This window comes from Paenibacillus sp. FSL M8-0142, from assembly GCF_038597315.1.
Lineage (GTDB): Bacteria > Bacillota > Bacilli > Paenibacillales > Paenibacillaceae > Paenibacillus_AQ > Paenibacillus_AQ lactis.
In genome coordinates this window covers 978,012-1,900,757 of sequence record NZ_CP152008.1, presented here as the reverse complement: position 1 = coordinate 1,900,757, position 922,746 = coordinate 978,012, and the positions used below count along the sequence as shown (strand labels likewise).

Below are 922,746 nucleotides of genomic sequence, written 5' to 3'. Positions count from 1 at the left end.
AAGGGAGAAAATCATATCCTTCACATTCCCCCGCTGTACCTCTTCCCCGTTCTTGATCACCGTAAAGTCCGTATCCGCAAGCGACTCCGTGCCGGGAAAGGCGATGGATGCTGTCAGCGGAGCGGACGATTTGAAGGCTTTCGCCGCGGTCCAAGGGTGTCCCTTTTCTTTAATAACGGACTGCACGTCCCTTAGCGTAAAATCAATGCCGAGCGCCATCGTATCGACCAGCTCGTCAACGCTCATCCCCGGCTCGTAATCCCGGGCTGCCTGGATGACCAACTCCCCTTCGAAATGAAGACTGCCCCGGTCCAGCGGCAGCTGCAGCACGCTGCCGTCCAAAGGAACGACAGCATGGGAAGGCTTGAGGAATATCATCGGCTCCTCCGGAACGGCATTGCCGAGCTCTGCCGCATGCAGCTGATAATTGCGTCCGACACAATATACGTTACTCACTAATGCACACATGGTATTAGAACCTCCATTTTCGTCGCCAGAACGGAACTTTGGGCGCAATTTTCTGAATAAAAATCTGCCCCCACGTATCGGGGCGGTTCGTACAGATCATAATGTCCGGGCTCATCTTGGCCAGTGTCCGCATGCTCTTGGCATCATCCACGGTCCAGGCCATCGGCGTGATCCCGTTCCGCACCAGCTCGGCTGCAAAGGCCGCATCCAGATGGGAGTACCCGATTGATAAAAACGAACATTTCATTTGCTTAAGCCGGGATATCAAATTCCGGGGATGCGCATCGATAATAAGTCCGGTTCGAACTTCAGGCTCCAATTCCTTCGCTTTGATGAGCGCCTTCGGCTCAAAGGAGGTAAGCACCACATCCGGCAGCATATGGTATGCGCGAATCCGCTCCAGAACGGCCTCCTCCAAGCCCGGGTACATATCGCCGCTTGTCTTGAGTTCAATGTTCAGCTTCAGCCGTCCCTTGACCATCTGCAGCACTTCGTCCAGCGAAGGAACCTGCTCTCCCTTGAACTGGCGTCCTTTCCACTGGCCTGCATCCATTCTCCGAATTTCCTGCCAGGTCAGGTCCTTTACCTTCCCGCGCCCGGTTGTGGTCCGATCCACGCTGAAATCGTGGATGACGACGGGAACGCCGTCCCGGGTCAGCTGCACGTCGATTTCCATCCAATGCACGAATGGCTCATCCATCGCCATCTGAATGGCTGCGCGCGTATTTTCGGGAGCTTTGCCGGAGAAGCCGCGATGGGCCACGCATAAATTGTTCATGATGGCACCTCCTTGGTGTAACTGGTAGCTTAGATTTCCTTGGCCGTTCCCGGGATTACCTCCCCTCGAGGCGTAACGGTAACGCCGCCGATCGATCGGGACTGGACTTCCTTCAGCACGGCCTCTGCCTCCTTGCCTTCGAGCGGAATGACCTGTCCGATTTCCGTCCGGTATGGCGTCAGCTTGATGTCACATGCACCCTGCTTATTGCAGGAAGCTTGAAAGACCGCGGTCTTCCACGTATCGGCATTGGAGGATTTGGTAAAAATAAAATTGCCCGTGCTGTACGCAATCCATTTTCCTTTATATTGCTCCAGTCCCTGCAGCACATGCGGGTGTCCGCCGATGATCAGGTCTGCGCCGGCTTCGATGAAGGCGCGGGACAGATTGATCTGGTTCGCATCCGGCGTCTTATGCAGCTCCTGACCCCAATGCGGAATCACGATGACGAGATCGGCCTTCTGCCTTGCCGCGGCGATAGCTTCAACCGCTTTCGGCAAAACATGATCATAAGCACCGGCGACCCCGGGCCGGTTCTCCAGCGCATACCAAGTCGTTTCGGGCAGCACGCGGCTGAAGCCGAGAAGTGCCACCGTCATTCCTTTAAGCTCGAAATACTGTGCCGCAAAGGCCTCTTTTTCATTCCTGCCGGCCCCTACGTAGCGTATCTCGTGGTCGTCCAGGTGCTTGAGCGTATCGAGCAGCCCATCCTGACCCTGGTCCAGGATGTGGTTATTGGCCAGATTTACGGCCTCGACCCCGGCAGCCCGCAGCGCAGGCAGCACATCCGGCGATGACTTGAACACGAATTGTTTATTCGCGGCGGCTACGCCTCGCGTTGTCACCGGAGTCTCCAGGTTTAAGACGGTCAGATCATCGTCCAGAAACGCCGTGCCGAGATGCCGGTACGGATAATCATAGCCATGCTGCTTAAGGGCGTTCTCCACTTTGCCCGAGAATAAACTATCCCCGGCAAAATGCAGAACGACCCGCTCCTCCTCGCCGGAATCCCGCACTTCCTCTATTTCAGCAACCGGAATCTCCGGATCGGGATCTTCCAATTCGCCGGTATCGAACGAGCCGGAGCCAGCGCCCTTCCCGGATCCCGGGTCCGCTTCCCTGCCGCCTTCCATGCCGATGCCCGCCTGATCCGGGTAGGCCGTTCCCGCGGCCGGGTCGTGCTGCTTAAACTTAAAATAATAGATCAGCAGAGCAGCGATCATCATAATCAGGCAAAGGTTAAGGATTAACCATACCTGTCCGCTCCGCTGCTTACGGGCCTTCTTCTTGGCCTTGCTTTTCTCCGATCGTGACAGATGCATAGGGCACTCCTTCATTCACTGATGAGATCTTCGCATTAGGTCGCTTCTCCCATTATACCAGCATCCCTATAAAGAATAGAACCCCCCGGTTAACGGGGGGTTCTGCCTTGACATGATCCGGTTCGTATAAACGCTAGGCGTGTGCGTTTACAGGTTCAGAAGGGTAATGATGGAATCGCTGAGCGCTTCCATATACAGCGGATCACTGTTCAACGAGTCGATCCGCTCAAGCCGCATATCCATTTCTTTGGCGATGCTCTTCGCCTCAATATCCAGGTCATAAAGCACCTCGAGATGGTCCGAGACGAAGCCGACAGGAGCGACAAGCACATCCTCGACCTGCTCCTCTTTATTCAGCGTCTGGAGCGTATCCAGAATGTCCGGGCCTAGCCACGGCTCCGCCGTCCGTCCCGCGCTTTGCCAAGTGAACTGCCAATGCTTCACGCCGGCCTTCTCCGCTACAGCCTTCGATGTCTCCAGCAATTGATCCTGGTAAGGATCGCCCATGGAGAGAATCCGTTCCGGAAGGCTGTGAGCGCTGAACAGCACGCGCACGCTATCCCGGTTCGCTCCAGCTTCCTCGAACTGGTTCAGCTTCGCCGATACCCGGTCCGCAAATGCCTCGATCAGCTTCGGATGCAGATGATAGCTTTCCACGAACGAAATGTCGAGTCCAAGCTCGTCGGCTTTCGCCTTCGCCCGCTTCACGTAAGAGCCGATGCTCATCGTAGAATAATGGGGCGCAAGGACGATTCCGACCGCTTTCGTAATCCCGTCCTGCACCATCTTCTCCACGCCGTCTTCAATATACGGAGCTGCATGCTTCAGTCCCTGATAGCAAACGAATTCGACATCCGTCGCGCGGGGGTCCACGTTCAGCGTGTCCTGCAGCGTACGGACCTGCCGGTCGGTATTCTCGCGGAGCGGGAACACGCCTCCCACGATGGCCTCATAGCGTTCCGTCAGCTCGCGCAGCTGCTCCTCGGAAGGCTTATTTCCCCGGCGGATATGGGTATAATAGCTTTCGATTCCTTCCATGCTTTCCGGCGTTCCGTAGGACATGACCAACACGCCAATTTTATTCTTCATAACCTTCTCACCTCTAGCTATTAAGTATTCGTTCTCTAAGCTCGCTGTGCGGCGGTCTTTAATGCCTGCGCCGAGTATTCATGGATGTAGGAGGTTAGCTCGCGCAGCTTCTCCAGCGAAGCTTCCGGAAACAGTCCATGCCCCAGGTTAAACACAAAGCCGGGCTCTTGAATCCCTTGATCGATAATTTCTTTCGCATACTGCTGAATCAGCGGCATCGGACCGGTGAGCACGGTCGGATCGAGGTTGCCTTGAACGGCATATTTACCGCCCAAGCGGCGGCGCCCTTCGCTAATGGACACTCTCCAGTCGAGGCCGATGACGTCGGCCCGGAGTTCCGTCAGGGTCGGCAGCAGCTCTCCGGAGCTGACGCCCGGAAAATAAATTTTAGGCACGTTCAAATCCGCCAGCTCCGCAAAAATCCGTTCGATCGTCGGCAGGACGAAGGTGCGGAAATCCTGAGGAGACAGCGCGCCGACCCAGCTGTCGAACAGCTGGAACGCCTTGCCGCCATTGCTCACATGCGCTCTCAGATAAGCGATGACCATATCGCCGAGCTTGTCCATCAAGGAGAACCATACCTTCGGCTCGCTGTACATGAGCTCTTTCGTCCGCAGATAATTTTTCGAAGGTCTTCCTTCGATCAAATAGCTGGCGATCGTAAACGGCGCGCCCGCAAACGTAATGAGCGGCACCTCCAGCTCTCTGTCCAAGATTCGGATCGTTTCCAGCACATGTCCAAGATCGCCCTCCACATCAATCGGGCGGAGCTTTTCGACATCGGCTGCTGTACGTATCGGTTGATCGATAACGGGCCCGATATTTTTCACAATATCGAAGTCGACCCCGATCGAAGCAACCGGATTCATGATGTCGGAATATAGAATCGCCGCATCGACACCGAGCTTCCGTACCGGCATCAGCGTCACTTCAGCCGCAAGCTCGGGCTGGCTGCAAATTTCCAGAAGGGAGTATTTCTCTTTAATCTTTCGGTACTCCGGGTCATAGCGCCCGGCCTGCCGCATGTACCATACAGGAACATGGCTGATATCCTGCTTGCGGCATGCGCGGATAAATTGATCGTTGTAGGTCATGATTAGGCCCCCATCAATAGTTCATCATAGTTCATCATAGTTCATCAATGTGTATAAAGTTTCCTAATGTTCATTATGCCCTTTTTAAAAGTAAGTAACAACCGTCTTACATGGACATCCTATGAAAATCAGATGACAATCTTATGACATTGTCAACATTTGGCGCTTTTCAGATGTGTTATACTGAAAGAACGGCATTTTTTAGGGTATGCATAATTTGAGGGCCCGGATCACTTCGGGCTGGACAGCTTAGAAAGGAAGTGAGTGAGCACATTGAACCGTTGGAAAATCAATCTCATTGTGCTTTGGTTCGGGCAGTTTTTGGTCAACTCCGGGATGACGATGATCACCCCGTTCCTGACACTGTATTTGGCGCAGGACCTCCATGTCACGGGGGAACGGGAAATTGGAGTATGGGCAGGACTCATATTCGCAGCCAACTTCCTGACCTCATTTATTTTTCAACCGATCTGGGGGAAGGTGGCCGACAAGTACGGCCGCAAGCTGATGCTGCTTCGTTCGGGGTTCGGCATGGCGATCGTTATCGGCTGTATGGGATTTGCCACCCATCCATGGCATCTGCTTGCCTTGCGTCTGCTGAACGGGACGATTTCCGGCTTCAACCCGGCGGCGATATCGCTTGTATCGGGCACCACGCCGAAGAACCGGATGGGCTTTGCCATGGGCATCATGCAATCCGGACAAGTTGCCGGAACGATCCTTGGCCCCTTGATCGGCGGCGTCATGGCCAACTGGGTCGGATACCGTCCGATCTTCTTCATTACAGGCGGTCTGATATTTGCCGCTTCGCTGCTTGCCTTGTTTCTGGTTAAGGAAAAATTCGACCGGGAGGAAGCCGCTCACACGCCTCAGGTCTCGGTTATCGGCGGCCTGAAGGAGCTCAGCCATATTCCGCAGCTTCCGTCACTGTTCGCCGTTACGTTTCTGCTGCAGTTCGCAATGATCAGTCCGATGTCGCTCTTGCCGCTGTACGTCCAGAAGCTTCACGGCACGGCCGAGGATATCGCGATATGGGCCGGCTTCGTCGTTGCGGTAACCGGCCTCTCCAACATGATCGCCTCACCGATCCTCGGAAGGCTAAGCGACAAGGTCGGTGCACATCGGATATTGACGTATGCCTTGATCGGCACCGGGCTCACCTTGATCCCGCAGGCATTCGTACAGTCCGTGTGGCAGCTGATCCTGGTGCGGTTCATGATGGGCGTCTTTATGGGCGGACTCCTGCCGAGCGTCAATGCGCTGATCCGCTCGTACACGCCGGACGGTATGGAGAGCCGTTCATTCGGCTTCAACACAAGCTCGCTCGCGCTCGGCAATATGCTGGGCGCCGTCATCGGCGGTTTTTTAGCCGGGTTTATCGGGATCGAGGGATTGTTCATCACCTCCGGCTGCCTGCTGATCATCAATATGCTGTGGGTAAGAAGGAAGCTGTTTGCGAGCAAGCCTGCTCCGAAATTCCGGTAGCGGCACACATAAGAACCCATACACAAAAAGGGAGATCCCGGCGGCCTACGTCCGGGATCTCCCTTTTTGTGGGTACATTCACTTTACTCGTGCCAGAATCAGCCCGTCGTAAGCAGGGAGCAGCGTGCTCACAAGCCGGTCATCCGTCGCGATTCGTTCATTAAACCGGCGTACGGCCTGCACCGATGGACCGTTCTTATCCGAATTCAGCGTTCTTCCGCGCAGGAAGCAGTTATCTCCTGCGATCAGCGCTCCCGGATTCGCCAGCTCGATGGCATAATCCAGGTACAGCGGGTAATTCTCTTTATCGGCATCGATGAAGAAAAAATCAAACGTCTTCCCTTCCCGCTTCAGCTCGGCCAGACTGTCCGCCGCAGGACCGATCCGGTATTCCACCCGATCCTTAAAGCCCGCCTTCTCCAGATGGCGGCCGGCCAGCTGCGCATACTCCTCCTTCAATTCGAGCGAGGTGAGCTTGCCATCAGCCGGAAGACCCCGGCAGAGGCAGATTCCGCTGTAGCCGCCGAGGGCGCCGATCTCCAGTATGCTGCGCGCGTCTGAAGTCTGCACGAGCAGTGTCAGCAGCCTGCCGTAAGCGGGTGCTACGGATACCTCGGGCATCCCATTTTCCCTAATGGCTTGCAGTACCTGCTTGAGCTCGTCATCTTCGGGATATAATTGATTAACATAATCGTCAGGGGTCGTCAGCAAGTGATGCCGCCTCCTTTGTTTCAGGCTTTAAGCCTTAAAATGATCCGTTAAACCTAACGAGGTCTATCATAAGACAATTGTCTTGGCGAATGCAATCGCCTATACTATAAAGATTGAACCGGCGGCGTGAAGCGCCGTACACATGTTAAATGGAGTTGACACCGTTAATGCCTCGATTACAATTGATCGCAACCGCCCCTATGGGCCTTGAAGCTATTGTCGCCCGGGAATTGAAGGAGCTCGGATATACCGATATGGAAGTAGAGAACGGAAGAGTGACCTTCTCCGGCGACCTGATCGATATTTGCCGCTGCAATCTGTGGCTCCGGACATCCGACCGCATTTTGGTGAAAATGGGCGAATTCAAAGCGATGACCTTTGACGAGCTCTTTGAGGGGACCAAAGCGCTCCCTTGGGAGCAGTGGATTCCCGCGCGCGGGGAATTTCCGGTCGAAGGACGCTCCCATAAATCCCAGCTGAGCAGCGTTCCGGCCTGCCAAGGGATCGTCAAGAAGGCGATCGTGGAGAAGCTAAAGCTGTCGCATCGTACCGAGTGGTTTCCCGAAGACGGTCCCCGGTACGTCATCGAAGTGTCGCTGCTGAAAGACCGCGCTTTATTAACGCTCGATACGACGGGACCGGCTCTGCATAAACGCGGATACCGCAAGCTCGTGACCGAGGCGCCCCTGAAGGAAACGATGGCGTCCGCCCTCCTGCAGATCAGCCGCTGGGGTCCCCACCGTCCGCTGTATGATCCGTGCTGCGGCTCCGGTACCATATTGATTGAAGCCGCTATGCAGGCTTGGAATATCGCGCCGGGTCTGCGCCGCTCATTCCCTTCCGAGCACTGGGATATCATCGGGGATAAGCTGTGGGAGGAGGCGCGAGAAGAAGCGTTCGATGCCGTAACCGACGACATCCCGCTTCACATCGCGGGAAGCGATATCGATCCGAAGGCGATCGAAGTGGCCAAGGCGGCAGCCAAAAGCGCCGGACTTGCCGGTGAGATCGACTTTAAGATTCTCCCTGCCGCCAAAGCGCTGCCTGAAGGAGAATTCGGCTGCATCATCACGAACCCTCCGTATGGCGAGCGCTTGAGCGATAAGCCGGAGGTAGAGCGGCTGATCCGCCAATTGGGCACGATGACCGGGGCGCTGCCGACATGGTCCTTCTTCGCGCTCAGCCCGACCAAGCAGTTCGAGCATTATTTCGGCCGCAAGGCGGACAAGCGTCGCAAGCTGTATAACGGCCGGATCGAATGCCAGTACTATCAGTACTTAGGCCCGTTACCTCCGCGTAAGCCTGCGCCTGAACAATCGTAAAGCTGGAGCAAGGCTTTATATCACGCCTATCACGCCAGAGCCGCCTGCAGGGCGGCTTTTTGCTCTTTCGAGAGCTTGCATCCTCTTGGGGGACATATGAGTTTGCGCCTCATTTATGTTATAAATGTAATCATCGATAACACCGGCTCGAATCGGGGAACTCCCGATGCTAGAAGGAGGGAATCTAACATTGCTATCATTTCACGCCAGGCGTGGCCTGCGAAGTCGGGTCGCCCGTATTTTACACTACAGATTCACGGCATTTTGGATCTTTCTCATACTCATGATGTACAAGCTGGTTCTGTTCGACGACAGGCTCCGGCTGACCTTGATCAAGCTCGATCAGGCGGACTATGTCATTGCGGTCGGCTCGCTGCTTCTCGTCTCGTTCTGGACCCTGTGGCTTCCCCCTAAGGCAAGGCTCGTCTCCTTGACGCTGTTAAACATGCTGTGGACCGGCATCCTCTATGCAGACCTCGTATACTACCGCTATTTCGACGATTTCATAACGGTGCCGGTGCTGCTTCAAGCCGGCCAGGTCAGCTCGCTGGGCGACAGCATCCGGTCCCTGACAGACGCGGGAGATCTGCTCTTTATAATCGATTGGCTGGTCATGATCCCGTTCACTGTCATCATGCTGCTGCGTAAAAATGGATCCGGTGCGGCACGCGGACTATCGTTTGCAGGGGAGCTTCGGCAGGAGCGAAGAAGAAGGCTTATCCTTCGTCTCGTATCCGGGTCGCTCGCTCTTATCCTGGGTCTTGGCATGACCTTGCTTCCCATTAAACGGGCGTCGGATACGTGGGCGGTCGGCCTCTTCGAAGGCAACTGGTGGAATATTACGCTGTATAACGTTACCGGATTGATCGGCTTTCATGGCTATGATCTGTATCGCTACAGCCGGGATCATGTCATCAGCCAGCCGAAGCTCGCCGGGACGGAGATCGAGCGGATTCGGGAATGGTTTGTGGCCAGTAGGTCCACCCAGCCGAATGCAGGCGGGTTGTTCGGGAAGTATAAAGACAGCAATGTCATCATGGTTCAAACGGAGGCCTTGATGAACTTCGTGATCGGACAATCCGTGAACGGTCAGGAAATTACGCCGAATCTCAATAAACTGATGAAGGAGAGTTTATATTTCAGCAATTTTTATCATCAGACCGGACAGGGACGGACCTCCGACGCCGACTTCGTCACGCACAGCTCGCTGCTGCCGCTGCCGACGGGCTCCGTATTTACCCGCTACGCGGACCGGGATTTCGATACCCTTCCGGAAATATTGAAGGACCAGGGCTATTCCGCCAACGTCTTTCACTCCTATGACGCAAGCTTCTGGAACCGGACGACGATGTACCGCGAGATGAAATACGACCATTTTTACAGCAAGAAAGATTTCGTGATGAACGATGTGCTGGGCTGGTCCCTGAGCGATAAAGCCTTATTCGACCAGTCGCTCGATTATATGAAGAATATCAAGCAGCCGTTCTATTCGTTTCTTATCACCCTGTCAAGCCATCATCCGTATCATCTCCCCGAAGCGGAACGCAAGCTGGACATCGGCGGACTCGAGGGATCGATTCTGGGGGATTATCTTCAGTCGATTCATTACGTTGACGCTGCGTTCGGCGAGCTCGTCGAGCAGATGAAGGAGCAGGGGCTGTGGGATGACACCATCCTGTTAATCTATGGGGACCATGACAACTCCATTAAGGAAAAAGAGGACTACGAGAAATTTTTGGGACGCGAGCTAAGTCCGCTCGATATGGAGCAGATCATGAATCAAGTACCGCTCCTCATTCATTTGCCGGACGGCGGCAGTGCGGGCGTGTATCCGGAACCCTCCGGCATGATGAATGTGGCGCCTTCGATTCTCCACCTGCTTGGGATAGCGGCAGATCCTTATTGGATCGGCGGGCATCTATTCGGAGACGAAGAGCGGCTGATTCCGCTGCGCACCGGGGCATTTTCCGACGGGAAGGTGTTCTATCTGCCATCCGAGGCCGCCGGACTTCAGGGCGGCACCTGCTATGATCTGGCTAGCCGTCAGCCGACCGATATTCAGGCCTGCAGCCAGGGATATGAGGAAACGCAGGAAATGCTGCAGGTGTCGGATCAGGTGATCATGTATGATTTGCTCCGTCAATTTAAAGCTTCGAGTTCTTCTGCAATCTCAAAACCTTGATCAATAGCTCCTGTTCGTCCATTTGGGCAGCCAAGTGGATACAGGGGCTTTATTTTGTGGAAAATGACCTGGATGTCGGCCGATCGGGTACGCATCGCTAAACGGGCCGGATGATTGGGCCGCACAATACAAAAAAGCCCGCTATAGAGCTTTAATGCTCGAATAGCGGGCTTGCACAGGATTCATACCTATTTCTTGCTTGAACGAAGCTTGGACAGACGTTCCTTCTCCTCGCCTAACAGCTCTTCCGCCAATTCTACGGCGTTCGGACTTCCCTGCTCCATCACCTGAGAAACCGCCCGCTCCGTGTGGGAGAGGGAATTCTCAGCCTGTCGGATCAGCTGCTCCGTAGGATGCGACATTGCCGAGGATACGGCACGGTGCAGCTTTTCTACGGAATCCAGAGCGCTATTGCTGGGATTGTTGGAATGAAGACTGGAATCGTGGCTGTTCATGTTGGTTGCTCCCTTCTGAAGTTCAGGTTCCTGTTGCCTTCTTAGCATGGATGGACAAGGCAGGAACTATACCCTTCATAAGGGAATTGTCAGGGTAAAGCCGTTAAATTATGCTCGCCTTGAATCTACTTGACGAACGGCTGCGCCTTGGCGAGCACTTCATCCTCCGTCGGCGCGCTGACATATCGGCCGTTGATATAAATGAATGCACGTTTGCCGCACGGTCCGCAGTAAGATTTGCATCCAATTTTGATCTCGGCGTCAGGCGCCATTTTCTTGATTTTCGGGATAAGGGTCTTCAGTCTCGTATGCTTGCATTTCTCGCAGACTCTTATATCATTTGCCATGTTTCATACCTTCTTTACTGCAGCAACCTAGTGGTCGCCGTGATTGCCTTTGGACGGATTCGTGATTTCGAAGCCTTCCTGTGGAAAGTAGAGATAATCAATCTTGACGCCGTCAAGGAACGGCTGCCCCTTTTCCAGAATCACATCAATCTCTTTATCGGTCGCAACCACTTCGTCGTTCTCCTTCGGCGTATCGAAATCAAGCCCGTAGTGGGCATGATCGCCGTGCGCATGGGTCACGATAACCCGAAGCAGCTTTCCTGCATTCTCTTCCTTCGCCATTTCACGCTTTATAACCTTGGCCGCATTGCGGGTGATTTTACATTTCACTATTCGTTCATCTCCTCTAAGATGATGCATTCAATAGTTTATTGTAGACCATAGTGAGGAATATGCGCAAGAGCAGGGTAATGAGGCAATTCCCTCCCGTACGGTAGGACCAGGCCATTTCCTCTGGATATGCAAAGCTTAAGCAGCCTTATTTCACCGTTCGCCGCTGCTTGTCCTGCAGCAATTGGGGATACTTTCGTTCGACGCGTGAAACGAACCAGTTCATCAGCAGCATCGTAAAGCCGATATCGTCGATCGGCAGCAGAGGCATCAGATCCGGGAGCACCCAGTAGAGTATGACCGGAACCAGAAACAAGAGCTTGTCCGGCAGTGAAACCTCGGAGGAGGCGATATAACCGAAAATACGCTGAAATACATGCGACCAGCGCCGCAGCGACCATAATCTTCTCCATTTCATGATGCTATCCCTCCATTCGAGCCGCAGTTATGATTATCATTACCCAATCTTCAAATTACAGCCTTCCGGTTTATGAGACGGTTTATTCTATACCATGTTCTTCAGCCTTCCGTTTGGCCGGGTCTTAAGCCATAAGCCGTGGCGAAAAATAACAAGACCGCTGCAGGAGATTCCATGCAGCGGCTGCTCCTAAAGGATATACGAGCTCGGCATCGCTTCCGTTTCAAATCCCAACGTTATTTCAGTGACATGAACGCGGCGGCAATGGAGCCTGCCTCAACGCATAAATCTTCAAAATCCTCCAGCGGGAGCGGATTTACGCCAAGCCCGATCTCAACGGTAAAGCCGGGTCTCCGATAATGCTGAATGAACCAATCTTTATACCCGGCATCGCTGCCCTGCAGCTTGACCGGGCGGTAGCCCGCTGCCTTGCCCAAAATCCTTGCCCAGTCTTCGGTCTCAGGCGGCTCATAATCCCTGTAATTCCAATAGATCTCCTTCCCCTGGCTGTGCAGGGAAACCGCCCTTACAGGGGATATGTCCAGGGTATGCTCGTATAAGGCTCTAGCCTCCGGCTCACACAGCGGAGCGGTCCCGGCATAATCCTGCGGGCATGGCCCCGTTTTCCCTCTGCGCTCCACCTCTTCTTCCCAGTGCGCGGGAAACTGATCGCCGAGGTCGACTCCGCGGATGTTGGCCTTCCAGCGGCGAAAATCCTCACGCCCATAATTCCAATCAAGCAGCCGGTCGTAATAAGGATGGTCCGGGGTTACCCCCTCCTGCACCAGCTCCACGCCGTCCGGATTCGCCATGGGCACGATCCATAGCGTATATTCCGTATACCATGCTTCCGGGTCCCCTCCATAAATGCGCGTGCTTCCGGACAGCGCCTTGGCGTAATCCTCTGCAAACCGCAACAGACACGGGGCGGTAATCCATTCATTGGCATGCAGGGCCGCATTCATATGAAGCGCCTTCGGGCCGACGCCGATGGAAGCGGCATGGATCGGTTTGCCGAGAACGCTTGTGCCGATCACCGTCCACTTTAGGGCCGGATACCTTATGCGCATTTCTTGAATATCGCGCTCAAGCTCATTCGGGCCGTACTCGCCCGCCAGCCTGATCAGATGCGCGGATGACGGAGCCGGCAGAACCATTGTCTTGCCAGGAGGCAGGCTGTGATCCGTTAACCCGGGATTCAGGTCGATCAAAGCGCCTACGGATAACCGGAAGGCAGCGCCGATGCGCTCCAGCGTGTCCCCCTCTTGAATGATGTACCTCCGGCGCAATGAGGAAGGGAGATACAACAATTGCCCCTTTTTCAAATAAGGCTGCTGGGCCGCCCATGGATTCGCCGTTAACAGCTGTTCCAGCGCCAGGCCGTTGCGTGCCGCGACGCGTCTTAAAGTATCGCCTTTCTGAACGACATACTGCTGCATAGTGGATTCCTTTCCGCGGCCAGAGCCGCTTCGATTATCGTCCACTCCATATATATGATTTGCGGTTTGTCCATCATGTGCCTTTGAACCGGCGGATGATACGGACGCTTGATCCGCCGGACTCGTTAACCATACGCGATCCCTATCCCATACACCGTTAGGGGCAGGTCACAAAACGGGCCGGCAGGGATTTCTTCCCTGCCGGCCCGCTCCTTTCGTCCTTTTCGCTCGATGATGATTCGTGAATTATAGCTTCGTAATCTGCCATACCACCGGCGTCCGCTTAATATGATCCCCCAGCCATTCCTTAGCGATGCTCTGGAAGATCACCGGATCTCCGGTGCAAAAAAACTGATGGACCGGACTCTCGTCATTGCTGGCGAGCTGTCCCTTGTCGTACAGAATCGTGCTGACCTCGCGCGCCGTCTCGTCAGCCGAACTGATTAGCTTCACATCCTGCCCCATAACGGTCTGGATGGGATCCATCAGGAATGGATAATGCGTACAGCCAAGGATCAGACAATCAATGGATGAGTCTTTCATTCCATTCAGTGATTCTTCGACAACCTGCAGCGAATCTTTGGATCGGAATAATCCGTGTTCCACCAGCGGAACGAGATCCGGGCAAGCCCGGCTCTCAACCTCCACATAGGGGGACAGCTGCTTCAGAGCCGCCGTATATGCTCCGCTTCCGATCGTCCCGACGGTGCCGATCACACCGACACGGCCGGTTTTCGTTGCACTGATCGCGGCTCGCGCGCCCGGATGAATGACACCGATGACAGGCACCGGCACCTTGGAGGAAATATAATCGAGCGCCGCCGCCGTAGCCGTATTGCAGGCGATGACAATCATTTTGGGATCATATTGGATTAGATAATCTACAATCTGTTCCGTAAATAAACGGACTTCTTCCGGTGTACGGGGTCCGTAGGGTGCGCGGGCAGTATCTCCGAAATAAATAATCTTCTCTCTCGGGAGCTGTCTCATCACTTCCTTAGCGACGGTCAGCCCACCCACACCTGAGTCTAGTATTGCGATTGCTTGCTGCACGAACCCACCGCTTCCTTCTCATCATATTCATGGTTTACGTGATACCATATGTCATTTCGGTTCGAAATGTACCTAAATCTTACCCCAATTCCCCCCTATCTTCAACAAGGTGCGCCAGGATTAGACAAGCGCTGGAAGACCACAGATGAACTATGGATGACACTCACGGAAAGCCTCCTAAATCCCCTTGACGCCAATTCGCCGATCTGAAAGCTACGCTTACTAGCTTGCTCGGATTTTCAACGTTAACACTGACCAAATTCCTTCTTCCTGCTGCGAAATGCAATAGTAAAAGCCGGGCCCGCATCTATAGCAGTCCCGGCTTTCGCCTATGTTCGATATGGTGGCCGCGAACCTCGCAGCGATTATGCTTGCGGATCTTTGGACTCCGGAATGAAGCTGATAAACTGCTCTTCCTCCTCAGCCTCATCATCGCTGAAAGACGACACTTGAACGATGTCTTCCTCCTCCAGCCAGGATTCTTTCCGGCCGCGCCATGCCTGAATGTCAGAGATCACGTTTTCAGCGCGATCGGTCATAATGCCGACCAGATTCAAGCCCTGCTCCCCAACCTTCTCGGCTGCCTCCTGCACCTTGCTCCCGATGCCGCGGGCGCCTTCGGCAATATCGCCCCGAAGCTCTTTTCCGGATTTCGGTGCGAGAAGAAGCGCCGTCACGGAGCCTGCAACGCTGCCGATCAATACGCCCCACAGGAGTCCTTTGCTCTTATCGTTCATACAATCCCATCCCTTCTATTTGGCCTGCCCCTCGCCGGATTTGGCGGAAGAGTATCTGCTCCATGAGTGCCATAAGGTCATGCCGGCATCAATCCATCGAAACATCTCCCCGATATGCCTTTCATTATCGAGGCGCGCCCGTTCCAGATGCTCAATCGCCGTTATCGAAGCCTTCTTCCCTACGGCATGAACGGCATCCGCCGTCTTGGCAATGGCCGAAGCTGCATCGTTCAGCGAAGCAGTTAAGGCTTCGCCCGCTGCCAGCTGCCGCTGTACCATCTCCATCGATACGGAGGCCTGCTTCAACACTTGCGAGGCTTCCTGCGCCAGCTGCGAGCTATCCTGCTCCAGCTTGGCAAGAACGGCTTCCGTATGCTGCAGCAGCTTGCGAAGGGACAGCATCATCACGATCGCTGCGCCGGCAACGATCATAATTCCAACAGCAGCCGCAAGCGCGCTCCACTCCGTCATAGGGAACTCCTCCTTTCATCCGACCGGGCGAATGCCTAGTCGCTTGATGCATTATAAGCAGGATGGGCTTGTATTGACACAGCTTTTTACATTTTTCTCGGGAGGTTCTGTAGAGGGCCTGTCTAACACGAAAAAGGCCCGGGATATCCCGGGCCGGATGTTTTACAAATGCGTCGCCAAGCCGCGCTGCACGGTTAGAATCCTTCTCCTCGCTTAAAGCTCATTCTTCAAATACTCGCGAACATGCGCCGCGAACCGCTCCAAAGTATCCGGCAGCTTCGCCGTTAACGGATGCAGCGAATGCCTGTCCCAATCGTAATATTCCTGAACCAGCGGCTTGCGGAGCCTAACCAGCTCCAGCAGCACGGCGTGCACGTCTTGAGGAAAGACCTTCTCCTCGTGGACGATATCCATAATATCCTCGTAGCTGCTTGCATCCCGCATAATAAAGCCGTCGATCAGATAGCTTCCGACATCGGTCACGACCTCGATCGCCAGATGAAGGGCCCGTTCCTGCATCATTCCCAGCACAAGTCCGCCGTCCCATGACTGCGCTGCTTTCCTGAGTCCCTCCGCAATCTCGGGAATAGCCTCAAGCCGCCGTTCAATTTGTTCCTGATTTACATAATACACGGTCAATCTCCTCCAGAGCTGTTAAATGATTATCAAACAACGGGCTACACTTCAAAGTCAACGCTGAGCGTATGATCCTTGACGGTATTAATGTAACGGATCACTTCCTGATGGACCGGATGAACCGCGTAAGCCTGCAGATCCTCAAGCGAATCGACTTCAACGATGAGAGCCAGATCGTACGAGCGCTCCGAACGGATGACATCGGCACCGGCCTCGATCGATCTCAGCATCGGTATTTTCCCTTCCATATCACGCAGCACTTGTACCGTCCGTTCAATATTTTCGGCTGTTGGCTCCTTTAATTTAAAAAACACAATATGTTTAATCACGATTGGTTCCTCCATCTCTTCGCTATGTAAAATTCCCACTTCTATCATACCCCGTTCGTGCGGAAAAGGAAATCGCTCTCATGCAGTGGTTCGAAGCCGCAGCCTGGCCTCACCGGCCGACATTGGGCAATCCATACGCCTGCCGCCCCCGCCCGAGCCAGTCCCCGCCAAAGCCACTGTCGGCTATATGCCCTCGTTGTAGGCATAGTCAACCCACCGTTTTGACGCTGTTGAACCACATATGAATGATCCTAATATAAATGGACCTCTCCGGCCGTAACAGGTTAATAAAATCCACGATGAGATGAGTATTATCCATTCTTTCCTTTCTACGATAGCGCTATCATAAGAGAACATGAACCGAAAAGGAGGATTGTACTTCATGGATAGAAATGAATATTTGCAAGTGATCGACGGGACGATTGCGAGAGGGCGATTCAAAGACGATTGGGGGTCTCTTGGAGCATTTCGTGTTCCCGAATGGTACAGAGATGCCAAATTCGGTATCTTCATCCACTGGGGTGTATACTCCGTACCCGCTTTTAAAAACGAGTGGTATCCACGCAATATGTACATTCAAAATTCAGAGGAATATGAGCATCATATTGCTACTTACGGAGAACACAAACAGTTCGGGTACAAGGATTTCATTCCGATGTTCAAGGCTGAGAGGTTTGACGCGGAAGAATGGGCCGATTTATTCAGACGCAGCGGGGCCAGATATGTAATGCCCGTTGCCGAACATCATGATGGTTTCCAAATGTACAAAAGCGGACTCTCCCGGTTTAACGCCTATGAGATGGGGCCAGGCCGGGATCTTCTCGCTGAAATGAAAACCGCTTTCGAACGCCAGGGACTGGAGCTGTGCGTCTCTTCTCACCGTGCGGAGCATTGGTTCTTCTTGTCTCACGGCAAGGATTTCGATTCGGATATCCGGGAACCGCTTGCACGCGGCGACTTCTATTGGCCGTCAATGCCGGAGCCGGATCATCAAGATCTGGCAGGCTCGCCTCCGAGTCATGAATTTTTGGAGGACTGGCTGCTCCGGTGCTGCGAGCTGGTCGACCGTTTCCGCCCTAAAGTTTTTTATTTCGACTGGTGGATTCAGACCAGCGCTTTTAAACCGTACCTGAAGAAATTCGCAGCCTATTATTATAATAAGGGCGACGAATGGGGATACCCGGTTGCCATCAATTACAAGCACGACGCTTATATGTTTGGCACGGCCGTCCCTGATGTAGAGAGAGGCCAATTTGCGGAACTGAAGCCGTACTTTTGGCAAACCGATACAGCCGTTGCGAGGAACTCCTGGTGCTATACGCCCGATAATGAATACAAATCGCCAGTCGAAATCATTCAGAATCTGGTTGATATCGTGAGCAAAAACGGCAGTTTGCTGCTCAATATTGGGCCCAAAGCAGATGGAACGATCCCCGCCGAGGACCGAGATATTCTCATTGCCATCGGAGATTGGCTGCAGGTCAATGGAGAAGCGATATACGGGACAACGTTTTGGAAAACATTCGGTGAAGGGCCTACGGAAATTAAAGAAGGTCAATTCACGGACGGAACGGCCACAGACTTCACAAGCGAAGATATCCGTTTCACAATGAAAGGATGTTATCTGTATGCAACGGTTTTGGCTTATCCTGAGGATGGCATCGTCCGCATCCGCTCGTTGAAAGAGCGTTCCCCCCACTATCATGGCATCATCCGGGATATTCGTGTGCTCGGGTTCGATGAGAAGCCGACATGGGATCGAAACGATGAAGCCTTGTCGATACAAACCGTAACCGTCAAAAGTTCGGTACCGGTCGTTTTTCAAATCGAAATCGAATGATATGGGCGAACGGACAAACCTTCCCCGCCTTCTTGTCAAAACTGCCTAGACAAGAGGCGAGGAACTCTTTTTTTCTTCCATCAATTTGAAAAGCCATGCCATACTAGGGGGGCATATCAGTATCGGCTTAAATCGTCGTGCTGTTCGTCTCTTTGTATACAAAGTAATCAAAATCAGCGTGCTTCCGGGTCCCGCCAAGATCCTGCACGCAAAGACCGATGTAGGTTCCCGTAAACCGGATATATTTGGGAGATTCATCGGACAGATGCGTGATATCGAACCATCCGCCTGCGGGATACCAGGACGGATCGTCCTGTAACGCATAGTAGAAGCAGGCACGGTCATGATCGACCACAACCTTTAACCGGATTCCGTTCACCGATTTCAGCGGAATATCCTCCAGCAGCTCATCGTAACCCCCGTATCTGGACTGAATGATTCCCAGGCACTGTCCTTTTTCTTCATGATAAGTTACCCGTAAATAAAGATAGTCTTTCGTGTCGTAATACAGAATCAGCCCTGCCATTTGCTGCGGATGGTCCGGTGCAAACTCCAGACAAGTTTCGGCTTCACACGCAAAAGCCTGCAGTCTTCGGGCGACCATGCTCTGCCTGTGCGTCGAGCTCATCGACTCCATGCCGCGCAGGCGCAAGTAACCGGGACGTTCCGTAAGGCTCAGCCACGTCGGATCCGGCGGAATACGAAGCGTATTCCAATCGCTCCGGAGCATGGCTTGATCAAAGTGGTCCATCTCCGGTGCCGGTTCAAAAGGATGCGGCTTGATTTTTGGTGCAGGCACCTGAACCTCGGGATATCGGTCACCGCTCGCAAGCCGCAGCCAGCCGTCCTCGCTCCAAACACATTGCTGCAGAGCCGTCTCACGGCCAAGTGTGCAAAACTGTCCATTGACAGGCCGGCCGACCAGGTGGGCCATGTACCATTCACCGCTGTGCGTCTCGACGAGGCTGCCGTGACCGGCCTTCTGCAGCTTTAAATCCGGCCTGCCGTATGAAGTAAGGATCGGATTGGCAGGATCGACCTCATAGGGACCTTGTAACGTACGGGATCGCGCTACCGTCACCGCATGTTCATAACCGGTTCCCCCTTCAGCCGTGAGCAGATAATAATACCCCTTATATTTGTACAGATGCGGCGCTTCCGTCAGCCCTAATTCCGTGCCCTTGAATATGTTAACGGCGGGCCCGGTCAGTTTGTGTTCCTGAACGGAAAATTCCTGGAGCACGATGCCCGAGAACCGGTTCTTTCCTTTACGGTGATCCCAAATCATATTGACCAGCCACTTGCGTCCGTCCTCATCGTGAAATAAGGAAGGATCGAACCCGCTGCTGTTCAAATACACCGGCTCAGACCACGGGCCTTCGATATCCGTCGCCGTCACAAGGTAATTATGGGTATCTTTAAAAGCGCCGACCCGGCTTTTGACATCCGTGTAGATCAGGTAAAACACGCCGTTGTCATAGCTGAGGCAGGGAGCCCATACGCCTCCGGAATCGATGTTGCCTTCCATATGCAGCTGCGATGTCCGGGTCAGCGGAGATTGTATCGGCTTCCAATGAACCAGGTCCCGGGAATGGTGAATCCGTACGCCCGGGAACCATTCGAAGGTGGATGTGGCGATATAATAATCTTCCCCTGCCCGGCATATGGACGGATCGGGATGAAAACCGCGAAGAATGGGGTTCGTGATCATATTCATTTAAGCAACCTCCGGCATGAAAATGATGATTGTACAAAAAGTGATTGTTTCAGTGCCAGCCCAGTACTTTTTTGCCGGCTTCCAGAGCGGTTATGATCCGTTCCACGTCGTACACATTTCCTCTCCATGTCCCTCCGCTGACGGACTGCAGCGCAGCCCACAGCCTGGTGTCATCCGGCAAAGCTTCATCCGGCCGCATATCGGGATGGAAAGGCCTCTGTGCCAGGATGAGAGCGCCTTCCTCCGGCGAAACCTCGACTTCCCCTTCACCGACAAAATTTATGCTGCCTTCCAGCGTGTTGCGATCCACGACGATATCAATCAAGTCACCGTTCCGAAGCTTGCCGATCGGCCCGCCTGCCAGCGCTTCGGGGCCAACATGGCCAATGCACGCCCCGGTGGAAACACCGGAAAACCGGGCATCGGTAATGAGCGACACGTATTTGCCGAAAGACAGATGCTTCAGCGCAGACGTAAGCTGGTAAGTCTCCTCCATCCCGGTCCCTGACGGACCCCGCCCGAGAAGTATGACGACGTCGCCTGCCAGAACTCCGCCGGTCTTAATCGCACGGATCGCTTCGCGTTCGGTTGTAAATACTTTGGCTCTGCCTCTGTGACGATACACGCCATGGTCATCCAGTACCGAAGGGTCGATCGATGTGGATTTGATCACAGAGCCTTCCGGAGCGATATTCCCGGTCGGAAACGTTACGGTAGAGGTAATGCCAAGACGCCGCGAATACTCCGCGCTCATAATGACACTATCCGGATCAACCCCGTCCTTCTCTTTCAGCTGCTTCCGCAGCAGATGACGGCGTTCCGACGATTCCCACCAGTCGAGCACCTCGCCCAGCGTCGTACCTGTTACGGTAAGCACGGACTCATCCAGTATGCCAAGCTGCCTGAGGTGAAGCATCACTTCAGGCACTCCTCCGGCCTGAAACACCCGAATGGTCGGGTGGAAGATCGGGCCGTTCGGCAGGGCGCTGACCAGTCTCGGCACATGCTTGTTGACCTGGATCCAGTCCTGCACCGCAGGCACGGTTAAACCGGCTGCATGGGCAATGGCGGGAATGTGGAGCAGCAGATTGGTAGAGCCGCCGAATGCGGCATGAACGGCCATCGCATTGCGAATCGCCGCATCGGTGACAATGTCCGCCATTCTAAGCCCTTCGGACTCCATGACCATGAGTGCGCGTGAGGATTGCCGAGCCATTTCGATCCAGATCGGCTGCCCGGATGGTGCAAGCGCGGCATGCGGCACCGTCATGCCCATCGCCTCGGCGACGACCTGGGCTGTTGCCGCCGTGCCTAGAAACTGGCAGCCTCCTCCCGGTGTAGCGCATGCCCGGCAGCCGAGCTCCGCCGCCGCTTCCAGGGAGAGCTCGCCGCTGACGTACCGTGCGCCGATCGTCTGAATTTTGCCGGCGTCCTCTCCATCGACAGGCGGAAGGGTGACGCCCCCGGGAACGATCACACCCGGCAGCTGTGGCATGCCCGCAAGCGCAAGCATCATCGCCGGCAAACCTTTGTCGCAAGTGGCGACGCCGATCACCCCTTTGCGCGTCGGCAAGGAGCGAATCAGTCTGCGGAACACCATGGCAGCATCGTTCCGGTATGGAAGGGAATCAAACATGCCTGTCGTTCCCTGGGATCGGCCGTCACAAGGGTCGCTGACATAGCCTGCAAACGGAATTCCACCGCGGCCCGATATCTCTTCCGCCGCAGCCTTCATGAGCAGGCCGACCTCCCAGTGGCCCGTATGGTAACCGAGGGCGGCAGGACTGCCGTCCTCGTTGCGAATTCCGCCCTGCGTGCTCAGGATCAGAAACTGTTTTCCGTTCAACTCCCCGGGCTTCCAGCCCATCCCGACATTCTGGGACATGCCGAACAAGTCGCCGCTCGGAGCGTTCCGCAGCAAGTCATCCGTTAAAGGCAGCCGTCCCGCCGCCCCGGGAGCATACGCCATAATATCGAAACAGCTTGAGTCTTTCTCCCCCATTATCGACATAATCTGTTCGTGCATGGCACCCTCCCGCCGCCTAAGACTTAACGAAAACCGTTTTGATGGAAGTGAAAAACTCGATGGCCGCTTGCCCCTGTTCCCTGGAATGCGAGCTCGACATTTTCATTCCGCCGAACGGAGCCTGCAGCTCTACGCCGGCCGTTTCCGCATTGATCCTGACCAATCCGGCATCCATATCCCGGATGAAAGACAGCATTGCGTCGACATTTTGCGTATAGATGGAGGCACTCAAGCCAAAGTCGCTGTCATTGGCCGTCTCTATGGCTTCCTCCAGGGAATCCACCGCGATCAATGCAAGCACAGGGCCGAAGATTTCTTCCCGGGCTATGGACATATGCGGTTCGACCCCCTCAAATACGGTTGGCTGGACATAAAACCCTTCTTCAAGCCCTGGACCGTCCGCTCTTTTTCCGCCGGTCAGCAGCACGGCGCCTTCATCCTGCCCTTTCTGAATATAGTTCAGCACCGTTTCGAGCTGTCCTTCGTTCGCGCACGGTCCCATCCAGCTTTCGGAAGACATGCCGTCCCCCAACCGGATCTCCCGGATTTGCGACAGGAGCTTTTCTTTAAAGGCTTCATATACTTTCCGCTCCACAATGACCCGGCTGGTGGCGGTGCATTTTTGGCCGGTGGATTTCAAGCCGCCGCTGATGGTGGCCTCGACTGCCAAGTCCAGGTCCGCATCTGCCGCGATAATGATCGGATTTTTGCCGCCCATTTCAAGCTGATACTTGGCTCCCCGCCCCAAAGCGGCGGCGCCGACTCGTTTTCCGACTTCGTTGGAACCTGTGAACGTTATCCCGTTGACATCCGGATGCTCGGCAAGCGCAGATCCGATCACCGAACCTCTGCCGCATACAAGATTGAGAACGCCTGCCGGAATTCCCGCCTCCTCAAAGCATTCCATGATTTTGGCTGCCGTGACCGCCGTTTCCTGCGCCGGCTTTAACACAACGGTATTGCCGTATATCAAAGCCGGGGCCGTCTTCCAAATCGGAATCGCTACGGGAAAATTCCATGGGGCAATGACGCCCACGACGCCAAGCGGTACACGGGTCGTAAACATCAGCGCTTCGCTGTCCGTCGAAGGAATGACATCTCCGATTTTTCGCATCCCTTCGCCGGCGTAATACCTTAGGATCGCGACGCCGCGCATCGTCTCTCCCTTAGCTTCTGCAAGCGTTTTGCCCATTTCCCTCGTCATCGCCTCGGCGACCTCGTCGGCCCGGCGTTCCAGCACATTCGCCGCCTTGTAGAGAACATTGCCGCGTTCCGCGCCGGTTAATCGCCGCCAGGCTCGGCCTGCTGCTTTGGCCGCTGCGACAGCACGGTTCAGATCCTCTATACCGGAAACCGGTACATAACCGACTACCTCATTCCGGTTTGCCGGATTGATGCTGGGTTCGGTTTCTCCGGACGCAGCCTTCACCCATTCTCCGTTGATATAGTTCCTGTATACTTGCTCTCTTTGAAATGCCGTCATGGGAATACGCCCTCCTTATTAAAAACTAATTTGATAAAACAGGGTTCACCAGCGTACCGATACTGCTGATCGAAATTTCAATCCGGTCTCCGGGCTCAAGCGTAAAATCATTAGGCGGCACAATGCTTGTGCCTGTCAAAAGCACCGTACCATCGAATAAATCGTTGTCCTTTGCCAAGAACGAGACCAGTTCATCCAGCTTTCGGTTTAATTCACTTGTACTTGCCTGGCTCTTCACGACCATGCGCCCCTCGCGGTAAATCTCGCAGACGATGCTGAATGCATATGGATTCTGCACCGTTTCCGCAAGCCGGATGGCCGGTCCGATGGAGCAGGAATTGCGCCATATTTTTGCTTGCGGCAAATACAGCGGGTTCTCCCCTTCGATATCGCGGCAGCTCATGTCATTACCCACGATGTATCCCACTATACTTCCATCAGCGGCAAGGACTAGTCCCAACTCAGGCTCTGGAATCTGCCATGTGGAATCGCTGCGCAGCGTGACGGCCTCGTTCGGTCCGATGGTGCGGGCGGCCGTGGATTTGAAAAAGATTTCCGGCCGCTCAGCGTCATAGACTTTATCGTAAAATGTCTCCGCATCCAGTCTTCCATTCGTAGCTTCATAATTTCGTGCTTCGCGGCTTCGTTGATACGTAACACCCGCCGCCCATACTTCCGGCGCGTCCAGTGGCGTGACAAGATGCAGAGAAGTCCAATCACCAGCCAGCTCACTTGTTGGACTAAAAGCGCTTTCAACCAATTGAACAGGAGAGATCCCGCGCTCCCTGGCTTGATGGATCAAAGTCATAAAATCCCGCTGCGGCAGACGATAGGCTGTTTCATCATCCGTAACGGCTGCCAGCCGCTTCCGTTGTCCGTCCAGAAATCGAATAATTCTCATTCAGGCTTGCCCCCATTTCTTCCCCATCGGGTTGATATTACTACCATAGCACCACCGATCGCCCATGACGATGCGCTAATCTCTACGACGATTTACCCTTTTCACGCATAATTTTTCTGTTAAGATGAGTCTAACCGTTACGGGAATACAGGACATACCGAGGAGGTTTGCTGTGACCAAGCTTTCCGAAGCCGCGTATTTAGGTCGTCTGCCCGATGTTCGCATGTCTTTTCAATTATTGGGGCTGCATGCAAGAAAAGTGGATTCCCGCTGGACTTATCCGTCCCACGAGCATTCCATGTACGAAATTCATTGGATGATGGACGGCGAGATGAATATGGTGGTCAATGGACAGCTGTACAAGCAGTCCGTTGGAGACTTGTTGTTCATTCGCCCCGGCATGACACATTCCTGCACGTGTGCCGGTCCGCAGGGTTTCACTTACTTCTCCGTTCATTTCAGCGTTCACGATACATCCTTTTGCAGAGAACTCAACCGCTGCAAGGACATTTATTATCCGGCAGATTCGGCTTTAGCCCAGGGACTGTCTTCTTCTCTGTCTACGCTGTACAATCTGGCCACAGAGCACTTATCCAGCCCGCTGCCGGCCTCCAAACAGATGAGGGTCCATGCCGCCGTATTCGAACTGCTCGGCTCCCTGGTCGGACAGCTGTCTCAGACCACATCCGTCACCTTATCCAGAAAAGAATCCATCGCGCGTCAGATCGCCGAGCAAATCGAGGACTCCGTAAGATATATTCATCTTCACGGTGAAATTCAGGAGACCGAGCGAACCTGGATCCAAGACATCGCCAAGTCGCTGAACCTTAGTCCGTCGCAGGTTAATCGGATTTTTCGGCAGGTATACGGCAGAGCACCGCGCAAGTTTCTATCCGAAACCCTCCTGAATGAGGCCCAGCGGCTGTTGAAGCAAACAGACCTAAGCATTGACCATATTGCGATGATGCTGGGGTATAAGACCAATGCGCATTTCAGCCGCCAATTCAAGCGGTGGACCGGCATCGCACCAAGCGAGTTCCGCATCCATTCCCAGCAGCCATCGGCAGCCGGCCCGGATCATCCGGATTATTGAACCAAATTGCGAATAGAACCGGCCGGCGGCAGTTTTTTTTGTTAGGCATAGACAAGTCTAATGAAACATTTAAGCTTTGTTGCCAACTGTACACCCTACGAGATACAGATCATTTGATATTCGTTGAGTCGACGAGACATCATCACTTTAACGTTGCCGGATTCATACTCCAGCGGCGTGTTTCTGGGTACGGCAAGCACTTCTTTCACAGGTCTGTCGCAGTACGCGTTGATTATGCAACAACGAAATGGAAACAAATGTTTAGACGTTGGCTATTGAAAAGTTAGTGTCGAATATTGTAGTATTGTGTTAAAAAAAATCGGAGGAATTATGCCTACACCATTGCAGCAAGAAAAACACTCCATTGAGGCGTGGTCCCTGATCAATAGGAAATATTTGGGGAAAGGCGTGCGAGTCAAGCGCTTTCGGAGGCCGACCCGCTGCCAAATTCGCAACCGCGTCCTCCTTGCCATTCTAATGGCCAATGACATCAAACTGTCTCAGCTTGCCGAAGAATTGGGAGTTTCCTCGCGCAGCGTCAGTGCTTGGGTATATGAGGGACGCGTACCCGGAAAGCAAAATCTGGAGAAAGCCTGCAGTTACCTCGGGTATCCCCGTCATATTCTGTTCCGGGAGGAGCTGCTGGAGCAGTCCCCGCTGATCTGCCAGCCTGCACCGTCGCGCTTTATGAAGCGGACGTTGACACGCTCGCCGGTCAGTAACCGGATCCTGACAGGCCTATGCATGGTGCACGATTTGTCGGTAAGCGATGTGAGCCGCTGGATCGGCGTGCATCCCGGCACATTCCGCAAATGGCTGCATCAAGGAACGGTTCCATCGGCAGCATTTCAGGAGAAAGCGGAACAATTTTTCCGCATTCCAAAATCGGTCCTGTTTGCAGACTGCATCCTGAACAAACATTCGTAAAGCAAGAACGAAATGAACTCATAACCTCTTCATCAACTGCTCTGCGCGACCTTACCCGGATTAAGGCTCGCCGGGCTTTTTTTCTTCTCGCCGGCATGTTCTTGGCGTTAACTGGGAATATTGTTCGTTGAGGTGATGGTCTGGCATGAGCTTAAATCAGAAGAACGGTGCTGCGCTGGGTCTGCTGGCAGGAACGACATTCGGCAGCGGCATCGGTTTTTTGCTGGGGTGGCACTCCTATGATCTGGTCATCAGCGTAGCCGCCGGCGGTATTCTCGGCATTGCAGGAGGCATATGGCTCAGCTGCCGAATTCTGTTCAAGGAACTGCCCTGAGCGAAGCCCCGGTTGAAACAACCGCAGGAGCAAAAATATAAAGCAAACAAGCAGGCCGGATAAGAGAGCTACCTCTTGCCCGTGCCTGCTTGTTTTACGTTGGTGTGGATTTCTTCCATTCCGCCTGATCTTCTTCTATGTTACAGCCATTCGCCATGACCGTGAAGATCCTGCTGGTGATTCTGAAGCCGCCAGCCAATTAACGGCTCCCGCAAATCTTCCGGTTTCCGGGTCGTATCCGGACCCTCGGATTCTCCCCAGGTTTTCCCCCCGTCTTCCGTTCTCGCCGATCCGCTGAACCCCGTGTCCGGCGATACGAAATGAAGAAATCCCCCATTCGGCGTCCTGCCGATCTTGTTCCAGACCTGTCCCCCGTCCGTCGACTGATATAAATCATTGTTCTCCATGACGGCCCATACGTGGTTTGCGTTCAAGGCAAAGATTTGGCGAACCGTCTCCTCGGGATAAGCCTGCACCTCCCAATCAGTTCCACCGTCATCACTGAAGGCAATCCATCCGTCTCCCCCAATCCATCCGGCTTGGTGATTGATAAGCCACATGGCCGTAACATCCGTGAGATCCACTTCGTCTTTGCTCTTTCCATCCGCTTCGCCACTTGAACCCTGGCCGGCAGGTTCTGATGGGTTCCCCTCGGACTGATCCGTCTTCGAGGATTTCCCGCCGGATGCCGATCCGTCCGAATCGCTCCGCTTCCCGTCATGGTTCTGCGTAAGCGATACGGGAGCAGGAGCGACAACGCTGCTCCCGGAATCGGGCGCCTCACAACCGGCTGTCACGGACAGCAAGACGACCAGCAGCAACCATGTGCCGAACCGGTTTCGTACGTTTGCCATTTCGACCACTCCCCCTTCCCGGTCAAATTCCCCCTGCTGTCAATCTATCCATGATGGAACGGCGATAACATAACGCCAGCTCCAAGACCATTCAATTACTATAAGTATAATGGCAACACCCCATAAAACGGAACAGGAAAAAACGCTTATCCGGGAGGTTCTAAGAGCAGCATAATTATCGATTCACCTGCTTGCCATTTGAATCATCTGACTCTAATATAGGGACAGGATGGTTTGAGTAACGACAGACCCATCGCTTTAGGACCATAAAGGGGGAATGCAAATGCTCGATTTTCCGACTCTTATGACGTACATCATCGTTGTTCTTGGTCTATTTTTGATTCCAGGACCCGCCGTTCTCCTCACCATTACCCGTACCGTTCAGAACGGGCGAAGAGGAGGCATTATGGCTGGGCTCGGTATCGCTACCGGGGATTTCCTTCATACCTTATTTGCAACGGTAGGTCTATCCGCAATATTGATGACTTCGGCACTTGCCTTCAATGTTGTTAAATTTGCAGGCGCAGCCTACTTGCTATACCTAGGGATTCGCGCAATCCTAAGCAAGCCCTCCGAACCGCAAATGCCCCAGGTTGAATCGGCAGGCTCCCTGAAATCCTACGTCTCGGCAACTGTTGCTGAGCTTCTTAATCCGAAGACGGCCCTCTTCTTTCTGGCATTCCTGCCTCAATTTATTCATCACGAACGCGGTGAAGCGGTCGGGCAGTTCTTAGTCCTGGGATTGATTTTTGTGATTCTAAGCATATTGTATACAACCACGATTGTATTAAGTGTCTCCACGCTTGGAAGAGTGGTTAAACGGACGCCATGGATCAGGCGCCTAAGCCAGTGGAGCGGCAAATTCGTTGGAGCAATCTACATTGGACTGGGCCTAAAGGTAGCATTCCAAAGACAGTAATGGATGAAACGTATCCCTATCAAGGTGCTTAAGTGCACGGTGCCGGCAGACAAACTTAATGCAGATGCAACCCCCACTTATTGAATTGTGGGATACTCAGCGCATGAGAACAGCTCCGAAGGGAGCTGTTTCTTATTTTCGTACAACCCTCATCACGCTTTCAACCGATGATACGAGCTGCGGAAAACTCAGATATACAAAAAAAGCTCTTGAATTGCCGCAAGGACAAATTCAAGAGCTTATTCGCTGTTACATTGATGCGGTCGAGAGGACTCGAACCTCCACGGGGGTTAGCCCACACGGACCTGAACCGTGCGCGTCTGCCAATTCCGCCACGACCGCATGTGTTTGGGTTATCAACTCGTTGTGATCACCGTAATTAAGAGTATATAACGACTAAAGTTAAAAAGCAAGCATTTTTTAAAAAAAATGTCGAAAGCATGGTATGCATCATGATGGCGTACCGCATGACCCGCTCTCCCGCTTCGGTATTTTTAACCTCCCTCCCCTCCATACTATAACAGGACGGGGTTATAAAAGGCGCCAATCCGATTAACCCCCTAAGACGAAAGGCAAGGTGAATTGCATGCTCCTGAAAAAATATTCGATCATGTTATTAACCGCGGTATTATGCTTGACCATAACGATCCTTACGGACATCCTCTTCGGCTTTCCGTGGTACAACTTTATCATTAACTGGCGTTTCACGCTCTTCTCTCCCGTTGAGAGAATCACCGTGATCCTCTTGCTAGCTCTGCTGGTTATTCCGGATCTTTATCGCAGCTTCCGCAAGAGGAAGCATGAAACGAGCCCCCCTAGAGCGTCTGGGGAATCGGATTCAGGAACCGGAAGCGGGTCCCGAACCCGGGCCGGGTGCAGAACCGGAACGCCTTCCGAGGATGGCTTTGCGGATCAGACATATGATCACGAGCAGGAGCGGTAAACCGATGGAATAGAACGGGAACACCGTATACAGGTAGGCTCCCCCTTTCATTAGATGCTCGCTGTAAGAGCGGGCAAGGATAATGGAGAGGCCGAGTATGACCAGTGCATAGGGATAAATTAATTTACGATACGGGATTTTGAACAATATGGAGGAACTGATCAATGCTGCATAATAATATAGGCTGATTTTAAAGAACACGCCGATGATCAGAACCATCACGATCAGAATTTGCGTCCGCTCGATAAATTCCGAAATCTCTACCTTCCCCATCATGGTCAAAAGCGGAAATACCGCCCGTTCGGTAATATCCGCTCCCAGTACTGAAATCGTGATCAACGACACGTGAGCCAGGATGACGCCGGTAACCAATATCGCCAGCAGTCCTGCTTTCACCCCATTTTTGGTATGGTTAACCGCCGGAAAGATGGCCGTCGCACAGATAAGCTCGCCAAACGGAAAATGAATGTTTTTCTTTAGCACCGATTCTAGAATCGGCTGGAATCCTTCACCCATGACAGGTAGCAGGAGCTGTAGGTCAATGATCCCGGAAAATAGAATCACGATCCCGCTGAACACCCCGATCATAAACATAATCGCCAAAAAGATGGTAGCCGTCCGTGCCAGCACCTCCAAGCCTTGATGCAGCACATAGGCCACCGCCATGATCATGAGCAGATTCACGATCAGAAGCGGCGTTTCCCTCAACGCGGCGGACGCCATGACCAGCAGTCCCCCGTCTACGAGATCTCGAGCCGCTGTGAACATATAAAGGACGGCATAGACTAGTCCTACAAGGCTGCCGACATATTTCCCGAGCAATAATCGATAATACTCCACTGGCAGTTTGTCGGGAAATGCCGTGTACAAATACGCATTCAAGGAGAAGATCAGCATGCCGATCACCGTTCCGATGAGCACGGCTATCCATGCATCCCGGCCTGCCTCAAGTCCCAAATTTACGACGAGCGTCGTGCCGAACTGAAACAGAACCAATATCGAGAAGAATTGAAATGGGCTGATTTTCACCTTTTCCATTTGATTCTCCTCCTTCATTGGTTGTGGATCTTGTATAGAACGGAACGATCCCTCATTTGAGAATTTCGTATCACCGGTTTCACATGGTATTTCACTTGCACCCGTGGAAAGAGCTGATCCCAGCGATTCTTCATCTTTCGCCAAGCGGACGGATCGGACCGTTCCACAGCCTGACCAAATCCCAGAATATCGCTATTCACTTCCTTGCTCTTACGAACGGCTAGCTCCATAATACGAATAACCTCTTTCGAGGCTGCGTCCTCCAGGAGCTTCATCGTTGCCGGATTTCGCAGGTCAATCGCGCTGTTCACTTCACGGATCGAGAAATTAGGCTCCACGTGAATGTGAATAATCGGATTCGCAGGATCTTCTAAGTCAGCGAACAGCCTTGTTTTGGACCGCATAACTTCAAGCGATATTTCTCCACCTTGATCAAGTAACTTCAAATGGATCGGCGTGATTTTCATTTTATTCCGGATCCAAACGGTGCCGCGGGATTCATCCGCGTTTAACCAGCTCACAAGACGATCCCCTTTAAATACAGCCATTTGGGAGATGACCGCCAATCCTTCTACCTTCGCGTTTTTTAAGGTTTCCATCTTCGATGCCTTTTCGGCGCTGCCTTCGATCGTCACTCCGTTCACCAAAGGCCCGCCTCCCGGGGTAAGCAATCCACGGATGACATCATCCACCTCGATCCGAAAGTTCTCTCCAAGCTGTCCCGACGTTAAATCGATCTTCTGCTCGAGTGCAAAAGCCGTGATTTTTCCAATCGGTGTCATTGCAGACACGACATCCTCTGCGGTTTGTCCCTGGGTTGCAATCAATACTTCGGCATTCAGCCGGATATCGGAGTCTCTGTCCAAATAATCGAAGAGATCGATAATGCCCTCTCTCGCCACGCGATCCGAGATGACGATCAGACCGGTATGGGCGAGCGAAATGATACGGGGCACTTTGCGGGAAGCATTGCGCATCGCTTCGACTATGCTCTTCCCTGATGCCTTATATACGGAGGTAGGCGTTGCTCCTCTGCCGGCCTTCCCCGAAATTTCATCGGCGATGACCGTCTGGAAGGAAACGAGATATTCCTTCTCCTCTTCCTTCCAATCCACGCCGATACCGGAGACAATTGCACGCTTATTCAGCTCTACCACATCCCAGCAGCCGCTCAGCAGACCGAGACAGCAGCACATGATCAGAATGGTCAGCCCTTGATGTTTGCGCATATCTCAGTTCGCCTCCCATCATGAGTTACGATTTCCTCCTGCTCCGTTCGCAGCCGTATGCTGCCCCCTTCCCGAAGCGCTTCCGCCATCGGCACCTTGTTGCCCCGACCCGCTCATCCTCCCATCCGAGTCTCCAGCCAAGGAAGTGTCTTGATTCGATGACGCTCCAAATCCGGTTGAAGACTCCGCAGCTTGAGTTTGCAGCGGCTGAAAGGGTAAACGGATGATCGCATCCTTCTGATTCCTGAGCCGGAATGGACTGATTGGCGACATAAAGGGTACACCGAAGGACCGGAGACTGTTCATATGCGCGATCAGCACGATGACGCCCAAGGTCAGCCCATAGAAGCCGAACATGCCGGAGAGAACCATGAAGCCAAAGCGAATCAGCCGTCCAGCGATGGACAGGTTGTAGGCCGGAAGCGTGAAGCTTGCAATACCGGTCAATGCCACTACGATAACCATCGCTGGCGTAATCAGACCTGCTTCAACGACAGCTTGTCCGAGGATGAGCGCACCGACAACCGAAACCGTCTGCCCAATCGCCCGCGGCATCCTGACACCGGCTTCCCGCAATATCTCGAACACAACCTCCATGAGCATCGCTTCGATAAAAGCCGGAAAGGGGACGCCTTCACGTTGGGCAACCAGACTGATCAGCAGCTGCGTCGGTACCATTTCATAGTGAAACGTTGTTAATGCGATATAAACAGACGGACCCAGAATCAAAATAATAAAGCTGATATAGCGTACGAGCCGCATGACGATGGCGATATCGAAACGCTGCGCATAATCCTCAGGCGACTGAAAGAAATGGGCAAATACCGTTGGAAGCACCAGCACAAAAGGGGTTCCGTCCACCAAGACAACGATCCGGCCCTCCAGCAGCTTGCTCGTCGCATCGTCAGGACGCTCCGTGTTATATATCGTTGGAAACGGAGTAATGGTCTTATCTTGAATGAATTCTTCAATATAGGCAGACTCCAATATCCCTTCAATCTCAATCCGGTTCAGCCTGTCCTTGATCTCCCTGACAATCCCCGGATCCGCCTTGCCCTTGACGTACATGATGGCTACGTGGGTATGGGTGACCGATCCGATCTTCATCGTTTCGAGCCATAGCCGAGAAGATTTTAATCTTCGCCGGATGAGTGAAATATTGGTTGCAATGGACTCCACGAAGCTGTCCTTCGGGCCGCGGACGACCAGCTGCGAGGTTGGCTCGGTTACGGATCTCCATTGCCCGCCCTGAGTGCCTGCGATAATGATGTGATCCGCCCCCTCAAACAGGATGACCGTGTCTCCAGACAATATCGCCAGCATCGCTTCGTTCCAATCTGCACTCATTCTGGATTCGCCCATCGCAAGTCCGTCTTTCATGACCATATCCAGAAAATCGGCCGGGCTGCGCTCCTTCTGCAGGAATTCCTTGCTTAATTGCAGCAGCGATTCCATCACATCGTGATTGATCATTTCCGGATCGCTGAGCCCGTTTAAATAAACGATGGCGCAATTGGCCTCGGACGCTCCTCCAAGCTTCAATTGCCGGAAAATGATATCCGGGCTGTTTCCAAGTTCTGTGCGGATGCGGTCCAGATGCTCCTGTAAATGGTCGACCGGCTCGATTCCCGCAATTTTCCGGGAAGCTTCCTGCCCCGGCGCATCCTTCCTTGGGGCGAAGCGGCGGCCGCGAGGCCGGTAGCGTAGCATTTCGTTTCCTCCCAGCATGCAAAGCTCGAGTTACCTCCATTATTTGCTTTACATGCCTTTTTCATGCGAAGCAGCAAGGAAATGAATTCCTTCTCCGGCCGTGAAGTAGAAGCGGATCCATCCATCTATATATCTGTCTTCTAAAAGGAAACCTTGGTGATGGTCATTCTTTATGGGGTGCAACCTTAATGGAGAAGTGTTGGGGTCTGATAATCAGAACCACCCGTCAAACGGGTGGTTTGCTCTTGGGGTATAACCCCTTGTTGCCAAACTGCGCCTAAAGACGCTAGCCTGACAATAAAATTGTTCAGGCTCAGTGTAATTTGTCACTTTCACTTACCAGTTAAACTGGTTTACTTCTTCTTGCTACTGTTTTTGCTGAATGGGTCTTCATACTCTTTCACACTCAGTTTATCAATTGCCTGGTCGTGTGCTTCTTGCTCACGGATATATTTTGCCACGGTGGCTTCATTCAAGCCCACTGTGCTGACGTAGTATCCCTCCGCCCAAAATTTTCGATTACCATATTTATACTTCAAGGTAGCATGCTTCTCGAATATCATGAGTGAGCTTTTCCCCTTCAGGTATCCCATAAATGATGATACTGAGATTTTTGGGGGAATTGCTACCAACATATGTACATGATCGGGCATCATGTGGCCTTCGATTATCTCCACTCCCTTGTATTTGCATAATCGTTTGAAAATTTCGATTAAGTCTTTCCTCACTTGATTATAAATCTCTTTCCGTCTATACTTCGGGGTGAACACAATGTGGTACTTGCACATCCACTTCGTGTGAGCTAAACTATAGCTCTTGTTTGCCATCTAAGACCATTCCTTTCATTATTGAGCCTGAACATCTCAATTTTATCGGAATGGTCTTGTTGGTCAAACCCTCGATCCCTCCACCCGCATAGCGGGTGGTTTTTTGTTTCGCACGCTTCGCGAGCTCAACTGGCTAAAGCCATAAATGAAATGGAGCCGTACAAATGTACGGCTCCATGGCTAAACCTTATCTGCGATGCTATTTCCGATCAAATACGTACCTAATCCCGCCAATTCATCCGCACCTGCTTGATCCCCTCGACCTGCCACAGCTGCTCGAATAAGGCATCGATGCCTTTGCTGTTAAATGAATACACCCGGAATTCCATCGTTACTTTCGTTGAATCATCATCGGCAGAGTCATTATTGACGATCATGCCCTGGACGGTCATGTTCGCCTTTTGGAGAAGATCGGTAATGATGCTGACCTGCACGGGCCGATCACCCGCTTCAATCATGATTTTCAGGCTCCCCGACTTCTTAATGAACAAAAACCGGGATTCCAGCTTGTTCAGCACAAGCGTACTGATCAGCACGATGGCAGTCGTAACGACCGCCGGCCAGTAAAACCCGGACCCCACGCTGAGCCCGATGGCAGCAGCTACCCATAACGTTGCTGCTGTGGTGAGGCCTGAAATAATATGATTGGAACGCCGCAGGATAGCGCCCGCGCCAAGGAAGCCGATACCGCTTACCACCTGCGCCGCAAGCCGCGCAGGGTCAAATCTGGCATTGGGATGATTGATAAGCAAGGAGTCAAATCCGTAAATGGAGGTCAACATGATGAGGGTTGATCCCACGGCAACCAACAGATGGGTCTTCAGTCCAGCCTGCTTATTTCTGCGCTCCCGTTCCCAACCGATCAGCCCGCCGAGCAGAGCTGCAAGCAGCAGCCGCATCAGCATCGTTTGCATATCCAGTGAAATATCGTACATTTTCGTTCACTCCTCATCAGCAACCGTTCTATTATCCCCCTCGCTGGCCGGTCTTATTGCATATGCTCATCCTGCCAGCGCCATAGTTCCTTACTGGAGGTCGAAATCCCGATGACGCCGCTCTTTAGAGCCGTATCGAAATCCTCCAAATCAATCATTAATCCACCCGCAATGACGGGCACATCGACTTCCGCCCGGATCCGGTCCATAATCCGCTCGCATACCATGCCTGGCAGCACTTCAATGGCATCCGGATTCGAAGCCTTAATCATCTTGATCCCGTTATCCAGCGAAACGGAGTCAAATACGAACAGTCGTTGAACGGTCAGCAGGCCAAGCTTCTTGGCCTCGACGATGATCGTATTCTTCGTGGTGACAATGCCGTCGATGCCTACCTTTTCAGCCAAATAAGTTACTCCCGCCCGATCCTTCCCGATCCCTTCGATCAGGTCGAAATGAACGAAGGACAGCTTTCCGGCCTCCTGGATTTGTTCTACGATCGACTCGATATTAAATATATCGGTCCTCAGAATAAACACGATGTTCGATTCGGTTGCAAGCACGGAGGGGAGCTCGTCAGCATTCATCAAAGATGTAATGATCGGTTTGCGCTTCAAGCAGTACGTGATTCGCTGCGCGCCTTCTACACTTGTTCTCATGTCTTCACCTCGTTGCCAAGAGCAGCATCTCCGGTTCTCCAGCTGCCCGGGCTTATTTTTTGTACCTTAAGAACCCGCTTCATTTGCCTCTTTCACGGTACGGCTGCGATAAATATCGTGGACCGAATCCAGAATATAGGTTGGCTTCACATCGCTGTCTTTCAAATCCTCCGAAGTCGAGACGCCGGTAAGCACCAACGCTGTGCTCATCCCGGCCTGATTGCCCATTCGAATATCGGTTTCCAGACGATCTCCCGTCATGAGGCACTCTTCAGCCTTAACTCCCAAAATATCAAGTGCCGTCAACGCCGTCAAGACGGAGGGCTTACCCATGACGGTTGTAATTTTCATGCCGGTCGTGCCTTCAATAGCCCCGATCATGCCGCCGCAATCAGGAATATCGCCTCCCGGCATCGGGCATGTTCGATCCGGATGCGTAGCGATAACGGCCGCGCCTCTCTTAATCGATTGGTATGCAAAGTCCAGATGCTTATAATGAAAGTCCCGATCCCAGGACACGACAACGACGTCCGTCTCTTCCGGCGCGGAAGCAAATGTAATCCCGTTATCCAGCAGCTCCTGCTTTAATATCGGCTCGCCGATGACATAAACCTTCGCCCCCGGATGATGCTTGTGCAAATAATGAATCGTTACGAGTGCGGGATTCAAAATGTTATCCAGCTCCACCCGGATTCCGAGCTTCCCTAGCTTTTTCAAATAATTTTCTCGGGAATCGATCGTTTTGTTCGTCAGAAACAACAAGCGTTTATTCAAGCCCTGCAAATAACGGACGGTCTCTACGGCCCCCTCGATCGCTTCCGGCCCTAAATAAATCGTGCCATCCAAGTCAAAGATATACCCTGAAAAATGATCCATACTCGATCTCCTCTGCATGTTCCATCTTGGAATTTTGATAGATTCACAATCTGACTCGTGGGACTACGAAAACGGAGCCGCACGTGGTCTAGTATTCATATGTTCCGGCACAGCCGGTTAGTCCTTGCCGAAACCACTTGCTAAAGGAGCCGGATTTCTAAAATCGCCCATAAAAAATGAGAAGCTCCTCTGCATAGCAAGATGCTCATTCATGCAAAATGAATGATTCCGTTATGCAAAGGGCTTCTCATCATCTCCGCCCAGCTCTATAATCGATAATTTAATACTACATCCAGTTATTCCATTTGACAAGTGAATCATGGGGATCATTCGGTTCGAATGCCGAAAATGGGGACCATTAGGTTTGCGTTAGCTGTTTCGCTGCCTCATCCGTTACAATCAGCTCGGCGGGATCTTGGTCAGGCTCCAAGGGGAACCGCTCAAGTAGGTTGCCTCCTCCAAGTCCCCATGCCATCTGAAGCTGATCCTCAAGCAAACGCCACTGCCTGGCCTGCTCTTCTTCATCCCAATCCAGCAGCTCGCCCATGATCTCCATGACGGGAGCGATCATCCGCTCGGCCGTCTCCCGCTCAAACCATACCCAGCCGGTTCGCCGCAGCAGGAAATCTTCGACGGCAACGGTCATTTCATGCTCGATTGAATAGATCAGCTCTGCCCGCAGCAGCTTATATTCATCCTTTTCCTCAGCTGACGAAGCCCGATAAATGTCCAGCAGCTTCTTGGCGTTCGACCCGTATCTTGCTATAAGTCTTCGCATGGGGTCAGCTCCGATTCCTTGAAGGGCACCCTGTTCGACCATCATTTCCTTGAACCGTTTATAAGTAAGACCGTTCAGGTCCCCTCCGCTGATTGGCGTCCGGTCGGTCATGCAAGGAGGATAGATCGTTCCATCCGCATCCTGGATGTGCTTAGCCACGAGGTCCACAACGGACATCGCCCTCTTGCGAAATCCGGTTAGATTTCCTGGCCTCGCTGTGATCAACCCTGATTCGGATATGAGAATGCCATCCTTCCCGGTCATGTCGGGAGACTGTCTGTTCTCCGGCTTGAACATCGCGCTTAATCCGCACCAGCCTGATTCGATATCCCCATGCTCCAGGCGGATTCCGGGGAACAAGCCGTTGACGGCGCCCATCAAATACCGCTTATCCTCGTCCGTTATATCTGGTGTCCCGACACCTCCTTCAAACGGAGTCCCGGTCATACCGATGCAAGTCTTAGAATCCTTAGGGATGACGAGGACTCTCCTTCCTCCGGGACCTTCAAAACAAACAGCCTGACGAACAGGGAGTTTGTTATAATCGACAACAAGATGCACCCCCTTGGTCAATTGCAGCTGCTCGCTGGCCAGCGAGTTGTCCATTTGCCTTACCTGATCCGCCCATGGGCCGGCGGCATTCACAATTTGGCGGGCGAGGATCGGATATCGGATTCCGCTTAAGCGGTCCTCGACACGGACGCCTGCAATCCTCCCGCCCCGATAGATAAAACCCAACACTTTTGCGTAATTGACCATCAGCGCGCCCTTCATCCGGGCAGCCTTCAGCACCTCAATCGTCAATCTCGCATCGTCAGCCCGGTACTCACGGCAGTAGGCCGCCCCTTTTAACGCGTCTGAATTCAGCAGGTTTTCCAAAGACAGGGTTTGTTCCCGCCGGTACATCCTTCCCCGACGGCTAGCCTTCGCACCGGCAAGCCGATCATACGCATACAGCCTGATGGAACTCGCCAAATAACCGCTGGGCTGATGTTTATAAATCGGCAGCAGCACTGGAAGCGGTTTCACCAAATGGGGGGCGCAGCGACGCAGCAATGCCCGCTCGGTACAAGACTCGCGTACCAAACGAAGCTTCCCTTTCCTGAGATATATCAATCCGCCATGGATCACCTTGGCGGATTTGCCGCTTGTTCCGGAGGCGAAATCATTCATCTCCACCAAGCCGACCGTCATTCCACGGCAGCTGGCGTCCCAGGCAATCCCGGCGCCCGTAATGCCACCGCCGATCACCAGAACATCCAGCTTGCCCCTCTCCATGTCCTGTAAATATTGAGCCCGCAGCTTTGCGGATAACCCTTCGTTCACCGTCAATCACCTCTTTCCCCAACGCCTTGATATAAGAAAAACGTCTATCGACGTGCTTTCAAGGAAGACAAACCTCGTTTAGCAGTAGTTTTTTGCGAGATCTGGCAGCAGCTTCCTCCGGAGTTTATAGCTTCAGATAGCTAAAAAAGAACCGCATCTGCCGAAAATGCGCACGTCATACGCATCCATAGCAAAAGGGTCCTCCATGATCTCCGCCCGCTTATGCATTTAAGATAATGATATTCATTATAGGATGCATTGATCTATATGTCTACAGTCTTATCCTATGATACAGCGGCACGGCGTATGAACTGCCTGCACATGGATCAGCTTATGACAGATCAATGAGAAACAGCACTGTTTTTTCTTAAAAAAGAAGGAGCAAGCCGTTTATATTTCTTGAAGATGCGGCTGAAATAATAAATATCCTTGAACCCCGTCGCTACCGCGATCTCGGAGACGGTAAGCGGGCTGCTTCGCAGCAGATAATCCGCTTTATTAATCCGGGTCTCGTTAACATATTCCGTTACGGTTCTTCCGCTCAGCTCTTTAAACAACCGGCTGAAATGATATCGGCTGAGACCGGCCATCCCGGATAGCAGCTCGACCGACAGCTCCTCCTTGTAATGCTCCTCAATGTATTTGAATATCGGGGCAAAACGCTCTACGTTCTTCATCCGCTCCACATATTCATCCTGTGTGAGAACGGTTGCAACATAGCCTCTCAAGAGCAGCGTAAGCAAGCGGTACAGCTCGGATTTAATGGCGAGCTCATAACCGAATTCCCGCTTTTCCAGCTCTTGGATGATCGCCAGCATAGATGAAAGAACATCATCTCCGTTAACCCGGTTGGCGAACACCAGACGATTTTGGGTAATCGGCGTAATGAATTTCATCTCCGGCGCATCCAAGGAATGGCTCTGGAGCAGCGAGAAGTCCACGATTAACGCATAATAGAACAAATGATCAGACTGACTGATTCCATAATGAAGCTCATTGCGATTAATGACAATCAAATCGCCTTCGCGGGCATGCAAGGTGGAGGAACCACACTCCAGCATTGCTTCTCCGGAGACAAAATACAAAATTTCCAAATGCTCGTGATAGTGGCGATTAAACATGACCTGTCCCCTGCCCTCGAACTGGCAGAGATGAACCTTGATCGGAAATTGGGGGTCCGGCATCGTCATCGGTTCCCGCAGTGTATGGTCCAATGCTCTGGTCTCCTTTGAACTTGATCAAGACAGCACGATCGTACAAACAAAAAGCACGGTTTATCATGGTGTCTTTCCTTAGAAGCATTATAATACAGAAGTGTAATGCAGTAAATTCAGAGGAGTGAAATCATGAAATCAATTAATGTTGGGGTCATTGGAACTGGTTCGATCTCTGCTATGCATTTGCAATCCTACCAAAAACACGCGAACGCGAATCTGCTCGCGGTATGTGATTTAAATGAAGAACGCGCACGGCTTGCGGCTGAAAAGTACGGCGCTACCAAAGTATTTACAGATTATCGCGAGCTGCTGGCCGATCCTGAGATCGATGCGGTAAGCATCTGTACCTGGAACAATACCCATGCCGAGATCAGCATTGCCGCTCTTAACGCCGGCAAGCATGTCCTCGTCGAGAAGCCGCTGTGCCGTACGGTCGAGGAAGCGCTGCGCGTTCAGGAAGCGGTGAAATCCTCCGGCAAGCTGCTTCAAGTCGGCTTTGTCAGACGTTATGATCCGAATGCTCAAATGCTGCGCGAGTTCGCGGACAAAGGCGAGTTCGGGGAAATTTATTTTGCGAAGGCCTCTTCGATCCGCAGACTCGGAAATCCGGGCGGCTGGTTCTCCGACATTGAACGTTCAGGCGGCGGACCATTGATCGATATCGGCGTTCACGTCATTGATCTGTGCTGGTACATGATGGGACGTCCGAAGCCGGTAGCGGTCAGCGCCAATACATACCGCAAGCTGGGCAACCGTTCCAATGTCCGGAATCTGTCGTTCTATAAAGCTGCAGATTATGATGCAGAGAAGAATACGGTTGAGGATATGGCCAATGCGATGATCCGATTTGAAAACGGTGCTTCCTTGCTGGTTGATGTCAGCTTTACGCTGCATGCGAAGGATAATCAGCAGTCCGTCAAATTGTACGGCGACAAGGGCGGATTCGAGATCGATCCTGAAGTTGTCATCGTCACCGAGAAGCATGATACGATCATCAACATCCAGCCTCAAACGGACCACAAGGGATTTGACTTCAATTCCGCTTTCCAGAGTGAGGTCAACCACTTTATCGCAAGCATTGAGAACGGAACCCAGCCGCTCAGCCCGGTGGAAGACGGTGTGGAGATTATGAAAATTCTGTGCGGTATCTATGAATCCGCCGAAAAAGGAGCTGAAGTTCTGCTATGAAACTTGGCGTAAGCTCGTACAGCCTGTACCAGGCCATGAACAAAGGTGAAATGACCATAACCGACGTGATCGACTACATTGCCGAAATCGGCGGTGAGCATATTGAGATCGTGCCCCTCGGATTCAATTTAAAGGAAAATCCGGAGCTCATCGATACGATTAAGTCCCATGCCGCCGCCAAAGGGCTCGAGCTCTCCAACTATGCCATCGGCGCGAACTTCGCCGAACTCGACGATGCCGCTTATGAGGCAGAGATCGAGCGCGTAAAAAGCGAGGTCGATATTGCAGCAGCCCTGGGCGTAAAGCGGATGCGCCATGACGTGGCAACGTCCAAGGACTTGTCGCTCGTTCATTTTATCGAGGAGCTCCCTCGCCTTGCAAATGCCTGCCGCATCATCGCGGATTATGCAGCCGAGCGCGGCATTATCACCAGCGTGGAGAATCACGGATATTTCATTCAGCACAGCGACCGGGTGAAAGCGCTTGTCCAAACCGTTAACCATCCAAACTTCAAGACGACGCTGGACGTCGGCAACTTCATGTGTGCGGATGAGGAATCCACCGTAGCCGTGAAGAACAATATCGGTCTCGCCTCCATGGTGCATTTCAAGGACTTCTATTACCGTCCGGCTAGCCGTCCTCCAGGCGGAGGCTGGTTTAACACGTCTAGCGGTAACTGGCTTCGCGGTGCCATTGTCGGCCAAGGCGACATTAAGATTCCAGAAGTGATTCGCATCGTGAAGGAATCCGGTTATGACGGCTACATTTCCATTGAATTCGAAGGCATGGAGGATTGCCGCACCGGAACCAAGCTGGGCCTGGAGTATGTGCGCAAAGTGTGGAACGAAAGCTGAGCTTTTCATTTTTGATATTCAATCAATAGAAGCAAACGATCGACGACAAAGATTGAGGGAGGAGTTTAAGCGATGTCGAAGCCTATCATGCCGAACAAAATCGGCGTTATTGTTGACAGCTTTCGGGTTGGCGTAAGAGAAGGTTTGGTTAAGGCAAAAAATGTTGGTGCCGACGGTGTTCAGATCTACGCTGTTCATGGAGAGATGGATCCGGCCAATCTGTCCGCGTCCGCACGGAAGGAACTGAAGGATTATATTGAATCCTTGGGCCTTGAAATCTCGGCGCTGGTGGGAGACCTGGGGGGCCACGGTTTCCAGGATCCGTCCGAAAATGGGGCCAAAATCGAGAAGTCGAAACGCATCATGGAGCTGGGTCTTGAGCTTGGCACCAATATCGTGACCACCCACATTGGCATCGTGCCGCAGGACCGCAACAGCCGCATATACGAGACGATGCACAACGCCTGCCTCGAGCTTAGCACGTTCGCCAAATCCATGAACGCGTTCTTTGCCATCGAGACGGGGCCGGAGCCTTCCGCCCATCTCAAGTCCTTCCTGGACGGTCTTGGCTCGAACGGCGTGTCCGTGAACTTTGACCCGGCCAATATGGTGATGGTGACCGGCGATGATCCTGTCCAAGGCGTATATAATCTGAAGGATTACATCGTCCACACGCACGCGAAGGACGGTATCAAGCTGGCCGAGTTTGTGGATCCGCGTGACGTGTACGGAGATTTCGGTTATGAAGCACCGGCACTTGATCATGACAAGATTGCCGACATGGCGGAGTCCGGCGAGAAGTTCCGTGAAGTTCCGCTCGGCGAAGGCAGCGTAGATTGGCCTGCATATCTTCAAGCCTTGAAGGATATCGGCTACACCGGATATTTGACGATCGAACGTGAAGTGAAAGCCAATCCGGAGGCCGATATTAAGCTCGCGGTTGACTTCCTGAAAACGTTCCGTGCGTAGCGCCTAACGAATACTTCACAATTGTGAGACGAAAGAAACGGGGCTGTCCCGCAGATGAACTTCCCCCTACAGTAGCAGGCTTTAGGATTTCGCCTGTCTACCATATGGGGAGCATCTGGGACAGCCCCGTTTTATTAGGGATACAATATTTATACGCTTACGATACGCTCTGCTTCCCGGACAGCGCTTCCAGCGCTCCCTGAGCCTTGGCCGAGCGGATCTCCGCTTCGATGATTTCCAGTGAGCCTACGGCACTCTCCGGCGTGCATACCGTTACAGCCTTCCCTTGTGCCACGCTGTCAATGAAATAGCGGAGCTCGCGGTAATATCCGGAATCACCTGACAGCTCAGCCGTAAAGCCCGGCGCATCCTCTGGATACACCTTCACTTCATTGTTTTCAAATACAATCGTAGCCTTCTCCAGGTTCACTCGGTACCCCATATAGAAGCCGTGGTCGCCATGCAGGGTCCAATCCGCTCTGGCCGTAATGACCTTGCCGTCCGGATAGCTGTAATGCGTCGACACGATATCGTACGAGCTTCCTTCGATGATATTCTTGGCGAAAGTAGATACATGCTGCGGTCTGCCTAACAGCCAATGGATCATATCGACGTCATGGACATGCATATCCGTGATGCAGCCGCCGCTCTTGTCTCCCTCGAGGAACCAGCCTTTAGGCGGCTCGGAGCCGCGGAAGAATTCGCCGGCTACGATTTGTCCGTAACGCCCGTCCTCCAGGCAAGCCTTCAAATATTCGTACGCCGGCCAGAAGCGAAGACATTGCCCGATCATTAGGGTTGCGCCCGTACGCTCAGCCGTCTTCACCATCCGCCAGGCTTCTTCCGAGCTGCCTGCGATCGGCTTCTCGCATAAGACATGAATTCCGCGTTCGAGCAGCATGCAGGTCATATCCGCGTGCAGATTCGTCGGCAAGCATACATCGACGATGTCGAGCTCCTCATTCTCCAGCATGCGATCGATATGGTCATACAGCCGGTAAGGCGTAAGATCATACACTTCCCGCTCGGTCGCCATATTGCCGTTAGCCTTGCTCTCTTTCAGTTCATCAATTCGGATATCGCAAATCGCGGCAAGCTGGATATCCGCTCCTTCATCCATTAGCCGCATGTAATTGTCAAAGTGCATACGTCCCATAAAACCAAAGCCCAACAGTCCGATTTTCAGCAAGCTGATCCCCTCCTCTTCTTCCCTTAAGATTGTCCCAATTGCTCACGCACGGCCGTTTGACGCAGCGTTGGCGTCCGGCCAAGAATCGCATCCATGGCGTTCGAGGTGTTGAAAATGATCTGATCCGAATAGTGCTTGTAAGCAGGGATCATCTCCGCGGTGACATAATTGTCATAGCCGATTCCCTTCAATGCCTCGACCACGGCAGGGTAATCGACGTCTCCAGCCAGCAGGTCCACGAAGCCGTGCAAGCCTCCCGCCTGTCTGCGGTAGTCCTTGAAATGAACCTTCTTGATTCTTGATCCCAGAATGCGAATCCAGTGCTCCGGATAACCGCTGTGCACAACGTTACCTACATCAAAATAGGAGCCGACATAATCGGAGCCGATCTCATCAATAAAGGTGCGCAGCTCGAGTGGAGAGAGCAAAAATTTGTTCCAAACGTTCTCGATGGCAATCGCCACCCCCGCGCTTTCGGCATACGGAACCAGCTTGCGGATGCCTTCCTGCGCCCGTTCGTAAGCTACCTCGTAATCGATAACCGCGGAGCCGGGGACGAAGTCCACGCCAACCGCGCCAGGAATAACCAGGATCGCATCCACTCCAAAAGCTGCAGCCAGCTCCAGCTGTTTTTTGCAAATATCGAATGCTTTTTCGCGCACTGCCGTGTCATCGCTTGTCATCGGATAATCCCAGTACAGGCCAGTAGCAAGCCCGGCGATTTCCAGATTCGCGTCCTCCAGCTGAGCCTTGATGTTCTTAACCTCCTGATCGCCGGCCTGAAGGCCAAGCTCTCCATCCTTATTCAGCGACAGCTCAATCCCTTCGAAGCCGGCCTCCTTCGCCAGTTGGATGCATTCCGCAATAGACGCATCTCCCCGAAACGACCAAATGTTGATCCCTTTCTTCATAACGAATACCTCCCCATTTGTTTTGGTTTGCTGCTAGCCTGCCACGGATGCCGGGTTAGCCATGAAAATGAAAGAAAGCTCCTAGAAACGCATCATTTGACTTTTTCCGTCAAGTTGAAAGGCAGGGAATGTCATGTAATAATACTTATATAATAAACAAAGACTCGTCTGATTGATTTAGATAGAAAAGCGATTTTTTGGACAATTTCGTTATGTTGCCAGGAAGGGTTATGTAGGTTAAAAAGGAGGAACAGCTTATGGCCGTCGAGGCATCGGAATACCCTCTGCAGCGGCTCGCCCCGGTTCAGCAGTGGTCTCCCAGCATTCATTACGCCCAGCTTCAACGAATGGGGACCGGAGCTCTTCCGCAGCGCAGATTGTACGATTTCGAGCTGCTGTATGTCAGCCAAGGAGAGGCCGTCACGACGATGTACGGAAAGCGCCATGTTATTGAGGCAGGCCAGCTCATCTTTCTGCCCTCCGGCGTTTACCATCAGAATGAAGTGACCTCGATCCCGGAAGCGCATTTTCTCGGCATTCACTTTGATTTTTTCGGAGAGCTTGAAATCCAGACCGAAGCGGACATGATTGTGAACGAAGCCGCCGTAGCGGCGGATAAATTTGCCAGGGAGGCCATCTCGGAGGTCTTCCCTCCGCTGTCTTCCCGGACGATTTACACGCCTCCGCTCTCCTGCGTTCAATTAATGGAGCGGGTCGTGGAGGAGTTTACGCTCCGTCCCGCGGGATATGAGCTTGTCTGTAAAGGGTTGATGCTGGATATTCTCGTTCAGTTATTCCGCACCCACTCCTCCCAGGCTCTGACGGAAACGTCGCCCCATGACGGCAAGCTGATGGATCTGATGGCCCGCATTGAAAAAGCTCCAGCCGAAGACTGGAGCAATAAACGGATCGCGGCGCATCTGATGCTGAGCCCTGATCATACCGCCAAGCTGTTTAAGCGCCTGGCGGGGATGCCGCCAAGCGAGTTTGTTCAATCGGTTCGCCACCGCGAAGCACGGCGGCTGCTGCGGGAAACCGATCTTTCGATTGAAGCGATCGGAGACCGGATCGGCTACCCGGATATCCATTATTTCAGCCGGATCTTCCGCAAGCTTGAAGGGATTACAGCGACAGACTACCGCAAGCTTTCGAGAATTCTGTAGGGAAAGCCGCATGAACGGAAGGCAGAAGCTCCGCCGACTTCAGCCAACGGCCGATCCGCTCAACCGCCTCCTGGAGCTGCGCGGAGGAAGCTGCATAGGAGCAGCGGATGAATCCTTCCCCGCCAAGACCGAATACGTGGCCGGGCACGGCTGCCACCTTCGCCTCGCGCAGCATCCGTTCGGCGAACTGCTGTGAGCTAAGCCCCGTTCCGGCAATGCTCGGAAAGGCATAGAAGGCTCCCTTCGGCTCGCGGCAGGAAAGGCCGATCTCGTTCAGCCCTTGAACGAACATCTTCCGGCGTTCATCGAACGCCGCCTTCATGGATTCCTTGTCCTCCTGCCCGTTTCTCATACATTCAATCGCTGCGATCTGTCCCATAATTGGAGCGCAGAGGGCCGTATACTGGTGAATTTTTATCATCCCCTTAAGCAGCTCCCGTTCTCCGCATAAATACCCGACCCGCCAGCCCGTCATGGCGAAGGCTTTCGAGAAACCGCCGATGACGAGTGTGCGGTCCCGCATCCCCGGCAGGGAGGCGATGCTGGTATGCTCCCCGACGTACGTAAGCTCCGCATACATTTCATCCGAGATGACAACCAGATTGTGCTGAATCGCGAGTCTGGCAATCGGGAGCCAATCGGCAGCCGTCATCACAGCCCCCGTCGGATTGCTCGGAAAGTTCACGACGAGCGCTTTGGTTCGTGGTGTAATCGCCTGCTGCAGCGCGTCGGCGGTCAATTTGAAATCCTGCTCGGCAGTCAGCTCCAGTTCCACGGCACATCCGCCATTCAGACTGACGAGCGGAGCATAAGCAACATACCCCGGCACAGGAATGATCACCTCGTCGCCCGGGGATACAAGGGCGCGCAGCGCCAAGTCGATCGCCTCGCTGCCGCCCACCGTGACCAGCACCTCCCGCGACGGCTCGTAGCTCAGCTGAAAGCGGCTGTACAAATACTCCGCAATAGCTTCCCGCAGCTCCATTAGCCCCTCATTCGGCGTATACATGGTCCGTCCGCTCTCCAGCGCCCGGGCGCTCGCCTCAATGGCACGCTTCGGGGTAACAAAATCCGGCTCGCCGACGCCCAGGGAGATCACCTCCGGATCCGCTTCGGCCGCATTAAAGAACTGCCGGATCCCTGAGGGCGGCATGGTTTGCACAATCGGCGTCAGGAAGCTATTCGTTGTATTCATATTCGCTCTACTCCTTGTATGTGGTATTTTCTCTTAACCGTTCCGATAAAGATGACGTAATGATGGCATCCAGCAGCATGCTGAATGAGAGGCCTGCCGCCGCCGCGCTTTTGGGCAGCAGGCTCGTTCTCGTTAATCCCGGCAGCGTGTTGACTTCCAATATAAACGGAACGCCGTCCTTCAGGATGATATCGACCCGCGCATAAACGCTGCACTTCAGCGCCTTATAGCATTGAAGCGCTGCCGCGCATACCTTCCTCTGAAGTTCCTCCGGCAGCTCGATCACCTGCTCTTCGGCTTCGCCTTCCGCGTATTTGGATGTGTAATCAAAGAATTCGGCATTCGGCTTGATCGACACGATCGGCAGCAACTTTCCGTCCAAAAAGGAGCAAGTGATTTCCTGGCCTTCTATCCACTGCTCGATCATGACCGATCGATCCCATTGGAGGGCATCCGCCACTGCCGCTTTCAGCGCATCCCGGGACCGCACGATACGAGTCCCGATGCTGGACCCTCCCGTATTCGGCTTAACCACGACGGGGAATCCCAGCGACTCCACATCCGCCGCAGCCAGCTCCTCCAGACTGCCGACGATGATCCAATCGGCTGTATGCAATCCTTCATACCGAAGCAACTTCTTGCTGACATCTTTGTCCATACAGATACTGCTGGACAATACGCTGCTGCCCGTATATGGAATGCCCATGGACTCCAGGGTGGCCTGTACTGTACCGTCCTCCCCGTACTGGCCGTGCAGTGCAAGCAGGGCAATGTCGATCCCTTCGGTCTTGTTGATCAGGTCGCGCTTGTCATTGATTTCAATCGGGATGGCCTCGTACTTGGACGGATCCAGATGAGCCATCATTTCCTGACCCGTGAGCAGCGAAATGTCCCGCTCGGATGAAACGCCTCCCATGATGACGCCGACTTTCATGTTGTGTGACCTCCTTCATGTAATGTGAGCTGGCCCTCAAGTGGAAAGCTTGCCGTGGGCCTGCTTCGCAATCCGCATGCGGATTGTGCCTCGGATCCCTTCTGTGGGGCTATTCAGCACTACGCATGCGGCGGATTGCAGTTCCCGTTCCTTCTGCGGGTCTATGCAGCACTACGCATGCGGATTGCTGTTTCCGATCCATCTGTGGAGCTATTCAGCACTACGCATGCGGATTGCTGTTTCCGATCCATCTGTGGGGCTATTCAGCACTCCGCATGCGGATTGTACCTCCGATCCCTCTTATCCCCAGATTCCCTGTCATCCCATTTCCGTTGTTGGAATCCGGGGATAAAGGGGCACGCTTCGCTTCTACGGTCCAATTCCGCCTGCTCCGTTGATGCGGTTGTTGTGCTGCTCTTGCTTGGCACAAGTCCCTTTTGGGGACTTGCTCCGCCACGGCAGGCTCCTTTTCGACCGCACAAGTCCCTTTTGGGGACTTGCTCCGCCATCGCAGCTCCTTTTCGACCGCACAAGTCCCTTTTGGGGACTTGCTCCGCCATCGCAGCTCATTTTCGACCGCACAAGTCCCTTTTCGGGACTTGCTCCGCCATCGCAGCTCATTTTCGACCGCACAAGTCCCTTTTGGGGACTTGCTCCGCTACCGCAGCTCCTTTTCGACCGCACAAGTCCCTTTTCGGGACTTGCTCCGCCATCGCAGCTCCTTTTCGCCTGCACAAGTCCCTTTTGGGGACTTGCTCCGCTACCGCAGCCCCTTTTCGACCGCACAAGTCCCTTTTGGGGACTTGCTCCGCTACCGCAGCTCATTTTTGACCGCACAAGTCCCTTTTGGGGACTTGCTCCGCCATCGCAGCTCCTTTTCGCCTGCACAAGTCCCTTTTTGGGACTTGCTCCGCCATCGCAGCTCCTTTTCGCCTGCACAAGTCCCTTTTTGGGACTTGCTCCGCCATCGCAGCTCCTTTTCGCCTGCACAAGTCCCTTTTGGGGACTTGCTCCGCCATCGCAGCTCCTTTTCGCCTGCACAAGTCCCTTTTGGGGACTTGCTCCGCCATCGCAGCTCCTTTTTGCCCGCACAAGTCCCTTTTCGGGACTTGCTCCGCCATCGCAGCTCCTTTTCGACCGCACAAGTCCCTTTTTGGGACTTGCTCCGCCATCGCAGCTCCTTTTCGCCTGCACAAGTCCCTTTTGGGGACTTGCTCTGCCATCGCAGCTCCATTTCGCCTGCACAAGTCCCTTTTGGGGACTTGCTCCGCTACGGCAGGCTCCATTTCGACCGCACAAGTCCCTTTTGGGCATGAGCGTTGCATAAAACCTATCACAACTTTTGCTGAAGTTACTATTTCTGTAACTACCTGTATCTTTTTCATGGACAAAACAAAAAAAGGCTCCTAATTTAGAAGACGTAGCACGTTGTCCACGACCTCTAAAAAGGAGTCCAAACCATGGATAACGTAACCCAAAACACTGTCGTTCGTCAACTGCTTTCTTTACTGCCTTTGGATGTACACGATCGACTCCTTCATGCCGATCGCTACGCCAAGAAGCTCACCATCAACAAAAGCATTCTCATTTTCATTCTGGCTCAGCTCAACCATTGGCAAAGCTATATCGAGATGGAAGAACAAATTTATGCACACTCTGAAATTCGGTCCATCCTCGATCTGCCCAGCATCAGCGCAGCCCAATTGTCACGGAAACTCAGCGAAATCCCGACGGAAATCTTGCACATGCTTTTTCTCCATAGCGTTGCCCGTGTCCAGAAGCTGACGGCTCACCAGCAGGGCATTTCTTCAACCATTGGACCTCTGGCACTCATTGATTCGTCGAAAATCACACTCCCCTTGGTACTTGGGGATTGGGCCAGAGTTTCGCATACCTCCAGCGGGGTAAAGCTGCATGTGCGGCTCGTAGCCGCTTCACCCGAAGTGGTATATCCGGACGCTGTCATCCCATCGACTTTAAACGTAGGCGACCGAGCCGGGGCGGTCGAACTGGTCACCGAGCAGGCGGCAACTTATGTCATGGACCGTGGTTATGATAGCTACAAAAACATGGATAACTGGATGGAGCGCGGCATTCAATTTGTCATGCGAATGAGAGATCGCACCTCAATCCATGTTGTGGAGGAACGAGAAATCCCTCCAGGAAGTCCGATCACACGAGATGCTCTTGTGAACGTAGGTAGCGGTTGGCGCAAGATGAAGGAACGAGTCCGGCTCGTAGAGTTTTATGATGAGCAGGGGCGCTATTATCGCCTACTTACCTCTCGACAGGACATAACGGCCGAAGAAGTAGCTCATATCTACAAATGCCGATGGCTTATTGAACTTTTCTTTAAATGGATAAAGCAGCATCTGCGCCTAAAAAAACTGCACAGCTATAAGCCGCAAGCGATATGGAACCAGATTTACCTTGCGCTGATCGCTTACGTGCTGGCACAGTATATGCAGCTACGTCTAGAAACCAAGAAAAGCGTTTGGCGTGTCCTTGAATTGTTTCGAATTCACATGTATCATCCGTGGTCCCAGTTCTTGAACGCTCTGTTTCGAGCACCTACGCGAACAACTTCTGGAAAGCCACGCGGTGCACCAAGGAAGGTACCTGAATTACGAACGAGCGTTGGCATTTTTAAAACAAGCAAAGTGACTTAGGAAACGAAAATCTTGCACAAAATACATTTTATGGGAAAACGTAGCTACATTTAAGAAGTGTTGGATCTTTTAGTGTAATTCTCGAAAAAACAACTGTAAATTAATTGTTCTTATTCAGATTTCATCCAAGTGCTTGCAGATGTAAAGATTTATGCAACGCTCATGCCTTTTGGGGACTTGCTCCGCCACCAGACATGCAGCCGCTCCGCTCCATAGTCCGAGCTCCACCTGCTCGTTGAAGCAGCCCCAACGCTCCCACAGCTCCGGCTACCGCCTACTTAGACATGGTAGACAGCCAAGGCTCAGTCCCATTCCTTCTGGACTTCGCTGCAGTGTTTAGTTCCTTCAAGCATGATATTCGTCTACTTTCGAGTTCATCTACTTTCAAGTTCTTCTACTTTCGAGTTCTTCTACTTTCGAGTTCTTCTACTTTCGAATTCTTCTACTTTCGAAGCCTTACTTCGAGAACACCTAATATAGCCCATCTGCAATCAAGTTCTTCTACTTTCCAAGCCTTCCACTTTCGGAAACCCCTAAACTAGACATCTAAACCCACACAATCTCTAGACCATCCTCCTGGCGGTTTCGCCGATGATGCGGATTCCCTTCCGGATGTTGTCATCGGAAACGCGAGAGAATCCAAGCCGCATCGTATGCTGCCCGCCGCCGTCGGTGTAGAAAATATCCCCGGGCGTAAACACCACGCCTTGCGCGGAGCAGGCTTCCAATAGCTCGCGCGTCCGCAAGCCTTGCTCGAATTGAACGAATACGTGGAGCCCGCCGTCTCCGGACAGCCGGTGCTGCGGCAGCCATTCTTCGCAGCAACTTTTGGCCAGCTCATATTTTCGCTTATATTCCGCCTTGGCCCGCTTCAGGTATTTCTCGAAATTGCCGTTATAGAGATACTGGTAAAGCAGGGACTGGTCCAGCGTAGAGGTGTGGATGCTGCGCGCACGCTTCACGCTTTCGAGGTAATCGATCAGGGTTTTATCCGCGAGGACCCAGCCGACGCGCAGTCCTGGAAACAGAATTTTGGAAAAGCTGCCCAAATAAATCACGCTGTTGTTTCCCCCGCCGGCACAGGCGACGAGCGGCGCGATATGCGAGCCGGAATACCGGAGCTCCTCATTGAAGCCGTCCTCTATCACCGGCGTCTCATAATCGCTGAGCAGCCGCAAAGTCTCGAGCCTCTTCTGCGGCGACATCACGATCCCCGTTGGATTATGGTAGGAAGGCACGAGGTACGCCAAATCATAAGGGCGAGCCGCGAGCTCGCGGGCAAGGTCCGTTAAGCTGATGCCATCTTGCTCCATCGGAACGCCGGTGATGGCGTAACCGTGCATTTTGAAATTTTTAATGGCGGTATGGTGGGTCGGATTCTCGCATAGGATGCGGCCATGGCCTTTATTCAAGGCTGCAAGCACCAAGCTCAGTCCCTCTGTAAAGCCGCTGGTCACCAACAGATCCTTGCCCGTTACATCAACGCCTTTATTCTCCATATAGTGAAGCAAATAATCGATCAGCGGCTTGTAGCCCTTGGCATAGCCGTAATTGAGGAGGACTTCTCCCTCCAGCGACATTCGGTCAAGGAAGGCGCGCTTTACATTTTGCAGATCGAACAGCTTCTCATCGGGTGCGATGCTCGTAAACGATATCGCCCCTTTGCCGGCACGGATGCCGTGCTTCATCAAGTCATTCGCTTCCGCCAGCCTCGCGTAGTCGTTCAAGCGCGAAGTCCAGTCCAGCTGTACATTTGCCGGCTGCGCTTCCGTTTCATTCGTGTTGATCGAGGGGATCACGAAATGCCCCTGGCCTTTGACGGCGTAAATATAGCCTTCGTCCTCAAGGTCCGAGTAGGCATTCAGCACGGTGTTGCGGCTGACGTGAAGCAGCGAACCGAGCTCCCGCGTAGACGGCAGCTTTTGATCCGCCTGCAGCGCTCCGGTCGTCATCAGCCGTTTCATATAATCTTTGACCTGTATATAAGCCGGACGGTCATCCGCTAGCGTAAAATCGGAATACATCCCATAACCCCCTTGCCACAATCATGGCATATTTTTGAATGGTCTACTAGAACCACGACCTGTCGCTTTCATGACCGGTGTGGTTGCCTTGCCACGTGACGCCCCATGTCCAATGATGGCTCAAAGAAAACAGTTTGTTCCATGCCGACGAAATTCGGCGTTGGAATCGAAGCAGAACTCGCAATTTCCTATACGGTAATCGTGATAAAAGTTTAACAACCACCCGGTGCTTTTTTGAATCGAATTACTCTATATCTGTGATTGACAGCCCCTAAGATCAGATGATCGCTGGTACTGCACTGCTTAATTCTACCCTAGTTTTCACCTGTTCGGGCAACTACCCGTCCAATCATTAGGTTAGGTTGTTGCAAGTTATTAAAGGTTTAGATCTAAAAAACTCCTCTCGGCAAAACAAGTTACTTCCTCCTTTATCACCTGTCTACCTATAGGGAGCCGGGGAGCCTATCGGTCTGGGCAAAACGAAAAGCCGCTCCGATACATTGTATCGAAGCGGCAAGCATTTGAAAGGGACCAATTTCGTGAGAGTGGCCGGGAATAGAGATTATGCAATCATAGCAGCTACGCATATCACCAGTACGAACCCTGTAATTATGTCGTTGTCTTGGCTTTGTATATAGGAATGATCTCGGGAATATAGCGGTACGCGCGGTGACCATCCACCTCTGCTCCCTTTTCCCTTATTTAACCGCCATCGACTCCTTAATCTTGTCATTAATCCATTGCCGCTTGGACAGAAGCCACTTCTCATCACGCGGATACGTCTTGAATGTGATCGGCTCTTCCAGCCCTTCCTCCAGCGCCTCCAGCACGGCCTCACGGCCGATCTGCTGCTCCAGCAGCTGCAGCGCCCGGAGATCCTGAAGCGCTTCATGGAACACCTTCAGCCGGATCGACTCCACCGGTCCGTCCTCGCCTGGATAAACCAGGAACGCATCGCCGGACGGAAAGCCGCTGTCCGCGTCGGTTACCCGATAAGGATCGATCGCCCGCCGCGAGTACTGGGAGTACCAGAAATTGTAGCCCCAATGCAGGAAGCCTTCGATGTTGTATTTATAGAGCTGCATGCCAAGAATGCGGTTTCGAGCGGAAGGCAGGTTGAAGAACCGGTTGGACACCTCTTTATACTGCGAGCAGCAGTAGTAGGTCCACAGCCCCTCGACTCCGGCTTCGAGGAACGGCTCGATATGGTTGCTTGCCGGAATCGGGCGCTTTACAAGCCCTTCCTCATAGAACGAAAAATCGGAAAGCGCGTCGATAATCGGGTAATCGGGCAGCAGCTCGTTCATTAAACGGCTCGCTTGGCCGTATGCCTCAATATGGGAGGCATGGGGCTCATCGGACACATGGAAATAACATCTGTCGTCACGCCCATGATCCTCGATCCAGTCCACTAAAGCCGGAATGAACTGTCTAAGGAAGGCTTGATATTCCTCACCCGATGCATCGGTCTCCCAGCCGAACAGCTTCTGGCTCTCCCCGTTTACGTTCGCCACAATTTTCGGCGCGTGCTTCGCCCCCCACTGCGTGAAGAAATGGGAGAACTCTAGGTATTGAATGCCGCAGCGGTCGCACAGATCGGTCCAGCGGTCCAGCTTGTCAAATCCGAATCGGTAGGAGCCATCGCCGAGAACCTCAACATCCACGAGCTGCACCGTCGGGCGCTCGCCGCCCACTTCGGTATCCAGCGGGGGAGTAAACAGCGGGGTCAACATCATGTTCATCCCGTGCTCTGCCGCCGTCCGGATATACTGCTCGATCAGCTGCCAATGACGTTCGCTGAACACATCGACACCATAGTAGGTTGCCAGGCAATCCGTATGGAACCACTCGGTATGAATCAGCGTCTGCGCCGGCAGCACAACTGGGATCAGCTCCAGCCGGAAAGTCTCTTCGGCAAGCTTCTCTCCCGAATCCGTCTCAAACCGGAGCCCGATATCGTATATACCGCCCGCTCTGCCGGAATCCGGCTCAACTGTAACCCATAAGCTTCTCCACTGGCTCGGACGCCCTGTTACAGCTGCGTCTGCAGCGAGAGGAAATAACGGATCCGGGTATAACCCCGGGGTGCTTCTTAATATGAACTCGTCATGGTCATGGTACGTCGGCAGGTCCGAAGGGACAAGACCTACAGAGCGAATGGAAATGTACTCGCTCAGCTCGGACTCGACAACGACGCGGATATTTTTCATCAGTTGACTTGAGCGGTAAGCCACTTGAAAAGAAAACGTCTCATTCAGGAAAGCCGCCCCTGCATCATACGGTGCGGCTGCCAGCTCTTCATCGGCAAACACTTTGGACAAGGAGCTGAGAAGCCGGGTCTCGAACGTTGGAATATTGCTCATTCGGCGATGCATCCTCTCTATCGTGATTTGGATCAATCTTTCGTATATCATACTAGCGAACTCGCGGAACTTGCACGAGAAAAAAATGATTTCGATAAAAAAGGGGACCATCCTCCTAGAAGATGGCCTCTCTGTTGCAAGTACGAACGTGTTTGGGCCCAACATGGAATCGTGATACGCTCCCTGGGACGCGCCAAGAGCGCTTCATCGTTGCCCGGTCTTGCCCATGGCCAATGGTAGCACCCGGGTATTGCCCCCATGACCAATGGTAGCGCCGATCCAGCCCCAAGATTGCATCCAACCCCATGTTTAGTTCATTAATTCATCAATGAACGCTCTCGGTCAGCTCCAACCGCAGGGGTTCAACCCAGCTTCAGTCAACGCCCCGATACACCTCGATCGCGGAAATGTTCGGACACCATCGCGATTCCAAAATGGTAAACCGGATGTACCTGGACCGTACCGCTGGAAACTTGCAGATCCGCTTGCGGCCAATGACCGTTCCGCGGCAGATTGGCTTCCAGGCACCGTCCTCCCTGTACTCCAGCTCGTACCGTTCGACCCGCTGCCCATATCGGTGTTCAGCCAGCACGATATGATCAAACTCCTGCTCGCTCCCGAGATCGACCTCGATCACGGCGTATTCGGTGCCCTCCTCCGGGCACCAATACGTGTCCTTGTCCCCGTCCAGCATGTTCGCGGCATCGGACCCCGGCATCGTCTCCGATGCCGCAATATGCGCCTGTGCAGCGAGGTTCGTCTTGAACGTAGCGCGCAGCACCTCGCCCAGCTCCCGCAGCCGCTGCCTGTCGTTCTCGTGAATCAGCCCGCGGGGATCCGGCGGAATATTCAGAAGGAAGGTGGCGTTGCCCCCGACCGAGCCGTAATAAATATGCAGCAGCTCTGCAAGCGGCCGAACCTTATCGTCCTCCGAGGCATGGTAGAACCAGCCCGGGCGGATCGACGTATTCACTTCGGCCGGATACCACACCAGCTCGCGCTCACTCAGGATGACGCTGCGGCTGCCAAGGTCCTCCTCGCTCGAGCTGTAATGGCGGGCAAACTCGCGGTCGTCCGTCTTCTGGGATTTTTCCTGAATCGCTTCGTTTTCGCGCAGGGACGCAGGGACGACGCTCCATTCGGACTCCCGGCAATGCCCCGCCTCATTCCCGCACCAGCGTATGTCGGGACCGCATACGGAAATGGCGGCTCCCGGCTGCAGCTCCCGGATCAGGGCGTAATACGCCTCCCAGTCATATTTCTGGCGCTTGCCGTTCGGCCCTTCGCCGCAGGCGCCGTCGAACCATACGCAGAACAACTCGCCATACCCCGTAAGCAGCTCCCTTAATTGGTTCAGAAAAAACTGATTATACCGCGGTGAATCTCCATACGTCGGCTCATGCCGGTCCCAAGGGGAGACATAGATGCCGAACTTGATCCCGCCCCTCCGGCAGGCCTCCGCGACTTCCCGTACCACATCGCCCTCGCCGCCGCGCCATGGGCTGCTCTTTACGGAATGTTCGGTATACCGGCTCGGCCACAGGCAGAACCCGTCATGATGCTTGCATGTAAGGATCAAGCCCCGCATGCCGGCGCTGACGCAGGCCTCTACCCACTGATCCGCATCCAGCTCCGTGGGATTGAACAGCGCAGGGTCCTCCTTCCCCGTTCCCCACTCCATATCGGTAAACGTATTTACCGTAAAGTGGATAAATGCGTAAAACTCCATGTCTTGAACGGCCAATTGCCGCTGTGTCGGCTGGATGCGAGCCGCGTATTCGATCCTATTTTGCAAGCGATAAACCTCCCGTCTGTTACGAACCTTGGTTATCCAGCGCTTTCTGGTGAATTTCAAGATATTTATCCAGCTGCAGCCCTTTAAACCCGCTTACGTAAGCGTCCCAATCCTTCTCGATATCCTTGCTGCCGGTTACGAACTGGGCCAGGTTCGATTTCACGTAATCCTGAATCGTTTTTTGAATCTGCGCAATGAACGTGGCGTCGGCCGGATCGATGAACACGTCAGTCGGGTACACGAGCTCAGGCTTGGCAAACGGCTCATATTTCTTGGCAGCCAGCCACAGCCGGTATTCATAGGCTCCGTTGCCCAGCGGATCCTCAGGCGCGACGAACGATTCGCGGATCGAGTTGACCATCAGCATCGTCCCGAGCTGCCACCAAGTAACATCCGGCGTCCCTTCGGGCACATCCCGCTTCAGGGCCTCGTATTTGGCCGGCTTGCCATTGTAATCAAGCGCACCGGCTTCCGCCTTCCTCCAGCCGTCCCCTTCAAACCCCCAAGAGGTCATGACCGTCCCTTCCTCCGAGAACAGATAGTCGGCCAGCTTAATGGCGGCGATCCGCTCCTCCTCCGTCGCTTTATTCGTGATGACAAAAGATCCATCCCCCGCGCCTACGCTGTAGCCTGCCAGCTGTACACCGTTCGGCCCTTTCAGCGGCGGAACGACGTCGTACTCCTTATGGCGCGGCTTCGCGTCCGTTGTATCCAGCATGCTGCTGATCAGGGCGTAGCCGACCGCACCGACCACATTCTCGGATTTATTCCCCAGCTGCTTGACGGCATCGCCGTTTTGCGTAAACGCGCCCTTGTCGATCAAGCCCTCGCTGTACAGCTTCCGTAAGTACTTCAGCCCCTCCTTCCATTCAGGCTCCGTCGCGGACAGAATAACCTTCCCGTCCTTCACGCTCAAATACGAGGTGCCATTGTTATATATAAAGGCATTCATCAAAAAGGCGTCAACTCCTCCTCCCCACACATCAAGCGAGGTGGTCAGCGGAATTTCATCGGCTTTGCCGTTTCCGTTCGGGTCCTTCTCCTTGAAGGCTTTCAGCACTTCATAGAATTCATCCGTGGTTTGGGGCATTTCAAGCCCCAGCTTCTCCAGCCATGTCGTATTGATCCACATCCGCTGGCCATATGTGCAGTGCAAGCACTCATTCACCTTCGGCAAGGCATAAATGTTGCCGTCCGGCGCCGTCATGGCCGGGGCCAGGTACGGAATCTCCTCCATCGCCTTCTTAATGTTCGGCGCATGCTGCTCGATCAGATCGTTCAACGGAATGAATGCGCCCTGCATACCGTATTTGATCTGATCCGCCTTTGAGATGCCGGCGTTCATAATGAGGGCCGGATAATCTCCGCTGGCCAGCATAAGCAGCTTCTTGTCGTTGAATACGGCATCCGGGGTCGTATTCCATTTAAATTTGATGCCCAGCTTTTCTTCAATATGCTTGGAGAACGGATTGACGTCCAGGCTTTCGATCCCTGCGGACTGGGGCGCGAATACCGTCAATTCGACCGGAGATCCCGGATCCCCCGTCTTAGCGGTGCTTCCCCCTTCTCCTTTGGGTTCTGCCGGCTTCGAGCAGCCCGATAGCGCCAAGACAATGACCATAATCAAACTTAAGTGCCATACGATGGTTCTCTTCAAACGAACTCCTCCTCATGAATGGAATTAGAACGCAAGTCTTACCATCTTCCAATCAAATGCTTCTACATTTACCCCCATAGCTGATGAATCGCTTGCATGACAGTCTGTGCCTCACCTCCTTCCCTTCGGCTTCACTCCAGTGAGCTATCCCTTGAGTGAACCGATCATGACTCCCTTGACAAAATACTTCTGCACGAACGGGTAAATCATCAGCACCGGCGCGCTCGCTACCACGATCAGTGAATATTTCAGCAGGTCCTTCATCCCTTCGCGGACAAGCAGCTCGTTCACGTTGGTGACCATCTCCGCGCTGACGGAATTCAAAATCAGAATGTCCCTTAGAAAAATTTGCAGCGGGAACAAGCTGCTGTCCTTCAAATAAATCAAGGCGTTGAAGTAGGAATTCCAATGTCCGACGGCATACATCAAAGCCAGCACGGCAATGATCGGCTTGGATAACGGCAGGGCAATTCTTAGAAAAAAGGTAATGTCGCTGCTCCCGTCCATCTCTGCCGCTTCGGCCAGCTCTTCCGGAATGGTGGTCTGAAAGAACGTTCTGGCAATGATCACCTGAAATACGGCCAGAGCTCCCGGAATAATCATCGCCCATCGTGTATCGAGCATCCCCAGCGATTTGACGAGCAGGTAGTTCGGGATCAAGCCCCCGTCGAAGAACATCGTGAACACCAGCAGCATCATAATGATATTGCGGACATAGAACGTTTTTCTGGCCAGCGGGTAAGCCAGCATGACGGTAAACGCCACGTTCACGAGGGTGCCGACCACCGCATAAAATAGCGAGTTGCCGAATCCGATCAGCACATTGGAATTTTGGAATACGGCCTTATACCCGATCAGCGTCACATCGACCGGCCACAGCCACACTTTACCGGAGGATACAGCCCCCGGCGAGCTAAAGGATGCGCTTACAATGTGCAGCAGCGGAAACAGAATGACGATTAGAATAACCGACAGAAACAAATACACCAAGCCGAGAAACAACCGGTCCTGGACAGACTCCCGAATAGCGGTTCTGCTCATGCGAATCCTCCTCTCTTACCACAGGCTCGTGGATGATACCTTGCGGGACACAAAATTGACGATAACCAGCAAAATAAAGTTAATGACGGAGTTGAACAGCCCGATCGCTGCCGAGAAGCTGAAGTTCGCTCCAAGCAGCCCGACCTTGTACACATACGTTGAGATGACCTCCGACGTATTCTGGTTGAGTGGGTTCTGCATAAGATAGATTTTCTCGAAGCCAAGGCTCATTACATTCCCTAGATTCAGGATCAGGAGGATGACGATAACCGGGAACAGACTCGGAATATCGATGTTGATGATCTTCTGAAGCCGGGTCGCTCCATCCACCCTGGCCGCCTCGTACAGATCCGGATTCACGCCGGCGAGGGCCGCGATGTAGATAATGGCGCCATAACCGGTGAACTGCCATGCATCGGACCAGACGTAGATGGACTTGAACAGCCCCGGGATGCCTAGAAAATCGACGGGCTCAAGCCCTAGCGCCCGATACAGATTGGACATGAGTCCGGTATTCGGCGATAAATTCACGATGAGGATCGAAACGATGACCACGGTCGAAATAAAATAAGGCGCATACGTGACCATTTGAACCGTCTTCTTGAACCTTCCGTTTCGAATTTCATTCAGGGCCAGTGCAAGCAGGATTGGCGCCGGGAAACCGACGAGCAGTCCGTACAAGGAGATTTCTAGCGTATTTCTGACATACTGCCAGAAGAACGGAGCCTCGAACAGCTGCTTGAAATAATCGAATCCCACCCAGGGGCTTCCGAATATTCCCTGAACGACGTTGTATTCTTTAAATGCAATCAGAACGCCGAACATCGGAACGTATTTAAAGATGACGATATACAGCAGAGGGAAGAACACGAGCAGGTAAAATTGCCAATGCTTCATCAGCTTCTTCCTTGTTCTGCTTCCGGGCTTGTGCAATGGGACATTCATTCCGGCCGTTGCTTCCATTGTTTTGCTCATGCGAGCCACCGGGCTACCCCTCCTTATCGATTTGATGACCCTTAGTCTAGGGGAAGCCGCCCCGGCTGTTCAATAAACAAGATTCGCCGGCCCAACGTATTTCCGCGAAGCAGACTGGATGCCATAGATCAGGCAAGCATCAGACGGATAAACCTTTTTCCGCCGCTAAACCAAACTCCCCGCATGAAAAAAATCCCGCAGAATAGCGCATTCCGCGGGATTTTGAAGCCTCGTCCAGAATCTGGGGCGCGTCTCGGTTCTAGCCTTCGGCGATCCGATTTGCGTCCCCGGAAGCCGCCTGGTCCCGATACTCGCCAGGGGACAGGCCCACTGTTTTTTTGAACATTCGGCCAAATGAGATGGCATTCGAGTATCCGACCTTGGTCGCGATTTCCTGAACGGGCAGGGCCGTCTCGACAAGCAGCCTTCGGGCATGCGTGATCCGCAGCTCAATCAAATAATCAACGAACTTCTGGCCCGTCTCCTCCCGGAACAGCTTGCTGAGCGTCTTCCAATTCATATGGAACTGTTCGCTCAAGTAGTTCAGCGACAGATCGGGATTCGCCGAATTCTCCTCCATATACTGCCGAATTCGCCGGATCGTATCAGCGTGATTGCGTCCGTTGAGGACTGCTGCCATGCCCTCGTACAAGGACGAGAGCGCCTCGCCGCAGTTTTGCTGCAGCTGCTCCAGCGTGTCCGATCGCTGCAGCGCATGCCGCAGTTGAGGCTGGCCCTCGTTTAGCCAAACGTCCTGAAACTCCTTAGCCATACAGGATAACTCCCGGCCGAGCGCATAGATCAAGTAATCCGCTAAACTGTGAACCCCGTCCCGGTCCAGCATATTCTTCTCAATATGCTCGATCAAGGCTTTATATTTCTCCCGCCAATCCGGATTCACCATCCGAAAGGACTGGGCGATGGAACGGATCTGATTCAGAAAATCAAACGCATGTCCGCGCTCCTCGCCGGCGATTTGTCCGTAAGGAATGATCCTGTTCTCGCCGAGAATCATTTTATATTTCAATGCCTTGAGCGCTTGGCTGTACGACTCCGGAATTTCCGTATACTGCTCTGCCTGCTTTCCCATGCCAATCGTTACGGTCAGCTTCAGATGCTCCTCCACCCACCGGCGGGCATCTTCGAAGATTACAGCAGCCTCCTGCATCTTATCCTGAGCCGGATCGACCTGGATGATAACGCCCAGCTTCGATGCGGATGTCCATTCCGCCCAAAGGACGGCTCCCCGTGCAGCTGCCGTTTCCTGAACAACGCTCTTCAAAGCAAATTTCAATAAATATTGATCCTGCTCCCGGTACTGTTCGCAGAAGTGAGCGTACTTATCGATCTCCATCACGCTGACGATCTGAGGAGAGGCCAGATCCGGCAGCTCAATGACATCCCTCTGTTCATTCCACTGCTCCAATTGCAGCGGATACTGCCCCTCGATCAGCTGCTGAAACAAATAAGCCTTCCGAAGCAGCAAATCCTCGCGATGCTGCTGCTGAAAGCTGTTGGACTGCTCCAATATGCTCTCAAGCGCCGATTCAATGAAAGCAAACTCATCCTGCTTGCGGCCGTGAAGCAGCGCATTCGTCTTGGTCTGTGTATACTTCTGAACCTGAGACACGATGGCCTCTACCGGCTTGTAGTTTCTGCGTGTAACATAAACGATCCATACAATGCCGGCCACACACATCAATATGCCTACCATGAACCACACGTTGTACAGCTGGCTTACGATGCCGACTACTCTGCCCTGCGTCAGGCCGCCCTCATATACCCAGCCCGTGTACGGGGAAACTGCGCTGGACACCGGCTCTCTCTCCTCCGCCGCCATCGTGCCCGGCGTCATGGAATGGCCGTCCGCATCCTTCATTCGGATAAAGCTGACATCCGAGTTATACATCCCCTGAACCATTTGGAAAATGGCATCCACTTTGATATTGACTGCAATAAGCCCCCGGCCGCGGGATACGAACGGTGCGTCCCGAACCAGCGTGACCGTTTGCCGTGCACTGTTAAAGCTGAATTCCCGAAAATCCCGGACGCCGCTCCAATGGGCCTCGCTGTTTTTCCGGCTCAAGTAGGGTTTAAGGAAAGCATAATCCGCATAGTCCTGAAGCTTGAAGGCGGAGGATGTGGTTAGAACATATTCGTCCTGCGTGCGTACCAGCGCCATGGAATCCACAAGGGGACTGGACACCTTGAACTGCTTCATCGCCTGTACGGCCTGCATGTTCAAGTAAACGTCATCCTGGTCCTCGGAGCTGAAAAAATCGGACAAATCCGGATTAAACAGCAGCTCCTGCACCAGCATCTGATCGATGGATTTCAGCGAGTTATCCACCGACCGCATCGCCTGCTGGATCATCGTCTCATTGGCCTGCACCGCTCCCTGCCGCGACTGTTCGCCAAGCATTTGGAAAAATACGAAAAACACAAAGGAAATGACAATAAAAAAGACGGGCATATACGATAGCAGCTGACGGTAAAACCAAGCTTTGTTCCCCATAGACATCCCCCTACCCAAAAGGTTGTTCATCCATCCCGATACGTCAGCCATGCCGATAGACACGCTGACCGTGTTTGGCCCGGAACCGCCGGAGCCGCTGGAAGCGCTTTCTAATCAAAAGCCAACGGCTTCCTTCGGAACTCGTTTGCTTCCGATCCCTGCATTTGAAGTATTAGCTTCATATTAGAAGAAAACGCGGGGTTTACCAACACTTTTATGGGCAGGGACTGAAAAACATGTCTCTGGTATTAGGCGGATAGGAGCGTTGAATCAGGCATGCCGGCAGGTCGGATGCGATCAAAAATGAAGCGGGGGGACAACGAAGGTGTCTAGGAAAAAAACATAAAAAAGCAAGTACAGGATGCTCGATCCTGTACTTGCTGTGGATACCATGAGGTTGGATACGCCCCGGCACTTGAGGCTTTCCCGCTCTCAGGCCGCTTATCCGCGTGCCGCGGCATCCGCATAGAAAATAATCGTATAAAATTTCGTAATCTCGTTCCCCGGGTTCCGGTAACGGTGGGGACGATTGGCCGCGAAATGCACGGAGCTTCCCGCAGGCACCGTATAGCATTCGTCCTCCCGCCAGAGCTCGAGCTCTCCCTGGTGGACAAATATATATTCCTCAACGCCGTCGTTATGCGCTTCCGATCCATGATCGCAGCCGGGATCCATGATGACCATATACGACTCGAATTTGGTGCGAAGGTTGTAGGAGAACAATGGATGCACCCGGTATGCGCCTTCTGCCTCATGGAAAGGCTCCACATCCTCAGGCGATACGACCGTCACCTCGGTCTCCGCTTCCTCAATCAGCGTCGTGAATGATATCCCCAGACCGCTTACGATGCGCCATAACACCGATATCGTCGGGTTTGAATCCCCCCGCTCGATCTGGCCGAGCATTGCTTTGCTTACGCCGGTCAGCTCCGATACATTGTCCAGGCTGAGGCCCCTCGATTTTCGAATGGCTTGTAAATTTCTCCCTACCTTTTTATGAATGGGTTCCAATCGTACAATATCCTCCTTCGGTACCTAACGGCTAGCTGATTTTGCTCTGATCCGCCCGCAGCTTTTCCGTAAGCTTTGATACCATATCATCCGTCATTCGGTTCAAATCATATTGTACATCAAATCCCCATTCTTCGCGTGCGCAAGTTGCATCAATCGCGTCCGGCCATTCGTTCGCAATGGACTGGCGGACCGGATCGACCTGATAATCCAGCTTAAAGTCCGGGATATGCCGGCGGATGCTGGCAGCGATCGATTCAGGCTCAACGCTCATCGCCGTCACATTAAAGGCGTTCCGGTGCTTCAGCCGTGAACCGTCTGCCTCCATCAGTGTGATGATCGCGGATATGGCATCCGGCATATACATCATGTCGAGGTACGTTCCTTTCTCGATATAGGAGGTGTATGAGCCGCTGCGAACCGCTTCCCAATACATGTCGACCGCGTAATCGGTCGTTCCTCCTCCAGGTGGCGCGGAGTGGGAGATTAGCCCTGGAAAACGGAGTCCCCTCGTGTCCACGCCGTATTTATGATGGTAATAATCGCACAGCAGCTCGCCAGACACTTTGCTGACTCCGTACATCGTCAGTGGACGCTGCAGCGTATCCTGCGGGGTCGCACGCTTCGGGGTATCCGCCCCGAAGGCTGCGATCGAGCTCGGTGTAAAGAACTGGCATGACAACGCCCGTGCCGTCTCCAGCGCGCTCAGCAGGCCTCCCATATTCAGATTCCAGGCAAGCGCCGGGTTCGATTCCGCCCGCGCTGACAACAGAGCCGCCAGATGGATTATCGTATCCGCTCGAAACTCTTTAGCCGCGTCATAGAACGCCTTGCTGTCCGTGACATCCAATAGCCTGAACGGTCCGCTCTGCACCGCCTCGCTTTGCGATTGGCGAATATCCGTTGCCAGCACGGCTTCGTCGCCGTATATTTGCCGCAGCTTTACGATCAGGTCCGAACCGATCTGACCGAGTGCACCCGTGACCAAGATTCGTTTCATGAATCATGCCTCCTTCTTAGATCAGACCAAGCTCGCGTCCGATGGATTCGTATGCCGCAAGCGCGCGGTCCAGCATTTCCTTCGTATGGATCGCGGTAGGCATGTTGCGCACTCTTCCCGTCCCTTTCGGCACCGTCGGGAATACGATCGCTTTGGCGTACACTCCCTCTTCATATAGACGGGTGCTGAATTTCTGAGTCGTCGATTCGTCCCCGATGATGCAAGGCGTAATCGGGGTTTCCGTAGCGCCGGTCGAGTAGCCGAGCTGCCGGAGCCCTTCCTGCAAATAGCGGGTGTTCTCCCACAGCTTCGATTGAAGCTCCTTGCTGTTCTGAAGGATATCTATCGCCGTAATGCACGCTGCAACTGCACCAGGAGGCAGTGCGGTCGAGAAGAGGAACGGCCGGCTGCGGACCTTGAGCCAGTCGATCAAGTCGCGGGAGCCCGCTACGTAACCGCCGACCACACCCACAGCCTTGGACAGCGTTCCGATCTGCAGATCGACCCGGTCCGACAAACCGAAATGCTTCACAGTACCCGCTCCGTTCCCGAGCACGCCGGAGCCATGGGCATCGTCAACATAAGTAATGAGATCATAGGCCTCCGCGATTTCCACGATTTCCGGCAGCTTGGCGATATCGCCGTCCATGGAAAATACGCCGTCGGTAATAACCATAATTTTATTGTATTGCCCGGATTCTCTCGCCTCGCGGGCTTTCGTCCGCAAATCATCCATATCCGAGTGGTTGTAGCGAATCACCTTCGCTTTCGTCAGACGGCAGCCGTCAATGATCGAAGCATGGTTCAGCTCATCCGAGAGAATGGCATCCCCGGCTCCCATCACAGCCGAAATGGCCGCCATATTGCAGTTGAACCCGGATTGGTACGACAGCACGGCTTCCGTTCCTTTGAACTGGGCCAGCTTCTCTTCAAGCTCCACGTGAAGCGACAGCGTTCCGTTAATGCTGCGCACGGCGCCGCTTCCTGTCCCAAAATCCCGGGTTGCCCGGATTGCCGCTTCCTTCAGCCGCTCGTCATTGGCAAGGCCCAAATAATTGTTGGAGGACAAATTTACGAATTCGCGTCCTTGAATCTTGATGACCGGACCGTTCGGACTTTCGAGCGGCTGGATCGTATTATAGAGCCCCTGCTCCTTGAGTTCGGTTAAATTCTGCTGCAAGAAAGCGCTTAACGAGTGACTTGGCATATCATTTCCCTCCTAAATGGATGATGAATCTGAAAGAGGTTGTTCAAAAAGTCATTTTTTGATCACGAAGGGAGTCAAGAAGTATCTCGGCATCGAATCTTGAATTCAGCCGGGCCTAAGCAGATGCTTCCGAAGTATGTTTCCTGCGGAAACATTGTAGGTGCTCACGTACCCAATACAGCAGATGCTTTCGAAGGCGTTTTCTGCGAAAACGTGTAGCTCCGCTCCTCACTCCCTAGCTTCGTCTAACTAAAGCGTTTTGGAAAAACGCACTTCGGAAGCATGGGCTTCGGTGCTGAAAAACCGACTTTTTAAACTCGCACTGAACATCCTATCAATTACAACTCCATTGTATGCAAAACCTCACATATATGCAATATCTCGCACAAATATATGTTATATTAGACTACGAAATAAAAAATCCCCCGTGCCATGATCAAAAAAGACAAAGCGTCTTTCCTATCATTACCCCGGAGGATGCTTTCAGATATATTATGGATTCGAGATCAGCTATGACAGCCCTGTGCGAAAGCCCGGTCAATCGGCAATCGCCGCATGCAGAGCCTCCACATAGGCCGTGGCCAGCTTGGAGAGCGCGATATTTTTATGATGAATCCAGCCGACGTTGATCGTCTCATCGCACGCCAGAGGAACGGGAATGATCTCGTTGCCGTTCAAATCCGCGCTGAGCACGCCCGTGGAAATCGTATAGCCGTTCAGGCCGATCAGCAGATTGAACAAAGTTGCACGGTCGTTGACCCGGATGCTTTTTTTATGCGACAACGTGCTCAGAATCTCCTCGGAGAAATGGAAGGAGTTGTATTCCCCCTGCTCGAAGGACAGGTACGGATAATGCTGCAGCTCTTCGATCGTGACGATGGACTGCTTGGCAAGCGGGTTATGGACGCTGATAAAAATATGCGGCTTCGCTGTGAACAGGCTGTTAAACTCTAAACCGGCGTCCTTCAGCAGCTTGTTGATGACCTTGGCATTAAATTCATTAAGGTACAGGATTCCGATCTCGCTGCGGAAGGTCTTCACATCCTGAATGATTTCATAAGTCTTCGTCTCACGGAGCGCAAGCTCGTACTCCTCCTGTCCGTACTCCTGAACCAAATGGACGAAGGCATTCACGGCAAAAGCATAATGCTGCGTCGACACCGAGAAATGCTGCGGTGACGGCTTGGCGTTCAGGTACCTTCCCTCCAGCAGCTCCGCCTGCTCGACGACCTGCCGGGCATATCCTAGGAACTCGGCCCCTTCCTTGGACAGGATGATTCCTTTGTTCGTCCGTTCGAAAATGGTTATCCCAAGCTCCTCCTCCAGGTCCTTGATCGCATTGGACAGACTGGGCTGAGAGATAAACAAACGCTTGGCCGCCTCATTCATCGAGCCCCGGCCCGCAACCTCTATCACATACTTCAATTGCTGCAATGTCACCCTAGATCTCCCCCTTCTAACACCGGACTTTAACGCTGATCTTTTACATGTTCACGAAGGACCAATGGCATAAAATTTTATTTTTTGAGCCATGCGGCCGATAACATAATTACAAGAAATCTTTAAAATTTAAGCTGTATATTTTAAGTCCAGAATTCTTGATCTGAAGAAAAGCACTTCCTCTGCGCCATTGTACTTATCCCAAGCACAGGTATACGCAGAACCTACTATTGCACCCTGCCAAATGAAAAGGAGTCCGATCCCTGCCCATGATGAACCGTAAGAACAAACTTATGAATGCCGTATCGCTAGCTATTATCGGAATTACCGCTATTGTACATCTTCTAGCCCGCAGGTTCCATGTGTTCGACCAAAACATGCACGCCCAGGAGATGCTCTCCTCTGCCCAAATGGAAGGCCAATTCGGAGCCATCCTGAACGTGCTGCTTGTTTTGCCTGCACTGCTGCTGGCGGTTACGCTCGTCATTTACAGCCGCAAGCCGGACCACCCGTGTATTCCCTATATGCATACCTTAGTCCTAACCCTTGGCAGCATCTCGATCATTGCCGGCGCAGGGGGGCATGTCGAATTTCACTTTTCCATCTTCATGGTGATCGCGGCCCTCTCTTACTATAAAAATATAAAGCTCATCTTCTGCATGACCGGCATATTTGCCGCGCAGCATATTCTCGGGTTTCTTCTTATTCCGGAGCTTGTGTTTGGAACGACGAGCTATTCCTTGACGATGCTGATCATTCATGCGGTATTTCTCATTCTTACCTCGGCTGCAACCAGCTGGCAAATTCACAGCACTCTGCGGATCGAAGCATCCTTGAGAGAGGCGCAGCATCAGCAGCGTGCTGCGATGATGAATGACATCACGTCTAAGCTGGCCGACTCCACCCGCCAATTGAAGGAGACCGCTGAGCGGCTGGCCGGGCAATCCAGGCAAAGCACCGGACTAAGTCAACATCTGGGGAAGATCATCGAGGACATTGCTCATGGAACGAGGGAACAGATGGCTGCGATGGAGCAAAACCGTGCCATCATTCTCGAAATTGGCGGAAGCATCCGCCATGCGGCAGCATCGGCGTCGGAAGCCGCCGGGGCCTCCGAGGAATCCGCGCGACAGGCGGAATTCGGCAGTCATATCATCGGCAATATTTTATCCGAAATCAAGAATACCGGTCACTCGGTCGACCAAAGCCGGAATACGTTGATGGTGCTGAACCGGCACGTCTCCCGAATCGGTGATATTCTCGAGGTAGTCCGAGGCATTGCAAGCCAAACCCATCTCCTGGCATTAAACGCGTCGATTGAGTCGGCAAGAGCCGGGGAAGCGGGCAGGGGATTTGCCGTCGTTGCCGGCGAAGTACGTAAGCTCGCCGAGCAATCCTCGGCCTCTGTCGGCGAAATCACCGAACTGATTGACAGCATACATAGGGAAACCGCCGATCTGCTCGGCAGCATCGGCCAAGTCCACGACAATATGAGCTCGGGAGTACGGGTCGTCGATCAGGCGAGGGCCTCGTTTGATGTCATCCACCATGCCGTGAAACAGTCTTCCGACCAGATGAAGGAAATATCCGCCGCGACGCAGCAGTTGTCCGCCGGCTCCGACCGGATGAATCATTCGATTCAAGAAATGACCCGTTTTACGAACGATACGGCCGCCCACGCTCACGACATCGTCGAAGCTTTCCAAGAGCACGCCGCATCCATCCGGCAGGTGTCGGATGCCGCGGATCTTATGGCAGCGCTGGTCACGGACTTGAACGGCATCATGGACCAGTTGGCGAAAGAGGCGACCGATTAAATGCCTCATTCGCCTGCCAAGGCTTTGAACGCTTTCAGTACATAAAAGAAGAGACCGCTTCGTGGTCTGCAGCCCATCTATTCCCGTGTTGTAGGTGGGCTGTTTTTTTCATCCTAATGGAAGTTTTACCGTAAACTCGGAGCCGACCCCCACTTCGCTCCGTACCTGGATGCTTCCCCCATGGACTGAAACGATCTGATGTGCAATCGACAGTCCGAGCCCTGAGCCACCGGCGATTCTTCCTCTTCCGGCATCGGCGCGATAGAACCGGTCGAACAAATGCGGAATCGCTCCCTCCGGAATTCCGGATCCGGTATCGGTGATCGAAATCGAGACGCAATCATGAATGATCTGCATGCAGACCGTAATCTTCCCGCCTTCCCGCGTATGTCTTAGCGCATTCGTCAATAAATTCAGAAACACCTGCTTTATCCGTCTAGGATCCAGACATACCGTCGGCATATCTTCGTTACAAGATACGGCCAGACTAACCCCATATTCATCCGCTTCCGGCTGCACCAGCTCAATCAGCTCCTCCATAAGCATAGGCAAGTTCGTTGGTTCTTTGTTTAATATAAGCTCTCCGGCTTCCGCCGTATTCAGCAACTGCAGTTCATCCACTAGCCTGATCAGCCGCAGCACTTCATCATGCACGGAGAGCAGCGCTTCCGGCTTAACGGTCCCTTGAGACTGCTGAATCAGCTCGAGCTTGGATTGAATGATCGCCAGCGGCGTCCTAAGCTCATGCGCTACATCCTCAACAAGGCGCTTTCGATTATCCATCAAGTCGCGGAGCTGGGTCGTCATCGAATTAAATGCCTCGCCGACCTGACCGTATTCATCGGCCCGTTCAATCGGGACTTCGGTGGCAAGCTCACCGCCCGCTACCCGGCGCATGACGCGTATCAGCTTGTTCAAGGGATTCATGATTAGCCCAGAAAGCCAGTAGCCGAGGATCAATGCCGCTCCCGCAATAAACAAAGTCATGTTGAAGGCCTTGATCTTCATCTCTGCGAGGATATACTGGCTTACCCCCTCCAAAGAGATCATTCCTTCATTGCTTCCACCGCCATCCGTGTAATATCGGGCGAATAGGCTACCCAGGTAACCTTGCGTCGTCCCGATATAGGCCGCACTGACAAGGACTACCAGGACGCCCATCGCCAAAAAGATTTTGCCCCGCACACTCATCCTTCTTCACCGAACCTGTATCCGAATCCGTACACCGTCTGAATATATTTCATCCGCTCCGGATCATTCTCCAGCTTTTTCCGAAGCTTGCTGATATGGGAGTCCAGCGTGCGTTCATAATTCATGAAATCATCGTCCATGGCGGCTTTTATTAACTGCAGCCGGCTGAAAACGACGCCTGGTCTTGAAGCCAGTGTCAGCAAAATTTTAAACTCGGTCGGGGTCAGGGGAATGAGTGCGCCGTTTCTTGTAACCTGGCATTTGGTCAAGGAAATACGAAGATCTCCCCGCTCAAGGTCGGCCGGTTCGTCGTTTCTCGGATCGATTCTCCGAAGCAATGAACGGATCCGGGAGGCAAGCTCCCGCAAACTAAAGGGCTTGGTCATATAATCATCCGCCCCCAGCTCCAGGCCGATAATTTTATCCGTTTCCTCCGTTTTGGCCGTTACCATAATAATGCCGCAAGAGCTGACCTGTCGTAACTCCCTGCAAACGTCAATGCCGCTCTTACCCGGAAGCATCCAGTCAAGGACTACGATCGCGGGCCGTTCCCTGCGTGCGGCTTCCACCGCGTCAAGACCATTGGTAACTGCGTATACGAGGAATCCTTCGGCCTCTAAATATTGCTTCATCGACTCGAGCATCGCCTTTTCATCCTCTACTATCATAAGTTTCGTTTCCATAAGCATAATTTCTCCTCATTCGTTTGTAGCCATTATAACCCGGATATGGCCATAAAAAGTGCTCTTACACATAATCAATAGATCGTTTCCACAAGTTCTACACAATCGGACGGTAAACTGGTTACATCAATGAAAAGGCGAAGGAGAATTGAACTTATGAGAACTTGGATTATGATTGAATACGGAATCACAATCGCTCTTGTGCCGCTCTGGTGGCTGGTCTATTCCCGAGCTCGGCATGTGCTTGACCATAACACTTCGGAATCGTTCCATACCCATCTGCGCAGCCTGCGATTCCGGTTATGGCCGGCCGTCTGCTTGACCACGGTCAAGCTAGCCGCAACGATTCGGATGTGGATGACCGACTGGTCCTTCGTCGAAGACAAGGTGCTGATCCAGTGGCCGCTGTACCTATGCGGCATGTTCGCCATTTTCATGTTCTCGCTTCCGGAACTCTATCGGCGCGAACAGTCCGCCTTCTCTTCCACGAAGGGGAGAGCGGGAGGGCTATCTAACCCCATCATATTCCTGCCGTTTTCGGCAGCATTTACCGCATCCGCAGCTTCCGCGATCCAAATGCTGTTCTTCGCGCAATCCCCGCTACGATTCGAGACGTTATATGGGGTTTGGGCAGGGTTTGGTCTTGGGGTTGCTTTCCAAGCCTTCACTTATCGAAGGCACCTGAATCGTCAAGCCGCAGGCGGAAAGTTAGCCAGGCAAGAAAACTCAGGGAAACGCTTCCTCCGCATGGTCCAAAAGGGCTTGGTGCTTCTTGTTGTCGTCTCGACGATCGTTGCATCCGGACTGCTATCATCCAGACTTCCGGATCGGATGAGCATGATGGATCACGGTACCCAAAGCTCCCATGGAGGCCACGCCAATGCAAGCCACAATCTTGCAGGTCTCGATCATGCAGACTCGCCTGTGTCTGCGGCTGTAATGAGCCCGGAAGCCGTCAGCGTCGAGGACCTGAGAGGTCCGCAAGATGCGCCGCCGGACCGCTCTTTTACAATATCAGCGTCAAAGCTGATAACAACGCTTCCCACCGGAGAACATTCGGAACTCTGGACCTTCAATCAAACCGTCCCGGGACCAGAGCTTCGAGTAAAGGAAGGCGACCTGGTCGAAGTCGTATTGCACAACGTTGATATCGAGGATGGCGTCACCATCCACTGGCATGGCCTGAATGTCCCGAACGGCGAAGACGGCGTAGCGGGGCTGACGCAAGATGCTGTGATGCCGGGAGAACGGTTCGTTTACCGTTTCATTACCAATCAGACGGGAACTTACTGGTATCATTCGCATCAACAATCCTCGGTTCAAGTTGCCAAAGGACTCTACGGCACGCTAATCATCGAACCGAAGGAAGGTATCGCGGAGGATGTCGATATGACCGTCATGTCCCACTCTCACGGGACGAGCAACGGCAGCACGATTACGCTGGGTCCCACTGGCGTGCTGTCGCGCCGGATCATTGAACCGGGTACGGCCGTCCGTATCCGGCTCATTAACGCCCATAACATGCCGCGTATTTTTTACGTATCGGGAGCGCGGTATCGAGTAGCCGCCATAGACGGGGTCAATCTGAACGGACCGGAATGGATGGAAGACCGGCCGCTTCTGCTTGCCGCCGGCGGAAGGTATGATCTCGCCTTGGTCATGCCGGAGCATGCCGTTTCGGTGTCGCACAGCCTGGGTACGATCAACGAAACCAGCGAGGCCGTTGTCCTCTCGGCCACGGATCACGACATGCCGGCTCCCGGGGTTGAGGGAACGATCTTTGACCCTGCATACTATGGCGCTCCGGCGCCGGTTCCCTTTGATTCCGACACGAAATATGACAAGGCGTTTACGCTGGTACTGGACAATCGGGTTGGATTTTATAACGGAACCATGACCAATTTACAGACGATCAATGGGTATGTCTTTCCGGATACGCCCTCGCTGATGGTAAGTGAAGGCGATGTCGTCAAAATGAAATTCGTCAATCGCGGATTCATGGATCACCCGATGCATCTGCACGGCCATCACCTATTGGTGCTGAGCCGGAACGGCATACCGGTTCAGGGCAGTCCGTGGTGGACCGATTCCTTGAACGTAGCCCCAGGCGAAGTGTATGAAGCCGCTTTTGTTGCGGATAATCCCGGACTGTGGATGGATCATTGCCACAACCTGGAACACGCCGCGGCAGGGATGTCCATGCACCCCGAGGGAGTCTACACTCCATTTGAAATCGGCCGGTCTACGGTCAATATCCCTGAATGATGTGTGGAAAAGTACGCGGAGGCAGTGAAAAACCCTTCCGGGAGCAGTGCCTAAAGGCTTGCTCTTGGAAGGGTCATTTCAGCGTTCTCTATTGTTCTCCCGTCTGAAACTGCTTCTTGGCCCATTCCGCATACGACGGATGGCTGTCAAGCAGCTCCTCGTGGGTTCCGCTGCCGGTAACCCTGCCGTGCTCCAGCACGATGATCTGATCAGCCGCGACTACGGTGGACAGCCGGTGGGCGATCACAACCGTTGTCCGCTCGATCATCAGGTTGCCAAGCGCCTTCTGCACCTCATGCTCAGAGTCGCTGTCCAGACTTGCGGTCGCCTCGTCGAGCAGCAAAATATCCGGTTGCCGGAGCAGCGCTCTCGCGATCGCCACGCGCTGCCGCTGCCCGCCGGACAGCTGAATCCCCCGCTCGCCGACCTCCGTCTCGTATCCCCGCGGAAGCGACTCGATGAAACCTTGGGCATAAGCAAGCCTTGCCGCTTCCGCTACCTCTTCATCCGTCACCGGCTCCTCGCGCCCGTACACGATGTTATCCCGGATGGACCCGGTCATGAGCGGGCTGTCTTGGGATACGTAACCGATCTTGCGCCGCCAGGAGTCCAGTGAGTAGTCCCGGATCGATTCCGAGCCGAAGACGATATCTCCGCCGCTTGGCGCATAGAAGCGCTCGATCAGCGAGAATATCGTCGTCTTCCCGCTTCCGCTCGGCCCGACAAGGGCCGTAACCTTTTTGGCAGGAATGGAAAAGGTCACCTCGGACAGGATCGTCTCGCCTTCATGGTAGGCAAACGTCACATCCTCAAAGCGCAAGTCGCGGTGCCCCTCGGGTGCCGGGCGAACGGCACGGTCGTCCCCTTCCGACCGGTATTCCAGAATCAGCCGCAGCCGTTCCGTAGCGGCCATCACCTTTTGCAGTTGAGAATAGAAGGTCGCAAACTGGCTGAAAGGAAACATGATCTGGAACAGCAGCAGGATGAACGACACCAGCTCTCCGGCGCTAAGCGCGCCGGAAGAGACGCGAACGCCGCCGTAGCCGATAATGACCACGAGCAGCACAACCATCACCATGGACATCAGGGGAACAAGCACCGCGTTGATTTTGGCTTCCTTCATGCCGAAGCGGTACAGGCTGTCCATATCGCCGAAGCCGCTTTTCTCTTCCTTCCGTTCCGCATTGGACGCCTTGACGAGGCGGATCTCGCTGATGACCTGGGTCAGCATGGCGGAAAGCTGGGCAAGCTGCCCGTACATGCTGATGGAGATTTTGTACATTTTTCCGCCGATGGGCATCAGGATGCCGAAACCTACGGGCACGGCCACCAGGATGATCAGCGTCATCTGCCAATCCAGATAGAAGAGAATGGCCACCGCGCCGATCACCGTCAGCAGATTGGAGCAGAAGGCGATAAGGTGATCGGTGATCAACGTCTTGATCTCGTTCGTATCATTCGTTACCCGGCTCATGGTTTCGGCCGAGCGGTGACGGTCAAAGAACGGAACCGGCAGCGACAGTACCTTGGTCCAGAGCCGTTTGCGGATTTTATTGACCATCTGGTTGCCGACGTATGCCAGCATGTAGTAGGATAGTCCGCTGGCTACAGCTTCAAGCAGGAAGAGCGCAGCCAGCGACGCGACCATGCGCAAATTGAACGAATCCGTCGAGAAGCTGTCAATGAATTGGCCGGTGATGAGCGGGACGACCAGTCCCGTCACCGCCCCGACCAGGCTCAGCAGGATCGCTGCCGCAAGCACCAGCTTCGGCATGCCTGCAGCCTGCAGCAGTCCGGTAAAATACCGGACGGTGGTCCTCGTTACTTTGCCTTTCTCTTCCGCAGCGTTTTGTTCTGTTCCGATTCCCATGTCAGATTCCCCCTCCCAAGGTTAAGACAGATACGTTTCCTTGATAAACCGGCCGGTATGCGAGGCTTCGACTGCCGCAACCTCCTCCGGCGTGCCGCTGGCTACCACGTCTCCGCCGGCTGCCCCGCCGCCCGGCCCGATATCGAGAATCCAGTCGGAGTTCCAAATCAGATCGAGATTATGCTCCACGAGTATCACGGTATTTCCCGCATCGACCAGGCGGTTCAGCAGGACCAGCAGCTGCTTCACATCCCCCGGATGAAGACCGGTAGACGGCTCGTCGAGCAGGTACAGCGTATGATTTTTCGTTTTCTTGCTGAGCTCCTTCGCCAGCTTGATCCGCTGTCCTTCTCCGCCCGAGAGGGTGCGAACCGACTGCCCCCACTTCAGGTAACCAAGGCCCACGTCACAGAGCAGCCTGGTCAAATCCATGATTTTCGGCTGGTCTTCCAGAACGGACAAACTTTCCTCCACCGTCATATCCAGCAGATCGGAGATGGAGAAGCCGTTGTATGTCACGCGGAGCACCTCTTCCTTGAAGCGTTTCCCCTTGCAATCCGGGCAGCGAACCTCGATCTCCGGCAGAAAATGCATGTGCAGCGGGACGACGCCCAAGCCCTGGCATGTCTCGCATCGGCCGCCCTGGGTGTTGAAGGAGAAGTGCTTGGCCGTCAACTTGTTCCGTTTGGCTTCCGGCAGCCCGGCGAACCAGTTCCGAATATGGGTGTACACATCGGTATATGTGGCCACGTTCGAGCGCTGCATGCGGGATACCGGAGATTGATCGACGGTGATCAGCTGGCCAACCGCCTCCCACCCTGTTATTTCTTTACATCCCGGCGGCGTCTTCCGCTCGCTTCCCGATTCGGCCAAAAGATCGAACAGCAGCGTGGATTTGCCCGAGCCCGATACGCCCGTTACGGAGATCAGCGTGCCGAGCGGGAAGGAGGCCGTAATATGCTTCAGGTTTCTCAGATGCGCGTCATGGATCGTCAGCATGCTTCCGTTGCCGCGTCTGCGCCGCGGCGGCTTCTGTGCATCGTTCTCGCGGAAATACGCTCCGGTCACGGAGGCCGGCTGTTCCATCAACTGCGCCAGCGTTCCCTGTCCGACAACGGTTCCGCCCATCGCTCCCGCACCAGGTCCAATATCGATAATATGGTCGGCAGCCCGCATCACGTCCTCGTCATGCTCGATCACGAGCACCGTATTGCCCAGATCCCGCAGCTGCTTCAGCACCTGAATCAAGCCGCGGGTATCCTTCGGATGCAGTCCGGTGGTCGGCTCATCCAGAATATACAGCACGCCCGTGAGACCCGAGCCGAGAATGGATGCGAGCCGAAGCCTCTGCGCCTCGCCCCCCGACATCGTGATGACCTGCCGGTCCATCGTCATATAGCCGAGACCGACATCGATGATGCGCTTCAAGCGGACAATCGAATCATGAATGAGCGGCTCAACAATGAACAGCTGGTCGCTGCTCAGCTTCTTCATGAGCGCTTCCATCCAATGGAGGGCCTCGCCGATGGACCAGGCGTTCACTTCCGTGATCGGCGTTCCGTCGACCAGTACGCGTCTGCTGTCCGCCTTCAGCTTTGTGCCTAGGCAATCCGGACAGACGGATTCATGGAATAATGCGGCCTCGCCGGATTCGCTTCCTTTCTCCCGGTACCTTCGCCATATGCCGGTCACGACGCCTTCGAACTTCCCCTGTCCGACCGACTTCGGCGGCTTGACGTCCGGGAAATGGCGGCTGAACGCCTCGCTCTCCACGCCGTAATAGAGGAGGTCCCGCTGGGCTTCGCTGTAATCCCGGAGCGGCAAATGCTCGTCAAACGTGAAGCCGTAGTGCTTCGCCGCGGCCTTCAGAATGTTCGTGTTGTAATCGATAAGCACGCTGTACCAGATGGTGACCGCGCCATCGCGCAGGCCGAGCTCCGGTCGGAACACCGCTTCCAGGTTTAAATCCACGGTGTGACCGAGCCCGCTGCAGGTTCCGCATGCACCTTCCGGCTTGTTAAAGGAAAAATGGGACATCGTCAGCTTCTCCATGGCATGTCCGCATCGCCTGCAGTGAACCGTCTCATAGGAGTCTGTGGCCTCGTCGTCCTCCGAAGCGCCGTGGTACGACTCGCCTTCGACATTCGGCACGACGGTATCGCCGCAGGACGGGCATTTCCGCTCACCCAGCTTGGCATACAGAATCCGCAGCAGCCTGTAGATGTCTGTCACCGTTCCGATCGTGGAACGCGGGTTCCGGTTCGTGATGTGCTGGCCTACGCTGATGGAAGGCGAGAGCCCTTCGATCGCGTCCACCTTCGGCTTGCTTACCGAATCCGACACCATGCCCATGGATTCCATGTACTGCCGCTGACATTCACGTTGAAGCGTGTCCATCGCCAGCGTCGACTTGCCTGAGCCGGATGGGCCGGTTACGACGACCAGCTGGTATTTCGGAATTTCCAGGGAGATGTTTTTCAGATTGTTTTCTCTTGCGCCGCGAATTTTGATGGATCCGTTCATGATAACCTCCTAAAAGTTTTGTGGAGCATATGCTTCGAAGGAATTTCTTCGCAACAAAACTCGCTTCGGAAGCGTCCGCTCAGTTTTGTGGAGCATATGCTTCGAAGGAGTTACATCGCAACAAAACTCGCTTCGAAAGCATTTGCTCAGTTTTGTGGAGCATATGCTTCGAAGGAGTTACATCGCAACAAAACTCGCTTCGGAAGCGTCCGCTCAGTTTTGTGGAGCATATGCTTCGAAGGAGTTACTTCGCAACAAAACTCGCTTCGAAAGCACCAGCGCCGATTACATCCCCATATTACAACATTGATGCAAGTACAAAATTTCAGGATTCGGATCTTTGGCGCATCGCGATTTTTTGAGCTCAATCCCGTCACGATGCTTTAAGGTTTAGTGATAATGTTGAGCGACTGCGTTTCTGCAAAAATATCCCGCTAGCCTTTTAACTTGCTGTTCATCATCCGGTGATCGAAATGGTATACAAGGATCCGCTTCATTCCCGTGGTCCGTCATGGTACAATCCACCCAGAAACGTAAATGTACGAGCCCATCCGGAGGAGGTAGAAAACCATGGGAATCCGGCCGATCGAGATCGCCAGAAAGCTGGGCATCAGCACAAGCGCGCTTCGGCACTATGAGAGCTGGGGCATCGTTCCGCCGACTGAACGCACTGCAAGCGGCTACCGGATCTACACCGAGGAGCATGCGGCATACTTTGAATGCATCCGGGCCATGTTTCCGGGCTTCGGCGTCGATGTTACGAAGAAAGTGATGAAAAAGCTGCAGGAGAAGGAGCTTGATGAAGCGCTATGGATCATCAATGAAGTGCAGGCCCGGCTCCATCGCGACAAAACCCTTGCCGAACGAACGATCCGCATTCTGGAGACGGAGCAATTGGATGATGCCGATTCCCATGGCCGCAAGGATAAGATGACCATCGGCGAGGTCGCCGCCGAAACCGGCGTTGAAGCCACGGCAATCCGGCATTGGGAGAAGGAAGGGGTCATAACGCTGCCGCGCGATGAAGAGAATGGCTATCGGACGTTCAACCGGGCGCTGGTCCGACAAATCCTGATCATCCGCATTCTCCGTTCGGCCAATTATCCGCTTGAGGTCATTAAGGATGTGCTGCAAGAGCTCCAGCACCACCAGGTCCATAATGCAAGAAGGCTGTTTAAAGAGACGCTTGTCTATTTAAATCACCTGAATCACCATCAAATCCGCGGCGTCCATTATGTGTACCGCCTGTGTGAGGTGCTGAAGCTGATATAATCAAGGCCGCAGGCCATCCAACGTAATAAAGGAGATGTCCGCAAGATCAAATGATCTTATGGAACATCTCCTTTTGTTCGAATCCAAGGCAGCTCCCGCCAAGCGTCAGCCTGCTAACAGGCTCTTAAGGCGGCTAGTCGATGACCAGTACGGTCTTGCCGCGGGCATGTCCCGTTTCCACCAGCCGGTGCGCCTTCGCAGCTTCGCTGAGCGGGAACGCATGCGAAATGTGAATCTGAAGCATTCCCTGCTCATATAAACGAACCAGCCCATTTAACCGGGATTGGGATCTTTGACTGCGAATCGCCAGAACGCCAAGCTCAGGCACCGCTTCAAACGAGGCGATCGTGCCGACCCGGCTCCTGTCGTTTACCAGCTCTACCGATGCCCGCAAAGCCTCCTCGCCCGCCGCATCCAAAGCTGCATCCACCCCCTCGGGAGCGATCTCCCTCACTCGATCAACCAGACCCGGACCATAGAGGACCGGAACCGCGCCAAGCGAGCGCAGATAATCATGGTTCCGCTCGCTTGCCGTTCCGATGACCTGCTTGGCTCCAAGGGCCAAGGCGATCTGGACGGCAAAGGTCCCTACCCCGCCGGCAGCCGCATGAATCAATACGGTGTCGCCGGCCCCTACCCGCAGCTGCTCCAGGGCCGTATGGGCTGTTTGCCCGGAGGCGCTCAGGACGCCGGCTTCCTCCCAGCTCATGGATTCAGGCTTTCGCACGATCTGATCCGTACTGACGACGACATACTCCGCATAACAGGCTAGGAGCGACCATCCGAGCACGGCGTCCCCCGGCGAGAAGCCGGCTACCCCCTCCCCGACCTGATCGATCGTGCCGGCAAACTCATTTCCTACGATTTGAGGCTGTTTCAAGGTTAACGGCGGAGGCGTCCATCCGGTGCCCCGCACCGCGCAGTCGGCAGGCTGCACGCCCGCACTCCTGACTTTTACCCGCACCTCGCCCGGTCCTGCCTGCGGATCCTCGAAGTTCATGATGCGAAGGACCTCCGGCGGCCCGATCGAAGAAAAAGCTGCTGCTTTCATGGATCTCATCCCCTTTTATCGATTGATCTTCCTCTCGACTTCATTCTATAATCACCAATAGATAATAAAAAATATAAAATAATCCATGTATATATATACTGAAGTATATAAGGAAGGCAGGAGATACGATGGAGCTGCTGCAGCTGAAGTATTTTGTCACGGTCGCCAGGCTTGAGCATATGACCAAAGCCGCCCAGGAGCTTCGCATTGCGCAGCCTGCCCTGAGCAAGACGATTTCCCGGTTGGAGGAGGATCTCGGCACCCCCTTGTTCGAACGGCAGGGACGGCATATCCGGTTGAATGCCTACGGCAAAGCGTTTTTGGCCAGAGCCAGGGCGGCGCTTCAATTGCTGGAGGAAGGACGAAGGGAGGTTGCCGATCTGGCGGGGCTGGAGCGCGGCCGCATTCATTTGGCTTTATCGAACATGGAGCAGCTTCGCGAGCCGCTGCGACTGTTCCTGGAAGAGCATCCCGAGATCAATTTCCACATCGTTCAATCCTCTATGGAAGACATGGAGCAGACAATCGAGTACAGCGAGGTCGATTTCTTCCTCACATCCATGCCGATCAAGCATCCGGATATCGACCACCTTCCCCTGCTCGACGAAGAAGTATTTCTGGCGGTCCCTCCGGCCCACCGGCTGGCTTCAAGAGCCTCCGTCCATTTAAGCGAGGCCGCGCAGGAGCCCTTTGTCGGTTATAAGGAAGGGCATCCCTATCAAAAAATGAACAACGAGTTTTGCAGCCAGGCCGGTTTCATCCCGAACGTCGTATGCGAGGTCGAGGATCCCCGCACGATTGCCGAACTCGTGCGCAGCGGATTCGGCGTAGCGCTCATCGGCGAATGCAAGAGCGGCGAGGAATTGAAGCTGGTCAAGCTGCGCATCGAGCAGCCCGAAGCCCGCCGCACCTTCCGCATCGCCTGGCTGCGGTCCCGATATTTATCCCAAGCCGCACGATCTTTTCGCGATTTTTTGGAGAAGTATTATCGGCTGCAGGGAATCGAATTGACCCCGTCATGAAGCCGCGCTTATCGCGCGGTTTTCCTATTATGTAAAGATGTATCCACCAGAACCGTACTCGAAGAATCCGATCGACCCTACGCGGTCCTTTCCAAGCCCTATTGACAACGAGTGAGTGAAAAAATAATATTGAGTAAACACTCAATTTCCGCTTTCAGGTCGATATTCGCCTGACGCTTGGGCCCGTATACCGATATCATAATGATGAATGTCCCGCTCTTTTTCGAATCGGCAGCCCTTCAAAACGAAGTTCATATCAGGACCGAAATTCCAACCACAAAGGCGGTATTTACTTATGCCAACCAGCAAAGCGAATGCAAAAAAAGAACGGATTCTTCAATCAGCTTTAAGCCTGTTCTCCAGACAGGGATACCATGCCACAACGACCAAGGAAATCGCTGCCGAGAGCGGGGTAGCCGAAGGCTTGATATTTTATCATTTCGGTGATAAACGGAAGCTGCTGCTTGATATCGTTCGCAACTTTTCCTTTATTCCGCAAGTAGAAGCAGATGCGGATGCGCTGGCTGAGCTGTCGACGGAAGAGGCGTTGGTCCGCTATGGCTTGAAGTATCTCGAGTTTCTGAAATTGAATCAGGAATATATCATGCTCATCTGGTCCCCGGAGTTAGTTAACGATGCCGAGGTATCGGCTGAAGTTGCCAGCCTGATCGACGGATTCGGTACGGCGGGCAGGAATATGTTGAAACGCCAGGGAGCATCCGGGCCTCCTCAGGAATTTACCGTCCAAGTCGCCATGATGACGGTCACCTCTTCCATTCTCGTTTACTTCATGCTCCATTCCCGTTTCGGCGAGGAGTTTATGCCGCTTGGTGGCGAGGCGTATGTCCGGGAGCTTGTCCGTTTGCTGATGCACGGATGGAGTTAGGAAACATCCGACGGGATCGGTAATGCATACCAATATGTTTATATTGTCATAATGGTTAATCCTTGTAAGGCCCTTTTTTAAGCAGGCTGCTGTCCTGGCGTATTGCATAAGATGATTTCCTGCTGATTGCTTAAGCAATTTTCGCTAAAGCATCAGCTAATTTTATACTCATAATTTGAGTGTCTACTCAACTTTTTGTTCTGTTGAAGGACCTTTGAAGGGAGAGAATTGTGATGATGGTGGATTGGAACTCGGAAATGCTGTTATGGCTGCTGCCAGTCGTATTCTTCCTGCACGATGGCGAGGAAATCGCAAGCATGGAGCACTGGATTAGGAGGAACAAAGACAGCCCATGGCTCTCCAAAGTATCGTCCATCCCGATAAGGTGGGATAAAAATCTGACGCTTTCTTTTACATTTGCCGTACTGGTGCTCGGCTTCGTGCTCACCTCCGTAACCTGGCATGCCGCTGTTCGTTATGACACGGTCGGCAGCATGCCGTTTCTATACGCCGGATTCGTTGCGGTGTTCCTCCTGGACGGAATAAAGCATGTAGGGGCTACCGTCCTGCTGCGGAAATACACTCCCGGTGTGATTACCGCTGCTCTTCTTGAAATTCCCTTTGGAGCTTACGCTCTATACAATCTGATCCACCAGAAAATGATCGATCTCGGAGCCCTTGCCCTTGGCTTGGCCATCGCAATGCCGGTCACGCTGTTTCTCGTATGGTTGGGTCTGACCATCGGCATGCGACTCGCCCCGGTCCGTAACGTGCCTTTTGAATAATTCGCTTCCTTTCAGCTTGATTCTCTAATTATTACATCGTCTCCACGAATGTTTTGATTGGTGTCCGTGCGAGATCTCGGAGGGAGCCTCCTCGCATCCGAAAAGGCGTATCCCGGTAGTCCCGGGCTTCATATAAGCCAAGCGATCGATCATATCGTAAAAGGATGGCTTCAAGCGGATTTTAAGCGCCGCAAGAAAAGCCGGCTTGGTGGACATGCGAATAAATCTCCCCGCCCCCTCATGGCCATTCCCCGGTCATCAGCCTCAATAAGCAAGCTGTTTGACTTTTGCCCCCAGCTGCCATATAGTTCAATAATGAAACTATTTCACACACGAACTATATGGCTCGGGAAAGGAGGGCTATCGGTTGAATGACAAAGCGAAGCAGTGGATCGACCGGTATTTGGATGTTTACCAGTTGGTTACCCGGCGCATTAGTGCCGAAATGCGGGAACATCTTGGCGAGGATCTGACGAACGACCAATTCCAGGTCGTGCGCTTGATCAACAGCATGCCCCAGTGCACCTCTTCGCAGTTGGCCGACACGCTGGCCGTAGGCAAAAGCTCGATCACTGCCATCGTCAACCGACTCGTTGACGCCGGGATCCTATACCGGACCCGCGACGAAGCGGACCGGCGGCAGGTCTACCTGGCGTTAACCGACTATGGTACATCCATTTTCGAATCGGCCCAGGAGCAAGTACGGAATATCATTTCCCCGTACCTAAAGCATTTCGAAGAAAAAGATATCGAAATGTTTATCTCGATGTTCGAGAAGCTGGGTCAATTGATGCAGGAATCAGGAGGGAGAAAAAATTGAAAGCCATACTAAAAGCAAGATGGCTCATTATTGTCCTGTGGCTTGCTGCTGCCGTCTCACTATTCTTGACGGCACCGTCGATGGCGGATCTCGTCCGCGAGAAGGGTCAGCTGTCCGTTCCTGACGGCTACACGTCGTCGAGAGCTGCCGAAATTCTTAAGGAAGCATCGGGAGGCGAGGGCGGAGAAACCTTACATCAGGTTGCCCTAGTCTTTCATAATCCCGATGGCTTGAGCGAAGCCGATAAGGAGAGCATTAAGCAGGGGATTCAGAGCCTGAACGACCGAAAGGAAAGCCTGAATATCGACTCCATCAATGAGCCGTTCACCCAGAAGGAGCTTGAAGATACGCTGATTGCCAAGGACGGCAAAACGATCATGACGGCGTTGCAGGTCAGCGGAGGCCAAGAGGCCGTCAAGGCGCTGCCTGAGCAAGTCGATCAGATCCTTGAAGGCGTTAGCGCGGAGCATTATCTGACGAGTGAAGGACTCATTAATGAAGATACGATCGTCAGCTCGGAAGAAGGGCTCAAGAAAACGGAATATATTACGGTCATCTTTATTCTTCTTATCCTCTTCATCGTATTCCGTTCTTTTGTCGCCCCATTCGTTCCGCTGCTCACCGTCGGTCTCAGCTACATCGTGTCCCAATCGGTGGTCTCGTTCCTCGTCGACCGGTTCGACTTCCCGATCTCAACATTTACGCAGATCTTCATGGTTGCCGTCATGTTCGGCATCGGGACCGACTACTGCATCCTGCTGATCAGCCGCTTCAAGGAGGAGCTGACAGCCTCGGATGATACGAAGTCGGCAATCATCGAAACGTACCGGAAAGCGGGCGGCACCGTCTTTTATTCCGGTTTGGCCGTATTCGTCGGCTTTATAGCGATCGGCCTGTCGAAATTCATCTTGTACAAATCCGCGGTTGCTGTCGCCGTCGGCATCGCCGTCATGCTGCTTGCTCTCATAACCGTCGTCCCGTTCTTTATGGCGGTGCTCGGCAAGAAGCTGTTCTGGCCTTCCCGCGGGAAGCTGGAGCACAGCGAGAACAAGCTGTGGGGAGCGGCCGGATCCTTCTCGCTTAAAAGGCCTTGGGCCGCGCTGCTTGTCGTGGCTGTTATCGTGGCTCCGTTTCTCGTGACATACAGCGGCAAGCTGTCCTTCAACAGTTTGGAGGAGATCGGTCCGAGCTATGAGTCCGTCAAAGGCTTCAACATTATTTCCGACAGCTTTGGTCCCGGACAATCGCTGCCTTCCACCATTGTCATTAAGAATGATGACGAGATGGATACGGCCGAATATATGGGACTCGCGGAGAAGATCAGCCGGGAAGTGGAAAAGGTCGAAGGCGTATCCAGCATTCGCAGCCTCTCCCGCCCGACCGGCGAGCAAATACATGACTTCCTCATTCCGACTCAAGTGAAAACGCTGAATGAGGGCCTTACGGAAACGAATGACGGGCTGGCACAAATTCAGAGCGGTTTATCCGAGGCAGGCAAGCAGCTGAGCGAAAATGCGCCCAAGCTGAATGAAGCCGCTGCCGGCGCAAAGGAATTAACGAAAGGAACGGCCGAGCTGAAGGCCGGCATGACTGAGCTTGCAACAGGCCTCAAAGCCATTGAGCAAGGGATCAAAAGCGGATCCGCCGGAGCCGGCGAAATCGAGTCCGGGCTTACGCAAGCGGCGCAAAGCGCGAAAGAGCTTGCGAACGCGCATGCCAAGCTGCTTGAGGGCTACAAGCAGCTGGATACCGGACTTGCGGCGCTAAACGGCGGCGTAAGCGGAATTCAGGAGCAGCTTGGAAGCGTAGCGGCTGCACTGAAGGGGCTTGAAGCCTCCTTCTCGGGTCTTGAGAACAGTCATCCTGAAATCCTCCAGGACATGAACTACCAGACGATTAAGGGGACCGTGACCCAGACAGCTGCCGGCACTGCCGAGCTGGCGGCAGGACTCGGACAGATTTCCGAGCAGATGAAGGGTGCGGCCGCCGGTCTATCGGAAGCCAACAAGGGCTACACCAAAGCGGCCGCCGGGCAGACCGCCCTCGCAGACGGGCTTCAAAAGCTGGCGGCAGGCATCGGTGAGCTCAAGTCCGGACTTTCGCAGGCCGCGGACGGCCAGGGACGCATCGTGAGCCAGATCCCATCCATTACAGGCGGGCTCGAGCAGCTGCAGGGCGGCCAGCAACAGCTGGCGGACGGCTTCGGTGATCTCACCGGACAGCTTGGCGAGCTGACGGAAGGCCTGAACTCCAGCGCGGACGGGTTGAAGCAGATTACCGACGGTTTAAGTTCGGCCCAAGACTACCTGCAGCAGATCCAGGATCTCCAGGACGATGAGCTCAGCGGGTTCTTCATTCCGCAGGAAGCGCTGGAGAACGACGAGATGCAGACGGTGTTCGATACGTACTTATCCGATAACCGCAAGGTCATGACCCTCGATGTCGTGCTGTCGACAAACCCGTACAGCGAGGAAGCGCTGGGAAGCGTCGAGCAGATTGAGGCGGCCGTTGCCCGCGCGGTGAAGGATACGAAGCTGGAAAACGCCGAGGTCGCCATCAGCGGCATTACGAGCACGAACCATGACCTGCAGAGCATCTCGGACGAGGACTATACCCGTACGGTTATTCTGATGCTCAGCGGAATCTTTATTATTCTCGTCGTGCTGCTGCGTTCCATCGTGATGCCGATTTATCTCATTATCTCCCTCGTTATTACGTACTTTACTTCGGTTGGAGTAACCGAGATGATCTTCGTGCACGGACTGGGTTACTCCGGCATTACCTGGGCGACGCCATTCTTCAGCTTTGTTATGCTGATCGCGCTTGGCGTCGATTACAGCATCTTCCTGATGGCGCGCTTTAACGAGAACAAGAGCTGGGATGTCAAGGATGCCATCCTTCACGCCATGCGGAATATGGGCACGGTCATCTTGTCCGCAGTCGTCATTCTCGGCGGAACGTTCGCCGCGATGTATCCGTCGGGCGTCCTGTCCATGATGCAGATCGCCACCGTCGTGCTGGTCGGACTCGTGCTGTACGCCCTCGTATTTCTTCCGTTCTTCGTGCCGGTCATGGTACGCATCTTCGGCCGGGCCAACTGGTGGCCTTTCACGCCGAAAGAACGGAGCTCAGAGAGCAGCCAGCCCGGTCAACACGTAGGCATGTAAGCTGCCCCCGGATTTGCTTGCGCCTGAGCGCAAGGTCCACCTTTTGAATCATACCGGCGCTTTTCGAAAGCTTTGTGCTTTTACGAAAAGCCGCCGGTTTTTTTATGAACAGATGCCCCACAAGCTTGCCCTCTTCTCGATTCATCGCATTTCCAAATCCGTTTTCCATTGGCTTGGGCCGCTTGCTCAAATAGGAAATGTCTGTACGGCTGATGTAATTTTGCGTATATTTGAAAGTAAGACTTCTTAAAAAGGAACGTGAACGGTGACAACCCTACGCGCAAAGAACCATGAACGTTTTCGTTTTACCAAATTTATCCACCGTGTTGCGGCATTCGTTGTTTTTCTGAGCATGCTCCTCGGAATCCGCTGGCTTTGGCTTGAAGCCTACGCCCCTCCTGCAGATCAACCGAAAGCCTCTGATGGGGTGCTCGATCTGAGAGGCTGGGATCTCTTGGGCTCCAAGCCCATCAATTTGGACGGAGAATGGGCGTTCTACCCGGACACCTTGGCAAATGAACAGGAGCTGAAGACGTCTGAGACGTCATCCTTCGTGCATGTACCTGGAGACTGGAATAAAGGCCGGGCGCATGAAGTGAAATCATCATTCGGAAACGGGACGTACCGGCTTCGCATCTTGCTGGATCGTCCGCTTGCGGCCCCACTCTCGTTCTGGGTTCAGGAGATTCAATCCGCGACCACCGTGGACATCAACGGCGAAACGGTAGCTTCTATGGGAAGGACAGGAGAGACTGGCCAAGCTTCCTATCAGCCGAACCGCACCTCTTTCGTTGTCGATTATGTTCCCGACCGGGAGGCTCGGGAGCTTGATCTGGTTATCCGGGTCGCAAACTATGAGCATCCTTACATGGGCGGAATCTCAAAGCCGATCAAGCTGGGATCGCACCAGGCGATCCAGGATGAGTACGGCGTCTCCGTCGATCTCCAGCAAATTACGTTTGTCGTCCTGATGCTGCACGGATTGTACGCCTGCATTTTATACTTATTCAATCCGCGGGAACGGTCTCTGCTCGACTTTTTCCTGCTGCTTGTATCGGCAGCTTTGAGTGTCGTCACATCGCACGACAGCCTCTTGATGAAGTGGGTCCCTTTAAATTATGAATGGGAGCTTAAAGTAACCTTCCTCTCCTATTCGTGGCTCTCCTATTTCATTTGGAAGCTGAGCCGCAGCTTTACCGCCCGAAAACGGAACTTGTGGTTTAACGCCTTCAGCGGGCTTTTGATCCTCTATACGATCGTGGTCTTTGCCGCTCCGGGGCCTTGGGTTCACGGGATGGTGGAATACCGGGTATTTGCCTTCTTTTACTTGTTGCCGGTCCTGCTCTCGGTCTACGTATTTACGCGAATGGTCCTTGACAGCCGGGATGATGCGATATTCCTCCTGCTATCAGCCAGCGGCGTGGCATCGGTCTCTATAATACGAATCGGCGGCTGCTGCAAACCTTCGGCTCCGGTCTCGTGATCAAGAGCACCCGGAATCAAGGCACGACGGTTTCATTTACAATTCCGTCGGATTCGCAGCCGAGCGAGGATTTTTCCGATTTTTAGGAACGAGGAGTCAGCCAGCGGACTCTTGCTTGGTTGCCATAAAGCAAAAGTCTGGTAGACGGTACGGCTTGGTTGTTGTTCGAGCGGAGCCTGAAGAGGATACGGGCTTGATTCACGAAGCAGAGTATGGCAGACGGTGCGGGTTAGTCCTTTCAAAGAGGAGCCCGGTAGACTATACTGCCTAGTCTTCTCCGGGCGGAGTTCCGCTATCGCAACAGGAGCATCGCCCCGCGATGCTCCTGTTGTTTTTTTGCGTCAAAATCAATCTACAATTTTATCATGCCTCCTATCTGTCTCTCATTATTAAGCAATGGCCGAACCGCAGCGTAAATCAACGGCCAACGTGGCATAAATTTATTGTTTACAAGGGAATACTGTTCCTAAAGGGGGTCCATCATGGAAAAGATCAACAGCTGGCTTAGTCAAATGGCTCACAATTATTTGCTGATTGTTATTGCAGCCATCCTCTTTTTCGGCATAAAATCCGTTATTGGTGTCATAACTTACAGGCACTACAATAAAGAATTGCAGCATTTGCACAAAAAACTGGACTCTCTATTAAAAAAGACCTCCGAAGATTGAGGTATAGCTGTTCGGTTTCTTATTTCTAAATGAGTCCGTGCACCGGCAGCTTCTCCTGATCCCTACAAGCGCAGCTGATCCCCTCCCTCCTATACCCATGCTCATCATCCAACACGAACCTTCACATTCTGTCACGACGCTTCCAATATTAAAAATCCGCATTTTATAAAAGATCATTGGGAGAGCAAACGATGGCCTGTCGTCCGAGCGACGTTACTGAGCCCTTGCTGGAGTCACCGTTGCAACGCTTGACCCTGTCAATCATGGCGCAACCGTCACGTTCCCCTTGTACATATTGCCGGCCGGGCTTCTCGTATTCTGGGAGGCTGTGGCCGATGTATTGCCATAGGCTGCGATGACATATACGTCCGGATCGGACAGAAACACCGTGTTATTGGAGAATTCGTTGCTGATTCCCCATCCCGGTACAATTTCATGAAGCTGAAAGGCATCCACAATGAGGCTGTTTCCATTCTGGTAGGCGGTATTATTCCGGATTATGGCCCCATTCCCTTTCACATCCACGAAGCTGTCGGCATAATTCGCTCCACTGATTCCCTCGCCATAAAAGGTGCAATTCTCGACCAGCGTCCCGATCGATCTTTCCTTAATGTCAATATGCTCAGCTGTAATGTTTGGGCCGAAAATGACGCCCCGGATCGTATTGTAATGCGTATTCTGGTCATATGATGCACCTTCCGCCGAACCGACGTAAACCCCCTCGCCAAAGCCCGGGCCGGTTTTGCCGGTATTGTATATCCGCGAGTTTTCAATGGTGCTGTATGAAGTGCCGTCCCGGAAATGCACGGCTTCGTAGCCGATGTTAAAAACCTCTACGCCGGAAACCAGCGTGTGGTTCGAATGATCAAGCAATATGCCCTTTTGGGCGTTCGTCAGCTTCAGATTACGGATGATCCAATGGTCTCCCCGGACCCGAAGTGCGTAGCCGGAGCCGGCGGAATATCCGGAAATGACCGCCGGGTTCGCGGCATCCCGGCTTTCGATGACGATTGGCTGCTCCGAGGTCCCGCCTGCATCCGAGGAGAAGCTTCCCGTGTAGGTGCCAGGCTCCAGCACGATTCGGCCGCCTGGAACGGCATTTTTCAACGCACTGTGCAGACAGGAAGACGATGCGCAAGAAGTATCGTTAGATGCGGAATGGGGTTCAGGTTCGAACCTACCGCCTTCATCACGTCCTCCCCCGTTCCCGCAAGTCTCTCGGGCATCCCATACTCCCCAAGAAGCGCTCGTTCCCGGCTCCTCGCCCGTTGTCCACCATCTTGCTGTCCAGAGCTTGCCTTGATGCGACAACTCGCTGTCTCCGCTGTAGATAGCCGTCGCTTCCCACGGAGCTGCGGAACATGTTGCCGGCCTGGCCGCTTCTGCGCTAAACGCATCGGCCTGCTTTAGCGTTGTGAATTCAGACAGGCCAAGGCTGCTGATCGAGACCATCAGCAATCCGATCAAGGCCAGCTGTCGCAGCCCTCTTTTCACCATACATAATTGGATCATCGGGATATCCTCCTCATGGTTAGTTTTCCATCTTTCTTTCGATTAAGATTGCCTTTACCATTGTAATGAGGAGAGCTTGGTCTCTATTCGATCTGTCATATCATCTAAAAAGGTTCTTCGGACCAAGATAAGCACCCACCCGAACAAGATAGACCCAACAGAAACCAGCCGATGCAGTAACCCCGGGGCAGCATCATGACTCTAAAACTGACGTGAATCATCGTGAGATACAGCAATCGGAAAGAAATCGGTCTTTAAATGAATTGGTATAATGGTTTCCGAGATTGAGTCGGCCTCAGGAAAGCCCTGTGATTACACCTCGCCAATAAGGAGCAATCAAATCATGGAAACCATGTTCAATCAAGCCCATGTTAAAGAACTCATGAACCGTATCGACAATCTAAATCCGGGCTTACAACCGCAGTGGGGCAAAATGAACGTCGCCCAGATGCTAGCCCATTGTTCGGCTTTCCAGGATATCGCCATGGGGAATTCTTTCCCTCCTAGAGGCTGGCTGGGGATATTGATCGGCCGCTTTGTGAAACCGATGTTTTATAATGCGAAGCCCCCGGCTCGCAATATGTCCACGATCCCCAGCATAATCATTGCAGATGATCGCGATTTTGAGGTGGAAAAAGAAACTCTGAAGGGAAAAATCGTCCAGCTTCAGAAAGACGGGCCGGCGAAAATCACGCCGCACCCGCATCCCTTTTTCGGCAAGCTGACCGCCGAACAATGGGGAAATGGGTTATACAAGCACCTGGACCACCACTTAAAACAGTTCGGCGTTTAGGCGCCGTTTCACGACAGCAAGTCCCTTTTGAGGACTTGTGAGGTCCATGCGGCGCCGTTTCACGACAGCAAGTCCCTTTTCGGGACTTGTGAGGTCCATGCGGCGCTTTTTCACGACAGCAAGTCCCTTTTCGGGACTTGTGAAGCCCCTGCCGGCGCCTTGTCACTCCCCCGCGCCGCCTCTGGCAGCACGCACAAAAGCGTGCCGACCAGCCCCTGCGCTGCCCGGCACGCCTCTTCCACCGTTACCCTTTGATCGAACCGATCATGACGCCTTTTTCGAAATATTTCTGCATAAACGGATAAATGACCAAAATCGGAAGCGTCGAAACGATAATGACCCCGTACTTGATCTGATCCGCATACCGCTGAGCATATCCCCCCGCATCGCCGCCGGTGCCTGCCCCGTTGGCAAATACCTGATTGGACAACAGGATGTCCCGCAGGATGATCTGCAGCGGCTGCAGCTTCGTATCCCGAATATAGATCAGCGCTGTGAAGAAATCGTTCCAGTGCCCCACCAGATAATAGAGGGCGATGACCGACACCATCGCTTTGGACAGCGGCAGCGCCACTTTGAAAAAAAACGTGAAATGCGAGCAGCCGTCCATCACGGCCGCCTCGTGCAGCTCCTTCGGCAGAGACGTTTCGAAGAACGTCCTGGCGATGATGAGGTAAAACACATTCACCGAAAAAGGCAGGATGAACACCCAGACCGTATTGGTCAGCTGCAAATCCTTCATCAGCAGGTAAGTCGGAATCAGACCGCCATTGAAAAACATCGTCACCACGAAGAAGAACATGATGATCCGTCTCGCCCGGAATTCCCTCCGCGAAAGCACATACGCCGCCGGCAGCGTGAACAGCATGTTCACGAGCGTCCCGAATAACGTGTAAAACACCGTGTTCCGGTAGCCGGTCCAAATCCGCATATCCTTGAAAATTTCCTGATATCCGAAGAAGCTGATGTTTTTCGGAAAGAACAGCACTTTGCCTGTCGATACCAGCGTCGAATCACTGAAGGAAGCGATAACGATAAAATACAACGGGTATGCGATCAAAAGAAAAATAACGGCACACAACAGGGCCAGGACGACCCTGAAGGCGAATTCTTTACCGGTGACCCGGGCACTTATGTGATCCATGGCCGTTCCTCCTCCCCTCTCTCATTAGAATAGGCTCGTATTGGACACGCGTTTCGAAATGGCGTTCATGGCAAACAGAAACACGAAATTGATCAAGGTATTGAACAGCCCGATGGCTGAAGCCAAGCTGAATTGGTTGGAGATAATGCCGATCTTGTACACATACGTCGCAATGACCTCGGATACCGGCAGGTTGAGAGCGTTTTGCATCAGGAATATTTTCTCGAAGCCGGTGCTGAGAATGCTGCCCATGCTGAGAATGAACAAAATGATGATCGTCGGCACGAGCGCGGGAATATCCACGTACCGGATCGTCTGCCAGCGGCTGGCGCCGTCCATTTTGGCCGCATCATAGAGCTGGGGGTCTACTGCGGACAACGCTGCCAGATAGATAATGCTGTTCCAGCCGCAATGCTGCCAAATATCCGAGAGCACGTAGACCGGGATAAAGGTCGAGGTTGAGGCCAGCAGATTGATATGTTCGAGCCCGATTGATTTCATGAAATGACCGACCACGCCGGTTTCCGAGGACAGCAGCACGTTGAGCATGCCCACGAGAACGATGACGGAAATAAAATGAGGCAAATATACCGTCGTCTGCATGAGCTTTTTCATTCGCTTTTTTCGAATCTGGTTCAGAATCAGCGCCAGAATAATCGGAGCCGGAAAGCCCAGAACAATCGAAGCCAGGCTGATAAGAAACGTATTGCGCATCAAATCCGTGAACAGATAACTGTCGATGAACTGCTCGAAATAAGCAAGCCCTCTCCATTCCCCGCCGGTGAGGCCTTTGGTGAAATCAAAATCCCGAAAGGCCAGCTGAATTCCGTACATGGGGATGTAGTTGAACACCAGAATGACGAGGATCGCCGGCAAAATCATAATCCATAATTGATAATCGCGTATAAAGCTCTGAATGCCTTTGGGTGACCGCATGATATCCCTCCTTCGCAGCTAGGGGGAGGAGGCCATCTTCACGCCCGGACACACTGCAGCCCACAATGCCCCGCTTCCTGCTCGGCCCTGCCTGCATACGGAGAATACGCCATTTACTTACCGCTGAGTCATCCAGGGTATGCGATGGAGTAAGGGAGAAGCCGAGGCTTAATGGCTAGCGGTGATTCTCACTGCGCACGACAATCGCTACAGCATGCTGCGTGAAGATCTCCTGTTTCCCCGATTAGTTCTTGCTCATGTATTCGTCGTAATATTTCTGCATGATCTCCAGGTTTTGATTAAGGCCGGCCTTCTCGCTTTCCTTCACGTAAGCATCCCATTCCGCTTCAATGCCGCCCTTGGTCACCCATTTGGCAAAGCTGGACTCGGCCAGATTCATGACGTTGGTGTTGTTAAGGCTCATCGTGTTGTTGTCCATCGTCGAATATTTAATGAACATGCCCGGAAAAACATCCTTCTCCGGATCGACCTCCAGCGCTTCGGCAAGCGGCTCCGATTGGCCGAGCACCTCCTGCATATCGGTACCGAGCGTCAGCTCCAGCGAATCCGGAATATAAAAAGCCCCGTTATCCGCCATCGTCGACGTCCATTTCCACGTGCCCGGGTCCATTTTGTCATCCGCCGGAGGCAGAACGCTGTATGTACCGTCCCCATTGTCTTTAATATTCGGCCCGATCGATCCGAACAGCACCTGCATCCCGACTTCCGGCGCGTACAGCTCGTTGATGAACCGCATCGCCGCTTCCTTCTGCTTGCTCTTTGCCGACATGACGATATGGTTCGTTCCGTAGTTGAGCGAGTAGTAGTCATAGCTCCAGGACAGCTCTCCGGCATAATCGGCCGTCGCCTTGAGCGGCGGCATGGAAGCGTATTGCGACGCAAGCTGCTGTCCGAACCGATCGGAAGCCACCCAGCCCCAAGTAAAGCCGACCTTCGCCGTATCCCCTTCGCCCCGTGCAACGGACTGATACTTGGTATAGTCGTGCGTAAACACTTCCGGATTGATCAATCCCGCCTGATACAGCTTATGAAGGAACGCGACCATCATCTTGTAGCGCTCGTCCGTAAGATAATTCTTCACCTTGCCGTCTTCTACAAAATAGCCCTGCGGGCTCCCGTCCGTCAGTGTGATCCCCATGCTGCCAAGCATCACCGCCGGGTTGAAATATCCACCGATGCCTCCCGGCCAATCCATCGGTATTTCGTCATTCGGGTCGCCGTTGCCATTGGCATCCTTCTCTTTGAACGCGACGAGCACCTCGTACAATTCGTCCCATGTCGTCGGCATTGTAAGCCCGAGCTCATCAAGCCACTTCTGGTTAATGAACTGACGGCTAGCCGATGCGGGCCAGAAGCGTTGATATTTCGGAAGCCCGTAAATTTTCCCGTCGGGCTGGGTAGCGATGAGCTTCGTATCCGGCTTTTCGTTGAACATCTTCTGCACGTTCGGTGCCTGGTCAAGCATGCCGGACAAGTCCTGGAACAGTCCTTGGAACTGGGCGAAATCCGCGTCCGTGATCACATTCGGTCCGATGAACAAATCCGGAATGTCGCCGCTGGCCAGCATCGTTCCCTTCTTCTGTCCCCAATCGGCCGTAATTTCCTGCCATTCGATCTCCACCCCGGCGGCTTCTTCCACTTTCTGCAGCCACTCCATCTCAGCCAGCGGCTTTGTCAAAGCATGCTTGGTCATGATGGCCGTCAGCTTTACTTTTTTGTCTGAAGTGTTACCCGGTGGTTCGGCTGAATCGTCCGTTCCGCTTCCGGAACCGCTGCATCCGGCCAGCAGCATCGCCATGACCAAGAAGAGTGAGATGTAAACGTTTACTCTTTTCCGCATTGTTCTACCTCCAGCTATTTATTTGCAGCATCCAATCCCTCTCGGGTTCTGCCGCAGCTTTGCTTGCCCTGATCGGACACCTATGACTCTAAATGGAGGCGGGAAGCCGCGTAAACGGGCAGTATTTTACCGATACGCATTTTTTGAAAGCGCTTATATCGCCAAAGAAGAGGCAAATCAGGGATCTGCCTCTCTATGCGGACATTCAAAATTTGTAGATATTCAAAAATTGTCAGCTGCATGCCGCGTCGTCCGAGCGAATATGAACGTGCAGCAGCCATTATTTCAGCGCGCGCCGGGAGAGAATCGCGTGCCTAGCGTCCTTAGGGCGGACACGCTCACGCCATCGGTCCTCATGCATCTTTGTGAGTATTCCGGTATTGCCCCGGCGTGGTGCCCATGATTTTCTTAAAGGCCCGGATAAAGCTCGAGGTATTGGTGTATCCCGACTTCTGAGCGATGGACTCCAGCGTTTCGTCGGTCTCCCGCAGCAGCTGAATCGATGTTTGAATGCGAAGCCGCTCGATGTATTCCTTGAAATTTTGTCCCATCGTTTTCTTGAAATGGTGGCTGAAATTCGATACGGACATGCCGAAGTGGTCAGCCATCAGCTGCAGGGAGCAGCTCGGATCCAACCCTTTTTCATCGATGACCGCCAGGATCTCTTCCCGTGTCGCCGTACGTGCGGCAGGGACCGTGTCCCGGATGAATTCGCACAGCTTCAAGCTGCTCTCGCGAATAATTCCGATCATTTGCTCCATGGTATAACGCGGCTTGAAGGCTGCGTCTGTCAGCCGCAGCAGGGTTTGATCTTCGCGGCGGAAGCGCTGCAGGCCGTTGATGATGACGGTCACCGTGTTTAAATACACGCTTCGGATCATATGCGGCGGCATGCCGTCACTGCGGATATACCCGATCAGCCGTTCGGTCAAGCCGGCCACCATCTCGGGCTCGTTCTTCAGGATGGAGAGCTCCAGCGACTGCAGCATCTCGGCTACGTAAGAGACGGCGCCGGAATGCGTTGCTCCGATCTCGTCAAAGGTCAGCACCGGCGCTGTTTCGCGAACCCGCACATGCTCCACCGTCCGGAGCGCCTGCAAATATGACGTTTGCGCCGCCCTCGGGCAGCGGTAATCTCCCGGCCTGCCAATACCGATCATCACCCGGGTCCCCTCTGCGCCGACGAGCTCCTCCTGAAGCTGCGTCAAAAAAGCTTGAAGCGGAAAGCTCGGTGGATGAGCGCAAATCAGGACGATTTCATGATGATACACGCTTCTGCAAAAATATCCGTTCACGCCGTCAGGCCAGCGATCCTCGGATTGCCTGCAGAAATCCGCCGCAGTATTGAACTCTTCTTCGGATTCGCACGCCAGCACGGCCACCGTAAGAACGGTACCGCCAGGCAGAGCCGGATCGCCCCCCTGCATCGTCTCAAGAACCGAAGCAGCAGGCGATGATGCTTCTTGGGCTGGGTCGACCGGCACAGCAGCAGGTGGTGCTTCTTGGGCCGGGTCGATCGGAGATGGAGGATCGTGAAATGGGGAGCCCTGAGGCTTGGTTTCGCTGCCTGGCTGGGAACCGTCAAACGCGACTCCGACCTTGTCCGCCTCCTGAGCGAACGCCTCCCATGTCCCGTATTGCCCGACGACGAGCCCGAACAGAATATTGTCCCGCATAATCGGCAACGTTCCCTTCACCCTCTCGTCAAGTCTGCTGTTGGCGGCGGACAGCTCGTTTAGCGTATAGCGGATCGTATCGATCTCGTTCATGGGCCTTCGCTGCTGCGGCTCGAACAAGCTGACCGCCACATCGACAAGGCGCTTGATCGGATGATAATTTTTGCGGATGGATATGTAGACCACGATAACCTCAAGCAGCAAAACAAGCCCGACGAGAAGGGCCGTGTTCCATTGGATGGTCCGAAGGCCCTGCAGCGATTCCGACACCGGAATCAGGCTCACATATTTCCACCCGTTCTTATCCGATACCGACGTCGAGACGAGATACGAAATCCCGTTGATCCGCTCAATTCCGGATGTGGCCCCCGGGTCTGCTCCCATGCCCTTTACGAGCGCCGACATATCATCGGACGCCTCGTAGATCTTCTTGTTTGAAGCGACAAGAGGACGTCCTTCATTGTCAAAAATAAAAAAATCCCCGGTATAAATTTCGGACACCGACCGCATCATCCGAAGGATCGTGTCCTCCCGGACCATAATAAGGACGGCGCCCGGGGAATTGGAGCCGCCGACCGGGAGCGGCTGAAGAAAGGTTAGCAGCCTCAGCCGGTTATGGCCGGGAATAATGACGTTCTCCACCGGGCGCACGATGGGCTGGTTTAATGTGTTCAGCGTGTCCACCATCTCCTCATGCGGCCAGTCCTCATAATAGAATCCCACGCCAGGTATCGCCAAATCCTGCACGCTGTATGCGCTTCCAGTCTTGGAAAACAAATAACCGATGTTCTTCACATACAGCAGCGTGTTGTAGATAAAGGCATCGGTTGCGTTGTATTTTTTCATTTCATTAGCAATGAGCACGCGCTGATAGTCGCTCTCCTCCGCCTTGTACATCCTGAATTCGCGGTTCTGGACAAGCTCGTACGGCAGGTTATACACATACCGCGTGAACGTATCCATTGAGGTCATGAACTGCTCGGTAATATGCGCATTCCAGTCCAGCTCCTTCTCCTTTACGACATCGGCGGAATATGGGTAGTAATAGAACAAAATCATGGCAATCGGAAACAACAGCACAAGAAAATAGGAAATCAGCAGTTTGGTCAGCAGGTTGGCTTTCGGCTTTCCCAATCCGTCATTTCACCTCCAGTGTTCTCACATACTTGAAAAAGTTATATATAAGAATACGAAATTTTCATAAAAAAGAAAACTCAATTCCTGGGGTGACATCCCGTGAATTGAGCTTGTTTCCGGCTGCCTGCCGGTTAGGTTTGGGTCTGCCGAAGCGGCTCGGCTCCCCATTTCTTGGCCCAGCGCTCCATTGCCGTCAATGAATCCAAGAAATCCATGCCTTTTGCCGTCAGGGCGTACTCCACCGACACCGGCACGGTCGGAATTACCGTCCGGGAGACGATCCCGGAAAGCTCCAGATGCCGCAGCACGTTGGTGAGGGACTGCGTCTTCACGACCGCGACGTCCCGATGAAGCTGGTTGAACCGTTTAGGTCCCTGCGCCAGCTGCGCGATGACGAGAAAGGCCCATTTTGCGCCGAGTATTTGTAGAACCGTGCAGATGTGCTTGAAATCGTACAGGTCCGAGTTTTCACCAGCCCCATGGTTATTTTGAGGCTGATGAATTTGCTCTTGCTCAGCATGGCTTTCTGTTCCCTGAACCTCATTCCTTAACATGCTCACTGCTTCATTCCTCCTCTCAAACTTACTAATCGTTAGTTAATCAAACAAGTTGGATAATATCTATTTTATTTGCCTTCTTACATAATATATGGGGCTTACTTATAATACAAACACAAAGAGATCTCGCGTATGTTAAACATCCGAATCGGCATGTGCTAGCCATGATCCGGTAAACTCGGATATTCCACAAAGCTGAAGGGATGGATTCGAATGAACCGACTCACAATGTATTTGGTTACGCTCGGGGTGTTTTTAACCGCTACCTCCGAGCTGGTTGTCTCCGGCATCTTATACCACATATCGGAGGATCTGCATATTTCGCTTGCGCTCGCCGGCCAATTGATTACGGCCTATTCGCTTTCTTTTGCCATCGGAACACCGATCCTGGTGTCCCTTACCGCACGCATGGACCGAAAAAAGGTGCTGCTTGGCTCGCTCCTGGTATATATCGCCGGAAGCCTCGTTTCCTTTGCCAGCCATGACATATGGCTGCTAATGGGATCCCGGGTCCTGCTGGGCGTGAGCTCGGGCGTATATCTGGTGTCGGCCATGGGAGCGGCCGCTAAGCTGACGCCTCCTGAGCATCTCGGCCGTGCCATCGGAACGATCGTTCTCGGCTTCAGCAGCGCCATGGTGCTTGGGGTTCCGATCGGCATAATGATCGCAAATGCGTTAAGCTGGCAGGCCATCTTCCTGCTGCTGGCCCTGCTCAGCCTGCTGATTGTTTTCCTTCTCGCGCGTCTCCTGCCTAATGTGGAAGGAGATGAGCCGGTACCGTTTCATCAGCAGTTCAAGGTCCTCGGCAGCTTCGTCATTGTCAGCGCCCTGCTCCTTACGCTATTCCGGGAATCCGGCAATTCGGTGTTATTTACCTTCATTGCGGCATTTCTGCAGGATATCTTCCGGATTCCTCCAGCAGGAATCAGCATCGTCATGCTCGTGTTTGGCGTTTTGGGCGCCGTCGGCGCAAAGCTTGGAGGATATGGCGTGGACCGGTTCGGCGCTTCCAAAGTCATCATCGCCAGCATGATGATCCACATCGGGGTATTCGCCATTCTCCCGCTCTTGCACTCCCCTCTGATCGGCCTTCCCTTCATCGGCATGATGGTCATCTCGATGTTTGCTGCGGGTCCGGCCGTACAGAGCTATTTCATCCAGCAGGCCCCGGGCTCTCCGAACCTGATCTTGAGCTTGAACACGTCTATCATTCACCTTGGTCTTGCGGCTGGCGCAGGCGCCGGCGGCTTCATGGTCAACGCATCCTCCACGCTCCAATACCACCCATGGCTCGGGGCGCTTGTGCTTGCGCTTGGCCTGGCAGCAGGGCTGGTCAGCTTTTCCGCCGGGAGAAGAAAGCCGCTGTCCGAATCGCCAGCCGCCTGATTAACAGGCGCGTTAGGAGACGGCTCGCAGTGATTTATGAAAGCGAAAGCTGTGGTTCATGAAAGCGAGAGCCGTCTTTCGGTTTGAAAAAGACACGAGCCGCTCCGTCATATTTATGGCTTTATCTCAAAGCAATCCGCCATTTAGCCTGCAGCCTCGTAAAAAATGGGCTCACGCCCTTCTGTCCACCGTCATACCGTATTTTATAGGTTCATGCCTACTCCGAAAAAAGAAGGGCGGAAGCAGCTATGGCAGTGTCTTATATGGATTTCACTTCGCCGTCTGTACGGTTTACTTACGACGTCAACCAAAACCGATTTTTCACGAAGGATAGCCAGAACTTTATCAATTCCCTATCCATCAATCAATTGAATACGCTTGGCAATGCCTCGCTGCTGGATATCTATCTCAGCAGGGGCAATGTCGTGGAGCCGCACATCCACCAGAACGCATCCGAATTAGTGTATGCCGTCACGGGCGCGGCAACGGTCTCCATAATCAACCCGTTTACGAAGGAGCTGTTGAATTTTCCGATTACGCCGGGTCAGGTCGCCCTCGTGCCTCAAGGCTGGTGGCATTACGAAATCGCTACGGCTGACGATACGCATTTATTGGCCATCTTTGACGCTCCGGTTCCGGAGTTCATCGGCGGGTCCGATCTTCTGCGGCTGACACCGGCCAGCGTCTTCGCGCACACGTACTGCCTGAATGAGGCGAAAGTGAAAGAAACCCTTGCGCCAATTAAGGATACGGTCGTGATCGGCCCGCCGAAAGACTGCCCGAACCAAGGGCAGGTTCAGGGCGAAATGATTCAGCAGCATTTTAAACGCGATTATTACGATATGTTTCAACAGCAGCAGGAGCAGCTGCTCGAGCAGCAAGAGCGCCATTTCCAGCATCAGTTTCAACACTCCTCCGGGCGGCAGCCGCAGGAGCAGCTCCCCCGTCGTCAGGTCATCGGAAACGGCTGGGATATTTTTGCCGAGGAATTCTAATCAGGGCTTCACAAGACGGGATACGCCGCGGAAATGCGGGCGTATCCTTTGCTTCTGTCCCAGCCAATGGCATCCTTCTTCCGCCTCATATTTCGCATTCGCCGAAAAACGGTTAGAATAAGAAGATACGGCATCTTTCGAATGCCAATGTAAATCGAAGGAGGAACCATCATGAGCGTTGATTATAAAGCGTATTTCGCTGAACACCGGGAGACTCATCTTAACGAACTGAAAGAATGGCTGTCGATCCCGAGCATCTCGGCCCTGTCCGAGCATAAAGGCGATGTTGCTAAAGCTGCGGAATGGCTTGCAGGCAAGCTGACCGAGGCGGGACTCGAGCATGTTGAAATTCACCAGACGGACGGACACCCGATCATTACCGCCGATTATCTCCACGCGGAAGGAAAGCCGACCCTGCTGATTTACGGCCATTACGACGTCCAGCCCGTTGATCCGCTTCACCTGTGGGAGACGCCGCCGTTTGAGCCTGCGATACGGAACGGCAAGCTGTACGCACGCGGAGCTACCGACGACAAGGGCCAGTTGTTTCTGCATGTTAAGGCGGTCGAAGCCATTTTAAAGCAGGAGAAGGAGCTGCCTGTCAATATTAAGTTCTGTATCGAAGGGGAGGAGGAGGTATCCAGCCCGAACCTGCCGCTGTATCTCGATAACAACAAGGACAAGCTGGCTGCCGATGCGATTCTGATCTCGGACACTTCCCTGCTTGCTCCGGGCAAGCCTGCGATCTCGACCGGCCTTCGCGGATTATGCTCCCTCGAGCTGTCTCTTGAAACAGCCAACACCGATCTTCATTCCGGTACATACGGCGGCGGCGTGCCGAACGCCCTGCATGCGATGGTGTCCTTGCTGGCATCGCTTCATGACGAGCAAGGCCGCGTCGCGGTTGACGGCTTTTACGACGGCGTGCTTGAGCTTTCCCCTGAAATGCGCGAGGAATTCGCCAAGCAGGAGTTTGACGAAGAGAAGCTCAAGAAGGATCTCGGGCTGGATTCCCTCTACGGCGAAGAAGGCTTCTCCTTCGTGGAACGCGTCGGCGCGCGCCCAACGCTTGAGCTGAACGGGGTATACGGCGGATTCCAGGGCGAAGGCAGCAAGACGGTCATTCCGAGGGAAGCTCATGCGAAAATCACCTGCCGTCTGGTGGCCAACCAGGATCCGCAGGCTGTTCTCGACGTGATCGAGAAGCATCTGTATGCCCACACCCCGGTCGGCACCAAGATTACCTTCAAGCCGAAGGAAAAGGCATTCGCCTTCAACATCGATCCCACCCATCCGATGCTGCAGAAAGCCGCAGACGCCTTCGAGAACGTGTACGGCACACGCGCGCTGTTCACGAAAGACGGAGGATCGATTCCGATCGTCGAGAAGCTGTCCAGCACGCTGAACGCCCCTGCCGTGATGATGGGCTTTGGCTTGCCGGATGAGAATCTGCATGCGCCGAACGAACATTTTAATTTGGAAAATTTCGATAAAGGCTTGCTGACGATCGTGGAGTATATGAAGCTGGTTTAATTATGCGCAATGCTTGCCAGCCTTTGCCAGCATCCTATACACAGTCACACATCTGAACGAACGCATAAAGAGCACGGATTGTCCCACCGGGGCATCCGTGTTTTTGTTTTTTCCCGCTTTTTTACAAACCGATGAGGTGCCCATGCCGATCGTATCGTATACGAAAGCAGTACGTTTTAGCCAAAACGTGCAGGCCGCCCCATGATATGCACGTATGGAACAATCATGCAGGGGCATGATATGTACATATCGGGTATTAGATTTCCGAGTGCATCTTGATTAAGGAGGGATTCTTGATGAGAGCAGTTACGTTTCAGGGAGCCAAGGACATTCAAGTGAAGCAGGTGGAGGCTCCATCCATCCAAACCGAGGACGATATCATCGTTCGAATTACATCGACGGCGATTTGCGGCTCGGATCTTCATATTTATCTAGGGGGTATGCCGGCGGCGAAGGATTATGTCATCGGGCATGAGCCCATGGGGATCGTGGAGGAAGTCGGCTCCAACGTAACCCGCGTCAAAAAAGGGGACCGGGTCGTGATTCCGTTCAACGTATCATGCGGACACTGCTATTACTGCAATCACGATATGGAGAGTCAATGCGACAGCTCCAACGGCAATCCGGATGTCCATTCCGGCGGATACCTCGGCTTCACCGCGCGCTACGGGAATTATCCCGGCGGCCAAGCCGAATATTTACGGGTGCCTTACGGGAATTTCATGCCTCTGGTCATTCCGGAATCGTGCGAGCTTGAGGATGAAGCGCTGCTCCTCCTCTCCGATGTGCTGCCCACCGCTTACTGGAGCGTTGAAAATGCCGGCGTCAAACCGGGTGATACGGTAACGGTGCTGGGCTGCGGGCCAGTCGGACTGATGGTCCAGAAGTTCGCCTGGATGAAGGGAGCGAAGCGGGTCATTGCCATCGACCGAGTGCCCTACCGTCTGGATAAGGCCAAGCGAATGAACCAGGCTGAAGTCTATAATTTCGAGGACTACGATGATATGGGCTTGTATATTCGCGAAATCACGAAAGGCGGTACCGATATCGTCATTGATTGCGTCGGTATGGACGGCAAAAAAACGGCGATGGAGGCCATCGGCCAAAAGCTGAAGCTCCAGGGCGGCACGCTGAGCGCCATCGACATCGCCATCGAAGCGGTCCGGAAATTCGGGACCATACAGCTTACCGGCGTGTACGGATCTTTGTACAATATGTTCCCGCTGGGTCATATTTTCGAACGAAACGTCACGCTCACGATGGGGCAAGCGCCCGTCATACACTATATGCCGGAGCTGTTCAAGAAAATCACGGCCGGGGAGATCGATCCGACCGAGATTATCTCCCACCGCTTTCCGCTTGAGAAAGCCAGCGAAGCCTACCGGATTTTCTATGAGCATGAGGACGACTGCACCAAAGTGGTCCTGAAGCCTTGACCATAAGCCTGCTATCCAATGTCAAATGTTACAGCCAAGTTTCCCCGGCCTTTTCGGAAGGTCGCGGAACCGCTTGGCTTTTTATTGTTTTTTTCGGAATCCCCCGCTCTCTACGCTACGATCCTATGGCTTCGGATTAACCCGAAGGATCGTCCCGCACGGATCCGAGATCCAGAACCCCTTCGAATTTTCGTAAATTTCCACTTCGTCCCGCCGATCAACGCCCTGCTCCCGCAAGTAGTCCTTCGCAAGTTCCGGATCATTCGCTTGCACTTCCAGCCACACATCGTTCTGAGGATAGGAGTCCTTGCAATCGAGCCAGAGCGTGTTCGGCCCCAGGCTAAACGCGTGGGATTCGTCCTTGAACCCCAAATACGGAAGCTTCAAAACGTCCCGGTAAAACCTTACGGTTTCCTCGTATTTGAATTTCGGAATTTTCAGTGCAATATTGTTGCCTCCGGTAAATTGAATATCTGCTGATGACATAATTTCGAGTCCCTCCCGCTTTTTTACAGTTATTATAGCACGCATCCTCCCGGTGAAATTCTTCCAGTTTGCCGAATTGCCTGTGCAAACAAAGAATCACTGACCGTAACTGTCAGGGATTCGGGAATATACTTGCCCTATGGATAACCCACTAAAAAAGCGAGGTTGGTTGAATGTTGAATATCGAGGATTTTTGCGAACTATGGACCAAAGAGGTTCAAATCACCGAGCGGGTAATGAACGCTTTGACCGATGAATCGCTGAAGCAGTCCATCACGGAACAGCACCGTTCCGTAGGGCAGCTCGCCTGGCATCTGGTCATGTCGATTCAGTATATGAGCATGCTCGGTTTGAGTTTTGAAGGCCCGTCGCGGGAGCAGCAAATTCCCGATTCCGCGAGCGTCATTCTGGAAAGCTACCGCGGGGTAAGCCGTGCCTTTTTGGATGCCGTGAAGTCTCAGTGGACGGAGCAGGATCTATACGTGTCGCATGATATCGCTGGAGAGGCATGGAGAAACGGAGAGTCGTTGCAATTCCTCATCGTCCATCAAGCCCATCACCGCGGACAGATGACCGTGCTTATGCGGCAGGCAGGCATCCGGATACCTGAGCTTTACGGTCCGACCTATGATACCTGGATCGACAAGGGCATGGACCCGCTCGTCTAAAGACGATACAATCGATACAAGCGGGAGCGCCGTTCAGGATGTTGTACCCGATGAAAAGGCCACTAAGGGCATGAATTCGGAGCTGTGCTGCTTGAACGGCATTCCCCTTAATGGATCGGAAACCAAAAAGAGCCTCTACTGGCTTCCGGCATGATTCGCGAAAGGGGCTGTTCACCGATGGCTAAAGCCGATAATATGCTGTCCATCCTGTGGATGCTTCGATCGGGCAGAAAAATAACGGCTCAACAAATCGCTGATGAGCTGGAAATTCATATCCGCACGGTCTATCGCTGCATCGATTCCCTATGCGCCAGCGGGGCGCCGATCATTGCGGATTCGGGGCCGAACGGGGGCTACCGGCTGCTCGGAGCCTTTGCTGAATCCCCGCTCATGTTCGATGCGGACGAGCAGAAAGCGCTCGTGCATGCCTCCATTTTCGCAAGAGAAGCGGGTTATCCGTTTACGGAAGCCCTGGAGCGGGCCATCCATAAGCTGAAGCGCTATACGAACGAGGAGCAGCTTCATCAGATCGAGCTGCACGGCGGGGGCATCACTGTCCTTCAGCCCCCTGTCAGCCAAGAGATCCGGTCGCTGCTCCGAACGCTGGAGAATGCGTCGGCACATGGCATCACGCTGAAGATGACGTACTCCAAGGGAAGGGGGCAAGACGCATCTGTCCGGGAATTCGACCCGTACAGCATCGTCCATTGGAAGGGCCATTGGTATGCCGCCGGTTTTTGCCGATTACGCCAGGAGGTACGAAGCTTCCGCGTCGATCGCATGTCCGGGCTGGAGCTGACCGATCATCGTTTTGAGCGGCCGGATAACTTCTCGGCCAAGGATGTACTGCTCGGCGGTTTGATTCCGGATACCGGCAATGCGGAGAACTTGGAATACGTCATCATCCGGGGCCATGAGTTTACGCTGAACGAATTGTGCCAGCACTGGCTGTTCGGGCACACCCTGGTCAAGCGCCTGCCTGAAGAAGCTCATTTCCGGCTGGCCGCCGATTCCCTGATGTCGTATGTCCCCTACTTCCTGCTCCCTTATGGCAAAGCCCTGACCGTTCTCGAGCCGAGATCTCTGATCATGCGGCTGTGGGAGGTTGCGGGCGGCATGGCCCGGCATTACGAGGCATTGTTGACTGAAATGAAGACATACGAGGAGTGATACCCATGGAAAAATTCGCCATGTACGGAAAATTAATTGCCCATCCGGGCAAGCGCGACGAGCTGGCAGGCATTTTGCTTGAGGCTGCGGACATGCTGAGCGATAATGCGGACTGCGAGCTGTACATCGTCAATGTTTCGGACAGCGATCCGAATGCGGTATGGGTCACGGAATTATGGAGCAGCGCCGAGGCACATGCCGCTTCCCTTCAGGGAGCGGACACATCGGAGCTGCTGCAACGCGGCCGCAAGCTGATCGCCGGCGCGGAGCCCCTGAAGCTAAAACCGCTGGGCGGCAAAGGGCTGTAGGCATCCCCTGATCAGATGAACGTGACGCAAAAAAACAAGGTCAATCGGAGTACGTTCCGATTGGCCTAGTTTGTATTGCCTGCCCGGCAGCCGTTCGTCGCCGCTGCCATGGACGCTCAGATATTGTTTCGATATTCCGAAGGGCTGTAGCCCACCTCTTTACGGAATGTTTTCGAGAAATAATTCGCCGACTCGAAGCCGGTCGCATCGGCGATTTCCTTGATGCTGAGGCTTGTTGTCCGCAGCAGCAGCTTAGCGCGCTCCATCCGTTTGACGCTTAGATATTTTTGAGGCGTGATCCCGAAATGGCGCTTGAAGTATTTAATAAAGTAATTCGGATGCAAGTGCAAGGTTCCCGCCATCTGTTCCAGCGTGATCTCCTCGTGCAGATGATCTTTAACATACTGCTGCACCTTATTAAGACGTTCCATGTCCCCGGTCCGGTGCGAATGAATCTGCGGCTCCTGATCGGAGAACACCCTGGAGAGGATGTCCAGCATAACCGATTTCTCCTTCAAGCGGGCGGCAACGGTTTCGGTATGATGGGCATCCACCAGCTCTTGAAACAAATGCGACATCTCCAGCGGCTGTTCCAGATCGTAGCACCTAGGAACATCCAGCCATGAGAACACATCCGCATCGCCTACGGCGGCCGAGAAATGGCACCAGTATTTCAGAAACGGCCGGTCGCTGATGGTGGAATAGGATTGCTTCGTCCGGGCCGGCATCAGAATCAATTGGCCGGGCTTCGGATACAGCTCCTCCTCTCCGATTTTCACCCAGCCCTCCCCTTCCAGGATGAAATAGAGCTTATTATAGGACACGGTGTAATCCAGCTCTCTCCACTCCGGCCAGCATTGCGTCTTCTTCGCTTCCAAAATTTGAACCTGCATGTTTAAGAGCATCTGCTGAATCGCTTCTTGCTCGCTTCGTTCACTCTTCATCTTCCATGTTCCTTCAAAGTTATTATAATACCCGTCAGAGTTAAGTAATTATCTATTCATACTAACATATTCTTGTTAAAATCAAACCCGACAAATCCTAGTACCGAAAGGTTGATCCTATGACGACAACTACCGCTTCGCAAAATCAAGTCATCCTCGAACGAAATGAACGCGTACGTTGGTTCCAGAACGACCGCTTCGGCATGTTTATCCATTGGGGACTCTATTCGATCCCGGCTAGAGGCGAATGGCTCCGGAGCACGGAACAGATGAGCATCGAGCAGTATCAGACCTATTTTGATGAATTCGACCCCGTCGATTATAATCCTCGCGAATGGGCCAAGGCGGCCAAAAAAGCCGGCATGAAGTATGCGGTGCTGACCGCCAAGCACCATGACGGCTTCTGCTTGTTCGACAGCAAGCTGACCGAATATAAAGCAACCAATACCAAAGCCGGCCGGGATCTCGTGAGAGAGTTCCTGGAAGCTTTCCGGGAAGAAGGGCTTAAGGTCGGGCTCTATTATTCGCTGATCGATTGGTATCATGAGGACTATCCCGCCTTCGGAGACCGGATTCATCCGATGAGAGGAAACGAAGCCTTTAAGCGGGATCCGAACAACTTTGACCGCTATTTGGACTACATGCACGGGCAGATCCGCGAGCTGCTGACCGATTACGGCAAACTGGATATTATGTGGTTCGACTTCTCATATGACAATATGCGCGGCGAAGTATGGCGTGCTACCGAGCTCATGAAGATGATCCGCGGGCTTCAGCCGCATATCCTGATCGATAATCGGCTGGAGGGCAGCGGCGAGAGCGGCGGAAGCATCTATACGACCGAGCCGTCCATATACAGCGGGGACTTCGCTTCCCCCGAGCAGATCATCCCTCCGCATGGCGTTGTCGATGTAACGGGCGCACCCATTCCTTGGGAGGCATGCATTACGCTGAACAATAACTGGGGATATGCGGCCGCTGACCGCAACTACAAATCGGCGACCACGATCATCCGCAAGCTGGTGGAATGCGTCAGCAAAAACGGCAACATGCTGCTTAATGTCGGGCCGGACGCCAAAGGCGTCATTCCGAAGGAAAGCCTTGATGTGCTCGCGGAAATCGGCGATTGGATGAGCCGCAACAGCGACAGCATTTACGGATGCGCAGCCGCCGAATTTCCGAAGCCGGAATGGGGACGGTATACCCAAAAAGGCAACAAGCTGTATGCCCACGTCTTCGAGGAGCCGATCGGGCCCATCAATCTCGTCGGCTTGGCGGGCAAGGTCAAGAAAGCCCGGCTTCTGGCTGACGGCTACGAGCTGCTGCTCGGCCGCCCGTGGAGTGCAGCCGAATTCACCGAGGATGCATTCGTCAGCTTTGCCCGTCCGGAGCACTTCACCTTCCCGCTCCCGGACAAACGCAATACCGTCATCGAGCTTGAGCTTGAGGACGGGGCAGACCCGTCATAACAACATACTGCAGGCAAGCATGATTGAGCCTCCGCTGGATGTGTACATTGCATCCTTGCGGAGGCTTCTTGCCTTTATCAGCTCCTCTCCCCTTTAATCGCCCTTGCAACAAAGCTGGTTATTTTCTTGATACAGGGCCTTCAATTCGAACGAACAGAATAATAACCTCCGTCCAAAATGAAACTCAGGATTACCGGCATGATCTCATCAAGAGGCTTCATCGCCCCCTCCTTTATACCTGTCTCTATAGGACCTCTCGCCAACGAAAAAAATCATATTGAAATAAAACTGTTTATATAATATACTGATTAAGAAATAAACTGTTTATTATATACACAATTAATAAAGGAGCGTCGATCATGCGGAAATATGCCGTGGAAATTCAAGGACTGTACAAACGGTTCGGCAGCCAGCAGGTGCTGGACGGAATCGATCTGAAAGTGCCGGAGGGCAGTGTGTTGGCCCTGCTCGGTCCCAATGGGGCCGGTAAAACCACCTTGGTCAACATCATGTCAACCTTGGTCACTCCTGATGCGGGGACCTTGCTAATTAACGGGTACGATGTGAGCCGGGAGCGCCAGAAGGTACAGCAATCGATCAGTCTTACCGGTCAATTCGCCGCCGTGGACGAAGTGTTGACCGCCGAAGAAAATCTTCGGATGATATGCAGGCTGTCCGGACTCACGGGAGCAGAGGCCCGCATTCGAAGCACGGAGCTGCTGGCTTACTTTGATCTGGCATCGGCACGATCCAAGCGCGCAGGCACCTTTTCCGGCGGCATGAAAAGGCGCCTGGATCTGGCGATCAGTCTCGTCGTGCCAAAACCCGTTCTGTTCCTGGATGAACCGACGACCGGGCTTGATACCCGAAGCCGACGCGCGCTGTGGGATATGATTTTGCAGCTGAAAAGCCAAGGCATCACGATTGTCCTCACTACGCAATATCTGGAGGAAGCGGATCAGCTTGCCGACCGGATTGCGGTGCTTGATGGGGGGCATATCGTGGCGGAAGGAAGTCCGGAGGAGCTAAAATCCCGGGTCGGGGGCGAGGTACTGGAGCTGCGGAACGCGGAGGCTGAGGTCATTCATCGCATTCCCACGAGCGGATCTATAGGGGATGTTGCAAACACGCTTCAGGAGCTTATGCGCCAGCTTCCGACGGAAACGCGGGTCGGCATCCACAGGCCGAACATGGATGAAGTATTCATCGCGCTGACTGAAAAGAAAATGGAGGAGATCGTATGATTGTCAAACCTGTTCACACCGCAAAGAAAACATCGCTTGCCGTTACCCAAAGCGTCTTTATCGGACGCAGCCTCCGCCACAGCCTCCGCAATGCGGATGCGATGCTGATGGCGATTCTGCTGCCGGTGCTCTTGATGCTGCTGTTCACGTACGTATTCGGCGGAGCGATCGATTCCAGCGGCGATTACGTAAACTACGTCGTGCCCGGAATTATTCTGTTATGCGCGGGCTTCGGCTCCTCCTCGGTGGCCGTCGACGTCGCGCAAGATATGACGAACGGCATTATCGACCGGTTCCGGACGATGCCGATTCGCAGCGTTAGTGTCATTACCGGACACGTCGTCGCTAGTCTGGCCCGCAATCTGCTGGCAACCGGCGTTGTGCTCGCGGTTGCCTTGCTCGTCGGCTTCAAGCCTACTGCCGGCATACTCGATTGGGTATTCGCGGTAGCCCTTATCGCCTTGTTCATCCTCGCCTTCACCTGGCTGTTTGCGGCGATCGGCATGGTCGCCGGCAGCCCTGCCGCAGCGGGGAGCTACGGGTTCGCCCTGCTCTTTCTGCCTTACCTTTCCAGCGCCTTCGTCAAGACGGATACGATGCCGGAATGGCTGCAGTGGATTGCAAGCAACCAGCCCATTACGCCGGTGATCGAGTCCCTTCGCGGATTGCTGATGGGAGCTTCGATACGCGAGTTTATCGGATGGGCAATCGGGTGGTGCTTGCTCATTTTGCTCGTCTCATTGCTATGGGGCATGTGGTCATTCCGCAGAAGAGCGGGCCGACGTTAATTGGGGCCATAGCTCGTAAACAAGTCCGGGGGGGTATCGGCTGCTGTTCTGCCAAGTCAGCCATATATACCTTACAAGCTTCTCCCGCGCCTGTCATAAAGCTATAAGCTTCCCGTTTTACCACCCAGAGCTTCGGCGGCTCCCCATTAAACACAAATAAGCGATCCGAACGGATCGCTTTTGCTTTTTTTCAGGTTTATATATTTGCTCATCGAGCGGCACTCCGGCACTCGCTAACTGTTCCTTTTGGCACGTTCCCTGAAACGTATAACTTCGCGAGCTACGCTACCCGTCAGCCTTCTCGTTCTCCTTCTCCTGACCCGTCTTCATCTCCAGGTAGCGCTCAATTCCGTCAAGAATGCGCTCCAGCCCGAAATCAATGTCGTTCCCGATCGGATTCTCTCCCGGGTTCTCTTCCGTATAAACGCCGGACATGATGACGGGGTACAGGTACGGGAACTGCTCTGGCTTCACGAGCGCTTTCAGCGCCAGGGTATAGTCCGTCCCGCTGAACCGCTCGGCGGTGGACCCTGATTTGAGCGCAAGATCCATATCCCGTTGGATGAGTCCGCTGGATCTCGCGTAGTTGCTCAGCAGCAGAATGAAGGAGATCTTTTCATAGTCATTCAGCGGAAAATCCCTCATGAAGCGCAATCCCCAATCGATGACCCGGAGATTATTCGGGGTAATCGGCACGCCGGAGATTGGAATGTCGCCGAACCAGGGATGGTCCCGGAATACCTGCATGCTTAATTTGACGAATAGGCGCATGTTGTCCCGCCAGTCCGGCGCATCCTCGTCCGGAAGCGGAACCTCGCAAACCGCATCCTGCATGAGCAGCAGAAGGTCATCCTTGCTCGGAATGTAGCGGTACAGCGACATGGCGGTGTACCCTAAAGACGATGCCACGCGGTTCATCGAAACGGCAGACAGGCCGTCCCGATCCGCAATTTCGATTGCGGCATCAACGATCTGCCGGATGCTGAGCTCCCTCTTCGGTCCGCGCTGCGGGGGCTTGACCAATCCCCAGCTAAGCGCAGCGCCGCCGGGCAGCATGGCCCCGATATCATGCTCTGTCGTATTATCTTTTGACATAACGTATGCGTCCTTTCCCGAAGGCTGTACATCCCGATAAGCCATTAAATTGTTTATTATATAAACAGTATATCACAGACTCCCCTCTTCTGACAGACCGATCGGGCAGGCGACGCTGTTTGAATCGAAACGTAGCTCTTTCTGGGCACCGTCGTGGTCCGGAGCACGACGGGATGATTGCCAATTTCATGTGCGGTTCAATGCATCAGAATATTGACAAGCCTGCCGAACGGGTCACGTACGAAAAATCGGCGAACGCCCCAAGGCTCATCCACTGGGCCGTATTCGACAGGGAAGCCGGCATTTTTCATATCAGCCAACACCGCCTCGACATCGTCGACTTCGATTGAGAGGTCGGGTACGGGCGTGCCGGATCCTCCCTCTTCGGCAAAGCTGATCTGTACCTGCATCGTCTCCGGCGACCCGTAGGTGGCGATCCAGCCGTGATCCATCAGCAGATCAAGACCAAGCACGTCCTGATAGAAGCGTTTAGCTTCCGCAATGCGTCGCGTTTCAATATTAGTGACAATTCGTTTGACTGCCATAGCACATGATTCCTCCTTTGTTGCCTGCACTCTTCTGCTCTCTGCCCTGCGCTCCGTAGATCCCTTTTTTTCGAACTTCCCCAAATAAACGAATCCAGTGTCCAAGCGGCAGAACACGCTAATCGCTTGCTCTGAAGTATAACAAATCCTTCCAGAAAGGAAAACACCTACAACACTTCATGCTCGAGAGACCGTCATCACCGATTGGCGGTTCCATCGAACTCGTTCATGTTGAACGGGAAGAAATTCGGTAAATTAAATTATTGTATTCCATTACACACTCGATAGGAGGCATCCATCGTGTACAAGGATCTGGAGGGAAGCACAGCCGTCATTACCGGCGCCTCTTGCATCGGGCGCGCAATCGCACTGAGGTTCGGACAAGAAAAGATGAACGTAGTCATTAATTACGTCAGCAACGAGGATGAAGTGAACGCCATGTACGGAAGATTGAATCCTTCGGTGGAAAAGCTATCGGCGTGTATGGCGACGTCACCAAGGAAGAGGATGTCAAGAGGCTTGTAGCCGCCGCTGATCATTATGCTCCTGAGGTCATGGTAAATAACGTTGGCATCGAAAACGAAGTGCCTTTCGAGGATTTGGTGTTGGATAACTGGAGAAAAGTGCTCGACGTGAATTTAACCGGGGCCTTTCCAGGCTGCCGCGAGGCAATCGATTAACATGCTCGAGCACCGGATCAAGGAACGGATTATCCACGTTTCAAGCGTGCAACAGAGGATTCCGTGGCCTCATTTTCTGCATTATGCGGCTAGCTGGGGCCTAAAAGGGAGTCGACGGCTTTCCCTTTGATGCCATCGCTCATATCGTGAAAGCCAAGGCTTGCCTAATGCCGACAATCCCCAGCATCTGCCGGTCGTGAGGGCCTATCAGCTTTTTTGAGGCTTATTTCTTAAACGCTATAGCATCGATCCGAACTTTAAGTCCAGTCCCCTCCTTATGTGCAAATTCTGTAACAATTGTTTTCCTTGCTGGATAGTTTCCTTTGAAACGGCGTTTAAAAACCTCTTCCATAACTGGAATATCACTAGGATCTATAAGCAGAACATCCACCTTGACCACCGATTTCAAAGTTAGATTAATTGATGCCAACCGCGCACTCATGTTGTCAAGAGCATCCTCAACTTGTTCCTCCACTGATTTGCCCGCATATCCAACGCAGTAACTCAGAAAGACAAAATCGCCTGCTTGGACGACTCCGGAATGAGCCCAATCTTCATTTACTTTATCTCTAATTATTTCACCCATAACCAATATCCTCCATTTCCTGAATAGATATTATGTAGAAATAGTTCCGTATTTCGTCCTACTAAATCGGTTTGGTGTGCTGCCCTTACCTTTCACTCGCAACACCGGCGACAAATGACAGCTCATCCTCGTCTATGCTTGATATTATGCATAAGTTTCGGTTCAGTTCAGAATGTATAAACGGTGAAATTTTGGGGCGCAACAAAAGTGTGCTTGCCTCTGGTGCAAGCTTTGGAAACGATCGAATAGTGATCTACTCGCTGCAGGAAGGCAGCAGCGTACAATTACGTTATTATGAAAGTTCAGAAAGCTTCAAATCCATTGCGAGATCCCTGGGAGTCGACCATTCTGTCTTCTTAAGCTGGATTAGGCAATAAAAGCATCACGGTGAAAAGACCTTTAGACAGGGCTATACATCTACACAGCACAAGATAAACTAGACGTACTTCAATTTATGAACGAATGTACCATTTTAAGCTGACAAAGAAGCTTAGAATCACATGGCATAGACGCCCTACAGCCACCGAAAAAGGGGCGATCATCCATGAAAAAAGTCTCTAAGGATCAGAAGAGTCAAACACTTCCTTCCCCCCGTGTACCCGTTTTCCTGCCTATAGTATAATGAACCAAAAAACGTAAAATAATGGGGCATTCTTCGCATTCGAATAGGGGATATCGGATCATTTCTAAAGGGAGGATTTCCTTTGAGAAAAAGCTCGTCTGTGATCATGCAGATCGATTCGTTGCTGAACCCGAATGAAAGCATATTCGTGAACCGGATCGCGGAATCATTCGAAACGCCGCAGCACTGCCATGACTTCTTCGAAATCAATTACGTCGCCGAAGGGCGGGGATTCCATTATATCGGCGAAGATCGGATCGCCGCGGAAAAAGGAGACGCTTTTGTCCTGCCCGTTGGAACGACGCATGTGTTTCGGCCAACCGCGGTGTCGTCGAAGGAGCCGATCGTCATCTATAATTGCGTTTTTCATCCGCGGACGATCGAGAAATGTCCGAATCAGTCCCGATCCCTCAGCGACTTCTCGAATACCTTTCGCTGCCTGACGATAATTCGTCGCCCTACTGACTGAAAACGACGGACATTAGCGGCGACTTCGCCCTGCTTTTTACCGGCCTGTACTCCGAATATATCCGCAAAGCGGCCGGCTATCGGGCCATCCTATGCGGAAAGTTGCTCAAATTGCTGGGACTTCTCGACCGCCAATTGTTCAGCACCGGGGAGGCATGCAATCAAGACCCCTTGTTCGAAGGGATGCTGGACATCGTTCAAAAACGCTGCGGCGAATCCCAGTTTACGATCGGAAAATTGGCCGGACAGCTGAACGTTTCTACCGGATACGTCCAGCGCATGTTCAGGCGATACCTGCGGCGTAACGTTTCTAGCGTATTTGCAAAATGTCAGGGTGGACCGTCCACCTCGATGCCTACTTGCTTCGAACGGTTGAGGCACTTCAAACAGAATGCCGGAGCATGAATTCATCAAAGCGGCCCGCGTAATCGGAGAAGCCATCGGCATGAGGGATGAATGTATCCGGGATGTCTTTTTCGAGTACCGGCTCAGGCATCTCATTTATGAGGGGCGGCTGGAAATCAAAGGCGTGCCGCGGGCGATGCGATATTACGGGCTAAGGCTTAAAAAGCGGACCGATCAGGACCGCATGAGCCCCGGGAGTTCAACGAACGTGCCGTGTCATGGATCACCGATCTCGCCTTTAATCATAATCCTAACGCGACATACGAAAAGCTGCCCGAAGGGCAGCCTTTCCGACGACTATTTATATTTCTTCCAGTCCATATTGCTGTTTTCAAGCAAATATTCAATGTCGTTATCGCGGCGTTTTTGCTCTACTTTGCGTGCTTCCTCCGCTTCCTTTTACTTCTGCTGCTCGGCTTTTAATTCCTCCGACTGCTGCTTCAGCTTGCTCAGCACCTCGCTGCTCAAAAGATCTTTCAGGGTTACCGGCTTGTCTGCCGCCTGCGGCTTCACGGCCGCATCCTGTTTTCGTTTTTTTGGCCATCGTTCCACCCCACATTATAATGTAGCGTAATACTTTATGCCAAATAGTTATCATCAATTAAGAATATATCTTAGAGGTCGCGGGTCTTAAGATCTACAGAACGCTATGCCAAGAATTATTTTTTTCCCACGTATACCTCAATAAATTAGATTCATCCAGCATGTGACTCTTCACGCATATTAAAACTTGATGGTAGGAGTCCATACTTACTAAATTTATATTGTAAGTAACGGGATACATCTTCTTCATGCGTCGAAATGATAATTTGTTTATGCGAAAAATCGTTTCTTAATAATTCAGTGAAAGATGCCATATTAATTTCGTCCATCGATTGTACAGGATCATCGATTAATAATATTCCTAAGTCTTTATGACCATATATTTTATTTAGTGCTAAAGTGAATGATATTACCACGGCGGATAATTGACCAGAGCTTAAATAATTGAGTGCATCATGATCAGATTTTACATCTGACACAAATATAATACTTTCTGTGTCTGCTTTTTCCTTAATAAATAACCCCAAACCTCTTTGGTAATTTTGCATTATTTTACCGCTGTAGATATGGAAAGGTATTTCTATGTCGACCATAATTTTCTTCCAATGTTTCTTAATAGCTAGTTCATACTGGTTGATTATTTGATTCAGATCTTCAACCTTATCTGATATCTTTTTAAAATTTTCTTGATATTTGGTTATTTTATCAAGCTCATTTTTGCGATTTGAGTTTATTTGATTATAAAAAACCCAATCAATAAATTGTTTTTTTGAATTGAGTTTATCTTGATTGATCAATGCTAAGCGCTCTGTTGATTCATCAAAGTACTCCTTAAAAATTCTGGAGAAAATTCTATATTTATGATCAAAATCAGAGTAACCTTCTTTTATAGTTTTCAAATAACCCAGCAAATAAGACGATAATTTCTCTATTTGATAGCTACTGTCTTCATCATTTAGGTATAAGTTGTATTCATAATTACAAAAATCGGTTATTTCAATATTATTTTGTTGGCAAAATGCTAAAAACTTATTTACATCATCTTCTCTATGCTTGGCACGTTCAACAATACGGTAAAATGTCTCACTGATCTGATTCTCAGTTAAAGTTAAAAAATGTGTTAATTCATTTAAAGGAGCTTTAAGGTGACGTTCGTACAATTCATCAATTTCATTGTTCTGTTTTATTGCAGACTCGTTATGCAGTGAAGAAAAGTAGTCGCTTTTAGTTTGAATTTCATTCAATAATGTATCATAATTACCCCAATCAAAACCACAAAGTGGACATTCGCCTCGATTTGACTGATGATGTTGATGTAGAGATTTCATTTGAGTAGTTAATGTTTTCCGTGTATTGTTTAACTCATTTACAATTTTAGATAACTGAGAAATGTCTCCATCACGACTCTTTAATATCTGTACCTTTTGGTTAATCTCTTCTGTATCGAGTTCTAGCCCGAGCTCTTCGTTTAATGATTTGTAGTCAATTCTTGAAAAATTTTTTTGAAAATCTTGCATTTGTGTAACAAAGCTCTCTATTTTTCGTCTTTTATCTCTCATTTTAACTATTTCGGGGAATCTTGAGATAAATGCTTTTCCTTGAATCGTATGCCCAAGCAACTCAGTATCTTGAGCAAATTGTCGCAACTGTTTGTTGAACTTAGCTTTTGTGAATTCTTCGAAGTTATTAACAAAATCCTCAATAACAATTATTTCTTCAATTATTTGATCTCTATGCTGTTTATTTGAAACAACAATATCCTCACGATCCCACTGCTTATCTACAGGTTCATAGAAAAGCTTTTCATATTTTACCTTTTCTTTAACATCTAATTGTTCATAGTTCTTATACTGTTCAATTTGATTTTCGCTATCTTTGATTTTTTTGTGTAGTGTTCTTTTTTCCTGTTCAAGGAACTTACAAACACTTTGTAGGTACTTCATTTCTTCTTCTTCTTCTTTTGTATCAAAAAGTCGGCTAATTTCAGCCAACCTTTCCTTACCTGGACGTTTTAAAAATGAGGTGTTCTCTTGTTGTTGTATATAATAAAACAGACTATATATCCGTTCTAATTGGTCTATCTCAAATAATGCGTTTAATTCATCTTGAGTAATTTGTTTTCCCTCCTCTAAGGGCGAATCGAATGTTTCTAAAAGATAAGTGTCAAATATATCCCATCTTCCTGGCTGTTTTTGCACACCAGTTAAACTTTTCGTAGCAGGCAATGCTTTTGCAAGAGTAATGGTTTCACCCTCATATTCAAATTGGACTTTGATGATGAGATCTCTTGTTGGGTCGTTACTGAACAACACATCGCTAAACCTTACTCGTGCATCTTCAGGCTTTTTAATCCTATCAATTTTACCTGATAGCACAAGTTCAATTGCATCAAAAATCGTAGTTTTACCGAAACCATTGGGCCCGTCTAAGACCACAAGTTGGTTTTGTGTCCAATCCAATTCCAGACGCTCAATTGCTTTAAAGTTTTCAATATAAATACATTTTAACGAGAAATTTCTATTCATATTCTTCCACCTTTATATAATCTAAAATTAATTTTCGCCAGGCAGCTTCATCAGGCTCCCTCTCTGGCTGAAAGCGTAATAAACCATCACGAAGACTTAGAAGCGATGGAGTTAACGCATTAATAATTTCTTGCTTTAAACTTGTCAGTTCCCTATCCATCTTCCTTAAATTTAAAAATGGCAACTTTATAAACAACTTGCTGACTAAGTTATATTCAGTATTTTGAAAAGGATCATTTTTGTGCTCTTGAAATGAATTATCATCATTTAGAACTCGATAAAGATATTCCATGATAGAACCCCTTTGATTTTTCAATAGCATCTCAACTTGTAGGTCGGTATATGTAAGTACGTACTTCTTAAAAAAGTATGGGTCCTCTTCAATATCGAATATAATTTTATTTAATATTGGGTCTTGAAAATTACCACTTCTTTTTACACAGACGATAAGTGATATATTTTTATCCATATCTGGTCGGTAGCCTTCTTCCAGCCCCTTTACTTCATCAAAATATGAGTTGAATAATTCAACAGATGTATGGTCGAGCATTTTTTCCTCAACAAAAATGGCTAGATAATAACTACCTCTATCAAAATCTAAAGCAAATATATTTGTTGGCATCGAAATAAAATGCTGAACACCAAACCCATTTTCTGTAAATATTTTCTGGAGTATTCTGATCATTTAGTTTAATTCCTCCATTGCAGTGTCGATATCAATCAGTCTAATATTTTTGATTTTTGTGATGTTGTTATTTCTTTCACCTTTTGATTCAATATCAGTAAATTTATTAGCTGCACTCTCTAAAGAACTAGCCCGGACATTGTCAGTAATAATGGCCTCTATCTCGTAAAGCTCATCTCTTATAGCCGCATTCCCCAATATACCAACTGCTATTTTTGACAATTCTCTAGATTCATTTCTTATCCTACTAGTACTTAATCTTATAGTGCTTGGTAAATAGCATAAATTTTTTTGTTGGTCTTGTAGTATATACTTATATCCATTTAGGGCTTGTTTGATCTCATAAAGAGCTAAACAAAACACGTCCATCCCGTTTTGGGGGATTAGATTTCTAAATGCGAGAGAGTCTGCCTTTTGAAATTCAATATGAGGGGTCACCATTTGGCAAAAAGTAAAAAATGAATCGTTACTCATGCCAGCAATTGCCCTGACATAGTTTTCAGCCCTTTGTAAATCTTCTAAACGATGTTCGTTACCTTCATTAACAATTGTTTCATGCAATTCATGAAATAAAAATTCACACGTTGAATGAAATATATTTTTTAGTCTATGTATTATGTATTCTTCTGATGGCTCTTCCCATTCGTTGTCCAAAACTGAAATGAAGTTGGAAAAACAAATACGGTCGGGGATTAACTCATCCTCACCCTCCTCACTTTCTTGTTCAGCCACGTGTCGAATCGTAATATGCTTGTCCAATTCCCCTAACAAGTAATTGTATGTAGTTTCAACATGTGCTTGAGTAGGAGTCCCCCCCTTCTTTCTTTCACAATACTGAATAATACGCTTTTTAATTTCCTCTTCCAACTCATTCATTGGACAGTATTGTTTAGTCTCTTCATAGGAGTATATTGATAGATTTTCAAATGCTGAATTATACGCGTCAGCGTCAACCACCATTTTATAATAATGCCAAGGAGTATACCCCTTGATTCTTGGCCCCTTACTCGGATCCTTTTGGGGCTTAGGCTCTGACGGTGGATCAAGCTGAATAAGCCTTGACTTCATTTCATTAATGGCAACTAATTCAGTAGCTGCATGTAAATAGCTCTCGACCCCATTCTTTAAAACACTCTTACCCAAAAGATTCCATAAGGCATCCTTATACTCGCTCAAAGTCCTTTTTTTATAAGATTTAACTTGATGAATGGAAACATACTTATCATCTTTAATTATAGAAAAATCTTCATACCACTCTAATTCCAAAAAAAATCGGTTAACCTCGGCAGGATCAATTTTGAGGATATAATCGAGTACAACATTAATGGCAACTTTACCTTGATACTGGAAGCCGCTCCAACTAGGAATAGCACTATGATAGGGAGTTAGTTGAACAGTATCCAATAGATAACACCCCTTCTAAATTAGTCTTGGTAAACCCAATTCGACATTTTACTTCATATTCCTCCCGTGTGAAATACATCCTTCGTAAGACACTGGACCGATTTTTGATCAATTGAATTTTTGCTTGCTTAGCTGTCCCAGTACGCCCCGTTTAAGGTCAGGTAGCTTTGCGGCAAATTTTCTTGTCCGCCCGGCGGATATGCGATACAACTTGGTCACTTGACTTGGGGCTGATTGAAAGCGCCCGGGGTTTATGCATGAAAGGAATGACTTCATTGAACCGCTCTCGTCTGCCAATCTCAGCCTGCTCATCGTCGCCGTGATGTGAGATGCACGTTCTTATCGTTCAGCATGCCGTGAGGGTGCTGCCTCCGCTGGCCTTCAACAGTATCCGCTTCGTCGGGGCGGCGGCTTTGCTTGCTTTGATCATCACGGTGTTTTACCGCGGCCAGTGGCGTGCCGTCAGCATCCGCATGCTGCTTCATACCTGCCTGCCGGGTCTTTTTTTGTTTTTGGGTTATGCTTTTCAAACTGTCGGCCTGCTGTACACCACGACCTCCAATGCCGGCTTTATCACGGGGTTATCGGTCGTTTTGGTGCCCTTCCTGGCCCTGATCCTGCTCAACATCCGATTTCGCGTTTTACGTGGTTGAGCGCCCTTCTGGCGGCCTGTGGACTGTACCTGCTGACCTTTGCCGGTTCCGCATTTGCATTAAACAAAGGGGATGTGCTCGTTTTCCTGTGCGCGATCGGGTTTTGCCCTTCATATCGCCTATACCCAGCATTTTTGCGCCCCGATATCACTTGCGAGCATCTTGGCCGATTCGACGCGGAACTACTGATCATTGCCGAATCGGGATACCGGTCTGGGCTGGTCGTAATTGCCCAAGTAGTTTGCATTCCAGCCCTGGTTATGAAGGGTGGTTTGCCAGCGGCTCATAACTTTTTTAAGTTCAAGCAGGGTCCAGGACCGGGCTTCCCATCTCCCGGTTCCCGTCGAGACGGAATTGAGGGTCATATGTTCAAATTGAAACACCATATCCAGCTCGTGTCGTTGATCCCGACGTATTGCACCGCCTGTTCCGGGCCAAGACCCAAGCTATGAAGGCCGACGACGGCCGTTTGCAGCGCTGCCAGCGGCAGCACTTTCATGCTTACCTTGGAAGGGACCCCTTATATTTACCAGGGCGAGGAAATCGGGATGACCAATGCAGCCTTTGAGACCATCAGCGATTATCGGGACGTCGAAACCCTGAATTATTACGGGCAATCCCAGCTTCAAGGCAAGCCGAATGACCGGATCATGGCGGCCATTCGCGCAAAGAGCCGGGATAATGCCCGTACTCCCATGCAATGGAATGGCGGCCCTCAGGCTGGATTTACGACCGGAGAACCATGGATCAAGGTGAACCCGAATTATACGGAAGTGAATGTGGAATTAGCAATGAAAGATCCGAAATCCATCTACCATTACTACCGGCAGCTGATCGCCCTTCGTAAACAGCATAAAGCGCTAGTGTACGGAGAATATAAGCTGCTCCTTCCCCTGGATCCCGATTTGTATGTGTACACCCGTACATGGGAGCAGGATACCATTCTCGTGATCCTTAATTTTTTTGACGACATGCCTAGGATGGAGTGGCCGAAGGACCTTCGCGGCTTATCGCAGGAGCTGCTGATTTCCAATTACGAGCCCGTGCCGGACGAACGGCAAGACCAGATCGAGCTTCGCCCCTATGAAGCCAGAGTTTACCGGCTGTACTGACACGCACTTTCAAAATATGAATGGAAAGGCACCCCGCTTGCAGCCGAACGGCTGCAAGGAGGTGCCTTTTTGAGTGTCGCTTACCCCTTCGTTCCGCCTTGGAGCCCGAAGCCCTTCGACATAAACTGCTGCGACAAAATGTACAGGATGATCGCCGGTATGGCATACAGCACCGAAAATGCAGCAAGACTGCCGTATTCGACCATGCCGTATTGTCCGAAGAACTGGTACAGCTTGAGGGATGCCGGAAATTTTTCCGGAGACTGGAGCAGGATATACGGCACGAAAAAATTGCCCCAGCTGCCGGAGAAGGTAAAGATCGCGACCGTGCAGATGCCCGGGACCATCAGCGGCGCAACGACCTTGCGGATGCCGGTAAACACCGAAGCCCCGTCCACCCAGGCAGCTTCTTCGAGATCATTCGGCACGGAATCCATGAAATTTTTCATCATCCAGATGCCGTAAGGCATGGACGACGCCACATAGAACAGGATGACGCCGAAGATATTGTCATACAGCTTCAGCCCCAGGAACAGCTGGTAAACCGGCACCATAACGGCTGTTATCGGAAGCGAGGTCATGAACAGAATCGTCAGCATGAAAGGCTTCTTATATTTCATCTGATACCTGGATAAAGGATAAGCGGCGAGCAGCGCAAGCAGAACAACCAGTACGGCTTGGCCAAGCGACATGATAAGGCCGATCAGGAACGCCCGCTGATTCTCGCTGCTTGTGATGACCTCCGCGTAGTTCGCCCCGGTGATGCGGCTCGGCATCTTCAGCGATTGCATCGCATTCGGATCGACGGATGCTACGAGTACCCACAGCAGCGGCAGCAGGAAGCATATCCCGATTCCGGCAAGAATGGCATACGGCAGGATACGATACACGAGCTTGCGTTGTTTGGCATTCATATCGTTTCACCCCCGCTTTACTCTTTCATCGATCGAATATACAGAAGGCTGAGCACGATGCCGATCAGAAGCAGCAGCAGCGAGATCGCGGTTCCATAGCCCAGCTGGTAATTGACAAAAGCCTGGTTGTACATGAAGATCGGCAGCGTGGTCGTCGAATTGCCAGGCCCTCCGCCGGTCATGGCATAGATCAGCCCGAACACGCCGAGCGTCTGCAGCGTGACGAGCATCATATTTGTCGTGATCGTCCCTTTAATATACGGAATGATAATGCTCGTGAAGATTTTCCATTTGGACGCCCCGTCGACGACTGCCGCTTCTTCGATCTCATTCGGGACGTCGTCGAGCGCGGCTTGGAACACCAGCATGGAAAAGGCGGTGCCGTGCCAGATATTCGCCAAAATGATCGTCAGCATCGGAACCGTGAACAGCCACGTCACTTCGGAGAACCCGAAGAAGCCAATGATGGCGTTCAAAGTGCCCTCATCGCCGAAGAAGCTGTACAGGCACAGGGCGCATACGATTTCCGGGGTCACCCATCCGGCGAGGACAATCGTGCCGATGACCCGCCGAAATGTTCGGTTTCGCTGCTTCATCAGCAGCGCGATCAGGAAGCCGAGCACCTGCTGTCCAATGACGGCCGAGCCGATCAGGAATACGAGCGTATTCCATATGCTGATGCGAACGGTAGGGTCTTGAAACATTCTTGCATAGTTCTCAAATCCGATGAATTTCAGCTCTCTCGCGGCTTCGCCCGTTAACGCCAGGTTCGTGAACGAATAATAGAAGGTCAGCAGAATCGGATAAATAAAAAACACAAGCATGATCGCAATCGAGGGAAGCAGATAAAAGAGCCAAGGGTACGATGGTTTGCGCTTATTCAAAGCGTCGTTCGCCGTTAGACTGCTCATGCGTGAGCTCTCCCCTTTTCTCCTGATGATCGTGAAAAGCCGCCTGCCCAAGGCCTCCCTTAACGATCGGGACCTTGAGCAAGCGTTGGCATCCATTTAAACGATTGTGGATGGGCCTGGTTATTTCTCTACAACCTTCTCCGCGCCGACGATCCGGGTAACGTCCTGAGCGTATTTATTCATCGCATCAGCCGGCGAGGTGCCCGTGGCGACCGATTCAACCATCGTTTGGATCTGCGTCGACACCTCCGGATACTTCTCCTGTGCCGGACGGAATTCCGCATTCTGCAAATATTCCGTCGCGATTTCGTTAAACGGCATCTTCGTATACTCCGGATCCTTCGCCACGTCGGCGCGGACCGTAATGTTGCCCGAGGACATGACCAGCTTCTGCGTATTTTCTTTGTTCAAGGCAAACTTGATGAATTCCCAAGCCTTCTCCTTGTTCTTGGAGTTGCTTGGGATCGACAGCGCCCACCCGCCGGCCAATGTGATCGAGCCCGGAGCCTGGCCTTGGCTGGTCGGCATCGGCGCGAACCCCAGCACATCCTTATACTCCGGCCAAGGCGCGGCCCCGGTTTCGAGATAGTTGCCCGTAATCCAGGAGCCGTCAAGCGATATCGCCAGCTTGCCTTGCGGCAAATACTCCCGGGATGCGGTATTCCCGGCCTGACCGTTCAATACCTTCGACAGCGGCGGCCCGAGCTTTTCCTTGTTGACCGTCTCTACAAATGTCAGGGCATCCAGGATACCCTGGCTTTTGATGATCCATTTGCCGCTTGTATCATCGTATAACCGCTCGCCCGTTCCGTAGAGCAGCATCTCATAGGTCTGCATGGAAGTCGCTTCGCCGGTCGCCTTGCCCATGTTCATCCAGATCGGCACGATATCCGGCGCCTTCTCCTTAATCGTACGGGCGGCATTCAGTACATCCTCCCAAGTTTTCGGCTGCCAGTCCTCCGGAAGCCCGACCTGCTTGAAAATGTCCTTGTTATACCACAATCCCCGCGAATCCGTATTGTATGGAACGCCGTACACCTTGCCGTCGCTGGCGGTCACGCCCTTCTTCATCGCCTCGATGAACGAGCCGTTGCCCCAGTCCTCCCACTGCGTCAATCGTTCGTCAAGCGGCTCCAGGTAGCCGGCGCTGGCATCGGAGTTCAAAATAAAGGTATCCTCCGTGACGATATCCGGCGCGGTATCCTTGGATTTCAGCGCCAGTGCAACCTTGGCGAAATAGTCGCCTTCGGAGGCCTGGATCGGTGCCGGCCGGATCTCGACGCTTTTGTCCGGAAAGGCTGCGGACATTTCCTTAAGCCATTTATAAAACGAACCGTTCTCGCCGATCCCGTCATCCCGGAACGTAACGTTAATGACGGTCTTTCCTCCGCTATCGTTCCCCCCGCTTCCCGCATCATCGGGCGTATCCTTGCCCCCCGCGCAACCGAACAGCATGGAAACGCTCAGCAAGGTCGTAGTTACGAACCCCAGTCCTCTCTTGAATGATTTCAATTGTTCTCCCTCCCTTTGGCTGCCCCAGCATCTAGTAAATATCCAGATTTTGTATACGCTTACGAGAGCGTATATTCATCTCTATTTACATGACAGCCCGGATATTCTGAACTTTTTTTCGGGGCGAACAACCAAATAATTCTAGTTAATTATCTATTGAATAGATCTAGTGCGGGTTGCTAATATGCACTAAGCTGCATGCCAAATGACCTCCATTTTTTTGGAGTGTTAATGAATATGGCTTGCCGCAATTAACATTTGACCCGTCCCAACTGCCTGAAATCAGGTTTTTATTCAAAATGGATTGAAAAGACGTCCTTGATGACAAATAATGAAGCTGATTACCGCACATATACGGCCAATCAAACTCCATATCTAAGAAAGGTGATCCCATGCCGAAATTGCAGCCGTACTTGCTTCGAAAATTCCACAGATCGAGTTTTCGCAGCAAGCTTGTCTTAACTTACGTGCTCATTATCGTGATCCCGGTCATAACGGCCATGTTCCTGTCGGGTATACAGCTGTACAAGCAGACAAATTCCGATTACGAGGAAATCCTGCAGCAGCTGGATAGCCGGACCCATGTAAGCATCAACGATTTTTTTGCGAATCATGCCCGCTATTCCTTTTTTTATTTAACGAATTTTAAGCTGAGCTCTATTCTGGAAAAGTCCAAGCGTTCTTCAGACAAAGAATATTTTGCGGATGCCAACTACATGTATACCTCCATGGAACAGCTTGTGCTGATTAACGGAAGCATCGCCATGATATCGGTGCTTGCCCCGAATGGAAGCATTTATGGCAGCCAGCCGGAAAAGGCGGGAAAAATCAGAAACACATTGAAAGAAATCGGAGAAAGCCGTCTTAAAAACAATGATTATGTTGTCCATATTTCGAAGGAAGCCAATACGAAAAGCACCAGTCATCGAATATCCATCGTGCGTTATTTATCCGACCTCAACATACACAGCGGTCAAGAAGGCTATGCAAAAGTCGATATTTACGATAAAGCCATTGAGAATATGCTCGGTGGCATTTCCAATGATGGACTAAAGCTTGGAACGATGATTTTGTCGGGCGAAACGGTCGTGTATTCCTCAAACGGATCGCTTAATGAGCTAGATGCGGAGCAAGTCCAGTCTTTTACATCCCTCATCTCCAGTCCTGCACCAGGAGACAACCCGACTATGCGCATCAACTGGAACAACAAGCCCTATCTGGTTAGCAGCACGGTCAATCCGGTAACCGGTTGGACAGTCATCCACTATATCCCTGTCGCACAAATTACCGATACATTTATAAGCAATACATTGAACTATGTGCTCATAAGTATTTTGGCACTTATCGCCGCTTTGGGGCTGGCGTTCTTTTTTCACCGCTATTTTATCCATCCGATCTTAAAGCTTAGCGGCACGATGAAAATCGTGGATTCAGAGCATCTGACCCCCACCGTTATTCACAGCCATCGGGAGGATGAGATCGGAAGGCTGATCAACAGCTACAATGCTATGATCGAGCGGATTAGAACAAGCCGAGATTCCGAAATTACGGCAAGCAGCCTGCAGAAAAAAGCGGAGATTAAAATGCTTCAGTCGCAGATCAATCCGCACTTTTTGTACAACACCTTAAATGCCATTCATTCCATTGCCGAGCTCCACCGAATGGAGCATATCTCCTCTATGACCAAAAGCTTGTCCAGCATTTACCGCTATAACGTCAAATATGGAGATGTCGTAACGATCGGAAAAGAGCTTGAGAACATCGAGCACTACATTCAAATTCAGCAGATCCGATTCTTCAACAAGTTCCAGGTTGAGTACGAGATCGATCAAGATGTTATTTCTTGCAAAATACTAAAGTTTTTAATCCAGCCGATTATCGAAAACTCCTTCTACCATGGTTTGGAGCCAAAAGGCGGTACAGGCAAGCTTCGATTAACAATCCGGAAACGCCACCGGTTTCTATATATTTGCGTTTATGATGATGGTGTCGGCATCTCGAAGGAGAAGCTGAGTGAGCTGAAAATGATGCTGATGCAAGACCCGCAGGAGATGGTGGAGAACCTTGACCAGAACTTCGGCATGAGAAACGTTTATGCCCGGATTAAGCATTTTTACGGTGAAAGCTCCTGGATGAATATCAAGAGCGAAGAGAAAGCCGGGACCACCATTATGATACATATTCCGTACAACAGGGAGATGGACACCGATGAGAATATTAGTGGCAGATGATGAGTTCTTCGCCAGGAAAGCGATTCTACAGATGATACATGATTGGGACGGAAGTGTGCGAGTAATCGAAGCTGAGGATGGCACTGCTGCTCAGAATGTGATCGATGAAGCGTTGCCTGACCTTGTGATCACAGACATTCGCATGCCGGGGATGGATGGCATTCAGCTGGCAGCCTATATCCGAAAGAATCACCCTTCCATGCCTGTCACGATTATTAGCGGATACGAAGATTTTACTTACGCACGCGAAGCGATTCAATATAAGGTGGAGAACTATTTGCTCAAGCCCGTAGATCGGCAGGAGCTAAACTCGTTGCTGAATAAGTTGAAGATGCATCATGCCGAGCGCCGCGAAATCCATATTGAGCAGGCAATGCTCGCCTGCTTCTATGAAACGTCCGATCATCGAAGCTTGCTGACTCTTGAGTCTGCCTTCGAGCTCAACAGCAGCTCTGCATTTCATACGATCGTGTTTGTGCATCCCCCTTCCCAGAGCAGGGAACTAAGGGAAATTTCCAAAGAGGTGTTCGGGAGTCACCACCTTCGTTCCATACTGATCACGGATCAATTTCAGCCTCAGCTTCTGATCGCATGGATCCAACCACAGTCCGCAGCCAATCAAGAAGGACAGGTCAGCCTCCACTTCCTGTGCGACAGAATCGCCCGTACGCTGAGCGAACGGACGGGATTGACCTGCACTGGCATTGGAATCAGCTCTGCGCTAAGCGATCTGCGCCAGCTGGACACATCCTTAAGGGAAGCCAAGCTTGCGGCATTGCAAAGCTTCGTGAACGGCATCGGTCAACCTGTACGGATCGAGCATATTGGCCAGATTTATCATTATGATGCGGCGTACATTCAGGAATGGACGAGCATATTCAGCCAGCAGGCAGGAAGCTATCAAATGGCCAAAATGGAGAATATGATCCATTCCTGGCTTGCCGATTGCATCAAGAAGCAGTTCTCCGTACATATGGTGCAAGACTGGCTTGCTGCGACTGTCAATATAATCAATACCATTATTGGACGTTCCTGCAGCGAAGCTTGCTCCTACCTGGAACAACGGAGTCTCTTCGAATTCGCATCGATCCATGAAGCCTGTGATGAGCTGATTGCGAAGCTGCGTGCGGTTGTTGAGCAATTGAGCCAAAACGAACCAAATCGGGATATCGTTCAGGACATTAAAGAATTTGTCGAAATGAATTACAAGAACAAAATCGTCCTGGATGATCTTGCGAAGCAGCGGTATTTTGTCGATCCCAGCTACCTCAGCCGGTTATTCAAACGAAAATGCGGAGTGGGATTCGCCCAGTATCTGTTGTCTGTACGAATGGAAAAGGCCAAAAAGCTGCTGGAAAGCGAAACCTATCAACTGCCGATTGCAACGATTGCCAGCGAGGTCGGCTTTAATGACTATTCTTATTTCATCCAGATGTATAGAAAGGTTTACGGTGCTACGCCGGGAAAAGACCGAAGCAATAAAAAAACATAGGCTGGAATGTGATGCAAAACTACAGATTTATCCTATTCAGACAGTCAGTTTATTCCTATTTTCAGCATGCGACTCCTTGCTACAATGAAAGCGTTCTCGATACAGACATCACTCAAAAGGAGCTGAAATGATGAAAAAGGGGTTTATGAAAAGCGGATTGGCAGCACTGATCTCGCTAGCCATGATGACAGCGGCCGGCTGTGCTGGCGGAGGCTCAAAAAATGCGGAGAACGAAGCAGGCAGCAACAACGCGAACTCCGATGGTGCACCCGTCAAAATTGAATACTTTCAAATGAAATCAGAGGCCGTCAATGTTGTCAACGAGCTAATCACAAAATTTGAACAGGCTAACCCGGGCATAAAGGTGGAACAGAACAATGTGCCGAATCCTGAAAATGTATGGACGATGAGGGTTTCGACCAATGACGCCCCTGCGGTTTTCACCCATTATCCTCACAATCCCATTTTCCAAAAAATGGCCAAGGAGGGCCGCGTCGTTGACCTGACCAATGATCCGCTCATGAATAACGTCCAGCCTGCCATTGCTGACTTGAGTAAAATCGACGGCAAAAATTATATGGTCCCGATCGGGTTGGCTACACTGGGGATGTATTATAACAAAGATATTTTTGAAAGCCAGAATCTTCAGATTCCAACAACTTACGCCGAACTGATCGAGACGGCCGAGAAGCTTCAGGCGGCAGGCATCACACCGTTTTACTTCCACGATAAGGATTTTAACGGCATCCGTCAGGAGGTCGTCTACAAAATGGGACAAACGATTCCAAACGTCGAGTCATTCCTTGTTGATGTCATGAACGGCAAGGCACACATCACGGATAATCCGGCATTCAAGCCTTTTGCAGAAAATCTGCTAACGCTTCGTCAATACGGACAAAAAGACAATATGGGAACCGGCTATGATGACGCGCTTCGTGATTTCGCCAACGGTAAAACTGCGATGTGGTTCACAGGCATTTGGGCAATCAAAGAAATTAAAGAGTCCAATCCTGATCTGAATTTCGCCATGTTTCCGCTCCCGACCGAAAACCCTGCAGATTTAAAGACACAGGTATCCGTTGATACGGCCATTGGTATTCCAGCAGAAGGTAAAAATCAAGAAGAAGCCCGAAAGTTCATTGAATTTATGTCCACGAAGGAAAACGTAGAAACCTATTTAGGCACCGCCGGCTATCCTTCCGGTATCAAGGATGTGGAATCAGGGCTTCCTGAGATCAGCTCACTGACACAGCTGATATCGGACGGCAAGGTATATCCGACAATCGAAAGGCTGTGGCCTCCAGGGATCAATGCCGATGTAGGCAAAGCAACACAGGAAATGTTCCTTAATAAAGATGTTGACCAATACCTGAAAACCCTCGATACGATATTCTACAACAAGTTTAATCAATAAAACATGCCAATGAGGCGAAAAACCTTGGTTATGGGCACCACTCCAGGATTCTTCGCCTCTCTGCCTGATGGGAGGGCTAACGTATGAACATTCGCGGGTTAAAGCCGGGTACCGTCTTTTTCATGATGACCTTTCCTGCGGTACTGCTGTATTGCTTATTTTTCCTAACCCCGGTCTTTATCGGATTCTATTACAGTCTGACGAACTGGGACGGGTTCTCCCTATCGTATGACATGGTCGGCTTTCAAAATTACATTGATATATTACAAGATAAACGTTTCTTGAACGGCCTAAGCTTCACCTTGCTGTATACCGTTATTGTCGTTTTTGGAAAGCTCAGCGTTGCACTTGTACTCGCTCTCCTGCTGAGCCGTCCCCTGAAGCTTCGCGGTCTGTTCCGGTCCATCTACTTCTTCCCGGCCGTGCTGAGCATGATTACCGTCGGCCTGATGTTTAACCAGTTCTTCTACTCCTTGTTTCCGCCTATAGGAGAAAAGCTTGGAATCGAGTGGCTGTCGCTTAATTTGCTTGGCAATCCCGACACAGCCATCCTGGGCATTGCGTTAACAAACATCTGGCAGGGCTTTGCGATCCCGATGGTAATCTTTATCGCCGGCTTGTCCAACGTGCCGAAGGATATTATCGAAGCAGCTGTTATAGACGGCGCATCGCCTGTACAACGTTTTTTCTCGATCACGATTCCATACCTGATTCCGATGCTGACCGTCAATGTAGTGCTTGCCGTTAAAGGCGGCCTCACCGTGTTTGATTACATCGTAGCCATGACAAATGGCGGACCTTCCAAGTCGACAGAATCGATGGGCTTCCTTATTTACCAGCATGGCATGAGCGAGATGAAATTCGGGTACGGAACGGCAGAAGCCATCTATGTATTTATCCTGATTGGCGTCCTCTCGTTCATACAGATTAAGCTTTTGGCCCGGAAGGAGGTCGGACAGCAATGAAGACACGATTGCCGTTTAGAATCATCAGTTATGCTGCGCTTGCGATCGGTGCATTGTTCATACTGGGTCCGCTCTATCTGGCGCTTTCCATTGCCTTGAGGACCCGGGACGAGACAACATCGAATTTTTTCGCTCCGCCGACCCGCCTGTACCTGGATAATTTTTCGACCGTCATCAACAAGGCCAACTTCTGGGGAATGCTTCAGAACTCCGCATTTATAACCATCATATCTCTTCTGTTCATGCTGATTGCCATTCCGATGGTCTCTTATGCCATCTCGCGAAACATGAACAAGCTGTATTTCAAGTGGGTATATACGATCATCCTGATGGGGATTTTCGTCCCCTTCCAGGCGATCATGCTGCCGATTTACAGGCATATGGGCAATTTGGAGCTTCTGAATCAGACCGGATTGATTATGATGTACGTTACCCTGTCCTTTTCACAAGGCTTGTTTCTAGGAGTCGGCTTTCTTAAAAATATTCCGCTTGAGCTCGATCAGGCCTCAAAAATTGACGGCTGCGGCGTCTGGTACACCTTCAGCCGGATTATATATCCATTGATGCTTCCCATCATCGCTACGATCCTCATATTGAACAGTCTTTGGATTTGGAATGATTTCCAACTCCCGCTGATCATGCTGAACCGACATCCGGATTTTTGGACACTGCCGCTGTTTATTTACAATTTTAAGACGGAGACCAGCTTTGATTATAATCTGGCTTTTGCAGCCTTCTCGCTGTCTATGGCCCCGATTGCAATTCTGTACGTTTTTACGCAGAAGTATATTATCGGCGGCTTGACGGAAGGCTCCATCAAATAAAGATGAGCGGATGGCTGCGCATGGTCCGCATGTCATTGATGAAGACCATCAAAGCGGATATAGTAGTATTATTCCGGCCTCTTGTTGGCTAGATCATAGTAGATGGGAATGACATGACATGAATGTGATAACAATGACCTTCAATTTACGTGTGAATGTGGACAGCGACGGCAGCAACGCTTGGCCTCACCGGAAGCATCGAGCTGCAGCCGTCATTACAGACGCATCCCCCGATCTGTTCGGAACTCAGGAGGGCTCCGGGGCGATGCTGCGGGATCTGGACGAAGCTCTGCCCGAGTACGGCAGAATCGGAACGGGACGGATGGGACAAGGCGACCGCGACGGAGAACACTGCGCGATCTATTACAAGCAAGCCGATTTCTCTATCCTGCAGGAAGGGCAGTTCTGGCTGTCCGAAACGCCGGAGAAGCCGGGAAGCCTCGGCTGGGACGGCAGCTATCCCCGAATTTGCACATGGGGGCTGTTCCAAAGCACGAAGGACACTGGCGTACGTTTTTACGTCGTGAACACGCATTTTGACCATATGGGCGCAGTTGCGCGGCAGGAAAGCGCCAAGCTCATTCTCGATCATATTCAGCGTCTTAGAAAGGAAGAAGCGCTTCCGGTTATTCTTATGGGCGATCTGAATGCAGGTCCCGGTGAAGCGGAAATCGCGATACTGCGGGACGCGCTTCAAGACGCCTACGAGCTTCTGGACGAACCGGCAGGCCGCACATTCCATGATTTCAAGGGTGGACTCGAAGGCGAGCCGATCGACTATATTTTTACGACACATGATGTCGAGATGGTGGAGACGATCATTTACCGGGATACTTACGACGGGGCCTATCCGTCCGACCACTACCCGGTGTCGATGAAGTGGAGAGCAGCATCCGTTTAGAAAGAGTCGGCAACCTTTCGTCCTTCCTGTCTCTTTCTCGGTGAGCGACAAAATTAATACAGGGGCAGCCCCAAAGCCATCATGATTCGATGACTTATGGGTCAGCCCCTTTTTGATCCGAAAAATCCATTCCGTAAGCCCGCCTGCTCTAAACCTTTCTAGCAGAAAACCCATACCACCGCGGCCTCAGCATCATTAGATATATTATCAATCTATTAAAGGCGGTGGATCTATGGGAACCGTTGCTAGAATGAGCACACATCACATCTGCCGCTTTGAATCCGCGGCCAAGCCGCAGCGAAACATCGGGTGGATTTCGAATAATTGGTCCGGCTACAGCATCAAGGGGGCAAAAGGTGCGTTTAGGCGAATATCCGGGGAGTGGAATGTTCCATTTCTTCGCCCAAGTGGAGGCTCTTCCTATTCATCCGCTTGGATCGGGATCGATGGCTTCGGCAACCAAAGCTTGATTCAGACGGGCACTGGCCATGATCTGATAAACGGCAAGCCTTATTATTATGCGTGGTGGGAGATCCTTCCCGCCGCAGCAACCTTAATTCCGCTGCCTGTCCGTCCGGGGGACCGCATGTCGGCCGTCATTGCCAAAAAGCGCGGGAGCACCTGGATTATCTGCCTCCGGAATGTGACAAAAGGCTGGACGTTCCGTATAAGCCGCCGATACCGCGGTCCGCAAACCTCTGCGGAATGGATCGTGGAGGCGCCGCTGGTAGGTGGCATACTCTCCAGAATGGCTCGTCTATCCGACGTCGCTTTCTCCCGGTGCCGCGTAAATGGCAGCAATCCTAAGCTGAAAGCACGCCACGGAGGGCTTATGCTTCAAAATTTGACGATTACTGCAATTCCATCGGACCCTTCTCCTTGCGGAGACGCTTTCGTCGTGAAGAGCACCCTTCGGTAATGACAGTTCGAAAGCTATAGGTTCGGCCATGAGTCGCAAATCGCTGCGCGAATACTGGCAGAAACCGAGTTTCATGAAAGGAAGCCGCGAAACCCCTTGGTAAAATCAAGGGTTTCGCGGCTTCATATTTTCGAGAAAATATTATTTACAAATCAATTCAGCTATCCTACACTGCGCTCAGCCACAAGAACACCATATGCCTTCAGGTTCCAAGCTGCATTCAATCCATCATCGCTTGTAACCGGCTGCCACGCTGGACCCAGCGCCGGCATAACGACCTCTTTGCCCGAAAAATTATGAACGAACAGATACTCCTTCTCCTCGTTGGAACGCACCGTTGTGTATACGCCTTCAGGCATAACCGCTGTTACCGGCTTATATAACGATGCAGCTGCGGCTATATCCCGGTAGAAGTCATCGTAAAAGCCATCCTCAAAATGGCTGGACACATAGTAGCATACGCCCTCACCATATGTATGTCTGGTAAGTGCAGGACGGCCCGCATAGAAATCATCCTGGTACACCATCAATGCTTCGGCGCCCTTTAGATGAACCAGGTCACAGAGCTTGCTGCAGGAATAAGTGCCTGCAAGCGATGTCTGCTCAAGACCGGCTATATGCTGCACAACTTCTCCGGCATTTTGTTCATGATCATATAAGCCGTCAATCTCCTCGCTGACGACACCCGCTACATCGCTCAGTTGATGGGGCGCTTCCCCTTGGAACACCAGATCATTCTCATTCACGATCCCGCTCCAGTAAGTCAACACCAAGGTTCCTCCCTGCTCAACGAAGGCGCGAAGCTTGCGCTCGAATCCGCAGCGCAGCATATAGAGCATGGGAGCGATAACCACTTTGTAGCTGTCTATATCGCATTCCATATCCACGAAGTCCACCGTAATCCCCTGCTTCAGCAGCGCCCGGTAATGGGACTGAACTTCTTCGATATACCCCATCCCTTTGTTGCGCGGCCCTTGTGAATCTTCAATCGCCCATTTATTTTCCCAATCATAGACGATGGCTACTTCTGCGCGGCTTTCGGTCGCCGCAACGGGAGACAGCTTCTGAAGCATATTTCCGAGCTCAGTGACCTCTTTAAATACACGTGTATCCGGGCTGCCGTCATGGGAGACGACCGCTCCATGGAATTTCTCGCTGGAACCGCGGCTTTTGCGCCACTGGAAATACTGCACAGAATTGGATCCGTGAGCGACGGCCTGCAAGGAAGACAGGATGTGCATCCCCGGCTTCTTCAGCTTCGAGACGCTCTGCCAATTCGTCATGCTCGGCGAGCTTTCCATAAGCAGAAACGGCTGGCGCTTGATGGATCGCATCAAATCATGATTCATGGCGGTGTCTACGGCAATCTCGAAATCGGACTTCTTGTGCCAGGTTGGATAGCTGTCCCAGGATACGATATCAATCGCATCCTTGAACTTAAAGTAGTTCAGGCCATTATAGTAGTACATGAAATTGGTCGTAGCCGGCAGCTCCGGATTCACGGATTTAACAACCGCGATTTCATGCTTCATGAAATCCAGGGTTTGATCCGACACGAATCTTCGCCAGTCCAGATTCATCCCGTGCGTCGCGTTTTCTCCGTGGGGTGCAGGGGATTCAATCTGGGACCAATCGCTATACGTATGGCTCCAGAAGGTGGTCCACCACTCTGCATTCAGCTTGTCTAACGTACCGTATTTCTTCTTGAGCCAACCTCTGAACGCTTCCTGGCACAAATCGCAGTGGCATTCTCCGCCGAACTCGTTGGAAATATGCCAGAGCTTCACGGCTGGATGATTCCCATAACGGGCAGCGAGTCTTTCATTCACCTGCTTGATCTTCTCGCGGTAGATCGGAGATGTATAGCAGTGATTATGCCGTGCCCCATAAAGATTGCGATGCCGATCACTTGAAACGCGAAGCACCTCGGGATATTTCTGTGCCATCCATACGGGACGGGCTCCAGAAGGCGTCGCCAGAAATACGGAGATTCCGTTCTCATGCAGCGAATCCAGGATTCGGTCCAGCCACTCCCAATTATATTTCCCTTCCTCGGGCTCCAGCACGGCCCATGAGAATATACCTACCGACATGACATTGCAGCCGGCCTTCTTCATCAATTCAATATCCGATTGCAGCACCTGCGGATCATGCAGCCATTGTTCCGGATTGTAGTCCGCCCCGTGCAGTAAGCCATTTTTGAATTGCGTAAGCATGTTTGTCGATCACCTCCGGTTGTTATATTACTTCACGGATCCAAGCATCCCTTGCACGAACTGCTTTTGCAGCAAGAAGAAGATCAGGACTGTCGGGAGCGTCGTGATCACGATGGCAACCATGATCATCCCGTAATCCGGATTATAAGAGGAAGCGAGTGACGAGACAATAAGCGGCAGCGTCTTCTTATCCGGCGTTTGCAAGGCAATGAGAGGCCACAGGAAGCTGTTCCAGTAGTTCATAAAGGTTATGATCGCGGCAGCCGCGTACGTCGGCTTCATCGTCGGCATATAGACATGTGTAAACAACCGCCATTCGCCGAGTCCATCTACCCGTCCCGCCTGCAAGAGCTCGCGCGGGAATGATTTTGTGTTTTGCATAAAGAAGAAAATCATGAACGCCGTCGTTATGGTTGGCAGAATCACGGCCGTTGGCGTATTGAGCATCCCCATCGAGCTGAACATACGGAACAGCGGAACCATTACAGCCGCGAACGGCATCATCATGGACAGCATCAGGATGCCGAACAACCGGTCCTTGCCCTTCGTCCGATAAATCTCAAATCCGAATCCGGCCATGGAGCTTAGAATCAAGGTACAGACCGTGCCGATCACCGCAATCACTGCGGAGTTCCAAAAGGCCCCGCCGAGATCCGTCATATCGAGAAGCTTGTTCATATTGGTAGACAGCTCCGATCCGAAGCTGAATTTGCCCTTTACAATGTCGGAGGAGCTGTTCGTCATGCCGATCAGCATCCAGACAAAAGGAAACAAAGAAACCACCGATGCAATGATTAGAAACAGATGGATAGCTGCTGCCGAAACCTTCCTCATTTCTTCTCACCTCCGACCTTCAGCTGGAGAAAGGCCAGCACCGCAACCATAATGACGATGGCGTAGGATACCGTTGCCGCATAACCGAAGTTAGGCGTATACATGAACGACAAGTTATAGATGTATTGGGAGATCGTCATGGTGGAATTGCCGGGTCCGCCGTTCGTAATGTTCACAACCTCATCGAACAGCTGCAGGGTTCCGTTCGTCGAAATGATCGCCGTGAACAAGATGATCGGCTTCAGCATAGGAACCGTAATGCTGAAGAATTGCCGCGTTTTGGAGGCTCCGTCTATTGAAGCCGCTTCATAGACGCTTGGGTCGATATTTTGCATCGCTGCTAGATAGAAGATCATATTGTAGCCTGTCCAGCGCCATGTAATCGCTGCAATTATAGCAACTTTCGCCCACACCGGGTCCATGAGCCAGGCGATCGGCTCATGGATGATGTGAATCGACATCAGCATCCGGTTCAGAATTCCATCCACTGCAAATATGCTTTTGAACAGCACAGCGTACGAAACGAGCGAGGTTACGCACGGAAGAAAGATGGCGGTGCGGTAAAAGCCTTTGAATTTAAGACCCGGCATGTTCAAGAAGTATGCAATGACCAGACCCAGCATGAGCATGATCGGAACTTGAACGACCAAGTATAACAGCGTATTGAGTACAGCCTGCTTGAACATCGGATCGGAGAACAGCCGTGCATAATTGCTCAGCCCGACATAATGGTACACATTCCCTTTTCCCGACTGAAACGATAACAACAAGGATTGAATCATGGGATAGAAGCTGAACAATAAGATGAGCGCCGAAGGCAGCAGCACGAACTGCCATCCCATGAGATTCGATTTATTCCATTTACTGCCCATTTCTTACCACCTGCTGACTTTTAAAATTATTGCACTTGCTGTTCGAACAATTTCTGAATGTTAGCCAAGCTTTGGGTCAGGTCGGATCCATTCAAAATGTTAGGCAGTTCATTTTTCAGTGCATCTTTTGCTTCTTGCGTGTACATGCCCAGAGAAATGCCCGGTACTTCGGTAGACCATTTGGTGAAATCGGTATAGATGGCTTGTCCGCCGAAAAATTCCGGTGTCTGGCTGTAAGCTTCGCTGGAGAAGGAAGGAATGTAGGAGCCGACGCCGCCGTTTTCTTTCAGGAAGCGCTCGTAGAATTCACTGCTGCCGCCAATCGTCTTCGCCAAGAAATCGATCGCCAGATCCTTGTTCGCGGAGCCTTCCAGGACGAACCAGCTGGAGCCGCCTTCGTTCGAAGCGTTCACGGCGCCCTCCACATTCAATCTCGGAATCGGAGCCACTCTCCATTTGCCGCTTTGATCCTTGGCGTCCATGATCGAGGAAATCTGCCATACGCCGGATACGACCGTCGCTACATCGCCGGCGTTGAAGCTGCCTACAAACTCGCTCCAGCCCGTTACCGGCTTGGCAATTCCGGAGTCGGCAATCGCTTTGTACACACGGAGCGTCTCCGTCATGACCGGATTGTCAACAAAATTGCCTTTGTTATCCGGCGTGATGTACCAGGACCCGCCGGATTGAAGCAGGATCGAGGTCAGCGCTTCGTCGTTCGGGTTAATGGTCGACATATATTTCCCTGTCTTTTCCTTTACGACTTTGCCGATTTCAATGTACTCATCCCAGGTGATGTTCTCTAGGTCCTCCGCCTTGAATCCGGCTTGCTCCAAATAATCGGAACGGTAGAACATGCCGGTGACCCCGATATCGAACGGAACGCCGTATACTTTTCCATCGATCGTAAGCGCATCCACTTTGTACGGGGAAAACTGGGAATAATCAACCTTATCCGTAAAGTCTGCAAATGTGCCTGGATAAGCGGTTACATATTTCTGAATATTCGGATCATTCACCAGAATGATGTCCGGAAGGCCTTCCTTAACGCCGGAAGCCAGGTTGGTGTTCAGTTTTTGCTCCAAATCCGTTTTTGCCATATCTACGACTTCCAGTTCGAAGCCCGGATTTTCTTTGGCGTACAATTCTTCGGCGATTTTCAGGGCAGCTCCGTTAAAGGACGGATCCCATGCCCATGCCACAACCTTCTTGCTTGCGGAGCCTCCTTCACTTCCTGTTCCCGATTGGCCTGAATCCGATGACTTTGAAGAGCCGCAGGCCGCCAATAACGAAGCTGTCATGGAGACGAGCAGCAATACGGATAGCAATTTTTTCAATCTGTACAACCCCTTTTGTTCATATATTTTGTAAGCGCTTCATGATCCGATCTCTATTCTATGTCATTCAAAATAGGGAAGTATAATTCATATTCAAGCTAATATCGTATTAATTATGGCCCTCTTGTCAAACGCCTGTTTATTATAGTAAAAATTATGGGTCGTAGAAATAATTATTGCATGTTGGATTCATTCAAAGCTCCATCATACCTTTATCTTTCACATTGGTATATGATGAGGAAATAAGAAATTGCAACGAGGTGTAATCATGGATAACCCTATCGCAACCTATCGGGTCATGATTGTGGATGATGAAGCCATTTTACGTGCCGGCATATTACATCTATGTAATTGGAGCGAATATGGAATCGAGATCGTCGCCCAAGCTGCGAATGGTCAAGAAGCGCTTCAGCTGATCGAAGCGGCCGACCCCCATGTCGTAATTACCGATATTGTCATGCCCGTGATGGACGGCGTGGAGCTGACCAAGACGATGCGTGCACGGTATCCCGACATCAAGATCGTCGTGTTAAGCAGCTATAGCGAGTACAATTATGTGCGCGAAGTGTTTAAATACGGGGTTACGGACTACTTGCTCAAACCCAAAGTATCGGCAACCGAACTCGTCTCGCTCATTCAGTCCTTATGCAGCAGCATGAATTTGAACAGCCCTGGCAGCCAGCCGGCGAAAAAAGATCCCGAGCTTATGCTTGGCCGATGGCTGGATCACGAAACGGATCAGGAAGTCAGGGACGATATCAGCCTGGAGCTTCTTCACATTTTCAATCGAAAGCATTTCATCATAGCCAAAGCAAGCACAGCCCCGCTCTTATCCCGGACGAAATGGACGCAGAGCCAAATCGAGGATCGGATCATTGGCCTGGCCTCAGAGCAGTTAGCGGGTCTGGCACATTGCTGCGTGTTCCTGAAAAATGAAGCGCTTCTGCTCGTTAATTATGATTCTTCGCAATCCGTAGAAGTCATCGCCGCCTTGCGGCGATTCGCGGAGCGTGTCAAGGATTCGTTGAAATATATATGCTATGTCCTCTCGCATCCATTTGATCATTTCCGCTCCCTTAAAGGGGAGCACGAGAGATTATCGTCACATCTCGGAAGGCTGTTGTATTTTAGCGGGCAAGCCATGGTGGCTGAAGACGAGATTACGATTAGCGGCGAGAAAACCAGCTTCGATGAACGGCAATATATCAGCACGCTGCGCACGTTTTCGACGGACGAATCGATCGCGATGATAAGAGCGCTTTTCTCTGGGACGAAGGCTCATCTCTCGTATGACGAATACAGCTTGAAGCGGCTATGCCAGAATCTGGTTTACTCTACCCTTTTTACACTGGAGCAGCTCAAACAGCCGATAGCCGAGCTTGGCTCCTCCAAGCTGAAGCTCTTCAAAATGATTGATCTTGCCTTTGATATCGAGGAGTTGGAGCATATCATGGTTCAATTTCTGGAGAAGGTTAGACATGTCGTTCAAGGCAAGGATTATCGGCAATCGATCATACTGCACCAGATCTATGAATACGTAAATGAACATTATGCCAATGAAATTTCATTATCGGAAATGGCAAACGCGCTGCATTTGAACTACACCTATTTGTCGTCGTATTTTAAACAGCGCACCCAAGAGAACCTTACGTCCTATATTAATCGGGTTCGCACGGATAAGGCCAAGGACCTTCTGCTGGATCCATCGCTTTCCGTGTCGGAGATCAGCCGCCTGACCGGCTTCTCGGATCATAACTATTTCTCCAAAGTGTTCAAGAAGATGACGGGAATGACCCCCGTCGAATACCGCCATCAAATCTCTCATTAAAGAAAAAGTCAGGTGCTTGCCATGCTTCGAAAAAACAGCATCTTCATTAAGATGCTCATTCTGATGCTGTCGGGGATCACGATTATTTCCTTTGTGCTCATCGTCGCGTCGTCCAATATTGCAGAACGCATTCTGCTCAACCAGGTCGTCCGGAACGCTTCGGCCAACATGAATATCGCCAAGGATGAATTGCTCAGGTATAACGACCAGGTGGTTAATGCCATGCTTCAAATCAACAGCAGCCACGAATTCAAGGATTATATTACCAAGCCTGCCAATACAACATTGGAGCAAATCAATCTGGCCATCACCCTGGGCAGGTACATCGATGTGTACAAGGAATATTTGAGTCCTGAAAAGTCGCATATTATTGTATCCGGCCTTCCCGGCGAAGGAGGGAGACATTATTCCAGCAACGCGCTCAAATGGGACAAGATTCCACAGGATATCGTCTCTACGTACATGACCACTGACGGGAACATCCCCAATCGGATCAGCTACCACAGCAGCCCGGATTTATTCGCGGAAACCGTTCCTTATGACAACTATATTTTTGCGACAAAGCCATTGGTGGACAGCAGTACGGGTTTGATGTACGGGTATGCGGCCGTCGTGATGGATGAACAAAACATCAAACAAAAATACAATGCCTATATCGCCAAAGGCATTCATATTTCGCTTATATCATCCGATGGTACGATCCTGTCCAGCAGTGACAAGGATTCGATCAGCAAGCGGGACACTGAACAGCTGTCCCTGGCAACCCAGGCTGCGTCCCAGCAGGACGGCGTATGGACCGAATCGGAGGATAAGGAGACCTATATTTCCTACCATCTTCCCGAGTTCAATGCCTATTTGCTGGAGGAAATCAACCAACGAGCCGCTTTTGCGCCTCTTTACAGCCTGTCTGCCGAAATCTTCAAGGTTGTAAGCGTTGTGCTGGTCGTTAGCTTGGTTTTTGTCTACTTCCTAAGCCGGCGGATCACCCATCCGTTAAACAAGCTGGTCAAGACGATGAAAACCTCGAAGGGGGATAATCTGATATTCCATCCTTTGGAGGAGAACGGCAGCTATGAAACCAATATATTGGCCAAAACTTACAACCGGCTGATTAAGGAAATTGACCAGTATACCGAGCGGCTTGTCCATGAGGAGCAGGAGCGCCGAAAAGCGGATCTGAACGCATTGCAGATGCAGATCAACCCGCATTTTCTTTACAACACATTAAGTTCTATCAAATACTTATCGAAAATGCACCACACGGATCAGGTGGACCAAACGATCGACAGTCTGATCTCCTTGCTCCAGAGCACGCTGGGCTCGACTGAAGATATGGTCACTGTAGAAACGGAGATCGAGTCCCTGAAGCATTATGTGTTCATTAACCGGATCAGATATGGCGAACAGATCGGCGTGCATTATGAAATCGCGGAGGACTGCAGACAGCTGCTTGTTCCCAAGCTGATCATCCAGCCCTTTGTGGAGAACGCATTCTTTCATGCCTACCCTGGAAATGTCAGCGGTAACATTCATATTTTCATTCATCAGTTTGAGGAAAATCTGATCATAGAGATTATGGATGATGGCGTGGGGATGAAAAATTCGGAGGATCAGGTTAACGAGAAGAGGCGTCATCATTTATCCGGTATCGGCATCAGCAACGTTCACGGCCGCATCCAGCTATTGTTCGGCCCTCCATATGGGGTGCATATCCAAAGCGAGGAAGGCTACGGCACCGCGGTGAAAATAACCCTCCCTGTTCATCCAAAATAAAAGAACCGAACAAGCCGCCTTCATCACCCGGCCATGAGCTGGGCATGAAGGCGGCTTAAGATTGATCCCTCATAAAGAATAATGTATCTTTATGGATATCCTATTACCTGATATTGAAAGAACCGGTATCTATCACTGGCTACAACGAAACTCCGCGATATGCTCATATGGAGGTATAGATCTTTAATCTTTTTTTCAACCTTTAACGCAAAGGGGCGCTGCTCAATGAAAATTAGCGAGTTGTCCAAACGAACGGGAGCCAGCATTCGCTCCATTCGGTACTACGAACAGAAGAACCTGATTACGGTCTTCCGATTACAAAACGGGTATCGAGTGTACGATGAAACCGCCATTGATCGGATTAAGCAAATCAAGGCTTACTTGAGCCTGGGACTGACAACCGAACAAATCGAACGCACTTTGAATTGTACCGACTCCCAGACGCTTATCGATGCCACTCGGCATTGCGAGAACATGCTGCTCGAGTATGAGTCGTATCTGCAGGAAATCGATGATACGATCAAGAAGCTGACCGGGATCCGCACGGAATTGAATGGACAAATCCAATCTATGAAGGAAAGTCTTAAGCAGGACTCACATTCAGTTACGCCCCTTTGACTCTGCTTCCTTGCCGGATGATCTCTGCCAACCGGGAGAAGTCCTGTGCACCATAACCAAGTTCAACTGCCTTATCCACTAAAGCTTTGACCTCACTCATGATGCTAACATCGATTCCGCTCTCCCTGGAAGCGGTGATAATATTCTGCATGACTGCTGCGGTGGAATGAAGATTCGATTCTTGTCCAGGGTAGTGGCCGCTATCAAATTGATTGGCAAATTCGGACATAATGTCAGGGATCATTCCAACAATATCACGAGCATAAGGTACGAGGCTCGTTACCGGAATCTGCTCGGCATCAGCAAGTGCCAAGGCATGAATATAACCGCTCATGGCAGTCCAGAAAATGTCAAGCAGCGCGATGTCAAACGCGGATGCGCGTCCTGGATCGGTACTAAGAAACGTGGACGTTCCTACCAGTTTCATCAATGTGCTGTGATAAGACTTATATGCACTTTCCGACCCGCTGTACAATATGACGCCAGAAGGCTCGCCGATTGCCGGAACGATAATCGATCCGTCCAAATAGTCGATGCCCGCCTGAGATGCCCATTTTGCCATCTCCCTTGCTGCCGATGGAGTGCCGCCGGTGAGATTCACTAACGTTTTTCCCCGAAGCGTATCACCGGATTGCTCCACAATCGATCGAACCGCATCATAATTCAACACACAGATCACGATTAGCGAACTTGCTGAAGCGGCCTGAGCAACGGTAGGAGCCAATACTCCGCCTAAGCTAATTAATTCATCCGATTTCCCCGGAGAGCGGTTCCATAATGTCACCGAATGACCTTTTTTAAGCAAAGCTCCTGCCAGTGATCTTCCCATGGGGCCAAGCCCCATTACCGTCACCTGAGTAAATACCATAAACAATCACCCTTCCTCATGTATTTACGCCAAGTGTAAACAATAACACCAATGTCATAGCAAGAATTTCAAATCGTACGGCTATAGTTCCAAAATATTTTCTGCAACTACAGCGAAAGCAGCATATAAAAATAAAAGAGGGTGTCCCAAAAGTAGACTTTGGGACACCCTCAGCAATAAAAGTATTAGACTGACGATGCATATCATAAAGCTACTGGCTGTTTAGTTGAAGATTCATCACGGAGAACCACACCATAAGTGACTGCGAAGACTAGGGAGTTGCATAGAATTCAATTGCCCTTAAAACTCCTCTTCTGAATCATGCAGATCAAGCGTACGCAAGTTCGACATGAGGAAGGGTAGTACTTGCTCGATGAATTGTTCCGCTGGCTCTTCCTGACATTGACACCACTTCACAACCACCCCATAGATCGACCAGCTGATCATCGTTGCGACCCATTCCATTCTCCGGCGTTCTTCCGCCGAGAGGTCTTTGACATGCTCCATGCATGAGATGATGCCATTATACAGTTGTTGCTTGGCATTGTCCTCCAACGCCTGCGACAGGGTCCGCCGTGCATTCAGCTGCTTCGTCATTTCAATCTGCCATTCACAGACCGCCAGCATTAGATTACGCAACAGCTCTGCACCCTGCATTCGCGTACCAGGAGGAATCCATTTAGATAGAATCTCTGTAAATGCGCCGCTCATGGTCAACTCAAGCAATTCATATTTATCTTGATAATGGTTATAAAAGGTTGCTCGGTTCAGTTCAGCCCGATCCATAATATCTTGAATCGAGAGGTCTTCGAAGTCCATTTCTGCGAGCAAATCTGTAAATGCTTTCTGAATATATTTCCTCGTTCGCTTCGCGCGAGGGTCATTCGGGTTCACTAAACCCATCCCACATCACCTCCTTGTCCCGCGATCACCTGCCGGGAAAAATACGATTTCGATCGATTGTTGACTACACAACAACAGATCGACTTTTTTGCTTATTGATTAGAATTGGATATTGCTTCTAACATGTTAATTGACAACTGTTGCCTAGTCAACGTATATAGCTTAATTTATGGGAGAGTGTTAAGGATGAAGGACTTATTTATAGCAGGAGGCACTTCCGGAATGGGCAAAGGGCTGGCCATCCACTATTTACGCCAGGGCACCAGGGTGACTGTGACCGGCAGCAACCGTCTTCGGGGCAAGGAATTTCTGGATGAGGCTGCACGTCTCGGCGCCGCGGACCGGGCATCCTTTATTCAAGCTGATCTCTTATCATTGTCTGAGAATCGCCGGATCATTAAAGAGGTTCAACAACGCCACGCGTCGCTTGACGGGCTGGTACTTACTGCGATGCAGCTATTTCCTAAACGGAAGTTGACCCCGGATGGTATTGAAAGCACATTTGCGCTCTATTATGTCAGCAGATTTATTCTGAGTTATGGTTTGACGGAATTGTTAGAGAGGGGGTCCAACCCGGTCATTGTAAGCATCGGAGGCACCGGAATGACGAAGGGAGTCGTACATTACGATGATCTTACCCTTCAACAGGGGTATAGTCTGCTGAAGGCGACTCTGCAGGGAGGACGGGCAAATGATCTGCTCGGGGTTGCGTATGCCGAGAACCACAAGACAGGGAAGACGCGTTTCATCCTTAACCATCCCGGATATACTCATAGTGGCACGAATCATTTGGCCCAGCCTTTCAAGGGAATACAGCGCGTAATGGGAAAACTCTTCGGACAGCCGGTGGAGAAGAGTATTCAACCGATCATTAAGCTAATGGACAACCCGCCGCCGCAGTCTCTAATCGCTTGGGACCGGACGAGGGCGGTTGATCTCAATCTTCCTACACTTAGCAAGAAGGACGCGCTGAAGTTATATCAGCTGACCAAGCATATTCTTTAACATCCGGCCGGAATCGATGTTGGATGTGCCGCTATCGATTCCGTTTGTTTGACGAAATGAAAAGAGGGTCGTCCCTCAGTTATGATGACTTTTGGGACACCCTCTTTATTAGTTAAGCGGACCGGCGGTAGCTCGAACTTTTACTCCATTGCAGGAAGCTGATGTTGATACGGGCATGTCTACCACCCACCACACCCAAGATAAAATCTCCATGTCTCCCCAATGCTTGGGTCAAGCTTCGTAAACCCACTTGCCCCGATGAAGCACAGCTTTACGCTCCGGCCTTCTCGCAACGGCTTCAGCAGAGCAGCTGGCTTCTACGATCACGGCATTTGCCGCATCGCCAACCTTTGGCCACGCCCATTGTCCATTTCCGTCCAGCGGCGTGATTCCTCCTGTAATGAAGCCGAGGGTCTGTCCCAGCGAACGCTCATCGCTCAGTCCGAAGCGTTCGGCCAGCGTGCCCGCCTTCGCCAGATTGTCGCCCGTTCCGAACGGCGACCAGTGATCCATAATGCTGTCCTGACCCAGCGATACGCTGACCCCGTGGCGTTTAAGCAGCGGGATCGGAATCGTACGGCCCAAGGATACGGACGAGGCTATGGAAATCCCCAGCTCTGAAAGTCGTGATGCCATCTCGGCCGCCTCAGCCGATGAGACATCAGCCAGAGCCAGCGCATGGCTGAGCGTAACCCTTCCCTGCCATCCGGCCTGTTCCGTCAGATCGGCCAGATGCCGGAACGTCTTCATCCCGACATCGCCCGGCTCGTGGAGATGAAGATCGATATCGGCATTCGCGTAGGCCGCCAGCTCCATCACGGTTTCGAGGGATTTTTCCATATTCTCGTCCAGCGTCGCCGGGTCGACCCCGCCCACAATCGATGCGCCGCTCCGTAGCGCTTCCCTTACAAGGGCCGTGGATTGGCTCCGCAGCAAGCCATGCTGCGGAAATGCAACGATCTCGACGGACGCCCTATCCTCGTAATGCTCCACCGCTTGCATCGTTGCTTCCAGATTGCGTAAGCCGATGACCGGATCCACATTGCAGTGGGAGCGGATCTGTGTGGACCCGAAGCGGATCAACAGGTCCAAGAGTCCCTCAGCTCTTTCTCTGGCCACAGGCAGCAGCTCGGGAAGAAGACGTTCCTCTTCCTCCAGCCGGCTGACAATGCCTTTCGTCGGGATGGACGGCGCCTTCCAGGGGCCTCCGTAATACGTTTTGTCCAGATGGATATGCATGTCCCGAAAGGCCGGAAGCATCAGCCCTTGGCCGAGATCCCGCACCGGCAGCGTTGTTTCGGGAAGGTCATGCCCCGGGCGGATCTCGGCGAACACGCCGTTCTCTATTTTCACATGAAAAATCGCGGTTTCCGTGCCCGCCACCACATCATTCTCATATCGATAGCCTGTCTCCAGCCGAACGTTCAAGAGCCAGCAGGCAGCGCCCTGTCGTTGTTCTGTCATCCGTTAATCCCCTCTCTTCTGCTTCACCGATGTATGCCGCGTTCATCAAGACCCGGCGGCCTCAAGCAATATGCGTTCGATCTCTTTAAACCCGCGCTCCTGCGCGTGCCGCAGCGGGCTTACCCCGTTACCGTCGGCAAGATGAATGTCGGCCCCATGTTCAATCAGCAATTTGACGATCTCCTGATGCCTCTCTCCGCCGTCTCCAAGAATGATAGCCTCAAGCAGGGCTGTCCAATCCAGGTTGTTGACATGGTTGACATCGACGTCCGTCCGGGTCAGAAGCTCGCGCACAATTTCGACATGCCCCCGTTCCGAAGCCGGGATCAGAGCCGTTCCGCCAAATCGGTTGGTGAGCGTCGGATCTGCGCCAGCCGCAATCGCCAATTGCAAGATCTCAAGCTGCCCTTCAGCACCGGCATAGAGAAATACATTATTAAGATTGCGGTCCCGGATATCGATATCCGCCCCCTCTTCGATCAGCAGCTGCACGGTCTCAATATGATTGTTGTAGGCAGCAGCCATCACCGCTGTTCTGCCGGCCTCGTCGGTTGCATTGATCGCTGCTCCGGCTTGCAGCAGCTCCTTCACACGCTCGGTGTTCCCCTGCTCCGCGTGTTCGATGAGACTCTGATTCATATTCATATCCTCCGCCTCTCCCTTCTTCGGTTCGGATTGACAAGCTGACAGAACAACCACCAAAACCATGGCGATTACAAGTCTCACTGGATCCCTCCCCATCTGCCGTTTCTATGGGTATGCTATCATGAGAAAGAAGCTTATGAAAAATATTAAAAACATTGATGATCCATAGCTTTATCATATGACTAAAAAGAGGACGAAGCCCTCCTTCCCGGCCCCGTCCTCTATCCTTAAAGATTCACTTTCGTTACTGTGACCGGTATAGCCCGGCCCCAGCACGTTCCCGCTTCTGCTTCTGCCCTTGGGAGTGAAGATACAGCTCCTCGTAATACCCGTGTGAATCGAGCAGCTCCTGATGCGTGCCCTGCTCCACGATCTGGCCTTTACTCATGACCAGAATCCGATCCGCCCCCATGATCGTCGACAGACGGTGGGCGATTACGAGCGTGGTCCGCCCCTGGGCGACGAGAAGCAGCGCATTCTGGATCAGCTGCTCCGTATGCGAGTCGAGATTTGCAGTTGCTTCGTCCAGGATCAGAATTTTCGGCTGGAATACGATAATTCGGGCGAAGGAGATCAGCTGCCGCTCGCCTGCGGAAAGGCCGCTGCCCCGCTCCGACAGCCGGGTGTCATATCCTTTGCTCATCCCCTGAATGATCGGGTCTGCACCGATAAATCGGCATGCCTCGATCACCCGCTCTTTGGAGATGCTGTCATCGAACAGCCGCACATTATCCAGCACCGTCCCGGAGTAGAGATAGGGCTCTTGCTGGACCAGCCCGACGATCCGGTGCAGGTCGGATTGCGCCATCTCCCGAATATCGATGCCGTCGATTTTGACGCTTCCTTCCTGTACATCATAGAAGCGGCACAGCAGGCTGATCAGCGAGCTTTTGCCCGCTCCCGTCGTGCCGACGATGCCGATCATCTCGCCGGGCTTCACGTGAAGGTCCAGATCCCGAATGACCGGCGCTCCATCTCCATAACCGAACGTAATCCGATTGAAATCGATCCGCCCCTGAACCTTCGCCTGATCCATCCGGACCGGCGTCTTCGGATCGGTCACTTCCGGCTGAACCGCAAACAACCCCCAGATCCGGTTGATCGCCACGCTCGCCGATTGCAGCGTATTCCACTGCTGAGTAATCGTATTGATCGGCTGGAAGAACATCCGGATGTACGTAATGAAGGCATACAGGACGCCGAATTCGAGCGTCAGGCCCAGCACTGCGCGCCCGCCGAGCCAGGTCACGACCGCTATCGCCAGATTGTTCAAAATTTCATACGTCCGGTTGAACAGCACGTTGGTCCGGATTTCCCGAAGATTCGCCTTGAAATAGGAATCGTTGCGTTCTTTGAACTGCCGCTCCTGCTCCTCCTCCTGATGGAATGCCTGGACGAGATTCATGCCGGATAAGTTCTCCGCTGTGAACGCGACAAGCCGGGACAGCCGCGTTCTTGCCATTTGATACGTATGCCGCATATAACGACGGAAGGCGATCGCGATTCCTGCGATGATCGGCAGCAGAATGAGGCAGTACAGGGTAAGCGTCACGTCCAGCTGAAACATCATCACCAGAATGAAGATCAAGGTGAAGCCGTCGCGGAAGACACTTAGCAGCACCTGGTTGAAGAACTGGCTGACCGACTCCGTATCGCTGGATACATGCGTGATGAGACTGCCGCTTGGCACCTTGTCGAAGTAGGACATCGACAGCTTGGAAATATGCGCGAACAGCCGCTTCCGTATACTTGCAACGATGCTCTGCCCGGCCTTCTGCAGCAGATTGTTCTGCAAATAAGTGAAGACCATGCTTATGAGCGACAAGAGAAAGTAGACGGCGCATATGATCATCAATCCCCGGACATCATTCTTGCCGACCAGCAGGTTATCGTCGATCGCGATTTTCATCAAGTAAGGCTGCAGCAGCTCGGCGGAAATGGCGATCAAGGTACAGCCGATAAATGCGGCAAAGGTAAGCCGGTGCTCTTTCATGTAACCGGACAACGCGCGGATGGTCGAGACCGGCTTCGTCTTCGGCGCCGGTGCGTTCGGATCGGCCTTCTGATCCATCTGCCAATTGTTAATGGCCTGTGCCATGGTGCACCATCCCTTCTTCCTGGATATCGTGCAGCATCCGATACACTCCGTCCTGACGCAGCAGCGACTCATGCGTGCCTTGCTGCACGATTTCCCCCCGGTCCAGAACGATAATGTGATCGGCATGCTTCAGCGCACTGATCCGGTGAGCGATAATGATCGTCGTCTTTCCATGCCGAATGCGGCGGATCGTCTCCATGATTTCCGTCTCCGTTACCGCGTCGACGGCGCTGACGCTGTCGTCCAGGATAAGGATGGGGGCGTCCTTGATAATGCCCCGGGCCAGACTGGTACGTTGACGCTGCCCTCCGGACAGCGTAATCCCGCGCTCGCCGAGCCGCGTTTCGAACCGGTTCGGGAATTCCGCGATATTGTCGTACACCCTCGCCTTCCTTGCCGCTTCCTCGACATCGGCCAGCACAGTATCCCGCTTATAAAAAGCGATGTTCTCCCGAATGGTCGAGCTGAACAGGAATCCGTCCTGCGGAACGTAGGCGATCCCTTCCCGCAGACTCTTAAGCGTGAGATTCCGGATATCCTCGCCGCCGATGCGGATCGTGTCCGGCGGCGGATCGTAAGTGCGAAGCAGCAGCTTCATGAGCGTGGTCTTTCCGCTGCCGGTGCGACCGATAATGCCCAGCGTTGTCCCGGGAGGGACCTTCAAATGGATATTCCGAAGCACGTCCCTGGCTTCATCCTCCCCGTGGCCGGGTCGATCGTAAGCGAAATTCAAATGCCGTATTTCGATCCCCGTGCGGGCCGGATCCAGCTCCTTGGCATTCGGCAATTCCTTGATATCCGGCTGCTCGTCAAGCAGGGCGTTCAGCCGGTCAAGCGAAGCCCTTGCCCGCTGGACCGCGTTGATGACGTTTCCGATCTGCTGCAGCGGGTTCATCAGCATTCGGATGTACAGCGTCAGTGCAACAAAGTTTCCGACCGTCATGCGTCCGATCACCGTCAGGTATCCGCCGAACAGGAGCGCGATGATGAGCGAAGAAGCACCTAGAAACGGAATGATGGACTGGAATAGCGATGAGGCGCGCACCATGCTTAGCTGCTTGTTCAGAATGCTGTCAACCGTTGCGCCAAATCTGCGTTTCATAATATCTTCCACCGCGAATTTCTTCGTAACGCGAATGCCGCCAAACTGCTCCTCCGCTGATTCGGTCATGACGCCAAGCGCCTCTTGCACCGCAAGCGATCTGCTCCGAATAATCGGTCCCAGCCACACGACGATCACCGGAATTAGCAGAAGGGGAGCGATGGACGCGGCCACCACATAGAACGGAACATTCGTAATCATCAGCATGACGATGGTGGACACCAGCAGAATCGACGCATTCACGGACTGGTTAACTCCCATGGAGATGGATTCCCTTACGGTCTTCACATCGTTCATGAAATAACTGAGCAGCTTGCCGACGCCGTTCCGGGAATAGAACCGCTCGCTCAGCCCGGTGAAATGAACGAACAGCCGACGACGGTTTACGAATTCGAAGTACCGTCCCGTATACATCACCAGGTATTGGCCGATGCCCCCCATCACCGCGAAGCCAATCCCGATACCGAGCAGCGTCCAGCTGTACGATGCGATTCCGCCTGCAGACAGCAGCCCGTCCTGCAGATCGTCCGTAAAATGACCGAGCACACGCGGAAAATTGACATGAAACATATTGGCTACCAAATGACAGCAAATCGACAACACATAAATCGGCCACGTCTTCTTAAAAAAGTCAGCAAGTATTCGGTGTGAGTCCAATTTCCCATATCACTTCCTCTTTCGTTAAGTTTGCCTTGTCCGAATGTTCCCCCTTTCGTTCAAAGCTGTGATACCTCCATCTTATTAGTTTCTATAAAAAAAATAGTCCTCCTTCCGTCTTCGCGATATTGGCAATGGAATCTTTGAAATCGCTTTAAAGACAACGAGATTTTCTGGGGATATCTTGATGATTGTACTTCACACTATCCAGAACGGTATGGTAAGGGACGTGTCGATGCTTCGCACCGACCATTTGAAATGTAAGAAACCCTGTACTTTGAAAAAAGCACAGGGTCTCTCGACAATCTGACTAACCCTAAACTAGGGTTTAGTTTTTTGTTAGAAGTCAATATCGGGCTTTTCAACATGCTTACCGGTTCTAGAATCAATAATGAAAGGTGTATTTTCGTAAACCTCTTTATAAGTCCGTTTCGATTCTTCTCGAGTAGTAGCCATAAGCTTATCTGGATTGTTTTTAGAACCAATAGGGGCTGATGTGGCTGCAAATGCTGCGGTGCTCATTGCAACAACTGAAAATACTGCTACTAAAGCAATGATTGTTTTAATGATTGTTTTCTTTTTCAAGTTAGCCTTACCTCCGGATATCATTAATTATTTGCCTTGGCAGGGATCAAATTTAATTACTGTAATCTAGTGAGATAGTTTCTTTCCAATTCACCCGTTTTACATATTTTAAAGTCGAGTCAAAGGTACCACTCGAACAATAAGGAAGGGGGGGATCTGCTTAGACACTACCACCACCACCATCTTCTGTGGAGGAACCTTTTTCTACACTAGATTTTGATAAAGGAGTCTCTGCATAAACCTCTTCGTAAATCAGAATTTTTTCAGATTATCCCTCCCATATTTAGAATTAATGACTCTCCTAACAATATAAACTCCTAAAAAACAGAAAATGTTATGAAAAATCCCTCTGAGAACCCGTTTTGCATCATTAGCCTAAAATTAAATGGATAACACCATGAAGTGCAAATCAGCACCCCGTTTGATAACATGGTGGTTGCCAATACAAACCAGGTGGACTTAATGAGTAAAGCTCATCGGTTTCCCTAAGGAAGCCAAGGAGATTTCCGGCCTGTATGGGTTATGGCCAATGCGTGCATTGCCCGGGTACAGGCGATGTATAGCAGGCTTCGATCCATCTCGGAACGGTAGCATGCGGCATTCACAAACGGGATGGCGACCTGATCGAACTCAAGGCCTTTGGCCATATGCGAGCAAGTCACCGTAATGCCCTCCCGGAACTGCTCGCTCTCGAAATCGAGCAAATGGACGTGCTCTTGCAGATGTTTCAGAGCATCATATACCTGCCTGGCCTGCGCCCGCGTCTTGCAAATGATCCCCATCGTATGATAATCCGACTCCAGAAAGCTTTGACTGAGCTTCCTGAGCATATCCAGCTCTTGTTCATGGCTGTCGCAAGAAAGGATGCGCGGCGGTTCGCCATGACGGTCGATCGGAATCATCGTGCCGCCGGGCTGTATCTCCTTGGCAAACTCCATAATCTCCCGGGTCGAGCGATAGCTTTTGGACAGCTCAATGATATCCGCTTGCGGAAAAATGGTCTTGATCGTCTGCAGCGTACTGGAGGAATAAACATTCACCGACTGCTTGCTGTCACCGAGTATCGTCTTCTTGCATGGGAACCAGCGGGACAACACCGCATACTGCACTGGCGTATAATCCTGCATTTCGTCAACCAGCAAATGCCTCACCCGGTCGTTAGGCGAGCTGCCCTCCAAATACATCTTTAGGTAGATCAGCGGAAAAACATCGGCATACTCGATCAGGCCCTTCCCTTTCATCTTAAACAGCTCCGGCTGATTGGCATGCGCATAAAACGCCTTGTACAGGCCGAGCGGTTGCTGGAATTTATACATTTTCTTGACCGCGGTTTTGATTTTGTTCGTTTCGGATTTCGTGAGCCGCTCCCCGTCATCCGTCCGCGCTCCTGCGGCTAGCAGAAGCGCTGTTTTTTCGAGCCTCTGTTTAACAGGCAGCTGCATATTCCGCTCATAAACGCTACAAATCTCATGTGCCGGCAGCTGCACCCGGTCCATGAGGATGTCGACAGGCTCGAAGAAATGCTTGTCCGCATAGCTCATGAAAGCTTCAAGCTCAAGGACAAATTCCCGTCTTGCCTTATACCTGATGCGCTCGGCGCTGCCAGGATCCTCGCCGTTCAGCAGCTCCTCCACCTGCTCATAGAACGTCTGGAAGCGGCACACGCCCGCCAGCTCCTTTTCAGCCAGCTCTTCCATGCCTGCTTCCATGATCTTCTCCTCGCCCAGCTCCGGCAGGACGTTCGAAATGTAGTCGGAGAACACCTTGTTCGGTGAGATGATGAGAATATCGCTCGATCTGAGCGTTTCCTTATATCTGTACAGCAGATAAGCCACTCTATGCAGCGCGACGGAGGTTTTTCCCGATCCGGCCGCCCCCTGAATGATCAACTCGTTTGCGTTTTCGTTCCGGATTATGGCGTTTTGCTCCTGTTGAATGGTAGCCACGATATTTTTCATTTTCTCATCCGAAGTGCTGCTCAGCTCCTTTTGCAGAACATCGTCATGTATATTCATCGAGCTCTCGATCATGTACTCCAGCACGCCATTTTTGATTTTATATTGCCGCTTTGCCGTAATCTCGCCGTCAACGATCCCCGCAGGCGCAAGGTAGGATGCCGGTCCCGTCTCGTAGTCGTAGAACAGGCTGGCTACCGGCGACCGCCAGTCGTAGATCAGGTGATGCTGACTCTCTTCTTCGACAAAGGAATGAATGCCGATATAATAAGCTCCGGCATCCGGCTGCCGCTTAGTACGAAAATCCACTCTGCCGAAGTAAGGCGAGCCTAACAGCTTGCGTATTTTTTGCAACCGGGCCACCGTCTTCTCCCCGGCATCGATGGACAACGAAATATCCACGCGGTTCGCCGCTCGTTCCGCGGCATCCAGCTGCGCCATATTGACCCACAGGTATTTCTTCGCCTCAATGATGTCCCGATACGAATCGGATACCTTCCCTTCCAGCTCTACCAGCGTTCGCTGAAGCTCCTTCTGAACATGTGCAAGATATTCACGCTCTTCCGATTCCTTCCCATTCCGCATAACCCTACGCTCCCTCCCTTAAAGAATAGCTTTAAGTATAGGGGTTTCGGGAAAAAAATATAGACTTATACTTTCCGTTGTAGTATTATATTTTTATCGTGGGTCCAAAAAAACCTATACGATGATGTGCAATATCATTCATACGTAAACCATAATAACCAGGCTGCATCCCCCGGATGCGGACCTGGTTTTTTGTCGTTTTCATCATGAGGATGCCGGGCTCATTTTGCCCGCCTTGACGTAAGTTTACAGCATGTTTTCTTCGGTAATAATGTGGGAATAGCATCTGTGAGAGGAAGGATATTCCCATGCGGTATCGAAGAAGAACCGGCCATTCCAGCAAAAACACTACCAAGGAAATCCCACCGGCCAACTCATCGACGAATGATACCGATGCTTTAAAACCAGATATCACAAGCAGCCTGGAGCATATCCGAACCACCCTCGGCAACAGCACCGATATCGTGATCAGGGAAATTCCGCTTGATGAAGAGGAAAAACATTATATGGCGATCCTCTATACGGACGGCTTGGCCGACCAAAAAGTCATCTCGGAATCCGTCATGATGGTCGTGGCGGACATTACAAAATCCCTCGTAAAGGAAGATAACGAATATTCGCAGCCTTTCGACGGGCAAAAAATATTAGAAAAAGTCTCTCTCGTCAATCATGAGATCCAGACGATAACCGATTATAAAAAGCTGTTCCATGCTCTATTGTCAGGAGACACGATTTTTCTGATTGACGGCTTGGATCGGGGGATCGCGGCAGGCACCCGGGGTTGGAAGGACCGCGGGGTCATGGAAACCTCGGCGGAAAATGTCGTCCGCGGTCCACGCGAATCCTTCTCGGAGTCGCTGCGAACCAACACGGCCTTGATCCGCCGAAAGATCAAGGATCCGAATCTGTGGATGGAAACGAAGCAGATCGGTCGAATTACCCAAACCGATGTTGCCATCATGTACATTCATGGCATTGCCAATGACAAGATTGTCGAGGAGGTCCGCACCCGGCTTGATCGAATCGACGTGGACAGCATTTTGGAGAGCGGTTATATCGAGGAGCTGATCCAGGACAAGACCCTGTCCCCATTCCCCACGGTTTATAATACCGAGCGTCCCGATGTGATCGCGGCCGAGCTGCTGGAAGGAAAAATCGCCATTCTCGTGGACGGAACCCCGTTTGTTCTGGTCGTTCCGGCACTTTTTGTTTCGTTCCTGCATGCGGCGGAGGATTACTACCAGCGTGCGGATATCAGTTCTTTCCTGCGTTTGCTGCGTTACCTGAGCATCTTCATTTCTTTGCTTGGGCCTTCTCTCTATATAGCCATTACTACTTTTCATCAGGAAATGCTGCCGACGCGGCTTATATTCGGATTGGCCGGTCAGCGGGAGCAAGTCCCGTTTCCTGCGTTCGTCGAGGCCGTCCTTATGGAACTAACCTTCGAGATTCTGAGGGAAGCGGGGGTACGGCTGCCGAAAAATATCGGCTCGGCAATATCCATCGTCGGGACGCTGGTCATCGGGCAAGCTGCGGTTGAAGCTGGGATCATCTCTCCGGCGATGGTCATCGTTGTTGCTATAACGGCCATTTCCAGCTTTGTGGTGCCGTCCTTTAACATGTCCATTGCTTTTCGGATGCTCCGGTTTCCGCTGATGGCGCTTGCCGGATCCTTCGGGCTGTTCGGCATTTTAGTCGGGGTCATCGCGATTGTCCTCCATTTATGCAGCCTGCGGTCGTTCGGAGTCCCGTATATGTCCCCTTTCGCACCGTTAATTCCGGAGGGGCAAAAAGATTCGATCTTCCGTTTGCCGCACTGGTTGTTATCAAGCCGCCCCCGATTGATCAATCAGACCAATTACAAGCGCAGGAAACGTACGCCACCCCGGAAATCGAGAGAATAGACAGATTGAGACCAGCGGGAAAGCGAGGGAAATCCAATGAAACGGATATTGGCGTTGATTCTCTTACATATCGTCGTCACTCTTCTTCTGAGCGGTTGCTGGAACCGCAGAGAATTGAATGAATTGGCCATCGCGGTTGCCGCAGGGGTTGACTGGGTTGATGACCGCTACCGTTTAACCGTCCAGGTCGCAATTCCCGGACAGGTCACCTCGAAAAAAAGCGGAGGGCCCCAAGCTCCTGCTACTTTGTATACGGCTGAAGGCGATACGATCTTTGAAGCTTCTCGAAGGATGACGCAGGTTAGCCCGCGAAAAATTTATTTTTCCCATTTGCGGATGTTTCTGATGGACGAGGCGATGGCAAGGGAGGGAATTGCCAAAGTGCTTGACCTGTTATCCAGGGATCACGAATTCAGACCGGATTTCTACCTTGTTATTACCAGAGGGGCAACGGCAGAGGAAACCCTGAAAATTATGACTCAAATGGAAACGATCCCTGCCAATAAACTTTATGAATCTCTTCAGACCTCCGAGAAGGCTTGGTCAGCAAGCATGACTGTCACACTGGATGAATTGATCAACGACCTCACCAGCAGCGGAAAGCATCCCGTGCTTACAGGACTGATCATAACTGGGGATCGAGATATCGGGAGAACGAGAAAGAATGTGGAAAACATCGACACTCCAGGTCAATTGAAATATTCGGGGCTCGCCGTTTTCAAACTCGACAAGCTGATCGGATGGTTAAACGAAAAGGATAGCAGAAATTATCGACTAATAAGCGGGGACGTTAAAAGCTCTGTAAGCTTTATCCCCTGCAAGAATGAAGGAAAGATTATCATCGAGACGCTGAGAACCGACAGTAAGCTGAAGGGAAGAATCGTCGAATCTCGTCCCGAAATGGACATCCGGATTAATATGGAGGGGAATATCGGAGCCGTGGAGTGCAGCGGCTTGGATCTGTCTGAGCCCGCGACCGTGAGGGAACTGGAAGCTGAAATGGAAGAAAACTTAAAACGAAGCTTGGAGTCTGTTGTCGATAAAGTGCAATCGAAGTTTAAAGTCGACATATTCGGCTTCGGAGAAGCCTTTCGCCGTTCGCATCCGAGAGAATGGAAAGAGATGGAGAAAACGTGGAATGAACGATATTTCCCCAACCTGAAGACCAATATCCATGTGGATTACAAAATCCGGCGAACTGGCACGACCAATGATACTTTTCTCAATGATATTAAGGAATGAGGCTGGACCATGCTAAATATTGCGATAATTGCAGTATCTGCCGCCGTAATCGTCTGGCTTGAACTGCCGAGAATGCTTCGGGAACAAGAATACAGGGAAATCTGGGGGTTTATTGCATTCTTGGTGATTGGCATAGGCATTAGCCTGGCTCAGACGATCTTCAATGATATCCCTACCCCAGTGTCGCTGATAACGATCGTGTTCAAACCGTTCAGTCATTGGCTCTCAATGTTCGGTTTGATTCAATAGGAAAAGGAGCGGTAAAAGATGCATGTAGTAAAAATTTCGTTGCGCCAGGTCAGCATTTTAACCGCTTTGTATACGATCGGCAGCGCGATTCTCATCGTACCATCGGGAATGGCCTCCATTGCTAAACAAGATGCGTGGATCGCCTGTCTGGCGGGGAGCGGTCTCGGATTCATCATCTTGGCGGTGCAGCTGCAATTGTTCAGAAAGCACCCGGAAGCAAATTTGATGCAATGGACCGAGAAGCTGTTTGGGAAATGGATCGGCAAAACGGTCAATCTTCTGCTTTTGCTTACGTTGTTCCTAGGCGGTCCTGCCACGGTATTGCACGAAATCGGCATCTTCATGACCATCCAGATGCTGCCGGAAACCCCGATTCAAGCCATCATTTTCCTCTTCGGTGCTCTGGCTGTGCTGGGCGTGCGCTTGGGGTTGGAGGTGCTGGCCCGTGCGGCGGAAATGCTGTTTCCATGGTTCCTGCTCCTGTTTCTGTCGATGAGCATTTTATTACTGTCGGAGATTCATTGGGAGCATGCGACACCCATTCTTGAATCGGGGATCAGCCCTATCTTCCCGGCCGCACTCTCTTTCGTCAGCATTGCCTTCCTGCCTCACATCGTGTTGATGGTCATCTTTCCAGGAGCCGTCAACCGATCGGCGGAAGCCTACAAAGCCGTATATATCGGAAGCTTGGTTGGTGCTGCCGCGCTATTCTTGATTATTGGGCTATCGATTTTAGTCCTGGGTCCGGACATTACAGCTAGAAATATGTATCCCAGTTATATGCTGGCCAAGAAAATCAATATTGGAAATTTTCTTCAGCGCATTGAAGCTGTTATGGCGGTTATGTGGTTTATCACGTTGTTTTTTCGGATCTCGCTTTATTTTTATGCCATTGCGATCGGCATCAGCCAAGTCTTCCATATTAAAAACTATCAGCCGCTGGTCATGCCGCTCGGGTGGATTCTGGCCGCCGTTTCCGTCTTCATTTATCCCAACGTTCCGTTCAAGCTGCAATGGGACGCAACCATTTGGGTTCCATATACGATCACCGTCGGCTTTCTTTTCCCATTGGTGCTGCTCATCTTGCACGGCTTGCGTAAAATGCTGCCCAAAAAATCAAAAAAGCAATCGGATTCGGCTTGAGCCGCATTGATGCTATGGGCTGCGACTCCGTGCCAATGTATGGAACAGAGCCGCCATTATGCACAGAAAAACGAGCCGAATCCGGTTGCCGGGATTCAGCTCGCTTGGGCGCCACTTGGGGCTCGCAAGTCCTTTTTAGGGACTTGCTGCTGGCTTGGGCGCCTCTTCGGGCCTCGCAAGTCCCTTTTCGGGACTTGTTGCTCGCTTGGGCGCCTCGTTGGGCTTCACAAGTCCCTTTTCGGGACTTGCTGCTAGCTTGGGCGTCTCTTCGGGCCTCACAAGTCCCTTTTCGGGACTTGCTGCTCGCTTGGGCGTCTCTTCGGGCCTCACAAGTCCCTTTACGGGACTTGCTGCTCGCTTGGGCGTCTCTTCGGGCCTCACAAGTCCCTTTTCGGGACTTGCTGCTCGCTTGTGCGCCACTTCAGGGCGCACAAGTCCCTTTACGGGACTTGCTGCTCGCTTGGGCGTCTCGTTGGGCTTCACAAGTCCCTTTTCGGGACTTGCTGCTCGCTTGGGCGCCTCGTTGGGCTTCACAAGTCCCTTTTCGGGACTTGCTGCTAGCTTGGGCGCCTCTTCGGGGCGCACAAGTCCCTTTTCGGGACTTGCTACTCACTTGTGGGCGCCACTTCAGGGCGCACAAGTCCCTCTTGTTGCTGGCCCTCAGCAGCACTACCTTGGGTGCTGCGCTCCATCTACCTTATTTCGAATTTTTCATATCATGAGATATTAAAAATAAATTAATCTATACTCCCAATCTAACCATTCCTTCCACTAACCTACTAATCCAACTAATCCATTTACTCAATCAAACATTCCAACTAATCCAACTAATCGATCCAATCTAACTGATCAATCCAATCTGACTAATCCATTCAACATCAAACATTCCAACTAATCCATCTACTCAATCAAGTATCTATGAATCCACCTGTCGTTTCAATCATTTTCTATCCCACTCATTTGATTCCACTCGCATTACTTCAATTACTGTTATCCCCTACGATTGACGTTTGCCTCCATACGTTTGCTTCCACCCATATTTTACTTTACCGTTACTACTCCACCCGCTTATTGTCGCAATCGCAGCTTTACTTCGACGCAGACTCCTGCGCCATCAGCTCCCGCGCATATTCGTTCAGGTTGATGGACTTTCCGTGGTTCAGGCGGGATTCCTCCGCCGCAAAGGCAATGAGATGACTCCGGACGGAGGCGCTGGCCGATGTCAGGCTCTCCTGGCCGCTATAGCCTCTTACCTCTTGCAGGAAACTCGCCACGATCCCGCTGTCGCCGCCGCCGTGGCCGCTTGCCTGGGAAGGGATGGAGATTTCCGTCTTCTGTCCGGTCAAAAAGTCGTACACCGTGATGGTTCCTTCCTCGCCGCGAAGCTCCCCGCGCGTCCCCATGATCTGGATTCGGCGTTCCTGCTCGTAGGTGAACCCGCACATGCTGAACATGGCGGTGGCCCCGCCCTCAAACTCCATATTGACGACCTGGTGATCGACCACATTATTGTCGCTCCGGTAGACACAGCGTCCGTAGTCGGTATCGCGAAGGCCTTGAATGATATTCGCCTTGGTCAGCTCATGCGTAAAATGCCCTGCCCATCCCTTGTACTGATCACTCAAATAGAACCGGGGGGCCGAGTAAGGACATGTGGATTCTACCTTGCAGTCCAGACAGCGGTCAGCCGATCCTTCCGGCGCCTGATCCTCGCGAAAATGCATCAGGGAGCCGAAGGACGTAACCTGCGTGCAGGGCCGGTCCATCAGCCAAGACAGCACATCCATATCATGACAGGATTTGGCCAAAATCATCGGGCTCGCCTTGTCAGAGTTATTCCAGTTTCCGCGCACAAAGCTGTGAGCGATATGCCAATACCCCACGTTCTCGTTCAGCTGGATCGAAGCGATCTCCCCGATCGTCCCCTGCTGAATCACGCGCTTGATCGTGCTCCAAAACGGGGTATACCGAAGAACGTGGCAAATGGTCAGCAGCCGGTCGTTCTCCCTTGCCGCCTGCTCCATCTCCAGACACTCCTTCGGATCCGGAGACATCGGCTTCTCCAGCAGCACATGATACTTCTGCTTCAGCGCCTGCATCGTCGGTCCGTAATGCATCCGGTCCTGCGTGCAGATAACCGCGATATCGGCAAGCCGGGGTTCCGCCAGCAGCGGCTCCCAGGATTCATAGCATCGTTCCGGCGGGATACCGTGATTCTCGGCGAACCGGAGTCTGCGCACGGGATCCGCCTCGGCCACGGCGACGAAGGTCAGCTCATGCGGGTAATCCAGCGCATACGGGGCATAGCCCCCGGCGCCGCGGGCGCCTGCTCCGATCAGGATTGCTTTTAGTTGTGTCATGTCAAGTCGCTCCTTTGCATTCACACACACATTCACAGTTGTATGAACATCTTGTTTATTGGTTGTAGCGTTCCGCCGCCGACTCGTAAATGGCGAGATAGCGGTCGAGTCCCATTTTCTGCAGATTGGCGACATATTGGTCCCAATTGTCAAAGGACTCGTTGCCTGAAATGAATTTATCCCTCATTTCATCCACGTAGGTGGTAATGTCCGTCTGAATGCCGGTAAGCTCGGACTGCTCATCGGCCGTAAAGTTGAACGGCGGCCATATTTTGTCCTGCGGGATAACGTGAGGCTCCGCTTTTTTCGCATTTTCCACGGAGGTCGGAAGCCCTTCCGCCCCTTTAAAATACTTCTGCGTCACGAAGCCCGGATAGTAGCCGCCCGGCCAGATCAAATATTGTCCGACCGCCTGGTCCAGATTCAGCCCGTCCGGGTTGTTCTTGATTTCGTCGACGTAATCCACGTTACCGTCCGCATCTTCCTTATACGTCTCGTCTTTCCACCCCATAAAGAACAGCCTGATGCCTTCATCGCTGTAGAAGTAATCCATCCAGCGGATCATGGCTTCCGGATGTTTCGCTTTATCCGTGAGGACGAACATGCCGATATTGCCGAGCGGTGATCCGGTTGCGGTGTACATCTGATCTCCATGCGGTCCCTTCAGCACCGGCAGGCCCACATAACCTTCCTGGTTATAGATGGCGACCGGGTCCACATTATCCACGACGCCAAGCAGGCCTTCCACGCCCTTCGCATCCACCTCGGTGCTCTTCACGGACATGATGTCCTGCTCCAGCAGGCCGTCCTTGTACAGCTTGTTTACGTACTGCAGGAGCTCTTTATACCGCGGATCGGTCGGAATGAACCGGACCTTTCCGGATTCAGGATCCGAGTCGACGTATATATTCGACGTTCCGTGATTGTTGAGACCGAACGAACCGCGCAAATAATTCACGATGCCCGCCGCTCCGACGCCGCCCCAGGCGATTTCATCCTTCTGGCCGTTTCCGTTCGGATCGTTCTCTTTAAACGCCTTCAGCATATTGTAAAAATCATCGAGCGTTTGCGGCTCGGATAATCCGAGCTTGGTCAGCCATTCCGACTTCACCCACGGCGTGCCGTACAGCACGGATTTGAATTCCGGATCATACAGCGTCGGCAGGCCGTAAATATTGCCGTCCGGCATCGTAATCCCTTTCTCGATGATCGGATACTTCTCCATGAGGGCCTTAAAGTTCGGCGCGTACTGATCGATAAGATCATTCAGCGGTATAAACGCCCCCTGCTTGCCGTATTTCAGCAGGTCTGCCCGCGGGAACGCCGAAGCGTAGAACATTTCCGGATAATCGCCGCCGGCGAGGAGCAGATTCCGTTTTTCCGCCAAATTGTCTTTATGCACCGTGTCCCACTGGACCTTGATGTTGGTCGTTTTTTCGTACTCCTTCCAAAGCTTGATATTGTTCCAATCCGCGTTGGCAAAGAACTTTCCGGCAAAGCCGGTCACCGTAATCGGCTCGTTCACGATCGGAAACCCCGTCTGATTCAAATTGGCGGCTGTTTCGCCCGGCGTTTCCCCTTCCTTCGACCCTCCCGGATTGTTCGGGCCGCAGCCGGCCGCCAGCGATACCGACAATACGCAGGTCAGCAGAAGACCTCCCCATTTCTTCAGCTTCATCCTTCATCCTCCCTTTTTCTCATCATCCATTTATTTATCCATGCAAGGAATTATCCTTTGATGGCTCCGATCATGACGCCTTTCACGAAGTACCGCTGCAGAAACGGGTAGAGCGCGAGCACCGGTAAATTCGCGACAACGAGAACCGCATACTTGATGCCTTCCACTTCCCGTTGCTGCTTGATTGCCGACTCGGTCGACATCTTCACCATGTCATTCGTTTGACCTTGAATGAGAATTTCGCGCAGGATGAGCTGCAGCGGAAATTTCTCCTTATCCGATAAGTACAAGAGTGCGTTGAAGAACGCATTCCAGTGTCCGACCGCATAGAACAAAATGGTTACGGCAATGATCGGCATCGACAGCGGCAGGATGATCCGGGTCAAAATTTTGATATTCGAGCAGCCGTCGATGGTCGCCGCCTCCTGCAGCTCGTTCGGAATGGACTGCTGGAAGAAGGTTCGCATAATGATGATGTTCCAGATGGATACGGCGTTCGGTATGATCATGACCCAAAGTGAATTCAGCATGCCCAGGTTCTTGATGAGCAGATAGGTCGGGATCAGCCCGCCGCTGAAAAACATCGTGAAAACGAGCAGTGCCATGATCGCATTGCGCCCGACAAAGTCCTTCCGCGACAGCGGATAAGCCGCAAGAATCGTCATTGTCAGGTTGATGAGCGTCCCGAGCGAGGTGTAGATCAGCGTGTTGGTAAAGCCGCTGATGATATCCTGATTTTGAAATATTTTGACATAGGAGTTCAGATTGAAGCCTTTTGGCCACAGCAGCATTTCGCCCCGAAGAACCGTCTGCGGATCGCTGAAGGATGCGCTTAGCACGAACAGCAGCGGGTACAGGACAATGAGCGTGACGAGGATCAGGATCGTGTAATTAATGATGTTGAAGATGCGGTCTCCCCTGGATTCGATTTGCATGATACTAAAGCGCCCTCCCCTACCAAAGACTTGTTTCGCTCACGCGTCTGGAGATAAAGTTCACGACAACCAACAGCACGAAGTTGATGACGGAATTAAACAATCCGACGGCGGCCGAGAAGCTGTATTCGGCATTCTGGATCCCCATCCGGTACACGTAGGTGGCAATAATGTCGGAGCTCTCCATGTTCAAATTGTTCTGCATCAGCAGCACCTTCTCAAAGCCGATGCTCATGATGCTTCCGATGTTCAATATCAGCAAAATGATGATCGTCGGCATGATGCCGGGAATGTTAATATGCCAGATCCGCTGGAGCCGTGTAGCCCCGTCCACCCTCGCGGCTTCATGCAGCTGGTTGTCGATGCCGGCGAGCGCAGCCAAATAAATAATGGAGCTCCATCCCATGGTCTGCCAAACATCGGACAGCACGTACAGTGTTTTGAACCAGCCCGGCTCAGTCATGAAATTAATCGCCTTGCCGCCGAACATCTCAATAAAATGATTGAGGATGCCGTAGCGCGGCGACAGGAAAATCATCATCATCCCGACGACCACGACGATCGACAGGAAATGCGGTGCGTAGGTTATCGTCTGTACGAATCGCTTGAATTTCTCGGCACGTATCTCATTCATGAGCAGCGCCAAAATGATCGGCACCGGGAATCCGACGGCCAGGCTGTACAGCCCGATTCCGAGCGTATTCTTCATCAGGCGCCAGAAATAATAGCCGTTGAAAAACCGTTCGAAATGGTCGAGTCCGACCCAGGGGCTGCCCCAAATCCCTTGGGTTGCAATAAAATCCTTAAATGCAATCTGGATTCCGTACATCGGCACATACTGGAACAGGATGTAGTAGGCAATGACCGGAGAGATCAGGACGTACAGCTGCCAATTACGCCAAATCCGGTTCCACTTATAGCGGCTGCGTTTCGTTTCAGTTGCCGCGATGGCTGGAGACTGCAGCGACGTGTTGGCCAATTTAGCATCACCTCATTGAGAAATAGTAGGGGGACGAAGAATCGGTGTAGACTGCCCCCGAAATGAGAGCGCTTGCAATTTTGTAATTAAAAAAATGAAGGTTTCCCCTCCCTGCATACGATAATGCTTTTTCGAAAATGAGATCCACCATCTTCCCCCTTTTGGTTTGTTCGTTGTGCCACATTGGCAACCATGAAGCTATCTATGCATTAAACCCATGTGACATGGGGTTTAATCCTTTTTGGATATAGACTCAAATTAAAAGATATCATTTGGATGATAATTTGGACCTCTTTAAGCAGGCAGTTTCTAGAATAATGGGGTTAGACGAGATATTTAGGGACGGTGACTCGTATATATAAAAGCTTGTTATACAAGCAAAATAAACGAAGACAAGACAAAATGAGTTCTATAGAGGAAGGTGCTGGGTAAATCCAAAACATGATCAAAAACATCCAAAAACCTTTGATTTTTTTCCCATGATAATATAGCCGTATCGTAATTGTCAAACAATTTTTTGGACTAATTTTGGTGTTATTCTTGGAATTTTGGCGCAAAAACATCACAAAAACAGCTGAAAAGCAATACAAAAGCAGAAAGAAACACTACAAAAACAGCGCAAAAACAGCCGCAAGCTTTGCAAGCTTGCGGCTGCTATTTTTACGCCTATTTTCTACTCGTGATCGAATTGGACACGCCAAACTATTAATTTCGATTCAATCTGGAGGACTCCCGAATGATCAGAGAACAGGGCAGCAGTATTTTCGTGGCGGTCGGGAAATGTCCGTCCAAGTAATCGACGATGGATTTCGCGGCGACTCTGCCGATTTCATGCTTCGGCACCGAAACGGACGTGAGCGGCGGGGTCGTATACTGCGCTACATCGATATTGTCCATGCCGACAATCGCAATGTCCCCCGGGATGGTGCCGCCGTTCTCAATCACCGCCCGCATGGCCGGAATCGCCAGCATGTCGCTCGCGCAAAATACCGCTGTCGGCCATTCCTCCTTCGGAAGCTTGCCCAATAAATCATTCATGTGACTGAAGCTTCGATCCACGTTCCAGCCCGTGTTCATGATCCAGTCCTTCCGAAGCTCCAGATTCGCTTCAAGGATCGCGAATTTGTAGCCGACATACCGCTCCTCGCTCTCCATTTGATTGGAATAGGCAGGTCCCCCGATAAAAGCGATCCGCTTGTGCCCTTGATCAATCAAGTGGCGCACCGCGGATCTGGCGGACAGCACCCGGTCGCAATCCACCACCGGGACGGTCAAGCTTTCATCGTTTAAGCTTACCCCCATAATCGCGACGCCTTCCTGCTGGATGAGCTCAAACAATTCCTGGTCATACCAGCTGATCGCAACCAAGCCCTGGGCCCCGGTCTCCTTCAGCATCAGCCGCAGCCGTTCTGCATCGCTAACCTCCTCGCAGGTGCGAACGATGGCCGGCGGCTGTCCGAGCTCCTCCATTTTTTCATGGAAGCCTGCAAGAACCTTCGAGAAATAAGGATGGTCATCCATCAGAAGCTGAGGAACGATACAGACGATTCGCTTGATCTCCGTTCCATTATCACGTGCAGTCTGCATCGGTTCCTGAAGCTTATACCCCAGCTCAAGCGCCGCCTCCCTGATTCTCTGCTTGGTGTCTTCGCTGACCGGACGGCTTGTATCGTTGCTGATTGCCCGCGAGACCGTGGATATGGATACCCCGACCCGCTCGGCAATGTCTTTTAGTCTAGCCAAACGTATTTCCTCCTCCGCAAAGTTGGAGCCAAATTTTCGCTTTCTATTGATCCTATCATACCTTGGACCCATTTAGAGCGTCAAATCGCGCCGAAGAGGAGGATGTATACCACGAAACCGCAGCAGACGGAATCGGCGAATAAGCCTTAAGATCAGGAAGATACGACCGTCTGTCCGGCCTCCTTCCCCTGCTTCCCGATACGGAACAGCACCAGTGCCAGCCCCACAGCAATCGCAACACCCGCTGCCCCAAGCCATGTGATTGATGATAGGGATATGCTATTGACGGCAATACCGCCGAGTCCGGCCCCCGCAGCCATGGACAGCTGCATCACCGACTGGTTCAGTCCCAGCATGACTCCGGATGCTTCCGGCTCCAGCTGGACCAGGTTGAACTGCTGTGTCGGACCGGACGACCAGGCGGACAAAGACCATAATATCAGCATGGCGAACACTGGAAACGCTGCGGCGGATGCGTTCGTGACCGAAAGCATGGCTAACGCAAGAATGTGGATGATCATTCCGAAGGTAAGGGTCAAGGGAACTCCCCACCGGTCGGTGCTGTATCCGCCGAATTTCGACCCGACCAGGCTCGCAATGCCGAAAGCGAACAGCGCTGCGCTGATCCATTGTTCGCCCAAGCCGCTGACGCTTAGAAGATAAGGGGAAAGATACGTATAAGCTACGGAATATCCCCCAAGCCAGAAGAAGGTTATTCCCAAACCGAGCGCCACTTTCGGCTTTCGAAGCAGTGCAAATTGCTGAAGCAGCGGAACCGGAGCATCGCCTTGAATTTTCGGAATCGCTTTATATAAGACAACCATCGCTACGATACCCAGAACGGCAATCAGGCCGAACACCGACTTCCAGCCGAAAGCGGCGGCTGTCACGCGCCCGAGCGGGACACCGATAATGAGCGAAGCGGTAAAGCCCATGACAACCGTGGCAATGGAGCTTGCCTGCTTGCCCTGCGGTGCGATGCGGGCGGCGATGCCGAGCGCGGTGACGACCACCATCCCTGCCCCCATCGCCATAATGATGCGGGCAATGACAAAGGGAACATAGCCGGGAAGCGCGAACGACAATAGATTCGCAACAACAAACAGTCCGAGCGAATAAACCAGCAGCCGCTGGCGTTCCAGCTTCGCGGTCAGCGCCATCAACACCGGGGTCAGAACGGCGTACACCAGCGAGAAAATCGTAATCAGCTGGCCCGCGGCCGTAATGGTGATGCCGAGGGAATCCGCGATTTTGTCCAAGATCCCCGAGATGATGTATTCCGATGTCCCTACTAAAAAACTCACGATAGCCAGCAAGTATATTTTCCAAGCATTCTTCATAATTCCACTCCTTATATATTTAAATATCGCAAAATATCGATATATGAAACCAATAAATATACATATCGTAATATGTAGATATGTAGTGCGGAACAAGACTGAATATTCCTTGGCCAAGGAAGCATTCAGTTCTTGTAGGTTATATTTCCTGCTTCAAATATTCGCCGATTTGACGGATGACTTCCTCATCACGCTTGTAATACGTAAATTTGCCGATCCGCTCGGTCTTGATCAGTCCGGCCCGCTGCAAAATGGACAGATATTGCGAAGCTGTCGATTGCGTCATATTCAATTTCTCGGTCACCTGGCTCACGCATACCCCGATTTCCCTCATATCAATCCCTTCATGGGGCGTAAAATGCTGCTCAGGCTCCTTAAGCCACCGCAAAATATCAAGCCGCGATTCATTGGACAGTGCTTTGAAGATTTCGATTGGTTTCATACGAATCATTATATCGTGAATTATCGATATGTCAACGGTCGTTTCCGGTCGGACATTACGTGATCATCTTCAGAATGTTCACGATCTCCTGTTCCGTTCTCGAATCCTGCACGGAATCAACATGATCCGGCTGGAACAACTGGTATTTTTTCAACTGGTAAAAGTCCATCAACGCCTGCTTTAAGGTCATGTCGTAATGAATCGAGAACAGCGGGTCCATGATCCGCCGAAGCACGGCATCATCTTGAACCATAAACAATGCGGCATTCAAACGGTTGAAGACGCCTTGCTCCATCCCTGCCTCGAAAAAAGTCTCCAAGTTTCGATATCGGATCTGCTGTGCTGCAATCAGACGGTCAAACAGCGTCGGGTAGGAATCTCTCAGATCTTCCAGGAAGAGATCCGACACATAAACGACGCACCGCAGCGATTGCTCGTATATTTTCTGAAAACGTTCGGCAAAAGAAATGGATGCATCTTGAACGATGACATCGGCCTGAAGCAGGTAATCGATATAATGCTTCACGACAGCCTCGATAACATCATCCCTGGATGAGAAATGCTTGTACAAGGTTACTTTGCTAATATCCATGTAACCTGCGATTTCGTCGATTTTCAGTTGGCTGAACTTCGTTTTTCTCAGGACCGGTTTTATTTTCTCGATGTAATGCTCCGCGCTTACCGCCTTTTTCACCTTGATGTCCCCCTCCACTTTTCTAATCCCCATTATAACTTAGAAGTAAAATCATTAAACCCATTTCACCACATTTACATTGTTTATTAAATTAACTAATTTAATAATTTTAGTTTACTTTGTTTATTTTTCGTCATATAATCGTATCGAAATGAACCAAAAGGAGATGAAGAATGTGAGTACAATCCTCATTACAGGAGCTTCTTCAGGGATCGGAAGAGAAACCGCGCGGCATTTCTGGGGGAAGGGTTGGAATGTCATTGCTACCATGCGTTCGCCTGAACGCGAAACGGAGTTTGCCGGACAGGAGCGCATGCTGGTCACGAAACTCGATGTCACCCGGAACGATACCATCCAATCGGCCGTTCAAGAAGGAATTCGAACGTTCGGCAAAATCGACGTCCTGCTGAACAATGCAGGTTATGCGGCGATGGGAGCATTCGAAGCCGCGACGGAAGCCCAAATCAAGCGGCAATTCGATGTCAACGTACTTGGGGTCCTTCGTACGACGCAAGCTCTTCTTCCCCATTTCAGACAAAGCGGCGGCGGTACGGTCATCAATGTATCCTCCGTTGGCGGAAGAGTGGCTTTTCCGTTGCTGTCGCTGTATCATGCGAGTAAATGGGCCATCGAAGGCTTTTCGGAATCCCTCTTTTACGAGCTGGGTGCTCATCAAGTCAAGGTGAAACTCGTAGAACCCGGCAACGTGGCTACGGATTTTACCGGACGTTCCCTCGATCTGCTGACCGATGCATCGCTCGATGCTTACGCCTCATATACGGAAACGGTTCTGCAAAAACAGATGAACAGCTTTGACGTCTATGCTTCCGAGCCGAAGCTCATAGCGGAAACGATCTTCAAAGCGGCAACCGATCCGTCCGATCGCCTCCGTTATCTGGTTGGCGCCGATGCCCATTACCTGATGGATCTGCGAAGCAAAACGTCGGATGAGGAGTTTATGGCAGGCATAACGAAGCAGTTCAGCTGAAGATCAGCAAAGACGCAAGCCGCCCTACAGCCTTATTTTCCAGGCTGGGGGCGGCTTATAAAGTTTAATGGCTGGATGTCACCCGCTTCGCTCGGCCTTCTCCACGTACAGGCGGCAGCAGGGACAACAGGCCCAGAACGGCGAGCAGAGCGCCGACCCAAAGCGGTGAAGCCAGGCCCAGTCCAGCATCAATCGTAAGCCCGCCTAAAGAAGACCCGACCATGACCCCCAAGCTGATTACCGAGCTGTGAATCGTCGTAACAATGGATCCCGTATCGGCTACGCGCGTTACCCGGGTAGCCATCGCAGGATTCATAGGCACGCCAACCAGACCGACGATCACAACGGAGATCACGGCGATCGCGGGGCTGTGAACGAACAGGCCGAACATCACGAGCGCAGCGGTCAGTGCGGTCAAGCCAATCGTCAGAATCGGCATCATGTAATGATCCGCCAGCCTGCCGGTAACGATGTTGCCGATGACCGTCGCGATGCCGTAAACGCCGAGCAGCATGGGTACGGCCTCAGTACCGAAGCCTGACAGATCGGTGAGTATCGGGGAAAAATAGCTGAACGCGGCGAAGGTCCCCCCGATGATCAGCATGCTGGTGGAATATGCCGCCCACAGCCTAGGGTTCTTGAGCGCGCCGATCTCCTCCCGAAAGCTGATCTTCTCGGACTTCGGCAGGGACGGGATCGTAAACAGACCGATGAGTCCCGATATGAGCAATAGAATCACAACCGCCCAAAAGCTCGCTCGCCAGCCAAAATGCTGTTCGATCCAGATCGCAAGCGGCAGACCGATGGCGGTGGCCACCATTAATCCGCCTAGAACGATCGAGGCTGCACGTCCTCTGGCACTCGGGCCCACCAGGCTGAAGCAGATCGTCAGCGATATGCCGAAGGCCGCGGCGGAGGATAGGCCGGTCATGATCCGGGCCGCCATCATCAACTCATAGCTTGGAGCCATAGCGCCAAGCACCTGACCGGCCAAGAAGATGGCCGAGACGATCATGAACGATTGCTTTCGCGGCACTTTCAGCAGGACAGCGGTCAGCAGCGGCCCTCCCACGATCATCCCCGCAGCATATGCGGTGATCAAGTACCCGATCGCTGCCACCGATACTTGGAATTCCGCAGACAGTGCAGGCATGATCCCCGCGACCATGAACTCGGAGGTCGTCATGGAGAAAATCATAAGACCCATAATATAAATGGATAACGGCATTCAAAATCCACTCCTTCACAAACATTTTTGTAGTGATTGGTACAAAAATTGGTCGGGCACCGTCTATGCCACACCAGGCTCTTATTGGCGGACATGGGCCCACTTGAGCTTTCACTCGGAACTGTACCGGGATTACCTTCTTCGCCAGACATTAATGGCTTCTACCGGGATTACCTTCTTCACCAGACTTTATTTGGCTTCACCGAACCATTCACCGAACCTCTTAGCGGGCTGACACCGGACCGTCAAACGTTTTCTGGAAGCTGCTTTCTGGCAGCCTCAATTTTTTTACTATACAGTACAAAATTGATGTAATTAAACGACTTTATCGCCGCCCGCCCTGTCTAAACGAAGCCTGTAATGGCTGCTGGACGATGCTGGCCGGCCTCAACGTCCGGAAAATGCGCTATGTTGTTCTCACTCTAAACGGCTCCTTTCCTAAGTTTCCAGCTAAATTATATATATTTTGTAACGAACGGTCAATAAGCTTCACCAGCATAATTCCGATCTAAGGCAAGGCCCCATTTATCCCGTCACATCCCAAACGCGAACAACCTCGTCTCACTTACTGTAAGACGAGGTTTCCGCGTTCCGATCTCGGCTTACGCCTGCACTTCTTGCGCAGCGTCCAACAGAACGGCGTTGATTCCGTTCAGGAAAGCGAGCGCGCTGGCCTTGATGATATCCGTGTCCATCGCGCGGCCGGAATAGCTTTTCCCTTGATACTCGATTCGGATGTTGACCCGGCCGATGGCTTCTTTGCCGCGGGAAAGGCTGTTGATTTTGTAATCCTTCAGCTCGACGTCCAGGCCAACGATCGTCTTGATCGCGCTGTACAGCGCATCGATCGGGCCGTCTCCCACCGTGCTGTCCTGCACCGTCTCCCCGCCTTTTTTCAACTTGACGGTAGCGGTAGGATGCAGAGCGTTCGTGACGACCTGGAAGGAATCCAGCTCATACAGATGGCTGCCGGCGTCTTCGTAAGTCCGGTGATGCGTAACCAGGTAAAAGACGTCATGGTCGTACACTTCCTTCTTCGCGTCGGCCAACTGAAGGAATTTCGCGAACAGCGCCTCGAATTCCTCGCCCTCGCCTGCGTCAAAGCCCAGCTTCTCGACCGCGTTTCGGAAGGCGTGTCTTCCCGAACGGGCCGTCAGAATCAGCTCCATGCTGTCGGCGCCAACCTCCTCCGGCGACATGATCTCATACACCTGCTTATCCTTCAGCAATCCGTCCTGATGGATGCCGGAGGAGTGGGCAAAGGCGTTCTCGCCCGTAATGGCCTTGTTCACCTGCACATCCAGCCCCGTCAAATACGTCAGCAGGCGGGAGGTCTTGATCAGCTCCTTCGTCCGGATGTTCGTGCTCGCGTTGAAATAATTCTCCCGCACCTTCAATCCCATCACCACTTCCTCCAGCGATGTATTGCCGGCGCGCTCTCCCAATCCGTTGATGGTGCACTCCACCTTCTCGGCGCCGTTCTTCACGGCTGCTAGCGTATTGGCCGTAGCGAGTCCCAGGTCATTATGACAATGAACGCTTAGAATGACTTGATCGTTCAGGTTTTTGAGCCGCTCGTTGATTTTGCGAATCAGCTCGCCGAACTCTTCCGGCACGGCATAACCGACCGTATCGGGGATGTTGATCATCGTGGCCCCCGCCTTGACGACCGCTTCGATCGTTGTCCACAGGTATTCGAAGTCGGACCTGGAAGCGTCCTCTGTGGAATACTGCACCTGCGGCAGCAGCGTTTTCGCATATTTCACCGCATCGACGCCCATTTGCAGCACCGCATCCTTGGAGCGGTTGAATTTCTTCTCGACATGGATATTCGAGGTTCCGAGCACGATATGAATCAGCGGGCTTTGCGCCAGCTTGATGCTTTCGTACACCGCGTCGATGTCGCTCTTCACGGCCCGCGCCAGCGCGGTAATCGAGACGCTGTCACCTACGGTTCGTGCAATTTCCCGGACGGACTCGAAATCCCCGGCCGACGAAGCGGGAAAGCCCGCTTCAATGATGTCCACGTTCAGCCGTTTCAGCTGCTGGGCGAATTCAATCTTCTGGTGCACGTTCATTTTCGCGCCCGGTACCTGTTCTCCGTCGCGCAAGGTTGTGTCAAGGACGATAATGCTTCGTGTCATTTCTGATTCCTCCCCGGAAAGTTATCGTTGATCTATATCTATTTCAAGCGGGGTTGGTTAAACCCGGAATTTAACCAACAAAAAAACCCCGTCTCTGCTATAGAGACGAGGTTGAACCCGCGGTACCACTCTAATTCATTTTACAAGTAAAATGATCTTCTTCGATGGCCATCACCATCTATCCCTGTAACGGTGGAACTCCGGCTTACCCTACATTGTCAGGCAGCTGTTCATAGACGAGTTCAAAGGGAACGACATTACCGTTTCGCACCTGCCAACGGCTCTCTGAAAAGTCATTTCGCTTCTACTATTTCTAATCGAAACATTTGGATTATGCGATTGAATTGATAACTATGTTAGGGAATGAACAGCGATTTGTCAACCCTTTATTTCCCAATCGGTTATACCAATGAGTGTGCCGGCAGCAAGCCGGATTTTCTCACATTGTCCAGGAAGTCCTGGAACTCCGGAATATTCAGCTGCTGAGCCGCGTCGGACAGAGCGGTCGCCGGATCGGGATGAACCTCCACCATGACGCCGTCCGCGCCGGCAGCGAGGGCCGCTCTTGCACATGGAGCCAAAATATCCTTGCGTCCCGTAGAATGCGTAACGTCCACGAGCACCGGAAGGTGGGTTTCCTGCTTCAGGATCGGCACCGCCGAGATGTCCAGCGTATTTCTTGTAGCCTTCTCATAGGTCCGGATTCCGCGCTCGATCAGCATGACCTGCGTATTGCCGCGGGATACGATGTATTCGGCGGCATGCACGAATTCATCGATCGTAGCCGCAAGCCCGCGCTTCAGCAGAACCGGGGTCTTGACGTCGCCCGCTGCTTTGAGCAGCTCGAAATTTTGCATATTCCGGGCGCCGATCTGAATGACATCAATATAGTCGCAGGCAAGCTCGATATGAGCCGGATCCACGATTTCGCTGATCGTTTTCAGTCCGAATTCGGAAGCGACCTCCTTCAAAATTTTAAGCCCCTCAACGCCCAGGCCTTGGAAATCATACGGCGACGTTCTCGGCTTGAACGCCCCGCCGCGCATCACGGTGATACCCGCTTCTTTCAGAGCCTTTGCGACCTGACGAACCTGCTCATAGCTCTCAACCGAGCATGGCCCTGCAATCATGACCGGCGTTCCGCCGCCAATGACCGTATCCCCAAGCTGGATCAAGGTGTCCTCCTTCTTCTTCTTGCGGCTGACGAGCAGATGCTTCTTATGGTCGACCTGCTGCAGCTTCAGCGATGCCTGGAAGATCTGCTTGAACAGATGTCGCACCGTTTCGTTATCGAATGGGCCGTGATTGTGCTCGACCAGGGCATCCAGCATTTTTTTCTCCCGTACCGGGTCGAAATTCGGCACTCCCTGCTTCTGCTTCTCCTGCCCGATCTCCTGGGCTAGGCGCGCCCGTTCCGACAGCAGCTCCAGCAGCTGCAAGTTAACGGAATCCAGCTCTGATCGTAATTGCTCCAAACGTCCTTGACTCATATCGAATCTCTCCCTTATGTGTATGATCTGATATAAATAAAAAAGACCCCCCGCCGCAAGGGACGAGGAGTCGTGGTACCACCCTTATTAGATATGCAAAAAAACAGTTCCTTCTTCGCTTATCTCACTTGAACCTCTTAACGCGAGGGCATCGGGTAAACCTACCGCTTCCCATTCTTAGGAATGCAAAGCTATCGGAATACCGGCTCCGGAATGAACTTCGGCGGAGAATCTTCACCCGGGCGCTCTCAGTCGGTGGCAGCCCTTTCCTGTCAGGAAGCTTCTGTCGCTTACTCTTTCCATCATTGCTTGTTGCAGCATGTCTTGTTATGAATTTATAAAGCATTGTATTACACACGGCAAAGGAATTGCAAGAGTTTATTTTAAAGCTTAGGTGCTTTGGTGTGGTGAATCGCCAAATACAAGGGCAACGGACTCGAGGCCAGGCTTTGTATTAAAAAGAAATGCCGGCGGGTTCCGCCGCTTCCCTGTTCATCCATTTCCCGTTGGTGAAATCCGGGATCGCAACGGCGGCGCTTCCAGTCTCGATCGATTGTTCGGACAGGGCGGTCACCGCCATCCAGGACGCCATATCATAGACGTCGATCGGCATCTCCCTTTCCTGAAGAACACTCTCGACAAATGCGCGGAGGCACAGATAGTCCATCCCGCCATGGCCGCCCCGCACGCCGTCTTGCATGTATTCGGTCCACAGCGGATGCTCGTATTCCTGAAGGTAATGCTCAAAGGGTTCCCACTCATGGAGCGGACTTCGTCCTTCCAGGTGAATGACGCCTCCGTCCTCCATCCAGATGCCCCGGGTTCCCTGAACGCGCCCGCCGCGGGAATATGGACGGGGCAGCGACGTATCGTGGGTGAGCAGAATGGTCTCCCCGTTCGCACATTGAATCATGGTTGTTACGACATCGCCAAGGGCCATCTCCGTCCGTGCCACGGGATGGTCTTCGCCCAAATGCCGGCGGGCCCAATCCCTTACGCCGCGCGATTTGGTCGCCATGGAGGACAGCTTGGTCATCCGGTTTCCGCGATTGATATTCAGCAATTTGGCGGCAGGACCCAGACCATGCGTCGGGTACACGTCGCCGTTGCGGCGCAAGTAATTGTGGATGCGATAGTGGCGGTTCTCTATTCCTTTGGCAACCTCATCCCGTAGATCATGCCCGTATGCCCCTTGGCAGTGGATCAGCTCGCCGAACACTCCCTGACGGACCATATGCAGCAGCGCCATTTCCTCCCGGCCGTAACAGCAGTTTTCCAACAGCATGCAAGGCGTGCCGGTCGCTTCATACGTGCGCACGAGCTGCCAGCATTCCTCCAAAGAAGCGGCTCCCCCCACTTCCGACGCCACGGGCTTGCCGACCTGCATGGCCGCTATGGCAATCTCGCTGTGGCTGGTCCAGGATGAGGCGATAATAACCGCCTCAACATCCTCGCGACCGATGACCTCGCGATAATCCGAGCAGCTGGCTGGGGCAGGTCTGCCCATATCGGTTACCACTCTCGCGGCCTCTTCAAGCCGATCCTCGTAAAGATCGGATATGGCCGCAATTTCCACGTCCGGCATTTCTACAAGCAGCTCGAGCAGACTTTTGCCGCGCTTGCCCAGACCGATGAAGCCGAGCCGCAGCGTTTGTCCTCTCCCGCCGATCATCCTGTTCATATTTCGACTACGCTCCTTTTCGATTGGCAGGCTATAGATGCTTCCTTAACCTGCATCACGTAAAATGCTGTTTTCCGCGTTTCCCCTCATCGGCTTAAATATGCCGACCTCCGCGTAATTATTCCATTGATTCGAGGTATTGCCCGAACCGTTAATCCGGATATACCTCGCGGTGACTTCCGGAAAAAGGAACACCTCCGGTTCGGCCGTCAATCCCGAGCTGACCCCCTCTGCATACACCTGCTCCCAATGAACACCGTCCACTGAAACATCGATGGTGAAATAGGACTTTCTCGTATTTCCGCTGAAAAACGCGATCGATACCGCTCCAACCTGCTTGGCCTCGCCGAGGTCATACTGAATCCACTGCGGTCCCTCCGAGGTCCAGCGGGTAATCATGTCTCCGTCCATCGTTTTATCGGGCGTATGGCCTTGGTTCGCCTGAGGGACTGCGCTGGCCGTGACCTCCCGGACCGGCAGACGGAAGCCCGGAGGGGGATCGCCGATCAAAGGTCCGACCGTAAAGGCAATCGTATATCGGTTGCTCACTTCCGGCCTCGACGGATCGGTCACGTCAATATAGGTTTTTCCCGGAATACTTTCAGCCGTCTGGACCGAAACCTCATGACCGGACACCGCCTCGACCTTCGGCACCTTCGACCGCTCCCCGTACGGCACTGTCCATTCGTAATACGTGCGCTGCGGGTCAAATCCGGCGAGAGGGGTCCCGTCCACGAGGATGGATTCGGCTTCAGGCAGCGGAACCTTCTCAGGCAGCGGACCATCCGGGATCGTCCAATCATCGAGGCTGCGGACGTCCGGAGACACTTCCGGCAGCGGTGCCGAGGCTGTCAGCGGAACCATCCACAGGGACAGACGTCCTCCGGTCACGCCCTCCATATGGACGGCCAGCTTCCGAATGCCGTGATTGACGGTTTGCCCCGAAGGATTCGGCGTCCCTTCCAGCGGCTCAGCCTTCATCGCGCTAAACGCCGCTCCCTCCGGAGCGTCCAGCATCCGCACGTACAATTTCTTATCGTTCTGCGTCAACACGGCCTCTTGTCCGCTGCCGAGCACGTCGATCTCGGCTTCCGTGTGCATGAACCAATACAGCTCGGACGGCGACTTGAGTTCGAACTCGTCTTGAACAATCAATTGCTCGCGATCGCCGGTCAGCATCAATCCCCGCTTGTAGGACCATGCATCCTTCGGATACCGCTCGGTCAGGTCGATCACGCCAAATGCGCCGCGAGGCTTGGATTCGCTCCGGACAAGCGGTGCCTTGGCGCCGTAATCCTGCATAAACACAGGGTTTTCTTGCGGATTGATGACCATGACGTTCTGCCCCTGCGCGCCTTTGCGGTAATAAGTCCAGCGTTGACCGCCGGCATAATCCCAGAAGCCGGGGAGACTGTAATTCTCCATCCCCAGATCGGTTGCCCAGCGTTCTCCCAGCGCATCAAATACAAAGGTGCCGGCGTCCATATCGATATGGCTGAGCAGCGTATCGTTAAACCCCTTTATCGAGGCATACGCATCGTTCAGATTTGACCAGCCGCTGCGCATGGATATCGATTCGATTCCGGTAAATACCCGGTCGAGCGCTGCCGGCTGCTCGTCAAACATGCCCGGGCGGTAGAACAGCAGATAGTACGGGGAAAAAGCCCCTTCCCGCCGGGTCAGCTCTCCCGCATACCAGGCGTAATGCGGCTGATCGTAGAAATCGGCCATCCAGAGCGTTTGGGGATGCACGTTCGGCGTTGCCGAATCGTAAAAGTTAAAAAATCCTCCCGGCCCCCATAAATGCAGCGGATATTCCCCCGATGCCTTCACGCCCTTCAGCTCCGCCAAGCCATAGTCGGTTCCGAGCGTATTATGCATTGCAGCAATCTTATAAAAAAGGAACTCGGTCCCGTACTGCCAATAATGCGGCCCTTCAGGCCATGAGCCGTCCTCCGCGAAGAATCGAAGCGTATGCTGCAGCTTGCCGTAGGACCCCCGGAGAATTTCCAGTCCGGCTTGAGTCGCTTTCTCGTCATCGCCGAGCATGGCGAGCGCCGCAACGGCAAAGCTGCCGTTATCCACGAAATTGATGTTGTTGAACTCCCCATTATGGGTGAATTCCCCACGGTACCAAGCGAGTGCATGACTGAACGCATGCTTCATGACCGCCTCCCGGACCATGCTCCGCTCTTGTTCCGTCATGGCGTCGTACAGCCAGTCGTAAGCGAGCGTAAATCCAAGCGTCATATACGTTAAGGAGAGCATATTGTTATAGCGGCCTCCCCAATCCGGGAACGACGCGGCGGATTCAAGTTCCTGCACGGCCCGCTGTGCGTAAGCCTCATCCCCGGTTAGCCGGTACATCATCGCCGTACGGATCAGCAAATCCCGCACATTGCTGTTGCTCCCCCCGTTCGGAAGATAACCGTACGGCTCCGCATCCAGCAGCCGATCCGTTTCCCGCTTCAGCTGCTCAAACCAAGCCGTGACGTATTCATCCTTGCCGATCAGGCTGCGGGTTAGGGCAAAATCCTCCGCATTCGCCAGAACGCGCGGATGGACGCCTTCGTTGCCGCTGGATGCAAGCTTCCCCATCAAGTCTGTCTCATCCGGTATAACAAAAATATAGGCCTTGCCCGTAGCCGATTTCCCCGACGCCGTCGTTGCCGTCACTTCAAATGAATCGTAGCCGACATCATTCGAGGCAGGCGTATAAGTAAACGAACCGTCCGAAGCGAGAGACATTTCGCCGCGCGGAGCGCCGGTCAGCGTCCACTCCACAGCCTCCTCCGAGAGAAGACGGCCTATCCGCCCTTCTAATGGCGTGTTCTTCCCGGTGGAGTACCACAGGAGGTCAAGCACGGGCGGCCCGTCCTTCGGCAGCACCTCGATCATGGCCGCCGCGGCGGCGGGCCCTCCCTCCTTGCCGATGGCCACAAACAGGAAGGAATCCGGGCCGGCGTAATCCCGGTTCGGGTAATAGCGGAACGAACCGTCGGAAGAGACGCTTACCGTGCCGTGGCGGGGCGCCGCCGCCAGCTCAAAGGAAACGGAGCCGCCGGAGGTACCGGAGCTGTCCGCAGCGGTCAGCTGCCCGTCCAAAACGCCGTTTTCATTCACGGTGCCCGCATAGGGCTCGGCAGTCAACCCGGGTGGAGTGTCCACCGTGACCACGGCCTGCCTCGTTACGCCCGACGAATGGGAGGCGGCGGAAATGACCGAATAACCCGCATGATGCGCCGCGACCTCTCCCGTCTGGTACACCGACGCCGTGACCGTGTTGGAGGAGCTCCACTCCAGGAAGGTATCGGACGCATTCTCCGGTGCAAAGGATGCCTGAATGCGTCCGGCTTCGCCCGTTCTCAAGCTGATGATCTGCGGATCGAGCGTAAATTCCTCAAGCGGGACATATTCCCGAAGGGAAAGCTGGTCGAACCATACCGTGCCCGCCGATTTTTCCAGAAACGCCTCCACCTTTCCCTGCGGGCTGGCATCCATATCGGAAGCGACATGGATGACATGGCTGAAGCGGGTCCAATCCCGGGTTCCCTTCTGCCCTTGGACCGCATAGCTGATGCTGCTCGAGCCGTTCCGCTTGTACTGAAAGCGTACCACGACCTGATCCGTCACCTGCTCGAGCTTATACATGCCGGTGAGCAAGTAGCTCTTGCCGGCTTCAATCCCTGCCGCAGGCAGCGTAATCGCTCCCCGGTCGGTGCCGGAAGCGGTGCCGGAAATGGAAACCGAGCGGCTCCCGCTATAATACACGTCCTGATCCACCGCGAACACCGGGTTTCCGGCCGCCCTCCATTCGCTGACATGCTCCGGCGCGACCTGGTCCAGCCAGGTGGACTTGGCCGTTACGGCTTCAAAATCCGAATTCATTAGCAAATTGCCGGCCGGTGCCGCCCCTTGAGCCGAAACAGGCCTTCCCGCCGCAGGAAACACCCCCGCCGTAAGCGCGATGACCAGAACCATGGACAGCCAGCGCTTGAAGTTGAAGCTCATCATCCATTCCTCCCTCTCACAAGGATTTACTTCGGGTTTATCGTTCCATCATACTTGCTCTGATTTGCTCGTTAACGGCGTTTCGCAAATCCAGCAGCCATCCAGCATCCCGCGGGTAGCGCTCAAAGGACAGCGGCGCTTCGAGCGACACCTCAATCATGTTAAGAACTTCGTCCCTCCCGATGGTTTGCTCCAGCAGCTCAAGCGCCCTGAGATCCTGCAGCGCTTCGCGGAATACCTTCATCCGTAAGGAGCATACGGGACCGTCCTCGCCCGGATATACCAGAAAGGCATCGCCGGATGGATAGCCGATATCCGCATCGGTGGTCAGATAGGGGTTCACCGGCCGCTTAGAGTATTGGGAGTTCCAGAAATTGAAGCCCCAATGGAGGAAGCCCTTAATCCGGTACTTATACAGCTGCAGCCCGAGGATGCGGTTCCGCTCGGACGGAAAGGAGAAGAAGCGGTTTGCCACCTGTTTATATTGGCTGCAGCAATAATAGGTCCACAGGGGGGCAACTCCGGATTCGAGAAACGGCTGAAGCTTGTCCGTCGCCGGAATCGGATTCGGAACCAGCCCCTCCTTATAAAACGCATAATCGGACAGTGCGTCGATCCGGGGATAATCTCCCACCGCTACATCCACGATTTCCGCCGCTTTCCGGTAAGTCTCCAGATGCTCCAAATGGGGCTCGTCCGATACATGGAAGAATATCCTGTCCTCAATGCCAAGCCCTCGGATCAGCTGTACAAGCTCCTTTAGAAACCGGGCTAGGAATTCCCGATACTCCGCCCCGAGCGCATCCGTGTCCCAACCGAAGAGGCGCCTCGTCTCCCCGTCCTCCCGGACCATAATCTTCGGCGCATGAGCTGCTCCCCACTGGGTAAACAAATGCGAAAATTCGAAATATTCGATGCCAAGCCGCTGCCCCATCTTGATCCAGCGCTCCAGCTTATCGAAGCCGAAAGCATATCCGTCACCGGACTTCTCCACATCCACAAGCTGGACCGTCAGCCGCTCTCCTCCTACGGCGGTATCCAGCGGCGGCGTGAACAGCGGAGTAAGCAGCATATTGATGCCATGCTCCGCCGCAGTCTCGACGTACCGCTCAATCAAGCGCCAATGCTCCTCCGAAAACACCTCCACCCCGTAAAATTGTGCCAGACCGTCACAGTGGAACCATTCCGTCCGGATCAGCCGCTGCTTCGGCAGGGAAGCCGGGATCACATCCACTTCAAACCGTTCCCCGCCAAGCTCTTCCCCATGCTGGGAATAAAAGACGACCTCGATCGCATGAATGCCGGGTTCGGCCCGCTCCGTCACCTGAACCTCCAACCATACGGACCGCCACTGATTTCCCGGGGAATGAACCCTATTCTCCGGATCCAGCGGGTACAACGGATCGGGGTAGAGCCCCGGCGTCGACCGCAGGATATGCCCGTCATGGTCCGGATAAATCGGAAATTCGGACTGAACCAGCCCGACCGCATACACCGATACGGATAACCCTTCGGGGGCCTTTGCCTCGACACGCACATCCCTCAGCCTTTCCCCTGTGCGGTAGGCGGTTTGAAAGGACACGATTTCCCGCCGCAAGGCGCTTGTCCGTCGACATGGCGGATCATTCAATTCCGAATCCGTAAACACTTTCGACAACGAACTCAGCGCCCGGGTCTCAAACGCGCTGTCGTTCATACCAGTACCCCGCTTTCCCGTTGATGCTGCGCATCAGCGCTTCCACATAAAAATAATCGCCCCAAATCATATAATCATCAGGACCTCTCCCGCCCCGCACATGGTACGATCCGTGCTTCAACAGCCCTTCCGCACCGTCGTCGTCCAGGGTCGCACATCGTTCGACCAGCGCTTTCAGCAGACGATCGGCCGCGGAGCCGAGCTCAGCCCTGATCGGATCGTCTTCTTCCAGCAGCGAGCGGATTTCCAGCATGCCGCAGACGGCAATGGCTGATGCCGAGCTGTCACGGGGCGTATCTTCCGCAATCTCCGCGTCAAAATCCCAATATGGAATTCCATCTGACGGAAGGCGTCCGATAAAATACCGGGCGGCTCTTATCGCGGTCTCCAGGTATTCTCGATTTTGCGTATAGCGATAGGATAACGCGAACCCGTACACGGCCCACGCCTGTCCCCTGGACCAGGTGGATCCGTCATGATACCCCTGATGCGTTCCGCCTCCGATCGGAATCCCGCTCTCCTCCCGGAAATAAAACGTATGATATGACGAATCGTCGCCCCGCATTAAATAACGGCGGCTTTTGTCCGCCTGGTGCTCCGCGGCCTCACGGTACCGCATGTCGCCAGTCTGTTCGAACGCCCAGTACAGCAGCGGCAGATTCATCATGCAGTCGATGATGATTCGACCGCCGTTCTGCGGGTCGCCTTTCGGTCCCCATGCCTGCAGGTAACGCCCTTCGGGACGCCAGCGAAGCATCAAATGCTCCGCCGCCTCCAGCGCAAGCGTTCTGGCAGCCTCGTCCCGGTCGATGATCCATGCCGCCACGGCGGAGGGCTGATACAAAAAACCGATGTCATGATGATCCAGGTTGCGCCGGGTCACATGCAGCCGTTCCCGAAAGCTCTCCACCTGCATAAGCGCTGATTCCCTGAACTCCTCTTTCCCGGTATATTCGTAGCAGAGCCAGGTCATCCCGGTATAAAATCCCTCGATCCAATCCCGGTTCTCCCCCCATTCATACCTCTTCTCCGAGGTAATGTGGGGGAACAAGCCGGGGGCACGACGAAGGTTGCCAAGCGTCTTCTTCCATGCGTCCTCCATAGCCTGCTCCCACATGCCGTTTCCCCTCCTATTCCTTAATCGCGCCGACCATGACGCCTTTGACGAAATATTTCTGCAAAAACGGATACAAGAACAGGATCGGCAGCGTTGCAACCATTACGGTTGCATACTTGATCGTCTGCGCCACGGGCATTCGGTCTCCCCCGCCAACCGAGGTCATCATGCTGTTCGTATCGTTCTGGACCAGAATCTCCCGCAAAATGAGCTGAAGCGGAAACAAATCCCGATCTCTCAAATAGATGAGCGCATCAAACCACTTATTCCAATGCCACACGCCATAGAACAGAATCATGACGGCCATCACCGGCATCGAGAGCGGGATGACCACCCGGCATAGAATCGTCCAGTCATTGGCCCCGTCGATGCGGGCCGCCTCCTCTAGCGATACCGGCACGCTTTGGAAAGCGGTCCGCATCACAATCAAATTCCAGGTGGTCATGGCACTCGGGATAATTAATGCCAAATAGGTATCCGTCAAGCCCAGTCCTTGAACGATCAAATACTTGGGAATGAGGCCACCGTCAAAGAACATCGTCAACACGATCAATATCATGATCAAGCTGCCCCACATCACGTTCCGGCGGGATAGCCCGTAAGCCCCGAGCGCAGTCATCACCATATTAAGCGTCGTTCCTGCGACGACATAGAACAACGTGTTCAGATAACTGTTTAGAATGTTCGGATTCTCAAACACCATTTTGTAGGAATCCAAGGAAAATCCGGCCGGCCACCACAAAATCCCCCGGTGCTGCACGAACTGGTTCGGATCGCTGATCGAAGCGAACAGCACGTAAACGATCGGGTACAGCGTAACGGCCGACAAGGTGAACAGCAGAACGACATTGGTTATATCAAACGCATGCTCGCCAAAGCTTTTTTTATGCACCATGCTGTCTGCCTCCTTCTACTACCACAGCTTCGTATCGGAATAGCGTTTGCTGATATAATTCGCTCCCAGCAGCAGCGCCATGTTAATGAGCGAATTAAACATGCCCACGGCTGCGGCGTAGCTGTAGCTCGCCTCCAATATCCCCTTGCGGTACACGTATGTGCCGATGACATCCGCCGTTTCGTACGTGGACGGATTGTACATCAACAGAATCTTCTCATCCTGTAAGACCATGAAGCTGCCGATCCGCAAGATGAACAAAATGATCACCGTCGGCATGATGCCGGGCAGCGTAATGCGGAGCATCTGCTTCCAGCGGCCGGCTCCGTCCACTTTAGCAGCCTCGTAAAGAGAAGGGTCGATGTTCGAGATTGCCGCCAGATATATGATCGAGCCCCAACCGACGCCCTGCCAAATCGCCGAAGTCGTAAAGAGCGTCCGGAACCATTCCGGCAGCCGCAGAAACGGGACCCCTTTCCCTCCAAAAAACTGGATGATCTGATTGATCAGTCCGTCCGTCGACATGAAATCGACCATCATCCCCACTACGACCACGACGGAAATAAAGTGGGGGATATAGGTGATGGATTGCACGGTCCGCTTAAAGAAGCGGCTTCGCACTTCATTTAGCATAAGCGCCAATAGGATGGAGGCGGGAAACACGAAGATCAGGTCATATAAGCCGAGTAACACCGTATTTCGCAATACCCGCTCAAAGAAAAAGCCGGTGAAAAAATCCTGAAAATGCTGAAAGCCTACCCATTCGCTATGCCAGATGCCTTTGCCCGGAGAAAAGTTCTTGAAGGCGATCTGAAGCCCGTACAGCGGCCCGTAATGAAAGATGGCATAAAAAGCCACGACGGGCAGCAGCATGAGGTAAATCAACCGATTGCGCTTGAAATCCTTCCTGACTCTTACGCCGAAGGGTTGGCTGATTCGGGCGGATGCTGCATCCTTCCTGCCTAACTCCACAGTTGTCCCTCCTTTATGCTATTTGCTAAGGTTGACCGGAGCCCATATATCGGTGCGGTCCCGGCTTCTTGATTCAAACAAGTCATTGTTAACGGCTGTTATAGCGGTCCAGCGCGGCCTGCTGAATGGCGACGGCCTCTTCGATTCCCATGCCTTTAATCGTTTCGACGAAGGCTTCGAATTGGTCGATCGGCTCCACGCCCATGATAAATTTGTTCAGCATTTCGTCGTAGTAGGTTTTCACATCGTTCATGATGGATGCGTACCGGGCCGATTCCTCTTCGTTCGGGGAAATGACCGGCATCAAGCGGTCGTTCTTGGCATTCATCCAGGCTTCGATGGCCGACGCTTGCTGCGGCAGCGAGGAATACTGCTCCATATACCTGCGATCCTGGACGAACGGACCGGAGTATCCGGCCATCGCATACTGCGCCAAGGCCTGCGCAATCGGAAGACTATCGTTTTTCGTGATTTGCTCGGTATACGTCGGGTACCCGTCAACCATCTCGTAGCTTTCTCCCTCGATGCCGAAGTTGAACAGCAGTGATCCTTCCTCCCCGTACTTGTAATCAAGCCATTTGACGGTGGCCTCCGGGTTCTGGTTTTTGGATGTGATGGCGGCGCCGTACCCCGTAAACGGAGAATCCTTCTGGCCCAGCGGCGGCGTCTCCCCCTTCTTCAAGGCCACGTTCGGCGCGCCGGCAAGATCAAAGCCGCCGCCCTTCCCTTCCATCATCTGCAGATAGCGGCCGATGCCGCTGCCCGTATAGCCGGTGAAGGCGCCCAGCGTGTTGTTCGTAATTTTGGCGTCCCACAGATTGGAGTCTCCTGAGAGATAATCCGGGTCGATCAGGCCTTCGGCATACCACCGGCTCATCGTTTGCAAAAATTCCTTGAATTCCGGCTGGATCGGACCGTATTTTACGACCCCGTCCACTTGGTAAAAGGAGTCGGTGATCCCCCATGCCCCCAGAAACGCCTTATTCATAGAGAGCTGACCCGGATCCAGGCGAAGCGGGATTTCATCGGCCTGTCCGTTCCCGTTCGGATCGTCGTTCTTGAAAGCGGTCAGAACCGTATGCCACTCTTCGATCGTTTCCGGCATGCCAAGTCCCAGCTTGTCCAGCCAATCCTGGCGGATGATCAGCCCGTTGTAGGTCAACAGGTAGTCGTCGCCCCGCAGAAACGGAAACACGTATATATTTCCGTCGTCCGAAGTAATCATTTTGCGATACTCCGGATTTTCGTCGAGCACCTTCTTTAAATTCGGGGCATGCTGATCAATAAGCTCATTGAGGCGAATCAGGGTGCCGTCTCCAATCAGCTTGTCGGGACCGCCCGAAACGGCGGACCAGTTGTGCTCGATCACGTCGGGCAGATCGCCGGACGATACCATGATGTTGAAGGAGTCCTGCTCCGATCCTGCCGGAGGGTGCTGGAACTGCACCTTGGTTCCCGTCATTTCCTCCAGCTTTTGATATGCCTTGATCTCACCGGCATTTTGAAGGGTTGCGGAAGCGTTGGAATTCAACGTTACCCAGTACGTCAGACTTTCCGGATAGCCGACCTCCTTCGGCGTCCCTTCCTGCTGCGTCTTGGCCGGATCGGCTTCGCCGTTTTGGTCGGAATCAGATTTGCCTCCACCTCCGCTGCAGCCCGTTAATGCCAATACAAATGACATTATTAGGGAAACAAATATGACATTTCGGTTTTTCATTTTAACTATTCCCCCTCCTCGTGTTCATCCTGCTAATATCGCTCCCCTTATCGGGTTCTCCTTGAATTTTAGGGAATGGTCGCGCTTTCGTACATTGCCAAAATTTCTAATACCGTTTACATTTCTTCAGAATGAAGACGCAATTTTTAATATTTCGTTTACAATGTTTACGAAATCGTTCTATAACCTTCACGTTATGTGATATTTATTAACTCACATGTAACAAATTAGAGTGCATAAACAGAAAACAAGCAGTTGCTAGACAACTACTTGTTTTCAACCAATGTTTTGTATTTCCCCGGCGTGATCCCTTCATGCTTTTTGAATACGCGGATGAATCCGACATCATTGTTGTATCCGACGAGGCGGGCGATTTGAGAAATGGTAATATCCGGGTCGCTCATCAGTTCCTTGGCCTTTCGAATGCGGATCTGGGCGAGATAGTCCGACATGTTCATGCCGCTGCTCTTCTTGAACAGCCCGGACAGATACTGAGGCGTAATGTGAAAATGCTCCGCAACCGCGGCCAGGCTCAGCATGGCGTCATCCGCGTTCTGCTCCAAATAGGCCTTGGCCTTATCCACGACCGCCGATGCATTGTTTACACGTTTCTTTCGCACCTGCTCGCAAACTTGTTGAAAGAGCGACAGCACAAAGGCATACATGTCCTCGACGCTATCCGCTTTGTTGATGACCTCCAGCGGTTTCAGCCCGGGTTCGAACAGATCCTCGTATTTTAGATTCAGGGCGTTCAAAAGCTTGAGCAGCGTGCTGAGCAGATTGGCGAACAGCAGTCTCGCCAGCTCCGGCTCCTTATGCTCCATCTCTAAATTGCTGCGGTATAGGTTTCCAATTAGCTGCTCGACCTTTTCCGTTTCCCCGTTCTTCACCGCGTGAATGATCTGAACCTCGGTGTCCACCGGGAAATCGTAGACCAGTCCCGACCTGTGCTTCATATCATCGTAGACGAGCACGGACCGGTTCTCCGTGAAAATGGAATAATCCAGCGCTTTCATGCTTTCGTCCATACATACGGGGACCTGTTCCATGCCCGGGTGGAGATCGCTCAAGGCAACGATCACGCCGGTCTCGAACTGCCCGCTGATCAGTTCCTGAATATTCCCCAGCCATTCGTACAGCGATGCTTTTTGATGGTGATCCTTCTCGGAAACATTGAGTACGACGGCAACCAGATCCTTGTCCAGCTCCACGCAATGAAAACAGTAAAGCGGGTGGTCTTCCACGAGCTTCCCTGTCAGAAAACGCATGATCGCCCAGACCCTCTCCGTCTTCTCCTGTTCCTCCGCTCCCATTCCGCACAGCTTGATCAACGCGACGCCAAAGTAAGCATGCCTGAACCCGATCTCCATGAATTCCAGCGAATGGTCCGATACCGCTTGGGCATCCACATGACCTTTCAGCAGCCGCTGCAGGAAGTGGGAGCGGATGACGGGCACCTGCTCCTTGAGCCTGTCGTTTATTGCATCCTTCTGGACAAAAGCATCCTTCACGGCAGTCTTGATGAATTCGTATTCGTTGCCGTAAGCGGAAGGGCTCGGCTGCTTTTTTTCCGAAATCAATCGGATGATTTCCCGCACCGGCTGATACGCCCGATAGGTTAAGAAGGCGCAGGCGCCGATCCCCCCGACTAAATAGATGAACAGCACGCTGAGCGCCCAGCTTTTGACGGTTCCTACCTTTCCCCAAAATACCTCATCCGGCACAGCGGACACATACTCCCACCCGCTGCGCGCGGAATGAGCCGACACGCTGATCGTGCTCGGATTCCCCTCCTGCATTGTCATAAGGCTCTCGCCGCTTCCCGTATGCAGCAAAACCTGCCCTTCAGCGTTCTTAATATAGATCGTCCCTTGATTCGACCGGGTGATTTCCTCCAGCCATGTATGAATTTGCCGTTTATCGATTAACATCACCAAGGCGCCTTCGGGAGCGCGTCTCTCGCCCGACGGCAACGAGTGAACATAGGTCAGCATTTCCGTTTTATCATTGGGCCGGCCGATGGGTTCCACCGGAAGAAATGAATTATAATGAGGAGCATTCAATATTTGGTCCTTCCACTGCTCATACGTCATGCCATTGTATGCGTAAAGCCTCGAATAGAACAAATGGGCACTCGTTTTCAGACCCGGCGTCAGAACGATGTCGCTGTTCCGGAAGTAGATGTACAGTTCGCGGACAAAGCTGTTGTTGTTTTTGTACCGCTGTATTTCCTCCATGAAATTGTAGAAGGCATAGTTCTCTTTGCCGTTCGTTATGCCATCCATGCTTAAAAGCGCTTTCATATCTGGATGGGACGTAATGTTGCGTGAAAGCTGGTACATCTCCTCTAGTTTGCTGTCAACAATCTGCTGCGCCTGCTGAATCAAAGCCTGGTTCAGCTTATTCGCGTTATCTACCATGACGCCCTCGATTCGATTATAGACTGCGGCAAAAACAAGCCCCGGAAAAAGCAAGATCAATAAGTACGACAGCAGCAAAGTCATAAACACTCTTCTGCGCATGAATCGTCTGTCACGCATCATTGCCGATCCTGCCATATCCCTCCACCTCCATCGTGTTATACCTAGCATCATAACGCAATCCTTTCAGGATCGCACAACTCATCTTAAATATTGATAATGCACTTTCAAATTATATAATACGATTTTCATGTTTAAACGAGCCTTCTGTCCTGTATACGGCTCCCTCTTGTTCCGATTAGCAAGAGCGGCAGTCAAACCGCCTCGAAGTCATTGAAGAGACTTCATGGGAACCCCCTCTAGCTTCGTATGGTCAAAAAAAGAGACTCCCGCCGCGAGGGACGAGGAGTCGTAAAATAACCCTGTTAAAGATTTTATAAGGTGCCGCGTTGCTGCCGGGGATGCGATACGTCTTGCCCGCTCCGCTTTACAGGGTTCCCCCAATAGGTGACCAGCCGCCACACATATTCCAATGGTCCGATTGGAAACCGTCTTAGCCACCATATACTGAACGCCGTTTGCAGGGCGAAGATGAACAACGCCAGCAGCATTTGCGCCGCGGGCGCGACCTTGCCGAACCACCCGAGCCCGTAGCCGTAGAAGATCAAACCGCAGAGGACGGATTGAAGCAAATAATTGGTAAACGCCATTTTTCCCGGGCGGGATAGTGCATTCAGCACGTTATTCCAGCGGCTGTTCTGGTATAAACGGGCGAATGCACCGATATAGGCCAGCGTCACCAGCGGCGCCCCCACGAACAGGGAGACCGCTTCGACCCAGGTCGGAAGCCCTTTTGCCAGCGACATCATCACTTGAAGCGGAAAACCGATGAGCGCCCCGAGCAAAATCAGTCTTGCTATAATCTTACGGTTTCCGTCCGCATCATGAAGAATCCGCTGTTTGCAGAAGTAAGCGCCCAGCAGGAACATCCCGAGAATTTGCGGATAAAAGACAAGCATGTTGAACAACGAGGCGATGTAATCATTGATGCGCTGAGCCGTGATCTGAAAAAACGTGCCCTCGCCGTAAATGGCCGCATCGCGTTCTTGAAAGTAAATCCCCATCCGATAGGCATCCGCTTGGCTTATCGGCTCGAACGCTTGGCTTCCGGCGCCGGGTGACAGCAGGCTGGCTCCCGTCAGCAGGACCGGAACAACCAGGAGCAGCGCCACCGACCAGATCAGCAGCGTACGCGGCTTACAGCGGTGAAACAGCAGCAGTACAAACCCCAGAATGGCGTAATGTGTCAGGATGTCGCCATACCAGATCAGCAGGCCGTGCAGCAGCCCGAACACCAGCAAGGCCAACAGCCTGCGCGTGTATATGCGATGAAACCGGCCTCCTTTCCTCCGGCTGCTCTCCTGCATTAACACCATGCCGAAGCCGAACAGAAAAGAAAAAATCAAGATGAATTTCCCGTCGATCAAGATGCCGCGCAGCAGCATCAGTCCTTGATCCAGCCATCCGTTCCATAATTCGACGCCGAAGGAGATCGTCTGGAGCGAGGTCGTAAAGAACGTAATATTGACTAAAAATATGCCGAATAACGCCAATCCCCTCAAACTGTCGATCTTCGTCAAGCGTTGTTGCGAATTCCTGTCCATTCATTTCCCTCCTTACCCATGTATTCCAAGGTTAAGGTACAATGATAAAGAATCTATAAAGTCCGCTATCCCGTTGCCGGATCTATGATTTTGGTTCAACGAACGGGGGATTCTTTATTCTTTCTTTAGAAAATTGATATAGACTATGAAGATCCTGATTCTCGCAGGTTTAGCGATTGGAGGAAAACAACGACATGAACCGATTAAACGAGACGATTCTGCTTGTCGACGACGAAGAGGACATCGTCTCATTTATACGCGACGCGCTTGAGCTCGACGGCTACCAAGTGCTGACTGCAGCGAGCGGGCAGGAGGCGCTGAGCCTATGTAAGCTTGAGCCTTCCTTGATCATCCTGGACGTAATGATGCCCGATATGAACGGCTTTGAGGTATGCCGCGTGCTCCGGGAAACGATGACCTGCCCGATCGTCTTTTTGAGCGCAAGCCAGAGCGAGGTAGACCGCATTCGGGGCTTGGCAGCCGGAGGGGACGATTATTTACTGAAGCCGTTCAGCATGGCTGAGCTGAAAGCGAGAGTTCACGCCCATCTCCGCCGGGAGCAGCGGATCCGCACGCAGAAGGAGCAGGGCATCCTCCGCTTTCCGCCTTTAACGGTCGATTGCCTCGGCCGAACCGTAACCTGCCGGGGGCAGGAGATCGTTTTGACGAACAAGGAATTCATGATTCTTGAGCTCCTCGCCATGCATCAGGGACAGGTTTTTACACGGGAGCAAATCTACGAGAAGCTGTGGGGATATGACGCAGAGGGCGATGACGCCACCATCACGGAGCATGTCAAAAAAATCCGCTCCAAGCTGGCCGCTGTATCCGAAGAAAGAACCTATATTCAAACCGTATGGGGCATCGGCTATAAATGGGAAGTGAAATCATGAAGGCGCGGTCAATCAAAAGCACCTTCGCCCGTCATTTCGCCTCCATCCTGACCTGCAGTTTGCTCGCAACGCTTGCAACGTGGGGGCTGCTTATAATTCTTCTCAACTATTTGTTCAACCAAGGCGTCCTGCTTCCGGCTAATCACTATGAAGCACAGATCCCTGCCATCTCTGAGTATGCGCGTACAAACGGCGAATCGATCATGAGCGGTCAGGGACAGGCTGAGCTTAAGCGACTCATCCCTTCCGAGGGGTTATCCTATAAGGTCATGGCTTTATCAGGCGAACCCTTGTACGGAAATCTCACGCTGGAGAAGGAGCACACCCAGCAGGACTTGGTGTCCCGATTAAATAAAACGGAAAGCGGCGTCAACCAAATCATTCAGAACATTCCGGTCCTATCGGACCGTGGCGAGCTGCTCGGAGCGCTGCTGGTCGGCTATTCGTTAAAGGTAAGCGCGGCGGATCCCTCGTTTAACCCGTTCATTCCTCTTGGAATGTTGGTTTTTTTCCTGACTCCGTTCCTATTCATCACCATCTTCACTTACCTGTTCGGCCGGCGGTTTAGCCGGAGCATCGGCGGGCCGCTTAAGCAGCTGCTTCAGGGAGCGGAACGGATTAAGGCCCGTGATTTGCAATTCGCCATGGACGGAAACTCTTCGGTGATCGAGGTCAACCAGCTGGCACACGCATTCGAGGACATGCGCAGGGAGCTTGCTCGCTCCATCGAGCGGGAATGGCAATTGGAGCAGGAGCGAAGCACGATGCTTGCCGCGCTGGCCCACGACCTGCGCACGCCGCTGACGATTATTCAGGGCCACGCCGAAAACTTGGAGCGGATGATCGGGGAGGAGCATGAGGAGAAACGGAACCGGTACGTTCAGGTGATCAAGCGCAATACATCGCGTGCCACGAATCTTTTGCAGGACATGAACGCGATCACCGAAATGGAACAGGTATCCTTTCGCTTGAATCCGGTTGCACTCGACATCGGGGAATTCATGGATGAGAAAAAAGCCGAATACGAGTCCTTATGCCATCATAAGAGCATCTCATTCCGAACGGAATTCAAGGATGAACGGACCGCCAAGGTTCCCGTCGTCTTCGATCCCGGTCGGATCATCCAAGTGCTGGACAATCTGATCGGGAACAGTATCCGGCATACGCCTGAAAACGGGACCATCATATGGCGTGTGGAAATTGCAGATACGCAGATCACGATGGAGGTTGCGGATAACGGCACCGGATTCGCCGAGCAACACCTGGAGCAGGTGTTCAAGCCGTTCTATCAAGGATCCGTCCGATCCGCCAGGCTAAAGGGCCACTCGGGGCTTGGCCTGTATATCGCCAAGCTGCTGGTTGGGCATCATGGCGGGAATATATCGGCCGGCAACCGGGTGAACGGCGGAGCCGTCATCCGGTTCTCCCTGCCGCTCGGAGGACTGCAGCCCTCCGGCGTACAGCAAAAGGACATCTCCTAAATCCGTACGGATTCTTGGGAAGATGTCCTTCTTCTTTCTTAATTTTAATAGGAAAATAGGATTTAAACGCTCTGCTAAAAAACGTTAGTTTGGATTGAAAATAGCCTCGATTCCGAGTTGAGTAAGGATGCCTACAATCGTTCCATATATCGCGATGCCTATGGCTGACGCTAAAAAAAGCCGCTTTCGATCCATGCCGATCATTTTTCCCGCAACTCCAATTCCCCATGAACCTAATAAAGGCGTTGCAATCAGAACGAGCGCAAATCCTCCGTTATTCAATTTTTTGCAGGCGTTGGAGCTTGCCAGTTTCATGAAATAGGTTTTAACTTTATCGAATTTGGTGAGCCGGTCATAAGAATAAGAAATAAACGGAATCACGAAAAAATTCCCGAGCCAGCACCAGAACACGGAAGAAACGATATCCAGCCCTAAACCTTTGGCAGCCGGGACCGCTATGAAAATTTCCAGCATAGGGAAGAACCCCATAAACCATGCGATTGCTGCCAACCAAATATAGTTGAGCAAAATGAAATCATCCCTTTATATCCTTCATCCCAAGCGATCATTTGATCACTTATAGCCCAAGTTGAGGGTTGGCTAGACCTTAAGCCGGTAGATCGCTTTATTGTCCAGCCCTCGTACCATCGGCGTCCACGGCTCGCTCTCGGCCGTCGTATCGAGCGCATCCTCTACCATCTGCAGCTTGGCGTCCAGCAGGTCGATATGATGAAGCGCGACCGCTTCGGCGGTCTGCGGCTGAACCGGGCTTCCCCACTCTCCCAGATTATGATGGGACAGGACCAAATGCTGCAATCCAAGAACGACCTCGGATTCGAGCGGAATATGATGCGCGACGGCGGCTTCGACGATCCAGTTGGACGCCAGGACGATATGTCCGATCAGCTTGCCTTGATTGCTGTAGTCCGTCACGATCCCCATCTGTGCAATCATCTCTTCGGGTTTCGCGATATCATGCAGAATAATGCCGGCCTTGATGAAATCCGGCTTCAGGAAAGGCCGCTGCCTGCATATGAAATCGCCAATCTCGAGCATGCGCACAATATGGTAGGCCAAACCGGCAAAATAGGCGTGGTGATAGGTTTTGGCAGCCGGATAATGCATCAGCTTCTCCTCCACCTTATCCACGCAATACTGCACGATCAGCTTGACTTCCGGATTCGAAATATCCTGGATTGCCAGCTTGATCGTATGCAGCAAATCAATGGGCCGTATGGGTGCAGCCCTGACAAAATCAGTGATCGATACCCCGTCCTCCTCGGTCGCTTTGCGAATCCGGCTGATTTTTACCTGAGGCTGATCCCGGTAGCTGAGGACAGTCCCCCGGATTTTGACCAGCTGCATCGGAAAGAACGTTTCCTTATCCTGAATCGACACGTCCCAATACTTGGCTGATATCTGGCCGCTCGAATCCGACAGGATGATGTCGAAATAGTCCTTCGGCGGCGTGCCGTTCGTTTGCCTGAGATTGAGCTCCTTCAATAAGTAAAATCCAACGAATTCGTCTTGTACGCTAAGTTGATTAATGGGCTTCATCTGGTTCCTCCCCGAAAATCTCGAGCTATATAAGATAACATAACTATAGCAAAATCTGTCGGTTAGCGTCTATCATCCCGTACTAGTCCCTCCAAAATGAATAGATTTATATACGAGCTGCGGGGGATGAATCCAGCAAAAAACACGCCTTTTCAGGCGTGTTTTTGCTTGCTTACTACCGGATCAACAAGTCACTTATCGCACCGTGACGGATCCGGTAATTCATATTCGATTTATCGTTATTATGATTTCCACGCTCCGGGATGATTGTCGCTGACCATATCCAGCTCTGCCGCTCTCGCATTCATCTCGACCTGCTCGACGCTCTTGCAGCCCGGAATGACACAGCTGACGGCCGGATGCTTCAAGCACCAGGCCAATGCCCATTCGGCCATTGGGACGCCCTCCGGCACTTCATTCCTATGAATCTCTTCCACAAGCTTCAGCTTGGCATTGATCTCGTCCTGATCACGGTTCTTGCGCACATTATCGCTGAATACCGTCCCCGGCTTGTACTTCCCGCTTAAGTACCCGCTTGCAAGCGGCACCCTCGCCAATACGCCGAGGTCCTGGCGTATGCATGATGGAAGAACCTCCTCCTCCGGCGCTTGATCGAGACGATTATAGACGACCTGAATGGCCTTGGCATTAAGCTCCTCGGCCTTGTCGGTTTGATACAGGTTCGTATTGCTTCCAATGGAAATTCCCAGATGACGTATCGTACCCGCCTGGACCTGCTTGTCCAGCATTGTCCACATATCGTCATTATTGAACACTGCATCTGATCCGGAGTGAAATTGATACAGGTCGATGTAATCCGTACGCAGTGCTTTAAGAGATTCCTCGAGCTGAATCCGGATCTGCTTCGCATCCCAGGCTTCCTCCCACTGCTCATGCCATCTATGGCCAAACTTGGAGGCGATCACCCAATCCTCACGGCGGTCACGCGACAAGAAATCGCCGATAAATTTTTCGGACATATGATGCGGTCCGTAACATTCTGCAGTATCCAACAAATTAATGCCGAGCTCCTTCGCACGGGTTAAGATGGCGTCGACTTCCTTTTGGTTGAAGTCCTTTCCCCAATCACCGCCAAATTGCCATGTTCCTACGCCGACTACCGATACCTTCAGTTCCGTTTTGCCGAGACGTCTGTACTTCATACCCTCACCCCTACTCATTAATTCGTGCGCCTATATTCTATTTGAATTTGAAACCGCTTGCAACTCCTGGCACGGACTCTCTCCCGGCAGTGGTCCTGTTTCTTTCGGCCGGTTGCTGCACCTGGACTGTTTAAGAACAAGTCGTGATGGTGAACCCTATAATACGTAATCTTTTCATTATCATCTGGATGGAATGAAAGGGGAATTCTTGTTGTGAATGCTCGAACTCTGGAGCAATGGATACCGGACATTAAAGAGAGCCTGAAAGCCAGTACCTCAACCGATTTTCAGAGAATCATCGATGAGTTTCTCCCCTATGATCTGGCAAGGATCCATAGCCAGCTCAGCGATATGGAGCAAGCCCGCTTTCTGCAGTTTCTGAACGAGGAGCAGCTTGCCGATATGATTCAGGAGATGGAGCACGACCAGCAAATTGATGTTTTGGGTCGACTGGACCAAGAGAAAACCGCCCTCATCCTGGATCTCATGGACAATGACGATTTGGCCATTTTGCTCGATGAACTGTCACAAGAGCAAAAAGAAGAGCTGATGAGGGGCATGCGTGACGAGGAATCGCAATTCGTCCAGAACATCATGAAATTCCCGCCGGAAACAGCGGGACGCATCATGACCAACAGATATGTTTGGATCCCCCAGCACTATACCGTCTCCGATGTCGTACAGAAGCTGAAGGCCTTTGTCTCCATCGCCGAAACCATTAACTATTTGTATGTGATCGATCAGGAGCGAAAACTAGTGGGGGTCGTGTCCTATCGCTCCCTCATCCTTGCGGAACCCGGTGAAACCATCGTGGAGATTATGAACGGCCGCGTGCTGTCCGTGCCTGTCGATGCGGATCAGGAGGAGGTTGCGCAGCTTATTCAAAAATATGACCTTGTAGCTATTCCGGTCGTTGAATCAGACGGAACGCTGGTCGGGATCATTACCGTTGATGATATTCTCGACGTTATCGTCAGGGAAGCCGACGAGGATATTCAGAAGATGAATGCTACCGGAGGCAAATCCATCGATTTCAATACGAAGGCCGTTAACGCGGCTGCGCGGCGATTGCCTTGGCTGATTCTGCTGCTCTTCATCGGACTGATCTCGGGGACGATCATTTCCGTATTCGAGCAAACCCTTGAACAGGTTGTCGCCCTGGCCTTCTTCATGCCGATGATTGCGGGCATGACCGGGAACACGGGAACCCAGTCGCTGGCCGTCATCATTCGAGGCCTGGCAACGAAGGAGCTGTCCAGACCGGTTGTCGTCCGGCTGCTGGCTCGCGAGCTTAAGGTAGGCATAATGATCGGGGTGATTTGCGGCATTTTCATTGCAGTGATCGCGTACATCTGGCAGGGAAATTTATATCTGGGACTGGTTGTCGGCAGCTCGCTCATTGCTACGCTCATCGTCGGCACCATGGCCGGAACGGTCATACCGCTTATCCTGTTCAAGCTTCGCGTCGATCCGGCTGTCGCTTCGGGCCCGCTGATTACGACGATTAACGATATTTTGTCCCTGATTATCTATTTTGGCATCGCCACGCTGTTCCTGTCTTATCTTTAAAGATTAACATCACATTGATTCTGCTCGTCGCCAATGGGTCGGGACGATATTCCTCCTTCTTCCGAGAAGACCTAAAATTTTTAGGTATAATACCTAATTTTCTTAGGTGTTTTGGTTCCTTCGGCTTTGCTACAATAATATAAACGCTTACATGCAAAGATGAAGGAGGATATCCAAATGACCAAGCCTGTACAGCCGAACGAACCGATCGTAACCCATATCTACACAGCCGACCCTTCCGCCCATGTATTTGAAGGGAAGCTTTATATTTATCCGTCCCATGATCTTGATCATGACAATACGTCCAATGATAACGGTGACCAGTACGATATGGAGGACTACCATGTATTTTCGCTGGAGGATGTGAATGCGCCTTGCGTGGATCACGGTGAAGTGCTTCATGTCAAGGATGTGCCCTGGGCGCAAAAACAAATGTGGGCGCCGGATGCCGCCTACAAAAACAACACCTATTACCTGTACTTTCCGGCCAGAGATCACGAGGGGATCTTCCGGATCGGCGTAGCTACCAGCTCCTCCCCTTCCGGACCGTTTACGCCGGAGCCCGATTATATTCCAGGAAGCTTCAGCATCGATCCCGCCGTGTTCGTGGACGATGACGACCGGGCTTATATGTATTTCGGAGGTCTATGGGGCGGCCAGCTGGAGAAATGGCAGAGCGGCACATTCGTCCCGGATGCGGAAGGACCGGCCGCCGATGCGCCGGCGTTAGGGCCGCGCGTGGCCGAGCTTAGCGACGATATGCTGACATTCAAAGCCGCGCCGCAGGAAATTTCAATCGTTGACGAGAACGGGAAGCCGATTCCGGCAGGCGATGAAGACCGCAGATATTTCGAAGGCCCGTGGATGCATAAATACAACGGCACTTATTACTTGTCGTACTCGACAGGCTCCACCCACAAGATCGTATACGCGACGAGTCAAAGCCCGACTGGCCCGTTCGAGTACAAAGGAACGATCCTTACGCCGGTTCTCGGCTGGACGACCCATCATTCGATCGTGGAATTTAAAAATAAATGGTACCTGTTCTATCATGACAGCTCCCTGTCCGGCGGTGCGGACAATAAGCGCAGCGTGAAGTTCACCGAGCTGAAGTACAACGAGGACGGAACCATTCAAACGATCGATCCTTACGGTAACGAAAACCGTTGACCGCAGGTTAACGAGCCATCCATTAACGATCGAGCCGTTTGCCGCTGGCCGGCACGCGGCGGATAAAAAATGGGATAAGCCCGGTTATTTCCGGTCTTATCCTATTTGCTTTTAAAATCCGTCGCTTTACACCCCTCTTTTATATAGGGAAAAAGAGTAAATTGCCGGTACAAAGACAATCAGCACGATAATCGGTAATGTGACATAGATTCCCTGGATATCCAGGAACGCCACTGCCATCAAGAGCAATCCGCCCACCATCCACACATACCCTGCAAAACGATGCGTCCGATTCCAGTTATCCTGACTGTTCAAGGTCCATGGAAGCTTGATGCCCACGGTATAATTCTGCTTGCTCTTCGGCAAGTAGTTTCCGATGATGACAAACAGCAGCCCCACTAGTGCAGGCACGAAGGTATCAATCGGAATATCGGCGCCCATCGCTTTAAATAACGTGACAGGCGTCAGGATGCACGACAAAACGGGAATGGACCAATATCCGAACATTCTTAATGCAGGTGCTGCATTCATTCGCTTCGGATCGTGATTGAGCGCAACATTTACGATCACATTCATCACGGCCAACATGAGCGGCAGAACGAAGGCCGCAACCGCCTTCGATGCATAATTGTCGGGATTGCCGGCCGCATCCCAGTGAATGGCCAGCCGATCCGGCAGCCGATCGTACAGGGTGACCGACAAGATGATTGGCAGCAAGCACAGCAGCGTGGTCAAAATAAGCACGGATTTATTCTTTTTTTCCATCCTCTTTACCTCCATTGAACTGTGAGAACCACAGCATGATTTCCTCAATAACCGAAACATTGATTTCGTAGTAAATATAGTTCTTATATTTCGTTTCCGAGATAAGTCCCGCCTTCTTCAATTGGGACAGATGATACGAGATCGTTGCGCCCGTCATGTCAAAGTGCTGGCCGATTTCACCTGCCGACATCTTCCCTTTGCGGAGCATGATCAAGATTTCCCTCCTAACGGGATCTGACAGCGCCTTGAAGGTTTCCGGAAAACCCAATGTGCTTCACCTGTTTCTATTTAGAATTTCTTCTAAATACATTATCTCTCAGTTCGGAGCGGATTTCAAGATCTATTTAGAAATTTTTCTAAATTCAATTCAATATTCAATGCTTCGAAGTTTGAGGCAGCCCATGAAAAAAAAAAAAACGGGGCCGCCCCCCATCGTGCACCCCGCTTAGCTGTTTATCATTATAGAAAAATCTACTCCACGCGCTCTGAAAATACCTTCTCGAATACCGGGAAGCTGGCCGTTTTGCCCGGATAATTCACCTCGCCCCGCTCCTCGTAGCCAAGCCCGCGATACAGCTTCAATGCCGCCGTATTTTTGTTGTAGGTATCCAGCCGGATGCTGGTGTACCCTTCACGGACCGCATAGTTTTCGGCAAATTCAATCAGCTTGCGGGCAACCCCTTGGCCTTGCGCTTGTGGATCGACGGCAAGCCGATGCATCATCAGATGCGGCCCCTCCGTCTGCTTCCAATCGATCCTCCCGTACTGCTCATCCTGATGCTCATCCAGGACAACGATGCCAAGAATCCGCTCATTCCCTTCTGCTACGAACAGCGTCCCCCGCTGCAGATCCTCTCCGATCACGTCCCGGTTCGGATACTGCTCGTCCCATTGATCGCTTCCGCCTGCCTGCATGACTTTGACGCAGCGGGCGATCAGCGCCATAATCTCTTGCAGCTCGTCCCTGCGCCCTGTTCGAATTTCAATACTCATCTCATGCACCTACTATCGTGGTTTTTCCATCAGTTTACTAAACATTGGGCAGGGATAGCAATTTGCTGCCCGATGAACAAATGATCGGACAAGGCCAATATGGCGGTTGGCACGAAAATTGCTTGTTAACATCATAAGAAATGACGACACAACATTTTCGAAAGGGATGAGATGATGATCAGAATTGAACGGGACAAGACCGGGCCGGTTGAGGTGCCGTCCCATGCCTACTACGGTGTCCAGACGATGCGGGCTGCCGGGCAATATCCGAAGGTGAATGCCCCCGTCCATGGCCAGTTTATTAAAGCTTTGGCCTGCGTCAAAAGTGCAGCAGTCCGTGCAGGTATCGATCAAGAGATCGTGCCCGGACGAATCGGAAATCTCATCATGAAGGCGGCCGATGAAATCAAGGAAGGAAAGCATTCGGAGCAGTTTATTGCAGGTTATATCCATGGTTCATCAAGCCATCTTTTGAATGTGAATTTAAACGAGGTGCTTGCCAACCGGGCACTGGAGCTGATGCTTGAGGATAAAGGAAACTACGACCTGATCGATCCGGACCTTCACGTAAACGGCCCTCATTCGGCCGACTGGATCCTTTCAACATCGCTGAATGTCGCCGCCCATCAGCTAACGCACAAGCTGGTCTCAGCCACCGAGGGACTAAAATATCGGTTATGGATGGCAAAAGAACGCCTCGAGGGACAGCGCCAGGGCAATTCCACGGATCCCGTTATGAACGTACCGGCGCGGCTGACCCGGACTTTCGGGGAATCCGCGAAGCAGCTGCAGCTGGATGCAGCACGGCTGGCCGAAGCCGCCTCCCGATTCAAGAGGATCCGTATCGATTCGGCACGGGATGCCGTCATGCCCCAAGCAAATCGCGAATTAACGGAGCGGACCGTCTCTTATTTGAGGCATATGACGCGCATTGAGTTTTTTGCGGCGAGCCGCTGGGACGCTTCATCCGGCAGCAAGAGCGTCTATGCAGACCTGTCATCGGTTCTGAAAACGTTGGCCGTAAATCTCTTCAAGCTCTGCAGCGATATTCGGAACGCCGCTTCCTTGAAAGGCTCGGCTACGAGCCCTGAGAGCCGCCGCTTCCATGAATCGGCCGGGTTTCTGCATCAGATCTGCGTTCTGGTTATCGGTTATGACCATATCATCAGCCTAGCGGAGGAGGCCGGAATACCGGACGAAGAAACCGTGCCTCCGATAATCTTCTATCATGTGCTGGAGTCGCTTGATATCATGATGAAAGGAATCGATTCGTTTGCGGGCTCGCTGACACAAGAGCAGGACGATGCCGATCCAGCGGGCATACGGCGGTAATGAGGCATCCGTTTTTCGCTTTAAGGAAGGCGGAGTCAAAATAAGGGTGCCCTCGGATACATCACTCCGAGGGCACCCTTTTCTATCTGCGTTTGCGAAAGGCGGAGGGCATAATCTGCATTTGCTCCCGATACTTCGCAACCGTTCTGCGCGACAGCCGGATTCCCTCCGCGCCCAGTACATCGGCAATATGCTGATCCGAGCAGGGACAGTTCTTATCTTCGTTGTCGATGAGCTCCTTGATTCGCGCTTTCACGCTTCGGGAGGATATCCCTCTCCCGCCAATGGTTGATAATCCGGTTGAGAAAAAATATTTCAAGGGAAGCACGCCGTGCGGCGTAAGCACAAATTTCCCCTGCACCGCCCGGCTGACGGTCGATTCATGCACATTCAGCTTGGCCGAGATCGTATTCATCTTCATCGGGGCAATGCCCCTGATTCCTTCTGCCAGAAACCTTCGCTGCTCCTCCATAATGGCCATCACGACCCTCATCAGCGTCCGGTTCCTCTTCTCCACGCTCCGAACCAACCAGCGTGCGGATCGGACGCAGACGTTCAAATATGAAGAGGCTTCGGCGGATCCCCGCAGCATCACCCAATCCCTGGAGGAGCTGTTAATGGAGAGCTTGGGGAGATTCGCCGGATGCATCGACACCGTGAAGCCATCCCCATGGCTTTCGACGATCGCATCCGGGATGATGTACTGCGTCTCTATTGCGGCAAACGCCAGCCCGGGACGCGGATTCAAGCCGCGAATATAATCCGATGCCGTCCTTGCCTTCTCCATCGGGATGTGCAAGGCCGCGGCAACCTTCCCCAGCTTCCCATTTGCCAGCTCAGGCAAGTACCGGTCTGCGATTTCATAGGCATACGGGGGAGCCGCTGAATCTCTCACGATCTGGAGCAGCAGGCATTCCCGTAAATCCCTGCAGCCGACCCCGGCCGGCTCCAATGATTGCAATGCCTCAAGCGCGGTCCGAAGGAGCTCCTCCGATATGCCTAGCTTTCGTCTAACTTCGATGACCGGGAGATCCAGATAGCCGCCATCATTTAAGTTGCCCGCCATAAATGCCGCAATTCGGTATACCTCCTTCGGGAGGGAGAGAAGACGCAGCTGGCTCCTCAGCCTTGACTCCAGCGTGTCCTGCGCCTGCCTTGCGTTCCGTAATGGGTCCAGCTCGTGCCCGTTGACGATTGCGGCCCTGCTGCTACGGCCGTACACGTCGAAATCCCGGCCGAATTCCAGTTCAAGGACCGGATTTTCGGCTTCCTGCTCCTGCAAGTACCGGATCAGGTCTTCGGCGGACATGGTTAATATATGAATCGATTGCTTCAGTTCAGGAGTTATTGCCAGCTTCGTGCTTTGGTCTTGCACCAATTGATAGCCCAGCAACAGGTTCTCCTCCTTCCGCAGGCTCTCTTCCAAGTCATGTAACTGCTCTCTCTTGACTATACTCAAAAACATTCCAATTGAACATCATGATGTGGTGTCTAATTTTTTAGACGATATGACCGGAGTTCATCTGCTTAGAAGCGCTCGGCTACCAGCTTCGCCTGGGTAAACAACAGCAGATAATCCCGGCCGCCGGCCTTCGAGTCCGTACCCGACATATTGAATCCGCCAAACGGATGCGTTCCGACCAATGCGCCAGTGCATTTGCGGTTGAAATACAGATTGCCGACGAAAAACTCGCGTCTTGCCTTCTCCAAATTCGCCCCGCTGCGCGAAATAACGGCTCCGGTTAAGCCATAATCCGTATTATTGGCGAACGCCAGCGCCTCATCGAAGGATTGCGCCTTCGTGAACGCAACCACCGGACCGAATATTTCTTCCCGCGAGATCCGGGCATTCGGGTCCACATCCGCAAAAATCGTAGGCTCGATAAAGAATCCGTTCGGATCTCCGGTGCCGCCCCCAAGAACCAGGCGACCTTCCTGTTTTCCGATTTCGATATACTCCTGAATTTTCAGATAAGCCTTCTCATCGATCACGGGACCTACATCCGTTCCGGCAGCCGAAGGCGCACCTATCGTGAGCCGGCTTGCCCGCTCCGCCACCCGCTCCAGGACGGTATCGTAGACCTTCTCATGGACGATGACTCTGGAACAAGCCGAGCACTTCTGGCCGGAGAAACCGAAGGCGGACAGCGTAATGGCGTCCACCGCCAGATCGAGATCGGCATCCTGGTCGACGATGATCGCATCCTTGCCGCCCATTTCCGCAACGACGCGTTTGATCCATTTCTGTCCAGGCTGGGTCTTCGCTGCCCGTTCGTTAATGCGGAGTCCTACATCGCGGGAACCCGTAAAGCTGACAAAACGGGTCAGCGGATGGTCAACAAGATAATCGCCGACCTCGCCGCCCGGTCCGGGTACAAAATTGACAACGCCCGCCGGCAGTCCCACCTCTTCGAGCAGCGCCATAAATTTCGCGGCGATGACAGGCGTCGGACTCGCCGGCTTCAAGACGACGGTATTCCCGGCAACAACGGCAGCCATCGTCATGCCTGCCATAATCGCCAGCGGAAAGTTCCATGGCGGAATGATGACGCCTACGCCTAAAGGCAGATAATACAGCTCGTTCTCTTCTTCCTGGCTGACCGTCAATGGCTGCGGCTGGCTGAGCCGCTGCATCTCGCGCCCGTAAAACTCCAGGAAATCGATCGCCTCCGCCGTTTCAACATCCGCTTCCACCCGGGTCTTCCCGGCCTCAATCGTCATCAAGGCGGAAAATTCATGTCTGCGCCGGCGCAAAATAGCCGCTGCACGGAACAAGTAACGCGCACGCTCACTCGGATCGGTCCGCTTCCAAGTCTCAAAAGCAGCCGCAGCGGCTTGGATGGCCTGCTCCGCATATTGTACGTCCGCCTGCGATACGATACCGACCACCTGAGCTTTATTTGCCGGATTAATGGAAGCGGCCTTGGTCTCCGTCATGATGCGCTCGCCTCCGATGATCAGCGGATACGCTTTGCCAAGCCCCGCCTCCGTCTGCTCGAGCACGCGGTCATATTCCGCATTGTTGCGCTCATCCTTGAAGTTGACAAACGACTCGTTCCTGAATTCGGTTCTCATAAACGTTAACCACCCTTTCACATGTGTTGTGGAATCGCCAAATCCTGTTCCACCGGTCTTATAGAGGTTGTTCAAAAAGTCCGCTTTTGATCACGAAGCGAATCAGGAAGCAGCTCGGCATCGAATCTTGAATTCAGCCGGGCCTTCCGGTGCTCACGTACCCAAAACGTACGCTCCGCTCCTCAGTCCCTAGCTTCATCCAACCTTCTCGGTGCTGAAAATCGACCTTTTTGAACACGCACTTATAGGATAATAAGCAAATATCATGCCAACGGTGCTTGTTTTTTCGTCTGGAACGTTTTTTGCTTGCGGTCATCCAGTAAAGATTCATTGCGTCAGCAATGACAGCCTGAAAGGAGAAATCAAACGTGGACAGTATCGAACTCTATCGAAAGGTATTGTTATCGGTTTCCGGCAATAAACTGGTGGAGCATCTTGCCCTTCGGTACGGCCGTAAATTAGCAGCAAAATTCATTGCAGGCAGCAGCTTGGAGGAAGCGCTGGACGAAATCGAGAGGTTGAACGGAAACGGGATCATGGTCACATTGGATCATCTGGGGGAGGGAATCAAGCAATTATCGGAGGCTGCAGGCTACAGGGAGGAATATGTACGCTTAATCAACGGGATCGCCAGACGGAAGGTAAACTCCAATGTATCGTTAAAGCCGACGCAGATGGGCTTGGCCCTGGACCCGGAAGCCTGCTACAGCAATATTCGGGACGTCGTCGCCGAGGCTAAACAGCATAACAACTTCGTACGGATCGATATGGAGGATTCGCCCTATACGCAAGCGACCATTGATATCGTCCTTCGCCTTCACGGGGAAGGATTGACCAACGTCGGGACCGTGATTCAAGCCTACTTGCTGCGTTCCCGGGAAGACGTGAAGCAATTGATCAAAGCGGGCGTAAACCTCAGGCTTGTGAAAGGAGCTTATAAGGAGCCGGCATCCGTTGCCTATCAGCAAATGAGCGAAGTGATCGACAACTTCAAAACGCTCATTCAAATGCATCTTGACCAAGGCGTGTACACCGCCATCGCCTCGCATGATGACCGCATCATCAATTGGGTCAAGGAATACGCGCATAAGAACGGCATCAAGGCAAGCGCCTTTGAATTCCAGATGCTGTACGGCCTGCGGATGAGCGACCAGGCGCAGTTGGCAAGGGAGGGCTACCGGATCCGCTGCTATATGCCGTACGGCAGCATGTGGTACCCGTATTACACCCGGCGCTTGGCGGAAAAGCCTGCGAATCTATGGATGGTCGTCAAAAATATGTTCAAGTGATTTACACTGAAAAACAGGCTCGGTATAATGGCCCTAACATGAGTTTGTAAGCATTTACATTTTCTATATCTAGGGGGCCACCGAATGAAGCATCGATTGCCGAGCGTGGAGCAGCTCATCCGCACGGACTGCATCATTGTTGATCTGACCGACCCGGCAGCAATCCGGGATGCCCTGGTTACGGCGGGCTGTACCCCTGTCTTTGTCAGGGTCGAGACCGGCAAATATGGGCTGCTGCCTTCATCGGCTTCGGATCCCGTACAGAATATCCAAGATATCCTGATTCATGTCGAGACCATAAACGCAGATGAGCCATTAACGAAAGCCTCTGCTGCCTTTACCTGCTGTTCATGGGCGATCGTACAGCGAAACGGCAAAGCGGTCGGCTATCTATCCGCTCAGGAAATGGTAGATGCGCTGGTGCAGGCTCACCGGGTGCTGGAGGCTTACTTCACAACAACGCTGAATACCTTGGACCCGGACGTTGCCATCACGCTGATTGACGAGGAAGGACGCGTTGCCGTCTGGACCTCCGGTGCAGAGCATATCTTCTCCATTCCGAGGGAGGATATCATCGGCAAGCCTGCTTCCGATTTCTTTCCCGTCGACCGGCTGCAGTCCCTTCGCACATTAGAAACCGGCCAGCCTGCCCATAAAATGCAGCATCGGCCGCGTCACGACCTGTTCGTCCTGATTAATTCCAATCCGGTTACGCTCGAGGATCGGATTATCGGCGCCGTTGCAGCGGAAACGGATCTGACCACCCAAATGCGGCTGCATCAAGAGCTGCTGCAGATGACAAGCAAGGTCCATCATCTTCAGAAGGAAGTGGCGATGCTGAGCCCTGCGGGAGACCCTTTTCAGCATATTAAGGGAACGAGCCGCGCGATTAAAAACAGCATCGAAACGATCAAGAAGATCAGCTCGACGAAAGCGACGGTGCTGATCCAGGGCGAGAGCGGAACGGGGAAGGAATTGTTCGCCAAAGCGATCCACGAATCGCGCGAGCCTGCGAACGCCCCCTTCATTGCAATCAACTGTGGAGCCATTCCGGCCGCATTGTTCGAGAGCGAATTATTCGGCTACGAACGGGGCGCTTTCTCCGGTGCGGACCCGAAAGGGAAGAAAGGAAAGATTGAGCTGGCCCGCGGCGGCACCTTATTCCTTGACGAGATCGGGGAAATGCCTCTCGACCTGCAGGTCAAGCTGCTGCGCGTGCTCCAGGAGCGAAGTTATTTCCCGGTCGGCGGGACGCAGCTGCATCGCGCCGACTGCCGGATCATCGCGGCCACGAACCGGGACTTGAAACGGATGATTGCAGATGGCAGCTTCCGTGAGGACCTGTACTACCGCCTGAACGTCGTGACGTTGGACGTTCCCCCTTTGCGCGAACGCAAAGAGGATATCTACGAGCTGACGCAGTCCTTTCTTCACGAATTCTCGCTTGTCTATGGCCGCCATATCCATTCGTTTACGCCGGAGGTATTCGAAGATTTGCTAAGGTACGATTGGCCGGGCAACATCCGCGAATTGCGCAACACCATTGAACGGCTTGTTATCTTCTCTACCGAAGGAGAGATTCGGCGCGAATATTTGCCGGACCATATGTATTCCGGCGATAAGAGTCCTCAGCCGGGGGAGGGAAATGACACTGGCACCACGCCGATCAACGGTGCTGCTTACCAAGCAAGGCTTGACGAGTACGAGCGAAAGCTGCTGCTTGAAGCGCTTCAAGCTGTTAACGGGAATAAATACACGCTGGCGAAGCAGCTCGGCATTTCACGGGCAACGCTCTACAATAAGCTCAAACGGCTGAATCTGTAACATGAGCTTGATTGGACGACGTCTAATATTTTGGACACATTAAATTTGAATGTCTAAAATTGCATACACAAACGCAATTCATTGTCCGCTCCACGAAACAGGCGAGGAATTTCGATGCGAAAAGATTCCATCTCCTAAAATATGACAACCTATGATAGAATGGACATAAAAATAGTTATCTAGGAGGCATTCATTTGTTAGGTCGTAGCGGAAATCCAACACTTAATGAGAATACGTTTGAGAGGAGCGGGCATTACAATGACCAAGAGACGATGACCATCGGCGGAACGGTGAACAAATCGTTCATGCTGCTTGCGCTGCTTATCGGGGCAGCAGTCATTTCTTGGGTCATGTTCTTTAACGGGTACGATATGTTCCCGCTTATGGTCGGCGGTGCGATCGGCGGCTTTGTGCTGGCGCTGATCATCAGCTTCGCGCCGAAGTCGGCGCCGTTTCTCGCACCGATCTACGCGGTTGCGGAAGGATTGTTTCTCGGCGCATTATCGGCCAATTATGAATCCCTCTATTACGGCATTACGCTGCAGGCGGCCCTGCTGACGATGTGCGTGTTCTTGGGCATGCTGCTTGCGTACAAGACCGGACTCATCAAGGCAAGCCCCGGCTTCCGGCGGGGAATCATCGCAGCTACGGCAGGCGTGGCGCTTGTCTATTTGCTCAGCTTCGTACTCGGATTGTTCGGTGTTACCGTTCCGTATTTGCATGACAGCACGCCGATCGGAATCGGGATCTCGATTGTCATCATCATTATCGCCGCATTGAATTTCGTGCTCGACTTTAATTTCATTGAAGAAGGGGCGCAACAGGGTGCACCGAAATACATGGAGTGGTACGGCTCCTTCGGTTTGTTGGTCACTCTCGTATGGCTGTACATCGAAATTATCCGCCTGCTGGCAAAGCTGGCGAATCGGGACTGATAGACCTTTGAAATTCCTCGAGTATCGTTCTCGAGCCTTCCATACACAAACAAGAAGTCCGGCCAAGGTGCCGGACTTCTTTCGTTTCGTCATATGAACCTTCACGAATTTCATAATCTACTTTACGCCATTGTACACGAACGCTTTAATAATCGAGCGCTGTGCAAAGAAGAACACGATCAGGATCGGCACGACGAGAATCAGGTTCGCCGCCATCAAAATATTCCACGTCGCAACACCCTCCGTTTCCCGGATTTTCGCAATCCCGAGCGGCAGGGTTCTTGCCGTTTCATTTGTCGTCATGACCAGCGGCCAGAAATAATCGTTCCAGTGGCTGATGAAGCTGAACAGTGCAATCGTGATCAGCGCAGGACGGGCCATTGGAATCATCAGCTTCCACATGATCTTCCATTCCTTGGCCTTATCGAGCCGCGCCGCTTCAATAAGCTCTTCCGGCACCTGCTTAAAGGACTGTCTTAGCAGGAAAATGCCGAAGGCGCTGGAGGCGAAAGGCAAAATCAGCCCCAAATGGGTGTTCAGCAAATGCCACGAGCTAAGCTGCAGATAAACCGGTAGAAAAATAAGCTGAGATGGAATCATCAAGGTCACCATGACGAATCCAAACAGGATGCCTGAACCGGGAAATTGAAATCTCGCAAAAGCATAAGCCGCAGGAATCATGGTCAGCATTTGCAAGATTAGAATACCGCCCGCAATCAAAACGCTATTGAAGAAATAATGAAGGAACGGTCCGGAGTTCCAGGCTTGAATAAAGTTTTGCCACTGCGGGTCGTTCGGAATCCATTCCGGCGGAAAAATCATCGTTTCCGGCAGGGTTTTAAGCGACGTCGAGATCATCCATGCAAAAGGCAGGGCGAAGATCAGCACAAGGCCCAGCATGCCGATGATATTCAAGGCTTTCAGAATGCCGTTCATCACCTTGACTCCGCTCCATGTCTCCGGCCTTAAGTTCCGTTCGGACGACTCTCTTGCTTGAACTGCTTTCTCTATTGCACTCACTTGAATTCGTCCTCTCCTTTCCGCTAACTCATCTATGCCGCACCAGGCTTATCTGTAATGGACGCGCTTGGACAGCATGCGGAAGTAAATGATCGTAAGCACGCCGACAATAATGAGCAGCATGACGCCGGCTGCCGATGCATATCCGATCTTGAAGAAGCGGAAGCCGTATTCGTAAATGTAATATACCAGCGTATTGGTCGAATTGACCGGCCCGCCTTGGGTCATGATTGCAATCGTCTCGAAAACCTGGAATGAGCCGATCATGCTCATAATCGCCAAGAAAAACAGCGTCGGGGACAGCATCGGCAGCGTAAGCTTCCGGAACGTCCGCCACCGCTTCGAGCGGTCAAGCGCGGCCGCCTCGTAAATGCTCGGCGGGATGCTCTGCAGGCCGGCGATAAAGACCAGCGTGTTGAACCCGATGCCCTTCCATACGGCGACCAGAATCAGCGACATGAGCGAGGTGTCCGGGTGGGACAGCCACTGCAGCGGCGACAGGCCGAACAAACCGATCACCCAGTTCAGCAATCCGTATTCGGGATCCATGAGCCAGCTCCACAGCAGGGAGATGGACACGAGGGAAATGATGTGCGGACTGAAGATCGCGCCTTGCACGAATCCGTAAAACAATCCCGAGCGGTTCAGCCAGAGGGCGATGGCCAGCGAAATGCTGAGCGTCAGCGACACCGTGGCAAAGGTGTAGATGGTCGTATTCAGGAGCACCTGCATGAACTCTTTATCCGACAGCAAATCCGTAAAATTTTGCAAGCCGACATAATTCTTCGTCGGGCTGACGAAATTCCAATCGAAGAAGCTGAGATAGATCATATAGAAGATCGGGTAGATGAAGAATATGCCGAATACGGCAAGCGAAGGCGAGATCATGCCATAAGGCTTAAGCTTTTCCCACAAACGAGATGTCATGCTAGAGCCCCCCGCCTACCGATACCAATTCAGGAGCCTGTGCCGTTCCGATCTCTTCCCCACGCCGAACCTCAACCTGCCGAAGCCTTTGGCCTTCGCTATTGAAATAGTACAGACGCTCATAAGGAACCGTCACCGTAACCAGCGTATCCGATGTGAGCGGTTCAAGAAACGTCTTGACCGAGAACATGCCGAGCGAGGATTGGATTTGATAAATATTTTCCGCGCCAAGGCTTTCGCGGGTCAGCACCATCCCGTCCAGCCGAAGTCCTTCGATTGCAGCCGGGGCATGGAATAGCGCATGCTCGGGACGGAACCCGAAGCTGGCGATATCATGCCGCTTCCCTTGGGCCGAAGGCAGCTGAAGCTCCTGGCTTGGCAAAATGTTCATAGCCGGCGTACCGATGAATTGGGCTGCAAATACATTCGCCGGATCGTTGTACAGCGTCATCGGCGAAGCCGCCTGCTGGATAACACCCTTGTTCATAATCACGATTTCATCCCCCATGGACATCGCTTCAACCTGATCATGGGTAACATAGACAAAGGTGGTGCCGAGCCGCTCGTGCAGCTGAATCAGCTCGGTCCGCATTTGGTGGCGCAGCTTCGCATCCAGGTTCGAAAGCGGTTCGTCCAGGATAAAAACCTGCGGCTTTTTGACCATGGCGCGCGCAAGCGCCACGCGTTGTCTTTGCCCGCCGGACAGCATTTCCGGCTTCTTTTTCATATAATCGCTAAGGCCGACGATTTCGGCGATGTCCTTGATCAGCTTCTCCCGCTCTTTCTTCGGCACCTTGCGGTTAATGAGCCCGAACTCGATGTTGTCGTAGACGTTCATCGTCGGGTACAGGGCATAGTTTTGGAACACCATGGCTACGTCGCGATCTCCGGGAGGGACCCCGTTTACGCACTTGTCATCGATCCAGATCTCGCCCTTCGTCTGCTCATCGAGGCCGGCTATCATGCGGAGCGTTGTCGATTTGCCGCAGCCTGACGGTCCGACGAGGACGGTGAAGGAACCGTCCCGAATCGTCAGATCCAAATTTTTGATGACTTCCTCGTCTTTGAAAAACTTGCTGATTCCTTTTAGCTCGATTCTGCCCATCTCACATACCTCCCGATTATTTGCTGAGCAGTGCGTTCGCCTTTTCGTTCGCCTCGTCCATCGCTTGCTGAGGCGTTACTTTCGGATCAAGCAGCGTTTTCTCGATCGCGCTCTTTACAAGTTTGGCCACTTCCGGATAGGCCGTCTCCATCGGACGCGGTCTCGCATATTCCAGCTGATCCACAGCCACTTTGTATTGCGGATATTCCTTATACAGGGACTGCATCTCTTCCGTCTCCAGCGCCGACAAACGAGTTGGCAAATAACCGACGTGCTTGCTTTGGTAAATCGTGCTTTCCGTTGTCGTCATGAACTTGATGAACTCCCATGCCGCTGCCTGCTCTTCCTCGCTCAGCTTGGATGTCATGACAAGCTGACATCCGCCTGTAGGCACCCCGTAAGACTTGTTTGCCGGCATAAACGCCGTATCAAATTCAAAGTTATTTCCCTTCGAAATATCGATTGCCCCAGCTACTCCTGCCGTCGAACCGAATTTAAACGCGGAGGTTTGGTTCGCCCAGTCCTTATCCGCCGTCGCGCCCGCTTCATCTCCAACCGGAATTTTAATAATCCCTTCTGCCGCAAGCTTCTTCCAGAACTCCACCGGCTCTACCGCTTCAGGCGTATTAAACAGGCCGGATTTGCCGTCTTCGGCAAGCACTTGGCCGCCGGATTGGGCGACAAGCCCTTCGTAGAACCAGATGTCGACCGGCATCGTCATGGCCGTAATCCCTTTTTCCTTAAGCACGCGTCCGTATTCCTCGAACTCGGCCCATGTCTTCGGTCCGGCCGGATCAAGGCCTGCTTTTTCCAGCAGCGAAACGTTCATATACATGATCGGCGTGCTGCGCATGAACGGAAGTCCGTACAGCTTTCCATCAACATAGGCATTTCCCATCAAGCCGGGATTGAAATCATCGATCTTCAGCTGGTCCTTATCCTTTTCGGCAAAAGGAGCCAGTTCCTGCAGCATGCCATATCTGGCAAACGTGCCCGTCGAGGCGATTTCCAGATCCGTTACGGCCGGAGCATCGCCAGCCGCAAATGCAGCCTGTACTTTGGCGTGCAGGTCATCGTAATTGCCCTGGTATTCCGCAACGACTTCGATCTTGTCCTGGGATTCGTTGAACCGTTTGACCAGCTCCTGCTTGGCTTCCTCGATTTTCTCCCCGAACGCGTACCAATACTTGATTTGGATTTTCTCGCCGGAGGCATTGCCCGTGTTAGCCGAGCCTGCGCTCGCGTTCGTTGCCGCCCCGCCGCCGGACTCGCCGCCGCATGCGGACAGCATCATGGCCATCCCCAGCATGAGTGTTAAGAAACCGCGTCTTTTTCTTCTTTTCATTTCATTTCCTCCCATAGTTTTATTTCTAATGAATTTGCAAAATTTCGATTCCAGTCGCTCCCCGATCCGATATATTGACGACCTAAACCATTTCGCTGGGTCCATTGCTGATTGAAAATCGCTCTTTGGATTTTTGCAAAATCCTCCCCTTAAAGCCGTTCGGGACCCGGTCTGTCAGGACTTTATGGGCATGACAAAAAGAAACCTGAAGCAAACCATACAAAAGTCTAAGACAAAGACTCCATGGTCTGTTCAGGTTTCTCCATCACTCCAACCCCATCGGCTATTTACTTGTGTGGTTAGAAAAGGCAGGTTTGTCTCTTCAACCTGCCTCCATCTTATCGCCCATATGTTAACGGGATATGTTTGAATTGTTAAACATCCGTTAAGCCAAAACTTTCCTTCCACAGCGAAGGGCTTGAAGAGGAAATGGCGGTCGCCCCGTGCGCAAGGCACTCCTCCGCGTGCTTTCGCTGCGTAAGCAGCCCGCCGGATATAATGGGGAGCTTCGTCATCTCCCTTACCTTTCCCAGCACCTCCGGAATCCGGGCAGGCATAATCTCGATAACGTCCGGCTGCACCTGATCCAGCGATTGAGTGATGTTGGCGAGACCCTCGGAATCGATCAGGAAGAAGCGCTGGATGGTGGTAAGCCCCAGCTTCTGCGCTTTCTTCACGACCTGGATCTTCGTCGTAATGATGCCGTCAGGCTTGATTGCATTCGCTAAATATTCCAATCCCGGCTGATCGAAGGACAAGCCGCCGATCTTCTCGACGTGAACGAACACCGGAATGTCATGCTGCTTAAACAAATCCACATAGCCTTTAATAACGCCGATGTTTCCTGTCAGCATGAATACACAGCTTAATGTATTGCTGAATGTTAGGGCAGCTTCAAGCTGCCTGACATCCCGAATAGAAGCCACGTTCCGGCGCAGCTCAAGCAGCTCCCGCAGACCAGCGGCGGATGAGCCCGCAACCTTCCCCCGCTTTTCCGAATAGGAACGGTTGGCCTTGGATGGTGTCTGATTAACCATGACTGCTGCCTGCCTTGACGGCTGCCGTATTTGCTAGCTCGGCGTCTCCTTTCACGAGCAAAATGCTGCACGCCCGCTCAAGCTCCGTTCCTCTGGCATTTGCATTCGGACTAAAGTGCTTCATATGGCGATGAATTTCGGGAAGCTGCCTCGACAGCTCCATGTCATCGATGTCGACGGCATGGATATGAATCGAATCTTCTTCCAATTCGACAATCCGGTACGCATGCTGGTCCAAGCAAGCGGACAACTGCACGAAGGTCCAGTTGTTCTGTTTCGTAATGGAATCGACATGGGTATGCCCGTTGAAATAGACGGCTGAGCCCTGTTTTCGGCTTAAAATCCGCCACATATCGATTGAAGGGTCAATGGAGCCTTTATCCCGATCCGATCCTGTCGTGGTCAGATGCACCGGGTGATGCGCAAACACAAGCATCGGCTTCGTGCCGGAGCTGACAACGATATGCTCGAACCAGCTCAGCTGCTCCTCATCAAGCCAGCCTCCCCAGTTCGTTAAATCCATCTCTCTCGTCGTGTCCAAAAATACGAACACCGCCTGTTCCATGTCGAGCGCCTGATAGCGGGCCTGCCCCGTCCTCATGAGCAAATCCCGCTTGGACTGGGAATAGGTGTCGTGATTCCCGAGCACATGAACAAAATTCGTATCGTAACGCTCCATGATTCCATAGACTTCATCGATTTCTCTCACCGTACCGAAATTCGTAAGATCTCCAAGCGAAATATGCATATCCGCTTCAGCACTCATGAAATGGTGCAGCATTCTTGTATAAAACGCATCCCTTGCCATCCCCCATGCGCCAATCTGTTCGTCCGCCTCGTGATAATGCAAATCTCCAAGGATCGCCAGCTTCATCTTCACACTCTCCTTATGCGTTTTAATCAGATCTATTATAGTAAGGGAATGTTATCTGAGCGTCCCCTTTAGTAGATATTTATGTAAAATAAGCTATCGTTGGGGTGAATGGGCAGTGAAGATATACATGCCTATCCGCTGGCTTTAGCCAAACAAAAACCCATGGCCGCCGGGTTCCCGGCATGCCATGGGTTGCTCAGTTGATACGCTTATTAGTTCATGCTTGCGACGAACCAATCCCCAAGCATGACCACGGGCAGCTTTAGGCAGTTATCGCTTAATCGCACGCATCCACACCAAAGCAATCCCGCCCGTGACGATTCCCCAAATGGCGTTCGTAATCAGAACGCTGACGATGGCAAACGGATTCGTCACCGGCCCTTGGAGCTCGCCGGTCAGAATCGGCGAGAGGACGGCGCTGATCAGGATTACCAGGATGCCGTATACAATGCCGGTATACATCAACGTCGTTACAGGCTGCTTCACTCGTGCGAGCACCGCAGCTGCAATCCATACGAGGGAAATGGCAACCGTAAACATGATGCTGCCGGCGGGCTGCCCGATTTGCTGCAGCAGGCCAAGCATGCTCATGACCGGACGAATGCAAGCGACCACAGCTAAAATCAAGATGAGCTTTGCGTGCTTTTTGCCATCCGTGACGCGGCTGTATTCTGGATAAGTTTTCATCAATGGATTCCTCCTCCGGAGCGGTCAATCCAGCCGTTAACCAGGCCTGTCGGGTGAACACCCGGACAACTCTGGAGCCTCCTTTCGCGAGGCAGGCCGGATTTCCCTCTCCCTTCTTGACCCTTATCATATCAGCCTCATGTTGCAAACTTATTGCGGCGCGTTACGGAAGCGATGAAAATGTTCAAACCTTCTGCATGGCCGTTCTCGCATTTCGCTCCATCAAGTGCTCCTATGCTATAAATCACTTCTTTAACGTACCCGAAAACCGCTTCAACTCTACGTTGTCAATTTGCAAATTCGTATTGCCTGGCGCATTTTGGGAAAAAGCAATCTTCAGACTGCCATTTGTTACTTTCACAATTCCAGATATCGTTCTATACTCATTCCCATGTGGAATGTATACATGAACGGGATCCGCCCCATTATCGGTTAATTCCATGAGGCTGGTGAAAGGATTGCCGGTATTCTGCTTCACTTTGGCGCTTACGGTATAAATACCCGGCTTCAGACCATAAACGGTTTGAGAGACGGTGGCTGTATACGGCTCTGTACCATAAATCCAGTACTTGCTTCCTTCGTAGGCATCGTTGGAATCCACACCATGAGCAGCTGTCCCTGTATACATCCACCCCTGTTGTCCGTTTTCAAAATCACCGTTAACCAGTGGGCCATCCACCGGCGGGTCTATCTTGCCCCCCGAATCTTTAGTGCTCATATAGATCATGTTCCAATATTCCAAGGAAGGGACTGTTATTTTTATATATTTGCCTTTTTCGTCCTTCCCCTTGGTAAAGGCCAATGGCTTGGACCGTCCATCATTTGCATCCGGCGAGGCCAACCATACGCTGTTTATATCGTTAGAGTAGTAATATTTCATTTCAAAGTTAGAGATCCGCTTTGGTGTTTCCTTTTGTCCATCATTTGCTCTCCAATCCTTTCGGCTTACTCCAAGCAAATTGATCATATGAACGATCTCATATTGGCTATCCTTCTTGCTATAAGCCCAGATTTTATTCGGATCTCCATATTTGCCGCTGGCATAAGCCGGGATTTCAATGCGATTCGTTGTCTCCGTCTGACCATCACGAAGAAGATTCTCATAAGCTACAATGAAGTCATACAATTTACTTACACGATGCTGCAATTCCTCTGTCATGTACAGATTTTGGGCAGGGAAATATTCGTTGCTAAGCATATTGCCGTTATCACCAAGCTCCATCCGTGAACCACCAGCGGCATAAACCGTTACCCCTGTCAGCATTACAGCAGCTGTATTAAACGGACTTCCTGGATTCTGCTCTCCATAGTCATAACTCATATAAGCGGGGACAACGAGTGATTTTCCTCCGCTCTCTTTACGCGATTGCTCGATCTCCTTTTTAAGAGAGTAATAAGTGTCATACAGCTGGCCATCACTATCCCGGTCCCAAGGCCAAATCTCAGCATAAAGGACATCCACGTCGGATATGTTAACGTTTTCAATTCCTTGGGCGCCGACCGGATTAAAGACGAGTTTCTTGTCGCCAATCGCATGTTTAGCCTTGTTCAGAAATTCTGTGTACGTGTCTTTTACATACAAAGTTTGATTATCGGAGGTTTTCATTTTTCCCCATTCGCCCACGGTATCACCGTGCCAGCCATCAAAATCAAAAAACTGAAACACCTTGTTCATTTCGCCAAAAATATAATTTTGCCACCCGGGATTTCCCGGATTAAAAAAATACAGGTGGGTTATGCCCGTTGGCGTAGAATCTGCCATTTTGAAGCTGAAATGTCCCTGCCCACTCGGATTGTCATCCGCATAATACAGGGCCCAATCCTGCTGTACACCATCCTGTTCGTAACCGGAAGTAGCCGCATAGATCATATTGTAAGCCATATTCGCCATCCCGACTGCTCTTGCCTGCGAGATGTAGCTTCTGACTGTATCTCCGTAAATCGCTCGACCTGACCAGTCATCCCACTTGACCAGATTCGGTGCAACAGGCTTGTGATGCCGGTATTTCCAGTCATAGTATTGCAAGGCGTTGATATGGTAATTCTTAAGCTTATCGATCCGCTCAGCCGTATTGGTATTCTGTCTGAAGTCCCAGACATACCCGTAACGCGGAAATTTAGTCCACGTTGAAGATACGTCAACGCCGACCGTATCAGAGTCAACAATCGCTCCAGCAGCGTCTTTCACATCCACTTCAATCAAATATCCTTTAAAATCGGGTTTTGGGGCAATCCAATCGGCAATCATCATCAGATCTGCATTATTGTTTAGATTTAATTCTTTCGTGATCGTATTGCCAATCTGCTCCTGTAAATGCTTCTCCTTAATCTCAACTGAACCGCCAGCAATATTTCGCCCTAATCGGTTTTTCAAATCAATGCGCAGCTCCACCTTCGCCCCAGGATCATACATTGCCTTATCTGTAGTTACATCATAAAGCAGCTTTCCAGTACTTGCAGCCTCACTCTCTTTGGGATGAAAACCGATCTGGCTAATCAACAGAACTCCTATTAATATAATCATGGTATGACTTTTAAACCGTTTTCTCCTCAAGAAGATCATCCTTCCTTATAATACGAAAGCGCATTCAATTCATTTTTAATTGAATCTCTTACCGGTTTTTATAAGAAGAGGGCTATTTCTAACCTGCCCTCTTCCGATTTTCTTCCTAGCCCTCATAAATATAAATCAGATTCGCAATTAGCCTTCTGTCTATTCTTTAACCGAACCAATTACCAGTCCAGAAACAAAATACCTTTGCAAGAATGGATAGACTAACAATACAGGAATAATTGAAACTACAATTTTTGCAGCATTCAGCGTTTTATTCGATACGGATGCGAGCGATTTTAATTGTGAGGGATCCGTAATTTTTGTTACATCCACCGTCAGCTGCTGAATATAGGTTTGAAGCGGATAGTTGGACGAGCTGTTCATGTACAGCAGCCCGCTGAAGTAGTCATTCCAATGACCGACCATTGAGAATAAGCCGATGGTAGCCAGTGCAGGCAACGAAATGGGAATAAATATACCAAACAGGATTCTGACTTTGGAAGCACCGTCCATAACAGCGGCTTCTTCAAGCGCGTTCGGAATGCTTTTAAAAAAATTCATCAATAGGATTACGTTAAATATCGGTACCGCGCCCGGTAAAATAAGCGACCATACGGAATCGATCAATCCTAGGCTCTTAACGACCATAAAGATGGGGATCATTCCGCCCGAAAAAAGCATCGCAAAGATCATGATATTCATATACACGTTGCGTGCATGAAAACTATGCTTGTTTTTGGACAATGGATATGCCATGAGGACGGATAACAATAAATTCAAACCTGTACCAATTACAACCCTCTCCAATGAAATGACAAACGATCGCCAAAATTGTGCATCATCCAGTAAAAGTTTATAAGCATTGAAATTAAAATTAACGGGCAATAGACCAACTAGATTGGCCTGGGCAGCCGATTTATCACTAAAAGAGATCGACACCATATTAAGCAGAGGTAAAAAGCACAGTGCGGTCAAAATTAATAAAACGGCCCATATACTCGCATCGGCAAAACGGCTTCCGAATGTTTTAGACTTCATTGTGTGCTCCCTTCTTAAAAGATCCGCATCTTCACGAGTTTAATGGATAATTGATTTGCGGCTATAAGTAAGGTAAAGGACACCACTGACTTGAGCAAACCAACTGCGGTCGCAAAGCTATATTGCTGTCCTAGCAGACCAACCCGATAAACATAGGTATCAATAACATCACCGGTTTCATAAACAATCGGGTTATACAGGGCGAATATTTGATCAAATCCCGCATTGAGGATATTCCCCAAATTAAGTGCCGAGATTAGCATAATCGTAGGCAGAATCCCCGGGAGTGTAATGTGCAGCAATTGTTTGAAACGGCTAGCGCCATCGATTGACGAAGCTTCGTAAAGCCCAGGGTCAATGCCTGTTAGAGCCGCAAGATACACGATTGCCCCATAACCAAATCCCTTCCACACATCGGTACTAATGATAATTTCTCTAAACCACTCATTGCTCGCCAAGAAAAGAACGGGATCTTTCCCGAATAATTGGACGATTTGATTAACCGGGCCGTTGTAATCGAATATGTTAATTACGATAGCAGCGACAACCGCCCATGATAGGAAATTTGGTAGGTACACGATGGTTTGTATCGTTTTTTTCGCCCATTTCAACCGAATCTCGTTTAATAATAAAGCAAACACGATAGGCACAATGGTTCCAAATATGATTTTTCCGAGAGCAATCACCACCGTGTTCCTTAGAATCTTCATGCTATCGGGTATTTCGAACATATATTTGAAATTCTCCAAGCCTACCCAGGCTGATCTGAAAATGCCTTTCGCCGGAATATAATCTTGAAACGCCATCAGGATGCCAAACATCGGGACAAAGCTAAAGATGATCAAGAAGATAAATCCAGGCGCCATCATAAAATGATATCCAAGCTGTCCGACCGCTTTTTTCCCTTTTCTCATACTTTCCCATAACCTTCTTTCAAAAGAGTTTGAAGTGGGTACAAACCTTGACTTGTCCCACTTCATCTCTGCTTACTCTTGAATGGCCTCAGCTACTTCTTTAGTAATGTCACTTCCTCCGGTTTTGTTCCAGGTATCAACAAACGTATCGAAGTAGCTCAATGGCTCCTCTCCCATAACGATCTTAAGGAAAGCTTCATCCTCCAATTTAACCAGGTTGGCCCATTTCAGCTTCATGCTCTTCGTCTGACCAAAGAATACAGGGTGAACTTCATTAATTTTTGTTTCCGCCATTAGTTTAGCAGCAACCATTCTGGACATGTATCCGCTCCATTGATTGGCATCGGCCTTCGCTGGATCTTTCATGTAGCCTACAATTTTGTCATACGACGTGCGGTCATCCAGCGTTAACGTGTCGTATGCTTTTTCTCCATCGACGGCAGCCTTTAAATCCTTGTACATTTGCGCAGTTGCATCGTTATAATTAATCATGATTCCGAGCGGTTTACCGCCATCGAATCCACCCTTTATAAATTCAACAACCGGCTCATAGTTCAGATCTTCATGCACCAGCTTGTCATTCAATGCGCTGGCGATTTTCGGAAGCAGCTCCGGATGCTCAAACCCTTTTCTCACCACATAGAATTCCGCAGCCGGATTTTGGGTGTATGCGGTTACTTCGCCGCTGCCATCCTTAGAAATAATGTAGGGTCTCCAATCAGCGGCTTGATTCTGACGTTTTGCATCATTTAACGGATAATCAGCCGACCACCAAGGACCGAAGAAGGCCCCAGCCTCGCCACTAATAATGATGGATTCAATACTGTCGCGCACAGCCATCTGCGGGTCAATCAAACCTTTTTTATACCAGTCCGCAAGCAATCCCAAGCTTTGTTTGGTTTCTTCTGTTGTGGATCCGTATACGACCTTCCCATCTTTCTCTAGCCATTGGCGAGGAAATGCATGATGGGTAGCGAAAATATTATCGGCCTGGAATAAAGCACCGTATAGGCCACCGATGGACTTCGAGAGGGCTAACCCTACGGTCTTCCCTTTGCCGTTGCCGCCGGGATCTTTTTGTACAAACTCTGTTAGGATCATCTCAATATCTTCAACCGTCTTAGGTTCAGGCAAGCCAAGCTTATCAAGCCAATCCTTTCTAACCCACAGCATCGTCGGGATATTCGCATTGGAAGTCGATGGCATAGCCATAAGCCTTCCATCAAACGTCGCTGCTTCCAGCGCTCTTCCGCCATAGGAAGCGTATTTTTCCTTAACAATATCCGAGGCACTCGACTCGTATACTTCTGTTAGATCGGCGATCATTTCATTATCAACCAATTGACGAAGTGTCTCAGCGTCTACTGCCATGATGTCCGGTAAATCGCCTGATGCTACAGCCATAGCCACTTTCTGATCGTAATTGTCTCCGGATTGTGCTTCGAATTTATTTTTACTTTGAATATTTAACGTTTCTTTCAAATACTGTGTGTAGGCATTGTCTTCATAGGTTTGACCTTGAGGCAACTTAGGGATTCCTGGCGTAGCTTTCCCGACGGTATAATTAACGGTTTCTGCATACTTGCCGAATGGCGTTAATTCCTCGGCCGTCGCTGATGTTTTTGTCTCTTCCGGACCAGGACTTTTAGCACACCCCGTGAAAATGCTTACAGACATGAACAATGCTGTTGCTGATATTAACATTTTTTTCATTCCATGCTCCCCCAACATAAAATTTAATAGAAATATGCCTTATCACAAACTTATAATTTTACAGCGAAAGCCTCGTAAGGATTCAAAGCGAGATTGGCAAAATCAACGGATGCACGGTGATAGTTGCTAATGATGACATCATGGCTTTGACCGAAATTTTGCAATGTTAAAACCGTTTTTTCCTGACTGAAATTCGCTACGACTGCCCATGTCTGATTTTGATAACGCCTTAGGTACATGAACACATGAGCTGGCGTATCGACCAATTCATAGTCACCCCATACGATTATAGGGTTCTCTTTCCTTAACCGGATAAGCTGCTTATAACAGTGAAAAATCGAATCCGGATCCGCCAGGCTGGCTTTAACATTCACATCCCGATAATTCGGATTAACGTGCAGCCACGGTTGTCCTGTTGTGAAGCCCGCTTGTTCCGAATCGTCCCATTGCATCGGAGTTCTCGAATTGTCCCGTCCCTTGGCATTAATAGATTCAAGAATATCTTCCTTTTTATATCCGCTTGCGATTCGTTCATTGTACATGTTAATGCTTTCAATATCCTGAACCTCGCTAATATCGGTAACAGGATAGTTTGTCATTCCGATTTCTTCCCCCTGATATATGTAAGGAGTCCCTTTCATGAAATGAAGCAAGATGGCGAACATCTTTGCGCTTTCGACTCGATAGGTAGAATCGTCTCCCCAACGCGAGACAATCCGTGGACAGTCATGATTATTCCAAAACAGGCTGTTCCAGCCTTCGTTTCCTAAAGCAATCTGCCATTTGCTAAGAACCTCTTTTAACTGGCCCACATCCAATGGCTTAAGATCCCATTTTTCTTTCCCTGCTTGCTGATCTAAACCAATATGTTCAAATTGGAACACCATGGATAGCTCATTGCGCTTGGGATCCGAGTACAGCTTGGCGATTTCTGGCGTAGCCCCCCAGGTTTCACCAACGGTTAAGACATCGTATTTACCAAAGGTTTCTCGGTTCATTTCCTGTAAATAATCGTGGAGCTTAGGACCATTCCCGGTTATTTCTTGATCGGGGATTTTACCCACCAAATCTATGACGTCCATCCGAAAACCGCCAACACCTTTTTCCAGCCAGAAGTTCATCATGTCCCATATTTCTTGTCTTACTTTCTCGTTCTCCCAATTAAGATCCGGTTGCTTTTTACTGAAGAGATGAAGATAATATTGACCGCTCTCGGAATCGTACTCCCATGCACTTCCACTAAAGGTTGAACGTAGCGAATTTGGGACGCCGTTGTTTACAGGATCTCTCCAAATATAATAATCCCGGTATGGATTATCCTTGCCTTTCCGAGATTCAATGAACCACTTATGTTCGTCAGAAGTATGATTGACAACCAAATCCATGATAATCTTGATATCGCACTTATCCGCTTGATCAATCAGTTCTTCCATATCCTCCATCGTGCCAAACTCCGGCATGATCGCTCGATAATCACTAATGTCATAGCCGTTATCGTCGTTTGGAGACTGATAAACAGGACTAAGCCATATAGCCGTAATGCCCAGTTCCTTCAAATAATCCAAGCGGTTGATGATTCCTCTTAAATCTCCAATACCATCACCATTGCTGTCCTGAAAACTTCGCGGATATATCTGATATATGACTGCAGTCTGCCACCACTTTTGCTTCAAAAAACTTCCACTCCTTAATCTCTAATGTTCTAATCAAATACTAAAACGTTTAAGTCGACGATTACATTTGTAAAAGACGATCAAACGGCTTAATAACGGGATTCCTTATCAAAGGGAATTTTTCTAATCCTTATAACTTTTAAAAAAATACCCCTTAATATACGTAAACGTTTACCTATTTAGAACAAAAAAGTCCTTCTTCACCTCCGTATTTGGAATTACCTCCGGTATGATAGAAAAAAAGATCTATAAACCGGAGCGTAAACGTTTAACTGTTCAAGTTAGTTTATTGAAAGTACGGTTCGCCTTTCCACAATGGAATGGCTAACGATGCTGCTGGGTACCTCACCGGATTCTTCAATTAACGTTATTAATTTTTCAACAGCAAGTCGTCCCATTTCAGCCAATGGTTGATGAATCGTTGTTAAAGGTGGGAAAATGATTTTTGCTAAATTTAAATCATCGTAACCTATGATCGAAAGATCCTCAGGAACTCTCAACCCTTTTTCAAAAGCCATTCCCATAGCACCAATTGCCATTTCATCACTTGCTGCGAACAGAGCTGTAAAAGGCGGTGCTTCCTTCAGCAGTTTCGCCATAGCTGTTCTACCACTTTCCATATGAAAATTACCGTAAGCTATTTTTGTGTCCTCAAAAGGAATACCGTGGTCAGTAAGAGCCTGCCGGTAACCCTCAACACGAGGAATACCTGCTACAGGATCCCAAGGAGTCCCGGCGATCATAGCAATCTCTTTGTGACCTTTGCCTATTAAATATGCAGTAGCTTGATAGGAAGCCTGCCGATCATCGACCTTCACATATGGAATTGAGTATTTTGTAGAATGTGTATTAACAAGTACAACAGGCAGCTTCATGTCATTCATCTGATGATAATATTCATCTTTCAATAACTCGCTTGTGAACACAACACCATCAACTTGTTTTTCACGAAGGACTTGTAAATACTTCATCGTTCTTTTTCCATCTTCTGCTGTGTTACACACAATAACACTGTAACCCTTTTCATGAGCGGCTTCTTCAATACCATAAAGAATCTCAGAAGAAAATCCACTGGACACGTTTGGAAATAAGACGCCTAGAGTTTGTGTCCTTTTGTTAACAAGCCCCCGGGCGATAGCATTAGGGTGGTATCCAAGTTCTTCCACAGCTTGAAGTACTTTAAGCTTAGTTTTCTGCGAATAACCATTTAAATTATGGAGTACTCTCGAAACGGTGGCTACTGATACATTTGCCGCTTTTGCTACATCTTTAATCGTTGGAGTGATAAGACCTCCCCCCTAATCTAAATACATACTCATTACGTATTACGTAAACGTTTAACTTCAGTATAATTACAACTCTTTCATTTGTCAACGACCCCTATCGAAGAGATTAATTTTTTCGGACTCAATCAAAGAAGGCAGCGCTAGAACAGCGCCGCCTTCTTCTGATTATTCTCGAGTTTCTCATCTGATGTAATAAGTTCCTAGACTAGATCCCCGCAGCATCCGCCTTCGTTACGGTGCCTCTGCAGATCGTGCCGATCCCTCGCTGACCTTGTGCAGCTGCCGGCATTCCGGCTTATCGCACACGCCATAGAACACGGCAATTTTATTGGTGTCCACCGTATCCACTAGAGAGCTGCAATGCCTGCAAATGATAACGCCCATATTGATTTGCTTCATGGAATGGTACATGTCTCACTCATCCTCTCTTGTTCTCGTTCATTTGATTCGTATGGACTGCCGGGTCTTGCATAGAATGATACTTACAACCTCCGAAACAGAACGAACTCCATATATGATTCCTAAATCCACTTCGGATACCATTAATGTACACTATAAATAGAATAAATGCAATTAATAACGACCTATTTGTTGAAAAATTAAATAATTATGACGTCATATATAATCAAATGAATTTATCTGCCTTCCATGACCGTAAAACATGTTTAGTGCAAACGAAAAAACGGCCCACAGAAAATCCTCCTGTGCAGCCGTTTCAAATGCCGTGTATCCACGTTTAAACGTCTTCCTCTTCCGGGTCCATCGTATATTTCACCTGCATCAAAATATTCTGCTCATGATCTCCGAATTGGCGACCGAACAGGTTCAGCCCGCCCTGGTGTACGGCATCGGGCTTGATGCCGATGCGCAGCCGCAATTTCGGGCTTTCCGAGATGCGAAGATCGCTTAAGGTAACGTCGGAAATCTTCTCCATATCCAGCGTCGTCTTCTCATGATCGACCCTCCATGTTTTGAGAAACCCATACTGCGTCGCCCAGTCATACCACCAGTTCGGATTGAGCTTTCCGCGGCGGTCGCCGAAATCGCCGGGACTGGTCCACATGCCGATCTCCACTTCGTTCACCCATACCGAGATGTTAGAAGGCCAGTTATTGTCGTAATTGGGCGCCTCGGAGCACATCTCCATCGACAGCTCCAGCGATTCGATGCGTGCACCCGCCGGAATATCCATCGGCAGCAAATATTCCAAATACCCTTTGCGCAGCCAGATGATTTGAGCGTTCACATGCTTCGGATGATAAAAGCTCGCCGGTTCGTCCTCCTTGATGATGTAGCCTTCGGCATTCGCCATTCCGCAAGTAGGGTGCACTTCGCAGTCGCTGTAATGCCCGATGGGCATGTCCACCTCATAGACATGCATGACTCCTTTGGGCATGGTATTCCTTAAATTAAGGGCGATATGAATGTCATCGTAATTCCGGCTGCATACCTTCATCGCTCCGCGGGATGCCGGAAGCAATTCCGTATTGATCAGCTCTGCCGCTTCCAATACCTTGATGTTGCTGGCGACGGTCGATACGGGAAGATTAAGCGTCTCCGCGATTTCCATAATGTTTAAGTTTTTGGAATTCAAGAGGCGAAGAATATCTACCCGGGAACGCGTCGACAAAGCATGGGTTACCTTAACAAGCTTCTCCGGGTCGTTAAAACTAAGTTCCAGCACGAATCCGCTCCCCTTTATCTTAATCGTTACAATCATCTTACTTCGAACGGTAGTGAAAAACAATGACGCCTGCCGGTGCTGCCGCTTGGCTTTTCATGATGCTGATCGATTGCGGAATATGAATAATGGAAGGAAAAGGACCTCCGGAAAATCCGGAAGCCCCTCTCGATTGGATTCGCCTTCATTTCAATCACGCGGTACCATGTCCTGCATCTTAATTCGCCGGTTTAATATCAAAGAAGTCAATCTCGCCGTAGCCTTCACCTTTCGTAAACCGGATCTTGTTGGCTCCGGCTTTCAGTTGGACTCTGGCTGTAGACAGCCCCCAATTCTCCCAGCCTTTATTCGTGATGTGGAACCGGCTCGGCTCGCCCGAGTTTACGCTCAGCTGCAGATAGGACCAGCCGCCCCCGGCCGTCCCGTTGGCGGTGCGCGCAAGCAAAATATACTCGCCTGCCTCCTGGACGTGAACGTTAAAATCCACGAAGCTCTCCGGGGTATCAATATGACCTGCCTTCAGGCCGCCTGAGCCGTTCGGGCTTTCCGATGCATAGGCCGCCCCGCCGAAAGCTCCCTCCTCCCCTTCATACCGGAGATGGGCCGGTTCGCCGGAAGGCAGAGGAATCGGCGTGTTCGGATCGACCGGTTCGCCGAGATTCGGCGTGCCATCCGCATGCCACGTGAATTTCTGCATCCGAACCTCCCGGTTCCACCCGGCATTATTGTATTTGGCTACATGATACATGATCCAGTCCTCCGTATCATCCGGAGACTTCGTGAACGAATGGTGGCCGGGACCGTAAAGCCCGTTGCCGGACTTGAAAATAGGCTGGTCCCGCTTGGTCCATGAAGCGGGATCCATAGGATCGCTGGATACACTCGCGGTGATCAGTCCCAAGCAATAGTCGTTGGTCCAGCTTCCGCTTGCGGAATAGACAAGAAGAATAAGACCGTCCCGGACGATGACCTGAGGTCCTTCATTGACATGGGGAACATGATTCGTCTCCCAGCTGTACGTCGGCCTGGATATCTCCACCCGCTCCGAGTCGATGGTCCATGGATTGCTCATATGGGCGATGTACAGGTTCTGACGGACGTTGACGTCTCCTTCCCAGCCGGACCAGATGAAATACAGCTCCCCGCCGAGCTGCAGCACCGTCCCGTCAATCGCCCATTTGTTCGTCGGATCGGTGATCTGCCCCTTGTATTCCCACGTGCCTTGGGTCGGATCCGGCGATTTGTTCTCCATGACGTACATGCGGTGATTGACATTGTCTCCGTCATCCTTGGCGTAGTAAATATACCAGGCGCCGTCAATGTAATGCAGCTCCGGTGCCCAAATGTTGCAGCAGCCCGTGTTTACCACCGCTGTAGGGGCCGCATCAATCGTAGTGAGCTGGGCGGATTTCCAGATCGTCATGTTACCGCCGGTCGTTTTCGTGAAGTAGTAATAGCCGTCCGTATGCTTATACACCCAAGGGTCTGCCCCCTCCTGCATGACAACGTTATAGAAGTTGTTCTGAACGGAGGCCGCTTGCGAGGTCTGGCCGATCGGAAAAACAAGCAGCGCGCATATCGACAGCAGCAAGGTGTTCCTGAAATTCTTATTTATCATCCGGTTCACGTTCCTTTCGGTACATGTATGATCATGCTCCAAAACGGCTATTCGGCACGGCCCGCCTTCGAAACCGCTGCGGGCAGCATTATTAGTTCCTGCTTAGCGCGTTTCGGCCACAGGATGGCAAGCTCCCGGATATCAATCCTCGATGGCCGCTTTACGCGAATTGATGCGGCGGATGACCTCGGGGTCAAACTTCGCCTTTCTTTCGTAGGTATACAACCCGTTGACTTCCTGTTCCACGTCGTACAGCTGCGTGTAACAGAATCCGAACATCATCGGATGATCCAGCAGCGTGCTCGTTAAACCCTCGTAACGCGCAAGGAATTCTTCTTCGGAAGCCGGTCTCTCGCCGTACCCCCAGGCCTTCCCGTCCTTTTGGTCCGGGTTCCACCATATCCCGCCGTACTCGCTGACGAAATACGGCTGCCCTCCATAGGTTTGCCGGTTCGGAAACGTATTGTAAACCTCGCCGCCGTCCTTCATCGACTCAAATTTTTGGCGGAACGTCTCCGGATTCTGATCATAGTCATGAATGTCGAAGATATCGGTGACGACATGGAAGTTCCCGCTGGTGTCGATCACCGGACGGGTTGGATCCATTCGCTTCGTCACCTCGTAAACAATGCGAAGGACATCGTTATGCTGCTTCGTGCCATCCTTATCCCACGTTTCGTTAAACGGGCACCAGCCGACAAGCGCGGGATGATTGAAATCCCACTCTACGCCTTCCAGCCATTCCGGCAGAAAACGGGACACCGCTTCAGTCGTCGTGATATCCAAGCCCCAGTTCGCGTGCTCGCCCCATACCAGATAGCCTAGGCGATCCGCCCAGTACAGGAAGCGCGGCTCAAAGATTTTCTCGTGAAGCCTGGCCCCGTTAAAACCGAGCTCCATGGAGAGCTCTATATCCCTGCGAAGATCCTCATCGCTCGGCGCCGTGTAGATGCCGTCCGGATAAAAGCCTTGGTCCAGCACAAGGCGCTGAAACACGGATTTGCCGTTAATCCGGAATGCCATGCCGTCAAGACGTAGGGTCCGAAGACCGAAATACGATTGGACGGAATCGCTTGGGCTGCCCTGGTCGGTCAAAGACAGGGCCAGGTCGTACAGCCGTCCGTTTCCTGCTTCCCACAGATGGATCTCCGACAAGGGAACGGTCAGCTTAACCGAAGGTCCGGATACGATCGCGCCGGCTTCGCCGACAAGCCGGCCGTCGAAATAGGCGGAAGCGGCAAGCCGCTCCCCGGCCGCACTCCCTTCGACCGCAATCTCGAGATGCACGCAGGCATTATCCGGATCCCCCACCAATTTCATCGACGCCATATAAGCCTTTGGCACATGCTCAAGCCATACCGTCTGCCATATCCCTGTCGTACGGGTGTAGTCGCAGCCGTGCGAGTGGTATAACCCGCTCTGCTTGCCTCTCGGCTGGCGCCCCGAACGAACGTCGTCCTCCGCATATACCGTAATGACGTTGCTGCCCGGCACGACATGGGACGTAATGTCGAAGCTAAACGGCGTGTACCCTCCGCGGTGCGAGCCGGCAACCGTCCCGTTCACCCATACCTCGGCTGCATAATCGACGGCGCCGAAGTGGAGCAGGATCCTGCCCCCGGCCCAGCCTTCCGGCACGGTGAACGCCCGTTTATACCATACAGCGGCCATAAAGTCTTTATATTCTACGCCGGAGAGCTTGCTCTCCGGACAGAAAGGCACCGTGATCGTCCCGGACAGCTGGTATCCGGGATCCGTCAGGCCGCGGTCCTTGCCGCTCTTGCCGTGGTCGATTTCAAATTGCCACTGGCCGTTCAGATTGGCCCAATCGGACCGGACCCATTGGGGTCTCGGGTACTCGGGGCGCGGGATATTAGATGAATGAGTCATGGTCTACTCCTTTTATGTCTGGATTGTTTTATATTTCAGCATTTTGCAAAATTCGATTCAAGCCGCTCCAGGGTACAATATATAGACGAACTAAACCGTTTCGCTCTATATATTGCTGATTGAAAGTCGCTCTGTGGATTCTTGCAAAATCCTTATTTACAAAAGCCTATCTTGCCATTTCGGGATCAGCCTGCTGCGACTCGGTACGCATATCCGGTTCCGGACTAAGCGGCTCGGTTAGCGTCCCCGTCATAATCCCGCGGATCTTCGCAAGCGGCGCTTTCGGCCGCCTGTCGTAGGTGAGCAGACCGTTGATCTCCTGCTCGACATCGGTCAGCTGCGTATAACAGTAGCCTTGAACGACCGGCGAGGTCAGCATCGGGTCGACGACGGCCTTGAGCCGGATCAGGAAATCCTCCTCGCTGTCCGCCCCCGAGTATCCCCAGCCCTCCCACTCGCTCTTCTTGAAGGCGATGCCTCCAAACTCCGATACGAGAATGGGCTGCCCTTGATAGGAAGCGCCTCCGACGAAAATGCTGCGGTTGGCCGGCATCGCTTCCACGGCGGATTGCACGCTCTTATACCGCTTCTCCAGCACCTCTTGACGGCTCTCATAGTCGTGAATCGTGACCAGGTCGGTGGTCATATGCTCCCAGCCGTCGTTGTACACCACCGGCCGCGTATCATCCAGCGATTTCGTCAAATGATACATGGCCAGCCCGTGCTGCTGCTGCCGGCTGTCCATGCGGACATTCGGGATTCCCCAGCTTTCATTCAGCGGAACCCAGGTGACGATGCACGGGTGGTTATAATCCCGCTCGATGATCTCCTGCCATTCCTTGGTGAAGCGGCGCACATATTCTTCGGAATAGTCATACGCATTCGCCGCCTCGCTCCACACAAGCAGCCCGAGCCGGTCGCACCAATAAAGGAATCTTGGATCCTCCGTCTTCTGGTGCTTCCTCACGCCGTTGAAGCCCATCTCCTTGGTCAGCTCCACGTCGCGTCTCAGCGCATCGTCCGAAGGAGCGGTTAGGATGCCTTCCGGAAAATACCCCTGGTCCAGCACCAGTCTTTGATAATACGGCCGGTTATTCAAGCACAGCTTGCCGTCCTCGATCGACACCTTCCGCATGCCGAAATAGCTGGCAACCTCATCGACGACCTCTCCGCCGCATACGAGCCGAAGCTCCAAATCGTACAGATTCGGATGCTCGGGGCTCCACAGCCGCCCAAGGCCATGATCCGTGAAATCCCCGAGGCCGATGGTCCGCAGCTGCTCGCCGCTGCGGATCGAATATTGATCCTCGGCCACGACTTCGTTCCCGTACGCTACGGTAACCTGAAGCTTTATATCATCTGCCGCCTTCAATCCTTCAACGAAGGTGCGAATCCGGATTTCATTCCGATCGATATCCGGCGTAACCACCGTTTTTCTAAGGTGCACGGCGGATAAAGGCTCCAGCCAGACGCTCTGCCAAATGCCCGTCGTCCGCGTGTAGAAGATGCTGGCCGATTTCTCAAGCCAGTATTGCTTTCCCCTCGGCAGCGTAACATCACGGCTGAAGTCCTCGGCCCTGACCACCAGCGTGTTGCTCCCTTCAACGAGGAAGCGGGTAATATCCGCTTGAAACGGTGTGTGGCCCCCTTCATGAACAGCCGCAAGCTGCCCGTTAACCCAGACCTTTGCCAGATAATCGACGGCGCCGAAATGAAGCAGAATGGTTTTTCCCTTCCAATTATCCGGGATGTGAAAGCTTCTTCGATACCACACCACGTCATGGAAAGAGGGATCCCCGATGCCGCTCAGCTTGCTTTGGAACGCGAAGGGCACGTTGATCTTTCGGGGGAATGAAGCGGAGCCGTCCGCCTCATACCACCGTTCCTGCTCGCCGACGTCTCCGTCGTCAAATCCGAATTCCCACTCTCCATTAAGGCTCAGCCATGCCTTGCGCATGAACTGGGGCCTCGGATATTCCGGTCGCGGAGGCTGCGTATGGTTTGTTTCTGTCGTCAAGATGTCATCCACTCCTCATCGATTCATTGTTGTATCTATCCTTTGATCGAGCCTACGTAAACGCCTTTAACAAAATACTTCTGCAGGAACGGGTATACCATTAAAATCGGCACCGTCGAAACGACGATCGCGCAGTATTTCACCAGCTCCCGGAAAGCGTTCGCGCTCTGGGCGCTGTTAATGACGACGCCGCCGGCGCTTCCGATCGACGTTGCCGTGGCGTCGTTCGCCACCAAAATTTCCTTCATTAACAGCTGCAGCGGGAACAGCTGCCGGTCTTTAAGCAGCACCATCGCATTAAACCAGGAGTTCCAGTTCCCGACCAGGTAATACAAGAAAATGACGGCGAGCGTCGCTCTCGACAGCGGCAGGATGACGTTGACCAGAATCTTCGCCTGGCCTGCGCCGTCGATCACGGCCGCCTCCTCCAGCTCCCTCGGTATGGCCTGGAAGGCGGTCCGCAGGATGATGATGTTCCATGTGCTGATGGCGGTCGGCAGAATCATCGCCCACAGATTGTTGTACAACCCGATGTCCTTCATCAGCAGGAACCAAGGAATCAGGCCGCCGCCGAAGAACATGGTGATGGTGATCAGGATCATGATGAAATTTTTGAAATACAAGTCCCGTCTGGACAGCACGTATGCCCCTAATATCGTCATGACCATGTTGACTAGCGTGCCGAGCCCGACGTAGATCATCGTGTTTTTATACCCGTTGAGCAGGCTGTTGTCTTTGAATACCAGCTTATATCCGTCAAGCGTGAATCCAAGCGGCTTGAACAGCGCGCCTTTATGCGCAATCAGAGCGGTAGGGTCGCTGACCGAAGCGAACAGGATATGCAGGATCGGGTAGAAGCATACCAGCGTCAACGCGGCCAATAATGTATAGTTTGCGAAATCGAATACGAAGTCTCCCACCGATTTATGCTTTCTTTTACCTCGTGCTTTGATCTTCTTGTTATCGATCATGGCCATCTCCTTCCCCTACCATAAGCTGGTTTCCGATCTGCGCTTCACGATGTAGTTCGTCACCCAGAGCAGCCCGAAGTTGACGATGGAGCTGATCAGCCCCACCGCGGCGGAATAGCTCAGACTGGCTTCCCTGAGGCCCCGGCGATACACGTAGGAAGCGATGACGTCGGCCGTCTCGTAGGTGAGCGGATTGTACAGCAGAATGATTTTCTCGTAGCCGGATGACATCAGGCCGCCGATCGCGAAAATAAACAAGATAATGATGACCGGACTGATCTGCGGCAAGGTGATGTACCACATTTTCTTAACCCTGCTGACGCCGTCGATTTCAGCCGCCTCGTACAATGCCGGATCGATCCCGCTCATGGCGGCCAGATAAATGATGCTGTCCCACCCGATGCTCTGCCAGATGCCGGAGAAAGTATAGATCGGCCGGAAGAATGAGGAGTACCCCAGGAGCGAAGAGTACTCTTTGCCTGTAATGAACTGCAGCAGTTGAGTAATAATTCCTTCATCCGCCGTGAAAATATGGATGATCCCGCACACGACGACCAATGAAATGAAGTGCGGCATGTACGTAACGGTCTGCACGGTTCGTTTGAACTTGGACGACCGGACCTCATTCAGCATTAAAGCGAGAATGATCGGCGCCGTGAACCCGAAGGCGAGAGCCCACACATTCAGCATCAGCGTGTTCTTGACGACCCTCCAGAAATAAGGTCCTTGGAAAAAATCGATGAAATGCTTAAAGCCTACCCAGTCGCTTTCCCCGAATCCAAGCAGCGGCTTGAAATCCTTGAAAGCGATCATGACGCCCCACATAGGGCCGTAGCAGAAGATCAGGTACCATGCGATCACGGGCAGCGCCAATAAGTATACGAACCAGTTCTTCTTCATATCCCGCTTGATCAGCAGGCTCTTCCGTAGTTTGGCTTCCGCGGGAGCCGGGCTCATCTTCCTGTTTTTTCGAATGATCTCCATGATTCAACCACCTATTCCCGATATGGAAGCTATCGTTGGTTATACCGGTCCAGCGCCGCCTGATGGAGACTTAAGAATTCGTCCAAGCCCATGCTCTGCGCTTCCTTCAAAAACTGGTCATATGCATTCACAGGCAGCTCGCCCATGATGATCTTGGCAAAATACTCTCCCCGAAGCGTAGACAGCTGGTTTCCAAGCTCGGCCTCGCGCGATGCCTCCTCTTTGGTGAAGGTGATCGGCGGCATGGCCATGCTGGTGTCCATGTTCTCTGTCCAATATTTCCGGATATCTCCGGAATAGCTTCCCTTCGCCACGATCAACGGGTTAGCATGATGCTCGTCGCGAATGTTCGGCCAGCTGTGCATGCGGTATTTCCACAGCGTCGTGGCGACCGGCTGTCCGTCCGGATCATTGTAAATGTAGCTGTTCTCAGGGAAATACGGCATTCCCTTGTCATCCACCAAATGAACGGTGCCATACTCGCCGAAGTTGATCAGTTCCCATCCCTTTTTGCTGTAGTTAAAGTCCAGCCAAGCCATGGCTGCTTCCACATTGTCCGCTTGGGTCGTAATCGCCGCCTCGGTGCCGGTGCGCATGAAGTTTTTGTACGTCGTCGCCGATTTATCGCCTTCGTTCAGGATCGGATTCAGCGCACCAACGAAATCGATGTCGTTCTGTTCCTTCCAATAGCTCCACATCGTATCCGGGGAGTCCATGATGACCGCCGTATCGTCTGAAATGGCGCTCGCCATCCGCTGGTTGAAGTCGGCCGTTGCCCAATCGCGGTTAAGGAGACCCTCCTTGTTCCACTTCTGCATGGTCGCCAAGTACTCTTTCGCTTTCGGCTGCGCAGGCCCCCATTGCACCTTGCCGTTCTCGTCCTGGAAGGTCCAGTCCCATACGCCGTAAGCGCCGTTAATGATGCCCGTAAAAATTTGGCCGTAGCTCGATCCGTAGTTCAGCGGGGTCTTGTATCCGACCTCCTGGCATTTCTTCAAGAACGCGTACCATTCGTCGATGGTGTTCGGCACTTCCATCCCCGTCTTGTCGAGGGCTTCCTGCTTGATCAGCATGCCGAACCAGGTCCATTCCGAATACGGAGCGATTCCGTAGAAGCCGAGCAGCCTCCCGTCGTCCGTCACCGTCGTCTTTCTTCTCATCTCGTGGGAATTGCGCCAGGCCGTATAGTTCGGAGCATGCTTCTCCATCAGGTCGGTCAGGTCGATATAAGCGCCGTCGTTAACCCCGGCTTCCAGGCCCCCGGGATACCGGCCCGGTTCAATGATGATGTCCGGGAGCTCGCCGGAGGAGATCATCAGCGTGAATGCATCCGCTTCCTGTCCTACCGGCGGCGTGATGAAATTCACCTTGATCCCGGTCAATTTCTCGATCTGTTTCTGAACGGCATGGTTGTTCATATCCGGTATATTGGAGTTGGCAGGCATCCAAACATCCAGCACGACCTCTTCCTTGAACGGATAGGCGGAGTAATCGCTTGGAATGACTTCGTCGTATACATCGCCGAGGTATGTATCGTTCAGCGTGTTGTTCACCTCGTCGATTTGCTCTTGCGTCGGAGCCGTATTGCCGCGGATGCTTGCGCTAATGTCCGTAAACTCGACCTCATTCTTCTTCTCGGTGGACACGGCCTCTTCGTTGCCTTCCGGCTCATCCTTCCCGGAGCCGCCGCCGCTGCATGCGGTTATGGCCGAAATCATCAGTATGGAGATCAGGAATAAATGAATCACACGCTTAAATTTCGCTTTCATCGTAATCCTCCCATAATCAAAATTGGTTGACCTTCCGTTCCAAAAACCCGCTCTTGCCTACTTCCCCCTTTTCGAAATCAAAATGCTAAAGGTCTCTCCACAAACACCCTTGTTTAATACAATAAAACCGTATCTTTAATCGAAGTATAGGCATGATTTCATCATCTGTCAACGCTTTCATACATTAATTTTGTAATTATTATTCCTTCAAGCAATTCCCCATATCGTACAACAAAAAGTCGTTTCGAGGGGTCGAATACAGATAAAACCCCAATAGTGACAAGGTTTTCGGGTGCATTAATTCAATTTGCTATCGATCTATTTGGATTGAAACAATCAATAATCCCGAAATAAAAAAAGCCTTTTATTACGAAATTTCTGTAATAAAAGGCTTTTTACTTCGGATCCTTCGTTGCTATCGGCTGCCCTTTTTCAATGGGATACGGATCTCCTGCATCATTCTCCCGAAGGGACGTAGAGCGCGTCGGAATCGCCTGCCGGAATTCCGAAATCCGGCGTTCCGTCCGGATGCCATCCGAACTTCTGAATGCGGGTGGCGCGCAAGCGGGTATCCGCTCCCGGTTCAGGGAGGGCATGATAGACGATCCAGTCCTCCGTCCCGTCCGGGGACTTCGTAAAACTGTTATGTCCGGTCGCATAAATACCGTTCTCCACGCTTTTGCGAAATACCGGTTCCGGGGATTTCGTCCACGCATCCGGATTCATCGGATCGCTGGACGCGTCCATCGTCAGCATGCCCAGCGCATAATCCTCGGACCATGTCGTGCTGGCGGAATAGACAAGAAAGATGCGGCCGTTCCGATGGAGAATGACAGGGCCTTCGTTAATGGCCATGCCCCCCTGCTTCTCCCATTCCAGGGTTGGAGCTGTAAGCAGGACATGCTCGCCGGTCAGCGTCCATGGATCAAGCATACGCATGATATAAATTGCCGAGCCGTAATCCGGAAACCGGCCGTATCCGGCATACAGGAAGTAGAGCTGACCCTGCAGCGTCATCACGGTACCGTCCAAACCCGGGACGGGCGTGTCAAGCGCCCCCCTCCATGTCCATTCGCCCTCCATGGGGTCGTCTTCACCGTTCTCCAGGACGCAAATCCGGCGGGTATCGTCGCCTCCCCCGTCATTCGCCGTATAATAAACATACCATTTACCTTGAACATGATGAATTTCCGGAGCCCATAAGTTATGGCTGTATCGACCTCCCGGCTCCGGCGCCCAAATCGTTTTCTTCCGGCCTTCGGCGATCCGGCTCAGCGAGTCTGATTTCGTAAGCTCAATACGATCCCGGGCCGTATGCATGAAATAATAGAAGCCGTCGGTGTGCTTCCACACCCAAGGATCAGCCGCTTGCTCGACAATCGGATTGTGAAACGTTGCAGTTTGGGGCAATTTCTCCATCTCCCTTCGCATTTCGCGTCAGGCCCTTCGCTCGGGTGCTCTTCCATGGATCCTCCCGGACCTTTGCGTTACGTTCCATCTTACCGATGCCGTTTTATGCTGTCTATGCTAAATTGAGTATATTTAGTCCGGCGCATATAAGCCCGAACCGTCAACGGAGCGAATACCGCCACGATGACGGCGGCGCCGATCAGCGAAATGGACAGATCCCAGCCGACGGTTCCCGAGTTGGTCAAGTCCCGGACGGCCGTAACCAGATGCGATATCGGATTAATATTCACGAACCATTGCAGCCATCCCGGCATCGTCTCGACCGGCACAAACGCATTGGAAAGAAACGTGAGCGGGAACAAAACGATCATCGAGATGCCCTGCACGCTGGAGGCCGTACGGGCGATCACCCCGAAGAAGGCGAAAATCCAGCTGATCGCCCAAGAGCAGACGATGACGAGGAGCGCGGCGAGCGCCACGTACCCCAAGCCGCCGCCCGGATGATAGCCCATCACATATCCCATGGCAAAGGTCAGGACCGTTGCGATGGTATACCTGACGGTGTCCGCCAGCAGGGCGCCGGCAAGCGGCGCGATTCGCGCGATCGGCAGCGATTTGAACCTGTCGAACACGCCTTTATCCATATCCTCTCGCAGCTGTACGCCGGTAACGACCGACGTCGTGATAACGGTCTGCACGAGAATGCCGGGAATGATGACCGGCAAGTAGCTTTGCACGTCGCCGGAGATGGCGCCGCCGAAAATATACGTGAACATCAAGGTAAAGAGAATCGGCTGCATCGTCACGTCAAAGAGCTGCTCCGGCGTTCGCCGGATCTTCAGCAGCCCCCGATACGCCATCGTAAACGAATTGCGCAGGGACTGGCCGAAGCTGGTGCGGTTTTTCAGCCGGGAATTGGTACCGGGTTTCATCTTCATCACGCTGCTCATACGCTTGCCTCCTCAACTTGCTTTGAATGTGGTCCCCGGGACGGATGCGATGTTTGAGCCTTCGCAGCATGCCCGGTAATCGTCAGAAATACCTCATCCAGCGTCGGCTTCTGGACGCTCATCTCAGCTAAGCCGATCCCCGATGCGCGAAGCTCAATCAGCAGGTCCGTGACCAGATCTGCATTCGCCATCGGTGCCGTGATCGCTCCGGCCTCCGGGGATACCATGGAAGGCGCCTGAAGCACCCGTTCAACCATTTGGCGGGCCTGCTCGATGTTCGCCGGATCCCCGACGCGCAAATGGAGCGAAGAGGTGCCAACCGATGCCTTCAGTTCATCGGCGGTCCCTTCGGCAACGACCCTGCCGTGATCGATGACCGCTATCCGGTCGGCCAGCTGGTCCGCCTCCTCCAGGTACTGCGTCGTGAGGAGTACGGTCGACCCCGTGCTCACCAGCCGGCGGATCGTATCCCACATCTGGGATCGGGTTCGCGGGTCGAGACCCGTTGTCGGCTCATCCAGAAAAATAAGCGGCGGCTGGGCAATCAGGCTTGCCGCCAAATCGAGCCTGCGGCGCATGCCGCCGGAAAATTGCTTAAGCGGCCGCTTTGCCGCTTCCGTTAAACCGAACTCCTCAAGCAGCTGTCCTGCCTTGCGTTTCGCTTCCGCGCGTCCAAGCCCGAGCAGCCTTGAGAAGATGATGAGGTTCTCGGTCGCGCTGAGCGATTCGTCAACCGACGCGTACTGGCCGGTGACCCCGATCAATTGCCGGACGATCTGCGCTTCCTTCAGCACATCGTAGCCGAGGATGCGCGCCGAGCCGGCATCCGGACGTAGCAGAGTTGCCAGCATCCGGATCGTGGTGGTTTTGCCCGCACCGTTGGGTCCGAGCACGCCGTATATGCTCCCAGTCCGGACCTTCAGCTCCACCCCGTCCACCGCCCTGTTATCGCCGAACGTTTTGACGAGCCCGTGCGCTTCGACTGCCCAATCCCCGCTTCTTGGCTCCCATTGGTATTGATTGTTCTGTTTCACTTGATTTCCTCCAATCATCGTGATGGTTGATGAAAGAAGGTTAACATGCTTATTTAAACGGAATTTAAATCCGCCTCGGGAGCAACAGGCAAAAAAGCGCCCCAAGATCGAATGATCTTGGGGCGCTTTTAGGTTATCGTCTGAAATCAGAGGATGTTCTTACGACATTTTGACCAAGCTGTAGTTCTTCTTCCCCTTGCGGATGATGATGAACCGGCCGCCGATCGCTTGGTCGGCGGTTACTTCATGGCTGACATCGCTAATGCGCTCGCCGTTCATGGAGATAGCGCCGTTGTTGATATCCTCGCGCGCCTGCCGCTTGGAAGGCTCGATGCCGAGGTCGACCAGCCAATCCACGATATTTTTCGTCTCCGGACCTGCCTCGTAGGTCGGCATTTCCTTGAAGCCCTGCTCGATCTCATCGGCCGTCAAGGACTTGATATCGCCGCTGAACAGCGCTGCCGTAATGCGCTTCGCCTGCTCCAGCATTTCCTCGCCGTGCACGAACCGCGTCATTTCCTCGGCAAGCGTTATTTGCGCTTCGCGTTTATGCGGCTCGGTCTCCACCTTATGGGCAAGCTCCTCGATCTCCTCTTTCGCGAGGAACGTGAAGTACTTCAAGTATTTCACGACGTCGCGGTCGTCGGTGTTGGCCCAGAACTGGTAGAACTCGTACGGCGTCGTCTTCTTCGGATCGAGCCAGATCGAGCCGCCGGCCGTTTTCCCGAACTTCGTGCCGTCGGCTTTCAGCATCAGCGGAATCGTCAAGCCGAACGCCTTGGCGTCCGCGCCTTCCTTTTTCCGGATGAGGTCAAGGCCGCTTGTGATGTTGCCCCATTGGTCCGAGCCCCCGATCTGGAGCTGCACGTCGAAATTCTTGTACAGATGCAGGTAATCCAGCGACTGCAGAATCTGGTACGAGAACTCCGTGAAGGAAATGCCGCTCTCCAGCCGGCTTGCCACGACGTCCTTCGCCAGCATCGTGTTGATGCTGAAGTTTTTGCCGTAGTCGCGCAAAAATTCGATGACGCCGATGTCCTTCGTCCAATCGTAGTTGTTCACCAACCGGATCTGGTTGTCGCCCTCGGTGATGAACAGCTTCTTCATCTGCTCGGTCAGGGCGTCCACGTTGGCCTGTACCTGCTCGAGCGTCTGCAGCGAGCGCTCGGTTTGGCGTCCGCTCGGATCGCCGATCGTCCCGGTCGCGCCCCCGATCAGAATGACCGGACGGTGTCCTGCCATCTGGAAGCGCTTGAGCACCATAAACGGGATCAAATGCCCGATATGCATGCTGTCGCCGGTCGGGTCGACGCCGCAGTATACGGAGATTGATTTTTCATTCGTCAATTCGCGGAGGCCTTCGGCATCCGTCTGCTGATTGATGGCATCGCGCCACTCGAGTTCATCGATAATGTTCATGTCTACATTCCACTCCTTGAATTCAATACTTCTGCATGTGAAACAGCTTTTAAAGGCTAGGTTAAAACCATAAAAAAACGCCCCCATGTCTATCACAGACACAGGGACGATTGAACACCGCGTTACCACCCAGATTGCACCCCTCCAAGCGCCGGCGCCTAGGCCGCAAGCAAGGATGCCACTCGTCGGCGAGTTAACGTTCGCCTCTTCCCGCTCGGCATTACCCGAGATACTCCAGAGTGTATTTCACCGGCTTAATATGTGCCAAGGTTCCATCCTCCTCGGCTTTCTGGAACAGGGATTAAGCAAGCTACTGGGCTCTTTCAACGTATATCCTATATAAGATTACAGACAGTATAGTGAAATACGAATTGAATGTCAACTGGCCATCTGATTCGATCTTGCTGCTCAGGCTCACACCATACTTGACAGCCTATTGTTTAGATCCTAAACTAATGGCATGAATAATGAATCCAACCCAACCAATCAGGAAGCGAACCGGGGCAGCAAGAACTTAGGCCGGTTGATTCTGCAGCTGAGACGCCTGGAGCGCCAGCCTCATACATTCGGCCATGCAGGCAAATTAACGCCGAGCGAGATCCATACGATTGACGCCATCGGTTATGACGGAGCCATCCTCATGAGCGAGCTAGCAGCACGGCTTGGCGTGACAAAGGGAGCCATTACGCAGGTGGTTGATCGGCTGGAGGCTAAATCGCTTGTGATCCGTTCCCCCCATCCACATGATTCAAGAAGCTCGATCGTTTCGCTCAGCGAAGACGGAAAGGAGGCTTACCGGGCTCACGAGGCCGTGCATCTCGAATTCTATAATCAGCTGAGATCGCAGCTCAGCGAACAAGAAATAAAAATTTTTGAGAAGAGCATTGAGATATTAAATAATATGCTGAGCAAATAACTATTTTTTTTCGATAAATAGTTTAGTTACTAAACTAAAATCCAAGGGAGGCTTCCCATGAATCTCGATACCAATCCGGCTCTCATCATTACAGCGAAACATCGATGGTGGCTCTTGTTTTCAATTTGTACTGGCGCATTTCTGTCCCATTTTACTGCCGGCGTTGTGAATGTATCGCTTCCTTCTCTTACATCGGTATTCCAAAAGGATTTGGATATCCTGCAGTGGATTACGACGGCATACTTGCTTGTCATTACGGCATTGCTGCCCATCATGGGGAAAATGGGCGACCGTTACGGGCATGGTCTCATTCATAATATGGGCTATTTGATCTTTGCCGTAAGCTCTCTTCTGATTGCCTTGTCTCCAAACGTCCTTGTCCTAGTCTCGTTTCGAATCCTCCAAGGGATTGGAGCCGCCATGTTTCAAGCAACCAATATTGCGCTGATCCAGCTTTGTTACCCTAAAGAACAAAGAGGCCGCGCCCTCGGCATCATGAGTTCGGTCGTCGCCCTCGGAGCCATGACCGGCCCGCTCGCCGGTGGACTCATTGCCGAACGGTTAAGCTGGCACTGGTTGTTCCTGGTACATCTGCCCGCTGCAGCCGGAGCGGCTGCACTCGCTTGGCGATTCATCCCCATGCAGCGTCCTAACGGCGATTTGCCATCCATAGACCGAGTCAGCGCATTGTTATTCGTTGCCATTGCCGCATCGGTGACTTATGGGTTATCCAGCGGGAATGCGCAGGGCTGGTTTTCCCCAATCATCCTTTCGGTTTTTGGCGGCGGCGGGTTCGTGCTCACTTTGTTCTTGCGGCGGGATTTGCGCATGCCCGTCCCCTTTTTGCCTTTGCAAGTTCTGCGCGTGCCTTCAGTCTCATCGGGGTTAGTCATAAGCTGTATCTCCTTTGTGCTGATTAATGCCGTATTGGTTGTCATGCCTTTTTATTTGTCCCATATGACCTCATATCCTCCCGTGTATATCGGCTTGATCATGACGGCTTATCCCCTGCTATTTGCCATATCCAGCCCGGTGTCCGGACATTTATCCGATCGAATCAATCCCCGGCTGCTCATGTTGACCGGACTCGCTTTTATCGTAACTGGACTTGCGGTTTTTTCTTGTTTTCTAGCTGATCTGACGGTTCCCGGCTTGGTAGCCGTACTTGCCTGGATAGGGCTGGGCATGGGCTGCCTGGCTGCGCCAAACAACGGTTACATCATGCGCAGCGTCCCCTTCCGGTATGCCGGCTCGATTGGAGGCATGATTGCACTGACACGAAATGCCGGAATGGCCCTAGGTGCAGCATTAGGTCTCGGCATGGTAACCGGACATACGGGAACGGAGTTATCGTTTGCTGATTTTGAACGGATTTTTAGAATCAACGTGATCATCGGCCTATGCTCCTGCGCTGCTTTGGGTTATGGAGCGTACCTGGAGCGCCGAAGCAAGTCCATTTCTAAACAATCGGAGGAAACAGGATGTTGAAAGATAAAATCGTCGTCATTGGCGGATATGGCCAGGTTGGGCAAATGATATGCAACGACCTCGCCTTCTTCTATCCCGGCAAAGTCTTCGCTGCAGGAAGAAGTCAAGGGCGGGCGGAAGCATTCAGCCGCGCCACGCAGGGCCGCGTGGAGCCGCTGCGCATCGATGCGGATGCAGGCGTAGACCCCGCGTTGTTGTCCGAGGTTAAGCTGGTCATCATGTGCTTGGACCAACAGAATTCGTCATTCGTTCAAGCCTGTATCGGGCAAGGCATCCATTATATAGACCTTTCGGCGGATTATCGATTGCTGTCTCAAGTGGAGCTGCTGCATCCCCTGGCCGTTACTCATGGGGCTACCGCCATCCTGAGCGTCGGTCTTGCACCGGGCATGTCGAATCTTCTATCGCTCCATGCCAAGCAGCAATTGGATGTTACAGAGGCTATCTATATATCGCTTATGCTGGGTCTCGGAGATTCCCACGGTAAAGCGGCCATTGAATGGACCGTTGATAATTTGCGCTCCAACTTTACGACGATGGAGCAAGGGAAAGTGATACAGCATACCAGCTTTGCCGACGGGCGCAAAACGGATTTCGGCAACGGACAGGGCAGCCGCACAGCATATCGATTCAATTTTGCCGATCAGCATATATTGCCGCGTACGCTTCAAGTGCCAAGCGTATCGACACGGCTTTGCTTTGACCGCCCCTTCATCACCGGGTTATTATCCTGCCTCAAACGGATGGGCAGCCTCAAGCTGCTGAATATCCCCTGGATTCGGGATGCTGCTGTTAAAGCCTTTGCATCCATGCGGATCGGTAAGCCCATGTTCGCATTAAAAGTCGATGCGGTGGGTAAGAAGCAGGACCAGCCCGCGCTTGTGGAATGCTTCCTGCAAGGCGTTCACGAGGCCGAACTCACTGCAAAAGCGGCTGCAATCGTGGCTAGAAGGCTCTACACTTCCGATATGCCGCATGGCGTCTTTCATATCGAGCAGTTGTTCACCTATGATTCCTTCGTTGAAGAACTGCGGGAGATGGCGCATATATCATCACGGCTTCGCATCGGAACGTCGCCTGGCTCGGACCAGATGACAGAGACCTCAAGCTGAGAATAGCGAGCGAATATTTAGATGGTTAAGGGCTAACGCATTCTCCATAATTCAAATAACCGTCCCGATGGATTCCATCAGGACGGTTATTGCCGTTTATTCTACGCCTTTATCCATAAAGCCCAGCGTTTGCAATGTACGCAATCTTGTAAACGCAATCATGATTCGAGTAGGACCGGCCAAACATTCGTACTTGTGTTTAGGGCCGTAGCTCCTCAAATCCGTGACCATGTCATTTTGCGGCGCCGGTTCGACGATCCGCCATACGGACCGCCTGAATTTGACCGCGCTCTGATCACTAATCTATAATTATATTGAACAATTGTTCATTATTTGGATCATTCATTAGGAGGGAGGTTATCGTTGTCCGGAAGCTATTCATCGGAAATATCTACTATTCTTAACGTGGCTCAAGTAAGGAGGAAATGGTTGTTTATTGGTAGGAATGCAAGACATTGCAGATATTGAAGTCTGCTTGCCATTTAGAGTGGGGAGACAAAATCGACCTGTGAGAGAGGATGGTTACCATGGACAGATCGAAACAAAGCGTATCAGAGCAAGCCGGATTCAGCTTTTTTGGCGGGGAGAACGTTACTGACCCGTTCCCGTTATTCGCTCAGCTTCGCGCTAGCGGTGCCGTGATTCCGATTCCGAATCCGCTAGGCGGTTCCGGGGGAACGTGGATCGTCACTCAGATGGAGGAAGCCATCCAGGTGTTGAAGGATCACGCTCGCTTCACCGTGGATCCCAGCTCGCTCGACGGTCATCAAGACATTCGGAGAACGCTCGCCGATACGGCGGAAGCATCCGCTCCTGCGACCTTTTTTACCGGCAAATCCATGTTATTCGTCGACGAGCCAGATCACAAGCGGCTGCGCGGCCTGGTTTCCAAAGCTTTCACGCCCAGATACATGGAAAGCTTGCGCCCCCGCGTTCAAGAAATTGCCGACGAGCTCCTCGACCAGGTACAAGCTCAAGGGCAGATGGACATCGTCAAGGATTATGCCTATCCGTTGCCGATCAATGTCATTTCCGAAATGCTGGGCGTACCGTTGGAAGACCGGGACCAAATCCGTGTCTGGTCGGAGGCGCTCGCACGCGGCCTTGGCTATGAGAAGCAGGATCCGGCTGTCGCAGCCCATATGAGCGCCTTCGGCGAATATACCGCGCAGCTTGTAGCGGATAAACGAAAGCGCCCGGCCGAGGATCTGATCAGCCAGCTGATCGCCATCGAAGAGGAAGGGGACCGCCTCAACGAGGATGAACTGATTTCGATGATAACCTTATTGATCTTTGCCGGCCACGAGACCACATCCAACCTGATTGCGACAGGAACCTTGATGCTCTTGGACCATCCACAGCAATGGGAGAAACTCAAAGCCGATCCCGGTCTCGTGCCGTCAGCCGTCGAGGAGCTGCTTCGCTTCAACGGACCTGCTACAGCCTCGGGACCGCGCTACGCCACCGAAGACGTTGAGCTTGGCGGACAGCGGATTAAGAAAGGGGATATCGTGATCCCCGTGTTGAAATCGGCCAATCGGGACGAGAGCCAGTTTACCGATCCGGAAGAACTCGATGTTGCGCGTCGGATCAAACGCCATCTCGCATTCGGGCATGGGATTCACATGTGCTTGGGGGCGCCGCTTGCCCGCATGGAAGGCGATGTAGCGTTCGGCACGTTGGTCAAGCGCATGCCGAATCTGAAGCTCGCCATCCCAAGGGAGGATATCGCCTGGCACTTTACGCTCTCCTCGCAGAGCTTGGCTTCACTGCCGGTCACGTTCTAAAGGGCAGCGCATCCGCTCTCGGGCGCATATCCCGCCCTTCGGCATTTACCGCTTTTAGCAACAGAACTTACCGTAAAGAAGCGCCTGCCGTTAAATCGGCAGGCGCTTCTTTACGTCATTTTCACAGGCAAAATCCGTCCATCCTCCGAAAACTCCATGACGTCCAAGCACAGGACTCGATGATTCCGATCCGTCTCCGTCAGCGGCCGTCGATGGTAGACGATGTACCACTCCTCTTCGCCCGCCTGGATGAAGCCGTGATGGCCGGCCCCCGTCGCCACGTCCGGATCCTGCTCCAGGATTTTCCCGACGCGTTCGAACGGGCCAAGGGGAGAAGAGGCGCAGGCGTAGGCCACGGAATAATCCGGTCCTCCCCATCCCCCTTCCGCCCACATGAAATAATAGAGCCCCTTCCTTTTGACCATACACGGTCCTTCAACGTATTGGTCCGGCGTAATCTCCGCATAAGTGCTGCCGTCCTCGAACCGACCCAGGCTGATCATGTCCTCGTTCAGCTTGACGACATTACAGCGGCCCCACCCGCCGTAATACAAATACGCGGTGCCGTCATCGTCGATGAATACATGCGGATCGATGGGCTGGGCTCCATGATGGAAGCGGTCGATGAGCGGCTTGCCGATCGCGTCGCGGAAAGGCCCCTCCGGCTTGTCGGCGACGGCGACGCCGATTCCCCCGTACTCGTCATCACTCTGAATGTCATTGGCGCAAAAGTACAAATAATACCGTCCGTTCCGTTCGATCGGCGACGGCGCCCACAATGCCCGCTTCGCCCAAGGAATCCGGTCGATGTCCAAAATGCGCTCCACCTTCGTCCACTTAGCCAGATCCTCGGAATAGAACGCATCGAAAAACGTCTGCTCGTCATAAGGAGCCGAGTATGTCGGATAGATCCAGTACCGCCCTTCAAATATTCTCGCTTCGGGATCCGCGTACCAGCCGCGGACGATCGGATTAGGAGCAAGCTGTGCGTGCTTTCCGTCCGTACGTTTTTCATGCTTCGCCATCTTCATTCCTCCTGTCGATAGGTTATATTCCTTTGCCTTGTTGAGCGCAGAGCGACTCCAGGTGGGAGGTTACCAGAGCTTCAAGTCTTTCCACAGGCAGCCGATCCGGCTGCATCATGCGATGCATGGCGAGCCCGTCGATCAGCGCGAACAATTTTTCCGTCTCCAGATCGATATTCAAGTCGGGGCTTGCCAGCTGGTTCTTGACGATCTCGTCCACCACGAAACGGGAGACCTTATGGATCCCGTCTTGAATTTCCGAGCTTAATTTCCTTAGTTCGGGATAGACCAGCACCTTCGAATGAAACGCAAACCACACCTCCATTTCCAGCGTTCTCTCTTCATCGACGGGCAGAAATTGCAGCAGCAGCCGCTTCAAGTCCTCCATTAAAGGCCCGTGAAGCTCGAATGTCTCCAATCTGTGCTCGACCCGCTCGACGAACATATTCATGCAAAAGGCAAACAGCTCAACCTGCGTCGAGAAATAATGGCGCATGGAACCGACGGACAATCCCGCCTCTTCCGCGATGCGGCGTACGGTTGCCTGCTCCAGACCCGAGCGCCGGATCACGTTTAATGCAGCCTCTGCGACCAAGCGTCTTTGGGTGTCATGATTCACGATTTTTGGCATGGCTCTATTATACGTCCTTTTCTTTTTTAGTACAACGTGTTAAAATCCTTTTTGGTACATTGTACTAAATAAAATCGGGAGAGGAACCATCCATGAAAAAGGACAAAAAGAAGAAGAGAGCTTCAATATGGAGAAAGCTTGCATACGGGTTCGGGAGCATCTTTGCTGTTGTCGTTATGGCGCTCGTCGCCGGCTTCGTGTATGAGTCTATCGCTGCCAAACAAGCGGCGAAGGATTACCCGCCTCCGGGCAAAATGGTCGATGTCGGCGGTTATGCTCTGCATGTGGTGAAAGCAGGCAGCGGTTCCCCGACGATTGTATTCGAAGCCGGAAGCGGCGAAACGAGCCTGTCCTGGCGCGACATTCCGGACAAGCTAGCCCCGTATGCAACGGTCGTCACCTACGACCGCGCAGGTTATGCCTGGAGCGAGAAGGCAAGCCGCGAACGCACCGGAGATCAAATCGTCAGCGAGCTGTATCGCGCTTTGAAGCAGGAAAATATCGAGGGCCCCTACCTTATGGTCGGTCATTCTTTGGGCGGGATGTATGCCCGGCTGTTCGCCGAAACTTACTCGGATGAGGTGATGGGCCTGGTGCTGATCGATGCCAGACCCGAGGATGATGCCAGGGATACCCAAGCGATACTGGAAGCGGAGAATTTTGCCGGCAACCCGCCAGCCTCCACGCTCAAGCTGCTCAAGCAGTCCGGCGTACTGCGCCTGTTCCAGGACGATTTGCTGAAGGGTCTCGTGGCCGAGGAAGACCGCGGGCAATTTATCAATGTCATTGCACAGCCGAGCTACTTCGAAGCGAAGGAAGAGGAGGCGGAGCTGGCTCATACGACTGAAGATGCCATTCGGGGGCAGCATTTGGGGTCGTTGCCGGTGCGGGTGATCGCCCGGGGGCTCCCTCAGGATTATGCCCAAGCGGGCATTTCGGAAGCCGGCGGTCGGAAGCTTGAGGAAATTTGGCAGGCCGGACAGCGAAAGATGCTGGATATTTCGACCGACAGCCGATTGATCGTCGCCGAACGAAGCGGCCACATGGTCATTCATGATCAGCCGGAGCTAGTCGTCGATACGATTCTCGATGTTTTGCAGGTCCGGTAAGCACCCTTAACTTAACTATCCCCGGAACTGCCGGACACCCATGATAAAAAAACGACTCAAGCCGGATATAAACATCCCTTGAGTCGTTTCCTTGTCAGTCTGCACCACCGGTACGGACTACGGATTGCATCTGGACCTCGCGCTCTCTTTCTTTGCAAGCCCTTGGCTGTTAGGGTTATTTCAGGGCTGCAGATCCATCACCGCCCCGAACATTTGGGAAGCGGTGGTAAAGCACACGAAGGAGCATAGCTCCGCGATCTCAGGCTCCGAAAATTCACTTCTTAACACGTTGAATGTATTCTGATTGATGGAGTCGCGGTGGTTTAGAAATAAATCCGCGAAAGCCACCGCCAAGCTGATTCTGGAATCTTCGTGGCTGATTGACGGCTTGCCTTTCGCTTGACAGTATTTACACCCGTTCCCGAAAGCAAGCGTACGGCGAACTTGTTCTTTTAATTCTTGGCTTAATCGGCCGCTGCGGTAAAAAGCTTCCTCCAACTCCACCCACTGTGCTCGAATATCTTCATTATGACCCAGCAGCTGTTGAAATGGCGTATCCCCTGACTTGGAGTAAGAAATTCTCGCCAAGCTCATCCCCTCCTTCCACTTCTCCATTATAAAGGCTTACCCCCTCGAGTTCCTTTACAATTGAAATCATTCATGTATGATAAACTAACAAATACAACATAATTTATGAAATGAGGTTTCATATGAAATTCGACGACATTGATCTCTCCATTCTGGATGAGCTCGCGCGGGATTCCAGACTGTCCATGCGGGAGCTTGGCAAGAAAGTAAATCTCTCCCCTCCATCCGTAACGGAGCGGGTGCGCCGGCTTGAGAGCGAAGGCGTCATTACCGGGTACACCATCGGGATCGACCGGAAAAAGCTTGGATTTGGGCTTGAGTGCATCATGGAGGTCACCGTAAGAAACGGGGATTTTGAGAAATTCAAGGCATTTGCCCAAGCACATCCCCGCGTGCTGGGATGCTGGCGAACAGCGGGGCGGGCCTGTTTTTTCGTCAGGATCTGCGCGGCGGACTTGGGGGAAATCGAGGCGTTCGTGAACAGCATCGCGAGCTATACCTCTCCTTCGACCCATATCGTTTTTTCCGAGGTGAATATCGTTACCAGCCTAAAAGAGCAGCTCTCAACTCCATCGTGATGCTCGACCTGTTCCCCTTCCTCTACCTCCTCCCTCTGTGCCTCTGCTTATTGAAAGAGCTCGCAGCCGCCCCCTAATGAGGCGGTCGCGAGCCGGTCCTTGCTTGCAAAATCCAAGCCTTATGATGAAATCGGAAACTTTTGGGCATACCGCTTGGACAGCCGGTGCAGCTGCTCGACCTCCAAGCGTTGGGTGGCGCTGAACTCCTCATGGTTTTTCGAGCGGCAGCGATAGTTCGTCAGCACGCCTTCGAGCATAAGATAATACTTCGCGTTCACGGGATAAAGCTGTCGTTCGATGAAGGAGGCGACGCTGAGGAAATCGGACAGCTCCTCCGCCTCCTCCGGCCGGCTCTCCCAATTCCGGAACAACCACGTATACAGCTCCGGATGGAAATTGGCCATCACGCCGCTGAAACCGAAGGCCCCGAGCCGGTAGCTGCCGAGAAGCGTCGCCGTATTGGCGTTGAAGATTTTCAAGCTTCCTCCCTGAACCGCCTTGAGCTTGTCCCCGATCAGCTGCAGATCGCAGCTCACATCCTTGATGAACCGGAAGCGTCCGGTATCCGAGCATTTCTTCAGCATCTCCGGCGTCAGCAGACGACGGTACGGGGCCGGACACTCATACAACCCGAGAGGTACGTGTTCCGGAATGCGCGCGAGCAGCTTATCGAGATTCGCCAGCCACACATCATCGGACTCATCGGGACCTGCGAGCCGATTCGTGATCAAGACGACGGCGTCGACACCGGTTTCCGCGATGGCGTTCAGCTCCGCGACTTGGTCTTCAAAGTCATCGGATACATGCCCCGATGCAATCACCGGCACCCGGCCGGCGGTCTTCGCTTTGACGAAGGCGGCGATCAGTACGCGCTCCTCCAGGGTCAAGGTATACATTTCGCTGGATTGACACACGGCAAACAGGCCGTCGGCCCCCCGCTCGATATACCAGTCGATAAGCCGCTCCAGGGCCTCGTAATCCACTTCGTTCTGCTCCGTAAACGGCGTTAGCATAACCGGCCAGTTGCCGTTGGTAATGTTCTGATACATAGGCGTCCCCTCCTCATTAGGTTCGCATCGTTTATGCGTGATTGATTACGCTCTCGGCGTCAACAAATGCTGCGGCTCGCGTCCTTCGAATATATCCAGCAGCGCCTGCGCGGTAACCATGCTGACCCGCTCATACGTCTCGTACGTCTCGGCCGCGGTATGCGGCGTCGTGATGAGATTACGGGTCCGCAGGATCGGATTGTCGGCGGATACCGGCTCGGCCTCATAGACATCGATGGCTGCCCCGGCGATGGCGCCCGATGTGAGCGCCCTGGCGAGCGCCTGCTCGTCCACGACGGCTCCCCTGGCCGTATTGATGAACACTGCCGAAGACTTCATCATGGAGAAAGCCCCGTCATTCATAATATGGTACGTCTCGTTCAGGCTGGGCAAATGCATGCTGACGATATCGCTGTCCGTCAGCACTTGCTCGAAGGTTGTCAGCTTCACGCCATACTCCTCCGCCTTGGCTGCATCCGGATATTTATCGTACGCGATAAGCTCGACATCGAAACCTCTAAGCTTCTTGGCGGTCAGCTGGGCGATATTTCCGAATCCAAGGAGACCGACCGTCCCGCCGGCAAGCTCGGAGCCGACAAACCGGTCCCAGCCGCCGTTCTTCGTGGATTGGTCAAGCAGCGGAATGCTCCGGCGCACGGCAATCATGAGGCCGACCGCCAGCTCGGCTACCGCATTGGCATTGCCTCTCGGAACATTCGTGACCTGGATGCCGTACTTTCGCGCCGCTTCAAGGTCGATATTGTCCACGCCGACGCCGAAGCGGGCGATCCCTTTAAGCTGCGGCGCCAGCTTGAACACGTCCTCGTTCCAGGTGTCCACGCCGGCAATGACGCCGTCGACCGAGCCTACCACCTCCTTCAGCTCCCCGAACGTCAGTGGACGTCCATAGGGGTTCTCTATGATCTCGCAGCCATTATCCAGCAGCAGCTGCTTGGCATTCGCGCACAGCCTGGAGTAATTCGTAGCGGTGACCAGCACTTTTTTCCCTTTCATTATTTAACCCCTCCTACCGTCATCCCGCTAACCATATATTTGGATGTAAACAGGTACATGATGATGACCGGAATCGATGCGACGATAGAGCCTCCCATCAGCGGTCCCCAAGCGAAGACGTCGCCCACGATCATGTCCGACAGCCCCAGCGTGATCGTTTTGTCCGCGCCTTTGGTGACGACGACCAGGGCGTACAGATACTCGCTCCAGCACAGCGTGAACGAAAAGATAAAGGTAGCCGCAATGCCCGGCGCCGATAGCGGAAAGATGATTTTGGTCATGGTGCTGATTCGGGAACACCCGTCGATCATGGCCGCTTCCTCGATCTCGTCCGGAATGGACTTGAAGTAGGAGATCAGCATCCATGTAGCGTACGGAATCGTAATCGTCGGGTAGATCAGCATGAGCCCGTATATGGAATTGTTGATGCCGATGGCCGTCACCAGCATATACAGCGGAATGAACAGAACCGCTCTTGGCATCAGGTACGCGTACAGGATGCTCTTGGAGATGAAGCTTCTCCCTCTGAACTTGAGCTTGGAGATCGCATATGCGGCCAGCATGCTGACCACGATCGAAAATACGGACACGATCAGCGAGACGAGCAGGCTGTTTTTGATATTCGTCATGAAGCCCTTTTCGTTGATCAGCCTGTCATAGGCGGTTCCAAGGAACTCCTTCGGCCAAAACGTAGGCGTCATGGAATAGATCTCTCCATTGGACTTGAAGGACGTAATGACCATCCAATATAAAGGAAAGAGCGCGAACAAGAGCAGCAGGGCGAGTGTGGCATATACCGTGATCTGCTTGCCAAGCGTATTTTTCATCAAAAATCACTCCTTACTTGTCGGATGCCAGCGAACGCTTGGTCACATAGTTGATCAGCATGATCAAAGGCGGCAGCGTAATGACGGATATCGCAATCGCTTTGCCGAGGCTCATGTTCAGGAATCCTACGGTATAGCTGAGCGTGGACAGAACCTGCGTGCCGTTGTCCGGGCCGCCCCGCGTGAGAAGCCAGATGATCTCGAAGTCGTTCAGCGTCCAGATCGTCGTGATGACGGAGGACAGGATGGTCACTTCTTTAACCGAAGGCAGCGTCATGTAGAAGAAGCGCTTGATCGCTCCAGCCCCGTCCAGCATGGCGGCTTCGTACATTTCCTTGGACACCGTCTGCAGGCCCGCCAGTATGGCGATGCCCATGAACGGAATGCCTCGCCAGACGTTGACCAGAATGACCGAGAACATGGCGAGATCCGGCGTGGCCAGCCAGCCGACGGGACTGTCGATAAGTCCTGTTTTAAGCAGCAGGGCATTCAGCACGCCGCCGACGTCGGAATAGATCCACTGCCAGGTAAACACGGAGACGATTGTCGGAATGGTCCACGGGAGAAACAGCATCACCCTGAAAAAATTGCGGGCCACGATGTTCTCGTTGAGCACCAGCGCCATAATCATCCCGAATACCGCCTTCAAAATGACCGCGACCAGCGTAAAGACCAGCGTGTTCCAGACCGCTTTCCAGAACACGGAATCGGCAAGCAGTTCCGCGTAGTTCCGCAGGCCGACAAATGTTTCGGGAACCCCGACCACCTTGTTGGTCAAGCTGAGATACACCGCCCAACCGAACGGGATCGCCATAACGGCCAGCAAATAGATCAGCACCGGGCTCATGAGCAGGTAAGCGAGCCAGCTGCCGCTCTTGCCTTTTTCGCGCCGCTTGGATGCCGGGACCTTCCCCGGTATCGGTTGAACCTCAACCTCCAAGCTTTTCATGGATAGCACCTTCTTTCTGTTGCCTCAAGTGACGCCGCAGCCCTGACAAGCCTTAGAGCTTAGGCCGGGCTACGAAGCGTGATGTTGTGTGAATATCTAGCGTCTGGCGGCGCTTACTTGGTGATGTCTAGCGTCTAGCGCTTACTTGGCATATACCGCCTCGATCTTGGCCTGCAGCTCTTCCACTGCTTGCTGGGCCGTAAAGCCGGAATCGAGGAGCATTTTTTGGAATACGTCGTTGACATAACGGAGGTTGTAAATCTCTCCAGCCTTCGGATTATACACCCCCGGGTATCCAAGGAAGGCGAAATGAGCGATGGAGTCGACGAATCCCTTGTTCTTCTCCTCCTGCCATACGGCTTCGGCTGCCAGCTCCTTATAGATCGGACCGGTCAACGGAGCCCCGTTCTCCACCCACGTGCCGTACCATGATTTATCCGTCATATATTCGATGAAGGATTTCGCCAGGTCTTTGTTCTTGGATGCCTTGAATATGCCCAGATTGTTGCTGATCCCAGGCACTACGGCTCCTTTCGGTCCTGCCGGCAGCATGGCGATGCCTGTATTCTCATACAATTCAGGATTGTCGTTCTTGATGGTTGCCGCCAGGCTGCCGACGTTAAAGATCATGGCCGATTGGCCGCTTAAATACGATTTGTTATTGCCGCTGTCATCCCAACCGATGGAGCTTGGCGGAGTCACCTTGTCCTCAATGAAAATGTCCCTGATTAGCTGTACCGCTTGCAGGGTTTCAGGCGTATTGACGACCACGGTCTTGCCGTCCTCGGTATCAAGCGATCCCCCATGGGACCAAATAATCGCCCGGGTCAGCCATTCGGCGTCCGAATTGCCCTTGCCGTATCCAAGCCCGGCCCCGTAGATGCCCTTCGAGGGATCCGTAAGCGCCTTTGCCATTTCGCGGAATTCCTCCCACGTTGCCGGCGGCTCGCTGAACCCGGCAGCTTGCAGCATGTCCTTGCGGTAGTACAGCGCCGTCGACTCGGTCCAGAGCGGTACCCCGTACAGCTTGTCCTCAAAGGTTACGGATGCTTTCAGACTGTCTTGAATCTCCCCGTTTTCTTTCTCTACCTTTCCGACAAGATCGGTCACATCCTCCAGAACATCCTTGGCATAGAATTGTCCAACCTCCTGATATCCGAAAAAGGAAACGTCCGGCGTCGTTCCCGACTCGATCGCTGCCGACCATTTCGGGTAGAAATCCTCGTACGCGATAAACTCCACGTTCACGTTCACATTATGTTCTTCTCCGAACTGTTGTGCTCTCTCCTGAATCATCTGGTTCTGCTCTTCGAACATCTGCTTCTTCATCCAGAAGGTCAGGGTTTCCTTGCCCGGATCGGCATTCCCCGAGCTGCTGCCTCCCGTTCCCCCTGCGCCGCATCCTGCCGTCAAAATCAGAGCCAAAACGGCCGTTATCCATCGAATCGTGCTCTTCTTCATCTCATCATTCACCCCTCGTATATAGTGGAATGCCTTTACACCATTCATTGTAAGCGCTTAATGGACAGGGTTAAATGATAGAGGCTTAACATCGGCTCTCCTTCCTTAACACGATGCCGGGCCATCGGCTGCAGCGGCCGGCGCACATAAAAAAGCCCGTTTCCAGCAAGAACAAACCGCTGAAAACGGACGGTATACGGGCGAGAGCCTGGAGTTACGGCTTTCCGGCCTCCAGGTTGTTTCGGTACTCCTGGGGCGTCACGGAATAGTATTTCTTGAACACCCGGATGAAATAATTCGGATTCTGGTAGCCCAGCTTCAAGGCAATTTCGAAGTTTTTCAAGGAATGGTCGGCAAGCATCTCCGCCGCTCGCTCCATCTTCAGTCGGAGCACATAATCGCTCAGATTCGACCCGGTCTCCATCTTAAACAGACGCGACACATGCACCGGATGCATGTACATATGATCCGCAATCGCCTGCAGGGAAATATCCTCGGACAGGTGTTCCCGGATGAACCGTTTCATCCGGGACACGGCTGCACTCCGGTCACTTCGGGTCGCGCGCTCGGCGCTTTGCTCCAGAAGCGGCAGCACCTGGTTTACCCACTTGCCGAGCGTGGCCGCGTTCGTGCATTGGGATAGTCCCGTCACGTCCGCAAGGGATGCTCCCAGGTAATCGCTCAAGCTGCGTCCGTTCTTATGCGCATAAGCGCTCAGGGAGGAATAAATGAAGAAAAAGGCTTCGGTAACATGCTCCTGAGATTGGCTGTGCGCGAGCGACAGCTCCTTCAGGATCTGCTCCAGCTTGTCCCTGACCAGCTCCCAGCTGCCGGACTCCAGCAGATGATGCAGCAGCGGCGGCTCATAGCATTTTTGCAAGGAACGTACCGGATGGAGCTCCTCCTCGTCCGCGGCGTACACGAACATATCGCTGTGGCTGCCGATGTGGCGGCGCAGCGCCAGTAGGCTGTCCTGGTACAGCTTGCGAACATCCTCCGGAAAGCGGCCCCGCCTGCCGATCAGCACGGAAATCGTTCCTTTCAGATAACGGCTGACGTTCATTTGCAGCTGCGACGCGCAGTGCTTTAGCTCGTATTCCGGGGCAGTATCGGGCGGACGCTCCTCCTTCGGATCATGGCTGTCAAAAACAAAAAATACAAGGTACCCGTGAATGTCCCGGCACCGCCATAAACGAAACCGGTCGCCGAAAATTTCGTCGGCCATATTGCCGATGGCATACTCCATAACCGAGGAGTCGTACGGACTCATCTCCGTCAGCCGGTCCTCCATCCGGACCAGCATCAGGGCTGCTTCGCTGCAGAACGCGGAGCTCATCTCAAGCAGCTCCAATTTCTTGGTCCATACGTCCTCCGGGGAGTTCATGCCCTGCAGCAGCTGATTCAGAAATTCGCTCCGCATTTGGGGCAGATTGGCACGGAAGGCCTGAACCGCCCGGTTATAGGTTTCGTCCGACTCCCGCTCCAGCCGCAGCGATTCCACCGCCTTCCCTACTTTAGCCAGGACGACTTCGTCGCTAACGGGCTTCAGCAAATACTCGGAAGTGCCAAGCGAAATGGCTTCCCTCGCGTAAGCAAACTCGGCATGCCCGGACAACAGAATCGTTTTAAGCTTTTTCCACCTCGTTCTCGTTATTTCAATAAGCTCGAGACCGCTCATCCGCGGCATTTTGATGTCGGATATCATAATGTCCACCGGCTGCGTCTGCAGGATTTCCAATGCTTCGAAGCCGGAGTAAGCTTTGTGCACTTCGTCAATCCCGATTCGGTCCCAGGGAATCGTATGCGCCAGCCCCTCGACCACGCTGGCCTCATCATCAACGATCAGCAATTTATACATGCGGATTCCTCCCTTTCCAGATCCGGATCGTTCCAGCATAATTCAACCCGCAGCCCGCCGGACGGCGATTCCGAGAAGGACAGTCCGGATGTTTTGCCGTAACGGGTGACCAGTCTCTGCTGGATGTTCCACAGACCGAACCCTCCGCGCTCGTGAAGCGGCTCCTCGATCTGCCGCCGCAGCTTAGCCAGAATGGCGCGGTCCAAGCCATCGCCGTTATTGTCGATCACGATTTTGCACAGGCTCCCCTCGATTTCACCGTGAATGTGAATGAATGCAAAATCCAATTGATCCTCCACGCCATGAATAACGGCATTTTCTACGATGGGCTGAAGCAGGAGACGCGGAATCTCAAGCTGCTGCATATTTTCGGGAATCTCGATCTCGAAGGTTAAACGCTGAAGGCGAAGCATCTGAATGGTTAAATAATTTTCCACCAGCTTGACCTCCTCTTCAAGCGGCGCGGTCGGTCTCTCCAACCGGGTCGTATAGCGGTAATAATCCCCGAGGTTCAGGGCCATGGCTACAACGGCTTCCTTCTCGCCGAGATTCGCCATATTTTTGATATAGAACAAGCAATTGTACAGAAAGTGGGGATTGATTTGCGATTGGAGCTGCTTAAGCGTCGCTTCCTTGGACCGCAGGCTCTCCTTGTATACCCGTTCGATCAGATCCTCGATTTGCTCGGCCATATTATTGAAGGCGTGAAAGAGATACATGAATTCATTCTTCGGCGCATCCTGCAGACGGGTCATATATTGACCGTCCCGGATCCTTCGAACCGCATGCAGCAGCCGGGAAATCGGGCGCTGAACGTTACGGTACAGCAGCAAAGTCAGCAGGAAGACAAGCACGAGCAGCAGCGATACGGAAATGTAAAAGAGGGTGCTGCTCAAGGTAATGGGAGAATACACGCTGTCCAGCCGGACAAAATCAACCAGATACCAGCCCAAGCTGCCGGACCGGACGTAATTCATTACGTATTTGCCCTTCCCCGACTGCACGATTCGGCTGCCTTGGTCTCCGAGCTGCATGTCCCTTAAAGCATCTGCAGCTAGCTGAACGGTCTCGCTTACCGAAGTGCTGCTTGCAATGACAGGTTTGCCGGGCGCGTACAGAAATGGCTCGCTGTCCCCATCCTGCTTCAATCGGTTCAGCATATTGATTACATTCTGGTCGGTAAACCGGATCTCCACGACCAGCTCCTTCGAGGAAGCCGGCGTTCTCATCCAGCTGAAATAGGCTTGGCCTTGCGAATCGTGATGATAGGACCAGTCCTGCATACGGGCTTGGGCCAAGTACTCGGCATCATACCTGGCCGACAGATCCGTCGTGAGCAATTCCTGATACTTCGTGAGGTACATCAGAATTTGACTGTCCCAGCTGCTCGTCGCTATCTGCATATTCAGCATGTCCATAATCCGCTGCTGGCTGTCGATTCGCTGCATCGGGGTACTTCGGGGACGCTCCGCCAAATAACTTTTGATCCCGTCATCGCTGCTTGCGATCACCGAATATTTCGTCAGCTGGTCGACCATGGTGTCCATTTGGCTCATGAAAAATGTCAATCGATTGTGCTGACCCACCTCCACGGTCGATCGGACCACGTTAATGCTGACCTGATGGGAATAGGCATACAGCAGAATCGTCGGGATCACCAGGACCGCCAGCAAGGTGGTCAGCTTTGCAAATGTACTTGTTCTTAACCGATTCATCGATCATCCCCCCGTGTCAGAGCAAGCTGCTCTACTTCTCGCTGTCGATCAGCTCTTGCAATTGAACGTTCGCGGATTCGGCCGCCGCTTCGATGTCCTCCCCGACCAATCCCTTCACGACAATGCTGCCGATGATGTCCCGCGCTTCCTTCACATGAATGACCTTCGGGCGGTCATAGCTCATCCCGATCGGAATCGATTCATTAATGATCGGGATCAGCCCTTCCGGAAAGCCGGAGATGCCTTCCTCGTCACGCCAGAGCGAGCTTCTTGCTCCCGGGTTTCCGATCTTCTGGGCTTGCAGCACCATCTCCCTCCCTGAAGCCCACTCGATGAATGCCCATGCGGCTTCCTTGCGCGGCGAGTTCGCATTCATCGCGATGCCCCAAGCGGTGGTACTGTAGGGCTTGCGGCCCGCGTCGCCTGCAGGAAACATCGCATACCCGATGTTCTCCTTATTCAGCCCCGATTGCGATAGCAGGGAGTATATCGCGCTGGCATCGGTAAAGAATGCTGCCTTCCCTTGGGCGAACAAATCCGCGGATTGCGGCCAGCTGAAGTTGATTGCATCGGGAGGCCCATAATTCCGGAGCAAATTCACATACCGCTTCATTCCCTTAAGCGCTTCTTCCGTATTTAGCGCAGCCTGATCCTCGTTCAGAAAATTCCCGCCTTCGGAATATATGAAGGAGGAGAGCTGAGTGACGAGAGCGCTTCGCTGCCCTCTTGCAACAAAGCCGTAGACGCCATGCTCGGGATCATGCAACTGCTTGACTGCTTCTTCCAGCTCGTCCAACGTTTGCGGCACCTCGATTCCTTGCTTCTCCAGCAAATCCTTCCGATAGAATAGAATCTGCTGCTCAGTCGACAGCGGGACGGCAAGCAGCTTGCCCTCAACCGTCACCGATTCCAGCGCCGTGCCGGAAAAATCGGCAAAATCATAGCGGGGGTCTGAAACAGCATACGATTCCAAGGGTGCAAGCCAGTCATTGCTTTCATACAGGCTAAGCTCCTCCAGCGGCCGGATCATAAATACATCGGGACTCTCGCTGCCTACCGTCATTTGAACGAACATTTTTTGGCTGAGCTGCTCATTGGTCAACGCTTGAAAATCCACCTGGATGCCCGTCTTCTCCTCGAATTCCGGAAGATGGGCGCGGAGGATGTCCGCCACCGGATTTTTGGCCATATACGCGGTGATCCGCACAGGGTCCATCGGCCGCTCCGATTCGGCAATCCGGCTGTCAATGCCGCTGCATCCCGCTGCCAGCATCATCAATGCGGCCATCCATAACACGCTGCAGAAACGTCTTGCTAGTTTCATAATCCCCCTCCGTTCAGTCATGTCATAAATCGATATTAAAGCGTTTACAAGCAGGAGAACACTGAAAAAATTTAACATATGGTATCTATATTTAACGTTTTTTATAATCCTCCTGTATCTTTCGGCCATTGGCGGGAAACGCCTGCGCTTCGCGCCATCAGCGCGCTCTGGCCATGCTTTGCAGCTTGGGAGCTGGCAGATTTTTTGCAAAGAAAACCGCCCCTTCGCTAAACCTCAATGGCTTCCAACCATTCCGAAAGAGCGGTTTCTTTGTTCGGCAAAGCTCTATAGTAGTAATGTGCGGTCGATCTTTCCAATATAATCTAGAAGCACTCAAGACATTGGCTTCTTCTATGTTCAAAGGAGGAAGATAAGGATATGCCGATACGTCCGCCAATATTGCAGCGGGGCGATACCGTGGGGATCGTGACCTTAGGCAGCCCGCTCGCGGCTAACATCATTGATGCACGGATCGATTTTCTGAGAGCACTCGGGTTCAATGTCGTGTTGGGCCAGTATGTATATGCGCAAAACGGGTTTCTTGCCGGTACGGACGAACAGCGGGCATCCGATTTGATGATGATGTTCCAGAGCGAGCAGGTTAAAATGATCCTGCCCACAAGAGGCGGCACCGGGGTAGCCGGAATCCTTCCCTACCTTGATTATGGCGTGATTCGGAATAACCCGAAAATCATTACAGGCTACAGCGACATAACGGTATTGTTAAATACGCTGCATCAGCTTGTGGATTTGATCACCTTCCATAGTCTTCTGCTGATTGACTTCAAACCCGATACGCCCTCCTATAATTTTGACCAGTTTTTTGCCGCGACGTCCCTATATTCATTATCCCGTCCGATTCAGAATCCGCCGGGCATGCCGCTGGTGAGCCGGATTCCGGGGAATGTTACGGGACCGCTCATTGGCGGTAACCTGACATCCTTTGTAGACACGTTAGGGACCCCCTTCGAAATCGATACGCGCGGTAAAATTCTCGTCCTTGAAGAAACGCATGAGCCTACCAATACGGTCTATAGATACTTGAATGATTTAAAGCTGGCCGGAAAATTCCGCGATTGCATTGGCATCATTACAGGGGAATGTACGGGCTGTCAGGCTGCATACGGCAAGTCCTATCAGGATATCATCGACGAATTCATCGTACCGCTCGGTAAGCCGCTGATCACAAACCTCACGACAGGTCATGGCATATATAAAGCCGCTTTGCCGATTGGCGCCATGGTTAATCTGGATTCAGTCAATAATACCATCACGGTGGTTGAGCCTACCGTCAGTGTATAAAATTAACGGATCCATTCATCATCAAGAGCTTCATCGAAATACAAAAGAGACCTTGAGCTCATCGCTTAAGGTCTCTTGGCCGTGTTACTCCCATTTATCCAAGGCTGCATGCAAGTTGACTGCGGACAGCAGCCCTTTTTGCAGCTGTGAATTCGGAACCGTCCGGTTGTACTTAATAATTTTTTGATTAATGGCCTCATACTCTGACTCTGAAATCATGCTCGGGTCTGAACGGTCCACAAGCCGCTTGATGTCGGCAGCGATTTCTTTTCTCAGCTCAATCCAGGCGGGCTGGTAATTCGCGTTCTTCATGATCCCTGTAAGAACATCCCCGTCTTCGATCTTGATGGGTTTTCCCTTCAAGGGTAAATCGTCAAATCCGCCTTCCCGGGCAAACCTGTCGATGGCTGATTCCAGAAGCGAGCTGCTGGTCGACATTTGGCGCCGTTCGTCTTCTTTATTTTGATCTTCTTCAGGTTCAGGGGCAGCTGCTGATTTTGTGAGGTCAACATTCCGGTCCATTGCGTCACCTCCGTTTTACATATCAGGGAAATAAATTCTTTGCTTCGATGAAATATCAAAGATTTTATACGCTCCCTTGCCATCCTGATAAATATGAAGCTCATAGTCATTCTTTTCGTAAAAGAATGGCTGTTCGTCCTTGGGAACCTCTTTAAAGAATACTTTATCCGTGACCGTCGCTTTGTAAATGAAGCCGCCTTCCTCCTTGGGTTCAACGGATTCTTTCTCGATCGTATCGATTTCGGCCTTGCTGTGCTCTTTCACGTCATCCGGGTGATAATTCTTCAAGCCGTTGTATCTCGGATGGTCCTGCATGGATATATCGAACAGAACATTCAAGTACCCTTCCTGAAATGCTTCAGGAGTCGTGAATTTATAGTAATCTACGATGTACCTTGTTATGAGTTCTCTTCCGGCCGCGATCCTTGGATCAAGGTCGTTATCTTCCGGCTTCTGCGGATCCTTCTCGTTTTCTGCCGGTTTCATTTGCTCGTTGCTTTGGACTTCCGGCTCCGAAACCGGCTTTCCGGAAGCATTGCATGCCGCCAACAAGGCCAACAGGAAGAAGAGTGAGACCGACATGAATACCAGCTTCTTATTTCTCATTCTGTGTTCCCTCCACCATGCCATGCAGAATTATCCAAAATATAACATGCTGCAAATGAAATTACCAGTTCGTTTTACCACATAGCAAAAAAGCCGCCAAACCTTCGGGAATCCTCGAGTCTAGCGGTTTTTCATAATGTACAAACTGTGATGTGATTGAAGTCCCTGGCGGCATCGCTGCAAGAGACGGGTCCTCCAGAATTATCAGCCAGGAGGCTGGGACCCCGATTTTATCGATCTTCGGCAGAACCGGAATGGTTCTCTTGAACGAGCATCTCCCCGGTTTCAAGCAAAGTTTTCAAGCCTGAAAGCACAACAGGCAATCCGTTCTCCAGAATTTTTGCAGTGCTTACCGCTTGTTCGAATTGATCATGCACAACCGTGACAAGGGTTACGCCCTGAAGCTCCGCATGCGCACCGATCTCCCAAGTAATTTGCGATGCGGAGTCGTTCTCCGTACCGGGAAATGAAATAAAACGCCAGCTCATCACGAGCTTATGAGGAGGGTCTATCTCCAGGATGACCCCTTCCGCTTTCTTCTCTTCGCCGTTCCATAACTCAAATGAAGATTCAACTTCCCACGTAGATCGAATGGCGCAATTGAACCAAAATTTCGATGTTTTGACAGGGTCCGTAAGAGCTTGCCACACCTGCTCAGGCTTTGCCTTAATCGCTATCCGGTGGATATGTTGTGGTTTGTTTTCCAAAATTAATTCACGCTCCAATTCATTTTGAAGAGATGACAATCCGATTGCCCAAGGTTCGGTGAACTTGCTGACCCATCGTTCGTAGATTTGACGTATGGGGACCGCATTCAAATAGTGCAGCTTTTCCCGCCCTGCTTTTCTTGTGGTAATGAGTCCAGCTTCTTCTAGAATATTAAGATGCTTCATGACGCCGAACCTGGACATATCGAGCGGAATGCAAAGATCGTTCAGCGTCTGTCCGTCCGATGCATGAAGCAGATCCAACAGCTTACGGCGGCTGGGATCCGCAAGCGCTTTGAATATGTTATTTTCCAATTGCTACACCTCCTTCTGACGTTATGAAAAAAAAATGGCTTAAATCCACTTGACACGTTACTATTCAGTCACGTATGATGAAGACATCACAAGTGACTTTATAGTCACATATTATCACAAACGGATTTGTTTGTCAGCCGGCGGCATGCAAATCCACTGACCCGAAGTCGACCATATTAGAAAGGTGATGTTCAACATGAAAGTAACCATGATCGCAGGAAGCAACCGTCATAACGCAACAAGCACGCTCCTTCTCCGTTACATAGAAAGCCTAATGGAGGCTCAGCATGTTTCGGTCACATTTATCGATTTGTCGGAGCTGCAGCTGCCGCTTTTTTCACCGGACAACTGGGATTTTCATCCGAACGTACAGCATATGCTGAAGGCCCTCGCAGAAGGGGACGGTTTGATCCTTGCCACCCCGGAATACCACGGCTCCATATCGGGCGCACTCAAGAACGCTTTAGATTATGTAAACGTTAATCAAGTCGCTGGCAAATCGGTGCTTGCCATAAGCTCGGCTGGCGGCCCGCTCGGAGTCAGCTCGCTTACACATCTGCAAGCGATTGTGCGAAATTTGCACGGGATTAATTGTCCCGAGTGGATCTCCATCGGGTATGGATCCAATACCTTCGGATCAGACGGCGCTCCGCTGGATGATGGCTTGAGAGACAGGGTTCTCAGCTCAGTCGACCGATTCTTACAGCTGACCAAGCAGCTTACCGCAACAGTCACGATAGCGGCAGCATCGGCGGCAACGACTGCGGCAGCAACAGCTCCATCAGCAGCAGCTGCAGCAGAACCATCAACGATTACAATGGCTGCAACGACACCCGCATCACCCACAGCCGCAGCAGCAAACTAATTTTTTTTCGATAATATGTTACCTAACGGTAACATTTAGTGAAGGAGGTCAACCTGGCAATGAATGAACAGCAGCATGCTGAGGACCAATGGATCGGCTCTTGGTTCGCGAGTCCAACGTATGAGGATCGAACGGTTGCGGAAGAACGGTTCGAGGATCAAACCTTACGAATGATTGTACATCCGCATGCATTCGGTTCCAAGCTCCGGTTAAAGTTTTCCAATCTCTACGGTTCCGAGCCTGTGCACTTCGGTAAAGTTGCCGCAGCTTTATCCGAAGAGGATGGTCTTATCGTTCCCGGTACCTGTCGGCATGTGACCTTACATGGCCATACAACCATCACCATTCCTGCCGGAGAAGAAATTTATACCGATCCTATCGATCTTCAGCTTCATGAAAATACCGATGTTGCAATCAGCATCTATATTCCGGCATCGACTAGGACCTCAACTTGGCATTTTTCCCCTCCTAGCATCACCTATGTTGCTGAGGGAAACCGAACGGACGACAGCGACACGGGACATTTTCGGAATAAGATACATTCTTATTATTGGCTATCCGGACTAGAGGTATTGACCTATGGTGATCCGTTTCGTGTCATTGTTGCTCTTGGAGACTCCATTACGGAAGGAAGCACTTCTACCCCAGGCACGAACCGGAGATGGCCGGACTTTTTCCAAGAACGGCTCGATCGGGAACAAATTGCGCTTCCCGTCTCTGTTCTCAATGCAGGGATCGTCGGGAATCAAATTTTGACAAACGGCCCGGATGCCGGAATGCCCCTTGGCGGAGAGTGCATACTTTCCCGCCTGGAACGCGATGTGTTCTCTCATTCCGGTGTTACGGATGTTATTTTTCTCGCAGGCATTAACGATATTGGGATCGGAAATGCAAGCGCCAACGAGATCATTGCCGGAATGAAGGAAACGGCAGCCAGAGTGCATGAGAAGGGACTTCGCATCTTTGCCGGTACGCTCCCGCCATTTGGGAATGCCCCTTATTACACAAATGAAAAAGAAATCATCCGGCAAGAAGTGAACCGCTGGATCCTCGCCAACGAAGGATTTGACGGCATTATAGACTTTAACGAGGGGCTGGCTGATCCGCAGCATCCCGAACAACTGCTGCCCGCCTATGATTTCGGCGATCATCTTCATCCGAACGATAAGGGATTCCGAGCATTAGCCGATTGCATCCCCTTGTCCCTCTTCGGGATCAATCCAAACCATATCTAAAAAGGAGATGTTTGTATGAGCACGATGGAACAAAAGAAGGTAGAGACGATAACCGCTTTTATCGAGGACGTTGCAAATCGGCATGTTTTGGAGAAGACGGATCAATTCTTTGTCCCGCAAATGATTGAGGCGTTCACGGATCGGCGCTTCACTGTGGATGAGATCCTGGTTCAAGGAGAGAAGGTCATCGCAAGAATGTTCATGACAGCGGTGCATGCTGGCCATTTTGCAGGAAACCCTCCTACAGGCAAAACGGTAAAGGCGACTCAATTTCGCGAATTTCGGGTAATCGACGGAAAAATCATCGAACACCACGGCTGGTTCGATACGGCAACACTTTTGCCTCAAATAAAGGCTTAACTTCGGCAGGTTCGAACGACTGTCTTCGTTGCGGCAATCTAATTAAGAAAAGGAGATGTTTGGGAATGAAAACGATAGAACAGAGCAATGTGGAATTGGTTGGCGACTTTATCGAGGCATTCTGGAATCGAAGTGAACTGAATTGCGTGGATCGGTTTCTGTCCGACGACTATCAGGAGCTCGCTTACGAATCCAAGGAAGGTCTGAAAACATTTGCTGCCACGATCCTGGAGGCATTTCCCGATAAACGCTACACGGTGGAACAAATCATTGGTCAAGGGGATAAGGTACTCGTCAGAATGACGGTAAAAGGCACGCACCAAGGCATATTCTTTGGAACTGCGCCTACGGGCAACTCGATTGATGTCACGCTGTACCGTCAATATCGTGTCGAGAGCGGCAAGATCACCGAGCATCGCGGCTGGATCGATATGGTGACCATGTGGCACCAGATTCGAGGGAACTGACCCGAACGATTAGTGGCCATGTGGCTCCGGATTCGCGGGAACTGACCCGGATTTAGCTGCTTCGTTCAGATTATTTGTTCTCCTATCTCGCTCGCACAACAAAACAACCGGTCCGGTCCTGGATCGGTTGTTTGCATGTCTCGAATAGGAGTGACTCCCGTCACTCATTCATAAAGTCATCCTTACCAAAAATCCGCGCACTGATCTTCGTAAGAAATTTTGACCACTTTTCTTGAAATTGCGGGTCAGTAGGCTCGCTTCCAGTCACCATCTTGGTAACATCCCCAAAAATAAGCGGGTACGTAGTCAATGCGCTAATAGCCAAAGTCAAAAGCTCCGGGTCCAAGTCCTCCGGCACAAGACCGGCTTCTTGTTTTGATTTCATATCATCAACGTACGATTGAAGGGCTTCCGTTCTTCTTTTTTTCCTCGAATTCTGCTGCGGCTGTTCTTCAAGTGCTTCCCAAACCGTGAACTTTAAGAAATCCATTCTTGTTTGACAATTCACTTGGAAACGATGCTCCGCAGTATGTACAGGATCTGACGGAAATTGGGTAGTCCACTCCGGCAATTCGACTGTCATTTGATCGAGAACCGCCACTAGCAATTCTTCTTTCCCTTTAAAATAATGATAAATCAATTGCTTCTTCACATCAGCGTTTACCGCGATGGCCTCTATCCTCGCGCCTGTATAACCCTTCTCGAAAAACTCTTTTCTTGCTGCTTCAAGAATCCTCTTTCGGGTACGTTCGGCGTTACGTATCTCCCCCATTATTCAGCACCTCCGCTACAAGCCTATTCATCCTAATGGTAAGTTTTAATTTCCCGAAAGTCAAATTCAATTGAAAATTTAGTCAGTTATACTTGACAACTGTAAAGTTATAACTTACCATGTGGTCAATAGCGCTGAGCTTCCACTTTATGCTAAATGGCTTTTATGAATTCACTTCAAAGAGTCAGCTCGCCTAAGCCTAAGCAGGCGATGTCGCAGCGTCTTCATCATATCGAGAAAGGAGGTTGCTGATCTCACTTACGCAAGCATATGAGCTGCTCAGGAATTTGGTAAGTCAATTGTAAAAGAAGCTAATGAACCGTTTTTCATTCTATTAGAAGAGGTGTTTTGTCATGGCGACAGTAGTTGAAACCAGCGTCATTAAAGTTATGAAAGAGCGCAGCAGCGTACGAAAGTATCAAAGTGGGGTCGGTATTCCACAAAGTACGCTGCATCAGATTCTAGAAGCAGCCGCAACCGCTCCATCGGCTTGGAACCTTCAGCATTGGAAATTCGTCACCATTCAGAATCAAGAAAACAAAGAGCGTTTACTGCCTATCGCCTATCATCAACAACAAGTTGCTGACGCGTCTGCGGTAGTCATTGTACTCGGTGACACGAAAGCGAATGAAAATGCTGAGAACGTGTATGGAGAATCGGTTCGTGCAGGCTTCATGACAGAGGAAGTTAAAAACTCAATCGTCAACGATATAGACAATCATTACAAAAATGCCGGGCATGCTGGGATACATGATGCCATTCGAAACGCCTCTTTTGCAGCGATGCAGCTTATGTTAGCCGCAAAAGCCCATGGAATTGATTCAGGGCCAATGGGAGGATATGATGCAGAAGCTCTAAGAAAAGAATTAAACATTCCCGACCGCTATATTCCGGTATTGATGTTGACTTTAGGCTATGCTGAACAGCCGGCGTATCCAACGAACCGTTTCCCTGTCGATCAAGTTGTTATCCGCGAACGGTTTTGATAGATGGATCAGAGCATTCTAGGAACGAACGTCATCACCCAAATCGGATTGCTTGTCAATGACATTGAAGCAACGAGTCAGGTATACGCAGACTTCTTCGGCGTTGATAATCCGGGCTGGTTCTGGTCGGATCGTTTCGCAATCGAAAAAACGGAGTTCCGAGGCATTCCTACTGAGGCACGCGCAAAGCTGTCTTTCTTCGACATGGGTTCGCTTCAGCTGGAGCTGATCGAGCCGGATCATCATCCAAGCACATGGCGAGAAAGCTTGGACCGAAACGGGGAAGGCTTTCACCATATCGCATTTATTGTGGAAGGCATGAAGGAGAAAATCAGCATTTTGCAGAATAATCAAATACCTATCTTGCAGCATGGGGAAAATGCCCAGGGAGATTACGCGTATGCCTACATGGATACGTTTCCTCAATTGAAGCTGTTGATCGAGCTGCTTGAACAGGATAAAAAGTAGTCACAATCGGATTGGGTTCATATTGAAAAGTTAATCCGATCTAAAAGAGACCCTTAAAGCTAAAAGCTTCAGGGTCTCTTCGCAATTACTGACATATATCATTGGAAGCATAAGTCGATACAACGTTCCATCTCCATCGCCGTATCTTATCGAGGTCTCGATGGTGGTTTCCCTTCTTCATCATCGTTCTATTGAGGACGCCGTCTTTCGTCTCACCGGTTTCTTAGCGACCCGTCCATAGACAATCGGTTTGGACAAATTCACTCGGTAATCAATGATGTTGCCGTACTTGTCGGTCCGTATCGTACAGCAGCTATTCATCAAATCCCGCACCATTTCCCTGCCCCGTTGTACCCTCGATTTTGCACCTGAATAAGAAATGCCGAGCCGCTCGCTCAGCTCCTTCTGCGACAGCCCCTTCAGTTCGGAGAGCTCGACCGCCTCCCGATACTTATCCGGCAGGTAGGGAATGACGCCCTTCATCCCGCAAATCGCCTCCTGCAAGGTATCTTCGTCTTCCTCTTCCATCACGATTGGGATCTGCTCCGGCAGCTCATCCAGCCGTTTCTCCTTGCGGAAATGATCCGCTACCGTATTCCGGGCAATCTGGTACAGCCAGGCTCGCAGCCGATTCGGATCCTGCAGCTCCGGCAGGTGCCGGTAAGCCTTCATAAATACCGTCTGAACCATATCTTCTGTATCGGGGTGACGATTCGTTCTTCTTGCGACAAAAGCAGCAATCGGCTTATAGTATTGATCCCACAGCATTTCCGGCGTAATTCCCGCCTGACTCAAGCCTGCCGCTGGCTGTTCGGATTTCCCTGTTTCCTTTTTCGTCTTCCGCACCGGTAATTTTTCCATTACATTTCTTTCCTGCATTCTATCTTCCCCTCCCCTGAATTTTGAGTTTCTGGCGTCTATTCGCATTTATTTTTTAAAAAATTTCCGTATTTTTGCGTCTTTCTTTGAGCATCCCCGTCTTCATCAATATAAAACAAAATTTGGAGGGATAAAAGATGAAATACAATTTGCTGGGAAATACAGGGGTGCTGGTGTCGGAGATCGGACTGGGGGCAATGTCGTTTGGCGGCGGCGGCCAGTGGGGCGTTTTTGGCGGCCTGGGTGATCAGGACGCTGCAAGACTCGTCGGGCAGGCGCTAGAAGCGGGTGTCAATTTCTTTGATACCTCCAACATTTACGCCGGCGGTCGTTCAGAGGAAATTCTCGGTAAAGCGCTTGGGTCGAAACGGCAAGACGTTATTCTCGCTACGAAGGTGAGAGGACGCACGGGAAGCGGGCCTAACGACCTGGGCTTGTCCAGGCTGCACATCATGCGTCAGGTGGAAGAGAGCCTGAAACGGCTCGGAACCGATTATATCGACCTGTACCAGATCCATAATCCGGACCAGCTGACCGATTGGGAAGAGACGCTGCGCGCGCTGGACGACCTGGTCCGCAGCGGCAAGGTCCGCTACATCGGCTCCTCCAATATGACCGGCTGGGAGCTGATGAAAGCCCGCGGCATTTCCAGAGAACTCGGTCTGCACGCGTTCAAAAGCAGTCAGTCGTATTATTCGCTGGCCGGACGCGAGATTGAAAGAGAGATCATTCCCGTCCTGAAGGATCAGAATATGGGGCTGCTCGTATGGAGCCCGCTGGCCGGCGGATTCCTATCGGGCAAATACGCCCGCGGCCGCAACGGAAATGCGGATGACCGGCACACCAAGTTTGCTTTTCCGCCAGTGGATGTAGACAAATCCTATCACATCATCGATGTGCTGGAAGACATCGCGAAGGATCGCGAGTCCACAGTGGCTCGCATCGCCCTCGCCTGGCTGCTGAACCAGCCTGCGGTAACCAGCGTCATCATCGGTGCCAAGCGGCCGGATCAGCTGCAGGATAACCTGGAGGCGAGCGGCATCGTGCTGACAGCTGACGAGCTCGCCCGGCTCGACGAAGTGAGCAGGCTCCCGGTGGAATACCCAGCGTGGCCGTTCATGGAAGAGGATGATTCGATCATCCGCAAGCATCCCTGAAACCTAAATCAGCCGATTTCATGCATTTTTCTTCGGGCTGTGATTAGCCGTACCATTTGATTATTACATTATAGCCCGGCGCTTTTATTACCAGGCAAAAGAAGCCATGACCTCCGATTTATCGAGTCCTGGCTTCTTTGAATTGAACTAACATTTTATTCTCTGGAGTAAGGCTATCGAACAAGCCCTCTGAGGACTTCGCTGTCTCCCTAGAATTTTCGCATGAAAAAAAGCTCACTTCATTTCCTCGAAATCGTGCCTCCATCGGTATATAAAAAAATGGCCTTCAGTTTCAAGGCCATTTGTAAGAATAAGCTATTGTCTGTTGGATATTACGTTATCAAGAAACAGCTCCGCGTCACGATTAAATTTCCAGTTGACTCCAAATTTATCAACCAGCATTCCAAAGCACGAAGACCAAGGTGTATTGGATAACGGCATGATCACATAACCACCCTCAGATAAACTAGAAAAGTAGCTTTCCAGCTTCTGCTTATCATCGATGACTAGACTAATCAGAATATTGTTTCCTTTCACCAGCTCACCTGTCACACTCTTCATCGAAGGCAAAATGTCCGACATCATGATCTTCCCGCCTGCGAATTCGATCGAAGCTTCCATGATCATATCCAGCTCATTTTCGGGCAATGGATAGTTTGGATCTTGCGGAATATCTCCAAATTTAACTTTCTTCACTTCAATCGCGTTGAAAGCTTTTGCATAAAAATCAATCGCTTGTGCTGCATTTCCATCAAAGTTTAAATAGGCAATAGCTGACATAAAGCAATACCTCCTTCTAGTGATACATGAAGTATAATGTATAAAAGGTGACAGCATTCTGTCACCGTTCTTAGATTAAATATAAAAGCAATGAGGGACGAATATGGACAAAATTGAGAGGCTCATTTCGATCATCATGATATTGCTAAAAAAAGAAATCGTTTCAGCAAACGAATTCGCGCAATTATTTCATGTATCCAAAAGAACGATTCTTCGCGACATGGAAACACTGAGTCTATCCAACATCCCGATCTATGCGGTCAATGGAGTTCATGGCGGCTACGGCATTTTGGACGAATTCAAGGTCGATAAACGTCTCTTAAGCAGCTCCGATTTAGAGAATATATTAACCGCGCTCGGCGGATTGGAAAAAATTCTCGTTAGCGAAGAAGTTGAAATGACGATTAAAAAAATAGAAGCCATGGTCAGTCCATGGTCTCTGAATCATTCAGTCCGATTGTCATTTTACGATTGGGAGGGCCGGAAGGAGATGCTTGAAATCTTGAGGACCTGCCAGGAAGCCATATTAAAGAGAAGATTAGTTTCGTTTGATTATATAGATAAGAATGGCACTGTGACGAAAAGAACGGTCGAGCCCTATCAGCTCCATTTTAGCGAAACGAGTTGGTACCTGAAAGGATTCTGTCTGCAACGTATGGGATATAGAGCTTTTAAATTATCCCGGATCGATCATCTTCACATGAATGGACCAACGTTCAGTCCTAGAGACGATATGCTGGAGCAAGAGCAGGAAGCAAATTATCAACCCGAATTAGTCGCAGTCAAGGCGTTGATTTCGCCTGGCATAAAAGATCAATTCATTGAAAGATACGGCCGAAAGAGTATTGAACCCTATAGTTCTGAACTTTTGTTGGTCACCATCCATGTCCCTCAAAACAGCATTGGTTTTCAATTTTTAGCAGGTTTCGGCACAAATCTAGAAATCGTAGAGCCCCAATCATATGTTGAAGAATTTCGAAAATACTTACTAGAAATGGTGGATAAATACTCCTGAAGTCGTTGCGTACAGATCGCCGCCCAAGGCCATCATGTTTCCAAATTTTGAAACATTTCAATCCATTTTACCGTACATATATACAATGAAAAATAACGACAGAGAGGAGTGCCGTCGATGATGCCGCAAGGACCGTCTTTTGGCGGAGGCTTTGATTTTATGTTTACGCTGGTCCCCATTCTGTTTGGAATTGTATTCGTGATTGTGATTGTGGGCTTCATCTCCAATGGCGCCCGTTATGTTAAGAACGCCAAATCGCCCCGCAAGTCAGAGTATGCCCGGGTTGTCTCCAAACGCATTGACGTCCGTCACCATACGAATCATCACAGTGGAGATAACGGCATGATGCATTCCAGCAATTCATCACGAACGTATTATTACATCACCCTCGAATTTGATAATGGAGACCGGAAAGAATTCCTTGATGTCAAAAATCTGTATGGCCTCGTTGTGGAGGGAGACACCGGCTATGCCGCCATTCAGGGCGATTGGATCGTCGCATTTGAACGGGATGTGCAGCCGCAGTCGTAACTAGACACTATACAGCATACGCAAAAATGGATAACAGCACGAACTCATCAAATTGCACGGTAAGTCCCTTAAGGAAATAACAGCCTTAGTCCCCGATGAGTCAGGGCTAAGGCTGTTGTTGGATGGGCTTGAAAAATTAACACAGACGCTTTACGAAACGCATTAAGTCAATGCAATAATTGATCGTGCTTGAATTTATCACCTGTTACTGAGTAGACCAGAGCTCGACCCGATTTTTGATATGCTTGGTATAAGCCTCTTCCATTTCTTTAACTCCGGCCTTCTCCAGCTCTGCCATATAGGCATCCCAAATCTTGTCGAAGTCTTCCGGCTTGGACATCACGGCCTCGGGGATTCGTTTCCATGTTATATCCTTCATTTTGGCAGCCAGGATTACAGCAGGATCATCGTTTGGCAGCGACATCGTGTATGCTGCTCCATATGCTCTCGGTTGAAATTCGTCTTCTTTAGGGAACAGGTCCTTCCAATGCTCGGCCTTATAAGCCTTCAGCGTTTCCTTTTCCGCTTCATTATAATTCGCGGTCAGCAGCTCCGGATAGTTCCGCGTGAAGTAGTTGCCGGTAGAATCCTTGATGCCGTCGCCGTAATGGACCATCAAGTTCCAGTATAGTCCGAGACCGGACTCTTTTTGGAACGCCGCGGCATCATTGATCGCCCGCTCCTGTACCTCCGGAATTAGCGTCCGCTTCCCGTTTTCCATCGTGTAATGCTTGCCTTCGATACCCCAGTTATTCAGAATTTGTCCTTCCTCCGATGCCAAAAAGTCGAGGAACTTAATGGCACGTACCGGATCCTTGCATGTGCTGGAGATTGAGATTCCGTACCCTCCGTCAAAGCCGGCAGACCAGAAGCTCGTGTCCTTGTACTCCTTGCTCATCGTGACCGGATAATGACCGTAGGTCTGGTCGAATTTGCCCGCTGCCTTCAGCGCGTTTTCCCCGTCTCCATATTCCCATTCCGGTGCGGCAAGACCAAGAACCCGGCCCGAAGCCACTTTCGCCTTAAACTGATCGGTCTTCTGCACGAAGCTTTCCGGATCCAGCAGTCCAATGGCGTTCATATGATTCAACCAGCGGAAGAACTCCTTTTCTTCCGGACGGCGGAAATGGTACGTCGCTTGGTGCGTTTTCTGATCAATGTAATATTCCCCGTCATCCGGTCCTCCGGTCGTCTTGAATCCCAAATTGGTCACTTGGTACATATGCCAATCGTCGGCGTTCAAGGACAAGCCGATATTTTTGTTGCCGTTTTCGTCTGTCGGATGCTTGGCAATATAATCCTGTATCGCTTTTTCAAAGTCCTTTACTGTGCGAATTTCCGGATACCCGGCTTCCTTGACGACACGGTGCTGAAGCTCAAACCCTCCGTCGGCTTTAATTTTCACCTCATCGACGGCCGACCAGGTCGGGATCGCGTAGATCGCTTGGTCGTCCAAACTGTACTTCGTGCGAACAAGCTTGTCTCCAAGCATTTTCTTGATGTTCGGTGCATGCTTGTCGATCAAATCCGTCAGATCGATGATCGCTCCGGCGTCGACAAGCTTGCCGACATCAGCCTTGGCTGCGATCAAATCGGGATAATTGCCGGTTGCTGCAATGAGCGAAATCTTTTGAACCGGATCGCCGACAGCAAACTCCGCGTCCAAGGTCACGCCGGTTTTTTCCGTGATTACCTTGCCGACTTCGTCGTTCATGTTATTCCAGTTGGTGCTGGAGTCCTCCGAAAAATAAGTAAATGTAATGGGCTTCAGATCATTGCTATTCGCCCCGGATGAATCGTTATCTGAATGAGCTGCAGACGAGCCATCACTTCCGCCGCATGCTGCAAGCGTTGCAACTAAAGTCAGCGCCAGTAAAGACGCCGCCACCCTTTTTAATTTCGGTCTCATGAAGCTTAACCCCCAATGAATAATAAGTATCGACAATAAAGTAAAAGACGGGCGATAGGTCTGGACATACCGGTATCTTCGTTTTAACTCTTCACGGCTCCGAGCGTCATACCCTTCACAAAATATTTTTGCAGGAAAGGATAGACGACCAGGATCGGCACCGTAACGATGATCGTGATTGCCATTTTAACAGATTCCGGCGAAACCTGCGCCATGCGCTGGGCCATATTGGCAGCATCCTGGGAATTGGTTGCACTGGTTGTTGTGCTTTGCAAAATTTTCATCAGCTCATATTGCAGCGTTGTCAACGATTCGTTAGACCCGTTGAACAGATAGGTATCGAACCAAGAGTTCCATTGCCCTACCGCCAAGAAGAGCGCTACAGTCGCTAACGCCGGTTTGCAAAGAGGCAGGATGACGCGCCAGTAAATCGTAAAATCGTTGGCACCGTCCAGTTTGGCCGATTCTTGCAGCGCATAAGGCAGACCGTCAATGAAGGAACGGATAACGAAAACGTTAAACGCGCTTACGAGGCCCGGCAAAATGTAAACGGCAAACGTATTGATGAGATGCAGATCCTTCATCAGGATAAATCCCGGAATCAGTCCGCCCGAAACATACATGGTTATAGCCAGAAAGGTTGAAATAAATTTTCTTGCTTGGAATTCCCTGCGCGCAAGCGTGTAAGCCAGCATGGAACCGCTAATCAAGCCCGCTAAGGTGCCAATGACCGTCCGCAGTACGGAAATTTTAAATCCGGTAATCAAGCCGCTGAAAGAAAAAATCATTTCGTAATTTCGCAACGTGAATTGCCTTGGCCAGATCGTAATCCCCCCTCTGACGGTGTCCACCGAATCGTTAAAGGAGATCGCCAGCACGTTTAAAAACGGATAAATCGTCAGAACGGTAACCACGATCATGGATAGATAAACGAACACTTCCAGCATTCGGTCCAGCGGTGATTTTGACTTCAGCTTGCTTTTCATTCGACCGGCCGATGCAGTACTCTTGACAGTCCCCATGTCTTCCTCCTTACATAATGCTTTCGTTGGTAAAGCGCTTAAATATTCCATTAGCCGCAAACAACAGGATCAGGCTTATGACCGAATTGAAGATATTGATCGCCGTCCCGAACGAGTAGCGTCCCATGGCCAATCCATAATTAAGCGCATACAAGTCAAGCACTTCGGAGTAATCGATGACCAGGTGATTGCCTAACAGAAACTGTTTCTCGAAGCCTGTACCGAGCAAATGGCCAATGGACATGATCAGGAGCACGATGATTGTCGGCCGAATCCCCGGCAGCGTGATATGCCACATTTGCCGCAGCCGGCTTGCGCCGTCGACCCGTGCCGCTTCGTACAACTCAGGGCCGATTCCGGAAATAGCCGCCAAGTAGATGATGGCGTTCCATCCGGTTTCCTTCCAAATGTCCGCTCCCGTTACAATCCCCCAGAACCATTGCCCCTGTGCCATAAACTGAATCGGCTGATCGATAATGTTGAGACTCATGAGCAGGCTGTTCACGACGCCGCCGTCCGTCGAGAGCATTTTGGTCACGATGCCCGCAGCTACAACCCACGAAACAAAATGCGGCAGATAAGACACGGTCTGCACAAAACGTTTCATAACCTGTGAACGAACCTCATTGAGCATCAGGGCAAAGGCGACCGGGATGATGAAGCCCGCGATCAGTCCCATAAAGCTCATGGCCAGCGTATTTCGGAGCACCTGGTAGAAATGGTCATCCTGGAACAACGTGCGGAAGTGCTCGAATCCGACCCATTTCTGTTCGAAAAAACTTGCGCCGGGTCTATATTTTTGGAAGGCCATTGTCCAGCCCCATAGAGGCAGGTACTGAAAGACAAAGACCCAAAGAACGAACGGGATGGACATGAAGTAAAGATACTTCTGGTTTTTGAACACCTTCCATGCAGTCCTCTTGGATTGCTCTGTCTTCTTGTATCCGTTTTCTGTTTTTAATGTTATCGCTTTCATGTTTCCCCCCCTCTCCTAGACTTCATCATAAGTCATAGGAGAGAAGCGGCCCATACCACGGATTTCGGTAAAAATCATCCACAAATTATGGATTTTTAAATTCAGAGGGTGAACGGCCCTCGTATTTTTTGAATTTGCTGTGGAAGTAATTGACGCTTGTGTACCCGACGAGTTCGGCGACCTCATAAACCTTCTTTCCCTGTTCCAGCAGCTCCTTGGCTTTTTGGATCCGGACCCTGTCCAGGTAGGTGTTGAAGTACTCACCAGTCTTATTTTTAAAGAGCTGTCCCAAATATGCCGTGCTGTAGTTCAGCATCCCGGCCAATGTTTCCAGTTTCAGGTTATCGGCATAATGCCTATGAATGATGTTGATCATGATCTTTAATTCTTTTTCCTTCCCTTCCGGTTCAGCGTCCTCCGCTAATCCGAGCAGAAAACGGCAGGTCTCGTCGATCAGCTCGTCCAGAAACTCGAATTCGAATATCCCTTTCAAAAATCGCGAAACCTCCTCTGTCCCCTTCATTTCCTTTCGGGAGCCCGCAGTCAGCTTATGAATGACGGCGTTGGATAGAAAGAAGAACGATTCTTTGACAAAGCTTTCATCCGGCTCCTGCGTAAGGAAAAATGCAGCCGCCTCGTCCAACAATGGACGAATCATGGTCTGGTTGCCTGCATCCAAGCTGTAATACAAGCGGAAGACGAGCTCCTCCATCGTCTCTTCGACGTTATGGTTCGACGGCCGAGTGGATTCCGGTACAGAATGAAGCGAAGGATTGGGCCCCAGCAGACGTCCCTTCTCGCAGAAAAAGGCTTGCTTGATCAATTCCTGCGCTTTTAAAAATGAGCGGTTAATCTCTTCGGGCACCGATACCGTTCCCCCGGTTGCAGCGACGAATCGGTAGTCGCCCGAAGCGTTCGCGATCTCCCGGTATAATTCCTCACGGCGCTGTTTGCTGCGCAGCGGCTCTCGCAGGAGCAGGATGACGTACGGGGGACTAACGGTAACCACCCCCATATCTCTGCCTTCAATGATCGGCTTCAGCGCATGATCAAGCCTCTGCAGCGCATCGGGGCGCTCGACTTCGGAAACCCGCGGAAAAACCGCAACGGTCTCGTAGCTGCACCACAGCAGCCCGGCCTCTTTTGCCATGCTCTTCATAGCGGCGGGGTCTGTGAATTTATCCTGCGGAGCGAAAAGATCGTGCAAAAACCAGTTCCGGTTCACAGCCTTCATCTGGTGCTGCCCCTGTTTCAGGCGGTCCTCTTTGATACGCTCGCTTACCCGCTTTAGCGTATTCTTCATTTCACTGATATCCACAGGTTTAAGGAGATACCCGGAAACCCCGTATTTAATCGCTTGTTTGGCATATTCGAAGTCGGCATACCCGCTGAGGATGATAAATTGCATTTGATGACCGGTCGATGTAAGGGACTGGATCAATTGCAATCCATCCATAAGCGGCATGCGGATATCGACGACGGCAATGTCTGGAGGCTCTTGATGAATCATCTCCAACGCTTCTATTCCATTGGATGCCGTGGCCGTAACGGTTAGTCCCAGGCTTTCCCACGGTATCAAGGTTTGAAGGCCTTGACGAAGCTTCGGTTCATCGTCCACGATCATGACCTTCATCATTCGGAACCACCCCCAGGAATAAAAAATGTGACACAAGTTCCGACTCCAGGTTCGCTTTCGATATGCAGAGCACTGGCCGCCCCGTACAGCAAGATAAGCCGGTCATTGACGTTTCGCAGCCCGATCCGCTGCTCCTCCTCATCCAGAACGGATGAAGCAAGCTCTTCCCGAATAAGCGCGAGACGATCGGCAGAAAGGCCAGCGCCGTTATCACTCACGTTGACTTGAATTCCTCTCGGAATTTCTTTTACTTCTACGTTAATGATGACTCCTTCCGCGCGGTTATCCAAGCCATGAACGACGGCGTTCTCCACCAAAGGCTGAATCATGAATGGCGGGACCATCATCTCCTCCAGGCCCGGGTCCACCGTCAATTGATACCTTAAACGGTCTTCATACCTGAATTTTTGAATATCCAGATAACAGCGCACCCGCTCAAGCTCTTTGCTAAGCGAAATCTTCCCGTTGCCGGTCTCTAGACTGCTGCGCAGGAGCGTGCTCAGCAGCCACACCGCCTCCGCGATATCGTCTTGCTTGCGAATATGGGCCTCCATCCGGATCGACTCCAGCGAGTTGAACAGAAAATGGGGGTTAATCTGGCTGGTCAGCATCTTGAACTTAATCTCGTTCTGCCTCTGCTCCACCAGGCTTTTCTGGTGATTCGTTTCCTGGACTTCATGGACCAAATCGTTCACGTCTCTGACCAGCGCATTAAATTGCCTGGACAGCATGCCAATTTCGTCATTTCCATCGATATGCAGAAAGGCTTCCCAGGATCCGGACCGGACTTTGGACATATGCTTGCTCAACCGAAGGAGCCTTCCGGACAATAACGAAGCGGAAGCATAAACAAGCAGGGCGGCAAATAGCAGACTGGCTGTGATCACGGCCGCGCCGAGACGGATCACTTGATCAGCATTACGGGTAATTTCGGCAACAGAGAAAATGGAAATAATGCGAAGTCCGTTCCAGCTATCCTGTGGATGTAAACTGGCGATAACCACCTTGGACGCTTTGCCGTTAACGGACATGTCGTAACTTCCCTCCTGAAGGGATCGTATATTTTCACTGGTGTGCATATCCGATAATTCCTTTCCCGATCCCCCAATTTGATTGGACGCGACGATCCGATGCTGATTATCCACGATAAAGGTAGGAAACGACTCCTGGTCCAGAATGGAATTTAAATGCTGCTTGTCCACATTGATGACCAGAACCCCTTTTCGCCCAGAGGAGTCAAGCGGAAAGGAACGAAACAAGCTTAGATACTCGGCAGCCTTCCGTTCATCCTCGATTAAATTCCAGCCAACCAGCCCTTTCTGCTCGATGGCCGCCTTATACCAGTCCCGGGTTGTGATGCTTTCGTCCGGCTGGATAAATTCCCAATTGTTGAGCGCTCCCTTATTTTCTGCATAGACGCGGATACCCGATATCTCCTTGTACAGCTGGAGGTAGTCTCGAATATCCGTGTACTCCCGGTATGCCTGAATGACTTCGACATAGCTGTCGTACTTTTGGCCGGCTACTCTCTTCATCATGTTGTCATTCATCAGCCGGTTCGAAATATCGAGCGGCACCTTGATCAGCTCTTCCGTACGTTTTCGAACGCGTTCAACATTGCTGGATACTTGCGTAAAGGCGTCTTTAATGACAAGCTCGCGGAGCTTCCCGGTCAGAAACAGGCCGGATAGCAGCAAGGGAAGAACGGCCACCGATATGAACGTAATCGCCAGCTTCTTCTTCATTTTCATGTCATTCATGATTCGGATAAAAAACATGTCTACAACCTCCCGAGTCTGTCTTGCTGCGTGCAAAAGCCCCTTTTCACTTAGAAAGGGGCTTAGCTTCATCGATGATTTCTCAATCGGGCATGGGACTTGATATTACTCCTGGTCAGGCTTCACTGCCTTCAGCCTGAACCACATGCTTTGATAGTCCTTCTGTTCGTATTTAAGGGGCAGGCCAAGCTGCATCAGTCTGTCTCCCCCATAGATCGATTTCTCTCCGCTGATCGAGGACTCCACTTCGTATTCCAGTTCCGGGTCAAGTCCGCCAAGGCGCACGGTCCGCAAAGGCGCGTTCGGCACGGCCATCACTTGAAAAGCGTAAACGAGGGCTTCCTCTTTGTCTTCCGAAACGAACATCCAGGCGGACTCATTTCCTTCAAAAGGACTCTTCAGGCGGTATAAGTCGCCTTGCTGAACCAGACCCCGAATTTGCTTGTAGGTCGCGATTTGGCGTTTGACCGTTTCCTTTTCTTCATCGGTGAAGTTCGTAAGATCCAGCTCATATCCGAAGTTTCCGGACATGGCGACATCTCCTCGAAATTCGAGAGGCGTGATTCGTCCAACCTGATGGTTCGGAACCGCCGACACATGTGCTCCGATTGCGCTTACGGGATACACAAGGCTTGTGCCGTATTGAATCTTCAGTCTTTCGACCGCATCGGTATTATCGCTTGTCCAGGTTTGGGGCATGTAATACAGCATGCCGGGATCGAAACGTCCGCCGCCGCTGGAGCAGCTTTCGAACAAAATATGCGGAAAATCGGCAGTGATGCGCTCGAGCAGCTCGTACAATCCAAGCACATAGCGGTGAGCGGTCTCGGCTTGATGCTCCGGCTGCAGGGCAGCGGAACCGATCTCCGTCAGGCAGCGGTTCATGTCCCATTTTACGTAAGAGACCGGCACGCTGGTGAATATCGCAGACAACGAATCGTAGATGTAATCGCGCACTTCCTGGCGAGTGTAATCCAGCACTAACTGCCATCTGGCTTCGGTCCGCCTCCGGCCAGGAACATGAAGACACCAATCCGGATGCTTACGGTACAGTTCGCTGTCCGGGGAAATCATCTCGGGCTCGAACCAGAGCCCGAATTTCAGGCCGAGCCGATTGACGCGTTCCGCAACATCCGCGAGCCCGCCCGGCAGCTTCCGGCGGTCCTCGTACCAATCGCCCAACGACGAATTGTCGGAATCCCGTTTCCCGAACCAACCGTCATCCAACACAAACAGTTCGATGCCTAGCTTGGCCCCCTCTTCTGCGATCGATACCAACTTGTCCGCATCGAAGTTAAAATAGGTGGCCTCCCAGTTATTGACCAGAATCGGCCGTTCTTCGTCCTGATACTTCCCTCGGCAAAGGCGGGTACGATACAAACGATGGTACGTCCGCGACATCTCTCCAAGTCCATGTCCGGAGTATACCATCACCGCTTCCGGCGTCTGAAAGCTGTCCCCCGGATTCAGCTGCCAGGCGAAGTCAAAAGAGTTCACGCCGATGCTAAACCTCGTTGAGCCGAATGAATCCACCTCCGCTCCAGCTTCAAAGCTGCCGCTATACACAAGGCTGAAGCCGAAAGCCTCCCCGTGATCTTCCGTCGTTTCCTTGCTGACCAACGCGGCGAAAGGGTTGAATTGGTGGCTGCTCATGCCTCTCTTGCTATCGATGCGGGTTTCGCCCTGCACTAGCGGTCTTCTTCTGATAGTTCCTTCCCTCGCCCAGGCTCCGGAAAGATACATGATTTCCATATCGCCTTTGCCGGTCAAATCGACGCTTGCGCTTAGGGCACGGCGAAGCCGCAGCTTCTTGTCCCCCTCGTTGCTGAGCAGCGTTGAACGCACGATCACGTTGCGATCCGCGAAGATGGTATAGAGAAGGACTACTTTAAGTCCCGAGTATGTATCCTTTAAAATCAGCTCGAGTGAATCCGCTTCGGATTCGTCCTCCGTATAAACAGCCGGAAGTCCACTTAAATGCGGCTTTCCCTTCAGGATCCGGTAGCCGTCATACTTGAGCTCGGTAATCCGCGTTCCATCCTCAAGTTCGGCTTGGTAAGCCGGATTACGGAAGTCTCCGCTGCCGTACTGCGGGTATTCTTGCGGCAACCGGTCCAATCCAGCTCCCGCGGGAGTATGAATCAGCAGATCGCTCATCTTCTCCCGCTGCTTCAGTTTGCCTCCCCAATATACATGTACAGGATAACCGTCCACGATCTGAATCAAATAGCTCATGTCGGATGACTGTAAATGAAACAACCCTGTTTGCTCTTGCACCGTTACGCCCATTGGTTACATCCTCTCTTTCTCTTCCATTGAAGCTTCATGCATGATATAGCTGCCTTGACCACCTGCTTATGACATATCCTGAATCAAAAAAACATGGTTTAAGGATTGATCAGGTTATTGCAGAAATGCGACAGACCCATAAAAATGATATAGCACAACAGATATTTCGTACATGGCACGGTGCTCGCTAGTTATGTTATTATGATAGGTATTATATCATGAGGGGTTTTGATTGTGATTGAGTATTTGCCGAGAAGTAAACAGCACACCGAACTGCATCTCACTCAATTTGGCATAGAGGATTGTATCTCTGGTCATTATTTTGGGCCCGCTATAAGAACTCACTATTTGCTCCATTATATTTTCAATGGGGAAGGAATCTTCGAGGTAGGGGGAAGCAGGTATCGCCTCCGGAAAGGGCAGGGCTTCCTGATTTGCCCCAATGTCGTAACCTATTATCAGGCCGATGAAGTGAACCCTTGGTCATATGGGTGGTTCGGATTTGACGGCACGCTGGCCGAATCGCTCCTTAAGCAAGCAGGGCTAACCCCTTCATCTCCGATCCTCTATTATGATAGAGACGATAGGATCTATCAGTATTTGCAGTGGATGGCTCAATCGAGTGAAAGCCATAAAGCCCGCGAAACCAGACTAACGGGGCTGCTCTATCTGATGTTATCGTTGTTGGTGGAATCCGGACCCGAAACGCCCCCGATTCAGAAGGATAGCCGGGCGGAAATTTACGTTGAGCAGGTGAAGGATTTTATCGAAATGAACTTTTCCCAAAAAATCACCATCGAGGACATTGCACATTTTATCGGGCTGAATCGAAGCTATTTATGCTCATTATTCAAGCGACAAATGAACGTAAGCATTCAGGATTATTTGATTCGCTACAGGATCGATATGGCATGCAAAATGATGGGAAACGCTGAGCTGTCGATCGGCGATATCGCTCGTTCTGTCGGCTATAGCGACCCTCTGCTGTTTTCCAAAATGTTTAAAAAGATCATGGGTACCTCCCCTAAACATTATCGGAGCCTGACCGTGGATAGAGGATGACAAGCCTCGAGCGTTTTCATGGAAAATCTATTAAGCTGCGGATGGGATGAAGAAGGTTTTGGTGAAAAAATTCGGACATCACCTATTCACATTGGTAATGTACTTAGAATTCATCCTATAAAAACAAAAAAGCCCTTGGAAACCCAAGGACTTTTAAAAGTATGGAGCCTAGGGGGATCGAACCCCTGACCTCATCGCTGCCAGTGTGGTATGCACTGTTTCCTGCAATGAACCGAAGTGTCCGAAAGCCTGCTGTAGTGCGGGTTTTCGGAGTTCGGTCTGTCTTCTTGTTTCCTCGGATTTCCGTCCAGAATCCAGAGTTAGTGAGCAAATACGTGATCACAAATGCTTATAATAAAATGTACGACTTTACGGGATGTGGAAGCGAGATACGTTGAATCGAGGTTGGTTATGGTTCAAATGATGCGATGTACTACGGGTCCTGAGTCCATTATAGCTTAGCTAGAGCTGTTGCATTACGCCAAGTATTCTATATCTTCTCCTCGGAACGAATTATTGTTTTCAATTGATGTAAGAACCCTCACCATTTCATCTGCAATCTCCTCTCTTCGTAACGCCCTGGCAATGCGGATAGGCCCAAATGAGAAAGAAAATTCTTGTTGAGTCCATGCAGACAAAAGTGTTAAAATAGCCTTTCCAGAAAGTAAGGATATTCTTTTTTCATAAGAATCCCAATGCCTGTTGACAATTTCTCTCGCAATCGTATTAGCCTTCTTTACTTTTCCTTCCTCAAGATATTCTGTAGCTATCGCGTCAATTGCATCATCCTTTAGACCCTCGGTAATCTCCATGATTTTCTCTATGACTGTTTCTTTTGTTACTCTCGATCCTTGTTTTTTTCGCGATATGTTTACGATCCTAGCTATAGTTTCTGGAACAAGAAGATAATTCTCTATCTCCTTTTTACTCCAAATATGTAACTCTACTCCTCGCTTTTTGCTTTCCTCAAGCCTATCATTAATTTCTGAGTCAGTATGATAATCCCTGTCTAACAGGCAGAATACCCTGATTGATTCATTTGAGGCATTATTTAATAGCATTGTTGATCCAATCGCATAATTCCAACCTCCCCATCCACCTATTGAGAGGTTTGGAATCATATCTATTGGCTCCTGGCTATCGGGAAATAATGTATGATGCATATGCTTAAGAAGTGAAATATCCTTGCCCTCAACTAAGAGGCATTTCCGAGAAGACCATAACCTCGCCAACTGAATGTTGTGAATGCCCCCTATACTATCAATGAGTCTTTGAACAGCTGGAAGCTTATTGGCGAATTTCGACCTTGGTTGGGATCTATCAACTACCAAGATATTTTCAGGGTCCACCTCAGCCATAATTTCTACAGAATGTGTCGCAACAATCACTTGTTTATACTCGCCAGCTATCAATTTTATTAACTTGCGCTGAAGATCAGCGTGCATATAAATGTCAGGCTCGTCCAGAATGATTGTGGATTGCTTAGGAGTCCTTGCAAGAAACCACATTGTTTGAAGCCACATCTGCAATCCATGGCCCATCCAACCAACTTCCGCAACAAAATCATTATCTTGAACGAGGAGCGTAACAGGCTCACCATGCGCGTGAGCATGACCTTCCAGTGATCGCACACGAAATCCATTCCAAGTCGATTCAGCCAAGGCAACAAATCGACCGTAAAACTCACTTTGAAGAAGCAATTGATTCCTAAAATGTAGTGGCGCGAGCGGAGATGTTAAAGCGCCAAGTACATAGTCCCTTCTCAAAACCTTTTCCTCTCTTTGTAAAGGAGCAACCTGTGGTAAGATATTCAACATTGGCATTTGCGTACGACCAGCTTGTGCCTTGTTTCTTATTGGTTTATTTTCAGAATCATTCAGGATTGCAAAAACCTCAGCATCAGGACCCAACAATACTTCTACTGATTCTCCTTTTTCAAAGGTTGCTTTTATAATTGCTGGTGGGCTACCGTATCTATAAAATAGACTATCCGAATTGAACTCCATACCCTTCAATGACGGGGTTACACCTCGAACTGCCCTAGGCAGACCAGTCCAAGATGGGGGTTCAACATAAGCAAGGTTTGGATACCTATGGAGTACTAATGCGACCAGGCGTAATGCCTCAACTATAGTGGACTTGCCAGCGTTATTTTTTCCAACTATTATTGAAATATTTTTGAACGGTATCGTGTGCCTGCGATAGCATCGAAAATTAGTTATGCTGAGATCCTTTAACACAAGGACTCCCCTCTTTCTTCTATATTTAGCGCTTGGAGTTTTTCTGTAATTAAAGACCCTTCTTGCTTATTTAGTGATAATGAGAAGTCAATCCCTTTCTAATACTAGATTATCACTTTGGTTAACGATAATATCTGATTAGCATCGATACTAATGTCGTCACCTAAACGTATAATGGGGTTATGCCACTGATCCCACTCATCTTGCCTCACCTTATTTAGATAGTAAAACGCATGACGTAACAAGCAAAACTGCGTCTGTCTCCTATTTAGTTTGTTTGAGCCATCGAAGATGATCCCGCTTATTGGAGCTTGGAAAGTGATAACATATGGCTTAACATTGACTCGCCACTCATCAATTGCCTTCCGTTTACCAAGTGCTCTTAGGATGTTCTCTGCAAACTCAGGCATAACCACTATATGACGCACATCGCTGTTCTCCCAAATATCGCCACCAAAAAGATATCCGTTAATACATTTATCTGGTACTGGGAAAAAGGGGTTGAGCTGCAATCTGCGCATAATCATCCTGATACATGGTTCCTCATTACTTCTTGGAATCATGCTCTCCCAGTCGACAAGTTTCCCATCTAAATAGGTATCGATTCCGTTCTTTGACTTGCTGAACGTAATTCCTGACTCCCGTAGCTTCATTGAAAACTCAGTATCACGTAGAAGCAAATCATGAAGGTTATATAGAGGCTCGGAATTCTCTATTGAGGAATCACTGCGCGTTGTTAGATGGGCTATTGTCACATAATCGAAATCGCCTATATGGGTTTCTGTGCCCGTCTTATCATCAATGATCTTTTTTATTTCATTCAAGTCGACTTCTTCAGCCGAACTTAGCCTTTGAAAAGCAAATGTATTTCTAATTACGGCGTACTCTATCAGATGTCTTGGGGCTGAGAATATCTCAGCTAACGAATCATACAAAGCATCAGGATTAGATGTATTCAATAGCGACATTACTACCACTCCATTACAATCAAGTTATTCTTCCGACGATCATTCGATTTTATATCTAAATGTTCGACAGAAACATCGTGTATCCCTCTTTATGGGCATAAGAAAAGCGCCTCATGGGCGCCATTCGATCCATATGATTCCCTTACTTCTCTGCTCTGCGTTCGTTATCGTAGAACATCTTGTTTCGAACTGTCCAATCGGTTCCATTGTGTTGAAGCTCATAATTGAACTTGGCTGTAACACACCTTACCTGTGGAATTCCGTTTTCTTTCCATCCATCAAGCTTGTATTCAAGATCTCCGCTGACTAACATTCTGCCATCGGTTGCACCTTTTTCAACCTTAATCTCCTGCGCACGTTCTACAATCTCATCAAGAAGGCAGATGTACCCAAGATCAGGTTCCACGATCTCAGGCATACTGTAGCCACTCTTATGCTGCAAGGGGAAATCAACCCAAAGGTGGTGAAGGAAATACTCGGACACTCAGATGTTCGAATCACATTGGACATCTACAGCCACGTTCTGCCAAGAGTTCATAAAGAAACAGCGCAGAATACTGCAACATGCTATTCGGTCAAGCTAATAGCGCACAATAATAGGGCTTTTGCTCGTATGACGATTACGTTCATGCGGACAAAGCCCTTTTTCTTTGTATGGAAATGTGAGCATCGGTGATCATTAAGGAAGCATAAACTTTTTGTAATCACAGATGTGATCACGGCATTCTGTTTGAGCTATGATTGGCTCCAGAAAAAAAAAAACGCTCGGAATCCCAAGCGTTACGCGGTTTATGTATGGTGGAGCCTAGGGGGATCGAACCCCTGACCTCATCGCTGCCAGCGATGCGCTCTCCCAGCTGAGCTAAGGCCCCGTAAGCGACTTCTATATCATATAAAATTTCTGCAGGCCTGTCAACATATTTTCTGGACTTTTTGTTCGAAGAACAGATGCAGCATTTTGCTTCATAATATAACGTCACTTAACACGGAATACAAGACACAAGGGACCTTGAGCGCCCACGGCAGCACATGGGCTGCAGGCGCTCTTAGAGGTTATGTTCGTCCGTATCTTTGGAGAGGAGACTTTTCAGCTCCTTCATGAACATATTGATATCTTTAAACTGGCGGTATACCGAAGCGAACCTCACATACGCCACCTCGTCGACAGGATACAGCCGTTCCATCAGCAGCTCACCGATCTGACGGCTCTCCACCTCGGCAGCGGCCGTATTTCGGAGCGCCTTCTCCACATCGGATACGATCATATCCAACTGATCCACCGAGACCGGACGCTTCTCGCAGGCCCGAATCAGACCGCGCAGCACCTTCTCCCTGCTGAATTCTTCCCGGCTGCCATCCTTCTTCACGACGATCAGCGGCGTTTCTTCCACCATCTCAAACGTTGTAAAACGACGGCTGCACTGCTCGCATTCCCTCCTGCGCCGGATGGATTTATTCTCGTTGGCCGGACGCGAGTCAAGCACCTTCGTACCGGCATAGCCGCAATATGGGCATTTCATAAAATCATGTCACTTCCTCTACACGAAAGTCTTCATCCAATCGGACTGCAAAAATTACCAAAAAATGTTCTGTCTTTGTTGTTATGAAAATGCGAAACCGGAGACATAATACTTTTACCAACTCAAGGAGGTGAACTACAATGCCACAAAGCAACAACAACTCCAACAACCTGGTTGTGCCTCGCGCAAACGCTGCTCTTGAGCAGTTGAAGTACGAGGTAGCTCAAGAGCTTGGTATCTCCATCCCACAAGACGGATACCAAGGTAACATGACTTCCTACGAGAACGGTTCGATCGGGGGTTACATCACGAAGCGCCTGGTAACCCTGGCCGAGCAACAATTGGCTGGTCAATTCTCCGGTCAATAATTGATTCTTACTCAAAAGGAGTGTTGGCGGCTTGATAAGAGCTGTCAACGCTCTTTTCTTCGTATAGGCTTAGAATCGATCATTATACACACTCGTGTATTGATTATAATAATAAATGACACGCTGCACATAATGCCGCGTCTCTCCGACCGGAATCCGCTTAACGTTCTCATACGTGCCGTCCCACATGCCCTTTTTGATCCAGTTCTTAACGTTTCCCGGACCGGCGTTGTACGCAGCGATAGCCGCAATCGGATTGCCGTCCATTTCCTGATGCAGGTTCTGAATATACCACGTTCCGAGCTGAATGTTCGTGTCCACTTCATTCTTGACGCTGGACAGCGTCACGGAAGGAAGCTTGGCCATTTCCATCGCCCAGTTAGCTGTATCCGGCATCAGCTGCATAATCCCGAGCGCTCCCTTTTTGGATTCCTTGCCGGGCTTGAAGTTCGTCTCTACACGGATAATGGAGGCAACCAGAAACGGATCGACATCGTAATAGTCCGCATGCTTTCGAATCTCGTCCCTGTACTCGATCGGGTACAGCAAGGTCATCCAATTCGAGCTCAGAAACAGCAGCCCGACAAAAGATACAAACAGCAGAAGCAGCACTCTTTTTTTACGGAGCCACTTCATACCCGAACCATCCTGTTCCACAGCTTGTCCACCTGCTGCTTCGTCTCGTCCAGCGTTCCGCTATTGTCGATAACGATATCCGCAAGCTTCTTCTTGGCTTCAATATCCATCTGACTCCCGAGACGGGCCGCGGCTTGTCCTTCCGTCAGCGCATCACGATCCATCAGTCGCCGGATTTGCAGCTCTCTGGGAACATAGACGACGACAATCTGTTCCAGAAAAAAATACTGTTCACGCGCCTCCAGCAGCAGCGGGATATCCGCCACGACAAGGCGGTCTGGATAATCGCGTTCGTAGGCTTCCGTCCGGTCCCGGATTTCCTGCCGAATGGCCGGGTGGGTAATCCGGTTCAGCGCTTCCCGCTGCTCGGGGTCCCGAAAGATGATCTCCCCCAGCTTTTTTCGATTGAGCGTTCCGTCTTCCAGCAAAATATGTTGTCCGAAATGAGCGGTCACCTCAGCCAGCACCGGATGACCCGGGAGCATGACTTCCCGGGCGATGACATCCGCATCGACGAGAAGCGCCCCCTTCATGGTCAGCATGGAGGACACGGTGCTTTTGCCTGTTGCGATTCCTCCGGTTAAACCGATATTCATGACTTCACCTCATAACAGCTTCATTATACCCATGATGATTAACAATAACGCGGGAAGGTACGAGATCAGACGCATGCCGTTCTTTGATGCAAACCGCAGTCCGACCCTCATCCCCAGCATTAGAAAGATCCCGCTGAATAGTGCGACCACTGAAGCCGTGCCGAGCGGGGAAAAACCGAGCATCGCCGCGCCAAGACCGGCTCCGAATGCATCGAGCGACAGCGCAATGCCTAGCCACATCGCTTCCCATGAAGAGATGCTCCCGGAATTGTCCATATCCGCTTGGACAGGGCTCCGCAAAATTTGGATGACGAGGCCAAGCTTGCGGATTTCAAATGAGAAAACCGCCTTCTGCAGAGCTTCGCCGCCACCCGCATGTTCTTCCCGGTTTACGCCCGACTGTTCGTCAGCCCGCGGTCCGTCCGATCCGTAGTGCGCAATCCCCTGATCGATTCCATGCGCCCTTACCTTGCGATCTCTTGTTCCCCAAACCTGCTGATATAACGACCATAAGCCGAGCAGAATCAGAATGGCCGCCCCGATCACCGATGCCGCTGACGGGGACAAAAACCGCTGGAGCAGCGCCCCCGCCTGCATGGAGACGCCAAGCACGAGTCCCGAACACAGCGAGATAATAAGAACGGACAGCAGCGGGATTTTGGTTTTGCGCAGACCGTATGTAACCCCTGCCCCAAACCCGTCCAAGCTTAGCGCCATAGCCAGCAGTATGGGCGAGAAAAAATGACTGAGCACCCTCTCTTCCCTCCTTCGCAGAACCCATCAAGCCTTCGCTTAGCCGTTATTTCATGGCAGCTAATAGCCTGATCAGCTTCCCAATTGTCTCCTCATTATATGAGTGGAGAAAAGAAGGGGTGCACGCCCAGTTCCTTACTTCCTGTCCGGCTGGCATGAAGGGCAGTAATGCGTGCCCCTTCCGCCGACAACCGTCTTGAAGACCGGACCGCCGCAGCCGTAGCAGGGCTCGTCCTTCCGGCCGTAGATTTTGAGACTGTGCTGGAACATGCCCATCTCGCCCTGACCGTTAACATAGGACTTAATGGAGGACCCGCCCGCTTCTACCGCCTCGGACAGGGTGGCCACAATCGAATGGTACAGCCGGGACAGTTCATCGTCCCCGAGCTTATTGGCCGGGATCTCCGGATGAATGCCGGCCCGGAATAAGGCTTCATCGACATATATATTTCCGATGCCGACGACATATGCCTGATTCAGCAGCACCGCTTTGATCTTCGTCTTCTTGCTGCCGATCACTTCTTTGAAAGTATCCGGAGTCAGCGTATCGTCCAGAGGCTCATAGCCAAGCTTCGATAACGGCGGATGGTTAAACTCCTCGCCCGGTGCGAACAGATGCATCGTGCCAAATTGGCGCACATCCTTGTATCTCAATTCCGTACCGTCCGAAAAATGAAAAATGACGTGGGTATGCTTCTCTACGGGCTCATCCTTCCGGTAGAGCCCATAGCGGCCTTCCATCCGAAGGTGTGAGACAAGCACAAGCCCGTCCAGCAAGATGCGCAGAAACTTCCCCCTGCGCTCGACACCTTCAATCGTATGGCCTTTCAGCATAAATGCAAAAGCATCCACATCGTCAGGCCGCTGAATGATTCGCGGCAGATTTACGGTCACATGATCTATATATTTGCCTTTAATCAATTGATTAAGGGTTCGTTTGACTGTTTCGACTTCCGGCAATTCCGGCATAATAACTTCACCTCTACCTCATTATACCGGAAGATGGGATGGAGCGGCACCCACCTGGGGTGGAAACCTGTGGCATTTTATCCTAAATGACTTTGGTCCCGCCGACCTGCTGCCGCTGACTTCAAGACAGGCGATGCCGACAACGGTGCCGCCAAAGTAAATCCACGGACCGACCGGCACTTTCGTTCGCGTAGCTGCGCAACGCTAAAACCATCGTACCCGCGTGCCTCGCCGCGTTACTCCACATCGCCCTCGACGAATGCAGCTGTATCGCTTTTTGTAGCTCCTAACGGCACCACCTTGCCTTGCCCCATCGGCCAGCAGAGACTCTACTTCGCCTCGTACCAGTTCGTGCCGTAGCTGACCTCCGATTTCAGCGGAACCGACAGCGCTAGCGCATGGCTCATCACCTCAGGCACAAGCTCCTTCATGATTTCAAGCTCATCCTCCGGCACCTCGAATACCAATTCATCGTGTACCTGCAGCAGCATGCGGCTCTTCAGCTTGCGTTCGTGCAAGGCAGCATCCATATGAACCATCGCCAGCTTGATAATATCGGCGGCCGTCCCCTGAATCGGCGTATTCATCGCCGTCCGTTCGGCAAAGGAACGAAGGTTGAAGTTGCTTGCATTAATCTCGGGAAGATACCGTCTGCGTTCGAGCAGCGTCTTCACGTAGCCGTTCTGCTTGGCTTCCTTGACGATTTCATCCATATAGCGGCGGACGCCCTGGAACACCTCGAAATACTGGTCGATGAAAGCCGCCGCTTCCTTCCGGGTGATGTTCAGGTTCTGCGACAGGCCGTAATCGCTGATGCCGTACACAATGCCGAAATTGACCGCCTTCGCGGACCGGCGCATGTTGGCATCAACCTCGTCCACGCCGACGCCGAATACATCCATGGCCGTCTTCGTGTGAATGTCCATATCATGCAGGAACGCTTCCTTCAGCCGCTCGTCGTCCGAAATATGGGCAAGCACGCGCAGCTCGATCTGCGAATAGTCCGCGGCCAAAATGCTCCAGCCCGGCTCGGAAGGCACAAACACTTTGCGCAGCTTCCGTCCTTCCTCCAGCCTGATCGGAATATTCTGCAGGTTCGGATATTGGCTGCTCAACCGTCCCGTGGCGGCAATGGTCTGACGGTAATACGTATGCACCTTGCCCGTCTTTCCGGAAATCTCCTTCAACAGACCTTCAACATACGTCGATTGAAGCTTGGCAAGCGTCCGGTATTGGAGAATCAGCCGGACGATATCGTGATACGGCGCCAGCTTCTCCAGAACTTCGGCGTCCGTCGAATAACCGGTCTTGGTCTTCTTGATGACAGGCAGCTGCAGCTTTACGAACAGAATTTCGCCGAGCTGTTTCGGAGAATTCAAATTAAATTCCGTTCCTGCAATCTCGTAAATTTCCTGAACGAGCCGCTCGATTTGCGCCTCGAACTCGCGCCCGAGCTCCTTCAGATCCTCCACATTGACGGCAATGCCCTGCTTCTCCATATCGGCCAAAATCCGGGACAGCGGCATTTCCAGATCATAGAACAGCGGAAGCATTTCATTATCGGCCAATTCCTTCTCCTGGAGCGGAATCAGCTGGGCGGCAGCCAGACATTTGCGGGCCATATGCTCGCTGAGCTTGTCCGTGTCCGGTACCTTGTATTTTGCCCCTTTCCCGAACACATCCTCATCCGCCTGCAGGTACGACAGGCCGTACTTCGCAGCCAATCCGCTAAGGCTCTGGTTCGCCTCTGTCGGATCAAGCAAATACCCGGCCAGATGAACGTCGAACGCCGCGCCGGCAAAAGGGATGTCCTGCCAATGAAGCGCCAGGTCGATCCGGTGAAGATCATACCCGCGTTTTGGAATGTCGCTGCTGGCCAGCCACGTCCGGATCGGCTCCGCCGCCTCCGACTTCAGCACGTCGAACGGAATGTAGAACTGGCGGTCCTCCGTGGCCAGCGCCACGCCGATCACCTCCGCATGATGCGGGTTATCGCCATGGGTTTCCACATGCAGGATGCTGACCTGCTCCAGTACACCTGCAAGCTCCGCAAGCTTTCCTTCATCCACGATTGTCACGTCGATCTGAGCCTGCGGCTCCGACTCGGCTTCCGAGCCGCCTCCGCTCGTGCGGAGATCAAGCCGTTCGATCAACGATTTGAATTCCAGCTTCGCCAGCGCGGGGCCGGCTGTCTCCTCGTTGAGACCATTAAACACCATATCGTCCAATGTCTGCTCAAGCGGTACCTCGCGGAAGATCGTCGCCAGCTTTTTGCTTAGAATCGCCGAATCGGCATGCTCCTCGATCTTTTCCTTCATCTTGCCCTTCAGCTCGCCAGAGCGGGCGACAACCTCTTCTACCGAACCGAATTCATGCAGCAGCTTAAGCGCCGTCTTCTCGCCGACGCCAGGAACGCCGGGAATGTTGTCCGAGGCATCGCCCATCAGGCCTTTCAGATCAATGATCTGTTCGGGGGTGAGATCGTAACGCTCCTTGATCTGCTCCGGTCCGTAGTACTCGATTTCGGTGACGCCCTTGCGGACCATCGCAATCGTCGTATTCTCGGATGCCAGCTGCAGCATATCCTTGTCCCCGGACACGACCATCACCTTCCGGCCGGCTTCATCGGCCTGGCGCGTAATCGTTCCGATAATATCGTCGGCTTCATATCCGCCGATCTCGAATTGGGAAACGCCCAATCCTTTAAGCAGCTCCTTCAGCAGCGGAAATTGTCCGGACAGCTCCGGCGGCGTCTTCTGGCGGCCGCCCTTGTAATCCTGATAGTCCGCATGCCGAAACGTTTCCTTGCCCGCATCGAAGGCCACCATCATATGTGTTGGTTTATGCTCTTCGATCAGGCGAAGCAGCATGGTTGTAAAACCGTAAACGGCGTTCGTCTGCTGGCCGCTCGCATTCGTCAGCGGCGGCATGGCAAAGAACGCCCTGTAAATAATATTGTTTCCATCAATCAGGATCAGCTTGTCCATAGAACACCTCGCACCCATAATTCTTCCTTACCTCATGATAACATAGGTTACCGCTAAATTCCGAATGATCCTCCCGTCTTACTTAAAAAATGAAGAATGCTTCCTAATAGACGCTCGGATAAATCCGGGGGATCTGCATTAAATCTGCGGTTGCTGCTTTAATGGCAGGCCGCAGCATAAAAAAACGCCGGCATATAGCCGGCGTTCCCGTTCTTTAAAGCATCTTATTGATTCAGGTCGGGACGGTGTCCCGTCACCAGATAAACCGTGCTTTCCCCGATATTGGTCGCATGGTCGGCAATGCGTTCGATGTACCGGCCAACCATGACCAGCAGCATCGCTTGATTCGCCGTATCCGGATCCGAGGTCAGGTGAGCGAATAGGTCCTGCAAAATAATGCTGTACAAATGATCCACCTGATCATCGTCCTGGGCCATTTTATAAGCCAGGTCCGTATTCTCCGTCAGATAGGATTCAATGGATTCCGATACCATCGCCCGCACTTGATCCGACATTCGCGGCAGATCCACCAGCGGCTTGATCAGCTTCTGGCCTTGGAGGCGAAGCGTGACTTTGGCAACGTCGCGTGCCAGATCCCCCATCCGCTCCAGATCGCTCGCGATCCGGAAGGCGACCAAAATGCGCCGCAAATCTTTTGCCACCGGCTGCTGGGTGACGATCAGGCGCGAGCCGATGTCCATGATCTGCTCTTCCATCGCGTTCAGCTGAACGTCGTTGTCGACGACGCGCTGGGCTTTGTCCGCATCCAGGGTCTGCAGAGACTGTACGGCCAAGGCCAGTGCCTCCTCCATATGCTTTCCCATCTCGCGCAGTAATGTTTTCAGCTCGTCGAGCTGCTGGTCAAACTCAATTCTCCGGATCATGTGGTGCTCCTCCTATCTATGCTTAAGAAGATGATAATTGAACCATTAACCGAAACGGCCGGAAATATAATCCTCTGTGCGGGCATCCGAAGGAGTGGAGAAGAGAACATCGGTGCTAGCCGACTCCACCACCTCACCGTTCAAGAAAAACACCGTCTGGCCAGATACCCGAGCGGCCTGGTGCATGTTGTGCGTAACCATAACGATTGTATAAGTGCTCTTCAATTCCTGAACCAGCTCTTCAATCTTCAGGGTCGAGATCGGGTCAAGCGCAGAGGTCGCCTCATCCATGAGAAGGATATCCGGCTGAACGGCCAGCGCACGCGCGATGCACAGGCGCTGCTGTTGACCGCCTGAAAGGCTCAGCGCCGAACGCTTCAAATAGTCCTTGACCTCTTCCCACAGCGCAGCTTGCTTCAAGCTCTGTTCAACGATGCCGTCCAGATCGGACTTGTTCTTGATGCCGTGCAGGCGCGGTCCGTAGGCAATATTGTCATAGATCGATTTCGGGAACGGATTCGGCTGCTGGAACACCATGCCGACCTGCTTGCGCAGGGCTTCCACATGAACGTCCTCGCCGTAAATTTCGGTGCCGCCGATCCGCACGCTGCCCTCGATCCGGGTTGCCGGAATCATGTCATTCATGCGGTTCAAGGTCCGAAGCAGCGTCGATTTACCGCAGCCGGAAGGTCCGATGAATGCGGTGACTGTTTTTTCGGGTATGTCCAGATCGACATTTTTGAGCGCATGATACGTGTCGTAGTATAGGTTCAGTTTCTCAATCTGTATGATGGCTTCCATATTTTATTCATGTCTCCTTTTTTACGATTCGATCTGCCTTATCGTCTCTTGCGCGTCTTAGATGTTCTTCGAATACTTATTCCGGATCCATACCGCTGCAATGTTCATAATGAACAGCATGATGAGAAGCAGAATAATACCCGATGCCGCCAGCTCGTGGAATGCTTCACTTGGTCTGGATATCCAGTTGAAGATCTGGATCGGCATTACGGTGAAGGAATCCAGCAGATTTTCCGGCAAAAAGGCTACGTACGTTAAGGCGCCTATCATAATGAGCGGTGCGGTTTCCCCGATTGCCCGTGACAAAGCCAGAATGACCCCTGTCATGATGCCGGGCATCGCCGACGGTAGGACCGACTTGGATACGGTCTGCCATTTCGTCGCGCCAAGCGCATAGGAGGCGTCCCGCCGATTTTTCGGAACGGCGCGGAGCGCTTCCTGTGCCGCTACGATAATGATCGGAAGGACAAGCAGCGTCATCGTCAGGACCCCGGACAGCAAGCTGCGTCCAAGATTCATGCCGCGGACGAAAATCGCCAGGCCCAGAATGCCGTAAATAATAGAAGGAACGCCTGCAAGCGTACTGATATTCAGCTGAATGAGCCGAACCCAGCGGCTGCGTCCCGCATATTCTTCAAGAAAGATCGCTGCCCCGACGCCCAGGATGAAGGATAGCGGAGCCATCAGGAGCAGCAAATAAATCGTGCCGACAATCGGCGACTTCAGACCGGCCCGGTCCGCAATCCGGGAAGGATAATTCGTGAATAAGTCCGGCGACAGCCGGTGAATTCCGTCCATCACGATCGTGCCGATGAGTGCCATCAGGACAAGAATGCCGATGCTGGTGCAGGCGAGAAAAATCATATGCAGGGTTTGGTCACTAATGCGTCTTCGGTTGATTCTCTTGCTGTCTCCCAGATTCAAACGTTCCATCTAGTATTCCTCCCTGAAGCGGCGAGCGACCCACTGCGCCAAAATATTAAGCAAGAAGGTGATGACGAACAGCGTCAAACCTACCGCAAAAATAGTACCGTACTCGATCGTACCGCGCGGTACGTCACCCATGCTGACCTGAACGATGTACGAGGTCATCGTCTGGATGCTCTCCAGCGGGTTCAATGTCAGCTGCGGCGTTGCCCCCGCGGCTACGGTAACGATCATCGTCTCGCCGATCGCCCGCGAGAAAGCCAGGACGAACGAAGACACGACCCCGGACAAGGCTGCAGGCAGCACGATTTTCAGCGCTACCTCAAAGCGGGTAGCCCCGAGCGCATAGGCGCCGTGGCGCAACGTTTTCGGCACAGCCCGCATGGCGTCCTCGCTCAGGGAGGAGATCATCGGCAGCACCATGACGCCGACGACGATCCCTGCGCTAAGCGCATTGAATATGCCCATATCGGGAAAAATCTTTTGAAGGAATGGCGTGACGGCTTCCAATGCAAAATAACCGTAAACAATCGTCGGTACTCCGGCCAATACCTCAAGTACCGGTTTGACTACCCCCCGAACCCGGGCAGGAGCGTATTCATTCAAATAAATAGCGCATGCCAAGCCGATAGGCACTGCGAATAAAATCGCAATGCCTGTAATCAGCAATGTGCCGCCCAGGAGGGGCAGCACGCCGAATTCTTTTGGAGGGAGAATTGGACTCCATGTCGTTCCTGTCAGGAAGGACCACACTGGCACTTCCTTGAAGAAGATGATGGATTCCTGTAACAGTGTATATACAATCCCGATGGTGGTGACGACCGATAGCAGTGCGCACATGCCGAGCAGAATCGGAATGATTTTATCGGAGAGGCGCGTTTTGCTGCGACGGAACGTCATTTGCTTGGGTGCACCCGCCACGGATGATGTTTTGTTCATTCTCCTCTTCCCTTTCTATTTACCTGGAATAACCGTTCAATTATTGGGCCAGCTTGCCTTTTTCCTCTTCATATTGCTCATCTTGCAGAGGAACGAAGCCAACTTCGCCCGCCAAGCTTCCGGCATTCTCAAGGTAGAAGTCTACGAAAGCCTTCACTTCAGGACGTTCCATTTCCTTCTTGCTTACGTAGATGTAAAGCGGACGGGACAATGGAGCATAGCTGTTGTCTTTAATCGTTTCCATGCTTGGCGCTACTGTTGCAGTACCGTTGTCGATCGGAACCAGCTTCAATTTGTCCTGATTCTCTTCGTAGAAGGAAAATCCGAAATATCCGATAGAGTTCTTATCGCCGGCAACACCCTGTACAACGGCATTCGTGTCGGCACTGAACGTAATCTGGCTGTCGTTACGGCTGGATTGAGCTTCGCCGTTAATGGCTTCGGTGAAGTAGTCGAAGGTTCCATGGTCTGTACCAGGGGAGTAGATTTTGATCTCCTCGGCAGGCCAGCCTTCACGTACGTCCGCCCATGTTTTTACTTTGCTGTTTGGCTCATAGATTTTCTTCAACTCATCTACGGTAAGCTTATCTACAAAATCATTATCCGGATTGACAACGACGGACAGTCCGTCATAAGCAACCAGAACTTCGTTGTATTCAACATTGTTCTTCTTGAGCTCTTCCGCTTCTGTATCTTTAATTGGACGGGATGCATTCGCAATTGCGATTTCGCCGGTTGCAAAGCGCTTGAAGCCTGCGCCTGTACCGCCGGTTCCGATTGGAACGCGTACGTCCGGATTTGCTGCTCCGAATTCCTCAGCAATCGCTTCTGTCAACGGATGCACCGTGCTGGATCCATCGATTTCAATCGTTCCGGACAAAGCATCCGTCGTTTTGCTTTCTTCTTGTTGAGCAGAGCTGCCGTTACTGTTCGTTTCTCCCGACGCGCTGCCCGTTGTACTGTTTCCGCCTCCGCAAGCTGCGAGAATGGCGCTCAGCATCAGCACCAGAACGAGAATGCCTGCTGGTTTACGACCCCTTTTTCTAAACAAACGAATCCACTCCTTCAAAATGGTTGTTGTCTTTACTAACCGTCTTACAATATAGATCTTAATCCCCTAATGTAATTGCAGTTTTTCAGAAATGTAAACGCAGTGTAAAATTTATAATAGAATGCTAGACTTGCAGATTCACATCTTATTGCTCCGCCCTTGGCTCTAACGCAGCGTTCATACCGGCCAGCTCTTCCTTAATCTGGTGCACGCGCTGTACCGTATTAACCGCCAGCTCATAGACCTGGCTCCCGGACAATTCTACTTCATGAACCGCCTGCTGCATTTCATAAAAGAGACGGGTTCCCTCTTCGACGTCGCCTTCGCAGGATTGAAGCTCCTTTAGCGCCGATCCCGCAGCAGCTGCCGTATCCGCAGCAAGCTGCTGGATATGCTCTAGCAGCTCGGAGATGTCGCCCGCCAGCTTCCGTGTCTGCTTCGCCAAGGATTGGACCTCGCCGGCTACGACCTGAAAGCCCCGTCCATGCTCTCCGGCGTGGGCCGCCTCGATTGACGCGTTCATCGCCAGCAGGCTGCTCTGATTGGCAAGCTCGGTTATCGTGCCCGTAATGGAGGAGATGCGGCCTGCGTGACGCACAAGCTCTTCTGCTTGATCGCCGCGCCGGGTCATATCCCCGATCAGCCCCGCATAGGACGAGGATACCCGCTCCAGCTTGTCCGCCCCGGTCTCGGAAAATTCGCGCATTCGGACACATTCAGCTCTCGTCTTGTCCGCGGCTGCCTTAACATCATCGAGCGAAGCCTCGATATTGCTCGTGTGTCGGTAGCTTCCAGTCAGAATCAGCTCTCTCTTCCGCTCCGCATCCAGCTGCAGCCTACCGGACAAGTTCATAAGGTCCCGAACGGTGAGCACGCCGGCCAGCACTTCTTGCTGTTTTACAATGATGCAATCGTAAAATTTGTCATCCGGGCGGTGCAGCGCCAGGTTTAACACTTCGGAGACGGTTTCGTCCGCTTCGACTATGGTTGGACTCAAATCCGCGAACTGGAACGCCGGCTTCGGGTAATATAAATCCACTGCGAACCTGCCCATCATCCGCTGAAAGAAGGCGTCTCTCATAATCAGCCCGGACGGGTTCCCCGGGGTATTGCAGTAGATTACGCACGGGATGCCCGGGTTGCCCATCAACAGCTCCAGCACATCAAGGCATGTCTCGGTCTCGCTGATTTCAGGCACGGTTCGAATATATTCCATCATGGACGGCTCCTTCAGCTCGCCCGATGCCTGCACAAGCCTCGCTTCCGGATCCTGTAACCGCTCCTCCGCCTGACTGGCTTGATTCATTCGATTCATTTGATTCGTTTGCTCCGTCAGATCCTCGAGAGCTTGCGCGATTCCATGAACCGCATTCGGCGCCCCAGCCGCTTGAACCGTTCGTTGATTCTGACCTGCTTGATTCCCTTGATCCACTCGTTTCCCTTGAACCGCCTGATCCCCTTGAGTGACCTGTCGTCCCGGTGTTTTCCGAAGCAGCGTCATCGGCTCCATCCTCTCCTAATGGTTCTTTAGACGCATCATATCGAAGGATTGTTATCGGTATATATTCGGTATGTTAACGCCGTGTAAATCGCGCGCCAATCCTGGCTGGATATGTAACCAAAGTCTCAGAAAAACGATCCCCTGGAACTAAATAACCCCGCAGCAAGCGGGGATTGGCATCCGATAGAGTTGCTAGTGTCGTTAGCTTCCTTTAACAGCTGGCATAAAAAAAGCCTCCGCATCATTTACAGTGAATGATGGGAAGCTTTATTCGTATTAACAACCAATTTATACCCGACGCCGCGAATCGAATCGATATGCACGGATTCCGGATCGAGCTCCAGCTTTTTGCGGAGCGAGCTGACATGGACGTCAACGGTGCGCTGGCCGCCGATATAATCGAACCCCCAGACGACGTTCATCAGATCGTCCCGCGTCAAGACGACGCCCGGCTTCTTCGCCAAATAGAGCAGCACCTCGAATTCCTTCGGACGGAGATTAATGCTCTGCCCGCCGAGCCGCACCTCATATTTCTCGGGGAAGATTTCGAGCTGTCCGAGCGAGATCACGTTCGCCTGCTGCTCCGAAACCTTCGCTTCCTCGCTTTGACCAGACGTTCTGCGCATGACGGCCGAAACTCTGGCCAGCAGCTCGGAAACGCCGAACGGCTTCGTAATATAGTCGTCCGCCCCCATCTTCAGGCCTTGCACGACTTCCTCCTCTGCATTCTTCGCCGTGAGAATAATGATCGGCGTCTTAATGCCTTTGCCTCTAAGCTTCTCTAAAATTTGAAAGCCGTTCATGCCCGGCAGCATGACATCGAGCAGAATCAGGTCGAACTCCTCCTGCGACGCTCTTTCGTAACCTGCCGTCCCATGCTCTTCAACGGTGACGTCAAAGCCTTCCTGCGTCAAATTGTACGATAACAAACGAGACAGTGTAGGCTCATCTTCAATAACAAGTAAACGTTGAGTCAATATTAACCCCGCCTTGTGTATGGATTGGATTACTTGTTTCAGTATATAAACTGAATGTTAACGCTGTGTTAAATTCCCGCTTCCTCGTGTTCCTGAAGAACGGGAAGCTCGATGATGAAGGAGCTCCCAACGCCCAGCTCGCTTTCCACATCGATCCGGCCGTGATGCATATCCACCAGATGCTTAACGATCGATAGGCCAAGTCCCGTACCGCCTGATCCCCGGGATCTCGCTTTGTCCACCCGATAAAACCGCTCGAAGATACGCGGAAGATCCTTCTTCGGTATACCGATCCCCGAATCCTTTACAATGAACTGGACGATGTCCTCGGACTGGCCGTTATGCAGTTTTTCCCGTGCCGTCAATTTGACCCTGCCGCCCTCCTGCGTATAGTTGATCGCATTGGATAACAGATTCATGAAGATTTGGCGCAGCTTGTCCTCATCGCCTTCCATGAACAGCTCTTCTGGCACGTCGAGCTCGAGGCTGATCCGCTTCTTCTCCGCCACCGTGCGCATCATCTCGGATATCGTCTCGAAGAATGCCTGCAGATGGATCGGCGAATAGTCCATCTGAACGCGCTTGGACTCGATGGAAGACAGCTCCAGAATATCGCCGATCAGCCGGTTGAGCCGCTCGGATTCATCATAGATGATTTGGAGAAACGATCTGGCGGTCTTCTCATCCGACACGCCGCCGCCAAGAAGCGTCTCGGCAAACCCCTTAACGGCCGCAAGCGGTGTCTTGAGCTCATGCGATACATTCGCCACGAATTCGCTTCGCATTCTCTCCAATCTGCGGATGTCGCTTACATCCTGGAGCAGGAATAGCATGCCCCGGTAGGCCCCATCCTCCTGCACCATCGGGACCCCGTCCAGCCGGACAATCGATTCGACCGGGTAATACAGATTCCGTTCTTCATGGAAGCTGTTACGGTTCTCGAGCCCTTCCTTCATCAGCTTCGTGAGCTCGTAATGCTGCTTGAGCTCCCGATACGATTTTCCGGTAATCACTTCGGCGTCAACGCCCAGCATTCTCTCGGCCGCCCGGTTGATGAGCATAATATGGCCCGATCCGTTCACCATGACGATCCCGCCTGTCATGTTGTTCAGGACGCTCTGGAGCAAATCTTCATTGTCCCGGATCGTCCGAACTTGGGTCTGAAGACTGTCGGCCATCCCGTTGATCGCTTGCGCCAGCTGGCCGATCTCATCCTTACGGTTAATATTCACCCGCGCATCATACTCCAAACGCGCAATGCGTCTGGCGACTCTCGTGATTTTCTCGAGCGGCGACGTCAGCCCCTTCGCCACGCGAATGCTCAGAAGACTCGCTGCGAGGAACAGAATCGCAAGACCAATGCCCATCACCGTCCAGCCTTGCCGGACGCCTTGGTCGACCTGACTGAGGCTGAGGGACAGTCGCACGAAGCCATCGAAGGAATCGCCGACCTTAACGGGCAGCGCGACGTACAGCATGTCCTGCCCCAGCGTGCTGCTGCGGCGGATGGTGCTCCCTTTGCCGGTCTTCTCCGCTTCCAAGACTTCCTCGCGGTAAGCATGATTATCCATGGTCACGGGGTTGCTCTCGGAATCTCCGATCACCCGTCCATCCTTCGTTATAAACGTAACCCTTGCATCAGACAGCTCTTCAAGCTGAAGAGAACGGTTCGTATAATACTCGACGGCATCCGGGCTGTCGGTATCCGGAAAATCCATCATCGTCTGCAGAAGCCGGATCTCCCGGATCATATTGTCCTCCAGCAGCTGAATATGGGATTGCTTAAATACCTTTACCATGGCCAGACCGGCGCCAAGCATGGATAAACCGATCAATACCAGCATGATCAGGGTTAGACGGTTGCGAAACTGCTTCATGCTCTCTCCCTTTCCTCTTGTGCCTTGCATTCGATGTATTTGCTTCCCATCATAAACCTTGTCCCCGTCATCCTGCAACGTTAAATCCGTAAGACGAAGGGGATCCCTCCCGCCAGCAATCTCTAAATGCAAAAAGCACCGATCGGCATAAAGCCAATCGATGCTGCTTCATCATTATGAATTATGAAAAGACCGGATCCTTAAACATGGCCAGCTTGGCGGCGGAATCCTTGCTTACATCCGCATGCAGGCTGTTTCCGTGCGAATCCATCGTAACGATTGCGGCAAATCCATCGACCTCGAGATGCCACATCGCTTCGGGAATGCCGAACTCCATGAAATCCACGCCGTTCACTTTTTTGATGCACTCGGCATAATACTGGGCCGCGCCGCCGATGGCGTTCAAATATACGCCGCCGTGCTCCTGCAAGGCTTGAAGCGTCTTCGGACCCATTCCGCCTTTTCCGATAACCGCCCGGATGCCGAATTTCTTGAGGATTTCCCCTTGATAAGGCTCCTCGCGGATGCTTGTCGTCGGTCCGGCCGCCTTCACATGCCAGCCTTCCTCGTCCTTCAGCATAACCGGCCCGCAGTGGTAAATGACCGCGCCGTTCAGGTCGATCGGTGCGTCATGATCCATCAGATACTTATGTAACGCATCCCGTCCGGTATGCATCTCCCCGCGAATCACAACGACGTCGCCGACGCGGAGGCTGCGGATTTGCTCCTCGCTGATCGGCGTCTGCAGAACGATCTCCCGTCCTTGCCCTTGCACCGCGGCAGAGCCTGCCGACGCAGCGGCTGCTTCACTCGCTGCATTCATCCGTACCTCGTTGCCCGCTTCGTACAGCCACTCCGCAATTTCGCCGGTCGCCGGCTCAATCATGACACCTTGTCGGCGGAACGCCCAGCAGTTGTACGCAACCGAGACAAAGAAGCTCGCAGGCAGACGGTTCATGACGCCGATTTTACAGCCCAGCAGCGTAACTTCGCCGCCGAAGCCCATGGTGCCTATGCCCAGCTTGTTTGCATTTTCGAGAATATAATCCTCCAGCTTTGCCAAATCCTCGTTCGGATTCACATCGTCGAGATGACGGAAAAGCTGCTGCTTGGCCAGCTCATAGCCTGTTGTCCGGTCCCCGCCGATGCCGACCCCGATAAAGCCTGCGCTGCAGCCTTGTCCTTGGGCCTGGTAGATCGAATGAAGAATGCATTTGCGGATGCCGTCCAAATCACGGCCCGCTTTGCCGAGACCCTCAAGCTCCGTTGGCAGGCTGTATTGAATATTCTTGTTCTCGCAGCCGCCGCCCTTCAGAATGAGACGGACATCGATCTTGTCCTGCTCCCACTGCTCGAAATGAATGACCGGCGTTCCGGGTCCGAGGTTATCCCCGCTATTGGCTCCTGTCAAGGAATCGACCGAGTTCGGACGGAGCTTGCCATCCTTGGTTGCGCGGACGACGGCCTGATATATGGCCTTCTTCATTTCGATTTGGTTGGCGCCTACAGGAGTATGTACGATAAAGGTCGGCATTCCCGTATCCTGGCAGATCGGCGATACCTCCTGCTCGGCCATTTCGATATTCTGAGCGATCGTTGCCAAGGCGAGCCCCGCGCGCGTAGCCGCATCCTCTGCAGCGCGTCCGCGGTTTACCGCTCTGCGGACATCTCCCGGAAGATTCGTGGACGTCTCCACAATCAGTTTGTACATGCTTTCTTCAAAATGCTTCATCACTTGATTTTCAACCTCTCTTTCGATGACCAGCTTGCCGCTAAGGTATCCTGGTTAGTCCCAAGGTATATCATATCACAACAAACCGGCCATGAAAGGGTTTACTTTGAATTTGAACGCATGGCTGGAAATGTGCCGTTTACATGCATTGAATAACCATACCAATCTATAAACCTCGCATATGTTAATAGAGAAGGAGGTGATATGATACGGCGATAGGATCGGCGACGATGAGCCCGAATCCATCATCCGTTCCAACGTTCCGGCAGACGCTCGGCAGAGACTCGGCTGACGCTGTCCCGGATTCACGCCATCCGCGATTCGGGCACCCTTCCATCCGGATCCGTCGCCTCTAAAGCCATAGAATCCAGCGCCGAACGTATCCATTGCGTTAACGTCAGCTTCACCGTAACCGCCGTTTAACCGTGTTCCGCGCACCTCAGCAAAAAACAGCGGATGATCGCCCCGGCTTTACGCCTGATCATCCGCTGATGCTCAAAGATTAGGGTTCTGTATCCTCCAGCCTAACCGTTAATCACTTCGCCGCCGTTCACGTGAATGACTTGCCCGCTAACGTATGAAGAGTCCGAAGAGGCGAGATAGACGTATGCAGGCGCCAGTTCTTCCGGCTGCCCCGGTCTCTTCATCGGCTGGGTCGAGCCGAACTCGCTGACCTGATCCGCAGGGAAGGTTGACGGGATGAGCGGCGTCCAGATTGGTCCCGGTGCTACCGCGTTGACCCGGATCCCTTGTCCGACGACGTTCATGGAGAGGGACCGCGTAAAGGCTACGATCGCTCCCTTCGTCGAAGCATAATCCAACAACTGCGGGCTTCCCCGGTAAGCCGTAATGGATGTGGTATTAATAATCGCACTGCCCTTAGACAGATGCGTCATGGCCGCCTGGGTCATAAAGAACATGCCGAATATGTTCGTACGGAACGTGCGCTCCAGCTGCTCCTTCGTAATATCTTCAATCTTCTTCTGCGGATGCTGCTCAGCGGCATTGTTCACGAGAATGTCCAGTTTTCCCAGCTTCTCCACCGTCTCCTTCACCGCATCGCGGCAAAAGGCATCATCTCCGACATCGCCTGCAATCAGGATGCACTTTCTCCCTTCCTGCTCAACCTGCCGTTTGGTTTCCTCGGCATCCTGATGCTCATTTAAATAAACGATGGATACGTCGGCGCCCTCCTTGGCATAGTGAACCGCTACCGCCCGGCCAATTCCGCTGTCTCCGCCGGTAATCAGCGCCACCTTTCCCTCCAGCTTGCCGGCCGCTTTATACGCATTGCTTTCGAACTCCGGCTGCGGGTGCATCTCCGTCTCGGAACCCGGCCGATGATTCTGGTGCTGAGGGGGCATTGTCTGTTTTTGTTGGTCTTGTGTCATGTTCACATGTCTCCTTTCAGGTTAGCTGTAGAGGTTGTTCAAAAAGTCGTCTTTTGATCACGAAGTGAGTCAAGGAGTAACTCGGCATCGAATCTTGAATTCAGCCGGGCCTAAGTAGATGCTTCCGAAGCATGTTTCCTGCGGAAACATTTCAAGTGCTCACGTACCCAAAACAGCTGATGCTTTCGAAGGCGTTTTCTGCGAAAACGTTTAGCTCCGCTCCTCAGTCCCCAGCTTCATTTAACCTAAAGCGTTTTGAATAAAACGCACTTCGGAAGGATTCGCTAAAGCGTTTTGAAAAAACGCACTTCGGAAGCATAAGCCTCGGTGCTGAAAATCCGACTTTTTGGACACGGACTGTAAGACAACCTTTCATAGGATGTGTACGACTCGGCTCTTTATACGAGTGAAAAGCCTTCGATATGATATTTACCCGAATGCGGGATGATCAAACGTTTCATAAGAAAACCAAAAAGGTGGAGAACTAGCCTGTTCTCCACCTTTTTTTATCCATAAACGGAAAGGAGCCGTCCCTGTAGAAAAATCCACGCAGGGGACAGCACCTTCTTGGTTCTATGTAGCAATTTTAGATGATATGGCTGTACACCATGAAGAAGATCATTACAAGCAGAAGCAGTGCCAGCAGCGCGCTCAGCGTTCCAAGCTTGCTTGTCTCTTCCTTCACTTCTTTCTTCTCGCGAATGCCTGCCAGCGCGCTCTTCAGCGGCTTGCTCATAATTCCACCAATTGCGAACATAGCAAGAAGAAGAATGGTCACGATTATCATCCAAGGCACGGAATAGTCGCCTTGTGACATCATGTAACCGCCTGTAAGAAGTTGAAGCACGAGTCCATACTGGGCAAAGCGGTTCGCTACCCGAACCGTATTCACGGCGCCTTCTTGAGCAGCGAGAGACAGCTTCTGAATGCCGCCGACAACAAACGGCAGAATCAAATAGAACCCTAGCGCTGCTGTTCCAACCATATGCAGGAAAAATGTTACCGTCAACATAATCAAATTCCTCCATCGTTCAAAGTGTGATATATGTCATTTACGAATCATCGTCCTTATTATACTGGACAGACCATCCAATGAAAAGCAATCCCGCCCCGAATATCGGGACGGGATTGGATTTAGAGGCAAATTTGTGAACCCTTGCCGGATTTAAAGGGAAATGACCGATGTAACGCTGCGTACGGATTCGGCCGACTTGTCGAGCGCCGCCTTCTCCTCCGGCGTGAGCTCGAGCTCGAACACCTTCTCAATGCCGTCGCCGCCAAGAATGGCAGGAACGCCCATGAACAGGTTATCGTAGCCGTACTCGCCTTCCAGAAGCGCGATGACAGGAAGGATCCGCTTCTTATCCTTGAGGATCGCTTCCGTCATTTGCACAAGGGATGCAGCCGGCGCGTAGTAAGCACTTCCGTTGCCGAGCAGGTTGACGATCTCGCCGCCGCCCACGCGGGTGCGCTGCACGATGGCTTCGATCCGGTCAGCCGGAATCAGCGTGTCGATCGGAATGCCGCCGACGCTGGAGTAGCGAACGAGCGGAACCATGTCGTCACCGTGACCGCCCAGCACGAAGCCGCGAACGTCCTCAACGGATACGTTCAGCTCCTGCGCAATGAATGTGCAGTAGCGAGCGGTATCGAGCACGCCGGATTGACCGATGACGCGGTTCTTAGGGAAGCCGAGCGTATTGTACGCTACATAGGTCATCGCATCCACCGGATTACTCAAAATGATGACGGTCGCATTCGGAGCATGGGTCTTTACGTTCTCGCATACGGACTTGACGATGCCCGCATTCGTATTCACGAGATCATCACGGCTCATGCCAGGCTTGCGCGCAACGCCGGCCGTGATGATGACGATATCGGAACCGGCCGCATCCTCATAGCTGGATGTGCCGACGATGTTGCTGTCGAAGCCTTGAACCGGACTGGCCTCAAGCATGTCGAGCGCCTTGCCCTTGGTCGGGTTTTCAAGCTGCGGGATATCGAGCAGAACGACGTCACCAAGTTCTTTTTGAGCAAGCATTAGTGCGGTAGTCGCACCAGTAAAGCCAGCACCTACAACCGTAATCTTTTTACGAGTAATCGCCACGATGGCTCTCCCCCTTACAGGTTTTTAATGATTTCGTCCGCAAACTCGGAGCATTTCACTTCCGTTGCGCCTTCCATCAGACGTGCAAAGTCATAGGTTACGGTTTTGTTGTTGATCGCGGTTTCCATACCTTTGTAAATCAGATCCGCAGCTTCCTGCCATCCCAGATGCTCAAGCAGCATAACGCCGGACAGGATAACGGAACCAGGGTTTACAACGTCTTTGTCCGCATATTTCGGAGCCGTACCGTGAGTAGCTTCGAAGATCGCGTGACCTGTCACGTAGTTGATGTTCGCTCCCGGAGCGATACCGATGCCGCCTACTTGCGCTGCAAGCGCGTCGGACAAGTAGTCGCCGTTCAGGTTCAGCGTTGCGATGACATCGAAATCGGTTGGACGCGTAAGCACTTGCTGGAGCGCGATGTCGGCAATCGCATCCTTGATGATGATTTTGCCGGCTTCCTCAGCGGCCTTCTGTGCTGCGTTCGCTGCATCTACGCCGTCTTTTTCCTTGATGACGTCATATTGTGCCCAAGTGAACACTTTATCGCCGAACTCGGCTTCAGCCACTTCGTAGCCCCAGTTTTTGAAGGCGCCTTCGGTGAACTTCATGATGTTGCCTTTGTGCACCAGCGTTACGGATTTGCGGCCATGCTTGATCGCGTATTCCACAGCTGCGCGCACAAGACGCTTGGAGCCTTCGGAGGATACAGGCTTGATGCCGATACCGGACGTTTCCGGGAAGCGGATCTTATGAACGCCCATTTCCTCCTGGAGGAACTTGATCACCTTCTTCACTTCCTCGGAGCCTTCCTTGTACTCAATGCCGGCATAAATATCCTCCGTGTTCTCGCGGAAAATAACCATGTCCACGAGTTCAGGACGTTTAACCGGGGATGGCACGCCGTTGAAGTAGCGGACCGGGCGCAAGCAAGTGTACAGATCCAGCTCTTGGCGCAGAGCAACGTTCAGGGAACGGATGCCGCCGCCGATTGGCGTCGTCAAAGGTCCTTTGATGGCAACGATGTATTCACGGATTGCTTCGAGCGTATCGTTAGGAAGCCATTCTCCGTATGTATTATAAGCTTTCTCACCTGCGAACACTTCATACCAGGCAAGCTTCTTGGATCCGTTGTATGCCTTCTCTACAGCGGCGTCAAGCACGCGCTTGGAAGCTTTCCAGATGTCGCGCCCTGTTCCGTCACCTTCAATAAAAGGGATGATCGGATTGTTTGGAACCTGCAGCTTGCCGTTGTCGATGGTGATTTTTTCGCCTTCGGTTGGTAGTGCGAATTTTTCCAATTTCATGAGTATGAGTTCCTCCTTCAAATTTGGTTCTTGTCTCTAGCCCGGAGCTTCGTTATACGAATACCGGACGAATAGGCAAAGAGAACTCCGCCTTAAGGCGATCAACTCGCGTTTGAGCGGTTCTCTATGCCTATTGTACATGATTTCCTGCAAGTTAGCGAAGCTCTACCGGCACATATTTCTGATCGGTAAGGCCGGTGTACTCGGCACGCGGACGGATGATCCGGTTGCCTTCATACTGCTCAAGAATATGCGCTGTCCATCCCGACACGCGGCTGATGGCAAAGATCGGCGTGAACAGCTCCTGCTCGATGCCAAGCTGGGTATAAACCGATGCGGAATAGAAATCGACGTTCGGCTTCAATCCCTTCTGGCTCGTTACCGTTTCGTCGATCACGACGGACATGTCGTACAGGGATGTGTCGCCCTTCATTTCTCCGAGCTCACGCGACATCTTCTGAAGATGCTTCGCACGAGGGTCTCCGTTCTTGTAAACGCGGTGACCGAAGCCCATGATCTTCTCACGGTTGTCCAGCTTCTCCTGGATGTAAGCCTTCGCCCGGTCGATGGAGCCGACTTCATTCAGCATTTTGGCAACGGCTTCATTCGCGCCGCCATGCAGAGGCCCCTTCAAAGCGCCAATCGCGGAGGTAACGCCCGAATAAATGTCCGACAGCGTGGCTACGGTTACACGGGCCGCAAAGGTTGAAGCGTTAAGCTCATGATCGGCATGGAGCACGAGCGCTTGATCCAGGGCCTTGATCGACGTTTCGTCAGGCTGTTCGCCTCTGAGCATATACAGGAAGTTCTCGGCCACGGATACGCCGGCTTTCGGCGGGACCGGTTCCTTGCCTTGACGAACCCGCGCGATTGCAGCGACGATCGTCGGGAGCTGCGCCTGCAGTTTAACCGCTTTCTTCTCGTTCGCTTCACGGCTCATATCGTCGCCGGCCTCGTCATACAGCGCAAGCGCGGAAACCGCCGAGCGGAGCGATGCCATCGTGTTGGCGTCCTTCGGATACAACTTGATCTGCTGGATGAGCTCATCCGGAATTGCGGCATAATCGCTGAGGTCCTGCTTCAGCGCCTTCAGTTCCTCCGCATTCGGGAGCTTGCCGAACCAGAGCAGATAAGCCACTTCTTCAAAGCTTGCATGCTCTGCGAGATCGTCAATATTATATCCCCGATAAGTCAGAACGCCGTCGACGATCGAACTAATCGAAGAAGTGGTAGCTACAATGCCTTCCAAACCCTTAGTAGCTGTCATGCATCATCTCTCCTTTATGATCGGGATAAACGGTACTATTTTGACAATCATGAAAACATTTTCATGAAGTCGGATAAAAAAGAACACGCAAAAAAAGTGCTATGGTCCTTGTCATAAAACCTTCTCATATCATACTGGATTTTGTCTGATATGTGAACAAGAGCGGAGACATTCGCCGCATCAAAATGTTTTATCGACACCATAAACTTTTTTTTGAAATCACTTACAATTCCATTATAACTGTGAACTTTGTCATTGTCGAATTTTGAAAAGAATCGGGATAAAAAGCGGCGATCCGCCGGGGTTTATTGAATTCGAAACTTCCTAGCCTAAAACCTTCTCCTCCTTGCATACCTATAAATGTGTACGGGTCCGCTTGTCTGCTGACAAGCCTGGAAAGGAGGTTCATATATTTGGAACGAATACTGCTCAAACGGATCGGCCGGGGAGTGTGGGTTCTGTCCGCTCTCTTCATCACGGTCTACCTGATTTATGTATTGCTGCCCCTTCTCTATCCCTTCCTGCTGGCCTGGATCATCGCCTACGCCATGAACCCGCTGGTTAACGTGCTCCAGCGAAAGGTCAAGCTGCCGCGCTTCATTGCGGTCACGCTGTCCATCATCGTCTATTTCGGAGCGGCGATGCTGATCCTGACGGCTGCAGTTACCCGTCTGGTGAAAGAGCTGATCACGCTGTCCCAATCGTTCGACCTGCATATCGACTCGTGGATGGAATGGATCACCGGCTGGACGCGCAGCGACAGCTTTCAAAATATTGTGAATGAGATTAGTCTTTTCTACCAGAATAACCCCAATTATCATGACACCATTAACCAAAATATAAGCAGAACGACCGAGACGATCGGAAACGCCGTGACGGGCTTGATCACCGGCATTTTCAACGGAATTCTGCAGATTATATATTCGCTGCCGAATATGGGAACGATCCTGATCGTGGTCCTCATGTCCACCTTCTTCCTCAGCAACAGCTGGGAACGCCATAACCGGGCCATCCTTCGATTCGTTCCTGACGTGATCCGCAAGCCTATGGCCTACATCTTCTCGGATCTGAAAAAAGCGCTGTTCGGGTTTGCGAGGGCCCAGCTCATTCTCATCTCCATCACCGCCTGCATCGTGATCATCACGCTGTATGCGCTCGGCGTTAAGTCCGCATTCACCATCGGGCTGCTGATCGGCTTCATTGATCTGCTGCCATACCTCGGTGTCGGCATCGTCCTGATTCCCTGGTCCCTGTATGCCTTTATGTCCGAAGATCTTACGCTCGGCATTGGACTTACGGTCCTGTACAGCGTCATCCTCGTGGTGCGCCAGATTCTGGAGCCGAAGGTGCTTGCCAGCAGTGTCGGCTTGGACCCGCTCGCGGCCCTGCTCGGGATGTTTATCGGGCTCAAGCTGTTCGGCATTCTTGGGCTGATTATCGGCCCGATTGCCCTTGTCATCTTGGATGCATTCCATAGAGCCCATGTCTTTAGAGACTTGCGAAATTATATTATCGGCGGACGTTTCCGATGAAGCCACTCGTGAGTCAGCAAGCCAAATCATACCGCAGCATAGCGAAAAAAAGGCAATGATTGAGCCGATGATGCAGGGATCGATCCTTATGCGGTAGCGATAGTGGTGGCGATGGCAGTGCGATGGCAGTGGCGATGGCGGTGCCCACGGAGGTACGATGGCAGCGGCGCTGAACCGCAAGTACCATTAGCGATCGGCGCGGTATCAGGCCTATTCAAATTATTCGCAGCAACCGCCTTAAGGATATAAGAAAAACAGGGGCCGTTCTCCCTGTAGAGCAACAGCATCTACGGAAGGGATCGACCCCTGTTCATTTATCTGCGAAAAATCGTGATTTTGCCGTTCTTCATATTTTTCTTCATCCACGCAAGGAGCAAAAGCCTGTAAAGCGGACGGGTTATAGGAAATACGAGGGTAAAGCCGATGATATCCGTCACAAATCCCGGGAGGATCAGCAGCAGACCGCCGAGGAAAATGCACAGGCCATCGGCCATGGTGGAACCGGGAACCATCCCCGCATTCATCCTCTGCCTTGCGTCCTCCATCGCCTTCCGTCCCTCAAACCTCATCATGGCGACGCCAATGGCCGAGGTCAGCAGCGTCAGCAGCAGGGTGTTCATGCCGCCGACCCGCTCCGCTACGAATGAGAAGCCGAATATTTCGATCGCCGGTACGAAAATGACCGCCGCCAGTACCCATTTCATCATGATGCTACTCCTTCCTCCCCAAAAGGGTGTCCTTCAATGCATCATACAGCTTTGGCACGTTTTTATCCAGTCTGGACGGCTTCCATACGCGATTTAACCATACGTGGCGGGTTGTGCCCGAAGTCAACAGCTCGCCGGGCAGCGCCATCATCGTGGCGGCATCCGGATCGGACAGCACCCTTCCGGTCATCGTGCCGGCATCCCGATCGGACGGCACCTCGCCGGACATTCTTCGAACCTCATACTCATAATGTATTCGAAGAGGCGAGAAATCAATCATCCGGGTAAATACGGTTACCTGATCATCATAGCGGGCAGGCTGATGATATTTTACGTCCAGATCGACAACCGGCAGCAAGGCGCCTGCCTCCTCCATCTCCCGGTAGGAAAATCCCAGCTCCCGGATCATTTCGGTGCGGCCGATCTCAAACCAGTTCAAGTAATTCGCGTGATAGACGACGCCCATTTGGTCGGTTTCCTGATAGCGCACCCGGAAGGATGTGTGAAACCAGCGGCTGAGCTTGGATATGGAGCCTTTCGTCAATATGCACACCCCCTCTCTATGCAAAAGAAGCAATGGCTCGAAAATCGTCCATTGCTTCTAACGCGGCTATCGTTAGACTCCCTAAGGGATCCTGAATATGAATATTTCTGTACAGAACTATTTCTGCGCAGGAATTGAATCTACTTTGAGCAGGTTGGTCGAGCCGGAACGGCCAAGCGGTACCCCTGCCGTAATCACAACCAGATCGCCTTCCTTCACCAGGCCGGATTTCACACCGCCCTGCAAAGCGTAATCAAACATTTCGTCTGTCGACGTAGCCAGCTCACCTTTAACCGGCGTTACGCCCCAAGTCAGAGCGAGGCGTCTCAGCGTTCTGTCCTGTGTCGTTACGGCAATGATCGGCGCCTGCGGACGGTATTTGGATACCATGCGCGCCGTTTGGCCGGATTCCGTGGACGAAATGATCGCCTTGGCGTTCAGATCCAGCGCGGAGATGGCAACCGATTGGCTGATCGCTTCCGTTACGCTGGTTTCTTGCGCGATGCGCTGCTTCAGGAACATTTCGCGGTAGTTCAGCGCCGATTCCGCTTTCTCGGCAATGCGGGACATGGTCAGAACGGATTCGACCGGATATTTACCGGCAGCCGTTTCACCGGACAGCATGATGGCATCCGTGCCGTCGAAGATCGCATTCGCCACGTCACTAGCTTCCGCACGGGTAGGACGAGGGTTGCGCTGCATGGAATCCAGCATTTGCGTAGCGGTAATGACCGGCTTGCCTGCAAGATTACATTTCTCGATCATGCGCTTCTGAACAAGCGGTACTTCTTCAGCCGGAATTTCGACACCGAGGTCGCCGCGGGCAACCATCAAGCCGTCGGATACTTCCAGAATCTCATCCAGATTGTCAACGCCTTGCTGGTTCTCGATCTTCGAGATGATCTGAATGTGCTCGGCGTTGTGCTTCTTGAGCAGCTCGCGAATTTCAAGCACGTCGCTTGCTTTGCGAACGAAGGAAGCCGCAATAAAATCGATGCCCTGTTCGATCCCGAATACGATGTCGCTCGCGTCCTTTTCCGTAATGCCTGGAAGAGAGATCGCGACTCCAGGTACGTTCACACCTTTTTTGCTCTTAATGGTGCCGCCGTTGACGACGCGGCAGCGGATTTCCGTGCCCTGAATTTCTACAACGGTCAGACCGATCAGACCGTCGTCGATGAGGATCGTGGATCCAACCTGAACGTCATTCGGCAGCTCTTTGTACGTAATGGAAATCCGATTCTTGTCGCCGAGGATTTCCTCGGTCGTAAGGGTGATGTACTCATCCTGTACAAGCTCAATCGGTTCCACTTCAAGCTTACCGGTACGGATTTCCGGTCCTTTGGTATCAAGCAGGATCGCTACCGTTTTGTTCAGTTCTTCGCAAGCCTGGCGGATATTTTTGATCCGGTTGCCGTGCTCCTCGAAGTCACCGTGGGAGAAGTTCAGGCGAGCCACGTTCATGCCGGCCATAATGAGCTTCTTGGTGTTTTCCAACGATTCACTGGAAGGACCGATGGTACATACAATTTTAGTTTTGCGCATTTGGGTTTCCTCCGTTTTTCAAGGTTCTCTATATCTCTTTTTCCAACAACTAAATTTACTACAAAAAGCTTCATTTGTATAGGAACTTTGTCATATCGTCAAACTTGCAAACATTTACATGATGGCGTCCTGCTGCTCGGTTTTTGCGAAATCGAATTCGCCGATTTTACGGAACTTCCGGTACCGGTCTTCCTTCAATTCGCAAGCATCCATCGCAGACAGCTCGGTCAAATGCCGAATCAGGGCGCTTTGGATCGCGCTGGCCGTCTCCTCGTAATTGCGATGGGCACCGCCCTTGGGCTCCGGAATGATCTCTTCAATCACTTCCATCTCCAGCAGGTCCTGTGCCGTAATCTTCATCGCCTCGGCCGCCTGGTCAGCCTTGGAAGCGTCCTTCCACAGAATGGAAGCGGCGCCGTTCGGCGAGATTACCGAGTAGATCGCATGCTCGAGCATGAGGACACGGTTACCTACGGCCATCGCAAGAGCACCGCCGCTTCCACCTTCGCCGATGACCACACAAACAATTGGCACGCCGAATGTCGACATTTCCCGCAGATTGCGGGCAATCGCCTCGGACTGGCCTCTCTCTTCAGCTGTATTACCCGGATATGCGCCTTTCGTATCAATGAAAGTGATAATCGGACGATTGAACTTGTTCGCCTGCTGCATGAGCCGCAGCGCTTTGCGGAAGCCCTCCGGATGCGGACTTCCGAAGAATCGGGCGATATTGTCCTTCGTATCCTTGCCCCGCTGCTGGCCCAGCACCGTAACCGGCACGCCGTTCAGCTTCGCAAGTCCCCCCACGACCGCCAGATCGTCTCCGTACAGCCGATCGCCGTGCAGCTCGATGAAATCCGTAAAGATAAGCTGGATCAAATCAAGCGATGTCGGCCGCTGCTGATGGCGGGCCAGATGCATTTTTTGTGACGGGGATATCGAGGAATAAATTTCTTCCTCCAATCGGCTATATCGTTCTTCAAGACGGGCGATTTCATCCGTGAAATCAATCCCTTTTTCTTGACCGAACTGTTTCAATTCTTCAATCTTCTTGCGCATTTCTGCAAGAGGCGTTTCAAAAGGCAGTGCGCCTGACATTAGAATCCCCCTTTCACAGCATGCATCTCCAGCAGCTTGCCCAGCATGGAACGCATGTCTTTCCGATGAATAACCATGTCAAGCTGACCATGCGCCAAATTGAACTCCGCCGTCTGGAAATCATCCGGCAGCTTCTGGCGAATGGTCTGTTCGATAACGATACGGCCGGCAAAGCCGAATACGGCTCCCGGTTCAGCGATATTAATATCGCCAAGCGTTGCAAAGCTTGCGGATACGCCGCCGGTGGTCGGATCCGTAATAACGGAAATATACAGCCCGCCCTGCTCATTGAATCTCGCCAGAGCTGCACTCGTCTTGGCCATTTGCATTAAGCTCAGAATGCTCTCCTGCATCCGGGCTCCGCCGGACGTCGAGAAGATGATCAGAGGCAGACGCTTGTCCGTTGCGATCTCGATCGCCCGGGTAATTTTCTCCCCTACGACCGATCCCATGCTGCCCGTGAAAAAATCAAAGCTCATTACAGCCACCACGACCGGATGTCCCAGAATGGTTCCCTGGCCGGTTACGACCGCGTCCCGAAGACCAGATTTCATCGTCTGCTGCTCCAGCTTGGCCGCATAGCCCGGAAACTTCAGCGGGTCCACGGATATCATTTCGGCGTCGAACTCCTCGAAGCCTGTCTCATCCAGCGTCATGCCGATCCGCTCTAACGCGTTCAGACGCATATGATGGCCGCATTCCTGACACACCTTCAGATTCTTCTCAAGCTCTTTACTGTATTGAATCGTGCCGCACTTGGCACATTTGTTCATCAGGCCTTCCGGAATTTCACGTTTCGGGCGTTCGCCTTCCTGAGGCTGCCCTGCCGTCCCAAGTCGCTCTGATGGGATCGTTGCGTATTTCCTTTTTTTCTGAAATAAGTCTTTGAACACAACTACACCTCTTCAGCCCTAAATTTGAATGGCCGCCGTAGATAACACTTCGCCGATCCGTACACATGCTTCGCTATGTAGCCCATATATCCTATGGGTGCAATATCGAATTCAACACTTCCTGTACTTCCTCAAGCTCTCCGGAGGGTACCAATATTTCAAACTGCTGTTTGGATAAATTCACAGGACGGCTTTTAACCAAAAAACCTTCTTCCGTCAGCCTGGTTTGGATCATTTCCGCCACCTTTGCAGTTGGCGCAATATAGATAACCGTCCACATGCCTTTCAGATCCCCCTAATCTCGTTCCACAGGCATATCCTGAGCCGATATAATGGATAATGATAACATACTTCAGTTTTTACCTCAACAAAGAGAGCAGGGGGCTGAAAAGCGGCCTGACCGGTCGTCGACCCTTAAACGACAGGGCTCGCGGTCATTCGTCAGAACTCGCGGAATAGCTTGCCGCATCGGGATTGTTATGCGCGATCCGCGAGGACGCCGCTGCTGCGATGCCTGCCACCAAATCGTCGAGAAACACATGAATTCCATCCATTTTTTCATTCAATATTTCAATAACGCCAATTTTTTCTTTATCCAAATATCCGAAACTTGTCAACCCGATCATTCCATAAATGCTGGTGACCCCGAGCGCCATCGTTTCATCGACCCCGTACAGCGGCTCGTCGTTCTCCATGATCGATTGCAGAGGCTGCGGCAGCAGCTTTCTCTCCGCCAATTCATCGAGCGCAATCCCCGTAAACAGCGTATACTGCACTTCTCTCTTGCCAAGAACGGCGCGGACGCTGTCCTCGCACTGTTCCAGCGTTAATCCCGGATGATACCGCTGCTGCAGCTGAAATACGATGTCCGCAATGGCGGTAATGCTGACCCCCCTGCGGCTTAGCATGCTCTCTGCCAAGTCCAGTGACATAATAATCCCTCCCGCTTACGATCAGCCGATAGCTCCATAGGTGGATGAGCAAAATCCTGTGCCCGGATCACTTCCAGGGAGTACTCGGCCACTTTGCTGTAGTGTCCTAATTGTATGCGGGAGGGATATGAAACGTTCTTATTTTTTGAGGCTCACCGAACCTTTACGGTATCTTCGCCCAGCATGCTTATCATTTGGGCACTCAGCTCATCGGAGAGGTTAATCCGATACGCGTCGCTCAGGGCGAGCACCTTCTGGCTCCGTTCGTAGAACAGTACGGTCGGCATGTCCCCCGGATGCCGCTGCAGCAGCTCTTTCAGCTTCACCAGCAGCTCCGGCTTCTCGGCCTCCCGGCTGATCTTGATAAAGACCCGCTGCTCGGGTCTTGACGGGCTCAGCCGGTCCGGGCGGGCGGCTCGCTCTGCGGCCTCGCTGGGCTTCGCCGTCGCCGGCGATGCGCCTGCCTCCGGCAGCGGAGCGAGCCCTGCAGCGGAAGCGCCTGGCCGGCGGCTCGGCGCTTCCGGGGCCGGCGGCTCGGCGGCAGCCTCTCGCCGGGGCATGCCGCCGCCGGAGGTCGGCTGCGGACGGCTTCGTCCGCCGCCTGCCGCGCGGACCTTGCTGCGCTGCACCAGCTGCCGCAGCGTCCCGGCTTCAAGCGGCGCCACCTCTTCGGCAAGCAGCTTGAAGCCCTCATCCTGCAGCTGCACCTTGGCGCGAATGGCCAGCAGGGCCCCCTTCTCGATCAGGTGCGCGCTTCGCTTCCACACTTCCGGAAACAGCACCACTTCGCAGCGCTCGATCTGATCCTCGCACTCCATGAAGGCCATCGCCTTCCCTTGCTTCGTCGTGATGGTCTTCAGGGAGACCACCATGCCGGCTACGGCTGCCATCGATTCGTCCTGTGCTTCGTGCAGCTCCATCAGCCGGTCCGCCCCGGTCTCCTCCAGAATCTCGTCGAATCCGTCGAGCGGGTGCCCCGACAGATACATCCCGAGCAGCTCCCGCTCGAATTCAAGCTGCTGGCCTTGAGAATATGGCGCAATATCGGGATATTCGATATCCCAGTTCGGCGTCTCGACGAAGTCGAACAGCTGAATCTGCAGGTCATCGCGTTCCTTGCGCCACTTGACGGCCGCTTCCACGGTCTCGTCAAGCATAGCGACGAGCTGGGAGCGGTGGCCCGGCAGGGAATCGAACGCCCCGGCTTGAATGAGCGATTCGATCACGCGTTTATTGCATACGCGAAGATCGACGCGGCGGCAGAAGTCCAGCAGGCTCTCGAACGGCTTCTCTTTGCGGATGGCCGCAATGTTCTCGACCGCTTGGGTGCCGACGTTCTTAATCGCGGCCAGCCCGAAGCGGATACTCCCTGCGGATGGCTCCGCCGATACCGGCCCGCGCTCCGCGCCTGCCGATCCTGCGGGCACCGGCACCGGCGTGAAATAGGTCCCGCTCTCATTGACATCCGGCGGCAGCACCTCGATGCCCATCCGCCGCGCTTCGAGCACGTATTCGGCTACCTTTCGGTGGCTGCCCATGACGGCCGTCAGCATCGAAGCCATGAATTGAACCGGGTAGTGCGCCTTCAGATAGGCCGTCTGAAAAGCGAGCACGCCGTACGCCGCCGCATGCGCCCGAGGGAAGCCGTAATCCGCGAAGCGCACGATCATATCGTACACGCGGTTAGCGTCGTCCTCGCCGTATCCCATCTTGAGGCTGCCTGCGACGAAATGGCTCCGCTCCCGGTCCAGCACCTCGCGTTTCTTCTTCGACACGGCCCGGCGGAGCAAATCCGCCTCCCCGAGCGTAAAGCCGGCCATGCTTGAGGCAATCTGCATGATCTGCTCCTGATACACGATGATCCCGTACGTATCGCCGAGGATCGGGATCAGATCCGGATGCGGATACTCCACCTCGATCCGGCCGTGCTTGGCCTGAATGTATTTCGGAATAAACTCCATCGGACCCGGACGGTACAGTGCGTTTACGGACACGATATCCTCGAAGGCCGAAGGCTTCAGTTCCTTCAGGACCCGGCGCATGCCGGCGGACTCCAGCTGGAACACGCCCGTTGTCTCGCCTTTGCCGAGCATTTCGTACGTAAGCGGATCGTCGTCCGGCACCTGCGTCAGGTCCAGCGCCTCCTCCTGATGCTCCTGGATCCACTTCAGCGTTCGTTCAATAATGGAGAGGGTGCGAAGGCCGAGAAAATCCATCTTGAGCAGTCCGACGCTTTCCAGATGCTCCATGGAATACTGCGTCAGCGCGGTCCGCTCGCTGCCCTCCTGAAGCGGAACGGCATCGGTAAGCGGATCGCGGGAAATGACGACGCCCGCCGCATGCGTAGAGGCATGGCGGGGCATTCCCTCGACCTTCATCGCCATGTCGAGCAGCTCGCGCACCTTCGGTCTTGTCTCGTATTGCTCCTTCAGCTGCGGACTTTGCTCCATCGCCTTGGCAATGCTGATGCCCAGATGGTTCGGGATCAGCTTGGCCGCTTTATCCACGTCGCCGAACGGCACGTTGAGCGCTCGCCCCACATCGCGTACAGCCGCACGCGCTGCCATCGTACCGAACGTAATGATCTGGGCGACATGCTCCCGGCCGTATTTGTTCACCACATAATCGATGACCTCATCCCGCCGCTCGTCGCTGAAGTCGATATCGATATCCGGCATCGTGACCCGCTCGGGATTCAGAAACCGTTCAAACAACAATTTATACTTCATCGGATCGACGTTCGTGATCCGGAGCGTATAAGCGACAAGGCTGCCCGCGGAGGAGCCCCTGCCCGGTCCGACCGCGATGCCTTGGCGATGCGCATATGCGATGAAATCCCACACGATCAGAAAATAATCGCTGAAGCCCATTCTTTCGATCACGTCCAGCTCATAGCTCAGACGCTGCTCCAGCTGCTCCTTAAGCTCGGGGGACTGCCAGCGTTCGGTATTCTCGTACCGGTCCCGGAGCCCGTTCTCGCACAGCTGCCTTAAATATTCGGCGGAGCTTGTCCCTTCTGGGAGGGAACGGTACTCCGGCAAAATGGATTTTCCGAATTCCAGCTCAAGGCTGCATTGATCCGCAATTCGGGCCGTATTGGCGATCGCTTCAGGCACATGCGGGAACAGCCGCTCCATCTCCCGGCCGTCCTTCAAATACAGCTGGCTTGTCGGGATCCGCAGCCGGTCCTCATCCTCCACCGTCTTGCCTGTGCCGATGCAGATCAGCACATCCTGCACCTCGGCATCTTCCTGCGTCAGATAGTGAACATCGTTCGTAGCCGCAAGCGGAATGCCCGTTTCGCGGCTAAGCGCGATCAGCTGCGGATTGACCCGCTTCTGCTCCGGCAGCCCGTGGTCTTGAAGCTCCAGATAGAAATCGTCTCCGAAGATAGCCTGGTAGCGAAGCGCGGCCGCCCTGGCCTCCGCTTCCCGCCCATGCAGCAGATGCTGCGGCACTTCCCCGCCTAGACAAGCGCTCAGACAGATAATGCCTTCATGATGGGCTGCCAGCGCCTCCATATCGATCCGCGGTCTGTAATGATAGCCTTCCAGATGGCCGATGGAGCACAGCTTCATCAGATTGCGGTAACCGATATCGTTCTTAGCCAGAAGAATCAGGTGATAGATCGGCTGATCCTTCCGGCTTCCCCGCTCTTTGCGGGAGCCTGCCGTGATGTATGCCTCGCAGCCGATGATCGGCTTGATGCCGTGGGCCAGACAAGCTTTGTAGAACGGAATCGCGCCGTACATGACGCCATGATCCGTCAGCGCCAGCGACTTCATTCCAAGCTCCGCAGCTTCCCGCACCAGGTCGCCGATACGTGCCGCTCCATCGAGCAAACTGTATTCACTATGCACGTGCAAATGCACGAAAGAGCTCATCGTAACGCCTTCCTTTCGCCGGTTCATTTATATCAATCGAACAAACAGATCATGTTCATAAAAAAGTCCTTATATCATTTTATCATAATCCCACAAGGCCCGCCCATATAATGAAACTAGAGCGCCTGCGGACAGGCAGTCGCAAGTGGCGGCAGCACCGCCACGAGAAGAAAGGGGATAAAGAGTATGGGCGTGTTTTTATCCAAGGCGATTCTTGACTTTTTCATAGCCTTCGGCATCGTGCTGGGAGGAGCCATGGTAGGAGGCATAGGTGCCGTCCTGTCCCTTCAGCCCCCGACCCATACGATGATGGAGATCGCCGACCGAATCAAAATATGGGCGTTGGCCGCGGCAATCGGGGGCACCATCGATCCGATGCGGGTTATTGAGAGCAACATGCTCGGAGGCAATCTTTCGCCTGCGATCAAGCAGATTCTATATCTATGCTTTGCATTTCTCGGAGCACATATGGGCAGCGAGCTGGTCAAATGGGTGTGCTCGAACAAGGGGTAGCCTATGCGAGTGCCTCCTCCCCACCGATTCCGCCCTTTCTATCAAGCCGCTTCCATCTTCGTGCTGGGGATGATCGTCGGCAGCATCGTCTACAACTCCCTGTATCATGCAGCCTACAATAAGCTGTGGGAGACGAATCTAGCCCAGCAGCTTCAGATCACCCAATATGAGGATGATATCGCGACGTTAAAAAAGTACAACAAGCAGACCACCGTCATTCGGGAAATTAAAATCCGAAGCGAGGAGAATGTGAGCGCGCCGCTCGATCCACTGATTTCGAAAGAGATCGTCAAGCTGATGTCGGAGGATCTCGCGGTGCTTCGCGGACGCAGCGTCTTCGATATCGACACGGACAGCAAGCTTACCCGCTCCCTGCTCAATGACAAGATTTATACCGTCAGAGAGAAGGATTACAAGGTTCAGATCCGAACCATGCTCGTTGTGGATGGCGTGCTTCAGATCTGGTTCACCGTCACCCCCGTGGATGCAAAGTCGACCGGATCATGATACAATATCGTTGCCAAGATTGAATCGGATCGACATGCTGCGTTCCAAGCGGACATGTTGTGAACCAAAAAGGAGCTTTTCCATGATAACCGTTATCCGTTATGCCCTGTTCATCATCCTGGTGCTGTCCGTCATCGCCGCCGCGCTGTACAGCATTCGGGCCCGGCGCGTTGCCGATCCGGCCGACCGCGGCTTCCATATGGCCATGATGAATCTGTACATGGGCATTATGCTCATCTCGCTGTCGCTCGTCTGCATGTTCCTGTTCAGGGGATCGACCCCGGCCGTCATCGTCGAAGCGGCGTTTTTGGTGCTCGGCGCCTTTAACCTTTTTGCCGGAATCCGAAGCCGGTCCTATTACAGCAGATTGAGGAAAGCACGCGCCGAAGGCTGATGGCCGTGTAGCCTAGTATATCCCACCGCAAGCCAGGCAGCTTCTACACATGCTTGACCTGCTTGTACATCAATAAGGGCATCCCGAAGGTTGATTTAACCTGCGAGATGCCCTTTTACTGCTTCCACTCTCCCGAATGTTTCCGTACGCCGCCGGTTCATTAGCCTTTCCTGCCAGCGATCGTATAGCTTTCTTATCCGTGCTTTCCTATACGCGATCCTTTTTCCTATCCGTGATCAATCGCTTGCATCGTCATGACCGCCTTGGCGATCGTACTGGACTGGTGCTGGATTTCAACCTCCATCTTGCACGTTTTGCGGCTGATCTCCAGCAGCTTCGGCATAATCAGAATCGGATCCTCGATCTGGACCGGCCGGAGGAAATACGTGGACAGATGATCCAGGACGTAATCCCAGCCGCTGATATCTTTAGCAGCCTTGACGGCAGCTTGACTCATCACCGTCGTCAGCACTCCTTGCGAAATCGTACCCAGATCCGTCGCCATCTGGGGCGTAATGAAACCGTGGAAGAACAGATGTCCTTCCTCATCCCGGTCCTCCGCAATGCCGTTCCAGATCAGCTGATCGAACGTCTCGCCGAGCTGAGGCTGGTTTCGCGCATCACGGAGCGCGCCGAGCACCTCCTTGCGGGTGACCGTGGCGATCAGCTTGCGGTTTTTGTCCACGATCGGCAGAAAATCGATGCCTTCCCACATCATGATCTGGGCGGCCGATGCAAGCGACGTTTTCATGCCGGCTGTCACCGGATTCCGCGTCATCGCCTTCTCGATCGGCTGCGTGTCCGCCATGCCTTCAACGTCCCGAACCCCGACAATGCCGATCACCCGGTTCCACTCATCCGTGACCGGATAGCGGTTCTGGCCCGTTTCCTGCGTGATCCGTTTAAACTCCTTCACGGTCACGGAGTTTTTCAGCTGATGGTTTCTCGGCTTTTCCAAAGCGATGTCTTCAACCAGCATGATTTTTTTCTTGATTAACCGGTCGAAAATAGCGCGATTGATCATCGAGGCTACGGTAAAGGTATCATGCCGGGAGGAAATGATCGGCAGGTCCAGCTGATCCGCCAGCTGCTTGACCTCACGGCTCGTTCCGAACCCGCCGGTAATCAGCACCCCTGCCCCCTGTTCCAGTGCAAGGGAGTGGGCGTCCTCCCGGTTGCCGACAATCATCAGGCTTCCGGCATCGATATATCGGATCATCGCCTCCACCTTCATGGCGCCGATCACGTATTTGTGCAGGCTTTTGTTCAGGCCCTGTGCGCCGCCGAGGACGTGGCCTTCCACAATTTCCACCACATCGGCGAAGGTCAGCTGCTCGGAAATGTTCCGGGGCTTGCGCTCGACGCGAACGGTGCCGATTCTCTCCTTCGTGACAACGATCCCAAGGCTCTCCGCCTCTTTCACCGCCCGATAGGCGGTCCCTTCGCTAACGCCCATCTCTTTGGCCAGCCGGCGAACGGAAATTTTACTTCCGATCTTCAGGCTTTCAATATGTTGAACCAGCTGCTCATGCTTGGTAATCGTATCATCACGTGCGTTCAACTGTTATACCCCCTAGTCCCTATCTGTACCATACTGTATCTATTATATCACGGGTGCAGCCTAAACATAACTAGGTGTATAACATAATCGCAAGGCTTTACCATGCGATTTCCGGGAGGTTTGTCATGCTGCCGGGAACTATGCCCTCCATTTTTTCGCGGGATTCCGAACCGGAACGGCTGCTTGCCTTTGCAGCAGTCAACGTTGCAAGACGACAGCCTCGGTTGCGTGTGTGGCGTTTTGACATGATCGCATGTGCTCAGGATACATATCGTCGCGGCAAACGCTTCGCAACGCACAAAAAAACTCCCCTGCCGGAGCAAAGCATGCCAAATGCATCGTAACACCGTACAGGGGAGTTCTTTTCATTTTTTTGTTCAACGGTCGTCGATTGCAGTCCTCAAAGCCCGCAAGTTCCCGCCAGGCTGACCGCTTCTGCGGCTTAATTGGCTTCCTGGCCCTTTTGCTCCTCCGGCCATTTCAGCTCCCACTGCCGCATCTTCTCCTTGCGGATCTCGTCAAGCGCCTTCTGCTTCGCTTCATCAACGCCGATCAGGTAATACAGATGCGAGGCGATGACAAGCAGGGCGAACCCGGCCCAAACCGCGCCGAACAGAGATACCCATGAGAACCCTCCGGAGAACGAAATGCTGGGAAGGGCGTATACAAGCATGCCGAGTGCTATCAGCAGATACGCCGTGTGCTTGAATTTGTTTCTCTTCTTTTTCATGGACGTTTCGCAGCTCCTCTACTCTTGAAATCTATATTCCTACTCTATGAGGAGAAGCTGCGATTTATGAGACAAGTTTTCAGTTTTTTTCGAGGATTCGCAAAAAACGGATCGGCTCAGGCTTGATTCGGGGCGTACAAATGCGCCAGGCTGTCCGAAATGATCTTGTTTACATCCTCGATGATGATGCTCAGGCGCCGCTCCGCATCGAAGAGGCGGCGGATGTTCAGATTCAAGCTCAGCACCTCGAACGACTTCTCCATCTTCTCCATTTCGTCCTGCGACGGCATATCGCCGGACATCATGCGCTGCTGCATCTCCATTTGCCGCTGGCGGAAATCATCCAGCATCCGCTTGCTGTCAGGGTCTGCCTCCACCAGCTTCATCGCTGCCGTAATCTCCTGGACCTCCTGGCTTTCCTTCATCGCTTTTGCCAAATCATGCGCTTTATCATAAATATTCATGTTCGATTCCCTCCAAATATATGGCGGTCTATTCACCGCCTAAAGATTCGCATTGCTTACTTGCCGATTCCTTACCTCCAGAGCATCGTCAGCAGCGATTGAAACAACCCGATGAATCCGCCAAGGAGGACCCCCAGCCAAGTAATCGCCCGGAATTCCCGCCCGGATACGCTGAGAATGACCTGCTCCAGCCGTTCGACGGGAAATTTCTGCACCTGCTCTTGAACGAGCTGCGGAAGATTCACCGCCTTCATCGCTACCGGAATACTGCGCTCGAGGAACCGGAGCCCTTTATCCAATAAGCCCGGCAGCACTGCTTCAATTGCCGGCATTCGCGGGCCGATGATCGTAGCCAGGCGCAGCTGCCCCAGCCGCTCGAGCCATTCGGACCATGGCAGGCTCTCATCCAGTCTGCGGCTGATCAAGGCTAAGCCGGGTTCACCCGCAGCCTGTTCGATCAGCTCGCCAAGCGGCATTTCTCCGTATTCCGCCAGCTTCCTTGCGATCATGTCCGCTACCGCCTCGCGGACCTTCTCGCTCTCCAGCTGTTGAATGAGCATGGGCGTCAGCTTCTGCACCATCTTCTCCTCATCTACGAAGATCGCTGCCATGGTACCGAGAAAACCGCCGGCTTTATCCATTAAGGATGAAGCCATTTTAGTCAGCATGCGCTGGCCTTCGGCTGACATCAGCGTACTCCCAAGCTCCTTCAGCACGATATCGGCCGCCTTTTCGCCCCAGCCTTCCAATGTTTCCTTCGACCAGCCGGGAATCAGCGTCTTCAGCGGCTTCTCATGCAGCCTATACTCCTGCCAGACCGCAGCCGCTCCCTTGGCCGTCAGTCTGCGAGCGGCCTGCTCCGCCCGAAGCTTGAGCTCCTCCCATTCCTCCGCGCTCCATACCTTCAGCGCCAATTCGTGAATGCTGTCCTCCGAGCCGTTCCATTCCTGAAGCTTACGGCTGATTGCCTCCTCAACCTTGCCGCGGAATGCCGGCTTGCGGATAAATTCCTGCAGGCCTTCGCTGGTCACGAGATAATCCGAGACCACATATCCTAGCGATTCGGCGATTTCATCCTTCCGCTTCGGAATCAGTCCCGGGGTGAAGGGCAGGCGGCGGCCCAGAAAGGTGACCTCTTTGCGCGGGTGAAACAGCATTTTGATCGCAAAGTGGTTCGTGATGCCGCCGACGAATGCAGCGACCCCCACGTTCACCAAAATAAACAGCCAGTTCGGCATTTCCTACACTCCTTTTTCACGAGCAGTACAATCACCAAGGGATATATGTCCTCATATGATGCATTACATGCAAATGATCAGATGAAGTCTTCGTCTGTTCACCTAGACATCCAGTTGTTTGTCGGAAGGAGATCCAAGATGTCCAAATCGAAATCCATGTCCCGCACCAGAACCACGATATCGCTGATCCATTCAGCCGGGCTGCCGGAGAACGATATCAAGCTGGGGGACCGGCTTATTAGACAGCTCCGAATTCCAACAGATGCACCGATACAGCTTGCTTTCGGCTCCTTCAAGCAGGAAATACGCGTCAGTCCGGGAGGAAAATCCAAGTCGCTTCGCCTGAACCCTACGTTATTCAACAAATCCGGACTTCTTCCAAGCTCCTTCATGAGTGTCAAGTACTTCCCCGCGGAAAGAATACTGAGGCTCGGTCCGCTTATCGGCGTCATGGTCAGCCGCTATCAGCCAGATGACCCCGCCAAACCGTTCGGATCGATCTCTTCCTTCTGCCTGGAAATGGTAAACGCCTGCAAAAAGCTGGGCGCTTATGTGTACTTTTTCACCCCTGACATGATCGGTACCAACCCTTCCACGCTCGAAGCCGTTTCCTATCATGATGGTTGGAAAAAGGTAACCGTTCCGGCTCCTGACGTCATCAATAACCGGCTGTCTACCCGCAAACTGGAGAACAGTCCTAGCGTACAGCATTTTATGAGAGAAGTAAAATCGCGATTCGGGACACATATCTTCAATGAAAAGTTCCTGGATAAATCCGATGTCTTCGAGGCGCTTGCACCTGACCCGAAGCTGCAAAAATATTTACCTGAATCCTATTTGCTCGGCGGCTACTCGATGCTCAAAAAAATGTGCAACGCTTATCAGACTGTCTTCCTCAAACCGGTTCGGGGAAGCCTTGGCAAAGGAATTATTCGGATTACCCGCTTAGGGAACGGCACCTATCAGACGATGACCACCTCCCTTGAAGGGATCAGTAAACACTCCTACTCCTCGCTTTCCAAGCTGTTCCGCAGCTTATCCGGCAAAATTAAAAAAACGCGTTACCAGATCCAGCAGGGGCTGGATCTGATCCGAATCAATCGCCGCAATGTCGATTTCCGGGCACTTGTCCACAAAGACAAAAGCGGAAAATGGGCGGTTACTTCCGTCGTCGCGCGCATTGCGGGCGGCAATCATTTTGTCTCCAACCTTGCCCGGGGCGGCACATTATCCCCCGTTAAGGATGCGCTGGCGATGAGCGGCATCCCGCAATCACTGAAGCAGACCGCGCCCGCCAGAATGAACAGGGCGGCTCTTGACATCGCCAACGGATTAGAGGCGGCGCTCCCGTACCACTTCGGAGAGCTGGGCATCGATCTGGCGATCGATACGAAAGGGCAGATTTGGCTGCTGGAGGTCAATTCCAAGCCCTCCAAAAGCGAGAACGCTCCGCTGAGCGCCACCTCCAAGGTAAGGCCCTCGGCCGTCCGCCTTGTTCAATACTGTCAATACTTGACGGGCTTTTAAAAGGAGAAACCTATGTCTTCTAGCATAAACGGCACCATCGGTGTCATGGTATGCCGCAGACCGGGCTCGCCTCCCTTTGCCGAGAAGCATTATTTAAGGGAACTCAGCTTGGCAGCGGAGAAGCTCGGAATGAAGGTATTTGTTTTTTGTCCGGATGAGGACGCCGGCCTTCCGCTTGCTCAGGCCGCCGGCAACCGGGCAGTCAGCATCAAGGGCTACCGCTTCCATCCGGACGACGGCTGGATCAGCGGAAGCTTCCCGCTGCCTGACGTCATTTATGACCGTTGCCTGCACGGCAGCGGCCAAGAATCGGCAGCCGCCGGCGAATGGATCAGCCGATTGTTGCAGCAGGGGTCCAAACTATGGTCACGCGGATTGCCGGGCAAGGCGAAGGTGCATCAGCTGCTCAAGCGCTCCCCATTGCTGAGGCCTCATTTGCCGGCAACGATCCGTTATACCGGGGCCGATTCGCTAAGCAGAGCTCTGCTTGCGCTGAACGGCAGCATCTTTATGAAGCCCAGTGGAGGCTCCCATGGGCGCCATTCATTATATATATCCTTGAAAGAGAACCATACCGCCTTGCTGCAAGGAAGAGACCGAAGCAATACGATATTCCGGCAGACCATTCCGGCACAGGAGCTGAACACCTGGGTGAGAAGCTTTACCGGAAGGCGCAGGTTTATCATTCAACCCTACCTGCAGCTTCATAACCAAGACGGGAACCCCTTTGACGTCCGGTCACTCGTTCAAAAAAATGACCGGGGCATCTGGTCCATAACGGGCATTGCGGTTCGCCAAGGCGCCGAGCAAGGAATGACCTCCAACCTACATGGAGGCGGCACAGCCTATCCGGCCCTTCCTTATCTAATATCCGAATTCGGTGAAGAGAAGGCGCGGGCGATTATGGACACCATCTGGAATTTGTCCGCCCGGATTCCCCCTCTTCTTGAGGAAGGCTTCGGCCGGCTTGGAGAGCTCGGGATCGATTTCGGGGTGGATACCCGGGGAAAGGTGTGGATCCTTGAGGCAAATTCCAAGCCGGGCCGGCGCGCATTCGTGCTGACAGGGGATTCCAAGGCCGCCCGGCGGTCCGTCGAACATCCGATTCAATATGCCCGTTATTTATTGCTTCGACAACTTAGGAGGGTAAATACATGAGTTTGAATTTCGGTAATATTCATTTCTCGCAGCAGCCCGAAAAAGTCGTCTTTTTGTCCGGTTCCTTAATGAAAAGTTTGGGGCTCTCGAGCAGGAAAACGATCAGGCTCCGCATCGGCACCGACTCGGTGAACGCGGTGGTGAAGCCGATTGACCGATCGGGAAAGCATATCTATGTGAGTGCCGGCACGCGGAACAGTCTCCATGTACCGAGGTCCGGGCCGGTCTATATCCATTCACCGCGCGACGGAGAAGTCGAGCTCGGCCCGGTGGTCGGCGTGCTGTCCGACGGCCCTCACAATCCTTCCAATCCCTTCGGTGCCCGCACCTCGTATATCCGCCAGCTTCTGCGGGAGGGCAACAAGAAGGTGTTCGTATATGCCTTCACCCCGCGGGACATCAATTGGCAGCGAAATACCGTGCAGGGCTATATGCTGGGCACGGGCGGCGGCTTTGTCCGTAAAACGGTGCCGCTGCCGGATGTTGTTTATAACCGGCTTCCAAGCCGAAAAACCGACTTTTCGCCCTTTACCAATCAATTAAGAGACCGGTTCCTCAAACGGAATATCAAATTCTTCAATTGGTGCTTCTTTAATAAATCCGATATCTATTCAAAGCTGGACGGCGACGTGCAGGCCGGCAAATATTTGCCGGAAACCTATAACAATCCGAGCCCGGAGCGGATCAAGGATATGATGGAGCGCCATCATTTCGTTTACTACAAGCCGTCCGCCGGCAGCCTGGGCCTTGGCATTTACCGCTTAACCTATCTCCCGAAAAAGGGATATTACGCCAGATACCACGGCAACGGCGGCAATACGCTGCTAAAGTTTCCGAGCTTCGGCAGCCTGATGCGGATGCTTCAATCCAAGCACGGGTCCAAGCTGAAGAGCTACGTGATCCAGCAGGGAATCCGGCTGATCGAAATCGACGGCTGCCCGATCGATTTCCGGTTCCATATGCATAAAAACGGCAGAAACCGCTGGACCCCTGTCGGGATTGGAGCCAAGAAAGCGGGAAGAGGCAGCGTGACGACGCATATCAAAAACGGCGGCTCCCTGCTGACCCCGGAGCAAGCGCTCTCCCGAGCCTTCGGTTCAAAAGCGAATGAAGTGCTTGAACGGGCCAAAGAAGCATCGATTGCCATGTCGGAGGCTATTGAAAACCACCACGCTCATCTGCTGGGTGAAATCGGATTTGATATCGGGATTGATGACAGCGGGAAAATATGGATGTTTGAGGCGAATTCCAAGCCGGGCAGATCGATCTTCAATCATCCTGCGCTCAAGGGAGAAGGCAGAGCGTCGGTTGATCATGTGATGGAGTACAGTATGCATCTGGCCGGATTTCACAGGGGGAATGACTCGTGACCAGTCGACTTGAAGGAGATGGGAAACCGGTCGTAGCGATACTGACCATGCATGATCCGCAGAACCTGTTCAGGGGCAACCGTCAGAACTTTCAAGAAATCATCAAGACCGGCAGAGATATGGGCTTTCTGGTCTATGTCGTGACCGTGCGTGATCTCAAGCTTCAGTCCCCGACAGTTAAAGGCTATATGTTCAACAGCGCCGATCAATCCTGGGAGCAGAAGCTATGTCCTCTGCCCCAGGTCATTTATAATCGGATTCCCAACCGCGACGACGAAGCTCTTCCATGGGTACGGCGAAAAATCAAGGAGATCCAGCAGCATCCGCGAATCGACCTCTACAATCCGTACTTCTTCAATAAGTGGCGGCTGTTCTCATGGCTGAACAAATCGCGCCTGACCAAGCAATGGACGCCGCTCACCAAACGTCTCAAAGGATTCCCCACGCTGCATGAGATGATCCGGAGAAAGCCCTATCTGTATCTGAAGCCGGAGGACGGCAAGGCCGGGCAAGGCATCATGAGCGTACGATTCCAGAAAAACCGCCCGCTCCCTTACCGCATCCAGATTCAAAACCACAAGAACAGCACGACCTACAAGGCAGCCTCCATCGAGCGGCTGTGGAACCGGATCTATCAAGAAACGAAGGGAAGCTCGTATCTGATCCAGCAGGGCATCGAGCTTGCACAGGTGCACGGCCGGGCATTCGATCTGCGCATACTCGTCCAGAAGACGGAGTCCGGCAATTGGGCTGTAACCGGAATCGGCGCCCGCATGGCCGGCGCCAAGAGCATTACCACCCATGTTCCGCGCGGAGGAACGATTGAGGACCCCGAGAAGCTGCTGCCGATCGTATTCGGCCAGGAGCAGGCCGAAACGATCCTGGGCGAAGTCCGTAAAGCCGCCCTGCATATCGCTAGGCAAATCGAAAAATGCTCCGGCTATGCACATGGCGAAATGTCTATGGACCTGGGCATCGACAGCGACGGCATCCTCTGGTTCTTCGAAGCCAACTCAAGACCGATGAAGTTTGATGAGCCTGCCATTCGCAAAAAATCGCTGGAGCGAATATTCCAGTACTCCAGCTATCTAATCAATCAACGATAGGTCCGGTTCGCCGGACCAATCGGCGATTCCACGAAAGGAGGGATCATGTGGAGATCACGCAGCTCTCACTCTCGCGCCCGGATGAATGGCCGTATGTCCGGCAGCAGTGCCGGGACTTTTTCCGGCGATACGGCAATAAGCGTTTAACCCTCACCGGCGTTCAGCGCCTCAGCTCGCTGACCTACGAACAATTGAAGAAGCCCGGCACCTCCATCATCGCCGCCACCGTTCGCGGCGATGTGGGCAGCATTCCGATTGGGATGTGTTATGCAGAGGATTACGGGGAGAGCGCCTGTCTGATTGCCGTTCATCCGCTCTACCGAAGCAGAGGAATCGGTTCTTCCCTGATCCGCTCTCAGCTGAGCCGGCTCGGGCGGCTTCGCTGCAAGGTGGCCGCCGACCATATCGCAAGCCTCAAAATATGCTTTCAGGCAGGGCTCCAAGCGACTGAAATCGAACTCGGCCCCACCGGCAAGCCTACGCTGGTTTTGAACGGAGTCATGGGCGCTCCCTCAAGTTCCTTTCGCTGTGATGTCTGAATCTATTCAAGAAGGTGAATTTTTGTGTCCAAACCTGTCTTAGGAATCATGACGCTTTACCTCGATGACCGAAAAAGACTGGAAGAGCGGCATATCTACGAGCATATGATCAAGGAAGGGAAATCGCTCGGGCTCGATCTATTTGTGTTCACCCCCGCGGACGTCAATTCGGCGCAAGGCTTGATCCACGCCATGGAATATGATCCAACATCCCGCAGGTGGGGCCGCAGATGGCGGCCGTTTCCGCATATGATCTTCGACCGATGCCGTATTCAAAAAAGCGCCCGCTTCCAGCAGCTGCTGCGGTTCCGCGCGCGCTACAGGCATCTGCTGTTTCTCAATCGGCCCCTTCGGAACAAATGGACCATTCATCAGATTTTATATACGAAGAAGCGTTTCCGCCCGCATCTGCCGGATACGCGGATCGTACAGAGCGTGAATGACGTCCACCGAATGCTGAAGGAGCATGATACGGTCTATTTTAAACCGATCAACGGCACCGGCGGACGCGGCATACTGAAGATTTCCCGCATTCCCGGGGTCCCCGGCACCTATGAAGTCCGCGGCCGTAACGCCAACCGCACCATCATCAAGCCGAAGCGGATGCCCTCAGGTTTTCTTGGCCAATACTTGTCAGGCTGGGGCGTGAAGGACCGATACCTGGTTCAGGAGGGACTCCATCTGGAGCTCCCGGACGGCCGGGTGCATGACTACCGGATGCTCGTTCAGAAAAACGGATCCGGCCAGTGGGAAGTGACCGGCTGCGTCGGGCGCGTCGGGCCGCCAAAAAGCGTAACCTCCAATCTGCACGGCGGCGGCCGTGCCGCCATGATGGAGGAGCTGCTGGAGAAGTGGATCTCGGATCCGGCCAAACGGCTCAAGGTCCGGGAGGATGCCGGTCAGCTGGGAGTGGACATCGCGCAATTTCTCGACGGTCAGTATGGGGGACTGTGCGAGATCGCCCTCGACTTGGCGGTCGATAAATCGGGCAGAGTCCTTCTGATCGAGGTCAACCCGAAGCCTTCCCGGGAAGTGTTCTCGCAGGTCGGAGATCTCGAAGCTTACCGCGTATCCATCTTGAGACCGCTTGAATATGCGCTGTATGTATACAACCACAGAAAGTCGGCAAAGAATGCTTAACCGGATATCATGCGGACATTGAGCAATAGCAGAACGGCAAAAAGGCTGTTGTCCAAGAAGACCCTCTTGGAAACAGCCTTTTTGTTTCGATTCATCGTCCGTCTTACTCCGCCTGATCGTGCAGACGGAGCAGCTGTGAGAACGAATGGATGACAACATCCGCTCCCTTTAGCTCCTGATCCGCTCCGAATCCGGCATAGTGGCAGCCGATGACCGTCTGTCCGTTCTCCTTGCCTGCCTCAACATCGGATGAACGGTCGCCGACCATCCAAGCATGTCCGATGTCATGCTGATCGAGCAGCAGTTTAACAAGGTCGACCTTCGTCGATGTTTGATGCTCGCCTGCACTGTATATTCCTTCAAAAAGCGGCATGATTCCTCTTGCTTCGGCAATGCCTTTCACATAATGCTCCAGTCCGTTGCTGGCCACGAACAGCCGGACGCCGCGGCGGTGCAGCTCCTCCAGCGTTTCCTTAACGCCAGGGTACAGAACCGCGGCCTCATTCTCCAAGCCTTCAAGCTCCAGCTGAAGCAGCAGCTCGTCCGCCCTCCGGTGAGCCTCCGGCGTACCGCTTGGCAGGACTTTCTTCCAAATATCCGGAAGGAGCATCCCCAGGCAGCTAAGCATGAGCTCCTCATCCGGCGTTTCGCCTTCGTAATGGCCCTCTTCACGCAAAATGTCGAACAGCTTGTGATAGGCGGGCAGCAAAAGCGTCTCCGTTTGGAACAGGGTTCCGTCCATGTCGAAAATCATCGCTTCCGGTTTGATCAACGTTGCGGTTTTTTCCAAGTCTGGTCCTTCCTTTCACTCCTATGATTTGTCTCTGTCTCCCCTCATCATAAAGGAAGGCATTCTCAACTGCAAACGACATTTCTTGCGCACGGCATAAAAAAATCGTAACTACAAAGGACTTGTTGTGGTTATAACCTATAGAGGAATAACGAAAGGATGAAGAAGATGTCCTTGCAGAACGAATCTTCCCAGACCCAGCACATTCACAATCTGGAATCGGAGCTGCTGAAGGAGCTTAGCCGCTACGAACAAGACGAACAGGCCGCCATCTTGAAGAAGATGATCAGCCGTCTTCGCAAAGAACGTTATATCCGCAGTCCTCTGCAGGTTGTAGGCGAGATGGTTCGAACCCCGTTCATCTGGCTCCTGATGACTGCAGGGATCGCACTCCCTCTGCTGGTGTATGCTTTGCTGGTATGGGTGTCGCTTGCTGTAGAGGGATGACCCCCTTCGTTTGCCGATTCATTTCTTCCTGCCCGGCTGCCAGACCATGACGGTGACTGCACACAGAATCGATGTAATCATCGGCAGAAAGCCCAGACCTCGAGGCAGGTGCATATCGCTTTCGAAGAGCAGGCGGCCGGCAATCGCAATCATATGATTCAATGCGGCACCTCCTGCAAACCCGCAAGCCAAGGCCATGATTAGAAGCGGAAAGCCTCTCATGCCCCGGTCTCCTTCCCCCTTCGCAGGCTTCGTCTGGCAGCGCGAGCCGTCTCTACCGAAAGCCAGAACATGAAGATCGCCATGACAGGGTGCAATGCCCCTGCTGCCGGAACATTGGCCGTGAAATACTGTGCGAAAACGAGCAAAAGCAGCGCCAGCGAGCTCCACTTGTAACGAGCCGCCATGCTCCCCGCGAATCCGGCGATCAGCATGAGCAGCGGCACGATCTCAAAGATATGAACAAACATGACATGGCTTCTCCACATCGATCCATCACGAAACAGCGCCAGACCTGCAAGCAAGGTTTGAACCGCGATACAGACCGTAAGCAGCCAGGCCAATCCGACGAACGTCCCGCCAAAGAAGGTCTCCCTTCCCTTTGAAACCACTTTTTCCTTCATCATCCTGCTCCTTTTCTTGATCATCGGTATGATTCATGCCATCATCCTATCACCGTCATGTTGCGAACCTGTGACGATCCTTTGCGGGTTGCGTGAAATTTTCCAAAGTCGGCTGGAAACCGTATATAATGGGGGAAAATCAAGGTTACGCCTACCATTGGCCCAACATAGGAGGGGAAACGCACAATGTCGCACACGCTGCTGCTCGTGGATGACGAACGCAAGGTTATCGAGTTTATGGAGCCCTTCCTCCGTCAGGAGGGATTTCGGATTATAACGGCTGCCTCCGGGAAAGAAGCGCTTGACAAAGCCAAGCAGTTTAAGCCGTCCCTGGTCATCCTCGACTGGATGCTGCCGGAAATGAGCGGGATCGAGGTATGCCGGGAGCTTCGAAAAACGAGCCGGGTCGGTATTATTATGGTGACGGCCCGGATCGAGGAGACGGATAAATTGATCGGGCTGGAGGTCGGCGCAGACGATTATGTGACGAAGCCGTTTTCCTTACGGGAGCTTGCGGCCAGAATTCGATCGGTGCTGCGCCGAATGGATCAGCAGGACATGGTGCATGAAGACAAGCTGGTACGGGGAGAGCTCACAATCTCGGAATCCTCGTGCCGCGTGTGGAAGGGCGGAAGGGAGCTGCAACTGACGCCGACCGAGTTCAAAATATTGCTTACCCTCGCTGCAAGGCCGGAGGTCGTATACAGCAGACTGCAGCTGCTGCAAGCGGCAGGTGAAGATGACATCTACAATGACGAGCGAACCGCGGATGCCCATATCAGCCGGATTCGTAAAAAGATCGAGGATGACCCGGCAGCCCCCGTCTATATTAAAACCGTATACGGATTCGGCTATCGGTTTGAGCAGCCATGAGCGCAGGACGTAAAATCTTCTTCGTCATTGCTTCGTTCATCGTAGGGATGAGCGCGGTATTCGTTATGCTGACCTATATCGTAATACGCGACTCCATGGACGTGATGCTGCAGCATTCCCGCAAGGAGGAGCTCTTGGAAATATCGGAGAGCCTGACACGTTACTATACAGAGAACGGGGGGAGCTTCGCCGGTGTAGAGACCGAGGCAAGCGCGCAGGAGCCCGTGCGGAAAACCGGTCACCAGGAAAGCATTCTGCTCGTATCGCCGGACCAAACCTTACTGCTGCACCAAGGGACAGCCCAGCCAAAACTGATCCGGAACCTGGGCGTCATGCGGGAGCTTACGGCCGACGGAAAGCTCATCGGGAAGCTCTATTACTATGATACGGATGTGGCCAATCTGACCAAGCTGCGGATCGGTACGCCGACCTCCATCGCGATTTTGCTGGGAGGCGGCGCGCTCTTGTTCGTGCTGCTGTCACTCGGTGCAGCCTATTGGATATCCAGAAGGCTGACGTCGCCGCTTCGGGCGCTGATCCCGTTCATTGACCGCCTGGGCCAAGGCGAATACGGCATCCAGGCTCCGGTTGTCTCGAAGGATGAATACGGAAAGGTGGCGCTTGCCTTTAACGGCATGTCCTCCAAGCTGAAGCAGGCCGAGGTTGTCCGCCGCAATTTGGTTGCGGATGTCGCCCATGAGCTTCGCACCCCGCTGACCATCGTCCGCGGCAAGCTCGATCTTCTGCAGCAGTCCGGACAACCGATCGAGCCTACAGGCCTGCTTCCGGTTCAAGACGAGTTGATTCGACTGACCCGGCTGGTAGGTGATCTGCATCAGCTGTCCCTTGCGGAGGCAGGCAAGCTCCCGTTGGACGTGAAGCCTTGTGATATGACCAAGCTGCTGCAGCGGCTTATCGAACGGATCTCGCCCGAAACCGAGGACAAGGCTTTGGTTGTACGATTCACGAGCACTACGGCCAATACGACGGTTCCGGTCGATCCGAACCGGATCACCCAAGTATTTCTGAATCTTCTGATCAACGCGATCCGGTACACGCCGGAAGGCGGGGACATCTACGTTTCGCTTCATGAAGACGAGGACTCGAAGCGGCTTCGTATCGATATCCGGGATTCGGGCCCGGGGATTGACGAGGAACATCTTCCGTATCTCTTTAATCGCTTCTACCGTACCGACCAAGCGCGCGCCCGTCACCAGGGCGGCATGGGGCTGGGGCTTGCAATCGCCAAGGAGCTGGTTGACTCCCATGGCGGGGCTATCGAGGTGGAGAGCCGGCTCGGACGCGGGACGACATTCAAAGTCAGCTTGCCCTATCTCCACCCGGCCAGCTGACCGGATTGATTCAGTTGGGCTTTGAGACTGGTGCCATCGTCTAAGAAAATACCGCTAACGCTATGCACATGACAAAGACAGGCTGCATGAGGGGCATATTTGCCCTCCGGCCTGTCTTTTGCGTTCTGTTCATACCCTGCATGCAGCCCTATCCTCAGAAGATTTTCTTGGTCGCCCGGTCATCCTTAATGATTTCCACCGCTTCACGGAACCGGATCGAGTGGATAATTTCGCGCTCACGCAAAAATTTAAGACTGTCCTGCAAATCCACATCATCTGTCATATCGATGAGCCACTGATATGTAGCGCGCGCTTTCTCTTCCGCCGCAATATCCTCATACAAATCGGCGATCGGATCACCCTTGGCCTGAATATAGCTTGCGGTCCAAGGAACCCCGGCTGCGTTCTCATAGTACAGTGCATTGTCATGATTCGCATAGTGTGCGCCGAGACCTGCCGCCTCAAGCTCCTCCACGGTCGCATCCTTCGTCAGCTTGAACACCATCGCGGCAATCATCTCCAGATGGGCAAATTCCTCCGTCCCGATATCGTTGAGCAAGCCGATCACCTTATCCGGGATGGTATAACGCTGATTGAGATAACGCAGCGCCGCTGCAAGCTCTCCGTCCGCTCCTCCGTACTGTTCGATCAGAAATTTCGCCATTCTCGGATCGCATTTACTTACCCGCACCGGATATTGAAGCTTCTTCTCATATACCCACATGGACTCTTTTACGCCTCCTTCATTAGCTCTACGCGTTTCTACGGGCTGCATGCAACAATCGGCACACCATCGGCTGCAGCCCGTTGGTATACCCTCCTACACCTGCCAAGGCCATGGCCCTTGAGCCCATTCGAACGGATATTTGGAGTAAGCACGGCCAAAATTCTGGAGTGGTCCGTACAACTCCTGGAAATGCTTCGCGAGGATCGTTCGCTCCTGTGTCAGCTTATTGAACTGTTCAATGCTTTTAAGATCATCAGGATGGGTGTCTAGGTACAGGTTCAGCTCGACAAGGACAAAGTCCAATGCCTGCAGCTGCTCCAGCAATTCGTAGTACTTCGGATCTCCGGCCTGAGGTCTTCCATCAGTCACGGCCTTTCACTCTCCTTTAAATTTACGTGATGTGTACGGACTGTACAGTGCGGGCCACAGCGTTCCATGCCTTAACGCCTCGGCAGGACTGAACTGCGGCAGGCCCGGCGGTTGAAAGACAATAAATTGATTGACCGGCACGACATACGTTCTGTACGGTTTGGGGGGGCAAGGATCAAACGGGGAATGGAATACGGAATATACACGCTCCTCTGGATTTGCCTTCAAAGGGGATACCTCCTTCTCTATTTACGGTAGCGGTTCTTCTTATAGGGTTCTTCGTAAATAACATATGTCAATCGCCCAGAAAATGAACTTCAAAATGACAAAAAAACCCTTCCCGCGAAAAATTACCGCGAAAAGGGTTGTCTATTGGTGCAGCTGTGTCAAAACTTGATTTTAATTTGGAACAAGCCGGCCTTGCGCATAGCGGCGTAAATAATGATAACGAGCGGGCCGATAAAGAACCCGATCACGCCGACCAGCTTAAAGCCGACATACATGCTGATCAGCGCAGGCAATGCGCCGATGCCCACGGCATCCCCGATCACCTTCGGCTCCAGTACCCGGCGAATGACCGTAATCAGGATAAATAGAAGGATAAGGCCGACTCCCGTAAAGATATCCCCCACGACAAGCTGGTAGATCGACCACGGCACCAAGACGGAGCCGACGCCGAGAATCGGAAGGATATCGACAATCGTAACCAGGAGCGCAATGGCGAGCGGGTAATTGATCCCCAGCACCAATAGTCCGAGCAATGTAATGACATATGTGAACAAGCTGAGGATAAGCTGTGCCCTTAAAAATCCGAAAATGGATTTTTTCAAGCTGAGCAGCACTTCATTCACCTGCGACTGGGACGACTCGTCAAACAGAGACAGTACTTTTTCGCGCATCGTGTCCAGGCTGTAGGCGAACATATACACAGCGACAAAAAATACGATGGACGTGACAAACAGATTCGGCAAGGACTTGGCGAAGGACAAAAAGGCCGAAGATACCGAGTTGACCAGCGACTGGACATAAGATGAAATATTCGACATAAACTGTGTCAGGCTGTCCGCCAGCCCTGGCGAAATGCCGTTTAACGCGTCCTGTGCTTGAATAATCGTATGCTGCAAAAACTCGTTCGCACTTTCAAAATATTGCGGTGCCCGGCTCCAATACTCGACGAGCTGGCTGAACACCTGCACTCCGATCAAATACGCGAGTGCAAGCAGGAGCAGCAGGAACAGCGTGCTTGTCACCGTCACTGCAGCCAGGCGCTTGAATCGAAGCCGATTGATCAGGAGCCGATTGAGCGGCTCCAGGGAAATCGCAATGACGATCGCCAATAAAAACGGCGCTCCCACCGTAAACATACCGTACAACAACAAGAGCCCCAGCGCGATAAATATCAGCTGCTTAATCGACATAGTCCACTTCCTAATCCATAGAATCTAGCCGTGCTATCAGAGACTGCCCTCCGGCTTCTGATGAATAATGACTCGGGTTACGCGCAGACGGGTAGACTCCTCGACTTCAAACACAACGCCGTCAAACGTTGCTTTCCTCCCTACGACGGGGTTGCCTTCCAGCTCGTTGAACAGCCAACCGCCGATGGAGTCGATATTCTGCTCTTCAATCGAGAGCCCCGTCAAATCATTCACGTCCTCAATAAGCATGCGTCCATCTACGGAGATATAATGGTCATGCACTTCCACTTCCGGGCGCTCGTCCTCAAACTCATCATACAAGTCCCCGACGATCTCCTCAAGAATCTTCTCGGCGGTCAGAATCCCTGCCGTTCCTCCGTATTCATCCACGACAAGGGCCATCTGCTCGTGTCTGGCTTGCATTTGGCGCAGAACCTGGCTGATCTCCATCGACTCGGAAACGTCCATAATCGGTCGGACCAGCGCCGCAAGATTGCGCTGCTTGTCAGGCTCGGCCAGCAGAAGATCGGTAATGTGGACGAATCCGATAATGCGGTCCTTGTTGTCGGTTGCGACCGGATAGCGGGAATGTTTCGTCTCGGTGATAATTCGCAGATTCTCTTCTAGGGAGTAATTCGTGAACAGACAGATCATGTCGGTTCTTGGCAGCATGATTTCACGGGCCTTCAAATCGGAGAAATCGAACAGGTTGTCCATCAGCTGCATTTCATTCTGGTCGATAACGCCGCTCTTCGCGCTCTCGTTCATCAGGATGCGGATCTCTTCTTCCGAGTGCGCAGCCTCCGCCTCGCTGGCAGGCTCGATTCCGACCAGCTTCAAGATGCGGTTCGCCGATGCATTAAGCACCCAGATCACGGGCAAAAAGATCCGGTAAAACCAGAGCAGCGGCGCCGACAGAATCAGCGCAGTGCCCTCGGTTTTCTGAATGGCCAGCGATTTTGGCGCAAGCTCCCCTAATACAATATGCAGGAACGTGATGATGCAGAAGCCGACCGCAACCGAGATCGTGGTGATGACTCGTTCATCCGTAAACCCTATGCTGTGCATGATCGGGGCGACAAGAAGCTCCGATATCGCAGGCTCTCCGATCCATCCGAGACCCAGCGAGGTGAGCGTGATCCCCAGCTGCGTAGCCGACAGATAGGCGTCCAGCTTCTGATTGACCTTTAGCGCAAAGCCGGCAAGCCTGTTCCCTTCGCTTACGAGCTGGGTTAGCCGCGACTGCCGCATTTTGACCAATGAAAACTCGGCAGCCACGAACACGCCGTTCAGCAGTACTAGCAGTAATACCAAGAGCAAATTCAAAATCAGTTTCCCGACCTCAAATCCCTCTGTCATGATGATACGCCTTCTTTCCGGATTCTAGTTAGTCTTTGCTTTTCTGGACTTGAAGTCGACACCCCGGTAATACATGTCCGCCACCAGCAGGTTCGGCCCGCAGCAGCTTACCGCATCGCAATGGCAGTTTACGGTCTGATTCAGCGGGTGCCCCGTCGACCATGCTTCAAAGATGTCATCAAGCCTCTGTCCTTTAATATTACCAAAAGCCGGAATATCAGCAAAATCCGTCACGTATACGTCACCTGAGAATAAATTCACGTTTACCCGGTTGCGCCCGTCCGGATCGTTCCGGACCGTAACATTGCGCTCCGTGCGGAGACGTCGAAGCAATGCCTGATCATCCTCATCCGAGCTGCAAGCAAAGAACGGCAGCGTTCCGAACAGCATCCAAATGTCGGGATCGCGCGCGTCCAGCAAGCCGTGTATGGCTGCCTTCGTATCGGCCAGCGACAAGACCGGGAGCGAGGATGCAAAATTCGAAGCATACATCGGATGCACCTCATGCCGCTTGCAGCCCATCTCCTTGATCAGCTTGTGAATTCCGCCCAGCTTCTGATGGGTTCGATAGTTAATCATCGATTCGGCGGATATATACATCCCCGCATCACTCAGCTTCTCCGAATTAAGAAGCATCGTATCATACATACGATATGCTGTCTCCTTGGAGACCGGACGAGCGCTGTTTGCAAAACCGACTTCGTAGAAATCATCTCCGTTTAAGTAGTTGAAGGAGATATGCATGACATCCAGATAGGGCAGCATTTTTTCATATCTGCTGATATCCAGCGTCAGATTGGAGTTGATCTGCGTTCGGATCCCCCGTTCTCTCGCATATTTAAGGAGCGGCACGATCACATCATCCACCGTTTTGCCAAGAAAAGCCGGTTCGCCGCCTGTCAGGCTGATCGTCTGCAGATGCTCCACCTCATCCAGCCGCTTTAGCATCATATCGAGCGGCAGCATCGGCGCTTCCTTCATCACCAGCATATCCCCCACGGCACAGTGCTCGCACCGCATATTGCATAGATGGGTTACGGTCATTTCCACGCTGGTCAGCACATGCTTGCCATGCTGACGCAAGGATGTAATGGGATCCCACGGATCATAACTCGGCGAAATCGGCCTTAGGGCCGGTGGTGTTGGCTGTGCTGTATTACTCATGGTTTACTCACCTTATTTCTTTGAATTACCGGTTCAATCAGATACAACGTCTTTATGTACCCGGACGGCTGACAGTTCATGGTTCATTATATGATTATAGCATATCTGTATAGAAGGTCTCTGCATGTACCTGTATCGTTATTGGGCTGGTTTCTGTTCCGGCCCCGGCTCCAGCGGGTCCTCCGCAGTCGTCACTGCCATCCTCCTCGGCAGCAGCCAACGCGGGCTCCACCAGTTGGCCTTCCCGAGCAGCTTCATAAACGCCGGTACGAGCAGCACCCGAATGATGGTTGCGTCCAGAAGCACCGCAACCGTCAGCCCGAGCCCGATCGCTTTCATAACTTCATTGTCCGTAAAAATAAATGCGCCCACGACCACGGCAAGAATCAGGGCCGCGCTCGTAATCAATCCTCCCGTGCTCTCAAGGCCTTCGGCTGTGCTGTATTCGTTATCCCCCGTGCGCTCATAATTCTCCATAATGCGGGAGATCATCATGACCTCGTAATCCATGGAGATGCCGAAGACTACGCAAAAGATCAGAATCGGCAGCAGGGCGAAAATCGTTCCCGTGTAAGATACCCCGAGCCAATCCGCACCGATTCCCTCCTGGAACACCCACACCACAACCCCAAGCCCTGCCCCAAGGCTGAGCATATTCATCAGGCTCGCCTTTAGAGGGAGCAGCACGGAGCGAAATGCGATCAGCAGAATCACATACGTCACGGCAAATACAAAGCCCAGCACAAGCACAATGTGCTCCTGCATCTTGTCCATAATATCAAGCTTATAAGCCGGGCTTCCGGTAACATGCGTCTCCAGACCCGGCGTATCCATCATTCTCAGATCCCGGACAAGCTGAGCCGTCAATGCATGCGCCTCCCCGTATTCCGGGACTACGGCTACAACCGCCATCTTATCACGAACCAGCCGGTACTGCTCCAGCTGCTCCCGGATATCCGCACGGGACAAATATTTCGCCACTTCCTCTTCCGATCCCCGGCCGATGCTCAGATAGCTGCCAACCTGTTTAACACCGGGCATCATCCGCACTTCGTCCGTATAAGCCTTTAACGCGCGGATGCTTTGGGGATCGTCATAGGCGGCCGGAAGCTCAGCTGCAACCACAATGGAGTTCAACTCGCGTACATCGTATGCGCGCGTCATTAAATCATTGCCGTATCGGGATTCATATTTCGGCGGCAGCACCTCGGCAGCCGGAATGGCGATATTCATGTTTCTTACCGGATAAATGGCTGCCAACAGCAGCGCGATAACAGCTACGGAGATGATGACAGGATGTGCCATCACAAATCGGGAGACATTTCGCCAGAACCCGGACGGACGGACAACTTCACGGCGCGATCTATATCTTTTTGGAAGGAGGGGCAGGGCGTGGATTCGTACTCCCAGAATACCGAGCAGCGCCGGCAGGAGCGTATTACCGGCAAGAACCGATACGACCACGACCGTAATGCCTCCGATGCTGAAGGAGCGGAAAATCGGCAGATCAATAAAGCTCATCGCCGCAAATCCGATCAGAACGGCTCCCCCGGAGAACATCACCGCTTTTCCGGCTGTCGCGCAGGTAATCGCCAGGGCCTTCTCCACGTCCCCGTTCCTGAGCTCTTCCTTGAAACGGCTAACAATAAGCAATGCATAATCAATGCCCACGGCCAATCCCAGCATCGTAACGGCATTCGGCAGAAAATTGCTGATCGACCCGTCCGCCAGCGCCAGGAAATACAAAGCTCCCATCGTGGTCGCGACGCTCACCAGCCCGGCGATCAGCGGGAGAACTGCAGCCGTCCATGTGCCAAAGACCACTAGAAGGATTAGCAGCGCAGCAGGAATGCCGATGATTTCCGCCCGGATAATATCGCTCTTCACGGCCTCATTCATATCGGCGAATACGGCGGTATTCCCGGTAATATAAGCGTTTGCACCGACAATGTCGGGCACGTTACTGCGGATCTCCCCAAATCGCCGGAGCGCTTCCGACGCGTCCAGATTCAGAAGCACCTTCACCGCAACGATATGGTCCTCGCCGGTTTGGCGTGAGGACGTATTCATATAGATATCCCTAACATACGGAAGTGACCGCAGCGGCGCCAGCTCCTCCAAAATTCGCTTCTGCGCCGTCCCGGCCGTCAAATTCTCTTTCGTCCTGCTTACCACTACAATATCGAGGGACGCCGCAGACAGTCCGAGCCCCTCTTCAAGCTTCTCGAGCCCGACCTGTGAAGGGCTGTCCTTCGGCGTAAAACCGTTATGCTCCAGTATGGAAGGGAGCTTGAGCGCAAACGGAAGCAGCACGCAAAACAAGGCCAACCAGGCAAGAACAATGGCTTTACGGCAGCGGTAAATCTGCTGCCCCCATCTATACAGCGGTGTCGGGTGGCTATCCTGTCTCACGAGTCTACCTCCTAGTTAACAATAATCAGTCCACGTTAGCTTGTCCGATACCGGCAATCATGACGGCCAGTGTTTTGGACAAATCCACTTCATAAGGCGCGGCTAGCGGCACCCCTTCTGCATCCGTTAGCACCCGAACGACCGGACGGTGCGGTACATGGGGATGAACCTTGGAGACAACCCCGCTCTCCCCTGTGTGGAGCTTCACGGTGATCCCGGGTGGGTATATCGCGACCCGATCCCGGAACACTTCGAGAAATTTCTGTTCATACAGCGTCCCCGACCCGGTATACATCACTTCTGCCGCATGATGCGGCAGCAGCGCGGGCTTGTATACCCGCTGTGTCGTCATGGCATCATAGGAATCGGCGATTGCAACCCACTTGGCATAATCGTGAATTTCCGGTCCCTTCAACCCGCGGGGGTAGCCGCTGCCGTCCAGGCGTTCATGGTGGGAGAGCGCGCAGTGCGCCGCCATTAGCGGAATGTTGGGCTCGTTCTTTAGAATCTGATAACCGAGCTCCGTATGTCTCTGTACTTCACGAAACTCCTCCAAACTCAGACGTCCCGGCCGCTGCAGCAGCGACTGGGATATTCTGGTCTTGCCTATATCATGGAGGAGTGCCCCGAGACTCAGCACCCGGAGCTCCTCACGGCTGTAACCGAAGGATAAGCCCAGCACCGTCGTATACAAGCATACGTTTAATGAATGGCGATACAAATTGTAATCATTGGTGTTCATATCGGTCAGCAGCACCATACATTCCTCGTGCTCCGACAGTTCATCCATGATCGCTTCCATGACGCCGGAAAAGGCCTTTCCCAGATGGAGAAAGCTTCCTCCCAGATCCGGACGACTCTCCAATTTTTTGAAATTGCTCCGGATTGACTGAATGGCCCTGAGCCGTGTTTCTTCCGACAGCAGCTCCTGTACCACGATATCCTCTGTCATCGCATCCTGGATATACACATAACTGATCTCCAGCCCGCCAAGACGGCGGATCAGGCGATCCGTCAACTCCACACCTTCGGACAGCAGCACCAGACCGTCACTGTTATATATTTTTTTACCAATTACCATTCCCGGCTTCAACGCATCAATAGGTATTAGACGCAATCCGTCACTTCCTCTGCTATTCGTCACACGTATGGGATTTATGCGCCTGGCCTTTACAGGGTGCTGTACGTAAAAACCGGATGGTTCAGGCTTAACCTGTTCTTTATTCTGTATATTAGTGCATAATAAACAGCCAGAATACGGCAGCCAGAACAAAACGGTAAATCGCAAAATGCGTAAGCCGGATCTTCTGTATAAGCTTCATAAAGGCCAAGACAACAAAATAAGCGACAACAAACGAAACAATAAAACCTGCAATAAATACGCCGATCGTGTCCGACGTAAAGTTTCGGTAAGAATCCAGCAGCTCATAGCCGGACGCGGCACACATAATCGGAATTGCAATCAGAAACGAAAAGTCAGCCGAAGCCTTGTAGCTGACACCGCTGATCATGCCTCCGGCGATGGTGGAGCCCGACCTGGAAAACCCCGGCCACAATACGGATATAATCTGATACAAACCGATCAAAAACGCCTGTTTGTACGTCATATCATCCACATTTTCAGCGGTCAATCGAGCTTTATGTTTATTGTACCACTCCGCGAAAATCATAAAAATGCCCCCTGCGACAAGCGCAAACAAAACGGTCTGCGCATGGAACAGGCTTTTGATGAAATCTCTTGCGAAATAGGCAACAAGCAGCGCCGGGGCAATCCCCAACAATACGTGGATCAGATTCAGTCTCTTCGGCGCTGCCTTGGCAATCGGCTCGCTGCGGCTCCATCCAAGCAGTGTAAGGATACGGTTCCAGTAGACGATCGCGATCGCCAATATGGCTCCCAATTGGATGACCACCTCGAACGTCTTCATGATGGGCGTCTGATCGTCATATCCGAGCATCTTTGCCGTTAAAATCATATGCCCCGTAGAGGATACCGGGATGAATTCGGTGAAGCCCTCTACAATTCCCAATATGATGGATGTAAGAAAATCCATGTCCATCCCCTTCCTTTAACCTTTGTCCTCCTCATATGTATGCTCGGCCAAAGGAAGTTAGTCGAAGGAGATGTTCAGGATATCCAGCGGGGAACAAGCGTCTCGTCAAGCGATCCGGGTCTTGACAGCTCTTCCCTAAGCAAATCCCGGATAAATTCCGGAAGCATATAAGCCGTGTCCGTACCAAGAGCCAGTGTTTCATAGCCGATCTTGAACGTGAACATGTCCAGCGTGCCTACCCTGTATTCCCGTGTACGCTCGAGCGGCTGTCCGCCCAGCGTAATGCTTGTGATTTTATGGTAAGGCAATCCCGATGGATCATAATGAACCTGTAGTCCGTCCACTGCCAAACAGCCCAATATATAACCGCGAAATCCGAACCCCGTAATCTTCTTGTTGTTAAACTCCAGAAGCAGGCTCTCTTCCAGCGCCTGATAAATATGCTCTCCACGCAGAGTTACGACGCAGGGATTGATCGGGGACGGGCACAGACTGTGCAGCATGCCGGCGCTGATTTCACCCTTCGGAAGCGGTCCGAGCAGCTGCCCGGAATTAACGATGGCAAACTCGGCTCCCGTATGGTGCAGCACCGCCTGGGCGAGCAGATTCGCAAATGGCGATTCCTCTTCGTAATGGATCGGAAGCTTGCGGTCAATGACCGCTACCTGTTCCTGCAGCCGCTGCTCGGCCAGTTCATGATGCCGCATAATCGCCTGCTCGACAATCGGCTCAATCAGCGCTTGATCCACGGAAAGCAGCAGCCCTTCCCTGCTCATAAATCGATCATTCTCACTGCTCCGCTCCATGACTAGCCGACCGACATAATTCCCGAATTTTCCGGCACCGCATATGACGGTGCCACCGATGACAAGCGGGTCCTCGAGCACATGATGGGTATGACCGCCCAAAATAATATCGATGCCTTCAATGTTTTCCGCCAATCGTTTATCCGTCGTTAAACCGAGGTGCGACAGTACAATGACGAGATCGCATCGATCCGACAGCAGCCGTACCTGCTCCGCGATCGCTTGATCCGGGTCGGAAGCCTCCCAGCCCAGCAGCTGATAAAACCCCGCGAAAGCAGCCGTCGCACCGGTGATTCCCACCCGGATGCCTTCCTTCTCAACGACGATGCTCGGCTTCATCCAGCGTGGGGGGGCACCACTCGTGGTCTCGCGGATATTGCAGCAGACGACGGGACATTGAAGACCGGCGTATAGATGTTCCAGCACATCCGCCGGAAAGGTAAGCCCTTCATTGTTGCCGATGGTAATTGCGTCGTATCCTGTCAAATTCATAATATCCACGTTCGCCTGTCCCATCGAGCCTTCCGTCTCGACAGCGGCTCTGTCCATATGGTCGCCTATATCAAGCACCAGCACCGGGCCTTGCGCGGCCGTTCTTTCCCGGGAAATAATAGCCGCCGCGCTACTCATCATTTCAAAATGACTATGTATATCATTTGTATACAGGATTGTAAGCTTCTGGTCATGGCTCTTCTTCAGCATTCAGGCGGCCTCCTCCCATGTTCGTATCACGTGATTTTCCGGTCTTTCAAGCATAACATTTTGACGAGGAATATGGTATATTGTAGCCCAGAAGAATTATGAGGTGATGCAAAATGTCGACGACTATTCCGATCCTATTATTCGCGGGGCTGGCCGATCGAATCGGTTCCGCTTCGCTTGCGTTTTCCGTACCCGCCCTTCCGATTACAGCCGGAGAATTAAAGCACAAGCTTAGCGACGCTTACCCGGACGCCGCACAGCAGATCGCGGTTTCGTTCGTAGCAATCAATCAAGAATATGCGTTGGAGGATCAGCTTATTCAGTCAGGGGATGAGGTTGCTCTGATTCCGCCTGTATCCGGCGGAGACGGTGCCGGGGAGCAGCGCTGCAGAAGCGCTCAGTCCCCCGATGGAACTTGTCTGATCACGTCCGAGAAGCTCTCGGTCGAGGAGACCGTGGCGAAGGTCCATGATGCCAACCATGGCGCAACGCTCTCTTTTATCGGCACGACCCGGGAGATGACCGGAGAGCAACGAACGGTTACGCTAGAGTATGATGCCTATATCCCCATGGCGCTAAAAGAATTGCAGCAAATTTGTCGAGACATTTCCAATCAGTGGCCTGGCACCTTATGCGCGATTTCCCACCGCATTGGCACAGTCGATATTGGTGAAACCAGCGTGGTCATTGCCGTCTCTTCGCCTCATCGAAACGACTGCTATGAAGCAAGCAGGTATGCCATCGAGCAGTTGAAGCGAACCGTCCCGATCTGGAAAAAGGAAATCTGGGATGACGGCTCCGAATGGAAAGGCCCGCAAACTGGCCCATGGGACCCGACTGCTAGGCTATAAGACTTATTCAATCATTGTAAAACCATAATTTTCTTGCTAAGATGGTCTTAACTTTTCATTTATATAAGGGCAAGAGGTGCAATGATTTGAGAGTACATGTCACGGACCTGAGACCCGGCGATCACATCCAACAAGATGCATTCAACAGTAACGGCGTTCATGTTCTTCGCAAAGGAACGATTCTGCGCATGGAGGACATATCCAAGCTCCTTCAGCACGGCATCGATTATATCGATATTTCCCCCCGCCAGCTTGCAGAATCCATCGAGCTGCTATCCGATATCTCGGAATCGTTCCGACAGGTTCAACCGCAGTTCAATCTCGCGTTCGACGGGTGCAGATCCATGTTCGAGGAAGCGGCAATGACGGGAAAGTTTAATGAATCCGTCGTCGACGACACCTTTCATCCGCTCGTCGACTCGCTCAGCGAACAGAAGGACGTGGTTTCTCTCCTGCTTCTGTTTAATGGCAAGGATGATTACACCTACCGCCACTCCATTCAAGTTGGAATGCTGTCCTATTATATCGCCGAATGGATGGGCTATTCTGAGCAGGAAGCGTATGACATCGGCAAAGCCGGCTTCCTCCATGATATCGGAAAGTGCCGAATCCCCCGGGAAATACTCGATAAACCCGGCAAGCTGACACCGGACGAATATGAGCAAGTCAAGCTGCACACCATTTACGGCTACGAAATGATCTATGAATCAACGCAGGACAAAATCACTGCAACCGTGGCCCTCCAGCATCATGAACGGGGCGACGGCTCCGGATATCCGAAAGCGATCGGCGAGGATCAGATCCACCCCTACGCGCAGATTTGCGCAGTCGCCGATGTCTACAGCGCCATGACGACCAACCGGGTGTATCAATCCAAGCAGCAGCTGCTGACCGTTCTGCGGGAGCTCTACGGCCTCAGCTTCGGCAAGCTGAACGGGAAGGCGACTCATGCGTTCATCCGGCAGATGCTTCCATATTTCATCGGTAAAAAAGTCGTCCTGACAACCGGCGAATCAGGCATCATCGTTGCGAATAACCAGTCGGACTACTTCCGTCCCCTCGTTCAAGCCGGAGAGCGCTTTATTGATCTGTCCAAGGAACCGGATACCGAGATCCAGGAGATCTTGCTCTAAAATGAACTCATGCCTTACGTATTTACATAAACGAAAATTCCCCTGCGATTGAAACAGCAATCGTCCGGGGAATTTATTTGTAGAACAGATTACCGCCAATACATCGTAAAGCAAGCCGTCCCACAGGCTTCCCCGGTTATATACGGAACAAGCTCGCAGTTTATTCGAATGTTGGTAGGTTTGCATTTCTGGAGAAGCCCCGCTCTTTTGTAAGGCTTATTGTCCGAGTAGCGACGATGCACATTCAATGTCTGAAAAAACTCGAAACCACCGCGAAATGAGAAATATTTGCCTCAGCGAAACCTCGCAATAACAGAAAGATGGGCTGCCCAAGATCTGTGATCTCGCGGGCAGCCCATTCTTCGATGTCAGCCTATATTCTAATCCTGCTTGGAAGTTATTAACCGATGGAGCCTTCCATTTCGAACTTGATGAGGCGGTTCATTTCAACCGCATACTCCATTGGCAGTTCTTTCGTGAACGGCTCAATGAAGCCCATAACGATCATCTGAGTAGCTTCGTCCTCGGTAAGACCGCGGCTCATAAGGTAGAACAGCTGATCCTCGGATACCTTGGATACAGTCGCCTCATGCTCCAGCGTAATGTTGTCGTTCTTGATCTCGTTGTATGGAATCGTATCGGATGTCGACTCATTATCGAGAATCAGCGTATCGCACTTGATATTCGCCTTCGCGCCTTCGGCGTTGCGGCCGAACGATGCCAGACCGCGGTAGGTTACTTTACCACCGTGCTTACTGATCGATTTCGATACGATCGTTGAAGTGGTGTCCGGAGCCAAGTGAAGCATCTTCGCACCTGCATCCTGGTGCTGGCCTTTGCCTGCAACCGCGATGGACAGCACCATGCCTTTGGCGCCGCGTCCTTTCAAGACAACGGCAGGGTATTTCATGGTCAGCTTGGAGCCGATGTTGCCGTCGACCCATTCCATCGTTGCATTCTCTTCCGCAACCGCACGCTTGGTCACCAGGTTGTAGATGTTCGGCGCCCAGTTCTGGATCGTCGTGTAGCGAACACGTGCATCCTTCTTACAGATAATCTCGACAACCGCGCTATGAAGCGAGTTCGTGCTGTAGATCGGAGCCGTACAGCCTTCGACGTAATGCACGAAGCTGCCTTCGTCGGCGATGATCAGCGTACGCTCGAACTGACCCATGTTCTCGGAGTTGATACGGAAGTATGCCTGCAGCGGAATTTCGCACTGCACGCCTTTCGGAACATAGATGAAGCTTCCGCCGGACCATACCGCACTGTTCAGCGCGGCAAATTTATTATCAGCCGGAGGAACGACCGTTGCGAAGTATTCTTTAAAGATTTCCGGATGCTCTTTCAGAGCGGTATCCGTATCCATGAAGATTACCCCTTGATCTTCAAGGTCCTTCTGCATGTTGTGGTACACCACTTCGGATTCGTACTGTGCCGATACGCCTGCAAGGAACTTCTGCTCCGCTTCCGGGATCCCGAGCTTGTCGAAGGTTTCCTTAATTTCGGCTGGAACCTCCTCCCAAGTCTTCCCTTGCTTCTCGGACGGTCTGACATAGTACTGGATGTCGTTGAAATCCAGCTCGTCGAGATCGCCGCCCCAACGCGGCATCGGCATTTTCTCGAACTGCTCCAGTGCCTTCAGGCGGAACTCCAGCATCCATTCAGGCTCATTCTTAATCTTGGAAATTTCCGTAACGACCTCGCGGGTCAATCCTTTACCGGTTTGAAAAACGGCTTTGTGCTCGTCACGGAAACCATATTTATACTCTTCTAATTCGGGTGCCTTTTTAGCCATTTGACTTACCTCCCTATCGATCTATTGTCATTCGCTTACTTCGCGTCTATTCCTTTTCGGAGTGCGTTCCACGCGAGTGTTGCACACTTAATGCGGGCAGGAAACTTGTTAACACCGGATAGGGCTTCAATATCCTCGTACTCTTCGAATTCAACGTCCTCGCCCTGCATCAGGGAGGAGAACCGGTCCGCTAGGCTCAGCGCCTCTTCGAGCGATTTGCCTTTTACGGCATCCGTCATCATCGAGGCGGAAGACATGCTGATGGAGCAGCCTTCCCCCGTATACTTGGCATCAGCCACGACCCCGTTCTCAACTTTCAGCTGCAAGGAGATTCGGTCTCCGCACGTCGGGTTGTTCAAATCGACCGTTACCGCATCGTCCTCGAACTTTCCGCGGTTGCGGGGATTTTTATAATGATCCATGATGACACGTCTGTATAAATCATCAAGTTGCATCGCCAAAGTACTCCTTTGTCTGGATTAAGGCGCTAACTAACCGATCAACGTCCTCTTCTGTATTATACAGATAAAAGCTTGCGCGTGCCGTAGAAGATACTTTCAGCCAGCGCATCAGCGGTTGACAGCAGTGATGGCCTGCCCGGATCGCGATGCCCTGCGCATCAAGAACGGTTGCCACATCATGCGGATGAATATCGCCGAGATTAAAGGTAACGAGCCCGACCTTGCGCTCGCGCGGGCCGTAAATCGTCACGCCCTCAAGCTCGGACAAACGATTCATCGCATAAGCAGCGAGCTTCTCTTCATGCTGCTCGATGGCATCCATGCCGATCTCCTGAAGGAAATCGATGGCTGCACCAAGACCGACAGCCCCGGCAATGATCGGCGTTCCCCCTTCAAACTTCCAAGGGAGCTCCTTCCACGTCGACTCATACAAGCCGACATCGTTGATCATTTCGCCGCCGAACTCGATCGGCTCCATCGCCTCCAGCAGCGCCTTCTTGCCGTAAAGCGCCCCGATGCCGGTCGGAGCACACATCTTGTGTCCGGACAAGGCATAGAAATCGCAGCCTATATCCTGAACATCCACCTTCATGTGCGGAGTGCTCTGCGCACCGTCTACAACGATGACGGCACCGTGACGGTGAGCGATTTCGGCTATTTGCTTCACAGGATGGATCACGCCCATGACATTGGAGACATAAGCGATCGCTACCAGCTTCGTACGGTCTGTGACCAGCGCCTCGACATCCTCGACGCGAATCGTGCCGTCAGGCTGCAGCGGAATATATTTCAGCGTAGCGCCGGTGGCGATGGCCACCTGCTGCCACGGAATGAGATTGCTGTGATGCTCCATTTCGGTCAGGACGATTTCATCGCCGGGACCGCATACGGAGCGTGCATAAGACGAGGCAACCAGGTTCAGCGCCGTCGTCGTGCCGCGCGTGAAAATAATTTGCTCGGAGCTTTCGGCATTAATGAAACGGGCGACCTTCTCCCGTGCTCCTTCATAGGCGTCCGTCGCACGGCTGCCGAGCGTGTGAACCCCGCGGTGGACGTTGGAGTTCTCCCATTCATAATACCGCTTGACGGCGTCTATTACGACCTGCGGCTTCTGTGAAGTCGCCGCATTGTCGAGATAGACCAGCGGATGTCCGTTGATCTCCTGATGGAGGATGGGAAATTGCTCTCGAATCCGGGCAATCATTGTCCCAGCTTCCTTTCAACGAGCCCCTGCAGCTGGTCACGAAGTCCCTCCAGCGGGATTTCGCTGACGACCGGAGCGAGGAAACCGTAAATGATGAGCGATTCCGCCACCGTGCGTGAAATTCCGCGGGACATGAGGTAGTAAATCTGCTCCTGGTTCACTTGACCGACGGATGCAGCATGACCTGCAGTTACGTCATCCTCATCGATGAGCAGAATCGGGTTGGCGTCGCCGCGCGCTTTCGGGCTAAGCATCAGCACCCGTTCGGTTTGCTGACCGTCAGCCTTCGTTGCACCCTTCTCGATCTTCGTAATCCCGTTAATGATCGCTTGCGCTTCTTCGCGCATGACCGCGCGGGTAATCATCTGGGACGCCGAGCTCTTGCCGAAATGCTTCGCTTGGGTGGTGTAATTGATCTTCTGGGAGCCGGAGCCGACCGCGATGACCTTCGCATCGGATGTCGAACCGTTGCCCTTAAGAACGCTCATCGTATCGCTTGCCGTATCCCCGTCGTTCATCTCTCCGACAATCCATTCGATGGAGCCGTCGTTCTCGACGACCGCGCGGCGATACGTGACGTCCGTTGCTTCAGCAGCCAGCTGATGCACTGATGCATAGCGGACCTTGGCGCCGTTCTTAACGAACACTTCCACCGCTCCGTTATGGGTCACAGAAGCGTTCAACGCATCGGACACGTAGTTATCGACATAAGTTACCATGCTGTTCGCTTCGGCAACGACGAGAATATGCGGAGCAAAGGTTGCACCGGCGTCGTCTGCCAGCAGCACCGCCTGCATTGGAACGTCAACTTCGACATTTTTCGGTACATACAGGAATACCCCGCCGTTCCACACCGCCGCATGCAAAGCCGCCATTGCGTGTTCATCCCGCTTAACCGCTTGATGCAGGTAAGGCTTCACCAAATCCTCGTGATCTTTAACCGCGGTTTGCAGATCGGTGAAAATCACGCCTTTCGCTGCAAGCTCAGGAGCGAGGCTTACATGGACAGTGCCGGAGTTGCGCTGAATGATCAAGCCGCCCTCCCGGGAACCTTCGACAAGCTTCGCAACATGCTCTGGCAATTCTTCAAAGGAAGCTAGCTTGCTGCTTTCTTTATATTCGCCATAGCTTTGGATGTTCCAGCGCTCGATGCGCTGCTTCTCCAGCTTTGGCAATTCCAACTGGCCGGCCAGTTCCAGAGAAGCCAGACGGCTCTCTGTCAGCCAGGCCGGTTCCTGTTTACTTTCGGACAATGCCTTCAAAGTCTCAGCGTTGACCGGAAGAATGGTTTGTGTAGTCATATCGTTTCCTCCTCCCGTCAATTTACGCGTCTTGACCTACAGTTTCATCGGTAATTCCCAGCTCTTCCTTGATCCAGTCGTAACCTTCGGCTTCCAGCTTCTCGGCCAGCTCAGGACCGCCGGATTTCACGATGCGTCCTTGCATCATAACGTGTACGTAATCAGGAGTAATATAGTTAAGCAAGCGCTGATAGTGGGTAATAATCAAGAAACCGCGCTCTTCCGATTTCATGGCGTTCACGCCGTTTGCCACGATTCTCAAAGCATCGATATCGAGACCGGAGTCGATTTCGTCAAGCACGACAATTTTCGGCTCGAGCATCATCATTTGCAGGATTTCATTACGCTTCTTCTCGCCGCCGGAGAAGCCTTCGTTCAAGTAGCGGTGAGCGAACTCTGGGTTCATCTCAAGCTCCTTCATCTTGCCTTCCATCTGACGGATAAACTTGATCAGCGAGATTTCATTGCCTTCGCCGCGGCGTGCATTGATGGAGCTGCGCAGGAAGTCGGAGTTCGTTACTCCGGCAATTTCGCTTGGATACTGCATGGCGAGGAACAATCCGGCGCGTGCACGCTCGTCAACCTCCATCTCGAGCAGGTCTTCATCGTTCAGAAGAACCGTACCTTCCGTTACTTCATATTTAGGGTGACCCATCAAAGCGGATGCGAGGGTACTCTTACCTGTACCGTTAGGTCCCATGATGGCGTGAACTTCGCCGCCTTTCATCTCAAGGTTGATCCCCTTAAGAATTTCCTTCCCTTCGATTTGTGCTTTCAATCCTTCAATGACAAACTTTGTTGACATATTAGATTCCCTCCGTTGAATAGGTAGTGTATTATGGTCCTATATGATAACAGGATTGTACGCCCTGATTTCATAAAAAGAAGCAAGAAAGAAAAGTGATTATTTATTTATAATTATTCTAAACTGATTCTCACTGATTCTCAAGCCATTTTATAATAAAACAGGATGCATTTCAACCGGACAAGCCTTTTACGGCTAAGCGGCAGACTTCCCCTTCATCAAAACAACACCTGATCGTCATAACCTCCGATTATCCTGTAGCATAACCGAAACTAAGGGCACCAATAACCAGCACTTCCCATCAACAATTAAAAAGCAGGCCTGACCCATCGGCGGTCAAACCTGCTTGTTGTTCCCTGTTCATGGCTAGCTGCCATCGAGATGCTGCATGCGTTAAACGCCACAGCACCCGGCGACGGCTTTCACAAACGCTCGTCGCCGGACGGTACAAGTCTAACAGCATGAAGCTTGTGATGAGATTGGCGATCGATTACGATCCTTCTTTATGCCATGAAGAACAGGTGAACTAAACTTCATCCTATGAAACAGCCTCTTTATCCCAAGAAAGAGCGCAGCATCCACATATGCTTCTCAAGGTCGGCCTTAAAGCCCGTGAACATATCCGCCGTCGGGGCGTCGCCTGCTTCCTCGGCCATTTCGATCCCTTCTGCAAGCTCTTCCGATACCGTGGCAAAATCCTCGATCAGCGCCTGCACCATGCCCTTTGTATCCTCATTGCCGGATGCTTCCTGCACGGTTGCCAGATCCAGATATTCTTTCATGGTTGCCGCCGGCTTGCCCTTGAGGGCAAGAAGCCGCTCTGCAACCTCGTCCATTTTCAGCGTAATTTCATTATACAGTTCTTCAAACTTCACATGAAGGGAATAGAACTGCTGCCCGGTAACGTACCAATGGTAATTATGAAGCTTCACATAGAGCACGTTAAAGTTTGCAACCTGCTGGTTCAACAGCTGCTCCAGCGAGGAGCTTTTCGTTTTTCCTGCGGATTTGCTAGACGATGTTTTTGCCATGGTTAATCCCTTCCTTTTCTATATATAATGCACCCTGTGACACGCAAAGGAACGGCCGTCAGCCGTCGGCATCCTTCTGCTGCAAGGCATGCCGCCTTTCACGTAATCCTTCAATTATATAGGAGCACAAATCTGCGCTTGGGCGTCTATTTGTAGTTTACCCCTTGAGCCGATATGCGAATCATACTCCTTTCGCATATTCCGCAGCCGTCCAAAAAATTATACAAAATTCGCGAAAAACCGTTATACTAGGTAATACCAAGCAAAAAAGTTGGCTTTAAGTTTTCTTCTATTATATTTGGGGGTGACCATCCATGTCTGCATATCATCCGCTGAGCGCAGAGGAAGCTATACAGTTAGCAAGAAGTATCCCGGGCCGGTTCCCGGAGCATGCCGAGCTGGAGTGCCGGGAAATCGGCGACGGCAATCTGAATCTGGTGTTTCACGTCACCGCCAAAAATACGGCTGATAGTATCATTATCAAGCAGGCCGTTCCTTATGCAAAGGTCGTCGGCGAATCGTGGCCGCTGTCTCTGGACCGTGCGCGAATCGAGCGATTGGCCTTAGAAACCGAGCATAAGATCTGCCCGGAACTTGTACCTGAGGTCTACGGATATTCCGATGAGCTTGCCTATACCGTGATGGAGGATCTGAGCGAATATACGATTATGCGCAGAGGGCTCATCGAAGGCCAAGCCTATCCGAAATTCGCCGAGCATATCGGGGAGTTTTTGGCGAGAACGCTCTTCTACACGTCGGATCTCGGGATGAATCAGCAGGAGAAGAAGGTGCTTGCCGGCCAGTTCGTGAATCCCGATTTATGCAAAATCACCGAGGATCTGATCTTCGAGGATCCTTACCGGAAATCGGACAACAACAATTATTCCGAGGCGATCGAGGATGAGGCGGAGGTGCTTCGTTCCGATACGGAGCTTCACTTCGAAGTCACGCTGCTTCGCCATAAGTTTTTGACGCAGGCGCAGGCGCTGCTTCACGGGGATCTTCATACAGGAAGCATCTTCGTCAAGCCGGATTCGACCAAGGTCATCGACCCGGAATTCGCCTTCTTCGGGCCTATGGGATTCGATATCGGCGCGGTCATCGGCAATCTGCTGCTCAACTATGCGTCGCAGATCGGATGGTCCTCGGATGAGCAGACACGGGCTGCCCGTGAAGCAAGACTTATTGAGATGGCGCGGGGCGTATGGACGCATTTCGAGAGCGGTTTCCGCCTGCTCTGGAATGAAGGTCTGCAAGACGAGATGTCCCGTACGGCAGGCTATCAGGATTATTACATTTCCCAGATTCTAAAGGATACCGCCGGATTTGCCGGCTGCAAAATGATACGGCGCATCGTAGGCCTGTCTCACGTGGCCGATATCGACACGATCCCGGGCGACAAGGGCAGGGAAGCGGCTCAGCGTAAAGCATTGGCAATCGGCAAGAGCCTGGTGCGGCACCACCGCTCCATTCAATCCATTGATGATATCGTAACATTGGTCGAACAAGCATCCCAAGGAAATGAGGTATCGATATGAGCGGTATGACCACCGATAATTCCACCACCCATGAACCGCTAAGCTCCGTATATTGGGGCGGAGACCACCTGGTATTGTTAGACCAGCGGCTTCTGCCCGAAGAAATCGTCTATCTGAAGCTCTATACCCCCGAGGAAGTCTGGGAAGGCATTCATTCCATGAAGGTTCGGGGCGCGCCGGCGATCGGCATCGCGGCCGCCTTCGGAACTGTGCTTGGAGGACTCCGTTATGAAGGCAGCGATGCCGGCGGATGGCTCGAGCAGGTTGTCAAGACGAGCGAATACCTGGCCACCTCCAGACCGACAGCCGTCAACCTATTCTGGGCGCTGGACCGGATGAAGCTTGCCGCGGCCAAGCTCGCTGCGGACGGCCTCGATATCAGCGGGCTGAATGCGGCATTCCTGGCAGAAGCAGAAGCCATTCGCGCGGAGGACGAGGATGTTTGCCGCCGAATCGGCGAGAACGCGCTGCCGTTCTTCAAAGACGGCATGGGCATCCTTACGCACTGCAACGCAGGCGGCTTGGCAACGGCCAAATACGGTACCGCGCTGGCGCCGATGTACCTTGCCCATGAGCAGGGCATGAAGATCAAGGTGTTCGCGGACGAGACCCGTCCCGTGCTGCAAGGCGCGCGGCTGACCGCCTTCGAGCTGCAGCAGGCCGGCATCGACGTAACCCTCTTGGCGGACAACATGGCTGCCATGGTCATGTCCAAGGGGTGGGTGCAGGCGGTTATCGTCGGAACGGACCGCGTCGCCGCGAACGGCGATGTCGCCAACAAGATCGGCACTTATGGCGTAGCCGTTCTGGCGAAGGCGCACGGCATCCCGTTCTATGTAGCCTGCCCGTTATCTACGATTGATCTGGAGACGCCTACCGGCGCCGATATTCCGATCGAGGAGCGACCGGCGGAGGAAATCACCGAGGGCTTCGGCAAGCGCACGGCTCCGCAAGGCGTAAAGGTGTATAACCCGGCCTTCGACGTAACGCCGCACGAATACGTCACCGCGATCATTACCGAGAAGGGCGTTGTACAGGCGCCATATCACGAAAATTTGAAGAAGCTGTTCGAATAGCTGCAGCTTAATCACTAACAAAACGGACACCACGATGATCGGTGTCCGTTTTTTATGTTACGATCCTGACACTCTCGATGCCCTGGGAAAGGAGAGCTTTCATTTACGAAATCACCTTGCTGCATAAAACACCATTACAACATCCGAAGAATTGCATCTTTGCCTTGCAGTCCCGGATGGATGCCCCATTTCTCCGCCTCCAGCGTCACCGATTCCAGAGGTGCCTCCAGAAGCTGTTCCAATGTTCGCACGCCTACGGCTCTCCCTGCAATGATCTTCCGGTCCGCAAGCTTATCGTTCAGCAGACCGACATCCAGCGCGCCGCACATAATATAACCGCGGGAAGTATAGACGGCCAGCAGCGTCGTCTTTGGCAGCTTAACCTCGACCCCCATGACGGTGTGTCCTTCAATGTCAATCGGCAGCAGCGTAACCAATCGGCTTAACCCCCTCTCACATCAGGTCTAGAATTATGTTTATTCTTTTATTGCCGACATGGTGCGAAAGGCCCTTTCGCTGCCTGAGACGTTCATCTCAGCGGCATTTGTGCAAATGTCCATTAAAGCGAAGATAATCATGTACGAGCGTGTGACATTAGGACTATGAAAATCTCAAAATTATGGTATATTTGATTCAGTAGAAACATATGAAAGCTGGTGAATGATAAAAGCTATGAACACAAACCCTGACATCGAGGACCACGGCTTTTTATTTAACGTTGATATTTTGGTTAAAAGCCCCTCCAACGCACTGGCTTTACAATATTTGCTTGAAATGCTGAACGGCAAATCCGAAGTCGTCGATTTCCGGATCAAATCCGGCATGGAGCTTGGTGAAATCATCAATACATTGGTCCAAGCCAAGAAAACTTCCGTCATCACGAAAGCCTCACAGAAGATGACTCCCGCTTCTCTCCCTGTCGAGAAGACCAAACCGTCCCAAGCGGCATCCCCGCCTGCAGCGCAGAACGTATCGGCCAGCAAACCTCCCGTCACGGCTTCGGCTCCCGAAACCGGAACAGATCCTTTCGAGTGGATTAAAATGTACAGCAAGGATAATCGCCTTGTTCGCCTGACGACCAATCGCCACGGCAAACAAACCAGCCTCCCGTGCCGTATTCTGAATTATGATGAGAGCAATTTCCTGGTCAACGTCTATCATGTCGACGAGAAGCAGGTATATACGTTCAAGCTCAATGAAATTGACGAGTTCAGCGTCAGCTGAACGTCTGTAATAGGGTTGCAGAAAGATAAAGAAACGGCCCCGCCCTCTCCCTTTCCTTGGGATGGACGAAGCCGTTTCTTCTTGTCTGCCATGCTCTTATGCCTTGCTTCGGGACAACGCCGCCGACAGCAGCATAATCCATCCGACGATGAACGATACGCCGCCGATCGGCGTAATGGCACCAAGCCACTTAGCACCCGAGATGCTGAGCACGTACAAGCTGCCTGAAAAAATGATCACGCCTGCAATAAACAGCGTTCCCGCCCAGTACAGCTTGCGCGACTCTCCAAGCGCACCTGCCAGAATGCCCGCGATCAGGACAGCAATCCCGTGAATCATATGATAATGAACACCCGTTTCATATACGGCAAGCTCATCTGCCGAAATCTTTCCTTCCAGCATATGCGCTCCGAAAGCTCCGATCGCCACGGACAGCGCCATCAAGACCGAGCCCCAAGCTATAAATGTCCGACGCATTGATTTCAATCCTTTCTTCTCATACGGGCGTTATCCGCCCCGCTATGCCTTAAGTTTACCGGATGATACGAAGCTTTTCCACCGGTTGGCGGCAGGATTGGACTTGATTTAAGGTACATTTTGTGAAAAATTAATAAGGATGCCTAATCAAGCTTCCCTGTGGACGGCATGTATATCGAAAGTCATTCCAAGTAAGGAGCGATTTGTATTCATGGATCAACATTCTAGCTCGTCGCCTTCCGGAGACAAGCCTGCTTCAAGCCATTCGACAACGACCTTCATCCCTCCCGAGGATCGGAAGCACTCCCGCTTCGGCATTGCTTCGTTCATCCTGTCGATCGTAACGCTGCTCGGTTATATTTTTCTGGGCGCGCTCGGCACGACAATGGTCGAGCCGTATATCACCGAGGCTGGCGTGCTGCAGCCGACCCAGGAAACCGTGGAGGCGATGACTACGCTGGCCGCAGTATTCATCATCGTCATGATCATCAATCTGGCCGGACTCATTCTCGGGATCGTTGGGTGCTTCTCCAAAATCCGCAAGCGCACCGTTGCGGTCATCGCTACGATCGTAAACGGCGTCGTCGTACTAACGATAGGAGCATTATTCCTCTTCGTATTGAACGGATAATTGCATATGCCTAACCCATCGCGAAGACATCTTGTTCGCCGAATCGGCGGGAAGATGTCTTTTTCATGGCTTGCACCGATTCGCACTCACATATCGCTCTTTCTTCCGAATATAATGAAATACTACAGCCGAATGAAGGCAGCAGTGTCAACGCCAACTTGGGAGGTGACTGTCCATGCAAAGCAAAGATGCACACTCGTTCGTCGTATCCCGCGAAGACTGGTCGCTGCACCGCAAAGGCTACCAGGATCAGGTGCGCCACCAGCATAAAATCCGCGAAGTGATCAAGCGCAACCTGCCCGACCTCATCACCGAGGAAAATATTATTATGTCCGACGGCAAGCAGATCATTAAAGTTCCGATCCGCAGTCTTGACGAATATCGGTTCATCTATAATTACCAGAAACAGAAGCATGTCGGTCAAGGAGACGGAGACAGCAAGGTCGGTGACGTTCTCGGACGCGACCCTGCCTCCGCCCAGCCCGGTAAAGGGGAATCGGCCGGCGATCAGGCGGGCTATGATATTGTGGAAACCGAGGTCAGCTTGGAGGAATTGGAGAACATGCTGTTCGAGGAGCTCGAGCTCCCGCATCTTCAGCCCAAAGACAAGGAGCAGATCGAGACGCAATCCATCGTCTTTAACGATATCCGCAAGAAAGGCATCATGTCCAACATCGACAAGAAGCGGACCATTCTTGAAAATCTGCGGCGCAACGCCAGAGACGGCAAGCCCGGCATCCATGGCATCAGCCCCGACGATCTCCGCTACAAAACATGGGATGATACGGTTGTCCCTGAATCAAATGCCGTTATTATCGCCATGATGGATACGTCAGGCAGTATGGGCTCCTTCGAGAAGTACTGCGCGCGAAGCTTCTTCTTCTGGATGACCCGCTTTCTCCGCAGGCAGTACGAAAAGGTGGAGATCGTATTTATCGCCCACCATACCGAAGCGAAGGAAGTGACCGAGGAGGAGTTCTTCACCCGTGGCGAAAGCGGGGGCACGATCTGTTCATCGGCTTACCAGAAGGCACTCGACATCATCCATAACCGGTATCCTCCTGCCAACTACAACATCTACCCTTTTCATTTCTCGGACGGCGACAACCTCACCTCCGATAACGAACGATGCGTCAAGCTGATCGGCGAGCTGCTGAAGGTAAGCAATATGTTCGGATACGGCGAGGTCAACCAATACAACCGAAGCAGTACGCTGATGTCCGCTTACAAGAACATTAAGCTGGACCAGTTTATGTATCATGTCATTAAGGATAAGGGCGAGGTGTACGAGGCGCTGAAGACTTTTTTCCGGAAGCGGGAAGGAGCTGCTGTGTAGCTGTTCGCCCCGCGAGAAAAATAACCTTTTGAAAATGGGATTCATCGCAAACGGAGGAGGTACTGCCTCCTCTTTCTTATGGGGATTGCTCTCGTCTCGCCTTGCCTCAATTCCTCTACCCATTGCCGCTAACAAGCCGAATGCGAGCCGGCACGCCGGCAAGCACAGCCGCACCGAAATCAAATGAATAATCTGTCTTCATATTGTTATCTCGCTGTAGCCTCAGGTTCATTATTTTGTCACCTTCTACTCCTCCGAAGATGATAGTATTAGCTATGACATCTTGTTGCAGGATTTTGCAGAATTCGATCCGTTATTACATAAGCTGCAGCTTCTGCTAAATGAAAGGGAAGGTTTACCATGTTCCAAATGACACATCCATATCTAGACATCCAGACGTTTGTGAATATGTCCTACATATTATCACGGCAGCTGTTGCAGGGCGGAGCAGGCCCATGCCGCTCGAAAGGGGGAGTGGGCCGTGCCCGGATCCGGTAAGTCGCACTCGCGTTATATGCCCGGTCTTGACGGGCTCCGCGCCCTGGCGCTCATCGGCGTCATGGCGTATCACTGGGGCTTTGGCTTTGCAAGCGGCGGATTCCTCGGAGTCAGCTTGTTTTTCGTGCTGTCCGGATATCTAATCACGGACATCCTTACATCGCAGTGGCATCATCACCGCCGAATCGACTTGAAGGACTTCTGGGTCCGAAGGTTTCGGCGTCTGCTGCCGGCCATCATGATCATGCTCCTCCTCATCGTTGCATGGGTAACCCTGTTTGATCGCGAGCGTCTGCCAAACCTTAGGGGCGACGTCCTCGGGGCGATCACGTACATAAGCAATTGGCAGTTTATATTCGAGCAGCAATCCTATTTCGAATCCTTCGGTCCCCCTTCGCCTCTTGGGCATTTCTGGTCGCTGGCTGTAGAGGAGCAGTTCTATCTGTTGTGGCCGCTGATCATGCTGGCCGGCCTTAAGCTGTTCCCGCGAAGAGGCCAGCTGTTCGCGTTCATCGCGGCGGGAGCCCTTCTGTCGGCCGCGGTCATGGGTGTGCTGTATCAGCCCGGAACGGATCCAAGCCGTGTCTATTACGGGACCGATACAAGAGCCTTCGGCCTGCTCATCGGAGCCGGACTCGCCATCGTTTGGCCCAGCTGGAAGCTCCCCGTTTCCGCGTCGCCTGCCGTCAGGCGTACGCTGAACCTGATCGGCATGCTGGCCCTGCTCGTTGTGCTCCTCATGATGTGGAAGGTAGACCGTTACGATCCGTTCCTGTACCGGGGCGGGATGTTTCTCTTCTCGATTGCAGCGGCCGTGCTCGTAGCCGTATTGGCCCACCCGGCAACCGGACTGTCCCGCTTGTTCAGCGGGAAGCCGCTGCTGTGGCTCGGGGTTCGGTCTTATGGAATTTATCTGTGGCACTATCCTGTGTTGATATTGTTTTCCCCATCTTCCGGCGTCAGCGGGCTCAGCATGCCCCAGATCGTCTTGCAGGTGGCGGCGAGCATCGTGCTGGCTGCCCTGTCCTGGAAATATGTCGAGCAGCCGATCCGCCGGGGCGGGTTCCGGAAGCTGAGGGAGCGCTTGAGATCGCTCCGGAAACGCCCGGCCTCCATTTCCGTGAAAGGCTGGATCGTCTCGTTCAGCTCGCTTATCCTGATCGGGATATTCTGTACCGGCATGATGAGCAGCGTCTCGGACGCGAAGACGGCCGGTGATATCGCAGCGATGCTTCATATTCCGGGACCGGACCTGGATCAGAACGGAACCGATCCAACTCGCGCCGGAGCGCCGGAAGAAACGATTACGCAGCTGCCAGCGAAAGAAACAATCACCGAACCGGACAAAACCGGAAAGGACCCTGCCGATCCTCCAGCTCCCTTGGAAGGTCCCGGCCAGACTGACGGGAAACCGACGCCGGAGCCAACGACGCCTGCCAAGTCGGCCGATCCCGGAGACGAAGCTCAGTCCCATACCAATTCCAGCTTGAAAGACCATAGGGGAGTTCAAGATCAAGGGGATGACATGCCTCCCTCTGCAGGGAAGGATGCGGCTGTGAAGGAAGGCTCTGAGACAGGCGGTAAGCAGTCGGATGCGCCGCCTTCGCCATCCGGGAATACCGCCAAGGATTCGTCCGGTTCGAAGCCGGGCGGCCAAGAAAAGCCGTCGGAAAGCGACTCCGGCAGCAGCGGCATCTCGAAGCAGCCGGCAAGTCCGAAACCGGGCACTCAGACTAAAGAGCCGATATCAGGCGCTGCCGTATCAGCGATCGGCGATTCCGTCATGCTAGGCGTCTCCCCTTATCTGGAGAAGGCGATCCCCGGCATCCATGTCGATGCGGTTATCGGCCGTCAAATGCGGCAGGCGAGGGATCTCCTGCCCGGGCTGCAGGCGAATAACCGAATCCAAGGCGGCACCGTCATCATTGGGCTCGGGACGAACGGCGCCTTTGCGCAGAAGGACCTGGACAGTCTGTTAAAGTCGCTCGAGCCCGCGCAGCGCATATTGCTCGTCAATACCCGGGTACCCCGGGAGTGGGAGCAGAACGTCAATGAGATGCTGGCAGCCGCTGCAGACCGGTATCCGAACGTGAAGCTCATCGATTGGTATTCGGCCAGCAAGGGCCATCCGGAATATTTCCGCTCGGACGGCGTTCATCTGGAGCCGGAAGGCGCAGCCGCTTATACTTCCATGCTGCTGGAAGCTCTTAAGTAACATAAGGTTTTATCTTACTTATCCTGCATATGCTATCATTCATTTACTAAGCGATTTGCCTATACGCCGGCCCTCTCTCCTATTCTATGAGACGGGCCGGCTTTTTACTTATATACGTGAGCGCGGCAAGCAATATGATATAATTCGATTACGAATTCATCATTCCAATGAAAAGGCGGTGCTAAAAATCTCTATGAACCATATCGTATCGATGAAATGGCTGCTGGCAAGGCTCTACGAGCCCGATCTCGTCATCGTGGATTGCCGTTTTGCCCTGGGTCAGCCGGATCAAGGCCGTACCGCTTATGACGAGACGCATATTCCGCGGGCCGTTTATCTTGACCTGGAGAAGGACCTCTCCTCTCCTGCAGCCCAGCATGGTGGCCGTCATCCGCTTCCGGACATGGAGCAGCTCGCCTCGGCCTTTGGCAAAGCCGGAATCCATCAGGACGCGCGTGTCGTTATCTATGATGACCAAGGCGGCATGATGGCCAGCCGGCTGTGGTGGATGCTGAAATACACGGGACATGAGCAGGCTTACGTGATGGACGAAGGCTTTACGGCCTGGAAGAAGGCTTCCTATCCGGTCACGGACGAGACGCCTGTCGTCATTCCGGTGACGTATGAGCCGTCGCTTCAGCCGGCCATGCTCGCCTCAATGGAGGATGTGCGTGCCGCTTCCAAGGACGGCTCGCACATCCTTATCGATTCCCGCGATCCGCGCCGCTATGCCGGCATTGAGGAGCCGCTGGACGTGAAGGCCGGCCATATCCCGGGCGCGGTCAACTATTTCTGGAAAGGCGTCCAGGATGCATCCGGGCATTGGAAGGATGCGCAAGCGCTCCAGGAGCATTTTTCAGGGATTTCAAAGGATGCCCAGGTCATCGTTTATTGCGGGTCCGGCGTCTCTGCATGCCCGAATGTGCTCGCTTTGAAGGAGGCCGGATATACGAACGTGAAGCTGTACGCCGGAAGCTGGAGCGATTGGATCAGCTACGAGGAGAACCCGATCTCCACGGGAGAAGAATAATAAAGGTCCGCGCCCGGACACGTTGAAGGGGCTGTGGCTGCTTGCCGAGAGGCAGGCTGCTGCAGCCCTTTCTATGTTTTTCATTGCAGCTGCAAGAATGGATATAGTTGTTTTTTATCGGTACATATCCATTATGGATTGGTAAAATAAGGTTGCCGATTTTAAGGGGGGAACGTAATGGGTCATCATTTTGATTCCTTATTCAATAAATATTACGAGGAGCATCATTTCGCAGGAGCGGTTCTTATCAAAGACGGCAGCGATACGATTTTTGAACAGGCATACGGCCTGGCTCATCGCGGCTTCCAAGTGCCGAATTCGATCCATACAAGGTTTGATACCGCATCGGTCACGAAGCTGTTTACAGCAGTGGCGATTTTGCAGCTTGTTGATCGGGGAATGATTCGGCTTGACGACCGTATAACGGACATTATTGACCTGACCGGCACCAAAATTCCTGATGATGTGACAATTGCCCATCTACTCACGCATACTTCGGGCATCGCAGACGACGCAGACGAAGAATTGGGAGAGAGCTACGAGGCGTTGTTTATCAGCAAGCCCAACTATTCAATAAGAAACTGCATTGATTTTATTCCGCAGTTTGCCTATAAGGAGCCGAAGTTCAAGGCGGGAACGGATGTCAGCTATAATAACTGTGCTTTTGTGCTGCTTGGACTTGCCATCGAAGAAGCAACCGGTCAAAACTACCGTGATTATGTGGCACAGAACATATTTCGAGCTTGTGGAATGAAGCACACGTCCTTTATCGCTAAGGATGAGGGCGATATGGCGGTGGCTGAAGGATATGCCGCTGCCTTCAACGAGGACAATGAAATGATATGGAAAAAGAATATTTACTCCTTCCCTCCAATCGGTACTGCTGACGGAGGAGCCTATACCACAGTCGGCGATCTTGATGTATTCATGCGTTCCTTGGCGGACGGGAAGCTTCTGTCCGTTGAGATGACCAGGGAAATCATGAAGCCGCAAACCGACATCGAAAGAGCGTATGAATGGGGAAAGGTCATAAACGGGTACGGATTTCATTTCACCTATGATCTTAAGGGAAATCTCGTTCGTATGTACAAAGAGGGTTCTAATGCCGGAGTAGCCGTCATGTTTGCGTACTATCCAAAAATTGAAACGACGAGCATCATTCTGGCCAATCAAACCTGTGATGTATGGGAGCTGCATGCGATGGCGGAACAGCTGATATTGGCAGCAAAATAATACACTTATGTTAAGCAGTAACCCTTAAGATAGATATCCAAAACTCTCTTTCGACAAACGATGGGAATTTTAAGGGTGTTTAGCTATTTCAGCATTTCCGACCTTAAACTCTTGTGACGGATTTCCTGCGCAACACCCATGCTTCTCACCCGTAAGCTTCGCATTTGCATGAATGTGATAAGCTGGTTTTAGATTTCCAATTTCTGAAAGGAAGTGTTGCAGATGAAATTGAATCACGTTAATCTGACCGTCACGGATGTATCCGCTGCGAAAAATTTCTTGCAAACCTACTTCGGGTTGAAGATCGGTGGAGAGCGCGGGGAAGCCTTTGCCGCGCTGTTTGACGATGACGGGCTTGTGCTGACGCTGATGAAGGGAACCGAAGCGCATTATCCGAAAACCTTCCATATTGGCTTTATCCAGGAGAATGAGGAGAAGGTGAACGAGATGTATCGGCGTTTAACGGAGGACGGCTTCGAGGCGTCGTCTCCGAAGCGGGCCCACGGCTGGACCTTCTATGTGAAAGCTCCCGGGGGCTTCACCGTGGAGGTATTGGCGTAGGTTTGCCAGCTTCCCAAGTTAAAGTAAGGAAAAAATCTAAACACCCCGTGCGCACAGCCTGTGCGTACGGGGTGTAATCTTGTGCACATTGCATTCCGTTACAGATGCGATCCGCCGCTTGCATCGATGCACTGTCCGGTGATCCAGCGGCTTTCCGAGGATGCGAGGAAAGCGGCCACATCGGCGATATCCGCCGGCTCCCCCCACCTGCCAAAGATGGAGTATTCCGCGCCGAATTGACGGGAGGCCGGATCCTGCAGCATCGCGGCATTCATCTCGGTTGCGATGAACCCCGGCTGGATGGCGTTGATCGTAACCCCCCGCGCGCCAAGCTGATTAGCCAGCGACAGCGTAAGCGTGTTAATCGCTCCCTTGGTCATGCTGTAGGCCGGAACGGCCGGCAGCGATATTCTAGTCGTTGCCGACGACAGATTAATGATGCGCCCTCCGTCCCGCAGCCGCGGCAGCGCCTGCTGGATCAGGAAAAACGGCATTTTTACGTTGACCCGCATCACCTCGTCGAAATCCTTCTCGGATGTCTCATCAATAGTCACGGCCAGGCCGATCCCGGCGTTGTTGACCAAAATGTCGAGCCCCGTCTCTCCTGTCCGCTGCCGTAATTCTTCATCCAGGGCAGCGTAGAGCGATTCGACGCTCTGGACCGTATCCAGCACAGCCCCGATCGCGAATGCCCTTCCCCCGCTTCGCTCGATTTCGTGCACAACCTCCTCGGCAGCTTCCCGGTTCTTGCCGTAATGAACGGCTGTTAAGGCCCCTTCTTGAGCCAAGCGTTTCGCTATCGCCCCTCCGATCCCCCGGCTGGCTCCCGTGACGAGTGCTGCTTTTCCATTTAACTTACTCATGTATATCATCCCTTCCCTCTGATTTCACTTTCAGTTGTACCATAGGGGCCGTTTTGAAATGTTGCGCTCCTATTCTGTCCGTTCAGAGAGGACACGGATCGAAAATGATTTACAAGTCATGTCATGTTCCTATATAATAAAAAGTATCAAAAGAGCTGCGCAACTTACGTTTGCATAAGGCGATTAAAGGATGATTTTTCCTTTAATCGCTTTTTTTGTGAGTTTAGATTCAGTGGAGGTATTCGTATGAAAAAAAGACTTTTCGACATGCTTATGCTGCTGGTAGGGGCTTTCCTGTTCGCTCTTGCCGTCAACCTGTTTATTATTCCGAACGATTTCGGGGAAGGCGGCGTAACGGGGATTTCGATTATTTTATATTACCTGCTTAAATGGTCCCCCGCGCTCGTCAGCATCGTCATTAACGGCATTTTGCTGATTATCGGCTATAAGCTGCTTGATAAGAAAACGACCGTCTACACCATCATTGCTGTCGGCTTCAATTCCCTGTTCCTGCATCTGACCGAGCATTGGGAAATTTCGTCGAGCGAGCCGGTCATTAATGCGATATTCGCCGGGCTCCTTGCCGGGGTCGGCATCGGGCTCATCATCAGGGTAGGCGGAACGACGGCGGGTACGGCCATACTCGCACGGCTCGCCAACAAATATTGGGACTGGAATATCAGCTACGCCCTTCTGTTCTTCGACCTGATTGTAGCGGGACTCTCCATCTTCGTCATCGGAATTGAGAAGGTCATGTTCACGGTAGTTATTCTCTATATCGGTACCAAGGCTATGGAGTTCATTATCGAAGGCCTGAATCCGAAAAAAGCCGTCACGATCATCTCCACCCACCACGACCGCATTGCGGTACGGGTGACGGAGGTTATGGACCGGGGAGTAACGGTTTTGCGAGGATATGGCTATTATACCGGTCAGCCGAAGGATGTATTGTACATCGTGATCAGCAAGCAGGAGGTATCGATGCTGAAGAAGATCGTTCGCGCAGAGGACAAAAACGCATTTGTTACAATCCATGACGTTCGCGACGTATTCGGCGAAGGCTTCATAGATATATCCAAGTAGTTAAATTATTAATTTTACACTAAAATCAAACAAAGATCGAGAAAAATCTTGCGAGGGGGTTTTTTTCGATCTTTTTTTTCATATCCGTTTTGAAGTTGAAAACATGCGGACGGGAGCGGAGAAAACAGCCGTGCAGATGCTTGAAACATCTGATGTTTCAAGTTCGTCCAAAGCAGGAAAACCCCTGATTTTTCGGCACTTTCGCGGCCTTAAACTCACATAAAATGTTACCTGCATAGAAATATTTAATAGGTCCATAAAAAACATTTTATTGGAAAATGACGCCGAAATTCTATAAAATTCTCATCAACCTAACATACAGTTGTGACAATGATTTATCGATTTAGTGCAAATTATTTGGACAATGGTCCTACCCTGTTGCTGCCGGACGTTCACGACAACCTACTTTAACGATTTGAAGGAGTGCATCATAAAAGTGACTACGAATATTTCTGTTTCTTCACCTCTTGCTGCTGCCCAAGCGTATGTTGAGTCCATTTATTCCCAAGTCGTATCCCGAGACCCGCATGAGACCGAGTTCCATCAAGCCGTTCGGGAATTCGTAGATTCCATCGTGCCGGTCCTGGCTGAACACCCGAAGTATCAAGAGCATGGAATCCTCGAGCGTCTTGTCGAGCCGGAGCGAATGATTACCTTCCGTGTCCCATGGACGGACGATCAGGGTAAAATCCAAGTGAACCGCGGCTTCCGCGTTCAATTCAACAGCGTCCTCGGTCCATACAAAGGCGGAATCCGGTTCCATCCTTCGGTCTATGCCGGCATCGTGAAATTCCTCGGCTTTGAGCAAATCTTCAAAAACTCCCTGACCGGCCTGCCGATCGGTGGAGGCAAGGGTGGTTCCGACTTTGATCCGAAAGGCAAATCGGACCAGGAAGTCATGCGCTTCACCCAAAGCTTTATGACAGAGCTGTACCGCCATATCGGACCTGATGCCGACGTGCCTGCAGGCGATATCGGGGTAGGCGCTCGCGAGATCGGCTACATGTTCGGTCAATACAAGCGCATTCGCGGTGGACATGAATCCGGCGTTCTGACCGGGAAGGGCGTCATCTACGGAGGCAGCTTGGTCCGGACCGAGGCGACAGGTTACGGCTGCGTTTATTTCACGCAAGAGATGCTTGCTTCCAAAGGGCTTGATTTCAAAGACAGCCGCGTGATCGTATCCGGCTCCGGTAACGTCTCTATCTATGCGATCGAGAAGGCCCAGCAGCTCGGCGCCCGCGTCGTAGCCTGCAGTGATTCGGACGGATATATTTATGATCCTGAGGGCATTCAGCTGGAAACCGTTAAGCTCCTCAAGGAGAGAGACCGCCTCCGGATCAGCGAATACGTTCGCATCCATCCGCATGCGGAGTATCACCCAGGATGCTTCGGCATTTGGACGGTTCCTTGTGACATCGCACTCCCATGCGCTACGCAAAACGAGCTGGATGCCGAATCTGCCAAGACGCTGATCAACAATGGCGTCAAGGCGGTTGCCGAAGGGGCTAACATGCCTTCAACGCTTGATGCAATCGAGCTGTTCCTCGAGGCAGGTGTCCTGTTTGGACCGGCGAAAGCCGCAAATGCCGGCGGCGTGGCCGTATCCGCGCTGGAAATGAGCCAGAACAGCATGCGCATGGCCTGGACCTTTGATGAAGTCGATGCAAAGCTGCATCAAATCATGAAGAACATTTATAACAATGCCGTAGATGCGGCAGAGCAATACGGAGTACCCGGCAATTTGGTGGCCGGCGCGAACATTGCAGGCTTCCTGAAGGTGGCCGATTCCATGATCGCCCAAGGCATCGTCTAAAGAGGGTATACGCCAATAACAGGGCCGTCCCGCCAGCAGGAATTCTCTGCTGCGGGACGGCCTTTTCATGTTTTTCAAACCCTACATGTAAAAAAAGAAGCCCCCCCGCAAGATGAACGTTCTTACGGGAAGGCCTTCTCTTACGGCTTATAGAAGCTCGCGACGGAGCTCTTCGGCCGATTTAGGGGACAAGTATCCGAGCGGAATATCAAACACCGTTTTGGCGCCTTTCTGCCCTTCCCCGCTCAAGCGGAAGGCTGCTCTCGCATAAGCTACAAGCACGCTGGCGGTAAACTCCGGATTGCTGTCCAGCTTCAGACCGAATTCGATGATCTGTCTGCTGCCGTTGCCGGTAACGCCGCTGCGGATGACAAAGCCGCCATGCGGCATGCCCGAATGCTCGGCGTCCAGCTCTTCTTGCGTGATGAAGGTAACCGTCGTGTCGTAGTCCGCGAAATAGTTCGGCATCGAAACGATGGTCTGGCGGATTTGCTCCTGGTCGGCCCCTTCCTCTGCAACGACGTAGCAGGCTCTGATATGCTTCTCGCGGGTCGTCAGCTCAGGCGTCGAGCCGGAACGGATATCATCGATAACCTCTTGTACCGGAATGGTGTACTGTACGCCTGCCTTTACGCCTGGTACACGACGGATCGCATCAGAGTGACCTTGGCTCACGCCCTTGCCCCAGAATGTGTAATCATGGCCTTCCGGCAGAATCGACTCGGCAAGCAAGCGATTCATGGAGAACAGCCCCGGATCCCAGCCTGTCGAGATGACGCTGACATGGCCGCCAGCCTGTGCTGCCTCGTTTACCTGCTCGAAAAACTCAGGGATTTTGGCATGGGTGTCGAAGCTGTCTACCGTATTGAACAGACGAGCGATCTGTGGAGTCTGCTCAGGCAGATCCGTTGCGGATCCTCCGCACAGGATCATAACGTCAATTTTGCCGATATACTGTTCCGCTGCCGAGATATGCTCGAAGCGCACACCGGATACCTCCGGCATCTGCTGCGGGTCTCTGCGCGTAAAGATTGCGACCAGCTCCAGATCGGGGTTTTGTCCGATTGCCTTCTGGACGCCTTTGCCTAAGTTGCCATAACCTACGATTCCGACTTTGATATTCGAGTTCAAGCGTGATCCTCCCTTTGCCAATCCTATTATTCGTTGGCTTGATGTGTTAGTCTACTGCTTTAAAGTATAAAGACATTACATAGGAATGTTAAACTTTTTTTGCTCGCAGGCCCATGGTGTTTACCAATAATGTTCACGATTTATTCACAAAAAAACCGCCGTCCTGCTTAAACCAAAAAGAAACCTATGATTTTTAGTATAGCGCCTTTGGCATTACGCAATCAATTTTGGTGCCTGGCATCCTGAACTTAACGGCGCAATCCTCGTGTTAACGGCAGGCTCCTCCCTGCTTTCATTCCCTTAAAAAGGAATATCGCCGGCTTTACGCGAATGTAATAGAGGATCATCTAAGAAAAGGAGAATTTTTTAACATGAAAAAAATGACGGCAATCACCCTGACAACGGCGCTGGCGGCCTCACTCACCGTCGCTTCGCTCATTCCGGCTGCGGCTTCTGCCGATGCTTCAGCGGCGAAAGAGCGGATACAAATGTCCGAGCGCACCTCCTACTACGGCGAAGTTTCAAACGGGCAGCCTAACGGTCGTGGAACGATAAAATGGGGAACGGAGAAGCAATATTCCGGCGATTTTGTGAATGGCAAACGCTCCGGAAGCGGGAAGTACATTAATCAATACATCGAGGACGGCGAGCAGCATAAAGTCGTTTACACGGGAAGCTGGTCCGGTGATCAGATGAATGGAAAAGGCGTCCTTACGCATAAGGTGACCCAAGCAGACGGGACCGTAAGATGGCACCAGATTCAAAAGGGGATCTTTAAGGATGGGGTGTTTACAAACGGATATGATGTCATTCAAGCCGTTGCTGACCCTGACTTCAGCTTCACCTATACGAATGGCAAGGAAACGCTGGAGATCATGGGAACGAATAAGGGCCTGCATCAAGCCTGGAAGAAAGGCAACCTGTTCGACGTCAAGTACAAGAATGGTTCCGTCAACAAGAGCTACACGATCTTCCCGCTGGGCACGGAAGCGGAGCAGCGGAAGAACGACGCTGACCGCAAATATTTGCAGAGCATCTATAAGAAGATCGCTCCGCACTTGGGACAGTTTGAAGCATTGTCCAAGCAGGTCCCGTTGAAATAGGCGTTCAACGATATCGATCGCATCGAGGCTTGCCGATATGGTGCAGCATCTGCTAGGCAGCCGGAGACGACACTCCGTTATATTGGATCATGAAAGGAAGATGGGTCAGATGGATTGGGTCCGGCGCATGAATGATGCGATCGGTTATATGGAAGAGCATATCACCGAAGAGATCAATTTCGCGGAAGCCGCACGAATCGCCTGCTGCTCGGTGTATCATTTTCAGCGGATGTTCCCGTATATTGCGGAGGTTACGCTATCGGAATACATACGAAGGCGAAGACTTACGCTGGCGGCGTATGAGCTTCAGAACAGCGACATCAAGATCGTTGATCTCGCGCTGAAGTACGGCTACGACTCGCCGGAGGCATTTGCGCGAGCATTCCAGAACATGCACGGAACCACTCCCTCCGCAGCCCGGCTTGCCGGAACGAAGCTGAAGGACTATCCCCGCATCTTCTTTCAAGTTTCCATGAAAGGAGCGGCAGAAATGAATTACAGGATTGAAGAAATACCGGCGTTTTCGATTATCGGCTATTCCAAAGAGGTAAGCACTCAGAATGCGTATGATGTCGTCCCCCGATTGTGGCAGGAAGCGGCGGAGGAGGATGTCTTCCACAAGCTGTGGCCATTTAAAAGGCATGATCATCCGATCCGCGGATTCCTCGGCGTCTGTGCCGACGGCGATTACGGACGGCAGGATACGTTCTGCTATATTTTATCGGTTGTGTCCGAGCAAACGCCGCCGGAGCCTCTTATTCAGCGTTCGTTTCCCGATTCCGCATGGGCCGTATTTGAAATGGGGGGCGACCCTGGCCAAATCGCGGAGATGTGGAAACGCCTGTATTCCGAATGGATTCCGTCCCAAGCCTATGAGCTTGCCCCGCTGCCGGCCATCGAGTGCTATCTCCCGCCAGATGAGGACAAGAACGAGTTATGGGTCCCGATCATCCGTAAGCAGTAATCCTTAAGCTTGCAGCCCGCAGCACGGCACGCATAATTGCGGCCATCCGTTTGCCGAAGGAAGGCCGCAAGTGAGGAGCATATCACGAAAGGAGCAGCCCGCTTGCGGCTGCTCCTTTCGTTTTTGCTGCACCAAGATGCTCAGCACACCGGGATCAGGATGAACGGCAGAGGTGATTACGTCTCGACCGGAATCATGATGACAAATTCGGGATGATCGTCGTACGGGTCCTGGCTCATCGGATATTTCTCGAAATGGGTTAAATGGTCCGGACTATATTCCTTATATCCTTGTTCCTTAATCCAATTGTAAATATTCGTATACGATGCCTCGATGGCCTGCTCCTTGCTGTGCTGGCAAGCCGCATAGGTCAGGGTCGGAACCGACACGTTCACCATGCCGTCAGGAACCTTGCCCAACTTCTCCACTTCAACCGCCGCATAATGGATAAAGCCTTCTCCACCAGGAAACGCATGGTACGATAAACCGAGCATCGTGTCCTTATGTATGGCATGCGGAATTTCCTCAAGCCGTTCCTGCAGCTGCCGATGAACGGCGCGAATCCCTCCTGCGGCCGCATCCGCAAACGTTCCTTCCCATTTCAGGCCGACCGCCTGAAATGCCTCCTTCGTCGTCAACGCAGCCTCATTTCGTTGCTGAGCGCTCATCCTATATCCTCCTTTCATTTTTACAAATTCATTATATACTGAAACTATGACAGAATTTGTCACAGTACGAAATAAAAAGGAGCATCGATTCCATGCCGAAAACCGAACGCATGCTCAAGGTCATGCAGCGCGTCTATGAGAAGCGGAGCTTCACCGTCGGCGAAATAGCCGAGGAGTTTTCGGTCTCCTACCGTACCATGCTCCGCTACCTCCATGAGCTGTCCGAGCTGGGCGTCCCGCTGTACGCAACGGAGGGCAAGCACGGCGGCTATTCCATCCTGACTTCCCGCCAGCGGCGGGAGCTGGCAGAGCATGACACGGAAGCTGTCAAGCGGGTGGTCAAGCCTGGAATCCTGATCGTCGGTTTGGAGATGAAAGCACCCTTTACCGCCTTCTATATGACACATACCCTCAAACCCAAGCTGTGGCAGGAGCTCGTCAGCCGCCTGCATGAAATCCCGTACCGCCGGTCCACGCCCCGGCCTTCCTATGTCGCCGCGGTTATGAATCGGCAGCAAATCTATCATTACGTCGCCGGTATCGAAGTGACGGCGCTGGGGAGTCTTCCCGAAGGGATGGTGAGTCTGGCGATACCGGCTCAGGAATACGCGATGTATACGCATGAAGGCCGCTCGGACAGGGAGGATATCGACCAATCTTATGCGTATGTCCTGCAGCGGATGAAGCAGCTCGACATGAATCCGGATCCCGGATGCTATGCCTTGGAACGTCGGGACGACGCCGATGCTTCGGTCATCCGGATGTTTATCCCGATAAAAAGATAGCAGGCAGTTCCCCTTCCGGGGAGCCTGCCTGCCTGTTCATGGACGAACCTAGATCGCTTTGGGATTCTCCACGATCGGATTCACGTCCGCATCGTAATCGACGCCGTCGGTCTCAAATCCGAACAACTGGAAAAACTCGCGGCGGTACCCCGCCAAATCCGTCAGCTCTTCAATGTTATCGCTGTCGACCTTGCTCCACAGCTCAGCAACCTCCTGCTGGACGTCCTCGCGAAGCTCCCAGTCGTCAATGCGAATCCGGCCTTTCTCGTCGACCGGAACATCCTTCCCAGCGTACAAACGGTCAGTGAAGAGACGATAAATCTGCTCGATGCAGCCTTCATGCAGCCCCTTCTCCTTCATCACCTTGTACAAAGCGGAAACATACAACGGCACGATCGGAATCGCCGAGCTTGACTGCGTAACCAGCGCTTTGCTGACCGTCACGTAAGCGCGGCCTCCGCGACCCGCGAGCGCCTCGTTTAGCTTCAGTGCGGTATCCTCCAGATGATCCTTCGCTTGACCGATGGACCCGTCCCGGTAGATCGCCTTCGTAATCTCGGAGCCAATATAGGAGAACGCAATCGTGGTGGCATTGTCCGCCAGCACGCCTCCTTCCGACAGCGCCTGGATCCACAGCTCCCAGTCTTCGCCGCCCATGACCTCGACGGTATTTCGAACTTCCTCTTCGGTAGCCGGCTCAATCGTTACTTCGGTAACTTCTCCCGTATGGAAATTGACCGTTTTATTCGTGTAGGATTGGCCGATCGGCTTCAGGACGGAGCTGACCGTCTCTCCGGTCCGCGGCAGCGTCCGGCGCGCGGAGGCCACGCTGTAAACGACCAGATCTACCTCTCCAAGCTCCTTCTTGATCAGCTCGACCGTCTTCGCCTTGGTCTCCTCCGTGAATGCATCGCCGGTTACGCTGAAGGACTTCAGTCCCGCCGCCTCCGCTGCCTGCTCAAAAGCAGCCGAGTTGTACCAGCCTGCCGAAGCGGTGCGCTTCTCGGTTCCCTGGCTCGGACGATATACTCCTACCGTGTTTGCCCGTGCACCAAACGCAGCGGCGATTCTCGCCGACAATCCGTATCCGGTGGATGCCCCGATCACAAGTACATTACGGGGACCTTGTATGCCAGGCTGTTTCAGCACGTAATCGATCTGCTCCTGAACCTGCGCAGCGCAGCCGACAGGGTGCGACGTCGTGCAAATAAATCCGCGTGTTCTAGGTTTAATAATCATGATTTAGTTCCTCTCTTTACACTCATTATCGTTTCAAATGATACGTATGTATCCCGATTGTCCCTTTCTATTGTAACTGTTTTTTTCAAAGAGGAAACCTTTTGACGGCAAAAATAAAATACCCCCCATACCCCCCTTCTAAAATCGATCGGGGATTTGCCCCCGCCATTCATTAAAAGAGAGGTACTTGGCTGATTACTACTACCATGCTATGCAGCCTGGCCGAATCTTATTATTCCTTCTTCCGGGCTTACGCCTTCAGTTCCTTGCTGACCGTCAGCCGAACCGGGCAATGATCGCTGCCCAGCACATGACAATCGATTTCGGCATCGACCAGCTTCTCGGACAATCGGGCCGATACGAGGAAATAATCAATTCGCCAGCCGATGTTCCGTTCCCTGACCTTGGCCATATACGACCACCAGCTGTATACATCCGTCCTGTCCGGATAAAAGAATCGGAATGAATCGATAAAGCCTGCTGCGAGCAGATCGGTCATCTTCCCGCGCTCCTCCAGTGTAAAGCCTGAATTGCCGAGATTGGACTTCGCGTTCTTCAGGTCGATCTCCTGGTGGGCGACGTTCAAATCGCCGCAAATAATGACCGGCTTGACCGCATCCAGCTCCTGCAAGTAACGGCGGAACCGTTCCTCCCACTCCAGCCGGTACGAAAGCCGGCTCAGGTCGCGCTTGGCGTTCGGCGTATAGACGTTCACCAGGTAGAAATGCTGAAACTCCAGCGTAATGATTCTTCCTTCCGGCTCCTCGTCTTCCTCGATCCCGTAACGGACGGACAGAGGCTCCAATCGGGTGAACACGGCCGTTCCCGAGTATCCCTTCTTCTGGGCGTAGTTCCAGTACTGGCGATAGTCGGAGCCTAACTCAAGCTCGATCTGCCCCTCTTGAAGCTTCGTTTCCTGCACGCAAAATATATCCGCATCCGTCTGCTTGAAATAATCGAGAAAGCCTTTATTCACACAGGCACGCAGCCCGTTCACATTCCATGACACCAGCTTCATATTGGGAACCTCCATGATATCCGTATCTTTTCGTTTGCTGAATCTATGAATCTACTAAATTCTATAATGGTATCATGTCTCGGCGGGAAGGGACAAGGCAGCTTTACGCATTCATTTAAACTTCATGAACGAAAAAGGAGCTTTCCCGTGCATAATCCCGCACCGAAACTGGAACAACATAAACGTTTGCGATCGTTTCGCTTATTCGAAGCGCCCGCAATTCGATGGATATTTCGCATAAGGAGGAGTACAGCATGACAGGAAGAAACAGTAAACCTAAGAACGACGGTCCGTCCAGCAGTCCTGAACGTTTGGACCAATACGGCGATAAGCTGGCAAACGAGAATGAGGAAGAGTTTACTTCGGCGGCCGAGGAGCACTGCAGGGATCAGGACTAGCGATGGATATCGCCAACATGCATTCCTTATAATTCAATAACAAAAACACCCGTCCATGCGAAGGTGTTTGGATCCCTGTCTTATAAACGGGGAGCCGTCCCTTGCAATGCAGCGGGTGTTTTGTTGCTGTATTTTTTTTAATTCAGAGCCAAATTTCCTGTCTGTGCATGCACCGCCGTTCCGTTTGGTTAAGCTGTTACGCCGTACCGGTTGCCGTCGGGGTCCGTCAGGGAGAAGCCTTTGACCCCCTCAAAATCCTCAATATCACCCACATCCGCTCCCTTGGCCTTCAGCTGTTGATGCATTCCTTCAACATCCTTGGCATGAATGTTGAAATACTGTCCTACACCGTAATTATTTTTAGGAAACACCGGCTGCTTTATCTCATCGGAACGCACCAGACAAAAGCTCACCTTCTCATCGTTCATTCGCATGACAATCGCTTCGGGTTCATCCGTATGAATGATCTCGAGTCCCAGCATCTGGGCATACCATGCCGCAGAACGCCTCAAATTACTCACCGGCACAAAGATACCTACGCCGTACAATTGGGGTTTGGCCAATCTCCAGTCTCCTCTCTCATTACGAGTTTGATTGTGTTCCAACACCTAAATAACGATATTCACGTTAGAACCAAACAATCCTCCCCAAAAAACTTGCTTACTCCGTAATCATCCACACATTCCCGTCCGGATCCTCCATATAAAATGCAAGAGAACCGCGAACCCGTCTCAATCTGCTGATTCGGATGCGCAGCTTGGTCAATTGGAGGTATGAAGCACAGATCGCTTTCGGATCCCTTCTCCGGAAAGCGTCCACGAGCGCGTCCATATCCAGCCCTTCGGCTGCATCCGCATGGGTCCTCACTTCCGGCTTAGCTTCAATGCCTGCCTGCTGCAGCTGGTGCAGCTTTCTCAGCCTGGCCCGTGCACGGCCGAGCGACACTTGTACCGTCCCTTCCGACATGGAGAGAAAATCAGCCGTTTCCCCGGCTGTGAAATCCAGCACGTCCATCAGCAGCAAAATGACAATCGCGCGTGGAGATAACCGGTCTGCTAATGTCTCCAGAAGCTCCCTCGTTGATAATCCGCCATCCTCGCCGGGTCTGTCCTTCAGCTCCTCATCCGTAACGCTCTTGACGGATTTCTCTTTCCTCAATCGGTCTTTCCATGCATTGCTTGCTATTCGATATAAATAGGCATTGGTAATTGGCCGATCAGGCTTGATTTCAACCGCCCGCATCACTTTGATCATCGTTTCCTGCAGAAGATCTTCAGCTTCCCAGCGTTCCCCGGTCACATGCAGACAGTATTGATGCAGCTTGGCCTGAAGAGCGGGTACATCCAGCGCATATTTTGACATCACAGCCCACCTCGCTAACTAAGTTCTCTGGAAGCTGAAGTTTTCCTGCACAAATTTCGGATGCAGTTACTTATAAACGAAAAATGCGGTAAAAGCCCCTTCCATCAAGAGCAGCCTGCCCGGTTAACACCGCAATCAACAAAACGTGCATTTTTCATGCGTCAACTTCTCTGGAAGTTCAGGTATAAGTTGCTAAGAGTACGGCATCCTAAGAACAAATCTCTCCATGATCCAGGGATATCGCCCTCAATCGGCGGCAATGCCCAATCATTCACTCATTCTTTACTCTTACTAATCTGAAAGGGAGGGAGCATAGATGAGATCCAGTGCCAATGTAAAGAGCGAACTGCTTGAGAATGTGAAAAGCCGGCTTTCCGGCTGCGGGGATGTAAGCTATCAGTCCTTGAGGCTTCATGGGTCTGACTGCACGTTGATATTTATAGGGCCCATCATTGACTTTAGCTCCTTGCACGGGCATATCGTCACCCCTTTGCTTAAGGAATCGGCCAAGGTTGAGCATCATTTCGATGATTTTATCGACCGGCTGGACCGGGGGGATTTGCTGTCGATTCCATTCGAACGCTCCGATTCAGCAGAGCATATTGCCAACGCGATCGTCGAGGGCAGCGCGGTTCTTCTTATCGAGGAGACCGCGGAAGCTTACCTGTTCGATATTGTATTGTATCAGAAAAGAGCCGTATCCGAATCCCAGAACGAGCTGGTCGTGAATGGCCCTCAGGAAGCCTTTATCGAGGATATCAGCACCAATCTATCGCTGCTGCGCCACAAAATCAGGCACCCCGACCTGAAGACGATCCGATTCCAAATTGGAAGGTATACAAAAAAGCCGTGTATATGGTTTATATCGAAGGATTGGCCAAGCCGGAGGTTGTACAGGAGGTCAATCAGCATCTCGCTGCGATCGATATTGACGGAACATTCGGGATCAGCACCTTATCCGAGCAGATGAAGGAAGGGGTACGGTCTCCGTTTCCCCAGTTCCAATATACGGAGCGTCCCGACTCGGTAGCGGCATCGCTCCTCGAAGGCCGGGTGGGCATCATGCAGGACGGGACGCCGTCGGCTCTCATCGTACCGGTAACCTTGATGTCGCTGCTGCAATCGTCCGAGGATTACTACCACAGCTTCTACTCCTCAAGCTGGATTCGGCTTGTCCGGTTCGCGTTCGGACTCATGTCCCTGCTGATGCCTTCCTTGTATGTGGCCATCACGACATTCCAGCCCTCCATCATTCCGACCGATCTGTTGATCACGATCTCGGCGTCAAGGGAGAATATTCCGTTCACGGCGCTGGCGGAAGCGCTCATTATGGAGCTGACGTTTGAAGCGCTTAGGGAGGCGGGCACCCGCATTCCGAAACCCGTCGGCCAGACGATCTCCATTATCGGAGCAATCGTCATCGGACAAGCGGCGGTCGAGGCCGGCATCGTCTCCAACCCGATGGTTATCGTCGTATCGATTACGGGCATCGCTTCTTACATCATTCCTAATTTTGAGCTCGGGCTGGCTTTCCGCCTTCTGCGCTTCCCGATCCTGATTCTGGGAGGAACGCTCGGGCTCATCGGCGTATTCGCAGCTGCATTTCTGGTGTACGGCCATATGGCTTCCCTGAAATCGTTCGGAACGCCCTATTTGCAGCCCATTGCTCCCCTGATCCTGTCAGATTGGAAAGACGCGTTTTTCAGGGCTCCTTCCAAAATGATGAAGAAGCGTCCGAAAACCTATGCTTCTGGAAACAACACAAGGAGACAAAAGCCATGAGAGCGTTAGTCCTACTTCTCCTGGTCATAACGCCGCTCTTCACCCTTGCCGGCTGCGGATTCATGATGACCAAAGTCGAAATCAACGAACAGACTTTCGTGTTTGCGATGTACATCGACAAAGGGAAGCAGCCTAATACCGTCGAGGTTACGATCAGCGCCCCGCTGCCTAACCGGCTGACTTCAGGTTCCCAGGCAGGGGGCCAAGCAAGCGGGGATCCGTATGCGATGGTTACCAAAAGCTCCGTTACCGTTCAGGATGCACTGAGTTTAATTCAGCGGGATTTGACTCGTCGCTTCGACTTCAGCCATACACGAGCCGTCGTGGTTGGTCATCGTTATGCAGAGGACGGCTTGCACGATCTGATGGACTGGTTTCAGCGGGAGCCGACGACGGACCTCGATACCTACCTGTTCGTAGCACCGGGAAAGGCGACACAAGTAGCCTCCCTGACCCCCGTCTTCGAGCAAATGCCTTCCGAAGTTCTGGCCCGGATAGGCGATCAGCATAACGTCATCGGCACGACTTTTCTGGATTGCCTCGTCGCGGCATCGGCCAACCAGGGCTATGCGCTGACCTATTTGAGCGCCGGCATGAAGCCCATGATCGCCGATCAGGGCAAGCCAGAGCCTTGGGTCGGCGTTCATGGAACCGCGCTATTTCAAGATCACAGGCTTCGTACCACCCTTCCGCTAGAGCCTTCGCTGACGATCAGCTGGGCTGAAAATCAGCTAAGGGGTTCTTTATACACGGTGAGCTGGGATAAATCCGGAAAAGCGAGCGTGTATCTAATCCAAAACCGGGCGAAGAAGTCGGTAAGGTTGGTGGACGGCCGTCCCGTGTTTACGATCAAGCTAAAAGGAATCGGCGATGTCATATTCAAGAGGAACGGCATTCAGACGGATTCGCTATCCGCCAAATATGCCATCGAACGGGAATTGAACGAGGTGATCAAGGAGCACCTGGCAACGGCCATACGCACCTCTCAAAGGGAACGCGCCGACATCCTGCAGCTCGGCATGCTCCTTGACTGGAACTATCCCGATTATTGGGAGAAGGTTCGAAGTAACTGGTCCCAGGCTTATGCCAACGAGGCTGTAATCGAGATCGTAGCGGACGTCAAGGTCCGTAATTTCGGTTCCGTGCTCAAATCCAAGCCTGAATAAGGAGGCATCAGGGGATGTTATTCTTTGTGTTTTTAGCGTATTCCCTACTGGAATGGTTCGTTGCTAGGCAAAAGCCGGGCCGCGAGAAATGGACGGTGCTCGCTCTGATTGTCGTCATGTCGATATGGAGCGCGTTCGCGCTTTGGATGAACGGATGGCCGACCCCGAACCAGCTGATTCGCTTTGCTTTTGGCTGGCTTGACCAATAACTTTGAAAGGAGCCCTTTTCGCGATGGTGAATAAAACCCCTTGGCAATTGTTCCGATTCGCCTTCGTATACCTGAATGCGATCCCGACAGGATTTTTAGTTACCCCTCTGCTGTGGGGCTCGGCGTACTTGGGATGGATGGCCATCCTGATTGGATGGGGCGCCAACTTGATCCTTCTATGGTTCATCGTCAAGGTTGGGCGCTGGGATCCCGACCGCTCCTGGATCGACTTCGGCCAGGACCTGCTGGGAAAATGGATCCACTATCCGATCATCTTGCTGATTCTCTTCTGGTCCGTCAATTATATCGGGCTCGATATCGAGGGCTTTACCCTATTCTTCGACACCAATTACATGCGGGAGACGCCGCAATGGTTCATCATCTTGATCGTCGGCCTCGTCGTCACCCTTACCGCGCGTTGGGGGATGGAGACGCTAGTTTATATCTCCGACGGGCTGTTCATTGTCATTGTGCTGACGATTTTGCTCATGAACATGTTTTTTTTCCAAGATGCGGACTTCAATATGGTACCCGCCATGTACAGACATCATAACTACGGGGACGTCTTTAAGGATTCGCTGATCACCCTCGCCTATTTCGCGGAATGGGTCGTGTTTCTGTTCCTCGCCCCTTACCTTCAAATCGATCGGAAGGCATTCCGAAACCTTGCGGCCGCAAGCGCAATGGTTGCGCTTGGCGTATTGCTCCAGTGGGCCTCCTCCCTGCTAAGCTTCGGACCTTATATCGGCCGGGAGCTGCAGTACCCGCTCGTGGAATTGCTGCGGGCGGGAAGAGGGTTCCTCGGCAATTCCGATCCGTTCATAATCGGATTGTGGAGCAGTTCCATGTTCCTGCATAGCGCATTCCTGATCCATATCAGTGTCCGGTGCCTTGCCAAGCTGCTTGCGCTAAAGGAAATGGACGCCACGCTGATTGCGGTGATCGGCGGAACACTCTATCCTGGCGTTCCAATATTCCAAGAACCCGGTCCTGTTCCAGCAGGATTTTAGTTCTTCCTCGATGATTGCGTTTTTCCTTCTCGTCGAATGCATTCCGATCCTGTATTGGATCGCCTCCCTTTTTCGCAGAGGAAGGCGACAGCGGCGAAATGCAGCATGATCTTATGACCGCTGGTCGTTAGTAACACCCGGATAAACAAAATAGATAGATAGGTGGGAGGCGGATGCTACCTCCCTTCCATTTTGTAAACGGCAAGCCCTATGAATCTCGGCGGATGAATGCATGTTACCATCAATCGCTTGATCTACCGCTGGTTGTACCGAAAAATTTAACAAAAATTAGGATTTTTCATGAAAGCGCTTCCCGAAAATAGTTCTTTTATTGTAAGAAATTGGCATATTATATAGTACAGTAGAACCAGCAAACAAGGGTGGCAGCGGGAGGTGATAGGCATGGGCGTGAATGAAGCATTGGCTCTAATGATTTCGTTCGCCACTCTGGTCGTTTCGATCCTTGCTTTCCATAATAAGAAATAGACCCATCCCTCAGGAAGATGAATCTATTTCTTGTGTCTGGGCAGGAGCAAGCATTCAGCCGCCCTGTAAGCGGTGTCTGCTGTACCCCCGGAGTCGGCGGCATCCGGCTCCGTTTTGTGATACACAAAAATATCCTATTCCGTTTTCGGCGGCATTATGACTGGAGATCTTTTTTATCAAGTATTCAGTATCGGCTTAACCTCTTGCAGAATACGGGCCATCTCTTTAGCACTTTCCTCATACATTTTCTTTGCAGCTTTGTCCTTGGTGCTTAAGCTGAACAGCTCCAGATCCGCCTGGCATTTCTTCAAATTCGCGAACAGTAAGGCTCTCTCCTGGTTCTTGGGCTGCTGCATTTGGTCGTCATATAAATCAATGGTCAATCCGCCAAAGGTATCCACCTGTGCAAAGTACACATCTTTGAGCTTGACGCCCTGCTTGTCCAGTTCATCCTTAAGCCAGCTTTGGCTGAAACCCATGACGCGCAGCGGCTCATCCAAAATTTTACCGTCCATAATGACCGCCTGCGGCATTTTTTCAGGGGCAATCTTAACGCCCAAATCCTTCGGCGTGACCGGAAGCGTATCACGCTTCTGCAGCACGGTGATATCCCCGCTGGACTCCATGATGGCAAATTCGACGTCAGCAATCTGGAAGATGTCCTTTTTCCGCAGCTGCTGCATCAGATCATCGGAGGTCAAACGTTCTTTTTTCATATTGTCTTCCAAAACCTTGCCGTCCTTGATGAGCACCGTAGCTTTAAAATCGATAAAATCCCTTACCTTCTTGCTCTTCATTTGGGAGTATTCAATCAGCAAAGAGCAGAGCACCCACACTCCCAGGGCAATCAGTCCAAGATACCAATTGGCTTCCAAATCGAGCGAGATGTAAGCAGCCAAGCTGCCGATCGTAATTCCCGTTAAGTATTCGAAAAAGGACAGCTGCGTAACCTGCCGTTTACCAAGGGCTTTGGTCAGCAAAAACAGAACAATTACAGCACACAGCGTCCGTAGGATAATTTCCAGCCATTGCGGCATAAGAGTGCCCTCCAATCCTTGATGGGTTGTCGCGATATATCATCTTTATAAATTATGGACAAAAGTACGCTATGAAATCACGCCACTATTTTCCTGTCCGTCTTAAACGCATGTTCCTGGCCGAAATGTGTACATTAGTTCAAGAAAGGAGTGATAACGAACCATGACCGTAGCATCCGATGTCAAAACCTGCCTCTCTTCCTTGAAAAGCGCGCAAGCCAGCCTTGAGCAGTTTGCTCTGTCCACACAGGATGAGAACGCTAAGAACATGTTCACCCAAGCGGCTCAGCAAACCCAGCAGATCGTAGACCAAGTAGCTCAGCGCGTGCAGCAGCTTGAACAGGAGGAGCCTCAATACAAAGGCTTCTAAATCTCCCGCATCAACAAAACATCTAAATAGGATTCGGCGTCTTGGCCGAAGCTCACCCCCGGACCATTCACGGTCAGGGGGTTGTTTATTATGTTGGGAACTTTGATATTGAGTTATCCCCCATGGCAAGGTAAAGTGTTAAAATAATGGTATTGTTTATAAAGGGGGCAGCATGTATGACGAGTGACACACCAAAGCTGGATGTCATCACATTCGGCGAGTCGATGGGATTATTTTATCCGGAAGGGCCCCGGGGCATCGGCCAAGGAGGAAGCATGGCCCAGTCCTTCGGCGGTGCGGAGAGCAACCTTGCAATCGGTCTTGCGCGGCTTGAGTGCACGGCAGGCTGGTTCGGCAGACTCGGTCGCGATCCGGTCGGCACCGGCATTTTGAAAACGCTTCGGGGAGAGGGGGTCGACGTTTCAAGGGCTACCCAGACCGATGAAGCGCCGACAGGAATTATGCTGCGGCAGACCGTTCGCGGACAGTCCTCCGTTTACTACTACCGCAAGGACTCTGCGGCAAGCAGGATGACCCCTGCGCATGTGGATGCCGAATACATAGCACAAGCTAAGATCGTTCATATCACCGGCATCACTGCTGCCCTAAGCGGCAGCTGCCTGGAAACGATCCGGCATGTGGTATCCCTATGCAAGGAGCATGGCGTCCGGATCAGCTTTGATCCGAACCTGCGACTCAAGCTGTGGAGCATAGAGGAGGCTCGTCCCGTCTTGCTGGAGCTTGCGGCTTCCTGCGATTATTTCCTTCCTGGATATGACGAATGCAAGCTGTTGTTTGAGACCGAGGATGAAGAGGTCATTACCGAGCAGCTCCGGAAGCTGCCGGGGATGAGCATAATCAAAAGCTTCAACGGAAGCAATGTGATTGTGCACAGAGAACAGACGTATTCCCTTCCGTTTGAGAAAGTGGGCCAGGTCGTCGATACGGTAGGTGCTGGAGACGGGTTCTGTGCCGGCTTCCTCGCCGGAGTTGCTAAGGGCTGGTCGCCGGAGGAAGCGCTCTCGTTAGGCGGTCTGACCGGATCGATGGTTATCCAGGCTCCAGGCGACTGGGAAGCCCTTCCGACTTGGGACGAAGTGCTGCAGCGCCGCGGACAAGCCGCCCACATCGAGCGTTAAGAGGCATAGGCTGTTTTACGTCTTTCCACTCCAGCAGTGTTTACGCTAGGCCTTGATCCATTCATTTAATAACCGATAGGAGTGTTACTATGAAGAAACTCAGACTGATCCAACAAATTCATGATGCCGGCGTCGTGGCGGTGCTTCGCGGGGACTCGCCGGAAGAAGTCGTCGAGGTCGCCCAGCGTGCCATTGAAGGCGGTATCAAAGTGATCGAAGTGACGATGACCGTTCCGTTCGCCACCGAAGCAATCACCCGGCTGGCAAAAATGTATTCCTCGGAGGATCCGCAAGCCGACAATTATGCCATCATTGGCGCCGGCACCGTGCTGGACTCGGAAACCGCAAGACTGACCATCCTGGCCGGTGCGGAGTTTGTCGTATCCCCTGGCTTTGACCGGGACACCATCATGCTCTGCAACCGCTACCGCGTTCCGGTAATGCCGGGGGCCGTCACCGTACATGACATTGTCGCCTCCCTAGAGCTCGGTGTGGATGTCATTAAGCTGTTCCCGGGCAATCTGTACTCGCCATCCGTGATCCCATCCCTTAAGGGCCCGCTCCCGCAGGCGAACATTATGCCTACCGGCGGGGTGAACCTCGATAACCTCCATGAATGGATCAAGGCCGGTGCATTTGCAGTCGGAATCGGTTCAGATTTAACCAAGGATGCGATGAAGAGCGGCAACCTTGATCTGATTTCGGAGAAGGCCCGTGCATATATCGATGCATTCAAGAAGACCAAGGCCTAACTTGTACGTATGCAAAAGGACTGCCGCGCATTCGCTGTGGCAGTCCTTTTTTAGATGATGTCCCCTCTTCTCTTCCCCGCCGACGGCTTGCTGCGTGCATTCAGAAGCGCCGTTCCCGCAGTGCTTGTTGAAGCACGCCGATCATAACCTTCTCGTTCTTCGATGACCATGCTTTAGCGTACAAAGCCCGGTTGCCACGCCCCCAGACAAGATCGTGAAGATGGAGTTAACAAACGTATTGCCTGAGAGAACAGCACCTCCGATGCCGATGATCACCGCATCCATCAGCAGAATGATGATTCCGACATTCAGAGGCACATACTTGGACAGAAAATGCGCCAGCAGGTCCGTTCCCCCCGTACTTGCGTCATTTCTTAGCATCAGACCAAGGCCTGTCCCGATCAGAGCGCCGCCAATCATGGCGCTGGGTATGGCGCCGGGGGCAAACACACGCAATACATCCCCTTGATACGGGGACAGCAAATCGATGACAAACGAAGAGATCAGCATGCCTGATAAGCTGTTGTAAAATATTTCACGATTAAGGACCCAAGCCGCAATGAATATGGGGACACTGCACAAGATGATGACAAAGCCGATATGTAGGTCAAACACATAATTAGCAATGAGAGCAATACCGATCACGCCGCCATCCAGCACTTTTTGCGGGACAAGAAAGAAATTGGTCCCCATCGCGATCAGGAAGCTTCCGATCACGATGATGACATGTTTTCGAAATGACAGCATATCCAACAGCTCCATTTATAAGGCATGTCTCATTTATATGCTCGTCAAATCGAAAAATTGCGGCCTTATCCTTGTTGATTTCAAAAAAATTCCACTCTATAAGCGCAAAACCACCTGTACGAAGGGCTACGCCTTGACATAAATCAATCGTTCCGTTCGCGCCATCACTTTGGTCTTCATGTAGGGATGGTTCTCATAACAGTAATCGATAAAATGCCCCGGTCTTTCCCCGTTCCACGGGAATACGTCATAGTGGAGTGGGATCGTCAGCTCGAAGCCCGCTGCTGCAGCAAGCTCAGCCGCCTCACGGAAGCCCATATTGCCCACGATCCCATCCTGCCTACGGAAGGCGTCTCCCCCGTTGATCGGCACCATGCCGATGTCAATCGCGTGATTCCGCAGCCGCTCAACAAGACCCGGGTAAACGACGGTATCGCCAGCATGATACATTAGCACGCCCGAAATATCAATCAAATACCCGACATACCGGTGTCCCAGCACCCGATCCTCCTCAAGCACTTCATGAGCCGCCGGCACCGCCATCAAGCGGAAGCCCTCAAGCTCCTGCCATTGGTCGCACGCGGCAGCCAGCAGCCGGTCTTCGGCAACTCCTGCGTCTCGCATCGCCTCATGACAGATTGCCGGCGCGACAAAGCGGGTGTCCGGGTTATTCTTGGCGATAACCGAGATCGTCCCCAGGTCCATATGATCATCGTGCTCATGCGTAATCAGCACCACATTGGCATTCGTAACATGCTGCGGCTTAAGCGGAGCTGGAAAAGCCCGCTGGAGGTCGCTCTTCCGCTCCAGCTCGTCGGACAGATAAGGATCGATATAAATAACGGTCTCCCCGCCTTTAATTACAACGCTCTCCTGTCCCAAAAACCAAACCGCAGCCATTCCGTGCGGAGCGGATGTTCGATTCATCTCCCCGATCAGCTGCTCCGGTGTTCGTCCATGGCCGTTATGACGTCCATTCACTTGTCCCCTCTCCCTTCGGTTGATGTTGCAACAAACGGTGAGCACAGATGCTTCTGCTTATTCATCGACTCACCAGCCTCTGTATATACTGTACCCTAAATCAGCATCTTCTGGGAGCTTTTCATCGTAGGAATTGTGTTATGTTAAACGGGACAACGAAAAAAAAGAGCTGGAAAGGGGCTTGCCGCCTCTTATTCCAACTCGCATCAAGTATTTGGAGATATTTTTGCTTTAAAACCAGCAACATTCAAGAGATAATGCCGGTAAGATCGGGCTAAAATCCACTGCTCTATTTGCTTTCAACCGGCCGCTTCCACAAACCCAGCAGTACACCTGACAGCGCCGCGCCAATGATAACGGCCAGCAGGAACAGCAGCGCGTGGTTGGCCAAAGCCGCTACGAAAATCCCTCCATGCGGGGCCGGAACGTTAATGCTCCACAACTGTGTCAATCCGCCGGCAACCGCCGAACCGAGAATGCACGATGTCAGTACGCGCAGCGGGTCGGCAGCGGCAAATGGGATCGCGCCTTCCGTGATAAAGGAAAGACCCATAACATAGTTCGTAACCCCGGACTTGCGCTCCTGTTCCGTAAATTTGCGCTTGAAGAACGTCGTAGCCAGGGCGATTGCCAGAGGAGGAACCATGCCGCCGGCCATCACCGCCGCCATCATCGCGCCGTTCGTATTGCCGCTCGACGTAAATACGCCGATGGCGAATGCATAAGCCGCTTTATTGAAAGGGCCGCCCATGTCAATCGACATCATTCCGCCGAGAATCAGACCGAGAATGACGGCATTGCCCGTTCCGAGATTGTTCAGAATATCGGTCAGGCCAAGATTGATCCAGCTGAAGAACGGATCAAACAGATAGAACATGATGGTACCGGTGATCAGCAAGCCAACGACTGGATACAGCAATATCGGCTTCAAGCCGTCCAGTGCCTTCGGCAAGCCGGCAAACCATTTGCGAAGCAGAATGACGACATATCCGGCAAGGAAGCCGGCAGCCAAACCGCCGAGGAACCCGGAATTCGAATTCAGCGCCATCAGGCCGCCGACCATGCCGGGCATCAATGCCGGACGATCACCGATGCTTAAGGCAATGAATCCGGCAAGGACCGGAATCAGGAAGTGGAAAGCGCCTTCTCCTCCGCCGATCGTCTGCAGCAGCTGAAAGAGCGGATGATTCTCACCGGCAAGCTGCTCGATCAGGAAGGATACGGCCAGCAGAATGCCTCCGCCGACAACGAATGGCAGCATATGCGAAATCCCGTTCATCAGATCCTTGTAAATTTTGCTGCCGATGCCGCTGTGTCCGCCCTGCTGTTCTCCGGATGTCCCGCCGCCTTCGCTGCGGTAGATCGGCGCATCACCGCTCGCTGCCTTTCGAATCAGCTCCTCCGATTTGCGGATGCCGTCGCTGACTGGGCGCTGCAGCACCGGCTTGCCGTTAAAGCGGGCCATCTCGACCTGCTTATCGGCAGCAATGATGACGCCGGCGGCGCGCCGAATTTCCTCCTCGGTCAAAATGTTCTGCGCCCCTTCCGAGCCGTTCGTTTCCACCCGAATCTCGACGCCCATCTCTTGGGCTTTCTTCTTGAGCGCGTCCTCCGCCATAAACGTATGGGCGATCCCGGTCGGACAGGCCGTTACGGCAACGACGAAGGCGCCTTGCTCACCGGAGGCTGCTCCGTCCTGAACGGGTGCGGCTTCGATAGCGCTGTCAGACTCCGGACGCTTGTCCGATTGCTTCTCTGCTTCTTTCCTTTGCTTGGCAGCTTCCTTCTCGGCCTTTGCCGCTTCTTCTTCCGCCTGCTTGGCATCGAATAGCGCCGTTACTTCCTCAGGCGTCTTCGTCTCCATCAACCGGCTGATGAAATCGGCATCAATCAGCAGCCTGGAAAGTGCAGCAAGCGTCCGCAAATGGGTATTTCCCGCGCCCTCAGGCGCTGCAATCATGAAGAACACATAAGCCGGCTCGCCGTCCAATGCCTCAAAATCCACACCCTTGCTGCTCTTGGCAAATACGACGGTCGGTTCGTTCACCGCCCGGGTCTTCGCATGGGGCATCGCAATGCCTCCGCCGATCCCCGTGCTCGATTCCGCTTCCCGCTTCAGAATCGCTTCCTTGAACAGGACCGGATCATTGATTCGTCCGCTTGCGGCCAGGCTGGCAATCAGCTCGTCGATCGCCGCCTCCTTCGTTACCGCTTGCAGATCCATAATCATGGTCTGCTGAATCATTAATTCCGTTATTCTCATTATGGATAACACTCCCTTAATTTCTGCCTTAGATGTCTGCCGTTTCGCAGCCGCATTGCAAACATGCATGTCCTCACAATGGCGTGATCGTGACCTGTTCACGAAGTTTATCGATCATTTCTCTGGCTGCCAGATCGTCCGAGAACGCCGTTGCGCTTCCCGATGCAACCCCGGTCCGGAATGCCTCAAGCGGACTGTGCCCCAGAGACAGCGTGCCGACAAACCCGGCAATCATCGAATCGCCTGCGCCTACCGAATTCCGGACCGTTCCCGCCGGAACGTTGGCGTGATAAACCTGATCAGCCGTAATGAGCAGGGCTCCTTCTCCCGCCATGGAGATCATCGCATGCTGCGCACCCTGCTCAAGCAGCTTGCGGCCGTACATGACAAGCTTATCGCGCGAATCCATCGGGACGCCGAATAACTCGGCCAGCTCGTGATGGTTCGGCTTGACGACAAGCGGCTGCTGAGCCAAAGCCTTCATCAGCGCATTCCCCGTCGTATCGATCACGAATTCGGCTCCGCTCTTCTTGCACGCTTGAATTAACAGGTCGTAGAAGCCTGAGCCAAGCGATGGCGGAACGCTTCCGGACAGTACCGCGATATCGCCCGGCTGAAGCCGTGACAGCTTATGGACCAATTCATCGGCCTCCTCTTGCCGGATGCTCGGCCCGAGGCCGTTAATCTCCGTCTCGTCCCCGTGCTTAAGCTTGATGTTGATTCTTGTATCATCTTCAATCCTCACGAAGTCGGTGACGATCCCTTCCTTTCTCAGCGTCTCGTCGATAAACCGCCCGGTAAATCCACCAAGAAAGCCGATCGCGGTATTGTCTGCGCCGAGCTGGTTCAATACCCGCGAGACATTGATGCCTTTGCCCCCCGGGAACTTCAAGTCCCGGGCCATTCTGTTCAAGCTTCCAAGCTCGATATGCTCCACTTCCACGATGTAATCGATGGAAGGATTCAAAGTTACCGTATATATCATCATGATCCCTCAATTATGTTGGTTTTCTGTGCTATGGACTTCCGCCAGGCTTCCGGCAGCGATTCGGTAATCAACGTCGCTTCGCTTAAATCCAGCAGCTTAGCGAACGTGACTTCTCCGATCTTGCTGGAGTCCGCAAGAACATAGCTGGTAGCGGACAGCTGATGGGCCCGCCGTTTGATCAAGGCTTCTTCCGGATCCGGCGTCGTATACCCCATCTCGATATCGACGCCGTTCGTCCCGAGAAAGCAGCGGTCAAAGCGGAAGTTATCCATGTTTTGAAGAGCTATGCTGCCGATTACGGCTTTCGTGCGAATCTTCATCATGCCGCCCAGAAGATAGCTGTTGATGCGTTTGCTTACCAATGCTTCGATATGCGATAAGCCGTTGGTCACAACGGTCACGTTGCCTGCTTCGATAAACGGGATCATCGCCAATGTGGTCGTTCCCGCATCCAGATAAATGCTCTCGCCATCCTGTACCTGCTGCGCAGCCAGCTTGGCAACGGCATTTTTCTGTTGAATGTTTTTGAATGATTTCTCTTCCATTCCCGGCTCGGGGGCCTTTTGACTCGGCAGCGCTGCTCCCCCGTGAATACGCTTTAATAAGCGGCGTTCCTCAAGATCAATCAAATCACGCCGCACTGTAGATTCCGATGCTTCCAGGAGTTCGACCAATTCCTGCAATTTGACGACCCCGCGCTCTTGTAAGCGCTCTAAAATAACGCGGTATCTTTCTTCAGTCAGCATAATGAATCCCCTCCAGATCTAATCCTATCATATTTCGCGCAAAAAACAATCAAAAATAATCATAAACATTCATAATCCTTCAAATTATTGAATGGCATATTCCCTATATTTTTCATACCGCTCCAGCTTTATCCGCCCCGCTTGCTTCTGGCTCTTCTTCGTTGCGGCTGGGTTTTATCGTCCTAATGCCGACTCGCCTGCACCGTCTATAAACGTTTGTGCAAGTATGCCTCTTCACTATATACTGGTAACTAGGAAACTCTCACAGTATAGAAGAGGTGACATGGATGGATCAATTGAAAGAAGCCTACGAACGAATGGGCTTGCCGGAGGATGCGACCCGGGAACAGCTTGATGACAGGTATACCCTCCTCATGCGTCAGACCCGTTCGCAGCAAAGGCGTGAGCCGGACCGGGCGGAAGAGATTGAAGCCCGCTTCGCCGAGATTACCAAGGCCTACAAATTCATTCTTGATGAAGAGAACCGCAAGTCTCTGGAGGAATTGAATCAGAAGCGGTATGGAAAATACAAAAAACTGGCCGGAACTGCCGAGAAAACCGACCATTTCTTCCGTTATTATAAATTTCATCTGCTTGGGGGCATCGCCATTCTTGGCATTCTTGTGTATATCGCGATCAGCATCTTTAACCATCAGGCGGAAAAAGAGCGGCTGGCAAAGCTGCCCCCGGTAGACCTCTCCGTGATGTTCCTGGGGTCGTATTTCAACCCCGACGGCGGTACGGATGTCAAGCCGATTGAAGACGCGATTTTGGCACAGTTTCCCGAGTGGAAACGCGTAACCGTTAACATTAATTATGTGCCGGCGCTCGACTCGAACAATCCGCAGGACGCCGCCATGCTGCAAAAAGCGCTGCTCGTGCTGGCAACCGAAAGGCCTGACCTTTATATCATGGATAAGAATGCATTTGACTGGGTCGGCAATCAAGGCATGGTACGCCCGCTGGAAGCAGAAGTGAACGGCGAGCTGAAAGCGCTTGTGACACCGGAGATGCTTCTGAAGGGGGTCGACGAGGAAGACGGCACCGAGCATGTGTATGCCGTCGATATTATGGGAAGCAAGCTGGGCGAGGAAATTCCCGTGCTCAAGAACGAGATGTACGCAGGGATTCGTGAGGGGACGGAGAAGGACGCCAACGCAAAGCTCTTTATTCAGAGATATCTCGAAGCTTCTAAATAGCACGCAGCATTGAGGGAATAACAAAACCGCCCGGGAGGCAAGGAGTCGGCTCGCGATTCCCCTTACGCCGGGCGGTTTCTTTTATCTAAATAAGTGGAGAGTTATTGGTTAACGATCGTAGCAAGCGATGCAAATGCATGTGGCACAAAGCCCTCGGTCGGCTCGCGATGCGGGATATTCACACGGAAGATAAAGCCTTGACCATCGATTTCCGCTACGATATATTCCCGGGTCAGCTGCTCCCCTCGGGCAATCATGTACACGGGGGCATTTTTCAGCGCCTGATTTCTTTCATTCTCCTTCGCCTCAAGGACTTTACCCACTTCGGCCAATTCTTTCTCGGCCTCTTGCTTCAGCATGTCCCCGTTGTAATCCGAGGGCAGCTTCGTAATTTCTACATAGTAATCTGGATCCACATTCATTGTCAGCTTGCCGGTCTTCGCGTCAAACGAGAAGATATCGAATATATACAAGGAATACCCGTTTCCTGAAGCCAGCTTGGCGGTCTTCGTCTCCTTCATGCCTTCGAGCTCAAGCTCCACTTCCTTCGTGGCGGGAAGCTGCGAGGTATCCGCGCCTTGACCGCTGCCGGACTGCCGGACCGTTATTTTCGTCAGAATGAATTGCTTCAGCCCTTCATCGCCTTCAACCGGCTCCTCAAAGTATTCGAAGGCAACCTCTTCATTTCCCTGGAGTCCGGCAATGGCTTCGTTCATATGATCCCCGAGCCGGAAGGCGGTCGGTCCGTCTTCGGTTTCAATCTCTACGGAATGATTATCAATTTGACCCACATAGGTACCGGTCCCCTGTTTCGTTTCAGTGCTCTGACCCTCTTCCGGATCTCCCGGCTTTACCGGTTCTTGCTTTTCGCCTTCTTCAGGATTGGGCTCCACCGGCTGCACCGGTTCTTGTACTCCTTCTTCAACCGGATTCGGATCGACCGGGGGCTCTGCTGCCGGTTGTTCACCGCTGCACGCGGTAACGGCCAGAAGCAATACAGCCGCAGTTGTGAGTGCAACCAGCTTGTTCCGAGCTGCGCTCTTTCCCATAAAACCACCTCCTACCATTACGGACGAAGGAGGACCGATGAAGGTTGCGGTCGATTACCAATTCTTCTCAATATTTCCTGCCGCCACCCGGCCCGCCTGACAATATCATTCACTTTTACTATCAAACAAGGTATGCTAGTAGTACAGAGCAAAATAGTTGATAAAGGGAGATGTTCATGTCTGGAAAAATTAAAATATTCGCTGATAGTACTTGCGATCTGCCCTCTGCATGGATAGAAAAGCATCATATCGGAATTATTCCTCTCTATGTGGTATTTGGTGAGCAATCTCTGCGTGACGGCGTGGATATTACGCCTGAGCAGCTGTACGCCAAGGTCGACCAGGTAGGCCATCTGCCAAAGACAGCAGCTCCTTCCCCATCTGACTTCATCGCCGCCTTCACGCCTTCGATCGAGCAGGGCGAAGATATACTGTTTCTCAGCATTTCATCCGAGCTGTCCTCGACGTATCAAAACGCGCTGATCGCTGCCGGCGAGCTGCCTGAGGGCCGGGTTACCGTCTTCGATTCCCGCAATCTCTCCTGCGGCATCGGACTCCTCGTGATGAAGGCCGTGCGTGCAGCCGAACAAGGCGCCTCCATTCCTCAAATCGTGGAGCTGCTCAGCCGAACCGTCGATGAAGTGGAGTGCGAATTCGTTATCGATACGCTGGATTATTTGCATAAAGGCGGTCGCTGCTCCGGCATGCAGAACATCATCGGCAGCTTGCTGAAGATCCGTCCGGTGATTAAAGTCGTCAACGGCGGAATGATTCCTGCCTACAAGGTTCGCGGCAAGAAAGAAAAGGCACTGGACCAGATGATCCAAAATGCGCTCGCTCAGGCCCAGGACATGGACAATGATTTGATCATTGTTGTACATACGATGGCGGAAGAGGAAGCCCGGTTCCTGCAGAAGGAGCTGCAGGAGAAGACCGGTGCACGGGAGGTTGCCATCTCCACGGCCGGATGCGTCATCTGCAGCCATTGCGGACCGCATACCGTCGGCCTGATGTATACCAAGAAACCGGCCGTTTAAGAGGCTGTTTTTCTAAAATTCGTCGTTCCCGACTTTTTAAGCAGGGCTTTAAATGGTGGATTATTCAAAGACAGTTCTGCTGTGCAGTTAGCATCATGCAGAGCTGTTTTCTTTATGTCAAATTGCTTCATTGCAATATCCTAGACTTTGGTCCAGTTCCGCGGGATACTCGGGACCGAGGACATCCTCATCCAGAACATGGTATTCTTGAGTTAACTATTTCTTTATAGGAAGGAAGTAAGCTCGTATGTTGAAACGTACCATCCTCGCTCCCCTGCTCATTCTGCTCGGTGCTTACCTGCTGCTCAATCAAGGCGGCTCCGTTGGCGCCGGCTCCATCTTTGCCACCTTCTGGCCAACCTTGTTCGTGATTCCGCTGGGGCTGTTTTTTCACTGGATGTATTTCTCGCTGGTCGGGCGTCAAGGCATCGGCCTGCTCATCCCGGGAGGAATCCTGCTGACAGCCGGTGTCGTCAGCCAGATCGCTTCCTTATTCGACAGCTGGGACACGATGTGGCCGGGATTTATTCTCGCCGTTGCAGCCGGCCTGTTCGAATTCTACTGGTTCGGCTCGCGCAATAAATGGCTGCTGATCCCCATCAATATTTTGACCGTGCTGTCCCTGCTGTTCTTTGTTGTCTTCTCCATCGGTCCGATGCTGAACTATTTGTCCGTGATCCAGCCTGTCATTGCGGTTCTGCTCGTGCTCGGGGGTGCTTGGATCATACTCGGACGCAAGCGGCACAGCTGAATTCAAGCCGGCACGAATTCAATAACTCAAACAAAAGCTGCCACGGGAAACCCGGGCGGGCGGCTTGTGCGCATGCACAAAGAGGCTGTTCCAAGGTCCCATGACCTGGAACAGCCTCTTTTTATCATCAGGATGATGCCGCAGCCGCCAGCGTTCCCGATCCCGCGAACAGCTGGTGGACGCTCCGCAGATAACGGACCGTTTGGGTACCCGAATGCATCAGGACCGAGTGCGTCTCCGCCCGCTGTCCCGGCAGGAATTTCACGCCCTGCAGAAAATCCCCGGGCGTTACCCCGGTCGCCACGAACAGCACGCCTTCCCTTCCTACCATATCCTCCATACGGAGCAATTGCTCGGGATCCTGAAGCCCCATCCTGCGGCAGCGTTCAATATCGCCCGGCGTAACCGGAATCAGCCGGCCCTGAAGCTCGCCGCCAAGGCATTTCAGCGCGGCCGCGGCCAGCACCCCTTCAGGCGCCCCGCCGGACCCGACATAAAGATCGACCTCGCTGTCGGTGCAGGTTTCGATCGCTCCCATCACGTCTCCATGAGTGAGCAGCTTGATTCGAACCCCCGATTCCCGCAAAGCCGCAATCATGGCGCTGTGACGCTCACGGTCCAGAATGGATACCGTCAATTCCGATAACGGCTTATCCAGAATGACCGCCGCCTTCTGAAGCGTTACTTCGATCGGGTCGTCCAGGCTCAGCCTTCCCGCGAGCCGAGGACCAGCCGCCAGCTTGTGCATATAAATATCGGGTGCATGCAGAAGGCTTCCCCGCGGAGCTGCCGCGATCACCGATAGAGCATTATTCAAGCCGCTAGCCACCGTTTCAGTCCCTTCCAGCGGATCAACGGCAACATCCATCTTCGGTCCTTTGCCGCTGCCTACTCTTTCTCCAATATACAGCATTGGCGCTTCATCCATCTCGCCCTCACCGATCACGACCACGCCGTTCATAGCGACCGAATCGAAGTGCTTGCGCATCGCAAGCGTCGCAGCCTCATCGGCACTGTGTTTGTCTCCTCTGCCGGTCCACCGGGCGGACCTGAGCGCCGCTTCCTCCGTTACTCGTACCAACTCCAATGCCAATGAGCTCTCCATTGATCGTACCCTCCCTCTCCTATATGTTCCGTCATATAATTTGGACAGATTGAATGCATGTCGTGGGCAAGCACGTAAAATGTTCCTGCAATCGCAGAAATCATTTTACTCTCTTGCCTGCATCGTATCCTTAAAACAAACTTCTATGGACATATTATTTCAATAAATTCGTGATCAGCCCCGCCGTCTCTTCAATGGCCTTATCCGTCACATCAATGACAGGGCAGCCCAGCCGTTCATACAACGACAGCGCATAATCGAGCTCCTCGCGGATCCGCTCAAGGGTCGCATACTGAACCTCATTCGGAAGCCCCATCACCTTGAGCCGTTCGCTGCGGATCTTCAGCAGATGCTCCGGCTCCATCGTCAAGCCGATGATCGTCCCCGTCTTCACCTCTTGAAGCTGCGAAGGCGGAGACAAATCCGGCACGATCGGATAATTGACCGTCTTGTAGCCTTTATGAGCAAGAAACATTGACAGCGGCGTCTTGGATATTCGCGAAACGCCAAGCAGGATGATGTCTGCCTTCAGGATCGCGCTGACATCCTTGCCGTCATCGTATTGAACGGCGAATTCCATCGCCTCCACTCGGCGGAAATACGTATCATCCAGGCGATGCAGCAAGCCGGGCAGCCGCTTCGGATAATCGTTGAAGGTGTCGGCGAAGGCCTGCATCATCGGTCCCATAATATCGACCGCGCGGATATTCAGCCTTACCGCCTCCTCCCGGATTACTTCCCGCAGCTCCGGCTGCACCAGCGTGTATGCTACAAATCCGCCCCGTCTGGCAACCTCCTCCATCAGCTCCGTAAGCTCTTCCTCGTCCCGAACATTCATATATCGCTTGATTTCGGCGTCTTCCAGCTCGAACTGCCGCAGCGTTGCCTGTACGACCGCTTCGGCCGTCTCCCCGATTGAATCTGAACAGATTGCTATAAAATGAGTCGATGCCTGATTCATCCGATTCCTCCCACTATTCCTCGGCTACCATGTCGAGCAGCATTTTGATGATATTAGTTTTGGTAATGCGTCCTACAACCTTCCAGTGATCCGGATTGCCGTCCTCTGACGGAACGACAACCGGCAGGCTGTCGATCTGCCTTGTTATGATTTTGCGGGCGGCATCAAGCACCGTATCCTCCGGCTGTACCGTGGTCACATTCGCCCGGCGGGTCATAATAAGGCTGACCGGCATGGACGAGGCCGACGGATTCCCCAGCGTCACCTTGAGCAGGTCCTTGCGGGACACGATGCCTGCAAGATGGCCGTCGGCATCGGTCACAATGAGGTTCCCCACGTTTTCAAGGAACAGGGCGACAACCGCCTCCTGGATCGTTGTGGTCTCCCTTATGATGATCGGAACGCCGTGGAGGTCGCCAACCTTCATTTTGAGCAGTCGGAACTTTTCCTCCCGATCAGGCTCGCCACGCTTTCCGAGAAAATATCCAACCTTAGGCTTTGCATCGATGTAATCCAGTATGACAAGCTTGGATAAATCGGTACGCAGAGTAGCCCGGCTAACGTTAAGCAGCTCCGCGATCTGATCTCCCGTAATCGGGGCATGCTTCTTTACGATATCGACGATTTCCAGCTGTCTTGGCGTCAGTTCGATAGTGATCCCTCCTGCTTCCATTTCCTCTGCTTGCGGATATAATACGTCATATATATTATATATGCAACATATTTTCGTCTAAAATGATGACATAAAGTATTAATATTTTTTGTATGGCCTATTAAAAAAATTGATAAAGATTGTTCTCCTGATGATCCTCGGGTCCCCATCTCATGCCTGACGCCAAATAAAATGCAGAAAATAAAAAGCATGCCCCGGAATGCACTTCCTAGGCATGCTTTGCTTAGATTAATGAACTTATGAATTCTGGGCAGTACTTCGCTCGCACTCTCCTTTGCCGCAGTATCCGTGAATGATTTTAACGCCGTCGGTGGGGATCGTATCAACCATTTCTTCACATCCGGAGCAAATAATAAGCCCCATATCCTGTCTTCCTTGAGCCACTCCTGCCTCTGGACTTGTCAACGCCTTCATTCCCATTTCCTCCTTAGCATTGTTTCGCATTGCTGCAAGGCAGATGTCCTTACTCCTTACCCAATGGTTCAACCTTCAATCCCTTCTCGCCGCATCCAGAACGGCTTCGCCCCACCCATCCTTTATTTTCCACTATATTGTTAATGTATTGGGTAAGAAATAAAGTTATGAGTAATTCATGGAGAATGAGCTTTAACTTCGGGTAAACTAAGGAAAAACGGCCGTACGCTGGAGGAAAAAATCACCATATATTCGGTATCCTGTGATAATATAGATTTCGGAAATCACCTGGAAATTGACACTGATCGACGGAGGGTTTGGATGAAAAACTTGTGGCAGCTCATTAAGAAAGGAAACACGTCTTCGGCCATCGCATCGCTTGGCAATACGGGACTTGCGATCATTAAAGCGATCGCTGCTTCCGTCAGCGGCAGCGGGACGATGTTCGCCTCCGCCATGCATTCTGTCGCCGACGCCGTGAACCAGGGGTTCGTATTCGTCGGCAGCGTGCTCGCCGAGCGAAAGCCGACCAAGAAGTTCCCTACAGGGTTCGGGAGGGTCATCAATCTGGTCTGTATGGTTGCGGTCATCGTCGTAACGATTATGGCCTATGAAACCATTCATAAAGGCTACAAGCTTCTTAAGCATCCGGAGGAGGCAACGAGCTTCTGGCTGAACTTCATTGTCCTGGCTATAGCGGTCTTGATTGACGGCGGCATCCTGATGAAGGCGATGAAGGAGATTTTAAAAGAAACCAGGACCGAAGCTGCCGGACTCGGCATGTTCCCGGCCGCCTTCAAAAACGCCGGCAAGGCCGCACCGCCTACCCGGCTTGTGTTCTATGAAGACATCGTCGCCACGCTGGGAGCGCTGTTTGCGCTGATCGCCATCGTATTTGCCCACTTCATGGACTTCCTGATCCTCGACGGCATCGCAACGATTCTGATCGGATGTCTGATGATCGGCGTAGCCTTCAAGGTCGGGTACGATAATATGGTCGGTCTGATCGGCGTTTCGGCGCCGAAGGACGTCGAGGAGAAGATCTCCCGGATCATCCTTGCGGACCCGGATGTGCGTGACATCAATCGGCTACGCATCGTGCAGGAAGGACGAAGCTACCATGTCGAGGCATACATCGAGCTGCGGCAAGGCATGTCCCTGGCCGAGGCCAGCGTATCCAAAATGCGGGTCAACTCCTTGCTGCTGCAAAACCCGGACATCTCCGATGTTACCCTGGGCATTCTGGAAGACGACAACATCCGGGTCTGGAACCCGAGCGCCGATCTTGGCAGCGAACCACAAAAGCCTTAAAGCCCAGCACCTGTCGCCCCCTCGCGAGCACTGAACAGTCCGCTGCAGCCATAAAAAAGGCGCCCGCAATCGCTTGATGCGGGGCGCCTTTTTGTGATCCGATTAATGATTTCTCCGCAGGAACTCGGCCATGCGGGCATAGGCGATTTTTTCGTTAGCCTTCTTCGTGATGCCATGCCCCTCATCCTCGAACACGATATACTCCACATCCCGTCCCTTGGCACGAAGCGCCTCAACGATCTGGTCCGATTCCGCTTGAACGACACGCGGGTCGTTCGCTCCCTGGATGATCAGCATCGGGTTCACCATGTTGTCCAGGTAGGTGATCGGCGAATCCTTGATGAACCGCTCCCGATCCCGCTCCGGATCGCCGAGCCAACGCTCCATGATCGGCTTCCAATGATCCGGAACCGAGTTGTAGAAGGTAAACAGATTGCTCACCCCCACGATGTCAATCGCCGCTTTGAAGTACTCGGGATTGCGGCCGGCCAGGAGCAAGGTCATATAACCGCCGTAGCTTCCACCCATAACAAAGAGCTTTTCCCGGCTTGAAATTCCCTGTTCGAACAGCCAATCCATTCCTGCAAGACAATCCTTGCGCGGCCCTTCGCCCCAGTCCTGCTCCACCAGCTTGACGAAGGAGCTGCCATAGCCTGTGCTGCCCCGGAAGTTCGGACAGAAGATATGGTATCCCTGTGCCAGGAGATACTGGAACATCGCCCGGAACTGCTTGCGCTCTGCGGCTTGCGGACCGCCATGCGGCCAGAAGACCGTATATCCGTTAGCCACTCCCTCCTTGGCCCGGAACAGCAGCGCTTCGATCTCCATGCCGTCAAAAGACGGGTACGTAACGGTCTCAGGTGAGCACAGATCCTCCTCTGTCAAGCCTGTCAACACGTTCTTCGTCAGCATGGTCCAGCTGCCGTCCTTGTAGCGGTAAATATTCAGGGGCTTGACCGCGCCGCGTGCCAGCAGGTACAGTGTCCCCGATTTCGTTACGTTCAGTTGCTCTACGATATCCGCCGGCAGAGGCAGCTCCGTCAATTCGCTGCTGTCCATGGAATAGGCATACAGCTTATCCTCCACGCCTTTTTCCGTCAGGATATAAAGCGTTCGGGAATCCTCATGCCAGCGCAGAAGCTGGACGCTCTCCCGTTCGATCCGGCACAGCGGCTCAAACTTCCGCTGGGAAATGTGATACGAGGCGACGTAAGAAAACTCGGAATCATAGTCCGTCGTAAACACGACATGATCGTTGTCGATAAACTGCACGCCGCCGGCGGTATGCACCTGCTCCGGCGACGGAGTCAGACACAGAGGCTCCCCGGATTCCCGCTGTACATAGCTTATGTAATAGGTATTGGCATACATTTTCGTATAAGCAATGGTCTTCTCGTCGGGACTCACGGCAGACAGCTCGGTGGCCGTATCCCGGCCTTCATGCAGAAGCTTCTTCTCTCTCGTCTCCAGATCATAGACCAGGGAGTTCAGACAGGACGGGTTGCCTTCCGATGTGACGTAATACAGCCTTCTGCCGTCCTCGGACAGATGTACGAAGAAATACTTGTCATCCGGATTGGCATCCTCGAATAACGGAATCGCTTCCCCGCCGCTCCAGCGCAGCGCGTGCATGTGATAGTTCTCATTGCCGTCGCGGTCAAACCCCGTAAGAATATGGCGCCCCTTGGGGTCCAGCTTAATGAAGCTTGCAGCCTGGTCATTGTAGGTGAGCGGGTAAGGATATGCCGTCTCCTCCCTCAGGTCCATCGCCCATAAATTGAACTTCCCGTTCATGCTGCTGCTGAATACCAGCCTGGACTCATCAGCGCTTACAGCAAAATTACGAATCAAATAAGTCTGGAAAAATTGCTCGACATCCGGTTTAGGAAATGGAATCATTCCTTTGCCTCCCTGTCCCTCTAATTATCCACAGGTTGATTAACTGGTGGATTATGCCAACGCAGCGGATTATCTCATATTATAGCGTAAATCATTTCCGCGAACATCCTGACATTGGCATGAGGGCAAATCCGTGATCGACAGTCTCGGCATGGTATTTTTTTACACCAAAAAGTGGTCTCCATGCTTTCACCGCCCGCTCTCTTAACAAGCCTATTCTTCGCGCGGCTCCTCCCTTGAGCCCGCATATCTCCATCAAGTTCCCATATATATGATAAGAACCAGGTTTCCATTAACGAAGGAGGGATCCTCGTGCACCAAGACGAGATTGCTGAGTTAGAGCGCTCCATTGCAGAGATTACCGAAATTGCATCAGGCTTCGGCCTTGATTTTTATCCCATGCGGTATGAGATCTGCCCGGCAGACATCATATACACCTTCGGCGCTTATGGCATGCCGACGCGGTTCAGCCACTGGAGCTTTGGTAAAACCTTCAATAAAATGAAGATGCAATACGATTTCGGTCTCAGTAAAATCTACGAGCTCGTGATCAATTCCAATCCGTGCTACGCTTTCCTCCTGGACGGCAATTCACTGATTCAGAACAAGCTGATCGTCGCCCATGTGCTCGCCCACTGCGATTTCTTCAAAAACAACGCCCGTTTTTCGGTCTCCAACCGCAATATGGTGGAGAGCATGTCCGCTACCGCCGAGCGGATATCCCGTTATGAGCTGGAGCATGGAACGGAAGCGGTCGAGCAATTCATTGACGCGGTTCTGGCGATCCAGGAGCATGTCGACCCTCAAATCCTAAAGCCCGAAAAACTCGACAAGCAGCGCTATAACGAGCGGCGGATGCTGGAGCGGCGGGAAGAGGCCAAACGCCAGAAGCCTCCCGGCCGGTACGATGATCTATGGGAGCTGGATGAAGACGAGGAAGAAAAGGGGGAGCAGGCTCCCGCCGCGCCAAAGCGGTTTCCGGCTGAGCCGGAGAAGGACATCATGTGGTTTATTCAGGAGCACTCCGATATTCTTGAGGATTGGCAGCGGGACATCATGAGCATGCTTCGCGAGGAGATGCTGTATTTCTGGCCGCAGATGGAGACGAAAATCATGAATGAAGGCTGGGCCTCGTACTGGCATCAGCGCATACTGCGGGAGATGGACCTGACCAGCGAGGAAACGGTGGAATTCGCCAAGCTGAACGCTTCCGTCGTCCAGCCGTCGCGCCACAGCCTGAACCCGTACTATCTGGGGCTTAAAATCTTCGAGGACATCGAACGGCGCTGGGACCGGGAGAAGATGTTCGACGTGAGGGAATACGACTCCGACATCTCGTTCCTTCGCAATTATTTGACCAAGGAGCTCGTTGAGGATCTGGACCTGTACGTATTCGAGAAGAAGGGCCCTGAGTGGAAAATTACGGACAAAGCGTGGGAAAACATTCGGGATCAGCTCGTCGTCTCCCGCGTAAACGGCGGCAACCCCTATCTGGTCGTCACCGACGGGGACCATCTTCGTTCCGGTGAGCTCATGATCAAGCATCTATTCGAAGGCATCGAGCTTGATCTGAAATACATGGAGCGCACAATACCGTACGTTTACCGGCTCTGGGGCAAGCCGGTGCATTTGCACAGCATGATCGAAGGCAAGCCGATTCTATTCTCCTATGACGGCAAGAAGCTCCACCGGCGATTTATTTGAATGACTTTTATCGCAGCTTCGATTCGTTTCTTCCGCATTAATAAAAATAGAAGCAGCATCCTCCCGGTGCAATCGCTCCGGTCCGTGGATGCTGCTTTTCATCTGTAAGATTTATCGCCAAGCACCGCCTTCGCTTTCGAATCAAACGGTGGCCTTCTCGGACTTCATCGGAGCCGATTCAGCTTCCAGATCATGCTTGTGCGCGTCATACTCGTGCTTTAAAGCCTCCAGGTCATCCGCGAGCTTCTCCATCATCTTCACGAAAGCCGCCAGCTCCTGGGAGCTTGCCGCCTGATTTCGGGCGTTCACCGAGGTCTTCTCGGACTCCTGCTCCACCAGGCCCAGCTTGCGTATAATCCCGATGACTTTGCTTTGGATCTCTTCCATCGCTTTTTTAGAATGCGTTGCAAGCTTTCTCACTTCGCCCGCCACCACCTCGAAGCCTCTTCCGAGCTCTCCGGCATGCGCAGCCTCAATCGCGGCATTCAGTCCGAGCAGATGGCTCTGGTCGGAGATTTCCCGGATCAGGCTGCCCATCTGCTCGATCTGGAGAATCTCCTCGCCAAGCTCGGCGGTCAGCGTATGGGCCTTCTCTTGAGCCTCCGCGGTTTTCATGGCATTATCGGCCATCAGCGCTGCACTTTGATCCAGCTCAACGATCATGGCGGTCAGCTCCTGCACCGCTTCTGTAATCGCTTCCAACATTTTCTGTTGATCCGTGACCAAATTTTGAATTTTTTCTTTCTCCTTCATCTCATAAGCCTCCAGAACGAGCTGAGAATCCAGATTGAACATTTTGCTGAGTGCATGCACGACATGCGTCCATTGCTCAGGAAGCAGCTGCTTAAACAGATCTGCTGCAATATCCAAATATAGCATATAGCTGCCGAGATAATAATCGGTGTTCAGCCCGATTCTCGAATGAACTTGTCCGATCTTAATCCGGTTCTCGAGATATGCCTCATCCACCCGGCCTTCTGCAAGCGACAACCAATATACCCGCTGGGTTTCCTTCAGCCGCTCCATGGTCGACATTCGGTTAATAATCTGCATGAGCTGCGGCTGTTCGCCGATTCTCGCATAAAACCGGTCCACCACCTCCTCGACAACCTTGACAAACACATCGCGGTGCTGTACAAGCAGCTCTAAATCATGCTCACGTAGTCCGATATACTCCAGCTGCTGACGTCTTTTCGGTGAAACATCCATCATGACGAAATCCTTCACTCCTAAATAGAATGATCCCTGTTACAGGTCTAAGTACTTAGGGTTCATTATAGACTATATTTACCAATCAAGGCATAATGCTAAAGTCCTAATTGAGTGTATAAAATCACATCTTGCCATTGCCTGAATATGCAAGTTAAATCGAAAATGCGATCATACCGGACGAGTTTCGATACCCCCATGCAGACAGAAACAAGCTGCGCTGGCGGTAACCATTTACCGCCAGCGCAGCTCGCCTTCAACCTTCGTTTGGATTACCGCTCCCAAGCATTCTCCCTCTGCGTAATCCCTAACAGCTGACCGGGCTGACTCCAAAACAGGCTATGCCCCCCGCCGGTTGCATTTTTTTTTGCGAGTCCTTCCGCTCCTGACGTTTAGTCTCACTTCCCGCAAGAACGGTGGATGACGCCAGCTCTCAGGACGAAAGTTATCGGTTCAGCAGACTGCCTACGTACCGCAGCAGCTCATTGGCGCAGACCGGGCAGTAGCCGTGCTCCTCGATCAGTCTGGAGCTGACTTCGTTAATGCGTTTCAGCTGCACCGCATCCGGCGTTTTTGTGGAGGTGGTGATTTTGACGATGTCTTTGAGATCTGCGAACAGCTTCTTCTCGATCGCTTCGCGCAGGCGCTCATGATTATGGTACTCGAACTTCTTCCCTTTGCGCGAATACGCCGAGATGCGAATCATGATTTCCTCGCGGAAGGCCTTCTTGGCATTCTCTGATACCCCGATCTGTTCCTCGATGGAACGCATCAATCTTTCATCCGGATCCATCTCCTCGTCGGTCAGCGGATCGCGGATCTTGGTCCAGTTGCAGAAGGCCTCAATATTATCAAGATAGTTCTCGAACAGCGTCTTGGCCGACTCTTCAAAGGAATAGACAAACGCCTTTTGAACTTCCTTCTTGGCCAGCTCATCATACTCTTTGCGCGCGGCTGCAATAAAGTTCAAATACCGCTCCCGCTCCTCCTTGGTAATGGAAGCGTGCTGATCCAGCCCATCCTTAATCGCCCGCAGCATATCCAGCGCGTTAATGCACTGAAGATCCTGCTTAATAAGAGCACTTGAGATCCGGTTAATGACATACCGGGGATCCACGCCGGACATGCCTTCCTCTAAATATTCGCTCTGCATCTCTTTCAGATCGGCTTCCTTGTAGCCCTCCACTTCCTCCCCGTCGTACATGCGCATTTTCTTGATCAGGTCCATTCCCTGCTTCTTCGTTTCCTTCAAACGGGTCAATATGGAGAATATTGCGGCGGAACGCAATGCATGCGGCGCAATATGGATATGCTTCATGTCGCTCTGCCCGATCAGCTTGGCATAGATTTTCTCTTCATCGCTGACCCTGAGGTTATACGGGATCGGCATGACGATCATCCGGGATTGGAGCGCCTCGTTCTTCTTATTGGCGATAAAGGCTTTGTATTCCGCTTCGTTCGTATGGGCCACAATCAGCTCATAGTCAGTGCACTCATTAATCTAAATAATCATGATTTAATTTTACGCTGCATACTCATATTCTAAGGGAGGAGTTCAAGACAATGCGAACGTATATTATTCGATTTAACCATCCAGTTCACGGATCTATTCATGCGGAGATTGTTGCCGGAACTGAGGCAGATGCGCGAGAGGATTTTGATCGCCGTTTTCCTGATTGCGAAATTCTCACTTCTTATGAAAAACAGTACAAACATCGGACCTGATATGATCATGAGAGAGGTGTTTGTCTGTTCCGATAGATACATGATATAGTAACGATACAAATATCGGGAGGCGTTCATATGGCCTTTAAGGGTTTTAGAAAGGATCATCGAGGAAATTGGTTTGGCGGTGGGAGTCACACTCATATGCTGTATGTGTCTGAGGATAATAACTATGAATTTTATATTATTAATGAGCAAGATGAACATATCATACGAGTTAGGGATGAGCAACAAATTGAATTGATGCACTGCATGCATGGAACTGAGCTGGATCGAGAACGATTTGATTGGTTAATTAATAAAGCAGGTTTTAAATATTTTGATAGCGTGGACGATTATCGAGCCCATTATAAAGAAATGATCGAAGGTCTAAAAAGTTGATTTGATTCGCAGAACAGAGAAAAGCCGCTCATTTATTTTGAGCGGCTTTCTTCTTTGCTTGTCTGATCGCAATTTCAGCGATCGTTTTGTAGAGATCGTCCAGAGCGCTTGTTGGTTCGTCACATGGAGGAATGACAATGCCAATGAGTCCGTTTTTCCCTTCGATGTATTTTGTGACACGCTCTTTTATATCGACCTCTTGTTCATGCTGGACAGGTGCCTGGGTGGAATCCATGTGCTTTGCCCCCTCCTCTGTGCTGCTTAGGTAATGTTTATTCAAGAAAGATCCTCGTAATGTTCCCCTTTTGGAGGGGTAAGTAATTTTTTTATATCGATGATCTTGAAATAATCCAGATTAAAAGCCAGCCTGTAAAACGCTGTCCATCTGATCTTTGCGTAAAGGTCTTTGCTGATCGGCGGATTAAAGATGAAGTTGTAAACCTTCAGATCCGTTACAGTCTCATCCTTCATATAGCGTTCTTGAATTAGGAGACGTTCTCGGGGGTACAACTTGTTCACTGCCCTCTCGACCTTCTCGCAATACTGCTGCCTTACTTGTGGTTCGTACACGTTGTAAATGGCAACATCGGCGGTCTGATCGCTGGTTACATTTGTAGGCCCATGAAATCGTTCCGTGCTGCTGGCTGTTATACTCGCTTCACGTTCCTCGAATGTTATTGTCTTGAATATGCGGTACTTTTCCAGAGCCGACTCGACAGCTGCCTGCGTTTTCTTCCTATCCAATTCGGGAAGCTCGAATGACATCTGGGTCATTTCTTCACCTCAATTTCTGTTGACTGGAGAAAAGTCTCCCCCGGCCGGAGCCGGGGCTTGTTTCTTACACTCAATCAAAGCGGCAGGTCATCGTCATCCGGCATCGGCGGGCCGTCTTCCTCAGCTGCAACAGCAACCTCATCAATGGTTACTTGATTCTTGTCCTCGACCTCTACCGTCCCATCCGGATTGATCTTGCCGCGGACGCCTTCCCTCGGCTCATTAAACTCCTCAATGCTCATCTGGCTTGGCGCCACTCCAAGTTCTACATTACGGCCGGCGAATTCGTAAAGCTTTTGAGCCTTGCCATCCCGGTCCCCTTTAATGCCGAATTTCATGACAGTCTTCTTGCTATCGCGTTGCATGGAGATAAACTCGGCCGATACATCCCCGCATACATCATCTCCTCCGACTTTCAGGGAGAGAACTACAATGCTTCCGGAGAGCTCGAACAGCTCCATCTCTTCGCCAGCATCCTCGGATCCCTTGATTTCGAACTTGAGGATTTCTTTCTTGTCATCTTTCTGCATGGACTTAAAAAGCACGTTCATATTGATCATTGGTTATTTCCCCTCTCAGATTATTTTCTTTGAATCGTTCCCGTCCCACTTACTAGAACCAATCTATCGTTGACATATTCGACTTTACGAATGCTCGTGACCACAATTATTTTTCCTTCTACGTGGATGCCTGAACCGATCTCCAATCGCTGTGGGGATTCAATGACTACGCTGAACTTTGTTCCTTTGCTCAATACTCCCCACCTCGCTTAAGATACTTGCCGCTGTACCCCTTCCGCGGCGCGGTGATCTCATATTTCAATCCGCTGTTTCTTGGCTCAGGTGGCTTGTCTGCTCCGATCGCCTTGAGATGAGCAGCAATCTTTTCTGGCGGCCAAAACTCACTTTTCCCTTTATCCAGCATCGGACTCACCTCCACCCTCAAACCGATATATGATTTCATCTACGACCTCGTCGATCCCCGGCTCATATGTCCATTCCTCTTCGAACCTTTGCTTCAACCAATCCAGCGAAGCCTGGTAACGTGCCAGTTCTCGGGCCTGATCATGGAACCGCTGCTTGTCTGCCTGGTAATCACAGCGAATGCGGGCCAACTCGTCATAGGCATATTCCAGGGCATTAATCAGCTCGAACACCTCATCCCGCAGATGAGCCTCTTCGTTCCGGGCATTGTCTGCCTTATCCCACATTTCAGATCGATGATCGGCATCTATTATTTTTCGATTCATCCATGAGGCACCTCCCGCAGTTCAGGATTCTCGTAGATGTTTCCAACAACCGTGATGTAAGGCAACATTCGATGAAGCAGCCAGCTGCCGCAGCATAATTCCATGCGATCGTTGTATCCGACTTCGTATATGCCGTCGACCCGCATGTTCGGACCCTGGAACGGGTGTCCCTTGATCTCTACCAGGTCTCGATCGAATATGTTTTTGCGTTCAATGTCATCCAGGCCAGTGTATTGCATCAAAACATATTCCGAGTCCTCGCCGCCGCTGCCGCAGCCATTCTGGAGATTGTAGTAAAAAGCCTTACCGTCTTCATCAAAGGAAATGGAGTCATGGATGTCCTCGCCGCAAACGTGCATTTTCCTCAAATCTTTATCCCATACTCGAAATTTGAGATGCTTCATAGCTTCTTCCCGCCATGCCGCCGCGGCCGGGTGGCGTTATACGTCATCTTTTGGGTTATCGCTCTCTCCAGGTCGATGCCGTACCGCCCGCAGGCGTCGAACACTCGAATCACGATATCGGCCAGTTCTGAAGGGATGCCGCATGGTTTAAAATCAGGCGCAACTTGCTCTCTGAATTGAACAATATCTCCATCGTAATTCTTCGCCTCAAACCAGACTTCCGTCGGCAGCTTGCCGTTCCGATGATCCTCCAGCGCTTCCGATGCTTCCGAGTGGATCAGCGCGATGATCTCCCCGAAGCTTCTCGGTTCGTCCCACCAGCCCTTTGATACTGCATTTTGATGTGCTGCCTGCACCAATTCATTTATGGATTTCATCCGTTCATCTCTCCCTTGGATCGTTTAATTTCCAGTAGTACAGCTTCGAAAACAGTTCCATTTCCCGTGTCCATTTACTTGCGTCTGTATCTTTAAGCCGGTCATAGAGGGTGCGGTAGTCGATTACGTTTGAATCCCCTTTGGTGGATAGGTTGTCGGACAATCTCTTCCCCTCCAGGTTTGAGGGAGGATAACCATCCCCTTATCTTAGATATTGCATGCATCTTCTGATGCGAATGAATCCACGAAACAGCCGCAGCCGCCGATATCGAACAAGTCAATCTGCATATCGTTCTCCACTTCCTGATGAAGATCCCGAATCGGGTATGGTTTGCTGTCCCGTTTCATAAAGGCGTACTGCTGGATCTCCATGTACTTGTGGACGGCGGCGCCCGCCGGATGGATATACGGCTTCGGCTTCGGTGCTCGGTCATAAAAGTAATCGCGGTACGCATTGTCCAGTTCCTGCAGCATGCGTTCCTGGACATGTGCCGGGATAACCTCTGCCGGATCCATGTCATCCTTGGCCCTATTACCGGCTGTGATGTATCGGTAGGCGGATACGCATATCTTCAAGTGATGCTCTTGCTCCATGATCTTTTGGAATACATCCGGCATCTGTTCTTTCAGCAACTTGTAATGCCCCTGTCCGGCCTTCACGCAGCGACCATTACAGTTGTTATGGCTAAATCCGTAATCGTATAGGATCGGCTGTCTGATGCCGTATTTCTTGAGGATTTCGTCTTTGTAGATGTTGTGATCGATCAGCGGCATTTCCACTTTGAACGGCTGCCAGTTCTTCCGGATTGCCGGTTCCCTGTGCATCTCGTCAAACCCGATCCCGAAATACAGCGTTGCATCCGTCACAAAGTTCTCATGCTTCAGGTGCTGGCGATTCCGCCATTCCTCAACCGGCGGCCGGATTCCCTTCTTGAGGAAATCCTTAGCCACCTTCATTTTCAGCATCTTTGAACAGTCCCCGATCATGCTGTTGTAAACCATCTTTTTCTCGAACATCAGCTGGATAGGATTCAGACCGGCGCTGTGGGTCAACATGGGCAGCTGCAGCTTATCAGATGCCTCGTTAATGAATCGGTATAAGTCCTCGTTTTCCCAGAGCGTATCCGTGAAGTACAGCAGTATATTGTCATCGGGATAGGTCGTTTTGACATAATCAGCGACTGCCAGGCTCGCTTTACCGCCGCTGAAGAATATGATGTGGTTCACATCTGTCCCCCCTGGCTATATCACCGGCTTGTCAGCGATAAAGAAATTGCCCCATTCATCACGTTTCAAATGCTCGTCCGTTGCTTGCCTTACCAGGAGCTCTTGGCCGCATTTCCGGCAGCTGACCGTTTTCTGGTCTTCCTTGATATAGTCATTGGATCTATCTCGACATTGTGGATTTTTGCACCAGTAACGGAGTTTGTAGTGTGGAACCCCCTCCTTATTTTTGATCCCGGTTTGATACCACTCGGGCTCTTCGGGTGGAACTTCTTGCTGCGGCGCGCCCCCAATCATTTCCCCGATCGTCGGGTTGAGCGTCCTTGTCGAATTGATTAGTTCTGGCTTTTTAATCTCGACTTCATCCTTGCTCGGTCGTGACTCGAGCTGTTGCAATCGCTGATTAATAGCTTCTGAGACTTTCTTTTGAAGCTCCTCCGGTTTCCCTTGGCTGTGAACGACGATTTCATGAGAATAAACTGTGGTTTGCACTGGCTCCTTTTCGGAACCAAAAAGGCTGAAAAATCCCCGAATAACATCAGATTTATTGGACTCGGAAGCATCCGAGATTAAGAGTGTCCCTTGCTTCTTTTCAGTTTGAAAACTCAATCTGATCGCCATATGAATTCTCCTTTATGTTTTTTTTGGCAATAGTCGTGTAACTAGCACGGATCTACGCCTCCTCCTCTACTGTGGCAGCCAAAGCCCATTTCGCGAACTGTGTTCTTGATACCACCGACGCTGCCCCCGGGCTTCTGCCTTTGATACAAATGAAGTGGATGTTATCGTAAAAATCTTTTCCGTCCCATCCAGACCGAGTATCCGTTACTTTTCTCAGAGATCCGCCGTTGCCGACATAAGTCTTTCCAGCCTTTATTTGTGAAGGTTTCAATCTAGGAACCTCCTTCTCTGATCAAAATAAGAACTGTTGTTCCGTCATTTGGGTGTGACTGTCCGCCGCAGGACCTGATCGGCCCCGGGTTACTCAACTTTATTTAAAATGGATTCTAATACTTCGACCTGGTACGTTTGGGTGTCGAGCAACGGTTTGTACTCTCGCATCAAGTAGAGATTCAAAGCGATTCTGGCGATGATGTAAGCATCCACGACGTTATCGCTTTTATGGGTGTACCCAAAGTGCTGAAGAGCCGCGTCCTTCATCGCCTTCTTCTTCTCGTTATCCTTGAACCTGCGTTTTTTCCCATTCTCTATTATCCACCCGGTTACCTTGACATACTTCTTTGTCCAGGCCGGGTTGACATCCCAAAACGCCAGCCCCTTCCGGAATATCATCGTCCGCAGCCCGCCATGGATCATGCCGGTTGTCACGCCCATCTGCGTACCCATCGCCGGCTGCTCAATTGATATTTCATCCTCCGGCTTAATGATCTTATAGAACTTGTTTTCAAGAGAAACGAGCTCCTCGGTGCTAATCCCGCCCTTAACTTTTCGACCTTCACCTTTGAGCTCTTCTTCAAAGATCACGTTCCCTTGTTCATCCAGGATCACTACTCCGGTTTTCGTTGCTGGATCCACTCCGACGAATCTCATCTCATCGCCTCCCGGCTCCAAGGAATCCGCCAGGATATTTGGTTGTACAAATAGCGCTGATAGGAGTAGATACTTCTGCGATAATAAGCATCTGTCTCAATTCGAATCCCCTTTAAATGATCGCTGCAGACCTCCACTAGGGCCCACGTTCCAGCAGCTTTGTGATCACATTTCGGAAATTTACACTTTCCCATTTATCTCGCCACCTCCCAGGAGCGCTGCCGGGCATACTCATTGATCTTCAGAAGATGATCTTGATTAGCTCGCACAATCACATCGGCAAGTACCTTTGATGCTTCCCCAGGAGGCAATACCTCCCGGGCCTGCTGCCGGATCATCCCGACCGTTACCTGCAGCACATCCAGCAGCTCGCTGAGCATTCGGCGCTGATCGAAGTCAGCAGACTCGATTTCGTCAATCAGCTCGTTCGCTTCTTCTTGAAGCTTCACCCGCATGTCCCCGGGCTGGTAACCACGGATTGGGTAATCCAGGACCGGTATTGCAATGGTTATATATCGCATCGTTTCCCCTCGCTTTCTAATCATCAAGCCAGTCCATCAGGCTCTTGTTTGGTGCCGGCTTTGCTGGTGGCGCTATTTCCGGCTCCGGCCGTTCTTCTGCTGGCGGCTGATTGTCCGGCTCCTCCGGATCAGCTTTCTCCTCTGGCTGATTCTCCGTTTGATACGGCTCAGACGGTTCAGGAGTACCAAGCTCCTGCCACGTCCAGCCGAGGCTCTCATATTGCTCACGTAGGCCAGGAAATTTCCTGACCATCGACCCACGCTTGTAATACTGCACAAGCTCTGCTGTCCGGTCATAGATAGCTTGTTTCCGGTCCCGTTCCTCCGGGCTCATGGAACTCAATGGATCGTCCAGCTCTGCCGCGATCGTGACAAGCCCGCTGAGGGCTTTGTTATATTGCTCATCGTTTTGAATGAGTTTGCTCATGCTGCCTCACCTTCTCCGCCAGCTTTTCCTTATCTTCCTTGCTCAGGTTGATGAAGCGCCCGGTCTTCCGGTCAAAGACCATCTCCACTGTTGCTGTCCCGATCTTACGCCCCTTAGCTATGATCAATTCGATGATTCCTTTCCGAACGGTGTCCGGGTAATAGTAGTCGTCTCGGTACAAGAACATGATGATATCTGCGTCAAACTCGATATTTCCTGATTCGCGGAGATCGCTCATCATCGGCCGCTTGTCCTGACGCTCCTCACACTTTCGGCCCACGGAACTGATGGCGATCACTGGCACATCAAATGTGCGGGCTATCTGCTTGAGCTGCTTGGAGACGTGGTTTACACGATCAGTGTTCTGGGTGAATTTCTTCTCGGTCTCGATCAGCTGCAGGTAGTCAATGTAAATGATCAGATTCTTGTGCTTTTTCTTCATCGCCTTAACTTGCCGGCGAATATATTCAATGGTCATCCCTGGAGTATCATCAATGTAGATCGGCAAGCTGTCGAGGATCTCAAGCGCCTTGCTGTAGCTATGCCAATCATTTTCCGACAGACGTCCAGCACGTACTTTCTTGCTGTCGATCCCGCCAATCGTGCAAACATAGCGTTCGGCCACATCTAGCCCCGGCATCTCGGCGGAAAACAACCCTACGGTATAACCGTGTTCTGCAGATGACCTTGAGTCGTTGACAATATAAGCTGTCTTTCCGATACTGGGCCTCGCCGCGACGATCATTACATCCTGTTTCTGATGCCCGCCTGACATTTCGTTAAAGTCATCGCTGGCCGATCTTGCTCCGGTCAGTCCGGCGCGGCTGCCGCGTGCCATTATCTCCTTGTGATGTCCGTCCAGAACGTCGGAGACTTTCCTCATGCCATCGACTAGCGTCTGGCCTTGAAGCTCTTCGAGGTGCTCAAGACTCTCACGGACAGCACTAAGATTCAGCTTGCCACCGTTTAATACTTCACGCATTACACGAGCTGCCCGATTCTCAATACTTGTTTCCCGGACGATCTTTTGGTAGTGGTCGAAATTCGAAGTCGATGGGACAGAACCTCTAAGCTGCATAAGATAGGTCAGGCCGCCGATCTTGGAAAGTTGGGCCCCCCAGTGTTCTGCAAGCAGTACCGGATCGAACGGATCCTTGACGCCCGGCTTGTTTGTAAAAGCCTCATGCGCCCAGCTCAGTGCCTCGAAAACCAGTCCATTATTCCCTTCCGGATCAAAGTCATCCGGCCGGAGGTAACAGTCGTCAAGCAGGTCCGGATTCTTAAGGATTGAGCCAAGCACGGCCTGTTCTGCCTCAAAACTCATTGCCTGCTCACCTTCTTCGCAAGCGTCTGTTCAAGCTTCTCCCGTATATGCTCCGGCATCGGTACGGCCTTTTCGTTGTACTCGGCAAGTGCCAGGCGTTCAGCTTCTTCTTCCGCGCGTTGAAGCTCATAAAATGATTTTTCTTCTGAAGGAACCGGGTTCAAAATCTCCGCGATAGTAGGAGCGAACTTGCTAGATCGGATATGATTAGCCAGCCTCATCTGTGCAGTTTTGTAGTCGAGATCCGCTAACATGGTGTGCCATAAGCGCACGCCAGCCACTGTTACTTCAAAGAAGGGATAAGCGGTCTTGATCATTGCCAGGAAGTTTGACGTCTCCGTCTGCTTCACGCGCTGCTCCCTCCTCGTAAAACTGATTAAGAATATCCATCTCTTCTTTGTTACGCTGCGCTTTTGGTTTAAAGGATGTCTTGCTTCTTTCCAAGTCCTTCTTGATCCAAACGCGGATTGTTTTATAGTGATCCTTTTTATGCTGGCTGGGCTTTTTATTGGTTTGCCATTCATCGAGAGCTTCGATGGTGTTATCGACTCGATGTTTTCCAAACTCAGCACATAATTTTTCGTATTGCTCAAGGGTCAGATATACGGTGTCATGGAACTTGAGTTTGTCCATATATATATCCTCTTTCTTTATAGTTTTCTTTCTTTCTTTCTTGGGGGGTGAATTGTCCCCCACTACTGGGGGTGAATTGTCCCCCACTCTGGGGGAGGATTGTCCCCCACTAGGTTTCTTAGGTAGTGGGGGTGATTTGACCACCACTAACCATTCATCAAAACGTTTATTGAATGCAATTTTCCGAGGTTGTATTCCATATGCCTCCTGAGTGATGACTAAGATCCGGCGGTCGATGAGATTGGCAAGTTCTCTCTTGACACCCTTCAAATCCCCCTCAATCGCTTCCCTGATGAAGCTGACTGACAAGGCGCAATCCTTACGATTAAACCCGTAGGTGTAGCGCCAGACCGTCAAGAGTATGGAATATTGCGTGCCGTTTAGCTTCCGCCGGGCTACCTCCTCCAAAATTGCATTGGCGATCCGGGTATAACCGTCTTCCAGCTGCGGTCCTGCCATATCACTTCACCCGTTCATTTTTATCCGACATTGCGGGGTTCGTATCTGTTGTTCGTACCAAACAATTCGGCATGAGCTGGAGCCCAATCAGGGGGACCATACTTGCTGAGATAGCCCAGGCGATTAATGTATGAGTCGACTGGTCCTTCATTGTGCATGGCTTCTAGAAGCTTCCAGCATCCCTCGACGTCATTCAAGGCTCTATGTGCCCCCAGCAATTCGATACCATACCTGCTGCACATGTCTGTCAGCTTATGAGGGTAGGTGTGCCGATCGCGGCTTATCGTGAGCGTGTCGATGAACGGATTGGTGAATGTTTTTCCTGCTAGCCGTTGAAGAGCATGGTGCAAGAACTGAAGATCAAATGCGGCATTGTGAGCAACCAGTAAACTGTCACCCATAATGTTACGCAGTATCCGGAAGGCAAGCCCTTCATCCATTGCCCCTTGCAACATCTCTGGATAGATCCCTGTGATTTCCGTGATCTTCGGGGTCAATTCAATTTCCGTTTTAATGAGAGTGTGAAATCCCGTTACAATCTCGCCATCTACAACCCTGACAGCAGCCATTTCTATTACTCTATCGTTCACCGGATCAAGTCCAGTAGTTTCGAAGTCAAATACAGTCAAATTGTTAAGCACCGGTAACCACCTCCAAGTGATAATGTTTTCCTTCTTCGAATCCGCGCTGCCGGAGTGCCATCCTCACGGTCATTTCAGCCAGCTGCGGAGTGTTATTCTCGCCTGATAAATGCGTCAGGTATATTCGCTCGCCGCGGCCCCGGATCAACCGTTTCAGGACCTCTGCCGTCTGTTGATTACTCAGGTGACCGATGTCGGAGAGGATGCGGGCTTTGATGCTGTCAGGTCGGTTGCACATCTCGACCAGGTCGGGATCATGATTCGCCTCGATCAGCACGTAATGGCTTCCCTCCATCATTTCGAGCATCTCCTCCGTCCATTTACCTGTATCGAAAACCACGCAGCAGCGGCCGCCCTCGTCGTCCTCGATGGCGTAACCAACCGGCTCCCTAGCGTCATGGAAGGTTTCAAAAGGATATACATGCACGCCGCCGAGCTCGATCATCTCGTACTTGCCCCACCGGGTTTCCGCCGTGCACCGCAGGTCCTCGTCTACTCCGGAAATCTTCTGCCACTCGCCTTCCGTTGCCCATACTGGTATCCGAAATTTGTTTGCCAGTGGCAGCCCTTTTGTATGGTCGTTGTGTGCGTGGGTGATCATGATCGCCGCGATGTGATCCGGCCGGATGCCGACTTCCAGCAGCCGCTTTTCGATCTTGGTCTTGGCAACGCCGGCATCAATCAGGATGGTCTTGCCGCCGGCGGTGACGGCCACGCAGTTCCCTGCGCTGCCGGAAGCGAGAATATCAACTTTCATGTTGACGCTCCCATCCGTTCCACTTCTTCCCGCCGATCGTTGTCAGAAAGCATCATTGCGTAATTTGCAATGTTCGCGCAGCGGCGACGGAATTCTGAGTGTGTGGAACAATACTTCAACTGGCGACCATTCTTGGCCATTTCTCTGATGAGATAATCCACTGATGAATTCTCCCATCCACCCTTGTGTTCATTTGCTCTAAGCTGCTCTTCCATGTCCATTGCAAACCTTGCTACTTCTTTTCTTGGCAGCGGTGTTCGAATGTTAACTTGCTGTACGAAAAATCCGACTGGTTCGCCAAGTTCATACACTTTAATGCAATCACGATCTGCCCCGAACCGGAGAGCTATAAGCTTGGCCTCATCAGTGTAATAAGTCTCTAACCGCTGGTTATCTTCGAATGCTTTTGCAGCCTCTTCCACAAATGCTAGATGTTCCGGGGTGATACTTCTCATATCGCACGCTCCCTCTTTAATCGTTCCTGCCACTCCCGATCGTGCGGGCATCCTTTGGCCGGCTCTTCGTAGTGCCGACGCCCGAGGACGAACGAGACGAATTTGTCCGTAGCTTTTTCGTAATACATGCCGTTCAAGACTTCCCCGGCAGGAGCCGGAGGGTCAATATGGTCGAAAAGGTCGAGTTGCACGGGCTTGCTTTCGCTCCCCATTTCGTTTCCCCTCCAGTCCTTCGTAGCACCGGGGGCACACCCGCTTATCACGGATGTACTCCTCATTGCCCGGGTTAATCTCGCTGCCGCATATCTGACAGTCAGGACAGCGCTCGTAAACCTCGACCATGGTCTTCATGGCTTATTCCGGGAGCATGTCTTCTGCCTGCTCTGCTGCTTGAATTTGCATGTCCATAATTTTGAGGTATGCCTTCAGTTCTGCCTCCGTAGGCTCGTCACCCTTAACCTTGCAGTATTGCTGCATGTGCGCGCCCATAGCTTCCTTGTCCGTTAGCCCCAGTTTCTTGTAGTTAGCCTTGACCTGAGCTTTGAGTGCTTTCATACGCGCAGCAGCCTCGTCATCGCCCTGCTCGGTTTGCTGAGGCGCTGTTTTTTCCTGCCCTTCAGCTTCTGGAGTTACATCTTTACGATTGTATGAATCGACATTCTGGAGCGGTGGCTGTTCAATGTTCTCATCTCCGAACTCAAGACCATACTGTTTTTTCAGTGCTCTTTGTTCGGCATGTTTGCCGATCATATCCGGCTCCCATTTGTTCCAGTTGTCCTTGTTCTGTCCTGTGTACACATGACCGATATGCTCTTTGTCAACAAAAACGGTCACAGGGCGGTATCCATCTCTATAAGCAATTGAGTATGCTCCAACGATGGCTCCGCGAGGGAAAGTAACTTCATGTTCGATTACTTCCCATTCGTCTTCACCCTTCTCGTTTTTATATTTCCGTGCCTTAAAGGTGTCGTTGGCACAAACCGTCTGAGTGTCGGGTGGCTGAAAACCTTCTTTCTCCCTTGCCTTCGCGAGGTACGCCTCCGCAGCGAACTGGATTCGCGCTTGGTTACCGTATTTGATGAAGAAGATTTCATTTTTGAAAGGATCAAGACGGTATGAAGCGGCTTTATGAGCAAAGAGTAAGAACTCAGGATCGGTAGCTGTTGGGCAAAGTGACGTGCGGATTACCTCCAAGACTTCAATGGGGAATGCATCCTTGATCTCTGGGGTAAGGGTCATGACCTGCGTATTTGAATTTGCCATATGATAAGTGCCTCCTAAATGTGAATGATTTTGGTGGTGCCGGTATTGCGGTGTACGATGTGCAGGACGGTTGCTTCTGCCTTGAATACAAGCCAATTGTCTGGGTTAAGACCTGCGTCCTTAATAGTGATCTTCTGGCGACGGGTGGGGTTCTTGCCGTTCTTCATTCGAAATGCTCCTTGAAGAACTCTCCATTGGTGTTAAGATGGTGGAACGAACCGCTGTCGTCGTTTACAACAAGCCACGAATCATAGCGCGTATCGATTTTGTAAGACTTACCTTCAGTGAATTGTCCTCGGGAAGATTGGGTGCAAGTGATTGAGTTCTTAGACATTGGATAATTCCTCCGATTCGATTTGTAGTGGTTTTCCTTCAATAACTTGGCAGGTAATCAACTGCCCGCGCGGAGCATTATATCGTGTCACGCTCTCCTTGTTGTCGATAAGGCATGGGGCAATCCAGCCGCTCTGCTCGCTGATAACGTCCCGGACTTCCAGCCCCGCCCGGATACTCTCCGATAGGGAGAACTGCGCCGGGGTCTTCCCGTCCCGATCGATTACGAAATCCGGTTTGATCTCACCGTTCTTCTGTTGTTTGAAGAGCCGGATTGTGAGCGTCTGGAAAAGGCCCTGTACCTTGGCCGCCTGCAGCTCTGCAGCCTTTGCCTCGTATGCTTTGATGGCATCAAGGATAAAGATGGATTCATTGCGGCTCTCCAGCGTCGCGGCTTCGTCAGCTCGTGCCTTTTCGAGATCGGCTTGCAGGCTTTGGCGTCGGTTGTACCAGCCAATCGTATCTGCTGTCGCGTCTCTTCGTTGCTCCAAGGCACGCATCTGTTCCCAAAGCTCCGAAACGTCAATCAGTTCCACCGCGGCGAGCTCAGCCTCGAGTTCCTTCCGACGAGCGACCAGCTTGTCGTGTTCTTCCCGCAGCGGCTTCTTTCGCTCCTCTTTGCTCGCTTCGGCAGCCGCCTTCGCTGCCTCGTCAAACGGCCGCTTACAGGTGGAGCATTCCTCCGCGATCTCTTCGCCGTGGACCTTCATGTATCGGGCCTTGGCAGCTGCAATCTGTTGCCGGACATTATCGAGCGTCCCCTCAAGCACCGCCTGCTTCCGTTTAGGCTCGTCAGCCAGCTCGATCTTGGCATGGATAGCTTTGACCTGTTTGACCAGTTCAGCGTCTTCCACCTTGATCGCCTCGATATCGTCCGGTACTTCTGGGAGCTGCCGGAGCTGTTCCTCAAGTGTCTCCGTCCGGCCCTGTGCCTTCTTATGTGCTGTGTCTTTGTCGTTCTTATTCTTCTTATGGATCTCCTCAAGCTGCGGCAGCGTGTGCTTTTTTACCAGCTCAGCCAGCTTCTCGGCTTGAGGGTTCAATTTTATGTCCTTTGGTTTTTGGTCCGGGCTCGTCCGGCTCATCTCCGCAAACACTTCTTTTTGAGAGGGCGGCGTCGAGTATCGGAGCATTAATTCACGCTGCCTTTCCCAATGAAGCGAGAAGAAGTACAGCGGATTAAACAAGGCCAAGAACAGATCCTTATCTATCAGCGATTTGACGATCTCCTCGAAGTCACTCGCCTTGCTCGGTACATCATTGATGTAATAGGTTGCCTTCCCCTTCTCGATGCCTCGTCCAAATTTGAGCAGCTTGCCGTCAACTTCCAGCAGCGTTTCGGCCAAGACATGATCGTATTTGTAATTCGTAGGAGTCGGGTCCATCTTGCCGCCGAAGGTGTCCGTGCCGTACAATGTCCATGTGGGAATTTCCAGAACACTGGACTTTCCTTCCTCGTTGTCCCCCGTGATCTTGGTCAGGTCGCCAAACTTAACGCATAGATCACGGTGGGCTTTAAAATTGTGGCAGTTGCATTCAATCAACTTGAAATGACTCATGGTTTTCCTCACTTTCGCTTGATTTCAGGTCCCAGAACCCCGATTTTGGCAAAAAAATAATAGGCTTAGTCTTCAGCGACTTCTTGCCATTCCACGATTACCGGGCAGTTCTCGATGCTGACGATCAATTTCTCGTTTTCATCCAGCACCCAAAACTCCGATATGTTCTCATCCCCAACCTGCTTGATCTCGATGATCTCGCGCCCATTCATTTCAGTACCGACTTCGAAGATTCTGGTCGGGTTACTTACCACCGTCAGCTTCTGGATCACTTGCATTGTCTTGTTCACCTCCTTCCAAGGAATCGAGCATGCTGTCCTCCACCTGCTGCTTGTACGCATCGAGGGCATCCTCTTCCAGTTGACCTGCAGATTTTTGTTCACCCCACAGTGGCCAGGAAAAGCGATCGAGGGACATCCTACATCGCCTCCTGCAGATACCTGCGGTCACCCCAGAGCTTCAGCAGCTCCTGCCGGCATCTTCGATATTCTCCCCGGGCGTCTAGTGCCTCCAGGTATCTACGCTCAGCCAGCATGCGTTGCTCGGTCTGAAGTGCTTGGAGCATTTTCTTGCGAAGATAATTCTGATCGTTCAATGGTGGTACTCCTTTCTAAGAGCTTTTTCTATCCATCAATGGAATGACCCCGCGCTTCTTCAGTAGTTCATGAATAAAGAGCCTGCCCTTCTGAGTCCAGCGTGTGTTCATGGTTACGTCCGGGTCTCCGTTACTCCTTGTGATGTCAATAGTTTCTGACTTGGTGTATCCCTTGTCGTGGTACTCTCGGTACAGGAGCCATTGTTTATTCTGCTTGTACTGGACGCGCTCTTCGTGCAGGATTTTGTTTAAGGCATTCCCAGACATTCCATAGTCCTTGGCGATCTGCGTTATGGTCACTGTGCCTTTTGATTTAAGAATCTGATCCAAGTAACTGATTTTCGGCTCGTACTCAGCCACACGCTGCTCCAACATCAAAGCTTTGGTTTCGATTTCTTGTTTGGCTTTCTGCTCCTCAATCCACTTCTGAGCGCGCGCTATTGGATCGTCAATCAAATAAGATGGAACATATGCTGATGCTCTGAATTTTTTCTCGACTTCGATGAAGTAGCGTCGGGCTTCACGGCCTTTAATGTTGTTCTCTACCATGCAGAGTTCTTTCGCCATGTCGAGTTTAAGAATGTAATCCGTTCTTGGTCTCCCGTTAGGGGTTTTCGCCAGAATTGGCGAAAAGTCTTCGCGCGCTACAAATCCGTATTTTTCAATCCGATCCTTAATCCAATTGGTGAAGTCGCGACCAACTTCTAGGAACGCATGCAACTCTCGACCATCAACTATCCGTTCTCCAATGTCGGTTTCGTATACCGGAAGGAGTTCATTGGTTAGTACCTTCATTCTGTTGTTCAAATTGTTTTTGTCTCCTTTCTCTCATTTCTGCAGCCAACAAGCGTCGGCATACGAATAGGGCGTTCAGCAATAACCAAGCGATGAAACACAGCAATGCGATCATTGTGCTTCCTTGATACCGGGGAAGTCTCTTTCAATCATTGCGATTTCCATATGGACAAAGTCGATCTTGGCAGGATTCACAAAACCACTGTTCTGGAACTTGTGAAGGTTGTTATAGTGGTTTATGACCTCCACCGGGATTGCGTTAATTGTCATAAAACAAATCCACCTCAATTCCAATTTATTGAAGAACATTCGTTCTCTATTGCATCAATTAAATTAACGGTGTATAATCCATTTTGTCGGAAGTGAATTAAATACACGCTCTATTAATTAGCGAGATCCTGGAATAGATCGTCTACTGTTGTGTCAAAATATTTTGCTAGCTTAAAAGCGAATTTAATTTCGGGGTTATTTCTGCCACTTTCGATACCACGAATAAAACTTTCGGTTACACCAAAATCTAAAGAAAGTGCACGTTGAGTCTTACCCTTTTGAATACGAAGCTCAGTAAATCTCGAACGTTTTACAACAGTTCGTGGTTCAGCTTTCCTACGCGCCAATTGAAAGAACCTCCTTTCAATTTATTTTTATATTTGTTGCGCGCATATTCTGCGCACAACAAATATAGCATGTGCATAATCTGCGCGTCAACACTAAAATTCTATTTTTTGGAGTGTGTTATATGTCTGCTAGTACCGAAGATAAAAAAATGATAGGACTAAGAATCCGGAATCTCCGCGAAAAAACTGGGATGACACAACAGGAACTGGCAGATCATATTGGCATAACTCGCCATAGTTTATCTAATTATGAAATAGGCCGGGCTGTTCCACAGAGTAGTGTTTTAAACAAACTAGCTGAGTACCTCCATACAACAACTGACTACATTCTTGGTAACGCTGAGGATCCTAGACATAGTAATGACATTCTCATTGATGAATTCAATTCCATACTTAAACTTTTATCAGAAGATGATAATTCTTTTAAAGCAGAGGTTTTTGCGGACGTAAAGAACACTCTTGATAAGAAATTCACTGTTGCAATTGAAGAAGATTTTACCTATACCCCCAGAGAAGTAAGGGCTATAATGCATGACGACTATAGTTTTTTCTTTAAAACTGAATTATATGGGGCGCTAATGGACATTGGAATTAAACATAAGATTGTCGAGGGTATCGGGTCGAATAACGTGCAGAATCAAGAACCGTATACAGTCGAAATGGTAAAGATTCCAGTGTACGGCGAAATTAGAGCTGGATATGGCTCACTTGCACAAGAGGATATCATCGGATATGAGGTGACCTCTCGCGATTCTGTTGGTGATGGTGAATATTTTTATCTAATCGTAAAAGGCGACAGTATGATCGACGAGGGAATTTATGAAGGTATGCGTGTCCTTGTCCGGAAGCAAAGCCACTGTGAACACGGGAAAATCGGTGTCGTTATTGTTGATGGTGAGGAAGGTACATTAAAGCGTGTTTATTATGAGGATGATAATGTCGTACTGCGGGCATCCAACAAGAGAATTCCACCACGCCCTTACCCGCTCGACGAGGTAATCATCCAAGGACAAGTAACGAAGGTGGAATTTGATGTATAACATATCAGTCATCTATGATTACAGTTATGATGGTATGTGGCCCGCTTGGATGGTTTTAAAGCCACGATGCGGGTGCTTTGACTGGAGCACTGAAACCATATACGTCCCCATTGAAGCCCCTTTCCAACGTCTCTCAAGGGATGAAATGAATGACGATTCCTTAGGAATATCAATTATACAGACCGATCTAGTGATGAGTGTCAAGAAGCCGAATCACTTTGGTATATATTTGCCACGTGTGAAGCTACGGCTCAATAAACTAAGAGGAGAAAAACTGACTCCATTCTTTCGGATGTCAGACATCGAGCATTTAATCATACAGATGTGTGACATTGAAATTGTCATGGGTATGAACATATCAACACGATTTGCTTGGGATTATAGTAAGAATGATCGGTCCCAATTTAATGGGACCGATTTTTAATTTGATGATTTCACTCTCGAAATCATTCCATCGATGCTGTCCTGAAACACTCTGAATGGCCTTCCTCCTGTGCGGTAACTGCCGGCGCCTATGATCCAGATATAAGGGAACACCTTCTTGGCCGCCGGCTGCCACGCCTCTCGTTCCCATTCCCCGCTCAAATAATACTGTTCATATCGATTCATCTTATCTTGCATTACCTTTTCCGTATACATTGAGCGTTGTATCTCAACGAACCACGGAGCTCCTTTCCAGATCGTGAAGACGTCCGGCTCCGGCCGCCCCTTCCCGCCGAGCTTAGGCTCCACATCGAACACCCGCGGCAGCTCCACCTTCCGGATCTGTTTGTAAAAGTCCACGATAGCCAGGAAGTGCCCTATCTTGGCGCTGTCCTTTTTGATTCCTGGCACCGGAAAATAGATGTACTTCCGGCGATCCGTGGCGCAGGTAATGACGTCATCCCGCCGCAGGCGCTTGAGGACCATGTTGGCCTGAGTGATTGGATTTTTGATGTTGGAGAAATGGAGCTCCGCGATATCATCCCGGCTGAGGCAGCGGAAGCGTACCAGATCGGACACGATAGCCTTATCCCGCGCATTCACTCTCATAACACTCCTATCTCGATTGTTTCGTCATCCTCACTTATTTCCGGCTCATTCTGGGCCGCTGCTGGCTCCTCTGCCCGCTTGTAGGGCTCCAGGAGTGCCTTTGCCTTCGGTAGGTCCAGATAAGGGCCCTGTACGGTCGTCAGGCCGTCAAGCTTGAGCACCATTCGCCCCTTTTGGCTCTGTTGAATATCCGCTGCCTCCCCGCTGCCGAGGGTAATCCGGCTGTTAATTTCATCGGAATGACGGAAGGCCATTCGGACCGTAAGGTTATTCTTTAATTTACCGTCAAGGACATCCGAGTCCGGCCGCTGCATGCTGAGGATCAAGAATACCCCAAGAGCCCGCCCGATCGCGCTGATCTCCTCAATGCCGTCCATGAGATCCCGTTCCTTTTTCAGCAGCGCTACCTCATCGATCGCCAGCACGATATAGGGCGGCCGTTCCTGTTCCGGCAGATCGTCGATATTCGCCAGGCCCTCTCGGTCCAGCAAGTCCCCCCTCCGCCGCATCTCCTTCCGGATCCGCAGAACGATCTTGTGCAGCTGAGGCGTCTCAACAACAACCTCCCGCGCCACCCCCTTGAACAAATGGAACTCCGAACGCTTAAGGTCCGCACAGTACAATTCCAATCTGTCCGCCGCTGTCCGGATAAGAGTCGTCAAGATTGACCGCAGAGCGACGGACTTCCCGCTGCCGGTCTCCCCGGCCACCAATAAATGCGGGTGCTCCGTCATGTCATACACTTCGTCCCCTGTCCGGCTCCGTCCGACATAGATAGGCAGTCTGAGCCCTTCCACGGCTCGCACTACGACCTCCGGATCATAATCGAACCGCCGGACCTCCTGGCTGTAAATGTTCAAGGTGAATGTCTTGGAGGAGCCGAACAGCTCTATGTTCTCGCCAAAGGTTTGTTCAAAGAGCCAATCCCGTTTCCGGACCTCCTTCGGGTCTAGGCCGTTCGGCAGGACAAAGACCACCTGCACGCAATCAGGATAAACCGTGACCCGGCTCACCTGAGGATACACTCGGAGCTCCTTCCCCTGCCGCCCTCTGCGCTTCAGGCATATTTCTCCGGCCACGAACAGCTTCCTCATCCTAGTCCGATACATTGAGTCTGCTGTCGTTCTGTAGATCGACCACGCGCCGCCCAAGCAGCCGCAGGCTGCCGCTAACTTAATAATTGCTATCCCACCAACTCCGCTCATTATCATTCGCTTCGCCCCTTTTCGCTCCCGCTCAAAACAGATCTACTTTTCCGCTATCTATCAGCGTTTTCGCTCGTACTACAATTGCAATACTACTGCTGCTTATACAAACGTACCTGCAAAGGTATCTGCTAAAGCATCAAACATGCACTCCGAAGGTGTGAGCAACCTGTCGGAGGCACTCCCACCAGACCTCAAACGATACGTAGGCGCATGCAACGTACCCGGCAATCTTGACGAATATTACCTTGCCGCCATGCCCCATATTTTCAAGGACCGTGCTGGAGAAATGCGATACCACACCGATCCCTAGGATTTTGAATATCGCTGCCACTTCGATCATGCGATCCCTCCTTAAATAAACCCCTCAACGACAAAGTCATTCCCCAGCTCCGGAGCCGGCATAGCCAGCCTGCCGCCGCCGTTCCCGCCGTCTACATCCCGCTGAATCAGCCGTTTGAGATAACCGGACTTATTCGGCCGCTCCTGGACGTGATTGTAGAGCTGCAGTTGGTCTGGATCGAGCACGTTAAATGCCACCTGTATAATCCGGATCTCCTTAGCCATAAACCCTCCTCGCGATCAAGAAGAACGCTTTTACATTGGCATACTGCGGATCACCTTCGATTAACTGGATACCAGGGAAATACGCGCGCAGGGCCTCCAAGACGGCCCCAGCACCGCCCCCACATAGGTAAACCATATCATTAGCCTTCCAGCCACCGGCAAGCGCCCTGAGAGCGATCTGGCGGGAGAAGTCTGCAGGCTTAACGGATCGCAGCGTCTCCATCCCGGTCCCGAGCGTAAAGCTCCCGCGATCATTAAACCGGCGATCAATCAGCGTGCCGAAATTGACCGTGCCGCTGCCGATATCGATCACCCGGATCACTCCGCCCCCTGGAACCAGGAGGCCCGCCGTCACCCCCTCCGCCGCCACCTCGCAGCGCCGGATAACGATGATTTTTCGCTGTCCGTTCACGATCAACTCATGCCGGCCGCAAAGCATTTCCTTGATAGCTGCCTTCTCCGTCTCCTGGTGCGTGCTAATCGGCTGGCCGACAATGATCTGGTGCTCTATACCCTCACCATATTGGTGCAGCGCCAGCAGGATCCGCAGGCGGGCATCCGGATGCGCCTTACTTTCTCCCTTGCGGCTTTCCGCGCACTCGCTCTCATGGAGGGCAAGAGTGCCGGCGAACCCCCGCTGGCCGTCATACTCAAACTCGAAATCATGATCCCCGTGCTGCTGCCGGAGGTTGCGTTCCCGGTACTCCCCGATCAGGGAGGGGAACGCCCGCAGCTGCTTGCCGTCGAAATACTTGGTCATGTAATTGCCTGCATCAATGGCCGATATCATCCGCATCCCACCTTGTTGTTGAACTGGTTACGGAACCGGACTGGAGCCTGAGCCCTTGGTGCCGTATCTGGTTACATATCTATGCCCGACGGCTTGCCTATGTTTCATAGTTACATGAATAAAATTTTCATAGATTGTCCATCCTCTGAAGTAGAAGGGGTGTGGGGAAATGTACGGATTAGGTAAAAAGAGAACACGGTTCGGGAAATTCCTGGATAGGAATAACATCACTCAGGGATGGTTAGTGGCTCACGCCAAACTAAATCGAAATACGTTGACTCAGCTTTGTGGGGACGATCAATACGAACCGCGTGCAGAAACAGTACAGAAGATCATATCCACGTTACGAAAGCATGGATACGACGTACGCGCACATGATTTTTGGACATAAAAAAAGACCCCACATTTTGTGGGGTTAGTTCATATACATCGCCATTCGTTGGTCTAGCAACATTATTCTTTCCGCGTAACCATTGTCATCAAAAACAACTGATACCAGATATACATTTTCCATATCTTCGATGTTTTCTTTCGTCTTTGAGTCTTGAGTCAGAAACGATCCTTCCATAGTGTCGTAAGCAAAGTCTATGCTTTTATCAGCTTCGAGGAGTACATTCTCCTCACCATAGGCTTTCTTGATATCCTCCTTGAGCATACCGATCTTGATCTTCGGTGATTGATATGCATCTGCTGCCTCTTTCTCCAAGGAAATCCCGGCCACTTTGTCTTCACGATACATAATTCTTACACCAGACTCATATGAGAAAAAGTTCAGAGTGGATTTTTCGCCTGTCCCTAGAACCTTTTCTACATCGGATCGATTCATCCCATACTCTACTTTTGACTTCTCTTGTCCAACGCGCTCGATTGAAAGGTCTTTCTTAGTCAGCCCCGTCCCTTGCCCTTTTTCATTGCATCCAGCCAACATAATTAATAAAACGACAAATAATAAAACACCTCTTAGCTTCAATATCTCAACTCCCCCTTTTCCTCCTAAATACTAACAAATGTATCATCTATGTGCTACGATTTATTCCTCATTTTGGTTTCTAAAAGAAAAGAAGAAGCCTGCCATGGCATATCGCCGGCAGGCTTTAACTTTTAATACTTTGTCCAGTATTCTACATTATTTTGCTTTGGTGGTGACTTCTCGAGGACTTCAGTCCGAATGATTTGGATTCCATCTGTTGTGGACTTATCCGGCCAAATGATGTATCCCTCGGCCTCAAGGTACTCTAGCCCTCTCACAATATCAGGCCGCCTCCGTCCGGTCATAACCTCTAAACGTTTAAAATCAGGCATTCGGCTTGCATGGACTGGGCTCGGGTAATTGATCAAAATCCGAAGTAATTTACGCTCGGGATCTGGAAGCATCGCTTGATCACTCCTTTTTAAATCATTATGAGTATATCATAATTTTAATATTTTGTTCTTGTTTTGTTCGGTTGTATAACACAACTAATTAGGGTATTATTAAATCAACAGCAAGAGACGAACGGGGAACCGATAAGCCGGGGATGCCGGATGAGGAAAAAGGAGCGTAATTGAAATGATGACTTACACAATCGATGGAAAAGAAATTACTCTGACTCAGGATGCTTACATTGATGGACTGCCTGGTGAGCGTCCAATCTACAAGGCCCATGGTACAGACGCTCAAGGAAATGAGTATATCGTGACCTGGAATGTTGTTGACGGGTGGGAAAACATCGAGGATGAGTCCGAAATGTGCGACTGGGAAAATCCAATTGGACTGATGCAGGTAAAGTAGCACCGCCCCTTGAATACGTTGGTGCTGAGTGGATCGCCGAACACATCACGGGCACCACTCAGCAAAACGTAAGCAAGACGGCCAAAGCAATGCTTAAGCCGGGGTACCGAGGCAAAGAGGAAAGATTCCCGCGGCCTCACGCTGTAGTCAAGGGGCGGAATGGAAAAGAGACTCCATTGTGGTTAGCGAGTTGGTTTGAAAGCGAGGAATCATAAATGCCAAAATCTTTGATTGATTTAACGGGCGAGCGATACGGACGTCTCGTCGTAATCAAGGAGATCGAGCGGCGGGGTTATACCCGGCGTTGGCTGTGCCGCTGTGACTGTGGAAATGAGGTGCCTGTCACCATGCCAAACCTACGAAACGGTCATACAACATCCTGCGGGTGCGTACAGAGTGAACGCGCCAGCTCTGCTAATCTTGATGATCTGAGGGGACGCCGCTTTGGAAAACTCGTCGTCCTACGACGGGGACAAACAAATAAGAAGCGCCGCGTACATTGGGTTTGTCGTTGTGAATGTGGAGAGGAAACGAGTGTTTCCGCACTTAATTTGCGTAATGGTACAACTAGATCATGCGGTTGTCTCCGCGTAGAAAAGGGTACGGAAGTGCAAAAATACAACGAGGACAACTTACGAGTTGATGGCGTTTATACTCCGGTGCTTAAAAGCAAAATCAGACGCGATAATAGAACTGGCGTCAAGGGCGTGAGTGTTAAGCGGAAGAAAGACGGGAGCGAGGTTTACCGGGCAAATATTCGGGTAAACGGCAAAACGCATTACTTGGGTGAGCACGCTACGATAGAGAAGGCGGCAGCTGCCAGAAAGGCCGGAGAAGAAAAGTATCACAAGCCATATCTCGAAATAGATACAAAAAAAGACCCTGCCAGCGAATAGCCAGCAGGGTCATCGTTTACAGAAACTTATTCGTTTTATGTGTCTCGTCTTTGTAGCCTTTTCCCTCTTTCGGGTTAGAGATGATGCCAAGCAGCACCAGGAGGCCGAGAACAGCAACTGCAAGCGCCATAATCTTGGCGTTCAGTTCCTCCGTTAACGCAAACCCGAATAAATCCCCGGATGCTTGTACTATCAGCAGCACTGCCGCTACGATCGATACCCACATACCATAATTTCTCCATTTGTTATTTTCCATGATCAAACATCTCCTCTCTTAATGATCATCCCGCCGCGGTGCAGGACCGTAATCATCCGATAAAATTCATAGCTGCTTGGGCTCTTGGTCGAAATCAGCCCAGCATTAAATGCTTGTTCAACGGCATCCTTAGCCCAGCTCGGAACGTCCATTTTCTGCAGCCTTTCAAGCTCATCAATGCGTGCCCGTTGCTTTTTCAGTGATGCGCCCTGTTCCTGCAGCCCTTTCTTCAAAACCTTGTTACTGGATTCTAGGCTCGCGACTTTTCGTTCTAAAGCCTCGAACGCTGCCTTTTCTGCTGCATTCATATCCCCAACCCTTTCTGGATATTGATCTAAATCGTCTCTGAATTCATTCATGTCGATCACCGGACATGCTTTCCAGGCATAACCCGGATACTCACTATGCCCCTTGATCTGCTGTGCTGTCGGAATCACCTTACGGAGCTGACGGACTAAATCAAGCGTCGCCTGGTACTGCTCCGCTGTTGGATTCTGTGTCCGGAAGTCTCCGACCATGCAAATCCCCAGGGCATGCTTGTTGCTATTCCCGACGTGATAAGTGACCACTTCAGGGTCCCAGCACTTATATACGGTGCCGTCACGCTGGACCACAAACGGATAGGCAATACCCGGCCAGCCGTTCGTATTTACGTGAAAGTTAGCGAAAGCTTCTGGCGTGCCCGAGAAGGTCAACGAATGGTGGATCGAGATCGATCGGATATCCGACAGCCGGCGCGTCTTATACCGCTTTGTCTTGTGGGTCGGGAGCTTCCCCCGAAGATCGACCATTTTCATCTTTCCTTGCCTCCCCGCTCGCTTTTTCCTGTAGTACAGCCACAGCCTTGACTAGGGCATCAGGAACTTTGAATCCCATCTTCCCGTAATTCTCAATGATACTTAGCAGCTCATTGACGATGTAAAAGAAAACGACAGCATCCCGGAGATAGTGCATATCCCCTAAGACGCTGTCGATCAGATGTGCTACTGTGACCAGAAGGAAAATTCCAACCTTCTTAGCTATACCAACGTACCCTTTCATCGACCGGAGCTCGCCGCGCATCCAGGCGGCGGCCCAGCCGGTTAGATAATCAATGATAACGAATACCAGCAGCGCATTCATCATCGCTGTCCACCCCCCGAAGAAGTAGCCTGTTATGGCTCCTAATAGTGCTGCTATTCCCCCATAGATCCTTTCATCCATGACCCTTCCTCCTGTCTCCATATCTCTCTACAAGGCATAAAAAATACGCCTTCCGGCGCGTGCTATGCTACATATTCGACTCCAGTTATTTGCTGGTACTCCTCAGAGGTGATCATCTTTGCTACAACAAAGGTCTTTAAACTGTCGTCATTGTATAACGGATGCTGATTATCGTAATAACGCTTGATGATCGGATACCACATTTACACTGCACCTCCTTTCAGGGAGGCAACCTCAAGCAACAGGCTTCCCACGGTATCCTCAAGGGAGGCTATTGTCGCCTTATCGTTGGCGCTCTCCAAAATGAGGTTCCCAACAGTCTGATTCAACTCAGTGACTTGTTCGGACAGCGTAGGATCCGGGTCCTGGAATTCAGGATACTCATCGGCGAAAACAAGGAAATTCCCCTCAGTTATATTCTGTTCTTCGACTAAAAACAAATTAGCGTGTTCCTCAATGATCAAGGAGCGTTCTTCTAAGGAGTTGTATTGTTTTTTAACTCTCATGTTTACTTACACCACCTTATTCTATTATTTCGAAATGATCGGCCTTCGGGAGCTCTTGTGTACCTACACATCTAAAACTGTGAGATTGGTGTACAGAGTTAGATACTCACCTCTCGCATTAACATCACGGTTACTTGACCAGATATACAACTGTATCTTGTCATTCGCATTAACTGAAAGATCTTCGACAAAAGTAGTAGTAACGGTGCTGTTTGTCTGTCGTAATATACCTCGCGGAACATCATTAACATACAGTTGACCATAAGCTGTCGCCCCTCCATCGGTACGTAACCCAAAGGAAACTCGATAAACGGCTTCTAAAGAAGGCCTAGCAATCGCTGATGTAGGCGATGGGGATGTAGAAGAGCTCCCCGACACCCAGCGACTTTGGAATAAGAAATGATCTCCTGGACCAATCGTCACAAGAGTACCGATCAAGTTCGCCACGTTCACATCTTTCCGCAAATTCGCGGAAGTGAGTCCAGGAACGGCTGCAGTTACCCATGTAAAGCCGTCATAAAACCCACGAGGTGGACGAATGAAGAATCGATCTCCTGCCCATACGGTAGCCTCAAGCCCCGGCATATGGTTGTTCTCTGCGCTTCGGTTTGGCATCTGACCTGCTTTTTTAACCCCGTCATCATATCCGGATTGACCAACAAGTAGATACTGCGGGTCGAGTACAGCGTCGGCCGTATCTACTACAGTAGACTTACCAACCACGCCAAACATGTTTACTCCCCCCCTGATGTTTTCGGAACGAAGCGCAGCCTCGGCTGCTTGCAACTGTGCTGTTGTTACCTTGATCTCGCCGTCACCCGCGCCGCCTTTTTGATATCCTTTCTCGGGATATACGGCTAAGGCTCCGTCAGGCCATTTAGCCGCGCCTGTAGCAGTCCTGATTCCTGTAAGGTTAGGCATCGTCCCTGTGATCAAACCGTCCTCCCCTGGAAACGTCTTTCCTGCCAACACGTCAGCTGCTGTCGCTGTTCCTACCTCCCCCCCTTCACCCTGTAAGATAAAAGCCGTTCCGTCATATACCCAGGTATAAACTCCGCCTGCCTTTAAACTGGCCGGACTGCCATTTGCTTTAAGTGCAGCCTTAGCCCCCAAGCCATTAAAGTTGAAAGTCGGCGCTCCTGTGCTGGCAACATTCACCTTAACAACTACACGCATGAATTTTTTCAGGCTGGTCGGTGCTGGGGTTAATGTCGCTGTGTATGCGGTGTTCCCGTTGACCACTGCACCAGTTGCTTCACCTGATGGAGTCTCTAAAACGCTGACCTTCTGATCCGTATAAGTCTTTGCCTCAGCCACTCCAGCGGCCACATCATCAGGCGTTGCGAAAATCAAGGAACTATTAATCACCGCTGATACATTCTGCGCTTGGCCAAATGTGACGATCATGTCAATTGTCTTTTCGATGATATCCGGTGATCCAACTGCAGGAATATATTCCGCTGCGCTTCCTGAATTTCCGTATGCGTAGAGGATTTCTCCCTCATCCGGATCTTGGGCAAATATCCCTAGCTCGCGGAAGAAAAATCCCGTCGTAACGTCCTGACTAGATAATACCGCCCCTACAATCGCTTGGGCCGGAAGCTGCGGCTTCAGCCTGGTAATCGGGAGGGACATCGTTTCATGGATCAATTTATTTAATGAGGGGATGGACTGGCCGCCGAGCTGCCCGTCTCCGACCCCCATCCTCGTGAATTTAAGCTGTGCGCCTGCCTCAGCCTTGGCTTGCAAATTTCGGCCCTTGTTTGTCTGAATAAGACCGCCAAACGCGCCCATATTACACCATCCTCACTGTCATTTTCTCTCCCATCCGGAGGATTCCCGCAAAATAAAGATTCATCGGTTCAGACTGCGACAGGATAACACGCTCCAGATGAGCACTTAGCCGCGTCACCGATTCCACGGCCCGATAAAACTCCTGCGCGCGCTCCTGAGTCACTTCCGGATTGTTGGTGATGACCTGGTAATATCCAGGTTCTCCGCCATATTCAAACCATTCCTCGACCTTTCCCTCGCCGAAAAGGATCGTGATTAAATCCTCGATCGCCGCGGGCGTCCCTTTGATCTGGTGAAACTCCTTCGCATTTAGGAGCAGCTGAATCTTCTGCTCTAATGGGAGCGATGTGTCCCAGAAATCAATATGGTCCTGCCAGGCTCGTTCGTCGGCTTCGGCATCCGTGATCTTCCCTTCCAACAGTCGCCGATAGAAAGAGAGGTCCTTCACCTTTTGCGTAAGTTCTCGCATGTGCCCGTCCAACGCTCGGGCCGCTGCCGACACGGTAGGGTCTGCCTGGGCATTCGGGGGCAGCAGGTCATAAATGCTGATCTGTGCGATATCAATCATCGGCAAGCCCTCCAAAATTGACGTTGATCGCAGTATCCTGGGCCACCTGTAGATCGGTTATCGGTGTATAGACCGGGCTGACCACGTTCACCCGAAGCGCCCCTGCATTCATGATCCGTCCGATCAATTCTGACGGATTGATGTGCCGCCCCAGCTTGGATTTTTGCCACAGGGCATATGATGCCACAGCCTGATTAACTGCCGCTTTAATGATTTCAGATTCGGCTGCGCGCTCCCTGTTGATGTAATAAGTCAGCTCGATCTCATAAGGGACTGCCTCGGGAGCCTGGACAGTCACCAGGTCGGTCAATGGACGGATGCGCCGCGAATTCACCTTCTCCGCCACCGCATCAAGGACAAGCTGAGTAGGCATAGTGCCACCCTCAAGCAAAGGGATGATGGTGACCTCTCGCGGTGCCTCTGACACGGCCGCCACGTCCACGATGGCGGCGCTAGCCGTCTTTGCCCAATAGATATATCCTTGCTCCGGCCCGGCCGTGGAAAACGATTCTGGGGCCATCCTGATGCGCTCCCGGTATGATTCATCATCCTCCGTATCGGCACCGCCTGCGGTTGTCGTCAAGTTTGTCACAGACGCCACAAACGGTAACGGGTCAATGAGCGTCGTCAGCTGCCCCGGCAGAAAGCCGTTGCCGATGACGCCCGGCGTCAAGCATTCAATCAGGACGTCTGCTGTCGTGTTCCCTGCCGGGATGGTTACTGCCTCCCGTGTAGCAAACATAATCGTACCCTCCGCTCCATCCGGTGCGATCCTGGTGCCGGCCGGAATGATCTGCGGCGTAACCAAGGGAATTGATAGCGTAAACCGCTCGGTGGTTACTGCTGGCTCCGCCTGTAGCCGGGGGGTGTTTGGCTCTCCAAGGTAATCAAGGATCACGCCCCGGGCATACCGCAGCAACTCGCCCTTGGCGACCTGATTGATCAAGACGCGCTGCTGCACAAACAATAGCGCGAACGCGCGCATTACGAGCATTTCCGGATCGGCCCTGTTCAGGATCCTGCCGGTGATCCCTTGAAATACGTCCACCAGCTCCAAGAACACCTTGTCCACGTCCTGCTCAACAAATTGAATATCTGGTAAATCTACGAGCGCCATTATTGCACCTGCCTTTCTACAAACCGGATCACGGCGTGGTACTTGCCTTGCTCTGCCTCTTCTTCGCTTTGCTCGAATTCGATGTCAACCACTTCGGCCCGCGGTTCGAATTCTGTAATGGCTGCCGTAAGCTCATTTACCAGGAGGGCCTGAGCTATGACATCCGGTTGATCCACAACATCAGGAGATATACCAAAGGCACGATCCAAAGGGACCGTGCCTGTAAATGTGCTTGCTATAACCTGTATATTTTGCTTTATCGATTCGATGCCGGTAAGCCCAAACCTCATGGGCGCCGGCGGTGTACCACTTACTGTATGAATCATACGTATTCCTCCAATGTAACGGACAGGCCGGCTTTGAGGAGATTGCCCTCCCGATCGATGTCTTCCCACGATTGATTCAGGTTCGTGATCTTCCATTTTCCCTGTCCTAAGGGTTTTCCACCGATCTGTAGTAGCAGGACCTTACCTTCCCTCTGATAGTCCAGCAGCTTTTCTGCCTCTTTTCGGGGATTCATACCAAGCCGCGCATCGAACTGCATCGTGAACGAAATCGTATCAAGCCCCGGGCCCATGAACTGGCTGCGGGGCTTTTGCAGATGGATCTCATTGGTCCCCCATCTTGCCGAGGAATCTCTCTGAAAGTCCCGGAATGTCCGTACCTTGATCGGAGTTTTAAAGGACGATATGAAAACCACATCGCCCAATGCTCCAAGACCAATCTTCATATGACTTCACCGCCTCGAGTTATGCTGCCGTCTACGGTAAGATTTCCGGTTATGGTTACGTCCCCTTCTATTTGCACGCCGCCGGCAGCTTTAACGACCAGCTTTTGAGTGGTTCGATCATAATAGGCATAGGAGCCATCCTCAAACCATACCCCTCGTTGATCTGGAGTGCCCGGCGGATCCTCTTCATCATCGATCGCACCAATGCAAATGCCGTCCGATACCCCATTTGCATAAAACAAACAGGCTACTTCCTGCCCCGGCTCAGGCAAGTCATTACTCCGAGCCCAGCCACCACGAGTAAGCACTGGAAGGTCCCAGGAAACCATATCCTCTCGGTCTTCGAAAACGGCTGTTATCGTCCCTGTTTCAGGGTCCGCAGTGGAACACACGCCGATACGGAATATATTTCGAAATTGGCTTGATTCCATGATTACCACCCCAATACCTTACGTATTTCAACATCAACCCTGTATGGATTTGAACCGAGACTGTGCGTCGCACTCTCGATAATATACTTGCCATCGAAGCGGCCGAATCCTTTTACATTGACGGTTAATCCAGATGCGAGACGGATGTCGCCGTCCAATGTAAAGCGTGCCTGGCCGGACTGTTTGTTCTGCTCACGCAGCCGATTCCGTGCCAGGCGGTTCGCTTCGGCTACCGATTCAACCCGTTCATTGATACGGAGAACGGGAAGGTTCTTTGCGTTAGGGAGGCTGTATTTCCCTGTGATAACTTTCGGAGTCACTGTTTTTTTTGGTGCGGCAGCAAGCGCAGGCGTCATTGCCTTCGCTTTGCTCTTCTTTTTCGCCTTTTTGGCCGGGGCCGGCGGCCGATAAGTAACTACACATGACCCGTAGGCTCTATTGGTGCTGCTCTCGCTGAAACTGTAGGATATAATATTGCTTTTGCCACGCACGATGTCCAGGACCGCTGGCTTCTTTTCATACTCAGCCTCATCAAAGAGCACAAGTTTTCCGCCGGATATCTTCGCTGCGATCCCCTCATCCTTGGCGATCTGGATCAAAAAGGAAAGATCCGACTGATCCGTTTGATCTATCCGATCATAAGTCGGATTTGAGGACGCTGAATATACCAAACCTAGCTTTGCCCGCGTTGCAATGTCCTGGGCGATCGTCTTGAGTTTGACGTTCTCCCATGCCTTTGTTCGAGACTCCTGTTTAGCTTGATAACCCCCAAGTGGTAGGGCTACCGCCTGAATTGCTACGGTATCCGGCGGTCCATTGACATCGATGGCATCGACTTCAAACGATCCGCAAGGCAGCTTGGCCTTCTGACCGGGTTTATCCCAGTTGATCACCGTGATCTCCGCGATTAATTTATCACCAAACTCGGGCTTCCAGGTCTTTTGCCAGTTCGCATCCCTATCATCCAAGGTAACCGTGATGTTATCCTGATCCCCGGGCGCTCCGTCCGTATATGAGAAGTCCATCAGGTATTTGCTCAGATACTCGGTCCCTATATCCTTGCCGTTGTATTTGAGCATCAGATACGCATGACGTCCATCCTGTACTGTCTTCATGACCCGTCCTCCTCCAGACGCCACGGCGGCAGTGTAGACGCCGATGCGACCGGAATATCCGGTACCTGCAGCGTGATCCCGGCCGGAAAAATGACAATCTCCGTATGGTTAGGATTGGCCGTCATTAGCGGCACCATAAATGACTCATCTCCCGCAATAGAAAAGGCGATACTATCCCAAGTATCGCCCTGAATCGTTCTATAGGTTTTCATTAAGACATGCCCACCCTTTGCCTGTTTCTTTGCATTTGTTTGTACAGGTTTTCAAATTCTCGAAGTCCTATACTAAGAGCCTCCTTCACCTGACCTTCGACATTGCCAGCACCACCGTTTACATGGATAACTGGGCTAAAGTTAACTGAAGGGCTATCTCCTTGTCCAGAGTCAACACCAAGCATCCGGCCAGTCATGGCGTACAGATCACGTGACCGCTTACTGTTATTGATCGGGATCGCCATCTCTGGCCCAGCCTCGCCGAAGATAGATGGCTTGTCGGCATAACCCCCGTCCCCATAAGCCTCCATTGACTGCATGTTGGACCCTGGTCGGACCCCGGCCTGTCGCCAAACAACAGAAACATCAATTTGTTTCTCAAGCGGTAGGTTGTTCATCTCTTCGTTTAAGGTCTCAAGCTGCCGCATAGCACTATCGAACCGCGCCTTTTCCTTCGCGGTAAGCTCATCGTATTTCTGAGCCATGTCCTCAATCGGAGCGCCGAGGTTCAGTTCAATCAATGCAGCCTGTGTATCATAAAACTTCTGGAAAGTTTGCTCGGTTGTTATCAGCTCTTCTTGTGTTTTGGTCAAGCTTTCGTAATTTGAATCGAAAGCCTCTTTCATACCTTGGAAATCAAAGAGCATGTTACTCCAGTTATTTCCGTAGAACTTACCTGTCACACTTTCGATTTCAGCTGCGAGCTCTGCCAACTTTCGAGCTTGTTCTTCGCCAGTAGTTGTGTTGATGATCTTCTCTTGACGGTTCACAAAATCTTGATACTGTACGTAGGACTCACGCGCCTTCTGGTATGCTTGCTCATACTCTGATAAGTTTTCGGTCATGGATTGATACTCTTCCTTCAACTGAGGAAGTTGAGAACGAGTATCTAGGATTTCAGCATCCAGGCGACGCTTCTCCATCTCCAATTGTGTCTGATTGAGTTTATCTGCAAGACCCAGCTGCTCCCGGAAACTATCACTCTTAGCGTCTTCCGCCTTCAAAATTTCAGGGTTTAGCGCGATGAGTTCTTCTTCAACATTTTTTTGCTTTCTACGCGCTTCGGCCAATTCCGCTGCAGGCGTCTTCGTGTTGTTGATTTTCTCCTCGAGTCGATCGTACTCACGGATCAGATTCCTGGTTCGCTTTGTCTGGTGCTCGATATCGTTATAATTATCAAAAGCACCATCCAGAGCATCCCCCATATTGATCAGAGCTTGACGCGCCTTTTCCTGATGGTTTTTGTAGGCAATCACTCCTGCAGTCAACGCACCGACAGCGCCAATAGCTAACCCAACTGGATTCGTGAGCAACCCAGCCACTCGGCCGAATTTACTTACTCCATTCGTTGTATCGAAAAGTGCGCTCCCTACACTGGTGATGTCTTTGACCATGCCAACCGAATTTTTAGCAAGCAGTGCAGCCGGAACCCCAAGCCCGATAGCTTTGATGAGATCCTTATTGTCCGAGGCCCAGTCCGTTAAACCGTGCAAGACAGGCATCAGATCCTCGCCGATCGGGATGATCACCTCATCCATCAGCTCGCGACCAAGCACCTTCAGGTCATGCGTCAGGTTGTCGTATTTGACGGCAGCCATGTCTTCCATGGTGGACTCCGTCATATTAAACTGGCTCCGGACGGAACCGAGTGCGGCAACGACGTCTTTCTCCAGGTCTTCCCACTGCGTGCCAAAGAGCTCGACACCCAGCATGTTTCGATACACCGGGTCCTCGATGTTGTTCAGTTCTTGAATGACCTGCTGCATGACGTCCTTACCCTTAAGGGCACCAGTGCTCAAATCGGCAAGGATTTTATCCCCGCCGCCCATCATGCCTGAGATTGCAAGGAAGGTATCCTCTGCCTTTTTGCCGCCCTTCTGCAGGTTCTTGACCATCTCCTTGGCGGTATCGGCAGAAACATGCTTAAGCAATTGCAAATACTCAGCTGACTTGGTTCCGCCTTTGGTCAGGGCCGTGGTGAACTCTTCGATGCCTTCTGGAGCAAACAGGGCCGCCAGTGCCTCGGCAGTCTTCTCGCTGCCGTCCTGGATCCGGATATTGAATTCTTTCGCTAAATCCCCAACCTTATCAAGGTTCCAAGCGCCAGCATCCAAGCCGGCTGCGAAGATATCGAACATCTCTTCAGCAGAGTAACCAAGCGCAGCAAACTGCGGCGCGTATTCGTTCGCAGAATCGAGCAATTCGCCGGACTTATCCAGGCCCCGCTGTGCCCCCTGGGCGAGCAGATTCATCGATTCCTCTGAAGTGATACCAAATTGCCGCATAATGGTGTCTGACGCCTTCACGGACTCGGGAATGTCAAACTTGAAAACATCTTGAAGGACAATGGCATTCCTGGTAGTTGTCGCCAGCTCATCGCCTTGCTGCTTAGTAACGTTTCGAGCAATTACCAGAGCGTCTGTGAGGTCACTCACACCCTCGCCGAGTCCCTTACGATACAAACCCTCAGTAATATCTTGAAGACCTTCCAATTCAGCCGCTGTCGCTCCTGTAGCTGCTCCCAGTTGCCCAGATTGAGCATCCAGCTCACCGATCGTGGTGATCATCTGACCAATTGAGCCAGTTATCCTATCGATAATAGCGTAAGCGCCAGTGTACTGCCCGACGCGCTGAAGGACATCCCCGAATTCGCGAACGTCTTCCCCAAGTTCTCCGAAAGCTCCAGACGCTTTATCCGCATCTCTGATCATTTCGTCAAAGCTTCCGGACTTGCGGAGCGTATTGAGATCCTTGCGGAGATCAAGAACATCATCACTGAGCTCGTCGAACGTCCTCTTTAGTCGGGGGTCGATCTCACCGTTTAGTTCGAACGACATTTCGTATTTTTTTGGCATCGATTAACCCCCTCCTTTCCGAGCTTTGTCTTCTTCGTATATTTCCAGGTGTGCAGATTGCCATTCCCATAGTGACAAGAAAGGCTGACTCATCCAGTATGGAATATCAGCCCTCATCATCCTTGACAATCGAATCGAGATTTTCATCACGCTGCGCGTAGGATCTTCACCTAAACCAAACCGTTCAAAAAATCTTTGGCAGCACCTGCCACTTTCAAGAAATCACGTGCCGGAAGCTTTTTGATCATGAATGGACTCACACCAGCTGCTTTAGCCGCAGTCACTGCATGGTAGCCAGGATGCTCTCCCTTGAATCGGACGTATACATTCTTCTGTCCTTTGATGAAGTCCATAAAGTCCGACTCGATCGCCATGATGTCATCACCTGTGAGGCGATCAAAATCGAGCGTTAGCTCCGAATAATCTACACCATCCCATGAAATAGGCCGGGACAGCTTAATCACTGTACCGGCCGGCTTGATTTCTTCCAAATTTTCCGTGTCTACTACTTTATCACTCATAGTTCCATTCTCCTCTCAAATTAAGCCAGTCCCAACGCTTTTCGCACATCCAACAGGGAATCCTGTCCATTGATCCGGCAAATGTAATTAAACTTATCCAGTTCAAATACCGCTTGGCCGTCAATGAAAATCTTGAGGTATATTGCCTCAATAGTGTTGGTAGTTCCGGTTGCGGCATTTTGAGCCAATGTTCCAAGGTCCAGGCCTTTACTAAACCCGCGAACAACAATCTTGATGGCCTTGTTCACCACACCACTTCTAGTGTTATCAAATTCGCTAAACGCGCCGCGGATCTCTAAGCCCTTAAAATCAGGACTTACCAGATCAAAGGAGTCCCTATTAATAGTCCGCCAGGCGATCCCAAGCTCTAACGATCCGTAATGTCCCCGGGAAGGAAGGTCAACCTCCCCGAGTATAGATGCTCCAGACAAGGTATCTGTTAGAGGCGTAAGGTTAGGGAGGGTGATATCACCGGTTGCCAGGTTATTATTACTCCCTTCGGGAAAAACAGATAAGCCTTCGAGTTTAATCGGTATATTCTTCATTCTTAATGGACCCTCCTTAAGCTGCCGTCAATGCAGCCAAATATGATGCGTCGTAGCTTACCAGGAATTCAATCTCTTGGGCCATGGACGGCGGCGTGATATAAATGCGGTACACCATCTTGCCACTGCCAAGCTGATCGTCCGGATTATCTGCTGCGAGAAATTCTACCCGACCACCGAGAAGGTAACCCGCGCCGACCAACCCGTTAAGCCAAATGTTCGCTCCATCAGCGATCGACTCGATCAGGCGGCGATTAAGTGGATTGTCCACCTGCTCCCAGTGCCGCAAAACTAACTGGTTTTTGATGTACGACATCATTCGTCGGACTGGAATGAATGAACGCTGGGCGTCTTTAAACTCCGGATATGCTCCGGTATAGTTGCCCCATGCTCTGAATCCATCAGTCCACCGGATGCCTGTTACAATGCCGTTGGCATTCAAAACATTCGCCTGGTCGAACGGGATCCGGACGGGAGTTCCATCAGCGTAGACCAGGCCGTCCGCTTTGATCGGCTGGTTCGATGGAGTCTGATACGGTACACCCTCATTCTGTGCGTCAGTGGCTACCATGTCAGCCGTTACCAGAGTAGACATGTGATAAAGGCGTCCTTTGTATGTTGTCATCGGGTACGTGTTCGTTTGGAGGTGGCTGGTATAACCGTTATCCTCTTTCCAGGCCGCGATATCGACATACTTTTGATTTGCGTCCAGATCCGTGACGGCATGAGCCTCGAACAGGCCGTTGATGTTCTGGGTCTTTGCCACCATCACGGCAGCCACCACCGGATCGTGCGACCAGCCCGGAGCAACGATCAGGTTCGGCACGAAAGAGGTCTCCAAGAACACGTCCTCGATCAGTTCCAGGCCAGTGCGTTCGCCTGTTTGCGCATCTGTGCCGCCAATGATCCGGCTGGCCGTTACGTTGGATGGCTTCAGCGTGCTGTACCCTACCTGCAGCGACGTGGTTCCCGCTGGGATAGCGCCGCCGCTGACGATGGCGATGACTAATTTACCTGCAGCATTAAACGTGAGGGTAAAATCCTTGCCCACCTGATAATTGGTTGTTCCATCGCCGACAGTAACCGAACCTTTAAGGACTCCTTCCTTATCGATCGTATGGATTCCATCGACAAATGTGGCTGCCGCCGGAGCCGTGGCTTCTGCATCTGTCACATCTAGCACGTTCACGAAACCGATCGGAGACTGCTCGCTGTCAACGAAATGCGCGTGAGCTGCTTCGCAGAGCGTGAACGACTTCCAGTCGTAAGAAAATCCGAGCTTATTCCGGAAGTCTTCGAGGTTCTTGGCGATAATGATCTTATTTACCGCTCCGGCCGGATCAGCGACCTGGTTGATCGGAGCCGTGCCGAAATAAATAGGCAGCGTGTTCGTTTGCACGACCGCTGCCTTGGGTTGAAACACTTCGGTTGTCTTTACACCATGAAATTCAGCCATGGTCAAACTCCTTTCAGCGACAGGATCGCGGCATTAAGTGCCGTTCCCGTCTGAGTGATTTGTTTTAAAGATTCCTGCAGCTTATCCACCGGCACGAACAGCTCCTTAATATGTGGATATTCTGTGTATAAGGGTTCGAGATACGCCGGATGCCCTCCGATAAACACTTGATTGGTCCGGATTCCGACACCGTTTTTGCGGATCGGAGGGCCAATGTAGATCAGCTGCTCCTGTACCGAAGGCGTCTTTGTTGCTTGGGCCTCGGTATCTTCCTCGGTCAATACAGGAGCGACGCGGCTCTGCTCTTCTTCCTTCGGATTCTTCTTAGTAGCCATGCTTCCATACCTCCTGTTCAATTGATGGTGCTTCCCAGGTCGTGGACATGTAGCCCATCCAATGGCCGACGACTTGCTCGTCGTTTAAGCCTCGAGTAATTGGTCGAGTTAACCGAGCCGGCCATCCATTATAAGTTTCTCGCAATAAAGAGATCCTGACGTGTTCCATGAGATGCAAAACATCCATGTAAGCATCGCGGACTTCTCCCTCGCATGCAAAAATGAAATCCATCTGGAGGGTCTGGAATCCCTCCTCGTTATCCTCAGCGTTGCTAAACGCAATGATGATGAAAGGGAATCGTTCATCCGGCTCGTCTGGAAAGGTCGTGTTCACCGGCTTGATATCAGTCTCCTGATCGTCGTATTCCGGCGTCGCCCTTGCCGGCAGGTCCACCTTATAGATGTTTGGCTGCAATTTACGAGGACCAAGAAGGATGTTCTTCGTGATCTCCTGCAGGTACTGCTGCAGCTTCTCCATTAATAATTCTGGGGTCACATTCTCAGCCTCCCTAGCGTCCGGTCCAGCTCATGCGGCAGCCGCTTGACCATTTCGTCAGCGAAAACCTGCTGCACATGCTCTCGTACCTCTTCGTTACCTACCATGGACGGCACCGCCGGCCCGCGAAGCTCTTGAATCGGGAGCCGCTTCTTTGTCGAACGCATAAAGACTCCCAAATGAGTCCCCGCTGTCGCGATAAACGCCCCAGGGATCGGCTTCTTAACACCGCTCCGGAAGACTGCAGCCTTTAACGACTTCGGCGCTCGCTTAAGTCTACGCCGCGGAGCAACGGTGAAATTTATTAAGGGGATGGTTTGGCCCTTCGAGGTCAGCGTAGCCTGCAGGCTGTTCCTGGATGCCTTCTGGATCCGGATGGTCTCGACGACCTCTTTCTGCTTAACCACGTACTTCTCGCGAACCTTGCGCCCCGTTTCCGTCTTTGAGCGCTGCGTGGCCCGGTTAAGGGCGGATAAGACTGCCTGACGGACAGCCTTATCCATTTGCTTCAGCGACCGATTGACCTGACGGAAATTGTCCTTTACATCAATGATTTCGCTCATGGCCGCTTACCATTCGCTTCGAGCACGATCTTCAAAACACCGGAATCATTGGAGACGCCCTTTACCCGGTACCGAATGAAGTCCAAATAAAAATTCTGGTCCACCCTTGGGGTGTAGGCCAGAACATTCGGATCGATATGGATAATGACATTATGCGCAGATACTCCATCGGCGCTCTGAATAGGGCGCCCGTCCAGGGTAAATTTCTCGATGATCATCTCAAGATCACGATCCCGCTGTCCAGACTTCTTCTCCTCATCGGTGAACGTCGTGACCGTGTGGATCTCGGCGAATTCATCCGAGTTCATGAACGTTTTCTGCACGTCTTTTACCAGTTGGTCGCGGAAATTCATAGTTCCGCCCCCTATTTGTCCGCTGTTTCTTTCTTCTTGTCTTTCTGCTCCTCTACAGCGTTAAGCTTTACCAGACGCTCAGCTTCTTCTTTTTTCAGACCCGAAATTTCTTCGCCAACAACGAATGAACGTCCGTTATGCCGGACTGTACCTTTAACTACAACGTATGCCATGAATATTATCCTCCTTTGATTACATTACTTTTGCGACTGCCCAGCCGTTTACGTCAACAGGGATTGGGAACGGGCGGGAAAGCAATTGCAGATAACGCGCAGCAGGTTCCTTACTCGTCCACGACTGTGGAGTGATCCGGGCTTTGACATACTGGAATGCGCCATTGTCTCCCATGATCAGGTTTGCACCATAGGAAAATTCGAACGGTTTTCCGTCTGGGAGCATCGCAAGGGTACCCGCTGGAATGAAGTCCGTTTCCACGCCGTTATCATTGGTATAGCTTGCAATCAAGCTATATACATGCAGGTCCACTTGCTGCAGGTATCCATGATAGGTAACCCCATCCGGTAGCATTTCCTGATTTAGGTTGCCTGCGGAAATCACGGCGTTGTTGTTGATCTTCGCGATCTCTTTCACTGTAGGGTGATTCATGATGGTGCGGCCCACTTCAAAGGTGGTCAAAATTTTACGAGGTGTCCGTCCGCTCTTCTGCATAACATCCCGCTTAATATCGCCGAGGATGCCCTGTACATCCGCATTAGGGTCAGAAAAGAGGTCCGTGCCGGACAATGTATAGATATTTTCAAAATCGTAGTCCAGTTCTTGGCTTACACCTTCACCCACCTGCGTTACTTTCCCCGTGAACATCAGACTCGATGCCATCTCGCCCATACGCTGAACAACCGAATCGTTAAGATCAATCAGGTCCTCAGTCAGTAGCTTTTGAGCACGTACATCCGGGTTATCTGGGTTGAACAGGCTCTCGCCGGCGCGGCGCACCTTGAGGTCAATGCTGGTAATGACCCGCATTGGTTTCACCAGTGCCGGCTTGTACTGCCTAGCGGTGAAGCCAGTACGGAGAATGACCTTACCTGGCATCAATTCATTCACATAAGGGGCCAGAGGCTTGTGGCCTTTCTTGGTTTGGATCTCAATTTCCTCGGTTTCGAAGACAGTCCCCTCAGAAAAGAATTGATCCAAAATATATGTGCTCGGCTTAGGCATAGCCTCCACCACGCGGAACAGGTACGGGAACGAATAAATATCTCTTGGCATGGGTGTGATCCTCCTTATTTAACCACTCGTTTTGTGATAATTCCGATCTTGCGCAGCGCAACTTCGTGAGTCGCGATCTTATCAGTTCCGCCGAATTTCAATGCATCTCGATTGAACTCGCCGTCGGTATAAGCCACCGCCCGGACATCTTTAGAAGTAGCGTCAATTTCAACATCGGCCAGGACAGCGTAAGGCTCTTCCGAACCGTCCGTCTTTGTGGAGTCCACAGGTGCGGTAACCGGTGTTCCCGCAAATAAATCCGATTCGGCTAACTGAGAAACTCTGCCCAGCACCGTTCCGCGGGTAATGACCCCGGATCCGGATTTTACAATGACGGCAATCGCCGTGGGCGGCTTGACGCCTCCCGCAAACAGGTCATCAAATTTTTGGCTCTCATAAGCTGGCATTAGAAACGACCTCCCTTTTTATTGATCAGCTCTGTGGCGTATTTGACCATATTTTCGATGGCGGCATCTTCTTCCGCTGCATCGTTTACATCAGAATTAGCTGGCTCTTTTGTCTTCACGGCAGCGACGTTGCTATTCTGGGCATCCTCCAAACGGTTCTCTCCTTCTTGCTTTACACGTTCGGCGGAAGCCTTAATGATCTTCATTGCCACATCACCAGCGGTCTCCCCGTTTGTGATGGCATCCTTGATGAATGGAGCTGCTCCTGGAGCATCGGCAAGATCGTTCAATGCAGCAATCCGACTGCGTTCTGCATTAATAGCAGAGGTCATTATTTCGTTGACCAGGTCAGGGTGCTTTTCTTGCAATTCTTTAAAATCCATTGGCTTGTTGCCCTCCTTATTAACAATAGTGTCGTCTGACTTTGAATCAGTAAGGATCGCGGAAATGTTTCCACGATTCTCTATGCTTAATTGTTCTTTCAACAGCTTGTTTTTCAGACGCCGAATCACTTCTGGCGTTAATCCAGATGGTGTTGCTGAATTAGTAACAAGCACTTTTCCTTCATCGAACAGAATTGAATCAGCGAAGCCATTTTTGACCGCTTCCTGAGCGTTCATCCAAGTTGTTTTATTCATGAGGTCAAGTAATTCTTCTCTGCTCTTTCCTGTCTTGAGAATATAAGCGTTTGTTATCCCTTCATCCGTGCTTTTCAGCAGATTGTAGCCGGATAAATGATCATTTTTATCTCCACGTGTGACTGAAGCAGCATTATGGATCATCATTTCACCGGTAGGGGAAATGTGAACCTCATCTGCTGCCATAACAAAAAATGACGCTGCACTCGCTGCAACGCCAGTAATTTTTGCTATTTTCTTTCCTGGATACTCTTTCAGAGATACATACATTTCGCCCCCGTCCCAAACCGATCCGCCAGGAGAATTAACGTATAGTTCTATATCCTCTCCCGCTGCTTCTTCGAGCTGCTGGTCCAAGATAGAAGGCGTTATATAGTCCATACCTAGCCAGTCATAAATCCAAGCGTCACCATTTCCGATAATATCGCCGTTAATCTTGATTTTCTTCGGCATTGTCTTCATCACCCCCTTCCCCGCCTGAGTCGTCTTCGTCCTGACTATGCTCCTGTTTCCCTACGTTATTCGTACCTGCTGCTGAAGTGAGACCCAGCTCGGCCAGCCTTGCTTTTTCATAAGCTCGCTGCTCGATGTTCTGTTCCCATGAACCACCAGTTAACTCCGCAGTCTCCCTTTCAGCCGTGGAGAAATTGTTTTCGATGCGAGTCACGGCGGCATCAACCTCCTTGGTCGGATCAAGCAGTCCTTGGCTCGGTCCGTGCCATTCTGCCCGTGTGTAAGCATGAAAAATAGCCGGGTCATCAAAGATGCCAGGCGCGTCAATTCTTCCTTTGGTTACTGCCTCCACAAACCATTCTTCATAGATCGGCTGACAGAACGACTTCGCCAGCCAGGATCTACGCATGCGATACATCTTCCAAGCTTCCAATAAGGCCCCACGGCTTGCGGAATAGGATGAGGTGAACTGCTTTGTTAGAATTTCAAACGGCAACTCAAGCGCGGCCGCAATCTGACGCAGCAGTGCGTTCACGAATCCAACATAATCCGGATTAGGTCGGGTTGGATTGGCAAATTCCACATCTTCCCCAGGATCGAGATAGACGATTGCTCCCCGCCCCATCTTGATGTTGTCTCCACCTGTACCGGGGATAGGTTCCTGATATTGGTTATCCGTCTCCGGTTCCTCCATACCGTACATGCTGTCTTCATCCTCTGCCGGAGACTTAACAAATACGGTATACATTGCCGCAATCACCGCAGCCATCAATTCCGCCTCGGTGTACTGGTCCAATTGCTTCAATGATTCAATGATTGGCGAGATCACCGGGATTCCGCGGCGCTGTCCTGGACGCTCAGCTTCAAACAAATGAATGACATTCAATCGTCCAGTTAACTCCCCATACTTCTCTACGCGAACCCAATCTTGCGGCGCAACAGACACATGATCGCTTCCAGGGTGCTGATTTGAGAAATGGTAAGCAACCACCATACCATCCTCATCTACTTCAACTCCCGATTGAATTCTTTCAGGGTTCTCCAGTGCTTTATCCGCCGGCGTATCGCATCGGTCTGCTTCAATCAAATTGATCCGCAGATCGTATACGGAATGCTTGCGCGGCAGCATGGGCAGGAGGGCGAAGACATCGCCACTCATGAGAACCGATAGAAAAGCAAGTGATTGGAGACCGTAAAAATCACTTAGGCCGGCTGCGTCACACTTCGTTGATTCCGACCACATCGCCCATTCACGATATATGCTATCTCTCAGCTTTTTTTCCTGCTCCTTTGATAGCCCTAGAAACGCGGAATCGAATGCGGGCTTTAGCCGCAGCCCTGTCCCAACAATGTTCGTGCGTAATCCTTTGTGAGCTGCTGCTACGATATCCGAGCCCATGTGTAAATCTCGGGCCCTTGCCCGCAAAGCATCAAGGTTCTGATGAATATCAGCATCGGCATCCCCGATTGACGACTGCCACATGACCATTGATTTTTTGGTCCGGCTTGCTCCGTGGCGTCCGTATCCCTTTCCATACCCCGTAAGGACGTTCTTTACTGCTTCGTGCCTTGCGGCTTCTGCCCGTGCGGCAGCACGTCGTTCCGCCCAAACTGGAGCCACGGCCCCTATCATCTTATCGAGCACGTTCATAGATCAAACGGGGTGATGCTCCGCACTTTTGTCCGTCTTCGTCCTGATTCCAATTCGTCGCAGATCCGTCCATAGTATTTCTTTCGTTCCTGTATGGTCGGCATGTCAACTCGCGTCAAGGTACGACCTGCAATACTGTAAGATTTACTCGTTGCCAAGGCAATCTCGGCATCATGCCATAGCCTATACATCGCGCGTGCTTCTTCCAGTGTCATTCTCGGCATTTCCCCTTTCACCTCCTTTCAAGTGGTTTAAATGCTGCTGGACACATTTCTTTTTTTCTTGCGTACCTTGCTAGGGGCTGCATTACCAATTACTACTCCACCGGGAGGCGGCAATTCAATAGCATCGAAATTCGGATTAAGCATTTCAATAGCAGCTCGATTGTACACAGCAAGGTCTAACGGCTCGTTTCGGGCTCGAGTCTTCTTCCAAACCGTGTACGGCAACCCCTCTTTGTACCGAGTGACCAATTGCTCTGCGGTCAGACCAAGGAAATAATCCTCATCGTAGGTAAAGGGATCCGGATTGTAAGGATCGGGCAACGGGAAATGGCAATATCCCGGCTGCCCCGGCTCAATGGACAACGAGGAAAATACCTTTGCCTTCCCTTCAGCAACCCCCAGACGAATAACCGTCGCTCTGTGAATATTGTTCTCGGTCGAGCCATTCAACAGAGGTGTATGGGTGCCATCCCCGCTATCTTCTCCTTTCAGAGCATACAGGCCGCGGCCCTGACGGGGTTTGCAGAACTTATACACCTCACGAGTAAAGTGACCGCCTGAGTCCATCAGAGCCCTTCTGATCCGGAATGATCTGCCTTCGGCGTCCTGCCAACTCCTTGTGAGAAATTCGTCCAAGTCGGCCCATATCTGCGGCAGATTCGGATCACCATGTATCACGTGATATTGAATTCTCCAACTTTCATAGTCCTTTCCCCAGCCAATAACGTCGATTTCAAACCGATTATCCTGGGTGTCTATGGCTGCAGTCAGGATTTTCACGCCTTCCGGAACACGAGCTCGGTACATTTCACGGCGATTCATGAGAACTTCATGCTCAAGTTTCTCGCCTTCTTCTTCCCAACTCACCGCCATCTCCGTATTAAAAAAAGTCTTTAGCGCTTCACGGCCCTTCCGATGCTTCTCCTTAAAGCTGTTCACAACGTCCTTCCAGGTGTAGTTGATCGTTGCGGCCAAGCTGTTCAGGTGAAATCCTCTGGTCGTGGCGTGTTCCTTTTGTGCAACCCAGCGCCCACGCTGCTCATAATCCTTCTTCCACTCCCATTCTTCATGAAGGGCCCCGCACGATTTACAGAAATGCCAAACCTCCGTACATTTCCGAAGATTTTCATCGTATTCGAATTTGATCTGTTCCCATTTGAAAGGCTGCAATTCATCGCAAGATGGGCAGGGAACACACCATTCCTCCTGCGTGCTGTCCTCGTACATCGTCTCGATGTTAGACTTTCCTTTGATTGTAGGAGTAGACACCCAAATGAGTTTTTTGTTATAAAACGTCTTTGTCCTTGCCGTTACGAGGGCGATCGGGTCACCTTCTTTTCCTGCTGAGAGAGCGAAACGGTCAATCTCATCTCCAACGACGACCCGGATCGGTTTCGAGGCAAGCGACGCAGGAGAATTTGTACCTGCGATGTTGATTCGCCCTCCAGGAAACGTCTTGTACAGGATGGTGTTTCGACTGTCACGGCTCTTATCCTTAACAACCAGTTTTGATAGCTGCGGCGAATCACGATACATCGGCGCCAGCCGATCATTTGAAAAATCCCGTGCCACCTGCAGATCTGGATGGACAACCATAATCGGCGACGGATCATGTCCAGTGAAATAACCGATGGCGTTAAGCTGGATATCCGTCTTCCCGAGCTGGGAAGCCCACATGAGAACCACTTTCTCGACGCTGCGATCGGCAATAGCATTCATCGGTTCCCGCTGATATGGTGCGCGTGATGTTCGCCATGGTCCGGGCTCCGCCGACGCTTCTGCTGATAGTATCCGATGCTCATCTGCCCAATCAGCCACACTGATCGGTTCGATCGGCGCGACCAGGTGAAGAGTATCCTTGAGGAGTTGATAAGTGCGTCGTTTTTGGTCATTCATGAGTCATCGCCCGCTAACGGATCATACCTGGCGAGCAGCCGCAACATTTCGTTCAACTGATCCTCAAGATATTGCCGAATTTCCTTCTCATCCGTCATATAGGTAAGCTTATTTGCGATCCGAGGAGGCAGGCCGGTCATCCGCTCCCGGAAATTCACAAGGAGTGTCCCCCACGCTTCTTGTACATCGGCGGTAGTATGGAGATTCCTTCTCTTCTCCTCCAGCTCCAACTGTGCGATTTCCTTTTTAATCCGTTCATGTTCAGCCTTCTCATCCCGGTAGCTTACCTTACCGTCTGATGTCTCCCCTTCAATATGCTTGATGTACGCCTGAACCGATTCCCCAAGCAGGAACTTCCCGCGCCCTACTTGTTCAAGAACGGAGTCGCGGGTCAACTGGCGTACCCATTGCGGTGACTTTCCTATGATCGCAGCAAGCTCAGATGTGAGGACTTCTTTTTTATGCAGTTGTTCGGATTTTGGTTTCGCCATTTGACCCGCCTCGCTTTCGTTTTATCTAGTAAATTGTTCGATGAGAATTTCCTGGACATTAATTCGAAGCGAAAATAAAAAATCGCCTCCTATTGGCCGACAGCCAAGGGAAAGCGACAGTGAATTTTGAAATTAAAATCTAGCCCTATTTCGGGGTCGTCCGCACCCGCACTCGATCCGAGACCCCAGAAGGACCCGTTCGCCGAAAATTTGGCCCCTTGCTGGCGTTTTTGGGGATGGTCTGGTGTATTTATACCCAGAAACGCTCTATGCCCCCTTAGAATCGCTGTAGTGACGCAATGTTAATAGTCTTGATGATTACGAGCTCTTATCTCCTCTATCAACTCATCACATTTGCTACGCATGACTTCTGCATAAGTTAGGAGTTCAGTTTCGTAGGCCATGAAATTTTCGTGAGTTCGAGCTTGCCTTGAATACTTCTCACTAATTGCAGACAATCCATCGATAGTCTGAGTGATCAATGAGAACAATCTCTTGTCTGCCTCGATCGCTTCTGGAAGGTATTCTTGTAGCTTATTGTTCATCCGCAGTACACATCGGAAAAGTTCGCCAAAGCGAAAATCCTCTGTTACAAAGTAATCCCACGCTAAGTTTAACTCCTGTCTCAAAATCGTTGCCAGAACGTAAGTCTTTCGGTCCTTCGAAGGCTTCTCGGCTTCTCGTTGATTACGGAGTTGCCAAACTGCAATACCATACGCACCGAGTACCCCAATAACTCCGCCTAAAAATCCGCCCATATCAAAATCCATAAATAACCCTCCAACGTGTTTTAATATCCTTAGCGGCCATATTCGACGTTAGGATACAAAAACCTTCAAGAGAATCATCCAACATCAAACCGCCTCGGAGCTGCACGCAGGAACGCAATGATATTCCCATTGTTGCTCTTCGGCAGCTTCTCGAAATGATCTTTGACCTCGGCTTCCCATTCTTCGATTGTAATCCCGTATGATTGGATCTCCTTGATCTGTTCATGGATCATTCGATATTGCTCTTCGGTTACCCTCATATGCTGTTTGTTCTTCTTTAACCTGAAGTATTTCAGATAGGTTTCAACGAATGAATTTCCATTGCTATTAAAAGCGATGTATTTATTTAATCTTTTATCATTCGTTTTTATATCATTAGTTAATAGCGTTGGATTTTCCACATCTGGAAAACCCGATTCTGGACGTAATGACGGGCTTTCGTAAATATCGAGTTCCCACGATAGGATTTTCCCTCGCTGATCCTTGACTGCATATCGGCGGACATACCCGAGCTTTTCGAGCTCTTTGAGGCCGGCCCGGATTGAGTCCTTGCCGTCGGTCGTGTGCTTGGTCATCTCGTCCAGGTAGAACTTGAACCCGTCCGGCTTGGAGAGCATGTAGGAGAGCAGGCCGCGGGCCTTGAAGCTTAAGCGGGCATCCTGCAGCATGCTGTTGTCGATCCGGGTGAATGGCGGGGCCCTCTTGCCTGATTTGTTTACTCGGTGTGTTGCCACCTCACTCCCCTCCACATTCGTCTCACACGGTAAACACAGACGTGTCGATTGCCGCCATCATTGCAAGGTGACCGGCTGCACTCGGATGGATTCCCAGGTTATCTGTAGTGAGCACCATGCCTTGCTTCCATATCCCACTGTTCCGAGAAGTCTCCACAGTGTCCGCGGTCTCAAAATAACCACTGAGAGGAGCTGGGGTGGTCCGGATCCAGTCATTTATGCGGACACGTACAGCCTCGTTGCTCCTAACACTTTGATTCTTCTCTGTCGCCCATCCATCCGTACTGTCGGTTACTGGAACCAACGTGCAGGCATAGACTTTCATTCCCCGAGATGCGAGCTCGTTGTAAATGTCCAGTAAATTGCTCTGTATCTCCTCAAAGCTCCTACCTTGGTTCACATCGTTGATCCCATGTTCAACCACGGCGTGCGTCATTCCATCCGTGACTCTTATACGGAATTTCCGCCGCATGCCTACGAAATGACGAGTGGCTTCTCCGGAAATGCACAGGGCTGAATAACCGAAGTTATTGTTCAGTGCCCGGACGAGGAATCCATAGTTGTCTCCGCCTATGCTCGGATTAATCGGGTTCTTGTCACCTGCGCCCCACATAATGCTGTCCCCAATGAGGGCAATAGATGGTTTGGGTTCTTTGGTCTTCCCATGAATAGCAAGCGGCGTGTACCCGTAGACACCGACCGCAGCGCTTTGGTAAACCCGCCATGTCACGCTGCCGTCTGTCAGCTCCTCTCCGTCTGTGGAGCTTGCCGGTTGAGTCGTTCCTGTCGTTCCAGCAACGATGCATTTAAGCATGTACTTCCAATCGGCAATTCTTCTCCAAGTCCCAACGGAAACAGCTTGATTAGCCGCCCAGAACGGAGTGGAGTTCCAATTCCAAACAAATTCCTTATCCATCGTTTTATCGCCCAAAACCCCAGACTCACCACTGACATCTCGCTGTAAAAACATGCCTCCGGGCCAAATACCGCTGGGTGCGGCGACGTACGTGTAAACGAAGAATTCCTCTCCCTTTACGAATTTTAGTCCCAGTGGGTCTGTTAACACTCGGCCACCAGGACCAATTGTCGCAAGTGACTCCCCTCTTATCGTTAAAGGGATTCTGACCCAGTCTGAACCGTCTTTCTTTTCCAGTACTGCCTTGACTTTGATGTCATTATCCGTCGCTTTATCGTCTGCACCATGGAAGTTTCCGTACATAAGCTGGAGGTCCGTGAAGTCATACGCAGCCACATGTCTGGATTTATAGGTTGAGTCCGGCTTGATTCCCATTCCACCATTGTCATTCGATCTGTGATATACCGTGGCCCTCGTTGCTACCGCCGAACAACTATATCTCTTATCCGAGTTCCTTTTGTGAATGTCGGCAGCTAGACTAAAGGCAGCTTTCCCTAGATCCACCTACGTCACCGCCTTCCCTTTCACAGTGACGTTCCCGCCGGAGACCGCCCCGATCCGGGCCCTGAAGGAATACCCCGCCGGCACAACGACTTGCCAGCTCTCCGGCGCTGAATTATTTCCACCAGAAGTCTGCTGCCCGAACTTGGTTGGATCGGTTACGCTGAAAGCCGTGACAGGCATATATTGACCGCTCGGCCCGGCCAGCTCGAACATGACCGTCCGGCTCGTGCTTGTGCCGGTGATTTCAAAGGTGAGCGTGTAATTTCCGTCATTCGGTGAGAAAGGCGTTCCGTTGCCGGCAGCTGATGCGGCGTTCTGGAGTGTAACATCTAAGGCACTCGCCTTTATCTTTACTTTCTGGGCTCCGTCCGTCGGATCGTAGCTGTCTGCCGGGTTGATCACTTGGCCGGAGCTGTTGTATTGTTTGTTCGGTACCGGGGTATCAAAATATGAACTGCTCATTATATTCTTCACTCCTTCATCGTTTATTTGTGCTTTCCCAGCGGCCAGCGACTGGTATGCGATGCTCTCCTGGCTCCCGGCCATCCCCAGCCTCTTCTTGATCTTAGGCAGAAGGTGAACGGGGATGAGAAGTCTTTGCACCGGTCCAACCTCCTGCAGCAGCCTATACACACTCTCTGGAATACCATTGTAAAAAACCTGATGCTGAATGAGTCCTTTGTAAGTCGGACCGATGTATATGGATTGATTTCTGATCACTCGATTCACCTCCTTCCTGCGTTTTTTATGTAAAAGAAAAAGCACCCTGGGTGGGTGCTTAGAGCTTGATCCATTCTCTGATTTCCTTTGCTACTGAGTATGCTTTATTCCATGTAGAGTTTTCTTTGATGTATGCTATTCCTTCAGGGGTAAGTGATGCTGTTGTATAAACATAAGCGCGATCATCAGCGAACAGAACGTTCTTTGCCAAGTTATTGCTTACAACATACCTAAATGCATCTGAGAACTCTTCTACGGAAACACCAAACGTTTCTTCATCGTACGCTTGGTTCCCCTTCTCAATCTCCTTCAAAATTGCAAACGCTAATTTTTCAATATTCATTGATATTTCACCTCCCTCGACATTAGACTTCGACAAACATGGAGGAAATACCTACCAGTACGTCGAAAGTTGTAGTTCGAATGGAGGTGAATGACATGCCAGATAAAAAACCACCCGTCCACACCGTGCCTAATCCGGATGGTGGATGGAACAATAAGCAAGGTGGAAAAATAGTGAGTCGAGCTGACACAAAGGCGGAAGCCCAAAAAAAAGGAAGAGAAAAAGCTAAGAAAGATGGTACCGAGCATAGAATTCATAACAAAGACGGAAAGATAGCCAACTCTAATAGCTACGGGAATGACCCGAATCCACCAAAAGATAAGAAATAAACCTCATGGCACCCTAAAGGGTGCTCTTTTTATATTACAAACTCAACGAACGCCGGCGACCGCAGCAAGCCTTTCTTGGTCCAGTTCCGGGTTTTTACCCTCGCCCGGATCCGCGGCTCCAGGTGGACGAAATTCTTATCCTCACCCGTTACAAGCTGCTGGCTCACTCCATAAAACGCTCGCTTGGCTTTCGGCGGCACGCCCAGCTCGACAATACCAGTCGGCCGCAGCCGGCCGGACTCCGTCACCACGGAAGTAAGCCATCCGAATTCGTCTTTCCGGTAGCCGGTGATAAACACCTCGGCATATGTCCAATTGATGACCTTCTTCCAGGCCGGGGAGCGGCGGCTCTCATAGATGCTGTTCATCTTCTTGCCGACCATTCCCTCAAGCTCCAAAGCCTCCATCTGCTCGAACAATGCCTCGCCTGCGCCTTCCACAAACGGCACAATACCGAAATGCGGGTTCGGCATGAGAATACTGCTCAGGATTTCCTTACGCCGCATCAGGGGCAATTTACGCAGGTCCTGCCCCTTGTATCTCAGGATGTCGAACACGACATACGTCACGGGAGATATACCCATGAGTTGCCGGATACGATGCTCCTTCTTGGCCTGGAATCGAGTCATGACGTTCTCAAAGTCCACCATTCCCGTCTCAGGATCGGTGCAAGCGACTTCTCCATCCAGGAGGATGTCATCATCAAACGGCGTCAGAAGCTCAGGATACTGACGTGTGCAGTCCGTCTCGTGCCGGGTATACAAACGGATCTGGCCGCCCTCCTGCGAGAACAGGAGTCTGTGCCCGTCGATCTTGGGCTCAAATATATAATCATCGTGGCTGAATGGGCCATTTGCTGTTTCTAATAACATTGGGCTAATAAACATAGCAACACCTCTCAATCGATTATACCGTTTGGTATGTTCTATGAGAGGCGGTAAGTATTGTTAACTTACTTTTAAAAATTCCGAGATTTTTTTCATCCATAGCTCGGAATGGATACTTGGCACATAAGAATTCTGATTTTTGATTAGCATCATTAATCGGATAGTAGTACTGTTACTTCCTTTCCATAATGAGTAATAAAAAATCACCATAATTTCGACCGGGGCTAACTGACTCGATAAAATTTCATAATATTTAGTTTTATCATTGTCATTCAAATATGAATCGTCAATAAATTTCACTATTCCCGATAAATTATTAAAATATTGAGCTAATATACTTTCATTTTCTTCAAAGACGTAACCCATATAAACTGCTAATTTTTCTGGTACAGCATCTTTCAGATTGTTGTAAATAAACTTAAAGAGTTCCCGTCCAACAAAACGACTACTAGATTGGTTAACAGAGACGCTGTCCACCAATTGATGATGTAGCGAGACCAGACTAAAGAAGGTACTCTCAAACCTTTGACTATTCATTGCCTCTACCTGATTTGCTAACTCCTGATTTGTTCTTTCCACTTCTTGCCTTTGTAGTTTCAATTCCTGTCGTTGAAGCTTAAGCTCGACCTTTTGTTGAAAAATAGTGTAGATAATCCCCCCAAAAGCTAAGCCTGAAAACAGAGTATTAATGGCACCGAACATGTCACCGAATTCTCCTCTGTTAGGCAAAAAAAACAAAACAAGACCACTTAATGCCCAAAGTGAAACTATGGACAAAAACACTCTTGTGAGTTTAAGTTCCTCTGAACGCTCGTCGTAATAGTAAGACCTAATTCTGCTCAAGAACCATTCCCCCTTAACGAAATAGTTCTTCCCTAGTGTTGGAAACTCCTTCTTGATGTGTATAGGAAACCGGAAGGGATATTTGCACCACTCCCATTATAAAAAGGCCGGCCCCATGGCCGACCCGATCACCAGAGCGTTCACGCCCCTGTGGTGTCCTCTTCTCGATTTCCTATGATACCAATATATCACGTTAAAAACCTAATGACTTCGCCGCGACTTCGTATTTTTTACTAACTTTTTACTTTTCTTTTACTGCCATCTTTCGGTGATTCATTTTGCGCAACGCTTTTGGTTTGGTTATAATCAACTTTGAACTGATAAAACCAAAAGAAATGGGGCACTCGCTATATGGCTTTACGAGCTAAGGATTTATTGGATCTCGGAATAGAGAACATAATTAATTATCTCCGTAGATCACGAGCCGATGAAGAAATGGAACGGCGTACCGGAGAGGATGTACTTCAAGCGCAAAAGGAACTAATGGATCGTGTTCTCGAGCCGCTTGGCATTCCGTATGATCAACGGCCTGAAGTTGGATCTGGGGATAAGATTTCCACACGCCCTGTCTTCCAAGGGGTTATTAGGGATCTGCAGGCCGGCAAATACCAAGCAGTTGCAGTTAAAGAGATTTCCCGTTTAGGGCGGGGATCGTATACAGACATGGGCGTCATATATGACCTTATAACCGAAAAGAGAATCTTCATCATTACTCCATATAAGATTTTCGACCCCAATAACCCAGCTGACCTGAGACAAATCCGATTCGAATTATTCATGTCCCGGGAAGAATTCGAGACAACTCGGGAACGTTTAATGGGCGGTCGGGTTAACCGGGCGATGGAAGGTAAATGGGTTGCCGGGGAAGCTCCGTTTGGTTATGACTACAATCCTGATACAAAGAAACTTGAAATCAACGAGGGTCAAGCAGAACAAATTCGGGCAATTTTCGATTTTTACGTTAATGGGGTTCCTGATGGGGAGAACGGAAAGAGAAGAGATGTCAGCTTCCGAGCCCTTGCGACCTATTTATCTCGTCATACAGTTATCCGGACACCAAAAGGAAAAAAGAACTGGCATCCAAACTATTTAAGAGGAATCCTTCAAAATGAGAGATTCATCGGCATACTGAAGTTCCGTACCACTAAACGGGTTAACGGAAAGGTTGAGGAACGACCAGAAGACGAGCACATTATTGTACATGATGCTATGCCGCGAATCATCGATCAGGAGACATGGGAGAAAGCACAGGCCAAAATTAACGACAGTGCTCATAAGCCGCGGACAAGAATGGATTTTACTCCGTGTGAATTAGCTGGCTTATGCGTTTGCTATAAGTGCGGCGGGAGAATGATCCGACAGTACAGCGTTCAGAATTATAAAAAACAGTCAGGGGAAGTCACGCAGTACCACAAGGAGTTCTTATGGTGCTCACGTCCTGGATGCACTTTTGTGAAATATCGCTCGGTTGAAGAGGATTTGTTGAATGTAATTCGTTATTTCAGCGATCTTTCAGCAGAAAAGATGCATAATGAACTACTGGCCGTGTTGGAGAAAGATGATTCACAATCGCTTCCAATCAATGATATCGAAGGATATGTTGAATCACGCATGAAGGAACTCAAAGCTCGTATGAACTTTATTTATGAAAAATACGAATCTGGCCGATATTCAGATGAAATGTTTGACGAGCGGAAAGCTGAGATTGACAAGGGGTATAAGGAACTAGCCGAGCTAGTTGAGCAGCATAAAAAGCAAAGCAGCCAAGCCACTGGATCTGCTATCGATGTTGACGTTGTAAAACAAAACTTAAACACCGTATTGGAAGCATACAAGAATGCGGAGGATAAGTCGGATCGGAATCAAATACTTCGTGCAGTATTTGATCGTGTAGTCGTAGAATTGGTGGAGAGTGGTCGTGGAAGGATTCCAGCGAAATACAATCTGTATCCTGTCTTCAAACGGGGATTGACTAACCATGGTTTTTTGGTACAATGATGTCACTAACTATTCATCGGCGCTAATCAGCGCAAAGCGTCCGGCCTTGAAGTTCCCCTCCTGCGTCAGGGACAGCAAATTCCACAGAAACTTCTCATCGCATTTGAGCATTTCCTGAAATTCCATCAGCCCCCGGTTGGCCTTATTGAGCTCCCCGTCGAACCGGTATGCCCGCGGATCCGACTCGGAGCCGTATTCCGTGATGGTAGAAAAATCAATGCTGCCGGTCAGGTCGGCAATGTCCTGCGATTTCGGGTCGGAAGGGCTGAATGTCCCGATCCCCACCCGGCCTTCTTCCGAGATGAGCACCCGTTCAACCTTCACGCTCTCAATATCGCCGCCGTATTCGGTCTTCAGCCGCAGCTGGCAGGCCGGGCACAGATTCCCCTCGATGCGGACGCCAAGCTCCTTCTCGATCTCCGGCCGCAGCTCCAGCGGGATCAAATGAAGAGGCTCCTCCTGCATCGGGCAGCCTGAAATGGCGTACACCGCACCGCTGTCGGTTCGGGAGTACTTCTCCAGCCCCCGCTTGAGCATCGTAACGATCGTGGATTTTCCTCCGCTGACCGGCCCCATCAGCAGCAGGATCCGCTTGCGGACATCGAGCCGCCGGGCTGCGGAGTGGAAGTATTCCTCGACCAGCTTCTCAATCGCCCGGTCCAGTCCAAAGATCTCCTGCTCGAAAAACTTATATTTTTTCCGGCCGCCGCTCTCCTCGATCCCGTAGGATTCGATCATGTCATACACACGGGCGTGAGCCGTCATGGCTGGAGAGGGATCCTTCTTTAATAATTCAATATATTCCCTGAATGTGCCGCTCCACGCCAAACGGTCGCTCTCTGCCCTATATGATGCTATGCGTTCGAAAATATCCATTTTCGCTACCTCCTATGAGTCTGTTTATGGGGATTGGCTTCCATTCCACAGCGTCATTTGAAACAATCGATTTCGAAAAAGTGTACTACATACCTATGCGCCATGCCCGGAATAGTTGACCTTATTTTCGAAGTCAAGCCGGAGCTTTTTTGCTGAGCGCCGCTCGTCTTATCCCAATCGGGAACGCCACGATGCGGTCCTCATGCTATACTGATTTTACATGAACGTAACATTCGAGCAGATGCAATAATCAAGGAGGGCAATCATGGCGATCAAGCATGAAGCCGAGCTGTACGCTCCATTGAAGGCTTTTTTTGAAATAAATGGGTATGAAGTCAAGGGGGAGGTTCGGAATTGCGACCTGGTCGGAATGAAGGAGGGAGCGGACGAGCCCCTGATCGTGGAGATGAAAAAAACATTCAATCTGGCGCTGCTTCTCCAAGGATTGGAGCGGCTGAAGCTGACGCCCTATGTGTACCTCGCCGTAGAGAAGAGCCGGGCCAAGAAAGGGGCCGTCAATCAGCGCTGGTCCGAGCTGACCGGATTATGCGGACGGCTCGGCCTCGGGCTCATTACGGTCACCTTCTACAAGACGAAGGCCCCGTTTGTGGAGGTGCTCTGCGAGCCGGAGATCGCCGTCACCCGGGGACGAACGGCGATCAGGCGCAAGGAGCGGCTGCTGAACGAATTCAGGGAACGCAGCGGCGACTACAACACGGGCGGCGTCACCCGGGCCAAGCTGGTAACGGCTTATCGCGAGAAGACGCTCCGCGTCGCCGCTGCCCTATGCAGCGCGGAGAATGAGCAGCGGGAAACGCTGCGGCAGAGCGGCGAGGCGTCTGCCGCAGCCGAGGCCAATCCTGACGCTCCCCTGCCGGGAATATCGCCCGCAGCTGTGCGTGACCGGAGCGGCGTTGGCTCGGCTGCAGCCATCCTGCAGCGCAATTACTACGGCTGGTTCCGGCGGGTCGGGCGGGGACGATATCTCCTTACCCCGGCCGGTCTCCAAGCCCTCGCGGATTATGCCAACGTGCTCGAATCCGCTAGTATGACGGGACTTAATGGCTTGTCATCCGAGCGTCTACGTTGATCATCGTGCAGCAGTCATCATTATACCGTGCGCCGAGAGGCTCGCGTTACCAATTTGAGTAGAACAGATGATTCCAATGGATCAAGGCTGGTCCGCAGAGTCAAGCCATATAAAGATAAAACTGGCGTTTTGGGAACCCAAAAAAGCTGCCGCTCCAACCAAACGCTGGTTGAATCGGCAGCCTGTGTTCATCGTGTATCTTACTGTAGATATAACTCGTGGCTGTAGCAACTTGTAGCTGTCTTTGTATCTTAACCCCGCTTAATTCCGCTGTTCATACTGGATCCCAGCAAGCTTATATCCGCTGTGCACACTGGATTCTGAGCACGCTACGGTTAATTCCGCGCGGTAAATTCCATGACGGCTTCACTGATCAGGTTCATGCCCAGCAGCAGCTCATCGCGGCCGGGGTGGGTAAAGTTCAGCCGGATGCATTCGGCATTCTCCCCTCCTGCCGAGCACATCGATCCCGGGAGGAAAGCTGCCCCCTTCATTAATGCAGCCCGCAGAAGGGCATCGCCATTCAAGCCGGGAGGGAGCTCCACCCACAGAAACATGCCGCCGGGAGGGACCTCGTATTTAGCATCCTTCCAGGCGCTCCGCTTCAGCAGCTCCACCATGAGCTTAAGCCTCGTGGCGTACTCTCTGTTCAGCATCTCGATATGGTCCTCGAGCTTAAAGTGATTCGATTCCAGCAGATGATGGAGCATCCGCTGATTCAGCATGCTGGATTGCCAATCCGCCATCTGCTTCACCGCCGTCATCATCTCAATGACCTGTGGGCTGCCTGCCGCCCAGCCCGTGCGGAGCGCCGGAGCTACCGTTTTGCTGAACGAGCCGACATAAAGCACATGCGCTCCCTGCTTCTCCTCCAGAGAAAACAGGGATGGAAGCCGGTGCTCCCGCTGCTTCCGATCCGGCCCGCCGGCTGCTCCGAAATACAAATCCCCGTACGAATCATCCTCTACGATGAGAAGCCCGTGCTGCACGCACAGCTCCAGCACCTGTGCTCGCCGTTCCAGGCTCCACATGACGCCTGTCGGATTCGTGAAATTCGGTGCTGCCATGAGCAGCTTTGGCCTGTGCTTGCGAATCAGCGGCGCCAGCCGGTCCGGGAGCATGCCGCTGCTATCTCCCGGAACCGGCACGATTTCAGCCCCTTGGAGGCGGAGCACCTGCAGCAGACCGGGTGACGTCGGATTCTCCACGAGAACCGCGTCGCCCGGCTCGACGTACACCCTGACCAGCAAATCAATGGCCTGCTGTGTACCCGTCGTCAGCAGTATATTCCCGGGCTGGACACTCAGTCCTTTGCGCTTGGCAAGATCCCGGCTCAGCCACTCACGCAGCGGGCGATAGCCTTCCGCTTCCCCGTACTGCAAGGCTTCCGGATCGGCGGTTAGTACAGAGGTAGCGGCCTCGGCCAGCGAATGCATAGGGAATAATTCCTCAGCCGGCAGCTCCTCTGCCAAGGAAATAAAAGAATCCCGCTTCGCAAGCTCACGGATATTGCGCAGCGGGGATGACAACAGGGTCTGTGCACGGGAAGCAAAGGAATACTGCATGGAAATCCCTCCTCTAACCGTTTATGGAAACCTCGGTTTTATATTCAGGGAGCCTCTTTACAACCTCTAAAAAATATTCCCGATATCTATATATTATACCTTATGTAAAATTTTAAGCATATATTTGCCTTCCTTGACGGGTATACAGCGCATACTTCTCAATGGCCTGCGCCCGGGTCGATACGCCAAGCTTGACATAAATTTTCCGGAGGTAGTTGTCGATGGAGCGCCGGCTGACCTGAATTTCAGATGCGATCTTATCGTATGTAATGCCCTGCACGATCCGTTCCATGATAAAGGCCTCCGTCTCAGAAAGCTGCAGCCCGCCTTCGTTCATCGCCGAGGCCGTCAGCGGCCATATCCCCTGTTTTACCCATTCCAGCGGAAGAGAAGCTACCCCCTCCCGAAGACCGGCGATCATATGGATGAGCTGAAAGGTCGAGGCCTGCTTGGACAAAAGCCCGCTTGCTCCCCGGTTAACCAAGGACTGAAGCAGCGGAAGGCCGTCGTTGTCGGTCATGACCACCACATGGGTGTTCGGGGACAACTGCTTCATCTGTTCCAGGATCGCTTCCGAGGTCTGGTCCTGAAGTTGGTAATCCAATAAGACCAGTTCGGGTAACAGCTCAGCGACCATCCTCACCCCTTCCGTACCGGAAGAGGTCATCCCCAGGACGGTCAGGTCCCGCTCCTCCTCCAATATCAATTTCGTTCCCAGCATGCTTGTAGGTTGACTGCCGACGATAACTACCCGCCAAACCTGATTCATATTCCGATAGACCTCCTGTTTCGTCTTGATATCTCTATTTCTAAGTAAGCGGCATCATCACGAAGCATACATCCGACATGCGAATTTACGTTGTTTACGGCATGGATCGACATTTCGAACTGTGAATCACATGCAGATCCGTGGCGAACTTAATCCTGAAGACGCAGAGAAGTCAAAATAAGCATGGCGAATGTCTTATATGTATCCTACTTGATAAACAAATCTATACAGATTGTATCCCACTCTAACTTTCTAAGCAATCTTTTTTCATAAAACAAGTGCCTTTTGTTCGTCTTTGCGAAAGTATTTCTGACATGATAGAATAGATATCTGGAAAAAATGATAGATTTTGAGGGGTGATGAAATGCCGGTGTTGGAATCAGAAAACAATACCCCCTATGAGTCCCGTGAGGAAATGCAGCGCAAAGGACCTTCAGCCAGATGGTTCTGGGTATTTTGGATTGTTCTGATTGGGCTGGGCACTACCGCAGCCTATTTATACAGTAACCATTTGAAGGAACAGGTCGTTATCCAGCTCCAGGAGGATACCGATAGGCAGATGGCTTCGTTCAAATCGGAATACGATCAGCGTTTCAATGAGCTGGTACAGGAATTAGACGAAATGCAGAGTCAGGTTCAATCTTTCAACGAGCTGCTGACCTTCACCAAAGATCAGGCCAGCGGCAAAACCGACAACAGCAACAAGCTGTACAGCCAGCTTAGCGAGGTCGAGAAACAGCTCAAAGAACTGGAACGCAAAATGGAGCTCTTAAAGTGAGCAAGCTCAAATATATCCGACCAAAGCAGGTAAACCGTTTATTTATGCTTGCCATCGCGCCTTTCATCGGCATGCTGCTGTGCATGTGGCTATTAACCCAGCCGCCGCGCATCACGCTGCACTCTTCGGAGTACATAGCCGACAGTCATATCTCCGAGCAGTCGGCGAAGATCAGGAGCGATCTCGGCCAAGCGGCCGCAGCTGCCAAACAAACCGTATCCTCCATTGAAAAGACGGCCGTTCTCTATCAACAGACGACCGCCAAGGTAGGATCCCTTCTGGGAAAAGCTAAGACGCAGGCCGCAAAGCCCGAGCAAATCTATAACCGGAGAATCACCTCAAAGCTGGGAGCCCCCATCGAGACGGTTCACAGCGACCGGATCCGGATTGAATTGTATAAAGTCAATCCCGGCCCCTACCATGGCTATGCGATGAAGGTCAAGCTGAAGGACCCTTCCGCGATGAACATGTCCCTGGGCAGCGAAAGCGGCAAGCCCGGAACGGTGGAAACGACGATGCGGGCCGTCAGCCGGCACGGGGCCGTAGCCGGCATTAATGCCGGCGGATACGCCGATGGGAACAAGGGCCGCTTCCCGCTCGGCACGACATTTTACGAGGGCCACTATGTATCCGGATTTCAGCCTAGCTTTAAGGATCTGGCCTTCGTCGGAATGAGCACCTCCGGGAAACTGATCGGCGGCAAATTTTACAGTCAACAGCAGCTTGACCGTCTAAGCCCGAAATTCGGAGCCACCTTTGTGCCGGTGCTGCTGCAGAACGGAAGAAAGACGACCATTCCCGAGAAGTGGAGAAGCACGCCTGCGCGTGCTCCGCGCACCGTCATCGGCAATTATAAGGACGATCAGCTGCTGATTCTCGTCACGGAAGGATATGATGAGAACGGCAAGTCGGGTGCTACGCTGCAGGAGCTGCAGAACAAACTTCTTAAACTTGGCGTGATCGACGCATATAACTTGGATGGGGGCGGCTCCTCCTCCCTCGTCCTGAACGGACGGGTTGTGAACAAGCCCTCGGACGGACAGCTCCGTCCGGTGCCGACACACTTCCTGTTTTTCAAATAAAGAGGCAGTTTTCATATTATCATTTATTTTTTCGGCTAAGATGGTTATAATATAGATTAGCTTAGCAGGAGGTGGCCGTAATGTCTTTCTCATTAACCTTTTGGATCGTCATGATCGTATTTGCCCTTTATATGGTCGGCATTTTGACCGCAGCCTACAATGATGACAAAACCAAAGGCCTGTAAGGCATGACTCCCTCTTCTTATGAGGGGGTCTTTTACTTTTTTGCGATAAAAAAAAGCACCGCTGTCCGCGATGCTTATCAAATGAGACGATAGAACCTTTATATTAGGAATCAAGCATGTCTCGGAAGCTGCTGCATCTCCGACATGCATTGTGTGCAGATATAACGCTCCTTAAACTCGCTTACGCCGTCCATCGAGCCGCAAAAGACGCATTTGGGACGGTAACGCTCCAGAATAATGTGGTCCCCCTGCACAAGAATTTCTACGGGATCGCCCTCGTTCATCTGATATCTCTTACGCAGAGACTTTGGAAGAACGATTCTCCCCAGCTGATCGACCTTTCGAACTACACCAGCAGGTTTCATAACAATTGTACACCTCTTTCATCTTCAACAAGTGATTTCTGGAATTCTCAAACTGATAATAAGGGCCTAGTAGTATAGTTCGATAAAAAGCTGTCGAATCCTGCTGGTTTTAAGAATTTATTAGTTTTTTTCGATATCTTATAGGTATACTGGATGGTTTTTCCGAATGATTTAAGCGTCAGCACGACTCATTCCATCCCTGGAAAATCCAATTGGCGCAAAGCCTCATAAACGATAATGGCCGCCGAATTGGATAAATTAAGGGAGCGGACCTTGTCTGTCATCGGCATCCGGATGCAGGACTCCGGATTGGCAGCCAGCAGCTCGGGCGGCAGCCCCTTCGTCTCTTTCCCGAATACAAGAAAATCCTCATCCTGAAATTGAACGTCCATATACCGCTTCTTGGCTTTCGTCGTAGCATAGAAATAGCGCCCGTCCGGATATTTCGCCTTCAGCTCCTCGAAGGAGTCATGATATTCAATATGTACGGCATACCAATAATCCAGGCCAGCCCGCTTTAAGGTCTTGTCATCGGTATTAAAACCGAGCGGTCGAACCAGATGCAGATGTGTGCCCGTAGCCGCACAGGTTCTGGCAATATTGCCCGTATTGGCTGGAATTTCGGGTTCAACGAGTACGATATGCAGTGCCATGTTGTATTGTCCACCTTTTCTTTAACGTTTTCTTCTATTATAACCGATCCGCCGGACTTTTCAGGCTGATTCCAGAAAAACCCTTCCGCTGTTTATCAGGGAAGGGTTTAGGTCTGTTGTTGGATTTATATCACATTAGCGGCTGTTCTTAAAGTGCTCCATAAAGTCCACAAGCGCTTTGCAGCTCTCGTAAGGAACCGCATTGTATACGGATGCCCGCAAGCCGCCTACGCTCCGGTGCCCCTTAAGTCCCACAAAGCCTTCTTTCTCGGAAGCCTTCACGAATTCCTTCTCCAGCTCCTCGGTTTCCAGGCGGAACGTAATGTTCATATCGGAGCGGCTGTCCGGATTCACGCAGCCGCGGTAAAATCCGCCGCTGTTGTCGATGGCATCATAAATGAGCGCGGCCTTCTTGCGGTTCATATCCTGAACCCCTGCAAGCCCGCCCTTCTCTTCGATCCATTTCAGAACCTCGTTAATCATGTAAATGCCGAAGGACGGCGGCGTATTGTACAGGGAGTTGTTTTTCAGATACGTGTTATATCTTAGCATCGTCGGCAGATGCTTCGGAGAGTCCGTAATCAGGTCCTCTCGAACGATCACAACGGCCACCCCGGACGGTCCCAGATTCTTCTGCGCGCCCGCATAGACCATGCCGAATCGGCTCAGGTCAAAAGGCCGGCTGAGAATGTCGCTGGACATATCGCAGATCAGCGGCACTGCGCCGGTATCCGGGAAGTCCTTGAACTGCGTGCCCTCGATCGTCTCATTGGAGGTCAGATGCAGGTAAGCGGCATTGTCGGACAATTGGATGTCCGCAAGCTCCGGCAGGGACATGTATTTGCTCTCTTCGGAAGAGGCGGCAACATGCGTCTCCCCGATCAGTTTCGCTTCCTTGAGCGCCTTGTCGGCCCAGCTTCCCGTCATGACGTAATTGGCGGTCTGGCCCTGTCCCAAAAAATTCATCGGAATCATTGCAAACTGCGTGCTCGCACCGCCCTGAATGAACAGCACCTTATAACCGGACGGATTCCCCAGCAGTGACAGCAGGCGTTCCTGCGCTTCATTATGTACAGCTTCATAAACGGCACCACGGTGGGACATTTCCATGATCGACATGCCGGTATTGCGGTAATCGACGAATTCCGCTTGCGCGCGCTCCAGCACTTCCAGCGGCAATGCGGCAGGTCCTGCATTAAAATTGAAGGCTCTCTTGCTCAATTGACTCTCCACCCTTTCTCTGTGTTCCCTTTATCGCTTTATTGATTTAACGCTAATCATAGCAACAATCTGATGGTCCTTCAAGTGTAATTATTCACAATTTTTTTGCCGCTCCCGGTGACTAATTAAAAAACGCCAAGGGCTTAATTATTAGCCCTCGGCGCTATGAATCTGATCTCTTACAGATCGTAGTACAGGGAGTACTCGTGCGGATGAACGCGGATGTTAACGGCTTTCGCCTCGGCACGCTTGAACTCGATGAAGTTATCGAGGAAGTCCTTCGTAAATACGCCGCCTTCGGTCAAAAACTCATAATCTGCCTGAAGTGCATCCAGCGCTTCGTCCAGAGAACCCGGTACACTGCGGATTTCCTTCTTCTCGGCATCAGACAGCTCGTAGATGTTCTTATCGAATGGTCCGTATCCAAGAGCCGTTGGATCGATTTTACGCTTGATTCCGTCCAGGCCTGCCATCAGCATTGCCGCGAATGCCAGGTAAGGGTTCGCCGTAGAGTCCGGCGTACGGAACTCGATCCGGCAGCCTTTAGGAGTTACTGCAGCAACCGGAATCCGAACCGCGGCGGAACGGTTACCTTTGGAGAATACGAGATTAACCGGTGCTTCGTAACCTGGAACCAGACGTTTAAAGGAGTTGGTGCTTGGGTTCGTCAGGGCGATCAGTGCCGGAGCATGGTACAGAATACCGCCGATGTAATGAAGCGCAGTTTCGCTCAGATTAGCATACGCGCCTTTCTCGTAGAACAACGGAGTATCGCCATTGAAAATGGATTGGTGAACGTGCATGCCGCTTCCGTTGTCACCGAACAATGGCTTCGGCATGAAGGTTGCCGTTTTGCCGTATTGACGAGCCGTGTTATGAACGATGTATTTATAGATCAACAGATTGTCTGCTGTTTTCTTCAAGGTATCGAAACGGAAGTTGATTTCCGCTTGCCCTGCCGTCGCCACCTCATGGTGATGACGCTCCACGCGAAGTCCTGCTTCATTCAGCAATCTGCACATTTCACTGCGGATATCCTGCTGCGTATCCACCGGCGCCACCGGTACATAACCGCCCTTTACGCCGACTTTAAAGCCGAGGTTGCCGCCTTCTTCTTTACGGTTCGTATTCCAGTTAGCTTCCTCGGAATCCACGAAGTAGCTGGAGCTGTTCATCGTGCTTTCATAGCGGACATCGTCAAACAGGAAGAACTCGGATTCAGGCGCGAAGTACGCTGCCGTACCTACACCGGACTGCTGCAGATATTCTTCCGCACGTGTCGCAATGCCGCGCGGATCACGCTCATATGCTTCACCTTCCGGCGTATAGATGTTGCTCATAATATTGATGGTAGGATGTGCTGTAAACGGGTCGATATAGTAGGAATTTGGATCCGGCATCATCACCATATCCGATTCCTCAATGCCGCGGAAGCCTGGGATAGAAGATCCGTCAAAGGCTACCCCGTTCACAAACGTCTCAGCATCTACTTCTGAAGCTGGCAGGGAAATGTGATGCGCCCGTCCCGACAAGTCTACAAAACGAAAATCGACCCACTCAATGTTATTCTCTTGAATTGTATGCAATAATTTCTCTACCGACATGTCTCTTCCTCCCAATTTCCGAACATTAAGATTAAAACAGCTTAACAATGTTCCTATATTCTTCGTTTTCTTTTCGTCATTATATGCTGGCAGATAACCTCACGTCAATAGCTATGTAAGGTATTTTTAAAAACCATGTCATATAAATTGACATATGGAACCAATTAAAGTAAAACAACATGAAAAAGACACCTGCAAATAATGTGCAAGTGTCTTCATTGCTATGCTGTGACTCTGCCTATCCATATCCGCTATTCATAACTTCTCCCGCGGTTTCCCGGCTGCTTCTCCCGGCATCGCATCGACATTGCGATCAGGTACGAAGCGTATTATACGCGGGCAAAATCGGATGCCGGAGCCTTGGAAGTATTAAAGCTTTTGCCCACGAGCGGAGCCAGCTGCTCCAGATCCTTGAGCAAAGCGGCAAACTGATCCGGGAACAGGGACTGTACGCCATCTCCTGTCATCGAATTATCCGGGTCGGTATGCATTTCAATAATAAGTCCGTCCGCGCCTGCGGCTACGGAAGCCTTCGACATCGGTTCAACCAGCTCCCGGCGGCCTGTTCCATGGCTTGGGTCGGAGATGACCGGAAGGTGACTGAGCTGCTGCAATACAGGGATGGCAGATAAATCCAATGTATTCCGGGTATAGGTCTCGAATGTTCGGATTCCCCGCTCACAGAGCATTACATCCGGGTTCCCCCCGGCAAGAATGTATTCCGCCGCATTTAAAAATTCATCGTAAGTTGCGCTAAATCCCCGCTTAAGCAGCACCGGCTTTCCGCAAGTGCCCAGCTTGCGCAGCAAATCGAAATTCTGCATATTCCGTGTTCCAACCTGAAGAATATCCGCGTATTCCGCGCAAATATCGACGTACTCCGGTGTCATAACCTCCGTAATCGTCAGGAGGCCATGCTTTTGCCCGGCTTCAGCCATCATGATCAGCCCTTCGACGCCGATCCCCTGGAAGCTGTATGGTCCTGTTCGCGGCTTGAAAGCACCCCCGCGAAGCACCTGTCCGCCGGCCGCCTTAACCAGCCTTGCAATCTCGTCGATCTGCTCCGCGGACTCCACGGCACAAGGACCGCCCATGACAACCAGATTGCCGCCGCCGATTTTCGTTCCTTTAATATCGATGACCGTGTCGTCAGGATGGAAATCACGGCTTGCAAGCTTATAAGATTTAGAGATTTTAATGACGTTCTCTACGCCTTTCATTTGACGCAGATGCTCGGCAAGCTTCGGATTGACGCTGCCGATCAGCCCGATCACCGTTCGGTCCGCACCGCGCGATACATGGGCCTGCAGCCCCTCCTTCTCAATCTCGCCTACAATATGCTTAATCTGCTCTTCCGGTGTTTGATTCGAAGTTATGACGATCATGCTTAGCCCTTCTTTCCTCAATATGCTCAGTAATTATTCCTGATTCCACTATAGACTTTCACGCTTAAGCGCTTGTTCGCTTTTAAGCTTTTATGCTTTTATCTATTAAAGTAACTATACAAAAAATGCCCCTTTCCGTCAAGCCCAAATCCTGGACCTTTTGAAAAGGGGAGCTGTTGGTGTACTTACGGAATCGGTTTGTCGCGTCCCTCCGACACTTTACGCTTAACCAGCGGGATAACGATTCTTACCGTGGTTCCGATCCCGGCCCGGCTGAACAAGGTAACCCCGTATTGACTGCCGTAGTGCAGCTTGATTCGCTGATCCACGTTACGGATCCCGTAGCCAGCGTTCGTCAGATTCTGAGCCCCGGTGTTATCCAGCCTTCGGTCAGGAGGGAAACCAACCCCGTTATCGATAACCCGGAATTCCAGCACATTCTGAAGCACCTTGGCCGTGATGCGGATATGAATGGAGTCCCCGGTCCAGGCATGCTCGAGCACATTTTCAATGAACGGCTGAAGAATTAGCTTCACCGTCTCGTACCGGACGACTTCCGGCTCTACGTCATAGCTGACTTGCATTCGTTCATCGTATTTAATCTTCTGGATATCGACATAGGCTTGTGCTTGCTCCAATTCGTTCTTGACGGAAATAATGTTTCGGCCGTCATTGAGCGACAGGCGGTAAAACTTGGCCAGATCCAGAACCATCCGATGCAGCTTATCCAACATGCCAAAGCGGGCCAGACGGCTGATGGAGGATAATGTATTGTACAGAAAATGCGGATTGATCTGCGCATGCAGCGATTCCAGCTCCGCTTCCTTCTTCTGCAGATCGGCCAGGTACACCTCATTAATCAGTCTGCCGATGTTGCTGCCCATCTCATTGAGCGCGGATGAGATATGCGAGAATTCATCATTGCCTTTGAAATGGGCCCGCTTATGGAATTCCCCTTCCTGGAACGAATCCAGAACTGAGACGATTTTAGACACGCGGAGGCTAAAATACCTCGAGACGATCAGGCTCACCACGAAGAACACCACGATGCAGACGAGGCAGATCAACAGCGTCAGGTTGCGAATCTTGACTGTATCCTTCTCGACGATTGGCGCGGGGACAACAGCGATCAATTCCCAGCCAAGCTGAGGAATCGGTTCCCGGATGAGCAAGTCGCCGTTATTGCGGAGCTCCTTCTCCCTGAAGACGGTCGTCTTCACACCGCCCGAGGAAAGGATGATTCGCCCCTGCGAGTCGGATAAATAGAGGGCCGTTCCTTCACCGATTTTTTTATAGTCCATACTTTCGAACAAATAATCCAGGCTGACGTTGATCCGCATAAATCCGATTTCCTGCAGCTTGATCGTGGTGATGTCGATCAAACGGCGAAGGAGCGAGATGCGGCCCTGGGCAGCATCATACTCGATCTGTTTCCATTGCAGCGTCGTTCCGTATTCTTCTTCCGGCGGATAAAGCTTGTACCAGGTTTTGTCAACCAGGCGGTCATATCGATAAATATCGAACAGCCGTTTATCCGCATCAAGCGGATCGGAATCCGAATAATTATCATACACTTCTCCGAGGTCGTTATTCTTTAAATAGATCGACATCCATATTTTTCGATTGGCCGTGCTGATGGCCGTCTCCAGCTTGGGAATCAAAACCTTGACCATGGTATCGTAACTGACCCACTGGCTCTCCGTGTAACGAAGGCGATTGTTGAATAAGGTATCGAAATACAGCATATCCGAAATCCGCACGATATCCTCGATCTTGTACGTAATGTTATTATTCATTTGATGAAGCGTGCCTTGTATGTTATTGTGCGTCTGTTCCCGGATGGACGTAACAAAGATCTGGGTGGCGATGTTCCCGACCAGCAGCACGGGAATAATGATGAACACGCAATAAGATATCATTAATTTATAGCCGAAGGGCACCTTGACCCGGATTCGTTCGAATTTCCCCGTCATGACCAATCACGACCTCATTATCTACGGTATAGTATGGAAGGCTATGCGTGCTTGCGCCGATATTCCAGCGGCGTCATCCCGTACATTTCTTTGAATTGCCGACTGAAATAGGGCAGATACTGATAGCCGGTCTGGGATGCAATTTCATATATTTTAAGCTTTGTCGTAACCAGCAGCTCTTTCGCCCGTTCCATACGAAGCTTGATGACATAATCGCTAAAATTGTATCCGGTTTCTTCTTTGAAGAGAACCCCTAAATAGTTCGGTGAAAACGAAAATCGGTTCGCCATATCGCGTAAAGTAATATTTTCATGCATTCGTTCGCGGATATTGCTGATGATATCCTCAACCAGCCGGCCGTTCCTGGAATGCTGCCGGAAGTTGAGCTGCTCCGAAATTTCAAACACTTTCATCCGGAGCCAAGCGAAAATATCATTCATCGTCTCAAACTGCATAAGGACATCCAAATTTTTCAGATCAATCCCAAGCATGCGGAACAGATCCTCATGCATCGTGTGAAGATGCGCATCCAGCTTCATGATGATATAAATGGCCAAATTACGGATTGTAAATTTGGATCTGATGTTTGAGGCCAATGCTTGAATCGCTTCGATCTCGTCGTGAATCCGTACAATATCGTAATTGGTCATCGCCGTGAACAAGGAATCGAGGCGTATGTCCAGAATTTTGGCGTCCTCGCGATCCTCGGTCGGAACCTCGTGATAAAGAATCCACTGACCCTTACCGCGGAACATCTTATAATCTAATGCTTCCACCGCCGTCAGATAAGAAGCGTGCAGCTGCTCCAGCTGATTGGCAACGCCGCCCTCGCCAACCGTTACGGTTAAGGCATAATCGTCCTTCAGCTGCTCCAGAAGAAGCTGTATATCCGGCTTATCGTGCTTGCTGTCCAGCAGCACCGCCATTCGCTGGTCCGTAACCTTGCATACATGCCGGAATCCGGCCTGCTCCAGAAGCATGTGCAGCTTCGCGAAGAACTGCTCGTTAACCCCTGTCCCCTTTTTCCTCTCCTCATAGCTGCTGCGCCAGGTACTGACATCATCGATTTCCAAGAGTGCTACACGAACAGGCCATTCGATCTCATTCAGTCTGTACTCCCGTTCGATAATCTCCAGCATCGCTCCATCATACGGCTTTTGCAAAATTTGAAGAAAGTATTGGTTTTTCAGGATCGGCACCATCTGTTGATAGGCACGCTCCGTCTCCTTCCGCTCGCGAAGGCGGTCCAGCTCCTGCTTGACCTTGGTCAGCGCTTCGATAAGCTCCTCATCCTCCATCGGCTTCAGCACATAATTACATGCTTTGAGCGCGATTGCCTGTTTAACGTAACTAAAGTCCTGGTAACCGCTCACGAAAATAACCTGCAGCTCTTCATTCATCTTCTGCGCCTTCTGTGCCAGCTCGATCCCGGTCATATTGGGCATTCGAACATCGGTGACGAGAATATCCACCGGCTCCTTCTCCAGCACTTCCCATGCCGCAAATCCGTTATTAACCGCAGCCGCGACCTCCATGCCGAGGCTTTCCCATGGAATAAAGCTCCTCATGCCTTCTAGGTCCAGTATTTCATCATCTGCCAGCAGCACTTTATACATGGGCATCTACTCCCCCTAAAATTCCGATAAGGGTATACTGCATCCGCAGCATACCCTTTCGGTATTCCATATGGTATTATTGGCCGTTCATCTTGGCGAGGTTTGCTTGCCATCTTTCGGTTTTGAAAGCAAGAAGCTTCTCGTAGCCTGCTGCTTGAGCATCGGCTTCTGCCTTATCCAGCACGGCCAACACTTCGGCATCGTCCTTCGCAAACAGAGCCTTCGCTCTAGCTTCGGTATAGATATCTTCGATACGTTGACGAATAATTCCTTCTTCGCTTTCAGGTGACGGATCCAGGTTAATGAATTCCGTTGCGTTCGCTTGCGTTTTCCATGTTATTTCGTACTGCCAGCGAGTCGACCAGTTGCGCTGCTCTTCAGGCAGTGTGCTTTCGTACTTCGCTTTTGCGGTGTCGACGAATACGGTATTACCGTTCCATTGGATATTCGTTGTTGTTGCTTGAAGCTTAGCCAGACCTTCTGCATCCGTTATATACTTCTCAGTAAACTTCGGTGTCTTTCCGTCTTCCTCAAATCCGTCCCAATATCCGCCTGGAGGGCCCCACATTTGGACGCTTTGTCCTTCAGGACCGGTATACCAATCCAGGAAAGCAAAGATGGCTTCCGGATCTTTCGCGCTTTTCGTAATGACGCTTACGTTCCAGCCCAGCTGCGTATAGGTACCCGGATAAATTTTGTTCTTATCCAGACCTTCCTTAGCAATCGGCCAGATCATGAAATAACCGCCGTTCGGATCTTTCTTGGCCAGCTCGGCATGAGCATTCATCGCATTTTCCGTCGGGCTTGATGCAGCGTAGACTGCAACACGGCCCGTCATTACTTTTTCTTTAACCTGGTCGTTCGTTTGGGTCAGGGCATCCTGCGAAATCAGCTTGTCGCGGAACAGCTTCGCCGCATACTGCATCGACTCGCGATACGTCGGATCGGTGAAGATCGAGGTCAGCTTGTCGCCGTTTGGCACGCCGCGGATCGCGATCCAGCGAGTCAGCGCATCTTCCTTGAATGCGGAGTACAATACATCGATCCCTTGGCCTTCAATGCCCGGCTCGAACGGTACGACTTCATTGCCGTACTTCGCCTTGACGGCCGCCAAGTAATTCGCCAAATCTTCGGTCGTCTCGAGCTTCGGCTCTCCAAGCTCCTTGTAAATCTTCTTGTTCACGACGTAACCGGCGTTGCCGTTCGGCTGGCTCGTATACCAGTTCGGGAACTGATACAGCTTCCCGTCATCGGAACGAAGCATATTGATCCCGGCTTCGCCGAGCCATTCCTTCAGATTCGGATATTTATCCAAATACTCATCGAAAGGCACGAGCATATCCGCCTCTCTGAGCTTCTCCACGTCTGGACCGCGATCGAGCCAGATAACGTCCGGAAGCTCTTTGGACGCGATCATCGTATTGAATTTTTGCTGCGCGTTGCCTTGGGAGTTAATCGCTTTAACATCGACTTTTTTGTTCTCTTTAATCCATTTGGAAGCGTCGTCCTCACCCCAAGGAGGCATCGTATACCAATCGTAATGACCATAGAAGCTGAACTCAAGCGGCTGCTCACCCAGCACGTACTTGCTGTCGGACGCTTGCTCTGTCGGCGTGCCCGTATCGCCGCCCGTGCTAGGAGCCGGATCGGACGTCTTCGTCCCGCCGTTGCCACCGCCGCCGCCACATGCCGACAGCATCAGCGCTGCCGCCAGCAAAGCGGTCATCGATGTGGTCAGAGATTTCTTTCTCAACCTCATTCTCTAATTCCCCTTTCGTATTTCCACTTGATATTTATGTCTAAAGCGAATGCTTCAAACAACATGTTTAGATGCTCAGGATTATGCAAAATCCGATTCCAGCGGCTTCCAGGTCCAATAGATAGATGAACCAAACCATTTCACCCTGCATATTGCCGATTGAAAGCCGCTCTTTGAATATTTGCAAAGACTCTCGGGTTCTACTCTTTCAATGAACCTACCAGTACACCCTTTACAAAGTGCTTCTGTACAAACGGATACACCATAATAATCGGCAAGGTTGCCACGATCATTGTTGCCATGGACAACGATTTGGTCGTTACGCTCTGCATTCTCGACAGCGCTGCCGCCGACGAGGAATCGAGCTGGCTCATCTGCTCGGACATGATGTTCGAATTCAGAATTTGACGCAGAATCGTCTGAATCGGCAGAAGCTCTTCCTTCGTAATGTAGATACTCGGCAAGAACCACTCGTTCCAGTGCGCCACGGCTGTAAACAGGGATAGTGTCGCGATAACGGGACCGGACAGCGGCAGGATAATCCGGAAGTAAATCCCCCAATTGCCTGCGCCGTCAATCTTGGCAGACTCCTCCAGCCCGTTCGGAAGCCCTTGGAAGAAGGTTCGGAATATGATCATGTTCCACACGCTTACCAAGCTCGGAATAATGAACACCCAGAAGGAATCCATCAGACCCAGACTGCGGACGAGCATGAACGTCGGAATCAAGCCGCCCCCGAAGTACATGGTAATGATGCACATCACCATGTAATATTTGCGTCCGATAAGCTCGCGCTTTGTCATCCCGTAAGCAAAGATCGACGTCACCAAAATCGAGCTGATCGTACCGACCACGGTCCGGGCTACGGATATGCCGAAGCCGTTCAGCAGCCGTTTGTCCTGGAAGACGATTTCATAGTTCTCCAGCGTAAAATCTCTCGGCCAGAAAGTCACTCCGCCCAGGGCGGTATCCGAACCGGAATTCAATGATATGACAAGTCCGTTCCAAAACGGATAAAAGGTCACAAAAGCCAACAATGCAAGCAAGATATAGATGACAACCTGCATGACGCGGTCACCGAATCCTAATCGTACCAAATCTACCCGCTCCCTTCATCACAATGTTCGTTTACCATAGACTGTTGCCCGATCTGCGTGCAATCAGGTTGGCGATCGTCAGAAGCATCACGCTGATTACCGCTTTGAACAAGCCTACAGCCGTTGCATAGGAGAACCGGGAGTTTTCGATACCGATCCGGTAAACATATGTATCAATAACATCGGACACCTCTCTAAGCACAGGGTTCTTTGCCAAGAGCAAGATGTCTTCAAACCCGGCAGTCAACAGGTTGCCGATCGCAAGAATCATGAAGATGACAACCACCGGCATGATCGAAGGCAGTGTAATGGTGAAAATCTGGCGGAACTTGCTGGCTCCATCCATGTCAGCCGCTTCGTACATATGCGGATCCACTCCCGCTACGGCTGCCAAATATACGATCGACGAGAAACCGATTTCTTTCCAAACTCCCGTCGTTACAAGAATGGTCCAGAAGTATTCCGGCAAGGACAGGAAGTTGATCGGCTCTTCGATCAGGTTCAGCTTCATCAGCAAAATATTTACGCTCCCGTTATCCGTGGACAACAGGGAAATGACGAACCCTGATACGATAACCCAGGATAAGAAGTGAGGCAGATAGCTGACGGTCTGCACCAAGCGTTTGAAGAACATGTGCCGGACCTCGTTCAGCATCAGCGCCAAGATGATCGGCGCCGGGAAGCCAATTAGAAATTTGAGCAAACTGATGACGATCGTATTGCGCATGACGTTCATGAATTCAGGAGATTCAAAGAACATCCGGAAATGCTTCAGACCCGCCCAAGGGCTGTCGCCCATGCCTTTGAAAATGTTGTAGTCCTGGAACGCCATCAAAATCCCGTACATCGGGATATAGCTGAATATAAAAATCAGCGCGAGCGCGGGAAGCACCATAAGCTGGATGTCCCACTGTTTGGCAAAGCGAACAAGCAAATTGTCTTTCTTCCGTTTAGGAACAGGTTCCTGCTTAACGGATATTTGTGCCATCTCCAACCCCCCGTATGTTTATGCCATGAAGTATCTCTAATGTCTATCATTCTAGTTGAAAGAGGCGATCATGAATATTTGCCTGATCAACGAAAAATGATAATATTCAATCGAAATGCATCCAAATGAAAAAAGAGCCCTTAAAGGACTCTTAGGAGGGCAGCATGTCGCGGCCCCTTCATCGGTAAATTACTTCTTACTACCCCCGGTTTAAAGAAAATTGATATTATTCAACGAGCTTCTAGCAGCATCCGGGTGGCATAAACAACGGTTTGGCACAAATCAGAACCACCCGTCAAACGGGTGGTTTGCTCTTGGGGTATAACCCCTTGTTGCCAAACTGCGCCTAAAGACGCTAGCCTGACAATAAAATTGTTCAGGCTCAGTGTAATTTGTCACTTTCACTTACCAGTTTAACTGGTTTACTTCTTCTTGCTACTGTTTTTGCTGAATGGGTCTTCATACTCTTTCACACTCAGTTTATCAATTGCCTGGTCGTGTGCTTCTTGCTCACGGATATATTTTGCCACGGTGGCTTCATTCAAGCCCACTGTGCTGACGTAGTATCCCTCCGCCCAAAATTTTCGATTACCATATTTATACTTCAAGGTAGCATGCTTCTCGAATATCATGAGTGAGCTTTTCCCCTTCAGGTATCCCATAAATGATGATACTGAGATTTTTGGGGGAATTGCTACCAACATATGTACATGATCGGGCATCATGTGACCTTCGATTATCTCCACTCCCTTGTATTTGCATAATCGTTTGAAAATTTCGATTAAGTCTTTCCTCACTTGATTATAAATCTCTTTCCGTCTATACTTCGGGGTGAACACAATGTGGTACTTGCACATCCACTTCGTGTGAGCTAAACTATAGCTCTTGTTTGCCATCTAAGACCATTCCTTTCATTATTGAGCCTGAACATCTCAATTTTATCGGAATGGTCTTGTTGGTCAAACCCTCGATCCCTCCACCCGCATAGCGGGTGGTTTTTTGTTTCGCACGCTTCGCGAGCTCAACTGGCTAAAGCCGCAAGAAAAAAAGCCATTGCGAAATTACCGCAATGGCTTCTTCATAAATATCTATGGTACTTAAGCTTGCGTCTTGCTTTTCGCACGTACCGGAGGCAGCAGCTTGCTCATGTTCACCGTACGCTTGATTTCCCAAGTTTCCGGTTTGTCATGCTCATACTGCTCAAGGTATGCGATGACTTCTTTGGTGATCGGCGTCGGCGTCGAGGCGCCCGAGGTGACCGCCACCTTGCTTATGCCTTCAAGCCACTCGCGCTTCAGCTCGGTCACATCGCCGATCCGGTGCGCGGGAACGCCGGCAATTTCCTCGGAGACTTGAGCAAGCCGGTTCGAGTTGTTGCTTCGAGGATCGCCCACCACGATGACGAGGTCCGCTTGCCCTGCCTGCTCCGCTACGGCCTCCTGCCGCACCTGCGTCGCCAGGCAAATCTCGTTATGGATTTCGGCACCCGGGAATTTCTCCAGCAGGCGCTTCATAATATGCTTGATATCCCATTGGCTCATCGTGGTCTGGTTCGTGATGATGATCCGGGATGCGTCCACCTCAAGCTGATCAATCTCCTCTTCCTTCTCGATCAGATGGACATGCTCAGGCGCGATACCGATCGCCCCTTCGGGCTCGGGGTGGCCTTTCTTGCCGATATAAATAATTTCGTATCCGTCCGCAACCTTATCCCGAATCAAATCATGGGTCTTCGTCACGTCCGGGCACGTCGCATCCAGCGTGGTCAGCCCTTTATCCCGGGCAAGCTTGCGAACCTCCGGCGAAACGCCGTGTGCGGTAAAGATAACCGTCCCGCTGTCCACCTGCTTCAATATTTCCATCCGGTTCGGACCGTCCAGCGTAATGATGCCCTCATCCTCAAAAGATTGCGTGACATGACTGTTGTGCACAATCATGCCCAGTATATAAATAGGCCGGGGAAGATCCAGGTTCTGGGCGGCCTGACGTGCCAGCACCATGGCATCCACGACGCCGTAGCAGTAACCTCTCGGCGATATTTTGATGACTTCGATGATCCTCACCTGCTTTCGCGTTGTATTCCTTAGGTTCATAGACCATTATACCCTATTCCAGGGGAGGAGCAAAGACGACCGGCAGCCATACAATGAACGTGCTGCCTTCCCCTCTGCGGGTAACGACCTCGACCGAGCCCTTGTGCTCATCGATGATCCACTTGGCAATCGAGAGCCCAAGGCCCGTTCCGGCGGTAACGCCTCGAGACTGGTCCGCGCGGTAGAACCGTTCGAAGATGAACGGCACCTCGTCCTTGTCCATCCCGATTCCGGTATCCGAAATCCTCAGACCGACCTGCCCCTTGTACAGAACCGCGTCCAGACTGACCTCACCTTCCGGCGTATACTTGAATGCATTTTCGATAAATATGAACAGCATCTGCTGCAAATAATCTTTGTTCCCCTCGACATACACCCCGTTCAGAACCGACAGCCGGCCAACATGCCATTCCGCCGTCTTCTCCAGAAACTGTGCCCGCCGCGCAACCTCCTCAACGAGCGGCTGCAAAGGAATCGGCGACAGTTCGAAGGTCTGACCGGTATCCGCGCGGGCAAGAGACAGCATATCGTTCACGAGCCGGCTCATGCGTTTGGCCTCATCTGAGATGTCCCCAACCGCTTCGATCGATATTTGCTTGATCATTTCATCATCCATATCCATTCGTTCGCCTTGCTCCGCCGTCCACATCTTCTGCAGCAGGTCGACGTTGCCGCGGATCGTGGTCAGCGGGGTGCGAAGCTCATGGGAAGCGTCGGAGACGAAACGCCGCTGGGCGGCATAGGCATCCTCCAGCTCCTTATAGAACCCTTCAGTTCGCTCGAGCATCGCGTTAAAGGTGCCGATCAACTGTCCGATTTCGTCCTGCGGTCCGTCGTACTCAATCCGGACGCTAAGGTCCGTTCCCTTCTGGATATGTTCTGCGGCCTCGGTCACTTTGCCGATCGGATTCATCGATTTACGCGCCAAGAACAGACCGAAGGTGGAAGCAATCACCAGCGTTGCGGCCGAACCCATGATCAGAATCGACTGGAGCCGGTCCAGCGTTTGGTCGATTAGCCTAGTATTAGCACCAATCTGAAGCCACAAGATGGTTTGATTAGGGTTTTTAAATAATGCTTTTTGATATACAAGAAAAGAGTTTCCGTTGATATTCATGCGTGTAAACTTATTGTCGTATTTTTTTATATTGTCGGCAGGAGGAATATCAAACTGAACCTCGCTAAAGATCATATTATCAGAGCGCCATGTCGGTCTTTCCGTAGTCGATGTCTGCATAAATAAATCAGCAGCTTCGAGCCGGTCGGCTGTATCACGACTAGGAAACACTTCATAGCCGTCGGTTCCAAGCTCCATCTCGCCTGATTGTTTGACAATCCTCTGTTTCAGTTCCTCATACGTGTACAAATGCACAAAGCCGTATACCGCTGAGCTGAATATCAGCAGCGTCACAAACAGAATTCCGGTATACCAAGCGGTCAGCCTTAAACGAATGGACATATTTAATTGTCACCTCTTAGAATGTAGCCAGCACCGCGGATCGTCTGGATCAGCCGCTTCCCTCCATGTTCCTCAGTCTTCTGCCGGAGCATGGCGATGTAGACCTCCAGCACATTGGATTCCCCGCTGTAATCGTAGCCCCATATTTTATCCATGATCAAATCGCGGGATAGCACCCGCTTCGGGTTCTGCATAAACAGATGGAGCAGCTCGAACTCCTTCGCGGTCAATTCCAGCCGCTGTCCCGCCCGGATGACCTCCCTGGCATCGGTGTCCATAACAAGGTCCTCGAAGGTCAGCCGCTGAGAGGCTGAGTCCTCCCCTGTTTTACGCCGCAAGAGCGCGCGCACGCGAGCGAGCAGCTCCTCCAGCGCAAACGGCTTGACCAAATAATCATCCGCGCCGGTATCGAGCCCCTTCACGCGGTTCTCGACTTCGTCTTTCGCGGTCAGCATCAGCACCGGCACCGTGCTGCCCCCTTCACGAAGCCTTCTCAGCGCTTCAAATCCATCGACTTGGGGCATCATGACATCCAGCACGACCACATCCGGATCTTCGCTCAAAATCAGCTTCAAGCCTTCGGCCCCGTTCGAGGCCGTCAACACATCATAACCTTCGAAGGCCAATCCTCTTCGAAGCATCGAAATAATTTTCTCATCATCATCCACGATTAAAATTCGGGACCGCATCGGCGACATCTCCTCTATCTGCTAGCATCTCAATTGTTACGTCATTTACAATCCATTATATCGGCCGGTCCAAGCACAAGACAAGCGGAAGGGAATCCACCCTTCCGCTTGTAGCGCTTCTATATCAATGCTTACGGCTGCTGTTGCTGCTGCTGTTGAAGGGAAGCCTCAAACTCGTTTCTGTCCCCAATCGTCAGCGGCAGGTCGATTTTCTTGCCGTTGCGGTCGACGTTAAGCGTAATTTTATCGCCGACCTTCTTCGATTGAATGAATTCGACCAGATCGGTATGCGTCGGGTATTTCTCACCATCCACGCCAATGATGATGTCATATTGGCGAAGGTCGGCTTCATACGCCGGCGAGCGGAATACGACGCGATTGACGTAAGAGCCTTCGGTTACCTTCGAGCCAAGCTGCTGTGCAATTTGCGGCGTGACGGTTGCCAGCTCCGCTCCGATAAACGGTTCCGGCTCTTTCGGAACTTCCTGGTTGTTCTTCAGGTATTCCAGCACTTCCTTAATCGTGCTGGACGGAATCGCAAAGCCGATGCCCTGCGCTTCCGCGCTGACGGCCACGTTCATCCCGATCACTTCACCCTTCAGATTCAAGAGCGGCCCGCCGGAGTTTCCCGGGTTGATCGAGGCATCCGTCTGCAGCAGGTGCTGATAGTTGCGGTCCTCTTCCCCATTCGTTCCTGGAATATCGATTTCGCGCTCTTTGGAGCTTAACACGCCGGCGGTTACGGTATGATCGAACCCTTTCGGGTTGCCGATCGCCACCAGCCATTCGCCGACTTTCAGGGAATCGGAGTCGCCCAGCTTAACCGCCGGGAAGTTATCCCCTTCAATCTTCAGCACGGCCAGGTCGAGCTCGTAGCTGGAGCCGAGCAGCTTGGCTTCATACGGCTTCTTGGTTCCTTGAACCGTAACTTGAATGACGTCGGCGCCGTGAATAACGTGCTCGTTCGTCAGAATGTAACCGGACTTATCGAATATGAAGCCGGAGCCGAGACCCGAAGGCACGAGCTGCTGACTGCCGCCGTTACCGCTGTTGCCGCTATTGCCGCTGTCTTCCTGCTGACTGGACGGGCCCCCGCCGAAGAAATACCAGAATGGATCATTCAGACTCGGATTGGAGCTTTGCCCGCTGCGGCTGTTGACCAGCGTTTCGATCAAGACAACGGCAGGGCCGGCTTCATCCACGACAGCCGAAACGTCCCCTTGGTTGGTTGGAATCATCGCGGATGCCGTTGTCGCGCTGTCGTTGCCGTTACCGTTGCTATCGACAGGCGCCGCCGTTTCCTGAGACGGCTGTTCGGATGAGAAGGCCGCGTCCGGCGTGAACAGATTCGTCCGATCTGCCGCAAACATCAGGCTAGAGATGACGATGACGCCTGCGAGAAAGGACAGCAGCACTGTTTTGACCGACGTTTTCGGCTTGGAGCTGTAGTTCCACTGCGTATTCCTTGTCACGGCGTCCGACGGTCCCCCGCTGCCGCCCTGTTGTCCGGCCGATTGCGATTGGGCATAGCCGGAAGACGGAATCGGCTTTACGGGCTGCGGTGCCGTAACCTCAACCTCTTGGGATTCCCGTCTCCGATACGGGCTTTCCTCGGTTGGCTCGTTGCCTCCCTCATTGGATAGGGACTGAAAGGGTCCGTACGAATAGTAGTATGAAGAGCTGCCCGAGGATGGCTCCTCTTGTCTGTTCGGCTCATTGCCGGGTTCGTTGCTCGCTCGCTCATCATCTGGATAGCCATATCGCTTTCTTGGATCGTCCATGGGTGTTTACCTCCTATTTGAATCGCCTGCTTCCAAGCGGTTTCATTGATTAACTGTCTTTATTGTGTACTATAAACCTTAATAGTACCTTAAAAACAATTAAAAGGCAGATAAAAACCTTATCAGACGGGATTTAGCTTCCCTCGCTTAAGACGATTTGACCCAGCCCTTCCGGTGGGCATAAATCGCAAGCTGGGTCCGGTCCTCCAGCTCACACTTCATCAGCAGGTTGCTGACATGGGTTTTGACGGTTTTAATGCTGATATGCAGCTCCTCCCCGATCTCCTTGTTGCTCTTTCCTTCGGCGATGAGCAGCAGAACTTCCCGCTCTCTCTCGGTCAATCCGGACTCGTCTTCATTCACCATATGCCGCCGGATTCCCCGGGTCAACGCTTCCGAAACGTCCTTCGTCATGACCGGCATGCCCCTGAACGCCCCCTGAAGGGCATAGATCAGCTCATCGGCGGATACCGTCTTCAGCACATAGCTGACCGCGCCCGCCTCAATACACTCCACGACCAGATCATCTTCGAGAAAGCTGGTCAGAATGACGATCTTCTGCTCGGGAAACTCCGACATCACCGCCCGCGTCGTCTCCGCTCCGTTCATAACCGGCATCATTAAATCCATCAAAATCAGATCCGGTCTGGAGCTGTCATCCGCGCTGCGCAGCATGTCAATAACCTCTTGCCCGTTCGCCGCCTCGCCGATCACCTCAAAGCCGGGATCAAGCGACAAGTATGTTTTTAGCCCCATCCGCACCATATCATGATCATCAGCCAGCAGTACTCGAATTACACCACTCATTATTCTTCCGCTCCCCTTTCCAATGCGCCGGCGCCTGCCGGTACTTCCCGTTCCGTCTGATCCTTGCCGCTATCTTCATGTCCGTTCTCGTCTTCAAACAGAGGGATATTGACTCTAACAGTCGTACCTGCTCCCTTTTTGCTGATAATCTCGACCTGCCCGCCAAGCTTCTCCGCCCGCTCGCGCATGGTTGAAAGTCCATAAGAGCCCTGTCTTCCGGCAATCTCGTCGAATCCGACGCCATCATCGCTGATGCTGAGCACGACCCGTTTCTGGTCTTCCCGCAGCGACATGCTGACAAGCCCCGCACCCGCGTGCTTGACAATGTTGGCAACCGCCTCCTGTATGATCAAGAACAGCTGGTGCTCGATCGCCTCCGACACGCCGCCGTACAGCTCCACGTCCTTCATGCCTTTTAGACCATTTTGACGACAGTAGTCGGGGAACCATTTCTCAAGCGCTTCCTCAAGCGTTCGACCCTCCAGCTCAACCGGGCGCAGCTGTGCAATCAATGCCCGCATTTGCTTCTGTGCGATGTGCGACATCTCGATAAGCTGTCCAAGCACCTGATCCCCATGCTCCGGGTTCCGCTTCAGTACGGCCGGCAGCGAGGAGGCCGACATGTGGATGGCGAAGAGCTGCTGGCTAACCGTATCATGCAGATCGCGCGCCATTCGGCGCCGCTCCTCCAGGACGGCGGCTTCAGCCGCGATTTCCTTCTCCATCACTTCCTGTTCGCCCAGCCGCTGCAGTATCTTTACCTTCTTCTCCAACGCCTCGATCATGCCGTTAAATTCATCATATACTCTGGAAAACGAACCATCCTCAATGACAGGCAGCCGAACCGTCAAATTGCCCTTCGCTGCCTGAAGCATATTTAGATGAAGAAGATCGAGCGGCCGCTGAATTCGCTGGCCTGCGATGTACCCGGCGATGCCCGAAAACAGAATGACACCGGCCGCGTAAACGAACCACAGCCGGTTATCTATTATATGTATAGAACCGGTTCGGTCCGCTGCATACAGGAATACAGCGACTCCGGCTCCAATCAGAAGGAAATTGACCATGATGATCCATTTTGTGTTCTTTAAAAATCCCATGGCGTTACCCTACCTTGTTCACTTTAACGTCACCGATAAAGACGCTGACATTGATTCGAATTTTCTTGCCCGCTTCCCTGTAATACGGGCTTTCCAGACCGGTGCTTCCCATAAACCCGCTCCGCTTCTCCTCCAGCACCTTCATATCGCCGATGAATGAGCTGGTCGATACATGGATCCCGACATCCGAGTCATTCGGAACGAACACTTTGACATCGCCGATGAATGCGGAGATATTGATTTTGGTTTCCCCGTAAGGGATCTGGGCTTTGGTTAAATCAAGCACCGTGTCGCCGATAAACTGGGAAATATTCGTCGGCTTGAGCTGAAAATAATCCTTGCCCATATGCACATCCCCGATAAAAGAGGACTTGTTCACCGTATCATGATTGGAATGTCCATGATGGTGTCCATAATGACCGTCATGGCCGTAACGGCCGTATGGGCCATGATCATTAGGGTCGTGCTCGTTTGGACCGTAAGCACTCCCGTATTGTGAATCCCGGCCATCCATACCGATATAATCCCGATATTTTCTGCGATCGTCCCGTTCACCGCCATGTTCTTCATTCCGTTGATCCGCATGATGATTGCCCTGCCAGCGGTATCCCTTAACCGATTCGTTGTGCCTTGTCTTCCGTTCTGCTCCGCCGCCCATACCGCTCATGCGGCCCTTGTCGGTCTTGTCCATGCTGTCCTGCTTTCCGAATCTGCGCTCGAATTCCTCATCCAAAGAAGAATCCAACGGCTGTGCCTCCGGCGGCTCTGGCAGATCATGATAGCCCTCTCCCCGTGAGGAGGTGAAATCGTCAGGCTTGGGCGGGGACGGCGGCGGTGCTTGATGCTTCGGATTAAAAATCACCTGCAGACCGAATCCGATCAATATAAGCGGGATCGCGTATTTAATCAGATCGCCGAAGGAAAAGTCGACAACCCCCAAATTGCGGCCCAGGAAGTAGAAGCCGATGATCAGCGGAACGACGGCCCCCCACAGCCCTCCTCCGCGTGCATAAATCAAGCTCTGCAGTCCGAACCAAATGATGAACACCGGCCAGAAGGTTGAGAAAATATATCCGAGATCCACATCTACAATATTCATCTGATTGAGAAGAAACAATACACCGATCCCGATGAGCAGCAAACCGCTGCTGAGCTTGCTCCACCCTTTTCTACTCATGGTCATCCCCTTGCTTTCGTAGTTCTATTTGTAGCTTACCTACAGTGTACTACATGATGGGGGAAATCGGTTAGCGGCGCCGGGATGAAACTATTCTCGGTCTCGAGACCGAGGCGCTGGATATTTCTGGGCTTGTCATAAGAAAAACGTCTATCGACGTACTCTTAAAGAAGACTGACCGTTTAGCGTTAGTTTTTCTTGCGGTGCCGGGCAGCACATCTTCCGAAGATTATATACTATCTAGGATCTACAAAAAAAAAGACCTCCGCCTAGGCGAAGGTCTTTTTATCTGAACTCGAACGATCTACCATAATGAATGGTTAGCGGTTCGTCGGGTGGTCGCCTGGCTGGTTCAGTTCACCAAACTCGGCGTCAAACTTCTCGTTCGGTTTTTTGTAGTTCTCCTGAACTTTAGCGTTCCCCTTAGGGTTGCTTTTAATTCCGCTGGTATCTTCAGCGAACTCAGCGTTGAACTTTTCGTTCGGTGTTTGGAAATTCTCCTGAACTTTAGCGTTCCCCTTAGGGTTGCTCTTGATTCCGCTGGTATCTTCAGCGAACTCGGCGTTGAACTTTTCGTTCGGAGTTTGGTAGTTCTCTTGCACTTTGTTCTTTTTAGGCACAATGTTCACCTCCCTGTTCTTATCGATACCTTCATCCTCTTCAGGGGTTCTTGCCCCCCGAAATGTAGTATGTGATGAACAGGGTGACCTTATTCTGAAATTCCGCGAGGTGAACTCCCGGCTCAAATCGATGTTTCGGAATGCTCTTTAGATCGCTTCCTCGAGCACCGAGGACGGCAGAAACCGGTACGTCTCGATCGCATTGCCAAACGTTCTCAGCATCTGCTCCGTACATTTGCCGCTGCCCTGCTTAATGACCTGAACCTCGACATCCTTCTTTCCCCACTCCTGGAACACCTGCTTGGTTGTAGCAAAATACAGGTCGATCTTCCGGCCTTTGATCGCCGATCCGATATCAGCAACGATCCCATAGCCGTAGCCCGGAATGTACAGGATGCTTCCAAGCGGAAACACATCAGGATCTGCGGCGATTGTGGACAGCGTGTTTTTATCCCGCTTGACCTTAACGCCGGAATAGGTAATTCCGTATTGCGGGTGGCCCGGTTTCTTGCCCGTCGATTCGTATCCTGCCGTATAGCCTGTTGCCGTCACTTTTACCGTATGAAGCACCTGATCCTCCGGCGGTGCAAGCACCGGCATGGAGGATGCCCGCCTCTTCGCAGGCCCGGTTTTCTTCGGCGCCGTTTCGGGCAAGGTAATATACCGGCTCAAATCGGATAAGCCGGCGGCACGCATGGCATAAAACACGGACAGATCTACGTACTCCGAGCCCCGGACTTCCCCTTTCCTTGAACCTTCGTAAATAGGACTGCTATCGATCCTGCTGTATGATTCGCTTAAAATGGTATTGTAGGCTTTCGCTGAAGATGTCCATGTGCTGAATATCAAAGCTGACAGAACGGAACCGCAAAGAACCCTCTGCCATGTTTTCCATTTGATCATGTGAGTACCTCCCCCTTAATAGCGAGGGTTCCCACATCCCGAATGAAATATACATCATAACAGAGGGATCTGCAGTTTACGATTTATTGGATTGCAGCCTTCAGTCGTGCAAGCTGCAATGCCGATTCAATCAGCGATTAGACAAGGCGCGTGTCGATCTCTTCCCGAAGCTTCGAGATGATTTCGCCGAGCGGCTGGGCGCCGATATCTCCCTCGCCCCGTTTGCGGACGGAAACCGCACCCGCATTTTTCTCATTCTCGCCCACAATGAACATGTAAGGAATTTTCTCAAGCTGTGCTTCCCGGATTTTGTAGCCGAGCTTCTCGTTGCGGAGGTCCGCTTCGACGGAAATGCCTGCCTGCTGCAGCTTCTCGGCCACTTCCTTCGCATAGTCCTCGAATGCGCCCGAAACCGGAATGACCTTCACCTGAACCGGGGACAGCCACAGCGGCAGCGCACCCGCAAAGTTCTCCAGCAGGAAGGCGGTAAAGCGCTCCATCGTGCTGATAATACCGCGATGGATAACGACAGGGCGATGCTTCTGGCCATCATCGCCTACGTATTCGAGCTCGAAGCGTTCCGGAAGCAGGAAGTCCAGCTGGACGGTCGACAGCGTCTCTTCCTTGCCGAGCGCCGTCTTGATCTGCACATCGAGCTTCGGACCGTAGAAGGCCGCTTCGCCTTCAGCCTCGTAGAACGGCATATCCAGGCCCTCCACGACCTCGCGCAGCATGCGCTGGGACATTTCCCACATTTCGTCGTCTTGATAATATTTTTCGGTATCCTGCGGATCCCGGTAGGAGAGGCGGAAGCGGTAGTCTCTAATGCCGAAGTCCTTGTACACCGTCATGATCAGCTGAATGACGCGTGCGAACTCGTCCTTGATCTGGTCCGGGCGGCAGAAGATGTGGGAATCATTCAACGTCATGGCCCGCACGCGATGAAGGCCGGTCAGCGCTCCCGACATTTCGTAACGGTGCATCATCCCAAGCTCCGCTACGCGAATCGGCAAATCCCGATAGCTGTGCATCCCGCTCTTGTAAACCATCATATGGTGCGGACAGTTCATCGGACGAAGCACAAGCTCCTCGTTGTCCATAGCCATCGTCGGGAACATATCCTCCTGATAGTGGTCCCAGTGTCCGGATGTTTTGTACAGCTCTACGTTACCGAGTACCGGCGTGTACACATGCTGATATCCGAGACGCTCCTCCATATCGACGATATAACGCTCCAGCGTCCGGCGAAGCTTGGCTCCGTTCGGCAGCCAAATCGGCAGTCCTTGTCCGACGAGCTGCGAGAAGGTAAACATCTCGAGCTCCTTACCCAGCTTGCGATGATCCCGCTTCTTGGCTTCCTCCAGCAGATGCAGATGCTCATCAAGCTGCGCTTTCTTCACGAAAGCCGTTCCGTATACGCGCTGCAGCATTTTATTCTTGCTGTCACCGCGCCAGTAAGCGCCCGCAACGCTCATCAGCTTGAACACCTTGATCTTGCCGGTAGACGGAACGTGCGGCCCGCGGCAAAGATCGAAAAACTCGCCCTGCTCGTAGATCGTGATCACGCTGTCCTCAGGCAGAGCATTGATCAGCTCAAGCTTGTACGGGTCGCCCAGCTCACCGAAGATACGCAGCGCTTCCGCACGGCTGACTTCCTTGCGAACAATGGGAAGGTTCTCCTGGGTAATGCGCTCCATTTCCTTCTCAATCTTTTGCAGGTCCTCCGGATTCAGCGGCTCCTCAAGATCCATATCATAGTAGAAGCCGTCCTCGATCACAGGCCCCACGCCAAGCTTTACTTCCTTCGCGCCGAACAGGCGCTTCGTTGCCTGGGCCAGCAGGTGGGCGGTGCTGTGGCGGATGACCTCCAGTCCTTCCGCGGAGTCTTGGGTTACGATTTCAATCAACGCCCCGTCCTGAAGCGGTGTCGATAAATCCACCAAAATCCCGTTCTGTTTGCCTGCAACCGCATTTTTCTTCAGCCCGCTGCTGATCGAAGCGGCAACATCCTCAATGCTGCTGCCCGCTTCGTACTCGCGGACGGAGCCGTCAGGTAATTTGATACTGATAGCCACCTTGCATTCCTCCTCCAAAATGATGTTTCTTTCACGTTCATTGACATTCTGCAGGACAGGCTCAATCCCGTGCGTGCCAGCTTTCATCCCCGTATAGCTAGGCTTAGGTGAAGGCTGTTCGCGGGCCTATAAATAACAAAAAACACCCGTCCCGCAAAGGGACGAGTGTTATACCCGTGGTTCCACCCTAATTCGATCGCTCCAGCCGTGCGCACACATTAGACTCGGAGGATCCTTCATCAGCATGAGGTAACGGTCATGACCCGGTGATGCCTACTAAGCCCGAAGGATGTTCGACAGCACAGCTACAAAGGGGTAAATCAATGGCATTCCGGAGGAAATTTCAGCCGATGTTTCCTCTCTCTGAAAGCGGTCTGGTCCGAATTGATTCATGTCTTTGTCAGAGCTTTTTACGTGAATTTATCAGTAATTATAATCCTGTCTCGCGCAAAACGTCAAGTCATCATCCGTCCGCTCCCGAGAAGCGCGCTGCATTCCGGACAGCTGCAGCATACCTCGGCGCGATTATCGAAGATATGGGCAAGGGTCACGATAACCGGAAGTTCCGGCTGCCTTGTATGAATGATCATCCGGGCAGGGGATACGGAAATCAGCGTGCTGACAACCATGTCCTCGATTTCCATCTCCTGATCCAGCCGCTCCATCACAAGCCCCTCCTCCCGAGAGCGCTCAATCGGCCGTAAATTGCCGTCCAGCAAGAGGAAATCCTCGTCTCCCTTATGAATAACATGGACCAGCGGCATTTTAGGCTCTTGAAAATAAACGAAATATTTCAGCAGGCTCACAAATTCCTCATACTGCTGATCCAGCATAAATTCATCTACGGCATACTCTGCCATCTCGCGCAGCTCCTCTTCATATCCTTGAAGCCGGAAGGTCATGAACCCGTCCAGATTCAGCTCCGGGCTCTCGAGCAGGCATTGATAAATGCCATCGGTCAACTTACGCCTGCGGCTCCGCCAGAAGTCGCCCGAAGGACCTTCTTCCTTGGTCAACAGCATAAGAAACCATTGCAGAATCCGATCGGCCTCTTCCTCATCGTCAAACTCGAATTCCGAGAACATTAACCGTGCAGCAATCTCCTGCTCCTTCTCCTCGAGAATATAAGCCGTTACGGCTTCGGAGACTTGGCGCCGAAGGGTTTCGGCAGAGACTGTCCAAGATGACAGCGGGAGCTTGCCGGAGCAAGTCCAAATGACGCGGTCCTCGGAAGCGCTGAACGTGAATTTCAGCTGCTTGCATTGTTTATGTAACTCCTTCTGCTTGTCTGACAATATACGGTGAAACGCTCTTTTCTCGTCTTCGGTCCGTGCACTGACAGAAATGCTGAACAGTTCCATGGAATCACTCCTTTCGAATCCCTTTTCAGTATATGGGGACCCGCTCGGGGATATACGGAACACCTGCTTGGAAAAACAAGCAAGTCCAAGGAATATTTAAGCGCAGGAATGAATAAGGGCCGGGCGCTTACCGGCATGCAAAAAAAGCGGACCGGGGCTGTTCCCCGATCCGCTTCTCAAGCAAGACATCTAAGTATTTGGAATTAGTTCTGCATGACAAAATCGCGCTCTACGCTGCTGTTGTCCTCAAACACGCGGAGGATTTCATAGCGGGTGTTCCGCTGGGCCGGGATATTGCCGGTCTCGCGGATCAGCTTCAGAATCGACTCGATGTTAACCTTGTATACGGCACCGGCAGAAGAAACCACATTCTCCTCCATCATCGTGCTGCCAAAGTCGTTGCAACCGTAGCTAAGCGACAGCTTGCCGATCTCCGGTCCCATCGTTACCCAGGAGGATTGCAGGTTCGGCACATTATCGATGGCGAGGCGGCCGATCGCAACGGTCTTCAAGTAAGCCTCGGGCGTCTCCCGCTCGCGCTTCAGGTTCGTATTGTCAGGCTGGAAGGTAAATGGAATAAAAGCAAGGAAGCCCTTGGAATTCCAGCCGTTCTGAATGCACTCATCCTGCGCATCCCGCACGCGCAGCAAATGCAGCGCCCGCTCCTCCATCGTCTCGCCGAGACCGATGACCATCGTGGCCGTGGTGTTCATGCCGAGCCGGTGAGCCGTCTGCATGACATCCATCCATTGGCGCCAGGAGCCCTTCAAGCGGCTGACCTTCTTCCGGATCCGGTCATCCAGAATCTCGGCGCCGCCGCCGGGAAGCGAATCCAGTCCGGCATCGCGGAGCTCGCGTACGACCTCCTCCAGCGACAAACCCGACACCTCGACCATCTTCATGATCTCCGCAGGCGAGAAGGAGTGCATCGTAATATTCGGGAACCGCTTCTTGATGTTGCGCAGAAGATCCGTGTAATAGCTGAACGGCAGATCCGGATTGGTTCCCCCCTGCATCAGGATCTCGGTTCCGTTAACGTCCTCGGTCTCCTGAATCTTCTGAAAGATCGTCTCGTCCGGCAGTACATATCCTTCCGACGAGCCCGGTCTCCGGTAAAAAGCACAGAAGCGGCAATAAACGTCGCAGACGTTCGTATAGTTGATATTTCGGCCGATGACAAATGTCGTGATCGGGTCTGGATGCAGACGCTTGGTCATCACATTCGCCGCATGCCCTATTTTCTCCACCTCATCGCTTTCAAACAGCGTTACAGTATCCTCAAGATTTAGTCTTTCACCGCGTAAAGCTTTATCCAAAATACGGTTTACCGCACTCATTTCTTGCAGCCTCCCTTATCCGAGAAAATGACAACTCAACAAAAATTTCAAAAACTTCGTCTTTTCATCCTACCACAATCCGGCAACAAAAACGACATCCCGCTGCGGGCGGGATGCCGAATAAAAATATGGAAATATTGTGAACGACCCAGTCGGAGCGCCATGTTCCATGGGATTTTATCGCCGTTCGTCTCGCTCAATAGCGGCTGCCGGCAAGTGCCTGATCCAGATCGGCAATCAAATCATCCACATCCTCGAGTCCGACCGAGAAACGCAGCAGTCCATCTGTAATCCCCCGTTCATGACGAACCTGCTCCCCCATCGCCGCGTGGGACATCATGGCCGGATAGGACAGAATGCTCTCCACTGCTCCCAGGCTGACCGCTACCAGCGGCAGCTTCACTTGGTTCAGCACCTGCTTGGCCCGCTCCCCGGAACCGACGTCAAACGAGATGACGGCCCCATAGCCGCTCGATTGCTTCTCGTGAATCTCCCGACCCGGATGATTCAAGAGACCCGGATAGTAGACGCACTCGATATCGCTTCTTCCTTGCAGCCATGCCGCCAGCTTGGCGGCACTCTCTTCGGAATGAGCCATCCGCGCGCCTAGCGTCTTCATTCCCCGCATGAGCAGCCATGAATCCTGAACGCCAAGCACCGTGCCGAGTCCGTTCTGCAGCTGCTTCAGCCGCCCAGCCAGCTCTTCCGTTCTGGCAACCGCCAGACCTGCGAGAACGTCGCTGTGTCCCCCCAGAAATTTGGTGGCGCTGTGAATGACGATATCAACGCCGAATTCGATCGGCCGCTGATAGTACGGGGTCATAAAGGTGTTATCCAGAAGCGTAAGCAGATCATGCTCCTTCGCCCAATCGGTCACTGCGCCGATATCGGTAATGTTCAGCGTCGGATTGGACGGCGTTTCCATATAGACCGCCTTGGTGTTCGGCTTAAGCGCCGCCTTCACCTTATCGAGATCGGTCATGTCCACGAAGGTGCTCTCAATGCCCATCCGGTTCAGGATGCTGGTTAATAGACGGTAGGTTCCTCCATACACATCCTCCGTGACGATCATATGATCGCCTGCCGAGAGCAGCATGAATGAACTGGAGATCGCTGCCATGCCGGAAGCGTAAGCGAATCCGCGAACACCGCCTTCGAGCAGCGCGATATAATCCTCGAGCGCTTGGCGGGTCGGATTGCCGGATCGGCTGTAATCATGAAGCGGAGGCTGGTAGATATCCTCGTGGTGAAAGGTCGATGCCTGATAGATCGGCACGCTTGACGCTCCGGTGGCCCGGTCGATCTCCCCGCCGAAATGAAGCAGCTTCGTCTCGAAGCGGAGCGATTCCGCTTCCCGTCCTTTCGGGCCGGAATGCTTTCGACCCTTCGCGTCTATGCGTACGCCTTTATCGATGCTCATCCCAGAACGCCTCCTTCCACCTCGGCCACAGCTGCGTTCAAGGCCTCATCCAGATCCGCGATCAGATCGTCCGCATGCTCGATGCCGACCGAGAAACGCAGCAGTCTCTCATCCACCCCGACGGCCTCGCGGATCTCCACCGGAATGTCTGCGTGCGTCTGCACCGCCGGATAAGTCATGAGCGATTCAACGCCCCCGAGGCTCTCCGCGAAGGCAATCAGCTTGATATGGCGCAGAACAGGCTCTACATAGCGGGCATCTTTCACTTTAAAGGAGAAGATGCCTGTATTTCCGCTGGACTGCCGGTGCTGAATCTCATAACCCGGGTGATCAGGCAGCGCAGGGTAGAACACCTCTGCGATTGCCGGATGAGTCGTGAGAAAGTTTGCGACTGCAGTCGCATTGCTTTCGTGCCGGTCCATGCGGAGCGCCAGCGTCTTCATGCCCCGCATCAGCTGATAAGAATCGGAAGGGCTTAGCACCGCTCCGATGGAATTGTGCAAAAAGGCGATTTCTTCGGACAGTTCCTTGCCTTTCGTTACGATTAGCCCTGCAAGCACATCGTTATGTCCGCCCAAATACTTGGTGGCGCTATGAATGACGATGTCCGCCCCTAGCTCGATCGGCCGCTGGAAATACGGTGTCAGCAGCGTGTTGTCTACAATCGTGATCAGTCCATGATGTCTGGCCCATGTACAGACCGCTTCAATATCCGTGATCATCATCAGCGGATTGGTCGGGGTCTCGATAAATACCGCCTTTGTATTCGGCTTTCGGGACTGCTCCAGCGCGTCCAGGTCATTCGTGTCGACATACGATGCGCTCACGCCGAACTTGGACATGATTCTGTCCAGCAGCCGATAGGTTCCGCCATACAGATCCAGAGATACGATCAGATGATCCCCTTGGCTGAACATGGCAAATATCGTCTGCAAGGCCGCCATGCCCGAGCTGCAGGCAAAGCCGGCATCGCCGGATTCCAACCCGGCAATCGAATCCTCCAGCACTTGCCGGGTTGGATTCTTCGTGCGGATATAATCAAAGCCCGTGCTTTGCCCAAGCTTCGGATGACGGTATGCGGTCGCCTGATAGATCGGGAACGTGACGGCTCCCGTCACCGGCTCATGCACCGATCCGATCTGCGCCAGCCGGCTCTCGATATTCAGCGGTTTTCTCTCCATTACAACTTCCTCCTTGGCGGCTTCTATATTTGTGGACCGATATCATATGGGGTTTCTTGATATACATAGTAATTGAGCCAATTCGTAAACAATAAGTTAGCATGGGCCCGCCAGATCGAAGGAGGGTTGCTGGTCGGATCGTCATTCGGATAATAATTGCGCGGCAGCGCAATATCCAATCCCTTCGCAACATCCCGGTCATATTCCCATTTCAAGGAGTCCGGATCATATTCCGAGTGGCCGGTGGCGAATATTTGTTTGCCGTCCCTGCTTGCTACCAGGTAGATGCCTGCCTCCTCGGACTCCGACAGAATGACCAGGTCATCGATGCCCGCAATGTCTTCGCGCCGGACCTCGGTGTGGCGGGAATGCGGAACGAAGAACATGTCGTCAAAGCCGCGGAGCAGCTTCGTACAGGGCTCGCTGACCGTATGGGAAAACACGCCGAAGCACTTCTCTTCCAAGCTGTATTTCGGCACGCCGTAATGGTAGTACAAGCCGGCCTGGGATGCCCAGCAAATATGCATGGTCGAGGTCACATGCGTCTTGCTCCACTCAAAAATTTCCGTGAGCTCCTGCCAGTAGTTGACCTCCTCGAATTCGAGCTGCTCCACCGGAGCGCCGGTGATAATCATGCCGTCAAACCGGCGATTCTTCACTTGCTCGAACGTTTTGTAGAACGACTTTAAATGCTCAGCCGATGTGTTCTTGGATACATGGGAGCTTGGGTGCAGCAATACAACATCGACTTGAAGCGGCGAGTTACCGATCAGCCTCAGCAGCTGGGTCTCCGTCGTTTCCTTCGTCGGCATGAGGTTCAGAATCGCAATCCGCAGCGGGCGGATATCCTGGTGAAAGGCATGACTCTCATCCATAACAAAAATGTTCTCTCCAGCCAGCACTTCTTTGGCCGGCAGGGCATCAGGGATTTTAATTGGCACCTTAAGCTCACTCCTTCAAAATATGTAGTGGTACATCCGCTGCAGCTTGAGTCAGAGCGCTTTGACTGTATAAACGCAAGAAGACCTTTCTCGGTCGAGAAAGGTCGTCGTATACATTACTACAATGCTCCTCTCTCATCTGCCAGGCTATACGGTCAATCATGAATCGTATATCCTGCAAGAATTAGCACCGTGCGATATTGCCGCCGGTTGCCGGGTTTCATAGGGCTAGTCCCTCCACCTGCTCTTGATAAGATTTCGCTGTATTTAGTTGTATGGTTATATTGATACTTACTTTATATCATCCGAATATTTTCGTCAAGCATCTTTTCAAGCGAGCCGTCACATTACACCCCTTTCTCAATACCCTGTATTAACGCCTTCTGTTTGACCCGATTACAGCTTGAAAGCTCCCAAACCCGGCGTTATACTAGACAAGTGCTATTTAGCCCCATGATGAAAGAGGTGAAACATGAAAATGGACGGTGACCCGAGCCAGAACGTGGAAGCGAAGGATGCACAACCGCATAGGACCAGGATCAGCTTACCGGCAGAGGGCAGCGTTATTTTTCATGCGCTTTTGTCATAGTTCTCTTAGGAGAAAATCAACAAAGCCCGTACACCGGCTAAGCTGATATCCTGTGCCTTTAATGTACGAATGAAGAAGGAGTGATATCAGATGAAAATCCGGTTGGTTGATGCGGGTGTATTTACCCCTGTTGACGATATCCAGATGACGCTGACAGCACCGGCCAGCGGCTTTTACTGGCTGGATGCGGATGTCGATGATTTAGCCGAGCTGCAGCCGCTTTTCTCCCTGCATGATCTTGCGGTGGAGGACTGCCTGAGCGAAGAGGAGCAGCGTCCGAAGATCGAAATATATGAAAACCACTATTTTATCGTTGTAAACAGCATCCGTTTTGATGACGAGGAGATTTTCCTCCGGGCCCTCAATATTTTCCTGGGCAGACATTTCATCATCACGGTCACGAAACAGAAAATTCACGAGCTGCGGACCGTCAAGCCCCTTCTATGGGAAGACGAGGTCAGCACGCCCGACCGTTTCCTCTACCTGCTGATCGACTTGGTCACGGACAACTACTTTTCGGTCGGCGACCGGATCGAAGCCCGGATCGAGAAGCTGGAGGAAGACATTCTTATTCATACCAAGAAGACGCATCTCAGCGAAATTATCGGCCTGCGAAGCGAGATTCTATGGCTGAAGAAGGTGCTGGGGCCGCAGAAGGAAGTTATCAATACGCTCAACAAAAAGGATCTTCGGCTGATCGACGATCAGCTGCAGAAATATTTCAGCGATATTTATGAGAATGCCGTGAAAATTTCGGAAACATTCGAAACCTACCGCGATTTGATGGGCAACCTGCGGGAAGCGTATCAGTCGAGTATTGCGAATCGTGCTAACGAAATCATGCGCGTATTTACCGCTATTACGACCATCTTCATCCCGCTTACGCTGATTACAGGCATCTATGGGATGAACTTCGACAATATGCCGGAACTGCATTGGGAATATTCGTATTACGTTGTGATCGGGGTCATGGTATTCGCCGGCCTGCTGATGTTTTATTTGTTCCGAAAAAAGGACTGGATTTAATTTCACCGCATATACAGCAGCTTGTTGTTAAAGAGGAGGCGTCCCATGAGATCATTAGATCTTGCGGGGCTCCTCTTTTTCTATGTGAAATGATGCTTCCCTCGCAGCAAGCGTTCATTAAAAAACGGTCCCACAAGTAGAAGGTTCTACTCATGGGACAGCGCTACCCTGCAGTCTATTCTTGCTTCAGCCCGCACTCGCTTGGCTGGATTCCTCTCGGCGGAAGCGGATCCGGATCAGGCGCAGCCGCTCATACAGCTTCTCCGTTCCGCCAACCTCCTCTCCCCCCTTTTCTTGGCCGTATACCCGCTGAAGAACCGGCTTAAGAAACGTATCGCCAAGCTCCTCAAAAGCCTTCCATACCGCTGCTTGCTCAGCATCCGGCACGGTGCACAGCTCGGCTTGCACCAGCTGTTCGGTGTCATAGCCTTCCTTCTCAAGCCCCTCCAGCTGCTCGATCAGATCGCGGCGGGACAGCGACGTTCGCTCTTCCAGCTGCTCCAGCGTCGCTCCCTCGGCAATGCCAAGCAGCATCGAGCGGCGGATCCGGTACCGCTCCAGCTCCTGCTTGTACTTCTCCTCCTTCTGCTTATACAACCAGGAGACGAACACATCCTCCGGGAGCTGGTGATAAACCCAGTCCAGCGGAAAGGTTGTCTTGCGCTCGATCTTCGCCGTGATCTCAAGCCACTCCGCCCCATGCTCGGAAGCTTTGGCAGGCCCGATTCCGGGAAGCTGCAGCAGCTCCTCCTCGCTCTGGGGAACGAACGCGCTGATGAGCCGCAGCACCCGGTTGCTGGCGATAAAGTACGGAGCCTTCCGCCCGGAAGCCGCCTTCCGGCGCCTCCAGGCGCACAGCTCGGTATACAGCTCCTCCGAGCCGTGCAGCTCGCTGTAGCATTGAAGCTTCTGCATATGGAGGTTCCTGCCGCCGATCTCTCCGGTCTCGTTAAATATCCCTTCGATGATCGGACGATACCCCTCCGCCAGCTTTCTGGCCAAATGGTGACGGTATACACAGAGCAGCTCATTCCACGAGCCTCCTTCATACCAATCGTCATCTGCGGCCTCGCCCTCCGGCTCGATGTCCCGCCAGCCAAGGCTCCAGACGCCCTCCTCCTCTCCGATCCACACCTGAGCGAAACTCGAATGCCCCTGCTCGTCCGTCCTGCTCATCTGATTCATGAACACAATTTGCATGTCCTGTCTACCTCCCGTTATCACATTCTTCAGTACAACCTAAGACAACGCAAAAAAGCACCCCTACTCCGCCGCAGCGTCGTTAAGGGTGCTTCCCGTTTCACTATGTTATACTGTTGGCTATATAGTACCATAATTTGTAACGGGAGCCAACAGATTTTATAAAGATCTATCCGTTTACCGTCACGAAGTCTTCGGGCTTTCTGTTACTTCTCGGCAAGAGCCAGCTTGGCAAGCGCGATGGCGCCGCACAGCCCCGCATTATCGCCCAGCTGCGGCGGCACGATAAACTGATCGATGTTCTCGCGCAGGCTAGGATGATGAACGTAGCCGGCCAGCAGCTCTTGAAGCTTGGTACGGATCATCGGAAACAGATGCTCCTGCTTCATGACGCCGCCGCCCATAACGATCCGCTGTGGAGAGAGAATCAGCACATAATTCATCAGTGCTTGAGCCAGATAGTACGCTTCCATCTCCCAAGCCGGATGGTCCGGTGTCAGTTCCGCCCCCGGAACCCCCCAGCGTTTGCCGAGCGAAGGTCCTGCAGCAAGTCCCTCCAGGCAGTCTGCATGGTACGGGCATGTGCCTTCATAACGATCCTCCGGATGGCGGCGGACATAGATGTGACCCATTTCCGGATGGGACAAGCCGTGGATCAGCTCGCCGGATACAACAGCGCCTGCTCCCACACCCGTGCCGATCGTAATGTACAGGCAGCTGTCCAAGCCTTGAGCAGCTCCCCAAGTATATTCACCAAGCGCGGCCCCGTTAACGTCCGTGTCAAAGCCGATCGGAACCCCGAACCGCTCCTCCAGTGCTTTTACGATGTTATAGTTGCTCCAATGCGGCTTAGGCGTCGTCGTAATGCAGCCATATGTAGGACTGCCCTTCACCGGATCGATCGGACCGAACGAACCTACGCCGATCGCTTCAATATCCTTATCCGCAAAAAAGCTGAAGACGTTCGCCATCGTCTCCTCAGGGGTTGTTGTCGGGAAGCTTACCCGTTCCACGACCGTACCGTCCGCAGTTCCAACTCCGCAAACGAACTTCGTTCCTCCTGCCTCAATAGCTCCAAGTAAACTCATGCTACTCATCCTCTCCACGTGTGCTCTCTTTCTCTTGGGTTGTTAAACAAGCTCTATTCGTCAGCATATGGAAACATTCCTCTTCCGTCAAGCCTAATCCCTCTTGCTCGGGCCTCGCCCCGTTCCCGAAGCTGCCAGGAGCAGCCAGGAAAAGAGGACGATCATGCCGGTCCAGGCCCAAGCGAGCCGGCTGTCACCGTTGCTTACAGCAACGTAAATCGCTGTTGGCAGCGTCTGTGTCACCCCGGGAATGTTGCCGGCCACCATCCACGTTGCACCGAATTCGCCCAATCCTCTGGCAAACGCCAGAATATAGGCCGAGACCGCCGCACGCCGCACGAGCGGCAGCGTAATCCAGCGGAACACCTGCCATTCGCCGGCTCCGGCCGAACGGGCCGAATCCTCAAGCTCGGCATCCACCGATTCGAACCCGACGCGCATGCTTTGATAAACCAGGGGAAACGAAACCACGATCGCCGCGATGACGGCGGCCCCCCAGCTGAATACGACCGGTCTTGCGAACAGCCATTCCGCCGCCATCCCTACCCAGCTATTTCTGCCCAGTATAACGAGCAGAAGAAAGCCGACAACCGTCGGCGGCAGGACGAGCGGAAGCATAAGCAGCGTTTCGACCGCCGTCTTGCCGGCAAATCGGCGCCTCGACATCCACCGGGCTGCCGCAGTACCTAGTATAAACGTAATGATGCTGGAGAGCAGTGATGTTTTTATCGACAGCCACACCGGCATCCAGAACATCTCGGCTTCCGTCACGGCGATTCCTCCACCACGTCGAAGCCTGCCTTCTGAAATATCGCTTTCACTTCCGGCGTTTTCATAAAAGCCAGCAGCTCGCTTGCCTCCTCCGGATGCTTGGCCTGTACCGGCACGGCTGCGGGGTACTCGATCGGCTGATGCAGGCCCTGATTGATCTCCATGGACAATACGGCTTTCGACGAATGGGTCAAATCCGTTTTGTAGACGAATCCCGCATCCGCATTGCCAGACTCCACGTAAGCCAGCACCTGTGACACGTCCTTGCCGTACACGGCCTTGGACTCCACCTCGTCCCATAGCCCTTCATGCTGCAGCGCTTCCGCAGCGTACTCGCCGGCCGGAACGGTATCGGGCTGACCGACCGCCACAATCCGGACATCCGGTCTTAACAGCTCGTCCAGCTGTTTGATGGAAGGCTTCGGCCCAGGCTCAATCAGCACAAGGCTGTTCCGGAACATCAGCTGAACCGAGTCGGCCTTTACAATCCCCTTATCGACAAGACGATCCATCGGCTCCACTGCAGCGGATACGAATAAATCGACAGGGGCTCCTTGCTCCAGCTGCTGGCCCAGAGAGCCGGAGCCGCCGAAATTGTACCGGATCCGGACATGGGAATGCTGCTCTTCGAACAGCCGCCCTGCCTCCTCCATACTGTCCTTAAGACTTGCGGCTGCGGATACCAAGAGCTCCACCGGTTCTTCCCCGCCGGACGTCATATCTTGAGCATCATTTCCCGAAGAACGACCGGAAGCGCATGCCGATAGCAGGAGCAGCACCGCTAACAGCGCAGTGATCATGATCGGCCGTTTCGGGAAGGTTCCGCGGCCGGCCATGTCAGGAAACCACCGCAGCGCCGATCAGATGACTAAGGCTCTTCATCTCAAGCTCTTCCAGCTTCTGCAGGGCACGTTCAGGATCCACGGCCAACCGGCATAGATCCAGCTCGCATTCCATCGGAACCTCGCAGTGGATCTCGGCAAGCTGACGGGACAGATGAAGCATATCCAGATCGGCTTCAATCTTGCTCCGAACCCCCTTCGTTAGGGCATCCAGATTTTCCAGTATCCCTTCCACCGATTCATATTCCTGAATCAGCTTGACCGCCGTCTTCTCTCCGATCCCGCGCACGCCCGGGTAGTTGTCGCTGGTGTCGCCCATAAGCCCCTTCACATCAATGACCTGCTTCGGCAGGAGGCCTTTCTCTGCATACAAAGTTTCCGGAGTATACACCATATAATTGCCGTGGCCTTTTTTCATAATAATGACGGAGGTGGATTCGTTGACAAGCTGCAGCAGATCATGGTCCCCTGACAAGATCATTACCTTCATGTCACCGCCGAACCGTCTGGACAACGTTCCGATGCAATCATCGGCTTCGTAGCCCTCGACCCCCAAATTCGGCATTCCGAGGCATTCGGTCACCTCTCGTACGAGGGAAAACTGGGGGATCAAATCATCCGGCGCATCCGGACGGTTCCCCTTGTACATCGCAAACTGTTCCGAACGGAACGTTTTCGATCCCATATCCCAGCAACAGGCGACATGGGTCGGGTTGAATTTATCGATTGCATCCCATAAATAACGCAGGAATCCGTAGACCGCATTGGTAGGCAGACCGGATTTCGTACGGCGAATGTATCCGCTGGATGCGGTAGCATAATAAGCTCGAAATAATAAAGCCATCCCGTCTACGAGCATTAAGGATGGTTGTTGATGGGGTATCACGTAATATCGCTCCTAACTGTATACTTCTGTTATGCATGGGTTACCATCATGATTCCTTGCCATTATACCATATCAGCCTCGGATCTTGGGCTTGTCTAAAGGCGTTTCTTTGAATTTCCTGCCCATTCCTTTCATCCGGGTGGCATCTGAAGACCAGCCTGGTTCAAAAATCCGCAAAAAAGAAGCATCCTTTGGTCTCATGACCTTAAGATGCTTCCTCGTTGGATCCCGCTGACTGGCCGGCTGCCGGGGCCGGGTGAACTCCGTTGGCGGCATGATGCCCATCTTCTCCAGCACCAGCGTTCAGTTTTGAGACGATTTCGGATTTCGATTGATGTCCGGGTTGACCGGAGGGTTCTTATACCCGCCGCTGACTCGGTGGGGCTGCCATCCTACTTGCCCCAAGCCTCCTGATATTGCTCGGCCTTAAAACCAACCGTCACCTGCTTGCCGTCCGTCACGATCGGACGCTTGATCAACCGGCCGTTGCCGGACAACAGCTCGATCTTCTCATCATCGGAAAGACCCGGCAATTTATCCTTCAGGTTCATTTCCTTGTAAACCTCGCCGCTCGTATTAAAAAACTTCTTCAGCTCCAGCCCGCTCTTGGCAACCAGATCGGCCATTTCTTCCTTGCTTGGGGCCTCTTCAAAAATATTTTGGAGCTCAAGCTCATAGCCTTCATTCTGAAGCCATTTCACGGCATTCCGGCATGTGCCGCATTTCGGATATTGGTATACCTTCAATTTGCTCATACGTTATGTGCTCCTTCTTATGTCGTAAAAACTGCTAAGATCTTGCCCTTTCAGCCTCCTGAAGCCATGCTTTCAGCCGATTCATATCATCCGGCAGCGGTGCGCGGAACTGGACCGTCCGTCCATCCATCGGATGCACAAGCGTAAGGCTCGAGGCATGAAGCGCCTGTCTTCCGATTCTCTCGTCCAGCCTCGCCACCTTCTCATATAGCACAGGCGGTAGCGGGTCCGTATTTGCGGAGGATGCCCATTCCGCCCCCGACACCCGGCTGTAGACCGGATGCCGGTACATCGGATCGCCGATCAGCGGGCAACCGATGCTTAGCATATGCACCCGAATTTGATGCGTTCTGCCGGTCTCCAGCTTCAATTCAACCAAGGAAGCGTCGCGGTATGCCGCAACCAGCTTGTAGCGGGTCAATGACGGGTAGCCGCTCGGCGTAACGATCCGCCGGTGAGGCTCGAGCGGGTCCCGATCGATCGGTCCGTCAATATCGCCATCGGCGGGCTCAGGTCGTCCATGAACGAAGGCGACATATCTTTTATCCACGGTCCCGGCGATCATTTGCTCGGAAATATGCTGATGAACATAAGGGTTCTTGGCAATAACGAGCACCCCCGATGTTTCCTGGTCCAGACGGTGCACGGCCCGGAAGCGGTAGTTCCAGCCCTTCTGCAGCCAGTAATGAACGACGCCGTTGGCCAGCGTATCCGTATAATGCCCGTGCGTCGGATGTACAATGACCCCTGCCGGCTTGTTCAGTACAAGGATGAATTCGTCCTCGTACATAATGTCCAGATCCATCGGCTGCGGCAAAATATCATCCGAGCGCTCCTGCTCCATGCGGATTTCAACGACATCTCCTGTCTTAACCTTGACGCTGATGTACACACGCTCGCCGTTGAGCATGATCCCCTTTTCGGTGAGCTTAAGCCGGGAGAGCAGCTTCCGGGATACCCCCATCCGCTGTTGGAGGATCGTCTTTAGCAGCATGCCCTCCTCATGCCCGGATATGACATACTTGATCGGCGGATAATACGAGTCCATCAATTATCGAAACACCTTCCCGCTGCGCTCGTACTCCACATCCGGTATTCCCGCACGGGCATTCGCCGCGCGCGCCGCCACGAAGAAATAATCCGACAGCCGGTTCAGATAACGGCGTACCTCCGGATTACTCTCAATGTCGCGCTGCAGCGTAACGGTCAGCCGTTCCGCCCGGCGGCAGACGGTCCGGCATACATGGAGGGCGGCCGCCAGCGGGCTTCCTCCCGGCAGGATGAAGCGTTCCAGCGGCGGATTGCCCTCCTCCAGCTCATCCATCCACGCTTCCAAATGATCGACCAGGCCGGTTTTCACCTTGTATTTATCCTCGCGTGGCCTTGCATAAGCTAAATCCGAGCCGCAATCAAACAGCTCATGCTGGATCTGGACCAGCTGCCGGGCCAGCTCCTCGAACCCGCTCTCCTTCGCCAGGCACACGGCCTGTCCGGTAAAGCTGTTTAATTCGTCAATCGTACCGTACGCTTCGATCCGCGGATCATCCTTAGGAACACGTCCGCCGATAATGGAAGTCTCACCGGCATCCCCTGTTTTCGTGTATATCTTCATTTACGCGTCTCCTCCTTATCCCGATTCAGGCAGCTTTCTTATATCAACTTATTATGCTCAACTATAGCACAACCCGGTGCAACTTCCCCAATCGCTTCAAGCCAAAAGAGGATTGTCCAGATGTGAATAAGGCTGCTCACGCGGGTAATTGGATCACCCACAGAACAGCCTTATCTTTATATTTTTCATATATTAGAGGATACTCGCGTTTATAATTTCTTTTTCGGGTTGGCTTTCATGTACTCGTTAATCTTCAAATCCAGCAAACTGCTGATTTCGATCACGATCTCCGAAGTGAAGGACTGTTCTTCAAGAAAAATCTGCTCCATCTTCCGGCGGAGCATGTGAATTTCGTCTTCCAAGGTGATTTCCTGAGGAGTGGATTTCGCTGATTTCATTGACCATTTACCGTGATCATTGTCTTCAGCCGTATAATCACCACGGTAATTTGACAATTCATAATCACAAAACACTGGTGATCCCTCCTTGGAAAGTAAAATTCTGCTCCCAAAATAAAATTATAACATATTTCTGACCAATGAAAAGTAAAACTTTTGTTAATTCAAGGAAAACGTACAACGAATTCCTTGCTTATATTAATTTTTCCATAAACTTTCCTATACGCTCCAACGCTTCGTTCAGCTGTGATATGGATGTTGCATAAGAGCAGCGTATAAAGCCTTCCCCGCCCGATCCGAAAGCCGTGCCTGGAACGGCAGCGACCTTGGCCTCTGTCAGGAGCTGCTGGGCGAAATCCTCCGATGTTAACCCCGTCCGCTTAATGCTTGGGAATGCGTAGAAGGCCCCTTGCGGTTCATGGCAATCCAGCCCGACCTCACACAATCCCTTGACAATGAGCCTGCGCCGCTGATTATACGACTCCACCATGCGATCCTTCTCGCCCATACCGTTGCGGAGCGCCTCCAGCGCGGCCACCTGTCCCATCGCAGGCGCGCACATGACGGTGTACTGATGAATCTTCAGCATGGCGGCAATCAGATCGGAATGCGCGCACACATATCCCATACGCCAGCCCGTCATTGCAAATGCCTTGGAAAAGCCGCTGACCAGAATCGTGCGGTCTTTCATGCCCGGAACCTGGGCAAAGCTGACATGCTTGCCTTCGTACGTTAGCTCGGCATAGATCTCATCGGAGATGACGATCAGATCATGCTTCTCCACCACTTCCGCAATCGGGAGCCAATCCTCATAGGTCATAATAGCCCCTGTCGGATTGCTTGGATAACACAGAATCAGTATTTTCGACTTCGGCGTAATCTTCGCCTCGAGGGCCTCGGCCGTCAGCTTGAACTGATTCTCGGCCTTCGTCTCGATGCCAACCGGCACCCCGCCGCCCAGCGAGGTAATCGGAGAATAAGAAATATAACACGGTTCAGGTATCAAAATTTCGTCGCCGGGAACGATCAAGGCCCTAAGCGCCAGATCGATCGCTTCGCTTCCGCCGACGGTCACAATCATTTCATTCGCAGGGTCGTAAGCGACATGGAAGCTGTCGTTCAAATATTCCGCAATCGCTTCGCGCAGCTCCGGCATGCCCGCATTGGACGTATAGCCGGTAAACCCGCGCTCAAGGGAATAAACGCAGGCTTCGCGGACATGCCACGGAGTTACGAAATCCGGCTCGCCGACTCCGAGCGTGATGATATCCTTGTTGCCGCTGACCAGATCGAAAAACTTCCGGATTCCCGAAGGCTGAATATTTCTAACACTCGGCGCCAGATAGGAGCTCATCGATTTCCTGTTTTGTTCTGCAAGCTGCTGTTCGTTCACAATCATAGCACACGCTTCCTTTACGGCGAGATCAGGAGACGGTTGTCTTCTTCACGCTCTTCAAAAATAATCCCGTCTTGTTTATATTTTTTCAAAATAAAATTGGTTTTGGTCGACAGTACCGAATCAATCGGTGACAGCTTCTCGGACACAAAATTGGCCACTTCGCGCAAATTGGCGCCTTCCACTTCAACCAGCAGATCATACGCGCCGGACATGAGGTAGACCGACTTCACTTGAGGGAACAGATAAATCCGCTCCGCAATGCCTTCGAAGCCTCTTCCGCGTTCAGGCGTAATCTGTACTTCGATCAGCGCCGTTACCTTCTCATCCTCAACCTTGCCCCAATTGACAACTGTCGCATATTTCACGATCACATGATCCCGCTCAAGCTCTGCAATGGAGGTCTTTACTTCTTCCTCATCGACACCAAGAAGGGTTGAGAGCAAAGCCGGCGATCTTCTCGCGTCCTCTTTCAGCAGGTCAAGCACCTTCAGTTTCAATTCGCTTAGCTCTTCCATATACGTATCCTCCAGCACTTGCTTTCGATCCCTTCATCAGCTGCAGGGTTCGGAAGCAGAGATTAATACCTATATTACAATAACTCACATGGGATGTGCAAAACAAAAAAACCGACGGCTGCTCCCGCGAAAGCTGCAGCAAGAACCATCGGTTTTTATGCGGGGAAAAGCATGGCTGCATTTAGGATAGCGGCGGAACGTTTGCCGCATGGGAAGCAACATTCGGCTGGTGTGCGAACGGACCCATCGCTGCGTTTTTTTGGCCGATTAGATCCCGCGCTTTTTGGACGGACTGCTGTGCCTGCTTATACTGCTTGTCCACATCGACCTTCAGCGCATATGATCCGGCGGAATACATGTTTTGCTGTTTCATCAGGCTGTATAACTCCCCCTGCAGCTTCAACGTGTCCGCAGTCAGGCTCTCGAACATTTGCCGGACGGCGGGGCAGGATGACTCCGTTGTGGCCGTCGTATATTCGCGAACCGTTCGCTTCAGCTCACCCAAAATCGTGCTGAGCATATCCTGTTCCGGTAAAAATGAAGCATTGCCCATGGATGCCATTAATAATCCTCCTTATGTTCATGTGCTCGATGTATTTAAGGTTGAGGTTACTGGGGCTGTGCAGGCGCGATTCCGCTGTGTGCCTGGAGCGAATTCACCAGGGTATCCATATGCTGCTCGTGACGGCTTGCAAACCCCATCAGTGCCTGCTGGATCGCAGGATTCTTGCTTGCCGCCGCCGTTGCCGCGCAATGCTTGGCCAGCATCGCTTCATTCGATAGGCAATCCGCGATATAGTCCAGCTCTTTGAAGGTCAGCGGCTCCATTTGATGATTGGATGTCATGTCGTTGTCATTCTCCTTTGCCATAAAGTATCGCAACCCTAGTATGCCTCGGGCAATAAAAACTATGTTCCGGGCCTCATAAATCCCCGGCAGGAATCCAAAACTAATATGGATCGCCCCATACGTTTTGAAGGAGGAAGCGCGAAGAACATGATATTGACCGGCGGCACCACCCCCTGGACATTTTTACACAACGAGCCCGTAGCGAAATACCCCCGTTTAGAAGATAAGATCCATTGCGATGTTCTTGTGATCGGCGGGGGCATCAGCGGAGCGGCCATGGCCTACGTACTGACGAAACAGGGTGTGGACACCGTGTTGTTGGAAAAAGGGCGCGTTTGCGGCGGCAGCACCTCGGCCAATGCGGGACTTCTGCAGTTCGCCAACGACCGGATGCTTTCCGAGCTGATTCAGCAGTTTAACGAACAGCAGGGCAAGGCCTTTTACCGGATGTGCAAAGATGCGGTGAACCGACTATCTGATATTGCCGGAGAGCTATCCATCGATTCATCCTTCACGGAAAGAAACAGTCTCTATTATGCGAGCACGCCTGAGGATGCCGGCAAGCTTCGGCATGAGTATGATATTCTGAAGCGCTGCGGCTTCGATGTGGAGTATTGGGACCGCGAGCGAATCAAGGCCGCCTTTCCTTTCGCAAAGGAAGCGGCGCTATATACCCGTGGAGACGCCGAGGTTAATCCTTACCTTCTCGGACACGGCATGCTGAAAGACGCTAGCCTTCAGGGGCTCCGGATTTATGAGGAGAGTGAAGTCCTGAATTGCCTATATACCGACAGCAGCGTAGTGGCCCATACGCAGCGGGGGGCGGTGACGGCTAAGCAGGCCGTATGGGCTGGAGGTTATGCCATGCAGGATTGGAAGCCGGACCGTCAGGTGGTGCTGACCAACACGTATGCGATCATGACCGAGCCGGTATCCGATCTATCTTCTTGGCACGATCAGGCGTTACTGTGGGAGTCCGGCAAGCCCTATCTCTATTTCAGAACAACGCCGGATCACCGGATTATGGCCGGCGGACTGGACGAGCCTCCCCCTTCTTCCGGCAGGCCGGATCAGTTCATCAAGGAACGAAGCGCCAGGCTGCTGAAGGAAATCGGCCGCATGTTCCCCAAGCTGGAAGGCGTAAGAATGGCTTGCGCCTGGGCGGGGATCTTCGCGTCTACGAAGGATGGCATGCCGCTCATCGGATGTCATCCCGAATACCCGAACAGCTATTTCATGGAGGTATACGGCGGCAACGGTACGGTATTCAGCATGATTGCGGCAGAGCTCCTGGCTGAAGCCATTGCAGGCCGTGAGCCCGAAGCGCTGGCGTGGCTGTCCTTGACCCGTCCGGTCGAGATCAAGAACGAATAGACATGCTGGCCAATGCAGCAAAGGGTATCCCGGGCACGAACCCGCGGATACCCTTTTTTTTGAATGACTGATTCCCCGTGTTTCCTAGTCGGCTTTCCCAGTATAGGTCGCTTGTTTGTCCCCGGTAAACAGCTTCCGCATAAAGATCCATGAGCCGATCGGCGAAGCGCCCAAAAACAAAAGCAGCAAGGTAATCGTTAACGTATCCTGCCGTATGGACAACACCATGATAAAGACCAGAAGTCCTGCGATTCTCCCCAAAGTGAGGCTCAGCTCCCGAAGAACGACAAGCTCCACCCGCTTCTCCACGTTTTCCCGGTTAAGTCCCATCAGATCGAAGCTTACCGATACGGACGGCAGCATGTACAGCGGGATAAACAGCGAGGTACCGATACCAAGCACCAGCAGGGTCGTATAATTGACATCCAGAAGCAAAGGCACAATGACAAGCAGCATACACGCTGCGCCGATGAGCATACCGGTTTTGCGGTACTTCGGCTTGAACCATTTCCCGCATATCCAGTAGCTAACGAGCGAGACGGCAGAGGTGATTAGCGCGAATTGGCCGAGCTTGGCCTCACGGTCGGTAGCGACAAATACGAGCAGCGTGATGAGAAAGGAAAATACCCCTTCCCGCATCCCCTGCACGGCAAGCCCCCATACGGCATATTTCCACACCCCGCCTTCCTTTAACCGGTGATAGGCTTCGAGCCAATGGTAGCTGTCCTGGACCGGACGCTTGTGCAGAAAAAAACTAAGAACGACCGTTACGCCGTAAATGATCATCGAGACCGTGAAAATAAACCTGTAGCCGGACTCTCCGTGCATAATCGTGATGATCCAGCCGGCCAACCACGGCCCGATAATGCCGGTGATGGAGCCCAGCAGCCCGATCCAGCCATTGAACCAGTCCCGGTTCTCCGCGCTGGACACTTCGAAATAGACGACATTAAAGGCCAGCCAGAACAATCCCAGCGATACGCCGAACAGCAAGCCGAGGGGCCAAATGTAATCAACGGCTTGACCTCCTGCCCACAGCACGCACATATAGAATATGCCGGAAACGGCAATTCCGAGGCGGAGGGCATTCATCTTATTGTGCTCCTTCACCCATTTCCCCGCAGCCCAGAAGGTAAGCCCCAAAGCGACTTGCTGGGCAATCGTAAACCAGCCAAGCATCAAATAATCCTGCCGGCTCTTCCACAGGTACACGTTCAGGAATGTGCCCGACAGCGCGCTCGATAGAATGAAGAGGCCATGAACGGAAAGTAGAAGGATAGCCTGGGGGTCCTTTGTCCATTTCATCTGCAGTTCCTCCCTTGCCAGTTACACTGAAAGTCCTCGGATATTTTACCCTTTCCGTGCCCGCTTCATAACGAAAAAAGGGAACCGCTCCTTAGCGGTTCCCTGTAACAAGCCCTAAGACGGGCCATTTCGCCTATCCTTACGGCTATTCCTTTTTCTGGATAAAGCTTCGAATCAAACGCAAACGGTCGTCCTCGGCCAGATTGTACTGTACCTGGAAGCAACCTGGACACACGTAGACGTTCATGTCGAAAGGCGGCTTCAGCACCGGTCCTTGCAGCAAGGAGGCGACAGCCGGCTGGAATCCCTCTTCCGTCACGCGCTGCGTGCCCGCATGGAGCATATACTCCCGGCAATGGAAGCACTCCGGCACCTCGTCCTGCTCGTCCAGAACCGCTTCCACGGCCTCCTCGAATGCAAACAAATCATGATCCTCTCCGTACTTATCCACCGTTCGCAGCGAAGAGAGGTTCTCCGTATCGGATCCCCATATGCGGTGAAGCTCACGCTTCTCATCTTCGGAGATATCAAAGGATTCTTCGTCCACTTCATCCAGATCCGCCGGATCGGCTTCCTCATCCTCCCGGTCAATGGAAATGCTGAGGGTCCGGTACCCCTTCAGCTCGTTGGAGCAGTGGGGACATGTATCCTCGGGACCGATCTCTTCGTCCCACACAATTTCATTTTGACACCATGGACATACCGTTGGCTCCATCGTTACATTCATTCCTTTCCTAATTAAAGCGGCCCATGATAGGTCGGTTCATATATTTTACTGGGACATCAAATAAACGATGCCCCCCACAAAGAAGATCAAGGCGGCCGCAAACAGCACCCGCGGCAAATATTTCATCGTACTTTTCCTCCCGTACTAGCAGCCCTACGTAATACTGGCGCCGATAATGTAAGATAAAGATACGGTGATCAGCAGCACAATTAAGCCGACGGCACGGTTATCCTTGCCGATTTCCTCATCAACGGAGAATACCGGAGTAAGGAATTCCAACAGCAAATATGCCGCCAACAGCAGTATAAACCCTAAGAACGACCATTTAATCATACCGTAAATGGAGGTGTTGGCCGTAATGCTGTAGCGCATAACATTGCAAATACCGAATACCTTGCCTCCCGTTGCCATGGCTGCGGCCACATTACCCTTGCGTATTTCATCCCAGCAGTTGTACTTGGTGACCAGCTCAAAGCAATACAGGTACACGATCAGCGCCAATATAGCCACCGAAAAATACCCGACAAGCACGCCCAATGGGTGGGTCAGCAAATGATCAATCGCTTCCATCATTCCCAATAGTTCCTCCCCGAACCTCGGCGGGACTCTGAAGACCTGGTGAGGTCAAGAATCCCGCCGGACTAATCCCTATGGTGTATTGTATACGTATGAAGGAGAAAACGGTTCCTGATTTTTGCTCTTCCTTATTTCAGCTCGGCAATCGTAACGCCGGTTCCGCCTTCACCGTAGTTGCCGAGGCGGTAGCTTTTGACATGCTTATGCTTGCGCAAATATTCCTGAATGCCTGTTCGCAATATCCCCGTACCTTTGCCATGGATGATGTAAATCTGGCCCAGGTTGCCGAGGAACGCCTCGTCGATAAAGCGGTCCACCTCGATTAACGCTTCCTCCAAATTGGCGCCACGAAGATCAAGCTCATTGCGGATATTTGCATCACGCGTTCGCTTGAGCACCGTGGCATGCTGCTTCTGGGCCTGTTTGGCGTTTGCAGCCGGATTGGACAGCAGCTCCAAATCGTCGAGCCCGACCTTCATCTTCATGATGCCAAGCTGCACAATCGCTTCCTTCGATCCTGCGAGCTCCACCACATGGCCTTTCTGGTTCAGGCTGTACACGCGGACCTCGTCACCGGCTTCGATACTGCGCTGCTGCTTGCTCTGGCGCTGTGCCCCCGGCCTTTTGCCCTGCTCGGGCTCGGCTTCCTCCAGCCGCTTTCTGGCCGCGATCAGCTTATGCTCCTTAACCGAAGCCCCTTCCTCCTGGGCCAGCTTGCGCAGATCCGATATGATCTGTTCCGCCTCGGAACGAGCTTTATCGACAATCTGCTTCGCTTCCACGCGCGCTTTATCAACCAGCTTATCGCGCTGGTCCTCCAGCCGCTGAAGCTCCTCACGATGACGGGCGCGCAGCTCCTCCATTTCCTTCCGGACCTGCTCCGCCTTCTCGCGTTCAACCTCGGCAGTATGCCGGTTTTCCTCAAGAGAGGCAATCATATGCTCGACCCGCTGATCCTCTTCCTTCACTTCACCCCGGGCAAATTCCAGAATGGAGCCCGGCAGACCGAGCCGTTCCGCAATCGCAAAAGCGTTGCTTCGTCCCGGCACGCCGACGAGGAGCCTATAGGTTGGGCTCAGCGTGTTGATGTCGAATTCCATGCTGGCGTTAATAATGCCCTTCCGCTCGTAAGCGTAGGCTTTCAGCTCGGAATAGTGGGTTGTGGCAATCATGCGGCAACCCATGGAATGGATATGCTCGAGGATCGCGATCGCGAGGGCGGAGCCCTCCGCCGGATCTGTACCTGCCCCTACCTCGTCCAGCAATACTAGGCTTTTCGGGGTCATTTGGGTCAAAATGCGAATGATATTGGTCATATGGCTGGAAAAAGTACTCAGGCTCTGCTCGATGCTCTGCTCATCCCCGATATCGGCATAAATCGCATCGAATACGCACATCTGGCTGCCTTCCTCGGCCGGAATGAACAAACCGGACATCGCCATCAGATTGAGCAGCCCGATCGTTTTCAGCGTAACGGTCTTTCCTCCGGTGTTGGGGCCGGTCACGATGATCGAAGTATACGAATTGCCCAGCTCGACATCAAGCGGCACGACCTGATCCATCGGAATTAGCGGATGGCGGCCTTTGCGGAGCTTGATATATCCCCGGTCGTTCATTCGCGGCAGCGAAGCCTTCATGACATGCGCCAAGCGGGCTTTGGCAAAAATAAAGTCCAGCTGGCCGACCAGATCGACGTCAATCGCCAGCACGTCGGCCTGCTCGCCGACCTGTGCGGTCAATTTTTGCAGGATGACTTCAATTTCCCGTTCTTCCCGAATCCGGGTCTCCCGAAGCTTGTTGTTCATGGCCACAATGGATTCCGGCTCGATAAACAGGGTAGCGCCGGATCCGGATTGATCATGGACGATGCCGCCGAAGTATGAACGGTACTCCGCCTTGACCGGAATGACAAAACGGTCGCCGCGGATCGTAATCAGCTGATCCTGCAGCATCTTCGCCACCGATTGGGAGCGGATCATCGATTCCAGCTTCTCCCGGATCCGCACCTCGCCGTTTCGCAGCTCGCGCCGAATCTGGGCCAGCTCCGCGCTTGCCGTATCCAGCACCTCGGCCGAATCGTCGATGCATGCCCGGATCGCATCCTCCAGCGGCTTCTGCTCCGAGATCAAATCGCTCAAATGAAACAGGATGTCGATGGGTTCATCCTCATGGATGCCTGCGATGAAACGCTTAATGCGCCGCGAGCCTAAGATGGTGTTCGCCGTGGCTAACAGCTCATGCGGATTCAGCGTCCCTCCGATCCGCGCCCGCTTTAATGCGTCATTAATATCCGTAACACCGCTGAAGGAAGGCGTTCCCTTCAGCCGATCGACGGTGTACGCCTGGTCGGTCGCCGCGAGCAGATGCTTCACGTCCTCAAGCTCCGCAACGGGCCGAAGCTGCTCCGTTCTCTCGGCTCCCATCGAGGTCTGGGTATACTGCGACAATGTATTTAAAATTTTTCGATATTCCAACGTTTGCAAAATCTTGTCGTTCAAGAAGCTCACAACTCCTCTCAATCAATGCATATATTATAACGAAAGCCATGGAAATTCGCCATGGAAACCAAAATCCTTCCACACATAACCGCAGGCTCAATTGAACAAAATAATTTCTGCGTAACATTCTTAGTCCTATTTCTAAGGAGGCAAGTACCATGCAATTCCTCGGGCACGTCGTTCGATTTATCGTTGCCGCGCTTGTACTTATGGTCGTGGGATGGATTGTTCCTCAATTCACCGTCGGCGGATTCGGAAGTGCGCTCTTGCTTGCGCTGGTTATCGCTCTGTTTGGCTGGGCGATTGAGGGGATCTTCGGCAAGAGGGTCACCCCGTTTGGACGCGGGATCGTAGGCTTTCTCGTGAGCGCCCTTGTCATTTACCTTGCCCAATTTATCGTTGGAGGCGTCAGCGTCTCCGTATTGGGCGCTCTAATTGCTGCGCTCGTTATCGGGATCATCGATTTGTTCATCCCGGTCGCCACACCGTTTGAAGCCGGCAAGAGCCGCCGCAAGAATTCGTAGCACACACCTGCGGCTAACCGCCCTTCTTCGAAAGTACGGCGGATATTTCTCAGCACCCCCCTGTTGCCACTAACAGGGGGGTGTTGTCCTGTTCAGACATATTTTTAAGCGCTGAGTTCACCAATTTTTCATAACAGCGATGTGCATGCCCGCTCTTTCTGCGCTATGATAAAAACAGATAGGTAAAGTTCACCAATATTTCATAGTCAGGAGAGATCATAGTGAAAAAAGCGATTGCACTGCTTATATCTTCTATGCTTCTGCTTGTGCTGGCTGCATGCGGCGGCGGAAATCAGAATGAATCCGCAGGAGATTCGGGCATTACCGATACAGGCGTAGCGCCGGAAGCTGAACTCGTCATCAAGGGAACGAACTTCAAGTTCGACCAAGAGGAATACCGTCTGAAAAAAGGGGTTCCCGTCAAAATTACGTATGAGAACGAGGAAGGCAATCATGGGGTCATGATCCCGGCTCTGGGCCTGCAGCTTGACCGCAAAAACAACTCCACGGTCGTTACCCCGGACGAAGCGGGCGAATTCGAAATTTCTTGCTCCATTATGTGCGGAAGCGGCCATGGCGCGATGATCTCCAAGCTTATTGTTGAAGAATAGCACCAGCAGCAAGACGCAAACAAAACCTCCGGATTGCCAGAGAGAACTTCCTCTCTGTGCAACCGGAGGTTTTTGCCGCTGGTAAGAATGGGATGATTCCACAACCGTACTGATCGGAATACGGAAGCAGACCCTCGGATTATCGCTGGTCCTGCTCGATCAGTTCAATCCATTCATTATATTCGACTTGAAGCTTGGCGTACTCTTCCTTCAGCTTCTTATGTTCTTCTTCAAGGTGGGCGGTTTGCTCCGCCTTCAGCTCCTGTTCGGCCTGCAGCAGCCGGTATTGATGCATAACGAGCTCATACTGCTCGCCCAGCTCGGCGTACTGCGCCTCGGCATCCTTCTTCTCGCTCTCCATTCGCTCGCAGGCTTCCTTAGCTGAAGCGATTTCTCGCTGCCAGGAAGTCAGCTCCTCTTCCAGCGCGTCCCGGGATGTCTTCCATTCCTCGCGTTCGGCCTGAAGCCGCTCCGTCTCTTCCGCGAGCTGGTCCCGCTCCGCCATCCACTGCTCGCATTGCTCCTGCCAGTGAGCCGCCCGTTCCTCTGCCTCTCTTAATCGCTTCGCAAGCTCCTGACTGTGCTCCTCGCTTGCATTTGCCTTGCGGCGAAGCTCGTCCAGCTGACTTGAAAGCGTATCGTATTCCTCCTCGAGCATCGCATAGAGCTTATGCGTTTCTTCCTCGCGGCTCTCCGCTTCCTTGCCCAGCTTCTCCAGCTCGTCATACCGGTGCTGAAGCTCGAGCAATTCCTGCCGGGCCGCTTTGCGATCGGCATTCGCGCGTTCGGCTTCGTCCTTCAGAACGCCGATTTCATCCTGGAGGCCTCTCATGCCTTCCTCCAGGCTTTCGTTGCCTTCCATCAGCTCCACAATCCGCATCTCGAGCTCGCCGGTCTCCACTTTACGCTGATCGGCCAGCGTACGCCAAGACTGAAGCTCCTGGCTCAACCGCTGCAGCTCCTCCTGCTGCTTCCTCGAAGTCTGATTCGCATCCACAACGAGCTTCTGAAGGCGGCGCCGCTCCTCTTCCGACTTGGCGGATTCGGCTTTCAGGCTGTCCCGCTCCTCGCTCAGCTGCTGCACTTGACTCCGAAGCTTCTGCAGCTCCTGCTCGGCGCTCTTGACCTGCTGCCTTGCCTGAAGCAAATCCTCCTTCAGCTTCTGGGACTCGCTCTTGACTACGCCCAGCTCCTTCTCGGCCGCTGCCAGGCGCGACTGCAGCTGACCTCCCCGGCTTCGCTGATCCGACAGCTGCTGCTCCAGCTCTTGTACGGCGGCTGTATGCTGCCGGTCTTTCTGAAGCGCCTCCTGCTTGAAGGACTCCTCCAGCTTCTTGGCATGCTGGGCATGCTTCTCGGCTTCCTCCTTGGCGGAAGCCTGATACTGCTGCTCCAGCTTCTCCAGCGCCTGCTTATGGGCTCCGTTCAATTGCTGCAGCTGGCTTTCATGTCGCCGCTTCATTTCCTCCAGCGCCTGCTGGTGCCGCCGCTCAAGCTCTTCGCGCTGCTTCTTCAGCTGCCCTTCCAGCTGCTGCTTATCCTGCTGCAGCTCAGACACACGCGCAGATTCCTTCTGCAGCAGCTCCTTGGTTCGCTCGGATTCAGCCGTCAGCGTCTCTTTCGCGCTCCGATATTCCTCAGCCAGAGCGGTCTGCTCCGCAAGCTTGCGCTCCATCAGCTCGCTCTGCTGGCGATGCCTTTCCTGCTGCTCAATCTGCAGCCCCTGAACACGCGCCAGCTCGGAACGCAGCTCGTTACGCTCCGCATTAAGCTGCTTAGCCTCATTCTGATAATGCTGCATCTGCAGCGCTTCTTCAGCCATATGTACCGCAGCAAGGACGGCAATTCGCGGAGTATCCAGCCGGGTGTGCGCCTTGGATATGGTGCGCATCCGTTCGTCCACATAGCTTGCGACCTGTTTCGTATAATCGCTGCTGCTGCCGACAAGTTTATAGGAAGTCCCGTAGATGTCTACGGTGACGCTTTTACGATCCGGTGTTGTCACGGTTGTGCCCTCCTTCTATTATGTGTGCAATCTATGATGTATTGGCCTATCCCTCTTCCTTCATTATATATGAGATCTCAAGTGCAGACGAATGGTAGAGACACAGACCGAAGCTTGATTTATGACAATAGCCGCTTGTGGTTATCATTATCTACCGAACGGGCGTCCGGATGCAACTCTTGCGCAAAAATGCTGCGAAGAAACGCTCATGCTGCACCTTCCGGGACCGAGGATCGAAACAATCGCTTCCAGGCGATCTTAGGCTCGACCACAAAAAGCCCGCATCGAATCTCTGATGTGTAAAGGATTCGATGCGGGCTTTCACAATTCCTGCTATTTTCTCAATTCTGCGCCAAAAGTTTGCTGAAGCACCGTTACGGCTTTTTCGGTTACCTGAGCAACCTCTTCATCGGTCAATGTCCGATCCTGATGACGGTACATCAGGGAAATCGCAACGCTCTTCTTGCCTTCGCCAAGCTTGCTTCCGGTGAAGACGTCGAATACTTGAACCTGCTGAAGCAGTTCACCGGCATTCTCACGAATGACCTGAATCAAGGAGCCTGCCTCAACCTCTTCATTCACCACGATGGCCAGATCCCGCTCCATACCCGGGAATCTCGGCAAGTCACGGTAAGCCACCCGGTCATTGGTCAGCTCATACAATGGGGCAAGCAATATTTCCGCAGCGTAGGTATCCTCCAAATCCAGCTCCTGCTGAAGCTTCGGATGGATTTGTCCCAGCACGCCAAGAAGCTGCTTGTTGCCTCCATGCTGGACGAATACCGATGCCGAGCGGCCAGGATGGAAGCCGGCCGGCTGGTTCGCCTCATAGCTGATCTGATCTGCGGCGATGCCGAGATAATCCAGCACGGTTTCGATCGCACCCTTCAGATCGAAGAAGTCCACCTTCGCCGGCTGCACATTCCACTGCTTCGCTCCTGTCCGGCCCGACAGCAGCAGACCCAGCACCGGACGCTCCTGCGGCTGCTTCGTCAGAACCTCCTCATGCGTGTGGAAGAGGTTGCCGATTTCGAACAACGCAAGATCCGGCTGCTTGCGATTGAGGTTGTAAGCGGCAATATCGAGCAACTGCGGCAGCAGGCTGGTCCGAAGCACGCTGCGGTCCTCGCTCATCGGCATCGCCAGCTTGACCGCTTTGCCCTCTTGCTCCAACGCGGTAAATCGTTCGGCCTGTTTCGGATGAATGAAGGAGTACCCAAGCACCTCCTGGAAGCCGCCATGCGTCAGCAGCTTGCGGAGCGAGCGGCGGATTGCCTGTGCTTTCGTAAGGGAGCCCGGCGTGGTAGGCCCTTCGATCGGCGTGGTCGGAATGTTGTCATAGCCGTACAAGCGTGCAACCTCTTCGATCAGATCCACATCCAGCGTAATGTCTCCGCGGCGGGTAGGGACTTGAACGTCCACCAGCCCTTGACCGGCATCACCGCTTGCAAAATGCAGCCGGGAGAAGATCGTCTTCACCTCCAGCAGCGACAGATCGGTACCGAGATAGCGGTTCAGCTTCTCGAGCGAGAGCGTGATCACCTTCGGCTCGGACGCCGCTGATCCCGCTTCGGCAATTCCTTGATGCACCTTGCCCCCGGCATATTTCGCCATCAGGGAGGCCGCCCGGTTCAATGCCGGGATAACTACTGCAGGATCCACTTCCTTCTCGAAGCGCGAGCTGGCTTCGGAGCGAAGCCCCAGTTGTCGGGATGTTTTGCGGACGGTGCCGCCGTCAAATTTGGCCGATTCGAGGAAAATGTTCACGGTATTGTCCGTAACCTCGGAATCCAAGCCGCCCATAACGCCGGCAAGGGCCACCGGTTTGCCGCCGGACGCGATGACCAGCATATGAGGAGCAAGCGTACGCTCCTGGCCGTCAAGCGTCACCATCTTCTCGCCGGCTTCGGCCATCCGAACGTGCACGGCGCCGTTCTCCAGGCGATCCGCATCAAAGGCATGCAGCGGCTGTCCGTACTCCAGCATGACGTAGTTGGTAATGTCGACGATATTATTGATCGGGCGAATCCCTGCCGCCATCAGCCGGTTCTGCATCCACAACGGGGATGGAGCGATCGTAACTCCGCTAATATAGCGTGCTGCATAATGCGTGCACTGCTCCTTCGCGCCGATGGTCACTGCGATATGATCCGCTGCGCGCTCATGCACCTCTACGATATCTTTCTCCGGCTCTGGCAGGCTCAGCTCCCGTCCAAGGATCGCGCTTACCTCGTAGGCTGCCCCGAGCATACTCAAGCAATCGGAACGGTTCGGCGTAAGATCCAGCTCCATCACCTCATCGTTCAAGCCGAGCACTTCGACGATCGGCTTGCCGATCTCGGTATCGGCAGGCAGCACCAAAATTCCCTCCTGCAGCTCCTTCGGCAGCAGCTTATCGTTCATGCCCAGCTCCTTGGCCGAGCAGATCATCCCTTGGGACAGCACGCCCCGCAGCTTCGCTTTCTTAATGTCCAGGCCGCCCGGAAGCTTCGCGCCGACAAGAGCGACCGGCACTTTCTGTCCGGCGTCAACGTTCTTTGCCCCGCACACGATTTGCAGGTCTTCCTCCTGCCCCGCATCCACTACACAGACGTTAAGCTTATCCGCGTCCGGGTGTTTTTCCTTGCTCTTCACGTAGCCGACGACGACCTTGCTGATGCCCTGATTCCGCTTCTCGATGACGTCGATCTCGATGCCGGCTGACGTAATCCGCCCGGCAAGCTCCTCGGCGCTAACGCCCTCGAGCGATATATAATCGGACAACCAATCCGTTGAAACTCTCATTGTATATTCACTTCCCTTATCTTGTTTAAGTTAGATCCGCGTGAACTGCTTCAAAAATGCCGTATCGTTGTTGAAGAAATGCCGGATGTCATCCACGCCGTATTTCAGCATGGCGATCCGCTCGACTCCCATGCCGAATGCAAAGCCGCTGTATTTTTCCGGATCGTAGCCGCCCATCTCCAGGACTTTTGGATGAACCATGCCGCAGCCCAAAATTTCGAGCCAGCCGGTATGCTTGCACACGCGGCATCCGCTGCCGCCGCACTTCACGCAGGACACATCCACTTCGGCGCTCGGCTCGGTGAACGGGAAGAAGCTTGGACGCAGGCGAATCTGCGTATTCTCCCCGAACATTTCCTGTACGAATTGCAGCAGCGTTCCCTTAAGGTCGCTCATCCGGATATTCTCCCCGATGACCAGACCTTCGATCTGGTGGAACTGGAACGAGTGGGTCGCGTCATCGTCGTCCCGGCGGAATACCCGGCCCGGGCAGATAATTTTAACCGGAACTTCCCCTTCCATCGCCAGCATCGTCCGCGCTTGCACTGGAGAAGTCTGGGTACGCATCAGCAAATCCTCCGTCAAATAGAAGGAGTCCTGCATGTCGCGCGCCGGGTGGTTTTTCGGCAAATTCAACGCCTCGAAATTGAAATAATCGGTCTCCACCTCCGGCCCCTCGGCGACGCGGTAACCCATTCCAATGAAAATGTCCTCGATATCCTGGATGACTTTGCTGAGCGGATGAATCGCGCCTTGCGCAAGCTTCCTTCCCGGCAGCGTAACATCCACCTTCTCCGCGCGCAGCCGCTCCTCCGTCTCCTGCTGGAGGAACGCCTCCTGCTTGCTGGCGATGACCTCCTCAATCGCTCCGCGGACATCGTTCGCCACCTGTCCGATCACCGGGCGCTCTTCGGCACTTAACTGGCCCATGCCGCGCAAAATTTCCGTCAGCGCTCCTTTTTTACCGAGGTATTTCACCCGCAGATCATTCAAGCGTTGCGGATCGCTTACGTCCTGCAACTGTGCTAATGCTTCTTGCTTTAATGCTTCCAATTTCTCTTTCATTGCTGTTCGCACACCCCTTCATGAACTCGTACTTGCCTTTTTCCTTGCAAATAAAAAAGGCCTTTTCTCCCAGAAAGGGACGAAAAGACCGTGGTACCACCCTTGTTAGCATACCAGCTTCTTAAGAATGCGGCTTGAACACACCGACATTCCCTAATATAAGCGGACATATGCTCACTTGACCGACGTAACGAATCGGACCCGTTATCCCCTACTGTACGGCGTTCTGCCGTGTTCAGGGAACTGCTCCGGAGCGAACTTCACCAGCCTGATTCCATCGAGACGCTCTCAATCTGCGGCATCTCTTCCCTGTACGGAAGCACTGACTACTCTTCTCCATCCACGCATTTAAACGCTATGGCAAATCGAATTTATAGGGTATATTATATGCAACCTTTCGACATATGGCAAGTTGCATTTACCCGAAATGCCTTATACAAGAAGGTTTACCCGTATTGGCACGCGCTTATTCACCTTGCAGCCGGGCCAGCTCATACCGGAGCGTCCGGATTTCGGCGAGCCAATCCTCCGCCTGCTCGGCTCCACCCTCTCCGGCCGAGAGTCCAAGCAGCTCTTGAATCCGGTACTCCAGCTCCATCCTGCGATTCTCCTTGTCGGTATCTCCCCTGATCACCCCGACACGGGCCATATGCTCCTCTTCTTCTGCCACGCTCCCCTCGAACCAGACTGGAGCTCCGCCTGGCTGCAGAGTCAGAAGCCGGTTGGCGACTTTGCGAACCAGGTATCTGTCATGCGATACGAGCGCAATCGCTCCCGGAAAGCGGACGAGGACCTCTTCAATCACCTCGCGTGTATCCACATCCAAATAGTTGGACGGTTCATCAAGCACCAGAAGATGGGCCCCGCTAAAATACAGCTTCAGGAAGGCGGTCCGGCATTTCTCCCCCATGCTGAGCTGACCGATCTGCTTGAAGACGTCGTCCCGGCGGAACAGGAAGCATCCGAGCAGCGTTCGGGCATGGCTCTGCGTCATTCCAGGAATGGCAAGCAGACTGTCCAGCAAGGTCATGTCATCCTCCAGCCCTTCGAGCTGCTGGGAGAAGTACCCGATTTTGACGGCAGGATGCCAGGCGACGGTTCCTTCCGTCGGCGTTATTTCGCCTAGCAGAAGCTTAAGCAGCGTCGTTTTCCCGCTTCCGTTCGGCCCCCGGACTGCGAGACGATCCCCTCGGTTCAACTGAAAGCTGAAACGGTCAAACAGCAGGCGGTCTCCGAATCCGAAGCTCATCTCCTTCACGCGCAGCAGGGTTCTGGCACCGATATTCTCCGCTTCCAGCTCCATTTTCAGCTTCGGATCGCTCCGCGGCTTATCTACACGCTCCGCTTCCAGCCGCTCGAGCGCCTTCTCCTTGGCATGGTATCGCGAAATGTTCTTCTTGGCTTTAGCTTTATAGTAGCTAGCCGTAATCCGGACATCTCCATCCCCTGCCGAATTATGCGCTTTATGGAACCATTCCTCATATCTGCGAATCGATTCCTCCAGCGCTTTGCGGGCCAGCTCCTGTTTGCGGTAGAGGGCTTCCTGCTCACGCAGCTCACGCTCTTTCTCCCTACGGTAATCCGTGTATCCCCCCCGATACCTCCGCAGCTCGGTGGCGGACAGCTCGCACACCGTGGTGGCGACGCGGTCGATGAATTCCCTGTCATGGGATACGAACAGCACGGTCCCTTTATATGAGGAAACAAGCCACTGCTCCAGCCAGACCAGACTCTCGCTGTCGAGATGATTGGTCGGCTCATCCAGAAGCAAAAATTTGGGGTTTCGTACGAGCAGAGCGCCCAGCATCACCTTGGTCTTTTGTCCACCGCTGAGCTCTTTATAGGGGACAGGCCATACGTCCGGCCCGATGCCGAGCATCGTCATGGCCTTCTCGACTTCAGTCTCCCACTGGAAGCCTCCACCGGACTCATAGCGCTCTAACAGATTCCCGTACTGCTCAACCAGCCGATCCATAGCATCAGCGTCAGTTGCCTGCATCTGCTTCTCTATAGCTGCAAGCTGCTGCTTAAGCTCCCAAAGGGACGATTCGCTGCGGCTGCGAACCATTTCGAGCGCCGTCATCTCGGATTCGTCAGGCTCATCCTGCTGCCGCATCCAGCCCCATCGTTCCCTTGGCAGTACAGCCTCGACCGTCCCGTTCGTCGGCTGGCGCTCTCCTGCCAGGATCGACAGCAGCGTGGATTTCCCCATTCCGTTTCGTCCATACAGGGCGATGCGCTCCCCCTCTGCCACCTCCAGGTGTATCCCCTCGAACAGCGGCTTTCCCTGCAGCTCCATTCCTATATCCTTAGCCTTTAAGATCATCGTCATATAACCTCATCCTCCCTGAAAAATCCATTAAAAAAACCGCAGGCCATGGCCTACGGCGGATCATCGAGAACGAGATGCGGATGTGTTTATGAAATGGACGGATTGATTCGACAACCCCTCCGCATTCAGCACACGCGCTGTCTAGTCAAAATACAGGCTGTTGTGTTCGGATGCCGAACATCCGAATAGAAACCCGCTGACCGTGGGTGGGAATTGCTGTTCAACCCGGAATGAAGTCCTTTAAATCAGGAAATAAAAAAAGGCACCCCGAATCCCATTTTTCAGACACACCAAATCTCTTCTCCAGCACCGTAGAGAAACGCCTGCAACATCATTGCAGTTGTCAGAGAAAAGGGTATCTTACTTCATCGGACTATGGTTACCTCGCATTCTTGGAATTGAATTCACCGACATTGTAACAAATCTGGTTGTCAATGGCAAGCATGAAATCAGCAAGCGGACCATGACGTTTAAACGACACAAAAAAATCCCTTGATTCTCAAGGGTTCTAGTCTACTAAAGTATGGAGCGGGTGATGGGAATCGAACCCACGCTACCAGCTTGGAAGGCTGGAGTTCTACCATTGAACTACACCCGCATATCAACCCACAAAAGCGGCGCTATGCTTCAGAGCATATTCGATTACTTTTGCGGGACCTATTTCGTAAGCCAATCGGGACGACACGATTTGAACATGCGACCCCCTGGTCCCAAACCAGGTGCTCTACCAAGCTGAGCTACGTCCCGATAATCCAGTAACTGTCGTGAAGACAAAAATAAATATACCATGCTGTATTCATAATTTCAACATGTATTTTATGGAAATTATCATCTCGGAAAATAAAGCAGCAGCTTCCCTCCTCAAGAGTTTCGCTGCTGCCTATCCATCTCAATAGCCACCGAATGTTAGGGCGATTGTTATTTCTTTTTGTCGAAGGTTACTTCCGGTGTCGTCAGCTTATCGTAAAAATCTACAACTTTATCCTTGTCCTCCGATGCCCGAAGCGCCATGGCCGACCGCGGATGTTCGTCCAGCGTACCGGTAATCATGTAAGGAATGATGTAACCCCACTCCTCCTTCTCCCGCAGCGGGATCATGAAGCGCTCAATGATATCCAGAACCGGGCGAAGCTCGTACTTGGTTCCCTTCAAATGGGTGACGAGCAGCTCCGTCGGACAATTGCCAGCAGCCCGTCCCATTCCGTACACGGACGCATCCAGCAGCTCCACACCCAGGTCAGCTGCAACGAGTGTATTCGAAAACGCAAGCTGCATGTTGTTATGCGTATGCACACCAAGGCGCTTATTCGGCAGATGCGTTTTAAATTTATTGACGAGGTATTCGATATCCTTATGATCCAGACTTCCATAGGAGTCCACGATGTAAACGACATCGACGACGCTTTCCTTGATCAGCTCAAAAGCCTCCAGCAGTTCATTCTCCATTACGTTGGAGAGCGCCATAATGTTAAGGGTAGTCTCGTAGCCCCGATCATGGAAGGTCTGTACAAGCGCAAGCGCCTTATCCACATCCTTGATATAGCAGGCGACCCGGATCAGATCCAGCAGGCTTTCCTCGCGCGGCAAAATATCATCCTCGTCCACACGACCGATATCGACGAGAGCGGAGAGCTTGGTTTTGCCTTTATGCGGGATGACTTCCTTCAGAAAATCATCATCCAAGAAGCGCCATGGACCGGCTTGATCTGCGCCCTTCAGCAGCTTTGGCGAATTTTTATAACCGATTTCCATATAGTCCACGCCAGCCTCATTCAGGCCCGCATACAATTGCTGTACAAATTCAACGCTAAAATCCCAGTTATTCACCAATCCGCCGTCACGAATGGTGCAGTCCACAATCTTTGTCTGACTACTCTTGATCATTCTAAGCTAAACTCCTCTCGGCAAGTTTCTCTTCATCATACTTGAATCCGATGAGAAATGTAAAGAAGAAAGTCCCCCTATTATAAGAAAGCTTTTTTTCCGAAAAAAGAAAAAGACCATTCCATCGGAACAGCCGCTTTCTGCTTATGGAGCTTGGCTCCGATTGGGTTATATCCTTACATTTGATGCTTTTGGGCTCTCAGTCGCCTCCAGCTTCGGAAATGTGATCACGAACTCGGTCCCTTCACCGATCTGGCTGTCCACGGCAATCGAGCCGCCGTGATTGCGAATAATGCTGTAGCTGACGGACAGACCCAGTCCCGTACCGCTCTCCTTCGTCGTAAAAAACGGATTGAACAGATGGTTCAGCGTATTCTGATCCATGCCGGCCCCGTTATCCGATATGCAGATGCTAATGTTTTTACCGTTGTCGCGGGCTGAAATATCAATCATGCCGGTAAAATTCTCGACCTTTTGTTCATTGATTGCATCAAGGGCGTTTTTGATAATGTTGAGAATCACCTGTTTGATCTGCTTCACATCGACAGATATAAACGCCGGTGGCATCTCTTCTGTATGTAGGTTAATTTGGCAGCCCTTCATCAGCGCCTCGCTCTCGGTAAGAAGCACGACTTCCTTGAGCAGCGAGGATACGGCTACAACCTTGGTTTCCGGAGCGGATGGCTTGGAGGAATTCAGAAATTCGTATATAATATCATTTGCCCGATCGATCTCCGTCAGTATAATCCGGGCATATTCTTCCTTGCCGAGACTCACCAGATGGGGGCGAAGCAGTTGGATGAAGCCCCGGATCGAAGTCAGCGGATTTCGTATTTCGTGGGCGATGGAGGCGGAGATTTTACCGAGCATGGCAAGCTTGTCGTTCTGGTAGGCTGTCTGCTCAATTCGCTTGAAATCCGAAACATCCTTGACGCTGATTAAAAAATCCCCTTCCATCTGGTCCCCATAGGTCATCGTGATGAGCCACGACCGACCATACTCGTCCACGAGTTCGTGGTAGCGCTTGCGATGAAACACGGTCTCCCTGAAAATGCGGAGGATTTTCTTCTTCTTAAATCGGGACAGCTGTTTATGACGCAGCAGCTGGGTTAATGTGCAACCGGTTAGCGATTTGCGGGGTACGCCAAGCAATTTTGCCATTTGAACATTGACAAAAACAAGTACACCCTCACTATCAAAGAGGATGATCCCGCTGTCGAGATTCTCCAGTATGTTCTCATACTTGTTCCTAATTAGCTGGCTCGAATGAAATGACCGAATCGCCTGCAGCTCAGATTCACGGATTTGACTCAACAAGATGGCTCCCCCTTTTCATGAAAAGTTGAACTCACCAAACCGACAATCAATTGTTGCAAAAAACAGTTTGTCCGTCTTTGAATCATTAGCAGTCTGAATCTGCTTCCTTTCATGATAGTCATCATGGGAAAGAAACGTCAATCAGAAATCCTGTCGAAAAATGGATATCTTCATAAAAATACCAATATTCCGACTAAAGACATGCCTCTTATGTATGTTTAACTCTGCTTCAAACAACAATAAGAAGTTTATACCCATTTTCCTCACATTTGAAACACCCTAAAATATACCAAAAATAAAAAGCCCCGAAGAACGAGGCTTATACAGGTCACTGATTACGGCTGCTTCTGTAGGCGGAGTCTTCGCTGGCTCATGACAGCCAGTCGCCGTTTCAGTTCACCCTGCCACTTTTCGTCCTGCATCCATTTTGCAACGGCGAGGAGATCCAGCGACATATCGATCTGGCTTTGAACAACGGTAAGAGGATCCTCCGATTCCCGGTTGACCACATTTTCAAAAATCGCATCTTCATCTTCAATCACATAATCCTGAAAATCTACTTGGGAGGCACCGTCCCCATGAGCATATTCGGCAAGGATCTCATATTCGTTCTCAACGCGATGATGTACTTCAACGCGATGGCAGACCGGACACAGCAGCAGGGGAACATTATGTACTTGAGTGCGATAATGCTTAAGTGTACCCTTTGTACCCATCATACTAGCCCCACAGCAAAAACTCATACCGTTCACCCTCCTCCATCAATTCTCCACCGTTTCCCAATATTGTATTCGCTTTCATGCCCTCTAATTCCTTCAACCGTCGGTGGCTTCACAAAATTTGGGCCTTTAAGCCTAATTGGTTACGAGAAGACTAGTTTTCCCATTATATATCAACGAAATATCGGTTGTCTAAACACCAGTGTTCCCTGTTTCCGGCCCGAACACTCTGTCAAAAAACCCCCCATCTTCTGAACAAATTGTCAGATGATGAGGGTTTTCGGATGTCAACAAAGGCTTACAGGTTCTTGTCGCCTGGCTTCCAGTTCATTGGGCACAATCCGCCGGATTGAAGCGCTTGAAGCACGCGCAGTGTTTCTTCTACGCTGCGGCCCACGTCGTTGTGGTTAACCACTTGGTATTTCAGTTCGCCTTCTGGATCGATGATGAACAGGCCGCGAAGTGCAACACCTTCTTCTTCGATCAGAACGCCGTAGTCTCTTGCTACGTTCTTCGTGATGTCCGAAGCGAGCGGGAAGTTCAATGCTCCCAGACCGTTAGCGTCTCTGGATGTGTTGATCCAAGCTTTGTGGCTGTGGATAGAGTCAACACTTACACCAAGAATTTCGGTATCCAATGCTTTGAATTGATCGTAAGCATCGCTCAGTGCCGTGATTTCAGTCGGGCACACGAAAGTGAAATCGAGCGGATAGAAGAAAAATACGAGCCATTTACCGCGGTAGTCGGACAGGCTGACTTTCCCAAAATCTTTACCGTCTCCCGATACGGTTTCCATCGTGAAATCTGGAGCTGCTTTACCAACCAAACGTTCTGCCATGATTGAATTCCTCCTTAACATATGTAGAACATATTAAAATGTGTAACAAATCTATGTTCCCACGAACATTCACTAGAAATGTTATCATCGAGGCTTGGCAAAGTCAAGATTATAGAGGTTACTTTTTTATAATTATTATAAATAAGAATTTTCCTTGAACAGTGAGCAGATTATCGGATGGCCGCCGCGATCAGGTCGCCCATCTCCGTAGTGCTGAGCGCTTTGCTCTTATCGACGGCAATGTCTGCTGTCCGGTGTCCAGCATCCAATACTTCAGCTACCGCGCGTTCGATCGCGTCCGCCGCATCGGCATAGCCGAAGGTCAGGCGGTACATGAGCGCAACCGACAGAATGGTCGCGATCGGGTTGGCCAGCCCTTGTCCCGCAATATCCGGCGCCGAACCGTGAACCGGCTCGTACAGGCCGAATGCTCCTTCGCCCATGGATGCCGATGCCAGCATGCCGATGGATCCGGTCAGCATTGCCGCCTCATCGCTCAGAATGTCTCCGAACATGTTCTCGGTCACGATGACGTCAAAGCTGGACGGGCGGCGCAGAAGCTGCATCGCACAGTTGTCCACCAGCACATGCTCCAGCTCCACATCCGGATATTCCGGCGCGATGCGGTTGACCGTTTCACGCCAGAGGCGGGAGGTTTCCAGCACATTCGCTTTATCGACGGACGCCAGCTTCTTGCGGCGCTTCTGGGCGATCTCGAACGCTTGGCGCACGATCCGCTCCACCTCGGCCGTATTGTAAACACAGGTATCGACCGCTTCTTCGCCGCCGGCACCTTCGCGTCTGAACTTCTCTCCGAAGTAGATGCCGCCTGTCAGCTCTCGCACGACCATCAGGTCCGTGCCTTCAAGCACTTCCGGCTTCAGCGTCGAGGCATCCTTCAAGCAGTCAAAAATGACAGCCGGACGCAGGTTCGAAAATAATCCGAGCTCTTTGCGAATGCCGAGCAATCCGGTTTCCGGGCGCAACTCCTTCGGATTGTTGTCCCATTTCGGACCGCCTACCGCTCCAAGCAGCACGGCATCGGCGCTTTTGCACACGCTCAGCGTTTCTTCCGGTAGCGGCGTGCCTTTCTCGTCAATGGCGATGCCGCCAAACAGCGCGTGCTCCGTCGTGAAGGAATATCCGAAGACCTCTTCGGTCCGCTTTATAATTTTCTCCGCTTCCGCCACGACCTCAGGACCGATTCCGTCCCCGGCGATTACGGCAATTTTCTTCGTTTCTGCCATCGGTTAGTCACTCCTTATTTATAATACGCTTCTCGTAAAGTCATCTAGTTACTGTTGTAACATACTTCCCTCACGGTGACCAAGATATAGAAACTATGAACTTAATTTGTTTTGCCTATAAGTGGGGAGTGATCCGTAGGGAACGCGTTGGCGATGTGCCCGGGGGCATTACTGCTGGGGAGGGTGCTTCGAGGGGAGTTCCGAGGTAGTTACGAGGTAGTTACGAGGTAGTTACGTGGGATGTTCCGTGGGGAGTTTCGTGGGTTGCTCCGAGTACGTATCGTTCCTCCAATCGCTGTTGTCGCCGAATTTCATGATTATATATTTAGCGGTGAAATTTCGGCTCCAAAGGCGACCGCTCCGCTTTTCCGAAATCGATTCGTCCTCTCCGCTGCTTCGAAGCTCTTGGGGGCCCGCGTTCCCTTCGGCTCACTTGGTTGGGAAGGGGATGGCTGCCTCGCTGTGCTTGGGCAGCCACCCCTGAGAATTTGAGCGTCGCTTCGTCACGCCTGTTGCCTGGCTTCACTTCGGCACTTCACTGCTTACTGCTGGGGTTGCTCCGAGTACGTATCTCACTGCTTTTCGCTGTGGTTGCTCCGAGTACGTATCCTTCCTCCAATCGCTGTTGTCGCCGAATTTCATGATTATATATTTAGCGGTGAAATTTCGGCTCCAAAGGCGACCGCTCCGCTTTTCCGAAATCGATTCGTCCTCTCCGCTGCTTCGTAGCTCTTGGGGGCCCGCGTTCCCTTCGGCTCACTTGGGTGGGAATGGGGTGGCTGCCTGGCTCCGCTTAGGCAGCCACCCTGGGTACTTTCAGGTGTTGCTTCGATGAGGCCGACTGCCTGAGCTGCACCCAGCAGCCACCTTGGGGACCTTCGGGTTTTGCGGCGATGCGTAACTTTGCTGCCTAACGGGGTTCCCCCGATGGCGTATCTTACTGCTTGCTGCTGGGGATGCTCGGATGATGTATCTTGACTGCTGCTGGGGTTGCTCCGAGTACGTATCGTTCCTCCAATCGCTGTTGTCGCCGAATTTCATGATTATATATTTAGCGGTGGATATTCGGCTCCAAAGGCGACCGCTCCGCTTTTCCGGAATCGATTCGTCCTCTCCGCTGCTTCGTAGCTCTTGGGGGCCCGCGTTCCCTTCGGCTCACTTGGGGTGGGAATGGGGTGGCTGCCTGGCTCCGCTTGGGCTGCCACCCTGGGTACTTTCAGGTGTTGCTTCGATGAGGCCGACTGCCTGAGCTGCACCCAGCAGCCACCTTGGGGACCTTCGGGTTTTGCGGCGATGCGTAACTCCGCTGCCTGATGGGGTTCCCCCGATGGCGTATCTTACTGCTTGCTGCTGGGGATGCTCGGATGATGTATCTTGACTGCTGCTGGGGTTGCTCCGAGTACGTATCCTTCCTCTCTGTTGTCGCCGAATTCCTTCCTCCAATCGCTGTTGTCGCCGAATTTCATGATTATATATTTAGCGGTGGATATTCGGCTCCAAAGGCGACCGCTCCGCTTTTCCGGAATCGATTCGTCCTCTCCGCTGCTTCGTAGCTCTTGGGGGCCCGCGTTCCCTTCGGCTCACTTGGGGTGGGAATGGGGTGGCTGCCTGGCTCCGCTTAGGCAGCCACCCTGAGGACTTTTGGGTGTGACGGCGATGGGGCCGACTTCCTGGCTCCGCTTAAGAAGTCACCCGGGGGACTTCGGGGGTTGCGGCGATGGGGCCAACTGTCTGGCTGCACTTCGGCAGCCACCACGATGAACCCGGGTGTCGCCGCAATGAGGCCCCTTCCTACCTTCGCTTCACCAGCACACCAGGGGACTTCGGGTGCCGATTCGAGGTGATATGGCTGCTGGCCGTGCTTTGGCAGCCATAACCCGGTCCAGAAGTGAGCATGGAAAAACAAGCGAGCTGGAGGAGCCGCCAGCTTGCTTGTCCGCCCGTTATAGCGTCTCCAACTCGCTTAGATCGGGCGCTTTAATGCGATGTTTTTTCCGGAAATCCTTATAAAGCTCCGCCTGAAGCGCCTCATAGCTTTCCGTCCCTTTCAGGTCTTCATCCGCAAGGATATGTCCCATAAGCTTATTCATGTAAATCGCCGCCTCGTACGCGCTGTATAACTCCTCGCTATTCCAAAACTCCTCCTCGCTCAGTCCCGTGATTCGGATCCGCTGCTCCATAATGTATAAGGTCAGCTGCTCCGCGGATGTTTTCGGGCCGGTGCCCTTCATCGCACGCCTCTGCATGTCGATCATACCCTTGACTTCCTCCGGCGTTACGGTGATTCCAATTTGTTTTGCATGGTGCACGGTCAACGCCTCGGTAATCATATGCCGCAGCACCTCCTCGCCCGAAGGTTTCACGGTCAACTGATTTAGGGCATAGATCAGCTCTTTAGTTTTCAGGGTGAAGACATATTCCGCAAGCGAAATACGCACTTCCTCCGTCTCCATCATCCAAGGAAGCCCTTCATTCCGGATCTTATTCTGGATCGTCTGGATCGAATCAAAAGTATCCTGGACCAACCGCCTGGTGCCTTCTGTATATGCTGCATTTTGAATTGCGGGTATCTCATCCGACAACTCCGGCAATGCTCGATGAGCATTCTCGTCCGTTTGGGCTGCAGGGGAATTGTCACAAGCGCTAATCGCAAGTAATACCGCCACCAATCCAAATAACGAGAGCTTTCGCAAGCGGATTGCGTTTCGGCAACGAGAACTCATGCTCGTCCCTCCTTATAAAAATCCTCCGTTTCCTTTATTAACGTTACCCGCACCGCTTTGGTTACATTTCTCTGTTCATGCGCTACAATAGAAATGTAATCGTTTTTATTACCAATACCCACCAAGGAGATGATCCCCTCATGCAGTACACCTCTCTAGGTAAATCCGGCATGAAAGTCAGCCGTCTGTGTCTCGGTACGATGAATTTCGGACCTGCCACGGATGAGAAGGAAGCTTTTCGCATCATGGATGCGGCGGTGGATGCCGGCGTGAATTTTTTCGACACCGCTAATGTTTACGGCTGGGGCGAGAACGCCGGGCTGACCGAAACGATAATCGGGCGGTGGTTCAAGCAGGGCGGCGGCCGTCGGGAAAAGGTCATTTTGGCCACGAAATTTTACGGGGCGATGAGCGATCCACTCGACGGTCCCAATGATGCAGCCGGCTTGTCCGCCTACAAGCTCCGGCGCCATCTTGAAGGGTCGCTGAAGCGGCTGCAGACCGATCATATCGAGCTGTATCAAATGCATCACGTGGATTCATCCGTAACATGGGACGAGCTCTGGGGAGCATTTGAGGTCGCGGTGCATCAGGGAAAAATCGGCTATGTCGGCTCCAGCAATTTCGCCGGTTGGCACATCGCCATTGCTCAAGCCGCTGCCAAAAACCGGAACTTCCTTGGTCTGGTATCCGAGCAGCATAAGTACAGCCTGACCTGCCGGCTCCCTGAGCTTGAAGTGCTGCCAGCAGCGCAGAGCCTCGGTCTCGGCGTAATTCCTTGGAGTCCGCTCGACGGCGGATTGCTGGGGCGCAACGCGCTGAAGAAGATTGAGGGTTCGAGAAGCGGCGGCAATGCGGAGCGGATCGAGAAGCACCGTGCCCAGCTGGAGCAATTCGCCGCACTTTGCCAGGAGCTCGGAGAGCCGCAGGACAATGTGGCACTGGCCTGGCTTCTTAAAAATCCGGCCGTCACTGGACCGATCATCGGTCCGCGTACTTTGGAACAATTCGAAAGCTCCTTGAGATGCCTCGAGGTGGAGCTCGACGAATCGGTTATGAAGCGGCTGGATGAAATTTTCCCTGGTCCGGGTGGCCCTGCGCCGCAAGCTTACGCCTGGTAAGACGCAAATCCTGGAACACCCTGTAAAAATAACGCCACTTTGGACAAGTTGTTCACAATATTAGCCCCTCACAGCGTTTAAACGATTTCAGTCGGAGCGAAAGTACCGGAGCACATCTGCTTACGCGCTAGCTTTCTCCGGTGGGGCCATAACCATCCTCGGCCAATACAAATAAAAGGAGGAGCCGCCTTACTAGCGGTTCCTCCTTTTTAAATCTGTCATTTCCAGGCTGTTCACCCGTCCCGTAGAAAAGGCTTGAAGCCATAAATCTTCTAATGACATTAAATCTTCTTATTTCTTGATCCAATGCATCATCTCACGAAGCTGAGCGCCAACGACTTCAAGCTGGTGCTCGGACTCGTTGCGGCGAGTAGCCGTCAGGAATGCACGGCCGGATTGGTTCTCGAGAATAAAGTCGCGAGCGAATTTACCCTGTTGAATATCGGACAATACTTCCTTCATCGCTTTCTTCGTTTCGTCGGTAACGATGCGTGGGCCTGTTACGTAGTCGCCGTATTCCGCAGTGTTACTGATGGAGTCGCGCATGTTCGCAAGTCCGCCTTCATAGATCATGTCAACGATCAGCTTCAGTTCATGCAGACACTCGAAGTAAGCCATTTCCGGAGCATAACCGGCTTCTGTCAGCGTTTCGAAACCGGCTTTGATCAGCGCGGATACGCCGCCGCACAGTACAGCCTGCTCACCGAACAGATCGGTTTCGGTTTCTTCGCGGAAGGATGTTTCGATAACGCCTGCACGGGTACAGCCGATACCTTTAGCATAAGCAAGGCCGATTGCCTTAGCTTGTCCGGTCGCGTCCTTCTCGATCGCGATCAATCCAGGTACGCCGAAGCCCTCAACATACGTGCGGCGAACCATGTGGCCCGGGGATTTCGGAGCTACGAGCAGGACGTCGTTGTCTTTAGGAGCCACGATTTGGCCGAAATGAACGTTGAAGCCATGGGAGAACATCAGAGCTGCACCCTTTTTCAGGTTCGGCTCGATGTCATTCTTGTACACCGACGCTTGCGTCTCGTCCGGCATGAGGATTTGAACGACATCCGCACGGCTTACAGCCTCCGCTACAGAAAGCACCTCGAACCCGTCGTTTTTCGCCTTGTCGAAGGATTTTCCTTCACGAAGACCGATCACCACTTGGAGACCGCTGTCACGCAGGTTCTGTGCTTGGGCATGCCCTTGGCTGCCGTAGCCGATTACCGCAATCGTTTTGTCCTTAAGTACGCTAAGCTCTGCATCTTGTTCATAATAAGTAGTAACTGCCATTTGGATAAGTCCTCCTTTAATTTTAAAGACCCTTCATGATGAGCGGGTATTTCAATCGACCCGGCTTAGTGGCCCGGTCTGCTGAAACACCCGCTCATGCCATGCAGGTGTCTGCTGATATTGATGGTTTGAAGCTCAACAGCGAAAAGCATCAAAAAGCGAACGGATGATTACGCATTACCGCGAATCATCGCGGTAACCCCGGTCCGGGACAGCTCCTGGATCCCGTAAGGCTTCAGCAGCTCGATCATCGCATCGATCTTCACGGTATCGCCAACAACCTGAACCATCAGATTGGTGGTACCGATGTCGACGACCGAAGCCCGGAAGGTCTCGACAACGCCCATGATTTCAGGTCTGGCGGAAGGCTCCGCCTTGACCTTGATCAGGGCAAGCTCCCTTGCGACCATCGGCTTGGAGCTCAGGTTGATGACTTTGATGACATCGATCAGCTTGTATAGCTGCTTCTCGATCTGCTCCAGCGTCGTGTCATCTCCTGTCGTCACGATAACCATCCGCGACAGCCCCTGCTCCTCCGATTGCCCCACGGTAATGCTCTCGATGTTGAAGCCTCTGCGGCCAAACAGTCCCGAAACCCGCTGCAGGACACCCGGCTGGTCGTTTACTAGTACGGCAATGGTATGTTTTGTACTCATCTTACGCATCCCCCATCAGCATTTGATCGATCGTCGACCCTTGCGGTACCATCGGATACACGTTCTCGCCTTTCTCGACCACGAACTCGACGAGCACCGGTCCCGGCGTTTCCATCGCTTCGGCCCAAGCGCGGTGCGCTTCGTCTTTCGTCGTGGCGCGAAGACCTTTCACACCGTAAGCTTCAGCAAGCTTGACGAAATCCGGGCTGCCCGCCAGATCGATGTGGCTGTAACGGTTGTCGTAGATCAGCTCCTGCCATTGGCGAACCATGCCAAGCACCTGGTTGTTGATGACCACGATTTTGACCGGAATGTTGTTGATGGCGCAGATCGCAAGCTCCTGGGAGCACATCTGCATGCCGCCGTCCCCGTTGATCGAGATGACGAGCCGGTCGGGATGGGCCATTTGGGCGCCGATGGCGGAAGGGAATCCGAAGCCCATCGTGCCGAGGCCGCCGGAGGTGATCCATGAACGCGGCTGGTTGAATTTGTAATACTGGGCCGCCCACATCTGGTGCTGTCCGACATCCGTCGTTACGATCGCTTCGCCCTTGGTCGTCTCGTTCAGCATTTCGATAACCCACTGCGGCTTGAGTACGGTATCCGAATCCACGTAGCGGTACGGATATTCCGCCTTCCACTTGCCGATCTGGTCTCTCCAAGCATCCGCCTTGCCTGCGTATCCGACGAGCGGATTCAGCATTTCAAGCACGGTTTTGACATCCCCGACAATCGGGATATCGGTTGGCACGTTCTTGCCGATCTCCGCCGGATCGATGTCAATATGAGCAATTTTGGCATTCGGTGCAAATCCGTTCAGTTTGCCGGTAACGCGATCATCGAATCTCGCTCCGATACTGATCAGCAGGTCGGATTGTTGAATGGCCTGGTTCGACGTGTACGTGCCATGCATGCCCGGCATGCCCGTCCAGAGCTCGTGTCCCGTCGGGAATCCGCCCAGCCCGAGCAGCGTCGTCGTGATCGGAATGCCCGTCTTGTTGACGAATTCCAGCAGCCCTTCGTGTGCGCCGGAGTATATGACGCCGCCGCCGGCAAGAATCATTGGACGCTCGGCATCCTCGATCGCGCGGGCCAGCTTGTCGAGCTGCAGACGATTCGGTACCGTTCGCGGGTTATAGCCCCGCAGGTGGACGTTATCTTCCGGCTTGAACAGCGTCGTTGCCGCCGATACGTCCTTCGGAATATCGATCAGCACCGGCCCTTTACGTCCCGTGGACGCGATGTGGAAGGCCTCGTGGATGATCCGCGGCAGATCTTCGACATTCCGCACCAGATAGCTGTGTTTGGTGATCGGCATCGTGATGCCTGTAATATCCGCTTCCTGGAAGGCATCCGTTCCGATCAGCGTCGTTGCTACGTTACCGGTAATGACAACGAGCGGAACAGAATCCATATAGGCTGTTGCAATCCCGGTTACGAGGTTCGTTGCCCCCGGTCCCGAGGTCGCGATACATACACCTACTTTACCGCTTGCCCGGGCATATCCGTCGGCTGCATGGATGGCGCCTTGCTCGTGACGAGTCAAGACATGGTTGAAATCCTCAAAACCATACATTGCATCGTAGATATACAGGACGGCTCCGCCCGGATATCCGAAAACGCACTCGACACCTTCGAGCAGAAGACTCCGAAGCAAGATTTCCGATCCGGTAATCACTTCAGGCTTCATCCATTTCTCACGTAATTGTTCTGTAGACCGCACTTCTGGAGTTTGCGCGCTCATCAGTCATCCTCCTCTCAAATATTGGCATGCTCTAATTTCCACCATGATCCAAGCAACAAAAAAACCTTCCGTCTCCACACCCGGATTATCTCCGTGTGAGGGACGAAAGGTTCTGGCTTCCGTGGTACCACCCATGTTTGCTCTACACCTCGCAGTGTAAAGCCTCAGCAGGTATGAAGGCTCTCGCATAACACCAGCTCTTCAATATCTGCAGTCCGTAACGTGGACTTACACGATTTTCCCTAATAAATGCTGTTACGACTTAATGCGGTAAAGTCATAGCCTAGCATCTTTCAGGAAAACAGCTCCGAGGTGAGCTCGTATAAAAGGGATTTTGGTGGTGGTTTCAGCAGATCCATCCACTCTCTGAGCAAAAGAGCCCTTTAAACTTCGTCCTCATCATTGCCGATTGGATATATTCGTTAAAATGTTTAGAAACATTATATGATCGTTCCAATCCAGAAGTCAACACATTTATTTTACTTCGCATGAGAGGTTTTCATTCACTACGCAATTCGAAGCTTCCGGCCATTGCCGCAAAACACGCTCCCAGAGCCTGGTACATATGATAAATTGAGCAGCAAACCTCGGCGAGAGAAGGGAGAGAAATAACGATGATCCGCTACTGGAAACCCGGGCAGGATGACGTCATGATTCTGCAGCTGATCGAATCCGAGCTCGTCCCTCTTTCCCATATGAGCCCGAAGGAGATCCATGCGATTCGCAAAGATATCCCTGCCCGATTACGGCGCGGCGTAACCCTGGTTGCAGCCGGACAGGAGGATCGAGTCCTCGCCTTCATCCACTTCCTGGTGCATGGCGAGCTGCTGTGTATCGATATGCTGGCCGTCGCACCCGCCGTACAGCGAAAGCAATGGGGCATCCGTTTGATGGAGCATGCCGAACGTTTCGCTGTATCCCGCGGTTGCAAGCGAGCGAAGGTGATGGTAGACGTCGGGAACCGGGGCGGGCTCGCCTTTTACAGAAAGCTCGGTTATACGGTAACCCGAATCATCTCAACCAGCCAATGCTACGAGATGGAAAAAGTGTGGTATCCCTAGTCTTACCAGAAGAATCCGCCGAACGGTCCGCCAAACCCGCCGTAACCAGGGCCGTAGAATCCGCCATATCCGGGATATCCCCCGTATCCGTTCGGATATCCGGGATATCCGCCGTAAGCGTAAGGTGCGGTGCCGATCGCAAGCAAGTCGAACAGCACGAGAGGAACGATGGCTTTGGTCTTTACCTGCTTGCCGCCCGGTTCAACGAACAGACGGCTCCCGGATACCTTAACCAATTTGCCTGTCACCATGGTTCCGTCTTTCTTATACGCAACAATCCGCTTGCCCACATACGACTTCAGTTTCGCCTTGTTGACAGGCTTTTCCATGAAAATCCCTCCTTGAGGTAATATACATTTCAATCTATTCCGGAAGGGGGAGGCTTGCCTGTTTCATGGCCCTATCCAGCAAATATAGACGGCGATTTCATGTATAAAGATACCGAATTAACCGGCGTTGCCGAATCCTTAAGATATCCTGAGATACGCAAAGAAACCGCCGAATAATTCGGCGGTTTCTTCATACATGTAGTATTAAGCGTTCACTTTTTCTTTAGCTACAGTAGCCAAGGAATTGAACGCGTTCAGGTCGTTCACAGCCAGATCAGCCAGCATTTTGCGGTTGATGTCCACGCCAGCAAGCTTCAGTCCATGCATCAATTTGCTGTAGGACAGACCGTTTTGACGAGCAGCCGCGTTGATACGAACGATCCACAATTTGCGGAAGTTACGCTTCGTATTGCGACGATCACGGTATGCATAAACGAGGGATTTCATAACCTGCTCGTTCGCTGTTTTAAAAATGCGGTGTTTGGAACCGAAATAACCTTTCGCAAGCTTCAATACTTTTTTATGTCGACGACGAACGACAAATCCGCCTTTAACTCGTGCCATATCAAAAGACCTCCCAATAATTGTTGTTTACTATTTCAAGTTAGCCAGACCTTGCTTCAAACGTTTAACATCTCCAGGCGCCATGACAGGGCTATTGGACAATACGCGCTTCGCACGCTTGGATTTGTGGGAAAGCAAGTGGTTCTTGTAAGCTTTGTAACGTTTAACTTTACCCGTACCAGTAATTTTGAAGCGGCCTTTCAGGCTGCTATGTGTTTTCATTTTAGGCATTGTGTGTACTTCCTCCTCTAATTTCTCTTAGGCTTTAGGAGCCAAAATCATAATCATGCTGCGGCCTTCCAGCTTCGGCTGACGTTCGACGACGCAGAGGTCCGCCACTTCCGTCTTCACGCGCTCCAGAATCTTCTGGCCGATGTTCGCATGGGTGATTTCACGACCGCGGAAACGCACGGAGCATTTCACTTTATCGCCGTCCTTCAAAAACTTAACGACATTGCGGAGCTTGGTCTGGAAATCATGCTCCTCAATGTTGGCCCGGAACCATACTTCCTTGATATCCACGATCTTCTGGTTCTTGCGCGCTTCCTTCTCTTTCTTCTGCTGCTCATAGCGGAATTTACCGTAGTCCATGATGCGGCATACCGGCGGTTTCGCCTGAGGGGCCACGTTCACCAGATCCAGATTGAGATCAATTGCCATCTGCAGTGCTTCACGAATCGGCTTGATCCCGATCTGTTCACCCTCCGGGCCGACCAAACGTACTTCCTTGGCCCGAATCTCGTCATTGATCATATGTTCCTTACTGATAGTCCTCCACCTCCAGATAACTTGTGATTCCTGCTTGCAAAAAAATAAAGGGATGACGGTTCAACCACCGACATCCCTATTTGATAACTCATTCAAAAATGAAACTTAATCCATTCATTGATTTCGTGATCAAACCAGCCAACCTATGTCGGTCAGGTGAGAAGCGGTGCTTCTACTTGCAATCAGAATATTCTGTTACAAAGACTAGAACAGTATAACAAGTACACTGGACTATGTCAACACTGCTCGCAAAATTTAATTAACCTTGCTTGCTCTGTACTTCCTCAAGCCGAACGACACGTGTATGCTCGGTATGGCTCCATGTTTTGTTGTTCTGCGTGAAGAACGCATAGACGGTAATCGGATACCAAGACAGCAGATAGATCGGGAACAGGACGAGGTACAGGTATACCTTCTTGAACTTCACCTTCTCCAGGATCATTGCGATCATGAAGGTGAACACGTTCGCCGCAATCGCTGTAAAACTCAGCCAGATCGGCAAATGCCCGTACAGGTTCGCGATATTCGGACCGTCAAAGAACGAATTATCGACCCAAATGATGGCGGTCAACACGAACGTCAGCAGGACGATATACACGTTGACCCCATACAGCGCCAAGTCGAGCTTCACGAGGCTGCGCTCCTTAATGGCACGCCACAGCAGCGGGAAGAAATAACGACGGGCAACCGTAAAGTGACCCTGCATCCAGCGCAGACGCTGCCTGGCCGAAGCCTTGAACGTCAGCGGCTTTTCGTCGAACACTTTGGCGTCATAGTTGAACTTCGGATATACGCCGCGCATCACGCTGCGCATCGTAAACTCCAAGTCCTCCACCAAGCTCGTTGCTCCCCAGCCCATCTCCTTCAGGAGATTGGTCTCGAAGCACATGCCGGTGCCGCCAAGGAAATTGGCCATATTCAAATTGTGGCGGGACAGCTGCCACAGACGGTTGATATACCAGTAGGATACGCCGTAAGCGGCCGTGATCCAGGAATCCTCAGGGTTCTTGGTGTCGATATATCCCTGGATGACCTTCGCTCCCGAGCAAAGGTCGTTATTCATTTCAATCAGGAAATTCGGGTCCGCCAGATTGTCGGCGTCAAACATGACGACCGCATCGTACTGACGAGGCATCGCCCAGAGCTCTTTGAGCATCCACTCGATGGCATACCCTTTCCCGCGGAGATTTTGATTCGTGCGCACGCACGCATTCATCCCATGCGAACGGACGATGTCGGCTGTGCGGTCTGTACAGTTGTCGCAGATGACGAATACATCGTACAGTTCCTTCGGATAATTGAGCTGCTTCAGGTTCTCCATAAGAGCCCCTACAACCTGCTCTTCGTTGTGTGCAGCCACAAGGACTGCAAAGGATTTATTCGGTGCAAAGTGCTTTTTCTTCTTTCTCTTGATCAGACCAAACAAAGAGAATACGAACTGGTACACACCCACCGCGGCCAAAAATAATTGGAGCGCGATAAAGATGGCGTCTGTCATGATTCTCCGTTACCCCCTTTTTTATAACCCGAGAATGTGTTGTGTTTTTTTCTCTCTACATGTTTTTTCTTGCTCTTATGACCCTGTTGACTTTTGTCTTTGTGTCTTTTCTAGATCTTAGCCTCGGTGCCGCGGGGCTGCTTTTCGCACGTCATACACGATTTTCCACACTTTCGTATCTTTTGTCAAAAGCGTGGAATGCTCTAATTTACCGAAAAACTTCGTAAAAGAGCTCAGCTTGCGGTCCAGCGTGGCAGCAAACTTCGTTTCAAACGGCTTTAGTTCTTATTTTCATCTGTTTTCTTGCTTTTTATTTCTTTTGGCCGCCTAATTTTTTTGCCGCAAACTTGTCCGCCAATGAATAAACGTAACAGACAACCAAAAAGTTTTGATTCATCACGCTCTTTTCTTTAAATAAACTTTTTGCTGTCCGTTTGAATCATTGTAGCGGCTCCTTTTACCGAAGTCAAAAGTCCGCAGACCCTTCTTTTCTACAAAATCCGCATCGCCGTCAAGTGGCTTAAGTAGCAAGCAGAATGCGGCAGCGCATGGCAGCATTGATTTCTTGATCCGGGACCATAGTCCCTCCTCATAGCAGCCGGAAATAGTTGCATTCTCTTCCTAAAGCCGATATGTTAAAGTTAAAGAATAACGCTGCAGAACGGGTGAAAAGTAGTGGCTAAAAAAAGAGTCTTGCTGTTATCTGAAGGGTTCGGTGCCGGTCATACGCAGGCCGCCCACGCACTCTCCAGCAGCCTGCGCCAATTGTCCCCTAGCGTACAAACGAAGGTACTAGAGCTCGGAAGCTTCCTGAACCCCAAGATCGCTCCGTTGATCATTTCGGCTTACAGGAAGACGATCACGACACGCCCGAGACTCGTAGGGTACATGTACCGCCATCAGAAGTCCTTTAACCGGTTTACTGCTTTAGCGCTGCACCGGATTTTCTATACAAGCACCAAGAACGTGGTAAGGGCGCTTCGGCCCGACATCATCGTGTGCACGCACTTCATTCCAAGCGCGGTGATATCCCGTTTGAAGCGGCTGGGCACCGATGTGCCTCTGTGTACCGTTATTACCGATTACGATGCCCATGATACGTGGATCAGTCCGGAAGTCGACCGCTACTTCGTCTCGACGCCGGAAGTGAAGAGAAAGCTGCTGAACCGCGGCGTCTCCCAGGCGAAAATCCAGGTGACCGGCATTCCGATCCACCCCGACTTCTGGACGCATCCAAGCAAGGATGAAATCCGCGAGCGCTTCAATCTGTCCGATATGCCGACCGTTCTCGTTATGGGCGGCGGCTGGGGCATTATGAACGACGAGGTCGTTAACGAATATTTGACCCGGTGGAGCAAGCAAGTCCAGATTATCTTCTGCCTTGGAAACAATGACAAGGCCCGGGAGGAGATGGAAGCCAACCCGCGCTTCCAGCACCCGAATATCCGGCTGCTGGGCTTTACCCGCGAAATTGACAAGCTGATGGAAGTGTCTGATCTGCTCGTCACAAAGCCTGGCGGAATGACCTGTACAGAAGGGCTGGCCAAAGGCATTCCGATGCTGTTTCATCAGCCGCTTCCCGGACAGGAGGAAGAGAATTGCCAATATTTTACGGCTCAAGGCCTTGGGGAGCCGATCACCTCGCTTGAGGTCATCGGCAAATGGATGAACATGCTGCTTCACCAATACGACCGCATCCAGGAACAGCGTGAGCGAAATCTGAAGGACATCGAGCGGTTTCATCCCATGCAAAGCGCGAAAAGCATCATCGACATGCTTGAAAATGAAAAGGTGTACTCCTAGAAATTGGAGTACACCTTTTTTTGAATAACCGCGTTTCCATCCCATGCCGCACGAAGCTGCATAATCGACCATTTTCCCGAGGCTCCGGATGTGAATCGGTGCAAGTTCGATCTTTTTCTACTATTATAATTAGTCATGTAACCGTTATCAGAGGAAGTGCACGGAGCTGGCATTGTGCCTTCTACTATTTTCCGTATTTCTCCAGCCGGTTCGGTCGATAGCTTTCAAGCGCGGCTTCCCCCATAAGGACCTCGCAGCGATGAATCTTCATCCCCTGCCCGACAAACTTCGTCTCGTATTCGGTCATCACATGCTCTTCGTTCAGCCCGTCGCGGTGTAAATCCAAGGAAATATTAGTCATCTGCAAACCGTAATCCGCGAAAGCATTCAACGAAAATTCGAACAGCGTGACCGAGTCCGTCTTAAAGTGAATCTGGCCTCTGTCGTTCAAAATCACCTTATATTTATCCAGGAACCGCGGATGCGTCAAACGGCGGCGCGCATGTCTCGATTTTGGCCACGGATCGCTGAAATTCAAATAAATCCGTTCGATCTCTCCCGGAGCGAAAGCCTGCTCGACGTTCTCGATATTTAACAGCGCCAGCTTCAAGTTCGGCGGGGTATCCACTCCCTCCGAAGCCCATACGCCCCGGCCCTTCTCGCTTGCACGACGGATCAGCTCGTCGTACATATCGACGCCGATAAAATTGACATCCCGGTGCTTATAGCTCATCTGACTGATGAACTGCCCTTTGCCCATGCCAAATTCGACATGGATCGGAAGATCGTTGCCGAACAGCTCGGCCCACTTTCCTCTATATTGACCGGGGTCCAAAACGACCAGGTCTTCCTGCTGCTCCAGATTTTCCCGAATACCTTTTCTCCCGCGTAAACGCATCACATACCTCCACAAGCTTGTCCAATGAATTGGGACGTCATATCCCGATACTGCATTATTGTGACGAAGTTACAGCCAAAAGTAAAGAGCCAATAGAAAAAGGAACCCTATCTTTCCCTCTCGGAAAAGAAACAGGTTCCTCTTTCTTATATTGGAATTGGGGTTCCGCGGTAGTTAAACTGTGAAATATTTACCTTTCCTGTGCTTGAAAATCAAATGTCTTCTCAAAGGCGGCCCGAATTTTACGTTGTGCCGAAGCCTTCACATCATGGTCGGCGTTAAATTCCACGCCGGTCAGAGCCAAAGCTTCATTCGGGGTAAGTTCCACAGCGATTTTATCTCTGTCAGACTTCACTGTCGATGAATTCATTCGCAATCACCTCACGGTATTATTGTATCCATGACGTCTTACAAATATGAATCCTCTCCGTATATATACCCGTACCAAAACAGCCTGAAACAGATATTTATTTTTCTAATTTAAATATACCAACTAAGGGAGGCCCATTCAAGTAACAATGAAGAATTAGGCTGTAAGACCCCCATATGACGATAAAGGCTGTTTTTTGCTACAATAGACGTAAGCCGCAAATCAAAGAAAAAAGCAGCCGAAAAAGCCGTATCCTTATGGAGAAATCCCGGGGCCTGGCCTTAGCTGCTTACAACGTATTCAGCCCATCTATGTGCTGTAAAGGAGAAGCGATGAGTGCAACAATGATGCAGACCCCAAGATTATGGGGGGATAAACGATTTCATACATGGAATTACGAGATGCGCAGCCAATTCCAGGACAAAGTGTTCAAGGTCATGCTGGATGCCGGCTTTACTTGTCCCAACCGCGACGGAGCGATTGCCAAGGGCGGCTGCACCTTCTGCAGCGCACGCGGATCCGGCGATTTTGCCGGGAGCCGTCGGGATGACCTGGTCACCCAGTTCAATACGATCCGGGACAGACAGCATCTGAAATGGCCGAACGCGAAGTACATCGGGTACTTTCAGGCCTATACCAACACCTATGCGCCGGTCGAAGTGCTTCGGGAATATTATGAAGTGATCCTTAAGCAGCCCGGCGTGGTTGGATTGTCGATCGCAACGCGCCCGGACTGCCTGCCTGACGATGTCATCGAATATTTGGCCGAGCTGAACGAACGAACTTATCTATGGGTGGAGATGGGGCTGCAGACCATTCACGACTCAACTTCCGAGCTGATCAACCGCGCCCATGACACCGAATGCTACCTCAAGGCCGTTGACAAGCTGCGTAAGCATAATATCCGCGTGTGCACCCATATCATCTACGGTCTTCCGCAGGAGGACCATGAAATGATGCTTGCTACCGGCAAGGCAGTCTCAAAGATGGATGTCCAGGGTATCAAAATCCATCTGCTGCACCTGATGCGCAAAACCCCGATGGTGAAGCAGTATGAAGCTGGATTGCTGCGATTCCTTGAACGTGACGAGTACGTGAATCTGATCGTCGACACCCTGGAATTCCTGCCGCCGGAGATGATCATCCACCGCCTGACCGGAGACGCGCCGCGGGAGCTGCTCATCGGGCCGATGTGGAGCCTCGACAAATGGCCGGTTCTCAACGGCATCGATGCCGAGCTGAAGCGCCGGGATACATGGCAGGGCAAGCTGTGGAGGGATGCGTAATGGGTTTCCTTTCCGTGTTGAGCTTTGCGCATAAACTCGTGTCGGAGCGGCTTCGGGCGGGGGAGGCTGCGCTGGACGCGACAGCCGGTACGGGCGCCGACACCCTGTTTCTGGCACGCTGTGTCGGCTCGAAAGGCAAAGTATTCGCCTTCGATATTCAAGAGGAAGCACTGGAACTGACGCGCAGCAGGCTTGCCAAGGAGCCTCAAGCATCCATTGGCGAGGTATCACTGCACCTTGAAAGCCATGCCCGCATGAATAGCTGCGTTCCCGAGCAGCTTCATGGCCGGATCGGAGCCGTCATGTTTAATCTAGGCTATCTCCCGGCAGACACGGCGGATAAGCAGATTATGACTGTGCCTGAAAGCACCATTGCCGCTCTTGAGTCTTCCTTGCAGCTGCTGCGGCCCGGCGGCATCATCACCATCGTGCTGTATCCCGGCCACCGGGGCGGCGACACGGAGGCCGCCGCTGTTGAGGCCTGGGCCGCAAGTCTGCCTTGGAGCACGGCGCAGACGATCGTGTACCGGGGGCTGCAGCGGCCGGATGCGCCATATCTTATTGCGCTGGAACGAAAAAAGCCGTTATGATAAGAGTTCAATGAGGCACAACCATTTTATCAACCATCAATACCATCATGATGAAAGGCAGTTGATTAACAATGACGAAACCTTATCCACTATTGTTTCAACCCGAATTTAAAGAGCGTGTATGGGGCGGCCGCGCGCTGGAGCAGTTCGGCCTGGAGCTTCCCGAAGGGCATATCGGCGAAGGCTGGATGATCGCGGACCATCCGAACGGCACGACTACGATCGTAAACGGTGAGCTGGCTGGCCGCGGCCTCGACCAGATCCGCGAACAGCTCGGACGCGAATGGTTCGGCGCGAAAGGCTTTTCCGAAGTGAACGGACGTTTCCCGCTCTTGATCAAGCTCCTTGACTGCAACGACAATCTGTCCGTACAGGTACATCCGACCGATGATTACGAAGGTCTTCCGAAGGGAGAACTCGGCAAGACGGAAATGTGGTATGTGCTTGATGCAAAGCCGGACGCCAAGATCATTTACGGTCTGAAGGAAGGCGTTACCCGCGACGTTCTGAAGGAAGCGATGGAAAACGGCACCGTCATGGAGCAGCTTCAAGAGGTGCCCGTGAAAGCCGGCGATACGTTCTACATACCGGCAGGCACCGTTCATGCCCTGTGCGCAGGGGTTGTGGTCGCGGAGATCCAACAAAATTCGGATACCACCTATCGGATTTACGACTACAACCGTCCAGGGCTCGACGGCAAGCCGCGCGAGCTTCACATTGAGGATTCCCTCAATGTCACAGCCTATGAAGGCTCAGGGGCCACGAAGATGAGCACGGAAGGCGCTGTTCCGGGGGAATGGCTCCAGCTCGCGCAATCGCCATACTTCATCGTGGAGAAAGGCGTCGTTAACGGAGCATGGGAGCTCTCGACATCCGAGGACAGCTTTACCATTATCGTCGTCTGTGACGGAAAGGGAACCCTGCGTTGGGACGGAGGCTCGATCGACTATACGTCCGGCCAATGCTTCCTGCTCCCTGCTAACCTGGGAACTTACACCCTGGACGGGGAATCCACGGTTCTTCGTTCCTATCTTCCTTAAGCTTAAGCAGCACGGCTCCACTCATCAGAGACATACGAGGCAATGCAGGGTAAATATTGTCTGTATGGAGGTGCAAGTCCTAGATGCAAAGCGAAACGTTTACCATGTTGAATGCTGAAGCCATGCCGATCCATGTATATAAATGGCTTCCGGACAGCGAGACCCGGATTCGGGCAGTCGTCCAGATCGCCCACGGCATGTGCGAAACCGGCAAACGCTACGAGGAGCTCGCTGCCTTGCTTACTGACCACGGATATGCGGTATACGCGAACGACCATCGCGGGCATGGGCTGACGGCCGGGAACCTCGAGCGTCTCGGCGACGCCGGAGAGAATGGATTCGAAGGCATGATTGAGGATCAGCTGCTGCTCGCTTCCGAGCATCGGAAGGAATACCCGGGCCTGCCTCTGTTCTTAATGGGGCACAGCATGGGCTCCTTCCTCACCCAGAAAATCATGTGCATTCACGGCGATCGTTTCGACGGCTTCATCCTCTCCGGCACGAACGGGCCCCAGAAGATGCTCCCGTTCGGGATTCAGCTTGCATCGGCGCAGATGCGCCTTCAGGGCAGTACACACCGCAGCCTGATGCTGAATGCCATCGTGTTCGGGCCCTACAACAAGGGCTTCGGCGTTATCCGCACCCCGTTTGACTGGCTGTCCCGGGACGAGGCCGAGGTCGATAAATACATTGACGACCCCTATTGCGGGCAAGTATGCAGCGCCCGTTTCTTCCGGGATTTCTTCCGGCTGCTGCTGCAGCTCCACAAGCCACAGCTGATGAAAGGGCTACGCAAGGATAAGCCGGTTTATATCTTCTCCGGCGAGGAGGACCCGGTCGGCCAGCGCGGCAAGGGCGTCCGGCAGCTTATCGAACTGTATCGGGAATACGGCATTGCGGACCTGGAATACCGGCTGTATCCCGGCGGCCGACATGAAATGCTGCATGAGATCAACCGGGATGAAGTCGCCGCGCATCTGCTGGACTGGTTGGAGCGGCATACGCCTGCAGACACCCTTGGGGATGCTGCAAGTATCGAAGACGCCAATGTGAGGGACGCGAGTGATGCGAGTGCTGAAGACGCGAATGCATCAGACACGAGTGCTGAAGACACGCGTACCGAAAACGTGAGCCCCAAAGACGCGCGCAGCGAAAACGCGCTTGCGAAAGACGCGAGTGCCGAAGACAAGAGTTCAGCAGACGCGCCCCCCAAAGACGCTTGATTGAACTCGGCAGTGGAATCGATGGTCGTCATGGGTAGTTGAAAGCGAATGTAAAAAAGGGATGCCTATTGGTCCATGGACCAGGGGCATCCCTTTTGCTATAACGCGAAGTGCAACTTGAGCGTCTATCCAGTAACCTCGCAAATGCAATTTAGACTATATTTACTCGTCATCCGGAGTTCGGTCAATGACGAACTGGGTGACTTCCGTATAATCGCCCCGTTGGATCTCCTCGTCGGTGGCCTCCTCGCGCAAATCATCATTCGTTTCCATGCCTGGGGCGATGGTCGGCTCCTCTTGGGTGCTTTGATCAGGACGGCGCTCTTGCTTTTCGTTCATCCCGAGTCCCCCTCCTTTTTCATCGTATTATGCCACTAGCGTACCGATTATCGGATCGAATTATACTGTAGCAGCATCAACTCTCTAGAAAGGGGCACACCGTTAACCTGTTTGAGGAGTGACAGTTACCTATTAATGAGAATTTACAGTCACTGATCGTTACCTAGTCTATGAGGAGATACAGTTACCTGAAAACTATTTGATTTTAACCACTTGAGGTTTCTGCAGGTTACCTTGGAGCTCATATAAGACCCTAATGGGGACTCGTTCGCCGCTTTTCTCCACACACGTCCCGAACAGGGACTTGTTCGCGCTCCAGGCAAAGCTTTCCCTCACACAAGTCCAAATAGGGGCTTGTTCACGCTCCCGGCGCTTGCTTTCCCTTTTCCCGGAGCTCCTTATCCAAGGAGCTCCCCGCCTGCAGCCGCCCCCGCCAGCGGCATCGTGAAATACCGCGGCTGGCCGCGATCATCCTGCTGGTACAGCACGAGCAGCAGCGTGGCTGCACGCCCTTGCTCCCGGTCGAGCGGGATTCCGTTACTGCCGCCGTGGATAACATCCAGCAGGTCGAACGGCAGCAGCTCGATCATTGCATGCTTCTGCAGCTCTCTCTCCGTAATGCCGAGCTCGGCGAAGCCGTCCGACAGCGCGGTTGGCTGCTCCAGGATCCGTCGTACGTTGGCCGACCACTCCGCTTTATTTTGCGTGTGCTCCCACCATATTTTACGCGGCTTATACTTATGGCCCAGGAAATAATCGAATTTCATCAGCCCGGTAATGATATCCATATTTGGCGTTTGGCGGTCTTCCAAAAAAGCCGTCAAGCGGGTGAACAGGTCCTCGAGCTGATGGCCGATTTTTTGCCAGCCCTGGCCCTCCCAATAATCTCCGAACTCCTGGAAGAAATCGAATGGGGAAGCAAATTCGTTCCGGATTAAGTAGTTCACCGTGTGGTCCATCCGGTGTGCGTTCCAATACTTCTCCAGCACATCCTCCAGCCGCTTTAACCGTACGATATCCGAGAAGGGCAGCACATCGCTGCTCAAAATTTCGTATGGCGCATGATCCATGTACGTATAGTTATATTTCTCGGCATCAATGCGGAGCCCCGTTCCTCGAAGCATCTTCAAAAAGCCCAGCTGCAGCTCCTCTGGCCCCAAGGCGAACACATCATTAAAGGTTTTACGGAAGGTATCATAGTCCTCCAGCGGCAGACCTGCAATCAGATCCAGATGCTGGTCGATCTTGCCGCTTTCCTTGATCATCGTTACCGTCCGGGACAGCTTCGCAAAGTTCTGCCGCCGCTTCACCAGCTCGTTCGTCGGATCGTTCGTGGATTGAACGCCGATCTCGAAGCGGAATATGCCTGGCGGCGCATTCTTCGACAAGTAGTCGAGCACCTCCGGCCTCATAATATCGGCCGTAATCTCGAACTGGAACACGCAGCCGCCGTGGTTCTTGATGAGGAACTCGAACATTTCCAGCGCATAATCCCGTTTAATGTTAAAGGTCCGGTCCACGAACTTGATGAGCTTCGCGCCATTCTCGATCAGATACAAAATGTCGGCCTTCGTCCGCTCAATATCATAATAACGCACGCCGACCTCGATGCTCGAAAGACAGAACTGGCAGCTGAAAGGACAACCCCGGCTCGTCTCAAAATACACCACCCGTTTGCCGAGATGCGGAATGTCCTCCGGAAAGCGGTGCGGCGAGGGCAGCTCGGCCAGTATGCTTTTTGGCCTGCCGGGATTGATGACGACCTCATCCTGCTTGCGATAAGCGATGCCGTACACAAAATGGAATTTGCGGTCCCCTTCGATCGTCTGAAGCAAATGGTGAAACGTCTCCTCCCCTTCGCCCATGACGATAAAATCGACGTTAACTAGCCGCTTCATCCAATAATCCGTATCGTAGGAAACCTCCGGACCGCCGAGAACGATCGTAACCTCGGGCATAATCTTCTTGACGATATCAATCACTTTGATGGTCTCTTCGATGTTCCAGATATAGCAGGAAAATCCGATCACATCCGGTTTGCGCTGAAACAGGTCGGAGACGATGTTCATGACCGGGTCCTTAATGGTGTATTCCGCCAGTTCGATATCAAAATCCTTCTCGCTGTAAGCCTTCAAGCAGCGTATGGCAAGAGAGGTGTGTATATATTTTGCGTTCAAGGTAGATAAAATGACTTTCATGATTCACGATCCTTCTCTTCAAATTCCGTACAGGCAGCGAGCGATCCGCAGATCTAACGCCTCTTCATCGCTGGGATTGCGATCGCCTCTCACTCATAATCATACAAGTCATCACTTTCCGCCGTAACCCCCGGACCATTTTGGAAAAACTCCAGAAACGGCCGCCCATACTTGCGGAACTTCACTTCCCCTACACCTTTGACCTGCAGCATTTCGTCCTCGGTCTGCGGGCAGACCACGCTCATTTCGCGCAGCGTTGCATCATTGAAAATGATGTAGGAAGGCACGTGCTCCTTGCTCGCCAGCTCGCGCCGGATGAGACGAAGCTGCTCGAATACCGTCTCGTTGACCGCCGATGGCGATGTATCGCGGCGGCTGCCGCTGCGCGTGCTGCCGGCGGTGCGTGCAGGTCTCGGCACGCGCTGCATGACCTCGCGCTGGCCCTTAAGCACTTCAGCAGCCCCGCTCTGCAGCTTCACGACCGGATATTGTCCCTCTGTCAGCGCCAAATAGCCCTCCGAGATGAGCACATTGATCGTCTCGGATATTTCCTTCTCGGTTCGGTTCGACATGACGCCATAGGTGGGCAGGCGGTCAAAGCCGTATTCCAGAACCTTTTTGGCACGTGAGCCCTTTAAAACCGCTGCCACCATAGACACGCCAAACCGCTCGCGCATCCGATGAATGCAGGAGAAGATCTTCTGCGCATCCACGGTAATATCGATCAGCTCCCGATCGTCCGTGCAGGAGCTGCATGTGCCGCAGGGCTTATCGTCGTGCTCCTCCCCAAAGTAATCCAGCATGGCACTGCGCAGGCAGCGCGTTGTATAGCAGTAATCGATCATTTGCTGTAACTTGCGGTATTCATTATGCTTGCGCTCCGAATCCTGCGGGTTCTGTTCGATCAGAAACTTCTGGGTCATGATGTCCTGCGCGCTGAACAGCAGGATGCACTGGCTCGGCTCGCCGTCCCTTCCCGCACGGCCCGCCTCCTGCACGTAGGACTCCATATTTTTCGGCATATTGTAATGGATAACGTAACGCACATTCGATTTGTCGATCCCCATGCCGAACGCATTCGTGGCGACGATCACCCGAATATCGTCATACAGGAACGCTTCCTGGCTCTCGGCCCGCTCGGCATCGCTCATCCCGGCGTGATACCGGCCTGCGAGCAATCCCTGGGCCTGCAGCCGCTGACACAGATCATCGACCTCTTTGCGGGTGGCAGCGTAGATGATGCCCGGCTGGTGGGTGTGCGAAGCCGCGTAATTCAATACGAACTCCCGCTTATTCTCCCCGCGCAGCACCGACATTTCCAGATTGTCGCGGCCTAGCCCTGTAACGAATACCTGCGGGTCATCAAGGCGGAGAAGACGCTGCATATCCTCCATGACCTCGGGTGTGGCCGTTGCCGTGAATGCCGCAACAATCGGCCTTCCGGGCAGCTCCGCCACAAATGGCGCAACCGAAAGATAGCTTGTCCGGAAGTCATGCCCCCACTGAGACACACAGTGCGCCTCGTCTACGGCGACGATGGAGATATCAAGGCCGGCCATTTCTTCCCGGAACCAGTCCAGCTCAAGCCGTTCCGGCGCGACGTACAGCAGCTTCAAATCCCCCCGCTTGGCCGCGCGAATGCGCTCGTTCACTTCTTTGCCGCTCAGCGTACTGTTGATGTAAGCGGCGTTGATGCCCGCCGTCGTCAATGCATCCACCTGGTCCTTCATCAAGGATATCAGAGGCGAGATGACAAGCGTCAGCCCCGGATGCATCAGGGCAGGAATTTGGTAGCAGATGGATTTCCCGCCGCCGGTCGGCATAATGCCGAGCGTATCCCTTCCGTGCAGCAGGCTGTCCACGATCTTCTTCTGCCCTTCCCGAAAATCCGGATAACCATAATACCGCTGCAGGTATTCCCGCGCGGCGTCCATATTCATGGATTCTCTATCATTCGTTTCCACATTCATGGATAAAAACTCCTTATATCACTACTTTGCAACTAATTTATTCGTCCTGTCGCCCGATCGAGCTGGATCGATTGCCATCTTAGGCAGACCCTGGACCACGAACCGTTCCCGCAGGGAAAAGTGCGCACCGTGTCAGCTGAAGCAAGCATGATCGCGTCCTTCTTACCGGGCAGGGGTTCGAGCGACTGCCGACCGTTAACAAACATACCATCCTTTAAGTTTAACGGTGTTTCAATGAATGGGCAACCGGATCAGGCAGGAAAAAGCATGGGGGTTATAGAAGATAGTAGATCATCAGAAAACTAGGCATCGGTCTGTCATGACGGGTCTCGCAAATCTTATCATCAAAAGTTGGTGATTCTACAAAATGAACGAAGAGCATGGCGAAATCATTGCCCAAGCCATCCAATATATGAAGGAGCATCTGGACGAGCCTTTAACTACCCGGCAGCTGGCGGATCAGGCGGGGTACAGTCCGTTTCATTTTTCAAGAATATTCAAAAAAGCCACGGGCATATCGGTAAGGCACTATCTATCCGCCCTCCGGGTTGAATCCGGCAAATCGGAGCTGCTGAAAGCCCCCTCCCTGCTGGTCAAGATCGGGATGCATGTCGGACTTACAAGCCCGGGCACCTTCAATTCGCGTTTCAAGCAATTTGTCGGTCTCTCTCCGAGCAAATTCCGTTCCGTCTCCGAGTCCCTTCATCAATATGTCAACCAATATAGACATAAGCCGCTCAGCTTCAAAGACGAGAAACCGGGGAGACTGCCGCGGGTTCATTGCCGGATCGAGGCCCCTTCTGCTTTTCACGGCATCATCTACGTGGGGCTCTTCCCAAGACCTGTACCCGATCAGAAACCCGCCGCCGGCACCGCCGTTAACCTGAGGCGGAGAACCTGCGTCATCACCGGGATTCCTCCAGGCACATATTACGTGCTGGCAGCCGGCATTCCGTGGAGCCTGAATCCGAAGGACTATTATTTGCTGAACCATTCGCTGCGAGGCAAGCTGGACACGCCTGTTAACATCAATGAAGCGACGGATATTAGCGTTGCCGTCACGCTAAGGGAGCCGCAGCCGTATGATCCGCCCATCGTCGTGAATTTGCCGCTGCTGCTGTTCGAAAAGGACCGGAGCAACTCAGCAAAGTAGAAGAATTTACGTCCGATTTTCCCCGTTATAATGGGGCGAAGAGGAATGTATTAGACTAAATCCGTTGTCAGGGTTACCGGTTGAATGGAGGAGAAATGGATATGATCATCACGCAGGAAGCACAGATCCAGGCTGACATAACGCTCGTATGGCGCGCGTGGACGGAATCTGCACGCATTACGGAATGGTTTGCGCCGGCAGCCGATATTGAAGCCCGGGAGGGAGGAAAATTCGAGCTGTACTTCAACCCCGGGGATAAAAGCAGCATGAGTACAACCGGATGCACCATCTTGAAGTATCAGGAGCCGCACACATTAGCTTTTGAATGGAAAGGGCCCGATCCGTTTGCGGACACCATGAACCGCAGCGATGAGCTTACTTGGGTTGAAGTCATTCTCGCCCCAGAGACGGAAGGGACCCGGGTAACGCTTAAGCATCATGGCTGGAAGGACTCTGCCGACTGGCAAGCAGCGAGGGCGTGGCATGTTAAAGCGTGGGAGGATATGCTCGCAAGCCTGAAATCCCGCATGGAATCGGGACAGGGCGTTCTCTGCTGCCAATAGCTTCAGGGGCGAATAATTGGGGGATAATTTTTGGAAATCAAGATAGCCTTGGCAGTAAACCAAAGGTTCATCTTGCATCTAAGCGTATCTTCAAAACATCCCCTACCATAGAAGGATACTTTGCGACCGCAAGGTATCCTTCTTTTCGTGTTATGGAAATTCCGCTCCACAAGGGGCCCAAATTTAATCCACTCATCCAATCCTTTTGTTACTCCCCGCCTTATTTCGGGTAAGAACATCATGATATCTAGCGACATCCCGAAGCATCGACTAGGAATCGTCATGATGGGAAAGAATAACACGAACCTGATATATCAATCACAAGGGGAAATTCATATGGATATTACACCGGAACAGCGTGTCACCTTACATGGCTTTAACAACCTGACCAAATCTCTCAGCTTCAATATGTACGATGTATGCTATACGAAAACGAGGGAGGAGCGGGAGGCTTATCTCGAATACATTGACGAGCAGTATAATGCCGACCGGCTGACGAAAATTCTAAGCCATGTCGCCGATATCATCGGCGCGCATGTGCTGAACATCGCCAAGCAGGATTACGTTCCGCAGGGGGCCAGCGTAACGGTCCTGGTATCCGAAGGCCCGGTCGTCGAGGTCCCCGAGGAATCATATGATGAATCACCGGGTCCGCTGCCGGACAACGTAATGCTTCAGCTCGACAAGAGCCATATTACCGTGCATACGTACCCCGAATTCCATCCGGATGAAGGCATCAGCACCTTCCGCGCCGATATCGACGTGTCCACCTGCGGCGAAATATCGCCGCTGAAAGCGCTGAATTATTTGATCCACTCCTTCGATACGGATATCATGACCATCGACTACAAAATCCGCGGCTTCACTCGCGATATTCACGGCCATAAGCTGTTTATCGACCATGAGATCAGCTCGATCCAGAACTATATCCCGGACGAGGTCAAAGAGATGTTCGATATGATCGACGTCAACGTGTACCAGGAGAATCTGTTCCACACCAAATGCAAGCTGAAGCAATTCGACCTGGATAACTACTTGTTCGGATACACGAAAGACAAGCTGTCCCCACAAGAGCAGAAGGAAATTACCGAGCGATTGACGCTCGAAATGAACGAAATTTACTACGGCAAAAATATGGATTGAGCCCTTCTCTTCACCTAAAAAAGCCTCCGGCAGATGAACAGCATATCTGCCGGAGGCTATTTGTGCTGCATTGCCAAGGCAATTGCCCCGGCGAGACATGCTGATTTGGGCGCCAACCTTGTCCGTTAGAATTGTACTGAAAATCCATCAAAGCGGTGGATGCCTGTCCCGAAACGGACCAGATCCTTCTCTTTAAGCTCCCTGGCGGCCTCCCGCACAACCTCCAGCAGCTCCGGAGGAAGCCCGAGCCGGTTATGCCCCCCGTAAATTTGCGTTACGCCTTCGATAGCCGCAATCCGTTCCAATGAGCGGACGAGATCCTCCGGGCTCGTCGTCGGATAGAACGCGTATACGGGAGTTTCGTCATACAGCAAATCCCCGGTGAACAGATAGCCTCTGCTCGTATCGAGAACAGCGATATGTCCGGGAGAATGGCCCGGGGTATGATAGATCACCAGCCTTCGATTCCCCAATTCAATCTCGTCCCCGTCCCGCAGCAGGCCTGTAGGGCGTCCTTGGTACGGTGTATACGTAGCGGGATTGAATGAAGCCGACACCGGTCTCGTAATGTCACGCGAAATATCCTTCCGGATCTGTTCGATCGACAGCTTCTTGATTCCGCTGACAAGCCAGTCCTCCTCGGCCTCATGCACGTAGATTTCATCGTACTGGCCGTGGCTTCCGATGTGGTCGGCGTGAACGTGAGTCGTCAGCACCATAATGGGAAGGTCGGTTAGCTGATCGGTCATCCGTCTGATATTATCGATGCCGAGCCCCGTATCGATAAGCGCTGCCCGTTCACTGCCGAGCAGCAAATAGGAGTGGACCTTTTCCCAATGGCCGAATTCACTGATTGCATAGGTCGCCTCGTCCAGCTCGGATACCGTAAACCAGGCATCATCGATGACAATGTTATGCCGCTTGTTTTCCATATGTATTCTATCCTCCATCCTGCTGCCGTTATTGACTGTCCGTCCCTTCGTCTCCATCGGGAAACGCGATCAAGGACATCCGGTAGCTTTTCTCATCTTCGGATCGCGAAGCCTCGCTTGCTTCCGTATTCCGCATGGTGAAATGCTTGTCCATCAGTTGCTTGAATTCTTCAATAAACGCGTGGAAGCTCTCCTCCGTTGCATAGAAGCTGTAAGTGGAGGCAATGTTCTTTCGCTTGCTCTCATGGGTGGGATCCAAGGCAAAGGATGCTGCTGGCGCATGCTCGACTTGGGATCGCGTAGTATCGAGCGTCTCAAGAAATACCTGCCTTGAGGTTTCGACCAAATCCATGCTGGGCAGCAGATGCTCCTCGGGAATAAACCGGCTTGCAGCAGCCCGGTAATATTTCTGAACGATGCCGTTCTTCTCCTCTTTCCGGACAACCCGGATAACGCCGTGCTTCTCCAGCTCCCTGAGATGAAAATAGATATTATTGCGGGTAATCCCAAGCATTTCTGCCAGCTGCTGGCCGGTATATTCATTTCTCACAAGATTCATCAGCATTTTCGTCCGCAAGGGATCGGCAATCGCTTTAAGCTGCTCATGCGTTGAAATTTTGTAGACTGCAGTAAAATCCATTTATCCACCTCCGTATTTTTTACCGGTAAAATTAATTTTACTGTTATGGATGATCATATCCGGTTTCCTCCCATTGGTCAATACTTCCAGTCTCTTTCATTTTGGGTTATCTTCACTCTTACAAGTCATGTTCATCCTCTCGAACCCTCCAATCTCCTGGAATTGCCGCCGAACGGGAACCTTTAGATGGGGCTGCCGGCCGAACGGGACGTTCTTCAAAACCGCTGTCGTCCGCCTTGATCTATCGCTCGCAAATTTTCGATTACAGAATGAAGTATGGTATATTAACCACGAATGGAAGGATGTTCAATGAATCGTAAAAAGGATGTGCACGATGTTTGACCCGACGGTATTTGAAAATTTAAAAGTAGGCATTGAAAACGTAATATACGACTTGGACAATCTGGATGAGCTCGTCCTCATTACCGGTCGGGAGGATCTGCTGGACATGGCCGTCATGTCGAGAAGCTTCAGCCTGACGTTTGAATTGAGGGGTCTGAAGGAGGCAGCTGCGGAAATTCGGCTTGATGCCGGACTTCAGGAGCTTGCGGCCGAGATATTGGAAACACCGGGGAAGCAGCCGGGCTGCGAGCTGAAAGTCCGCTTTTATAAAAATGTGAAGAGGATTGAAGATGAATGCGCGGCAATTTCCCGGATCGTTGCCGCCATATGGGAACCCGAGATTCCCCCGGTGCAGACCGTAACCTACATCGTTGGAGAAGAAGCAAATGGATATCGCAGCATGACCGAGGTACGGTTCCCGCGCACCATTAACGAGGAGCAGATGGAGGACATCCCGAATTTGGCGGATCATATGCTCCAGACGCTGGAACAGTTGAATCGGATCTAAGTGCTGTTAGATTGAGATGGGGGCGAGGGTTCTTCCTTGTCTCCCAAGCAAAAAAATCCTGACGGATGGTATCCGCCAGGATTTATCTTTATGCGACCAGCAGCCGGATCCAAATCTCCGACGGATCCTGAACGAACCAAGCGCCCTCCCGTTGTACAGGAGTAAAGCCTGCCTCGCGGATTCTCCCGGTTACTGCTTGAAGCTCCTCGTCGCTTGGAAGCAAGATGGTGAAGCTTTCGATACCGGCTGCACGGCGCGGCGTATTCGGAATGCCGATACCGGCCCATGTGTTTAACCCGATATGATGATGATATCCGCCTGCGGAGATAAACAGGGCGGCTCCGCCGTAATGGGCGGTCAGCTCAAACCCAAGCGTATCGCAGTAGAACGCACGGGCCTGGTGAAGATCCGATACATGGAAATGCACATGTCCGATGACGGTATTTTCGGGAAGTCCGTTCCATTCCTTATCCGCGGACAGAGCAAGCAATCCATCGATATCAACCGGATCGGTTGTCATGATGTATTCCCCTTGAGCATCCCGCTTCCAGGTTTCGCGAGGCCGGTCGGCGTAGATCTCGATGCCGTTGCCATCCGGATCATTAATGTAGAGCGCTTCGCTGACCAGATGGTCCCCTTGACCGACTGAAATATGATGGGCGAGCAAATTCCGCAGCGCAAGCCCCAGACTAACCCGGTCCGGTACCAGAATGGCGAAATGGTACAACCCGGCTGTACGTGTCTTGGACTCCTCGAACCCCTCAATCTCCTCAAGCGTTAACAGGGTTTCTCTGCCGTCTGCCGTAAGCTCGGCAACTCTGCCGTGCTGTCGCAGCATTCTTAAACCTACCACTTCCGTATAAAAACGAACCGATTGCGCCAAATCGCTAATGCGCAGCGAGACGGCGCCCAGCTTCGTCGCTGGATGCAAAACAGCCGACATTACCTCACTCCTGACTCTTCCTTTATTTTATTAGAAACGAAAACGTGCTCCGTGTTAAAACAAGCTCTTACCAAAACTTTCAAACGAAAGCTGCGGGCAGAATGGAACCTCATCGGTTACAGCGTGCCCTTTTTGCGAAATAATAACGAAGATCGATGTTTATGAAAAACGATGTTTATATAATTATTATAGTTACTAAATTTTATAAAGTCAAATATCCGTTTACCCCGAACGCCTACCCCTTATTGCCACAGCTTGCAATCAAGCTTCGGATTTCGATGATACCGTATGTATGCTCCCTGTGCATGAAAGAGCATGATTCACCCAAAATGAACGCATTTATAAAACTCTCTCCATGACAAAAAGGAGCCTCCTTGGCAACAACGCTAAGAGAAGGCTCCTTTTCGGGAATCCGGGCGCTTAGAACATCGGGAAAACATATTTAATCAGGAAATACAAAAATCCGAAAAAGATAATCAGATATGCCACATACTTGATTAACGTAGATGCCACCCTGCTGGAGTCATTCCTCTCCTCCACGTTACGGGTTTCGATTTCTACATCGCGATCAACGCGCCTGCTCATCATCTCCACCTCCATCCGTTCTACGCATGCGTAAGATGCTGGAATGCTCTCGAAGCTTACTACTCATTACACGCGCGTGCACGGCTTGAACCAGGCGGCAAGGCCACCCTTATGCGTCTATAGAATACCGATCAAAAGAGGCAGCAAGATGAAGGACGCCAGAGTTGTCCATAGGATGCAGCGCGATACGAGCTTTGGCGCAGCATCATATTCCTCCGCCAGAATGACGGCATTAACCGCTGCCGGCATGGCCGACAGGATGAGGATGACGGCGAACAGCGTTCCCTTGATCGACAATGCGGCCAGCAGTCCCCACGCCACAAGCGGGGCGACGAGCATCCGCATGCTCATGCCGGACCAGAATCCGATCTTCGATACCGAACGGGCTGCATCGCTGTCACGAACGCCAACCATCTGTGCCCCCAGGATCACCAGCGCCAGCGGGGCATAAGCGGCTGACAGCATCGATATTCCCGTATCCAGTCCTTGAGGAGGCTCGAATCCGGTCACGCGAATGAGCACAGCCAGCATAGCGGCATATACCGAAGGAAGCGTAAAGACGGATTTTACGGCTTTGGCTGCCGAGAAATGGGATCTCGCCGCCAAATAAACGCCTAGCGTATTCATAATGATAATCTGTACGATCACATAGACGGAGGCTTTATCAAGACCTGCCTGTCCGAAAGCGAGTAGAACGAGCGGCAGACCGTAATTCACGCTGTTGGTAAAGATCGTGGTCAGTGCAAGACCGGACCGTTCCGTCTGGGACAGACCGAGCATTTTTCCGGCTAACGAACTGAGAAGCCACAGCACAACAACATTCAAAAGACAGAAAATGATCGTGACGTTCACTTCGCCAGAGGTTATGGAAGCATTCGCCAAGGTTTCGAAGATGAGTGCCGGACTCATGACATAGAGAGACAGGGCCGAGAGCGCCTTCGTCTCAAGTCCCTTGAACCGTTTCAGCAGCGCACCGCCGATCACGGGCAAAGAGATTGGCAGGAACACGCCGACCATCGTAGTTAAGAAAGAAGAAATCACAAAGCTCACCCTTATCCAAAAACTGTCGCTGTTCCCTCCATCCTACTCCATCCTGAAGCTCACGTCCAAGACGCAATGACTATAGCTCTAATAGGCGAGCGTTATACATTTTACCCGGGGGCATCCCAATTGCCGCTTGAAATTACTACAATTCCTAGTATAATACTTGGTAAAACGCAAAGCGTACATTAAGGGGGACGTTCACATGCATTATCATAATATGCAGCACACCTCATTATCCCTCGATGACTATCTCGATCTTCTGAATCTGGCAATTCGTTTGGGTGATGAGCATTGGCAAGCCGAAATTATCAGTACGCTGAAGCAGATGCAGGAACCGCCGGAGATGTGCTCAGACAAAGAGGAATATTCCGAGCAAGAGCTGTGGCAATGCATCGATCAAATCAACAACCGGATGCACCAGCTGTACGCCGAATTGAAGGCAACCCAAGATGAGAGCATGCAGCGTAAATTGCTCGACCAGATGTGGGAGCTGAAAATCGCGCGAATCGAGGTATTTCGGAAACTAAAATCGATTTATCAATAACTGTAACGTTACCTAAAAACGGCGGTGTCCTAATTCAGGACGCCGCCGTCGTTTGCTCGAGAGGAATGCATTATCTGGCTGTATTCTGCAGCGAGAGGTTGTAGCATACGAACTCGCTGTCCTCCACGTATCCGGCCGATTCATAGAGCCGTCGCGCAGCGAGGTTCCCGGGATGGGTTGACAATGTAAGCCCGGCGGCCCCTGACCGCACAGCGTGCTCCTTGGCTTGATTAAGCAGCATCCGTCCGATCCCATGCCCCCGGAATTCCTTCGCGACATAAAGATCGTTCAAGATCCATAACCGGGACATCGAAAGGGAAGAGAAGGACGGATACAGCTGCACAAAGCCTGCAGCTTCCCACGCGGCGTCTGCGGGCTCCTGAAATGCAGCCGCAACGAAGATGACGGAGTCCCGCAGCTCTAGCCGCTCCCCGATAAACCGGGCCGCTCCGGCCGCATCATCCGGCTTACCGTAAAACATGCGATATTGATTAAACAAAGCTGCGACAGCGTTCAAATCACAGCCGTCAGCCTGATGGATCCGAAGCTTCGATCCCATGAAACTTTCATTCCTTTCTTTCGCATGACGTGATAATCCCTAGTTTAGCGAAAGCTTCAGTCTTATGGGTATGGAGAGATCCGGCGAAGATTTGCATTTCGGAACAATCCTTGCCCTCTGCGCATCTCCTGCCTCCTTTTGCTGTTCCCTAACGTTCTCTCCCACGCTGGTCATTGCGAGCAGTAACGCTCTCGATATTCATCCTCCAGCATGCTCATCCAGATTGAATCATGGTAGCGGTGATTGAAATACAGCGCATCCCGCTGCACGCCTTCTCTCTTAAAGCCCACCTTCTCATAGGCTTTGATCGCCCGCCCGTTGTAATCGAACACCTGGAGCTCAATCCGGTGAAGATTCAGAATGCCGAAGCCATATTCCAGCAGCAGCTTGATCGATTCCGGTCCGTATCCCTTACCGAGATGCTGCTCCGAATCAATCGCAATCCGCAAGTTGGCATTCCGGTTAACTTGATCGATGTCCTGCAGCGCAATATCGCCGATTACCGCATCGTCATCCCGAAGCGCAATCAGAAGCAGCACGGCTGCATTGTCCCCTGATTTGGCCTCGATATACCGGCGGACCTCCTCAAGCGTGAATGCCCGCCGGGTCCCTGTCAGCCGCCTGATCTCCGGGTTGAACAGCATTTGAAAATATCCTTCGGCATCCTCAGCCGATACGGGTCTTAGATACACCCGTTCTCCCTCCAGCAAACGTACCGGCCGAGGGTTCCATAACGTGGATGGTATGCTCATATTAAATGTGCCCTCCTGTTTTGTTTCCAGCTTAAATCCCTTATACTATATCAATGAATTGACCATAGCTGAATATACAGTTTTGAATCTATAAAAGGGACAGATTTTGCATGAAACAGATTCAGGTTCCGATCCACCAAACAGAGATGATGTCCGCTCTCGCGGGCTCCTCCGCGCCACTGTACGTCCAGGCGTATCAGTACATGAAGCGGGAGATTATCGCCAGCCGATGGCTCAATCAAGCCCGTCTGCCCTCCGTTCGCAAGCTGGCTGAGCTTCTTGGAATCAGCACGACGCCCGTCGAAATGGCTTACCAGCAGCTGCTCGCCGAAGGGTTTATCGTCAGCAGACCGCGAAGCGGGTATTTTGTGCAGACGCCGGACGATATCTTTCCGCTCCCGGCAGCACCGCCCCCGACGAACGGCCCGAAGCTCAAGCGACATCATCATTTTCCGTTTGATTTTCATATGTCCAAAAATGAGTATCGTCATTTTCCCGTCGCAGCCTGGAGGAAAGCATACAGCCGATGCCTGCAGGAGGAGTGCGCAGCGGAGATGCTGTTTTACGGCGATCCACAGGGAGAAGAGGGCCTTCGCCGTGAAATTGCAGCCTACGCAAAAAGCGTGCGCGGGGTTCAATGCACGCCCGAGCAGGTCATTATCGGTTCGGATCCCTATCCTCTGCTGGATATCATCTGCCGCCTGCTACGCCCATACGGGGACCGGGTCGGCGTTGAAAATCCGGGCTATCCCCAGTATCCCGAAGCGTTCAGGCAAAACGGCTTTCAGGTCATGCCGCTGGCCGTGCACGAGGACGGCATCCGCCATGAAGACCTTCAAGGGAGCGGGGTCAAGCTAGTAACGGTGTCGCCATCGCATCAGTTCCCGACCGGCGTCACCATGCCGATCTCGCGGCGGCTGGCTCTGCTTCAATGGGCTCACGAGACCGAAGGGTTTATTATCGAGGATGACTACGACGGAGAATTCCGGTATTACGGCAGGCCCATTCCTTGCCTGCAGGGCCTCCGGTCCGACGGCCGGGTCATCTATATGAGCGGGTTCTCGCAGGTTCTGTCCCCCGCGATCGGGGTCCATTATATGATACTGCCCGCAGTCCTGCTGCCGGCGTACCATCATTTGAAATTCCACTTGTTCCTGGAATGCACCGCCTCCAGACTGCAGCAGCTGGCCCTCGAACGCTTTATGAAAGAAGGCTATGTAGACCGGCATCTCCGCAAAATGAGGATGCTGCTCAGAAAGAAGCATGATCGCCTGATTGCTTCGATCCAGCGATACTTCGGAGAACGGGCCGTCATTAGCGGGAATGGAGCGGGATTTCATCTCATGCTGTCCATCACGCATCCGCTGTCCGCCCATGAGCTCGAGACCCTGGCCGAACACGCGGGAATCCGCGTAAGCGCTGCGGATTATACGTGGCTCCCTGACACCCGTAGCTGCACGGCAGCGGATCGCAGATCATTCATCGTCGGGTTCGGCGGTCTTCTGGAGGAAGAGATCGACGAAGGAATGAAGCGGCTTGCATCCTGCTGGCTGTCAACGTGACGAATTTCATCTACATAAAAAAACAACAAAAAGGACTGCCCATGACTCGCATGGAACAGTCCTGCCGGATAAAGGGTTGGATCGATGATGCAGCCAGGATCGCCTGCCAGGCAGGAGCCTCACTGCATGCAAGAAGGCTTTCAATACGCCAATCCTCCGGATGCCGGCTTAAACCGAACGGCCCACGATGACAAGATCCCGCTTAACCCCGTCCAGCTCGGCAACGCCCGGGAGAAGCCCCCACTGTTCGAAGCCGAATTTCCGGAGCAGCTTAAGGGAGGGCTCATTGTGGCCAAATACGAATCCGACCAGATTGCTGACGCGAAGCCGCGGACATTCCTCCAGCGCCTTGGCGATCAGGATGCTGCCCGCGCCGATCCCCCGAAACTTCTCATTCACGTAGATGCTGATTTCGGCTGTTCCGTTATAAGCAGGACGCCCGTAAAAGGATTGAAAGCTCATCCAGGCGACGATTTCGCTTCCAAAACGCATAACCCACAGCGGACGGTGGTCCTCGCTGTGCTCTTCGAACCAGCGAATGCGGCTCTCCACCGTCACCGGCTCCAGATCGGCGGTAACCTTTCGGCTTTCGATCGTAGAATTGTAGATGTCGACAATAGCCGGCAAATCCTCCATTACGGCATAATCGATCTGATATTGATGCGCTGTCATGTGCTACCTCCGAGTCGATGAATGTTGAATGTCAGATTGTGATGACGATGACTGCTATGAGGTCTATTGTACAGGAGGAAGCGGGATTACGCCTTATTTTTCTGATCAGGGATTAATTTACAAATGTGTTGCGCACCCGCTCGGACCGGATGAAATACGGAATCCAGATGCAGGCATAAATCATGGAGCGGACAATTTGGGTTGCAGATTGCCCGTCGTCGGTCTCGGCCAGCAGTTCGATTTGACTGGCAACGGCGAAGTCTGCAATGCCGAACAAAAGGCTGGCGATAATATAGCCGATCATCAATTTCGGGAATGCCCTTTTCTTGCCGTACATCAGGAACAATGCAATAATGAGGCCAATCACAAATAAAACATTCATTACCGTCTCGAACAGAATTAGCGGGGCCAGCATGGCGTCATAATAAGGAGATGACGGATCTGTGAGCACATCCCATACTTCGGACTCATAAAGCGGCAGCACATTCGTAATGAGCAGGGCGGTAATCGTAATCAATGAAAAATAAATGGAGATCTGAACGAGGACCAGCCAGCCCCCAAGCCCTTCAACCGGTGGTTTCAGCGAATAGCTCTTCTGCTTCCCCGGCTCATGCGGCGGCATCTGCCCGTTCTCTTGAAACGGATTCGGATCCATGAATAAGTACTCCTTCCAGCATTATGTAATTTCTAACTATGGATCATTATATAGAAAGGACTAGCTCTCATAAAGGGAAACTTTACTTCGGCAGCCGAACGATATACCCTTACATTAGTAGCTATACGACCGTTGTTACCATGAAAGGAATGAACCCTGATGAATGAACGTTTAAACACGCTGCTCCAATCCATGAATTCGCACGGCTGGGATCATGCGCTGATCACGGATCCCAAGCATGTCTATTACTTGACCGGATTTGCCAGCGATCCCCATGAGCGTTTTCTCGGCCTGCTCCTCTCCTCAGGGAGCGAGCCGGTCCTGATCGTACCCGCCCTGGATGCCGCCGCTGCCGAGGCGGCATCGTCCGTCAAGAACATCGTGACGCATCAGGATACCGATAATCCGTATGCTGTGCTTCAGCGCTCCCTTCGCGGCTCTGCCGGCACGGTGGCTGTGGAGAAGGAGCAATTGACCGTCTCCCGCTTCGAGCAGCTGCAGCAGCATGTGGACGCCTCTGCCTTCAAGGATGCCGGTCCCGTTCTTCGCGAGCTGCGGGTGCGGAAATCGCCGGAGGAGGTATCGCTGATCAAGCATGCCGTCAAGCTAGTGGAAGAGGTGCTGCGGCAAGGCTTGAAAAAGGCAAGCATCGGCGTTAGCGAGCTGGAGCTTGTGGCCGAGCTGGAATATTTGATGAAGAAGCTCGGAGCGGATGCCCCTTCGTTCGCGACGATGGTGCTGTCCGGGCCAAACACGGCGCTTCCTCACGGCGTGCCGGGGGGCAGACGGATCGAAGCGGGAGATCTGCTTATGTTCGACCTGGGCGTATATGCGGGCGGCTATGCCTCGGATATTACCCGTACCTTTGCTGTCGGCGACTTGAAGCCGGATGCCGTTCGCATCTACGATACCGTTCTGGCCGCGAATCAAGCCGCGATTCAGGCGGTGAAACCCGGTGTTACATACGGATCGATCGACCGGGCGGCAAGAACCGTCATTGAGCATGCGGGTTACGGCCCCGCCTTCGTTCATCGCCTTGGTCACGGCCTCGGGATGGATGTCCATGAATACCCGTCCGTGCATGGGCTGAACGAGGATGTGCTGCAGGCCGGCGCTGTGTTTACCATCGAGCCCGGCGTATATGTACAGCATGTCGGCGGCGTACGCATCGAGGACGATGTCCTCGTTACCGAGACCGGCGCCCTGGTGCTAACCACATTTCCGAAGGAGCTGACCGTCATCGGGTAATCCAGGTCCGCTCCTTAGCTAAGCTATTGTACGAATAGCCCTTCATACGACAAAAAGGCCATCCGCAAGGCGTTATCTTCGCCTTGCCGGATGGCCTTTTTTTACTTTGGATACTGCTCTGCTTTTCCCGCTATGCACGATGCACGGTCCGAGACATCCCAGGATGGCTGTTGAATCCCTGAGCGTTTACTACTGGACCATATCAAGTTGAATGTTTTTATCGTTATATACATCCTTATCCACTTCATTCATCACTTTCCCCGTAATGACGCCTGCCGTCATGGAATCATTGACGTTCAGCGCCGTCCGGCCCATATCGATCAACGGCTCGACAGAAATCAGCAGTCCCGCCAGCGCTACCGGCAGGTTCATCGTGGAGAGAACGATAAGCGATGCGAACGTAGCCCCGCCCCCGACGCCGGCGACACCGAATGAGCTGATCATGACGACAACGATCAAGGTCAGGATGAAGGACCATGAGGTCGGATCAACGCCGGCGGTCGGTGCGATCATAACGGCCAACATGGCAGGATAAATGCCGGCGCAGCCGTTCTGCCCGATCGTGGCGCCAAGCGATGCGGACAGATTCGCGATCCCCTCCGATACGCCGAGCTTCTTGCTCTGCGTCTGGACGTTAAGCGGGATGGTCGCCGCGCTGGAGCGCGAGGTGAACGCAAACGTCAGCGTCGGGAAGACCTTTTTCACATACGTAAACGGATTGAAGCCGAACAAGGCGAGCAGCACAAGATGGACAATAAACATGACAATCAACGCCACGTAGGAAGCCAAGACAAAATCAATCAGGTTCAAAATAACCTGCAGATTCGTCGTCGCGATGGTCTTGGCCATCAACGCGAGAATGCCGTAAGGCGTCAGGCGAAGCACAAGCGTCACGATGCGCATGACAACCCCATAGACCGAGGAGATGATGCCGCGGAACGTATCGGCCTGCTCTTTATTTTTCCGGTCCAGGCCAAGCACGGCAATCCCGATGAAGGCCGAGAAAATAACGACCGCGATCGTGGACGTTCTTCTCGCGCCCGTCATATCCTCAAACGGATTGCTCGGTATGAAATCAAGGATCTGCTGCGGCAGCGTACGATCCTCGATGTCTCCAAGCCGCTCCTGCAGCAGTGCGCCCTGCTCCTCCTCTGCCGCTCCGCCCTGAATGTTGACCGCAGACAGATCAAAGGACAGCGCGGTCGTGATCCCGACGGTCGCGGCCACCGCGGTCGTCAGCATTAGCACGGCGATGATGAGCCCGCTCATTTTGCCGAGATTGCGCCCGCCCTTCAGCTTGGTGATAGCCGAGATGATCGATACCATGATCAGTGGAATGACCATCATCTGCAGCAGCCGGACGTAGCCGTAGCCGACCAAATTGAACCAATCCGCTGAATCGGCCACGATATCGGAGTCAGAAGTGTAAACGAGCTGCAGAACGACGCCGAACAGAACGCCCAGACCCAAGCCCGCGAAGACACGCTTGGTAAACGAGTAATGCTTTTTCTGCATCCAGTACAAAATACCGACCAGCAGAATCAAAACAAGGACATTGATAACGACCCAAAGCGTTTCCATCCTTTGCTTCCTCCATTCTCATTTCGGATTAAGTTGTACCATCCTTGTGGGGATAAGTGCGCTAGTATGTATTCATTTCCAACTCACCGCCCACTCTAAACATTACATTACCCGTTCTTCCCGATTCTTATCGGAAATTGGTACTCCCGGCATCCGATCAATTCGATTATACAGATCGGATTACCAAGATAAATTCATTTACTTCTATCCTATCCCCAATGCTGGAGGAGCAGAACCACAAATAACAGAACGGCTGCTTCAAGCAGTTCATTCAATGCGCCGTAGGTGTCTCCCGTGAGGCCGCCGAGGCGCCGGCTCATACGTCCTGCTACGGCCGCTCCAATCAACCAGGTAAGGAACGGCGCAAGAACGAGTACCGCTAATCCGGTGATCCAAAGATGTGTTGAATCCGTGACCAGCCCCAGCGTGACGATGACCCCGAGCGTGACCAGAACCGCCATCAAGCCGGCCTGCAGCCTCCGCAGGCTGGATAATCCGCTGAACAATGCAGCCAGCCCTTCGCTGCCTCTTGCTACAGGCCAGCGGTACATTGCGTGCACCATAAACCAACGGCTCCAGACGGGTGCGAGCACAAGCAGAAGAGCTTCCTGCTTCAAGTCCCCGCCCGACAGCTCAAAAATCGATTGAATCAGCGAAGCCTTCAGCAGCAGAAGCAGCGTGCAGGCGATAACCCCCATTGCGCCAACCCGGCTGTCTTTCATAATCTCGAGCATCCGCTCCCGCGACCGATGGCTGAGGAGGGCATCCGCGCTGTCCATCCATCCGTCCAGATGAAGACCGCCCGTCAGCCCCACCCAGACGGTCAATGTGATAACCGATGCCGGAAAGACCGGGAGAGCTAAGCTTAATCCCCACCCCAGCAGCGCCACTGTCAGGCCGATCACGCCCCCTACCAGCGGATAAAAGACAACGCTTCGCTGCTGAACCTCCGGGGTAAAGGGGATCTCCCGCCGGATCGGAAACCTTGATAAAAATTGAAAAGCGGCCGCAGCCGCTTCCATCATCCTGTTCATATTCGATACTCCCTGCTCTTGATTTCCATCGGAATCCCCGCGGTTACGAGAAATACTTCATGGCAGATCCGTGCCAGCCGCTGGTTCATCATCCCAGCCCAATCGCGGAATATTCGGCCGAGCGGGTACTCGGGGACGATCCCCGATCCCACTTCGTTCGTTACCAGAATCACCGTTCCGGGATACGTCTGAACGGCTCGGGCCAGCCTGCCGATATCCAACTGCAGCCGTTCCTCCATAGCCGCAGCTCCTTCCGGCTCGACCTGGAGCAGCACGTTCGTGAGCCACAGCGTCAGGCAATCCACGACGACCGCTGGCGCATCCGATGCCGATTGGCCGAGCGTTTCGAGCAGCTCCGGCAAGGCGACGGGCTCTTCGACCGTCTCCCAGCGATAATCCGCATCGCTGCGCCTATCCTGATGAATCCGAATCCGTTCCTTCATTTCATCGTCATACGCCTGAGCCGTCGCAATATAAAGGCCCGAGGACGACCGTTTCATGCAGAGCTTCTCGGCGAACGAGCTCTTGCCGCTCCGGGCACCTCCCGTTACGAGCGAGCTTAATGGGTTCATAATTCGCCTCCGCTTATTCCCGCGCTTTCGAAGGTTGCCATCTCGCTCATAATCCGGCAGGCGGCTTCTATCATATGAAGACATAACACGCCCCCGGTTCCTTCGCCAAGACGCATGTCCATATGCAGCATCGGAGACAGTTCCAGCGCTTGCAGCAGCAGGGCATGTCCACGCTCCTTCGAATTATGGGAAGCGATCATATAGGAACGCGATTCGGGGCAAATCGCCGCAGCGATCAGAGCGGCTGCACTGGATATGAAGCCGTCGATAACGACAGGGCAACCCTTGGCCGCCACGCCGAGAATGAGTCCGGCCAGACCGCCGATCTCATACCCGCCGACCTTGGCCAGCACATCCACCGGATCTTCCGCCAGGGGGCGATTGACCGTAATGGCCTGCTCGACAACGCGGATCTTATGCATCAGCCGCTCGTCGCTAACGCCGGTTCCCCGCCCCACGACCTCAGCCGGAGGCTTGCCGGACAGAACCGCGAAGACGGCGGCGCTCGGCGTCGTATTGCCGATCCCCATTTCCCCGGTCACGAACACCCGGGTTCCATGGGAGTAGAGCTCGGCGGCTACCTCGGCGCCGGTCAGGATCGCCTGCTCCGCCTCCGCCCTCGTCATCGCAGGCCCTTTTGCAATATTTTTCGTTCCTTTATTAATTTTACGGGAAAGGAGACGTTCATGGGACAGATCCGCCGCAACGCCAATATCCACGCACAGCACGTCCGCGCCCGCTTGACGGGCCAATACGTTGACGGCAGCGCCGCCGTTCAGGAAATTCATGACCATCTGGGGCGTTACTTCCGACGGGAAGGCGCTGACGCCCTCCTCGCACACTCCATGGTCACCAGCCATGACCACGACGGCCTTTTTCTCGAATGAGGGCTTGATCGTCCCGGTAATTCCCGCGAGCTGAATCGCCAGCGATTCCAGCTTGCCAAGGCTCCCGGGAGGTTTCGTCAGCTTGTCCAAATAGGCGGCGGCTTCCGCCTGCGCCCGGGCATCGGGCGCGGTGATTGTTCCAACCGATCGCGTCAATCGGTCCATGAGCTCCTTCATGCACGAAGCCTCCTTTTTACTTATCTCGCTTGCTTTTACTTTATCCGAATCCGTGCGCTGCGGGCAAGGACAAGGCTTGCCGGTCCTTATTTTCTCGACCGGTTCGCGGTGAGCAGCACCTGCGGCGCGCCGTTCTCGGGGTGCTTGACGACGGAAGGCATGACCCGGAATATCCGGCTGATATACGCCTCGGTCAGCACTTCCTCCGGTGACCCCATTCCTGCAACGCGCCCCTCATGAAGCACGAGCAGCTTATCGCAAAACTGCGCGGCCAGATTCAAATCGTGCAGGACGCTGATTACGGTAATTTCCGACGTCTGTCTCCAAGCATCCACCATCTCCATGAATTGAAGCTGGTAATGAATATCGAGGTAGGTCGTCGGTTCATCCAGCATCAAGAGCGACGGCTCCTGCACCATCACCTTGCCGAGCGCAACCCGCTGCCGCTGGCCGCCGCTCAGCTCCGTAAGACGCCGCTCCTGAATATCGCGAAGCTCCAGCTTCTCCATGATGCTGTCAATCAGGGGTGCCGCATCCTGCTCCTCCCGACCAAGCCAGTTCAGGAATGGATAACGCCCCATCTCGAGCACTTCCCGTACTGTAAAATCAGTCGGGTCCAGTCCCTCCTGCTGGAGCACGGCAATAATTCGGGCGAGCGCCTTGCGGCTATAGCTTCCGATATCGCGGTCCAAAAGCCGAACACTTCCCTTGGAAGGCCGCTCCACACCGGACAGCAGCTGCATTAGCGTAGACTTACCGCTGCCGTTCGGCCCGATGATGCCCCACCATTCGCCTTTTCGGACCCGAAGCTCGACCTCCGACAATACCTGCGTGCGGCCATAGACCTTCGACAGCCCTTGGGCAACGATCATCATGAGAATCCCTCCCTGCGCCGCTTCTTGTTCCGGTAGAGCAAGTACGCAAAGAATGGAGCGCCGATAAACGCAGTGACCACCCCGAGCGGAATTTCAGTCGGAGCGAGCACGGATCGTGCCGCCGTATCGCACCACACCATGAATATAGCGCCTCCCAGCGCGGATATCGGAATAATGACACGATAATCCGAGCCCGTCATGAGTCGGATCATATGCGGCACCACCAGTCCCACAAATCCGATCACGCCCGAGACCGATACGGCCGCGGCTGCAAGAAGCGTAGCTACGACCAGAACGCTGGTCTTCAGCCGATCCACGTTCAGTCCCATATGGGCAGCCTGCCTTTCGCCGAGCGACAGCAGATTCAAAGCCCGCGAGCGGCTCCACAAATAAATAAGCCCTACCCCAAAATACGGGAAAAGGATGGCCACGTAGGACCATCCGCGCATGCTCAAGCTTCCCATCGTCCAGAACAGAATCTGGTTCACCGTGTCTTTGGACATCACCGTTAAGAAGGAAACGACGGCGCCGAGAAAGGATTGCATTACGACCCCGGATAAAATGAGTCCGTGCACCGGCAGCTTCCCCTGATCCCGTGCCAGCAGCAGAACGACCCACAGCGTACCCGCTCCGGTCAGAAAGGCAACCAGCGGCAGCGTGTAGCCTCCGGCAAAGGAATACTCCAATCCGAAAAAAATGAGGGACGCCGCTCCAAGCGCTGCTCCGGAAGACACGCCCAGCGTAAAAGGATCAGCCAGCGGATTGCGCAGCACGCCTTGAAATGCCGCTCCTGCCACCGCAAGCGAGGCGCCGACCAGCATTCCCAGCAGAATGCGCGGGAGCCTCACCTTCATTAAAATCTGCTCGGAGGATACCTCCCAGCCCGGGACGATCGCATCGCCGAGCCAAGGCAGCCGATGCAGCAGCATCGCTCCAATCTCGCTAACAGGCAGGTCGACCGAGCCGATTCCGAGGCTGACGATCAAAGTCAACAGCAGCAGGACAATGCCGGCCGTTCCGTAACCCGCCAGTTTTTGTCTCATGGTGTCATCAGTTCCGGATAAACGGCTTTGGCCACTTCAATCAAACCTTGCGTGACGCGCGGCCCCGGACGGCTCAGCAGATTATCGTCCATCGCAATGACCCGGTCGTTCTTGATCGCTTCGATCTGATCCCAACCGTCGCGCTCTTTAATCATCTGGTCCAGCGTTTTCTTGGTGGCTTCGTCGACAACATTGCTCGAATACAGAATGACATCCGGATTCGCCGCAATAATGTTCTCCTCGCTAATTTCGAACCAGCCCTCTGTATCCCCGGCTGCGTTGACGCCGCCGGCCAGCGTGATCATCTCATCCATGAACTCGCCTTTGCCGACGGTCCAGCCCGGCGAGAACTCGACGTACACTTTCTTCTTGTCCTCTTCCTTCACGGATTTCACCGCTTCCGTAACGCTTGCCAGCTCCTGCTGCATCTGCTCGACCACAGTCTGCGCTTCCTCCTGACGGTCGGTAATTTGTCCGACCAGCGTAATGGAAGACATGACTTCTTCAATCGTGGACGGATCGTTAACGAACAATTTCACGCCCATCCCGCGGAGCTTCTCCGCGTTTTCCGCATTCATCGACGCGCTGAACACGACATCGGCCTCGGCTGCGATTACAGCCTCTTCATTCACCTGGAAGCCTCCCATTTTCGGCTTGGATTTCGCGGCTTCCGGATAATCATCCAGATCGGACACACCTACGATTTCCTCGTCCAGCCCGAGGGCAAACAGCTTTTCCGTCTCGGACGGAGCCAGGGATACGATACGGGTCGGCGCCTTCTCGAAGGTGACCTCCGTTCCGGTCGCATCCTTAACGGTGAGTGGATACTGCGTCTTCAGCGCACCCTGCTCCTCCGCAGGCTGTTCAGCCGGCTTCTCCTGCTGGGCAGGCGTTTCCGAAGGCGCACTATTCGGCGCGGCATCCTCGGCGTTTCCGCAGGCGATCAGCGACAGCGCCATCAGCATCGCCACGATCAAGACGGACCATGATTTCAACATTGCTTTCATTTTCTTGTTTCCCCCTACGTCATCATTGAGAACCCTAGCCTGCATATTTCACAACTTCAATTCCGATCCTTACCGGGTATGAAAACGACTGTCCTCGCATGTATAAGGAGAACTCGCCGGGTTCCACCGCACCTAATCCTCCGGGTACCCCTGCCATCCGATAGGACGAAAATACCGGTGTGCCCCGGCAGCGGGATCAGGTGGCCGGCATCGCCTCTTCGTTCTCCAGCAAAAATCCCCGACTCCTTGACGAATAAGGAATCGGGGATTACGTTTCAGCTTCAGGACACCTGCAAACATATAGCATTGATCATCAACAAAGCAGCTTATTGCCGGAAAACCGTACCTCGACAGCTCCTGCCGCTCCCGCGATCAAAACGGGTCCAAGTGAACGTAATCCTCTCCTCGAAGGACCGTCATTCATTGCCGAGGGCAGGTCTCCTGACTTACAGGCCTAACGACTTCTCCGCCTTCCCAAGCGCATTAGCGCTCAGTGGCATAAGGGGAAGTCTCCTGCTTCACAGTGGCGGGACCGTGCCGGATTTGCACCGGCTTCCCTATTAACCCGAAAGGCAGGCCGTCAATACCGGCTGCCTGTCCAGGACCCTCGCAAATCATATGAATCATGCTTATATAGCCAAGCTGGATTTCTCTGAACAAGATTATAGGGGATAACCCCTGCCCTTACAACTAAAGGATTCACCCATTCTTCGAGTATAATGGTACTGAAAGTTCTTGTTATCGTTCATTATTCGCCTGAAATCACATCTTTTTGAAAAAGGGAAGTGAATCCGTGATGAATATTCCTTCAAACCATAAGCCGGAGAGGCTCCGTCTGACCGTCCTCGAACCCGAGCATCTTCCGGTGCTGGGCCAATTCTCCCTCCCGGAGCACCAGCGAAGATTCACTTCGCTTCCGGACGAAGCGTTGAAGAAGCTCGGCAATCCCCCTACAGAAGACAAGCTGCCGGTCGTTCTGCTCGCGGCGGATAAGCCCGTCGCCTTCTTCATCCTGGATCGCGGGGAACGTATCGCGCGTTATACGCCGAACCAAAGCGCCGTGCTCCTTCGCGCCCTGTCCGTTGATCACAAGGAGCAGGGGCGGGGCTACGGCCAGGCTGCCATGCGCCTGCTGCCCGAATTCATTCGCTCGCGCCTGCCGGGAGTGAACGAGGTTGCCCTGGCGGTGAATGCCCGTAACGAGCATGCCCGTCACGTCTATATCCGAGCCGGCTACCGGGACCGGGGATACCGGGTTATGGGCGTGCAAGGCATCCAGCATATACTGCATCTCGATCTGGCGCTCCATTGATGTGTCCTCTTATGGATTGCCTACGCTGCTTGCCCATTGGTATGGCAGGGCTGTCAGCCCATTATCTTACCCTGCCAGCTCTGTCCGTTCCATGCCAGCTTCAGCCTCAGCTCCTCACCCGGCAGGATGCGCAGGCTCCAAAAAGGGGTATCCGGAACCGTAGCCGCCGCGATCTGGCGAATCACGCCGCCATGCGTGACGACCAGCAAGTCGGGAATTCTTTTGGAATCCCGGCCCCTGGCTTCACCGTTCTCGTCATTCTCAAAGCTGCGGCATAGATCTTGGTGCAATCCCGCCAAAAAATGCTGAATCCGGGACGCGAAGGCTTCCCAGCTCTCTCCGCCCGGCGGAGTAACAGCTGCAGGGTTCTCAATCCAGCGGCGATATAACGGGTTATTCTTCAAATCCTCGTAGGTTTTCCCCTCCCACTCCCCGAAATGAAGCTCGCGCAGCCTGCGGTCATACACCGCTCCCGGAATTGGCAAAACTTCCGTATTCCCGATTAGACCCGGGCTATGGACCTCGTCACCAGTCAGCAAATAGCGAAGGGTCTGCTTGCATCTGAGCAGGTCGCTGCAGTATACGCGTGCCCATTGCAGGCCTTGGAGCCGCCGCGCCAGCGGGGCCAGCTGTTCCAGCTCCGCGGAGATCACGCCCTGATCCTCATGGCCAAGGTATCGCCGCTCCTGATTCCACCGCGTAACGCCGTGCCGGACCAGGTGCAGGACAACCTGCAGCGGACTCGTATCTTTTTCAAGTAGTTGAATATCCCTCTTATCCTCCGTATGGTATGCAAAGTGTGCAGGATGTGCATTTTTCACGTCCTTTGCATCCTTTGCGTCCTTTGCGTCTTTTGCGTCTTTTGCGTCTTTTGCGTCTTTTGCATCAATCGCGTCTATCGCCTCATTCACGTCGTTCGCTTCGTTCAAGGCTTTTGCCTGATCCCCATCGATCGCTTCCAATGCGGCGTTTGCGTCAATTGCCTTATTGCTTTGTATTGCATCCAGTCCTACGTCCTCATCGTTTGCATTCACGATATCCTTCGGCTCCCTCATACCCATGCTCCCCCGCCTGCGGCGATAACGATCGCCAATACGGCGGTGCCGATCACGGTAAAAATCACCGAAGCCGCGAGGAGCAGCCGGGTCGTGATGCGGATGTCCTCCGCATTCAGCGCCCGCTCCGGATCTCCCATATATGCCCGGAACGAAACGATCCCTTGATAAGAATTTTCCCCGCCAAGGCGAATGCCGAGCGCACCGGCCACCGCCGATTCCGGAAATCCGCTGTTTGGGCTCGGGTGTTTCCTTGCATCTCTTCGGACGGTAGCGATGGACTTCTGCCAAGGCAAGGAGAACATCGCGGCCGAGATCGCCACCAGCCCCGCCGTCAGCCGGGCGGGAATCCAGTTGGCGACATCATCCAGCCGGGCCGATGCCCAGCCAAGATGCTCGTATTTCTCATTCTTATACCCGACCATCGAATCAAGCGTGTTCACCGCCCGGTAAGCCATCGCCAAGGGCGCCCCGCCGATGAGGGCATACAGCAGCGGGGAGATGACCGCATCGACGATATTTTCCGCCACCGTCTCCACCGTTCCCCGCACGATTTCCGGCTCATCCAAATGGGCCGTGTCCCTTCCTACGATCATACTGAGCGAACGGCGGGCAGCCGGAAGGTCGCCGGCACGAAGATGGCCGTACACCTCAAGGCCGGCATCGCGCAGTCCTTTTACGGCAATGGTTGTCGCAATGAGCACCGCCTCTGCGCCTGCGGCCAGCCAAGGATGAATAGAGGCACACAGCAGCAGGAGCAGCAGCGTAATCGCATACGCCCCGCCTGCAACAATGAGCGGGAGCAGAATGCCGGCCCGCTTCAATCCTGCCGGCGATTGGGTACGGGTGCGAATCCGCTTCTCCACTGCACGGATCGCTTTACCTATGCCAATGACGGGGTGCGGAAGCCATCTGGGATCACCGATCAGCAGATCGATCACAACGGCCGCCCATAGGATCCAGACCGCTGTCATAACCGCTCTTCTCTTTCTGTTCGAACGCTTTCCGTAACGCTGTTATACACAAGGCGTCCAATCATGCCGCCGAGGTCGGTTGCGGTGCCGGCATAGCGGTGTTCCACCCCGTAGGCTTCATTCCCGCTGACGGCGAGCACGATCGCATCGGTCGTCGTCCCGGTAGCAGCAGCCCCGGTTTCGTGATCCGCAATCCCCAAATCACCGAGCGCTGCCGCTTTCGCTTCCGTAGCGGTCAGGATCGCGTTCACCATGCAGGCAGGCGTCATCCGCCCGTCGATCATCAGCATGATATTGATCGTGCCAGGCTGATAGGCGGCGAAGGTGGTCCGGCTGATGCCTGCCCGCGCGGCATTGCCTGTTCCGGCCGTCGAGCAGCACAGAATGGAAGCCTGGGAGCCGCCCTCCTCCCAGATTGACGCATATTTCAGCCGGACGGCGGTTAATAACCCGGCCGTCGCATCCTCCGGGTATCCGCAGCCGCGAATGAAGCTGTGCATGTCCTTCACGGGATCACTGCAATCGTAGCGCCGGTCCACATACCGGTTAACGATATGATTCAGTCTTGCATAGCCTCCGCCATACACCGCACTGCCCAAGGCATCCGCCGGCTGCGGGAGCGATATGCGGATATGCGGGTGCTCCGGGTAGCCCTCGGATGAAACGATCAGGCCGGGCCATACGGCGGACGAATAACTGCACGGCTCCGTAATGTGCAAAAAAGGTACTGCCACGTCTCTCTCTCCCTGCTCTAAACATTTGAAATGGCTCCCCGGTTAAAGTCACTGCGAAGTGACGGGGAGTTTAAAGATCGTTCATACTTCTCCCTGTGTGCACGATGCATGGTAGGGCATGCTTGGAGGGCTGGTTGTCCATATTCCCCACCCGCTTGGCTCGTTCCTCGCCATCACTGCAGTATTCGAAGGAGACTGGTGAATTCGAGATACAAATCTGTTCTTCGAACCCGATTGTCCCTCAGGTAACGCAAGCTTAGGCTTGCTGCCTCGACACTGTGGAACGTAGGGCGCCGCCATTTACGCCTCCGGCCGAGACGAGCCCTGGAGCACTTCCGCAGCGGTTTGCAGCAGCCTGCTGTTGGATTCCCCATCCTTTACAGCCAGGCGGAAATGGCGTTCTCCCAGTCCGGGATACATGGCGCAGCTGCGAATCAGGACACCGCGCCTGCCCATTGCCGTTTGAAATGCCGCTGCCGTCCAACCGGTCGGCAGCTCTCCCAGCAAATAGTTGACTTCCCCTGGCGTCACGTCCACACCGAGCGCCTGCAGCCCGTCGGTCAGCCTCAAACGCTCGCCATGAATCAGCTCCAGGGTTCGCCGCTCATACTCGCTGCCGCTTCTTAGACAGGCTTCCCCTGCCAACAGGGCCAGTCCGTTGACGCTCCATGTCACTTGCATGGCTGACATGGACTGGATGACGTCCGGATGGCCGACCGCATAACCGAGGCGCAGTCCCGGTATCGCATAGAACTTGGTCATCGATCTTATAATGACGGTCCTTGAATAAGAGGACAGCTCCGGCAGCAGCGTCTGCCTCTCTCCATGCGGAATGAAATCCATGAACGCTTCATCCAGCACGAGCCACGTACCCAGCCGCTGCGCCTCCCCTGCGATTGCCCGGATGTCTTCCAAGCTGTACTGTACGCCGTTCGGGTTGTTCGGCTGACCCAGGAACACCAGGTCACAGCCGGACAACAGCTCCATGATCCGCCGGCTGGACGCGCGCCATGCCCCTTCCTTCTCGCCGCTTACGGAGCGTATGCCCGCTCCGAACTTAAGAGCCAATTCGCGGTATTCCGAGAAACAGGGATCGACAACGCCGACAATCTCAGGCCTTAGTGCCAGCAAGAGCAGAGCCATGCATTCCGCGGCACCGTTTCCGACCAGAATATTTTCGGTCCCGGCTCCCACATGCTCGGCAAGCATCGCCTTGAACCGGCGATGCCCCGGGTCGGGGTAACGAATGACCGCTCCCAGACCATCCCGCAATGCTGCGATAACTTCCACCGGAGGGCCTAATGGATTAATGTTGGCACTGTAGTCGAGAATAGCCTCCGCCCTTTGTCCAAACCTCGCCGCGGCCGTCTCGATATCGCCTCCGTGACCGTATACTTCGATCCAAGACTGCTTGGTTTCCGTCATTTCTCACGCCTCCTGTACTTGCTGCTCGCAATGCCATCATTATGTGGGTACCTTCACCCAAACGTCAATACGGAATGCTTTGTCTTTCGCACTGCAATTGGTTTACAATAAGTGAATAAGAAGCAATTCCAATCTAAATACATGTAACGACGGAGGATGTTATGCTGTTTATCGATAATCAGGGAATCCACGATCCCGCCATCAATCTGGCGATTGAAGAATACGCCTTGAAGCACTTGTCCATGGACGAGAGCTACCTTCTCTTTTACATTAATAAGCCTTCCATCATTATCGGGAAGCATCAGAATACGATTGAGGAAATCAATCAGGAGTACGTCCGCAACAACAACATCCAGGTCGTTCGCCGGCTGTCCGGCGGAGGCGCGGTGTATCATGACCTCGGCAACCTCAATTTCAGCTTTATTACGAAGGATGACGGCCAATCCTTCCACAATTTCCTGAAGTTCACGCAGCCTGTTATCGACTTTTTGCGAAAAATGGGCGTGCCTGCAGAATTAAGCGGCCGCAATGACCTTCAGGTCGGCGAGAAGAAAATATCGGGCAATGCCCAATTCTCCACCCGCGGACGCATGTTCAGCCACGGAACGCTCATGTTCGATTTGAACCTGGATGATGTACAGGCCTCCTTGAACGCAAATCCGGAAAAATTCAAATCCAAGAGCACGAAATCGGTGCGCAGCCGCGTAGCCAACATCAAAGAGCTGCTCGGCACCGACATGACGATCGAGGAGTTCCGCGCAGAGCTGCTGCGTTCCATTTTTGGCATGGAGCCGGATCAGGTGCCGCAGTATGTGCTGCAGGACAAGGATTGGGAGATCATCAACCAAATCTCCAAAGAGCGTTATCAGACTTGGGATTGGAACTACGGCCTGTCGCCGGAGAGCAACGTGAAGCATGCCAAGAAATTTCCGGTCGGCATTATCGATATCCGGATGGATATCCGGGAGGGGCATATCGGAGAAATTAAAATTTACGGGGATTTCTTCGGTGTAGGGGATGTCGCCGATATCGAAAACCTCCTCCGCGGCAAAAAATACGAGGAGCAAACCGTTCGCGCCGCCTTGTCCGGCGTTGACGTCAAGCACTATTTCGGCAACCTCGAAATGGACGATCTGGTAGGACTCATCTTCCTCGAGGAATAGCATCCTCCCCAAGCGGCACAAACAGACCCGCCCTTCAGCGAAAGCGCAATCGCTCGCTGCTGTGGGCGGGTCTTCTCTTTGTCTGTTTTATCCGCATACATCTAATGGACCGAGGTTGTTCCTTAAGGCTTCCTCCGAACGGGATTAGCCCGATGCCATGAACACGTACCACAACAGCACCAGCGTCAGCAGAATGCAAATATTCTCCACCGTGCGGCCCCAGCGGCTCCCCGTGCTCATGATCTTCAGCTTGATTCGCCACTTCAGCGGCGGCAGCGGCCGAATGCCTCGATTCGTCAAGGCATCGGAAAGTAAATGGATGGAATACGATAAGCCCCCGGCAAACCACAGGCTTTCCGCTCCCTCCTTGCCCTGTGAGGCAAAATACAGGAGCGCGCACCAGCCGCAAGCGGCGTAAATCGTGTGCGTGAACCCGCGATGGGTGACAAGCGAGGCCACGATCAGTACGCTGCCTGCAATCAGGTTCCATGGACTGAAGGCTTGTCCGAAGGCGATAAGGCCAAGCCCGATCAGAAACATGACGACATGCCGAAGCGTCCTGCTTGGCAGAAAGGATACAACCCCGATTAATCCGGCCAAGGCGAAATTCCATGGCGCATAGTCGCGGCCATAGAACAATACGAATAGAGCCGCCCCGATCATGGCCAGCTGCAGCAGGCGCAGTATTTCGGCAGGAATGGCCTTGCGAACCAGCAGGGAATTCGGCTCGTCAATATCGGGAAGCAGCGAGCTGACTAAGGCCACCGCGGCGGCGGGCAGCGTCACCTGAACCCCGCTCATGCCCATAACCGATAACGTGACCCCTGTGCTGATAATTAAATGTGCTCTTCCCATCATGATGCAATTCTTCCTTTCTCAGCTCTTCCATGCGTCTTGGAGTCCTATAATAGCGCTGTATACCCGCTTCACAATCACCCGAAAGCGAATATACGTTCGGTTTAATAGTATAGCAAAATCATCCTCTTTTTGTCCAGACCTTCCCATCTGAGGACCCCTTGAAACGGTTGTCCGATTCTTCATTTTGGGATACAATTTGATCACTTGCCTGCACTGCGATGCCAGACCCAGCCAAGAAATGACGTCTGATCCCGAGCACTTGGGGTGCAGCAGCTTTAACGACTAGCCCGCTCCGGTCGCATCCGGGCTTTTCATTATGCTAGATAACATTTACATACGAATTTGAAAGGATGACACCATCGTGAACCGATCTCGCGCTGCCGATCTCAGCCTCCTTCTGGTCGCCATGATGTGGGGATGTACGTTTCTCATCGTTCAGCATGCGGTACGCGTGCTTCCGCCCATGGCTTTCAACAGCGTCCGTTTTCTCGGCGCCGCCTTGCTGCTGGCCATCATCATTACCGTCTTCTATCGGAGCCAATGGAAGGAAATGACCCTTAAAATGCTCCTGCACTCGTGCGTGCTGGGCCTTTTTTTATTCATAGGCTATGCCTTTCAAACCGCGGGATTGCTGTACACAACGACCTCGAACGCGGGGTTCATCACCGGACTATCCGTTGTGCTGGTGCCCTTCCTGTCCTTTGCTCTGCTTCGGCATTCGATTTCCAAGTATACCTGGTTCAGCGCGCTGCTTGCAGCGGCAGGGCTGTACTTGTTGACCTTCTCCGGATCGGGCATGAGCCTGAACCGCGGTGACCTCCTCATCTTTGTATGCGCAATCGGTTTTGCGCTGCATATCGGTTATACGGGGATCTATGCCGGACGCTACCCTGCCCTGCCGCTCGCGGCGCTGCAAATGGCGGTCGTCGGACTGCTTAGCCTCGCCGCTTCTGCCTTGACGGAGCCTGTTTCGGATCCCGCTGCCCTCTTTGAGCAGCTGACCCGGCCCCATGTGCTGTGGGCACTGGCCGTATCGATCGGGCCCACAAGCGCTTTTGCCTTCTGGATCCAGACGGTATGCCAGAAGTATACGACGCCGTCCAGGGTCGCGATCATTTTCGCGACAGAGCCTGTTTTTGCCGCGCTGACCGGAATTTTGTTCGCGGGCGAGCGGCTTACATTCATCGGCGGTATCGGCTGTGTATGCATTTTGGCCGGGATGGTGGTTGCGGAATTGAAATCCGTGCCGCCAAAGGTACAATCAGAGGCCGTTTAGAGGTACAATAGAAGGCAGATACAGATAGAGACCAGAGACCGACCAAAGGAGAGAAGACCATGACAACCTACAAACTGATGGCCATCGATATCGACGACACGCTGATCAATGATGACAAAGAGGTTACGCCCGGGGTCCAGCAAGCACTGGAAGAGGCCGTTTCGAAGGGCGTCGTTGTCACGCTCGCTACGGGGCGTGCCTATGCATCAGCCCAAGCGATAGCCAGACAAACCGGACTTAACGTTCCGATCATTACCTATCAAGGTGCCCTCATCAAAAACCTGCTGGACGAAAAGGTGCTGTACGAGCGCTATTTCCCGATCGATGCCGCCGTTAAGCTCTATGAATACTGCGTGGAGCACAATCTTCATCTGCAGACCTATATCGACGACAAGCTCTATGCCCGTGAGGAAAACCAAAAGCTGATCGACTACTGCGCACTGAACCGGACCCCTTATTATATAGAGCCGGACTTTATGAAGATGGTGAAGCAGCCAACCCCGAAAATGCTTATTATCGATGATCCGGACGTGTTGGACGAGCTCATTCCTATCTTCCGCGAGCTGCTGGGCGAAGACGTGCATATTACGAAATCGAAGCCGCATTTTCTGGAGTTCATGCATAAAGAGGGGACGAAAGGCCATGCGCTTACGTTCCTGGCCAATCATTTCGGCTGCGATCTGAAAGAAACCATCGCGATCGGGGACTCCTGGAATGACCATGAAATGCTCGAAGCGGCAGGACTTGGCGTTGCGATGGGCAATGCCATTGAGCCGCTGAAAGCAATCGCCGATTTTGTGACGAAGAGCAATAACGAGGACGGCGTCAAGCACGTCATTGATACCTTTATCCTCAACCCGAGCTAATGTATATAATGCTGCAACAAGCCTCCGTCTCTGACGGGGGCTTGTTCTATGTTCACGAACCTGTATCAAGCGAATTCCTCTACCCCTCCGACTTCAGCTAACGGTCCCGCTCCGGATCAAATGTATGAATCGGCTTGTGCTCCGCGGACTCGTCCGCCCCCATGAGCCCCACCTCAATGCACAGCTCCATCAATTTCTGAATCCCGATATACTGCCGACGATTCCGCTGATGAATGCCGGCCAGCGCTTGCTTCAGCAGCTTTCTGGCATGGTCGATGCTCTGGTTCTCCACCACCTGGACAATCTCTTTGATTTTATCGAGAAAAAATACGGTCGTTCGCAGCGATCGGATCAGCAGAACTTGACGAACATGCTTCGGCGTATACAGCCGGTATCCGTTCTCGGGATTCCGATCGGGTGTCAGCACCCCCTCCTTCTCCCAATGACGGATGGCTGAGGGTTCCACATGCGTTGCTTCGGCCACCTCACCGATGGTCATGACCGGCTTCAGCTTCTTCTGATTCTCAATGGGCAGCTCCGGATTTTCCAGCATGGCCAGCGTTTCGTCGGCGGTTTTCTTCTCCTGCATAAGCTTGACTTGCTCCGCATTCACGAGCCATAACGCTGCGTCCAGCTCTCCATTTTGTACATGACGAAGCACCTCGTAGGTAACTGCGTATCCGAATCCGGGAAACATGGCCCGAAGGCAGCGGAAATAAGCGAGATGCACTTGCGTATATAAACGGTACCCGTTCGCGCTCCGTTCCGGTGCAGGCACGACGCCCCAGGATTCATAATGTCTTAACGCGCTTGTGCTGATCCCGAGTTCATCGGCAATTTCCTTCGGCTTGTAAAAAGGCATGCGGCTTCCCTCCCTCTTCCGATTGAGAACCTACTGTACCAGAAACACGAGGCTCTTGCAAACCTTAAAATTCAACCTTAAAGCTTCTTGATAAGGTTCCAAAATATAAAAGCACGGAATCGAAAGGGGCACAAGCTACCCATCTTCTCACTTGCATCAATGTTGTATAGTGGTTGGTATACCGTGTATCGATTCGTTCCCTCCGCTGCTTCGATGCCCGATCCTGTCCCGCTCCCTTCGAATCACCTAAACAAGAAATAGCCGCGCACGGACAACATCCGGGCACGGCCATCTGGTTTCGATCCGTATAGGGGTGAAGCCCAACGGATTTGCTGCGCTCCTACCCTTTACTTGTGCAAGCCCACCGTCATGCCCGCCTTCGCCACGCGAACCCCTTCGGGCAGCGGGAGGGCCTTCCGGAGGTCCACGTCATGGGACATATGGGTATAGATCGTCTGGCGCGGCTTTACCTCGGACAGCAGCTCCGCGGCTTCCCTCATGTCATAGACGGAGCGCGTCTCAAAAGGTGCCGTTTCATGCACGAAGCTGGTCCCCAGCACAAGCAGATCGAGGCCGTGCAGGGGTTCCTTTTCCCCGGCGCTCAGGTTGATGGAATCGGAGTTGTATACCCAATGATAATCGCCCTTGCGGAATCGGTACGCGTAACTGAAGCCGTTCTTGCCATGGTTTACTTTCCAGCAGGTTATGGCCCAGCCGCATAGCGTCACTCCATCATCCACAGCGGTCATCTCCATCTGCCGCGGCAGCCACGGGTATTGCCGGACAATCTGCTCCACCACCTCGGCCGGCGCGTATAGCCGCCCTTTCTCCCCAAGCCACCGGCACGCATCGCTCCATTCCGGAAGTCCGCCGATATGGTCGAAATGGGCATGGGTAATCAGCATGTCCCTCACCTTTCGCTTGCCGAGGCGCTCCATCATGAAGCGCCAATCCGGTCCGCAATCGATGATGAATTCCTCTCCGCCGCCCTCCACCAGCACCGAGGAACGAAGCCGGCGATTCATCCCCGTCTCTCGTGCCTCCCTACAGACCTGGCAATCACAATACACCCGAGGGACTCCCATCGCATCCCCCGTGCCTAAAAAAGTAAGCCGATCCTCCATCTGCATCTCCTCCGTTCTAACCGCATCTATCTAACTAGGAGTTCCTGGTTTCTTGGTGAACGCTTGTCCCGCGGATCCCGTTCCCGGGTACGGGTCGCGTCGCTCCAAACCTCCCTTGCCCAAAAGCAAGCGAAAGCAGCCCTTCAAATGAACAAAAAACCGCCCCGGCCCATGCCAAGCGGTCTCCTGTCTTTTATTCTTATCAAGCCTTAGCAATCCATTTAGCAACCTTATGATCTAAGCAAATGAGGGCTTATTATCATCAACGGCTCCGCTGATAACCTTGACATATTTCTTATCTACACCTTCAACCGAAGGGCCGACATACACGCTATTCTTGCTCTGGCGCCTTACCTTTCGATTACGCGATTTCAGCGTACTCAGCATCGGCACCGGTCCCCGAACCACCCAGCTCCCATTGGCGGACTCTTGCGGCTGACTTGATGAAGTTGTTTTTTTCCTCTCATTCCTGCTCATGGCGAATCCCCTCCAACTAAATGCCTGATGGTACGAAGCAGCTCACGGTTCTGTTCCACAATCTCCGCGAGTTCGTCCTCCGAAAGAACGTCATGTCCTGTAAAATGCACCGACAGCACATGATTCTCCCCTAAAGGATAGCAGAACACATACACCTGCGCAACTTCCTCTTCGTGATAAAATGCCCATTTTCCACTATTATAGACATCCATCACATAAATCGACTGGTTGCTCGGGGAACGATTCTCGCCAAACGGGAAAAATCTCCCTCTTCCTACATTACCCCCAATATGCCCGATTCCCTCATCTCCTTTTCGGGCCCAGAAGGCTGCCCCCGTTACCCGGTAATCGCCTTTGCCGGGCGGCAGCAGGGAATTGCGTACGGCTTCACTCAGCGCATGATACTTCTCGGCTTCATCCGTTACATGCACATTCCGGTTATATTCCCAGAAAAAATGCAGCACGCTCTGCTTGCGCCTAAGCTCCAATTCCTTCTGCTCAATCACGTCGTTCGGGCTGATATAAGCTCCTTCCGCTTCGATTGCATGCATAATATGCCCGCATGCGACATCCACCGCCGATTTATAATCGTTGTCGCTTCGCAGCTCGTATTCCAGCAGCGTAATGCCCTGCAGATCGGAGAGCAGATGATATTCCTTAACCGTCACGTCCTGCACGGACTCCTCATCCGGCTCCACGTGATCGGGAATGATGCAGAACACCCTTCGCCTTCCGAGCCTTCCCCAGAACAGGCCCATTTCAAACAGTGTATTGTCGCGGGTTACAAAGACATGCTTGCCTCGAATCAACGCCACATCGTCTGGAGCAAATACGAACACACCAAAGTCACTGGACGCAAGCTGCTTCTCCAAAGCCTCCATCGTATACATGTTCGCCCCGAACGTACCGCCATACCAGGGTGTCACCTGTGCCGTCCGTTTGAGCTGTTCGTGGATCGCTCGGGCATACTTGATGGACTCTCTGGAGGAGCCGATGAATAATTTCGGTTTCGGCATGGACATAGGCAATCCGAGTCTCCCTTTGTTATACATTTTAGTCTTATTCGATCATTATAACAAAGTTGCCTATTTTTGGGTAAAAATAATGGGAGGGTCTGAATCGTTATTGTATATTATGCCCGGGGATCAAATACAGACCCAATGAATACCCATGAACCCATGTCCCGATCTTCGATCGCAAAGAAAAACGGGCGGTTGACGTCCATCTCGATTGGCTCGGAAGGAGGCTCCGCGCTCGCTACAACCCCAACCGAGGTAACGGCAGCGGCTTTCGTCCCGGTTTCGCTGACGTCAACGACCGCTTTATGCTTCACTTCGTCGATGTAGAAGCCGTCTCCTCCTTCGGCCATGGCGGTAAAATCCGCTTCAAGCGGATCGAATGCCTTGACCATGCCGAGCCCTTGCAGCGTTTTCGGCAGCTCAAAGGACTGTTCCGCCTTAAATCGCGGCAGGCTCAGCTTAACCGTTTCGTAGGAGAAGCCTTCCTCCCAGGCTGACGCATCCTCCCACAGCTCCTGATGCAGTGTGGCAAGCGAAGAGGACGCCTTCGGCAGGATGACCAGCATATGCATCTGCCCTTCAGCATACGGGATGCGAATGGCCTGCCAATCCTCCCCTTCCTTATATTCGTATTTACCTTCCCGCTTCATCATCGGAATTTGCTTACTGTTGCCGTTGGCCAAGGTGAACGACTCGTCCACGGTATTCGCCGGATCGAATTCATCCTTCCAGCCCCCGTTGAAATAGATCGCATTGATCAATACAGCAACGCCGCCTGGAGGCTCGCTAAAGATGGAGGGGATCATCCCTTCCGTCTTCTTGTTCACCCAGTCGTTGATCTGGTTCATAGCCTTGTCTTCCCCTAAATGGGTCCCTTTGGCCACTGCCCCATAGCTGTCTTGAAGCGTGTTCAGATAGTCCTTCTTCATAGCCACTCCCTGCTGATACCAGACGGAATTGGCCACATTCAGGACTACGCCGTTTCCGCGCTCCAGAAGCGTTGATAGGTGGTGGTTCCCTTCATTGACGTCTGCCAGGGGCTGGTCCTTCCAGCCGAGCATGGCGGACATCTCGGCCGCCGTATCCCCTGCAGCGCCGTTGTATGCCAGCGCAAGCGCTTGGGTAATGCTGTAAGGCGATAGAATCAAGTTCTCTTGTTCCAGCTCCGTTGCGAGCGATTGATGCAGCCGCAGCGCAAAATCACGCCAGGCTTGCGTCATGTCTTGATCGACCTTGGCCAATACGTTTTTCCGTTCCGCTTCCGACAACACCTTGATTTTTTTCTGCTGCTCCTCCTTTTTCCCGCCAGCGGTTTGAATCTTGTCCCCCTGACCGCAGGCAGTAAGCCATATGAGCAAGCAAGCACAGGCAATAACCGTCCATTTCCGCATGGTAAACGCCCCTTTTTATGGATAGTTCGCTACTAACCTATAGAGACGCTTTAATGTATCCTAATGTTGCATACAATGGTGCCATTATCCATTTGCATTGGTAATTCCCCCCAGGCGGAGGTACAATGGATGTGCAATCAAGCACCGGTTTGCGGTCTTTTCAAAAAAGCGGAGGAATGATCTACATATGCAAAATATCGTGATTCAAGGCAAGCTAGTAACGCTTCGAACCCGTCGTCCGGAGGATACGCCTGTTCTCTACGAGCTTATATACGGTACCGACAACCCGATGTGGAAACAATACGACGCCCCCTACTTTCCCTTAAAGCATGTCTCCTATGAGGTATTTGAAACACAGTGGAGCTCCGATTTCGAATCCGGTCGTTTTCCCAGTGATCTGCTCATTGAAGTCCAAGGTCAAACGATTGGGCTCGTGACCTTCTACTGGGAGCATGAGCCCTCGAAGTGGCTGGAAGCGGGCATTACCATTTATGACCCGCAGCATTGGAGCGGAGGCTATGGAACCGAGGCGCTGTCCCTGTGGGTGGATTGCCTGTTTCGTCATCTCGATATCGCCCGGGTCGGCATTACGACCTGGTCCGGAAATCCACGGATGATGCGCTGTGCAGAGAAGATCGGGATGCGCCTGGAAGGACGCATGAGAAAATGCAGATATTATAATGGGGTTTACTATGATTCCATTCGCATGGGCGTACTGAGGGAAGAGTGGGAGGAACGCAAAGCTTCAAGCAACCCGAGCTGCATCGGCCACTCTGTCAAATAACATGCTGCGTGCATTCAAAGCGCGGACACACCGAAAACGAGCCGGTCGGGGATCTCCCCCGCCGGCTCGTTCCGTATGCGGCATCCTGGTTATAAGAGGTTACAAGCCGGCCAGCACCTGATACCAGACGCCGCGCTTGGAATACAGCGTCTCGCGGACGGTATCCCAGCCCCCCAAATATTCGATATCGAACAGCCCCGGCGGGTTCGGGAAGCGGTCCTTCGTCTCGGCGTAAACCGTTTCCTCTACCGGGCGGAAGCCATGCTTGACGAAGATGCGCTGCGCATCCGGTGAATACAAGTATTGAACGAAGGCTTCAGCCACATCGGATGTCCCGTGCTCCTCGGCATACTTCTCGACCACAACGGCTGGATTCTCGATCAGCATCGTGTGTTCCGGCACCACGATATCATAAGGCACCCCTTGCGCGATGCGTGCCAACAGTTCGTTCTCATACGTGACAATGACATCGCCGACCCCGTACTCAAAGGCAGCCATGGACGCCCTGCCGCTCTTGTCGAGCGACTCCACGTTCCGATGCACCGCTTCAAGAAACGCCTTCGCTGCCGCAGGATCCCGTTGTCCCTTCGCTTCCGACTGCTTCAGCCCTGCGCCGTAAATGGCGTTGATATCCCACTGGGCGCCTCCCGACGTCTTCGGGTTCGGATACAGAACCTTCACGCCCGGTTTCGTGAGGTCGTCAAAATCCCGAATCCCTTTCGGGTTTCCTTCCCTTGTGCCCAGCACGACGATCGAGCGCGTCACCATGCCGCCATAAGCTTGATTCTTCCACTCCTTCGACACCAGGCCCGACCTGACCAGCTTGTCGACGTCCCCCTCCATGGCGAGCAGTGTCACATCCGCTTCGAAACCGCCTGTAATCGCGCGTGCCTGGGTTCCGGATGCCTCGTACGATTCCTGAAAACGGATCGTCTCGCCCGTCTGCTCCTTCCACTTCTCCTGGAAGGCCGGAATAATCTCGTGCATGGCGTCCCGGGCGACACTGTATGCGCCAAGGACAAGCGTCCTTTCGCCAGGCCGGACGGTTACCTCTTGGGATGGCTCCTTCTCAGCGCATCCGGCGATCAGGAAGCCGAAGAGAAGCGCCATGCCGATCAGCAGGAACTTGACAGGGTGATTTCTCAAGATTCGCATGATACCACTTCCCTCCGTATAGTTAGAACGGTCAGATCATGATCGGCATCGGATCGACCTTTAGTCGATTCTCTTCAATCCAGCTGTGCTCCTCATTGAACAGATAAGCCCGATGTACGAGCACCCGGACTTGCTGCCCCGGATGCAGCGTCTCCTTCTCCAAGGAACGATACGTGATTAATTTATGGCCCTTAACCTCGACCTCAACAAGCCATTCGCTTCCGCGGAAATGCAGATGGCGAACGATCCCGGTCTCCGTTGCGGACAGCACCGGGAAATCATGCTCGCTGCCGAGCTCGATATATTCCGGCCGAATGAGCGCGCGCGTAGCGTGCTTGTTCACGGCCGCTTCGAAGCCCTTCAGCTCGCCGGCGCTGGCAATGACGGTGGACTCGCCGATAAAGGACGCAACAAACGGCGTCTTCGGCTCCTTATAAATATCCCAAGGCGTTCCCTTCTGCTCGACCCGCCCCTGATTAATGATCATGATTTCATCCGCAACCTCGATGGCCTCATCCTGGTCATGGGTAACGAAAATGGACGTAATGCCCACCCGCTCGATCAGCTCCCGCAGCCAGGAGCGGAGCTCCTGGCGAATCTTCGCATCGATCGCCGCGAACGGCTCATCCAGGAGCAGCAGCTGCGGCTCCGGAGCTAGTGCCCTTGCGAAGGCGACGCGCTGGCGCTGGCCGCCTGACAATTGATGCGGGTATCTGTGCTCGAATCCTTTGAGCCCGGTGAGCTCCACCAGTTCCGTCACCTTGTCTTTGATTCTTGCTTTCGGCTCTTTCTTAATCTTCAAGCCGAATGCGATGTTGTCATATACGGTCATATGCTTGAACAATGCATAATTTTGAAAAACGAATCCAATCCCCCGCTCCTGAGGCGGCAGGTCGTTGACCACCTGGCCGTGAAAGGAAATCTGGCCCGAGTCCGGGGTCTCAAGCCCTGCCAGCATGCGCAGAATCGAGGTTTTGCCGCCGCCGCTCGGACCGAGAAGCCCGATCAGATGCCCCTTCTCGATTTCGAAGCTGACATCCTTTACCGCGTGAAACGTACCGAAATGCTTATTCAGATCGCGAACTTCAACATGCATGTCAATGCACTTCCTTTCTTTTCTTGGCCCACTCCATCATCAGCAGCAGCGCCACGGAAAAAGCCGCTAGCACGAGAGCCACTCCGTTGGCGGCAGCCACGTTAAAATTCTCGACATCCTGATAAACAAGCGTTGTCGCCGTTTGCGTCTTGTTCATGATATTGCCCGACACCACCAGCACAGCACCGAATTCGCCGAGGGAACGGGCGACCGTAAGCACGAGGCCGTATACGACAGCCCAGCGAATGGAGGGCCAGGTCACCTTGCGGAACGTGGTCCAGCTATAAGCTCCCAGCGTAGCGGCAGCCTGCTCCTGATCATGTCCGATCTCCTGCAGCACCGGCATTACCTCGCGCACCATCAGCGGAAACGTCACAAAAAGGGTGGCAATGACCATGCCCGGGAAGGCATAAACTACCTTAAAGCCGATTCCTTCAAAAAATCCGCCGATGATGCTGTCGGGACCCAGCAGCAATACAATCATAAGGCCGCCGATGACCGGGGAAACGGCGTAGGGAAGATCGACGATGCTGTTCAGGATGCTTTTGATTTTATGGCTCAGCCAATTCGCCCTGACCAAATAGAGCGCCATCATAATGCCGAACAAAGCATTAAGTATAGTAACAACGATTACGATAAGTCCTGTCATCATCAAGGCATGCAGCGCCTCCGGGCGAAAGAGCCCCTCGGCAAATCCATCAAGCCCGTTCTCAAATGCCCCAATGGCGATGCGGGACAATGGAATGATGAGGAGAAATATAAATACGGCATAGGTTAATCCGATCCACAGCCTTCTCACATCCGTCTCCCCCTCTGCTGAACCGTATTGATGATCCATAAGATGAGGAACGACAGCGTAAGGAGCATAACGGATACGGCTGCGGCCCCTGCCGGGTTGTCACTCTCGATTTCTCCGAAAATGAATACGGAGGCAATCAAGGTTCGTCCAGGGATATTTCCGGCTACCAATACGACTGCGCCGAACTCGGCAAGCGCTCTGGAAAATGCCAGCATCCCTCCGCTGATGATGCCGGGCAGCATAGAAGGCAGAATGACCTTGAAAAATGTCGTTGTCTTGGATGCTCCCAGCGTATAGGCCGCCTCTTCCTCAAGCGGATCCAGCTCCTCCAGCAGCGGCTGAACCGCCCGAATGACGAACGGAAACGTGACGAACAGCATGGCAATCACGATGGCCGGCTGATGAAACACGATCTCGAAACCCAGCTTCTCCGCTGCCTCGCCGATCAGACTTCCAGGTCCCAGTAAGAGCAATATCATAAGCCCTCCGACCGCGGTAGGAAGGGCAAAGGGCAAATCCACCAGACTATTGAGCAGCGTTCTTCCCGGAAAGCGGTATTTTGTCAGCACCCAGGCGATCATCGTTCCGATAAGCACGTTGATCAAGGTAGAGATCAAGCCAAGCTTGATCGTTAGAAGCACGGCCTTCCAGGCGATCGGCTCCACGATGCTCTCGGCGAAATGGCTCCAACCGGCAGAAAAAGACTGTACATATACGCCAAAAATCGGCAGCACGATCAGGGCAAAAAAATAAAGCAGTACCGTGCTCCGAAATCCCCAAGTCCATCCCTTATGGCGTATCCATGTTGTCACAATGCACCCCTCCCGCCTCCGGAACTTACTTCCGGTCGACTCGTACACAGAATTCATCTTTATATTTCCTATTTGTATACTTGGTTTTTTGCTTAAACATACTTTACCAAATGCGGAATCCGATCGTCAATCCATCTTTTGCAGTTTATAGGGTACAATAATAATAAATATGGAAAAAGTTGAGGAGGTTTTCATTTTGCTTTTTACAGGGGAATTACGTACGCAGGGACGGGACGAGTTGAGGGATATTACCCGGGAGGTTGCTTCCTTCGTGAAGCAAAGCGGGGTTCAGCAAGGGACAGCGCTGATCTACTGCCCTCATACGACGGCAGGCATTGCCATTAATGAGAATGCCGATCCGGACGTGAGACGGGATGTGCTGATGTCGCTGGATGAGGTGTATCCGTGGGAGCACCCCAAATACCGTCATGCCGAAGGGAATACGGCTTCCCATCTGAAATCCATCACATGCGGCCCTTCCCAGACCGTCATTATTCATAACGGACATCTGCTGCTCGGACGGTGGCAGGGCATTTATTTCTGCGAATTTGACGGACCGCGGCAGCGGCAGTACCATGTGAAGATCATGGAAGGCTAATCAAGCTTTCGGAGTATGCCATCAGAAAAAAGACAGGCATCATGCTAGAGCGTGATGTCTGTCTTGATGTTAACATCAGGTGATTGACGTTTCAACGCAACATCGTTGTAATACATTGAAGCATCAAGCGAAAACGGTACGGCAAAAACGGGGACTAGACCCGGCTGTACAAGCTTCGGCATAGTACCTTGATATGGGTGAGTGCGGCGGGTTTGATCTCTTCAAAACCGATCCGGTCCTGAATGTAATACGATATAAAGCCATGCAGCGACAAAAATAAAGTCAGCGGAACGGTGCGCCGCTCCTCCTCGCTATAGTTCTCCTCAAGCAAATATTGACGGACAAGCGTAGCGAACATTTCAAAACAACGCCCCTGCTCAGAGCGACAGTAGGACAGCAGCTCCTCGTCCCGGATCATGAACATGATCTCGTATTGGTACGGATTGTCCAGACCAAAACGGACGAACTCCAGCATCAGCTGCTCCAGCTTCGAAACTCCGTCACAGGGAGGCTTTCCCGACACTTCCAACAGCAAATCATTCAGATCATTGAAATCCTTCACGACAATGGCGTAGAATAGCTCCGCCTTTTCCTTAAAATGATAGTACAAGGAGCCGTGGCTATAACCCAGATGCTGCCCGATGCTGCGCATCGAAATGGCCCTGTAGCCCTTTGTTATAAACAAATGCCTGGCTGCTTCCAATATCCGCTCCCTGGACAACTCGCGTTCAACTGCTCTTCTTGCCATATTATTTTATTCCCCTTCAATAAAATAAAGCCGCTCTCCCTCCGTGATCAAGGACTGCCCCTGCGTCAAATCAACCATCCAGGCGATAAAGCTCTCGGCCTCGCCGTCCAGCGGCAAGCAGGTCAATGTCACTGTATCGGCAAAGCCCGTCTCTCCCATGCGGACACCGCGGTTGCGGAGCTCGTTCTCTACCTTGCCAAGCCAAGTATAATCCAGTTCCACGAAAACCTCCCGGTGGAGTACTCTCGTAATCGGATCCCCCGACTCAATGGCGGCAACCGCTCCGTCCGTATAAGCCCGAATAAGTCCGCCCGCACCCAGCATGATGCCGCCGAAATACCGTGTGACGACGATCGCTATATTTTTCCGCCCCTGGCTGCGGATCACTTCCAGAATCGGCTTGCCGGCCGTACCGCTCGGTTCCCCGTCATCGGACTGCTTCTGGATTTCGTCCCGCTCGCCGATCATGTAGGCAGAGCAGTTATGCGTCGCGTTCCAATGCTTCTTCTTGATGTCTTCAATAAATGCGATGGCTTCCTCCTCGGTCGCAACCGGCATCACATGACCGATGAATCGGGATTTCTTGATGACGATTTCCTTGGAGCCTGCCTGACGCACCGTCTTGTAACGATCCAACATGAATGAATAACCACCCCTTACTATCGGGCTCTCTTCCCCGAAGCGGCATAACAATCAATGCCCGCATATGGATGCAAACTTCAGCGGGTGAACCCGAGAACGAACAAATTACCAAGAAAGCAGTTCCCGGCACAAAAAATATGCCGGCGAACTGCTTTCTTCAGCGTCTTGCGTTAAAATTCCATGATGTGTCAGGTTTATTCGGAAAGTCTCGCTTCCAATTCGGCTTTTTCCCTCTCATATCCCGGTTTGCCAAGCAGAGCGAACATATTCTTCTTGTAAGCCTCTACGCCCGGTTGGTCAAACGGGTTCACACCCAACAAGTAGCCGCTGATACCGCATGCCTTTTCGAAAAAGTATACCAGATATCCGAACGAATAGGGAGTGAAATCTGGAATTGTCACAATCAAGTTCGGAACTTGTCCGTCCGTATGGGCCAGCATCGTGCCCTGGAATGCTTTTTTGTTGACGAAATCCAGCGTTTTTCCGGTCAAGAAGTTAAGGCCGTCCAGATCTTCCGGATCCGATTCGATCGTAATGTGCTCGGAAACGTTCTCCACCTGAATGACGGTTTCGAAGATATTGCGGCTGCCTTCTTGAATGAATTGGCCCATGGAGTGCAGATCGGTCGAGAAATCCACCGATGCCGGATAAATGCCCTTGAAGTCCTTCCCTTCGCTCTCGCCGTACAGCTGCTTCCACCATTCGGATACGAAGTGCAGGGAAGGCTCGTAGTTAACCAGAATCTCGATAGCCTTGCCTTTGCGATACAACGCGTTCCGAACAGCGGCATACTGGTACGCTTCGTTCTCGGCAACGTTCGGGTTGCTGTATTCCTTCGCAGCATCCGCCGCGCCTTGCATCATCTCTTCGATGTTGATGCCAGCGGTTGCGATCGGAAGAAGTCCCACGGCCGTCAGTACCGAGTAGCGTCCGCCTACGTCGTCAGGGATCACGAAGGACTCGTAGCCTTCCTCATTGGCAAGCTTCTTGAGTGCGCCCTTCGCTTGGTCCGTTGTCGCGTAGATCCGCTTGCGCGCTTCCTCCTTGCCGTATTTCTTCTCGAGCTCGGCACGGAAGATCCGGAATGCGATGGCCGGCTCCGTCGTTGTGCCCGATTTGGAGATTACGTTGACGGAGAAGTCCTTGCCCTCAATCAGATCAAGCAGATGCTTCACATAAGTGGAGCTGATGTTGTTGCCTGCAAAATATATTTCAGGCGTCTTGCGCTTGTCCTTCGGCAGTTCATTATAGAACGAATGGGACAGCATCTCGATCGCAGCGCGGGCGCCGAGATAGGAGCCGCCGATGCCAATGACGATCAGCACGTCGGAATCGCTCTGAATTTTAGCCGCCGCTTTCTGGATTCGTGCAAATTCTTCTTTATCATAATTACTTGGAAGGTCGATCCAGCCCAAATAATCGGAGCCGGCGCCTGTGCCTTTATGTAGCTGCTCATGAGCGGTGCGGATCGGCTCCGCGAAATAATCCACCTCGTGTTGATTGACGAAAGTTAGTGCTTTACTATAATCAAATTTGATTTTTTTAGACATGCCTCTAAACCTCCTGTGAATTTAGGAATAGGATACTGTAATTTGATAGGGACCGCAAGGTCCGCAAGCGAACCGTCATGCATTCTTCATCGTTCCTTCGAATCCGGCAATCCGGCGCTTCCTCCGGTGAAGACTGGCTTCGTTTCGGAAACACGTGCTAAGATAGAATGGATCAGGAATCCATAAGCGAAGGTGATAGCTATGAAGAAAATCGGCTTTATCGGGCTCGGCACCATGGGCGCACCCATGGCAGCCAACCTGCTTAAACAGAATTATGACGTTACCGTGTACAACCGGACCAGTGAAAAATGCCGTCCGCTCGCCGAACAGGGCGCTTCCGTTGCGGATACCCCGCGCGAAGCCGCAGAAGGACAAGACGTCGTTATCACGATGGTTAGCAATGATGATTCCATCCGGGACGTCTTTTATGGCGAGAACGGTCTGCTGGGCTCGCTAAGGGAGAACATGACCGTCATCGACTGCAGCACGATCTCCCCGAGCCTCGTCAAAGAAATTGCGTCCGCCGTTTCCGGACTTGGCGCTTCCTTCCTTGACGCGCCCGTAACCGGCAGCAAGCCTGCCGCGATTGACGGAACACTGGTCTTCATGGTTGGCGGCGATGCCGAGGTCATAGCGGCTCAGTCGGACATATTCGAGACGCTTGGCAAAAAGGTTATCCACATGGGCGCGAACGGAAGCGGCGCGGTGGCCAAGCTCGCGCATAATACCATCGTCGGCATCAATAATCTGGCGCTTGCCGAAGGATTCGCCATTGCCGCCAAATCCGGCATTCCGGCAGATAACTTCCTCGAGCTGGTTCAGCTCGGCTCGGCGGGCAGCAAAGCGGCTGAGCTGAAAGGCCGCAAAATTATCGACGGCGACTTCAGCAATCAATTCTCCTTGGCGCTTATGCTTAAGGACTTGAGGCTGGCATCCTCGCTCACCGACAGTGCCGGCATGCCGTCCCCGATGCTGAATCTGGCGAAGAGCCTGTTCCAGGCCGGAGCCAGCGAAGGCTACGGCGAGGAGGACCTGTCCGCTGTCGTGAAATGCTACGAGGCATGGATCGGCCAGAAAATCGGAGGCAAGGAGCTGCAATAAGCTCAAAGCCGAAATCAAAGCCGAGCTCTAAATCCTCAAGTCATGCAATCAGCAAGCTCTAAGCTCTAAGCTCTAAGCTCTAAGTAAGCTTTAAGACAAGCTCAAAAGCAAGCTGAGGCAAGCTCAACGTCAGATTGATGCAAGCTGACATATAACGTAATAGCTGGCATCCACATCGTAACGGCTCGTTTCCCTAAGTATCCGTCAATGACACGCGGACCGGGGAACGGGTCTTTTTTTGTGTGATCGACCCACTAGCAAGAATCAGTGATCCCCTGCTGATTTACCGAGCGCGGCAGTCGAAGCTTCGCGCCTTGGATCAGGACGCCGGATAAGAGCAGCAGTAATCGGTAACGGTGCGGATCTCCAGCTTAAAGCTCGAGTTGCCCGGCACGTCGAAGGTGGCGCTCCCCTGAATCTCCCGCCATTCCTGCTCACCCGGAAGAAGAACCCGTAGATCGCCCGACAAGATCTCCATAATTTCCGGGCCGTCCGTGCCAAATTCGTAGCTGCCCGGCAGCATGATGCCCAGCGTTACCTTTTGGCCATCCTCCAAGACCACCGTGCGGCTCGTCACGTTCCCCTCATAATAAATGTTGGCTGCCTTAGTAATCGTAGCATTCTTGAATTGCGACATCGTTCTGCTCCCCTCCAAAATATGTAAAGCAAGATATATGACGACACCCGCATGAAGCGGGTGCCGGTTGATCCTATGGAGTTCGTTCTAAATGAATTACAGCAGCGCTTTGACGCGGCTGACGACATTTTCAACGGTGAAGCCATACTCCGCAATGACACGGTCGCCAGGTGCGGAAGCACCGAAGATGGAGATGCCGAGAATGTCGCCTTTTTCGCCGACGTAACGCTCCCAGCCGAACGGATGGGCCATTTCAACGGCAAGGCGGGCTTTCACGTCCGGAAGCAGGACGGAATCTTTGTAAGCCTGATCCTGGCTGTCGAACAGATCCCAGCTTGGCATGCTGATGACGCGGACATGGATGCCCTCTTCAGCGAGCGCCTCTTGGGCTTTGACCGCAAGCTGCACCTCGGAGCCGGTCGCGATGATTTGCGCCTGCACCTTGCCGCCTTTGGCATCGGATACGACATAAGCGCCGCGTTTGATGCCTTCGCGGGCGTTGTCTACCGTGCCTGCAAGAATCGGCAGGTTCTGACGTGTCAGCACGAGAGCAACCGGACGGTCCGTATTTTCAACCGCATAAGCCCATGCAGCCGACGTTTCGTTGGCATCCGCCGGACGGATCACGGTCAGGCCTGGGATAATGCGCAGGGACGCGAGCTGTTCAATCGGCTCGTGGGTTGGGCCGTCTTCGCCAACCGCGATGCTGTCATGCGTCAGCACGTAAGTTACCGGCAGCTTCATCAGCGCAGCCAGACGAATAGCCGGACGCAGATAATCCGTAAACACGAAGAATGTGCCGCCGAAGATTTTCAATCCGCCATGAAGCGCAATCCCGTTCATCGCGCCGGCCATCGCAAATTCACGAACGCCGTAGTAGACGTTGCGGCCTTCATAGCTTTCAGGCGTAAAGGACGGCAGATCGTTAAGATGCGTCATTGTGGAGCTCTCCAGATCCGCAGAGCCGCCAAGCAGATGAGGCACGCCGGATGTCAGGCCGTTCAGCGCTTTGCCGGATGCAACGCGGGTGGAAACGGCTTTGTCCTCGGCGCTGTATTTCGGAAGATCCTTATCCCAGCCCTCAGCAAGCTTGCCGGATTCGCCGCGCTCGAACTGCGCTGCGAGTTCAGGGTAAGCTTCTTTATATTTCGCGAATTGATCGACCCAAGCTTGGTATGCGGCGATTCCGCGCTCCTTCACTTTGCCGAAATGCTCGCGCACTTCTTCAGGCACATAGAAATCCTCTTCGTATACCCACTTGTAGAATTCCTTGGTCAGCTTCGCTTCCTCGGTTCCGAGCGGGGAGCCGTGCGTACCGCCATGTCCGCCCTTGCCTTGCTTGTTCGGGCTTCCGTAGCCGATGATCGTCTTCACTTCGATCAGCGTCGGACGACCGGTTTCGGCTTTCGCTTCCTCGATCGCTTTCTCAATGGCAGGCAGATCGTTGCCGTCTTCGACGCGCAGCACCTGCCAGCCGTAAGCTTCAAAACGCTTCGCTACATTTTCGGAGAAGGCCAGGCTCAGCTCGCCGTCCAGGGAGATATCGTTGGAATCATACAGCATGATCAGCTTGCCAAGCTTCAGATGGCCAGCCAGGGAAGCCGCTTCGGAAGCAACGCCCTCCATCAGGTCGCCGTCGCCGCAGATCGCGTACGTATAGTGGTCGACAACTTTGAAATCGTCCTTGTTGTAAGTCGCGCCCAGATGCGCTTCCGCCATCGCCATGCCGACTGCCATCGCAACGCCTTGTCCAAGCGGTCCTGTCGTGGCGTCTACGCCTGCCGTATGACCGTATTCCGGATGGCCCGGCGTCTTGCTGCCCCATTGACGGAACTGCTTCAGATCCTCCAGCGAGAGATCATAGCCGCTCAGGTGAAGCAAGCTGTACAGCAGCATGGAACCGTGGCCTGCCGACAGCACAAAGCGGTCGCGGTTAATCCAGCTCGGCTGATCCGGGTTATGGACCATGGTCTTCGCGAACAATTGATAGCCCATTGGCGCAGAGCCCATCGGCATGCCCGGGTGACCGGATTTGGCCTTCTCGATCGCATCGATCGCCAGCGTCCGAATCGTCGCGATGGACAGGTTGTCGATCGTTTGATTATGTTCAGTTGTCATGATTCGTCCTCCTCAAATCTTCTCCGTCGTAAGCTTCGAATATGAAGTCATCTTACGCCCCTTCGGCCCTGTTATGTAGCAATGAGGGCAGTTAGGAATGTTGAGAATATCATTTTGACTCTTATTGTATCACCAGACGTGATTCATTTCCATAACGTAATTTTCGTTGTTTTCCAAATTGACACAAAAGCCGCGAATGTCCCTCCTGCATTATTTCCTTTATTAGACGGGTTATAACCGTGAGAAGCGAATCTTAAACGAGCCGCTGGAAATAAGGCCCGGGAATCGACTCCCCGGGAAAACATCAGGACGTTCCAGACTCCCGGAATACGCCTGCCGTTTTAGGCTCCGTCCATCCCCGGCTTCTCCCAAGCTGGCTTCCTTGTACGAAAAAAAGCCCCGGTCCAGACACAAATGGTCTGGCCGGAGCCTTCGGATTGGCATTCAAGCTCATCGGCGGGTTCCCCGCTTCTTGGCCTGGAGGAGGCGATCCATGGAGGAGCCTCCTCCCGCTGCCGGCCCGGTTCCCTCGGGCCGGCGCTCTCCGCCCCCCGGTGCCTTCGGCGGCGGGGGCGGCGGAGGCGGCGCGCTTCCGCGGCGCGCGCCCTCCCCTGCGGCCGGCTTCGCCTTCGCCGGCCGCTCTTCCCGCAGCGGGGCAGCCCCCCGCTGCGGTGCGCGTGCCTCCGGCTGGGCCTTGCGGCCCCCAGCCGGAGCCGCGCCGGGCGCCGGGGCGGGGTTCCCGCCCCCGGCGAGTGCGCCCGCGCCGCTGCGCTCCTGCGCGGGCGGCGCCTTGGCCGGCGGCGATGTCTGGCCGCCGCCGTAAAAGGTGGCGGCGCGGGCTTTGCGCGCCGCCAGCCGCTCGAGGCCGGTGCGCTGCCCGGCCTCGCCGGCGGGAGCCGGCCGCCTGCGGAGCAGGGCGGCCAGGCGGGCGCCGAGGGCGGCCCATGGCAGCGCCAGGCGCCGCACGGCGATGTCGGCGACCCACAGCAGAAGGGCCGCAACTAACAGCGGATAGCTCCAGTCATGCAGCTGCGTTCGGGAAGCCGCCTTCCCGTCAAATACCTCCTTGGGGTTATCCCAGGACAGCACGCGTCCGCCCGTAAGCTCAGCAAGACGGGTCAGCCCTTCCTCGCCGTCTCCGGAGGAGATCCGATATTCCGGCGAATAAGGGACGACAAAGCCCGTTCCCGGCGCTGCCGCTCTCGATCCATCTCCACTCGCATCCTCGAGCGAAAGGAGGAAAGCGCCCGGCTTCGTCACATTCACAAGCCCTGTATAACGGCCCGGCGCCTCCTGAACCAGCTCCACCTTCTGCTCGCCGGCTTCGTCATCTCCAATGACCGCATTCAGCTTCTCGGGCGGCTTCTCCCCGTTGGTCGTTACCTGCAGCCTCACCTGGTTCCCGGCCGTTTCCGTCGTAACCTCATAGGGTGAGGAGGTAAACTGCGGGAACGTCCATTTCACGATCTCCGTCAGCGTATCCGCAAAGGCGTTCCAGGACACCCATTCCTTCGACCATTTCCCGCTTAAATCGCTCGTCCATGCCACGCTTCGGCCCGAGCCGTACTGCCAGCGGGCGAGCACCGGATCCGGCTCCGGGCTGGCCAGCACCGTCTGAGCCGTCGACTTCGGCGTTGTCGCCACATAACCGTACAGCCCCGGGACGCCCTCTTGAAACAGGCTTGCCCAGTCTCCCGCCTGCTGAAGCGCGGGGACGAACGGCTTATCGACAATATAAGACTTGGCCATCATGACGGCCTCCCGGCTGAAAATCGCCGGCAGCGTCGTTTCGTCCTCCACGAAGTAGAAGCGTCCCTTGGCGGCTTCCGCCAAGGTTTGCAGCAGGTTGACGTCTGCATCCATGCCGACCGCTACCGAGGACATCGTGATTTTATTCTTTACCATCGTATCGGTCAAATCCTGATATCCCGAATTGAAGGCCGACTGGCCGTCCGTCATCAGAATGATATGCCTGCGCTGGGATTTAATCTTCAGCATCTCATCCAAGGCGGATGAAACCGCCGGATAAATATTCGTGCCGCCGTTGCTCGGGATCGACTGGATGCTGCTGATGATCTCTTCCTTATTTTCCAGCGTCTGCGGGGGCACCACCCACCAAGGCGCATCGTCGAAAGCGACCACCCCGACCGTATCCTTCGGCCTGAGGAGCTCCACCGTGCGCATCGCGGATTCTTTCGCAAGCTCGATCTTTTCCCCGCTCATGCTTCCCGAGCGGTCAATGACCAGAATCAGCCCGAGCGATGGGATTTCCCGCTTGCCCTCAAGCTCCATGGACACAGGCAGCGCCTTCTCGATCGGCGTCTTGAAATAGCCGCCCATCCCGAAGCTGTCTTCGCCGCCGGCCATCATGAACCCGATGCCGAAGCTGCGGACCGCCTGTTCGATCAGCTCCATTTGTTTGCCTCCGACACGGCTGCCCGAAACATCGTTGAATATGATGCTGTCATAAGCGGCGTACTTCGCGGCATCGAGCGGCAGCAGCTCCGGCGGAATGACCTCGGTACCGATCATGCCGGACTCAAGAGCCGCCGTAATGTTGCCGGAGGTCCCCGGGGTGCCTTCAACGATCAGCACCCTCGGCGGTCCGTCGACCCGGGTAAAATCAAATGCGGCATTGTTGGCCGCAGATTCATCCCCGTCCATGAATATTTCAGCCCGGTACCTGTGAAGACCCGGGTTCTTGGCAAGTCCCTTGATCGCAAAACGGTTCTCCCCCGGCGATACCTCCACGCGTTCCCGTCCGATTTCCCGGTTGTCCTCATAAATGCGGAGCTCGCCGGCGGTTTTGAAGGTGCTGCGAATGAGCGCCTCCACATAGAAGGATTCCGCTTGGTAGAGCTTCTCCGGCACCTTCAGCTCCTCGACGGCGACATCCCGGATCTCTTGCTTCGGAGCCGGGAGGACATCCACCGCGATGCCTCGATCCTTCAGCAGCCTTCCGGCGGCCGTCATGCTTCCGACATTCTCTTCCCCATCGGAGATCAGCACGATTCGGGAATCGCCGTTTCCGTCCAGAAGGCTTCCGGCAAGCTGCAAACCCGATTCCAGTCCCGTGAACCGCCCTTCAAGCAGCGCATTCAGCGACGCGCCGGCCGACTCGTCCGCCGAGAGTCGCCGCTCCACTGCTCCCTCAAGACCCGTTGAGACGATGGCGGTTGTATCCTCTTCCCCTTTGGCTGCAATGGACTCGCCGATCCAGCTTGTGATCCGTGACGGGTCTCCCATGCTGTCCGATCGGTCCGCCAAAAAGACGACCTGTTTATCCCGCAGCACGGTGAACCCATGCAGGCCCGACAGCATGAAGATGAGCAGCAAAATGACCAGGGTTCTGAGACCCAGCGCCAGCTTCCGCCGAAAGCCGCTTAACCGGAAATCCGACCGGTATGCATAATACAGAAAGATCCCTGCCGGAATCAGCAGCAGCAGCAACCATGGATGACTAAATTGAACGCCCACGCTGGTACACCCCCCATTCTGCAGAGATCACGGCCAGCGCCAGTGCAGCAAGCCAAGGCATAAGCGAACCGGCCTGGCTGGCCGCTCTGCGCTGCTCTGCAGCCGAAGCGCCGCTGCCTTGATCTCCTCCGCCGGACGCTGCGCCAGAGCCGGTCTGGCTCACCGCCGGACCTTGCGTCGTGCTCAGGTCCGCTTCGTACGGATCAGCCGTCACCGCAAGCCAGTACGACGTCGTCTCTCCCGCTTCGTTCTGTTGTTCGAACGTATACAGTCCCGGAACGTCCGGTACCGTCTGCACCGTTGAAATGCCGCTCTCGCTCCGCTGCACCTCGACGGTATCCGGTCCGTCCGCAAGAGCAAGCCCGCTCTTGGGTACCCACTTGGCGGATACCGCATCAGCCGCTACAGGAATATCCGCCTGGGCCCCGGCCAGGAATCGCCCAAGCCCGGTCCCTGAGCCGGAAGTCATCCAATCGAGTGCATTATTCACCAATACCGGGAATTCAGGCGACAGAGGCAGATCGCTGTCCTGCAGCAGGAACTGGAAGGACAATCTCGGGCGGCCTTCCGCCACACCGGCATATACGAGCGGCTGGTCCCCGAGCCGGATGACCGGTTCCCCCCATGCAGGGCGCTGATCGATCAGCTTGCCGAAATAAACCCCCGACATGGTCAGATAAGAAGTGAGCGGATGCTGGGCCAGCACGGGCCGCCCGCCCTGGCTCCCGACCTTCGGTCCATCTCCGCCGATGGTCCACAGCGGCGTTTGCCGGGCCAACTCTGCCCATTTCCCCTGCGTAAAGCCCGCAGGAATGCTTCCGTCCATGACGAGCAGATCAAATTCGCCGTCGGGTACGGGCGGAATATCCGGTTCTGTGCGGTCATCCTTGCTTCCTTCGCTCCGACCGCCTTCCCCGCTTCCTTCCGAAGCTTGATCGCCTTGATTGCCCGCCGATCCGTTCACGGCGATCCGGGTCACTTCCGCTCCGCTAAGCTGCAGCGCCTTCTCCAGAAACAGATTGCCTGAGGTTAACAGCAGCACCCTTGCGGAGCTGCGGCCGGTTCCGAAGGCAAATGATTCATTATCGGCCGCATAGCCATCTTCGGATGCCAGCTCGAGCCGGTAGACCTCCGCAAACGGAAGATCGGAGAAGGATGCCGTCGCCTTCTTCTTGGGTTCGAGCTCAACGACTCTGCTCGCGAGCAGCTGGCTGTCTCCGTACAGATTTACCTCGACGGAGGAGGCCCCCTCCGCGTTCGAGCTAACCACCGCAACGCCTTCGTACGAAGATCCTGTCCCCCCCTTCGGAGAAACGCCGAACTGCTCGATCGATGCGTTGTGTTTTGCCGCCCCCTGGATCGTCTCCACCGATACCGGCACCTGGAAGGCTATCGGGACCGGATCCTGCCGCCAATGGCTGTCCGTAAATATGACAACCTCAGCATCGGGTTCCTCCCTTGTCAATGCCGCGGCAAGCGAGAGCGTCTCCCGATACGATGCCGTTCCGTAATAAGGATGCAGCGCTTCAATCGCTTCATCGATCGCGCCCCGGTCGCTTTCATGGGATACATGCGTTACAGGGCTGGATCCGGTCGACAGCAGCGTGATCTCACTCCGTCTCCCCTGATCCCGAACGTAGGCCTTCAAGCGCTCCTTCATCTGTTCCAATCGGGAGGAGTCCTCTCCTTCCCCGCTGCCTTCAGTCTGCATCTGCGCGCTCATGCTGCCCGAGGTATCGGCAACGATGACGATATGTGCGCTGCCTCCGGACACCTGCATAAAGGGCTGCATCAGCGCGAAGACCATCAACGCGGCAGCCAGAAGCTGCAGCCACAGCAGAAGCCGGTTCTGCAGCTTCTGCCACGGCCTGGTGGCCTCCAGGTTTTTAAGCACTCGCTCCCACAACAGGTGGCTGGGAACCGTTGTATCCACATATTTTCGTTTGAACATATACATCAGCATGATGGCCGGCAGCGTTAGACCGAACCATAGGCTCATCCATGATTGAATCCCCACAAACACGTTCCCTCCTTACTCCCATACCGCAATCTTGTTCACGCGGCGCGGCCCGCGGGACCACTCACCTTGCTCGTACTCGCCACTGGCGGCACGCCATGGGCACAACTTGCTAACTCGCACTCGCTCCCTTGTGGCAGTCCACGGCACAACTTGCCTGCTCGGACTCGCATCCTGTTGGCAGTCCACACAGAACCTGCCTGCTCGCGCTCGCTTCCTGGTGGCAGTCCACACAGAACTTACCTGCTCGGACTCACTCCCTGGTGGCGGCCCGCGGGCACCACTTGCCTTGCTCGCACTCGCTCCCTGGTGGCAGCCCGCCTAGGACACTGTGCGTTTCTCCCTGTGCGCACGATGCATAAATTCGAGGCATACTTGGATCGCTCTTGAGGCTTGCCCGAAGCCTGCTGCCACCTTACCATCGCCCCTACTGCCGCAGCCCGGCAAGCCCTTCCGGGAAAGTGCGGGCGGTCCATAGTTTAGAACGAGCGGCCCGCTATGGCTCCACGGGTTGAAGCCTAGCTGGATGCAGCAGATGCTAGCTTGAGACTACTCCCGCACCCGCCAGCACGCCAAACATGGCATCCCGCAGCGGCATGTCGGCCGGAATGAGCACGTAGGTCATCCCGCGCTCCGCACAGACGCCGGACAGCATATGGCGGTAACGCTCCAGCTCGGCTTTATACGCTTCCAGCACCTTGCCCGTCAAGGCTACTTCCTTCCCGCTGTGCGTCTCGCTGTCAATCAGGCGAAGATCGCCGGTCAGCTTGGGGTCGAGCTCCTCCCGGGACAAAATATGGACCAGCACAACCTCCTGCCCGCTGCCGGCCAGCAGGGACAGCGCCCTGAGCAGCTCATCCTCGCCGCCTTCGAGCCAAAAATCCGAAAACACCCAGGTCATGCCCGGATGCCTTGGCAGCGCGCCGGGCTGTCCGAGCGCAGCGGCAAGGCTCCCTTCACCGCCGGTCTGCGCGCCCTGCAAGAACGAGAACAGTCGGTGCGCCGAACCTTTGCCCCGCATCACGGGCAGGCGGGCGGACAAGGTGCGGCTGTAGCAGGCAATCTGAAGCCGGTCGTATGAGGAGAGCGCCATGTATCCGACGCTTGCCGCCAGCTGGCGGGCAAGCCGCCATTTGGGGCTGCCGTGGACCGCCTGATCCGCCGCTCCCTCCGGACGTTCCCCTTCCGCAGACGATATCACCGCTCCCATCGATGCGGAGCAATCGAGAAAGATGCTGACCGTCAGCTCCTGTTCGTCCATGAACTGGCGGACAAACGCTTTACCGGTACGGGAATACACGCCCCAGTCGAACCTGCGCACATCGTCGCCGGGCGTGTACAGGCGATAATCGGCGAATTCGAGCGAGGAGCCGAGGCGGCGGGACCGCCGCTTCCCCTGCTGGGTTCCCGCAACCCGCCGCTTCGCGGACAGCGTGAGCCGCTCAAGCCGCGGAAGCCATTCCGGCAGAAGCAAATGACCGGCGCCGCTCACGCGGAGGCCTCCAGCGCCTGCAGCACCTCTTGGATGACCTGATCCGTCGTCATTCCGATCGCCTGCCCCTCAAAGTTCAGGAACAGCCTGTGGCGCAGCGCTGGCAGCGCGACCGCCCGGATATCCCCGGTGGATACATGCATCCGCCCGCTGCACAACGCCCGGACCTTGCCGACCGAGATGATGGACTGAATGCCGCGGGGACCGGAGCCGAATTGGACGTATTTTTTGACCGCCTCCGGCGCGGACGCCTCCTCAGGATGCGTCATCATGAGCAGTCGGACCGCATAATCCAGTATTTCATCCGCGACCAGCACTTCCTTCGCCCCCCGCTGGATCTCCAGCAGGTCATCGCCCGTCATTTGCCGCTCGACCTGGAACGTATGCGACGACGTTGTCCGCTTTACGATCTCCTTCAATTCGTCGGCACTTGGATAAGATACTTCAATCTTCAGCAGGAACCGGTCCAGCTGCGCTTCCGGCAAGGGATAGGTTCCCTCGTTCTCGAGCGGGTTTTGCGTAGCCAATACGAAGAAGGGGTTAGGCAGACGGTGCGTTTCCCCGCCTACCGTCACCGTCTTCTCCTGCATGGCCTCGAGCAGGGCCGACTGAGTTTTCGGCGTAGCCCGGTTAATCTCATCAGCCAGCACGATGCTGCTGAAGAGCGGCCCCTTTTGAAAGGTCATCCCCGTGCTTCCATGCTGCCCGAACGACAAAATATTCGTGCCCGTAATGTCGCTCGGCATTAAGTCCGGCGTGAATTGGATCCGGGAGAACGACAGGTCCAGCGCATCGGAGACGGTGCGGACGAGCATCGTTTTTCCTAGTCCCGGTATCCCCTCCAGAAGGGCGTGGCCTCCGGCAAAGATACACCAGAGCATTTGCTCCACGACCTCCTGCTGTCCGACAATGACCTTGCCGATATGTTCCCTCAGTCCAGAAATGCTCTCCATCCATTCCTGGGGTCTCACTGCAATATCCGACATGGATTAAACCTCCGTCTTCTAAATAAATTCAACGTTCGCTGCAGCCGGTTATTTAGCCGCTAAAGCCTCACGGATTCGGATTGATCTGGATGAAATATTCCTCCACCAACCCCTGCATTTGATCAGGCAGCTGATTGCGGTCCAGCGTGTTTTTGGCTTTGGACTCATAATCCCGGTACACTTCCTCGTACGGACGCGACGTGCCGGGAATGGTCGGCGATATGCCGCCCTTCTGGATATCGCCGCCGGAGCCGTTAAGCTCTCCCGAATCGTTCTGGACGTTGCCGCCGCCCTTGTAATTTCGAGGAATCGTGACAAGCTCGCGCCCTCCGCTGCCGAGCCCTGCGCCGCTTCCTACCCCGTTGCCGGAACCCGAACCGGTGCCGCTGCCAGACCCAGCCCCTGAACCCGAGCCGCTGCCAGAACCGGAGCCACTGCCTGCGCCTTGGCCGCTCCCCGATCCCTGCTGGTCCGAACCCGCGCCGGAACCGGAGCCGCCGTTCTCACTCTGCTCTCCCGAGCTTTCCCCAAGGCCAGCCTGCGCCAGCGCCTCCGCGCTTCCGCCGTTTGCCCAAGCGTCCGACACCGACATACCTCCTGCCTTCATCTGATCCGCCATGGCCAATCCCTGTGATGCGAGGGATGAGGCCAAGGCCGCTGCCGCTTCCGACTGGCTCTCCGAAGCAGCCTTTGCCAGCGCCGTTTCGGCCAGCTCTTCAGCCAGCTTCTGCAGCTCCTCTTCGAGTTCTTTCGGCAGCTTGCCTTCTTTTAGCGCCTCGGCCGCTTTGGACAACGCCTTTTCCAATTCTTCATTTCCCTGCTGCTTCGCCGCTTCCTCCGCAAGCTTTTTCAGGGCATCCGATAAACGGTCTTTCTCTTCCTGCGGCATTTTCTTGACTTGCTCGGATACCTTCTTCATCTCCTGCTTGACCTCTTCGGACTTTCCTTCTTCAAGCTTCTTACCCGCTTCGGACAGCGCCTTCTGCTGCTGCATTTGCTTGGCGAGCTCGGATAAGGCCTTGGCCTTCTCCTCCTGCTGCTTCGCCAGCTTCTCCAGCTCCTCCATCGCCTTTTCAATCTTCTCCAGCGCCTGCTCGGGCTGCTTTTCTTTAGCCAGCGCTTGCCTCAGTTCGTCCAGCTTCTCTTTCAGCTTTTGCCGATCGACCGGGTCCAGCGTCTCCTTCTCCAGCTGTTCGGCGAGCTTTTCCGTTTTGGCGGCCTGCTCCTGAATCCACTTCTTCTGTTCCTTTGCCGCCTCCACCTTTTTATCCATCGGGTTCGGGATCAGCGCCAGGACCACAACGGCGACCAGACCAACGGCGCAGATCAGCAGCTGACGGTTACGGCGGGGGGAGGGAAGACGCTCGGGCAATTGCTCCGTGAATCGCTTGCCGTAAGCTTCCGCCTGCTCCCGCTGCCAGCGGGCGGCCGCTGAATCTTCCTCCCGGAAGGACAAAGCGGTCACCATCATATCGCTTCGCTCGGGGCCCCCGGATGCCTGATCCATTGCCGCCGCCGCGTCCATCGCCGGAATCCGGCTAAGCCATCCCCAAAGAAGACCCGCAAGGAGGCCGGCCGCCGGAATGGCAGCCGCCACGATGTTCATCCACGATATCGGCACGAAACGCCCGATGATCAGCAGGAGCAGCGAAACCGCAAAGCCTGCCGCGAGTCCGTACAGCGCATAAGCGATGGCCCGGAAGCGCTGCAGCCGCCGGCGTGCCGCCTCGATTGCGCGCATGATGTTGTCCACTTATTTCTCCTCCTTCAGATCCTTTAAATGCTTTCAGGTCAGATCCGTTGCATAACCTTCATTACATACCATTTTCGGACGTACTGTGATCCTGCGGAAGCTGTTCGGCAGGCTCCTCACCCTTTCTTCGCCGAGCGACAGGCCGGATGTTCCGAATGGCAATCCAGAGCGCGAGCACGATAACGACCGAGTACACAATGACAAACTCGAGCCACAGCTCAATCGGCGCTTTGCTGTTCAGATTGCCGCCATAGAGCAGAAAGGCCTCCTTCGAGAACGAAGAGTCGAACAGGCTCATCATCGCTCCGGCCGGATTCAAGCCCAGCAGATAGCCGACCCAGGAGTGGGTGCCTGCGACAGGAGGCTGTCCTGTCACATACATATTCCGCTGCTCGATGCCCATAAAGAACAAATAGAGAAGACCCGTCACCAAGAAAATGATAAGTCCCACGCCATATGTCACGATGATGGCCACAATCGTCCGTTTGAACAGCGTCGAGAACATGACGCCGAGCGCTCCAAGTAGCAGCATCACAAACAGATAGAATAGAAAGACCGATATCAGCTGCTTCGGCGATATGCCGCCATACAGAAACACGATGCTGTACACCGGCAGCGTCGCCAGCACGATCAGCGCCATGAAGCTGAGCGCGGACACCAGCTTGCTGAGCACGATCGTTGACGAGCTTTGCTGGGTCGTCAGCAGCATGCTCAGCGTCTGCTTCTCGCGCTCGCTGCTGATGACGCCGGCCGTCAATGCCGGGGCCATGAAGGCGATCAGCACCAGCTGGGCAAAGCTCAGCACATAGAACATCATCTGGCTTACCTGCGGATCGAACCGCTGCGGTCCCCGGTTGCCCAAATACAGAAACAAATAAATGAAACCCATCGCAATCGTGCCGAGCGCCAGTATATAAAACAACACCGACAGCATTGAACGGGTCGAACGCATCCGCAGCCGGAATTCCTTGTCGATTACCGGATTGATCAATCTTCTGCTCCAATTCATTCGCGCGGGCCTCCTTTCGTAATTTCGAGAAATACGTCCTCCAGATTACTCTGTGCTTCCTGGAACGAGACAATCGGGATTTCCCAGGAGATCACCTTCCGCAGAAGCTCGCTCTGCTGTACATCGTCGCCGCTGTAATGAACGTGAACCCCGGTGTTGTCCGTCAAGACGGACGTCACAAGCGGCTCATCCCGCAGCTTTTCGGCCAGCTCCTCACCTCGCTCGAGCGTGCGGATATGGATGACTTTTGTAACCCGCAGACGGTTCTGGATATCAGATACCTTGCCCTGCGCCACCATTTCGCCGTGCTCAATGACGCCGATTTCATCCACCATTTCCGCCAGCTCCGGCAAAATATGCGATGAGATGATAATCGTCTTGCCCATCTGCTTCAATTCCTTCAGAATTTCGCGCATTTCGATCCGCGCCCGCGGATCGAGCCCCGACGCCGGCTCATCCAGAATGAGGACCTCCGGATCATGGACAAGACAGCGGGCAAGGCATAATCGCTGCTTCATCCCCCGCGAGAGGCTGTCTACATACGTATCCGCCTTATCGGTCAGGTTAACCAGCTCTAGCAGCTGCGGAATGAGCTGCTCGCGCTCGGCGCGGGGAATCCCGTAGCTCGCTCCATAAAAATGCAAATACTCCGTAGCTTTCAGCTGATCATAAACGCCGAAGAAATCCGGCATATAGCCGATCCGTTTGCGAACTTCCTTCGGATGCCGGGTAACATCGTAGCCGCCTACCTTGGCGACACCGGAGGTTGGCAGCATCAGCGTAGCCAAAATCGACATCGTCGTCGATTTGCCTGCCCCATTCGGTCCGACGAATCCGAATACGGTACCCTTCTCAATGTAGAGGCTGATATCCTTTAATGCATGGAATGTTCCGTATCGTTTGCTCAGATTCCGAATCTCGATCATGGCTTAACCTCCCCCTTTACAGACAGCTCCGGCATTTGGAAATTGGTTTGATCGTTAGCATTCAGCATGAACCGGATGCGGTTGTTCAAGATATACCGTTCAGGGTTCTCCGTGACCTTCAGCTCATTCCCGGATCCATTGACCGGCTCCCACTCATTCTTCTGCGCATTCCAGATTTCCATCTTGACATTGTTGTTTGGCTTGATGCCTTTAATGGAAAATTCGGAATAGACGACCTCCTGGTCGGAAATCAGCGGGAATTCCGCAATGAGGGAACCTTGCCCAAGCTCGATGCCATTTCCATATGCATTGAATATCGGTGCGTTCACCTGTGAAATTTCCGGTGCGAGGAAGCCGTAAGGAACGTTAATCTTCCCGCTTGTGCCCCATGTCATGGCCACCGGCTGTACCCAGAAATTCAACTGGTCGCTTCGTACCGCTTGCTTCTTGAGTGTATAATTCGTCAAGTGTTCGGTGTTCCATCCGAGAACAAACGCTTTGTCGGTGTTGACCGTTCCTTTCGAAAAGGTGTAGTTGGATATAATGTCCCGCTGTCTATATTTGTCATCGTTCTGCGAGTACGGGTACAGCATTCCGGCGATATCCCCGCCCATGAAGTTCAAAATCTGCTTCGGATCCTGAGGGATCGGAGCGGATCCTCCTTTCGGAATATCGCCAAGCTTATAGCCTTTGCCCCCGATTACCAGCACCACTTCGGTAAGATCGCCGGTCGTGTCGTTCATGACCGTTCCCGACAGCTGCCCCTTGGCATCCAGCTTCAAATCCGTCTCCATCCGTCCGAGCTCCTCGGGGCTCCCGGATTCGGCCCACACCTTGGCGAGCGACCACTGGGACATATCGCGCAGTTCTACCGTCGTCGAGTCCGGGTTCTTTCGGACAAAGCTCTTGCTCTCGTCCATTCCTCCGCCGAAAGAGGAACGGGAACCTGACGTTCTCAAATACATGCCGCTCGGAAATTCCAGCTCATAATTGCCGCTGCGCGGGGTAAAGAACGCGGTGGCCGTCGTTTTGACAGCACTGCCGTGGCCGTTCATCTCAACGATATTGATCGTATGCGCCAATTCCTTGGTCTTGTCTGCGGAACCGGCCATATACACCGCGCCGCTGGCGATGAAGGCGATGATCGGGATCAGGAACCAGGCCCATTCCCGTTTGTCGAACTTTTTCAAGATAAAATAGAGCACCGGCGCCACAACGACGGCGTAAATGATGAGCATCCACAGCAGCGGTGTAAATGAAGGCATCGATAAGGACGGAAAATAGTCCAGCACATAGTTCAGATTGTCGATCAGCGGGTTGTAGTACATATTTTGCGACCCGACCGGCAGACTGCCTTGCAAGACGGATGTCCATACAGCCGGATGACCGGCCCATGAGCTGACCGGCTCCATGGCGAGATCGTATGCCGCATACTGCACCTTGCCCTGACCATAGTCGTGGACGGCAACGAGCGGTTCATTTGAAGCTTGCATCTCCGTTTTCGCATCCTTTACCGGAGTGGCCGTGGAGATGGTAAAGTCCCCGTCCAGCTTCAGCGGCTTGCCGCCAAGCTTCTCCAGCTCCGGCAGCGCTGTAACTGCCGTCGTACCGTCAGCCGTTACCGGCGCAATCTCGGCAAACGGCGCCGCCGTCTTGGCATAGCCTGCTCCGCCTGCGAGAACGAGCGTCCCTCCGCCGTTCACCCAGCCGACAATCGCTTGACGCTGCGGCTCCGACAGCGTATCGGATGCAAAATTGTTGATAACCAGCACATCAAGCCCGCTTAGCAGCATGGCGTCAACCGGAATGCCCGCCGCCTTCAACGGTATAATGTTGACGCTCGTGCCTTTGCCGTTGAGCACGTTCATGAAATTCATGGTGTCCGGGTCATCCGACAGCACGCCTATCAGGGCTCCGTTATACGGATTCGCCTGCACGTAATTTTTTCCGGATGCAAACGGGATCGGCTTCCCCTTCTTATAAGATTCCTCATAGAACAGAATCTGGTTGTTATCTTTATTCAGGATCGTGCCCGGCAGCCCGAGGACGACTTCCTTCGGTGTATCCTTCGGCAGCTCGACATGCTGCACGTAGGAGGTATGAAAGCCTGCGCCGTTCTGGCTCTGTATCTGTAAGACGATATCGCCGGAGATGTCCTGGTCGCTCGTAAGCGTCAGCTTGAGCGGGTTCCATTTATCAAACTTTACCTTACCTTCATAACCGACTTCACTCTTGATGGAAATGCCGGGCCCGTCGGCAAAGACCAGCTGCGCCGGCAGGGCCAAAGACAGCATGGCTGTGATCAGCAGCGCAGCAAGCGGCAGCATCATCCGCATTCTTCGTGTATAAAACGACAACTGATGATTCCCCTCTCCCAATGTTTAATGTTTTTTTGATGATGTAATCCCTGGTGTTCCCCTTACTTCCATCTGCGTATAAGCAGCATTCTGGAGCAATCTGTAACCGATCTCGCGGTTCGAATATAAAGACGAGTCCATATTGGAAAAAGTTTGACCTTTTTTTCCGTTACCGGTTCAAAAAAGTCGCGTTCCGATCCAAACCATTCCATAAAATGATCCCCTGCATGTAAAAAATCCCGCCCCAAAAAGGAGCGGGATCTTCAGTCTATCCATTGCAGCGTTAAAGTGTCAGGCTGCTCCATTGTAGTACGGTGGATGACTTCGCTAAGCTGATTATTTTGTACGTTTAGTTAAATACAACCGTCTTGTTGTTATGCACCAAAATCCGATCCTCAACATGCCATTTCACGGCTCTTGCCAGCACAACGCGTTCAATCGTACGGCCGATGCGCTTGAGCTCGTTGACGTCGTCGCGATGGCTCACCCGCTGCACGTCCTGTTCGATAATCGGACCGCCGTCAAGCTCTTCGGTTACGTAGTGAGCAGTGGCACCGATGATTTTGACACCCCGGTTATAGGCTTGTGCATAAGGCTTGCCGCCGACAAATGCAGGCAGGAAGGAATGATGGATATTAATGATCCGGTTGCGGTAATGCTCGATGAACGTCGGCGAAATAATTTGCATATAGCGCGCCAAAATGATGACGTCGATATCGTCGCCGATCGTCTCCAGCTGCCGCTTCTCCGCCTCCTGCTTCGTCTCCGGCGTTACCGGAATATGGTGATACGGAATGCCGAAGGATTCCACGTACTCCCTCATGTCCGGGTGATTGCTCACGACCAGGGCGATATCGGCATCAAGATCTCCCGCCTGCCATTGCCAGAGAAGCTCTACGAGGCAGTGATCCTCTTTGGAAACGAATATCGCAAGGCGCTTTTTGCGCGCGGCATGGTAAATTTTCCATTCCATCCTGAATTGGTCCGCAATCGGGCGGAACGATTCCTCCAGCTGCGGCAGCTTGGACGTAAGATCCTCCAGGTCAAACTCGACGCGGATAAAGAACATGCCGCCGTCAGGATCCATGGTGTACTGGTCCGACTGCACGATGTTCGCGCCATGCTGATACAGAAACTGGGAGACCGCCGCTACAATCCCTGGTCCGTCCGGGCAGGAGATGAGCATACGGGCTCGGTTAGGATATTGGTCCGCAGGGGATGGCCGGTCTTTCTTGATGTGAATTTCCATAAGTCTTGGTGATCCTCCTCTATATCTAATACATCATTCTAAATAAGGGTAATACATTATCTTTCGTTATAACAGCTTCATTCATCCTCGGATGCACATCTGTCGGTTATCCATGCTCATTCATACGAGGGATGCACATCACTCGGCCATGCTCAATCTGTCGAGGAATGCATCGCATCATCGCTTCAGTTAGTACATGCTCATCCTTACGGGGAATGCATCATGATTTCCGCATTCATCATCCATCATTCAACTCGTGCATCCGCGAGACCCGGAAGCTCTTCCAGCGGAGGATTCGTGTCATCCACTGTGTTGGCGCTCCCGGACCGCACTGGATGCCGGTATTAGCCATACTGTTCCCGTACCATTGGCCAGCCGCCCAGCTTGCTGCTGTAAATTCGATTTCAGGCGATTAAGCCGTAAGGGAAGCTCCGGACAAATAGGCGATCAGCCGCTGGTTGACCTGCTCTTCCGAAAGCTCAGGGAACAGCTCGGCGGACATCACCATATCGTATAAGCGTTCCATCGGCTCGCGAGGATCGGCTTTTTTGGCCTTTGCATCGCTTTTCAGCAGATTCCAGGTGTCCAATACGAACGAACGGGATTCGATGCCTTCCTTCGCAAAAAATTCATGCAGCTGTTCGACCTGCTGAATGAATGCTTGTCCAAAGCGTTGCTCCACATCACCGCGCAGCAGCGCGATTTCGATCTCATACATAGGACGCTGCGTCTTCGGATCCTTCCCGATCCACGGCGTTTCAAGGATGAACGGACGTCCTTGGAGCTTCTCATGATGGACGATCCGGTGAATCGCATCGTATCCGATCCAGCCTGTTCCGATCGGGGTGTGGCGGTCTTTGGCCGCGCCGCGCGGGTTTTTGCTGTCGTTAATGTGAACCACCGTCAACCGGTCGAGGCCAATCACTTGATCAAACTTCTCCAGGACACCGTCCAGATCATCGACGATGTCATAGCCTGCATCATGAATATGGCATGTGTCCAGGCAGATCGCCAGCCGATCGTTATACTTCACCTTATCGATAATGGAAGCAATCTCCTCGAAGGAGCGCCCCATCTCGGTGCCTTTGCCGGCCATCGTCTCCAAAGCGATATGCACTTCGGTCTCATCGGTCCCGCCAAGAACCTCGTTTAGGCCTTCGGCGATCCGGTCAATGCCGTATTCCGCATCCTTATCAGTGTATGCTCCCGGGTGAAGCACGATGTTCTTCACGCCGACGGCATGGGTACGCCGGATCTCCTCTTGAAGGAAGCTCACCGCAAGCTCATACGTGTTCGGCTTGTACGAGCCGAGATTGATAATATAAGGCGCATGCACCACGATCTCCTCAATGCCGCATTCCTGCATGGCCAGCTTGCCTTCCTCGATAAACATCGATTCAATCGGCTTACGCCGTGTATTTTGCGGAGCGCCGGTATATATCATGAACGAACTGGAGCCGTATGATTTAGCCTCTGTCGCTGCAGTCAGCAACCCCTTGTCCGAAAAGGACACATGGGACCCGATTTTCAACATAAAATTTCCCCCTTTGTGACACACAATTACACCTATTTTAGCTTGTATATCGAAATAAATCTAGAAATGCGTTATAATTCTCATGAAACTGTCATGTGACAAAAATCGTTCGAGGTGATATACAAGATGAAGAGCACAGGGGCCGTCTTGGGGTATTTGTCGTCCAGCGCGCCGCCGTCATGGTTCATGAATACCATCGCGTTCTGGGGATGGGTCATGCTCGGACTGATGGGCATCGGTGGATTTTTCATGTTCCGCAAGTTCCTGAAGGTGCTGCCGAAGGCCGACGGCAAATCCAAGCTGGATTGGCAAAATTACTGGGTGGAACGGAGCCGCCCGCTGTGGACGGATGAATCCAAGGCCTTTTTGGACGAGCTGGTTCAACCGGTTCCCGGTCCATTCCGCGATATCGCCAAGCATTCGATTGCAGCCGAGATCGGCAAGATCGCCGTCGAATCCGGCGCAACCGAAGTAACCCGCGACCACTGCATTAAAGGCTACATCGTAGCCACGCCGAAGCGCGACTACAAATTCTTGATGAATTTCCTCCAGAAGAAAAATATCGATTATACACCGTATCAGCATCTCATTAATAAGTAACGCATATGAAAAAAACGGCTCGGGCACACATCCTCGATGAATGCGCTCGAGCCGTTTTGCTGTTGGACGGTAATCAAATGGATTCTCTTCAATGCTTTTCAGATTTCTGGGTCCCCGAATTCAAAGTTGGACCGTCTTATTGAGGACATCGATTACATTCCCTTTTGCCTGTCGTTTGATTGACTTTTTAATTCCATTCCTCTTGTAAAGAATACAACTCCAAGGGCAGCAAATGTAACGTAATTGCTTATTCTCGCTATAACTGCCTCATCATCCTCATAATTAATCCAATACAACAGCGCAAATGGCGAAATGACCAATAAGATCTTCATAGCTAACATAAAAACATAGCGGACCTTTTCTTTTCGCGGATTCCTTTCTGCTGCAGCTAACGCCAGGGCAACCTTGGAAGAGTCATAGATTGTTATTAATAATGCGATAATACTTGTGTAAGCAGTAATTTTTACGCCGATGTCAATCCACGGAATAAAGGATACGATTGCAATGCCAATGTATATTCCTGCAGCCAAGTAGAATAGGTTGGTTTTAATTTTTCTGCGCAAAATTCTCGTTCCTCTCATGATAGTCCTTATAAGCGAATAGGTGTATTTTACCATATTCACGAAGAAATCAAAGATCATAAATCCTAGCAGCGTTACCGAAGGTGAATGAAAGTCTACATTCAGAATGGATTTTGGGTGTAGATTCACGATGCTAGATTCAAAATTAACAAAGAGCCAGCACACCTTAAAAGGTATGCTGGCTCTTATAAAGTTTATTAAAAAAGAAATTTACTTAAAAGCGCGTGCGGAAACGTGCATAGAGCCACCGGATCCATCCAAACTGCTCCTGAACGTGAAGGACCAGCCGGCAATGATAAATGCGTTCCCTTCTGCTATCGCATATTCTTTATAAGGAACCATCGCTTCACCTTCTAGTACCGTACCGTTTCTTGATCCTAAGTCCTTGAGCACATACCCTTCAGCTCCGCGCGACAGCTCCGCATGAGCCCGTGATGTACCTACACCCAGAGCCACATATTGCGCCACCTCGGCAGACCGGCCGATGATGAAGTGAGGCTGGTTTATTTCGACCCGCTCTGGCACACCGCCTTCAGGGGAGCGGACCTCCAAATAGGCATGTCGTAGTGGATGCCTTCCGGGAACGAAACCCTGACTTAACAGAACCGTTCCGCCATCCCCTGACGAGGATAAGATCTCGGTATGCTCGCTTAAATGCGCGTAGTAATCCTCCTCACCAGCTGCTGCTTCGGCGTTTCCGCATCCTTGAGAAGAAGAGCTTGCTCCTGGTTGGGAATACATTTCTAAAATTTTGTATGCTTCCTTGTTGCGGCCTGCCATAGACTGTCCCTGGTCATTGGTCGGACTTTGGGATTGTCCAGCAGGGCTGCTACCTGGTTCTATCCCCCTGTCCGTGAAACCACTGGCCCCTATTCCACCCCGCAGCGAGACTCCACCATGGAACGGAGTTTCCACGTTTTGATTTGATCCTTCATCGGCTTCAGTATCCGTTCTTGGAGATTTCCATCGCCATTTCTCTTTTGAATCAAGTGTCTTCCGATCATCCAGGCGATCCTCCCGATGGATATGCTCTCCTCCATTTAGCAGTCCGGATAACGGGTCTGCCTGAAACCGGGGAGGCGCCTTCCATGCGGAGGGGCCGTAATGTTCAAGCTCGGTGGACTCCATCGCCGGCAGCGCACCTGACCATGGGTCCGTCCTGCGGAATAATGTCTGAAGCTTCCCCTGCCATCCCAGCCATGCTGCCGCGGCCAGCAGAATCGTAATACCTGCGGATAATCCGAGGGTGAGCAGAGATGGCCGGCTCAAATACAGCAATCGCCAGACTGCTGCAGCAGCCAGCATGCATGCTAATAATATATAGGTCCGAAGCGGGGAAGACTGCTCAGGGTCTTCAGGCTCCGCACTTTCCTCATTCCGATCCGGGAGCCATGAGGCAGCCCCGAAGCGCGGGCGAATCGGCTTATCGATCCGTTCCGGTCGCTCCATTCCTGAATGGCCCGCTGAATGAATACTGCGGATAAGATTGCTCCGGTCAACGGGCGCTTCCTGCCCGGTCCTTGACCAGGCTCCAGCCTGATCATTCCCGGAATTCGGGCTTGTGCTGCCGGAGTTCAGCACGCTTGACCGAACAGTACGGATACCCGGCTCGCTTACGCTTAATTCCGGCCGGGTATCCGTTCGTCCAGAGATAACGCCATCATCTTCACCAGCAAGCAGCTCGAGGATCAGCCTCTTCAAGCCGGGGAGACTAAAGCTCTGTTCCCCGCAAAATGACATTAAAGCCTGAACGCCTCTTCCCTTTAACTCCGTTACGGAAGCAAGAAGTCTTGTCATGCATTCTTTCAGGGATGACCTCAGCTGGCCGCTTTCATCCGTAGTCTCGAGCGGAAGGTAGGTTAAATACAGCGTCCCCAGCCGCAAGGATCCAGCAATAAATATGTAATCTTCGTGCAGAATGAAGTTTTCGGCCTTAAGCATATACAGACTGCTGTCATGCAATGCCGTCACAATCTGAAGCAGCAATCCGTAATACTCGGTCAGAGACATGCGCTCGGCTTTCAATGCTTGGGAGAGCATTTTCTTGCCGGTAATGTCATATTCCATCGTGATTTTGTAATCTACTTCCTTGATATGCAGCTTCAGAAAGTGGGGAATGCTTGACGAACGAATCATGCCTAACTGTACTTCATTGAGTTCATCGGCACGGATTCCCTGCTCCCGGTCGAGGATCATCATGGTCCTGTCGTTCTGAACAAAATCCGTTTTCAACCCTAACACGAATCGCACCTCCTACATATGGAGCATTATATACGCGCTGATGACCCCCGGAAGCACCGCGATCATGAACGGAAACCGCAGCTGCTCCTCCTGGCTGCTCCGCCATGGCGCAAGGCTTTTGAACATGAGTACTCCCATCATACTGCCGATAACTTTTCGCAATCTGAGAAATGTCTCCCGCCGCCATAATAAGATGGCGAGTGCAATCACCCCCGCAAACAGAACCGAGTACATGATCGACTGTAACGTGAACCACAGTCCGGTCCAGGCCCCGATTCCTCCAAACAGCTTGACGTCCCCGGCACCCACCGCTCCAATTACATACATGACCAGCAGGATGGAAAAACCTGTGCCAAGTCCCTGCAGCGAGAACAGCAGCCCTTCGCCCCCTGACAGGACACCGTGGTAGGTAAGCCCTAGAACCATGGAGGCAACCGTAAGCAGGTTAGGAATTTTCATAGAGCGAAGATCCGTTATAAAAGCAGCAATCAAATACATGGCACAAATACCATAAGCCATTCCCAAATGAAGTCATCTCCTTTCAGGGCAGGATACCGCACCGAAACGAACAGGGCCACACCCAGCCTCCATGAATGCGACTTTGTCCGTCCGCCTTGATGAATCGCTCAAGCTACTGAATATGCAGTGCCCGGTGAGTTCGAAAAACGGCAGGATCTCTGCCTGCTCACGGCCTAGCCACCACGGTAAACATCACTTCAAGTCGTTCTCCATTCCGCGTCTCCACTACGAACGGCCAAGTGCCGGGCGTTGTGTTGAAGCCGACATTCCATTCCCATTCGATATAGCCGTGCGCGTCCGCCGTTTTCCAGCCCAAATACTTGGCCGTGCTCTGCCCGCTTTTGTAATAAACGGACAGATTCGCATCCATTCCGGGCTCCACCTTCACCTTTACGGTCGCTTGCCGGCTTGCTACCGCAGGATTCGGCTTCTCGAGCAGCTGAATCGTCCCGCCGGGCGCACTGCCATCCCCGCCCGTTCCTTCCCCGCCCTCTCCTGTATCCCCGATCCACAGCCTTTCTTGGGCCTTCGCCTGCAGAACGATGCTTTTGTTCAGGAAAGGCACCCGAATCGGCAGATCATAATTGAGCTCGATTCCAAAGTACGGACTTTGTCCGCTTTTTAGATTCGGCACGCGCACATTGGATACATGAATCCTGTCGACATCCAGAAGGCCGCTTTGCGTGAACGGCTGCAGCAAAGGTTTAATCACAGGATCCAATACCGCTTCGACGGTCTGGTTCTTCAGCTGCTGCAGCGGCTCCTCACCCGTGGCAACAGCCTGAACAATCCACTCGTTGACAGGTGAAGGCAGCGAATCACTGTACTGTGAGGCCCAGTCGCTTAAGGAAAGCCTCGGAATTTCCCAATGGTTTGTGCTCTCCGACTCTACCGCTTCCCCACCTGCCGAATTCTGCTGAACGGCAAGCGACACCGGATACATGTGGGAGGCGACCATCTTGACTGCGTCCGCAGCCGTACTATGGAGTGCGGTTGAAATCAATGTCATCTGCACCATATAAATAAGAAAGATCACAAAAAACATGAACATCGGCAGCACTAACGCTGCCTCGACAACGATGCTGCCCCGTTCTCCTCCAGCTCCGCCTCTACGGCCGCCTTTTGCCCAATCTGCAGATCGTTTCATTCCATGAGCTCCTGACCTAATAAGAAAAATCCGCTGTCCGCGTTACGATATAACGGTTGCCCTGAACCTCGTCCGCGCTGCCGAATACCTGACCCAGCGCTTTCGATAACCCGGGGAGAAACCATATTCGCATTGCCGTCTTCACTTCACCGGAAGCATACGTCATCCGCTCAGCCGGATTGACTCCGGTGTTAAGCCGGATTAAAGCCAGCATGCGGGACAGCTTCTTCTCGTTGTTGCTGTGAATAAACATAAATATTCTTAAATGATCGCGATACGTCAGCTTGACCGGAGCGTACCTGGACAGCTCAATCTCACCCGTTTTGCACAGCTCGATCATATCCGCGATTGCCTTTTCAATTCCGTACAGGAGAGCAGCAGCCAATATGGCTAGCGGGTTTCCCAGCTTACTGTTGACGACGAAGCCTTCCATCGTACGAATCGCGAGCCGGGAGGCAAATATTTCAGCATACGCGGCAGAAATATTTCCGGCGGGATTGTGAAAGCCGTAAAGGATGTATTCCACCTCCTGATTGGCAATCGCAAACTCCCCCGCCAGCTCGTCTACGGAGGATGAGCCGCTAATGATCCCGGACAGCTTCGACGGGTCGAAATGCTGAAAATAATGAACGGCATATTCATTCTGAAACAGCTCGTCCCTTACCCCGCCAAGAGCCTCCCCCATGAAGCCAAACATTCCGTCCATATTATCCATCGCAGCTTTGCCCGCGTCATACGGGTCATCATCCATGGATCTGCCCGAAGCTCCATCGTTTCGTTCTTGATTAAATTGAAGACTCTCATCGTAATAGGCTTGCAGTTTTCGAAACTCGTCCTGGATTGCCTGACTTTGGCCTTCAAGCCCGTTAATCGCGCTAATGACCCGGGAAGCCTCCTTCAATTTCCCGTTTGCCTGCTTCTCCATTGCCTTCCGCTCCTTGTCCGAAGAGCGATACTGCTCCAGCTTCGCCTGATTACGGTCTACAACATTGGACGGCCCTGAAGTTCCGTAGCTCGAAATATATTCTCTGACAACTCGGCTCGCCTCCAGCACAGCCCCTTTCGCTCCACCGCCTCCTAATGAGGAACGAAGCGATGAAACGGACCGCTGCACCGACTGCTCCTGCAGCTGCTGGGATCTTATGTCCTCCTTCAGACCATGTAACAACTCTTCGCCATGGATCAATTGACCGGCCTGCTTCCGGATGGCCTGGATCGTCTCGGCGTCCGTGCCCTCCGAGGCAGATGCGGCAGGCGTGTTGTCACGTGTAACCAGATCGTAACCGGCGTTAGAGGAGCGGTTCTCGGATTCCTGAATCACTTGCTTCATCTCTTCGTTATGGGTTCGGGCTTTCTCCCACAGCCTCAAAGCCTCGGTCAGCAGCTGGTCGTTCTCTCGCTGCAAACGGCTCGCCTCGGCTGATATTCGCGAACCGATCGACGAAACGCCTGCTTCGTAAGCCATAATGGAAAGGGTATACAGCTTCTCCTTGGGCGGCCTGTCGGCATCCTCCTCCTTCTTCGTCCAGTAATCCTCATATTGCGATGCTGCATCCGCCGCGGTTCGAATGCTACCGCCCAATGAAGCATCCTCGATAGATGTGCCGGGAGGATCCATGATAAGCCTCGATAGCACTTCCGCATTCTTTCCCGCCTTGCGCTGCTTGTCCAGCATCTCATCAAGCGCAGCTTCACGCTTGTCATACAGCTTCCTAAGCTTCCGGAGCACATCCACCGTGTTGGAAGCTTCCTTCATGGATTGGGAGAGGGGTTTGAACTTGGAGACAAGCTCCAGCGTGAAATCGATCGGAGCTTTGTATTTCATATCCTCCAAAATCTGTCGGTTAAAGATTTCATACTCTCCGAGGGGACGCTGCAGCTGCAGACTGGAGCTGTCGACCTCCATGGAGAGCAGGTGAAAAGCATCGCTCCGCTCCCCGGGATTCAAGCTTTCGTTAAGCACCTTTCCCATGATCAGATCCCCGCTGGTGTCCCCTGAGGCATAAAGACCGTACTCCTGCTGGAGCCCGGGATCATAAGAGGACATCACGGACCGGACGGCGGCTCGGGTCAGCCTCTCGCTCTGCACCTTCATCGCAGCGATCCGGGAATAATCAATGAATACTGCCACAAACATAAATACCACGGCTAACGCAATAATCAGAAAAATGGATACTGATCCGTCGGTGGACAATCTCTTGCTTCTCCCGGCCATGCCTGTTCTTCTTAGCTTCGCCATGACTATCTCGCACCTCCGAACTTCCGTAATACGTCCTTGGCGGCTGACGGGTCCGTCCGATTCCTCCCGCCCTGAAACTTGGAGCCGTAGTATCTCATGACATCAACCGTTCGAATAAATTCAACCGGATCAACCACGACCGATTGCGCGCTAACCTGGATCCGTCCCCCATCTTCCAATAAACGGTTTAGCGGCGTTAACGATACCTGTTGATGCAGAGAGGTCGTTACTTTGCGAATAAGCAGCTGGTTGCTGTACTGCATCTCCCCGCTCATTCCGGCCGGTACGGCCGTGCTTCCTTTGGACATCTTAAGTTCAGGAAGATTTCCGTCCCGGTTCTCTCCCTGAGGGATCGATATGCTCTTGGGTGCTTCCCCGCCTGACAAACCAAACAGGGTCCCGAGCAGTTGATCATCCGTTAGCCGCCAATACAATGAATCATGCAATCCTTGCTCCACGGATCCGGAGGGTGCCGTTTTATGGCTGTTGTCCCAGATATATGCCGTGCGCTCGGACGCCGCAGCCGAAGCCTGAGCCAGCATGGATTTCTGGTAAATATATAGGCAGAGGAACAGAAGCAGCGCGGTTACAACCAGTACGACCGGAAGAACGAGAGAAGCCTCGATCGTGAAGCTTCCCGATTCGTCCCTCCATTTTCCAGGCTGCCGCCTACTCAAGGAACTCCTCAGACTTCGAGTTTACAGATCTGAACAGTTTGTCTACCAGCTCCGTAATTTCATCTTTGAATATTAGAGCGATAATTAAAATAACAACCAGAATGAGGATCATCTCCAACGTACCGATCCCGCTCTCATCCTTCCATAACCGCTTCATTCTGTTCTTTAGTATGGTCAGCATCATTGCATCCACCGATCCCTTCTACATGTTCATCATCATAAACGCAGGCGCGCCGAGCAATATTATGACAATCATAAAAATAACAACCATCGGAAACACCAGCTTCGAGGATGCCTGCTCCCCTCGGGTTCTGCCGATGGCTTTCCGTTTCTCCCACAGCACCCGGGATAAATCACGGAGGGCAAGCGCAAAGTCGTTTCCTCCCCGCCGGAAGTTCAGCAGCACCGTCGTCGTGAATATCGAAACCTCCTGGACGCCGCAGCGCTTATTAAACTGCTCGAAAGCCTGCTGGAACGGATGGCCTCCTTCCCATTCCAAGAGCATCCTCCCTAATTCGTTATAGAGGGGATGATTCTTGTCCTTGCTCCGCTCCACGCAATGCGCGATCGACCGTTGAACCGTCTCGCCCGCACCCACCAGCAGCACGATTTTGCTGAGGAGCTCCGGAAGCTCCATTACGATCTCCTGCTCACGCAGCAGCACTTTCTTTTGCATATCCCTGATCAATGCGATCGGTAGTAGTACACCTAGGCCAAATCCCGCGATCATTCCCATGGGTTCGCCCGTAAGCAATGACCAAATGCAGCCCCCGATCCAAATCAGCCAAGTATAAGCAAGCGCATCAGCCATGAACAGCAGCGTCATTTCCGGACTGCGCCGCAATCCGTGCAGTTTTTGGACCGAGCCTTGAATCCGGTAGAACCATATCGGAAATCTCATGGGAACTTTGCTTCGCTCCAGCAAATACACCAGCGGCGGCGTCAGCTTCTGCAGACGCAGTCCCTCCATGGGCAGCCTGCTCAGCTGCCGGTACCGTTCACCGCCGATCCGGTTCAGCACCACCCAACCACCCCCGAGCAGAACCATCAGCAGCGCGGATATCCATACCACCACGCTTCCCTCACCTCCTTATACCTTGATGTTCATCATCCTGGTAATCCACCAAAAGCACCCGACCAAAGCAATCAGAGCAGCGGTAGATATAAAGATCCCAGCCCCGCTGTGCATAGGCTCCATATAGTCCGGCGAAGTCATATTCATAAACAGCACCAATAAAAACGGAGCAGCCAGCAGCGCCTTGGATTCGAAGCGCTTCTGGGCGATCATGACGGAGATCTCCTGCTGTATATCCAGCTTCTCGCCAATAATGGAAGAGGTTCTTCGAACGACCTCGACCAGATCCCCGCCGGTTCGTTTACAAGTCGTAAACACATCGGCGAAATTCGTAATATCCTCCATACTGGCTCTTCGCGCAAAATCCTGGAGAGCAGCCTCGATCGCCTCTCCGTATTCCAGCCGGGATCCGATGACTTTTAGCTCAAAGATCATGTCGCTCTCCCCGCCCGGATCCAGCAGGAGCAGATCCTGTACGGCATCCTTAAAACCGTTCTCCACCGATCGTCCGGCCGACAACGAAGAGGACAAGGAGTACAAAGTCTGCTTGAAATGAAGATTCAAGGTTCTCCGTCTTTGCTCCATCCTGTGACGACGCCAAAACTTCGGAACGGCAAATCCCGCTGCCCCAAGAAGAAGTGACAAAATCACATGATGATAAAACAGATATCCGATCGCGAAGAATAACACCGCGCCGAGCAGTATACATAGCACCTTCTCTCGCTTGGACAATACGTACACGCTGTAGTCGGGCAGCCGGCTGCTGCTGTCGGGTTGCTGGCGCTGAGGCTCTATCCGATCCTTTGGTCTCTTCGGCTTCACTCCCGCTTTATCCGCTTTCACGGATCTCATGAGGCTGCTGGCCTTCATAAGAGTCACCTCCATCCCCTTGCAGGGGCCAGGCGGTAATGCCGGCCATCCGCAGCTTCTCCGTCCCTCGCAGCGGATTGCCGCAGGCTTCGAGACGGCCAAGCACCTTGCCGTCAGCCTCCCCGGTTTCTTGAAAGCGGTACAACGGGTTTAACTGCACTTCCCCGCTGCTCATCCCGACCACCTCACTGATCTCCGTCACACGGCGCGAACGGTCTCTAAGCTGTGTTAAATGAATGAAGATGTCGACAGCCGAACTGATTTGCTGACGGACAACGCTGATTGGCAGCTCTGAGCCGCTCAGCACCATCGTCTCCAATCGGCTGATCATATCCCTCACGCTATTAGCGTGGCCAGTCGAAAGGCTGCCTTCATGCCCTGTGTTCATTGCCTGCAGCATATCCAGCGCCTCGCTGCCGCGGACCTCGCCGACAACGATGCGATTCGGGCGCATCCGCAGCGACGAACGGATCAAGTCACGGATCGTAATCTCGCCCCGTCCCTCCGTATTGGCATTCCGCGTCTCCAGTGATACCAGATTCGGCACCGTAACAATCTTCAGCTCGGCGGAGTCCTCAATCGTGATGACCCGTTCATCGGGCGGGATGAACTGGGAAAGTGCGTTCAAGAATGTGGTCTTCCCCGAGCCGGTCCCCCCGCCGATGAAAATGTTGTACTTGCCCCTGACCAGGATTCGAAGCAGCTCTGCCGCCTCCGGGCATAATGCGTCCCGTCCCACCAAATCCTCCATCGTCATCGGCGCATCCGGAAACTTTCGGATCGTCATGGTCGGCCCCTTAAGCGCGATAGGCGGAAGCACGATATTCACCCTGGACCCATCCTTCAGCCGGGCGTCCACGATGGGCACAGACTCGTTCACGACCCGATTGACACTCCCCACGATACTCTGGATAATGTCCTCCAGCCTTCCCTGCGATTCGAACTGCAGCGGCACCTGCTTCACCTCTCCGTCCTGCTCGATGAAGATCTCCCGGTGGCTGTTAATCATAATCTCCGTAATTCGGGGATTGTCGACGAGCGGCTGCAGCACATCCAGCCCGCGAAAGGAATCGTACACTCTGCGAACCAAAGTCCGTTTCTCCATGGCCGTCAGTCCTGCAAGCTCCTGTCTCCTCCACACCAAGTCCTCAATGCGCGCCATGAATTCAGAATTATGGACGCTGCCGGTCATATCCAGCTCCGACCGAATCTGATCCCTAACCGAACGGAACTGCTCCTCATGCATAGAGTTCCCCCCTATTTTCGCCGGACAGCCCGAAATCTCCACCCCCAAGGAGCTGCCGGCACAGCTTCAGAACTTCCCTTTGGTATATCGGTGACATCAGCAGCAGCTCCTGCTGGTGAAGCTGCTTCCAGGAGGGGATATAAGGCAGCGTGCAATCGATCCGGATGTCTTGCCGAGGAGGCCTGTTCACAAGCTGTCCGGTATAACGGTTGACAACAAACCTGCTCCGCTTCATCAAGCCGCCCGAGGAGCACTCGCCCGGCTTCAGCAGCTGGTCGATCCGGATTCCGCTTTTAAACATGCTGATCGGATCGTCCAGCAGGACCCAGATCAGCGCACCGGCATGCTCAAGCACCGCTTGCAGCCTCTCCTCCCGGACCCCCGACGCTCCATCCGTATCCACAACGATGACGTCGTACTGGCCGGTAGATCCAAGCGATCGAAGCAGCAGCTCCGTATCGGACCTCGTCATCTCCATGATCTCTTTCACGTGCAGGCTCGGCTCGAACGTGTCGCATTTCAGCCCCTGATGCCTGAGACGGTACGGCATAACCTGAAGAACATTCTCTAATCCGCCTTCCTGAGCGGCCTTAATATCGTACAGAAGCCGGGAGAAGCTTCCCTCCATTCCGTCGCAGCCTGAAGGAAACAGCACGCTGCTGTTGACGCTCTCCAAATTGAGGTAAAACACCCGCAGTCCCAATACGGCAAACTGCTTGGCCATATTCATCGCCAGCGTGCTCTTGCCGCACCCGCTCAAGGGAGAAAGAACTCCGATAACGGCAGCCATTCCGGTCTGGAGTCCCGCGCCGCCGCTGATCCCATTGCTGCCTCCCGGAAAGGTACTGCTTCCGTGGCAGCGGGCGGATATCGCTTCCAGCAGCTTCGGCAGCGGCTGGTACTTGGCAGTATGGGATCCTCCCGCCGGACAAGAAGCAGGCATCCCAGCACCGTCGTTAAGCAGCAGCCAAGGCACAGCCGGGTCGCCAAGATGAAACCATGCCATCAGCATCTCTGCATCTCCAACCACGAGAGCTGGGGGGTCTCCCGACTCCATATATTGAAGAAACGCATCCTGCCGTGTGAAGGCTGTTATCTGCATCGACGAGCTATAGGAGCTTCCGTTTACGTAGTTCAGCAGCGGTTCTACATACCTGGAATCCTGTACGGCCAGCACGAATCGTACCGATAGCATTGCATATATCCCCTCTTCCTTTCCCTGACAACGCAAAAAAGCACCATTCATACCGCAACCCTGCGGTTCATGAACGGTGCTTCCGTTGACTTGTTATAATTTGACATTAGAATAGCATAGCCGCCAGCCGACGGCAAGCATTATTTTTCTGTAGGATATATGCCTTTGCCGCTATTGCCAAAACAAGGATATATGCAATACTATAAAAGCTTGGAGCAAATATTTCGTATATAGAACTTCCTTATATAGGATGGGTTAATAGAGTCTCCTAATCCCTACCCATACATATCATACAGCCTAGTCAGGAGAGTGACATCACGTGAAGAAACGAATCTTAACCGCACTGTTAACCGGTCTGCTGCTGTTGTCCGGCTGCAGCCAGCCGCTGGCGCCCCCTGCTTCGAACGAAAAGGCAGCTGCCGCCTCCCAAACGGAGCAGACAACGTCCACGAAGGCGGCACATAGCCAAAGTCCGAACGGGAAGCAAGGCTCTTATCCTACTGACGACCTGAACCTGCCCCGGGTACCCGTCGAGCTCGTCAAGGCGGTGGACGGAGACACGATCAGCGTTATGTTTGAAGGCAAGAAGGAGAACGTCCGGATGCTGCTGATTGACACGCCCGAAACAAGCCATCCCAAGCTGGGAGTCCAGCCTTTCGGACCGGAGGCCAAAACTTTCACGAAGGAGCTCGTTGAGCAAGCCGACAAGCTCGAATTGGAATTCGATATCGGTCCGAACAGGGATAAGTACTCCCGGCTGCTTGCGTACGTTTATGTAGACGGAAAAATGGTCCAAGAAGCGCTGCTCGAGCAGGGGCTGGCGCGGGTAGCCTATATTTATCCTCCGAACGTCCGTTACGTTGATAAATTCAATGATCTTCAGCGCATCAGCAGGGAAAAGGCGCTCGGCATTTGGAGCGTGGAGAATTACGCGCAGGAGGACGGCTTCCACCCTGGAGAACAGGACGGGGACGCGCAGTCCAAAACCGCTGCAACCGGCGCCGCATCCGGGGAATCGCCGGAACCGGCAGAGACAGGAGCTGCGGGCAGCGCCAAGTCCGGCTGCAGCATCAAAGGGAACATCAACTCGAAAGGCGAAAAGATCTACCACACACCCGAATCGCCGTACTACGAGCGGACAAAGGAGGAGCAATGGTTCTGCACCGAGGAGGAGGCCGTCGCGGCCGGGTTCCGGGCTCCCCGCTCATAGGGGCCATTCGCATTCTGGGGATTACGACAGGAACCGGCGCCGGATATCCGGCGTCGGTATCATGCATGCCTCGGAGCGGCCGAACCAGCGGTAACGGTTCTTGGCCACGATGCGGTACGCACGGTCCCGGATGGGGCGAGGCACGATAATCATCGCATAGGCCAGCGGCCACGGAAAGCGGAGCCGCCGGGCAATGCGCAGCGCCCCCTGCGACCGGGTGTAGTACTTTCCTTTTTCGATCAGCACCATCGTATCCCCGCCATCCGGCGTCAGTCCTCCCTGCTCCAGCAGTGACTGCCCGATCTCCGATTGGAGCGACGCGAACCGGAAATGGCCGGCTGGATCCCGCTGGATAATAAATCGGGTCAAGCCTTGGCACAAGTGACACACCCCGTCAATCAACACGATAGCGTATTCTTCGTTATCCTTGCTCGGCTTTTTCATAATCAACCTGCCCTCCTTTGGTTACGATGCGACACTCGAAAACTCGCCCAATAAGAAAAAACGCAGGAAAATTCCCGCGCTTCATCATAAGTCGCCTTATTCAGATTCGACCGCTTTGTTCAACCACTCGCCGTCTCTCATCTGCTGATCGAAATCATCTGAAAATCTATCCATGCATTTACAAATGAAATCCTTGCGGCATACCGGGCATGGCACTTTCCCAAGCCGGCTCAGCGCCGTCATCTTCCATTCAGGAAACCGGTTGTAGAACACGCGGCAATCCGTTCCGTCAGCCAAATGGATAATGAATTCGTACAACCCTTCCTTCTCATTGCTCCCAGCTTTGGTTACATCTGTAATCTGCGGTTTGTATGGCATGTCATCACCCGTTTATATTGATTTGTAATTGCTTATGACTGGTTGTACTTTCTGGTACTTAGTCATATTAAAGAATTTTAAAGGCGATGTCAACCGAAGAACACATCAAGGATCGAGCCGATTTGGCCGCGCTTTTTCCCCTCCAAAATATCCGGATTAAACACTTCCACATACCCGCAATGGGTGCAGGATACAAATAAAAAATGATTGTGCTGAATATCGAACAGCTTGCTGAGCCCCGCTCCCGACATGGATACTTCCTTCGTCTCGCAATGCGTCCCGCGGCATTTGCTGCAGACAAACCGTTCAGCGATCATCTCTTCAATACGCATAGTATGCGCTCCTTTCATGCTGCCTTTTCATAAAGGAATACGGGAGAGTATGGAAGAAGTTCCATATTGTTGTGCCATAAAAAAGGGGATTATCCCGCATGGAGGACAATCCCCTTCTATTTCAATCGTCAGACTACGTTAAGCTCCACATCGATGTTGCCTCGCGTCGCTTTGGAATACGGACAGAAAGCATGCGCCTTTTTGGCAAGCTCCTCGGCCTGGCTCCGCTCGATTCCCGGCATCTCAATCTTCAGCTTCACGGCCAGCTTAAAGCCGTCGTCCGCCTCATCCTTGCCGATCATCACCTGGGAATGGATGGTCACGTCTTTGAGCGTTACCCCTTCCTTGCGGGCGATATTCGCCAGCGCGCTTTCGTAGCAAGCCCCGTATCCCGCCGCGAACAATTGCTCCGGATTGGTTCCTTCCCCTCCGGGCCCGCCAAGCTCCTTCGGCATGCTAAGCATATGATGAAGAGCCCCGTCGGACGACTGGATCGAGCCCTCGCGTCCACCAACAACCTTCACATCAGCCGTGTACAATGGTTTCATAACTCGCCTCACTCCTTCATGCCCTATTATGAACGCTACATTAAGACTTTAAACTTGTGGCACGAATTGAAACGGTAAGTAAAGGCTTTGTCATCACAGCAAAGAGTCAGACCGGGTGCCCGAAACAACAAAAAAAGCTGATGTCCAAGCTTAGCTTGAACAACAGCTTCTAATGCTGATTCAATCATAATGCGGTAGAGAGGACTCGAACCTCCACGGGTATACACCCACTACCCCCTCAAGATAGCGTGTCTGCCATTCCACCACTACCGCATATAATAAAGAAGTTCTTCTGCAGAACATTCCCTATTATATAGCCATAAACCACAATTGTAAAGATCCAATTATTACCTGTGAACCATAGCCTTGACGCTAAGTCTTCTCGTTTCGCTTATCCCTTCGGTAAGCTGAAAACTCAAGATACTCCCGGATGAACTCCTTCTCGCGCTCTTCGAGACCCGACAGCGCGGATAGCGCCGTTTCCGCCTCATATTCCTCTCTCGTTTCATTCACCCGGGTGGAGGGCTTGCCCTTCCCGATAATCAACCAGTCCAGGCTAACGGAGAAAAATGCTGCAATTTCAATTAATTTATTCGTACTCGGCGTTGTTTTCCCTCGCTTCCAGTCACCAAAATTCCCTGTGCTGATCCCGAGGGTTTCACAGAACGCCTTCTTCGTCATACCCCGGCTTTCTATCAGATGTTCGATTCGTTGGTAAATAGACTGCATCAAACAACCGCCTTCCTGATTCTCTTTCCAAAGAAAATAACTTATTTACGTATTTTACTCTTGCAAAAGCACTTAAAAACGTGTATAATCTAACTATGTTGCCTAAATTATACCATAGGACCCATGGATCGTTGTACCTTTTACCCATGAGTCTATTTCGTAAGAGGAGCGAACCCTTTTGCCCTACGATACCATGAGCACAGCTTGGAACTATGCCGTCCATGCATTGAACAGGGGCTTAATGATCATTACGCCCGACGGCATGATCGATAAGATAAACGATCCGCTTGTAACGATGTCCGTAAGATATGGTGTCTCGCCTGAATTTCAATGGCAAGGGGCATCATTTTTTGATATTATGCCCTGGTGCTTTGGGGAGGTCGATTTTGGCTGCTTGGATGGTGAACATTATTTATCCTCGGTCAGAGCCGTTCTGGAAGGCAGCCAGCCGGATTGCGTCCTGGAGTATTCGGTCTCCAGGAACCGTAAAGTATTCTGGGTGCTATGCGAGGTACAGCCGCTGTCCGTAAGCAGCGACAATTTCATTCACGGCGCCGTCCTTTCCTTTACCGACATTACAAAGTATAAGCAGCGGCAAATCCTGCTTGAGCAGACGATTGCCCGCAGCCTTCCGCTCCCGGAGCACATCCCCATCTGCGCCGTATGCAAGCATGTCAGCCAGGAAGAGACTTGGGAACCGGTGGAAAGCTATCTTGAGAGCCGCCTTCCCATCGAATTCACGCATGATATTTGTCCCGAATGCATCCGCAGGCTCTATCCGAAATATTCCTCCGCGCTGGACGATGACCCTACCGGAGAAACGGAGGAATAACCACGCTCATCGTTCCCCTCGCTTTTCGTACATTCGCCATTCCCGGAGTTCGCCACCCTGGCGGCCTGCAGCCTATGCGGGCGGATTCAAATACGAGCACATTATAAAAAGCAGTATAGGATCCATCGGGTCCCATACTGCTTTTGTTTTGTTATAACTGGTTATATCTGCATTGCTTCCTATTATGAACTGATCAGACGGAGAAGCGGGCTTACCAGGGACGGCAGCACGGATACATGGCCCTCCCCTTCGATTTCATGAAGCTCGGCGTGCAGCAAATGCCGGTGCTCTCGCAGCTTTGCATACAAATCCCTTGCGTCTTGGACCATGGCGGGCTTTTCTTCGGTACCGACAAAAATGTTCAGCTCCCGCTGCAAGTCGAACGGCTGAAGGAATGGCTTGGAGACCTCCCATGTCTTATACAGCACATGCTGCTTCCACCAGACTGATGGGCTCGCTGCAATATACCGCCGAAAGATGTGGGGCCTCGTGAACAGCGCATAGAGCACAAAGAAACCGCCCAAAGAATGGCCGAACACCGACTGCTTCTCGGGATTCACCGGATATCGCGACGCAATGCGGGGGATCAGCTGAAGCTCGATAAAATCCAGGAAGTCTTCGGCGCCGCCGGTTTCCGGCCACGGCATTCCGTTCGGACGGACGGGGAGCTCGTGTGCCGCTGCAGGCACGGTATAATCGTAAAACCGCTCATCCGTCACGATCGGACTGTCGCTGTCGTAGCCGATCCCGACGATGATGGAAGGCGTTATGCCGCGCGGTGTACGGGATTGCAGCCTCACCGCCTCCGCCAGCGTCCCGAAGGATGCGTTGGCATCAAGCGAATACAGTACCGGATAGCCGCACTCAGGCGGCGGTCCCATCGGCTCGGCCACGGATATTCGGTATACGCGCCCAGTCGACTCCGACTGCATGCTCCATGTAACCGTGCCTGATATGCGATAAGCGGGCCCAGCCGTCTCCGGGATGCCGCGTATTCCTTCCGCCGCAACGGCTTGTCCCGCTGTGCTTGCATCATGCTCCGCTGCTGCCCGGGACTTCTCAGCCCCCCTGCCATCTTCGGCAAACAGCCACGATACGGCATCCGGGAATCTTCTGGACATAAAAATCGGATCATGGGTTCCATCCGGGTCCACGTGTAGCCTAACCCTGGAATCCGCTCCTTCTTCCCCCGTCCAAATGCGGTATGCCTCCAGATTGCTCGGGGTCATGAACTGCTGGATTCCTTGCTTATACGCACCTTCGTATTGACCGACCGACATATAGACCCGGAGGCCCGGCGGCAGCTTCTCATGGCCACGGATGAACTCCATGGCGCCTTCGTACCATAATGATGCCGATAGCATGCCGATCCGTCCGAACGTATCCGGCCGCCAATACCCTGCGAACATGGAGATCAGCCCGCCGAACGAGGCGCCGACGATCCCCGTATGCTCCGCCTCCGGCAGCGTCCGGTAACGTTCGTCAATGTAAGGCTTGATGCGATCGGCGACCTCATCGACGTACTCTCTTCCCCGTCCTCCAAAAGGAGGACGGCCTTCAAGCAGCGACTTCGCCGGCCATGGCGTATATTCATCGTTCCGGTTCTCCGTCGCGATCCCGACCAGGATCAGCTCTCCGAGCCTTCCGTCCTTGAACAGATGCTCTAAATAATTCAGGCAATCCATGAAGGAATCGCCGCCGTCCTGAACATAAGCTACAGGATAGCAGCGGTCCGAATGGTGATAAGAGGGGGGCAAATACAGGGTTAGTTCTCGGTCCAAGGCCGAAAGCTTCTGATATCGGTTCATAGTTCCTCCCCGGATGATCAAGATTTTCTCATGCGAAACAATAAATAAACGAAATAAGGAACGCCGATCACCGAGACGACGATGCCTGCGGCAAGCTCTGCGGGAGCAAAGATCGTTCGTCCGATGAGATCCCCGATCATGACGATCGCCATGCCGACAAGGCCGCTGACCGGCAGCATATACCGATGCTTCAGCCCGACAAGCTGTCTGGCCAAGTGCGGAGCGATCAGGCCGACAAAGCCGATGCTGCCCGATACGGCGACGCTTGCGCTAACCAATCCGATGCTGCAGAGCAGAAGAGCCCTTTTCTCGCGTTCCACCGATACGCCAACGCTTTTCACGCTCTCCTCGCTGAGCTGGAACAGATCGAGCACATGGGCACGGCTCCAAATAATCACCGGCAGAACGAGCAGCCAGGGAATCATCGTCACCACGAACTTCCAGTTGGCGCTGTGAAGGCTTCCTGCCAGCCAGGCAACCGCCATTTCGTAGTCCTTGGGATTCATTTTGAGCGAAAAATACATCGTCACCGCCCCGAAACCGGAAGCTATTGCAATCCCGACCAGAATGAGCCGCTGCGGATCGAGCCTCCCACCTTCCCTTGCAAACATATAGATGGCTCCGGTAGCGGCCAAACCGCCCGCCACGCCGAACATCGGCATCATCATGACGCCGGCCCAGCCTGTCATCGTCAGCTGTCCCTGGAAAAGGAACATGAACAGCACAACCGCCATGCCTGCTCCGGCATTGATGCCGAGGATGCCCGGATCCGCAAGTCCGTTGCGGGTAACGCCTTGTATGACTCCCCCTGCTGTGCCGAGCGCGAAGCCGACCAGCGCGCCAAGGACGATTCGCGGCAGCCGGAATTCGAAGACGACGAGATCGAATTCGTGGCTTGAATCGATCCGCAGCAGCGTACGTACGACTTCCGCGACGGACATATCAAACGTTCCGCTCGTCAAGCTGAAATAAAAGGCGGCCAGCACCAGTACAATCCCTGCGCCGAACACGAGGCCGAATCGGCCGGTAGCATTACGCACGCTGTGCCCCTCCCCTCGTTTTGATCAAGTACAGGAAGAAGGGAACGCCGATGATGGACGTGATCACGCCGACCGGCGTCTCGAAGGGGTAATTGACGAAGCGCGCCAGAATATCGCACAGAGCCAGAAACAACCCGCCAAGCACCCCGGAAACGGGAACGATCCAGCGATAATCCGAGCCGGACAAATATCTCGCAATATGGGGGATAATCAACCCGACAAAAGCCACTTTCCCCGCAAGCGCAACCGACACGCCGGTCAGAATGACAACCGCCAGCATCGCCAAGGCTTTAATGATCCATGGCCGCACGCCAAGTCCTTTAGCCGTATCGTCTCCGAGCGAAAGGAGGGTAACCGATTTGGAAAGCGTTAAGGCAAGCCCCAATCCGGCCACCGCGAAGGGGATGCTCAGCTCGATCAGCTCCGGATCCATCGCATGCAGCCGGGCATTGTACCAGAAGCTGACCGTCTGTGAGATTTGAAAATAAGCCGCAATCGCCTCCGCCGTACCGCTGAGAAACGTTCCGATGACGGTGCCGAGTATGGCGAGCTGAACCGGACGCATGCCGCCCGGTATAAGCCACGCCAAGCCGAACACGACGGCGGCCCCGATCGCGGAGCCGACAAGCGAGCTGGCGATATACAGGCCGGAGGAGGCGTTCGGCATCAGCACCATAAACAGCGTGACCGCGAACACAGAGCCGTCCGACACCCCCATAATCGAAGGGGAGGCAAGATAGTTCCTCGTCATGCCCTGCATCAGCGCTCCCGATATCGCAAGAAAAGCGCCGATCAGCATGGCGCCGATGACCCTGGGGAGCCGGGAGCTCCGAATAATCTGATGATCCACGCTCTTCGGATCGAAGGCAAAGATGGAATCCCAGACGGTATCCATCGTAATATTTTTGGCCCCATACAGGATGGAAGCCCCCATCAACAATAAGCATACTGCCGGAGCCATCACCAGGATGACAGCCGGCAGCGATTTCTTGAATCCCATGAACAACAATCCTTATCCGTTTATGCCGTGATTTTATTTCGTCAGATGCTCCACAGCCGCTTTCAGAAACTCGATCTTGCTGTACGCCGTTCCCCCTTGAGCAAGCGGATCCACGACGTTCACGAAGGCCTTGCCGTTCTTGAAGGCGTTCAAATTGCTCATGATCGGATCGTTCTGCAGCTCCTCCAGCGCATTCGGCGTATCTTTGTTCTCGTCAGGAGAGAACTGAATAAATACATAATCCGGGTTCATTTCGGCGAATTTCTCTTTCGAGATCAGCTCCTGCGCCTCTGCAGCCGCCACCTCTGCCGGTACCGCTATCCCCAACTCCTCATACAACACCGGGTTGAAAAATACGCCAGCCGGATAAATATACATCTCTCCCGCACGAACTCGGAGCGCAACCACCTTTTTGTCCTTCAAGCTATCGCCCAAGGACGCCTTGGCCGCCTCCAGATCCGCTTGATATTGGCTGATGGCCTGCTCGGCCTGCTCCTCTTTTCCGCTTAGCTCCCCAAGCAATCTCAGATTCGCTTCCCAGTTGGTCGACACATGGGAATACGGAATCGTCGGCGCGATTTTATTCAACTGCTCGACGACCTCCGGCTTGAATTTCGTCGAACCGAGGATCACGTCCGGTTTCAGGGACAGAATAGTCTCAAAGTTCGGCTCCGTTTTCTCGCCGATCGACTGCGCATTTTTCGTTATCGATTGAAACATTGGGGGAAACTCGCCGGAGAACGAGATAGCCCCAACCGGATTCACATCCAGCACGATGGAATCCTCCATTGCCTCGACCGCGCCTGTAATAACGATCCGCTCGGTGTTTGCCGGAAGCGTGTACTCCTGATCCAAGTATTTGACAACCTTCGTATCGGACGATGCCGGAGCCGCTTCTTCTTTCTCTTTTGTTGCGGCGTCCGTATTCGCTGCTCCCGCAGCTTCCGAACCGCCGGTTGCCGCCGTACCTGCATCCTCCGATTTATTCGTTCCGCCGCCGCAAGCGGACAGCACGAGGGCTGCCGTAAGCAACAGACCCAAAATCCATTTCGTTCTGTTCATCTCTCTCCTGCTTCCCCTTTCACATCTCCATCATTGATAATGATTATCATTATTGATTATGTTAAGGGATAGCGATCCATTTCGCCATGGACGAAATTCGGATTGCCCATGGATCATTTCCGGATAAGGCCATTTTTCGTAAAGAGTCTGCCGACTTCCTCCGCCATTCGTTCCATCGCGACAGGAGAATACTCACGCCATGGAAAAGAAGGCAGCTGGTGCACACGCCCCTCCCTTACGGCAGGAATCATCAGCCACTCCGGCGACGCCTGCAGCTGCTTCCAAAAAGCAAGCGTCTCCGAATCCTGACGAACAAGGAGCAGGATATGATCCGCTTCGCATTCCTTGATCGCCGTTACGCTCAATTCCTCAAGACCCTGACGGTCAGCTTCAAGGAGGGACTCAAGCGCCGGCTGCAATTTCAGACGATCGTACAATAATTCCTTCATGCCGGGATGACTGTAAGCCGTAAGCTCGCGCTGATGGATGCGAAGCGTCAGGACCGTCTTCTCCTCACTCGGAAGATTCTCAATTGCGCTGCAGCAATTCACCGTCTTCTCCTGATACGATTCGATCCAGCTGTCCGCTTCCGGCCTCCTGCCCAGCTTGTCCGCTAAAGCAAGCAGTTGAACACGCCATCCCTCCTGGTCCCCCGGCATCACGTATACAGGCGCAATCTGTTCAAGCAGCTCCCGCTCCCAAAGCTCAACCTCCTGTGCGCATATAATCAGCTCCGGGCTTGCTGTGGCCAGCCTTTCCAGATTCGCGGATTTGTTATGGTTCTGTCTGTAAGCGTCAAGATGCACGGGGATTTCAGAGCCGAGCGCATGATAATAGTAAGGGGACCACTTGGGGTGGACCGGCGCGGCATAAGGGACGAATTGCAGCGGCATCGCATACCCGAGGAGCGAGGTCGAGCCGTACAAAGCGATTTTGTTTTTTCGTTTTTTCCTGTATTCGGATGGAGAGAGTCCGAAGCTTTTCTTGAACTTGCGGCTAAAATAGAACTCATCCTTATATCCCACCTGATGCGCAACCTCCCGAAGCAAAGGCTCGGACCGCAATAGCAGCAGCTTCGCCTTATTCATGCGGATGCCTGATAGATAATCCATCGGGGTGTGGCCATAGGTGTTCTTGAACACTTCGGCAAAATATTTCGGACTAAAGCCCGCCAGATCTGCCAATTGATCCAGCGACAGCTCTTCGTCATAATGCTCATGCATATAGTCTTTGGCCCGCTCCAGCGCCTGCCGCTTACCCTCGGATTGACCGGAAACGGATTCCGTAATCATCGTGTACAGCAGCTCCTGAAAGTCAAGCTGTACCCGCCACTTCTTCATCCAGTCTCCGCTGTGAAAATATTCATACAGCGAGCCGCAGGAGCTGTATAGCGATTCCGGCAGGCCGGCTTCGCAAAACTCTCCGCAAGGAATCATCACGGAGTCATCCGCCTCGCGAAGGCGTCCGCTCCCCGGCAGCCCTTCATAGAATCCAAAATAAAGAATGGCGATGACAGCATGCGCCTGCTTCTTCTTCTCTTCACGACCGGCCTTGGTCAGACAGAAGGTAGAACCTGCCCGGCAGATCTTAACGCTGCCTTTGCGCATATGCAGGCTCTGCTCCCCCGTATGGAGGAATGCTTCCCCTCCCATCTGCAGAATCAGTGCCGATTGCATCGTAAGCTGATAATCGAGCGGCAAATCCTGCTCCCGGAATATTTCAATATTCCACAACCAGGCCGTCAGGCCCCCAAATTCCTTATTTCCGTTCAGTACCTGGCTATTCCCGGCCACATCCATATGTAAAAAACCCCTATCATAAATGAGAATGGTTATCATTATCATATATTCACATAAGGATCCTTGTCCAGAGAATTTCGTTCAAATTATGTATGCCGATTTCAATTCGATGCCGCCTTATCTTATTCACCTCCTATAAGGCTCATTGCATGAGCGGTATCTGGAAATGAGCTGTCTCATCCTATAGACAAAAATAAAGCAGCTGCGTATCCAGTATGGATTCGCAGCTGCCTCGGTTGTTAAATGTCGATTTGCAGGTTTATCTACGCGGTCCCGCATGCATGGAGCATTTGGCGGGTCTTTGGAATGGGCGCTAGCACCAAACCTAACGGCTGCTAAGCCTGCCTTTTCCAATCGATTCGGCGATAATGTTAGTCACCGCGGCGCTGGCGGGCTCTTGCCTCGCCGCCTTTGCGTCCTGCTTCCTCACGGCTCATCTTGCCGTCATTGCCGTCGTTGTCATTTCGGGCTTGTCCACCCTTCTGCCCGATCTCCTGGTAGAACTCACGGTCATGGGAATCGGAGGTTGCTTCGCCGCCTTTGCGTCCGATCTCCTCATAGAACTCTCGTCCATGAGACTCCGCGGTGGCTTCGCCGCCCTTCTGGCCAATTTCTTGGTAGAACTCCTTGTCATGGGATTCGGCAGTGGCTTCGCCGCCCTTTTTCCCGATCTCCTGATAAAACTCCTTATCATGAGACTCCGCAGTGGCTTCGCCGCCTTTGCGTCCAATCTCTTGATAGAACTCTTTGTCATGATTATTTGCTGTAGCTTCCCCACCTAAACGTCCTGCTTCTTCACGGCTCATCTTACCATTATTGTTGTTAGCCATTCTGAATCACTCCTTATAGGTTTTTAGAAGTTGTACTCGTCTACGGTATGATATTAACCTCTTCTGCAAATATGAAACATTATCTCTTGCGTATAAGTGTAATAAAAAGTCGGGTGCATCCGCCGCATAAAGTTCATAAATACGAAAGAAACCCTGCACTGTACCGTGCAGGGTTTCTCATTTCCATTCATGTATGCGGTAGAGAGGACTCGAACCTCCACGGGTATACACCCACTACCCCCTCAAGATAGCGTGTCTGCCATTCCACCACTACCGCATAATATAAAGATGAAGCGAATCGATCACTTTATCGAAAAAACTGGTGAGCCATGAAGGACTCGAACCTTCGACACCCTGATTAAAAGTCAGGTGCTCTACCAACTGAGCTAATGGCTCTCGATGACAATCATGCAGCTGCCATAAAGACTTCCCAACCATCCGGATTATGATCCGTGATGCGATGATGAAAGTGGTGACCCGTAGGGGATTCGAACCCCTGTTACCTCCGTGAAAGGGAGGTGTCTTAACCCCTTGACCAACGGGCCACTTTAAGCACGTCGCCGTGACGACAAGATTGAGTATAGCATAAATTCAAAAAAGATGACAAGCCCTTTTTTTCATTTTTTTATATTTTTTTTGCAGACACCATAAAAGGCCATTAACCCAGCCATTTCACCTGGAGTTCATGCTCTTTCACCGTATCCCCGGATCGCTCTACGCGGTATGCTTTCGCGTCGGGCCTCGAAATGACGACACCGTGCAGGCGCCCGTCGATGAAATGCAATGCGGCTCCATCGTCTGCGGCATAACCAGGCCGAACCTCTCCTTGAAGGATCAGGTCATGGTAAGCGGGCCTCCGCTTGCTCTCTCCGTCATAATGCGGGCAATGGCTCCCCGCGAGCAAACCAAGGCCGTTCAGTTTATACAGCGGGCCGTTTAGCGGATCGGTAACGCCTTCTTCAAACCAGCAGATCGACCCTGCGCTGAGTCCGGTTAAAACGGCTCCACGCTCATAGGCTTCCTGCAGGATTCGATCAAGGCCCCACTCTTTCCACAGCACCAGCATGTTTCGGGTATTGCCGCCTCCAACATAAAGGATGTCCTGCTCAAGCACATAGGTTCTCAGATCTGTGAAATTGGGCTGGAACAAGGATAAGTGGCACGGCGTGCAGGGCAGCGAACGAAATGCAGTATAGAACCGCTCCACATAGTTGTCCGCATCTCCGCTCGCCGTCGGAATAAAGCATACCTTCGGTGACTCTTTCGGAGCTTGCGCCAGTACATACCGGTCAAGCAGCAGGTTGTCCGGCTCCATGGAGAACCCCCCGCCGCCCATGGCAATTATCTGTTTCATCTCTTCTCCCTCCAGATGTCTATTTCCCTGATACTGCGGAATGACCTGCCCAATTAGTTGGTTGTTCGCTATCCATACAATAAAGCTTCCGGTCCATATCATCCCTACGCAAGAAAGCCCCCGGTCACTGATGTGACGGGAGCTTCCCATGGTGTGTATCTGAACGGAGAGAGAGGGATTCGAACCCTCGCACCGCTTACGCAGTCTAACCCCTTAGCAGAGGGTCCCCTTATAGCCACTTGGGTATCTCTCCATGAAATGGCTCCCCGAACAGGACTCGAACCTGTGACAACTCGATTAACAGTCGAGTGCTCTACCAACTGAGCTATCGGGGAACGTCAAGTCGATTAGCTAGTAATAATTTATCATGACTTCTTGGGGGAGTCAAGCTGTAGAAGCGTCAGACGTCCGCTGCAGCGACCGCACCGGTAACGCGCCGGGTTCATTTTGCGCTTACGCAAATATTCGGTTCCGCATGCCCCGCATCGCAGCTTGTATCGATAAGGCTCCGGCTTCCTGCCCGCCGGCTTTGCCGCCGGCAGCGACTTGCAAAACCGGCTGCCTCCCACCGCCTGCAGCAGCTGTTTAAAGTCGGGATCCCGGTGACGGTAGCCCCTCCCCGCCAGGTGAAGATGGTAATGGCACAGCTCGTGCTTAATGATCTTCTCCACCTCTTCCGGTCCATTCGCGGCCAACTGGTGAGGGTTGATTTCGATGTGATGGCTTTTCAGAAAATACCGGCCCCCGGTGGAGGATAAACGGCGGTTAAACGTTGCTTTATGCCTAAAGGGTACCCCGAAGCTCTTCAACGAGACGCTTTCAACCCAGGCCTGCAGTTCCTCGTTGCTCATTTCCTTCATGGTTCCTGCCTGTTCCTTTCCTAGGCTTGTAAATGCTACTTGAATTTTAACTTCCCTCTGGGCTACACTGTCAAGTAGAAAGTCATGGAGGGAGAACCTGCGAACATGCCAACGATGCGTTACGTAATCCTACAGCGGCAGCATGAGCTGGAATTTGTGGAAATGCCCAGCGACTATGCGTATCAGCTCAGCGCGCTGAACCTGCGCCTGAATAAAGAGATCGACAAACTGACCGCTCCCGGCAAGCCGCGGCTGCCGATTGCCATAGCCGAATGTGACAGCCTGGATTTGCTTCAGGAATCCATGAGCATCCTGAACGGACTGGAGTACATAAATGAACTTGAGCAATCCTTTGCTTCCCTGAATGAGAGTGAATATCCGCTCATTGCGTTGCTGACCGAAATCCGTGCACTTCAAGCTCAGCTTGAGCAGTGGTATGAGGAAGAAGGGCAATAAATCCATGTAGACCTGCACGCTTTGGGCCTTTTCCCCATATGCTATCCATACAGATGGAATTAGCAAGAGGAGGAGATACCCTTGCCGCAATGGCTCTGCAATCAATTGACGCGCGCCTTCCGCAAAAAGGACAGACGTCAGATCAAGCTGCTGAACGAATGCTGGTTCTTTTACCGGAACTCCCCGGGCGAGAAATCGAATGTCAGATAAGACGCGCCGCTCATGATCAATAACCAAGGTATGTATGACCAACAAGCCGGACATTATTCGTCCGGCTTGTTTTTGCATGCATGGATAATAGCTGTCCTCGTCGCTTCTTGAACAGCGGCTACGAGAAATGGCGCTTGGCCGGCCACGAGCCCTGCATCTTCCGCAGCATAATCAACTGTCCGATATGGTAGGCGTCATGGGTAATTAAGCTAACAAATCGCTGCGGAGATTCCTCAAGCTCCTCCTCCGGCAGCTGCTCGATCTTACGTCTTAACGCTGCATGAACGTCCTTCAGCTGCTCTTGAGCCAACCGCCATGCTTCCTCGCTCCGCTCATGAACGATGAAGGTCTCATCATTATCCGCCGCCTCATGGCGCAGCGTTGTCCCTTCAAGCCGGGCAAGCAGCCGCTGTTTGTAATACAGCAGATGCAGCACGTTCTCCCAAATGGAGTTGACCGGGCTCCCTTCAGGCTTCCACAACGCTTGCTCCGCTGTCACATCCTTTAATGCATCGAGCGCAGGCGGGTACCAATCCTCCTGATCCATCACATAATCCCAATTCTGAAGCAGCACGTCCCGTAAACTCATCCTCATCGCCCTCCCCATGATATTAGCGATCAAAGCATGTAACTATCAAATGATGTTTAGACCGTTACAACCAACTTATCATACCTTCACTCTATTTTCAAGTAACTGGCAAATCTCATGTTTGATTGTTACAATAGGAAGCAACCAAGAAAGGATGTATCACCATGCTATGGGATGATTTTTTGAATAGCGAGTGGCGCGACTGGCGGGGCAGCGGCCGCTCTGAGGATCGGCTGGAACGTAAGGATTGGGTAGAGGAGCTGATCCGCAATCACCGCCTCCGCGTGTCCGCGTTGCCGACCGCTCAAGAGATGGATAAGCTTCGATCGTTCCGCTCCTTTCTTCTGGGTGTTGTACGGTCCATCGCAACTGGAGAAGCCCTGCACGAGAGCCAGGCCAAGGAGCTGAACCGCTGGATGGAAGGCGGTCCGCTCGTCCGGCGGCTTCATGCCGGCATGGATGGACGGATGGCGATCGGCTACAGGCCGCTCGAATCCGGATGGCAAGGCGCCATTGCCGAAATTGCAGGCTCCTTCGCCGTTACGCTGGCGGAAGGCGAAGCCTCCCGCATTCGGATCTGCACCAATCCGGACTGCCTGTGGGTCTATTACGACGATACCCGCAACCGCTCCAAGCGCTACTGTGACGAGAAGGCGTGCGGCAATCTGATGAAGGTTCGGCGTTTCCGCGCGAAAAAGAAACAAGACGGCCCGAGCGACAAGCAGGACGAGCCGAAGTAACTCGAAGCATAAGCTTAACCGGGACGCCGAGGGCACCCAGAACGGCAAGCACAAGCTTATCCGGAATACCAAGGCCGCCCAGAAACAGCTCGAAGCACAAAGCTTATCTGGAATACCGAGGCCACCAGAGCGACTTGAAGACAAGCTTATCCAGAGTACCGAGGCCACCCGGAACGACTCGAAGACAAGCTTATCCGATGCACCGAGGCCATCCTTGCCGATTAATACTTATGCTGCGTAGGCACAAGCCAATGCTCTTTTGGCCTAGAATTCGCTGGATTCTACTAGTTGTCCGCGTTTCCCCAAAGGCTTCCTATTTGGACAAATAAACCGAAAGACTGGCAGCCTGAGAACAACACATTACGATTTCGCCCCGATTTCGATTAGGCTTTTCCTTGAACCTACGCACCCCAAAAAAGAGGCGTATCCCCATAACAGGAGATACGCCTCTTACCTCGACGTCAGTTCCATTTCCGCCGTATTAATTACTGATCCTTCGGCTTTCGCATCGTCAGTCCGACGCGGCCTTTCTTCAAATCCACATTCAGCACCCAGACCGTCACGTTGTCACCGACCGAAACGACATCCATCGGATGCTTGACATATCCATCGCTAAGCTGGGAAATATGAACGAGGCCGTCGCTTTTGATGCCGATATCGACAAAAGCGCCGAAATCGATCACGTTGCGAACCGTGCCTTGAAGCTCCATTCCCGGCACCAGGTCCTCGATCTTCAGAACATCGTGCCGGAAGATCGGCTGCGGCAGCTCCTCCCGCGGATCCCGTCCAGGACGCTGCAAGCTGTCCAGGATATCACGAAGGGTCGGCACCCCGACATCCAGCTTCACCGCGAGCTGTTCGGGCTGCTGGGCATCCAGCAGCTCGGCCAGCTCCTTGCTGCCGAGCTTGTCCAGCCCTACCTGGAGCTCCTGGAACAGCCGGTCCACCACCGGATACGATTCCGGATGGATCGGCGTCCGGTCCAGAATGTTCTCGCCGTCAGAAATTCGCATGAAGCCCACGCATTGCTCGAACGTCTTGGCTCCAAGGCGAGGCACCTTCTGCAGCTGCTTGCGGCTCACGAATTTCCCGTTCTCCTCGCGGTATTTCACGATATTCTTCGCAATCGTGGCATTGATACCCGATACATAAGAGAGCAGCGAAGGGGAGGCCGTATTCACGTCCACGCCGACATGGTTAACCGCCGACTCGACGACCGCCTTCAAGCTTTCCTCCAGATGCTTCTGCGTCACGTCATGCTGATACTGCCCGACGCCGATCGATTTCGGATCGATCTTCACCAGCTCGGCCAGCGGGTCCTGAACCCGTCTTGCAATCGAAGCCGCGCTGCGTTCCGCCACATCCAGTTCCGGGAATTCCTCCTGCGCCAGCTTGGAGGCGGAATAGACGCTGGCTCCGGCCTCGTTCACGATCAGGTAAGCAAGCTCAGGATCTCCGATGTCTGCGATCACGTCTTCGGCGACGAACTGCTCCGTCTCGCGTGAAGCTGTACCGTTGCCGATGACGATGAGCTTAATGCCATACTTGGCAATCAGCTCCTTGAATTTCGCGGCAGCCTCCCGCTTCTTGTTGTTCGGCGGCGTCGGATACGTAACCGCCACCTCCAGCAGCTTGCCGGTCTCGTCAACGACGGCCAGCTTGCAGCCCGTCCGGTAGGCCGGATCCACGCCCAGCACACAGCGCCCCTTCACCGGCGGTTGCAGCAGCAGGCTGCGCAGGTTGCCGGCGAAGATCGAGATGGCCTGGTTCTCCCCCTTCTCGGTGAGCTCCCCGCGCACCTCGCGCTCGATCGACGGCGCGATCAGGCGCTTGTAGGAATCCTCAATGACGGCCGTTAAGATATCGGTGACAACAGATGTGCCCTTCAGCACCTGCTTGCCGATATAAGCATGAATGGACTCATATGGAACCTCGAGCCCGACCTTTAGTATATTCTCACGCTCTCCCCGATTAATGGCCAGAATCCGATGCGGCGGCATTTTCTTCGCCAATTCCCGGTAGCTGTAATAATTCTCGTACACCGATTCCGCTTCCGCATCCTTGGCTTCCGAGGTCAGAATGCCGTGGTCCAAGCTGAAGCGCCGTACCCAAGCGCGAATCTTGGCATCGTCCGCAATGTTTTCGGCCAAAATATCCATGGCGCCTTGAAGCGCCTCCTCCGGAGAAGCCACTCCTTTTTCCTCGTTGACATATTTTGCAGCCTCGGCCAGGGCATCGCCCTGCTTCGGCTGGGACCAGATCCATTCCGATAACGGCCCAAGGCCTTTCTCCTTCGCCACGCTGGCCCGGGTCTTGCGCTTTTGCTTATAAGGGCGATACAGATCTTCTACTTCCTGAAGCTTGACGGCGGCTATAATCGATGCCTTCAGCTCTTCGGTCAGCTTGCCCTGCTCCTCAATAATGCGAATAACTTCCCGCTTTCGGACCTCGAGATTGCGCAAATAGCCTGTCCGTTCCTCGATGCTACGCAATTGGTTCTCATCCAGCTCGCCCGTCATTTCCTTACGGTATCGCGCAATAAACGGTATCGTATTGCCTTCATCCAGAAGCTCTACGGTCGTACGCACCTGTTTCTCGGACAATTGCAGCTCCCTGGAGATCTGCTTAATGATCCGTTTCAGCTCTTCTTTTCGAATTTGTTCCTCATTCGCTTCCATTACGGCTTCCAAATCAGACAATGATATCCCTCTTTCTTTCTTCAACGTAACTTGTACAGCTATTATCCCAAATCTCCGCTGGCATTTCCACCTTACGTCCGTAAAGCAGGCAGCTTTAAGCTTCGTTTCATGTCTTTTTCATCTGTTTTTAAGATTCGCTTTATATTCTATAAATACCTTAACGATCAATTAGCATTTGAGGCAGCTTTAGCGGACAGATCTTCCGATCGCTGCCAAGGCTAAGGGTATACCCCGTGCTCATGAAGCGTCGTCCGGGTCATGCTTGAAATAATCCAAAGGGCGGCAGGACTCCCCCGCGATATACCGGACTCGCCCAACTTCAACCACATGTAGGAGGACATCACGATGAAGATCAACGAAGCATGGACATGGTCCTTAATATGCCTGTTGTTTATTGCAGCCGCTGTTACCACCGCCTATTTTCTCATACCGGCGCCCGGGGCATAATCTTTAAGCCTTGCCCTGCCAAAAGCCATGAGCTATAACCTCTAAGCCTCACCCAGCCAAAAGCCATGAGCTGTAACCTCTAAGACTCACCCAGCCAAAAGCCATGAGCTGCATGTCTTTTGCTCCTGCTAAGGGGTCTGACCTGCGCCCGGCATCGCGCTCCTGCTCCTGGCTTGTCTCTGTCGCCGGGGCCCTCAACAACGACACGTCATGAACGATACATATGCTTTACCCGGTTACTCAACGCGCCGCAAAAAACCTCAAGGACACTCCCCTTGAGGTTTTTTGCACATACCTATATGATCTAAACGCATATATTTGTTCGGTTCGCTAGAAATCGATCAAGCCCAGACTGATCTGCAAGGAATCATCCACCTTGCTCATCATTTCGTCGTCAAGATGGGTGATTTTATCGGTTAGCCGTTGCTTGTCAATCGTACGAATCTGCTCTAGCAAGATAACGGAATCCCGGTCAAATCCATGCGACGCCGCGTCGATTTCGACATGGGTCGGCAGCTTGGCTTTTTGAATTTGTGCCGTAATGGCTGCAACAATTACCGTCGGACTAAACCGGTTGCCGATATCGTTCTGAATGACAAGGACCGGCCTTACGCCTCCCTGCTCCGAACCGACAACGGGTGATAAATCCGCAAAAAATACGTCGCCCCGTTTAACGATCACTGTCTACACCCCGCTTACTAAGCGGTCTAGAGTGTTGTCTGCATCTTCCTCCGCGTGAAACGCCTCAGAAGCCATGGTTAGGTTAATCTTGGCCATTTCCATATAACCTCGTTGCATGGATTCGCGAATATATCGCTTCTTCCGTTCATTCAGGTACAACTTCATGGCTTGCCTAATAAGCTCACTGCGGTTGGAATTCTCCAGCTGCGCGATCCCGTCCACTTCCTGCAAAAGATGATCCGGTAAACTGATCATGATTCGTTTGGTGTTCTGCATATTGGCCACCTTCTATTACACCCCCACAACCTTCTCGCCCTGTGCACCAGTATTACATTATTCAAGGAAATTTATACAAAAGAATATATATGCCGAAGGTATATCATGTATGCTGCATATCATTATAAACTACAATCGACACATTCGTACAGACTTTAGCGACATATTCATCATTCGCCAAAGACCGTCCAGATTCCTCCTGCTGTCTTCCTTGATTTAAAATACACATGCGGCGTCTTTTATTCAAGGGGTGGTCCAAAGCGGGTTCAGCGTCTTTACGGGTATATCATCCCGTATATACCGGCGCGGCACCCGATGGGCAATCATGCAGACGACTTCATAGTGGATCGTTCCCAGCTTGGCAGCCAGCTCATCTGCCGTAATGCACTCGCCAGACTGCTGGCCGATGAGTACAACCTCTTCACCAGCTTGAATTTGTGCCGACTCTTCGGCAAATGGTTTGAGCGATACCATGCATTGGTCCATACAGATATTTCCGACAACAGGGACGCGGCGGCCGCGTATCAGCACCTCTGCCTTGCCGCTCAGCATCCGGGAAAAGCCGTCTGCGTAGCCGATCGGAAGCGTACCGATCGTCTCCGTTTGCTCGGTGACATATTTCGAGCCATAGCTGATTCCGGAATGCGGAGGGAGATTTTTGACAAAGACCAGCCTGGTCTTTAACGTCATGACAGGGTGAAGGCTCACCGCTCTTCGATTCACTTCCTCCGAGGGATACAGTCCATACAAGCTGATGCCGACACGCACCATATTGTAGGACAGCTCGGGTGTATCGATGGCGGCGGCGCTATTACCCGTATGTATGATCGGGATATGTCTGCCTCTATCCCGCAGCGCGTCCGCTACGCCCTTGAAACGGCGGTACTGTTCCAATGTATAGTCTTTGTTGTTTTCATCTGCTCTTGCAAAATGGGTAAACATTCCTTCGACAATGACCTGCGGCAGCGAGAACGCCTCTTCGATAAACGCAAGGGCATGCTCGCCGGGAAGCAGGCCCAGACGACCCATCCCGCTGTCGATCTTGATGTGTACCTTAAGCGGCTTATCCGGCTCCGCAGGCAGCGCTTGGATCGCTTGGAGCACTTCTGTACTGAACAGGGTGATCGTTACGTCATGCCGGCGCGCCACCTCCACGCCTTCCGGCGGTGTATAGCCGAGCACGAGGATCGGCAGCGTGATCCCGGCCTGACGCAGCTCGAGCGCCTCATCGAGAAACGCAACGCTCAAGTAGTCCGCACCCAGCTGCTGAAGCTCGCGCGCCACCTCCACGGCCCCGTGTCCGTACGCATTCGCCTTCACGCATGCAAGCAGCAGCATGTCTGTAGGCAGCGCTTCACGAAAGGCGTTGTAGTTGGCGCGCAGATAATCCAAGTTGATGTCCGCCAGGGTAGGTCGATATATCGCTTGCAATTCCAGTCACCTTCTTACCATTTTGAAAAAGCTGTAGGCTAATAATAGATTAATGGTAATGTTCCCGAAGGCAACTGTCAATTGACACCTCCTGCCCATTTTTCGTCCATGGCTGGTACCATGAAACGCATAGCATGGAGATCCCTTGGTAAATCAGCAGCAAAACATATCGCAGCCTGCCTCAAAGGTCCTTTATTTGGAAAAAGAGGCGAATGGCCTCATTGTCGGAATGTTCCTTCCGCCAAGCTTGGTATCCGCCTTCATCGTATTATTTACCCGATTGTCCCTGCATGGAAGCAGCGATTTTCTTCATCTCCTCGACGGGGAGATTGGCGCTCGTCAGTCTATATTCGACCCCATCCGTGCTCCAAGTCAGCGTTCGCTGCTGGTCGCCGGTCAGCAGTCCAACCGTCGTAAAGTCAATGTACACCGCTTCGCCCGGCACAAGCGATACGACACGGTCCTTCGGTCTGGATTCCATAATCGTGTACTGGTATACCCCGTCATATTTCAGAATCACCGCATGGTCTTCGCTATTCGGCACTTCCATCGTATCCTTTTCCGTTACACCGGCAGGCACATATTCCGGATAGACGATGCCGAAGGACCCCATGTCTTTGCCCGTGGCCGTCTCCGTCAATCCTTCAGGTGCATTCGCATTGCCGTTCTCGGTACCGGAAGCGATCGGGAGCCCGTTCTCGTCCACTTCGGCCAGCATGCCTTGGGTTTCGCCCATCGCGGAGAGGTTCCGGCTCGTGTCAAAGGATTCCTTCGTCAAGTTCGTATCGAACGTGAAGTTATTGAATTTCACTTCAACGACTACGTTCGCTTCCGAATCGGAAACTTGAACCTGCTTCGGCGAATAATTGTCCTTCGCAAGCCAGATCTTCTGCCGGATCAGCGAATGACTGTGATAATTCGCCGCGACGTCAAATACATAGCTGTCCTTATCCTCGGCAAACTGGCGGGTGTTATCGTTCAGGATGCTGCTGAGCAGCGTCTGATACAGATATACCTGCCCTTGGTTATCCGGCCAATCGCTCTTGAAGCGGAAGCTTTTGTTCAAGCTTGGCGTCAGAATAAATACGCCGTCATCGTTGCGGAGCACGATTTGCTTAATGTCCTTCTCCCCGTTGGCCAAGCTGATCCGATAATAAGATGGAGACTGGTACCATACCTCAACTTGATACTCCTGCGGCGTCGTACCGGTATGTATGGTCATGACGCCCGCTCCCTGGTAAGCGCCCTTTGCACTTTCCAGCTTATCTGCCACCTTGTTCAGATCCTTCACAACGCTGTCCGCATTTTTCTTCCCGCATCCCGCCAGTATCGTTGCCATGCATAATACGACAGCGAGCAGCACCCATGAAATCCGGCGCATGTCATCATCCCCTTCAATACATGTTTTGACTTGATTGATACATGTCTATGAGGGACTTGTTCACATTATGCAGACTAGCCTGACAAGCATGAATGCGCGCCTTTTGCTTTTTCGTGAATCCAATCCGTAATTTGCGGATGCTCCGGTATATGCGAAAAAGAGGCAATATGCCAGAGCCCGACACATTGCCTCTTCCGAGAATCGGTCTGGAAGACCGGAAATACAGTTTCATCAGGCTTCCGTTGATACAATACCGGCCGGGGATTTCTTTGCTGCCGGCGCGAAGCTGCTCTCATCCATATCATTCGGAGCTGGCAGCCCCCGCGTTACCGGATCGAAGATCCAGTACAGACCGACAAGCAGCACGACCAGACCGGAGCCGGCAATGATCGAGGAGCTGGCCAGAATCATGCCTAAGCTTCCGCCGATCAGGCTGCCGAGCGGCATTGCAATCCCGCTTAATCCGTTGGCAGCCGCAAACACCGTCCCCATATTTTTCTCAGGAATCGACTTCTGAATGACCGTATTGATGATGACGTTCGTAATGCCGCCAGGAAACCAGGCCAGGCCGTAAATCAGAACCACCATCCAAGTCCAAGGCGTGAGCACGCTCAGGCACCAGAGGGCTCCCGCCACACAGAAAGCCATCGCATAAATCATCCCGAGACGGTATTTCTCCAGCTTCAAATACGGAGCCGCCAGCGCGCCCAGCAGGCTTCCGCATGCTTGCGCCATAAGAAGAATGCCGTAGACGCCGGGGCCGCCGAGACTGTCGGCAAAGGCAGGCATGACCGTAAAGGTTGCGCCTCCGACGGCGTTGATGGCAATGACGCCGAACAGAATCCGCGCCAGCGGTGTCCCTATGAAGAATCGCATTCCTGCTTTCATATCCTCGATGTATAAACGGAAGGCGTTTTTCCGTTTGATTGGCGATGAACCGTCCTTAGGAAATTCTTTTTTATCGTTCGTTTGTACGTTGTTAGATGAAGTCAAACTTGATGCCTTGATACGAAGCTGGGCAAACAGAAGCGCCCCGATGAAAAAACCGACCGAATTCCACACGTACAGCGATACGGCGCCTAGCAGAATGATGAGCCCGCCCGAAACGGCGTTGCACGCAACGTCAATGCCTTGGTAAGCCAGAGTAAACAATGAATTGCCCTGCGTCAGCTGCTTCTTGTCAATGATTCTTGGCAGTGCCGACATTTGAGCCGGATACACCCACATATTGAGCGTCGACATGATTGGCGTAATGGTCAGCACCAGCCCCACCGTCAGAAAATCGAAATAATAGGCAGCAGGCACGATGAGCAGCAATCCGGCCTGGATGAGCTGCGTATAAACCAGGATCCCTCGTAGTGGAAAACGGTCGATGAGCGGTCCGGAGAAAATCTGGATGACCCGGGGCAGAATGGATAGAAAGCCGGCCAGACCCGTATACAGCGTCGAGCCTCCCAAATCATAAACGAGCCACATGGCGGCAACAGCGTATAAGCTGTCGCCGATATTCGTCAAGATGCGGCCGATAAAGAGGAGCAGGAAGTTGCGGTTCTTAAAAATTTCCATCGTTTTAACACTCCATTTCAGTTCGTTTTTTGGGGAGGCTCGGAAGCAAGCTCCTTATTTCTTAGACGCCTCTTCGGTAGAGACTAAATTGACGCCGATCGCATACTCCTTGGAATCGTCTTTGGCGGCGATGGTTTTCTTGACCCATTTTTCTAGCAGCGATCTAAAATCCTTCGCCAGCTCTTCCCGCTCCTCTTCCGTCAGCTGCAGCCGCAACTGGATCTTCGTGCTGGAAACCGCATTGTAATCATCGGCCAGCGCAGGATCCAGCGATTGCGGGCCTGTCGTGTTAAACCATTTGGCCTTGGATTTGTAGTATTTCTCAACAATCCCCCCCACCGTACGGGTCTCTACCAGATCGATCAGGCCTCCATCGTACAGCTTCTGGATATGGTAGTGGATGCTTCCCGGGGATTCGCCCAGCTCATCGGCTACTTGCTTGGCGGTTTTCGGCGTATCGGTCAAGCTCCCGATGATCTTGACTCGCTGTGAGCTCCCGAGCAGCTTCGCCTGTTCCACCGTAATGTCGAACATGCCCTGTTGATTTTGATTCGAATCCATATGAATCACTCCGTTCCAATAAGTATTATTCATTCTAACTACATAATTTGATCTGTTTTAGTCGTTTGTTCTAATATTTCTATTCATTCTAATTTTTTAGATCGTCTTGGATTAATAATAAACCACCTATTACCAATTGTAAATAGGCGGTTTAAAAATAATTTTTCTTGGATTACTTTTCACAACATTTTGACCATATGACGGTACACATGTCCGTTAATCATGATTTCTTTATCGGTGGCGTAGCCCCTTCTTTCATATAGAGCATAGGCCCGGTCATTCCCGTGTACGACAGCGAGCGCGATTTTACGATATTGCAGCTCCCTTGCCCGCTCCTCCATATAGCTGATTAATGCAGAACCTATGCCTTGCCCGCCGAATGCCGGGGATACGGACAATGTATCGATATAATACTCGTCGACATCGGCTTCCTTATCCAGCGTCAATGTATCGTCATGCTTGAGACGGCGCAAACGCTCGATGATCGGGCGGTCCAGTTCCGGCGCTTGGTCACCTCCGTAGGCCACGATAATTCCGGCTGCTTTGCCTTCGATCTCTTTTACAGCCGCCTGCTTATGGCTAAGCCTGCCCTCATGCTCCCGGAAAAACTGCTCCAGAACACGGACAGCCCCTTCCTTGCTTTCTTCCCCTGTCAACTGGTGCGCAATGTCGTGCAGGGCGTCGTATAGCAGTTTTGATGCAGCTGCTGCATCCTCCGGTCTTGCCGATCTAATCGTCATGATGTTATAACCTCCGATTTTGTTCCAATAATTCTATATCTCCCAACCTTCTACCTCATAATACAGCTCCTGATCGGAAGACGCCACAAACGACCGCCGCGTGATTCCCGAATCCGGCTTCAGCCGCTCATGTCGGCCGAACCCATGCGATACCTTGAACGTAAAAGTAAGACCGTGAGGGATCATCGCGCTCCCCTTGTAGAGCCCGTCTCCCGCCGGCTTGACCTCAATCCCCGCATACAGCGAAGGATAGGTCGGCGTTGATGCCGGGACCTTTACCGTGACCGTTACGTTAACCCGTTCCGGCAAAGCGTCGACAATGGTGATTTCCTTGTCCGCCGTACAGTTCCCATATTGGACGATCACCCGCGTCGTTCCGGGCGATTTGGCGATCAGCGTGCCGTCGGGCTTGACTTCAAGGAGCTGTGGGTCAAGAACCGTATATGTCGCTCGCATGACGGTCTGCATGAAACCGCTCGTATACGTCACCACCGGATTGATCCGCTTGTCGGGACCCTTCACCCCCACGATCTCGCCCCCGCAAATCTCGAGAGCTTCAGGCTTCCCGATTCGTCCGAAGAAGTACAGCAGCGGGGCGTGGGCTCTTGCCGCCCAATCGCTCTGGCTATGACCAGCACCCGGATGCAGGTACAGCATAAGGTCTTCTCCGGGCACAAACCCGTCGGCGACCAGCCGTTCGGCTTCTTCTCTGGCGTACTTCTCCATGAACGTCCCTTCGGCTCCGCCCATATCCAGCCACACCCGAAGCTTCGGATGCGTTCCGTATCTGTGGTAAAACGGAATTTCGCGAAGCTCGCCCTTTTCATCGAAATCGGCCTTAACGAAGTAAGGCGACATTACCGCAATGTGACCGAACACATCCGGACGTCTAAAGCCGATATTGTAGGTGACGATTCCGCCTGCAGAGGAGCCCATCATCGCCGTATGCTCGGGACCGGTCAGCGTTCTGAAGGTTCTGTTGATGTACGGCATCACTTCATCAATGACAAACGCCTCATACCGATCGCCATCAAAAGGCGGTTTGAATGCAAGGTGCATGTTCGGATGCTCGTGAAAATACTCGTTCAGCCTCTGATCCGGCACGGTCGCGATGCCAACGATCAAGATCCCGTCCATCCGTCCTTCGGCGACAAGCCGGTCTGCGGTAACATGCATTTCCCAGGATTCCCCCGACGCATCCGCGGAGAAGACGTGCTGTCCGTCATGCATATAGAGTACGGCGTAACGACGCTCCGTATTCTCGTGATAGTCGGGTGGAAGATAGACGAACAAGCTGCGGGTGTTGCCCAAGATTTCGGATGGAAAATGCGGAATTTCCACCAATCTTTCATCATGCCTGGATTTCAAATGTACCATATGTAACCCCTCCCTCAATGTTCTTGGGGAACAAGGGTGAAGCTTTGACGCGCGATGCCGGATCTATGATGCCAGCTCCCTCCCCGTCCCTAACCCAACAAAAAAAGGCACAACCCGGTGAACAGGTTGTACCTTGTTAGGTAAGCATTGCCTTACTCGTATTATAAAAGAGGTTGTTCAAAAAGTCATCTTTTGATCACGAAGGGAGTCAAGAAGTAACTCGGCATCGAATCTTGAATTCAGCCGGGCCTAAGCTTATGCTTTCGAAGTATGTTTCCTACGGAAACATTTCAGGTGCTCACGTACCCAAAACAGCAGATGCTTTCGCCAAGACGTTTTCTGTAAAACGTGTAGCTCCGCTCCTCAGTCCCTACCTTCATCCAACCTAAAGCGTTTTGAAAAAAAAACGCACTTCGGAAGCATGCACCTCGGTGCTGAAAATCCGACTTTTTGAACTCGCACTATAAGGAATTTCAGCTGCTTACAAGATCAGGAACCGCCCTCCGGCGGCTCTTTCGGAACATATTTAAAAATATCTCCGTCAACAAAGGCGTCGATCAACCGCTCCAGCCACCGGTAATAAGCCACGGCTTCACGCATCTTGGTCCGATCGGCCTCAAGCACAGCCACCATAACCGGATCATCCTCATATTCTTTGAGGAGCTTCTCGGTTTCTTGCAATGCCTTGCGGAGGACCAGGATGTTACTCTCCACCGATTTCCTCCACTTAATGTCGAAAAAGTCCACAAAAGTCTGATACCAATCATATTCCACTTCATAGAGGTCTTTGCGGGAGCCCTTCTCCCACACCTTGTTGACCATCTTATTATCGAGCAAGGTTCGCACGCCGGTGCTCATGCTGGTCTTGCTCATCTTCATTTCCTGTCCCATCTCATCCAGGTTCATCGGTTTATCGGCAAAATACAACAGACCATACAAATGACCTGTTGAGAGCGGTATGCCGTACAAGTCCATATTTCGTCCAATATTTTCAATGACACGCTTACGAATCTTTTGCACAGCAGCCTGCCGTTCCTCATCCAACTGGTACAAGCTCATGCTTGCAGCCTCCTCTTTCTGTAACCATCCAAGAAGTCATGCCATACAACAAAACTGATTGGACTCGAGTTGTAGTGTGAACGATCTGGAGCGAATCTAAACAAACCCAATCCACACACATTCTCTCGTCTATTGTAGGGAAAGCTATTTTAAAAGTAAAGAACAGCGATGACTAAGCATAAGGGAGCATACGAAAGGATTTGGGAGGATAACTTTGTACAGTTTTTACTGTACGTACTTTACGTACGGATATAACGTTTGATACTTTACGTATCGATTGTTACAATGATGCACATGGGTTTACGAGACGGCAGTGACGGATCGGGGTTGCATTAAGGTTAATACGAACGCGTCTCTACACATTAAAAGGAGGAGTCACTCTTGGCTATTCTGCAAGTGAAGAATGTCAGCAAGTTGTTCGGCCCTGGTGCCGAGCAAGGGCTTCAGCTGCTGGAGCAAGGCTGGTCCAAAGCGCGAATTGCAAAAGAGAAAAATATAACGGTTGGCGTGAACCGTGTCAGCTTTGATATTCAGGAAGGCGAAATCTTCGTCATCATGGGTCTGTCCGGCAGCGGCAAGTCCACACTAGTACGTTTGCTAAATCGGTTGATTGAACCGACTTCAGGAGAAATTCTGATCCATGGCAAGGACCTGAGAAAAATGAATAAGGAACAGCTGCGCGAGGTACGCCGCAAGACGATCAGCATGGTGTTCCAGAAGTTCGCATTGTTCCCGCACCGTACGGTGCTCGACAATGTTGAGTACGGCCTGGAAATTCAGAAGGTCAATAAATCCAAACGGCGCGAAGCCGCCATGAAGGCGCTGGAGCTTGTAGGGCTCAAGGGCTGGGAGGACAAAATGCCGGATGAGCTCAGCGGCGGCATGCAGCAGCGTGTCGGGCTGGCCCGGGCGCTTGCCAACGATCCCGAAATTCTGCTCATGGATGAGGCGTTCAGCGCGCTCGACCCGCTGATCCGCCGGGATATGCAGGATGAGCTCATCGAGCTTCAGGACAAAATGAAAAAAACGATCGTGTTCATTACCCACGACCTGGATGAGGCGCTCCGCATCGGAGACCGCATCGCCCTGATGAAAGACGGCGCGGTCGTGCAGATCGGAACGCCTGAGGAAATTCTGACACAGCCGGCCAACGATTACGTTGAGCGGTTCGTGGAGGACGTCGATCTGTCGAAGGTACTGACGGCGTCGCATGTTATGCGACGGCCCGAAGCGATTACGCTGGACCGCGGTCCGCGTGTTGCGCTGGAGCTGATGCGCGAGCGCGGCATCTCGAACCTGTTCGTGATTGACCGCGCCAAGAAGCTGCTCGGGGTCATCACCGCCGAGGAAGCTTCCGATGCGATGAAAAACCATCGCAAGCTGGAGGATATTTTGATAACGGACGGTCCTAGAGTCGGCCCGGACACCCTGCTCAACGAGCTGTTCGAAATTACGAGCATGTCCAAAGTGCCGCTTGCCGTTGTGGATGACAATGGCCGCCTGATGGGCGTTATCGTCCGCGGGGCCGTGCTTGGCGCGTTGGCCGGGGAATCCAAGAATGAGGGGGTGACGCAAGATGCCTAAGATTCCTCTCGCAAGCTGGATCGATTCCTTGGTGGAGTGGATGGGAGATACTTTCTCGGGCTTTTTCAATGCGATCTCCTTCATTATTGAAGGAATTGTCGAGTTTTTTACAGATGTGTTCATGCTGCCCCATCCGTATCTGTTCATCGTCATCTTGGCCGTCCTCGCGTATTTGCTTGGCCGCTTGCCGCTGACGCTGTTCACGGTCATCGGGTTTCTCATTATCGAGAACCTCGGGTATTGGCCGCAAACGATGAGCACGCTCAGCCTGGTCATCACGGCAGGCTTGATCTCCATCGTGCTCGGGGTGCCGCTCGGCATTTGGGCAGCCTACAGCAAAACCGCATCCAGGATCATCATTCCGATTCTGGACTTCATGCAGACCATGCCCGCTTTCGTTTATCTGCTGCCTGCGGTTACGTTCTTTAGCCTCGGGGTCGTTCCGGGCGTTATCGCTTCCGTCATCTTTGCGATTCCGCCAACGATTCGTCTGACGCGGCTGGGGATTATGCAGGTATCCGGCGAGCTCACCGAAGCTGCGGATGCATTCGGTTCGACTTCCGGACAGAAGCTGTTCAAGGTCCAGCTTCCGCTGGCTATGCCGACCTTAATGGCCGGGATTAACCAGACGATCATGCTGTGCTTGTCGATGGTTGTTATCGCTTCGATGATCGGTGCCCAAGGCATTGGCGCCGAAGTCTACCGTGCAGTAACCCAGCTGCAGATCGGTAAAGGGTTTGAGGCGGGTCTGGCTGTCGTCATCCTGGCGATTGTCCTGGACCGCTTTACACAAAATATATTTAAAACGAAAAAGAGGGGTGCTTAACTTGAAGAACAAGAAATGGTGGTTGATGCTTAGCTTGGCGGCTGTCCTCCTTCTGTCCGCATGCGGACAGGGCGGCAATGGCGGCACGAACGGAGCCCAGGGCGGCGAAGGCGCAAACGGCGGAGCCGCCGGCTCGATCGGCGAGCAGGTAAACCATGAAATCATCGGTATTGATCCAGGCGCAGGTATTATGAAAGCCACGGCTGCCGCGATTGAGGAGTACGGCTTGACGGATTGGAAGCTGATCGAAGGCTCCGGTGCAGCAATGACAGCTACGCTTGATAAGGCGATCAAGAAGAAAGAACCGATCATCATTACCGGCTGGACGCCGCACTGGATGTTCTCCAAGTATGATCTGAAGTATCTTGAAGATCCGAAGAAGGTTTATGGTGAAGCCGAAGAAATTCACACGGTTGTTCGTAAAGGCCTGAAAGAGGATCAGCCGGAGGCTTATCAGTTCCTGAGCAACTTCAAATGGACCTCGGACGATATGGGTCAAATCATGACCGCCATCCAGGAAGGACAGAATCCGGAAGCTGCCGCTAAGGAATGGATGGAAGCCAACAGCGAAAAAGTGAACGAATGGACGCAAGGCGTTCAGCCCGTTGACGGCAAAAGCTTTAAATTCAGCTATGTTGCTTGGGACTCCGAAATCGCCAGCACCAATCTGCTGAAGGTCATTATGGAAGAGAAGCTCGGCTTTAAGGTCGAAGCGCTTCAAGTCGAAGCCGGCCCAATGTGGACCGGGGTCGCCAACGGCGACGTTGACGCTACGGTTGCCGCATGGCTCCCGCTGACGCATGCCGACTACTGGGATAAGTTCAAGGATCAGGTCGAAGACCTTGGCGCTAACATGGAAGGCGTTAAAACCGGCCTCGTCGTTCCATCGTATGTCGACGTGAACTCGATTGAAGATCTGAAGAAGTAAAGATTGAACCTACACGAAAGCCACCCTTTGCGGGTGGCTTTTTTGGGCTATAGGGGGATGTATGGGCAGGACGGGGAGTCCGGGGGCAAGTCCGTTTTGGGGATTTGTTGGCTCGTTGGCGCCACTTTAGCGCAGCACAAGTCCCTTTTCGGGACCTGTTGGCTCGTTGGCGCCGCTTTAGCGCAGCACAAGTCCCTTTTCGGGACTTGTTTGTCCATAGACGCCGCTTGGGCGGGGCACAAGTCCCTTTTCGGGACCTGTTGGCTCGTTGGCGCCACTTTAGCGCAGCACAAGTCCCTTTTCGGGACCTGTTGGCTCGTTGGCGCCATTTTAGCGCAGCATTAGTCCCTTTTCGGGACCTGTTGGCTCGTTGGTGCCACTTTAGCGCAGCACAAGTCCCTTTTCGGGACTTGTTTCCCCGTAGGCACCGCTTGGGCGGGGCACAAATCCCTTATCGGGACCTGTTGGCTCGTTGGTGCCACTTTAGCGCAGCACAAGTCCCTTTTTGGGACCTGTTGGCTCGTTGGCGCCACTTTAGCGCAGCACAAGTCCCTTTTCGGGACCTGTTGGCTCGTTGGCGCCGCTTTAGCGCAGCATAAGTCCCTTTTCGGGACTTGTTTCCCCGTAGGCACCGCTTGGGCGGGGCTCGTTCGCTTGGGGGCGGCCATAACACTCAAGTAGATGCCATCGTCGACGCGGGAGAAATGCACCTGTACGAGCCTCTACACTCCCGCGCTACTCAAGCAAACTAGTCTACTCCCAGACACCAATGCTATCCAACCAAACTAATCTACTCCCAGCTCCCGTGCCACCCAAACGAACCAATCTACTTCCAACCTCCACGCTACTCAAACAACCAATCTCCCCCTTGCTCCCGCGCTACCCAAGCAAACCAATCCACTCCCTGCCCCCAGTACTATCCGAGCAAACCACTCCCCCCTCCCCTTAAGACGCAAACGAGCCGCGCTCTAACGTGAGCGCGACTCGCTTTTTTACATGGATAGCAGCTATTCCTTGATGGTTACCGTAACCGGGGAATACTCGGCAATGACGGTTTGACCATGAACCGAGACGCTGCCCTGCGGCGTCAGATCCTTCTCCGTCATGATGCCAAGCGCAATCGTGAACTTGTTGAATTTGATCGGGATGTTGTTCTCCCGGCGGACCTCCTGCCCGTTCACATAGAACACCGCCTCGTCCTCACTGCGGTTATAGGTGATTTTGTACGTATTGAATTCCTGCGGCTTGAAGTGCGTGTCCTCCTCTTTAAAAATGCAGAAGAAGCGGGTTTTATCCGATTCCGGCACCTGAACGCCAGGGAAAGGCAGCACCGCATACACGCTCGCATACTTATCGTTCGAAGCGAAGAAGTCGAGCGCCGCTCCGGTTGAGAAATCCAGCAGATTCAAAGATACGTAACCGTCGTACAAATCACCGGGAACGGTGCCCTGCGTACGGGCACGGATCTGAAGCTCAAAGGTCACTTCGCCCGATTCCGGCACTTCAACCTCTTCCACGGAATAATACATATGCTTGGCATTGTCGAGAATCTGAATCTGATTATGCTGGCGGCTCAGCGGTGCGCGCACATACAGGATGCCGTTGCGCACGATAACGACAGCGTCGGGCTCCCGGTACTCCCAGAAGGAACCGTCCGGCAGCGGAAAGCCGCCGATCTTCCAAACCTTGCCCTCCGACAGGATGGTATGAAAATCACCAAAAACACGTTGTTGTTCCATCTAAGGTCTCCTTCTTTCTCACAAAAATAGGTTAGAATGCCTGGATTATGCCTTGGACGAGCAGCGACAGGATCAACACGCCGCCGCAGCGCATCGTTGTCATCGTTGACGCGCCCATCAGCGGCAAGTAAGCTTCGGAACGATTGCTATCCTTCAGTCTTCCATACACAAGATACAATGGAATAACGGTCAGCAGAGCAATAATCGCATAAGGTGGAAGAGCTCCCGCTAGGACGCAGGCAACCAGGGACAGACAGGCCAGCAGCAGCAGCGCCCGTGAGAACGTCAACGCCCGCTTTTCCCCCCATACGACCACAAGGGTTCTTTTTCCGGCCTGACGATCCGCCTGCCAATGCAGGAAGTGATGGTTGAACAAAATCAACGTCGTGAGCAGCCCGATCGGCAGCGACAACAGGAGGGCCCGAAGATCCATGCTTGACGTCTGGACATAGAATGCTCCCATAACAGGCAAAATACCGAAGGACAACAGGATCGCAATTTCGCTGTAGCCCTTGCCCCGGTATCCGAACCGAACGGGCGGCGCCACGTAAAAATAAGCGATGAGTCCGCCAAGCGCGCTGAACAGAAGCGCCCACCAGCCGCTGATCAAGCTCAGAATAATCCCGCATAACGCGGCAATTCCGAACAGCGTCCAGGTAACGCTCTCGAATTTGCGGATGGACCAGATGCCTTTGGTTAGAAAACCTGAATTCGTGGAGATCGCATCGACGTCCTCCTGGGCTTCCGTATCGGTCCCGTTCTTATAGTCCCACAAATCGTTCACCATATTGGAGAACAAATGGGCGGCCCCGCTTCCGATCAAGGTCAATAAAAAAAGCCCGATATGGAAACGACCTGTCCAAACATAAGCGCCAAGCGCCCCCAAAGCAACCGGTATGAGCATGACCGGAATGACTTGGATACGCGAAGCTTTTTTAAACTGATTCAGGACATCCACTGGCGTAGGCTCCTTTCTCTCATAAAACAGAATAGAACGCCTGCAACTCGCTTGCAGACGTTAATCGATGTTGTGAAACAAAGCACTTGTACATTAAGGATATCACAATTGTCGAACTTTGTAATCTATTTGTAAGAACTTGGCTAAGCTCCTATACGGACGAGCGCTCAATCAATTCGAACGGCAACTCCTTGCGCACCGGGTCTTTCCGTTCTCCCTGAATATGGGCATACACGATTTTGAAAGCCTCTGAACCCATATCGAGCAGTCGGTTATCGATCGTCGTGAGCCCCAGCATTTTGCCGATGGGTTGATTGTCGAATCCGATGACCGCAAGCTCCTGCGGGATGGATATGTCCCGCTTCTCCGCTTCGTAGATCAAGCCGGCCGCCACATGGTCCCCCGTCACGAGCAGGGCGCTTGGCCGTTCTTTCATATCCATAAGCCGGTTCATGATTGCCGCACCATCCTCAAGATCAATGCAGCCATCCAAAATCCATTCCTCACGGTAAGGCTCTCCGATTTCCTTCAGCACTTCCTCATAGGCTGTTTTGCGTGCTCTCGTGCTGGGGCTGTCCAGCCTTCCTACCGTAAATCCGATTCTGCGGTGCCCCCGGTCAATCAGATAATGCATGGCACGCCGGAAAGCCTCCGCATGATTAATATATATAGAAGAAAATAATCGCTCCCCCGCATCCAGACAGCAAACAATCGGGCCATATGGACAGTAGGCTTCGATCTGCTCCGGGGTAACGGCGGACGATAGAATAATGATCCCGTCAATTTCCCGGTTTCGCAGCATCTCCAGCACTTCCAATTCTTTGTCCTGCGCATATCCCGTCTGACAAAGGATAAGCCGGTAGCTTGCCGCCAGCGCTTCTTGCCCGGCTCCCTCCATCAGCAAGGAAAAATACGCATGGTTAATGAACGGCAGCATAATGGCGATATTCATCGTTCTGCCCGTAATGAGGTGAACGGCGTTCATATTGCGCGCATACTTCAGCTGCTTCATCGTCGCCAGGACCCGCGCTCGCTTTTCCTCGCGAACATAGGGATGATTATTGAGCACCCGGGATACCGTGGATACCGACACGCCCGCAAGCTTTGCGATTTCTTTGATATTGGCCATGCTCTTTCCCTCCCTCGATTCTAGCCAGCAGTCTATCTATCCTCGATACTATCATGATCCGGCAGTTGATTCAAAAGAGAGCATGAACCCCAATAGATACTTAAAACCAAAAGCCGCAATTTATGCGGCTTTCAATGTCTACATATTCTTTGTCTTTTATGCTCTTTGACTATATGTTCTTTGACTGTATGTTCTTTGTCGTCCGACAACAAATTCATCATCATTTATGTCGTTCACGGAGTTTTCGTTTCCCTTTGAGTTTCGATATACATGGAAGTGCTTGTCGAAAAGAAATTCTACTTCCTTAATACTCTCCTTTTATTACGAAAAACGAGCCCCGAATAGTTCCGGCTAATTTGGACTTCTGTCTGGCAAACTTAAACTTCCCTTCTAACTCCTGCGGCACCTCCATCCCCTCAGAAAGCTTAAAGCCAACGGCCCGCTTCTTAGGATCATCCACCGTATACATGACATTGACCCCTAGACCATCCTCATAAAAAACGAAGGCCCATTGGATATTCTCCACCTGGAAACGCGACGTTTCTAAAGGTTTGGCCGCAAACTCAATATCGCGTTCTTCTTTCAAAATTCGGTTTACATAATCCAGGGTCTCCTGGCTTTCGCTGGCGGGTACAACCGTAAATTCATGCTTATATTTGTTCATAAAGTAACGGGCTTCGTTCGCTCGCAGACCAGCCAGCGCTTCGGCTACGGGCGAAGATTCTAACCCGACTGTGGATACGTTTTTAAAATCAACGATATGGGACATGTTCATCACTCCTAAAAGTTTTGTGTATGAGATACTTCTTTGAACTGACTTCGAGCAAAACTTGCATCGGAAGCATTATCTTAGTTTTGTGAGCGTTACTTCTACGAATTACTTCGAGCAAAACTCGCATCGGAAGCATCAACTTAGTTTTGTGAGCGTTACTTCCTCGAGCCTACTTCGAGCAAAACTCGCATCGGAAGCATCAACTTAGTTTTGTGAGCGTTACTTCCTCGAGCCTACTTCGAACAAAACTCGCATCGAAAGCGTAGACTTAGTTTTGTGTGGGGTACTTCTTCGAACTACTTCGAGCAAAACTCGCTTCGGAAGCATCGCGAGTCTCTTTATTTTCTTACGACCGGAATCCACACTTCACCAAATACGAGACCGTTTCGCTGCCCCATCTCCACCGTTGCGTTGGGCCCGCCGACATAGGCAAAATCCTGTGCTTCCGGCAGCACCTGTCCAAAAGCAATGCCTGTAAGCACTTGACTCAACTCCTCAGCCGTCTGCGCTTCTCCTTTTACAACGAGGTATTCCCCTTTAGGAAACTGGATGACTCTGGTCGCTTCCGGTAACGATGCCTCGGTCATCACGCCAGCGTAATACATCATCTTGTTATTCACCGCTTCGTTTACGGCAAAAATATAGTCATTTGCGGCCACGGCCTTTAATGTGTCAAGTCTTCCATCTTGTTTCACGGCTTTCCAAAAGTCCGCCTTCTCCTTGTTTATGCCGGCATAGTCGGTGTAGTCGCTTTGAAGCTCCGTTCCGATTCCTAATACGATAAAGCTGTCTTTTTCCTCAATACTGTAATTTGCCATATTCAATCCCTTCCTCTTCTTTAAATTGTGATTCCTATGTTTTATTACTTGATGGGTTAATCATAACTTTAAATCGTGTCAAAAAATGATACTGTTTAAATGAGCCATGAAAAAAAACGGATCGGATGGGGAGTATCGGCTTTATATCCACACTCCGACGATCTAGGCTGTCAATGAATCGGCTACGTACAAGTACTTGGCAATTTCGGCAAAGGATATAACTACTTGTCATTACAGTTACAACAATAAATTAATATACTTCGATTAAAAAGACATCGAATGCGGCTAGCAACAAAGTAACGCCGATTGAAGACTCAGAGAGTCCGCAACCGGCGCATCTGCTCAACATTTCCTATACTTTAAAGGACGGGTTAACTCGCCAGTCCCTCTTTTCTGTTCGATAACTACACAGAATACGGTTCAAACGTACATTCCGCCCCGTTGATCATTCTCGCCGAGCTGCCTGAACCCCTATGCTTCAAAAATAGTCGGTCTTCCGTCGTCCATCCTGTATACGCCACCTCAAGCCCGCCGTCTGTCTTGAATTCCGGCCTCTGCCCGGACATTTGCCGTGCGAACGCCGCCAGCTGTCCGATCCCTCTGTTCTCCGCTTCCCGAATGGACACCGCCTCTACGGCGAGAGCAATTCCGTCGCCTCGGCAAACAATCTGTTGATATCCGGACTGCGCCCGAATGTCATAAGCCGTCCCCGGGCTTAAATGTATGGCAAAATAAACCTCATCTACCTTGCCGTACAAAGCTTCGGCCTCGTACAACCATTCCCCTTCCGGCAGAACGCCGACGATTTCTTCGCCACTGGCAACCGCCAGTTCAGGCAGCGGATAGAGCGCCAGCACCACATTTTTGTGATACAGCACCTCCATCCACTCGCTTTGGTGACGAGGATCGCTTCCCGAAGGATCGTATCCCTCCCCCGGATGGAAAAAATACAGCTGATTCGCCTTCCCGCCTAAACGGACAGGCAGGCTGAACATCCAGCGCAGCTGCTCGTTGTCGAACTCCCGGACCCGCTCCCACAATCCGCCCGCCGCAAAATCCTCCGTCACATAAGCATAGGAGTGCAGCTTTCGCAACTCGCCGTCAACCGATTTCATCAGCACCTTGCGCACTTCCGCCGGTTCGCTTCGATGCAGGGCAAGGTGCCGGGCAGCTTCCGGAGCTTCGTGGAATAGAAAACCGGCATATTCCGTGCGCGGCATCTCCTCCGGAAGGCTAAAATCACCGAACTGGACATAATCGTGAAGCACATTGGCATCCCGCGGAGCATCATGCGGCCATCCCCTGGAGTGGGCTCCTACCCACGCCCCCTTCAGGTAATAAGACGCGCGAAGGCTCCACAGCTCATCCAACAGTTCATGAAGCTTCTGCTTCACTTCCGGTTCCTCCGCCAATTCCAGCGCACAGGTGAACGCCTGTGTCCAATGCCAAAACCACGGCAGGCACCCATACTCAGCCATACCCTCCCGGCGGAGCAGAGTCAGGGTATCCCTAAGGCTTTGTTTTCCGTCCTCCAGAAGCTCCTTATCCCCGAACCGCTGGCCGAATATTAGCTTGGCCGCCGTATACTTCGCCTCATGATGGTTGCACACCGTGAGCGGCTTGCGAAAAAAACCTCCGCGATAGATGTGTTCCAGCGCGGCCTCAAACTCCCTCGCCAGGCCCTCGTTCATCCCGCTTTCAAACTTGTGATGGAAAAAAAACATCAAGCTCCCCATCAATTCCACCGGCAGCACGTGCGGACTCGCCGCCTCCGGCTTCGGTTCCAGGTTCAGCGGCCAGTGTCCGTACATCGGACTCTTCGCATCCCGGTCCGACAGCCGCAGCACACGACCCAAAACCTCCTCTGCCAGCCGCTTACCCTCCTGCCGGTTGAACTGCGGATCATGCTCCAGGTCTAACGAAGCTGCAAACAAATAGGAGGCATAATAGAAGTTGTCTCGCACATCCCCATGAAACCACAGTCCGCTGGATTGCAGGGGCAGCCTCCATGCTTGTTCCGCAACATTCCGAACAATCCGGTTCATTCTTCCATGATAATCGTTCATCGTCTTCTCCTTCCCAATCCGGTGATAAAGCCGCTTCCCTACCCTAATGTAAGATAAAAACGAACAAAAAGAAACCAATTTGAACACATATAAACCTATTAAAGAGCCTCAAGTCCATACAAGCTTGAAAATACATACAGGACCGGTTCCCAAGCAGCCCCGCATTCGTCCGGCCATTATCTTAAGCCGTGCTGTCAATCCTTTCATTGCATGATAGGCACCGGACCCTATTTTAGGGCATATACAGCAAAAGCCCGGCCAGAGAGCCTCTCTGCCCGGGTCGTTGAACAAGCTAAACTGCAGCATAATTCTGTCGTTATAGGTTACTTGTCCTCTTCGTCCTGTACGAAATTAAGCACGGCTTCATCCACTGCCGCGGTCTGTCCCAGGTCTGGTTGATCTGACAGCTCAACTTCGCAAGATTCGGGACCGCCATGCAGTTCAAAGAGAACCAGCTCGTTCTCCCCTTTACGCAATAAAGGGCCGGGAATATACAAGGCCTTTTGGGGCCCCGCGTTCCAGTACCGGCCGAGATTGAAGCCATTAATCCAGGCGACACCCTTCGTCCAGCCATCAAAGCGAAGGAACGTATCCCCGATGTCCTCCACCTGAAAGCTGCCGCGGTAAAATCCGGGCAGACCCGTGTCTTCCGACGTCGACGTAGACAGCTCTTCATGCTCCGCCTGCCCTTTATCCATAACCGGTTTATAAGAGAGGGATGACAGCATCTGGGACGCAAGCGGCAGGGTCCGGACCGTCCAGTTATACAGGAATTGGTTATCGATTCTCACGCCCTCCGTGATTCCCTTGGGATCGTGGATCAGCGGCCCATAATTGATCCGGCCCATGTTCTCGACGAGAATATCCAGCCTTGCTCCCGTTGCGGGTACGGTAATATCGAGCGGCTGCAAATTCCATCGTTCGATAACGCCAAGCGGCCGACCGTCCAGAAATACCTGGGCGCGATCACGAACCTCCTGAATATGCAGCTGCTGTCCTTGCCTTGGTCCCGGAATAAAGGTGCTGTACAAGATAAAGCCATAGGACTGTCCGAATGTTTCCATTGGCTTGATGCACACGCTTTGTTTCGGCTCTGAGAGATGCTCTAGATTGGCATCCGCAAACAGACCGGCCATCTCAGACAAAGCGACCTTTCCGTAGGCCGCCTTTGGAATGGGCTCCGGAAAGGCGCAACCCGGCTTAAAACCATGCTTGCCGAGCACAGTCCGCACCGCCTCATATTTCTCCGTCTTATCCCCCCATTCCGTCAAAGGGGCATCATAATCGTAGCTTGTCGTCGTCGGTTCATAGGTCTTGATGTGATTCGCTCCGCTGTAAAAGCCGAAGTTGGTTCCGCCATGGAACATATACATATTGATCGAGGAGCCCTTCTCAAGCATTTCATCCAGTACGCCGGCGACATCGGCCGCATCCCGGACATGATGGTCCTCCATCCAGTGATCAAACCAGCCGTTCCAGAATTCCATGACCATCAGCGGCTCATCCGTACGGTATTCGCGGTATTTGCCGAACGATTCTTCTACCCGGGAACCGAAATTTACAGTCGCGTGCACATGGTCGATGGACCCGCCCAGCAGCATTTCGTCGGTTGGCCCGTCGGAGGTAAAGAGAAGCACATCGACGCCACGCCGCACCAGTCCTGCGCGCAAATACTCCAGATAAGCGTGATCGTTGCCGTAACTGCCGTATTCATTTTCGACCTGAACAGCCAGGATCGGCCCTCCGTTCGAAGACAGGAGCGGAACCATTCTCGGGATCAGCTCGTCGTAATAATGATCCACCTTACTTAAATAGAGCGGGTCACTGCAGCGAAGCCGGATTTCTCCATAACCTAGCAGCCAGCCCGGCAAACCTCCAAATTCCCATTCCGCACAGATAAACGGGCTGGGTCTGACAATGACGTGCAAGCCGAGTTTCCCGGCTAATTCGATAAACGATCCAACGTCGGCCATCCCGCTAAAGTTAAATTCCCCTTCTGTGGGTTCATGCACATTCCATGCGATATACGTTTCAACGGTATTAAAGCCGCAGGCCTTTAATTTTAAAAGCCTGTCCTCCCAATATTCAGGAACGACACGGAAATAGTGAACCGCTCCCGATATGATCCGGTAAGGCTGCCCGTCCAGCAGGTATTGTCCGTTCTTCCAAGTGAGCACTCCCATTCCAGTTCTCCTCCACCTTATGTTAGGATCCAAGGCTTATTGCCCGCAGCGATAAACCGCCAATTTTTTGATGACCGGACTTGCGGCCGCTTCCAGTACCCGCAAACGCACCTTGTCGGTCGTTACCGGAGAGAACGCATCGATTTTCTTGTGACCGATCGCGCTGCCGCGTGTCAGCTCGAGCCACTCTCCACCGACGAAGGCTTCCAGCACATACTGACTGATCCTTTCCCCGTATGCAATCTCCTCCATGACCACGACATGATCGATCACGCATGCTTGGGGAAGGATTAACTGAACGGCCTCTCCCGATCCCGAGCCTTCGGCCAGGGCAGAACCGAACCGACGCTTGATCTCTCTGCCAAATTCCAGAAGCCGCTTTACATCGGCCTCCGGAAGCAGTCCCCGGGGGTCCGGAGCGACATTGAGCAGCAAGGTCGCTCCATGTCCAACCGACCGGTAATAGATGTCCATAAGCTGATCAAGAGACAACAGCAAATGTTCCTCGTCCGGATGCCAGAACCAGCGGTCTTTTCGGATCGGTACATCGCATTCTGCGGGCACCCAGCTCGGCGTCTCCGTCAGCCATTTCAGCGATTCTTCGCTGAACATGCTGCCCCGAGAAGAATCGGCCGTGTTCCAGCAAGGATACGGAGCGACACCATCCTCATTGCCGACCCACCGAATCGTGGGCGCGCCCATATTAAACACCATGGCGCTTGGCTGATATTTTTTCACAAGACCCATGATTCGCGGCCAATCATATTCGCGGCCTTCCGATCCCGCGCCGTCAAACCAAATTTCCACAAGCGGACCATAGCCGGTTAAGAGCTCCTCCAATTGTCTGCAATAAAAGTCATCATACTGCTGCGGATCGGCATAACACGGCTCGTGCCTGTCCCAAGGGGATACATAAATACCGAAGCCGATGCCCTCCTCCCGGCAAGCTTCCGCGCATTCTTTCACGACATCGCCCTTGCCTTCCTTCCACGGGCTCGAGGCTACGGAGTAATCCGTCGTCGCCGTCGGCCACAGGCAAAAGCCGTCATGATGCTTGGCCGTCAGTATGAGATAACGGAAGCCGGCTTCCTTCGCGGACCGGGCCCACTGTTTGGCATCCAGGCGTTCCGGATTAAACAAGGCCGGAGCATCCTTGCCTTCCCCCCATTCCTGGTCACAGAACGTATTGATTCCAAAATGGCAGAACATCCCGAGCTCCATATCCTGCCAAGCTAATTGCTCCGGCGAAGGAACAGCTAGCTGCTCCTCTAGCTTTCTTGTTATTGACATGCTTTCCCCTCCAACTCTCTACAGTTGAAAAAAAAGGGCTTTGGGAAGCCGGCTTAATGGCCCCCCGAAGCCCGATTCCTACCAGGATTCTTTACCCTGTGCTATCCCTGTTACTTGATAACGCCTTTTTCGTTAATGATTTTCGTGGCCTCATCGACCATCCATTGTTGAACCTCATCAATCGGCTCATTGCTGAGCATGAATTTAGAGAAGCCGTCATTTATGATCTTGGTCAATTCCGCGGTAGACGCGATCATGACTTTGGCGGCATCCAGATATTGGATTTCATCGCTGAACAGCGTATATTTCAACGAATCCATATCGTACATATCCTCTTTGCCGGCAACCAGCTTCGTCAGCAATTCCTCGTTATTCGCCTTTTTGTAGCCAGAGAACTCAAGTCTGTTGTCCGAATCGGCTGTTGTCATGAATCTCATAAGCTTGAAGGAGGCTGCCTTGTTGGCGGAGTTGGCGCCCATTGCCAGCATATTGCCGCTGGTGAAGTATTTTCCTTCATACTCTTTCGGTTCCCAGCCAGCAGGAGGCACAGGTACAGGAGCGAAGGCGGTTTTGAACTCATGCGGATATTGCTCGGTATTGCCTGGGTCTGCGATCGTAAAGTTGCCTGTAAGAATCATAGCGGCTTCTTCATTGAAGAATTCCGTACGGTAGTTCAGCTTCGCAGCAAGCACGTCACTGTAAGGCTTGGCCGACTTGTCCTTCTCCTCCATGTCTTTACGGAGCTGGAAGAAATATTTGTATGTCGGATCCGCCAGAATCGTCGTTCCGTCTTCATAGACGAACGGATCTTTCATCATGGTTTGGGCCGGAGCGTTCATATAAAGCTCCCATGTGTGGAAATAAGATCCGTAGCGCTTGTCAACGCCTTCGCCCTTGGTCAGCTTTTTGGCGTATTCGCGGTAGTCGTCCCATGTCCAACCATATTTCGGAACCTCAAGTCCCGCTTCATCCAGGGCATCCTTATTGAGCATGACATAGTTCGTGCTCTTGGTATACTGCATGCCATAATACTTGTCGCCTAACTTGGGATTTACGAAATACTCGTCTTCCGGAACCAAGCTTTCCTTCTCGTAGAACTCGTTCAGAGGAGCAAGAGCTCCGCGTTCAGCCCGCTCGAGAACTCCGCCCAAGCTCGGGAATTGAATAACATCGATCGCTTCGCCGGAAGAGATCAGGAAATCCAGCTTTTTCAGCATTTCCACGGAATCGCCGGGAACCAGCACCACATGCTCGACCTTGATGTCCGGATTTTGATCCATAAATTCCTGGAGCATGGCATCCGTGCCCGCCTGCTGGGCCTCGTTATCCCAGTTGTAATACTTGATGGTGGTAACCCCATTGTCTGCCTTGCCGGCACCCGATTCTGAACCGGAATTCCCGCAGCCGCTTAAAATCAGGGTGCTTGCCAGAACCGTGCTTAGAATGATGGATAATCTGTGTTTGACTTTTTTCTTCATCTTACTTCCCCCTGCACAGATAAATTAGTTGTTGTGCTGTTTTCATGTTCATTATAGGCACCGGCACGGCCGATCAAGTGCACAATTTTGAGGTTCTAGGATTACTTTTTTGACTTTTGCGAAACCTTCGGCCTTTTCACATTAGGCTTCGGATCAACCTTTTACCCCGCCTAAAGCGATACCGTTTATGACCTGCTTCTGCAATACGATGAACACGATGACCAGTGGAATGATCGCCGATACCGCCGCCGTCATCATAATGGCATAGTTGTTGGTATAGTCATCACGGAACAGCGTCATCCCCAGCGGAATCGTGTATAGGTCCTTGTCCAGCAGGAAGATCAGCGGATTCTGGTAATCGTTCCAAGTCCAAATGAATTTAATGATCGCTACCGTAGCCAGCACAGGCTTGCACAGCGGAACCATAATGGAAGCAAATGTCCGCAGATGGCCCGCACCGTCAATTCTCGCAGCTTCCAAATATTCATCGCTGATCCCGATCATGAATTGACGAAGCAGGAACGTGAAGTAGATCGAGAACATACTCATGAAGATGATGGCCGCATGCGTATTGTAGAGACCAAACCAGCGAATGAGCAGAAACCGCGGAATCAGCGTCGCCTGATCCGGAATGATCATGAACGAGAGTAGGGCCATAAAGACGAGATTCCGTCCCTTGAATCGGATCTTCGTTAGCGCATAAGCGGCCATGGATGAGATGATCAGCGTGATTAAGGTCGTGATAATGGCTATTTTAAAAGAATTAAAATAGAAATCATAGAAGGGAACTCTCCCCATCCAAACCGTCTTGAAATTATACGCCAGATTCACCTTTTCCGGTATCCATTGAATTGGAAAGCGCATAACATCCTTCTCGTATTTGAAAGCCGCGGAAATCATCCAAATGAGCGGAACGAGAAACACGATGGACAATGCCCCCATCAAAAGGGTGATTACCCCTTTGGACATGTTTTTTCGAAGCAACTGCATGTACAATCCTCTCCCTCTCTATTCTTCATTTCTCATCTTCCAGGTGAGCGCGGTAATCAGGCCGATAATCGCGAACAGCAGCCAGGAAATGGCCGAAGCGTATCCCATATTGTAATATTGGAAGCCTTCCTCATAGATACGGAATACAAGCACGGTAGAAGAATTGTTCGGTCCGCCTTCCGTCAGGAACGCGATAATGTCAAACACTTTAAACGAACCAATCAACATCGTGATCAACAGGAAGAAGGTTGTTGGACGGAGCATCGGAACCGTGATCGCAAAAAACTTTTTAATTGCACCGGCACCGTCAATATCCGCCGCTTCATAAATTTCATTCGATATGTTCGTAAGCCCGGCCATATAGATAATGATCGTGTAGCCCAGGCCCGCCCAGGAGCTGATAATCGAAATCGCCAGGAGCGACGTTTTCGGATCGACCAGCCACTTCGGCGGATTGCTGATCCCGAGCTCCATCAGAAACTGGTTGATCGGTCCCAGCGATGGATGGAATAATGCGCTCCACACCGCAGCGACCGCGATAATCGAAGAAATATACGGAATGAAGAACGCGACTTTAAAATAGCTTTTGAAGAACACACTGTTGTGAATCAAAACCGAAAGCACCAGGGCGATGGCAATCGGGATCGGCACCGTAAGAACCATATAGATCAAATTATTCTTTATCGCTTGAATGATGGTTGGATCCTGAAACATCTTGATATAGTTATCGAAACCGGTAAATTCGATACCCTGGACACCCGACAGCATATCCCAATCGGATAAGCTCAAATACAAAGAGAATCCAAGGGCAAATACATTTAATAACAGCATCCCGACGATTTCCGGGGCAAGAAACAGCCACCCGATCAAAGCCTCTTTCCGCTTGGGAGTCCAAAACTTCCGCCGGCTCTTGGGCACTGGTCGTTGTACAGCCTCCATGAAGCATCACCTCAACAATTTGTAAGTTGTCATTATAGTAATACATCCGCCATCGGCAAGAAGGAGGGATTCTGACCAGCCATGTGCAAGATTTTGACCTAAAAAAAGCCCCACAAAGTGGAGCCTACGCTTCGATACTTATTCCAATTACTTTGCGGGGACCCCAGAACAAAAGCCCCACAAAGTGGAGCCTACGCTTCGATGCTTATTCCAAATACTTTGCGGGGACCCCAAAACAAAAAGCCCCACAAAGTGGAGCCTACGCTTCTAATGCTTATTCCAAATAATTGAATACTATCGGCCCGCTTACTTTCGCGCGGTGTACTTCGCTTTATACTCGCTCGGGGTGGTCCCCACGTATTTTTTGAACACTTTCGAAAAATACGTACGGTCCGAATAGCCTAATTCCATAGCCAGAGACTCCAAATTCTGCCCGGACATTCTAAGCATTTTGGTGGCCATCTTCATTTTGTATTGATGCACGTAATCCGTGAAGGTGAGCCCTGTCAACCGTTTGAAATACCGGGAAAAATAGCTCGGGTTCAAAAACAGATAGCGTGCCATATCGATCGATGTAATGTTATCGTCGAGATGCTGATCGATATATTGCTGGATCACCTGCAGCTTCGGCTCGTTCGTGGGGCTTCCCGCTCCCGTTTTCCGCGTTCCGATCGTCTGGATCAGCCTTCTCTCCACCAGCTCCATCATATCCTCCAAGGTGCGGGCTAAACCGAGATAGGCGAACAGATCCTCTTCGAATTTCAGACTGGAAAACATCAGCTCGATGCTGCGAAGCATGGAGGAAAGATCCCGGGCAAAGTCGCCCGGATCAATCGACAGCTCCTTCGCGGTTCCGGCGATCTTCTGCAGCGCAGCGCGTATACCGTCGAGATCCTGCTTCATGAGCATCCGTTCCAGCTCCGAAACGTAACTGTCCAGAAACCCCTGAGGCGCGGCTTGGAACCACCGTGTTCGGATTTGCGAAGCTTCCAGCATCGTATAGTCGGTATTTTCATAAAACTCGTATTTTCCATGAAAAATATCCTGATAGACGGAGCCGATCGAGCTTAATTCCATCTTGTCCGTGACGGAGACAACATTCGGTTGAATCTTGAGAAAGTGGAGGCACTGATAACGCAGTCGCTGCAAATAATGATGAAGATGCAAGCTGGCATTCTGCGCCAGATTGACCCTAAAGTTATGCAGAATCACAATGTTCCCCTGCTCCATGAACGGCGTAATCCCTTCGTACGACTCGGACAATTCCGTCGCAATATTATAAACGGCGTATAAAATCAGCGGCAATTCCGTTTGTCTGAAGCGCTTGTCAAAGCTGGAGAGTCGAATGCTGACCAGCCCCAACGCAAACCACGGATAGGTCCAGGAGATGCCGAGCTGCGCTGCATAAGCCTGAGTGGCTTCGGACGGCGAGCCATTGATCACCCGTTGCAGCAGGTCTTGCCGAAAGAGCTGACTATTGTAATTGGCCCCTTCGCGATGAATCAGACCGGTTCGCATTTTTAGCAAGTTCATGGATTTGCCGAGGCTCTGTTCCAACTGCTCCGCTGTAAGCTGATCCTTGATCAGATAATCATCCGCTTGCAGCTTTACGGCTTGCTGGGCATAATGAAAATCCTCATGGCAGGTCAGGAAGATAATCCGTACCTCCGGCTTCACGCGCATAAAATGGTCCGCCAGCTCAATGCCGTTTTTTTGCGGGAGTCCGATATCCGTAATGACAATATCCGGCTGCACTTCCTCAAACATATGCAGCGCTTTGGCGCTGGAATACGTACTGCCGGCAATCTGCAGATTGTTGGCCTCCCAGTCAATCATCTGCTGCAATACCTTGAGCATAGGAACATCATCGTCGATGAGCATAACTCTATACATTACTCTTCCTCTCCCTCCGGTAGATAACCATGATGTTGACTTACGGGCAAGTACAGCAAAACAGACATCCCCTCATGCGGAAGGTTGGCGAGTGTCAGCCTCGCTTCCTGCCCGAAGGTCAATCGGAGTCTTTGGACCACGTTCATCAGACCGACTCTCTCATAGGCTCCATCCTGCTCATCGCTTGGTTTCCCCAGCCTGCGGTTCAGACATTCGAGCATTCCTTCTTCGGCCCGGGTACCGTTGTTGATAATCTCAATCCTGATTCCGTCCGGGTCGCGTCTGGAGCGGACCTGAATACGTGGCGTCTGATGATCGACAAGTCCGTGGACGATGGCATTCTCAACGACCGGCTGCAATATGAGTTTTGGCAATATGAGCCCTTCGGTTTCCGGTTCCAGATCGACCTCTAAGCGAAGCGGGATTTCGTTGCGGATTTTCATAATGTCGACATAGTGGCCCAGCAGCTTGCACTCCTCGCGCAACGTGGCCGGCTCATTGACCTTGAGATAGGCTCGCAGCAAGCTCATCAGGGAATCGATAATTCCGCTGTGAAGCGTATCCTTCGTCAGGATGAGGCTGCATTTGATCGAATTGAGCGTGTTGATCAAAAAATGAGGGCGAATTTGCATAAACAAGGCTTCGAGCTCCATCACCCGCTTCTGTTCCTGCTCCTGTTCGATATCATGGATCAGCCGCTGTAATTGATCCAGCATCGTATTCAGCGTCTGACTCAACTCAGCGATATCATCCTTGCCCTTGACCTCCAGCCGGACGTCCAGATTTCCCATTCCGAACTGCCGCACCACTCGCTGCAGCTTGAGAATCGGCCTGTGCAGCCTTTTGGCGATCAGGATAGACATCCCGGAGAACACGAGAAACAGCAGAAGAACCCCGGCAAGACCGGTATAAAACGTCCGGGAAATTGGCTCCGACCACTCTTTCTCCGAAGCTTCGTAGGCCAGCTTCCAGTTCGATTTCAAAATGGTTCTATCCGATCGGACACTGCTCTTGGTCTCCGTATGATGCGGAATCAGCTCCGCATGACCTGCAATGAATTCCCCGTTTGCATCAAAGAGGGCCACCTTGCCAAAGTCGACCGTACCGAGCAGCCGGTTGAAGTACTTATCGGAAATGGCGCACAGCAATACGGACACTTGCCTCTTCTCTCGGCTGTCATAGATCACCCTGGCGATGTAGTAGCTTTTCCCCTTCCCCGCCGAGTCACCGCCGGCCATTCCTAGCCATTGCAGGGTTTCCGGTTTGTTGAGATCAACGCGCTGCATCAGTTCGTCAACGCTTCCGTTAATCGTGGTCAAATCCTCCGTGCCGGAAGAGATGACGAATTGCTGCGGGTTGACCAGGTACATGCGGACATTATTATTCAGCGGCTTGGAGTTAATCAGGGAAAAGATGTCCTGAATTTGTCTAAAATGCACATAATCCTCATAAGTTGCCAGCCTCTCGGTGTCTGCGAATGACTTCAGAATATTGCGAACACTTGTATCGTTCACGATAAAATGAGAGGCAAACGTGATATCGTCAATGGTTTTGCTCAGCTCATCCGTCATGACATTCAGGACATTCTCGTTGCTGAGCTGCAGCTTCTCTACCATCGTATCCCGGATCAGAACAAACGATATGATAGAAACCGCTATCAGCGGAATGAAGATCAGCAAAAGAAACGACAGCTGGATGCGTTTGTAGAAGGTAAATTTGAACATGTTTCTCTGCCCTTTCTTATGCTCCTTGTCCTCTTTATTCTATCAATCCTCTGTGCTGGAAGCATGCATTAAATGATGACGGTTGATTGCATTTTTCTTCCTTGAGGGGTCATCAGCACAACCTCTCCGAAGATCTGCATGCCCTCCACCACATAACAATCAAAATGACCCGACGGTGCACGGTGGCTAACAACGAGAATAAACTCCTCTTCCATTCCCGGGAGCTGAACGCCGCAAGCCTCGGCTTGCCCGTCATGAACCTGCTCCCCCGTATGACGATATACCGGTACCTTGCGGACTCGCGGAGAGGCTGTTTCGCCTGGACGATGGGGATAAAGCACCTGCATGATGCTGATCCATCCTCTTACTGTCCGGGAGTATGACGCATTCGAATTAGGCTCGAGCAGGTTATACTCGCGGGAGATCACGCCCTCGCCCACTTCCCCGCACTGGTCGGCCGTCGTTATGGGGATAATCGAAAGATTCGCTTCCCCGGGGGTGTTTGTACGGCAAATCCTGGTGTCTGCTTCCATCAGAACTTCGCCTGGCGGGTGCGGAAAATGGAAGTGCTGAGTCAGGGTATGCTGCTCACGGCACGCCAAGCTGTCGATCAACAGCCAGAAATACGGCTTGATAAAGATGATCCTTCTGCGCGGAATTAACGGTTCATTCCCATAAAGATAGCCGTCATGCATCCCCTCGACATAGTCAAAGTCAGGCTTGCTGATCCATTTGCAGCCCATCGGCCCGGCCATCCGGTCGAAAGACCAGGTATCCCTGATCCCGGTGAACCCGATTCCGTCGACGACGGTCGTGTTATGGGCGGAGCTCTCCTTTAATGCTTTTCTGTGCGGCGTATGATCGCTATAGTTGTACCGTCCAAGATCGGTGAGCAGGTCGCGGCCGTAGGCATGGAGATCGATGTGCAGCATATCGGCATGACCGTGGCCTCCCCCGAGCGGACCGCAGTGAAAATAAAGGTACAGCGCTTCTTCGTCCCAGCCCGTTCGCATCGTATAATGACCGGAATGGGGAAAAGCCCGGCTCATGGATGGCGGCTCTACAGGCACCATCGCTTCGTAATCACGGATTCCCTCCATGCCGAACAGCCAGGCATTGTCGTAATCCGGCCGGGCATGTCCGCCAAAGCGCAGGACGGAATCCTCAAACAGCCATGCGGCAAAGGTCAGAATGGAACGGATATCGCTATCGTCGCTGTCTCCCAGCATCGGCTGCCTGTGATTCGGCTTGGCCCAGTACAAGGAAGCTTCGGCCATCTCGAGGACCGTACGACAAAATGAGTCGTCAAGCTCCGACCCGTTGAGCTTGGCAAGGTGGACGCAGTCAAGATAACAAGCCAGCACCTCGTGATGATACGTTGGCGATTGCTCCCAGTGGATGCCGTCCGCCATGATCTGGAGCCTTGCCGTCTCCTTCAATCTCTCTTCGCCCATTTCCCGCCACCCTGCCGACTGGGTGAATTCGGGAAAGAACAACGCAATATGGTATAAGCCGCAAGTCTCCAGGACGCCCCAATTGCTGATATGTTTCCAGCTGGTGAAGGAAGCGGCCAGATACTCCCCGTGCTCGTGAAGCGAAATCAGCGCTTTACCGAGCAGCGACGGAGTAAGGGATGGGCTGCCGATCATGTATCGAAGCGCCTTGATCCAGTTCGCGCTGCGCAGCCCCGCCTCGATCGGGCGCCAGGTCAACGTATCCGTCGTAGGCTCTTCGGGGACAGGATTCCGATCGATCCAGTGTTCAAGCTGGCGGCAGAACACCTCCGCATACTTCTCATCGCCAGTCATCGCATACGCTTGTCCCAGCGCCACCCAATAGCGGTGGCGATTCAGCATGTAAGCCCACTCTACGTCCTGATCGGGAATATGGCACCAATCGATATCACCGTCAAATGTAACGGGAACGACGCTCCGCTCCATATCCCACAGAAAGCGGAACAGGAACGTCTGCTGCATCACCTCATTCGCCGTCTTCATGACGATTTCCAGCTCATCCCCACAGTGCTGCTTCACATAATCGGTGATCATCCGCTTCTCCTCACGGCTCATCCACCATCCGGCTGTTCTCCGGCAAGAGAAGTATGCATGCAGCTTACCCAGTACATCGTGCCGATGACCTTGATCATCTGCATTCAGCATCGGACCGATTGCGGGATCCTCCGGATCCAGCGTGGTTAAAAGGGCTTTCACCAAAGCTTCCGTGGCATCAGCGTTCATACCAATACCCCTTGTTTCCGGTCTCCATACGAATCAAAGCCTCCAGGTAAAAATAATCCCCCCAGATCATGAAATCATCCGGGGACAATCCGCCGCGCACATGATAAGAACCGTGCTGCAGCAGGCCCTCCGCCTCTTGGCCGACGGTGGAATAATTCCGTACCAGCGAGGTCATGGAATCCTGCAGTCCTTGTTCAAAGCGTGCTCTATCGGGATCCCCATCCTCCAAATGTCCAATCAGTTCCAGCAAACCTGCCGCCACAATAGCCGAGGCCGAGCTGTCGCGATAGGTATCGGCGGTTACGGGAGCATTAAAGTCCCAAAAGGCAACATGATCCTCCGGCAAGTGCTTCAAGAAATATTTCGCCATTCGTTTGGAGGTTTCCAGATATACACGATCCCCTGTATAGTGATAAGCCAGTGCGAATCCGTACACCCCCCAGGCTTGTCCCCGCGTCCATGTCGAGCCGTTCGTATAGCCCTGATGCGTGGCCCCTCCAATCGGCTCCCCGGTATGCGGATCGAAGAAGAAGGTGTGGTATGAGCTGTCATCTCCCCGCACCAGATAACGCCTTGTCTTCTCCGCCTGCATGATCGCAATGTCCCGATACTGGGACTTACCGGTTTGCTGCTCCGCCCAGAACAGCAGCGGCAGATTCATCAAGCAATCGATGATGATGCGGCCGCCCTCCTTCTCATCTCCTTCAGGACCCCATGCTTGAATATATCCTCCGCTTGGACGCCAGCGTTTCAGCAGCAAGTCCGCAGCCTGAAGCGTCAACTGGCGTGCGCTCTCATCCTTCTCGACGATCCACTGCGCTTTGGAGGACAAGGAATACAGAAATCCGATATCGTGATGATCAAGCACCTTCTTGTCCGCAAAGCGCTGGCGGAAGTCTTCTACCGTTCGCACGGCTCCCAATCTGAAGGCCTCGTCGCCCGTATATTCGTAACATAGCCAGAGAAGACCGCTCCAGAAGCCGTTTGTCCAATCGTCATTATCATTCAGCAAATAGGCGCCGTCCTTGCTGACGTGGGGGAATCGGGTCCCGAAGGCATCCATGTTCCTCCGGATTTTCTCTACGGCATCTTTAATCGCACTGCTCCACATAACGTCGTGCTCCCTTCGAATCGATCATGATTACGATTCATGATAGGGGAAGTCTCACCGTTCTTGTAGAGCCGATTTTTGCCTTGATGTGCACTATTTTGACTTTTGCATCCTTAGGGTTATAAAAAAGGAACAAACCTGTCCTTTTTCATCTCTATTGCAATAAAAAATACGATCCATGGTCACCACGAATCGTATTTTTCAGTCCCGATGCTTGCATTCCTGCCTATATGCTATCCCATCCGGCGAGATTCCCGTGCAGGGACAGGCTTATTGTCGGGATTTCACTCCAAGCCTGCTTGCAAGACGTGCGGCGGCATCCTGGGCCTGCTCCATATTCGCCCAAAACAGCTTCAGCTCGTTCCGGAGCCGATGCAGCTCCTCCATCGTGATGCCCAAGTCCGCATAGCTGCTGAAGGTTGGGACGATCTCGCGATATAGGTTAAAGCGCGACGGTCGATACATCGTTTCCGCGCCGTCCCATTCGGCCGACGATTTCCGGGCCGGAATGCTCAGCGTCTCCTTGCGGATATGCAGCTGGGCCGCGGCCGAGCCAAGAAAATCAACCAACAGGCGCGCCGCCTCCTTCTGCTTCGATTGCCGGTTGACGGCCAGCCCCGTCACGAGCAGCAGCGTTTTCGCGCTTTGCTCATAAGGCAGCGGGGCGAGATCATATTCGAAATCGGCTTGCTTCAGCATTTTTAATCCATAATACGTCGTCATCACCATGGCCGTCTTCTGCTGCAAAAACAGTTTCTCGGCGTCCCCGTCCGATTCGGACAGGAAAGAGGCAGACAAGCCTTGTCCGTAGATTAACTCCCGGAACATGCCGAGGCTGTCCCACAGCTTCGGATCATCATAACGATATCCGCCTTCTTCTTGCGCAAACCGAAAGTGCTTCTGCAGCAATACGATCGGGAAACGGTTCGTTGAGGCAATATGCGCGTAGAAGCCGAACAACTGGTGCTCTCTTTGGATGTGAGCTGCCGTCTCCGCCAGCTGCTTCCATGACCAGCTGCTATCCGGCTCCGGCATGCCCCACTTCCGGAATAGGGTTTTGTTATAGCACAGCACAACCGGCGAAAATGTGAGCGGCCGGGCATACAGCCTGCCTTCATGCGCCAGATAATCCCCCAGAAACGAATACGCCTCCGGATCCGGCTCCAGCGGAAGAAACCGATCCAGTTCGCCATGCTCCAGCATTTCACGGAAATTCCACGTATTTAGCGAAAGTGCATCTACCCATCCGTTTTCCAAATACCCCTGGATCGCTTCAGGATAGTGCGTGTAGGGCAGTGTAATCGTATCCACCGAGATGTGGGGATACTGCGCGTGGAACTGTTCAAGCAATCCTTTCAGATCCAGCTCATCATCCAGAGAAGGATAGCATCCAAGCTTCAGCGATACCTTCGGCACAGGAGCAGGAGCGTTGATCCGGTTGCCCACGCGCGGTTCTTTCGTTATCAATCCTTCCTCCACAAGCAGCTCAAGTCCCTTGCGGACGGATTTTTTGCTAAGCATGTACTGCTCTGCCAACGCCAGCTCGGAAGGCAGATAATCCCCAGGCGGGCGGACCGAGGTGAGAATGTCGCGCCGAAGCGTGCTTACCATCTCATCCAACCGCTTCTGAAACGTGACACGATCAGGTTTGTTGCTCATCGTCAAGACTCCCCATTCACCAACAAGGCAATGTTCATAGTAGGGATAGTATACCATATCCAGCATTTTCTACACAGATCATACACCACATTTACTCCAATTTATTCTCTATTTAAGGACATTGACAGTGATTTTGAATGAGATTATCATTTTTGTATACTTCATGGATACCAGAGTAAATAAAGTGATTTCTGAAAGATGAATGCGAAGGGAAGGAGGTCGTGCCCGGTCAGCAAGCATGCTTTGATTCAACAAAACAACATTCAAAATCACTGGAGGTGTATCATATTGAGAAAACAATACGGTTTAACGGTCATGATCGTCCTTCTACTCGTCAGTCTGTTCGCCCCCTACCCTGCATCCGCAGCAGGCGGACAACTGGAGCTGGTGAGAGTGCCTAATGCCCTCAAGCCGGGATCCAAGGTCAAAATTCGCATAAATGCCTCGCAAGTACAGGATTTATATGGATTGCAGTTCAATCTAAAATTCAATTCCAGCCAACTTCGATATGAAGGGATGAAGATTTCGAATCAGTATATCAACTACCCATCCAGTTCGCAGACCAAGGAGGGCCAGGTTTCCGCTGTGCTGATCCGCAAGGAGAGCAAGGATACGTCCTATAAGAAGAAGCTTCAAGTCGCAGAAATGACGTTCACTGCTTTAAAACCGGGTGCAGCCACTCTTCAATTACATGGCGTGAAAGCGATTACAACCGAGGTCTATGTAAATGAACATGGCAAGAACGATCTTCGGCTTCTGCCGCTAGAGACGATGAAGGAGCTGTCGTTCCAAATCTCCCCCCACCCAGGCAAAAAGTCCGATTCTCCAAGCTAGCCTGTACCGAGTCAGCCTGCTTGCAAGTCACCATAAAACTGTAGCTGTCATGCGGCAGCAATATGAATAGCCGATTCCTTATATCCATTCAGACATTCCTAATCTTATTACCGGGAGGGATTTCATTGTATAAAAGCCTTCGAAAAATGAAGAAAAGCCTCGCTTCCCTGCTGTCAATCACGCTGGCCGTTTCGCTATTTCTATCCATGTCTCCTGCAGCTGCAGCTTCTGAGCTTGCACCCGCGGGCGTTACGGCGGCGGCTTCCAAATCCGTCAGCATGCCTTTAACCAATCCTGGTTTTGAGGATAGCGCACCTGGAGCCGCCATCCCGGGCTGGAGCAGCATGTTTGCTGTGAAGGAGGGTGAATATACCTATGCCGTTTCCACGGAGAACAGCCATAGCGGCAATCAGAGCCTGAAAATCACCGATACGTCGCAAAGCAATTCCGTGGCTCTCATGAGCGGCAAGCTAGATATTACGAGCGGTGTCACTTATACCGTGACCGCCTCGGTGTATATGGAAGAAAGCGGGACGGCAAGCTTGAACCTCCGTTACTTCGATGCGGCCGATAAATCCATTGCCGAAAAACCGCTTCATAACGACACCTCGAAGGGCTTTCCCGTGAAGCAGTGGACCTCGGCATCTACAAGCCTGGAAGCGCCGGCGAATGCGGCATATGCCAGAATTATTCTGTACACGACCGCTTACAGCCGGGCAACCGCTTATTATGACGACATTACGATGTCTTACGAACAACCGGTCCAGCTTCCGGGAAAGCTGGCGCTGTCCGCTCCAGCTAGCGCAGAACAAGGGGATACCATCAGCACGATGCTGAGCTTGACGGAAGGCGCGGACATTTCCAGCGTTACCGCCTCCATTTATTACGACCCCTCCATGCTGGAGATCGCCGAGGTGAAGCCTGCCGGTGCGTTTGGAGATGCACAAGCCTCCTTCTCCTCGGATAAAGAGAATGGCAGCATTCGTCTGGAGGGGAGCCTGCCGGATGCCATCGATGGTGACAGCGATATCGCTAAGATGACGTTCAACGTCATCGCGGATAGCGGAAGCACGTGGCTCATGCTCGCCAAGGGAGCACAGCTGAACGGCATGGAATCCGTCTCCGAAAATGTAGTGAAGCTGATTACGATCGGAGAGGCTTCAGGTCAGCCTGGAGCAAGCCTTGATGACATTCAATTCGGCGAGCCTGAATTCAGGACGCTTCCGATTTCCGGCGTTGTCGGGTTAATGGACGGCGAAGCCGGCATTGAGGACGGCAAAAACGTTATGTACACAACCGTAAAAGGCATCCCTCCGATGTTCCACGTCGTCGATCTCGATGACTACCGTGTCATCCGCAGCTTACCGCTTGAAGGCGGCGGCGAAGTGTGGAACCATGAAATCGCGCCTGACGGCACGGTGTATATCACCTCGGCCGGGCAGCTGTGGGCTTACTCACCGGTTACGAAGGACGTCAAGAAAGTGTATACCCATCCGACCGAGAGCGTGTTCTGGTGTCTTGCCATCGATGAGGCGGGAGCCGTCTATATCGGCGCGGGACCCGGCGGACGGGTATTGAAGTATGATCCGGCCACCAAGGAGAGCCGCGACTACGGCATTATGGTTGATGGAGCCGGTCAGCAATACGTGCGATCCATCGATTACAGCAACGGATATATTTATGCAGGTACGTCCCACAGCAAAGTCTATAAAGTGAATGTCGAGACCGGGGAAAAGGTTGAGATTGCTTCCTCCCTTAACGAAACCGGGTATGTGTATGATCTGAGCATTGTTGACGACAAGTTCCTGGTCATCCGGTACGATACGCCGCAAAAACGCTACATTTATGATATCGAAGCCGGGGAATGGCTCGATGTCGTGATCGAGAAGAGCTCGTCAGGCCTTCATCTGCCGAAGGAATCTCTGAACGGCAAAATTTACTTTCCGGCCGACAAAAAAATCAAAACCTTTGATATCGTAACACATGAAGTCGCCGATTCCGGAATGGAATACGAAACGGCGTTCCGGGGCGCGAATTGGGTGCAGGTCGATGATCCCGATCTGCCGGGCACAAGCCTGGTTACGATGAATTTCAGCGGCATTATCGTGTTCTTCAATCCGCAGACGAATACCGTCAAGCGATATGAAAATATTTTACCGCCTTCAGCAACCATTACCCACAAATTCGTGAATGGCCCTGACGGCAAAATTTATGTTACCGGCATGCAGGCTTCCAAGGCGGCCGCCTACGATATTGCAACGAATACGGCCAAGACGTTCAGCATGGGGCAGGCCGGCGCGGTCGAGTCTTACGGCAACCGGATGTACTTCGGCGTTTACCCTGGCGGGGATATCTATGAATACGATCTGGGTCAACCGGACGGAACCGGCAATCCGAAGAAGCTGTTCACGCTGGGCAACGGCCAGGACCGAATCGGCGCAAGCACCCTTGCCGGCGACAAAATTTACTTCGGCTCCGTTTCGACCTACGGCGAGCTTGGAGGAGCCATTACGGTATTTGATCCGACCGCAGCGGACCCTTCCGCCGCTTATCGCGTGTTCCGAAACGTCGTGCAAGATCAAAGCGTCGTTTCCCTAGCTTACAAAGACGGCAAGCTGTACGGATCCACCAGCATTAACGGCGGCATGGCCGTTGATCCGAAGGCCTCAGAAGCTAAGCTATTCGTGTGGGATACGGTTAAGGAAGAGAATATTCTGGAGAAGACGCTGGACATTCCCGGACTGTCCAACCCTCCTGCTATCGGCGGCCTGACCTTCGGTCCGGACGGATTGCTGTGGGGCGGCGTGAACGGCTATGTATTTGCACTGGAGCCAAATACGCTTCAGGTCATCAAGTACTTTAACGTCAATCCAGCCGACAGCGGCACCGCTCTTCGCTGGGGCAACTATGATCTGGTTTGGAGCAAGGAAGGCATTCTGCTCGCCAATTTGACGAAGAAGCTGTATGCAATCGATCCGGCTACGTACGAGTTCATCGAGCTGGCCGATACCGAATCGTTCACGCTCGGGCCGGACGGCCATCTGTACTATGCCCCGTCGTTTAACCGGACTCAAATGTATCGGATTACGATGAATATGGCGAAGGAACCGGAAGTCCCGGGGAACGATCGGATCCGGTTCGATCTCGCAGCACCTGCGGAAACCAAAACCGGTGAAACGTTTGATGTGACCGTTAAGGCAGCGGATGCCGATCTATTGTACAGCATGCATTCGCGGATCAGCTACGATGCATCCAAGCTGGAATTGGTCGACGTCGCACAGGCCGGCCAGTTTGCAGGCGAAGGCACGTACATGAACACCACCTTGGAGCCCGGTAAAGCCGTTATTACCTCCAGTCTGACCGGAGACCGCAGCGTCATCGGCGACACCGATGTGTTCACGCTCAGCTTCAAGGCATTGAATCTGATAGGGAATGCCTCCGTTACGCTTGCTGCAGGCTCCTCCTGGACATTGGCGAATGCAGACGAGACAGGCGAGCTCCACCACATCAGCGAAGATATCGTGAAGCATGTGAGCATTGTCAAAGCCGTAGCAGAGGATGTCAACCATGACGGCACCGTCGACCTGCTGGATGTCATGCTGGTCGCCAAGTTCGTGGGTACGACCGTGAATGAGGATACCCGGGAACTGGACATCAACGGCGACGGTCTGATCGATATCGCCGACCTGGGGCTGGTCGTCCTTAAGCTCCATTCTGCCGTTTAACCACCAAACGCCCTTGCCATTCGTCTCACTAAGACGATGGCGGGGCGCTTTTGTCTTGCTTGAAAAAACACTTGATCTGGTATGCTTTTCATATTTTACACTAAAGCTGCACCAAGCCGATTACGGAGGCCAGCGTGACCGCAGGGCGTGATGGCACTGTAAACGGCCTATGAATTCTTATGTAGTCGCAAACCATTGAAACACCCATTCATGAGTGAGCATAAAGCTTGTCGGTTACGGTATGGCGTTTTAACGTCATCGGATATGCTATGGGTACATGTCATCGCGGCGATCGCAGCCTGTGGCAATAGGAATATCCCGAATTAGAGTTTTTCATGATTGGAAAAAATAAATGGAACTTTGCTCTTGTCTTTCACGTTATCCTAAACAAAGGAGCTGATGGAAGATGGAGACGTTCGGTAGAGGCTGCCTCTATTTGATTATCGGGGCGGTTGTCCTCCTGCTGCTGGCCATGCTGCTGGGGACCACGATCACGATTCCCTGGTTTATCTTTATTCCGCTTGTCATTATTGCCTTTGTGGTCGCAGCATCCAAGAGCAACCGCAGGGATGATGATTAGCCTATATCCCCTAGCCGCGGAAGGTTAATGGTAACTCCTCGTGTGAATCCGCAGGAATGCAAGAAGGCTGTCCCATAAGATCATTAGACCTTGCGGGAAAGCCTTCTTTTTGCGTCTGTGATCATGCTCCGCGTACGCATCGATATGGACGTCCCCGTTAGTACAGACGTTTCGTATAGCTTTCCTGCAAGCCTTGCGCAACCGACTGCTCCGACACGCCTTCCTGGTTGACATGATCGGCGATAATGCGGGATGGGTTCGGAAGCTTATCTGCCGGCAGCCATGTATTCGGATCCCAAACTCCGGAACGCATGAACGATTTGGCGCAATGCATATAACATTCCTCGACCGTGACGCCGATGCCGAGCCACGGCTTTTTGCCCTGTGCCGAAAGCTTCTCCAGCAGGTCTTCGTCACGGATAAGCACAGCCTGGCCGTTGATTCGCAGCGTCTCCTTCAATCCCGGGATGACAAAAATGAGGCCGATCCCCGGACTTGTCAACAGGTTTCGAAATGAATCGAAGCGGCGGTTGCCCGGCCGCTCCGGGATGACCAGATGGTGATCATCCACCACATGCACGAAGCCGGCGGAGTCGCCGCGAGGCGAAACATCGCATGCTCCCGATGCATCCGACGTAGCCATGAAGAGCAGCGGACTCTTGGCGATAAAGTCCCGGCAATGCCTGTCCAAAGCATGTATCATTTTATGCTTGACCACCTGATTCGGTTCCCCGAACATCGATCGGAGCTCCTCCTCGGTCGTCACGATGGAACGAAACGGTCCCTGATCCATATAAGTTCCTCCTCACCCTCGTATTGAATCCGTCGTTTATTTCCCTGCAGGCTTGTCCTGACCTTCTACCGAGATTTCATCAATCAGGTTCTTCAACTTGACGGATTCTGGACGAAGGCCGTCCGGACCGTTCGCATATGTGAACTCAAAGTCGCCGATATAATAAGCAAACCCAATATCCCCCGCCGAACTTGCAATCAGCTTGTTCCCCTCCACCCGATAATACGTGACCCCGCCGAAGCCGATCTCCGTCCTGTATGAGTAATCGGGAAACGCATCCGACATTCGGAGCTGGAGCTTTTTAGGAGACTTCCCTCGTAAATTCAGGTCGATCCGCAGCTCTGAACCCTCAAGCTGAATGCTCGATGCGACAACCTCTTCTGCCGCTGTCTCCGGAGGCGTTACCTTGATTTCTTTCCCGTCCTTCACACTGACGACGTGAATCTCTTGCACATACACCCCGGTTCCGTAGCCTGTCACAAACACGGCAACCGCTTCCGGCTTGCCGTCACCGTTCACGTCCGCGTAGAAGAGCTGAGGCGGCCGATTCGGAAATCTTGGAATTTCCCAGTTAAACCGCAATCGCTTGCCTTCAGCCTCCAAAATAAATCCGCGGTATTTATCGCCGTCCTTCAAGGCAGGGTACAGCTTCACCTTCGGATTCTCTTCCGCTACAGCGATCGGTTCGGTCGGAACACGTACGCTCGTGCTCATCGAGCCGGAACGGATATCAACCCGGCCGGAGGTATTCGTAACGAGCTCCGCCCCCGTGAAAGTGTTCAGATCGTATGCAGGAAAGTACAAATGGCCATTTTTCAGCAGAACAGGACCTGATAATACGACTTCGCCCATTCCCACTGCCGTTGCCAGCTTGCTTCCCGCTTTAAAAACGCTGGCTCCATCCGAAGACTTTAGCGTAGCGATCTTTCTTTTATTGTCCCAATGAAACGTATACGGATAGAATTCACCCAGTACTCTAATCGGAATATACAATGTCTTTCCTTTATAAAACGGCTGCCCGGCAGCCTTTGCCGCCTCTCCATCTACCAGCAGCTCTATCTGATCAGCTGCCTGTGCCTGCTGCGGTGCAGGCGTACACGCCAATATCGCGGACATCAGCAGAATCGCTGCTCCAGCCGCAAGTTTCTTATTCATGTCCTCTCCCCCTCCAATTCACTTCCTTTCATTATATTGGAAGGCAGCCCCCGTTTCTGTTACGCGGTTGTAACAAAATGGAGACAAGCTTGTGACTTTGGGACGAGAAATAGTTCCTTTGTTAGACTTGTATACCGGGATCCCTTACAAAACACAGCCCGCCTCCTTGATATAAAGGGGACGGGCTGCGAATATAAAACCTAGCCGGCTCTAGGCGTCTCGATTTTTTGGTTAAACATACACTTCTAGTTGCTCATCGGAGAATATAAGCTTCTATCAGATCGCTAACACTTATATCATCCAGCTCTTCTGCCATTTTATCTGCTTTTGTTTTCTTCCTTATGGATCCTTCCAATAAGATTTGGATTCTTTGATCCCTGTCGATTAAGACGGACTCGACCTCCAACGCGTTTGTAAGCAATCCGACGATGACTGCAATCTGTTGAGGGGATATTTGGGGCAGTGAGTTTTTCTTGTTCTTTCCATTCTTTTTGTTCTTTCCGTTACCACTGTTCCCATTCTTCCTCACTGCTCTTACCCCCATCACTAGTTCACTATGATCGGAATATTGTCATCTCCCCCATCTCCTTCCGCGGGGCTGGTTATAAGTGAAAAAATAATCACAGCTACTACGATAAACGTAATGATCCGTTTTCCCTCATCTTCGTCCAAATTCATCACTCCGCACTCCGTCATGTGTAAACCTTCCCGTGAAGGTTTAAATGTAAAAGGAGATCCTCTCTGCTGGCATGTTTACGGTCTTCAATTTAGATTTTAAATGCCATATCCCTGTGATTGCTGTCTGGGTATCTTGGGTCCGTCCTTGATTGCTTGTTCAATTATTTTTAATGCCTCACCTAATAAAGAGTCCGTAGCTTCTTCTCTCGCTGGACGAAAGTATCAGGGTAAAAACGACAGCCCCGCTCGGACACAGGTCCATTGGCTCCTCCTGAATCATTTACGAACAGTATATTCATGAATGTTCAGGATGAACCATGTCCGAGCGGGTTACGCCAAAAACCAAGGGCTATCGAGCTCATGACGGCCATTCGAAATGGACGACATTTCTAATAGCCGCTTCGCAAAACGTCGGACTTCAGCCTCAACCATTTTTGCGTGTTCTAAACCTGAAATAGAAGAGATATGATCCCTTCCATTTTTTCAATAATATAAAAAAGGCTCCCTCTCGGGAGCCTTTCATTATGCGGTATTACAGGGTTTTTGACCCCTTTGTTACATCATGCCGCCCATCTTTCACACTACTTCATCCTTATTCGCTGTTGAACATTAATGTCGATAAAATCGCTTTGCATCTGTATTCCATTAATTAATTAATCGTGAATATTCATCGGTAACCGCCGATTTCGTGATTTTTTTTGTGATTTTTTTGTGATCAAATCGGAGGGGAAAAGTATCGTAATAAAACGCCATAACCAACACTATTCTTGATCAGAATCAAACGATGACCCCCCACGTAAGACGAGTTTAAAGGGGATAACTCATCCATTAACTCCGTACAATCTGATATTAGCATATATGAAGCAATCATACTTCGCAACAGCTCCGTTGATCCGCGTAGGAATAGAACACAATTCACCAAGTCCAATAAGCAGTATTGTTCTTGGTCGGCGCCGTCGGCTTCTCAATCGTTTCCTGTTTAAGCACTTGAATTCCTCGAGTTGTGGATTTATCTGGCCAAACGATATATCCGTGATCCTCAAGGTATTGGAGCCCTCTCAGTATATCCGGCCGCCCGCGTCCAGTCATCCTCTCTAACCGTCTAATGTCAGGCATACGGGTCCCGTGAACAGGGCTAGGGTAATTGATTAGTATCCGCAGCAATTTACGTTCGGGATCAGGAAGCATTCTTTCCCGCCCCCTTTGCCAGCCCCCAAGATAAGACATTATCCATTCTGAAAACCCTTGGCTGATTGGTTTTCAGACATGTTGCACGAATCAAGTTATTTCGGATCCCCTGCAGCCTTATCTTACGTTGTGTGATCTGCCCTTTGCGATCCACGTAGATGAGCTCAATAACCTCGCCGATGTACTTCTTCACCCAAGTTCGCCTCCACAATAAGAACGTTTGTTTGTATTATATGCGAACATTGGTTCTGTTATCAATGTAAAAAAAAGCCACCAGGCATTTAATCCTTGGTGGCTTTTTCGTCCACATATTCAATCAATTCGGATACATCTCTCAACTCAAAATACCGCATTAGGGTGTTTAAGTGTTCTGGGGGCCAATGTTTTGCTGTCCCTTTCTCCATATCGTTTAAAGTGTTCCATCGAATACCTGTTTCTTCGCTAAGCTGACGAACACTGATTCCTTTACTTTCTCGTAATTCCATTATCTTAAGCCTTAGCATAGCATCTTCACCTCAAAAAAAATATACCACTTTGCGGAAGAAACTTCAACGATTTTCGTTGACGTTCAACGATTTTCGTTGTATAATTAATTATAGAAAGGAGGTGGACAAGATGCGAAAAACAAGGAAAGAAGAACAACGAGATGAAAGAATCGCAAGGCTCATGCTAATGGGTGCGACCATCGGCTTAGCCGGTTCAATCATCAACCTCATCACCGCTCTGGTTGACTAATCAGACGACCCTGATCGGGGCCCCGCAAGGGGCTTCCGGAAGGGTTGGTGAAATCTAAGGCGTTGTTCTTCTCTCCTTAATTATATCACAAAGGAGCTGACGGTATGAATCTTGCCAGAATGTACAAAGTTACAATGGTATTAAGCACAACATCAATCGTGATCAGCTTAGTGACGTTAGGGATTCTAATAGCGAAATGGTAATCCCGCAGCAGTTAAGACCCTGCCAGCAATTAGCCGGTAGGGTCTTTTTTCAGGATGCACAGAAGGGAAAAGATTGAACTTGTTGAATATACAAATTGATTAAGGGGAGGGTTGAACAGTGTGGGAGAAAGAGGTAAGAGCGGCGGTACGTTCAAAGGGACCTGTTATGATCCGCTTAATGAATGGCGAAATGTTACAAGGCATCCCAGAGTCCTGTACAAAAAGCCTGGTGAAATTAAGACGTCCTGATAGCGTCATTTGGATACCTGTTGAGGATATTATGCGAGCAAATCGGCTGCTCAAGATAAACAAAAAAGACCCTGCCAGCGGATAGCCAGCAGGGTCTTTTTTTCGTGTTTTCAATTCTTCAAACAAACTAACATGCTATCATTCTTTCTAGTTCCTCAACACCAATAGGCTTCAATAGAACAGAACACTCTAACTCTTTCAGCCTCATTTCTATTGAGTCTTTATCTTCTGGGCATACAAAAAATGTTTCATGACTCAAACCATTTTTACCCATCACATCTCTTAGATGATTCATATAACTTACTTCTTTGCATCCAATTGAAATCGGGTTGGCTTTGCATTCAAAGAATTTCCCGTGGTACCCGTCCCAGATTCCGAAATCGACTGTATGACGATCTTCACAACCATCTTCCTTATTAAGTCGACATTGATATTTAACAACTTGTGTTTGGCCAGTGCCCTTTTGAATATATACTTTTGCTCCCCAACCATATCTTGTTTCATTAAGAATTTTAGATCCACCATAAGCAGCGATTAACAATGCTTCTACTAAAATCCCTCTAAGTTCATCTATATCCTTATCAGTTTGACAAAGTCCAAATCCTCTCTGTACCAACCCAATAATCTTTGTTCTACCACCCAACGAACCAAATCTCGTTATCCATTCAGATAAACTTTGATCTAAATTAAGTATTCTCCACCGTTTTGACACTTGTATTATACGAGTGAATTGTCGAAAATAGTCTCTCTTCACCTTAAAGTGATCTGCGATCTCCTTGGCAACATCCACCATATCTTTACCAACCAAATCTGTTCTCCGAAATGTCACAGTAGCTGATTCGCTCATTTCGGATCACTCCTCATTTTGCGAATTTTGCTTGTTATTTGACAGAGATTGCAATACATCCATAGTAGGCAAATAGTATGGGGAATATCCCATCCGTGAAATAGCATCCGAGACATATTCTCTTACATAAGGGAGGAGAAGGGGAACCGCTTGGTCTTCTGCTTGAGATCTAAAATCCTCTTCATTCAGTGTACCATTCTGGGAAAATACACCCTTATAAACAACCCTTACAAAAAAGGGTTTGTTTTCATCAAAATCAATAGTAACTCTTAAAAAAACCTCTACAAAACTATCATTTTTTAACGAGCTTCTAACCTCTAAATTAAGTTTTAAAGGTACTGGCTCATCAGTTATATTCAGAACATCAAACTTTTCACACTCCATTTTAAGTAACTCTACCTCTTCAAGTTGAATATTAAACCGTATCAATCGATAATAATTCCATACTTCTTCCATTTAATTCATCCCCATATTCTGTGGCATATTTTGCCTACTCTTTTTACATTGACTTTATCAATTTATTATTTATACTTCAAGACAAAAAAAAGAAACCTGCATAATTGCAGGTTCCTTAATAGGTATCTTCTTCTTATCGTGTATTATATTCTCCAACTCAAGACTATAGGTAGTTTCGATATCAGTCAATTTATAATTTATTGAAATGGATTCAGTTATACCTTCAACTTCGTAAACCCATTTAAATAAGGGATTTTCCTTGACTATGAAACTTTCCCACATAGATGGTTCTTCAATTGTTATGGAGACTTCATTAATTGTTGATTGAAGTTCATTAGAAATAGTAATCAAACTAGATCTAACGTCTTCTGGATAATCGAAGTCCATTTCTTCTTTCAAGATATAAGCTTCATAGCTAATTTCAGCAACTGCAGTTTGCTCATTAGCTACTTCGGTTATGTTAGCAAGTGATTGAACTGATGGAAGCCCTTTTGATTCAAACCAATCTAGAAACAACATTTGTCCTCTCGTCAATTGGTTCCCCGATGCTTCGATTATTAAACCTTGTACATCAGGAGCAGAATCAATTTTGAGATATCGAGTAAGGGCGTCTGCGTAAAGCTTCAATAGATCGTCTAAACTCTGATTAAAGTTTGTCGACGGATCATACTGAACAGAGCATCCGAACCATTCTCTAATATTCATAAGTCTTCCTCCAGAAATTATTTATTATAGTTGTTTTCTTATGCCCATGATACATGATTTAAATCACGAACTCAAATTTGGTATTAGCAACAGTCTTTCTAAGAACAATGCATTTTAACCACTATTCAGAATTCCTTTGTATAATAATGCCATTTGGGACTAAAGTAAAGACTTATTTTTTAAAATAGAAGGTTAAGTTCAGTTATAATTATCTATACGATTAACCTGATATTTTATTACCCATTCCAACTTTTTATTAACATTTACTCTCGGCTAATTACATGCAACACAACAAAAAGACCCTGCCAGCGAATAGCCAGCAGGGTCTTGGTGGTCTCCTCATACAATGGGAGCAATATTATAATTATCATCATTGACGATATTTATGCATGAATAGGGATCGATCTCGAAATCGAATACGAGATCGATCCTAACTCTTGAACAGAGGAGGAAGAGTAGATGCCCTGGGGAAAGGTACATCAACTCACCACAAATTATAGGCGTTTTGCCCCACACTTATACATTATTTTTCTGTTTCAATCTTCTGCAGTCTTTTTTCCAGATCGGCCAGATGCTCACTGTTACCAGCGATCAACTGCAGGAAGTTCTTGCGCATCCGGTTAAAAATGACCGCCGTTTCTTCCCTCGTGATTGCCGCACCCGGCCGGCTGCCGTCCACATAACCATTCTTCTTCATTTCTTCCCAAGCTGCAGCGGCCCAGGGACTGACCACGTTGATATCTCGTTCCTTTGTCTCCTTCACTGGCTCCGATCCTCCTTTCACGATGTCGTATTGATACAGGTTGTACTCATCCATAATGGCGATCAGCTTATCCGCATACTTCGGATCCGTAGCGTAGCCCGCCTCCTGGATCTCCCTCGCGGCCGTCTTACCGTCCACCCCGATAACCTTCTTGTATTTGTTTCGGTCCCAGCTAACCCCGTTCAGGATCAGCTTGGTATGGTCGGCGATGGACTCGCCCCAATTGTTATAAGCACGGAAGGCGGCGTCTACTTTGATCGGCTTTCCATTTACATATTCGGTTGTTGGCATCGTGCAGCTGCCGGCTGGCCCCCTGCCCTTGATCCCAAAGAGATTGTTCCCTTTCTTTGTAAGCCCGGATGTCCCCCAGGCGCTCTCAAGCGCAGCCTGGGCTATGATCAAAGATGCCGGAATAAAAGTGTTCTTCATATCAGCAGCGGCAAAGATAGCGATCTTCTGTATGAATGCCTGTTTGCTACTCATTAGATCCACCTGCTGCCTTTGCAGTTTGTTTAATAAATTGATGCCCAAGCACGGCAAAGGCTCCAGCAAGTACGCCCTGAATAACAGCTTCGACGCCCCAACCAATGATAAAGCTGGTCATAATGACAGCAACGATTACCACAATGTAAACAATGGACCAATTAGGCACCAGCGGGGTTGTTTTGAGAATACCTCCAAGAATCCAACAAACGACAACGACAGCAAACAAGCGCGGGTCAATCAATTGAAAAACTTGCTCCCAATCCATGATTAAGTAATTCCCCTCTCAAGGTTTATTTTTCTGGTTCTCTATCTGCCTTACGCAAGATCAAAAACAGGTCATATCGTTTATTCCAGGTAAGCCAGGCGAGCGAGGCCAGTCCGGCCGTAGTACCGACCTGTGAAAGCGTCCAACCGTATTGCAGCCAAACATCCAACTCGGCGCTACCAAACCCAAAAGCAGCTGCCGCGCGTATCAGAAGGACGATGAACATTTTGAATGTATACGCGATCAAAAAAAAGAGCATCGCCAGCATAAACACGCTGACCACGCCCGCCTTGAACCGCTCATTAAAGTAAGCCTTATGAGCATGAATAATATAGAGTGACGCCGCTATCGAAATGATATAGAGCGTAATCAAGATTAGATTAATGAGCTCCATGTTTGACATGGCTACCCTCCCCCTTGTCGTAAACTAAATAACGCGCAAATCGGTTGCGTTCGATTTCATCCTGAATTTCCTTTGACATATTTTTGTATCTGTCAATGGATACCGCTACCCGATTCGATGCACGGTGTATTTCTATTTCTTTTTGCCGAGGGGTAAAGAGACGTTGAATCAGCTTGTTTAGCATGTTCATCCCCCCCTGCCCTCGGTGTGGTCAATTTTGAGTTTCTGCAATACCTCCAGTGTCGGCGACATAAATGCAGCCCTTTCCTTGTCCAGGACCTCCTGCAACCGGTCCCTGTCCTCTTCAGCTCGGTCCAGCAAATGCCTCGGGACCAGATCCCCCCGGACCAGCATCCGGACGATATAAAGCAGTACCACCATTAAGACGATGGCCAAAATGAGAGCAACGCCGTATTTATCCGCTAGTTTAGCCCAACCCTCAATTTCCCCTGAATTCATATACTCGCTCCTTTCCTGTTAAATAACAAGATGCCCCCGGACCACCCAGGGGCATGCAGTTACACGATATTCCCATTCACGTCCATTCCGCCGAGTTCCAGCACTTCACGCACCTTCTCACGGCTCTGGAGAGGAACGTCGTTCAGCTGGATTACGCCTTTATGGATCATCATCACGTATACAGCTAGCATCGTTTCACCTCCTTTCGCAAGAGATACAGACAACTGAATAAACAGTCCAGCCAGCCTATGCTTCCAATGCATGGCTAACATCCTCCCGACATGCTTCGGGAACATCCTTCAGCTCAATAACGCCTTTTTGAATCATCTTGACATACACCGTAATCATGTTGGCCCACTCCCCTCTTGCAACGCTAGAATCATCATGTGCAGTTCCATCAAGGCTAGCTGGTTGACTGTGCTTTCCTCGGCTAGTTGTTCATTCCGAGCTTCAGCTGCAGCCAGGCGTTCTTTCAATAGATCAATCTCGGTCGGCTCCTGCGGCTGCGGTCGCGTGATCTCCTCGATTTCTTCCGTCGTTAACCCTTCGATCCAAAGCGTCGGTTGTTCCGGAGCGACGTATATAGGCGGATCCCCTCGCTCCTCTTCTGGCAGCTTCGACCATTCAGCGTATGCGGCGTTATACGCATCTTCGGCAGACGTAACGGCGCTCTGATATGCCTCCCACGCTACGATATCGAAGCGAGGACGGTACAATCCTGGAATAATCGGGATACTGACGATATACCCCGCTATAACGGGCTCCAGCTCAGGCACTTCTCCCGGTTGCACGTCTTCCGGCTGGGCCTCCGGCTCTTGCTGGCCCGGATCGATCGGCAGCTCAGGCTCCGCATAAAAAGGGACGACACCGGAAAAGGCATCGTCCACTAACGTATCCTCTAAATAGAGGCCGTCTGTATTCACTTTAGGTACTGCTTTCATGTGATCCTCCTTTACCGTTCGGCTGGAAATGGTGTTATTGTATCAAGAGTCATCCAAGTTGGAGCAATCGTACCGTAAGGGATGACTTTGCCATCAGCTGCTATTTCGTAAGTTGGGGCTGAAACGACCCCATCCTTAACTGCGATTGATACGCATTGCCGTGTTCTCTTAGGCCGGAATCCTACTGGAAGTATAAACATAGGCTGCTCGCCAGCTCCACCGCCAGCCATACCTTGGATATGCACATTCCCAATAGCATCTTTGCCGTATTGGACTGTATTGCTTCCAAAGGATGTCCACCCATTAAGCAATGTCGGCGTAATCCAGACAATGGTTTGATCTTTATCCGCCTTTTTATTCATCAGCACGGAAACAGCGGTCGCATTCTGCTGCACGGTTTCAGTCAACTCCTGGAGCATCGCCTTTTCATTGATTGCGTACGATCCGGTGAATGGTACTATTGGTGAATTGTCCAGCATAAGGTACGTGACGGAATAGGTTACTGATGAGTCGTATAGACTTTTCTTAATACGGTACCACGGATCGGAACCAGTCGGCGGCGGATCAAAACTACCGTCCGCTAAACTGTTTCGATAAAACGCTAAGACCTTCATCGGCTTATATTTCCACTTCGACCCACCCCCTATTGTCGCATGATTCGTATAGTAGTAAGCCCCGTATCCCGGCTGTTCACCGTCATACAGCCTTATCGCCTCCCGAACTACAAGTCCCGTCCCAACCTCGATCTGATTATCTCCCTCATTAAACGTCAGCATGCCTTCGGATACGATAGGCTCGACCGTTGGCGTTGCGAGTTGGTATACGAGCTGATATGGTTGCCAATATGCGTTGATAGGAGCAGAACTTGTTGGTAATGTAGTTCCAACATCCTGCCAGCCGTCTAAACCCGAAGGCGTACGGTATACCCACGCTTTTGTTCCCGAACCCGTGTAAATAGCGCTACCACTTCCGCCAGCAGGATACATCTTGTATCCCATAAAATACGCCTTAATCTCGTCGGCTGTCGGCGTGTAGTTGTCGCCCCATCCGCTGTCAGTATTGGAAATCGCCAAAACAAAGGCATTATCGCTGTTAATTAAAAATTGATCTCCTTCTGTTGTCGCTGCTCCTACGTTTAAGGCAGTTAAGATTTTTCCATCAAATTTAGAAGCAAAGCCCCCACCTTTAATTGCTTCTGCCATCAACCCTGGTACATAAACTTCTTTGTATCCACTCCTTGGCTGAGGGTTTAGCCGCCAATCCACTGAACCATCCAGAACCTGCTTTTTCCACTTCGCCAGCTTGAAATATTGTCCTTCCTTTTCAAACACTTCGTCAGCATTCGCACCCGTCAGTGGGTCGGCGTATAAGTCCGTTTGAAGCGCGAGCATAGAATCTTCGCGTGGTTTAAAACCTAAATCGGATGGTCCAGGGAACAGACGCCAATTTTTGAAATGGTAGTTACCGCCAATTAATGACTCATTGACAAGCTTTCCGCTATTGTAAGTAAGTGTTGTTTGGTTTGTATAGTAAACACGCATATACGTACAATCAGGGGGAACAGTTGCAGTAGCAGGAGCATTCGAGGGAAAGAAGTCAGGGTCTTTCACCCACAAACTTGGTCCTATCGAATTACGATCTTTCCAATACTCGAAGCGTATAAACCCATTATCTGCTAATGTATCTACTGCTGCTGTGTAAGTCTGACCAGGAATAGTTGAGATATCAAAATATACCCCTTTATCCACATTAGTAGATACGGATTCACCTGAGAATTTCACTTCATAAGTTCCAATAACTGTAAAAGGTGTTATTGCGGTGGCGGGATCGAAATTAATTTTCGCTTCAGGATAATCTTGCGCGAGATTCTCCCCGTACCGGATCGCATACGGATTACGTACAGGCTGTAGGCTATTAACATACGTGTACTTTGCCGCTAACTCGTCATCTGTCAATCCGAGATCCTGTGTCGCCACAGCATATAGGGCAGCTTGTGAGTATACAGCTACCGTATCCTTAGCAGCTGCAGCGCTGGCATGCTGTGCCGCAAGTATAAAGCCAGTTGTTCCCCAGTTATCGACGAGTTGCTGCGTAACCGTAAAGCTCTTATAAAGGGCGTACGGTTTATCCACCGTTGGGGAACTTACGATGATTTCCCCGTGTCTTGTGCTTACTGGCGAACTGATGTATAAGTAAGCTCTCAGGCTTTCACAGGCGTTTTTCGTCTTTGCAATAGCCCGAATAAACATCTTGTCTCCTACTTTGGGGGCTGGGGCCGCTCTTAAATTTCGGCTAATTTGTGGGTTTGTGGCTTCACCCGAGCCGATAACAGTAATCTCGTTATTCACGACTGTAGGCGCTCCCTTGACTGAATAAGCCGTCCACGGATTAACATTTTCAAAAGCCCCATCCCGTCCCAACAGGTTAACCAACGTCCGCCCCTTGATTCCGCTTAGAGAGAAAGCCGCGCGTCGCTGTGCGTTGAGGATCTGCATCCCAGCGTTTAGAACGACGTCTTGGCGCTTAACTGTGTCCAGCTTATCCGCAATTCCCTTCACTTGATCGTCCGTATACGTTTTGGCCGAAACTCGGGCAGCTTCAGCTTTAGCAGTTGCATCTAGCGCAGCTGTTGTTGCTGTAGAATCAATCTTTTTGAGGATCTCTTCCATACTGATATTCAGGCGTTGGTCCATTGAAGATATGACGCCACTGCTATCCGTCGCTACATAAAAAAGCAACACCCCTGCTTTGGCTGTTGCCTGAGATGTTGTCTTTTTGACGATCCCATCTGTGTCTACATACAAATACTGCCCTTGAGTTGGATTGAGAGGCATATTGCCGGCAGATACTTCAAACCGTCGGCCGCCGACATAAGCCACCCCAGCGGTCCAAGTGACCGTCAGTCCTTGCGCACTACACTGCAGACCCATAACCCCATTGATTACGGCAACAAAATTGCCGCCCAACTCCTTGGCTAGCTGTTCGACCAACGTATGAGCCGCTTCGATTCCGCCTTCCATCGTATTAAGGCGAGTGGACGTAATTCGAGTTCCTTCCTGAACAAGTTCAAACAACGGCCGGCCCGTCTGCGGATCCGTCTTCTGTTTCCCCGATCCGTCTAAGATAGGGCGAGCAAGATCCGGAATCTCATCTTTCCACACCTGTTTGTTATACAATTGGTTTCACCTCCAGTTTCACGGTAAATTCAAATCCGATAAGGAACCCCCGATTATTTTTCACGATGTTCATGCTTTGGTTAGCAAGTGTTCTACCTTGATCATCCATCAAAGACGCTCCAAGGATCTGCTTTCCAATCAGATCTGTGTCACTTAAGAATACGTATTTCCGGACGCTTCTCCCTGAAATAACAGTATTGTGGATCGGGTATCGAACAAGTTGTCCGCTCACGTTGACCAACGCGTGATCAAAGTGCGAATCTACATCGTTGACCACGTAATCTAGCAGTAGTGGTTGAATTATATCTGCCATCACGGCATCCCTCCTTGCATAGGTATTTCAAAACCAGTGATCGGGCTGTCGATGCTGGCACGTGTCGTCGCCGCACCAATGGTTATGTGCTGGGCTGCTATTGTACCGCTCGTCCCTGGCTCCATAGGCATCTCTAGGCCGCAGATCGGAAAATCGATGTTGTACTTGTAAGCCTTGGCACTCAATGTGATCGTTGATGCAGGCGCCTTGGCAATAGGGACTGCTCGATTGATGTGAACCGGGCGGATATATTCGAAATCACCAAATAGCCCCTCGAGGCTGATCGGGGAGCTGGTATCATATTCAAAGTGAATCTCCTTGTCCAGAAATTTTTCTTTCACATCTAGTAGTTTTCCGTATTGAGCACCCAACTGCCGGAGAATCGACAATTTGAATGGCTTCTTGGCCAACCGTTTCCGGCGGATTGCCTCCCGCCTCTGCTCAATCGTACCAACCTGTTCCGCACGAAAGTAGATCCACTCCCAAAGCCCAAGCCCCCATGTCGCACGCTTCAGCAAGAACTGGTCGACCAGATCATCCATCTTCTTTTCACGCGAATCGATCTCTTCCTCCATAACGCAAAAGTGCCACCCCGCCACCTCGTTTTCATACCAATAGGGCGGCAACACTTCCCGGTACCGAATAGGAATCATGAAAGGATCACCTCAACCTGCAGAATCGATACAGGAGGGATGTCCACATCCTGATGGCCATCATTGAGCGTAAAGGCGCTGTAGTTCTCGACGCCCGGCACCAGTAGGAGAGCAGCAATATAGTTATATAACAGCTTACTGCGACCGTTTGCGTAACTGATCACACGCTGCCGGATCAACTCAGCCAACTTTTGAAGGTCCTCAGCTGTTTCCAGCGTAGCTTTCACGCTGACAACAAATACCGGTGCCGGATGCACGGCCAGATCATGCCCGGCAATGCGGTAATCCTCCCACATCAGCTCCTTGACCTGCTCAGCAAACTCTGGTGTAATCGGCTGACCGGACATATCCGTCAAGTATAGATCGATTGAATTGTCATGACGTTCCTTTTCACGGGCAACGGCATTGCCCACGCCCTGAATCTCTTTGGCCCAGTTCTCGTAATCTTTGCGGCGACCGCTCCCCTCTTCGCTAAACGCTCGATCTAGAATCCGCAGCCGATAATCATCGTTCGATTCACCTTCTTTGCGCGGGATCCCGTCAGCCCACCCGTGAGCGTCCAAAAACTCATCATCTGCCCAGATGGGTGTGGCCTGCAGCACGCCATACCCCCATAACTCTTGCTGCTCGGCAAGCTCCTGAGCGATTGGGTACCACATATCATAAAAAAACTCCCCTTCCCCTACTGGCGGCGGCGGTAATCCCCGCTCATTAGCCAGCGCAATCACACGATTGACCCAACGTTGATAGATCATATCGGGTGTTTCCTCGAGTACGGGCATACTCGGGAATTTCGGCAAATCATTAATCGTTAAGCTCATATCTCGATCACCTCATTTAGTTCAGCGCTGCCAACCAGACCTGTGATGAGGACAGTTAATTCCATTCCGCGATCAACGCGGGTCATCGATTTTACCTCGGCCTCCTCGATCTCTGGATGAGCCGTTAGTGCCTCTTCGATGTCACGGATGATTTCGTGATCTTCCCAACCTGGCCATTCTGATTTTTCGACACCTATATCCGAACCATAAACCACATACTGAAACCGTTCAGTACTAAGGATCTTCATCGCCGTCTCTACAAGGAACTCCTCATAGCTTTCGGTACGTACAGGTCGCCCGAACTCGTCCAGTACAGCCCTGCGGGTGCGGTAGTCTATTTTATAGGTCCATTTGGTTCCGGAAGGAATGGAGTCCACCAAATCGGTCACATCGACTTCATCCAGCTCCATATCAGGGAAAAGTGTCTCTTCCTCGTCCATCCGCTATCACTCCTTTCCGAGAACGTAATACCGCTGCCCGGTCATCCGGGAAACAATGAGTCGATCGCCAGCCTTCAGAGGGCTGGGAATCAGTAATTTCCCTTTCATCGTCGAAGTCTCTGGCTCCGTTACCTCAAAGATAACTTCTATTTCACGCTCCTGCAGGTAATCCGCAAAAACCAGGCTCCCAGCTTCGTAAGGATAGGGGTCACCGTCAACTTCGATCTTTGCAGCAGGCCAGCTCAGGAGCGTTGCTCGCTCCGTATCACGGGCATCGATGCGATCCTTCGTCTTATTCTGTAACAGCTTAATTGCATCAAGCAGCATCAAGCTTCCCTTCTTTCCAAGACCAACTTGACGGTGAATATCCCGTTTCGCCAGCTACTATCGGCACTCACCACGATCCATTTGGTGACCACCGTGGTCTTAATTAATACAAGCCACCCAGCGCGCAGCCCCGCCAGCGTGTAGTCATTATGACGCACCGTTATTTTCTTGATCTGCTTCGCAGATGACATGGCTTTAACCCTCTGCGTAGCTATTGTGGTTGGATTCTCATCTTCTTCCACTTCGATGATTTCTTCCATGCGACCAAACGTTTTGAGTGCATCGGTATTCGTTTTCGTAACAGAAGAAACGATCTTGTCATCCTTATATTTCTGGGCGGTGACCACCGTGTACGTATCTTCCAAGTCGTATCCAGCGGTACTGGCTTCCATTTGTTCAGGTACGAAAATAGGCACGCGTTCGTTCGTACCCTCTCGAACCACCTGCAGATAAAAGTGTTTATCCGTACGGATCGCATCCACATGATAACGGTAGCCGCTACGCTCATATGCTTTTTGCAGCACATCCAAGATGACTTCGGAATGAGCCATCGTCCCGTACCTCTCGTCCAGGTTAAACCCCAGATTGGGGCAGCGGAAGTCTACTCCCGTAGTTTTAATGTAGCGCTGCAGTTCAGCTCCTGCCTCACCCTTCAAATACGGCCGAGTCCCTTTATTCTTGGCCAAGTACCAACCAATTTCACGAGCATCGATTTCCCAAACTCCCGAGAATTCATCCTTTTCATATTTGATGATTGGACCGTGGAAGAATTGGTTTTTGTGATGAAGGAGATCCTTGCCTATTCTATGAGAAAAGCACATCAGCATACCGGCCACACTGACCGTTGGAATATCACGCAGTCGGACGGTCATGCTTCGAGCGATTTCATCCCTTTGAGATGACCAAGACACGTCTGTTACCGCGGGAGTCAGGGCCGATCTGGCATCGTTTTTGCCATAAATGACTGCGAACTTGTCCATGATCCCCCTCCTTACATCGGCTTGGCCAAAGCCGATGAAATTTTGTTCCTTTGTGCTGTATAATCAAATGCTCCTTTTGCATTATCAGCGTTTTCCTTGGCTGCCTTGCTTTTTTTCTTCGCTTCGGCTTTCTTCTTTTTTTCACTTGATTTCTTTTTATTCTTTTTATCTGACTTGGCTGTTGTGTTCGGTCTGCTTTTTGAAGCTTTGGTGATGATTACACCAGGCTTCAGGAGCTGCTTAGTATTGCTGTAGGTTACGATTTTTACAGGCTTATGCTCGACCAGTGTCATCGTAATGTGGATATTGCCTTGGCCATCCTTATATACAATGTCCATGCTTTCGATCAACATAGTCTGAGAAAACAATTCTTCAAAGTTCAGCACAACGGGCTTCGGTTTCCACTTTTCTAGCAGTTGCCATGTCGTCTCTGGTCGTTTATAAGTGACCGTTTGCTTCTTGTCTGTCTCCCACAGTTCACGCCATCCTCGAGGCAGAATCGTCGAAAAAGAAACCCTCTGCAGCTTGGCAGAGGGTTTCCCTGTTCGTTCCTGACCTGTGATTACACTAAACGTATCAACATTGTTGCCGGTTGTGATCTGGATCTCGGCCGGGGTGATTGGGAAAGTTAGCCGGATCGCTCCTTGAGACATAGCCAGCATGTTTTAACCCCCTGTCTCCAGTACTTTGTACAATTCCTCGCCGAATACTTGCCGGATGAGCGCACGGCCTTCAGGGCTGGTCAGAGCCTTAGCAAACGATTGGAAATCGGTAACGCCTGTTGCAAGCCCGCTAAAGTCCATCGTTATATTCCCGATAGTCACCGTTTTAGAGCCGGTTTCCCCTTGCTCTGCTAGTGGGGTTGTCCGCAGTGGAATGCTGCTTCCGGACATACCCGGTCCCTCAATTCCATCCACGCCTTCTTGCATGGTCCCGGCGATTAGGTTCATTCGCTCGCGTATCTTTGCAGGGTTCAGTCCATCAGCAAACATGTTTACAAAGTTTACGGCCCATTTGTCCGAATTACTAGCCGGCCCTTCTTTGGTCGGTGAACTGAATCCCAGATAGTTTTTAATGACGCCCGCGGCTTGAGAAACAACAGATGTCAGGGACGGGAATTTATTGCGCATGCCAGCGGCCATCATAGATATTAAATTGCTCCCCCAGCTGCTGCCCTGGCTGACTACATTTTGGATCGACATCAGATGTTGCCTAGTCTGTGATGCTGCATTGCCAGCAGAAGAACTTACACCGGAAAAACTCTGGCTCGCGTCTTTTGCTCCAGATACAATTTCTTGGGTGCTGCTCTTTGAAGTTTGGGCAAGGTTCTTGGTTTTCTCTCCCGCCTTTTGCGCCTCAACTCCAACTCCCTTAATTTCTTCCTGCGCTGCCTTAGCTTTTGAACGTTCCCAAATGTCCAAGAATGAGGACTTGAGGCCGTCCATAGCCGTCTTCACGCCAGACTGATCCACCACATTCGTAATGGCTTCTTTCATCCCTTTTTGACCCACGTCTTGATAGAAGCTCCTCAAAGCAGCTTCTACCTTGACTTGGTTCTCGGCAGTTCCGGTAAAGGTGAGTTTCGATTCAGGCCGCGGTTCTTCAGGCGGCTCTTTCTTCTTAATTCCCAACCATTCAGCCGCTGTGTTTGTCCAAGATCCCACGGTTTCTTTAATGGTATCGGCAGTATTGCTGGCCCATGTAGATACGTTTGAGCTAATGTCCGAGAAGGTATCCACCACTTTCCTGGTGATACCCGAGTCATCAAACCAATTCCCGACCTTCTCACCCACAAAATTACCCACCGACGCACCAAGCATTGATCCGATTGGACCAGCTAAGGAGCCAACAACGCCACCTATCGCTCCCCCAGCAACACCACCTACAACAGATCCGCCGCGGGTAGCGACGGCTTCTTTAAATCCTTCCTCCTTGGCTACCGTGTATAGATCATAGGCGCCGATAGCTGTTCCTCCAACAGCACCAAGAATACCACCCGCCCGCATTAATCCCTTGGCGCTACCGCCCAACGAGATTCCGCGAGGAGTCCGTCCTTTTGCCGGCTTGACATCATTTGATTGTCTAGGTAGTGGACGATCGATGTCTGGCATGGAGCCAGTCCGATTCCTTCCCCGACGGCGATTTCTCCCTCTTCTTCTACGACTTCCATCGTCGCCACCGACATTGCCAGTAATATAAACGCGACCAGCGTTAACATTCATCGTTGTCACGGATTGGAGCTCAGGTCCTTCGATTGAAGGGGAACCGCCTCCGCCAAATTTACGTTTGGTAGGAAGCTTGTTCCATACCCACTTACCTCCAGTGGATGTCATACTCCAAATCCGTTTTCCCGCCCCAACCAAGTCTCTGTTTAGCTGCATAATTCCTTTAGTGAAGGAGGTAATCGCCTTGGTGACCAGAACACCGGCCAATCCCAATAGTGCAGTATTAATAGCTCCAGTATGATCTTTATAGAAACCTATTACATTTTCGATCCCTGTTGCAATTCCGGATCCAAACGCCTCAATACTGTCCTTATTTTCAACCAGCAGCGAGTTGAACTCTTGCATAGCAGGAATTGATGCCTGCATAATTGTGCCGCCGATGTCTTGAAGTTGCGCCTTCATCTGATTTTGGGTTTGTCTGTATTCGACCAACGGATCTGCAGCTTGTTGTTGTTCGAGCAGTCGGTTAGTGGTACCTGTCATATCGGGTGCCTTTTCGAATGCCGCTCCGTACGTTTTAAGAATAGCATCGGAGTTATCTTCCGCTGTCGCTGACCCCAGTAACACGAGGGATTGTTTCAGGTCGTTTCTATTCTGGCTTGCCAGATCGGCCAGCAATGCTGCAACAGCCCCCTGTGCCTGTTGACTATTACCAGAGTTAATATCTGCAGTAAAAGCATCGGCTTGGCGCTGCGCATCATTTTTTCCTGAACCTCGACTGATAAAGTAGTTAACCATATCGTCCTTGTTCAATGCTTTGACACCAAAGACTTCTTTGAAAAAGTCGCCTGGCTTATCAAAGTTAAATGCCCCTTCTTGGACCGTTTTAGTCAAGAAATTAGACATTTGCGCTGAACTGGTTCCCGAACTAGCAAAGTACGGACTGTATTCCCAAAAAGTATCAAACAAGTCTTGCTGTCGATCGCCAACATTCTTATAAGCATACATCATACTATCCGCAATTTGAGTCGGTGCCTCTTTAAATGCATTACTAGCTTGAACCAAGGCGCGGTTTATTTCTTCTGAACTTGAATCAGGACGGATGTATTGAATCTTCGCCGATGATGACAAAGCATCACCTATCTGTGATTTATCAGAAACCATTGGTGCTAAATCGGCAAGGCTTCTGGCTCCTGTAGCACGATCCGGAATGATCGCTTGTGCATATAGTTCATCATTAACAACAAGCGCTCGATCCCTCTCTTGTGCTGACAGGTAAGGGGCAGCTCGAGCAGCTTCAGTGTAATAATCCCCTACTCCTCCAAAGAGGGAATCCGAGACCCCGCCGCCTAACACCATCCCCCCGCCCAACGCTGCTAAGGCAGAGATTTTGGCAGATATGTTGTCAATGAGTGGGCTGATTTGATCGTCAGCCCTTAGCGTTACACGAGCATCGCTCATGGACCGTACTTCACTGTCGGCACGGGATACCGACCGCCGGAAGTTTTCTGCACTCGCCCGCGCACGGCTGAACAAATCGCCGATCGCTGTTCTCCCCATTTGACGAGCTTCATCGGTAGCTCTGCCGATCTGCGCCCCAAGATCGCGGGCTGATTCACTCGCACGGCGGGCACTGGTAATAAAGTCTTGACCCATCTCCCCCGCTGCTCGCCGCAACCTTGAAACATCATCTTGCGTCGATTGAAATCCTCGCTGCATGCGACGCAGCGTACCGGACACCAAATCCTGCGCTTCAATGGGCACCGTTATGCGTTTGGCCGTTGCCATGTCGTTCACCCCCTCCCCCGGCTTCTATTGAGTTTCTTTAACTCTTCCTCGGCCAACATGGATGCAGCCAAGCAAAAGTGATACTGTCGATTCAGATCCACATCATAAGGCAAGACTTCGGCAGGCAGTTTTTTCTGGTTGATCCAAAAGGACGCTACCCAGCTTGCTTCTCCGTCTCGCCGGATGAGTTTTTTGCTTCTTTTAACAGTTCTTCCTTCGTCTCTTTGAAATTTCTGACTGCTTTACTCAGCTTACCGTACTCATCCGGATCCGAAAGAAGCCGCGGCGGCAGCTCAAATTTTTCAACACAGTTGAAAGCCTTCAGCAGCTCGATGTTGTTCCAGTCGAAATCATGCTCGGTCGCCTTCACAATCATGACGTCAAGGTCATTGTAGGTCTCTTTGGCCGTACCATCATCGTTGTAAGCCAATTCATATGCCCGACGCACATCCACAGTCGTCAGCTTACGAACAGACCATTGTTCTCCATCAGCTTCCACTGTGATGGTTTCTGGTTTACTGTTCCCTTTACCTCGTGCCAAGTATTTCTGCAATTTGTCGCTCATCGTATGTGCCTCCATTATTTAAAAATTGATTTTAGGTGAAAAGAAAAAAGGACGGTTGCCCGTCCCTTAAGCCATATAATCCGGAAATTCTTCAACAAATTCGAAGTCCGATGCGGTACCTTCTAACGTGATATCAATACCGCTGTTGCTATCGATTTGAGCCACGATAATATCCATGTTGCCATGGATATGGATGCCGGTGATTAGAACTCGCTCGACGTTACCCGTTTGCATATCCTCAAGCGCACCAGTGATGCGATCCAAGAACATCGTCTTGCCCGCCTTGAAATCGGCCAACAAGCGATAGCGCAGGCGTGATTCCAACTTAGACATGACCAGCTTGACCGGGATTTCGTAACCCACGATCTGTTTCGTCTTTGCCATTTTTCGGGCACGCACCACATCCAGTGTTTCAGGTTGCAAGATGACCTCGATCTCTTTAATCGTTTGGATCGGATCCCCATTGTCGTCCTGGACGGATAGATTCCGGCCAATCAGTTCGCGTTCCATCGATTACGCCACCTCCCATGTGATATAGAATGCTTCGATCGCATCAAGCGGTTTGGCGTACAGCTTAAAGTAAGCATAGTCAAAGTCGCTCACTTGATCAGGGTCTTCCGTGAAAGTATACTCCGATGCGATGGCCTTCTGAGCAGCGCGAATTGACAAATACTCCAACACGGAAGCAATGAACATCCCCCGGCCATCTTTGTCATTGTCGAGTTTCGCCTTTTGCTTTTTAGCCGCACCATAAATGTCGTTGAGGATCTGGTCGATCGTCATAGATACACGAATCTTACCGAAATCCTCCCGCTCGCCGGCTCCCATAGTGGTCAACGTATTGACTGCCGACTCAATGATGTAGTCATACCCGTCACGCGTGGCCATGAGTGTTCCTTCGGCCAGCCCCTTCATAACTTCACTATGGCTCCAATCGACGGCTGCCAATGTCATCGGCACCTTAACACCTGTGAAGGACTTGTTCGCAGGCGTGCCAGCCAGCAGACCTGCGACCCACGCAGCCCATTGCACGGAATTATAGGTTTTACCGTTGGTATGTGTACCAGCCAAGGAACAATTGATAATATAACGGGCATTCATTGCGCGGCTGCGAGTGTTATGCTTTTCGATGTCCGTATCACCTGCAGCAGGGCCAGCTACAACCATCTGCGCCAGTCTGCGGGCCTTAGTCCGTCGATCGAGCAACCACTGTTTCGCAGCTGCTTGAACGGCTGGATCGGTTGCGGACAGATAAAACACATCAAACGTCAGGCCATCCACCCGGTTAAATATACGGCTCCAGTCGGAAGCTGTGATGGTTCCGGTACCAGAAACACCCCCGGTCAGCGGCGTATAATTTACGTCAGCCATATCTAAAGCGCCCAATGCCTTGAACCGGACCATGTTGGATTTTTTCAGCGCTTCTTCCGCGGATGGTTTATCAGCCACCAAAAAAGTCTCCGTGTCATAGATTCCTTTGGTATCCCGTACAACGATCTCTTTTTTGGTCGCATCGACCAGACTCGTCCGGATCATATACTCAAAATCGTTTCCGCGTAACCCAGGGTAACGCGCCTCAATCGTGTAACTGTCGGCCACAGTCGCTGCCGCCGCTTTTTCCTGTTCGTTGGTCACCCGGTACCCGACCACCGTTGCCCCCGTTTCGGCGGCAAGCTCCAATACATCAACCTGCAGACCGCTCTCTTTCAGGCGCTCGGAAGTGTCAGCCATATCCACCGCAAAATTAGGCGCCCCCCATTCGGCCTGGTACGGGACCAGCACCCGACCCATCGACGGCGCAACCCTGGCCTTGGCCAGAGCAATCAACTCGACATACGCACCTGGTCTAACTCTCTGAATTGACATTCAGCGTTTCCTCCTTCTTTGCCGCCGGACGCAGGTAGGCATCCAGTCGGCTTTGTACATCTTGCTGAGATAGAAGTTCATCTGGCTTGCAATTAAAAAGGGCGCCTGCCACCTCAAAGCGTTCGTGCTTCAAGGCGGCTGCGCCCTCAATCCATTCTTGCTTGGTCCGCTTGTTTAAATCCAAATGGACCGAAGCAGCGGAATCATCTTTTTCTTTTCGTTTTGTACTCAAGGTGTACGCTCCTTTCCATATGCAATGTAGAATTCATTGATCTTCGGGACCGGATCCCTTGGAACCGAAAGCAGATACGAATATCGGAAGGTGACCTCGATCCGGTCTTTTTCCGGTCGAGTGCGAGGTGGCTCGATAACCAAGGCGACGCCGAAACGTCGGGACGAATAACAGAACCTTCGCTTTCGCAGAAAGGTGAAGAACGGGGTCAGATCAAAGGGAATCGGCTCACCCTCGTCTTCCTCGGTCATACGTTCCTTGTCAAAGTGGAACACCAGTCCCACATCCTCAATGATCCGGTCAGCCCGCGGCGTATGGACCTTGTCGGACACCAGATCCGTCTCAATAAACACCGATGGCCGCTCGAAACTTCCAGCAAGCCACTGTGTCCGGTCACGCAGGATCGGAAGATCAGGGTATACCTGCCGCACAATTTCAGCCCATGCTTTCAAACCAGCATCCATCATCGCAGCACCCTTTCCAGTTCAATTTCCAAACGTTTAATAATCAATTGATTCATCCCGCCTTCAAACTCTGCAACCGCCAAATCAAAGTACCTCCTGCCGATGAAGGATCGCGGTTTGGCCATAAATCCACCCTTCGCATTGCGGTCATATACAAACGAACCGCCGCTGTTCCAATATCCCGGCACAAAGTGTGCCTTATGGATTGTGTACCCTTCGTTCAGCAGTCGCGGATATCCCCATACATTCTGATCGGTTGAATCAGTGCCAAGATTGGATCCGACTTCAAGCGTAATCGCGTTCCGATCAACATCCCATTCCCATACGTTCCCTTCTCCACCTCGAGTAAATGAGTTCCACATCAGGCCCGTGTCAATCAGGCCTTGACGATCGATCTCGTCAATGACGTGGTTCAACAAAGCTTCACCCAGGGCTTCGGCGATATTCATAAGGACCCGCTTCATTTCCTTGTCGGCAAGCTTACGGAAACGGCGGACCAGTCCATCAAAATCATTAACGGTCATTGCCTTTCACCTCGCATGTGACCAGTAATTCGCGCCAGTAACGACGCGGGATCGAGTCAATGACCAGATAACGACGACCTAGCAGGACCACCTCGTCACCAAGCTGGACGTCGGATGCCTTGGGTACGCCAATGGTCTTTTTGACAATGTACAGCACTGGTTTGGAGTCGGTTTTTTCAGATGTCTCTGTCTTGATTACAAAACACTTCAGATCCGCGACCTTTCCCGACTTGCGATCACTGAATAGATCATCACCATCCCGCTTGCTGCCCACCCGGTACACAGCAAGCGGCGTTTTAAAGCGGTGGTTCACAGCAAATAGGCCGTGATGTTACCTTCATCCGGCCCTTCCTGCTGCTTCTTGACCCAGAGGAAAAGGATAGCATCCACGTCCGGGTTCCCCGTGGTTTTGCCGGCGATCGCCTGCCGAGTATAGGTCCAAGCCCCGTCACTCTCAGAAGCATAGTTCCGAGCGACAGCGGCCAGGTATTCCTCGCTATCCTGTAAGGCAAGCCCCTCAGCTAATTTAACCCAGGCAAGCATGAGCTGCCGATCCACGACTTCCGGGAAAGGCATTGGCAGATACAATTCAATGCGCACCTGGGCGTCATCAATATATTGTTTCAGTTGTTCCGCTGTGGCTTCCTGGATCGGAGCTACACGACTACGCTGTTGGAGGATTGTTGCTGTCAGCATTCGTACCGTCAGCTCCCTCTTTGGTGCCCAGGCCGTTGACAGGCGGGTCGTTATCGACCGGGGCGAGTTTCCCTTTCAAAGCTTTAATCAACTCGGGCTTCTTCATGTCCGCAAAACCTTCAATCCCCGCCAGCTTCGCTTTGTCTTTGAGTTGAGGCACGGTCAAATCCTCCAAAGGTATGACCTTTTCCTCGTTGACTTCAAAGTCAGGTCGTTCACGTAGCTTTTTCACAATCGATTCATTCTCGACCATTACCGGCACTTTGACAGGAAACCGGATGCCGTGAAGCATTAGGGATGCATTATCCCCCCGATAGGTAATGTATGGCATCAGAATGTCACCCCTTCCGCGAATCCAACAGCTCCTGGCTCTTCGAAGATAGAATCATAATCCGAATGGATGGCATAGAATCGTTTGTCCGCAAAGATCGCTTCTTTACCTTCCGTGGTCTTCCGGATCTGCATGTCATAGGTGTTCACCAGGACAAAGTTCTGATGGTAGGTAAACAACACAGCGCCTTCTGGCATGTGAGGCACTTCCTCAACAGCGTAGGAGTTGATTTTTTTCACGCCGCCCATAATTTGCAACTGGATGGATGCGCTGGTGTCTTTTTCGGCGAGCTTTTGCAGGCGTTCACTGAACGTATTGGGATGCATGAAATATTTAAATTCGCCAGCAGCACGAAGACGTGTCGGGACGGATCTCTCCAGTTCGAAGAAAATACCCACCTTTTTTTCAGCGGGAAGTGTGGCCCAGTCGATAACGTTCCCTTTAGACCTCGCTTTTTTCAACCATCCGTCATTGATCTTTAAGAAATCATAGTCCGGGTCAGTATTTGGTGTAGCTGTATCACCATTGAAACCAAGGTCTTGCATGTTGTCCGCGTAGTTCTTCGTCATAGCAGCCATGATGATTTCCTCAGCGTTTTGACCGCGGACACGCTGCGTCTGACGGATGAACTCTTCTGTGATTTCAAATGGCAGCACGACAGGGGCTACAGCGTAAGGCACCTGGGGGAACGTTGGTCCTACTGTATTGGTGGCCATGTTGTTTTCTACCTTACCACGCAGGTTCCGGCCAGTGACCCCAATTTTATCAATGGTGCCTTTGGCACTCGTCCGCGTGATTGTGCGGATTCCTTTGAGGAATTCCGTAGATTCATAAGCCATCGCCATGAAGGCGTCTACCTGTTCGTAATTAAGTGCCGTCTGGTCCATCGTTGTAACGATGGTCGATTTCTGAATGATTTGTCCGTTGGTTTTCATATACTTATTTATCTCCCTTCAAATTTGGACTGATTAAAGCAAACCGCTGAAGCTTACGCCTCCATTGGCAGACTTCTTAATGTCGTCTTCAGGCTCGCCCTGTGCGGATCCACCGCGACTGTTTTTAACAAGTTGCACATCAGCGGCCAGTGTGGTCATTTGCTCTTGTAGTGGGGCTAGCGCCTTTGCAATAGCGTCTGCCAAAACATCAGGCTGCGCTTCGCTCCCACCCTCTGTGCTCCCTGCAGGTTCTGCTCCTTCGCCTTCCTGTTTCTTCAGTTCCGTCACATCGGCAGCCAATCCTTCAACCTGCTTAACGATCGGCTGGATGGCAGCCTGCACAGCTTTTGCAATTTCTTCTGGTTTCAAATCGTCATCCTCCTCTGGCTCTTCTATAGGAGCCGTCTTATTTTTCAGTTCGGTCAATGTAGCAATGGCGTCATCAATATGCTTCAAGTTGCTTGCGGAAATTTTCTTTCCAGCCTTGGTGATTTGCTCCGGCGGCTTGCCGATGGCCTTCACAATGTCTTCCTGCACCAATACCTCCTGGGCGATTTCAACGAAATCCTGCAAGGCTTCGCGGATGATTTCCGGGTCTGTTTCCATCCCAGATTCCCATGAATCCCAACGAAAAAGAACCGCGTTCAGAGCGTCTTGAGCAGCCCAGAATTCACGGTTCTTTCTGTTTTTATTGTATTTGTCAGCGACAGCGCCTTTTTCAATCAGTCCAAGAGCTTTTGCAATGCGATTTAGCAGGCCCTTGGATACCTGTTCTTCCTCCTGGATCTCTTCACGCTTGCCTACGCCCCACATCGAAAACCCGGTGATCTCTCCTTTCTGGATGGATTCCCATGTCTCATCGTCCGTCACCTTAACACCAGCGACCCATGACCCTTTGACAATCACCTGATCACCGATCTCCATATCACACGGGGCAATATAGGATTCGACGACATAACCTTTGTCAGCTTCCAAATCATGTTGCTTATCGATGTTGTAAGTATGCTGGTTTTCCATGAACAAATGAGCCGCCTTTTCAATTTCATCTGCAGTCATCTGATCATCATGAGCATCCGGCGTGTCCGGTTGATACACAACCCCGATCACGATCCGTTTAGTATCGTCCACTTTGGCAATCTGCACTTGTTTTTGAATCGCGTTTTCCCCTGCATTCTTGATAATGGCGAACGGAACCCCGTTCGCGCCTTTATCGACGAGCGATAGGTGCGTAATTTTGGCGTCTTTCAATTTGAATGGCATTTTTTTTCTCACCTCCTCTCAGGAATAATCCAATGACAAACAGGCATGACAACAGAAGCACCATACCTACTTTCCTCATATTCAGTTCACCTCGCTTAATCCATAACCAGCTGCATCGTGCAGCGGCAATTTACAATTTCTTTTGCCTCACCTGCCGGATCTCCCGGATACATCAGCTTGCTGGATCCGACCTTAAACGGCTTGTCCAATGCAACTACTTGGCCATTTGCTTTGCGGTGAGATTTCCGAGTCCGTGAGCCGGCAGCAGAGCGCCATTTCTTACCCTTGGCCACCTCAGATTGTTTCCAGCCTTCCAGCTTACCTCCGTTGGCCGCTGCTGTGCTCATGGTACGCGAGATGCGTTGTGCCCGTTGCATAGAAAACGGTCCTTCATCTCCGTCAGCCGCCTGGGCGCTGATCTCCTGAACCAGCATGGCACGTTCTGAAGGCGTATTCCCTTCATCGATCGCTTTTTCAAAGCTGCGCAGCAGGGTATCTGTGGAGGCTGTGTTCATATCCGGCACCAATTCGCGGATCTCTTTCACGAAATCCCTTGCCGCCTTGTTCTTGGTGCTCCAGATCTTTGCGTCGTCCAAAGCAACCAGCTCTGACTCTCCGGCCAAATGAAACAATGGCTCGAAGGCTTCCTGTATGGCCTGCTCAAACATATCCGAGAACACTTCCGAGGTATGAAGTGAGATAAGCACCTTTGCAAGCTCGCCGATGTCACCCAGGGATTCCTCACTCAGTTCCGCAATCGCATCCTGCAGCGCCTCACCCTGAAGCTCCAATATCTCCATGATTCGTTCTTCGCCCTGCTTGTACAACTGTTCCAGGACCTTACGCTCCACATAGGTCAGCTCGAGGCTATCCAGAAACTCATCGTCATCGGCCTTGGCGATCAGTGTCCAGCATGCTTCACACATGTACGCCCACCTCGGCCCCACCCTTACGAAGCAAACGCTTGGCGATCGTAACAACCCGCTCCTGCAGGTTATCCGTGTCGTTGTATTTCTCTGGATCGAGCAGTTCTGGCTGGCTGCCAGCAAGCTGAGCAATCGGAGTATCAAGATATTCAGGACTGTATTTGTTTTCATCGATCGTCGTTCCTAGAACGTCCTCTGCAATCGGGATCAGGTCACGAACCAGCATAATGCCACGGTCAGCGATAAAGTCCAGCATCGACTTCCGGTCTTCCGGATCAATGATGTTTGGACCACGCAATACCGCCCGCACCCGGAAAATCCCCATAGCAGGGAACAGCCGCTTATTGAACAGCTCGTTCATGATCCATTTGCGGTAGGGTTCAAAGACTTGTTCCTCCGCGAATTGAAGCGCAGCCTGTGCTGTTGCACGATTATAATCCGAGCTCTGGCCGACCAAGATCGGCGGCAGCCTGAAGGCAGACAGGATATCAGATTTCTTCTCCTTGCCGTATTCGAGGAAAAGGGCATCTTGCTGCAGAAGGTCGTTCAGCTTGTCCAGCTTTATAGCGACTTTCTCGACCTTCTCATCCATCGGACCACCTGTTTCTTCGCCCTTAGCTTCGAGGTACAGGATACCACCCTGCGATTGTGAACCTTTGACATTCTTCAGCAATTCCATAGACTGCTTTGTCAGTTTCCCATTCGTTACGGTCAGGATCATGGACAACATGCGGCCATTGCTGAAATAAGAAACGTTCAACTCCTCAGCTTCGCGAGCCCCTACTACGCCAGGCGCATTTCCGAACCACCGTGGTTCCCCATATGCGCCATCGTTGCCGATGCGCAAAGGGATGATTTGATTATTGGTGCCTTCGGTTCCGAATAACCTGAACCAAACCACGGATGTCCCCCGCTTCATGGCATAACGCCGTGCATAGATTTCTTGCGAAAACTCTTCGATCTTCTTGGTTGAACTTATTCTCCGTTTCCGCTTGATCGTTGTAAGGTTGCTTTCCCTGGTACAACGAACATACTTTGGATCCATTCGAAAAATCGTCGGAAACTCACTGCCTGCAGGCCAAGCAACCTCCAAATTACCCATTCCGGTGCTTTCGAGATCTTCAATCAACTGGCCCACAATCTCGTCCGGCGAATCCTCCAAATTACAGGTCTCCAGAAACCGTTCCGCCCGGTCCCATTCTTCCTTGGCCGTGCTGTCATCTTCACCCGGCAAATATTCTAATGCGATCCCATGACCAGCGATATTACGTTTATAGGCTTCGATGCATTGCGGAATGATATTGCTGTTTTTGACAAGCTGCCTGCAGCTGGCCGGATCATTACCTGGTTCAAATGGTAACAGGCCATGATGATCATAGAGCTTGTCAAATACATCGGGCAGCTGAGCGCTGGACGGAATATGGCGTCCCTCTTCTTTTGCGATCGGGAACCAAGCAGCATTGCCTTCACCCATCTATATCCACCCCACTTCTTCCTCATTTTCCTTCTGTTCGTCCCGTTTCTGTTGTTTCTTCTTAAACCATTCAAACCACTTATCTGCTACTTGTCTCACCTGCAGGGCGATGGAATAGGCCATGACTCGGTCATCGTTACAACCGCTATCGGCCTCTGCTTTGCCATTCTTGTCAATCAGCGTCATGCATTCGCCGTACAGCTCCGGACAGTAAATGTCGAAAAGCTGATCGCGGATCGCTTCCTTAAAATCGCTGATCATCACAGGACGAGTTGCCTGGTTGGTGTTCCATCCCATTGTTCCCTTCTTGTGCATAAAGAGCAGCGGATAATGGCAGGTATTGAACAACGTATTCAGCACCGATTCCCCGGTATTGTTGTTCTCTACGGCCAGCAGCGCGGTGTTGTAATACAAGCCCAGCGTATTCAGCTTTTTGCCATACAAGTCAGTGTCCCATTTGCCATGCAGAGCCGCGCACATTTCGCCTGTACGCACCTCGATGACATAAGCAGCATCATAGTCACCGTCTTCTTTACCTTTAGCCGTATCCGCAGCCAGAACGTATTGTTTGCCCAGCTCCGGCTTCCGATAGATGACCAACTCGCCAGCCTCATGCGAAGGGATGACCTTGTTCTTAACAAAGTCGATTTCATGTAGGCTGCCTTTTACGCAAATCGCATCCCGAAGACGCTTGATAAATTTGTTGTCAAAGATGCCTTCGCCAGACAACAGGAAGGCATCGTCAGGCTCAGAAGGATATTCCTGATCAAACTGCCGCGGATCACCGCCGCAGTCGTTCCGGATGGTGTACCGGCGCCACTGCAGTTGCTCATCATCGAGCCCGTATTTCTTTTTCAGCTCCAGTTCTTCTTCGGTTGGTTCGAAGCCAGGCGGGACCGGCTTACGGTAATCCGGCATTTCAAACCACGCAAAAAAGAGCGGAGAAAAATCACTCTCGCCCTTAACAGCTGCATCCCACATTTTTTTAAACTCTTCCATGCCGTTGGCCGTGGATTCGATTACCCCCAAGCTGCCTGGCTCCTTTGACAGCGCAGCTAGCAACGACAATAGATGCCGTTTCTTCTTCTTCGCTGGCCAGAAGGCTACCTCGGAAGCATGAAGGTAATGAATGGTGTCTGAACGAGCAAGAACCCGGCTTTCTGCCGTTTGTACAGTGATCTTCGATTTTAAACCCGGGTTCTTTCGACGGTCTTCCGTCCGGATCGAAGGGTTCTCGAAAGTCAGCTTCTTGGCGTTGTTTTTCCGGCTCATGGGTTGAATAACCGCCGGCACCTTCTCATAGTATAGCTGGAACATATCGTACAAGTTGCTGGAAGCGTCCGAAGATTGAGCAACGATAAAGGCGTTTTTCGCCTCCTGCAGCGAAGTGAAGTAATAGATCAGGGCTTCTGTTACTGTTGAAAATCCCATCTGGCGGGCCTTCAAGATGATAATCCGCACAGGCTTGCCGGCTGCTATATCCTCGAACACCTTGGTCGCATATCGACGCTGGGCATTGTTGAGAACCAATGGGACCATTTCCCCAGACTTGTTTTTGATCTTCAGCATCCGGAAACAGAACTGTTCGAAGTCGGAAAGAATCTCCTTCAATTCTTCCAGTTTCTCCGGCCGCTGCCGAAGCTTACGCTTGATCCGTCGACGATGCTCTTTCGCGAGCGATATTACCATCCTAAATCATCTCCATCATCGTCTTCATCGTCGTCATCCCCTTCCCCTTCGCCATAACCCAGCGCCTTAAACTTATCCAGCTCAAGCCGTTCCCGGGCGAGCGCGAGCTTTTCTTCTTCCTGTTTCATATTTGCAATCAGGTTGATTACCCGAAGCTTCTTGTCCCTTGTTTTAACCAGAGCTTCCTCCTGTTTCAGGATCTTGTCCAGTTTTGACGTAATGACAGTCGTAATCTCGGTGACTTTCATGCCTTCGGTAAGGACCGGTACCTGCATCTGTTTCCCATTCTTAGGGCTGGTGTAAGGTACCATGTCCTTCCGTTGCGTAAGCTCCTCCTTGATTTTCCGCTCTTCGTCGTTCAATCCTGCCTCGAGTAATTTGACCCGCTTCATATGGCGGCGCTCTTGAATTGTCAGCATGCGGAGCTGCTCTTCCAATTGTGCAAGGGGAGAAGTGTCGATATGTTCGAGAAGTTCCATTTCTTCTTCCTCGAGCGTGTCAAGAAAGATCGTCTCATACATGCCGTGTTTCAATGCCTTCTTGTTGCGGTATGGCCCACCCGGACCACCACGGTTTCCCTTCGCATTTTGGTTGCCGGGAGGGGCACCACCGCGATTACCGAGAGCGTTTGTGTTCCCTCTGGGCGCTCCCCTTGACTTTGGGACGCTCCCATTCGCTCCATTTGGAGCGCTCCCTTTAGAATGTGCTTCAGCGCTCCCATTCATTTCATCTTGCCAACGGTCTACAGCTTTCCATTTTCGGACTCTGGATTCCGGAATAGAAAGAGCGGCGGCGATGTCTTTAAGCTTCATCGTCCCGCCGCTCTCCAGCCACATTTGTTTTGCCTTGTCCCGTTCGGGACTTCTCCTTCTGGCCATGTTACACCATCACCACCCCCAACGAATGAAGGCAGACCTATGGCCCGCCTTCTCTTCAATGTTAAGCCTGTTTTACTTACCTCCTATGATAGAGATAAGGCGGACATTCGTACCTTACCTGACCAGACTTTGAACGCAGTGCTTGTAGCCTTTCCACAAGGGAAGGGCCGCTCAGCTCTTGGATTCGTTCCTCAAGACTCGGGGCCCGTTTGGTGAGTTCGGCTAACCGCTCTTCGATGGAATTCTCCTCGTATCCATTCATTTTCAAGTAATTAGGTAGTTTCATTTTTCCTCATTCCTTCTATTTGGTGTCACCCCTTATGAGGGGTGCACATTCAATATAGGCAGAATTGGCGAAAGTCTAACGCATTTTGGAAATCACAGATCATCCTTCTGCAGTTCAATATCTATTTCAATCAGCTTTTTCAGGTCATCCACCGTCCTGATCTCGATTCGTCCGTCCCGAAAATCTTTGACCCACTTGGCTATTCCGGCTTTGACGATCTTGCGATACTGCTCCTTGCTCTCGAGGATTCCTTCCATCACCGCGAGCTCATGCTGCAGCAAGATGTCCTTATTCTCAGGTGTTCCCATTGTCGTTCCCCTCGGCTTTCCGTTATGATGGAATGCGAGATAGCGGATGTCTGCAAAATGCCGCGCGCGGCGGGCCGCTATCTCAGCCGGGGGGAACCCTGGATTAAGGGGAGGACGTGTCAGCGTCCTCCTTTTTATGTTGCCATCGGAACAACACGATCGATCAGTACCGGCTTAATGCCGGTTGCCTCCTGATACCGCCGTTTGATCACATCGCAGAAGACCGGATCAAGTTCCAATGTCCGACACTTGCGCCCCATTTGATCGCAGGTCATGAGCGTGGATCCGGATCCACCGAAGAAGTCGACCACATCATCCCCCTTCTGGCTGCTGTTACCTATCGGTATGGCCAGCAGCTCCAGCGGCTTCTGTGTGGGATGAACGTATTTGCCAACATCTCCTCTGGAGACCTCCCAGACCGTCCCAGGTTCAGCGGGCTCACCAGGAAGGCCGGCGCGCCATACCGTCGATTGGCGGCGGTCGCCATACCAAGCAGGAGCCTTGCCGCGCAGATGGGCATAAAAGACCGGCTCATGCTGCCAGCGATACTGCGACCAGCCAAACGAAGCTGCATTCTTCACCCAAATACACTGGCTTCGGACGACAATACCGGCAGCGTTCATTGCATCCTCGAACTCTCGCTGGTACGAAGACGGGTGAAATACATAAATAGCCGCCGTCGCCTCCATGATCGACGAGTACCGTTCAAAGACAGCATGCAAAAAGCCCGCAAATTCCTCTGCGGGCATATCGTCGTTCATTATGCTGCTTCGGCCGTCAGCGGCCAGGCGCTCCGAATCGCTCTCTACGGCCACATTGTACGGCGGATCCGTTACAACTAGAGCCGCCTTGGCTCCTTCCATCAATCGTGCGACGTCTGCCGGATCCGTAGCATCTCCACAGACCAACCGATGGGGGCCGAGCTGCCAGACATCACCGCGCTGCGTCTCCGGTTCTTTGATGTCATCCAATGCCTTCCCTACGTCGAAGTCATCCTCAACGACCGGATCTTCAATATCTGGGACTTCAGGCAGAGCGCTGACAAGGTCCTCGATCTCCTCCTGGTCGAATCCGGACAAATAGAGATCCGTGCCTGACTCCTGCAGTTCGTCCAACAACCTGCCCAGCGCTTCCTCATCCCATCTTCCAGATACCTTATTCAGCGCCAAATTAAGCAGCCGTTCCTGCTGATCGTCCAGGTCAACGACTGAAACCAAGAGCTCGGTCCTTCCCAGCTCATGAACCATGATCTTATATCGTTGATGCCCGCCGACCATGTTGCCGGTACGTTCATTCCAGACGATTGGCTCCACATAGCCGAATTCCTCAATACTACGCTTTAGCTTTTCATATTCTGGATCCCCCGGCTGCAGATCGATCCTCGGATTGTAAGCAGCTGCGTTAATCTGGTCTATCGGGATGACTCTGATATCCATGCCTTCACCATCCTATTTGAGTTGAGTTGGTTTCACATATACACGCACACAAAATAGGGACACACGCCAACGCTATGCCCCTTCTCTGCCGTTTTTCGATCCCGTGCCGGCATTTGCCCGCATCTGATAGAAGGCACCTTAAATCGCCGTATATTCGGCCCCTTGATCCAAAAGAAAAAGCACCCGAAGGTGCTACTTCCTATTGGTATTTTCCCTTAATGCGGCTTCCAAATGTTTAATAAGGTCGCCAAAGTCCTCTTTGGTTTTATCGTCAACAACAATGTTTACGAATCCCTTTAAGTCAAATGCTACAGCGTGCAAGTGAATGGCTTCAACTGTTAATGCGTCCAGATAGCTCGCTCCGTCTCTAGCAATATACGTTTGGATATTCAAGATATTCGAATAATCCATGTACAGTGTGTCTCTATCTCGATCCATTTCATCACCTCACATCACAATTCGACATCTGGGAGTATTTCCCTTCTTTACACATCGCTGTTTGCTGCAGAACTGCTTCGTCCCAGTCCACTCACCCCATACGCATCGTTTACACTTATCCGGCTGCTTCGGCTTATAAAGTGGTCGCTGCAGCTTATTACGTTTTCCGGCCATGTCGTCGTTCCTCTCGATTTCGTGGTGAGCTGCCTGCTGTCACTCTGATCAACCATTGAATCCATTTCATAAACCGTCACGCTCCTATTTGGAAATAAAAAAGCCGTTCCGGGAAGGAACGACTTCGGAATATATATTCAGTTCATATCTGCAAAGAGATCCGTGAGAGCAGTGGCGCCCGTGCCGGCCGCAGCAAAAACGCTGCGCTCTTTGCTATTAAAAGAATCTGTACTTTGTAACTAGATACGTGTGACAAGACCATTTTAACGAGCAATAAAAAGACAAGTCAAAAGTGAAATAACGAAATAATAATTATAAACCCCTGTTTACCTCGTTAAATATCAATTTTCCTCACTGTTTTGATAATGGTTGCCCACGCAGCAAGTCGCCCGTCGGCATTGCCGGCTTCAAGCTGCTCTCTGCCTTTCGATGGCGAGCGTGGGCATAAAAAAAGCGAGAAGAGGTACGCCCCGGTAACATTGCCGCATTCATGCGACTCGTGCGTGTCATTCTCGCCTTTTTCTATGCTCCTATCGTAACACGGTAGATTCATCATGTGGTCTTCAAGATTCCCCGTTTTTCCCCACATTGTCGTCAAAATTCTTTGCTTATTACTTCGAAGAATCCCATCGTTTTCAATACGTTGGCCATTGTTCTAATGCCCTCTTTAATCCGGCGATCGACCGTGCTATGTGCAACGCCCCACTTTACGAACAACATGGTTTCCTTCCGGCTGTATCCTTGAAGAAATCGAATGTCGATTACTTGCTTGACCTCTTCATCAAGAATCTGACTGTGAGCACGCAGGAGCATCGTCGAAATTGTTTTATACTGGGCGTAAACCCATTTTTGTTTCTCGATCATAATCACAGCGTTAGCCGTCTTGTCTGCGTGGAGATCCTCCTGATCAATTCGGCGAGCTGCTTCCCCATCGATCGCAACCTGAGCCATTTCTTTCTGATAATTTTCGAAATCGCTCATGAATATCTGCATGGATTTGAATTTACTGAGGTAGAATTCCGTCTGCTGGATCTCTGCCTTTGAAGCGTTGCTGAAAAGCTCACCCTGTACCCATGCTATCGCCATTCCCCTCAATCCCCTTTATGCTATAATTATTGAGAGGAATATATTACCGATTGACCCCCGCACCGGCCAAGGATTAGGGGGTCTTTCATTTATAAGTCTTAATACTCGCCTCCGCGCTTTAGATACTTGTTCCGGTACCCTCTCCGCGGTGCGGTGATCTTATATTTCAAACCGCTGTTTCTGGGTTCAGGCGGCTTGTCTGCTCCGATCGCTTTGAGGTGTGCTGCCAGCTTCTCCGGCGGCCAGAATTCACTCTTCCCTTTATCCAGCATCTGACTCACCTCCATCCTCAACTGTGGGGTCAGACCATATCCTATTCTTGATCAGCATATCAACACTTACCTTGTATTCTTCAGCATAAAGGTCGTCACCGTTCGCCGTATCCTCCACGTCCGTAAACATAGCTTGGGAGAGGTCGTAGAACAATTCGAATCTACCCAATCCTTCCCGCTTGTAAATTTTGATTCTATTCTTGTACTTGTAAATTTCTTTGATACCGGCATCAGACCACATTCTTAAAAGCGCCAGCTCCAAGTCTATAAATTTGGCTTGATTACTCACTGGAGCCGGCTGCCGCATGCCGTCAGCGAGTGAGCGACGGAACCGTTCGTTATCAGCCGTACAACTTAGCACGATCCCATTCAAGTGATTGTTCACTGCTTGTAGGCGCTCGATTTCTTCTATCGATTCGGTTGCTACGGTATCTACCAGGCGATACATGTTGTAAAGAATCGAGCCTATTATATTTCGCTCTAAGAGTTGTCCCATATATTCGCGATTCTTTTTCAGCTGTTCGGCTATTTCCTCCGTCATGTATGTGGCACCTCCAGCAGATCCCGGTTCTCATAGATATTCCCAATCACCGTGATGTAAGGGAGCATCCGATGCAGGAGCCAGCTGCCGCAGCATAATTCCATGCGATCGTTGTATCCAACCTCGTATATGCCGTCGACCTGCAAGTTCGGACCCTGGAATGGGTGTCCCTTGATCTCTACCAGGTCTCGATCGAATATGTTCTTGCTTTCAATGTCATCCAGGCCAGTGTATTGCATCAAAACATATTCTGAATCTTCGCCGCCGCTGCCGCATCCATTTTGAAGGTTGTAGTAAAAAGCCGTTCCGTCTTCATCAAAGGAAATAGAGTCATGGATGTCCTCGCCGCAGACATGCATTTTGTGCAACTCCTTATCCCATACGCGAAATTTGAACTGTCTCATACCTTCTCAACCTCCAATAGATCAGAATTGTCCCAACGGTTTCCGAGCTTAATATAGTTGGGCAAGTCGTTGTACAGAGGAATCGAGGAGTGCATTCTTACTAACTTCCCCTCGTCGTTATGTCCGAGAATCGTTTTGAAGTAAAACCCACACCAAGAGTGGTGCCACTCAATAGTTCCTATCGATCCTCTCGGGCTCTTTGCAATGTCGCCCGCGTAAAAGTCTCCCTGTCCGGTGTATTGCCCTACTGTTTCGGGAACGACCTCATAGACCCCGTATGTGCTGTAAATCTCAGCTTTTTGAACACCATCGTCCTCCCACATGAAGGCACCGAACCCGTTCACCCATTCACCGTTATCCAGTCGCTTGCCGCGGAATCGATAGTCCTTCATAACACCTTGCCTCCGTGCCGCTGCGGCCGGGTAGCGTTATACGCCATCTTCTGGGTTATCGCTCTCTCCAAGTCGATATCGTACCGCCCGCAGGCGTCGAAGACGCGGATCACGATATCAGCCAGTTCGGACGGAATGCCGCATGGCTTAAAATCAGGCGCCGCTTGCTCCTTAAATTGAACAATCACCCCATCGTAATTCTTCGCCTCAAACCAGACTTCCGTCGGCAGCTTTCCGTTCCGATGATCCTCCAGCGCTTCCGATGCTTCCGAGTGGATCAGCGCGATAATCTCCCCGAAGCTGCGCGGTTCGTCCCACCAGCCTTTCGAAACCGCATTTTGATGTGCTGCCTGCACTAATTCATTTATGGTTTTCATCCGTTCATCACTCCTTATATCAGGGAGGACTAACCTCCCGTTGGATAAATTGCAGTAATATCAAACCTCGATGCTTGCTTTTCCCAATCCTTCTCCAACCAGCAGCCTTGAAGCAGCATCCTGGGTTTGTGCTGCGAATCTTTCTTCCGTCCACATACGTTATGATTCCATCCGCCGGCGGCTTCCCCCATTCTGCAACCGTAGCCGTCACTGCGAAACGAATCATTTCAGAACTTCGGAAGCTTGATTCGTTTCGGAAGAGTGTGCATTCCCAGGCATCCATGCCGTCATCCCTTACCCCTGACCATGTCACCCATACAGCGTCACCAACAGCTGAGCGGAGAACAAGGTTACGTCCTGGCCTTGTGAACATCGGATGTCCCGGGCGCTGCCGGGAGTAATGACGATCAGCTAGTAGTCGGCATGATCGATCACCTTTATGGGTGACGATCCATGGACCATATTGCTGAAGATCGAGCATCAATTGATTCACAATGAAAACTCCATCTGCCCGGCGCCGATCGCCTCTTTGTACCGTTCAATTGTCAATGAGTTTCCGGATCCAGTGCAGAGCTCCGGCAGGTTCGCTCGGACCAGCGCCTCTGCGAACGGAGGCGGAACTGCGTTGCCGCAGCGAGCAACCTGTGCACTCTTTGGATAACGAACTCCGTCGGCGTCCACATCGATGATGTAATTCGGCGGGAATCCCTGTGCCGCAAATAACTCGTGTGGCTCTAGCATTCGCATGCCGATGTCAACGATTTGGTAATCCACACCATGTATCGTAACCAAGCCGAAGCGATCCTTTGTTGTGACGGTATGGAGCGGCTCTCCCAAGTTCTGGCCGTTATCGGCGCTGCCGTAGTATTTGAGCAGGAACGCCCGAACCTCCCCGAAATGTAGGCCGCCTGCGGTTATTGTTTGTAGTGGACCAGTAACTGGCTGCCCGATGTTGGTTCCACGCATTTTGACGAGATGGCTCGTTACAACGGCGCTCTTTCCACCGCCTCCAGCCGTAACCGTTCCGATCGGTTTGTCGAGGGCGCTTCCCACGGACTCTCCTAAATGGCGGGCAATATGGGCAGTGACGAGACCATAACGGTTCGATGTGTCCTGTGTAAGTAGCGGGCGGTCGAGAGTTTGCCCACGCGCGCTGTCGTCGTAGGAGTGGTATTGAGTCAGGAAAGTGGTAACTAAGCCCATTGCATGTGCAGCGCCTGCTGGACGTTCAGCCCCCGCGCCAGATGTGATTGTATGGAGTGGGTCAGACATTGGGTGTCCAGTTGCACCACCGCGGAACTTAGTAATATGCGGAATGACAATTCCCCATCCGTTCTTCGCTGTGATCGTTTGGAACGGCTGATCTATCGCTTGGCCTCTGAAGGCGTCGTCTTTGCTATGGTTGACCTTGATCACGAATGGCCGCGGGTTATCAAAAACGAACTTTTGAAGTCCTCGGGCGATTCGTCGCATTGTGTTTTCAGCCAGAGACCGCTTTCGTTCAAAGATGCTCGGGCATGGAATCGACCAGTCGATAATTTCGGCCGCCGTTCGCCATGGCTTCAGTTTACCGCTCTTTACCTCCTCACTCTCCGGATCGCCATGCGTTGGATACGGCCAAACTATTGGGAGACCGTCACACCGAGCAACCACAAATAGCCTTTTTCTAATCGTCGGCGCGCCATAATCGCACGCCCGAAGCTCCCGGCTATCCACCACGTAACCCAGGCTTTCAAGCTGTGATTTCCATTGTTCGTAAGTCTGGCCTTTCTTACTTTTTAACGGGCGACCCTTTCTTACGGGGCCCCATGTTTTGAACTCCTCCACATTTTCAAGGATTATGACCCTTGGTCGAACCTTTCCAGCCCACTTGAGAACAATCCATGCCAGGCCACGGATTTTCTTTTCTACCGGCTTTCCGCCCTTGGCCTTGGAAAAATGCTTACAGTCTGGAGAAAACCATGCCAATCCGACTGGCCTCCCCTTGGTCGCCTCACGGGGATCAACATCCCAAACCGATTCGCAGTAATGCTCCGTCTCAGGGTGATTGGCGCGATGCATGGAGATCGCTGCTGGATCGTGGTTAATCGCAATATCTACACTCCGGCCGGTTGCCAGCTCGATCCCTGTAGAAGCTCCCCCGCCGCCGGCGAAGTTGTCTACGATTAGTTCTCTTGGTGTCAAAAATTTCATCTTAATCCCCCCACAAGAAATAGATCATACGTTCTATCGGAAGCATGTATTTAGGTACCCCGGTCTGTTTCGACCGGGGCTTGTTTGCTATATTTTTAGGCAACGCCGTGGCTCATCATTTCCTTTTTGACCTCTTCCTTGTATTTGGAGATCTTGCCGCTCAGTTGCCCAGAGGTCATGCCCACTTCCTTAGCGATCTCCCTCCAGGTCACTCCATCCTTCCGTTTACGCTCGAAGAGCCTTGGGAAGTCGAGCTGAAGATCCGGGAAAGATGGACGTTGGGAAAGGATGTATTGTTCCAGTTCTTCCGAGCTTATTTCGACGTCGCCAGCCGTCTGTTTTTCCTCGGCGTCAGCTGCAGCGCCATCCTCTCCCGATCTCTGATCGGTATCCTCGAAGCTCATTTCCTGATCCCTTGAGGATTGAGCGTCTCCCTGCATCCATTCCGGAAGATCGGATCCTTCCTGAGCTATTCCGTCACCCATAATTCCCTTCTCATAGTCACTCAGCTCGTCACCTTCTTCTGCCGGAGTGTCACCTGCCGGCGGCTCCCCTACCGGATCTCCTGCTTGATCCTCGCTACGAACCGATTCTTCTCCTGTTCCCGGTTCGTCAAGCGGCAACTCTGCCTGATTCTCATCCTTCTCCGGCTGCTCGACCGATGTCACCACGCCGGAAGCATCTGCAGTCACACGGCGGCCGCCCGTGTATAGTTTGTACGCGTCGTCATCCTCCTCATCAAAATCGAATGACATTTGCGGATCCCCAAGGAATACGTTAAGCTCTTCCCCTTGGTTGTTACTTAAGAAGACCAAATGCGGTAATGCTGCTTTAAGGGGGAAGGTCAGTTTAATCTCAATGGACGATTCCCCAATTTTAATGCCTTTCGCTAATTCTCCAGTAAGCTTCGCAAAATCTTTCCCCATATCGATCACTTTCCTCTCTTCTTTTTCTTATTCGTTGGCTTCTTTGCCGGCGGATTTAAAATGTTATGAATGACTTCCTGCTGCGGCTTGGTAAGCTCTACAGGCTCATGAATTGCTCTTATGACTTGCGCCAGGACGAAAGCATCCCGGACGTTATCGCTTGGGTGTTCAAACCCCCAGCGTTTGAATATAGGCAAGATCAAATCGTCTTTTGATCCCTTCCCTACTCCAGTTGCAAATTTTTTGAGCTGGGTAGGAGCTACCTCAATGTACTTCTGCTTTCGGACATGCAGTCCAATGCGGATTGCCCAGCCTATTGCATATTGTTGTCCCACAAACGAACCCGTCGACCCATGAGAGAATCCTTCAATGGCCACTTTGTCGGTTGGCTGGATTAACCGGAGTGTCCGGACAACGACATCGTTAATCCGGCCAGCATCTAACGCACCATCCGCTTGGATCTCGATCCTTTTCAAGACATTCCCGTCCGGGTCCAATATAGCGACCCCTGTTTTGGTTGAGTGGTCAACACCGACGTATCGGTTCATATCCCCACCTTCTTCAGCTCTTCGGCAGCGTACCGATAAGCTGCCGCAGCTGCCTCGTCATCTACGACCTCAGCCTTCGTTTCAAGATCGTCAATAACCCTTTTGATTTCTTCTCGTACTTCCACGTTTCTTGGCCCTCCTTTTTCTTTTGGACTTCGACCAGCCACGAAGCACGAAAACCTCTCCTATCTGCTTGCCGTCATGATCGTATATGATTTCCCATGGTATCTCTTGAAAAAACGGATCAATCGAGGCCTCGCTATGCATATAACCGACCCCCGATCGACATGGCCAGATTGAATTCCTTCACGCCCTCTTCGATAAGAGCGAGCTCCATGTCAGCAAATTCGGCGAGCAGTTCCTGCTGATCGGGCACCATGCCGGTATGAATGTACCGTTGCCTCATGTACTCGTAAACGTGCCAGTGACTCCACCTGCTCATCACGCACCCCGCCGGATCGTCCGCGAGCTGCCAGTGTACCGATGAATCAGGACCATAGCTGCAGGTGTATCTCGCTCTACGAGCCAGTTTTCAGGGTTGAGTCCCCGATCTTTGATTTCAATTCTCTGCCGCCTCGTCGGCCGCTTTCCGTTCTTCATCTCCCATTAGCCTCCTTTGGCTTACGCGTATTGGCGCTTCTCCATATTGACCACCTTGTGCTGACGTGGTGGCTGTGGACCAGGATCCATATGAACCCGGTCGTAATTGACGAATTTATTAAACTGCTTCAGGAAGACCAACTCGACGGTTCCTACTGGACCGTTCCGCTGCTTCGCAATGATGATCTCGATGATGTTCTTCTTCTCGGATTCCTTGTCGTAGTAGTCATCCCTGTACAGGAAAGCCACGATATCCGCATCCTGCTCGATCGATCCGGATTCTCGAAGATCGCTCATCATCGGACGCTTGTCCTGCCGCTGTTCCACACCGCGGCTGAGCTGGGAAAGTGCGATGATCGGAACATCCATTTCCCGGGCCAAGTGCTTCAGCGTCCGGGAGATCTCCGATACCTCCTGCTGCCGGTTCTCCGCCCCTCTGCCCTTGCTGACGCTTGCGATCAGCTGCAGGTAATCGATCACGATCAGACCGAGTCCCTCCTGTTTCTTGAGGCGCCGACATTTCGATCGGATATCATGGACAGTGATTCCCGCAGAGTCATCGATCAGGATGTTCGTTCCGCCCAATACTCCTGCAGCGTGTGCCATCTTGGTCCAATCCTCCGATCCCATATCCCCGATCCGGAGTTTGCTCGCCTCGAGTATGCCCTCAGCACTGACCATCCGAGTAACCAACTGCGCCGCGGACATTTCCAGACTGAAGATAGCGACAGGTTCATGGACGCGTGTGGCCACGTTCTGAGCGATATTGAGCGCGAATGCCGTTTTCCCGACCGATGGCCGCGCCGCGACAATGATCAGATCGCTGTTCTGCAGGCCGCCAAGGATGGCGTCCAGGTCTGTGTATCCTGTCTCGATGCCCGTGACCTTACCTGTTTTGTACACTTCGGCCTTGTTCTCTGTCGACTCGATGACTTCGACCAGGACGTCGTTGATCCGCTTAAAGTCCTGCTTAGGAGCTGCGCGATCTGCAAGACTCGTAGCTACTTGTTGCGCTGATGCAACCAAGCGCTGTATATCCTCACCAGCCACAGCCGCCTGTATCCCGGCCATACTAGACCGGATATACTCTCGCAGCATGAACTTGTTTTGTACGGATGTGACGTAAGTTTCTATGTTCGCAGTCGTCGGCACCGAATGGGCTAGTTTGGACAAGTAGCTGACGCCGCCAATATCCTCAAGCTCTCTCTGATCCTGTAGACGCGAAGACAATGTCACCAGGTCAATTGGCTGCCCTTCTTCCGCCAGCTCCACCATGCGGTTAAAGATGATCCGATGCTCTGTGCGATAAAAGGCTTCCGGGACCAGTGCCTCAACGTACTCGTACACTTCCGGGTTGATCAGAACAGCCCCCAGAACCGAACATTCAGCAGCCAAATCATACGGCATCTCTGACATGATCGTGTTAAGCACGTCCGAGTTTTGCATAGATGGACTCCTTCCAGCCCGGCGGCGGCGGGCACGCTTCCTGTTTGGCGCGGGCTCGCTCGGCGAAATATTCTTCGGTCAATGACTTCATACGGTCGCGCTCGATCTGTTCCCCCAGGCGCCCCCGGATCTCCGCAATGTTGGGCGGATACTTGCTCGTCCGGATATGCTCGTCGACATTTTCTTGAGCTACCTCAAAGGGGAAGTCTTGGAGATACTTATGGTCTGCCTTTACTCGATCTACCGAAGCGTCAAAGGCTGGATAGTATTTCGCTATGTGTTTATAAAGCTGGGCAACCTCAACGATTTCCACGCTTCTTCTCCTCCTCGATAAAGCGGTCTAGTTCGTCCATTTGTGCTTGTTTTTTATTTCGATAGCCCCGTTGTGGAGATTGTCCAAGGGCGACTGGCACGTGCGGCACCGCACCAGTTATGGAGTCATCCACCTGCATTTTTGCCCACTCGTCAAGGCAGCGAGGGATGCAGTAGGCCATGTTTCGAATCTTGTCCCAAGCATGTTTTGGCTTGTACTCAGCAAATGATTTGTCAATGCTTTGCTTCACGATATCTAACGGGATCCCCGTAGCAACCATCTTTTTGATTTCTTCGAAGTCGGTAGTGCTTACGCTAAACCCCTGCCCCCTTCGCATGCAGAAGTGTCTTTCGACTTCAGAGGCAAGTTTTAAAATGGTTTCAGGATCCGTAATAACAGCAACAGCATTGTGTATCTCTGTAATATCTTTATTAGATCGGAAGTTTTCTTCCGGGTGATCGGAAGATTCCTGCCGATCTCTGTTGTCCAGATCGGAAGAATGTTGCCGATCTCCTAACTCAGAGTGGAAACTTTCTTCCGGTCTGTTTTTGAATTTCTTGGAGTTTCGGACCGTAAAAACGAGTCCGTATGGCGCTCTGGTGACTTTTATGTATTGGTTATCTTCGAGCGTCTTGATCCACGACCGGATCGTCCGGTCCGATACCCCGAATTCATTTTCAAGGTCACTAATTTTAACTGGCTTGTTCCCAAGGACGATTCCCCAGACAATTCCGTCCCTTTCGACTTCCTTCGTCGTGGAGCTGATGCACCAAAGGAACAGCCAAATTGCTGATCCTATTTTTTTGTAATGTCTATGTTCCAACAATCCGGAGTACATCGGAAAAGGGTAACTGCCTTCGGGCATTCGCTCATCCCCTAACTAGGATTCAATCTCTTACGACTTTGATGAAGGTTCCTTTTACACCCTTGCCCTGGGCGCCTGTCTGCAGCCCATCCGTAAGGGAATCAAGCATAGTTCCTAGCATGGGTCCGTACCCCTGAGGCTCAAAGTCAAATCCGATCAAAGAGCCGAGTGTAAAGGCAACAGAAGTATAGAAATGGCCGTGCTGATCAATCCCCGCCTTCTTCGCCTCCTCGTTCTTTTCAGTAAGAAAATCTACGATCTCCTTCGTACGCTGCTGAAGCTCCTCTTTTGTCATTTCATTGATTTGGTTCATATCGCACGCTCCTTCTTGATTCTCTCTTTCCATTCTTTGTCACCCAAGCATTGGCCGTACGTTATCTCAAAGTACCGGCGCCCGCAGACGAAGGAGACAAACTTCCCAGTCGCCCGTTCGTAATACATTCCGTTTAAGGCCGGCTGATCGGACATTTCCTCGTAATCTCCGAAGAGATCTAACTGCACAGGCTCACTCAACCTTGACGCCCCCTTTCGTCCCGAAGGTATACGATCGGGTATTTAACTTTCACTACAGTCCACCCGGGATAGCCTCGAGCGAAATACGCGCGTGTCTCCCGCTTAAACTCTTCCGGATCAGATTGCATTAAGCTCCAGATCCGCTCGCCCATCATGCTGCGCATTAAAGGTTTGCCGTCGATCATCGCCCGGCCACCCGGACCATCTTTCCAGTCACTTCCTGAATTTCTCGTTTGAAACGTTCCTCATCGCTATTACCATCCGATAAGTGCAATAGCCAAATCTCTTGGACTTTGCGGGTATCATTGGCTTTCAAGAAATCTTTTACATGTTCCAGACCAAAGTGCGACTTCAACAGTCGTTTCATTTGTCCTGGATGCAGGTGGCCGGACGCCACCCGTTCCCTTACGATGTCCATCGAATAATTGCATTCCACCATGATGTGGGTTAGATCCCGGAAGCGATGTCGGCAATAATAGGTGTCCGTCAGGAAGACTAGCTTGTCTCCGGCTGTATTGGCCAGCAGGAACCCTAGTGGCTCCTCGACGTCGTGCTGTATGTCAAAGGGGAGAATCGACCAGGTGCCAACATGAAACGGCTCCAATGCCTTGATGACCTTCAGACGATGCCCGGAGAGCCCTCTGGCATCCGCTGTTCCCTGGCTGGTATAAACGTCCACTCCCGCCTTCATGATGTCCTTAGCGGCCTTACTATGGTCCATGTGTTCATGGGTGATAAGGCAGCCGGCAATCTCAGTCATACGAAACTTCAACGCTCGCTGCAGGGATTTGAAAGGAAAGCCGGCCTCCAGCAGGAGAGCGGTATGCCCGTCCGAGATCCGGTAGGCATTACCCGCGCTGCTGGAGCCGAGGCATTGAATGTCGATCATCAGAAATCAGGCCCCTCAGTGCCGATCGGAGGAATATCGTCCGGATGGATTTCGAAATCCATTTCTCCTTGACCAGCCGGTTCTACATTGCTCTTAGATGAGCGAGTTGTTTCCCTTGGCTGTTCCGGATCCGGTTCGGGCTTAGCAGCCGTAGGAGGTGTAATGTCGATAACTTCACCATTTGCATTGGCTGTTATCTCAGCCTCAACCTCAGCTTCTGCAAGCACCTCGTCCTGACGCTGGAAGTGCTTCATTATCAGGCTGCCATCATCAGAAGTGTTCATATATGTTTTGCAAGTTCGATTGATAACAGTTCGTTTTGCCATTTCACCCGGAAACTCATTGTGGGTGCTGTTTTCCTTATCCGGATTCTGCTTTGATTTCTTCCAGGCTTGACGGATCTCTTTCATCGTCATCACCTCGGTGTATTCTCGACCATCGGGCCAGTAAATCGTGCAATAAGCCCCCGCAATCTTGCTGTCGTCCATATTGGAAAAGCTCGGCTTATGTTTTGTGATTTTTTTTCGGCCGCGAACAATTTCAAATTCAAACTCGTCGCCTTCATAAATAATTTGTGCATCGATATCTTCGGCCCCGGTTACTCGTTTAGTCACGGCCATCGTGCCAAAATAACTGCGCTGAAAGGTTAGAGTCTTACCGTAAACAATGAAGTAGCCTTGTTTCTTAGCAGGGTTCAGACCCTGCACAACCATATCCAATAAGGCATTGGCGATACTGTCCCGACTGCAAACTTCCAAGGCTGGTTTATAATCCTTGGTCTGCACTGTCTGGAGAAGCAGCCACGCCGATTTCATAGCATTCTCTGGACTATAGTTTGCGGGGAAGTGTATCTCCCCGCGCTCTTGGAATTGCCGAACCTTATCTGCTACTACATCAACTGTGTCGCGCTTTACGAGAGCCAATTGTTGAGAGCTCATTTTTAGATCGCCTCCTGCATATTGTTGTGGGTTACGATGCGCAGCTTCTTGTTTCTAGCTTTCCAAACGGCACTTGCCTCTTCATAGCTACCATGCAGTTTGATTAGCTCGTCCTTCGTCTCTTCAGGCAAACTATCAAATGTCGGCGGAACTATTAATCTAATCACCTGGGAATCGGTATCAATCAGCTGCGTTACCGATTCAGCGTTATCGATAAAGATCGGTGCCGAGAATCCGTAGTGCTCGCTGAGAGTATTAATGATATCCAGCCCTACATTGATTTGAGCGGCATTGTTAAGGCCACCGTCATACGGAACGCCGTTATAGAGCGTCTTGCAGACATCGTTCAGGCCGCCATTGAGTTGTTCTTCAAACAGCCGGAACCGGGCGTATTTGAATTTGCTGTTGATTTTGGACTCGAGTGCGGAAACCTTGGTCCGCGTAAACTCCTCCGTCAAGTAGAGCTCATGCTGCAGCCGCTCGTATTCGGCAGCTAGTTTGCGCTCCTGTTCGGTCAATTCAGCGATTCGTTTTTCAATCGCGGCTGCTGCAGCAATTTTCAACTTATCCGATTCGAGCTCGCTGACTTGATCCCTTAGCAATCTGATTTCGGCTTGAACCTTGCTTGCAGTGTCGGATGCGGAGGACCAAAGCTGCTCAATTTCAGAGCGTACAATCTCGGCTTCCTTTTGTTTGGCTTGATACTCTGGATCGTCGGCCGGATCGGAAACGGCTGCCTGCAGGTCGGCTAGCTTTGCTTCAGCTGCGGATACTTCTTCTTGCTTCACCGTCAGTTTGGTCTCTAGTACGGACAAACTCTCTTCTAGATCAAACATGGAATGCTTGAGCTTTCTGACTTCTTCTGCAGCGGCCTTGCCTTCGGCAGAGATACGTTCAAGCCGCTGAGATTTGGAAGCATTGAAGTCGGCCAGTGCCTTGTCCTTCGCAGCCTGTACTTGATCAGCTGGGAGAGCTTGTCCGCATGTCGGGCAATTATCGTCATGCTGATGTTCATGGGCGGGGAACTCCAACCCGTTAGCAGCATGCCATTCCTCCCGCAGCCGTTCCGCTTGGCTTTCAGCTCTTGTAATTTGCCGCTTGTGCTGTTCAATCTCACGCTGCCCGGCAGAAATTCGCGCTTGCAACTCGGATGCTTCGCCGCGGAGTTGCATCAATCGCTCCCGTTGCTCGCTCACGGCTTGCAAGCTATCTGCTTGGACCCGGTGTTTGATGTCCGTCAGCTCGGCGTTGATCTCACGAAGAAGGAGCTCCTTGGCCGACAGCTCGCCCCCAGACTGGATGCGCTGCAGTTCCGCAGTCTTGGCGTCTATCCTGCCGCGTAAGGTGTCGATGTCTTCCTGTAGCAGTTCAGCGTCCAGATCGGAGACATCCGGCTTGTCACGGTATTTCTCATCGATCCTTGTCGGGATCTCTTTTATTTCCTTATTGATCTCCGCAAGCGTTGATTTAATTGATTGCTTGTGCTTTTCAACGGTTCGCTCCTCCAAGATCGCTGCCAATGGAGTTAGCTCTTTATTGCTGGCGATAATCTCCGCATCCGTCATATCTCCGCAGACCTCTAGCAGTACTTTTCGGCGGGCTTCCGGCTTCAGCACCTCGTTGAAATAAGAAGGGCTGGTCAGAAGCTTGAAAACATCCTCGCTGATCAATGCATCAACTTCGGCCCTGTACTCTTTTTCCTTAACAGGAACCCCGTCGACGAAATAATTGGTTGTATGGCCGTCGAATACAGATGTGGCTGATCCCCGTTTCTGTGTCCATTTTTCACTGAACACTCTCCGGAATGTTCGACGGCGCTGGTTAACCAGAAGGACTCCCTCAACTTCATGATCAAGGCCATGCCGTACAACTTTGCCGGCCTTGTCCAGCTCTTTTATTTCAAACTTCTGTTCGGACCGATTGGCACTATCCTTTCCGAACAAAAGCCAAGTGAAGCCATCAAACAATGTCGTTTTGCCAGTTGCATTATCACCAAAGGCATCCACATTCCCGCCGTTGGCGTCGAGAACGAATTCACGGAATCCCTTAAAATTACGGAACGTCAGACGCTCCAGGACAATCTTCTTCAAGCGATTTCCTCCTTAACGGAATACTCGAGACCGACGTCTTGGATCGTTGGCTCGGGCTTCTCCGGATATTTCATATTTTCGAAATGCTGGCGGATCGCATATTCGATCTCCGCCAGCTGCTCATCATTACAATGAATCTCAACTGTGCCGCTTTTCCCCCGTACCGACAGGATCGTCGGCGTATACATCCTCTGGGGCTGCACCACGGTTTCAATGCGTTCGCCAGTAATATCAAGCGACATCGCTGCTCCCATTGCTGATCACTCCCTCTTGTGTGATTCGCCCCCATCTGGTAATATGGGGGCATCAAAATTTAAAGTTTGGCACCAGATATGACCCGTTGCTGCGGGTCATTTTCTGTTTGGTCATGTATAGCAATAGTTCTCCAATCTACGATGACCGGACAGTTCTCAATGCTCGCGATCAGGTGATCGTTTTCGTCGATCACCCAGAACTCGGAAATGTTGTCATCACCCACCTGCTTGATCTCAATGACTTCACGACCGTTCACCTCTGTTCCGACTTCAAAAATTCTTGTCGGGTTACTGACCACCATCAGCCTTTGGATAATCTGCATTAATGATCCGCCCTCCTTTCCCTGGCTTTGATTCTTTCAGCCTGTTCGGTTATTACCAAATCGGGCTCAAAGGTGTCTCGATTGAGATAAACGGTTTTGATGACCATCCCTTTGAAGTAGATGTCGCCTCGAATAAAAACACCAGATGGCCACATGTCCTCCAAATAAACCTCTACGAGTAAGGTCCCTCGTAAAACAACATAACCTCGGCCATTATCCATTTCAGCCATTCCAGCTGCCGATCCGATCAGCGTCTTCAAGGCGCGTTCGGCGTGTGCTTTCGGCAATTTAGGTAATTTGGCCATTCCATTTCTCCTTTCATATATATTTGATGCGTCAGCCGCATCTCTCGACGCCAGACAGGAGTAAGGTTATGATACTGTCCGACGCCGGGAGACAGGGCCGAAGCTCTGTCATTCGTATCCGAGTACTGTTTCGATATGGTCTATTGCATTCGCCAACTCGGAAGTTGGCAGGTTCTTCAACATGGAAGCAGCATTGAACCAATTCTGATAGGCTTCCTCCCGCTGTCTCTGGAGCTCATTCAATCGCTGAAAGTTCTCCGGGTCCGCCTGGATGAATTGTGAAATAGATTCTGTGCTTGCTCTAAGTGCTCGAGTAGTGGCAATGTACGCTTCTGCAGGTGATTGGGAGGCTGTCATAGCTCAACCCCCTTGCGCTTCTGACGTTCAACGATTAAAATAGACGACAAGAGACTCATTAGTCGTGATCTCAACCGAGACTGCCCTGGCCGGCGGTCTTTTTTCATTTCCAGTTCTTTCTCCGCGAATCTAATCATGTTGTTTAGATAGGCGATTCCATTCACGAGTTTGTTGGAGTCGATCATCTTGTCCGGATTGCGAACGATGACCTGCAGGTTATGTTCCGCGTTTCTTCCAGCCTCCAGAGCTTGTTTTACTAAATCACTTCTCAACATCCCAAAACCTCATTTCATATATTTTTTTGCCTTCAAATCAGCTCGATGCTCTTTCCATGTGGCGAGCCAGCTGAATGAATACTCCTTACAGAGAACTGCTGCAAAGTGCGTTAACGCAGTGATCGCTTCGACTGTTTCCATCAGAAGCCGTTTCAATATCTGCCTATCTGATTCAGTCAGCTGATCAGCAGTTTTACTGATCGGCGCCTCGGATGTTAGCACCAAAACTTCCTTCATTTCCTCGACCGTTTTGAAAAGCACCGATGCTCTATGTAAATCCACATTGTTGAGCCAGGGGGCGAAGGCGCCACCGGTGACCTCCCCAGCTGCAGCAATGTAGAGCTGGCCGTCATCGTAATGTGTTGCAGTGCTTCGCATGATATCTTTCGGCGCCTTCCGAGAACCTTTGATGATCTTGCCGAGCGTCGAGTTATCTATTTTGGCCACTTGTGCAGCCTGGATTTTTGTTTGGCCTTTACGTTTGAGGACTTCCTCAAGCGCGCTGCCGAATTGTCCAATCGCCATAATAATCTGATCTCCTTTGCCCAATTATTGGGATGATATTGGACAAGGAACTGTTGTAATATTTATCTGTGAGCAAAACCTTCCCCAATCGTCATCCCCTTCGCCGCCGGCAGCCGGTACCGCTCCGGCGGCTTTCTTCTATCCTCTTCAAGCTTTCCGTTGCTTCTTTCAAAACTCGCTTTCGTTCAAGTTTTGGTAAGCTTTCTGGGTTTACTGCGTAATTCGGAAGTGACATATCCAAGGCGACTTCAACATCTATGTTTTTCAGCAAGCTTCTTGTTACTGTCGCTGAAACACAGGCAATTCTGGAGGTTTGACGCATCCAGCGAAAACGCATTTCATGCCACCCTTCCCTTCCCTTTCACCTTCGATTTTTCACCAGCGTTGTCCCGGATCCACTCGGTATGCTCGTCGATCCAAGTCATAAGCGAGTGAGTCGGTACCCTTGGATGGCCAAACTCTCGAATGACCGGGAAATCATTTCTATTCAAAAGCTCTGACGCTTTCGTAGCTCCAACATCCAGCAAGTCCATAAGCTGCTGTTTTGTCAAAATAGGCGGCAAAGATGACTTTAACGCGTGTCTTTCAATGGCCTGGTCTACCGCCTCATTAATGGCGTCTTGCAGTTGGCCGAAATCAACCTGGACTTTAAAAATTCCTGCTTCCATTTGAGCCCCCGCCTCCCTTTAGAATTTAATAAGTACATAACGTGTTTTATTTGAATCGGGCCACATGCTGTGCAATGTCCATCCTTCGGACAACATTTCATTTACTTCTATACAATCAAATGTTTCTTTGACAGCTATGGCTTCAGATAACTGATGTTCCATCTAACCTGCCTCCTTTCAAGCAGTGTCTTTTCCGGAAAATGACCGTTGTGCATTTTTTGCACTATTTGATTCAAAAAAAATCGGCCACTCAAACTGAAGCACCTCTGCAATTCTTTTAGCAACCCTAACACTTGGCACAGTCCCATTTTCAATCTTGGTATAATAAGACCTTTCGATTCCAGCCAACTCGGCAACTTTTTCTTGGGTTAGGCTCAACTGAGTTCGTTTGTCGATTAAAAATTGAGTGTCCACCGCTCCACCTCCTTGTGAAGTTTCTACACATATTATAATGTGCATTTAATTCACAGTCAACTATTAATGTGTAATTTTATCACATTTATTTTTTTGTGAATTTTTTTCACTTATAATATTCAATAAATATAATGGTAAATGAGGTATATAGATGACTTCATTCAATGAAAGACTTAGGGAGTTACGGTCACGAAAGAAAATATCTCAACAAGAATTATCTGATCGTCTTGGGTTTAATCGTGCAACATATGCACGATACGAAACCGGTAATACACAACCTGATTTTGATACACTTAAAAAATTGGCCGATTTCTTTGAAGTGAGCACTGACTACTTATTGGGGCGAACTGATAAACCACGTTCTTCTATTCAATCAGATGGTTTTGACGAGAAAGAACAAGCCGAATTCGAAGCATTTATTAATAATCCAGAGCACGGAATTTTCTTCAAAGATTATCTGGACGCACCAGAAGAACGTCGTGAGGAAATGAGGATCATTTTTAAAGCGTTGATGGAAAAGGAAAGAAACCGGAAACCGGGACAAAGACAAGGTGAATAAGCAAATACCTCAGCCGATGAGGATTTAATTAATGGTGATTATTTTGAATCATGAAGAGATCAGAAAAGGGGTAACCCAATCTCGCGAGAGTGAATCTGGAGTAAACTGGTTGTTCGGAGAGATAATTATTATTGCAGTGATATCAGGTATATACTTTTCTTCATGGTGGGTTTTCGGAGGAGTTTTTCTAGGTTCGATTATTCTTATGAACATTAAACCAGTGCGGTATTTGTTATTTATAATTCTTTCTTTGGGATGTGGAGTTGTAGGCTGGATTATCGGGCAGTGGTTCGACAGCCTAGGCGCTTCAGTTGTCATCTCTGTTATTGCTACCTTAGCTTCTGGAGGAGCGCATATCTATGCTAATAAATGGTTGAATGATATCTAATACCCTGATCTGATGCCAGTCATCTCAACAACAAGGGGAGTAAATCCTGAAGCAAGTACCCCAGCCGATGGGGATTACACGGTGGAATTAATAAAATGAGCATACTTGATATTTTTAGAATAAAGAAAATAAAAACTGAGCTTGAAAATGTTCGTGCTGATTATGAGAATTTAAAAAAAATCATGACACCTGAACATCAAGAAGCATTCGATTTAACGATAGCAATATCTAAGTTATCCCATGAAAAAAACTTGTTGTTAGATGAGATTCAATTTAAAAAAAATAAATTAGATGTGTTGTACTCACAGTATGAAACCAAATCGAAGGAGCTTCTGGATCTGGATGAACAAATTAGCTTAGAATCCTTTTCTCTTTATAAACCCAAGTTTGAATTTGCAAATAGCACTATCTTTAAACAAAAGCTTGATACACTACGAGATGCACAAAAGTTAATGATCAAGGAAGGCACAGCCTGTGTAGGCAGCCAAAGCTGGACCGTGAACAACAATAAGGCAGAAGGAAGAAAAATGGTCAATGACATGATTAAGCTTTCGCTTAGGTCATTTAATAACGAATGCGACGTTTGCGTTGCGAATGTCAAGTTTAATAATATAGCCACTTATGAAAAAAGGATAATCAAATCATATGAAACTCTGAATAAGCTGGGCAAGATAATGCAAGTTTATATTACCGAGGAATATTTACAACTAAAATTGACAGAGCTATATCTCGCATATGAATATTCAGTAAAAAAACAAGAGGAGAAAGAAGAACAACGCCAGATCCGTGAACAAATGCGTGAAGAAGCCCGTCTCCAGCGTGAAATTGATGAGGCAAGAAAAACTATCGAAAAAGAAAAACGCCATTATACAAATGCTTTAGAGAAAGCAATGAAACAGTTGGAGCAGTGCAAGTCAGAGGAAGAACGGTTACTTATTAGTGACAAAATAGCCGAGCTACAAAAAAATCTGCAGGAAATTGAAGTAAGCCTTCAAGAAGTTGACTATCGTGAAGCCAACCAAAGGGCCGGTTATGTGTATGTAATATCTAATATAGGTTCATTTGGAGAAGGTGTGTTCAAAATCGGTATGACTCGAAGACTCGATCCTTATGATCGCGTATACGAACTTGGTGATGCCTCAGTGCCGTTTAATTTTGATGTCCATGCTATGATTTTTTCAGACGATGCTCCAACTCTAGAGGCAAAATTACATAAAACATTTGAAAATAAACGTTTAAATTATGTTAATAAACGCAGAGAGTATTTTAAAGTATCAATAGATGAAATTGAGCAGGTAATAAAAAACAACCATGATAAATCAGTTGAATTTATTCGAACATCTGCTGCAGAAGAATATCGTGAATCAATTTTATTAAGAAATCAGCAAGAGATCGTTGATTCAGAACAACAACATGCTTGGCAAGAGGTCGCAGTTGGAAATCAACATAAAAATTAGAAGTCAATAAATTAAAGAATCGATAACTGTTATCTCAGCTATAGAAACAGCCAGTCACTGGCTTTTCTTTTTAAGCACAAACCGAACATACATTCCCAAAAGTGGAGGTTGCAACATGTTTAGATATTATGAAACCACTCCATTAGAACAATTTGTTGAAAGGACTTATGCACGCCACGGAATACATACACCTCAACAGCTGACCGTCGAAGAACTGTCCAATCATTTAAATATTTGGATTCATTATCACAGAGTCCGAAGTCGTGCGGTAGAAACTTTGCCGGGAAAATATAGCATTTTTCTAGACAACAGATTAACACCTGAAAAACAATGGGTTGAATTTTTGCATGAACTCTGTCATTTACTCCGACACGCCGGCAATCAAATGGTGTTACCTAAATCATTCACGAAAGCTCAGGAAATAGAAGCAGACCACTTTGTGCTCTACGCTGCCATGCCAATTTCTATGATATCCATGCTTTCATTACCGGATAACCAGGCTGATGCTATTCGTTTCTTAGCGTCCACTTTTAGAGTTCCGACCTATGTCGCGAAGCAAAGACTAGAGCAAATCCAGCGAAGGGTATATCAAGGGAAGTTGTTGAGCGAAACCTCAAAGCTCATGGAGATCAGGAATCGAATAAATTATGAAGATATTCCTAGCCAGAGTGAAACGACCTTCTATGCTTATTTCGACCCAAGTGGTGATTACATCGAGCCTTCTCAAATCATTATTCAGGTAGATAAAAATACCCTTCTTACTCAAGAGGAACTTACCTTCTCGCTGGACGGTCCATTCAAACGTATCGAGGAAAGCCAGCTGGAGGCATTTGTCGACTGTAAACCTATAAAGTTTAATGATTTGGATTACACCAGAGATGGGAAGATCAGTCTGAAGCTGAGCCACCTGGCCAGCAGGTATTATAATTCAGCCTTCAAGTTCATCGTTCAGCGGAAAGATATAGAGCAAGTATTAAATTTTTATGGAGCAGATTTCTGAGGAGGGCGATGGAAAGTGGCGAGTTATACAAAAGTCCCCGCCAAGAATAAGCAAGGATATAAATGGATCTGCACATTAGAGGGGCCGCCTGATCCAGTTACGGGAAAACGTAAGCAAATTCCTCGCCGAGGCGATACAAAAAAAGAAGCACTGGATCGTGCACAAAAAGTTTTAGACCAGTTAACGAAACACGGAGTTGATGCGAAGAAGGTAAAAAAGCTCCCATTTGAGGAGGTCGCTTGGGAATGGTTAAAAACATATTCTAAAGGAAAAGTAAAGCCCGGGACAATTCGAATAAGAGAAAAGGAAATCAAAATCCTTTTGCGTTATATTGCGAAAATGAACATAGACAAAATTACACACAGGCAGTACCAGAATATTCTTAATGAACTTGATGATAAGGAATATGCAAGAACTACTATCGAGGGAGTTCATGTTACAGCCAACATGATCATGAAATATGCAATAAAAAGTAAAATGAGGATTGACAACCCTTGCACAGGTGCAATCATACCTGAGAAGATCCTTACAGTCGAAGAAATCGAAAACACATCCATCGAGGATGAATTTTTAGAGAGGAACGAACTAACGGAATTTCTAGAAGCAGCTTTCCTTCATGGTATGCCTATGGATCTAGAAAGGTTTTACCTATTAGCATTCTCCGGTATGCGCTCCGGCGAGTTATGCGCATTGAAATGGACGGACATATATTTCGAATCAAATCAAATTCGTATTACAAAGACACTTTATAACGAAAACAATAACATGAAAGAATATCAACTTGTCCCCCCCAAAACCAAAGGATCGATCCGCACGGTAGACATTGATGAGAGCGTAATGAATCTGCTAAAGTCTTACAAGGATGCTCAGCAGAAAATCATGCTCAAAAATAAAGAGACTAATCCAGAATTTCATGATGCTAATTTTGTATTTTGTCGGGATAATGGATACCCGTTTATTCAAAAAACCGTATTAAATCGAATGGAAAGACTTCTCAAGAAAACATCCATAAAAAAAGCAGCAACACCTCATATCTTCAGGCATACACACATTAGTATGCTTGCTGAAGCTGGAGTGGATTTGAAAACAATTATGCAGCGGGTCGGTCACGATGATCCAGAGACCACATTAAGAATCTATACCCACGTAACTGAGAAAATGAGAAAAAATGCGAACGAGAGAATCCGAATACACTTCGCCGATATTTTGAACTTCAAATTCAACACTAATCGACACCTCGCCTGATCCAGTTTTGCAAGGAATGTGATTTTTTCGTGATTTTATATCAAAAGGCTCCCTCTCGGGAGCCTTTCATTATGCGGTATTATAGGGTTTTTGACCCCTTTTTTACATCATGCCGCCCATTCCGCCCATGCCGCCCATGTCTGGAGCGCCGCCTTTTTCAGGCTCAGGCTTGTCGGCGATAACAGCCTCGGTAGTCAGGAACATTGCAGCAACGGATGCAGCGTTTTGCAACGCGGAGCGCGTAACCTTCGCAGGGTCAACGATACCCGCGTCGATCATGTTCACCCACTCGCCGTTTGCAGCATTGTAACCTACGCCCACTGCTTCACGCTTCAGACGGTCCACGATAACGGAACCTTCTTCACCCGCATTGGCAGCGATCGTACGGATTGGAGCTTCCAGTGCGCGAAGCACGATGTTCACGCCGGTTTGCTCGTCGCCTTCAAGAGCTTCGGCTACTTTCGCTACGGCACCGTAAACGTTGATCAGAGCCGTACCGCCACCGGATACGATACCTTCTTCAACTGCAGCGCGAGTTGCGTTCAGGGCATCCTCAATGCGCAGCTTGCGTTCTTTCAGCTCTGTTTCAGTAGCAGCACCGACTTTGATGACAGCTACGCCGCCAGCAAGCTTAGCAAGACGCTCTTGCAGTTTTTCCTTGTCGAACTCGGAAGTCGTTTCTTCGAGCTGGGAACGGATTTGCTTCACGCGAGCCTCGATGTCTTCCTTGCTTCCGGCACCGTCAACGATGATGGTATTTTCTTTCGTTACGCGTACTTGACGAGCCGTACCCAGTTGATCCAGCGAAGTCGATTTCAGGTCAAGACCCAGTTCTTCGGTGATCACTTGGCCGCCTGTCAGAGCAGCGATATCCTGCAGCATAGCTTTACGACGGTCGCCGAAGCCTGGAGCTTTAACAGCTACCGCATTGAACGTACCGCGCAGCTTGTTCACGATCAGCATCGCTTGCGCTTCGCCTTCGATATCTTCGGCGATCAAGAGCAGCGGCTTGCTTTGTTGAACGATTTTTTCAAGAACAGGCAAGATTTCTTGCGTGTTCGTTACTTTTTTGTCGGTGATCAAAATGTAAGGATTGTCAAGCACCGCTTCCATTTTGTCCGTGTCCGTAATCATGTATGGAGAAATGTAGCCGCGGTCGAACTGCATACCTTCAACCACTTCGAGCTCGGTTTCGAAGCCGCGGGATTCCTCAACGGTGATAACGCCGTCGTTGCCCACTTTTTCCATAGCTTCAGCGATCAGTTCGCCGACTTCGTCGTCCGCTGCGGAGATGGCTGCAACTTGAGCGATGGATTGTTTGTTCTCAACCGGCTTGGAGATGTTGTGAAGCTCCTCAACCGCTGCACGAACGGCTTTGTCGATCCCTTTGCGGATGCCGATCGGGCTTGCGCCTGCCGTTACGTTCTTCAAGCCTTCCGTGATCAGGGCTTGAGCAAGAACCGTAGCCGTCGTTGTACCGTCACCGGCAACGTCGTTTGTCTTGGTAGCAACTTCTTTAACAAGCTGTGCACCCATGTTCTCGAATGCATCATCCAGCTCGATTTCTTTTGCGATGGTAACACCGTCGTTCGTGATGAGCGGGCTTCCGAATTTCTTCTCAAGCACCACGTTGCGGCCTTTCGGTCCGAGCGTTACTTTCACTGCGTTTGCCAAAGCGTCAACACCGCGAAGCATTGCGCGACGGGCGTCTTCAGAGAACTTAATGTCTTTTGCCATGGTATAACATCCTCCCTAGTGGATTTATAGAAAAAATGGAAACAAGATATATTCAGGCGTGCATTAGCCTAAGATCGCGTGGATGTCGCTTTCTTTCATAATCAAATATTCTTTACCTTCGTATTTGATTTCCGTGCCGGCGTATTTGGAGAAGATTACGCGGTCGCCTTCTTTAACTTCCAAAGGTACGCGAACGCCGTCTTTCAGGGAGCCGCTGCCTACAGCGATAATTTTGCCTTCTTGCGGCTTTTCCTTAGCGGAATCAGGAAGTACAATCCCGAATGCTGTAGTTTCTTCTTGTTCGATCGGTTCTACCAATACGCGTTCACCTAAAGGTCTGATCATGAAAAAATAGCCTCCTTTAAATATGTTGTAATGCTTTTTTCAAAGCTTTATGTATTAGCACTCGACAGGTCTCAGTGCTAACAACCAACTTTATGATACTCAAGTTGATTGAAGATTTCAAGTCCTTTGCATCAATTTCTGATCATTTTTTTGAGGGTTCCCCCCTTCAGTTTGTCCGCAAAACCCACTTCACCATTATATCCATGCCCCGCCGAAATATGCCTTTAAATCCTCCGGCCATTGTATGGGTTTATGGATGAGCAAGCGGCTGATCTCATAGGATATCTTCGCCTGACAAATATTCGAATCGGATTCGATCAGCAGACAGAGGACTGTCCCCGACTGGGAGAGCGGGCACGGGAAACGAGCTGTCAGATCGATATTTCTGTTTGTCGGATTATTCACCATTGGTTTATGTAAGAGTAAGACCTGTTATATAAGCAAAACCCCGGCAGTAAGACTAAGACCGGGACCGATACAAAGTCAGACTGTCGGGGTATGTTCGTAAATATCAATCGGCGTCCTCATCCAACGAGACATAACGGCTGTCCCGCTCCATATCCGCCTCCAGCTGCTTGCGGTAGATCGTCGAAGACAGAAACACGCTGAATTCATATAGCAGGAGAAGCGGAATCGTCACCAGGAAATCCGAGATGAAATCCGGCGGTGTGATGACCACCGCGATGAATACGAGCGCAAAGTAAGCCACCTTCCGCATTTTCCGCAACCGAAGCGGATTGAGGATCCGGATTCGGGTTAAGAACATGACCACCAGCGGCAGCTCGAACAAAAGCGCCAGCGGCAGCACCAGATTGAACATAAAATTCAGGTAATTCGTAATGCCGTACGTTTCCGTAAGCCCCATGCTCTGCGTAATCATGGTTGTAAAGGACAATGTCATCGGAAACACGATGTAGTATCCGAATACGATACCAACAATAAACAGGATGAACGCATACGGAACATACCGTATTGCCGCTTTCTGCTCGTCTTTGTGCAATCCCGGCTTCACGAACGCCCACAGCTGGTAGAAAATCAGCGGGATGGAAATGACCAGCGAGAAGATCGCGGCAATTTTCATATAAATTCCGATACCGTCCCAGAATGAGAAGGCATGCAGCTCGAAATTTTTCGCTTGCTCCGCGGCCGTTAAGTAATGATAGATCGGTTCCGCGACAAATATTCCGCCGATGAGGCCAGCCACGAATACGACAAGCACGACGATGATCCGCTTGCGAAGCTCGCCTAAATGCTCCACAAGCGCCATCTCTTTCATTGGCTTTGACATGATAGACACCACCCTATTGTGACCCTGACAAAACAAAATCCCTCCCATGGAGGAGGGATTTCACAGCTTGCTAACGCATATGCTTATTCCGGAAGACGCTTGTCCTCAGACTTGCTGGGTGCTACAGCCTGCTGGGGAGCCTCCTCTTTCTTCTTAGCCGGTGTTTCATCTTCCGCCAGAATCTCGCGCGTGCCGTTCTTAAACTCACGGAATGTTCTGCCGACAGCCCGTCCCAATTCAGGAAGCTTGTTCGGACCGAACAGCAGCAGCGCCAAGATCACGAGCAGGATAATGCCCGGCACTCCGATCGTAGAGCCCATATCTATTCTCCTCCTTGTCCTGCTTATTGCCATTCAAGGACTTCAGGAAAGTCTTAAAGCAATCCGTCAAACCTTTGACTTCACAGGTGTTAACCAAACCGACAATTACAATGGACGATTCATTATTTAACCTCGTACAATATATCGCCATCATACCATAATGTAAATCACATATACAGTCTGCAATCGTGACAGATTATTTACATATTTATCTAGTGAATGATCGATACTGTTAAATCCAAGCCTGCCAAATCAGCGGCTATGCTTAAAGCTGCTCCCGATACTGGCCGGTCACCATCAGCAGCGCTTCAGGAAGCTGGTCCATGACGGCAGCCAAATTTTCATGCACACCCTTCGGGGAGCCCGGGAGATTGACAATCAAGGTGCGGCCGCGAACGCCGCAAACGCCCCGAAAGAGCATGGCGCTCCGGTTCTTCTGCATCACGGTTGCCCGCATCGCCTCCGCAATGCCCGGCACTTCCCGTTCAATGACCCGCCTTGTCGCCTCCGGCGTAACGTCGCGGACGGCAAGCTCCGTCCCGCCTGTGGTCAGAACAAGATCCACCTGGTAATAATCCGTCAGCTCGATCAATGCAGCAATAATTTCATCCTGCTCATCCGGCACGATCCGGTATTCGATTATTTCACCGCCCAGCTCTTCCTCTACCAGCTCCCGGATCACCTGAGCGCTTGTATCCTCACGTTCTCCTCGCGAGCCTTTATCGCTCGCCGTCAGGATCGCCGTCTTCCACAGCATGAGCCTCTCTCCTTCCCACTCTATCCGAATCTCCGGTATAGCGATATTAAGTTGTTTCCATTATGTAATCCCCGCTCTTCCCGCCGGATTTGCTGACCAGCATGGTCGGACCGATGATCATGTCTTTCTGCAGCGCCTTGCACATGTCGTATACCGTCAATGCCGCAGCCGAAACGGCGGTCAGGGCTTCCATCTCGACCCCGGTCTTTCCTGTCGTCTTCACCGTTGCTTCGATATACAGCTCATCGCTTCCATTGTCGCTGAAATCGACGTTCACGCCGGTGAGAGGCAGAGGATGACACATCGGAATCCAGTTTGACGTGTTCTTCGCAGCCATAATCGCTGCGACTTGAGCCACTGCCAGGACGTCGCCCTTGCCGATCTTTCCTTCTTGAATTCGCGCGAGCGTATCCGGATGCATCCGCACCGTCGTTTTCGCCACGGCTGTCCGGGCCGTTATGTCCTTATCGCTCACGTCAACCATACGGGCTCTGCCCTGCTGGTTAAAATGACTCAGTTCCATCCGATATCCCTCCGCTGCGAGCGAATGCCCGCTCTATAGTAACCCTTGTCCGTGATCACGCCGTCCAATCGCCGGTCATGCTCATCCATCGGGACCTGATTCACGAGCTGAATTTCATAACCGAGACCGATCCACCATGACTTACCGCGTTCTTCCGCCTCTTCCGTCCTTGAATCCGGCTCAAGCGCGCCGGACAGCCGGTCATAGTAACCGCCGCCGTAACCTAAGCGGCCGCCGTCGGGGTCAAAGGCAAGCCCGGGTACCCAGATGACATCAGGAGACATGGCCGAATACTTGCTTACCCGCTTCGGATCAGGCTCCATGATGCCATATGCACCCGGGGCCAACTCGTCCCACGAGCGGATCTCATACAGCTCCATGGAGCGGTCTTTCGGAATGCTCCGGGGGACGATAACCCGAATCCCCTCCTGCCAGGCCCATTCCACCAAAGGCCTCGTATCCAGCTCGGAGCGAAAAGGAACATAAATCATCATGCTCTTGAATGAATGCTGCTTCATTAATTCGGATGCATGCCCGCATGCCTGACGCGAGCGTTCCGACCGCTCCTCCGGGGAGAGTTCGCTCCGGAGCCTTGTCATCTGCTCCCGCAGCTGTTGTTTCATGCTTCCTGAAATCTTCTCTTCATCAAATTTCGACAACGTGATTCTTCCTCTCACGTTTAATTAAGACTAGTTTACCACTGTTCCTCCCTTTAGCCAAGAAAGACGCAAAGTCAATATCAAGGTCGATTGTTCCACCGTTTTCAGGTAAACTTACTGTATTACGAACCATTTCTTAATTGAAGTATATCGATTGATGGAGGTTTCACATCTATGCTGCTGCAGGCCAATGGCATAACGAAATTATATGGAGTAACCCCGGTGCTTGAAGGAATTAATCTGCAAGTGCTGGAGCGTGAACGCATCGGACTGGTCGGCGTGAACGGAGCCGGCAAATCCACCCTGCTGAAAATTTTGGCGGGGGAAATGTCCTACGACGGAGGCCAAATATTCAAAGCCAAGGAGACGACGATCGGCTATCTTGCCCAGAACAGCGGTCTTCAATCGGAACGGAGCATTTGGAATGAGATGCTGGACGTGTTCGCACCGCTGCTCGAGACGGAGCGCGAGCTCCGTTCGATGGAAGAACAAATTGCCGACCCGAAATCGAGCGAGGATCCGAAGAAATATCAAGAGCTGCTGGACCGTTACGCGATCCGTTCCGACTGGTTCAAGGACCAAGGCGGGTACGAGATCGAAACGCGCATCCGAAGCGTGCTTCACGGGATGGGTTTTGGCGGCTTCTCCCCGGATACGCCCATCTCTACTTTGAGCGGCGGTCAGAAAACAAGGCTTGCTCTCGCTAAAATATTGCTGCAGGCGCCCGATCTGCTTATGCTCGACGAACCGACGAACCACCTGGACATCGCCACGTTGACTTGGCTTGAAGATTATCTTCGCGGTTATTCAGGATCGCTGCTGGTCGTATCCCATGACCGGTACTTCCTGGATCGGCTTGTTACGACCATTGTCGAAATCGAACGCCGCCATTCCAAGAAATACACGGGCAACTACAGCCGTTATATCGAGCTGAAGGCAGCTGAATACGAATCCCAGCTGAAGCAATATGAGAAGCAGCAGGAGGAAATTGCGCGCATGGAAACCTTTATCCAGCGCAATCTCGTCCGGGCGTCAACGACCAAGCGGGCGCAAAGCCGCCGCAAGGCGCTGGAAAAGATGGAACGTCTGGACAAGCCAATGGGGGATTTGAAAAAAGCCCATTTCTCCTTTGAGCCTGAGTATATGTCCGGCAAGGACGTGCTGCAGGTTCGGGACTTGTCGGTCGCTTTCGAGCCGGGCAAGCCATTATTCGAGCATGCGTCCTTCGATCTGCATCGCGGGGAGACGGTTGCATTGATCGGTCCGAACGGGGTCGGCAAGTCTACGCTCCTGAAATGCCTGATCGGAACGATGAAGCCGACTGCCGGATCGCTGCAATGGGGGACCAAGGTAAAGATCGGTTACTATGACCAGGAGCAATCGGAGCTTAATCCAAGCAATACCGTGCTTGAGGAACTTTGGAGCGCCTATCCGCATATGGAGGAAGCCCGAATTCGCACCGTTCTCGGCAATTTTCTGTTCAGCGGCGAGGACGTGCTCAAGAAGATCAGCTCCTTAAGCGGAGGCGAGAAAGCACGCGTGTCGCTCGCCAAGCTGATGCTGCTTGAAGCCAATATGCTTATTCTCGACGAGCCGACGAACCATTTGGATTTATTCAGCAAAGAGGTGCTTGAATCGGCTCTGATCGATTACGAGGGAACACTGCTGTTCATTTCCCATGACCGCTACTTCCTCAACAAAATGGCGGAACGGATCATCGAGCTTCATCCGGACGGCATTCAACATTTCCTGGGTAATTATGACGATTATACAGAGAAAAAGCAGGAGATTCTGGATATGGACGATGAACCGTCCGAGCCTTTCGCCCGGCATGCTATAAAGCCTCAGGCCAAGCAGGAGACCCCTGTTGAGAAGCAGGGGGCCCTTTCTTTCGAAGCCGAAAAGCAGGCCAAGCGCGAGGAACGGAATCGGCAGCGCAAGCTGGCGAGCCTGGAGGAACAGATTCATACCCTTGAGTCCGAGATTGCCGCGCTGGAGGAAGAAATGGCGCAACCTGAGATTTATCAGGATTACATGGCGCTTCAGGAGCGGCAGCAGTCCCTTGATGAGAAGAAAGCGCAGCTTGATCAAATTTTTGCAGAGTGGGAAGCTCTTCTGGAAGACTAATGTCCCTCCCGTCTAACGAGCCGCCCTCTAAGCCGTCTCATGTTGACGGTCCGAGGCGGTGACGGGGTGTTTGGTCCGGGCCAGATTCGATGTTGAATCGACATCGGCGCCATGTTTTTCTGGGACCTTCTAATCACCTTCAAAAAAAATTCACAAAATCGTTTCAAATGAAGGATTGGATTTATTCACAAACTTATCCCCAGAATTGGTGCATAAGTCAAACTTAAAAATGGCCGAAATGGCCATTTTTTTGTTGTTATCCGAGCGTTCACGGCCTGATATCCAACATTATCCACTAAGTTATACACATTATCCACAGAATCCACCGGCAAAAATGAAAATCATGTCCCCTTATTTCATTCCTTTTCAGAAGTCCGGTTTATCGACATTTTTCTTACTTATTCACATTTTTCACCGGATATGTGGATAACTTTGTTCACAACTTGACAGCATCCGAATTTCACAATCACGAAGAAGCCGCTCCATGTAAACACGGGGCTGTACCTCCGTCTTGCTATGTCCCATCGCGCGTGGTGAGCATTAACACAGCCATCACCTTATCTTCAATTCATCACCACCATGAAGCAATGATTGATCCCGGCTGATGACAAGTTCACATGCAATATTCCGAAGCATAGCAAAAAGCCTGCCGTCCCTTTAAACAGAGACGACAGGCTCTAAATTTCTGCTTATTCCTTCCCAGCATTTCGCAAACGCCGCGCATGGCCTAAAATTTCGCCCAATCCTCCAACGGCAATTGGGGATCGGCCTTCATATCCAGCGGCGTAAAGCTGCCCTGCTTCCACTTTAAATGAGCGGCCGCGGCAATCATGGCGCCATTGTCCGTGCAATATTGGAACGGCGGAATCGTCAGCCGGATGCCTTCCGCCTGACAGCGCTCCGTCAGCGCGCTGCGCAGGCCCCTGTTGGCGGCCACGCCGCCGCATAAGAGAAGCTGCTTTGCACCATACTCTTTGACGGCACGGACTGCCTTCTCGACCAGCACTTCCACTACGGACTCCTGGAAGCCGCGGGCGATGGCTTCGATCCGGACGTCCTCGCCACGCATTTTACTCTGATTGACGACATTCAGAACGGCGGACTTCAATCCGCTGAAGCTGAAGTCGTAGCTATCCGGTTCCAGCCAGACCCGAGGCAATTCGATGGACTCCGGCGCCTCCAGCGCCATTCGATCCACATGAGGTCCGCCGGGATACGGGAAGCCGAGCGCGCGTGCAACCTTGTCGTACGCCTCGCCGACCGCATCGTCCCGCGTCCTGCCGATCAGCTCGAAGCTCCCCTCCTCCTTCATGAGAACAAGCTCCGTGTGCCCGCCGGATACGACCAGGGCCATGCTTGGGTATTCTATATCCCCAACGAACCGGTTCGCATAAATATGCCCGGCTATGTGATGCGTGCCGATCAGCGGCTTGCCGAGCGCAAAGGCCAGGCTCTTCGCTGCCATAACGCCGACCAGCAGCGCACCGACCAGGCCGGGGCCTTGGGTGACTGCGACGGCCGAAATGTCCTTCATCTCGATTCCGGCCTCTTCCACCGCCTGTTCAATAATCATCGTGATGCTCTCGACATGCTTCCTTGAGGCCACTTCGGGCACTACGCCGCCAAAAGCTTTGTGGGTCTCAATCTGGCTTGCAATGACGCTCGAGAGCACCTCGTACCCATCCTTCACGACCGCAACCGAGGTTTCGTCGCAGCTGGTTTCAATAGCCAAGATACAGCTATGCTCCCGATCTATTCTTTCATCTATCATGACTATTTATGACTTCCTTCCATGCCTTCGTCCCCCCGATAGGGAGGCAGATCCGCCCACATAATCAGCGCGTCCTCCTGATTGTCCGAATAATAACCCTTGCGGACGCCGGCGGGCTTAAATCCTTTTTTCATATATAAGCGCTGAGCGACATGATTGGATAAACGGACCTCCAGCGTCATTTTCTCCATCCCCATAAATGCCGCCGTCTTCATCAGCTCGCTGAGCAGCCGTTCGCCCCACTTCCGTCCGCGATAGGCCTCGAGCAATGCAATATTGGTCACATGGGCTTCGTCAACAATCGTCCACATCCCTGCATATCCAATTAAGCGTCCTTCGTATTCCATCACCATATAATGTGCAAAATGATTCAGCTTCAACTCATTGCGAAATGCTTCTTCCGTCCAGGGCACCGAAAAGGCCTCGTGCTCCACCGCAAGAACATCCGGAATATCCTCTAGCGTCATCAGCCGGAAGGACAGCGCGCCTTCCTCCTGCGCATCCGGCTTCCACTCCTGCTCCATGAACGTCCCTCCTGACTTCACCGCCTGCGCAGCAAATTCGCTTCCGCTTCGGAAAGCTGTGTGTAGTTCGGTATCAACGTATGCGGCTCATCCGAATCCCCGGCCGACAAACGAGCCGCTCCAAGATAGCCAAGCCAGCGCCCTTCGAGCGCATAAGGCACCAGCTGCAGGTGATCGCCGAACCAGGATGACAAACGGCGGGCCGCCTCGGCATGAAGATCCGTCTCGCCTACTACATAAACAGCAGACGGGCGCTCCTGCTCGGACAGTTGGCCGATTCGCTCATTCAGTTCATCCACCCAGGCTTCCATCAGACGGATGCCGTCTGCCGCAAGCCGCTCTGGTGCCTTCGACTTCGAGCCTGCTGCTTCTGCAGCAAACAGAGCCGTATATACCTGCCCCCGTCTTGCATCGAGCAGGGGGATAACCCAATGATTCCCTGCTGCTGCTTCATGCTGGTCCCTGCCAGCTTGAAGCCCGCCCCAAGCCAGCGCATGCAGGCTCGAAACGCCGACGACCGGAATCCGGTTCGCCCAGGCCAGTGTCTTCGCAGCCGTTACCGCAATCCGGATTCCGGTATAGGAGCCCGGACCGACTCCGACGGCAATGCCGTCGATATCATCCATGCCGATGCAGGCTTGTTCCAAGGCCTGCGCCATGACCGGATGCAGATACACAGAATGGTTCCGCTCCGCGCTCGTGTTGATTTCCGTTAACAGCTGATCGTTATCCATCACGGACACCGCCAGCGAAGACGTGGACGTATCCAGCGCCAAAAACCGCTTCTGCGGCTTCGTGTCGTTGTTGTTCATTCCTGTTTACCCCATTTTTCATTCAAGTCCCGGCACCAATCGCCGTATAGCTTCCCCTGAGGGGTCAGCGTCATCAACCGGTCTCCTTCATCCGTCATGGCAATCGAAAGATGGAGATACTGCTCCGGCATCAGCTCCGTGATCAGGCTGCTCCATTCCACAAGGCAGACGCCGTCACCGTAAAAGTATTCATCCAGACCCAGCTCGTCCGCTTCATCGATGGACAGCCGGTATACATCCATATGATAGAGCGGCAGCCGCCCGTTATATTCTTTAATAATCGTAAACGTCGGGCTGTTCACCACTCCGGCTACGCCGAGATGCTTTGCGAAATACTGGGAAAATGCCGTTTTCCCCGCTCCAAGATCTCCGTCCAGACCGATCACCGTCCCGGGCTGCGCATGTTCTGCCAACCAGGCGGCAAGCTGCTCCGTCTCCTCCAGACGGCTTGAAATCATTTGAAACCGGCCATCCGTGCGGCCATTATTCACGATTTAACCCACCTTTAATGAAATAATCCAGCCTTATAAAATGCTTGATCTTCATTATATCGGTCCTCTCTTCCCCCTGCAAGGAAAGTCACTTCCCCCATCAAGGCACCTGAACTATTGACGGATGATATTCGCATGTTTTTCAGAAAACTCCGTTAGCATCTTCACACCAATTAAAATACACCTTACCCAAGTGGTGCTTTAAAAAACACAACACCACCGGTTAAGGTGTATTTTCATCCACGTAAAGGCCCCCGGTTAAAGGTTATTCGCCCTCTTCCAGCCGGTCTACCTTCACGGTCTGCGTATTAGTAGGACGAGACCCGACCTGGACGGTAGCCATGCCGTTCTGCTGATCCACATGCTCGATCCAGACCGGCTCGCCTTCAAGATTCACCTTGTACGTGTCCTTGGATTCGAATATTTCGACGGCGCGTTGCACATCCATTCCTATTCCCTCTCTTTCTTGGATCTCGGCGATTCGTCGACGAGATCCATCGTATCGGTGGTCGAAGGGCCGATCAGCCCGTTGTCCATCGTGACATTCCCCCCGCCAAGACCTTCGTTGATCATGCGGTCAATGTCAAACATGGTAGATTCCCGGGAGATGTCGCTCTCCTCCGAAGTCATGCTGTGCCAATCCACCACGTCTCCGCTGATCGGCTCTGCAAAAGCGCGGTCCGAGGAACGATCCTTCTGAATTTCTTCCGACGGTTCTGATTCCCTGTGCTTATCCATTAAAGATCACTCTCCTTGCTAAGGCAGTGTTCACCGTCAATATGCCTCGATTCTCCCTGGTTTATTCAAAGAACAGTCATGCGCCTCAGTCCCCGGGGGGTTATTCAAAGACCCATCATGTTCCCCGGTCGGCTCCCGGTTTATGCAAAGACCGGCAATGACTCATAGGAGCATCTTTTTTTGGGCACACTAATAGAAGCAGATTATACGTCCACATCCTGTTCATACGATTCATTCCAAAAACAGATAGGAGGTTTCATAGATGCATACGGTTTGGAAAGGCGCCATCAGTTTCGGCCTGGTGCATGTGCCGGTTAAGATGTTCTCGGCCACGGAAGACAAGGATATATCGATGCGCTACATTCACAAGGAATGCGGCAGTCCGCTCTCCTATGTCCGCAAATGTCCGGTTTGCGAAGAGGAAGTCGGCTGGGAGGAAATTACGAAGGGGTACGAGTATGAAAAAGGCAAGTTCGTGCTGTTTGAAAAAGACGAGCTGGAGCAGCTGGCCGAGCAAAACAGCAAAAACATCACGATTCTCGACTTCGTCGATTTGACGGAAATCGATCCGATCTACTTCCAGAAGACCTATTATCTCTCGCCCGATCAAGCGGGCGCGAACGCGTACCGCCTGCTGATGGAGGCGATGAAGGAGTCCGGAAAAATCGGGATCGCCAAAATCTCCATCCGCTCCAAGAGCAGTCTGGCGGCGATTCGGGTGCTGGATGAGTGCCTGTCGATCGAAACGATTTTTTATCCGGATGAAATCCGTCCGATATCGCAGGTACCCAATCTCCCGGAGAAGACCGAGGTTAACTCCAAAGAGCTGGATATGGCGAAGCTGCTCATCGATCAGCTCTCGACGCCGTTTGACCCGGAGAAATATACGGATGATTACCGGGAGCGTCTGCTGGAGGCCATCAACAGCAAGGTGTCCGGCGAGGAAATCAAAATCGCCCCTGCCCGCCAGGAAACCAATGTTGTCGACCTGATGGCCGCGCTTCAGGCCAGCATCGAGGCGGTGAAGCCGATCGGCACCGATCCGGGAACGAAGGCGAAGCCGCGGAAGACAACCCGCAAGACGGCAGCCAAAGAGCCGGCCGCGAAAGCGAGCGGCGACGATACGGATGAGACGCCGAAGCCAAAGCGCCGCGCCAAAGCCAAGAAATCTGAAGCAGGCTCCTGAACGAAATGGGACATTTACGAGAGCTGCTGCCTAAAGAGCCGATGGCGCCGATCTCCACGGAGAAGATCGAAACCGGCGACGATTGGGGCTATCAACTGAAGTGGGACGGGGTGCGCATCCTTGCAGGCATCGACCACGGCCAAGTCTCCCTCTATTCCCGGAAGCTGCTGGACAAAACAACCCTCTATCCCGAGGTGGTTGCCGCACTGTCGACGCTGCAGCACGATCGTCTGCTCCTGGACGGCGAAGTGGTTTATTTTCATCCAGAGCTCGGACGCCCGGTGTTCCAGAAGGTGCTTCAGCGGGAGCGTTCACGTTCGGTTCGGTCGGGCGCCCCGCTCTTCACGTATGTGCTGTTTGACATTCTGGTCGACGGCGATAAGGATATGCGTAAGCTGCCCTATCTTGACCGGCATCATCGGCTGAAGGAGATCGTCTCCACTACGCCCGGAATCCTGACGGCCGATCTGTTCCTGGAGGGCGAGAGCCTGTGGGCATGGGCCGAGGAACGCGGATGGGAGGGAATCGTTATGAAACGTCTCTCCTCCCCTTACCGTGAAGGGAAGAAGCACCGGGACTGGTACAAGAAAAAGATCGCCATCACCATGCAGGCGGAGGCTGTCGCTTTGATCATAAGAGAAGGCCGCGTAGCCAGCCTCGTGCTGGCTGACGATGAGAACAACTATATCGGCAGGGCATCGCTTGGACTGAACGAACAGACCAAGCAGCGGCTGTTAGAATATGCAGGCCTGCATCCGTCAGGTGCCGGCTGGAAGACGCTGCACGCAGATTTGAAGAAGGAGCAGCTCGCTTGGCTTAGCAAGCCGCTGACCGCTACGGTTACCTTCCTGGAGTGGAGCCAGGACGGAATGATGCGGCATCCGAAGCTGCTGTCGATTGAGGGGGTGTAACGGCTATGGCCCGTACCGTCAAAGGAACGCTGACCATTGAAGGTCAAGAGATTCAGATTACCAATCCGGACAAGCCGCTGTGGCCCGAGGTCGGCATTACTAAAGCCATCTATCTGCAAAAGCTCGCGGCGATCTCTCCCTACCTGCTCCGCTATTGCAGAGGCAGGCTGCTGACAACCATCCGTTATCCCCACGGCGTGGACGGAGAATCGTTCTATCAAAAAAATGCGCCCGAGCCGCTCCCGCCCTTTGTCAGTACCTACGTGCACGAGGGCATCAACTATGTCATGCTGAACGGGCTGCCCGAGCTCTTATGGCTGGGCAACCTCGCTGCTTTGGAATTCCATCCTTCGCTCCACCTGGCCGGTGACGTTCTGCCATGCGAATGGATGATCGATCTGGACCCGTCGCTTCCCGAGGAGCCGCGGATCATGGAAGCTACGGCCATCGTCGGCGATGTGCTGCGCTCGCTTGGAATCGCCTCCGTACCGAAAACGTCCGGGGCAACCGGGGTGCAGATCATCGTCCCGATTCCCGAAGGCATTACGTTCGACGAGCTTCGCTCCGTCGGCCAATTCGTCGGTCAATACGTAACGGAGAAACACCCTAAATTGTTTACCATCGAGCGGCTGAAGAAAAACCGCGGCGACAAAATCTATTTCGATTATCTGCAGCATTACAGCGGAAGAACGCTTGCCGCACCTTATACTCCCCGGGCCAGACGCCTCGCAACGGTATCCACGCCGCTCACTTGGGAAGAGGTTCAGCGGGATGTCTCTCCGACGGATTTCCACCTGCTGAACATCGAGCAGCGCCTTAAAGAGAGGGGCGACCTGCTGCAGGCTCTGCCTCCCCAGCCGATCGGAGACATCGTCCGGCATCTGAATGCCAAGGGGAAGCCGGCATCAAAACGGAAATGATAGCTGCTCAACCTCCGGCTTCAGATCCTCGGCGGAGACGGGTGCCGCAGGCTGAGGCAGCTTGCGCTGGCGGATGGAATGGTGCGGGGCTGCTTCCCGGCCCCGCTCCTCCCCTTCCTTATAACCTGCACTTCCGGATAGAGCATGCGAGCCTGCCCCTGCAACATGGCCTGAATCAATGCCTTCCGCCAATCGGGAAGTCCTTCTTCCCGTCGCGGGATCGTAGGATCCCGTGGTTGGATTCGATGGGCGACTTGCCGTCCATCCCAGTCCATACTCCGACAAGAGGCGGGCGGCCATCATTTTGAAGCTTCGTATATACTGCTCTTCGGCGTAAGCCCCCGATCTGTACAGCTCCCGATAAGACGGCACGACCTCAGGGAAATGGAGCTTGAGCGTCTCCATATACCATTTCTTAACGTCGCGTGACAGCCTCAAGAGCGAGATCATGGCAAAAGAAGCGCCATGCTCCTTCACCCTGGACAGGAGCTCCCTAAGCCCTTCTTCCCCATCGGTAAGATAGGGCAGGACGGGTGCCGCAAATACGCCTGTCCGTATGCCGGCGGAAGACAGCCTCCAGACGGCCTCCAATCGGCTCGCAGGATGCGGCGATGCCGGCTCAAGCTTGCGGATCAGATCTGCATCCAGCGTATTCAGGCTGATATTGACCGAAACGTCCTCCATCCGGGTCAGGATGTCCATATCGCGCAGCACGAGCGGCGAGCGGGTGGTAATGCTGGTTGAGATGCGATACTTCGCCAGCAGCTTCAAGCATTCCCTCGTGATCTCCGCCTTTCCCTCGATCGGCTGATACGGATCCGTAGCCGTCCCGATTGTCACCTGCCCGATCGATCTCCGCATCGCTTCAATATCATGGCCGAATTTGGCAGCCGTATCGGACAGCTGCTTCGCCAGCGACTCCGCCGCATTGGTCTTCATGAAAATATGATGCTGGAATTCATCCTCCGCCCCCATCCCGATAAAGGACTGGAAGGCGCGTGCATAGCAGAAGCTGCAGCCATGTCCGCATCCTCTGTACGGATTGATAGACCAGTCAAACGGCATCCGCTCTTCTTTCACCCGATTGAGCGTTTGCTTGGTCGAAATGCTCTCATAAGTCGTTTGCGCCATATCCCCTTCGCCTCCTTGTCGTAACCTGCTCTATTTCCGAAAATGTTATGGTTATATTATAGCAAACATACGTTCTTATTATAATAGGAATTTACTGGATTTACAAATCGATTATCATGACATCCCACTAGCAATCAGGAAAATAATCCCTTATAATCGATACATAACATATGTTATATATCAAGTGTTATATTTATTGAGCAAGGAGCATACCTATGGCACCAAAGCCTAAATTCACCAAACAAGACATCATCCTGGCCGCATTTGACATTGCCCGTGCGGAGGGGCTCGATTCCGTCTCCATCCGGAAAGTGGCCGACCGCCTGGGATGCTCGATCGCCCCGATCTACGTTAATTTTGCCGATGCGGAGGAGCTTCTGCAGCGAGTGGTGGAGCACTCGCTTCACGTAGCCAAGCAGATGATTACCGGGCAGCGGACCGGACAGCCGTTTCGGGATATCGGGATGGCCAGTTTGCGCTTCGCCAGGGAATTTCCCCTGCTGTACCGGGATTTAATCATGAAGAACATTCCGTATATGAAGCATAACGAAGAACAGCTTAATGAGGTGGTCGAGCTGATGAAGGAGGATCCCGGCTTAGCGGGATTTTCCGGCGAGGAGCTTCGGGCGCTTTTAATCAAAATGCAGACGTTCCAGACCGGCTTGTCCGTCATGGTCGCCAACGATTTGTTTACAACGAGTGTCAACGAGGAGCAGGTAATGGCCATGATGAATGAGGCGGCCGAGGATTTCATTCGCGCGGCGCGCTTGCGGCAAGCGGAACCAACTTGAACAGCCGCCTCTCCTTCGGCGTGATCTCGGAGGATTTGCTAGAAATCCAAGGTTTTGAAAATTCCATGGTTCCGGGTTTTGAATTTCCATGGTCAAGCATTTCAATTCTGTGTTTAGGGAGGCATGAAGATGAAGGAAAAGGCGGGCCCATCGCCGCTGGATCAAATGCGATTTGATCGCTGGATGGCGGCAATGACGCGCAGAAGAAATATATTCGGCGCCGTCATGTGCGTCGAGAATCAGGATCGGTCGCTGTCGATCGTCAGCAGCGGCGGGGAAATGAAGCCGGAGACCCCTTTTTTTATCGCCAGCGTAACCAAATTGTACGTCAGCTGCGTTCACGGCAGCTGCTTCGGCTTGATGATCGGATTGGCGAATATTTGCCCGAGGCGATGATCAAGGGCATTCACGTTTACCAGAACGTCGACTATTCCCGGGAGATCACGATCAAGCAATTGATGTCCAACACCTCGGGCATTCCCGATTATTTCTCGGGACGCGTATTCGCCGACTTAATCGCCGGGAAAGACCAGTCCTGGCCGCTAGAGAAGACGCTTGAAGCCGTCAGGCAGCTTCGTCCGAAATTCCCGCCGGGCATGAAGAATAAAGCCCAATACTCCGACACCAATTATCAGCTGTTAGGGAAGCTGATTGAAACGGTAACCGGGCAGCCGATCGAGGCAACATTCAAGGAATGCATCTTCGACAGGCTGAGACTGACCCAGACCTACGTATACAAGGACCCTCTTGATGGAAGACCCGCTTCCTTTTATTACCGGAAAACCCGGCTTCAAATCCCCTTGTACATGTCCTCCATCGCACCCGAAGGCGGCATCGTTTCCACGGCCCGAGAGACCATGACCTTCCTCCGAGCGTTTTTCGACGGCGTTCTATTTCCGCAGACGCATCTGAAGGAGCTCATGGAATGGAAATTTCTATGGGCACCCGGCACTTTCTTCTACGGTTCAGGCATTGTACGTCAGCCATTGTCCCTCTTGAACATGAAAGACGGCTTAATCGGCCATTGGGGCCAATCCGGCGCATTTGCCTTCCACCACCCGGAAACGGGGTTATATTTCACCGGGACGGTAAATCAAGCCATCGGCCAGTCGGCCGCCGTCCACAGAATCGCCCGCATCATACGCCATTACAAGAAGACGCAAAGCCCCACCTAAGCTACAAATCGCAGCGGGAATTCCATCGTATAGAGATTAGCTTTTGACATCAAAAAAAAGGGCTCCGCCCGCTTCTTGTACCAGCATGCAGGTGGAACCCTGAACTATTCAAGCTTGTATAACGTTTAATGAATGGCCTTCTTCTTAAACCGGCCGCCCTTGACATCATGAATATTGCCGACTGCCACGAAGGCCTGCGAATCCCAATCTTCCACAATCGATTTCAGCTTCGCTTCCTCAAGCCGGGTAATGACCACGAAGATCACCTTCTTGCTGTCCCCGGAATAGGCTCCCTCGCCCTCAAGATAAGTAACTCCGCGTCCAAGCCGCTGGGTCAGCGCATCGCCGATTTCTTTATGCTTATCGCTGATAATCCAAACCGATTTGGACTGGTCGATGCCCTCGATCGTAATGTCGATGAGCTTGAATGCCAGATAGTAAGCAATCAACGAGTACATGGCATGATCCCAGCCAAAGATAAAGCCTGCGCTGCCGAGAATGAATACGTTGATGAACATCACGATTTCCCCGACCGAGAACGGCGTTCTCTTGGTAATTAAGATCGCTACAATTTCCGTACCGTCCATCGATCCCCCCGATCGAATGACCAGACCGACGCCCACGCCAAGGAGTATTCCGCCAAAGACGGCAGCAAGCAGCGGATCGATCGTAATCGGAGCGACAGGATGAAGAAAATAGGTTCCGATCGACATGACCAGTACGGCGTACAACGTGGATAAAGCGAAGGTTTTACCGATCTGTTTATAACCCATAAACAGAAACGGAAGGTTGAATAAAGTCAGGAATATCCCGAGCGGGACATCGGTTATATGGGACACCATAATCGAGATGCCGGTAATTCCCCCGTCAATGATCTTGTTCGGCACCAGAAAAATCTCCAGTCCCACCGCCATCAGCATTGCACCGAAAGTTAAGAACACCAGACGACGGAGAAGCTTTAAAGCAATTGATCCGCTCTTCGGATTCTCCGGCTTCTGCTGGTCCGCTTTCAGCGGCGGCACGGACTGCGGTTCCGGCTGTGTGTGCGGCTGTACAGAAATCTTCACATCATTTGACATAAATCTCCCCCGTTCATTATGAACCTCAGCTACTGTATATTTATTAGCGGCACTCCTATAAATATTCTATCATATTAATGAAAGCCGCTACTACCATTTTCAAAGATCAACCTCTATATGCATGTCATTCCATCATTAGCTGACTTTAATGCTGCCTATAATGGAGGCTATAACAACGGGGACAGCATCCGGCACAAGATTTCGGCTGCCTTCTGCCATCTACCCCTCGCATGGAATGTCTCCAGTTCGATGGCTCTGCTGTGGTTCAGGTCCTCCTTGAAATCCGATACCAGCCGATGGATCGGCTGCTCGTCGAACATCACAGCCGTCAGCTCGAAGTTGCAGAAGAAGCTCCGCATATCCATATTTGCCGTGCCTACGGAGGCAAGGAGCTCGTCAACGATCAGCACCTTGGCATGGATAAACCCTTTTTCATACTCATAAAAGGACACTCCGGCCGCCAGCAGCTCCTCCACGTACGACAGCGACGCCAGCTTGACGAGCCGCGAATCCGCATGATCCGGAATAATAATCCTCACGTCGACGCCGCTTACCGCCGCCGTCTTCAACGCTTCGTACAGCCCTTCATCCGGAATGAAGTACGGCGATGTAATCCAAATGCGCTCCTTGGCAACCGATATGGCCCCAAAGCACATCTCATGAATGGCATTCCAGCTCGTATCCGGACCGCTGCTCAAGATCTGCACCTGCTCCTTCCCGGTACAGTGGTGCTCTGGATACAGGCTCGGATTCGAGATCGCTTCGCCGGATGCCAGCTTCCAGTCGTGCAGGAATACGCTCTGCAGAAAATAGACCGCATCTCCCTCTACTTGCAGATGGGTGTCCCTCCAGTAGCCCATGTCCGGATATTCCCCGAGATAATCATCCCCGACGTTGATGCCGCCGAGGAATCCGACGGTACCGTCCACCACGACGATCTTCCGGTGGTTTCTGTAATTGATTCTGCGGCTGAACATGGATACCATGGCAGGCAGGAAGAAATAGAACTGAACCCCGGATTCTTTAAACCGCCGTATGAACGCTTTCTTCAATTTATAGCTCCCCAGCCCGTCGCATACAAGACGCACCTTGACCCCTTCCTTGGCTTTGCGGATCATCACATCCTGAAACTTCGTACCGATCCGGTCATTTCTGAAAATATAAAACTCTACATGAATATGATCCTTGGCCTCCTCCATCGCTTTGAGCATCGCATCATAGGTCTCCTTGCCATCGGTTAAGACACGGGTCTCGTTGCAGCCGGTGATGGGACTTTCGGATAAATGCTTTAACAGATTAAACAGACGATCATGATGATGGAAGCCGGGATTGTTCATATCCTCCTTGCGCAGGACGACAGCCGCCCGGTCCCAGAAATGCTCCTTCATCTCCCGAAACAGCCGGGAACCTTTTTGGCGAATCTTAAGCCGCTTCTGATAATCCTGTGCAACGAAAAAATAGATCACGAATCCCAGCAGCGGGAGACAGAACAGAATAAACATCCATGCAACCGTCTTGGAAGGATTGCGGAATTCAAGCAGCAGCACCGCTGCCATTTGCAAAATAAACACAATGAGAACAAGCAGAAGCCACACCATACGGCAGCCTCCTAACGGAAATAATAGTGGTCTTTTCTTTTAAACAGACACTGCTGGTCTAGGCGTCTCAGCTATCGTGAATAAGTAGCGTAAATAAAGACAGATAACTACAGCTTTGACCAATTAATTATGTATTTATTCAATTACCCAATGTCACACCTGCTTGAATAATATACGTTTACATCTCATTTTTGACATGTTTTTCGAAAGAGTAGAATACATAGAAGATAAGGAGCTGGCCAAGTCTTGCGGAGGATGCTATACCCACTAAACATGAATGGAGGGGAGATGCCATGAAAACCGCGCACCGTAACCAACGCTTAACCCTGCTGGTGCTCCGGGATGCCCAGCATTCCGTCAAGCAGTTTCATTTGTCCAAGCCTCTCATGATCGCGGTGCCAGCAGCCGCGGTATTGTCGATCGCCGGACTGATCGTGTCACTGCAGATCCAATCGGCTCAGACCATTTCGACTCTGGAGCAGCAGCTGACGCTCAAGAGCCTCGAAGCCTTGAAGATGGAAGTGACCGTCAGCGACAAAGATGAAGCTATCGAGCGCTTGAACAAAGCCATCATCCAGCTGTCGGGCGAGGCTGAAGAAACGAAGGCGCAGATGGAACGCGTTCAGCAGCTGGAGCAGCAGCTCCAGCAATTCATCGAGAAGCACGGGTCTTTATCAGGCACGCCGACATCCTCGATGTCCGATGACGCGCAGCTGCATGTCGGCGGAGAATACATTGCCGTGCATGAGAACGAAATGCTGGATATGGCGAGCGACATTCGGGATGATTTCGAGGAAATCCAGCAGCTGCTATCCCAGCTGGAGCGCCATATTCCGCGAACGCTGGACCAAGCCCAGGAAACCCAGGAGCGGCGGGAAGGCCTTCCTTCGCTGTGGCCGACTGACTCACGGAGGCTGACCTCGAGCTTCGGCTACCGCAGCGATCCGTTCACCGGCCGGTCCGCCTATCATGCCGGTATCGATATTGCCGGCAAAATCGGCGACCCGATCTATGCGGCAGGAAGCGGGCAGGTTACCGCGGCAGAGCGCAGCGGCGCACGTGGGCTGTACATCGTGATTAAGCACCCTAACGGCCTTGAGACCTGGTATATGCACCTGAACAAGCTGAGCGTTTCGGTCGGAGACCAGGTTGCCCAGGGCGAGATCATCGGCCAGCTGGGATCTTCAGGTCGCAGCACAGGGCCCCATTTGCATTTTCAGGTTGTCAAAAACGACGAGACCGTCGATCCTATGCGTTATGTGCAATAATCCAGAAATTTAATTGATTGGTAAGGAGGACAACAGATTATGAAGAAAAAGAAACGCAAAGCATCTGCTCATCTTATCGATTCCTTGATCGGCCCGGGCAGTGAGTTTGAGGGCGTGCTGCAGTCCGAGGATAATTTGCGGATCGACGGCCGGTTTAACGGAGCGATTGAAAGCCAAGGCAGCGTTACCATTGGCGAGAGCGCATCGTGCCGGTCCAATATTTCCGCCAAGGAGGTCATTGTAGCCGGGAAGGTATACGGGGACGTCATTGCCGAGGGCAAGCTGACCATAACCCCAAGCGGACAGATGTACGGCGATGTCTACGCCGGTTCCCTGATTATCATGGAAGGCGGATTACTTAACGGGGCCAGCCGGATGGAGCATGCGGAAGCAGCAGGTGCCGCATCGGAGCAATCGGAGGCCGCACCGTCGATGCAGCAGCCGGAAGCAGGCTGACTCGGCGGATGTGCGAGCCTCGGCCTTCAGCCTCTGCGCGCGGCTTCGAGAAACGACGTTCCTGCAGGAAGCTCAGCTTGCCGGCAGGGCGGATCCTCTGCCTACCGCTCCCTTACCCTCCAAGGCCCTCCAAGCAAAAGAGCCCCTTTCAGCCGCCATTCACTTGGCCGAAGGAGCTCTTATTTTTTCCCCTAATGCACAGCAGAATATGGATGACCGAACGAAAACTTCCATCAGCTCGCGTGTCTACGCGGCAACATCCCGCTTGGCGAAGGCCCACCAGGTAATCAGCAGAAAGACGAGGCTGTACGCGGCCAAAATGAAGATGGAGAAGCTGAGAGAAACCCCGCCTGGACCGATCGGCGATTGGATATATCCGCTCAGGTCGATATGAAGGAACAGGATGTATTTCGCCCATACGTATTTATCCGGGTTCAACATAAAGCCGAACAGATCCTTCGTAAACAAGACCAGGAGCGAGATGCCGATGGCGAGGCTGCCCGACCGGAACAGCGTTGACAGCATAAACGCAACAAGCGCGATCATGACCAGCTGGATCGTATCGGTGAGCAGCAGCAGCAATGAGTTTACCATCGATGAGGCTCCGGAACCGGAGCCCAGGCCGCCCGTGCCCGCGAAGAACAGCTGTGACAGCGCGATGCCGACCACGGCTGTCAGGACGGCACAGAGCAGGATGAACAGCAGGACGGCGACCCATTTTGACATCAATATTTTCCCCCGCCGGAGCGGGCGGATCAGCAGCAGCTTGATCGTCCCCGCCGCAAACTCCCCGGCTACGATGTCAGCGGCAATGACAACGGTGAAGATCGCGCTCAGGTAGAGCGTAAAGCTCTCCGTCCATGTAAAGACGGTCCATGCGTCCATCGCAGCCCCCGTTACATACAGCATCGCCGGCATCGCGGCGCTGAAAAACACGAGGATCGCCAGCATGATCCAGGTCCTTACGCGGAAATAGATTTTCATATTCTCATTGGCGACCAGATTGGGAAAGCTACTCCACATGGCGATCCCCTCCCGTCATTTCCAAAAACTGATCCTCTAACGATTCGGTTACCGGCTGTATCGCAAATACGCGAATTCCCTCTTCAACCAGAAGGGCATTGATATCCGCGACGGTCTCCGGATTGCCCCGGACAATCACCCTATTCCCTTCGGTCTTCGCCCCGAAGGATTGAAGCAATGCGGCAGCCGCAGAAGCGTCATGAACGGTAAAGGCAGTCTCCTCGGCCGTCCGCTCGCCGTCCTCGCTCCGAAGCTGCCGGATATCGATCAGGCGGCCGTGCCGGATAATGCCGACGCGGTCGCACATCAGCTCCATCTCAGACAGCAGGTGGCTGGAAACGAACACCGTCGTCCCCTCTTCCCGCGTTAATCTGCGCAAGTAGTCGCGCAGCTCGCGGATCCCCTGCGGATCCAATCCATTCGTCGGCTCGTCCAGGATGAGCAGCTTCAGCCGATGAAGCAGGGCCTGCGCCACGCCCAGCCGCTGGCGCATCCCGAGTGAATAGGTCTGAACCTTGTCATGGATTCGATGCTCAAGCCCCACGAGCTCCACCACCTCGCGGATGCGCTCTTCGGATATTCCCGGCATCATCCGGGCGAAATGCTTCAAATTGTTATACCCCGACAGATACTTATACATCTCCGGGTTCTCGACGATGGCCCCGATCAATGCGGCAGCCTGCTCATAGTGCGACCGGATGCTGTAGCCTCCGATCACGATATCCCCCTCCGTGATGGACATCAGCCCGACCATCATCCGGATGGTCGTCGTCTTGCCCGCGCCGTTCGGTCCAAGAAATCCGAAGATCTGGCCCGGCGGTATATCAAAGGTTACGTTGTCCACCAGCACCTTGGACGATATCTTCTTCGTCACGCCGAGCAGCCTTACAAGCGGTTCCTGCTGCATCATCTACTCTCCTTTGCCCTGGTATCCTATCCTTTGAAACATGCCCATTATACAATACCAGAGCAAAAGACTAAATGTGCGCAGTCATAACAGGCCTTATGCCAAGCTTCAACTTCCAGCCCAATCCCCTCAACCCCAGTAACCCTGCAATGCTATTTGCGGTCCTCCGATAAACCCGCCTGGCATTCCTTGCACATCCCCGCAGGGACATTGTGCTTATAAAATCCGGTTCTATACAAAGTGTAGCTTTCCGTCACGGGCAGTATTCGGCAGCAGCTGACACAATACATCAACCCTTCACTCATCCCGTCATCTCCTTTCCGGGATTCATAAGCTGTTATGCTCATCTCGTCATGATACATTTTGTATCCACACCAAAAATATTATAAAATATGCTGACCTTTGTCAAATAAAACAGAAAAAAATGGCTCGCGATATTCTTTGATACAATTTGTTTCATTTTTAACACTTTGATACAATATGTATTGACGATATTCCTATTTTAGGATACATTTTGTATCATGATAAACCTAGAAGCAAGTCATTGATTTCTTTAAAATCCTTGATGAGTGTAGTGAGGTGAATATGAATGACATATGGATCTCGCATAGCGAAACTGCGGGAACAGAAAGGATGGACTCAAGAAGAGCTGTCAGAGTTAATAGGAATTAGCCGTGCATCCCTATCGCATTACGAACAAAACCGAAGAAAACCCAATCTGGAGACTCTGACGCGTCTAGCGGACATATTCGAGACCACGATCGATAAAATTATCGGACGCTAGCTTCCGGCTAAGAGAGGATGGAATACAGGAACAAGGCAGTCTGGACCAAGCATCCGGCTTCCAATGAAAGCGCTCCTATTTTACCGAATAAAAAAGAGGAAACGGCGGTGAGGCAGTTAACCTGCACCTCCTTTTCCTCATGAACCTCTTCGTTGACTAAGGCCAGATAAGGACACGCGCCCTAGCCCCCCATAAAATCACTAAGCAGAGAATGAATGCGTTCCTTCTCGTTCTGATCGACAATGTAGTACCATATTCCGTCAATGGTCTGGCCGCGCCCCTGGATCTCCACCTGATCGATCCGATCCAGCTTCTGAAGATAATCGGTGACGAACCGTTTCATCTCATCAAAGGATATATCCGTTTTGACACTGCCCCCGACATCATCCAGCAGTGCCTCGAGCTTGAACACCGTCGTTATCCTCATCGCGTTATCGAGGATTCCTTTGATGATCTCCCGCTGCCTAGCGTTTCTCCCCAGATCTCCCTTGGGGTCTTCGAAACGCATCCGTGAATAGGCCAAAGCCTCCTCCCCGCTCAGCTTCAGAATGCCTTCGCCGAAATGATAGCCCGCATAATCAAATTCCATTTGGTTGCGTACCGTTACGCCGCCGAGGGAATCAATGATCTGCGAGAAGCCTTCCATATTGACTTTAACGTAATAATCAATCGGATACTGAAGGAAGTTCTCGACCGAACGAATCGACATATCTACACCGCCAAAGGCGTATGCATGATTGATTTTGTCAACCTTGCCATGGCCGACGATGCTCGTTCGGGTATCCCTCGGAACATTGAACATCATGATCGAGCCCTTGGCAGGGTTCACGGCCATCAGCATCAACGTATCCGAGCGCCCCCTGTCGTTCGGTCGTTCATCCACCCCAAGCATAAGCACCGTAAACGGGACCGGCTGATCCGCATTCTTCAATTTATCCGGCTTGACGGGGACATTCTGCTCGACAGTAGACACTGGCACTACCGGCGGCAATCCTTCCTCTCGTTCCTCGTAAATTTGATTCGCTGTCGATTTGATGGACTGGTACACATACGTCATATAACCCGCAGGGACAACCACAAGAACGATGAGCAGCCACACCCACCATTTTCTCCATATTCTCATTCGAAGCTGCCCTCCTAATAAATCACCACGATTATAAGGCCAACATACAATAACAAAATGCCTCGCTCGAAATCTGTCGATTTGCAACTTATTCTGTCGTATTATGAGGAGGAGCATTGCGTGGATTATAGCTGAATCAATCATGATTCACGCCAAAAAGGGGTATCGGGAGAGTAGTTCGCATGGGTCATGTAAATGCCGTTACGAGCTAAATCGTCAAGGTTTTCGCCATATAGGACGCTCTGATTTAAGGTAAAAGAACTAATGACCGGGCATCGTAAATATAGTAGAATAACAATGAGCCGAAGTTCGTATATCACATCTTAAGTCATAAGTTTTTTTGTCAGCGGTCATGTCTGGGATGTCCGGTATTTTTTCAGCTGTACAATTTTAGCCTGCTTGGCTGGAGTTCTTGGAGCATCATTCTGTTCAGCATACCGATGATCCGGCTTTTCTGTTCGCGGTCCGCTTCAAACTCCAACCGGTACATATAATGACCTTGAAAGAGCCCCCGATCCTCAAGAGTTCCTGTTAACAGAAGATGGTCCACCCGATCGTCAATCACATAACCGAGTAAAACATTAGATTGTATTGGGATTTTCCACGGACATAGGAATACCAGCCCATTCGGAACCAGCTCAAGCGGAGTAACCGGGTGGCTTTTCCCATGAATGGTCATCTCTCCGATTCGCAGCAGGCGAATGCTAACGGTGATTTGGTGCTGCCGTTCGTGTAACATGATAAGATATCTCCGCCATCCCTTATCGATTTTTTTGGTATGGGACGTTTCCTTGCTGGATAAAATGATACTAAATGTCACCCATTGACCGATTTGCAGATACGAATCGTATCTGTCATTACTACTCAACATAATACGATACATATTGTATCTAGTCAACCGCATAATACCGATTTTCCCATAATTTCGGTCACAGGCATCTAGATGACAGATCGATGCAATCAGCTTCTATAGATACAAACACTCCATCGAAAGGGGGATCAATGCATATGAACTACGGAGAACGAATCTCTGAATTACGCGAACAGCGGGGATGGACCCAAGAAGAGCTTGCTGCTTCTGTCGGAATCACTCGTGCGGCACTATCCCATTATGAAAAAAACCGGCGCAAACCGGATTTTGAAACATTGACCCGCCTTGCAGACCTCTTTGACGTATCGATAGATTATCTCATCGGACGAACGGCACTGCCCAAAGCAGTCCTGGAGCCGGAGGTACGTGAGTTTGTCGACCAGTTGGAGCTTTCCGACGACGATCTGCTGGAGCGCTTTAATCTCACGATCGACGGTCGCAAGCTGACGGAGGAAGAAGCCAAGCGGTTCATCGCTTTTGTGCGAATGGAGCGCTCCATGAAATAAGGGGTCTCCCGGCTTTATTCTTCCATTCCCATTTGCCGCCTGCCCGGCAAATCAACGAAATCCCCGGCGGATTTGATCCTATCGATCCGTCCGCCGGGGATTTTTGTGCAACAGTATTCACATATGTTGACCGTGTTATTGTCCTTGTTGACGCTCCTTTGCCTGCAGCCATTTTTCAGGATGGATTCCTAATTGGATCATGAGCTTGTGAATGTCCAGATCCGTCTTCGGTCGGTCAAGCTTCTGCTCGGTGCTTCCTGAGCTTCTCTCCTTGTCCATACTCATTTTCTTAAACGACTCTCCTATCTACTATATTCCCTAATCCATCCCTTACTGCTCTTCAACGTTGTTATGTACGATTCACCGACAAACAACTTACTTACCAATATTATAGCGGACCCTTCCTTATGATGGTGTCGTCTGGTGGAAGCATTGTCCTCCGACAAAGCTTCTATTTTTGTCGAATATTGAGGTTCGCCGCCCCTTCGTCATGTACTAGTGTGCAGTGCAGCCTTACCGTTTTCTTATATATGAAAAAAAGCCGCATTGTATTCTGATTAAAGAACACAATGCAGCTTTTTTATACGTAAAAAGTCTTATAGGCCTTTTAGCTGCCGGAGCGAGCCAACTCTTTCATATTCGCTTCGAACGCAGCAAGCAGCGCGGCTTCGCCCGCCAAGCCTTGGGCTTCCGCCTTCTCGATCTGCTGCAGCATCCGCTTGTAATCCTTCGGAATGACCCGGACAAAGCGCTGAACCGCCTCATCCCATTCCCCGAGAATCTGCTGGGCAGGCACGCTGTCCGTGTGGATGGAGTGCTGCTGAATCATACGGAACAGAATGTCCTTCTCCTTCGGCTCCTCCACCCGCTCAAGCAGCACCATCTCCAGGTTGCAGCGCTGGACGAAGGCTCCTTCCGGATCATAGACGTAAGCGACGCCGCCCGACATCCCGGCCGCGAAGTTGCGTCCCGTCTCGCCAAGCACGACCACCCGGCCGCCGGTCATATATTCGCAGCCGTGGTCGCCTACGCCCTCTACGACGATGCTAGCGCCGGAGTTACGAACCGCGAAGCGTTCGCCTGCAATTCCCCGGATATAAGCTTCGCCGCCGGTGGCTCCGTAAAATGCGGTATTTCCGGCTATGATGTTCTCCTCCGCTTTAAAGGTCGCTTTCGGAGAAGGCTTCACGATGAGCTTGCCTCCGGACAGGCCTTTGCCGATGTAGTCATTGGCATCGCCCTCTACCGTCAGCGTCATTCCCTTCGGCACGAATGCGCCGAAGCTTTGACCAGCCGATCCGGTAAAGCTGAATCGGATCGTGTCCTCCGGCAATCCGGCAGCTCCGTATTTGCGCGTGACCTCGCTGCCCAGAATGGTGCCTACGGCGCGATCCACGTTCGTGATCGGGAACGTGCCTTCCACCGGAGTGCCGCTTTCCAGCGCAGGCTGGGCGGCTTCCAGAAGGGAACGCATATCGAGCGTCTGCTCTAGCCCATGGTTCTGCCTTTGGGAGCGATATCGCGTGCTGCCTTCCGGAAGCTCCGGCGTATACAGCAACGCCGAGATGTCGACGCCCTTCTTCTTCCAATGATCATCGGCCTTCACGGCATCCAGGCAATCGGTGCGCCCAATCATTTCATCCACGGTGCGGAAGCCGAGCTCCGCCATAATTTCACGCATATCTTCAGCGACAAAGCGCATAAAGTTGGCGACATGCTCCGGGTCTCCCGTAAAGTTCTTGCGCAGCTCCGGATTTTGGGTCGCTACGCCGACCGGGCAGGTGTCCATCTGACATACCCGCATCATAATGCAGCCGATCGCCACGAGCGGCGCCGTCGAGAACCCGTATTCCTCAGCCCCGAGCAAAGCGGCCACAACGAGGTCGCGTCCGTTCAGCATCTTGCCGTCCGTCTCCAGCACGACACGGTCGCGCAGGTTGTTCATGATCAGCGTCTGGTGGGTTTCCGCCAGCCCCAGCTCCCACGGCATGCCGGCATGGCGAATGGAGCCCTGCGGCGAAGCGCCTGTGCCGCCGTCGTAACCGCTGATCAGAATGATATCCGCCCGGCCCTTCGCCACACCTGCAGCGATCGTGCCGACCCCGACCTCCGACACCAGCTTCACGTTGATGTCCGCACGCGGGTTCGCGTTCTTCAAATCATAGATGAGCTCCGCCAAATCCTCGATCGAATAAATATCATGATGCGGCGGCGGCGAAATGAGGCCAACCCCCGGCGTGGAGCCGCGAACCTCAGCCACCCAAGGATATACTTTACGCCCAGGCAGCTGTCCTCCCTCACCCGGCTTCGCGCCTTGAGCCATCTTGATCTGGATCTCGTCCGCGTTCACCAGGTAGTTGGACGTTACCCCGAAGCGGCCCGATGCCACCTGCTTGATCGCGCTGCGGCGGGAATCGCCGTTTGCATCCGGCACGAAGCGTGCAGGATCTTCACCGCCCTCGCCGGTATTGCTCTTGCCGCCGATGCGGTTCATCCCGATGGCCAGGCTTTCGTGGGCCTCCTTGCTGATGGAACCGAACGACATCGCGCCGGTCTTGAAGCGACGCATGATCGACGCAGCCGACTCTACCTCATCAAGCGGAACCGGTGCGCCCGCTGGCTTGAGCTTCAGAAGAGCCCGCAGCGTCAGATGCGCTTCGTTCTCGCCCTGCACCAGCTCGGCATACTTCTTGTAGGTGGCGTAATCGCCCGTACGTACCGCCTGCTGCAGCAAATGAATCGTTCTCGGATTGAACAGATGCTCTTCCCCGTCAGCCCGCCACTGGTATTCACCGGCCGAATCCAGCACTTTATCATTGCCGTCCTTATCGCTAAAGGCGCGTTCATGATGGGCCAGCGCCTCGAGCGCGACCTCCTCAAGCCCGATTCCGCCGATGCGGGAAGGCGTGCGGGTAAAGTATTTCTCGACAAAGTCTTCCTTCAGGCCGACCGCCTCGAAAATCTGTGCGCCGCGGTAGGACTGGATGGTCGAGATCCCCATTTTGGACAGAACCTTCACGACGCCCTTGCTTGCCGCTTTAATATAGTTCTTCACGGCCTTCTCATGGGAAATGCCGCGAAGCATGCCCTCCCGGATCATATCGTCCAGCGTTTGGAACGCGAGGTACGGATTGACGGCGCTCACGCCGTAGCCGAGCAGGAGCGCGTAATGGTGCACTTCCCGCGGCTCGCCGGATTCCAGCATAATCGCAACCTTGGTCCGCGTCCCTTGACGGATCAGGTGATGATGCAGCGCCGAGACGGCAAGCAGCGAAGGAATGGCCGCATTGTCCTTGTCGACGCCGCGGTCGGACAGAATCAGAATATTATGGCCCTTCGAGATGACACGGTCCGCCGCTTCGCACATCGTATCGATCGCTCTCCGAAGCCCCTCGGCCCCTTCGGCCGCCGGGAAGAAGATCGGAATCGTCATCGATTTAAAGCCCGGACGGCGAACATGGCGCAGCTTCGCGAAGTCCTCATTGGACAGCACCGGCGAATCGAGAAGGATATGGCGGCAGCTCTCCGGCTCCGGCTTCAGCAGGTTCCGCTCCGGCCCGATCGTCGTGGCGGTCGAGGTAATCAGCTCCTCCCGGATGGCGTCAATCGGCGGATTCGTAACCTGGGCGAACATTTGCTTGAAGTAATTGAACAAGCGCTGCGGGCGCTCGGACAACACCGCCAGAGGCGCATCGTATCCCATGGAAGCGATGGCTTCGGCACCGGTAATCGCCATCGGCTCCAGAACTTTGCGCAGCTCCTCGTACGTGTAGCCGAAGGCTTGCTGAAGCTGGCGCACGTTCTCGTGCTTCGGCTCCGGAGCCTCCGGCGCATCCGGAAGATCATGAAGCTCGACCAGATGCTCCTCCAGCCAATCCCCGTACGGCAGCTCGGCCGCGATCGCCGCCTTGACCTCCTCGTCGGAGATGATGCGGCCTTCCTTGGTGTCTACAAGCAGCATCCGTCCCGGACGCAGACGGTCCTTGTACAGGACGTTCTCCGGCGGAATATCCAATACCCCCGCTTCGGAGGAGAGGATGATCAGATCGTCCTTCGTTACATAATAACGGGACGGACGCAGACCGTTGCGGTCCAGCGTTGCGCCGATCTGGACGCCGTCCGTAAAGGCCATCGCCGCCGGGCCGTCCCATGGCTCCATCAGGGTGCTGTGGTATTTGTAGAATGCTTTTTTCGTCTCATCCATGCTCTCATGGTTGCTCCAAGGCTCAGGAACCATCATCATGGCTACATGCGGCAGGGAGCGTCCACTGAGATACAGGAATTCAAACGTATTGTCGAACATGCCGGTATCGGACCCGTCGGGGTTGATAATCGGCTTGATTTTCTCCAGATCGCTGCCGAACAGCTCGTGCTCGAACAGAGATTGGCGGGCATGCATCCAGTTCACGTTGCCGCGCAGCGTGTTGATCTCGCCGTTATGGATCATGAAGCGGTATGGATGCGCACGCTCCCAGCTTGGGAAGGTGTTGGTGCTGAACCGGGAGTGAATCAGCGCGATGGCCGATTCGAGGCGTTCCTCCTGCAGGTCGAGGTAGAACTGGCCCACCTGCTCCGTCGTCAGCATGCCTTTGTAAACGATTTTGCGGCAGGACAGGCTGGACACATAGAAGCTGTCGCCCTCGGGCTTGCCGCTGTAACGGATCGCCAGCTCAGCTCGGCGGCGAATAATATAGAGCTTTCGTTCAAAAGCAAGATCATCCGAAATGTCCTCGCTCCGTCCGATGAACACCTGACGGACATACGGCTTTGCCGATTTCGCGGATTTGCCGAGCATCTCGTCGTTGGTCGGAACATCCCGGAAGCCGAGCAGCGCCTGGCCTTCCTCGGCAATAATCGCTGCCAGCCGGTCTTCATGCGCGGCACGAACTTCAGGGTCATGGGACTGGAACAGCATCCCAACACCGTAATGTCCGGCTTCAGGAAGCTCGAAGCCCAGCTTCGCCGCTTCCTCGGCGAAGAAGGCATGAGGGATTTGCAGCATGATGCCCGCGCCGTCGCCGGAGTTCGGCTCGCTGCCCTGACCGCCGCGATGCTCCATGTTGGCAAGCATCGTAAGCGCATTGCTGACGATTGCATGGGACGGTTTGCCCTTGATATGGGCGATGAAACCCATACCGCACGCATCTTTTTCAAACTGCGGATCATAAAGGCCCTGTTTCTGGGGAAAATCGGTATGTTTCATAGAATGCAACCTTTCTTGTAATAGAATAAAATGCGGCTGAATGAACTAAAAGCATACGACCCTGCATCGATCCCCATGCTGAAGCAAGAACACCGATTAGAAATGATGCAGTTTAGTGCAAAATGGACAAAGGTTATTCCTTACCTGATACGTTAGTTTAATTAGTACAGATTATTGTATCACCGTCATACGATGGGGGCAATTCAAACTTTTTATGAAGATGATAAGAATTACTTTTAAGAAAATGCGTGATAGATAGATGTTCAAAATTATGTAGAATAGTGCAAAAAATAATGCAAATATAACATTCCGAATACCCTCCATACCCGTTTGCCCTGCCTCACTTGGCGTTCAGACCATAGACGCCCGGTGAAATCATAAGCACAGAAAAGAGGCTCCCCAGGTCCTATGACCTTGGAAAGCCCCTTGTGGATACTGCTTATCGCGCTTTTAGAGCATCGTTTGGATGGCCTTCAAGCTTGCCAACCCTTCGGCTTAAGCTAAACCTGCGTGACTGCTTTCATCTTATGCCGATACTGCGTTCTCGGTATTTACCGATTTCTTAACACCGCGATTCGACAGGAAGTAGATGGCGGTCAATGCCAGGAATACGAGGCCGAATCCGGCCAGCACGCCCGTATTGCTCCACATGCCGTCGAAATTGCCCGTCGATATGACGTCCTTGTACCCCTTCACGCTGTACGTCATCGGCAGCAGCGGGTTCAGCACCTTCATCCAGTCCGGAATAAGCTCCAGCGGGAAGGTACCTGCGCTCGTCGTCAATTGGAAAATCAGAATCACGATGACAACGAAGCGTCCCGGTTGATCCAGCCAAGTGACAAACGCCTGAACCAGGAACATGAAGGACAGGCTCGTCACGAAGGAGAACAGGTAGAATAGCGGTACGTTCTGTACATCAAGCTTCAGCCCATAGAGCATGACGATGACCGCCAGCAGCGCCTGAAGCATGCCCATGCCGGCAAATGAAAGCGTGCGGCTGACGAATCGATTCCAGCCGGATGCATCCGGCACGGAGGAGTTGCGAATCGGCAGGATGATCGTCGAGATCAAGGCCCCGACGAACAAGCCGAGCGACAGGAAGTAAGGCGCGAAGCCCGTGCCGTAGTTCGGCACTTCGTTCACCTTGTGCTCATCGATCTGCACCGGTCCGGCAAACATCGTGACGGTCTCGTCCGTCGTCTTGATATCGCCCGTCTTGTCGGCAGCCTCGTTCAGCTTGCCGGCCAGCTCTCCGCTGCCGTCCTTCAATTCGCTCATGCCGCTGACCAGCTGACCAGCGCCGGAGTCCAGCTGCTTCGAGCCGTCGGCCAGCGCGCCTACGCCGCTGCCAAGCTTGCCTGCTCCGCCTGCCAGCTGCTGCGTGCCTTGCGCCAGCGTTGCGGCGCCGCTTGCGAGCTCTTTGCCTCCGGCTGCCGCTTCGCCAAGCTTCGTGCCAAACAGCTTCATGCCGTCAACCAGCTGCGTCTGTCCTGCATTCAGCTGCTTCGCGCCGGCCAGCAGCTCCTTACCGCCGGATGCCAGCTGTTTGCCGCCTGCGGCAAGCTCCGAAGCACCGCTGCTGAGCTTGCCCGCTCCCGCATTCAGCTGCTGCACCCCTTGATCCAGGGCTGCTGCGCCTTCGGCCAGCTTCTTCTGGCCTGCATTCAGCTGTGAAGTACCGGAAGCAACGGATTGGCTGGCAGCCAGCAGCTTCTGCATCTCCGGACTTTGCGCAAGCTCAGGGTTCCCTTCCGCAAGCTGCTTCAGGCCGTCTGCGACCGCGTTAGCCCCTTGCTCAAGGGAAGCCGTAGCTTCAAGCGATTGTTGAAGCCCTGCCTTCAAATTGCCGCTGCCCTCCGCAGCGCTGTTCGCACCGGCCGCCAGCTGCGCGGCACCGGCCTGGTTGGCCTGCAGGCCTTCGTTCAGCTTCGCGCTGCCCGTTGCCGCAGCTTCAATCCCGGCCTGCAGCTTCGCGCCGCCCTTGCTCGCCTGCTCGGCCCCGGCTGTAAGCTGGCCGTGAGCGCTCTTCAGCTGCTCCAAGCCCGAGGACAGGGTTCCTGCCCCCGTGCTAAGCTTGCCGGCGCCGCTGTTCAGTTCCTGGACGCCTTTAGTCAGAGGGGCCAAGCCGTTTTGGAGCTCCTGGGTTCCGCTAACGAGCTTCGCCAGGTTCTCTTTCAGCTTCACGGCTCCGTCATCAAGCTTGATCGCGCCTTCCGACAGCTTGGATGCGCCGTCTCCGGCTTCACCCAAACCATCCGACACTTTGCCGATCTGGTCAAACAGCGTTTCCGTATAGGCCTCCGTCACTTTCTGGGATACCTTGGACTGGATTTCCTTCACTGCCGTACCGCCGATCTGGGCGGCGAGGAAGTTGTAGCCCTCATTCGGCTCGAATACGATCTGGGCCGGCTGAGGGTGTTCATCCATTAACGTCGTCGCCTGCTGCGAGAAGTTCTCAGGAATGGTGATCGTCATGTAATACTTATTGTCTTTCATTCCTTGTTCGGCTTCGCTCTTGTTCACGAACTGCCAGTTAAAATCTTTACCCTTCTTGAGCTCGGCTACCAGGTCCTTACCTGCCTGAAGCTCCTTGCCTTCAAATACGGATCCCTGGTCGTTGTTCACGACGGCGACAGGAAGATCATCCATCTTCCCGTATGGATCCCAGAAGGCCCCAAGAAACATACCGCTGTACATCACCGGTATGAACAGCACGGCGATGATCGGAATCAGAATTTTCGGATTACGAAGCGCCGCGCCGATGTCTTTTGCAAATACAGATAATGACTTCATCGGAGTCTCTCCCCTTTTTCTCTAAATAACGGTGTTGCATGCCGACATGCTCCACATTCGTGGAGGTATTACATGGCAAGCCAGTACATAATGACCAATATGCTCATTTGGTCAGTCGAGACGAAAAAAAATGACCGATCCAAGAAGACCTCCTCATTCACCCGCTGATCTTATGATCTTATCCGTGAACGGAAGGTCTCCTAAATGCGGCAGATCAAGAAGGAAGTCCCTTTCTATTTCTTACTTCGAGGTCTTTAACCCGTCAGCCAGAAACACCATCATATATTCCTTGATCTGCTCTTTGCTCAGGGGGGCATGCAGCTGGTTGAGATCGGTTGTAAGGGCAATGTACAGCTTCAGCATGACGAAGGATACCACCTGGGCATCCAGCGGTTTGATCTCGCCGCTTGCCATGGCGCGTTCCACAATCCCCTTCAAATAGCCGACAATCCCGTTCTCTACCTTGGTCAATCCCTCATGCGCCTTAGGGGTCCCGATGTCTCTTACCTCTTGCGAGAGCTTAATGAAGAGCTCATGCTCGCTCCGGAACTCCAGAAGGACATCCAGCACACGATACAGATTGTCGAAGAATTCCCTGTCCTCCCGGATTTCCCGCTCGGCCATCCGCTTCATCTCCAGGATCGCCGAGTGCAAAATCTCGTCAAACAGCTCATCCTTATTCGTAAAAAACGTATAAATCGTGCCCTTCCCCACATTCGCGATCTTCGCCACCTGTTCCATCGTCGTCGCCTTGTAGCCGAACAAGGCAAACGATTTGGAGGCCGCATCAAGCACTTGCTTCCGACGGTCCACAGCTGACATGCCAACCCCTCCTCCTGTATTAAGCGCACTTCGTCCGATTTCTCAAAACTGACCGAAATACACTTTTGGTCATTTGGTCAAAATTTACTTTACCAGATTGTCATCCGGTTTGCAATAGGTTTATTTCATATTTAGATCATAGAGTCCGCAAGGATCCAATTCAACCGTCACTATATTATTGAAGGAAAAGGTGTGGACAAGGGCAGAACCCCTTGGTGATTGGACGAAATAATTGAACTGCTTTTCCCCATCGGCGCGTATATATAGGACGCATGCTCTTTTTTTCCACGCGCTCTTCAAAAAATGATTCCTGTTCTGTAAGATAGAGGGAGAAAGAAGTAGGTGAAATCATGCGATATCCAAGAGTGCTCCTTTTTTCCGAAGGATTCGGTACGGGGCATACGCAAGCAGCTTATGCGCTGGCTGAAGGCATCCGGCGGATGAATCCCGGGATCCACTGCCGCGTCATCGAGCTGGGTAATTTTCTGAACCCGACGGTGGGCCCGTTGATTCTGTCCGCTTACCGCAAAACCGTCAGCACCCGTCCGCGCCTTGTCGGGATGCTGTACCGTTCGCAATATAAGAAATCGTTAAACCGTTTGACGAGGCTGGCGCTGCATCGCATTTTCTACGCACAGGCCGAGCGCGTGATCGAGCAGCTGAAGCCGAATTTGATCATCTGCACCCATCCGTTTCCGAACGCGGTCGTCTCCCGTTTGAAGCGCCAAGGGCTCTCGGTTCCGCTTTATACGCTGATTACCGATTATGATGCCCACGGCACCTGGGTCAATTCGGAGGTGGATGAATATCTGGTATCTACCCCTCATGTGAAAAAGATGCTGATGCACCGGGGAGTTCCTTCGGAGTTCATCCGCGTGACCGGCATACCCGTGCATCCGAAATTCTGGGAGAGCGGCGACAGGAAGGCGCTGGAGGCGGAGCTGGGCATCAACAGCATGCCTACCGTGCTGATCATGGGAGGGGGCTGGGGACTCGTATTCAATAAGGAGCTTCTGAGCAAGCTGGCAGCGAGAGCGGATGATATCCAGCTCGTCTTCTGTATGGGCCAGAACGAGAAGCTGGTAGCCAGCATGCGCGAGGACCCGATCTTTCAGCACCCCAACATCCACGTTTGGGGCTACCGTGACGATATACATAAGCTGATGGACGTATCCGACCTCCTGATTACGAAGCCGGGCGGCATGACCTGTACGGAAGGCGTGGCAAAAGGCATCCCCATGCTGTTCTATGAGCCGATTCCGGGACAGGAGGAGGAGAACTCCAATTTCTTTGTCAGCAAGGGATATGCCGAAATATTGGATTCTCCATCCGTGATCGACAAATGGCTGGATCTGCTGTCCAATCATTATGAGCGGGTGCAGGAACAGCGCAGTTCCACCGCCCAGTCGCGTTCGTCACATCTGGCGCCGAAGCATTGCGCCGCGGAGGTCATGGAGCTGTTGACGGATGAGCAGCTGCCAGCGATAGGCGACGAGGCTCCACGAGTCTCGGATCAGCCTTAAGGTTGATCGTTATTCTCACGATGTTCAACTGCTTTATTCTAATAGATTCATTCCCGATCGACCGCATAATAAAAAAGCTTCCCTGTCGCTATTCAGACGGGGAAGCTTTTGTTATAGATAGCTAAGATATTGAATCTATGCTGCTATGAATCTATGCTCTATGAATCTAAATCTCCAGGCTTTCTCCCGCCTTCAGCGGATGCCCGGATACGCCGGTTTTGGCCAGCTCCTCGCAGAATGCCTGCGCATCCTGGCGAATGCCCGGGAACGTATCGTAATGCACCGGAATGACGTGCTTGGTCCGAATCCACTGTGCCGCGAGGAGCGCATCCTCCGGTCCCATCGTCAGCATATCGCCGATCGGAAGCGCGGCTGCATCGATGTTATTCATCTCGCCGATCAGCTTCATGTCGCCGAATAGGCTCGTATCGCCCGCATGATAGAACTGTTGGCCTCCCATCGTAAGGATGACGCCGCCTGGCTGACCTGCATAAATCCAGGTGTCTCCCACCGAGATGGATGAGGAGTGAAACGCAGGGGTGTACTTCACCTTGAAGCCGTCAAACTGCGCGCTTCCCCCGATGTTCATGCCATGGGATTTGACCCCCTGGTTCCCGCAATATACGGCAAGCTCATAGACCGCAATGACGGGACAATCGTTGTTCTTGGCAATTTCAATGCAGTCGCCAAAGTGGTCGGAATGCCCATGGGTGAGCACCACCGCATCCACCTTTACATCGCTGGGCGAGATGCCGGAGCCGGGATTTCCGGATAGGAACGGGTCAATGATGACGCTCTTTCCGCCCGCTTCCACTAGAATGCTAGAATGGCCGTAGTACGTTATTTTCATCGTTAAACACACCTCCTACAACCTAGTTTACCCGTTCGGGGACTACTTGTAAAAAGAGTGGTTTCCTATTTTTTTCACAAACGTTCGGGAATGATGCACGGTCAAATCCTGAGCAAGCTTTAAAGACAGAAAAAAATACGTGTCATCCTGAACCGCCTTATGGCCATGAAGCGCCGCATTGACGGATTTGATCGTCTCTTCGTTCGGGTTGACACGCTTAAGACGCCCGTTCGCAACAGGACTGAATTGATGCTTTTGATAGATGACTTCAGTAATGGTATCGGGAAAATTGGCTGACCGCAGCCGGTTTAAGACAACATTGGCAACTGCCACTTTGCCTTCGTACGGTTCGCCTTCCGCTTCCGCCATGACAATCTTCTGGAGCAGAAGCAGTTCTTCAGCTGACAAATCGTAGGTCCAGGTTGCTTGGTCTTTCTGATCCTGGGTCAACGTCTTTGTTCTCGTGAAGAATAAAGTTGTGGGGGGTTTTAGGCTTTCGGCCTGTGACTTGGCGACATGCGTCCCCTTCTTGTTCCCCGTTGTATCCTCGGCAGTCTTGGCCTTCGGCGCTTTAGACGTCTTCGCTTTAGACTGTGAATTCGGGTTCCCGGTGGCGGTGGTGCCACGCTCTATATTAGGAAAGGAGAGCATATTTTCGCCCTTCATATTCCATGGTTGGTAAACAATTGAAGATAAAATGTTGACAGGTTCCCCATTACTTATGATCTTAGCTTTATTCCCAGCAGGATCGGGGATGCCTTCCGCAGCCAGCGCCGTCATCGCAAACCCTGGCTTCGCTTCCAGCTGCTCCCCTTCTGTTGTTTGCATACCAAGCAAGCTTATAAGAGACAAACTCACCAAGAGCGCACCAAGAAGCAGCGCAACCCAGCGATTTTGCCGTAGCAGTTTAATAACCATATTTTTCCTCCTATAATGTCGGCACATTCCTACACTATGTAACCACATTTTTGGGCATTGAAAACATGGTAATTTTATGAACATTTTATTTTTAATTTCAGAAATTTGTTGAAAGCCGCGCCACTCCAACGATTTCGTACATCGGGGCCGCATGTAAATTTGTTCGGAAAAGAACCAGTTCATGAACGTCCCACTGGATGTTTACAGGAGGACTTCCAATAATGTCCATCGAAAATTTTTCATCCCCTTGAAATTTGCGGGCAATTGTAATGTGCGGGCGATAAGGGCGATCCTCCGGTACGAAACCGTACGATTCCATCCTCGATACGACGGAGCGTTGAAGCTTCGCCAGGGCGTTCAGATCACCCCGGATTCCAGCCCATAAAATTCGCGGCGATGCGCTTGCGCCAAAAACCCCAGCATCGTGTACCCCTAAGGAAAACGGCTTATGCTCTGCAGCTGCCGCCGCAAGCCCGGCCGTCAGCTCGGGAATACGCTCCCTCGGCGTATCGCCCAGAAATTGAACGGTGATATGATAATCCTGCGGATGCACCCATTTGCGGAACGACGCTTGCGGCTTCAGCTTGTCCGCCCATGCAGCAAGACTTGCAGAGGCATCCGGCGACAAATGGACGGCAACAAACAGACGATCCATCGCATTCGAATCCGTGTGTGTCAAACCTGTTCACTTCCTTTCGATTGTCAGCGGCTATGCGAAAAACCGCAATATCTGATAAGATGAACGAAATAGATGTAATTTATGCCCAGGCTCTCATTACATTCCAAGGAGGTAGTAGTACCATGCCTAAAATCATTGCCTTACATGACATTACACCCCAGCAGCGGCAAAAAATCAAGGAAATCGCCCCCAGTTACGAGCTGACCGTCACCAAAGCGAAGGATCTTGCTCCGGGAATGATCCGTAACGCCGACATTCTGGTCGGCTGGTCGCGTACGATCGAGGAGGAAGCACTAGCCCAAGACAGCAAGCTGAAATGGATTCAGGCATGGTCGGCAGGCGTGGATAAATTGCCCCTGAAAAAATTCGAAGAAAGAGCAATCCTGCTGTCGAACGCCAGCGGAGTACATAGCGTTCCGATTACGGAGCATATCTTTGCGATGATTCTCGCCTTCAACCGCAATCTCCACCTCGCCGTCCGCCAGCAAACGAACAAGCGCTGGGATACGTCCGGAACCTTCACCGAGCTCGCGGGAAAAACGATCGTGATCGTCGGCGTCGGCCAGATCGGCAGCCATACCGCACGCATTGCGCAGGCTTTCGGCATGCGGACGATCGGCGTTCGGAATTCCGGCAAGCCGGATCCGCATGTGGACGTGATGTATACGGTAGGTCAAATCGATGAGGCATTGGCCCAAGGCGACTACGTCGTCAACATTTTACCGCTGACGGCCCAAACCAAGGATATTTTTAATCACGAGCGTTTCTCCGCAATGAAGACCTCCGCGTTCTTCGTTAATGTGGGACGGGGCGCAACGGTGATTACTAGCGATATGATCCAGGCCCTCCAATCCGGCGCGCTTGCCGGAGCCGGCCTCGATGTGTTCGAGGAGGAGCCGCTTCCGCCCGAGCATCCGCTGTGGACGATGGACAACGTCATTATTACGCCGCATATGGCTGGCGACACCGACCGGTACGGGGAACGCGCTGTGGAGATTTTTCTGGACAATCTGAAATCGTACGTCAAGGACGGGACTCTGATCCGCAATGTCATTGATTACAGCAGATCCTATTAGTCTTTCCTGGTGAAACTTCCGGAAAGGCAGCTCTCTTTAGCACAAGGCGAAAGGACGCTCAGGGCGGGATTTCCGCCGGGCAGCGTCCTTTATTTTTGGATATCATGTTTTAAAAAAAGGAGTTAGATGATCACCCATGCAGCCCTTTACGCAGCGTGTAATTGAGATCATTAAGAGCATTCCCGAAGGCCATGTCATGACCTACGGGCAAGTGGCCCGATTGGCTGGCAGTCCGAGGGGCGCGCGGCAGGTCGTCCGGATCCTTCACTCCCTCAGCCGTATCCATAAGCTGCCGTGGCACCGGGTCGTCAATGCCAAGGGAGAAATTGCAATCCAGGATGACGAGTCCAGAATGATGCAGGAGCTGTATCTTCAAGGAGAAGGGGTCAGCGTGAACCATCGCGGCATGATCGATTTGGATAAATACCGCTACGTTCCCGAGGAATAGCATTTCGTTTCGTTCCCGAAGAATGGGATGCCGCCGCTCCCCTTCCAAGCAGCCTTAGTCCCGCCGCCGCTCAACCAGCTCTGCCGGTCGATGACGCGGTTACAGCTAATGCTTAGGACAAGCACCCTTGCCCTTTAGCACAACGCCTGTAAGGGTCCTTCACTTCGGTGACTGGCTACTCACACAGCCAGATGCTTCGGACGAAGGTTGCTTTGCGGGTCGTGCAGCTGCCGAGCACCTGCCATCCAGCCTCCTCCAGCTGCTCTGCCAGCGGCTCGGTGCTCACGATTACCGCCCGGTCTGCCAGGCGGCGCAGGCTGTTCAGCATACGACGTTGTTCCTCTTCCGGAAATACCGAGCACACATTGTAGGGAAGATCCAAAACCGCGGTCTCATAATGCCCTTGCAGCGTGTTCATGTCCCGTATGGCTACGATGCTGTCATCGTACCCGTAATGAGCCAGATTGACTCTGGCTCCCCGCACCGCAAGCGGATTGATGTCACAGCCCTCGCAGCGGATGCCCATCGACAGCGCCTCGATCAGCACATTGCCCATCCCGCAGCATGGGTCAAGCAGCTTGGCACGTGGATCCGGCGCAGCTATATTGACAAGAGCGCGCGCGAGCCGTGAAGCGAGGCCGGTCGAGTAATTTTGCGGCTTCTGCTTATGCTTGTGCCAGACACGCGGCGGAAAATGGAGCAGCCCAAGCTTCCAGCTTCCTTGAACAGTCAACAGGCCGAACCGATGCTCGGGCGTCTTCATGTCAGCCCGGCCCTTCATGCTTCCACCTACAATCCGCTCCATAGCCCTGAGTTCTTCGTAGGAATGATGATTCCCTGCCTGCAGAGCGATTACCTTAAAAGTTCCGCCGTTAAGAGGGATGTCCGCTGCTCGTTCCGCAAGCCGCTCGATGGAGCTGTCTGTCGCTATAACCTCGACGCAAGCCGTCAGGAACGGGCTTCGGTCCGGGTCAATCCAGGTATCACTTTCCAACCAGTCAGCGCCATCCGGCTCGTGCCCGAACAGCGCCCGCAGCTCCATTCTGCACAGCTCCTGCTCCGTCTCATGGGAAGCGAAGATGTAAATATAGGTCGGCTTATCCACCGCCGGGAATATCCCCGATTCATTCTTTCGATCGTTCGTTTTTCGTATCACAATATCATCTCTTCTATTATATATGTTTAACCGCTTGTTTCTTGAAAATCAGCCCCCATGGTAATGCTTAGCGGCATTCAAGAATCCGTAATGCCTACATCCCCATCAAGAGCCGGTACGACTTCAGCCGCGCGGCATAATCGGCCACCGGGGTGACGATGAGAAATTCCTCGCACGCATACTTCTCGGCCATTTCCTTCAGCACCGATTTTACGCTTTCAGCGGTACCCGTTAGAATCCGAGGGAAGGATCCTCCGGCACCCGAATGGTCTTCCATGGCCCGGTCGGATATCGGATCAACCCGGCCATCAACTGCTGTCCTCGATTTCGGGCCAGCATCATCTGCTGCCCCGCTGTCGCTACTGTGCGCTGTTGCGTTCCCAGTTACCGCTATTTCGGGCATTCCGAATTCGTTCTGCCCGTCACGCCCGTCTTGACCAAGCCGAGCAACGTTCTCTCGCTCCAGCTGCCCGCTGCGCTGCTGCCCGAGACGCGCGGCAGTCGTAGCCATTTCACGGGCCAACTCCTCCGTTTCCGCGCAAATAACGCTCACGGCCACGATCGTTTGCGGCTTCTTCAGATGAGCCGACTGCCTGAATGCTTCCCTGTAGGATCGAAGCACTTCGGCGCCGTCCGTATCGCTCATGAACTGCCCGAAGACGTAGCCCGTCCCGAACTCGGCCGCATAGCCGGCACTCTTCGTATTGGTCCCCAGCATCCAAAGCGCAGGGGCAATCCCCGGCACCGGCTTGGCTGCAACCGGCACGTCCTCATACCGGTAACGGTCCTCCAGCAGCTCGGTCAGCGCCCGGATCCGGTTCGGCAGATCGGCGACATGGCCGAGGAAGTTGCCGCTTAGCGCCATGCTCGTATGGGCCGAGCCGCCGGGAGCCCGGCCGACGCCAAGATCAATCCGGCCGGGATATAATGCTGCCAGCATGCGGAAGTTTTCCGCAACTTTGAGCGGGCTGTAATGCGGCAGCAGAACGGCGCCGGAGCCAAGCCGGATGCGCTCGGTCCGCGCCCCGATATGGGACAGCAATATTTCGGGAGAAGCACAGGACAAATGCTCCAGATCGTGGTGCTCCGCCGCCCAATACCGATGATAGCCCCATGCTTCGGCGCAGCGTGCTAATTCCGCAGCCTGCTCCAAGGCGTCTTCAAACGTGCCTTCCCCAAGACGCGGAACGAGATCGAGGACGCCAAGCTTCAATGATTGATTCAATAAGTCCACCTCCAAGGGTTTAGCACGTCGCTTTCCCTTCATTAAATCGGGGTTGTCACACGATCCGATTTTAATCCAGGTCGTAGATGGATCCCACCTTCAGCCCGTACAGCTCATTGTATATTTTTTCCGCAAAGGCATCGGTCATGCCCGCAATATAATCGATAACCATATGCTCCCACGTCCAGATAGGATTCTCCCGCTTCTGGTCGGCCTCATAGCGCTGGAGCCAGTCGGACGGAATAATGGCTTGCGAAGCTACAGGATCGAGAAAGGCGTCCCACAGCCGCTTGATGATCCACTCGCTGCGCTTTTGCAACCGCTGCACCCGAAGATCGCGAATCATCGTCACCCAGGCAAAGCTCTTCAGCACACTAACCGTCCGCAGCATGTCCTCGTCCTCGGCCCCGTCTTTGACGAAGGTGACCTTCTTCCAGTTCCCGTTCGGGATGACACCGAGACTGCCTACGAAGAGGCTGACCCAATAAGCCTTCACCTCGCGCCGGGTGCGGGAGTAATCATTCTCGCAGGTCGGCATTTTCTCGTTCCAGACGCGCAGGAACTCGTCCAGCACCGACTCCACCTTCGGATGGATCCGCTCCTTGGTCCAGCCCTTCCACACCTCGTCTTCCAAGGTCATGATTTTCTGCACGATCAGCTTGTTCAAATGGCTGTCCCGAAGAAAATGCTCATGCACCTCAATCTTGCCTGCCTTAATCCCATCCTCCAGATCATGGGCAGAATAGGCGATGTCATCGCATAAATCCATCAGCTGCGCCTCCAGCGTCCGCTGGGTACCGGGAATGCCCCACTCCTTCCGGATGTGCGAGATATACTCCCATTCGTGCCGGTACATCCCCTTCGGATTCTCCAAGCCGGAGAAGGGATACTTGTTAATCCCCAGCAGCACCGCGTCGGACAGGTTGAGCCCGTTTACGTTTTCTCTTTTTTCCAGGAACATGATCAGCCGGAAATTATGCGCATTGCCTTCAAAATGCTCATATTTCCGCCGCATCGCCTGCTGCACCTGTGCCGCCTGCTCCGGCGACGGGATTCCCGGCTGACGCGTCAGCGCCTCCTCGGTCTTCCGATCAATCAGCTTTTCCAGTATGCCCTGGAGCACTTCCTCTCCTTTATGCCCGAAGGGGGGGTGTCCAAAATCATGGGCAATCGCCGCGCATTCCACCACCTCGGGGTCAATCATCAGCCCTGCATTCTCTGCCGCTTCCGGCAGCACTTCTGGGTAGCTGCGGGCAAGGCTCCTTGCGGCCTCCCTGGCAATCTGCGCCACTTCCAACGAATGCGTCAGCCGTGTCCGGTAGTAATCGCCGGTTCCTGCGCCGAACACTTGCGATTTCCCTTGAAGCCGTCGGAACGTCGGCGAATGGATCAAACGGGAATAATCCCGTTCGTACACCGCGCGGGAGGCATCGGACTTCGTCTGCTCCGGATATTGGCGATGCTCTCTAAGCTCCTTCAGCGTCATGTTTCCTCACTCCTGTTTATCTATTTGTAGTCGTTCTAACGCGATATGTACTTCCGATTATATGCCATCCGGCATCGGAAAGAAAAATACTATCTCCTCGGAGCGACCAAATTTACAAAAATAACTAAATATCCCGTTCAGGAAGGTTAGATAAACTTACATAAAGGAGGGCTATTTGTCTTTTTGAACTTGAAGGAGCGAAACGGACTCTTTTAATGAGTAAGGAATGGGATATGGAGGAGTATGGAACCAATGGAACCCAAAGGAATTTTTGTACAGGATATTCAATATATTGAACGGGCTACGGTCATTAGGGGGAAGGTTGTAGGATAACGGATGGGTAGAGAGGAACGTATGTATATTGGCAGGCAGGGTATCGAATTTATTAGGAAGGATTTCGCCTGTGTCTCGAGTGCTTCCTTATGCTACGGCGCCTAAAACCAACTCTCCTCAAAAGATTTAATAGCCGCCTCCCCCATCGTCATGACAGGAGGGGCAGCTATCCACAATGGCATTACAGCATCCTCATATCGCTTCTTAAGCCGCTCAAGCTCGATCCTCATCAGGGATGGGATCACTTCTTCGAATCGCTAAACATCCCCATGCGGTGCAGGATGGTGAGCATCCGATAAAAATCGAAGCTGCCGTCAGGATCGTTCAGCACTCCCGCCTTCCGCGCTGCTTTCACGGCATCCTCCGCCCACGCCGGAACCTTATCAGGCTGCTGGGCTTCCAGCTTCTTCAGCCTCACATTCAACTGCTTGATTGTGCTCCCCTGCTCGCTCAATGTATTCAAGGCCGAAGCGTATTGGTTGGCGAGCTGGCGCAGTTCCTCTTGTGTTTTGTGCAGCTCGGCCGTTAACTGTTCGATTTTCATGCGTTCCTCCTCCTCGGGACTTGGCAGATCATAACGGTGCAGTGAGTATTGTTCGATGATCGAGATCAGCTTCTGCGGATACTTGGGATCTGTCGCATAGCCGCCTTTCCAGATCTCCGTGGCCGCCGTCTTGTAGTCCGCCCATAAAACCCCGTGATAGCGCTTCGGCTTGTCTCTCGTTCCGTTCAAAATCAGTCTCGTATGGTCGTCCACCGATTCGTGCCAGCCGTTGTACTTGCGGAATTGGGCCTGGACGGTATATGGCGTGTTCCCCCGGTACTCCGTTGTCGGCATTGTCACGCTGCCAGCTGGACCCGTTCCTTTGATGCCGAACAGATTATTGGCCTTTTGCGTCAACCCGCTCGTCCCCCAGTTTGACTCCAAAATCGCTTGCGCCAGCGTCAACGAAGCGGGAACGCCGTATTTTCTCATGTCCTCGGTTGCAATTGGAGCAAGCTTGGCGATAAACTCATGAGGCTTCATCCTTTTTGTCTCCTTTCACGGCGGTTTTCTTCTCACCCTCCTCCGATTTGATCTGGAAGACCTGTACCACATTACGCAGCGATTGCGGAATCGGTACGCCCATCCGCCCAACATTCTCAAGAATGGACAACAGCTCATTGGCCAGGTAGAAGAAGATGACCGTGTTTTGAAAATAGTTCATCTCGCCGAGCACCCGGTCAACCAGGTGCATTAACGCGATGATGAGAAAAATCGTGATTTTCCGGGCGATGCCGGCGTAGCCCCTCCGGCTCTGCAGCTCGCCATTCATCCAGGCCGCCCCCCAGCCGGTCAGCCAGTCGATCACCACGAACCACAGCAGCAAATGCAGCGGCAGCGACCAGCCGCCCCAGACATATCCGGTTACGGCACCCGTCCCAGCCACCAGCATCTTAAACAGTTGACCGATGTGCTCATACATAATCGTTCCTCCTTTTTATGGTTGAAGGGATGAAAAAGCCCTCGGCGGGCCGAGGGCTTGAAGCTTGTGTTGGCGTGATTTGTACTGCGCTTGCGGATCCTGCTTCACCTTTGTTGGCGTATCAGCGTTGCGCATGCGGATCTGCCTCATCTTTGTTGGCGTATCTGCACTGTGTTTGCGGATTCTGCCTCATCTTTGTTGGTGTATCAGCACTGCGCATGCGGATCCTGCTTCCGATCGCTGTTTTCCCCGGATTTTTTTGAAGACTTTTACGCAAGGTTAAAATCCGGGGACAAAGGCGAACGCTTCGCTTCTTCAGCAGCATTCCGCCTACTCCGTTGAAGGTTTGGATTCTGATTGCTCTTGGGAGTTCAGAAAGCCTCGCCTGTAATTGCTTCGTATTCCTCTGGCGTAATGACGCCAAACGCAACGTACTGTCGAAGCTGGGGCTTTTGCGCCCACCTTTTTTCATAGTAATATTTCAAGCGTTCAAAATCGTTCTCAAACATACGTTTCCCCTCCTTCGGATGGACTGCCTTCAAGTGACAGCAGTCGTAGCTCCAGCCCTACGACTTGCGCGCCGAGTGTTTCGTTTTGCCGGCGAATCTCCAGCATCTCCAATTCGCGTGCTACCAGCTCTGTGCCAAGCCAGTCCATCTCGCTTGGGGCTTGCGGCTGGGGTGCAGTGATTCGCTCAATTTCCTCGGCTGTTAGCCCTTCGATCCATAGGGCCGGCATCGGCGGAATATTCAAGACCGGCCGGTCCGCCCGCTCCTCCTCTGGAGTGGTGTTCCATGCGCTCATCGCCTCTTGATAAGCGGCTTCAGCGGCTTGAATCGAGTCCTGGTATTGCCGCCATGCCACGAAATCAAAGCGTGGGAGGAAGAGGCCAGTTGGAACTGGGATGCCGACGATGTAGCCTGCCGGTTCCCGGTCGACAGTTTCATTTCCGGTGCTAGCATTGGAGGCAATGGTAAATGTATCGGGCTGCTCCAATCCATTGGTCATGGGTAGAACCGGAGAATAAAAAGAGACGACACCTGTAAAAGTATCGTCCACGAGTTCGTCCTCTAAATAGAGGCCGTCAATATTTACTTTCGGTACGGCTTTCATGGGATACCTCCTTAGAGTGGAAATAATACATCCATAATTATATTGTCGCCCGGTCCAGTTTCAATATTTACGTGACCGTCTGCATTTATACAAACAAATCTGGCATCTGTAGTAGCATCATTTATTGTTAAATAGAGTGGGCGATCAGGTCTAAAACCTTCAGGCAATTTAAAGACTGTGTGTCCAGTCGTTGTTCCGGTCCTCCCGCCACTTAAACGTCCTTGTATACAAATTAAGTTGTTTTGTTTTTTATAACGTATTGGTGTACCAAAGGAATGATTTACCCATCCATTCAACAATGTCGGGTAAATCCAATCTTGATCTACTCCCTTCTTCTTTACCTCCGTACTCATTAGCATCGATATATCTCTCGTGCTTAGCTGCACTGAATTGACTAGATCTATGAATACTGACTTCTCATTTGCGGCATACGATCCGAAGAACGGTACGATGGGCGACTTTTCAAGCATTAAATACGTAATGGAATAGGCTGCGGATGCGTCGTAACCCTCGTACTTTACTCGTCGCTCTTTTCCGTAAGCTAAATTATTTCTATACTCCCAAAAATCACGGTATTCGTTTTTATAAACGGCTAGTATTCGTTCTGTTTTGTGTTTTAAAATCGAGCCCGGCAAGTTGATATCGTTTATAGCATGAGCGTCCCCAGTCCGTTGAGGTTTCACACTTTCACGAATAACAATACCCGACCCAATTTCGATCTGGTTACCACCTTCACTTAAAGTAAGCATACCTTCAGATATAACCGGCTCGACTATTGGAATTGTGAGTTGGTATACAAGTTGATATAACGATATTGTTTTATCTTTTACAGAAGGAGAAATCTCATTAACTGGTACGGACGTACGTAAATGTGCCCAAGTGCTATTCCAGTTCGCAGGGGGCATGTAACCTATTGGTGTCCATGTTTTTTGTGCCGAACCTGTTTGATCGTTATAGGGACTAGCACTCATGTTACGCATTGTCCAGCCCATAAAATAAGCCCTGATCTCTTCAGCTGTCGGCGTATAGTTAGTGCCCCATCCGCTATCTGAGTTCGATACAGAAATCTCAAATATTTGCCTACTAGGATCAATATAAAAGAGATCGGCCCCATAGTCAGGTGATCCACCGTTAAAGCTAGTTAATATTCCCCCATCATATTTAGAAACAAAGCATGAAAGTGAAATGCCTGAAATTAACGTATTGATTTTCTTATAATCTGGGTGTGTCCCTTCAGCTTGAATATTCCAACCATCAATTTTATGGAAATGGATTTCCCTCCAATTTGTTAACTTGAGATACTGACCGTCATTTTCAAATACTACATCAGCATGATCACCAGTCAATGGATTAGCGTACAAGTCTGTTTGCAGTGCGAGCATCGAATCTTTACTTGGAATAAACTCTTTTTTCTGTGTGCCTGGGGTAAGCATTGGGTTCTTAAATATACGTTTTGCATCGCCAGCGGCATAAATTTTTATCGAATCCCAAGGCCCGCTATTAAAAGATCCAGCAGTCGCATAAGGAAATAATATACTAGTATCATCTGCGCTACTTACTGCCAGCAGGCCACTATCCCCCGAAGAAATATAGTAGTCGGTGTTTTTTAATACTTTAATTACCACTTGTGTCCAATGCCCATCATCAGCTCCTAACTGTTGGTACTCATATGGAGCTACTACTCTACCTTTGGTATTAATTATGTCCCATTCATAAAACGGTGGCAGCAAATTCTCTCCGTATAGGATAGCATATGGATTACGAACTGGCTGAATACTATCTACATAAGGATATTTTTGGATAAGTTTCTCGTCAGGTTCGCTATAATCCGCTTCAGTCACTTCATAGATCCGGAGACCACTAAGGTAAAAGGTAACCTCCTTATCGGAAAGATTCCAGAAATGTAGTCCTAGTCCCCTTGAGTCTCCTATCCCTCTAAAAACTACTGAATTCCAGGATGTACCTATTTCGGCCTCTCTGACACTTCCTAATCCTCCCCATAGCTCACAATGTAAGGTGAATGGAGTGTTAGCTTTTATATCGGCGATAATAATATATTTGGCATTATCCTTATAAGTATGCGATCCGATCCGGATTAAGTTACTCGCATCACCAGCATTCCCCTTACCCAGGGATACAACCTTGAGTCCATTATCGCCTATGGTTTTGTTCGTAGAATCAAGGGAAACGCTGTGGTTTCCGCTACTAGCTATATGATCTAAAGAAGAGAATCTCCCAATCCGCCCCAACAAATTCACCAACGTCCGCCCCTTAATCCCGCTCAGCGAAAAGGGCGCGCTTCGCTCCGCGTTCACGATCTGCAGCCCCGGCTGCAGGACGACCTCCCGGCGCGCCTCGGTGTCCAGGCGCTGCTGCAGCGCGTCGATGGCCTGGCTCGCTTCGCCGGCGAAGCGGTCGACCGTGTCCGCGTTCTGGTCGATATATTTCTCCAGATCGAAGTACGTCGTTGCCGGCGACGTCCGATCGATTTTGTTCAACCCGATATTCGGTGTTACCGGATTCGTCATTTATGCTCCTCCTCCCAACAATCTGTCTTGCGTCGTAGCCGATAACTGCTCCACCGTCATGCCCTCCACCTCGGCGATCGTAAGGTAGCGCAGCGCATAGTCGACGGCCATATGCGCCGGCTTGATCGCTTCAATGGCCGATTGAAGATCACTCAAATTCGGCGGAATGCCGAGGGTGTCCCTGAAATGAATCGTCACCTTGTACTCGGCCGGCTGGACAGAAACCTCGATGCTGCCCCGCTCGTAGGCTTGGGCGACATTTTTGAGCATGCTAGCGGACACCTTGCCGCTTCCCCGCATCTTCGAAATGACGACCGAGCGCCGCTGCTCGACCGGCTTGGACGGGTTCACCGGGATGCTCAGGTCCTGCTCATACCGGGACAGCGCCCAGGTCGCGGTCTCCGGATAGTACTGATCGATCAGATCCACCAGACGCTCATCCAGCTTGTCCAGCTCAGCTCCTTCCGCATTGGCGATGGCTTTCATTTCCCGGATGCCGTGATAAAAGGACGGGAGATATCCCATCCAGACCTCTGCCTTGCTCATCGCACTGTCACCGTCCCCAGTACGGCGACCGCTTCCGGTTCAATCAAGACGCTCTCGGTCCCTCCATTGACGGTCAGCACCTCGTAGTCAATCACTTCGGGAATATCCAGGATGACGTTGGCAATCCGGTTATACCGGACCAACGGGTCTGTCATGGCAAGATCCTTCAAATATTGGCGAACGCCTTGCTCAATTGCTTGCTGGACGCCGTCCAAACCCGCACCATCCAGGAGGGTCACCTGCACCTCAATGTTGACAGGAACTTCAACCGCCCCGGTCACCGTCACAACCGATCCGACGGGAGCAGCTCCCTCGCCCATCCCGTCCATCGTGGGATCGATGTACTGCTGTACAGCTTCTACAATAGATGGCGCGGGCGATCTCATCTCATTGTCCAGCAGGACAACTTTGACCGTGCCCGGCCCGTTCCATAACGGAAAGGCTTTGGCTTTGCCAACCCCGGCTTGCTCCCGCGCCCACAGCTCATATTGATTTCGGTTCGCGCTGGTGACGGGTCGGGAGATTTTTTCCCGGTAACGATCATACAACGCCTCATCGGACTCGGTATCTTCCCCCGGCACAACCAATGCCAGCAGCTCCGCTTTCACCAAACCTTCGATATACTCCAATGGCAGCAGCGGGCCAAACCGCCGGTTGCCCTCTTTGCCGACCGTCTCGCATTCCAGCACATATTCCCCCGCATCCAGCCGGCCAATGACCGTGTAGTTTAACGCATCCAGCGAAAAACGGCTCCCTATCGGAACCTCTGCCGGTCGATTTTGTTCTCCCGTAAAACGTCCGCGCAGCCGCGCCTTCGTGGCCTGCTTACGCGTTAGTCCCGACCAGGCGATGCTCCGGTCCAAAAACTCGCCGGAAGCCGTGGCGGCAAACTTGAAGTTCATGGAGGAGTTCAGCTCAATGTAAGCTTGCGCCAGCTCCGCGGCGGCTGGGGCAAGCGCATCGAAGATAATGCTTCCCTCTCTTTTGTCCAGTCCATCCGGCACCCGGCCCAGCATCCGTTCCAGGATCGCTTCATAGGTCTGATCCTCATACATCCTCCCTCACCTCCTTCGTCATCGCAAACGGCCCATATACGGTTCGGACCGTAAATTCCGCCATTGCCGTCTCCCCGGCAAAAGAAATATTCATGTCGTCGACCGACAGGATCCGGTCGTCCTGAAGCAGCGCCTCCTTGATATGCCGCTCGATCTCGGCATACGCCCACAGCGGGTCACGACCGATGACATCATACAGCTCATGGCCGTAGTCGCTGCTATAAATCAGGTGCTCGAAGCGGCGGGTTTGGAGCACCTTGGCAACGGCCTGCTTGATCGCCTCCAGTCCATCAATTTGACCTGACAACGTCCCCTCCTGCAGGTTCAATCGGTAGGTCAAACTCGGCTGGTCCAGACTCTCCACCACTTCGGTATCCGGTTGAATCGTGCCTCCCTGCGGAATCATGACGGCTTCACCAGCCGATCCAGCACAAGATACGTCTGTCCGCCCTGATAACGGAGCAGCAGCACCGTATCCCCGATCTCAAGCCCTTTGCGGATCAATACTTCCTGACCGTCAATATTCAGTTTGTACTCCGTCACGGACTCTCCGATCACTAAAAAATCCTCCGTCAGGCTGAAACGCTGATCCACGTTCACCTCCAGAGGATTCACCGATGTTACCGTGCCATACAGCACCGCTACGGGATTCGTGCTTCCCACGGCGCTCAGGCTCGCTTTTTTGATAATATCCAGCATCATGACTTACACCACCTTCATATTCAGCGACATCGTATGCGTTCCGTCCGAGAACTTGTGCGAGCACTCATCGATGAGATAAGGCTTCAAGCCTTCGCCGGGGAGATTGACGTAAATCGTGTTCCCTGCCCGGACGCGCAGATCGCCGATCGCCTCGATGGAGAGCGTCTGCTGCTCCCTGTTCTTCAGCTCCAGTAAATTTTGGGCAAGCTGCTTCAGCTGCGCCGGATTCATGTTCTCATCGGCAACCTCGTACAGCTGGAGAAGGCCCCACTGGGCGATGTTCTCTCCGTGCTGATAGAGGTAGACGTCCCGCTTCCCGGTCTGCTTGTTATCGCGAACCACCTTAATTCGATTGTACGTCTCGTTGTCGATGCTCTTTTTATAGGAAAAATCCGTCATCAGGCTGTCTTCCCCAACGGCCAGCATCAGCAGCATGTCCTTGATGTTCTTGAGCGTCAGCTTTCCGAACTCGTCGTAAAACATATAGTACTGCTTGGTTGCCATCAGCGTCGCATCCAGCGCTTTGCAGATAATATCGATCAGCTTCTTGTCGGCCTCCAGCATCGCCGGAATGACATGTCCCGTATCGGCCAGCGTCCCTGTCTTCAGATTGAAGTCCTTGGCGATCTTGCGGATAATGTCCTCCACCTTGGCGTTCGTAAACCGGTAGGTGTCGTTGCTGGACAGGTAGCGCAGCTGGTCGTAAGCCATGAGCTTCACCTCGGCATCCATGCCCCACTCTTTGGAGAAAACATAACCGTAAAACAAGTCCTTATCATCCTTGCGGAACCGGACGATGTCGCCGTTCTCAATCTGGAATTGCTGGCTCTGCGCCAAACCGTCGTTCACGAAGCGAATATCCAGACTGGCCGGCTTCGCCTGACGGCTTGTCTTCCATGTGATGTCGGTGACGACCTGCCCGAGATCCCACACGCTTCCGTTCTTCCGGTCTATCATCAGCTCGATCATGCCGTCACCTCCTTTAAGGGATTTTCAACACCCGGCCGACGGCGAGCTTTCGGACCTCATGATCCTTGATGCCGTTCAGCTTTTGGATTTCGGTATGGCGGGAGCCGCTGCCGAGAAGCTTTTGGGCGATGCTCCAGAGCGTGTCCCCCTTCGCTACGGTATACGAGTTCGGCTTCTTCCGGTCATCCGGACGCTCCTTGGTCTTCACCGCGGCCGCCTTGCTGTCCTTGGCCGGCACAACCTTGCGGGCGCCATAGAATACATAGCGCTTGAGGGTGATCGAAAATTCGATATCCTCCGGCGAACCGGACATCGTGTTCCAGCTGAAGCTCTCGATGGAGGCCGCCATGTTGATGCCAAAGGATTTCATCGCCCGTACCACATTCCCGCTGTCCGTGCCGCTGAGCGGATCGGGGACCAGGCCCGTCATGACAAACCGCACTGGTCTTCGACTCTCCATCCATCCCTTGATGGTGTTTACATAATCGATGGGGAGCTTCAGCTTGTCCTTGCTTGTATTGACGAAAGGATACGTTCGTCCCGGAAAAAAGCTTTCAAACGATATTTCGGTCAGCTTCGGATACAGGATCGCGTTGATCTCGCCAAGTCCGGCCACGGTGTAAGATTTCCCCTCGCTGCCGTCCTTGACCTCGATCCGTTCCGGATTGACCGGAAAGCGGAATACTTCCTGTTGATTATTAAAACTCAGAAACAGCCCATAATCGCTCATGCTACAGATACACCCCCTCCGCGCTGGATACGAACTGCTCCTCCAGCGTCCGGTTAATACGGGACATAATCGTATCGAGATCTGCGCCGGAATTAATATCCCCTGTCGTCATCTGAACTGTCGGCGTTAACGTGATCATGTTGCTGATCGCGTTCACCTCGGCCAAATCGCGCATCACTTTGAGATCCTCGCTCGCTACATCAACCGTGTTGTTCACCTGGCCGATGGAATCAATGCTGCCACCCGCAGGGGCAACCGGCACCGGTGCCGCCGGCATGGCAGGCATTGCGGGCATGGCAGGCGTGGCGGGCATGGCTGGAGCCGGGGCGGCTTTAGGATAAGCGACGTCGTAGCCGGTTTTGCCGGCGTTGTTTTGTTTGAGGAGGTCCTCGTACTCCTTACCGATCCCTTTATTCGGGAGCAGCTGATCCTTGAATTTATCCATCGAGAAATTCTCGATCATATCTTGGCCCTTGTCCTTGAAATTCGTAAAATCCGCCTTGTATTCGATCTCCGCGATTTGCTTCGTGTTGACGCCAAGCACCCTGCCGAAAAAGCCCGCAACAGCGTTGATTCCTTTAATCAAGCCGTTGATGACGGTAACGACTGTATTGACCGTACCTTGCGCAAGATCAACAATGAAGCCGAAGACGTTACTGAGCACCTGCTTGACCCCCTGGGTAACGACGCCTAACACGCCAAATGCCGAAATGACGGCTATGATTAAGGATATGAGGAACACCAGCGGATTCGCTTTGACGATCATGTTAAACAATCGCATAGCGCTGGTGGTGATCATGGTGCGGGCCGCCATCATCGCTTGCACCGCAGAATAGGCATAACCCGCAATCCTTCCGGCGATGAGACCGGCATTCAATCCTGCGATCAGTACGCCTACAAACGTAAGGATCGGCATTAATCCGATGAATATGTTAATCAGATTCCATATCGTCGTGCCAACGCCGGAAATCGCTCCCTTAATGAATTCCCAAGCCGGAGGAACCAGCTGGGCGATCCAGACAAACCCTTGGGCCAGGATCGATAATCCGATCGAAATCGCGTCAATGAACGGCTGGAACGCCCCGCTCTCAAACGCGGATTGAAGCATGTCTAATATAGGGGTAATTGCTGCCAATGCCCCTCCTCCCATTTGAACGAAGGAATCGTTGACATGTCCCATGATGCTCTTCCACTTATTCATCGGGGAATCCATCATCGTATCCATCGCTTGCTGGGTCATGCCCGATTTTTGCAGAAGTTGATCCATGGAAGCCAGGAAAGACGCAAAGTTCCCCTTCGACGCCACGATTTCGGCGTTAAAGGCTTTCATCTGGGCATCCGGTATGTTGAAGTTTTTAGCCAAGGCGCTCGTATCGCCGCTCATGGCGCTCATGATGGCGGCCGTGGCTTCCTTCGAGCTTTTGTTGCCTGGTGACAGCATGCTTAACCTGTCTGCAAAATTGTTCAACTGGGCGATCTGGTCGGAGTTTTGCGTCATGGACATGAATGTTAACGCATTATTTAACGATTCGCTCACGTCTGCTCCTGTTCGAAGCGCATTTTGCTTGAGCTGCTCGAACATGGCTGACCCCAGATCTGCATTTCCGGTCTTGGCCTTAAATAAATCCTCCAGCGCCTGTTCCTTCGCGGCCGGGATGACCGTCATCGTAACAGCCATTGTACCTGCGGAATATAAAGAGCTCGCCCACTTCATCATGTTGCCGAGCATGCCAGCTTTCTTTCCTCCTTGCCCGATCTTTTGATTCAACGCTTCCTGGGCTTCGGCCGCTTTGGCAATTTGGTTCTTGGTCTGCTCAAAGCCTTGCTCAAATTGCAGCATCTGGTTCACCAGCGCTTCGTTCACTAACTGATTCATGCTGCCCAGCATGATTTTGGATTGCAAAAGGGCATCCTTTACACTCGCCATTCCCTCACCCCCTTCTTCTAAAATCTATCTTCGCTTCCGGATCCGCTCCCTCTTCTCCTTCTCCACCCGCATCGAGATCATGGCATAGATGGCGGCCCGTTCCCGGACCGTCATCGCCATGAGCTCATGAGGAAGAATGTGCAGTTCGTGGAGGGCGTAGTACGCATAGTTCGCGTCGCCGTCGCCCTCGTTGATTAGTTTTTTACTTCATCCACCAGCTCGTTCATATCGCGGTCAAAGCCGTTAAGGGCCTGCACGCGCTCCCCGAGCGCCGCAAACTCGCCCGGTAGCAGCATTTTGCGCAGCAGGGACTCCGCGCCAAGCACGCCGTACGATTTTTGGAGCTCGCTGTTTTTCAAATCCGGGTAAATGACGCTCGTCACCATCAGCTTCGCCATGTAGTCATTGGGATCGATCTCCGGCGTATACACGCCGTTCTTGCCCTTCACCTTGCGGGTGGCGGCACGGCGGCACTCCTGGTTCTCCTCCTCCGTAATGCTGCGCAGCTTCCACGGAACGGGCTTGCCCTCCGCATCCTTGAAACGAATGGAGACCACGAATTCCTCCGTGATCTCCGCAGGCGACTGACCTGCAAAAAACATGCTAAAATCGCTCATTTTCCTTCCTCCTCTTGTTTGTTCGTATTAGGCCAATGGGTTGAACGGGGTTTCGATCCGCACGTTCTCAAACGTAAACGCCACTTCTTCCTCCAGCGCCTCCGCTTCGGTATCCAGGGAAGCCATGATGACGCTGTCGAGGTTGACCCCCTCCAGGATGACCGTCTGCCGTCCGGTGGACGAGCCCGGATCCTCGTTGCGGACCTCGATCATGAAATAAGCGTCCTGTCCGGTCTGGATATATTCCATCATCAGCTCGCGGAACAGCGAGGTGACATAATAGATGGTCATCGTGCCGCTGCCCTTCCAGCCGATCGCCTTATGCTGCACGGCGCGCTGGCCCATCGTTTTCAGCTCAGCCTTCTCTTTCTCCACCGTAGCTTCCAGCGTTTTGATATAAAACATTTCCTCCATACGGTCGCCAATCTTGACGAATGCCTTGCCCTCTTGTCCCGAAATCGTATCGCTTGCACGCAAAAATGCCATCTTAGACCACCTTCACTTTCATGTATACTTTTTCAATTGCATCGACCGGCTGAACCTTGATATCGACGAACAGCACGTCCCCCTCGGTACCTGGCGTCACCACAATATCCTCATTCGCGTTGAAGTTCTGGATCGCCCCGATATTCTGCAGGGAAGCGAAATACGCAGCGCACTCTGCCCAGAACAGCGTTCGGCCGTCCACGTTGTTGTCGACTTTGCCGATGTAGGACTGCTCGAAGATGAGCTTCAGATCATTCGCAATGCCGTCCAGGACGCGGACTACCCGGTTTTTGGAAAAATGGCGCGCCTTGGCCGGCTCGATCGACGTAAAGCTGTTAATGTCCTGCTCTACCACGGCTTTACCGCCGCTGTAGCTGAACAGGAATTCGCCCTTCGTCAAAGCTTCTTCAATTTCCGTATGGCTCAGACGAATATCGGTATCGACCGCTTCATCATAAGCCGCATACGTCAGCGACTCATTAACGGCTGCAGCAGCCGTGGCGCCCGTCACCCAGGCAACCGCCTTAACCTTGTCCACGACGGTGCCGTCGGTGAGGACAACGCCGTTTTTCACGCTGATAATGCCTTCGTAATCCGCCGCCGGATAATCCGGAAGCACGGCCTGCACCTTCTTGCCTTCCTGCTCGCGCAAGCGCTTGATGAACGCCGTGTACAGCGATTTGAGGGTAGGATCGTCCGAAGCCAATCCCACCGTCTGGAAGTCTTGTACCTCAAGCGCAGCCAGAAAATCGACATGCTCCTGGTTCGTCACGGTCCCGTTCGCACCGCCTGTCAGCGCAAATCCAGCCGTTGCGGCCAAATCGCCGGCATCCGGCGCGAAGGTTACACACAGATTCGGCTGCAATTCCTCGGCGTTCGCAACGAGCTGCTTGTCCACGGCTTTGCCGCTCAGCAGAGTGCTGACGACGAACTTGCCCGGATCGTCGACCGCGTTCTCGATCACGATGCGGATATCGTTGCCGCGCTCCCCGCCGTACCGAGCGGTCACGCTAAGCCCTGCTACGGCTCCTGAAGCTTGAACGCCGCTGTTCAGGCGGTACAGCAGAAGCGTTCCTGCCCGCTTGAGCGTTTCTTTTACCAGCAGCAGCTCAGGCGACGTGATATCGTACCCCAATACCTCCAGCAGATTGCTGCCTGGTTTGATGGTGAGGAGCTTATGCGGCTCTCCCCATGGAAGCGAGAGTCCCAGCGCAGCGATCCCGCGTTCGCCGACGCGTCCGATCGGCTGCTCCTGCGATGTGATTTGGGTGTATACCCCAGGTCTTACTTTGTTAGGTGTTGTCCATGTTCCTCCGGCCATTTAAATGACCTCCTTTTTCAAAAATGTGGTAAGCTGTTCTTTCGCTTGTTGGACGGTGTACGTCGTCTCTTCTGCCAGTATGGCGTTCAGCACATCCTTCTCCCGGTTGCTGAATTGCTGGGACTGTACCAGCTGGTGTTTCGTAAACGCCGGTGCTGCCTGTTTCTTGCTCATTTCAAACCGCCTCCTTGTTGTAAGGTTTGCATCTTTGGAACGGATTCGGCAGAATCCGAAGATACCTGAATGACATACTCTGCGCTGAAGTATCCTTCTTCCGCCGCAGCTCCTTCTCTCTCCGGCCGCTCCCATGCGACCGCCGCCGCCCGGCATGGTCGGCCTTCCACTTCGAGCTCCGTCAAGCTCTCCAGCATCTCGTCCATGATCCCCGCCACGGGCTGCCCCGCCGCAGGCTTATAAAAGATGCGGAAACGAAAACGAGCCGCATATCGTCGTTGCGATATCGGCTCGAATTCGGCTAGCGCCAGCTCGGTATGGAAGTAGGGTGGTTCTGGTATAGGAACAGCATCCTCCTTGGAAATCAGGGGGATGCCGGGGAAGGAGCTGTTTAGTCGGGATGCCAGGGCATCCGTGATGAGTTGGGTTAGCATGGGGGCTCCTTTCGGTAAGGTGAATTAGTATGATCTTTGCTAAAATAGCAATATTGTCTTAGCTCAAAATTGGCTTAATACGCTAAGTTATTGCTTGCATCCCAATAAAAACTCCGGATAACACATTTCCATTTTTTTGTTGGGTTAGTTTAACCAAGCGATAAAATCGCTTCGCGGGACACTATGCTACCTTTGAAACCTACAGGTTTAATCATATTTTCGGCAGCACAGGTCTTGAAATTCTGTAATTGTCATAAAGGTGATGCTTATTATCGTAAAAACAGTTAATCAACGAAAGATATGATTTTTCTTACAAACAATATAAATACCCTTTTGCTCATTTACTTTTGATAGGGCTCTAGCAGAATTTATAATCTTATGTGACAGTCACTATGGCATTAGCGTAATAATTCATAGTAATAGACTCGAATTCACTCGCATATGTCGAATTAACCCTATGGCGTGTGTATATCCCCATCGGCTTTGTAAAGTCGAAGTAATCTAAAATCCTTATTTGGTCCCACGTCACTTTATTATCGCTGTAATAGTGAGACTCAATTACAGCATTAGGTATATCCAAAATAAAGTTAAGAATCGAGGTTGACGCGTTTGTACGTACATAAGCACCATCACGTTCATCATCCCTAGCTAAAACTATCGTTTGGCCTAAACTGTTCCGTATTACAATATCTGTTAATATTTTGTAATTCATACTGGCCCCATATGATAAGGTACCCCATGTTTGTGCCCGAATAGCCTGTGAATAATCTGGATTTCCTCCACCTCCGTTAATAGAGTAGCAAATGACTACACCTGAAACATATCCCAGGTCGAGTACTAAGTTGTAGTAATCCTGCCCAGCTTCGATTGAAGCTGTCCGGCCAGGGAGTTGTACAACTTGCCTGTTATATATTCGTGGTTGTAGCGTCCCTGTTATCCCTCCAACAATAACTCCTTCGCGTATATTCTCAGGACGTAGGCTCGGTTCAGGAGCCGTTACCCAGGTAGACCCATTATAGTAGCCAGCCGGAGGACGAATAAAATAACGATCCCCTGTCCAAGCCGTTTTTTCAAGCCCTGGCATGTGATTGTTTTCAACACTTCGGTTCGCTATCCCACCTGATACCCCAAAAATAGAATGACCACTTAGGATGTTTGCAGAATTTAAATTGGGCTCAGCTTCTTGTAATTGTGCAGTTGTAACTTTTATTTCTCCATCACCAGCACCACCTTTTTGATAACCCTTCTCGGGATAAACAGCGAGCGCTCCATCCGGCCATTTAGCCGTGCCTGTAGCTGTTCTAATACCGGTAAGGTTAGGTATGGTTCCGGTTATTTTCCCGTTTGGACCGTATGCCGTTTTAGATGCCAATATATCTCCAGCCACAGCGGTTGCGTCGCTTGTATCTGTACCGGTCGGGATGGAACGAATCCCGTCATCGAGTTCCTCAAACGTTGCAATCTGCCCTTGCTTGGAAACCGTTCCTTCTTTGGCGATGATGGCGGTTTCCAATCGAATTTTCCCGTCAACGCCAGATTGCTTTAAATTAGTTATTTCAGCCTCACAGCTCCCCACTGCCTCATCAATCTTGTCCCAGTTCTCGTTCAGCATCGTCTCGATGTTGAATGTCTCGTTGCCATCCGTCATCGGGTCCTTTTTCAACAGTCCTAAATTCGGTGTGTTACTGGCCAATTCAGGCACCTCCTGCAAATTTGTTTAAAGGCATCTGTCCCAGCTCGTCCAAGGTCATAATTTCATGGATATCGCGGATGAGCAGGTAATTGAACGCATAATCCACCGCCAAATGCGCCGGCTTGATCTCCTCGATCGCCGCCTTCAGATCCTCCAGGTTCGGCGGAATGCCGAGCGTGTCGACGAACTGGACGGTAAATCGCCATTCCCCCGGTTGAAACGTAACCTCGACCGCGCCGCCGTCATAAGCTTCGGCGACGTTCTTGACGAGCCGGCCCGAGAAAGTTCCGGCTCCGCGCAGCTTCGACTCCAGCACAGCCCGCCGCTGCTCCATCGGCTTCGCCCGGTCCGTCGGGATGCCGAGTTCCTCCTCCCAGCGGTCGAGCCCCCAGGTCGCGGTACGGACGAAGAACTGGTCCGCGGCTTCGTTGAGCGCTTGATACAGCGCATCCAGCTCGCTCCCCTTGGCCTCCATGTCCGACTGCATGACGCGGGACGTCTCGTAATAGGCCGGAAGATAAGAAAACAGCTCGCGTCCTCGCAAGCTGCCGATCGCCGTCTTATTCATGCACGCTCACCGTCCCCAACACCGCCACCTGACCGGAGCCGATTTCGATGTTTTGCTGCTCGGCATGGCCGTTAATCGTCAGCTCCGAATAGTCGACGATGATCGGGATATCCAGCAGCACGGCGGCAATACGTGTATACCGGACAAGCGGATCCTTCCGGTTAAAAGCGATTTGCTGCAGGTAAGCTTGGACCCCTTCCTCGATCAGCGCCCGGATTTCCTCAATCGTGGACGGCTGTTCCTGGGTGCGCTGCACCTTGACCGAGATATGAATCTCGACTTCCTCGGCCGGCATGACGGTGACGATAGGGCCTGCCGGGGCCGTCCCCTCCCCTTGTCCATCCTGCGTCGGGTCGATATGCTGCTGGACGGCATCCACGATCTCCTGGCTAGCCGCCCGCTTGTCCGTGTCGAGCAAATAGAGGCCGACCGTCCCCGGTCCGGCCCACAGCGGGGCGACCTCCACGCCGCCGACGCCGGGGATTTCGCTGGCCCACTGCATATACTGCGCTTTGTTGCCGCTGGTCCCCTGGCTTCTGACCTTTGCGTAAAAACGTTCCAATAGCGACTGATCCGTCTCAATATCAGTGCCGCTTCGCGTCGGCTCGGGATTCGTCACGGACGTGACGCCGCTGACGGAGGTCATCATCAGCTGGATGACCCCTGCCGGCACATTGCCGCTCTTCCCTGGAGTTACGGCACGGATCGGAGCCGTTCCGGTACCGTCCGGTCCCAATGTAACACTCGCAGTCGTGACATACTCTACCGAGGATTCGCCGGTCGTTTCGTCTGCCGGCGTTGCCACATACGTTCCCTTCGGGACGTTCGTGCCCGGTTTCCCCGTAAACACGACACTTCCCGATGAAGCTACCGCGTCGCGTCTTGTGACGCCATGCTCGGCCGTCCGAAGATCCAGCTCGGCTGAGCGGATATCCGGGGAGTCGCTGGCCGCCGTGCTGGCAAACCCTCGGCGAAGCAGCTCCTGCGCCCACAGGGCCGCTTCGGACAGCATGAACGCCACCGGCGCCTGCGCATCCCAAATAAAAGAGCCCTCGGATTTATCGATATCCGAAGGCACTTTTGCCAACATGCGGTTCAAAATGTTCTCTTCCGTCTGTTCCTGCAAATACATCGGCACATCGGCCATCAGGTCATCACCACGCTTTCTATCATTTCCGTCTCATCCCGTACGCTCGTGATGCGGCAGCTGAAACGGCAGGCTTCCCCTTCCCATTCAAACTGGAATTGATCCACGCTCTCCGTGCGGGCATCCGCCAGCAGCGCTTCAGATACCATCCGCCGGATTTCGCTCTCCAATAGCGGACGGCCATGCCCCTTGCCGATCAGCTCCTCCAATTCACTGCCATAGCCGCGTGAATAGATCAAATGCCGGTAGCGCGGGGTTCGAATCGTTTTTTCACACCAGATAACCCATGCATCCTTCTCATCCGCGGCAACCAATTTGCGGGTTGGGGTCATGACAAATTCTCCTGCTTCAAAATCAAACCGCCAGCTCCGCCCGAACACGGCCCCGTGATCTTCGGACGTTTCAGGCCCAACTGAATCGGTCCAGATCATGTCCTCCGTTTCGGGAAACAAATTAGCCATGGCCGCTCACCACCTTGCACACCACGACGACGTCATGGCCGCCGTTGACGCGAACCGCCAGCACTCGATCGCCGGGGCGTAATCCTTGGTTCAGCTTCCACTGTGCCTCCTCCACTTCCGTTTCCTCCAATTCCAAAGAGACTGCCGTCTTGCCGCCATCCCCGCTGATCGTTCCTTCTACGGTTCGGCGAGGCAGCGACAATTGGCCCGGAAGCTCGGCAACCATATACTCTTGCAGCTCATGCTTGAAATCATCCAGCTTGAGTCCGGTCGAGGTTATCGTGCCGAGTACGGCTCCCACTCCGCCGATCGCTTGGCGGGTCTGCTTATGGAAGGAAGACAGCAAGGAGGATGCCAATTGTCCATAAGGGTCTTTACTCAAGATAAAACCTCCTTTTTACATCATCATAGCTCCCAAGCTCCAGCATCATGCTTCCCGGATTGCCGAGCTCCCGGCTGACCGAAATCACAAGCAGCTTCGACGAGCCGAGCATGACGGCATCTCCCGCGCGAATCGTGTTGATGTCCGGAGCGTTTACCGTAATCGTCTCCCGGATCCCCCGGAGCCTGCTTCGGGCCAGCTGACGAGCGGCCGCGGCGGATTTCACCTCATCGTCCTGGATGATCGCCTGCAGCTGCCCGTATTTGGCGATATCCTTCTCTTCGATGGCCATTACCTTCGAAGGGACCTCCTTCCCGGTCTCGCTGGCCGATGTTGCCAGCACCTTGACTTTGGTCGCCGCCCCTTCGAGCGTCCGCTGCTGAATCGTATCGGTTAACGTCTCTAAGACGTATACCTCGCGGTTTGACCCCAGCTCATACAGCTCAAGTCCCGAAGGGATCATGCGCGGATGGTACAGCTTGCCGCCGGCCTTGGCCGTTTCCCGCAAATCCGCGAACATGCTGGCATAGATCGACTGCGTCCGGTAAACGGAGCGTCCGAGCTGTTTTTCGGTATCGGGCAGATGGGCGAGCTTGATGTTCCAGTCGGCCGCGTACTTTTTGAAGCGCTGCGTTGCCGTCTGTTTTGCCGGGAACAAATATTCATCCTCGGATTTATCCAGATAGACCGTCCGGTCATAGAGCGTCAGCGTCATCCGCTTCACGCCGTTGTTCGTAGTCTCCGCTTCCCAAACAACAGCTGGATGGAGTAAGGGAACATAATCCTTCTTCCCATAGGGAATACCGCTGATCCGAATCGCCATCCCGGGCGAAATCGGCGGCAAGTCCGGCGTCACCACCAGGTTCACCGTGCCTTGATAGGCGACCTGCTCCAGTGAATCCCTTAAATTGATAGCTTCCACCAGAGGCGACAAATCGTATTTGTCCTGCAAAATCACTTTATAGCTCATGGCAGCACCAGCTTTTGACCGGGTTTAATGGCGTTTGGATTGTTGCCGATTGCTTGCCGGTTCAGTGTATAGATCTGGTTCCATTTCGAGCTGTCCCCGAGCTCCAGCTTGGCGATTTTGGAGAGGGAATCCCCCGGCTTGACCGTGTAAGTCTTGCTCTTCTCCTTCATGTCGGCCCGCGGCTTTTTGTTGATGCCCGATGCGCCGGCGGTTTTCGCTACTTTCATCTCACTCCACGTCCGGAGGGTCAGGTCGAAATACACATCCCCCTGCTCCCCGCCGCGAAACGTCGTTTGATAGGAAGCCACGAACACCGGTACATTGACCGCGGTTTCGGTAATGATAAACTGAAGCGGCGTTTTGGACACCAGGAACTCATTGAGCGTATTCATGGCCGTTTGCGGTTTCGGGTGCGAATCCCGGCTTCCTTTGCAGTATGATTCGTCGAACTCTTTTGGAAAAAAAGAAGAGAAGGATATTTCCTTGATTTTGTTTCCCTGCGGAAAATCAAACTCGCCAAAGGTTAGAATCGTTGCCGTTTCAAAGCCCTTTTGCCGTGAAATGGTCACTTCCTCGGGATTAACCGGAAATATAAATTCCTTCCCCTTGCCGTTCTTCAAAATAAACTCCATCGCCGGCCCCTCCTTTCCGTTAAAATGCTGCTAAAGTTTCTTGCCTGCCTAGTGCCTCCAACCGTTAATATGGCATAGGCGCAGCCGGCTTCCGGTTCTGGGATGCTTTCATCAACTCCGCTCTCAGGCGCTGCCCGACCTGCAGAATCAATCCCTCCACATCCACCGGATGCTCCTCACGCACCGTAACCTGCACCGCTCCAGGCGGAAGATTATAGTTGGTTGTCGCCTCCGTTTTGGAATCCCGCAAATATCCCGTCAGCGCGCTCATTTGCTCCGGACTGATCTGAACCATCTGCGGCGACATCTGCTTGCCGGCGGCATACGCCTGGCTCCGGGCGGGATCAATGGCCGGTGGGCCGAACGATGATCCGGAGTATGGAAGGACTGGGGCGGATGGCGGGCGTGGGGTTGCCGGACCTGCAGGTATTGCTGGTGCCGGATTGGCAATCATGGTGCTTGGGGCAGAAACGGCTGGTGCTGCCGGCTTCGGAGCCGGCTTGGCCTCGGCAACAACGTCCTTTTTCTTTTTTCCGAACGAGAACGTGTTGGAGAACCATTTCGATACCTTATCCCCGCCCGATTTGAACGTTTTCGTGATCCCGTTAATTGCACCGCCGATTTTTTCGCCCACGAAGCTTCCGACAGCGCCGCCGACGGTCGAACCGACCAAGGTGCCGGCCACCGGGATAACGGACCCGATCGCGCCGCCGATCGTTGCGCCTATACCACCGCCAACGGCAGAGCCGATCGCTTGATTACGCTCTTTTCCGGGCTTGGCCGCCGCAATATCGTTAACGTCAGCTAAGAAGCCTAAAGGTCCCAAAATTCGCTTGCCTGCTCCCTTTAAAAAGCCGGAAGCAAGCTTGCTTGGAGCTGCTCCCGCTGACACCTTGGAAGCAGCAACCTTTGGATCTGCTGCTTTCGCCGCTTGCGAAGCTGCCCCGTTGTCCGTGCCTTTAGCCGCTCCAGATCCCGTACTGCCAGTGTCCGCTATTTTATCGGCCGGTGTCGCGGCAGCCCTGCTGCCAGGATTCGCCACTGCTTGTGCAGCCGCACTGCTTCCTGCGCTTATCCCGCTGGTCGCAGGGGCGCTGCTGCCACCACCGCCGCTGCCACCGCCAAAAAGCGCACTTCCGCTTTTCCAGAAGTCTCTGGCTCCTCCGAGAATCCCCGTACCTGCATTACCTACGGTTTCAATCAAATCCCCCGCGGCAGCGATCGTTCTAAATCCCCTTCCCTTTCGCTGCCTTCTCCCTCGCTCCACTCTGGATTCTTTGGGGTAGGAGCTCTCCGAATTGGAGGAGTCTTTGTTCGCTTTAGTATCATTTCCAAGCCAGGCATCGCCTACCTTTTTCGTCTTATCGCGCAGCTCGCCTACGCTTTTAGCACCGCCGCCGAATGTTTTCATTGCGCCAAACATATCGATGGCATGATCAAGCTTGGATTTCGGCTTCTGAGCTCCGCCTCCGCCGCCAAGCTGCAGTTTCGCAAGCGCGTCGGCAAGGCCCTTCAAGGCAACTGTATTTTCTTTAAGTGCCTTTACTAAGGGATCAAAGTTAAGCGGCTTGGCGGAATGCTTGACATTCACGTTCATATTCACGTTCCCCGAAGCATTGATCACCTGCGATTTCACGCGGTTGATCTTGGCCAGCAGGTTGTCCAGGCCTTTGGAGGCGCGGTCTTTCAGCACGATTTCCGGTGCCATGCGGGTTCTGCCGATTCGCAGCACCCGGCCCTGGATGCGTTCGAAGTAGCGCTCCATGGCGCGCAGCTCGCGGTTCGCCTTGATGACGTTTTTCGGATCAATGACTAGATTCATCCGGTAGTTCATGGCTTCAGCCATATCGATTCACCTCCTCACATTTCGCTCTGATCAGCGAGCCGGTCCATTTCCTCCTGGGAAAAAGCGAGCAGCAATAAGCGCTCGCCTCGCGGCAGCCGCCAAAACTCTCCGGGGCGAAGGTGATGCCGGGCCCATAAGTGGTACAGCATCGTAGTCATTCCCCCGGAGCCGATCAGTTTTTTAGGTCGGCGATCTCGACTCCGAAGCCGGACAGCTCAAGCACCTTATCGCCGACGGCATCCAGCTCCCCGGCCAGCAGCATCCGGCGGACCGCCTGCTCTCCGCCCGACAGCTTCAAGCGGCTGGTGATGCGCGGATCGCCCCAGCCGTTCAGCGTCAGCCCTTTGACGGACAAGCTGCCGGTCGCTTCCGAAATCAGGAGCGCGTTGAACGTCTCCGTATCCACCTTCTCATCCACCGCGCCTTTCACGTTCCGGCGGACCGTACAGCGTTCGCGGATGCTGTCCACCTTGCTCGAAGTCAAACCGTGCAGCACGATCTGCATATCGAGCCGCTTGATGCGCACCGTTTCCTCCGGCAGCTTCTCCGCCGCCTCGAACAGGCTGTCCAAAATTTGCTCTTCGCTCAAATGCTCGTTCAAGCTCATATCGTCTTCCCCTTTCGCGATTCTTTAGCCTTTCAATCGTTCACTCCATCGATTATTCAAGGTGTGAACCATTCATCTCTTTTCCCATAAAAAGAGCAGCATCTCCCAACATTCAAGGCATGAATCATCGATCGATGCTGCATGTATCTTTTTTCACTTATACGATAAAATCATTAATCCGCCGAAATCGGGTCGAGCAGCTCGTACCCCTCAAAGGTGAACGATGTCTCCTCCTGCACTTCTTCACCCGCAGTCCAGTTCGCGAGCTGGATCTTGTCCGGCATGCAGCGGATCAGGCGCACGCGCTCGTGACCGTACGATTCGGGATCGTCCAGCTTGGAAATAATATCGAATTTCGTAAAGCCGCGGGCGATCATGTCCGATGTAACCTTATAGCCGCTCATCGTGCCGGTGCCTTTTTTGCTCCCGCTCTTATGCACCGTCCAGTCGTTGCCGACCAGCTTCAGCTCGCGCTTCTCAAGCTCCACGCTCGCTTCCAGCTTGTTAATATGCGTCTGCCATACCCCGTCGATATAGGCCTGTCCATACGTTCCCATAATGACTCTTGAAGCATCCAACATAGATATTCCTCCTCAGCATTTTTGAATGATTGGATATTGATTGGACCTCACGGCACAGTAAGCCGAACCGTCCGGACTGATCCCATCCGTTTCGTCCTGAATCGTCCTAAGCTCGTGCGACGCGGCTCTTTAGGTTACCGGAGGCCATCTTCCTTTACTGCACGTAAAACGTGCCGAACAGCTGCTCCATCACATCGGTCAGCTTCACGTTCCATTGCAGGAACACTTGATCCGGCTCCGGCTGCTTCACGGCGGAATCGCCGTAATAGGCAGGATCCAGAATGACGTCATAGCCGTCCGGCTCGATGACGTTGCTCAGCGACAGCTGGCCCAAATATTCTTTCACGGCGCCGATCAGGGCAAGCCTTCCTTCCTCGGTGTTATTCACCTTGCCGATGTACGTGCCTTCGGCGGCCGCCTGCAGATCAGCATGAATGGCGTCCATGACGCGGATCGAACGGATTTTCTTCCACGCATTGTTCTGGCCCTCCGCCGGATTCACGAGCGTATTGATGCCGCGCAGGGCCTTCACCTGACGTCCGTCAAAAATCAGCAGGAAAACGCCGTTTTGAACCGCAAGCTCCTGCTCCGAGCGGCTCCAGCGGCGGGTGACATCCTCAAACGGCGTCACCGCGTATGTAGCGGACTGGTTCAGCCGCTGACCTGCAATCAAACCGGCCACATAGGCGGCCGTCTGCGCGGAGCTGTAATCGACGCCGGACAAGCGTACGCCGGTGCCGACGTTCACAACGCCTTCGTGGTTTAGCGCAAGCGAACGGGCAGCAGCAGTCTTCGGCGCATCCTGGGACACATCATCCGCCGCGCTTCCACCGAATACGGCCATAACCCCGCGGCCTTCTTGGCGGAGACGCTTCACCCAAGCGGCAAAGCTCTGAAGCAAGGACATGTCGGCCGCATAGTCCAGCGCCACGACATCGAACTGCTGGCCTTGGGCGGCTTCTTGAAACTCAAGATAATCCGCATTGGTAATTCCGCTGCTGCCGCTGGTTCCGCCGGTGAATGCCGCGCCGTTGACGTCGGCCGGCACTGCGCTGCCGTCGCCGAGCACGGTTGCGCTTACCCAGACGTTCTCCTCATCCTCATTCACCTTCGCAGCGATCGATGCGGCCGTACCGTCCGCGCCAACATAGGTGCCAAGCAGCTTGGCCCCTTCATACAGCCGAAGCTCCCGAGCGGCCGGATCCATCAGCGACGGCTGAATCGTTACCGAGAAGCCGTTTCCGCGGCTGCCCGGGTATTTAGCCTGAAGCTGCAGCACATCGGACGGCGTCGCTTCGCCATTTTGCAGCGTAACGGATGCAGCCGAAGCCGTACTGTCTGCAAGACGGTACGCGAGCAGCTTTTTCGGACCGCCCAGCATCGCCAGATACAGCGTCCGATAAGCGGTTGCTCCATTATCTTGATCTGCGGAGAACGACTCGCCGATCGCATGCTCGCTTCCGATCTCGACAAACTCGCGTACCGGCCCCCAGTTCGCTTTAACGGGAACGATGACCGTTCCGCGTGCGCCGCCCTGAATCGCTGAGGCTGCCGCCGCTTTAAAATTCATATACAAACCCGGCAATACCGGTTTATTCGTGCTCTCCCATGTTCCTCCCGCCATGATTAATCCACCTTCGCTTTCATAAAATGTTTGATTTGTTCCTGCACTTCGGCCACAGTAAACAGCTCGCCCGCTGCTCCGTACATCGCGCCGGCAATAACTTCCGGCCGGACGCCGAACCGCTCCTTGGCATGAGCCGTCAACTCAGCCAATGAGTAACGCGGTTCGCTGCCGCTATTCACTTCCATCTTGGTTGATTTCTTACCCGCCATTTCGAGCCCCCCTTAATTTAGAATCGGTTGAACATGAACGCGGCGAATCCTTGCGGCTTCCTGCGCCGAACGCATCTGCCGCTGGATGAGCGTCAGCTTGAGCTGACCGTTCAAAATCGGATCGGCCTCCAAATCGCCGGAAATGCCGGCGACGGACAAATACCGGCCAGCATCGGGATCAAGCGGCAGCTGGGCCTGGGAGCCAAGCGACTCCACCAGCGAAAATGCCGTTAACTGTTCATGCTCTGAAGAAGTAGACGCCACATGACCCGTGAAGCTCTTGCTGATTTCGTAGACGGAGGCTCCCGCCATCTTCGTCTCGCACCCCGACAATCGCCACAGCACGGCATGATCTTCCCGGTCCGCCGGCCAAGCCGTGCGGTACACGCTCCATCTGCTTCCGAGCTTCTTCGAAGTCCACGCGATCAGCGCGGAGAGCCACTCATCCGGTTCGACGATGCTGCCGGGGTCTCCGCCGCCGGCTGACGCCTCCGGAACATAAACGCCGAAACGGATAACCCGGACCGTGCGGCCCGGACCGGAATCCCATTGATCCGCCTCCGGAACGCCGAGATAATGAAGCTTGAAGGCGCGGTTCTCCGGACCTGTTACGCGTTTGCGATGCAGTCCCTGTATGAGCCGCTCCGCCTGCGAATCCAGCTGCCGGGAGACGATAGCCTCGCCCGCGTACAGCTTCAGCCTAATCACCTGCCGATAACCGGCCCAGGGTGATTTCCATACATCCTCGCCAAGCTGCAGAACCGCAAAAAAATCATCTACAGCGCTCTCGGGCGGGTGCACGTCATAAATCCGTCCCGCAAGCTCCGGCAACAATTCCATAACGGCCTGTTTGATTGCTTCCCTCATCGAAAGCACAGCCGAAGCGCATCCGGTACCCGCTGAAAAAACGGCTTGCCGATCAAGTCGTTTGTTTGCCCATTCATACGGCCCCCTCCTTCCTGTGTTGTAATGAACCGGGAATGAGGCTAGGGAGGCTGTCCGCATAAAAAAACCGGCTCCATGGCCGGTTCACATTTCCTGTGTGAGATTAACGGTGCTGCCCTTTCCTTCATTCCCGATGCTATAATCTTACACCGGTTCGAACCAAGCGAAGACGGGGAATCGGCGAACATTCGGCGAAGTTTGGGAGGACTTGCGGCGGTAAAAAGACGATACCTTCGATAATGCTGTCACCGCCTTATTTAAACGACGGCTATAACCATCACCAATCACTGTAGCAAACTTTTTCACTGCCTAATTTAATATCGTTTCTTTGCACCAGCGACCCGTTAGCAGCATCGTCTAAACACTCTATATGCAGTTTACGGTTTACTGAAATGCTAGGAGCTCTCATCCTATGTATGGGCCCTGGCTTTGAAGAGCCGTCAGCCTGTGAGCGTGTTTAGTCAATCTCCCCGTTCTATTCAGCGCTCGGGAGCGGGACATGGGTCTATTCCGTTCATATTCTCAACAAACTCCTTGTCAATGCCCAGGACGAATCGAAAAAAACCGACCCTCAGCAGAGTCGGTTTAGTCCCGCAGCCATCCATCTATTGTATAAGAGTCATCCATCCGTTGTCCAAAAAGTCATCCTGGGAATCGCCCAGCCAATCAACCTTGCATGATCCGCATTCCCGCGTCGGAACTCCCCCGATCATGGGCGGCGTTTATCGCACGGCGCCTACCGCCTGCGCCCCTTCATTCTTTTTCAGCCGGGTTAGGGGCTTTACGAGGGTATCCAGCGATAACAGGCCCAGATCGGCAAGAACCAGCGCCATTTTATAAAAAGCTCGGGTGCGGATTTTTACATACGTGTCTTTGCTGACCGGCGGATCGAAAATATGGTTGTACACCTTGTAGTCGTACACATCGTCCTGCTTCATGTACCGTTCCCTTATCAGCAGCTGCTCGCGCTCTCCCAGCCGCTCCACGATCGATTCGATCGTTTCGCAGTAGTGCTTCCTTGCCGCAGGCATGTCTACATTATATATCGCTACCTTTGCCGTCTGATCCGAGGTCACATTCGTCGGTCCGTGGAACCGCTCGGTGTAAGAGGCCGTCACGCTCGCTTCCCTCATTTCAAACGTTATCGTTTTATAAACTCGATACTTCTCGAATACCGCCTCAATCGCGTATTGGGTTTTTCTGCGATCCAATTCAGGTAACATATGATTCATACCGTTTCACTCCCCATTGATGGTTTATCCTGGCTTTCCTTTGCCATTTGGCAGAAAATCAAGGCCATGCCGACTGTTCGTATATTTGTTCGCATTTTTCGTTATAATACCACTATCTGGAGATCTTCGTAAACGTTCAATTGGGCGGCAAAATTCCAGAAATGGGCCTTCTCGCTCTCTAATTCTTGCCTTTTGGCAATATTCCTTTGTTTTTATTTTACCTGTTGGCAAAGGTCGCGAATGGGTTTATACTATAAACAGAGGTTACAGATGGATTATGGTGAGGAGTGGCCGGAGCGTGGATCACAGATTTGGAGCATACTTGAAGCAGATCAGGGAAGACAAAGGCTTAAGCATCAATCAACTCGCACAAGCCGCTGAAATCAGCGGATCGCAAATCTCGAGAATCGAGAACGGGCTGCGCGGCATTCCAAAGCCGCAGACGCTTCGCAAAATCGCCGACGCGCTTGAGGTTCCCTATGAAGAACTGATGAGCAAAGCCGGCTATTTGGACTCGGAGCTTTCCCTGCATGAGGACCTGACCGTTCCCGACTGGGCCACGGCCAAAGATAAACGGGATTTCAAAAAAATGCTGGAGGACGACGGAGAGCTGATGTTCGACGGAATCCCGTTAAACCAGGAGGACAAGCAGCGCATCAAGGATGTGCTGACCGGCTTATTCTGGGAAGCCAAGCAGATGAACAAACGGAAAAAATAGCATGTCATGAAGGAGTACATAGCGATTACAACCCTACGACAACCCATAACAATCTCGATATTGCAGGTGAACCGGCATGGATGATCTTTTACAACCGTTAATCCGTCAGCTTGTCAGAAAACATCATACCAATTGCCCCTTTGAAATTGCGGCTTCGCTCGGCATTCATATCCGGTACGCGGACCTCGGCAAGACAACGAAGGGGCTGTATTTCCGCAAATTAAGACGCAGGTTTATCGTCATTCATAGTCAACTGCCGCCGCAGTGGCAGCGCTTCGTCTGCGCCCATGAGCTCGGTCACGATCGGCTCCATAAGGGAATCAGCCGATTTTTCCTTGAGGAGCATTCCTACTTCAGCCCGGGCAAGCTGGAACGTCAGGCGAATCGGTTTGCGGTTGCGTTGTTGACGGCGGATTTGACCATTGGCCCGGGAGAGTCGCTGCATGAGTTCTACCTTCGGGCAGGCATTCCACAGGAAATGCTTTTATTTTTTAGACTTTAATCGAACATACGTTCCGATTCAGTGCAACCTTTAACCTATCATGATCCAATCATGTACGGGAGGCAGACACGCGAATCTGTGGGTGGCGCATTCGTAGGAAAGCCAAAAGCGGCTGCACAGCAGCCGCAATTCTCCACATCTGCGTGGCGTTTGTATGCTTGGCGGAATAGAGGAGGGGACTTACCGGTAAGCGGGCGAACGGATGCCTTCCATCAAGAAGCCGACCATCTGCTCCAGTGCTTGCTGCAGCGTCAGCCGGCCACCGGAAGCATACTGGTCGATCAGCTGATATAATGCCCCTACATATACCTGAATGAACAGCTCGACATCAAAAGGACGAAAGATGCCTGCAGCAGCCCCCTCGTGAATAATCAGCCGGATATTCTCCCAGCCTGTATTCATGTAGGCATCGATTTGCCTCCACTGCTCCGGGTACCGGAGCTCCAATTCCTTCATCACGCGAATATCGTGGAAGGCGACGCCTTGCGGAAGGAGCGTTAATGCCAGGAATAGCTTATCCGTTAAAGGAATCGAATCGTCCTTCATCAGCTTCTCCTCCGCCGTCATCATATTCCCGATGGACTGGACCACGATATGGTCGACCAATTCCTCCTTGGATTCAAAATGCTGATACAGGGTCTTCGTGCTGATCCCGAGACGGCCTGCAACATCCCGAATGGAGAACTTCAGGCCCCGCTGGGCAATCTCCTGAACGGCGGCCTGGGCGATTTTGTCCTTCATAGCGCCACCGACTCCTTCTCGTTCACAGAATGTCCGCTTCCGATCAGCCTCGGCAGGAAGAAGAGCGGATACAGCATCAGGAACAGATTCGGCAGCCACCAGAAGAGATCGAAATCAAGCCGGATGCTCCAAAATGCAATGGCCTGCAGCCCTGAGCAAAACGTTAGCACGAGTGAAATCAGACACCACGGCCGCCATTTAAAATGGCCTTTCCTGTAGAGATACATGCTCCATAAGCCGCTTCCGGAGATCAGCAGATCCAGCGGAAGGAACGATAAGTTCCACGCCACCAGCAGCGGATTGTCATAATCCTGATACAGATACTCCTTCGGAATCAGGCTCAAGCCGATGAGCAGCCAGTATATAATAAATCCGATATCGGTAGCGAGCATCAGTGATTTTAAGGTTCGGTTCATCCCCATTCTCCTTTGTCCATGATCTATTATCCATTCTCAGTCCTCACGCAGAAATCACGGAAAACAATTTGGTTTATTTGTTTTCCATCTTACCTTACCTTCTCCACGCAATCAAGAGGAGCTTTTTATGCATGCCTTTTTAGTAACACGGACTACATACAAGAACAGCCTCCATTCTGCCGGTATGATAACCGACAAACGGAAGCCGTCTTTTTAGTTGTTTAGAGTTTTTGGCCGGGCTTGGCCCTCTCTAACTGGCCCTATTTTGCCTGTATTAAAACCGGCAAACGGGAGCCGTCTCTTAGCGGATTATGGTTCCGCTGACAAGCTGTTGCCTTCCCTCTTAGCCGTTTATGCTTTCGCCGGGACCTGATGCCCCTATGTATAGCCATCGATCCGACTGGCTCAGCGCGTCAATTCCCTAGCGGTTCAAAGATCGCGGCCTGCCGCTTCCCAATCTTCATATGCTGGAGCCTTCTGAAACGGTCATGCTTTAATTTCTGGCCTTTGTCGGAAATGACTGCGACCACCGAGCAGGCGGGATCGAGAATCGGGTGAAGCTGATCGAAAAAGCGCTGAACCGGCTCTCCGCTTCCGCCGCTCCAGCTGACCAAGTCCCCGTAAGGGAGATCCGTCATAACGATGTGAGTTCCTCTGGCTCGGTCCAGCCCCCCCTTCGGATCCGTAATATCGCTCTGGAAGCATGCCGCTTCTTCGATCGCGGATTCGGCGATCAGCTCCTTCAGGCGAGTTGCGCTTTGCAGCGCATCCCGATGGGACGGCTTTCCGTATTGTTCATACAGCGACTTGATCTGTTCGGCTCGCTGCTCGAGCCCCTCCTTGCGCAGCAGGGACAGGTTCTTTCCCGCGATGGGGAGCACATCGGGCTGAATGTCCGAGCCGATGATCCGGCCCAGCCGCCGTCCATGAAGCAGCCCGACCACAGTCAGCAAATACGCGCCTCCGCAGCAGGGATCATATAACGTGTAGGGGCCCTCAGCCCCCTTTTGTTCCAGAAGGTGAAAGCATCGCTGAGCCAGCTCGCTTGCCAGTCTTACGGGAAACGAGGTTGTGCCTCGAGCGTTGTAAAGCACCCGGCCGCTGGCAAAATCCTCGAAACTGCGCGGTGCTGATTCATATAGGTATTCCATGGCCATAATTCCTTCCATCTCTGTTCATGCAGCTGCATGCTTATCCTGATTAGATTCAACTACAGATTAACATCGATTCGCCGGATCTCCAAACCCTTTGAAGCAAGCAAGGCAGCGATGCGGCCGTTACCTCCCCGCAGCCCAAAGAAGCAACCCTAGGGCGAACCGACACGCGGGTCTCCTGAGGGTTGCTCCCATTAACTTGATCATTAGGTCGGACGAGCAAAGGGCTAAAGCCCCGACCGGTCCCTCATCCGCTCATTCGCTCATCTGCCGCCGATGCTAACCGCCTCTTTCCCCTGCATATTGTCCATGCGGACAAGAAACAGATTATCGCTCCAAATGGGACATGTAATCATAGGCCGTCGTGCCGTACACATTTTTGAAATGCCGGTTCAAATGCGCAAGATCCGTAAATCCGCATTGGGAAACGGCGAGATATACGTCGCGGCTGTCCTCGATGAGATGCTTGGCCCGCTCCACCTTGCAGTTTAAGTAATATTGGTAAGGCGACATGCCGGTGTTCGCTTTAAAGGAACGGATGAACTGATATTTGGACATGCCGAAAGCATGACTGATTTCATCCAATCGCAGCACATGATCCAGATGCTCCTGCATCAGCGCCTTCGCCTTCTTGGCAAATCCGCTGTCCCGCTTACCTTCAAACCTCAGTATATCTTCATTAAAATGCCCCGCCAGCCCCAGCAGCAGCTCGCTGCACAGCGCCTCCGGCTTGCCGGTGAATATCGCCCTCGTTACATTCAGAATGCTCTGCCTTAGGCCGGCATGATACACGATCGGCGTATGGAAGCGGATGATGTCCCTCTTCTGGATCAGCTCATGAAACAGCTGCGGATGAATGTAGATCATCACATAATCAATGCCCGTGCGCTCCTGCGACCAGCCGTCATGGCTCTGCTCCGGATGAAACAGCATCACGCCGCTCTGATAGGAAGCTTGCTGGCTTCCGTCGAGGGAATACTTCTGAATTCCGCGCAGGGTGACGCCGAGAGCGTACTCCTCGTGGTAATGCTTCTTATATTTGAAATCGGTAAAGCTCGCGGACAGGGCCGTGATGCCGCACGCTTTTTTATAGATAAACCGCTCCATCTTCCATCACCCCCTCAGAAGATTCGGTAGGTCCGACACGACGATGGCTGAATACAGCAGGAACAAAGCCAAGACCGTGTTGGTCGTTCTCCGGTATTTTTGCAAAACGCCCTGAAACAGATTGCCGCACACCGCCCAGGTCATATACGCAGCCAGCCCGATCAGCGAGACAGCGACAACGAAGACGGAAATGACCGGCCCCTCGGTATAATAGGGCATGACATAGCTTGGAATGACCGTAAGGGTAAACAACACGACCTTCGGATTCAGAAACTGCATCAAAAACCCCGATGTGAAGGAAGCCGTCTGGTTTGTCGACGCGTTGGAAACGTCCATATGATATACCTGATACGCCAGATACAGCATGAAGAGACAGCCTACTACCCGCAGCACCGGCAGAATGAACGGCATTCCGGAGGACAGCGTCTCGCCGAGGACGACAGATAGGGCAATCAACAGGAAAAGAGCGATCGATGCCCCGGCGATATAGCGGAGCGTTCGTTTGATCCCCGACTGCTGGACCGATGCCAGAATGACGATATTCGACGGCCCCGGAGAGAACGCAACGATAAAGCAATAAATAAAGAACGAAGAAAAATTCATGACCTGCAGCTCCTTACAAGGAATTCCCTTGCATTATAGAGCGGCCGGTCGAAAAGGGTATAGTACATTATTGCGCATTCAAAAGAGCTGCCCGAGTATTCCACTGGCCGGATCCAAGGCCTTTTTTCAACCTGCCTGAACGTCCGTTTGCTCCGCCTTCGGCTGTTCCTGCGCATGGGCGCCGCCCGACAGGTTCAGCAGCACAACCCCTGCGATGATCAGCAGAATCGAGAATATCTTCAAACCGTTAATTTGTTCCGAAAAGAACGAATATCCGATCAGCGTGATGATCATAATGCCGAGGCCGGACCAGATCGCGTACGCCACCGAAATTTCGATCTGCTTCAGGCTCAGCGTCAGAAAGCTCAGGCTGCATACATAAAAAACGACCAGCAGCACGCTCGGCAGCAGCTTCGTAAATCCCTCCGACATTTTCATATTAATGGTGCCGGCTACTTCAAACAAGATCGCCAGAGCTAAATAGAACCAGTGCATCGTTTCATTTCTCCTTTCCCTGCCCCGCGGCGATGCCGAACAGCAGGATATCCATGATCGACTTCAGCAGCTCCCCAAGCGGCATCTGATGCTTCACCGTTGCCCGGGAGTCGTACATTTGCTGGATTGCGCCCAGATACAGATCGATAAACAACGGAAGCGAGATCGGCTTGATGACGCCCTCAGCCATCCCCTGCTCCATCAGCTTGCTGACGATGCCCCACTCTTCTCTGAAAAAGGTATCGAGCTTCTCCCATTGGTTATAATGAAACTTTTTGAGATCCGTCAAAAGGCGCATATCCATCTTCTCAAGCTCTTGCGGCAAACAGATCAGGATTTGATGGATTTTCTCCAGAACGCCCAGCTGTCCATCTTCCGCAATTTCCCGCTCCCGCTGCTGGATATGCTGAATTAAGCTATCAACGATCGACTCGACGATCTCTTCCTTGGAGGAAAAATGCTCATAAATGGTCCGCTTGCTGATCGCAAGCCCCTGCGCCAGATCACTGACGGTAAAGGCAAATCCCTTCTGCTGGATCAAACGCATCGTTTCTTTCAAAATACGCTCCCGCATATTCGAGCCTCCTTGTTCTTCTTACGTTGAGCCACTTGGATACGGCGCTTCACTCCCGCTTTGCCTCTGACCGGGTTGTCGTCCGCTCAAGGCGTGCTTTGTCTTTCCTGTTCTTATCCCTCAACGTGTGCTTGGTCTCTTCTGTTCTTGTCACCTCAATGCCGTAACTTGTCGTTTTTGTTCTTGTCACCTCAAAAGAGTGTTATGTGCTGTTCTGTGTTGTTGGCACCTCTAATGGGTGCAGCCTCCAAGTGGAACGCATACCGATCCAGGTATGCAAGGTTGGTACCAACAATAACATATTGGTACCAACCGTATTATATACCATTCGAACGAAAAATCCATCTCTTTTTTCACTGGTCCCATGCAGCGCCAGCCAAACGCAAAAAGGGCATCTTACGTGAAATTACGAACTTTCACGCAAAATGCCCTCGAATTTAATCAAAGCGCACATCCCCGATGCCGAACCATGGAAAATGCCCCGCAGCCGCATAAGCGCCATATGCCGCCGCCGCTAAAAGTGCGATGGTGAGCAGATCATAGCGGGAGTAGCGCGAAGGGTAAAAATAAGTTCTGCGCCGTCCCCGGTCACCGTCAAACCGCTTGGCTTCCATCGCCGCCGCAACCCGGTGCGCCCGGCGGATGCTCTGTGCCAAAAGCGGCACCACATACATCCCTGCCCGGTTCACCGCCCCGCGGACACCGCGGATCGGGACCACTCCCCGCACCTTCAGCGCTTGCCGGCGGATCACATATTCCTCCCACACCATCGGCAAAAGCCGGATGGAAGCCATAAAGCTGTAGGCGTACTTGGGAGCAAGCTTCAGCTTTTGCATCAGGCTGTAGAACAAATCGACCGACGACGTCGTCGTCACGAGCAGAAGCCCTTCGCAGGCGAAGGCGATTCCTTTAAACCCGAGGTGCAATCCACGATAGAAGCTTTCCTCCGATACCTTGAACAGACCCCATTCCCACCAAACCGTGTCTCCCTTCCCGAACAGCATCATGGAGGATGAGGAAGAGATGAACGCGAGCAGAAACGGAATGAAGAACAGCAGCATCTTCCATGTGCGGACACCGGACAGCGCCAGGAGACATAGCATAAAGATCAGCGCCTGATACGCCACAAAGTCAATGTCATGCGTCAGCACCGTCATCAGGAACAGGGAGCAGACGAGAAGCAGCTTCACCACCGGATTTGCCCGGTGCAGCCACGTGATGCGGACCGGATTCCATATATTCATGACCTCACCTCCGCGTACGGTCTGCCGGAAGATTCCTTGTTGTCCTCACGGGCGCCAAATTCCTTGGCTTCGTCCTCCGCCCTCATTGGCGGATAACCGTTCTCCTGGAAGCCGGGAGCTCTCCTTGCCGCCAGCCTGGGCGATGCCATCCTGGAGACCAGCTGCCCTTGACGGATCTCCCAAATATGGGTGGCCGCCTGCTCGGCGATTCGCATCTCGTGGGTAACCATCACGATCGCCGTCCCGGCCTGGCGCAGCCGTTCGCACATCTCCAGAATCGCAAAGGTATTCCGTGCATCCTGGCCAAACGTAGGCTCATCCAGCAGCAGCACCGCCGGCTGTCTGGCCATGGCTGTGGCCACGCTGAGGCGGCGTTTCTGGCCCGTGGATAGCTGGTATGGATGCCGGCTCTCCTTTTCGTCTAGTCCGAATCGCTCTAGCGTCCGGCGGGCCTGCTCAGCCGCCTCATCCGCGGACATGCCGTCCACCAGCAAGGAGTACGCCACCTCATCCGTAACGCGCTCCGTCACGAATTGCAGCTCGGGATTCTGAAATACGAATCCGATTCGGCGGAGCATCCGTTCCCTTTGTTTGCGGTTTCGTCTTCCTTTCCCTAACGGAACCTCCCCCCCGCCGAGGAGGTACATGCCTTCCGCATTCAGCAGCCCCATCAGGCTCAGAAGCAGCGAGCTCTTCCCCGCTCCGTTCGGCCCGACAATCGCAATAAAATCGCCCGGATACACCTCCGCCCCTTGGACGGTAATAACGGCTTTGTCCCACCGCTTGCCTGAGAACTGGGCCAGCTGAACGGCAGGCTTGCTCTGTTCTGCCGACGTAAAGTCGGCTCCGGTAAGCCGTCCGGACTCCTCAACGGAATGGAGTCGTTCCCGGTTCTGTAGCCGAGCGGCTTTTCCCAAATCCCTGGCGAAGGAGTCATCCTGGCGGGATCCGCCGGAGGAGGTTCCAAGCGGTGCAAACACCTCCATGCCGGATGGGGACACTGCATAATCGTCCCATACGCCGGGATACCAGATGCCGAATTCCTTCAGCTCCCGCGAATAGCGGGCGAATACGTCGGCCGGCGTGCCTTCGCCCAGAATCGTCCCATCCGGGCCAAAAAGCACGACCCGGTCTGCATATTCAGCCATCTCTTCAATCCGGTGCTCCACGATGATCAAGGTTCGCCCCGCGGATACGGCCTTCACCGCCGTCCAGATTTGCTCGCGGCCCTCGGGATCGAGCAAGGCTGACGGCTCATCCAGAAACAGCACCTCCGGCTCCAGCAGCAGGGCAGAAGCCAGTGCAAGACGCTGCTTCATCCCTTGCGATAAATGCGCGATTTTGACATGCAGCGACTCCAGCTCCAATCCGACGGCATGCAGCGCTGCCTGCATCCGCTCTTCCATCTGCTCCCGTGGAACGCATTGGTTTTCCAGAACGAATGCCAGCTCCTCGTCCACGAATGGCATGCAGAACTGGGTGTCGGGATCCTGGAGCACATATCCCCAGGAAACGGGAAGCTTCTGCGCCTCGCATTTCATCGGCACCTCCGTCGCCCGGGGAATCATCCCGCTCAGCACCTGAAGAAGCGTCGATTTGCCGCAGCCGCTTGGACCCAGCAGCAGCACCTTTTCTCCGCGGGCGGCGGAGAACGAAAGATCTTTAAACATCAGCCGCTCCTCGCCCGGGTATTTAAGGCGCAGCCCTTTTACATAAAGCGCCGGTTCCCCCTGCGGATCATTAGGCGCATCCATCGTGTTTACGAAGTGTACGCCCGTTTGCATTTTAGACATGGCGCGAATCGTCCAGCGCCTCATAGTCTTTTTGCGATGCCGGACGCAGCAGGGAGGTTACGCCGGTACGCTCCAGCGCTTTGGCGAGGACGAGCATCAGGAGGCCTGCAATGACGGCGCCGCTAAAGACCCGCATGCCGTATTTCGCCAGGAACATCCAGGTCTGAAGATCGTCCGTGTAGCTGTAGAAGAAATCAAGCAGCATCGAGCCGACGGCGGCAGCAGCCCCCGCCAGAGCCACCGTGAAGGTGGAAGAGCTGCGGTAACGGGTTGCGGCAAATACGAGCTCGGCACCCAAGCCTTGAATCAAGCCGTACATCAGCAGCGTAAGCCCCCACCCGCTGCCGAACAGCACTTCGACATGCGCGGCCGCAACCTCTGCAATGATCGCCACGCCAGGTTTCCGGATCAGCAGATAGGCCAGCGTCGCCGCGGCGAACCACATGCCGTACAGCAATTCGTCCGCTTCGAAAAAGAGCGGCTTCAGCAGGTTGTATACCGATCCCCAAAAGTGATACACCACGCCCAGCACCAGCGATACAAGCACCGTCACCAAAATATCGGTCAGTCTAAGCCCTTTTCTCGGCTGAGCCCCCATTATGCCTTGCCTCATCGTTTCCATCGTACAATTACCCCTCTCCATCACAATTTTTTGAAAATGGAAAAAAATCACAACAAAAAACCGTCTGGAAACGCGCAGACGGAAATTAGGCCCTATTATAAGCAGGGTCGGATATTCTCTACGCTGGCATTACCCAGTTCAGATTAACGGTCAACAGCGGATAGCAGCTGCAATCTCAGCCTGATTCACTCAAGCACCCGTATTCCCTATTCGGTTTTATGTTAACTTTAAAATACACAGCCTTTCCTGATTTGGCAAGGGTCTTTTTTTCTTCAAGGCCCGTTTGTTGATTTCCAGCCGATTCTATGTCAATATCAGAGTGATTGCTTTTCAAGCATCATCGATAGCTTAGGTCTTTGCACAAAAAAGGAGAATAACATGGCCAAACGATTGCTGCGTCTGATGACTGAGCTCTCCTCCCGAAAGTGGTTGTCCCATTTGGTGGGGCAGTTCTCCCACAGCCGGTTGAGCCGTCATCTGATCCCTGCATTTATTCGAATATATCAAATCCCGGCGCATGAAGCGGAGAAAGAGCTGCATGAATACCGCTCGCTCAATGAATTCTTCTCCCGCCGATTAAAGCTCGGCCTGCGGGCCATAGATACGACCGCCGACGCGATGGTGAGCCCGGTTGATGCGACGATTACCGCCATGGGCACCATCAATACCGGCACCATCCTCAACGTCAAGGGACAGGATTACACCATTGAAGAGCTGCTTGCGCAGTCTCCGAGAATCGAGAATTATGTGAACGGTTACGCGTTCGTCTTATATTTAAGCCCGACGGATTACCATCGCATTCACGCCCCCGTTACCGGCGTGCAGATCGAGCGGGAGCACCTCAAGGGCAAGGTGTATCCCGTCAACGATTTTGCCATGACCCATATCCGGTCGGTGCTTAGCCGCAACGAAAGGCTCATTACCTATATCAAGCATGACTTCGGTGAGGTTGCCGTGGTCAAGGTCGGGGCTTTGAACGTAAGCAGCATCCGTTATGCCGACGAGAGCGTGACGAAATGGCAGATCGGGGATGAGCTTGCATACTTCGAATTCGGCTCAACCGTCGTGCTGTTGACCGAGAGCGGCACCTTTACCCCCCGGGGAGATCTCGCCCTCGGGACGACGGTTAAAATGGGCGAGCTGCTCGGCATCCTCCATCCGCCCGCAGACAAGAAGCAGAAGCGGGGTGCGTGCTTGGAGCAGGAGCTGTGTACGGAAAAATAAGAACGTCCTTGCGGATGCCTTCATTCATGACCGCAATGACTCCCGTTGCGTCCCTATCGAACAAGGACAATGTTAGACCCTATTCTCTTCCCAATAGCCGGACGATCAGCCGCTGAAAGAAGCGGTCGGGCAGCCATGCCTTGATCCGCCCGGTCAGCCGGGTGCTGCGGGGAAGCCGGTACCGGAAGCTCGGATGCTTCATACCGGCGATTCGAGCCACCAACCTTGCAACCTCGAGCGGATCCCCGCTCTTTTTAGCGGTCCGTTCGGAGTACGCCAATACCCGCTTCAGCATCCCGCTGTATGGCGAACCCTCCCTCACCTTCAACTCCCCGAAGCTCTTCCTCCAGATCGGCGTGCCGTAAGCGCCGGGCTGCACCAGCACCACATCGATGCCTAGAGGCATCAATTCCATGGCGAGACTTTCGCCAAGGCCTTCAACGGCAAATTTGGAAGCGGCATACGGGCCGTAGCCCGGAAAGCCGACAACGCCGCTGATGCTGCTGATCAGAATCATTTTGGATTTACCGGTCCGCCGCATCAACGGCAGCATGCTTTGCGTCACGGAGACGGTTCCGATCACATTGGTCTCGAGCTGTCGTCTCCACTCGCTGAGCGGCACCTCTTCCACGAATCCGCCGACCGCGATGCCTGCGTTATTCACCAGCACATCCAGGCGCCCGAGCTCCTGCTCCACGGAGCGTGCTGCTGCCTGTACCTGCTCTTCGCTGCAAATATCCAGCTCGATCACTCGAATCCGCTCGGCCACACCGAACTTCGCCGCCTGCTGCAGGAGCTCCCCGGCTGCCTCCGGCCTTCGCATCCCGGCTGCGACATCATACCCGCCTTTCGCCAGCTCGATGCTGATCAGCAGTCCGAAGCCGCTGGATGCGCCTGTCACCAGGGCTGTCTTTTGATTCGCCGCTTTCATAAACTCCATCCCCCCAGCTTTCTCAATCATGCAGTCGCCAGTTCCCTGCTTGGCCTTATACCTTGCCGCAACTCGAAAACCTCTTATAAACCGCTTCCGAATATCCGTAAACTGATCATACACGGGGTCGGTCCCAAGCTCAATCGTGAAACTTAGAACTCGAGCATAAAGCCAAGGGGCATCACGCAAGTCCCATGTAAAAAGAGAGCCCTCCCGGACTCCCTTTTACGTTTAACTTATAAAATAATTCCAACATGGTGCTTCTCACCAACCAGGTATGTGCAAGGCACTTGAAGATCACCCGGCTGGGCTGCTAGCTTCGGATCATCGTATATAAAATCGGGGTCACGGCTGTTATCCCCGGACAAAATACTCAGGCTCCATCAAAACCATACATCAAGATGCCCTTGGTTTATGGTCGACTTCATGCGACGCAGCCGATTTCGAAAAATACTGCCGCCGCCGCGACTGAAAAACCGCCCGCGCACCCGTCTTCTTGGGCTCATTCCCGTACACCCCCTTTCAAAGCTCACTTGCTCTCTATATACCGTAAGCGAGGATTACCCTAAATTGCTTACGTTGAAACCCCGAGGCCCCTTCCGCTTCGCGAAGAGCATGCGTGAACGGTAGGGAGCGGGGGAATCACCTGATTTCGGACGGACTCTTTCCGGTATACTGCTTGAATTGCCGGCTGAAAAAGAAAATGTCGCGATACCCGAGGGCGTCGGCCACTTCCGTGACATTCATTCCCTGGTGCACCAGCAGATGCTGCGCCCGCTCGATCCGCATCTGGATAATATAGGATTGGACCGGCGTACCGATCAGCTCCTTGAATTTGATCGAGAAATAACGCGGGGACAGTCCGGCTCTTGCCGCCAAATCCTCCACGCGATGCGGAATCCCCGGGTGCTGGCGCACATAGTTGGCGATTTCGTGGATCGCCTCCATCAGCTGGTTGCTGGCTTTTTTTACGACAGGCTCATTCAGGTCGGACCGCAGCAGATGAATCATGAGCTGCTTCAGGATAAGCTGGCCCTCTTCTTCCGCCCCGTAAGGCTTGTCCAGATACAACCGGACATACCGGGCCAGCAAATATTCGAAATCCATCGTCTCGCCCAGCTGCCGGTACGGGGCCGGAATGTCCGTAACCGGTTCCTTCACGTCAAAATGTATATATGTTAAAACGAGCGGCTTCTGCGGATTATGCGTCGCGCTGGTATGGTCGCCCGGACGGAACAGGAAGCAGCTTCCTTTACCGATCTCATACGGCTTATCATTCAGTTCCAGCGTACCTTCACCGCTCCATACATAAAACAAATCGTAGTTCTGCATGGGCCGCTCGCGTTTCTGCCACTTCCAGCCCGGCTCGCAGACGATCTTCGCGAGCGCGGGCATTATTACAAAAGAAGACGGCGATGCATTCAGCATCACGTCATTCCCCCTCATCTCTTTTAAAAATATTCTCTCTCCATCATACCCGGTTTTCCGTTTTTTTGCATGTCCGCCCATGCCGATGCCAAACGGAGAACGCCTGCTTCGATATTTGCCCGCTCCAACTGGGAAAATCCAAAGCATGCGCCGGGCGGACCAGGCGTGCAGCTGTAAACGGTCGCATCGCGAAACAGCACGCCGCGATTGCGTGCGGCTTGGCGAAACGCGTGATACTCGGCGGGCGATTGCAGCCAGTCGGCATATACATGAAGCCCCGCGTCGCAGGGCCGGAGCCGGAATAAGCCGCCTGCATGAGCGTCCATCGCTTCGCGGAGCGTTTGATACCTCGCGCCGTAGCGCCGGGTCATCCGCCGGAGATGCCGCCCGTAACCGCCGCTGGCGATGAACCGTGCCAACGCCCGCTGCTCCAGCACGCCGGGCGAGATCGGATCATACAGCGACTTGGCCCTGACGACGGCATTCGTAAGACTCGGAGGGAGCACCGCATAACCGATTCGCAGACCGGTGAACATCGTCTTGGAGAAGGAGCCGACGAAGATCACCCTTCCCTCGTCATCGAGCATCTTCAATGGCTCGATCGGCTTGCCTCCCCAGCAAAGCTCGCTGTCGTAGTCATCCTCGATAATGTAAGCCTGGCGGGTTCTCGCCCAGTTCAGCAGCGCCCGCCGCCTCTCTAGCGGAAGCACGGCTCCCGTAGGGTACTGCCGGCTCGGACTAACGACCAGAAGCCTGGCGTCCCAGTCGGCGGGGACAAGCCCGGAAGCATCAACCGGAGCCGGCAGCGGAATCCCGCCGGTAGCGGACACGCCCCGGCGGATCCCGTCGTAGCCGGGATCCTCGATCACCGCGCGGTCGCCGGGGTCCAGCAGGAGCTGGAAGAGCAGGACGATGCCCTGCATCGACCCGCTGAAGATTACGATATGCTCCGGCTTCGCCTGGATGCCCCGCGTAAACCGAAGATGTCCGGCAATCGCCCGCCGAAGCTCCATCGCGCCTGCAGGCGGAGCGCCGGAGGACAGCTCCTTCCCTCCGCTCCCGCCGGCATAGTTCAACGCGCTTCGCCATTCGTCATACGGAAAATCCTCCATCGGCATGCGCGCATCGGCAAAGGATATGGTTCCTTCAGGCGGAGCCAGCTCCGACCGGCGGGCCTCGGCGGATTCGTCCCGGAGCTCCGCAAGCCGCCGGCCCCAGGCCGACAGCAGCGGGACCGCTTCGACAGGAGGCGGCTGCTCAGGCACCGTGATCCCCTCGGCGACATAAGTGCCGCTTCCCTGCCTTGAGACGACATAACCTTCCGCCATCAGCATGTCATAGCTTTGCGCAGCGGAGCCTCTGGATATGCCGTAAAGCTTGGCAAGCTCCCGGGTAGCGGGCAGGCGCGTCCCTTCCGGCAGTCTGCCGCTGTGAATCGCAGCGCGAATGGCATGATAAAGCGCCAAATATTTATATTTATACTGCTCGACGTATGTCTCGAACGGAAGCCCAAGCTCCACCGAAGGGACCTCCCTTATTTTAAATTGGACTATATAAATTAATGTAAATTGGCGCTTTTTCCTTGTCAATGTTCGTCGTATGCTGATACTCATCACAATGCGATGGAGGGAGAGCGTAATACCATGAGAAGAGACGAATTTGCAATCGAGGATCCGAAGGAGATCGAAGACTTCCTGAACGGAATGAGCTTCGGCTTTCTCGGAACCGTGGATGAACACGGGCTGCCGCGGGTTACGCCGCTGAATTTTGTTTATGTACAGGAGAGCTTCTACTTTCACGGCAGCCGGCTGGGGGAGAAAATGGAGCACTTGCGCCGCACTCCCGCCGTCAGCTTTACGGTGGCCGATGAGTATGCTTTGATCCCTTCCTATTTCTCGGATCCGGAAATGGCATGTCCCGCTACGGCCTACTTCAAGAGCGTAACGGCAGCAGGAGAAGCCGTCCTCGTCCATGATCTTGAGGAAAAAGCATTAGCGATGGAAGCCATGATGCGCAAGCTCCAGCCCGAGGGCGGCTACCGTACCATCGACGCCGGAGACCGCGCCTATGCTTCCCGGCTCAAGGGTGTAGCGGTAATCAAGCTCGTTCCAAAGCGGATGAGCGCCAAATTCAAATTCGGCCAAAATTTGAAGCCTGATCGGCTGCAGGACATGATCGGACGGCTTGAGGAACGCGGCCGGACCCGGGACGGCGAGACGGCGGCGCACATCTGTAAATATTACCCTGGACCGCGTTAAATCTGGGCATTTATCCGTGACGGTTCCCGGGTCTGATGGTATAATGAAAGGCAATGAAAATGTAAGAAGCTTTCATGCATTCGCCTCTTACCTTAACCAAAAGTACTCGGAAGGAAGGAACCATTTCATGAACCCATTGGCTGGACAATTGAACGAGAAACTGTTAGCAGGCAACCCGCATGTGTATGACATGCTCTCCACGCTCGGCAAAGAAATATACTTCCCGAAGGAAGGAATTCTGAGTCAGTCGGCGGAGGCATCCGCCCAAGCGAAGAAATATAACGCAACGATCGGCATCGCCACCGAAGGCGGCATCCCGATGCATCTTGGCGTGATCCAGGATAAGCTTTCGGCTTTCCAGCCGAAGGATCTGTATCCTTATGCCCCGCCGGCAGGCAAGCCCGAGCTGCGCTCCGTATGGCGGAACAAGATGCTCCGTGAGAATCCGTCCTTGGAGGGAAAGAGCTTCAGCAATCCGATCGTCACCAATGCCCTGACTCATGGTCTCAGCATCGTGGCCGACCTGTTCGCCGATGAGGGCGATGCGGTCATTTATCCGGACAAGAACTGGGAGAATTACGAGCTGACGTTCGGCATCCGCCGCCATGGCGTTCATGTAACCTATCCTCTTTTCACTGAAAATATGAAGTTTAATGCGGAGGGACTTCGCGAGGCTCTTCTGAACCAGAAGGATAAAGGCAAAGCGATCGTTCTGCTGAACTTCCCGAACAACCCGACAGGCTACACGCCGGGAGCCGAGGAAGGTGCAGCCATCGTATCCGCGATTACGGAAGCCGCCGAAGCCGGCATCAATGTTGTCGTCGTGACCGATGACGCATATTTCGGACTGTTCTTCGAGAACTCCTTAACGGAATCGCTGTTCGGTCATCTTGCCGGCCTCCATCCGCGAATCCTGCCTGTTAAAGTCGACGGCGCTACGAAGGAAGAATATGTGTGGGGCTTCCGCGTAGGCTTCATCACCTTCGCCTCGGAGAACCAGGATGTGCTGGATGTACTTGAGCAGAAGACCCTCGGCATCATCCGGGCAACCATCTCCAGCGGTCCGCATCCTTCGCAATCGTTCGTCCTCGAAGCGCTGAAGGCTCCGGAATTCGAGGAGCAGAAGCAAGAGAAGTTCAGCATTATGAAGGGACGCGCCAATAAAGTAAAGGCCATTCTCGACAGCGGCAAATACGGTGATGTCTGGGAATACTATCCGTTTAACTCGGGATACTTCATGTGCCTGAAGCTGAAGACGGTATCGGCTGAAGCGCTTCGGTCCCATCTGATCCGCCAATACGGCGTCGGGACGATTGCCCTGGGCGAAGAGGATCTCCGGATTGCATTCTCCTGCATTGAAGAGGAGTACCTGGAGGATCTGTTCGACCTGATCTACCAAGGAATTCAGGATTTGCAGCAGGCTTAAGCCGATAGACCCTTGTCCCGCTTTGCATCAGAGCATCTTTCTGTGATAAATAAACGCTCGCCCATACACATAGCCCCCCTGCAACATACAATACCATGTACTACAATTCAACTAAGTGAAAGGGGAATGAACATGGGTGCAGTTGAAGATGTAAGAGGATGCGGCGGATACGGCGGATATGGCGGTGGATACGGAGTAGGAGCCATTCTGGTTCTCTTTATCCTGCTCGTTATCATCACTCGTTCTTTCTGGGTCTAAGCCACTTCCTAGCTGGCGGCACGGATAATGACAGGTCGTCCGACCCCGAAGGACACTGCGGTTTCTGCTGCTGATACGGCTACTATTCATACGAAAGCAATAGAGGAAGGCCGGGATGGATGCATCCCGGCCTTCCTCTATTTATCATCATCTTCGTCTATCTCTTTATCATCATCTTCGCCTATCTATTCATCATCATCGTCGGCTCGCCGGTTCTTTCGGACGGCGTTCCAGCGGGACAGAAGAACCAACGCGATCCCTCCTGCCAGCGTGAGAAGCGTCCGATCCGGCGTTCCGGGAACGGCCGGGATCAACGGCAGCCACAGCAGCACGGCCCAGAACAGCTGCACCTGAAAGATCAGCTTGTTCTCGCTCTCCCGCCTTGTCCCCTCGGGGAGCGGGTAAATATGCAGCCAGAATGATTCAGGATGAAGCTTGCGCAGGGCGGACAGCTGCAGTCCGATGATCAAGAGCCCGATCCAATATACGGCTGCCGAAGCCCAGTCATCCCGGGTGAGCCATACGAGCAGCACTCCCAGTAGCCCGACCCGCACCAGAATGCCCAAGATATCGCTGCGGGCAAAGCTCTTGACGAGCAAATACCGGTAGGCTTCGTCCTTGCCCCATGGAATGCCCCTTCCCCATCCCGACAGCCATTTCCTGGCGTGCACGCGCTGTTCGCGCTGCGGCACATTCACGAACCAGCTCAGCACCAGCATGACCCGTCCGGCCTGTCTGCGTTCAATGGCGATTAACCGCTCCCAAGCAACAAGGTGCCGGACAGGAAAGCGCACAGCGAACCCATACGCGAGACCGAGCAGCGCGATAAAAATCAGGCTTCGCCCGGACGGATGCCACAGCCAAGCGGCAATGCCGAGCGCCGAAACGGCCCACCGCAGTAAACGGTAAGCGCCTGCCGCGGTACGGGACACCATCAGCTGCTCCCTCCAGCTTCCGTAACTGGCGAGCAGCTTGAGGGCAACCAGCACCAGGAATGTGACCAGAAGCGTCTTAGGTGATGTATCACTGCGTATGTACAGAGGCCATAAGATAAGGAGCACGATGCCTAAACCGATGATTTTGTACACGACACCGCTAATCCAGCCTTTGCGAAAATAAGTGCTCATTCGGGATTCCTGCGGCAGCAGAAAAACGGTGTCCGCCGAGCGCAGATACGTGCGTACGCTGCTGTTAATGACGATCGGGAGCAAAATAACCAGCATGATCCAGCGAATCGGGAGCCCCTGCGGAATATGCTGCAGAAAGGCCGTATACCACGCCGCGAACGCGATCAGCAAGAACAGCGTAACGACGGCGACCCCGCTTTGTATGACATAACCCAGATAGGGCAGGATATCGCCCCAGAACTGGCCGCGCCGTTTATCATACAGCTCGCGCAAGTTCATATGCCGCTACCGCCTTGAACCAATACATTAAACAGCTCCTCCAGCGGAAGGCCCGGTCTTCCCGCTTGCTCCCGCATTTCCTCCAGTGTTCCTTGGGCAATAATGCTGCCGCGGTGCAGCACCACAAACCGGTCGCAATAATTCTCGATGGTGGAGAGGATATGCGAGCTTAACAGGATGGAAGAGCCTGAAGCCTTTAGCTCCAGCATGAAATCGAGCAGGGAGCGGATCCCTAGCGGATCCAGCCCGAGGAAGGGCTCATCGATAATATAAAGGGAAGGTCTGGCCACGAATGCGCACATGATCATCACCTTTTGACGCATCCCTTTGGACAGATGCGTTGACAGGCTGTCCATCTTCTCCTCCATCCGGAACAGCCTCGCCAGCTGCTCCCCCCTCGATTCATAATCCTCGCGGGAAACGCCGTAGGAACGGGCCGTAAATTCCAAGTGCTCGCGTACCGTCAACTCATCGTACAGAAGCGGGGATTCGGGAACAAAACCCAGTGCACTGTGATACGCCTCGGAGTCCTCCGTCCGGCGCTTGCCCTGGACCTCAATCTCTCCCTTCTGCGGATTCATCAGTCCGAGGATATGCTTCATCGTCGTGCTCTTCCCCGCCCCGTTCAATCCGATCAGACCGACCATCTCCCCCGGCTGCACCTGGAACGTGATATCATGCAGAACCGGACGGTTTATGCTGTACCCGCCGCTTAATCCTTGAACAGACAACACCGGCTGCTCACTCATTACCACATCACCTCTTCTACTTAAAAAACACCGAACCCTGCCTCGGTCAGAAGCGCTTGTGCGCGTGAATCCAGTTGAGGATACCGGGCCTGGCCCGGTTCTAAGCCGATTCTACGGATTCGTATTGGTTAAATATAAGCCGTGCCGCAGGTCAGCCCCGCGGCGGTTTATTCTTCAGCCATTTCGGCGCACCCTTGTTCTTGCGGTCGCGCTCCCTCTCGCTCGGACGTTCTCCGTTCGCTTTGCCGTTGCCTGCCCGTCCCTTCGAGCTGATCGACGCCGGCTTCCGGGCAGCCGGCTTGTTCGCTCGATTGCCGGCATGGGAACCACGACCGACACTGTCCCGCTCCGAAGCGGAGCGTGGCGTGCGAATTTTCCCGCCGTATAGGACTCTCTCTTCGATCGAAATGCCCAGCTCGCGGTTGAACTTACGCATAATGAAGGTTTGCCGGTCAGTCACAAGGGTAATCGCAAGCCCCTTACGCCCCATCCGTCCTGTCCGTCCTGCACGATGGGTATAGTGCTCGGCATCAATCGGCGGATCATAGTTGATGACCATGCCGAGACCTTCGATATCCAGCCCACGGGCAGCAACGTCACTTGCTACAAGCAGCTTCGTCCGCCCTTCCCTGAATGCGTTCAGGACCCGGCTCCGAGTCAGCTTGTCGGCGTCTCCGTACAAGGCGGCTGCATTCAAGCCGAGATAATTCAGCTTGGCTTCCACCTCGGCCAGATCCTCAGTGGCGTTCACAAAGACGAGCGCCCGTTCGGGATCGTAATGGCGGACGATCCGGCGAAGCATGTCCAGTTTGTCCCGTTCTTCGGATACGAAATAATAATGCTCCAGACCGGACGGCGTCCGGCGCTCCGGATCGATACCGATCTCAACCGGCTGATCCATTTCCTTCTTAGCCAGCTCGGCCGTCTCAGGACCGACCGTTGCCGATAGGAATACGAGCTGACGGTCGCGCAGCGCGCTGCGCAGGATCCGTTCCACATCGCTCGCACCGCCTGACTGAAACACCTGATCCACCTCGTCAATGACGATGGTGGTTACCTGGTGCATTTTGAGCTTGCGAATTTCGATCAGCTCCCGGATGCGTCCCGGCGTTCCGACGATCAGCTGAGGATGCTGCTTCAGCTTCTCGATCTGTCGCTTGGCCGCCGCGCCGCCGATTAATCCGATGACGCCGATGCCGCGAGCCTCCCCATAACGCTCGCCCTCTCTAACGATCTGGATCGCCAGCTCCTGGGTTGGAGCGACAATCAGCTTCTGTGCTGCCTTTACCTCCGGGTCGATGCCCTGAAGGATCGGAAGCAGGTAAGCCAGCGTCTTGCCGGTTCCCGTCTGGGACGTTGCAAGCACGTCCTTGCCCGCAAGGATCGGAGGAATGGCTTCGGCCTGAACCGGTGACGGCGCCACAATGCCGAATTCCGAGAGCCTTGCCGTTAAATCCTCTGCTATTCCCAATGTATGAAACGTAGTTGAAGTCATATGATCGTCCATCCTTTATTTTATCGGGTCTCATTCGTTCCTTCTCATTATATGCCAAAACCGGGCGCTCACCAAATACAACCTTTCGGACAAGCATTTGGGAAGAAAATCTTCGCTTTATCATAACCACCTGTTATTTGCCGATTTTAGTGTAAAATGAATTAAAAGGATATGACTGGGGGGAGATTTACCATGACTGCAAAGGTCGAAGCACTGCTTGATAACATCACGAAAGAACTCCGTCATCTGCCCGGCGTTGTCGGCGTCGTGCTTGGCGGATCCAGAGCCAAAGGGACAGCAAGGCCGGATTCGGATATCGATATCGGCATTTATTATGATGAATCCGAGGGATTCCAGGTCGAGCATATCGCGAAGGCGGCGAAAAAATTGGATGACGAGCATCGCGAGGGCATTATCACTTCGCTCGGGGAATGGGGTGCCTGGGTTAACGGGGGCGGCTGGTTAGTGATCGAGGGGTACCACGTGGATTTCTTATTTCGCGATATTCACCGCGTGTCCAGAATCGTGGAGGAATGCACGAAGGGATCGGTTTCAGCCCATTACCAGACCGGGCATCCGCACGCTTACCTTAATGTGATGTATATGGGTGAGCTGTCTGTTTGCCGCATTTTGTCCGATAAGGATAACCGCATTCAGACGCTTCAGGCGAAGACGAAGCCTTATCCTCAAGCTTTGAAGAGCGCCATCGTCGGATTTTTCACCTTCGAGGCATCCTTCTCCCTGATGTTTGCGGACGATAACGCGTCCAAAGACGACATCACCTACGTTGCCGGCCACGCCTACCGGTGCATTGCCTGCTTGAATCAAGTGCTGTTCGCCAAGAATGAGACCTACTGCATTAACGAGAAGCGCGCGGTGGCCATGATCGAGTCCTTCCCGCTCAAGCCGGATCGCTACAAGGAACGGCTGGACCAGGCGATCACCCTGCTCTCGGCGGATGCCGGGCAGACGAAACAAGCTCTCCGCCTGCTGCGCGACATTCTCGCGGAGACGGAAAGCCTGTAGGCTGTTGTTTATTTCTGATTCATCCACCGATGGGATACACGATCCGCAAATCTCGGAAACAGCTGATATAAGCGAATGCCGACAGCGGCCAATCTTGGCAGATTGAGCTCTTCCTTGCGTTTGATAATGAGCTTGACGACCTGTTCGGCTACATATTCCGGCTTCATCATAAGCCAGCCGACATTTTTGACGTATCCGCCCGAAGGATCGGCCAAGGAGAAGAACGGCGTATCAATCGGTCCCGGATTGACGGTCGAGACGGTGATGCCTGTATGCCGCAGCTCCTGCCGCAGAGCATTGCTAAGTCCCAATACGGCATGCTTCGTGGCAGAGTAGGCAGTGGATTTGGCAGTGCCGATCTTCCCTGCCATCGAAGCGATATTGACGATCTGCCCGTCGCCTCGCTCCAGCATCCCCGGCAGGACTGCCTGGGTGCACCGTACAATCCCCATATAATTGACGTCCATCATATCTTCAAATTCAGAGGCAGGCATATCCAGGAATGCCTCGAACTTGCCGTATCCGGCATTGTTCACCAGCACATCGATTCTGCCGTGCTTCCGGGATGCCTCTTTCAACACCGAATCCACCTGATGGGGGTCTTGTACGTCCATGACGACCAGCTCATGGGGTCCTTTCAAGCGGCTGCCGGCTTCCCGCAGACGCTCCATCGAACGTCCGGCCAGTATAACGACCGCGCCTTCGTCGGACAGCCGCTGGGCTATCAGGGCTCCGATGCCGCTGGAAGCGCCCGTCACCGCGATCACTTTATTTTTGAGCATGATTTCGTTATCCCTTCCTTTACCGCTAGAGCTGCCTACCAGTGCCTGCCGGCTTCCCGGCATTGCTCTGCAGGAGCCCGGCGGCTCACTTGGTCTTATTTTACGAAATCATGACTTGAATATCCAGTTCGCCGATGCCTTCCATCATGAGGGGAATGCACAGCGCCTTTTTCTGAAACAGGCCGGAGGCATGATCCGATTTAATCACCCGCGGCGGCGTAATATCAACGCTTACTCCTTGGTTGGACAAAATCATGCTGGCATTGCCGCTAATCATATTGCCCAGCTCTGATATCGCACTCTGTCCCATCTCGTCCATTTCGGTAATGACATATCCGCCCATCATGGCCGATACCATATGCAGCGCTACCTTCTCCTGGATCCCAAATACGATATCCCCGTTCATTTGCCCTGTCATTCCGATTTGGATCCAGATATGATTCTCGATAAATCCGATCTCCTTGACCCCAAGATTCCCCGTGGAAGGTGAAACCTGTATGACTTGCTCGATCACATGTCGTGCGGACTCTAAAAAAGGATTGATGACTTCCGCTTTCATTCCTTACTTTCGCCCCTTTCACTGGGTTGTTGGTCAGGGTCCCAAAGTCCCAACGATTTATTTAAACATTATAATGGATACCCTTTAATAAATCATCACAAATTAGCGACAACCCCCTATTCCAACAGCTCTTCCAACTTTGGAGCTATCGTAATAACGTCGATTTCGCATTCGGTCATCCATTCGCTTAAAAGGTACTTTGGTCTCACCTGAAGCTATGTCTACTTTACTATTATCGGATGCATTCGCAATCTTTTAATAATAAATGTCCGGATTTCGAAACTTTTTAGCTGACACAAGCGGAATGCTGCCTCAATTGCTCCTTCAGGCAGAATACCCTATAATTTAAATAAAGCGGGCTGCACGTGGATTTACGAGCGGAAGAATCATATCAAGTAAGGAGGAAGGCTATGAACATCAGCCAATTGGAAACGCTAATTACCATCTCCAAAACGATGAGCTTTCGCAAAGCCGGAGAGCTTCTTAATCTGACACAACCGGCCGTATCGGCTCAGATCAAGAGCTTGGAGGAAGAGTTCAAAACCGTGCTGGTAGACCGGAGCCAACCGGTAACGTTAACCGACCGTGGACAGGTGTTCGTGGAGCATGCCGAGCAAATTCTGAGCATCGTGGACGAGCTGAAGCAGCGGCTGTCGGATCTAGACCAGACGCCTCAAGGGCATATTCAATTAGGTACGACCACTTCCATCGCCATTCAGATTCTGCCCCGGGTTCTTTCCTACTTCCAGGATCAGTTCCCCCACATTAAAACAACCATTCAATCCATGGCATCCTCGCAAATCTACCATAGCGTGGAGAATGGTCTCATCGACATCGGAATCGGTTATTTGATCGAACGCAATCCCAACCTCAGCACATCCATCCTGTACTACGATACGTTTGAATTAGTTGTATCCCCTCAGCACCCGCTGGCCAAACTATCCAAGGCAAGCATCGATGTGCTTGGCAGCACGCCTCTTATTTTGCTATCGCGCGATACCGTTGGCCGCCGTTTCGCCGACGACGTCATGAAGAAACACGGCATCGATCCTCAGGTGGTCATGGAGCTGTCCAGCAGCGAGGAAATCAAACGGATGGTTGAGATTAATCTTGGCGCTGCCATCATTTCGAAGCAATCCGTAGCGACAGAGCTTCGAAACGGCACCCTGCAGATCGTTCCGCTCAGCGAGCTGGAGGTAAGCCATCCGGTCGGCGTCATCTATAAGAGCGGCCGTTATGTAAGCTCGGCCATGCGGCAATTTTTAAGCGACTTGAAGGGCATGCCGGAAACGCAATTCATCAGCACCGAGTAAGTCACGATGATCATGACCAGAATCGGGATGCTATATTATGACGATAACAGCATGAAGGAGGGCTTATCATGAAATTTGATCTGCACACCCACCATTTCCGCTGCGGCCATGCGGACGGCAATATCCGGGATTATATCGAAGCGGCCATTGCCGCGGATTTACAAGTCATCGGGATTTCGGACCATACCCCATATTTCGGAAGCGAGGAGGAGCATCCTTTTCCTTCCATCTCCATGGCTAAAGCCGACTTTGACGGGTACGTCCAGGAAGTGCTGCAATTGAAACGGGAGTACGAGGGCAAGATCAAGGTACTGCTGGGAATCGAATCGGACTTCTTTCCTGAGCATGCCAATGTATATCAACAGGCGATGTCTGCCTACCCTTTCGATTACATTATCGGATCCATCCACCACGTGAGAGGCGTCAGCATATTTAATAAAAACCGGTGGAAGAAGCTGACTCCGTCCGAGCAAGTGGCCGATAAGGAGGAGTATTTCAATCTGATCCGGCAGTCCGCGCGAAGCGGGATGTTTCAAATTATCGCGCACATGGATGCCATGAAGGGCAACTATCCGTTATTCTCCGAAATCAAGGCAGACGAAGCGATAGAGGAAACGCTGAAGGTCATCGCGGAATCCGGGCTGGCGATCGAAATCAACACCTCGGGCAAAACGAAGCTGTGCGGCGGATGGTATCCGTCCAACGAAATTCTGGAGGTTGCGCATCATTACGGCGTCGATGTGACCTTCGGCTCCGACGCGCATAAACCGTCCCGGGTCGGCGACGAGTTCGAGGAAGTGGCCAAGGTTCTGAAAGAGATCGGGTTTAAGGAATGGGTCTATTACGAGCAAAAACAGAAGGTTGCCGTACCTCTTTAACAGGGGTACCCCTTCTGTTTTTTTATTGCAGATCCATAAATAATACACAGGAACAAAAAAAGTGGACCCGCACAGCGGATCCAAAAGCATCATATATATTCTCAAAAGGGGGTCATGTGATAAGTTTAACCTCTCGCTGTTAGAGTTTCATAACAGGTATATTTCAATTGTGTAACAAAAATTCAAATTGTACGTTTCATATTGATCCATTCGCCAGGACATGCACGGCCATTTGAATGGTATCGCATCTTGTTATTATTTCAACTTGTTATTATCAATACTATGATGGCGATTTGGCACCAAGACTTTCACGATCACACGTCTGCCCCCCGGAGCGTCAATACCGTCAGCTCCGGTTGACATAGCAGCCGGATCGGCAGCTGCGTCATCCCGATCCCACGATTGACATACAGCGGCATTCCACGGCTGCCGACATGATACAAGCCTTGTACATAACGTTTTGCCCCAGGTGGCGTCACAACCTCCCCAAGCCAAGGCAGCCGTACCTGCCCGCCATGGCTGTGGCCGGACAGCTGCAGATGAACCGGGTACTCCGCAGTTGTATCACCATAGTCCGGCTCATGCATCAGCACTATCTTGATCATCCCCTCCGGGAGTCCTTCAAGCGCCGATGCCGGATCAGGATGCCCCCATATTCCGTCATCCAAGCCCACAACCGCGATCTGTTCGCCGCCTCGTCTGAGCTTGGCATGGCTGTTACGAAGCACGGTGAATCCCGCCTTCTCCTCCATCCGGATCAGCTTCTCTACATCGTAGAAATCATGGTTGCCGAGGATCGAGTATTTTCCGAACGCGGCTTCCAGGCCGGACAACGGCAGAATCGCTTCCTCCAAAGCATCAACCTCCCCGTCCACCATATCCCCTGTAAAGCATATGAGATCCGGCTTCTCCCGGTTAATGGCTTCAACCACCCGCACGGCGGCCTTGGCACCTGCATAAAAGCCCAGATGCATATCGCTGAACTGAACAACCTTCAGGCCGTTGAAAGCGGCAGGCAGACCATTCAGCGCCAGTGTGAGCCGCCTGACCTCCAGCCGGTTAGGCTCCCACAAGGAGGCGTAGGCACCCACCGCAAGGCCTGCTCCCAGGACGGCAGCCGCCCAATGCTTCAGAAACCTGCGCCGCGTCATGGTCGTGCCCGCTGCCGGCTTGGCATCCGCTTGGCTGGATGACCGCTGCGGCCCTGTGGATGAATTTTTCATAAACGGACATCCTCCTATATAATATGGAAAAGAACACCCTGAGTGTATTGGCATGAACTTATCTGAGGACATGCTCGATAGCACGGTTAGATTTATTACTTTTATACGATAAATCGTTACAAGTCTATACCCATGGAAAGGAGCCTGCAGCTGCTTATGATTGTTAACGAATCCATCCCGTCATTAGTTTCATCGCAGAAGCAGTTTTTCCTGAAAGGATTCACGAAGGAGCCGGAATTCCGGATCCGGCAGCTCACCAGACTCCGCGAGGTCATCGTCGCCAGAGAGAGCGAGAGGTAATCCAGGCGCTGCGCCAGGACCTGAACAAGAGCGAGCAGGAAGCCTATACGACAGAAATCGGCATCGTTTACAAAGAGCTCTCACATATCTTGAAAAATATAAAGCGCTGGAGCAAACCCGAGCGCGTGAAAACGGCGCTGACGCATGTCGGCAGCAAGGGGAAGATCTATCCCGAGCCGTACGGCAGCGTGCTGATTATTGCTCCTTGGAATTACCCTTGGCAGCTTGCCATCTCTCCCCTGATCGGCGCGATGGCTGCGGGTAATACCGCTGTTGTAAAGCCGTCCGAGCTGACGCCGGCCGTCTCCGCGCTTATTACGTCCATCCTGGAAGAAACGTTCCCGCCGGAGTACGTGGCTTCTATTGAGGGCGGACCCGAGGTCAGCACCGTGCTGCTGGAGCAGCCGCTGGACTATATCTTTTTTACCGGCAGCGTGAATGTGGGGAAAATCGTGATGGAAGCAGCAGCCAAGCGCCTGACTCCCCTCACGCTCGAGCTCGGGGGCAAAAGCCCCTGCATCGTCCATGAGGACGCTCCACTGAAGCTGACGGCATCGCGCATTGCCTTCGGAAAGTTCACGAATGCCGGGCAGACATGCGTAGCACCCGATTATGTATTGGTTCACAGCCGCGTAAAAGAGCCGTTCATCGCCTATTTAAAGGAAGCGATCATTGAATTCTATGGCCCTGAGCCGCTGAACAACCCCGATTACGGCCGAATCGTGTCGCAGAAGCACTTCAATCGGCTGGCAGGCTTTCTGGATAACGGCCACCTTCGGCACGGCGGCAAGGCCGATAAGGACAAACTATGCATTGAACCGACGGTTCTTGATCAAGTGACATGGGATATGCCGGTGATGGAAGAGGAGATTTTCGGACCCATATGCCCGATCCTGACTTATGATGACATGAACGAAGCGATCCGGGCCGTTCAGTCACGCCCCAAGCCGCTTGCATTCTATTTGTTCACCGAGAATGAGGACCTACAGGAGCATGTGCTGTCCTCCGTATCCTTCGGCGGAGGCTGCGTCAACGATACGCTCATGCATCTGGCTACGCCGTATTTGCCGTTCGGCGGTGTCGGCGAGAGCGGGATGGGCTCGTATCACGGGCAGTACAGCTTCTACACCTTCTCGCATATGAAGAGCGTGCTGAAGCAGACGAACCGGTTCGACTTTAAATTCCGGTATCCGTCAAACAACGGACTCGGCATTCTCAAAAAGCTGCTGAAGCCGTGAACCGGGGATAGCCATCCACGAGAGCGGACCCGGGAACTTGATGGCGTCGATTGAGCCCCACTCCCTTGCAGGCTGTACGCCTATCAACGTGTGATGTCAATTATTGATGACTGCTGGTGTTACCGCTGCCCGTCAGCGTCAGCTGACAAAGCACCTTGAGCCGAAATCAATTCCTGCGCTCATCAAATTTGGCTGACTATCGGGTAAAATGCTTGCGCTCATGCGGCGGGGCGGCCGTTCCCGGTTCGCCCTCTTCAGTGCTGTAGGTTTCAGGCCGATCACTACCCGGCTTGAATATTTGCCGCAGGGTTCCAAGCATGGACAGCGCATAAGCAACGGTGATAAAGCTAAAGGCGATCTCCAAGATGACGACCAGTCTTGAAGTGTTGTCAACCGGACTTACATCCCCATACCCGACCGTCACAAACGTGGCCATGCTGAAATATAGAAACGTAATGAACTGCGACAGCGGGTCCTGCCCTAGATTATCCCCTTCAAAGGATACACCGCCAAACAGCTTGTAGATTGACATATAGACCAGCGTGAAAAATAAAATACACATGGCAGCGGCCATGCTGATTCGGATGAGGGTTGTCTTCATATCGACATGCCGGTTCACGGAATCCGCGATTTTATCGAAGATGTACAGCACATAGAAGACAACCGAGCACAAGGAGAAGATCACAATGAGAGCACGCATCCCTCCCTTGCCTGGTACAATTTCCATCAGATCGATCCAACCAAGCAAATCCTCCACCGACACCAGCACATAAATCAGCAAAGGCGCGAGCAGCAGCGGCCGGCTTGACCATTTCTTGTCCATCATGTAGAACGCATAAATCAAGGCTATCAACCCCGCCAAATTGAGCAGCCACATCCACCAGCTCATGAGCGTCCCCTCCTTCCTACGGCCCCATATCGATCGTTCGTACTCCGGCCGCATTACACCTAATCATTTATTACCCTTGGAGAGGAGCTCATGCAACTGGCGTTCCTTGGCAATCCGACTTTTACCGGTTACGGGCAAGCCACTCTACGGCAAAATCCACCATTCTACGCTGTTTGACCAGGACGCAAGAGGCTGCGCCTACGTTACCGTAACTGCAGGCTTCCTTGCACTCCTGCTCGAATGCAGCCCCCAACGCTTCAAAATCGTCGGCATGATAATTGATATCCGAAAAGGACACCCATTCCGTCTTGCCTCCAGCTCTCGATACCGGCGCTTGGGACGTAATATGCTCTTTGCCCCTCCACGCCGCGCGATACTCGGCCAGATGGAAGGAGGTATTGCTGCCATAGCCGGTCCCGAGCATCAGCACGAAGGCGTCTGCATCGTACAGCCGGGCCAGAGGCGAGGATTCCCCGAGGCCGTCTGTCAGCGGATGCGGGTCCATCAGCCCCTTCGCTGCACGGCCTCGAGCCGCGAAGGAGACATGCGGATGAAGGCTCCGGATGACCCCCTTCTGCTTACGGAACGTTTCCGGAATAACCCCCATTCCCGAGGTTACCGTAGCATCGGGATCAAAGGGAGGCATACTGTCCCGGATCAGCTGCCACCATTTCGGATCGGCGGGCGGATTTCCCCAGGTCTCCGGGTTCGTCAAGTTCGGGGACTGTGTGGGCATCACCAGCGTTCCTTTCTTACCCAGCACCTCCGTTAGCGCGAGAATGACGGCTTCAGCCCCGCCGACGATCCATCCGCCGATGCTCTTAAGCGAAGAATGGAGAAGCACCGTCATCCCTTCCTTAACGCCTAAAGCGGCGAGGTCCCGGCTCAAATCCTGAATCGTAATCGGTCTTTCTGTAATCATGAGTGCGTACCACCTTTAGATAAAAAGTTCTGCTATTATCGTACAACAAAACAGCGCCCGACCGCGAATGATACAAGCGGTCAGGCGCTGTTGTTGCCATTTCGTAAGCTTTTCGGTTCTAGACGCTGAGCCAGCGCTTGAACAGATGCTTCGTTGTTTCTTTATTCATCTCCGCGATCGATGTCGTTAGCGGAATGCCTTTCGGGCAGGAGCGTACGCAGTTCTGCGAGTTGCCGCAGCCTTCAATGCCGCCGTCCTGCATCAGCGCCTCCAGGCGTTCCTCCTTGTTCAGCTCGCCCGTTGGATGGGCGTTGAACAAGCGGACCTGAGAAATGGCCGCTGGACCGATAAAGTCGGTCTTCTCGTTGACATTCGGGCAAGCCTCGAGACATACGCCGCACGTCATGCATTTGGACAGCTCGTAAGCCCATTGGCGCTTCTTCTCCGCCATGCGGGGTCCGGGACCGAGATCATACGTGCCGTCGATCGGAATCCAGGCTTTAACTCGCTTCAGGGCGGAGAACATCCGGCTCCGGTCGATGACCAAGTCGCGCACGACCGGGAAAGTCTTCATCGGCTGGATGCGGATCGGCTGCTCCAGCTTGTCGATCAGCGCCGCACAGGCTTGGCGCGGCTTGCCGTTGATGACCATTGAACAGGCACCGCATACTTCCTCCAGGCAGTTGGAATCCCAGCATACCGGGGAAGTCGTTTGGCCTTGCGCATTCTTCGGATTGCGCTGAATTTCCATCAGCGCACTGATTACGTTCATGCCGGGACGGTACGGAACCTCAAATTCCTCTGTATACGCTTTGGATTCCGGGTTGTCCTGACGAGTGATGATAAATTTTACTGTCTTTGAGGCGGCTGCCGTTTGAGCCATGGTAAATCCCCCTTCTTACTTTTCTTTCGAATAGTCGCGAATACGCGGCGGGATTAAGGAAACATCCACTTCTTCGTACGAGATTTGCGGTCCTTCTGGCGTCCATTTCGCTTTCGTTGTTTTCAGGAAATTCTCGTCATCGCGATCAGGGAATTCCGGCTTATAGTGAGCTCCGCGGCTTTCATTCCGGAGCAGGGCTCCAAGCGTCATTGCTTCCGCAAGCTCCAGCATGTTCCACAGCTGACGCGTGAATGCCACGCCTTGGTTGTTCCAGCGGGACGTATCGGTCATGTTGATGTTGCGGTAGCGCTGCTTCAATTCCTTGATCTTGTTGATCGTCTCCTGGAGCTTGTCGTTGTAGCGGACAACGGTCATGTTGTTGGTCATCCATTCGCCAAGCTCTTTATGAATCACGTAAGCATTTTCCGTGCCTTCCATCTTCAGAAGCCCTTCGTACTTCGTGGTCTGCTCTTTCGTGTACCGGTCGAAGACGCTGGAGGAGATATCCTCGGACGATTTCTTCAAGCCTTTAACATACTCGATCGCCTTCGGACCTGCGACCATGCCGCCGTAAATGGCCGATACGAGCGAGTTCGCGCCCAAGCGGTTGGCTCCGTGATATTGATATTCGCATTCCCCGGCTGCGAACAGGCCAGGAATATTCGTCATCTGGTTGTAATCGACCCACATGCCGCCCATGGAATAATGGACTGCAGGGAAGATTTTCATTGGAATTTTGCGAGGGTCGTCACCCATAAACTTCTCATAGATCTCGATGATGCCCCCGAGCTTCACGTCCAGCTCCTTCGGATCCTTATGGGAGAGATCCAGGTATACCATGTTCTCGCCGTTAATGCCAAGGCCCATGTCCACGCATACGGAGAAAATTTCGCGAGTCGCGATATCCCGCGGAACGAGGTTGCCGTATGCAGGATATTTCTCTTCGAGGAAGTACCAAGGCTTTCCGTCTTTATAAGTCCAGATCCGGCCGCCTTCACCGCGGGCCGATTCCGACATCAGGCGCAGCTTGTCGTCGCCTGGAATGGCGGTCGGGTGAATCTGGATGAATTCGCCGTTAGCGTAGTATACGCCCTGCTGGTATACCGCGCTTGCTGCCGTACCGGTGTTGATAACCGAGTTCGTCGTTTTACCGAAAATGATGCCGGGGCCACCGCTGGCCAGAATGACGGCATCTGCCTTGAACGCCCGGATCTCCATGGAGCGAAGGTCCTGGGCGGCAATGCCGCGGCATACGCCCTCGTCATCAATAACCGCGTTCAGGAACTCCCAGTTCTCGTATTTGGTCACGAGACCTGCAGTTTCCCAGCGGCGCACCTGCTCGTCAAGCGCGTACAGCAGCTGCTGGCCGGTGGTCGCTCCGGCAAACGCCGTGCGGTGATGCTTCGTTCCGCCGAAGCGGCGGAAATCCAGAAGGCCTTCAGGCGTACGGTTGAACATAACGCCCATGCGGTCCATGAGGTGAATAATGCCCGGAGCGGCTTCGCACATCGCTTTAACCGGCGGCTGGTTCGCCAGGAAGTCCCCGCCGTAAACCGTATCGTCAAAGTGCTCCCACGGGGAGTCGCCTTCACCTTTCGTATTAACCGCTCCGTTAATGCCGCCTTGCGCGCACACGGAGTGAGAACGTTTCACAGGTACCAGTGAGAACAAATGAACATGGGCTCCTGCTTCGGCCGCTTTGATGGTTGCCATCAGTCCGGCAAGGCCGCCGCCCACTACGATAATATTAGATGCTGCCATTTATACGTTCACTCCTTTAAGAGGTTGTTCAAAAAGTCGTCTTTTGATCACGTAGTGTATCAAGATGTAACTCGGCATCGAATCTTGAACTCAGCCGGGCCTAAGTAGAAGCTTCCGAAGCATGTTTCCTGCGGAAACATTTCAAGTGCTCACGTACCCAAAACGTACGCTCCGCTCCTGACGTCCCTAGCTTCATCTAACCTAAAGCGTTTTGAAAAAACGCACTTCGGAAGCATATGCTCCGGTGCTGAAAAACCGGCTTTTTGAACTTGCACTTTAAGCCAAGACTGTCTTAACTACATCGATCGCTGCTTCTGCAGCCTGGAACTCGGAATTTCTGAATCCGGTCATCGCAAGGATAAACAGGACGCTCATAAATACGAACAAGCCCATGCAAATGTATGTGGATACTCGCTGCGCGCGCGGGCCGACGGTAATGCCCCAGCTGACGAGGAATGCCCACAGGCCGTTCGCGAAGTGGAACGTAGCCGATACAACGCCGATAATATACAGAACAAATAATACAGGATTGCTCACGATATCGTGCATGACGGCACCCAGATCATCATGGGTGATCTTGCCGATCATGATCTGAAAACGGGTGTCGTACATATGCCAGATCACAAATACGAACGTAATAACCCCGGTAATCCGCTGAACGGTAAAACGGATGTTCCGCTCATAATTGTAATTGCCGATGTTGTTTTTGGCCTGATACGCAATGTACAGACCGTAAATGCCGTGGTACATCAGCGGCAGCCAGATCAAGAACAGCTCAAGGAAGAAGATAAGAGGCAAGCTGTTCAGTAAATTCACGGCTCCCTTGAAGCCTTCCTTTCCCCCCTCGAAAGCCTGAAAGTTGGATATCATGTGGCTGAGCAGAAATGCTCCAAGCGGTATGACACCGAGTAAGGAATGCAGCTTTCTGGAATAATACCCTTTCATCAGTTGACGTTCCCCTTTCCAATGTGCAGCGTTTTCAATTTCACTCACCTATTTACGGAACAATTACACTTACTTACACTGTGCTTTTCGCGTGCAACGACAAAATGTTCCCTTTTTCCACAAACGTGTGAACATCCTGTGTCATGTTTCATGTTACTCCTTTTTTTCTTATAAGGGAATTGCAATATAATTATTAATCGTTATAATCTATACGCATAAGTAGATATTGGAACACCATCCTATATATAATGGAGGAATATCATGTTCGAAGATCTGGACATGTTTGCCGTTGTGGTGGAGCAATCCAGCATCAATAAAGCATCCAAGCTGCTGAACCTGTCCCAGCCGGCGCTCTCGCGGAAGATCGCCAAGCTCGAAGACGAGCTCGGCCTGCCCCTGTTCAACCGGCGCGGCAAGCGCCTTGAGCTGACGTCGATCGGGCAGATCGTATATACCTTTGCGCTGGAGCAGCGCCAGCAGCAGCTGAAGCTCATGCAGACGCTCGCCCACTATCGGGAAGGGGAGCAGATCTCGATTAATCTGGGCGCGAGCCTGACGACGCTGCAGACGACGCTGCCCCCGCTCGTCAACGCGTTCATGGAGCGGCATCCCGCCGCGGAAATCAAGCTGATTACCGGCAAAACCCATGAGATCGTTTCTTATGTAAGGGATAAACGGGTGGATGTCGGCATCGTCGCCTCTTCCATCAACCAACCGGGACTAAACTGCATTCCCCTGTTTGACGATCATCTGGAGCTCGTCATTCCCGCCGTCCATCCGCTGGCGGAGCTGGAGGATGTCGAGGTCGAGCACCTCCAGGGGCTTCCGATGATTATTTTCTCGACCGGCACCTGGTACCGTAAGCTGACGGACGACCTGTTTCACCGGTGGGGCATCATGCCCGATATTCGGATGGAGATCGATTCCTTCGAAGCGATCGTCCGCTTGATCCCGACCTGCAAAGCAGCGGCCCTGCTTCCGAAATCATACCTCCGTCCGCAGCTGCTCTCCGACAACGGGCTTGTGGACATTCACATCCCCGCGCTCATGGAGACGCGGCGGACGACCTCCCTGATTTACGGGGATGCTTCAGAGCTTAGCAGCGCCGCCCGCCGCTGGATTAACGAAACCGAGGTGCTCTTCCGAAGCCTTGCGGAAGAGAAGCAGCGAAAAAACCTGACGACCTAGAGATCGTCAGGTTTTTTTGTATTATTTCTGCTGCAGATTCACGACTTCCGTCTCAAACCGCTCCACATTGTCGTTGGAGCCGATGACGACCATAACATCGCCGGCGTTGACCACGTCCATCGCCGTCGGCGCGACGATAATGCCGGATCGCTTGTTGAGGGCGACCACCGTGACACCGTAACGGACGCGCGTGTTCAGTTCGCTTAACGTCTTGCCGTCCATACAATCGGTTACCGTCATTTCCACGATCAAATAATCCTTAGATAATTCGATATAGTCGAGCAGATTCGGCGTAACCAGCTGGTGAGCCACACGGATTCCCATATCCCGTTCGGGGAAGATGACCCGGTCCACACCCAGCTTCTGCAGCGCCCGGCCGTGCAGCACGGAAATCGCTTTGGCCACGACGGTCGATACGCCAAGCTCCTTGAGCAGGATGGCGGACAGAATGCTCATCTGGATATCGTCTCCGATCGCGACGATCCCGCAGTCGAAGTTGCGGATGCCGAGCGATTTCAGCATCTCCTCATCCGTAGCATCGGCGACCACCGTATGGGTCAGATACTCGCTCATATCCTCGACGACCTCTTCGTTCCGGTCAATGCCGAGAACCTCATAGCCTAGTTCCATTAGTTCCAGTGCCAGACTCGAGCCGAACCGCCCCAAACCGATCACTGCAAATTGCTTTGGTTTCATGTCTCTCCTATACTCCTTATCCAATAATCATTTTGCCTTCCGGATGACGATACAATTCTTTACCCTTTTTCGGACCGAGTGCATAAGCCAGCGTCAGCGGACCTAGACGTCCGGCAAACATCGTTAAGCTGATCAATATTTTGCCGAACACCGTCAAATCCGGCGTTAATCCCATCGACAAGCCGACGGTACCGAAGGCCGAGGTCGTTTCGAATAGAATCTCCAGGAAATCCGCATCCTCTGTCGTGGACAGGATCATGGATACCGTCAATACGAGCAGCAGCGCAAGAAGCGCAATCGTTAACGCCTTTAAGACCCGCTCCTGAGCGAGGCGAAACCGGAATAAGACGATGTCCTCACGCCCTCTCATCATTGCGAATACGGCCCCTACCATCACCATAAAGGTTGTCGTCTTGATTCCGCCCCCGGTCGATCCCGGCGACGCTCCGATAAACATAAGTATAATAATGAAAAATTGCGTAGCTTGCCTTAGGCCGCCGATATCAATCGAATTCGCGCCCGCTGTTCGCGGACTGACCGATTGGAAGAACGAGGCGAGCACTTTACCTCCCCCGTCCAAGGAGCCCAGCGTTAACGGATTGGTGAACTCAAAAATAAATATGATGATCGCCCCGATGAAGATCAACGCCCCCGACATCGAGAGAACGACCTTGGAGTGAAGCGACAGCTTCCTTTTTTGACGGAAATCGATCAAATCGGATAATACAACGAACCCGATGCCGCCGGATATGATCAACAGCATGGATACGATGTTTACCAACGGATCATCGACATAATCCGTGAGACTATGAAAATCACCGAACAGATCGAAGCCTGCATTGTTAAACAGCGAAACGGAATGGAACACCCCAAAATAGAGGGCTTTTCCAATAGGCATATCCCATGCCCAGCGCAGTGTAAACAGTACGGCAGCGCACGCCTCGAAGGTCAAGGAATAGATAAACACCCGCCGGATCAAACGAACGATCCCTTCGATGGAGGACTGATTCATCGCTTCCTGCAGAACAAGCCGGTCCTTGAGCGATATCCTCCGCTTGAATACCAGGGCGAACAGGGTTGCCATCGTCATAAACCCGAGCCCGCTGAGTTGAATGAGCAGAAGGATCACCGTATGTCCGAAAGCACTGAAGCTTGTGCCTGTATCCACGACAACAAGCCCGGTCAGACAGACGGCGGAAGCCGCCGTAAACATGACGTCAATCCCGCTGATCGGTTCGCCGGTCCTGCTGGATACGGGCAGCATGAGCAGAATGGTACCGACCAGGATCGCCGCCGCAAAACCGAGCGCAAGGATCTGCGGAGGTGACAGCTTAAGCCACTTCATTTTTGAGTTCAAAGTTTCACCTTCTCCAAAAAAATCAAAGAAAAAAGACACTGGAAAACAGTGCCCTTCACGGTCTGGTTCCTGTGCAACAGCCTACGAGGTTAGCTGACGGATTCGGGCATTATCACAGGCCGCCCTATCCATGATCCGAAAGAGATCATGAAATTCACCCCAATTACATGGTTCCCCCGTTCTCATTACGAAATTCGGCTGGTTTATTCGGTTCCTTGAAGCATGATGTGATTATAACGCAATCCGGAAGCGAACCCAACGTCGTTTTTTTACCAAAAAGTCTTTAAATGAGCGCGAATTGGGCATATTCAAGAGTACAAGGATATGGTTCTCTAACGTTTTCGAAACCTTTCATTCATTTTCAGCGTTTTATTTCATTATTGGCCCTTTGGGATAAGCAGGGCTTGTTCTTCATATGTATGTTATATTGACTCTATGATCCGCTTTTTGCGGGGCCGGTTATTCATATCGGAAAGCACTAAAATTAAGAGGAGGAATTTCATGAACCGTGCCGAAGAGCCCCTGAAGCTGACACCTAACCTAAAGAAGCTTATCGCACCGGCCATCATCGGTCTGATCCTGTTTCTTATATTCCAGGTACTCCCATCCACTTCCTTCGAGTCGACCGATACGCCCTATCCGCAAATCATTTCCAAGGATGAGGCTGCGCAAGCGGCGTCACGGTTCGCGCGCGAACGTTTAGGGTTTCCTGCTTCCGAAGGGCAACCCCCCCTTGTTACATACCAGTCCAACTCCGAGCTGTACGGATATTTGGCCAAGGAAAAGAAGCTAAAGGAGTATAACAAGAATTACGAAGCCAAATACCCATATGACGTATACCGCGTCCGCTTCACCTTGCCGGGTGGCGATGCGCTGAACGTGGATGTGCATATGCAGAATGCCGGCATCGCGGGATTCTCCTATGATTCCGCCCGCTCCAGTTACGACAGGATCGAGCTGAATCAAGGGGAGGTCCGGAAGCAAATGCTGCTTCTGGTTGAGGAAGGCATGACGCTGGCCGAGAAGCAGGCGCTCGCGGAGCCGTGGCTCAAGTGGGCCGGATACGATGCGACGCAGCTGCAGCTTTCTACCCGGGAAGGCGAACCTAAGCTGAGATATACCGTCACGGAAGCCGCCATCGGGGATTCGAGGCTGCAGCTGGAGTTTACCTTTGAACATGGGACACTGCGTTCCTTCGAGCCCGCGTTCTCGGTTCCGGCAGCGCATTCTGCCTATGTGAACAAGCAGACGCAGGATGCAACGCTGCTGACGCTGGTCGGGTACGGTTTGTTTACGCTTGTGCTCGGTATCCTGGCCATCGTCTACAGCGTCAAGACCAGAGCCTATACCTCGTTTAAGCGCGGTATCCTGCTGTCCGTCCTGTTGTTTGTCATCCAGATGCTGAATACGTACAACCTGGTTCCGGTCTTTAAGGCACAAGGAATGTCCGAGACCGGCATCATCGGGATGATGATCTTCTACGCCATCTACTCCCTCGTCTTCTCCGCCCTGCTCTATTTCTCGCTTGTCGGCGGAAGCGGTCTATGGCGAAAGGAAGACGGGCTTAATCCGTGGCCGCGTGCCAAGGAGCCCGGGTACGGCCGCTATGTCTTGGAAAGCATGAAGGTGGGCTATTTGTGGGCCCTCATTCTGCTCGGCATTCAGTCCTTGATCTTCATCGCGCTCGGCCTGACCTTGAACACCTGGTCCACGACCGATGCCTCGCAGTCGCCTTACAACATGCTCTATCCATGGCTGTTTCCGCTGATGGCTTGGCTGGCAGGCATTTCGGAGGAAGCGGTATACCGGCTGTTCGGCATTAGAATGGTGAAGAAAATCGTGCGCAGCACCTTTGTCGCGAGTTTGATCACCTCGATCATCTGGGCGCTAGGCCATACGCTGTATCCGATTTACCCAGTCGTATCCCGCCCGATTGAGCTGGTCATTATCGGCCTGCTGTTCAGCTATATTTTCCTGAAATACGGATATATTGCGGCCATGTTCTCGCATGTCGTCTTCAACAGCATTCTCATGGGAATCAGCCTGGTCATGCTTCAAGGGGCCCCTAATGTGCTAATCGGCCTGTTCTATATGGTGCTGCCGGCAATCGTGGCTTACGTGATCTATCGCTTGAATCCAACAAAAAAAGAGAAGCCGTATGTCACGACTCCTCATCACGAAGGGCATTGAGTATATCTGTAGCTAATTTTTCACCGATCGAAAGGGGCTTAAAGTCTTCGACTGAAGCCTCTTTTATTTTTTTGATCGAGCCGAAATGCTTCAGCAGCAGCTTCCGCCGCTTCTCGCCGATGCCCGGGATCGAGTCCAGCTTGGACGAAACCATCGATTTGCCGCGCTGCTCTCGATGGAAGGAGATCGCAAACCGGTGGACCTCATCCTGGATGCGCTGAAGCAGGTAGAACTCCTGGCTGTCCCGCGGCAGGGACACCGGCTGCGGCGGATCGCCGACCATCAGCTGCGCCGTTCTATGCTTGGCATCCTTCACAAGCCCGCAGACCGGAATAAACAGTCCCAGCTCATTCTCCAGCACATCGATCGCAGCCGATATCTGTCCCCTGCCGCCGTCGACCACGATCAGGTCCGGCAGCGGCAGATTCTCCTTCAGCACCCGCTCGTACCGTCTCCGGATGACCTCACGCATCGTCTCGTAATCATCCGGCCCCTGCACGGTGCGGATTTTGTACTTCCGGTATTCCTTCTTATCCGGTTTCCCGTTTGTAAACACGACCATCGCCGAAACCGGATTCGTTCCCTGTATGTTCGAGTTGTCAAACGCCTCGATCCGGTTCAGGGATTCGATGCCGATCACTTCGCCGAGATTGGCCGCGGCAATCGATGTCCGCTCCTCATCTCGTTCGATTAAGCGGAATTTCTCATCCAGCGCAACCTTTGCATTTTCAATCGCCATCCCGACCATCTGGCGCTTTAAGCCGCGCTGCGGCACATGGACCTTAACGCCGAGCCATTCCTGCAAGGCGGCTGCACCTCCGGCGGCGTCCACCAGGCCGGCAGCCTCCGCCCGCTCGTTCTCGGCTTTTGTCGCGGCGGCCAGACGTTCGGCCTCCTCCCCTTGCCCGGGGCTTTCCGGACCGCCGGCCGAACCTGAGCCGGACGGGTCCTCAGCGACTGCTAAGGCAGGCGATCCAGCGGTATCGCCCTCACCGGTGCCTTGGGCCGGGCCGCTCTCGTTGGAAGCAGCGGCTCGGCTGCCTGCTCCCTCCGATATCGAATCATCCTTGGCCGCGATGCTGTCTTGCGCATCGGAGTCGGCCTCCTCGATCAAGACCGGCCCCGGAAGCAGGATTTCCTGCGGCACGGCAGGGTTTTCGCTGTAGTACTGCGCGATGAAGGACATGAAATCGCTGTGCGCGTCGCCGTAGAACGGAAAGATGGATTTGTTGCGCTGCACCATTTTCCCCTGGCGCATGTACAGAATTTGCACGCACATCCAGCCCTTATCCACGGCATAACCGAATACGTCACGGTCCCGGGTATCGGTTGTGGTGATCTTCTGCTTCTCCATCAAGGTGTCGATATGGATGATCTGGTCCCTCAGCTCCTTGGCGCGTTCGAAATACAGGTCCTCTGCGGCTTCCTGCATTTTGCGCTGCAGCTCCTTCTTGATCTCTTCATGGCCGCCGCTTAGAAAGGAGGTGATTTCGCTGGTGATCTCCTCGTAGGCGGTCTTCGGCACCTCTTTCACGCATGGAGCCATGCATTGGCCCATATGATAATACAAGCACACCTCTTTCGGCATAACCCCGCATTTGCGCAAAGGATACATGCGGTCGAGCAGCTTTTTCGTCTGCTGAGCGGCATAAGCGTTCGGATACGGGCCGAAGTACTTGGCTTTATCTTTAAGCACCCGGCGCGTTACTTCGAGACGGGGATGCTCTTCGTTCGTAATTTTTAGATATGGATAGGTTTTGTCATCCTTCAGCAGAACATTATATCTTGGCTGGTGCGTCTTGATCAGGTTGCACTCCAGGATGAGCGCTTCCATATTGCTGCCCGTTACGATGTATTCGAAATCGCGGATTTCGGCCACCAGCATCTGGGTCTTGCCGTTGTGGCTGCCGGTAAAATAAGAGCGCACCCGGTTCTTCAGCACTTTGGCCTTGCCGACATAAATAATGGTTCCTTCCCGGTTCTTCATCAGGTAGCACCCGGGCTGATCGGGCAGCAGCGCCAGCTTGTGCCGGATATTCTCCAGCGCCTTCTCCTGCTCCTGCAGTTGTTTGCCGAAGTCGTCCATCTTCTTCCTCCTCTCCAAGAAGATTATATATGATTATGATGAGAATGCTGCAAAAAATCCAAAAAGCGACGTTCAATCTGCAATGTATAGGTCAACGGTTTTGTTCGTGGCGCCAAAGGCGCTCGCGGGCGGCTCGTTCACGAGGCGCTGATCGGGATCTATATATTGTACCCGGAAGCGGCAGTAATCGGATGCTGCAAAATCCTGATGATAAACCGCATAAAGCGCCTATCGGATTGTTGACCGAAGGCGCTTTATGGAAGCTTTATTGCGGTAGCGGCACTTGCTTATCAAGCATTATTGATGCTTCGCAATGATGCCTTTCAAGGCTTCTTTGGAGTTAAGCCCTACCACTTTATCGACAGGCTGGCCGTCTTTAAAGAAAATCATCGTCGGAATGCTCATAACGCCGAAGCGTGCTGCGGATTCCGGATTTTCATCCACGTTCACCTTTGCGATTTTTACATCGTCGCCGAGTTCTTGGGACAATTCGTCCAGAATCGGAGCGAGCATTTTACAAGGACCGCACCATGGGGCCCAGAAATCAACTACAACCGTTCCTTGACCTTCCACTTCGTTGGCGAAGGTTTGATCGGTAACATTAACGATAGCCATTGTATACTCCTCCTTACAGGATAATTTCAAGATATAGCGCGAATCATAATGTCGAATGCGTCGACGGTTTTAGTATACCACAAACTTTAAGAAAAAGTGAAATATACTCACCTAAAGAAAGGGGAATTCTCGGAATATTCATGCAATCTTTACAAATGATTTGGACATTGGGTATACTACTAATAATAAGTCGGGTGACCTGTCTTAGCCGTGCATACGGAATGTTCACCTTTTTGAGGAGGCAAGCACCATGGATGTAAACGTGCGCATGAACGATCCGCGGGAGCACATCAATGAAGAACCGCGCAATGATTTCAGCGATTTGATGATGGGCTTTCTTGGGATGTTCGGTTTCATGACCATCATCTTCTTCGGATTCGTCATTATCAAATTTTTGGTCGGCTAATTGACGGCTCCTTGCGCTAAGAAAAGCCTGATCCCTGTCATCGCGTCCTGTGACGCTAAAGGGATCAGGCTTTTTTACATTTCTATAGGCAGCAGCCTTGCCTAGAATTTTCCCCTCTGATTCTCGCCGTATAAATGAACGACGTCCACGAACGGTGCAATGCGGTTCATCAGCCGCTGCCCCTTATGGGCCTCTTCCCCGTCCTTGCTCGTAAAGCTTAGGTGCCGCTCGAGTCCGTCCAGCGGATAGTTCGACGTGTAGAAGGTCGGCTTGCGGTTCATCCGGTAATTCAGAATCGACCCCAGCACATGATCCCGTACCCAAGGGCTTAAATTCTCGGCGCCGATATCGTCGAAGATCAACAGATCGCAGTTCTTCATCGTCTCGACCATTTCCTTCAGCTTCGGTCCGTCCTGCATCATCGTTTTCAGATCCTCTACAAAATCAGGCATATACACGATTACGCCCGAATACCCCGCCATCGCCAGCTCATAGAGCAGATAGCCCATCAAATAAGTCTTGCCGGTGCCGAAGGATCCGGTCAAATACAATCCCCGGGGACTCAGCCCATTCTCCTTCGTCTCCTTAATATACTTGAACACCTGATGAACTCCGGGAGCTCTCAGCCGGTCCTTGGCCATAATCTCCATATGGTCATAGCCTTCATTCAGCGCTTTGTCGTCGACATAGAAGCTGCGGATCCGCTTCCGGATCTGATCCTCATTCGTTTTGGCAACCTGCAGGGAGCACGGCGTTTTCCGTTCATAAATCTCCACCGTTCCGTTGACCCGCTGAATATCCAGCTTGCTGTAGTGTCCCTGGAAATCATTCGGGCAACGGTCCAGTCCCGGACACTGCTTGCAGTTGGCCTGATCGCCGGCATACTGGTACAGCTTGCTTAAATTGATGCGCAGCACCCGGTCGTCAATCTCCGGATATTCCGCACGCATCGCCTGAATAAGCGGGTTCTTCAGCAGCTCCTCCGTAATCTCGGCCGTTCTGCGCCGCAGCGCAGAGCTCTTCATACTTTCCAGCAGCTCGCCAAGGGATTCCATCTCTCTCCCTCCTTCATCTATAGCATCTTTGGTTCTTATACGCCTTTCTTATTGCCGGCCTGCATCTCGGCAGCGAACCTCATCATCTCTTCGAATTCTTCATCCGTTACCGCCTCGCCCTTATCGGTCTCCAGCGCCACCGGAATTTCGGGCTTCGCCTGTCCGCTTCTAGCGTATGTACGCGTGCGTGTTGAGCCCTGCTTCTGCTTGCCTTTCATCTTGGCTTGGTCCCTTATATATTGAACAGCCTTCTCATAGCTGTTAACCTGCTTCAGCAGCATGTTGGAAGCGATCGCCTCCACGAAATTACGGTTGATCCGCTGCTCGCCGCCGACGGCGATCAACGACACCAAATAATGAATCAGTACGTTGATGACCTCGCCCGGCAGCTTGTAACTAAGGTCGATCTTCTCGAAAATGTCCAGGAACTGCGCGGGTACGGCCCCCGGGAAGAACGTCTGCAGCAGCCGGGTATACGGCTCATTGCGCAGCATCATATTATATTGATGAATATCGCACTTCGACTGGAACTGCGCAGGCACCTCGACGTAATACTCCATCTGCACGGCATGCTCCTCGGCAGGCTTATCCGGATCCGTATTCAATTCCTGATGCAGGGCTACCACCTTGCCGGCCGTAATCTGCCTCTTCTCCTGAAGCTTCATTCCCTGGCGGAAATGAAGGCTCGCCTTGTGCTGCAGATCGTCCAGGACAATTTCCCCGTGCTCGGTGAAGATTCCGTCCTCGTCCAGAAGACGGCACAGGTCCTGAACGCTGAGATCATACTTGCGGACCACGTAATTCACGATCCCCATCTGCTCATGATCGTAGCGGAGACGCTCCACGAACACCCGATTGCGGGACTCGCGCGGGAAGCGGAGGATAATGTCCGCATAATTGAGCCCTTCTCCCGGCGGGGTCGGCGGCAAGGCCGGCCTGGACACCGCTACCTCCTCCAGAGCCTGCTCCAATTCGTAATCGATCACATGGGTATTCAATTCGAAAATATCATAGAAGGGAACCGAAATGTTCTCCTTGTTCAGCGAAATGCCCGACCATTCATGGGGCTCCTTGCTCCACAGCTCCTCGCGGAGCGACAGTACGGCGAATTTGCCGACCTTATCGCGGAGCAGCAGTGTCAAATGCTGCGTGTTGAAAAATTCGGCAGGACTGAGCGGAGCCTGCAGCTCATACTCGTAGATGTAGTCGTCCGTCTCGGGGACGAACATCCGGCTCGTCTGCAGCAAGCCTACCGCCTCCAGCTTGGAGGTTTGCTCTATGAGATACCGGCGTCCTTTCTCACTGGGCTCCAGCCCCAGCGTCAGAAACAGCCGCCGCTGCTGTTCGATCGCCGAGTACCCGACCTTCTCGGCCGGCACATGCTGGACGAAAAGACGGTACAGACTGATCGCAAAGGCGCCTACCATCGGCTGATATATCGAGCCGAGCATCTTGTCGTCCAAGCTGCTCAAACAGAAGTCACGGTATACGCAGTAACGGTGATTCTCGGTAAAATATAAAAAATTAGTCATGCGCATCGCTGTTGCTCCCCCTGTCGCCCAAAAATAGACTTCCTCTATTCTATCACAAATCAAGGGATCGGAAGTCGGTTCTTTTGCATCAAAAATATTGGAATTCCATGCAAGCGCCTCATTCGTTCAGAGCGAATAATAAGCGGCGGCCCCCAGTATCGAAGAGCCGCCGCCATCATCCTATTCGCCTATTGCTCCTGCTTCAAATCCCTTGAAGCGGATATGCCGCATGTGCGTAAAATGTTCCTATGAAATCGCTGCTGCATGTTCTAAAACATTTTAAAGCCTTTGATCCGCAAAGTCTTGATCGTCCATCCGCTCATATAAGCGCCGATCAGTCCGGCAACGCCGGTCAGGTAATCCACCAGCTGGAATGATCCGACGTGAGTCCAAAACGGCGTCTGACTCCGATCCCACAAGCTGTATACAACGACCGGCAGAATGACGATGACAAACAAAAAGCACGGAAACCAGGTCGTCTTCATCAGCATATTAAGGATAAAGCCGATACCGAACATCATGACAAAGAATAGAATCATCAGTACAAGTACAGGAATAAATTGAAGCATGGTCGCCTTATTCACCTCTTCTTTATCGCCTACGCATAGCAGCCTATCAGGTTGCTGCTGTGCAGCAAGATACAGCAAGGCCTCAGCTTCAGCTAATAGCTAGTTTACTAAAAAAAATGTCACAGATCAACGAACAATCCGTGAATGAATTGTGACGCGTTTGCTCTGCGGACCGCGTGTACAGTACAATGTAGGGAGTTGTCATGATAGCAAGCGGTGATCCGCTCGGGAGCTATCGAACATATTGTTTAGGAGTGATCTCATGAACGAAGCTGCAATGACGCTTGAAGGCTGGTATGCCCTGCATGATTTCCGCACGATCAATTGGTCCGCCTGGAAAGCCGCGGACGATGAGGTTCGCGCCTTTGCGCTGGACGAGCTGAACGGCTTCCTTGAGGAGTGGGCTGCCGTTGACGAAGCCAAGCAGGGAAGCACCGCCGTATATACGATTGTCGGTCAGAAGGCCGATTTTGTGTTCATGCACCTGCGCGAGACGCTGGAGGAACTGAACGCGATCGAGAATGCTTTTAACAAAACAACCTTCGCTCAGTTCACAACCAAAGCCTACTCTTACGTAAGCATCGTCGAGCTGAGCAACTATTTGGCAGGCTCCTCGAACGAGGATCCGATGCAAAATCCGCATGTCGTGGCCCGCTTGAAGCCATCCCTGCCGAAAGCAAAGCATATCTGCTTCTACCCGATGAACAAAAAGCGCGATTTGTCGGACAACTGGTACATGCTGAGCATGGATGAGCGCCGATCGATGATGCAAAGCCATGGCCTGATCGGCCGCGGATATGCCGGCAAGGTGAAGCAGATCATCACCGGCTCCGTCGGCTTTGACGACTGGGAGTGGGGCGTTACCCTGTTCGCGGACGATGCGCTGCAGTTCAAGAAGCTTGTCTATGAAATGCGTTTTGATGAAGTCAGCGCACGCTTTGGCGAGTTCGGGCCGTTCTATGTCGGCAACTTGCTGGACCAAGCCTCGTTTACCGAGCTTATGAAGGTTTAAACGTCGCCATTCGCTGCAACAATTAAGAGGGTTACCCAAAAGATCTTTGATCTGGCGGGGCCCTCTTGTTGTGTTTGGGGACAATTTTTCCTTCAGCCGACCGCTCCCTAAACGAAAAAGGTGGAGGACAGGTGCTCTCTTCGAGCATGTCTTCCACCTTTTTTGGGATTAGAACCAAGAAAGCGATCGTCTATACTAGAATGCAGAATGAAAATCTTCATGTGCTTCGTGGCACTCCAAGACGTCATCCCTCTTACTCGTCGTCTTCCTGCTCCTGCTTACTCAGGCTTTCCAAATACTCGGCCGTCGCCCGGTCCCGGGCACGCCCCTTTTCCTTCAGTCGCTCAATGGCGGGAAGGATGAGAATATCCACTTCCTGCTGGATCGTATACGCCAGGTCGTAGCGTTCCTGCGATTCCAGATAGGAGCCGACCTCCATCAATGCATTATAGCGGTCCAGCTCCTCTCTCGTGAGCAGTCCCCGCACCTGAACGCTGCAGTGTCTCATTTACAGAAACCTTCCCTTTCTCAGGACAAGCGGAATGCCGCCGATAATAAAGAGGTATCGCAAATCCACCAGCTTCTTGAGCTGAGCGGCCTTCCAGCCCTGATATTTCTTGTCGCCGACGACGGCGATTCCTTCTCCCTTGCCGAGAGAGGCAACTGTGCCTTTGTTATGGAATTCGAACTTCCGCATCGCCTTGCCGCGGATCGAAGCCACGATATTCTGCGCACAGCAAACGCCTTGCTGCATGGCAATCTGGGCGGTAGGCGGATAAGGACGGCCTTCATCATTAAAAATCAGCGAGTTGTCGCCGATAATATAAATGTTCTCGTATCCCGGAGCCCGCAAATACTCGTCCACCTTGACGCGGCCGCGCATCGTCTCGAAGCCCGCCGCTTCAACAAGGCGGTTCCCCCGGATCCCGCCGGTCCACACAACGGTTTGGGAACGGATCTCTTCCCCGTTGTTCAGAAGGACGGCGCCAGGCAGGCACTCTTTAATGGCTACGCCGAATTTGAAGGTGACTCCCTTCTTCTCCAGCACGCGGATCGCGTAATCGACCAGCTCCGGCGCAAAGCCCGGCAGCGCGGACGGCGCAGCCTCTACGTTGTAAATGTTCACCAGCGTCGGGTCAACGTCATATTCCTTGCACAGCTTCGGAATGCGGTCAGCCAGCTCCGCGACGAATTCGATGCCGCTGAAGCCCGCGCCGCCAACGACGAAGTTAATGCGCTCCTGCGGTCTGCGTTCATTTTTATACAAAGCAAACTGATACTCGATATGCTCCCGGATCAGCCGCACCGAGTTAATGCTCCGGATCGTCATCGCATGCTCGGCAAGCCCTGGAATGCCGAACGTCTCCGGCTCGCCGCCGAGTCCGATCACGAGATAATCATAAGATAGGGTGCCATCCTCAAGAATAACCTTCTTATCATGAAGTCGGATCTCTTGAACCGAGGATTTCACCAGATCGATCTTGAATTCGTCGATCAGCTTCGAGATGGATACCCGCGTATTCTCGATGCTGTCCGTTCCTGCTGCCGGCATATGTAAATGCGTTGTTATATAATGGTAGTCATGTCGATTCACCAAAGTAACGTCGGCCTCATTATAATTCAGCTCTTTTTGCAGCCGCTGCGCTGTCAATATGCCCCCGTAACCCGCACCAAGGATTACGATCTTCGGTATGCTGCTCATTCTCCTGCTCCTTCCGGCTTGACTCTTTATATATATAGTATGGTTTACTTGTTAACATTTTGTGAAAAGCATGCAAAAAAAGAGAAGAGCCCCTCATCAGAGCCCATTTCACGATTTGACCTGACTGTGTCCGTCCATGCTCGTCCAGGCCCGAAAACCCGGGTGGATTCGGATGTTTATCCAGATGCTGTCCTATTCAGTCAACCTGCTATGAACACAAGTTATCACGTTAATAATATGCATAAAGCAAGCAAAGATCAAGTTTTTTTTGCCAGTTAATATGTGGCCCCCGCCGCATCGCATCCCCCCTCGTGTAAAGTAAGCGCAATCATCGCAAGTGTAGGTATTTTAGCTCAATTCTCGACTTTTCATGCCGGGTCGTGACGATTATAATAGTTAGGGAATTCATGAATCAGCATAATCTTAGACAATCGTCTGTCTGATTCGAATAGAACCCTAATAAACGGAGGTGCTTACCGCATGACAACGACGCCACAAGACAACAGCATGACCGACCTATTGATTATCGGCGGCGGACCTGCAGGGATGTTTGCTGCGTTTTACGGCGGGATGCGCCAAGCGTCGGTAAAGCTGATTGAGAGCATGCCTCAGCTTGGCGGCCAGCTGGCAGCGCTGTATCCTGAGAAATATATTTATGATGTGGCAGGCTTCCCGAAGGTTACGGCCCAGGAGCTTGTGGACAATCTGTCCAAACAGATGGATCTGTTCAACACGGATATCCGCCTGGAGGAGAAGGTCCAGTCTGTCGAAAAGCTGGAAGAACGCCACTTTGTCGTCAAGACGAATCTCGGAGAGCACCACGCCAAGGCGGTTATCATTACGGCTGGCGTCGGCGCATTCCAGCCCCGCCGGCTGGAGATCGAGGGCGCAGAGAAATACGAGAAGAGCAATCTTCACTATTTCGTAAACGATCTGAGCCGCTTCAAAGGCAAGAAGGTGCTGATCAGCGGCGGCGGCGATTCGGCCGTAGACTGGGCGCTGATGATCGAACCGATTGCCGAGCAGGTGACCCTGGTTCACCGCCGCGACAAGTTCCGCGCGCATGAGCACAGCGTCGAGCAGCTGATGGCTTCCAAGGTGAATATCATTACTCCTACAGAGATCACTGAGCTGCACGGTGAAGATACGATCAGCAAGGTGACGCTGACCCACATCAAAACGAAGGAAACGCAGGAGATCGAAGTGGATGACGTGATCGTCAATTTCGGCTTCGTTTCATCCCTTGGACCGATTTCGGAATGGGGAATCGCGATCGAGAGCAACTCCATCGTCGTCGACTCCCGCATGGAGACGAGCATTCCCGGCATTTTCGCGGCCGGCGACATCACGACATATCCGGGCAAGGTCAAGCTGATCGCCGTCGGCTTCGGCGAGGCGCCTACCGCGATCAACAACGCGAAAGTATACATCGATCCGGAAGCAAGACTGGCTCCGGGCCACAGCAGCAACATGAAGCTTTAATCACGGCCTAAGAATCTACTATCTATGAAATTGCTGCAATAGAGCAGTGTTTAAAGCAAGAAAAAAGGTATCTTTGATCAGAAGGGATGATCCTTCCATCGAAGATACCTTTTCTATTCGGTTGATCTACATATGTAGAACCAGGTTGTTTCATCCCGCATTATACGCATGCAGCGTCGTAATCTATCTGATCTTTATACGAAAAATGTGAATTAATGCAGGATGCTGCCGGAATTGGTGTCCAAGTTCCGTTTATGAATTTCGGCCAGCAGTAGAGTAATGAACTCACGCTCCAACTTCAATTCAACAGCCATATGATAGGAATCGAGCAGCATCTCATCCGTCAACATAGCCATCCCTCTCACACCCTTCCTCAAATTTCCTGAATCTATCATATCAGACATAGAAAAACGGAACAACTGTTCGCTTATCCACAACCTTCTGTGGAAATCCTGTGTATAATTTGTTGGTAAGTGTTAAAAACGAGGTCATATCAAAGTGGATTATGGGGATAATTGTTATACACAGGATCGTGAACAACTTCCTATAAAAAAATTTAATCAATAATATATTGTTATTTTTTTATTACCCTATGAATAATTCGTATAAACGATATAATATGGAAAATTTCGTATTTATTAGGCCGGTCTTGTATTCACTTCAAGAATCCAAATCTTCCCTTCATGATCGAGCCCGTAATCGAAGCCAAGCTCGCCGATCCCCGGAAATCTTGCTTCCAGAATGGCGATGCACTGCCGGGTCAGATGGCGCATTTCATTCCGCTTCTCCCAAGCATTGATGTGCGGCAGGGATAAACGAAGCGCATGACGCAGCCGGAGCAGTGATCCACCCTTGCAAATATTCGTGACGAACAGCCCCGGACTTGCAAGTCTCCCCAGCATCGCGCGGAATTCCCATCTGCCCCTTTCCTTGACCACTTTCACCCGATAATCCAGCGGACGGCCTTGAATACTGGCCAGATGAATGCCTTGTTGGATGATGTAGCGTCGTCTGAGCCTCATTCTGGACAACACATACTGCATAGATTGTTGTGTATTTACATGAACGGAACGCCTCTTATGGGTGATCAAGTAACCCGTTCCGTCTTGCAGTACCCGGATCACGCCGTTGCCTCCAGTTCCTACGATCGGCTTAATCACAACCATGCCGTGCTCATCCAGCATTGAGACCAGAGTATCCGCTGCATACGGCATCGTAGCCGGAATGTAGGGAGCAACTTGCGGATCCGTCAGCAGCGCCTCCGTTTTGAGCCACTTGCTGGCCAGCTGTCTTCCCGCCATGCTGCTTTCGCCTCCTTTTATTCATGACATACGTTATCGTATTCGATCCGCCATGTATCCTCTTGGATGATTGTCCGTGACGGTATGCCTAATAATTTGGCATTATCGTGTCGTCTGTACCGGTACGCTTTCCAAATGCTGTGTTCTGTCGTATAGTAAAACCATCAGGATGTCCATAACTAATAACACATAGGGATTTTAGATCAAGGAGGATTTTCATTTTGGCTGGCTTGTTTGAAGTGTTGTACTGGATTGCCATGATTGGCATGTCGCTTGCCCTTGCAGCGGTCACGGTTGTTATCTTCGTGCTGGGCTTCAGGTTCATCAAGGATAAGCGCCGAGGCCTGGGAGCCGGCTGTATCGTCTTCTCGCTGGTCGCAGCAGCGATGGTTGTGCTGATGCTGAACGATACGTTCTTTTTCCCGGCTTGAGCGGGCAATATAAGAAAAACGTCTATCGTCGTACATTCAAAGATGACAGACCTCGTTTAGCGGTAGTTTTTCATCGCGATATCAGGAAGCTGACTCCGCGAAGTTTATACTTTTCTGCTATCTAAAAAAATGCAGCTTTTTCTTCGTCGATGAAGAAAAGCTGCATTTTTTATGGGCCATCGAAGGAATACGGTTTCTACAATAGAGCCTCCCCGTTTAGTTTCCTACCGATATAAAGGCCGAAAGAAAGTGAAATAATATTAATTACTATTGACATAATTACATAGTTCATTTCAAATACAAAAAAATGGTAATATTTCTGCTACCATATAAAAAATACTTTCGTATCTTGAATATAGCGGCCGTATTAATTGAAAGGAAGCAAGTGGTAGTACTAGTTGAACTAGAATTACTAAAACAACAATTTTGATAAAATTAAGTATTGTGACTCGCTTCTCCTTAACTCCAATCAAGAAAGGTGCAAAGAAGGATGCGAATATTCCTTGAATTACAATATTAAATTTGTGACTCACAATTTGATCAAGAATATTCTGAATGATTAAACCATTAATAAAAAAACAGATCCCAAACATTGAGAAAATAATGAAGGCATATTGCAATGAAGAAAATCTAATTTTTTTCACCACCTACTTACTATGTTCATATTTCCAAAAAAGACCTAGAGGTAGCTGGTCCCCATTTTCAGTGTCAATCACTAAAATTTCAGGGTTATTTTCCAGAAGATCTTTTAATTCTTTTGCACTTGCTGAACCATAGATTTCAGTATAACCATTAAAATCGCATTCACCCATATAATAAATAATTATCCATTTACTGTACAAAGGAGTTTTCAGAGACATTAAAAACGACCTCCATATCGGTTTATTCACCGTCATGAAGGTCGTGATCCACAATCCCAAAAAGCTTACTCAGAATTGTTATTATTCCATATCGCGATTGAGGACTGCGTTTTTACCGGTACAAACCACAATCATGGCTATGCTTTCACAAGCCCTCAGTTCGACACATTCGAAATCCATTAACGCCGAAACTCCGGTTTTAGCAAGGCTCAGCGCTTGGCTTACCCGCATCTTCCCTCGTGCGGAAGGACGAGCCGCAGCCGCAAGTGACGGTAGCGTTCGGATTATGGATGGTGAAGCCCCCGGTCATGCCGGATTCCTCAAAGTCAATTTCAAGACCGTTCAAATATTTCATGCTGTCCTTCTCGACAACCACCTTCATATCCTGAACGTTCATATATACATCATCTTCCGTCTCCTGGTCGTCAAAGCCCATCGCATACGAAAAACCGCTGCATCCGCCGGCCGTGACACCCAAACGAAGGAACATATTCGGTGTTTCCTGCTCAGCCAGCATCTCTTTCAAACGCTCTGCAGCTGTGTCGCTGATTGTAATCATTTAGGTCACCCTCCTTTTCGTTCACTCTTAAGTATACTCCTCTTCCCTCAATCCCTCAAGGCCGTAAATGCCCGCCGCTTCTTCCTGCGGATTCCCTTTTTCCAATTCGTCTATTTGTATTGCTACCCCGGAGGGTCAGGTTTATAATAGGGGAGGAACATGGGCGGCAACTGTCAGATTATTGTCACACTCCCGCATCTCGCGTGGGAAAAAGGTTATGGCGGTCTACAGTTGTATATTTTTTCACAAAGTTTGGTTTTTATTCAGCCCTATCGTTACGTTGATGCTGTACCCTTGAGAACCGGACCGTTCCCTGCGGGGAGTGATTACTTAATGATCATTTCAGCTGCCGGATTTCACGGAAGCTGAAGTGTGAACAGGAGGATGGAAGTATGTCCACAATCATAACACCATTTACCGATCGGAGAATGGCTGAGATCGTCGAGAAGGTACGGAGCGGCGAGCGCCTCAACCTCGAAGACGGCGTGTACCTGTACCAGACGGACGACCTGCTGACCCTCGGGCAGCTGGCCAATGAAGCGAATCTTCGCAAGAACGGCAAGAAAGTGTATTTTATCGAGAACATGAGCCTCTACTTTACGAACGTGTGCGAATCCCGCTGCGCGTTCTGCAATTTCAGAAAGGATCAGGGGGAGGAAGGCTCCTATACGCTGTCCGGTCCCGAGATGATCGAATACGTCGAGCAGCATATCCACCCGGGCATCCGCGAATTCCATATCGTCGGCGGACATAATAATCATGTGCCGTTCCAATATTATGTCGATTCCCTCAAAGCGCTGAACGAGCGTTTCCCTGATGTAACCCTGAAGGCCTACACGGCAGCCGAGATCGAGTTCTTCACCCGCATCAGCGGTCTGAGCACGAAGGAAGTGCTGGAAGAGCTCATGAAGGCGGGCCTCAAATCCCTCACCGGCGGCGGAGCCGAGATCCTGTCCGACCAGTACCGTCAGAAAATGAAGGTGGACAAAGCCAATGTCGACCAGTACCTTGAAGTCCACCGCACCGCCCACCAGCTCGGCATGAAGACCCATACCACCATGCTGTACGGGGCGATCGAGAGCCATGAGGACCGGATCCGGCACATGATGCAGATTCGGGATCTGCAGGATGAAACCGGCGGCTTCCTTGTCTTCATTCCATTGTCCATGCAGCCGAAGAGTAAAAATGCCGGCATTATGCGCCGCAACTCTGCCTACGAGGATCTGAAGACCATTGCGATCAGCCGGCTGATGCTGGATAACATCGATCACATCAAGGCCTATTTCATCAATATCGGCCCGCAGTTGACCCAGGTATCGCTCAGCTTCGGCGCTTCGGACGTGCACGGCACGATTCTGAAGGAACGGATCAGCCATGCTGCAGGGGCACTGACGCCGGAAGGCCTTACGCGCAAAGAGCTCGTATGGCTCATTCAAGGCGCAGGCCGCATCCCGGTTGAACGGGACACGTTCTATAACGAGATCAAGGTTTACGAATAAACGATCGATCAGCCTAATCCCCAACCTTCTGGAGACTTCGGCACCCGCATCAGCGTTCGAAATAACGGAAAACAGGTTAAAGAGATATTATAGTGTGGGGATCCCTAGCCGCTTCTAGCGGCGTTTTTCTTGCGACTGGCACTTACGAACAATCTCTCATTCTTATCTCTTGAGAAAGGAAGAATTTTATGAACAAGCTCGTCATTCTCGGCGGAGGCTATGGTGGTCTTGCCTTAATTCAGGAATTATTCAGCGGCTATCTTCCCCCGGACGTGGAGGTCGTGCTCATCGACCGCATGCCTTACCAAGGACTGAAGACCGAATACTACGCGCTGGCAGCCGGCACGGTGGCCGATACCGCCGTTCGTGTTAAGTTCCCGGTTTATGACCGTCTTCAGATCCTGTACGGTGAAGTCACATCGATTGATCTTGAGAACCGGCGCGTGAACATATTGGACCAGGATCCCGTGGAATACGATCAGCTCGCCATTGCGCTTGGCTGCACGGATCGTTACCACGGAGTACCGGGCGCGGAGGAATATACCTACAGCCTGCAGTCGTTCGCCGCAACCCGGGAAACCTATCTGCGGCTGAACAATTTGAAGCCGTACAGCCAGGTTCATATCATCGGCGGAGGCTTAAGCGGAATCGAGCTCGCGGCCGATCTTCGCGAAAGCCGTCCTGACCTCAATATCGCCATCCTGGACCGGGGACAGCGAGTGCTTTCTTCTTTTCCTAACCGGTTGTCCGCTTATATTCATCGCTGGTTCGAGGAGCATCATGTCGAGATCCATAGCGGGGTCTCGGTATCCAGAGTGGAGAAGGACGCCGTCTATAATCTCGATACGCCGATCGCCACCGATCTGGCTGTATGGACGGCAGGCATCCAGCCTGTAAAAGTGGTGCAGGACCTCGATCTGCCAAAAGACCGCAGCGGACGCGTGCTGCTGAACCAGTATTATCAGGTTCCTTCCCACCCGGAGGTATATGTCATCGGCGACTGCGCGAGCCTTCCGTTCGTACCGAGCGCCCAGGCTGCCGGCGCCCAGGCGGAACAAGTCGGCCACGTCATAAAGGCATTATGGCGCGATGATGTGCCGAAGGTATCGCCGTTGAAGCTGAAGGGAACCCTCGGCTCCCTCGGCAAGCATGCGGGCTTCGGACTGATGGGCAATACCTCCGTCATCGGACGCGTGCCGCGGATTCTGAAGAGCGGTGTGCTCTGGAAATCCAAGCGCCACTACTAGGCGGATCATAGATTCATCGATCCTGCTTCATTAAAGCGGACAGGGAGCCCGATTCAATCTTCGGGCTCCCTCCCTTCCGCCAAAGCTTCGAGCCGGCGGCATATCTTGTCATACAGCTCCTCCGCCGTGGGCGCTTCCACCCAGTCGCCGTCCACATACGCAAAGGGCATCAAATAGCATTGACCGCAGCTGGTCAGACAGCCGTACTCGATCACCTGGCAGTCGTATTGACCTTCCAGCTTCTTCAATGCTTGATCCGTTCCGAAATAGGAGTTGCTTGTGCAAAATTCAATATAGATGGTCATCGGTCACAGCCCCGCCTTAAGATTGGCATTTTAATTTGCCGGTTTATGTACTATAATATAGGGAGGAAAGGAGTTGAACAAGATGAGCGATAACACGCAAACCACTGTATACGATGAAGTGGCTGAAGTGCTTGATAAGCTTCGTCCGTTCCTGCAGCGCGATGGCGGTGACGTGGAATTGGTCGACGTTGAAGACGGCATCGTTAAGCTGAAATTGATGGGTGCATGCGGCAGCTGCCCAAGCTCCACCATCACCTTGAAGGCAGGGATTGAACGCGCCCTGGTTGAGGAAGTAGAAGGCATTCAAGAAGTAGTGCAAGTATTTTAATCTTGTGTTTAGTATAAGAGTCTTGGCTCCCCTCGGGATCCAAGACTCTTTTTTGTTACGGTATGGTAGGCGTGCTTATTCCGGCTTGATCAAAGGACGAATCGGATCCAGCCCGCCGGATATATCCATAATATTGCCTGTAATGAAGTCCGATTTATCCATGCACAGATATTCAATCACTCTTGCAATATCCTCGCCGCTGCCCGAGCGTCCCCGCGGCGTCATGCCGTCATGGATGCCGGCCACCTCGTCGATCGTCTTCTCCTTGTTCGCCCCGCGGATGTCGCCAGGGCAGATCATGTTGACGGTAATGCCGTAGGGTGCCTCTTCGACCGCCAAGGATTTCGTGAAGGATACGAGCCCCACCTTGGCCGCCGCATAAGCGGCACGCTGGGGCCAAGCGCGCGCTTCCCCGGCATGGCCGAAGCCGAAATGGATAATCCGTCCCCACCGCTTCTCCCTCATCGCCGGCAGCACCCGGTGGTCAAGCAGCATGACGCCGGTCAGGTTGCCGTTCACCATATGTACGATTTCATCCCGGCTGTATTCCGAGAACAGGCGCCTTTCCCGGATGAAAGGACCCGCGTTGTTAACCAGGATATCCACGGTGCCGAGCTCGCGTTCCGTCTGATCAACTAGGGAATACAGCTCGGACTCGTCTGCAATATTGGCCTTTACCACGATGGATTTAACGCCGAAGCTCTCAATTTCGCGGGAGAGCGCCTCCGCTTCATTCTTGCTGTTGACATAATTTATAACAATACTGCATCCCTGCCGTGCTAACGACAGCGCAGTCATTTTTCCGAGTCCTGTCGCACTGCCGGTAATCAGCGCCACTTTTCCCTTCAATGGTTTCCCTCCTTCGAGTATCGCCTTCCTTCAGTATAAAAGATTTGCTGTTTCCCCACAACTTGAGGACAGACCGGAATCCTGCAAGATATGAGCGGCCATTTTCTTTCCTCAAAAGAAAAGAAAGGAGCTCCCGATTAGCTGCACAAGCCGCAGCATGGTCGGGATGCCCCTTTCATACGAAAAGTTCGTTGTATTCAGTAGATCCTTCTGTCCGGAGTTAACCGGTCTAACCATAATCCGGGCCGGATCCGCTTCCGTAGGCATCCTGCCTACATCTGCACATTAGAATGCCGGGATAACGGCTCCTTTGTATTCCTGTTCAATAAATGTCTTCACATCTTCCGAAGTCAGTGCCTTCGCCAGCTTCTGGATAGCTTCCGAATCCTTGTTGTCCGGACGAGCTACCAGCAGGTTCGCATAAGGGTTATCCTTGTCTTCGATAAACAGCGCGTCTTTCGTTGGGTCAAGGCCTGCTTCCAATGCATAGTTCGTGTTGATGACAGCAAGATCAAGCTCATCCAGCATGCGAGGCAGCATGGCAGCTTCCACTTCTTTGAACTCCAGGTTTTTCGGATTTTCCGTAATATCCTTCGCGGTCGCTTCCAGCTTGGTTTCGTCCGCGAGCTTGATAACGCCGTTCTTGGACAGCAGGGTCAGTGCACGGCCCGCATTGGACGGATCGTTCGGAATGGCGACCACGGCGCCGTCCTTCAGCTCGTCGACCGACTTGATCGTTCTGGAATAAGCGCCCAGCGGCTCAACGTGTACGGCAATAACGGATTCCAGCTTCAATCCGCGCTCCTTGATCTCGTTATCGAGATACGGCTTATGCTGGAAGAAGTTCGCGTCGATCTCCTTGGAGTCGACCTTCGTATTCGGCAGCACGTAATCGGTGAATTCGACAATTTCCAGATTCACGCCTTCTTTTTCGAGCGCCGGTTTGATATGCTCAAGAATCTTTGCATGCGGTGCCGGCGAAGCCCCCACCTTAATGGTTACCTTCTCCTGTCCCCCAGCGCCGTTTGTATCCGCAGGCTCCGATGCGTTATCCGCAGGCTTGCTGCCGCAAGCAGCCAGCACCGCGACCAAAGTCAGACTAATGAATGCCAATACCCATTTTTTCATCCTAAAACTCTCCCTCCGAAAATAGTTTATCTATATGATGTCTTCCTTGTTGCTCCAGCAATCCGTTATTTTCTTGTAAAATGACGCACCAGCCGGTCTCCCGCCATTTGCAGGAGCTGCACCAGCACAATCATCAAGACAACGGCCAAAATCATAATCTCCGTCTCATAACGGTAGTAACCGTACTTGATCGCCAAATCCCCCAAACCGCCGCCGCCAACCTGGCCGGACATCGCGGTATACGATACGAGTGTCACGATCGTGACGGTCATGCTTGCCAGCAAACCCGGGCGTGCCTCCGGAAGCAGTACCCGAAACACGATCTGGCTGGTGGACGAGCCCATGGCGTGGGCGGCTTCGATGACGCCTTTATCCACCTCGTTCAGCGCCGTCTCCACAAGTCTCGCGAAGAACGGCGCCGCGCCGACGACAAGCGGAGGAATGGTCCCGAGCACGCCGTACGATACGCCGACGATCGACTTCGTAATCGGAAGCATGGCTACGATCAGAATGATGAATGGAACCGACCGCAGAATGTTCACGATGAACGACAGGATGGAGTAGCCGAAGCGAACCAAGCCTGACGTTGATCTTGCAGCCATATAGAGCAGCACCCCGATCGGGAGACCGATAATGAAGCTGAACAAGGCCGAAGCGCCCAGCATGCGCAGCGTATCCAGCGTCGCCGTGCCAATCTCATTCCAATCCACCTGAGAAAAATCCAGTCCGAGCATCAATGAATCACCTCCACGTCTAATCCTTGATCCAGCAGTCTGCGGATCGTGTCTTCAATCGCGCCTTCGCTGCCTTCAAACCGCACGATCAGCTGCCCGTACGGCGTTTCCTTGATCGTTGAGATGGTCCCCTGCAGGATCGCAAAGTTAACCCCGGTCTCATGGACCGTATGCGACAAGATCGACTCGTACGTCTTCGACCCAAGGAACGTGATCTGTACCGCCTGCGAGGAACCCCCGTCTTGACCTTGAAGCGCGAGTCGCAATGCATCGCCGTTGTCCATCTCCTGACGGATGAACTCCCGCGTAACCTCATGCTTCGGCTTCAGGAACACTTCCGTCACCGGACCCTGCTCTACAATGCCGCCTTGGTGAATGACCGCCACCCGGTCGCAAATGCTCTGAATGACATGCATCTCATGCGTAATCAGCACAATCGTCAGGTTAAACTTCTTGTTAATATCCAGCAGCAGCCGCAGGATAGAATCCGTCGTCTGAGGGTCCAAGGCCGAGGTCGCCTCGTCGCAGAGCAGCACCTCCGGGTCGCTTGCAAGCGCCCTGGCGATTCCTACCCGCTGCTTCTGGCCGCCCGACAGCTGAGACGGGTACTTGTCCCGATGCTCCGCAAGGCCGACCAGGTTCAGCAGCTCGCTTACCTTGCGCTCGATTTCCGCCTTCGAAGTCTTGATCAGACGAAGCGGAAAGGCGATGTTGTCATAGACCGTTGCAGAGGACAGCAGATTGAAATGCTGAAAGATCATGCCGATCTTCCGCCGCTCCGCCTGCAGCTGCTTCTTTCCGAGGCTCGTCAGGTTGACGCCGCCTACCCACACCTCGCCGGACGTCGGACGTTCCAGCAAATTCATGCAGCGGATGAGCGTGCTCTTGCCTGCCCCGGAATGTCCGATGACACCGAATATTTCTCCTTTTTCAATCGACAAATTCAATCCGGATAATGCTGTGGTCGTTCGGCCGGCTTTTCCGTACTGCTTCGTCAATTGCTTCAGTTCAATCAAACCGTGATCCCCCTTTTTTCGTGCTAACGTTTCATATCTATTTACCCGCAAAAGAAAAGAGCCACTTTTTGCAGAATCAAAAAGGGCTCTCTTTACATAAAGTCGACGCCTTTTCTCATCTGTCAAAGCAGCCTTTACGTCGCGCTGCTTTGAAGGAATTAGCACCATGTCACTCCATTTGCGTTCATTGCACTTGCAATCAACGCTGGAGCCGGTTGCCGGGCTTCATCGGGCCTGTCCCTCCGCCTCTCTCGATAAGAAAACTCGATATGAAATTTTTTCGTTATATTGATGTGTTTTTCAAATCATATTCATGAATGCAATTGTTAGTATAGTTTTTTTTCGCCCTTTTGTCAAAAGGAATTTCATGGTCGGCTCTATCAAGCCCGGATCCCGTTCTTCGCCCACATTTGGTTCGTATACCGGTAGGATGCTCTCAGGCTTTGGCACACCATCTCAAGCCCTTGCTCCAGCTCGTCCAAATGCTGCCCGATATCCTCCAGCTCGATTCGCTCCGACAATCCCTGATGGCGCTGCCACAGGTCGTCCTGCATTTCCGAATTCATGTAATGAATCTCGGTGTTGCGCCGTTTCCGCAGCTTGTTCATCGGCGTTTTATAGCGCTCCTTGATGGCCTCCAGCTCTGCGGACAGCTCGCCGTGCGCCTTCAGGAACTTGAACTGGCGAAGCACGGTGAAGTAGGAGAAATGCTCCTTCACCTTCGAGGTGTTGAGATCGTACAGATCGTTCAGCACTGTCCCCAGCTTGTCCAGGATTGAGAATACCCGAATAAATCCGTTCTTATAGAAATAAACATAGCGCCGGTATTCCCCCTGCTCCTCGATCGACATGTCATCCACAAAGCCCGAATGGACCGACCGGCTGAAATGCTTCGCTGCATTCCAGCTCTGCTCCAGCTCATCGAGCGATACGATCAAACCGCGCGTCCATATTTCAAGCTTGCGAAAGTCATGCGTCGGGTCCTCATTTTTTTCCATTTCCTTCTTCAGCAGCTGGCTCGTCTTGACCATTGATTCGATCGCTTCTTCAAGCAGCCCGTTATTCTGCCGCGGTTGTTCCCCAAGCAACAAACGAAGCATTGGCCGCACCTCCTACGTCAAAATATCCCTGATCCCTTTGAGGATGGACTGGTCATTTGCCGAAATATTCGCTCCAGCGGGCATCCACCGTCTTTACAATATCCTCCCGCGGGAACAGCTCATCCGGGTATCCGGGCTTCATGCGGGCATCGATGACCAGCGGAAGCTTGTACGACAGATGATGATGCTCGATCTCGCTGGCGGCGAAGATATCCGTCGCGGGATTAAAGCGGGTAAATACCGTCCACAAGAACGAAGTTTGCGTGGCTGACGTTGCCTTCGCATCATCAACGACAATCACCATCGGCCATTTCGTGCTGCGGGCATGCATGAACTCCATGACGCGCTGGGCCAGCTCAGGTTCTTTCTCATAGGATGCCCCGGATACGACAAGGCAACCGCCGCAATATGCGACCGCCTGGGAAATTCCCGGAATATCCCCCTCATCATAGCTTCGCGGAAGCTCGCGGATCGGCTCCCCGATCCCCATCAGCACGGCCTTGCTGCCGTGATTCAGCTTCTGCCCCGTATAATCCAGCGTATCATGCGAGGTTTTATTAAATATGAATAAATCCGTTGCCGGATTAAATCGTTCCAGCACCGCTTCAAGCGTCTCGTTGAAATCCGACAGGTCCAGCGGCCGGTTCGTCAGCATCAGCATTTTGGTGAGCGACAGCTGACCCTCGCCCAGAATCCGGAACGCGGAGACGAGCGCCTCGCGGGAATAGCTCTCCCGAACGACCGCTGCCGTCAGTGCATGGAACCCGGTTTCCGCATAGGTCCATAGCGAGCGGACCGACGGCATCACCATCGGGAAGGCCGGGGACAGCAGGCGCTGCAAAAACTCGCCCAGGTAGTAGTCCTCTTGCCGCGGCTTTCCGACGATCGTTGCCGGATAAATAGCGTCCTTGCGGTGCCACATATTCTTCACATGAAGCACCGGGAAGTCATGCGCAAGGGAATAATAGCCGTAGTGATCGCCGAAAGGACCCTCCAGGCGGCGTTCATGCGGCGGCACGATTCCGCTGATCGCGAATTCCGCCTCTGCCGGAATGCGGTGTCCGCCAAGCGGGTTGTCTGTCATCGGCAGCTTGCCGCCCATGATCAGCGAAGCCAGCAGCAGCTCCGGCAGATGCTCCGGCACCGGTGCGATAGCGGAGGCAATCAGCGCAGGTGGGCCGCCGACAAAGACGGACACCGGCAGCGGCTGATTCTGCTGCTCTGCCTCGAAGTAGTGAAAGCCGCCTCCCTTATGAATCTGCCAATGGATTCCGGTGGTCGAGTCATCATAAATTTGAATCCGGTACATGCCCAGATTATGATCCTTCGGCTTCGATGGGCTCTCGGTATAGACGAGCGGCAGCGTGATGAACGGTCCGCCGTCCTCCTGCCAGCTGGTCAACCGCGGTAGCTGCTTGAGCGGATTCTCCGTCACCTTGACGCCCATCACCGGCGCTTCTTGCTGAGGCACGGATTTCATCCCTACCTTTAAAATATCCTTAAACAGCCCGCGTTCATTCCACAGCGCGGAAAACGTAGGCGGCAGCAGCTTATCGGTTGCCCCGATGATCGATTTCATCAGCTGCTCCGGGCGCGGACCGAATGCCATGTCGACCCGGCGCGCGGTTCCGAACAGATTCGTTGCCACTGGAAAAGGCGTCCCTTTCACATTGGTAAACAGCAGGGCAGGTCCTCCCTCTTCGATCACGCGCCGGTGAATTTCAGCCAGTTCCAGATACGGATCCACCGGTGCTTCAATGACAGCAAGATCATTTTCCTTGCGAAGCGTTTCAAGCCATTGGCGTAGATTCTGGTAAATCAAGTGCTCCACTCCTTCGGGTACAACAAAGTCCTCGAGCATGTTTCGCTTCGGGGACTTCGCCTGCACAAATATTAAAATGTTCCATGTTGCATACTGTAGTGACGGGAATTAGCCGATCTTCTCCCCGCGCAGCTCCAATTCGCCCTGCTGCTCGACCGGTGCCGATTCTCTTAGCTGCCATACCCTCACGCTCAAATAACTGAGCACGCCGAACAGCGCAGAGATCAGAAGGGTATGACCAAGCGCGGAGAATACATAGACTTCGTCATTGTGCATCGTGGCCATAATGATGGCGCCGCTGAAAATCTGCAGCAAGCACAGCACCGTTGCCGAAACTCCGAGCATCTGAATTTCGCGGTTGTCCCGGTTTCGCCAATAAGCGAAATGTCCCATTACGGCTACTACTATAAGCAGCAGAAGAGCCGCCACCCGGTGCATGAAGGCAATGCCCACGCCGCCGCCGAGCTCCGGAATAACTTCCCCGTTGCAGAGCGGCCAGCCGGAGCACCCCTCTCTCGAGTCGGTGTGGCTTACGAATGCTCCGATATATACCACGATATACGTATAAATCGTCGCCCCCCAGACGAGTCGGCGAAAACCATTGCTGACCCGGGGCAGCCGCTCCGATCCAAGCGGCATCTTCGCCTTCTCTACCCTCCGCATGCCCAGCGCAAGCATAACCGAGCTAGCGAATGCGATGAGCGAGAAGCCGAAATGCAGCGCCATCACGGCCGCCGACTGAGGCTTGACGACTGCGAGCGCTCCCATAATCGCTTGTACAATCACGAACACCGATGTCATGACCACATAAGCCATCAGATCCTTGCGGTCACGCTTGTATCTCCAAAATGCGATCAAGGAAGCCAGGGCGGCCAAGCCGGCCATCCCGCTGACAGCGCGGTGCGAGTATTCGATCAAGGAGGAGACGGTGTAAGCGGGAATAAACTTTCCGTTACACAGCGGCCACTCTTGTCCACAGCCAAGCCCGGAGTCGGTCTTGGTAACGACCATGCCCCCGAAGGTGGCGAAGAACATGACTGCGCATGTTATGTAACTCAGCCATTTTAATTGTTTATCATTCACTAATCTCACCTGCTGCCTATATTCTTAACAATCCGCCATCAATAGCGGATTCCTTATTGCAGTCTAAATTTCATTATACCTGATTATGCCGCGACGGTCACTTTAACGATTGTGACAAAATGTTCAAAATTAGGAGAAGCTTATTGCCAAAACAACACCGCCGCCAAGGGATCATCCATAGGCGACGGTGCGTTGTGCATCATTCCCGTTATGCTCACTTATGAATCGTTTCGTACACATCCACCGCACGCTGCAGGAAATCTTCGATTTCCTCGCGGGATTTGCGGAATTTGTTGACGAAGCGGACAAGTTCCCGTCCGTCGGCATAGGCGACGAAGCTAGGGATACCGAGGATGTTCTGCTGCTGGCTTACATCGCCGACAGCATCGACGTCAACTTCTACCAGGGTCAGCTGGTTCGAGAATTTCTGCTCAACATCCGGCATGAATGGATCGATAAACTTGCAATCACCGCACCAGTCTGCTTTGAATACTGCGACAGTCAAGCGCGGAGACTGGATAGCAACCTGAAATTCGGCTTCCGAAGTGATTTTGTCCATGGATGATCTCCCCTTTTCGTCGAAATGGTTCAACTTTAGTGAATCAAAATGTGGAGTGGAAGTCAAATATTCGTGACATACTGACAATACCAAGATAGAGCAATCGCCAAGATGACCAAGCGACTAACGGCAGGTGAGAACGGGATGCAGCAAGGCGAAAAAGACAAACAGGCGTGGTCCGGATCCATACGCAGATGGGTGTCCACATTGGCGGAAGCCGCAGTCGAAGCCTTGACTGGACGGGTGACCTCCTGGGAAATATCCTCCAAGCTCCGGGATGGCCGGAAGGACTGGAGCTGGGATGCGGTCGCAGCGCGAAGCCTCCGGTCCGAGCTAAAGCGTATCGCCCGCAGGCAGCACAAGGAAATAAAAATGAACGCGAGCCCACCCGCCATGAGCTTGCCCTTTATTCGGGCCGTGAATTCCGTAGACGGATTTAATGCCAGGGAACAAGAAATAGTGGAATCCATTCAAAGCACCGTCATGGATGCCAATCGGAGCAACATCTCGCGCACGCAGGCCTACCTTAGCTGCTATGAAGCCTTTCCGGAGCTGCATTGGGCCTTTCTTGCCCATATGGTCTCCCGAAATGCCGGCTGGAACATGAGCGACCTGCAAGGAGGCTTGCTGTCGGATCTAACGAATTCCGAATTTCAAGTGAATCTGTACCGTTTTCTAGAACGATGCAACGCCTTGATCTTTCAGGACGCCTACCCCCAGCTGCTGCTGTACATGCACAGCCGGAAGCTGGGCGAGCCGCTGTTTCATCTCCTGCCATGCTTTCATGTCTCGGCCTTCATGCTCCCCTTCTGGCAGCATTTCTGGCGGGAACCCGATCACGGCGCTATGCTCGCCGTTGCCCTCATCCTAAATGAACAGAATTACATTGAAGGCCGGGTTGCCCAGGACCCGTATTTTCGGTCCCGGGTTCTGAAGCATCCGTATTTTCGTTTGCATGAGCTCGCGAGATTCAATCAAATTTTGTTTCCCCTTGGGCAAGAAGCAGCCCTTACCAGGGGCGTAGCCCCTTCCGATGCAGGCAATAAGCTCCCGCTTCGGCCGCTTGCGGGGCTCACCCTTCCCAAATTCGACAGCCTGACGGCTCGGATCAAAGCAGGTAAATCGCTCTACGGGCTGCTCTTCGGATACGAGGAGGTGCACCGTCGTGCGCTCGCTTTCGCCCGGTCCACCCCGCACCGGGGATCGCGCTCCGAATACTGGCCGGCGCTCTTCACCGCGGACAAGCAGGCGGCCATTAACAACGGCAAGGAAAGCAGCGTGCTGTTGGAATCCGAGTGGCTCCCTTCAGGGAAACGCCTGTACAGCCCCGAGCTGGAATCCGTGTGGCAGGACACGCCCTCCGGCCCGATCCCGCGGTATGATTGGTATCGCAGCTCCGCCAAGCTTCGGCTATTCCGTGAACCGGTCCGGCCGCTGCTGTTCGATATGACCCACGCGCACCGGGCCCAGCTGGAGAAGACGGCCATGGCCCACGATGTCGCTCATGAGAACCAACCAAAGCATGGATAGTTGAAAAAAGGACTGCTCTCGATCCCTTGGATCAGAACAGTCCTTCTGCAAATACATTTTCCACTATCGATTATATAGACGCAATGCGTATAACCGCAAAGTGCATAACCGCAAAGTTATCCCCGCTCCCGCATCCGTGAAGGCGCCAGCCTCATCAGAGGGCGGAATACCTTCTGGAGCGGACGCGGATAATTGCCTAGCTCGGACTGGCGAATGACGCCGAACACGACAAGCAGCACGAGATAAATCACGACGACGGCAATTCCGACAATGACGCACGTGAACAGGAATGCCAATCGTGCCGGGATCACCTCAACCAGTTGGATGCCCGCTTGGTTCAAGCCGTAACCGATTCCCGCCGCTGCTACGACGGTGCAAAGGAATCCCAGCCAGCGGCTTCCCAATATCGAGAACGATACGATCGATTTAATCGACCGGATGTTAAGCAGCGTGATGACCAGAAAGCACAGCGCCGTACTTCCAATGATGCCATAGATGCCGAACAAGGGAGCCAGGAGGAAGCTGGCCGCCAGCTTGACGGCAACGCCGATCATCACGTGAATCATGGACAGCTTGGCCTTTCCGATGCCGAGCAATATCGAGTTCGTCGTCATCATCGTAATCTGGAAAATGGTGCCGAACGTCAAAAATGCGATGATTCCGCTGCCGCCCAGCGAGCTGAACAAGAGGCCGTTCACCGAGTAAGCCGCTACTCCCAGCGCGATGACCACCGGCATGCCGGTCAAAATCCCGATCCGCATGGCAAGCGTTACTTGGCGCTCCAGATGCTCTTGGTCACGTCTCGCGAACGCTGCCGATATGATCGGAATCAGCGATGTGCTGAGGGCAATGGCCAGAATCGGTGGGATGCCCGCCACACTCTGCGCCCGTGTTCCCAGAACGGCGAGCGCCTCGGTCGCCTGCGCCGCGCCAATCTCGCCCGTCAGGAGCGGCTTGACGATGGAGCCGTCAATGAAGTTGACCGCCGGGACCGCCAAAGATGACAACACGATCGGAATCGATAACTTGAAAATATCCTTGTAGATGCCACCGAGCGGAATCGAACGGTCTGCCGGGGGCAGCTTCTGCTCCCGGTCGCTGCGGCGGAGCTTCGCGGCGAAGTACAGCATGACCGCGAAGGCGCCGACGCTGCCGAGCACGCCGCCGAAGGAGGCTCCAGCCGCTACCCAAGTATCGTCATACCCCAACCGCAGCAGGACATAAGCTAGGCCGATGGCCGTCAGCACTCTGGCAATCTGCTCCACGATTTGGGAAATCCCGCCGGCCGACATATTGTTCCGGCCCTGGAAATATCCCCGCATCATGGCGATGGCGGGGAACAGCAGCAACGCCGGAGCCAGCGCCTGAATGGCTGCGGCCGATTCCGGCACCTCCGCGACATGGGTCGCGTAATACGGCGCTCCGAAATACAGCAGCAGCGTCATGACAACGCCAGCCGCTCCGGCGAAGATCAGCGCCGCTTGGTATACGCGCTGAGCCTCGGCCGGCTTATTCAGCGCATGCCGCTCAGAAACCATTTTGCTGAGCGTGCTCGGAATACCGGCCGTAGCGACGGTCAGCAGCATCAAATACACATTGTTGGCAATCGTGAAGGAAGCATCCCCCACATCGTTTAGCATGTGCTCCAGCGGCACCCGCTGCACAAGTCCCAGCACGCGGGCGACCAGCGCCGCCACGGCCAGGATAATCGTGCCTTTTATGAATGATTCCTTCTTAGACAATTCCTTACCTTCTTTCTCCTCCAATAGCGCCTGTTAAGCACCCTCGCGCCGGCTTAAAACACCCAAATGATAAACACAATGATCATCGCAAGCTGCAATACGACCTTCACCACGATGCTGCTGAACAAGCCGAGCACCGAACCGAGTCCGACCTTCATCGACTTGCCCGCTCCCGAGCCCGCCAGCAGCTCCCCGATAAAGGCGCCGATAAACGGGCCGATGATCAGACCGAATGCCGGAATGACGAACGGGCCGATGATCAGGCCGATCGTACTCCCCCATATCGAGGCCTTCGAGCCGCCAAGCTTCTTCACGCCCCATGCGTTGACCGCATAGTCGGCGATGAACAGCACAACCAGAATGATCGTCTGGATAGTCCAAAACCATGCGTCGTAATGGGCGAACGTGAAGAACCAGCCATATACGAACAATGCCAAATAAATGGCGATAACCCCCGGCAAAATCGGGTAGATCGCACCGGCCATCCCGATGATGAACAGTGCGATCACAATAATCCAGCCTAATACGTCCATCCGCTAATCACCCTTCGATCAAAATATGATCCCTGATCACTTCCACAATTCCGTTCTCATTGTTGCTCGCCACGACAAGGTCCGCCTCATCCTTGACCGTCTGCTGGGCATTGCCCATGGCAACGCCAAGCCCCGCTTGCTGGATGACGGCCAGATCGTTCAAGCTGTCGCCAACGGCCACAACCTGGGACATGTCAAGACCGAGCAGTTCGCATACCTGCTTGATCCCTGTCGCCTTGTTGACGCCCAACGGATTGATCTCCAGATTCACCGGCGAGGAGTTGGTGATTTCCAGTCCCCCCATATCCTGAAGCCGCATCAGGATCCGATGGCGAACCTCGTCGTCTTCCGCCGTATAGCCGAATTTCAGCCACTCCTGATTCTCAACATCCTCGCACCAGCTCTCCTGGTTATACAATCTCTCTACAGAATACGCCCAGAACCAGGCCCCGGTTTCAACGGCAAGCTCATGCATCTCTGCAACAAGCTTGCTGTCCAGCAGAGAACGCCGGTACAGCTCATACGGGGCACGCCACACCTCGCTGCCATTGACCGTTACCATCGGGGTGGTCAGCTCGAGCTGCTTCGCGTACGGGTATGCATCTTGAAACGGCCGTCCGGTGGACAGGCAGACATGGATGCCTTGCCGAACCGCTTCCTTGATCCAACGGACAGTCTCCGGCGACACTTCATGATCGTCCTGAAGCAGCGTGCCATCCATATCTAAAGCCAGCAATCGGTACTTACGATTCATTGTTTAAGCCTCCTAATCTAGTCACACGATAAGCATAACGACATTTTACCACAAAAGGTACGGGCTCAAAACCGAACGCTTGGACAAATGAGCAAGGAATAAGAAGTCAAGTCCGCTATAATGTGCTAACCTATTGGAAACTCTATACTGAATAAGGAGCGTGTCCCATGAAATCACCCCAGAGTTCCGCTGTTACCGTTCAAGCCGAAATGCTGATCCGCAAACCGGTTTCCGAGGTCTTTGAAGCCTTTGTCGATCCGGATATCACGACCAAGTTCTGGTTCACCCGATCCACCGGCAAGCTGGAAGCCGGTAAAGAAATTCGTTGGGACTGGGAAATGTACGGCGTATCTGATACGATCCTCGTCAAAGAGCTGGAGAACAGCCGCCGGATTGTTATCCAATCGTCGGACGGCACGACGACGGAATGGCAGTTCGTGCCTCGAAGCGAGGACGGCACCTTCGTGACGATTATCCATTCCGGATTCGAAGGGACGGATGCGGATATTACCCGCCAGGCCATCGATTCGATGGGAGGATACACGATGGTGCTCTGCGGGTTGAAGGCGCTGCTTGAATTCGGCATTGTCTTGAATCTCGTTGCAGATAAGGCGCCGGATGCCCACGTATAGCTATATCTATAAGTTGAACCAATCATCGGAAGTTAGTTCAAATACGTAAAATGTTATACAACTGCCGGTTGATTTCAATTCCCTTGATAAACAGAAAGAAGGCAGCCAAGCCCTTATAGCTTGAAAGCTGCCTTCTTTTTCGTTATGCCTATTCTCCGTTGCCTTCCTGCTCATCCTTGTTCTTCGGATGCGGTGTGCCGTCGAGGCCGTAGATTTCATCGTACGCATCGAAGATCTTACGTGCCACCGGAGCCGCGCTTTGGGAACCGAAGCCGCCTTCCGGAATGACGACGGCAACCGCCAGCTTCGGATTTTGGCGAGGAGCAAAGGCGATAAACACGCCGTTGTCAACGACGTCACGACGTCCGTTCTTATAAACCTCCTGCTCGGACGTACCGGTTTTGCGGGCAAAATCATACGGGAAATCTTCAAACGCCCGCAGATTCTGGGTATTCATCCCCTGAATCACTTCATTCCAGTACTGCTGCGGAAATTTTTCTTGATTCAGCACTTCACGTCCGAATTTCTTGACCACCTTGCCGTTCTGGTCCACAATTTTGCTGGCAAGCTGAGGTTTAATCCGCGCACCTTGATTTGCAAGCATGGTTGCGTATTGTGCTAATTGAAGCGTCGTGTACTTCCCGGACTGGCCGAAGGAAGCGTAAGCCATCGCTGCCAGATAACTGCCCGCCTGCTCGATGTTCGTATACTCGATAATGCCTTTATGCTCGTTCGGCAGGCCGGATTCAGTGGATACGCCCAGCCCGAATTTCTTCATGTATCCGTCCCACACTTCGACGGCTTTGGAGCCGTACTTGTTGAACAGCTTCTCCCCGACCCAATCGACCATGAAGGCGTTGGAGGATTTCTCAAGAGCTTTTCGCGCATTGATTGATCCATTCGCCTTTCTGCCGGAGTTGTAGACCCTCGAGTTATCCTTACCGAAGTACGCCGCCCCTTGGTCCGGATAATAATCGTTCGGGCCAAATAAATGCTCATTCAGTCCGATCAATACGCTCAGCGGCTTGATCGTGGAGCCGAGCAGGACGGTCGATTCCAGATTGTTGCCTGAACGTCCCGAGCTGTATGGCCATATGGTTCCGTTGCGGTAATGATTCATGACCGAATCCCAGTCATCCGTTCCGGTCTCCCATACATTCGGATCATAATCCGGAATGCTGGCCATGGCAACAATGTTCCCCGTATCCACTTCCATGGCTACCGCATACCCCGTCTTGGCATTCGTATGCAGCTTACCCGATACGGGATTCGTGTGCAGCCATTTCAGCTGGTCAATAATCGCCTGCTGCGCGGCGAGCTGAATGTCTTTATGGATGGTCGAGTGGATATTATAGCCTTTTTGCGGCGGGACCATGGTCGGCACGCCGTTGGCCATATTTTGCGGGCTGATCGGAATATTGATATAGCCGTTCTTGCCGCGCAGCTCATCTTGAAACATCATTTCAAGCCCGTCGACACCGACCTTCTCCTGCTCCGAATAGATCAGACCCGGGTCCTTCTGGGTTTTGTTCTTCTGATCAATGGCTTTGTACTTATCCAAATCCTTCTGACCTTTAAACTCCCTTAAATACCCGATCGTCTGTACCGCAATTCGGTCCTCGCTGTACTTTCGCTCGCTTTCCTCCACGATCTCGACGCCGGGATACTGGGATTTATGCTCCATGAAATAGGCGACTTCCTTCGAGGACAGGTTGGCTTTAATTCGCCGAGGTTCGTACCCCGGCTGCTTGTTAAAGTTCAGATCCATCGCTTTGATGACATCTTCCACGGTCATCTTCTCGGCTTTGGGATCGCCGTACCGGTTGAAGACATCCACCATCTCTTGCGCCAGCTTCTCGATTTCCGGCCGGTTCTTCTTACCGCGGTCGGAGTTGCTGTAATCTTTCATCAGCGTAAGATACAGCGCCTGGGAAGGCGTTGAGTAGGCTATCGGCGTGCCCGATGCATCAAGGATGCTTCCACGGATCGGCTGAAGCGGGAAGTTTTTGATCTGACCCCCGGTTTCCATTTCCTTCAGCTCAGGCCCTTCCACGAATTGAAGAATCGCCAAACGTATAATGATGACACAGAAAATAATAAACGTGCTAAAAAAGAACAGGTTGACTCGCAGATTAAACTGACTGCCGGCATCTCCCTCATCTTGTTTGCGTTTATCCGGCCTAAACCCTCTCACGTATGCTTCTCCCCTTTTATGCACATTACCTAAACCTATATTATCACAAAAAGCCTCCCCACTTCATCCGGATGACAATTTCCGAATTCACAAGGGGCGGACCCCTTAGCCTTGGGTCCGCCCCTGGTTCGATTCGCTATTAAAATACCCTCTCTTTAATATGCGTTTCATTGAATCGCGGAGGGTTAAACCAGTCCCCGCTCTGGGCCCATGTCGGATCCAGCGGAACCCACTTTTTCTCCTCGCTCAAGTACACTTCGTTCCAGGCATGCGGCCCATAGCCGCCCTGGCCGTTATAGCCGCGCCCGGTTACGACGCGCACGTCCAAATCCTGTGAGCGCGCCATCATCGCATACAGCCGGGCGTAATCAATGCAAACGCCAAGCCGGGTATCGTACGTATCCTGCGGCGTCTGCTCTTTCCAAATCCTCTGCTCTTCATAGAGCCGAACCTTCTCATGATCGTAGGATATCCGGCTGCCGACCCAATCATAAAGCTTGCGGGCCTTCTCTTCATCGGTCGAAGCCCCCTTGACCACATGCGCCGCCGTCTGCTCGATCCCCTCCGGAATCCGGTGGTCGATCACTTCGTATTTCCGCTCCATGATGCCGCTTAGTTCATCTTGAACCGACTGGGCGAAGACCGGCAGCTGTTCCCGTACCAGCGATCCCGACAATGGCTCGAGTACTGCCCTTGCTCCCTGCGAATATATTGGGGAAGCCTCGACATAACGGCTGAATCCATGATCCGGATTGAGGCTGACCCACACGAACAGCACAGCAATGACAAGCATGCTGCGTGCAGCACCAATCAGCACCCCGATGCCGGTGCCGGCCAGCCGGCTCGGCAGCGATGCGGATGTTTCCCTCCCGGATCGGAACAGGCTTCCCCCTCCGAAAATCAGGGAGATCAGCAGCCGCAGCATAAATACGATCAATCCGTAACTAATCATAAACAGGACCGCAAATCTTAGGAGCGGAAAATCAGCCAGCGATTTCACCGCCGTATAATACACCTGCTCCCAGAACCGCAATTCCCGGTCCGGTAAAGCGGAGATCGTGCCTAGCCATTCCCCGGCCTTTGGCGACAGCCACAACGTAAACGGGATGGATATCACCAGACCTCCGATCCGGAGCAAGGCGTCCCCCAGAAAAGAAACCAGCTTCCCGGCGGAGCGGGAAGCTCCCCGTCTCCACCCCTGTATCATGGAGAAGGCCACAATCAGCAGCAGCAAAACGGTAATTCCGTTTCCGTCTCGCACACTATCGATCCATGCGGACATCACACGGCATTCCCCCTCTCCCAATGATGTTGGTGCAACCCGGCTGCAAATGAGCGGGCAAGATACTTTAGCATCCCACATCGGCTTCCGGGTCTGATTGCACCATTATTTAAATGAATTGGCTTTCGTTATTTGGAATCCGTATTGTTCTTGGCATCATTGATAAAGGTTCGGATCGTGTCGTTAATGTCCCACTTTCCTACCGCTACCCCGCGAAAGGTTACCTCAACTTCGCTGGAGCCGGTACTGCCCTTCAACTCCAGGTTCGGAGCCGTAATGGAATAGGTTCCGTCTCCATTCGACGTATATTTTGCTTCCTTCGCTTCCTTGATCATCAAATTCAGCGCTTCGGTCTTGACGGTATCGATGGTTTCATCCTTTACCGTCGATACAACCTCCCCGATCTTGTCCAGCGATATTCCGCTATAGACCAATAGGCCTACAATGATCAGGACGGCGATCGCCCATTTGATGACCGTTCTCACCACATTCAAAACGACAAACAGAATAATTAACGCGATTGCGATAACGAGCCAGTTCTGCTTCAGAAACTCCATCCATACTTGCGTATCCATATCCTTCACTCCCGTCGCTAATAAAACGGCGGTTTGACGGCCGTCTTTTTAATTATACATGATTCCCAAGGATGCTGTCAGCCAACCGGGTCTTTTTACTAAGAGGTATAAGCCTGCCCCTTGGAGCGTACAAGTAGTATCATAACGATCTTTTGCCGGATAGGAGGGTGCCATATTGAAAACCGCTTTATGGCTATACATGTTTTTATTTCTGGCGTTTTTTGATTTGCACGCCCAATATCCCGTGCTCACGCCGTTCGCCATCTCGCTTGGGGCCGCTCCGGCCTTTATCGGCTGGATGATGGGCATCTATGCCCTGACCCATCTGCCGGGCAATCTGATTGCCGGCGGCCTGATCGACCGGCACGGCAGCCGGCGCTACATTATTTTCAGCCTGACTGCGGCAGGCATCATTCTGCTGCTGCAGGCCCATGTCCAGCTTCCCTGGCAGCTGCTTGTGCTCCGCTCCATCAGCGGCTTTGTGCTGGCTTTCCTGTCACCTGCATGTCTTGCCCTGCTCGCATCCTTATCCAAAGATCCCGTGACGCAAGGCAAATACATGTCCGGGCACGGCCTTGTACACACCCTGGCTTCCGTTCTTTCGCCTGCAGCCGGAGCCTTTATCGTAGCGAACACCGGATTTTCGGGCACCTTTCAGAGCCTCGGCTGGCTTCTCATCTTTACGGGAATCATGGCTTTTCTTAGCCTCCCCAGGCAGGCAACAGAGACAGTCGGCAAGAAGGAAGCCAAAGCCCAGCCTAACCAGGGAACAACCCGGCTGCCCTTTAGCCTTCGGCTTTATCTGTTCCCGTTTGTCATCGCATGCTCCCAAGGCATATTGTTCTTTGAGATTCCGCTCCGTGACAGCGGGCAGGCAAGCATCATGTCAACCGGACTGCTCTTCTCCGTCATCAGCCTGGGGGCGCTTATTACCCTGAGCATGCTTTTCCTGAACCGCTATCCCCCTCGGGCCCGGGTAGCAGCCGGCGTGTTTGGCCTGGCCATCAGCTTTTATTTGCTGGCCGCTGCTGATCATTTGCCGTTGACGGTTACTTTATTTGTATTAGGGTTGTCTAAAGGCCTGCTGTTCCCTGCCTTATCATCGCTATTTATTGAGCTGAGCGGGGGCACCCGGCTCGGGAGGGTATTCTCGCTGCAGTCCATCGCCATGTCGCTCGGTTCCTTTGTCGGCCCGATTGCAGCCGGGCAGCTGCGGACGATCGTATCGCCTTATTTTATTGCCTTTCTTATGCTGATGACCGTTCTCCTTCTGCTCCCGCATCAGAAACGTGTCGAGCCTTCGGCCGCCTTGGCACCGGAGACGACACCGGTATCACCGCTCTGATAAACATCACGGATATGGGCTCCATAAACCGCATCAAGTGGGCCAATACACAATCCTATTGGGTAAATGGACATAGAATACAGTGTGGCAACTGACCACGGACATTTAACCAAGGGGTGAAAACAAATGAGTCATGTCCATCATAAACATTGTCATGTACCGGCATATGGAAATTCGGTAGGAATGATTCTGGTTCTGTATATTCTTCTCGTGATTATCCTGAGCAGCTGTTTCTACTAGAATACATGAGTTTTACTGAAGCGGTCTTCCTGCTGGAAGGCCGCATTTTTCTGTTTTGCATGAACGGCGGTAAACAAGCTACACTATATATACATCTTTCGACCAGAACGCCAACATTTCCCGGGGAATGCTGCCAAGCTACGCCGTATCATGACAGAGGTGAACAGCATGTCAATATTTATCATCGTCGAGGGCAAGAACGACCGCAGCCGTCTCCGCCGGCTGCTAACCTCCGATATTACGATATTATGCACATTCGGTACGTTGAACAGCGCCAAGCTTGACGCATTGCAAAAGCAGGTCCGCGATCAGGAGGTGTATCTGTTCATGGACAACGACAGCTCCGGCAAAAGGATTCGCGGGATATTGCGCGACGCATTCCCGGATGCCGAGCAGATTTACACCCGCCGCGGGTACGCAGGCGTAGAGGGCACGCCAGATGAATATTTAATTGCCCAGCTGGAAAAAGCGGGATTGGAGGAATTCATCATCTACCCGCCGCCTGAAGAATACTAGCCCTAGCCCCTGTTATAAAAGGGATTTTCGAAGCTTGCAGCCTATTCCATTTTCGAATTTCGGATACGGCTCTCCTTCCCAAGTAAGAAGAAACGGCGGTCAGGATGATTCTCCTGCGCCGCCGTATTTGCTTCCTCTATTCGAATTGTCGGATAAGTCCTATTCCTTAATCAAGGTCTTGATGTCTTGAATGATATCCTCTGTTTTTACATCCGACGGAACGCCGGCATTATACATTTTGCGAATATTGTTATCCCGGTCCACCAGAGCGATGGAGTTACCATGGGTGAAGTTCGTCGAATCGTTGCCGAGAAGCGGGATTTTAAAGGAATCTTGCATCAGCTTCCGTGTTTCTTCCTGGTCTCCCCTTAGAAAGTACCAACCGCTGTAATCAGCATTGAAGCGGTCGCCGAACTCTTTGATCTTTTCTTTGGTGTCGGTCTTCGGGTCAAAGGAAATGGACACGAAGTTCACCTCGCCCCCAAACAGCTCTTCCTTCTTCAGCTCTTCCTGAATCTGCGAGAGGATCAGCGTCGTAACCGGACAAACGTCCGGACAGCTGGTGAAATAAAAGTACATCAGCTTAACCTTTCCCTTCGTATCCTCCGACGTGATGGTTTTGCCGTCGACATTCTCCATGGAATAACTGCCGACTTCACGAATGACCGGGAGTTTATCCTTCCCGAATCCCAGTGAGTTGTATACGAGGTACACCGCCGCGACTACGCAGACGGCCAGCAAAATCCAAGTCCATTTATAGCGCTTGAATGCGTTCATTCCCCTTGCTCTTCTCCCTTCTTCCCGGCCTGATTCTTATGGAACCATATGCCTGTCCTGCATACTGAACGTTATGACCGCTACGTAATCCCCTATCCGCCGACCTAACGACCATAGCCGGCCTGATTATTCAAATCTTAGAAGGTCGTATTAAGGATTAGAACAATGAGGCTGAGCGTTAAATAATTGATCGAGAAGATGAATACTTTCTTCGACCAAGCCTCATCATCCTTCGCCGTGAATCCCTTCAAAGCCGTATAGAGCCAGCCAATCGCCAGGAGCAGACCGATAACCAGGAAGAAGATGCCTGCGTATCCGTATACATACATGAGAATCGGAATCGGCAGCAGGAGGACAAGGTAAGGGATCATCTGAATTTTCGTACGCTTGATGCCCTTGACGACCGGAAGCAACGGAAACCCTGCTGCACGATACTCTTCTACCCGTCGAATGCCGAGCGCCCAGAAATGCGGCGGCTGCCATAGGAAGAGCAGTGCAAAGATCAGAACTGCCCCCATATCTACCTGTCCCGATACCGCCACATAGCCGATAGCCGGCGGCATCGCGCCGGAGATGGCGCCGACGGATGTGCTCCATGTCGAGGTGCGCTTCAGCCATAGCGTGTAAACGACGACATAAACGAACATGCCTACCGCGCCGAAGATCCCCGCAAGGACGCCGGAGAACAGGAACAGCACCGCTAGTCCCAATGCACCCAGTATAATGGCATACCAAAGAACAACCTTCGGCGTCAGCCGTCCGGTTGGAAGAGAACGATCCCGCGTCCGTTCCATCTTCATATCGAGTTCTCTGTCGAAATAGTTGTTAAACACGCATGAGGATGCCATTACGAGCAAAGTTCCAAGCAATGTCATCGCGAGCAGTCCGAACTGGATGTCCCAGCGCGACGCCAGCCAAAATCCGGCAAATGCTGCTATCAAATTAGACCGGAGTATTCCGGGTTTGGTCACTGTTATAAAATCTTTCCAAGTCCCCGCTTGTTCGGGAGGTGCAGGCGCTGCGGAAGCCAGTGCTGCGGATTCTGAAGGAGCCTGATATCTCAAGTGATTACCCACGTGTAAACGTTCCTCCTTGTATCTGTCGTTATGGAGGAAGTACTGCCTCCGCTATAAAGTTTATCATATCATTAGTAAAAAGTGTTTAGCAATCCTTCGGAATTCGGTGTATCTATATGACAATTCAGTGACATTTGCCAAGGATATTTCCTTGACGTTATGGCGTTGTTTAAGGCACAATTTGACTATGTATGGCGCCGGGTCCGGGGACGTTCGCCAAGAAGCAAATGAAAACCCGGAGCGCATTTATAGCGCCCCGGGCGGTAAGTCCCTTATGAGAAGAAATTACAGTGTGCGTCCAGAACCCGAAAGTTGCTGTTCAGCTTGCTGTACCAGACGCTTCGTGATGTAACCTCCCAAAGAACCGGTTTCACGGGATGTGTAGCTGCCCATGTATCCGTCTTGAGGAATAGTCACACCCAGCTCGCGAGCAGCTTCCATTTTCAACTGCTCCAGTGCTTGTCTTGCTTGAGGTACAACCAGATTGTTGCTGCGGGAACGACCTTGTGCCATATTAAATATCTCCCTTCACTGAATGTCTGTTATTCCAGTGCAAGCTTGCAAACTTATTATGGCTTCATCTCGCAGCCTTATACGTAGTTTTTTATTTTTTATGTTGGAGGTTTTTTTTCATATGAGCAAAGGTCTATCCCTATGGTTTGCCGTCTCGTCCATCGTCCTTCTAACCGCCTGCGCAATAATGATCAGCACGAACTGGCTGATTGCCATCGGACTTGGCATTCTGTCGATTCTTAACATCGGCTGGGGCTTTATCATCAAGTCCAAGCGCAAGCCGTCTTAAAATCAAGTTTCATTAAGTCGGGTTCTCGGCGCCGAAGCGTTTGCCTCCAAAGTGCATAGAGCAATTATTTCGCAGGCAGAAAGCCCATCTTATCCTTAACGCCGTCCAAGATTTGGGCGGCTTTGCTGCGTGCCTGCTCTGCCCCTCTTGCAAGAATGTCGTGAATTTCTCCGGATTCGCGAATTTCATAATATCGCTTTTGAAGCGGTTCAAGCGCAGCCACAACCACCTCGCCAAGCTCCTTCTTGAACGCACCATACATTTTCCCCTCAAAGCGATGCTGCACATCCTGCAAGGAAATGCCCGCGCATTCCGAATAAATGCTCATCAGATTGCTGACCTCCGGCTTCGTTGAAGGATCGTAAACAACCTCGGTACCGGAGTCGGTTGTGGCGCGGCTAATTTTTTTGCGAATCTGGTCGGGTGTATCCAGCATGGCAATATAGCTTCCCTCAACCGGGCTGCTCTTGCTCATTTTTTTAGATGCATCGTCCAGCGACATGATTCGAGCTCCTACTTGCGGAATATACGGCTCCGGTACGGTAAAGAACTCCCCGAAGCGATGGTTGAACCGTCCGGCCAAGTCACGCGTCAGCTCCAAATGCTGCTTCTGGTCGTCCCCAACCGGAACGAGGTCGGCATTATACAGCAAAATATCGGCTGCCATCAGCGCCGGGTACACGAACAGACCTGCCCCCACCGATTCCTTGCCTTCCGACTTATCCTTGAACTGGGTCATGCGCTCTAGCTCGCCCATATGCACGAGCGTTGTCATCAACCACGAAAGCTCGGCATGCTGCGGAACATGCGACTGCATGAAAATATTCGCTCTTGCCGGATCGATGCCGGCCGCAACATACAATGCCGCGACCATTTCCGAACGCTCACGGAGCGCCTTTGGCTCCTGCGGCACCGTAATCGCATGCAAATCCACGACCATAAAGTAGCAATTGTGCTCATCCTGGAGCTTCACAAAATTTTTAATGGCTCCGATATAGTTGCCCAGCGTCAAGTTGCCGCTTGGTTGAATGCCGGATAATACGGTTTTCATTTCATAGTCCTCCATTTCTATTTCTTTCATAAATCCAACAAAAAAAGGCCCCACATCCGCAAGGGACGTGAGACCGTGGTGCCACCCTTATTCGCCGCAGCAGCATCGTACGCATGACAGCTGCAGCCTTCCATTCTTGTAACGGAGAATACCCGGCCGGCATATTAAGGAATTAACACGGTTCATGTTTATCCTGTTCAGCTCAGCACTCAAAGGTCCATTCAGCAAAGCGGCTCCACCGGTTCACATCAGCCACCGGCTTTCTGAAGGAGCGACCGCATCTGCCTACTTGTCCTTGTCATCGTGTTCAATCATCATTGATCACTATTACATGCAATAATAAATCTCTTACACCACCTTGTCAATTCCAAGATCCTGCGAAGGCATGCCCCCCGGCGATTTCGAGCTTTTGTTGTACGCGAGGCTTAAAAATCTGTTATGATGTGGTTAATCGTCCAGACCATGATTTTTGTTAGTAAAGGAGCATCGATATGAATCAAGTGACCAAAGGCCAGTGGAATGGTTACGACACCTATATCTTAAACAGCGGCCGTCTCGAAGTGACTCTCCTCCCTCGTCTAGGTAACAACGTGATTGGGATTAAAGACATCGAAGAACAGCGTGAAATCCTCCGAAGGCCGGATGAAAGCGAGCTTGCATTCTATCTCCAAAAGCCGTACCACTTCGGCATCCCGATGCTCATTCCGCCGGGACGGATATCCAAAGGCCGGTTCGAATACGGCGGCCAAACGTATCAATTCGACCAAAATACGGCAGGCGATAATCATATCCATGGACTGCACCGGACCCAAGCTTGGTGCGTAAGCGATATTGAAGAGGATGATGAAGGCTGTGCGGTTTCGACAGAGTTCGTGACCTCTGATGATCCGAAATGGATGTCGCAGTTTCCGATCCCCCTGAAGCTGGAAATGAACTTTCGACTCCAGGGAACCGAATTGGTCCAAAATCTGCGCATAACGAACACCGGCAAACAACCCGCCCCAGTCGGCATGGGTTATCATACATGGTTCCTGCTCGACGGCGAACCTCATCGATGGTCGCTTGAAGTGCCTGTCGACTCGATCTATACGCTTAATAACGAGCTGATTCCGACAGGTGGTACGTCGGCGCTGGGGCATCTCGAAGGCCTCAATACCGGATTAAATCTGAAGGATACGGATCTGGACACGATTCTGAAAATACCGGAAGGCAAGCCTGCCCTTGCCCTGCTCAAACGGGACGATGGTTATGAGATCCATTATTCGGCCGATCGTCAGTATTTTAAGCATTGGGTGCTGTATACGAAGGGCCAAGCTGAAGAGTTCCTGTGCATCGAGCCTTACACATGGCTTCCAAATGCACCCAACTTGAACCTGTCGAGCGCCGAGACTGGCCTGATTCATCTCGAGGCTGGAGCATCCGTTGAATTGCAAACCCGCATCCGTGTTCTTCATGGCGCAAATTTCGACTAATGGCGCAACCGATCGCATTTAAACGGACTTGATCCTATTGGAAGAATCGTCAGAAGCGACATACTTACTGCTTGATAGAATGGCAGCCCTTCGATCTTGAAGGGCTGTTTTTTTGTGATCCTCCATAATCGTGGCTCAATGCCCGCCCCCCCTAATTTTACCAGCTCCGTATCTCCCTTGATGGCGAATGAGACCCCTATCTTTCAGGTCATAATATCCTCATACAATCTCAAAGGAGGTGACATGACATGGCTCAAGGACGTTCTTCTAACAACCTGGTGGTTCCTCAAGCGACTGCAGCTCTTCAACAACTGAAAGTAGAAGCTGCTCAAGAACTGGGTGTAACTCTTCCTCAAGACGGCTACATGGGTAACTACACTTCCCGTGAAACTGGTTCATTGGGAGGTTACATCACTAAGCGTCTGGTACAACTGGCTGAGCAGCAATTATCGGGTCGTTCGAACCTGTAATCGCATCTCTTCCCTCCAGCCATAATAGAAAGAGGCGATCTTCTCCCCAAAGATCGCCTCTTTCGCCGTTATATGGTATGAACAAATAATAATTTCATGATTTCGAAGCAGCTTCGGGATATGTATGTCGGGGATATCGTATCATTAAGCTCGCCATATTGTAGTTCGACTCGAGAATTGCATCCACCACAACCATGCCTTGCCGCACCATAAACTCGTAACTGATTTCACCGTGTGTCCAATGCCGCTTATGCTTTAGGCTTTCAAGCGCCATCATCCGAAACGAATACTGCTGCGCTTCGCTTAGCCCCTCCTCACAAGGTGCAATAACCCCGTTTCGCCCGGCCAACGGATTGTGCCGGATACCGAATTTACCGATGATATTATTTCGTATTTGTACAAATACCGTACCGGAGGTTAACCCTCCCAACTCTTCCTCCAGCTCTCGAAACACGATATCCAACTGTCTAGCCAGCGATAATTGATCCAATTGTACCATATCATCACCCCTCCTTTATTAGTAAATCCTCCCTAATATTAGGGCTTATGACTCATTATAAGGGAATGGAAAAGCCTGATCAACATAATTCAACATAATTGGGTATATATTACTAAAATTGCACAATTATTTAAAAGCTTTTCTGTATCTTCCGGCATTTTTCTCCCCTTTACGACAAAAAAAGAAGCCCGCAAGGAGCTTCTTTCATCGTATTTCCGCGAAGCATTCGACACCTTATGCCAAATGGTCGGTTAATTGCAGAAACTGTCTGATATCCGATACGCATAAATCCGCCGCGCTTTGCCAAAAATCGCGCTGGGTCAAATCGACGTCCAGATGCTTTTTCGCCAAATCCTCAACCGTCATGACGCCTGTATCACGGAGAAGCGCATCGTATTTTTCAGCAAAAGCAGGACCTTCCTGCAGGGCACGAACGTAGAGGCCGGTACTGAACATATAGCCGAATGTATACGGGAAATTATAGAACGGTGTACCCGTAATATAGAAATGCAGCTTGGATGCCCAGAAATGAGGATGGTAAGATGTCAATGCGTCGCAATAGGCCTCTTTCTGCGCCTCCACCATGAGGTCCGAAATTTCCTCGGCGCTGAGCAGCCCGCTCTTCCGCTTCTCATAGAAACGGGTCTCAAACAGGAATCTTGCATGAATATTCATAAAGAATGCAACGCTGTTCTGAATTTTCTCCTCCAGCAATGCCAGCTTCTCTTCTTCGCTGGACGCCCCTTTCACCATCGCGTCAAATACGATCATTTCCGCGAAGGTCGAAGCGGTTTCGGCGACGTTCATCGCGTATCTTTGGTTGAGCACAGGAATTCCGCGCATCAGGAACTGGTGGTAAGCATGTCCCAACTCATGTGCCAGTGTCGACACGTTCGAGGCGGTTCCGCCAAACGTCATGAAGATCCGCGTCTGCTCGCTGGCCGGGAACGAAGTACAGAAGCCGCCAGGTCTCTTGCCGGGACGGTCTTCAACCTCAATCCAGCCTTTATCGAACGCCATTTGGGAGAAGTCCGCCAGCTTCGGACTGAATTTGCGGAACTGCTCTACGATATTAACTGCCGCGTCGTCATAAGAAATTTTGGCTGCGGACGTGCGGATCGGCGCATCCACGTCAGTCCAGGACAGCCCCTCAAGACCAAGCAGCTTCGCCTTGCGATTCAAATACTCCACCAGCACCGGCTTCGTATCCTGAATGACCGCCCACATCGTATCCAGCGTCTCGCGGCTCATCCGTCCGATCGCCAGCGGCTCTTTCAACACATCGTCCCAGCCCCGGTTCTCATACAGCTTCAGCCGGAAGCCGGACAGATGGTTTAGCGTATCTGCGCAGTAGTCCGCCGCTGCGCCCCATGCTGCCTCCCATTTCTCAAACATCGACTGCCGTACCTCACGGTTAGGATCGTGCATTTTGTTAAAGGCTTGTCCGGCGGAGAGCAGCTTGGTCTCGCCGTTCTCTTCGTAAGGAATTTGAATTTTGCTGACGATGGTGTCGTAAAATTCGCCCCAGCCGTGGTAGCCGTCAACGGCGAGCGCCAAAGCCAGGCTTTCCAGCTCAGGGCTCATTTTCTCCTTCGCCAGGTTCCGGCTCTCATTCAAGATGAAGTCCAGCTTGGACGCAGCCCCGGTGCCTGTCCACGCCGTCCAGAGCTCATCGTTCATGCCGCGAAGCACATTATCGAACCGGCTTTTCACGGATTGGAGCGTAGCCGACAGCGAGGTGACCCGCCCTGACAGCTGAACGGCTTTTTTATCGTTTACGTTCTGTGCGGTCAAGCAGCTTACAAATGCTGAGGCTTCCCGTACACGGGCATAGCAGCTCTGAAACTGCTCCAAAAAGGCTTCCAATGCTTTTGTGCCCTCGATCGAATCCGGCACGGAGAGGCTTTTAACATCCTGCTGGAGGGCTTGCATATCCTTCTCCAGCGTCTCCAGGAAGCTGGCCAGCTGCGGAGACGAGGAGCCTCCCGGGAAAATGGTTTCTAAATTCCAGGTCTGTTGAAGTGTCATATCCATAGTCCGCCTTTCAAAAATGAAGTGAGTTTTTTTCTTCCAGCTTGACGCTCATATTTGTATGAACGACGTGAAAAGTGTATAACTATATATATTAAAATTACTGCTGGAGGATCGATAAGCGATGAGACCTTTACAAATTTCACCAGAGACGGCGGTAACCTTGTCCAAGCAGCTGGGCGTTCCGCTGGAGCAGCTTATGCATATGCCGCAGCATATCCTGATGCAGAAGATCGCCGAGCTTGCGAAGAACGATAAGGCAGAGCCGCAGTCGGAGCAGAAGAGCGAACAGGGTCGTCCGGAGAACTCATGATACCTTTTTCAAACACATGGCCCTATGATGTCGTCGGTAATGACGTATATGTACAAACATGCCCCTTCTGCGGGACAGACAATGTTCTTCTTCCCATGAAGCCCAAGGAGCTGATTAGCGTCAGGGAAGGCAAGAAAAAGCTGCTGATCTTCCCCTGCTGCCACAACCGGGTAACCGTGCTCGACAGCGACATCGATTATTTGCTCACAGACCAGCGGCTCCGCTAATGACGACAGCCGGCCGCTTGGTTCTACCCTTCTGAGTCGATATCCCTGCTCCCCGTAAGTCCGATGCATCCGGAGCGCGGCAAGCTCCAAGCTGGCCTATCGATTCTAGGCATGCGCCTTTCAGCCGGCTTTCGTTCCTCTGGATGAAGCGGCTACTCCGCTCCCAGTGCGTGGCCCTTCTCTTCCCTCAGCTGTTCGGAAGCGACCCGCCACTGCTCCCTGGAAGCCCGAATCATTGCAGCATCCACAATCTTCTGGTCTTGAACCACTCTTGCGAACCACTGCACCGCCTCCTGGTATTGTCCCAGCCTTCGGTGAATTTCCCCTATGAGATACAGCAGCTTTGCGTCATTGGCCCCTACTCCCTCAAGCTCAAACACACGGATATAGGACTCAAGACTATACCTCAAGAAGCGCCTCTCCTGCTCCTGATTCTCCTGGTAGCGGTACAGCCACGCAATATGGTGAAGCAAGCTTGCGATGATTCGCTCGCGTTCCCCGATGATCTGCGCGCAGAGCAAGCCGAGCTTGTACGTCTCCAGCGCTTCCTCAAGGCTGCGCCGGCCTCCGAAGTCGCGGCTCTCCCATCGGCATGCTATTTGCGTCTGAAAAGCCGACCTCTGCTTGTCATTCAGCTTGATCAGGGAATTTTCCGTGGAGGCAAATCCGCAGCTCGGGCAGATCCTGACGACATAGTAATCGGGATTTTCCGACTTATAGTACGCGCAAAAATCGGTATCCGTCCGATAAGCCTTTTTAAAGCTGGGCCGGACCCTCGAGGTTTCAAACTCATGCTCGCAGTGGATACACTGCACCTTGATGGAATACAAGGGCTCCAATTTCATCTTCGCTTCCCATCCCTTCCCTTGTGTACTCTCATCCTGCCTTAGTCCAGGGGCGTGTTCACGAAATGGTGGGCAGGACCGGACAGACGCTGCAGCACAAATTCACGGAGCTCATCGTCCACGCCGATCTCCATCAAAGCCCCCTCCATGCAGCGGAGCCATTCCTCGGCATGGCGCTCCGTAATCGGGAATCGGAGATGCCTTGCCCGCATCATCGGGTGACCATACGCTTCGGAGAAGAGCGCGGGGCCTCCGAAAAACTGGCTTAAAAACATATACTGCTTCTCCATTACCGGCTCAATATCCTCCGGAAACAACGGTGCCAACAGCTCGTTCTGCTGAACTCTCGGATAAAATGCCTCGACTAAAGACCGGATCCCCTCGGCCCCCCCGAGGTTATCATAGATGCTAAAATGCGGATTCATACCCGTTCAGGTCTCCCATCTATATATATAATTTTCGACATGGATGCACTTCTCTATTATAGCAAAAAACAACAAAAAAAGGCGCACCCCAACGGGAGCCCCTTCTAAATGCTATTAATAACTGCGCCAATCCTCTTCACTCTGGACGAGAGAAGCACGTATAACATAAACGAAGGCGCATACCAGAATACCTGCGACTATGCTCATGATCATCACTCCATCCAAACATAATACGAAAGATGTGCTTTGATGTTTTTTATTATAGCACATGTTTCCGGAAAATAAAGCAATTTTGAAACCGCTTACTCATGTTTTTTTAGACTGTTTGTCCTAATCCCGGCATACATTTTTAGAAAAGACCTATATCTGCGAATTTTCTTCGATGCCAGGAGGCAATGATTACATGACCATGAAAAAAGCGGGCTGGCTGCTGCTGGTAATGGCATTGACCAGCGTGATCGTTCTAATGGCTATATATCCGAAGGCTGCTCTGGAGTCTGCTCTCAGGGGCCTCTCCATCTGGTGGGATGTGCTGTTTCCATCCCTGTTCCCCTTCTTTGTGATATCGGAAATGCTGCTGGGATTCGGGGTTGTGCATTTGGTCGGCACCCTGCTCGATCCCTTGATGCGCCCGCTGTTTCGCATACCCGGGGCAGGCGGGTTTGTTGCGGCGATGGGCTATGTATCGGGTTACCCGGTCGGCGCTAAGCTCACGGCCAAGCTTTGGGAGCAGAACATGGTGAACCGCGAGGAAGGCGAGCGTCTTGTCGCCTTCACCACCTCGTCTGACCCGATCTTTTTGATTGGCGCGGTATCGGTCGGCTTCTTCCATGACCCGAAGATCGGCTTGATCCTTGCGATCGCCCACTATGGCGGAGGCTTTGTTGTCGGTCTGCTGATGCGGTTTCACGGCAGACGCAAATCCGCCGACCATTCCGGTGAAGACACACTGAATATCGCAGGCGGGAAGCCGGGACGGATCAAGGCCGCGTTCCAAGCGATGCATGCCGCAAGACTGCAGGATGGACGAGATCTCGGCACCTTGGTAAGCCAAGCGATTCAATCCTCCCTTCAGCTTATTATTGTCGTTGGAGGGCTTGTTGTATTCTTTTCCGTCTTTCTGGAGCTTTGGACCCGCGCAGGTGTGGTTATAAGCTTCACCGAGTTGATCAAGGTTTTGCTGTCGCTGATCGGGATGCCGGAAGCCCTGTCGACCGCGCTGGTAGGCGGCATCTTTGAGGTAACGCTCGGGGCGCGTTATGCCGGGGAGGCCGGTTCCTTCATCCCCTTGCCTTACAAGGCTGCGGCCGCGGCTTTTATCCTGTCATGGGGGGGATTGTCCGTTCATGCGCAAATCGTCAGCATTTTGAACTCTACCAATTTACGATACTTCCCGTTTGCCGTCGCGCGGCTGATCCACGGGATTATAGCGGCCTCGGCCGTCATCCTGCTGTGGGAGACCGTGATGGGGACTTCGATGCCTGCGTGGATGGATCCCTCTGCTGTTTCGACTCCTGTCTTAAGCGGGTATACCCATATTATGGCGGCCTTTTCCTTACTGATCGGCACGATGATCGCTTGCTCGTTGCTGATCCGTCTGATCAGGGGCCTGCATCAAAAAATCCGCAAAATCCCTAGGTGAACATTGTGTTATTCTCTAAGATTGATTATCATCTTTATATAACCTTACAAAGGAGCTTATCAACTTGAGATATTATGTTCTGGACCGCGGTGACCCATTGTCTGTTGAGCTGACCCAGCAGTTTCACAAGCTGGCCGAACAGCGGGGGTTTGTGCTGGATGCAGAATCTCCCGAGATTGTCGTTTCGATCGGTGGAGACGGTACGATGCTGCACGCATTTCATACCTTTATTGACCGTATACCTGACTTGGCTTTCGTCGGTGTTCATACCGGTCATCTAGGGTTCTATGCAGACTGGAAAGCTGACGAGCTGAACGAACTTATTGATCATATGAGCGGCACTAAAGAGACGGGAGCCGTGGAGCCGCGTCTCGTCAAGTATCCCTTGGTACAACTGGAGATCCATAAGAAGTCAGGGACTTCATCTTATATTGCGCTGAATGAGTTTACGCTCAAAGGCGTTGACGGGACGGTCGTCGCCCAGATTGACATTAATGATGTAACCTTTGAAATGTTCCGGGGAGACGGCATTTGCGTATCCACCCCATCCGGCAGCACGGCTTATAACAAGAGTGTCGGAGGCGCGATGGTGCATCCCTCGATCGATGCCTTGCAGATCGCGGAGATTGCCTCGATCAACAACCGAATCTTCCGAACGCTCGGCTCGCCGCTTCTTCTGCCCAAGCATCATCATTGTGATATTTTTTCGCGCAAGGAGCAGCGCTTGCTGCTTACGATTGATCATATCAATATCTCGATCGATGATCTTATCTCCGTTCGCTGTCAGGTGGCGGAGCAGCAGGTCAGCTTTGCCCGATACCGTCCGTTTCCGTTCTGGAACCGGGTGCGCGATGCGTTTCTTGGTTAATCAAGCATACAAAAAGATCGGCCTCTGTCCATTGGTGCAGAGATCCGATCTTTTTTATTAGGATATAAAGTTCAAGTCAAAACGGGATTCATGAAGTAGCGGACCTCGGAGCCTTCGGCCCCTTCTCCCTCGGTTCCCTTGGCTCGCGCTGATCACGCTGTTCGCGCTGCTCCCGCTTCGCTTCCCGGACTTCGCGGTCCCGGCCGTCCTTCCTGCTCTTCACCGCTCCGTCCTGTGCGGCCTCCTTGTTTCCTCTATTCTCCTCATCAGGCCGGACTTCCTTAACTTCTACTGTATCCCGGGGTTCCCGGTCCTTCGGCTCTTTATGCTCCTTATGCTCCTTTGTCTTCTGGAGCACGAAATGGGCACAGCCGAAATTGCAGTACTCGTTAATATAGTCAGACATGCTGGAGAATGTGGAGTCCTTGGCGGCCTTCGGATGGTTGTCGCGGTAGAAGCCTTTTAGCCGTAGCTGATTGTAGCCCCAATCCCCCACAATATAGTCATACCGGTCCAGTACCTCGCTGTACCGATCCCGGAAAGCCTCCAGATTCCATCCGTTCCGGTAGTCCTTCAGCAATTCATAGCTTTTGTTGCCGATAATGATCATGACAGCATCCCTGCCTTTCTAACACGCTGAGACTGGATTAAGACTGAACCGTTTCTTCCTTGCTCCGTGCAGCCGATTTCACCTGCTCGTGCGCATGGTAGGAGCTGCGTACCAGCGGACCGGATTCCACGTGGCTGAAGCCCCGCTTCATTCCCTCTTCCTTCAGGATGGCGAACTCCTCAGGCGTATAATATTTTTCCACATTCAAATGCTTAGGCGACGGCTGCAAATACTGGCCGATCGTCATAATATCGCAATCGACGGCCCGAAGGTCATCCATCGCTTCCAGAATTTCATCCCACTCTTCACCGACACCCAGCATAATGCTCGATTTCGTCGGAATATCCGGCTGCATCATTTTGGCATTCTTCAATAACTGGAGGGAACGGTCGTACTTCGCTTTAGCCCGTACCCGATCCGACATTCGCTTAACCGTCTCGATATTATGGTTCAAAATGTCAGGCTTCGCATCCATAACAATCTTCAGCGATTCCTCGCTGCCCATAAAGTCAGGGATCAGCACTTCAACCGAACATAGCGGAAGGCGTCTTCGGATCGCTTTCACCGTTTCGGCGAATATGTACGCGCCTCCGTCTTTCAGGTCATCCCTCGCTACACTTGTCACGACGCAGTGCCGGAGGTTCATCTGCTCGGCGGCCTCGGCCACACGCTCCGGCTCCTGCAGGTCAAGCTCCGTCGGAAGCCCCGTGTTTACCGCGCAAAAACGGCAAGCACGCGTGCAGATATCCCCCAGAATCATAAACGTCGCGGTACGGTTCGCCCAGCACTCGTAAATATTCGGGCAGCGGGCCTCTTCACACACGGTATGAAGCGTTTTGGACCGCATCATGCTCTTGATTTCCTTATAATTATCGCCGGTTGTCAGCTTAATTCGAATCCAGTCGGGTTTTGGCTGTTTGGTTTTGGACAAAGAAAATACCTTCTTTCGTTGGTTTGATCTTGCCTAAAGTTCATAAACTCACGTTAACTGTTCCATATTATATCATGAAAACCATCATATTACCTGTCCTCATCGATATAACATTCATCTACGTACGGCATGGATAAAAATCCTTGATTTGATTCACCCTACGGTGTAGGCATTCCTATCCGACCGGCGGGCACCATCTGTCTATAGGCTTCGCATCGCCGGTGCACGCCGATTTTCGAAGCGTACAAGAACCCTCAATAACAACAGTCTAAAAAGGGGGTGAAGAACACATTGAGGATCATGCGATTGATATGCTCAAGCCGCGCTTTGCGCCGGGGGATGCTTGCAGCTGTGGCTTCCATTACGTCGATCAGCTGTTTACAAGGAACGGTACATGCCGCAGAGCCCATAAAGTCTTCGGAGCCGTCCCATGCAGTTGTCGAGTCAAGCTCCACGGGCGGCAATGCTGAAGCGGTATACGCCGCCAGGAAATCTTTATACGACCAGGTTGCCGCTGTAACCCAAATTCCCTGGTACCGGCTCGCGGCCATTGATCAGTATGAACGAACGCTGACCCAGGTTCATCCCAGGGATCGAAAGCATCCCGAACGAACCCTCGGCATCTTCATTCCTCCTACCAGATGGGCAGGACCGTTAAATCCCGATCAGGAGGACGTCGATCCGATGTCCATCAGCGTGTTCTCGGGTATCGGTCTTGACGGGAACGGAGATGGTAAAGCCGATCCTAACGATGATATGGACCTGCTCTATACCGTCGCGGCTAGACTGGCCCCGTATGGCCATGCTGCCGATGACTTCAGCATCGGCTTATGGTCCTATTATCAGAACACCCGGGCCGTCCAGCGGGTTATGCAGTATGCCAAGCTGTATGAAACCTTCGGCAAACTGGATTTGTTCGACCATGCCTTCCCGCTTCCCGTCAAAAGCAATTACTCCTACCGAAGCACCTTCGGTATGGGGCGCAACTGGGGAGGAAGAAGGGTTCACGAAGGCACCGATCTGTTTGCCTCTCACGGCGTTCCCGTGCGAAGCACGTGCTATGGCGTGGTGGAGATCAAGGGCTGGAACAAATACGGCGGATGGCGCATCGGCATTCGGGATTTGAACAATCACTATCATTATTACGCCCATTTGCAGGGCTTTGACAAAAGCATCGCCCTCGGAGATGTGGTCAAGCCGGGACAGACCCTCGGCTGGGTCGGCAGCTCCGGTTACGGCAAGCCGGGCACCCAGGGAAAATTCCCTCCGCATCTGCATTACGGCATCTACCGGGATACCGGCCACACCGAATGGGCCTTTGACCCTTATCCCCTGCTGAAGCGCTGGGAGCTGGAGGAGAAAAGATCCAAGAAAAAAACGCGTTCCTGAAGCTCTTCAGGACGCGTTTTGTATGATAAGAGCCTGCTGCTTCGTTCAGCTGCCCTAGTGTCCCGTCCCTCCCCCTTCGGGCTGGGCCGGACTGTCGGATTCCCCTGCAGGCGTTTCCCCCGGTGCAGGAGTCGAGCCTGGCGATGTAGCGCCTGGACTCGTGCTGCCTGACGGCGGCGTAATGAGCGGCGTATCTCCGGTGCTTCCTTGCGGCTCTCCCTCCTTTGCGCTGTTTTCATTGGAGGAAGGCGGAGGGATCGCAATGCTTGGCGCGCTCGCTTTATTCTCGCCGACGGCTTTTCCCTGTGCATCATAGTAATACATAGGCACGTCCCCGACAACGAGCAGGTAGGAGATCGGGATATCGGTCTCAACGGTCTGCGGCTCCATATCGAACGGGACGACCACCGCTACCTCGGTCACGATATGGACGAACACTTCGACTAGAATCATATTGATCCCGGCTCCCTGCTGACGGGTGTCCAGCTGCACCTTTACCGCTCCCTGCGGCTCGATTTTCAGCGGAATCTGGGGACCGAATGAGGCGATGATCGGGCTCTTGAGCACTTGGCCCAGCGGGATATGCTCCTTCCGCTTGTGGATATCATCCAGCGT

882 protein-coding genes, 10 tRNA genes, 9 pseudogenes, 5 riboswitches and 4 other annotated features (2 of these 910 running past the window's edge) are annotated in these 922,746 nt (G+C 52.3%); of the genes and pseudogenes, 225 read left to right on the top strand and 676 right to left on the bottom strand.

Annotated features, from left to right (window positions below):
- The 5 genes from NSQ46_RS08925 to hemE all read right to left on the bottom strand — a co-directional run.
- A protein-coding gene (locus NSQ46_RS08925; RefSeq protein ID WP_210095055.1) for a fumarylacetoacetate hydrolase family protein crosses the window boundary here: on the bottom strand, nucleotides 1-468 show its 5' portion. 156 nt of this gene lie to the left of the window's left edge; the window shows 468 of its 624 coding nt (coding positions 1-468); its start codon is at nucleotides 466-468; its stop codon lies beyond the left edge, outside the window.
- 4 nt (nucleotides 469-472) lie between these two features.
- Nucleotides 473-1,246: a glycerophosphodiester phosphodiesterase family protein gene (locus NSQ46_RS08920; protein ID WP_341032717.1), complete on the bottom strand. Its 774-nt coding sequence runs from the start codon at nucleotides 1,244-1,246 to the stop codon at nucleotides 473-475.
- A 29-nt stretch (nucleotides 1,247-1,275) separates the two neighbouring features.
- Entirely contained in the window at nucleotides 1,276-2,568 is a 1,293-nt protein-coding gene (locus NSQ46_RS08915) for a CapA family protein (protein ID WP_210095053.1), read from the bottom strand.
- A gap of 147 nt (nucleotides 2,569-2,715) precedes the next feature.
- On the bottom strand, nucleotides 2,716-3,657 hold the full coding sequence (hemH, locus tag NSQ46_RS08910) for a ferrochelatase (RefSeq protein WP_210095052.1): 942 nt from the start codon (nucleotides 3,655-3,657) through the stop codon (nucleotides 2,716-2,718).
- Nucleotides 3,658-3,692: 35 nt separating this feature from the next.
- On the bottom strand, nucleotides 3,693-4,751 hold the full coding sequence (gene hemE, locus NSQ46_RS08905; RefSeq protein WP_210095051.1) for a uroporphyrinogen decarboxylase: 1,059 nt from the start codon (nucleotides 4,749-4,751) through the stop codon (nucleotides 3,693-3,695).
- 273 nt (nucleotides 4,752-5,024) lie between these two features.
- On the opposite strand from hemE, the gene NSQ46_RS08900 reads away from it, so the two are divergent.
- A complete protein-coding gene (locus tag NSQ46_RS08900) occupies nucleotides 5,025-6,236 on the top strand; it encodes an MFS transporter (RefSeq protein WP_034273196.1) in 1,212 nt (403 codons plus the stop codon).
- A gap of 78 nt (nucleotides 6,237-6,314) precedes the next feature.
- Here NSQ46_RS08900 and NSQ46_RS08895 read toward each other — a convergent pair whose 3' ends face one another.
- Nucleotides 6,315-6,947, bottom strand: a complete 633-nt coding sequence (locus NSQ46_RS08895; RefSeq protein ID WP_251537759.1) for an O-methyltransferase — start codon at nucleotides 6,945-6,947, stop codon at nucleotides 6,315-6,317.
- Nucleotides 6,948-7,114: 167 nt separating this feature from the next.
- Here NSQ46_RS08895 and NSQ46_RS08890 point away from each other — a divergent pair, with 167 nt between their 5' ends.
- Together NSQ46_RS08890 and NSQ46_RS08885 are read left to right on the top strand one after the other, a co-directional pair.
- Entirely contained in the window at nucleotides 7,115-8,269 is a 1,155-nt protein-coding gene (locus tag NSQ46_RS08890; protein WP_028405170.1) for a class I SAM-dependent RNA methyltransferase, read from the top strand.
- Between the two features lie 166 nt (nucleotides 8,270-8,435).
- Complete coding sequence (locus NSQ46_RS08885; RefSeq protein ID WP_342576658.1) at nucleotides 8,436-10,451, top strand: LTA synthase family protein; 2,016 nt, start codon at nucleotides 8,436-8,438, stop codon at nucleotides 10,449-10,451.
- Nucleotides 10,452-10,639: 188 nt separating this feature from the next.
- On the opposite strand, the gene NSQ46_RS08880 is transcribed toward NSQ46_RS08885, so the two are convergent.
- From NSQ46_RS08880 to NSQ46_RS08835, 10 genes are all read right to left on the bottom strand, one after another.
- On the bottom strand, nucleotides 10,640-10,906 hold the full coding sequence (locus tag NSQ46_RS08880) for a hypothetical protein (RefSeq protein WP_007127676.1): 267 nt from the start codon (nucleotides 10,904-10,906) through the stop codon (nucleotides 10,640-10,642).
- A 125-nt stretch (nucleotides 10,907-11,031) separates the two neighbouring features.
- The gene (locus tag NSQ46_RS08875; protein WP_007127675.1) at nucleotides 11,032-11,253 is read right to left on the bottom strand and encodes a DUF1450 domain-containing protein; all 222 of its coding nucleotides are present in this window, start codon (nucleotides 11,251-11,253) and stop codon (nucleotides 11,032-11,034) included.
- Nucleotides 11,254-11,280: 27 nt separating this feature from the next.
- Nucleotides 11,281-11,583: a hypothetical protein gene (locus NSQ46_RS08870; RefSeq protein WP_007127674.1), complete on the bottom strand. Its 303-nt coding sequence runs from the start codon at nucleotides 11,581-11,583 to the stop codon at nucleotides 11,281-11,283.
- A 148-nt stretch (nucleotides 11,584-11,731) separates the two neighbouring features.
- The gene (locus NSQ46_RS08865; protein ID WP_007127673.1) at nucleotides 11,732-12,001 is read right to left on the bottom strand and encodes a hypothetical protein; all 270 of its coding nucleotides are present in this window, start codon (nucleotides 11,999-12,001) and stop codon (nucleotides 11,732-11,734) included.
- A 236-nt stretch (nucleotides 12,002-12,237) separates the two neighbouring features.
- The gene (locus NSQ46_RS08860; protein ID WP_342576657.1) at nucleotides 12,238-13,440 is read right to left on the bottom strand and encodes a M14 family zinc carboxypeptidase; all 1,203 of its coding nucleotides are present in this window, start codon (nucleotides 13,438-13,440) and stop codon (nucleotides 12,238-12,240) included.
- Between the two features lie 246 nt (nucleotides 13,441-13,686).
- On the bottom strand, nucleotides 13,687-14,493 hold the full coding sequence (gene racE / locus NSQ46_RS08855; RefSeq protein ID WP_007127671.1) for a glutamate racemase: 807 nt from the start codon (nucleotides 14,491-14,493) through the stop codon (nucleotides 13,687-13,689).
- A gap of 365 nt (nucleotides 14,494-14,858) precedes the next feature.
- Nucleotides 14,859-15,230, bottom strand: coding sequence for a YtxH domain-containing protein (locus NSQ46_RS08850; RefSeq protein ID WP_007127670.1), 372 nt, complete (start codon nucleotides 15,228-15,230; stop codon nucleotides 14,859-14,861).
- A 15-nt stretch (nucleotides 15,231-15,245) separates the two neighbouring features.
- Entirely contained in the window at nucleotides 15,246-15,701 is a 456-nt protein-coding gene (locus NSQ46_RS08845; protein WP_007127669.1) for a DUF948 domain-containing protein, read from the bottom strand.
- Between the two features lie 213 nt (nucleotides 15,702-15,914).
- Nucleotides 15,915-16,334: a HepT-like ribonuclease domain-containing protein gene (locus NSQ46_RS08840; RefSeq protein WP_007127668.1), complete on the bottom strand. Its 420-nt coding sequence runs from the start codon at nucleotides 16,332-16,334 to the stop codon at nucleotides 15,915-15,917.
- Nucleotides 16,335-16,378: 44 nt separating this feature from the next.
- Nucleotides 16,379-16,666, bottom strand: coding sequence for a Dabb family protein (locus NSQ46_RS08835; RefSeq protein WP_007127667.1), 288 nt, complete (start codon nucleotides 16,664-16,666; stop codon nucleotides 16,379-16,381).
- Between the two features lie 382 nt (nucleotides 16,667-17,048).
- Between NSQ46_RS08835 and NSQ46_RS08830 the strand changes: the two genes are divergently transcribed.
- The gene (locus NSQ46_RS08830; RefSeq protein ID WP_007127666.1) at nucleotides 17,049-18,506 is read left to right on the top strand and encodes an alpha-L-fucosidase; all 1,458 of its coding nucleotides are present in this window, start codon (nucleotides 17,049-17,051) and stop codon (nucleotides 18,504-18,506) included.
- 127 nt (nucleotides 18,507-18,633) lie between these two features.
- On the opposite strand, the gene NSQ46_RS08825 is transcribed toward NSQ46_RS08830, so the two are convergent.
- The 4 genes from NSQ46_RS08825 to NSQ46_RS08810 are packed head-to-tail and all read right to left on the bottom strand — an operon-like array spanning nucleotide 18,634 to nucleotide 24,633.
- On the bottom strand, nucleotides 18,634-20,223 hold the full coding sequence (locus NSQ46_RS08825; RefSeq protein WP_342576656.1) for a glycoside hydrolase family 43 protein: 1,590 nt from the start codon (nucleotides 20,221-20,223) through the stop codon (nucleotides 18,634-18,636).
- Nucleotides 20,224-20,272: 49 nt separating this feature from the next.
- Nucleotides 20,273-22,249 carry a YjhG/YagF family D-xylonate dehydratase gene (locus NSQ46_RS08820; RefSeq protein ID WP_342576655.1) on the bottom strand — a complete coding sequence of 659 codons (1,977 nt, stop codon included), beginning with the start codon at nucleotides 22,247-22,249 and terminating at the stop codon, nucleotides 20,273-20,275.
- 16 nt (nucleotides 22,250-22,265) lie between these two features.
- The gene (gucD, locus tag NSQ46_RS08815; protein ID WP_342576654.1) at nucleotides 22,266-23,732 is read right to left on the bottom strand and encodes an alpha-ketoglutaric semialdehyde dehydrogenase GucD; all 1,467 of its coding nucleotides are present in this window, start codon (nucleotides 23,730-23,732) and stop codon (nucleotides 22,266-22,268) included.
- A 25-nt stretch (nucleotides 23,733-23,757) separates the two neighbouring features.
- A complete protein-coding gene (locus NSQ46_RS08810) occupies nucleotides 23,758-24,633 on the bottom strand; it encodes a fumarylacetoacetate hydrolase family protein (RefSeq protein WP_342576653.1) in 876 nt (291 codons plus the stop codon).
- Between the two features lie 172 nt (nucleotides 24,634-24,805).
- Here NSQ46_RS08810 and NSQ46_RS08805 point away from each other — a divergent pair, with 172 nt between their 5' ends.
- The 3 genes from NSQ46_RS08805 to NSQ46_RS08795 all read left to right on the top strand — a co-directional run bounded on the left by NSQ46_RS08805 (nucleotide 24,806) and on the right by NSQ46_RS08795 (nucleotide 26,987).
- Complete coding sequence (locus tag NSQ46_RS08805; protein WP_144867557.1) at nucleotides 24,806-25,726, top strand: AraC family transcriptional regulator; 921 nt, start codon at nucleotides 24,806-24,808, stop codon at nucleotides 25,724-25,726.
- A gap of 330 nt (nucleotides 25,727-26,056) precedes the next feature.
- A complete protein-coding gene (locus tag NSQ46_RS08800) occupies nucleotides 26,057-26,653 on the top strand; it encodes a helix-turn-helix transcriptional regulator (protein WP_007127651.1) in 597 nt (198 codons plus the stop codon).
- Between the two features lie 145 nt (nucleotides 26,654-26,798).
- Nucleotides 26,799-26,987: a hypothetical protein gene (locus NSQ46_RS08795; RefSeq protein ID WP_144867556.1), complete on the top strand. Its 189-nt coding sequence runs from the start codon at nucleotides 26,799-26,801 to the stop codon at nucleotides 26,985-26,987.
- Nucleotides 26,988-27,127: 140 nt separating this feature from the next.
- Here the strand turns inward: NSQ46_RS08795 and NSQ46_RS08790 are convergent, their stop codons facing one another.
- Nucleotides 27,128-27,841 (bottom strand): hypothetical protein, encoded by a 714-nt coding sequence (locus NSQ46_RS08790; RefSeq protein WP_342576652.1) that lies wholly within the window; start codon nucleotides 27,839-27,841, stop codon nucleotides 27,128-27,130.
- 283 nt (nucleotides 27,842-28,124) lie between these two features.
- On the opposite strand from NSQ46_RS08790, the gene NSQ46_RS08785 reads away from it, so the two are divergent.
- Nucleotides 28,125-28,760, top strand: coding sequence for a LysE family translocator (locus NSQ46_RS08785; protein WP_007127648.1), 636 nt, complete (start codon nucleotides 28,125-28,127; stop codon nucleotides 28,758-28,760).
- Between the two features lie 258 nt (nucleotides 28,761-29,018).
- Here the strand turns inward: NSQ46_RS08785 and NSQ46_RS08780 are convergent.
- From NSQ46_RS08780 to NSQ46_RS08735, 10 genes are all read right to left on the bottom strand, one after another.
- Nucleotides 29,019-29,102, bottom strand: a tRNA-Leu gene (locus tag NSQ46_RS08780).
- Nucleotides 29,103-29,598: 496 nt separating this feature from the next.
- Entirely contained in the window at nucleotides 29,599-30,741 is a 1,143-nt protein-coding gene (locus NSQ46_RS08775) for a GerAB/ArcD/ProY family transporter (RefSeq protein ID WP_210095040.1), read from the bottom strand.
- Nucleotides 30,742-30,755: 14 nt separating this feature from the next.
- On the bottom strand, nucleotides 30,756-31,970 hold the full coding sequence (locus NSQ46_RS08770; protein WP_342576651.1) for a Ger(x)C family spore germination protein: 1,215 nt from the start codon (nucleotides 31,968-31,970) through the stop codon (nucleotides 30,756-30,758).
- Between the two features lie 18 nt (nucleotides 31,971-31,988).
- A complete protein-coding gene (locus NSQ46_RS08765; protein ID WP_342576650.1) occupies nucleotides 31,989-33,680 on the bottom strand; it encodes a spore germination protein in 1,692 nt (563 codons plus the stop codon).
- A 353-nt stretch (nucleotides 33,681-34,033) separates the two neighbouring features.
- Nucleotides 34,034-34,507, bottom strand: a complete 474-nt coding sequence (gene tnpA, locus NSQ46_RS08760) for an IS200/IS605 family transposase (protein WP_213613863.1) — start codon at nucleotides 34,505-34,507, stop codon at nucleotides 34,034-34,036.
- Between the two features lie 221 nt (nucleotides 34,508-34,728).
- Nucleotides 34,729-35,442, bottom strand: coding sequence for an MgtC/SapB family protein (locus tag NSQ46_RS08755; protein WP_007127643.1), 714 nt, complete (start codon nucleotides 35,440-35,442; stop codon nucleotides 34,729-34,731).
- A 53-nt stretch (nucleotides 35,443-35,495) separates the two neighbouring features.
- The gene (locus NSQ46_RS08750; protein ID WP_007127642.1) at nucleotides 35,496-36,101 is read right to left on the bottom strand and encodes a glycerol-3-phosphate responsive antiterminator; all 606 of its coding nucleotides are present in this window, start codon (nucleotides 36,099-36,101) and stop codon (nucleotides 35,496-35,498) included.
- Between the two features lie 66 nt (nucleotides 36,102-36,167).
- Entirely contained in the window at nucleotides 36,168-36,977 is an 810-nt protein-coding gene (locus NSQ46_RS08745; protein WP_341032703.1) for an HAD-IIA family hydrolase, read from the bottom strand.
- 358 nt (nucleotides 36,978-37,335) lie between these two features.
- A complete protein-coding gene (locus tag NSQ46_RS08740; protein ID WP_341032702.1) occupies nucleotides 37,336-39,081 on the bottom strand; it encodes a glycerol-3-phosphate dehydrogenase/oxidase in 1,746 nt (581 codons plus the stop codon).
- Between the two features lie 341 nt (nucleotides 39,082-39,422).
- Entirely contained in the window at nucleotides 39,423-40,295 is an 873-nt protein-coding gene (locus NSQ46_RS08735; protein ID WP_007127639.1) for an AraC family transcriptional regulator, read from the bottom strand.
- 132 nt (nucleotides 40,296-40,427) lie between these two features.
- Here NSQ46_RS08735 and NSQ46_RS08730 point away from each other — a divergent pair, with 132 nt between their 5' ends.
- The 3 genes from NSQ46_RS08730 (at nucleotide 40,428) to NSQ46_RS08720 (ending at nucleotide 43,309) form a co-directional block, all read left to right on the top strand.
- On the top strand, nucleotides 40,428-41,486 hold the full coding sequence (locus tag NSQ46_RS08730) for a Gfo/Idh/MocA family oxidoreductase (RefSeq protein ID WP_007127638.1): 1,059 nt from the start codon (nucleotides 40,428-40,430) through the stop codon (nucleotides 41,484-41,486).
- Complete coding sequence (locus tag NSQ46_RS08725; protein WP_007127637.1) at nucleotides 41,483-42,340, top strand: sugar phosphate isomerase/epimerase family protein; 858 nt, start codon at nucleotides 41,483-41,485, stop codon at nucleotides 42,338-42,340. Before NSQ46_RS08730 ends, NSQ46_RS08725 begins: the two co-directional genes overlap by 4 nt.
- A 72-nt stretch (nucleotides 42,341-42,412) precedes the next feature.
- On the top strand, nucleotides 42,413-43,309 hold the full coding sequence (locus NSQ46_RS08720) for a sugar phosphate isomerase/epimerase family protein (RefSeq protein WP_342576649.1): 897 nt from the start codon (nucleotides 42,413-42,415) through the stop codon (nucleotides 43,307-43,309).
- A 157-nt stretch (nucleotides 43,310-43,466) separates the two neighbouring features.
- Here the strand turns inward: NSQ46_RS08720 and NSQ46_RS08715 are convergent, their stop codons facing one another.
- On the bottom strand, nucleotides 43,467-44,498 hold the full coding sequence (locus tag NSQ46_RS08715; RefSeq protein WP_007127635.1) for a Gfo/Idh/MocA family oxidoreductase: 1,032 nt from the start codon (nucleotides 44,496-44,498) through the stop codon (nucleotides 43,467-43,469).
- A 23-nt stretch (nucleotides 44,499-44,521) separates the two neighbouring features.
- A complete protein-coding gene (locus NSQ46_RS08710) occupies nucleotides 44,522-45,409 on the bottom strand; it encodes a sugar phosphate isomerase/epimerase family protein (RefSeq protein WP_341342269.1) in 888 nt (295 codons plus the stop codon).
- A gap of 257 nt (nucleotides 45,410-45,666) precedes the next feature.
- Here NSQ46_RS08710 and NSQ46_RS08705 point away from each other — a divergent pair, with 257 nt between their 5' ends.
- Nucleotides 45,667-46,572: an AraC family transcriptional regulator gene (locus tag NSQ46_RS08705; protein ID WP_007127633.1), complete on the top strand. Its 906-nt coding sequence runs from the start codon at nucleotides 45,667-45,669 to the stop codon at nucleotides 46,570-46,572.
- Here the strand turns inward: NSQ46_RS08705 and NSQ46_RS08700 are convergent.
- Together NSQ46_RS08700 and NSQ46_RS08695 are read right to left on the bottom strand one after the other, a co-directional pair.
- On the bottom strand, nucleotides 46,532-47,767 hold the full coding sequence (locus NSQ46_RS08700; protein WP_342576648.1) for an aminotransferase class I/II-fold pyridoxal phosphate-dependent enzyme: 1,236 nt from the start codon (nucleotides 47,765-47,767) through the stop codon (nucleotides 46,532-46,534). The two genes, NSQ46_RS08705 and NSQ46_RS08700, sit on opposite strands and share 41 nt — an antisense overlap.
- A gap of 7 nt (nucleotides 47,768-47,774) precedes the next feature.
- Complete coding sequence (locus tag NSQ46_RS08695) at nucleotides 47,775-48,701, bottom strand: D-alanine--D-alanine ligase (RefSeq protein WP_340899835.1); 927 nt, start codon at nucleotides 48,699-48,701, stop codon at nucleotides 47,775-47,777.
- A gap of 1,460 nt (nucleotides 48,702-50,161) precedes the next feature.
- On the opposite strand from NSQ46_RS08695, the gene NSQ46_RS08690 reads away from it, so the two are divergent.
- Nucleotides 50,162-51,370 (top strand): IS4 family transposase, encoded by a 1,209-nt coding sequence (locus NSQ46_RS08690; RefSeq protein WP_342574451.1) that lies wholly within the window; start codon nucleotides 50,162-50,164, stop codon nucleotides 51,368-51,370.
- 563 nt (nucleotides 51,371-51,933) lie between these two features.
- Here NSQ46_RS08690 and NSQ46_RS08685 read toward each other — a convergent pair.
- From NSQ46_RS08685 to NSQ46_RS08635, 11 genes are all read right to left on the bottom strand, one after another.
- Nucleotides 51,934-53,394 (bottom strand): PLP-dependent aminotransferase family protein, encoded by a 1,461-nt coding sequence (locus NSQ46_RS08685; protein ID WP_341342272.1) that lies wholly within the window; start codon nucleotides 53,392-53,394, stop codon nucleotides 51,934-51,936.
- A 698-nt stretch (nucleotides 53,395-54,092) separates the two neighbouring features.
- Nucleotides 54,093-55,757: a DUF4091 domain-containing protein gene (locus tag NSQ46_RS08680; RefSeq protein WP_341342273.1), complete on the bottom strand. Its 1,665-nt coding sequence runs from the start codon at nucleotides 55,755-55,757 to the stop codon at nucleotides 54,093-54,095.
- A 373-nt stretch (nucleotides 55,758-56,130) separates the two neighbouring features.
- On the bottom strand, nucleotides 56,131-57,552 hold the full coding sequence (locus NSQ46_RS08675; protein ID WP_341032695.1) for an alpha-L-fucosidase: 1,422 nt from the start codon (nucleotides 57,550-57,552) through the stop codon (nucleotides 56,131-56,133).
- Nucleotides 57,553-57,571: 19 nt separating this feature from the next.
- Nucleotides 57,572-59,173 (bottom strand): ABC transporter substrate-binding protein, encoded by a 1,602-nt coding sequence (locus NSQ46_RS08670; protein ID WP_050953996.1) that lies wholly within the window; start codon nucleotides 59,171-59,173, stop codon nucleotides 57,572-57,574.
- 180 nt (nucleotides 59,174-59,353) lie between these two features.
- A complete protein-coding gene (locus tag NSQ46_RS08665) occupies nucleotides 59,354-60,250 on the bottom strand; it encodes a carbohydrate ABC transporter permease (protein WP_007127624.1) in 897 nt (298 codons plus the stop codon).
- Between the two features lie 15 nt (nucleotides 60,251-60,265).
- Complete coding sequence (locus NSQ46_RS08660) at nucleotides 60,266-61,195, bottom strand: ABC transporter permease subunit (protein ID WP_232239426.1); 930 nt, start codon at nucleotides 61,193-61,195, stop codon at nucleotides 60,266-60,268.
- Between the two features lie 289 nt (nucleotides 61,196-61,484).
- On the bottom strand, nucleotides 61,485-63,740 hold the full coding sequence (locus NSQ46_RS08655; protein ID WP_341342275.1) for a helix-turn-helix domain-containing protein: 2,256 nt from the start codon (nucleotides 63,738-63,740) through the stop codon (nucleotides 61,485-61,487).
- 441 nt (nucleotides 63,741-64,181) lie between these two features.
- On the bottom strand, nucleotides 64,182-64,751 hold the full coding sequence (locus tag NSQ46_RS08650; protein WP_077567572.1) for an XRE family transcriptional regulator: 570 nt from the start codon (nucleotides 64,749-64,751) through the stop codon (nucleotides 64,182-64,184).
- A 31-nt stretch (nucleotides 64,752-64,782) separates the two neighbouring features.
- Entirely contained in the window at nucleotides 64,783-65,751 is a 969-nt protein-coding gene (locus tag NSQ46_RS08645; protein ID WP_144867530.1) for an NAD-dependent epimerase/dehydratase family protein, read from the bottom strand.
- A gap of 16 nt (nucleotides 65,752-65,767) precedes the next feature.
- Nucleotides 65,768-66,958: a glycine C-acetyltransferase gene (locus NSQ46_RS08640; protein ID WP_144867528.1), complete on the bottom strand. Its 1,191-nt coding sequence runs from the start codon at nucleotides 66,956-66,958 to the stop codon at nucleotides 65,768-65,770.
- Between the two features lie 537 nt (nucleotides 66,959-67,495).
- A complete protein-coding gene (locus NSQ46_RS08635; protein ID WP_007127615.1) occupies nucleotides 67,496-68,398 on the bottom strand; it encodes a LysR family transcriptional regulator in 903 nt (300 codons plus the stop codon).
- 269 nt (nucleotides 68,399-68,667) lie between these two features.
- Here NSQ46_RS08635 and NSQ46_RS08630 point away from each other — a divergent pair, with 269 nt between their 5' ends.
- A complete protein-coding gene (locus NSQ46_RS08630; RefSeq protein ID WP_341342276.1) occupies nucleotides 68,668-70,215 on the top strand; it encodes a methyl-accepting chemotaxis protein in 1,548 nt (515 codons plus the stop codon).
- A gap of 108 nt (nucleotides 70,216-70,323) precedes the next feature.
- Here the strand turns inward: NSQ46_RS08630 and NSQ46_RS08625 are convergent, their stop codons facing one another.
- Nucleotides 70,324-71,406, bottom strand: a complete 1,083-nt coding sequence (locus NSQ46_RS08625) for a HAMP domain-containing sensor histidine kinase (protein ID WP_040737838.1) — start codon at nucleotides 71,404-71,406, stop codon at nucleotides 70,324-70,326.
- On the bottom strand, nucleotides 71,403-72,089 hold the full coding sequence (locus NSQ46_RS08620) for a response regulator transcription factor (protein WP_028406075.1): 687 nt from the start codon (nucleotides 72,087-72,089) through the stop codon (nucleotides 71,403-71,405). Before NSQ46_RS08620 ends, NSQ46_RS08625 begins: the two co-directional genes overlap by 4 nt.
- A gap of 156 nt (nucleotides 72,090-72,245) precedes the next feature.
- Here NSQ46_RS08620 and NSQ46_RS08615 point away from each other — a divergent pair, with 156 nt between their 5' ends.
- Nucleotides 72,246-74,354, top strand: a complete 2,109-nt coding sequence (locus NSQ46_RS08615; protein ID WP_007127611.1) for a multicopper oxidase family protein — start codon at nucleotides 72,246-72,248, stop codon at nucleotides 74,352-74,354.
- Nucleotides 74,355-74,442: 88 nt separating this feature from the next.
- Here the strand turns inward: NSQ46_RS08615 and NSQ46_RS08610 are convergent, their stop codons facing one another.
- The gene (locus NSQ46_RS08610) at nucleotides 74,443-76,224 is read right to left on the bottom strand and encodes an ABC transporter ATP-binding protein (RefSeq protein WP_007127610.1); all 1,782 of its coding nucleotides are present in this window, start codon (nucleotides 76,222-76,224) and stop codon (nucleotides 74,443-74,445) included.
- A gap of 21 nt (nucleotides 76,225-76,245) precedes the next feature.
- On the bottom strand, nucleotides 76,246-78,747 hold the full coding sequence (uvrA, locus tag NSQ46_RS08605; RefSeq protein ID WP_341342277.1) for an excinuclease ABC subunit UvrA: 2,502 nt from the start codon (nucleotides 78,745-78,747) through the stop codon (nucleotides 76,246-76,248).
- A 570-nt stretch (nucleotides 78,748-79,317) separates the two neighbouring features.
- On the opposite strand from uvrA, the gene NSQ46_RS08600 reads away from it, so the two are divergent.
- Nucleotides 79,318-80,019 carry a MerR family transcriptional regulator gene (locus NSQ46_RS08600; RefSeq protein WP_028406071.1) on the top strand — a complete coding sequence of 234 codons (702 nt, stop codon included), beginning with the start codon at nucleotides 79,318-79,320 and terminating at the stop codon, nucleotides 80,017-80,019.
- A gap of 133 nt (nucleotides 80,020-80,152) precedes the next feature.
- Here NSQ46_RS08600 and NSQ46_RS08595 read toward each other — a convergent pair whose 3' ends face one another.
- A complete protein-coding gene (locus NSQ46_RS08595) occupies nucleotides 80,153-81,070 on the bottom strand; it encodes an NADP-dependent oxidoreductase (RefSeq protein ID WP_028406070.1) in 918 nt (305 codons plus the stop codon).
- Nucleotides 81,071-81,198: 128 nt separating this feature from the next.
- On the opposite strand from NSQ46_RS08595, the gene NSQ46_RS08590 reads away from it, so the two are divergent.
- The 7 genes from NSQ46_RS08590 (at nucleotide 81,199) to NSQ46_RS08560 (ending at nucleotide 89,901) form a co-directional block, all read left to right on the top strand.
- Nucleotides 81,199-82,092, top strand: a complete 894-nt coding sequence (locus NSQ46_RS08590; protein WP_028406069.1) for a LysR family transcriptional regulator — start codon at nucleotides 81,199-81,201, stop codon at nucleotides 82,090-82,092.
- 295 nt (nucleotides 82,093-82,387) lie between these two features.
- Nucleotides 82,388-82,978: a TetR/AcrR family transcriptional regulator gene (locus NSQ46_RS08585; protein WP_007127605.1), complete on the top strand. Its 591-nt coding sequence runs from the start codon at nucleotides 82,388-82,390 to the stop codon at nucleotides 82,976-82,978.
- A gap of 233 nt (nucleotides 82,979-83,211) precedes the next feature.
- A complete protein-coding gene (locus tag NSQ46_RS08580) occupies nucleotides 83,212-83,763 on the top strand; it encodes an HXXEE domain-containing protein (RefSeq protein WP_028406068.1) in 552 nt (183 codons plus the stop codon).
- 367 nt (nucleotides 83,764-84,130) lie between these two features.
- The gene (locus tag NSQ46_RS08575) at nucleotides 84,131-84,583 is read left to right on the top strand and encodes a MarR family transcriptional regulator (RefSeq protein ID WP_007127603.1); all 453 of its coding nucleotides are present in this window, start codon (nucleotides 84,131-84,133) and stop codon (nucleotides 84,581-84,583) included.
- Nucleotides 84,580-87,750, top strand: coding sequence for an MMPL family transporter (locus NSQ46_RS08570; protein ID WP_028406067.1), 3,171 nt, complete (start codon nucleotides 84,580-84,582; stop codon nucleotides 87,748-87,750). Before NSQ46_RS08575 ends, NSQ46_RS08570 begins: the two co-directional genes overlap by 4 nt.
- A 265-nt stretch (nucleotides 87,751-88,015) precedes the next feature.
- Nucleotides 88,016-89,233, top strand: coding sequence for a hypothetical protein (locus NSQ46_RS08565; RefSeq protein WP_341342278.1), 1,218 nt, complete (start codon nucleotides 88,016-88,018; stop codon nucleotides 89,231-89,233).
- 482 nt (nucleotides 89,234-89,715) lie between these two features.
- Nucleotides 89,716-89,901, top strand: a complete 186-nt coding sequence (locus tag NSQ46_RS08560) for a hypothetical protein (RefSeq protein WP_007127599.1) — start codon at nucleotides 89,716-89,718, stop codon at nucleotides 89,899-89,901.
- 261 nt (nucleotides 89,902-90,162) lie between these two features.
- Here NSQ46_RS08560 and NSQ46_RS08555 read toward each other — a convergent pair whose 3' ends face one another.
- The gene (locus NSQ46_RS08555; RefSeq protein WP_342576647.1) at nucleotides 90,163-91,413 is read right to left on the bottom strand and encodes a right-handed parallel beta-helix repeat-containing protein; all 1,251 of its coding nucleotides are present in this window, start codon (nucleotides 91,411-91,413) and stop codon (nucleotides 90,163-90,165) included.
- A 343-nt stretch (nucleotides 91,414-91,756) separates the two neighbouring features.
- On the opposite strand from NSQ46_RS08555, the gene NSQ46_RS08550 reads away from it, so the two are divergent.
- Entirely contained in the window at nucleotides 91,757-92,206 is a 450-nt protein-coding gene (locus NSQ46_RS08550) for a DUF1569 domain-containing protein (RefSeq protein ID WP_342576646.1), read from the top strand.
- Nucleotides 92,207-92,450: 244 nt separating this feature from the next.
- Here NSQ46_RS08550 and NSQ46_RS08545 read toward each other — a convergent pair whose 3' ends face one another.
- The 5 genes from NSQ46_RS08545 to NSQ46_RS08525 form a co-directional block, all read right to left on the bottom strand.
- A complete protein-coding gene (locus tag NSQ46_RS08545) occupies nucleotides 92,451-93,350 on the bottom strand; it encodes a carbohydrate ABC transporter permease (protein WP_342576645.1) in 900 nt (299 codons plus the stop codon).
- A gap of 24 nt (nucleotides 93,351-93,374) precedes the next feature.
- Nucleotides 93,375-94,286, bottom strand: coding sequence for an ABC transporter permease subunit (locus NSQ46_RS08540; protein ID WP_341032677.1), 912 nt, complete (start codon nucleotides 94,284-94,286; stop codon nucleotides 93,375-93,377).
- Nucleotides 94,287-94,530: 244 nt separating this feature from the next.
- Complete coding sequence (locus NSQ46_RS08535; RefSeq protein WP_144867511.1) at nucleotides 94,531-96,147, bottom strand: ABC transporter substrate-binding protein; 1,617 nt, start codon at nucleotides 96,145-96,147, stop codon at nucleotides 94,531-94,533.
- 353 nt (nucleotides 96,148-96,500) lie between these two features.
- Nucleotides 96,501-98,957, bottom strand: coding sequence for an AraC family transcriptional regulator (locus tag NSQ46_RS08530; protein WP_007127593.1), 2,457 nt, complete (start codon nucleotides 98,955-98,957; stop codon nucleotides 96,501-96,503).
- A gap of 134 nt (nucleotides 98,958-99,091) precedes the next feature.
- Nucleotides 99,092-99,520, bottom strand: coding sequence for a helix-turn-helix domain-containing protein (locus NSQ46_RS08525; protein ID WP_007127592.1), 429 nt, complete (start codon nucleotides 99,518-99,520; stop codon nucleotides 99,092-99,094).
- A 210-nt stretch (nucleotides 99,521-99,730) separates the two neighbouring features.
- On the opposite strand from NSQ46_RS08525, the gene NSQ46_RS08520 reads away from it, so the two are divergent.
- The 4 genes from NSQ46_RS08520 to NSQ46_RS08505 all read left to right on the top strand — a co-directional run bounded on the left by NSQ46_RS08520 (nucleotide 99,731) and on the right by NSQ46_RS08505 (nucleotide 104,867).
- Complete coding sequence (locus tag NSQ46_RS08520) at nucleotides 99,731-100,903, top strand: MFS transporter (RefSeq protein ID WP_342576644.1); 1,173 nt, start codon at nucleotides 99,731-99,733, stop codon at nucleotides 100,901-100,903.
- 248 nt (nucleotides 100,904-101,151) lie between these two features.
- Nucleotides 101,152-101,898, top strand: a complete 747-nt coding sequence (locus NSQ46_RS08515) for a cupin domain-containing protein (RefSeq protein WP_007127590.1) — start codon at nucleotides 101,152-101,154, stop codon at nucleotides 101,896-101,898.
- A gap of 171 nt (nucleotides 101,899-102,069) precedes the next feature.
- The gene (locus NSQ46_RS08510; RefSeq protein ID WP_213613492.1) at nucleotides 102,070-103,431 is read left to right on the top strand and encodes a dipeptidase; all 1,362 of its coding nucleotides are present in this window, start codon (nucleotides 102,070-102,072) and stop codon (nucleotides 103,429-103,431) included.
- A gap of 296 nt (nucleotides 103,432-103,727) precedes the next feature.
- The gene (locus NSQ46_RS08505; RefSeq protein ID WP_144867505.1) at nucleotides 103,728-104,867 is read left to right on the top strand and encodes a zinc-dependent alcohol dehydrogenase; all 1,140 of its coding nucleotides are present in this window, start codon (nucleotides 103,728-103,730) and stop codon (nucleotides 104,865-104,867) included.
- Between the two features lie 123 nt (nucleotides 104,868-104,990).
- On the opposite strand, the gene NSQ46_RS08500 is transcribed toward NSQ46_RS08505, so the two are convergent.
- Nucleotides 104,991-105,353 (bottom strand): hypothetical protein, encoded by a 363-nt coding sequence (locus NSQ46_RS08500; RefSeq protein ID WP_007127586.1) that lies wholly within the window; start codon nucleotides 105,351-105,353, stop codon nucleotides 104,991-104,993.
- 173 nt (nucleotides 105,354-105,526) lie between these two features.
- Here NSQ46_RS08500 and NSQ46_RS08495 point away from each other — a divergent pair, with 173 nt between their 5' ends.
- The 3 genes from NSQ46_RS08495 to NSQ46_RS08485 all read left to right on the top strand — a co-directional run bounded on the left by NSQ46_RS08495 (nucleotide 105,527) and on the right by NSQ46_RS08485 (nucleotide 107,499).
- Complete coding sequence (locus NSQ46_RS08495) at nucleotides 105,527-106,021, top strand: DinB family protein (RefSeq protein ID WP_007127585.1); 495 nt, start codon at nucleotides 105,527-105,529, stop codon at nucleotides 106,019-106,021.
- Nucleotides 106,022-106,198: 177 nt separating this feature from the next.
- On the top strand, nucleotides 106,199-107,191 hold the full coding sequence (locus tag NSQ46_RS08490) for a YafY family protein (RefSeq protein ID WP_007127584.1): 993 nt from the start codon (nucleotides 106,199-106,201) through the stop codon (nucleotides 107,189-107,191).
- Nucleotides 107,192-107,196: 5 nt separating this feature from the next.
- Nucleotides 107,197-107,499, top strand: a complete 303-nt coding sequence (locus tag NSQ46_RS08485; protein ID WP_007127583.1) for an antibiotic biosynthesis monooxygenase — start codon at nucleotides 107,197-107,199, stop codon at nucleotides 107,497-107,499.
- 116 nt (nucleotides 107,500-107,615) lie between these two features.
- Here NSQ46_RS08485 and NSQ46_RS08480 read toward each other — a convergent pair whose 3' ends face one another.
- Nucleotides 107,616-108,443 (bottom strand): AraC family transcriptional regulator, encoded by an 828-nt coding sequence (locus tag NSQ46_RS08480; RefSeq protein WP_007127582.1) that lies wholly within the window; start codon nucleotides 108,441-108,443, stop codon nucleotides 107,616-107,618.
- A 119-nt stretch (nucleotides 108,444-108,562) separates the two neighbouring features.
- On the opposite strand from NSQ46_RS08480, the gene NSQ46_RS08475 reads away from it, so the two are divergent.
- The 3 genes from NSQ46_RS08475 (at nucleotide 108,563) to NSQ46_RS08465 (ending at nucleotide 111,944) form a co-directional block, all read left to right on the top strand.
- Nucleotides 108,563-109,912: an alpha-L-fucosidase gene (locus tag NSQ46_RS08475; protein WP_007127581.1), complete on the top strand. Its 1,350-nt coding sequence runs from the start codon at nucleotides 108,563-108,565 to the stop codon at nucleotides 109,910-109,912.
- Between the two features lie 359 nt (nucleotides 109,913-110,271).
- The gene (locus NSQ46_RS08470; protein WP_342576643.1) at nucleotides 110,272-111,156 is read left to right on the top strand and encodes an ATP-binding cassette domain-containing protein; all 885 of its coding nucleotides are present in this window, start codon (nucleotides 110,272-110,274) and stop codon (nucleotides 111,154-111,156) included.
- Nucleotides 111,153-111,944: an ABC transporter permease gene (locus NSQ46_RS08465; RefSeq protein WP_007127579.1), complete on the top strand. Its 792-nt coding sequence runs from the start codon at nucleotides 111,153-111,155 to the stop codon at nucleotides 111,942-111,944. Before NSQ46_RS08470 ends, NSQ46_RS08465 begins: the two co-directional genes overlap by 4 nt.
- Before the next feature lie 285 nt (nucleotides 111,945-112,229).
- Here NSQ46_RS08465 and NSQ46_RS08460 read toward each other — a convergent pair whose 3' ends face one another.
- Together NSQ46_RS08460 and NSQ46_RS08455 are read right to left on the bottom strand one after the other, a co-directional pair.
- Nucleotides 112,230-113,039 (bottom strand): TetR/AcrR family transcriptional regulator, encoded by an 810-nt coding sequence (locus NSQ46_RS08460; RefSeq protein WP_342576642.1) that lies wholly within the window; start codon nucleotides 113,037-113,039, stop codon nucleotides 112,230-112,232.
- A 197-nt stretch (nucleotides 113,040-113,236) separates the two neighbouring features.
- Complete coding sequence (locus NSQ46_RS08455; RefSeq protein WP_342576641.1) at nucleotides 113,237-113,584, bottom strand: VOC family protein; 348 nt, start codon at nucleotides 113,582-113,584, stop codon at nucleotides 113,237-113,239.
- Between the two features lie 300 nt (nucleotides 113,585-113,884).
- Here NSQ46_RS08455 and NSQ46_RS08450 point away from each other — a divergent pair, with 300 nt between their 5' ends.
- Together NSQ46_RS08450 and NSQ46_RS08445 are read left to right on the top strand one after the other, a co-directional pair.
- Complete coding sequence (locus NSQ46_RS08450) at nucleotides 113,885-114,109, top strand: hypothetical protein (RefSeq protein WP_342576640.1); 225 nt, start codon at nucleotides 113,885-113,887, stop codon at nucleotides 114,107-114,109.
- Nucleotides 114,064-114,264 carry an SDR family NAD(P)-dependent oxidoreductase gene (locus tag NSQ46_RS08445; protein ID WP_342576639.1) on the top strand — a complete coding sequence of 67 codons (201 nt, stop codon included), beginning with the start codon at nucleotides 114,064-114,066 and terminating at the stop codon, nucleotides 114,262-114,264. Before NSQ46_RS08450 ends, NSQ46_RS08445 begins: the two co-directional genes overlap by 46 nt.
- Nucleotides 114,265-114,487: 223 nt before the next feature.
- On the opposite strand, the gene NSQ46_RS08440 is transcribed toward NSQ46_RS08445, so the two are convergent.
- Nucleotides 114,488-114,850 carry a RidA family protein gene (locus tag NSQ46_RS08440; RefSeq protein WP_342576638.1) on the bottom strand — a complete coding sequence of 121 codons (363 nt, stop codon included), beginning with the start codon at nucleotides 114,848-114,850 and terminating at the stop codon, nucleotides 114,488-114,490.
- A 704-nt stretch (nucleotides 114,851-115,554) separates the two neighbouring features.
- Here NSQ46_RS08440 and NSQ46_RS08435 point away from each other — a divergent pair.
- The 3 genes and pseudogenes from NSQ46_RS08435 to NSQ46_RS08425 all read left to right on the top strand — a co-directional run.
- The gene (locus tag NSQ46_RS08435) at nucleotides 115,555-115,941 is read left to right on the top strand and encodes an AraC family ligand binding domain-containing protein (protein WP_342576637.1); all 387 of its coding nucleotides are present in this window, start codon (nucleotides 115,555-115,557) and stop codon (nucleotides 115,939-115,941) included.
- Between the two features lie 101 nt (nucleotides 115,942-116,042).
- Nucleotides 116,043-116,345 (top strand): hypothetical protein, encoded by a 303-nt coding sequence (locus NSQ46_RS08430; protein WP_342576636.1) that lies wholly within the window; start codon nucleotides 116,043-116,045, stop codon nucleotides 116,343-116,345.
- Nucleotides 116,332-116,433 (top strand): annotated as a pseudogene (locus NSQ46_RS08425) (DUF3658 domain-containing protein); the annotation flags it as partial. The gene NSQ46_RS08430 and the pseudogene NSQ46_RS08425, both read left to right, overlap by 14 nt.
- A gap of 209 nt (nucleotides 116,434-116,642) precedes the next feature.
- On the opposite strand, the pseudogene NSQ46_RS08420 reads toward NSQ46_RS08425, so the two are convergent.
- From NSQ46_RS08420 to NSQ46_RS08405, 4 genes and pseudogenes are all read right to left on the bottom strand, one after another.
- A pseudogene (locus NSQ46_RS08420) lies at nucleotides 116,643-116,897 on the bottom strand (YqkE family protein).
- 143 nt (nucleotides 116,898-117,040) lie between these two features.
- A complete protein-coding gene (locus NSQ46_RS08415; RefSeq protein ID WP_342576635.1) occupies nucleotides 117,041-119,413 on the bottom strand; it encodes an AAA family ATPase in 2,373 nt (790 codons plus the stop codon).
- Complete coding sequence (locus NSQ46_RS08410) at nucleotides 119,406-120,098, bottom strand: ABC-three component system middle component 1 (RefSeq protein WP_342576634.1); 693 nt, start codon at nucleotides 120,096-120,098, stop codon at nucleotides 119,406-119,408. The genes NSQ46_RS08415 and NSQ46_RS08410 overlap by 8 nt, the downstream gene beginning before the upstream one ends.
- Nucleotides 120,099-121,502, bottom strand: coding sequence for an ABC-three component system protein (locus NSQ46_RS08405; protein ID WP_342576633.1), 1,404 nt, complete (start codon nucleotides 121,500-121,502; stop codon nucleotides 120,099-120,101). It abuts the gene before it with no gap.
- Between the two features lie 362 nt (nucleotides 121,503-121,864).
- On the opposite strand from NSQ46_RS08405, the gene NSQ46_RS08400 reads away from it, so the two are divergent.
- A complete protein-coding gene (locus tag NSQ46_RS08400) occupies nucleotides 121,865-122,155 on the top strand; it encodes an EamA family transporter (RefSeq protein ID WP_342576632.1) in 291 nt (96 codons plus the stop codon).
- 185 nt (nucleotides 122,156-122,340) lie between these two features.
- On the opposite strand, the pseudogene NSQ46_RS08395 reads toward NSQ46_RS08400, so the two are convergent.
- A pseudogene (locus NSQ46_RS08395) lies at nucleotides 122,341-122,615 on the bottom strand (alpha-amylase family glycosyl hydrolase); the annotation flags it as partial.
- A 28-nt stretch (nucleotides 122,616-122,643) separates the two neighbouring features.
- Between NSQ46_RS08395 and NSQ46_RS08390 the strand changes: the two are divergent.
- Nucleotides 122,644-123,267 (top strand): annotated as a pseudogene (locus tag NSQ46_RS08390) (alpha-glucosidase C-terminal domain-containing protein); the annotation flags it as partial.
- Nucleotides 123,268-123,347: 80 nt separating this feature from the next.
- Here the strand turns inward: NSQ46_RS08390 and NSQ46_RS08385 are convergent.
- From NSQ46_RS08385 to NSQ46_RS08375, 3 genes are all read right to left on the bottom strand, one after another.
- Nucleotides 123,348-124,181, bottom strand: a complete 834-nt coding sequence (locus NSQ46_RS08385; protein ID WP_007127574.1) for a carbohydrate ABC transporter permease — start codon at nucleotides 124,179-124,181, stop codon at nucleotides 123,348-123,350.
- A 17-nt stretch (nucleotides 124,182-124,198) separates the two neighbouring features.
- Entirely contained in the window at nucleotides 124,199-125,092 is an 894-nt protein-coding gene (locus tag NSQ46_RS08380) for a sugar ABC transporter permease (protein ID WP_007127573.1), read from the bottom strand.
- Nucleotides 125,093-125,212: 120 nt separating this feature from the next.
- Nucleotides 125,213-126,604: an ABC transporter substrate-binding protein gene (locus tag NSQ46_RS08375; RefSeq protein ID WP_342576631.1), complete on the bottom strand. Its 1,392-nt coding sequence runs from the start codon at nucleotides 126,602-126,604 to the stop codon at nucleotides 125,213-125,215.
- 392 nt (nucleotides 126,605-126,996) lie between these two features.
- On the opposite strand from NSQ46_RS08375, the gene NSQ46_RS08370 reads away from it, so the two are divergent.
- From NSQ46_RS08370 to NSQ46_RS08340, 7 genes are all read left to right on the top strand, one after another.
- A complete protein-coding gene (locus tag NSQ46_RS08370; RefSeq protein WP_342576630.1) occupies nucleotides 126,997-128,835 on the top strand; it encodes a histidine kinase in 1,839 nt (612 codons plus the stop codon).
- Nucleotides 128,813-130,327, top strand: a complete 1,515-nt coding sequence (locus tag NSQ46_RS08365; protein WP_342576629.1) for a response regulator — start codon at nucleotides 128,813-128,815, stop codon at nucleotides 130,325-130,327. The genes NSQ46_RS08370 and NSQ46_RS08365 overlap by 23 nt, the downstream gene beginning before the upstream one ends.
- A gap of 127 nt (nucleotides 130,328-130,454) precedes the next feature.
- A complete protein-coding gene (locus NSQ46_RS08360; RefSeq protein WP_342576628.1) occupies nucleotides 130,455-131,741 on the top strand; it encodes an extracellular solute-binding protein in 1,287 nt (428 codons plus the stop codon).
- Between the two features lie 83 nt (nucleotides 131,742-131,824).
- Nucleotides 131,825-132,706 (top strand): sugar ABC transporter permease, encoded by an 882-nt coding sequence (locus NSQ46_RS08355; RefSeq protein WP_342576627.1) that lies wholly within the window; start codon nucleotides 131,825-131,827, stop codon nucleotides 132,704-132,706.
- On the top strand, nucleotides 132,703-133,530 hold the full coding sequence (locus tag NSQ46_RS08350; protein ID WP_210095020.1) for a carbohydrate ABC transporter permease: 828 nt from the start codon (nucleotides 132,703-132,705) through the stop codon (nucleotides 133,528-133,530). Before NSQ46_RS08355 ends, NSQ46_RS08350 begins: the two co-directional genes overlap by 4 nt.
- A gap of 118 nt (nucleotides 133,531-133,648) precedes the next feature.
- Nucleotides 133,649-134,431: an endonuclease/exonuclease/phosphatase family protein gene (locus NSQ46_RS08345; protein WP_342576626.1), complete on the top strand. Its 783-nt coding sequence runs from the start codon at nucleotides 133,649-133,651 to the stop codon at nucleotides 134,429-134,431.
- Nucleotides 134,432-134,663: 232 nt separating this feature from the next.
- Nucleotides 134,664-135,350 carry a G1 family glutamic endopeptidase gene (locus tag NSQ46_RS08340; protein ID WP_007127565.1) on the top strand — a complete coding sequence of 229 codons (687 nt, stop codon included), beginning with the start codon at nucleotides 134,664-134,666 and terminating at the stop codon, nucleotides 135,348-135,350.
- Nucleotides 135,351-135,511: 161 nt separating this feature from the next.
- On the opposite strand, the gene NSQ46_RS08335 is transcribed toward NSQ46_RS08340, so the two are convergent.
- The 4 genes from NSQ46_RS08335 to NSQ46_RS08320 are packed head-to-tail and all read right to left on the bottom strand — an operon-like array spanning nucleotide 135,512 to nucleotide 140,609.
- A complete protein-coding gene (locus NSQ46_RS08335; protein ID WP_028404987.1) occupies nucleotides 135,512-137,566 on the bottom strand; it encodes a beta-galactosidase in 2,055 nt (684 codons plus the stop codon).
- A gap of 27 nt (nucleotides 137,567-137,593) precedes the next feature.
- Entirely contained in the window at nucleotides 137,594-138,400 is an 807-nt protein-coding gene (locus tag NSQ46_RS08330; protein WP_210095017.1) for a carbohydrate ABC transporter permease, read from the bottom strand.
- Nucleotides 138,397-139,272, bottom strand: a complete 876-nt coding sequence (locus NSQ46_RS08325) for a sugar ABC transporter permease (protein WP_007127562.1) — start codon at nucleotides 139,270-139,272, stop codon at nucleotides 138,397-138,399. The genes NSQ46_RS08330 and NSQ46_RS08325 overlap by 4 nt, the downstream gene beginning before the upstream one ends.
- A 26-nt stretch (nucleotides 139,273-139,298) precedes the next feature.
- Nucleotides 139,299-140,609: an extracellular solute-binding protein gene (locus NSQ46_RS08320; RefSeq protein ID WP_210095016.1), complete on the bottom strand. Its 1,311-nt coding sequence runs from the start codon at nucleotides 140,607-140,609 to the stop codon at nucleotides 139,299-139,301.
- A 268-nt stretch (nucleotides 140,610-140,877) separates the two neighbouring features.
- On the opposite strand from NSQ46_RS08320, the gene NSQ46_RS08315 reads away from it, so the two are divergent.
- The 3 genes from NSQ46_RS08315 to NSQ46_RS08305 all read left to right on the top strand — a co-directional run bounded on the left by NSQ46_RS08315 (nucleotide 140,878) and on the right by NSQ46_RS08305 (nucleotide 144,828).
- Nucleotides 140,878-142,437, top strand: coding sequence for a response regulator (locus tag NSQ46_RS08315; protein ID WP_210095015.1), 1,560 nt, complete (start codon nucleotides 140,878-140,880; stop codon nucleotides 142,435-142,437).
- Between the two features lie 21 nt (nucleotides 142,438-142,458).
- Nucleotides 142,459-144,210, top strand: a complete 1,752-nt coding sequence (locus NSQ46_RS08310; protein ID WP_007127559.1) for a sensor histidine kinase — start codon at nucleotides 142,459-142,461, stop codon at nucleotides 144,208-144,210.
- A 225-nt stretch (nucleotides 144,211-144,435) separates the two neighbouring features.
- Nucleotides 144,436-144,828 (top strand): MerR family transcriptional regulator, encoded by a 393-nt coding sequence (locus NSQ46_RS08305; RefSeq protein ID WP_007127558.1) that lies wholly within the window; start codon nucleotides 144,436-144,438, stop codon nucleotides 144,826-144,828.
- Here the strand turns inward: NSQ46_RS08305 and NSQ46_RS08300 are convergent.
- Nucleotides 144,815-145,696, bottom strand: a complete 882-nt coding sequence (locus NSQ46_RS08300) for an NAD(P)-binding domain-containing protein (RefSeq protein WP_342576625.1) — start codon at nucleotides 145,694-145,696, stop codon at nucleotides 144,815-144,817. The genes NSQ46_RS08305 and NSQ46_RS08300 overlap by 14 nt on opposite strands.
- A gap of 300 nt (nucleotides 145,697-145,996) precedes the next feature.
- On the bottom strand, nucleotides 145,997-146,599 hold the full coding sequence (locus NSQ46_RS08295) for a TetR family transcriptional regulator (protein WP_210095012.1): 603 nt from the start codon (nucleotides 146,597-146,599) through the stop codon (nucleotides 145,997-145,999).
- Nucleotides 146,600-146,821: 222 nt separating this feature from the next.
- Here NSQ46_RS08295 and NSQ46_RS08290 point away from each other — a divergent pair, with 222 nt between their 5' ends.
- Complete coding sequence (locus NSQ46_RS08290) at nucleotides 146,822-147,604, top strand: SDR family NAD(P)-dependent oxidoreductase (protein ID WP_342576624.1); 783 nt, start codon at nucleotides 146,822-146,824, stop codon at nucleotides 147,602-147,604.
- 231 nt (nucleotides 147,605-147,835) lie between these two features.
- Here NSQ46_RS08290 and NSQ46_RS08285 read toward each other — a convergent pair whose 3' ends face one another.
- The 6 genes from NSQ46_RS08285 to NSQ46_RS08260 form a co-directional block, all read right to left on the bottom strand.
- Nucleotides 147,836-149,068 (bottom strand): amidohydrolase, encoded by a 1,233-nt coding sequence (locus NSQ46_RS08285; protein WP_342576623.1) that lies wholly within the window; start codon nucleotides 149,066-149,068, stop codon nucleotides 147,836-147,838.
- Between the two features lie 45 nt (nucleotides 149,069-149,113).
- A complete protein-coding gene (locus NSQ46_RS08280) occupies nucleotides 149,114-149,707 on the bottom strand; it encodes an ankyrin repeat domain-containing protein (protein ID WP_040737975.1) in 594 nt (197 codons plus the stop codon).
- Nucleotides 149,708-149,957: 250 nt separating this feature from the next.
- A complete protein-coding gene (locus NSQ46_RS08275; protein ID WP_342576622.1) occupies nucleotides 149,958-151,811 on the bottom strand; it encodes an ABC transporter ATP-binding protein in 1,854 nt (617 codons plus the stop codon).
- Nucleotides 151,795-153,570 (bottom strand): ABC transporter ATP-binding protein, encoded by a 1,776-nt coding sequence (locus NSQ46_RS08270; protein WP_342576621.1) that lies wholly within the window; start codon nucleotides 153,568-153,570, stop codon nucleotides 151,795-151,797. The genes NSQ46_RS08275 and NSQ46_RS08270 overlap by 17 nt, the downstream gene beginning before the upstream one ends.
- A gap of 339 nt (nucleotides 153,571-153,909) precedes the next feature.
- Complete coding sequence (locus tag NSQ46_RS08265; protein WP_210095007.1) at nucleotides 153,910-154,155, bottom strand: hypothetical protein; 246 nt, start codon at nucleotides 154,153-154,155, stop codon at nucleotides 153,910-153,912.
- A 485-nt stretch (nucleotides 154,156-154,640) separates the two neighbouring features.
- The gene (locus tag NSQ46_RS08260; protein ID WP_342576620.1) at nucleotides 154,641-156,695 is read right to left on the bottom strand and encodes a UvrD-helicase domain-containing protein; all 2,055 of its coding nucleotides are present in this window, start codon (nucleotides 156,693-156,695) and stop codon (nucleotides 154,641-154,643) included.
- Nucleotides 156,696-157,003: 308 nt separating this feature from the next.
- On the opposite strand from NSQ46_RS08260, the gene NSQ46_RS08255 reads away from it, so the two are divergent.
- The 4 genes from NSQ46_RS08255 to NSQ46_RS08240 are packed head-to-tail and all read left to right on the top strand — an operon-like array spanning nucleotide 157,004 to nucleotide 161,233.
- Nucleotides 157,004-158,599, top strand: coding sequence for a spore germination protein (locus tag NSQ46_RS08255; protein WP_210095005.1), 1,596 nt, complete (start codon nucleotides 157,004-157,006; stop codon nucleotides 158,597-158,599).
- A gap of 36 nt (nucleotides 158,600-158,635) precedes the next feature.
- A complete protein-coding gene (locus NSQ46_RS08250; RefSeq protein ID WP_007127545.1) occupies nucleotides 158,636-159,841 on the top strand; it encodes a Ger(x)C family spore germination protein in 1,206 nt (401 codons plus the stop codon).
- Nucleotides 159,842-159,850: 9 nt separating this feature from the next.
- Nucleotides 159,851-160,090, top strand: a complete 240-nt coding sequence (locus NSQ46_RS08245) for a hypothetical protein (RefSeq protein WP_007127544.1) — start codon at nucleotides 159,851-159,853, stop codon at nucleotides 160,088-160,090.
- Nucleotides 160,091-160,108: 18 nt separating this feature from the next.
- On the top strand, nucleotides 160,109-161,233 hold the full coding sequence (locus tag NSQ46_RS08240; protein ID WP_007127543.1) for an endospore germination permease: 1,125 nt from the start codon (nucleotides 160,109-160,111) through the stop codon (nucleotides 161,231-161,233).
- 1,088 nt (nucleotides 161,234-162,321) lie between these two features.
- On the opposite strand, the gene NSQ46_RS08235 is transcribed toward NSQ46_RS08240, so the two are convergent.
- The 8 genes from NSQ46_RS08235 to NSQ46_RS08200 all read right to left on the bottom strand — a co-directional run bounded on the left by NSQ46_RS08235 (nucleotide 162,322) and on the right by NSQ46_RS08200 (nucleotide 171,437).
- Nucleotides 162,322-163,593: a Gfo/Idh/MocA family oxidoreductase gene (locus tag NSQ46_RS08235; protein ID WP_007127541.1), complete on the bottom strand. Its 1,272-nt coding sequence runs from the start codon at nucleotides 163,591-163,593 to the stop codon at nucleotides 162,322-162,324.
- 55 nt (nucleotides 163,594-163,648) lie between these two features.
- Nucleotides 163,649-165,271 (bottom strand): extracellular solute-binding protein, encoded by a 1,623-nt coding sequence (locus tag NSQ46_RS08230; RefSeq protein WP_007127540.1) that lies wholly within the window; start codon nucleotides 165,269-165,271, stop codon nucleotides 163,649-163,651.
- A 50-nt stretch (nucleotides 165,272-165,321) separates the two neighbouring features.
- A complete protein-coding gene (locus tag NSQ46_RS08225) occupies nucleotides 165,322-166,206 on the bottom strand; it encodes a carbohydrate ABC transporter permease (protein WP_007127539.1) in 885 nt (294 codons plus the stop codon).
- Nucleotides 166,207-166,225: 19 nt separating this feature from the next.
- Entirely contained in the window at nucleotides 166,226-167,185 is a 960-nt protein-coding gene (locus NSQ46_RS08220) for an ABC transporter permease subunit (protein ID WP_341342297.1), read from the bottom strand.
- 705 nt (nucleotides 167,186-167,890) lie between these two features.
- Nucleotides 167,891-168,928 (bottom strand): LacI family DNA-binding transcriptional regulator, encoded by a 1,038-nt coding sequence (locus NSQ46_RS08215; RefSeq protein WP_342576619.1) that lies wholly within the window; start codon nucleotides 168,926-168,928, stop codon nucleotides 167,891-167,893.
- Nucleotides 168,929-169,080: 152 nt separating this feature from the next.
- Entirely contained in the window at nucleotides 169,081-170,268 is a 1,188-nt protein-coding gene (locus tag NSQ46_RS08210) for an MFS transporter (RefSeq protein ID WP_342576618.1), read from the bottom strand.
- Between the two features lie 139 nt (nucleotides 170,269-170,407).
- Nucleotides 170,408-170,710: a metalloregulator ArsR/SmtB family transcription factor gene (locus NSQ46_RS08205; RefSeq protein ID WP_007127535.1), complete on the bottom strand. Its 303-nt coding sequence runs from the start codon at nucleotides 170,708-170,710 to the stop codon at nucleotides 170,408-170,410.
- Nucleotides 170,711-170,765: 55 nt separating this feature from the next.
- Nucleotides 170,766-171,437 (bottom strand): TetR/AcrR family transcriptional regulator, encoded by a 672-nt coding sequence (locus NSQ46_RS08200; protein WP_342576617.1) that lies wholly within the window; start codon nucleotides 171,435-171,437, stop codon nucleotides 170,766-170,768.
- A 142-nt stretch (nucleotides 171,438-171,579) separates the two neighbouring features.
- On the opposite strand from NSQ46_RS08200, the gene NSQ46_RS08195 reads away from it, so the two are divergent.
- On the top strand, nucleotides 171,580-172,392 hold the full coding sequence (locus tag NSQ46_RS08195; protein WP_342576616.1) for an SDR family oxidoreductase: 813 nt from the start codon (nucleotides 171,580-171,582) through the stop codon (nucleotides 172,390-172,392).
- 64 nt (nucleotides 172,393-172,456) lie between these two features.
- Here NSQ46_RS08195 and NSQ46_RS08190 read toward each other — a convergent pair whose 3' ends face one another.
- The 12 genes from NSQ46_RS08190 to NSQ46_RS08135 all read right to left on the bottom strand — a co-directional run bounded on the left by NSQ46_RS08190 (nucleotide 172,457) and on the right by NSQ46_RS08135 (nucleotide 193,427).
- Nucleotides 172,457-173,620: an MFS transporter gene (locus tag NSQ46_RS08190; protein WP_342576615.1), complete on the bottom strand. Its 1,164-nt coding sequence runs from the start codon at nucleotides 173,618-173,620 to the stop codon at nucleotides 172,457-172,459.
- A gap of 602 nt (nucleotides 173,621-174,222) precedes the next feature.
- The gene (locus NSQ46_RS08185) at nucleotides 174,223-175,764 is read right to left on the bottom strand and encodes a 2-isopropylmalate synthase (protein WP_342576614.1); all 1,542 of its coding nucleotides are present in this window, start codon (nucleotides 175,762-175,764) and stop codon (nucleotides 174,223-174,225) included.
- Nucleotides 175,765-175,862: 98 nt separating this feature from the next.
- Nucleotides 175,863-176,094, bottom strand: a binding site (T-box leader).
- 71 nt (nucleotides 176,095-176,165) lie between these two features.
- On the bottom strand, nucleotides 176,166-177,254 hold the full coding sequence (locus NSQ46_RS08180; protein ID WP_007127531.1) for a bifunctional 3-deoxy-7-phosphoheptulonate synthase/chorismate mutase: 1,089 nt from the start codon (nucleotides 177,252-177,254) through the stop codon (nucleotides 176,166-176,168).
- 454 nt (nucleotides 177,255-177,708) lie between these two features.
- Entirely contained in the window at nucleotides 177,709-178,935 is a 1,227-nt protein-coding gene (locus tag NSQ46_RS08175) for a Gfo/Idh/MocA family oxidoreductase (protein WP_210095003.1), read from the bottom strand.
- A 45-nt stretch (nucleotides 178,936-178,980) separates the two neighbouring features.
- Nucleotides 178,981-182,949, bottom strand: a complete 3,969-nt coding sequence (locus tag NSQ46_RS08170) for an Ig-like domain-containing protein (protein ID WP_213613531.1) — start codon at nucleotides 182,947-182,949, stop codon at nucleotides 178,981-178,983.
- Between the two features lie 34 nt (nucleotides 182,950-182,983).
- Nucleotides 182,984-184,642 carry a DUF4091 domain-containing protein gene (locus tag NSQ46_RS08165; protein ID WP_342576613.1) on the bottom strand — a complete coding sequence of 553 codons (1,659 nt, stop codon included), beginning with the start codon at nucleotides 184,640-184,642 and terminating at the stop codon, nucleotides 182,984-182,986.
- Complete coding sequence (locus tag NSQ46_RS08160; RefSeq protein ID WP_007127527.1) at nucleotides 184,623-185,759, bottom strand: glycoside hydrolase family 88 protein; 1,137 nt, start codon at nucleotides 185,757-185,759, stop codon at nucleotides 184,623-184,625. The genes NSQ46_RS08165 and NSQ46_RS08160 overlap by 20 nt, the downstream gene beginning before the upstream one ends.
- A gap of 13 nt (nucleotides 185,760-185,772) precedes the next feature.
- A complete protein-coding gene (locus tag NSQ46_RS08155) occupies nucleotides 185,773-186,654 on the bottom strand; it encodes a carbohydrate ABC transporter permease (protein ID WP_007127526.1) in 882 nt (293 codons plus the stop codon).
- 18 nt (nucleotides 186,655-186,672) lie between these two features.
- On the bottom strand, nucleotides 186,673-187,590 hold the full coding sequence (locus NSQ46_RS08150) for an ABC transporter permease subunit (RefSeq protein WP_034273048.1): 918 nt from the start codon (nucleotides 187,588-187,590) through the stop codon (nucleotides 186,673-186,675).
- Between the two features lie 124 nt (nucleotides 187,591-187,714).
- A complete protein-coding gene (locus tag NSQ46_RS08145) occupies nucleotides 187,715-189,343 on the bottom strand; it encodes an extracellular solute-binding protein (RefSeq protein WP_007127524.1) in 1,629 nt (542 codons plus the stop codon).
- A gap of 266 nt (nucleotides 189,344-189,609) precedes the next feature.
- Nucleotides 189,610-191,901, bottom strand: a complete 2,292-nt coding sequence (locus NSQ46_RS08140) for an AraC family transcriptional regulator (RefSeq protein WP_342576612.1) — start codon at nucleotides 191,899-191,901, stop codon at nucleotides 189,610-189,612.
- A 296-nt stretch (nucleotides 191,902-192,197) separates the two neighbouring features.
- Nucleotides 192,198-193,427 carry a DUF418 domain-containing protein gene (locus NSQ46_RS08135; protein WP_342576611.1) on the bottom strand — a complete coding sequence of 410 codons (1,230 nt, stop codon included), beginning with the start codon at nucleotides 193,425-193,427 and terminating at the stop codon, nucleotides 192,198-192,200.
- A gap of 194 nt (nucleotides 193,428-193,621) precedes the next feature.
- Between NSQ46_RS08135 and NSQ46_RS08130 the strand changes: the two genes are divergently transcribed.
- On the top strand, nucleotides 193,622-194,320 hold the full coding sequence (locus NSQ46_RS08130) for a response regulator transcription factor (RefSeq protein ID WP_007127521.1): 699 nt from the start codon (nucleotides 193,622-193,624) through the stop codon (nucleotides 194,318-194,320).
- Entirely contained in the window at nucleotides 194,317-195,801 is a 1,485-nt protein-coding gene (locus tag NSQ46_RS08125) for a HAMP domain-containing sensor histidine kinase (protein WP_144878841.1), read from the top strand. Before NSQ46_RS08130 ends, NSQ46_RS08125 begins: the two co-directional genes overlap by 4 nt.
- Nucleotides 195,802-195,885: 84 nt before the next feature.
- Here the strand turns inward: NSQ46_RS08125 and NSQ46_RS08120 are convergent, their stop codons facing one another.
- The 3 genes from NSQ46_RS08120 to NSQ46_RS08110 form a co-directional block, all read right to left on the bottom strand.
- Complete coding sequence (locus tag NSQ46_RS08120; RefSeq protein ID WP_342576610.1) at nucleotides 195,886-196,275, bottom strand: small multi-drug export protein; 390 nt, start codon at nucleotides 196,273-196,275, stop codon at nucleotides 195,886-195,888.
- A gap of 126 nt (nucleotides 196,276-196,401) precedes the next feature.
- The gene (locus tag NSQ46_RS08115) at nucleotides 196,402-197,358 is read right to left on the bottom strand and encodes an HD domain-containing protein (RefSeq protein WP_007127518.1); all 957 of its coding nucleotides are present in this window, start codon (nucleotides 197,356-197,358) and stop codon (nucleotides 196,402-196,404) included.
- A gap of 242 nt (nucleotides 197,359-197,600) precedes the next feature.
- Entirely contained in the window at nucleotides 197,601-198,521 is a 921-nt protein-coding gene (locus NSQ46_RS08110; RefSeq protein WP_144871174.1) for an aldo/keto reductase, read from the bottom strand.
- Nucleotides 198,522-198,734: 213 nt separating this feature from the next.
- Between NSQ46_RS08110 and mgtE the strand changes: the two genes are divergently transcribed.
- Entirely contained in the window at nucleotides 198,735-200,090 is a 1,356-nt protein-coding gene (gene mgtE / locus NSQ46_RS08105; RefSeq protein WP_144871172.1) for a magnesium transporter, read from the top strand.
- 177 nt (nucleotides 200,091-200,267) lie between these two features.
- Nucleotides 200,268-201,260, top strand: a complete 993-nt coding sequence (locus tag NSQ46_RS08100; protein WP_341342300.1) for a glycoside hydrolase family 43 protein — start codon at nucleotides 200,268-200,270, stop codon at nucleotides 201,258-201,260.
- Between the two features lie 126 nt (nucleotides 201,261-201,386).
- Here the strand turns inward: NSQ46_RS08100 and NSQ46_RS08095 are convergent, their stop codons facing one another.
- The 3 genes from NSQ46_RS08095 to NSQ46_RS08085 form a co-directional block, all read right to left on the bottom strand.
- Nucleotides 201,387-202,025: an SdpI family protein gene (locus NSQ46_RS08095; protein WP_007127514.1), complete on the bottom strand. Its 639-nt coding sequence runs from the start codon at nucleotides 202,023-202,025 to the stop codon at nucleotides 201,387-201,389.
- A complete protein-coding gene (locus NSQ46_RS08090; RefSeq protein WP_040737818.1) occupies nucleotides 202,009-202,293 on the bottom strand; it encodes an autorepressor SdpR family transcription factor in 285 nt (94 codons plus the stop codon). Before NSQ46_RS08090 ends, NSQ46_RS08095 begins: the two co-directional genes overlap by 17 nt.
- Before the next feature lie 203 nt (nucleotides 202,294-202,496).
- Nucleotides 202,497-203,018: a GNAT family N-acetyltransferase gene (locus NSQ46_RS08085; RefSeq protein WP_007127512.1), complete on the bottom strand. Its 522-nt coding sequence runs from the start codon at nucleotides 203,016-203,018 to the stop codon at nucleotides 202,497-202,499.
- A 171-nt stretch (nucleotides 203,019-203,189) separates the two neighbouring features.
- Here NSQ46_RS08085 and NSQ46_RS08080 point away from each other — a divergent pair, with 171 nt between their 5' ends.
- A complete protein-coding gene (locus tag NSQ46_RS08080; protein WP_144871166.1) occupies nucleotides 203,190-204,350 on the top strand; it encodes a lyase family protein in 1,161 nt (386 codons plus the stop codon).
- An 82-nt stretch (nucleotides 204,351-204,432) separates the two neighbouring features.
- Here NSQ46_RS08080 and rpoN read toward each other — a convergent pair whose 3' ends face one another.
- Nucleotides 204,433-205,743: an RNA polymerase factor sigma-54 gene (rpoN, locus tag NSQ46_RS08075; protein ID WP_245256031.1), complete on the bottom strand. Its 1,311-nt coding sequence runs from the start codon at nucleotides 205,741-205,743 to the stop codon at nucleotides 204,433-204,435.
- Between the two features lie 134 nt (nucleotides 205,744-205,877).
- Nucleotides 205,878-207,425 carry an L-glutamate gamma-semialdehyde dehydrogenase gene (pruA, locus tag NSQ46_RS08070; protein WP_144878844.1) on the bottom strand — a complete coding sequence of 516 codons (1,548 nt, stop codon included), beginning with the start codon at nucleotides 207,423-207,425 and terminating at the stop codon, nucleotides 205,878-205,880.
- A gap of 368 nt (nucleotides 207,426-207,793) precedes the next feature.
- On the opposite strand from pruA, the gene NSQ46_RS08065 reads away from it, so the two are divergent.
- The 3 genes from NSQ46_RS08065 to NSQ46_RS08055 all read left to right on the top strand — a co-directional run bounded on the left by NSQ46_RS08065 (nucleotide 207,794) and on the right by NSQ46_RS08055 (nucleotide 211,473).
- Complete coding sequence (locus NSQ46_RS08065; protein ID WP_213613547.1) at nucleotides 207,794-208,714, top strand: proline dehydrogenase family protein; 921 nt, start codon at nucleotides 207,794-207,796, stop codon at nucleotides 208,712-208,714.
- Nucleotides 208,715-208,798: 84 nt separating this feature from the next.
- Nucleotides 208,799-210,538 (top strand): sigma 54-interacting transcriptional regulator, encoded by a 1,740-nt coding sequence (locus NSQ46_RS08060; RefSeq protein WP_341342301.1) that lies wholly within the window; start codon nucleotides 208,799-208,801, stop codon nucleotides 210,536-210,538.
- Between the two features lie 194 nt (nucleotides 210,539-210,732).
- A complete protein-coding gene (locus NSQ46_RS08055; protein WP_341342302.1) occupies nucleotides 210,733-211,473 on the top strand; it encodes a Bax inhibitor-1/YccA family protein in 741 nt (246 codons plus the stop codon).
- Nucleotides 211,474-211,590: 117 nt separating this feature from the next.
- Here NSQ46_RS08055 and NSQ46_RS08050 read toward each other — a convergent pair whose 3' ends face one another.
- From NSQ46_RS08050 to tyrS, 25 genes are all read right to left on the bottom strand, one after another.
- Nucleotides 211,591-212,409 carry a carbohydrate ABC transporter permease gene (locus tag NSQ46_RS08050; RefSeq protein WP_040737814.1) on the bottom strand — a complete coding sequence of 273 codons (819 nt, stop codon included), beginning with the start codon at nucleotides 212,407-212,409 and terminating at the stop codon, nucleotides 211,591-211,593.
- Nucleotides 212,410-212,541: 132 nt separating this feature from the next.
- Nucleotides 212,542-213,420, bottom strand: a complete 879-nt coding sequence (locus tag NSQ46_RS08045; protein ID WP_077567664.1) for a sugar ABC transporter permease — start codon at nucleotides 213,418-213,420, stop codon at nucleotides 212,542-212,544.
- A gap of 1 nt (nucleotide 213,421) precedes the next feature.
- Nucleotides 213,422-214,525, bottom strand: coding sequence for an ABC transporter ATP-binding protein (locus NSQ46_RS08040; RefSeq protein ID WP_210094999.1), 1,104 nt, complete (start codon nucleotides 214,523-214,525; stop codon nucleotides 213,422-213,424).
- Nucleotides 214,526-214,541: 16 nt separating this feature from the next.
- Complete coding sequence (locus NSQ46_RS08035; RefSeq protein ID WP_342576609.1) at nucleotides 214,542-215,870, bottom strand: ABC transporter substrate-binding protein; 1,329 nt, start codon at nucleotides 215,868-215,870, stop codon at nucleotides 214,542-214,544.
- Nucleotides 215,871-216,244: 374 nt separating this feature from the next.
- Complete coding sequence (locus NSQ46_RS08030) at nucleotides 216,245-216,907, bottom strand: glycerol-3-phosphate responsive antiterminator (RefSeq protein ID WP_342576608.1); 663 nt, start codon at nucleotides 216,905-216,907, stop codon at nucleotides 216,245-216,247.
- Nucleotides 216,900-217,781, bottom strand: a complete 882-nt coding sequence (locus NSQ46_RS08025) for a metallophosphoesterase (RefSeq protein ID WP_341342304.1) — start codon at nucleotides 217,779-217,781, stop codon at nucleotides 216,900-216,902. Before NSQ46_RS08025 ends, NSQ46_RS08030 begins: the two co-directional genes overlap by 8 nt.
- A 270-nt stretch (nucleotides 217,782-218,051) precedes the next feature.
- Nucleotides 218,052-218,468, bottom strand: coding sequence for a hypothetical protein (locus NSQ46_RS08020; protein ID WP_186332954.1), 417 nt, complete (start codon nucleotides 218,466-218,468; stop codon nucleotides 218,052-218,054).
- Between the two features lie 244 nt (nucleotides 218,469-218,712).
- The gene (locus NSQ46_RS08015; protein ID WP_341342305.1) at nucleotides 218,713-221,022 is read right to left on the bottom strand and encodes a glycoside hydrolase family 66 protein; all 2,310 of its coding nucleotides are present in this window, start codon (nucleotides 221,020-221,022) and stop codon (nucleotides 218,713-218,715) included.
- A 159-nt stretch (nucleotides 221,023-221,181) separates the two neighbouring features.
- The gene (locus tag NSQ46_RS08010) at nucleotides 221,182-222,060 is read right to left on the bottom strand and encodes a carbohydrate ABC transporter permease (protein ID WP_144871389.1); all 879 of its coding nucleotides are present in this window, start codon (nucleotides 222,058-222,060) and stop codon (nucleotides 221,182-221,184) included.
- 14 nt (nucleotides 222,061-222,074) lie between these two features.
- Entirely contained in the window at nucleotides 222,075-222,974 is a 900-nt protein-coding gene (locus NSQ46_RS08005; protein ID WP_144871399.1) for an ABC transporter permease subunit, read from the bottom strand.
- A gap of 72 nt (nucleotides 222,975-223,046) precedes the next feature.
- On the bottom strand, nucleotides 223,047-224,687 hold the full coding sequence (locus NSQ46_RS08000; RefSeq protein ID WP_144871387.1) for an extracellular solute-binding protein: 1,641 nt from the start codon (nucleotides 224,685-224,687) through the stop codon (nucleotides 223,047-223,049).
- Nucleotides 224,688-224,737: 50 nt separating this feature from the next.
- On the bottom strand, nucleotides 224,738-226,360 hold the full coding sequence (locus NSQ46_RS07995) for an alpha-glucosidase (RefSeq protein ID WP_341342306.1): 1,623 nt from the start codon (nucleotides 226,358-226,360) through the stop codon (nucleotides 224,738-224,740).
- Nucleotides 226,361-226,641: 281 nt separating this feature from the next.
- On the bottom strand, nucleotides 226,642-227,634 hold the full coding sequence (locus NSQ46_RS07990) for a substrate-binding domain-containing protein (RefSeq protein ID WP_321185838.1): 993 nt from the start codon (nucleotides 227,632-227,634) through the stop codon (nucleotides 226,642-226,644).
- A 243-nt stretch (nucleotides 227,635-227,877) separates the two neighbouring features.
- On the bottom strand, nucleotides 227,878-228,057 hold the full coding sequence (locus NSQ46_RS07985; RefSeq protein ID WP_144871381.1) for a GapA-binding peptide SR1P: 180 nt from the start codon (nucleotides 228,055-228,057) through the stop codon (nucleotides 227,878-227,880).
- Between the two features lie 325 nt (nucleotides 228,058-228,382).
- Nucleotides 228,383-229,330 carry an ArsR family transcriptional regulator gene (locus NSQ46_RS07980; RefSeq protein ID WP_028404939.1) on the bottom strand — a complete coding sequence of 316 codons (948 nt, stop codon included), beginning with the start codon at nucleotides 229,328-229,330 and terminating at the stop codon, nucleotides 228,383-228,385.
- A 214-nt stretch (nucleotides 229,331-229,544) separates the two neighbouring features.
- Nucleotides 229,545-230,945, bottom strand: coding sequence for a family 43 glycosylhydrolase (locus NSQ46_RS07975; RefSeq protein WP_251535297.1), 1,401 nt, complete (start codon nucleotides 230,943-230,945; stop codon nucleotides 229,545-229,547).
- 141 nt (nucleotides 230,946-231,086) lie between these two features.
- The gene (locus NSQ46_RS07970; RefSeq protein ID WP_342576607.1) at nucleotides 231,087-232,835 is read right to left on the bottom strand and encodes a sugar-binding domain-containing protein; all 1,749 of its coding nucleotides are present in this window, start codon (nucleotides 232,833-232,835) and stop codon (nucleotides 231,087-231,089) included.
- A 166-nt stretch (nucleotides 232,836-233,001) separates the two neighbouring features.
- Nucleotides 233,002-234,792 carry a sugar-binding domain-containing protein gene (locus tag NSQ46_RS07965; RefSeq protein WP_245256036.1) on the bottom strand — a complete coding sequence of 597 codons (1,791 nt, stop codon included), beginning with the start codon at nucleotides 234,790-234,792 and terminating at the stop codon, nucleotides 233,002-233,004.
- 95 nt (nucleotides 234,793-234,887) lie between these two features.
- The gene (locus NSQ46_RS07960) at nucleotides 234,888-235,823 is read right to left on the bottom strand and encodes a carbohydrate ABC transporter permease (protein WP_028404935.1); all 936 of its coding nucleotides are present in this window, start codon (nucleotides 235,821-235,823) and stop codon (nucleotides 234,888-234,890) included.
- A gap of 15 nt (nucleotides 235,824-235,838) precedes the next feature.
- A complete protein-coding gene (locus tag NSQ46_RS07955) occupies nucleotides 235,839-236,807 on the bottom strand; it encodes an ABC transporter permease subunit (RefSeq protein WP_144871373.1) in 969 nt (322 codons plus the stop codon).
- 29 nt (nucleotides 236,808-236,836) lie between these two features.
- The gene (locus tag NSQ46_RS07950; RefSeq protein ID WP_210094992.1) at nucleotides 236,837-238,576 is read right to left on the bottom strand and encodes an extracellular solute-binding protein; all 1,740 of its coding nucleotides are present in this window, start codon (nucleotides 238,574-238,576) and stop codon (nucleotides 236,837-236,839) included.
- Nucleotides 238,577-239,032: 456 nt separating this feature from the next.
- Nucleotides 239,033-239,995, bottom strand: coding sequence for a glycoside hydrolase family 43 protein (locus NSQ46_RS07945; RefSeq protein WP_251535299.1), 963 nt, complete (start codon nucleotides 239,993-239,995; stop codon nucleotides 239,033-239,035).
- Between the two features lie 80 nt (nucleotides 239,996-240,075).
- Nucleotides 240,076-240,936 (bottom strand): ABC transporter permease, encoded by an 861-nt coding sequence (locus tag NSQ46_RS07940; protein WP_342576606.1) that lies wholly within the window; start codon nucleotides 240,934-240,936, stop codon nucleotides 240,076-240,078.
- Nucleotides 240,933-241,988: an ATP-binding cassette domain-containing protein gene (locus NSQ46_RS07935; protein WP_340899708.1), complete on the bottom strand. Its 1,056-nt coding sequence runs from the start codon at nucleotides 241,986-241,988 to the stop codon at nucleotides 240,933-240,935. Before NSQ46_RS07935 ends, NSQ46_RS07940 begins: the two co-directional genes overlap by 4 nt.
- 141 nt (nucleotides 241,989-242,129) lie before the next feature.
- Nucleotides 242,130-243,389, bottom strand: a complete 1,260-nt coding sequence (gene tyrS, locus NSQ46_RS07930; protein ID WP_251535301.1) for a tyrosine--tRNA ligase — start codon at nucleotides 243,387-243,389, stop codon at nucleotides 242,130-242,132.
- A 460-nt stretch (nucleotides 243,390-243,849) separates the two neighbouring features.
- On the opposite strand from tyrS, the gene NSQ46_RS07925 reads away from it, so the two are divergent.
- The 4 genes from NSQ46_RS07925 to NSQ46_RS07910 all read left to right on the top strand — a co-directional run bounded on the left by NSQ46_RS07925 (nucleotide 243,850) and on the right by NSQ46_RS07910 (nucleotide 248,692).
- Nucleotides 243,850-244,305 carry a MarR family transcriptional regulator gene (locus NSQ46_RS07925; RefSeq protein WP_210094989.1) on the top strand — a complete coding sequence of 152 codons (456 nt, stop codon included), beginning with the start codon at nucleotides 243,850-243,852 and terminating at the stop codon, nucleotides 244,303-244,305.
- 57 nt (nucleotides 244,306-244,362) lie between these two features.
- Nucleotides 244,363-245,793 carry an MFS transporter gene (locus NSQ46_RS07920; protein ID WP_251535302.1) on the top strand — a complete coding sequence of 477 codons (1,431 nt, stop codon included), beginning with the start codon at nucleotides 244,363-244,365 and terminating at the stop codon, nucleotides 245,791-245,793.
- Nucleotides 245,787-246,905: a saccharopine dehydrogenase NADP-binding domain-containing protein gene (locus tag NSQ46_RS07915; protein WP_251535303.1), complete on the top strand. Its 1,119-nt coding sequence runs from the start codon at nucleotides 245,787-245,789 to the stop codon at nucleotides 246,903-246,905. Before NSQ46_RS07920 ends, NSQ46_RS07915 begins: the two co-directional genes overlap by 7 nt.
- A gap of 527 nt (nucleotides 246,906-247,432) precedes the next feature.
- The gene (locus tag NSQ46_RS07910) at nucleotides 247,433-248,692 is read left to right on the top strand and encodes a cytochrome P450 (RefSeq protein ID WP_342576605.1); all 1,260 of its coding nucleotides are present in this window, start codon (nucleotides 247,433-247,435) and stop codon (nucleotides 248,690-248,692) included.
- 110 nt (nucleotides 248,693-248,802) lie between these two features.
- Here the strand turns inward: NSQ46_RS07910 and NSQ46_RS07905 are convergent, their stop codons facing one another.
- On the bottom strand, nucleotides 248,803-249,717 hold the full coding sequence (locus NSQ46_RS07905; protein ID WP_342576604.1) for a glycoside hydrolase family 43 protein: 915 nt from the start codon (nucleotides 249,715-249,717) through the stop codon (nucleotides 248,803-248,805).
- Nucleotides 249,718-249,739: 22 nt separating this feature from the next.
- Nucleotides 249,740-250,348 (bottom strand): TetR family transcriptional regulator C-terminal domain-containing protein, encoded by a 609-nt coding sequence (locus NSQ46_RS07900; RefSeq protein ID WP_342576603.1) that lies wholly within the window; start codon nucleotides 250,346-250,348, stop codon nucleotides 249,740-249,742.
- A gap of 92 nt (nucleotides 250,349-250,440) precedes the next feature.
- Between NSQ46_RS07900 and NSQ46_RS07895 the strand changes: the two genes are divergently transcribed.
- Nucleotides 250,441-251,457 carry an alpha/beta hydrolase gene (locus NSQ46_RS07895; RefSeq protein WP_342576602.1) on the top strand — a complete coding sequence of 339 codons (1,017 nt, stop codon included), beginning with the start codon at nucleotides 250,441-250,443 and terminating at the stop codon, nucleotides 251,455-251,457.
- 180 nt (nucleotides 251,458-251,637) lie between these two features.
- Here NSQ46_RS07895 and NSQ46_RS07890 read toward each other — a convergent pair whose 3' ends face one another.
- Complete coding sequence (locus tag NSQ46_RS07890) at nucleotides 251,638-252,072, bottom strand: carboxymuconolactone decarboxylase family protein (protein WP_342576601.1); 435 nt, start codon at nucleotides 252,070-252,072, stop codon at nucleotides 251,638-251,640.
- A gap of 95 nt (nucleotides 252,073-252,167) precedes the next feature.
- Here NSQ46_RS07890 and NSQ46_RS07885 point away from each other — a divergent pair, with 95 nt between their 5' ends.
- Entirely contained in the window at nucleotides 252,168-252,623 is a 456-nt protein-coding gene (locus NSQ46_RS07885; RefSeq protein WP_342576600.1) for an Lrp/AsnC family transcriptional regulator, read from the top strand.
- Between the two features lie 119 nt (nucleotides 252,624-252,742).
- Here NSQ46_RS07885 and NSQ46_RS07880 read toward each other — a convergent pair whose 3' ends face one another.
- The 8 genes from NSQ46_RS07880 to NSQ46_RS07845 form a co-directional block, all read right to left on the bottom strand.
- Entirely contained in the window at nucleotides 252,743-253,672 is a 930-nt protein-coding gene (locus NSQ46_RS07880) for a dihydrodipicolinate synthase family protein (protein WP_007127462.1), read from the bottom strand.
- A gap of 45 nt (nucleotides 253,673-253,717) precedes the next feature.
- Nucleotides 253,718-254,686, bottom strand: coding sequence for a phosphoglycerate dehydrogenase (locus NSQ46_RS07875; RefSeq protein WP_007127461.1), 969 nt, complete (start codon nucleotides 254,684-254,686; stop codon nucleotides 253,718-253,720).
- Complete coding sequence (locus tag NSQ46_RS07870; protein WP_007127460.1) at nucleotides 254,686-255,513, bottom strand: carbohydrate ABC transporter permease; 828 nt, start codon at nucleotides 255,511-255,513, stop codon at nucleotides 254,686-254,688. Before NSQ46_RS07870 ends, NSQ46_RS07875 begins: the two co-directional genes overlap by 1 nt.
- Nucleotides 255,514-255,526: 13 nt before the next feature.
- Entirely contained in the window at nucleotides 255,527-256,462 is a 936-nt protein-coding gene (locus tag NSQ46_RS07865) for a sugar ABC transporter permease (protein ID WP_213613595.1), read from the bottom strand.
- A gap of 141 nt (nucleotides 256,463-256,603) precedes the next feature.
- The gene (locus NSQ46_RS07860; RefSeq protein WP_342576599.1) at nucleotides 256,604-257,923 is read right to left on the bottom strand and encodes a sugar ABC transporter substrate-binding protein; all 1,320 of its coding nucleotides are present in this window, start codon (nucleotides 257,921-257,923) and stop codon (nucleotides 256,604-256,606) included.
- 214 nt (nucleotides 257,924-258,137) lie between these two features.
- Nucleotides 258,138-259,781 (bottom strand): response regulator, encoded by a 1,644-nt coding sequence (locus NSQ46_RS07855; RefSeq protein WP_342576598.1) that lies wholly within the window; start codon nucleotides 259,779-259,781, stop codon nucleotides 258,138-258,140.
- Complete coding sequence (locus NSQ46_RS07850) at nucleotides 259,766-261,496, bottom strand: histidine kinase (protein ID WP_342576597.1); 1,731 nt, start codon at nucleotides 261,494-261,496, stop codon at nucleotides 259,766-259,768. Before NSQ46_RS07850 ends, NSQ46_RS07855 begins: the two co-directional genes overlap by 16 nt.
- Before the next feature lie 31 nt (nucleotides 261,497-261,527).
- Entirely contained in the window at nucleotides 261,528-262,820 is a 1,293-nt protein-coding gene (locus tag NSQ46_RS07845) for a sugar ABC transporter substrate-binding protein (protein WP_007127455.1), read from the bottom strand.
- 378 nt (nucleotides 262,821-263,198) lie between these two features.
- On the opposite strand from NSQ46_RS07845, the gene NSQ46_RS07840 reads away from it, so the two are divergent.
- Nucleotides 263,199-264,122, top strand: coding sequence for an LD-carboxypeptidase (locus NSQ46_RS07840; protein ID WP_213613603.1), 924 nt, complete (start codon nucleotides 263,199-263,201; stop codon nucleotides 264,120-264,122).
- An 84-nt stretch (nucleotides 264,123-264,206) separates the two neighbouring features.
- Here the strand turns inward: NSQ46_RS07840 and NSQ46_RS07835 are convergent, their stop codons facing one another.
- The 3 genes from NSQ46_RS07835 to NSQ46_RS07825 all read right to left on the bottom strand — a co-directional run bounded on the left by NSQ46_RS07835 (nucleotide 264,207) and on the right by NSQ46_RS07825 (nucleotide 266,272).
- A complete protein-coding gene (locus NSQ46_RS07835) occupies nucleotides 264,207-264,644 on the bottom strand; it encodes a DUF1992 domain-containing protein (protein WP_213613605.1) in 438 nt (145 codons plus the stop codon).
- A 15-nt stretch (nucleotides 264,645-264,659) separates the two neighbouring features.
- Nucleotides 264,660-265,250 (bottom strand): hypothetical protein, encoded by a 591-nt coding sequence (locus NSQ46_RS07830; protein ID WP_213613607.1) that lies wholly within the window; start codon nucleotides 265,248-265,250, stop codon nucleotides 264,660-264,662.
- A 230-nt stretch (nucleotides 265,251-265,480) separates the two neighbouring features.
- Nucleotides 265,481-266,272, bottom strand: a complete 792-nt coding sequence (locus NSQ46_RS07825) for a metalloregulator ArsR/SmtB family transcription factor (protein WP_213613609.1) — start codon at nucleotides 266,270-266,272, stop codon at nucleotides 265,481-265,483.
- A 196-nt stretch (nucleotides 266,273-266,468) separates the two neighbouring features.
- On the opposite strand from NSQ46_RS07825, the gene NSQ46_RS07820 reads away from it, so the two are divergent.
- The 4 genes from NSQ46_RS07820 to NSQ46_RS07805 all read left to right on the top strand — a co-directional run bounded on the left by NSQ46_RS07820 (nucleotide 266,469) and on the right by NSQ46_RS07805 (nucleotide 269,199).
- Entirely contained in the window at nucleotides 266,469-267,137 is a 669-nt protein-coding gene (locus NSQ46_RS07820; RefSeq protein ID WP_342576596.1) for an NADPH-dependent FMN reductase, read from the top strand.
- 59 nt (nucleotides 267,138-267,196) lie between these two features.
- Nucleotides 267,197-268,372: an SGNH/GDSL hydrolase family protein gene (locus NSQ46_RS07815; RefSeq protein WP_007127446.1), complete on the top strand. Its 1,176-nt coding sequence runs from the start codon at nucleotides 267,197-267,199 to the stop codon at nucleotides 268,370-268,372.
- Between the two features lie 15 nt (nucleotides 268,373-268,387).
- Nucleotides 268,388-268,732, top strand: coding sequence for an ester cyclase (locus NSQ46_RS07810; RefSeq protein ID WP_007127445.1), 345 nt, complete (start codon nucleotides 268,388-268,390; stop codon nucleotides 268,730-268,732).
- A gap of 65 nt (nucleotides 268,733-268,797) precedes the next feature.
- Nucleotides 268,798-269,199 carry an ester cyclase gene (locus NSQ46_RS07805; RefSeq protein ID WP_007127444.1) on the top strand — a complete coding sequence of 134 codons (402 nt, stop codon included), beginning with the start codon at nucleotides 268,798-268,800 and terminating at the stop codon, nucleotides 269,197-269,199.
- 160 nt (nucleotides 269,200-269,359) lie between these two features.
- Here the strand turns inward: NSQ46_RS07805 and NSQ46_RS07800 are convergent, their stop codons facing one another.
- Nucleotides 269,360-269,971, bottom strand: a complete 612-nt coding sequence (locus NSQ46_RS07800; protein ID WP_007127443.1) for a TetR/AcrR family transcriptional regulator — start codon at nucleotides 269,969-269,971, stop codon at nucleotides 269,360-269,362.
- Between the two features lie 353 nt (nucleotides 269,972-270,324).
- On the opposite strand from NSQ46_RS07800, the gene NSQ46_RS07795 reads away from it, so the two are divergent.
- Nucleotides 270,325-270,957 (top strand): nitroreductase family protein, encoded by a 633-nt coding sequence (locus NSQ46_RS07795; protein ID WP_007127442.1) that lies wholly within the window; start codon nucleotides 270,325-270,327, stop codon nucleotides 270,955-270,957.
- Between the two features lie 3 nt (nucleotides 270,958-270,960).
- On the top strand, nucleotides 270,961-271,425 hold the full coding sequence (locus NSQ46_RS07790; RefSeq protein WP_007127441.1) for a VOC family protein: 465 nt from the start codon (nucleotides 270,961-270,963) through the stop codon (nucleotides 271,423-271,425).
- A 180-nt stretch (nucleotides 271,426-271,605) separates the two neighbouring features.
- Here NSQ46_RS07790 and sigZ read toward each other — a convergent pair whose 3' ends face one another.
- Nucleotides 271,606-272,286, bottom strand: a complete 681-nt coding sequence (gene sigZ, locus NSQ46_RS07785; protein ID WP_213613613.1) for an RNA polymerase sigma factor SigZ — start codon at nucleotides 272,284-272,286, stop codon at nucleotides 271,606-271,608.
- Between the two features lie 155 nt (nucleotides 272,287-272,441).
- Between sigZ and NSQ46_RS07780 the strand changes: the two genes are divergently transcribed.
- On the top strand, nucleotides 272,442-273,461 hold the full coding sequence (locus NSQ46_RS07780; protein WP_007127439.1) for an aldo/keto reductase: 1,020 nt from the start codon (nucleotides 272,442-272,444) through the stop codon (nucleotides 273,459-273,461).
- A gap of 315 nt (nucleotides 273,462-273,776) precedes the next feature.
- On the opposite strand, the gene NSQ46_RS07775 is transcribed toward NSQ46_RS07780, so the two are convergent.
- On the bottom strand, nucleotides 273,777-274,241 hold the full coding sequence (locus NSQ46_RS07775; protein ID WP_007127438.1) for a VOC family protein: 465 nt from the start codon (nucleotides 274,239-274,241) through the stop codon (nucleotides 273,777-273,779).
- Nucleotides 274,242-274,344: 103 nt separating this feature from the next.
- Between NSQ46_RS07775 and NSQ46_RS07770 the strand changes: the two genes are divergently transcribed.
- Together NSQ46_RS07770 and NSQ46_RS07765 are read left to right on the top strand one after the other, a co-directional pair.
- Nucleotides 274,345-275,256, top strand: a complete 912-nt coding sequence (locus tag NSQ46_RS07770) for a YafY family protein (protein ID WP_007127437.1) — start codon at nucleotides 274,345-274,347, stop codon at nucleotides 275,254-275,256.
- 117 nt (nucleotides 275,257-275,373) lie between these two features.
- Nucleotides 275,374-275,787 (top strand): DUF2500 domain-containing protein, encoded by a 414-nt coding sequence (locus NSQ46_RS07765; protein ID WP_342576595.1) that lies wholly within the window; start codon nucleotides 275,374-275,376, stop codon nucleotides 275,785-275,787.
- A 205-nt stretch (nucleotides 275,788-275,992) separates the two neighbouring features.
- On the opposite strand, the gene NSQ46_RS07760 is transcribed toward NSQ46_RS07765, so the two are convergent.
- The 6 genes from NSQ46_RS07760 to NSQ46_RS07735 form a co-directional block, all read right to left on the bottom strand.
- Nucleotides 275,993-277,696 carry an ABC transporter substrate-binding protein gene (locus tag NSQ46_RS07760; RefSeq protein WP_213613617.1) on the bottom strand — a complete coding sequence of 568 codons (1,704 nt, stop codon included), beginning with the start codon at nucleotides 277,694-277,696 and terminating at the stop codon, nucleotides 275,993-275,995.
- Nucleotides 277,697-277,779: 83 nt separating this feature from the next.
- Nucleotides 277,780-278,718: a carbohydrate ABC transporter permease gene (locus tag NSQ46_RS07755; RefSeq protein ID WP_213613619.1), complete on the bottom strand. Its 939-nt coding sequence runs from the start codon at nucleotides 278,716-278,718 to the stop codon at nucleotides 277,780-277,782.
- Nucleotides 278,719-278,728: 10 nt separating this feature from the next.
- Nucleotides 278,729-279,694, bottom strand: a complete 966-nt coding sequence (locus NSQ46_RS07750) for a sugar ABC transporter permease (RefSeq protein ID WP_007127433.1) — start codon at nucleotides 279,692-279,694, stop codon at nucleotides 278,729-278,731.
- Nucleotides 279,695-279,779: 85 nt separating this feature from the next.
- A complete protein-coding gene (locus NSQ46_RS07745) occupies nucleotides 279,780-281,330 on the bottom strand; it encodes a response regulator transcription factor (RefSeq protein WP_213613621.1) in 1,551 nt (516 codons plus the stop codon).
- On the bottom strand, nucleotides 281,327-283,108 hold the full coding sequence (locus NSQ46_RS07740; protein WP_213613624.1) for a sensor histidine kinase: 1,782 nt from the start codon (nucleotides 283,106-283,108) through the stop codon (nucleotides 281,327-281,329). The genes NSQ46_RS07745 and NSQ46_RS07740 overlap by 4 nt, the downstream gene beginning before the upstream one ends.
- 105 nt (nucleotides 283,109-283,213) lie before the next feature.
- A complete protein-coding gene (locus NSQ46_RS07735) occupies nucleotides 283,214-285,397 on the bottom strand; it encodes an alpha-galactosidase (protein WP_213613626.1) in 2,184 nt (727 codons plus the stop codon).
- A 234-nt stretch (nucleotides 285,398-285,631) separates the two neighbouring features.
- Between NSQ46_RS07735 and NSQ46_RS07730 the strand changes: the two genes are divergently transcribed.
- Complete coding sequence (locus tag NSQ46_RS07730; protein WP_213613628.1) at nucleotides 285,632-286,459, top strand: AraC family transcriptional regulator; 828 nt, start codon at nucleotides 285,632-285,634, stop codon at nucleotides 286,457-286,459.
- Nucleotides 286,460-286,935: 476 nt separating this feature from the next.
- On the opposite strand, the gene NSQ46_RS07725 is transcribed toward NSQ46_RS07730, so the two are convergent.
- The 3 genes from NSQ46_RS07725 to NSQ46_RS07715 form a co-directional block, all read right to left on the bottom strand.
- On the bottom strand, nucleotides 286,936-288,699 hold the full coding sequence (locus NSQ46_RS07725; RefSeq protein ID WP_213613630.1) for an AAA family ATPase: 1,764 nt from the start codon (nucleotides 288,697-288,699) through the stop codon (nucleotides 286,936-286,938).
- A 104-nt stretch (nucleotides 288,700-288,803) separates the two neighbouring features.
- Nucleotides 288,804-289,667 (bottom strand): hypothetical protein, encoded by an 864-nt coding sequence (locus tag NSQ46_RS07720; RefSeq protein WP_213613632.1) that lies wholly within the window; start codon nucleotides 289,665-289,667, stop codon nucleotides 288,804-288,806.
- A 142-nt stretch (nucleotides 289,668-289,809) separates the two neighbouring features.
- Nucleotides 289,810-290,085 (bottom strand): hypothetical protein, encoded by a 276-nt coding sequence (locus NSQ46_RS07715; RefSeq protein WP_213613634.1) that lies wholly within the window; start codon nucleotides 290,083-290,085, stop codon nucleotides 289,810-289,812.
- On the opposite strand from NSQ46_RS07715, the gene NSQ46_RS07710 reads away from it, so the two are divergent.
- Nucleotides 289,987-290,343: a tyrosine-type recombinase/integrase gene (locus NSQ46_RS07710; RefSeq protein WP_213613821.1), complete on the top strand. Its 357-nt coding sequence runs from the start codon at nucleotides 289,987-289,989 to the stop codon at nucleotides 290,341-290,343. The two genes, NSQ46_RS07715 and NSQ46_RS07710, sit on opposite strands and share 99 nt — an antisense overlap.
- A gap of 120 nt (nucleotides 290,344-290,463) precedes the next feature.
- Here the strand turns inward: NSQ46_RS07710 and NSQ46_RS07705 are convergent.
- Both NSQ46_RS07705 and nrdR read right to left on the bottom strand, forming a co-directional pair.
- Nucleotides 290,464-290,539, bottom strand: a tRNA-Ala gene (locus NSQ46_RS07705).
- A gap of 174 nt (nucleotides 290,540-290,713) precedes the next feature.
- On the bottom strand, nucleotides 290,714-291,187 hold the full coding sequence (gene nrdR / locus NSQ46_RS07700) for a transcriptional regulator NrdR (RefSeq protein WP_007127427.1): 474 nt from the start codon (nucleotides 291,185-291,187) through the stop codon (nucleotides 290,714-290,716).
- Between the two features lie 140 nt (nucleotides 291,188-291,327).
- Here nrdR and NSQ46_RS07695 point away from each other — a divergent pair, with 140 nt between their 5' ends.
- A complete protein-coding gene (locus NSQ46_RS07695) occupies nucleotides 291,328-291,555 on the top strand; it encodes an alpha/beta-type small acid-soluble spore protein (protein ID WP_007127426.1) in 228 nt (75 codons plus the stop codon).
- Nucleotides 291,556-291,624: 69 nt separating this feature from the next.
- Here the strand turns inward: NSQ46_RS07695 and NSQ46_RS07690 are convergent, their stop codons facing one another.
- The 19 genes from NSQ46_RS07690 to citZ form a co-directional block, all read right to left on the bottom strand.
- Nucleotides 291,625-292,191 (bottom strand): lytic transglycosylase domain-containing protein, encoded by a 567-nt coding sequence (locus NSQ46_RS07690; RefSeq protein WP_028403886.1) that lies wholly within the window; start codon nucleotides 292,189-292,191, stop codon nucleotides 291,625-291,627.
- Nucleotides 292,188-292,787, bottom strand: coding sequence for a dephospho-CoA kinase (gene coaE, locus NSQ46_RS07685; RefSeq protein WP_342576594.1), 600 nt, complete (start codon nucleotides 292,785-292,787; stop codon nucleotides 292,188-292,190). The genes NSQ46_RS07690 and coaE overlap by 4 nt, the downstream gene beginning before the upstream one ends.
- 9 nt (nucleotides 292,788-292,796) lie before the next feature.
- Entirely contained in the window at nucleotides 292,797-293,540 is a 744-nt protein-coding gene (locus NSQ46_RS07680; protein ID WP_213613637.1) for an MntP/YtaF family protein, read from the bottom strand.
- A gap of 135 nt (nucleotides 293,541-293,675) precedes the next feature.
- A complete protein-coding gene (mutM, locus tag NSQ46_RS07675; RefSeq protein WP_342576593.1) occupies nucleotides 293,676-294,509 on the bottom strand; it encodes a DNA-formamidopyrimidine glycosylase in 834 nt (277 codons plus the stop codon).
- A 329-nt stretch (nucleotides 294,510-294,838) separates the two neighbouring features.
- Nucleotides 294,839-297,496 carry a DNA polymerase I gene (gene polA / locus NSQ46_RS07670; RefSeq protein WP_213613641.1) on the bottom strand — a complete coding sequence of 886 codons (2,658 nt, stop codon included), beginning with the start codon at nucleotides 297,494-297,496 and terminating at the stop codon, nucleotides 294,839-294,841.
- A 224-nt stretch (nucleotides 297,497-297,720) separates the two neighbouring features.
- Nucleotides 297,721-298,380 (bottom strand): phosphate signaling complex protein PhoU, encoded by a 660-nt coding sequence (gene phoU / locus NSQ46_RS07665; protein WP_007127420.1) that lies wholly within the window; start codon nucleotides 298,378-298,380, stop codon nucleotides 297,721-297,723.
- A gap of 45 nt (nucleotides 298,381-298,425) precedes the next feature.
- Nucleotides 298,426-299,181: a phosphate ABC transporter ATP-binding protein PstB gene (pstB, locus tag NSQ46_RS07660; RefSeq protein ID WP_213613643.1), complete on the bottom strand. Its 756-nt coding sequence runs from the start codon at nucleotides 299,179-299,181 to the stop codon at nucleotides 298,426-298,428.
- 57 nt (nucleotides 299,182-299,238) lie between these two features.
- Entirely contained in the window at nucleotides 299,239-300,114 is an 876-nt protein-coding gene (gene pstA / locus NSQ46_RS07655) for a phosphate ABC transporter permease PstA (protein WP_007127418.1), read from the bottom strand.
- Nucleotides 300,115-301,047, bottom strand: a complete 933-nt coding sequence (gene pstC, locus NSQ46_RS07650; protein WP_007127417.1) for a phosphate ABC transporter permease subunit PstC — start codon at nucleotides 301,045-301,047, stop codon at nucleotides 300,115-300,117. It lies immediately after the preceding gene.
- A gap of 40 nt (nucleotides 301,048-301,087) precedes the next feature.
- Nucleotides 301,088-302,098, bottom strand: a complete 1,011-nt coding sequence (locus NSQ46_RS07645; RefSeq protein ID WP_007127416.1) for a PstS family phosphate ABC transporter substrate-binding protein — start codon at nucleotides 302,096-302,098, stop codon at nucleotides 301,088-301,090.
- Nucleotides 302,099-302,243: 145 nt separating this feature from the next.
- Complete coding sequence (locus NSQ46_RS07640) at nucleotides 302,244-303,599, bottom strand: methyl-accepting chemotaxis protein (RefSeq protein ID WP_213613645.1); 1,356 nt, start codon at nucleotides 303,597-303,599, stop codon at nucleotides 302,244-302,246.
- A 245-nt stretch (nucleotides 303,600-303,844) separates the two neighbouring features.
- A complete protein-coding gene (locus NSQ46_RS07635) occupies nucleotides 303,845-304,576 on the bottom strand; it encodes a response regulator transcription factor (protein WP_007127414.1) in 732 nt (243 codons plus the stop codon).
- A 68-nt stretch (nucleotides 304,577-304,644) separates the two neighbouring features.
- Entirely contained in the window at nucleotides 304,645-306,453 is a 1,809-nt protein-coding gene (locus NSQ46_RS07630; RefSeq protein ID WP_007127413.1) for an ATP-binding protein, read from the bottom strand.
- A gap of 181 nt (nucleotides 306,454-306,634) precedes the next feature.
- Nucleotides 306,635-308,185, bottom strand: a complete 1,551-nt coding sequence (locus tag NSQ46_RS07625; RefSeq protein ID WP_007127412.1) for a fumarate hydratase — start codon at nucleotides 308,183-308,185, stop codon at nucleotides 306,635-306,637.
- A gap of 524 nt (nucleotides 308,186-308,709) precedes the next feature.
- The gene (locus NSQ46_RS07620; protein ID WP_007127411.1) at nucleotides 308,710-309,576 is read right to left on the bottom strand and encodes an SDR family oxidoreductase; all 867 of its coding nucleotides are present in this window, start codon (nucleotides 309,574-309,576) and stop codon (nucleotides 308,710-308,712) included.
- A 586-nt stretch (nucleotides 309,577-310,162) separates the two neighbouring features.
- A complete protein-coding gene (locus NSQ46_RS07615) occupies nucleotides 310,163-310,588 on the bottom strand; it encodes a hypothetical protein (RefSeq protein WP_007127410.1) in 426 nt (141 codons plus the stop codon).
- 153 nt (nucleotides 310,589-310,741) lie between these two features.
- Complete coding sequence (mdh, locus tag NSQ46_RS07610) at nucleotides 310,742-311,683, bottom strand: malate dehydrogenase (protein ID WP_007127409.1); 942 nt, start codon at nucleotides 311,681-311,683, stop codon at nucleotides 310,742-310,744.
- A 14-nt stretch (nucleotides 311,684-311,697) separates the two neighbouring features.
- A complete protein-coding gene (gene icd, locus NSQ46_RS07605) occupies nucleotides 311,698-312,990 on the bottom strand; it encodes an NADP-dependent isocitrate dehydrogenase (protein WP_007127408.1) in 1,293 nt (430 codons plus the stop codon).
- A gap of 154 nt (nucleotides 312,991-313,144) precedes the next feature.
- Nucleotides 313,145-314,257, bottom strand: a complete 1,113-nt coding sequence (citZ, locus tag NSQ46_RS07600) for a citrate synthase (protein WP_007127407.1) — start codon at nucleotides 314,255-314,257, stop codon at nucleotides 313,145-313,147.
- A 413-nt stretch (nucleotides 314,258-314,670) separates the two neighbouring features.
- Here citZ and ytvI (NSQ46_RS07595) point away from each other — a divergent pair, with 413 nt between their 5' ends.
- On the top strand, nucleotides 314,671-315,789 hold the full coding sequence (gene ytvI, locus NSQ46_RS07595) for a sporulation integral membrane protein YtvI (protein WP_342576592.1): 1,119 nt from the start codon (nucleotides 314,671-314,673) through the stop codon (nucleotides 315,787-315,789).
- A 314-nt stretch (nucleotides 315,790-316,103) separates the two neighbouring features.
- Here the strand turns inward: ytvI (NSQ46_RS07595) and NSQ46_RS07590 are convergent, their stop codons facing one another.
- The 8 genes from NSQ46_RS07590 to NSQ46_RS07555 all read right to left on the bottom strand — a co-directional run bounded on the left by NSQ46_RS07590 (nucleotide 316,104) and on the right by NSQ46_RS07555 (nucleotide 325,392).
- Nucleotides 316,104-316,496, bottom strand: coding sequence for an FxsA family protein (locus NSQ46_RS07590; protein WP_342576591.1), 393 nt, complete (start codon nucleotides 316,494-316,496; stop codon nucleotides 316,104-316,106).
- Nucleotides 316,497-316,500: 4 nt separating this feature from the next.
- Nucleotides 316,501-317,040, bottom strand: coding sequence for a thioesterase family protein (locus NSQ46_RS07585; RefSeq protein WP_342576590.1), 540 nt, complete (start codon nucleotides 317,038-317,040; stop codon nucleotides 316,501-316,503).
- Between the two features lie 117 nt (nucleotides 317,041-317,157).
- Nucleotides 317,158-318,585: a pyruvate kinase gene (gene pyk, locus NSQ46_RS07580; RefSeq protein WP_007127403.1), complete on the bottom strand. Its 1,428-nt coding sequence runs from the start codon at nucleotides 318,583-318,585 to the stop codon at nucleotides 317,158-317,160.
- A gap of 114 nt (nucleotides 318,586-318,699) precedes the next feature.
- Nucleotides 318,700-319,683 carry an acetyl-CoA carboxylase carboxyltransferase subunit alpha gene (locus NSQ46_RS07575; protein WP_341342310.1) on the bottom strand — a complete coding sequence of 328 codons (984 nt, stop codon included), beginning with the start codon at nucleotides 319,681-319,683 and terminating at the stop codon, nucleotides 318,700-318,702.
- Nucleotides 319,683-320,576, bottom strand: coding sequence for an acetyl-CoA carboxylase, carboxyltransferase subunit beta (gene accD, locus NSQ46_RS07570; protein WP_341342311.1), 894 nt, complete (start codon nucleotides 320,574-320,576; stop codon nucleotides 319,683-319,685). Before accD ends, NSQ46_RS07575 begins: the two co-directional genes overlap by 1 nt.
- 91 nt (nucleotides 320,577-320,667) lie before the next feature.
- Nucleotides 320,668-320,856: a hypothetical protein gene (locus NSQ46_RS07565; protein WP_007127400.1), complete on the bottom strand. Its 189-nt coding sequence runs from the start codon at nucleotides 320,854-320,856 to the stop codon at nucleotides 320,668-320,670.
- A gap of 154 nt (nucleotides 320,857-321,010) precedes the next feature.
- Nucleotides 321,011-321,508 (bottom strand): phosphatidylglycerophosphatase A, encoded by a 498-nt coding sequence (locus NSQ46_RS07560; RefSeq protein ID WP_007127399.1) that lies wholly within the window; start codon nucleotides 321,506-321,508, stop codon nucleotides 321,011-321,013.
- A 152-nt stretch (nucleotides 321,509-321,660) separates the two neighbouring features.
- Nucleotides 321,661-325,392, bottom strand: coding sequence for a DNA polymerase III subunit alpha (locus NSQ46_RS07555; protein WP_342576589.1), 3,732 nt, complete (start codon nucleotides 325,390-325,392; stop codon nucleotides 321,661-321,663).
- A gap of 186 nt (nucleotides 325,393-325,578) precedes the next feature.
- Here NSQ46_RS07555 and NSQ46_RS07550 point away from each other — a divergent pair, with 186 nt between their 5' ends.
- From NSQ46_RS07550 to NSQ46_RS07540, 3 genes are all read left to right on the top strand, one after another.
- Entirely contained in the window at nucleotides 325,579-325,905 is a 327-nt protein-coding gene (locus NSQ46_RS07550) for a YtrH family sporulation protein (RefSeq protein ID WP_007127397.1), read from the top strand.
- A gap of 3 nt (nucleotides 325,906-325,908) precedes the next feature.
- Nucleotides 325,909-326,412, top strand: a complete 504-nt coding sequence (locus NSQ46_RS07545; RefSeq protein WP_028403866.1) for a hypothetical protein — start codon at nucleotides 325,909-325,911, stop codon at nucleotides 326,410-326,412.
- An 82-nt stretch (nucleotides 326,413-326,494) separates the two neighbouring features.
- Nucleotides 326,495-326,806, top strand: a complete 312-nt coding sequence (locus tag NSQ46_RS07540) for a YtpI family protein (RefSeq protein ID WP_210094376.1) — start codon at nucleotides 326,495-326,497, stop codon at nucleotides 326,804-326,806.
- 226 nt (nucleotides 326,807-327,032) lie between these two features.
- Here the strand turns inward: NSQ46_RS07540 and NSQ46_RS07535 are convergent, their stop codons facing one another.
- Nucleotides 327,033-328,367 (bottom strand): DRTGG domain-containing protein, encoded by a 1,335-nt coding sequence (locus NSQ46_RS07535; RefSeq protein ID WP_007127394.1) that lies wholly within the window; start codon nucleotides 328,365-328,367, stop codon nucleotides 327,033-327,035.
- A 125-nt stretch (nucleotides 328,368-328,492) separates the two neighbouring features.
- Here NSQ46_RS07535 and NSQ46_RS07530 point away from each other — a divergent pair, with 125 nt between their 5' ends.
- Nucleotides 328,493-328,711: a hypothetical protein gene (locus NSQ46_RS07530; protein WP_210094377.1), complete on the top strand. Its 219-nt coding sequence runs from the start codon at nucleotides 328,493-328,495 to the stop codon at nucleotides 328,709-328,711.
- A gap of 98 nt (nucleotides 328,712-328,809) precedes the next feature.
- Here the strand turns inward: NSQ46_RS07530 and NSQ46_RS07525 are convergent, their stop codons facing one another.
- From NSQ46_RS07525 to NSQ46_RS07515, 3 genes are all read right to left on the bottom strand, one after another.
- Complete coding sequence (locus NSQ46_RS07525; protein WP_007127393.1) at nucleotides 328,810-329,097, bottom strand: hypothetical protein; 288 nt, start codon at nucleotides 329,095-329,097, stop codon at nucleotides 328,810-328,812.
- Between the two features lie 116 nt (nucleotides 329,098-329,213).
- On the bottom strand, nucleotides 329,214-329,561 hold the full coding sequence (locus tag NSQ46_RS07520) for a YlbF family regulator (protein ID WP_007127392.1): 348 nt from the start codon (nucleotides 329,559-329,561) through the stop codon (nucleotides 329,214-329,216).
- 71 nt (nucleotides 329,562-329,632) lie between these two features.
- On the bottom strand, nucleotides 329,633-330,799 hold the full coding sequence (locus NSQ46_RS07515; RefSeq protein WP_210094378.1) for a DUF445 family protein: 1,167 nt from the start codon (nucleotides 330,797-330,799) through the stop codon (nucleotides 329,633-329,635).
- Between the two features lie 138 nt (nucleotides 330,800-330,937).
- Between NSQ46_RS07515 and NSQ46_RS07510 the strand changes: the two genes are divergently transcribed.
- The 6 genes from NSQ46_RS07510 to NSQ46_RS07485 are packed head-to-tail and all read left to right on the top strand — an operon-like array spanning nucleotide 330,938 to nucleotide 337,639.
- Complete coding sequence (locus NSQ46_RS07510) at nucleotides 330,938-332,326, top strand: YheC/YheD family protein (protein ID WP_034272224.1); 1,389 nt, start codon at nucleotides 330,938-330,940, stop codon at nucleotides 332,324-332,326.
- 12 nt (nucleotides 332,327-332,338) lie between these two features.
- A complete protein-coding gene (locus tag NSQ46_RS07505; protein WP_210094379.1) occupies nucleotides 332,339-333,484 on the top strand; it encodes a YheC/YheD family protein in 1,146 nt (381 codons plus the stop codon).
- Nucleotides 333,481-334,854 (top strand): YheC/YheD family protein, encoded by a 1,374-nt coding sequence (locus tag NSQ46_RS07500; RefSeq protein WP_210094380.1) that lies wholly within the window; start codon nucleotides 333,481-333,483, stop codon nucleotides 334,852-334,854. The genes NSQ46_RS07505 and NSQ46_RS07500 overlap by 4 nt, the downstream gene beginning before the upstream one ends.
- Complete coding sequence (locus tag NSQ46_RS07495; RefSeq protein WP_007127387.1) at nucleotides 334,851-335,960, top strand: YheC/YheD family protein; 1,110 nt, start codon at nucleotides 334,851-334,853, stop codon at nucleotides 335,958-335,960. The genes NSQ46_RS07500 and NSQ46_RS07495 overlap by 4 nt, the downstream gene beginning before the upstream one ends.
- Nucleotides 335,961-336,007: 47 nt before the next feature.
- Entirely contained in the window at nucleotides 336,008-336,499 is a 492-nt protein-coding gene (locus NSQ46_RS07490) for a GNAT family N-acetyltransferase (RefSeq protein WP_144868256.1), read from the top strand.
- A 24-nt stretch (nucleotides 336,500-336,523) separates the two neighbouring features.
- Nucleotides 336,524-337,639: a YheC/YheD family protein gene (locus NSQ46_RS07485; RefSeq protein WP_342576588.1), complete on the top strand. Its 1,116-nt coding sequence runs from the start codon at nucleotides 336,524-336,526 to the stop codon at nucleotides 337,637-337,639.
- 103 nt (nucleotides 337,640-337,742) lie between these two features.
- Here NSQ46_RS07485 and NSQ46_RS07480 read toward each other — a convergent pair whose 3' ends face one another.
- Complete coding sequence (locus tag NSQ46_RS07480) at nucleotides 337,743-338,429, bottom strand: HAD hydrolase-like protein (RefSeq protein WP_007127384.1); 687 nt, start codon at nucleotides 338,427-338,429, stop codon at nucleotides 337,743-337,745.
- A gap of 159 nt (nucleotides 338,430-338,588) precedes the next feature.
- Between NSQ46_RS07480 and NSQ46_RS07475 the strand changes: the two genes are divergently transcribed.
- Nucleotides 338,589-338,876 carry a hypothetical protein gene (locus tag NSQ46_RS07475; RefSeq protein WP_244869080.1) on the top strand — a complete coding sequence of 96 codons (288 nt, stop codon included), beginning with the start codon at nucleotides 338,589-338,591 and terminating at the stop codon, nucleotides 338,874-338,876.
- Between the two features lie 18 nt (nucleotides 338,877-338,894).
- Here the strand turns inward: NSQ46_RS07475 and NSQ46_RS07470 are convergent, their stop codons facing one another.
- Nucleotides 338,895-339,098: a DUF5957 family protein gene (locus NSQ46_RS07470; protein WP_144868260.1), complete on the bottom strand. Its 204-nt coding sequence runs from the start codon at nucleotides 339,096-339,098 to the stop codon at nucleotides 338,895-338,897.
- The gene (locus NSQ46_RS07465; protein ID WP_341342313.1) at nucleotides 339,095-339,502 is read right to left on the bottom strand and encodes a DUF6220 domain-containing protein; all 408 of its coding nucleotides are present in this window, start codon (nucleotides 339,500-339,502) and stop codon (nucleotides 339,095-339,097) included. The genes NSQ46_RS07470 and NSQ46_RS07465 overlap by 4 nt, the downstream gene beginning before the upstream one ends.
- A gap of 183 nt (nucleotides 339,503-339,685) precedes the next feature.
- Here NSQ46_RS07465 and NSQ46_RS07460 point away from each other — a divergent pair, with 183 nt between their 5' ends.
- Nucleotides 339,686-340,372, top strand: coding sequence for a response regulator transcription factor (locus NSQ46_RS07460; RefSeq protein ID WP_007127380.1), 687 nt, complete (start codon nucleotides 339,686-339,688; stop codon nucleotides 340,370-340,372).
- On the top strand, nucleotides 340,369-341,724 hold the full coding sequence (locus NSQ46_RS07455) for an ATP-binding protein (protein WP_028403858.1): 1,356 nt from the start codon (nucleotides 340,369-340,371) through the stop codon (nucleotides 341,722-341,724). The genes NSQ46_RS07460 and NSQ46_RS07455 overlap by 4 nt, the downstream gene beginning before the upstream one ends.
- A gap of 154 nt (nucleotides 341,725-341,878) precedes the next feature.
- Here NSQ46_RS07455 and NSQ46_RS07450 read toward each other — a convergent pair whose 3' ends face one another.
- The 10 genes from NSQ46_RS07450 to NSQ46_RS07405 form a co-directional block, all read right to left on the bottom strand.
- Nucleotides 341,879-342,448 carry a manganese catalase family protein gene (locus NSQ46_RS07450; protein WP_007127378.1) on the bottom strand — a complete coding sequence of 190 codons (570 nt, stop codon included), beginning with the start codon at nucleotides 342,446-342,448 and terminating at the stop codon, nucleotides 341,879-341,881.
- Nucleotides 342,449-342,544: 96 nt separating this feature from the next.
- On the bottom strand, nucleotides 342,545-342,820 hold the full coding sequence (locus NSQ46_RS07445) for a spore coat protein CotJB (RefSeq protein WP_007127377.1): 276 nt from the start codon (nucleotides 342,818-342,820) through the stop codon (nucleotides 342,545-342,547).
- Nucleotides 342,821-342,826: 6 nt separating this feature from the next.
- Complete coding sequence (locus NSQ46_RS07440; protein WP_007127376.1) at nucleotides 342,827-343,048, bottom strand: spore coat associated protein CotJA; 222 nt, start codon at nucleotides 343,046-343,048, stop codon at nucleotides 342,827-342,829.
- A 158-nt stretch (nucleotides 343,049-343,206) separates the two neighbouring features.
- A complete protein-coding gene (gene ytvI / locus NSQ46_RS07435; RefSeq protein ID WP_007127375.1) occupies nucleotides 343,207-344,238 on the bottom strand; it encodes a sporulation integral membrane protein YtvI in 1,032 nt (343 codons plus the stop codon).
- A 36-nt stretch (nucleotides 344,239-344,274) separates the two neighbouring features.
- Nucleotides 344,275-345,597, bottom strand: coding sequence for a hemolysin family protein (locus NSQ46_RS07430; protein WP_028403857.1), 1,323 nt, complete (start codon nucleotides 345,595-345,597; stop codon nucleotides 344,275-344,277).
- A 24-nt stretch (nucleotides 345,598-345,621) separates the two neighbouring features.
- Nucleotides 345,622-346,761, bottom strand: coding sequence for a radical SAM/CxCxxxxC motif protein YfkAB (gene yfkAB / locus NSQ46_RS07425; RefSeq protein WP_007127373.1), 1,140 nt, complete (start codon nucleotides 346,759-346,761; stop codon nucleotides 345,622-345,624).
- Nucleotides 346,762-346,899: 138 nt separating this feature from the next.
- On the bottom strand, nucleotides 346,900-349,173 hold the full coding sequence (locus NSQ46_RS07420; RefSeq protein WP_144868262.1) for an MMPL family transporter: 2,274 nt from the start codon (nucleotides 349,171-349,173) through the stop codon (nucleotides 346,900-346,902).
- Nucleotides 349,174-349,198: 25 nt separating this feature from the next.
- Nucleotides 349,199-350,290 (bottom strand): HD-GYP domain-containing protein, encoded by a 1,092-nt coding sequence (locus NSQ46_RS07415; protein ID WP_144868264.1) that lies wholly within the window; start codon nucleotides 350,288-350,290, stop codon nucleotides 349,199-349,201.
- Nucleotides 350,291-350,405: 115 nt separating this feature from the next.
- A complete protein-coding gene (locus NSQ46_RS07410) occupies nucleotides 350,406-351,227 on the bottom strand; it encodes an undecaprenyl-diphosphate phosphatase (protein WP_028403853.1) in 822 nt (273 codons plus the stop codon).
- Between the two features lie 74 nt (nucleotides 351,228-351,301).
- A complete protein-coding gene (locus NSQ46_RS07405) occupies nucleotides 351,302-352,735 on the bottom strand; it encodes a bifunctional UDP-sugar hydrolase/5'-nucleotidase (protein WP_210094382.1) in 1,434 nt (477 codons plus the stop codon).
- A gap of 113 nt (nucleotides 352,736-352,848) precedes the next feature.
- Between NSQ46_RS07405 and NSQ46_RS07400 the strand changes: the two genes are divergently transcribed.
- Together NSQ46_RS07400 and NSQ46_RS07395 are read left to right on the top strand one after the other, a co-directional pair.
- On the top strand, nucleotides 352,849-353,586 hold the full coding sequence (locus tag NSQ46_RS07400) for a molybdenum cofactor biosynthesis protein MoaE (protein WP_144868268.1): 738 nt from the start codon (nucleotides 352,849-352,851) through the stop codon (nucleotides 353,584-353,586).
- A gap of 86 nt (nucleotides 353,587-353,672) precedes the next feature.
- Complete coding sequence (locus NSQ46_RS07395; RefSeq protein WP_144868270.1) at nucleotides 353,673-354,719, top strand: HD-GYP domain-containing protein; 1,047 nt, start codon at nucleotides 353,673-353,675, stop codon at nucleotides 354,717-354,719.
- Between the two features lie 400 nt (nucleotides 354,720-355,119).
- Here NSQ46_RS07395 and sufB read toward each other — a convergent pair whose 3' ends face one another.
- From sufB to NSQ46_RS07365, 6 genes are all read right to left on the bottom strand, one after another.
- Nucleotides 355,120-356,517, bottom strand: a complete 1,398-nt coding sequence (sufB, locus tag NSQ46_RS07390; RefSeq protein ID WP_007127366.1) for a Fe-S cluster assembly protein SufB — start codon at nucleotides 356,515-356,517, stop codon at nucleotides 355,120-355,122.
- A 35-nt stretch (nucleotides 356,518-356,552) separates the two neighbouring features.
- The gene (sufU, locus tag NSQ46_RS07385) at nucleotides 356,553-356,972 is read right to left on the bottom strand and encodes a Fe-S cluster assembly sulfur transfer protein SufU (RefSeq protein WP_007127365.1); all 420 of its coding nucleotides are present in this window, start codon (nucleotides 356,970-356,972) and stop codon (nucleotides 356,553-356,555) included.
- Nucleotides 356,962-358,182, bottom strand: coding sequence for a cysteine desulfurase (locus tag NSQ46_RS07380; RefSeq protein ID WP_213613677.1), 1,221 nt, complete (start codon nucleotides 358,180-358,182; stop codon nucleotides 356,962-356,964). The genes sufU and NSQ46_RS07380 overlap by 11 nt, the downstream gene beginning before the upstream one ends.
- Nucleotides 358,179-359,483, bottom strand: coding sequence for a Fe-S cluster assembly protein SufD (gene sufD, locus NSQ46_RS07375; RefSeq protein WP_007127363.1), 1,305 nt, complete (start codon nucleotides 359,481-359,483; stop codon nucleotides 358,179-358,181). The genes NSQ46_RS07380 and sufD overlap by 4 nt, the downstream gene beginning before the upstream one ends.
- Before the next feature lie 22 nt (nucleotides 359,484-359,505).
- Nucleotides 359,506-360,288 carry a Fe-S cluster assembly ATPase SufC gene (sufC, locus tag NSQ46_RS07370; protein ID WP_007127362.1) on the bottom strand — a complete coding sequence of 261 codons (783 nt, stop codon included), beginning with the start codon at nucleotides 360,286-360,288 and terminating at the stop codon, nucleotides 359,506-359,508.
- A gap of 554 nt (nucleotides 360,289-360,842) precedes the next feature.
- Nucleotides 360,843-361,319, bottom strand: coding sequence for a Dps family protein (locus NSQ46_RS07365; RefSeq protein ID WP_007127361.1), 477 nt, complete (start codon nucleotides 361,317-361,319; stop codon nucleotides 360,843-360,845).
- Nucleotides 361,320-361,633: 314 nt separating this feature from the next.
- Between NSQ46_RS07365 and mtnK the strand changes: the two genes are divergently transcribed.
- Together mtnK and mtnA are read left to right on the top strand one after the other, a co-directional pair.
- The gene (gene mtnK / locus NSQ46_RS07360; RefSeq protein ID WP_028403846.1) at nucleotides 361,634-362,857 is read left to right on the top strand and encodes an S-methyl-5-thioribose kinase; all 1,224 of its coding nucleotides are present in this window, start codon (nucleotides 361,634-361,636) and stop codon (nucleotides 362,855-362,857) included.
- Nucleotides 362,854-363,933 carry an S-methyl-5-thioribose-1-phosphate isomerase gene (gene mtnA / locus NSQ46_RS07355; RefSeq protein WP_028403845.1) on the top strand — a complete coding sequence of 360 codons (1,080 nt, stop codon included), beginning with the start codon at nucleotides 362,854-362,856 and terminating at the stop codon, nucleotides 363,931-363,933. Before mtnK ends, mtnA begins: the two co-directional genes overlap by 4 nt.
- Nucleotides 363,934-364,067: 134 nt before the next feature.
- On the opposite strand, the gene NSQ46_RS07350 is transcribed toward mtnA, so the two are convergent.
- Entirely contained in the window at nucleotides 364,068-364,370 is a 303-nt protein-coding gene (locus NSQ46_RS07350) for a DUF1805 domain-containing protein (protein WP_028403844.1), read from the bottom strand.
- A gap of 235 nt (nucleotides 364,371-364,605) precedes the next feature.
- On the opposite strand from NSQ46_RS07350, the gene NSQ46_RS07345 reads away from it, so the two are divergent.
- The gene (locus NSQ46_RS07345) at nucleotides 364,606-365,157 is read left to right on the top strand and encodes a hypothetical protein (RefSeq protein WP_028403843.1); all 552 of its coding nucleotides are present in this window, start codon (nucleotides 364,606-364,608) and stop codon (nucleotides 365,155-365,157) included.
- Between the two features lie 96 nt (nucleotides 365,158-365,253).
- On the opposite strand, the gene NSQ46_RS07340 is transcribed toward NSQ46_RS07345, so the two are convergent.
- Nucleotides 365,254-365,634, bottom strand: coding sequence for a DUF423 domain-containing protein (locus NSQ46_RS07340; protein ID WP_028403842.1), 381 nt, complete (start codon nucleotides 365,632-365,634; stop codon nucleotides 365,254-365,256).
- A 211-nt stretch (nucleotides 365,635-365,845) separates the two neighbouring features.
- Here NSQ46_RS07340 and NSQ46_RS07335 point away from each other — a divergent pair, with 211 nt between their 5' ends.
- From NSQ46_RS07335 to NSQ46_RS07310, 6 genes are all read left to right on the top strand, one after another.
- The gene (locus NSQ46_RS07335; RefSeq protein WP_028403841.1) at nucleotides 365,846-366,265 is read left to right on the top strand and encodes a hypothetical protein; all 420 of its coding nucleotides are present in this window, start codon (nucleotides 365,846-365,848) and stop codon (nucleotides 366,263-366,265) included.
- A gap of 175 nt (nucleotides 366,266-366,440) precedes the next feature.
- Nucleotides 366,441-367,601, top strand: a complete 1,161-nt coding sequence (gene yhbH / locus NSQ46_RS07330; protein ID WP_028403840.1) for a sporulation protein YhbH — start codon at nucleotides 366,441-366,443, stop codon at nucleotides 367,599-367,601.
- Between the two features lie 481 nt (nucleotides 367,602-368,082).
- Entirely contained in the window at nucleotides 368,083-370,314 is a 2,232-nt protein-coding gene (locus tag NSQ46_RS07325; protein ID WP_341342315.1) for an acyltransferase family protein, read from the top strand.
- Between the two features lie 193 nt (nucleotides 370,315-370,507).
- The gene (locus NSQ46_RS07320; protein WP_144877830.1) at nucleotides 370,508-371,344 is read left to right on the top strand and encodes a sulfurtransferase; all 837 of its coding nucleotides are present in this window, start codon (nucleotides 370,508-370,510) and stop codon (nucleotides 371,342-371,344) included.
- 177 nt (nucleotides 371,345-371,521) lie between these two features.
- The gene (locus NSQ46_RS07315; RefSeq protein ID WP_007127350.1) at nucleotides 371,522-372,577 is read left to right on the top strand and encodes a serine hydrolase domain-containing protein; all 1,056 of its coding nucleotides are present in this window, start codon (nucleotides 371,522-371,524) and stop codon (nucleotides 372,575-372,577) included.
- 222 nt (nucleotides 372,578-372,799) lie between these two features.
- Complete coding sequence (locus tag NSQ46_RS07310; protein WP_007127349.1) at nucleotides 372,800-373,138, top strand: VOC family protein; 339 nt, start codon at nucleotides 372,800-372,802, stop codon at nucleotides 373,136-373,138.
- A gap of 98 nt (nucleotides 373,139-373,236) precedes the next feature.
- Here the strand turns inward: NSQ46_RS07310 and NSQ46_RS07305 are convergent, their stop codons facing one another.
- Nucleotides 373,237-374,001 (bottom strand): SDR family oxidoreductase, encoded by a 765-nt coding sequence (locus NSQ46_RS07305; protein WP_342576587.1) that lies wholly within the window; start codon nucleotides 373,999-374,001, stop codon nucleotides 373,237-373,239.
- Nucleotides 374,002-374,247: 246 nt separating this feature from the next.
- On the opposite strand from NSQ46_RS07305, the gene NSQ46_RS07300 reads away from it, so the two are divergent.
- Together NSQ46_RS07300 and gdhA are read left to right on the top strand one after the other, a co-directional pair.
- Nucleotides 374,248-375,084 carry a YitT family protein gene (locus tag NSQ46_RS07300; protein WP_028403835.1) on the top strand — a complete coding sequence of 279 codons (837 nt, stop codon included), beginning with the start codon at nucleotides 374,248-374,250 and terminating at the stop codon, nucleotides 375,082-375,084.
- 436 nt (nucleotides 375,085-375,520) lie between these two features.
- On the top strand, nucleotides 375,521-376,900 hold the full coding sequence (gene gdhA / locus NSQ46_RS07295; protein ID WP_251535441.1) for an NADP-specific glutamate dehydrogenase: 1,380 nt from the start codon (nucleotides 375,521-375,523) through the stop codon (nucleotides 376,898-376,900).
- A 147-nt stretch (nucleotides 376,901-377,047) separates the two neighbouring features.
- Here gdhA and NSQ46_RS07290 read toward each other — a convergent pair whose 3' ends face one another.
- The gene (locus tag NSQ46_RS07290) at nucleotides 377,048-378,031 is read right to left on the bottom strand and encodes a diaminopimelate dehydrogenase (RefSeq protein WP_007127345.1); all 984 of its coding nucleotides are present in this window, start codon (nucleotides 378,029-378,031) and stop codon (nucleotides 377,048-377,050) included.
- A 371-nt stretch (nucleotides 378,032-378,402) separates the two neighbouring features.
- Here NSQ46_RS07290 and NSQ46_RS07285 point away from each other — a divergent pair, with 371 nt between their 5' ends.
- Nucleotides 378,403-379,134: a hypothetical protein gene (locus tag NSQ46_RS07285; protein WP_210094389.1), complete on the top strand. Its 732-nt coding sequence runs from the start codon at nucleotides 378,403-378,405 to the stop codon at nucleotides 379,132-379,134.
- 109 nt (nucleotides 379,135-379,243) lie between these two features.
- Nucleotides 379,244-380,098, top strand: coding sequence for an AraC family transcriptional regulator (locus NSQ46_RS07280; RefSeq protein WP_210094390.1), 855 nt, complete (start codon nucleotides 379,244-379,246; stop codon nucleotides 380,096-380,098).
- 176 nt (nucleotides 380,099-380,274) lie between these two features.
- On the opposite strand, the gene NSQ46_RS07275 is transcribed toward NSQ46_RS07280, so the two are convergent.
- Nucleotides 380,275-380,766 (bottom strand): effector binding domain-containing protein, encoded by a 492-nt coding sequence (locus NSQ46_RS07275; RefSeq protein ID WP_210094391.1) that lies wholly within the window; start codon nucleotides 380,764-380,766, stop codon nucleotides 380,275-380,277.
- Nucleotides 380,767-380,858: 92 nt separating this feature from the next.
- Between NSQ46_RS07275 and NSQ46_RS07270 the strand changes: the two genes are divergently transcribed.
- Nucleotides 380,859-381,551 carry an effector binding domain-containing protein gene (locus NSQ46_RS07270; protein ID WP_210094392.1) on the top strand — a complete coding sequence of 231 codons (693 nt, stop codon included), beginning with the start codon at nucleotides 380,859-380,861 and terminating at the stop codon, nucleotides 381,549-381,551.
- A gap of 48 nt (nucleotides 381,552-381,599) precedes the next feature.
- Here NSQ46_RS07270 and fabV read toward each other — a convergent pair whose 3' ends face one another.
- Both fabV and NSQ46_RS07260 read right to left on the bottom strand, forming a co-directional pair.
- The gene (gene fabV, locus NSQ46_RS07265) at nucleotides 381,600-382,790 is read right to left on the bottom strand and encodes an enoyl-ACP reductase FabV (protein WP_007127340.1); all 1,191 of its coding nucleotides are present in this window, start codon (nucleotides 382,788-382,790) and stop codon (nucleotides 381,600-381,602) included.
- A gap of 250 nt (nucleotides 382,791-383,040) precedes the next feature.
- Nucleotides 383,041-383,808, bottom strand: a complete 768-nt coding sequence (locus NSQ46_RS07260) for an exodeoxyribonuclease III (protein ID WP_342576586.1) — start codon at nucleotides 383,806-383,808, stop codon at nucleotides 383,041-383,043.
- A gap of 254 nt (nucleotides 383,809-384,062) precedes the next feature.
- Between NSQ46_RS07260 and NSQ46_RS07255 the strand changes: the two genes are divergently transcribed.
- On the top strand, nucleotides 384,063-384,206 hold the full coding sequence (locus NSQ46_RS07255) for a hypothetical protein (protein ID WP_007127338.1): 144 nt from the start codon (nucleotides 384,063-384,065) through the stop codon (nucleotides 384,204-384,206).
- Nucleotides 384,207-384,394: 188 nt separating this feature from the next.
- Here NSQ46_RS07255 and NSQ46_RS07250 read toward each other — a convergent pair whose 3' ends face one another.
- Both NSQ46_RS07250 and NSQ46_RS07245 read right to left on the bottom strand, forming a co-directional pair.
- Entirely contained in the window at nucleotides 384,395-384,769 is a 375-nt protein-coding gene (locus NSQ46_RS07250; RefSeq protein WP_342576585.1) for a VOC family protein, read from the bottom strand.
- Nucleotides 384,770-384,866: 97 nt separating this feature from the next.
- Entirely contained in the window at nucleotides 384,867-385,568 is a 702-nt protein-coding gene (locus tag NSQ46_RS07245) for an RNA polymerase sigma factor (RefSeq protein WP_034272211.1), read from the bottom strand.
- A gap of 316 nt (nucleotides 385,569-385,884) precedes the next feature.
- On the opposite strand from NSQ46_RS07245, the gene NSQ46_RS07240 reads away from it, so the two are divergent.
- From NSQ46_RS07240 to NSQ46_RS07220, 5 genes are read left to right on the top strand one after another with little or no spacing between them, the layout of a single operon-like run.
- Nucleotides 385,885-386,538 carry a spore germination protein gene (locus NSQ46_RS07240; RefSeq protein ID WP_342576584.1) on the top strand — a complete coding sequence of 218 codons (654 nt, stop codon included), beginning with the start codon at nucleotides 385,885-385,887 and terminating at the stop codon, nucleotides 386,536-386,538.
- Nucleotides 386,424-387,350, top strand: a complete 927-nt coding sequence (locus NSQ46_RS07235; RefSeq protein WP_342576583.1) for a spore germination protein — start codon at nucleotides 386,424-386,426, stop codon at nucleotides 387,348-387,350. Before NSQ46_RS07240 ends, NSQ46_RS07235 begins: the two co-directional genes overlap by 115 nt.
- Complete coding sequence (locus tag NSQ46_RS07230; protein WP_007127334.1) at nucleotides 387,347-388,516, top strand: Ger(x)C family spore germination protein; 1,170 nt, start codon at nucleotides 387,347-387,349, stop codon at nucleotides 388,514-388,516. Before NSQ46_RS07235 ends, NSQ46_RS07230 begins: the two co-directional genes overlap by 4 nt.
- 14 nt (nucleotides 388,517-388,530) lie before the next feature.
- Complete coding sequence (locus NSQ46_RS07225; RefSeq protein ID WP_007127333.1) at nucleotides 388,531-388,725, top strand: hypothetical protein; 195 nt, start codon at nucleotides 388,531-388,533, stop codon at nucleotides 388,723-388,725.
- 23 nt (nucleotides 388,726-388,748) lie between these two features.
- Complete coding sequence (locus tag NSQ46_RS07220) at nucleotides 388,749-389,735, top strand: GerAB/ArcD/ProY family transporter (protein ID WP_342576582.1); 987 nt, start codon at nucleotides 388,749-388,751, stop codon at nucleotides 389,733-389,735.
- A gap of 662 nt (nucleotides 389,736-390,397) precedes the next feature.
- On the opposite strand, the gene NSQ46_RS07215 is transcribed toward NSQ46_RS07220, so the two are convergent.
- Nucleotides 390,398-391,258, bottom strand: a complete 861-nt coding sequence (locus tag NSQ46_RS07215; protein ID WP_342576581.1) for a DUF421 domain-containing protein — start codon at nucleotides 391,256-391,258, stop codon at nucleotides 390,398-390,400.
- Between the two features lie 163 nt (nucleotides 391,259-391,421).
- On the opposite strand from NSQ46_RS07215, the gene NSQ46_RS07210 reads away from it, so the two are divergent.
- The 3 genes from NSQ46_RS07210 (at nucleotide 391,422) to NSQ46_RS07200 (ending at nucleotide 393,519) form a co-directional block, all read left to right on the top strand.
- Entirely contained in the window at nucleotides 391,422-391,628 is a 207-nt protein-coding gene (locus NSQ46_RS07210) for a DUF1657 domain-containing protein (protein WP_007127330.1), read from the top strand.
- A gap of 176 nt (nucleotides 391,629-391,804) precedes the next feature.
- Complete coding sequence (locus tag NSQ46_RS07205) at nucleotides 391,805-392,767, top strand: sugar kinase (RefSeq protein ID WP_341342321.1); 963 nt, start codon at nucleotides 391,805-391,807, stop codon at nucleotides 392,765-392,767.
- Between the two features lie 89 nt (nucleotides 392,768-392,856).
- Nucleotides 392,857-393,519: a bifunctional 2-keto-4-hydroxyglutarate aldolase/2-keto-3-deoxy-6-phosphogluconate aldolase gene (locus NSQ46_RS07200; protein WP_007127328.1), complete on the top strand. Its 663-nt coding sequence runs from the start codon at nucleotides 392,857-392,859 to the stop codon at nucleotides 393,517-393,519.
- A 141-nt stretch (nucleotides 393,520-393,660) separates the two neighbouring features.
- Here NSQ46_RS07200 and NSQ46_RS07195 read toward each other — a convergent pair whose 3' ends face one another.
- The 5 genes from NSQ46_RS07195 to NSQ46_RS07175 form a co-directional block, all read right to left on the bottom strand.
- The gene (locus NSQ46_RS07195) at nucleotides 393,661-394,266 is read right to left on the bottom strand and encodes a YitT family protein (protein WP_210094395.1); all 606 of its coding nucleotides are present in this window, start codon (nucleotides 394,264-394,266) and stop codon (nucleotides 393,661-393,663) included.
- A 126-nt stretch (nucleotides 394,267-394,392) separates the two neighbouring features.
- Nucleotides 394,393-395,247 carry an MBL fold metallo-hydrolase gene (locus NSQ46_RS07190; RefSeq protein WP_007127326.1) on the bottom strand — a complete coding sequence of 285 codons (855 nt, stop codon included), beginning with the start codon at nucleotides 395,245-395,247 and terminating at the stop codon, nucleotides 394,393-394,395.
- 289 nt (nucleotides 395,248-395,536) lie between these two features.
- Nucleotides 395,537-397,510 (bottom strand): fructose-specific PTS transporter subunit EIIC, encoded by a 1,974-nt coding sequence (locus NSQ46_RS07185; protein WP_144877820.1) that lies wholly within the window; start codon nucleotides 397,508-397,510, stop codon nucleotides 395,537-395,539.
- 73 nt (nucleotides 397,511-397,583) lie between these two features.
- Nucleotides 397,584-398,495, bottom strand: a complete 912-nt coding sequence (pfkB, locus tag NSQ46_RS07180) for a 1-phosphofructokinase (protein WP_007127324.1) — start codon at nucleotides 398,493-398,495, stop codon at nucleotides 397,584-397,586.
- Complete coding sequence (locus tag NSQ46_RS07175) at nucleotides 398,495-399,244, bottom strand: DeoR/GlpR family DNA-binding transcription regulator (protein WP_341342322.1); 750 nt, start codon at nucleotides 399,242-399,244, stop codon at nucleotides 398,495-398,497. The genes pfkB and NSQ46_RS07175 overlap by 1 nt, the downstream gene beginning before the upstream one ends.
- Nucleotides 399,245-399,531: 287 nt before the next feature.
- Between NSQ46_RS07175 and NSQ46_RS07170 the strand changes: the two genes are divergently transcribed.
- A complete protein-coding gene (locus NSQ46_RS07170; RefSeq protein WP_007127322.1) occupies nucleotides 399,532-400,443 on the top strand; it encodes a molecular chaperone DnaJ in 912 nt (303 codons plus the stop codon).
- A 101-nt stretch (nucleotides 400,444-400,544) separates the two neighbouring features.
- Here the strand turns inward: NSQ46_RS07170 and NSQ46_RS07165 are convergent, their stop codons facing one another.
- Nucleotides 400,545-401,492 (bottom strand): hypothetical protein, encoded by a 948-nt coding sequence (locus tag NSQ46_RS07165; protein WP_342576580.1) that lies wholly within the window; start codon nucleotides 401,490-401,492, stop codon nucleotides 400,545-400,547.
- 176 nt (nucleotides 401,493-401,668) lie between these two features.
- Between NSQ46_RS07165 and NSQ46_RS07160 the strand changes: the two genes are divergently transcribed.
- A complete protein-coding gene (locus tag NSQ46_RS07160) occupies nucleotides 401,669-402,529 on the top strand; it encodes a DegV family protein (RefSeq protein WP_028403816.1) in 861 nt (286 codons plus the stop codon).
- Between the two features lie 247 nt (nucleotides 402,530-402,776).
- Nucleotides 402,777-403,280, top strand: coding sequence for a hypothetical protein (locus tag NSQ46_RS07155; RefSeq protein WP_007127319.1), 504 nt, complete (start codon nucleotides 402,777-402,779; stop codon nucleotides 403,278-403,280).
- A gap of 127 nt (nucleotides 403,281-403,407) precedes the next feature.
- Here NSQ46_RS07155 and glpX read toward each other — a convergent pair whose 3' ends face one another.
- The 4 genes from glpX to NSQ46_RS07135 form a co-directional block, all read right to left on the bottom strand.
- Nucleotides 403,408-404,385, bottom strand: a complete 978-nt coding sequence (glpX, locus tag NSQ46_RS07150; RefSeq protein ID WP_342576579.1) for a class II fructose-bisphosphatase — start codon at nucleotides 404,383-404,385, stop codon at nucleotides 403,408-403,410.
- 154 nt (nucleotides 404,386-404,539) lie between these two features.
- Complete coding sequence (locus tag NSQ46_RS07145) at nucleotides 404,540-405,346, bottom strand: pyruvate, water dikinase regulatory protein (protein ID WP_007127317.1); 807 nt, start codon at nucleotides 405,344-405,346, stop codon at nucleotides 404,540-404,542.
- A gap of 13 nt (nucleotides 405,347-405,359) precedes the next feature.
- Nucleotides 405,360-406,019, bottom strand: a complete 660-nt coding sequence (locus NSQ46_RS07140; RefSeq protein WP_007127316.1) for a helix-turn-helix transcriptional regulator — start codon at nucleotides 406,017-406,019, stop codon at nucleotides 405,360-405,362.
- A 237-nt stretch (nucleotides 406,020-406,256) separates the two neighbouring features.
- Entirely contained in the window at nucleotides 406,257-406,433 is a 177-nt protein-coding gene (locus NSQ46_RS07135; RefSeq protein ID WP_007127315.1) for a GapA-binding peptide SR1P, read from the bottom strand.
- A 321-nt stretch (nucleotides 406,434-406,754) separates the two neighbouring features.
- On the opposite strand from NSQ46_RS07135, the gene NSQ46_RS07130 reads away from it, so the two are divergent.
- The gene (locus tag NSQ46_RS07130) at nucleotides 406,755-407,744 is read left to right on the top strand and encodes a cation diffusion facilitator family transporter (RefSeq protein ID WP_342576578.1); all 990 of its coding nucleotides are present in this window, start codon (nucleotides 406,755-406,757) and stop codon (nucleotides 407,742-407,744) included.
- Nucleotides 407,745-407,846: 102 nt separating this feature from the next.
- On the opposite strand, the gene NSQ46_RS07125 is transcribed toward NSQ46_RS07130, so the two are convergent.
- Entirely contained in the window at nucleotides 407,847-409,643 is a 1,797-nt protein-coding gene (locus NSQ46_RS07125; RefSeq protein WP_342576577.1) for a S9 family peptidase, read from the bottom strand.
- A 312-nt stretch (nucleotides 409,644-409,955) separates the two neighbouring features.
- On the opposite strand from NSQ46_RS07125, the gene NSQ46_RS07120 reads away from it, so the two are divergent.
- Nucleotides 409,956-411,347, top strand: coding sequence for a SpoVR family protein (locus NSQ46_RS07120; protein ID WP_342576576.1), 1,392 nt, complete (start codon nucleotides 409,956-409,958; stop codon nucleotides 411,345-411,347).
- A 141-nt stretch (nucleotides 411,348-411,488) separates the two neighbouring features.
- Here the strand turns inward: NSQ46_RS07120 and NSQ46_RS07115 are convergent, their stop codons facing one another.
- The gene (locus NSQ46_RS07115) at nucleotides 411,489-412,559 is read right to left on the bottom strand and encodes a globin-coupled sensor protein (protein WP_342576575.1); all 1,071 of its coding nucleotides are present in this window, start codon (nucleotides 412,557-412,559) and stop codon (nucleotides 411,489-411,491) included.
- A gap of 442 nt (nucleotides 412,560-413,001) precedes the next feature.
- A pseudogene (locus NSQ46_RS07110) lies at nucleotides 413,002-414,056 on the bottom strand (protein prkA); the annotation flags it as partial.
- Nucleotides 414,057-414,359: 303 nt separating this feature from the next.
- On the opposite strand from NSQ46_RS07110, the gene NSQ46_RS07105 reads away from it, so the two are divergent.
- The gene (locus tag NSQ46_RS07105) at nucleotides 414,360-414,662 is read left to right on the top strand and encodes a hypothetical protein (RefSeq protein WP_342576574.1); all 303 of its coding nucleotides are present in this window, start codon (nucleotides 414,360-414,362) and stop codon (nucleotides 414,660-414,662) included.
- Between the two features lie 28 nt (nucleotides 414,663-414,690).
- On the opposite strand, the gene NSQ46_RS07100 is transcribed toward NSQ46_RS07105, so the two are convergent.
- From NSQ46_RS07100 to NSQ46_RS06955, 30 genes are all read right to left on the bottom strand, one after another.
- Complete coding sequence (locus NSQ46_RS07100) at nucleotides 414,691-414,897, bottom strand: hypothetical protein (protein WP_342576573.1); 207 nt, start codon at nucleotides 414,895-414,897, stop codon at nucleotides 414,691-414,693.
- Nucleotides 414,898-414,938: 41 nt separating this feature from the next.
- Nucleotides 414,939-415,427 (bottom strand): ArpU family phage packaging/lysis transcriptional regulator, encoded by a 489-nt coding sequence (locus tag NSQ46_RS07095; protein WP_342576978.1) that lies wholly within the window; start codon nucleotides 415,425-415,427, stop codon nucleotides 414,939-414,941.
- 83 nt (nucleotides 415,428-415,510) lie between these two features.
- Nucleotides 415,511-415,996, bottom strand: coding sequence for a hypothetical protein (locus NSQ46_RS07090; RefSeq protein WP_342576572.1), 486 nt, complete (start codon nucleotides 415,994-415,996; stop codon nucleotides 415,511-415,513).
- A gap of 190 nt (nucleotides 415,997-416,186) precedes the next feature.
- On the bottom strand, nucleotides 416,187-416,360 hold the full coding sequence (locus NSQ46_RS07085; protein ID WP_186311225.1) for a hypothetical protein: 174 nt from the start codon (nucleotides 416,358-416,360) through the stop codon (nucleotides 416,187-416,189).
- Complete coding sequence (locus tag NSQ46_RS07080) at nucleotides 416,350-416,685, bottom strand: hypothetical protein (protein ID WP_342576571.1); 336 nt, start codon at nucleotides 416,683-416,685, stop codon at nucleotides 416,350-416,352. The genes NSQ46_RS07085 and NSQ46_RS07080 overlap by 11 nt, the downstream gene beginning before the upstream one ends.
- The gene (locus NSQ46_RS07075; protein WP_144879655.1) at nucleotides 416,682-417,089 is read right to left on the bottom strand and encodes a YopX family protein; all 408 of its coding nucleotides are present in this window, start codon (nucleotides 417,087-417,089) and stop codon (nucleotides 416,682-416,684) included. Before NSQ46_RS07075 ends, NSQ46_RS07080 begins: the two co-directional genes overlap by 4 nt.
- The gene (locus tag NSQ46_RS07070) at nucleotides 417,086-417,466 is read right to left on the bottom strand and encodes a hypothetical protein (protein ID WP_342576570.1); all 381 of its coding nucleotides are present in this window, start codon (nucleotides 417,464-417,466) and stop codon (nucleotides 417,086-417,088) included. The genes NSQ46_RS07075 and NSQ46_RS07070 overlap by 4 nt, the downstream gene beginning before the upstream one ends.
- Before the next feature lie 4 nt (nucleotides 417,467-417,470).
- The gene (locus NSQ46_RS07065) at nucleotides 417,471-417,629 is read right to left on the bottom strand and encodes a hypothetical protein (protein ID WP_342576569.1); all 159 of its coding nucleotides are present in this window, start codon (nucleotides 417,627-417,629) and stop codon (nucleotides 417,471-417,473) included.
- Between the two features lie 44 nt (nucleotides 417,630-417,673).
- Nucleotides 417,674-418,693: a phosphoadenosine phosphosulfate reductase family protein gene (locus NSQ46_RS07060; protein ID WP_342576568.1), complete on the bottom strand. Its 1,020-nt coding sequence runs from the start codon at nucleotides 418,691-418,693 to the stop codon at nucleotides 417,674-417,676.
- A 15-nt stretch (nucleotides 418,694-418,708) separates the two neighbouring features.
- Nucleotides 418,709-419,311 carry a hypothetical protein gene (locus NSQ46_RS07055; protein WP_342576567.1) on the bottom strand — a complete coding sequence of 201 codons (603 nt, stop codon included), beginning with the start codon at nucleotides 419,309-419,311 and terminating at the stop codon, nucleotides 418,709-418,711.
- A gap of 360 nt (nucleotides 419,312-419,671) precedes the next feature.
- Complete coding sequence (locus NSQ46_RS07050) at nucleotides 419,672-420,241, bottom strand: hypothetical protein (protein WP_342576566.1); 570 nt, start codon at nucleotides 420,239-420,241, stop codon at nucleotides 419,672-419,674.
- A 194-nt stretch (nucleotides 420,242-420,435) separates the two neighbouring features.
- Nucleotides 420,436-420,762 carry a hypothetical protein gene (locus NSQ46_RS07045; protein ID WP_342576565.1) on the bottom strand — a complete coding sequence of 109 codons (327 nt, stop codon included), beginning with the start codon at nucleotides 420,760-420,762 and terminating at the stop codon, nucleotides 420,436-420,438.
- 16 nt (nucleotides 420,763-420,778) lie between these two features.
- Entirely contained in the window at nucleotides 420,779-421,189 is a 411-nt protein-coding gene (locus NSQ46_RS07040; protein ID WP_342576564.1) for a hypothetical protein, read from the bottom strand.
- Nucleotides 421,164-422,513: a replicative DNA helicase gene (locus NSQ46_RS07035; RefSeq protein WP_342576563.1), complete on the bottom strand. Its 1,350-nt coding sequence runs from the start codon at nucleotides 422,511-422,513 to the stop codon at nucleotides 421,164-421,166. Before NSQ46_RS07035 ends, NSQ46_RS07040 begins: the two co-directional genes overlap by 26 nt.
- Entirely contained in the window at nucleotides 422,510-422,863 is a 354-nt protein-coding gene (locus NSQ46_RS07030; RefSeq protein WP_342576562.1) for a replicative helicase loader/inhibitor, read from the bottom strand. Before NSQ46_RS07030 ends, NSQ46_RS07035 begins: the two co-directional genes overlap by 4 nt.
- Nucleotides 422,802-423,605 (bottom strand): replication protein, encoded by an 804-nt coding sequence (locus NSQ46_RS07025; RefSeq protein WP_342576561.1) that lies wholly within the window; start codon nucleotides 423,603-423,605, stop codon nucleotides 422,802-422,804. The genes NSQ46_RS07030 and NSQ46_RS07025 overlap by 62 nt, the downstream gene beginning before the upstream one ends.
- Before the next feature lie 20 nt (nucleotides 423,606-423,625).
- The gene (locus NSQ46_RS07020) at nucleotides 423,626-424,246 is read right to left on the bottom strand and encodes a 3'-5' exonuclease (protein ID WP_342576560.1); all 621 of its coding nucleotides are present in this window, start codon (nucleotides 424,244-424,246) and stop codon (nucleotides 423,626-423,628) included.
- Complete coding sequence (locus NSQ46_RS07015) at nucleotides 424,239-425,003, bottom strand: MBL fold metallo-hydrolase (protein WP_342576559.1); 765 nt, start codon at nucleotides 425,001-425,003, stop codon at nucleotides 424,239-424,241. Before NSQ46_RS07015 ends, NSQ46_RS07020 begins: the two co-directional genes overlap by 8 nt.
- Complete coding sequence (locus NSQ46_RS07010) at nucleotides 425,000-425,458, bottom strand: hypothetical protein (protein ID WP_342576558.1); 459 nt, start codon at nucleotides 425,456-425,458, stop codon at nucleotides 425,000-425,002. The genes NSQ46_RS07015 and NSQ46_RS07010 overlap by 4 nt, the downstream gene beginning before the upstream one ends.
- Nucleotides 425,455-425,670, bottom strand: coding sequence for a hypothetical protein (locus tag NSQ46_RS07005; RefSeq protein WP_342576557.1), 216 nt, complete (start codon nucleotides 425,668-425,670; stop codon nucleotides 425,455-425,457). Before NSQ46_RS07005 ends, NSQ46_RS07010 begins: the two co-directional genes overlap by 4 nt.
- Before the next feature lie 142 nt (nucleotides 425,671-425,812).
- Nucleotides 425,813-426,721: a RecT family recombinase gene (locus NSQ46_RS07000; RefSeq protein ID WP_342576556.1), complete on the bottom strand. Its 909-nt coding sequence runs from the start codon at nucleotides 426,719-426,721 to the stop codon at nucleotides 425,813-425,815.
- A gap of 14 nt (nucleotides 426,722-426,735) precedes the next feature.
- A complete protein-coding gene (locus tag NSQ46_RS06995; RefSeq protein ID WP_342576555.1) occupies nucleotides 426,736-426,888 on the bottom strand; it encodes a hypothetical protein in 153 nt (50 codons plus the stop codon).
- Nucleotides 426,885-427,055, bottom strand: a complete 171-nt coding sequence (locus tag NSQ46_RS06990) for a hypothetical protein (RefSeq protein WP_342576554.1) — start codon at nucleotides 427,053-427,055, stop codon at nucleotides 426,885-426,887. Before NSQ46_RS06990 ends, NSQ46_RS06995 begins: the two co-directional genes overlap by 4 nt.
- Nucleotides 427,048-428,613 carry an AAA family ATPase gene (locus NSQ46_RS06985; RefSeq protein WP_342576553.1) on the bottom strand — a complete coding sequence of 522 codons (1,566 nt, stop codon included), beginning with the start codon at nucleotides 428,611-428,613 and terminating at the stop codon, nucleotides 427,048-427,050. Before NSQ46_RS06985 ends, NSQ46_RS06990 begins: the two co-directional genes overlap by 8 nt.
- Nucleotides 428,614-428,678: 65 nt before the next feature.
- Entirely contained in the window at nucleotides 428,679-428,891 is a 213-nt protein-coding gene (locus tag NSQ46_RS06980; protein WP_342576552.1) for a hypothetical protein, read from the bottom strand.
- Nucleotides 428,857-429,030 carry a hypothetical protein gene (locus tag NSQ46_RS06975; RefSeq protein WP_342576551.1) on the bottom strand — a complete coding sequence of 58 codons (174 nt, stop codon included), beginning with the start codon at nucleotides 429,028-429,030 and terminating at the stop codon, nucleotides 428,857-428,859. The genes NSQ46_RS06980 and NSQ46_RS06975 overlap by 35 nt, the downstream gene beginning before the upstream one ends.
- Before the next feature lies 1 nt (nucleotide 429,031).
- Nucleotides 429,032-429,208 carry a hypothetical protein gene (locus NSQ46_RS06970; RefSeq protein ID WP_179292168.1) on the bottom strand — a complete coding sequence of 59 codons (177 nt, stop codon included), beginning with the start codon at nucleotides 429,206-429,208 and terminating at the stop codon, nucleotides 429,032-429,034.
- Nucleotides 429,209-429,223: 15 nt separating this feature from the next.
- The gene (locus tag NSQ46_RS06965; RefSeq protein ID WP_342576550.1) at nucleotides 429,224-430,015 is read right to left on the bottom strand and encodes a phage antirepressor KilAC domain-containing protein; all 792 of its coding nucleotides are present in this window, start codon (nucleotides 430,013-430,015) and stop codon (nucleotides 429,224-429,226) included.
- Nucleotides 430,016-430,114: 99 nt separating this feature from the next.
- The gene (locus NSQ46_RS06960) at nucleotides 430,115-430,273 is read right to left on the bottom strand and encodes a hypothetical protein (RefSeq protein WP_342576549.1); all 159 of its coding nucleotides are present in this window, start codon (nucleotides 430,271-430,273) and stop codon (nucleotides 430,115-430,117) included.
- A gap of 113 nt (nucleotides 430,274-430,386) precedes the next feature.
- Nucleotides 430,387-430,620 carry a helix-turn-helix domain-containing protein gene (locus NSQ46_RS06955; RefSeq protein ID WP_342576548.1) on the bottom strand — a complete coding sequence of 78 codons (234 nt, stop codon included), beginning with the start codon at nucleotides 430,618-430,620 and terminating at the stop codon, nucleotides 430,387-430,389.
- Nucleotides 430,621-430,742: 122 nt separating this feature from the next.
- On the opposite strand from NSQ46_RS06955, the gene NSQ46_RS06950 reads away from it, so the two are divergent.
- Nucleotides 430,743-431,660 (top strand): S24 family peptidase, encoded by a 918-nt coding sequence (locus NSQ46_RS06950; RefSeq protein WP_341035134.1) that lies wholly within the window; start codon nucleotides 430,743-430,745, stop codon nucleotides 431,658-431,660.
- A gap of 420 nt (nucleotides 431,661-432,080) precedes the next feature.
- Here the strand turns inward: NSQ46_RS06950 and NSQ46_RS06945 are convergent, their stop codons facing one another.
- From NSQ46_RS06945 to NSQ46_RS06920, 6 genes are all read right to left on the bottom strand, one after another.
- Entirely contained in the window at nucleotides 432,081-432,692 is a 612-nt protein-coding gene (locus tag NSQ46_RS06945; RefSeq protein WP_342576547.1) for a hypothetical protein, read from the bottom strand.
- Nucleotides 432,689-433,771, bottom strand: a complete 1,083-nt coding sequence (locus NSQ46_RS06940; protein WP_342576546.1) for an FtsK/SpoIIIE domain-containing protein — start codon at nucleotides 433,769-433,771, stop codon at nucleotides 432,689-432,691. The genes NSQ46_RS06945 and NSQ46_RS06940 overlap by 4 nt, the downstream gene beginning before the upstream one ends.
- Before the next feature lie 265 nt (nucleotides 433,772-434,036).
- A complete protein-coding gene (locus NSQ46_RS06935; RefSeq protein ID WP_342576545.1) occupies nucleotides 434,037-434,240 on the bottom strand; it encodes a hypothetical protein in 204 nt (67 codons plus the stop codon).
- Nucleotides 434,241-434,251: 11 nt separating this feature from the next.
- A complete protein-coding gene (locus NSQ46_RS06930) occupies nucleotides 434,252-434,464 on the bottom strand; it encodes a hypothetical protein (protein WP_342576544.1) in 213 nt (70 codons plus the stop codon).
- Nucleotides 434,457-435,254, bottom strand: a complete 798-nt coding sequence (locus NSQ46_RS06925; protein WP_342576543.1) for a ParM/StbA family protein — start codon at nucleotides 435,252-435,254, stop codon at nucleotides 434,457-434,459. The genes NSQ46_RS06930 and NSQ46_RS06925 overlap by 8 nt, the downstream gene beginning before the upstream one ends.
- A 415-nt stretch (nucleotides 435,255-435,669) precedes the next feature.
- Nucleotides 435,670-436,224 (bottom strand): hypothetical protein, encoded by a 555-nt coding sequence (locus tag NSQ46_RS06920; RefSeq protein ID WP_342576542.1) that lies wholly within the window; start codon nucleotides 436,222-436,224, stop codon nucleotides 435,670-435,672.
- A 579-nt stretch (nucleotides 436,225-436,803) separates the two neighbouring features.
- On the opposite strand from NSQ46_RS06920, the gene NSQ46_RS06915 reads away from it, so the two are divergent.
- Together NSQ46_RS06915 and NSQ46_RS06910 are read left to right on the top strand one after the other, a co-directional pair.
- Entirely contained in the window at nucleotides 436,804-437,025 is a 222-nt protein-coding gene (locus NSQ46_RS06915) for a hypothetical protein (RefSeq protein WP_232239208.1), read from the top strand.
- Nucleotides 437,026-437,633: 608 nt separating this feature from the next.
- On the top strand, nucleotides 437,634-437,921 hold the full coding sequence (locus tag NSQ46_RS06910; RefSeq protein ID WP_342576541.1) for a hypothetical protein: 288 nt from the start codon (nucleotides 437,634-437,636) through the stop codon (nucleotides 437,919-437,921).
- Between the two features lie 16 nt (nucleotides 437,922-437,937).
- On the opposite strand, the gene NSQ46_RS06905 is transcribed toward NSQ46_RS06910, so the two are convergent.
- The 34 genes from NSQ46_RS06905 to NSQ46_RS06740 all read right to left on the bottom strand — a co-directional run bounded on the left by NSQ46_RS06905 (nucleotide 437,938) and on the right by NSQ46_RS06740 (nucleotide 463,954).
- Nucleotides 437,938-438,177: a phage holin gene (locus tag NSQ46_RS06905; protein WP_342576540.1), complete on the bottom strand. Its 240-nt coding sequence runs from the start codon at nucleotides 438,175-438,177 to the stop codon at nucleotides 437,938-437,940.
- Nucleotides 438,178-438,179: 2 nt separating this feature from the next.
- A complete protein-coding gene (locus NSQ46_RS06900) occupies nucleotides 438,180-438,974 on the bottom strand; it encodes an N-acetylmuramoyl-L-alanine amidase (protein ID WP_342576539.1) in 795 nt (264 codons plus the stop codon).
- On the bottom strand, nucleotides 438,919-439,380 hold the full coding sequence (locus tag NSQ46_RS06895) for a phage holin family protein (RefSeq protein WP_342576538.1): 462 nt from the start codon (nucleotides 439,378-439,380) through the stop codon (nucleotides 438,919-438,921). Before NSQ46_RS06895 ends, NSQ46_RS06900 begins: the two co-directional genes overlap by 56 nt.
- A 62-nt stretch (nucleotides 439,381-439,442) precedes the next feature.
- On the bottom strand, nucleotides 439,443-439,583 hold the full coding sequence (locus tag NSQ46_RS06890) for an XkdX family protein (protein ID WP_342576537.1): 141 nt from the start codon (nucleotides 439,581-439,583) through the stop codon (nucleotides 439,443-439,445).
- On the bottom strand, nucleotides 439,584-439,886 hold the full coding sequence (locus NSQ46_RS06885) for a hypothetical protein (RefSeq protein WP_144869664.1): 303 nt from the start codon (nucleotides 439,884-439,886) through the stop codon (nucleotides 439,584-439,586).
- Between the two features lie 63 nt (nucleotides 439,887-439,949).
- On the bottom strand, nucleotides 439,950-441,680 hold the full coding sequence (locus NSQ46_RS06880) for a phage tail protein (RefSeq protein ID WP_342576536.1): 1,731 nt from the start codon (nucleotides 441,678-441,680) through the stop codon (nucleotides 439,950-439,952).
- 1 nt (nucleotide 441,681) lies between these two features.
- Entirely contained in the window at nucleotides 441,682-442,248 is a 567-nt protein-coding gene (locus NSQ46_RS06875) for a phage tail protein (RefSeq protein ID WP_342576535.1), read from the bottom strand.
- Nucleotides 442,241-443,365, bottom strand: coding sequence for a baseplate J/gp47 family protein (locus tag NSQ46_RS06870; RefSeq protein ID WP_342576534.1), 1,125 nt, complete (start codon nucleotides 443,363-443,365; stop codon nucleotides 442,241-442,243). Before NSQ46_RS06870 ends, NSQ46_RS06875 begins: the two co-directional genes overlap by 8 nt.
- Nucleotides 443,365-443,691 carry a GPW/gp25 family protein gene (locus NSQ46_RS06865; protein ID WP_342576533.1) on the bottom strand — a complete coding sequence of 109 codons (327 nt, stop codon included), beginning with the start codon at nucleotides 443,689-443,691 and terminating at the stop codon, nucleotides 443,365-443,367. Before NSQ46_RS06865 ends, NSQ46_RS06870 begins: the two co-directional genes overlap by 1 nt.
- Nucleotides 443,688-444,095: a phage tail protein gene (locus NSQ46_RS06860; RefSeq protein ID WP_342576532.1), complete on the bottom strand. Its 408-nt coding sequence runs from the start codon at nucleotides 444,093-444,095 to the stop codon at nucleotides 443,688-443,690. Before NSQ46_RS06860 ends, NSQ46_RS06865 begins: the two co-directional genes overlap by 4 nt.
- Complete coding sequence (locus tag NSQ46_RS06855; protein ID WP_342576531.1) at nucleotides 444,092-444,337, bottom strand: hypothetical protein; 246 nt, start codon at nucleotides 444,335-444,337, stop codon at nucleotides 444,092-444,094. The genes NSQ46_RS06860 and NSQ46_RS06855 overlap by 4 nt, the downstream gene beginning before the upstream one ends.
- 191 nt (nucleotides 444,338-444,528) lie before the next feature.
- Entirely contained in the window at nucleotides 444,529-445,641 is a 1,113-nt protein-coding gene (locus NSQ46_RS06850) for a contractile injection system protein, VgrG/Pvc8 family (RefSeq protein ID WP_342576530.1), read from the bottom strand.
- Nucleotides 445,638-445,853 (bottom strand): tail protein X, encoded by a 216-nt coding sequence (locus NSQ46_RS06845; RefSeq protein ID WP_342576529.1) that lies wholly within the window; start codon nucleotides 445,851-445,853, stop codon nucleotides 445,638-445,640. The genes NSQ46_RS06850 and NSQ46_RS06845 overlap by 4 nt, the downstream gene beginning before the upstream one ends.
- The gene (locus tag NSQ46_RS06840) at nucleotides 445,853-448,708 is read right to left on the bottom strand and encodes a phage tail tape measure protein (RefSeq protein WP_342576528.1); all 2,856 of its coding nucleotides are present in this window, start codon (nucleotides 448,706-448,708) and stop codon (nucleotides 445,853-445,855) included. The genes NSQ46_RS06845 and NSQ46_RS06840 overlap by 1 nt, the downstream gene beginning before the upstream one ends.
- A gap of 170 nt (nucleotides 448,709-448,878) precedes the next feature.
- Nucleotides 448,879-449,229, bottom strand: a complete 351-nt coding sequence (locus NSQ46_RS06835; RefSeq protein WP_342576527.1) for a phage tail assembly protein — start codon at nucleotides 449,227-449,229, stop codon at nucleotides 448,879-448,881.
- Between the two features lie 20 nt (nucleotides 449,230-449,249).
- Nucleotides 449,250-449,774 carry a phage major tail tube protein gene (locus tag NSQ46_RS06830; RefSeq protein WP_342576526.1) on the bottom strand — a complete coding sequence of 175 codons (525 nt, stop codon included), beginning with the start codon at nucleotides 449,772-449,774 and terminating at the stop codon, nucleotides 449,250-449,252.
- A 16-nt stretch (nucleotides 449,775-449,790) separates the two neighbouring features.
- A complete protein-coding gene (locus NSQ46_RS06825; RefSeq protein WP_342576525.1) occupies nucleotides 449,791-451,230 on the bottom strand; it encodes a phage tail sheath family protein in 1,440 nt (479 codons plus the stop codon).
- 2 nt (nucleotides 451,231-451,232) lie between these two features.
- A complete protein-coding gene (locus NSQ46_RS06820; RefSeq protein ID WP_342576524.1) occupies nucleotides 451,233-451,565 on the bottom strand; it encodes a hypothetical protein in 333 nt (110 codons plus the stop codon).
- Nucleotides 451,555-452,061, bottom strand: coding sequence for a hypothetical protein (locus NSQ46_RS06815; RefSeq protein WP_342576523.1), 507 nt, complete (start codon nucleotides 452,059-452,061; stop codon nucleotides 451,555-451,557). Before NSQ46_RS06815 ends, NSQ46_RS06820 begins: the two co-directional genes overlap by 11 nt.
- Complete coding sequence (locus tag NSQ46_RS06810) at nucleotides 452,058-452,624, bottom strand: phage tail protein (RefSeq protein WP_342576522.1); 567 nt, start codon at nucleotides 452,622-452,624, stop codon at nucleotides 452,058-452,060. The genes NSQ46_RS06815 and NSQ46_RS06810 overlap by 4 nt, the downstream gene beginning before the upstream one ends.
- Complete coding sequence (locus NSQ46_RS06805) at nucleotides 452,621-452,977, bottom strand: hypothetical protein (protein WP_342576521.1); 357 nt, start codon at nucleotides 452,975-452,977, stop codon at nucleotides 452,621-452,623. The genes NSQ46_RS06810 and NSQ46_RS06805 overlap by 4 nt, the downstream gene beginning before the upstream one ends.
- A gap of 11 nt (nucleotides 452,978-452,988) precedes the next feature.
- On the bottom strand, nucleotides 452,989-453,150 hold the full coding sequence (locus NSQ46_RS06800; protein WP_342576520.1) for a hypothetical protein: 162 nt from the start codon (nucleotides 453,148-453,150) through the stop codon (nucleotides 452,989-452,991).
- A 19-nt stretch (nucleotides 453,151-453,169) separates the two neighbouring features.
- Nucleotides 453,170-454,207: a major capsid protein gene (locus NSQ46_RS06795; protein WP_342576519.1), complete on the bottom strand. Its 1,038-nt coding sequence runs from the start codon at nucleotides 454,205-454,207 to the stop codon at nucleotides 453,170-453,172.
- Between the two features lie 14 nt (nucleotides 454,208-454,221).
- Complete coding sequence (locus NSQ46_RS06790) at nucleotides 454,222-454,614, bottom strand: head decoration protein (protein WP_342576518.1); 393 nt, start codon at nucleotides 454,612-454,614, stop codon at nucleotides 454,222-454,224.
- On the bottom strand, nucleotides 454,614-455,705 hold the full coding sequence (locus NSQ46_RS06785; RefSeq protein WP_342576517.1) for a head maturation protease, ClpP-related: 1,092 nt from the start codon (nucleotides 455,703-455,705) through the stop codon (nucleotides 454,614-454,616). Before NSQ46_RS06785 ends, NSQ46_RS06790 begins: the two co-directional genes overlap by 1 nt.
- A complete protein-coding gene (locus NSQ46_RS06780) occupies nucleotides 455,683-457,194 on the bottom strand; it encodes a phage portal protein (protein WP_342576516.1) in 1,512 nt (503 codons plus the stop codon). The genes NSQ46_RS06785 and NSQ46_RS06780 overlap by 23 nt, the downstream gene beginning before the upstream one ends.
- Nucleotides 457,195-457,352: 158 nt before the next feature.
- Nucleotides 457,353-457,580 carry a DUF6148 family protein gene (locus tag NSQ46_RS06775; RefSeq protein WP_342576515.1) on the bottom strand — a complete coding sequence of 76 codons (228 nt, stop codon included), beginning with the start codon at nucleotides 457,578-457,580 and terminating at the stop codon, nucleotides 457,353-457,355.
- A gap of 27 nt (nucleotides 457,581-457,607) precedes the next feature.
- Nucleotides 457,608-459,476, bottom strand: coding sequence for a phage terminase large subunit family protein (locus NSQ46_RS06770; protein WP_342576514.1), 1,869 nt, complete (start codon nucleotides 459,474-459,476; stop codon nucleotides 457,608-457,610).
- Nucleotides 459,473-459,967, bottom strand: a complete 495-nt coding sequence (locus NSQ46_RS06765) for a hypothetical protein (protein WP_342576513.1) — start codon at nucleotides 459,965-459,967, stop codon at nucleotides 459,473-459,475. Before NSQ46_RS06765 ends, NSQ46_RS06770 begins: the two co-directional genes overlap by 4 nt.
- 302 nt (nucleotides 459,968-460,269) lie before the next feature.
- Nucleotides 460,270-460,737 (bottom strand): hypothetical protein, encoded by a 468-nt coding sequence (locus NSQ46_RS06760; protein WP_342576512.1) that lies wholly within the window; start codon nucleotides 460,735-460,737, stop codon nucleotides 460,270-460,272.
- Between the two features lie 74 nt (nucleotides 460,738-460,811).
- A complete protein-coding gene (locus NSQ46_RS06755) occupies nucleotides 460,812-461,471 on the bottom strand; it encodes a replication protein (RefSeq protein ID WP_342576511.1) in 660 nt (219 codons plus the stop codon).
- Nucleotides 461,472-461,493: 22 nt separating this feature from the next.
- A complete protein-coding gene (locus tag NSQ46_RS06750; protein WP_342576510.1) occupies nucleotides 461,494-462,891 on the bottom strand; it encodes an SGNH/GDSL hydrolase family protein in 1,398 nt (465 codons plus the stop codon).
- A complete protein-coding gene (locus tag NSQ46_RS06745; protein WP_342576509.1) occupies nucleotides 462,892-463,611 on the bottom strand; it encodes a hypothetical protein in 720 nt (239 codons plus the stop codon). It lies immediately after the preceding gene.
- Between the two features lie 58 nt (nucleotides 463,612-463,669).
- Nucleotides 463,670-463,954 (bottom strand): YjcQ family protein, encoded by a 285-nt coding sequence (locus tag NSQ46_RS06740; RefSeq protein ID WP_342576508.1) that lies wholly within the window; start codon nucleotides 463,952-463,954, stop codon nucleotides 463,670-463,672.
- 95 nt (nucleotides 463,955-464,049) lie between these two features.
- Here NSQ46_RS06740 and NSQ46_RS06735 point away from each other — a divergent pair, with 95 nt between their 5' ends.
- On the top strand, nucleotides 464,050-464,283 hold the full coding sequence (locus tag NSQ46_RS06735) for a DUF2188 domain-containing protein (RefSeq protein WP_342576507.1): 234 nt from the start codon (nucleotides 464,050-464,052) through the stop codon (nucleotides 464,281-464,283).
- Nucleotides 464,284-464,312: 29 nt separating this feature from the next.
- Here the strand turns inward: NSQ46_RS06735 and NSQ46_RS06730 are convergent, their stop codons facing one another.
- Complete coding sequence (locus NSQ46_RS06730; RefSeq protein ID WP_342576506.1) at nucleotides 464,313-465,170, bottom strand: ATP-dependent DNA ligase; 858 nt, start codon at nucleotides 465,168-465,170, stop codon at nucleotides 464,313-464,315.
- 60 nt (nucleotides 465,171-465,230) lie between these two features.
- Nucleotides 465,231-466,013: a putative phage abortive infection protein gene (locus tag NSQ46_RS06725; protein WP_342576505.1), complete on the bottom strand. Its 783-nt coding sequence runs from the start codon at nucleotides 466,011-466,013 to the stop codon at nucleotides 465,231-465,233.
- A gap of 351 nt (nucleotides 466,014-466,364) precedes the next feature.
- On the opposite strand from NSQ46_RS06725, the gene NSQ46_RS06720 reads away from it, so the two are divergent.
- On the top strand, nucleotides 466,365-468,011 hold the full coding sequence (locus NSQ46_RS06720; protein WP_341035088.1) for a recombinase family protein: 1,647 nt from the start codon (nucleotides 466,365-466,367) through the stop codon (nucleotides 468,009-468,011).
- A 12-nt stretch (nucleotides 468,012-468,023) separates the two neighbouring features.
- Here the strand turns inward: NSQ46_RS06720 and NSQ46_RS06715 are convergent.
- Nucleotides 468,024-468,887 (bottom strand): annotated as a pseudogene (locus NSQ46_RS06715) (protein prkA); the annotation flags it as partial.
- 265 nt (nucleotides 468,888-469,152) lie between these two features.
- On the opposite strand from NSQ46_RS06715, the gene NSQ46_RS06710 reads away from it, so the two are divergent.
- Nucleotides 469,153-469,977 (top strand): DUF2161 family putative PD-(D/E)XK-type phosphodiesterase, encoded by an 825-nt coding sequence (locus NSQ46_RS06710; RefSeq protein WP_342576504.1) that lies wholly within the window; start codon nucleotides 469,153-469,155, stop codon nucleotides 469,975-469,977.
- Between the two features lie 335 nt (nucleotides 469,978-470,312).
- Here the strand turns inward: NSQ46_RS06710 and NSQ46_RS06705 are convergent, their stop codons facing one another.
- Both NSQ46_RS06705 and NSQ46_RS06700 read right to left on the bottom strand, forming a co-directional pair.
- Nucleotides 470,313-471,542 (bottom strand): PLP-dependent aminotransferase family protein, encoded by a 1,230-nt coding sequence (locus NSQ46_RS06705; protein ID WP_007127308.1) that lies wholly within the window; start codon nucleotides 471,540-471,542, stop codon nucleotides 470,313-470,315.
- 112 nt (nucleotides 471,543-471,654) lie between these two features.
- Nucleotides 471,655-472,311 carry a response regulator transcription factor gene (locus NSQ46_RS06700; RefSeq protein ID WP_028403806.1) on the bottom strand — a complete coding sequence of 219 codons (657 nt, stop codon included), beginning with the start codon at nucleotides 472,309-472,311 and terminating at the stop codon, nucleotides 471,655-471,657.
- Between the two features lie 364 nt (nucleotides 472,312-472,675).
- Here NSQ46_RS06700 and NSQ46_RS06695 point away from each other — a divergent pair, with 364 nt between their 5' ends.
- Together NSQ46_RS06695 and NSQ46_RS06690 are read left to right on the top strand one after the other, a co-directional pair.
- Nucleotides 472,676-473,089, top strand: coding sequence for a hypothetical protein (locus NSQ46_RS06695; RefSeq protein WP_186311050.1), 414 nt, complete (start codon nucleotides 472,676-472,678; stop codon nucleotides 473,087-473,089).
- Nucleotides 473,086-474,171 carry a phosphodiester glycosidase family protein gene (locus NSQ46_RS06690; RefSeq protein ID WP_342576503.1) on the top strand — a complete coding sequence of 362 codons (1,086 nt, stop codon included), beginning with the start codon at nucleotides 473,086-473,088 and terminating at the stop codon, nucleotides 474,169-474,171. Before NSQ46_RS06695 ends, NSQ46_RS06690 begins: the two co-directional genes overlap by 4 nt.
- A 295-nt stretch (nucleotides 474,172-474,466) precedes the next feature.
- Here NSQ46_RS06690 and NSQ46_RS06685 read toward each other — a convergent pair whose 3' ends face one another.
- The 26 genes from NSQ46_RS06685 to metA all read right to left on the bottom strand — a co-directional run bounded on the left by NSQ46_RS06685 (nucleotide 474,467) and on the right by metA (nucleotide 505,961).
- Entirely contained in the window at nucleotides 474,467-474,721 is a 255-nt protein-coding gene (locus tag NSQ46_RS06685) for an AbrB/MazE/SpoVT family DNA-binding domain-containing protein (protein WP_007127303.1), read from the bottom strand.
- A 188-nt stretch (nucleotides 474,722-474,909) separates the two neighbouring features.
- Nucleotides 474,910-475,374 (bottom strand): tRNA (uridine(34)/cytosine(34)/5-carboxymethylaminomethyluridine(34)-2'-O)-methyltransferase TrmL, encoded by a 465-nt coding sequence (gene trmL, locus NSQ46_RS06680; RefSeq protein WP_007127302.1) that lies wholly within the window; start codon nucleotides 475,372-475,374, stop codon nucleotides 474,910-474,912.
- Between the two features lie 135 nt (nucleotides 475,375-475,509).
- Nucleotides 475,510-476,595: a 3-phosphoserine/phosphohydroxythreonine transaminase gene (gene serC, locus NSQ46_RS06675; RefSeq protein WP_342576502.1), complete on the bottom strand. Its 1,086-nt coding sequence runs from the start codon at nucleotides 476,593-476,595 to the stop codon at nucleotides 475,510-475,512.
- A gap of 179 nt (nucleotides 476,596-476,774) precedes the next feature.
- Nucleotides 476,775-478,199, bottom strand: coding sequence for a type I glutamate--ammonia ligase (gene glnA, locus NSQ46_RS06670; protein WP_007127300.1), 1,425 nt, complete (start codon nucleotides 478,197-478,199; stop codon nucleotides 476,775-476,777).
- 329 nt (nucleotides 478,200-478,528) lie between these two features.
- Entirely contained in the window at nucleotides 478,529-479,584 is a 1,056-nt protein-coding gene (gene aroF, locus NSQ46_RS06665; RefSeq protein WP_210094409.1) for a 3-deoxy-7-phosphoheptulonate synthase, read from the bottom strand.
- Nucleotides 479,585-479,769: 185 nt separating this feature from the next.
- Nucleotides 479,770-481,557 carry a sensor histidine kinase gene (locus tag NSQ46_RS06660; RefSeq protein WP_213613699.1) on the bottom strand — a complete coding sequence of 596 codons (1,788 nt, stop codon included), beginning with the start codon at nucleotides 481,555-481,557 and terminating at the stop codon, nucleotides 479,770-479,772.
- 41 nt (nucleotides 481,558-481,598) lie between these two features.
- On the bottom strand, nucleotides 481,599-483,173 hold the full coding sequence (locus NSQ46_RS06655) for a response regulator (protein ID WP_040737792.1): 1,575 nt from the start codon (nucleotides 483,171-483,173) through the stop codon (nucleotides 481,599-481,601).
- A gap of 76 nt (nucleotides 483,174-483,249) precedes the next feature.
- On the bottom strand, nucleotides 483,250-484,932 hold the full coding sequence (locus tag NSQ46_RS06650; protein WP_210094411.1) for an extracellular solute-binding protein: 1,683 nt from the start codon (nucleotides 484,930-484,932) through the stop codon (nucleotides 483,250-483,252).
- Between the two features lie 200 nt (nucleotides 484,933-485,132).
- On the bottom strand, nucleotides 485,133-486,029 hold the full coding sequence (locus NSQ46_RS06645) for a carbohydrate ABC transporter permease (RefSeq protein WP_007127295.1): 897 nt from the start codon (nucleotides 486,027-486,029) through the stop codon (nucleotides 485,133-485,135).
- A gap of 31 nt (nucleotides 486,030-486,060) precedes the next feature.
- Nucleotides 486,061-487,017 carry an ABC transporter permease subunit gene (locus NSQ46_RS06640; protein WP_007127294.1) on the bottom strand — a complete coding sequence of 319 codons (957 nt, stop codon included), beginning with the start codon at nucleotides 487,015-487,017 and terminating at the stop codon, nucleotides 486,061-486,063.
- Nucleotides 487,018-487,439: 422 nt separating this feature from the next.
- Complete coding sequence (tnpA, locus tag NSQ46_RS06635; protein WP_213613863.1) at nucleotides 487,440-487,913, bottom strand: IS200/IS605 family transposase; 474 nt, start codon at nucleotides 487,911-487,913, stop codon at nucleotides 487,440-487,442.
- 201 nt (nucleotides 487,914-488,114) lie between these two features.
- Nucleotides 488,115-489,071, bottom strand: a complete 957-nt coding sequence (locus NSQ46_RS06630) for a 4-hydroxy-3-methylbut-2-enyl diphosphate reductase (protein ID WP_028403797.1) — start codon at nucleotides 489,069-489,071, stop codon at nucleotides 488,115-488,117.
- A gap of 52 nt (nucleotides 489,072-489,123) precedes the next feature.
- Complete coding sequence (locus NSQ46_RS06625) at nucleotides 489,124-490,569, bottom strand: HAMP domain-containing sensor histidine kinase (RefSeq protein WP_007127292.1); 1,446 nt, start codon at nucleotides 490,567-490,569, stop codon at nucleotides 489,124-489,126.
- Nucleotides 490,570-490,571: 2 nt separating this feature from the next.
- On the bottom strand, nucleotides 490,572-491,258 hold the full coding sequence (locus tag NSQ46_RS06620; RefSeq protein WP_007127291.1) for a response regulator transcription factor: 687 nt from the start codon (nucleotides 491,256-491,258) through the stop codon (nucleotides 490,572-490,574).
- A 131-nt stretch (nucleotides 491,259-491,389) separates the two neighbouring features.
- Nucleotides 491,390-493,039 carry a trypsin-like peptidase domain-containing protein gene (locus NSQ46_RS06615; protein ID WP_342576501.1) on the bottom strand — a complete coding sequence of 550 codons (1,650 nt, stop codon included), beginning with the start codon at nucleotides 493,037-493,039 and terminating at the stop codon, nucleotides 491,390-491,392.
- Nucleotides 493,040-493,186: 147 nt separating this feature from the next.
- Nucleotides 493,187-493,846: a response regulator transcription factor gene (locus NSQ46_RS06610; RefSeq protein WP_028403794.1), complete on the bottom strand. Its 660-nt coding sequence runs from the start codon at nucleotides 493,844-493,846 to the stop codon at nucleotides 493,187-493,189.
- Nucleotides 493,846-494,946: a sensor histidine kinase gene (locus tag NSQ46_RS06605; RefSeq protein WP_007127288.1), complete on the bottom strand. Its 1,101-nt coding sequence runs from the start codon at nucleotides 494,944-494,946 to the stop codon at nucleotides 493,846-493,848. The genes NSQ46_RS06610 and NSQ46_RS06605 overlap by 1 nt, the downstream gene beginning before the upstream one ends.
- Before the next feature lie 4 nt (nucleotides 494,947-494,950).
- Nucleotides 494,951-496,129 carry a cell wall-active antibiotics response protein LiaF gene (gene liaF, locus NSQ46_RS06600; RefSeq protein WP_210094413.1) on the bottom strand — a complete coding sequence of 393 codons (1,179 nt, stop codon included), beginning with the start codon at nucleotides 496,127-496,129 and terminating at the stop codon, nucleotides 494,951-494,953.
- A gap of 314 nt (nucleotides 496,130-496,443) precedes the next feature.
- Nucleotides 496,444-496,743, bottom strand: coding sequence for a hypothetical protein (locus NSQ46_RS06595; protein WP_007127286.1), 300 nt, complete (start codon nucleotides 496,741-496,743; stop codon nucleotides 496,444-496,446).
- Between the two features lie 147 nt (nucleotides 496,744-496,890).
- Nucleotides 496,891-497,646: a 3D domain-containing protein gene (locus tag NSQ46_RS06590; protein ID WP_007127285.1), complete on the bottom strand. Its 756-nt coding sequence runs from the start codon at nucleotides 497,644-497,646 to the stop codon at nucleotides 496,891-496,893.
- Between the two features lie 137 nt (nucleotides 497,647-497,783).
- Nucleotides 497,784-499,721: a threonine--tRNA ligase gene (gene thrS / locus NSQ46_RS06585; RefSeq protein ID WP_007127284.1), complete on the bottom strand. Its 1,938-nt coding sequence runs from the start codon at nucleotides 499,719-499,721 to the stop codon at nucleotides 497,784-497,786.
- Between the two features lie 455 nt (nucleotides 499,722-500,176).
- Complete coding sequence (locus tag NSQ46_RS06580; protein WP_342576500.1) at nucleotides 500,177-501,082, bottom strand: putative sporulation protein YtxC; 906 nt, start codon at nucleotides 501,080-501,082, stop codon at nucleotides 500,177-500,179.
- A 203-nt stretch (nucleotides 501,083-501,285) separates the two neighbouring features.
- Nucleotides 501,286-502,419 (bottom strand): cyclic dehypoxanthinyl futalosine synthase, encoded by a 1,134-nt coding sequence (gene mqnC / locus NSQ46_RS06575; RefSeq protein WP_007127282.1) that lies wholly within the window; start codon nucleotides 502,417-502,419, stop codon nucleotides 501,286-501,288.
- A gap of 196 nt (nucleotides 502,420-502,615) precedes the next feature.
- Entirely contained in the window at nucleotides 502,616-503,839 is a 1,224-nt protein-coding gene (locus NSQ46_RS06570) for an aminotransferase class V-fold PLP-dependent enzyme (RefSeq protein ID WP_342576499.1), read from the bottom strand.
- The gene (locus NSQ46_RS06565) at nucleotides 503,836-505,020 is read right to left on the bottom strand and encodes a PLP-dependent transferase (RefSeq protein ID WP_210094418.1); all 1,185 of its coding nucleotides are present in this window, start codon (nucleotides 505,018-505,020) and stop codon (nucleotides 503,836-503,838) included. Before NSQ46_RS06565 ends, NSQ46_RS06570 begins: the two co-directional genes overlap by 4 nt.
- Before the next feature lie 23 nt (nucleotides 505,021-505,043).
- Entirely contained in the window at nucleotides 505,044-505,961 is a 918-nt protein-coding gene (gene metA, locus NSQ46_RS06560) for a homoserine O-succinyltransferase (protein WP_210094419.1), read from the bottom strand.
- Nucleotides 505,962-506,093: 132 nt separating this feature from the next.
- Nucleotides 506,094-506,218: riboswitch (SAM riboswitch) on the bottom strand.
- A 422-nt stretch (nucleotides 506,219-506,640) separates the two neighbouring features.
- Between metA and corA the strand changes: the two genes are divergently transcribed.
- Nucleotides 506,641-507,576, top strand: coding sequence for a magnesium/cobalt transporter CorA (gene corA / locus NSQ46_RS06555; protein ID WP_007127277.1), 936 nt, complete (start codon nucleotides 506,641-506,643; stop codon nucleotides 507,574-507,576).
- Nucleotides 507,577-507,762: 186 nt separating this feature from the next.
- Here the strand turns inward: corA and NSQ46_RS06550 are convergent, their stop codons facing one another.
- The 13 genes from NSQ46_RS06550 to NSQ46_RS06490 form a co-directional block, all read right to left on the bottom strand.
- The gene (locus tag NSQ46_RS06550; protein ID WP_210094420.1) at nucleotides 507,763-508,776 is read right to left on the bottom strand and encodes an HRDC domain-containing protein; all 1,014 of its coding nucleotides are present in this window, start codon (nucleotides 508,774-508,776) and stop codon (nucleotides 507,763-507,765) included.
- A gap of 206 nt (nucleotides 508,777-508,982) precedes the next feature.
- Entirely contained in the window at nucleotides 508,983-509,864 is an 882-nt protein-coding gene (locus NSQ46_RS06545; protein WP_007127275.1) for an ROK family protein, read from the bottom strand.
- 93 nt (nucleotides 509,865-509,957) lie between these two features.
- Complete coding sequence (gene modB, locus NSQ46_RS06540) at nucleotides 509,958-510,620, bottom strand: molybdate ABC transporter permease subunit (RefSeq protein ID WP_040737926.1); 663 nt, start codon at nucleotides 510,618-510,620, stop codon at nucleotides 509,958-509,960.
- Between the two features lie 11 nt (nucleotides 510,621-510,631).
- The gene (gene modA, locus NSQ46_RS06535) at nucleotides 510,632-511,471 is read right to left on the bottom strand and encodes a molybdate ABC transporter substrate-binding protein (RefSeq protein ID WP_007127273.1); all 840 of its coding nucleotides are present in this window, start codon (nucleotides 511,469-511,471) and stop codon (nucleotides 510,632-510,634) included.
- Between the two features lies 1 nt (nucleotide 511,472).
- A complete protein-coding gene (locus tag NSQ46_RS06530; protein ID WP_186332859.1) occupies nucleotides 511,473-512,336 on the bottom strand; it encodes a 5'-3' exonuclease H3TH domain-containing protein in 864 nt (287 codons plus the stop codon).
- Between the two features lie 419 nt (nucleotides 512,337-512,755).
- Complete coding sequence (locus NSQ46_RS06525; RefSeq protein ID WP_007127271.1) at nucleotides 512,756-513,118, bottom strand: arsenate reductase family protein; 363 nt, start codon at nucleotides 513,116-513,118, stop codon at nucleotides 512,756-512,758.
- A 34-nt stretch (nucleotides 513,119-513,152) separates the two neighbouring features.
- Nucleotides 513,153-514,166 (bottom strand): RluA family pseudouridine synthase, encoded by a 1,014-nt coding sequence (locus tag NSQ46_RS06520; RefSeq protein ID WP_251535478.1) that lies wholly within the window; start codon nucleotides 514,164-514,166, stop codon nucleotides 513,153-513,155.
- A 3-nt stretch (nucleotides 514,167-514,169) separates the two neighbouring features.
- A complete protein-coding gene (locus NSQ46_RS06515; protein ID WP_342576498.1) occupies nucleotides 514,170-514,730 on the bottom strand; it encodes a cob(I)yrinic acid a,c-diamide adenosyltransferase in 561 nt (186 codons plus the stop codon).
- A gap of 209 nt (nucleotides 514,731-514,939) precedes the next feature.
- Nucleotides 514,940-515,203 (bottom strand): aspartyl-phosphate phosphatase Spo0E family protein, encoded by a 264-nt coding sequence (locus tag NSQ46_RS06510; RefSeq protein WP_007127268.1) that lies wholly within the window; start codon nucleotides 515,201-515,203, stop codon nucleotides 514,940-514,942.
- Nucleotides 515,204-515,321: 118 nt separating this feature from the next.
- The gene (locus NSQ46_RS06505) at nucleotides 515,322-516,527 is read right to left on the bottom strand and encodes an aminotransferase class I/II-fold pyridoxal phosphate-dependent enzyme (RefSeq protein ID WP_028403780.1); all 1,206 of its coding nucleotides are present in this window, start codon (nucleotides 516,525-516,527) and stop codon (nucleotides 515,322-515,324) included.
- Nucleotides 516,528-516,541: 14 nt separating this feature from the next.
- Nucleotides 516,542-517,042: an Lrp/AsnC family transcriptional regulator gene (locus tag NSQ46_RS06500; RefSeq protein WP_007127266.1), complete on the bottom strand. Its 501-nt coding sequence runs from the start codon at nucleotides 517,040-517,042 to the stop codon at nucleotides 516,542-516,544.
- Nucleotides 517,043-517,223: 181 nt separating this feature from the next.
- Nucleotides 517,224-517,604 carry a spore coat protein gene (locus NSQ46_RS06495; RefSeq protein WP_342576497.1) on the bottom strand — a complete coding sequence of 127 codons (381 nt, stop codon included), beginning with the start codon at nucleotides 517,602-517,604 and terminating at the stop codon, nucleotides 517,224-517,226.
- Nucleotides 517,605-517,651: 47 nt separating this feature from the next.
- Complete coding sequence (locus NSQ46_RS06490) at nucleotides 517,652-517,888, bottom strand: hypothetical protein (protein ID WP_007127264.1); 237 nt, start codon at nucleotides 517,886-517,888, stop codon at nucleotides 517,652-517,654.
- Between the two features lie 150 nt (nucleotides 517,889-518,038).
- Here NSQ46_RS06490 and NSQ46_RS06485 point away from each other — a divergent pair, with 150 nt between their 5' ends.
- Nucleotides 518,039-519,265: an FAD-dependent oxidoreductase gene (locus NSQ46_RS06485; RefSeq protein ID WP_342576496.1), complete on the top strand. Its 1,227-nt coding sequence runs from the start codon at nucleotides 518,039-518,041 to the stop codon at nucleotides 519,263-519,265.
- 84 nt (nucleotides 519,266-519,349) lie between these two features.
- On the opposite strand, the gene NSQ46_RS06480 is transcribed toward NSQ46_RS06485, so the two are convergent.
- From NSQ46_RS06480 to NSQ46_RS06465, 4 genes are all read right to left on the bottom strand, one after another.
- A complete protein-coding gene (locus NSQ46_RS06480) occupies nucleotides 519,350-520,570 on the bottom strand; it encodes an MFS transporter (RefSeq protein WP_342576495.1) in 1,221 nt (406 codons plus the stop codon).
- A 145-nt stretch (nucleotides 520,571-520,715) separates the two neighbouring features.
- Nucleotides 520,716-521,285 (bottom strand): hypothetical protein, encoded by a 570-nt coding sequence (locus NSQ46_RS06475; RefSeq protein ID WP_040737785.1) that lies wholly within the window; start codon nucleotides 521,283-521,285, stop codon nucleotides 520,716-520,718.
- Nucleotides 521,286-521,450: 165 nt separating this feature from the next.
- Nucleotides 521,451-521,870: a DUF350 domain-containing protein gene (locus NSQ46_RS06470; protein WP_007127260.1), complete on the bottom strand. Its 420-nt coding sequence runs from the start codon at nucleotides 521,868-521,870 to the stop codon at nucleotides 521,451-521,453.
- A gap of 131 nt (nucleotides 521,871-522,001) precedes the next feature.
- Entirely contained in the window at nucleotides 522,002-524,371 is a 2,370-nt protein-coding gene (locus tag NSQ46_RS06465; protein WP_007127259.1) for an endonuclease MutS2, read from the bottom strand.
- 158 nt (nucleotides 524,372-524,529) lie between these two features.
- Between NSQ46_RS06465 and NSQ46_RS06460 the strand changes: the two genes are divergently transcribed.
- Together NSQ46_RS06460 and NSQ46_RS06455 are read left to right on the top strand one after the other, a co-directional pair.
- Nucleotides 524,530-524,895, top strand: coding sequence for a phage holin family protein (locus NSQ46_RS06460; RefSeq protein ID WP_007127258.1), 366 nt, complete (start codon nucleotides 524,530-524,532; stop codon nucleotides 524,893-524,895).
- Between the two features lie 221 nt (nucleotides 524,896-525,116).
- Nucleotides 525,117-525,506 carry a cytochrome C oxidase subunit II gene (locus NSQ46_RS06455; protein ID WP_210094424.1) on the top strand — a complete coding sequence of 130 codons (390 nt, stop codon included), beginning with the start codon at nucleotides 525,117-525,119 and terminating at the stop codon, nucleotides 525,504-525,506.
- 139 nt (nucleotides 525,507-525,645) lie between these two features.
- Here NSQ46_RS06455 and NSQ46_RS06450 read toward each other — a convergent pair whose 3' ends face one another.
- From NSQ46_RS06450 to NSQ46_RS06395, 12 genes are all read right to left on the bottom strand, one after another.
- Nucleotides 525,646-527,511: a hypothetical protein gene (locus NSQ46_RS06450; protein ID WP_342576494.1), complete on the bottom strand. Its 1,866-nt coding sequence runs from the start codon at nucleotides 527,509-527,511 to the stop codon at nucleotides 525,646-525,648.
- Between the two features lie 333 nt (nucleotides 527,512-527,844).
- Nucleotides 527,845-530,295 (bottom strand): phenylalanine--tRNA ligase subunit beta, encoded by a 2,451-nt coding sequence (pheT, locus tag NSQ46_RS06445; protein WP_342576493.1) that lies wholly within the window; start codon nucleotides 530,293-530,295, stop codon nucleotides 527,845-527,847.
- A gap of 30 nt (nucleotides 530,296-530,325) precedes the next feature.
- Nucleotides 530,326-531,360: a phenylalanine--tRNA ligase subunit alpha gene (gene pheS / locus NSQ46_RS06440; protein ID WP_007127254.1), complete on the bottom strand. Its 1,035-nt coding sequence runs from the start codon at nucleotides 531,358-531,360 to the stop codon at nucleotides 530,326-530,328.
- Between the two features lie 72 nt (nucleotides 531,361-531,432).
- Nucleotides 531,433-531,712 (bottom strand) — a binding site (T-box leader).
- Between the two features lie 114 nt (nucleotides 531,713-531,826).
- The gene (gene abc-f, locus NSQ46_RS06435; protein WP_251535491.1) at nucleotides 531,827-533,692 is read right to left on the bottom strand and encodes an ABC-F type ribosomal protection protein; all 1,866 of its coding nucleotides are present in this window, start codon (nucleotides 533,690-533,692) and stop codon (nucleotides 531,827-531,829) included.
- Nucleotides 533,693-534,216: 524 nt separating this feature from the next.
- A tRNA-Gly gene (locus NSQ46_RS06430) sits at nucleotides 534,217-534,290 on the bottom strand.
- Between the two features lie 75 nt (nucleotides 534,291-534,365).
- Nucleotides 534,366-534,439: transfer RNA gene (locus NSQ46_RS06425), tRNA-Pro, on the bottom strand.
- Between the two features lie 171 nt (nucleotides 534,440-534,610).
- Nucleotides 534,611-535,576: an aldolase catalytic domain-containing protein gene (locus NSQ46_RS06420; protein ID WP_007127252.1), complete on the bottom strand. Its 966-nt coding sequence runs from the start codon at nucleotides 535,574-535,576 to the stop codon at nucleotides 534,611-534,613.
- Between the two features lie 168 nt (nucleotides 535,577-535,744).
- Nucleotides 535,745-536,893, bottom strand: coding sequence for an ATP-binding protein (locus NSQ46_RS06415; protein ID WP_342576492.1), 1,149 nt, complete (start codon nucleotides 536,891-536,893; stop codon nucleotides 535,745-535,747).
- Nucleotides 536,894-537,228: 335 nt separating this feature from the next.
- Nucleotides 537,229-537,636, bottom strand: a complete 408-nt coding sequence (locus tag NSQ46_RS06410) for a hypothetical protein (RefSeq protein WP_342576491.1) — start codon at nucleotides 537,634-537,636, stop codon at nucleotides 537,229-537,231.
- A gap of 274 nt (nucleotides 537,637-537,910) precedes the next feature.
- Nucleotides 537,911-538,450: a peroxiredoxin gene (locus NSQ46_RS06405; protein ID WP_007127249.1), complete on the bottom strand. Its 540-nt coding sequence runs from the start codon at nucleotides 538,448-538,450 to the stop codon at nucleotides 537,911-537,913.
- A 170-nt stretch (nucleotides 538,451-538,620) separates the two neighbouring features.
- Nucleotides 538,621-539,697, bottom strand: coding sequence for a 3-isopropylmalate dehydrogenase (gene leuB / locus NSQ46_RS06400; protein ID WP_007127248.1), 1,077 nt, complete (start codon nucleotides 539,695-539,697; stop codon nucleotides 538,621-538,623).
- Nucleotides 539,698-541,640: 1,943 nt separating this feature from the next.
- Entirely contained in the window at nucleotides 541,641-542,420 is a 780-nt protein-coding gene (locus NSQ46_RS06395) for a hypothetical protein (protein ID WP_342576490.1), read from the bottom strand.
- Nucleotides 542,421-542,560: 140 nt separating this feature from the next.
- Between NSQ46_RS06395 and NSQ46_RS06390 the strand changes: the two genes are divergently transcribed.
- A complete protein-coding gene (locus NSQ46_RS06390) occupies nucleotides 542,561-543,541 on the top strand; it encodes an aldo/keto reductase (RefSeq protein WP_342576489.1) in 981 nt (326 codons plus the stop codon).
- A 291-nt stretch (nucleotides 543,542-543,832) separates the two neighbouring features.
- On the opposite strand, the gene ilvC is transcribed toward NSQ46_RS06390, so the two are convergent.
- From ilvC to ilvB, 3 genes are all read right to left on the bottom strand, one after another.
- The gene (ilvC, locus tag NSQ46_RS06385) at nucleotides 543,833-544,825 is read right to left on the bottom strand and encodes a ketol-acid reductoisomerase (protein WP_007127245.1); all 993 of its coding nucleotides are present in this window, start codon (nucleotides 544,823-544,825) and stop codon (nucleotides 543,833-543,835) included.
- Between the two features lie 170 nt (nucleotides 544,826-544,995).
- Complete coding sequence (ilvN, locus tag NSQ46_RS06380) at nucleotides 544,996-545,481, bottom strand: acetolactate synthase small subunit (protein WP_007127244.1); 486 nt, start codon at nucleotides 545,479-545,481, stop codon at nucleotides 544,996-544,998.
- Nucleotide 545,482: 1 nt separating this feature from the next.
- Nucleotides 545,483-547,225, bottom strand: a complete 1,743-nt coding sequence (ilvB, locus tag NSQ46_RS06375; RefSeq protein WP_251535499.1) for a biosynthetic-type acetolactate synthase large subunit — start codon at nucleotides 547,223-547,225, stop codon at nucleotides 545,483-545,485.
- A 614-nt stretch (nucleotides 547,226-547,839) separates the two neighbouring features.
- Between ilvB and NSQ46_RS06370 the strand changes: the two genes are divergently transcribed.
- Complete coding sequence (locus NSQ46_RS06370) at nucleotides 547,840-548,286, top strand: GNAT family N-acetyltransferase (RefSeq protein WP_342576488.1); 447 nt, start codon at nucleotides 547,840-547,842, stop codon at nucleotides 548,284-548,286.
- A 2-nt stretch (nucleotides 548,287-548,288) separates the two neighbouring features.
- Here the strand turns inward: NSQ46_RS06370 and NSQ46_RS06365 are convergent, their stop codons facing one another.
- The 5 genes from NSQ46_RS06365 to NSQ46_RS06345 all read right to left on the bottom strand — a co-directional run bounded on the left by NSQ46_RS06365 (nucleotide 548,289) and on the right by NSQ46_RS06345 (nucleotide 551,445).
- Nucleotides 548,289-548,615, bottom strand: coding sequence for a hypothetical protein (locus tag NSQ46_RS06365; protein WP_342576487.1), 327 nt, complete (start codon nucleotides 548,613-548,615; stop codon nucleotides 548,289-548,291).
- A 204-nt stretch (nucleotides 548,616-548,819) separates the two neighbouring features.
- Nucleotides 548,820-549,179, bottom strand: a complete 360-nt coding sequence (gene rplT / locus NSQ46_RS06360) for a 50S ribosomal protein L20 (protein ID WP_006212255.1) — start codon at nucleotides 549,177-549,179, stop codon at nucleotides 548,820-548,822.
- Nucleotides 549,180-549,209: 30 nt separating this feature from the next.
- Nucleotides 549,210-549,410, bottom strand: coding sequence for a 50S ribosomal protein L35 (gene rpmI, locus NSQ46_RS06355; RefSeq protein WP_007127239.1), 201 nt, complete (start codon nucleotides 549,408-549,410; stop codon nucleotides 549,210-549,212).
- Between the two features lie 27 nt (nucleotides 549,411-549,437).
- Nucleotides 549,438-549,932 (bottom strand): translation initiation factor IF-3, encoded by a 495-nt coding sequence (gene infC, locus NSQ46_RS06350; RefSeq protein WP_007127238.1) that lies wholly within the window; start codon nucleotides 549,930-549,932, stop codon nucleotides 549,438-549,440.
- A 52-nt stretch (nucleotides 549,933-549,984) separates the two neighbouring features.
- Nucleotides 549,985-550,131: a sequence feature (ribosomal protein L20 leader region), on the bottom strand.
- Between the two features lie 75 nt (nucleotides 550,132-550,206).
- Nucleotides 550,207-551,445, bottom strand: a complete 1,239-nt coding sequence (locus tag NSQ46_RS06345) for a glycosyltransferase family 2 protein (RefSeq protein ID WP_007127237.1) — start codon at nucleotides 551,443-551,445, stop codon at nucleotides 550,207-550,209.
- Nucleotides 551,446-552,120: 675 nt separating this feature from the next.
- Between NSQ46_RS06345 and NSQ46_RS06340 the strand changes: the two genes are divergently transcribed.
- Nucleotides 552,121-553,248: a UDP-N-acetylglucosamine--LPS N-acetylglucosamine transferase gene (locus NSQ46_RS06340; RefSeq protein ID WP_007127236.1), complete on the top strand. Its 1,128-nt coding sequence runs from the start codon at nucleotides 552,121-552,123 to the stop codon at nucleotides 553,246-553,248.
- 184 nt (nucleotides 553,249-553,432) lie between these two features.
- Here the strand turns inward: NSQ46_RS06340 and trmB are convergent, their stop codons facing one another.
- Together trmB and NSQ46_RS06330 are read right to left on the bottom strand one after the other, a co-directional pair.
- Nucleotides 553,433-554,146, bottom strand: a complete 714-nt coding sequence (trmB, locus tag NSQ46_RS06335; protein WP_251535501.1) for a tRNA (guanosine(46)-N7)-methyltransferase TrmB — start codon at nucleotides 554,144-554,146, stop codon at nucleotides 553,433-553,435.
- Between the two features lie 190 nt (nucleotides 554,147-554,336).
- Entirely contained in the window at nucleotides 554,337-554,516 is a 180-nt protein-coding gene (locus NSQ46_RS06330) for a hypothetical protein (RefSeq protein WP_007127234.1), read from the bottom strand.
- 332 nt (nucleotides 554,517-554,848) lie between these two features.
- Here NSQ46_RS06330 and NSQ46_RS06325 point away from each other — a divergent pair, with 332 nt between their 5' ends.
- The 4 genes and pseudogenes from NSQ46_RS06325 to NSQ46_RS06310 form a co-directional block, all read left to right on the top strand.
- Complete coding sequence (locus NSQ46_RS06325) at nucleotides 554,849-555,802, top strand: TIGR01212 family radical SAM protein (protein WP_251535503.1); 954 nt, start codon at nucleotides 554,849-554,851, stop codon at nucleotides 555,800-555,802.
- Complete coding sequence (locus NSQ46_RS06320) at nucleotides 555,802-556,392, top strand: class I SAM-dependent methyltransferase (RefSeq protein WP_251535505.1); 591 nt, start codon at nucleotides 555,802-555,804, stop codon at nucleotides 556,390-556,392. Before NSQ46_RS06325 ends, NSQ46_RS06320 begins: the two co-directional genes overlap by 1 nt.
- Before the next feature lie 71 nt (nucleotides 556,393-556,463).
- Nucleotides 556,464-557,432: a type I phosphomannose isomerase catalytic subunit gene (locus NSQ46_RS06315; protein ID WP_007127231.1), complete on the top strand. Its 969-nt coding sequence runs from the start codon at nucleotides 556,464-556,466 to the stop codon at nucleotides 557,430-557,432.
- 83 nt (nucleotides 557,433-557,515) lie between these two features.
- Nucleotides 557,516-558,436: pseudogene (locus NSQ46_RS06310) on the top strand (lysophospholipase); the annotation flags it as partial.
- 381 nt (nucleotides 558,437-558,817) lie between these two features.
- Here the strand turns inward: NSQ46_RS06310 and NSQ46_RS06305 are convergent.
- The 3 genes from NSQ46_RS06305 to recQ form a co-directional block, all read right to left on the bottom strand.
- Nucleotides 558,818-558,994, bottom strand: coding sequence for a hypothetical protein (locus NSQ46_RS06305; RefSeq protein ID WP_210094435.1), 177 nt, complete (start codon nucleotides 558,992-558,994; stop codon nucleotides 558,818-558,820).
- 398 nt (nucleotides 558,995-559,392) lie between these two features.
- Nucleotides 559,393-561,192 (bottom strand): B12-binding domain-containing radical SAM protein, encoded by a 1,800-nt coding sequence (locus NSQ46_RS06300; RefSeq protein ID WP_251535507.1) that lies wholly within the window; start codon nucleotides 561,190-561,192, stop codon nucleotides 559,393-559,395.
- Nucleotides 561,193-561,281: 89 nt separating this feature from the next.
- Nucleotides 561,282-563,162 carry a DNA helicase RecQ gene (recQ, locus tag NSQ46_RS06295; protein ID WP_251535509.1) on the bottom strand — a complete coding sequence of 627 codons (1,881 nt, stop codon included), beginning with the start codon at nucleotides 563,160-563,162 and terminating at the stop codon, nucleotides 561,282-561,284.
- A gap of 367 nt (nucleotides 563,163-563,529) precedes the next feature.
- On the opposite strand from recQ, the gene NSQ46_RS06290 reads away from it, so the two are divergent.
- The 3 genes from NSQ46_RS06290 to speD all read left to right on the top strand — a co-directional run bounded on the left by NSQ46_RS06290 (nucleotide 563,530) and on the right by speD (nucleotide 566,021).
- Complete coding sequence (locus NSQ46_RS06290) at nucleotides 563,530-564,315, top strand: AraC family transcriptional regulator (RefSeq protein ID WP_251535511.1); 786 nt, start codon at nucleotides 563,530-563,532, stop codon at nucleotides 564,313-564,315.
- Nucleotides 564,316-564,416: 101 nt separating this feature from the next.
- Nucleotides 564,417-564,878, top strand: a complete 462-nt coding sequence (locus tag NSQ46_RS06285; protein ID WP_251535513.1) for an SRPBCC domain-containing protein — start codon at nucleotides 564,417-564,419, stop codon at nucleotides 564,876-564,878.
- 336 nt (nucleotides 564,879-565,214) lie between these two features.
- Nucleotides 565,215-566,021, top strand: coding sequence for an adenosylmethionine decarboxylase (gene speD / locus NSQ46_RS06280; protein WP_028403751.1), 807 nt, complete (start codon nucleotides 565,215-565,217; stop codon nucleotides 566,019-566,021).
- Between the two features lie 125 nt (nucleotides 566,022-566,146).
- Here speD and NSQ46_RS06275 read toward each other — a convergent pair whose 3' ends face one another.
- Nucleotides 566,147-566,953 carry an MBL fold metallo-hydrolase gene (locus NSQ46_RS06275; RefSeq protein WP_251535515.1) on the bottom strand — a complete coding sequence of 269 codons (807 nt, stop codon included), beginning with the start codon at nucleotides 566,951-566,953 and terminating at the stop codon, nucleotides 566,147-566,149.
- Nucleotides 566,954-566,981: 28 nt separating this feature from the next.
- Nucleotides 566,982-567,593: a winged helix-turn-helix domain-containing protein gene (locus NSQ46_RS06270; RefSeq protein ID WP_251535517.1), complete on the bottom strand. Its 612-nt coding sequence runs from the start codon at nucleotides 567,591-567,593 to the stop codon at nucleotides 566,982-566,984.
- Nucleotides 567,594-567,927: 334 nt separating this feature from the next.
- On the opposite strand from NSQ46_RS06270, the gene NSQ46_RS06265 reads away from it, so the two are divergent.
- Entirely contained in the window at nucleotides 567,928-568,443 is a 516-nt protein-coding gene (locus NSQ46_RS06265; RefSeq protein ID WP_251535519.1) for a hypothetical protein, read from the top strand.
- A gap of 88 nt (nucleotides 568,444-568,531) precedes the next feature.
- Here NSQ46_RS06265 and NSQ46_RS06260 read toward each other — a convergent pair whose 3' ends face one another.
- Both NSQ46_RS06260 and NSQ46_RS06255 read right to left on the bottom strand, forming a co-directional pair.
- Nucleotides 568,532-569,386: a VOC family protein gene (locus NSQ46_RS06260; protein WP_144867439.1), complete on the bottom strand. Its 855-nt coding sequence runs from the start codon at nucleotides 569,384-569,386 to the stop codon at nucleotides 568,532-568,534.
- 702 nt (nucleotides 569,387-570,088) lie between these two features.
- Complete coding sequence (locus NSQ46_RS06255) at nucleotides 570,089-571,012, bottom strand: AEC family transporter (protein ID WP_144867442.1); 924 nt, start codon at nucleotides 571,010-571,012, stop codon at nucleotides 570,089-570,091.
- Between the two features lie 205 nt (nucleotides 571,013-571,217).
- Between NSQ46_RS06255 and NSQ46_RS06250 the strand changes: the two genes are divergently transcribed.
- A complete protein-coding gene (locus tag NSQ46_RS06250; RefSeq protein WP_144867444.1) occupies nucleotides 571,218-571,559 on the top strand; it encodes a hypothetical protein in 342 nt (113 codons plus the stop codon).
- A 70-nt stretch (nucleotides 571,560-571,629) separates the two neighbouring features.
- On the opposite strand, the gene NSQ46_RS06245 is transcribed toward NSQ46_RS06250, so the two are convergent.
- Together NSQ46_RS06245 and NSQ46_RS06240 are read right to left on the bottom strand one after the other, a co-directional pair.
- The gene (locus tag NSQ46_RS06245) at nucleotides 571,630-572,118 is read right to left on the bottom strand and encodes a GNAT family N-acetyltransferase (protein WP_251535521.1); all 489 of its coding nucleotides are present in this window, start codon (nucleotides 572,116-572,118) and stop codon (nucleotides 571,630-571,632) included.
- A gap of 170 nt (nucleotides 572,119-572,288) precedes the next feature.
- Nucleotides 572,289-572,870, bottom strand: coding sequence for a GNAT family protein (locus NSQ46_RS06240; protein WP_144867448.1), 582 nt, complete (start codon nucleotides 572,868-572,870; stop codon nucleotides 572,289-572,291).
- A gap of 110 nt (nucleotides 572,871-572,980) precedes the next feature.
- Between NSQ46_RS06240 and NSQ46_RS06235 the strand changes: the two genes are divergently transcribed.
- Nucleotides 572,981-574,432 carry a PLP-dependent aminotransferase family protein gene (locus NSQ46_RS06235; RefSeq protein WP_342576486.1) on the top strand — a complete coding sequence of 484 codons (1,452 nt, stop codon included), beginning with the start codon at nucleotides 572,981-572,983 and terminating at the stop codon, nucleotides 574,430-574,432.
- Nucleotides 574,433-574,600: 168 nt separating this feature from the next.
- On the opposite strand, the gene NSQ46_RS06230 is transcribed toward NSQ46_RS06235, so the two are convergent.
- Together NSQ46_RS06230 and NSQ46_RS06225 are read right to left on the bottom strand one after the other, a co-directional pair.
- A complete protein-coding gene (locus NSQ46_RS06230; protein WP_007127213.1) occupies nucleotides 574,601-575,104 on the bottom strand; it encodes a GNAT family N-acetyltransferase in 504 nt (167 codons plus the stop codon).
- A 112-nt stretch (nucleotides 575,105-575,216) separates the two neighbouring features.
- Nucleotides 575,217-575,759, bottom strand: coding sequence for a DUF2569 domain-containing protein (locus tag NSQ46_RS06225; RefSeq protein ID WP_007127212.1), 543 nt, complete (start codon nucleotides 575,757-575,759; stop codon nucleotides 575,217-575,219).
- Between the two features lie 159 nt (nucleotides 575,760-575,918).
- On the opposite strand from NSQ46_RS06225, the gene NSQ46_RS06220 reads away from it, so the two are divergent.
- Nucleotides 575,919-577,007 carry a Xaa-Pro peptidase family protein gene (locus NSQ46_RS06220; protein ID WP_007127211.1) on the top strand — a complete coding sequence of 363 codons (1,089 nt, stop codon included), beginning with the start codon at nucleotides 575,919-575,921 and terminating at the stop codon, nucleotides 577,005-577,007.
- A 189-nt stretch (nucleotides 577,008-577,196) separates the two neighbouring features.
- Here NSQ46_RS06220 and NSQ46_RS06215 read toward each other — a convergent pair whose 3' ends face one another.
- The 7 genes from NSQ46_RS06215 to NSQ46_RS06185 form a co-directional block, all read right to left on the bottom strand.
- Nucleotides 577,197-578,588: an L-cystine transporter gene (locus NSQ46_RS06215; RefSeq protein WP_007127210.1), complete on the bottom strand. Its 1,392-nt coding sequence runs from the start codon at nucleotides 578,586-578,588 to the stop codon at nucleotides 577,197-577,199.
- Nucleotides 578,589-578,797: 209 nt separating this feature from the next.
- Nucleotides 578,798-579,622: an adenosylcobinamide-GDP ribazoletransferase gene (gene cobS, locus NSQ46_RS06210; protein ID WP_213613753.1), complete on the bottom strand. Its 825-nt coding sequence runs from the start codon at nucleotides 579,620-579,622 to the stop codon at nucleotides 578,798-578,800.
- Nucleotides 579,619-580,194 (bottom strand): bifunctional adenosylcobinamide kinase/adenosylcobinamide-phosphate guanylyltransferase, encoded by a 576-nt coding sequence (gene cobU / locus NSQ46_RS06205; RefSeq protein ID WP_007127208.1) that lies wholly within the window; start codon nucleotides 580,192-580,194, stop codon nucleotides 579,619-579,621. Before cobU ends, cobS begins: the two co-directional genes overlap by 4 nt.
- On the bottom strand, nucleotides 580,191-581,258 hold the full coding sequence (gene cobT, locus NSQ46_RS06200; RefSeq protein WP_342576485.1) for a nicotinate-nucleotide--dimethylbenzimidazole phosphoribosyltransferase: 1,068 nt from the start codon (nucleotides 581,256-581,258) through the stop codon (nucleotides 580,191-580,193). The genes cobU and cobT overlap by 4 nt, the downstream gene beginning before the upstream one ends.
- Before the next feature lie 86 nt (nucleotides 581,259-581,344).
- On the bottom strand, nucleotides 581,345-582,130 hold the full coding sequence (locus tag NSQ46_RS06195; RefSeq protein ID WP_251535683.1) for an ABC transporter ATP-binding protein: 786 nt from the start codon (nucleotides 582,128-582,130) through the stop codon (nucleotides 581,345-581,347).
- Complete coding sequence (locus NSQ46_RS06190; RefSeq protein ID WP_342576484.1) at nucleotides 582,130-583,176, bottom strand: iron ABC transporter permease; 1,047 nt, start codon at nucleotides 583,174-583,176, stop codon at nucleotides 582,130-582,132. The genes NSQ46_RS06195 and NSQ46_RS06190 overlap by 1 nt, the downstream gene beginning before the upstream one ends.
- Nucleotides 583,173-584,183, bottom strand: coding sequence for an ABC transporter substrate-binding protein (locus tag NSQ46_RS06185; protein WP_251535525.1), 1,011 nt, complete (start codon nucleotides 584,181-584,183; stop codon nucleotides 583,173-583,175). The genes NSQ46_RS06190 and NSQ46_RS06185 overlap by 4 nt, the downstream gene beginning before the upstream one ends.
- 413 nt (nucleotides 584,184-584,596) lie before the next feature.
- Nucleotides 584,597-584,807, bottom strand: a riboswitch (cobalamin riboswitch).
- Nucleotides 584,808-584,979: 172 nt separating this feature from the next.
- Between NSQ46_RS06185 and NSQ46_RS06180 the strand changes: the two genes are divergently transcribed.
- Nucleotides 584,980-585,495: a GNAT family N-acetyltransferase gene (locus NSQ46_RS06180; RefSeq protein ID WP_210094445.1), complete on the top strand. Its 516-nt coding sequence runs from the start codon at nucleotides 584,980-584,982 to the stop codon at nucleotides 585,493-585,495.
- Nucleotides 585,496-585,548: 53 nt separating this feature from the next.
- Here the strand turns inward: NSQ46_RS06180 and NSQ46_RS06175 are convergent, their stop codons facing one another.
- The 4 genes from NSQ46_RS06175 to cobD form a co-directional block, all read right to left on the bottom strand.
- Nucleotides 585,549-586,550 carry a histidine phosphatase family protein gene (locus NSQ46_RS06175; RefSeq protein WP_210094446.1) on the bottom strand — a complete coding sequence of 334 codons (1,002 nt, stop codon included), beginning with the start codon at nucleotides 586,548-586,550 and terminating at the stop codon, nucleotides 585,549-585,551.
- Complete coding sequence (gene cbiB, locus NSQ46_RS06170) at nucleotides 586,547-587,524, bottom strand: adenosylcobinamide-phosphate synthase CbiB (RefSeq protein WP_028403729.1); 978 nt, start codon at nucleotides 587,522-587,524, stop codon at nucleotides 586,547-586,549. The genes NSQ46_RS06175 and cbiB overlap by 4 nt, the downstream gene beginning before the upstream one ends.
- Nucleotides 587,521-588,258, bottom strand: coding sequence for an adenosylcobinamide amidohydrolase (locus NSQ46_RS06165; RefSeq protein ID WP_028403728.1), 738 nt, complete (start codon nucleotides 588,256-588,258; stop codon nucleotides 587,521-587,523). Before NSQ46_RS06165 ends, cbiB begins: the two co-directional genes overlap by 4 nt.
- 300 nt (nucleotides 588,259-588,558) lie before the next feature.
- Nucleotides 588,559-589,683 carry a threonine-phosphate decarboxylase CobD gene (cobD, locus tag NSQ46_RS06160; protein ID WP_028403727.1) on the bottom strand — a complete coding sequence of 375 codons (1,125 nt, stop codon included), beginning with the start codon at nucleotides 589,681-589,683 and terminating at the stop codon, nucleotides 588,559-588,561.
- 161 nt (nucleotides 589,684-589,844) lie between these two features.
- Here cobD and NSQ46_RS06155 point away from each other — a divergent pair, with 161 nt between their 5' ends.
- Nucleotides 589,845-590,846, top strand: coding sequence for a lipoate--protein ligase (locus NSQ46_RS06155; protein WP_028403726.1), 1,002 nt, complete (start codon nucleotides 589,845-589,847; stop codon nucleotides 590,844-590,846).
- Nucleotides 590,847-590,990: 144 nt separating this feature from the next.
- Here the strand turns inward: NSQ46_RS06155 and NSQ46_RS06150 are convergent, their stop codons facing one another.
- Nucleotides 590,991-591,704, bottom strand: coding sequence for a metal-dependent hydrolase (locus NSQ46_RS06150; RefSeq protein ID WP_028403725.1), 714 nt, complete (start codon nucleotides 591,702-591,704; stop codon nucleotides 590,991-590,993).
- 361 nt (nucleotides 591,705-592,065) lie between these two features.
- Here NSQ46_RS06150 and NSQ46_RS06145 point away from each other — a divergent pair, with 361 nt between their 5' ends.
- Together NSQ46_RS06145 and NSQ46_RS06140 are read left to right on the top strand one after the other, a co-directional pair.
- The gene (locus tag NSQ46_RS06145) at nucleotides 592,066-592,980 is read left to right on the top strand and encodes a DMT family transporter (protein ID WP_028403724.1); all 915 of its coding nucleotides are present in this window, start codon (nucleotides 592,066-592,068) and stop codon (nucleotides 592,978-592,980) included.
- A gap of 59 nt (nucleotides 592,981-593,039) precedes the next feature.
- Nucleotides 593,040-593,846, top strand: coding sequence for a Cof-type HAD-IIB family hydrolase (locus NSQ46_RS06140; RefSeq protein ID WP_007127195.1), 807 nt, complete (start codon nucleotides 593,040-593,042; stop codon nucleotides 593,844-593,846).
- A gap of 97 nt (nucleotides 593,847-593,943) precedes the next feature.
- Here the strand turns inward: NSQ46_RS06140 and NSQ46_RS06135 are convergent, their stop codons facing one another.
- The 5 genes from NSQ46_RS06135 to NSQ46_RS06115 form a co-directional block, all read right to left on the bottom strand.
- Nucleotides 593,944-594,708, bottom strand: coding sequence for a MerR family transcriptional regulator (locus NSQ46_RS06135; RefSeq protein WP_007127194.1), 765 nt, complete (start codon nucleotides 594,706-594,708; stop codon nucleotides 593,944-593,946).
- Between the two features lie 347 nt (nucleotides 594,709-595,055).
- Nucleotides 595,056-595,838 carry an MBL fold metallo-hydrolase gene (locus NSQ46_RS06130; protein WP_100085144.1) on the bottom strand — a complete coding sequence of 261 codons (783 nt, stop codon included), beginning with the start codon at nucleotides 595,836-595,838 and terminating at the stop codon, nucleotides 595,056-595,058.
- Nucleotides 595,839-596,069: 231 nt separating this feature from the next.
- A complete protein-coding gene (locus NSQ46_RS06125; RefSeq protein ID WP_007127192.1) occupies nucleotides 596,070-596,309 on the bottom strand; it encodes a hypothetical protein in 240 nt (79 codons plus the stop codon).
- Complete coding sequence (locus tag NSQ46_RS06120; RefSeq protein WP_028403723.1) at nucleotides 596,306-597,331, bottom strand: nucleotide-binding protein; 1,026 nt, start codon at nucleotides 597,329-597,331, stop codon at nucleotides 596,306-596,308. The genes NSQ46_RS06125 and NSQ46_RS06120 overlap by 4 nt, the downstream gene beginning before the upstream one ends.
- A gap of 110 nt (nucleotides 597,332-597,441) precedes the next feature.
- A complete protein-coding gene (locus tag NSQ46_RS06115) occupies nucleotides 597,442-598,719 on the bottom strand; it encodes a serpin family protein (RefSeq protein WP_342576483.1) in 1,278 nt (425 codons plus the stop codon).
- A 187-nt stretch (nucleotides 598,720-598,906) separates the two neighbouring features.
- Here NSQ46_RS06115 and NSQ46_RS06110 point away from each other — a divergent pair, with 187 nt between their 5' ends.
- Nucleotides 598,907-599,503, top strand: a complete 597-nt coding sequence (locus NSQ46_RS06110; RefSeq protein WP_007127189.1) for a GNAT family protein — start codon at nucleotides 598,907-598,909, stop codon at nucleotides 599,501-599,503.
- Nucleotides 599,504-599,602: 99 nt separating this feature from the next.
- Here NSQ46_RS06110 and NSQ46_RS06105 read toward each other — a convergent pair whose 3' ends face one another.
- The 4 genes from NSQ46_RS06105 to cysT are packed head-to-tail and all read right to left on the bottom strand — an operon-like array spanning nucleotide 599,603 to nucleotide 603,365.
- The gene (locus tag NSQ46_RS06105) at nucleotides 599,603-600,658 is read right to left on the bottom strand and encodes a sulfate ABC transporter substrate-binding protein (protein WP_342576482.1); all 1,056 of its coding nucleotides are present in this window, start codon (nucleotides 600,656-600,658) and stop codon (nucleotides 599,603-599,605) included.
- 31 nt (nucleotides 600,659-600,689) lie between these two features.
- Nucleotides 600,690-601,754 (bottom strand): ABC transporter ATP-binding protein, encoded by a 1,065-nt coding sequence (locus NSQ46_RS06100; RefSeq protein ID WP_028403719.1) that lies wholly within the window; start codon nucleotides 601,752-601,754, stop codon nucleotides 600,690-600,692.
- Nucleotide 601,755: 1 nt separating this feature from the next.
- Nucleotides 601,756-602,553 carry a sulfate ABC transporter permease subunit gene (locus NSQ46_RS06095; protein WP_007127186.1) on the bottom strand — a complete coding sequence of 266 codons (798 nt, stop codon included), beginning with the start codon at nucleotides 602,551-602,553 and terminating at the stop codon, nucleotides 601,756-601,758.
- Entirely contained in the window at nucleotides 602,550-603,365 is an 816-nt protein-coding gene (gene cysT / locus NSQ46_RS06090) for a sulfate ABC transporter permease subunit CysT (RefSeq protein ID WP_040737777.1), read from the bottom strand. Before cysT ends, NSQ46_RS06095 begins: the two co-directional genes overlap by 4 nt.
- 196 nt (nucleotides 603,366-603,561) lie before the next feature.
- On the opposite strand from cysT, the gene NSQ46_RS06085 reads away from it, so the two are divergent.
- Nucleotides 603,562-603,963: a secondary thiamine-phosphate synthase enzyme YjbQ gene (locus NSQ46_RS06085; protein WP_028403717.1), complete on the top strand. Its 402-nt coding sequence runs from the start codon at nucleotides 603,562-603,564 to the stop codon at nucleotides 603,961-603,963.
- A 154-nt stretch (nucleotides 603,964-604,117) separates the two neighbouring features.
- Here NSQ46_RS06085 and NSQ46_RS06080 read toward each other — a convergent pair whose 3' ends face one another.
- The 3 genes from NSQ46_RS06080 to NSQ46_RS06070 form a co-directional block, all read right to left on the bottom strand.
- Nucleotides 604,118-604,711 (bottom strand): TetR/AcrR family transcriptional regulator, encoded by a 594-nt coding sequence (locus NSQ46_RS06080; RefSeq protein WP_007127183.1) that lies wholly within the window; start codon nucleotides 604,709-604,711, stop codon nucleotides 604,118-604,120.
- A 6-nt stretch (nucleotides 604,712-604,717) separates the two neighbouring features.
- A complete protein-coding gene (locus tag NSQ46_RS06075; RefSeq protein ID WP_007127182.1) occupies nucleotides 604,718-605,350 on the bottom strand; it encodes a YigZ family protein in 633 nt (210 codons plus the stop codon).
- Between the two features lie 197 nt (nucleotides 605,351-605,547).
- A complete protein-coding gene (locus tag NSQ46_RS06070; protein WP_028403716.1) occupies nucleotides 605,548-606,903 on the bottom strand; it encodes a glucose-6-phosphate isomerase in 1,356 nt (451 codons plus the stop codon).
- A 201-nt stretch (nucleotides 606,904-607,104) separates the two neighbouring features.
- On the opposite strand from NSQ46_RS06070, the gene NSQ46_RS06065 reads away from it, so the two are divergent.
- Nucleotides 607,105-608,004: an NAD(P)-dependent oxidoreductase gene (locus NSQ46_RS06065; protein WP_342576481.1), complete on the top strand. Its 900-nt coding sequence runs from the start codon at nucleotides 607,105-607,107 to the stop codon at nucleotides 608,002-608,004.
- A gap of 319 nt (nucleotides 608,005-608,323) precedes the next feature.
- On the opposite strand, the gene NSQ46_RS06060 is transcribed toward NSQ46_RS06065, so the two are convergent.
- The 12 genes from NSQ46_RS06060 to NSQ46_RS06005 all read right to left on the bottom strand — a co-directional run bounded on the left by NSQ46_RS06060 (nucleotide 608,324) and on the right by NSQ46_RS06005 (nucleotide 627,559).
- A complete protein-coding gene (locus NSQ46_RS06060) occupies nucleotides 608,324-608,641 on the bottom strand; it encodes a pyrimidine/purine nucleoside phosphorylase (protein ID WP_007127179.1) in 318 nt (105 codons plus the stop codon).
- A gap of 96 nt (nucleotides 608,642-608,737) precedes the next feature.
- Complete coding sequence (tkt, locus tag NSQ46_RS06055) at nucleotides 608,738-610,759, bottom strand: transketolase (protein WP_007127178.1); 2,022 nt, start codon at nucleotides 610,757-610,759, stop codon at nucleotides 608,738-608,740.
- 450 nt (nucleotides 610,760-611,209) lie between these two features.
- Nucleotides 611,210-614,236: a VWA domain-containing protein gene (locus NSQ46_RS06050; RefSeq protein ID WP_342576480.1), complete on the bottom strand. Its 3,027-nt coding sequence runs from the start codon at nucleotides 614,234-614,236 to the stop codon at nucleotides 611,210-611,212.
- Nucleotides 614,220-616,253: a VWA domain-containing protein gene (locus tag NSQ46_RS06045; RefSeq protein WP_342576479.1), complete on the bottom strand. Its 2,034-nt coding sequence runs from the start codon at nucleotides 616,251-616,253 to the stop codon at nucleotides 614,220-614,222. The genes NSQ46_RS06050 and NSQ46_RS06045 overlap by 17 nt, the downstream gene beginning before the upstream one ends.
- Before the next feature lie 538 nt (nucleotides 616,254-616,791).
- A complete protein-coding gene (locus NSQ46_RS06040; protein ID WP_342576478.1) occupies nucleotides 616,792-617,745 on the bottom strand; it encodes a DUF58 domain-containing protein in 954 nt (317 codons plus the stop codon).
- Nucleotides 617,742-618,731 (bottom strand): MoxR family ATPase, encoded by a 990-nt coding sequence (locus NSQ46_RS06035; protein ID WP_007132421.1) that lies wholly within the window; start codon nucleotides 618,729-618,731, stop codon nucleotides 617,742-617,744. The genes NSQ46_RS06040 and NSQ46_RS06035 overlap by 4 nt, the downstream gene beginning before the upstream one ends.
- Nucleotides 618,732-618,798: 67 nt before the next feature.
- On the bottom strand, nucleotides 618,799-620,484 hold the full coding sequence (locus NSQ46_RS06030; RefSeq protein WP_213613779.1) for a phage tail tape measure protein: 1,686 nt from the start codon (nucleotides 620,482-620,484) through the stop codon (nucleotides 618,799-618,801).
- A gap of 61 nt (nucleotides 620,485-620,545) precedes the next feature.
- The gene (locus NSQ46_RS06025) at nucleotides 620,546-621,493 is read right to left on the bottom strand and encodes an ABC transporter permease (protein ID WP_213613781.1); all 948 of its coding nucleotides are present in this window, start codon (nucleotides 621,491-621,493) and stop codon (nucleotides 620,546-620,548) included.
- Nucleotides 621,490-622,419 (bottom strand): ABC transporter ATP-binding protein, encoded by a 930-nt coding sequence (locus NSQ46_RS06020; protein WP_007132418.1) that lies wholly within the window; start codon nucleotides 622,417-622,419, stop codon nucleotides 621,490-621,492. The genes NSQ46_RS06025 and NSQ46_RS06020 overlap by 4 nt, the downstream gene beginning before the upstream one ends.
- Nucleotides 622,416-624,776: a hypothetical protein gene (locus tag NSQ46_RS06015; RefSeq protein ID WP_342576477.1), complete on the bottom strand. Its 2,361-nt coding sequence runs from the start codon at nucleotides 624,774-624,776 to the stop codon at nucleotides 622,416-622,418. Before NSQ46_RS06015 ends, NSQ46_RS06020 begins: the two co-directional genes overlap by 4 nt.
- A gap of 349 nt (nucleotides 624,777-625,125) precedes the next feature.
- Nucleotides 625,126-626,025: a formyltetrahydrofolate deformylase gene (purU, locus tag NSQ46_RS06010; RefSeq protein ID WP_007132416.1), complete on the bottom strand. Its 900-nt coding sequence runs from the start codon at nucleotides 626,023-626,025 to the stop codon at nucleotides 625,126-625,128.
- Between the two features lie 412 nt (nucleotides 626,026-626,437).
- Nucleotides 626,438-627,559: a deoxyribonuclease IV gene (locus NSQ46_RS06005; RefSeq protein WP_341034976.1), complete on the bottom strand. Its 1,122-nt coding sequence runs from the start codon at nucleotides 627,557-627,559 to the stop codon at nucleotides 626,438-626,440.
- Between the two features lie 126 nt (nucleotides 627,560-627,685).
- Here NSQ46_RS06005 and NSQ46_RS06000 point away from each other — a divergent pair, with 126 nt between their 5' ends.
- On the top strand, nucleotides 627,686-628,159 hold the full coding sequence (locus NSQ46_RS06000) for a DUF2621 domain-containing protein (protein ID WP_007132414.1): 474 nt from the start codon (nucleotides 627,686-627,688) through the stop codon (nucleotides 628,157-628,159).
- A 152-nt stretch (nucleotides 628,160-628,311) separates the two neighbouring features.
- On the opposite strand, the gene NSQ46_RS05995 is transcribed toward NSQ46_RS06000, so the two are convergent.
- From NSQ46_RS05995 to NSQ46_RS05945, 11 genes are all read right to left on the bottom strand, one after another.
- Entirely contained in the window at nucleotides 628,312-628,722 is a 411-nt protein-coding gene (locus tag NSQ46_RS05995; protein ID WP_342576476.1) for a hypothetical protein, read from the bottom strand.
- Between the two features lie 228 nt (nucleotides 628,723-628,950).
- Nucleotides 628,951-630,981: a DUF6382 domain-containing protein gene (locus NSQ46_RS05990; RefSeq protein WP_342576475.1), complete on the bottom strand. Its 2,031-nt coding sequence runs from the start codon at nucleotides 630,979-630,981 to the stop codon at nucleotides 628,951-628,953.
- 12 nt (nucleotides 630,982-630,993) lie between these two features.
- The gene (locus NSQ46_RS05985; RefSeq protein WP_213613791.1) at nucleotides 630,994-631,506 is read right to left on the bottom strand and encodes an A24 family peptidase; all 513 of its coding nucleotides are present in this window, start codon (nucleotides 631,504-631,506) and stop codon (nucleotides 630,994-630,996) included.
- Between the two features lie 160 nt (nucleotides 631,507-631,666).
- Entirely contained in the window at nucleotides 631,667-632,647 is a 981-nt protein-coding gene (locus NSQ46_RS05980) for a TadE family protein (protein ID WP_051425191.1), read from the bottom strand.
- A 16-nt stretch (nucleotides 632,648-632,663) separates the two neighbouring features.
- Nucleotides 632,664-634,886: a hypothetical protein gene (locus tag NSQ46_RS05975; protein WP_342576474.1), complete on the bottom strand. Its 2,223-nt coding sequence runs from the start codon at nucleotides 634,884-634,886 to the stop codon at nucleotides 632,664-632,666.
- 2 nt (nucleotides 634,887-634,888) lie between these two features.
- The gene (locus tag NSQ46_RS05970) at nucleotides 634,889-635,563 is read right to left on the bottom strand and encodes a TadE/TadG family type IV pilus assembly protein (RefSeq protein WP_342576473.1); all 675 of its coding nucleotides are present in this window, start codon (nucleotides 635,561-635,563) and stop codon (nucleotides 634,889-634,891) included.
- Entirely contained in the window at nucleotides 635,556-635,747 is a 192-nt protein-coding gene (locus tag NSQ46_RS05965; RefSeq protein ID WP_007132405.1) for a Flp1 family type IVb pilin, read from the bottom strand. Before NSQ46_RS05965 ends, NSQ46_RS05970 begins: the two co-directional genes overlap by 8 nt.
- A gap of 18 nt (nucleotides 635,748-635,765) precedes the next feature.
- The gene (locus tag NSQ46_RS05960; RefSeq protein ID WP_028406508.1) at nucleotides 635,766-636,638 is read right to left on the bottom strand and encodes a type II secretion system F family protein; all 873 of its coding nucleotides are present in this window, start codon (nucleotides 636,636-636,638) and stop codon (nucleotides 635,766-635,768) included.
- 15 nt (nucleotides 636,639-636,653) lie between these two features.
- Complete coding sequence (locus tag NSQ46_RS05955; protein ID WP_007132403.1) at nucleotides 636,654-637,508, bottom strand: type II secretion system F family protein; 855 nt, start codon at nucleotides 637,506-637,508, stop codon at nucleotides 636,654-636,656.
- On the bottom strand, nucleotides 637,468-638,754 hold the full coding sequence (locus tag NSQ46_RS05950; RefSeq protein ID WP_342576472.1) for a CpaF family protein: 1,287 nt from the start codon (nucleotides 638,752-638,754) through the stop codon (nucleotides 637,468-637,470). The genes NSQ46_RS05955 and NSQ46_RS05950 overlap by 41 nt, the downstream gene beginning before the upstream one ends.
- Nucleotides 638,747-639,949: a hypothetical protein gene (locus NSQ46_RS05945; RefSeq protein WP_251535565.1), complete on the bottom strand. Its 1,203-nt coding sequence runs from the start codon at nucleotides 639,947-639,949 to the stop codon at nucleotides 638,747-638,749. Before NSQ46_RS05945 ends, NSQ46_RS05950 begins: the two co-directional genes overlap by 8 nt.
- Before the next feature lie 319 nt (nucleotides 639,950-640,268).
- Between NSQ46_RS05945 and NSQ46_RS05940 the strand changes: the two genes are divergently transcribed.
- Nucleotides 640,269-641,159: a thermonuclease family protein gene (locus NSQ46_RS05940; RefSeq protein ID WP_251535567.1), complete on the top strand. Its 891-nt coding sequence runs from the start codon at nucleotides 640,269-640,271 to the stop codon at nucleotides 641,157-641,159.
- 21 nt (nucleotides 641,160-641,180) lie between these two features.
- Here the strand turns inward: NSQ46_RS05940 and NSQ46_RS05935 are convergent, their stop codons facing one another.
- The 6 genes from NSQ46_RS05935 to NSQ46_RS05910 all read right to left on the bottom strand — a co-directional run bounded on the left by NSQ46_RS05935 (nucleotide 641,181) and on the right by NSQ46_RS05910 (nucleotide 643,590).
- Entirely contained in the window at nucleotides 641,181-641,603 is a 423-nt protein-coding gene (locus NSQ46_RS05935; RefSeq protein WP_251535569.1) for a thiol-disulfide oxidoreductase DCC family protein, read from the bottom strand.
- A gap of 96 nt (nucleotides 641,604-641,699) precedes the next feature.
- Complete coding sequence (locus tag NSQ46_RS05930) at nucleotides 641,700-641,981, bottom strand: hypothetical protein (protein WP_028406504.1); 282 nt, start codon at nucleotides 641,979-641,981, stop codon at nucleotides 641,700-641,702.
- 89 nt (nucleotides 641,982-642,070) lie between these two features.
- On the bottom strand, nucleotides 642,071-642,313 hold the full coding sequence (locus tag NSQ46_RS05925; RefSeq protein WP_007132397.1) for a zinc ribbon domain-containing protein: 243 nt from the start codon (nucleotides 642,311-642,313) through the stop codon (nucleotides 642,071-642,073).
- A gap of 128 nt (nucleotides 642,314-642,441) precedes the next feature.
- On the bottom strand, nucleotides 642,442-642,861 hold the full coding sequence (locus tag NSQ46_RS05920; protein ID WP_007132396.1) for an organic hydroperoxide resistance protein: 420 nt from the start codon (nucleotides 642,859-642,861) through the stop codon (nucleotides 642,442-642,444).
- 190 nt (nucleotides 642,862-643,051) lie between these two features.
- A tRNA-Leu gene (locus NSQ46_RS05915) sits at nucleotides 643,052-643,134 on the bottom strand.
- A 99-nt stretch (nucleotides 643,135-643,233) separates the two neighbouring features.
- Complete coding sequence (locus NSQ46_RS05910) at nucleotides 643,234-643,590, bottom strand: helix-turn-helix transcriptional regulator (RefSeq protein WP_007132395.1); 357 nt, start codon at nucleotides 643,588-643,590, stop codon at nucleotides 643,234-643,236.
- A gap of 178 nt (nucleotides 643,591-643,768) precedes the next feature.
- Here NSQ46_RS05910 and NSQ46_RS05905 point away from each other — a divergent pair, with 178 nt between their 5' ends.
- Nucleotides 643,769-644,422 (top strand): PAS domain-containing protein, encoded by a 654-nt coding sequence (locus tag NSQ46_RS05905; RefSeq protein ID WP_342576471.1) that lies wholly within the window; start codon nucleotides 643,769-643,771, stop codon nucleotides 644,420-644,422.
- 182 nt (nucleotides 644,423-644,604) lie between these two features.
- Here NSQ46_RS05905 and NSQ46_RS05900 read toward each other — a convergent pair whose 3' ends face one another.
- From NSQ46_RS05900 to NSQ46_RS05840, 13 genes are all read right to left on the bottom strand, one after another.
- Nucleotides 644,605-646,230, bottom strand: coding sequence for an alpha/beta hydrolase-fold protein (locus NSQ46_RS05900; protein ID WP_342576470.1), 1,626 nt, complete (start codon nucleotides 646,228-646,230; stop codon nucleotides 644,605-644,607).
- A 17-nt stretch (nucleotides 646,231-646,247) separates the two neighbouring features.
- Complete coding sequence (locus tag NSQ46_RS05895) at nucleotides 646,248-647,270, bottom strand: iron ABC transporter permease (protein ID WP_342576469.1); 1,023 nt, start codon at nucleotides 647,268-647,270, stop codon at nucleotides 646,248-646,250.
- Nucleotides 647,263-648,270: an iron ABC transporter permease gene (locus NSQ46_RS05890; RefSeq protein ID WP_007132391.1), complete on the bottom strand. Its 1,008-nt coding sequence runs from the start codon at nucleotides 648,268-648,270 to the stop codon at nucleotides 647,263-647,265. Before NSQ46_RS05890 ends, NSQ46_RS05895 begins: the two co-directional genes overlap by 8 nt.
- A gap of 33 nt (nucleotides 648,271-648,303) precedes the next feature.
- A complete protein-coding gene (locus NSQ46_RS05885; protein ID WP_342576468.1) occupies nucleotides 648,304-649,332 on the bottom strand; it encodes an ABC transporter substrate-binding protein in 1,029 nt (342 codons plus the stop codon).
- A gap of 113 nt (nucleotides 649,333-649,445) precedes the next feature.
- Nucleotides 649,446-651,131, bottom strand: coding sequence for an AraC family transcriptional regulator (locus tag NSQ46_RS05880; protein ID WP_342576467.1), 1,686 nt, complete (start codon nucleotides 651,129-651,131; stop codon nucleotides 649,446-649,448).
- 371 nt (nucleotides 651,132-651,502) lie between these two features.
- Nucleotides 651,503-651,961 carry a general stress protein gene (locus NSQ46_RS05875; RefSeq protein WP_007132388.1) on the bottom strand — a complete coding sequence of 153 codons (459 nt, stop codon included), beginning with the start codon at nucleotides 651,959-651,961 and terminating at the stop codon, nucleotides 651,503-651,505.
- A gap of 194 nt (nucleotides 651,962-652,155) precedes the next feature.
- Nucleotides 652,156-652,238: transfer RNA gene (locus tag NSQ46_RS05870), tRNA-Leu, on the bottom strand.
- Nucleotides 652,239-652,281: 43 nt separating this feature from the next.
- A tRNA-Lys gene (locus NSQ46_RS05865) sits at nucleotides 652,282-652,357 on the bottom strand.
- A gap of 74 nt (nucleotides 652,358-652,431) precedes the next feature.
- A tRNA-Glu gene (locus NSQ46_RS05860) sits at nucleotides 652,432-652,506 on the bottom strand.
- Nucleotides 652,507-652,619: 113 nt separating this feature from the next.
- Nucleotides 652,620-653,315, bottom strand: a complete 696-nt coding sequence (locus NSQ46_RS05855; RefSeq protein ID WP_342576466.1) for a peptidase E — start codon at nucleotides 653,313-653,315, stop codon at nucleotides 652,620-652,622.
- A gap of 164 nt (nucleotides 653,316-653,479) precedes the next feature.
- Nucleotides 653,480-653,568 (bottom strand) — tRNA-Ser (locus NSQ46_RS05850).
- A 6-nt stretch (nucleotides 653,569-653,574) separates the two neighbouring features.
- A tRNA-Asn gene (locus NSQ46_RS05845) sits at nucleotides 653,575-653,650 on the bottom strand.
- Nucleotides 653,651-653,680: 30 nt separating this feature from the next.
- On the bottom strand, nucleotides 653,681-654,166 hold the full coding sequence (locus NSQ46_RS05840; protein WP_007132386.1) for a SprT family protein: 486 nt from the start codon (nucleotides 654,164-654,166) through the stop codon (nucleotides 653,681-653,683).
- A gap of 114 nt (nucleotides 654,167-654,280) precedes the next feature.
- Between NSQ46_RS05840 and NSQ46_RS05835 the strand changes: the two genes are divergently transcribed.
- On the top strand, nucleotides 654,281-654,631 hold the full coding sequence (locus tag NSQ46_RS05835; RefSeq protein WP_342576465.1) for a hydrolase/acyltransferase: 351 nt from the start codon (nucleotides 654,281-654,283) through the stop codon (nucleotides 654,629-654,631).
- A gap of 81 nt (nucleotides 654,632-654,712) precedes the next feature.
- Nucleotides 654,713-654,841 (top strand): cortex morphogenetic protein CmpA, encoded by a 129-nt coding sequence (gene cmpA, locus NSQ46_RS05830; RefSeq protein ID WP_007132384.1) that lies wholly within the window; start codon nucleotides 654,713-654,715, stop codon nucleotides 654,839-654,841.
- 118 nt (nucleotides 654,842-654,959) lie between these two features.
- Here cmpA and NSQ46_RS05825 read toward each other — a convergent pair whose 3' ends face one another.
- Nucleotides 654,960-655,430: a DinB family protein gene (locus NSQ46_RS05825; protein ID WP_007132383.1), complete on the bottom strand. Its 471-nt coding sequence runs from the start codon at nucleotides 655,428-655,430 to the stop codon at nucleotides 654,960-654,962.
- A gap of 164 nt (nucleotides 655,431-655,594) precedes the next feature.
- Here NSQ46_RS05825 and NSQ46_RS05820 point away from each other — a divergent pair, with 164 nt between their 5' ends.
- On the top strand, nucleotides 655,595-656,170 hold the full coding sequence (locus tag NSQ46_RS05820; protein WP_342576464.1) for a CGNR zinc finger domain-containing protein: 576 nt from the start codon (nucleotides 655,595-655,597) through the stop codon (nucleotides 656,168-656,170).
- A gap of 485 nt (nucleotides 656,171-656,655) precedes the next feature.
- On the opposite strand, the gene NSQ46_RS05815 is transcribed toward NSQ46_RS05820, so the two are convergent.
- From NSQ46_RS05815 to NSQ46_RS05770, 10 genes are all read right to left on the bottom strand, one after another.
- Nucleotides 656,656-658,848, bottom strand: coding sequence for a Tex family protein (locus tag NSQ46_RS05815; protein WP_342576977.1), 2,193 nt, complete (start codon nucleotides 658,846-658,848; stop codon nucleotides 656,656-656,658).
- Nucleotides 658,849-659,646: 798 nt separating this feature from the next.
- Nucleotides 659,647-659,997: a type II toxin-antitoxin system PemK/MazF family toxin gene (locus NSQ46_RS05810; RefSeq protein WP_006212388.1), complete on the bottom strand. Its 351-nt coding sequence runs from the start codon at nucleotides 659,995-659,997 to the stop codon at nucleotides 659,647-659,649.
- 3 nt (nucleotides 659,998-660,000) lie between these two features.
- Nucleotides 660,001-660,282 (bottom strand): ribbon-helix-helix protein, CopG family, encoded by a 282-nt coding sequence (locus tag NSQ46_RS05805; RefSeq protein WP_028406492.1) that lies wholly within the window; start codon nucleotides 660,280-660,282, stop codon nucleotides 660,001-660,003.
- A 234-nt stretch (nucleotides 660,283-660,516) separates the two neighbouring features.
- Complete coding sequence (alr, locus tag NSQ46_RS05800; RefSeq protein ID WP_342576463.1) at nucleotides 660,517-661,704, bottom strand: alanine racemase; 1,188 nt, start codon at nucleotides 661,702-661,704, stop codon at nucleotides 660,517-660,519.
- 268 nt (nucleotides 661,705-661,972) lie between these two features.
- On the bottom strand, nucleotides 661,973-663,085 hold the full coding sequence (locus tag NSQ46_RS05795) for an outer membrane lipoprotein-sorting protein (RefSeq protein WP_007132379.1): 1,113 nt from the start codon (nucleotides 663,083-663,085) through the stop codon (nucleotides 661,973-661,975).
- Nucleotides 663,086-663,316: 231 nt separating this feature from the next.
- Entirely contained in the window at nucleotides 663,317-664,651 is a 1,335-nt protein-coding gene (locus tag NSQ46_RS05790) for an MFS transporter (RefSeq protein ID WP_342576462.1), read from the bottom strand.
- 54 nt (nucleotides 664,652-664,705) lie between these two features.
- The gene (locus tag NSQ46_RS05785; RefSeq protein ID WP_007132377.1) at nucleotides 664,706-665,212 is read right to left on the bottom strand and encodes a winged helix-turn-helix domain-containing protein; all 507 of its coding nucleotides are present in this window, start codon (nucleotides 665,210-665,212) and stop codon (nucleotides 664,706-664,708) included.
- Nucleotides 665,213-665,391: 179 nt separating this feature from the next.
- Nucleotides 665,392-665,952 carry a GNAT family N-acetyltransferase gene (locus tag NSQ46_RS05780; protein WP_342576461.1) on the bottom strand — a complete coding sequence of 187 codons (561 nt, stop codon included), beginning with the start codon at nucleotides 665,950-665,952 and terminating at the stop codon, nucleotides 665,392-665,394.
- Between the two features lie 33 nt (nucleotides 665,953-665,985).
- The gene (locus NSQ46_RS05775; RefSeq protein ID WP_342576460.1) at nucleotides 665,986-667,329 is read right to left on the bottom strand and encodes an alpha/beta hydrolase-fold protein; all 1,344 of its coding nucleotides are present in this window, start codon (nucleotides 667,327-667,329) and stop codon (nucleotides 665,986-665,988) included.
- Nucleotides 667,330-667,818: 489 nt separating this feature from the next.
- Complete coding sequence (locus tag NSQ46_RS05770) at nucleotides 667,819-668,388, bottom strand: hypothetical protein (protein WP_007132374.1); 570 nt, start codon at nucleotides 668,386-668,388, stop codon at nucleotides 667,819-667,821.
- A gap of 381 nt (nucleotides 668,389-668,769) precedes the next feature.
- Between NSQ46_RS05770 and NSQ46_RS05765 the strand changes: the two genes are divergently transcribed.
- Genes NSQ46_RS05765 through NSQ46_RS05755 form a run of 3 tightly spaced genes read left to right on the top strand, consistent with a single transcriptional unit; the run spans nucleotide 668,770 to nucleotide 671,726 of the window.
- Nucleotides 668,770-669,972 carry a glycine betaine/L-proline ABC transporter ATP-binding protein gene (locus NSQ46_RS05765; RefSeq protein ID WP_007132373.1) on the top strand — a complete coding sequence of 401 codons (1,203 nt, stop codon included), beginning with the start codon at nucleotides 668,770-668,772 and terminating at the stop codon, nucleotides 669,970-669,972.
- Entirely contained in the window at nucleotides 669,965-670,798 is an 834-nt protein-coding gene (locus NSQ46_RS05760; protein ID WP_007132372.1) for a proline/glycine betaine ABC transporter permease, read from the top strand. Before NSQ46_RS05765 ends, NSQ46_RS05760 begins: the two co-directional genes overlap by 8 nt.
- Nucleotide 670,799: 1 nt before the next feature.
- Nucleotides 670,800-671,726, top strand: coding sequence for a glycine betaine ABC transporter substrate-binding protein (locus tag NSQ46_RS05755; protein ID WP_007132371.1), 927 nt, complete (start codon nucleotides 670,800-670,802; stop codon nucleotides 671,724-671,726).
- Between the two features lie 1,007 nt (nucleotides 671,727-672,733).
- Here the strand turns inward: NSQ46_RS05755 and NSQ46_RS05750 are convergent.
- The 16 genes from NSQ46_RS05750 to NSQ46_RS05675 form a co-directional block, all read right to left on the bottom strand.
- Nucleotides 672,734-673,465 carry a DUF6081 family protein gene (locus NSQ46_RS05750; RefSeq protein ID WP_342576459.1) on the bottom strand — a complete coding sequence of 244 codons (732 nt, stop codon included), beginning with the start codon at nucleotides 673,463-673,465 and terminating at the stop codon, nucleotides 672,734-672,736.
- Nucleotides 673,466-673,496: 31 nt separating this feature from the next.
- Nucleotides 673,497-674,423, bottom strand: coding sequence for a prenyltransferase (locus tag NSQ46_RS05745; protein ID WP_341342354.1), 927 nt, complete (start codon nucleotides 674,421-674,423; stop codon nucleotides 673,497-673,499).
- Nucleotides 674,424-674,574: 151 nt separating this feature from the next.
- Nucleotides 674,575-675,552: a LacI family DNA-binding transcriptional regulator gene (locus tag NSQ46_RS05740; protein WP_028405912.1), complete on the bottom strand. Its 978-nt coding sequence runs from the start codon at nucleotides 675,550-675,552 to the stop codon at nucleotides 674,575-674,577.
- A gap of 304 nt (nucleotides 675,553-675,856) precedes the next feature.
- Nucleotides 675,857-676,321, bottom strand: coding sequence for a phage tail protein (locus NSQ46_RS05735; protein WP_342576458.1), 465 nt, complete (start codon nucleotides 676,319-676,321; stop codon nucleotides 675,857-675,859).
- Between the two features lie 341 nt (nucleotides 676,322-676,662).
- Complete coding sequence (locus NSQ46_RS05730; RefSeq protein ID WP_040740150.1) at nucleotides 676,663-677,142, bottom strand: GyrI-like domain-containing protein; 480 nt, start codon at nucleotides 677,140-677,142, stop codon at nucleotides 676,663-676,665.
- Nucleotides 677,143-677,546: 404 nt separating this feature from the next.
- Nucleotides 677,547-679,208: a hypothetical protein gene (locus NSQ46_RS05725; RefSeq protein ID WP_342576457.1), complete on the bottom strand. Its 1,662-nt coding sequence runs from the start codon at nucleotides 679,206-679,208 to the stop codon at nucleotides 677,547-677,549.
- A 323-nt stretch (nucleotides 679,209-679,531) separates the two neighbouring features.
- Nucleotides 679,532-681,391 carry a beta-galactosidase gene (locus NSQ46_RS05720; RefSeq protein ID WP_007132363.1) on the bottom strand — a complete coding sequence of 620 codons (1,860 nt, stop codon included), beginning with the start codon at nucleotides 681,389-681,391 and terminating at the stop codon, nucleotides 679,532-679,534.
- A 36-nt stretch (nucleotides 681,392-681,427) separates the two neighbouring features.
- Nucleotides 681,428-682,681, bottom strand: a complete 1,254-nt coding sequence (locus tag NSQ46_RS05715) for an alpha-L-fucosidase (protein ID WP_007132362.1) — start codon at nucleotides 682,679-682,681, stop codon at nucleotides 681,428-681,430.
- Nucleotides 682,682-682,791: 110 nt separating this feature from the next.
- Nucleotides 682,792-684,159: an extracellular solute-binding protein gene (locus NSQ46_RS05710; RefSeq protein ID WP_007132361.1), complete on the bottom strand. Its 1,368-nt coding sequence runs from the start codon at nucleotides 684,157-684,159 to the stop codon at nucleotides 682,792-682,794.
- 153 nt (nucleotides 684,160-684,312) lie between these two features.
- Complete coding sequence (locus NSQ46_RS05705) at nucleotides 684,313-685,149, bottom strand: carbohydrate ABC transporter permease (protein WP_007132360.1); 837 nt, start codon at nucleotides 685,147-685,149, stop codon at nucleotides 684,313-684,315.
- Between the two features lie 18 nt (nucleotides 685,150-685,167).
- Nucleotides 685,168-686,088, bottom strand: coding sequence for a sugar ABC transporter permease (locus NSQ46_RS05700; protein ID WP_007132359.1), 921 nt, complete (start codon nucleotides 686,086-686,088; stop codon nucleotides 685,168-685,170).
- Nucleotides 686,089-686,394: 306 nt separating this feature from the next.
- On the bottom strand, nucleotides 686,395-687,981 hold the full coding sequence (locus tag NSQ46_RS05695) for a helix-turn-helix domain-containing protein (protein WP_210094490.1): 1,587 nt from the start codon (nucleotides 687,979-687,981) through the stop codon (nucleotides 686,395-686,397).
- Nucleotides 687,981-689,705, bottom strand: coding sequence for a histidine kinase (locus NSQ46_RS05690; RefSeq protein ID WP_210094491.1), 1,725 nt, complete (start codon nucleotides 689,703-689,705; stop codon nucleotides 687,981-687,983). Before NSQ46_RS05690 ends, NSQ46_RS05695 begins: the two co-directional genes overlap by 1 nt.
- A gap of 68 nt (nucleotides 689,706-689,773) precedes the next feature.
- Nucleotides 689,774-691,942 carry an alginate lyase family protein gene (locus NSQ46_RS05685; protein ID WP_213616398.1) on the bottom strand — a complete coding sequence of 723 codons (2,169 nt, stop codon included), beginning with the start codon at nucleotides 691,940-691,942 and terminating at the stop codon, nucleotides 689,774-689,776.
- Nucleotides 691,932-693,053, bottom strand: coding sequence for a glycoside hydrolase family 88 protein (locus tag NSQ46_RS05680; RefSeq protein WP_213616396.1), 1,122 nt, complete (start codon nucleotides 693,051-693,053; stop codon nucleotides 691,932-691,934). Before NSQ46_RS05680 ends, NSQ46_RS05685 begins: the two co-directional genes overlap by 11 nt.
- A 270-nt stretch (nucleotides 693,054-693,323) precedes the next feature.
- A complete protein-coding gene (locus NSQ46_RS05675; protein ID WP_213616394.1) occupies nucleotides 693,324-694,712 on the bottom strand; it encodes an extracellular solute-binding protein in 1,389 nt (462 codons plus the stop codon).
- 288 nt (nucleotides 694,713-695,000) lie between these two features.
- Between NSQ46_RS05675 and NSQ46_RS05670 the strand changes: the two genes are divergently transcribed.
- From NSQ46_RS05670 to NSQ46_RS05660, 3 genes are all read left to right on the top strand, one after another.
- Entirely contained in the window at nucleotides 695,001-695,546 is a 546-nt protein-coding gene (locus tag NSQ46_RS05670) for a cohesin domain-containing protein (RefSeq protein ID WP_213616392.1), read from the top strand.
- Nucleotides 695,547-695,671: 125 nt separating this feature from the next.
- Complete coding sequence (locus NSQ46_RS05665; protein WP_341034970.1) at nucleotides 695,672-699,271, top strand: cohesin domain-containing protein; 3,600 nt, start codon at nucleotides 695,672-695,674, stop codon at nucleotides 699,269-699,271.
- Nucleotides 699,272-699,677: 406 nt separating this feature from the next.
- Nucleotides 699,678-699,851: a hypothetical protein gene (locus NSQ46_RS05660; RefSeq protein ID WP_007132351.1), complete on the top strand. Its 174-nt coding sequence runs from the start codon at nucleotides 699,678-699,680 to the stop codon at nucleotides 699,849-699,851.
- Between the two features lie 157 nt (nucleotides 699,852-700,008).
- On the opposite strand, the gene NSQ46_RS05655 is transcribed toward NSQ46_RS05660, so the two are convergent.
- From NSQ46_RS05655 to NSQ46_RS05635, 5 genes are all read right to left on the bottom strand, one after another.
- Nucleotides 700,009-700,644, bottom strand: coding sequence for a pyridoxamine 5'-phosphate oxidase family protein (locus NSQ46_RS05655; protein WP_007132350.1), 636 nt, complete (start codon nucleotides 700,642-700,644; stop codon nucleotides 700,009-700,011).
- A gap of 36 nt (nucleotides 700,645-700,680) precedes the next feature.
- Nucleotides 700,681-701,799, bottom strand: coding sequence for a stalk domain-containing protein (locus NSQ46_RS05650; RefSeq protein ID WP_007132349.1), 1,119 nt, complete (start codon nucleotides 701,797-701,799; stop codon nucleotides 700,681-700,683).
- 253 nt (nucleotides 701,800-702,052) lie between these two features.
- A complete protein-coding gene (locus tag NSQ46_RS05645; RefSeq protein ID WP_077569093.1) occupies nucleotides 702,053-702,328 on the bottom strand; it encodes a hypothetical protein in 276 nt (91 codons plus the stop codon).
- Nucleotides 702,329-703,654: 1,326 nt separating this feature from the next.
- On the bottom strand, nucleotides 703,655-703,858 hold the full coding sequence (locus NSQ46_RS05640) for a hypothetical protein (protein ID WP_342576456.1): 204 nt from the start codon (nucleotides 703,856-703,858) through the stop codon (nucleotides 703,655-703,657).
- Between the two features lie 88 nt (nucleotides 703,859-703,946).
- Complete coding sequence (locus tag NSQ46_RS05635) at nucleotides 703,947-704,168, bottom strand: helix-turn-helix transcriptional regulator (protein ID WP_342576455.1); 222 nt, start codon at nucleotides 704,166-704,168, stop codon at nucleotides 703,947-703,949.
- A 553-nt stretch (nucleotides 704,169-704,721) separates the two neighbouring features.
- On the opposite strand from NSQ46_RS05635, the gene NSQ46_RS05630 reads away from it, so the two are divergent.
- Nucleotides 704,722-704,937, top strand: a complete 216-nt coding sequence (locus NSQ46_RS05630; protein WP_342576454.1) for a hypothetical protein — start codon at nucleotides 704,722-704,724, stop codon at nucleotides 704,935-704,937.
- A gap of 42 nt (nucleotides 704,938-704,979) precedes the next feature.
- Here NSQ46_RS05630 and NSQ46_RS05625 read toward each other — a convergent pair whose 3' ends face one another.
- From NSQ46_RS05625 to NSQ46_RS05300, 66 genes are all read right to left on the bottom strand, one after another.
- Nucleotides 704,980-705,699, bottom strand: a complete 720-nt coding sequence (locus tag NSQ46_RS05625) for a hypothetical protein (RefSeq protein WP_342576453.1) — start codon at nucleotides 705,697-705,699, stop codon at nucleotides 704,980-704,982.
- 6 nt (nucleotides 705,700-705,705) lie between these two features.
- On the bottom strand, nucleotides 705,706-706,155 hold the full coding sequence (locus NSQ46_RS05620; RefSeq protein ID WP_342576452.1) for a protein-export chaperone SecB: 450 nt from the start codon (nucleotides 706,153-706,155) through the stop codon (nucleotides 705,706-705,708).
- 69 nt (nucleotides 706,156-706,224) lie between these two features.
- Nucleotides 706,225-706,860 carry a hypothetical protein gene (locus tag NSQ46_RS05615; RefSeq protein WP_342576451.1) on the bottom strand — a complete coding sequence of 212 codons (636 nt, stop codon included), beginning with the start codon at nucleotides 706,858-706,860 and terminating at the stop codon, nucleotides 706,225-706,227.
- 523 nt (nucleotides 706,861-707,383) lie between these two features.
- Complete coding sequence (locus NSQ46_RS05610; protein WP_342576450.1) at nucleotides 707,384-708,106, bottom strand: glycoside hydrolase family 73 protein; 723 nt, start codon at nucleotides 708,104-708,106, stop codon at nucleotides 707,384-707,386.
- Nucleotides 708,099-708,374 (bottom strand): phage holin family protein, encoded by a 276-nt coding sequence (locus NSQ46_RS05605; protein ID WP_342576449.1) that lies wholly within the window; start codon nucleotides 708,372-708,374, stop codon nucleotides 708,099-708,101. The genes NSQ46_RS05610 and NSQ46_RS05605 overlap by 8 nt, the downstream gene beginning before the upstream one ends.
- 25 nt (nucleotides 708,375-708,399) lie before the next feature.
- On the bottom strand, nucleotides 708,400-708,777 hold the full coding sequence (locus NSQ46_RS05600; protein WP_342576448.1) for a hypothetical protein: 378 nt from the start codon (nucleotides 708,775-708,777) through the stop codon (nucleotides 708,400-708,402).
- Complete coding sequence (locus tag NSQ46_RS05595; protein ID WP_148247754.1) at nucleotides 708,755-708,961, bottom strand: hypothetical protein; 207 nt, start codon at nucleotides 708,959-708,961, stop codon at nucleotides 708,755-708,757. The genes NSQ46_RS05600 and NSQ46_RS05595 overlap by 23 nt, the downstream gene beginning before the upstream one ends.
- Nucleotides 708,962-708,963: 2 nt before the next feature.
- Nucleotides 708,964-709,236 (bottom strand): hypothetical protein, encoded by a 273-nt coding sequence (locus tag NSQ46_RS05590; RefSeq protein WP_148247755.1) that lies wholly within the window; start codon nucleotides 709,234-709,236, stop codon nucleotides 708,964-708,966.
- A 59-nt stretch (nucleotides 709,237-709,295) separates the two neighbouring features.
- Nucleotides 709,296-709,427: a hypothetical protein gene (locus NSQ46_RS05585; RefSeq protein WP_342576447.1), complete on the bottom strand. Its 132-nt coding sequence runs from the start codon at nucleotides 709,425-709,427 to the stop codon at nucleotides 709,296-709,298.
- A gap of 55 nt (nucleotides 709,428-709,482) precedes the next feature.
- Nucleotides 709,483-709,584 (bottom strand): CD1375 family protein, encoded by a 102-nt coding sequence (locus tag NSQ46_RS05580; RefSeq protein WP_342576446.1) that lies wholly within the window; start codon nucleotides 709,582-709,584, stop codon nucleotides 709,483-709,485.
- Entirely contained in the window at nucleotides 709,581-710,177 is a 597-nt protein-coding gene (locus tag NSQ46_RS05575; RefSeq protein WP_342576445.1) for a hypothetical protein, read from the bottom strand. The genes NSQ46_RS05580 and NSQ46_RS05575 overlap by 4 nt, the downstream gene beginning before the upstream one ends.
- 11 nt (nucleotides 710,178-710,188) lie before the next feature.
- On the bottom strand, nucleotides 710,189-713,353 hold the full coding sequence (locus NSQ46_RS05570; RefSeq protein WP_342576444.1) for a hypothetical protein: 3,165 nt from the start codon (nucleotides 713,351-713,353) through the stop codon (nucleotides 710,189-710,191).
- Entirely contained in the window at nucleotides 713,346-713,666 is a 321-nt protein-coding gene (locus NSQ46_RS05565) for a hypothetical protein (RefSeq protein WP_277746926.1), read from the bottom strand. The genes NSQ46_RS05570 and NSQ46_RS05565 overlap by 8 nt, the downstream gene beginning before the upstream one ends.
- Nucleotides 713,666-714,319, bottom strand: coding sequence for a putative phage tail protein (locus NSQ46_RS05560; protein ID WP_277746927.1), 654 nt, complete (start codon nucleotides 714,317-714,319; stop codon nucleotides 713,666-713,668). Before NSQ46_RS05560 ends, NSQ46_RS05565 begins: the two co-directional genes overlap by 1 nt.
- A complete protein-coding gene (locus tag NSQ46_RS05555) occupies nucleotides 714,316-715,140 on the bottom strand; it encodes a baseplate J/gp47 family protein (RefSeq protein ID WP_277746928.1) in 825 nt (274 codons plus the stop codon). Before NSQ46_RS05555 ends, NSQ46_RS05560 begins: the two co-directional genes overlap by 4 nt.
- A complete protein-coding gene (locus NSQ46_RS05550) occupies nucleotides 715,137-715,580 on the bottom strand; it encodes a DUF2634 domain-containing protein (RefSeq protein ID WP_342576443.1) in 444 nt (147 codons plus the stop codon). Before NSQ46_RS05550 ends, NSQ46_RS05555 begins: the two co-directional genes overlap by 4 nt.
- A gap of 6 nt (nucleotides 715,581-715,586) precedes the next feature.
- Nucleotides 715,587-715,907 carry a DUF2577 family protein gene (locus tag NSQ46_RS05545; RefSeq protein WP_342576976.1) on the bottom strand — a complete coding sequence of 107 codons (321 nt, stop codon included), beginning with the start codon at nucleotides 715,905-715,907 and terminating at the stop codon, nucleotides 715,587-715,589.
- Nucleotides 715,907-716,887, bottom strand: a complete 981-nt coding sequence (locus tag NSQ46_RS05540) for a hypothetical protein (protein ID WP_342576442.1) — start codon at nucleotides 716,885-716,887, stop codon at nucleotides 715,907-715,909. Before NSQ46_RS05540 ends, NSQ46_RS05545 begins: the two co-directional genes overlap by 1 nt.
- Nucleotides 716,888-716,898: 11 nt before the next feature.
- Nucleotides 716,899-717,549: a hypothetical protein gene (locus NSQ46_RS05535; RefSeq protein ID WP_342576441.1), complete on the bottom strand. Its 651-nt coding sequence runs from the start codon at nucleotides 717,547-717,549 to the stop codon at nucleotides 716,899-716,901.
- Between the two features lie 3 nt (nucleotides 717,550-717,552).
- Nucleotides 717,553-720,840: a tail tape measure protein gene (locus NSQ46_RS05530; RefSeq protein ID WP_342576440.1), complete on the bottom strand. Its 3,288-nt coding sequence runs from the start codon at nucleotides 720,838-720,840 to the stop codon at nucleotides 717,553-717,555.
- 154 nt (nucleotides 720,841-720,994) lie between these two features.
- Entirely contained in the window at nucleotides 720,995-721,405 is a 411-nt protein-coding gene (locus NSQ46_RS05525; protein WP_277746934.1) for a hypothetical protein, read from the bottom strand.
- A gap of 66 nt (nucleotides 721,406-721,471) precedes the next feature.
- Nucleotides 721,472-721,915: a phage tail tube protein gene (locus NSQ46_RS05520; protein ID WP_277746935.1), complete on the bottom strand. Its 444-nt coding sequence runs from the start codon at nucleotides 721,913-721,915 to the stop codon at nucleotides 721,472-721,474.
- A gap of 3 nt (nucleotides 721,916-721,918) precedes the next feature.
- Nucleotides 721,919-723,271 carry a phage tail sheath subtilisin-like domain-containing protein gene (locus tag NSQ46_RS05515; RefSeq protein ID WP_342576439.1) on the bottom strand — a complete coding sequence of 451 codons (1,353 nt, stop codon included), beginning with the start codon at nucleotides 723,269-723,271 and terminating at the stop codon, nucleotides 721,919-721,921.
- Nucleotides 723,252-723,503 carry a hypothetical protein gene (locus NSQ46_RS05510; protein WP_277746937.1) on the bottom strand — a complete coding sequence of 84 codons (252 nt, stop codon included), beginning with the start codon at nucleotides 723,501-723,503 and terminating at the stop codon, nucleotides 723,252-723,254. The genes NSQ46_RS05515 and NSQ46_RS05510 overlap by 20 nt, the downstream gene beginning before the upstream one ends.
- Nucleotides 723,500-723,970: a hypothetical protein gene (locus tag NSQ46_RS05505; protein WP_342576438.1), complete on the bottom strand. Its 471-nt coding sequence runs from the start codon at nucleotides 723,968-723,970 to the stop codon at nucleotides 723,500-723,502. Before NSQ46_RS05505 ends, NSQ46_RS05510 begins: the two co-directional genes overlap by 4 nt.
- Nucleotides 723,967-724,491, bottom strand: coding sequence for an HK97 gp10 family phage protein (locus NSQ46_RS05500; protein WP_342576437.1), 525 nt, complete (start codon nucleotides 724,489-724,491; stop codon nucleotides 723,967-723,969). Before NSQ46_RS05500 ends, NSQ46_RS05505 begins: the two co-directional genes overlap by 4 nt.
- Nucleotides 724,481-724,804 carry a hypothetical protein gene (locus NSQ46_RS05495; RefSeq protein WP_342576436.1) on the bottom strand — a complete coding sequence of 108 codons (324 nt, stop codon included), beginning with the start codon at nucleotides 724,802-724,804 and terminating at the stop codon, nucleotides 724,481-724,483. Before NSQ46_RS05495 ends, NSQ46_RS05500 begins: the two co-directional genes overlap by 11 nt.
- Nucleotides 724,801-725,187 carry a hypothetical protein gene (locus tag NSQ46_RS05490; RefSeq protein WP_277746941.1) on the bottom strand — a complete coding sequence of 129 codons (387 nt, stop codon included), beginning with the start codon at nucleotides 725,185-725,187 and terminating at the stop codon, nucleotides 724,801-724,803. The genes NSQ46_RS05495 and NSQ46_RS05490 overlap by 4 nt, the downstream gene beginning before the upstream one ends.
- Nucleotides 725,156-725,479 (bottom strand): Rho termination factor N-terminal domain-containing protein, encoded by a 324-nt coding sequence (locus tag NSQ46_RS05485; protein WP_342576435.1) that lies wholly within the window; start codon nucleotides 725,477-725,479, stop codon nucleotides 725,156-725,158. Before NSQ46_RS05485 ends, NSQ46_RS05490 begins: the two co-directional genes overlap by 32 nt.
- A 38-nt stretch (nucleotides 725,480-725,517) precedes the next feature.
- Complete coding sequence (locus NSQ46_RS05480) at nucleotides 725,518-726,453, bottom strand: major capsid protein (protein ID WP_342576434.1); 936 nt, start codon at nucleotides 726,451-726,453, stop codon at nucleotides 725,518-725,520.
- A gap of 33 nt (nucleotides 726,454-726,486) precedes the next feature.
- Nucleotides 726,487-727,713: an XkdF-like putative serine protease domain-containing protein gene (locus NSQ46_RS05475; protein WP_342576433.1), complete on the bottom strand. Its 1,227-nt coding sequence runs from the start codon at nucleotides 727,711-727,713 to the stop codon at nucleotides 726,487-726,489.
- Nucleotides 727,714-727,808: 95 nt separating this feature from the next.
- Nucleotides 727,809-728,639 carry a phage minor head protein gene (locus tag NSQ46_RS05470; RefSeq protein WP_342576432.1) on the bottom strand — a complete coding sequence of 277 codons (831 nt, stop codon included), beginning with the start codon at nucleotides 728,637-728,639 and terminating at the stop codon, nucleotides 727,809-727,811.
- Nucleotides 728,632-730,113, bottom strand: a complete 1,482-nt coding sequence (locus tag NSQ46_RS05465; protein WP_342576431.1) for a phage portal protein — start codon at nucleotides 730,111-730,113, stop codon at nucleotides 728,632-728,634. The genes NSQ46_RS05470 and NSQ46_RS05465 overlap by 8 nt, the downstream gene beginning before the upstream one ends.
- A complete protein-coding gene (locus tag NSQ46_RS05460) occupies nucleotides 730,114-731,802 on the bottom strand; it encodes a DNA packaging protein (RefSeq protein WP_342576430.1) in 1,689 nt (562 codons plus the stop codon). It lies immediately after the preceding gene.
- Nucleotides 731,796-732,680, bottom strand: coding sequence for a phage terminase small subunit (terS, locus tag NSQ46_RS05455; protein WP_342576429.1), 885 nt, complete (start codon nucleotides 732,678-732,680; stop codon nucleotides 731,796-731,798). Before terS ends, NSQ46_RS05460 begins: the two co-directional genes overlap by 7 nt.
- A gap of 378 nt (nucleotides 732,681-733,058) precedes the next feature.
- A complete protein-coding gene (locus NSQ46_RS05450) occupies nucleotides 733,059-733,274 on the bottom strand; it encodes a hypothetical protein (protein ID WP_342576428.1) in 216 nt (71 codons plus the stop codon).
- A 134-nt stretch (nucleotides 733,275-733,408) separates the two neighbouring features.
- Nucleotides 733,409-734,710 carry a site-specific DNA-methyltransferase gene (locus NSQ46_RS05445; RefSeq protein ID WP_342576427.1) on the bottom strand — a complete coding sequence of 434 codons (1,302 nt, stop codon included), beginning with the start codon at nucleotides 734,708-734,710 and terminating at the stop codon, nucleotides 733,409-733,411.
- Between the two features lie 192 nt (nucleotides 734,711-734,902).
- Entirely contained in the window at nucleotides 734,903-735,148 is a 246-nt protein-coding gene (locus NSQ46_RS05440; protein WP_342576426.1) for a hypothetical protein, read from the bottom strand.
- A gap of 768 nt (nucleotides 735,149-735,916) precedes the next feature.
- Nucleotides 735,917-736,408, bottom strand: a complete 492-nt coding sequence (locus tag NSQ46_RS05435; protein WP_342576425.1) for a hypothetical protein — start codon at nucleotides 736,406-736,408, stop codon at nucleotides 735,917-735,919.
- A 98-nt stretch (nucleotides 736,409-736,506) separates the two neighbouring features.
- The gene (locus NSQ46_RS05430; RefSeq protein WP_210094656.1) at nucleotides 736,507-736,680 is read right to left on the bottom strand and encodes a hypothetical protein; all 174 of its coding nucleotides are present in this window, start codon (nucleotides 736,678-736,680) and stop codon (nucleotides 736,507-736,509) included.
- Nucleotides 736,670-737,221: a hypothetical protein gene (locus tag NSQ46_RS05425; protein ID WP_342576424.1), complete on the bottom strand. Its 552-nt coding sequence runs from the start codon at nucleotides 737,219-737,221 to the stop codon at nucleotides 736,670-736,672. The genes NSQ46_RS05430 and NSQ46_RS05425 overlap by 11 nt, the downstream gene beginning before the upstream one ends.
- Nucleotides 737,218-737,625, bottom strand: coding sequence for a YopX family protein (locus NSQ46_RS05420; protein ID WP_342576423.1), 408 nt, complete (start codon nucleotides 737,623-737,625; stop codon nucleotides 737,218-737,220). The genes NSQ46_RS05425 and NSQ46_RS05420 overlap by 4 nt, the downstream gene beginning before the upstream one ends.
- Nucleotides 737,622-738,017 carry a hypothetical protein gene (locus NSQ46_RS05415; RefSeq protein WP_342576422.1) on the bottom strand — a complete coding sequence of 132 codons (396 nt, stop codon included), beginning with the start codon at nucleotides 738,015-738,017 and terminating at the stop codon, nucleotides 737,622-737,624. The genes NSQ46_RS05420 and NSQ46_RS05415 overlap by 4 nt, the downstream gene beginning before the upstream one ends.
- On the bottom strand, nucleotides 738,014-738,394 hold the full coding sequence (locus tag NSQ46_RS05410; protein ID WP_342576421.1) for a hypothetical protein: 381 nt from the start codon (nucleotides 738,392-738,394) through the stop codon (nucleotides 738,014-738,016). Before NSQ46_RS05410 ends, NSQ46_RS05415 begins: the two co-directional genes overlap by 4 nt.
- 489 nt (nucleotides 738,395-738,883) lie before the next feature.
- Complete coding sequence (locus NSQ46_RS05405) at nucleotides 738,884-740,587, bottom strand: DNA cytosine methyltransferase (RefSeq protein WP_342576420.1); 1,704 nt, start codon at nucleotides 740,585-740,587, stop codon at nucleotides 738,884-738,886.
- Between the two features lie 95 nt (nucleotides 740,588-740,682).
- Nucleotides 740,683-741,513, bottom strand: coding sequence for a hypothetical protein (locus NSQ46_RS05400; RefSeq protein WP_342576419.1), 831 nt, complete (start codon nucleotides 741,511-741,513; stop codon nucleotides 740,683-740,685).
- 5 nt (nucleotides 741,514-741,518) lie between these two features.
- On the bottom strand, nucleotides 741,519-741,989 hold the full coding sequence (locus tag NSQ46_RS05395; protein ID WP_342576418.1) for a hypothetical protein: 471 nt from the start codon (nucleotides 741,987-741,989) through the stop codon (nucleotides 741,519-741,521).
- 68 nt (nucleotides 741,990-742,057) lie between these two features.
- Complete coding sequence (locus tag NSQ46_RS05390) at nucleotides 742,058-742,186, bottom strand: hypothetical protein (RefSeq protein ID WP_276824937.1); 129 nt, start codon at nucleotides 742,184-742,186, stop codon at nucleotides 742,058-742,060.
- Nucleotides 742,187-742,320: 134 nt separating this feature from the next.
- Entirely contained in the window at nucleotides 742,321-742,503 is a 183-nt protein-coding gene (locus NSQ46_RS05385; RefSeq protein WP_210094666.1) for a hypothetical protein, read from the bottom strand.
- Complete coding sequence (locus tag NSQ46_RS05380) at nucleotides 742,503-742,661, bottom strand: hypothetical protein (RefSeq protein WP_007132791.1); 159 nt, start codon at nucleotides 742,659-742,661, stop codon at nucleotides 742,503-742,505. The genes NSQ46_RS05385 and NSQ46_RS05380 overlap by 1 nt, the downstream gene beginning before the upstream one ends.
- Before the next feature lie 21 nt (nucleotides 742,662-742,682).
- Complete coding sequence (gene dnaB / locus NSQ46_RS05375; protein ID WP_342576417.1) at nucleotides 742,683-744,107, bottom strand: replicative DNA helicase; 1,425 nt, start codon at nucleotides 744,105-744,107, stop codon at nucleotides 742,683-742,685.
- Nucleotides 744,085-744,420 (bottom strand): hypothetical protein, encoded by a 336-nt coding sequence (locus tag NSQ46_RS05370; protein ID WP_342576416.1) that lies wholly within the window; start codon nucleotides 744,418-744,420, stop codon nucleotides 744,085-744,087. The genes dnaB and NSQ46_RS05370 overlap by 23 nt, the downstream gene beginning before the upstream one ends.
- On the bottom strand, nucleotides 744,407-745,285 hold the full coding sequence (locus tag NSQ46_RS05365; protein WP_342576415.1) for a hypothetical protein: 879 nt from the start codon (nucleotides 745,283-745,285) through the stop codon (nucleotides 744,407-744,409). Before NSQ46_RS05365 ends, NSQ46_RS05370 begins: the two co-directional genes overlap by 14 nt.
- Nucleotides 745,286-745,307: 22 nt before the next feature.
- Nucleotides 745,308-745,598, bottom strand: a complete 291-nt coding sequence (locus tag NSQ46_RS05360) for a hypothetical protein (protein ID WP_342576414.1) — start codon at nucleotides 745,596-745,598, stop codon at nucleotides 745,308-745,310.
- Nucleotides 745,595-745,798: a hypothetical protein gene (locus tag NSQ46_RS05355; RefSeq protein WP_210094671.1), complete on the bottom strand. Its 204-nt coding sequence runs from the start codon at nucleotides 745,796-745,798 to the stop codon at nucleotides 745,595-745,597. Before NSQ46_RS05355 ends, NSQ46_RS05360 begins: the two co-directional genes overlap by 4 nt.
- Before the next feature lie 181 nt (nucleotides 745,799-745,979).
- The gene (locus tag NSQ46_RS05350) at nucleotides 745,980-746,687 is read right to left on the bottom strand and encodes an MBL fold metallo-hydrolase (RefSeq protein ID WP_342576413.1); all 708 of its coding nucleotides are present in this window, start codon (nucleotides 746,685-746,687) and stop codon (nucleotides 745,980-745,982) included.
- Nucleotides 746,687-747,625, bottom strand: coding sequence for a recombinase RecT (locus tag NSQ46_RS05345; RefSeq protein ID WP_342576412.1), 939 nt, complete (start codon nucleotides 747,623-747,625; stop codon nucleotides 746,687-746,689). Before NSQ46_RS05345 ends, NSQ46_RS05350 begins: the two co-directional genes overlap by 1 nt.
- 2 nt (nucleotides 747,626-747,627) lie before the next feature.
- Complete coding sequence (locus tag NSQ46_RS05340; RefSeq protein WP_342576411.1) at nucleotides 747,628-749,715, bottom strand: hypothetical protein; 2,088 nt, start codon at nucleotides 749,713-749,715, stop codon at nucleotides 747,628-747,630.
- A complete protein-coding gene (locus NSQ46_RS05335) occupies nucleotides 749,712-749,969 on the bottom strand; it encodes a hypothetical protein (protein WP_342576410.1) in 258 nt (85 codons plus the stop codon). The genes NSQ46_RS05340 and NSQ46_RS05335 overlap by 4 nt, the downstream gene beginning before the upstream one ends.
- Nucleotides 749,970-750,028: 59 nt before the next feature.
- Nucleotides 750,029-750,292, bottom strand: a complete 264-nt coding sequence (locus tag NSQ46_RS05330; protein ID WP_342576409.1) for a hypothetical protein — start codon at nucleotides 750,290-750,292, stop codon at nucleotides 750,029-750,031.
- A complete protein-coding gene (locus NSQ46_RS05325; protein ID WP_342576408.1) occupies nucleotides 750,292-750,597 on the bottom strand; it encodes a hypothetical protein in 306 nt (101 codons plus the stop codon). The genes NSQ46_RS05330 and NSQ46_RS05325 overlap by 1 nt, the downstream gene beginning before the upstream one ends.
- Nucleotides 750,598-750,950: 353 nt before the next feature.
- Nucleotides 750,951-751,229: a hypothetical protein gene (locus NSQ46_RS05320; protein ID WP_144866190.1), complete on the bottom strand. Its 279-nt coding sequence runs from the start codon at nucleotides 751,227-751,229 to the stop codon at nucleotides 750,951-750,953.
- A 9-nt stretch (nucleotides 751,230-751,238) separates the two neighbouring features.
- Nucleotides 751,239-751,754, bottom strand: coding sequence for an XRE family transcriptional regulator (locus NSQ46_RS05315; protein ID WP_277746976.1), 516 nt, complete (start codon nucleotides 751,752-751,754; stop codon nucleotides 751,239-751,241).
- 338 nt (nucleotides 751,755-752,092) lie between these two features.
- Nucleotides 752,093-752,422: a DNA-binding protein gene (locus NSQ46_RS05310; protein WP_342576407.1), complete on the bottom strand. Its 330-nt coding sequence runs from the start codon at nucleotides 752,420-752,422 to the stop codon at nucleotides 752,093-752,095.
- Between the two features lie 18 nt (nucleotides 752,423-752,440).
- The gene (locus NSQ46_RS05305; protein ID WP_277746978.1) at nucleotides 752,441-752,584 is read right to left on the bottom strand and encodes a hypothetical protein; all 144 of its coding nucleotides are present in this window, start codon (nucleotides 752,582-752,584) and stop codon (nucleotides 752,441-752,443) included.
- 15 nt (nucleotides 752,585-752,599) lie between these two features.
- Complete coding sequence (locus NSQ46_RS05300) at nucleotides 752,600-752,836, bottom strand: helix-turn-helix transcriptional regulator (RefSeq protein WP_277746979.1); 237 nt, start codon at nucleotides 752,834-752,836, stop codon at nucleotides 752,600-752,602.
- A 151-nt stretch (nucleotides 752,837-752,987) separates the two neighbouring features.
- Between NSQ46_RS05300 and NSQ46_RS05295 the strand changes: the two genes are divergently transcribed.
- The 5 genes from NSQ46_RS05295 (at nucleotide 752,988) to NSQ46_RS05275 (ending at nucleotide 757,485) form a co-directional block, all read left to right on the top strand.
- Complete coding sequence (locus tag NSQ46_RS05295; RefSeq protein WP_342576406.1) at nucleotides 752,988-753,395, top strand: helix-turn-helix transcriptional regulator; 408 nt, start codon at nucleotides 752,988-752,990, stop codon at nucleotides 753,393-753,395.
- A 31-nt stretch (nucleotides 753,396-753,426) separates the two neighbouring features.
- A complete protein-coding gene (locus tag NSQ46_RS05290) occupies nucleotides 753,427-753,783 on the top strand; it encodes a hypothetical protein (RefSeq protein WP_277746981.1) in 357 nt (118 codons plus the stop codon).
- A gap of 95 nt (nucleotides 753,784-753,878) precedes the next feature.
- A complete protein-coding gene (locus NSQ46_RS05285; protein WP_342576405.1) occupies nucleotides 753,879-755,240 on the top strand; it encodes a DUF4041 domain-containing protein in 1,362 nt (453 codons plus the stop codon).
- A 115-nt stretch (nucleotides 755,241-755,355) separates the two neighbouring features.
- Nucleotides 755,356-756,240 (top strand): ImmA/IrrE family metallo-endopeptidase, encoded by an 885-nt coding sequence (locus NSQ46_RS05280; protein WP_342576404.1) that lies wholly within the window; start codon nucleotides 755,356-755,358, stop codon nucleotides 756,238-756,240.
- A 15-nt stretch (nucleotides 756,241-756,255) separates the two neighbouring features.
- The gene (locus NSQ46_RS05275) at nucleotides 756,256-757,485 is read left to right on the top strand and encodes a site-specific integrase (RefSeq protein WP_277746984.1); all 1,230 of its coding nucleotides are present in this window, start codon (nucleotides 756,256-756,258) and stop codon (nucleotides 757,483-757,485) included.
- Between the two features lie 102 nt (nucleotides 757,486-757,587).
- On the opposite strand, the gene groL is transcribed toward NSQ46_RS05275, so the two are convergent.
- The 7 genes from groL to NSQ46_RS05240 all read right to left on the bottom strand — a co-directional run bounded on the left by groL (nucleotide 757,588) and on the right by NSQ46_RS05240 (nucleotide 763,114).
- The gene (groL, locus tag NSQ46_RS05270) at nucleotides 757,588-759,222 is read right to left on the bottom strand and encodes a chaperonin GroEL (RefSeq protein ID WP_028405904.1); all 1,635 of its coding nucleotides are present in this window, start codon (nucleotides 759,220-759,222) and stop codon (nucleotides 757,588-757,590) included.
- 63 nt (nucleotides 759,223-759,285) lie between these two features.
- Nucleotides 759,286-759,567 (bottom strand): co-chaperone GroES, encoded by a 282-nt coding sequence (gene groES, locus NSQ46_RS05265; protein ID WP_007132345.1) that lies wholly within the window; start codon nucleotides 759,565-759,567, stop codon nucleotides 759,286-759,288.
- A gap of 511 nt (nucleotides 759,568-760,078) precedes the next feature.
- A complete protein-coding gene (gene tatC / locus NSQ46_RS05260) occupies nucleotides 760,079-760,855 on the bottom strand; it encodes a twin-arginine translocase subunit TatC (RefSeq protein ID WP_028405903.1) in 777 nt (258 codons plus the stop codon).
- 83 nt (nucleotides 760,856-760,938) lie between these two features.
- The gene (tatA, locus tag NSQ46_RS05255; RefSeq protein ID WP_007132343.1) at nucleotides 760,939-761,175 is read right to left on the bottom strand and encodes a twin-arginine translocase TatA/TatE family subunit; all 237 of its coding nucleotides are present in this window, start codon (nucleotides 761,173-761,175) and stop codon (nucleotides 760,939-760,941) included.
- A 265-nt stretch (nucleotides 761,176-761,440) separates the two neighbouring features.
- Nucleotides 761,441-761,932 carry a MogA/MoaB family molybdenum cofactor biosynthesis protein gene (locus NSQ46_RS05250; RefSeq protein WP_007132342.1) on the bottom strand — a complete coding sequence of 164 codons (492 nt, stop codon included), beginning with the start codon at nucleotides 761,930-761,932 and terminating at the stop codon, nucleotides 761,441-761,443.
- 46 nt (nucleotides 761,933-761,978) lie between these two features.
- Nucleotides 761,979-762,455 carry a cyclic pyranopterin monophosphate synthase MoaC gene (gene moaC / locus NSQ46_RS05245; RefSeq protein WP_028405901.1) on the bottom strand — a complete coding sequence of 159 codons (477 nt, stop codon included), beginning with the start codon at nucleotides 762,453-762,455 and terminating at the stop codon, nucleotides 761,979-761,981.
- Complete coding sequence (locus NSQ46_RS05240; protein WP_213616384.1) at nucleotides 762,446-763,114, bottom strand: 5-formyltetrahydrofolate cyclo-ligase; 669 nt, start codon at nucleotides 763,112-763,114, stop codon at nucleotides 762,446-762,448. The genes moaC and NSQ46_RS05240 overlap by 10 nt, the downstream gene beginning before the upstream one ends.
- Nucleotides 763,115-763,288: 174 nt before the next feature.
- Here NSQ46_RS05240 and NSQ46_RS05235 point away from each other — a divergent pair, with 174 nt between their 5' ends.
- Nucleotides 763,289-765,241 carry an ABC-F family ATP-binding cassette domain-containing protein gene (locus NSQ46_RS05235; RefSeq protein WP_144878969.1) on the top strand — a complete coding sequence of 651 codons (1,953 nt, stop codon included), beginning with the start codon at nucleotides 763,289-763,291 and terminating at the stop codon, nucleotides 765,239-765,241.
- Nucleotides 765,242-765,968: 727 nt separating this feature from the next.
- Here NSQ46_RS05235 and tsaD read toward each other — a convergent pair.
- From tsaD to NSQ46_RS05205, 6 genes are all read right to left on the bottom strand, one after another.
- On the bottom strand, nucleotides 765,969-767,012 hold the full coding sequence (tsaD, locus tag NSQ46_RS05230) for a tRNA (adenosine(37)-N6)-threonylcarbamoyltransferase complex transferase subunit TsaD (RefSeq protein ID WP_213616380.1): 1,044 nt from the start codon (nucleotides 767,010-767,012) through the stop codon (nucleotides 765,969-765,971).
- 2 nt (nucleotides 767,013-767,014) lie between these two features.
- The gene (gene rimI / locus NSQ46_RS05225; RefSeq protein WP_007132337.1) at nucleotides 767,015-767,536 is read right to left on the bottom strand and encodes a ribosomal protein S18-alanine N-acetyltransferase; all 522 of its coding nucleotides are present in this window, start codon (nucleotides 767,534-767,536) and stop codon (nucleotides 767,015-767,017) included.
- Between the two features lie 17 nt (nucleotides 767,537-767,553).
- On the bottom strand, nucleotides 767,554-768,348 hold the full coding sequence (gene tsaB / locus NSQ46_RS05220) for a tRNA (adenosine(37)-N6)-threonylcarbamoyltransferase complex dimerization subunit type 1 TsaB (RefSeq protein ID WP_213616378.1): 795 nt from the start codon (nucleotides 768,346-768,348) through the stop codon (nucleotides 767,554-767,556).
- Nucleotides 768,345-768,806 (bottom strand): tRNA (adenosine(37)-N6)-threonylcarbamoyltransferase complex ATPase subunit type 1 TsaE, encoded by a 462-nt coding sequence (gene tsaE, locus NSQ46_RS05215; RefSeq protein ID WP_028405896.1) that lies wholly within the window; start codon nucleotides 768,804-768,806, stop codon nucleotides 768,345-768,347. Before tsaE ends, tsaB begins: the two co-directional genes overlap by 4 nt.
- A gap of 298 nt (nucleotides 768,807-769,104) precedes the next feature.
- Nucleotides 769,105-769,287 (bottom strand): H-type small acid-soluble spore protein, encoded by a 183-nt coding sequence (locus tag NSQ46_RS05210; protein WP_007132334.1) that lies wholly within the window; start codon nucleotides 769,285-769,287, stop codon nucleotides 769,105-769,107.
- A gap of 2 nt (nucleotides 769,288-769,289) precedes the next feature.
- The gene (locus NSQ46_RS05205; RefSeq protein WP_007132333.1) at nucleotides 769,290-769,577 is read right to left on the bottom strand and encodes a hypothetical protein; all 288 of its coding nucleotides are present in this window, start codon (nucleotides 769,575-769,577) and stop codon (nucleotides 769,290-769,292) included.
- A 262-nt stretch (nucleotides 769,578-769,839) separates the two neighbouring features.
- Here NSQ46_RS05205 and NSQ46_RS05200 point away from each other — a divergent pair, with 262 nt between their 5' ends.
- Genes NSQ46_RS05200 through ligD form a run of 3 tightly spaced genes read left to right on the top strand, consistent with a single transcriptional unit; the run spans nucleotide 769,840 to nucleotide 772,594 of the window.
- Nucleotides 769,840-770,763: a Ku protein gene (locus NSQ46_RS05200; RefSeq protein ID WP_028405895.1), complete on the top strand. Its 924-nt coding sequence runs from the start codon at nucleotides 769,840-769,842 to the stop codon at nucleotides 770,761-770,763.
- A 5-nt stretch (nucleotides 770,764-770,768) separates the two neighbouring features.
- Nucleotides 770,769-771,674: a DNA ligase gene (locus NSQ46_RS05195; protein ID WP_028405894.1), complete on the top strand. Its 906-nt coding sequence runs from the start codon at nucleotides 770,769-770,771 to the stop codon at nucleotides 771,672-771,674.
- Between the two features lie 5 nt (nucleotides 771,675-771,679).
- Nucleotides 771,680-772,594, top strand: a complete 915-nt coding sequence (ligD, locus tag NSQ46_RS05190; protein WP_341034964.1) for a non-homologous end-joining DNA ligase — start codon at nucleotides 771,680-771,682, stop codon at nucleotides 772,592-772,594.
- Here the strand turns inward: ligD and NSQ46_RS05185 are convergent.
- Nucleotides 772,580-773,725, bottom strand: coding sequence for a radical SAM protein (locus NSQ46_RS05185; RefSeq protein ID WP_341034963.1), 1,146 nt, complete (start codon nucleotides 773,723-773,725; stop codon nucleotides 772,580-772,582). The two genes, ligD and NSQ46_RS05185, sit on opposite strands and share 15 nt — an antisense overlap.
- A 215-nt stretch (nucleotides 773,726-773,940) precedes the next feature.
- Here NSQ46_RS05185 and NSQ46_RS05180 point away from each other — a divergent pair, with 215 nt between their 5' ends.
- The 3 genes from NSQ46_RS05180 (at nucleotide 773,941) to NSQ46_RS05170 (ending at nucleotide 775,691) form a co-directional block, all read left to right on the top strand.
- Complete coding sequence (locus NSQ46_RS05180) at nucleotides 773,941-774,516, top strand: TetR/AcrR family transcriptional regulator (protein WP_028405891.1); 576 nt, start codon at nucleotides 773,941-773,943, stop codon at nucleotides 774,514-774,516.
- Between the two features lie 129 nt (nucleotides 774,517-774,645).
- Nucleotides 774,646-774,912 carry a hypothetical protein gene (locus NSQ46_RS05175; protein ID WP_341034962.1) on the top strand — a complete coding sequence of 89 codons (267 nt, stop codon included), beginning with the start codon at nucleotides 774,646-774,648 and terminating at the stop codon, nucleotides 774,910-774,912.
- The gene (locus tag NSQ46_RS05170) at nucleotides 774,897-775,691 is read left to right on the top strand and encodes a serine hydrolase domain-containing protein (RefSeq protein ID WP_244869261.1); all 795 of its coding nucleotides are present in this window, start codon (nucleotides 774,897-774,899) and stop codon (nucleotides 775,689-775,691) included. Before NSQ46_RS05175 ends, NSQ46_RS05170 begins: the two co-directional genes overlap by 16 nt.
- Nucleotides 775,692-775,816: 125 nt before the next feature.
- Here NSQ46_RS05170 and NSQ46_RS05165 read toward each other — a convergent pair whose 3' ends face one another.
- Together NSQ46_RS05165 and cls are read right to left on the bottom strand one after the other, a co-directional pair.
- Complete coding sequence (locus NSQ46_RS05165; protein ID WP_028405889.1) at nucleotides 775,817-776,770, bottom strand: YitT family protein; 954 nt, start codon at nucleotides 776,768-776,770, stop codon at nucleotides 775,817-775,819.
- Nucleotides 776,771-776,937: 167 nt separating this feature from the next.
- Nucleotides 776,938-778,368 carry a cardiolipin synthase gene (gene cls, locus NSQ46_RS05160; RefSeq protein WP_007132325.1) on the bottom strand — a complete coding sequence of 477 codons (1,431 nt, stop codon included), beginning with the start codon at nucleotides 778,366-778,368 and terminating at the stop codon, nucleotides 776,938-776,940.
- 293 nt (nucleotides 778,369-778,661) lie between these two features.
- Here cls and NSQ46_RS05155 point away from each other — a divergent pair, with 293 nt between their 5' ends.
- A complete protein-coding gene (locus NSQ46_RS05155; protein ID WP_007132324.1) occupies nucleotides 778,662-779,636 on the top strand; it encodes a M23 family metallopeptidase in 975 nt (324 codons plus the stop codon).
- Nucleotides 779,637-779,675: 39 nt separating this feature from the next.
- Complete coding sequence (locus NSQ46_RS05150; protein ID WP_198031575.1) at nucleotides 779,676-780,092, top strand: polymer-forming cytoskeletal protein; 417 nt, start codon at nucleotides 779,676-779,678, stop codon at nucleotides 780,090-780,092.
- Between the two features lie 246 nt (nucleotides 780,093-780,338).
- Here the strand turns inward: NSQ46_RS05150 and NSQ46_RS05145 are convergent, their stop codons facing one another.
- On the bottom strand, nucleotides 780,339-781,115 hold the full coding sequence (locus NSQ46_RS05145; protein WP_210094509.1) for an ABC transporter permease: 777 nt from the start codon (nucleotides 781,113-781,115) through the stop codon (nucleotides 780,339-780,341).
- Nucleotides 781,105-782,022 (bottom strand): ABC transporter ATP-binding protein, encoded by a 918-nt coding sequence (locus tag NSQ46_RS05140; protein WP_342576975.1) that lies wholly within the window; start codon nucleotides 782,020-782,022, stop codon nucleotides 781,105-781,107. Before NSQ46_RS05140 ends, NSQ46_RS05145 begins: the two co-directional genes overlap by 11 nt.
- A gap of 589 nt (nucleotides 782,023-782,611) precedes the next feature.
- Here NSQ46_RS05140 and NSQ46_RS05135 point away from each other — a divergent pair.
- Nucleotides 782,612-782,803: pseudogene (locus NSQ46_RS05135) on the top strand (helix-turn-helix transcriptional regulator); the annotation flags it as partial.
- Nucleotides 782,804-782,987: 184 nt separating this feature from the next.
- Here the strand turns inward: NSQ46_RS05135 and NSQ46_RS05130 are convergent.
- Together NSQ46_RS05130 and NSQ46_RS05125 are read right to left on the bottom strand one after the other, a co-directional pair.
- The gene (locus NSQ46_RS05130; RefSeq protein ID WP_028405885.1) at nucleotides 782,988-783,929 is read right to left on the bottom strand and encodes an LCP family protein; all 942 of its coding nucleotides are present in this window, start codon (nucleotides 783,927-783,929) and stop codon (nucleotides 782,988-782,990) included.
- Nucleotides 783,930-784,305: 376 nt separating this feature from the next.
- On the bottom strand, nucleotides 784,306-784,668 hold the full coding sequence (locus NSQ46_RS05125; RefSeq protein WP_138919355.1) for a YceI family protein: 363 nt from the start codon (nucleotides 784,666-784,668) through the stop codon (nucleotides 784,306-784,308).
- 269 nt (nucleotides 784,669-784,937) lie between these two features.
- Here NSQ46_RS05125 and NSQ46_RS05120 point away from each other — a divergent pair, with 269 nt between their 5' ends.
- Nucleotides 784,938-785,306, top strand: coding sequence for a helix-turn-helix transcriptional regulator (locus tag NSQ46_RS05120; RefSeq protein ID WP_007132316.1), 369 nt, complete (start codon nucleotides 784,938-784,940; stop codon nucleotides 785,304-785,306).
- A 135-nt stretch (nucleotides 785,307-785,441) separates the two neighbouring features.
- Here NSQ46_RS05120 and NSQ46_RS05115 read toward each other — a convergent pair whose 3' ends face one another.
- From NSQ46_RS05115 to NSQ46_RS05100, 4 genes are all read right to left on the bottom strand, one after another.
- Nucleotides 785,442-785,591: a hypothetical protein gene (locus NSQ46_RS05115; protein ID WP_007132315.1), complete on the bottom strand. Its 150-nt coding sequence runs from the start codon at nucleotides 785,589-785,591 to the stop codon at nucleotides 785,442-785,444.
- Between the two features lie 322 nt (nucleotides 785,592-785,913).
- The gene (gene gltB / locus NSQ46_RS05110) at nucleotides 785,914-790,509 is read right to left on the bottom strand and encodes a glutamate synthase large subunit (RefSeq protein ID WP_007132314.1); all 4,596 of its coding nucleotides are present in this window, start codon (nucleotides 790,507-790,509) and stop codon (nucleotides 785,914-785,916) included.
- A 525-nt stretch (nucleotides 790,510-791,034) separates the two neighbouring features.
- Complete coding sequence (locus NSQ46_RS05105) at nucleotides 791,035-793,302, bottom strand: YhgE/Pip domain-containing protein (RefSeq protein ID WP_342576403.1); 2,268 nt, start codon at nucleotides 793,300-793,302, stop codon at nucleotides 791,035-791,037.
- A 240-nt stretch (nucleotides 793,303-793,542) separates the two neighbouring features.
- Nucleotides 793,543-794,124 carry a TetR/AcrR family transcriptional regulator gene (locus tag NSQ46_RS05100; RefSeq protein ID WP_342576402.1) on the bottom strand — a complete coding sequence of 194 codons (582 nt, stop codon included), beginning with the start codon at nucleotides 794,122-794,124 and terminating at the stop codon, nucleotides 793,543-793,545.
- Between the two features lie 350 nt (nucleotides 794,125-794,474).
- Between NSQ46_RS05100 and NSQ46_RS05095 the strand changes: the two genes are divergently transcribed.
- Entirely contained in the window at nucleotides 794,475-795,647 is a 1,173-nt protein-coding gene (locus NSQ46_RS05095; protein WP_342576401.1) for a glycosyltransferase, read from the top strand.
- A 166-nt stretch (nucleotides 795,648-795,813) separates the two neighbouring features.
- Here NSQ46_RS05095 and NSQ46_RS05090 read toward each other — a convergent pair whose 3' ends face one another.
- From NSQ46_RS05090 to thpR, 3 genes are all read right to left on the bottom strand, one after another.
- The gene (locus NSQ46_RS05090; protein WP_144869977.1) at nucleotides 795,814-796,497 is read right to left on the bottom strand and encodes a metal-dependent hydrolase; all 684 of its coding nucleotides are present in this window, start codon (nucleotides 796,495-796,497) and stop codon (nucleotides 795,814-795,816) included.
- A gap of 42 nt (nucleotides 796,498-796,539) precedes the next feature.
- Complete coding sequence (locus tag NSQ46_RS05085) at nucleotides 796,540-797,415, bottom strand: cell wall hydrolase (RefSeq protein ID WP_342576400.1); 876 nt, start codon at nucleotides 797,413-797,415, stop codon at nucleotides 796,540-796,542.
- A gap of 97 nt (nucleotides 797,416-797,512) precedes the next feature.
- Nucleotides 797,513-798,094: an RNA 2',3'-cyclic phosphodiesterase gene (gene thpR / locus NSQ46_RS05080; RefSeq protein WP_342576399.1), complete on the bottom strand. Its 582-nt coding sequence runs from the start codon at nucleotides 798,092-798,094 to the stop codon at nucleotides 797,513-797,515.
- A 122-nt stretch (nucleotides 798,095-798,216) separates the two neighbouring features.
- On the opposite strand from thpR, the gene NSQ46_RS05075 reads away from it, so the two are divergent.
- Together NSQ46_RS05075 and NSQ46_RS05070 are read left to right on the top strand one after the other, a co-directional pair.
- A complete protein-coding gene (locus tag NSQ46_RS05075) occupies nucleotides 798,217-799,170 on the top strand; it encodes a D-2-hydroxyacid dehydrogenase (RefSeq protein WP_341342368.1) in 954 nt (317 codons plus the stop codon).
- A 136-nt stretch (nucleotides 799,171-799,306) separates the two neighbouring features.
- Entirely contained in the window at nucleotides 799,307-799,618 is a 312-nt protein-coding gene (locus NSQ46_RS05070; protein ID WP_007132074.1) for an MGMT family protein, read from the top strand.
- A gap of 175 nt (nucleotides 799,619-799,793) precedes the next feature.
- On the opposite strand, the gene NSQ46_RS05065 is transcribed toward NSQ46_RS05070, so the two are convergent.
- From NSQ46_RS05065 to NSQ46_RS04895, 35 genes are all read right to left on the bottom strand, one after another.
- Complete coding sequence (locus NSQ46_RS05065) at nucleotides 799,794-800,771, bottom strand: RNA methyltransferase (protein WP_341342654.1); 978 nt, start codon at nucleotides 800,769-800,771, stop codon at nucleotides 799,794-799,796.
- Between the two features lie 97 nt (nucleotides 800,772-800,868).
- Complete coding sequence (locus NSQ46_RS05060; RefSeq protein ID WP_341342369.1) at nucleotides 800,869-801,999, bottom strand: MsnO8 family LLM class oxidoreductase; 1,131 nt, start codon at nucleotides 801,997-801,999, stop codon at nucleotides 800,869-800,871.
- A 70-nt stretch (nucleotides 802,000-802,069) separates the two neighbouring features.
- Nucleotides 802,070-803,485: a dGTP triphosphohydrolase gene (dgt, locus tag NSQ46_RS05055; protein WP_077568024.1), complete on the bottom strand. Its 1,416-nt coding sequence runs from the start codon at nucleotides 803,483-803,485 to the stop codon at nucleotides 802,070-802,072.
- Between the two features lie 574 nt (nucleotides 803,486-804,059).
- Nucleotides 804,060-804,845, bottom strand: coding sequence for a glucosaminidase domain-containing protein (locus NSQ46_RS05050; RefSeq protein ID WP_342576398.1), 786 nt, complete (start codon nucleotides 804,843-804,845; stop codon nucleotides 804,060-804,062).
- Complete coding sequence (locus NSQ46_RS05045; RefSeq protein ID WP_210094518.1) at nucleotides 804,832-805,284, bottom strand: phage holin family protein; 453 nt, start codon at nucleotides 805,282-805,284, stop codon at nucleotides 804,832-804,834. The genes NSQ46_RS05050 and NSQ46_RS05045 overlap by 14 nt, the downstream gene beginning before the upstream one ends.
- A 371-nt stretch (nucleotides 805,285-805,655) precedes the next feature.
- A complete protein-coding gene (locus NSQ46_RS05040) occupies nucleotides 805,656-805,793 on the bottom strand; it encodes an XkdX family protein (RefSeq protein WP_077568029.1) in 138 nt (45 codons plus the stop codon).
- On the bottom strand, nucleotides 805,786-806,397 hold the full coding sequence (locus NSQ46_RS05035; RefSeq protein ID WP_342576397.1) for a hypothetical protein: 612 nt from the start codon (nucleotides 806,395-806,397) through the stop codon (nucleotides 805,786-805,788). The genes NSQ46_RS05040 and NSQ46_RS05035 overlap by 8 nt, the downstream gene beginning before the upstream one ends.
- 11 nt (nucleotides 806,398-806,408) lie before the next feature.
- Nucleotides 806,409-808,925: a hypothetical protein gene (locus NSQ46_RS05030; RefSeq protein ID WP_342576396.1), complete on the bottom strand. Its 2,517-nt coding sequence runs from the start codon at nucleotides 808,923-808,925 to the stop codon at nucleotides 806,409-806,411.
- Nucleotides 808,926-809,471 (bottom strand): YmfQ family protein, encoded by a 546-nt coding sequence (locus tag NSQ46_RS05025; RefSeq protein ID WP_342576395.1) that lies wholly within the window; start codon nucleotides 809,469-809,471, stop codon nucleotides 808,926-808,928.
- Nucleotides 809,468-810,526, bottom strand: coding sequence for a baseplate J/gp47 family protein (locus NSQ46_RS05020; RefSeq protein WP_342576394.1), 1,059 nt, complete (start codon nucleotides 810,524-810,526; stop codon nucleotides 809,468-809,470). The genes NSQ46_RS05025 and NSQ46_RS05020 overlap by 4 nt, the downstream gene beginning before the upstream one ends.
- Nucleotides 810,519-810,932: a DUF2634 domain-containing protein gene (locus tag NSQ46_RS05015; protein ID WP_077568034.1), complete on the bottom strand. Its 414-nt coding sequence runs from the start codon at nucleotides 810,930-810,932 to the stop codon at nucleotides 810,519-810,521. The genes NSQ46_RS05020 and NSQ46_RS05015 overlap by 8 nt, the downstream gene beginning before the upstream one ends.
- Nucleotides 810,929-811,225 carry a DUF2577 domain-containing protein gene (locus NSQ46_RS05010; RefSeq protein ID WP_342576974.1) on the bottom strand — a complete coding sequence of 99 codons (297 nt, stop codon included), beginning with the start codon at nucleotides 811,223-811,225 and terminating at the stop codon, nucleotides 810,929-810,931. Before NSQ46_RS05010 ends, NSQ46_RS05015 begins: the two co-directional genes overlap by 4 nt.
- Nucleotides 811,226-811,231: 6 nt before the next feature.
- The gene (locus NSQ46_RS05005) at nucleotides 811,232-812,197 is read right to left on the bottom strand and encodes a hypothetical protein (protein ID WP_213616330.1); all 966 of its coding nucleotides are present in this window, start codon (nucleotides 812,195-812,197) and stop codon (nucleotides 811,232-811,234) included.
- A 13-nt stretch (nucleotides 812,198-812,210) separates the two neighbouring features.
- Nucleotides 812,211-812,927: a LysM peptidoglycan-binding domain-containing protein gene (locus NSQ46_RS05000; RefSeq protein WP_077568036.1), complete on the bottom strand. Its 717-nt coding sequence runs from the start codon at nucleotides 812,925-812,927 to the stop codon at nucleotides 812,211-812,213.
- A gap of 1 nt (nucleotide 812,928) precedes the next feature.
- Nucleotides 812,929-814,854, bottom strand: a complete 1,926-nt coding sequence (locus NSQ46_RS04995) for a hypothetical protein (protein WP_342576393.1) — start codon at nucleotides 814,852-814,854, stop codon at nucleotides 812,929-812,931.
- A gap of 194 nt (nucleotides 814,855-815,048) precedes the next feature.
- Complete coding sequence (locus NSQ46_RS04990; protein ID WP_007132059.1) at nucleotides 815,049-815,471, bottom strand: phage portal protein; 423 nt, start codon at nucleotides 815,469-815,471, stop codon at nucleotides 815,049-815,051.
- 27 nt (nucleotides 815,472-815,498) lie between these two features.
- Nucleotides 815,499-815,957 (bottom strand): phage tail tube protein, encoded by a 459-nt coding sequence (locus NSQ46_RS04985; protein ID WP_007132058.1) that lies wholly within the window; start codon nucleotides 815,955-815,957, stop codon nucleotides 815,499-815,501.
- A 1-nt stretch (nucleotide 815,958) separates the two neighbouring features.
- On the bottom strand, nucleotides 815,959-817,278 hold the full coding sequence (locus NSQ46_RS04980; RefSeq protein WP_007132057.1) for a phage tail sheath family protein: 1,320 nt from the start codon (nucleotides 817,276-817,278) through the stop codon (nucleotides 815,959-815,961).
- The gene (locus NSQ46_RS04975; protein ID WP_007132056.1) at nucleotides 817,279-817,452 is read right to left on the bottom strand and encodes a hypothetical protein; all 174 of its coding nucleotides are present in this window, start codon (nucleotides 817,450-817,452) and stop codon (nucleotides 817,279-817,281) included. It lies immediately after the preceding gene.
- A complete protein-coding gene (locus tag NSQ46_RS04970) occupies nucleotides 817,449-817,886 on the bottom strand; it encodes a DUF6838 family protein (protein WP_342576392.1) in 438 nt (145 codons plus the stop codon). The genes NSQ46_RS04975 and NSQ46_RS04970 overlap by 4 nt, the downstream gene beginning before the upstream one ends.
- Before the next feature lie 376 nt (nucleotides 817,887-818,262).
- Nucleotides 818,263-819,579, bottom strand: a complete 1,317-nt coding sequence (locus tag NSQ46_RS04965; protein ID WP_342576391.1) for a hypothetical protein — start codon at nucleotides 819,577-819,579, stop codon at nucleotides 818,263-818,265.
- 1 nt (nucleotide 819,580) lies between these two features.
- Nucleotides 819,581-820,147, bottom strand: a complete 567-nt coding sequence (locus NSQ46_RS04960) for a YmfQ family protein (RefSeq protein ID WP_342576390.1) — start codon at nucleotides 820,145-820,147, stop codon at nucleotides 819,581-819,583.
- Nucleotides 820,140-821,294 (bottom strand): baseplate J/gp47 family protein, encoded by a 1,155-nt coding sequence (locus NSQ46_RS04955; RefSeq protein ID WP_342576389.1) that lies wholly within the window; start codon nucleotides 821,292-821,294, stop codon nucleotides 820,140-820,142. Before NSQ46_RS04955 ends, NSQ46_RS04960 begins: the two co-directional genes overlap by 8 nt.
- Complete coding sequence (locus NSQ46_RS04950; RefSeq protein ID WP_007132051.1) at nucleotides 821,294-821,755, bottom strand: DUF2634 domain-containing protein; 462 nt, start codon at nucleotides 821,753-821,755, stop codon at nucleotides 821,294-821,296. The genes NSQ46_RS04955 and NSQ46_RS04950 overlap by 1 nt, the downstream gene beginning before the upstream one ends.
- Entirely contained in the window at nucleotides 821,748-822,137 is a 390-nt protein-coding gene (locus NSQ46_RS04945; protein ID WP_007132050.1) for a hypothetical protein, read from the bottom strand. The genes NSQ46_RS04950 and NSQ46_RS04945 overlap by 8 nt, the downstream gene beginning before the upstream one ends.
- On the bottom strand, nucleotides 822,130-823,107 hold the full coding sequence (locus NSQ46_RS04940) for a phage portal protein (protein WP_144878215.1): 978 nt from the start codon (nucleotides 823,105-823,107) through the stop codon (nucleotides 822,130-822,132). The genes NSQ46_RS04945 and NSQ46_RS04940 overlap by 8 nt, the downstream gene beginning before the upstream one ends.
- Nucleotides 823,104-823,739 carry a LysM peptidoglycan-binding domain-containing protein gene (locus tag NSQ46_RS04935; RefSeq protein ID WP_342576388.1) on the bottom strand — a complete coding sequence of 212 codons (636 nt, stop codon included), beginning with the start codon at nucleotides 823,737-823,739 and terminating at the stop codon, nucleotides 823,104-823,106. Before NSQ46_RS04935 ends, NSQ46_RS04940 begins: the two co-directional genes overlap by 4 nt.
- Before the next feature lie 64 nt (nucleotides 823,740-823,803).
- Entirely contained in the window at nucleotides 823,804-825,585 is a 1,782-nt protein-coding gene (locus tag NSQ46_RS04930; protein ID WP_342576387.1) for a hypothetical protein, read from the bottom strand.
- A gap of 14 nt (nucleotides 825,586-825,599) precedes the next feature.
- A complete protein-coding gene (locus NSQ46_RS04925) occupies nucleotides 825,600-825,734 on the bottom strand; it encodes a hypothetical protein (protein ID WP_260842859.1) in 135 nt (44 codons plus the stop codon).
- Nucleotides 825,735-825,757: 23 nt separating this feature from the next.
- Nucleotides 825,758-826,192, bottom strand: coding sequence for a hypothetical protein (locus NSQ46_RS04920; protein WP_007132046.1), 435 nt, complete (start codon nucleotides 826,190-826,192; stop codon nucleotides 825,758-825,760).
- A 173-nt stretch (nucleotides 826,193-826,365) separates the two neighbouring features.
- Nucleotides 826,366-826,773, bottom strand: coding sequence for a phage tail tube protein (locus NSQ46_RS04915; RefSeq protein WP_007132045.1), 408 nt, complete (start codon nucleotides 826,771-826,773; stop codon nucleotides 826,366-826,368).
- Nucleotides 826,774-826,927: 154 nt separating this feature from the next.
- Nucleotides 826,928-828,397 (bottom strand): phage tail sheath family protein, encoded by a 1,470-nt coding sequence (locus NSQ46_RS04910; RefSeq protein ID WP_342576386.1) that lies wholly within the window; start codon nucleotides 828,395-828,397, stop codon nucleotides 826,928-826,930.
- Between the two features lie 2 nt (nucleotides 828,398-828,399).
- Nucleotides 828,400-828,609, bottom strand: coding sequence for a hypothetical protein (locus tag NSQ46_RS04905; protein WP_007132043.1), 210 nt, complete (start codon nucleotides 828,607-828,609; stop codon nucleotides 828,400-828,402).
- Nucleotides 828,610-828,621: 12 nt separating this feature from the next.
- Complete coding sequence (locus NSQ46_RS04900) at nucleotides 828,622-829,449, bottom strand: hypothetical protein (RefSeq protein WP_342576385.1); 828 nt, start codon at nucleotides 829,447-829,449, stop codon at nucleotides 828,622-828,624.
- 827 nt (nucleotides 829,450-830,276) lie between these two features.
- The gene (locus NSQ46_RS04895) at nucleotides 830,277-830,786 is read right to left on the bottom strand and encodes an ArpU family phage packaging/lysis transcriptional regulator (protein ID WP_342576384.1); all 510 of its coding nucleotides are present in this window, start codon (nucleotides 830,784-830,786) and stop codon (nucleotides 830,277-830,279) included.
- Nucleotides 830,787-831,084: 298 nt separating this feature from the next.
- On the opposite strand from NSQ46_RS04895, the gene NSQ46_RS04890 reads away from it, so the two are divergent.
- Nucleotides 831,085-831,504: a helix-turn-helix domain-containing protein gene (locus tag NSQ46_RS04890; RefSeq protein WP_342576383.1), complete on the top strand. Its 420-nt coding sequence runs from the start codon at nucleotides 831,085-831,087 to the stop codon at nucleotides 831,502-831,504.
- Between the two features lie 76 nt (nucleotides 831,505-831,580).
- Nucleotides 831,581-832,006: an ImmA/IrrE family metallo-endopeptidase gene (locus tag NSQ46_RS04885; RefSeq protein WP_007132039.1), complete on the top strand. Its 426-nt coding sequence runs from the start codon at nucleotides 831,581-831,583 to the stop codon at nucleotides 832,004-832,006.
- Nucleotides 832,007-832,186: 180 nt separating this feature from the next.
- Here NSQ46_RS04885 and NSQ46_RS04880 read toward each other — a convergent pair whose 3' ends face one another.
- From NSQ46_RS04880 to NSQ46_RS04835, 10 genes are all read right to left on the bottom strand, one after another.
- Nucleotides 832,187-832,747, bottom strand: coding sequence for a TetR/AcrR family transcriptional regulator (locus NSQ46_RS04880; protein ID WP_342576382.1), 561 nt, complete (start codon nucleotides 832,745-832,747; stop codon nucleotides 832,187-832,189).
- Complete coding sequence (locus NSQ46_RS04875) at nucleotides 832,744-833,163, bottom strand: YvaD family protein (RefSeq protein ID WP_342576381.1); 420 nt, start codon at nucleotides 833,161-833,163, stop codon at nucleotides 832,744-832,746. The genes NSQ46_RS04880 and NSQ46_RS04875 overlap by 4 nt, the downstream gene beginning before the upstream one ends.
- Nucleotides 833,164-833,576: 413 nt before the next feature.
- A complete protein-coding gene (locus NSQ46_RS04870; RefSeq protein ID WP_028404828.1) occupies nucleotides 833,577-834,314 on the bottom strand; it encodes a hypothetical protein in 738 nt (245 codons plus the stop codon).
- A gap of 330 nt (nucleotides 834,315-834,644) precedes the next feature.
- Nucleotides 834,645-835,424 carry a helix-turn-helix domain-containing protein gene (locus NSQ46_RS04865; RefSeq protein WP_007132035.1) on the bottom strand — a complete coding sequence of 260 codons (780 nt, stop codon included), beginning with the start codon at nucleotides 835,422-835,424 and terminating at the stop codon, nucleotides 834,645-834,647.
- A 6-nt stretch (nucleotides 835,425-835,430) separates the two neighbouring features.
- On the bottom strand, nucleotides 835,431-836,027 hold the full coding sequence (locus tag NSQ46_RS04860) for a LysE family transporter (protein WP_007132034.1): 597 nt from the start codon (nucleotides 836,025-836,027) through the stop codon (nucleotides 835,431-835,433).
- 126 nt (nucleotides 836,028-836,153) lie between these two features.
- Nucleotides 836,154-836,522, bottom strand: coding sequence for a multidrug efflux SMR transporter (locus tag NSQ46_RS04855; protein ID WP_007132033.1), 369 nt, complete (start codon nucleotides 836,520-836,522; stop codon nucleotides 836,154-836,156).
- Between the two features lie 4 nt (nucleotides 836,523-836,526).
- Entirely contained in the window at nucleotides 836,527-837,096 is a 570-nt protein-coding gene (locus NSQ46_RS04850; protein WP_007132032.1) for a TetR/AcrR family transcriptional regulator, read from the bottom strand.
- A gap of 437 nt (nucleotides 837,097-837,533) precedes the next feature.
- On the bottom strand, nucleotides 837,534-838,340 hold the full coding sequence (locus NSQ46_RS04845; RefSeq protein WP_028404826.1) for an energy-coupling factor transporter transmembrane component T: 807 nt from the start codon (nucleotides 838,338-838,340) through the stop codon (nucleotides 837,534-837,536).
- Nucleotides 838,337-840,094: an ABC transporter ATP-binding protein gene (locus NSQ46_RS04840; protein ID WP_342576973.1), complete on the bottom strand. Its 1,758-nt coding sequence runs from the start codon at nucleotides 840,092-840,094 to the stop codon at nucleotides 838,337-838,339. Before NSQ46_RS04840 ends, NSQ46_RS04845 begins: the two co-directional genes overlap by 4 nt.
- A 31-nt stretch (nucleotides 840,095-840,125) precedes the next feature.
- On the bottom strand, nucleotides 840,126-840,746 hold the full coding sequence (locus NSQ46_RS04835; RefSeq protein ID WP_342576972.1) for an ECF transporter S component: 621 nt from the start codon (nucleotides 840,744-840,746) through the stop codon (nucleotides 840,126-840,128).
- Between the two features lie 107 nt (nucleotides 840,747-840,853).
- A riboswitch (TPP riboswitch) is annotated at nucleotides 840,854-840,966 on the bottom strand.
- Between the two features lie 167 nt (nucleotides 840,967-841,133).
- Here NSQ46_RS04835 and asd point away from each other — a divergent pair.
- Complete coding sequence (gene asd, locus NSQ46_RS04830) at nucleotides 841,134-841,979, top strand: archaetidylserine decarboxylase (RefSeq protein ID WP_342576380.1); 846 nt, start codon at nucleotides 841,134-841,136, stop codon at nucleotides 841,977-841,979.
- Between the two features lie 79 nt (nucleotides 841,980-842,058).
- Here the strand turns inward: asd and NSQ46_RS04825 are convergent, their stop codons facing one another.
- From NSQ46_RS04825 to NSQ46_RS04815, 3 genes are all read right to left on the bottom strand, one after another.
- A complete protein-coding gene (locus NSQ46_RS04825; protein ID WP_210094549.1) occupies nucleotides 842,059-842,910 on the bottom strand; it encodes an SDR family oxidoreductase in 852 nt (283 codons plus the stop codon).
- Between the two features lie 642 nt (nucleotides 842,911-843,552).
- Nucleotides 843,553-844,338, bottom strand: coding sequence for an AraC family transcriptional regulator (locus tag NSQ46_RS04820; protein ID WP_007132026.1), 786 nt, complete (start codon nucleotides 844,336-844,338; stop codon nucleotides 843,553-843,555).
- Nucleotides 844,339-844,361: 23 nt separating this feature from the next.
- Nucleotides 844,362-845,858: a PLP-dependent aminotransferase family protein gene (locus NSQ46_RS04815; protein WP_342576379.1), complete on the bottom strand. Its 1,497-nt coding sequence runs from the start codon at nucleotides 845,856-845,858 to the stop codon at nucleotides 844,362-844,364.
- Nucleotides 845,859-845,981: 123 nt separating this feature from the next.
- Here NSQ46_RS04815 and NSQ46_RS04810 point away from each other — a divergent pair, with 123 nt between their 5' ends.
- The 3 genes from NSQ46_RS04810 to NSQ46_RS04800 all read left to right on the top strand — a co-directional run bounded on the left by NSQ46_RS04810 (nucleotide 845,982) and on the right by NSQ46_RS04800 (nucleotide 848,280).
- Nucleotides 845,982-846,596, top strand: a complete 615-nt coding sequence (locus NSQ46_RS04810) for a pyridoxamine 5'-phosphate oxidase family protein (RefSeq protein ID WP_342576378.1) — start codon at nucleotides 845,982-845,984, stop codon at nucleotides 846,594-846,596.
- A gap of 127 nt (nucleotides 846,597-846,723) precedes the next feature.
- Entirely contained in the window at nucleotides 846,724-848,022 is a 1,299-nt protein-coding gene (locus NSQ46_RS04805; RefSeq protein WP_007132023.1) for an aminotransferase class I/II-fold pyridoxal phosphate-dependent enzyme, read from the top strand.
- Nucleotides 848,023-848,154: 132 nt separating this feature from the next.
- Entirely contained in the window at nucleotides 848,155-848,280 is a 126-nt protein-coding gene (locus NSQ46_RS04800; protein ID WP_077568058.1) for a sporulation protein YjcZ, read from the top strand.
- Nucleotides 848,281-848,465: 185 nt separating this feature from the next.
- Here the strand turns inward: NSQ46_RS04800 and NSQ46_RS04795 are convergent, their stop codons facing one another.
- The 3 genes from NSQ46_RS04795 to NSQ46_RS04785 all read right to left on the bottom strand — a co-directional run bounded on the left by NSQ46_RS04795 (nucleotide 848,466) and on the right by NSQ46_RS04785 (nucleotide 851,930).
- On the bottom strand, nucleotides 848,466-849,686 hold the full coding sequence (locus NSQ46_RS04795) for an ABC transporter permease (protein WP_007132022.1): 1,221 nt from the start codon (nucleotides 849,684-849,686) through the stop codon (nucleotides 848,466-848,468).
- A complete protein-coding gene (locus NSQ46_RS04790) occupies nucleotides 849,683-850,435 on the bottom strand; it encodes an ABC transporter ATP-binding protein (RefSeq protein ID WP_007132021.1) in 753 nt (250 codons plus the stop codon). The genes NSQ46_RS04795 and NSQ46_RS04790 overlap by 4 nt, the downstream gene beginning before the upstream one ends.
- A 151-nt stretch (nucleotides 850,436-850,586) precedes the next feature.
- Nucleotides 850,587-851,930, bottom strand: a complete 1,344-nt coding sequence (locus NSQ46_RS04785) for a DEAD/DEAH box helicase (protein ID WP_341034953.1) — start codon at nucleotides 851,928-851,930, stop codon at nucleotides 850,587-850,589.
- A gap of 192 nt (nucleotides 851,931-852,122) precedes the next feature.
- Between NSQ46_RS04785 and NSQ46_RS04780 the strand changes: the two genes are divergently transcribed.
- Entirely contained in the window at nucleotides 852,123-852,956 is an 834-nt protein-coding gene (locus NSQ46_RS04780; RefSeq protein WP_342576377.1) for a nucleotidyltransferase domain-containing protein, read from the top strand.
- Between the two features lie 8 nt (nucleotides 852,957-852,964).
- Here the strand turns inward: NSQ46_RS04780 and NSQ46_RS04775 are convergent, their stop codons facing one another.
- On the bottom strand, nucleotides 852,965-853,738 hold the full coding sequence (locus NSQ46_RS04775; RefSeq protein ID WP_007132018.1) for an SDR family oxidoreductase: 774 nt from the start codon (nucleotides 853,736-853,738) through the stop codon (nucleotides 852,965-852,967).
- Between the two features lie 100 nt (nucleotides 853,739-853,838).
- Nucleotides 853,839-854,297 carry a chemotaxis protein CheX gene (locus NSQ46_RS04770; protein WP_007132017.1) on the bottom strand — a complete coding sequence of 153 codons (459 nt, stop codon included), beginning with the start codon at nucleotides 854,295-854,297 and terminating at the stop codon, nucleotides 853,839-853,841.
- 410 nt (nucleotides 854,298-854,707) lie between these two features.
- On the opposite strand from NSQ46_RS04770, the gene NSQ46_RS04765 reads away from it, so the two are divergent.
- Both NSQ46_RS04765 and NSQ46_RS04760 read left to right on the top strand, forming a co-directional pair.
- Nucleotides 854,708-855,610, top strand: a complete 903-nt coding sequence (locus tag NSQ46_RS04765) for a LysR family transcriptional regulator (protein ID WP_007132016.1) — start codon at nucleotides 854,708-854,710, stop codon at nucleotides 855,608-855,610.
- A 68-nt stretch (nucleotides 855,611-855,678) separates the two neighbouring features.
- A complete protein-coding gene (locus NSQ46_RS04760; protein ID WP_340899181.1) occupies nucleotides 855,679-856,488 on the top strand; it encodes a histidinol-phosphatase in 810 nt (269 codons plus the stop codon).
- A 314-nt stretch (nucleotides 856,489-856,802) separates the two neighbouring features.
- Here NSQ46_RS04760 and NSQ46_RS04755 read toward each other — a convergent pair whose 3' ends face one another.
- A complete protein-coding gene (locus tag NSQ46_RS04755; protein WP_342576376.1) occupies nucleotides 856,803-857,711 on the bottom strand; it encodes a metallophosphoesterase in 909 nt (302 codons plus the stop codon).
- Between the two features lie 156 nt (nucleotides 857,712-857,867).
- Between NSQ46_RS04755 and NSQ46_RS04750 the strand changes: the two are divergent.
- Nucleotides 857,868-859,249, top strand: a pseudogene (locus NSQ46_RS04750) (aldehyde dehydrogenase).
- A gap of 196 nt (nucleotides 859,250-859,445) precedes the next feature.
- On the opposite strand, the gene NSQ46_RS04745 reads toward NSQ46_RS04750, so the two are convergent.
- From NSQ46_RS04745 to NSQ46_RS04725, 5 genes are all read right to left on the bottom strand, one after another.
- Entirely contained in the window at nucleotides 859,446-860,138 is a 693-nt protein-coding gene (locus tag NSQ46_RS04745; RefSeq protein ID WP_007132012.1) for a potassium channel family protein, read from the bottom strand.
- Nucleotides 860,139-860,259: 121 nt separating this feature from the next.
- Nucleotides 860,260-861,060: an AAC(3) family N-acetyltransferase gene (locus NSQ46_RS04740; RefSeq protein ID WP_340899177.1), complete on the bottom strand. Its 801-nt coding sequence runs from the start codon at nucleotides 861,058-861,060 to the stop codon at nucleotides 860,260-860,262.
- A gap of 118 nt (nucleotides 861,061-861,178) precedes the next feature.
- Nucleotides 861,179-861,943 carry a succinate dehydrogenase iron-sulfur subunit gene (gene sdhB / locus NSQ46_RS04735; protein WP_007132010.1) on the bottom strand — a complete coding sequence of 255 codons (765 nt, stop codon included), beginning with the start codon at nucleotides 861,941-861,943 and terminating at the stop codon, nucleotides 861,179-861,181.
- A gap of 15 nt (nucleotides 861,944-861,958) precedes the next feature.
- Nucleotides 861,959-863,704, bottom strand: a complete 1,746-nt coding sequence (gene sdhA / locus NSQ46_RS04730) for a succinate dehydrogenase flavoprotein subunit (RefSeq protein WP_028404808.1) — start codon at nucleotides 863,702-863,704, stop codon at nucleotides 861,959-861,961.
- 276 nt (nucleotides 863,705-863,980) lie between these two features.
- The gene (locus NSQ46_RS04725) at nucleotides 863,981-864,649 is read right to left on the bottom strand and encodes a succinate dehydrogenase cytochrome b558 subunit (RefSeq protein ID WP_342576375.1); all 669 of its coding nucleotides are present in this window, start codon (nucleotides 864,647-864,649) and stop codon (nucleotides 863,981-863,983) included.
- Nucleotides 864,650-864,910: 261 nt separating this feature from the next.
- On the opposite strand from NSQ46_RS04725, the gene NSQ46_RS04720 reads away from it, so the two are divergent.
- Nucleotides 864,911-865,837 (top strand): LysR family transcriptional regulator, encoded by a 927-nt coding sequence (locus NSQ46_RS04720; protein WP_007132007.1) that lies wholly within the window; start codon nucleotides 864,911-864,913, stop codon nucleotides 865,835-865,837.
- Between the two features lie 21 nt (nucleotides 865,838-865,858).
- On the opposite strand, the gene NSQ46_RS04715 is transcribed toward NSQ46_RS04720, so the two are convergent.
- Nucleotides 865,859-866,533, bottom strand: coding sequence for a TrkA family potassium uptake protein (locus NSQ46_RS04715; protein WP_007132006.1), 675 nt, complete (start codon nucleotides 866,531-866,533; stop codon nucleotides 865,859-865,861).
- Between the two features lie 16 nt (nucleotides 866,534-866,549).
- Complete coding sequence (locus NSQ46_RS04710) at nucleotides 866,550-867,890, bottom strand: TrkH family potassium uptake protein (RefSeq protein ID WP_342576374.1); 1,341 nt, start codon at nucleotides 867,888-867,890, stop codon at nucleotides 866,550-866,552.
- A 63-nt stretch (nucleotides 867,891-867,953) separates the two neighbouring features.
- Nucleotides 867,954-868,100, bottom strand: a riboswitch (cyclic di-AMP (ydaO/yuaA leader).
- Between the two features lie 291 nt (nucleotides 868,101-868,391).
- Between NSQ46_RS04710 and NSQ46_RS04705 the strand changes: the two genes are divergently transcribed.
- Entirely contained in the window at nucleotides 868,392-870,080 is a 1,689-nt protein-coding gene (locus tag NSQ46_RS04705; protein WP_342576373.1) for a type II CAAX endopeptidase family protein, read from the top strand.
- On the opposite strand, the gene uvrC is transcribed toward NSQ46_RS04705, so the two are convergent.
- Both uvrC and trxA read right to left on the bottom strand, forming a co-directional pair.
- Nucleotides 870,052-872,166, bottom strand: a complete 2,115-nt coding sequence (gene uvrC, locus NSQ46_RS04700) for an excinuclease ABC subunit UvrC (RefSeq protein ID WP_210094559.1) — start codon at nucleotides 872,164-872,166, stop codon at nucleotides 870,052-870,054. The genes NSQ46_RS04705 and uvrC overlap by 29 nt on opposite strands.
- A 297-nt stretch (nucleotides 872,167-872,463) precedes the next feature.
- Entirely contained in the window at nucleotides 872,464-872,781 is a 318-nt protein-coding gene (trxA, locus tag NSQ46_RS04695) for a thioredoxin (RefSeq protein WP_007132002.1), read from the bottom strand.
- A 250-nt stretch (nucleotides 872,782-873,031) separates the two neighbouring features.
- On the opposite strand from trxA, the gene NSQ46_RS04690 reads away from it, so the two are divergent.
- Nucleotides 873,032-873,187, top strand: a complete 156-nt coding sequence (locus tag NSQ46_RS04690) for a hypothetical protein (RefSeq protein WP_007132001.1) — start codon at nucleotides 873,032-873,034, stop codon at nucleotides 873,185-873,187.
- Between the two features lie 101 nt (nucleotides 873,188-873,288).
- Here the strand turns inward: NSQ46_RS04690 and dnaI are convergent, their stop codons facing one another.
- The 3 genes from dnaI to NSQ46_RS04675 form a co-directional block, all read right to left on the bottom strand.
- Nucleotides 873,289-874,242 (bottom strand): primosomal protein DnaI, encoded by a 954-nt coding sequence (gene dnaI / locus NSQ46_RS04685; RefSeq protein WP_210094560.1) that lies wholly within the window; start codon nucleotides 874,240-874,242, stop codon nucleotides 873,289-873,291.
- Between the two features lie 35 nt (nucleotides 874,243-874,277).
- Nucleotides 874,278-875,780 carry a DnaD domain protein gene (locus NSQ46_RS04680; protein ID WP_210094561.1) on the bottom strand — a complete coding sequence of 501 codons (1,503 nt, stop codon included), beginning with the start codon at nucleotides 875,778-875,780 and terminating at the stop codon, nucleotides 874,278-874,280.
- 263 nt (nucleotides 875,781-876,043) lie between these two features.
- On the bottom strand, nucleotides 876,044-876,343 hold the full coding sequence (locus NSQ46_RS04675; protein WP_007131998.1) for a YuiB family protein: 300 nt from the start codon (nucleotides 876,341-876,343) through the stop codon (nucleotides 876,044-876,046).
- Nucleotides 876,344-876,605: 262 nt separating this feature from the next.
- On the opposite strand from NSQ46_RS04675, the gene hemQ reads away from it, so the two are divergent.
- Entirely contained in the window at nucleotides 876,606-877,355 is a 750-nt protein-coding gene (gene hemQ, locus NSQ46_RS04670) for a hydrogen peroxide-dependent heme synthase (RefSeq protein WP_007131997.1), read from the top strand.
- Between the two features lie 253 nt (nucleotides 877,356-877,608).
- Here the strand turns inward: hemQ and NSQ46_RS04665 are convergent, their stop codons facing one another.
- Together NSQ46_RS04665 and NSQ46_RS04660 are read right to left on the bottom strand one after the other, a co-directional pair.
- Nucleotides 877,609-877,863 (bottom strand): hypothetical protein, encoded by a 255-nt coding sequence (locus NSQ46_RS04665; protein WP_007131996.1) that lies wholly within the window; start codon nucleotides 877,861-877,863, stop codon nucleotides 877,609-877,611.
- Entirely contained in the window at nucleotides 877,864-879,057 is a 1,194-nt protein-coding gene (locus NSQ46_RS04660) for an NAD(P)/FAD-dependent oxidoreductase (RefSeq protein WP_210094562.1), read from the bottom strand.
- A 480-nt stretch (nucleotides 879,058-879,537) separates the two neighbouring features.
- Between NSQ46_RS04660 and NSQ46_RS04655 the strand changes: the two genes are divergently transcribed.
- Nucleotides 879,538-880,539: an NAD(P)/FAD-dependent oxidoreductase gene (locus tag NSQ46_RS04655; RefSeq protein ID WP_007131994.1), complete on the top strand. Its 1,002-nt coding sequence runs from the start codon at nucleotides 879,538-879,540 to the stop codon at nucleotides 880,537-880,539.
- Nucleotides 880,540-880,751: 212 nt separating this feature from the next.
- On the opposite strand, the gene sda is transcribed toward NSQ46_RS04655, so the two are convergent.
- Together sda and NSQ46_RS04645 are read right to left on the bottom strand one after the other, a co-directional pair.
- Nucleotides 880,752-880,895 carry a sporulation histidine kinase inhibitor Sda gene (sda, locus tag NSQ46_RS04650; RefSeq protein WP_028404801.1) on the bottom strand — a complete coding sequence of 48 codons (144 nt, stop codon included), beginning with the start codon at nucleotides 880,893-880,895 and terminating at the stop codon, nucleotides 880,752-880,754.
- Nucleotides 880,896-881,177: 282 nt separating this feature from the next.
- Nucleotides 881,178-881,840: a YheC/YheD family protein gene (locus NSQ46_RS04645; RefSeq protein ID WP_028404800.1), complete on the bottom strand. Its 663-nt coding sequence runs from the start codon at nucleotides 881,838-881,840 to the stop codon at nucleotides 881,178-881,180.
- Between the two features lie 221 nt (nucleotides 881,841-882,061).
- Between NSQ46_RS04645 and NSQ46_RS04640 the strand changes: the two genes are divergently transcribed.
- The gene (locus NSQ46_RS04640; RefSeq protein ID WP_028404799.1) at nucleotides 882,062-882,271 is read left to right on the top strand and encodes a hypothetical protein; all 210 of its coding nucleotides are present in this window, start codon (nucleotides 882,062-882,064) and stop codon (nucleotides 882,269-882,271) included.
- A gap of 647 nt (nucleotides 882,272-882,918) precedes the next feature.
- On the opposite strand, the gene NSQ46_RS04635 is transcribed toward NSQ46_RS04640, so the two are convergent.
- Together NSQ46_RS04635 and NSQ46_RS04630 are read right to left on the bottom strand one after the other, a co-directional pair.
- Nucleotides 882,919-883,131: a hypothetical protein gene (locus tag NSQ46_RS04635; protein WP_341034947.1), complete on the bottom strand. Its 213-nt coding sequence runs from the start codon at nucleotides 883,129-883,131 to the stop codon at nucleotides 882,919-882,921.
- 199 nt (nucleotides 883,132-883,330) lie between these two features.
- Nucleotides 883,331-883,690, bottom strand: a complete 360-nt coding sequence (locus NSQ46_RS04630; RefSeq protein ID WP_007131990.1) for an iron-sulfur cluster assembly accessory protein — start codon at nucleotides 883,688-883,690, stop codon at nucleotides 883,331-883,333.
- Nucleotides 883,691-884,082: 392 nt separating this feature from the next.
- Between NSQ46_RS04630 and mqnE the strand changes: the two genes are divergently transcribed.
- Together mqnE and NSQ46_RS04620 are read left to right on the top strand one after the other, a co-directional pair.
- Nucleotides 884,083-885,189, top strand: coding sequence for an aminofutalosine synthase MqnE (mqnE, locus tag NSQ46_RS04625; protein ID WP_007131989.1), 1,107 nt, complete (start codon nucleotides 884,083-884,085; stop codon nucleotides 885,187-885,189).
- 188 nt (nucleotides 885,190-885,377) lie between these two features.
- The gene (locus NSQ46_RS04620) at nucleotides 885,378-886,436 is read left to right on the top strand and encodes an FAD-dependent oxidoreductase (RefSeq protein WP_251535659.1); all 1,059 of its coding nucleotides are present in this window, start codon (nucleotides 885,378-885,380) and stop codon (nucleotides 886,434-886,436) included.
- 53 nt (nucleotides 886,437-886,489) lie between these two features.
- Here the strand turns inward: NSQ46_RS04620 and NSQ46_RS04615 are convergent, their stop codons facing one another.
- Nucleotides 886,490-886,741, bottom strand: coding sequence for a YuzB family protein (locus tag NSQ46_RS04615; RefSeq protein WP_210094565.1), 252 nt, complete (start codon nucleotides 886,739-886,741; stop codon nucleotides 886,490-886,492).
- Nucleotides 886,742-886,823: 82 nt separating this feature from the next.
- On the opposite strand from NSQ46_RS04615, the gene NSQ46_RS04610 reads away from it, so the two are divergent.
- Nucleotides 886,824-887,069 carry a NifU family protein gene (locus NSQ46_RS04610; RefSeq protein WP_007131986.1) on the top strand — a complete coding sequence of 82 codons (246 nt, stop codon included), beginning with the start codon at nucleotides 886,824-886,826 and terminating at the stop codon, nucleotides 887,067-887,069.
- A 75-nt stretch (nucleotides 887,070-887,144) separates the two neighbouring features.
- On the opposite strand, the gene NSQ46_RS04605 is transcribed toward NSQ46_RS04610, so the two are convergent.
- From NSQ46_RS04605 to NSQ46_RS04570, 8 genes are all read right to left on the bottom strand, one after another.
- Complete coding sequence (locus NSQ46_RS04605) at nucleotides 887,145-887,918, bottom strand: SDR family oxidoreductase (protein WP_007131985.1); 774 nt, start codon at nucleotides 887,916-887,918, stop codon at nucleotides 887,145-887,147.
- Nucleotides 887,919-888,203: 285 nt separating this feature from the next.
- A complete protein-coding gene (locus NSQ46_RS04600) occupies nucleotides 888,204-889,046 on the bottom strand; it encodes a MetQ/NlpA family ABC transporter substrate-binding protein (RefSeq protein WP_077568088.1) in 843 nt (280 codons plus the stop codon).
- A 65-nt stretch (nucleotides 889,047-889,111) separates the two neighbouring features.
- Entirely contained in the window at nucleotides 889,112-889,780 is a 669-nt protein-coding gene (locus NSQ46_RS04595; protein WP_007131983.1) for a methionine ABC transporter permease, read from the bottom strand.
- A complete protein-coding gene (locus NSQ46_RS04590; RefSeq protein WP_342576372.1) occupies nucleotides 889,780-890,796 on the bottom strand; it encodes a methionine ABC transporter ATP-binding protein in 1,017 nt (338 codons plus the stop codon). The genes NSQ46_RS04595 and NSQ46_RS04590 overlap by 1 nt, the downstream gene beginning before the upstream one ends.
- A gap of 112 nt (nucleotides 890,797-890,908) precedes the next feature.
- A riboswitch (SAM riboswitch) is annotated at nucleotides 890,909-891,057 on the bottom strand.
- Between the two features lie 119 nt (nucleotides 891,058-891,176).
- A complete protein-coding gene (locus tag NSQ46_RS04585) occupies nucleotides 891,177-891,896 on the bottom strand; it encodes a Cthe_2314 family HEPN domain-containing protein (protein ID WP_028404794.1) in 720 nt (239 codons plus the stop codon).
- Nucleotides 891,897-891,948: 52 nt separating this feature from the next.
- The gene (locus NSQ46_RS04580; RefSeq protein ID WP_028404793.1) at nucleotides 891,949-893,718 is read right to left on the bottom strand and encodes a UbiD family decarboxylase; all 1,770 of its coding nucleotides are present in this window, start codon (nucleotides 893,716-893,718) and stop codon (nucleotides 891,949-891,951) included.
- Nucleotides 893,719-893,826: 108 nt separating this feature from the next.
- The gene (locus NSQ46_RS04575) at nucleotides 893,827-894,801 is read right to left on the bottom strand and encodes a heme A synthase (protein WP_342576371.1); all 975 of its coding nucleotides are present in this window, start codon (nucleotides 894,799-894,801) and stop codon (nucleotides 893,827-893,829) included.
- 214 nt (nucleotides 894,802-895,015) lie between these two features.
- On the bottom strand, nucleotides 895,016-895,360 hold the full coding sequence (locus NSQ46_RS04570) for a thioredoxin family protein (protein ID WP_007131978.1): 345 nt from the start codon (nucleotides 895,358-895,360) through the stop codon (nucleotides 895,016-895,018).
- A gap of 111 nt (nucleotides 895,361-895,471) precedes the next feature.
- Between NSQ46_RS04570 and NSQ46_RS04565 the strand changes: the two genes are divergently transcribed.
- Nucleotides 895,472-896,890, top strand: a complete 1,419-nt coding sequence (locus tag NSQ46_RS04565) for a DUF2515 family protein (protein WP_342576370.1) — start codon at nucleotides 895,472-895,474, stop codon at nucleotides 896,888-896,890.
- A 116-nt stretch (nucleotides 896,891-897,006) separates the two neighbouring features.
- On the opposite strand, the gene NSQ46_RS04560 is transcribed toward NSQ46_RS04565, so the two are convergent.
- Genes NSQ46_RS04560 through NSQ46_RS04550 form a run of 3 tightly spaced genes read right to left on the bottom strand, consistent with a single transcriptional unit; the run spans nucleotide 897,007 to nucleotide 899,919 of the window.
- On the bottom strand, nucleotides 897,007-898,632 hold the full coding sequence (locus NSQ46_RS04560) for a polysaccharide biosynthesis protein (RefSeq protein ID WP_342576369.1): 1,626 nt from the start codon (nucleotides 898,630-898,632) through the stop codon (nucleotides 897,007-897,009).
- Between the two features lie 53 nt (nucleotides 898,633-898,685).
- Entirely contained in the window at nucleotides 898,686-899,165 is a 480-nt protein-coding gene (locus tag NSQ46_RS04555; protein WP_342576368.1) for a DUF456 family protein, read from the bottom strand.
- 7 nt (nucleotides 899,166-899,172) lie between these two features.
- Nucleotides 899,173-899,919, bottom strand: coding sequence for a Cof-type HAD-IIB family hydrolase (locus NSQ46_RS04550; RefSeq protein WP_341342403.1), 747 nt, complete (start codon nucleotides 899,917-899,919; stop codon nucleotides 899,173-899,175).
- A 167-nt stretch (nucleotides 899,920-900,086) separates the two neighbouring features.
- Here NSQ46_RS04550 and NSQ46_RS04545 point away from each other — a divergent pair, with 167 nt between their 5' ends.
- On the top strand, nucleotides 900,087-900,551 hold the full coding sequence (locus NSQ46_RS04545; protein ID WP_341342404.1) for an SRPBCC family protein: 465 nt from the start codon (nucleotides 900,087-900,089) through the stop codon (nucleotides 900,549-900,551).
- A gap of 148 nt (nucleotides 900,552-900,699) precedes the next feature.
- On the opposite strand, the gene NSQ46_RS04540 is transcribed toward NSQ46_RS04545, so the two are convergent.
- The 3 genes from NSQ46_RS04540 to NSQ46_RS04530 form a co-directional block, all read right to left on the bottom strand.
- On the bottom strand, nucleotides 900,700-902,745 hold the full coding sequence (locus NSQ46_RS04540) for a penicillin-binding protein 2 (RefSeq protein WP_341342405.1): 2,046 nt from the start codon (nucleotides 902,743-902,745) through the stop codon (nucleotides 900,700-900,702).
- Nucleotides 902,746-902,884: 139 nt separating this feature from the next.
- Complete coding sequence (locus tag NSQ46_RS04535) at nucleotides 902,885-904,030, bottom strand: transglutaminase domain-containing protein (RefSeq protein ID WP_341342406.1); 1,146 nt, start codon at nucleotides 904,028-904,030, stop codon at nucleotides 902,885-902,887.
- A gap of 125 nt (nucleotides 904,031-904,155) precedes the next feature.
- Nucleotides 904,156-904,602, bottom strand: coding sequence for a hypothetical protein (locus NSQ46_RS04530; RefSeq protein WP_251535666.1), 447 nt, complete (start codon nucleotides 904,600-904,602; stop codon nucleotides 904,156-904,158).
- Nucleotides 904,603-904,777: 175 nt separating this feature from the next.
- On the opposite strand from NSQ46_RS04530, the gene NSQ46_RS04525 reads away from it, so the two are divergent.
- Complete coding sequence (locus tag NSQ46_RS04525; protein WP_342576367.1) at nucleotides 904,778-905,947, top strand: MFS transporter; 1,170 nt, start codon at nucleotides 904,778-904,780, stop codon at nucleotides 905,945-905,947.
- A 408-nt stretch (nucleotides 905,948-906,355) separates the two neighbouring features.
- A complete protein-coding gene (locus NSQ46_RS04520) occupies nucleotides 906,356-906,703 on the top strand; it encodes a toprim domain-containing protein (protein WP_028404785.1) in 348 nt (115 codons plus the stop codon).
- A 159-nt stretch (nucleotides 906,704-906,862) separates the two neighbouring features.
- Here NSQ46_RS04520 and NSQ46_RS04515 read toward each other — a convergent pair whose 3' ends face one another.
- The 3 genes from NSQ46_RS04515 to NSQ46_RS04505 all read right to left on the bottom strand — a co-directional run bounded on the left by NSQ46_RS04515 (nucleotide 906,863) and on the right by NSQ46_RS04505 (nucleotide 909,069).
- Nucleotides 906,863-907,480, bottom strand: coding sequence for an SCO family protein (locus NSQ46_RS04515; RefSeq protein WP_007131967.1), 618 nt, complete (start codon nucleotides 907,478-907,480; stop codon nucleotides 906,863-906,865).
- A gap of 137 nt (nucleotides 907,481-907,617) precedes the next feature.
- Complete coding sequence (cyoE, locus tag NSQ46_RS04510; RefSeq protein WP_341342408.1) at nucleotides 907,618-908,556, bottom strand: heme o synthase; 939 nt, start codon at nucleotides 908,554-908,556, stop codon at nucleotides 907,618-907,620.
- Between the two features lie 285 nt (nucleotides 908,557-908,841).
- Nucleotides 908,842-909,069 (bottom strand): alpha/beta-type small acid-soluble spore protein, encoded by a 228-nt coding sequence (locus tag NSQ46_RS04505; RefSeq protein WP_007131965.1) that lies wholly within the window; start codon nucleotides 909,067-909,069, stop codon nucleotides 908,842-908,844.
- 121 nt (nucleotides 909,070-909,190) lie between these two features.
- On the opposite strand from NSQ46_RS04505, the gene NSQ46_RS04500 reads away from it, so the two are divergent.
- Nucleotides 909,191-909,358, top strand: coding sequence for a hypothetical protein (locus NSQ46_RS04500; RefSeq protein ID WP_007131964.1), 168 nt, complete (start codon nucleotides 909,191-909,193; stop codon nucleotides 909,356-909,358).
- Nucleotides 909,359-909,422: 64 nt separating this feature from the next.
- Here NSQ46_RS04500 and trpS read toward each other — a convergent pair whose 3' ends face one another.
- The gene (gene trpS, locus NSQ46_RS04495) at nucleotides 909,423-910,409 is read right to left on the bottom strand and encodes a tryptophan--tRNA ligase (protein WP_007131963.1); all 987 of its coding nucleotides are present in this window, start codon (nucleotides 910,407-910,409) and stop codon (nucleotides 909,423-909,425) included.
- A 58-nt stretch (nucleotides 910,410-910,467) separates the two neighbouring features.
- Nucleotides 910,468-910,720 (bottom strand) — a binding site (T-box leader).
- Nucleotides 910,721-910,900: 180 nt separating this feature from the next.
- On the opposite strand from trpS, the gene NSQ46_RS04490 reads away from it, so the two are divergent.
- Together NSQ46_RS04490 and NSQ46_RS04485 are read left to right on the top strand one after the other, a co-directional pair.
- A complete protein-coding gene (locus NSQ46_RS04490; protein ID WP_341342409.1) occupies nucleotides 910,901-911,881 on the top strand; it encodes an aldose 1-epimerase in 981 nt (326 codons plus the stop codon).
- Between the two features lie 248 nt (nucleotides 911,882-912,129).
- Nucleotides 912,130-912,351 carry an alpha/beta-type small acid-soluble spore protein gene (locus NSQ46_RS04485; RefSeq protein ID WP_007131961.1) on the top strand — a complete coding sequence of 74 codons (222 nt, stop codon included), beginning with the start codon at nucleotides 912,130-912,132 and terminating at the stop codon, nucleotides 912,349-912,351.
- Between the two features lie 94 nt (nucleotides 912,352-912,445).
- On the opposite strand, the gene NSQ46_RS04480 is transcribed toward NSQ46_RS04485, so the two are convergent.
- Both NSQ46_RS04480 and NSQ46_RS04475 read right to left on the bottom strand, forming a co-directional pair.
- Nucleotides 912,446-912,850, bottom strand: a complete 405-nt coding sequence (locus NSQ46_RS04480) for a hypothetical protein (RefSeq protein ID WP_007131960.1) — start codon at nucleotides 912,848-912,850, stop codon at nucleotides 912,446-912,448.
- Between the two features lie 234 nt (nucleotides 912,851-913,084).
- Nucleotides 913,085-914,878, bottom strand: coding sequence for a M3 family oligoendopeptidase (locus tag NSQ46_RS04475; protein ID WP_342576366.1), 1,794 nt, complete (start codon nucleotides 914,876-914,878; stop codon nucleotides 913,085-913,087).
- Between the two features lie 127 nt (nucleotides 914,879-915,005).
- Between NSQ46_RS04475 and NSQ46_RS04470 the strand changes: the two genes are divergently transcribed.
- Together NSQ46_RS04470 and NSQ46_RS04465 are read left to right on the top strand one after the other, a co-directional pair.
- Nucleotides 915,006-915,194 (top strand): YycC family protein, encoded by a 189-nt coding sequence (locus tag NSQ46_RS04470; protein ID WP_007131958.1) that lies wholly within the window; start codon nucleotides 915,006-915,008, stop codon nucleotides 915,192-915,194.
- Entirely contained in the window at nucleotides 915,191-915,421 is a 231-nt protein-coding gene (locus NSQ46_RS04465) for a hypothetical protein (RefSeq protein WP_007131957.1), read from the top strand. Before NSQ46_RS04470 ends, NSQ46_RS04465 begins: the two co-directional genes overlap by 4 nt.
- A gap of 152 nt (nucleotides 915,422-915,573) precedes the next feature.
- On the opposite strand, the gene NSQ46_RS04460 is transcribed toward NSQ46_RS04465, so the two are convergent.
- Both NSQ46_RS04460 and NSQ46_RS04455 read right to left on the bottom strand, forming a co-directional pair.
- Nucleotides 915,574-916,266, bottom strand: coding sequence for a DUF2225 domain-containing protein (locus NSQ46_RS04460; RefSeq protein WP_028404779.1), 693 nt, complete (start codon nucleotides 916,264-916,266; stop codon nucleotides 915,574-915,576).
- A gap of 41 nt (nucleotides 916,267-916,307) precedes the next feature.
- The gene (locus NSQ46_RS04455) at nucleotides 916,308-916,691 is read right to left on the bottom strand and encodes a globin (protein ID WP_342576365.1); all 384 of its coding nucleotides are present in this window, start codon (nucleotides 916,689-916,691) and stop codon (nucleotides 916,308-916,310) included.
- 403 nt (nucleotides 916,692-917,094) lie between these two features.
- Between NSQ46_RS04455 and ylbJ the strand changes: the two genes are divergently transcribed.
- Both ylbJ and NSQ46_RS04445 read left to right on the top strand, forming a co-directional pair.
- Nucleotides 917,095-918,333, top strand: a complete 1,239-nt coding sequence (gene ylbJ / locus NSQ46_RS04450) for a sporulation integral membrane protein YlbJ (protein ID WP_342576364.1) — start codon at nucleotides 917,095-917,097, stop codon at nucleotides 918,331-918,333.
- A gap of 64 nt (nucleotides 918,334-918,397) precedes the next feature.
- The gene (locus tag NSQ46_RS04445) at nucleotides 918,398-919,201 is read left to right on the top strand and encodes an NAD kinase (protein WP_007131953.1); all 804 of its coding nucleotides are present in this window, start codon (nucleotides 918,398-918,400) and stop codon (nucleotides 919,199-919,201) included.
- Nucleotides 919,202-919,289: 88 nt separating this feature from the next.
- On the opposite strand, the gene NSQ46_RS04440 is transcribed toward NSQ46_RS04445, so the two are convergent.
- Together NSQ46_RS04440 and lipA are read right to left on the bottom strand one after the other, a co-directional pair.
- Nucleotides 919,290-919,811: a YutD-like domain-containing protein gene (locus NSQ46_RS04440; RefSeq protein ID WP_342576363.1), complete on the bottom strand. Its 522-nt coding sequence runs from the start codon at nucleotides 919,809-919,811 to the stop codon at nucleotides 919,290-919,292.
- 37 nt (nucleotides 919,812-919,848) lie between these two features.
- Entirely contained in the window at nucleotides 919,849-920,742 is an 894-nt protein-coding gene (gene lipA, locus NSQ46_RS04435; protein WP_007131951.1) for a lipoyl synthase, read from the bottom strand.
- 291 nt (nucleotides 920,743-921,033) lie between these two features.
- On the opposite strand from lipA, the gene NSQ46_RS04430 reads away from it, so the two are divergent.
- Entirely contained in the window at nucleotides 921,034-922,131 is a 1,098-nt protein-coding gene (locus NSQ46_RS04430) for a M23 family metallopeptidase (protein WP_342576362.1), read from the top strand.
- A 54-nt stretch (nucleotides 922,132-922,185) separates the two neighbouring features.
- Here NSQ46_RS04430 and yunB read toward each other — a convergent pair whose 3' ends face one another.
- A protein-coding gene (gene yunB / locus NSQ46_RS04425; RefSeq protein ID WP_144872631.1) for a sporulation protein YunB crosses the window boundary here: on the bottom strand, nucleotides 922,186-922,746 show its 3' portion. The gene runs 444 nt beyond the window's last position; 561 of the gene's 1,005 nt are visible here — the last part of the coding sequence; the start codon falls outside the window, past its right edge — the gene reads right to left on this strand; the stop codon is at nucleotides 922,186-922,188.

Bases quoted from the DNA above. Each gene is read 5' to 3' on its own strand.
- NSQ46_RS08920 (WP_341032717.1), bottom strand. From the start codon at position 1,246: ATGAACAATTTATGCGTGGCCCATCGCGGCTTCTCCGGCAAAGCTCCC.
- NSQ46_RS08915 (WP_210095053.1), bottom strand. From the start codon at position 2,568: ATGCATCTGTCACGATCGGAGAAAAGCAAGGCCAAGAAGAAGGCCCGT.
- hemH (WP_210095052.1), bottom strand. From the start codon at position 3,657: ATGAAGAATAAAATTGGCGTGTTGGTCATGTCCTACGGAACGCCGGAA.
- hemE (WP_210095051.1), bottom strand. From the start codon at position 4,751: ATGACCTACAACGATCAATTTATCCGCGCATGCCGCAAGCAGGATATC.
- NSQ46_RS08890 (WP_028405170.1), top strand. From the start codon at position 7,115: ATGCCTCGATTACAATTGATCGCAACCGCCCCTATGGGCCTTGAAGCT.
- NSQ46_RS08885 (WP_342576658.1), top strand. From the start codon at position 8,436: ATGCTAGAAGGAGGGAATCTAACATTGCTATCATTTCACGCCAGGCGT.
- NSQ46_RS08880 (WP_007127676.1), bottom strand. From the start codon at position 10,906: ATGAACAGCCACGATTCCAGTCTTCATTCCAACAATCCCAGCAATAGC.
- NSQ46_RS08875 (WP_007127675.1), bottom strand. From the start codon at position 11,253: ATGGCAAATGATATAAGAGTCTGCGAGAAATGCAAGCATACGAGACTG.
- NSQ46_RS08865 (WP_007127673.1), bottom strand. From the start codon at position 12,001: ATGAAATGGAGAAGATTATGGTCGCTGCGGCGCTGGTCGCATGTATTT.
- NSQ46_RS08860 (WP_342576657.1), bottom strand. From the start codon at position 13,440: ATGCAGCAGTATGTCGTTCAGAAAGGCGATACTTTAAGACGCGTCGCG.
- NSQ46_RS08850 (WP_007127670.1), bottom strand. From the start codon at position 15,230: ATGAACGATAAGAGCAAAGGACTCCTGTGGGGCGTATTGATCGGCAGC.
- NSQ46_RS08845 (WP_007127669.1), bottom strand. From the start codon at position 15,701: ATGACGGAGTGGAGCGCGCTTGCGGCTGCTGTTGGAATTATGATCGTT.
- NSQ46_RS08830 (WP_007127666.1), top strand. From the start codon at position 17,049: ATGGATAGAAATGAATATTTGCAAGTGATCGACGGGACGATTGCGAGA.
- NSQ46_RS08825 (WP_342576656.1), bottom strand. From the start codon at position 20,223: ATGAATATGATCACGAACCCCATTCTTCGCGGTTTTCATCCCGATCCG.
- NSQ46_RS08820 (WP_342576655.1), bottom strand. From the start codon at position 22,249: ATGCACGAACAGATTATGTCGATAATGGGGGAGAAAGACTCAAGCTGT.
- gucD (WP_342576654.1), bottom strand. From the start codon at position 23,732: ATGACGGCATTTCAAAGAGAGCAAGTATACAGGAACTATATCAACGGA.
- NSQ46_RS08810 (WP_342576653.1), bottom strand. From the start codon at position 24,633: ATGAGAATTATTCGATTTCTGGACGGACAACGGAAGCGGCTGGCAGCC.
- NSQ46_RS08800 (WP_007127651.1), top strand. From the start codon at position 26,057: ATGCCTACACCATTGCAGCAAGAAAAACACTCCATTGAGGCGTGGTCC.
- NSQ46_RS08795 (WP_144867556.1), top strand. From the start codon at position 26,799: ATGAGCTTAAATCAGAAGAACGGTGCTGCGCTGGGTCTGCTGGCAGGA.
- NSQ46_RS08790 (WP_342576652.1), bottom strand. From the start codon at position 27,841: ATGGCAAACGTACGAAACCGGTTCGGCACATGGTTGCTGCTGGTCGTC.
- NSQ46_RS08785 (WP_007127648.1), top strand. From the start codon at position 28,125: ATGCTCGATTTTCCGACTCTTATGACGTACATCATCGTTGTTCTTGGT.
- NSQ46_RS08775 (WP_210095040.1), bottom strand. From the start codon at position 30,741: ATGGAAAAGGTGAAAATCAGCCCATTTCAATTCTTCTCGATATTGGTT.
- NSQ46_RS08770 (WP_342576651.1), bottom strand. From the start codon at position 31,970: ATGCGCAAACATCAAGGGCTGACCATTCTGATCATGTGCTGCTGTCTC.
- NSQ46_RS08765 (WP_342576650.1), bottom strand. From the start codon at position 33,680: ATGCTACGCTACCGGCCTCGCGGCCGCCGCTTCGCCCCAAGGAAGGAT.
- tnpA (WP_213613863.1), bottom strand. From the start codon at position 34,507: ATGGCAAACAAGAGCTATAGTTTAGCTCACACGAAGTGGATGTGCAAG.
- NSQ46_RS08755 (WP_007127643.1), bottom strand. From the start codon at position 35,442: ATGTACGATATTTCACTGGATATGCAAACGATGCTGATGCGGCTGCTG.
- NSQ46_RS08750 (WP_007127642.1), bottom strand. From the start codon at position 36,101: ATGAGAACAAGTGTAGAAGGCGCGCAGCGAATCACGTACTGCTTGAAG.
- NSQ46_RS08745 (WP_341032703.1), bottom strand. From the start codon at position 36,977: ATGGATCATTTTTCAGGGTATATCTTTGACTTGGATGGCACGATTTAT.
- NSQ46_RS08730 (WP_007127638.1), top strand. From the start codon at position 40,428: ATGAAATCAATTAATGTTGGGGTCATTGGAACTGGTTCGATCTCTGCT.
- NSQ46_RS08725 (WP_007127637.1), top strand. From the start codon at position 41,483: ATGAAACTTGGCGTAAGCTCGTACAGCCTGTACCAGGCCATGAACAAA.
- NSQ46_RS08720 (WP_342576649.1), top strand. From the start codon at position 42,413: ATGTCGAAGCCTATCATGCCGAACAAAATCGGCGTTATTGTTGACAGC.
- NSQ46_RS08710 (WP_341342269.1), bottom strand. From the start codon at position 45,409: ATGAAGAAAGGGATCAACATTTGGTCGTTTCGGGGAGATGCGTCTATT.
- NSQ46_RS08705 (WP_007127633.1), top strand. From the start codon at position 45,667: ATGGCCGTCGAGGCATCGGAATACCCTCTGCAGCGGCTCGCCCCGGTT.
- NSQ46_RS08700 (WP_342576648.1), bottom strand. From the start codon at position 47,767: ATGAATACAACGAATAGCTTCCTGACGCCGATTGTGCAAACCATGCCG.
- NSQ46_RS08695 (WP_340899835.1), bottom strand. From the start codon at position 48,701: ATGAAAGTCGGCGTCATCATGGGAGGCGTTTCATCCGAGCGGGACATT.
- NSQ46_RS08690 (WP_342574451.1), top strand. From the start codon at position 50,162: ATGGATAACGTAACCCAAAACACTGTCGTTCGTCAACTGCTTTCTTTA.
- NSQ46_RS08685 (WP_341342272.1), bottom strand. From the start codon at position 53,394: ATGTATTCCGATTTTACGCTAGCGGATGACCGTCCGGCTTATATACAG.
- NSQ46_RS08680 (WP_341342273.1), bottom strand. From the start codon at position 55,757: ATGAGCAATATTCCAACGTTCGAGACCCGGCTTCTCAGCTCCTTGTCC.
- NSQ46_RS08670 (WP_050953996.1), bottom strand. From the start codon at position 59,173: ATGGTCATTGTCTTGGCGCTATCGGGCTGCTCGAAGCCGGCAGAACCC.
- NSQ46_RS08665 (WP_007127624.1), bottom strand. From the start codon at position 60,250: ATGAGCAGAACCGCTATTCGGGAGTCTGTCCAGGACCGGTTGTTTCTC.
- NSQ46_RS08660 (WP_232239426.1), bottom strand. From the start codon at position 61,195: ATGAATGTCCCATTGCACAAGCCCGGAAGCAGAACAAGGAAGAAGCTG.
- NSQ46_RS08655 (WP_341342275.1), bottom strand. From the start codon at position 63,740: ATGGGGAACAAAGCTTGGTTTTACCGTCAGCTGCTATCGTATATGCCC.
- NSQ46_RS08645 (WP_144867530.1), bottom strand. From the start codon at position 65,751: ATGAAACGAATCTTGGTCACGGGTGCACTCGGTCAGATCGGTTCGGAC.
- NSQ46_RS08640 (WP_144867528.1), bottom strand. From the start codon at position 66,958: ATGCCAAGTCACTCGTTAAGCGCTTTCTTGCAGCAGAATTTAACCGAA.
- NSQ46_RS08630 (WP_341342276.1), top strand. From the start codon at position 68,668: ATGATGAACCGTAAGAACAAACTTATGAATGCCGTATCGCTAGCTATT.
- NSQ46_RS08625 (WP_040737838.1), bottom strand. From the start codon at position 71,406: ATGAGTGTGCGGGGCAAAATCTTTTTGGCGATGGGCGTCCTGGTAGTC.
- NSQ46_RS08620 (WP_028406075.1), bottom strand. From the start codon at position 72,089: ATGGAAACGAAACTTATGATAGTAGAGGATGAAAAGGCGATGCTCGAG.
- NSQ46_RS08615 (WP_007127611.1), top strand. From the start codon at position 72,246: ATGAGAACTTGGATTATGATTGAATACGGAATCACAATCGCTCTTGTG.
- NSQ46_RS08610 (WP_007127610.1), bottom strand. From the start codon at position 76,224: ATGGGAATCGGAACAGAACAAAACGCTGCGGAAGAGAAAGGCAAAGTA.
- uvrA (WP_341342277.1), bottom strand. From the start codon at position 78,747: ATGAACGGATCCATCAAAATTCGCGGCGCAAGAGAAAACAATCTGAAA.
- NSQ46_RS08600 (WP_028406071.1), top strand. From the start codon at position 79,318: ATGGGAATCCGGCCGATCGAGATCGCCAGAAAGCTGGGCATCAGCACA.
- NSQ46_RS08595 (WP_028406070.1), bottom strand. From the start codon at position 81,070: ATGAAAGCAGCAGCTTTTTCTTCGATCGGGCCGCCGGAGGTCCTTCGC.
- NSQ46_RS08590 (WP_028406069.1), top strand. From the start codon at position 81,199: ATGGAGCTGCTGCAGCTGAAGTATTTTGTCACGGTCGCCAGGCTTGAG.
- NSQ46_RS08585 (WP_007127605.1), top strand. From the start codon at position 82,388: ATGCCAACCAGCAAAGCGAATGCAAAAAAAGAACGGATTCTTCAATCA.
- NSQ46_RS08580 (WP_028406068.1), top strand. From the start codon at position 83,212: ATGATGGTGGATTGGAACTCGGAAATGCTGTTATGGCTGCTGCCAGTC.
- NSQ46_RS08560 (WP_007127599.1), top strand. From the start codon at position 89,716: ATGGAAAAGATCAACAGCTGGCTTAGTCAAATGGCTCACAATTATTTG.
- NSQ46_RS08555 (WP_342576647.1), bottom strand. From the start codon at position 91,413: ATGATCCAATTATGTATGGTGAAAAGAGGGCTGCGACAGCTGGCCTTG.
- NSQ46_RS08550 (WP_342576646.1), top strand. From the start codon at position 91,757: ATGGAAACCATGTTCAATCAAGCCCATGTTAAAGAACTCATGAACCGT.
- NSQ46_RS08545 (WP_342576645.1), bottom strand. From the start codon at position 93,350: ATGGATCACATAAGTGCCCGGGTCACCGGTAAAGAATTCGCCTTCAGG.
- NSQ46_RS08540 (WP_341032677.1), bottom strand. From the start codon at position 94,286: ATGCGGTCACCCAAAGGCATTCAGAGCTTTATACGCGATTATCAATTA.
- NSQ46_RS08535 (WP_144867511.1), bottom strand. From the start codon at position 96,147: ATGCGGAAAAGAGTAAACGTTTACATCTCACTCTTCTTGGTCATGGCG.
- NSQ46_RS08520 (WP_342576644.1), top strand. From the start codon at position 99,731: ATGAACCGACTCACAATGTATTTGGTTACGCTCGGGGTGTTTTTAACC.
- NSQ46_RS08515 (WP_007127590.1), top strand. From the start codon at position 101,152: ATGGCAGTGTCTTATATGGATTTCACTTCGCCGTCTGTACGGTTTACT.
- NSQ46_RS08510 (WP_213613492.1), top strand. From the start codon at position 102,070: ATGAGCGTTGATTATAAAGCGTATTTCGCTGAACACCGGGAGACTCAT.
- NSQ46_RS08505 (WP_144867505.1), top strand. From the start codon at position 103,728: ATGAGAGCAGTTACGTTTCAGGGAGCCAAGGACATTCAAGTGAAGCAG.
- NSQ46_RS08500 (WP_007127586.1), bottom strand. From the start codon at position 105,353: ATGTCATCAGCAGATATTCAATTTACCGGAGGCAACAATATTGCACTG.
- NSQ46_RS08495 (WP_007127585.1), top strand. From the start codon at position 105,527: ATGTTGAATATCGAGGATTTTTGCGAACTATGGACCAAAGAGGTTCAA.
- NSQ46_RS08490 (WP_007127584.1), top strand. From the start codon at position 106,199: ATGGCTAAAGCCGATAATATGCTGTCCATCCTGTGGATGCTTCGATCG.
- NSQ46_RS08485 (WP_007127583.1), top strand. From the start codon at position 107,197: ATGGAAAAATTCGCCATGTACGGAAAATTAATTGCCCATCCGGGCAAG.
- NSQ46_RS08480 (WP_007127582.1), bottom strand. From the start codon at position 108,443: ATGAAGAGTGAACGAAGCGAGCAAGAAGCGATTCAGCAGATGCTCTTA.
- NSQ46_RS08475 (WP_007127581.1), top strand. From the start codon at position 108,563: ATGACGACAACTACCGCTTCGCAAAATCAAGTCATCCTCGAACGAAAT.
- NSQ46_RS08470 (WP_342576643.1), top strand. From the start codon at position 110,272: ATGCGGAAATATGCCGTGGAAATTCAAGGACTGTACAAACGGTTCGGC.
- NSQ46_RS08465 (WP_007127579.1), top strand. From the start codon at position 111,153: ATGATTGTCAAACCTGTTCACACCGCAAAGAAAACATCGCTTGCCGTT.
- NSQ46_RS08460 (WP_342576642.1), bottom strand. From the start codon at position 113,039: ATGTCAAAAGATAATACGACAGAGCATGATATCGGGGCCATGCTGCCC.
- NSQ46_RS08455 (WP_342576641.1), bottom strand. From the start codon at position 113,584: ATGGCAGTCAAACGAATTGTCACTAATATTGAAACGCGACGCATTGCG.
- NSQ46_RS08440 (WP_342576638.1), bottom strand. From the start codon at position 114,850: ATGGGTGAAATAATTAGAGATAAAGTAAATGAAGATTGGGCTCATTCC.
- NSQ46_RS08415 (WP_342576635.1), bottom strand. From the start codon at position 119,413: ATGAATAGAAATTTCTCGTTAAAATGTATTTATATTGAAAACTTTAAA.
- NSQ46_RS08410 (WP_342576634.1), bottom strand. From the start codon at position 120,098: ATGATCAGAATACTCCAGAAAATATTTACAGAAAATGGGTTTGGTGTT.
- NSQ46_RS08385 (WP_007127574.1), bottom strand. From the start codon at position 124,181: ATGAATGCCAAACAACGCAAGCTCGTGTATCGTATCCTGCCGTATGCC.
- NSQ46_RS08380 (WP_007127573.1), bottom strand. From the start codon at position 125,092: ATGAGCAGTCTAACGGCGAACGACGCTTTGAATAAGCGCAAACCATCG.
- NSQ46_RS08370 (WP_342576630.1), top strand. From the start codon at position 126,997: ATGCCGAAATTGCAGCCGTACTTGCTTCGAAAATTCCACAGATCGAGT.
- NSQ46_RS08365 (WP_342576629.1), top strand. From the start codon at position 128,813: ATGAGAATATTAGTGGCAGATGATGAGTTCTTCGCCAGGAAAGCGATT.
- NSQ46_RS08360 (WP_342576628.1), top strand. From the start codon at position 130,455: ATGATGAAAAAGGGGTTTATGAAAAGCGGATTGGCAGCACTGATCTCG.
- NSQ46_RS08355 (WP_342576627.1), top strand. From the start codon at position 131,825: ATGAACATTCGCGGGTTAAAGCCGGGTACCGTCTTTTTCATGATGACC.
- NSQ46_RS08350 (WP_210095020.1), top strand. From the start codon at position 132,703: ATGAAGACACGATTGCCGTTTAGAATCATCAGTTATGCTGCGCTTGCG.
- NSQ46_RS08345 (WP_342576626.1), top strand. From the start codon at position 133,649: ATGAATGTGATAACAATGACCTTCAATTTACGTGTGAATGTGGACAGC.
- NSQ46_RS08340 (WP_007127565.1), top strand. From the start codon at position 134,664: ATGGGAACCGTTGCTAGAATGAGCACACATCACATCTGCCGCTTTGAA.
- NSQ46_RS08335 (WP_028404987.1), bottom strand. From the start codon at position 137,566: ATGCTTACGCAATTCAAAAATGGCTTACTGCACGGGGCGGACTACAAT.
- NSQ46_RS08330 (WP_210095017.1), bottom strand. From the start codon at position 138,400: ATGAGGAAGGTTTCGGCAGCAGCTATCCATCTGTTTCTAATCATTGCA.
- NSQ46_RS08325 (WP_007127562.1), bottom strand. From the start codon at position 139,272: ATGGGCAGTAAATGGAATAAATCGAATCTCATGGGATGGCAGTTCGTG.
- NSQ46_RS08315 (WP_210095015.1), top strand. From the start codon at position 140,878: ATGGATAACCCTATCGCAACCTATCGGGTCATGATTGTGGATGATGAA.
- NSQ46_RS08310 (WP_007127559.1), top strand. From the start codon at position 142,459: ATGCTTCGAAAAAACAGCATCTTCATTAAGATGCTCATTCTGATGCTG.
- NSQ46_RS08305 (WP_007127558.1), top strand. From the start codon at position 144,436: ATGAAAATTAGCGAGTTGTCCAAACGAACGGGAGCCAGCATTCGCTCC.
- NSQ46_RS08300 (WP_342576625.1), bottom strand. From the start codon at position 145,696: ATGGTATTTACTCAGGTGACGGTAATGGGGCTTGGCCCCATGGGAAGA.
- NSQ46_RS08295 (WP_210095012.1), bottom strand. From the start codon at position 146,599: ATGGGTTTAGTGAACCCGAATGACCCTCGCGCGAAGCGAACGAGGAAA.
- NSQ46_RS08290 (WP_342576624.1), top strand. From the start codon at position 146,822: ATGGGCAAAGGGCTGGCCATCCACTATTTACGCCAGGGCACCAGGGTG.
- NSQ46_RS08285 (WP_342576623.1), bottom strand. From the start codon at position 149,068: ATGACAGAACAACGACAGGGCGCTGCCTGCTGGCTCTTGAACGTTCGG.
- NSQ46_RS08280 (WP_040737975.1), bottom strand. From the start codon at position 149,707: ATGAATCAGAGTCTCATCGAACACGCGGAGCAGGGGAACACCGAGCGT.
- NSQ46_RS08275 (WP_342576622.1), bottom strand. From the start codon at position 151,811: ATGGCACAGGCCATTAACAATTGGCAGATGGATCAGAAGGCCGATCCG.
- NSQ46_RS08260 (WP_342576620.1), bottom strand. From the start codon at position 156,695: ATGCGGAATGGGAAGGAATCGGAAGAGCGTGAATATCTTGCACATGTT.
- NSQ46_RS08255 (WP_210095005.1), top strand. From the start codon at position 157,004: ATGCGGTATCGAAGAAGAACCGGCCATTCCAGCAAAAACACTACCAAG.
- NSQ46_RS08250 (WP_007127545.1), top strand. From the start codon at position 158,636: ATGAAACGGATATTGGCGTTGATTCTCTTACATATCGTCGTCACTCTT.
- NSQ46_RS08245 (WP_007127544.1), top strand. From the start codon at position 159,851: ATGCTAAATATTGCGATAATTGCAGTATCTGCCGCCGTAATCGTCTGG.
- NSQ46_RS08240 (WP_007127543.1), top strand. From the start codon at position 160,109: ATGCATGTAGTAAAAATTTCGTTGCGCCAGGTCAGCATTTTAACCGCT.
- NSQ46_RS08235 (WP_007127541.1), bottom strand. From the start codon at position 163,593: ATGACACAACTAAAAGCAATCCTGATCGGAGCAGGCGCCCGCGGCGCC.
- NSQ46_RS08230 (WP_007127540.1), bottom strand. From the start codon at position 165,271: ATGAAGCTGAAGAAATGGGGAGGTCTTCTGCTGACCTGCGTATTGTCG.
- NSQ46_RS08225 (WP_007127539.1), bottom strand. From the start codon at position 166,206: ATGCAAATCGAATCCAGGGGAGACCGCATCTTCAACATCATTAATTAC.
- NSQ46_RS08210 (WP_342576618.1), bottom strand. From the start codon at position 170,268: ATGAAGAATGCTTGGAAAATATACTTGCTGGCTATCGTGAGTTTTTTA.
- NSQ46_RS08205 (WP_007127535.1), bottom strand. From the start codon at position 170,710: ATGAAACCAATCGAAATCTTCAAAGCACTGTCCAATGAATCGCGGCTT.
- NSQ46_RS08200 (WP_342576617.1), bottom strand. From the start codon at position 171,437: ATGGGGATTAGAAAAGTGGAGGGGGACATCAAGGTGAAAAAGGCGGTA.
- NSQ46_RS08190 (WP_342576615.1), bottom strand. From the start codon at position 173,620: ATGCCGTTATCCATTTATATTATGGGTCTTATGATTTTCTCCATGACG.
- NSQ46_RS08185 (WP_342576614.1), bottom strand. From the start codon at position 175,764: ATGACACGAAGCATTATCGTCCTTGACACAACCTTGCGCGACGGAGAA.
- NSQ46_RS08180 (WP_007127531.1), bottom strand. From the start codon at position 177,254: ATGAGTCAAGGACGTTTGGAGCAATTACGATCAGAGCTGGATTCCGTT.
- NSQ46_RS08175 (WP_210095003.1), bottom strand. From the start codon at position 178,935: ATGAACAGGATGATCGGCGGGAGAGGACAAACGCTGCGGCTCGGCTTC.
- NSQ46_RS08170 (WP_213613531.1), bottom strand. From the start codon at position 182,949: ATGATGAGCTTCAACTTCAAGCGCTGGCTGTCCATGGTTCTGGTCATC.
- NSQ46_RS08165 (WP_342576613.1), bottom strand. From the start codon at position 184,642: ATGAACGACAGCGCGTTTGAGACCCGGGCGCTGAGTTCGTTGTCGAAA.
- NSQ46_RS08160 (WP_007127527.1), bottom strand. From the start codon at position 185,759: ATGTGGGAGCAGGCTATGGAGGACGCATGGAAGAAGACGCTTGGCAAC.
- NSQ46_RS08155 (WP_007127526.1), bottom strand. From the start codon at position 186,654: ATGGTGCATAAAAAAAGCTTTGGCGAGCATGCGTTTGATATAACCAAT.
- NSQ46_RS08145 (WP_007127524.1), bottom strand. From the start codon at position 189,343: ATGAAAAACCGAAATGTCATATTTGTTTCCCTAATAATGTCATTTGTA.
- NSQ46_RS08140 (WP_342576612.1), bottom strand. From the start codon at position 191,901: ATGGCAGGATCGGCAATGATGCGTGACAGACGATTCATGCGCAGAAGA.
- NSQ46_RS08135 (WP_342576611.1), bottom strand. From the start codon at position 193,427: ATGGACAGGAATTCGCAACAACGCTTGACGAAGATCGACAGTTTGAGG.
- NSQ46_RS08130 (WP_007127521.1), top strand. From the start codon at position 193,622: ATGAACCGATTAAACGAGACGATTCTGCTTGTCGACGACGAAGAGGAC.
- NSQ46_RS08125 (WP_144878841.1), top strand. From the start codon at position 194,317: ATGAAGGCGCGGTCAATCAAAAGCACCTTCGCCCGTCATTTCGCCTCC.
- NSQ46_RS08120 (WP_342576610.1), bottom strand. From the start codon at position 196,275: ATGCTGGAAATTTTCATAGCGGTCCCGGCTGCCAAAGGTTTAGGGCTG.
- NSQ46_RS08115 (WP_007127518.1), bottom strand. From the start codon at position 197,358: ATGAAGCCCATTAATCAACTTAGCGTACAAGACGAATTCGTTGGATTT.
- NSQ46_RS08110 (WP_144871174.1), bottom strand. From the start codon at position 198,521: ATGAAGTACAGACGTCTCGGCAAAACGGAACTGAAGGTATCGGTAGTC.
- NSQ46_RS08100 (WP_341342300.1), top strand. From the start codon at position 200,268: ATGACCAAGCCTGTACAGCCGAACGAACCGATCGTAACCCATATCTAC.
- NSQ46_RS08095 (WP_007127514.1), bottom strand. From the start codon at position 202,025: ATGGAAAAAAAGAATAAATCCGTGCTTATTTTGACCACGCTGCTGTGC.
- NSQ46_RS08085 (WP_007127512.1), bottom strand. From the start codon at position 203,018: ATGAGTATTGAAATTCGAACAGGGCGCAGGGACGAGCTGCAAGAGATT.
- NSQ46_RS08080 (WP_144871166.1), top strand. From the start codon at position 203,190: ATGATGATCAGAATTGAACGGGACAAGACCGGGCCGGTTGAGGTGCCG.
- pruA (WP_144878844.1), bottom strand. From the start codon at position 207,425: ATGAGAACCGAATTCAGGAACGAGTCGTTTGTCAACTTCAAGGATGAG.
- NSQ46_RS08060 (WP_341342301.1), top strand. From the start codon at position 208,799: ATGAAGCATCGATTGCCGAGCGTGGAGCAGCTCATCCGCACGGACTGC.
- NSQ46_RS08050 (WP_040737814.1), bottom strand. From the start codon at position 212,409: ATGAACGGCATTCTGAAAGCCTTGAATATCATCGGCATGCTGGGCCTT.
- NSQ46_RS08045 (WP_077567664.1), bottom strand. From the start codon at position 213,420: ATGACATCTCGTTTGTGGGAAAAGCTTAAGCCTTATGGCATGATCTCG.
- NSQ46_RS08040 (WP_210094999.1), bottom strand. From the start codon at position 214,525: ATGGGCAGAATCGAGCTAAAAGGAATCAGCAAGTTTTTCAAAGACGAG.
- NSQ46_RS08035 (WP_342576609.1), bottom strand. From the start codon at position 215,870: ATGAAAAGAAGAAAAAGACGCGGTTTCTTAACACTCATGCTGGGGATG.
- NSQ46_RS08030 (WP_342576608.1), bottom strand. From the start codon at position 216,907: ATGGTTAATCAGACACCATCCAAGGCCAACCGTTCCTATTCGGAAAAG.
- NSQ46_RS08025 (WP_341342304.1), bottom strand. From the start codon at position 217,781: ATGAAGCTGGCGATCCTTGGAGATTTGCATTATCACGAGGCGGACGAA.
- NSQ46_RS08020 (WP_186332954.1), bottom strand. From the start codon at position 218,468: ATGAAAACTTATCCAGAATACAGCCGCGTCACGGATGGCAAAAAGCAC.
- NSQ46_RS08010 (WP_144871389.1), bottom strand. From the start codon at position 222,060: ATGAAGTCTAAAACATTCGGAAGCCGTTTTGCCGATGCGAGTATATGG.
- NSQ46_RS08005 (WP_144871399.1), bottom strand. From the start codon at position 222,974: ATGAGAAAAGGGAAAAAAGCGGTCGGACAGCTTGGATATCATTTTATG.
- NSQ46_RS08000 (WP_144871387.1), bottom strand. From the start codon at position 224,687: ATGAAAAAAATGTTAATATCAGCAACAGCATTGTTCATGTCTGTAAGC.
- NSQ46_RS07985 (WP_144871381.1), bottom strand. From the start codon at position 228,057: ATGTACCATTCCATGAAGCAAATCAATATGGGCGTTATCATTTGCAGG.
- NSQ46_RS07975 (WP_251535297.1), bottom strand. From the start codon at position 230,945: ATGATAAATAAGAATTTCAGGAACACCTTGCTGCTGTCGATATGCGCG.
- NSQ46_RS07970 (WP_342576607.1), bottom strand. From the start codon at position 232,835: ATGACTCATTCATCTAATATCCCGCGCCCCGAGTACCCGAGACCCCAA.
- NSQ46_RS07965 (WP_245256036.1), bottom strand. From the start codon at position 234,792: ATGCGCAAGGCATGGCTGAGCCTTAATGGAGAGTGGGAATTCGGATTT.
- NSQ46_RS07960 (WP_028404935.1), bottom strand. From the start codon at position 235,823: ATGATCGATAACAAGAAGATCAAAGCACGAGGTAAAAGAAAGCATAAA.
- NSQ46_RS07955 (WP_144871373.1), bottom strand. From the start codon at position 236,807: ATGGAGATCATTCGAAAAAACAGGAAGATGAGCCCGGCTCCCGCGGAA.
- NSQ46_RS07950 (WP_210094992.1), bottom strand. From the start codon at position 238,576: ATGAAAGCGAAATTTAAGCGTGTGATTCATTTATTCCTGATCTCCATA.
- NSQ46_RS07945 (WP_251535299.1), bottom strand. From the start codon at position 239,995: ATGGAGAAATTGCCCCAAACTGCAACGTTTCACAATCCGATTGTCGAG.
- NSQ46_RS07940 (WP_342576606.1), bottom strand. From the start codon at position 240,936: ATGAGCAGCGTGATGAAGATGAAACCCGGTACCAATTCCCGGCTGAAA.
- NSQ46_RS07935 (WP_340899708.1), bottom strand. From the start codon at position 241,988: ATGATTGGAGGAAATCAAGTGAAACAGAACAATCAATACCAATGGGAG.
- tyrS (WP_251535301.1), bottom strand. From the start codon at position 243,389: ATGAACATTATCGATGAACTCGAGTGGCGCGATGCCATCAATCAGCAG.
- NSQ46_RS07925 (WP_210094989.1), top strand. From the start codon at position 243,850: ATGAATAATGAATCCAACCCAACCAATCAGGAAGCGAACCGGGGCAGC.
- NSQ46_RS07920 (WP_251535302.1), top strand. From the start codon at position 244,363: ATGAATCTCGATACCAATCCGGCTCTCATCATTACAGCGAAACATCGA.
- NSQ46_RS07915 (WP_251535303.1), top strand. From the start codon at position 245,787: ATGTTGAAAGATAAAATCGTCGTCATTGGCGGATATGGCCAGGTTGGG.
- NSQ46_RS07910 (WP_342576605.1), top strand. From the start codon at position 247,433: ATGGACAGATCGAAACAAAGCGTATCAGAGCAAGCCGGATTCAGCTTT.
- NSQ46_RS07905 (WP_342576604.1), bottom strand. From the start codon at position 249,717: ATGGCGAAGCATGAAAAACGTACGGACGGAAAGCACGCACAGCTTGCT.
- NSQ46_RS07900 (WP_342576603.1), bottom strand. From the start codon at position 250,348: ATGCCAAAAATCGTGAATCATGACACCCAAAGACGCTTGGTCGCAGAG.
- NSQ46_RS07895 (WP_342576602.1), top strand. From the start codon at position 250,441: ATGAAAAAGGACAAAAAGAAGAAGAGAGCTTCAATATGGAGAAAGCTT.
- NSQ46_RS07890 (WP_342576601.1), bottom strand. From the start codon at position 252,072: ATGGAGAAGTGGAAGGAGGGGATGAGCTTGGCGAGAATTTCTTACTCC.
- NSQ46_RS07885 (WP_342576600.1), top strand. From the start codon at position 252,168: ATGAAATTCGACGACATTGATCTCTCCATTCTGGATGAGCTCGCGCGG.
- NSQ46_RS07880 (WP_007127462.1), bottom strand. From the start codon at position 253,672: ATGTATCAGAACATTACCAACGGCAACTGGCCGGTTATGCTAACGCCG.
- NSQ46_RS07875 (WP_007127461.1), bottom strand. From the start codon at position 254,686: ATGAAAGGGAAAAAAGTGCTGGTCACCGCTACGAATTACTCCAGGCTG.
- NSQ46_RS07870 (WP_007127460.1), bottom strand. From the start codon at position 255,513: ATGAAAAATACGCTTGGCAAGCAGATCACGGTATATGCCACACTCGCC.
- NSQ46_RS07865 (WP_213613595.1), bottom strand. From the start codon at position 256,462: ATGAAAAGCTTGGAGGTTGAGGTTCAACCGATACCGGGGAAGGTCCCG.
- NSQ46_RS07860 (WP_342576599.1), bottom strand. From the start codon at position 257,923: ATGAAGAAGAGCACGATTCGATGGATAACGGCCGTTTTGGCTCTGATT.
- NSQ46_RS07855 (WP_342576598.1), bottom strand. From the start codon at position 259,781: ATGTATAAATTGCTGATCGTTGATGATGAGGCCAGCGTGGTCGAGGGG.
- NSQ46_RS07850 (WP_342576597.1), bottom strand. From the start codon at position 261,496: ATGAATCGGTTAAGAACAAGTACATTTGCAAAGCTGACCACCTTGCTG.
- NSQ46_RS07845 (WP_007127455.1), bottom strand. From the start codon at position 262,820: ATGAAACTAGCAAGACGTTTCTGCAGCGTGTTATGGATGGCCGCATTG.
- NSQ46_RS07840 (WP_213613603.1), top strand. From the start codon at position 263,199: ATGCCGATACGTCCGCCAATATTGCAGCGGGGCGATACCGTGGGGATC.
- NSQ46_RS07835 (WP_213613605.1), bottom strand. From the start codon at position 264,644: ATGGACCGGAATGTTGACCTCACAAAATCAGCAGCTGCCCCTGAACCT.
- NSQ46_RS07830 (WP_213613607.1), bottom strand. From the start codon at position 265,250: ATGAGAAATAAGAAGCTGGTATTCATGTCGGTCTCACTCTTCTTCCTG.
- NSQ46_RS07820 (WP_342576596.1), top strand. From the start codon at position 266,469: ATGAAAGTAACCATGATCGCAGGAAGCAACCGTCATAACGCAACAAGC.
- NSQ46_RS07815 (WP_007127446.1), top strand. From the start codon at position 267,197: ATGAATGAACAGCAGCATGCTGAGGACCAATGGATCGGCTCTTGGTTC.
- NSQ46_RS07810 (WP_007127445.1), top strand. From the start codon at position 268,388: ATGAGCACGATGGAACAAAAGAAGGTAGAGACGATAACCGCTTTTATC.
- NSQ46_RS07805 (WP_007127444.1), top strand. From the start codon at position 268,798: ATGAAAACGATAGAACAGAGCAATGTGGAATTGGTTGGCGACTTTATC.
- NSQ46_RS07800 (WP_007127443.1), bottom strand. From the start codon at position 269,971: ATGGGGGAGATACGTAACGCCGAACGTACCCGAAAGAGGATTCTTGAA.
- NSQ46_RS07795 (WP_007127442.1), top strand. From the start codon at position 270,325: ATGGCGACAGTAGTTGAAACCAGCGTCATTAAAGTTATGAAAGAGCGC.
- NSQ46_RS07790 (WP_007127441.1), top strand. From the start codon at position 270,961: ATGGATCAGAGCATTCTAGGAACGAACGTCATCACCCAAATCGGATTG.
- sigZ (WP_213613613.1), bottom strand. From the start codon at position 272,286: ATGGAAAAATTACCGGTGCGGAAGACGAAAAAGGAAACAGGGAAATCC.
- NSQ46_RS07780 (WP_007127439.1), top strand. From the start codon at position 272,442: ATGAAATACAATTTGCTGGGAAATACAGGGGTGCTGGTGTCGGAGATC.
- NSQ46_RS07775 (WP_007127438.1), bottom strand. From the start codon at position 274,241: ATGTCAGCTATTGCCTATTTAAACTTTGATGGAAATGCAGCACAAGCG.
- NSQ46_RS07770 (WP_007127437.1), top strand. From the start codon at position 274,345: ATGGACAAAATTGAGAGGCTCATTTCGATCATCATGATATTGCTAAAA.
- NSQ46_RS07765 (WP_342576595.1), top strand. From the start codon at position 275,374: ATGATGCCGCAAGGACCGTCTTTTGGCGGAGGCTTTGATTTTATGTTT.
- NSQ46_RS07760 (WP_213613617.1), bottom strand. From the start codon at position 277,696: ATGAGACCGAAATTAAAAAGGGTGGCGGCGTCTTTACTGGCGCTGACT.
- NSQ46_RS07755 (WP_213613619.1), bottom strand. From the start codon at position 278,718: ATGGGGACTGTCAAGAGTACTGCATCGGCCGGTCGAATGAAAAGCAAG.
- NSQ46_RS07750 (WP_007127433.1), bottom strand. From the start codon at position 279,694: ATGAAAGCGATAACATTAAAAACAGAAAACGGATACAAGAAGACAGAG.
- NSQ46_RS07745 (WP_213613621.1), bottom strand. From the start codon at position 281,330: ATGATGAAGGTCATGATCGTGGACGATGAACCGAAGCTTCGTCAAGGC.
- NSQ46_RS07740 (WP_213613624.1), bottom strand. From the start codon at position 283,108: ATGTTTTTTATCCGAATCATGAATGACATGAAAATGAAGAAGAAGCTG.
- NSQ46_RS07735 (WP_213613626.1), bottom strand. From the start codon at position 285,397: ATGGGCGTAACGGTGCAAGAGCAAACAGGGTTGTTTCATTTACAGTCA.
- NSQ46_RS07720 (WP_213613632.1), bottom strand. From the start codon at position 289,667: ATGTCGCTATTGAATACATCTAATCCTGATGCTTTGTATGATTCGTTA.
- NSQ46_RS07715 (WP_213613634.1), bottom strand. From the start codon at position 290,085: ATGCCTGAGATCGTGGAACCTGATCTTGGGTACATCTGCCTTCTTGAT.
- nrdR (WP_007127427.1), bottom strand. From the start codon at position 291,187: ATGAAATGCCCATATTGCGGCTATGCCGGTACGAAGGTGCTTGACTCG.
- NSQ46_RS07695 (WP_007127426.1), top strand. From the start codon at position 291,328: ATGCCACAAAGCAACAACAACTCCAACAACCTGGTTGTGCCTCGCGCA.
- NSQ46_RS07690 (WP_028403886.1), bottom strand. From the start codon at position 292,191: ATGAAGTGGCTCCGTAAAAAAAGAGTGCTGCTTCTGCTGTTTGTATCT.
- coaE (WP_342576594.1), bottom strand. From the start codon at position 292,787: ATGAATATCGGTTTAACCGGAGGAATCGCAACAGGCAAAAGCACCGTG.
- mutM (WP_342576593.1), bottom strand. From the start codon at position 294,509: ATGCCGGAATTGCCGGAAGTCGAAACAGTCAAACGAACCCTTAATCAA.
- polA (WP_213613641.1), bottom strand. From the start codon at position 297,496: ATGGACAAGCTGATCCTGATTGATGGAAACAATATTATTTACAGGGCG.
- phoU (WP_007127420.1), bottom strand. From the start codon at position 298,380: ATGATCCGGAGAATTGAGTTTGACCAGCAGCTCGACGAGCTGAAAACA.
- pstB (WP_213613643.1), bottom strand. From the start codon at position 299,181: ATGGAAGCCATCATACAGATTGAGAAACTGAACCTATACTACGACACG.
- pstA (WP_007127418.1), bottom strand. From the start codon at position 300,114: ATGGAACGTTTGAATCTGGGAGACAGCAAGAGAATCAACCGAAGACGC.
- pstC (WP_007127417.1), bottom strand. From the start codon at position 301,047: ATGAACAAAACATCATCCGTGGCGGGTGCACCCAAGCAAATGACGTTC.
- NSQ46_RS07640 (WP_213613645.1), bottom strand. From the start codon at position 303,599: ATGACGCTGCTTCGGAAAACACCGGGACGACAGGTCACTCAAGGGGAT.
- NSQ46_RS07630 (WP_007127413.1), bottom strand. From the start codon at position 306,453: ATGAAGCAGTTTCGCAACCGTCTAACCCTGATCATGCTGGTATTGATC.
- NSQ46_RS07625 (WP_007127412.1), bottom strand. From the start codon at position 308,185: ATGAAGCATTTTGAAGAAAGCATGTACAAACTGATTGTGGAGACGTCC.
- NSQ46_RS07620 (WP_007127411.1), bottom strand. From the start codon at position 309,576: ATGACACAAGACCAACAAAAACAGACAATGCCCCCTCAGCACCAGAAT.
- NSQ46_RS07615 (WP_007127410.1), bottom strand. From the start codon at position 310,588: ATGTTGACGGTAACATTTTTCCTGCATATGGTTGGAACAGCAGCGCTA.
- icd (WP_007127408.1), bottom strand. From the start codon at position 312,990: ATGAAATTGGAAAAATTCGCACTACCAACCGAAGGCGAAAAAATCACC.
- citZ (WP_007127407.1), bottom strand. From the start codon at position 314,257: ATGACAGCTACTAAGGGTTTGGAAGGCATTGTAGCTACCACTTCTTCG.
- NSQ46_RS07590 (WP_342576591.1), bottom strand. From the start codon at position 316,496: ATGATGAAATGGGTACTGGCGGCGGTCATTTTCGTACCGGCGATCGAA.
- pyk (WP_007127403.1), bottom strand. From the start codon at position 318,585: ATGCGCAAAACTAAAATTGTATGTACCATCGGTCCTTCCAGTGAATCG.
- NSQ46_RS07575 (WP_341342310.1), bottom strand. From the start codon at position 319,683: ATGTCAGGCGCACTGCCTTTTGAAACGCCTCTTGCAGAAATGCGCAAG.
- NSQ46_RS07565 (WP_007127400.1), bottom strand. From the start codon at position 320,856: ATGTGGACGGTTATCTATATTGCGCCAACTGCAAAGGTGGCGGAAATG.
- NSQ46_RS07560 (WP_007127399.1), bottom strand. From the start codon at position 321,508: ATGTCACTGGACTTGGCAGAGAGCATGCTAAGCCGCAGGGGGGTCAGC.
- NSQ46_RS07555 (WP_342576589.1), bottom strand. From the start codon at position 325,392: ATGAGCTCTTTCGTGCATTTGCACGTGCATAGTGAATACAGTTTGCTC.
- NSQ46_RS07550 (WP_007127397.1), top strand. From the start codon at position 325,579: ATGGGCGTGTTTTTATCCAAGGCGATTCTTGACTTTTTCATAGCCTTC.
- NSQ46_RS07545 (WP_028403866.1), top strand. From the start codon at position 325,909: ATGCGAGTGCCTCCTCCCCACCGATTCCGCCCTTTCTATCAAGCCGCT.
- NSQ46_RS07540 (WP_210094376.1), top strand. From the start codon at position 326,495: ATGATAACCGTTATCCGTTATGCCCTGTTCATCATCCTGGTGCTGTCC.
- NSQ46_RS07530 (WP_210094377.1), top strand. From the start codon at position 328,493: ATGCTGCCGGGAACTATGCCCTCCATTTTTTCGCGGGATTCCGAACCG.
- NSQ46_RS07525 (WP_007127393.1), bottom strand. From the start codon at position 329,097: ATGAAAAAGAAGAGAAACAAATTCAAGCACACGGCGTATCTGCTGATA.
- NSQ46_RS07520 (WP_007127392.1), bottom strand. From the start codon at position 329,561: ATGAATATTTATGATAAAGCGCATGATTTGGCAAAAGCGATGAAGGAA.
- NSQ46_RS07515 (WP_210094378.1), bottom strand. From the start codon at position 330,799: ATGCCGAACTGGCTGTTTATTTTGGTGAACGTGGGGGTCGCTGCATTC.
- NSQ46_RS07510 (WP_034272224.1), top strand. From the start codon at position 330,938: ATGTCCAAATCGAAATCCATGTCCCGCACCAGAACCACGATATCGCTG.
- NSQ46_RS07505 (WP_210094379.1), top strand. From the start codon at position 332,339: ATGTCTTCTAGCATAAACGGCACCATCGGTGTCATGGTATGCCGCAGA.
- NSQ46_RS07500 (WP_210094380.1), top strand. From the start codon at position 333,481: ATGAGTTTGAATTTCGGTAATATTCATTTCTCGCAGCAGCCCGAAAAA.
- NSQ46_RS07475 (WP_244869080.1), top strand. From the start codon at position 338,589: ATGAAGAAGATGTCCTTGCAGAACGAATCTTCCCAGACCCAGCACATT.
- NSQ46_RS07470 (WP_144868260.1), bottom strand. From the start codon at position 339,098: ATGAGAGGCTTTCCGCTTCTAATCATGGCCTTGGCTTGCGGGTTTGCA.
- NSQ46_RS07465 (WP_341342313.1), bottom strand. From the start codon at position 339,502: ATGATGAAGGAAAAAGTGGTTTCAAAGGGAAGGGAGACCTTCTTTGGC.
- NSQ46_RS07460 (WP_007127380.1), top strand. From the start codon at position 339,686: ATGTCGCACACGCTGCTGCTCGTGGATGACGAACGCAAGGTTATCGAG.
- NSQ46_RS07455 (WP_028403858.1), top strand. From the start codon at position 340,369: ATGAGCGCAGGACGTAAAATCTTCTTCGTCATTGCTTCGTTCATCGTA.
- NSQ46_RS07450 (WP_007127378.1), bottom strand. From the start codon at position 342,448: ATGTGGGTATATGAGAAGAAGCTTCAATATCCGGTGCGGGTAAGTAAA.
- ytvI (WP_007127375.1), bottom strand. From the start codon at position 344,238: ATGTCGATTAAGCAGCTGATATTTATCGCGCTGGGGCTCTTGTTGTTG.
- NSQ46_RS07430 (WP_028403857.1), bottom strand. From the start codon at position 345,597: ATGACAGAGGGATTTGAGGTCGGGAAACTGATTTTGAATTTGCTCTTG.
- yfkAB (WP_007127373.1), bottom strand. From the start codon at position 346,761: ATGAGTAATACAGCACAGCCAACACCACCGGCCCTAAGGCCGATTTCG.
- NSQ46_RS07410 (WP_028403853.1), bottom strand. From the start codon at position 351,227: ATGGATTTTCTTACATCCATCATATTGGGAATTGTAGAGGGCTTCACC.
- NSQ46_RS07405 (WP_210094382.1), bottom strand. From the start codon at position 352,735: ATGCTGAAGAAGAGCCATGACCAGAAGCTTACAATCCTGTATACAAAT.
- NSQ46_RS07400 (WP_144868268.1), top strand. From the start codon at position 352,849: ATGTCGACGACTATTCCGATCCTATTATTCGCGGGGCTGGCCGATCGA.
- sufB (WP_007127366.1), bottom strand. From the start codon at position 356,517: ATGGCTAAAAAGGCACCCGAATTAGAAGAGTATAAATATGGTTTCCGT.
- sufU (WP_007127365.1), bottom strand. From the start codon at position 356,972: ATGCAACTTGATGATTTATACAGACGTGTCATCATGGATCATTATAAA.
- NSQ46_RS07380 (WP_213613677.1), bottom strand. From the start codon at position 358,182: ATGATTGCCCGGATTCGAGAGCAATTTCCCATCCTCCATCAGGAGATC.
- sufD (WP_007127363.1), bottom strand. From the start codon at position 359,483: ATGACTACACAAACCATTCTTCCGGTCAACGCTGAGACTTTGAAGGCA.
- sufC (WP_007127362.1), bottom strand. From the start codon at position 360,288: ATGTCAACAAAGTTTGTCATTGAAGGATTGAAAGCACAAATCGAAGGG.
- NSQ46_RS07365 (WP_007127361.1), bottom strand. From the start codon at position 361,319: ATGGCAAAAACATCGTCTAGCAAATCCGCAGGAAAAACGAAAAGCTCC.
- mtnK (WP_028403846.1), top strand. From the start codon at position 361,634: ATGTCTGCATATCATCCGCTGAGCGCAGAGGAAGCTATACAGTTAGCA.
- mtnA (WP_028403845.1), top strand. From the start codon at position 362,854: ATGAGCGGTATGACCACCGATAATTCCACCACCCATGAACCGCTAAGC.
- NSQ46_RS07345 (WP_028403843.1), top strand. From the start codon at position 364,606: ATGAACACAAACCCTGACATCGAGGACCACGGCTTTTTATTTAACGTT.
- NSQ46_RS07340 (WP_028403842.1), bottom strand. From the start codon at position 365,634: ATGCGTCGGACATTTATAGCTTGGGGCTCGGTCTTGATGGCGCTGTCC.
- NSQ46_RS07335 (WP_028403841.1), top strand. From the start codon at position 365,846: ATGGATCAACATTCTAGCTCGTCGCCTTCCGGAGACAAGCCTGCTTCA.
- yhbH (WP_028403840.1), top strand. From the start codon at position 366,441: ATGCAAAGCAAAGATGCACACTCGTTCGTCGTATCCCGCGAAGACTGG.
- NSQ46_RS07320 (WP_144877830.1), top strand. From the start codon at position 370,508: ATGAACCATATCGTATCGATGAAATGGCTGCTGGCAAGGCTCTACGAG.
- NSQ46_RS07315 (WP_007127350.1), top strand. From the start codon at position 371,522: ATGGGTCATCATTTTGATTCCTTATTCAATAAATATTACGAGGAGCAT.
- NSQ46_RS07310 (WP_007127349.1), top strand. From the start codon at position 372,800: ATGAAATTGAATCACGTTAATCTGACCGTCACGGATGTATCCGCTGCG.
- NSQ46_RS07305 (WP_342576587.1), bottom strand. From the start codon at position 374,001: ATGAGTAAGTTAAATGGAAAAGCAGCACTCGTCACGGGAGCCAGCCGG.
- NSQ46_RS07300 (WP_028403835.1), top strand. From the start codon at position 374,248: ATGAAAAAAAGACTTTTCGACATGCTTATGCTGCTGGTAGGGGCTTTC.
- NSQ46_RS07285 (WP_210094389.1), top strand. From the start codon at position 378,403: ATGAAAAAAATGACGGCAATCACCCTGACAACGGCGCTGGCGGCCTCA.
- NSQ46_RS07280 (WP_210094390.1), top strand. From the start codon at position 379,244: ATGGATTGGGTCCGGCGCATGAATGATGCGATCGGTTATATGGAAGAG.
- NSQ46_RS07275 (WP_210094391.1), bottom strand. From the start codon at position 380,766: ATGAGCGCTCAGCAACGAAATGAGGCTGCGTTGACGACGAAGGAGGCA.
- NSQ46_RS07270 (WP_210094392.1), top strand. From the start codon at position 380,859: ATGCCGAAAACCGAACGCATGCTCAAGGTCATGCAGCGCGTCTATGAG.
- fabV (WP_007127340.1), bottom strand. From the start codon at position 382,790: ATGATTATTAAACCTAGAACACGCGGATTTATTTGCACGACGTCGCAC.
- NSQ46_RS07260 (WP_342576586.1), bottom strand. From the start codon at position 383,808: ATGAAGCTGGTGTCATGGAATGTGAACGGGCTGCGTGCCTGTGTGAAT.
- NSQ46_RS07255 (WP_007127338.1), top strand. From the start codon at position 384,063: ATGACAGGAAGAAACAGTAAACCTAAGAACGACGGTCCGTCCAGCAGT.
- NSQ46_RS07245 (WP_034272211.1), bottom strand. From the start codon at position 385,568: ATGTCAAAATATGCGCTGGATGTACCCGCTCTTCAGGCCAAGCTGCAT.
- NSQ46_RS07240 (WP_342576584.1), top strand. From the start codon at position 385,885: ATGAGATCCAGTGCCAATGTAAAGAGCGAACTGCTTGAGAATGTGAAA.
- NSQ46_RS07235 (WP_342576583.1), top strand. From the start codon at position 386,424: ATGGTTTATATCGAAGGATTGGCCAAGCCGGAGGTTGTACAGGAGGTC.
- NSQ46_RS07230 (WP_007127334.1), top strand. From the start codon at position 387,347: ATGAGAGCGTTAGTCCTACTTCTCCTGGTCATAACGCCGCTCTTCACC.
- NSQ46_RS07225 (WP_007127333.1), top strand. From the start codon at position 388,531: ATGTTATTCTTTGTGTTTTTAGCGTATTCCCTACTGGAATGGTTCGTT.
- NSQ46_RS07220 (WP_342576582.1), top strand. From the start codon at position 388,749: ATGGTGAATAAAACCCCTTGGCAATTGTTCCGATTCGCCTTCGTATAC.
- NSQ46_RS07215 (WP_342576581.1), bottom strand. From the start codon at position 391,258: ATGCCGCAATGGCTGGAAATTATCCTACGGACGCTGTGTGCTGTAATT.
- NSQ46_RS07210 (WP_007127330.1), top strand. From the start codon at position 391,422: ATGACCGTAGCATCCGATGTCAAAACCTGCCTCTCTTCCTTGAAAAGC.
- NSQ46_RS07205 (WP_341342321.1), top strand. From the start codon at position 391,805: ATGACGAGTGACACACCAAAGCTGGATGTCATCACATTCGGCGAGTCG.
- NSQ46_RS07200 (WP_007127328.1), top strand. From the start codon at position 392,857: ATGAAGAAACTCAGACTGATCCAACAAATTCATGATGCCGGCGTCGTG.
- NSQ46_RS07195 (WP_210094395.1), bottom strand. From the start codon at position 394,266: ATGCTGTCATTTCGAAAACATGTCATCATCGTGATCGGAAGCTTCCTG.
- NSQ46_RS07185 (WP_144877820.1), bottom strand. From the start codon at position 397,510: ATGAGAATAACGGAATTAATGATTCAGCAGACCATGATTATGGATCTG.
- pfkB (WP_007127324.1), bottom strand. From the start codon at position 398,495: ATGATATATACGGTAACTTTGAATCCTTCCATCGATTACATCGTGGAA.
- NSQ46_RS07175 (WP_341342322.1), bottom strand. From the start codon at position 399,244: ATGCTGACTGAAGAAAGATACCGCGTTATTTTAGAGCGCTTACAAGAG.
- NSQ46_RS07170 (WP_007127322.1), top strand. From the start codon at position 399,532: ATGGATCAATTGAAAGAAGCCTACGAACGAATGGGCTTGCCGGAGGAT.
- NSQ46_RS07165 (WP_342576580.1), bottom strand. From the start codon at position 401,492: ATGGGAAAGAGCGCAGCTCGGAACAAGCTGGTTGCACTCACAACTGCG.
- NSQ46_RS07160 (WP_028403816.1), top strand. From the start codon at position 401,669: ATGTCTGGAAAAATTAAAATATTCGCTGATAGTACTTGCGATCTGCCC.
- NSQ46_RS07155 (WP_007127319.1), top strand. From the start codon at position 402,777: ATGTTGAAACGTACCATCCTCGCTCCCCTGCTCATTCTGCTCGGTGCT.
- glpX (WP_342576579.1), bottom strand. From the start codon at position 404,385: ATGGAGAGCTCATTGGCATTGGAGTTGGTACGAGTAACGGAGGAAGCG.
- NSQ46_RS07145 (WP_007127317.1), bottom strand. From the start codon at position 405,346: ATGAATCAGGCATCGACTCATTTTATAGCAATCTGTTCAGATTCAATC.
- NSQ46_RS07140 (WP_007127316.1), bottom strand. From the start codon at position 406,019: ATGGAAGCAGGAGGGATCACTATCGAACTGACGCCAAGACAGCTGGAA.
- NSQ46_RS07135 (WP_007127315.1), bottom strand. From the start codon at position 406,433: ATGAAGGCGTTGACAAGTCCAGAGGCAGGAGTGGCTCAAGGAAGACAG.
- NSQ46_RS07130 (WP_342576578.1), top strand. From the start codon at position 406,755: ATGAAAAACTTGTGGCAGCTCATTAAGAAAGGAAACACGTCTTCGGCC.
- NSQ46_RS07125 (WP_342576577.1), bottom strand. From the start codon at position 409,643: ATGATTCCATTTCCTAAACCGGATGTCGAGCAATTTTTCCAGACTTAT.
- NSQ46_RS07115 (WP_342576575.1), bottom strand. From the start codon at position 412,559: ATGATGGATGTTTCACCGAAAAGACGTCAGCAGCTGGAGTATATCGGA.
- NSQ46_RS07105 (WP_342576574.1), top strand. From the start codon at position 414,360: ATGGCCTTTAAGGGTTTTAGAAAGGATCATCGAGGAAATTGGTTTGGC.
- NSQ46_RS07100 (WP_342576573.1), bottom strand. From the start codon at position 414,897: ATGGATTCCACCCAGGCACCTGTCCAGCATGAACAAGAGGTCGATATA.
- NSQ46_RS07095 (WP_342576978.1), bottom strand. From the start codon at position 415,427: ATGTCATTCGAGCTTCCCGAATTGGATAGGAAGAAAACGCAGGCAGCT.
- NSQ46_RS07090 (WP_342576572.1), bottom strand. From the start codon at position 415,996: ATGATCAATATGAACGTGCTTTTTAAGTCCATGCAGAAAGATGACAAG.
- NSQ46_RS07085 (WP_186311225.1), bottom strand. From the start codon at position 416,360: ATGCTGGATAAAGGGAAAAGTGAGTTTTGGCCGCCAGAAAAGATTGCT.
- NSQ46_RS07080 (WP_342576571.1), bottom strand. From the start codon at position 416,685: ATGAATCGAAAAATAATAGATGCCGATCATCGATCTGAAATGTGGGAT.
- NSQ46_RS07075 (WP_144879655.1), bottom strand. From the start codon at position 417,089: ATGAAGCATCTCAAATTTCGAGTATGGGATAAAGATTTGAGGAAAATG.
- NSQ46_RS07070 (WP_342576570.1), bottom strand. From the start codon at position 417,466: ATGAAATCCATAAATGAATTGGTGCAGGCAGCACATCAAAATGCAGTA.
- NSQ46_RS07055 (WP_342576567.1), bottom strand. From the start codon at position 419,311: ATGGCGATCAGATTGAGTTTTCAAACTGAAAAGAAGCAAGGGACACTC.
- NSQ46_RS07050 (WP_342576566.1), bottom strand. From the start codon at position 420,241: ATGAGATTCGTCGGAGTGGATCCAGCAACGAAAACCGGAGTAGTGATC.
- NSQ46_RS07045 (WP_342576565.1), bottom strand. From the start codon at position 420,762: ATGCGATATATAACCATTGCAATACCGGTCCTGGATTACCCAATCCGT.
- NSQ46_RS07040 (WP_342576564.1), bottom strand. From the start codon at position 421,189: ATGAGCAAACTCATTCAAAACGATGAGCAATATAACAAAGCCCTCAGC.
- NSQ46_RS07035 (WP_342576563.1), bottom strand. From the start codon at position 422,513: ATGAGTTTTGAGGCAGAACAGGCCGTGCTTGGCTCAATCCTTAAGAAT.
- NSQ46_RS07025 (WP_342576561.1), bottom strand. From the start codon at position 423,605: ATGGCAGGACCGCAGCTGGAAGACGGTTATACCCGGATCGCCAATGCA.
- NSQ46_RS07015 (WP_342576559.1), bottom strand. From the start codon at position 425,003: ATGAAAGTTGATATTCTCGCTTCCGGCAGCGCAGGGAACTGCGTGGCC.
- NSQ46_RS07010 (WP_342576558.1), bottom strand. From the start codon at position 425,458: ATGAGAAGTATCACCCCGGAACATCTAGCATTTGTGGAAGAGGCTGCA.
- NSQ46_RS07005 (WP_342576557.1), bottom strand. From the start codon at position 425,670: ATGGGGAGCGAAAGCAAGCCCGTGCAACTCGACCTTTTCGACCATATT.
- NSQ46_RS07000 (WP_342576556.1), bottom strand. From the start codon at position 426,721: ATGGCAAATTCAAATACGCAGGTCATGACCCTTACCCCAGAGATCAAG.
- NSQ46_RS06995 (WP_342576555.1), bottom strand. From the start codon at position 426,888: ATGAAGAACGGCAAGAACCCCACCCGTCGCCAGAAGATCACTATTAAG.
- NSQ46_RS06990 (WP_342576554.1), bottom strand. From the start codon at position 427,055: ATGTCTAAGAACTCAATCACTTGCACCCAATCTTCCCGAGGACAATTC.
- NSQ46_RS06985 (WP_342576553.1), bottom strand. From the start codon at position 428,613: ATGAGTCATTTCAAGTTGATTGAATGCAACTGCCACAATTTTAAAGCC.
- NSQ46_RS06980 (WP_342576552.1), bottom strand. From the start codon at position 428,891: ATGCAAGTGATCCAGAAGCTGACGGTGGTAAGTAACCCGACCAGAATC.
- NSQ46_RS06975 (WP_342576551.1), bottom strand. From the start codon at position 429,030: ATGTCCCTCGATCGCTTTTCCTGGCCACTGTGGGGTGAACAAAAATCT.
- NSQ46_RS06960 (WP_342576549.1), bottom strand. From the start codon at position 430,273: ATGACAATTAACGCAATCCCGGTGGAGGTCATAAACCACTATAACAAC.
- NSQ46_RS06950 (WP_341035134.1), top strand. From the start codon at position 430,743: ATGTCTGCTAGTACCGAAGATAAAAAAATGATAGGACTAAGAATCCGG.
- NSQ46_RS06945 (WP_342576547.1), bottom strand. From the start codon at position 432,692: ATGAGAGTGAATGCGCGGGATAAGGCTATCGTGTCCGATCTGGTACGC.
- NSQ46_RS06935 (WP_342576545.1), bottom strand. From the start codon at position 434,240: ATGATCGAAGTGGCAGCGATATTCAAAATCCTAGGGATCGGTGTGGTA.
- NSQ46_RS06930 (WP_342576544.1), bottom strand. From the start codon at position 434,464: ATGGCTAAGGAGATCCGGATTATACAGGTGGCATTTAACGTGCTCGAT.
- NSQ46_RS06925 (WP_342576543.1), bottom strand. From the start codon at position 435,254: ATGATATCGGCCATTGATGCAGGCAATTACATGACCAAGTATTTCGAC.
- NSQ46_RS06915 (WP_232239208.1), top strand. From the start codon at position 436,804: ATGATGACTTACACAATCGATGGAAAAGAAATTACTCTGACTCAGGAT.
- NSQ46_RS06905 (WP_342576540.1), bottom strand. From the start codon at position 438,177: ATGGAAAATAACAAATGGAGAAATTATGGTATGTGGGTATCGATCGTA.
- NSQ46_RS06900 (WP_342576539.1), bottom strand. From the start codon at position 438,974: ATGAAAATGGTCGATCTTCGGGGGAAGCTCCCGACCCACAAGACAAAG.
- NSQ46_RS06895 (WP_342576538.1), bottom strand. From the start codon at position 439,380: ATGGATGAAAGGATCTATGGGGGAATAGCAGCACTATTAGGAGCCATA.
- NSQ46_RS06890 (WP_342576537.1), bottom strand. From the start codon at position 439,583: ATGTGGTATCCGATCATCAAGCGTTATTACGATAATCAGCATCCGTTA.
- NSQ46_RS06885 (WP_144869664.1), bottom strand. From the start codon at position 439,886: ATGAGAGTTAAAAAACAATACAACTCCTTAGAAGAACGCTCCTTGATC.
- NSQ46_RS06880 (WP_342576536.1), bottom strand. From the start codon at position 441,680: ATGGGCGCGTTTGGCGGTCTTATTCAGACAAACAAGGGCCGAAATTTG.
- NSQ46_RS06875 (WP_342576535.1), bottom strand. From the start codon at position 442,248: ATGATTGATATCGCACAGATCAGCATTTATGACCTGCTGCCCCCGAAT.
- NSQ46_RS06870 (WP_342576534.1), bottom strand. From the start codon at position 443,365: ATGGCGCTCGTAGATTTACCAGATATTCAATTTGTTGAGCAGGACGTG.
- NSQ46_RS06865 (WP_342576533.1), bottom strand. From the start codon at position 443,691: ATGATTCATACAGTAAGTGGTACACCGCCGGCGCCCATGAGGTTTGGG.
- NSQ46_RS06860 (WP_342576532.1), bottom strand. From the start codon at position 444,095: ATGAAGATTGGTCTTGGAGCATTGGGCGATGTGGTTTTCATATCGTCC.
- NSQ46_RS06850 (WP_342576530.1), bottom strand. From the start codon at position 445,641: ATGAAGACAGTACAGGATGGACGTCATGCGTATCTGATGCTCAAATAC.
- NSQ46_RS06845 (WP_342576529.1), bottom strand. From the start codon at position 445,853: ATGAAAACCTATAGAACGATTCAGGGCGATACTTGGGATAGTATCGCC.
- NSQ46_RS06840 (WP_342576528.1), bottom strand. From the start codon at position 448,708: ATGCCAAAAAAATACGAAATGTCGTTCGAACTAAACGGTGAGATCGAC.
- NSQ46_RS06835 (WP_342576527.1), bottom strand. From the start codon at position 449,229: ATGAGTGATAAAGTAGTAGACACGGAAAATTTGGAAGAAATCAAGCCG.
- NSQ46_RS06830 (WP_342576526.1), bottom strand. From the start codon at position 449,774: ATGAAGAATATACCGATTAAACTCGAAGGCTTATCTGTTTTTCCCGAA.
- NSQ46_RS06825 (WP_342576525.1), bottom strand. From the start codon at position 451,230: ATGGCTGAATTTCATGGTGTAAAGACAACCGAAGTGTTTCAACCCAAG.
- NSQ46_RS06820 (WP_342576524.1), bottom strand. From the start codon at position 451,565: ATGGCTACTAAGAAGAATCCGAAGGAAGAAGAGCAGAGCCGCGTCGCT.
- NSQ46_RS06810 (WP_342576522.1), bottom strand. From the start codon at position 452,624: ATGAGCGAAATCATTGATGTAAAGGACAATTTCCGTCAGGTCAATCGG.
- NSQ46_RS06805 (WP_342576521.1), bottom strand. From the start codon at position 452,977: ATGAATTTCCGCGACCAACTGGTAAAAGACGTGCAGAAAACGTTCATG.
- NSQ46_RS06800 (WP_342576520.1), bottom strand. From the start codon at position 453,150: ATGGCATACGTTGTAGTTAAAGGTACAGTCCGGCATAACGGACGTTCA.
- NSQ46_RS06795 (WP_342576519.1), bottom strand. From the start codon at position 454,207: ATGCCAAGAGATATTTATTCGTTCCCGTACCTGTTCCGCGTGGTGGAG.
- NSQ46_RS06790 (WP_342576518.1), bottom strand. From the start codon at position 454,614: ATGCCAGCTTATGAGAGCCAAAAATTTGATGACCTGTTTGCGGGAGGC.
- NSQ46_RS06785 (WP_342576517.1), bottom strand. From the start codon at position 455,705: ATGCCGAAGAAAATCAAGATTAACGGCGATATTATCGGAAATGGTGAC.
- NSQ46_RS06780 (WP_342576516.1), bottom strand. From the start codon at position 457,194: ATGGTCATGTGGCAGTCGTCAATCGGGGATGCCGATGCTGATATTCAT.
- NSQ46_RS06775 (WP_342576515.1), bottom strand. From the start codon at position 457,580: ATGCCGAGAATGACACTGGAAGAAGCACGCGCGATGTATAGGCTATGG.
- NSQ46_RS06770 (WP_342576514.1), bottom strand. From the start codon at position 459,476: ATGAATGACCAAAAACGACGCACTTATCAACTCCTCAAGGATACTCTT.
- NSQ46_RS06765 (WP_342576513.1), bottom strand. From the start codon at position 459,967: ATGGCGAAACCAAAATCCGAACAACTGCATAAAAAAGAAGTCCTCACA.
- NSQ46_RS06760 (WP_342576512.1), bottom strand. From the start codon at position 460,737: ATGGATTTTGATATGGGCGGATTTTTAGGCGGAGTTATTGGGGTACTC.
- NSQ46_RS06740 (WP_342576508.1), bottom strand. From the start codon at position 463,954: ATGAATATTGAAAAATTAGCGTTTGCAATTTTGAAGGAGATTGAGAAG.
- NSQ46_RS06735 (WP_342576507.1), top strand. From the start codon at position 464,050: ATGCCAGATAAAAAACCACCCGTCCACACCGTGCCTAATCCGGATGGT.
- NSQ46_RS06730 (WP_342576506.1), bottom strand. From the start codon at position 465,170: ATGTTTATTAGCCCAATGTTATTAGAAACAGCAAATGGCCCATTCAGC.
- NSQ46_RS06720 (WP_341035088.1), top strand. From the start codon at position 466,365: ATGGCTTTACGAGCTAAGGATTTATTGGATCTCGGAATAGAGAACATA.
- NSQ46_RS06710 (WP_342576504.1), top strand. From the start codon at position 469,153: ATGGCGATCAAGCATGAAGCCGAGCTGTACGCTCCATTGAAGGCTTTT.
- NSQ46_RS06705 (WP_007127308.1), bottom strand. From the start codon at position 471,542: ATGCAGTATTCCTTTGCTTCCCGTGCACAGACCCTGTTGTCATCCCCG.
- NSQ46_RS06700 (WP_028403806.1), bottom strand. From the start codon at position 472,311: ATGAATCAGGTTTGGCGGGTAGTTATCGTCGGCAGTCAACCTACAAGC.
- NSQ46_RS06695 (WP_186311050.1), top strand. From the start codon at position 472,676: ATGCCGGTGTTGGAATCAGAAAACAATACCCCCTATGAGTCCCGTGAG.
- NSQ46_RS06685 (WP_007127303.1), bottom strand. From the start codon at position 474,721: ATGAAACCTGCTGGTGTAGTTCGAAAGGTCGATCAGCTGGGGAGAATC.
- trmL (WP_007127302.1), bottom strand. From the start codon at position 475,374: ATGGCACTGCATATCGTACTCGTTGAACCCGAAATTCCAGCCAATACG.
- glnA (WP_007127300.1), bottom strand. From the start codon at position 478,199: ATGTCGGTAGAGAAATTATTGCATACAATTCAAGAGAATAACATTGAG.
- aroF (WP_210094409.1), bottom strand. From the start codon at position 479,584: ATGATCGTCATAACTTCGAATCAAACACCGGAAGAGCAGATTAAGCAT.
- NSQ46_RS06660 (WP_213613699.1), bottom strand. From the start codon at position 481,557: ATGACGGGGAAATTCGAACGAATCCGGGTCAAGGTGCCCTTCGGCTAT.
- NSQ46_RS06655 (WP_040737792.1), bottom strand. From the start codon at position 483,173: ATGTATAAAGTGCTGCTGGCAGATGATGAAATACTGGACCTAGAAGGC.
- NSQ46_RS06650 (WP_210094411.1), bottom strand. From the start codon at position 484,932: ATGAGGTTGAGAAAGAAATCTCTGACCACATCGATGACCGCTTTGCTG.
- NSQ46_RS06640 (WP_007127294.1), bottom strand. From the start codon at position 487,017: ATGGCACAAATATCCGTTAAGCAGGAACCTGTTCCTAAACGGAAGAAA.
- tnpA (WP_213613863.1), bottom strand. From the start codon at position 487,913: ATGGCAAACAAGAGCTATAGTTTAGCTCACACGAAGTGGATGTGCAAG.
- NSQ46_RS06625 (WP_007127292.1), bottom strand. From the start codon at position 490,569: ATGTCCATTCGTTTAAGGCTGACCGCTTGGTATACCGGAATTCTGTTT.
- NSQ46_RS06620 (WP_007127291.1), bottom strand. From the start codon at position 491,258: ATGCGGTCCCGAATTTTAATCGTGGATGATGATGAGAAAATTATTTCG.
- NSQ46_RS06615 (WP_342576501.1), bottom strand. From the start codon at position 493,039: ATGGACGATCCAAGAAAGCGATATGGCTATCCAGATGATGAGCGAGCG.
- NSQ46_RS06610 (WP_028403794.1), bottom strand. From the start codon at position 493,846: ATGAGTGGTGTAATTCGAGTACTGCTGGCTGATGATCATGATATGGTG.
- NSQ46_RS06605 (WP_007127288.1), bottom strand. From the start codon at position 494,946: ATGGGATTTTTAAAGAACACAAAATGGATCATCATGGTCAATTTCCTT.
- liaF (WP_210094413.1), bottom strand. From the start codon at position 496,129: ATGACCATGAGTAGAAAAGGGTGGAGCAAGCTCAGCAGCGGTTTGCTG.
- NSQ46_RS06590 (WP_007127285.1), bottom strand. From the start codon at position 497,646: ATGATCAAATGGAAAACATGGCAGAGGGTTCTTTGCGGTTCCGTTCTG.
- NSQ46_RS06580 (WP_342576500.1), bottom strand. From the start codon at position 501,082: ATGGAACTGTTCAGCATTTCTGTCAGTGCACGGACCGAAGACGAGAAA.
- mqnC (WP_007127282.1), bottom strand. From the start codon at position 502,419: ATGAGTGCGGTAAACCGTATTTTGGATAAAGCTTTACGCGGTGAAAGA.
- NSQ46_RS06570 (WP_342576499.1), bottom strand. From the start codon at position 503,839: ATGAGCATCGATAAAGGCGTACGCATAGACGCGAAGGGTCGAAAGCAT.
- NSQ46_RS06565 (WP_210094418.1), bottom strand. From the start codon at position 505,020: ATGGAGAGAAAACCGCTGAATATCGAGAGCCGGCTGGCGCAGATCGGA.
- corA (WP_007127277.1), top strand. From the start codon at position 506,641: ATGAAAATCCGGTTGGTTGATGCGGGTGTATTTACCCCTGTTGACGAT.
- NSQ46_RS06550 (WP_210094420.1), bottom strand. From the start codon at position 508,776: ATGCAAATTGTGTTCATGAATCAGATGAGCAGGACGGACGAGCAGGGG.
- NSQ46_RS06545 (WP_007127275.1), bottom strand. From the start codon at position 509,864: ATGAGTTTACTTGGAGCTATTGAGGCAGGAGGAACGAAGTTCGTTTGC.
- modB (WP_040737926.1), bottom strand. From the start codon at position 510,620: ATGTTCTGGATGCCGGTGTGGCTGTCGATAAAAACATCACTGCTCTCC.
- modA (WP_007127273.1), bottom strand. From the start codon at position 511,471: ATGGCCGGCCGCGGAACCTTCCCGAAACGGCCGATCATGATCACTGCG.
- NSQ46_RS06530 (WP_186332859.1), bottom strand. From the start codon at position 512,336: ATGCTCGTAGACGGGATGGCTTTATTATTTCGAGCTTATTATGCTACC.
- NSQ46_RS06525 (WP_007127271.1), bottom strand. From the start codon at position 513,118: ATGAGCAAATTGAAGGTATACCAATATCCGAAATGCGGCACATGCCGG.
- NSQ46_RS06520 (WP_251535478.1), bottom strand. From the start codon at position 514,166: ATGGACTCGTATTATCCGCCGATCAAGTATGTCATATCCGGGCATGAG.
- NSQ46_RS06515 (WP_342576498.1), bottom strand. From the start codon at position 514,730: ATGAAGATATACACGAAAACAGGGGATGCCGGTGAGACTTCCATTATC.
- NSQ46_RS06505 (WP_028403780.1), bottom strand. From the start codon at position 516,527: ATGATTGTGAACGAACAGCAGCTTGCAGAACAAAACAGGAAATCGATG.
- NSQ46_RS06500 (WP_007127266.1), bottom strand. From the start codon at position 517,042: ATGGAAGAGCTAAGCGAATTGAAACTGAAGGTGCTTGACCTGCTGAAA.
- NSQ46_RS06495 (WP_342576497.1), bottom strand. From the start codon at position 517,604: ATGGCATCCATGGGCAATGCTTCATTTTTACCGGAACAGGATATGCTC.
- NSQ46_RS06490 (WP_007127264.1), bottom strand. From the start codon at position 517,888: ATGACATCCAATCATCAAATGGAGCCGCTGACCTTCAAAGAGCTGGAC.
- NSQ46_RS06485 (WP_342576496.1), top strand. From the start codon at position 518,039: ATGATATTGACCGGCGGCACCACCCCCTGGACATTTTTACACAACGAG.
- NSQ46_RS06480 (WP_342576495.1), bottom strand. From the start codon at position 520,570: ATGAAATGGACAAAGGACCCCCAGGCTATCCTTCTACTTTCCGTTCAT.
- NSQ46_RS06475 (WP_040737785.1), bottom strand. From the start codon at position 521,285: ATGGAGCCAACGGTATGTCCATGGTGTCAAAATGAAATTGTGTGGGAC.
- NSQ46_RS06470 (WP_007127260.1), bottom strand. From the start codon at position 521,870: ATGATGGAAGCGATTGATCATTTGCTGACCCACCCATTGGGCGTGCTT.
- NSQ46_RS06460 (WP_007127258.1), top strand. From the start codon at position 524,530: ATGCAATTCCTCGGGCACGTCGTTCGATTTATCGTTGCCGCGCTTGTA.
- pheT (WP_342576493.1), bottom strand. From the start codon at position 530,295: ATGAGAGTTTCAACGGATTGGTTGTCCGATTATATATCGCTCGAGGGC.
- pheS (WP_007127254.1), bottom strand. From the start codon at position 531,360: ATGAAAGAGAAATTGGAAGCATTAAAGCAAGAAGCATTAGCACAGTTG.
- abc-f (WP_251535491.1), bottom strand. From the start codon at position 533,692: ATGACGATGATCTTAAAGGCTAAGGATATAGGAATGGAGCTGCAGGGA.
- NSQ46_RS06420 (WP_007127252.1), bottom strand. From the start codon at position 535,576: ATGATCAAGAGTAGTCAGACAAAGATTGTGGACTGCACCATTCGTGAC.
- NSQ46_RS06410 (WP_342576491.1), bottom strand. From the start codon at position 537,636: ATGAGTTTTTGCTGTGGGGCTAGTATGATGGGTACAAAGGGTACACTT.
- NSQ46_RS06405 (WP_007127249.1), bottom strand. From the start codon at position 538,450: ATGGCAGAACGTTTGGTTGGTAAAGCAGCTCCAGATTTCACGATGGAA.
- leuB (WP_007127248.1), bottom strand. From the start codon at position 539,697: ATGGCAGAAACGAAGAAAATTGCCGTAATCGCCGGGGACGGAATCGGT.
- NSQ46_RS06395 (WP_342576490.1), bottom strand. From the start codon at position 542,420: ATGAGTTCTCGTTGCCGAAACGCAATCCGCTTGCGAAAGCTCTCGTTA.
- NSQ46_RS06390 (WP_342576489.1), top strand. From the start codon at position 542,561: ATGCAGTACACCTCTCTAGGTAAATCCGGCATGAAAGTCAGCCGTCTG.
- ilvC (WP_007127245.1), bottom strand. From the start codon at position 544,825: ATGGCAGTTACTACTTATTATGAACAAGATGCAGAGCTTAGCGTACTT.
- ilvN (WP_007127244.1), bottom strand. From the start codon at position 545,481: ATGAGTACAAAACATACCATTGCCGTACTAGTAAACGACCAGCCGGGT.
- ilvB (WP_251535499.1), bottom strand. From the start codon at position 547,225: ATGAGCGCGCAAACTCCAGAAGTGCGGTCTACAGAACAATTACGTGAG.
- NSQ46_RS06370 (WP_342576488.1), top strand. From the start codon at position 547,840: ATGATCCGCTACTGGAAACCCGGGCAGGATGACGTCATGATTCTGCAG.
- NSQ46_RS06365 (WP_342576487.1), bottom strand. From the start codon at position 548,615: ATGGAAAAGCCTGTCAACAAGGCGAAACTGAAGTCGTATGTGGGCAAG.
- rplT (WP_006212255.1), bottom strand. From the start codon at position 549,179: ATGGCACGAGTTAAAGGCGGATTTGTCGTTCGTCGTCGACATAAAAAA.
- rpmI (WP_007127239.1), bottom strand. From the start codon at position 549,410: ATGCCTAAAATGAAAACACATAGCAGCCTGAAAGGCCGCTTCAAAATT.
- infC (WP_007127238.1), bottom strand. From the start codon at position 549,932: ATGATCAATGACGAGATTCGGGCCAAGGAAGTACGTTTGGTCGGCCCG.
- NSQ46_RS06345 (WP_007127237.1), bottom strand. From the start codon at position 551,445: ATGACAGACGCCATCTTTATCGCGCTCCAATTATTTTTGGCCGCGGTG.
- trmB (WP_251535501.1), bottom strand. From the start codon at position 554,146: ATGCGTTTACGCGGGAGAAAAGGTATTCGGGAAAATCTGGAGCAGCAG.
- NSQ46_RS06330 (WP_007127234.1), bottom strand. From the start codon at position 554,516: ATGAATTCATCGACAGTGAAGTCTGACAGAGATAAAATCGCTGTGGAA.
- NSQ46_RS06325 (WP_251535503.1), top strand. From the start codon at position 554,849: ATGAGTGCAACAATGATGCAGACCCCAAGATTATGGGGGGATAAACGA.
- NSQ46_RS06320 (WP_251535505.1), top strand. From the start codon at position 555,802: ATGGGTTTCCTTTCCGTGTTGAGCTTTGCGCATAAACTCGTGTCGGAG.
- NSQ46_RS06315 (WP_007127231.1), top strand. From the start codon at position 556,464: ATGACGAAACCTTATCCACTATTGTTTCAACCCGAATTTAAAGAGCGT.
- NSQ46_RS06305 (WP_210094435.1), bottom strand. From the start codon at position 558,994: ATGAACGAAAAGCAAGAGCGCCGTCCTGATCAAAGCACCCAAGAGGAG.
- NSQ46_RS06300 (WP_251535507.1), bottom strand. From the start codon at position 561,192: ATGAAAGTCATTTTATCTACCTTGAACGCAAAATATATACACACCTCT.
- recQ (WP_251535509.1), bottom strand. From the start codon at position 563,162: ATGAATGTGGAAACGAATGATAGAGAATCCATGAATATGGACGCCGCG.
- NSQ46_RS06290 (WP_251535511.1), top strand. From the start codon at position 563,530: ATGAACGAAGAGCATGGCGAAATCATTGCCCAAGCCATCCAATATATG.
- NSQ46_RS06285 (WP_251535513.1), top strand. From the start codon at position 564,417: ATGATCATCACGCAGGAAGCACAGATCCAGGCTGACATAACGCTCGTA.
- speD (WP_028403751.1), top strand. From the start codon at position 565,215: ATGGATATTACACCGGAACAGCGTGTCACCTTACATGGCTTTAACAAC.
- NSQ46_RS06275 (WP_251535515.1), bottom strand. From the start codon at position 566,953: ATGGAAAACAAGCGGCATAACATTGTCATCGATGATGCCTGGTTTACG.
- NSQ46_RS06270 (WP_251535517.1), bottom strand. From the start codon at position 567,593: ATGGATTTTACTGCAGTCTACAAAATTTCAACGCATGAGCAGCTTAAA.
- NSQ46_RS06265 (WP_251535519.1), top strand. From the start codon at position 567,928: ATGTTTGACCCGACGGTATTTGAAAATTTAAAAGTAGGCATTGAAAAC.
- NSQ46_RS06260 (WP_144867439.1), bottom strand. From the start codon at position 569,386: ATGTCGGCTGTTTTGCATCCAGCGACGAAGCTGGGCGCCGTCTCGCTG.
- NSQ46_RS06250 (WP_144867444.1), top strand. From the start codon at position 571,218: ATGCATTATCATAATATGCAGCACACCTCATTATCCCTCGATGACTAT.
- NSQ46_RS06245 (WP_251535521.1), bottom strand. From the start codon at position 572,118: ATGGGATCGAAGCTTCGGATCCATCAGGCTGACGGCTGTGATTTGAAC.
- NSQ46_RS06240 (WP_144867448.1), bottom strand. From the start codon at position 572,870: ATGAGCATACCATCCACGTTATGGAACCCTCGGCCGGTACGTTTGCTG.
- NSQ46_RS06235 (WP_342576486.1), top strand. From the start codon at position 572,981: ATGAAACAGATTCAGGTTCCGATCCACCAAACAGAGATGATGTCCGCT.
- NSQ46_RS06230 (WP_007127213.1), bottom strand. From the start codon at position 575,104: ATGACAGCGCATCAATATCAGATCGATTATGCCGTAATGGAGGATTTG.
- NSQ46_RS06225 (WP_007127212.1), bottom strand. From the start codon at position 575,759: ATGGATCCGAATCCGTTTCAAGAGAACGGGCAGATGCCGCCGCATGAG.
- NSQ46_RS06220 (WP_007127211.1), top strand. From the start codon at position 575,919: ATGAATGAACGTTTAAACACGCTGCTCCAATCCATGAATTCGCACGGC.
- NSQ46_RS06215 (WP_007127210.1), bottom strand. From the start codon at position 578,588: ATGGAAACGCTTTGGGTCGTTATCAATGTCCTTGTTTTGATTCTGCTG.
- cobS (WP_213613753.1), bottom strand. From the start codon at position 579,622: ATGAACAGGATGATGGAAGCGGCTGCGGCCGCTTTTCAATTTTTATCA.
- cobU (WP_007127208.1), bottom strand. From the start codon at position 580,194: ATGAACCCATTAAGCTCGCTCGTAACGGGAGGTGCCCGGAGCGGCAAG.
- cobT (WP_342576485.1), bottom strand. From the start codon at position 581,258: ATGAAGGAGCTCATGGACCGATTGACGCGATCGGTTGGAACAATCACC.
- NSQ46_RS06195 (WP_251535683.1), bottom strand. From the start codon at position 582,130: ATGATCGTTGCCCAAGGGCTGTCGAAGGTCTATGGCCGCACGCAGGTA.
- NSQ46_RS06190 (WP_342576484.1), bottom strand. From the start codon at position 583,176: ATGAGACAAAAACTGGCGGGTTACGGAACGGCCGGCATTGTCCTGCTG.
- NSQ46_RS06185 (WP_251535525.1), bottom strand. From the start codon at position 584,183: ATGAAAGCAATGTTGAAATCATGGTCCGTCTTGATCGTGGCGATGCTG.
- NSQ46_RS06180 (WP_210094445.1), top strand. From the start codon at position 584,980: ATGAATATTCCTTCAAACCATAAGCCGGAGAGGCTCCGTCTGACCGTC.
- NSQ46_RS06175 (WP_210094446.1), bottom strand. From the start codon at position 586,550: ATGAGGGAGCCGAAGGATATCGTGAATGCAAACGATGAGGACGTAGGA.
- cbiB (WP_028403729.1), bottom strand. From the start codon at position 587,524: ATGACAGCGGTCTGGATCCTATGGGCGGCCGTTGTGATCGATCTGCTG.
- cobD (WP_028403727.1), bottom strand. From the start codon at position 589,683: ATGACGGAAACCAAGCAGTCTTGGATCGAAGTATACGGTCACGGAGGC.
- NSQ46_RS06155 (WP_028403726.1), top strand. From the start codon at position 589,845: ATGCTGTTTATCGATAATCAGGGAATCCACGATCCCGCCATCAATCTG.
- NSQ46_RS06150 (WP_028403725.1), bottom strand. From the start codon at position 591,704: ATGATGGGAAGAGCACATTTAATTATCAGCACAGGGGTCACGTTATCG.
- NSQ46_RS06140 (WP_007127195.1), top strand. From the start codon at position 593,040: ATGACAACCTACAAACTGATGGCCATCGATATCGACGACACGCTGATC.
- NSQ46_RS06135 (WP_007127194.1), bottom strand. From the start codon at position 594,708: ATGCCTTTTTACAAGCCGAAGGAAATTGCCGATGAACTCGGGATCAGC.
- NSQ46_RS06130 (WP_100085144.1), bottom strand. From the start codon at position 595,838: ATGCAGATGGAGGATCGGCTTACTTTTTTAGGCACGGGGGATGCGATG.
- NSQ46_RS06125 (WP_007127192.1), bottom strand. From the start codon at position 596,309: ATGAGCAGGAATGAGAGGAAAAAAACAACTTCATCAAGTCAGCCGCAA.
- NSQ46_RS06120 (WP_028403723.1), bottom strand. From the start codon at position 597,331: ATGTCCATGCCGAAACCGAAATTATTCATCGGCTCCTCCAGAGAGTCC.
- NSQ46_RS06115 (WP_342576483.1), bottom strand. From the start codon at position 598,719: ATGCGGAAATGGACGGTTATTGCCTGTGCTTGCTTGCTCATATGGCTT.
- NSQ46_RS06110 (WP_007127189.1), top strand. From the start codon at position 598,907: ATGCAAAATATCGTGATTCAAGGCAAGCTAGTAACGCTTCGAACCCGT.
- NSQ46_RS06105 (WP_342576482.1), bottom strand. From the start codon at position 600,658: ATGCGAATCTTGAGAAATCACCCTGTCAAGTTCCTGCTGATCGGCATG.
- NSQ46_RS06100 (WP_028403719.1), bottom strand. From the start codon at position 601,754: ATGCATGTTGAAGTTCGCGATCTGAATAAGCATTTCGGTACGTTTCAC.
- NSQ46_RS06080 (WP_007127183.1), bottom strand. From the start codon at position 604,711: ATGGCAAGAAGAGCAGTTGAACGCGAGTTGTCCAGGGAGCGGATATTG.
- NSQ46_RS06075 (WP_007127182.1), bottom strand. From the start codon at position 605,350: ATGTTGGATCGTTACAAGACGGTGCGTCAGGCAGGCTCCAAGGAAATC.
- NSQ46_RS06070 (WP_028403716.1), bottom strand. From the start codon at position 606,903: ATGTCTAAAAAAATCAAATTTGATTATAGTAAAGCACTAACTTTCGTC.
- NSQ46_RS06065 (WP_342576481.1), top strand. From the start codon at position 607,105: ATGAAGAAAATCGGCTTTATCGGGCTCGGCACCATGGGCGCACCCATG.
- NSQ46_RS06060 (WP_007127179.1), bottom strand. From the start codon at position 608,641: ATGTCGCAATTCAAGAATGCTACGATTACTAAGGCAGCCAACATTTAT.
- tkt (WP_007127178.1), bottom strand. From the start codon at position 610,759: ATGACAACTGAACATAATCAAACGATCGACAACCTGTCCATCGCGACG.
- NSQ46_RS06035 (WP_007132421.1), bottom strand. From the start codon at position 618,731: ATGTCGGATATTGCAGTGAGACCCCAGGAATGGATGGAGAGCATTTCT.
- NSQ46_RS06025 (WP_213613781.1), bottom strand. From the start codon at position 621,493: ATGAATTGGAGCAGAAGATTGATCAATCCGGTAATCGACAAGGAATTC.
- NSQ46_RS06020 (WP_007132418.1), bottom strand. From the start codon at position 622,419: ATGATCGAGATTCGGAATCTGAGCAAACGATACGGAACATTCCATGCA.
- purU (WP_007132416.1), bottom strand. From the start codon at position 626,025: ATGGAAATTCACATCAAGAAAGACCGGCCATCCCCTGCGGACCAATAT.
- NSQ46_RS06005 (WP_341034976.1), bottom strand. From the start codon at position 627,559: ATGTTGAAAATCGGGTCCCATGTGTCCTTTTCGGACAAGGGGTTGCTG.
- NSQ46_RS06000 (WP_007132414.1), top strand. From the start codon at position 627,686: ATGAAGAGCACAGGGGCCGTCTTGGGGTATTTGTCGTCCAGCGCGCCG.
- NSQ46_RS05980 (WP_051425191.1), bottom strand. From the start codon at position 632,647: ATGAAACGATCTGCAGATTGGGCAAAAGGCGGCCGTAGAGGCGGAGCT.
- NSQ46_RS05975 (WP_342576474.1), bottom strand. From the start codon at position 634,886: ATGGCGAAGCTAAGAAGAACAGGCATGGCCGGGAGAAGCAAGAGATTG.
- NSQ46_RS05965 (WP_007132405.1), bottom strand. From the start codon at position 635,747: ATGATGCTGACCATACTAAAGAACAGAATGAAGCGGTTATGGAAGGAT.
- NSQ46_RS05955 (WP_007132403.1), bottom strand. From the start codon at position 637,508: ATGAAGGCCAGCAGCCTCATGAGATCCGTGAAAGCGGATAAAGCGGGA.
- NSQ46_RS05950 (WP_342576472.1), bottom strand. From the start codon at position 638,754: ATGCATGAGGAGCAGTTCCGTTCGGTTAGGGATCAGATTCGGTCGGAG.
- NSQ46_RS05945 (WP_251535565.1), bottom strand. From the start codon at position 639,949: ATGCTATCGGTACGATTCGTGCTGGCCGTACAGGATTCCAGGTATGTA.
- NSQ46_RS05935 (WP_251535569.1), bottom strand. From the start codon at position 641,603: ATGAAAAAGCCGAGCAAGGATAACGAAGAATACGCTATCGTGTTGATT.
- NSQ46_RS05930 (WP_028406504.1), bottom strand. From the start codon at position 641,981: ATGCCATACAAACCGCAGATTACAGATGTAACCAAAGCTGGGAGCAAT.
- NSQ46_RS05925 (WP_007132397.1), bottom strand. From the start codon at position 642,313: ATGCGTATTGAAGAGATGATCGCTGAACGGTTTGTCTGCAGCAAATGC.
- NSQ46_RS05920 (WP_007132396.1), bottom strand. From the start codon at position 642,861: ATGAAACCATTGTACACGGCTGATGTGAAGGTTGTTGGTGGACGCGAG.
- NSQ46_RS05910 (WP_007132395.1), bottom strand. From the start codon at position 643,590: ATGCAGTCTATTTACCAACGAATCGAACATCTGATAGAAAGCCGGGGT.
- NSQ46_RS05900 (WP_342576470.1), bottom strand. From the start codon at position 646,230: ATGAACCGATATCAGAAGCTTTCGGCCTTGGACCGAGAACTAACCCTG.
- NSQ46_RS05890 (WP_007132391.1), bottom strand. From the start codon at position 648,270: ATGGGATTCAAGAAATCGCTGCCGGCTGTCATCCTGGTGATGGCTCCG.
- NSQ46_RS05885 (WP_342576468.1), bottom strand. From the start codon at position 649,332: ATGAACAGAACGAAATGGATTTTGGGTCTGTTGCTTACGGCAGCCCTC.
- NSQ46_RS05880 (WP_342576467.1), bottom strand. From the start codon at position 651,131: ATGGATGTGGCCGGGAATAGCCAGGTACTGAACGGAAATAAGGAATTT.
- NSQ46_RS05875 (WP_007132388.1), bottom strand. From the start codon at position 651,961: ATGGCTAACAACAATAATGGTAAGATGAGCCGTGAAGAAGCAGGACGT.
- NSQ46_RS05855 (WP_342576466.1), bottom strand. From the start codon at position 653,315: ATGAAACAGATAATTGCCATGGGCGGCGGGGGGTTCTCCATGGAGCCG.
- NSQ46_RS05840 (WP_007132386.1), bottom strand. From the start codon at position 654,166: ATGAGCAACGAGGAACTGCAGGCCTGGGTTGAAAGCGTCTCGTTGAAG.
- NSQ46_RS05835 (WP_342576465.1), top strand. From the start codon at position 654,281: ATGCCAACGATGCGTTACGTAATCCTACAGCGGCAGCATGAGCTGGAA.
- NSQ46_RS05825 (WP_007132383.1), bottom strand. From the start codon at position 655,430: ATGAGTTTACGGGACGTGCTGCTTCAGAATTGGGATTATGTGATGGAT.
- NSQ46_RS05820 (WP_342576464.1), top strand. From the start codon at position 655,595: ATGCTATGGGATGATTTTTTGAATAGCGAGTGGCGCGACTGGCGGGGC.
- NSQ46_RS05815 (WP_342576977.1), bottom strand. From the start codon at position 658,848: ATGGAAGCGAATGAGGAACAAATTCGAAAAGAAGAGCTGAAACGGATC.
- NSQ46_RS05795 (WP_007132379.1), bottom strand. From the start codon at position 663,085: ATGCGCCGGATTTCATGGGTGCTGCTCGCTGTCGTATTATGCATGGCA.
- NSQ46_RS05790 (WP_342576462.1), bottom strand. From the start codon at position 664,651: ATGGAAATTTTTAAGAACCGCAACTTCCTGCTCCTCTTTATCGGCCGC.
- NSQ46_RS05785 (WP_007132377.1), bottom strand. From the start codon at position 665,212: ATGGATTCGAATCAAAATCAACAGGGCATGTTCGACATTACGGTGGAA.
- NSQ46_RS05780 (WP_342576461.1), bottom strand. From the start codon at position 665,952: ATGACGATTAGATCGGCAAGACCGGAGGATGCAGCAGCTGCATCAAAA.
- NSQ46_RS05775 (WP_342576460.1), bottom strand. From the start codon at position 667,329: ATGGTACATTTGAAATCCAGGCATGATGAAAGATTGGTGGAAATTCCG.
- NSQ46_RS05770 (WP_007132374.1), bottom strand. From the start codon at position 668,388: ATGAGCTTGTACCAGTTGGATGAGGAACGGCAGGCTGCTGTGCAAAAG.
- NSQ46_RS05760 (WP_007132372.1), top strand. From the start codon at position 669,965: ATGCCTAAGATTCCTCTCGCAAGCTGGATCGATTCCTTGGTGGAGTGG.
- NSQ46_RS05750 (WP_342576459.1), bottom strand. From the start codon at position 673,465: ATGGAACAACAACGTGTTTTTGGTGATTTTCATACCATCCTGTCGGAG.
- NSQ46_RS05740 (WP_028405912.1), bottom strand. From the start codon at position 675,552: ATGGCCAATATCAAAGAAATCGCAAAGCTTGCGGGCGTGTCGGTATCC.
- NSQ46_RS05735 (WP_342576458.1), bottom strand. From the start codon at position 676,321: ATGTCCCATATCGTTGATTTTAAAAACGTATCCACAGTCGGGTTAGAA.
- NSQ46_RS05730 (WP_040740150.1), bottom strand. From the start codon at position 677,142: ATGGCAAATTACAGTATTGAGGAAAAAGACAGCTTTATCGTATTAGGA.
- NSQ46_RS05725 (WP_342576457.1), bottom strand. From the start codon at position 679,208: ATGAACGATTATCATGGAAGAATGAACCGGATTGTTCGGAATGTTGCG.
- NSQ46_RS05720 (WP_007132363.1), bottom strand. From the start codon at position 681,391: ATGGGAGTGCTCACTTGGAAGAACGGACAATACCTGCTGGACGGGCAG.
- NSQ46_RS05715 (WP_007132362.1), bottom strand. From the start codon at position 682,681: ATGTCAATAACAAGAAAGCTAGAGGAGCAGCTAGCTGTTCCTTCGCCG.
- NSQ46_RS05710 (WP_007132361.1), bottom strand. From the start codon at position 684,159: ATGAAGAAAAAAGTCAAACACAGATTATCCATCATTCTAAGCACGGTT.
- NSQ46_RS05705 (WP_007132360.1), bottom strand. From the start codon at position 685,149: ATGCAGTTGCTTCGAAAAAACATGTCCAAAGGGGTAATCACCCTTTTG.
- NSQ46_RS05700 (WP_007132359.1), bottom strand. From the start codon at position 686,088: ATGGAGGCTGTACAACGACCAGTGCCCAAGAGCCGGCGGAAGTTTTGG.
- NSQ46_RS05695 (WP_210094490.1), bottom strand. From the start codon at position 687,981: ATGTATAGAGTTATGCTCATCGACGATGATGTTCCTATGCTCAAGGTA.
- NSQ46_RS05690 (WP_210094491.1), bottom strand. From the start codon at position 689,705: ATGTTCAAATTTACCTTCTACAAACGCATCCAGCTGTCGTTTCTTTTG.
- NSQ46_RS05685 (WP_213616398.1), bottom strand. From the start codon at position 691,942: ATGAACGCTGATGCCACGGAAGCTTTGGTGAAAGCCCTTTTAACCACG.
- NSQ46_RS05680 (WP_213616396.1), bottom strand. From the start codon at position 693,053: ATGTGGAGCAGTGCGATTAAAGATGCCGTAGAGAAAATCCGGAGGAAC.
- NSQ46_RS05675 (WP_213616394.1), bottom strand. From the start codon at position 694,712: ATGAGCAACAAACCTGATCGTGTCACGTTTCAGAAGCGGTTGGATGAG.
- NSQ46_RS05660 (WP_007132351.1), top strand. From the start codon at position 699,678: ATGGAGACGTTCGGTAGAGGCTGCCTCTATTTGATTATCGGGGCGGTT.
- NSQ46_RS05655 (WP_007132350.1), bottom strand. From the start codon at position 700,644: ATGGATCAGGGACCGTTTCGTTCCATCGTGACGACCGAGGAGGAGCTC.
- NSQ46_RS05650 (WP_007132349.1), bottom strand. From the start codon at position 701,799: ATGAATAAGAAACTTGCGGCTGGAGCAGCGATTCTGCTGATGTCCGCG.
- NSQ46_RS05635 (WP_342576455.1), bottom strand. From the start codon at position 704,168: ATGCTAAGGCTTAAGATAATGGAATTACGAGAAAGTAAAGGAATCAGT.
- NSQ46_RS05625 (WP_342576453.1), bottom strand. From the start codon at position 705,699: ATGAGCGAATCAGCTACTGTGACATTTCGGAGAACAGATTTGGTTGGT.
- NSQ46_RS05620 (WP_342576452.1), bottom strand. From the start codon at position 706,155: ATGGAAGAAGTATGGAATTATTATCGATTGATACGGTTTAATATTCAA.
- NSQ46_RS05615 (WP_342576451.1), bottom strand. From the start codon at position 706,860: ATGAATATTAGAGAATGGTTCGGATGCTCTGTTCAGTATGATCCGTCG.
- NSQ46_RS05610 (WP_342576450.1), bottom strand. From the start codon at position 708,106: ATGAGTAGCAAACAGGCATTCATACAGAAGATCGCTATCTTTGCCGCT.
- NSQ46_RS05605 (WP_342576449.1), bottom strand. From the start codon at position 708,374: ATGGATTGGGAGCAAGTTTTTCAATTGATTGACCCGCGCTTGTTTGCT.
- NSQ46_RS05600 (WP_342576448.1), bottom strand. From the start codon at position 708,777: ATGTCAAACATGGAGCTCATTAATCTAATCTTGATTACGCTCTATATC.
- NSQ46_RS05595 (WP_148247754.1), bottom strand. From the start codon at position 708,961: ATGCTAAACAAGCTGATTCAACGTCTCTTTACCCCTCGGCAAAAAGAA.
- NSQ46_RS05590 (WP_148247755.1), bottom strand. From the start codon at position 709,236: ATGAATTCAGGGGAAATTGAGGGTTGGGCTAAACTAGCGGATAAATAC.
- NSQ46_RS05585 (WP_342576447.1), bottom strand. From the start codon at position 709,427: ATGCTAGCTGTATACGTGATGATGATCCATAAAGGCGTAATCCAGCTG.
- NSQ46_RS05580 (WP_342576446.1), bottom strand. From the start codon at position 709,584: ATGATTACGGTGTATGTCAAGATGATTCAAAAAGGCGTTATTGAGCTG.
- NSQ46_RS05575 (WP_342576445.1), bottom strand. From the start codon at position 710,177: ATGAAAGCAGTACCTAAAGTGAATACAGACGGCCTCTATTTAGAGGAT.
- NSQ46_RS05565 (WP_277746926.1), bottom strand. From the start codon at position 713,666: ATGGCAGATATAATTCAACCACTACTGCTAGATTACGTGGTCAACGAT.
- NSQ46_RS05560 (WP_277746927.1), bottom strand. From the start codon at position 714,319: ATGATTCCTATTCGGTACCGGGAAGTGTTGCCGCCCTATTGGTATGAA.
- NSQ46_RS05555 (WP_277746928.1), bottom strand. From the start codon at position 715,140: ATGAGCTTAACGATTAATGATTTGCCGAAATTCCCGAGTATGCCCGTA.
- NSQ46_RS05550 (WP_342576443.1), bottom strand. From the start codon at position 715,580: ATGGACGAGGAAGAGACACTTTTCCCTGATATGGAGCTGGATGAAGTC.
- NSQ46_RS05545 (WP_342576976.1), bottom strand. From the start codon at position 715,907: ATGCTGCTTGATGCAATTAAGCTGTTACAGAATAAGACGAAGGATCGC.
- NSQ46_RS05540 (WP_342576442.1), bottom strand. From the start codon at position 716,887: ATGGACAAGTTCGCAGTCATTTATGGCAAAAACGATGCCAGATCGGCC.
- NSQ46_RS05535 (WP_342576441.1), bottom strand. From the start codon at position 717,549: ATGCTGGCTATGTCTCAAGGAGCGATCCGGCTAACTTTCCCAATCACC.
- NSQ46_RS05530 (WP_342576440.1), bottom strand. From the start codon at position 720,840: ATGGCAACGGCCAAACGCATAACGGTGCCCATTGAAGCGCAGGATTTG.
- NSQ46_RS05525 (WP_277746934.1), bottom strand. From the start codon at position 721,405: ATGAGCGACAAATTGCAGAAATACTTGGCACGAGGTAAAGGGAACAGT.
- NSQ46_RS05520 (WP_277746935.1), bottom strand. From the start codon at position 721,915: ATGGAACGCGAACTGATTGGCCGGAATCTATCCGTCCAGGACGACAAT.
- NSQ46_RS05515 (WP_342576439.1), bottom strand. From the start codon at position 723,271: ATGTCAATTCAGAGAGTTAGACCAGGTGCGTATGTCGAGTTGATTGCT.
- NSQ46_RS05505 (WP_342576438.1), bottom strand. From the start codon at position 723,970: ATGATGGATGCTGGTTTGAAAGCATGGGCTGAAATTGTGCGGCAGGTA.
- NSQ46_RS05500 (WP_342576437.1), bottom strand. From the start codon at position 724,491: ATGACCGTTAATGATTTTGATGGACTGGTCCGCCGTTTCCGTAAGCTT.
- NSQ46_RS05490 (WP_277746941.1), bottom strand. From the start codon at position 725,187: ATGCTGACAGCAACAATCCTCCAACAGCGTAGTCGTGTAGCTCCGATC.
- NSQ46_RS05485 (WP_342576435.1), bottom strand. From the start codon at position 725,479: ATGCTTCACGGCATCCGGTTTCCTGTCAAAGTGCCGGTAATGGTCGAG.
- NSQ46_RS05480 (WP_342576434.1), bottom strand. From the start codon at position 726,453: ATGAAAACCAACGGACAAATCATTCAGAAATCGACCATCGTTACAACG.
- NSQ46_RS05475 (WP_342576433.1), bottom strand. From the start codon at position 727,713: ATGCCATTCAAATTGAAAGACGCCAAAATTACGCACCTATCGCTCGTC.
- NSQ46_RS05470 (WP_342576432.1), bottom strand. From the start codon at position 728,639: ATGTGTGAAGCATGCTGGACACTGATCGCCAAGGCCGATGACGATGAG.
- NSQ46_RS05465 (WP_342576431.1), bottom strand. From the start codon at position 730,113: ATGGGTGAAGGCAATGCTGCTTGGTTCCCGATCGCAAAAGAAGAGGGA.
- NSQ46_RS05460 (WP_342576430.1), bottom strand. From the start codon at position 731,802: ATGGTAATATCGCTCGCGAAAGAGCATCGTCGACGGATCAAGCGTAAG.
- terS (WP_342576429.1), bottom strand. From the start codon at position 732,680: ATGGCCAGAAGGAGAAGTCCCGAACGGGACAAGGCAAAACAAATGTGG.
- NSQ46_RS05450 (WP_342576428.1), bottom strand. From the start codon at position 733,274: ATGGGAACACCTGAGAATAAGGACATCTTGCTGCAGCATGAGCTCGCG.
- NSQ46_RS05445 (WP_342576427.1), bottom strand. From the start codon at position 734,710: ATGGATATCAGAGTCATCCCGATAGACCAGATTAACGCAGCTGCTTAC.
- NSQ46_RS05440 (WP_342576426.1), bottom strand. From the start codon at position 735,148: ATGGATCGAGATAGAGACACACTGTACATGGATTATTCGAATATCTTG.
- NSQ46_RS05435 (WP_342576425.1), bottom strand. From the start codon at position 736,408: ATGGCGATAGCATGGGTACAGGGTGAGCTTTTCAGCAACGCTTCAAAG.
- NSQ46_RS05430 (WP_210094656.1), bottom strand. From the start codon at position 736,680: ATGCTGGATAAAGGGAAGAGTGAATTCTGGCCGCCGGAGAAGCTGGCA.
- NSQ46_RS05425 (WP_342576424.1), bottom strand. From the start codon at position 737,221: ATGACGGAGGAAATAGCCGAACAGCTGAAAAAGAATCGCGAATATATG.
- NSQ46_RS05420 (WP_342576423.1), bottom strand. From the start codon at position 737,625: ATGAGACAGTTCAAATTTCGCGTATGGGATAAGGAGTTGCACAAAATG.
- NSQ46_RS05415 (WP_342576422.1), bottom strand. From the start codon at position 738,017: ATGAAGGACTATCGATTCCGCGGCAAGCGACTGGATAACGGTGAATGG.
- NSQ46_RS05410 (WP_342576421.1), bottom strand. From the start codon at position 738,394: ATGAAAACCATAAATGAATTAGTGCAGGCAGCACATCAAAATGCGGTT.
- NSQ46_RS05405 (WP_342576420.1), bottom strand. From the start codon at position 740,587: ATGAAATTTTTGACACCAAGAGAACTAATCGTAGACAACTTCGCCGGC.
- NSQ46_RS05400 (WP_342576419.1), bottom strand. From the start codon at position 741,513: ATGGGGAAAGATTTTGCGAAGCTTACTGGAGAATTAGCGAAAGGCATT.
- NSQ46_RS05385 (WP_210094666.1), bottom strand. From the start codon at position 742,503: ATGAGCAGGTGGAGTCACTGGCACGTTTACGAGTACATGAGGCAACGG.
- NSQ46_RS05380 (WP_007132791.1), bottom strand. From the start codon at position 742,661: ATGAAGAACGGAAAGCGGCCGACGAGGCGGCAGAGAATTGAAATCAAA.
- dnaB (WP_342576417.1), bottom strand. From the start codon at position 744,107: ATGCAAAACTCGGACGTGCTTAACACGATCATGTCAGAGATGCCGTAT.
- NSQ46_RS05365 (WP_342576415.1), bottom strand. From the start codon at position 745,285: ATGCCCGAAGGCAGTTACCCTTTTCCGATGTACTCCGGATTGTTGGAA.
- NSQ46_RS05360 (WP_342576414.1), bottom strand. From the start codon at position 745,598: ATGAACCAAATCAATGAAATGACAAAAGAGGAGCTTCAGCAGCGTACG.
- NSQ46_RS05350 (WP_342576413.1), bottom strand. From the start codon at position 746,687: ATGATCGACATTCAATGCCTCGGCTCCAGCAGCGCGGGTAATGCCTAC.
- NSQ46_RS05345 (WP_342576412.1), bottom strand. From the start codon at position 747,625: ATGAGCTCTCAACAATTGGCTCTCGTAAAGCGCGACACAGTTGATGTA.
- NSQ46_RS05335 (WP_342576410.1), bottom strand. From the start codon at position 749,969: ATGGGAGCAGCGATGTCGCTTGATATTACTGGCGAACGCATTGAAACC.
- NSQ46_RS05330 (WP_342576409.1), bottom strand. From the start codon at position 750,292: ATGCAGATTATCCAAAGGCTGATGGTGGTCAGTAACCCGACAAGAATT.
- NSQ46_RS05325 (WP_342576408.1), bottom strand. From the start codon at position 750,597: ATGGCCAAATTACCTAAATTGCCGAAAGCACACGCCGAACGCGCCTTG.
- NSQ46_RS05320 (WP_144866190.1), bottom strand. From the start codon at position 751,229: ATGTTGAGAAGTGATTTAGTAAAACAAGCTCTGGAGGCTGGAAGAAAC.
- NSQ46_RS05315 (WP_277746976.1), bottom strand. From the start codon at position 751,754: ATGGCGATTGGACAATTCGGCAGCGCGCTTGAGGAAGTCCTCAAACGT.
- NSQ46_RS05310 (WP_342576407.1), bottom strand. From the start codon at position 752,422: ATGGAAGCAGGAATTTTTAAAGTCCAGGTTGATTTCGGCCAACTGCAA.
- NSQ46_RS05305 (WP_277746978.1), bottom strand. From the start codon at position 752,584: ATGGAACATCAGTTATCTGAAGCCATAGCTGTCAAAGAAACATTTGAT.
- NSQ46_RS05295 (WP_342576406.1), top strand. From the start codon at position 752,988: ATGACTTCATTCAATGAAAGACTTAGGGAGTTACGGTCACGAAAGAAA.
- NSQ46_RS05290 (WP_277746981.1), top strand. From the start codon at position 753,427: ATGGTGATTATTTTGAATCATGAAGAGATCAGAAAAGGGGTAACCCAA.
- NSQ46_RS05285 (WP_342576405.1), top strand. From the start codon at position 753,879: ATGAGCATACTTGATATTTTTAGAATAAAGAAAATAAAAACTGAGCTT.
- NSQ46_RS05280 (WP_342576404.1), top strand. From the start codon at position 755,356: ATGTTTAGATATTATGAAACCACTCCATTAGAACAATTTGTTGAAAGG.
- groL (WP_028405904.1), bottom strand. From the start codon at position 759,222: ATGGCAAAAGACATTAAGTTCTCTGAAGACGCCCGTCGCGCAATGCTT.
- groES (WP_007132345.1), bottom strand. From the start codon at position 759,567: ATGATCAGACCTTTAGGTGAACGCGTATTGGTAGAACCGATCGAACAA.
- tatC (WP_028405903.1), bottom strand. From the start codon at position 760,855: ATGTCAAAGCCAATGAAAGAGATGGCGCTTGTGGAGCATTTAGGCGAG.
- tatA (WP_007132343.1), bottom strand. From the start codon at position 761,175: ATGGGCTCTACGATCGGAGTGCCGGGCATTATCCTGCTCGTGATCTTG.
- NSQ46_RS05250 (WP_007132342.1), bottom strand. From the start codon at position 761,932: ATGCTGTGGAAGACGGCGATCCTGACGGCGAGCGATAAAGGCTCGCGA.
- moaC (WP_028405901.1), bottom strand. From the start codon at position 762,455: ATGGAACTGAGTCATTTTAACCAGCAGGGCAGAGCCCGTATGGTTGAC.
- NSQ46_RS05235 (WP_144878969.1), top strand. From the start codon at position 763,289: ATGCTGCTGCAGGCCAATGGCATAACGAAATTATATGGAGTAACCCCG.
- tsaD (WP_213616380.1), bottom strand. From the start codon at position 767,012: ATGATAGATGAAAGAATAGATCGGGAGCATAGCTGTATCTTGGCTATT.
- rimI (WP_007132337.1), bottom strand. From the start codon at position 767,536: ATGGAGCAGGAGTGGAAGCCGGATGCGCAGGAGGAAGGCGCGCTGTCC.
- tsaB (WP_213616378.1), bottom strand. From the start codon at position 768,348: ATGAACAACAACGACACGAAGCCGCAGAAGCGGTTTTTGGCGCTGGAT.
- tsaE (WP_028405896.1), bottom strand. From the start codon at position 768,806: ATGATTTCAAGCCGTCTGGAGGAGACGGAGCAGCTTGCCGCCTGGTTG.
- NSQ46_RS05210 (WP_007132334.1), bottom strand. From the start codon at position 769,287: ATGGATGTGCAACGCGCCGTCGAAATATTCGAATCCAAGGACACGTAC.
- NSQ46_RS05205 (WP_007132333.1), bottom strand. From the start codon at position 769,577: ATGGATAAGCACAGGGAATCAGAACCGTCGGAAGAAATTCAGAAGGAT.
- NSQ46_RS05200 (WP_028405895.1), top strand. From the start codon at position 769,840: ATGCATACGGTTTGGAAAGGCGCCATCAGTTTCGGCCTGGTGCATGTG.
- NSQ46_RS05195 (WP_028405894.1), top strand. From the start codon at position 770,769: ATGGGACATTTACGAGAGCTGCTGCCTAAAGAGCCGATGGCGCCGATC.
- ligD (WP_341034964.1), top strand. From the start codon at position 771,680: ATGGCCCGTACCGTCAAAGGAACGCTGACCATTGAAGGTCAAGAGATT.
- NSQ46_RS05185 (WP_341034963.1), bottom strand. From the start codon at position 773,725: ATGGCGCAAACGACTTATGAGAGCATTTCGACCAAGCAAACGCTCAAT.
- NSQ46_RS05180 (WP_028405891.1), top strand. From the start codon at position 773,941: ATGGCACCAAAGCCTAAATTCACCAAACAAGACATCATCCTGGCCGCA.
- NSQ46_RS05175 (WP_341034962.1), top strand. From the start codon at position 774,646: ATGAAGGAAAAGGCGGGCCCATCGCCGCTGGATCAAATGCGATTTGAT.
- NSQ46_RS05165 (WP_028405889.1), bottom strand. From the start codon at position 776,770: ATGTCAAATGATGTGAAGATTTCTGTACAGCCGCACACACAGCCGGAA.
- cls (WP_007132325.1), bottom strand. From the start codon at position 778,368: ATGGTGTGGCTTCTGCTTGTTCTCATTGTGTTTATTTTGCAAATGGCA.
- NSQ46_RS05155 (WP_007132324.1), top strand. From the start codon at position 778,662: ATGAAAACCGCGCACCGTAACCAACGCTTAACCCTGCTGGTGCTCCGG.
- NSQ46_RS05150 (WP_198031575.1), top strand. From the start codon at position 779,676: ATGAAGAAAAAGAAACGCAAAGCATCTGCTCATCTTATCGATTCCTTG.
- NSQ46_RS05145 (WP_210094509.1), bottom strand. From the start codon at position 781,115: ATGTGGAGTAGCTTTCCCAATCTGGTCGCCAATGAGAATATGAAAATC.
- NSQ46_RS05140 (WP_342576975.1), bottom strand. From the start codon at position 782,022: ATGCAGCAGGAACCGCTTGTAAGGCTGCTCGGCGTGACGAAGAAGATA.
- NSQ46_RS05130 (WP_028405885.1), bottom strand. From the start codon at position 783,929: ATGAGAATATGGAGAAAATGGTGGGTGTGGCTGCTCATCGTTCTTGTG.
- NSQ46_RS05125 (WP_138919355.1), bottom strand. From the start codon at position 784,668: ATGTTACACGAACGGCAGCACCAAATCACCGTTAGCATTCGCCTGCTG.
- NSQ46_RS05120 (WP_007132316.1), top strand. From the start codon at position 784,938: ATGAACTACGGAGAACGAATCTCTGAATTACGCGAACAGCGGGGATGG.
- NSQ46_RS05115 (WP_007132315.1), bottom strand. From the start codon at position 785,591: ATGAGTATGGACAAGGAGAGAAGCTCAGGAAGCACCGAGCAGAAGCTT.
- gltB (WP_007132314.1), bottom strand. From the start codon at position 790,509: ATGAAACATACCGATTTTCCCCAGAAACAGGGCCTTTATGATCCGCAG.
- NSQ46_RS05105 (WP_342576403.1), bottom strand. From the start codon at position 793,302: ATGAAGTCATTATCTGTATTTGCAAAAGACATCGGCGCGGCGCTTCGT.
- NSQ46_RS05100 (WP_342576402.1), bottom strand. From the start codon at position 794,124: ATGTCAGCTGTGGACCGTCGGAAGCAAGTGCTTGATGCGGCCTCCAAA.
- NSQ46_RS05095 (WP_342576401.1), top strand. From the start codon at position 794,475: ATGCGATATCCAAGAGTGCTCCTTTTTTCCGAAGGATTCGGTACGGGG.
- NSQ46_RS05090 (WP_144869977.1), bottom strand. From the start codon at position 796,497: ATGAAAATAACGTACTACGGCCATTCTAGCATTCTAGTGGAAGCGGGC.
- NSQ46_RS05085 (WP_342576400.1), bottom strand. From the start codon at position 797,415: ATGGTTATTAAACTGCTACGGCAAAATCGCTGGGTTGCGCTGCTTCTT.
- NSQ46_RS05075 (WP_341342368.1), top strand. From the start codon at position 798,217: ATGCCTAAAATCATTGCCTTACATGACATTACACCCCAGCAGCGGCAA.
- NSQ46_RS05070 (WP_007132074.1), top strand. From the start codon at position 799,307: ATGCAGCCCTTTACGCAGCGTGTAATTGAGATCATTAAGAGCATTCCC.
- dgt (WP_077568024.1), bottom strand. From the start codon at position 803,485: ATGACGCTGAAGGAGCTTAGAGAGCATCGCCAATATCCGGAGCAGACG.
- NSQ46_RS05050 (WP_342576398.1), bottom strand. From the start codon at position 804,845: ATGAAGCCTCATGAGTTTATCGCCAAGCTTGCTCCAATTGCAACCGAG.
- NSQ46_RS05045 (WP_210094518.1), bottom strand. From the start codon at position 805,284: ATGTATGAGCACATCGGTCAACTGTTTAAGATGCTGGTGGCTGGGACG.
- NSQ46_RS05040 (WP_077568029.1), bottom strand. From the start codon at position 805,793: ATGTTTGAGAACGATTTTGAACGCTTGAAATATTACTATGAAAAAAGG.
- NSQ46_RS05035 (WP_342576397.1), bottom strand. From the start codon at position 806,397: ATGAAAGCCGTACCGAAAGTAAATATTGACGGCCTCTATTTAGAGGAC.
- NSQ46_RS05030 (WP_342576396.1), bottom strand. From the start codon at position 808,925: ATGACGAATCCGGTAACACCGAATATCGGGTTGAACAAAATCGATCGG.
- NSQ46_RS05025 (WP_342576395.1), bottom strand. From the start codon at position 809,471: ATGAGCAAGGCAGAGGTCTGGATGGGATATCTCCCGTCCTTTTATCAC.
- NSQ46_RS05020 (WP_342576394.1), bottom strand. From the start codon at position 810,526: ATGTATGAGGATCAGACCTATGAAGCGATCCTGGAACGGATGCTGGGC.
- NSQ46_RS05015 (WP_077568034.1), bottom strand. From the start codon at position 810,932: ATGATTCCGCAGGGAGGCACGATTCAACCGGATACCGAAGTGGTGGAG.
- NSQ46_RS05010 (WP_342576974.1), bottom strand. From the start codon at position 811,225: ATGCTGGATATTATCAAAAAAGCGAGCCTGAGCGCCGTGGGAAGCACG.
- NSQ46_RS05005 (WP_213616330.1), bottom strand. From the start codon at position 812,197: ATGATCGAGCTGATGATAGACCGGAAGAACGGAAGCGTGTGGGATCTC.
- NSQ46_RS05000 (WP_077568036.1), bottom strand. From the start codon at position 812,927: ATGAGCGATTATGGGCTGTTTCTGAGTTTTAATAATCAACAGGAAGTA.
- NSQ46_RS04995 (WP_342576393.1), bottom strand. From the start codon at position 814,854: ATGGCGAGTGTAAAGGATGCCCTTTTGCAATCCAAAATCATGCTGGGC.
- NSQ46_RS04990 (WP_007132059.1), bottom strand. From the start codon at position 815,471: ATGAGCGATTTTAGCATGTTTTTTGCAGGTCAGTCGCCTGCGGAGATC.
- NSQ46_RS04985 (WP_007132058.1), bottom strand. From the start codon at position 815,957: ATGGCATTTTTGCGTGCAAGCGATACGATTTCGGGACAAGAGGGCAAG.
- NSQ46_RS04980 (WP_007132057.1), bottom strand. From the start codon at position 817,278: ATGGCCGGAGGAACATGGACAACACCTAACAAAGTAAGACCTGGGGTA.
- NSQ46_RS04975 (WP_007132056.1), bottom strand. From the start codon at position 817,452: ATGAGCAAGAAACAGGCAGCACCGGCGTTTACGAAACACCAGCTGGTA.
- NSQ46_RS04970 (WP_342576392.1), bottom strand. From the start codon at position 817,886: ATGCTAACCCAACTCATCACGGATGCCCTGGCATCCCGACTAAACAGC.
- NSQ46_RS04960 (WP_342576390.1), bottom strand. From the start codon at position 820,147: ATGAATAAGACGGCGATCGGCAGCTTGCGAGGACGCGAGCTGTTTTCT.
- NSQ46_RS04955 (WP_342576389.1), bottom strand. From the start codon at position 821,294: ATGGCCGATGTGCCGATGTATTTGCAGGAACAGACGGAAGAGAACATT.
- NSQ46_RS04950 (WP_007132051.1), bottom strand. From the start codon at position 821,755: ATGGCTAATTTGTTTCCCGAAACGGAGGACATGATCTGGACCGATTCA.
- NSQ46_RS04940 (WP_144878215.1), bottom strand. From the start codon at position 823,107: ATGAGCTATAAAGTGATTTTGCAGGACAAATACGATTTGTCGCCTCTG.
- NSQ46_RS04935 (WP_342576388.1), bottom strand. From the start codon at position 823,739: ATGGAGTTTATTTTGAAGAACGGCAAGGGGAAGGAATTTATATTTCCG.
- NSQ46_RS04930 (WP_342576387.1), bottom strand. From the start codon at position 825,585: ATGGCTGAAGCCATGAACTACCGGATGAATCTAGTCATTGATCCGAAA.
- NSQ46_RS04925 (WP_260842859.1), bottom strand. From the start codon at position 825,734: ATGCTGTACCACTTATGGGCCCGGCATCACCTTCGCCCCGGAGAGTTT.
- NSQ46_RS04920 (WP_007132046.1), bottom strand. From the start codon at position 826,192: ATGAGCTTGAACGAGCATTTGAGCGAAGAGCAAATTTTGGACAGCCTG.
- NSQ46_RS04915 (WP_007132045.1), bottom strand. From the start codon at position 826,773: ATGTTGGATGCTTCAAGAGTCATTATGGGAACGTATGGACAGGCCTAT.
- NSQ46_RS04910 (WP_342576386.1), bottom strand. From the start codon at position 828,397: ATGGCGGGAGGAACATGGGAGAGCACGAATAAACCGGTATTGCCGGGT.
- NSQ46_RS04905 (WP_007132043.1), bottom strand. From the start codon at position 828,609: ATGGCGGGTAAGAAATCAACCAAGATGGAAGTGAATAGCGGCAGCGAA.
- NSQ46_RS04900 (WP_342576385.1), bottom strand. From the start codon at position 829,449: ATGGAATTGTTGCCGGAGCTTGCGGGACGGATTTATGACGTGCACCCG.
- NSQ46_RS04895 (WP_342576384.1), bottom strand. From the start codon at position 830,786: ATGAATCATATGTTACCTGAATTGGATCGCAGAAAAACCCAATACGCG.
- NSQ46_RS04885 (WP_007132039.1), top strand. From the start codon at position 831,581: ATGGATGATCTTTTACAACCGTTAATCCGTCAGCTTGTCAGAAAACAT.
- NSQ46_RS04880 (WP_342576382.1), bottom strand. From the start codon at position 832,747: ATGAAGGACAAAATCGCCCAGGCCGCCGTTCAGGAGATTGCCCAGCGG.
- NSQ46_RS04875 (WP_342576381.1), bottom strand. From the start codon at position 833,163: ATGAACCGAACCTTAAAATCACTGATGCTCGCTACCGATATCGGATTT.
- NSQ46_RS04870 (WP_028404828.1), bottom strand. From the start codon at position 834,314: ATGGAATACCTATATGAATCAGCACCGCGCAGTTTCGAGGATTTTGCC.
- NSQ46_RS04865 (WP_007132035.1), bottom strand. From the start codon at position 835,424: ATGGAGCGGTTTATCTATAAAAAAGCGTGCGGCATCACGGCCCTGTCC.
- NSQ46_RS04860 (WP_007132034.1), bottom strand. From the start codon at position 836,027: ATGAATTTTTCTTCGTTCTTTATTTATTGCTTTATCGTTGCGTTCTCT.
- NSQ46_RS04855 (WP_007132033.1), bottom strand. From the start codon at position 836,522: ATGCACTGGTTCTATTTAGCTCTGGCGATCTTGTTTGAAGTAGCCGGC.
- NSQ46_RS04850 (WP_007132032.1), bottom strand. From the start codon at position 837,096: ATGCGGGAGCGTATTTTGAAAGAAACGATGCGTTTGATCCAGCAGAAG.
- NSQ46_RS04845 (WP_028404826.1), bottom strand. From the start codon at position 838,340: ATGAATATATGGAATCCGGTCCGCATCACGTGGCTGCACCGGGCAAAT.
- NSQ46_RS04840 (WP_342576973.1), bottom strand. From the start codon at position 840,094: ATGGATGCGCCTAATGATCCGCAGGGGGAACCGGCGCTTTATGTAAAA.
- NSQ46_RS04835 (WP_342576972.1), bottom strand. From the start codon at position 840,746: ATGAGGCAAGGCATAATGGGGGCTCAGCCGAGAAAAGGGCTTAGACTG.
- asd (WP_342576380.1), top strand. From the start codon at position 841,134: ATGGCCAAACGATTGCTGCGTCTGATGACTGAGCTCTCCTCCCGAAAG.
- NSQ46_RS04825 (WP_210094549.1), bottom strand. From the start codon at position 842,910: ATGAAAGCGGCGAATCAAAAGACAGCCCTGGTGACAGGCGCATCCAGC.
- NSQ46_RS04820 (WP_007132026.1), bottom strand. From the start codon at position 844,338: ATGCTGAATGCATCGCCGTCTTCTTTTGTAATAATGCCCGCGCTCGCG.
- NSQ46_RS04810 (WP_342576378.1), top strand. From the start codon at position 845,982: ATGAGAAGAGACGAATTTGCAATCGAGGATCCGAAGGAGATCGAAGAC.
- NSQ46_RS04805 (WP_007132023.1), top strand. From the start codon at position 846,724: ATGAACCCATTGGCTGGACAATTGAACGAGAAACTGTTAGCAGGCAAC.
- NSQ46_RS04800 (WP_077568058.1), top strand. From the start codon at position 848,155: ATGGGTGCAGTTGAAGATGTAAGAGGATGCGGCGGATACGGCGGATAT.
- NSQ46_RS04795 (WP_007132022.1), bottom strand. From the start codon at position 849,686: ATGAACTTGCGCGAGCTGTATGATAAACGGCGCGGCCAGTTCTGGGGC.
- NSQ46_RS04790 (WP_007132021.1), bottom strand. From the start codon at position 850,435: ATGAGTGAGCAGCCGGTGTTGTCTGTTCAAGGATTAAGCGGCGGGTAC.
- NSQ46_RS04785 (WP_341034953.1), bottom strand. From the start codon at position 851,930: ATGACTTCAACTACGTTTCATACATTGGGAATAGCAGAGGATTTAACG.
- NSQ46_RS04780 (WP_342576377.1), top strand. From the start codon at position 852,123: ATGACTGCAAAGGTCGAAGCACTGCTTGATAACATCACGAAAGAACTC.
- NSQ46_RS04775 (WP_007132018.1), bottom strand. From the start codon at position 853,738: ATGCTCAAAAATAAAGTGATCGCGGTGACGGGCGCTTCCAGCGGCATC.
- NSQ46_RS04770 (WP_007132017.1), bottom strand. From the start codon at position 854,297: ATGAAAGCGGAAGTCATCAATCCTTTTTTAGAGTCCGCACGACATGTG.
- NSQ46_RS04765 (WP_007132016.1), top strand. From the start codon at position 854,708: ATGAACATCAGCCAATTGGAAACGCTAATTACCATCTCCAAAACGATG.
- NSQ46_RS04760 (WP_340899181.1), top strand. From the start codon at position 855,679: ATGAAATTTGATCTGCACACCCACCATTTCCGCTGCGGCCATGCGGAC.
- NSQ46_RS04755 (WP_342576376.1), bottom strand. From the start codon at position 857,711: ATGAAAAATTCATCCACAGGGCCGCAGCGGTCATCCAGCCAAGCGGAT.
- NSQ46_RS04745 (WP_007132012.1), bottom strand. From the start codon at position 860,138: ATGAGCTGGTGGATGTGGCTGCTCAATTTGGCGGGGTTGATAGCCTTG.
- NSQ46_RS04740 (WP_340899177.1), bottom strand. From the start codon at position 861,060: ATGATTACAGAAAGACCGATTACGATTCAGGATTTGAGCCGGGACCTC.
- sdhB (WP_007132010.1), bottom strand. From the start codon at position 861,943: ATGGCTCAAACGGCAGCCGCCTCAAAGACAGTAAAATTTATCATCACT.
- sdhA (WP_028404808.1), bottom strand. From the start codon at position 863,704: ATGGCAGCATCTAATATTATCGTAGTGGGCGGCGGCCTTGCCGGACTG.
- NSQ46_RS04725 (WP_342576375.1), bottom strand. From the start codon at position 864,649: ATGAAAGGGTATTATTCCAGAAAGCTGCATTCCTTACTCGGTGTCATA.
- NSQ46_RS04720 (WP_007132007.1), top strand. From the start codon at position 864,911: ATGTTCGAAGATCTGGACATGTTTGCCGTTGTGGTGGAGCAATCCAGC.
- NSQ46_RS04715 (WP_007132006.1), bottom strand. From the start codon at position 866,533: ATGAAACCAAAGCAATTTGCAGTGATCGGTTTGGGGCGGTTCGGCTCG.
- NSQ46_RS04705 (WP_342576373.1), top strand. From the start codon at position 868,392: ATGAACCGTGCCGAAGAGCCCCTGAAGCTGACACCTAACCTAAAGAAG.
- uvrC (WP_210094559.1), bottom strand. From the start codon at position 872,166: ATGGACGACTTCGGCAAACAACTGCAGGAGCAGGAGAAGGCGCTGGAG.
- trxA (WP_007132002.1), bottom strand. From the start codon at position 872,781: ATGGCTATCGTTAATGTTACCGATCAAACCTTCGCCAACGAAGTGGAA.
- NSQ46_RS04690 (WP_007132001.1), top strand. From the start codon at position 873,032: ATGGATGTAAACGTGCGCATGAACGATCCGCGGGAGCACATCAATGAA.
- dnaI (WP_210094560.1), bottom strand. From the start codon at position 874,242: ATGGAATCCCTTGGCGAGCTGCTGGAAAGTATGAAGAGCTCTGCGCTG.
- NSQ46_RS04680 (WP_210094561.1), bottom strand. From the start codon at position 875,780: ATGCGCATGACTAATTTTTTATATTTTACCGAGAATCACCGTTACTGC.
- NSQ46_RS04675 (WP_007131998.1), bottom strand. From the start codon at position 876,343: ATGCTTCAATTTATTCCTGTACTTGTACTGATGATTCTATTCTTTGTC.
- hemQ (WP_007131997.1), top strand. From the start codon at position 876,606: ATGAACGAAGCTGCAATGACGCTTGAAGGCTGGTATGCCCTGCATGAT.
- NSQ46_RS04665 (WP_007131996.1), bottom strand. From the start codon at position 877,863: ATGAGACACTGCAGCGTTCAGGTGCGGGGACTGCTCACGAGAGAGGAG.
- NSQ46_RS04660 (WP_210094562.1), bottom strand. From the start codon at position 879,057: ATGAGCAGCATACCGAAGATCGTAATCCTTGGTGCGGGTTACGGGGGC.
- NSQ46_RS04655 (WP_007131994.1), top strand. From the start codon at position 879,538: ATGACAACGACGCCACAAGACAACAGCATGACCGACCTATTGATTATC.
- sda (WP_028404801.1), bottom strand. From the start codon at position 880,895: ATGGCTATGTTGACGGATGAGATGCTGCTCGATTCCTATCATATGGCT.
- NSQ46_RS04645 (WP_028404800.1), bottom strand. From the start codon at position 881,840: ATGGCGGGAAGACAGCTGGCCAGCAAGTGGCTCAAAACGGAGGCGCTG.
- NSQ46_RS04635 (WP_341034947.1), bottom strand. From the start codon at position 883,131: ATGTCTCTGAAAACTCCTTTGTACAGTAAATGGATAATTATTTATTAT.
- NSQ46_RS04630 (WP_007131990.1), bottom strand. From the start codon at position 883,690: ATGATTACAATCAGCGACACAGCTGCAGAGCGTTTGAAAGAGATGCTG.
- mqnE (WP_007131989.1), top strand. From the start codon at position 884,083: ATGTCCACAATCATAACACCATTTACCGATCGGAGAATGGCTGAGATC.
- NSQ46_RS04620 (WP_251535659.1), top strand. From the start codon at position 885,378: ATGAACAAGCTCGTCATTCTCGGCGGAGGCTATGGTGGTCTTGCCTTA.
- NSQ46_RS04615 (WP_210094565.1), bottom strand. From the start codon at position 886,741: ATGACCATCTATATTGAATTTTGCACAAGCAACTCCTATTTCGGAACG.
- NSQ46_RS04610 (WP_007131986.1), top strand. From the start codon at position 886,824: ATGAGCGATAACACGCAAACCACTGTATACGATGAAGTGGCTGAAGTG.
- NSQ46_RS04600 (WP_077568088.1), bottom strand. From the start codon at position 889,046: ATGAAAAAATGGGTATTGGCATTCATTAGTCTGACTTTGGTCGCGGTG.
- NSQ46_RS04595 (WP_007131983.1), bottom strand. From the start codon at position 889,780: ATGCTCGGACTGGATTTTTCTCAGGTGGATTGGAATGAGATTGGCACG.
- NSQ46_RS04585 (WP_028404794.1), bottom strand. From the start codon at position 891,896: ATGCTTCGTTTGTTGCTTGGGGAACAACCGCGGCAGAATAACGGGCTG.
- NSQ46_RS04570 (WP_007131978.1), bottom strand. From the start codon at position 895,360: ATGGACAAAATCACTTCGGAAGCCGAATTTCAGGTTGCTATCCAGTCT.
- NSQ46_RS04565 (WP_342576370.1), top strand. From the start codon at position 895,472: ATGACCAAGCGACTAACGGCAGGTGAGAACGGGATGCAGCAAGGCGAA.
- NSQ46_RS04555 (WP_342576368.1), bottom strand. From the start codon at position 899,165: ATGGACGTATTAGGCTGGATTATTGTGATCGCACTGTTCATCATCGGG.
- NSQ46_RS04550 (WP_341342403.1), bottom strand. From the start codon at position 899,919: ATGAATCGTAAGTACCGATTGCTGGCTTTAGATATGGATGGCACGCTG.
- NSQ46_RS04545 (WP_341342404.1), top strand. From the start codon at position 900,087: ATGAAATCACCCCAGAGTTCCGCTGTTACCGTTCAAGCCGAAATGCTG.
- NSQ46_RS04530 (WP_251535666.1), bottom strand. From the start codon at position 904,602: ATGGATACGCAAGTATGGATGGAGTTTCTGAAGCAGAACTGGCTCGTT.
- NSQ46_RS04520 (WP_028404785.1), top strand. From the start codon at position 906,356: ATGTCAATATTTATCATCGTCGAGGGCAAGAACGACCGCAGCCGTCTC.
- NSQ46_RS04515 (WP_007131967.1), bottom strand. From the start codon at position 907,480: ATGAACGCATTCAAGCGCTATAAATGGACTTGGATTTTGCTGGCCGTC.
- NSQ46_RS04505 (WP_007131965.1), bottom strand. From the start codon at position 909,069: ATGGCACAAGGTCGTTCCCGCAGCAACAATCTGGTTGTACCTCAAGCA.
- NSQ46_RS04500 (WP_007131964.1), top strand. From the start codon at position 909,191: ATGAGCAAAGGTCTATCCCTATGGTTTGCCGTCTCGTCCATCGTCCTT.
- trpS (WP_007131963.1), bottom strand. From the start codon at position 910,409: ATGAAAACCGTATTATCCGGCATTCAACCAAGCGGCAACTTGACGCTG.
- NSQ46_RS04490 (WP_341342409.1), top strand. From the start codon at position 910,901: ATGAATCAAGTGACCAAAGGCCAGTGGAATGGTTACGACACCTATATC.
- NSQ46_RS04485 (WP_007131961.1), top strand. From the start codon at position 912,130: ATGGCTCAAGGACGTTCTTCTAACAACCTGGTGGTTCCTCAAGCGACT.
- NSQ46_RS04480 (WP_007131960.1), bottom strand. From the start codon at position 912,850: ATGGTACAATTGGATCAATTATCGCTGGCTAGACAGTTGGATATCGTG.
- NSQ46_RS04475 (WP_342576366.1), bottom strand. From the start codon at position 914,878: ATGACACTTCAACAGACCTGGAATTTAGAAACCATTTTCCCGGGAGGC.
- NSQ46_RS04470 (WP_007131958.1), top strand. From the start codon at position 915,006: ATGAGACCTTTACAAATTTCACCAGAGACGGCGGTAACCTTGTCCAAG.
- NSQ46_RS04465 (WP_007131957.1), top strand. From the start codon at position 915,191: ATGATACCTTTTTCAAACACATGGCCCTATGATGTCGTCGGTAATGAC.
- NSQ46_RS04460 (WP_028404779.1), bottom strand. From the start codon at position 916,266: ATGAAATTGGAGCCCTTGTATTCCATCAAGGTGCAGTGTATCCACTGC.
- NSQ46_RS04455 (WP_342576365.1), bottom strand. From the start codon at position 916,691: ATGAATCCGCATTTTAGCATCTATGATAACCTCGGGGGGGCCGAGGGG.
- ylbJ (WP_342576364.1), top strand. From the start codon at position 917,095: ATGACCATGAAAAAAGCGGGCTGGCTGCTGCTGGTAATGGCATTGACC.
- NSQ46_RS04440 (WP_342576363.1), bottom strand. From the start codon at position 919,811: ATGATCATTATCGGCAACAAAAGCTATGAATTGCTGAAGGACTACCGG.